The 710688-nt window shown below is 68.7% G+C and carries 696 protein-coding genes, 8 tRNA genes, 1 other RNA gene, 2 pseudogenes and 4 riboswitches; of the genes and pseudogenes, 340 read left to right on the top strand and 367 right to left on the bottom strand.

Annotated elements, in window-relative coordinates; all coding sequences use genetic code 11:
• The first annotated feature begins 792 nt into the window (after positions 1-792).
• The 6 genes from lipB (at position 793) to AB0F43_RS17030 (ending at position 5106) form a co-directional block, all read left to right on the top strand.
• Complete coding sequence (gene lipB, locus AB0F43_RS17005) at positions 793-1422, top strand: lipoyl(octanoyl) transferase LipB (RefSeq protein WP_360478785.1); 630 nt, start codon at positions 793-795, stop codon at positions 1420-1422.
• Between the two features lie 18 nt (positions 1423-1440).
• The gene (locus tag AB0F43_RS17010) at positions 1441-1857 is read left to right on the top strand and encodes a hypothetical protein (RefSeq protein WP_360476825.1); all 417 of its coding nucleotides are present in this window, start codon (positions 1441-1443) and stop codon (positions 1855-1857) included.
• Complete coding sequence (locus AB0F43_RS17015; RefSeq protein WP_360476828.1) at positions 1850-2569, top strand: carbohydrate-binding family 9-like protein; 720 nt, start codon at positions 1850-1852, stop codon at positions 2567-2569. Before AB0F43_RS17010 ends, AB0F43_RS17015 begins: the two co-directional genes overlap by 8 nt.
• 44 nt (positions 2570-2613) lie before the next feature.
• The gene (locus tag AB0F43_RS17020; protein ID WP_360476831.1) at positions 2614-3552 is read left to right on the top strand and encodes a hypothetical protein; all 939 of its coding nucleotides are present in this window, start codon (positions 2614-2616) and stop codon (positions 3550-3552) included.
• Positions 3553-3686: 134 nt separating this feature from the next.
• A complete protein-coding gene (locus AB0F43_RS17025; protein WP_360476834.1) occupies positions 3687-4475 on the top strand; it encodes a CoA transferase subunit A in 789 nt (262 codons plus the stop codon).
• A gap of 1 nt (position 4476) precedes the next feature.
• Positions 4477-5106, top strand: coding sequence for a CoA transferase subunit B (locus AB0F43_RS17030; RefSeq protein ID WP_360476837.1), 630 nt, complete (start codon positions 4477-4479; stop codon positions 5104-5106).
• A 1-nt stretch (position 5107) separates the two neighbouring features.
• Here the strand turns inward: AB0F43_RS17030 and AB0F43_RS17035 are convergent, their stop codons facing one another.
• Positions 5108-6406, bottom strand: a complete 1299-nt coding sequence (locus AB0F43_RS17035) for a hypothetical protein (protein WP_360476840.1) — start codon at positions 6404-6406, stop codon at positions 5108-5110.
• Between the two features lie 176 nt (positions 6407-6582).
• Here AB0F43_RS17035 and AB0F43_RS17040 point away from each other — a divergent pair, with 176 nt between their 5' ends.
• Both AB0F43_RS17040 and AB0F43_RS17045 read left to right on the top strand, forming a co-directional pair.
• Positions 6583-8544 carry a CocE/NonD family hydrolase gene (locus AB0F43_RS17040; protein WP_360476843.1) on the top strand — a complete coding sequence of 654 codons (1962 nt, stop codon included), beginning with the start codon at positions 6583-6585 and terminating at the stop codon, positions 8542-8544.
• Positions 8545-8609: 65 nt separating this feature from the next.
• Positions 8610-9503 (top strand): carbohydrate kinase family protein, encoded by an 894-nt coding sequence (locus tag AB0F43_RS17045; protein WP_360476846.1) that lies wholly within the window; start codon positions 8610-8612, stop codon positions 9501-9503.
• Here the strand turns inward: AB0F43_RS17045 and AB0F43_RS17050 are convergent.
• Together AB0F43_RS17050 and AB0F43_RS17055 are read right to left on the bottom strand one after the other, a co-directional pair.
• A complete protein-coding gene (locus tag AB0F43_RS17050) occupies positions 9460-10140 on the bottom strand; it encodes an SDR family NAD(P)-dependent oxidoreductase (protein WP_360476849.1) in 681 nt (226 codons plus the stop codon). The genes AB0F43_RS17045 and AB0F43_RS17050 overlap by 44 nt on opposite strands.
• 33 nt (positions 10141-10173) lie before the next feature.
• Entirely contained in the window at positions 10174-10857 is a 684-nt protein-coding gene (locus tag AB0F43_RS17055; protein WP_360476852.1) for an NUDIX domain-containing protein, read from the bottom strand.
• Positions 10858-10935: 78 nt separating this feature from the next.
• On the opposite strand from AB0F43_RS17055, the gene AB0F43_RS17060 reads away from it, so the two are divergent.
• The 4 genes from AB0F43_RS17060 to AB0F43_RS17075 all read left to right on the top strand — a co-directional run bounded on the left by AB0F43_RS17060 (position 10936) and on the right by AB0F43_RS17075 (position 15050).
• Positions 10936-11934: an SPFH domain-containing protein gene (locus AB0F43_RS17060; protein ID WP_360476855.1), complete on the top strand. Its 999-nt coding sequence runs from the start codon at positions 10936-10938 to the stop codon at positions 11932-11934.
• A gap of 22 nt (positions 11935-11956) precedes the next feature.
• A complete protein-coding gene (locus AB0F43_RS17065) occupies positions 11957-12841 on the top strand; it encodes a hypothetical protein (RefSeq protein ID WP_360476857.1) in 885 nt (294 codons plus the stop codon).
• Positions 12842-12889: 48 nt separating this feature from the next.
• Complete coding sequence (locus AB0F43_RS17070) at positions 12890-14446, top strand: HD domain-containing phosphohydrolase (RefSeq protein WP_360476860.1); 1557 nt, start codon at positions 12890-12892, stop codon at positions 14444-14446.
• A 124-nt stretch (positions 14447-14570) separates the two neighbouring features.
• The gene (locus AB0F43_RS17075) at positions 14571-15050 is read left to right on the top strand and encodes a cupin domain-containing protein (protein ID WP_360476863.1); all 480 of its coding nucleotides are present in this window, start codon (positions 14571-14573) and stop codon (positions 15048-15050) included.
• A 105-nt stretch (positions 15051-15155) separates the two neighbouring features.
• Here AB0F43_RS17075 and AB0F43_RS17080 read toward each other — a convergent pair whose 3' ends face one another.
• A complete protein-coding gene (locus AB0F43_RS17080) occupies positions 15156-16082 on the bottom strand; it encodes a hypothetical protein (RefSeq protein ID WP_360476866.1) in 927 nt (308 codons plus the stop codon).
• Between the two features lie 153 nt (positions 16083-16235).
• Between AB0F43_RS17080 and AB0F43_RS17085 the strand changes: the two genes are divergently transcribed.
• Positions 16236-18176 (top strand): CocE/NonD family hydrolase, encoded by a 1941-nt coding sequence (locus tag AB0F43_RS17085; protein WP_360476869.1) that lies wholly within the window; start codon positions 16236-16238, stop codon positions 18174-18176.
• 59 nt (positions 18177-18235) lie between these two features.
• On the opposite strand, the gene AB0F43_RS17090 is transcribed toward AB0F43_RS17085, so the two are convergent.
• From AB0F43_RS17090 to AB0F43_RS17155, 14 genes are read right to left on the bottom strand one after another with little or no spacing between them, the layout of a single operon-like run.
• Positions 18236-19405: a glycosyltransferase gene (locus AB0F43_RS17090; protein WP_360476872.1), complete on the bottom strand. Its 1170-nt coding sequence runs from the start codon at positions 19403-19405 to the stop codon at positions 18236-18238.
• Position 19406: 1 nt separating this feature from the next.
• Complete coding sequence (locus AB0F43_RS17095) at positions 19407-22025, bottom strand: glycosyltransferase (RefSeq protein WP_360476875.1); 2619 nt, start codon at positions 22023-22025, stop codon at positions 19407-19409.
• On the bottom strand, positions 22022-23323 hold the full coding sequence (locus tag AB0F43_RS17100) for a nucleotide sugar dehydrogenase (RefSeq protein WP_360476878.1): 1302 nt from the start codon (positions 23321-23323) through the stop codon (positions 22022-22024). The genes AB0F43_RS17095 and AB0F43_RS17100 overlap by 4 nt, the downstream gene beginning before the upstream one ends.
• Before the next feature lie 25 nt (positions 23324-23348).
• Positions 23349-24578 (bottom strand): acyltransferase, encoded by a 1230-nt coding sequence (locus AB0F43_RS17105; protein ID WP_360476881.1) that lies wholly within the window; start codon positions 24576-24578, stop codon positions 23349-23351.
• 4 nt (positions 24579-24582) lie between these two features.
• Positions 24583-25641, bottom strand: coding sequence for a UDP-N-acetylglucosamine 2-epimerase (non-hydrolyzing) (gene wecB / locus AB0F43_RS17110; RefSeq protein ID WP_360476884.1), 1059 nt, complete (start codon positions 25639-25641; stop codon positions 24583-24585).
• A complete protein-coding gene (locus AB0F43_RS17115; RefSeq protein WP_360476887.1) occupies positions 25638-26645 on the bottom strand; it encodes a Gfo/Idh/MocA family oxidoreductase in 1008 nt (335 codons plus the stop codon). The genes wecB and AB0F43_RS17115 overlap by 4 nt, the downstream gene beginning before the upstream one ends.
• A 1-nt stretch (position 26646) precedes the next feature.
• The gene (locus AB0F43_RS17120) at positions 26647-27738 is read right to left on the bottom strand and encodes a DegT/DnrJ/EryC1/StrS family aminotransferase (protein ID WP_360478788.1); all 1092 of its coding nucleotides are present in this window, start codon (positions 27736-27738) and stop codon (positions 26647-26649) included.
• Positions 27735-28370: an acyltransferase gene (locus AB0F43_RS17125; RefSeq protein WP_360478791.1), complete on the bottom strand. Its 636-nt coding sequence runs from the start codon at positions 28368-28370 to the stop codon at positions 27735-27737. The genes AB0F43_RS17120 and AB0F43_RS17125 overlap by 4 nt, the downstream gene beginning before the upstream one ends.
• On the bottom strand, positions 28343-29530 hold the full coding sequence (locus AB0F43_RS17130; protein ID WP_360476889.1) for a hypothetical protein: 1188 nt from the start codon (positions 29528-29530) through the stop codon (positions 28343-28345). The genes AB0F43_RS17125 and AB0F43_RS17130 overlap by 28 nt, the downstream gene beginning before the upstream one ends.
• Before the next feature lie 4 nt (positions 29531-29534).
• On the bottom strand, positions 29535-30311 hold the full coding sequence (locus AB0F43_RS17135) for a hypothetical protein (RefSeq protein WP_360476892.1): 777 nt from the start codon (positions 30309-30311) through the stop codon (positions 29535-29537).
• Entirely contained in the window at positions 30308-31630 is a 1323-nt protein-coding gene (locus AB0F43_RS17140) for a glycosyltransferase (RefSeq protein WP_360476895.1), read from the bottom strand. Before AB0F43_RS17140 ends, AB0F43_RS17135 begins: the two co-directional genes overlap by 4 nt.
• Positions 31631-31650: 20 nt before the next feature.
• Entirely contained in the window at positions 31651-32763 is a 1113-nt protein-coding gene (locus tag AB0F43_RS17145) for a glycosyltransferase family 4 protein (RefSeq protein ID WP_360476898.1), read from the bottom strand.
• Between the two features lie 2 nt (positions 32764-32765).
• On the bottom strand, positions 32766-33584 hold the full coding sequence (locus AB0F43_RS17150) for an ABC transporter ATP-binding protein (RefSeq protein ID WP_360476901.1): 819 nt from the start codon (positions 33582-33584) through the stop codon (positions 32766-32768).
• On the bottom strand, positions 33571-34437 hold the full coding sequence (locus AB0F43_RS17155) for an ABC transporter permease (protein WP_360476904.1): 867 nt from the start codon (positions 34435-34437) through the stop codon (positions 33571-33573). The genes AB0F43_RS17150 and AB0F43_RS17155 overlap by 14 nt, the downstream gene beginning before the upstream one ends.
• A gap of 1148 nt (positions 34438-35585) precedes the next feature.
• Between AB0F43_RS17155 and AB0F43_RS17160 the strand changes: the two genes are divergently transcribed.
• A complete protein-coding gene (locus AB0F43_RS17160; protein WP_360476907.1) occupies positions 35586-36575 on the top strand; it encodes a helix-turn-helix domain-containing protein in 990 nt (329 codons plus the stop codon).
• Positions 36576-36640: 65 nt separating this feature from the next.
• Here AB0F43_RS17160 and AB0F43_RS17165 read toward each other — a convergent pair whose 3' ends face one another.
• Entirely contained in the window at positions 36641-37750 is a 1110-nt protein-coding gene (locus tag AB0F43_RS17165; protein ID WP_360476910.1) for an aspartate-semialdehyde dehydrogenase, read from the bottom strand.
• Complete coding sequence (locus AB0F43_RS17170) at positions 37747-39015, bottom strand: aspartate kinase (RefSeq protein ID WP_360476913.1); 1269 nt, start codon at positions 39013-39015, stop codon at positions 37747-37749. The genes AB0F43_RS17165 and AB0F43_RS17170 overlap by 4 nt, the downstream gene beginning before the upstream one ends.
• Before the next feature lie 241 nt (positions 39016-39256).
• On the opposite strand from AB0F43_RS17170, the gene AB0F43_RS17175 reads away from it, so the two are divergent.
• Together AB0F43_RS17175 and AB0F43_RS17180 are read left to right on the top strand one after the other, a co-directional pair.
• A complete protein-coding gene (locus AB0F43_RS17175) occupies positions 39257-39589 on the top strand; it encodes a metalloregulator ArsR/SmtB family transcription factor (RefSeq protein WP_360476916.1) in 333 nt (110 codons plus the stop codon).
• A 78-nt stretch (positions 39590-39667) separates the two neighbouring features.
• Positions 39668-40285 carry a dihydrofolate reductase family protein gene (locus tag AB0F43_RS17180; RefSeq protein WP_360476919.1) on the top strand — a complete coding sequence of 206 codons (618 nt, stop codon included), beginning with the start codon at positions 39668-39670 and terminating at the stop codon, positions 40283-40285.
• Here the strand turns inward: AB0F43_RS17180 and AB0F43_RS17185 are convergent.
• Positions 40171-41379, bottom strand: a complete 1209-nt coding sequence (locus AB0F43_RS17185) for an MFS transporter (protein WP_360476922.1) — start codon at positions 41377-41379, stop codon at positions 40171-40173. The two genes, AB0F43_RS17180 and AB0F43_RS17185, sit on opposite strands and share 115 nt — an antisense overlap.
• Before the next feature lie 80 nt (positions 41380-41459).
• Here AB0F43_RS17185 and dinB point away from each other — a divergent pair, with 80 nt between their 5' ends.
• Positions 41460-42659: a DNA polymerase IV gene (dinB, locus tag AB0F43_RS17190; RefSeq protein ID WP_360476925.1), complete on the top strand. Its 1200-nt coding sequence runs from the start codon at positions 41460-41462 to the stop codon at positions 42657-42659.
• A gap of 12 nt (positions 42660-42671) precedes the next feature.
• Here the strand turns inward: dinB and AB0F43_RS17195 are convergent, their stop codons facing one another.
• From AB0F43_RS17195 to AB0F43_RS17225, 7 genes are all read right to left on the bottom strand, one after another.
• Entirely contained in the window at positions 42672-43325 is a 654-nt protein-coding gene (locus AB0F43_RS17195; RefSeq protein ID WP_360476928.1) for a hypothetical protein, read from the bottom strand.
• A gap of 18 nt (positions 43326-43343) precedes the next feature.
• Positions 43344-43871, bottom strand: a complete 528-nt coding sequence (locus AB0F43_RS17200; RefSeq protein ID WP_360476931.1) for a hypothetical protein — start codon at positions 43869-43871, stop codon at positions 43344-43346.
• Positions 43872-43959: 88 nt separating this feature from the next.
• Positions 43960-44622, bottom strand: coding sequence for a DUF5063 domain-containing protein (locus AB0F43_RS17205; RefSeq protein ID WP_360476933.1), 663 nt, complete (start codon positions 44620-44622; stop codon positions 43960-43962).
• Positions 44615-45214 (bottom strand): recombination mediator RecR, encoded by a 600-nt coding sequence (gene recR, locus AB0F43_RS17210; protein ID WP_132327031.1) that lies wholly within the window; start codon positions 45212-45214, stop codon positions 44615-44617. Before recR ends, AB0F43_RS17205 begins: the two co-directional genes overlap by 8 nt.
• Before the next feature lies 1 nt (position 45215).
• Positions 45216-45827: a YbaB/EbfC family nucleoid-associated protein gene (locus tag AB0F43_RS17215; RefSeq protein WP_360476936.1), complete on the bottom strand. Its 612-nt coding sequence runs from the start codon at positions 45825-45827 to the stop codon at positions 45216-45218.
• Between the two features lie 222 nt (positions 45828-46049).
• On the bottom strand, positions 46050-46664 hold the full coding sequence (locus tag AB0F43_RS17220; RefSeq protein WP_360476939.1) for a DUF2461 family protein: 615 nt from the start codon (positions 46662-46664) through the stop codon (positions 46050-46052).
• Between the two features lie 479 nt (positions 46665-47143).
• Complete coding sequence (locus AB0F43_RS17225) at positions 47144-50464, bottom strand: DNA polymerase III subunit gamma and tau (RefSeq protein WP_360478794.1); 3321 nt, start codon at positions 50462-50464, stop codon at positions 47144-47146.
• A 276-nt stretch (positions 50465-50740) separates the two neighbouring features.
• Here AB0F43_RS17225 and AB0F43_RS17230 point away from each other — a divergent pair, with 276 nt between their 5' ends.
• From AB0F43_RS17230 to AB0F43_RS17240, 3 genes are read left to right on the top strand one after another with little or no spacing between them, the layout of a single operon-like run.
• Positions 50741-51559: a nucleotidyltransferase domain-containing protein gene (locus AB0F43_RS17230; protein ID WP_360476942.1), complete on the top strand. Its 819-nt coding sequence runs from the start codon at positions 50741-50743 to the stop codon at positions 51557-51559.
• Positions 51560-51598: 39 nt separating this feature from the next.
• A complete protein-coding gene (locus tag AB0F43_RS17235) occupies positions 51599-51982 on the top strand; it encodes a hypothetical protein (protein ID WP_360476945.1) in 384 nt (127 codons plus the stop codon).
• A 50-nt stretch (positions 51983-52032) separates the two neighbouring features.
• A complete protein-coding gene (locus tag AB0F43_RS17240; protein WP_360476947.1) occupies positions 52033-52440 on the top strand; it encodes a MarR family winged helix-turn-helix transcriptional regulator in 408 nt (135 codons plus the stop codon).
• Positions 52441-53085: 645 nt separating this feature from the next.
• Here the strand turns inward: AB0F43_RS17240 and AB0F43_RS17245 are convergent.
• Entirely contained in the window at positions 53086-54711 is a 1626-nt protein-coding gene (locus AB0F43_RS17245; RefSeq protein WP_360476950.1) for a long-chain fatty acid--CoA ligase, read from the bottom strand.
• A gap of 189 nt (positions 54712-54900) precedes the next feature.
• Between AB0F43_RS17245 and AB0F43_RS17250 the strand changes: the two genes are divergently transcribed.
• Together AB0F43_RS17250 and AB0F43_RS17255 are read left to right on the top strand one after the other, a co-directional pair.
• Positions 54901-55386: a MarR family transcriptional regulator gene (locus AB0F43_RS17250; protein ID WP_360476953.1), complete on the top strand. Its 486-nt coding sequence runs from the start codon at positions 54901-54903 to the stop codon at positions 55384-55386.
• A 2-nt stretch (positions 55387-55388) separates the two neighbouring features.
• A complete protein-coding gene (locus tag AB0F43_RS17255; RefSeq protein WP_360476955.1) occupies positions 55389-55787 on the top strand; it encodes an SRPBCC family protein in 399 nt (132 codons plus the stop codon).
• 62 nt (positions 55788-55849) lie between these two features.
• Here AB0F43_RS17255 and nadE read toward each other — a convergent pair whose 3' ends face one another.
• Together nadE and ffs are read right to left on the bottom strand one after the other, a co-directional pair.
• A complete protein-coding gene (gene nadE / locus AB0F43_RS17260) occupies positions 55850-56668 on the bottom strand; it encodes an ammonia-dependent NAD(+) synthetase (RefSeq protein ID WP_360476958.1) in 819 nt (272 codons plus the stop codon).
• A 53-nt stretch (positions 56669-56721) separates the two neighbouring features.
• Positions 56722-56818: signal recognition particle sRNA small type (gene ffs / locus AB0F43_RS17265), an RNA gene on the bottom strand.
• A 154-nt stretch (positions 56819-56972) separates the two neighbouring features.
• On the opposite strand from ffs, the gene AB0F43_RS17270 reads away from it, so the two are divergent.
• Complete coding sequence (locus AB0F43_RS17270) at positions 56973-57203, top strand: hypothetical protein (protein ID WP_360476961.1); 231 nt, start codon at positions 56973-56975, stop codon at positions 57201-57203.
• Positions 57204-57222: 19 nt separating this feature from the next.
• On the top strand, positions 57223-58041 hold the full coding sequence (locus tag AB0F43_RS17275; RefSeq protein ID WP_360476964.1) for a TIGR03620 family F420-dependent LLM class oxidoreductase: 819 nt from the start codon (positions 57223-57225) through the stop codon (positions 58039-58041).
• Between the two features lie 4 nt (positions 58042-58045).
• On the opposite strand, the gene AB0F43_RS17280 is transcribed toward AB0F43_RS17275, so the two are convergent.
• Together AB0F43_RS17280 and AB0F43_RS17285 are read right to left on the bottom strand one after the other, a co-directional pair.
• Complete coding sequence (locus tag AB0F43_RS17280; RefSeq protein WP_360476967.1) at positions 58046-58552, bottom strand: GNAT family N-acetyltransferase; 507 nt, start codon at positions 58550-58552, stop codon at positions 58046-58048.
• Positions 58549-59175 (bottom strand): CatB-related O-acetyltransferase, encoded by a 627-nt coding sequence (locus AB0F43_RS17285; RefSeq protein WP_360476970.1) that lies wholly within the window; start codon positions 59173-59175, stop codon positions 58549-58551. The genes AB0F43_RS17280 and AB0F43_RS17285 overlap by 4 nt, the downstream gene beginning before the upstream one ends.
• A gap of 195 nt (positions 59176-59370) precedes the next feature.
• On the opposite strand from AB0F43_RS17285, the gene AB0F43_RS17290 reads away from it, so the two are divergent.
• Positions 59371-59458: transfer RNA gene (locus AB0F43_RS17290), tRNA-Ser, on the top strand.
• A gap of 336 nt (positions 59459-59794) precedes the next feature.
• On the opposite strand, the gene AB0F43_RS17295 is transcribed toward AB0F43_RS17290, so the two are convergent.
• From AB0F43_RS17295 to AB0F43_RS17315, 5 genes are all read right to left on the bottom strand, one after another.
• Positions 59795-60244, bottom strand: a complete 450-nt coding sequence (locus AB0F43_RS17295; RefSeq protein WP_360476973.1) for a hypothetical protein — start codon at positions 60242-60244, stop codon at positions 59795-59797.
• A 427-nt stretch (positions 60245-60671) separates the two neighbouring features.
• On the bottom strand, positions 60672-61478 hold the full coding sequence (locus tag AB0F43_RS17300; RefSeq protein WP_360476975.1) for a hypothetical protein: 807 nt from the start codon (positions 61476-61478) through the stop codon (positions 60672-60674).
• 120 nt (positions 61479-61598) lie between these two features.
• The gene (locus tag AB0F43_RS17305) at positions 61599-62321 is read right to left on the bottom strand and encodes a class I SAM-dependent methyltransferase (protein WP_360476978.1); all 723 of its coding nucleotides are present in this window, start codon (positions 62319-62321) and stop codon (positions 61599-61601) included.
• Positions 62322-62527: 206 nt separating this feature from the next.
• On the bottom strand, positions 62528-63196 hold the full coding sequence (locus AB0F43_RS17310; RefSeq protein WP_360476981.1) for a response regulator transcription factor: 669 nt from the start codon (positions 63194-63196) through the stop codon (positions 62528-62530).
• Positions 63193-63981, bottom strand: a complete 789-nt coding sequence (locus AB0F43_RS17315) for a histidine kinase (RefSeq protein WP_360476984.1) — start codon at positions 63979-63981, stop codon at positions 63193-63195. The genes AB0F43_RS17310 and AB0F43_RS17315 overlap by 4 nt, the downstream gene beginning before the upstream one ends.
• A 137-nt stretch (positions 63982-64118) precedes the next feature.
• Between AB0F43_RS17315 and AB0F43_RS17320 the strand changes: the two genes are divergently transcribed.
• Genes AB0F43_RS17320 through AB0F43_RS17330 form a run of 3 tightly spaced genes read left to right on the top strand, consistent with a single transcriptional unit; the run spans position 64119 to position 67952 of the window.
• Complete coding sequence (locus tag AB0F43_RS17320) at positions 64119-64826, top strand: ABC transporter ATP-binding protein (RefSeq protein ID WP_360476987.1); 708 nt, start codon at positions 64119-64121, stop codon at positions 64824-64826.
• Positions 64823-67159 carry an FtsX-like permease family protein gene (locus tag AB0F43_RS17325; RefSeq protein WP_360476990.1) on the top strand — a complete coding sequence of 779 codons (2337 nt, stop codon included), beginning with the start codon at positions 64823-64825 and terminating at the stop codon, positions 67157-67159. The genes AB0F43_RS17320 and AB0F43_RS17325 overlap by 4 nt, the downstream gene beginning before the upstream one ends.
• 40 nt (positions 67160-67199) lie before the next feature.
• Entirely contained in the window at positions 67200-67952 is a 753-nt protein-coding gene (locus AB0F43_RS17330; protein WP_360476993.1) for a class I SAM-dependent methyltransferase, read from the top strand.
• Positions 67953-68076: 124 nt separating this feature from the next.
• Here AB0F43_RS17330 and AB0F43_RS17335 read toward each other — a convergent pair whose 3' ends face one another.
• Positions 68077-68949, bottom strand: a complete 873-nt coding sequence (locus AB0F43_RS17335) for a nitroreductase/quinone reductase family protein (protein ID WP_360476996.1) — start codon at positions 68947-68949, stop codon at positions 68077-68079.
• Positions 68950-69043: 94 nt separating this feature from the next.
• Complete coding sequence (locus tag AB0F43_RS17340; protein WP_360476999.1) at positions 69044-69709, bottom strand: lysophospholipid acyltransferase family protein; 666 nt, start codon at positions 69707-69709, stop codon at positions 69044-69046.
• 53 nt (positions 69710-69762) lie between these two features.
• On the opposite strand from AB0F43_RS17340, the gene AB0F43_RS17345 reads away from it, so the two are divergent.
• On the top strand, positions 69763-70320 hold the full coding sequence (locus AB0F43_RS17345) for a TetR/AcrR family transcriptional regulator (protein WP_360477002.1): 558 nt from the start codon (positions 69763-69765) through the stop codon (positions 70318-70320).
• A gap of 7 nt (positions 70321-70327) precedes the next feature.
• Here AB0F43_RS17345 and AB0F43_RS17350 read toward each other — a convergent pair whose 3' ends face one another.
• From AB0F43_RS17350 to AB0F43_RS17375, 6 genes are all read right to left on the bottom strand, one after another.
• Positions 70328-70501, bottom strand: coding sequence for a hypothetical protein (locus AB0F43_RS17350; protein ID WP_360477005.1), 174 nt, complete (start codon positions 70499-70501; stop codon positions 70328-70330).
• 20 nt (positions 70502-70521) lie between these two features.
• Positions 70522-71343, bottom strand: a complete 822-nt coding sequence (locus tag AB0F43_RS17355; RefSeq protein WP_360477007.1) for an endonuclease/exonuclease/phosphatase family protein — start codon at positions 71341-71343, stop codon at positions 70522-70524.
• 272 nt (positions 71344-71615) lie between these two features.
• Positions 71616-72521: a carbohydrate ABC transporter permease gene (locus tag AB0F43_RS17360; protein WP_360477010.1), complete on the bottom strand. Its 906-nt coding sequence runs from the start codon at positions 72519-72521 to the stop codon at positions 71616-71618.
• The gene (locus AB0F43_RS17365) at positions 72514-73452 is read right to left on the bottom strand and encodes a sugar ABC transporter permease (protein WP_360477013.1); all 939 of its coding nucleotides are present in this window, start codon (positions 73450-73452) and stop codon (positions 72514-72516) included. Before AB0F43_RS17365 ends, AB0F43_RS17360 begins: the two co-directional genes overlap by 8 nt.
• A complete protein-coding gene (locus tag AB0F43_RS17370; protein WP_360477016.1) occupies positions 73449-74723 on the bottom strand; it encodes an extracellular solute-binding protein in 1275 nt (424 codons plus the stop codon). Before AB0F43_RS17370 ends, AB0F43_RS17365 begins: the two co-directional genes overlap by 4 nt.
• Positions 74724-74860: 137 nt before the next feature.
• Entirely contained in the window at positions 74861-75940 is a 1080-nt protein-coding gene (locus AB0F43_RS17375) for a substrate-binding domain-containing protein (RefSeq protein WP_360477019.1), read from the bottom strand.
• Positions 75941-76017: 77 nt separating this feature from the next.
• Here AB0F43_RS17375 and AB0F43_RS17380 point away from each other — a divergent pair, with 77 nt between their 5' ends.
• A complete protein-coding gene (locus tag AB0F43_RS17380; RefSeq protein WP_360477022.1) occupies positions 76018-76632 on the top strand; it encodes a YesL family protein in 615 nt (204 codons plus the stop codon).
• Positions 76633-76690: 58 nt separating this feature from the next.
• Positions 76691-78178 carry a DHA2 family efflux MFS transporter permease subunit gene (locus AB0F43_RS17385; protein ID WP_360477025.1) on the top strand — a complete coding sequence of 496 codons (1488 nt, stop codon included), beginning with the start codon at positions 76691-76693 and terminating at the stop codon, positions 78176-78178.
• A 124-nt stretch (positions 78179-78302) separates the two neighbouring features.
• On the opposite strand, the gene AB0F43_RS17390 is transcribed toward AB0F43_RS17385, so the two are convergent.
• Complete coding sequence (locus AB0F43_RS17390; protein WP_360477028.1) at positions 78303-78818, bottom strand: hypothetical protein; 516 nt, start codon at positions 78816-78818, stop codon at positions 78303-78305.
• A gap of 301 nt (positions 78819-79119) precedes the next feature.
• On the opposite strand from AB0F43_RS17390, the gene AB0F43_RS17395 reads away from it, so the two are divergent.
• Positions 79120-81648, top strand: a complete 2529-nt coding sequence (locus AB0F43_RS17395) for a Tex family protein (RefSeq protein ID WP_360477031.1) — start codon at positions 79120-79122, stop codon at positions 81646-81648.
• A gap of 60 nt (positions 81649-81708) precedes the next feature.
• Entirely contained in the window at positions 81709-82254 is a 546-nt protein-coding gene (locus tag AB0F43_RS17400) for a dihydrofolate reductase family protein (RefSeq protein WP_360477034.1), read from the top strand.
• A gap of 29 nt (positions 82255-82283) precedes the next feature.
• On the opposite strand, the gene AB0F43_RS17405 is transcribed toward AB0F43_RS17400, so the two are convergent.
• Together AB0F43_RS17405 and AB0F43_RS17410 are read right to left on the bottom strand one after the other, a co-directional pair.
• On the bottom strand, positions 82284-82493 hold the full coding sequence (locus AB0F43_RS17405) for a heavy metal-associated domain-containing protein (protein WP_360477037.1): 210 nt from the start codon (positions 82491-82493) through the stop codon (positions 82284-82286).
• A gap of 31 nt (positions 82494-82524) precedes the next feature.
• Entirely contained in the window at positions 82525-82905 is a 381-nt protein-coding gene (locus tag AB0F43_RS17410) for a nuclear transport factor 2 family protein (RefSeq protein ID WP_360477040.1), read from the bottom strand.
• 37 nt (positions 82906-82942) lie between these two features.
• Here AB0F43_RS17410 and AB0F43_RS17415 point away from each other — a divergent pair, with 37 nt between their 5' ends.
• Positions 82943-83518 (top strand): TetR/AcrR family transcriptional regulator, encoded by a 576-nt coding sequence (locus tag AB0F43_RS17415; RefSeq protein ID WP_360477043.1) that lies wholly within the window; start codon positions 82943-82945, stop codon positions 83516-83518.
• Positions 83519-83572: 54 nt separating this feature from the next.
• Here AB0F43_RS17415 and AB0F43_RS17420 read toward each other — a convergent pair whose 3' ends face one another.
• Entirely contained in the window at positions 83573-84349 is a 777-nt protein-coding gene (locus tag AB0F43_RS17420; protein WP_360477046.1) for a GNAT family N-acetyltransferase, read from the bottom strand.
• Between the two features lie 39 nt (positions 84350-84388).
• The gene (locus AB0F43_RS17425) at positions 84389-84808 is read right to left on the bottom strand and encodes a helix-turn-helix transcriptional regulator (protein ID WP_360477049.1); all 420 of its coding nucleotides are present in this window, start codon (positions 84806-84808) and stop codon (positions 84389-84391) included.
• 66 nt (positions 84809-84874) lie between these two features.
• On the opposite strand from AB0F43_RS17425, the gene AB0F43_RS17430 reads away from it, so the two are divergent.
• Positions 84875-86080 carry an MFS transporter gene (locus AB0F43_RS17430; protein ID WP_360477052.1) on the top strand — a complete coding sequence of 402 codons (1206 nt, stop codon included), beginning with the start codon at positions 84875-84877 and terminating at the stop codon, positions 86078-86080.
• On the opposite strand, the gene AB0F43_RS17435 is transcribed toward AB0F43_RS17430, so the two are convergent.
• Positions 86049-86465: a helix-turn-helix domain-containing protein gene (locus AB0F43_RS17435; protein ID WP_360477054.1), complete on the bottom strand. Its 417-nt coding sequence runs from the start codon at positions 86463-86465 to the stop codon at positions 86049-86051. The two genes, AB0F43_RS17430 and AB0F43_RS17435, sit on opposite strands and share 32 nt — an antisense overlap.
• Before the next feature lie 66 nt (positions 86466-86531).
• Between AB0F43_RS17435 and AB0F43_RS17440 the strand changes: the two genes are divergently transcribed.
• The 3 genes from AB0F43_RS17440 (at position 86532) to AB0F43_RS17450 (ending at position 88707) form a co-directional block, all read left to right on the top strand.
• Complete coding sequence (locus AB0F43_RS17440) at positions 86532-87908, top strand: MFS transporter (RefSeq protein WP_360477057.1); 1377 nt, start codon at positions 86532-86534, stop codon at positions 87906-87908.
• A gap of 281 nt (positions 87909-88189) precedes the next feature.
• Positions 88190-88396: a hypothetical protein gene (locus AB0F43_RS17445; protein WP_360477060.1), complete on the top strand. Its 207-nt coding sequence runs from the start codon at positions 88190-88192 to the stop codon at positions 88394-88396.
• Positions 88393-88707, top strand: coding sequence for a hypothetical protein (locus tag AB0F43_RS17450; protein WP_360477063.1), 315 nt, complete (start codon positions 88393-88395; stop codon positions 88705-88707). The genes AB0F43_RS17445 and AB0F43_RS17450 overlap by 4 nt, the downstream gene beginning before the upstream one ends.
• Before the next feature lie 243 nt (positions 88708-88950).
• On the opposite strand, the gene AB0F43_RS17455 is transcribed toward AB0F43_RS17450, so the two are convergent.
• Together AB0F43_RS17455 and AB0F43_RS17460 are read right to left on the bottom strand one after the other, a co-directional pair.
• Entirely contained in the window at positions 88951-89703 is a 753-nt protein-coding gene (locus tag AB0F43_RS17455; RefSeq protein WP_360477066.1) for a hypothetical protein, read from the bottom strand.
• Positions 89696-89824, bottom strand: a complete 129-nt coding sequence (locus tag AB0F43_RS17460; RefSeq protein WP_360477069.1) for a hypothetical protein — start codon at positions 89822-89824, stop codon at positions 89696-89698. The genes AB0F43_RS17455 and AB0F43_RS17460 overlap by 8 nt, the downstream gene beginning before the upstream one ends.
• Before the next feature lie 369 nt (positions 89825-90193).
• Here AB0F43_RS17460 and AB0F43_RS17465 point away from each other — a divergent pair, with 369 nt between their 5' ends.
• Positions 90194-91042, top strand: a complete 849-nt coding sequence (locus AB0F43_RS17465) for an aminoglycoside phosphotransferase family protein (RefSeq protein ID WP_360477072.1) — start codon at positions 90194-90196, stop codon at positions 91040-91042.
• Positions 91043-91099: 57 nt separating this feature from the next.
• Here the strand turns inward: AB0F43_RS17465 and AB0F43_RS17470 are convergent, their stop codons facing one another.
• A complete protein-coding gene (locus AB0F43_RS17470; RefSeq protein ID WP_360477075.1) occupies positions 91100-91456 on the bottom strand; it encodes a nuclear transport factor 2 family protein in 357 nt (118 codons plus the stop codon).
• A gap of 115 nt (positions 91457-91571) precedes the next feature.
• Here AB0F43_RS17470 and AB0F43_RS17475 point away from each other — a divergent pair, with 115 nt between their 5' ends.
• Positions 91572-92366, top strand: a complete 795-nt coding sequence (locus tag AB0F43_RS17475) for a helix-turn-helix transcriptional regulator (RefSeq protein ID WP_360477078.1) — start codon at positions 91572-91574, stop codon at positions 92364-92366.
• On the top strand, positions 92363-92869 hold the full coding sequence (locus tag AB0F43_RS17480; RefSeq protein WP_360477081.1) for a DinB family protein: 507 nt from the start codon (positions 92363-92365) through the stop codon (positions 92867-92869). Before AB0F43_RS17475 ends, AB0F43_RS17480 begins: the two co-directional genes overlap by 4 nt.
• A 62-nt stretch (positions 92870-92931) precedes the next feature.
• Here AB0F43_RS17480 and AB0F43_RS17485 read toward each other — a convergent pair whose 3' ends face one another.
• Both AB0F43_RS17485 and AB0F43_RS17490 read right to left on the bottom strand, forming a co-directional pair.
• On the bottom strand, positions 92932-93957 hold the full coding sequence (locus AB0F43_RS17485) for a hypothetical protein (protein WP_360477084.1): 1026 nt from the start codon (positions 93955-93957) through the stop codon (positions 92932-92934).
• A complete protein-coding gene (locus AB0F43_RS17490; RefSeq protein ID WP_360477086.1) occupies positions 93957-94472 on the bottom strand; it encodes a SigE family RNA polymerase sigma factor in 516 nt (171 codons plus the stop codon). The genes AB0F43_RS17485 and AB0F43_RS17490 overlap by 1 nt, the downstream gene beginning before the upstream one ends.
• Before the next feature lie 175 nt (positions 94473-94647).
• Between AB0F43_RS17490 and AB0F43_RS17495 the strand changes: the two genes are divergently transcribed.
• Positions 94648-95847 carry a hypothetical protein gene (locus AB0F43_RS17495; RefSeq protein WP_360477089.1) on the top strand — a complete coding sequence of 400 codons (1200 nt, stop codon included), beginning with the start codon at positions 94648-94650 and terminating at the stop codon, positions 95845-95847.
• Here the strand turns inward: AB0F43_RS17495 and AB0F43_RS17500 are convergent.
• The 3 genes from AB0F43_RS17500 to AB0F43_RS17510 form a co-directional block, all read right to left on the bottom strand.
• Positions 95821-97182, bottom strand: coding sequence for a GGDEF domain-containing protein (locus AB0F43_RS17500; protein WP_360477091.1), 1362 nt, complete (start codon positions 97180-97182; stop codon positions 95821-95823). The two genes, AB0F43_RS17495 and AB0F43_RS17500, sit on opposite strands and share 27 nt — an antisense overlap.
• A gap of 155 nt (positions 97183-97337) precedes the next feature.
• The gene (locus AB0F43_RS17505; protein ID WP_360477094.1) at positions 97338-98873 is read right to left on the bottom strand and encodes a helicase HerA-like domain-containing protein; all 1536 of its coding nucleotides are present in this window, start codon (positions 98871-98873) and stop codon (positions 97338-97340) included.
• A gap of 111 nt (positions 98874-98984) precedes the next feature.
• Positions 98985-99689, bottom strand: a complete 705-nt coding sequence (locus AB0F43_RS17510) for a L,D-transpeptidase family protein (RefSeq protein WP_360477096.1) — start codon at positions 99687-99689, stop codon at positions 98985-98987.
• A 158-nt stretch (positions 99690-99847) separates the two neighbouring features.
• On the opposite strand from AB0F43_RS17510, the gene AB0F43_RS17515 reads away from it, so the two are divergent.
• Both AB0F43_RS17515 and AB0F43_RS17520 read left to right on the top strand, forming a co-directional pair.
• Entirely contained in the window at positions 99848-100141 is a 294-nt protein-coding gene (locus tag AB0F43_RS17515; RefSeq protein ID WP_360477099.1) for a type II toxin-antitoxin system VapB family antitoxin, read from the top strand.
• Positions 100142-100168: 27 nt separating this feature from the next.
• Positions 100169-100732, top strand: coding sequence for a LytR C-terminal domain-containing protein (locus AB0F43_RS17520; protein WP_360477102.1), 564 nt, complete (start codon positions 100169-100171; stop codon positions 100730-100732).
• 71 nt (positions 100733-100803) lie between these two features.
• Here the strand turns inward: AB0F43_RS17520 and AB0F43_RS17525 are convergent, their stop codons facing one another.
• From AB0F43_RS17525 to AB0F43_RS17545, 5 genes are all read right to left on the bottom strand, one after another.
• Positions 100804-102315 (bottom strand): potassium/proton antiporter, encoded by a 1512-nt coding sequence (locus AB0F43_RS17525; RefSeq protein WP_360477105.1) that lies wholly within the window; start codon positions 102313-102315, stop codon positions 100804-100806.
• 195 nt (positions 102316-102510) lie between these two features.
• Positions 102511-102601: transfer RNA gene (locus AB0F43_RS17530), tRNA-Ser, on the bottom strand.
• Positions 102602-102614: 13 nt separating this feature from the next.
• Positions 102615-103043 carry a nucleoside deaminase gene (locus AB0F43_RS17535; RefSeq protein ID WP_360477108.1) on the bottom strand — a complete coding sequence of 143 codons (429 nt, stop codon included), beginning with the start codon at positions 103041-103043 and terminating at the stop codon, positions 102615-102617.
• Positions 103044-103074: 31 nt separating this feature from the next.
• Entirely contained in the window at positions 103075-103572 is a 498-nt protein-coding gene (locus tag AB0F43_RS17540; protein WP_360477110.1) for a tRNA adenosine deaminase-associated protein, read from the bottom strand.
• A gap of 120 nt (positions 103573-103692) precedes the next feature.
• Positions 103693-103863 carry a hypothetical protein gene (locus AB0F43_RS17545; RefSeq protein WP_360477113.1) on the bottom strand — a complete coding sequence of 57 codons (171 nt, stop codon included), beginning with the start codon at positions 103861-103863 and terminating at the stop codon, positions 103693-103695.
• A gap of 106 nt (positions 103864-103969) precedes the next feature.
• On the opposite strand from AB0F43_RS17545, the gene upp reads away from it, so the two are divergent.
• The gene (gene upp / locus AB0F43_RS17550) at positions 103970-104611 is read left to right on the top strand and encodes a uracil phosphoribosyltransferase (RefSeq protein ID WP_360477116.1); all 642 of its coding nucleotides are present in this window, start codon (positions 103970-103972) and stop codon (positions 104609-104611) included.
• On the opposite strand, the gene AB0F43_RS17555 is transcribed toward upp, so the two are convergent.
• The 3 genes from AB0F43_RS17555 to AB0F43_RS17565 form a co-directional block, all read right to left on the bottom strand.
• On the bottom strand, positions 104534-105595 hold the full coding sequence (locus tag AB0F43_RS17555; protein ID WP_360477119.1) for a hypothetical protein: 1062 nt from the start codon (positions 105593-105595) through the stop codon (positions 104534-104536). The two genes, upp and AB0F43_RS17555, sit on opposite strands and share 78 nt — an antisense overlap.
• Before the next feature lie 79 nt (positions 105596-105674).
• Complete coding sequence (locus AB0F43_RS17560; protein ID WP_360477122.1) at positions 105675-106589, bottom strand: 1,4-dihydroxy-2-naphthoyl-CoA synthase; 915 nt, start codon at positions 106587-106589, stop codon at positions 105675-105677.
• Positions 106590-106634: 45 nt separating this feature from the next.
• On the bottom strand, positions 106635-107648 hold the full coding sequence (locus tag AB0F43_RS17565) for a LacI family DNA-binding transcriptional regulator (RefSeq protein WP_360477125.1): 1014 nt from the start codon (positions 107646-107648) through the stop codon (positions 106635-106637).
• A gap of 147 nt (positions 107649-107795) precedes the next feature.
• On the opposite strand from AB0F43_RS17565, the gene AB0F43_RS17570 reads away from it, so the two are divergent.
• Positions 107796-109739, top strand: a complete 1944-nt coding sequence (locus AB0F43_RS17570) for a Xaa-Pro dipeptidyl-peptidase (RefSeq protein ID WP_360477127.1) — start codon at positions 107796-107798, stop codon at positions 109737-109739.
• 78 nt (positions 109740-109817) lie between these two features.
• Here the strand turns inward: AB0F43_RS17570 and AB0F43_RS17575 are convergent, their stop codons facing one another.
• Positions 109818-110744, bottom strand: a complete 927-nt coding sequence (locus AB0F43_RS17575) for a helix-turn-helix domain-containing protein (protein ID WP_360477130.1) — start codon at positions 110742-110744, stop codon at positions 109818-109820.
• 189 nt (positions 110745-110933) lie between these two features.
• On the opposite strand from AB0F43_RS17575, the gene AB0F43_RS17580 reads away from it, so the two are divergent.
• Both AB0F43_RS17580 and AB0F43_RS17585 read left to right on the top strand, forming a co-directional pair.
• Positions 110934-111263 (top strand): PadR family transcriptional regulator, encoded by a 330-nt coding sequence (locus tag AB0F43_RS17580; RefSeq protein WP_360477133.1) that lies wholly within the window; start codon positions 110934-110936, stop codon positions 111261-111263.
• Complete coding sequence (locus tag AB0F43_RS17585; RefSeq protein ID WP_360477136.1) at positions 111260-112459, top strand: hypothetical protein; 1200 nt, start codon at positions 111260-111262, stop codon at positions 112457-112459. Before AB0F43_RS17580 ends, AB0F43_RS17585 begins: the two co-directional genes overlap by 4 nt.
• Before the next feature lie 84 nt (positions 112460-112543).
• On the opposite strand, the gene AB0F43_RS17590 is transcribed toward AB0F43_RS17585, so the two are convergent.
• The 7 genes from AB0F43_RS17590 to AB0F43_RS17620 all read right to left on the bottom strand — a co-directional run bounded on the left by AB0F43_RS17590 (position 112544) and on the right by AB0F43_RS17620 (position 120043).
• Entirely contained in the window at positions 112544-113260 is a 717-nt protein-coding gene (locus AB0F43_RS17590) for a GNAT family N-acetyltransferase (protein ID WP_360477138.1), read from the bottom strand.
• Positions 113261-113275: 15 nt separating this feature from the next.
• The gene (locus tag AB0F43_RS17595) at positions 113276-114256 is read right to left on the bottom strand and encodes an adenylate/guanylate cyclase domain-containing protein (protein ID WP_360477141.1); all 981 of its coding nucleotides are present in this window, start codon (positions 114254-114256) and stop codon (positions 113276-113278) included.
• The gene (locus AB0F43_RS17600; RefSeq protein ID WP_360477144.1) at positions 114246-114644 is read right to left on the bottom strand and encodes a cyclic nucleotide-binding domain-containing protein; all 399 of its coding nucleotides are present in this window, start codon (positions 114642-114644) and stop codon (positions 114246-114248) included. Before AB0F43_RS17600 ends, AB0F43_RS17595 begins: the two co-directional genes overlap by 11 nt.
• Positions 114645-114790: 146 nt before the next feature.
• The gene (locus AB0F43_RS17605; RefSeq protein WP_360477146.1) at positions 114791-115993 is read right to left on the bottom strand and encodes a 3,4-dihydroxy-2-butanone-4-phosphate synthase; all 1203 of its coding nucleotides are present in this window, start codon (positions 115991-115993) and stop codon (positions 114791-114793) included.
• 188 nt (positions 115994-116181) lie between these two features.
• Positions 116182-117531, bottom strand: a complete 1350-nt coding sequence (locus AB0F43_RS17610; protein ID WP_360477149.1) for a threonine/serine exporter family protein — start codon at positions 117529-117531, stop codon at positions 116182-116184.
• Positions 117531-118508: a sugar-binding transcriptional regulator gene (locus tag AB0F43_RS17615; RefSeq protein ID WP_360477152.1), complete on the bottom strand. Its 978-nt coding sequence runs from the start codon at positions 118506-118508 to the stop codon at positions 117531-117533. The genes AB0F43_RS17610 and AB0F43_RS17615 overlap by 1 nt, the downstream gene beginning before the upstream one ends.
• A gap of 35 nt (positions 118509-118543) precedes the next feature.
• A complete protein-coding gene (locus AB0F43_RS17620) occupies positions 118544-120043 on the bottom strand; it encodes a DUF4038 domain-containing protein (protein WP_360477155.1) in 1500 nt (499 codons plus the stop codon).
• Between the two features lie 52 nt (positions 120044-120095).
• Positions 120096-120229, top strand: a riboswitch (FMN riboswitch).
• Positions 120230-120320: 91 nt separating this feature from the next.
• Here AB0F43_RS17620 and ribB point away from each other — a divergent pair.
• A complete protein-coding gene (gene ribB, locus AB0F43_RS17625; RefSeq protein ID WP_360477158.1) occupies positions 120321-120941 on the top strand; it encodes a 3,4-dihydroxy-2-butanone-4-phosphate synthase in 621 nt (206 codons plus the stop codon).
• On the opposite strand, the gene AB0F43_RS17630 is transcribed toward ribB, so the two are convergent.
• The 7 genes from AB0F43_RS17630 to AB0F43_RS17660 form a co-directional block, all read right to left on the bottom strand.
• Complete coding sequence (locus AB0F43_RS17630; RefSeq protein ID WP_360477161.1) at positions 120925-121890, bottom strand: transketolase family protein; 966 nt, start codon at positions 121888-121890, stop codon at positions 120925-120927. The two genes, ribB and AB0F43_RS17630, sit on opposite strands and share 17 nt — an antisense overlap.
• Positions 121891-122008: 118 nt before the next feature.
• The gene (locus AB0F43_RS17635) at positions 122009-122923 is read right to left on the bottom strand and encodes a transketolase (protein ID WP_360477164.1); all 915 of its coding nucleotides are present in this window, start codon (positions 122921-122923) and stop codon (positions 122009-122011) included.
• The gene (locus AB0F43_RS17640; RefSeq protein ID WP_360477167.1) at positions 122920-123915 is read right to left on the bottom strand and encodes a sugar phosphate isomerase/epimerase family protein; all 996 of its coding nucleotides are present in this window, start codon (positions 123913-123915) and stop codon (positions 122920-122922) included. Before AB0F43_RS17640 ends, AB0F43_RS17635 begins: the two co-directional genes overlap by 4 nt.
• 37 nt (positions 123916-123952) lie before the next feature.
• Entirely contained in the window at positions 123953-124849 is an 897-nt protein-coding gene (locus tag AB0F43_RS17645) for a carbohydrate ABC transporter permease (protein ID WP_360477170.1), read from the bottom strand.
• Between the two features lie 118 nt (positions 124850-124967).
• A complete protein-coding gene (locus AB0F43_RS17650; RefSeq protein ID WP_360477173.1) occupies positions 124968-125888 on the bottom strand; it encodes a sugar ABC transporter permease in 921 nt (306 codons plus the stop codon).
• 131 nt (positions 125889-126019) lie between these two features.
• Positions 126020-127357 (bottom strand): extracellular solute-binding protein, encoded by a 1338-nt coding sequence (locus AB0F43_RS17655; protein ID WP_360477176.1) that lies wholly within the window; start codon positions 127355-127357, stop codon positions 126020-126022.
• Positions 127354-128253, bottom strand: coding sequence for a nucleoside hydrolase (locus AB0F43_RS17660; protein ID WP_360477179.1), 900 nt, complete (start codon positions 128251-128253; stop codon positions 127354-127356). The genes AB0F43_RS17655 and AB0F43_RS17660 overlap by 4 nt, the downstream gene beginning before the upstream one ends.
• A gap of 121 nt (positions 128254-128374) precedes the next feature.
• On the opposite strand from AB0F43_RS17660, the gene AB0F43_RS17665 reads away from it, so the two are divergent.
• Entirely contained in the window at positions 128375-129784 is a 1410-nt protein-coding gene (locus AB0F43_RS17665) for an FGGY family carbohydrate kinase (RefSeq protein WP_360477182.1), read from the top strand.
• 7 nt (positions 129785-129791) lie between these two features.
• On the opposite strand, the gene AB0F43_RS17670 is transcribed toward AB0F43_RS17665, so the two are convergent.
• Positions 129792-130625, bottom strand: coding sequence for an alpha/beta hydrolase (locus AB0F43_RS17670; RefSeq protein ID WP_360477185.1), 834 nt, complete (start codon positions 130623-130625; stop codon positions 129792-129794).
• Between the two features lie 166 nt (positions 130626-130791).
• Between AB0F43_RS17670 and AB0F43_RS17675 the strand changes: the two genes are divergently transcribed.
• From AB0F43_RS17675 to AB0F43_RS17705, 7 genes are all read left to right on the top strand, one after another.
• A complete protein-coding gene (locus tag AB0F43_RS17675) occupies positions 130792-132432 on the top strand; it encodes a response regulator transcription factor (protein ID WP_360477188.1) in 1641 nt (546 codons plus the stop codon).
• A gap of 258 nt (positions 132433-132690) precedes the next feature.
• Positions 132691-133425, top strand: coding sequence for a cupin domain-containing protein (locus AB0F43_RS17680; protein ID WP_360477191.1), 735 nt, complete (start codon positions 132691-132693; stop codon positions 133423-133425).
• Positions 133426-133436: 11 nt separating this feature from the next.
• Positions 133437-134600, top strand: coding sequence for a Gfo/Idh/MocA family oxidoreductase (locus AB0F43_RS17685; RefSeq protein WP_360477194.1), 1164 nt, complete (start codon positions 133437-133439; stop codon positions 134598-134600).
• On the top strand, positions 134597-135751 hold the full coding sequence (locus tag AB0F43_RS17690) for a dihydrodipicolinate synthase family protein (protein WP_360477198.1): 1155 nt from the start codon (positions 134597-134599) through the stop codon (positions 135749-135751). The genes AB0F43_RS17685 and AB0F43_RS17690 overlap by 4 nt, the downstream gene beginning before the upstream one ends.
• Positions 135748-136575, top strand: a complete 828-nt coding sequence (locus AB0F43_RS17695; RefSeq protein ID WP_360477201.1) for a sugar phosphate isomerase/epimerase — start codon at positions 135748-135750, stop codon at positions 136573-136575. The genes AB0F43_RS17690 and AB0F43_RS17695 overlap by 4 nt, the downstream gene beginning before the upstream one ends.
• Before the next feature lie 19 nt (positions 136576-136594).
• Positions 136595-137341, top strand: coding sequence for a sugar phosphate isomerase/epimerase (locus tag AB0F43_RS17700; protein WP_360477204.1), 747 nt, complete (start codon positions 136595-136597; stop codon positions 137339-137341).
• Between the two features lie 69 nt (positions 137342-137410).
• On the top strand, positions 137411-138844 hold the full coding sequence (locus tag AB0F43_RS17705; protein ID WP_360477207.1) for a diguanylate cyclase: 1434 nt from the start codon (positions 137411-137413) through the stop codon (positions 138842-138844).
• 99 nt (positions 138845-138943) lie between these two features.
• Here the strand turns inward: AB0F43_RS17705 and AB0F43_RS17710 are convergent, their stop codons facing one another.
• Positions 138944-139426 carry a GNAT family N-acetyltransferase gene (locus tag AB0F43_RS17710; protein WP_360477210.1) on the bottom strand — a complete coding sequence of 161 codons (483 nt, stop codon included), beginning with the start codon at positions 139424-139426 and terminating at the stop codon, positions 138944-138946.
• 147 nt (positions 139427-139573) lie between these two features.
• On the opposite strand from AB0F43_RS17710, the gene AB0F43_RS17715 reads away from it, so the two are divergent.
• Positions 139574-141154 carry an alkaline phosphatase D family protein gene (locus AB0F43_RS17715; protein ID WP_360477213.1) on the top strand — a complete coding sequence of 527 codons (1581 nt, stop codon included), beginning with the start codon at positions 139574-139576 and terminating at the stop codon, positions 141152-141154.
• 60 nt (positions 141155-141214) lie between these two features.
• On the opposite strand, the gene AB0F43_RS17720 is transcribed toward AB0F43_RS17715, so the two are convergent.
• On the bottom strand, positions 141215-142036 hold the full coding sequence (locus AB0F43_RS17720) for a polysaccharide lyase family protein (RefSeq protein ID WP_360477216.1): 822 nt from the start codon (positions 142034-142036) through the stop codon (positions 141215-141217).
• Positions 142036-143571: an alkaline phosphatase D family protein gene (locus AB0F43_RS17725; RefSeq protein ID WP_360477219.1), complete on the bottom strand. Its 1536-nt coding sequence runs from the start codon at positions 143569-143571 to the stop codon at positions 142036-142038. The genes AB0F43_RS17720 and AB0F43_RS17725 overlap by 1 nt, the downstream gene beginning before the upstream one ends.
• A 194-nt stretch (positions 143572-143765) precedes the next feature.
• Between AB0F43_RS17725 and AB0F43_RS17730 the strand changes: the two genes are divergently transcribed.
• From AB0F43_RS17730 to AB0F43_RS17745, 4 genes are all read left to right on the top strand, one after another.
• Positions 143766-144641 (top strand): aldo/keto reductase, encoded by an 876-nt coding sequence (locus AB0F43_RS17730; protein WP_360477222.1) that lies wholly within the window; start codon positions 143766-143768, stop codon positions 144639-144641.
• Positions 144642-144727: 86 nt separating this feature from the next.
• The gene (locus AB0F43_RS17735) at positions 144728-145072 is read left to right on the top strand and encodes a tetratricopeptide repeat protein (RefSeq protein WP_360477225.1); all 345 of its coding nucleotides are present in this window, start codon (positions 144728-144730) and stop codon (positions 145070-145072) included.
• Positions 145073-145180: 108 nt separating this feature from the next.
• Entirely contained in the window at positions 145181-146293 is a 1113-nt protein-coding gene (locus tag AB0F43_RS17740) for an LLM class flavin-dependent oxidoreductase (RefSeq protein ID WP_360477228.1), read from the top strand.
• Positions 146290-146892, top strand: coding sequence for an FMN reductase (locus tag AB0F43_RS17745; protein ID WP_360477231.1), 603 nt, complete (start codon positions 146290-146292; stop codon positions 146890-146892). Before AB0F43_RS17740 ends, AB0F43_RS17745 begins: the two co-directional genes overlap by 4 nt.
• Here the strand turns inward: AB0F43_RS17745 and AB0F43_RS17750 are convergent.
• Entirely contained in the window at positions 146882-147649 is a 768-nt protein-coding gene (locus AB0F43_RS17750; protein ID WP_360477234.1) for a TetR/AcrR family transcriptional regulator C-terminal domain-containing protein, read from the bottom strand. The two genes, AB0F43_RS17745 and AB0F43_RS17750, sit on opposite strands and share 11 nt — an antisense overlap.
• 94 nt (positions 147650-147743) lie before the next feature.
• Here AB0F43_RS17750 and AB0F43_RS17755 point away from each other — a divergent pair, with 94 nt between their 5' ends.
• The 3 genes from AB0F43_RS17755 to AB0F43_RS17765 all read left to right on the top strand — a co-directional run bounded on the left by AB0F43_RS17755 (position 147744) and on the right by AB0F43_RS17765 (position 150506).
• Positions 147744-148697 (top strand): ATP-binding cassette domain-containing protein, encoded by a 954-nt coding sequence (locus AB0F43_RS17755; protein WP_360477237.1) that lies wholly within the window; start codon positions 147744-147746, stop codon positions 148695-148697.
• 76 nt (positions 148698-148773) lie between these two features.
• A complete protein-coding gene (locus AB0F43_RS17760; protein ID WP_360477239.1) occupies positions 148774-149568 on the top strand; it encodes an ABC transporter permease in 795 nt (264 codons plus the stop codon).
• A gap of 29 nt (positions 149569-149597) precedes the next feature.
• Positions 149598-150506: an FkbM family methyltransferase gene (locus tag AB0F43_RS17765; protein ID WP_360477242.1), complete on the top strand. Its 909-nt coding sequence runs from the start codon at positions 149598-149600 to the stop codon at positions 150504-150506.
• Here AB0F43_RS17765 and AB0F43_RS17770 read toward each other — a convergent pair.
• Positions 150481-151248 carry a glucose 1-dehydrogenase gene (locus tag AB0F43_RS17770; RefSeq protein WP_360477245.1) on the bottom strand — a complete coding sequence of 256 codons (768 nt, stop codon included), beginning with the start codon at positions 151246-151248 and terminating at the stop codon, positions 150481-150483. The two genes, AB0F43_RS17765 and AB0F43_RS17770, sit on opposite strands and share 26 nt — an antisense overlap.
• A 98-nt stretch (positions 151249-151346) precedes the next feature.
• Here AB0F43_RS17770 and AB0F43_RS17775 point away from each other — a divergent pair, with 98 nt between their 5' ends.
• On the top strand, positions 151347-151886 hold the full coding sequence (locus tag AB0F43_RS17775) for a GNAT family N-acetyltransferase (RefSeq protein ID WP_360477248.1): 540 nt from the start codon (positions 151347-151349) through the stop codon (positions 151884-151886).
• Between the two features lie 41 nt (positions 151887-151927).
• Here the strand turns inward: AB0F43_RS17775 and AB0F43_RS17780 are convergent, their stop codons facing one another.
• The 6 genes from AB0F43_RS17780 to AB0F43_RS17805 form a co-directional block, all read right to left on the bottom strand.
• Positions 151928-152752 carry a bifunctional allantoicase/(S)-ureidoglycine aminohydrolase gene (locus tag AB0F43_RS17780; RefSeq protein ID WP_360477251.1) on the bottom strand — a complete coding sequence of 275 codons (825 nt, stop codon included), beginning with the start codon at positions 152750-152752 and terminating at the stop codon, positions 151928-151930.
• Between the two features lie 115 nt (positions 152753-152867).
• Positions 152868-154196, bottom strand: a complete 1329-nt coding sequence (gene allB, locus AB0F43_RS17785; RefSeq protein WP_360477254.1) for an allantoinase AllB — start codon at positions 154194-154196, stop codon at positions 152868-152870.
• A 76-nt stretch (positions 154197-154272) separates the two neighbouring features.
• On the bottom strand, positions 154273-155430 hold the full coding sequence (locus AB0F43_RS17790; RefSeq protein WP_360477257.1) for a glycerate kinase: 1158 nt from the start codon (positions 155428-155430) through the stop codon (positions 154273-154275).
• On the bottom strand, positions 155427-157205 hold the full coding sequence (gcl, locus tag AB0F43_RS17795; protein ID WP_360477260.1) for a glyoxylate carboligase: 1779 nt from the start codon (positions 157203-157205) through the stop codon (positions 155427-155429). Before gcl ends, AB0F43_RS17790 begins: the two co-directional genes overlap by 4 nt.
• A complete protein-coding gene (locus AB0F43_RS17800) occupies positions 157205-158089 on the bottom strand; it encodes a 2-hydroxy-3-oxopropionate reductase (RefSeq protein WP_360477263.1) in 885 nt (294 codons plus the stop codon). Before AB0F43_RS17800 ends, gcl begins: the two co-directional genes overlap by 1 nt.
• Before the next feature lie 22 nt (positions 158090-158111).
• Complete coding sequence (locus tag AB0F43_RS17805) at positions 158112-158924, bottom strand: TIM barrel protein (RefSeq protein WP_360477266.1); 813 nt, start codon at positions 158922-158924, stop codon at positions 158112-158114.
• A gap of 165 nt (positions 158925-159089) precedes the next feature.
• Here AB0F43_RS17805 and AB0F43_RS17810 point away from each other — a divergent pair, with 165 nt between their 5' ends.
• From AB0F43_RS17810 to guaD, 6 genes are all read left to right on the top strand, one after another.
• Entirely contained in the window at positions 159090-160622 is a 1533-nt protein-coding gene (locus AB0F43_RS17810; RefSeq protein ID WP_360477269.1) for a helix-turn-helix domain-containing protein, read from the top strand.
• A 152-nt stretch (positions 160623-160774) separates the two neighbouring features.
• Positions 160775-162700, top strand: a complete 1926-nt coding sequence (gene uraD, locus AB0F43_RS17815) for a 2-oxo-4-hydroxy-4-carboxy-5-ureidoimidazoline decarboxylase (RefSeq protein ID WP_360477272.1) — start codon at positions 160775-160777, stop codon at positions 162698-162700.
• A complete protein-coding gene (locus AB0F43_RS17820) occupies positions 162697-164139 on the top strand; it encodes an FAD binding domain-containing protein (RefSeq protein WP_360477275.1) in 1443 nt (480 codons plus the stop codon). Before uraD (AB0F43_RS17815) ends, AB0F43_RS17820 begins: the two co-directional genes overlap by 4 nt.
• A 76-nt stretch (positions 164140-164215) precedes the next feature.
• The gene (gene xdhB, locus AB0F43_RS17825) at positions 164216-166573 is read left to right on the top strand and encodes a xanthine dehydrogenase molybdopterin binding subunit (protein WP_360477278.1); all 2358 of its coding nucleotides are present in this window, start codon (positions 164216-164218) and stop codon (positions 166571-166573) included.
• Entirely contained in the window at positions 166570-167412 is an 843-nt protein-coding gene (gene xdhC / locus AB0F43_RS17830) for a xanthine dehydrogenase accessory protein XdhC (protein ID WP_360477281.1), read from the top strand. The genes xdhB and xdhC overlap by 4 nt, the downstream gene beginning before the upstream one ends.
• Positions 167409-168689 (top strand): guanine deaminase, encoded by a 1281-nt coding sequence (gene guaD / locus AB0F43_RS17835; RefSeq protein ID WP_360477284.1) that lies wholly within the window; start codon positions 167409-167411, stop codon positions 168687-168689. Before xdhC ends, guaD begins: the two co-directional genes overlap by 4 nt.
• A gap of 89 nt (positions 168690-168778) precedes the next feature.
• Here the strand turns inward: guaD and AB0F43_RS17840 are convergent, their stop codons facing one another.
• The 9 genes from AB0F43_RS17840 to AB0F43_RS17880 all read right to left on the bottom strand — a co-directional run bounded on the left by AB0F43_RS17840 (position 168779) and on the right by AB0F43_RS17880 (position 176160).
• Positions 168779-169162, bottom strand: a complete 384-nt coding sequence (locus AB0F43_RS17840; protein ID WP_360477287.1) for a VOC family protein — start codon at positions 169160-169162, stop codon at positions 168779-168781.
• Positions 169163-169308: 146 nt separating this feature from the next.
• Complete coding sequence (locus tag AB0F43_RS17845; protein ID WP_360477290.1) at positions 169309-170085, bottom strand: methyltransferase domain-containing protein; 777 nt, start codon at positions 170083-170085, stop codon at positions 169309-169311.
• A gap of 54 nt (positions 170086-170139) precedes the next feature.
• The gene (locus tag AB0F43_RS17850; protein ID WP_360477293.1) at positions 170140-170961 is read right to left on the bottom strand and encodes an alpha/beta hydrolase; all 822 of its coding nucleotides are present in this window, start codon (positions 170959-170961) and stop codon (positions 170140-170142) included.
• A 197-nt stretch (positions 170962-171158) separates the two neighbouring features.
• Positions 171159-172517 carry an 8-oxoguanine deaminase gene (locus AB0F43_RS17855; protein ID WP_360477296.1) on the bottom strand — a complete coding sequence of 453 codons (1359 nt, stop codon included), beginning with the start codon at positions 172515-172517 and terminating at the stop codon, positions 171159-171161.
• Between the two features lie 87 nt (positions 172518-172604).
• Positions 172605-173510, bottom strand: a complete 906-nt coding sequence (gene pucL / locus AB0F43_RS17860; RefSeq protein ID WP_360477298.1) for a factor-independent urate hydroxylase — start codon at positions 173508-173510, stop codon at positions 172605-172607.
• Between the two features lie 3 nt (positions 173511-173513).
• On the bottom strand, positions 173514-173843 hold the full coding sequence (gene uraH, locus AB0F43_RS17865) for a hydroxyisourate hydrolase (protein ID WP_360477301.1): 330 nt from the start codon (positions 173841-173843) through the stop codon (positions 173514-173516).
• Positions 173840-174331: a 2-oxo-4-hydroxy-4-carboxy-5-ureidoimidazoline decarboxylase gene (gene uraD / locus AB0F43_RS17870; RefSeq protein ID WP_360477304.1), complete on the bottom strand. Its 492-nt coding sequence runs from the start codon at positions 174329-174331 to the stop codon at positions 173840-173842. Before uraD (AB0F43_RS17870) ends, uraH begins: the two co-directional genes overlap by 4 nt.
• Before the next feature lie 90 nt (positions 174332-174421).
• A complete protein-coding gene (locus AB0F43_RS17875) occupies positions 174422-174889 on the bottom strand; it encodes a helix-turn-helix domain-containing protein (protein ID WP_360477307.1) in 468 nt (155 codons plus the stop codon).
• Positions 174890-174912: 23 nt separating this feature from the next.
• On the bottom strand, positions 174913-176160 hold the full coding sequence (locus AB0F43_RS17880) for an aldolase (RefSeq protein ID WP_360477310.1): 1248 nt from the start codon (positions 176158-176160) through the stop codon (positions 174913-174915).
• Positions 176161-176285: 125 nt separating this feature from the next.
• Between AB0F43_RS17880 and AB0F43_RS17885 the strand changes: the two genes are divergently transcribed.
• A complete protein-coding gene (locus tag AB0F43_RS17885) occupies positions 176286-177050 on the top strand; it encodes an IclR family transcriptional regulator (RefSeq protein WP_360477313.1) in 765 nt (254 codons plus the stop codon).
• Here AB0F43_RS17885 and fgd read toward each other — a convergent pair.
• On the bottom strand, positions 177047-178054 hold the full coding sequence (fgd, locus tag AB0F43_RS17890) for a glucose-6-phosphate dehydrogenase (coenzyme-F420) (RefSeq protein WP_360477316.1): 1008 nt from the start codon (positions 178052-178054) through the stop codon (positions 177047-177049). The two genes, AB0F43_RS17885 and fgd, sit on opposite strands and share 4 nt — an antisense overlap.
• 90 nt (positions 178055-178144) lie before the next feature.
• Between fgd and AB0F43_RS17895 the strand changes: the two genes are divergently transcribed.
• Together AB0F43_RS17895 and AB0F43_RS17900 are read left to right on the top strand one after the other, a co-directional pair.
• Positions 178145-178462, top strand: a complete 318-nt coding sequence (locus tag AB0F43_RS17895) for a hypothetical protein (RefSeq protein ID WP_360477319.1) — start codon at positions 178145-178147, stop codon at positions 178460-178462.
• Positions 178463-178765: 303 nt separating this feature from the next.
• Positions 178766-179719, top strand: coding sequence for a carbon-nitrogen hydrolase family protein (locus tag AB0F43_RS17900; protein ID WP_360477322.1), 954 nt, complete (start codon positions 178766-178768; stop codon positions 179717-179719).
• Positions 179720-179858: 139 nt separating this feature from the next.
• Here AB0F43_RS17900 and AB0F43_RS17905 read toward each other — a convergent pair whose 3' ends face one another.
• Positions 179859-180698: a DUF72 domain-containing protein gene (locus tag AB0F43_RS17905; RefSeq protein ID WP_360477325.1), complete on the bottom strand. Its 840-nt coding sequence runs from the start codon at positions 180696-180698 to the stop codon at positions 179859-179861.
• Positions 180699-180808: 110 nt separating this feature from the next.
• Here AB0F43_RS17905 and AB0F43_RS17910 point away from each other — a divergent pair, with 110 nt between their 5' ends.
• The 5 genes from AB0F43_RS17910 to AB0F43_RS17930 all read left to right on the top strand — a co-directional run bounded on the left by AB0F43_RS17910 (position 180809) and on the right by AB0F43_RS17930 (position 184295).
• On the top strand, positions 180809-181204 hold the full coding sequence (locus AB0F43_RS17910; RefSeq protein ID WP_360477328.1) for a DUF1232 domain-containing protein: 396 nt from the start codon (positions 180809-180811) through the stop codon (positions 181202-181204).
• Between the two features lie 80 nt (positions 181205-181284).
• Positions 181285-181893 carry a TetR/AcrR family transcriptional regulator gene (locus AB0F43_RS17915; RefSeq protein WP_360477331.1) on the top strand — a complete coding sequence of 203 codons (609 nt, stop codon included), beginning with the start codon at positions 181285-181287 and terminating at the stop codon, positions 181891-181893.
• A 24-nt stretch (positions 181894-181917) separates the two neighbouring features.
• A complete protein-coding gene (locus tag AB0F43_RS17920; RefSeq protein ID WP_360477334.1) occupies positions 181918-183270 on the top strand; it encodes a glutamine synthetase family protein in 1353 nt (450 codons plus the stop codon).
• A 48-nt stretch (positions 183271-183318) separates the two neighbouring features.
• A complete protein-coding gene (locus AB0F43_RS17925; protein ID WP_360477337.1) occupies positions 183319-183693 on the top strand; it encodes a hypothetical protein in 375 nt (124 codons plus the stop codon).
• Positions 183694-183731: 38 nt separating this feature from the next.
• A complete protein-coding gene (locus AB0F43_RS17930; protein WP_360477340.1) occupies positions 183732-184295 on the top strand; it encodes a dihydrofolate reductase family protein in 564 nt (187 codons plus the stop codon).
• Positions 184296-184398: 103 nt separating this feature from the next.
• Here AB0F43_RS17930 and AB0F43_RS17935 read toward each other — a convergent pair whose 3' ends face one another.
• The 5 genes from AB0F43_RS17935 to AB0F43_RS17955 all read right to left on the bottom strand — a co-directional run bounded on the left by AB0F43_RS17935 (position 184399) and on the right by AB0F43_RS17955 (position 189050).
• Positions 184399-184923, bottom strand: a complete 525-nt coding sequence (locus tag AB0F43_RS17935; RefSeq protein WP_360477343.1) for a YciI family protein — start codon at positions 184921-184923, stop codon at positions 184399-184401.
• Positions 184924-184952: 29 nt separating this feature from the next.
• A complete protein-coding gene (locus tag AB0F43_RS17940) occupies positions 184953-185912 on the bottom strand; it encodes an alpha/beta fold hydrolase (protein WP_360477346.1) in 960 nt (319 codons plus the stop codon).
• 24 nt (positions 185913-185936) lie between these two features.
• Entirely contained in the window at positions 185937-186395 is a 459-nt protein-coding gene (locus AB0F43_RS17945; protein ID WP_360477349.1) for a hypothetical protein, read from the bottom strand.
• Positions 186396-186415: 20 nt separating this feature from the next.
• Positions 186416-187276 (bottom strand): hypothetical protein, encoded by an 861-nt coding sequence (locus AB0F43_RS17950; protein ID WP_360477351.1) that lies wholly within the window; start codon positions 187274-187276, stop codon positions 186416-186418.
• 190 nt (positions 187277-187466) lie between these two features.
• Entirely contained in the window at positions 187467-189050 is a 1584-nt protein-coding gene (locus AB0F43_RS17955) for an LCP family protein (protein ID WP_360477354.1), read from the bottom strand.
• Between the two features lie 260 nt (positions 189051-189310).
• On the opposite strand from AB0F43_RS17955, the gene AB0F43_RS17960 reads away from it, so the two are divergent.
• Both AB0F43_RS17960 and AB0F43_RS17965 read left to right on the top strand, forming a co-directional pair.
• Positions 189311-189400, top strand: a tRNA-Ser gene (locus AB0F43_RS17960).
• Between the two features lie 254 nt (positions 189401-189654).
• Positions 189655-189918 carry a hypothetical protein gene (locus AB0F43_RS17965; RefSeq protein WP_360477357.1) on the top strand — a complete coding sequence of 88 codons (264 nt, stop codon included), beginning with the start codon at positions 189655-189657 and terminating at the stop codon, positions 189916-189918.
• On the opposite strand, the gene AB0F43_RS17970 is transcribed toward AB0F43_RS17965, so the two are convergent.
• Positions 189890-190306 (bottom strand): PPOX class F420-dependent oxidoreductase, encoded by a 417-nt coding sequence (locus AB0F43_RS17970; RefSeq protein WP_360477360.1) that lies wholly within the window; start codon positions 190304-190306, stop codon positions 189890-189892. The genes AB0F43_RS17965 and AB0F43_RS17970 overlap by 29 nt on opposite strands.
• 37 nt (positions 190307-190343) lie before the next feature.
• Here AB0F43_RS17970 and AB0F43_RS17975 point away from each other — a divergent pair, with 37 nt between their 5' ends.
• Positions 190344-190979 (top strand): phosphoribosyltransferase family protein, encoded by a 636-nt coding sequence (locus tag AB0F43_RS17975; protein WP_360477363.1) that lies wholly within the window; start codon positions 190344-190346, stop codon positions 190977-190979.
• Between the two features lie 142 nt (positions 190980-191121).
• Here the strand turns inward: AB0F43_RS17975 and AB0F43_RS17980 are convergent, their stop codons facing one another.
• From AB0F43_RS17980 to AB0F43_RS17990, 3 genes are all read right to left on the bottom strand, one after another.
• The gene (locus AB0F43_RS17980) at positions 191122-193005 is read right to left on the bottom strand and encodes a phosphoenolpyruvate carboxykinase (GTP) (protein ID WP_360477366.1); all 1884 of its coding nucleotides are present in this window, start codon (positions 193003-193005) and stop codon (positions 191122-191124) included.
• Positions 193006-193330: 325 nt separating this feature from the next.
• Positions 193331-194686: a hypothetical protein gene (locus AB0F43_RS17985; protein WP_360477369.1), complete on the bottom strand. Its 1356-nt coding sequence runs from the start codon at positions 194684-194686 to the stop codon at positions 193331-193333.
• Entirely contained in the window at positions 194683-195273 is a 591-nt protein-coding gene (locus AB0F43_RS17990; protein WP_360477372.1) for a hypothetical protein, read from the bottom strand. The genes AB0F43_RS17985 and AB0F43_RS17990 overlap by 4 nt, the downstream gene beginning before the upstream one ends.
• Before the next feature lie 479 nt (positions 195274-195752).
• Here AB0F43_RS17990 and AB0F43_RS17995 point away from each other — a divergent pair.
• Positions 195753-195825 (top strand) — tRNA-Arg (locus AB0F43_RS17995).
• An 85-nt stretch (positions 195826-195910) separates the two neighbouring features.
• Here the strand turns inward: AB0F43_RS17995 and AB0F43_RS18000 are convergent.
• The 3 genes from AB0F43_RS18000 to AB0F43_RS18010 form a co-directional block, all read right to left on the bottom strand.
• Complete coding sequence (locus tag AB0F43_RS18000; protein WP_360477375.1) at positions 195911-196126, bottom strand: hypothetical protein; 216 nt, start codon at positions 196124-196126, stop codon at positions 195911-195913.
• Positions 196127-196890: 764 nt separating this feature from the next.
• A complete protein-coding gene (locus AB0F43_RS18005; protein ID WP_360477378.1) occupies positions 196891-197520 on the bottom strand; it encodes a glyoxalase superfamily protein in 630 nt (209 codons plus the stop codon).
• A gap of 372 nt (positions 197521-197892) precedes the next feature.
• On the bottom strand, positions 197893-198450 hold the full coding sequence (locus AB0F43_RS18010; RefSeq protein ID WP_360477381.1) for a hypothetical protein: 558 nt from the start codon (positions 198448-198450) through the stop codon (positions 197893-197895).
• Here AB0F43_RS18010 and AB0F43_RS18015 point away from each other — a divergent pair.
• From AB0F43_RS18015 to AB0F43_RS18030, 4 genes are all read left to right on the top strand, one after another.
• On the top strand, positions 198449-198784 hold the full coding sequence (locus AB0F43_RS18015) for a hypothetical protein (protein WP_360477384.1): 336 nt from the start codon (positions 198449-198451) through the stop codon (positions 198782-198784). The two genes, AB0F43_RS18010 and AB0F43_RS18015, sit on opposite strands and share 2 nt — an antisense overlap.
• 73 nt (positions 198785-198857) lie before the next feature.
• The gene (locus tag AB0F43_RS18020) at positions 198858-198992 is read left to right on the top strand and encodes a hypothetical protein (RefSeq protein ID WP_360477387.1); all 135 of its coding nucleotides are present in this window, start codon (positions 198858-198860) and stop codon (positions 198990-198992) included.
• Between the two features lie 232 nt (positions 198993-199224).
• Entirely contained in the window at positions 199225-199560 is a 336-nt protein-coding gene (locus AB0F43_RS18025; protein WP_360477390.1) for a hypothetical protein, read from the top strand.
• A 577-nt stretch (positions 199561-200137) separates the two neighbouring features.
• Entirely contained in the window at positions 200138-200377 is a 240-nt protein-coding gene (locus AB0F43_RS18030; protein ID WP_360477393.1) for a hypothetical protein, read from the top strand.
• Positions 200378-200512: 135 nt separating this feature from the next.
• On the opposite strand, the gene AB0F43_RS18035 is transcribed toward AB0F43_RS18030, so the two are convergent.
• Complete coding sequence (locus AB0F43_RS18035) at positions 200513-200680, bottom strand: hypothetical protein (RefSeq protein WP_360477396.1); 168 nt, start codon at positions 200678-200680, stop codon at positions 200513-200515.
• 501 nt (positions 200681-201181) lie between these two features.
• Between AB0F43_RS18035 and AB0F43_RS18040 the strand changes: the two genes are divergently transcribed.
• Positions 201182-201658, top strand: coding sequence for an N-acetyltransferase (locus AB0F43_RS18040; protein WP_360477399.1), 477 nt, complete (start codon positions 201182-201184; stop codon positions 201656-201658).
• Between the two features lie 827 nt (positions 201659-202485).
• Positions 202486-203352, top strand: coding sequence for a GNAT family N-acetyltransferase (locus AB0F43_RS18045; protein ID WP_360477402.1), 867 nt, complete (start codon positions 202486-202488; stop codon positions 203350-203352).
• 147 nt (positions 203353-203499) lie between these two features.
• Here AB0F43_RS18045 and AB0F43_RS18050 read toward each other — a convergent pair whose 3' ends face one another.
• Both AB0F43_RS18050 and AB0F43_RS18055 read right to left on the bottom strand, forming a co-directional pair.
• Positions 203500-203676 (bottom strand): hypothetical protein, encoded by a 177-nt coding sequence (locus AB0F43_RS18050; RefSeq protein ID WP_360477405.1) that lies wholly within the window; start codon positions 203674-203676, stop codon positions 203500-203502.
• A gap of 811 nt (positions 203677-204487) precedes the next feature.
• Entirely contained in the window at positions 204488-204754 is a 267-nt protein-coding gene (locus AB0F43_RS18055) for a hypothetical protein (RefSeq protein WP_360477408.1), read from the bottom strand.
• 610 nt (positions 204755-205364) lie between these two features.
• Between AB0F43_RS18055 and AB0F43_RS18060 the strand changes: the two genes are divergently transcribed.
• The 7 genes from AB0F43_RS18060 (at position 205365) to AB0F43_RS18090 (ending at position 209743) form a co-directional block, all read left to right on the top strand.
• Complete coding sequence (locus AB0F43_RS18060; protein WP_360477410.1) at positions 205365-205664, top strand: hypothetical protein; 300 nt, start codon at positions 205365-205367, stop codon at positions 205662-205664.
• 182 nt (positions 205665-205846) lie between these two features.
• On the top strand, positions 205847-206278 hold the full coding sequence (locus tag AB0F43_RS18065) for a hypothetical protein (RefSeq protein WP_360477413.1): 432 nt from the start codon (positions 205847-205849) through the stop codon (positions 206276-206278).
• Positions 206279-206499: 221 nt separating this feature from the next.
• Positions 206500-207258: a DinB family protein gene (locus AB0F43_RS18070; protein WP_360477416.1), complete on the top strand. Its 759-nt coding sequence runs from the start codon at positions 206500-206502 to the stop codon at positions 207256-207258.
• 92 nt (positions 207259-207350) lie between these two features.
• Positions 207351-208049 carry a class I SAM-dependent methyltransferase gene (locus AB0F43_RS18075; protein WP_360477419.1) on the top strand — a complete coding sequence of 233 codons (699 nt, stop codon included), beginning with the start codon at positions 207351-207353 and terminating at the stop codon, positions 208047-208049.
• A gap of 23 nt (positions 208050-208072) precedes the next feature.
• On the top strand, positions 208073-208408 hold the full coding sequence (locus AB0F43_RS18080; protein ID WP_360477422.1) for a hypothetical protein: 336 nt from the start codon (positions 208073-208075) through the stop codon (positions 208406-208408).
• A gap of 112 nt (positions 208409-208520) precedes the next feature.
• A riboswitch (SAM riboswitch) is annotated at positions 208521-208636 on the top strand.
• A gap of 10 nt (positions 208637-208646) precedes the next feature.
• Positions 208647-209195 carry a GNAT family N-acetyltransferase gene (locus AB0F43_RS18085; protein WP_360477425.1) on the top strand — a complete coding sequence of 183 codons (549 nt, stop codon included), beginning with the start codon at positions 208647-208649 and terminating at the stop codon, positions 209193-209195.
• Positions 209196-209290: 95 nt separating this feature from the next.
• Positions 209291-209743: a GNAT family N-acetyltransferase gene (locus tag AB0F43_RS18090; protein ID WP_360477428.1), complete on the top strand. Its 453-nt coding sequence runs from the start codon at positions 209291-209293 to the stop codon at positions 209741-209743.
• 90 nt (positions 209744-209833) lie between these two features.
• Here the strand turns inward: AB0F43_RS18090 and AB0F43_RS18095 are convergent, their stop codons facing one another.
• Positions 209834-210361: a GNAT family N-acetyltransferase gene (locus tag AB0F43_RS18095; RefSeq protein ID WP_360477431.1), complete on the bottom strand. Its 528-nt coding sequence runs from the start codon at positions 210359-210361 to the stop codon at positions 209834-209836.
• Positions 210362-210556: 195 nt separating this feature from the next.
• Here AB0F43_RS18095 and AB0F43_RS18100 point away from each other — a divergent pair, with 195 nt between their 5' ends.
• Positions 210557-211537: a methyltransferase domain-containing protein gene (locus AB0F43_RS18100; RefSeq protein ID WP_360477433.1), complete on the top strand. Its 981-nt coding sequence runs from the start codon at positions 210557-210559 to the stop codon at positions 211535-211537.
• 60 nt (positions 211538-211597) lie between these two features.
• On the opposite strand, the gene AB0F43_RS18105 is transcribed toward AB0F43_RS18100, so the two are convergent.
• The gene (locus tag AB0F43_RS18105) at positions 211598-212464 is read right to left on the bottom strand and encodes an HIRAN domain-containing protein (RefSeq protein WP_360477436.1); all 867 of its coding nucleotides are present in this window, start codon (positions 212462-212464) and stop codon (positions 211598-211600) included.
• Positions 212465-212695: 231 nt separating this feature from the next.
• Here AB0F43_RS18105 and ilvA point away from each other — a divergent pair, with 231 nt between their 5' ends.
• Positions 212696-213988, top strand: coding sequence for a threonine ammonia-lyase IlvA (gene ilvA / locus AB0F43_RS18110; protein ID WP_360477439.1), 1293 nt, complete (start codon positions 212696-212698; stop codon positions 213986-213988).
• 105 nt (positions 213989-214093) lie between these two features.
• On the opposite strand, the gene AB0F43_RS18115 is transcribed toward ilvA, so the two are convergent.
• The 11 genes from AB0F43_RS18115 to AB0F43_RS18165 form a co-directional block, all read right to left on the bottom strand.
• Complete coding sequence (locus AB0F43_RS18115; RefSeq protein WP_360477442.1) at positions 214094-214714, bottom strand: hypothetical protein; 621 nt, start codon at positions 214712-214714, stop codon at positions 214094-214096.
• An 83-nt stretch (positions 214715-214797) separates the two neighbouring features.
• Complete coding sequence (locus tag AB0F43_RS18120) at positions 214798-215040, bottom strand: LuxR C-terminal-related transcriptional regulator (protein ID WP_360477445.1); 243 nt, start codon at positions 215038-215040, stop codon at positions 214798-214800.
• A 5-nt stretch (positions 215041-215045) separates the two neighbouring features.
• Complete coding sequence (locus AB0F43_RS18125) at positions 215046-216470, bottom strand: rhamnulokinase family protein (RefSeq protein ID WP_360477448.1); 1425 nt, start codon at positions 216468-216470, stop codon at positions 215046-215048.
• Positions 216467-217909 (bottom strand): L-fucose/L-arabinose isomerase family protein, encoded by a 1443-nt coding sequence (locus AB0F43_RS18130; RefSeq protein WP_360477451.1) that lies wholly within the window; start codon positions 217907-217909, stop codon positions 216467-216469. Before AB0F43_RS18130 ends, AB0F43_RS18125 begins: the two co-directional genes overlap by 4 nt.
• 10 nt (positions 217910-217919) lie before the next feature.
• Positions 217920-219953, bottom strand: coding sequence for a bifunctional aldolase/short-chain dehydrogenase (locus tag AB0F43_RS18135; protein ID WP_360477454.1), 2034 nt, complete (start codon positions 219951-219953; stop codon positions 217920-217922).
• A gap of 6 nt (positions 219954-219959) precedes the next feature.
• Positions 219960-221123: an L-rhamnose isomerase gene (gene rhaI / locus AB0F43_RS18140; protein ID WP_360477457.1), complete on the bottom strand. Its 1164-nt coding sequence runs from the start codon at positions 221121-221123 to the stop codon at positions 219960-219962.
• A gap of 15 nt (positions 221124-221138) precedes the next feature.
• Positions 221139-221471, bottom strand: coding sequence for an L-rhamnose mutarotase (locus AB0F43_RS18145; RefSeq protein WP_360477459.1), 333 nt, complete (start codon positions 221469-221471; stop codon positions 221139-221141).
• Between the two features lie 10 nt (positions 221472-221481).
• On the bottom strand, positions 221482-222555 hold the full coding sequence (gene rhaS, locus AB0F43_RS18150; RefSeq protein WP_360477461.1) for a rhamnose ABC transporter substrate-binding protein: 1074 nt from the start codon (positions 222553-222555) through the stop codon (positions 221482-221484).
• Between the two features lie 12 nt (positions 222556-222567).
• Positions 222568-223545: an ABC transporter permease gene (locus AB0F43_RS18155; RefSeq protein WP_360477464.1), complete on the bottom strand. Its 978-nt coding sequence runs from the start codon at positions 223543-223545 to the stop codon at positions 222568-222570.
• Positions 223535-224554 carry an ABC transporter permease gene (locus tag AB0F43_RS18160; RefSeq protein ID WP_360477467.1) on the bottom strand — a complete coding sequence of 340 codons (1020 nt, stop codon included), beginning with the start codon at positions 224552-224554 and terminating at the stop codon, positions 223535-223537. Before AB0F43_RS18160 ends, AB0F43_RS18155 begins: the two co-directional genes overlap by 11 nt.
• A 118-nt stretch (positions 224555-224672) precedes the next feature.
• Positions 224673-226178, bottom strand: coding sequence for a sugar ABC transporter ATP-binding protein (locus AB0F43_RS18165; protein ID WP_360477470.1), 1506 nt, complete (start codon positions 226176-226178; stop codon positions 224673-224675).
• A gap of 571 nt (positions 226179-226749) precedes the next feature.
• Here AB0F43_RS18165 and AB0F43_RS18170 point away from each other — a divergent pair.
• Positions 226750-227742 (top strand): LacI family DNA-binding transcriptional regulator, encoded by a 993-nt coding sequence (locus AB0F43_RS18170; RefSeq protein WP_360478797.1) that lies wholly within the window; start codon positions 226750-226752, stop codon positions 227740-227742.
• A gap of 4 nt (positions 227743-227746) precedes the next feature.
• Here the strand turns inward: AB0F43_RS18170 and AB0F43_RS18175 are convergent, their stop codons facing one another.
• The gene (locus tag AB0F43_RS18175; protein WP_360477473.1) at positions 227747-228463 is read right to left on the bottom strand and encodes a TetR/AcrR family transcriptional regulator; all 717 of its coding nucleotides are present in this window, start codon (positions 228461-228463) and stop codon (positions 227747-227749) included.
• A gap of 69 nt (positions 228464-228532) precedes the next feature.
• Between AB0F43_RS18175 and AB0F43_RS18180 the strand changes: the two genes are divergently transcribed.
• The 4 genes from AB0F43_RS18180 (at position 228533) to AB0F43_RS18195 (ending at position 231563) form a co-directional block, all read left to right on the top strand.
• Complete coding sequence (locus tag AB0F43_RS18180) at positions 228533-229336, top strand: alpha/beta hydrolase (RefSeq protein WP_360477475.1); 804 nt, start codon at positions 228533-228535, stop codon at positions 229334-229336.
• A gap of 11 nt (positions 229337-229347) precedes the next feature.
• Positions 229348-229911 carry a dihydrofolate reductase family protein gene (locus AB0F43_RS18185; RefSeq protein WP_360477478.1) on the top strand — a complete coding sequence of 188 codons (564 nt, stop codon included), beginning with the start codon at positions 229348-229350 and terminating at the stop codon, positions 229909-229911.
• A 118-nt stretch (positions 229912-230029) separates the two neighbouring features.
• Positions 230030-230974 (top strand): aldo/keto reductase, encoded by a 945-nt coding sequence (locus AB0F43_RS18190; protein ID WP_360477481.1) that lies wholly within the window; start codon positions 230030-230032, stop codon positions 230972-230974.
• A 37-nt stretch (positions 230975-231011) separates the two neighbouring features.
• The gene (locus tag AB0F43_RS18195) at positions 231012-231563 is read left to right on the top strand and encodes a DUF4240 domain-containing protein (protein WP_360477484.1); all 552 of its coding nucleotides are present in this window, start codon (positions 231012-231014) and stop codon (positions 231561-231563) included.
• A gap of 54 nt (positions 231564-231617) precedes the next feature.
• Here AB0F43_RS18195 and AB0F43_RS18200 read toward each other — a convergent pair whose 3' ends face one another.
• From AB0F43_RS18200 to AB0F43_RS18210, 3 genes are read right to left on the bottom strand one after another with little or no spacing between them, the layout of a single operon-like run.
• Positions 231618-232283 carry a hypothetical protein gene (locus tag AB0F43_RS18200; RefSeq protein WP_360477487.1) on the bottom strand — a complete coding sequence of 222 codons (666 nt, stop codon included), beginning with the start codon at positions 232281-232283 and terminating at the stop codon, positions 231618-231620.
• A 36-nt stretch (positions 232284-232319) separates the two neighbouring features.
• Positions 232320-233579, bottom strand: a complete 1260-nt coding sequence (locus tag AB0F43_RS18205) for a DUF6596 domain-containing protein (protein ID WP_360477490.1) — start codon at positions 233577-233579, stop codon at positions 232320-232322.
• Positions 233576-233938, bottom strand: a complete 363-nt coding sequence (locus AB0F43_RS18210) for a YciI family protein (RefSeq protein ID WP_360477493.1) — start codon at positions 233936-233938, stop codon at positions 233576-233578. The genes AB0F43_RS18205 and AB0F43_RS18210 overlap by 4 nt, the downstream gene beginning before the upstream one ends.
• 165 nt (positions 233939-234103) lie before the next feature.
• Between AB0F43_RS18210 and AB0F43_RS18215 the strand changes: the two genes are divergently transcribed.
• The 6 genes from AB0F43_RS18215 to AB0F43_RS18240 all read left to right on the top strand — a co-directional run bounded on the left by AB0F43_RS18215 (position 234104) and on the right by AB0F43_RS18240 (position 237555).
• Positions 234104-234271 carry a hypothetical protein gene (locus tag AB0F43_RS18215; RefSeq protein ID WP_360477496.1) on the top strand — a complete coding sequence of 56 codons (168 nt, stop codon included), beginning with the start codon at positions 234104-234106 and terminating at the stop codon, positions 234269-234271.
• Positions 234250-235509, top strand: a complete 1260-nt coding sequence (locus AB0F43_RS18220) for an MFS transporter (protein WP_360477499.1) — start codon at positions 234250-234252, stop codon at positions 235507-235509. Before AB0F43_RS18215 ends, AB0F43_RS18220 begins: the two co-directional genes overlap by 22 nt.
• A gap of 99 nt (positions 235510-235608) precedes the next feature.
• Positions 235609-235764 (top strand): DUF6131 family protein, encoded by a 156-nt coding sequence (locus tag AB0F43_RS18225; protein WP_360477502.1) that lies wholly within the window; start codon positions 235609-235611, stop codon positions 235762-235764.
• A 76-nt stretch (positions 235765-235840) separates the two neighbouring features.
• Positions 235841-236146 (top strand): hypothetical protein, encoded by a 306-nt coding sequence (locus AB0F43_RS18230; RefSeq protein WP_360477505.1) that lies wholly within the window; start codon positions 235841-235843, stop codon positions 236144-236146.
• 101 nt (positions 236147-236247) lie between these two features.
• On the top strand, positions 236248-236400 hold the full coding sequence (locus tag AB0F43_RS18235) for a hypothetical protein (protein ID WP_360477507.1): 153 nt from the start codon (positions 236248-236250) through the stop codon (positions 236398-236400).
• A gap of 267 nt (positions 236401-236667) precedes the next feature.
• Positions 236668-237555: an SH3 domain-containing protein gene (locus tag AB0F43_RS18240; RefSeq protein ID WP_360477509.1), complete on the top strand. Its 888-nt coding sequence runs from the start codon at positions 236668-236670 to the stop codon at positions 237553-237555.
• 69 nt (positions 237556-237624) lie between these two features.
• Here the strand turns inward: AB0F43_RS18240 and AB0F43_RS18245 are convergent, their stop codons facing one another.
• Positions 237625-238884: an FAD-binding protein gene (locus AB0F43_RS18245; RefSeq protein WP_360477512.1), complete on the bottom strand. Its 1260-nt coding sequence runs from the start codon at positions 238882-238884 to the stop codon at positions 237625-237627.
• A gap of 83 nt (positions 238885-238967) precedes the next feature.
• On the opposite strand from AB0F43_RS18245, the gene AB0F43_RS18250 reads away from it, so the two are divergent.
• Positions 238968-239753, top strand: coding sequence for an aminoglycoside phosphotransferase family protein (locus AB0F43_RS18250; protein WP_360477515.1), 786 nt, complete (start codon positions 238968-238970; stop codon positions 239751-239753).
• Here the strand turns inward: AB0F43_RS18250 and AB0F43_RS18255 are convergent.
• The gene (locus AB0F43_RS18255) at positions 239701-240579 is read right to left on the bottom strand and encodes a sigma-70 family RNA polymerase sigma factor (protein ID WP_360477518.1); all 879 of its coding nucleotides are present in this window, start codon (positions 240577-240579) and stop codon (positions 239701-239703) included. The two genes, AB0F43_RS18250 and AB0F43_RS18255, sit on opposite strands and share 53 nt — an antisense overlap.
• A 91-nt stretch (positions 240580-240670) precedes the next feature.
• On the opposite strand from AB0F43_RS18255, the gene AB0F43_RS18260 reads away from it, so the two are divergent.
• The 4 genes from AB0F43_RS18260 to AB0F43_RS18275 all read left to right on the top strand — a co-directional run bounded on the left by AB0F43_RS18260 (position 240671) and on the right by AB0F43_RS18275 (position 244134).
• Entirely contained in the window at positions 240671-241465 is a 795-nt protein-coding gene (locus AB0F43_RS18260; protein WP_360477521.1) for a glycoside hydrolase family 16 protein, read from the top strand.
• Between the two features lie 149 nt (positions 241466-241614).
• Positions 241615-242661, top strand: a complete 1047-nt coding sequence (gene trpD, locus AB0F43_RS18265; protein WP_360477523.1) for an anthranilate phosphoribosyltransferase — start codon at positions 241615-241617, stop codon at positions 242659-242661.
• Positions 242661-243614 carry a sigma-70 family RNA polymerase sigma factor gene (locus tag AB0F43_RS18270; RefSeq protein ID WP_360477526.1) on the top strand — a complete coding sequence of 318 codons (954 nt, stop codon included), beginning with the start codon at positions 242661-242663 and terminating at the stop codon, positions 243612-243614. The genes trpD and AB0F43_RS18270 overlap by 1 nt, the downstream gene beginning before the upstream one ends.
• An 82-nt stretch (positions 243615-243696) precedes the next feature.
• Positions 243697-244134, top strand: coding sequence for a nuclear transport factor 2 family protein (locus AB0F43_RS18275; RefSeq protein ID WP_360477529.1), 438 nt, complete (start codon positions 243697-243699; stop codon positions 244132-244134).
• A 35-nt stretch (positions 244135-244169) separates the two neighbouring features.
• On the opposite strand, the gene AB0F43_RS18280 is transcribed toward AB0F43_RS18275, so the two are convergent.
• Positions 244170-244931 carry an alpha/beta hydrolase gene (locus tag AB0F43_RS18280; protein ID WP_360477532.1) on the bottom strand — a complete coding sequence of 254 codons (762 nt, stop codon included), beginning with the start codon at positions 244929-244931 and terminating at the stop codon, positions 244170-244172.
• 220 nt (positions 244932-245151) lie between these two features.
• On the opposite strand from AB0F43_RS18280, the gene AB0F43_RS18285 reads away from it, so the two are divergent.
• Entirely contained in the window at positions 245152-245712 is a 561-nt protein-coding gene (locus tag AB0F43_RS18285; RefSeq protein ID WP_360477535.1) for a hypothetical protein, read from the top strand.
• A gap of 3 nt (positions 245713-245715) precedes the next feature.
• Complete coding sequence (locus AB0F43_RS18290; RefSeq protein ID WP_360477538.1) at positions 245716-246741, top strand: hypothetical protein; 1026 nt, start codon at positions 245716-245718, stop codon at positions 246739-246741.
• Between the two features lie 183 nt (positions 246742-246924).
• Here AB0F43_RS18290 and AB0F43_RS18295 read toward each other — a convergent pair whose 3' ends face one another.
• The 4 genes from AB0F43_RS18295 to AB0F43_RS18310 all read right to left on the bottom strand — a co-directional run bounded on the left by AB0F43_RS18295 (position 246925) and on the right by AB0F43_RS18310 (position 249117).
• Positions 246925-247488: a hypothetical protein gene (locus tag AB0F43_RS18295; RefSeq protein ID WP_360477541.1), complete on the bottom strand. Its 564-nt coding sequence runs from the start codon at positions 247486-247488 to the stop codon at positions 246925-246927.
• Positions 247485-247838, bottom strand: coding sequence for a PadR family transcriptional regulator (locus AB0F43_RS18300; RefSeq protein ID WP_360477544.1), 354 nt, complete (start codon positions 247836-247838; stop codon positions 247485-247487). Before AB0F43_RS18300 ends, AB0F43_RS18295 begins: the two co-directional genes overlap by 4 nt.
• A 288-nt stretch (positions 247839-248126) precedes the next feature.
• On the bottom strand, positions 248127-248690 hold the full coding sequence (locus AB0F43_RS18305; protein WP_360477547.1) for a dihydrofolate reductase family protein: 564 nt from the start codon (positions 248688-248690) through the stop codon (positions 248127-248129).
• Between the two features lie 338 nt (positions 248691-249028).
• A tRNA-Ser gene (locus tag AB0F43_RS18310) sits at positions 249029-249117 on the bottom strand.
• 284 nt (positions 249118-249401) lie between these two features.
• Between AB0F43_RS18310 and AB0F43_RS18315 the strand changes: the two genes are divergently transcribed.
• The 3 genes from AB0F43_RS18315 to AB0F43_RS18325 all read left to right on the top strand — a co-directional run bounded on the left by AB0F43_RS18315 (position 249402) and on the right by AB0F43_RS18325 (position 252901).
• Positions 249402-250640, top strand: a complete 1239-nt coding sequence (locus AB0F43_RS18315) for an MFS transporter (protein WP_360477550.1) — start codon at positions 249402-249404, stop codon at positions 250638-250640.
• A gap of 141 nt (positions 250641-250781) precedes the next feature.
• The gene (locus AB0F43_RS18320) at positions 250782-251999 is read left to right on the top strand and encodes an MFS transporter (RefSeq protein ID WP_360477553.1); all 1218 of its coding nucleotides are present in this window, start codon (positions 250782-250784) and stop codon (positions 251997-251999) included.
• A gap of 287 nt (positions 252000-252286) precedes the next feature.
• Positions 252287-252901, top strand: a complete 615-nt coding sequence (locus tag AB0F43_RS18325; protein WP_360477556.1) for a gamma carbonic anhydrase family protein — start codon at positions 252287-252289, stop codon at positions 252899-252901.
• A 52-nt stretch (positions 252902-252953) separates the two neighbouring features.
• On the opposite strand, the gene AB0F43_RS18330 is transcribed toward AB0F43_RS18325, so the two are convergent.
• The 5 genes from AB0F43_RS18330 to AB0F43_RS18350 all read right to left on the bottom strand — a co-directional run bounded on the left by AB0F43_RS18330 (position 252954) and on the right by AB0F43_RS18350 (position 257760).
• Positions 252954-254021 (bottom strand): sucrase ferredoxin, encoded by a 1068-nt coding sequence (locus tag AB0F43_RS18330; protein WP_360477559.1) that lies wholly within the window; start codon positions 254019-254021, stop codon positions 252954-252956.
• Positions 253907-255154, bottom strand: coding sequence for a cupin domain-containing protein (locus tag AB0F43_RS18335; protein WP_360477562.1), 1248 nt, complete (start codon positions 255152-255154; stop codon positions 253907-253909). Before AB0F43_RS18335 ends, AB0F43_RS18330 begins: the two co-directional genes overlap by 115 nt.
• Complete coding sequence (locus AB0F43_RS18340; RefSeq protein ID WP_360477565.1) at positions 255151-255714, bottom strand: BatC protein; 564 nt, start codon at positions 255712-255714, stop codon at positions 255151-255153. The genes AB0F43_RS18335 and AB0F43_RS18340 overlap by 4 nt, the downstream gene beginning before the upstream one ends.
• Before the next feature lie 121 nt (positions 255715-255835).
• The gene (cobC, locus tag AB0F43_RS18345) at positions 255836-256870 is read right to left on the bottom strand and encodes an Rv2231c family pyridoxal phosphate-dependent protein CobC (protein ID WP_360477568.1); all 1035 of its coding nucleotides are present in this window, start codon (positions 256868-256870) and stop codon (positions 255836-255838) included.
• 50 nt (positions 256871-256920) lie between these two features.
• Positions 256921-257760, bottom strand: a complete 840-nt coding sequence (locus AB0F43_RS18350; protein WP_360477571.1) for a carbon-nitrogen hydrolase family protein — start codon at positions 257758-257760, stop codon at positions 256921-256923.
• 14 nt (positions 257761-257774) lie between these two features.
• Between AB0F43_RS18350 and AB0F43_RS18355 the strand changes: the two genes are divergently transcribed.
• The 3 genes from AB0F43_RS18355 to AB0F43_RS18365 are packed head-to-tail and all read left to right on the top strand — an operon-like array spanning position 257775 to position 260162.
• Positions 257775-258314, top strand: coding sequence for a molybdenum cofactor guanylyltransferase (locus tag AB0F43_RS18355; RefSeq protein WP_360477574.1), 540 nt, complete (start codon positions 257775-257777; stop codon positions 258312-258314).
• Positions 258307-259167, top strand: coding sequence for an aminoglycoside phosphotransferase family protein (locus AB0F43_RS18360; protein WP_360477577.1), 861 nt, complete (start codon positions 258307-258309; stop codon positions 259165-259167). The genes AB0F43_RS18355 and AB0F43_RS18360 overlap by 8 nt, the downstream gene beginning before the upstream one ends.
• Before the next feature lie 17 nt (positions 259168-259184).
• On the top strand, positions 259185-260162 hold the full coding sequence (locus AB0F43_RS18365) for an NAD(P)H-quinone oxidoreductase (protein WP_360477579.1): 978 nt from the start codon (positions 259185-259187) through the stop codon (positions 260160-260162).
• Here AB0F43_RS18365 and AB0F43_RS18370 read toward each other — a convergent pair.
• A complete protein-coding gene (locus tag AB0F43_RS18370; RefSeq protein WP_360477582.1) occupies positions 260151-260573 on the bottom strand; it encodes a VOC family protein in 423 nt (140 codons plus the stop codon). The two genes, AB0F43_RS18365 and AB0F43_RS18370, sit on opposite strands and share 12 nt — an antisense overlap.
• A 73-nt stretch (positions 260574-260646) precedes the next feature.
• Between AB0F43_RS18370 and AB0F43_RS18375 the strand changes: the two genes are divergently transcribed.
• The 6 genes from AB0F43_RS18375 (at position 260647) to AB0F43_RS18400 (ending at position 266637) form a co-directional block, all read left to right on the top strand.
• Positions 260647-261216, top strand: coding sequence for a TetR/AcrR family transcriptional regulator (locus AB0F43_RS18375; RefSeq protein WP_360477585.1), 570 nt, complete (start codon positions 260647-260649; stop codon positions 261214-261216).
• 107 nt (positions 261217-261323) lie between these two features.
• Positions 261324-261911, top strand: coding sequence for a PadR family transcriptional regulator (locus tag AB0F43_RS18380; protein WP_360477588.1), 588 nt, complete (start codon positions 261324-261326; stop codon positions 261909-261911).
• Entirely contained in the window at positions 261908-262624 is a 717-nt protein-coding gene (locus AB0F43_RS18385) for an ABC transporter ATP-binding protein (RefSeq protein WP_360477591.1), read from the top strand. The genes AB0F43_RS18380 and AB0F43_RS18385 overlap by 4 nt, the downstream gene beginning before the upstream one ends.
• Positions 262624-265260: an FtsX-like permease family protein gene (locus AB0F43_RS18390; protein ID WP_360477594.1), complete on the top strand. Its 2637-nt coding sequence runs from the start codon at positions 262624-262626 to the stop codon at positions 265258-265260. Before AB0F43_RS18385 ends, AB0F43_RS18390 begins: the two co-directional genes overlap by 1 nt.
• Positions 265261-265442: 182 nt before the next feature.
• Positions 265443-265973: a CGNR zinc finger domain-containing protein gene (locus AB0F43_RS18395; protein WP_360477596.1), complete on the top strand. Its 531-nt coding sequence runs from the start codon at positions 265443-265445 to the stop codon at positions 265971-265973.
• A gap of 52 nt (positions 265974-266025) precedes the next feature.
• Complete coding sequence (locus AB0F43_RS18400; RefSeq protein ID WP_360477599.1) at positions 266026-266637, top strand: bacterial proteasome activator family protein; 612 nt, start codon at positions 266026-266028, stop codon at positions 266635-266637.
• 13 nt (positions 266638-266650) lie between these two features.
• On the opposite strand, the gene AB0F43_RS18405 is transcribed toward AB0F43_RS18400, so the two are convergent.
• Positions 266651-267469: an HAD hydrolase family protein gene (locus AB0F43_RS18405; RefSeq protein ID WP_360477602.1), complete on the bottom strand. Its 819-nt coding sequence runs from the start codon at positions 267467-267469 to the stop codon at positions 266651-266653.
• Positions 267470-268042: 573 nt separating this feature from the next.
• On the opposite strand from AB0F43_RS18405, the gene AB0F43_RS18410 reads away from it, so the two are divergent.
• On the top strand, positions 268043-268588 hold the full coding sequence (locus AB0F43_RS18410; RefSeq protein ID WP_360477604.1) for a WhiB family transcriptional regulator: 546 nt from the start codon (positions 268043-268045) through the stop codon (positions 268586-268588).
• A gap of 200 nt (positions 268589-268788) precedes the next feature.
• On the opposite strand, the gene AB0F43_RS18415 is transcribed toward AB0F43_RS18410, so the two are convergent.
• Positions 268789-269583, bottom strand: coding sequence for an HAD family hydrolase (locus AB0F43_RS18415; protein WP_360477607.1), 795 nt, complete (start codon positions 269581-269583; stop codon positions 268789-268791).
• The gene (serS, locus tag AB0F43_RS18420; RefSeq protein WP_360477610.1) at positions 269580-270854 is read right to left on the bottom strand and encodes a serine--tRNA ligase; all 1275 of its coding nucleotides are present in this window, start codon (positions 270852-270854) and stop codon (positions 269580-269582) included. The genes AB0F43_RS18415 and serS overlap by 4 nt, the downstream gene beginning before the upstream one ends.
• Before the next feature lie 257 nt (positions 270855-271111).
• Here serS and AB0F43_RS18425 point away from each other — a divergent pair, with 257 nt between their 5' ends.
• The gene (locus tag AB0F43_RS18425) at positions 271112-272704 is read left to right on the top strand and encodes a diacylglycerol kinase family protein (protein ID WP_360477613.1); all 1593 of its coding nucleotides are present in this window, start codon (positions 271112-271114) and stop codon (positions 272702-272704) included.
• Here AB0F43_RS18425 and AB0F43_RS18430 read toward each other — a convergent pair.
• Positions 272701-273198: a DUF4446 family protein gene (locus tag AB0F43_RS18430; protein WP_360477616.1), complete on the bottom strand. Its 498-nt coding sequence runs from the start codon at positions 273196-273198 to the stop codon at positions 272701-272703. The genes AB0F43_RS18425 and AB0F43_RS18430 overlap by 4 nt on opposite strands.
• A gap of 124 nt (positions 273199-273322) precedes the next feature.
• Between AB0F43_RS18430 and larB the strand changes: the two genes are divergently transcribed.
• A complete protein-coding gene (gene larB / locus AB0F43_RS18435; protein WP_360477618.1) occupies positions 273323-274042 on the top strand; it encodes a nickel pincer cofactor biosynthesis protein LarB in 720 nt (239 codons plus the stop codon).
• On the top strand, positions 274039-275364 hold the full coding sequence (gene larC / locus AB0F43_RS18440; RefSeq protein WP_360477621.1) for a nickel pincer cofactor biosynthesis protein LarC: 1326 nt from the start codon (positions 274039-274041) through the stop codon (positions 275362-275364). Before larB ends, larC begins: the two co-directional genes overlap by 4 nt.
• Before the next feature lie 202 nt (positions 275365-275566).
• Here the strand turns inward: larC and AB0F43_RS18445 are convergent, their stop codons facing one another.
• From AB0F43_RS18445 to AB0F43_RS18455, 3 genes are all read right to left on the bottom strand, one after another.
• A complete protein-coding gene (locus AB0F43_RS18445) occupies positions 275567-276823 on the bottom strand; it encodes a serine hydrolase domain-containing protein (protein WP_360477624.1) in 1257 nt (418 codons plus the stop codon).
• Between the two features lie 140 nt (positions 276824-276963).
• The gene (locus tag AB0F43_RS18450) at positions 276964-278541 is read right to left on the bottom strand and encodes a DUF2029 domain-containing protein (RefSeq protein WP_360477627.1); all 1578 of its coding nucleotides are present in this window, start codon (positions 278539-278541) and stop codon (positions 276964-276966) included.
• Positions 278538-279326 (bottom strand): glycosyltransferase, encoded by a 789-nt coding sequence (locus tag AB0F43_RS18455; RefSeq protein WP_360477630.1) that lies wholly within the window; start codon positions 279324-279326, stop codon positions 278538-278540. The genes AB0F43_RS18450 and AB0F43_RS18455 overlap by 4 nt, the downstream gene beginning before the upstream one ends.
• Positions 279327-279593: 267 nt before the next feature.
• Between AB0F43_RS18455 and AB0F43_RS18460 the strand changes: the two genes are divergently transcribed.
• Positions 279594-280811 carry an arginine deiminase gene (locus AB0F43_RS18460; RefSeq protein ID WP_360477633.1) on the top strand — a complete coding sequence of 406 codons (1218 nt, stop codon included), beginning with the start codon at positions 279594-279596 and terminating at the stop codon, positions 280809-280811.
• Positions 280812-281115: 304 nt separating this feature from the next.
• On the opposite strand, the gene AB0F43_RS18465 is transcribed toward AB0F43_RS18460, so the two are convergent.
• The 3 genes from AB0F43_RS18465 to AB0F43_RS18475 form a co-directional block, all read right to left on the bottom strand.
• On the bottom strand, positions 281116-282084 hold the full coding sequence (locus AB0F43_RS18465) for a DUF5926 family protein (RefSeq protein WP_360477635.1): 969 nt from the start codon (positions 282082-282084) through the stop codon (positions 281116-281118).
• A 59-nt stretch (positions 282085-282143) separates the two neighbouring features.
• Positions 282144-282533, bottom strand: a complete 390-nt coding sequence (locus AB0F43_RS18470) for an ATP-binding protein (protein ID WP_360477638.1) — start codon at positions 282531-282533, stop codon at positions 282144-282146.
• Between the two features lie 332 nt (positions 282534-282865).
• Entirely contained in the window at positions 282866-283735 is an 870-nt protein-coding gene (locus tag AB0F43_RS18475) for a glycerophosphodiester phosphodiesterase family protein (protein WP_360477640.1), read from the bottom strand.
• A 128-nt stretch (positions 283736-283863) separates the two neighbouring features.
• Between AB0F43_RS18475 and AB0F43_RS18480 the strand changes: the two genes are divergently transcribed.
• Positions 283864-284862: a zinc-binding dehydrogenase gene (locus AB0F43_RS18480; RefSeq protein WP_360477643.1), complete on the top strand. Its 999-nt coding sequence runs from the start codon at positions 283864-283866 to the stop codon at positions 284860-284862.
• 19 nt (positions 284863-284881) lie between these two features.
• Here AB0F43_RS18480 and AB0F43_RS18485 read toward each other — a convergent pair whose 3' ends face one another.
• The 5 genes from AB0F43_RS18485 to AB0F43_RS18505 all read right to left on the bottom strand — a co-directional run bounded on the left by AB0F43_RS18485 (position 284882) and on the right by AB0F43_RS18505 (position 289463).
• The gene (locus AB0F43_RS18485) at positions 284882-286225 is read right to left on the bottom strand and encodes an LLM class flavin-dependent oxidoreductase (protein WP_360477645.1); all 1344 of its coding nucleotides are present in this window, start codon (positions 286223-286225) and stop codon (positions 284882-284884) included.
• Positions 286222-286911: an ABC transporter ATP-binding protein gene (locus tag AB0F43_RS18490; RefSeq protein WP_360477647.1), complete on the bottom strand. Its 690-nt coding sequence runs from the start codon at positions 286909-286911 to the stop codon at positions 286222-286224. The genes AB0F43_RS18485 and AB0F43_RS18490 overlap by 4 nt, the downstream gene beginning before the upstream one ends.
• A gap of 116 nt (positions 286912-287027) precedes the next feature.
• Positions 287028-287867, bottom strand: coding sequence for an ABC transporter permease (locus AB0F43_RS18495; protein ID WP_360477650.1), 840 nt, complete (start codon positions 287865-287867; stop codon positions 287028-287030).
• Entirely contained in the window at positions 287864-288925 is a 1062-nt protein-coding gene (locus tag AB0F43_RS18500) for an ABC transporter substrate-binding protein (protein ID WP_360477653.1), read from the bottom strand. Before AB0F43_RS18500 ends, AB0F43_RS18495 begins: the two co-directional genes overlap by 4 nt.
• A complete protein-coding gene (locus AB0F43_RS18505; protein ID WP_360477657.1) occupies positions 288918-289463 on the bottom strand; it encodes a flavin reductase family protein in 546 nt (181 codons plus the stop codon). The genes AB0F43_RS18500 and AB0F43_RS18505 overlap by 8 nt, the downstream gene beginning before the upstream one ends.
• A 305-nt stretch (positions 289464-289768) precedes the next feature.
• Between AB0F43_RS18505 and AB0F43_RS18510 the strand changes: the two genes are divergently transcribed.
• Together AB0F43_RS18510 and AB0F43_RS18515 are read left to right on the top strand one after the other, a co-directional pair.
• On the top strand, positions 289769-290266 hold the full coding sequence (locus AB0F43_RS18510; protein WP_360477660.1) for a sigma-70 family RNA polymerase sigma factor: 498 nt from the start codon (positions 289769-289771) through the stop codon (positions 290264-290266).
• Complete coding sequence (locus AB0F43_RS18515; RefSeq protein WP_360477663.1) at positions 290259-290825, top strand: methylated-DNA--[protein]-cysteine S-methyltransferase; 567 nt, start codon at positions 290259-290261, stop codon at positions 290823-290825. The genes AB0F43_RS18510 and AB0F43_RS18515 overlap by 8 nt, the downstream gene beginning before the upstream one ends.
• Before the next feature lie 156 nt (positions 290826-290981).
• Here AB0F43_RS18515 and AB0F43_RS18520 read toward each other — a convergent pair whose 3' ends face one another.
• The 5 genes from AB0F43_RS18520 to AB0F43_RS18540 form a co-directional block, all read right to left on the bottom strand.
• Complete coding sequence (locus AB0F43_RS18520) at positions 290982-291662, bottom strand: methyltransferase domain-containing protein (protein ID WP_360477666.1); 681 nt, start codon at positions 291660-291662, stop codon at positions 290982-290984.
• A gap of 26 nt (positions 291663-291688) precedes the next feature.
• Positions 291689-293017: a cytosine permease gene (locus tag AB0F43_RS18525; protein ID WP_360477669.1), complete on the bottom strand. Its 1329-nt coding sequence runs from the start codon at positions 293015-293017 to the stop codon at positions 291689-291691.
• Positions 293011-293123: riboswitch (TPP riboswitch) on the bottom strand. It overlaps the preceding gene by 7 nt.
• Positions 293124-293143: 20 nt before the next feature.
• Complete coding sequence (locus AB0F43_RS18530; RefSeq protein ID WP_360477672.1) at positions 293144-293806, bottom strand: alpha/beta hydrolase; 663 nt, start codon at positions 293804-293806, stop codon at positions 293144-293146.
• A complete protein-coding gene (locus AB0F43_RS18535; RefSeq protein ID WP_360477675.1) occupies positions 293803-294636 on the bottom strand; it encodes a hypothetical protein in 834 nt (277 codons plus the stop codon). The genes AB0F43_RS18530 and AB0F43_RS18535 overlap by 4 nt, the downstream gene beginning before the upstream one ends.
• 64 nt (positions 294637-294700) lie before the next feature.
• Positions 294701-295558 (bottom strand): DUF3152 domain-containing protein, encoded by an 858-nt coding sequence (locus AB0F43_RS18540; protein ID WP_360477678.1) that lies wholly within the window; start codon positions 295556-295558, stop codon positions 294701-294703.
• A 275-nt stretch (positions 295559-295833) separates the two neighbouring features.
• Between AB0F43_RS18540 and AB0F43_RS18545 the strand changes: the two genes are divergently transcribed.
• Positions 295834-296853, top strand: coding sequence for a hypothetical protein (locus tag AB0F43_RS18545; RefSeq protein WP_360477681.1), 1020 nt, complete (start codon positions 295834-295836; stop codon positions 296851-296853).
• An 18-nt stretch (positions 296854-296871) separates the two neighbouring features.
• Here AB0F43_RS18545 and AB0F43_RS18550 read toward each other — a convergent pair whose 3' ends face one another.
• Both AB0F43_RS18550 and AB0F43_RS18555 read right to left on the bottom strand, forming a co-directional pair.
• On the bottom strand, positions 296872-298065 hold the full coding sequence (locus tag AB0F43_RS18550) for an ATP-binding protein (protein WP_360477684.1): 1194 nt from the start codon (positions 298063-298065) through the stop codon (positions 296872-296874).
• A 103-nt stretch (positions 298066-298168) separates the two neighbouring features.
• Positions 298169-301039 carry a S8 family serine peptidase gene (locus tag AB0F43_RS18555; RefSeq protein WP_360477687.1) on the bottom strand — a complete coding sequence of 957 codons (2871 nt, stop codon included), beginning with the start codon at positions 301037-301039 and terminating at the stop codon, positions 298169-298171.
• Between the two features lie 161 nt (positions 301040-301200).
• Here AB0F43_RS18555 and AB0F43_RS18560 point away from each other — a divergent pair, with 161 nt between their 5' ends.
• Positions 301201-302217: a (p)ppGpp synthetase gene (locus AB0F43_RS18560; protein WP_360477690.1), complete on the top strand. Its 1017-nt coding sequence runs from the start codon at positions 301201-301203 to the stop codon at positions 302215-302217.
• Here AB0F43_RS18560 and AB0F43_RS18565 read toward each other — a convergent pair.
• Positions 302204-303625 carry an MFS transporter gene (locus AB0F43_RS18565; RefSeq protein WP_360477693.1) on the bottom strand — a complete coding sequence of 474 codons (1422 nt, stop codon included), beginning with the start codon at positions 303623-303625 and terminating at the stop codon, positions 302204-302206. The two genes, AB0F43_RS18560 and AB0F43_RS18565, sit on opposite strands and share 14 nt — an antisense overlap.
• A gap of 141 nt (positions 303626-303766) precedes the next feature.
• Between AB0F43_RS18565 and AB0F43_RS18570 the strand changes: the two genes are divergently transcribed.
• The 3 genes from AB0F43_RS18570 to AB0F43_RS18580 are packed head-to-tail and all read left to right on the top strand — an operon-like array spanning position 303767 to position 309151.
• On the top strand, positions 303767-305530 hold the full coding sequence (locus tag AB0F43_RS18570; protein ID WP_360477696.1) for an ABC transporter ATP-binding protein: 1764 nt from the start codon (positions 303767-303769) through the stop codon (positions 305528-305530).
• Positions 305527-307305, top strand: coding sequence for an ABC transporter ATP-binding protein (locus tag AB0F43_RS18575; protein WP_360477699.1), 1779 nt, complete (start codon positions 305527-305529; stop codon positions 307303-307305). Before AB0F43_RS18570 ends, AB0F43_RS18575 begins: the two co-directional genes overlap by 4 nt.
• A 43-nt stretch (positions 307306-307348) precedes the next feature.
• The gene (locus tag AB0F43_RS18580; RefSeq protein ID WP_360477702.1) at positions 307349-309151 is read left to right on the top strand and encodes a S9 family peptidase; all 1803 of its coding nucleotides are present in this window, start codon (positions 307349-307351) and stop codon (positions 309149-309151) included.
• On the opposite strand, the gene AB0F43_RS18585 is transcribed toward AB0F43_RS18580, so the two are convergent.
• The 5 genes from AB0F43_RS18585 to AB0F43_RS18605 form a co-directional block, all read right to left on the bottom strand.
• Positions 309144-310052 carry an LD-carboxypeptidase gene (locus AB0F43_RS18585; RefSeq protein ID WP_360477704.1) on the bottom strand — a complete coding sequence of 303 codons (909 nt, stop codon included), beginning with the start codon at positions 310050-310052 and terminating at the stop codon, positions 309144-309146. The two genes, AB0F43_RS18580 and AB0F43_RS18585, sit on opposite strands and share 8 nt — an antisense overlap.
• Before the next feature lie 10 nt (positions 310053-310062).
• On the bottom strand, positions 310063-313440 hold the full coding sequence (locus AB0F43_RS18590) for a phosphodiester glycosidase family protein (protein WP_360477707.1): 3378 nt from the start codon (positions 313438-313440) through the stop codon (positions 310063-310065).
• Positions 313441-313576: 136 nt separating this feature from the next.
• On the bottom strand, positions 313577-313900 hold the full coding sequence (locus AB0F43_RS18595; RefSeq protein ID WP_360477710.1) for a rhodanese-like domain-containing protein: 324 nt from the start codon (positions 313898-313900) through the stop codon (positions 313577-313579).
• A 19-nt stretch (positions 313901-313919) separates the two neighbouring features.
• Positions 313920-314795 carry an SDR family oxidoreductase gene (locus tag AB0F43_RS18600; RefSeq protein ID WP_360477713.1) on the bottom strand — a complete coding sequence of 292 codons (876 nt, stop codon included), beginning with the start codon at positions 314793-314795 and terminating at the stop codon, positions 313920-313922.
• A 24-nt stretch (positions 314796-314819) separates the two neighbouring features.
• Entirely contained in the window at positions 314820-315677 is an 858-nt protein-coding gene (locus AB0F43_RS18605) for a DNA-formamidopyrimidine glycosylase family protein (protein ID WP_360477716.1), read from the bottom strand.
• 133 nt (positions 315678-315810) lie between these two features.
• Here AB0F43_RS18605 and AB0F43_RS18610 point away from each other — a divergent pair, with 133 nt between their 5' ends.
• A complete protein-coding gene (locus AB0F43_RS18610) occupies positions 315811-315957 on the top strand; it encodes a hypothetical protein (RefSeq protein ID WP_337010944.1) in 147 nt (48 codons plus the stop codon).
• Positions 315958-316010: 53 nt separating this feature from the next.
• On the opposite strand, the gene AB0F43_RS18615 is transcribed toward AB0F43_RS18610, so the two are convergent.
• Positions 316011-316832: a class I SAM-dependent methyltransferase gene (locus tag AB0F43_RS18615; RefSeq protein ID WP_360477719.1), complete on the bottom strand. Its 822-nt coding sequence runs from the start codon at positions 316830-316832 to the stop codon at positions 316011-316013.
• A 158-nt stretch (positions 316833-316990) separates the two neighbouring features.
• Between AB0F43_RS18615 and AB0F43_RS18620 the strand changes: the two genes are divergently transcribed.
• The 3 genes from AB0F43_RS18620 to AB0F43_RS18630 all read left to right on the top strand — a co-directional run bounded on the left by AB0F43_RS18620 (position 316991) and on the right by AB0F43_RS18630 (position 320861).
• Positions 316991-318157, top strand: coding sequence for a DUF418 domain-containing protein (locus AB0F43_RS18620; RefSeq protein WP_360477722.1), 1167 nt, complete (start codon positions 316991-316993; stop codon positions 318155-318157).
• Between the two features lie 235 nt (positions 318158-318392).
• Positions 318393-319298 (top strand): peptidoglycan-binding domain-containing protein, encoded by a 906-nt coding sequence (locus AB0F43_RS18625; RefSeq protein WP_360477725.1) that lies wholly within the window; start codon positions 318393-318395, stop codon positions 319296-319298.
• 30 nt (positions 319299-319328) lie between these two features.
• Complete coding sequence (locus tag AB0F43_RS18630) at positions 319329-320861, top strand: hypothetical protein (protein ID WP_360477728.1); 1533 nt, start codon at positions 319329-319331, stop codon at positions 320859-320861.
• A 405-nt stretch (positions 320862-321266) separates the two neighbouring features.
• On the opposite strand, the gene AB0F43_RS18635 is transcribed toward AB0F43_RS18630, so the two are convergent.
• Positions 321267-321536 carry a hypothetical protein gene (locus tag AB0F43_RS18635; RefSeq protein WP_360477731.1) on the bottom strand — a complete coding sequence of 90 codons (270 nt, stop codon included), beginning with the start codon at positions 321534-321536 and terminating at the stop codon, positions 321267-321269.
• A gap of 82 nt (positions 321537-321618) precedes the next feature.
• On the opposite strand from AB0F43_RS18635, the gene AB0F43_RS18640 reads away from it, so the two are divergent.
• The 5 genes from AB0F43_RS18640 (at position 321619) to AB0F43_RS18660 (ending at position 325718) form a co-directional block, all read left to right on the top strand.
• Positions 321619-322572 carry a helix-turn-helix domain-containing protein gene (locus AB0F43_RS18640; protein ID WP_360477734.1) on the top strand — a complete coding sequence of 318 codons (954 nt, stop codon included), beginning with the start codon at positions 321619-321621 and terminating at the stop codon, positions 322570-322572.
• Positions 322572-323006 (top strand): GNAT family N-acetyltransferase, encoded by a 435-nt coding sequence (locus tag AB0F43_RS18645; RefSeq protein WP_360477737.1) that lies wholly within the window; start codon positions 322572-322574, stop codon positions 323004-323006. Before AB0F43_RS18640 ends, AB0F43_RS18645 begins: the two co-directional genes overlap by 1 nt.
• Positions 323007-323064: 58 nt before the next feature.
• The gene (locus tag AB0F43_RS18650) at positions 323065-323760 is read left to right on the top strand and encodes a PadR family transcriptional regulator (RefSeq protein ID WP_360477740.1); all 696 of its coding nucleotides are present in this window, start codon (positions 323065-323067) and stop codon (positions 323758-323760) included.
• Positions 323761-323910: 150 nt separating this feature from the next.
• A complete protein-coding gene (locus AB0F43_RS18655; protein ID WP_360477743.1) occupies positions 323911-324906 on the top strand; it encodes an ATP-binding cassette domain-containing protein in 996 nt (331 codons plus the stop codon).
• A complete protein-coding gene (locus tag AB0F43_RS18660; RefSeq protein ID WP_360478800.1) occupies positions 324906-325718 on the top strand; it encodes an ABC transporter permease in 813 nt (270 codons plus the stop codon). The genes AB0F43_RS18655 and AB0F43_RS18660 overlap by 1 nt, the downstream gene beginning before the upstream one ends.
• A gap of 43 nt (positions 325719-325761) precedes the next feature.
• Here the strand turns inward: AB0F43_RS18660 and AB0F43_RS18665 are convergent, their stop codons facing one another.
• Entirely contained in the window at positions 325762-326835 is a 1074-nt protein-coding gene (locus AB0F43_RS18665; RefSeq protein WP_360477746.1) for an adenosine deaminase, read from the bottom strand.
• Positions 326836-326937: 102 nt separating this feature from the next.
• Between AB0F43_RS18665 and AB0F43_RS18670 the strand changes: the two genes are divergently transcribed.
• Entirely contained in the window at positions 326938-328008 is a 1071-nt protein-coding gene (locus tag AB0F43_RS18670; protein WP_360477749.1) for a PDDEXK nuclease domain-containing protein, read from the top strand.
• 744 nt (positions 328009-328752) lie between these two features.
• Here AB0F43_RS18670 and AB0F43_RS18675 read toward each other — a convergent pair.
• Positions 328753-329226, bottom strand: coding sequence for a nitroreductase family deazaflavin-dependent oxidoreductase (locus AB0F43_RS18675; RefSeq protein WP_360477752.1), 474 nt, complete (start codon positions 329224-329226; stop codon positions 328753-328755).
• A gap of 123 nt (positions 329227-329349) precedes the next feature.
• Here AB0F43_RS18675 and AB0F43_RS18680 point away from each other — a divergent pair, with 123 nt between their 5' ends.
• Complete coding sequence (locus AB0F43_RS18680; RefSeq protein ID WP_360477755.1) at positions 329350-330042, top strand: TetR/AcrR family transcriptional regulator; 693 nt, start codon at positions 329350-329352, stop codon at positions 330040-330042.
• Positions 330043-330069: 27 nt separating this feature from the next.
• Here AB0F43_RS18680 and aat read toward each other — a convergent pair whose 3' ends face one another.
• Entirely contained in the window at positions 330070-330735 is a 666-nt protein-coding gene (aat, locus tag AB0F43_RS18685) for a leucyl/phenylalanyl-tRNA--protein transferase (RefSeq protein ID WP_360477758.1), read from the bottom strand.
• A gap of 631 nt (positions 330736-331366) precedes the next feature.
• On the opposite strand from aat, the gene AB0F43_RS18690 reads away from it, so the two are divergent.
• The 3 genes from AB0F43_RS18690 to AB0F43_RS18700 all read left to right on the top strand — a co-directional run bounded on the left by AB0F43_RS18690 (position 331367) and on the right by AB0F43_RS18700 (position 333383).
• Entirely contained in the window at positions 331367-332062 is a 696-nt protein-coding gene (locus AB0F43_RS18690; RefSeq protein WP_360477761.1) for an EcsC family protein, read from the top strand.
• A gap of 64 nt (positions 332063-332126) precedes the next feature.
• On the top strand, positions 332127-332513 hold the full coding sequence (locus tag AB0F43_RS18695) for a VOC family protein (RefSeq protein ID WP_360477764.1): 387 nt from the start codon (positions 332127-332129) through the stop codon (positions 332511-332513).
• Between the two features lie 30 nt (positions 332514-332543).
• Positions 332544-333383, top strand: coding sequence for a helix-turn-helix transcriptional regulator (locus AB0F43_RS18700; protein WP_360477767.1), 840 nt, complete (start codon positions 332544-332546; stop codon positions 333381-333383).
• A 79-nt stretch (positions 333384-333462) separates the two neighbouring features.
• On the opposite strand, the gene AB0F43_RS18705 is transcribed toward AB0F43_RS18700, so the two are convergent.
• The 3 genes from AB0F43_RS18705 to AB0F43_RS18715 all read right to left on the bottom strand — a co-directional run bounded on the left by AB0F43_RS18705 (position 333463) and on the right by AB0F43_RS18715 (position 336224).
• Positions 333463-333972, bottom strand: coding sequence for a DUF1269 domain-containing protein (locus tag AB0F43_RS18705; RefSeq protein WP_360477770.1), 510 nt, complete (start codon positions 333970-333972; stop codon positions 333463-333465).
• Positions 333969-335048 (bottom strand): hypothetical protein, encoded by a 1080-nt coding sequence (locus AB0F43_RS18710; RefSeq protein ID WP_360477773.1) that lies wholly within the window; start codon positions 335046-335048, stop codon positions 333969-333971. The genes AB0F43_RS18705 and AB0F43_RS18710 overlap by 4 nt, the downstream gene beginning before the upstream one ends.
• A 225-nt stretch (positions 335049-335273) precedes the next feature.
• Positions 335274-336224 carry a hydroxymethylglutaryl-CoA lyase gene (locus tag AB0F43_RS18715; protein WP_360477776.1) on the bottom strand — a complete coding sequence of 317 codons (951 nt, stop codon included), beginning with the start codon at positions 336222-336224 and terminating at the stop codon, positions 335274-335276.
• Between the two features lie 49 nt (positions 336225-336273).
• Between AB0F43_RS18715 and AB0F43_RS18720 the strand changes: the two genes are divergently transcribed.
• Both AB0F43_RS18720 and AB0F43_RS18725 read left to right on the top strand, forming a co-directional pair.
• On the top strand, positions 336274-336918 hold the full coding sequence (locus AB0F43_RS18720) for a GNAT family N-acetyltransferase (RefSeq protein ID WP_360477779.1): 645 nt from the start codon (positions 336274-336276) through the stop codon (positions 336916-336918).
• A 2-nt stretch (positions 336919-336920) separates the two neighbouring features.
• Positions 336921-337145, top strand: a complete 225-nt coding sequence (locus tag AB0F43_RS18725; RefSeq protein WP_360477782.1) for a VOC family protein — start codon at positions 336921-336923, stop codon at positions 337143-337145.
• A gap of 145 nt (positions 337146-337290) precedes the next feature.
• Here AB0F43_RS18725 and AB0F43_RS18730 read toward each other — a convergent pair whose 3' ends face one another.
• From AB0F43_RS18730 to AB0F43_RS18740, 3 genes are all read right to left on the bottom strand, one after another.
• Positions 337291-338088, bottom strand: coding sequence for a metallophosphoesterase family protein (locus AB0F43_RS18730; protein WP_360477785.1), 798 nt, complete (start codon positions 338086-338088; stop codon positions 337291-337293).
• Between the two features lie 63 nt (positions 338089-338151).
• Positions 338152-339471 (bottom strand): hypothetical protein, encoded by a 1320-nt coding sequence (locus tag AB0F43_RS18735; protein WP_360477788.1) that lies wholly within the window; start codon positions 339469-339471, stop codon positions 338152-338154.
• Positions 339471-340301, bottom strand: a complete 831-nt coding sequence (locus tag AB0F43_RS18740) for a hypothetical protein (RefSeq protein WP_360477791.1) — start codon at positions 340299-340301, stop codon at positions 339471-339473. Before AB0F43_RS18740 ends, AB0F43_RS18735 begins: the two co-directional genes overlap by 1 nt.
• 206 nt (positions 340302-340507) lie before the next feature.
• On the opposite strand from AB0F43_RS18740, the gene AB0F43_RS18745 reads away from it, so the two are divergent.
• Positions 340508-341059: a MarR family transcriptional regulator gene (locus AB0F43_RS18745; RefSeq protein WP_360477794.1), complete on the top strand. Its 552-nt coding sequence runs from the start codon at positions 340508-340510 to the stop codon at positions 341057-341059.
• A gap of 268 nt (positions 341060-341327) precedes the next feature.
• Positions 341328-342782, top strand: coding sequence for a molybdopterin-dependent oxidoreductase (locus tag AB0F43_RS18750; protein ID WP_360477797.1), 1455 nt, complete (start codon positions 341328-341330; stop codon positions 342780-342782).
• Here the strand turns inward: AB0F43_RS18750 and AB0F43_RS18755 are convergent.
• Complete coding sequence (locus tag AB0F43_RS18755; RefSeq protein ID WP_360477800.1) at positions 342779-343381, bottom strand: TetR/AcrR family transcriptional regulator; 603 nt, start codon at positions 343379-343381, stop codon at positions 342779-342781. The two genes, AB0F43_RS18750 and AB0F43_RS18755, sit on opposite strands and share 4 nt — an antisense overlap.
• A 55-nt stretch (positions 343382-343436) precedes the next feature.
• Here AB0F43_RS18755 and AB0F43_RS18760 point away from each other — a divergent pair, with 55 nt between their 5' ends.
• Both AB0F43_RS18760 and AB0F43_RS18765 read left to right on the top strand, forming a co-directional pair.
• A complete protein-coding gene (locus AB0F43_RS18760; protein WP_360477803.1) occupies positions 343437-344135 on the top strand; it encodes a hypothetical protein in 699 nt (232 codons plus the stop codon).
• Positions 344132-346195 carry a YhgE/Pip domain-containing protein gene (locus AB0F43_RS18765; protein WP_360477806.1) on the top strand — a complete coding sequence of 688 codons (2064 nt, stop codon included), beginning with the start codon at positions 344132-344134 and terminating at the stop codon, positions 346193-346195. Before AB0F43_RS18760 ends, AB0F43_RS18765 begins: the two co-directional genes overlap by 4 nt.
• A 162-nt stretch (positions 346196-346357) precedes the next feature.
• Here the strand turns inward: AB0F43_RS18765 and AB0F43_RS18770 are convergent, their stop codons facing one another.
• From AB0F43_RS18770 to AB0F43_RS18795, 6 genes are all read right to left on the bottom strand, one after another.
• On the bottom strand, positions 346358-347602 hold the full coding sequence (locus AB0F43_RS18770; RefSeq protein ID WP_360477809.1) for a hypothetical protein: 1245 nt from the start codon (positions 347600-347602) through the stop codon (positions 346358-346360).
• 103 nt (positions 347603-347705) lie between these two features.
• A complete protein-coding gene (locus tag AB0F43_RS18775) occupies positions 347706-348395 on the bottom strand; it encodes an N-acetylmannosamine-6-phosphate 2-epimerase (protein WP_360477811.1) in 690 nt (229 codons plus the stop codon).
• Positions 348392-349279 (bottom strand): BadF/BadG/BcrA/BcrD ATPase family protein, encoded by an 888-nt coding sequence (locus AB0F43_RS18780; RefSeq protein WP_360477814.1) that lies wholly within the window; start codon positions 349277-349279, stop codon positions 348392-348394. Before AB0F43_RS18780 ends, AB0F43_RS18775 begins: the two co-directional genes overlap by 4 nt.
• Positions 349280-349368: 89 nt before the next feature.
• Positions 349369-350022 (bottom strand): hypothetical protein, encoded by a 654-nt coding sequence (locus AB0F43_RS18785; protein WP_360477817.1) that lies wholly within the window; start codon positions 350020-350022, stop codon positions 349369-349371.
• Between the two features lie 129 nt (positions 350023-350151).
• Positions 350152-350826 (bottom strand): class I SAM-dependent methyltransferase, encoded by a 675-nt coding sequence (locus tag AB0F43_RS18790; RefSeq protein WP_360477820.1) that lies wholly within the window; start codon positions 350824-350826, stop codon positions 350152-350154.
• A gap of 44 nt (positions 350827-350870) precedes the next feature.
• Positions 350871-351599, bottom strand: coding sequence for a GntR family transcriptional regulator (locus AB0F43_RS18795; RefSeq protein WP_360477823.1), 729 nt, complete (start codon positions 351597-351599; stop codon positions 350871-350873).
• A 189-nt stretch (positions 351600-351788) separates the two neighbouring features.
• On the opposite strand from AB0F43_RS18795, the gene AB0F43_RS18800 reads away from it, so the two are divergent.
• The 8 genes from AB0F43_RS18800 to AB0F43_RS18835 all read left to right on the top strand — a co-directional run bounded on the left by AB0F43_RS18800 (position 351789) and on the right by AB0F43_RS18835 (position 362455).
• Positions 351789-352577, top strand: a complete 789-nt coding sequence (locus tag AB0F43_RS18800) for a TIGR03084 family metal-binding protein (protein WP_360477826.1) — start codon at positions 351789-351791, stop codon at positions 352575-352577.
• Complete coding sequence (locus tag AB0F43_RS18805) at positions 352574-354286, top strand: acyclic terpene utilization AtuA family protein (RefSeq protein WP_360477829.1); 1713 nt, start codon at positions 352574-352576, stop codon at positions 354284-354286. The genes AB0F43_RS18800 and AB0F43_RS18805 overlap by 4 nt, the downstream gene beginning before the upstream one ends.
• Positions 354283-355404, top strand: coding sequence for an acyl-CoA dehydrogenase family protein (locus AB0F43_RS18810; RefSeq protein ID WP_360477832.1), 1122 nt, complete (start codon positions 354283-354285; stop codon positions 355402-355404). Before AB0F43_RS18805 ends, AB0F43_RS18810 begins: the two co-directional genes overlap by 4 nt.
• Before the next feature lie 71 nt (positions 355405-355475).
• On the top strand, positions 355476-357011 hold the full coding sequence (locus tag AB0F43_RS18815) for a carboxyl transferase domain-containing protein (protein ID WP_360478803.1): 1536 nt from the start codon (positions 355476-355478) through the stop codon (positions 357009-357011).
• 7 nt (positions 357012-357018) lie between these two features.
• Positions 357019-358989 carry a biotin carboxylase N-terminal domain-containing protein gene (locus tag AB0F43_RS18820; RefSeq protein ID WP_360477835.1) on the top strand — a complete coding sequence of 657 codons (1971 nt, stop codon included), beginning with the start codon at positions 357019-357021 and terminating at the stop codon, positions 358987-358989.
• 76 nt (positions 358990-359065) lie between these two features.
• The gene (locus tag AB0F43_RS18825; protein ID WP_360477838.1) at positions 359066-360223 is read left to right on the top strand and encodes an acyl-CoA dehydrogenase family protein; all 1158 of its coding nucleotides are present in this window, start codon (positions 359066-359068) and stop codon (positions 360221-360223) included.
• Positions 360224-360291: 68 nt separating this feature from the next.
• Positions 360292-361848: an AMP-binding protein gene (locus AB0F43_RS18830; RefSeq protein WP_360477841.1), complete on the top strand. Its 1557-nt coding sequence runs from the start codon at positions 360292-360294 to the stop codon at positions 361846-361848.
• Positions 361841-362455, top strand: a complete 615-nt coding sequence (locus tag AB0F43_RS18835; RefSeq protein ID WP_360477844.1) for a TetR/AcrR family transcriptional regulator — start codon at positions 361841-361843, stop codon at positions 362453-362455. Before AB0F43_RS18830 ends, AB0F43_RS18835 begins: the two co-directional genes overlap by 8 nt.
• Here the strand turns inward: AB0F43_RS18835 and AB0F43_RS18840 are convergent.
• The gene (locus tag AB0F43_RS18840) at positions 362441-363172 is read right to left on the bottom strand and encodes a helix-turn-helix transcriptional regulator (RefSeq protein WP_360477847.1); all 732 of its coding nucleotides are present in this window, start codon (positions 363170-363172) and stop codon (positions 362441-362443) included. The two genes, AB0F43_RS18835 and AB0F43_RS18840, sit on opposite strands and share 15 nt — an antisense overlap.
• Positions 363173-363227: 55 nt before the next feature.
• Between AB0F43_RS18840 and AB0F43_RS18845 the strand changes: the two genes are divergently transcribed.
• Positions 363228-364358: an MFS transporter gene (locus tag AB0F43_RS18845; protein ID WP_360477850.1), complete on the top strand. Its 1131-nt coding sequence runs from the start codon at positions 363228-363230 to the stop codon at positions 364356-364358.
• A 25-nt stretch (positions 364359-364383) separates the two neighbouring features.
• Here the strand turns inward: AB0F43_RS18845 and AB0F43_RS18850 are convergent, their stop codons facing one another.
• Positions 364384-366633: an NACHT domain-containing protein gene (locus AB0F43_RS18850; protein WP_360477853.1), complete on the bottom strand. Its 2250-nt coding sequence runs from the start codon at positions 366631-366633 to the stop codon at positions 364384-364386.
• 129 nt (positions 366634-366762) lie between these two features.
• On the opposite strand from AB0F43_RS18850, the gene AB0F43_RS18855 reads away from it, so the two are divergent.
• A complete protein-coding gene (locus AB0F43_RS18855) occupies positions 366763-368214 on the top strand; it encodes an MDR family MFS transporter (protein ID WP_360477856.1) in 1452 nt (483 codons plus the stop codon).
• Here the strand turns inward: AB0F43_RS18855 and AB0F43_RS18860 are convergent.
• Complete coding sequence (locus AB0F43_RS18860; protein WP_360477859.1) at positions 368211-369080, bottom strand: proline dehydrogenase family protein; 870 nt, start codon at positions 369078-369080, stop codon at positions 368211-368213. The genes AB0F43_RS18855 and AB0F43_RS18860 overlap by 4 nt on opposite strands.
• 59 nt (positions 369081-369139) lie before the next feature.
• Here AB0F43_RS18860 and AB0F43_RS18865 point away from each other — a divergent pair, with 59 nt between their 5' ends.
• Complete coding sequence (locus AB0F43_RS18865) at positions 369140-370159, top strand: GNAT family N-acetyltransferase (RefSeq protein WP_360477862.1); 1020 nt, start codon at positions 369140-369142, stop codon at positions 370157-370159.
• Here the strand turns inward: AB0F43_RS18865 and AB0F43_RS18870 are convergent.
• On the bottom strand, positions 370156-370587 hold the full coding sequence (locus AB0F43_RS18870) for a MarR family winged helix-turn-helix transcriptional regulator (RefSeq protein WP_360477865.1): 432 nt from the start codon (positions 370585-370587) through the stop codon (positions 370156-370158). The genes AB0F43_RS18865 and AB0F43_RS18870 overlap by 4 nt on opposite strands.
• Positions 370588-370667: 80 nt before the next feature.
• Here AB0F43_RS18870 and AB0F43_RS18875 point away from each other — a divergent pair, with 80 nt between their 5' ends.
• Positions 370668-371072, top strand: coding sequence for a MarR family transcriptional regulator (locus AB0F43_RS18875; RefSeq protein WP_360477868.1), 405 nt, complete (start codon positions 370668-370670; stop codon positions 371070-371072).
• Between the two features lie 352 nt (positions 371073-371424).
• Here AB0F43_RS18875 and AB0F43_RS18880 read toward each other — a convergent pair whose 3' ends face one another.
• The gene (locus tag AB0F43_RS18880; RefSeq protein ID WP_360477871.1) at positions 371425-371598 is read right to left on the bottom strand and encodes a hypothetical protein; all 174 of its coding nucleotides are present in this window, start codon (positions 371596-371598) and stop codon (positions 371425-371427) included.
• 229 nt (positions 371599-371827) lie between these two features.
• On the opposite strand from AB0F43_RS18880, the gene AB0F43_RS18885 reads away from it, so the two are divergent.
• The 4 genes from AB0F43_RS18885 to AB0F43_RS18900 all read left to right on the top strand — a co-directional run bounded on the left by AB0F43_RS18885 (position 371828) and on the right by AB0F43_RS18900 (position 375868).
• The gene (locus AB0F43_RS18885; protein ID WP_360477874.1) at positions 371828-373123 is read left to right on the top strand and encodes an XRE family transcriptional regulator; all 1296 of its coding nucleotides are present in this window, start codon (positions 371828-371830) and stop codon (positions 373121-373123) included.
• Between the two features lie 10 nt (positions 373124-373133).
• Entirely contained in the window at positions 373134-373691 is a 558-nt protein-coding gene (locus tag AB0F43_RS18890) for a GNAT family protein (protein WP_360477877.1), read from the top strand.
• Between the two features lie 80 nt (positions 373692-373771).
• Positions 373772-374656 (top strand): oxygenase MpaB family protein, encoded by an 885-nt coding sequence (locus AB0F43_RS18895; RefSeq protein ID WP_360477880.1) that lies wholly within the window; start codon positions 373772-373774, stop codon positions 374654-374656.
• Between the two features lie 27 nt (positions 374657-374683).
• Positions 374684-375868: an ROK family transcriptional regulator gene (locus AB0F43_RS18900; RefSeq protein ID WP_360477883.1), complete on the top strand. Its 1185-nt coding sequence runs from the start codon at positions 374684-374686 to the stop codon at positions 375866-375868.
• 50 nt (positions 375869-375918) lie between these two features.
• Here AB0F43_RS18900 and AB0F43_RS18905 read toward each other — a convergent pair whose 3' ends face one another.
• Complete coding sequence (locus AB0F43_RS18905; protein ID WP_360477886.1) at positions 375919-376515, bottom strand: ParA family protein; 597 nt, start codon at positions 376513-376515, stop codon at positions 375919-375921.
• A gap of 104 nt (positions 376516-376619) precedes the next feature.
• On the bottom strand, positions 376620-377504 hold the full coding sequence (locus AB0F43_RS18910; protein WP_360477889.1) for an NAD(P)-binding domain-containing protein: 885 nt from the start codon (positions 377502-377504) through the stop codon (positions 376620-376622).
• A gap of 41 nt (positions 377505-377545) precedes the next feature.
• On the opposite strand from AB0F43_RS18910, the gene AB0F43_RS18915 reads away from it, so the two are divergent.
• From AB0F43_RS18915 to AB0F43_RS18925, 3 genes are all read left to right on the top strand, one after another.
• Positions 377546-380392 carry a BTAD domain-containing putative transcriptional regulator gene (locus AB0F43_RS18915; RefSeq protein WP_360477892.1) on the top strand — a complete coding sequence of 949 codons (2847 nt, stop codon included), beginning with the start codon at positions 377546-377548 and terminating at the stop codon, positions 380390-380392.
• A 159-nt stretch (positions 380393-380551) separates the two neighbouring features.
• Positions 380552-381100, top strand: coding sequence for an RNA polymerase sigma factor (locus AB0F43_RS18920; RefSeq protein WP_360477895.1), 549 nt, complete (start codon positions 380552-380554; stop codon positions 381098-381100).
• Positions 381093-381347: a hypothetical protein gene (locus tag AB0F43_RS18925; RefSeq protein ID WP_360477898.1), complete on the top strand. Its 255-nt coding sequence runs from the start codon at positions 381093-381095 to the stop codon at positions 381345-381347. Before AB0F43_RS18920 ends, AB0F43_RS18925 begins: the two co-directional genes overlap by 8 nt.
• On the opposite strand, the gene AB0F43_RS18930 is transcribed toward AB0F43_RS18925, so the two are convergent.
• The 5 genes from AB0F43_RS18930 to AB0F43_RS18950 all read right to left on the bottom strand — a co-directional run bounded on the left by AB0F43_RS18930 (position 381348) and on the right by AB0F43_RS18950 (position 387017).
• Entirely contained in the window at positions 381348-382304 is a 957-nt protein-coding gene (locus AB0F43_RS18930; protein WP_360477901.1) for an ABC transporter substrate-binding protein, read from the bottom strand.
• A complete protein-coding gene (locus AB0F43_RS18935) occupies positions 382301-384271 on the bottom strand; it encodes an ABC transporter permease subunit (RefSeq protein WP_360477904.1) in 1971 nt (656 codons plus the stop codon). The genes AB0F43_RS18930 and AB0F43_RS18935 overlap by 4 nt, the downstream gene beginning before the upstream one ends.
• On the bottom strand, positions 384271-385326 hold the full coding sequence (locus AB0F43_RS18940) for a glycine betaine/L-proline ABC transporter ATP-binding protein (protein WP_360477907.1): 1056 nt from the start codon (positions 385324-385326) through the stop codon (positions 384271-384273). Before AB0F43_RS18940 ends, AB0F43_RS18935 begins: the two co-directional genes overlap by 1 nt.
• A 329-nt stretch (positions 385327-385655) precedes the next feature.
• Positions 385656-386114: a group II truncated hemoglobin gene (locus tag AB0F43_RS18945; RefSeq protein ID WP_360477910.1), complete on the bottom strand. Its 459-nt coding sequence runs from the start codon at positions 386112-386114 to the stop codon at positions 385656-385658.
• A 12-nt stretch (positions 386115-386126) separates the two neighbouring features.
• Positions 386127-387017, bottom strand: coding sequence for an aminoglycoside phosphotransferase family protein (locus AB0F43_RS18950; protein ID WP_360477913.1), 891 nt, complete (start codon positions 387015-387017; stop codon positions 386127-386129).
• A 47-nt stretch (positions 387018-387064) separates the two neighbouring features.
• On the opposite strand from AB0F43_RS18950, the gene AB0F43_RS18955 reads away from it, so the two are divergent.
• Positions 387065-387796 carry a hypothetical protein gene (locus AB0F43_RS18955; protein WP_360477916.1) on the top strand — a complete coding sequence of 244 codons (732 nt, stop codon included), beginning with the start codon at positions 387065-387067 and terminating at the stop codon, positions 387794-387796.
• On the opposite strand, the gene AB0F43_RS18960 is transcribed toward AB0F43_RS18955, so the two are convergent.
• Positions 387771-388439, bottom strand: coding sequence for a class I SAM-dependent methyltransferase (locus AB0F43_RS18960; protein WP_360477919.1), 669 nt, complete (start codon positions 388437-388439; stop codon positions 387771-387773). The genes AB0F43_RS18955 and AB0F43_RS18960 overlap by 26 nt on opposite strands.
• A gap of 121 nt (positions 388440-388560) precedes the next feature.
• Between AB0F43_RS18960 and AB0F43_RS18965 the strand changes: the two genes are divergently transcribed.
• The gene (locus tag AB0F43_RS18965) at positions 388561-389592 is read left to right on the top strand and encodes a hypothetical protein (protein WP_360477922.1); all 1032 of its coding nucleotides are present in this window, start codon (positions 388561-388563) and stop codon (positions 389590-389592) included.
• Between the two features lie 61 nt (positions 389593-389653).
• Here the strand turns inward: AB0F43_RS18965 and AB0F43_RS18970 are convergent, their stop codons facing one another.
• Together AB0F43_RS18970 and AB0F43_RS18975 are read right to left on the bottom strand one after the other, a co-directional pair.
• Positions 389654-390481: a siderophore-interacting protein gene (locus AB0F43_RS18970; protein WP_360477924.1), complete on the bottom strand. Its 828-nt coding sequence runs from the start codon at positions 390479-390481 to the stop codon at positions 389654-389656.
• 106 nt (positions 390482-390587) lie between these two features.
• Positions 390588-391634, bottom strand: a complete 1047-nt coding sequence (locus AB0F43_RS18975; protein ID WP_360477927.1) for a hypothetical protein — start codon at positions 391632-391634, stop codon at positions 390588-390590.
• Between the two features lie 228 nt (positions 391635-391862).
• Here AB0F43_RS18975 and AB0F43_RS18980 point away from each other — a divergent pair, with 228 nt between their 5' ends.
• Positions 391863-393191, top strand: coding sequence for an AAA family ATPase (locus AB0F43_RS18980; protein WP_360477930.1), 1329 nt, complete (start codon positions 391863-391865; stop codon positions 393189-393191).
• A gap of 3 nt (positions 393192-393194) precedes the next feature.
• Here the strand turns inward: AB0F43_RS18980 and AB0F43_RS18985 are convergent, their stop codons facing one another.
• The 5 genes from AB0F43_RS18985 to AB0F43_RS19005 form a co-directional block, all read right to left on the bottom strand.
• The gene (locus AB0F43_RS18985) at positions 393195-394289 is read right to left on the bottom strand and encodes an endonuclease (RefSeq protein ID WP_360477933.1); all 1095 of its coding nucleotides are present in this window, start codon (positions 394287-394289) and stop codon (positions 393195-393197) included.
• A 433-nt stretch (positions 394290-394722) separates the two neighbouring features.
• Positions 394723-395658: a hypothetical protein gene (locus AB0F43_RS18990; protein WP_360477936.1), complete on the bottom strand. Its 936-nt coding sequence runs from the start codon at positions 395656-395658 to the stop codon at positions 394723-394725.
• Positions 395655-396785, bottom strand: coding sequence for a pyridoxal phosphate-dependent aminotransferase (locus AB0F43_RS18995; RefSeq protein ID WP_360477939.1), 1131 nt, complete (start codon positions 396783-396785; stop codon positions 395655-395657). The genes AB0F43_RS18990 and AB0F43_RS18995 overlap by 4 nt, the downstream gene beginning before the upstream one ends.
• A complete protein-coding gene (locus tag AB0F43_RS19000) occupies positions 396769-397392 on the bottom strand; it encodes a PAS domain-containing protein (protein WP_360477942.1) in 624 nt (207 codons plus the stop codon). The genes AB0F43_RS18995 and AB0F43_RS19000 overlap by 17 nt, the downstream gene beginning before the upstream one ends.
• A gap of 33 nt (positions 397393-397425) precedes the next feature.
• Complete coding sequence (locus AB0F43_RS19005) at positions 397426-398211, bottom strand: PrsW family intramembrane metalloprotease (RefSeq protein WP_360477945.1); 786 nt, start codon at positions 398209-398211, stop codon at positions 397426-397428.
• Positions 398212-398345: 134 nt separating this feature from the next.
• Here AB0F43_RS19005 and AB0F43_RS19010 point away from each other — a divergent pair, with 134 nt between their 5' ends.
• The gene (locus AB0F43_RS19010) at positions 398346-402002 is read left to right on the top strand and encodes a S8 family serine peptidase (RefSeq protein ID WP_360477948.1); all 3657 of its coding nucleotides are present in this window, start codon (positions 398346-398348) and stop codon (positions 402000-402002) included.
• A gap of 44 nt (positions 402003-402046) precedes the next feature.
• Here the strand turns inward: AB0F43_RS19010 and AB0F43_RS19015 are convergent, their stop codons facing one another.
• The 4 genes from AB0F43_RS19015 to AB0F43_RS19030 all read right to left on the bottom strand — a co-directional run bounded on the left by AB0F43_RS19015 (position 402047) and on the right by AB0F43_RS19030 (position 407264).
• Positions 402047-403024: a helix-turn-helix domain-containing protein gene (locus AB0F43_RS19015; protein WP_360477951.1), complete on the bottom strand. Its 978-nt coding sequence runs from the start codon at positions 403022-403024 to the stop codon at positions 402047-402049.
• A 231-nt stretch (positions 403025-403255) separates the two neighbouring features.
• Positions 403256-406039 carry a heparinase II/III family protein gene (locus AB0F43_RS19020; RefSeq protein ID WP_360477953.1) on the bottom strand — a complete coding sequence of 928 codons (2784 nt, stop codon included), beginning with the start codon at positions 406037-406039 and terminating at the stop codon, positions 403256-403258.
• Between the two features lie 105 nt (positions 406040-406144).
• Positions 406145-406975 (bottom strand): carbon-nitrogen hydrolase family protein, encoded by an 831-nt coding sequence (locus AB0F43_RS19025; RefSeq protein WP_360477956.1) that lies wholly within the window; start codon positions 406973-406975, stop codon positions 406145-406147.
• Positions 406976-407180: 205 nt separating this feature from the next.
• Positions 407181-407264 (bottom strand) — tRNA-Leu (locus tag AB0F43_RS19030).
• Between the two features lie 229 nt (positions 407265-407493).
• Here AB0F43_RS19030 and AB0F43_RS19035 point away from each other — a divergent pair.
• From AB0F43_RS19035 to pknB, 6 genes are all read left to right on the top strand, one after another.
• Positions 407494-408315 carry a DUF3662 and FHA domain-containing protein gene (locus AB0F43_RS19035; RefSeq protein ID WP_360477959.1) on the top strand — a complete coding sequence of 274 codons (822 nt, stop codon included), beginning with the start codon at positions 407494-407496 and terminating at the stop codon, positions 408313-408315.
• 10 nt (positions 408316-408325) lie between these two features.
• Entirely contained in the window at positions 408326-408808 is a 483-nt protein-coding gene (locus AB0F43_RS19040; protein ID WP_360477962.1) for an FHA domain-containing protein, read from the top strand.
• Positions 408809-408818: 10 nt separating this feature from the next.
• On the top strand, positions 408819-410189 hold the full coding sequence (locus tag AB0F43_RS19045) for a protein phosphatase 2C domain-containing protein (protein ID WP_360477965.1): 1371 nt from the start codon (positions 408819-408821) through the stop codon (positions 410187-410189).
• Between the two features lie 76 nt (positions 410190-410265).
• Positions 410266-411666 carry an FtsW/RodA/SpoVE family cell cycle protein gene (locus AB0F43_RS19050; RefSeq protein WP_360477968.1) on the top strand — a complete coding sequence of 467 codons (1401 nt, stop codon included), beginning with the start codon at positions 410266-410268 and terminating at the stop codon, positions 411664-411666.
• Positions 411663-413114, top strand: coding sequence for a penicillin-binding transpeptidase domain-containing protein (locus tag AB0F43_RS19055; RefSeq protein ID WP_360477971.1), 1452 nt, complete (start codon positions 411663-411665; stop codon positions 413112-413114). The genes AB0F43_RS19050 and AB0F43_RS19055 overlap by 4 nt, the downstream gene beginning before the upstream one ends.
• 113 nt (positions 413115-413227) lie before the next feature.
• The gene (gene pknB / locus AB0F43_RS19060; protein WP_360477974.1) at positions 413228-415060 is read left to right on the top strand and encodes a Stk1 family PASTA domain-containing Ser/Thr kinase; all 1833 of its coding nucleotides are present in this window, start codon (positions 413228-413230) and stop codon (positions 415058-415060) included.
• 51 nt (positions 415061-415111) lie between these two features.
• Here the strand turns inward: pknB and AB0F43_RS19065 are convergent, their stop codons facing one another.
• Positions 415112-415729, bottom strand: coding sequence for an aminodeoxychorismate/anthranilate synthase component II (locus tag AB0F43_RS19065; protein ID WP_360477977.1), 618 nt, complete (start codon positions 415727-415729; stop codon positions 415112-415114).
• Positions 415730-415746: 17 nt separating this feature from the next.
• Positions 415747-416517 carry a DUF881 domain-containing protein gene (locus tag AB0F43_RS19070; RefSeq protein WP_360477980.1) on the bottom strand — a complete coding sequence of 257 codons (771 nt, stop codon included), beginning with the start codon at positions 416515-416517 and terminating at the stop codon, positions 415747-415749.
• Positions 416518-416629: 112 nt separating this feature from the next.
• Here AB0F43_RS19070 and AB0F43_RS19075 point away from each other — a divergent pair, with 112 nt between their 5' ends.
• From AB0F43_RS19075 to AB0F43_RS19095, 5 genes are all read left to right on the top strand, one after another.
• Positions 416630-416890, top strand: a complete 261-nt coding sequence (locus tag AB0F43_RS19075; RefSeq protein WP_360477982.1) for a cell division protein CrgA — start codon at positions 416630-416632, stop codon at positions 416888-416890.
• 342 nt (positions 416891-417232) lie between these two features.
• A complete protein-coding gene (locus tag AB0F43_RS19080) occupies positions 417233-417841 on the top strand; it encodes a hypothetical protein (RefSeq protein WP_360477985.1) in 609 nt (202 codons plus the stop codon).
• Between the two features lie 71 nt (positions 417842-417912).
• Entirely contained in the window at positions 417913-418437 is a 525-nt protein-coding gene (locus tag AB0F43_RS19085; protein WP_360477988.1) for an EXLDI protein, read from the top strand.
• A 137-nt stretch (positions 418438-418574) separates the two neighbouring features.
• Positions 418575-419528: an ATP-binding cassette domain-containing protein gene (locus AB0F43_RS19090; protein ID WP_360477991.1), complete on the top strand. Its 954-nt coding sequence runs from the start codon at positions 418575-418577 to the stop codon at positions 419526-419528.
• Positions 419525-420316: an ABC transporter permease gene (locus AB0F43_RS19095; protein WP_360477994.1), complete on the top strand. Its 792-nt coding sequence runs from the start codon at positions 419525-419527 to the stop codon at positions 420314-420316. The genes AB0F43_RS19090 and AB0F43_RS19095 overlap by 4 nt, the downstream gene beginning before the upstream one ends.
• On the opposite strand, the gene AB0F43_RS19100 is transcribed toward AB0F43_RS19095, so the two are convergent.
• Positions 420313-421002 (bottom strand): pyridoxamine 5'-phosphate oxidase family protein, encoded by a 690-nt coding sequence (locus AB0F43_RS19100; RefSeq protein ID WP_360477997.1) that lies wholly within the window; start codon positions 421000-421002, stop codon positions 420313-420315. The genes AB0F43_RS19095 and AB0F43_RS19100 overlap by 4 nt on opposite strands.
• Positions 421003-421189: 187 nt before the next feature.
• On the opposite strand from AB0F43_RS19100, the gene AB0F43_RS19105 reads away from it, so the two are divergent.
• Complete coding sequence (locus tag AB0F43_RS19105) at positions 421190-422557, top strand: PLP-dependent aminotransferase family protein (protein WP_360478000.1); 1368 nt, start codon at positions 421190-421192, stop codon at positions 422555-422557.
• Between the two features lie 33 nt (positions 422558-422590).
• Here AB0F43_RS19105 and AB0F43_RS19110 read toward each other — a convergent pair whose 3' ends face one another.
• From AB0F43_RS19110 to AB0F43_RS19135, 6 genes are all read right to left on the bottom strand, one after another.
• Positions 422591-423493 carry a glycoside hydrolase family 43 protein gene (locus AB0F43_RS19110; RefSeq protein ID WP_360478003.1) on the bottom strand — a complete coding sequence of 301 codons (903 nt, stop codon included), beginning with the start codon at positions 423491-423493 and terminating at the stop codon, positions 422591-422593.
• 89 nt (positions 423494-423582) lie between these two features.
• Complete coding sequence (locus AB0F43_RS19115) at positions 423583-425805, bottom strand: family 43 glycosylhydrolase (RefSeq protein WP_360478006.1); 2223 nt, start codon at positions 425803-425805, stop codon at positions 423583-423585.
• A 25-nt stretch (positions 425806-425830) separates the two neighbouring features.
• Positions 425831-426658, bottom strand: a complete 828-nt coding sequence (locus AB0F43_RS19120; RefSeq protein ID WP_360478009.1) for a carbohydrate ABC transporter permease — start codon at positions 426656-426658, stop codon at positions 425831-425833.
• Positions 426655-427596, bottom strand: coding sequence for a sugar ABC transporter permease (locus tag AB0F43_RS19125; protein ID WP_360478012.1), 942 nt, complete (start codon positions 427594-427596; stop codon positions 426655-426657). Before AB0F43_RS19125 ends, AB0F43_RS19120 begins: the two co-directional genes overlap by 4 nt.
• Positions 427597-427598: 2 nt before the next feature.
• On the bottom strand, positions 427599-428924 hold the full coding sequence (locus AB0F43_RS19130) for an ABC transporter substrate-binding protein (RefSeq protein WP_360478015.1): 1326 nt from the start codon (positions 428922-428924) through the stop codon (positions 427599-427601).
• On the bottom strand, positions 428921-430426 hold the full coding sequence (locus tag AB0F43_RS19135) for an alpha-N-arabinofuranosidase (protein ID WP_360478018.1): 1506 nt from the start codon (positions 430424-430426) through the stop codon (positions 428921-428923). The genes AB0F43_RS19130 and AB0F43_RS19135 overlap by 4 nt, the downstream gene beginning before the upstream one ends.
• 93 nt (positions 430427-430519) lie before the next feature.
• Between AB0F43_RS19135 and AB0F43_RS19140 the strand changes: the two genes are divergently transcribed.
• Both AB0F43_RS19140 and AB0F43_RS19145 read left to right on the top strand, forming a co-directional pair.
• Positions 430520-430894, top strand: coding sequence for a VOC family protein (locus AB0F43_RS19140; protein WP_360478021.1), 375 nt, complete (start codon positions 430520-430522; stop codon positions 430892-430894).
• Between the two features lie 13 nt (positions 430895-430907).
• Complete coding sequence (locus tag AB0F43_RS19145; RefSeq protein ID WP_360478024.1) at positions 430908-431909, top strand: LacI family DNA-binding transcriptional regulator; 1002 nt, start codon at positions 430908-430910, stop codon at positions 431907-431909.
• Between the two features lie 67 nt (positions 431910-431976).
• Here AB0F43_RS19145 and AB0F43_RS19150 read toward each other — a convergent pair whose 3' ends face one another.
• Positions 431977-433119 (bottom strand): NAD(P)/FAD-dependent oxidoreductase, encoded by a 1143-nt coding sequence (locus AB0F43_RS19150; protein WP_360478027.1) that lies wholly within the window; start codon positions 433117-433119, stop codon positions 431977-431979.
• A gap of 92 nt (positions 433120-433211) precedes the next feature.
• On the opposite strand from AB0F43_RS19150, the gene AB0F43_RS19155 reads away from it, so the two are divergent.
• Positions 433212-433772 carry a TetR family transcriptional regulator gene (locus AB0F43_RS19155; protein WP_360478030.1) on the top strand — a complete coding sequence of 187 codons (561 nt, stop codon included), beginning with the start codon at positions 433212-433214 and terminating at the stop codon, positions 433770-433772.
• Between the two features lie 57 nt (positions 433773-433829).
• On the opposite strand, the gene AB0F43_RS19160 is transcribed toward AB0F43_RS19155, so the two are convergent.
• The 3 genes from AB0F43_RS19160 to AB0F43_RS19170 all read right to left on the bottom strand — a co-directional run bounded on the left by AB0F43_RS19160 (position 433830) and on the right by AB0F43_RS19170 (position 437787).
• Positions 433830-434612, bottom strand: coding sequence for a sugar phosphate isomerase/epimerase (locus AB0F43_RS19160; RefSeq protein WP_360478033.1), 783 nt, complete (start codon positions 434610-434612; stop codon positions 433830-433832).
• A gap of 27 nt (positions 434613-434639) precedes the next feature.
• The gene (locus tag AB0F43_RS19165; protein ID WP_360478036.1) at positions 434640-436868 is read right to left on the bottom strand and encodes a DUF4328 domain-containing protein; all 2229 of its coding nucleotides are present in this window, start codon (positions 436866-436868) and stop codon (positions 434640-434642) included.
• Positions 436869-437070: 202 nt separating this feature from the next.
• On the bottom strand, positions 437071-437787 hold the full coding sequence (locus AB0F43_RS19170; RefSeq protein WP_360478039.1) for a DUF4328 domain-containing protein: 717 nt from the start codon (positions 437785-437787) through the stop codon (positions 437071-437073).
• A gap of 126 nt (positions 437788-437913) precedes the next feature.
• On the opposite strand from AB0F43_RS19170, the gene AB0F43_RS19175 reads away from it, so the two are divergent.
• Complete coding sequence (locus tag AB0F43_RS19175; RefSeq protein ID WP_360478042.1) at positions 437914-438387, top strand: methylated-DNA--[protein]-cysteine S-methyltransferase; 474 nt, start codon at positions 437914-437916, stop codon at positions 438385-438387.
• 183 nt (positions 438388-438570) lie between these two features.
• Complete coding sequence (locus AB0F43_RS19180; RefSeq protein ID WP_360478045.1) at positions 438571-438909, top strand: hypothetical protein; 339 nt, start codon at positions 438571-438573, stop codon at positions 438907-438909.
• A gap of 124 nt (positions 438910-439033) precedes the next feature.
• Here the strand turns inward: AB0F43_RS19180 and AB0F43_RS19185 are convergent, their stop codons facing one another.
• Entirely contained in the window at positions 439034-439819 is a 786-nt protein-coding gene (locus AB0F43_RS19185; protein ID WP_360478048.1) for a hypothetical protein, read from the bottom strand.
• 306 nt (positions 439820-440125) lie between these two features.
• Here AB0F43_RS19185 and AB0F43_RS19190 point away from each other — a divergent pair, with 306 nt between their 5' ends.
• Together AB0F43_RS19190 and AB0F43_RS19195 are read left to right on the top strand one after the other, a co-directional pair.
• Positions 440126-440656: a peptidylprolyl isomerase gene (locus tag AB0F43_RS19190; RefSeq protein ID WP_360478806.1), complete on the top strand. Its 531-nt coding sequence runs from the start codon at positions 440126-440128 to the stop codon at positions 440654-440656.
• A gap of 80 nt (positions 440657-440736) precedes the next feature.
• On the top strand, positions 440737-441480 hold the full coding sequence (locus AB0F43_RS19195; protein WP_360478051.1) for a rhomboid family intramembrane serine protease: 744 nt from the start codon (positions 440737-440739) through the stop codon (positions 441478-441480).
• A gap of 10 nt (positions 441481-441490) precedes the next feature.
• On the opposite strand, the gene AB0F43_RS19200 is transcribed toward AB0F43_RS19195, so the two are convergent.
• Entirely contained in the window at positions 441491-441898 is a 408-nt protein-coding gene (locus AB0F43_RS19200) for a PPOX class F420-dependent oxidoreductase (protein ID WP_360478054.1), read from the bottom strand.
• A 45-nt stretch (positions 441899-441943) separates the two neighbouring features.
• Here AB0F43_RS19200 and AB0F43_RS19205 point away from each other — a divergent pair, with 45 nt between their 5' ends.
• Together AB0F43_RS19205 and AB0F43_RS19210 are read left to right on the top strand one after the other, a co-directional pair.
• Positions 441944-442546, top strand: coding sequence for a TetR/AcrR family transcriptional regulator (locus tag AB0F43_RS19205; protein ID WP_360478057.1), 603 nt, complete (start codon positions 441944-441946; stop codon positions 442544-442546).
• Entirely contained in the window at positions 442546-443502 is a 957-nt protein-coding gene (locus AB0F43_RS19210) for an aldo/keto reductase (protein ID WP_360478060.1), read from the top strand. The genes AB0F43_RS19205 and AB0F43_RS19210 overlap by 1 nt, the downstream gene beginning before the upstream one ends.
• A 201-nt stretch (positions 443503-443703) precedes the next feature.
• Here the strand turns inward: AB0F43_RS19210 and AB0F43_RS19215 are convergent, their stop codons facing one another.
• The 3 genes from AB0F43_RS19215 to AB0F43_RS19225 are packed head-to-tail and all read right to left on the bottom strand — an operon-like array spanning position 443704 to position 447039.
• Complete coding sequence (locus tag AB0F43_RS19215; protein ID WP_360478063.1) at positions 443704-444735, bottom strand: S-adenosylmethionine:tRNA ribosyltransferase-isomerase; 1032 nt, start codon at positions 444733-444735, stop codon at positions 443704-443706.
• Positions 444732-445451 carry an SDR family oxidoreductase gene (locus tag AB0F43_RS19220; RefSeq protein WP_360478066.1) on the bottom strand — a complete coding sequence of 240 codons (720 nt, stop codon included), beginning with the start codon at positions 445449-445451 and terminating at the stop codon, positions 444732-444734. The genes AB0F43_RS19215 and AB0F43_RS19220 overlap by 4 nt, the downstream gene beginning before the upstream one ends.
• A 22-nt stretch (positions 445452-445473) precedes the next feature.
• Positions 445474-447039 (bottom strand): FAD-binding oxidoreductase, encoded by a 1566-nt coding sequence (locus tag AB0F43_RS19225; RefSeq protein ID WP_360478069.1) that lies wholly within the window; start codon positions 447037-447039, stop codon positions 445474-445476.
• 118 nt (positions 447040-447157) lie between these two features.
• Between AB0F43_RS19225 and AB0F43_RS19230 the strand changes: the two genes are divergently transcribed.
• From AB0F43_RS19230 to AB0F43_RS19240, 3 genes are all read left to right on the top strand, one after another.
• Positions 447158-447790, top strand: a complete 633-nt coding sequence (locus tag AB0F43_RS19230) for a TetR/AcrR family transcriptional regulator (protein WP_360478072.1) — start codon at positions 447158-447160, stop codon at positions 447788-447790.
• A 38-nt stretch (positions 447791-447828) separates the two neighbouring features.
• A complete protein-coding gene (locus AB0F43_RS19235; RefSeq protein WP_360478075.1) occupies positions 447829-449361 on the top strand; it encodes a glycerol-3-phosphate dehydrogenase/oxidase in 1533 nt (510 codons plus the stop codon).
• Between the two features lie 78 nt (positions 449362-449439).
• Positions 449440-450432, top strand: a complete 993-nt coding sequence (locus tag AB0F43_RS19240; protein WP_360478078.1) for a DUF4328 domain-containing protein — start codon at positions 449440-449442, stop codon at positions 450430-450432.
• Here the strand turns inward: AB0F43_RS19240 and AB0F43_RS19245 are convergent.
• Positions 450423-451181, bottom strand: a complete 759-nt coding sequence (locus AB0F43_RS19245) for a protein phosphatase 2C domain-containing protein (RefSeq protein ID WP_360478080.1) — start codon at positions 451179-451181, stop codon at positions 450423-450425. The two genes, AB0F43_RS19240 and AB0F43_RS19245, sit on opposite strands and share 10 nt — an antisense overlap.
• 64 nt (positions 451182-451245) lie before the next feature.
• Positions 451246-452136, bottom strand: a complete 891-nt coding sequence (locus AB0F43_RS19250) for an NAD(P)-dependent oxidoreductase (RefSeq protein WP_360478083.1) — start codon at positions 452134-452136, stop codon at positions 451246-451248.
• Positions 452137-452282: 146 nt separating this feature from the next.
• Between AB0F43_RS19250 and AB0F43_RS19255 the strand changes: the two genes are divergently transcribed.
• Entirely contained in the window at positions 452283-452888 is a 606-nt protein-coding gene (locus AB0F43_RS19255) for a pentapeptide repeat-containing protein (protein ID WP_360478086.1), read from the top strand.
• 192 nt (positions 452889-453080) lie between these two features.
• Here the strand turns inward: AB0F43_RS19255 and AB0F43_RS19260 are convergent, their stop codons facing one another.
• The 7 genes from AB0F43_RS19260 to AB0F43_RS19290 form a co-directional block, all read right to left on the bottom strand.
• Positions 453081-454727 carry a hypothetical protein gene (locus AB0F43_RS19260; protein ID WP_360478089.1) on the bottom strand — a complete coding sequence of 549 codons (1647 nt, stop codon included), beginning with the start codon at positions 454725-454727 and terminating at the stop codon, positions 453081-453083.
• Positions 454728-454847: 120 nt separating this feature from the next.
• Positions 454848-455459 (bottom strand): FMN-binding negative transcriptional regulator, encoded by a 612-nt coding sequence (locus AB0F43_RS19265; RefSeq protein ID WP_360478092.1) that lies wholly within the window; start codon positions 455457-455459, stop codon positions 454848-454850.
• Between the two features lie 82 nt (positions 455460-455541).
• Complete coding sequence (locus AB0F43_RS19270) at positions 455542-456186, bottom strand: SDR family NAD(P)-dependent oxidoreductase (RefSeq protein ID WP_360478095.1); 645 nt, start codon at positions 456184-456186, stop codon at positions 455542-455544.
• 43 nt (positions 456187-456229) lie between these two features.
• Positions 456230-457003, bottom strand: coding sequence for an LLM class flavin-dependent oxidoreductase (locus AB0F43_RS19275; protein WP_360478098.1), 774 nt, complete (start codon positions 457001-457003; stop codon positions 456230-456232).
• Between the two features lie 89 nt (positions 457004-457092).
• On the bottom strand, positions 457093-458037 hold the full coding sequence (locus tag AB0F43_RS19280; protein ID WP_360478101.1) for an AsnC family transcriptional regulator: 945 nt from the start codon (positions 458035-458037) through the stop codon (positions 457093-457095).
• 182 nt (positions 458038-458219) lie between these two features.
• Entirely contained in the window at positions 458220-458411 is a 192-nt protein-coding gene (locus tag AB0F43_RS19285; protein WP_360478104.1) for a hypothetical protein, read from the bottom strand.
• Between the two features lie 44 nt (positions 458412-458455).
• Positions 458456-459049, bottom strand: a complete 594-nt coding sequence (locus tag AB0F43_RS19290) for a class I SAM-dependent methyltransferase (RefSeq protein WP_360478107.1) — start codon at positions 459047-459049, stop codon at positions 458456-458458.
• 123 nt (positions 459050-459172) lie between these two features.
• Between AB0F43_RS19290 and AB0F43_RS19295 the strand changes: the two genes are divergently transcribed.
• The gene (locus tag AB0F43_RS19295) at positions 459173-460012 is read left to right on the top strand and encodes a DUF427 domain-containing protein (RefSeq protein WP_360478110.1); all 840 of its coding nucleotides are present in this window, start codon (positions 459173-459175) and stop codon (positions 460010-460012) included.
• Positions 460013-460204: 192 nt separating this feature from the next.
• On the opposite strand, the gene AB0F43_RS19300 is transcribed toward AB0F43_RS19295, so the two are convergent.
• From AB0F43_RS19300 to gyrB, 9 genes are all read right to left on the bottom strand, one after another.
• Positions 460205-460660 (bottom strand): DUF6069 family protein, encoded by a 456-nt coding sequence (locus tag AB0F43_RS19300; protein WP_360478113.1) that lies wholly within the window; start codon positions 460658-460660, stop codon positions 460205-460207.
• Complete coding sequence (locus AB0F43_RS19305) at positions 460657-460953, bottom strand: hypothetical protein (RefSeq protein ID WP_360478116.1); 297 nt, start codon at positions 460951-460953, stop codon at positions 460657-460659. Before AB0F43_RS19305 ends, AB0F43_RS19300 begins: the two co-directional genes overlap by 4 nt.
• Positions 460954-460958: 5 nt before the next feature.
• On the bottom strand, positions 460959-461957 hold the full coding sequence (locus AB0F43_RS19310) for an RNA polymerase subunit sigma-70 (protein WP_360478119.1): 999 nt from the start codon (positions 461955-461957) through the stop codon (positions 460959-460961).
• Between the two features lie 295 nt (positions 461958-462252).
• A tRNA-Ala gene (locus AB0F43_RS19315) sits at positions 462253-462328 on the bottom strand.
• Between the two features lie 12 nt (positions 462329-462340).
• Positions 462341-462469 (bottom strand): DLW-39 family protein, encoded by a 129-nt coding sequence (locus tag AB0F43_RS19320; RefSeq protein WP_325052860.1) that lies wholly within the window; start codon positions 462467-462469, stop codon positions 462341-462343.
• A 36-nt stretch (positions 462470-462505) separates the two neighbouring features.
• A tRNA-Ile gene (locus tag AB0F43_RS19325) sits at positions 462506-462582 on the bottom strand.
• Positions 462583-462687: 105 nt separating this feature from the next.
• A complete protein-coding gene (locus tag AB0F43_RS19330; protein WP_360478123.1) occupies positions 462688-463623 on the bottom strand; it encodes a DUF3566 domain-containing protein in 936 nt (311 codons plus the stop codon).
• Entirely contained in the window at positions 463623-466286 is a 2664-nt protein-coding gene (gene gyrA / locus AB0F43_RS19335) for a DNA gyrase subunit A (RefSeq protein WP_360478126.1), read from the bottom strand. Before gyrA ends, AB0F43_RS19330 begins: the two co-directional genes overlap by 1 nt.
• A gap of 102 nt (positions 466287-466388) precedes the next feature.
• Positions 466389-468425: a DNA topoisomerase (ATP-hydrolyzing) subunit B gene (gyrB, locus tag AB0F43_RS19340; protein ID WP_360478129.1), complete on the bottom strand. Its 2037-nt coding sequence runs from the start codon at positions 468423-468425 to the stop codon at positions 466389-466391.
• Positions 468426-468779: 354 nt separating this feature from the next.
• Between gyrB and AB0F43_RS19345 the strand changes: the two genes are divergently transcribed.
• The 3 genes from AB0F43_RS19345 to AB0F43_RS19355 are packed head-to-tail and all read left to right on the top strand — an operon-like array spanning position 468780 to position 470559.
• Positions 468780-469406 (top strand): hypothetical protein, encoded by a 627-nt coding sequence (locus AB0F43_RS19345; RefSeq protein ID WP_360478132.1) that lies wholly within the window; start codon positions 468780-468782, stop codon positions 469404-469406.
• A complete protein-coding gene (locus AB0F43_RS19350; RefSeq protein WP_360478135.1) occupies positions 469403-469996 on the top strand; it encodes a hypothetical protein in 594 nt (197 codons plus the stop codon). The genes AB0F43_RS19345 and AB0F43_RS19350 overlap by 4 nt, the downstream gene beginning before the upstream one ends.
• The gene (locus AB0F43_RS19355) at positions 469993-470559 is read left to right on the top strand and encodes a hypothetical protein (protein ID WP_360478138.1); all 567 of its coding nucleotides are present in this window, start codon (positions 469993-469995) and stop codon (positions 470557-470559) included. The genes AB0F43_RS19350 and AB0F43_RS19355 overlap by 4 nt, the downstream gene beginning before the upstream one ends.
• Before the next feature lie 114 nt (positions 470560-470673).
• Here AB0F43_RS19355 and AB0F43_RS19360 read toward each other — a convergent pair whose 3' ends face one another.
• The 6 genes from AB0F43_RS19360 to dnaA form a co-directional block, all read right to left on the bottom strand.
• Positions 470674-472014 (bottom strand): hypothetical protein, encoded by a 1341-nt coding sequence (locus AB0F43_RS19360; RefSeq protein WP_360478141.1) that lies wholly within the window; start codon positions 472012-472014, stop codon positions 470674-470676.
• Between the two features lie 56 nt (positions 472015-472070).
• Complete coding sequence (locus tag AB0F43_RS19365; RefSeq protein ID WP_360478144.1) at positions 472071-472640, bottom strand: DciA family protein; 570 nt, start codon at positions 472638-472640, stop codon at positions 472071-472073.
• Complete coding sequence (recF, locus tag AB0F43_RS19370) at positions 472633-473772, bottom strand: DNA replication/repair protein RecF (RefSeq protein WP_360478147.1); 1140 nt, start codon at positions 473770-473772, stop codon at positions 472633-472635. Before recF ends, AB0F43_RS19365 begins: the two co-directional genes overlap by 8 nt.
• Position 473773: 1 nt before the next feature.
• The gene (gene gnd / locus AB0F43_RS19375; RefSeq protein ID WP_360478149.1) at positions 473774-474691 is read right to left on the bottom strand and encodes a phosphogluconate dehydrogenase (NAD(+)-dependent, decarboxylating); all 918 of its coding nucleotides are present in this window, start codon (positions 474689-474691) and stop codon (positions 473774-473776) included.
• A 26-nt stretch (positions 474692-474717) separates the two neighbouring features.
• Positions 474718-475863, bottom strand: a complete 1146-nt coding sequence (dnaN, locus tag AB0F43_RS19380) for a DNA polymerase III subunit beta (RefSeq protein WP_360478152.1) — start codon at positions 475861-475863, stop codon at positions 474718-474720.
• Between the two features lie 517 nt (positions 475864-476380).
• A complete protein-coding gene (dnaA, locus tag AB0F43_RS19385; protein WP_360478809.1) occupies positions 476381-477973 on the bottom strand; it encodes a chromosomal replication initiator protein DnaA in 1593 nt (530 codons plus the stop codon).
• A gap of 1322 nt (positions 477974-479295) precedes the next feature.
• Between dnaA and rpmH the strand changes: the two genes are divergently transcribed.
• From rpmH to AB0F43_RS19425, 8 genes and pseudogenes are all read left to right on the top strand, one after another.
• Positions 479296-479433 (top strand): 50S ribosomal protein L34, encoded by a 138-nt coding sequence (rpmH, locus tag AB0F43_RS19390; protein WP_130386492.1) that lies wholly within the window; start codon positions 479296-479298, stop codon positions 479431-479433.
• A gap of 26 nt (positions 479434-479459) precedes the next feature.
• Positions 479460-479807 (top strand): ribonuclease P protein component, encoded by a 348-nt coding sequence (gene rnpA, locus AB0F43_RS19395; RefSeq protein WP_360478155.1) that lies wholly within the window; start codon positions 479460-479462, stop codon positions 479805-479807.
• Complete coding sequence (yidD, locus tag AB0F43_RS19400; RefSeq protein WP_360478158.1) at positions 479804-480115, top strand: membrane protein insertion efficiency factor YidD; 312 nt, start codon at positions 479804-479806, stop codon at positions 480113-480115. Before rnpA ends, yidD begins: the two co-directional genes overlap by 4 nt.
• Positions 480116-480124: 9 nt before the next feature.
• A pseudogene (gene yidC / locus AB0F43_RS19405) lies at positions 480125-481099 on the top strand (membrane protein insertase YidC); the annotation flags it as partial.
• A gap of 307 nt (positions 481100-481406) precedes the next feature.
• Positions 481407-481934, top strand: coding sequence for a R3H domain-containing nucleic acid-binding protein (locus tag AB0F43_RS19410; RefSeq protein WP_360478161.1), 528 nt, complete (start codon positions 481407-481409; stop codon positions 481932-481934).
• A gap of 91 nt (positions 481935-482025) precedes the next feature.
• Positions 482026-482661, top strand: coding sequence for a 16S rRNA (guanine(527)-N(7))-methyltransferase RsmG (rsmG, locus tag AB0F43_RS19415; RefSeq protein ID WP_360478164.1), 636 nt, complete (start codon positions 482026-482028; stop codon positions 482659-482661).
• 1199 nt (positions 482662-483860) lie between these two features.
• Positions 483861-484796 (top strand): AAA family ATPase, encoded by a 936-nt coding sequence (locus AB0F43_RS19420; protein WP_360478167.1) that lies wholly within the window; start codon positions 483861-483863, stop codon positions 484794-484796.
• 2111 nt (positions 484797-486907) lie between these two features.
• Positions 486908-487861, top strand: a complete 954-nt coding sequence (locus tag AB0F43_RS19425; RefSeq protein ID WP_360478170.1) for a ParB/RepB/Spo0J family partition protein — start codon at positions 486908-486910, stop codon at positions 487859-487861.
• Between the two features lie 1431 nt (positions 487862-489292).
• Here AB0F43_RS19425 and AB0F43_RS19430 read toward each other — a convergent pair.
• From AB0F43_RS19430 to AB0F43_RS19445, 4 genes are all read right to left on the bottom strand, one after another.
• Positions 489293-489646, bottom strand: a complete 354-nt coding sequence (locus AB0F43_RS19430) for a DUF3817 domain-containing protein (RefSeq protein WP_360478173.1) — start codon at positions 489644-489646, stop codon at positions 489293-489295.
• Positions 489643-490539 (bottom strand): SURF1 family protein, encoded by an 897-nt coding sequence (locus AB0F43_RS19435; protein ID WP_360478176.1) that lies wholly within the window; start codon positions 490537-490539, stop codon positions 489643-489645. The genes AB0F43_RS19430 and AB0F43_RS19435 overlap by 4 nt, the downstream gene beginning before the upstream one ends.
• A gap of 7 nt (positions 490540-490546) precedes the next feature.
• Positions 490547-491494, bottom strand: coding sequence for a D-alanine--D-alanine ligase (locus tag AB0F43_RS19440; protein ID WP_360478179.1), 948 nt, complete (start codon positions 491492-491494; stop codon positions 490547-490549).
• A gap of 132 nt (positions 491495-491626) precedes the next feature.
• The gene (locus tag AB0F43_RS19445) at positions 491627-492937 is read right to left on the bottom strand and encodes a PLP-dependent aminotransferase family protein (RefSeq protein WP_360478182.1); all 1311 of its coding nucleotides are present in this window, start codon (positions 492935-492937) and stop codon (positions 491627-491629) included.
• Positions 492938-493133: 196 nt separating this feature from the next.
• Here AB0F43_RS19445 and AB0F43_RS19450 point away from each other — a divergent pair, with 196 nt between their 5' ends.
• The 4 genes from AB0F43_RS19450 (at position 493134) to AB0F43_RS19465 (ending at position 495336) form a co-directional block, all read left to right on the top strand.
• Positions 493134-493328, top strand: a complete 195-nt coding sequence (locus AB0F43_RS19450) for a hypothetical protein (protein ID WP_360478185.1) — start codon at positions 493134-493136, stop codon at positions 493326-493328.
• 82 nt (positions 493329-493410) lie between these two features.
• Positions 493411-494232, top strand: coding sequence for a GNAT family N-acetyltransferase (locus AB0F43_RS19455; RefSeq protein WP_360478188.1), 822 nt, complete (start codon positions 493411-493413; stop codon positions 494230-494232).
• Positions 494233-494237: 5 nt separating this feature from the next.
• The gene (locus tag AB0F43_RS19460) at positions 494238-494645 is read left to right on the top strand and encodes a DUF2784 domain-containing protein (RefSeq protein WP_360478191.1); all 408 of its coding nucleotides are present in this window, start codon (positions 494238-494240) and stop codon (positions 494643-494645) included.
• 31 nt (positions 494646-494676) lie between these two features.
• Positions 494677-495336, top strand: a complete 660-nt coding sequence (locus AB0F43_RS19465) for a permease prefix domain 1-containing protein (protein WP_360478194.1) — start codon at positions 494677-494679, stop codon at positions 495334-495336.
• Here AB0F43_RS19465 and AB0F43_RS19470 read toward each other — a convergent pair.
• Positions 495316-495642: a helix-turn-helix transcriptional regulator gene (locus AB0F43_RS19470; protein ID WP_360478197.1), complete on the bottom strand. Its 327-nt coding sequence runs from the start codon at positions 495640-495642 to the stop codon at positions 495316-495318. The genes AB0F43_RS19465 and AB0F43_RS19470 overlap by 21 nt on opposite strands.
• A gap of 78 nt (positions 495643-495720) precedes the next feature.
• On the opposite strand from AB0F43_RS19470, the gene AB0F43_RS19475 reads away from it, so the two are divergent.
• Positions 495721-497871, top strand: coding sequence for an MMPL family transporter (locus AB0F43_RS19475; protein ID WP_360478200.1), 2151 nt, complete (start codon positions 495721-495723; stop codon positions 497869-497871).
• A 57-nt stretch (positions 497872-497928) separates the two neighbouring features.
• Here the strand turns inward: AB0F43_RS19475 and AB0F43_RS19480 are convergent, their stop codons facing one another.
• From AB0F43_RS19480 to AB0F43_RS19515, 8 genes are all read right to left on the bottom strand, one after another.
• Positions 497929-499068, bottom strand: coding sequence for an N-acetylmuramoyl-L-alanine amidase (locus AB0F43_RS19480; RefSeq protein WP_360478203.1), 1140 nt, complete (start codon positions 499066-499068; stop codon positions 497929-497931).
• 39 nt (positions 499069-499107) lie between these two features.
• A complete protein-coding gene (gene trxA, locus AB0F43_RS19485) occupies positions 499108-499425 on the bottom strand; it encodes a thioredoxin (protein ID WP_202865873.1) in 318 nt (105 codons plus the stop codon).
• Between the two features lie 41 nt (positions 499426-499466).
• Complete coding sequence (gene trxB / locus AB0F43_RS19490) at positions 499467-500453, bottom strand: thioredoxin-disulfide reductase (RefSeq protein WP_360478206.1); 987 nt, start codon at positions 500451-500453, stop codon at positions 499467-499469.
• A gap of 143 nt (positions 500454-500596) precedes the next feature.
• A complete protein-coding gene (locus tag AB0F43_RS19495; protein ID WP_360478209.1) occupies positions 500597-501361 on the bottom strand; it encodes a hypothetical protein in 765 nt (254 codons plus the stop codon).
• A gap of 135 nt (positions 501362-501496) precedes the next feature.
• Positions 501497-502228 (bottom strand): RNA polymerase sigma factor SigM, encoded by a 732-nt coding sequence (sigM, locus tag AB0F43_RS19500; protein ID WP_360478212.1) that lies wholly within the window; start codon positions 502226-502228, stop codon positions 501497-501499.
• Complete coding sequence (locus tag AB0F43_RS19505; protein WP_360478215.1) at positions 502225-503856, bottom strand: protein kinase family protein; 1632 nt, start codon at positions 503854-503856, stop codon at positions 502225-502227. Before AB0F43_RS19505 ends, sigM begins: the two co-directional genes overlap by 4 nt.
• A gap of 161 nt (positions 503857-504017) precedes the next feature.
• Positions 504018-505664, bottom strand: a complete 1647-nt coding sequence (gene murJ / locus AB0F43_RS19510; protein WP_360478218.1) for a murein biosynthesis integral membrane protein MurJ — start codon at positions 505662-505664, stop codon at positions 504018-504020.
• Entirely contained in the window at positions 505657-507984 is a 2328-nt protein-coding gene (locus AB0F43_RS19515) for a hypothetical protein (RefSeq protein WP_360478221.1), read from the bottom strand. Before AB0F43_RS19515 ends, murJ begins: the two co-directional genes overlap by 8 nt.
• A 63-nt stretch (positions 507985-508047) precedes the next feature.
• Here AB0F43_RS19515 and AB0F43_RS19520 point away from each other — a divergent pair, with 63 nt between their 5' ends.
• Both AB0F43_RS19520 and AB0F43_RS19525 read left to right on the top strand, forming a co-directional pair.
• Positions 508048-509469 carry a CCA tRNA nucleotidyltransferase gene (locus tag AB0F43_RS19520; protein ID WP_360478813.1) on the top strand — a complete coding sequence of 474 codons (1422 nt, stop codon included), beginning with the start codon at positions 508048-508050 and terminating at the stop codon, positions 509467-509469.
• Between the two features lie 102 nt (positions 509470-509571).
• The gene (locus AB0F43_RS19525; protein WP_360478224.1) at positions 509572-510192 is read left to right on the top strand and encodes a hypothetical protein; all 621 of its coding nucleotides are present in this window, start codon (positions 509572-509574) and stop codon (positions 510190-510192) included.
• Here the strand turns inward: AB0F43_RS19525 and AB0F43_RS19530 are convergent.
• Both AB0F43_RS19530 and AB0F43_RS19535 read right to left on the bottom strand, forming a co-directional pair.
• Complete coding sequence (locus AB0F43_RS19530; protein WP_360478227.1) at positions 510189-510647, bottom strand: GNAT family N-acetyltransferase; 459 nt, start codon at positions 510645-510647, stop codon at positions 510189-510191. The two genes, AB0F43_RS19525 and AB0F43_RS19530, sit on opposite strands and share 4 nt — an antisense overlap.
• Positions 510648-510875: 228 nt before the next feature.
• Positions 510876-511463 (bottom strand): TetR/AcrR family transcriptional regulator, encoded by a 588-nt coding sequence (locus tag AB0F43_RS19535; protein ID WP_360478230.1) that lies wholly within the window; start codon positions 511461-511463, stop codon positions 510876-510878.
• Positions 511464-511519: 56 nt separating this feature from the next.
• Here AB0F43_RS19535 and AB0F43_RS19540 point away from each other — a divergent pair, with 56 nt between their 5' ends.
• From AB0F43_RS19540 to AB0F43_RS19560, 5 genes are read left to right on the top strand one after another with little or no spacing between them, the layout of a single operon-like run.
• On the top strand, positions 511520-512761 hold the full coding sequence (locus AB0F43_RS19540) for an acyl-CoA dehydrogenase family protein (RefSeq protein WP_360478233.1): 1242 nt from the start codon (positions 511520-511522) through the stop codon (positions 512759-512761).
• On the top strand, positions 512758-513543 hold the full coding sequence (locus tag AB0F43_RS19545; RefSeq protein ID WP_360478236.1) for an SDR family NAD(P)-dependent oxidoreductase: 786 nt from the start codon (positions 512758-512760) through the stop codon (positions 513541-513543). The genes AB0F43_RS19540 and AB0F43_RS19545 overlap by 4 nt, the downstream gene beginning before the upstream one ends.
• Positions 513536-514582, top strand: coding sequence for a phosphotransferase family protein (locus tag AB0F43_RS19550; protein WP_360478240.1), 1047 nt, complete (start codon positions 513536-513538; stop codon positions 514580-514582). Before AB0F43_RS19545 ends, AB0F43_RS19550 begins: the two co-directional genes overlap by 8 nt.
• Positions 514583-515245, top strand: a complete 663-nt coding sequence (locus tag AB0F43_RS19555) for a histidine phosphatase family protein (RefSeq protein WP_360478243.1) — start codon at positions 514583-514585, stop codon at positions 515243-515245.
• A 52-nt stretch (positions 515246-515297) separates the two neighbouring features.
• A complete protein-coding gene (locus AB0F43_RS19560) occupies positions 515298-516254 on the top strand; it encodes an LLM class F420-dependent oxidoreductase (RefSeq protein WP_360478246.1) in 957 nt (318 codons plus the stop codon).
• Here the strand turns inward: AB0F43_RS19560 and AB0F43_RS19565 are convergent.
• From AB0F43_RS19565 to AB0F43_RS19580, 4 genes are read right to left on the bottom strand one after another with little or no spacing between them, the layout of a single operon-like run.
• Positions 516241-516858: a hypothetical protein gene (locus AB0F43_RS19565; protein WP_360478249.1), complete on the bottom strand. Its 618-nt coding sequence runs from the start codon at positions 516856-516858 to the stop codon at positions 516241-516243. The genes AB0F43_RS19560 and AB0F43_RS19565 overlap by 14 nt on opposite strands.
• 20 nt (positions 516859-516878) lie before the next feature.
• Positions 516879-517292, bottom strand: a complete 414-nt coding sequence (locus AB0F43_RS19570; protein ID WP_360478252.1) for an MmcQ/YjbR family DNA-binding protein — start codon at positions 517290-517292, stop codon at positions 516879-516881.
• Positions 517293-517301: 9 nt separating this feature from the next.
• Complete coding sequence (locus tag AB0F43_RS19575; protein WP_360478255.1) at positions 517302-519167, bottom strand: HAMP domain-containing sensor histidine kinase; 1866 nt, start codon at positions 519165-519167, stop codon at positions 517302-517304.
• Entirely contained in the window at positions 519157-519867 is a 711-nt protein-coding gene (locus AB0F43_RS19580; RefSeq protein ID WP_360478258.1) for a response regulator transcription factor, read from the bottom strand. Before AB0F43_RS19580 ends, AB0F43_RS19575 begins: the two co-directional genes overlap by 11 nt.
• A gap of 113 nt (positions 519868-519980) precedes the next feature.
• On the opposite strand from AB0F43_RS19580, the gene AB0F43_RS19585 reads away from it, so the two are divergent.
• The 4 genes from AB0F43_RS19585 to AB0F43_RS19600 all read left to right on the top strand — a co-directional run bounded on the left by AB0F43_RS19585 (position 519981) and on the right by AB0F43_RS19600 (position 524380).
• Positions 519981-521042 carry a hypothetical protein gene (locus AB0F43_RS19585; protein ID WP_360478261.1) on the top strand — a complete coding sequence of 354 codons (1062 nt, stop codon included), beginning with the start codon at positions 519981-519983 and terminating at the stop codon, positions 521040-521042.
• Positions 521039-522337: a peptidoglycan-binding protein gene (locus AB0F43_RS19590; RefSeq protein ID WP_360478263.1), complete on the top strand. Its 1299-nt coding sequence runs from the start codon at positions 521039-521041 to the stop codon at positions 522335-522337. The genes AB0F43_RS19585 and AB0F43_RS19590 overlap by 4 nt, the downstream gene beginning before the upstream one ends.
• Positions 522338-522413: 76 nt before the next feature.
• Positions 522414-523106, top strand: coding sequence for an ABC transporter ATP-binding protein (locus tag AB0F43_RS19595; protein WP_360478266.1), 693 nt, complete (start codon positions 522414-522416; stop codon positions 523104-523106).
• Between the two features lie 83 nt (positions 523107-523189).
• On the top strand, positions 523190-524380 hold the full coding sequence (locus AB0F43_RS19600) for an ABC transporter permease (RefSeq protein WP_360478269.1): 1191 nt from the start codon (positions 523190-523192) through the stop codon (positions 524378-524380).
• Here AB0F43_RS19600 and AB0F43_RS19605 read toward each other — a convergent pair.
• Positions 524282-525640 (bottom strand): MFS transporter, encoded by a 1359-nt coding sequence (locus AB0F43_RS19605; protein WP_360478272.1) that lies wholly within the window; start codon positions 525638-525640, stop codon positions 524282-524284. The genes AB0F43_RS19600 and AB0F43_RS19605 overlap by 99 nt on opposite strands.
• Positions 525641-525744: 104 nt before the next feature.
• Positions 525745-526677, bottom strand: coding sequence for an acyl-ACP desaturase (locus AB0F43_RS19610; protein WP_360478275.1), 933 nt, complete (start codon positions 526675-526677; stop codon positions 525745-525747).
• A 105-nt stretch (positions 526678-526782) separates the two neighbouring features.
• Here AB0F43_RS19610 and AB0F43_RS19615 point away from each other — a divergent pair, with 105 nt between their 5' ends.
• The 3 genes from AB0F43_RS19615 to AB0F43_RS19625 all read left to right on the top strand — a co-directional run bounded on the left by AB0F43_RS19615 (position 526783) and on the right by AB0F43_RS19625 (position 528790).
• A complete protein-coding gene (locus tag AB0F43_RS19615; protein WP_360478278.1) occupies positions 526783-527136 on the top strand; it encodes a VOC family protein in 354 nt (117 codons plus the stop codon).
• Between the two features lie 134 nt (positions 527137-527270).
• The gene (locus tag AB0F43_RS19620) at positions 527271-527687 is read left to right on the top strand and encodes a thioesterase family protein (RefSeq protein WP_360478281.1); all 417 of its coding nucleotides are present in this window, start codon (positions 527271-527273) and stop codon (positions 527685-527687) included.
• On the top strand, positions 527684-528790 hold the full coding sequence (locus AB0F43_RS19625) for a zinc-dependent alcohol dehydrogenase family protein (RefSeq protein ID WP_360478284.1): 1107 nt from the start codon (positions 527684-527686) through the stop codon (positions 528788-528790). The genes AB0F43_RS19620 and AB0F43_RS19625 overlap by 4 nt, the downstream gene beginning before the upstream one ends.
• On the opposite strand, the gene AB0F43_RS19630 is transcribed toward AB0F43_RS19625, so the two are convergent.
• Positions 528772-529215 (bottom strand): YciI family protein, encoded by a 444-nt coding sequence (locus AB0F43_RS19630; RefSeq protein ID WP_360478287.1) that lies wholly within the window; start codon positions 529213-529215, stop codon positions 528772-528774. The two genes, AB0F43_RS19625 and AB0F43_RS19630, sit on opposite strands and share 19 nt — an antisense overlap.
• A gap of 204 nt (positions 529216-529419) precedes the next feature.
• On the opposite strand from AB0F43_RS19630, the gene AB0F43_RS19635 reads away from it, so the two are divergent.
• Complete coding sequence (locus tag AB0F43_RS19635) at positions 529420-530865, top strand: zinc-dependent metalloprotease family protein (protein ID WP_360478289.1); 1446 nt, start codon at positions 529420-529422, stop codon at positions 530863-530865.
• A gap of 185 nt (positions 530866-531050) precedes the next feature.
• On the opposite strand, the gene AB0F43_RS19640 is transcribed toward AB0F43_RS19635, so the two are convergent.
• Positions 531051-532235, bottom strand: a complete 1185-nt coding sequence (locus AB0F43_RS19640) for a M20 family metallopeptidase (RefSeq protein ID WP_360478292.1) — start codon at positions 532233-532235, stop codon at positions 531051-531053.
• A 79-nt stretch (positions 532236-532314) separates the two neighbouring features.
• Here AB0F43_RS19640 and AB0F43_RS19645 point away from each other — a divergent pair, with 79 nt between their 5' ends.
• Both AB0F43_RS19645 and AB0F43_RS19650 read left to right on the top strand, forming a co-directional pair.
• A complete protein-coding gene (locus AB0F43_RS19645; protein WP_360478294.1) occupies positions 532315-533484 on the top strand; it encodes a M48 family metalloprotease in 1170 nt (389 codons plus the stop codon).
• Positions 533481-539078, top strand: a complete 5598-nt coding sequence (locus tag AB0F43_RS19650) for an AAA domain-containing protein (protein ID WP_360478297.1) — start codon at positions 533481-533483, stop codon at positions 539076-539078. Before AB0F43_RS19645 ends, AB0F43_RS19650 begins: the two co-directional genes overlap by 4 nt.
• Here the strand turns inward: AB0F43_RS19650 and AB0F43_RS19655 are convergent.
• The 5 genes from AB0F43_RS19655 to AB0F43_RS19675 all read right to left on the bottom strand — a co-directional run bounded on the left by AB0F43_RS19655 (position 538988) and on the right by AB0F43_RS19675 (position 543707).
• Positions 538988-540196 (bottom strand): hypothetical protein, encoded by a 1209-nt coding sequence (locus AB0F43_RS19655; protein WP_360478300.1) that lies wholly within the window; start codon positions 540194-540196, stop codon positions 538988-538990. The two genes, AB0F43_RS19650 and AB0F43_RS19655, sit on opposite strands and share 91 nt — an antisense overlap.
• On the bottom strand, positions 540193-540387 hold the full coding sequence (locus AB0F43_RS19660) for a hypothetical protein (protein ID WP_360478303.1): 195 nt from the start codon (positions 540385-540387) through the stop codon (positions 540193-540195). The genes AB0F43_RS19655 and AB0F43_RS19660 overlap by 4 nt, the downstream gene beginning before the upstream one ends.
• Before the next feature lie 759 nt (positions 540388-541146).
• The gene (locus tag AB0F43_RS19665) at positions 541147-541977 is read right to left on the bottom strand and encodes a DUF72 domain-containing protein (RefSeq protein WP_360478306.1); all 831 of its coding nucleotides are present in this window, start codon (positions 541975-541977) and stop codon (positions 541147-541149) included.
• 69 nt (positions 541978-542046) lie between these two features.
• Complete coding sequence (locus AB0F43_RS19670) at positions 542047-543126, bottom strand: inositol-3-phosphate synthase (RefSeq protein ID WP_360478309.1); 1080 nt, start codon at positions 543124-543126, stop codon at positions 542047-542049.
• The gene (locus AB0F43_RS19675) at positions 543123-543707 is read right to left on the bottom strand and encodes a PadR family transcriptional regulator (RefSeq protein WP_360478312.1); all 585 of its coding nucleotides are present in this window, start codon (positions 543705-543707) and stop codon (positions 543123-543125) included. Before AB0F43_RS19675 ends, AB0F43_RS19670 begins: the two co-directional genes overlap by 4 nt.
• Before the next feature lie 213 nt (positions 543708-543920).
• Here AB0F43_RS19675 and AB0F43_RS19680 point away from each other — a divergent pair, with 213 nt between their 5' ends.
• From AB0F43_RS19680 to AB0F43_RS19695, 4 genes are all read left to right on the top strand, one after another.
• Positions 543921-545405 carry a TIGR00366 family protein gene (locus AB0F43_RS19680; RefSeq protein WP_360478315.1) on the top strand — a complete coding sequence of 495 codons (1485 nt, stop codon included), beginning with the start codon at positions 543921-543923 and terminating at the stop codon, positions 545403-545405.
• Positions 545406-545566: 161 nt separating this feature from the next.
• The gene (locus AB0F43_RS19685) at positions 545567-547810 is read left to right on the top strand and encodes a transglycosylase domain-containing protein (RefSeq protein WP_360478318.1); all 2244 of its coding nucleotides are present in this window, start codon (positions 545567-545569) and stop codon (positions 547808-547810) included.
• A gap of 100 nt (positions 547811-547910) precedes the next feature.
• On the top strand, positions 547911-549110 hold the full coding sequence (locus AB0F43_RS19690; RefSeq protein ID WP_360478321.1) for a mannosyltransferase family protein: 1200 nt from the start codon (positions 547911-547913) through the stop codon (positions 549108-549110).
• Positions 549111-549158: 48 nt separating this feature from the next.
• Positions 549159-549452, top strand: coding sequence for a hypothetical protein (locus AB0F43_RS19695; protein ID WP_360478324.1), 294 nt, complete (start codon positions 549159-549161; stop codon positions 549450-549452).
• Positions 549453-549648: 196 nt separating this feature from the next.
• On the opposite strand, the gene AB0F43_RS19700 is transcribed toward AB0F43_RS19695, so the two are convergent.
• Entirely contained in the window at positions 549649-553581 is a 3933-nt protein-coding gene (locus tag AB0F43_RS19700) for a GH92 family glycosyl hydrolase (protein WP_360478327.1), read from the bottom strand.
• 292 nt (positions 553582-553873) lie between these two features.
• Between AB0F43_RS19700 and AB0F43_RS19705 the strand changes: the two genes are divergently transcribed.
• Together AB0F43_RS19705 and AB0F43_RS19710 are read left to right on the top strand one after the other, a co-directional pair.
• Complete coding sequence (locus AB0F43_RS19705) at positions 553874-554773, top strand: NAD-dependent epimerase/dehydratase family protein (protein WP_360478330.1); 900 nt, start codon at positions 553874-553876, stop codon at positions 554771-554773.
• On the top strand, positions 554770-556998 hold the full coding sequence (locus AB0F43_RS19710; protein ID WP_360478333.1) for a glycosyltransferase family 2 protein: 2229 nt from the start codon (positions 554770-554772) through the stop codon (positions 556996-556998). Before AB0F43_RS19705 ends, AB0F43_RS19710 begins: the two co-directional genes overlap by 4 nt.
• Here AB0F43_RS19710 and AB0F43_RS19715 read toward each other — a convergent pair.
• Complete coding sequence (locus AB0F43_RS19715) at positions 556889-557398, bottom strand: GtrA family protein (protein WP_360478336.1); 510 nt, start codon at positions 557396-557398, stop codon at positions 556889-556891. The two genes, AB0F43_RS19710 and AB0F43_RS19715, sit on opposite strands and share 110 nt — an antisense overlap.
• A gap of 158 nt (positions 557399-557556) precedes the next feature.
• Between AB0F43_RS19715 and AB0F43_RS19720 the strand changes: the two genes are divergently transcribed.
• Positions 557557-558717 (top strand): NAD-dependent epimerase/dehydratase family protein, encoded by a 1161-nt coding sequence (locus tag AB0F43_RS19720; RefSeq protein ID WP_360478339.1) that lies wholly within the window; start codon positions 557557-557559, stop codon positions 558715-558717.
• A 35-nt stretch (positions 558718-558752) separates the two neighbouring features.
• Here AB0F43_RS19720 and AB0F43_RS19725 read toward each other — a convergent pair whose 3' ends face one another.
• Positions 558753-559112: a VOC family protein gene (locus tag AB0F43_RS19725; RefSeq protein ID WP_360478342.1), complete on the bottom strand. Its 360-nt coding sequence runs from the start codon at positions 559110-559112 to the stop codon at positions 558753-558755.
• A gap of 10 nt (positions 559113-559122) precedes the next feature.
• A complete protein-coding gene (locus tag AB0F43_RS19730) occupies positions 559123-559845 on the bottom strand; it encodes a methyltransferase domain-containing protein (RefSeq protein WP_360478345.1) in 723 nt (240 codons plus the stop codon).
• Between the two features lie 118 nt (positions 559846-559963).
• On the opposite strand from AB0F43_RS19730, the gene AB0F43_RS19735 reads away from it, so the two are divergent.
• Positions 559964-560329, top strand: a complete 366-nt coding sequence (locus AB0F43_RS19735; RefSeq protein ID WP_360478348.1) for a VOC family protein — start codon at positions 559964-559966, stop codon at positions 560327-560329.
• An 18-nt stretch (positions 560330-560347) separates the two neighbouring features.
• Here the strand turns inward: AB0F43_RS19735 and AB0F43_RS19740 are convergent, their stop codons facing one another.
• From AB0F43_RS19740 to AB0F43_RS19750, 3 genes are all read right to left on the bottom strand, one after another.
• Entirely contained in the window at positions 560348-561349 is a 1002-nt protein-coding gene (locus tag AB0F43_RS19740) for an alanine racemase (RefSeq protein WP_360478351.1), read from the bottom strand.
• Positions 561350-561353: 4 nt separating this feature from the next.
• Positions 561354-562484 (bottom strand): peptidoglycan bridge formation glycyltransferase FemA/FemB family protein, encoded by a 1131-nt coding sequence (locus tag AB0F43_RS19745; protein WP_360478354.1) that lies wholly within the window; start codon positions 562482-562484, stop codon positions 561354-561356.
• A gap of 126 nt (positions 562485-562610) precedes the next feature.
• Positions 562611-563480, bottom strand: coding sequence for an SDR family NAD(P)-dependent oxidoreductase (locus AB0F43_RS19750; protein ID WP_360478357.1), 870 nt, complete (start codon positions 563478-563480; stop codon positions 562611-562613).
• Positions 563481-563650: 170 nt separating this feature from the next.
• Here AB0F43_RS19750 and AB0F43_RS19755 point away from each other — a divergent pair, with 170 nt between their 5' ends.
• The 3 genes from AB0F43_RS19755 to AB0F43_RS19765 are packed head-to-tail and all read left to right on the top strand — an operon-like array spanning position 563651 to position 566177.
• Entirely contained in the window at positions 563651-564217 is a 567-nt protein-coding gene (locus AB0F43_RS19755) for a TetR/AcrR family transcriptional regulator (RefSeq protein ID WP_360478360.1), read from the top strand.
• 21 nt (positions 564218-564238) lie between these two features.
• Entirely contained in the window at positions 564239-564937 is a 699-nt protein-coding gene (locus AB0F43_RS19760; protein WP_360478363.1) for an SDR family oxidoreductase, read from the top strand.
• A 31-nt stretch (positions 564938-564968) separates the two neighbouring features.
• Positions 564969-566177 (top strand): MFS transporter, encoded by a 1209-nt coding sequence (locus AB0F43_RS19765; protein ID WP_360478366.1) that lies wholly within the window; start codon positions 564969-564971, stop codon positions 566175-566177.
• Here AB0F43_RS19765 and AB0F43_RS19770 read toward each other — a convergent pair.
• Positions 566146-566682 carry an NUDIX domain-containing protein gene (locus tag AB0F43_RS19770; protein ID WP_360478369.1) on the bottom strand — a complete coding sequence of 179 codons (537 nt, stop codon included), beginning with the start codon at positions 566680-566682 and terminating at the stop codon, positions 566146-566148. The genes AB0F43_RS19765 and AB0F43_RS19770 overlap by 32 nt on opposite strands.
• 35 nt (positions 566683-566717) lie before the next feature.
• On the opposite strand from AB0F43_RS19770, the gene AB0F43_RS19775 reads away from it, so the two are divergent.
• On the top strand, positions 566718-567176 hold the full coding sequence (locus AB0F43_RS19775; protein WP_360478372.1) for a hypothetical protein: 459 nt from the start codon (positions 566718-566720) through the stop codon (positions 567174-567176).
• Here the strand turns inward: AB0F43_RS19775 and AB0F43_RS19780 are convergent.
• Both AB0F43_RS19780 and AB0F43_RS19785 read right to left on the bottom strand, forming a co-directional pair.
• A complete protein-coding gene (locus tag AB0F43_RS19780) occupies positions 567157-567960 on the bottom strand; it encodes a deoxyribonuclease IV (protein ID WP_360478375.1) in 804 nt (267 codons plus the stop codon). The two genes, AB0F43_RS19775 and AB0F43_RS19780, sit on opposite strands and share 20 nt — an antisense overlap.
• 50 nt (positions 567961-568010) lie before the next feature.
• Positions 568011-568511, bottom strand: coding sequence for an Lrp/AsnC family transcriptional regulator (locus AB0F43_RS19785; protein WP_360478378.1), 501 nt, complete (start codon positions 568509-568511; stop codon positions 568011-568013).
• A 94-nt stretch (positions 568512-568605) separates the two neighbouring features.
• Between AB0F43_RS19785 and AB0F43_RS19790 the strand changes: the two genes are divergently transcribed.
• The 6 genes from AB0F43_RS19790 (at position 568606) to rplI (ending at position 572691) form a co-directional block, all read left to right on the top strand.
• Positions 568606-569742: an MFS transporter gene (locus tag AB0F43_RS19790; RefSeq protein WP_360478381.1), complete on the top strand. Its 1137-nt coding sequence runs from the start codon at positions 568606-568608 to the stop codon at positions 569740-569742.
• Positions 569743-569886: 144 nt separating this feature from the next.
• Complete coding sequence (locus AB0F43_RS19795; RefSeq protein ID WP_360478383.1) at positions 569887-570690, top strand: SAM-dependent methyltransferase; 804 nt, start codon at positions 569887-569889, stop codon at positions 570688-570690.
• Between the two features lie 264 nt (positions 570691-570954).
• A complete protein-coding gene (gene rpsF, locus AB0F43_RS19800) occupies positions 570955-571245 on the top strand; it encodes a 30S ribosomal protein S6 (protein WP_132211461.1) in 291 nt (96 codons plus the stop codon).
• 92 nt (positions 571246-571337) lie between these two features.
• Entirely contained in the window at positions 571338-571916 is a 579-nt protein-coding gene (locus tag AB0F43_RS19805; protein ID WP_360478386.1) for a single-stranded DNA-binding protein, read from the top strand.
• A gap of 80 nt (positions 571917-571996) precedes the next feature.
• A complete protein-coding gene (rpsR, locus tag AB0F43_RS19810) occupies positions 571997-572230 on the top strand; it encodes a 30S ribosomal protein S18 (RefSeq protein ID WP_012924539.1) in 234 nt (77 codons plus the stop codon).
• 14 nt (positions 572231-572244) lie between these two features.
• The gene (gene rplI / locus AB0F43_RS19815; protein WP_360478389.1) at positions 572245-572691 is read left to right on the top strand and encodes a 50S ribosomal protein L9; all 447 of its coding nucleotides are present in this window, start codon (positions 572245-572247) and stop codon (positions 572689-572691) included.
• 117 nt (positions 572692-572808) lie between these two features.
• Here the strand turns inward: rplI and AB0F43_RS19820 are convergent, their stop codons facing one another.
• Positions 572809-573015: a hypothetical protein gene (locus tag AB0F43_RS19820; protein WP_360478392.1), complete on the bottom strand. Its 207-nt coding sequence runs from the start codon at positions 573013-573015 to the stop codon at positions 572809-572811.
• A gap of 68 nt (positions 573016-573083) precedes the next feature.
• The gene (locus AB0F43_RS19825; RefSeq protein ID WP_360478395.1) at positions 573084-574499 is read right to left on the bottom strand and encodes a hypothetical protein; all 1416 of its coding nucleotides are present in this window, start codon (positions 574497-574499) and stop codon (positions 573084-573086) included.
• Between the two features lie 306 nt (positions 574500-574805).
• On the opposite strand from AB0F43_RS19825, the gene AB0F43_RS19830 reads away from it, so the two are divergent.
• Genes AB0F43_RS19830 through AB0F43_RS19875 form a run of 10 tightly spaced genes read left to right on the top strand, consistent with a single transcriptional unit; the run spans position 574806 to position 584850 of the window.
• Positions 574806-575435, top strand: coding sequence for a DUF6668 family protein (locus tag AB0F43_RS19830; RefSeq protein WP_360478398.1), 630 nt, complete (start codon positions 574806-574808; stop codon positions 575433-575435).
• 15 nt (positions 575436-575450) lie between these two features.
• Positions 575451-575720, top strand: coding sequence for a conjugal transfer protein TrbC (locus AB0F43_RS19835; protein ID WP_360478400.1), 270 nt, complete (start codon positions 575451-575453; stop codon positions 575718-575720).
• Between the two features lie 32 nt (positions 575721-575752).
• Positions 575753-576607, top strand: a complete 855-nt coding sequence (locus tag AB0F43_RS19840) for a hypothetical protein (protein WP_360478403.1) — start codon at positions 575753-575755, stop codon at positions 576605-576607.
• Positions 576607-577509, top strand: a complete 903-nt coding sequence (locus AB0F43_RS19845) for a type IV secretion system protein (protein WP_360478816.1) — start codon at positions 576607-576609, stop codon at positions 577507-577509. Before AB0F43_RS19840 ends, AB0F43_RS19845 begins: the two co-directional genes overlap by 1 nt.
• 1 nt (position 577510) lies before the next feature.
• Positions 577511-579160 (top strand): type IV secretion system protein, encoded by a 1650-nt coding sequence (locus AB0F43_RS19850; RefSeq protein ID WP_360478406.1) that lies wholly within the window; start codon positions 577511-577513, stop codon positions 579158-579160.
• The gene (locus tag AB0F43_RS19855; protein WP_360478409.1) at positions 579147-580655 is read left to right on the top strand and encodes an SCO6880 family protein; all 1509 of its coding nucleotides are present in this window, start codon (positions 579147-579149) and stop codon (positions 580653-580655) included. Before AB0F43_RS19850 ends, AB0F43_RS19855 begins: the two co-directional genes overlap by 14 nt.
• A 16-nt stretch (positions 580656-580671) precedes the next feature.
• On the top strand, positions 580672-582285 hold the full coding sequence (locus AB0F43_RS19860) for an ATP/GTP-binding protein (protein WP_360478412.1): 1614 nt from the start codon (positions 580672-580674) through the stop codon (positions 582283-582285).
• The gene (locus AB0F43_RS19865; protein ID WP_360478415.1) at positions 582285-584132 is read left to right on the top strand and encodes a TraM recognition domain-containing protein; all 1848 of its coding nucleotides are present in this window, start codon (positions 582285-582287) and stop codon (positions 584130-584132) included. The genes AB0F43_RS19860 and AB0F43_RS19865 overlap by 1 nt, the downstream gene beginning before the upstream one ends.
• Complete coding sequence (locus AB0F43_RS19870) at positions 584122-584499, top strand: DUF4913 domain-containing protein (RefSeq protein WP_337000406.1); 378 nt, start codon at positions 584122-584124, stop codon at positions 584497-584499. The genes AB0F43_RS19865 and AB0F43_RS19870 overlap by 11 nt, the downstream gene beginning before the upstream one ends.
• Positions 584500-584850: a YrdB family protein gene (locus AB0F43_RS19875; protein ID WP_360478418.1), complete on the top strand. Its 351-nt coding sequence runs from the start codon at positions 584500-584502 to the stop codon at positions 584848-584850.
• Here the strand turns inward: AB0F43_RS19875 and AB0F43_RS19880 are convergent.
• A complete protein-coding gene (locus tag AB0F43_RS19880) occupies positions 584847-585560 on the bottom strand; it encodes a hypothetical protein (RefSeq protein WP_360478421.1) in 714 nt (237 codons plus the stop codon). The two genes, AB0F43_RS19875 and AB0F43_RS19880, sit on opposite strands and share 4 nt — an antisense overlap.
• 41 nt (positions 585561-585601) lie before the next feature.
• The gene (locus tag AB0F43_RS19885; protein WP_360478424.1) at positions 585602-586930 is read right to left on the bottom strand and encodes an MATE family efflux transporter; all 1329 of its coding nucleotides are present in this window, start codon (positions 586928-586930) and stop codon (positions 585602-585604) included.
• A gap of 541 nt (positions 586931-587471) precedes the next feature.
• Between AB0F43_RS19885 and dnaB the strand changes: the two genes are divergently transcribed.
• Positions 587472-589265, top strand: coding sequence for a replicative DNA helicase (gene dnaB, locus AB0F43_RS19890; RefSeq protein ID WP_360478819.1), 1794 nt, complete (start codon positions 587472-587474; stop codon positions 589263-589265).
• Between the two features lie 11 nt (positions 589266-589276).
• Here the strand turns inward: dnaB and AB0F43_RS19895 are convergent, their stop codons facing one another.
• Positions 589277-589855 (bottom strand): carboxymuconolactone decarboxylase family protein, encoded by a 579-nt coding sequence (locus AB0F43_RS19895; protein WP_360478427.1) that lies wholly within the window; start codon positions 589853-589855, stop codon positions 589277-589279.
• Positions 589856-589954: 99 nt separating this feature from the next.
• Positions 589955-590584, bottom strand: coding sequence for a MerR family transcriptional regulator (locus AB0F43_RS19900; RefSeq protein ID WP_360478430.1), 630 nt, complete (start codon positions 590582-590584; stop codon positions 589955-589957).
• A gap of 86 nt (positions 590585-590670) precedes the next feature.
• Here AB0F43_RS19900 and AB0F43_RS19905 point away from each other — a divergent pair, with 86 nt between their 5' ends.
• The gene (locus AB0F43_RS19905; protein WP_360478433.1) at positions 590671-591183 is read left to right on the top strand and encodes a hypothetical protein; all 513 of its coding nucleotides are present in this window, start codon (positions 590671-590673) and stop codon (positions 591181-591183) included.
• Positions 591180-591581 (top strand): hypothetical protein, encoded by a 402-nt coding sequence (locus tag AB0F43_RS19910; RefSeq protein ID WP_360478436.1) that lies wholly within the window; start codon positions 591180-591182, stop codon positions 591579-591581. Before AB0F43_RS19905 ends, AB0F43_RS19910 begins: the two co-directional genes overlap by 4 nt.
• Here the strand turns inward: AB0F43_RS19910 and AB0F43_RS19915 are convergent, their stop codons facing one another.
• Entirely contained in the window at positions 591582-592568 is a 987-nt protein-coding gene (locus AB0F43_RS19915) for a WYL domain-containing protein (RefSeq protein WP_360478439.1), read from the bottom strand.
• Between the two features lie 58 nt (positions 592569-592626).
• On the opposite strand from AB0F43_RS19915, the gene AB0F43_RS19920 reads away from it, so the two are divergent.
• Positions 592627-593910, top strand: coding sequence for an FAD-binding oxidoreductase (locus AB0F43_RS19920; protein WP_360478442.1), 1284 nt, complete (start codon positions 592627-592629; stop codon positions 593908-593910).
• On the opposite strand, the gene AB0F43_RS19925 is transcribed toward AB0F43_RS19920, so the two are convergent.
• Both AB0F43_RS19925 and ugpC read right to left on the bottom strand, forming a co-directional pair.
• The gene (locus AB0F43_RS19925; RefSeq protein ID WP_360478445.1) at positions 593849-594289 is read right to left on the bottom strand and encodes a RidA family protein; all 441 of its coding nucleotides are present in this window, start codon (positions 594287-594289) and stop codon (positions 593849-593851) included. The two genes, AB0F43_RS19920 and AB0F43_RS19925, sit on opposite strands and share 62 nt — an antisense overlap.
• 138 nt (positions 594290-594427) lie before the next feature.
• Positions 594428-595504 (bottom strand): sn-glycerol-3-phosphate ABC transporter ATP-binding protein UgpC, encoded by a 1077-nt coding sequence (gene ugpC / locus AB0F43_RS19930; protein ID WP_360478448.1) that lies wholly within the window; start codon positions 595502-595504, stop codon positions 594428-594430.
• A 231-nt stretch (positions 595505-595735) separates the two neighbouring features.
• Here ugpC and AB0F43_RS19935 point away from each other — a divergent pair, with 231 nt between their 5' ends.
• Together AB0F43_RS19935 and AB0F43_RS19940 are read left to right on the top strand one after the other, a co-directional pair.
• Positions 595736-596299, top strand: a complete 564-nt coding sequence (locus tag AB0F43_RS19935) for a helix-turn-helix domain-containing protein (protein WP_360478451.1) — start codon at positions 595736-595738, stop codon at positions 596297-596299.
• Positions 596292-597122: an SRPBCC family protein gene (locus tag AB0F43_RS19940; RefSeq protein WP_360478454.1), complete on the top strand. Its 831-nt coding sequence runs from the start codon at positions 596292-596294 to the stop codon at positions 597120-597122. Before AB0F43_RS19935 ends, AB0F43_RS19940 begins: the two co-directional genes overlap by 8 nt.
• On the opposite strand, the gene AB0F43_RS19945 is transcribed toward AB0F43_RS19940, so the two are convergent.
• Entirely contained in the window at positions 597119-598021 is a 903-nt protein-coding gene (locus AB0F43_RS19945; RefSeq protein ID WP_360478457.1) for a LysR family transcriptional regulator, read from the bottom strand. The two genes, AB0F43_RS19940 and AB0F43_RS19945, sit on opposite strands and share 4 nt — an antisense overlap.
• 81 nt (positions 598022-598102) lie before the next feature.
• Between AB0F43_RS19945 and AB0F43_RS19950 the strand changes: the two genes are divergently transcribed.
• Positions 598103-599332: an MFS transporter gene (locus tag AB0F43_RS19950; RefSeq protein ID WP_360478460.1), complete on the top strand. Its 1230-nt coding sequence runs from the start codon at positions 598103-598105 to the stop codon at positions 599330-599332.
• Positions 599333-599339: 7 nt separating this feature from the next.
• Here the strand turns inward: AB0F43_RS19950 and AB0F43_RS19955 are convergent, their stop codons facing one another.
• Positions 599340-599792: a hypothetical protein gene (locus AB0F43_RS19955; protein WP_360478463.1), complete on the bottom strand. Its 453-nt coding sequence runs from the start codon at positions 599790-599792 to the stop codon at positions 599340-599342.
• Positions 599793-600029: 237 nt separating this feature from the next.
• Between AB0F43_RS19955 and AB0F43_RS19960 the strand changes: the two genes are divergently transcribed.
• The 3 genes from AB0F43_RS19960 (at position 600030) to AB0F43_RS19970 (ending at position 602606) form a co-directional block, all read left to right on the top strand.
• Positions 600030-600725, top strand: a complete 696-nt coding sequence (locus AB0F43_RS19960; protein ID WP_360478466.1) for a dienelactone hydrolase family protein — start codon at positions 600030-600032, stop codon at positions 600723-600725.
• 73 nt (positions 600726-600798) lie between these two features.
• Complete coding sequence (locus AB0F43_RS19965; RefSeq protein ID WP_360478469.1) at positions 600799-601374, top strand: helix-turn-helix domain-containing protein; 576 nt, start codon at positions 600799-600801, stop codon at positions 601372-601374.
• A complete protein-coding gene (locus AB0F43_RS19970; protein ID WP_360478472.1) occupies positions 601371-602606 on the top strand; it encodes an MFS transporter in 1236 nt (411 codons plus the stop codon). Before AB0F43_RS19965 ends, AB0F43_RS19970 begins: the two co-directional genes overlap by 4 nt.
• Here the strand turns inward: AB0F43_RS19970 and AB0F43_RS19975 are convergent.
• On the bottom strand, positions 602603-603541 hold the full coding sequence (locus AB0F43_RS19975) for an AraC family transcriptional regulator (RefSeq protein WP_360478475.1): 939 nt from the start codon (positions 603539-603541) through the stop codon (positions 602603-602605). The two genes, AB0F43_RS19970 and AB0F43_RS19975, sit on opposite strands and share 4 nt — an antisense overlap.
• A gap of 91 nt (positions 603542-603632) precedes the next feature.
• On the opposite strand from AB0F43_RS19975, the gene AB0F43_RS19980 reads away from it, so the two are divergent.
• Together AB0F43_RS19980 and AB0F43_RS19985 are read left to right on the top strand one after the other, a co-directional pair.
• On the top strand, positions 603633-604475 hold the full coding sequence (locus AB0F43_RS19980; protein ID WP_360478478.1) for an NAD(P)H-binding protein: 843 nt from the start codon (positions 603633-603635) through the stop codon (positions 604473-604475).
• A gap of 87 nt (positions 604476-604562) precedes the next feature.
• Complete coding sequence (locus AB0F43_RS19985) at positions 604563-605894, top strand: erythromycin esterase family protein (protein WP_360478481.1); 1332 nt, start codon at positions 604563-604565, stop codon at positions 605892-605894.
• A gap of 54 nt (positions 605895-605948) precedes the next feature.
• Here the strand turns inward: AB0F43_RS19985 and AB0F43_RS19990 are convergent, their stop codons facing one another.
• The 3 genes from AB0F43_RS19990 to AB0F43_RS20000 form a co-directional block, all read right to left on the bottom strand.
• Positions 605949-607118: a zinc-dependent metalloprotease family protein gene (locus AB0F43_RS19990; RefSeq protein WP_360478484.1), complete on the bottom strand. Its 1170-nt coding sequence runs from the start codon at positions 607116-607118 to the stop codon at positions 605949-605951.
• A gap of 94 nt (positions 607119-607212) precedes the next feature.
• Positions 607213-608025 (bottom strand): ABC transporter permease, encoded by an 813-nt coding sequence (locus tag AB0F43_RS19995; RefSeq protein WP_360478487.1) that lies wholly within the window; start codon positions 608023-608025, stop codon positions 607213-607215.
• Position 608026: 1 nt separating this feature from the next.
• The gene (locus tag AB0F43_RS20000; RefSeq protein WP_360478490.1) at positions 608027-609004 is read right to left on the bottom strand and encodes an ATP-binding cassette domain-containing protein; all 978 of its coding nucleotides are present in this window, start codon (positions 609002-609004) and stop codon (positions 608027-608029) included.
• Positions 609005-609092: 88 nt separating this feature from the next.
• Between AB0F43_RS20000 and AB0F43_RS20005 the strand changes: the two genes are divergently transcribed.
• Together AB0F43_RS20005 and AB0F43_RS20010 are read left to right on the top strand one after the other, a co-directional pair.
• On the top strand, positions 609093-610061 hold the full coding sequence (locus AB0F43_RS20005) for a WYL domain-containing protein (protein ID WP_360478493.1): 969 nt from the start codon (positions 609093-609095) through the stop codon (positions 610059-610061).
• On the top strand, positions 610058-610642 hold the full coding sequence (locus tag AB0F43_RS20010; protein WP_360478496.1) for a YdeI/OmpD-associated family protein: 585 nt from the start codon (positions 610058-610060) through the stop codon (positions 610640-610642). Before AB0F43_RS20005 ends, AB0F43_RS20010 begins: the two co-directional genes overlap by 4 nt.
• Here the strand turns inward: AB0F43_RS20010 and AB0F43_RS20015 are convergent, their stop codons facing one another.
• The 5 genes from AB0F43_RS20015 to AB0F43_RS20035 form a co-directional block, all read right to left on the bottom strand.
• On the bottom strand, positions 610643-611452 hold the full coding sequence (locus AB0F43_RS20015; RefSeq protein ID WP_360478499.1) for a phytanoyl-CoA dioxygenase family protein: 810 nt from the start codon (positions 611450-611452) through the stop codon (positions 610643-610645).
• A 47-nt stretch (positions 611453-611499) separates the two neighbouring features.
• Positions 611500-612459 (bottom strand): prolyl aminopeptidase, encoded by a 960-nt coding sequence (pip, locus tag AB0F43_RS20020; protein ID WP_360478501.1) that lies wholly within the window; start codon positions 612457-612459, stop codon positions 611500-611502.
• Positions 612460-612493: 34 nt separating this feature from the next.
• Positions 612494-613417: a UbiA prenyltransferase family protein gene (locus tag AB0F43_RS20025; protein WP_360478504.1), complete on the bottom strand. Its 924-nt coding sequence runs from the start codon at positions 613415-613417 to the stop codon at positions 612494-612496.
• A gap of 63 nt (positions 613418-613480) precedes the next feature.
• Positions 613481-614317 (bottom strand): virginiamycin B lyase, encoded by an 837-nt coding sequence (locus tag AB0F43_RS20030; protein WP_360478507.1) that lies wholly within the window; start codon positions 614315-614317, stop codon positions 613481-613483.
• Complete coding sequence (locus AB0F43_RS20035; RefSeq protein ID WP_360478510.1) at positions 614304-615863, bottom strand: ABC-F family ATP-binding cassette domain-containing protein; 1560 nt, start codon at positions 615861-615863, stop codon at positions 614304-614306. The genes AB0F43_RS20030 and AB0F43_RS20035 overlap by 14 nt, the downstream gene beginning before the upstream one ends.
• Positions 615864-615967: 104 nt before the next feature.
• Here AB0F43_RS20035 and AB0F43_RS20040 point away from each other — a divergent pair, with 104 nt between their 5' ends.
• Entirely contained in the window at positions 615968-616573 is a 606-nt protein-coding gene (locus AB0F43_RS20040) for a TetR/AcrR family transcriptional regulator (protein WP_360478513.1), read from the top strand.
• Between the two features lie 10 nt (positions 616574-616583).
• Here the strand turns inward: AB0F43_RS20040 and araA are convergent, their stop codons facing one another.
• The 5 genes from araA to AB0F43_RS20065 all read right to left on the bottom strand — a co-directional run bounded on the left by araA (position 616584) and on the right by AB0F43_RS20065 (position 623111).
• Complete coding sequence (gene araA / locus AB0F43_RS20045; protein WP_360478516.1) at positions 616584-618086, bottom strand: L-arabinose isomerase; 1503 nt, start codon at positions 618084-618086, stop codon at positions 616584-616586.
• A gap of 11 nt (positions 618087-618097) precedes the next feature.
• Positions 618098-618745, bottom strand: a complete 648-nt coding sequence (locus AB0F43_RS20050; RefSeq protein WP_360478519.1) for an L-ribulose-5-phosphate 4-epimerase — start codon at positions 618743-618745, stop codon at positions 618098-618100.
• Positions 618742-620421, bottom strand: coding sequence for a ribulokinase (gene araB, locus AB0F43_RS20055; RefSeq protein WP_360478522.1), 1680 nt, complete (start codon positions 620419-620421; stop codon positions 618742-618744). The genes AB0F43_RS20050 and araB overlap by 4 nt, the downstream gene beginning before the upstream one ends.
• Positions 620422-620449: 28 nt before the next feature.
• A complete protein-coding gene (locus tag AB0F43_RS20060) occupies positions 620450-621484 on the bottom strand; it encodes a LacI family DNA-binding transcriptional regulator (protein ID WP_360478525.1) in 1035 nt (344 codons plus the stop codon).
• A 109-nt stretch (positions 621485-621593) separates the two neighbouring features.
• Positions 621594-623111 carry an LCP family protein gene (locus AB0F43_RS20065; protein WP_360478528.1) on the bottom strand — a complete coding sequence of 506 codons (1518 nt, stop codon included), beginning with the start codon at positions 623109-623111 and terminating at the stop codon, positions 621594-621596.
• A 123-nt stretch (positions 623112-623234) separates the two neighbouring features.
• Here AB0F43_RS20065 and AB0F43_RS20070 point away from each other — a divergent pair, with 123 nt between their 5' ends.
• Both AB0F43_RS20070 and AB0F43_RS20075 read left to right on the top strand, forming a co-directional pair.
• Positions 623235-623714 carry a GNAT family N-acetyltransferase gene (locus AB0F43_RS20070; protein WP_360478531.1) on the top strand — a complete coding sequence of 160 codons (480 nt, stop codon included), beginning with the start codon at positions 623235-623237 and terminating at the stop codon, positions 623712-623714.
• A 179-nt stretch (positions 623715-623893) separates the two neighbouring features.
• Positions 623894-624682 carry a DUF3152 domain-containing protein gene (locus tag AB0F43_RS20075; protein ID WP_360478534.1) on the top strand — a complete coding sequence of 263 codons (789 nt, stop codon included), beginning with the start codon at positions 623894-623896 and terminating at the stop codon, positions 624680-624682.
• Here the strand turns inward: AB0F43_RS20075 and AB0F43_RS20080 are convergent.
• Both AB0F43_RS20080 and AB0F43_RS20085 read right to left on the bottom strand, forming a co-directional pair.
• Entirely contained in the window at positions 624673-625041 is a 369-nt protein-coding gene (locus AB0F43_RS20080; RefSeq protein ID WP_360478537.1) for a VOC family protein, read from the bottom strand. The two genes, AB0F43_RS20075 and AB0F43_RS20080, sit on opposite strands and share 10 nt — an antisense overlap.
• A gap of 65 nt (positions 625042-625106) precedes the next feature.
• The gene (locus AB0F43_RS20085) at positions 625107-625700 is read right to left on the bottom strand and encodes a MarR family transcriptional regulator (protein WP_360478540.1); all 594 of its coding nucleotides are present in this window, start codon (positions 625698-625700) and stop codon (positions 625107-625109) included.
• 255 nt (positions 625701-625955) lie between these two features.
• Between AB0F43_RS20085 and AB0F43_RS20090 the strand changes: the two genes are divergently transcribed.
• Positions 625956-626186 carry a hypothetical protein gene (locus AB0F43_RS20090; protein WP_012924486.1) on the top strand — a complete coding sequence of 77 codons (231 nt, stop codon included), beginning with the start codon at positions 625956-625958 and terminating at the stop codon, positions 626184-626186.
• A gap of 230 nt (positions 626187-626416) precedes the next feature.
• Here the strand turns inward: AB0F43_RS20090 and AB0F43_RS20095 are convergent, their stop codons facing one another.
• Together AB0F43_RS20095 and AB0F43_RS20100 are read right to left on the bottom strand one after the other, a co-directional pair.
• Positions 626417-626758 carry a VOC family protein gene (locus AB0F43_RS20095; RefSeq protein ID WP_360478543.1) on the bottom strand — a complete coding sequence of 114 codons (342 nt, stop codon included), beginning with the start codon at positions 626756-626758 and terminating at the stop codon, positions 626417-626419.
• Positions 626759-626814: 56 nt separating this feature from the next.
• The gene (locus AB0F43_RS20100; RefSeq protein WP_360478545.1) at positions 626815-629487 is read right to left on the bottom strand and encodes an alpha/beta fold hydrolase; all 2673 of its coding nucleotides are present in this window, start codon (positions 629485-629487) and stop codon (positions 626815-626817) included.
• Positions 629488-629545: 58 nt separating this feature from the next.
• Between AB0F43_RS20100 and AB0F43_RS20105 the strand changes: the two genes are divergently transcribed.
• Genes AB0F43_RS20105 through AB0F43_RS20115 form a run of 3 tightly spaced genes read left to right on the top strand, consistent with a single transcriptional unit; the run spans position 629546 to position 630959 of the window.
• Positions 629546-630169 (top strand): DUF998 domain-containing protein, encoded by a 624-nt coding sequence (locus AB0F43_RS20105; protein ID WP_360478548.1) that lies wholly within the window; start codon positions 629546-629548, stop codon positions 630167-630169.
• Positions 630166-630615 (top strand): YdeI/OmpD-associated family protein, encoded by a 450-nt coding sequence (locus AB0F43_RS20110; RefSeq protein ID WP_360478550.1) that lies wholly within the window; start codon positions 630166-630168, stop codon positions 630613-630615. Before AB0F43_RS20105 ends, AB0F43_RS20110 begins: the two co-directional genes overlap by 4 nt.
• Positions 630615-630959: a hypothetical protein gene (locus AB0F43_RS20115; RefSeq protein WP_360478553.1), complete on the top strand. Its 345-nt coding sequence runs from the start codon at positions 630615-630617 to the stop codon at positions 630957-630959. The genes AB0F43_RS20110 and AB0F43_RS20115 overlap by 1 nt, the downstream gene beginning before the upstream one ends.
• 270 nt (positions 630960-631229) lie before the next feature.
• Here the strand turns inward: AB0F43_RS20115 and AB0F43_RS20120 are convergent, their stop codons facing one another.
• On the bottom strand, positions 631230-632078 hold the full coding sequence (locus AB0F43_RS20120) for a M23 family metallopeptidase (protein ID WP_360478556.1): 849 nt from the start codon (positions 632076-632078) through the stop codon (positions 631230-631232).
• Positions 631976-632647 carry an excalibur calcium-binding domain-containing protein gene (locus tag AB0F43_RS20125; protein WP_360478559.1) on the bottom strand — a complete coding sequence of 224 codons (672 nt, stop codon included), beginning with the start codon at positions 632645-632647 and terminating at the stop codon, positions 631976-631978. The genes AB0F43_RS20120 and AB0F43_RS20125 overlap by 103 nt, the downstream gene beginning before the upstream one ends.
• Positions 632648-632923: 276 nt before the next feature.
• Here AB0F43_RS20125 and AB0F43_RS20130 point away from each other — a divergent pair, with 276 nt between their 5' ends.
• Both AB0F43_RS20130 and AB0F43_RS20135 read left to right on the top strand, forming a co-directional pair.
• Positions 632924-634543: a histidinol-phosphatase gene (locus tag AB0F43_RS20130; RefSeq protein ID WP_360478562.1), complete on the top strand. Its 1620-nt coding sequence runs from the start codon at positions 632924-632926 to the stop codon at positions 634541-634543.
• Positions 634543-635115, top strand: a complete 573-nt coding sequence (locus AB0F43_RS20135) for a hypothetical protein (protein WP_360478564.1) — start codon at positions 634543-634545, stop codon at positions 635113-635115. The genes AB0F43_RS20130 and AB0F43_RS20135 overlap by 1 nt, the downstream gene beginning before the upstream one ends.
• Here AB0F43_RS20135 and AB0F43_RS20140 read toward each other — a convergent pair.
• On the bottom strand, positions 635112-637364 hold the full coding sequence (locus AB0F43_RS20140) for a helicase (protein WP_360478567.1): 2253 nt from the start codon (positions 637362-637364) through the stop codon (positions 635112-635114). The genes AB0F43_RS20135 and AB0F43_RS20140 overlap by 4 nt on opposite strands.
• A 163-nt stretch (positions 637365-637527) precedes the next feature.
• Between AB0F43_RS20140 and AB0F43_RS20145 the strand changes: the two genes are divergently transcribed.
• Together AB0F43_RS20145 and AB0F43_RS20150 are read left to right on the top strand one after the other, a co-directional pair.
• Entirely contained in the window at positions 637528-638055 is a 528-nt protein-coding gene (locus AB0F43_RS20145) for an NAD(P)H-dependent oxidoreductase (RefSeq protein WP_360478570.1), read from the top strand.
• A gap of 38 nt (positions 638056-638093) precedes the next feature.
• Complete coding sequence (locus AB0F43_RS20150; RefSeq protein WP_360478573.1) at positions 638094-639113, top strand: LLM class flavin-dependent oxidoreductase; 1020 nt, start codon at positions 638094-638096, stop codon at positions 639111-639113.
• A 140-nt stretch (positions 639114-639253) separates the two neighbouring features.
• Here the strand turns inward: AB0F43_RS20150 and AB0F43_RS20155 are convergent, their stop codons facing one another.
• The gene (locus tag AB0F43_RS20155) at positions 639254-639748 is read right to left on the bottom strand and encodes an Lrp/AsnC family transcriptional regulator (protein WP_360478576.1); all 495 of its coding nucleotides are present in this window, start codon (positions 639746-639748) and stop codon (positions 639254-639256) included.
• A gap of 144 nt (positions 639749-639892) precedes the next feature.
• Here AB0F43_RS20155 and AB0F43_RS20160 point away from each other — a divergent pair, with 144 nt between their 5' ends.
• Entirely contained in the window at positions 639893-641047 is a 1155-nt protein-coding gene (locus AB0F43_RS20160) for a PLP-dependent aspartate aminotransferase family protein (protein ID WP_360478578.1), read from the top strand.
• Between the two features lie 60 nt (positions 641048-641107).
• On the opposite strand, the gene AB0F43_RS20165 is transcribed toward AB0F43_RS20160, so the two are convergent.
• Positions 641108-641680 (bottom strand): ATP-dependent Clp protease proteolytic subunit, encoded by a 573-nt coding sequence (locus AB0F43_RS20165; protein ID WP_360478581.1) that lies wholly within the window; start codon positions 641678-641680, stop codon positions 641108-641110.
• A 203-nt stretch (positions 641681-641883) separates the two neighbouring features.
• On the opposite strand from AB0F43_RS20165, the gene AB0F43_RS20170 reads away from it, so the two are divergent.
• The 3 genes from AB0F43_RS20170 to AB0F43_RS20180 are packed head-to-tail and all read left to right on the top strand — an operon-like array spanning position 641884 to position 643690.
• Complete coding sequence (locus tag AB0F43_RS20170; RefSeq protein WP_360478584.1) at positions 641884-642240, top strand: helix-turn-helix transcriptional regulator; 357 nt, start codon at positions 641884-641886, stop codon at positions 642238-642240.
• A gap of 3 nt (positions 642241-642243) precedes the next feature.
• Complete coding sequence (locus AB0F43_RS20175) at positions 642244-643230, top strand: pyridoxal-phosphate dependent enzyme (RefSeq protein WP_360478587.1); 987 nt, start codon at positions 642244-642246, stop codon at positions 643228-643230.
• Between the two features lie 40 nt (positions 643231-643270).
• Positions 643271-643690 carry a GNAT family N-acetyltransferase gene (locus AB0F43_RS20180; protein WP_360478590.1) on the top strand — a complete coding sequence of 140 codons (420 nt, stop codon included), beginning with the start codon at positions 643271-643273 and terminating at the stop codon, positions 643688-643690.
• Here AB0F43_RS20180 and AB0F43_RS20185 read toward each other — a convergent pair.
• Positions 643677-644552, bottom strand: a complete 876-nt coding sequence (locus AB0F43_RS20185; RefSeq protein WP_360478593.1) for a hypothetical protein — start codon at positions 644550-644552, stop codon at positions 643677-643679. The genes AB0F43_RS20180 and AB0F43_RS20185 overlap by 14 nt on opposite strands.
• A gap of 100 nt (positions 644553-644652) precedes the next feature.
• On the opposite strand from AB0F43_RS20185, the gene AB0F43_RS20190 reads away from it, so the two are divergent.
• A complete protein-coding gene (locus AB0F43_RS20190; protein WP_360478821.1) occupies positions 644653-645222 on the top strand; it encodes a DUF4865 family protein in 570 nt (189 codons plus the stop codon).
• A gap of 135 nt (positions 645223-645357) precedes the next feature.
• Positions 645358-646542, top strand: a complete 1185-nt coding sequence (locus AB0F43_RS20195; protein WP_360478824.1) for an MFS transporter — start codon at positions 645358-645360, stop codon at positions 646540-646542.
• Here AB0F43_RS20195 and AB0F43_RS20200 read toward each other — a convergent pair.
• Entirely contained in the window at positions 646539-647228 is a 690-nt protein-coding gene (locus AB0F43_RS20200) for a TetR/AcrR family transcriptional regulator C-terminal domain-containing protein (RefSeq protein ID WP_360478595.1), read from the bottom strand. The two genes, AB0F43_RS20195 and AB0F43_RS20200, sit on opposite strands and share 4 nt — an antisense overlap.
• A gap of 55 nt (positions 647229-647283) precedes the next feature.
• Here AB0F43_RS20200 and AB0F43_RS20205 point away from each other — a divergent pair, with 55 nt between their 5' ends.
• Positions 647284-648195: an SDR family oxidoreductase gene (locus AB0F43_RS20205; RefSeq protein ID WP_360478598.1), complete on the top strand. Its 912-nt coding sequence runs from the start codon at positions 647284-647286 to the stop codon at positions 648193-648195.
• A gap of 17 nt (positions 648196-648212) precedes the next feature.
• Here AB0F43_RS20205 and AB0F43_RS20210 read toward each other — a convergent pair whose 3' ends face one another.
• Positions 648213-648809: a LysE/ArgO family amino acid transporter gene (locus AB0F43_RS20210; protein ID WP_360478601.1), complete on the bottom strand. Its 597-nt coding sequence runs from the start codon at positions 648807-648809 to the stop codon at positions 648213-648215.
• 73 nt (positions 648810-648882) lie between these two features.
• Here AB0F43_RS20210 and AB0F43_RS20215 point away from each other — a divergent pair, with 73 nt between their 5' ends.
• Entirely contained in the window at positions 648883-649764 is an 882-nt protein-coding gene (locus AB0F43_RS20215; protein WP_360478604.1) for a LysR family transcriptional regulator ArgP, read from the top strand.
• A 64-nt stretch (positions 649765-649828) separates the two neighbouring features.
• Here AB0F43_RS20215 and AB0F43_RS20220 read toward each other — a convergent pair whose 3' ends face one another.
• From AB0F43_RS20220 to AB0F43_RS20235, 4 genes are all read right to left on the bottom strand, one after another.
• Positions 649829-650326 (bottom strand): GNAT family N-acetyltransferase, encoded by a 498-nt coding sequence (locus AB0F43_RS20220; RefSeq protein WP_360478607.1) that lies wholly within the window; start codon positions 650324-650326, stop codon positions 649829-649831.
• Positions 650327-650416: 90 nt separating this feature from the next.
• Positions 650417-651859 (bottom strand): ankyrin repeat domain-containing protein, encoded by a 1443-nt coding sequence (locus tag AB0F43_RS20225; protein ID WP_360478610.1) that lies wholly within the window; start codon positions 651857-651859, stop codon positions 650417-650419.
• Between the two features lie 141 nt (positions 651860-652000).
• Positions 652001-652363 carry a nuclear transport factor 2 family protein gene (locus AB0F43_RS20230; RefSeq protein WP_360478613.1) on the bottom strand — a complete coding sequence of 121 codons (363 nt, stop codon included), beginning with the start codon at positions 652361-652363 and terminating at the stop codon, positions 652001-652003.
• Positions 652360-653394, bottom strand: a complete 1035-nt coding sequence (locus AB0F43_RS20235; RefSeq protein WP_360478616.1) for an amidohydrolase family protein — start codon at positions 653392-653394, stop codon at positions 652360-652362. The genes AB0F43_RS20230 and AB0F43_RS20235 overlap by 4 nt, the downstream gene beginning before the upstream one ends.
• Positions 653395-653522: 128 nt before the next feature.
• Between AB0F43_RS20235 and AB0F43_RS20240 the strand changes: the two genes are divergently transcribed.
• The 3 genes from AB0F43_RS20240 to AB0F43_RS20250 are packed head-to-tail and all read left to right on the top strand — an operon-like array spanning position 653523 to position 655010.
• Positions 653523-653954 carry a hypothetical protein gene (locus tag AB0F43_RS20240; RefSeq protein WP_360478827.1) on the top strand — a complete coding sequence of 144 codons (432 nt, stop codon included), beginning with the start codon at positions 653523-653525 and terminating at the stop codon, positions 653952-653954.
• Between the two features lie 2 nt (positions 653955-653956).
• Complete coding sequence (locus AB0F43_RS20245; protein WP_360478619.1) at positions 653957-654370, top strand: DCC1-like thiol-disulfide oxidoreductase family protein; 414 nt, start codon at positions 653957-653959, stop codon at positions 654368-654370.
• Entirely contained in the window at positions 654342-655010 is a 669-nt protein-coding gene (locus tag AB0F43_RS20250; RefSeq protein ID WP_360478622.1) for a TetR family transcriptional regulator, read from the top strand. The genes AB0F43_RS20245 and AB0F43_RS20250 overlap by 29 nt, the downstream gene beginning before the upstream one ends.
• A 166-nt stretch (positions 655011-655176) precedes the next feature.
• Here the strand turns inward: AB0F43_RS20250 and AB0F43_RS20255 are convergent, their stop codons facing one another.
• Positions 655177-655689 (bottom strand): DinB family protein, encoded by a 513-nt coding sequence (locus tag AB0F43_RS20255; RefSeq protein WP_360478625.1) that lies wholly within the window; start codon positions 655687-655689, stop codon positions 655177-655179.
• Between the two features lie 400 nt (positions 655690-656089).
• Between AB0F43_RS20255 and AB0F43_RS20260 the strand changes: the two genes are divergently transcribed.
• The gene (locus AB0F43_RS20260; protein ID WP_360478830.1) at positions 656090-657595 is read left to right on the top strand and encodes a DEAD/DEAH box helicase; all 1506 of its coding nucleotides are present in this window, start codon (positions 656090-656092) and stop codon (positions 657593-657595) included.
• Between the two features lie 60 nt (positions 657596-657655).
• On the opposite strand, the gene AB0F43_RS20265 is transcribed toward AB0F43_RS20260, so the two are convergent.
• The gene (locus AB0F43_RS20265; RefSeq protein WP_360478628.1) at positions 657656-658213 is read right to left on the bottom strand and encodes a CGNR zinc finger domain-containing protein; all 558 of its coding nucleotides are present in this window, start codon (positions 658211-658213) and stop codon (positions 657656-657658) included.
• A gap of 37 nt (positions 658214-658250) precedes the next feature.
• Here AB0F43_RS20265 and AB0F43_RS20270 point away from each other — a divergent pair, with 37 nt between their 5' ends.
• Genes AB0F43_RS20270 through AB0F43_RS20280 form a run of 3 tightly spaced genes read left to right on the top strand, consistent with a single transcriptional unit; the run spans position 658251 to position 660991 of the window.
• Positions 658251-659180 carry a hypothetical protein gene (locus tag AB0F43_RS20270; RefSeq protein WP_360478631.1) on the top strand — a complete coding sequence of 310 codons (930 nt, stop codon included), beginning with the start codon at positions 658251-658253 and terminating at the stop codon, positions 659178-659180.
• A gap of 15 nt (positions 659181-659195) precedes the next feature.
• The gene (locus tag AB0F43_RS20275; RefSeq protein WP_360478634.1) at positions 659196-659564 is read left to right on the top strand and encodes a DUF1304 domain-containing protein; all 369 of its coding nucleotides are present in this window, start codon (positions 659196-659198) and stop codon (positions 659562-659564) included.
• 38 nt (positions 659565-659602) lie between these two features.
• A complete protein-coding gene (locus tag AB0F43_RS20280) occupies positions 659603-660991 on the top strand; it encodes an MFS transporter (protein ID WP_360478637.1) in 1389 nt (462 codons plus the stop codon).
• On the opposite strand, the gene AB0F43_RS20285 is transcribed toward AB0F43_RS20280, so the two are convergent.
• Positions 660972-661613: a LysE family translocator gene (locus AB0F43_RS20285; protein ID WP_360478640.1), complete on the bottom strand. Its 642-nt coding sequence runs from the start codon at positions 661611-661613 to the stop codon at positions 660972-660974. The two genes, AB0F43_RS20280 and AB0F43_RS20285, sit on opposite strands and share 20 nt — an antisense overlap.
• A 136-nt stretch (positions 661614-661749) precedes the next feature.
• A riboswitch (cobalamin riboswitch) is annotated at positions 661750-661815 on the top strand.
• Positions 661816-661867: 52 nt separating this feature from the next.
• On the opposite strand from AB0F43_RS20285, the gene AB0F43_RS20290 reads away from it, so the two are divergent.
• From AB0F43_RS20290 to AB0F43_RS20315, 6 genes are all read left to right on the top strand, one after another.
• Entirely contained in the window at positions 661868-662065 is a 198-nt protein-coding gene (locus AB0F43_RS20290; protein WP_360478643.1) for a CbtB-domain containing protein, read from the top strand.
• A gap of 4 nt (positions 662066-662069) precedes the next feature.
• Complete coding sequence (locus tag AB0F43_RS20295) at positions 662070-662819, top strand: CbtA family protein (protein WP_360478646.1); 750 nt, start codon at positions 662070-662072, stop codon at positions 662817-662819.
• Between the two features lie 46 nt (positions 662820-662865).
• Positions 662866-663417: a histidine phosphatase family protein gene (locus AB0F43_RS20300; RefSeq protein WP_360478649.1), complete on the top strand. Its 552-nt coding sequence runs from the start codon at positions 662866-662868 to the stop codon at positions 663415-663417.
• Positions 663418-663481: 64 nt separating this feature from the next.
• Complete coding sequence (locus tag AB0F43_RS20305) at positions 663482-664750, top strand: alpha/beta hydrolase (protein WP_360478653.1); 1269 nt, start codon at positions 663482-663484, stop codon at positions 664748-664750.
• Positions 664747-665127: a hypothetical protein gene (locus tag AB0F43_RS20310; protein ID WP_360478656.1), complete on the top strand. Its 381-nt coding sequence runs from the start codon at positions 664747-664749 to the stop codon at positions 665125-665127. The genes AB0F43_RS20305 and AB0F43_RS20310 overlap by 4 nt, the downstream gene beginning before the upstream one ends.
• A gap of 93 nt (positions 665128-665220) precedes the next feature.
• On the top strand, positions 665221-665604 hold the full coding sequence (locus tag AB0F43_RS20315) for a hypothetical protein (RefSeq protein WP_360478659.1): 384 nt from the start codon (positions 665221-665223) through the stop codon (positions 665602-665604).
• Here AB0F43_RS20315 and AB0F43_RS20320 read toward each other — a convergent pair whose 3' ends face one another.
• The 4 genes from AB0F43_RS20320 to AB0F43_RS20335 are packed head-to-tail and all read right to left on the bottom strand — an operon-like array spanning position 665605 to position 668197.
• The gene (locus AB0F43_RS20320; RefSeq protein ID WP_360478662.1) at positions 665605-665982 is read right to left on the bottom strand and encodes a VOC family protein; all 378 of its coding nucleotides are present in this window, start codon (positions 665980-665982) and stop codon (positions 665605-665607) included.
• A gap of 9 nt (positions 665983-665991) precedes the next feature.
• Positions 665992-666588 (bottom strand): class I SAM-dependent methyltransferase, encoded by a 597-nt coding sequence (locus tag AB0F43_RS20325; RefSeq protein WP_360478665.1) that lies wholly within the window; start codon positions 666586-666588, stop codon positions 665992-665994.
• A 39-nt stretch (positions 666589-666627) separates the two neighbouring features.
• Positions 666628-667476, bottom strand: a complete 849-nt coding sequence (locus AB0F43_RS20330) for a fumarylacetoacetate hydrolase family protein (RefSeq protein WP_360478668.1) — start codon at positions 667474-667476, stop codon at positions 666628-666630.
• A 25-nt stretch (positions 667477-667501) separates the two neighbouring features.
• On the bottom strand, positions 667502-668197 hold the full coding sequence (locus tag AB0F43_RS20335; RefSeq protein ID WP_360478670.1) for a GntR family transcriptional regulator: 696 nt from the start codon (positions 668195-668197) through the stop codon (positions 667502-667504).
• Positions 668198-668410: 213 nt separating this feature from the next.
• On the opposite strand from AB0F43_RS20335, the gene AB0F43_RS20340 reads away from it, so the two are divergent.
• The 4 genes from AB0F43_RS20340 to AB0F43_RS20355 all read left to right on the top strand — a co-directional run bounded on the left by AB0F43_RS20340 (position 668411) and on the right by AB0F43_RS20355 (position 672206).
• On the top strand, positions 668411-669511 hold the full coding sequence (locus AB0F43_RS20340; RefSeq protein WP_360478673.1) for a mandelate racemase/muconate lactonizing enzyme family protein: 1101 nt from the start codon (positions 668411-668413) through the stop codon (positions 669509-669511).
• A 128-nt stretch (positions 669512-669639) separates the two neighbouring features.
• Positions 669640-670479, top strand: coding sequence for an amidohydrolase family protein (locus AB0F43_RS20345; RefSeq protein WP_360478676.1), 840 nt, complete (start codon positions 669640-669642; stop codon positions 670477-670479).
• A 234-nt stretch (positions 670480-670713) separates the two neighbouring features.
• Positions 670714-671493, top strand: coding sequence for a TetR family transcriptional regulator C-terminal domain-containing protein (locus AB0F43_RS20350; protein WP_360478679.1), 780 nt, complete (start codon positions 670714-670716; stop codon positions 671491-671493).
• Positions 671494-671561: 68 nt separating this feature from the next.
• The gene (locus tag AB0F43_RS20355) at positions 671562-672206 is read left to right on the top strand and encodes a GAP family protein (protein ID WP_360478682.1); all 645 of its coding nucleotides are present in this window, start codon (positions 671562-671564) and stop codon (positions 672204-672206) included.
• 15 nt (positions 672207-672221) lie between these two features.
• On the opposite strand, the pseudogene AB0F43_RS20360 reads toward AB0F43_RS20355, so the two are convergent.
• A pseudogene (locus AB0F43_RS20360) lies at positions 672222-673289 on the bottom strand (DNA polymerase IV); the annotation flags it as partial.
• 67 nt (positions 673290-673356) lie between these two features.
• Complete coding sequence (locus AB0F43_RS20365; protein ID WP_360478685.1) at positions 673357-673821, bottom strand: GNAT family N-acetyltransferase; 465 nt, start codon at positions 673819-673821, stop codon at positions 673357-673359.
• Between the two features lie 74 nt (positions 673822-673895).
• Here AB0F43_RS20365 and AB0F43_RS20370 point away from each other — a divergent pair, with 74 nt between their 5' ends.
• Positions 673896-674210: a WhiB family transcriptional regulator gene (locus AB0F43_RS20370; RefSeq protein WP_360478688.1), complete on the top strand. Its 315-nt coding sequence runs from the start codon at positions 673896-673898 to the stop codon at positions 674208-674210.
• Between the two features lie 45 nt (positions 674211-674255).
• Positions 674256-674669 (top strand): PaaI family thioesterase, encoded by a 414-nt coding sequence (locus AB0F43_RS20375; RefSeq protein WP_360478690.1) that lies wholly within the window; start codon positions 674256-674258, stop codon positions 674667-674669.
• A gap of 32 nt (positions 674670-674701) precedes the next feature.
• Here the strand turns inward: AB0F43_RS20375 and AB0F43_RS20380 are convergent, their stop codons facing one another.
• Positions 674702-675034, bottom strand: coding sequence for a zf-TFIIB domain-containing protein (locus AB0F43_RS20380; protein ID WP_360478693.1), 333 nt, complete (start codon positions 675032-675034; stop codon positions 674702-674704).
• A gap of 228 nt (positions 675035-675262) precedes the next feature.
• On the opposite strand from AB0F43_RS20380, the gene AB0F43_RS20385 reads away from it, so the two are divergent.
• Positions 675263-676603, top strand: a complete 1341-nt coding sequence (locus tag AB0F43_RS20385) for an FAD-binding oxidoreductase (protein WP_360478696.1) — start codon at positions 675263-675265, stop codon at positions 676601-676603.
• Between the two features lie 44 nt (positions 676604-676647).
• On the opposite strand, the gene AB0F43_RS20390 is transcribed toward AB0F43_RS20385, so the two are convergent.
• Together AB0F43_RS20390 and AB0F43_RS20395 are read right to left on the bottom strand one after the other, a co-directional pair.
• A complete protein-coding gene (locus tag AB0F43_RS20390) occupies positions 676648-678555 on the bottom strand; it encodes a penicillin-binding transpeptidase domain-containing protein (protein ID WP_360478699.1) in 1908 nt (635 codons plus the stop codon).
• Between the two features lie 217 nt (positions 678556-678772).
• On the bottom strand, positions 678773-679567 hold the full coding sequence (locus AB0F43_RS20395) for a VOC family protein (protein ID WP_360478702.1): 795 nt from the start codon (positions 679565-679567) through the stop codon (positions 678773-678775).
• A 139-nt stretch (positions 679568-679706) separates the two neighbouring features.
• Here AB0F43_RS20395 and AB0F43_RS20400 point away from each other — a divergent pair, with 139 nt between their 5' ends.
• Positions 679707-680036, top strand: coding sequence for an L-rhamnose mutarotase (locus AB0F43_RS20400; protein ID WP_360478705.1), 330 nt, complete (start codon positions 679707-679709; stop codon positions 680034-680036).
• Here AB0F43_RS20400 and AB0F43_RS20405 read toward each other — a convergent pair.
• The 6 genes from AB0F43_RS20405 to AB0F43_RS20430 form a co-directional block, all read right to left on the bottom strand.
• Complete coding sequence (locus AB0F43_RS20405; protein ID WP_360478708.1) at positions 680033-680740, bottom strand: pirin family protein; 708 nt, start codon at positions 680738-680740, stop codon at positions 680033-680035. The genes AB0F43_RS20400 and AB0F43_RS20405 overlap by 4 nt on opposite strands.
• Positions 680741-680745: 5 nt before the next feature.
• The gene (locus tag AB0F43_RS20410) at positions 680746-681261 is read right to left on the bottom strand and encodes a DinB family protein (protein ID WP_360478711.1); all 516 of its coding nucleotides are present in this window, start codon (positions 681259-681261) and stop codon (positions 680746-680748) included.
• A 118-nt stretch (positions 681262-681379) separates the two neighbouring features.
• Positions 681380-682780: a trypsin-like peptidase domain-containing protein gene (locus AB0F43_RS20415; RefSeq protein WP_360478713.1), complete on the bottom strand. Its 1401-nt coding sequence runs from the start codon at positions 682778-682780 to the stop codon at positions 681380-681382.
• Between the two features lie 155 nt (positions 682781-682935).
• The gene (locus tag AB0F43_RS20420) at positions 682936-684543 is read right to left on the bottom strand and encodes a HAMP domain-containing sensor histidine kinase (protein ID WP_360478716.1); all 1608 of its coding nucleotides are present in this window, start codon (positions 684541-684543) and stop codon (positions 682936-682938) included.
• On the bottom strand, positions 684540-685232 hold the full coding sequence (locus AB0F43_RS20425; RefSeq protein ID WP_360478719.1) for a response regulator transcription factor: 693 nt from the start codon (positions 685230-685232) through the stop codon (positions 684540-684542). Before AB0F43_RS20425 ends, AB0F43_RS20420 begins: the two co-directional genes overlap by 4 nt.
• Positions 685233-685382: 150 nt before the next feature.
• The gene (locus AB0F43_RS20430; RefSeq protein ID WP_360478721.1) at positions 685383-686279 is read right to left on the bottom strand and encodes a DMT family transporter; all 897 of its coding nucleotides are present in this window, start codon (positions 686277-686279) and stop codon (positions 685383-685385) included.
• Positions 686280-686342: 63 nt separating this feature from the next.
• Between AB0F43_RS20430 and AB0F43_RS20435 the strand changes: the two genes are divergently transcribed.
• Complete coding sequence (locus tag AB0F43_RS20435; protein ID WP_360478724.1) at positions 686343-686834, top strand: Lrp/AsnC family transcriptional regulator; 492 nt, start codon at positions 686343-686345, stop codon at positions 686832-686834.
• Between the two features lie 48 nt (positions 686835-686882).
• On the opposite strand, the gene AB0F43_RS20440 is transcribed toward AB0F43_RS20435, so the two are convergent.
• From AB0F43_RS20440 to AB0F43_RS20450, 3 genes are read right to left on the bottom strand one after another with little or no spacing between them, the layout of a single operon-like run.
• Positions 686883-689297, bottom strand: coding sequence for a diguanylate cyclase (locus AB0F43_RS20440; protein ID WP_360478726.1), 2415 nt, complete (start codon positions 689295-689297; stop codon positions 686883-686885).
• Positions 689294-689671, bottom strand: a complete 378-nt coding sequence (locus AB0F43_RS20445; RefSeq protein WP_360478729.1) for a response regulator — start codon at positions 689669-689671, stop codon at positions 689294-689296. Before AB0F43_RS20445 ends, AB0F43_RS20440 begins: the two co-directional genes overlap by 4 nt.
• A 10-nt stretch (positions 689672-689681) precedes the next feature.
• Positions 689682-692555, bottom strand: a complete 2874-nt coding sequence (locus AB0F43_RS20450; protein ID WP_360478732.1) for an ATP-binding protein — start codon at positions 692553-692555, stop codon at positions 689682-689684.
• A 195-nt stretch (positions 692556-692750) separates the two neighbouring features.
• On the opposite strand from AB0F43_RS20450, the gene AB0F43_RS20455 reads away from it, so the two are divergent.
• Entirely contained in the window at positions 692751-693962 is a 1212-nt protein-coding gene (locus AB0F43_RS20455; protein WP_360478735.1) for a pyrophosphate--fructose-6-phosphate 1-phosphotransferase, read from the top strand.
• Here the strand turns inward: AB0F43_RS20455 and AB0F43_RS20460 are convergent.
• Positions 693959-694390, bottom strand: coding sequence for a low molecular weight protein-tyrosine-phosphatase (locus AB0F43_RS20460; RefSeq protein WP_360478738.1), 432 nt, complete (start codon positions 694388-694390; stop codon positions 693959-693961). The two genes, AB0F43_RS20455 and AB0F43_RS20460, sit on opposite strands and share 4 nt — an antisense overlap.
• Positions 694391-694392: 2 nt before the next feature.
• Entirely contained in the window at positions 694393-694782 is a 390-nt protein-coding gene (locus tag AB0F43_RS20465; RefSeq protein ID WP_360478741.1) for a phage holin family protein, read from the bottom strand.
• A 220-nt stretch (positions 694783-695002) separates the two neighbouring features.
• Here AB0F43_RS20465 and AB0F43_RS20470 point away from each other — a divergent pair, with 220 nt between their 5' ends.
• From AB0F43_RS20470 to AB0F43_RS20505, 8 genes are all read left to right on the top strand, one after another.
• Positions 695003-696172 (top strand): DUF4185 domain-containing protein, encoded by a 1170-nt coding sequence (locus tag AB0F43_RS20470; protein WP_360478744.1) that lies wholly within the window; start codon positions 695003-695005, stop codon positions 696170-696172.
• Positions 696169-696876, top strand: a complete 708-nt coding sequence (locus AB0F43_RS20475; protein WP_360478747.1) for an FCD domain-containing protein — start codon at positions 696169-696171, stop codon at positions 696874-696876. The genes AB0F43_RS20470 and AB0F43_RS20475 overlap by 4 nt, the downstream gene beginning before the upstream one ends.
• Before the next feature lie 11 nt (positions 696877-696887).
• Positions 696888-698180, top strand: coding sequence for an extracellular solute-binding protein (locus AB0F43_RS20480; RefSeq protein ID WP_360478750.1), 1293 nt, complete (start codon positions 696888-696890; stop codon positions 698178-698180).
• Positions 698177-699106 (top strand): sugar ABC transporter permease, encoded by a 930-nt coding sequence (locus AB0F43_RS20485; protein ID WP_360478753.1) that lies wholly within the window; start codon positions 698177-698179, stop codon positions 699104-699106. Before AB0F43_RS20480 ends, AB0F43_RS20485 begins: the two co-directional genes overlap by 4 nt.
• On the top strand, positions 699103-699927 hold the full coding sequence (locus tag AB0F43_RS20490; protein ID WP_360478756.1) for a carbohydrate ABC transporter permease: 825 nt from the start codon (positions 699103-699105) through the stop codon (positions 699925-699927). The genes AB0F43_RS20485 and AB0F43_RS20490 overlap by 4 nt, the downstream gene beginning before the upstream one ends.
• Before the next feature lie 96 nt (positions 699928-700023).
• Positions 700024-700872, top strand: a complete 849-nt coding sequence (locus AB0F43_RS20495) for an SDR family oxidoreductase (protein ID WP_360478759.1) — start codon at positions 700024-700026, stop codon at positions 700870-700872.
• Positions 700869-702083 (top strand): enolase C-terminal domain-like protein, encoded by a 1215-nt coding sequence (locus AB0F43_RS20500; protein ID WP_360478762.1) that lies wholly within the window; start codon positions 700869-700871, stop codon positions 702081-702083. The genes AB0F43_RS20495 and AB0F43_RS20500 overlap by 4 nt, the downstream gene beginning before the upstream one ends.
• On the top strand, positions 702080-704119 hold the full coding sequence (locus AB0F43_RS20505) for a hypothetical protein (RefSeq protein WP_360478765.1): 2040 nt from the start codon (positions 702080-702082) through the stop codon (positions 704117-704119). The genes AB0F43_RS20500 and AB0F43_RS20505 overlap by 4 nt, the downstream gene beginning before the upstream one ends.
• A 78-nt stretch (positions 704120-704197) precedes the next feature.
• Here the strand turns inward: AB0F43_RS20505 and AB0F43_RS20510 are convergent, their stop codons facing one another.
• Positions 704198-704866 carry a GntR family transcriptional regulator gene (locus AB0F43_RS20510; RefSeq protein ID WP_360478768.1) on the bottom strand — a complete coding sequence of 223 codons (669 nt, stop codon included), beginning with the start codon at positions 704864-704866 and terminating at the stop codon, positions 704198-704200.
• A gap of 180 nt (positions 704867-705046) precedes the next feature.
• On the opposite strand from AB0F43_RS20510, the gene AB0F43_RS20515 reads away from it, so the two are divergent.
• Positions 705047-706609 (top strand): phage tail tip lysozyme, encoded by a 1563-nt coding sequence (locus tag AB0F43_RS20515; RefSeq protein ID WP_360478770.1) that lies wholly within the window; start codon positions 705047-705049, stop codon positions 706607-706609.
• Positions 706610-706624: 15 nt separating this feature from the next.
• Entirely contained in the window at positions 706625-707227 is a 603-nt protein-coding gene (locus AB0F43_RS20520; RefSeq protein ID WP_360478773.1) for a PEGA domain-containing protein, read from the top strand.
• 247 nt (positions 707228-707474) lie between these two features.
• On the opposite strand, the gene AB0F43_RS20525 is transcribed toward AB0F43_RS20520, so the two are convergent.
• A complete protein-coding gene (locus AB0F43_RS20525) occupies positions 707475-708515 on the bottom strand; it encodes an arginine deiminase-related protein (RefSeq protein ID WP_360478776.1) in 1041 nt (346 codons plus the stop codon).
• Positions 708516-708797: 282 nt separating this feature from the next.
• On the opposite strand from AB0F43_RS20525, the gene hisC reads away from it, so the two are divergent.
• Positions 708798-709877 (top strand): histidinol-phosphate transaminase, encoded by a 1080-nt coding sequence (gene hisC / locus AB0F43_RS20530; RefSeq protein ID WP_360478779.1) that lies wholly within the window; start codon positions 708798-708800, stop codon positions 709875-709877.
• Positions 709874-710590 carry an SDR family NAD(P)-dependent oxidoreductase gene (locus AB0F43_RS20535; protein ID WP_360478782.1) on the top strand — a complete coding sequence of 239 codons (717 nt, stop codon included), beginning with the start codon at positions 709874-709876 and terminating at the stop codon, positions 710588-710590. Before hisC ends, AB0F43_RS20535 begins: the two co-directional genes overlap by 4 nt.
• Positions 710591-710688 lie beyond the last annotated feature (98 nt).

The raw sequence follows: 710688 nt of genomic DNA on the forward strand, positions 1-710688 counted from the left end.
GTGGTGAAATGCGTTTGCTTGGCAGCTCGCACTTCACCCGGAGGTCTTCGCCTTGTCAGCCCGCCACGCCGTCACCAACCTCCGTGGTCAGTACACCAGTGGCCACGAAAGCGAGTGTCGGCAGACGGTCGTTGGCCGACATCCGGAGGGGCGCATGGATGATTCACGCACCGCGGCCGTCGTTACAGAGAATTACCTGACGGGTGGGCGGAGCTCCAGTACCACACGGCCGGGTCGGCTGCGGCGGGTTCAGCCTGGTCGGCATCCCCATCAGCAGTGGATGGCCAGTAGGCCGGGTCAGACGGCGCCTGTTCGCGCCGCAGTGAGCAACATGACGTAATGCATCGTGAAGCTGCCCCCAGTAATGCCGCTACCAGTTGATCTGCCCTGCACTGGACCCAGAGCTGTCGACCAAGGCGCGGGGCAAGATCGTGCGGGCGATCGCCGCCGGCACCCATGGCGGCTCGCCTGACCTGACCAGTTTCGACTACGGAACAGCGTTTGGCCATTAGCCCGCTGCCGGGACCACTTCATAGATTGCACCGGATGAGCGATGTCGGAGTCTCGTCGCCCGATCGGAATCGGGTGCCTGAGCACCCCCTGGCAGGATATTTACGGCTGCGATCGGCAGTACAGCAACCGCCACCACCACGAGCATCCAAAGTACCGAATACCGACCCGATCTAGGCATAAACAGTCGCCCACGTGTCTCGCGGTGACTCTTCGAGGGCGGTGACTCCGGTCACCGCCCTTCTGATTTCCCGGTCGACCTACGCTGGGCGGGTGAGCGTGATGCAGCGGGTGGATCTGGGTGAGGTGGAGTACAAGGTCGCGGCCAAGGAGATGCGCGACTGGGTGGAGGAGCGGATTGAGGGGACGGCCGAGGATCGGTTGTTCATGTTGAGTCATCCGCCGGTGATCACGTACGGGCCGCGGACGGTGGTGGAGGATCTGCCGGCTGAGGCGGCGAGCATTCCGGCCGTGGCGGTGGATCGGGGTGGGTTCGCGACGTACCACGGGCCGGGGCAGCTGGTCGGGTATCTCGTGATTGACCTGAAGCGGCGCGGCCCGGTGGACATCGTGCGCTGGATGGAGAACGGGCTGATCGAGGCGCTCGGGTCGCTCGGGTTCCCGCTGGTACGGCGGGACACGCCGAAGGGTGCGAGCAGCCTGGTCGGGGTGTGGACCGAGGACGGGCGCAAGCTGTGCTCGATCGGGATGCGGATCCGGCGGGGCGTGACCAGCCACGGGTTCTCGGTGAACGTCGACCCGGACATGAGCGTGTTTCACATGTTCACGAGTTGTGGGCTGCACGACGTCACGATGGTCTCGCTGGCCGAGCTCGCGACCGAGCGAGGGATCCCGGCTCCCACCGACGCGGCGGTGCGCGACGCGATCGCCCACTCCCTGGGCGCCGCCTGATCCCGGTAGCCTGCGGAAATGAGTCAGGAGGACGAGGACGGCCGGTACGACGCGCCGCCACTGCCACCGCTGCTGATCCTCGGAGTCGTCGGGCTGTTGTGCGGGTTCGCGACGATCGCGCTGGTGTGGCTGAGCGAGCGCGGCTGCGAGCGGTTCCGTGACACCGCGAACTGTGGCGTCCTGGGCCTCCCGCTGCTGGTGCTGATCGTGGTGGTCACTATCGTGCTGGGCGGGCTCGCGCTGAGCCGGCTGGCGATGCCGCACCCACGGCTGGTGGCGTTCCTCGGCGTTGCCTTCATGCTGATCCTCGTCCTCGCCTTCCTCACCGAGAACCTGTCGTCGCCGTGGACGCTGGCCGTCGTACCGGTGCTGACCGCGATCACCTTCCTCGTCGCCAACCTCGTCGCCGGACTGCTGGAGCGTGCCGATGCCTGACCTGCCCGTCTACGACTGCCCACGTACGCCGGTCGCACCCAACCTGGACGGGACCCTGACCGACCCGGCCTGGAACGTCGCGCCGTGGACGACTCCGTTCGTCGACATCACCGGCGACGGCCCGATCCCGCGCTTCCGGACCCGGGCGAAGCTGATGTACGACGACGAGTTCCTCTACGTCGGCGGGTTGCTCGAGGAACCGCACGTCTGGTCCACGATGCGGGAGAAGAACACCAAGCTGTTCGAGGAGAACAACTTCGAGCTGTTCCTCGACCCGGACGGCGACGGGCTGAACTACTACGAGTTCGAGATCAACCCGCTCGGCACCATTTGGGAGCTGACCCTGCCGAAGCCGTACGTCGACGGCGGCGTACCGGTGGACCCGACCAACCTGCCCGGCCTTCGGACCGCGGTCCACGTCGACGGCACGCTGAACGACCCGTCCGACACGGACACCGGCTGGTCGGTGGAAGTCGCCGTACCGTGGGCGGAGCTGGCGCGATACAACCAAGGCAGCGCAGCCGACGAGGGCCGGGCCACGCCGCCCCGCCCCGGTGACGAGTGGCGGATGAACCTGATGCGGTGCGAGTGGCCGCACGAGGTGGTCGACGGCGAGTACGTGAAGGGGACCGAGTTGAGCTTCTGGGTCTGGTCGCCGCAGTACGTCGCCGACATGCACCGCCCGGACCGGTGGGGCATCCTGCGGTTCTAGGGCCCGGTGACAGGCTGTGAACCCGCCGGGGTGAGAATGAGGCAGTGGACTTCGAGGGGTACGGCGATCTGGACGGCCTCGAGGGTGACCACATCGTCAGCGCGATCGAGCGCGCCTGTGAAAGCGACCTGAGGACCGCACTGCGGCTCGTGGCGGAGTACTCCGAACACTGGTGGTCGCACGGGCTGCAGGACGAGGCCGCGGCAGCTGCGGAACGAGTGCTCAGCATGCTGGGGAGGACCGTACCGGTCGGGCTGGACGAGGAGTATCTGCTGGCAGTGCTCCACGGAGCGGGGTCCGCTGAGCAGGAGCAGGTGGAGCTCGCTCAGCAGATCGTCCTCACCACGACAGGCCCGTTCCGGTACTCGGTGACCGTGCTGCTGTGGTCGCTGGTGTTCGGTCCGTTCGAGTCATCCTCGGTGGTGGAGGAGGTACTGGCGCGGAACGAGAATGGCGACGCCTGGACCAGGGCCGCGGTCGAGTTGTGCCGAGGCTACCCAGGCCTGACCTCCGCGACCCCGGGTGAGGCAGTGCAGGCACTCCGGACGGCGCTGGGACGCTTCCGGATGCTCGACGACCGCTGGGGGATGTTCCTGGCGCTGACAGCGCTCCGAGAGCTCGTCGACGAGCCCCTCGAGATCATCAGCCAGGCCTTGGAACTTGCGGAGAAGCTCCGGGCCGACGACGAGTCCGGTCTACTCCTGTGCCAGCGCGGCGAGCTCTACCGCCGCCAGGGCGACCTGGACGCGGCCGGCGAGGACTTCAGCTGGGCGCTGGCTCTCGCTGAGCACGCCGACCTGCCGGAAACCGCTGCCGCCGCCCACATCGGCCTGGCCCGGGTCGCCCGCTCCGGTGGCGACCTGCTGACCGCCAGGGAGCACCTGGCCATCGTGCTGTCCCGCGACTCCGAAGCTCTGGAGGACGCCCGGTACGAGGCCCTGCACGAGCTGAACCTGCTGATCAACTCCGAAGCCTCCGCATAGTGCCCCGGCACACCTCGGTGTAGGGCCACGAAACACCTGTGGCAGTGCCCACAGATGGCGGGTCTCGCCGGACTTGCGGATGGCTGGTTAGAGTCGAGGTCGAACCAGCCCCGACACTGCAACGGAGCAGCCGGATGGACAAGACGTACGACTCGCCGCGGGCCGCGGTCGACGACATCGGCGACGGCGCGAGCCTCGCGGTCGGCGGCTTCGGGCTGTGCGGTAACCCGATGGAGCTGATCAGAGCCCTGCACGACAAGGGGGTGACCGGGCTGAGCGTGGTGTCGAACAACTGCGGCGTCGACGACTGGGGCCTGGGCATCCTGCTCGCGGACAAGCGGATCGCCAAGATGACGTCGTCGTACGTCGGGGAGAACAAGGAGTTCGCCCGGCAGTTCCTGTCCGGTGAGCTCGAGGTCGAGCTGACCCCGCAGGGCACGCTGGCCGAGAAGCTGCGGGCCGGCGGTTGCGGGATCGCCGCCTTCTTCACCCTGGCCGGTGTCGGCACCCAGGTCGCCGAGGGCGGGCTGCCGCAGAAGTACCACACCGACGGCACCGTGGCCAAGGCGTCGCAGCCGAAGGAGACGCGGGAGATCAACGGCACCACGTACGTGCTGGAGGAGTCGATCACCACCGATTTCGGGCTGGTGCACGCGCTCAAGGGCGACACGCACGGCAACCTGGTGTTCGACCGGAGCGCGCGGAACTTCAACCCCCTGGCCGCGATGGCCGGCCGGATCACCGTCGCGCAGGTCGAGGAGCTGGTCCAGCCTGGTGAGCTGGACCCGGACGAGATCCACCTGCCCGGTGTCTACGTCCAGCGCGTTGTTGCTGTTGGCAAGGACATCGAGAAGCGGATCGAGAAGCGCACGGTCCAACCCCGCGAGGCCTACGAGGCCCAGCGCGAGAAGCTGGAGGCCTGAGATGCCACTCACCCGTGAGCAGATGGCCGCCCGGGCCGCCGCGGAGCTGGAGGACGGCTCGTACGTGAACCTCGGTATCGGCCTGCCGACGCTGGTGCCGAACTACATCCCGGACGGCGTCACCGTCGTCCTGCAGAGCGAGAACGGCATCCTCGGCGTCGGCCCGTACCCGGTCGAGGGCGAGGAGGACCCGGACCTGATCAACGCCGGCAAGGAGACGGTCACGACGATGCCGGGGGCATCGTTCTTCGACTCGGCGCTGTCGTTCGGGATGATCCGCGGCGGCGCGATCGACGCGGCCATCCTCGGCGCCATGCAGGTGTCGGCCAGGGGTGACCTGTCGAACTGGATGATCCCGGGCAAGATGGTCAAGGGCATGGGCGGCGCGATGGACCTGGTGCACGGCGCCAAGTTGGTGATCGTGCTGATGGAGCACGTGGCCAAGGACGGCTCGCACAAGATCCTCGAGGAGTGCGACCTGCCGTACACCGGCCGGGGCGTGGTCAACCGGATCATCACCGACCTGGCCGTCCTGGACGTCACCGAGGACGGCCTGGAACTGGTCGAGCTCGCCGACGGCGTCACCTTCGACGAGCTCCAGTCCAAGACGGGCGCCCCGATCAAGCAGTAGCTCAGGCAATGCGCCGTACGTCGGGATGCCGGGCCGAGTCGCCGTCGAACAGGCGGCTCGGCCGGTCACGCAGGTGCTGGTCGAAGAACGCGGGGATGTAGCTTCGCAGCGAGCGCAGGATCCGGTCGGCGTCGACCGTGCCGACCGTGTTCGCGACCAGCTCCGGCGGCACGGTGAAGAACCGCTGGAACCACGGGATCAGCGCCTGGTGGTCGATGAAGGTGTAGTGCCGCCCGTCCGGGACGTTCAGATCTCGCTTCCAGCCGGTCGAGTGGTCCCAGAACAGACCCCACGACGGTTCGGTCCGGTGCGTCTGGGGTGCGCCGTTCGGACCGGTGCCGCCGGCTCCCATCAGCAGGAACGGACGGTCGGTGCCGTGTGCCACAGTCGGGCACTGTCCCGGGTCGGGGTAGCCGTAGGCAAGGGTTCCGTCCATGTCGATCCCGGCCTTGACCCGGCGGTCGACGTCCATCACGTCGGCCGAGGTGATGCCACCGGCTGAGTGACCGAACGCGCCGATCCGGTGCAGGTCGAGAAGGTCGCCGACGTGGGATGGCAGGCGACGGCCTTCGGCGTCCGGGTTCTCACCGCGCGCGAGCCTGGTGAGTGCGTCGAGGACGAACCGGACATCCGTGACCCTGGTGCTCCTCGCCATCAAGGCGTACGAGCCCGACGCCAACGTCTGCGCCTCGAGCCGCCCGCCCGGGAACTCCACACCGGCCACCTCGAACGTGTGGTCCACCGTCACGACGACGTACCCACGGCTGGCCAGCTCGGCGACCATGATCGTCGCGAGCCCTCGTGGTACGCCGAAGCCGGGTGAGAACACCACGATCGGCCGGCGGCCCCAACTCCGGCTGACAGGCGCGAGAGTGGTGGCGTGAGCTCGGGCGCCAACCCAGTCGACCGCGTCCACCGGCTGCTGAAGTGCCGCGGCGGCTCCTTCGGCGTAGAGCCTGGCGGTCAGCGGCGGGAGGTACGGCGCGGGCGGGCCGGCTGCGTTCCGGGCCGGGTACCAGATGCTGATCATCAACTCCCGCGGCCGCCCCGGAACGTACGGGTCGTCCCGGCCGTGGTCGACGAGATGAAGCTCGGTGGTGCCGACGGGGAAAGGGCCGGTGGGCCGGGGGAAACGCAGCGGCACAGGTGTACGTCGCTTCGCAGCGCCGGCCGAGCTTGGCCGGGCAGCGCTGACCAAGGTGGGCTGGGCGGCGGGACCTGTGGCCAGGGCGGCGGGGCCGGTGAATGGGCCGAGCAGGGCGGCTCCGGTGGCGCCGATGAGCAGTCGTCGAGTGAGCATGCTCCAACCCTCGTCTGCCGGACCGTTGCCGCGCTTCTGCCGATCGACAGCGTCGGCTACTGACGATCGGCAGGTCGCCGAAACCCTGGCGCTGGTCGCCGACTCGGCTTAATGTTCGGGGCCACGCCCGCGCCGGACAGCGTCGGGTGTATCCGCCAAAGCTCAGGAGTCCGCCAATGCTGCTCAGCTTGTCCCGGCGACCACGCCGGACCACCACGGTCGCCACAGCGGCCGCAGTTCTCGCCACAATCGCCCTCAGCCCGCTCACCTCCACGGCGGCGCCGCCAACCCAGCCCCAGCCGACCGAGAACCGGCCGTTCGTCTCGGGTGCACAGACGACGGCCGTCTACGAGTACGACAACGCCATCCGCGAACGGGTCTCCGTCGAGGTGCCGGTCGACGCCGACGACAACGGCGTCCACGACCGGGTGATGGTCGACATCATCCGCCCGGGCGAGGCCGCGCAGGCCGGAGTCGACGTACCGGTCATCATCCAGGCGTCGCCGTACTACGCCTCGAACCCGGCGAGCTACTTCGACGCCAACGGCACCCGCAAGGTGTTCAACACCTGGCTGGACAACTACTTCGTGCCACGCGGCTACGCCGTGGCCTTCGTGGACCTGATCGGCACCTTCCGCTCCTCCGGCTGTGACGACGTCGGCGGCGACTACGAGGTGGCCGGCGGCAAGGCGGTCATCGACTGGCTGAACGGCCGGGCCAACGGCTTCACGCCCGCCGGGGCGCCGGTGACGGCGGACTGGTCCACCGGCAAGGCCGGCATGATCGGCGTCTCCTGGAACGGCACCATCGCCAACTCGGTCGCCAGCACGGGCGTGGAGGGCCTCGAGACCATCGTGCCGATCGCGGCCATCTCGAGCTGGTACGACTACACCCGCAGCTACGGCGTTCCGTTCTGGGGCAAGTACGTCGGCTTCCTGCACGACTACGTCAGCAACGACGTCAGCCCGCGATGCCCGGAACTGACCAGGGAACTGGAGAACGCGTCCGACTCGGCGACCGGCAGCTACAGCTCGTGGTGGGATCCGCGCAACTACCGCCTCGACGCCGCGAACGTGAAGTCCAGCGTGTACGTCGTCCACGGCCTGAACGACGAGAACGTCAAGACGCGGCACTTCGGCGAGTGGTGGGACGAGCTCGCGAAGAACGGCGTACCGCGCAAGATCTTCCTGCACCAGGACGTCCACATCGACTCTTTCAGCTACCGCGACACGTGGGTGCAGCGGTTGCACCCCTGGTTCGACCACTGGCTGCAGGGCCTCGACAACGGCGTGATGGACACCCCCATGGCGACGATCCAGCGGGAGAACGGCACCTTCACGACCGAGGCGACGTGGCCGGCCGCGGGCGCCCAGCAGACGAAGCTGTCGCTGGCCGCGCCGGCCGGGCGGACCGCCGGGACGCTGACCACGGACGCGGTGGCCAGCTCGGGCACCGTCAACTTCGCCGACCGGAAGGACTCCGACGACGACTACGTGCTCGACCCGACAACGCTGCGATCCGACCGGACCGTGTTCCTGACCAACGAGCTGACCAGCGCGGTGCGACTGTCCGGCACCGGCACGGTCAAGGTCCGTGTCCAGTCGTCCGCGCCGTCCGCGGCGATCAAGGCCCGTCTGGTCGACTACGGTCCGGCCACGCGCTACACGTCGTACGTCAACAAGCCGACGTCGACGTGCTGGGGTGACGGGAACGCGACCGACACCGGTTGCTACGCCGACACCGGGATCGCGACGGCAACGTCCGACCTCAACGTGGTGGCCCGCACGATGGCGAGCATCGGCCACTACCGTTCGCTGACCGAGCTGGAGCCGTTGCGGCGCGGTGTCTGGTACGACCTGACCTTCGAGCTCAACGCCGACGACGCGGTGTTTGCCGCCGGGCATCGGATCGGGCTCGTACTGACGGTCGAGCCAGGTAACCCGGACGACACCGTCGAACGTAGAGCACTGACGATCGACCCGGCCGGGTCGTCGCTCACCCTGCCGCTGACCGGTACGACGGCCTCGTTGCGCAGCCCCGGACCGGCCGAGACGGTGACCGCGCGGCAGAAGGCGCATCCTGAGCCGGAGAAGGACCCGGCCGAGCTGATCCGCCAGTTCGTCGAGACGTCGCGGTAGCAGCCCGACGGCCAGGCAGGCACCCGTCCTGCCTGGCCGTCGCCGATCTCGGCGAAGATGGTGGCATGGAACTGGACGTGTTCGTGATCGGCGGCGCGGGGATCGACACGATCGTGCGGGTGCCGGAGTTGCCGCTGCCCCCCGTGGAGACGATCTTGGTCGAGCCTGTCGAGTCGTACGTCGCTCACACGGGACACGGCGTCACGCTCGGGTGTCACCTGCTCGGGCTGCGGACCGGGCTGGCGGATGTGATCGGTGACGACGCCGAGGGTGACCGGATCCGCCGTCTGTACGACGAACTCCGCCTACCGCTACACGTCGCGATCCACCCGAACGGCACCCGACGGGCGGTCAACCTGGTCACCCCCGACGGGCGACGGCTTTCCTTGTTCGACGGACGCGACCACACCGGTCTGCAGGTCGACCCGGACCTCTGGCGAACGAACGTCGTACGGGCGCGGCATGTCCACGTGTCGATCGTGGACTTCGCACGGCACGCACTGCCCGAAGCGCTCGCCGCCGACTGCACGGTCTCCACGGACCTGCAGGACTGGGACGGCCGGAACGACCACCACAAGGATTTCGCGACTGCCGCCGACATCGTGTTCGTCTCCACCAGCGCGCTGCCGGACGACGCCGTCGACTGGATCTTCGCCAACGGCCGGGCCGAGGTCGTGGTCGCGATGGCCGGCGCCGACGGCAGCTACCTGCACCTCAGGAACCAACCCCCACAACACATTCCGGCCGTCAAGCTCCCCGACCGGCCAGTTGTCGACAGCAACGGCGCCGGCGATGCCTACGTCTCGGCCTTCCTGGCCCGGAGGCTGGACGGCGTCAGCTGGTACGACGCCGCCCGCGCCGGATCGATCGCGGGTGCCTGGGCCTGCGGCTCCCCCGGGACGCACACGGAGCTGATCACCGCCGAGGAGCTGGCTGTTCGAAGTAGAACGCTCGGATGAAACAGTCCCTCGGCTGATTGACGGCGAACATCACGCACTCGACCACGGAGTCGGCGGTCAGATCGGAGCCGGCGACACGCGGCCCGTCCTGGACGAAATCCGGCGGGAACAGCGAGATCACCCGGATCCCGTCCGGACGCAGCCGTTCCGACAGGATTTCGGCGTACCCGGCCTGCGCGTGCTTGGCCGCGTAGAACGCCGGATGCGCGTCCGACCGGTGGTGACCGACTTCCCCGGCGGCCGAGATCAGGTTCACGATGTCGGGTCGGTTGGATGCCCTGAGCAACGGTAAGAGACGTTCGGTCAGCAGTACCGTCCCGGTCACGCCGCCCGCGATCGTGTCCACGACATCGGCCGGCGACGGGGAACCGGCCAGGTACCGCGCGCCACTGTTCACGAGGACGTCGAGACGGTCGACAGCCAATCGCTCGATGGACCCAGGGTCCGCGAGGTCGAGTACGGCGGGTGTCGCGGTGCCGCCGGACGCCTCGATCTGCGCGACGGTCTCCTCGGCCGCAGCCTGGGTCCGGGCGGTGGCGAGCACGTGGGCGCCGCGAGCCGCGAAGGCGAACGCGAGTTTGCGGCCGGTGTCGCGGCCGGCTCCGGTGACGAGGACGTGTGCTCCGGTCAGGGTCATGGCCGGATGCAAGCACTTCAAGCCGAGTTGAAGTCAACCGCGGGCCATCGGGGGGTGGAGGGTGGTGGCGGGTCCGCGGCGAAAGAGCTGGGCGGGGCGGCCGCCGTCGCGGGTGGTGGTGGCGCCGACCGGCTCGACGAAGTCCGCGGTCTTGGTGACCTTGCGATGGAAGTTGCGCGGGTCGAGCGGCGTACCCCAGACCGCCTCGTACACACCGCGCAGCTCCGAGATGGTGAACTCGGGCGGGCAGAACGCGGCCGCGAGCGGTGAGTACTCGAGCTTGGCCCGCGCCCGCTCGACGCTGTCGGACAGGATCCGGTGGTGGTCGAAGGCCAGCCGGTCCGGGTCGCCGAGCACCTCACCGGCGTCGACCCAGCTGGCCGATGCCGCATCCGTCCCCGCGACCGGGGCGGGCAGATCCGGGACCAGCGCCAGGTAGGCCACGCTGACGACCCGGCCCCGCGGGTCGCGATCCGGAGCGCCGTACGTCGCGACCTGCTCGAGGTGGATCCGGTCCGCGGACAGGCCCGTCTCCTCGGCGAGCTCGCGACGGGCGGTCTGCTCGAGGTCCTCGTCCGGCCGGACGAATCCGCCCGGCAACGCCCAGCGGCCGCGGTACGGAGCGATCCCCCGGCGGATCAGCAGCACCTGCAGCGTGCCGTCGCGGACGGTCAGGATGATCAGGTCGGTAGCCAGGCCGAGCGGTACGAAGTCCATGCAGACCACTCTAATCGTCATCTTGACGAAAAGTCATCCAACCCTTATCGTCAAAGTGACGACAACGAGGAGAGTCCGATGGCAGACATCACCCGGTTCCGCTTCATCAGCCACCTGCGGGCCAACCCGACCACTCACGTGCGGCATCTGCGCAACGGCAAGCTCGTGCACGACGGCGCCGGCCAGGCGTTCTGGTTCCGCGCGCTGAACTCGTCGCTGAGCGAGATCCCGGTCGACGACCGCGAGCAGCCGCTGCTGTTCCACGGCCGGACGCAGGACTTCCAGGACGTGGCCGTGCAGGCGACCGTGACCTACCGGGTGACCGACCCGGGGCTGGCCGCGGCCCGGCTGGACTTCGGCATCGACCCCGACATCGGGCTGTGGCGGTCCACGCCGCTGGAGCAGCTCGGTGGACTGCTGACCGAGCTGGCACAGCAGACGGCGCTCGACCTGCTGGCCCGGATGAGCCTCACCGAGGCGCTGTCCGAAGGCATGACCGCGCTCCGCCAGGCGGTCGGCACCGGTCTGCGGGCGGATCAGCGGCTCACCGGACTCGGCATCGGCGTCGAGGACGTCCGCGTCGTCGCCGTACGGGCCGAGCGGGACGTGGAGAAGGCGCTGCAGACCCCCACCCGGGAGATGGTGCAGCAGGCCGCCGACAAGGCGACGTACGAGCGGCGCGCGATGGCGGTCGAGCGGGAGCGGTCGATCGCGGAGAACGAGCTGCAGAACCAGATCGAGCTGGCCCGGCGCGAGGAGCAGCTGGTCAACCAGCGCGGTCAGAACGAGCGGCGCCGGGCCACCGAGGCGGCCGCTGCCGGGCAGATCGAGACCCAGGCCGCCGCCGGTCGCAAGCGGGCGCTGAGCGAGGCCGAGGCGGATGCCAAGCGGGCGATCGGCGCGGCCGAGGCAGCCGTGGAGAAGGCGCTGCTGGACGCGTACGCCGAGCTGGACCAGGGGACGATCCTCGCGATGGCGATCAAGCAGGGCGCACTGCCGGAGATCGGGACGCTGAACCTGACGCCGGACCTGCTCACCCCGCTGCTGACGAAGCTGACCTCCGGGCAGCAGGCCTGAGTACGGCGGCCGGTGACTTCACATGAGCCTTCCACCCAGGGCGGTGATCGTGCACCGGGCGACCGAGCTCACCGAGCTGGTCGCCCGGCACGGCACCCGTCAGCAGGCCGGCTTCTTCCTCTCGGCGCGCGGCCGCGACTTGGCCGAGCTGGACGCTCGGCACCGGGCCCAGCAGGAGGCGCTGGCCGCGGTGTCCGCCGCGATCCCGCTGGACTGGCGGCGTGCGGTTGCCGAGCGCAACGACCTGGACCGGTTCGGGTTCGGCCCGGAGGACGTGGTGATCGCGGTCGGCCAGGACGGACTGGTCGCGAACGTGGCCAAGTACCTGGACGGGCAGCCGGTGATCGGAGTCGACCCGGAGCCCGGCCGCAATCCCGGCGTACTGGTAGCACACGAGCCCGCAGCGGTGGCCGGCCTGCTGCGATCCGAGCTGACTGCGGCTGCCGAACTGCGCACGATGGTGGCCGCGAGCACCGATGACGGCCAGCGTCTGCTCGCGCTCAACGAGGTGTACGTCGGCCATCGGACGCATCAGTCGGCGCGCTATCGACTGAGCACGCCCGATGCGCAGGAAGAACGCCAGTCGTCGTCGGGTCTGCTGGTAGGCACGGGAACCGGTTCGACCGGCTGGTGTCGCTCCGCCTGGCAGGAGCGGCACAGTCCGCTCACGTTGCCGACAGCAACCGAGTCGACACTCAGCTGGTTCGTCCGCGAGGCGTGGCCTTCGCCGACGACCGGCACGACCTGTACCGAAGGCATGCTGAAGGCGGACCAGCAGCTCACCGTCACCGCTGAATCCGACCTGGTGGTCTTCGGCGACGGCATCGAGTCCGACACGCTCGCCCTGAGCTGGGGTCAGCGCCTCGACGTCACCGTCGCCGAGACCCGCCTCCACCTGGTCAGGTGACCGCCCCAAGCTCTTATGGGCACCGGCGACGCGGGTCACAATCGAATGGTGGGCACCAATCTGCGTCTCGCCGACTTGCTCGCGGGTCTGTCCCTCGTGGCTGACCTGGGCTATGGACTGACCCCGGGCCACGCGATGCGCTCGTGCCGTGTCGGAGTGGCCCTCGCACGAGAGACCGGCCTGTCTGAGCATGAGGCCGCCGAAACCTTCTACACATCGCTGTTGTCCCACGTTGGATGTGCGGCGTTCTCCCATGAGATGTCCGCTGCGTTCGGCGATGAACTGAGAGCGAACCGGGCAGGCGCGAGAACGAACTTCGCGGATCCGAAGGACATCATCTTGTCGCTGATTCCGGAGTCCACACGCGGGATGCCGCTCCTGGAGCGGGGAAGAACCACAGCCTTCATCCTGGCCCGAGGCCGTGCGCTGGGACGGCGCTACGACTCGACGGTGTGTGAGATCGCCCGGGAAACCGCACGCCGGATCGATCTGACCGACGGGGTGCAGAGTGCCCTGTTCCAGGTGAAGGAGGCCTGGAACGGGCGCGGGTACCCACAGCGGCTCGAAGGGGACGAGATTCTCGCACCGGCCCGCGTTGCGCGGGTGGCGTCCGAAGCGACCCTCTTCTACGACATCGGGGGTGTCGAGCTCGCCGTACACGCGGTGTCGCGGCGCAGTGGTTCGCTTCTCGATCCCGCGATCGTCGCGGACTTCGTTTCGAACGCGGATGCGCTGCTGAGGGACGCCGACGCCGGGGATCCGCGGGCAGGGGTACTGGCGATGGAACCGGACCCTGTGGTGGAGAAGCCGGCAGGTGATATGCCGCTGGTAGCCGCCGCCTTCGGCGATCTGGTGGATCTGAAGACGCCGTTCACGCATGGCCACTCGAAAGAAGTCGCCAGACTGGCCAAGGCCGCGGCAGAGCGCCTTGGGTTCGATGCCGAAGCGACCCAGCGTCTGCATGTCGCCGCCTTGCTGCATGACGTCGGCAAGGTCGGGATCTCCGACCTGCTCTGGGAGCGACCTGGGCCGCTCACCGGTCCGGAGTGGGAGCAGATCCGCCTGCACGCCTACCACACCGAGCGGATCCTTGCGACGTCGCGAACTCTCGAGCCACTGGCTCGCATCGCCGGGATGCATCACGAGCGCCTCGACGGTTCCGGCTACCACCGTGGGTGCCGGACTCCTGAGATCGCGATCTCCGCACGCGTGCTGGCGGCCGCCGATGAGTACCAGGCGATGACTCAGCGGCGTCCTCATCGTGATGCCCTGGATCCGGAACATGCCGCCCAGGAGCTCCGGACTGCCGCCGACAGGGGCCGACTGGATCACGAGGCTGTCGCGGCGGTTCTCGAGGCTGCCGGACATCGAGTCCAGCGTCGGTGGGCAGCCCGACCGGCCGGACTCACCGACCGGGAGGTCGAGGTCCTTCGGCTGGTCGCGAGGGTGTGCTCGAACCGGGAGATCGCCGAGCAGTTGCACATCTCACCCCGAACGGCCGAGCACCACGTGCAGAACACCTACGCCAAGATCGGCGTGACCAGCCGCTCGGCCGCAGCGCTCTTCGCCTTGGAGCACGACCTGCTGCCCGCCAAGGAGTCTTGACCACTCTGCGGATCCGCCATCGGCCCGAGAATGGGTAGATCCTACCGATGCCGCGCGTACACCGGTCGCCAACCATGGATATGTGAGCGGGGTCCATGACTACTGACAGACCGGAGGCTTTGTCATGAGCAACAACAACGTGCATATCAGCATCAGCGAGCGCCAGACGTCTACCTTCCTCGGCATGGACAACCACATCCTGCTGCGGAAGGAACACACCGACGGTGTCGTCGGGGTCCTCGAAGTCTCCGTCCGGCCTGGCGCCGGCGCTCCACGGCATACCAACACCCGTGAGGCGTTGCTGTGGTACGGGATCGAAGGCGCGATCGTCCTGGAGACCGAAGACGGCCGCTCGACGCTGGGTCCGGGAGAAGCGATGTTCCTGCCCAAGGGACGCACGCATGCGTTCACCAACCTGTCGGATCGGCCCGCGCGCGCTCTGCTGGTCTGTTTCCCCGGCGGATTGGAGGAGTTCTTCCTCGAGCTCTCCGGCAGGCTGGCGACCGACGTCCCCGCCGGGCCTCCTGCCCCCGAGGAGGCCACAACTCTCGTCACCACGGCGGCGCGGTACGGCGTGATCGTTCAGTCGCCCGCCGCGGTGTAGGCGCGGTACGGCGGTTCCGCCCCCCGGAGGCGCGGCCAACCCGAGCCCAGCCGCACCTGAAAACTAGACCTCCCCTGTCGTGTCCCTGGAATCCCCCAGCGAGTATCAGGCGCCGTTGAGGGGGTCGTAGGCGGGGGCGAAGCGGAAGTAGTCCCAGTCGGTGAAGGTTCCGGGGACCTTGCCGAGGTTCTTGATCACCGTCTGGGTGCCGTTCGCGTGGCCGACGGCGTACAGGTAACCGGTGTCGGTGTCCTTGTCGATGCCGAGCACGATCGAGCCGGTCTTGCCACACGGGGCCGCGATGAGCTGCTCGAAGCCCTGCCAGCTCGAGGTGCGCACCGGCGTCACGATCGGCTTGAGCGGGCTCGTGGTGGGGATCTTGACCGTGTAGAGACCGCCGCCCCGGTTGTTGGCCAGGAAGGTGTCGTACGTCGGGGTCGCCGCGATCAGCGCGAACGACTTCATCGTGCTGAGGCCGGTGACGTACCCGGTGTTGCGGAGTCCCGTGCCGAGATCGGTCCAGCGCCCGAAGCGCCCGTACTGATCCTGCTGGTACAGCATCGTCCGGGTCGGCTTGCTGGTCGCCGACGCCTTGTACTGCGACTGGTGCAGGAACCGGCCGCCCCAGCCGTTGCCGATCCGGCGCATCACCGACGGGCCGACGAGCTTGCCGTCCGCGCCGATCGTGTACCGGTTCTCGTACAGGTAGCCGGCGCCGTACACGACCTTGCCGATCCGGGTCGTCCTGCCCGCGCCCGCGGGAACCGCGGTGAACGTGGTGGGCTGACCGACGTTGTACGGCGGTGTGTAGACGTTCGGCGTGGAGATCACCGGGCTGACGGTCGGTGGCGCGGTCGCGGTGATGACTCGGCTGTTGTGGCCCCAGTCCTGCGTGAACGAGCCGAGCCCGAGCGCGCATGCCGCACTCACGGCCGTCGGAGCTGTCGTGGCGGCTTGGGCGGGCTGCAGAGCCGGTCCGAGCGTCAGCACCAACGCCGCCGCGCCGACCGTGCCGATGGTCTTGCGAATCATCCAGTGTCCTTTCGTCTCGCATCACTCGATGCACGGGGAGCCGGAGAAGTTGCCGCGCGAAGTCTTTCCCTTGCTGTGCACAGGAAGTGACCGCTCGGATGAGATCTGTGCACAGAATGGGTCTTCACCTACCGCCCACAGGGGGAGACACGCATGCGCAGAACTCGGTTCCGGACCGGGATCACTCTTCTGGTCGCCGCGGCGATGGCACCACTGGCCGCACTGACCGCGACCGCCGGGCCCACCGCCGTACCGGCCAAGCCTTTCGTCCAGGGCACCGCCACCGTGCCGGCGTACGACTACGACAACGCCATCCACGAGCGGATCCAGGTCGACGTACCCAAGCTGGACGGAGACGCCAACGGGGTCACCGACCGGATCACGGTCGACGTGATCCGGCCGGGCGAGGCGGCTCAGGCCGGTATCGACGTCCCGGTGATCGTGCAGGCGTCGCCGTACTACGCGAGAGACAACAAGTCGTACTTCGATGCCAACGGCGTCCGGCAGGTGTTCGGCAGCTGGCTGGACAACTACTTCGTGCCGCGCGGGTACGCCGTCGCGTTCGTGGACATGCCCGGAACGTTCCGGTCGACCGGCTGCAGTGACGTCGGCGCGGACCTGGAGGTGCTCGGCACCAAGGCCGTGATCGACTGGCTGAACAACCGGGTGCCCGGCTACAACGCCGACGGCAGCCGGGCCCGGGCCGACTGGTCCACCGGTAAAGCCGGCATGATCGGCGTCTCCTGGAACGGCACCATCGCCAACTCGGTCGCGAGCACCGGCGTCCGCGGTCTGGAGACCATCGTCCCGATCGCCGCGATCTCCAGCTGGTACGACTACACCCGGAGCTTCGGCGTGCCCTTTTACGACGAGTACATGGGCTTCCTGCACGACTACGTCAGCAACGACGCGTCACCGCGCTGTGTGGAGCTGACGAACGAGATCGAGCAGGACTCCGACACCCGCACCGGCAGCTACAGCAGTTGGTGGGACCCGCGGAACTACAACCTGGACGCGCGCAACGTCCACAGCAGTGTGTACGTCGTCCACGGCCTCGGCGACGAGAACGTGAAGACGCGGCACTTCGGTGAGTGGTGGGACCAGCTGTCCCGCTACAACGTGCCGCGGAAGATCTTCCTGCACCAGGGCGTGCACCTGGACGGCTTCAGTTTCCGCGACGAGTGGGTGAACAAGCTGCACCCGTGGTTCGACTACTGGCTGCAGGGGCTGAAGAACGGCGTGATGCAGACCCCGCAGGCGACCATCCAGCGCGAGGACGGCACGTTCTTCGACGAGCCGCGCTGGCCGGCCGTCGGTGCCCGGCAGACGACATTGAAGCTGAGCAAGGCGGCCGGCGCCAAGACCGGAGGGCTGTCGATCGCGGCCGCGTCGAGTGCCCCGGTCAGTTTCACCGGTACGTCGGATCCGTCCGAGGACACCGTCGTACTCGACCCGACCACGGCGCGGCCGGATCGGGCGGTGTTCCTGAGCGACGAACTGGAGAGGGCGGTCCGGGTCACCGGCACCGGGAAGGTGTCGGTCCGGGTCAAGGTCGACAAGGTTGCCGCAGGCATCAAAGCCCGCTTGGTCGACTACGGTACGGCGAAGCGGTACGCCAACGTCACGAACGTCCCGGACACCAGGGTGTGCTGGGGTGACGGGAACGCGCTCGACACCGGGTGCTATGCCGAGACGCAGATCAACACGGCGGTGTCGGACACGTCAGTCGTGGTCCGGACGCTCGCCGACGTCGGCCACTACAAGTCCTTGTACGCCAAGGAATCCTTGCGGTCCGGCACGTGGTACGACCTGACCTTCGAACTGAACGCCGACGACGTGGTCTTCCCACCCGGCCACCGCCTCGGCCTGGTCCTCACCGTCGAACCAGACAACCCATCGATCCCGTTCACCGGTGCCACCATCACCCTGGACCCGTCCCGCTCCTCCCTCACCCTCCCCCTCACGGGCTACACCGCGGCGCTACAAACCGCCGAGGTCCCGCAGTCTCGCCTCGCCTCCACCCAGCTGGCCCAGCCCGAGCCGGAGAAGGACCCGGCCGAACTCATGCGCCAAATGGTGGAAGCCTCCCGCTGACGTGACCTTACGTCCGAAGAAGTGGCGAGACCTCGCCGCCACTTCTTCGGACGTTGGGGTCAGAGGTCGGCGTAGGCGGCTAGCAGCGTCGCCGAGTCCTTTTCCCAGTTGAGGTCTGTGGCGGCGGTGCGGACTCCGTCGGCGTAGGTGGTGTAGTTCTCGATCAGCTCGCGGACGGCGGCGGTGAGGGAGGCGGGATCGCCTGGTTTGTAGAGGGTTCCGAGCTTGTACTGCGTGACCACCGAACGCATCTCGGGGAGATCGGCGGCTACGACGGGCACCCCGGCACGGACGGCGTGGAAGAGTTTGTTGGGGAGCGCCAAGCGGTGGTTCTCGCAGGTGTCGGTCAACGTGACCAGCGAGATGCCGTAGGAGCGCAGGGTGTCGTCGACCTCGTCGATGGAGCGCTCGGCGACGGTTTCGACCGGACCGAGGTCCAGCCGGTAGTTCGGGTCCACCGAGCCCATCAAGACAGTCCGGAAGGGCGCGAGCTGACGCGCGGCGGCGACCACCGTCGGCAGATCCCGACCGGCTCCGACGCGACCGGCGTACAGCAGACCCTCCGGCCGGTCCAGCGGTGCCGGTACGTCGTCAACCTTCGGGAACGTGTTCCGTACGACGCGAACGTCAGCCAACCCACGTTCGCGCAACCGCCGCGCGATCCCGTCCGAGACCGTGATCACGACGCGCGCCTGAGCAGCAAGCGAAACCTCGAACCGCCGCCCACGCGCCCGCCACAACGGCGTCGGCCGGCCCGGCAGCGCGCGGTCGAACCACAACTCGTGGGTGTCGTAGACAAGCGCCGCCGACCACTCCGAGGCGTAGGTAGCAGCCAGCTCGAGCGTGTTGAAGTCATGCGCGTGGACCACGTCGAACGGCCCCGCGGCGGCGACGCGCGGAGCCGCCGCGGTCCGCCACTGCTTCTCGGTCCGGTTCCGGTGCTCCGGCAGCAACAGCCACCGGCCGAACCGCTGAACCATCACCTTCGGCCCGTTCCGGCCGTGACCGACCGCGGGACCACCGTTGCTGCCCCGCAGTCCGGCCGAGCGGGAGACGGACTCGACCGTGACGCCCGGACCGACCTCGCTTCGTTGATTTTCCAGCCAGGCTTCCGGTACGTCGCGGCCGATCACGTGAACCACATGACCGGCCGCGACCAGAGCTGTCGCCTCCCGCAGGATGCGCGAGTCCCCCGCGATCGGGGACTGCGCGATCATCAGAACCCGCACGTCACCTTCCGTCCAGGCTCTGCTCATCGGAGAGGAAGGGCAGCAGGACCTCGACGGACCTGCGCCCGTCGTGCAGCTCGCGGACGTACTCCGGACCCGCGTCGGCGATCTTGCGGGCCGAGTCGCGCTCGGCGACCAGCCGCTCGATCACCTCGGTCAGGTCGTCCGGGGTCGCCTCCGCGATCGGCAGGTCGGTCGGCAGCAGGTCGCGGACCGGGTCCGCGATGTGCCCGACGGTGACCCGGCCGGCCGCCATCGCCTCACAGGCGAAGACGCCGTACGAGCCGAGCAGCAGCTGGTCGACCACGATGTCGGCGGTGCGGACCATCTCGGCGAGCTCGGAGTGCGGGACGCCCTGGACCCGCTGGTACTTGATCAGGCCCCGCGCATCCAGGTCCGTGAGCACCGGGTCGACGTACACCGACCCCTTCAACGCACTGGCCGACGGCGCGTGCAGCACCACCGGCACCTCCCGCTCCAGCACCGGCGCGGACGAGGCGAACGCGTCCAGGTCGACCGTCAGCGGCAGCCAGATCCCGTCGTCGACGAACTCGAGCAGGTCCGGCGTGGTGACGAACACCGGTCCCTCGTAGCCCTCCAGGTGCCGCCGCATCAGGTCGTTGGCTGCCTGCAGGCGGACGGTCAGCTCGTCGTCGGCGTTCCGGAACGGCGACCACTGGTACTGCGCACGGTGCTGTGCCGGATCCCGGATCTCCGAGCCGTGGAAGACCAGGCCGTGCTTGATCCCCGCCTGGTCCAGCATCGGTACGTCGTGCGTCCACATCTGCCCGCGCTGCTGCCCGAACATCGGCCGGCCGGCCTCGAACAGCACGTGGGTGACCTCGCGCAACGCGTACGCCGTCAGCTCCAGCTGCCAGCGCAGGTCGGACCGGTACTGGCGATAGGTGCCCGTGCGGTGCACCCGGAAGTCGAACGCGCCGCTGCCCGTGGTCAGCGATTCCGCCTTGAGATCCGGGACCTCACGCTCGAGCGCGGTCGCCCACAGCCAGGCCTGTCCGGCGCTGTTGACCGGACCGAGCAGCAACCGGCGCTGCTTCTTGATCGCCCGGCCACCAGGCTGCACGACTCCCAGCTGGCGGCCGACGAGCTCGCCGTACAGAGCCCGCAGCTTGTCCGCCTGCCCGGTCCAGGAGACCTCCTGCTGGTAGCCGGGGTCGGCCACCCGCTCGCGGTAGGCGTCCAGGTCACCGAGGACCGTGCGCACCTTCGAGGCCAGGTCGTGCGCGTCGGCCGCGACGAACACCTCACCGATCCGGGTCCGGTCGACGAACTCCTTCATGCTCGGCATGTTGCTGACCACCACCGGCAGGCCGGCGAACGCGTACTCGAACAGCTTGTTCGGCAGCGCCATCTCGTGGCTCGGGTAGGGCAGGATCGGGATCAGCCCGACATCCGCCGTCCGCAGGAACGCGACCACCTCGTCCGGCTTCACCGGGTCCAGGCAGTGCAACCGGTCCTGCACCTCGAGCGTCGCGGCCTGCGCCTGCAGCTCGCGTACGGCGTCCGTCGCGACACCGGGGACACAGACTACGGCCAGGTGCGCGTCCGGCAGATCCACCAGCGCCTGCACCGCGGTGTGGATGCCGCGGGCCCGGGTGACGCCACCGCTGTAGACCAGCAGCGGCACCTCGGCGCTCAGACCGATCCGGCTGCGGATGTCGGACACCTCGACCGACACGTCCACCGGGTTCGGCGTGTTCATGATCACGGTCGGCTCGTGGTCGAGCCTGTGGTCCTTGCGCAGCGTCCGGGCGATCGCCGGGCTGACCGTGATCACCTTGTCCGCGTCGCCGATGTACTCGCGCTCGTGGTTGGCCCAGGCGGCGATCGAGCGGCGGGTGCGAGCGCCGTACCGGGACAGGCCGGCGACGTACTCGTGCGCGTCGTAGACGACCTTCAGGTTCCGGCCGCGCAGCTTGGCCCGGCCGGCCGCGCGGGTGGCGACGCCGATCACGTGCATGTCGTGCGCGTGCACCACGTCCGGCTCGAGTCGATCGATCAAGTCACCGAAGGCGATCTCCAGGTCCAGCGCCTCGGGGTGCAGCTTGCGCCACGGCGCCGGCCAGGGCAGCCGGTGGATCACCCCGTCGTACGCACGCCAGCCGAACTTGAACGGCGCGTCGGCCTTGTTGCCGACCCCCTTGCGCACCCAGGTCGCCTTCTGCGCGGCCTGCCACCGGGACTTGCGCAGCAATCGCGTGGCCACGCCGGCCTTGAACTTGAGTGGATTGCTCTTGCCCGCCTTCGCCCGTGCGATCGCGTGACCGGTGTCGGACTTCAGCTCCTTCAGCTCGGCCTGGATCCGCTGGCTGCGTGCGACGTACGTCGACCGGTACCTGTACCCCACCAAGGGCGGCCGCCAGTCCCGGCGGGCCTTGCGGCTCCGCTTCCGCTCCTCCCGCAGGCTGAACGGAACGGCCACCCGGACGATCAGCGCGCCGTCGAGCATCTCCCTCGACGGCAGACCGCTGGCCGAGACCCCGAGCACAGTCACCTCTGCTCCGGTCTCGGCCAGTGCTGCGGCCTCCTTGCGGACCCGACTGTCGTTCGTGACGTCGTTTGCGACCATCATCACGACCCGCAGGTCGGCAGTTGTCACTGTCGAACCGACCTTCCGATCACAATCCGGCGCACGCCGGCCCAACGAGCCGCGTCGGTGCGGTCACGGCCGTCCACGAGCACCTTCACGCCCGGCAGCTCGGCCGGGGTCAGCTGCGCGTACTCCGGGTGGTCCGCCTGCAGCACAGCCGCGTCCACCGGGGCACCCAGGGCGTACGGCGTGAAGCCGAGCTGCTGGAGCTCCTCGTCGGTGTACAGCGGGTCGTGCACGGACACCTCCGCACCACGGGCCTTCAGCGCCTCCACGGCCGGGAAGACCCCGGAGAACGCGGTCTCCTTGACACCACCACGGTACGCCGCGCCGAGCACGACCACCTTGGCTCCGGCCAGGTCGCCGTACGCGCCCTCGAGCAGGCCGACGGTGTAGTCGGGCATGCCGAGGTTCGCCTCGCGGGCGGCGCGGACAACGGTTGCCTCGGGGTCGGTCCACAGGTACAGCCGCGGGTAGACCGGGATGCAGTGGCCGCCGACCGCGATGCCGGGCCGGTGGATGTGGCTGTAGGGCTGCGAGTTCGACGCCTCGATCACCTGGTGCACGTCGATGCCGTGCTCGCCGGCGAACCGGGCGAACTGGTTGGCCAGGCCGATGTTGACGTCGCGGTAGGTGGTCTCGGCCAGCTTCGCCAGCTCGGCCGCCTCGGCCGTACCCAGGTCCCAGACGCCGTTGCCGCGCTCCAGGTCCGGGCGGTCGTCGAAGTCCAGCACGGCCTCGTAGAACGCGATGGCGCGCTTGGCGCCCTCCTCGGACAGGCCGCCGACCAGCTTCGGGTACTTGCGCAGGTCCGCGAAGACGCGGCCGGTGAGCACCCGTTCCGGCGAGAAGACCAGGTGGAAGTCCTCGCCCTCCTTCAGGCCGGAGACCTCCTCCAGCAACGGCTTCCACCGGTTCCGGGTGGTGCCGACCGGCAGGGTGGTCTCGTAGCTGACCAGGGTGCCCGGGCTCAGGTGCTCGGCCAGCGACCGGGTGGCGTTCTCCATCCAGCCGAACTCCGGCTCGCCGGTCTTCTCGTCGACGAACAACGGCACGACCAGGACGACCGCGTCGCTGCCGGGGATGGCGTCCGCGTAGTCGGTGGTCGCCCGCAGGCGGCCGTCGGCCACGGTCTCGGCGAGCAGCTCGGCCAGGTGCGCCTCACCCGGGAACGGCTCCTGCCCGGCGTTCACCTGCTCGACCGTCTTCGGGTTGATGTCGACGCCGACGACCTGATGGCCCTTGGCCGCGAACTGGACCGCCAACGGCAGCCCGATCTTGCCTAAGGCAACAACACTGACACGCACAGGAACTCCACTAGGTAGTGATTCTTCATCGGGGTCCTCGCAGCTTCCGTTCGAGTGGGTGCTCGACGAACTTGTACAACAGCCACGAGACGAGGATCGAGATGGCGCCGACACCGGCGTACCAGGTCAGGTTGGACCAGCCGATCGGCCCGGCCACACCGTGGTACTCCTTGATCGCGTACAGGATGGTGGCGTGCACCAGGTAGAAGGCGTACGACCACTGGCCAAGTGCGACCAGCGGCTTGCTGCGCAGCCAGGACCGGCCGCCCCGGATGTCGCGGGACGCGACGGCGAAGATCAGGAAGCCGTACAGCAGCGTGAGGACTTCCTTCTGGCACAGGCCCATGGTGATCGCGAACGGCACCTTGGCCGGGTGCTCACCGGAGTAGTACAGGGTGAACAGCCCGCCGGCGGTGACCAGGAACGCGAACCAGACCGGGATCCGCGGCTTCCAGCCGGACCGTAGCGCGATCGCCAGGCCGATCCCGAACAGGAACGCGACCGAGTGCAGGACCGGCTGCGGCAGCACCGGTACGACGTCGCGGTAGTGGAACAGCGCCAGTCGATAGGCCCCGCCGAGCACGATCACGGCGACACACAGGATCAGGCCGCCGGTCACCTTGAGCTTCTGCGTGAGCCGCCAGACGAACGGGAAGTACGCGTAGAAGAACGCCTCGACCGACAACGTCCATCCCGCCGGGTTGCCGCCGTACAGAATGGTCGGGTTGTTCGACCAGCCCTGCACCAGGAACGCCGACAGCACCAGGACGGTGACCGAGACCGGTTTGATCCACGACATCCCGGCCGGCGGCTCGAACCGGTAGAACACGAAGATCGCCGCGACCAGGGTGAGGATGTACAGCGGGACGATCCGGGCGAACCGGCGCCGGTAGAAGGTGCGGATCTTCGTCCCCGGCTGGGCCGACCAGGTCAGCACGAAACCGGACAGCACGAAGAAGAACGTCACCCCGGACGTGCCGTACTTCAGGAACTTGAAGACCGGCAGCGGCGCCAGGTTGGTCATGTGATGGGCGAAAACGAAGAACGCCGCCCACCAGCGCAGACCGGTGAGCGACTCCACCCGGGGCAGCCGCTTGCGCGGCTCGGCCGGCGGCGGCCCGGACTCGCCCGGGAACGCGCTGACCGGAGCACCCGGCGGGGGCGTGGCCGCGTCGGTGGCCGTAACGGCCGAAGCCGCCGGCCCCGGAGAGCCCGGGGAGGGCGGCTGGCTCTGTTCTTCGGCGGCTTTGGTCACGTAGTTACTCCGCTAGAGCGGAGACGACACGCCCGGCGGCGTGGCCATCTCCGTAGGGCATCGGGCGGTCGGCTGCCGGTACCGGCCGGGCGGCCAGCTCGGGCAGCTTGCTCACGTCGGACGTGAGGACGTTCCAGCCGTCCTCCAGAGTCTCGACCCACTCGGTCTCGGTGCGCAGCGTGGTGCACACCCGGCCGAGCAGGAAGGCCTCCTTCTGCAGACCACCGGAGTCGGTGACCACACCGGCCGACCCGAGCACGGCCGCGACCATCTCCGGGTAGGCCAGCGGCTCCCGGACGTGCAGCGAACCGTCCGGCCGCTCCAGCTTGATGCCGTGCTCCGCGCACTTGGCGACCAGCCGCGGGTGCGCCAACAGCAGCACCGGGTGGCCGGCCTCGGCCAGGCCGTCGACGATCGCGGCCAGCCGGGCCGGGTCGTCGGTGTTCTCGGCCCGGTGGATGGTCGACACGACGTACTCGCCGCGCTTCAGGCCCTCGGGCAGGTCGAACGAGTCATCCGTCACCGCGTCGCGGACCCGGAAGCACACATCGGTCATCACGTCGCCGACCAGCCGCGCCCGGTCCGTCAGGCCCTCGTTGGCCAGGTGGTCCATCGCCACCTGGGTCGGGGCCAGCAGGATGTCGGCCGCATGGTCGGTCAGGACCCGGTTGTGCTCCTCCGGCATCCGCCGGTTGAACGACCGCAGCCCGGCCTCCAGGTGCGCCACCGGCAGGTGCATCTTCACCGCCGACAGCGTCCCGGCCAGCGTCGAGTTGGTGTCGCCGTACACAAGCACCCAGTCCGGCCGGTGCTCGTCCAGTACGGCGTCCATCGCGGACAGCATCGCGCCGGTCTGGACCCCATGGCTGCCGGACCCGACGCCCAGGTGGACGTCCGGGGCCGGGATCCGCAGGTCGGCGAAGAACACGTCGGACATGTTCTTGTCGTAGTGCTGGCCGGTGTGCACGATCACGTGCTGGTGGTCGGTGGCGGCGAACGCCTCCGCCACCGGCGCCAGCTTGACGAACTGCGGTCGTGCCCCGACGACGCTCAGGACCTTCATGACTCGGCGGACTCCCCGGCGACCTTGATGGTGCGGTCTTCGGCAGCGGACTGGATGACGGCCTCGGCCACCGCGACGGTGGCCAGACCCTGCTGCAGCGTGACGATGTCGGCTTCCTTGCCCAGGACGGCGTCCCGGAACGCCTCGTGCTCGGTGCGCAGCGGCTCCGGCTTGTTGATCGCGTAGCGGATCATGTCGCCCTCGCTGACACCGCGGAAGTGCGCGACGTCGTCCCAGGCGGTGGCCACGGTGCCGTTGGCGTGGAAGGACAGGTCGGCCAGCAGCGTGTCGGCGATGAAGGCGCCCTTCTCACCGGTGACGACGGTGAGCCGCTCCTTCATCGGGGACAGCCAGTTGACCAGGTGGCTGGTCACGGTGCCGTCGGCCAGCCGGCCGGTCACCGCGATCAGGTCCTCGAACTGCCGGCCGCTCTTGTGCGCGCTCTGCGCGGCCACCGTGACGAACGGCGACTGGGTCACCCAGGCGGTCAGGTCGATGTCGTGGGTGGCCAGGTCCAGCACCACGCCGACGTCGGCGATCCGGGACGGGAACGGGCCCTGGCGGCGGGTGGTGATCTGGTAGATGTCGCCCAGCTCACCGGCCTCCAGCCGCACCCGGAGCGCCTGCAGCGCCGGGTTGTACCGCTCGATGTGACCGACCGCGCCGACCAGGCCGGCCGCCTCGAACGCCTTGGCGATCTCGGTCGCCTCGGCCGAGGACCCGGCCAGCGGCTTCTCGATCATCGCGTGGACGCCGGCCTCGGCCAGCGCCTTCGCGATCTCGGCGTGGTACTGGGTCGGCACCGCGACCATGCAGTAGTCGATGCCCTCGGCAATCAACTGCTCGATGGTCTCGTGCACCGGGCGACCGCCGGCCACGCCGAACTTGTCACCACCCGGGTCGGCGACGGCGACCAGGTCGACGCCGTCGAGGGAGGCGAGCACGCGGGCGTGGTGACGCCCCATCATGCCCAGGCCGATCAGTCCGGCTCTCAGGTTCGCCATCTCACGCACCAGCCTTCGCCACGGTGTTCACTGCGGACACGATCCGGTTCAGGTCTTCCTCGGACAGCGAGGGGTGGACCGGCAGCGAGAGCACCTCGGCCGCGGCCTTCTCGGTCTCCGCCAGGTCCAGCTCGCGCTTGAACGAGGGCAGCCGGTGGTTCGGGATCGGGTAGTACACGCCGCAGCCGACGCCGTACTCGTTGCGCAGCGCGTCGGCGAAACCGTCGCGGTCCTCGGTCACCCGGATCGTGTACTGGTGGTACACGTGGGTCGCCTCGGCGGCCACCGCGGGGACGGCGACACCCTGCAGGTTCGCGTCCAGGAAGGCCGCGTTCTCCTGCCGCTGCTTGGTCCAGCCGGCCAGCTTGGTCAGCTGCACCCGGCCGATCGCGGCGTGCAGGTCGGTCATCCGGTTGTTCAGGCCGACCAGCTCGTTCTCGTACTGCTTGAGCATGCCCTGGTTGCGCAGCAAGCGCATCCGACGCTCGATGTCGGCGTTGGCGACCGAGTTCATACCGCCCTCACCCGAGGTCATGTTCTTCGTCGGGTAGAGGCTGAACATGGCGAACTCGCCGAAGGTGCCGACCGGCGCGCCGTTCCAGGTCGCGCCGTGCGCCTGCGCGGCGTCCTCGTAGATCTGGATGCCGTGCTTGTCGGCGATCGCCTGCAGCGCGGTCATGTTCGCCGGGTGACCGAACAGGTGCACCGGCATGACGGCCTTGGTCTTCTCGGTGATCGCGGCCTCGACCGCGGCCGGGTCCAGGCAGAAGTACGTCGACTCGATGTCGGCGAACACCGGGGTGGCGCCGGTCAGCGCGACGCTGTTCGCGGTCGCGGCGAAGGTGAAGGACGGGACGATGACCTCGTCACCCGGTCCGACGCCCGCGGCCAGCAGGCCGAGGTGGAGACCCGACGTGCCCGAGTTCGTCGCGACGCACGCACGGCCGGAGACCAGCGCTGCGCCGAACTCCTGCTCGAACGCCGCCACCTCGGGGCCCTGGGCCAGCATCCCGGACTGCATGACCCGGTCGACGGCCTCGCGCTCCTCCTTCCCGATGATCGGCTTCGCGGCCGGAATCGGCTGCACCATCAGTTCTCCTCCATGTCTTCACCGGCCGGCCGCAGCCGCCCGTCGGTTTCGATGTACATCTCACCCGTGTTCGGGCACTTCCACTCGCCGCCGCCGGTGTCGAGCAGCGGAACGCCGGCCTTGCCGACCCACTTGAGCCGACGGGCCGGTACGCCGGCGACCAGCGCGAAGTCTGGCACGTCCTTGGTCACCACCGCACCCGCGGCGACGGTGGCCCAGCGGCCGATGGTGACCGGCGCCACGCAGACGCTGCGCGCACCGAGCGAGCAGCCCTCCTTCAGGGTCACCCCGACCGGCTCCCAGTCGTGGCCGCTCTTCGGCGTACCGTCCGGGTTGACCGCCCGCGGGAAGTAGTCGTTGGTGAGCACCACGGCCGGGCCGATGAACACGCCGTCCTCGAGCGACGCGGGCTCGTAGACGAGGGCGTAGTTCTGGATCTTGCAGTTGTTGCCCATCCGGACCCCGGTCCCGACATAGGCACCGCGACCGACGATGCAGTTCTCCCCCAGGACCGCGTTCTCGCGGATCTGGGCCAGGTGCCAGACCGACGAACCGTCGCCGATCTGGGCGCTGTCGTCGACGTCGGCGGATGGCGCGATGCGGGACGTCACAGGATCTCCTTCGAAGTGAGCCAGCTGGTGAGTGCTTCGGCCGAGCGGCGTCCGTCGTGCAGCTCCGCCACGAAGCCGGGGCCGGCGGCCGCCCGCTCGGCGGCGGCGTCACGATCGGCGAGCAATGCGGCGATCACCTCACCCAGAGTGTCGGGGTCAGCCTCCATGATCGGCACCTCTCGCCCAGTCAGGGTACGCACCCGGTGGCGCACACCGTCACCGACGTATGACACGACGATCCGCCCAGCGGCGAGGGCTTCGGCCGCCGCCACGCCGTACAGGCCGATTCTGAGCTGGTCTACAACGATGTCAGCGTCGCCGATCACGCTCGGCATCCGGTTGTGCGGTACGCCGGTGATTCGCCGATACTCCAGTACCCCGGCGTCATGTAGCTCGGTCAGCACGGCGTCGATCCGGTCGGTGCCCTTGAGCTGCGCGTTCGACGGAACGTGTACGACCACCGGACGCTCACCGGTGAACAACGGACGGGCTGCCTGCTGCCACGGCGCCGGGTCGATCGCGACCGGCAACCACTGTGCGTCAGGTACGTCGTCCAGCAGATCGACCGTGGAGACGAAGACCGGCAGGCCGAGGCCCTCGACCAGTTCGGCGTGCCGGCGGGCCTGCTTCTCCAGGCGCTCGGTCAGGTCGTCACCCGGGGTGAACGGCGACCAGCGCTCGCGCTTCGCGTGCCGGCTGGGCAGGCGGATGTCCGAGCCGTGGAACAGCAGACCGACGTTGACACCGGCCGCCCGCAGCGCGGCGATGTCGGCCGACGCGTCCGGGAAGCCGCGCGCACCGAAGATCGGGCGCAGCGACTCCACCAGGACGTGGGTGTAGGAACCGGCGATGTACTGCTCCTGCGCGCGCTGCCAGCGGGGCTGGCCGAACCACGCGAGCGGGACGCCGTAGTCGGTGGTGAACTGGAACTGCCCCTTGCGGTGCAGGGCGAACGAGACGGCGCTGACCCCTGGGACCTGCTGGGCGGCCTGCGCCCACGCGTAGCCCTGACCGGCCGAGTTGGTCGGCCCGACCAGCATCCGCACCGGGGTCGTCGCCACCGGCGGGAACGCCGGCAGTTGCGCGTACGAGTACCGCAAGCCGCGCAGACGCCGCCGAACCGCTCCCGCGGTCCGGGCGAGTGGCGCCGGCAGGTGCTCGCGGATCGAACGCGACACCGTCATCGAATCACCCATTACCTGCCGGTGCCTTCAGCATGTCCAGCTCACGACGGGCGGCCGGGATACCGAGCACCACCGGGGTGCTCGCCTTCCGCTGACCAAGATTCCAGCCGGCCCAGATCGCACCGGCATCCAGCGCGACAACCACATCCGCCTTCCCGATCGTGGTCATCACGTCGCGACGGGTCAGGATCCGGCCCCAGTAGGTCTTGCCGAGATCCTTGCTGGCCCGGTTCCCGCGCAGGAACTTCACCGGCGCGGACGTCTTGATTGCCTTCGGCAACATCCGCCCGGCGATCTTCTTCCCCTTCCGCGCCCGCCACTGCACAGCCTTGACGACCCGCTTGGCACCAGTGGGCCGCGGCTTCGCCGCAGCAGCAGGCGGGGTGGTGGAAGTGGCTTGCGCCTGAGCGCCCTCCCCGGCGGGAGCGGCGGAGGTGGCAGCTGCCTCTCCCGCCGCATCGGCAGGGACCTCAGCCGCAGCGGGCGGTACTTCGGTCTCAGCGACGACCGCCTCCGGCTCCGCGACGGCCTCCGGTGCGATGACCGCGTCGGGAGCTTCTTCCGTGGGGTCGGCCGCGGCCGGCTCCGGCGGTGGGGCGACGGGCATGCGGCCGGGGCCGATCAACGTGAAGCTGTTGACCTTGTCCGCGACGGGGCCGGCCGGGGCGACCCAGCCGACGACGTCGAGAGTCACGTCGGGGTCACCCAGGTCCTCGCGGACGGTGTCGAAGTACGCCGGGGGCAGCCGGCGCGTGCTCAGCAGTACGACGTTCTTGCTCACGCCCGAACTCCCTTCACCGAGGCGGCCAGCGACTCGATCCGCGGATCCAGCTGCAGATCCCGCCGGTACGACGCACCGAACTCCCGCGCCTTGGCCCGGATCCCCTCGTCGGCCGTCCGGGCCGCGTGCGCCGCCTCGGTCAGCGCGGCCGCGATCGCCTCCGGCGTCACCTCCGCGACCGGGAACCACAACGGATGCCCACGCAGTACGTCGGACGCCGCGTTCTCCGGGTCGTGCACCGACACGATCGGCAACCCGGTCGCGAGGTACTCGAACACCTTGCCGCTGGTCACGTACCGTCCCTTGCCGAGCATCAGCAGCTGGACGTCGAACTCGTCGTACGCCTTGGCGATCTCGGCCTTGCCGACCGGGCCCTCGTAGCTGACCCCGTCGTCCTTGGCGTTGTTGATCGTGGCCAGCATGTCGGCCCGCGGCTGGGCGTAGTACCCGAGGTAGCCGTGGATCTTGGCCTTGGCGCCGGCCAGCTCCTCCGACGACGAGCGGGCGATCTGCCAGCCCTCGACGAACTCGGCGAGCGGCACCTTCGGCGACACGGTGCCGACGTACCCGAACACCAGCGGGCGGTCGGTCACCGGACCGCGGTCGTGGGTGTCCGGCACCAGGTCCGGGTCGAAACCGTTGGCGACGGTGTGCATCTTGGCGGCGTGGGCCGGGTAGAGCTTCTCGTGCCAGTCCTTGATCGGGTCGTTCACGAACCAGACCTCGCGCGCGGACTCGACCAGCTTCTTCTCCCACTTGGCCGCGCGGCTGTTCGGCTCGTGCAGCCGGTCACCGGTGAAGACGTCCAGCAGCCACGCGTCGCGGTAGTCCATCACGTACGGCACGCTGTGCTTCTTGTGCAGGTGGTACGCCGCGGTGAACGCGACGTGCGGGTTCGCGGTGGCGACGGTCAGGTCGACCTTGTTCGCCTGGTGGATCCGCTCGGCGGCCTTCTCGATGACCGAGCGCCACGGGCCGTACCCGGTCTCCGGGAACGGGATCTGGTCCTGCTTGGTCCGCCACTTGCTCCACAGCTTCGGGTTCGCGGCGCGGCGCTTGGACCACTTGCGCAGGTCCGCCTCCAGGATCGGCCACTCGAACGGCACCCGGACGACCTCGACCGACGGGTCGATCCGCTCCTCCAGGGTCAGGTCGGCACCGGTGAACCGGTGGAAGGTCTCACGTTCGGCCGTCAGCACGGTCACCTTCCAGCCGAGCGCGGCGAACCGGTTGGCCGTGGCCAGGGCCCGGTAGACACCGCCGCCCCGGCAGGGCGGGAAGCCCCAGGCGACGTACAGCAGATGTGGGCGGTCGGTCATGCCCTTCCTCTCAGGCAAGTTCAGCCTCTTAGCAAGTCGAGAATCGCGTCGGCCAGTTCGTCGTACGGCGTGGTCGTGGGCAGGTGGCCGGCCGCCCACTGAAGCGCGTGGTCGCGCAGTTTCTCCAGCTCGCCGGGATCCGCGGACCAGCGCCGCAGCGTCTCGGCCGCCTCCGTCACCGAGTCCACCAGGACTCCGCCACCGGACTCCTCGATCACCCTGGTCTGCCGGGGCAGCCGGGTGGACAGAACGGGAAGACCGCTGGCGAGGTACTCGTAGATCTTGGACGGCATCGCTTCCACGAAGGCCGGAGTCGGCTGCAGCATGGCCAGGCTGGCCCAGGCGCCCTGGGTGAGCCGCCACGCGTCAGCCGGTGGCTGGCGGCCGTGGAGGCGGACCCGCCCGGCCAGGTCGGGCTGCCCGATCCGGGCTTCGAGCTGGTCCCGGTCCGACGGTGCGACCGGGCCGATCAGGTCGAGGGACCAGTCCGTCGCGGCGGCGACGGTCTCGACCATGTCGAACAGGCCGCGACTGGCCCGCAGGTCCCCGACGTACACGGCCCGCGGCGGACCCGACGGCGGCGCCGGGGCCAGGAACGGCTGGTAGGGGAAGTTCTGGACGACCAGCCGCCGCTTCGCTTCCTGCGGGGCGAGGTGCGAGTCCGCGACCACGGTCAGGTCGGCGCCGGCGGCCAGCTTGGAGCTGGCCCGGACGATCAAGCGGGCCGGCAGACCGGCCGGCCCCTTCGCCCAGGCCCGGTCGGCGAGCAGCCGGCCGTAGTCCTCGTGGACGTCGGCGACCATCTTGCGGCGGCGCAGGGTGGTGACGAGGCGGGTGACCGGGATCATGTCCGGGTCGACCGTCATCACCACCTTCGCGTTGGTCCGCCACGGCAGCACCGCGGTCCGGGCCAGCCGCTGGACCAGGTTGCCCCGCGGACCGGCGTGGACGGCCGCGCCGGCCGGGCCACCCTCGGCCTCACCCAGGCCCCAGAGCTCGACGCTCAGGTTTCGGTGCTGCAGGGCCGCGGTGATCTTGTGCAGGCGCGCGTCGGCCACGTCGTGACCGGTCGTGATGATCCCCACGTCCGGTGCCGTACTGCGTGACCCGGCATTGGACCCTGCATCGGACATGGTCAGAGGTCCTCGAGGGAGACGGATTCCTTTTCACCGACCTGGAGGAACTTGGTGTACGCCGCGATCACCTCGTCGGGCTCGCCGCGCATCATCACCTTGCCCTTGTGCAACCAGATGCAGTCGTTGCACATCTCCCGGACGCTGCTCATCGCATGGCTGACCAGGAACATGGTCCGGCTGTTGGTGACCAGGTCCTTCATCTTGGCCGCGGCCTTGGTCTTGAACGACGCGTCACCGGCGGACAGCGCCTCGTCGATCAGCAGGATGTCCGGGTCCATGTGGACGGCGACCGAGAACGCCAGCCGGCTGAACATGCCGGACGAGTACGTCCGCATCGGCATCTCCATGAAGTCACCGAGCTCGGCGAACTCGGCGATCTCCTCGTACCGGGCCTGGATCTCCTTGCGGCTCAGCCCAGCGGCCAGGCCACCCAGTACGACGTTCTCCCGGCCGGACAGCGCCGCGTTGAAACCGACACCGAGGGACAGCAGGGTGGAGACCCGGCCGTGCACCTCGATCCGGCCCGACGTCGGCGGCAGGATGCCGGCGATCGCGCGCATCAGCGTCGACTTGCCGGCGCCGTTGGCGCCGATGATGCCGATGGTGGTGCCGTGATCGACGTCGAAGGACACGTTCTGGACGGCCTTGACCTCGCGGACCGCCCGCTCGCCACGGCCGAAGCGGACCAGCGCGCTCTTGAAGGTCGGCACCCGCTCGAACGTGGTCCGGTAGGTGATGGACACGTCCTGCACCTTGACGGCCGGCATACCCGACGTGCTCTTCTGCATGGCCTTCTTCTCTGCCTCAGAGACGGACAACGAACTCACGCTCCCTCGACATGAAGAACAACGACCCCACCACGAAGGCGAGCAGCGCCCAGAACCCCGCGCCGAGCCACATCATGTGGTTCGGCATGTCGCCGCGGACCAGCAGGTCGGTCCACCCGCCGATGAGCGAGTAGAGCGGGTTGTACTGGATGAAGCCCTTGAACTTGGCCGGGGCCTGCTCGGCGAACCAGAGCACCGGGGACAGGTAGAGCCAGATCCGGACGAAGTACGGCAGGAAGCTGGTGGTGTCGCGGAAGTACACCTGCAGGGCGGCGAAGATCATGCCCATGCCGGCAGCGAAGACCGTCAGCATGATCAGGAACGCCGGCGCCAGCAGCATCTTCCAACTCAGCGGCTGACGCATCAGCAGGTGAATGGCGAGGTACACGACCAGGGTCGGCAGGAAGCGGAAGAACGCCGTCCGCACCGCCGACAGCGGCAGCAGCATCCGCGGGAACGACTGGTTCATCAGCAGCTTGCCGCCGCCGACCACACTGGCCGCGCCCGCGGTCATCGCGCCGGAAAAGTAGTAGAAGGCGAACAGGCCGCCACACATGTGGGCGAACCGCTCCGCGGCGTCGACCTTCGTGCTACCGCCGGCGATGATGTCGACCAGCAGGTAGTAGACCGCCGCCAGCAGCAGCGGATTCAGGACCAGCCACACCTGACCGAAGAAGGTGTTGGTGTTTGCCGCCCGGATGTTCGTCCGGGACATCTCGGCCGCGAACTCCCGGCGCTGCCACAGCGCCTTGAAGTAGGGACGCAGCGCCGGCAGGCCGACCTTGTGTGGTTCGTACACATGCACCGACGGGTTGAACTCCTCGTCGACGCTAGTCGCGTTCATTCAGGCGACGCCTCTCTTTGCCCGGTATCCGACTGGGGCTCGGCGGCTGCCGCCCGGTACGACGGCGGGCCACGCAGACCGGGAAGCAGAGTAGCGGATCGGCGTCAATGCCGACGACACAGTGGTCCTCCATAGTGAGCAACGACGTACACACGGCTACCAAACGTCGCGCCCTGCCCCGAAGGGCCGACTTCCGGCTCCGCCGTGGGTCGTCCTTCGCCGATCGTTATCTGGAATATACATTTGACAGCTCTCCACGGCCAAAACGCCTGCCAGAGCACGAAACTCCGCTGGTTTCAGCGCTGGCGGGAGCGCCGTTCGAACAACAGCGATCAAGGTGAAATCGCGGTCAATTCAGTGGTACGACGCCCAGCGCGAGGCGGAAGTTGGCGCCCAGGGGGTGACATGTCCCACCGGCACTGTGAAGCCGGGGGGCTCTGATCACTGCTGTGACCGGTGGGGCCCCAGGGGGTGCTTCCTGGCCGGGGCGAGCCGGGCCGGGGACACCAGGTCCCCGCACCCCATGGACAGCCTCACCATCCACGGAGCTCCGCTCAGCACCTCCCGGGGCCCGGGCCGCGTCCGCGAGGACACGGCCCTCACCGATGATCCGGGGGCCTGTCCGCCATGGGCGGAAGCGGACCGGGCACGCGCCGGATCGGCCGGCACGATGACCAGGGCGGCGGTCATCGCACTGGGGACGGCAGCGCCGAAGCGAGCGGCGGTGTGCGGCGGAACCGGTCGCATCGGGCTCTCCTCCTCATCGGCCTCACGATGGAGATGCACACTTTGTATACCCTCCGGCACAGCCGGTGATGGCACGGAAGTGCGAGGGCACCGATGCGCCGGGATCGAGACCCAACCGCAACGGCCTCCGCTGACGCGACAGCGAACTCAGGCCAGAATTGGAACAGCAGCCCGGCGGCGCTCAGGTGGTCCGTCGCCGGGCTGCTGGACCTCAATTCTCGCTCACGACTGCGCGGAAATGGTGGCCAGATGGTGACACGGCACAAGAATGCTGACAGGACAACAAATATCGCTGGATGCATACACCTCGACACGGACAGTGCAGACTGCACTGGACTTACCGCCCTACCCTGGAGGGGCGGTAGCGGACAGTGACCGCACTCGGAGGGGAGGGGAGGGTTGTGAGCACAACCGATACGGAGCGTGCCGATCACCTGCGCGTGCTCGGGCTCAACGACGACGAGATTAAGGTCTACCAGCACCTGCTGCGGACCGGCCCGGCGTCGATCACCGAACTGGACGAGGCGGTCCCCGACCGGGACGCCAGTATCGACACGACCCTCGGCGGACTGGTGCAGGCCGGCCTGGCCCGCCGCTCCGGCTCGGACCACTCCCGTTTCCTGCCAGTGCCACCGGACGCCGGTCTCGAGGCGATGACACTGCGCCGCGAGTCCGAGCTGAAACAGGCCCGGATCGAGGTCCTGAACGCGTACGACGAGTTCCGCCGGACCGTGCACAACGAGTCCACCACGCACCTGATCGAGGTCGTCACCGGGACCGCGATCGTCGAGCGCATCCGCCAGATCAAGGGCGGTGCGCAGCGCGAGATCCTCGCCATCGACTCCCCGCCGTACTACATCGGCGGCCCGAACCAGGAGGAGATCGAGCACCTCAAGCGCGGCGTCTCCTACCGGGTGGTGTACTCACCGGAGTCGGTCGAGGTGCCGGGTTACCTGACCGAGAACATCCTGCCCTGTGTGGAGGCCGGTGAGCAGGCCCGGGTGCTGCCCGACGTACCGGCGAAGCTGACCATCATCGACGGCTCGATCGCGTTCGTGTCGATGTCGGTGCGCGACACCGATGTGAACCGGTCGCTGCTGATCATCCGGCCGAGCAGCCTGCTGACCGCGTTGATCGGCATGTTCGAGCTGTGCTGGCGCAACGCGCTGCCGCTGCACGCCTCGGTCGGCACCGAGGACGACCGGCTGGAGCCGATCGAGCGCCGGCTGCTCGCACTGCTCGCGACCGGCGCCGCGGACGACACCATCGCTCGCACGCTGGGGATCAGCCGCCGTACCTTCTTCCGCTACCTCGAACGCCTGATGAACCGCACCGGCGCCAGCACCCGCTTCCAGCTGGCCCTGCACGCGGCCCGGGAGAACTGGCTGTAGTCAGCAGTTGCCTGAGACAACAAAGGGCTCCTGGCAGGTGCCAGAAGCCCTTTGTTTCAACACTTTCAGGAAGCCGTCGCGGCGGCGAACTCCTTGGCCACGACCTCGGCGATCTGGGCCGTGTTCAGGGCAGCGCCCTTGCGCAGGTTGTCGCCGCAGACGAACAGCTCGAGCGCGTTCGGGTCGTCCAGCGACTTGCGGATCCGGCCGACCCAGGTCGGGTCGGTGCCGACCACGTCGGCCGGTGTCGGGAACTCGCCCTCGGCCGGGTTGTCGAACAGCAGCACACCGGGCGCGTCCCGCAGTACCTCCCGCGCCTCGTCGGCGTCCACCTCATGGGCGAACCGGGCGTGCACCGACAGCGAGTGGGTGGTGATCACCGGCACCCGGACACAGGTCGCGGACACCTTCAGGTCGGGCAGGCCGAGGATCTTGCGCGACTCGTTGCGGACCTTCAGCTCCTCCGACGACCAGCCCTCGTCCTTCAGCGAGCCGGCCCACGGTACGACGTTCAGCGCCAGCGGAGCCGGGAACGGGCCGAGCGCGTTGCCGATCACCCGCCGTACGTCGCCCGGCGTCGTGCCGAGATCCCGGTTGCCGGCCACCTTCATCAGCTGGTCGTACAGCGCGTCGATCCCGTCCTGACCGGCCCCGGAGGCGGCCTGGTACGACGCGACCACCAGCTGCTCGAGCTCGTAGCGGTGGTGCAGCGCACCCATTGCCACGATCATCGACAGCGTCGTGCAGTTGGGGTTGGAGATGATGCCCTTCGGCCGGTTCCGGGCCGCCTCGGCGTTCACCTCGGGCACCACCAGCGGAACGTCCGGGTCCATCCGGAAGGCGCCGGAGTTGTCCACCACGACGGCGCCCCGGGCGGCCGCGATCGGCGCCCAGTGCGCGGACACCTCGTCCGGTACGTCGAACATCGCCACGTCGATCCCGTCGAAGGCCGCCTCGCTGATCGCGACGACCTCGACCTCCTCGCCGCGGACCTTGAGCCTCTTGCCCGCGGAGCGCTCGGACGCGATCAGCCGGATCTCTCCCCAGACGTTCTCCCGGGTGGAGAGCAGGGCCAGCATCACCGTCCCGACGGCGCCGGTCGCCCCGACCACCGCCAGCGAGGGCAGGCCCGCCCGATCCTCGGTCTCGTTGTCCAAAGCGCTCACAGGGGTCACCGTCCAGTTCCTCCGTACACGACAGCCTGGGTCTGCTCGTCGTCCAGGTCGAATGCGGTGTGCGCCGCGGTCACGGCGGCGTCCACCAGGTTCTCGTCCACGACCACCGAGATCCGGATCTCCGAGGTGGAGATCATCTCGATGTTCACGCCGGCGTCGGCGAGCGCGGAGAAGAATTTCGCGGACACGCCCGGGTGCGAGCGCATTCCGACACCGACCACCGAGACCTTGCCGATCTGGTCGTCGTACAGCAACTGCTCGTAGCCGACCTCGTCCTTCGTCCGGGCCAGCGCGGACATCGCCCGGGCGCCGTCGGCGCGGGGCAGCGTGAAGGAGATGTCGGTGCGGTTGGTGGCGACCGCCGACACGTTCTGCACGATCATGTCGATATTGGTCTCGGCGCCGGCGACCGTCTCGAAGATCCGGGCCGCCTCACCGGGCTTGTCCGGTACGCCGACGACGGTGATCTTGGCCTCGTTGCGGTCCTGGACCACGCCGGAGATGATCGCCTGTTCCATCTGATTCAGTTCCTTCGCATCGACGACCCAGGTGCCTTCCTTCTGCGAGAAGGAGGAGCGCACATGGACGGGGACGTTGTAACGCCGCGCGTACTCGACGCAGCGCAGGTGCAGCACCTTGGCGCCGCAGGCGGCCATCTCGAGCATCTCCTCGTAGGAGATCATCGGGATGTGCTTCGCGGCCGGCACGATCCGCGGGTCCGCGGTGAAGATGCCGTCCACGTCGGTGTAGATCTCGCAGTAGTCCGCCTCCAGCGCGGCGGCCAGCGCGACCGCGGTGGTGTCGGAGGCGCCGCGGCCCATCGTGGTGATGTCCTTCGTGTCCTGGGCGACGCCCTGGAACCCGGCCACGATCGCGATGTGACCCTCGCCCAGCGCCTCCTCGATCCGGCCCGGCGTGATGTCGATGATGCGCGCGTTGCCGTGCGCGGAGGTGGTGATGACACCGGCCTGCGAGCCGGTGAACGAGCGGGCCTCGTACCCCAGGTTCGCGATCGCCATCGCCAGCAGGGCGGCCGAGATCCGCTCACCCGAGGTGAGCAGCATGTCCAGCTCGCGCGGCGGCGGCAAGGGGGAGACCTGCTGGGCCAGGTCCATCAGTTCGTCGGTGGTGTCGCCCATGGCGGAAATGACCACCACGACGTCGTTCCCGGCCTTCTTCGTCGCGACGATCCGTTGGGCCACGCGCTTGATGCAATCGGCGTCAGCGACCGAAGAACCGCCGTACTTGTGCACGACGCGTCCCACAGCTGTGTCTCCTCAAACCACTGGTTGCGGTACGCCGTGCGGCGTTGCACCAGGCGTAGTCTCGGGCCTCATTCTAGCCGTGACTCGTTCGTTGCCTACCCGCTGACCAGCAGCCGGGCCGCCCGTCCGGCTGAATCCGGCGGCGCCGGAAGGTTCCACGGCGACACCGCGGACCGGCCGGAAGCCGTCCGGCCGCCACCACCCCTTGTTCATATAAGTCATCACTGAAATACTTCCGTCCGTGCACGCGTTCGACGTCCTCGGCGATCCGGTCCGGCGCCGGATCCTCGAGTTGCTGGCCGACGGCGAGTTGCCGGCCGGCAGTATCGCCACGGCGATCGGCGACGAGTTCGGCATCAGCCAGCCGGCCGTCTCCCAGCACCTCAAGGTGCTGCGCGAGAACGGCTTCGCCACCGTCACCGTGGCGGGCACCCGGCGGCTGTACGCCGTCGCCCCCGGACCGCTGCGTGAGATCGACAGCTGGCTGGACCGCTACCGCAAGTTCTGGATCAACCGCCTCGACGCCCTGGAGACCGAGCTCCACCGCGACCGCCGGAAGATTTCCGCCGACTGAGCTTCGCCGACTTCTGGCCTGAAACATTCGTGCCGCGGACTGCATCTGGGTTGGTAAGGAGACCCAGAGGAGCAGTGCATGCGCAACATCGTCGCCAGGCTGCGGATGTCTGAGGACGGCATCGTGGACCGGCCCGAGTACTGGCTGCCCGAGTACGCCGGGGCGCTCGACCGGTTGATGACCGGCGCGGAGACGGTGCTCCTCGGACGGACCACGTTCGAGCAGTACGCCGCCTCGGTCGCGAGGTACCACGATGCCGTCGTACCGCTCGATCGGGTTCGCAAGCTGGTGATCGCGTCCCGGCCGGTGATCGCGCGCCCGCACACCGAAGTCTTGCAAGGTGACCCGCACCGGGTGCTGCGAGCGTTGAAGCACGTGCCGGGTGCTGACCTCCACGTCGTCGGCAGCGTCACGCTGGTCCGGTCGCTGCTGCGGTGGCGGCTGATCGACGAGGTGTCGCTGCTGATCCATCCGGTCCAGGCCGGCTTCGGTACTCCACTGTTCGAGGACCGGCGCTCGCTGCGGCTGATCTCGATGTGCGCGGGCGGTTCCGGCGTACTGGAGGCCAGCTACCGGGTGGACTACGCCGCGGCCGCGACTTCCTCCAGGTCGGCGTCGGCCGGTCGGTGGGGCGGGACGTGGAGCACCGACAGCGTCGCCACCAGCGCGAGTACGGCCATCAGGACCCACGCGTAGCGGACGCCGAGGCTCTCGACCACCGTGCCGGCGACCGCGGACCCGACGGCGGAGCCGATCATGCCGCCGCTGAGCATCCAGCCGAAGATCTCGGTCCGCGCCGAGGCCGGCGTCATCACGCCCAGCCGTTCGTAGATCGCGCCGACCGTCGGCGCGATCAGGCAGCCGGCCGCGAACAGCATCACGGCGAGCGCGACCACGGATGAGGTGGCGAAGACGCAGCCGGTGACGAGCACCGTCATCGCCAGCATCCGGCGCCAGACGTACGAGTCGCGCCGGCCGGGCAGCGCACCGCCGACGAGACCGCCGATCAGGCTGCCGAGCGCGGCGACCATCTCCAGTACGCCGGCGATCAGCCGGTTGCCGTGCTCGTCGGCGAACGCGACGATGCCGAGCGACATCGACGCGAAACCCGTGACCATACAAGCGAAAGCGATGAGCAGCCCGAGCCGGTGGCGGTGGAACACCAACTGCCGGGCGGTCGGCCGGGGCTCGTCGGTCTTCTCGTGGAGGGTGGCCGGCCGCTGCTTGAGACCGAACCACCAGATGGCCGCGGCGGCTGTCACAGCGCACGCCAGCAGACCCGCTCGCGGACTCGCGAAGCTGACCACTATCGCCCCGAGCATCGGGCCGACGACGAACAGCAACTCCTGCGCGGTCGCATCCAGCGCATAGATCGCCCGCAGTCGCGCACCCTGGACCAGCCGCGGCCAGCTCGCTCTGAGCGCCGATGTGACCGGCGCGACGAACACACCGGCCAGGGCAGCCGCAACCGGCAGCACCCGGAACCAGCTGTAGGGCAGCAGCGCGACGACCGCCATCAGGACACCCCACGCCATCCCGGTGCCGATCACGACCCAGCGGGCGCCTCTCCGGTCCGCCAGGCGCGACCACACCACACTGGCGATCGCCATGCCGACGGAGTAGGCGCCGGCCACCACACCCGCCCAGCCGAAGTTGCCGGCGGCATCCTTGGCCAGGAACGACAGCGGGACCATCGTCGCCATCACCGGCAGCCGCGCGATCAGGGCCGACGCCAGCAGGGCCATCACACCGTGGGTCTTCCAGAGATCGCGGTACGCCGTCAGGTCCATGGACCGCATTCTGTCCTGACAAACCGGTTCGCCGCCTCAGGATTTCTCCCTATCCCGACCGTCCGCGAGTATGCGAACATATGTTCGTGTCGAACGGTACGGCGAGCATCCTGCATGCCGACCTGGACGCGTTCTACGCGTCGGTCGAGCAGCGGGACGACCCGCGCCTGCGCGGCCGGCCGGTGATCGTCGGCGGCGGCGTGGTCCTCGCCTGCAGCTACGAGGCCAAGGCGTACGGCGTCCGCACCGCGATGAACGGCGCACAGGCGCTGCGCCGCTGTCCCGGCGCGATCGTGGTCGAGCCCCGGATGTCGGCGTACTCCGAAGCCAGCAAAGCGGTGTTTCGCGTCTTCGAGAACACCACCCCGATGGTGGAAGGGCTGTCGATCGACGAGGCGTTCCTCGACGTCGGCGGCCTGCGGAAGATCTCCGGGAGGCCGCTGGAGATCGCTCGCCGGTTGCGGGCCGACGTGCTGTCGCAGGTGGGGCTGCCGATCACGGTCGGGGTGGCGCGGACGAAGTTCCTGGCGAAGGTGGCCAGCGGCGTGGCGAAGCCGAACGGCCTGCTGGAGGTGCAGCCGGAGCGCGAGCTGGAGTTCTTGCATCCGCTGGACGTCGAGCGGCTCTGGGGTGTGGGTGAGGTGACCGCGGAGAAGCTGCGCAGCCGCGGGCTCACCAAGGTCGGCGATGTCGCGATGCTGCCCGAGGCCGCGCTGGTGTCGATGCTCGGAAGGGCGTCCGGACGGCATCTGCACGCGCTGGCGCACAACCGCGATCCACGACCGATAGAGGTGGGCCGGCGACGCCGTTCGATCGGATCACAACGGGCGCTGGGCCGCTCACCCAAGTCGCCGGCGACGCTGGACGCCGTGCTCGCCGGGCTGGTCGACCGGGTGACGCGACGGATGCGGACCGCGGGACGGGCCGGGCGGACGGTCACCCTACGACTGCGATTCGACGACTTCAGCCGCGCGACCCGGTCGCACACGTTGCCCCAGGCAACGGATCAGACGCGGGCGATCCTGCTCACCGCACGGGCGCTGCTGTCCTCGGCCCGGCCACTGATCGCGACCCAGGGCATCACCATGATCGGCATCTCGGTCGGCAACCTGGAGAACGAAGCCGCCCTCCAACTGGCCCTCCCCTTCGACAAGGCAGCGAACGACGAACTCGACTCAGCCCTCGACCAGGTCAAGGACAAGTTCGGCACCAACGCCATCACCCGAGGCATCCTCCTCGGCCGCGACCAGGGCCTGACGGTGCCGATGCTGCCGGACTAGCGGTTGCAGGTTTCAGGAGCGCGGGTAACCGATCTCGGCGATGCCTTCGGAGAGATCAGACAGGCGGCGTTGCCGGTTGAGCGACGTCACGACGTACTCGGTCAGCGGCATCAGCGCGTAGACGTGCCGGATCGGCTCGAGGTCGAGCGCCAGTTCGTAGTAGTCCTCGGCGAACGTCAGGTACGCCTCCGGCCGTCCGTCCGCGAGCACCTCGAAGAGTTGGTCGGCGCCGTCCTTCTCGGCACCCTCGACCGGTCCACACCGCCATTGCGTGTCGGCCGTCGTACGCCAGAAGGCGACCGTCGCGCGTGGCGCACCCAGCGGATCCCAGAACGCCCTGTCGTCCCGGGCGTGGTGGAACACCTCCGGCACATCGTCGATCAGCTCCGGCCAGGGCCGCATGTCGTTCGCGTACGGCGACAGCGGCGACTCGTGGTCGAAGCCGTACCCGAAGGCACCGTCGGCCGAGAACACGATCGAGTACTCGTTCCCCGACCCGTCTCGCATCAACGCGGTCTCTTCCGTCTCCGACCACCGCGCGTCGAACGAGAAGTAGTTGGTGTTCTCGTCGTCGTTCAGCACCAGATCGAGCACGGCCAACGCCCGGCTGACCCGCTTGGTGGTCTGCAGATCGGGCAACCGCTGAATCACGTCGAAGACAGACATCGCCCCATTCAAGCGGGACTAGGAGGTCTCGTCGAGATAGCGGCGGCCGTACCCCATGACCGCCGCGCGGAGCTCGCGGAGCTTTGCCTCGCGCTTCTTCGCCGACAGGCCATGCCCGACCGGAAACAATTTGTAGGCCCCGTCACGGCCGCGCGACGCGGGCACCTGCTCCGGGCTCAAAGTGGGATCCAGGTAGGCCACCATCCAGGGCCACCGAAAGTCCCCGCCGACGCGGATGTGACCGACCGCGGCCCACGGAACGGTAAGTTCGCGTCCGCCGCGCTTGACGGTCAGATCGGTCGCCGTCAACCGCAACTCGACCGGTCGCCGGATGACCAGGAACCAACTGCGAACGGCCAGGAGGAGGCACAGCACACACAGGACGTTCAGGAGCAGGATGGTGGGTAGGCGGTCCAGGTCGAGCTCCGCGAAATCATGCGGACGCGGCGACAGGCCGAAGGAGAGCAGGGTCATGAGCACCGCTACGACTGCCGGGCGAGCCCGCTTCGTGGTGAACGTCGTCCCCACGTCCATGTGCTGGTGCATTCAGGCCTCCTGACCGTGATCGGGTCCCTCACCGTAGTGGCTGAGGGACCCGTCGGGTGGCGGTCAGGAGTCCGCCTGTGGATAACTCTCAGCGGCGCTGGACGACTTCTTCGGCGACCTCGACCAGTTCGCGGTCGGTGGCCTCGGTCTCCGGGTCGTGCGCCGGCTCCAGCCGGTCGTGCGCGATCAGCGACTGAATGGCCCGCAGTACGGCGCTCGCCGCGGCACCCCACGTGGACACGTAGGAGAACTGCCACCACCACAGCGCCTCGATGACCCGCCCTTCCTCGTAGTGCGCCAGGCCGTGCACGAGGTCGTTGGCGATCGCGGTGAGGTCGTCGGACAGCCGGTTCACGGTGATCTCAGGGGGAGCGGCGTACGGGTCGAAGACCTCGGCGTACTCGTCCAGGCCCTCGAACAGCACGGCCAGCCGGTCCCGCATCGCGTCCAGATCCGGGTCGGGCCCGGCGTCGCTCTCGAACCGCTCCTCGGGCACGAAGTCCTCGAACGCGCCCAGCCGGCCGCCGGCGAGCAGCAGCTGGCTCACCTCGAGCAGCAGGTACGGCAGCGAGGCGAGACCCTCGTCGACACCGTCCTCGTCCGGCTGCGCCGCGATGTCGCGCACCGAGATCAGGAAGCTTCGCACCTGGTCGGCGATCTGCTCGGCGAACTCGGTCAGGTCCTCGGAGTCCGTGCCCAATGCCCTCTCCGCAATGTCAGCAGGGCCCGCAATATCCGCTGGTTCAGTCATCGATAGATCGTCGCCCTTCAAACGCCCGTCCGAGTGTGACCTCGTCGGCGTACTCGAGATCACCGCCTACTGGAAGTCCACTAGCCAAACGGGTGACGCGCAACCCCATGGGCCGGAGCAACCGGCTCAGGTAGGTGGCGGTCGCCTCACCCTCCAGGTTCGGATCGGTGGCCAAGATGATCTCGGTCACCTCGCCACCGGCCAGCCGCTGGAGGAGCTCCTTGATCCGCAGTTCGTCCGGCCCGATGCCCTCGATCGGCGAGATCGCCCCGCCGAGCACGTGATACCGGCCGCGGAACTCCCGGGTCCGCTCGATCGCGACCACGTCCTTGGCCTCCTCGACCACGCAGATCAGGCTCAGGTCGCGACGCGGGTCCCGGCAGATCCGGCACTGCGTCTCCTCCGCGACATTGCCGCAGATCTCGCAGAACTTGACCTTCTCCTTCACCTGCACGAGCACGTGCGCAAGCCGCCGTACGTCGGTCTCGTCGGCCGCGAGCAGATGGAACGCGATCCGTTGCGCGGACTTCGGACCGACACCGGGCAACCGGCCGAGCTCGTCGATGAGGTCCTGAACGGCCCCCTCGTACACGTCAGCCCGAGTTCCGACCGGATACCCCGGCCCCGCCACCCGGGTTGATGAACCCGACCCCACCACCGGACCCGCCGGCGCTCGGACCTGGGCCGGTGCTGCCCGCGCTCGGACCACTCCTGCCTGGGCCGGTGCTTCCGCTCTCGTCGGTATCACCAGCGCCCGAGCCGGGACCGCTCTCGTCGGTCTTGTCTCCGCCAGTGATCCCCGGGGCGGCCGAGGCGCCCGGCAGGCTGAACCCGGCCGGCGCCGACGAGCCACCACCGAGGCCGGACTGGCCTTCGGATCCGAAGCCCGGGATCCCGCCTGCCAGCGGGCCCATTGCGGCGGCCGCGGCCTGCTTGGCGTTCTCCGAGGCGTCCCGGACGGCGGCAACGACCAGGTCGGCCAGCGTCTCGGTGTCGTCCGGATCGACGGCCTCCGGCTTGATGTCAAGGCTCAGCAGCTCACCGGTCCCGGACACCAGCGCGGTCACCAGCCCACCACCGGCCGAGCCCTCGATCTCCTGGCTCTCCAGGTTGGCCTGGGCTTCCATCAACTGGTTCTGCATCGCCTGCGCCTGCGCGAGCAGGTCGGACATGTCGAAGCCGCCAGCACCGCCACCGTCGAACACCGCGATCTCCTCGTCGAGCCGCTACTTGTCACCGAGCCTCAACCCTATCCGGTCCCCCGGACAACCCCACCACCCACCAGAAACCGACCTGTCTCCCCAACCTATCCACAACCCTGTGGATAGAGGTGTCCACAGGGTTGTGGATCTTGTGGATACCCGTCACCCCGAGTCTGGGCACGACCCACACCCCCCGCGCGACCCTGTGCACGGGACCCTGCCGAGCTACGGCTTCTCCCAGCCGGCCGGAGCGACGTAATCGGTGTACCAGGTGGTGAGCTCGACGAGAGGCCGCAGCGCCTCGGTGATCAGCCCGATGTCGTCGGTGTCGATCGGCTTCTCCGCGTAGACAGACCGCAGCCGGAGGAGGCCGGCCCGAGGATGGTCCGCCGAGTACTGACCCGGCATACGAAGCCTGCTCGACCCGGCGAGTTCGAAACCGTTGGACCGCAGCCGCTGGACGATCCCGGCAAGCTCCCCGCCACTGGCCTCGGCGTCGACCATCGCCCGAAACAGCTCCACCTGATCACCAGCCGGACTCGCCGACCCACCACCAAGCGTGAGCCGGTCAAGGTCAAACGTGAACGTGATCCGAATCCGGCGCGCAATCCACGACGTCGCACGCTGACGCTGCCAAGCGCCCGGCCGATCGGACAGCCCACCCAACCAGAACTTCCCGAACTCCCCCATCGCCTCAAGCTCATCGCAAAGCTCCTGCAAGGGCCCCCGAACGTACCGCTCCAAGTCATCGCGGTGCGTCTCCAACTGACCCGGGCTCGGATCCCCCTCGAGATCAGCCAGTACGTCAAACGCCGCGTCGGCCCACCCCTGAAAACCCATACCCCGCAATCTGCCACCCCCCACCGACAACCCACCGTCCCACTTCGACGACCCCACCGGCCACGTTGGCGACCTCACCGGCTGATCTCCCCGACCCCATCGGCGCACGTCGGCGACCTGCCGACCTATCTCGATGACCCCACCGACCCACTTCGGTTACCTCACCCGCGTACCTCCGCGAACCCACCAGCCACTTCGGCAACTCACAGGCGCACGTCGGCGTCGATCTCACCGGCGCAACCTCGGCCAACTCATCGGCCCACGTCGGCGACCTATCTCGGCTTCCACCGGCCACCTCGACGACCCCACCGCCAGACCTCGCCGACCCCACCGGCGTACGTCGGCACCCCGCCGGCGCCTCGGCGAGCCCGCCGGCCCACGGGTGTAAGTCGACACCTCGGGAGCGCGTTTGAGGTTTGGGTGATGATCTGGGCGCCGAGGTGATCCTCGGCGGGGGCCCAGGGCCGGGCATCAGTTGGTCAGTTGGGTTCTTCGGTGATGATCTGGGCGCCGAGGGTCTCGCGGAGGAGGTCGGTGTGGGAGCGCGAGTCCTCTTCCAGCACGATGTCGTCCTCGCCGATCGCGTCCGCTTCTTCCTCCGGCGTCAGCGGTACCGCCGGCGCCGCGGGAGCCGCGGCAGCCCGACGAGCCTGTTCTGCCGCCACAGCCGCTTCCGCAGCCCGCCGCTTGCTGGCCGCCTGCTCACGCCGATCCACCGGCGCCGCCCGCCGCGCTCCTGATGCCGCCCCGGCTGACCGCCCTGTGCCCGCCCCCGGTCGCGGGGTAGGCCCGTCATCCCAAGGATCCGGCTCCGGCGGCACGTCGTACTCCGAGTCCGGCGGCTCCTGGACGGCGACCGCCGCCCCAGGCTCATCGGTCCACTGACCGGTACGCCCCGAGCTGCCCGGCCCACCCACATCGCCCGACCCAGCGCCGGCCTGACCGCCACTCTCCAACGAGCCGTTGCCAGCTACTCCACCGGCAGGCCCTCGCACCCCAGCCTGGTCACCCGACTGCGACGACCCCTGCGTCCCGCCCGTCTCCGACCAGCCAGCACCTGCCCCACCAGCTCCAGCGCCCCCAGCCTCACCAGAGCCCGCTCCTGCACCGCCGGAGGCCGTCCTTGGACCGGCCGAGCCTGCTACAGCCGCACCAGAGCTAGCTTCACTGGCACGCGCCGCAGCGTCGCCGAATCCACTCGCTCCTCCGGACCCGCCCCCGCTCGCACCGGCACCCGCAGCAACACCGCCTGCACCTGGCCCACCAGCACCTGGCCCACCAGCATCTGTCCCGCCAGCCCCAGGACCGCCGACCCCAGGACCACCCGCACCAGCACCGCCAGCCCCAGGCCCGCTCACGCCCGCACCGGCACCCGCGGCCCTGCCCGCACCGGCACCGCCGACTCCGGCTCCACCCGCGCCGCCAGCGCCCGCACCACCGGCTGCAGCTCCAGCCGCACCTGCGCCACCAGCTCCAGCAGTGCCCGCGTGGCCGCCTGATGCGCCACCCGACCCTCCGCCGTGCGGTCCACCGCCGCCCGAGCCAGCAGGACCGCCGCTAGATCCACCGGGCGCACCGCCGCTCGATCCACCCGGGGCACCCTGCGGTCCGCCGGAGCGCGGGCCGCCGGTGTGGTGACCACCGCCCGCCCCGGGATCGGTGGACGGGTCGACAACTGCCTCGACACGGCGGTTCAGACCGATCGTGTCGATCATCGCCTGCCGCAGAATCTCGTCGCTCCCTGAACGGGCGAAGCTCTCCCGCGCACCTGCATTCACCAAACCGAGCGTCAGAGTCTGGTCGTCGATCGCGATGACCTGCGCGTTCTGGCTCAGCATGATCCAGGCGAACCGCCGCTTCGCCTTCACCGCCTCGAGCACCTCAGGCCACAACCGCCGGATATCCGCCAACCCAACGGCTCCCGCTGACGGAGCAGCCGCCGCTCCCGCCCCACCCGCTGCAGGCGCAGCGCCGCCCGATTGCGGCGAAGTAACCGATCCTGGTGCGGACGCCGACGCAGACGTTGGATGCGCAGAGGTTATTGAGCCGGCCGACTCATCCGCCCAGGCTCCAGACCGCGCCGCCGCACTGGCGGGTGGGCCGTCGACAGCACGAGCGGCTGACTGCGCGTCGCCTGAACCAGTCCCATCCCGGGCGGCCTGCCCCGAGCCAGCATCAGCCGCTACCCCCAGCGCGACACCACCGGCCGAACCGCTGGCATCCGCACCGCCGCCAGCCCCGCCACCACCTGACGCACCAGCGCCTGTCTCACCGCGCACCGGCGCACCACCAGCCGCGCCACCGGCCGCACCAGCAGTTGCCGCTCCATCACCTGACGCACCGGCTGGCGTACCTCCACCTGCTGCACCGGCTGGCGTCGTACCGGGGCCAGCTGCGCCGGCAGTCGCCGTACTGGCGCCGACTGCACCGGCTGCCGCCGTACCAGCTCCTGCGTTGCCAGTAGTCGGCGTGCCCCCGGCTCCCGCGGCGGCGCGGGCTGCGGCGCGGCTGGTGGCTGCGTCGGGGCCCGGAGCGCTCGCGTACTCGGCCGGCTGACCTGCGTCCGCCGTACCGGGGACTCCGATGGCGAGGCGGCGTTCCATCCGGTCGAGGCGGGCTTGGATGCCGTTGGTGGAGTCGTCGGCGCCGGGCAGCAGGACCTTCGCGCAGATGAGCTCCAGCTGCAGTCGCGGTGCCGTGGCCCCGCGCATCTCCAGCAGACCGGCCGCGACGATGTCCGCCGCCCGGGTCAGCTCCGCGGCGCCGATCCCGGCGGCCTGGGTCTGCAGCCGCTCGCCCTGGTCCTCGGCGCCCTCGATCAGGCCGGAGACGATCGCGTTCGGTACGGCGGACAGCACGACCAGATCGCGCAACCGCCGGAGCAGATCCTCGGCGAAGCGCTTCGGGTCCTGGCCGGTCTCGATCACCTTCTCGATCGTCTCGAACACGGCCTTGCTGTCATGCGCGGCGAACCCGTCCACACACGCATCGAGCAATGAGTCCGGCGTGAAGCCGAGCAGCGCGACGGCCAGCTCGTACGTGACGCCGCCCGGCCCCGCACCACCGATCAACTGATCCAGCACGCTCAGCGAGTCACGGACCGAACCGGCACCGGCCCGCACCACCAGCGGCAGGGCGGCCGGCTCGATCGCGACGCCCTCGGACTGGCAGAGCGAGGCCATGTAGTCGCCGAGAACCTTCGGCGGGACCAGACGGAACGGGTAGTGATGGGTCCGGGACCGGATCGTCCCGATCACCTTGTCCGGCTCGGTGGTGGCGAAGATGAACTTCAGGTGCGGCGGCGGCTCCTCGACCAGCTTCAGCAGGGCGTTGAAGCCCTGCGTGGTGACCATGTGCGCCTCGTCGATGATGTAGATCTTGTAGCGGCTCTCCACCGGCGCGAAGAACGCCCGCTCGCGCAGGTCACGCGCGTCGTCGACACCACCGTGCGAGGCGGCATCGATCTCGATCACGTCGATGCTGCCGGGGCCGCCACGGGCCAGGTCGGTGCAGGACTTGCACACCCCGCACGGCTCGGCGATCGGGCCCTTCTCGCAGTTGATCGCGCGGGCCAGGATCCGGGCGCTGGTGGTCTTACCGCACCCGCGCGGGCCGGAGAACAGGTAGGCGTGGTTGACCCGGTTGTTGCTCAACGCGTTCCGCAGCGGCGCCGTGACATGGTCCTGCCCGATCACCTCGGCGAACGTCTCCGGGCGATACCGGCGGTACAACGCAAGGGGTGCTTCCACGCCCGCCACCCTAGCGCCGCCCGCCGACAAATCCTCCCCACGCCCTACCAACCCCAACTCCACCCCCGACACCAGGCTCCGGCAACCGGAGGATGCGCCGCCGAGCGACCGCCGTACGGCGAGTAGGCCGGGGCCATGGCGGGTTTCGTCTCCACTGGCGGGTTGCAGCACGCCAGCGGTGACATAACCCGCCAGTCGGTGATACCCCGGATGGGCCGGCGAGCGGCCGCCGTACGGCGAACACGTGGGAGCACGCTGGTGCGGGAGACGACCGGGGATGCCGACTAGCGGCCGCCGGGGCGCGTGGGCGGAAGTACGCTGGCGCGGGTGACGAGCGGAGACCACAGGCAGCAGCAGGTTATTGAGCGCGCTCGCGCCGTACTCCCAGAGGACGAACGCATTCTCGCCGTCTATCTGATCGGCAGCTACGGCACCGGGGAGGCGGACAGGTTCAGCGATGTCGATGTGCACTGTGTCGTGACCGACGACGCTATTGACTGGTTCGTGGAGAACTGGGCGGACGTGCTGCGGAGGATCACCGGACCGACCGTGCTCGCCGATCGGATCCCCGGGATCGTGTGCGGCGGTCTCGGTATCACGCCCGACTGGGTTCACGTCGACCTCATCATCCATCCACTCGGCTCCTTCGACCGCTTCCAGTACGACGGGGTCCGCGTGCTGTTCGACCGTGACGGGACGCTGTTTCCGGACGGCGACCAGCCTTCGCAAGGCGGTCGCGTGGGTACGCCGTACTGGCCGGAGCAGACGGTGAACCTCTTCTTCTACTTCCTGGGGAACTTGGTCACCGTGCTCGGCCGGGACGAACGCATCGTCGCCAACCAGGGCGTTGGCGTGCTCCGCGACCAGCTCATCGCCCTGATGCTCGCCGAACGCGGAGTGCGCCGTACCAGCGGAGCCAAACGCCTCAACGCCTTACTGTCCGACGAGCAACGAGCCGTTCTCGAAGCGATCCCGCCTACCGGCACCGACCCGGCCGACATCCTGGCCGCCAATCAGTACATCGTCCGCGAGTTCATCCGCCGCGGCACCACTCTGGCGAACCAGACCGGCGGGCCGTGGCCGGCAGAGTTCGTCGACGCAACGCTCGCTCACCTCCATGACCACTTTGACGTCACCTTCGTCTGAGCCCTCCGCGATCTATGCGAATCGCATACAATTACGGCCATGGGAGCTGATGAGCTGGAGAAGGCCGTCAATCGCTGGCATCTGACGGTCAACGGCGGTGATCTGGACGGAGCCGCTGGTGCGGTCACCGATCCGGTCGTCGTACTGGGACCGAAGGGCGCCGGGCCGATCACGCCGAGCGGGTTTGCGGACTGGGTGCAGCGGTCGGGGATCAGGCTGGTCCCGAAGTCGTGGCATCCGATCAGCGAGCGCCTCATGGTCGTCGAACAGGACGCCACATGGCCCGGCAGCACCTCCCCGACCCGAGTGGCCACGCTGTTCAGGGTCACCGGCGAGAAGGTCTCGGCGGCACTGCGACTGCCGGACCTCAGGTCGGCGCTCGAACTGGCCTACATCTACCGCGAACTGGCCGCCACCCAGTGAGCACGCCAACTGCACGGCCTGCAGGTCACGACCGCGGACCTGGGCAGGTCTTGTTCGAGTTCGTCCGGCACTGGTCGCGGCGCTCGTACGACGATCCTCGGATCGCCGAACAGGGACGTCTCGTCCTCGTCACCGAGGCCGTCAACTCGGTCGCCCAGCGCCAGGCGGCGACCATCAACGCGATCGCCCATGAAATCGGCATCGACCAAAGCGGGGCTTCTCGACTGGTGAAGGAAGCAGTTGCCGCCGGCTACCTCCAGACCCAACCCGCCGAAACCGACACTCGCCGGCGCGACGTGACCGTCACCAAGTCGGGCCTCGCCATGCTCAACCACGCCCACCAGTGGCAGGAAGAGATCTTCGCCCAACTAACCACCACCTGGACCTCTCGACAACGCGCCACCTTCCACCAAGCAATGCAAAACCTCCTCGAGACGTCCCACGCCCTCAACCCGTAAACGCACCCCCGGTCACCCGTTCCCTTGTCCACGTCCGACGAGGCGGGCCCCGACACCATGAGATCTGAGGTCGGCGATGGGGCTGGCCTACGCCGGCCCCCACCCGTGGGGGCTGGCCCGAATCTCACACCGCGCAGAGCCGGGCCCCATCCCGTGCGGGACAACCCGCGCTATCGGGAGCGCGGGGCACCGGACTGCGAGCCCGAGGAGGCGGTCCGACGCCCCGCTCCTGTGAGGTGGACGCAAGCGTCGGCCATGGAGGCCCGGGCTGGCACCGCACACCCGCGCGGACGCTTGCACCGAGCCCCACACCCGGCGGACAACCCGCGCTAGCGGCAGACGCACCGAGCACCGGGGCTGGAGCGGGGTGCGAGGCGCGGGCAGTCGGACTGCCGGGGTGCGGACTGCCGGGTGCGGGCTCCCGGGCGCGCGGTCCGGGGGGCTGCTGGGTGCGGACTGCCGGGATGCGCGGTCCGGGGCGCGGACTGCCGGGTGCGGGCTCCGGGGCGCGCGGTCCAGGGGGCTGCTGGGTGCGGACTGCCGGGATGCGCGGTCCGGGGTGCGGGGTGCCAGGTGCGGGCTGCCGGGGTGCCAGGTGCGGGGTGCCGGAGTCCGGGGTGCGGGGTGTGCCCGCATCGTCCGCAGTTAGTCGAGGGGGTAGTTGGCGAAGCGGGAGCGGAGGTCCTTCTTGGAGAATTTGCCTACTGAGGTTTTGGGGACTTCGTCGATGAATTCGACGGCGTCGGGGAGCCACCACTTGGCTACCTGAGGTCTGAGGTAGTCGAGGATTTCGTCGGCGGTGGAGGTGGCGCCTTCCTGGAGGACGATGCAGGCGAGGGGGCGTTCGTCCCACTTGGGGTGGGGTACCCCGATGACGGCGGCCTCCTTGACCGCGGGGTGGGCCATCAGGAGGTTCTCCAGCTCGACTGAGCTGATCCATTCGCCGCCGGACTTCACCAGGTCCTTGGTGCGGTCGACCAGGCGCACCGAGCCGAACTGGTCGATCGCCGCGACGTCGCCGGTCTTCATCCACCCGTCTTCCGTGCTCAGCCGGACACCGTCGTCGGGACGGTAGTACTCGGCGGCGATCCACGGCCCGCGCACCTGGAGCTCGCCCGTCGCCTCGTCGTCCCAGGGCAACGGCTTGATCGACCCGGGCTCGACGATGCGCACCTCGACACCTGGCAGCGGCTGTCCCTGTCGGGCACGCAGCCGGGCCTTCTTGTCCTCGGGCAAGTCCTCGTACCGAGCCGGCACGTGCGCGGCGGTCGCCACCGGGCTGGTCTCCGTCATACCCCACGCCTGCAGGATCGGCCGGCCGAGCTTCTCTCGGAACGCCTCCGACAACGCCATCGGTACGGCGGACCCGCCACACGGGACCCGTCGCAGCTTCGGCAACTCAACCCCCTCCAGCAAGGGCAACAGGCCTTGCCAGATTGTCGGCACGCCCGCAGCGAGCGTGACCTCCTGCTCCTGGAGCAGCTTGAGGATCCCCTGCGGGCTCATGTCCGGCCCCGGGAACACCAGACTGGCCCCCGCCATCGGAGCCGCATGCGCGAGACCCCACGCGTTGGCGTGGAACATCGGCACGACAGGCATCACCGTGTCCGTCTCGGCCAACCCGATTCCTGCGTTGGTCAGTACGCCGATGGAGTGCAGCCAGGTGGATCGGTGCGAATACACCACACCCTTCGGATTGCCCGTCGTACCGCTCGTGTAGCACATCGCGGCCGCTTGGTTCTCGTCCGAGACGTGGAACTCGACCGGCTCCGCCGCGGCCAGTAGCTCCTCGTAGTCGTGGAATCGTGGATCGTCCGGCACCTCAGGCCCGGGTGCGCCAGCCGGCAGATCGTCCATCACGACGACATGCCTGACCAACGGCAACCGGTCGAGCAGTGGCAGGAAGAGACCGAGCAACGACTTGTCGACGAAGACGACCTCGTCCTCGGCATGGTTCGCGATGTAGACGACTTGATCGGGGAAGAGCCTGATGTTGAGGGTGTGCAGCACCCGGCCGGTGCAGGGCGCGGCGAAGTACAGCTCGAGGTGACGCCCCGAGTTCCACGCGAACGTCGCCACCCGGCCGTCCGCGCTGATCCCGAGTGTGTCCAGTACGCCGCCTAGTCGTCTGGTCCGCGCGGCCCACTCGGCGTACGTCAGTCTCGTCGGCGCCGGACCGCCGGTGTAGACGGTCTTGTCCGGGTAGAACTGCTCAGCCCGGAGGAAGATCGTGTCCAGGGACAGCTGGTAGTTCTGCATCAGACCCTTCATGCAGACACTCTGCCAGCCGCGATGTCCCCTTGACCATGACCTCAACCGGACTTTCTCACGCACTCTTCGTGCACTCCGAACCGCACTCCGACCGCACTCCGACCGCACCCCGGACCGCCCGAAAGCGCAACGCACCATCAGCGTGGCAGTTAGATGACATGACATACATGTCGTGTAATATTTCAGACCATGAAGGTGGTCGAGGAGCTGCGTTATCTCGTGCTGGCGATCCAGCGCGAGGGCAACCGGCTGCTCGCCGCCGAGCTGCGCCCGCTCGGAATCACGCCCTCACAGGCCGAAGTGCTGCGCGTACTCCGTGATCACGGGCCGCTGACTCTCAACGCCCTCGGCGGTCTCCTGGTCTGCGAGACCGGCAACAGCCCGAGCCGTCTCGTCGACCGCCTGGTCGCGCAGGGACTGGTCAAACGTGGCATCGACAAGGTCGACCGGCGTTACCTCGCGTTAAGCCTGACCGCGCAGGGCCGTGCCCTGCACCGGCGCATCGTCACCGCGGAGAACCGCCTGCACCGGACCATGAACAACCTCGTCGCCGGCCAGCCCCTCGACGAGACCATCACGACACTGCGGGCCATCGCCGACGCCTTTCCCGCCGGAGCCGCTCTGGCCCGCCGGCGCGACCCCGAGTACGACCACACCCTCGCTCAGGAGAGATAGTCATGGAACAAGCGACCGACACCATCCCCGCCAGCCAGGCGGCGATCCGTCACGTCCTCCTGGACGCGCTCGCGCTGCCGGAGTGGAACGAGGCCTTCCTGAGCATCGACGGTCCGGCCGACGCTCAGGCAAACACCCGCTATGACCTCCGGGTGCGGCCGGGTCTCACCGGCGAACTGCAGTACACGGTGATCGAGCCGGACCGCATCGAGATCACCTGGCAGGTCCCCGGCTTCCGCGAGGTCGGCACCTGGACCATCGCCGCCGACGGCCAGGTCACCCACGCCTTCGAGCAGACCGGCCCACTGGCCACGGTCCTCCGCCCGGCGTACCGCAACATCGCCACCATCCGTCTGGCCCGCCTCGCCAACCGCATCCGGCAGTTCGCCCACACCTCCTGACCCGGAGCCCATAGCTCCCGACCAGAAGCCCAGCACCCTCGTTTCAGCTGCCAGCAACAGGCTCAGACTGCCAGCGGCACAGCGCGTTTGTGGGCCGTACGCCGGTGCGCGGCGATGATCGTGGCCGCCGCCTGCTCACTCACGTCACGGCCCTCGAGGAAGTCGTCGATCTCGTCGTACGTCACCCCGAGCGCGACCTCGTCCGGCAGACCCGGGTTGTTCGTCTCCAGGTCGGCCGTCGGCACCTTGCCCGTGAGTACGTCGGACGCACCGAGCCGCGCCCCGATCGCCCGGACCCGGCGCTTCGTCAGCCCGGACAACGGCGTCAGGTCACACGCGCCGTCGCCGTACTTGGTGTAGAACCCCATCACGGCCTCGGCCGCGTGGTCCGTGCCGACGACCAGCCCGCCGCGCGCGCCGGCGACGACGTACTGCGCGATCATCCGCTGCCGCGCCTTGATGTTGCCGACGTGGTAGTCCGCCCGGTCGTCGCCGAGGCCCGCGTGCCGGACTGACTCGACCATCGCGTCGGTGGCCGGCTTCACGTCGACCACGAGCGTCTCGTCCGGCCGGATGAACTCCAGCGATCGCTGCGCGTCCTCCTCGTCCACCTGGACGCCGTACGGCAGCCGCATCGCGATGAAGGTCGCCTGACCGCCCTCGGCCCGGACCCGCTCGACCGCGAGCTGGCACAGGCGGCCCGCCGTACCGGAGTCGACCCCGCCGCTGATGCCGAGCACGTACGACGACGCGCCGGTACGCCGGAGTTGGTCGGCCAGGAACTCGATCCGCCGCTCGATCTCCACGTCCACGTCGAACGACGCGGGTACGCCGAGCTCGGCGATGATCAGTTCCTGCAGGTAGCGGCGTTCCTCGCTCATCGGGCTCCCTCGCTGTCTCGGTTCGGCTGGACCAGCCTAGACAAGGGCCCGGACATGAGGATTCCCCGCGCACCCGGAAGAGCTCACTTACCCTTGCTGCCTTCCGGCCCTGGGGGAGTTGGGCGAGATACCGCCACGCGGGGAACCAGCCAGAAGTGTACGTGATGGCGACCCCACGACCGAAATCGAGACCCCGGGGCCATGCCCCCACCGCCGCTCAAACTTTTCCTCAAGCGAACACAACAGATCCGCCCGGTGGCGCGTTTTACCTCCAGCCGGTGCCGAGCCGGCGGATGGAGAGCCGATGACCTTCGAGCAGTGGGCCCGCACCCACCTGGTGGTCGACGGACGGCCGGCCCGGCTCGAGGGGCCCGCCTACCTCCGGGTCTGGTACGCCGGTTTCAACCTGCAGATGAGTGCCGAAGACGCCGGACTGGCCGATCCCCGGAGGGAACTGTTCGAGATCGTCGACGGGATGACGCTGGCGAACCCCCAGAACCCGGCCAGCTGGCTACCCGTCCGCGTTGGCCTGTGAGGCGAACTACGCTGGTTGGGTGACGAGTCATCAATTTGGTCCGTTCGGGATCACCACGGGTCTTGACAGCAGCCCTGAGTCCTTGGCCGCGGCCCTCGCGGCCGAGGAGCTCGGGTACCCCGCGATCTGGTTGTCCGGCGGCCGGCTGCCCGGTCTCCAGACCATCGTCGACCTGGTCGGTGCAACCACATCGATCAACTTCGTCAGCGGCATCCTCTCGGTCGACCAATACCGTGCCGAGGACGTGAGTACGACGTACGCCTCGGTGGAAGCGTCCGCGCCGGGCCGGTTCACCGTCGGTCTCGGTGGTGCGCACGGCCCTAGGCCGTTGGCCACGCTCAACACCTTCCTCGACGCGCTGGACGGCGTACCGCAAGAGCGTCGCCTGCTCGCCGCGCTCGGCCCACGGATGCTCGAACTGGCCCGGGACCGGTCGGCCGGTGCGTACCCGTTCCTGATCACGCCGTCGTACTCCGCACAGGCGCGGACGGTGCTCGGCCCGGACAAGCTGCTCGCGGTCAGCCATCTGGTCGTGGTCGAGACCGACGCGGAGCGGGCGCGGGCGATCGCGCGGAACACGATCGGCTTCTTCCCTCGGCTTCCCGGGTACGCCGCCTCGCTCAAGCGGCAAGGGTTCACCGATGCGGAGCTCGAGCAGCTGCCGGACCACCTGATCGACGCATTGGCAGCGTGGGGTACGCCGGCCGACGTCAAGGCGAAGCTGAGCGAGCACCTCGACGCCGGCGCCGACCACGTCGCGATCAACGTGATCACCGGGGTCACAGGTCCGCAGCCGATCGAGCAGTGGCGAGCGTTGGCGGGCACGCTGCTCGAGTGACGCGCTAGGTCAGCTGCTTCTCGTACAGGCGCGCGGTCGACTCCAGCTTGTCGTACCGGTACGGCCGCTCCTCACCGGTCGGCTCGAACCCTTGCCGCAGCCAGAACCCCGTGGCCACGTGCGCGTTCGTGTCCACGACTGCCAGTCGCAGTGTCCGCACCTCGGGCCACGTCGTCTCGACGTACCGCTGGATGAGTTCGTACGTCGCCTTGCCGAGCCCGAGACCCTGGTGGTTCCAATGGACCTCGAGTAAGCCGATGAAGGCGGTGTGGTCGTTCGGATAGCCCCGGAGGAGGTCGGCCACGGCGACCAGGCGGTCGTCCTGGAACGCGCCCAGCACGACCTTCGCTTCCTCGGGCAAGTGCTCCGGACGCATCATCAGCAGGCTCTGCGCGTCCGACGATCCGGGCGGGTAACCGGTGATCCGCTCGGTGTAACCGGAATCGGATTCGATCAGCTCCTGCAGCGCGTCCACGTCGCCGGGTTCGATCGGCCGCAGTACCAACGTCACGACTCGAGCTCCTCGATGCTGCCGGCCATGATCGCGCGGACGTTCGCCGTCACCCGCTCGACCGGCCAGTCCCACCAGGCGATCTCTTGAAGCCTGGCGACGTCCGCTGCCGGGAACCTGGTGCGGATCAGCTTCGCCGGGTTCCCGCCGACGATCCCGTACGGCGGTACGTCGTCCACCACGACCGCACCGGACGCGATGATCGCGCCGTCCCCGATCGTCACCCCGGGCATCACCAGGCTGCGGTACCCGAACCACACGTCGTTCCCGACCACGGTGTCCCCGCGGCCCGGCAGCCCGGTGATCAGGTCGAAATGCTCCGCCCAGGCCCCGCCCATGATCGGGAAGGGGAACGTCGACGGGCCGTCCATCCGGTGGTTGGCGCCGTTCATGATGAACGTGGTGCCCTCGCCGAGAGCGCAGTACCTGCCGATGCGAAGCCGCTCGGGACCGTAGTGATACAGCACGTTGCTGGTCTCGAACGCGCCCGGGTCATTCGGATCGTCGTAGTACGTATAGTCCCCTACCTCGATCAACGGCGACTTCACCACAGCCTTGAGCAGGACCACTCGCTCGACGTCAGGCATCGGGTGAACCACATCCGGATCCGGAGCTCCGTCCATGCCGCCGACCCTAAATGAGCACGCCCACCACCAGCAGCAGGATTAGGCCCGCCCGCGATGGCCCTGCGCGGCCCGGCGGAGCATGCGCCACCACTGCCACCCACTCCCGCTCACGCTCACCCCTACCAGCACAGTCCTCCAGGTTCACAGCCCCGATTTCAGGTTCCCGAGCCGTCTCGCGTATCCTCTCCGCTTGGAGGATTCGCCTAGAGGCCTAGGGCGCACGCTTGGAAAGCGTGTTGGGGGCAACCCCTCACGAGTTCGAATCTCGTATCCTCCGCCACTCCCCGGAGTCAAGAAACCGCAGGTCAGAGCCAGGTTTCACGCTTCCGGAGGACGAACAAGAGCCGGGGCGGCTCCCTAGTCAGGGAGCCGCCCCGGAGTCGTTCCGTCTCAGTTTCCGTCTCAGTTGTCCTACGCCGGGACCGGAACGGATCCGGCAGCGTCCTCGGGGCCGTTCTCCCCGGAGTCCTGGTCGTCGTCGTTGGTGCGGCCCAGAGCAGCCTCCGAGTCGCTTGGCGATGTCCCGCCGGATCGGGTCCGTCAGGTGCTGGTACGGAGCAGCCATCGACGTTCCCCGCCCTTTCCACACCCTGACAAGAGCGCGACGATTAGCCCTTCAGCTCGGGCTCGGCAGCCATGGTGGGGTGGGTGGGCGTGGTGACCGCTCCCTCGTCCACGGCGCGCAACCGAAGCTCTCGAATACGTCATCGGTGGGCCGGATAGTCACGACCTCATGCGCGCCGAAACGACTCGCGACGACCTTGCCGGAATCGAACCGGGCCCAGAAGCAGCCGAGCGTGGTGCTGCTGTACGTGCCGGGCAGGATGTTGATACCGAGCTCGAACCTGCCGTCCGTGTTGATGGTCGGCCAGCCGGGCGTTGCCGTTGCCGTCGTGGTGACTGTCGGCCCCGGGACAGAGCCGTCCGCTGTCGAAGTTGTGGAGCCTTCTCCGGCGCCTCCAAGCACGAACCCGAACACAAACGTGAGCACGCTGACACCGATCGACGTCGGCCATCCCCATCGGACGAATGGCTGCAGTTCTTGCGTTTCCTCGGGCTCGGACATGGAAATCTCTCACTGACTTCAGGTCAACGCCTGTAGATCGTCACGTCGGCTTCTCCGCCATTCATGGCGCAGGTTCAAGTGACGCTTTGCTTGGCGTTGAAGTCGTGTCCAGCGCCGTCGCCCACCGCCGTGGGTTGTGCACTCTCTTGTGCGTGTCGCGGTCAGACACTACGTACAGGGTGCCTTGGGGCGGAGATTCGCAACATCGGGTGATCGGATGACACGCAGGACGACAGATGTCATCCAATCACCCGACACACGGCGCCGTGAACGAAGTCCGGCTGCCTCCGTTCGGCGCTCGGTTGTTGTCTTGAGGTCCTGCTCCGCATTTTGTGTATCGGCATCCCAGCCTGTCCTCTTGAGTGGGCAGATGGTGAGGCTGCGCTGTGCCCGATCGGACGACTCCAGCGTTCACGGGCGTTCGATGTCAGTGGAGGGTTCGGTAGATGGTGCGGCCGTGGATGAGGAGGAGGCGGCCGTCGTTGCGGAGTTGGAGGACTGTGCCGGGGCGGCGGGAGTCGATGAAGTAGGTTTCCTCGCCGTTCTGGTTGTAGGTGGAGAACCTGCCACGGACGCCGATCGAGGCCGACGAGTTCGGACAGCCGGTGACGTTGGTGCTCCACAGGACGGTCTTGCCGTACTGGAGCAGGACCAGGTTGCCGTCGGTGCGCATCTGGACTGTGTAGACCCGGTTCGTCGAGTACATCGTCACGTCGCGCCCGTACGCGTCCAGGCCCCGGAGCTCACTGCCCGGCATCAAGGTCCCAAGCACCATGTGGCGGTTCCAGACGGCCTTGCCGCGGGTGTTGTACGTCGCCAGGTTGCCGGTGTCCGGAAGCACCAACTTGGCGCCGGGGCTGTATGCCCCGATGGACCAGATCCTCGTCCGGCCCCAGATGATCTGCAGCGTGCCGTCCTTCGCCATCACCAGTACGGCGTTGTACCGGTAAGTGCCCGAGGACCACAGCACCACCGATGAGCCCCTCTGCCTCAACGTCACGTTGCCGTGCGACTGCATCTGCAGCGTGTAGACGCCGTTCGCCGAGCGGATGTACTGACCGGCCTTCAGCGACTGCCCCGGCAGCAACGTGCTCGCCACAGTCGCCGCCTGCGCGGTCGAAGGGGAGATGGTCGTCGCGTTGGCCGGCGCGGTCGCCAGCACAGCGGTCCCGATGGCAGCCGCGATGCACACGGCAAGCGCGGCACGCAGGCGGGACAGTCTGTTCTTGATCATGCGGTGATTCCCCCTTGTCCATCCCCGAGAAGCCTTGAGGGTACGACGCCGACGGTGCAGTCACGGTTCGAGAACTCAGCGGGTGAGGTCCTCCATGATCACGAAGGCCCGCTGACGAGGTCAGAGGGTGGCGATGACCCGCATGGAGCCGCTGGTTACCCGGATTCTCCGGGTGCGTATGAAAGGAAGGCGTTCGACGGGTGGGATCAGCCGGGAGACGGGGTGCAGGAGTTCTCGCAGGCGGCTGGCGACGAAGGGCACGGCGTAGTACTGATAGGCGGGGTCAATCGCCCGGACGGTGAAGCCGGTACGGCGTAGCAACTGAGTGATCGTGCCCGGGTCGTAGTAGCTGACGTGTTCCGGGATCTTGAACGAGACCCAGCGGGAGCCGGACACGCGGGCCAGCAGGCTCTTGATGTTGGGAGTGACGAGGACGATCAACCCGCCGGGACGCAACAGTCGACTCGCGTTCTCCAGGAACGCGCCCGGATTGGTGAGGTGTTCGATCACGTGTGAGCCGAAGATGACGTCGTACTGCTGCTCCTGGATCTCCGGCACCTCTTCGAGAGGTCCACGGAACACGCGGCCGGGATGATGTTCGGCGGCCCATTTGACGGCGTCAGGTGACAGGTCGATGCCGTAGGCATCGTACCCAGCGTCCAACGCACATTGCAGGAAGTAGCCATAAGCACAGCCGACCTCGAGCACCCGTCCCGAGGGCACGAACTCGGCGATCCGGCGTACGTCCTCGCGGAAGGTCGCCAGGTACTCGAGCTCCTGATGCTCGTACTGCGAATACCCCGAGCCGCCGTCGCCGTCGAAGTACGAATCGCTTTCATACAAAGCGTGCAGGGTCTCGGCGGTGGGTGTGGGCAAGAGTTGCACGAGTCCGCATGCCGGGCATTCTTCGATGCCGTAGCCGTCCTTCACCGCACGCGGGCGGAACGGTCCGATCCGTGCGCACAGAATGCACGACCCGTTACTCGTGGAGACACATCCCCTTTGCTGACGTGGGGACTGTAGTTCGTACCGTTGTCAACGGCAATGGTTCAGGACCCGCCCGGCGAGACCAGCCCGGTTTCATAGGCGAGTACGACGGCCTGGGCCCGATCGCGGAGCGACAGCTTCGCGAAGATCCGGGCGACGTGCGTCTTCACCGTCGCCTCACTGAGCGTCAGCTTTGCGGCGAGCTCCGCATTGGACAACCCGTGGCCCATCAGCGTGAGCACCTCGAGCTCTCGCGGCGTCAGTACGGCGAGATCGCGATGGACGGCGGGCTGGGTAGGACCGTGTTCCCCGACCGCGAACCGTTCGACCAGCCGTCGAGTGATCGACGGCGCGAGCAGAGCATCGCCTGTGGTGACGAGGCGAACCGCTGCCGCCAGGTGCTCGGGCGTGACGTCCTTCAGCAGGAACCCACTCGCTCCCGCGGCCAAAGCGGCGTACACGTAGCGATCCAGGTCGAACGTCGTCAGCATCAGCACGCGACAGTCCGGTGTCTGCGCCAGGATCCGGCGGGTGGCTTCCAGGCCGTCCATCGTCGGCATCCGGATGTCCATGAGTACGACGTCCGGCCGCAGCCGCCGGACGGCGTCGACCGCCTCGCCACCGTCGCCGGCCTCACCGACGACCTCGATGCCGCGGGCGGTAAGGATCATCCGGAAGCCGATCCGCACCAATGCCTGGTCGTCGGCGATCACCACTCGCGGTTCTCTCATGGGCGTTCCAGCGGGATCTTGGCCCGGACGCGGAACCCGCCGCCGAGTCTGCGCCGAGCATCGAGGTCACCGCCGTACACGGCGACCCGCTGACGCAACCCGAGCAGACCCCGGCCTTCTCCCTCCGGGCCAGGCGAACGCCCACCGGACAGCACGCTCGGCCCAGTGTTCAGCACCTCGACGCGCAGCGCGTGGTCGGCGTACCGCACCGTCACCTCCGCCTTGACCCCGTTGCCGTGCTTGAGCGCGTTGGTCAGCGCCTCCTGGATGATCCGGTACGCCGTGACGTCGACGCCGGCGGGCAACGGCCGGGGATCTCCCGAGATGCGCACCTCCACCGGCAGGCCCGCGAACGCGATCCGGTCGATCAGCGGGCTCAACCGGCTCAGGCTCGGTTGCGGCGAGAGCTCTTCGGCCGAGCCGTCCGACGACGGCGCGAGCAGGCCGAGCAGGTGCCGGAGCTCGGTCATCGTGTCGCGACCGGCCGCTTCGACCGCGAGCAAGGCCGCCTCTGCCTCGGTCGGTTCGGTCGCGAGCACGTGCCTGGCGGCTCCGGCCTGGATCAACATGACGCTCACGTTGTGACTGACGATGTCGTGCAGGTCGTGGGCGATTCTGGCCCGCTCTGCGTCAACCGCGTGCTGTGCCGCGCTCTCCCGTTCACGCTCCAGCAACCAGCCGCGTTCCTGGAGCGCCCGGGCGTGAGCACGCCGGGCCCGGACGAGGGCGGCCGCCAGCGTCAAGGCCACCAGGCAGGCGATGACGAGCAGCCAGATCGTGATCACAAGGACCACTGTCCCAAGGCCGTGGTGATTCCGCATCATCCGCAGGTGGCACGCCGTACATCCCCAGGATGACGGGCCGCGAACGTTACGTCGCCAGACTGACGCCGACCGAGCACCACCGGCTCTAGCGTGAACGCATGACGGATGCAGAAGGCAACGAACAGGCGGTCGTGCGGCTCAGCGGAGTTCGCAAGGAGTACGGCGAATCCATCGCGCTGGACGGGGTGTCGCTGGAGATCCATGCCGGCGAGGCGGTCGCGGTGATGGGACCGTCCGGCAGCGGCAAGTCGACGCTGCTCAGCATGGTGGCGGGCCTGGACCGGCCGACCTCTGGGTCCGTCGTGGTCCACGGCGAGGATCTGGGCGCGCTCGACGAGAAGGGCCTGGCGCTGTACCGGCGCCGGCGGATCGGCATGATCTTCCAGTTCTTCAACCTGCTCGACGATCTGTCCGCGCTCGACAACGTCGCACTGGCCGCGCAGCTGACCGGGACCTCCGCGTCGAACGCCCGGCAGCGCGCGCTGGAACTCTTCGAGGAGCTCGGCATCGCCGGACGACGCAACACGTACCCGGCCCAGCTCAGCGGTGGCGAGCGGCAACGGGTCGCCGTCGCGAGGGCGCTGATGAACCGCCCGGCCGTACTGCTGGCCGACGAGCCGACCGGCGCTCTGGACACCCGCGCCGGCGAACAGGTGATGGACCTCCTGCTTGACCTCAACCAGATCGGCCAAACCCTGCTTCTCGTCACGCACGACCAGCAACTCGCCACCCGCTGCGCCAGCCGGCTGATCGAGGTCGTCGACGGGCAGGTCGCCCGCGAGCGCACTCTGGAGCGTACGCCGTGAGCGCCGTCTGGCCGGTCTCCCGAGCAGCGGTACGACGGCGCAAGCTCCAGACGATCGTGATCGGTGTCGTCGTCGCGCTGTCCACCACGATGATCGTGGTCGCACTAGGACTCCTGGCAGCCTCAACCGGACCCTTCGATCAAGCGTACGCGCGGCAGAGCGGTGCGCATCTCGTGGCGACGTACGACCGGAGCAAGGTCTCGAACGGTCAGCTCACCGACGCCGCCAAGCAGTCTGAGGTCGAGGCAGTGGCGGGACCGTTCGGTCTGACCACTCTGGATCTGGACAAGGATGGACGTCCGCTGGTCGTGGTGGGCCGGGCGGACGCTGGTGGACCTGTCGACCGCCTCAACGTCTGGGAGGGCCGCTGGCCCGACAAGCCCGGTGAAATCGTGCTCAACCGGAACCCGATCACCTCCGGCAACCAACGCGGCGCCGCGACGCTGGGGACGCAGCTCACGGCCGGCGGGACCACGCTGACCGTTGTCGGGTTCGCCTACAGCGTGAGCGAGTCGGCCGACGCGTGGGTCACGCCTGAGCAGATGACGGCGTTGAAGCCGACTGCCAGTCAGATGCTCTACCGCTTTACTCACGCCACGACCAACACTGAGGTCTCGGCGGGGCAGTCCGCGGTGATGACCGGTCTGCCGACGGGTGCGCTGCTCGGCACGCAGTCGTACCTCGCGCTGCGCGCTACTGCCACCGGCGAACCGAACACGTTCGTTCCGTTCCTGATGGTGTTCGGCTGGCTCGGTCTGGCGGTTGCGGTGCTGATCGTCGCGAACGTGGTCAGTGGTGCGGTGGTGGCCGGCTTCCGGCATATCGGCGTACTGAAGGCGCTCGGGTTCACGCCCACCCAGGTGATGGCTGTCTATCTCGCGATGATCTCCATTCCGGCTGTCGTCGGTTGCGCGCTGGGCACGGTCGTCGGGAATGTGCTGGCAACTTCCTTGCTGGCAAGGGCTTTCGAGAACTACGGCGCCGACGGGGTGAGCGTGCCGATCTGGGTGGACGTGGCGGCGCTGCTCGGCGTACCACTGCTGGTCGCGCTGTCTGCGCTGGTGCCGTCGCTGCGAGCTCGTGGCTTGTCGGCGGCCCAGGCGATCAGTGCGGGAAGCGCGCCGCGGGCCGGACGAGGGCTGCGGGCTCAGCGCTGGCTGAGCGGTACCCGGCCGCCGCGGTCGGTCAGCCTTGGGCTCGGGCTGCCGTTCGCCCGTCCTGCCCGTACGGCGCTGACGCTGGCAGCCGTCGTACTCGGTGTCACGAGCGTGACGTTGGCTGTCGGCCTCGGGAAGTCGTTGACGAGCTACCAGACCGCGGCGAGCCGGACGGGCGCGGTCGACGTGACGATGTCCGCCGGTACGGCGGAGAGCGGTCCGCAGCCCGATCCGCCGGGGGCAGTACCGGCGCCGGAGCGGCAGGTTGCCAAGCTGAGCGACCCAGCCGACGAGGCGTTGCTGCGATCGTCGGGAGCGCAGTACGTGACCGCGAGCCGGAACCTGCCGATGCGGCTGGCCGGGACGAAGCAGGATCTCCGGGTCAGCTTCTACCGGGGCGATTCGGAGCAGATCGGCTACCGGGTGCTGGAGGGGCATTGGTTCGACGGACCGGGTCAGGTGGCCGTGTCCGAACGGTTCCTGCGGCAGCACGGTCTCTCGGTCGGCGACACGATCACGCTGGAGTCGAAGGGCAAGAGCACCCAGGTGAAGATTGTTGCCAAGGCGCTCTACAACTCGGGCGAGGAAGTGCTCTCCAACTGGGAGACGCTGGCACTGACAGCACCGGACCTGCGGGCGACCATGTACGAGATCCAGCTCAAGCCGGGGACCGACATCGATGCGTATGTCAAAGCCGTGCAGGCCGGCGACCCCGGACTGCAGGAGGTCCCAGGTCAGGATCCGGGCAAGTTCGTCGCGATCGTACTGGCGACCGTCGTACTGCTCACCCTGATGCTCGGGACCGTGGCTGCGCTGGGTGTGTTCAACACCGTCGTACTGAACACCCGGGAACGACGGCGCGACCTCGGCATGCTCAAGTCGATCGGCATGACGCCCGGCCAGGTTACTGTGATGGTGGTGACCTCCATGGCCGCCCTCGGCGCCATCGGCGGTCTGCTCGGCATCCCCCTCGGCATCATCGCCCACCGCCTCGTAGTCCCCGCCATGGCCAACGGCGCCCAGGTAGCCCTCCCCTCCTTCATGCTCGACGTCTACCCCGTCCCGCTCCTGGTCCTGTTCCTCCTGGCCGGCATCGCCATCGCCGCCCTGGGCGCCTACCTCCCAGCCCGAACGGCCGCCCACACCACCATCGCCAAAGTCCTCCACAACGAATAGCCGGCCGACGGGTGTTACGTCGTACGGGAGACTGTGGCGCATGGATGAGGTCGTGCGGAGCAATCGGGAGGCTTGGGAGAAGGCTTCGACCAAGCACGTGCTGGAGTACGACGACCTGCTGGAGGAGGCGCGGAGTGATGCGCGGCTGTTCGAGCGGGAAGCGGAACTCCTCCGGCCGTTGCTCGACAGTCGGCCGACGGTTGTGCATTTCCAGAGTGGTCACGGGCTGGACGACGTCGCGCTGGTGAAGGCGGGGGCCCATCAGGTAGTTGGCGTGGACTACAGCTCGGTGGCCGCCGGGGCAGCTCAGCGTCGGGCGGTCGAGCTCGGCCTGAGCTGCCGGTACGTCGTCGCCGAGGTGCCCGGCGTACCCGTGAAGGACGGGTGTGCGGATCTCGTCTACACCGGCAAAGGTGCGCTGATCTGGATGCGCGACATCGCCGCCTGGGCACGCGATGCCGCCCGGGTACTGCGACCAGGAGGTCACCTCTTCGTGTACGAGGCGCACCCCGCCGTGCCGTTGTGGACGTGGGACGAGGACGAGCCGCGGATCCGCCCGGACCGCAGCTACTTCGCCCCGTCGCACATCAACGACACGTTCCCGGCCAACGGCGCGCAGGAGTGGCAGTGGAACCTCGGCCAGATCGTCACTGCCGTCGTCGCCGCCGGGCTGGAGATCAAAACCCTCGAGGAATACGCCGAGCCGTTCTGGCGCCCCGCCGACGGTCACAACGCCGCCGCCTGGTCCGGCCGGCTGCCCAACTCCTACGCCCTGTTGGCCCGCCGGCCCTGAATCACCAGATCGCAGCCGGGCGGCCGGCCAGGCGCCCCGCGACAGGGCAACCCGGCCGGCCTCGACAGCCTCGTCGTACACAGGCCAACGCTGATCCTCGTCGGCCGCCGAACGCAAGAGCTGGCTACAGGTACGGCAGGAGTTCGGCCTCCTCGTAGTCCAGGTGGGCGGTGAGAGAACCGATCAGCCGGTCCACCTGAGGGAGCAGATCGGGGGACGGATCGGAGAGGTGTTTCTCCAGCTCTTCCAGGAGTACGGCGATCTGGTCGTGTTCGGACTGGAGTACGGCGATCACGTCGGCCAACTCGGGGTGCTGAGCTGCGAGCGCCGGGAAGAGGCCGGCGGATTCACCGGTGTGGTGGTAGTGCAGGCCTTGGCAGAGCGTCAGGCAGTTGATGCGGAGCTGAGCGCCCAGACCTGCTGTGCCGGAGGTGGCGACTTCCTTGCGGATCAGGGCCAGTTCGCGCCGGAAGGTGGTGTGGATGAGCTTCAGGGTCTCGCCGAACGAGCCGCCTCCCTTCGGTGGGCCGGGATGCGGAACCAACGCCACGACCGGGATCGTGCGGCTGGTTCGCGCTTGGTACTCACCCCATCCCGGGTCCGCCTCGACCAGCCGGGGGAAGACCTCGTCGCGTTCGGCAGCGGGCAGGACGACGGCCGTGGCCGGGTAGGTGAACAAGCCGGTCTCGACGGTGACCTCGGGATGGGCGACCAGGTTGTGGTACCAGTCCGGGTGCTTGGGACTGCCGCCGGCCGAGCCGACGACGAGGACGCGATCGCCATCCGGGTAGTAGCCGAGGATCGCGGTGTGCGGCTTGCCCGAGCGAGCACCGGTGGTGGTCAACAGCAAGTATCTGCCGTCGTCGACCTGGCCGGCGTTCGCCCGGAAGTTCTCGATGATCTGGTTCAGGATTCGCTTCTCTCTCGTGGATTTCAGGCATGCGGAAATGACCTTGTCTACAAAGAGAAACGAGAGGCGGGCCGCGAGCGGCCGCACCGGCGCTCAGAACGCGGCCGGGACCCCAACTCGTGAATGGCCAAAGGCCGACCCGGCAGTCACGTGGTGAAGCTTAGCCGGGGAAGGGTCCGAATCACGAGGCCCGGCGGGCGTAGGTGTCGACGTACTCCTGCTGCGAATGGGACTGCAGCACGCGCATCAGGTGGTCGGTCGCCTGGCGGACCACCGGCTGGCTGAGCGGACGGCCGGCGTACGGCGACAGATCGAGCGGCGGGCAGATCTTCAGGTGCACGTGGCCGAAGTGCCAGCGGCGGGAGTCCGGCGGGTTCACCTGATCGGTGCCGGTGACAACGACCGGTACGACGGGCGCACCTGTGGCCAGGGCGACGCGCATGACGCCGGTCTTGCCGCGGTACAGGCGGCCGTCACGTGAGCGGGAGCCCTCGGGGTAGATGCCCCAGATCCCGCCGGCTTCGAGGATCGCGGTCGCGGCGGCGAGCGCGTTCTGTGCGGCGCGACCGCCGGAGCGGTCGATCGGCACCTGGCCGGCGGCGGTGAAGAACCAGCGGATCAGCCGGCCCTTGAGGCCGGCCCCGGCGAAGTACTCCTGCTTCGCGACGAACGTGATCCGGCGCCGGACCAGCAGGCACAGATACAGCGAGTCCGCCAGCGCGAGGTGGTTGCCCGCCACGATCACCGGCCCGGACCGCGGGATGTGCTCCAGCCCTTCGACCGTCGGACGGCCGACGAACCGCAGCAACGGGCCGGCGAAGACGTACTTGAACAGCCAGTACCACACGGGTCCTCCTGGAATGGCACGGGTAGACACTGTCTACGCGACCATAGTAGACAATGTCTACTGTGACCAGCAGCCCGTTGCGCGACCGACTCGTCCAGGCCGGCGTCGAACTCCTCGAGGAAGAGGGCCTCGGCAACCTGACGCTGCGCGCCATCACCCGCCGTACCGGCGTCTCTCACGGCGCACCGCGCCGCTACTTCCCTACTCACAACGCCTTGCTCGCGGCGATCGCCGCGACCGGCCTGGAAGATCTCTCGGCCCGCCTCCAGGCGGCGGAAGGCATTCCGGAAGAAGGACTGATCGACGCGGCTCTGCGCTACCTCGGGTTCGCCGCCGAACGTCCCGGCATGTTCGAACTCCTCTTCAGGCACGACCTTCTGGAAGGCGCCGGCGGCAACCTCAGGTCGCGCTCACTCCCCCTCTTCCAGCATTTCGCCGACCTCGTCGCCCAGGCCCGCCCCAGCACCCCCGACCCCCGCGACCGGGCAATCGCCCTCTGGACCAACATCCACGGCCTCGCCACCCTCCGCGCCACCCGTGCCCTGGACCTCCTGGGCACCACCAACCTCACCCCCCTCGTACAGCAGATAGTCCGCAGCCACCTGCGGTAGCCGACCCTCAGCCGACGCGCAGGGACAGGCTGAGCTCGTCGAGGTGGATGAACCGGTTGTACGCCGTCTCGTTGCCGTCGTCCTCACGCCGGATGACAGCCAACTGCCAGATCTGCCGGCCGCCGGGCAGCCAAGGCTCACGCACACTCGTGGTTTCCAGGTCGACGAAGAGAATCGGCATGCCGCCGAGTATTCCGGCGATCAGAGGACCGAGTACTCCAGATCGGCGAGTACGCCGAAGTGGTCGCTGAGCCAGACGCCGTCGACCGGTCCGTCTCCGATCAGCTCGGCCCGCAGCACCCGGGCCCGGGCCTCCGGATGGGAGTGCGCGGAGCCGACGAAGATGTAGTCGATCCGGCGCCGGTGCCGCGGCTGGCCGACCAGCCGCTCGATCTCGTCCGCCGCGAGCGGATTGGCCACGGTCCAGGTGAAGCCGGTGCCATTGCCGCCCACCACCCACGCATCGTGGTACTGCGTACTGCGCCCACCGAGCGCCTGCAGCCCGGTCAGGAACCGGATCCCGGCCGATTTCGGCGTCGCGTTCAGATCACCGGCGATGATCGACGGCAACCGGAAGCGATGGCGTTCATCCAGTTCGACCGCCGCCAGCAACTGCTGCTCGCGAGCCGCAGCGTGATCGAGTCGCCACGGCGTCGCGGGGTGCACGAACAGCAACTCACCCAGCGCCGGTACGTCGACCGCCGCGGCCAAGGTCCACCAATGCACCTGCGAGTCCGCCGAAGCGCGATGCTCCTGTACGTCGACCACTCGATGCGGCCACCGGGTCGCGAGCGCCGTACCGTCGTTCCAATCGGTGTCGAGCACCCCGGCCTGGTGTGTGGTGTGGGCCAGCCCGGTGCCTTCAACCAGTTGGGCGAGCTGATCGCTGCGGCTCGGGTAGCAGACCTCCTGGAACGCGACCAGGTCCGGCGACAACCGCCGGAGCTCGGCGTTGATCAGCTCGGTACGACGGGGGTCGCCGGCGTCGTGCTGGACGTTCAGGGTGAGCACGCGGATCCGCATGTCACCTCTGGTTCCCCGACGGCGACGGTCTACTCACGGTCGCCTCGCGGATGCGAAACGTAACTCCGCAGGGCTCCGGGAGAAATCATCCGGAAAGTCGGGCAGAAATCCGGAGGAATGATGTAACGGCGGCCACACTGTGACGATAAAAGGGTGAGCGACCCGGCGGGGGGACCGAGCGGGAAGCTCCGGTGCTTCTTCGGGACCACCGCATGTTGTGGGGGGCCTCGCAGGTGCTCACCCGGGGCGGGGTGAGCACCTGTTCGAGGGTTTCAGCCCTTGATGCCGACGTTCGCCATTCCTTCGATGAAGCGCTTCTGGGCGAACACGAACAACACGATCATCGGCAGCGCGGCCAGCGCCGTACCCGCCATCAGGTAAGGCCACTGGATGTCGTCCTGGTTCTGCGCGAAGATCGCCAGCCCGAGCTGCAGCGGCCGCATCGCGTCCGAGGTGGTGATCATCAGCGGCCAGAGGAAGCCGTTCCAGGCCGCCTCGATCTGGAACACGCAGATGGTGATGAGGGCCGGCTTGATCAGCGGCGTCATGATCCGCCAGAAGATGCCGAACTCGCCGAGCCCGTCGACCCGGGCCGCCTGGGCCAGCTCGTCCGGCAGCGAGACGTAGAACTGCCGGGCCAGGAAGGTGAACAGCGGCGCCGCGCCGAGCGGGATGATCAGGCCCCACCAGGAGTTCAGCCAGCCGATCCCGCCCTGGCCGAGGATGTTGTTGCCGCCGAACAGCGGGATCGACTTCACGATCAGGAACAGCGGTACCAGGATGATCTGGAACGGCACGAGCAGCAGCACGATGAAGTAGTTCAGCAACGCCTTCGAGCCACGCAGCGGCAGTTTCGCCAGCGCGTAACCGGCCGTCGTACAGACCGCCAGGGTGAACGCCGTCTCGCCGACCGCGATGAGCAGGCTGTTGCGGAAATAGCGCAGGAACGGCGCGGTCTGCATCGCCTCGGTGAAGTTGCGCCAGCGCAGCTCACCCGGCAGCCAGGAGAACTGCATGATCTCCTGGTTGCTCTTGAAAGCGGTCAGCAGCATCCAGGCGAACGGCGTGATCATCAGGATCGAGCCGACGGTCAGGACGGCGTACAACAGGATCCGGCCGATCCGGATCGACGACGGCTTCGGCGCCGCCGCCGGGCCGGCCACAGTCACGCTAGTCATTGGCATCCGCCTTCTGGAGCAGGCGTCCGAGGCCGATGAAGATCGCGATCACGACCATCATGATCACGGTCTCGGCGGACGCGTAGCCGAGTTTCAGGTCCGTGAACGCGTTCTGGTAGATGTCCAGCACCAGCACGCGGGTCTCGGTGCCGGGCCCGCCCTGGGTCATCACGTAGACCAGGTCGAACACCTGGAAGGTGCCGACGATCGAGGTGATCAGGACGAAGAACTGCACCGGGCCGAGCGCCGGCCAGGTCACGTTGGCGAACTTCTGCCAGCGGTTCGCGCCGTCCAGGTCGGCCGACTCCAGCAGGTCGCGGGAGACGCCCTGCAACGCGGCCAGGTAGATGATGATCTTGGTCCCCAGGCCCTGCCAGACACCGATCACCATCAGCGACGGCAGCGCGGTGGCCGGGTCGGACAGCCACTGGGTGGGCGCGAAACCGAACAGGCTGAGGAATCCGTTCGCCAGGCCGGAACCCGGGTTGTAGATCCACAGCCAGATGGTGGCGATCGCGACCGTCGCCGTCACCGTCGGGATGTAGAACGCGGTCCGGAAGAAGCCGAGCGCCCTGATCTTCTGGTTCAGCCCGACCGCGACCGCCAGCGCGACCGCCATCGACACCGGGATGACCACGATCGCGTACAGCACCGTGTTGAACAGCGAGGCCTGGAAGTCGACGTCGCGGAAGAGGTCGGTGTAATTGGTGAACCCGACCCAGGCCCACGAGTCGCCGAAGCTGTAGTCGGTCAGGCTCAGCACGAGGACGGCGACCACCGGAATGACGATGAAGACGGCGGAGTGCAGCAGGGCCGGCGACAACAGGATCCAGCCGGCCCGGGCCTGACCGCGGATCAGCGTCCGGCGGTCCCTGGCCGGCGCGACCTTGCGCGAAGTGTCAAGTGCGGGACGTTCGAGGGTTGTACTCATCGTGACTGCCCTGCCAGGTTGTTCAGCACCTTGGCGGGATCCTTCTGGCCGAGGACCGCCTGGGTGAGCTGGATGTCGAAATTGCCGCGCATCTCGAGCCAGTTGGACGGCACCTCGTTCTCGTTGACCGCGTAGACCAACCCGTCGGCGACGAACTGGCTCAACGGGTTCGACTTCGCCTGCGGTGAGTTGCTCGCGTCCTTGTAGGCCGGGATCTTCTTGTTCAGCTTGGCGACCGCGTCCAGCGTGGTCGGCTTGGTCAGCGACTGGATGAAGGCCCAGGCGGCGTCCTTGTGCCGGCTGCGCGACCCGATCGAGGCCAGGTCGCCACCGACGTACTCGATCTGCTTGCCGCTGTCGAACCGGAAGAACTTCAGGTCGTCACAGGTCTTCTGCCCGACGCCCTTCTCCGAGCAGTCGACCGCGCCGGCGACGATGCCCATCGCGGCCTCACCGGTGTAGACGAGAGGTTGCTGGGACGCGTTCCGCTGGCCGTACGGCTGGACGTTGTTGATCATCGACTTGATCCACAACAGCGTGTCCAGGCCTTCCTTGTTGTTGAAGTTCGGCTCGCCGCCGACGTAGAGCGGCGTACCGGTGGAGGCCAGGAAGGTGGTGAACGACTGGCGGAAACCGGTCGGCGAGGCGAGGTCGAAACCGCTGCGGGTGATCGTCCCGTTGGCGTCCCGCTTGGTCAGCTTCTCGGCCGCCACCTTGATCTCGGCCAGTGAGGTCGGCGGTTTGTCCGGATCGAGACCGGCCTCGCGGAACGCGCTCGTGCGCAATGCGACCGCGCGGGCGTCGGCGAGCAGCGGGTAGGCGTACAGCTTGTCGTCGTACGTCGCCGCCGGGATCAGCGCGGCGATGCTCTTCTCCTTGATCACGTCGGGCGTGACGCCGTACTGGGCCAGGTCGAGGAAGATCCGCTTCGACGCGAACGGCTGGACCCAGCCGACACCGGTGACCATCACGTCGTACGGGATACCGGCCGCGATCGAGGTGGACAGCTTCTCGTTCAGATTGGTGTACGTCGCGAAGTCCGGCTCGACCTTCATCTTCGGATAGGTCTTGTGGAAGTCGTCGACGACCTTCTGGAACTCCGCCCGGCCCTGGGTACTGGGCGGGAAGGACGGGATCAGCACCCGCAACGTCCCGGTGGCCTCGGCCGGCGGGACGCCGTCCGTGCTCTTGTCGATCACCCCGCTGCCACAACTGCTGACGACGACCGCGAGCGCGGCGGTCAGCATGGTCAGTCCCACACCACGTCTCACAGGGGAGCTCCTTCGCTGCCTGTTCCGGCCAGGGTGCGGTGATCAGACCGTCACCCCAAGTGCAGCGAAAGTATGGGAAAGGGCTTTCCTCGTCAATAGCTCGGCGCTCGAATGATCACTTTCGATCAGTTCCGGAACTAGACCGATCGAAGTTCCAGGCTTGGCCGGGCGGCGGCGCCGCAGGAGGTGCGGATGTTGAGGTCGGGCAGCAGGCTGAGGTGCTGCACCGGGCCCGGCCCGGACTGGAGCTTGCGCAGGAGCAGCTCACAGGCGGCCTCACCGAGGGCGAACTTCGGCGGGCAGACGGCAGTCAGCGGTACGACGGCCAGCGCGGCGGTCACGTCGTTGTACGCGATGACGGCGAGATCCTCGGGCACCCGGAGTCCACGCTCCATCGCCCGCTCCACCAGCCGGGCGCCGTGCTCGTCGGAGTGCACCAGCACCGCCCGGCTGCCGAACGACTCGCACTCGGCCAGGAACGCGTCGAGCTGCGCCACCGCGGCCGGATCCTCGCCATGCGCCGGCAGATCCACCGGGGACAAGAACAGCTCGACGTCCAGCGTGGACGCGGCCGCCTCGATCCCGCGTCGCAGCCAGTACGCCGTCACCGTCGCCTGCAGGTTGATCGCGATCCGCCGATGACCGAGCGAGACGAAATGCCGCAGCGCCAGCATCGCGCCGTACGCGTGGTCGGTGCGGACGTGGTCGTACTCGCGCGCCACCTGCGGGAACCCGAACGCCCGCTCCATCAGCACCACGGGTACGTCGATCGCGTCCAGGCGGGAGCCGAGTTGGTCCGCGTCGCCGTCGCCGAGCGCGGTGCTGATCATCAGCCCGGCCACGCCGATGCCGAGCACCCGCTCGATCCGCTCCTCCTCCTTCACCGCGTCGTACCCGGACACGCCGAGCACGAGGCGGGCGCCGTACCGCTCGGCCATCGCCTCGGCGCCGCGGATCACGTCGGAGTAGTACGTCGCCGCACTCGGTACGACGATGCCGATCGTCAACTGGCTGCCGGACGCGGTCCGGCCCTCCGGGCTGGTGCCGATCGCGCCGCCGTGCACCCGGCGGAGCAGGCCGGCCGAGTCCAGCTCGGCGAGGTCCCGGCGTACTGTGATCGCGGAGACGCCGAGCTCGGCGACCAGCTCGGCCACCCGGAGCCGGCCGTGCCGCCGTAGGCTCCGCAGGATCAGCTCGTGGCGCTCCGGTGCAAGCATGTAGTCCCCTGGTGTCTCACGTGATTGAACGTGATCATACGATCAACATCGGTCCACGCGGAACGAGGAGGCAATCGGTGGAAGGTGCCGGCCGGACCAACACCGTCCTGGCGAAGCTGTCCATGATCGGCGACCTGCTGATGCTGCAGCTGGTGTTCCTGGTCCTCAGTATCGGCATCGTCACCCTGTTCCCGGCCGCGTTCGCGATGCAGCGGGTACTGCCGGACGCCATCAGCCAGGACCGGCCTGCGTTGCTGCGGCGGTTCTTCCAGCAGTTCCGGTGGGCCTTCCGGCGGTTCTGGCTGATCGGGCTCGGCCTGTACTTCGGCGGGATCGCGCTCGCCTTCGGCCTGGCCTTCTGGGCGTACAGCGACGGCGTGGTGCGGATCTTGGCGCTGGCGGTGCTGATCCCACTGACCGGGATGATCGTGGGCCTCTACCTGAGTGCGCTCGCCGTACTGCCGGAGGTGGGTGAAGAGACCACCACGAAGAGCCTGTTCCGGTCCGCGAACATCTTCCTGCTCCGCCGCTCGCTGCCGGTCGCCGGCGGGGTGGTCGCCCTGTTCACCTGGTTCGCGCTGGTGTCGCAGGTGGTGACGCTGTTCGTGATCGGATCCGGCCTCGTCCCGGCGCTGATCGCGCACTGGATGGCGAGGCCGGCCAGAAAAACTTCCGGCGACGTGTCAATCTGACCGGTTCTGGTTCGACGTATGGGTGTAAGGCCCCTACGGACCAAGGAGAGAACCGGAAATGGACGCGACGACCGAGACCCTGGCGACGACGCCGGCCGCGCAGGGCGGCCGCTCGCGCTGGCTGGCCCTCTACACGCTGTGCGCGGGCATGTTGATGATCGTGCTCGACGTCACCGTGGTGAACGTGGCCCTGCCGGCCATCCAGGACGATCTGGGCTTCACCAGCTCCTCGCTGGCCTGGGTGGTGAACGGCTACCTGATCGCCTTCGGCGGCCTGCTCCTGCTGGCCGGCCGGCTCGGCGACCTGCTCGGCCGGCGGAACGTCTTCGTCGGCGGCCTGACCGTCTTCACCATCGCCTCGGTGCTGTGCGGGCTCTCGCAGTCGCAGGAGGTGCTGGTCATCGCCCGGTTCGTCCAGGGTGTCGGCGGCGCGCTGACCTCCGCGGTGATCCTGGGCATGATCGTGACGCTGTTCCCCGAACCGCGCGAGCAGGCCAAGGCCATCGGCGTCTACGCCTTCGTGGCATCGGCCGGCGGCTCGATCGGGCTGCTCGCGGGCGGCGTGCTGACCCAGGCGATCAACTGGCACTGGATCTTCTTCGTCAACCTGCCGATCGGCGCGCTGACCGCCGTACTGGCGATCCGGCTGATCGAGAAGGACAAGGGTCTCGGGATGGGCCGCGGCACCGATGTGCCGGGAGCCGTGCTGATCACCGCGGCGTTGATGGTCGGCGTGTTCACCATCGTCAAGCCCGCCGCCGAGCTCGGTTGGACCGCACCCCGCACGCTCGTCCTGGGCCTGGTGACGGTCGTCCTGCTGGCCGGCTTCATCGTTCGTGAGGCGACCGCGGCCAACCCGCTGGTGCCGCTGCGGATCTTCCGCTCCCGCAAACTGACCGGCGCCAACCTGATCCAGGCGCTGGCCGCCTCGGGGATGTTCGGCATCTTCTTCCTCGGCTCGCTCTACCTGCAGCGCGTCCTCGGGTACGACGCTCTCGAGATCGGGCTGGCGTTCCTGCCGACCACCGTGGTGATGGGCCTGCTGTCGGTGAGGTACTCCGACAAGCTGGTCATGCGGTTCGGTCCGCGCCGCCCGCTGATCGCCGGACTGGTGCTGATCGTGGTCGGTCTGGCCCTGTTCACCCAGGCGCCGGTCGGTGGCAACTACATCGTCCACGTGCTGCCCGTGCTGGTTCTGCTGGGCCTGGGCGCCGGCATCTGCTTCCCGGCCCTGATGGGTCTGTCGATGGCGGACGTGAAGCCCGAGGACGCGGGCCTGGCCTCCGGCCTGATCGGCACCACCGCCCAGGTCGGCGCCGCCCTGGGCCTGGCTGTCCTGGCCACCCTGGCGGCCACCCGCACCGCCGGACTGGACGCGGCCGGCAAGGCTCCCCTGCAAGCCCTCACCTCCGGCTACCACCTGTCCTTCGCGATCGCCGCCGCCATCGTCACCGCCGCAGTAGTCATCGCCTGCACCCTGATGCGCCCGGCCAAGCAGCCGATCGAGACAACCACCGAAGAAGACCTCGCCCTCGAAGCAGCCTGACTCCGGTACGACGAACTCCCCGCAACCACGCCGGCTGCGGGGAGTTTCGTCGTACCCGGCTCAACTGGAGCTCAGCCACCGCAAGCGTGATCAGGGCGCCAGTCCCGGTCGACCCGGTGGTTGGTTACCTGCGGTGGCGGGCGGGGGTTTCGGTGTACCACTGCCACCAGGACAGGCCGCGGCGGCGGGCGCTGATGGTCAGGAGCAACATCGCCAGGAAGAGGAGCGCCACGCCTGCGCCGAGAAGGCCTTGACCGAGGCGGGGAGCGTCCTTGTCCGCGACCCACTGACGGGCGTCCTCCATGGCCAGCACGGTCGTGGGATCGGACTGGCGGTAGACGAGGCGCAGAGGCATCGCGTACCGAGTGCCGGGATCGGGCGCCTGAACACCTTCCGGCATCCCTTGGCGGTCGTCGTTGATGTGGTCCAGGGAGGTCCGGATCCGGTCCACCCCGCTGGCCGTGAAGTCGACCCGCACCTCGGCGATGGACGGACGGCCTGCCCCACCGGTGACCTCGACCTGGACCGAGTCGGCCACCGTCTCGATCCCGTCGTCGAGCAGCTCACGGCTCAGCCGCTGGCGGGAGGTGGCATCGGCCAGCACCAGTACGCCGAGCAGCGCCAAGACCAAGGCTGCCACGCCGATCCACGTCGGCCCGCGCCCCGGGGACTCGGCGCTCCGGCTCATCGACTCGCCGCCACGACCGTATTCAGCCGCGTGAGGATGCGCGGCACGACGCGCGGTGGCTCCAGCGTCCGCACCACGAACCTGCCGAACTGCCCCATGCGTCGTTCCTCCCAGGTCGTGGCGTGATCATCGCACGGAAGTTGTCCACAGGGTGAGGGATCGGGTTTCGGTGTGGGGGGTGGGATGGGGAAGGATATGGCCCACGCGGGTGCGGGTCGCCCGGGGCAAGTTGTCGGTAGAGGGGAATCGGACAGTGGTGGTGCAGTCGGTCGAGCAGCGGATCGCCAGTGAGCTGGAGGTCGGCGAGAACCAGGTGCGGGCAGCGGTGGCGCTGCTCGACGAGGGGTCGACGGTTCCGTTCATCGCGCGGTACCGCAAAGAGGTCACCGGGATGCTCGACGACGCGCAGCTGCGCACGATCGAGGAGCGCCTGCGGTACCTTCGCGAGCTGGATGAGCGCCGCCAGACGGTGCTCGAGTCGATCGCGAGCCAGGGCAAGCTGGACGACGCGCTGAAGGAGCAGATCCTTGCCGCCGACACCAAGTCGCGGCTCGAGGACATCTACCTCCCGTTCAAGCCCAAACGGCGTACCAAGGCGATGATCGCCCGGGAGGCCGGGCTGGAGCCGCTCGCCGACGGGCTGCTGGCCGACCCCGACGTGGAGCCGTTCGCGGCGGCCGCGGTGTTCGTGAACCCCGAGGCCGGGGTGGCCGATGCGCAGGCGGCGCTGGACGGCGCGCGGGCGATCCTGGTCGAGCGGTTCGCCGAGGACGCCGACCTGATCGGCGAGCTGCGCGAGCGGCTCTGGACGCAGGGCCGGCTCGCCTCGGCCGTCCGGGAGGGCAAGGAGACCGAGGGCGCGAAGTTCTCCGACTACTTCGACTTCGACGAGCCGTTCACCAAGATGCCGTCGCACCGGATCCTGGCCATGTTCCGCGGCGAGAAGGAGGACGTGCTCACCCTGACGGTCGAGCCGCTCCCGGCCGGCGTCGAGCCCGAGGGCCCGACCGAGTACGAGACCACCATCGCCCGCAAGAACGGGATCGAGAACCAGGGCCGCCCGGCCGACAAGTGGCTGGTCGAGACGGTCCGCTGGGCCTGGCGGACGAAGATCCTGGTCCACCTCGGTATCGACCTGCGGATGCGGCTGCGGCAGATCGCCGAGGACGAGGCGATCCGGGTGTTCGCGGCCAACCTGCGCGACCTGCTGCTCGCCGCCCCGGCCGGCACCCGCGCGACCATGGGCCTCGACCCGGGCTTCCGGACCGGCGTCAAGGTCGCCGTGGTGGACGCGACCGGCAAGGTGGTCAACACCGGCGTCATCTACCCGCACGTCCCGCAGAACCAGTGGGACAAGTCGATCGCCACGCTGGCCGCGCTGGCCGCCGCGCACAACGTCGAGCTGATTGCCATCGGCAACGGTACGGCGTCGCGCGAGACGGACAAGCTGGCCGCCGAGCTGATCGCCAAGCACCCGGAGCTCAAGCTGACCAAGGCGGTCGTCTCCGAGGCCGGCGCGTCGGTCTACTCGGCCTCCGCGTTCGCCTCGCAGGAGCTGCCCGGGATGGACGTGTCGCTGCGTGGCGCGGTCTCGATCGCCCGCCGGCTGCAGGACCCGCTGGCCGAGCTGGTGAAGATCGACCCGAAGTCGATCGGCGTCGGGCAGTACCAGCACGACCTGCCGGAGAACTCGCTGTCCCGCTCCCTCGACGCGGTCGTCGAGGACTGTGTGAACGCGGTCGGCGTCGACCTGAACACGGCCTCCGCACCGCTGCTCACCCGGGTCTCGGGTATCACGCCCGGCCTGGCCGACAACATCGTGCTGCACCGCGACCAGAACGGTCCGTTCAAGTCCCGTACGGCGTTGAAGGAGGTGGCGCGGCTCGGCCCGAAGGCGTTCGAGCAGGCGGCCGGGTTCCTCCGGATCCCCGACGGCGACGACCCGCTGGACGCGTCCAGCGTGCACCCGGAGGCGTATCCCGTCGTCCGCCGGATCCTCGACGCGACCGGTCAGGACGTGAAGTCGCTGATCGGGTCGGCGGCGCTGAAGAAGCTGAACGCGGCGGACTTCGTCGACGACATGTTCGGCCTGCCGACGGTAACCGACATCCTGGCCGAGCTGGAGAAGCCGGGGCGGGACCCGCGGCCGGCGTTCAAGACCGCGGTGTTCGCCGAAGGAGTGGACAAGATCGCCGACCTGAAGCCGGGGATGCGGCTGGAGGGTCAGGTCACCAACGTGGCCGCGTTCGGGGCGTTCATCGACATCGGCGTCCACCAGGACGGGCTGGCGCACGTGTCGGCGCTGTCGAAGAACTTCGTCAAGGACCCGCGCGAGGTGGTCAAGCCCGGCGACATCGTCAAGGTGAAGGTGCTCGAGGTCGACATCCCGCGCAACCGCATCTCCCTTACCCTCCGCCTCGACGACGAGCCCGGCAGCGGCCCCGGCGGTCGCCCGGGTGACCGCGGTGCACGCGCGGGCGGTCAAGGTGGCCAAGGTGGTCAGGGCGGCCGTGGTCAGGGCGGCCGTGGTCCGGGCGGTCAGGGCCGCGGGCCTGCCGGCGGCCCGGGTGGTCAGGGTGGCCAGGGTGGTCGTGGGCCCGGCGGTGGTCAGGGCGGTCGTGGGCCGGGTGGCGGTCAAGGCGGACGTGGTGGACGCGGGCCGGGTGGCCAAGGTGGGCGTGGCGATGGACGCGGCGGCCGCGGCGGTTCGCAGAGCGAGACGCCGATGGACGAGACCTCGCTCGCGGACGCCTTCCGCAAGGCGGGTTTCACGGTCCGCTGATGTCGAGGGGCGGCGATCGAGTCCGACGTACCGGCTGAACCTATCGCTGGAGGAGAGCTGATGCGGGACCTGATCGTCACCCAGAACATCACCGTGGACGGCGTCGTCGAGGCGGGCCACTGGTTCGACGCGGGCGGCGGTGGATCGGACCTGCTGGATGTGCTGAACGAGCAGGCGTCGCGGGCGGACGCGTTCCTGACCGGGCGGCTGACGTTCGAGGCGATGCGGGGATTCTGGCCGCAGCAGACGGACGACACGACCGGTGTCACGGCGTATCTCAACCAGGTGCACAAGTACGTCGTTTCCACCACGCTGCAGGAGCCCGGGTGGGAGCCGACCACGATCCTGCGCGAGCTGGACGACGTACGCCGGCTCAAGACCACCACCGGCCGGGACATCGTCTGCACCGGCAGCATCAGCCTGGCGCACGCAGTGATCGCGGCGGGTCTCGTCGACGAGTACCGCCTGTTCGTCTACCCGACCGTGGTCACCACCGGTCGCCGGCTCTTCCCTGACGGCATCCCGCAATCGCTGCGGCTGACGGAGGTCAAGTCCTTCGAGTCCGGCATCGTGTTACTGACCTACCGGCCTTTGCCGGAGGGCTGAATGGTCGGTGCTCAGGGCAACTTGTACGTCTACGGCTGATCAAGCTGGTAGCCGGCCGCCTCGACCGCTGCTCGGACGGCGGCCGGATCGAGCGCGCGTTCGCTCACCACCGTGACCAGTTCGGCCGGCAGATCGATCGCGACCGACTCGACCCCCGGTAGGGTCTCGAGCTCCTCGGTCACGAACCGCACGCAGTGCCCACAACTCATCCCCAGCACGCGGAACTCCTGCGAACTCATCGCGTACCCGCCTCCCGGGTCGCCTGCGTACTCATCGCGCACTCACCTCGCGCGTCGCCTGCGTCGTTCGGCGAATGCGCCCATCCGGGGCCAGTTCGCCGAACAGGTACACCTCGGTCGAGATCGTCCGCCCCCGCCGCATCTCCGCGTGCACTGTGAACCGCGCCGCCAGCCGGTCCCCCGATCGCATCGCCTCATGAACGTCGTACTTCCACGCCACCAGGTTCTTCCGCACCGGGCGCAGGTGGTCGATCAACCGCTGCCGGTCCAGCGTCACGCCGTCGGCGATCTGCTCGACATCAGGCGTGTAGTACCGATCCACGATCGCCCCCGCGTCCCCACCCGCGACGACCTCCCGGGTGAACGAGTCGAAGAAGTCCGCGACGAACTCCCGCACACTTAAATCTGACATGCTGTCAAAGCTAGCTCGGTCGGCTAACCTTGACAAGGTGTCAAAGGATGAGCCGGTACGGCGGAGGCGACGCCGAGCGGACGCGGATCGGAGCCGGACGGCGATCCTGACCGCCGCGATCACGCTGCTGGACGAACGGATCGACGCGAGCATGGAGAGCGTTGCCGAGGCCGCGAGTGTCACCCGGCAGACCGTGTACGCCCACTTCCCGTCGCGCGACGTACTGCTGAACGCGGTCGTCGACGAGCTCACCCGCGAGACGATGCAGGCGATCGACGCCGTCGATGTCGATGACGGGCCGGCGGTGGACACGATCCTGACGTTGATCGACCTCGCCTGGCGCGGTTTCGAGCAGCACCCGTTACTGCTACACCTACCGATGTCGGTGCAGCGGGACGACCGCCACGGACCCGTGGTCGAGCGGTTTGAGCGACTCATCCGCCGCGGTCAACGCGCGGGCGAAATCCCCCGCGATTTGCCTGTCGCCTGGTTGGTTTCAGCCCTGATCGCGCTCGGTCACGCGGCCGGCGAGGCCGTGGCCGCCAACCGCCTGCCGGCGAAAAAGGCGTCCACCTCGCTTCACACCAGCGTCATCCGACTGCTGACACCGTAATCAGGCCAGAGGTTGGCCGCCGGCGAAGACGATCTCCGCGCGCAGGTTCATGACTCAGCGCAGGTCGGCGAGGTGACCGCCGGGGTCGCCCAGGTGCACGGCGGTTGCCTTGGGGGCGCAGCCGAGCCGACGGTAGATGCGGTCGGCGCCGTCGTCGCCCGGGGTGAGCCAGGCGAGTGTCGCGCCGGCGCGGTCGAAGGCCTGCTGGGTCGCGTACGCCGTCGCGATCGCTCCGAGCCCACGACGGCGATGACTGTGGATGGTGCCGACACCGGCCACCTCGGTGACAGCGTCCGCCACCGCGGTCCAGGAAGCGCTGGCAGCGGCGACACCATCGACACGAACGAGGACGCAGCCGCCGTCGACAGGATCGGCATGCCGGGTGAAACCCGCGCCGTCCATCTCGTAGGCGTCGGCGGACACCGAGTTCGCCTCAGCCTGCTCCTCGTCGGTGGTGACCAGCTCGACGGTGACGCCGTCCGGAAGTTCCGGGAGGGTGAGGCCGTCCGGCTCGACCGCGAGCAGCGGCGGGCGGGAGACGATCGTCATGCCATTGGCCTCGAGCGCTTCGGCCAGCCCGGGATTGGCTTCGTCGACGAGCTCGGCGCTCAACCAGCGGCCTTCGGTGGCGAACGCCTGGCGGATGATGGCGAGGGCCCACGGGACCTCGGCCGGCTCGAACGGCTTGCCGGGCTCGGCCGCGAGCATGCCGGACAGGTACCAGACATCGTCCTCGTGCAACAACCCGACCAGCGGCCCGGCGACCACCTGCCGCTTCGATCTCGTCGCTCCGGCCAGCTGAGCCGCGGCAATCCGCGCACCGATCTCCATGCTCGGACCCTACGGGGACGGACGGCGCCACTCGACTGGTTATCCCCGGTCGGCGAGCAGGAGCAGGTCCAGAAGACGGTCGAGGTCGGCTGTCGCAGGCGGGCGACCGAGGACGGCGGCCAGGGAGTCGAGGGTTTCGGTCAGGTGGGCGCGGATCGTAGCGCGAGGGCGGGACTGGGCGGCGGCGAGCTTGGCCACCACCTGGGCGGCTCGTGGGTAGGCGGTCAGGAGATCCGCGCCGACCGACGGCAGAGCAGGCGGCGGCTCATCGGAAATGCTCACCTCGAGCTGGGCGCCGAGAGCGGTGGCGAGGCGGTCGAGGGCGGAGACGGTCGGGTTGCCGCGACCGTTCTCCAGGTTTGCGATGTAGGGGACGGACAGGCCGGCGTCGACCGCGACCGACGCGATCGTGCGACCGGCGGCCTTGCGGCGCTCGCGGAGTACTTCGCCCAGTTCCACGACGTCAGCCTATTCTCACAGAACACTGTTGCCAACATCTATCTCGACAAGATACGTTGCCGAGCCGTGAGCGCCCTTCGGAATCGCGACTTCCGCCGCCTGTGGATCAGCGGCGGGATCTCCGGGATCGGCTCGTGGCTGCTGGTCGTCGCGATCCCCTTCCACGTGTTCGACCTGACCGGATCCACCATGGCGACCGGGCTCGCCCTCGCTCTCGAGGCACTTCCGGCGCTGCTCGTCGGGCCGTGGGCCGGGGTCCTGCTCGACCGCTGCGACCTGACCCGGGCGATGTGGATCGCCGACCTCGTCAGCGCGGCCGCGGTCGCGCTGATCCTGTTCGCCGACGCGGACCGGATCTGGCCGATCTACCTGGCCATCCTGGTCGAGAGCACCGCCACCACGGTCTTCCGGCCGGCAGCCCGCGCCCTCCTGCCCGCAGTCGTCGGCACCGGCGACGAACTTGCCGCGGGCAACGCTCTGAACGCCTTCACCGGCAGTGCGATCCGGCTGGCCGCACCACCGCTCGGTGCGTTGCTGCTGGCTGGGCCCGGGATCGAGTTCGTTCTCGCTGTCGACATCGTCAGCTACTTGTTGTCAGCGGCAATCATCACCACAGTTCACACCCGTCGGCACGCGACCACCGAGCGATTCGACAACCCACTGGCCGGCTTCCGGTACGTCGCCGGTCATCGAGCGCTGCGTGGACTCCTGCTCGGCCAAACGGTCTTCCTCACCGCGAACGCGGGCCTGACCGCTCTGCCCGTCCCCTTCACCGTCGACCGCCTGCACGCACCCGGCTACGTCCTCGGCTACCTGATCTCCGGGCTCGGCGCCGGCTACCTGCTCGGTGCCGCCCTGAGCACGAAAGCCCTGACCTGGTTGGGGATCCGCGACCTTCTCGTCGTCACTCAGCTTGCCAGCGCCGCTGCCTACTTCGCCCTCGTCAATGCTCCCGGCGTCCCCTGGGCGATCGCCGCCGCTGCCCTCATCGGCCTCCCCGGCAGCATCCTGCTGATCACCGCCGGGACTGCCATCCAGCGCACCGCCCCGCCGGGCCTGCTCGGCCGCATCGGCGCCCTCTTCTTCGCCGCCGACTCCCTCGCCCTACTCGTCGGCTCTCTTGCGGCCCCCGCGTTGACGCTGCTCCTCGCCCTACCTCTGACTCTCAACGTTCTCGCGGCGTTCGCCGTCCTCGCGGCTCCGCTCACGCTGGTCGCCGTACCGGGTCATCCGGCGCACTTCACGAGGACAGCACTTCAGCGTCGTACCTAGCGCGGGCGGAGGCGATCTCGGACTGGTGCGACTCGGTCCAGGTGACGAGCGACTGGATCGTGGCGTGCAAGGTGACGCCGAGCGGGGTGAGCTCGTAGTCGACCCGCGGCGGTACGACGGGATGCACCGTGCGGCTGACCAAACCGTCACGCTCGAGCTGGCGCAGCGTCACCGTGAGCATCCGCTGGCTGATCCCGTCGATCGTCTTCTTCACCTCGGTGAACCGCATCGACCGGTTGTCCAGCAGCGCGATCACCAGCAGGGACCACTTGTCGCCGATCCGGTCCAGGATCTGCCGGACGTCACAGTCCTCCCGGGTGTCCCACTGGAACGCGTCCTCGGTGCAGCAGGAGTGACTCGGTTCCTTTGAAGTGCCTTCTTCCACAACTCCCGATGGTTCCTGATGATGGGGTCAGTTACAAGAGGTAACCATGAATCAAGGGAGTCTTTCGTGTCATCTACCGTCACCCAGGACCGGCTGACCGGCCGGTCCTGGGCCGTTGTGTTCGTGCTCTGCGGCGCGATCTTCCTGGAAGGCATCGACGTCTCGATGATGGGCGTTGCGCTGCCGTCCATCCGGGCCGAGCTCGGCCTGGCCACCGGCGAACTGCAGTGGATCGTCAGCGCCTACGCGCTCAGCTACGGCGGCTTCGTGCTGCTCGGCGGCCGGGCCGCGGACCTGCTCGGCCGGCGCCGGATGTTCGTCGGCTGGCTGGTGGTGTTCCTGCTGTTCAGCGGCCTCGGCGGGTTCGCCACCGAGGGCTGGGTGCTGATCCTGGCCCGCTTCGTCACCGGCGTCGCCGCCGCGTTCATGACCCCGGCCGGCCTGTCCATCATCACCACGACCTACCCGGACGGGCCGCAGCGCACCAAGGCCCTGCTCGTGTACGCCGGTACGGCCGCCGGCGGCTTCTCGTTGGGTATGGTCACCGGCGGACTGCTCACCGCGATCGACTGGCGATGGGTCTTCTTCGCGCCGGTGATCGTCTCGGCGGCGATCCTGGCCGGGGCGATCACGTTGATCCCACGGGACGTGCCGAACGCCCAGCCCCGGCAGGGATTCGACGTCACCGGGGCACTCACTCTGACCGGTGCCATGTTGCTGCTGGTGGCAACCGTCGTCCGAGCGCCGGACGTGTCATCGGGGCAGACGCTGGCGACCTGTATCGGCGGACTGGTCCTGCTGACTGCCTTCGTGATGATCGAGAAGCGGGTGTCCGCGCCGTTGGTCCGGCTGGGACTGTTGCGGAACACGGCCCTGATCCGGGCCAACGTCGGCGCGATCCTGCTGGTCGGGTCGTTCGTCGGGTTCCAGTTCGTCGCGGTGCTGTACCTGCAGGAACTGCGGCACTGGTCCGAGTTGGAGACCGGGCTGGCGTTGATGGTGATCGGCATCGACTCGGTGCTGGCACCGACCCTGACGCCGTGGCTGGTGAATCGCTTCGGCAACGGGCGAGTCGTCTTCGGCGGGTTCGTCCTCGCCGCTCTCGCCTATGCCGCCTTCCTGCCGCTGGGGTCGAGCTTCGCGGCGATGCTGCCCGCCTTCCTCCTGCTCGGGCTCGCGTTCGCACTCGCCTACGGGCCATTGACGATCGCGGCGACCGAGCGGGTCGCGGAGAACGAGCAGGGACTGGCGAGCGGCGTACTGACGACGTCGTTCCAGTTCGGGTCGGCGCTCGGCTTGGCCGTTGTGGCCGCGGTGCTGACCGCCGCGGACGACCTCACTGTCGATGGCTTCCGCAACGGACTGGTGGTGCCACTGGCGGCCGCGGTGCTGGGAGTACTGGTGGCTCTACCGGGGAGTAAGCGAGTGGCTGCAAACGGTTAGCAGGACGTCATATATTTCGGTCTCGGTCGAAAAAGCGGGGGGCTGCCGAATCGTTATTGGCAAATTCCTGCAAACATTCTTGACAGGACATTTCCACCGGTCCAGACCGGTCCGGCGCGACGGCCCTGACCAGCGGGTTCGTAGGGTTTCCCTACTCTGCGTTAGGTGTCTGTAAAGGTCCCTTCGGAACTGTTCCGGAGGGACCTGCGGGTGCTGTGTTCTTTTCTCAGCACCGGACAAAGCCGTCCGGGAGCCGACCGAGACTGCCGAAAGGTTCGCTGATGACCGAGACGCTCGAAACCCCCACCTCGCACCGCCGGGTGCGAGTCTGGTTCGGCGCTCACCCGATCGCGGACCACATCGCCACAGCGGACCAGGCAGCGCAGTACGAGGAAGCCATGCGGCGGCGGTTCGCCTCCCTCCGGGTGACGAGCGAGCCGGTGCTGGTGGACAGCCTGGGGGACAGCATGGCGGGGCCGGGACGATGACCACCCGGCCGACCGTGCTCGGGTACGTCCGGGCCGACGCGCTGAGCTGCGCGGAGGAGCTGGCCGCGGCGACGGATTCCCTCGCCGCCTTCGCCAGCGCCGAGGGATTCACCCTCGGCACCGTGTACACCGAGCGCGACGCGGCCGAGTCCGCGGCCTTCCACGCGCTGCTCGAGGAGGTGAAGCGGACCGAGGTCCGCGCCGTCGTCGTCCCGACGATGAACCACCTCGGCTCGGTCGGCACCCCGGCGGCGTTGCGGCAGCACCTCGAGTTCCACCAGGCGAACGTCTGGGCGGTCGACACGAGATAACTCCACACAGGCAAGCGGAGCTGACGTCTTGACCCCTGCATCGGCGTCGGTTCCGCTCTCCACCTCCACAGCTGCACCGGGAATGCCCGGGCGGTAGTGGACTACCAAGGCCCCACCGGCTGCTACCGGTGGGGCCTTGTCGTTGTCGACGCGGAGCCCCAGGCCATCACAATCGGCACAAGGCGCCGCCCGGCACGCTCACGCGCCGACGCGGGCCGCGATTGTGATGGCCTGGCGGTTCGCTCAGGCGACGATCTTGTAGCCGTAGCGCTTCATCACCGCGGCGACGGCGGCGTTGAAGACGCCGGTGACCTCGAGCTTGAAGTGCAGCTGCACCTTGCGGATCACCCGCTGGAAGTGCAGGTGCCACGGCACACCTTTCGGCGGCACCGTCTCCGCCTTCGTGATCGCGCCGACCTTCGGGTGCGCCGCCCAGGCGATCAGCCGGGCCCGGTCCGCACCCCACGCCCCGGTCATCACGTCGTGGGTCCGCGCGTGCTCCATCGCGCCGAGCGAGATGGTCGAGTCCGGCACCGGCTGCGCCGGCGGGTGCGCCTTGAGGTACAGCTCCCACGTCATCCCGTAGTAGCCGGGCGGGCCGTCGTCCTTGCCCCGGTTGGCCAGCCCGTTGCGTTTGCGGCGGTACTCGGCCACCTGGTGCGCCGCGCCCCGGGACAGATCCTTGTCCCCGATCGCGATCGCGTGCACGTGGTACGGCCAGTCGCCCTGGGCCGGCGTACGCAACCAGGCCGCGAACCCGACCTGCCGCATCGCCTTCACCACCGCCCGGCGCTGCGCCGGGCTCTTCGAGGCGACATCGATGTCAACCGCGCCGCCGCCGTCATGGGTGCCGGCCGATGCGGCGACTCCGCCGGCGTTGTACGACCCCTGCAGGATCGCGAACTTCGACCTGTAGAGCTTCTCCGCGGCCTCGATCATCGCCACGGTCCGCTTGTTCAGCTTCGTGCCCCGCCAGACGATCCTTGCCTCAGGCATCTGATTCACCCGCGGCCAGCAGCGCTGCCGTGACGATCAGCTCCGCGTCCTCCGCGGCGCCGAGCGCCTCCAGCTCATCCAGGTCGTCGTCGGTCAACTCGTCGTCGAACAGTTCCGACATGCCCAGTCCTTCCCCCGGTCCCGTTCCGCGGCCTCCCCCGGCGCGCGGAATCGCCGTACAGCGTAAGCGGGTCCTGGGGTCGCGAGCCGGGCGGCGAAGGTTTGAGGAACGTCAAGATCGCGCGGGAATCCGCGTGGCAGTAGGTGTGATCCCCGGTGAGTGGGGTACCAGTAGGGAGTCCCGCGGTTCGGTCAGTGCCATTCGGGCATGGGTGGTGTTCACCGAGCCGCGAGTTCTCCCACTGAGGGGCGGGAGAACGACCGGCCCCGGCGGGCGTATCCCAGGGTGCGCCCGCCGAGCTCGGACCTCTCCCGGCACACAGCTCAAATGAAGGAGCGTCGCCGACCTCCCCCCGGCTAGTTTTGCCGGGTGATCGAGCTTCCTGAGGGATTCCGGGCTATGCCGCGGTGGTGGCGCGCAGGTGCCGAGTGGCTGGATGCGTTGCCGGCGGCGGTGGAGCGGCAGTGTGCAGCGTGGGGACTCTCAGTGACCGGGGACGTCGCTTACGGGTCGAACGCGATCGTCGTGCCCGTGGGGACGGATCGTGTCCTGCGGATGACGCCGCCGGGGCCCGAGGTCGCCGAGCAGGTGCGGGCGCTGCGGTGGTGGGACGGGCGAGGCATGGTGTTGTTGTACGACGCCGACCTCGACGCCGGCGCGATGTTGCTGGAGCGGTTGTCGACGCCGTTGACGACCAGGCCGGTCGCCGAGGCGGTCGCCGTACTGGGCCAACTGATGCGGCGACTCGCGGTGCCGCCGCCGGAGGATGCACGGTCCACCGCAGCGATCGTGGCGGAGCGGTCGGCAGAGTTGGAGCGTCAGTGGGAGCGGCTCCGACGGCCGTTTGACGTCGGCATCCTGCGGGAGGCACTCGCGGTCGCACCCAAGCTCGCGCACACCACCTCGAACCTTGCGGTCAACGGCGACCTGCACTCCGACCAGGTCCTCGCGGGACGGCGCGAGGAGTGGCTGACCGTCGATCCGGTGCTGCTGCGCGGCGACATCGCGTACGACTTGGGCCGGGTGCTGTGGACTCGCCTCGACGAGATGACCGACATCGTCCCGCACTTCGACCTCGCCGTACGCGAAGCCGGTCTGGACCGGGACCGCGCCCGTGACTGGGTCCTGTTCCGCACCGTCGACTACTGGCTCTGGGGCCTTTCCGTCGGCCTCACCGAGGATCCCGTCCGCTGTGCCCGCCTCGTGTCAGCAGTGTGACTGCGGGCACCCCGCGTCCGCCGTCAGGCGATCCTTCGCTCATTCCCAGGTACTACGTCAGTGGGCGGGGGCGAAGTCGTGGAAGCCGATGACCTGCTGAATCCGGCCGTCGGGGGTGAGCAGGACGATGTCGGTCCCGCCGGCCACCGGTTCCTGGCCTTCGGCCTTCAGGTGCCAGGTCCAGCGGACGTAGCTGTGGTGCTCGTCGATGTCGCCGATGCGGACGAAGGCGAGGCCCGGGAACATCTGCTGGGCGGCGCCGACGAGCTTGTTCAGGTCGTCGTGCCCGGTGACCTCGAAGCTCGGGTCGACGAAGGTCGCGTCCTCGGCCCAGCTGCCCTCGATGAGCACGGCCCGGCGGTCGGCGTCGGCTTCGTTCCACATCGCGAAGTACTGGTCTGCCAGAGCGGTCATGGTGTCCTCCTGAGCCGGTTCGTTCTGCTGACCAGAACCCTGCCGCCACCTGCCGGGTCCGGTCGATGACGTCGGAGGTAATGGCGGCGACCACCCGAACGGTTACGGTCGGGCCATGGCAGCGACGATCGAGGAGACGTTCCAGCGCCCGGTGGGTGAACTTCTGCGCGGCTGGCGGGAGCGCCGCCGGCTGAGTCAGCTCGAGCTGGCGAACCGGGTCGAGGTGTCCACCCGGCACGTGAGTTTCGTCGAGACCGGGCGGTCGAAGCCGAGCCGCGAGATGGTCCTCCGGCTGGCCGAGCATCTCGACGTACCGCTGCGGGATCGCAACCAGCTGCTGCTGGCCGGCGGCTACGCGCCGATCTACAGCGAGGCGTCGCTGCACTCGCCGTCGATGCTCGCGATCCGGACGACGCTCCGCCGGTTGCTGACGGCTCATGAGCCGTACCCGGCGCTGGTGGTCGACCGCTGGTGGAACATCGTCGAGTCCAACGCCGGCATCCAGATCTTCACCGCGGACGTGGACGAAAAGTTGCTCAAGGCACCGGTCAACGCGCTCCGGCTCACCTTGCACCCGGACGGCCTGGCCCGGCGGCTCGGCAACCTGGCCGAGGTCCGCGCCGCCGCGCTGGCCAGTCTGCACCGCCAGGTCGCCGGCACGGCCGATCCCGAGCTGCAGGACCTGTACGACGAACTCCGCGAGTACGCCGCCGGCGACAAGACGGTCCACCCCGGCCCGACGGAAGTCGTCGTACCGATGAATCTTCGCTATCAGGGACACGAGCTGTCGCTGCTGACCACGATCGCGACCTTCGGCACGCCCCTGGACGTGACCGTGTCGGAGCTGATGATCGAATCGTTCTATCCGGCCGACGAGACGACCGCCGAATTCCTGCGAGGACTCCGATGACGCAGCCGCCCCCGAAGACCGAGGCCGACACGATCGAACTGCATCTCGGCTTCCTGGACTTCTACCGAGGCGTGATCGAGACCAAGCTGACCGGGCTGACCGAGGCCGAGCTGACCTCGAGCCGGTTGCCGTCAGGCTGGTCGCCGCTGGAGCTGCTGAAGCACCTGGTGTTCATGGAGCGGCGGTGGTTGCGCTGGGGGTTCGCCGCCGAGCAGGTGGACGAGCCGTGGGGCGACTCCGGTGGCGATCCGGGCGGGCGCTGGTCGGTCGGGCCCGACGAGACCTTGGCCGGCCTGATCGCGCGGTTGCGCGAGGGTGGCGAGATCACCCGGCGTCTGGTGACCGGAGTGGATCCCGCCACCCGTGCCGCGACCGGCGGCCGGTTCGGCGAGGAACCGCCGACGGTGAACTGGATTCTGTTTCACGTGTTGCAGGAGTACGCGCGTCACGCCGGCCATCTGGACGTGGTCCGCGAACTCGCGGATGGGGTCACCGGCGAGTAGGGACTCGCATTCGCCTACTCGCCGGTGACCAGGTCGTTTCGCCAGAAGCGACCTCGGATGCCCTACCGGTTTGAGGAGGGGTGACCGGTGGGGAAGGTGGTCGGGAAGCTCGGCGTCTCCGTGGGGAAGGTCGGCTTCGTGGTGGGGATCGACGGCTTCGTGGTCGGGAAGCTCGGCTGCTTGCCCGGGTCGACGGTGACCTCGGCACTACCGGAGACCGTCACCGTCGGAACGGCCGGCTGCGGCGCGGACGGCTTGGTCGTCGGCAGCGACGGCTTACCCGGCAGCGTCGGCTTCGGCGCCGGCGCGGACGGCTTCTCCGTCGGTACGCCGTGCACGCAGTCGGGCAGCGTCGGCGTCGGGACCGGCTTGCCCGGGAGCGTGGGCTTGGCCGTCGGGAGCGACGGCTTCTCACTCGGGACCGGCACCGACGGCAGGGTCGGCTTGGCGGTCGGCAGTGATGGCGCGGCCGGCAGCGTGGGCTTGGTCGTCGGCAGCGTGGGCTTGGTCGTCGGCAGCGTCGGCTTGTCCGTCGGGAAGCTCGGCGTGGCCGTCGGGATCGTCGGCTTGCCGGTCGGGAAGGTCGGCTTCGGCGGCAGAGACGGCGTACCGGTCGGGAACGACGGCTTGCCGGTCGGCGTCGGCAGGGTCGGCATGGTCGTCGGCACCGTCGGCACCGACGGCTTCGACGGCAGCGAAGGCTTGCCGCTCGGCACCGTCGGCTTGGCCGGCAGGGTCGGCTGCTGGTTCGGGTCGATCGTCTTGTGCACCGACACCGTGACCGTCGGCAGCGTCGGCTTGGCCGGCAGGCAGGTCGGGTCGACGGCCGGCGTCGGGGTGTCCGACGGAATCTCCACCGGCACCGGCGGCTTGCCGTCACCGGCCAGCAGGTTCTTCGCGGCGGACGGTCCGCCGACCGCGGCGGACACCGTCGCAACGGTTCCCGCCAAGGCGGTCACGCCCGCCGCGGCCAGTCCTCGGCGGAGCCAGCTCAGCCGCTTGCCGCGGCGCATCAGGTCGGCCGCGTTCGGCTGCCAGGGCTCCAGGTCGTACTCGAGTGCGCTGCGTACCCGCTGCTCGTCACTCATCAGTGTCCTCCAACTCCTGTGTCGATCAGGTCGGGTGCCAGACGCAGCTTGGCCAGCGCGCGGGAGGCCGTGCTCTTCACGGTCCCGGCCGCCATGCCCAGCAGCTCGGCAGTCTCGGCCTCGGAGAGATCCTGCGAGTAGCGCAGCGCGACCACGGCTCTCTCCCGCACGGTCAGACCGGCGAGGGCCGAGAGCACGGCCTCCCTGGTCTGGACCTCGCCGGCGAAGTCCGCCACCGCTCGCTGGTCCCAGTCGTTGCTCACCGGGTCGCTGGGAACCTCGTTGTTCCAGCGTCGCCGGCTCTGGGAGAGGAACCGGTTGACCAGGACCCGGCGTACGTAGCGCATCGGGTCGCCGTCCAGCCGGTGCCATTTCGGATAGGACCGCATCAACGCCTGCTGCACCAGATCCTCGGCGGTGTGCCGATCGCCGCACAACATCTCCGCGAAGCGGAGCAAGGGGGTCGACTGCGCCAACACGAAGCGCTCGAAATCGGCGTCCGCGGTCCGAGTCATCGATTCTCCTCTGCCTCTGTCACACCGGTCCAAACCCGCTGGGTGATCGATCAGGTTCTGTCCGTACACCAACTCCTTCGAAGGAATTTATTGCCGGGCTATACAGAAGGCCGGTTGATTTGTCACATTGGGTGAACCACGCAGCACACCTTCACCGCCCCGGAGGTAACCGCCCATGCGTATCACCCGAAGTGTCGGGCGCGCCGCCTGTCTGGCCGCGACGCTCGCGATCTTCACCGCCACCTTGCAAAGCAACGCCGTACCGACCGATCCGGTCTCCGTCACCGCCCAGCCCGTCGCGGGATCCAGCAACGTGAAGGTCGAGGGCAGCCGGATCATTCTCGGCAACGCTCCGGCCGCGGTCGGCTCGAGCGAGGTCGAGCAGCGCTCCGGCCTGGCCGAGCTCACCCCGGTCCGGTTCGGCGCCGCCACCTCGGCCGTCATCGCCGGCTACACGGTCGGTACGCCGGACGGGTCGTCGGCGGAGGTCGACGTACGGGCCTGGGTGAAGGACAAGTGGACCGAGTGGACTCCGGCAAAGTCCGGTACGCCGACCGCGTTACCCGGTGCCAGCGACCAGGTGCAGTTGCGGATCATCGTCAGCGCCCCTCCGACCGGCGGCAGCCCGTGGGTCGGCGACGTGACGGTCCAGCCGACCGACAAGGTCGACCCGAGCCGGATGAGTCTTCAGGCCGCGCCGCTGAAATCCCGCGTCTTCGCCACCCGCGAAGGCCTGGTCGGAGGTACGACGGCCAACGGCCACGTCATCGTGAATCGCGACCACTTCGTCGCGCTGCCGTCCCGCCGGGGACTGTCCGGCAACGGCTCCGGCACCTACTCGGTCAAGGTGTGCACCGCCTCGCGCTGCGCCTTCGAGCCGGTGTGGGACGTCGGCCCGTGGAACACCAAGGACGACTACTGGAATCCGAGCGCGACCCGGGAGATGTGGAAGGACCTGCCGCGAGGCAAGCCCGAGGCCCAGGCGGCGTACCAGGACGGCTACAACGGCGGTAAGGACCAGTTCGGCCGGACCGTCGCCAACCCGGCCGGGATCGACCTCGCGGACGGGACGTTCTGGGACGGCCTCGCCCTCACGAACAACGCGTGGGTCGACGTCACCTACCTGTGGACCGGCGACGGCGGTCGCGGCACGGTGTCGATCTCGTCCGGTTACCTCAACGTGCGGAACGCGGCCAGTTCCTCCGGCGCGATCGTCGGCATGGCGGGCAAGTCCGCGCAGGTGACCGTCGAGTGCCAGACGACGGGTCAGAGCGTGACCGGGTCGCAGGGCACCAGCAACATCTGGCTCCGCGTGCACCCCGGCATGTACGTCGCCAAGGCGTGGATCTCAGCCGGGACGTTCGCCGCCTGCTGACACCCGGGCCTCATCAGCTTGGGTGTCCGGGAGGCTGACCTGCACGATCGGCTGCGGAAGGAGGCGCGGCACGGGTACGACGTCCGCGGCCAGCCGCACGCGATTGCGGCCGGCGGCCTTGGCGGCGTACATGGCCCGATCGGCCCGCAGCAGGAGGTCGTCGACGGTGATGCCGTCGGACGGGTAGACCGCGACACCGATGGAGACGGTGAGGTGGAAGGTGTCCGGATCGAGGTCCGGGTCGTCCAGGACGCCCGCGCACATCGCCGCGAGCGGGCTGGCGGCGACCGCGTTGCGGAGCCGGTCCGCGGTCACGGTCGCGTCGTCGAGCCCGGTGTCCGGCAGGGCGATGACGAACTCCTCGCCGCCGAACCGCCCGATCACGTCCTTCGCCCGGATCGCGCTGCGCAGGATGGTCGCGACCGCACGCAGCGCCTCGTCGCCGACAAGGTGCCCGTGCCGGTCGTTGACCTGCTTGAAGTGGTCGATGTCGATCAGCAGGACCGCCATCGGCTCGCTCTGGTTCCGCGCGGCTCGCAGCATCTCCTCGGTCCGGCGGCGCCACCAGTCGACCCGGGTCAGGCTCGTCTTCGGGTCGGTCTGCACCTCGGACTCCAACTGCGTCAGCAGCAACGCCCGCTGCGCGGTCAGCGTGATCGGGATCGCCACCAACGCGAACCACGGGCTCACCAGACAGGACGCCGCCAGCAGGCAGCCGAGGGTCGCGGCCGTCGCGTCGGTGCACAGGTCGTCCAGCCCGCCGAAGGCCTCACGCCAGCTGCTGCCGGGGAGGATCAATGAGATCGCCAGCCCGCACAGCACCGTGTCCGTCGCGACGTACGCCATCGCCGCCGCGACCATCGACACCACGAGCCCGAGCCCGTCGACCCCGGTCAGCCCGCTGACCGCGACGAAGGCCGCGTGTGCGGCGCCGACCGCGAGGACGTGCACCGCGGTCGAGAACGCCCAGCGATACGGGATGCACCTGCCGGCCCGGATCCGCCACCAGATCCGCAGCAGTACGGCGACCAGGATCGCCAGCGCGGGGTGCAGGACGACGGCGGCCGCGATCATCCAGGTCGGCGCGAGGTCCTTGTGCAACGCGCCGCCGCGGCGGCGCCGGTTCTCGACCCGGCGGGCGCCTTCGACCGAGATCAGCGCGGAGATCGTCAGTGCGAAGACCACGTCCAGACCACGCCAGCTCGGCACGTCGACGAAGGCCTGGACGCCGTACCCGATCGCGGCCAGGTCGACGAGCACGACAACAGCGAACGCCGGGACCGTCAAGGTCCACAGCGCCCAATGCCGTACCGCTCGCCTACTCTGCGCAACCATCACGTAACACCGTACGACGAGTGAGCGTCTCGTCCCAATCCGCGACGGCGTGCTGTCGATGACGATGTGGAAACGATGGTCACTGGTTGAGAATTCAGTCGTTTGATCAAGAATCAAACGCTGGATTCCCTTGCCGGACAGGTAAACGCGAACGATCAGCGGCGGCGGCGGGCGGCGCCGAAGAGGCCGCGGACGATCTCGCGGCCGGCCGAGCGGGCGAACTGCTTGAAGGCCGACGAGCCGATGACCTGCTCGACCATCGACTTGTCCTGCTTCCGCGGCCGCGGCTTCGGCTCCGGTGCCTGCCTGGCTTGCTCCTCGGCCTCGGCCGCCTCGGCACCCGCCTGCACCTTGGCGGCAAGCTTCTCGTACGCCGACTCGCGGTCGATCACCTCGGTGTACTTCGCGTTGTTCGGCGACGCCTGCACCGACGCGGTCAGCTGCTCGGCGGTGGCCGGCGCCATCAGCGACTGCGGTGCCCGCAGCCGCGTCCAGGCGACCGGAGTCGGCGCACCCTTCTCGTTCATCACCGTGACGATCGCCTCGCCGATACCGAGCTGGGTCAGCACCTCCTCCAGGTCGTACGACGAGCTCGGGAACGTCGAGACCGTCGCCCGCAGCGCCTTCGCGTCGTTCGGCGTGTGCGCCCGCAGCTGGTGCTGCACCCGCGAACCGAGCTGCGCGAGCACCTCGTCCGGCACGTCCTTCGGGGTCTGGGTGACGAAGAAGACGCCGACACCCTTCGACCGGATCAGCCGGACGGTCTGCGCGATCGAGTCCCGGAACGCCTTCGACGCGTCGTCGAACAGCAGGTGCGCCTCGTCGAAGAAGAACACCAGCTTCGGCTTGTCCACATCGCCGACCTCGGGCAGGTCGTGGAACAGGTCGGCCAGCAGCCACATCAGGAAGGTGGAGAACAGCGCGGGCCGGTCCTGCAGGTTCGGCAGCTCGAGCAGCGAGATGACGCCCTTGCCGTCGCGCTGCTGCATCAGGTCCGCGGTGTCGAACTCGGGCTCGCCGAAGAACGCGTCGGCGCCCTGGTCGGCGAACCCGATCAGCGAGCGCAGGATCACCCCGGCGGTCGCCGCGGACAGCCCGCCGAGCTCCTTCAGGTCCGCCTTGCCCTCGTCGCTGGTCAGGTGCGTGATGACCGCGCGCAGGTCCTTCAGGTCGAGCAGTGTCAGACCCTGCTTGTCGGCGTAGTGGAAGATCAGGCCGAGCGAGGACTCCTGTACGTCGTTGAGCCCGAGCACCTTGGACAGCAGCACCGGGCCGAACGACGTGATCGTGGCGCGGACGGGGATGCCGGTGCCCTGGCCGCCGAGCGCGTAGAACTCGGTCGGAAAGCCGGTCGCGGTCCACTCCTGGCCGATCGTCTTGGTCCGGGCCAGCAGCTTCTCGCTCTCCTGTCCCGGCTGGGAGATCCCAGACAGATCGCCCTTGATGTCCGCGGCGAACACCGAGACACCGGCGGCGGACAGCTGCTCGGCCATCAGCTGCAGCGTCTTCGTCTTACCGGTGCCGGTCGCCCCGGCGACCAGGCCGTGCCGGTTCACCATCGACAGCGGGATCCGGACCGGCGCCTCCGGTTTCGGCTCGTCGCCGGCCAGCAGCGCGCCGAGCTCGATCGCCGCCCCCTCGAACGCGTACCCCTGCTTGACGGTCTCCACAACGTCGGCTGTCTCGGCCATCTCAGCGCGCCTTCCCAGTTGACGGGCGGCGCCCCTGCGCCCCCGCTGGGCATGCTAGTGCCCCGGGGTGGGGAAGCGAGAGTCATCCACACCCCGGGGCAGGAAGCAGGCTCAGCGCATCACGACGACGCGGACCGAACTGGCCGCGAACGACCAGATGCTCGCCGACATCGACGCCGACACCCGGATGCAGCCGTGCGAGGCGCGGTAGTTCGTCCCCAGCAGCCAGTCGGCGTGGATCTGCCGGCCGTTCGACTTGTACGTCGGGATCTGGTGGAAGCCGATCCCACACGGGGCGAACCGGACGAAGTTGTTCAGGTACAGCGACCCGCCGTCGGTGTTCCGCCGGATCCGCGCCGAGCGGCCGCACTTCGCGCCCGTGGTGTAGGTCCCGGCCCGCAGGTAGCGCGGATTGTCGATGATCCCGCCCTGGCGGACGATCTTGCCGCGGGCATCGATCAGCCAGACCCAGTTCTGCGACTGGCTGATCACGATCCTCCGGCCGCTCCCGGACCGGGCCGGCACCGGCCGGATGTCACACCGTTTCGCCGTACTCGCCATCAGCCGGGAATACGTCGTACCGCTCAGCGAACCGTTCTGCGTGAGCCGGTTGGCCGACTGGAAGCGGACCGTCGCGGCCTGGGTCATCGAGCCGATCCTGCCGTCCACCGGGCCGGCGGCGCAGCCGAGCCTGTTCAGCCGGGTCTGGGCGGCCTTCGCCTGGGTCACGGTCAGCGCGTCGGCCGGCAGCGCCGTACCAGCGGCGACGAGCGTGATCGTGGCGGCCGCGAGGCCGAGTTTGGAAAGAATTCGCATCCGGTTTTACCCCCTCAGTCGTGAGAGCGCCGAGGCCCCCACCGCTCTCTGTCCCGTGTGACGCTGATCGTCCCCAAAAGGTTGAGGCCCCTCTCCGGACTATTCCGGTGACATTCGCGACCTCTCACTAGACCTTTGACCCCGCTAGACTTTGCGGCGTGATCTTCAAGCGCGTCGGGGAGGAACGGCCGTACCCGGACCACGGGCTCAAGCCGAAGGACTGGTCGGCGCTGCCGCCACGGCAGGTGCGGCTGGACGAGCTCGTCACGACCAAGGGCACCCTCGACCTGAACGCGCTGCTCGACGAGGACTCCACCTTCTACGGCGACCTGTTCGCGCACGTGGTCGAGTGGAAGGGCGAACTGTTCCTCGAGGACGGCCTGCACCGCGCCCTCCGGGCCGCGCTGCAGCAGCGTTCCGTTCTGCACGCCAGGGTTCTGGTCGTGGACTGACCATGTCCGCTCCCGGGGGTTGAGCTGATGACCGCGATCCATCCGCAGCCGAGGCCGCACTCGCGGATCCACTGGCGTACGCCGATCACGATGGTGGTACTGCTGGGGATCCTGGTCGGCGGCGCGTGGTGGGGCTGGAACTCACTGATCGACAGCAGCGCCGAGCCGACCTGCGTCGAGCAGAAGCTGCCGAACAACCGCCTGGTGCCCAAGCAGGTGGTGGTGAACGTCTACAACGGCGGCGCCAAGGCGGGGACGGCGGCCGCTGTCGCCGAGGTGCTGACCAAGCGCGGCTTCCACGTCGCGAAGATCGCGAACGAGCCGAAGGGCGACAAGATCGACGTCGTCTCGGTCCGCGGCGCGGCTGAGAACTCGCCCGAGCTGCTCCTGGTCGCCGGCCAGCTCCGGCAGAAGGCACTGATCGAGGGCGACGGCCGGACCGACCACACCGTCGACCTGGTCGTCGGCCGTGGCTACACCGCCCTCAAGCCCAAGGGCCTGGCCTCGGTCACCGTCCCGCCGGACTCCACCGTCTGCCTCCCGGTCATCCACACCCCGCAGCCGATCCCGTCCGGCCAGAACCCGAACTGAGCGTCAGCGGCCGCGTTCTGAGGTCCACGGGCGGCTCGATTCCGCGGTCTGGTGCGGCTCGGTGCTGAGGTTCAGTGCGGCTCGCGGCCGCGTTCGCCGAACCAGCCGGCCAGGCGGCCGGCCCGGGAGACGGCACGCAGGCGGCGGACGGTCTGATCGCGGACCGGGCTGGGCGCGACCACCAGTAGCGAGTCTCCGGCGCGCAGGACCGTGCGCAGATCGGGGACGAAGGCGCGGTCGCCGCGAATGACCAAGGAGACCGAGACACCGGCCGGGAGGCGGAGTTCGCCGATCTCGACACCGGCCAGGCGGGACTCGCTGGGCACGTGCACCTGCAGCATGTCGGCCCCGAGCGACTCCAGCGGCGCCACATCGATGTCCACCTCGTACGCCGCGTTCTCGTCCAGCACGTTCAGCCGCCGGGCCAGCCACGGCAGCGAAGGCCCCTGAAGCAGGGTGAACAGCAGAACCAGGACGAACACCACGTCGAAAACCCGGTCGGCATGCGGGACGCCCGCGGCCAGTGGAATGGTCGCCAGCACGATCGGGACGGCACCGCGCAGCCCGGCCCAGGAGATGAACGCCTGCTCGTTCCACGGTAGTCGGAACGGCGCCGCCGATATCGCGACCGCCGCGAACCTGCCGACCACGGTCACCGCGATCCCGATCACCAGGGCGACCGCGACGTCGTTCCACCCGATCCGGCCGGGTGACGCGAGCAGCCCGAGCATCACGAACAGCCCGATCTGGGCCAGCCAGGCCATCCCGTCCACGAACGACCGGGTCGCCAACCGGTGCGGCAACTCCGCTCGCCCGAGGACCAGCGACGTCACGTACACCGCCGCGAACCCCGACACGTGCAGCAGCACCGCGCCACCGGCGTACGAGATGATCGCCAGCGACAGGATCGCCAGCGGGTACAGGCCGGCCGAGCCGAGGGCGACCCGGCGGATCAGGCGGACGCTGACCCAGCCGATGAGGAACCCGAACAGGGCGCCGACGACCAGCTCGTAGACCACCAGCGCGCTGAAGTACAGAATGCCCTTCTCGCCCACCTCGCCGGTGCTGACCAGGGTGACCAGCAAGACCGTCGGCGCGTCGTTCAGACCGGACTCGGCCTCCAGGGCACCCCGCAACCGCGGCCGGATCGGGACCCGGCGCAGTACGGAGAAGACCGCCGCCGCGTCCGTCGGCGACGTGACGGCCCCGATCAGTACGGCGGTCTGCCAGTCCAGCCCGAGGACGAAGTGCGCCACGCTGGCGACGACGCCGATGCTCACCGCGACGCCGAGAGTCGACAGTACGACGCCCAGCGGCATCACGGGGCGTACTTCGTTCCACCGGGTGGTCAGACCGCCCTCGGTCAGGATCACCACCAACGCCGCGAACCCGAGCGCATGGGCGAGCTGGGCGTCCTCGAAGTGGATCCCGCCCGGTCCCGACTCGCCGAGCAGCAACCCCATCAACAGGTAGATGAGCAGCGACGGAAGCCCGAGCCGCCCGGTCAGCCGGATCGCGATGATCGCGACCAGCAGCACCGCCGCCCCGGCCAGCAGAATCCGGTCCAGCTCCGCAACATCCACGTGGGGCCCTCTCCCGCATCAGGTCCCGAGAGACGAAAACCCTGACGCATCACACAGCATCAGGGTCTCCGGTCTTGCTCCGTCCCGGGGGACGGTTGGCGGTGGCGGAGGGAACCGTCGCCAGCTCCTCCCAAATCCCACAGCACTTGATATGCGTCGGATGGTCCCACACTTCGTGCGGAACCCTCCAACGCATGGCGGTGGCGGAGGGATTTGAACCCTCGGACGGGGGTTGCCCGTCACGCGCTTTCGAGGCGCGCTCCTTCGGCCGCTCGGACACGCCACCGCCGGTGACCTTATCAAGGTCTGTGCCCGATGAAGAAATCGCGCAGCCGCGCGCCGGCCTCGTCGGCCATCACCCCGCCGACCACCTCGGGCCGATGGTTCAGCCGGCGGTCCCGGACCACGTCCCAGAGCGACCCGACCGCCCCCGCCTTCTCGTCGTACGCCGCGAAGATCAGCCGGTCCAGCCGGGACAGCACGATCGCGCCCGCGCACATCGTGCAGGGCTCCAGCGTGACGACCAGCGTGCAGCCGGTCAGCCGCCACTCGCCGAGGTGCCGCGCCGCCTCCCGGATCGCCACCAACTCGGCGTGCGCGGTCGGGTCACCGGTCGTCTCGCGCTCGTTGTGACCGCGCCCGATCACTCCGCCGTCGGCGTCCACCACGATCGCCCCGATCGGTACGTCGGGCAGCGCCTTCTCGCCTTCCGCCAGCGCGAGCGCCATCAGCCGTGCCCACTCCCGCTGGACCGCCGGGCTAACCAAGAGCTTCGATCGCCTCGTGGAACTGGTTGCCGAATCCAAGCGTCTCGGCGATCTCCTCGAGCATCTCCTCCGGGTACAGGTCGACGTCGTCGCACAGCGCGCCCAGATCCATCGCGCTCATGCCCAGGTCGGCGATGATGCCGAGGTCGCCGGCCGGGACCTGCTCGTCGTCGTCATCGGCCAGCGGGATGTCGAGCTCGTCGACGACCTGCCGGGCCAGCGGCCACTCGGTCGCCGCGGTGACGTCGGAGATCAGCAACCGGGCCCGCCCGCCGACCATCCGGACCAGGATGAAGAAGTCCTCGTCGACCGAGATCATCCCCAGTACGCCGGCCTCACCCGGGTAGCGCCGCAGCGCGGACACGAGAGTGGACAGGTCGGGCTCACCACGCAACACCAGCGGTGTGACGGTCCAGACCCCGTCCTCGGTGTAAGCGGCGACCGCGAAGTCGAGATCAGTGGTCATCGGCCCAGCCGTGGCATCAGACACGGCCTCATCGTCGCAGACTCCAGGCGACCACGGGAGGTATTCGCGATCTCGACGCGGTATCAGATGCCTTGCCCACCCCACTCGCCCCCGGTCATGAGTAGTTGTCACGTCCGTAAACGCTCAGTGATGATACGTCGCTCGGCGCATCGCTTCCCGGAGCTGTCGGACCCGGGCGCGCCGCGGTGCGATCCGGTCGCGGAGGGCACGAGCCTCCTCCAGTTCGCGCAGGAACGCAGCGCGGCGGCGGAGGCGATCGCGCTGTTCGGGCGACTTGCCGGCGCTCTCGGTCATCGGCGTACTCCCTGTGGGGGCGAGCAGGGCAACATCCGGTGCACTTTCCAGTCTGACAGCGAGCTCGCTTCCCCGCCGCGAATCGCCGACGGTACCGTTCCGGCTTATGCAGATCCTCGTCGTGGACCACCCGCTCGTCGCCCACAAGCTCACCGCGCTGCGGGACGAGCGCACGGACTCGCCCACCTTCCGGCGGCTGACCGAGGAGCTCGTCACGCTGCTCGCCTACGAGGCGACCCGCGACGTCCGGACCGGGCCGGTCACCGTGCAGACCCCGGTCGCCGAGGCCGAGGGCGTGAAGCTGACCGCACCGAAGCCGCTCGTGGTGCCGATCCTGCGCGCGGGTCTCGGCATGCTCGAGGGGATGAGCCGGCTGCTGCCGACGGCCGAGGTCGGGTTCCTCGGCATGATCCGCAACGAGGAGACGCTGACCGCGTCGACGTACGCCGAACGGCTGCCGGAGGATCTGTCCGGGCGCCAGTGCTACGTGCTCGACCCGATGCTGGCGACCGGTGGCACGCTGGCCGCGGCGATCCAGTTCCTGGTCGACCGCGGCGCCGACCACATCACCGCGATCTGCCTGCTCGCCGCCCCCGAAGGCGTCGAGCGGATCGAGCGCGAACTGGCCGAGCTCGCCGTACCCTGCATCCTCGTCATCGCCGGCATGGACTCACACCTGAACGACAAGGGCTACATCGTCCCCGGCCTGGGCGACGCCGGCGACCGCTTGTACGGCGTCGCGCAATAGGGACGGGGGTTGGACGAGTTCGTCGCGGTAGAAGAAGCTGGCGCGGCGGTCTCCGGTGCCGCCTGACGCGAAGCCGAAGTACAGCCGCGCGGTCGCGTCGGTGGAGCCGTAGACGGCCATGCCCTCGGCCTCACGGTAGGTCAGGCTCCACCCCGCCAGCGTGCGGAACGAGTCGACGAGCCGGCCGGCGTTGATGTCGTAGCACCACAGCTTCGACGTCGCGTCGTCCTGATTCGGGCTGCCCGGATAGGGGTTGCCTTCCCAGAAGTAGACGTACGAGCCGTACAGCGCCCACCCCTGGAAGGCGACACCAGACGTCAACGCGGGCTGCTTGAACGACGCGAGCACAGTCGAGAAGTCTCCGGCCCGCGCCGCGGCGAGCGAATACACATTGATGTGCATCCCGTCCGACAACGCGTACCGCACCCCGAGCCGGCCGTACCGCTGGTCGACCGCGGGCGTGAACACACTGCCATTCGCAACCGGCTTCCACTTGGTCACCGAAGACGACGTCAGCGTCGCATCGGGCTGCCACGGGAACCGGGCGATCTGCCGCCCGCGCCCGTTGGCCGTGTCCACATCGGTCTCAGTCCAGAGGTACGTCGTACTGCCGACAGCTTCGGCGCCGATCGACACGGCGTGACCGAAGCCGTTCAGGTACATGTGGCCGAGTCGGGCACCGTCGTCGATGCGCAGTTGGGTCAGGGTGAGGTCGCCGTTGTTGCCGGGCCGACCCGCTCGCAACTGGCCGGCGAAGAGCCGGTTGTTCGGAGTGTCGAACGCAAACGACTGCATGACGGTCACGTCCTGCAGCGGCTTGCTGCGGAAGATCTCACCACCGGCTCCGCCCATGACGAAGCGCTTGGTGGCGGGGAGGCTGAGAGTACGGACAGGGCGGGCGGCGGCGGTGGACGTACCCACGGCTCCGGCGGCGAGCAGAGCGCCGGCTCCGGTGAGCAACCCACGGCGGGAAAAGTTGTCCATACCGTTCGACGGTAAGCGCCTTACCGCGAACTGTCAGTAGTTCGCACAAAACTTTCTGCGAACTACTCAGCGATCAGTGTTAGAACGCGTACGGGTACGGCGACCAGTCGGCCGGGCGCTTCTCGAGGAAGGAGTCGCGGCCCTCGGCGGCCTCGTCGGTGCCGTACGCCAGGCGGGTGGCCTCGCCGGCGAAGAGTTGCTGGCCGACCAGGCCGTCGTCGATCAGGTTGAAGGCGTACTTGAGCATCCGCTGCGCCGTCGGCGACTTGGCGCAGATCTTCTTGCCCCACTCCAGCGCCACCTGCTCGAGCTCGGCGTGCGGGACGACCTTGTTCACCATGCCCATCCGGTAGGCGTCCTCGGCGCTGTACTCGTCGCCGAGGAAGAAGATCTCCCGGGCGAACTTCTGCCCGACCTGCCGGGCCAGGTATGCCGATCCGAACCCGCCGTCGAACGACGCCACATCCGCGTCGGTCTGCTTGAACCGCGCGTGCTCCGCCGACGCCAGCGTCAGGTCCGCAACCACGTGCAGGCTGTGCCCACCACCGGCGGCCCAGCCCGGTACGACGCAGATGACCACCTTCGACATGAAGCGGATCAGCCGCTGCACCTCGAGGATGTGCAGCCGGCCCGCCTTCGCCGGGTCGATGGTCTCGGCCGTGGTCCCCTCGGCGTACTTGTAACCGTCCTTGCCCCGGATCCGCTGGTCACCGCCCGAGCAGAACGCCCAGCCGCCGTCCCGTGGCGACGGCCCGTTGCCGGTGAGCAGGACACAGCCGACATCGGTCGACATCCGCGCGTGGTCGAGCACCCGGTACAACTCGTCCACGGTGTGCGGCCGGAACGCGTTCCGCACCTCGGGCCGGTTGAACGCGATCCGCACCACCCCGGCGTCGACCGCCCGGTGGTAGGTGATGTCGGTCAGGTCGAAGCCGTCCACCTGCTTCCAGGCCGACGCGTCGAAGATCTCGGAGACGTGCGCGGTATCGGTCACGCCGCCGAGCATATTTCAGCGGCGCGCGGTGCTTTCCCGCAGGACTTACCGGCGTGCGGTACTTTCCCGCAGCACGACCTCGGCCTTGAACGTCTCGGTGGTCGTCTCGCCACCTTCGATCGCGAGCTCGAGCGCGCGCCGGCCCATCTGCTCCAGCGGCAGCCGGACCGTGGTCAGCCCCGGCCACACGTCCCGCAGTGTCGCGATGTCGTCGAACCCGGCCACTCCCAGCTGGCCCGGTACGTCGACCCCGCGGGCCCGCAGCGCGGACATCGCCCCGACCGCCATCACGTCGTTCACCGCGAACACACAGTCCAGGTCGGTCCTGCGGTCCAGCAGCACTTCGGCCGCGGCGTACCCACCGTCACGGGTGAACTCGCCGGCCTCGACCGCGACCGGCTGCAGCCCGGCCTCCGCCAGCCCGGCGATGAATCCGTCCCGCCGGTCTCGCGCCGTCGCCAGCGCGTCCGGTCCACCCAGTACGGCGAACTTCCGCCAGCCGAGGCCGGCCAGCGACCGGGCCAGCTCGGCCGCACCGGAACGGTTGTCCGGCTCGATGGTGTGCGCCGGCATCCCGGACTGACTGACCAGCGCCAGACCCGCGCCGGAGTTGAGGAACGTCTCGATCTCGGTCGCCGTCCGGGCCAGGCTCTCCGCGTCGGTCCGCCGGCTGCCGATCATCACCGCGGCCCGGGCCCGCTGGGCGCGCAGCGAGGAAAGATAGGCGATCTCACGCTCCGCGTCACGGAAGGTGCTCGCCATCATCACCAGCAGCCCACGCTCGTCGGCGGCCCGCATCACACCGTTCGCGATCGCGGCGAAGTACGGGTCCTCGATGTCGTGCACCAGGATGCCGACCACGTTGGTCGACGACTTGGCCAGCGCCTGCGCCTGCGCGTTCGGCGTGTACCCGAGCTCGTCCGCGGCGGCTTTGACCCGTTCCTGCAGCTCAGGACGGGGCACCCGGTCCCCGCCGTTGAGCACGCGGGACGCGGTCGCGACCGACACACCCGCGCGCTGTGCCACGTCCAGCAATGTCACCGGTGCTCGCAGATTCACTGGCCTACCCTTTCGTACTTTCCCCCCCGGGGTGGTTGCCGTCACCTTATAGGAACTAGTCCACCATTACGCTGTGTGGCGGGGAAGTAGCTGCCAATCTTGGCTGAACCTGGCTTTAGGCCTCCTGAGTGACTAGCCTTCCCAGCCATGACGACCGTCCGCGCCAGGGTGACGATCCTGGTCTCGTCCACCGTGCTCAGCCTGGGGACCGTCACCGGTACCGCTGCGGCTGCCCGGATGCCGGACGACCCCGTCGCACGGGGGGCTTCCGCACCGGTCGCGAGCCCCTCAGTCCCACCGTACGTCGACCCGGCCACCCGCAGGACCCGGCCGATCTACGACTACGCCGACGCGCTCCGCGAGTCCGTGTACGTCGACACCACGATGGACACCGACTCCGACGGCGAGAACGACGTCGTCGCGGTCGACATCGTCCGGCCCCGCGAGACCGACCTGACCGGCCTGCGCATCCCGGTGATCATGGACGCGTCGCCGTACTACTCCTGCTGTGGTCGCGGCAACGAGAGCGAGAAGAAGACCTACGACGAGAACGGCGTCATCCAGAAGATGCCGTTGTACTACGACAACTACTTCGTCCCGCGCGGGTACGCCGTCGTCGGCGTCGACATCGTCGGGACCGGCCGGTCGACCGGCTGTGGTGACGTCGGCGGCAAGGACGAGATCGACTCCGTCGTCGCCGTGATCGACTGGCTTAACGGCCGCAACACCGCGCACACCGCGGACGGCGAGGACGTCGAGGCGACCTGGTCCAGCGGCGCGGTCGGGATGATCGGCAAGTCGTACGACGGGACCCTCGCGAACGGTGTCGCCGCGACCGGCGTCAAGGGACTGAAGACGATCGTGCCGATCTCCGCGATCTCGTCCTGGTACGACTACACCCGCTCCGGCGGCGTGCCCTACTCCGACGACTACCTGCCCTGGCTCGGCGGGTACGTCGGCCACGACTCGGCCGCGTGCGACGCCGTACGGGCTGACCTCGGTGACAACGACGACGACGAGACCGGTGACTACACCGACTTCTGGGCCGAGCGGGACTACCTGAAGAACGCGTCGAACGTGAAGGCGTCCGTCTTCATGACGCACGGGCTGAGCGATTACAACGTCCAGACGAACCACTTCTCGCAGTGGTGGACGGCTCTGGCGAAGAACAACGTTCCGCGCCGGCTGTGGCTGGGGCTCGAGGACCACGTGGATCCGTTCGAGTTCCGCCGGGACAAGTGGGTGGACGAGCTGCACGAGTGGTTCGACTACTGGCTGCAGGGTCTGCAGAACGGCGTCATGAACGAGCCGATGGCGTCGGTCGAGACCGCTCCCGACGTGTGGCGCGACTACAAGACCTGGCCGGCGGTGAACCGCACCGTCCCGGTCCCGCTCGCAGCCGGCAAACTAGGTGCCTCGGGCAAGGGTTCTGTCACGATCACCGATGATCCCGACCTGACCGAGGACGACATCGTCGCCGACCCGTCCGAGGTGATCGCCGGCCGGCAGATGTTCCTGTCCGCGCCACTGCCGGCCCCGATCCGGATCAGCGGTACGCCGTCCGTCACGCTGAAGATCAAGGCCGACTCGGTCACCACGCCGGTCAGCGCACGCCTGATCGAGTACGGCGACGCCCAGAGGTTCTCCGGCATCCGCCGTACCGACGAAGCCACCTGCGAGGGCGAGAGCACCGACTTCGACGACGCCTGCTACTACACGGTCGACAAGCTCACCAGCAGCAGCGATCACGGCATCGTCAGCCGCGGCTGGATCGACGCCGCCCACAGCAAGTCTTCGAGCAAGCCGACCCCGCTCACCCCCGGCAAGTGGTCCACCGTCACCGTCCCTCTCCGCGCCCAGGACCAAGTCATCCCCAAGGGCCGCATCCTCGGTCTCGCCGTCACCTTGAGCGACACCGAATGGACCACCCCCAACGACACCGGCGCCACCATCGACATCGACCTGGCCGGCAGCAAACTCAACCTCCCCGTCACGTCCGGCACCGTCCCCGCCCCGACCAAGATCCAAGCCATCGACGTAGACATCACCACCCCCACCCAACGCCCCGACCTGCACGACCCGAAGAACTGACCGAGCGGAGCCGGTGACGAGGCTGGCGACTCAGGTGAGCCACCAGGCCAGCACCAGGCCGTTGCGACGGATACCGCCCTACCTGCCGTCGGCCACGTAGTGCATGGGGTCCCCGAAGCCGAGGTCGGTGATGCCGGCGGTGTGGAAGGCACCGATCAGCAGCGACCTTCGGTGGGCGGCGAAGGTGAGGACGTGGGCGACCATGCCGCCGTACGTGAAGACGCGGGGTGGTTCGCAGGTCGTGTCGACGAACGACTCGTCGAAGCGCCCCTCGTCGTTCAACTGATTGACCAAGGCAACGAACCGGGAGCCCGCGACCGCATGCCGGTCGCGGAGTTCCGGGATCGGGGTGACCACCTCGCGACCGCACTCCGGCACCTGGAACGGGCGGTCCTCGACCGAGGCCAGCCACATCTCCTCCTGCCAGACCAGGCGATCCAGCAGGTAGCGGATCGAGATGTCGTCGTCGATCCCCTCCACCGACAGTTCGATCGGCCGGTCCAGTGCCGCAGCGTCCAGGCGGGCGCCGCGTTCGATCAGCTCGCCGGTCAACCAGACGTGATGTTCGACCATTCTGACCAGGACATCCATGCCTCGCACCTCTTTCCTGGCCGGCAGGCGCAGGCCCGCCGGCGGCTGAAAATGAACCCCGCTCGGAGCCGACAGGAAGAACACCCGCGACGACTCCCGCCGCCATTCCCGCGGCGACATCCCATACGCCCGTACGAACGCCCGCGTGAACGCCTCGTGCGACCCGTACCCCGCCTCCACCGCAACGTCGAGCACCGCCGAGTCCTCAGCCAGCAGCCGGTACGCCGCCCGCTCCAGCAGCACCCGCCGCCGGAACGCGTACGGCGACTCGCCCGCCACCGCACCGATCACCCGGTCAAAATGAAACCGCGACAGATGCACCCGCCCAGCCAGCGCCGCCCCGGCCACCAGCTCGCCCGGCCCCGCCAGCCCTTCGGCCACCACCGCCACGAACTCCTCGAACAGATCCGCCATGCCCCCTACTGTGCCCGTCCCGGCGACCGCCGGACTTGATCGAAATTGCTGACCTCCGCCGGACGAGCTCGCGTGAGGACGTGAGGCGCTGTGTTGCGTAGTACTCCGCAGTGTGTAGTAGTGTGGTCGGTAGAGCACCGGGAGGGTGGTCTGAGGGGTCCAGCCTCCCGGTGCACCGAGGGAGGTCTGATGGACACCAGCCAGTTGCTCAAGGGTGTGCTGGATCTGGCGGTGCTCGCCGTGCTGCGGGACGCCGACGGGTACGGGTACGACGTACTGCGGCGGCTGCGGGCGGCCGGGCTGGAGGACGTCGCGGACGCGTCGGTGTACGGGACGTTGCGGCGGTTGTTCGCGGCCGGCGCGCTGACGTCGTACGTGCAACCGAGTGAGGAAGGCCCGCACCGCAAGTACTACGGGCTGAACAAGACCGGCCGGGACATGCTGGCTCAGTCGACCAAGACCTGGAACCACTTCGCCGACACGATGTCGGTGCTGCTGCTGGAGAAGGAGGCCGCGTGAACAGCACCCTGACCGGAGCGGTCGCGATCTACCTGGCCCAGGTGCGGGCCGAGCTGAGCGACCTGCCGCCGGGTGAGCTGGAGGACGTGCTGGAGGAGGTCAGCGGTCACCTCACCGAGGTGGCCGCCGAGTTCGAGCAGGAACCCACCACCGCAGCCTTGCAGGAGCGCCTCGGCACGCCGCGGGAGTACGCCGCCGAGCTGCGGACCGCGGCCGGATACCCACCGCGGACCCAGCCGGTCGCGGATCGGGACGCGGGCCGCAAGGCGCTGCGCTGGGGCCTGATCGCGGCCACCGTCGGGCCGTTCTTCGTTGCCATCGGCATCTTCGCCTGGTCGTACGAGGAGACCGTGTTCTTCGGCGTTCTCGGTCTCGCCGTGCTGTTCGGTGCGGCGTATCTCGGGGTCCGCGCACTGCGCGGCAACGATCCGCGGATCGTGCTCGACACCCCGCGCGGTGAGCGCGGCGCGGAAGCGGTCCGCGGCCTGATCGACCAGATCCCGCCGAACGTCCGCCGCGAACTGGTCACCATCGGCCAGCCGGTCTGGTGGGTCGCCCGCGGCGCCATCGGTGGTGGCGGTTTCTTCGCGCTGTTCGGCGCCGGCGCGGTCGCGGTGGTCGGCGCGCTCGCCGGTGCCGCGGTCTCGATCTGGATCGGCCGCCGGACTCAGCAGGACCCACGCTGGCTGTGGTACGTCGTACCACTCAACGTCGTCGCCGCGATCACCGTGCCGGCGTTCCTCGCGGCCGCATACCTGGGCGCGTCGTTCGGGTTCCTGAACAACTACAACGACTACAGCAGCAACCCGGCGGCGTACACCCCGGACGGCCTCGCCCTCAACGGTATGGCGGTGTCGAACATCTACCCGTTCGATGCGCAGGGCAAGCAAGTCAGCGTGCGGCTGTACGACCAGGAGGGCAACCCGATCGCCCTGCCGCGCCAGGACTGCGACACGCACAACGGCCGGGTCGACCCCAACACCACCAGCAACGTCTTCCCGCACAAGATCGTGACACCGGACGAGTACGGCAACGTCGACGGCGAGAACTGCAAGGACTCCGACAAGGCCCCCTTCATCCCGCCACCGGCCCCAGCCACCCAAACCACCCCACCCACCAGCACACCGACGACCACGCCCACCGCCTCGGCAACTACCCGGCCAAGCGTCACCCTGACCGTCCAGCCGACCCGCTAGGTGAACCACCAGCCTGTCGCGCGCTGCCGTACAGGACTTCAGCGTGCCCGCCGAGCATGACCCGGCCCACCACGTAGGTACGTACTAGAGGTGTGCCGCCGCGACGTGGCGGTACGTGTAGCCCAGTCGCCGGTAGACCGCGATGGCGGCGGCGTTGGCGTGGTCGACCATCAGGGCGGCGCGGCCGTGCTGTTTCACCAGTTCGGCGGTGACGAAACCGCAGACCTGGCGGGACAGACCTTTGCCTCGGGCAACAGGTAGAGTCGCGACGCCCGCAAGGAAGCCGACTCCCGGAGCGCTCCACGCGTCCGCGGCGATGCTCAGCAGTTCCCCCTCGTCCCCGGTGGCCGCAGCCCAGCGTCGTACGCCGGGACGCCCGGGCCAGGCGTACGACGACGGCGCGGCCTCGGCGAGTAGTGCCTCGACTCCGGTGTCGCCATCGAGCCAGGCGGCCGTTGTCGGCAGCGTGGGAAGCACGGTCGTGTCCATCCAGCCGAAGGCGGCCGAGAACGACAGGCCGGGCACGCGGTCGGCGAGATCACGGATCAACTGCTCGTCGCCGAACGGGCGGAATTCGCTGCCCACCTCGGCGAAGGCCTGAGCCGCAAGGCGTGCGACCGAATCCACCGGCCCGGCGACCGCGAGCCGATCGCGCTTGGACAGTTCCGGTGCGGCGACGGCCACCGCGGCCCCGTCGTACCAGGCCCGGACACCCGGACGGAACCCCTGCCCGGCCCAGACGATCATCGGATCGCCGGCACTGGCGTCGATCAACTCGGCCGTCGTCAGAACCTCGCGCACACGGGCAATTCTGACTCACTCCGCCCGCTGGACGGCGTACGGGACCAGGTGGTGGTAGCCGCGGACGGAGACTCGGCGGAGGCGTCGCAGCCGGTAGTCGGGATGGCCGTCCAGCGCCGCGGCGAGCTCACGGTCGGCCAGGACGCGGCCGGGTTTGCACTCGGAGGTGAGCCGCGCGGCGAGGTTGACCACCTCGCCGTACACGTCGCCGAGCCGGATCAGGATGGTGCCGTAGGCAAGGCCGATGCGCAGTTCGGGCAGGTCGCCGTCCGCGGCGACGGCGTCCTGCAGCGCGAGGGCGACCGCCGCACCCTCGGCGGCGGTGTCGGTGACGAACAGGACCTCGTCGCCGATCGACTTGATCACCCGGCCGCCGTTCAGCGCGACGACGTCCGCGGCCGTCCCCTCGAACCGTTCGATCAGCTGGCCGAGCTCGACCTCGGTCAGGCGACGGGCCATCCGGGTGTAGCTGACGATGTCGGCGAACCCGACCGCGCGGACGCCGCGGGCGAGCTCGCCGGACCCGGCCACCGCCCGGCCCGCGGCGGCGGCCAGGTGCCGGCGCCAGACGTACGTCTGCAGTCGCTCCATCGCCGGCAGCAGCAGGCCGGCGGTCTCGATCGCCTCGTCTGCGGACAGCTTCGTGTTGCCGAGGAACTCCAGGAACATCGCGGACTGCCAGGACGCCAGCCGGGACTGGGTCTGGCCGAGCTTTCGAGCCAGTGACGACTCGAGCTCGGGGTCGATGAACCCGTCGTCCTCCAGCGCCGCGACCAGGCGCAACGCCTCGACGTCGCCGTCGGTGAACGCGATCTCGTCGTCCGGCACGGTCGCGAAGCCGAGCGCGTGCCACATCCGCTCGGCCCGTGCGATCGAGATCCCGGCCCGCTCCGACACCTGGATCCGGGTGAACTTCCGCTCCCCGCCGAGCAGCGCCTGCTCGAAATCCCGCTGTACGGCGGCCGGGTCGGCCGGCGCCGTGGGGTCAGGAACCACCGCGGCGCTCGGCGATGGTGGCGTCGATGGCGTCCCGGAACGCGGGCAGCCGGCGGGTCAGGTCGTCGAACTTCTCCCGGGTGAAGTGCAGCAGCTGCAGCCGCGACTTCGCCGTCACCGTTGCCGTCCGCAACGTGTTCTTCCGGACCGCCACCTCGCCGGCGATGTCACCCGGGCCGAGCTCGGCGATCTCCTCGCCTTTCACCCGGACCGCCGCCGTACCGCTCAGGATCAGGTACGCCGCGTCCGGCGGGGTCTGCTCGAGGATCAGGGACCAGCCGGCCGGCACGGAGACCTCCTCGCCGGCCCGGAAGATGTCCCTGATGTCCCGTCCGGACAGATCCGCGAACAACGGCAGGTCCCGCGGGGATGTCCTACCCAAAGCCACGTCGATCCTCCGAGCCCGCCGGGCCACCCCGGCGATCAGCCGATGTTTCCAGTCAGTAACTCTAACGGACTCGCCTGATCAGCAGTAACGGCGGGCGACGACGATGGACAGCGAGCCGCGGCTGCCGCTCGACAGCTCGGCGCCCTTCACAGCCAGCGGACCAGGTCGTGGATGTCGATCATCGGCAGCTCCCAGCGCAGCGCGAACTGCTCCAGGTCGGCGGGCCCGGCCATCACGCCGTCCGGCCGCATCACCTCGCAGCACACCCCGACCGGCGCCAGCCCGGCCGCGCGACACAACGCGACTGTCGCCTCGGTGTGGCCGAGCCGCTCGGCCAACAGTCCTGGTCGCGCGGCAAGGGGGAACACGTGACCCGGCCGGAGGAAGTCGGTCGGTACGGCGTCCGGCGACGCCAGCCGGCGAATCGTCGCCGCCCGCTCGGCCGCCGCCACGCCGGTCCCGGTCGCGGAGGCGAGATCGATCGACACATGCATCGCCGTACCCTGCCGGTCGCCCTCGCCCGGCATCGGTGGAATCTCCAGCCGCTCCAGTACGTCGGCCGCAGACGGAATCGTCGTGTGTCCACAGGCGTTCGTGAGCAGGAAGGTCATCGCTTCGGGCCGGAACCGCTCGCCGGCGAAGACGACATCGCCTTCGCTCTCCGCGGTCGGATCCCAGACCACGACACCACCGCCGGCGGCGATTTGCGCGACGACCTTCTGGACGCCGATCTCGCCGCTGAGCTGACCAGCCCACGGCAACCGGCTGACCGCCCTCAGCAGTTCGGGCCCCTGACGGTCACGGGCCATCCGGACGAGCAGGTCGCTCTCCAGGTTGACCCGATCTCCCTCGGCCAGCGTGCCGAGCTTGGTCTTCTCCAGCGTGTTCGGCACCAGGACCACCGAGAACCGGTCCTTCAGTACCTCCGCCACGGTGATGCTGACGCCGTCGATCGCGACCGAGGCCTTGGCCACCAGCTTCGCCAGCAGGCGATCCGGTGGCTTGATCCAGACGCGGCGGCCGGCTGGTTCGGCGGTGACGCGAAGAACCTTGCCGACGCCTTCCACATGGCCCTGGACCAGGTGACCGTCGATCCGGTCGCCGGCGGCGATCGGTAGCTCGACGTTCATCGTCATACCGGCCGCGACGCGGTCCAGCGTCGTACGCCGCCTGGTCTCCTCCGTCACGACCACCCGTACCTCGCCGGCGTCGGCAGGCTCGGCGGTGAACCTGATCCCGTCGAGGCAGACCGCGCCACCCGGCGTGACGGCGATCTCGGACTTGACCCGCAGTACGTCGCCGATGACCTCGGCGACCGTGGCCGTGTGCTCGATTCGTCCTGTGAACATGCTTCGCTCTCCGGCTGTGAGTTCCGGCCAGGGACCTGGTGGTCCGAGCTGAAGCGGGGTATCACCGCATGGCCCCGGTCAGCGCCGGGTCACTCCGCCAACCGGCGGAGCCGACGGGCCCGGGAAGATCCCGACCGTCACACCTTGGAGTCGCACCAGCCGGAAGTAAACCACACCAAGGAGATCAGCTAAGGCAAGGCCGTGCGGCGGCGGCTGCGGCGGGATCCGGTACGCCGTCGTACCGGACGGCGCGGTCCGACCAGGCGGGGCCCGGCGAGGCGATCCTCGAGTCGCCGGGCCTCGCGCCGGATCGGCTGGGCGACGTACTCGCCGAGGATCACCCCCGAGGCGAGGGCGACACCGATGGCGACCGCGGTGGCCAGGCTGACGATGCCGATCAGGTTGCCGAGGCCCATCAGCTCGTAGAGACCCTTGTAGATGGTCAATCCGGGCAGCAGCGGAATGGTGCCGGAGACAACGACCACCAGCGGCGGTACGCCGGTACGACGGCCGAGCGAATAGCCGCCCAGACCGACCACGAAGGCTGCCGCAGCCGTCGACCAGGCCGGCCCGAAGGACGCCCGGGTCATCAGGGTGAACACCAGCGAGCCGAGCGCACCGATCGCCGCGATCGGCAGCAACGCCCGCAGCGGCGCGTACGACGCGTAGGCGAACGCAACCGCCATCAGCGCACCTGAGCCGACCATGATCGGCAGGTTCGCCAGCTGGATCGTCTGCGCCTCGATACCGACGTTCAGACCGAGCTTGATTCCCAGCGTGAGGCCGAGGCTGACACCGGCGATGATCCCGCCGGTCAGCAGCATCGCCTCGAGACTTCGGGCCGCGGCGGTCACGTAGTACCCGGTGATCGCGTCCTGGACGGCACCGGTGAGCGCGATCCCGGCCAGCAGCATGATGATGCCTGCGGCAACGACCAGGGACGGTTTGACCGGCGCGTGCACGGCGTACAGGATCAGCGCGACCGCGGTGGCGACGAAGGCGCCCGCCACCTGCTGGTAGAACGCGGGCAGCCGCTGCCGGTTGAACCACCGGTTGTTCAGGTCGATCACGATCGCGGTGACGACCGCGACCAGCGTGATCAGCCAGCCACCGCCGAGCAGCAGCGTCGCACCACCCGCCATCACCCCCCAGGCCAGTACGGCGCTCCAGCGCGGGTACGGCGGTCCCGCGGAGGTCAATCGAGCCAGCTCGCGACTCGCTTCGTCGCGGGTCACGTCGCCCCGGGCGAGCCGCCGTACCAGCCGATCGACGTCGGTGAGCCGGGAGAAGTCCTGCGAGCGGTAGCGGACCAGGCGGATGTGGGTCTCCGGCGCGACGTCCGGCGCTGCCTGGTACGAGATCGCCATCGACGTGAACGTGATGTCGACCTCGCACCCGCGCAGCCCCCCGGCCGCGGTCACACCGAGGATGGTCGCGGTGGCGTCCGCCGTACCGGCGCCGCTGGACAACAGCACCTCACCGACCCGCAGGGCCAGGTCGAGAGTCCGGTAGACGTCGCGCTGTTCGTCGCGATCCATCAGGCCGTGTCGTCGAGCAGGCGGTTGGCCATTGCCAGGTCGGTGATCAGGATGTTGACCCAGCCACCCAGCAGCGCCGCCCGGATCGCGGAGAACTTCCGTTCACCGCCGGCCACACCGATCCGGCGCGGCACCGCCAGCAGTTCCTTGGCGGTCACCCCGATGACTCGCTGGTCGAACGTGGAGCGCACGTGCTTTCCCTCTTCGTCGAAGAACCGGAAACAGACGTCGCCCACCGCGCCGAGCCGGCGCAGCTCGTCCTGGTCCGCCTCGGCGACCGCGTTCCCACTGCGCTGCAGCAGCGGCGACGGCTCGAGACTGCCGATCCCGACCAGGGCGTCGGTGAGCTGTCCCCAGGTGCCCAGAACGTCCCGCACGGACACGTCGTTCATCATCGCGCGCCGGACCGCGGGCGTCCCGACCAATCCCGGCGCCGGCAGGTAGACCGGCATCCCGCCGGTCAGCTCGGCGAACCGCGCGGTCAGCCGGGTCGCCTGCATCTGCACCGCCGCGTCGCCCAGCCCGCCGACGATCTGCACGACCTTGTCCACCACCGGCACGCTCTTGCGCGGCATCCGGTCGACCGCGCTGATCAGCGTCTCGCTCCAGGACGAGATCCCGATCACGTGCCCGCCGGTGAGCGTCATGTCGATGTACGCCGCCGCACCCGACCCGAGCGCCGGGAGTACGTCGTCCGCCACCCCGAGCGTGTCGACGACCACCGCGTCGCGCAGGCCGTAGCGCCCTTGCAGCTCGTCCTCGAGGTCGCTGTGCACCCCGCTCGGCATGGTCACCACGGTGTGCACGATGCCGACCTCGACGGCCTGCTTGAGCATCCGCGACACGCGCGCCTGGGACAGGTTGAGCTCGGCGGCGATCTTCGGCTGCCGGATGCCCTTCTCGTGGTACATCCGGGCCACCTTCGCCAGCAGCCGCAACTCGTCCAGCCCCGGTTGCCGCACCGCGCGGTTGTTCACCTCGAGACCCCCTGACAGACGATCAGCATGGGACTCTATAGGTCGGCCGCACAGATGTAGACCCGCGGTGCGCCGCCCGGATCGGGGATGAGATCGCGCGGCGAGTCGCGCTTGCCCGTGGCGACCACCGAGCCGTCACGCGGATCGACGATCCGGTAACCGAGCGGAATCGCGTCGTCGAAGACCATGATCGGCCCGCCGTTGTCGCGGTAGGCCACGAACAACCTGCCCGGCACGTTCAGCGCCCGGCCGGTGATCGCCCCGGTCCAGTCCGGTTCCATGTCGGTCGTCGGCAGACCGGCCAGGATCCTCGGCACCAGCCCGACGTACGACGACCCCTCGAACCCGACCGCCTCGCGCCAGCCGGCTCCCGGCGCGGCGAAGTACTCCGACTGACCGGGCTCGTCCGGACGCAGCATCCACTGCCACAGACTGCCCGCGCCGTAGACGACGCCCATCGTCCCGCCCGCGCACAGGTTGCTCCACGCCTCGTGCCCCTGCCACCAGCCGGCCGCCCGGCCCGTCTCCCGGGTGTTCTCGTACGTCGGCTCGCCGTTCGCGACCGCCTTGACCGGCTGATTCCGCCACATGTCCGCGACCCGCTCGGGCACGTGCTCGCCCTGGTGACCGGTCTGGCACCACTGGAAGTCGAGCCAGTCGGCGTCCTGGTGCGCCCGGGCCCGGCTGTGCGGACGGTAGTGGATCCCGGTCGGCTGGTCGTAGCAGTCCGCTGCCTGCACAGCGATCCCGCCCGCCGCGACCTGCGGCTCCTCACCGGACCCATCCCCGCCAACCAGGTAGATCGCCGGCTGGGCGCCGTACCGGGCGACGAGGTAGCGGCAGTACCGCGCGTACTCCTCCGGCGGTACGACGGTGCCGGCGACGTCGAGGCCCTTCCAGCCGAAGCCCTGGAAGACCGGCTGGAGGACCGGGACGATGCCGTGCTCGACCAGGATCCGGAGCAGGTGGTCGAGGTACTGGAAGTACTCGACGTTCAGCTGGTTCAGGTGTCCCTCGGGGAGGTCCTCGAAGCCGACACCGAAGCCCTCGTCCTGGGTGCGGTCACGTGGGCCGACGGCTCGCATGTCGGGCTGCACACTCATCAGCAGGACGGCGTTGAAGCCCTTCGCCTGCCGGTCGGCGGCGTACTCGCGAACCTGGTCGGGCGTCGCCCGCCATGGCAGTGCCCAGGCGGTGTCGGCGGCCATGATCGCCGGCGTACCGTCCGCGTGGACCAGGCTGCGACCACCGGGCGACATCCGCCAGAAGCCGTGGGCGTAGAACGGGTTGGGCTCGTCAGGAGCGGCCGGTCGTACGTCGAGCACACCATGGTCCGATCCGCTGGTCCACTGCCAGCGACCCGGATCCGGCGCGGCGAAGCGCACTCGCCAGGTGTCCCCGCCGTCCCAGAACGCGGGCCGGCGCAACCGGAGACCGCTCTCGTGCTCGAACTCGGCCCACTCCTCGGCGGCGTACGGCTCCTGGTGGCTCCGGGTCAGCTCGAGCTCGTGCTCACGCCAGACTGAGATGGACATGACACTCCAAGGATCGTCGGGACGGATAAACTGATCGGTGAACAGCAAGACCACACGTGCTCTGGGGTCGGTGAAATTCCGAGCCGGCGGTGACAGTCCGCGACCCGTACGTCCGCGAGGACGTCCGGTTGACCCGGTGGAACTCCGGGACCGACGGTGAAAGTCCGGATGGGAAGACGCACGTGGCAGTCTTCGCGGTGCGCTGCCGGCTCGTGAGCCGGACGTGCCCGCGGAGCTTGTCGTTGCCCCGGAGTGCCACGCCGAGAGGACAGCGACCGTGAGCTCCGCAACCACCACCCGCCTGGACACGATCCGGCGCGCCGTCGACGAGATCGCCCTGGGACGGCCGGTCGTGGTCGTCGACGACGAGGACCGGGAGAACGAAGGCGACCTGACCTTCGCCGCGAGCCTGGCCACCCCCGAACTGATGGCCCTGCTGGTTCGGTACACCAGCGGCTACGTCTGCGCGCCGGCCGCGCCGGAGATCCTGGACCGGCTCGAGCTGCCGCTGATGGTGCCGGACAACCAGGACAGCCTGCGGACGGCGTACACGATCTCCGTGGACGCGAGCGCCGGTATCGGGACCGGGATCTCGGCCGCCGACCGGGCCCGGACCGTCCGCGTGCTGGCCGACCCGGCGGCACAGCCCGCGGACCTGATCCGGCCCGGTCACATCCTCCCGCTGCGCGCGGTGGACGGCGGCGTCCGGCAGCGGCCCGGTCACACCGAGGCCACCGTTGAACTCGTCCGGCTGGCCGGACTGCCGCCGGTCGGCGTGATCGGCGAACTGATGAACGACGACGGCACCCTGATGACAGGCCCGGACCTGCGCACCTTCGCCGACACCCACGCCTTCGCGATGGTCTCGATCGCCGACCTGGTCACCTACCTGTCGTGAGCAGCTGCCGGGCGGAGCTCGCGATCCCGTCCGGCGACAGGCCGTAGTGGTCCAGCAGGTAGCCGGCCGACCCCGTGGGCGCGAACTCGGGAATCCCGAGGATCGACACCCGCGCCGGATGGTGCTGGACGACGGTCTCCGCGACCGCGCCGCCGAGGCCGCCGCCGGTCACCGCCTCCTCGGCGGTGACGATGCCGGCCGTCTCCCGCGCGGCTGCGACCACCGCGTCGACGTCCAGCGGTTTCACTGTCGGCATCGACAGCACCCGGGCCGAGATCCCTTCGGTGGCGAGCTGTTCGGCCGCCGCCAGCGCCCGCCACAGCACGGTCCCGTTGCTGATCAGCGTCACGTCGTCCCCGGCCCGGACGGTGATCGCCTTGCCCAGCTGGAACTCGTAGTCGTCGGCGTACACCTTCGGCACGCTCATCCGGCTGACCCGGATGAACACCGGCCCGTCCGACGCGGCCGCCCAGCGGAGCGCGGCCGCGGTCTCGATCGGGTCGGCCGGCACGATCACGGTCATATTGGCGATCGCCCGCAGCCAGGCGATGTCCTCGATCGAGTGGTGGGTCGGGCCGAGTTCGCCGTACGCGACGCCGGGGCTCATCCCGCACAACTTCACGTTGGCGTTCGAGTAGGCGACGTCCGCCTTGATCTGCTCCAGCGCGCGGGCGGTGAGAAAGCAGGACGCGGCCGAGACGAACGGGATCCGGCCGCCGTTGGCCAGCCCGGACGCCACGCCGACCATGTCCTGCTCGGCGATCCCGACGTTGATCAACCGGTCCGGGAACGCCTTGCGGAAGCTGTTCAGCTTGCTCGAACCGACCGAGTCGTTCACCACCCCGACGATGCGGTGGTCCGCGTGCGCGAGCTCGGCCAGCGTCTCGACGTACGCGTCCCGGCAGTCGTACCGCGGCTGGTCCGCAATCGACGTGTGCACGATGGTCATGGGGCCTCCCGGCCTGGACTGAGGAGCGGAGGGAGCGAAGCGACTGGAGCGACGAGGAAAGGCCGGGAGGCAAAGCCCCATGACCCCGCCGGCGCCGAAGGCCCGGCCAAAAGCACAGTCATGCCGGCTCCCTGTCGAATCTGGGTCTGCCCGCGGCCTCCAGCTCGGTGAGCGCCTGCTGGAACTCGGCGGCGTCCGGCACCCGGTGGTGCCAGGCGACGTTGTTGCTCATGAACGAGATCGGGTGGCCCTTGTGGGTGTGGGCGATCACGAAGGTCGGCTTCCCGGGCCGGAACGGTACGGCGGACAGCACGTCGAGCAGCTCGCCATGGTCGTGCCCGTTCACCTCCACCACCGCGAACCCGAACGCCATCGCCTTCTCCGGCAGCGGATCCAGGTCGTTGGTCTCCTTCGTGGTGGCGCCCTGCTGCAGCCGGTTCCGGTCGACGATCACGGTCAGCCGGTCCAGCTGGTACTGCGATGCCGCCATCATCGCCTCCCAGTTGCTGCCCTCCTGCAGCTCACCGTCACCGACCAGCACATAGGTACGGCGCAGCGACACGTCGAGCTTGGCCGACAACGCATGACCGACCGCGACCGGCAGGCCGTGGCCGAGCGGACCGGTGTTGGCCTCGACTCCGGCGACCTTGCGCCGGTTCGGGTGCCCGTTCAGCGCGGACAGGGGTTTGAGGAAGGTCGCGAGCTCCTCGACCGGCAGGAACCCGAAGGCCGCCAGCGTGGTGTAGAGCGCGCCGGCGACATGCCCCTTGCTCAGGATGAAGCGGTCCCGCTCCGGATCGGTCACCGTCTCCGGCGTGATCTCGAGCACCGCGCCGTACAGGGTGGCCAGGATGTCGATCGCGGAGAAGTCACCACCGATGTGGCCGGCGCCGGCGTGGTGGACCAGCTTGAGGTCCTGGATCCGGATCTGCTTGGCCGCCTCGGCGATGTGCGCCACCTGCTCGGCGCGGCTGCTGTGGATCGGCAGCCTCCCCAGCACCGGCATCGTCGTGTGCTCGACCGTCAGACTCATGCGATCTCCGCCATCGAGGTCAGCAGGACCTTCTGGACCAGCTTCTGCGCGGCCAGCGCGTCGTGCGACGCCTGCGCCGCGGCAAGGGCCTCCTCGTCCAGTACGTCGAGGGCGTGGTGGACGGCCTTCAGGAACCGGATCGCCTGCTTGGCGGCCTCGACACTGTCCTCGCGGAACGGGAACTGGTCGAGCTGCCAGACGCCCTCCCAGTTGTTCCTGCGCAGCGTGTGGAAGAACTCGAACGTCTCGACCAAGTGCACCGAGCCGACCACCATGTCGTCGTCCCACCCGCGCAGGTTGTCGTTCACGTCGATCGCGAACAACCGGCCGTAGTCGATCGCCAGCTGGGCGGCGTCGGCCGGGGTCTCCTGCCCGTACAGCGAGTGGCCGAAGTCGAGCAGGATGCCGAGGTTGGGCAGGCCGATCTTCTCGATCCCGAGCAGCGTCCGGGCGACGTTCGGGAAGATGATCTTCACCCGCGGCTCGCGCGGCTTGTACTCGATCACGAAGTTGATGTCCGGGTGCGCGGAGACGAGCTCCTTCAGCCCGTCCAGCGCCAGGTTCCAGATGTCGTGGTAGTTCACCTGGAACGGGTAGTCCCAGCCGTCCTGGCCGGGCCACAGCTTCACGTAGGAACAGCCCAGGTCCTTGGCCAGTTCAGTTGCCTGATGCAACAGCTCCATCGCCTGCTTGCGCACACCCGGGTCCGGGTTGGTGAAGGAGCCCTTGACGAAGTCACGGGTGTAGATCTCCGGAGTGATCGCGATCGCCTTCAGGTTGTTCCGCTCCAGCGCCGCCTTCACCTCGTCGAGTGTTCCGTCGTACCCGGTGAACGGCCAGTTCAGGTCGACCACGGACAGGTCGCCGACGGCGCCGGCCCGGTCGATCTGCTCGAGCAGTCCGACCGGGTCGCCGTACCCGTCGGTGGCGTAACGGTCCTTGTAGGTGGCGAAGTGCCAGATACCGGCACCGAAGGTCGGTAGTTCAGTCATGTCGTCATCTCTTCTGTCGGGGCGGTTCTCTCTACGGTCAGCCCTTGGTCGCGCCGGCCGTGAGGCCGCCGACGATCCAGCGCTGCAGGAGGGTGTAGGCGATCAGGATCGGTACCACGGCGATCAGGATGCCCGCCGCGAGACCGGTGTTGTTGTTGGCGAACTGGCCCTGGAAGTTGAGCAGCCCGACCGGGATCGTCTTGTTGGCGTCGGAGTTCAGCAGGATCAGCGCGAACAGGAACTCGTTCCAGGTCGCCACCGCGTCCAGGATCGCCACCGTGACCAGGGCCGGCGTGGACAGCGGAAGGATGATGGTGAAGAAGACCCGCCAGTCGCCGGCGCCGTCGACCGTGGCCGCCTCGATGATCTCGTCCGGGATCTGCCGGAAGAACGACTGCAGCACCAGCACCTCGAACGGGATACCGAAGGCCAGGTACGGCCCGATCAGCCCGAAGATGCTGTCGGTCGCACCGGCCGAGCGCATCATGATGAAGACCGGGACGATGGTGATGTAGATCGGGATGGTCAGCCCGAGGAACACCGTGAACATCACCGTCCGGCGGAACTTCATCCGCAGCTTGGCCAGCGCGAACCCGAGCATCGCCGAGATCAGCACGCCGAGCGGCACCTTGAGCAACGCCAGCAGTGCGCTGTTGCGATAGGTGGTGGCGAAGTTGCCGATCCCCCACGCGTCCTTGAAGTTCGTCCAGGTGAACTGGTCCGGCCAGGACAGCGGCCCGTTCCCGACGAAGTCCGCCAGCGGCCGGACCGCGGTGATCACCAGCAACGCCAGCGGCGAGATCCAGAACAGCGCGACCACCGTGAGCACCAGCGTGATCACGAGCCCCTTGCGGCCCTTCGACGGCTGACTCACCGGCTCCGTCTCGTTCGGTACGACGGGCGCGTCGACGCGAACGGGTGCGATCGAGGTCATGGGGCCTCCCGGCCTGGACTGAGGAGCGCAGGGAGCGCAGCGACCGGAGCGACGAGGGAAGGCCGGGAGCCAAGGCCCCATGACCACGCCGGCGCCGGAGGCCCGGCCAAAAGCACAGTCACGACGCCTCCTTCGTTTGCGAGCGGACGTACGGGATGCCGACGGCGATCGCGACCAGAGTGATCACCACGGCGATCGCGGTGCCGTAGCCGGCCTGGTAGTACTGGAAGACGTTGGCGTACATCCACGTGCCCATCACCTGCGTCGCCGTACCGGGGCCGCCGTACGTCATCGCGTAGATCATGTCGAAGACCTTGAACGAGTCGATCAGCGACAGCGCCAGCACGATGTAGTGCGCCGGCCGCAGACTCGGCATCGTCACGTGCCAGAACTGTTGCCAGCGGGTCGCACCGTCAACGGTCGCGGCCTCGTAGAGCTCGTTCGGGATCCCCTGCAGCGCGGCCAGATAGAGCAGCATCGGGAAGCCCGTACGCAACCAGATGGCCGGCACCATCACCGCCCACAACGCGGTCGAGTCCTGCCCGAGCCACGGCTGAGCCAGCCCGTCCGGGCCGATCAGCCGCAGGAACGAGTTGATCGCGCCGGCGTCCGGGTTGTAGAGCCAGCCCCAGATCGACGCGATCGAGACCAAGGGGAGCACAGCCGGTGTGTAGAAGATCAGCCGGAGGATCGGCTTGCCGTGCACCCTGCCGTTCAGCGCGATCGCCAACCCGAGCCCGATGATCGTCGGGAACGCGATCGTCACGACGGTCCAGATCAGGTTGTTCCGGACCGCGGTGACGACCACCGGATCGCTCGGCATCTTGGCGTAGTTCTCCAGCCCGACGAAGTTGTACGTCGCGCTGAGCCCGTCCCAGTCGGTCAGGCTGAACCACAGCGAGGACACCGAGGGATACACCAGGAACGCGACGTACACCGCCAGCGCGGGCAGCGCGAACAACCAAGGCGACCACTTGCCACCTCCCTTGACCTTTCCGGCCTTCGTGGATCGGCGCTGTGACAGTGCGACCGAGGTCATGGGGCCTCCCGGCCTGGACTGAGGAGCGCAGGGAGCGCAGCGACTGGAGCGACGAGGGAAGGCCGGGAGCCAAGGCCCCATGACCACGCCGGTGCCGGAGGCCCGGCCAATAGCAGAGCCATGGCTGCGGGTCAGCCCTTCGCCCAGGCGGAGACGACTTGCTGCATCTTCTTCGCCGCCGCCTCCGGCGTCATCGAGCCCTGCAGCAGGTCGCTCTGCACGCTGAAGTACTGGTCGGCCTCCTTCTTCGGGAACGCCTGGTCCTGGATCGTGTAGAACGGGTTCGAGCCGTACTTCTTCGACCACTCGGCCGACAGCGGAAGCGCCTTCGGGTCCGGCTCCGCGCCCTTGACGGTCGACGCCGTCACCTGCAGCACCTTCTGCGTCTCCGGCTTGGCGAGGAAGTCCAGCAGTTCGGCGGCCTTGTCCGCGTTACCCGACTTGGCGTTGACCATGTAGCCCTCGACGAATCCGGAGTGCCGGGCCGGCTGCTGGTCGGTGGGCAGTTCGAAGTTGCCGAAGCCGGCCGGGCTCTTCTTCGCCGACAGGATCGCGACCGATTCCGTCCACGGGCCGATGATCGTGTAGCCGTACTTGCCCTGCACGTAGCCGGGCTCGACGTCGGCCGGATCCATGCCGAGGGCACCGTTCGGGATCCACTTCTTGTCCTGCCACTTCTTGAACAGGGTGAACGCCTCGACCACCTCGGGCCGGTCCCAGCTCTCGTCGCCGACCAGCAGCTTGTCGTGCAACTCCGGGCCGGCGGTGTGCTCGAGCAGGTACTCGAACAGGCGCATGATGTTCCAGCCGTACTTGCCGGCCAGGCCGCAGGGGGTGATCCCGATGGCCAGCAGCTTGTCGTTCGCCTGCTCCAGTTCGGCGTACGTCGTCGGCGTCCGGGCGATCCCGGCCTTGGCGAACAGCGACTTGTTGTACCAGGCGCCGAGCCCGAGCGACATCATCGGCACCCCGGCCTTCATGCCCTCGAACGTCATGCCCTCGATCGCGTTCTGGTCGATCCGGTCGGCCCAGCCGTACTTGTCGTAGTACGGCGACAGGTCGAGCGCCTGCTTGGCCTTCGCGAACGGGCTGCCGATCTGGCCGCCCCAGATCCGCCAGATGTCCGGCCCTTTGCCACCGAGCAGCTGGGTGCGCAACTTGTCCGGGTAGACCGCCGCACCGGATCCGGGCAGGCTCTCGACGGTGGTCGTCGTACCGGCCTGTGCGTCGAACTTCTTCAGCTGCGCCTTGAACAGGCCGATGGTCTCGTCACCCTCGTAGGTGAAGACCCGCAGGTTGTTCGAGGCCGCGGCCGTGGCCCCGCCGCTACCGGAGGTCGACGTACCACCGCCGGTGCAGGCGGACAGACCGACGCCGACCGCGGCGGCGGACGTGAGACCGAGGAACCCCCGGCGGGTGAACCGGCTGCCTGTCATCGACCGGGGCGGTGGGGTGGGGAAGGTATTCACGGAGTGCTCCTTTGGCGGGCAAAACGGCGGATCTTGGCGAACATGTCCTCCAGCAGGAACCGGACGTCCATGTGCTCGCACACGCTGATCGGGTTGTTGGTGCCGGGCAGGTACCAGCCGTCGGTGCCGAATCGTGGCGCCGGCCGGACCCGCATGGCGCCGCTGGTCGGGTAGAGCATCAGGGCGATGGCCGGTGAGTCGCCGAGCGAACGGGACTCGATCGGCTCGGGGTGGTAGGTGGCGTTCCACTCGTGCAGCTGCTCGATCAGGTACTTGCCGAGAGGTCCCGCGTCGCCGATCTTCTCGTCCAGCTCGGCGTAGCTCACCGACACCTTGCTGTAGACGTCGCTCGGCACCTGCCAGACGGTGATGCCGGAGCCGAACACCACGTTGGCGGCGTGGATGTCGTTGGACAGGTTGAACTCGATCCCGGACCAGCCCGGCGCCAGGCCGTCGTACCCCCGCCCGCCGATCCAGATCACGATCACCTCGCGGTGCACGATCTCCGGGTCGAGCAGGATGGCCGAGGCCATGTCGGTCAGCGGGCCGAGGAAGGACACGAACAGCGGGTCACCCTCCGAGGCCAGCTTCGACTCCTCGATGATGAGCCGCGCACCGGGCGAGTCCAGCGGGGTCTGCTCGTCCGGGATCCCGGTCGGCGCGCCGTTCGCGACCGGCACCTGACCGGTCAGGTCGAGCAGATCGAGCAGCAGGTCGATCTCCTCGCGCGACTCCTCCATGCTCCGGTTCGACCGCCGGGTGCCGAAGTGCGCGGGAATCAGCCCCCGAATGTCGAGCGTGGGCGACAACAGCCCGTGCACGATCGCGAACTGGTCGTCGGCCTCGTTCTTTGCGTCCGTGTTGATGATCACCCGGCGTCTACTCGGCTTCGTCACCCTGCGGTCCTCGTTCTCGAATAGATATTCACTAGTGCATAACCTGTCGACTCGAGTTTCACCACGACGCTAGAGTCGCGTCAAGACCTCAGTTGAAACTTGTCTCAGAAGGGTGTGGGCGATGACCGAGCGTGCGGCCGTGCTGGCGATCGACCAGGGCACGACCAACTCGAAGGCCGTCCTGGTGCGTGCGGACGGCGCCGTCCTGGGGACCGGATCCGCGCCGGTCGGGCTGTCCACACCACAGCCCGGGTGGGCCGAGCAGGATGCGGACGACATCTGGGCGAGCGTCCTTCAGGCCGTCACGCACTGCCTTGCCGTTGCTGGGCCGGTCGAGATCGCGGGGATCGCCTTGTCGACACAGCGTGAGTCGGTCGTCGGCTGGAACCGGGCGGGTCAGCCGGTGGGACCGGTCATCGGTTGGCAGGATGTCCGCACGACCGACTGGTGTTCGACGCTGCCGGCTTCGCTCGACGTCCTGGTCCGCGAGCGCACGGGATTGCGCGTGGACGCGATGTTCTCCGCGCCCAAGCTGCACTGGCTGCTCGAGCACGCGAACCCCGATCACGTCGGCACCGTCGACTCCTGGCTGATCCACCGGCTGACTGGTTGCCAGGAGCATCTAACGGAGGCCGGCAACGCGTCGCGCACCTTGCTGTACGACGTTCTCGACCTCGACTGGTCCACGTCACTGCTCGAGGCCTTCGGCGTACCGCGGTCGGTGCTGCCGGAGGTCCGTGCCTCGAACGATGGTTTCGGTACGACGTACGGCGTGCCGGGACTGAGCGACGGCATCCCGATCGTCGCCGTGCTGGCCGATTCACATGCGGCGATGTACGGGCAGGGGTGTACGCGGACCGGGATGATCAAGGCGACGTACGGGACCGGATCGTCGGTGATGACCCCGGTCGAGTCCTTCGTCGCGGACGGTTGCACGCTGGCCTGGCTCACGGATCGGCCGCTCTACGCGCTCGAGGGCAACATCGTGTCGTCCGGTGCGGCGCTCGCGTGGACGGCCGCGATGCTCGGCCTGCCCGACGTGCGCGCGTTGACGGAGCTGGCCGCGAGCGTTCCCGATGCCGGCGGGGTCACGCTGGTGCCCGCCTTCGCCGGCCTGGGCGCGCCACACTGGGACCGGAACGCCCGGGCCGCGCTGACCGGGATGGGCAGCTCGACCACGCGCGCGCACATCGCCCGCGCCTGCGTCGACGCCGTCGCTCACCAGATCTGCGACATCGTCGACACCATCCCCGGCACACCCGGGCAACTCCGCGCCGACGGCGGCGCCACCGTGTCCGACCTGCTCATGCAGACCCAGGCCGATCTCCTCGGCCGCCCGGTGGAGGCCTCGAACGTCGCCGAGGTCTCCGCGCTCGGAGCCGCCGAACTCGCCTGGGCCACGCTCGGCGAGACCACCGCCTGGGCCGACAAACGCACCGCCCGCACCTTCGAGCCCGCCATCGACGCCGGCTCCCGGGCAACCCGTCGTACCGACTGGTCCAAAGCCATCGCTTCAGTCCGCACCACCTGAACCTGGCTCACGTGAGCGCGGCGGCCGCGCTGTGCCGCGAGACGAATTCGGCGATCGGCTCGGCTACGGCCGCTGGGTCCGTAGCCACCGAGAAGTGGTCTCCACCGTCGAGGATGATTTCCTCGCGCTGCGGGAACAACTCGTAGAGGAAGGCGCGCGATGCGGGGTTGATCGGGTTCTCCGAAGTGGTACTCCACGACAGCACTGGGCTGTCGATCGTTGCCGCCTGCTCGGCCCCGTAGTTCCACTCGACCAATGCGGAGGCTTCGCCATCGATGAACGTTGCCGCGTCCTGGAAGCCCTGTTCGACGACGCCGGGTCCCGCGGCTTCCGCCGCCGCGCGCCAATCCAGGCCGGTTGGCTCGAAGAGCGACTCGTAAGCGCCTGCGATGTCACCCGCCCGGTAACGACCCGCCATCGCCTCGAACGCCGGACCCAGAATTCCCAGCACGTCCGCGAAATCGCCCGCGGCCAGCCAACTGCTCGGGGGCAGCGGCTCGAGCAGGGCCAGGGACCGCACCCGATCGGGGTAGGCGGCTGCGAGTACGAGAGCGATCATCGCACCCTCGGAGTGGCCGACAAGGTGTGCCCGGTCCACCTCGAGGTGGTCCAACAGGGCAACGATGTCGGCCGCCTGCTGGTCGAAGCCATCGGCCGGTCCGCCGCTCTCGCCGTACCCGCGCCGGTGGTAGCGGATCCTCTGGAACCCGCTGAACGCCGGCTGTTCGGCCAACGGCCGAAGGAAGTCGGCCCAGATGGCGCCGTGGATGAACAGCACCGGTTCCCCCTCACCCTGGACGTCGTAGGCCAACTCGATGCCGTTCACGTTCGCTGTCTTCATCGGAACCCCCTGGTCGTAGGTCTCGTTGCTGTGGCGCCCGCCGTGCGAGCTTCTGATTCGAGACTTGCCGACCGAGCAGCCGGCCGGATCGGCATTGGCTGCCAACCTGAGTCCGATGGCGTGGGTACAACTACCCATCTCCGATCCGGCGGGCCATGCTGGGGGCATGGAAGCCGTTGCCACGGCACACCTGGCCCGCGCGCGGGAGCTTCACCGTGCCTCCCGGTGGCAGGAGGCGTGTGCGGAGTACGCCGCGGCGGACGCCGAAGAGCCGCTCGGCGTCGAGGATCTGGACGCGTTCGCCGAGGCGGCTCAGGTCTCTGCCAGGGGTGACGAGGCGGTTGCCCTGCTTCACCGTGTCTTCGACCTCCGGGTCAGTGCCGGCGAACTCGATGACGCCGCACAGGTCGCGTTCTGGCTGTGGTGGGCCCTGTTGAACAGCAACGAGGTCGTCCAAGCCAGCGGATGGCTCAAGCAGGCGAGCCGCGCGCTGGGCCCCGCGATGGCCACCAGCCTGTGGCTCAGGATTCCGGAGGCGATGTTCCACGGAACGACGGGCAATCGCTCTCGCGCCGGCGAGCTGCTCAGGGCGATCGTCGACGAAGGTCAGGGCGAGGTGGTCCCCTGGGCGTTGAGCATGTGGGGGCAGACCCTGATCGACGAAGGGCGGCTCCAGGACGGGCTCGATCACCTGGAGGAGGCGATGGCCCGTCTCCTCAACCATGGCTTGTCGCCACGCGTCACCCCATGGATCTACTGCGCCGCCGTCCGCGGGTGCTGTCTGGCACGCGACTTCGCTCGGGCCCAGGCCTGGAACCGATCGATGGCCAGGTGGCTCGATTCGCTGAGCAGTCTGGGCGGCGCGTACCTCGGGAACTGCCGCATCTACCGCTCACGGTTGATGTTCCTGAACGGTGCCTGGCCGGACGCTGTCGACGAGATCGCCGCGGTCTGTGCCGACCTCGACGGCTACGCCGGGTGGGTCTGCGGCCATGCGTACTACCAGCTCGGTGAGGTCCGGCGGCTACGTGGCGAGTGGGATGCCGCGGAAGACGCCTACCGCCGCGCGGCGGAGAATGGCTGCCCGACACAGCCGGGACTCGCCCTCCTCAGACTCGCCGAAGGTGACGTCGACGCCGCGGCGGCCGGCGTCCGTCGGGCGCTGACCGAGGTGACCGCGAAGCCCGACCGCCTGGACCTGTTGAAGGCCGCGGTCACCATCTACCTCGAGGAGGGGAAGATCGCGGCGGCCCGGGATGCCGTGACCGAGTTCGAGGAGATCGCTGGGGACGTGACGACGCCTGTCATCGAGGCCGAGACGTCCGCCGTCAGAGGCGCGCTGGCGCTCTCCGAGGGGGATCCCGGAAGGGCGTTGCCACTCCTGCGGCGGGCCGTCGGCACCTGGCAGGAACAGGATGCCCCGCACGAAGTGGCCAAACTGAACGTCCTGATCGGGCAGGCCTGTAGCGCGCTCGCTGACCATGATGGTGCGCAGCTCGAATTCTCAGCGGCCCGGGAGACATTCGAACGGCTCGGCGCGCGTCCGGATCTGGCTCAGCTGGACCGGATCGCCGCGGCCACGGAGGCTCAATCCGAGACACACGGGCTCACCCCCCGCGAGATCGAGGTTCTCCGCCTCATTGCCCGAGGCAAGCCGAACCGTGCGATCGCCCACGAGCTGCAGCTCAGCGAGCGCACGGTCCATCGCCACGTGTCCAACATCTTCACCAAGCTCGACGTCGACTCGCGAACCGCCGCGGTGGCGTACGGAATCAAGCACCGCATCGTCGAGACGGGCAGTCTCTGATCGCACCGCCGTCCGCACCCTACCGCCGCCTCATTTCGCTGGCTGACCCACGAGGTTGCGGGTTCTGCACCCGGGTTACCGGTAGAGAACCCACCACCTGGTGGGCCCACCAGCCAAATGGGAGCGCTGCGGGGTTGACCGGATGCGGTCGGAGATCGCTTTCCGTCACAGGTTGACTCGTCGTGACTGCCCACCTAAGGTTGCGGTCACAGGCCTCGGAAAGCCCTTTCCAAGGCGTCCGAGCGAGGGAGGCCCAGCATGTGCGACATCGAGCCGGGTACGGCCGTGGCGCTTCCCGGCGGGATCGGCATCTCGAAGCTGTCGGTGTACGACATCGAGGCCCCGGACGGACTGGTCGGCGGTACGCCGCATGTCCACCTGGCCTGCTCCGAGGGGTACTACGTGATCGCCGGCTCCGGCGCGGTCCAGACGCTCAACCCGAAGGGCTTCACCGAGACCCCGCTGCAGGCCGGCACGGTGGTCTGGTTCGACCCCGGAACGATCCACCGGCTCGTCAACGGCGGTGGGCTCCAGATCCTCACCCTGATGTCGAACTCCGGTCTCCCTGAGGCCGGCGATGCCGTACTGACTCTCCCGCCGGAGCACCTGACCGATCGTGAGACGTATCTGAAGGCGACCACCCTCACCGGCGAGGGTGAGGCCCGGACCCCGTCCGCGATGGCTCGTCGCGACCTCGCGCTCGAAGGTTTCGCCGTACTGCGGGAGGCCTACGAGACTCAGGGTCCGTTGGCCCTCGACGACTTCTACGCGGCCGCGATCCGCATCGTCCAGCCGCAGCTGGCGGACTGGCGACGTCGCTGGGAGCAGGGCGCCCGCCGCCTGGCCGACGAGACCGGCGCCGCGCTGGACGCGCTGGAGGCCGGTACCGCGCCGCATCTGCAGACCGCTGAACTCCACCGACTACCCGCCCCCACCGAGTTCGGCCGGCACGGTATGTGCGGTCGCCTCGACACCTACGAGATCCCTTCGTGAGAGGTACGACTGTGAACGAGCGACGCATCGGCATCGTGATGAACGGTGTCACCGGCCGGATGGGCCTGCGCCAGCACCTCGAGCGCTCCATCGTGGCGATCCGCGAGCAGGGCGGCATCCCCGCCGCCGACGGAACCATGATCATCCCCGAACCGATCCTGGTCGGACGGAACGAGCTCAAACTACGCCGGATCGCGGAGAAGTACGGGCTGACCCGGTGGACCACGGACCTGTCCGAGGCACTCGCCGAGCAGGACGTCGAGATCTACTTCGACTCCCAGCTGACCCAGCTGCGGGAGAAGGGCGTCCGCGCGGCCGTCGAGGCCGGTAAGGCGATCTACTGCGAGAAGCCGATCGCCGAGGGCCTGGACGCGGCCGTCGATCTGGCCCGGCTGGTCCGCGACTCCGGACTGAAGAACGGCGTGGTCCAGGACAAGCTGTCGCTGCCCGGCCTGCGGAAGCTCAAGCGGCTGGTGGACGGCGGGTTCTTCGGCCAGATCCTCTCGGTTCGCGGGGAGTTCGGCTACTGGGTCTTCGAGGGCGACTGGCAGGAAGCCCAGCGGCCGTCCTGGAACTACAAGCAGGAAGAGGGCGGCGGCATCATCGTCGACATGTTCTGCCACTGGCGGTACGTGCTCGACCAGATCTTCGGCCCGGTCACGTCGGTCTACTGCCAGGGCGCGACCCACATCCCGACCCGGTACGACGAGCAGGGCCAGGAGTACACCGCCACCGCGGACGACGCGGCGTACGGCGTCTTCGAGCTGGAGGGCGGGATCATCGCCCAGCTGAACTCGTCCTGGACCACCCGGGTCTTCCGCGACGAGCTGGTCGAGTTCCAGGTGGACGGGACCGAGGGCAGCGCGGTCGCCGGCCTGCGGAACTGCCGGGCACAGCACCGGTCGGCGACGCCGAAGCCGGTCTGGAACCCGGACCTCCCGGCCACCGAGAACTTCCGCGACCAGTGGGCCGAGGTGCCGGACAACGAGGTCTTCGACAACGGCTTCAAGGTGCAGTGGGAGATGTTCCTGCGGCACGTGGTCGACGACGCGCCGTTCACCTGGGACTTCGTCGAGGGCGCCAAGGGCGTGCAGCTCGCCGAGCTCGGCCTGAGGTCGTGGCGTGAGGGCCGCAAGCTCGAGGTGCCGCCGCTCGACATCGAGGCCCAGCCGTGACGCTCTCGCTCAAGCTCCCGCTCGACGGCGGACTGTCGGAGTACCGCCTCATCGGCCAGCCAGTTGCCCAGGGCACCTACGAGCCGGCGGCCAGCCGCCTGGCCTTCGCAGCGGCACATGTGGTGGCGGACCCCCTGGGCGACAACGCGCCGGGGCAGCCCGCAGTGGTCGACTGGGAGCACACGCTGGAGTTCCGGCGACACCTCTGGTCGCTCGGGCTGTCCGTGGCCGAGGCGATGGACACCGCACAGCGTGGGATGGGCCTCGACTGGGTGGCGACGCAGGAGTTGATCCGGCGGTCCGCCGCAGAGGCACCGGACGGACGGATCGCGGTCGGTGTCGGCACCGATCAGCTTGCTGCGGGCGACCACTCGCTGGAGACGGTGATCGGCGCCTACGAGGAGCAGCTCGCGGTCGCCGAGGAGGTCGGCGCACAGCCGATCTTGATGGCCAGCCGGGGTCTGTGCGCGGCGGCGAGCTCGCCGGACGACTACCGGAAGGTGTACGACCGGCTCCTGAGCCAGTCGACGCGACCGGTGATCCTGCACTGGCTGGGCGCGATGTTCGACCCGGCGCTGGACGGCTACTGGGGCAGCGACTCGCTCGACACCGCGGCCGACGTGGTGGTCGAGCTGATCGGCGACCACACGGCGAAGGTCGACGGCATCAAGGTCTCGCTGCTGGAAGCCTCCCGCGAAGTTGCCCTGCGCAACCGACTGCCCGAGGGTGTTCGTCTGTACACGGGTGACGACTTCAACTACCCGGAGTTGATCAAAGGCGACGAGGATCGTTACAGCGACGCGCTGCTGGGAATCTTCGCCGCGATCGCCCCGGCGGCCGCGGCCGCCCTGAAGGCGCTGGACGACGGAGACCTGCAGCGGTACGACGAGGTGTTCGCACCGACCGTGCCCCTGTCACGGCAGATCTTCTCGGCGCCGACGTACTACTACAAGACCGGAATCGCCTTCCTGGCATGGCTGAACGGGCACCAGCCCGGGTTCACGATGGTCGGCGGTCTGCAGACCGGGCGGTCGTTGCCGCACCTGGCCGATACCTTCCGGCTTGCCGATCAGGCCGGCGTACTGACGAATCCTGAGCTTGCCGTGTCGCGGTTCGGTCAACTGCTGCGCGTGGGTGGAGTGGACGCGTGAACCGTTCCTTGGATCGCTACAGCCTGAACCAGGCGACGACGAAGTACTGGCCGCTCGAGGATGTCGTCGCGGCCAGCGCCCGGGCCGGACTGTCCTGGATCGGCTTGTGGCGTGAGCCGATCCAGGAGTACGGCGTCGACAAGGCGGCCAAGCTGGTCGCGGAGGCCGGCCTGAAAGTGTCCTCGCTGTGCCGGAGCGGGTTCTTCACCTCGACCGATCCGGCCGAGCGGAAGGCGAAGATCGAGGAGAACCGCCGCGCGATCGACGAGGCCGCGACGATCGGGACGTCGGTGCTCATCCTGGTCAGCGGCGGGCTGCCGCCGGGGTCGCGCGACCTCGACGGTGCCCGGTCGATGGTCCGCGACGGGCTGGCCGAGCTCGCGCCGTACGCCGCCGAACGGGGCGTGAAGCTGGCGGTCGAGCCGTTGCACCCGATGTTCTGCTCGGACCGATGTGTGGTGTCGTCGCTGTCGGGGGCGCTCGATCTGGCCGAGCAGTTCCCCGCGGCTCAGGTGGGCGTGATCGTGGACGCCTATCACCTGTGGTGGGACGCGGAGGTGTACCGGCAGATCGAGCGGGCCGGGGAGCGGATCCTGTCCTACCAGGTGAGCGACTGGGTCGTTCCGCTGCCGGCCGACACGCTGCTCGGCCGCGGCATGATGGGCGACGGGGCGATCGAGCTGCGCCGCCTGCGCGAGGCGTGTGACGCGGCCGGGTACGACGGGCCGATCGAGGTCGAGATCTTCAACCAGAAGCTGTGGGACGCGCCGGGACAAGAGGTCTTCGACCTGGCGCTGGAGCGGTATCAGGAGCACGTGATCTAGCCACCGAGGAGCTGCCTGTATGACTATTCCCACCGACGGCATCGGGATGCACCTTTACACGATGCGGGACGTGCTGGCCGAGGACTATCCAGGAACGCTGAAGCGACTGGCCGAGATCGGGTATCGCACGGTGGGAGTGAGTGGGCGGTTCGGTCACTCGGCGGACAAGATCCGGACCTTCGCCGACGAGGCGGGGCTGTCGATCGTGCTGGAGCATGTGAAGTACGACCGGATGGCCGACGACTGGGCCGGCGCGCTGGCCGACGCGCAGACGCTCGGCGCCCAGTGGGTCGTCGTACCGTCGATCCCGTCCGAGTTGCACTCGGTCGAGGGGTTCCGGACCGCGGCGGCGGCGTTCACCGCGGCCGGCAAGGCGGCCCGCGACGCCGGGCTGAAGCTGCTCTTCCACAACCACGGCCGCGACTTCGACGAGGTCGACGGGCAGGTGTTGTTCGACATCCTGCTGGACGTGGACGCCGACCTGCTCGGCTTCGAGCTCGATCTCTACTGGGTGGTGAACGGCGGTAAGGACCCGGTGCACTACTTCCGGAACCACCCCGGGCGGTACCCGGCCCTGCACGTGAAGGACATGGCCGCGGACGGGTCCTGGGAGGACGTCGGCGCCGGCACGCTCGACTTCGCCGGGATGTTCGCGTACGCCGCCGACGGCGGGGTCGAGCAATGGCTGGTCGAGCACGACAAGCCGGCCGACGCCTGGCGGTCCGCCGAACGGAGTTACCGCGGACTGTCCGATCTTCGGTTCTGACGAGACGCTTAACCGGATCAGCTTGGTTACAGCTGCTCACGTCGGGTGAGATCGGCCTAAGCTCGACGCGTGCAGAACGAACCCACTGTTCGGTTGACTGCCGTACGCCGCCTGTACGAGGTGAGCGCCCGGATGGGTGCGGGACGGAGTCTGGCTGAAACCCTGCAGGCGGTCGTCGACGGTGTCGTGGACGGGCTAGGGTTCGGGATCGCCGTACTGAACCTGCGCCAGCCGGACGGGAAGTTCGAGGTGATCGCGGTCGCCGGGTCGCCGGAGGCGCGGGAGGCGCTGCTCGGGACGGTCAGCTCGGCGGACATCTTCGACGCCGAGTTCGCGATCGCCGACAAGTGGGGCCGGCTGCGCTTCGTTCCGCACGAGCGGTTGCCGGAGGGCGAGGTGATCGGCTGGGTGCCCGACGTGCCGGTGTCCGACGACCCGGCCGCGTGGCATCCGCTCGACGCGCTGTTCGCGCCGCTGTACTCGCCGGACGGTGAGCTGGTCGGGATGCTGTCGGTCGACCTGCCGGAGGACCAGCGCCGGCCGGGGCCGATCCACCGGGAACTGCTGGAGATCTTCGCGACGCAGGCCGGGCTGGCGATCGACAAGGCGCGGCTGACCGATCAGCTGCGGGCCGAGAAGGCCCGGCTGGAGTCGAGTGAGACCACGTTCCGGATGGTGTTCGAGGGCGCCGGGAACGGGATGGCGACGATCGCCTTCGACGGGCCCGAGGCCGGCCGGATCCTGCGGGTGAACGAGGCCTTCTGCCGGATCACCGGGTACGCCGCCGAGCAGCTGATCGGCGCCCCGATGCTGGACTTCCTGCGCGACGAGGACCCGTCCCGCTCCCGGCAGGAGCTGGAGAAAGTGGCTGCGAGCAGCGGCACGTACCAGTTCGAGCGGGTCTTCTCCCAGCCCACCGGCAACGAGATCTGGCTCGGCGGTACGGCGGCCATCGTCGGCGCGGGCCAACCGCGGATCCTGCTGATCCAGATCGATGACGTGACCGCCCGCAAGGCCGCCGAACGCGAGCTGCGCCACCACGCGGCGCACGACCCGCTGACCGGCCTGCCGAACCGTCGGCTGCTGCAGCACCGCTTCGCCGCCGCGCTCGAGCGGACCCGCGCGACCGGCCGCCGGGGCGCCTTGCTGTTCTGCGACCTGAACCATTTCAAGCTGGTCAACGACGGCTATGGTCACGAGGCCGGCGACCGCGCCCTCAGCGAGATCGCCGGGCGGCTGGCGAGCGAAGTACGCCACGGCGACACCGTCGCCCGCCTCGGCGGTGACGAGTTCGCCATCGTCGCCGAGGACATCGCCGACGACGCCCTGGCCGCCCTGATCGCCCGCCTCGAAGCCGCCGTCAGCCGCCCGCTCCCCCACATCACCGTCCAGGTCACCACCAGCATCGGCACCGCCGCCATCACCCCCGAAACCACCGACCTGGACACCCTCCTCCACACCGCCGACCAAGCCATGTACCAAGCCAAACAACGCCGCTCCTGACGTTTGCGCCAAGCTGCGATCCAGGAGGCGTGAGCAACTGGTCTGGCTGATGCGAGGTTCGGTCGGTGACGAAGACGTTGATGACAGTCCTTCCCGAGCTCAGGAAGCCAGGTCGGTGAGGGCGTCGTCGGTGAGGCGGTAGGTGGTCCATTCGTTTTGGGGATGGGCGCCCAGGGACTTGTAGAAGTCGATGGCGGGGGCGTTCCAGTCGAGGACGGACCATTCGAGGCGTTCGTAGTTGTTCCGGACGCATTCCTGGGCCAGGGCGACCAGGAGGGCCTTGCCGAGGCCGGTGCCGCGGGTTTCGGGGCGGACGAAGAGGTCTTCGAGGTAGATGCCGTGGACACCGCGCCAGGTGGAGAAGTTGAGGAACCAGATGGCGCAGCCGGCCACCACGCCCTCGTGCTCGGCGACATGGCAGAAAACCTTCGGGGAGTCGCCGAACAGCGCGGTCCGCAACTGCTCGGCGGTCAGCTTGCACTCGTCGGGCGCTCGCTCGTACTCGGCCAGGCCGTAGACCAGTTCCACGATCGCCGGTACGTCGTCCGGCCGCGCCCGCCGTACTCGCTCATCAATCACCATGCGCCAATCTTGCCGCACCAGACCTGGTCAACATATCGGCACTTCCTGTTAACTTATCGAGGAACCGAGTTAACCACCGCGACACCCGGCAACTGAAGACTGGCACGCGCTTCCCACCTGACCCCGCCCGTCACAGGAGGAATACCCATGTCCGTTTCGCGCCGTCGCTTCCTCGGCCTGAGTGGTGCGGGCTCTGCCGCCGTACTGCTCGGCACCGGGGCCTGGGACGCCTCGACCACCTACGCCGCGCCCGCCGGCAGCGGCAACCCTTTCACCCTCGGCGTCGCCTCCGGTGATCCGCAGTACGACGGTGTCGTGCTCTGGACCCGGTTGGCCATCGACCCGTACGCCGTCGACGGCAAAGGCGGCATGCCCGCCAAGCCGATCCGGGTCGACTACGAGATCGCCCGGGACGAGAATTTCCGGCACGTCGTCCGGCGTTCCAGCGTCGTCGCGACGCCCGAGCTCGGCCACTCGGTCCACCCCGAGGTCCGCGGCCTGCAGCCGGATCACGTGTACTACTACCGCTTCCGCACCGGCCACGAGGTCTCGCCGACCGGCCGGACCCGGACCACGCCGCACCCGTTCGCCTCGCCGCGTGAGCTGCGGTTCGCCTTCGCGTCCTGCAACGCCTGGCAGGACGGGTTCTTCACGGCGTACGACCACCTGGCCGCCGAGGACCTCGACCTGGTCGTCCACCTCGGCGACTACCTCTACGAGTACGGCGTCAAGTCCAACAGGCGTGGTGTCGTGACCGACCCACGGTTCGACGGGGAGACGTTCGACCTCGCGCGATACCGGCTGCAGTACTCGCTCTACAAGACCGAGGCGCCGCTGCAGGCCGCGCACGCGCGGTTCCCGTGGATCCACACCATCGACGACCACGAGGTGGAGAACAACTGGGCCGGAGACCTCTCCCAGAAGGACACCGAGCCGGACCAGGATCCGGTGGTGTTCCGGGCCCGCCGGGCGGCCGCGTTCCAGGCGATGTACGAGAACATGCCGCTGCGGCACGACCAGATGCCGTCCGGTCCGGCCGTACGGCTGCACCGGCGGCTCCCGTACGGGCGGCTGGCCGACATCACCATGCTGGACACGCGGCAGTACCGCTCCGACCAGCCGTGCGGTGACGGCGACTCGTCGACCTGCACCGACCGGTTCAACCCGGACAACACGATGCTCGGCGGCAAGCAGCGCGCCTGGCTGCTGGACGGCTTCAAGCGGTCGAACGCACGCTGGCAGATCCTCGGCAACCAGGCGCCGATGGGTCAGACCGACTGGACCCCGGGCCCGGAGACGCGGGTCTGGCTGGACCCGTGGGACGGATATGTTGCCGAGCGCAACCAGGTGCTCGGTGCCGCGCAGGACAGCGGGGTCCGCAACCTCGTCGTCATCACCGGCGACCGGCACCAGAACTACGCGCTCGAGCTCAAGCGCGACTACGTCGACCCGGACTCGTCCACGGTCGGCACCGAGTTCGTCGGTACGTCGGTCACCAGCGGCGGCGACGGTGCCGACATGACCGACCAGGGCCTGCAGTTCCTGGCGGCCAACCCGCACCTGAAGTTCTTCAACTCCCAGCGCGGCTACGTCCGTGTCACCGTCGACCAGAAGCAGTGGCGCTCCGACTACCGCGTCCTCCCCTACGTCACCCAGCCCGGCGCTCCGATCAGCACGCGGGCGTCGTACGTCGTCGAGGACCGCGACCCTCACGTCCACGCGTCCTGACCCGCGCTAACGTCCGGAGAACTGGCGACACGTCTCGCCAGTTCTTCGGACGCAGCGCATTCAGCGGCGGGCGTAGATGCCGAACGCGTCGTACGCGATCCAGGAACCGTTGTCCTTGAACAGCTCGATCACGTTCTGCCCGGTCCTGAAGAGGGCCCGAGGCAACGGCCTCTCGAGGTACGACGGCTTCAGCGGCGAACCGGGGTAGGTGCTGTCGGCAATCGTCGACCCCTTGGTCGCGCCGTTGGCGAAGGTCAACCGCTCGACCTGAGTCCCGTTGACGGTGAGTACGGCGGACCCGGCCAGGCTGGCGTGGCTGTCGATCAGCCACAACGCCAGGTCGAGATCCTGCTCCGGTACGGCGGCCAGGTCGAAACGGAACGTTGCCCGGTGGTTCTTCGAGCCGGCCCATTTGTCGGCCGGTCCCGGCAGCAGGTACGACCAGTCGGAGGACGGCGTCGACGTACCGAACGTGTAGTCGACATCCGACGGGAATCTGGTCGGGTAGCTCGCGTAACCAGCCGGAGACAGCGCGAGCTCGGAGCCCTTGCCGTCGAACTCACCGACCCGGGCCACGGAGATCCCCGACACGATGACCGACGTCAGGTTGGTCGCGTCAACTGCTGCCGACGGCGTCGACCTGTTGCCTGCGGCATCTACTGTCACGACCCGGTACGACCGGGTGACACCGGTGAAGCCCAGGCCGCGATGCACGAAGTGTGGATAGACGGTCTTGCCCAGTAGTTTCCAGGAGCCGGACGTCAGGACGTAGACGGCGTAGTGGTCGACGACCGTTGCCCATGACACTGGCTTCCAGTCGAGGGTTACGGTGCCGATCTGACCGCTGCCGGTCAGGTGGGTGATGACAGGAGGACGATTCATCACAGGGCCTCCAGACGGGGCGAGCCGGCCGGGGACCGGAAGGAAGCGATCGCCCGTGGCTCGGCGTTCGCATCCGCCTCGATGTACGGGAAGTTGACGAACTCCGCGGTCAGCTCGGACCGGGTCAGGGTCGTGTGCACGTAGCCGCGGCGGGCGTTGTAGAACTTCACGTACGGATGCCGGAGCCAGTCCTTCGCGTAGTTGTCGGTGTCGGCGCCGTCCCCGTCGGATCCGATCGACGAGCAGACCAGCTCCACGCCGATCGTCGGTGCCGCCGGGTCCGCGAAGTCCGCCTTCAGCTCGGACGCCACGTGCCGGTGGATGTCGCCGGTCAGCATGACCGCGTTGCCCGCCTGCTGCAGCTCGGCCAGCAGCCTGCGGCGGTTCGCCGGGTAGCCGTCCCACTGATCGGTGCGGTCGTTGCTGATCGCCGTGAGTACGACGCCACCCGCAAGCAGGTTCCAGGTTGCGGGGGATCGGCGCAGTCCGTCGTACAGCCACTTCTCTTGCTTGGCGCCCATGATGGTGCGCGCCTCGGACTGCCGGTCCGCCTCGCTGGTCGGTGCCGGGTCGCGGTACTGCCGGGTGTCGAGCAGGTTGAGCCGGGCTAGCGACCCGACGTCGTACCTCCGGTAGGCCTGGCTGTCCGGTCCCGTCGGCAGGCTGCTCAGCGCGAGCGGCAGGTTCTCGTAGAAGGCGCGGTAGGCGACGGCCCGGCGATGCACGAACAGCTCGGGCGGTATCCCGTACGGCGAGATGGCCGCGCCGTAGTTGTTCTGCACCTCGTGGTCGTCCCAGACGAACAGCCAGGGCGCGGTCGCGTGGGCGGACTGCAGCTCCGGGTCGGTCTTGAACAGGCTGTACCGCAACCGGTACTGCTCCAGCGTCTCGATCTCGACCCCGTGCTCCGGCCCGACCGCCACGCCCTGACGCCAGAGGTTGCCGCCAGGGACGATGCCGTACTCGTAGATGTAGTCGCCGAGGAAGAACACCGCGTCCGGCGACCGCCGGGCGATGTCGCGGTACGCCGGGAAGTAGCCGTGGTACCAGGCCTGGCACGACGCGGTCGCGAAGCTGAACCGCGATCCGTGCACCGGCAGCGTCTTCGTCCGGCCGACCGGGCTGACCTCGGTGCCGACGCGGAAGCGGTAGAAGTACTCGCGCTCAGGCCGCAGCCCACGCACCTCGGGGTGCACAGCGTGCGCCAACTCGGCCGTGGCGATCGCGAGGCCTCGTCGTACGACGTGCTTGAACTGGCTGTCCTCGGCCACCTCGTACTGGACCGGCACGTGGTCGGCACGCATCCCGCCGTGCCCGTCGGCGGCCAGCGGGGTCGGCGCCAGCCGGGTCCACAGAACGAAACCGTCCGGGCGTGGATCACCCGAGGCGACTCCGAGCGCGAACGCACCGGACGGGATCGGGCGCCCGGGCGTGGCGTCCGCACTCGCCGGCGCGGAGACGCCCAGCGCAACGCTCGCGGCACTGAGACCGGTGAGTTGGAGGAAGGTACGACGTGATGGGGGTGGTGGAGGCACGGGCGGGGCTCCAATCGAAAGCTGACTACCCCTCGCTCCGCGCGGGGCTGGGAATTGCGTCACATTCTTACGTATATCTCGTCCGCCATGTCAGTGGTTGACGGGAAGTCGCCAAAGATTCAGCAGCTGGAGTGCTGGATGTTTGCGAAGATTCCTGTTGGAAGTCTGAGTCGCGGCGCGTCAGGCTTGAACCCATGGCAGCTCAGACGAAGAAGACACGTCGCATCGGCGACATCGAGGTCAGCGGAATCGGGCTCGGCGCGATGCCGATGTCGATCGAGGGACGCCCCGACGAGGCGCGGTCGATCGCGACCATCCACGCCGCGCTCGACGCCGGGATCACCCTGATCGACACGGCCGACGCGTACCACCTGGACGCGACCGACGTCGGTCACAACGAGACCCTGATCGCCAAAGCCCTGGCGTCGTACGGCGGTGACACCGCCGGCGTCCTGGTCGCCACGAAGGGCGGGCACCTGCGGCCGGGTGACGGCCGGTGGACGCTGGACGGGTCGCCGGAGCACCTGAAGAAGGCGGCCGACGCCTCGCTGAAGCGGCTCGGCGTCGACGCGATCGGGCTGTACCAGTTCCACCGGCCGGACCCGCAGACGCCGTACGAGGAGTCGATCGGCGCGATCCGCGACCTGCTCGACGCGGGCAAGATCCGGATGGCCGGGATCTCGAACGCGAACCCGGCGCAGATCCAGCAGGCGAACGACATCCTCGGCGGCCGGCTCGTCTCGGTGCAGAACCAGTTCTCACCCGCGTTCCGGTCGAGCGAGCCCGAGCTCGAGTTGTGCGACCAGCTCGGCATCGCGTTCCTGCCCTGGTCTCCGCTCGGCGGCATCTCGAACGCCGGTGACCTCGGCGCCAAGCACCCCGCCTTCCACCAGTTGGCGACCGAGCTCGGCGTCAGTCCTCAGCGCGTCACTCTCGCGTGGATGCTGGCCAAGTCGCCGTACGTCATCCCGATCCCGGGCTCCAGCCGCCCGGAAACCATCCTCGACTCGTACGCCGCCCTCGACCTCGAACTCACCCCGGAGCAGGTAGCCACCCTCGACGCCTCCTGACCCGCGACCGGCGCCCCGGCCCACGGAATAGCTCCGTGGGCCCGGGGCGTTCTTGTGCTGTCCCCACCTGACAGGAGGTTCTCGCGATGGAAGACCTGCGTGCGTTGAGCTACGGGCTCGGCCAGCAATACTTCGACGAGCGGGATTACCGTGGCGCCATCCGCGCCCTGCGGCCGGTGGTGGAAGAGACGCCGGACGACGTCGGAACGCGGCTGCTGCTGGCTCGCGCCTACTACCACGCGGCCCTGCTGAAGCCGGCCGAGGAGCACCTGCTGGAGGTCATCGCGCGGGAGCCGACCGAGTACTACGCGCACCTGATGCTGGCCCGCACGCTCGAGCGGCAGTCCCGGCCCGAGGAGGCTGGCAAGCACCGCCGGATCGCGGCCGCACTCACCGGAGACGACGAGCTACTCAAGCCCCACCGCGTCTGAGGCGGCACGGCCCGCACCTGACAAGAGTGGGGAATGGCCCGAGCATGGATTGGCGTTATGTGGAGCAGAGTAGTTTAATAGTGAACTACTTAGCTTGAGGAGGACAGGATGCAGTTCGGTGTGTTCAGCGTCGGCGACGTGACCGAGGACCCGACCACCGGCCGGACCGTGAGCGAGGCCGAGCGGATCAAGGCGATGGTGACGATCGCGCTGAAGGCCGAGGAGGTCGGCCTGGACGTGTTCGCCCAGGGCGAGCACCACAACCCGCCGTTCGTCCCGTCCTCCCCGACCACCCAGCTCGGGTTCATCGCGGCGAAGACGTCGAAGCTGATCCTGTCCACCGCGACCACGCTGATCACGACCAACGACCCGGTGAAGATCGCCGAGGACTACGCGATGCTGCAGCACCTGGCCGACGGCCGGGTCGACCTGATGATGGGTCGCGGCAACACCGGCCCGGTCTACCCGTGGTTCGGCCAGGACATCCGCAACGGCATCGCCCTGGCGGTGGAGAACTACGCCCTGCTGCGCCGGCTGTGGCGCGAGGACGTGGTCGACTGGGAAGGCAAGTTCCGGACGCCGTTGCAGGGCTTCACCGCGACCCCGCGGCCGCTGGACGGCGTACCGCCGTTCGTCTGGCACGGGTCGATCCGGTCGCCCGAGATCGCCGAGCAGGCGGCGTACTACGGTGACGGGTTCTTCCACAACAACATCTTCTGGCCGGTCACGCACACCAAGCGGATGATCGAGCTCTACCGGAGCCGGTTCGAGCACTACGGGCACGGCGCCGCGGACCAGGCGATCGTCGGGCTCGGCGGTCAGGTCTTCATGCGGAAGAACTCGCAGGACGCGGTGCGGGAGTTCCGGCCGTACTTCGACAACGCGCCGGTGTACGGGCACGGCCCGTCACTGGAGGAGTTCAGCCGGGAGACGCCGCTGACGGTCGGCAGCCCGCAGCAGGTGATCGAGCGGACACTGACGTTCCGGGAGCACTTCGGCGACTACCAGCGGCAGTTGTTCCTGGTCGACCACGCCGGGTTGCCGTTGAAGACCGTGCTGGAGCAGCTGGACATCCTCGGGTCCGAGGTCGTTCCGGTACTGCGCAAGGAGTTCGCCGCGAAGAAGCCGGCGCACGTGCCGGACGCGCCGACACACGCTTCGCTGAAGGCCGCGGCCGAGCGGGCCCGCGACCTGGAGACGATCGAGGAGCCGACCATATGACCGAGCGTCTCATCGCCGTGGTGACGGCCGGGCTGACGACCCCTTCGTCGTCCCGGCTGCTCGCCGACCAGCTATCGGCCGCCGTACGGGACGAGTTGTCCGGCCGCGGGATCGCGTCGCGGGTCGAGATCATCGAGGTGCGCGACCACGCGCACGACCTGACCAACAACCTGCTCACCGGGTTCCCGTCGGCCGAGCTGAGGACTGTGCTCGACACGGTCACCGAGGCGGATGCGGTGATCGCGGTGACGCCGACGTTCAGTGCGTCGTACAGCGGGCTGTTCAAGATGTTCTTCGACGTTCTCGACGACAAGGCACTGGCCGGCAAGCCGGTCCTGCTCGCCGCGACCGGCGGCACCGAGCGCCACTCGCTGGTGCTCGACTTCGCCCTTCGCCCGCTCTTCGCCTACCTGAAGGCGCTGCCCGTGCCTACCGGCGTGTACGCCGCCTCCACCGACTGGGGCACCGGCGCCACCAAACTCCGCACCCGCATCACCCAGGCCGCCAGCGAGCTCGTCGCCGCCCTCCACCACGAAACCCCAACCCAGACCGACCCCTACGCCAACCCCACCCCCTTCGAGGACCTGCTCAACGGCTAGCGATCAGCAGGGCGATGCCGTCCAGGATTCGGGTTAGGCCGAAGGTCAGGGCGTGGGCGGGGTCGATGGCGGATTGGAAGTGTTCGCCGACTGCGGCGCCGACGCGGCCGGCGACGGGGAAGTGGTGGTTGGTGCCGGTCATGACGTGGGTCAGGGTGGGCGAGATCTGACGCCACCACTCCTCGTCGGTGAGGCCGGACTCGCGTTGGGTGCGCAACTGCTCGGCGCCGGCGCGGGCGGTGCCCTGGACGTGGGTGAGGACCAGATTCAGCGCGGAGTCCATCTCCACATCGGTCAGGCCGAGGCCGTCGAGCGGGCGTAACTCGGCTTCGTACTTCAAGGTGATGTTCGGGCCGAGCGCCGTACGCATCGTCGGCACCTCGTGGATCCACGGGTGCTTGGTGAGCACCTCCCAGTTGCGCGCGGCGATGAACTCCAGCGCGCCGCGCCAGCCGCCCGGTTGCCGGGCCGGCTCGTCGACGTCGGCGTACAGGTCGACGTACACGCTGTCGAACATCAGGTCGGTCAGCTCACCCCTGCCCGGCACGTGCGTGTAGAGCGACATCGTGCCGACCTTCAGCTGCTCGGCCACCGTCCGCATCGAGACCGCGTCGAGGCCGCTCGCGTCGGCCAGCTCGATCGCGGCGCCGACGATCGAGCGCACGGTCAGGCCGGACCGGCCCGGTTTCGTGTGGCTGCCCCAGAGCAGCGCCAGACTGCGCGCCGGATCGGCCGCGGCCGTCTTCTTCGGACTCAAGGGAACAAACTCCAACCGGTTGTCGTTGACCCGATCGTACCCGAGTCGTACGGTGTACGGTACACCCTACGATTTACTCGGCGAGAGGTGGGAAGTGACTACGGAACGTGTGATCGAGGCCGTCGGCGTACGGAAGAACTACAAAGGCGGCACCGAGGGGGCCGGGCTGAACGGGTTCGACCTGGAGGTCACGGCCGGCACCGTGACGGGCCTGCTCGGCCCCAACGGCGCCGGCAAGACGACAGCGGTGCGGATCCTGTCCACACTGCTCGAGCTGGATTCCGGTACGGCGAGGATCGCCGGGTACGACGTACGCCGCCAGGGCGCGGAGGTCCGTCGCCGGATCGGGCTGGTCGGTCAGTACGCGGCGGTCGACGAAGTACTGACCGGCCGGCAGAACCTGGTGATGTTCGGCCGGCTGAACCACCTGGGCCACGCCGCCGCGGTACGGCGGGCGGACGAACTGCTCGAGCGGTTCAGCCTGACCGAGGCGGCCGGCCAGGCGGTGACGAAGTACTCCGGTGGGATGCGGCGGCGGCTCGACCTGGCCGCCAGCCTGATCGTGGCGCCGGCGGTGCTGTTCGTGGACGAGCCGACCACCGGGCTGGACCCGGCCGGCCGGATCGAGGTGTGGTCCGCCGTACGGCAACTGGTCGACGGTGGGACGACGGTGCTGCTGACCACGCAATACCTGGAGGAGGCGGATCAGCTGGCGAACCGGATCTCGATGCTCAAGGCCGGGAAGGTCGTTGCCGAGGGCACCCCGGACCAGCTGAAGACCCAGCTCGGGTCCGACTGGCTGGACCTGGTGCTGGCGGATCCGGCCGAGGTCTCCCGGGTGGTCGAGTTGGCCCAACCCCTTGCGGACGGGGACATCCGGGTGACCGACCTACGGATCAGCGTGCCGGTGAAGGACCGCACCCGGGCGCTGGTGACGATCGCCAATTCGTTGCATGAGGCACAAATCGAACCGGAGGACATCACATTACGCAGACCGACGTTGGACGAGGTCTTCCTGCAGCTGACGGGACCGGAGGTGGCGGCATGAACGAGCGGAGCGAGTTCATCATCAAGCACACCGCGGCTCGTGTCTCATCCGCGCCCGGAGCGAAGCGAGGACGTGGATGAGCACATTCGGTTGGGCATTGGCCGACAGTTGGACGATCGCGCGGCGGACGCTGACGCACTGGCGGAACCAGCCGGGGATCGTGCTGTTCAACTGGTTCTTCCCGGTGCTGATGCTGCTGATGTTCGGCGCACTGCTCGGCGGGGCGATGGACTTTCCTGAGGGCGAGTCGTACTACGAGTTGCTCGTGCCGGGCATCTTCGCGCTGGCGATGCTGTTCGGACTCGAAGGCACCATGACGGCCGTGACCACGGACAAGGACAAAGGCGTGACGGACCGGTTCCGGTCGCTGCCGATGAGCTCGACGGCCGTCGTGATGGGCCGGTGCATCGCGGACATGCTCGACTCGGTGGTGACGCTGATCGTGCTGGCCGCGGCCGGGCTCGCGCTCGGATGGCGGTGGCACGAAGGGGTGCCCGCGGCGGTGGCGGCGTTCGGGTTGCTGCTGTTGCTGCGGTTCGCGTTGCTCTGGGTGGGGATCTTCATCGGGCTGACGGTGAAGAACGCGCAGAGCGTCACGATGGTTCAGGTGCTGGTCTGGCCGATCGGCTTCCTCTCCAGCGCCTTCGTCGCCACCTCGACGATGCCCGACTGGCTCGGGACCATCGCCCAGTGGAACCCGCTGTCCGCGACGGCAACCGCCTCCCGCGCGTTGTTCGGCAACGCTGATCCATCCGCCACGGCCACCTGGATCGGCACCCATGCGGAGATCGCGGCAATCGTCGCTCCCCTCCTCCTGATCGCCGTCTTCCTACCCCTGTCGGCCCACCGCTTCCGCACTCTGTCGCGATAGTTCTGCTCGCATCCGGGTATCGGGTGCGGGTGAAACTGCAACTGCTGTGGCGCTCAGCGCACGTCCTCGGGCGTGCGCTGAGCCCGCAGGCCGCCCGCCGTACTGCTCGGATCGCCGGAGCTGTCGAGGGCCTGACCGACGCCGGGGTTCACCGCGTCGCGCTGCGGATCTCGCCTCGACTGGCGCGGGAGAACCCCGAACTGGTGAAGGTCGCCCCCGAGTGGGGGACGCCGAGCGTCCTCGTACGGCGGCAGGGCTTACGGCTCGAGCTGGACCTGCGGGACAACCTGCAGGCGGTGCTGTACTACGCCGGGCGCTATGAGCCGGCCGTACGGCGGTTCCTGCTGAGCGAGTTGCGGCAGGGTGACGTCGTACTCGATGTGGGCGCGAACATCGGGCTGCACGCACTCACGGCAGCCAAGCGGCTGCGGGAGCTCGGTGGCGGCCGGGTGATCGCGTTCGAGCCTGCATCTGACTGCCTGACCAAGCTCCAGGCTGCTGCCGAGCGCAACAACCTGCACGTAGAGGTGGTGCCGACCGCACTCGGTGAACGGAGGTACGACGCGGCACTACGAGCGGACAGCCGGTACGACGAGGCTGACGCCGGAGTGCGCTCCCTTTACGGCGACGGAGCGGTCGTGCAGAAGGTGCCTGTGATCCGGCTGGACGACTGGGTCAGTGAGCACGCGCTCCCCCGACTGGACGTGGTCAAGGTCGACATCGAGGGCGGTGAGGTCCCGGCACTCTCCGGGGCGGCCCGCACGCTGAAACGGTTGCGGCCGCGCGCTCTCCTCGTGGAGGACAAGCGAATCGAGTCGAGTGCGCGGCTGCACGCCGTACTGGATGAGCTGGGGTACCAGGCGACCGGTGAGGTCTTGGACCACAACGCGCTCTTCCGGCCGGAACCGTTGCTTACGGCATCAGTTGGCCGCCGTTGACCTCGATGATCTGGCCGGTGACGTAGGAGCTCATCGACTCCGAGGCCAGGAACAGGATGGTGCCGACGCACTCGTGCGGCGTACCGGTGCGGCCCATCGGGATGGTCGCGATCATCCCGTTCAGCTGCTCTTCGCCGGTGTGCCGGTCGTGGAACGGCGTCTTGATCACGCCCGGCGAGATGGCGTTGACCCGGATACCGTCGGGGGCGAGCTCCTTGGCCAGGCCGCGGGTGAACGTACTGACCGCGCCCTTGCTGGTCGCGTACACGACCGACCCGCCACCGCCGCCGTGCCGGCCGGCGATCGAGGTGACGTTGACGATGCTGCCGCCGCCCTGCGTCCGGAACACCGGCACGATCCGGCGGGAGAGCGCGAACACCGAGGTCAGGTTGACGTCCAGGATCCGCCGGAACTGCTCGTCCGGTACGTCGGTGACCGGCGAGCGGTTGACCAGGTCACCGGCGTTGTTCACCAGGACGTCGATCCGCCCGTGCTTGGCCAGCACGTCGTCGATCAACGTGCCCGCCGATGCCGGGTCGGCCAGGTCCGCCTGGTGCACGGACGCCGTACCGCCCGCTGTCTGGACCGCTCCGAGCGTGTGCTTGGCCCCCTCCTCGTTCCGGTGGTAGTGCAACGCCACCGTCGCTCCCGTCTCCGCGAACCCCACCGCGGCCGCGGCCCCGATCCCGCTGCTGGCCCCGGTCACCACAACGACCTGATCCCTGAAATCCAGATATGCCATGCGCCCTATCCTGCCCCGGCCGCGACCGGCGCGCTTGTCCGCGGGTGTACGCGCCGGGGAAGGGTTTGCGCGCGGTGCGGCGGCGGTAGATTCGGTGAATGGGATATGCGCTGGGGCAACTGGATCTTCGGCGGTGGCGGACGGCTGACGCGCTGCGGCTGGAGGCGGCGCATCAGGATCCCGAGATGGCGAACCAGGGTGGGATCGTGGACAAGGCGTCAGCGGTCGACTGGATCGGCCGGGTCGCCGACCTGGACAACGGGCATGTGTACGCCGTGGTGGATGCGGAGGACCATCCGATCGGGTGTGTCGCGGTGACGAACATCGACAGGCACCAGGTCGGCTGGACCTGGTACTGGACCCTCGCCGAGGTCCGCGGCCAGGGCATCGCGCGCGACGCCCTCCGCGCCCTGGCCCACTGGGCCCACCGGGACGCCGGGCTCTACCGCCTCGAGCTCGGCCACCGCACCAACAACCCAGCCTCCTGCGGCGTGGCCGCCAGCGCCGGCTTCCTCTACGAGGGCCTCGAACGCCAGCGCCTCGCGTACGACGGCACCCGCTTCGACGTTGAACGCCACGCCCGCCTGGCCACCGACCCCCTGATCCCACCCCAGCGCCCGGTGACGATCAGCCTCTAGAAGCGTAAGACCGCCAGCGCTCGGTGACGGTGTAGCCGAGCTCAGATGGTCAGCTTTGGGTGGCGGTTGACGTCCTTGTAGAGCAGGTAGCGGAACCGGCCGGGTCCGCCGGCGTAGCAGGCCTGTGGGCAGAACGCCCGCAGCCACATGAAGTCGCCCTCCTGGACCTCGACCCAGTCCTTGTTCAGCAGGTAGACGGCCTTGCCTTCGAGGACGTACAGGCCGTGCTCCATCACATGCGTCTCGGGAAACGGGATCACCCCGCCCGGCTCGAAGGTGACGATGTTGACGTGCATGTCGTGGCGTATGTCGTCCGGGTCGACGAACCGCTGGGTCTTCCACCGGCCCTCCGTGTCCGGCATCTCCACACCCTCGACCTCGACCTCGTTGGTGACGAACGGCTCGGGTACGTCGATCCCCTCGACCCGCTCGTACGCCTTCCGGACCAGGTGGAACCGGGCGAGTTGCTCGCTGGTGTTGTGCAGCGTCCAGTCGGCCGACGGCGGCAGGAACGCGTACCCGCCCGGCCCGAGCTCGTGCTTCTCACCGGCGACCGTGATCGTCACGTTGCCTTCGACAACGAACACGACCGCCTCGGCGCCGGGATCCGTCTCGGGCTTGTCGCTGCCGCCGCCCGGTGCGACCTCGACGATGTACTGCGAGAAAGTCTCGGCGAACCCCGACAGCGGCCGGGCGATCACCCACAGCCGGGTGTCGTCCCAGAACGGCAGCCGGCTGGTGACGATGTCGCGCATCGTTCCGCGCGGCAGGACGGCGTACGCCTCGGTGAAGACCGCGCGGTCGGTGGTCAGGTCCGTCTGCGCGGGGAGCCCACCGCTCGGGGAGTAGTACCGCGGACCGGTCATGGGGCCTCCCGGCCTGGACTGAGGAGCGGAGGGAGCGAAGCGACTGGAGCGACGAGGGAAGGCCGGGAGCAACAGCCCCATGACCCTCGCGCCGGAGGCGCGGCATTCAACACTGTCATCGTTGTTCTCCTCGGGTCAGCAGCCGTCCTGTCGGCGCGGCCTCGATGTCGACGGGTTCGCCACGCAGCCAGGTGCCGCGTACGACGCCGTCGAGCGGCCGGCCGTCGTACGGGGTGATGGCGTTCTTGTGGTGCAGGGTGTTGGCGTCCACCACGAACGTCTCGTCCGGTGCGAAGACGCAGAAGTCCGCGTCGTACCCGACCTCGATCCGGCCTTTGTGCGGGACAGCCGGCGCCTGACACATCCAGCGCGCGATGTCGGACAAGGTGAAACCGCGGCGGCGGGCCTCGGTCCAGACCGCGGGCAGGCCGAGCTGGAGTGAGGCGATACCTCCCCAGGCCGCACCGAAGTCGCCGGTGTCGAGGCGTTTGAGGTCGACGGTCGAGGGCGAGTGGTCGGAGACGACCAGGTCGATCACGCCGTCGCGCAGACCGTCCCAGAGCAGCTCGCGGTTCACGGCCTCCCGGATCGGCGGGCAGCACTTGTACTGCGTCGCGCCGTCGGGGATCTCCTCCGCGCTGAACGTCAGGTAGTGCGGGCAGGTCTCCGCGGTGATGCGGATCCCGTCGCGGCGGGCCTTCGCGAGGAGCGGCAGTACGTCGGAACTCGACACGTGCAGGATGTGGACGCGGCAGTTGGTCTGCCGGGCGAGCTCGATGACGTCGGCAACGGCTGCGTTCTCCGCCTCACGCGGGCGGGAGCGGAGGAAGTCGAGGTAGCTGGCGCCGTTCGGCGGCGGCGCGTTGTCGATCCCGTGGGCGTCCTCGGCGTGCACGATCAACAGACCGTCGAAGGACGCGATCTCCCGCATGACCGGCTCGAGCTCGGCCTGCGTCAGCGGCGGGAACTCGTCGACACCGCTGTGCAGGAGGAAGCACTTGAACCCGAACACGCCGGCCTCGTGCAGCGGGCGCAGCTGAGCGAGGTTGCCCGGGATCGCGCCGCCCCAGAAGCCGACGTCGACGTACACCTGGCTCGCGGCGGTCTTCCGCTTCAGCTCCAACGCCGGTACGTCGCAGGTCGGCGGGATGCTGTTGAGCGGCATGTCGATGATCGTGGTGACACCACCGGCCGCGGCCGCTCGGGTCGCGGTGGTGAAGCCCTCCCACTCTGTCCGCCCCGGATCGTTCACGTGCACGTGCGAGTCGACCACGCCGGGCATCAGCACCTCGTTGTCGTCCAGGACCAGCAGGTCGCCTTCGAGCTGAGCGTCGTACGGCGCGACGGCGACGATCCGGCCGTCTCGCACGCCGACAGCGCGGGCCACCTCACCCGCGGTGCTGACCACCCGGCGGGCCCTGATGACTAGATCCAACCAGCTCATCCACGTCCTCGCTTCGCTCCGGGCGCGGATGAGACACGAGCCGGGCTGTGTTTGATGATGAACTCGCTCCGCTCGTTCATGCACTGCCCCTCTCGGTTGCTGTCATCGTAGATCTCGCCAGGTGGTCGGCGGCGATCCTCTGGCCGAGTTCCCGCAGCAAGGGGATGGGCTCGGCGATGCAGCGCCGTACGTCGGGCTCCAGGTCCGTCAAGGCGTACACGGCTGTGATTCCGGCTTGACGCAGCCGCGCTGGGTCCAGCCGGATGGTGCCGCACACGGCGACCACCGGGACCGCTCCGGCTGCCGCGGCCACACCGGCGACCGCCTTCCCGTGCAACGTCTGCTCGTCCAGCGCGCCTTCTCCGGTGATCACGAGGTCGGCGCCCACCAGTTTCTGGTGAAAACCGACCAGGTCGAGGATCAACTCGATCCCCGGGCGCAGCCCAGCGCCGAGTAATGCCAGCGCCGCGAAGCCGACTCCACCCGCGGCTCCGGCGCCTGGCGCGTCGCGAAGATCGCGCCCGGTCTCACGAGCCACGAGATCGGCCCAGTGGGCCAAAGCACCATCCAGTTGTTCGACCTGCGTGGGGTCGGCGCCCTTCTGAGGCCCGTAGACCGCCGCCGCACCGATCGGGCCTGTCAACGGATTGTCGACATCGCAGGCGACCACGACCTCGACTCCCGCCAACCGCTCGCGAAGCGCGGTCAGGTCAAGGGCCGCCGCGGCGGTCAAGGCGGCGCCGCCCTCGGCCACCATGGCGCCGGTGGCGTCGAGCAGCCTGGCACCTAGGGCGCGGGCGAGACCGGCTCCGCCGTCGGTCGACGCACCGCCGCCGATGCCGAGGATGACTCGGGTGCAGCCGTTGGCCACCGCGGCGGCTATCAGCTCGCCGGTGCCACGTGACGTTGCGGTCATTGGGGCCGGTACGCCGTTTGGCAGCCGAACCAGCCCGGATGCGTCCGCGAGCTCGACCACGGCAGTCTCACCGCGTCGGGCGTACCCGCTGCGGACCGGTTCACCGGTGGGACCGGTCACCGTGACCGGGGTCAGGTTGAAGCCGGCCGCGACGGCGGCGGCTAGCGTGCCGTCGCCGCCGTCGGCCACTGGTATTGCGTCCACGGTCACGTCCGGGCGAGTACGCCGTACACCTTCACCTACCGCGGTGGCGACCTGGTTGCTGGTGAGAGAGCCCTTGAACTTGTCAGAGGCAACAACCACCCGGAGCCCGGTCATGTGCTGTGCAAGGCGATCGCGGTCGGGGCGTCCTCGGGATGTTCGGCCAGATCCTCGAACTCGGCCACGCTGTCGATCTCCAGGCCCATGGAGACGTTGGTGACGCGTTCCAGGATGACCTCGACGACGATCGGAACCTGGTACTCGACCATCAGCTTCTTGGCTTGTTCGAGTGCCGGGAGGATCTCGGCCGGCTCGGTGACGCGGATCGCCTTGCAGCCCAGGCCTTCGGCGACCTTGACGTGGTCGACGCCGTAGCCGTTCAGCTCGGGGCTGTTGATGTTCTCGAACGACAGTTGCACGCAGAAGTCCATGTCGAATCCGCGCTGGGCCTGGCGGATCAGGCCCAGGTAGGAGTTGTTCACGACGACATGGATGTACGGGATGTTGAACTGCGCGCCCACCGCCAGTTCCTCGATCAGGAACTGGAAGTCGTAGTCACCCGACAGCGCGACGACGGTGCTTTCCGGGTCCGCCACCGCGACCCCCAGTGCGGCGGGCACGGTCCACCCGAGTGGACCTGCCTGGCCGGCGTTGATCCAGTGCCGCGGCCGGTAGACGTGCAGCAGCTGGGCGGCCTGGATCTGCGACAGTCCGATGGTCGACACGTAGCGGGTGTCGGGCCCGAACGCGCGGTTCATCTCCTCGTACACACGCTGCGGCTTGATCGGCACCGTGTCGAAGTGCGTCTTGCGCTGCAGCGTCGTACGACGTTGCCGGCACTCCTCGACCCACGCGGAACGGTCGGCCAGCCTGCCCTCGGCGGACCACTCGCGGGCGACGTCGACGAACGCCTCGAGGGCCAGTCGAGCGTCCGAGACGATGCCGTAGTCCGGTGCGAACACCCGGCCGATCTGGGTCGGCTCGATGTCGACGTGGATGAACTTCCGGCCGCTTCGATAGACATCGAGGCCCCCGGTGTGCCGGTTGGCCCAGCGGTTGCCGATGCCGAACACGAGGTCCGAGGCCAGCAACGTGGCGTTCCCGTAGCGATGCGAGGTCTGCAGACCCACCATCCCGGCGGTCAACGGGTGGTCGTCCGGGATGGCACCCCAACCCATCAACGTCGGTACGACGGGCACGCCGACAAGCTCGGCGAACTCGACCAGCAGGTCGGCCGCGTCGGCGTTGACGACGCCCCCACCGGCCACGATCAGCGGCCGCTCGGCGGCGTTCAGCAGCGCGAGCGCCTTCTCCGCCTGGGCCCGGGTCGCGGCCGGCTTGGCCACCGGCAGCGGTTCGTAGGTGTCGATGTCGATGTCGATCTCGGTCAGCTGGACGTCCAGCGGCAGGTCGACGAGCACCGGACCCGGACGCCCCTCACGCATCAGCTGGAAGGCCTTCTGGAACGTGCCGGGCACCTGGGCCGGTTCCATCACCGTGACCGCCCACTTGGCGACCGGCTTGGCGATCGAGGCGATGTCGACGGCCTGGAAGTCCTCCTTGTGCAGCTTGGCGACCGGCGCCTGGCCGGTGATGCACAGGATCGGGATCGAGTCGGCCGACGCCGAGTACAGGCCGGTGATCATGTCGGTCCCGGCTGGTCCCGACGTACCGATGCAGACACCGATGTTGCCGGCCTTGGCGCGGGTGTAGCCCTCGGCCATGTGCGAGGCGCCCTCGACGTGGCGGGCCAGCACGTGCTTGATCCCGCCGTGCTTCTTCATCGCGCTGTAGAAGGGGTTGATCGCGGCACCGGGCAGACCGAAGGTCTGGGTCGCGCCCTCCTTCTCCAGGATCAGGACCGCGGCGTCGACCGCGCGCATGCGTGCCATCAGCCCGACGCCTTTCCGGACAGTCGCTCCACGCCGCGCAGCAGGGCGGAGTGGTCGAGGCCGCCGTCACCGTTCGCCCGGGCCGAGGCCACGAACTGGGCGACCAGCGAGCCCAGCGGTACGGCGACACCCGCCTCGCGAGCGGCCGCGGTGACGATGCCCATGTCCTTGTGGTGCAGGTCGATCCGGAATCCCGGCTCGAAGGAGCGCGAGAGCATGTTCTCCTTCTTCTGATTCAGCACCGTCGAGCCGGCCAGGCCGCCGCCGAGGACCTCCAGGGCCGCCTTGGTGTCGACGCCGTACGCCTCCAGGAAGATGACTGCCTCGGACAGCGCCTGGATGTTGGCGGCGACGATCAGCTGGTTGGCCGCTTTGACGGTCTGGCCCGAACCGCTCGGTCCGACGTGGACGACGGTCTTGCCGACGACGTCGAACAGCGGCTTGGCGGCGTCGAAGTCGTCGCCCTCGCCGCCGACCATGATCGACAGCGCGGCGTTCTTCGCGCCGGCCTCGCCGCCGGAGACGGGAGCGTCCAGGATCCGGAAGCCCAGCGCCCGCGCCCGCTCGGCCAGCTGCTGGGTGACGTCCGGCCGGATGCTGGAGAAGTCGATGATCAGCGATCCGGTCTCGGCGTGCTGGAAGACGCCGTCCTCACCGGCGAGCACCTCCTCGACGTCGGGCGAGTCCGGCACCATCACGCAGATCACGTTGGCGCCCTTGACCGCGTCGGCGACCGAGCTCGCGTAGCGCCCGCCGGCTTCGCCCAGCGGCGCGCCACGCTCGGCGCTGCGGTCGAGCCCGGCGACGGTGTGACCGGCTCCGGCCAGGTGGACGGCCATCGGGCTGCCCATGATGCCGAGACCGATGAAGGCGATGTTCGTCATGTCCGAATCTCCAAAGGATGTGTCAGCGGCCGACGGCGCGCTGCGCGCGGGGCAGCCAGCCGAAGCTGTCGACGGTGGTGGTGGACGGCTTGTACTCCAGGCCGATCCAGCCCGAGTAGCCGTTGGCGGCGAGGTCGTTGAGCTGCCGGTCAAGCGGGAGCGTGCCGGTGCCGGGTTCGTTGCGGCCGGGCGCGTCGGCGATCTGCACGTGCGCGATCCGGTCGGTGTGCTCCGCGATCACCCGGTCGACGTCGTCGCCGTTGACCGCGAGGTGGTAGAGGTCGGCCAGCAGTCCGACGTTCGGCGCCTGCACCCGGTCGATGACGGTCAGCGCATCGGCGGCGGTCAGCAGCGGATAGCGGTCCGCGCCGCTGACCGGCTCAACCAGCACGGTGCCGTCGATCCGGGCGGCGGCCTGCGCGGCCAGCCGGAGGTTCTCGACCCCGAGATCGTCCTGCTCGCTCGCGGAGTGGCCGTCGTCCCGGTTGCCGTAGAGGGCGTTGAAGGCCCGGCAGCCGAGCCGCTCGCCGATGCCGACGGTGACGTCGATGTTGTCCCGGAACTCGCCGGACCGCTTCGGCCAGGAGACCAGTCCACGGTCGCCGCCGGGCATGTCGCCGGCGAAGAAGTTCAGGCCGGTCAGCTGGACGCCTGCGTCCTCGATCGCGGTCGCGAACGCATCGACGTGCCGGTCCGGCGGCACCGCCTCGACGAACGGCCACCAGAACTCGACGGCACCGAAGCCGGCCCGCCGGGCGGCCGCCGGGCGCTCCAGTAGCGGCAGCTCGGTGAACAGCAGCGAGCAGTTCACCGTGTAGCGCAGCGGGTGGGTCATGGCATTCTCGACTTTCCGTATTGCGGAAGTTAGTTTCTGTTCTGCGAAAGACCATAGGTGCCGCTCGACGTTGGCGTCAAGGGTGGGTCGTGGTTCCAGGGACGCGGCCGGGCGTTGTACGTTCCTCTGAGGACCGGTCACCACACCGGCCGGAGGAGGTGCGCCGTGCTGCTGTCCGAGCTGCTCGACGCGCCCGAGCTGGGGCTTCGCCTGCTGCATCTGGCCGAGGACGCGCTCGATCGTCCGATCGGGCGGCTGGTCACCACCGACCTGCTCGAACCCGGCCGCTACCTGAGCGGCGGCGAGCTGGTGCTCACCGGTCTGGTCTGGCGCCGCAGCGAAGCGGACAGCGAGACCTTCGTCGCCTCGATGGCGGGCCGGGGAGCCACCACGATCCTGGCCGGGAAGGCTCTGCTCGGGACCGTTCCCGCCGACCTGCTCGAGGCCTGCCGCCGGCATCAGGTCACCCTCGTCGAGGTGCCCACCGAGGTCGCGTTCGCCGATGTCACCGAGTACGTCGCCGCCGCGGGCTCGGTCGACACCGGGGCCCGGCTGTCGGCCAGCCTGGTGCGCCAGCGCCAGCTGCTGTCCTCGATCGCCGCCGGCCGAAGCCTCGACGAGCTCGCGGACCGCATCTCCGCCGAGATCGGGTGCGACTGCCGGGTGATCACCCCGATCGGGCGCCACGTCGTACCAGGGCCTGGTGAGTTGGACGAAGAGATCCTGGACGTGATCTCACGGCGGTTCCTTACTGCGGATCGCACTCCTGCGGTCGCGGATGCCGGTGGTACGCCGTACAGCCTGTTCCCGATCGGGTCGGGTCTCGGCAACAGGCTGACGGCGTGGGTGCTGGTCATCGAGGGTGACCACACGGAGTGGTCCCGCGACTATGTCGAGGCGGTGCAGGAGCTGTGTGCGATCGCTGCGCTGGACCGGGCCCGACGCGACGAAGGACGGTTGGCCCTGCGGCCCTTGGTGGCTGACGCGCTGGCGTTGATCGAGTCCGGCGCACCACATGCCGAGGTCGCCACGCGGCTCCGGCAGGCCGGTGCGCACTCCGATCTGCCGATGGTGGTCGCCGTGGCCGATCTCCGGGACGACGGCCCGAGCGAGGTAGCGATCACGCTGCTCGAGGATGTCGCGCTCACGGTCGGGCCCGCGGTCGTGGCACCTGGGCGTGACGGCGTACTTGTCGCCTTGCTGCCCTTCCTACCGGGGTTACCTGACCAGCTGCGCAGGGCGTTCGGCCGGCTCTCGCCGGGGCTCGTGCGCGCCCGACTCGCGGTCGGCGTCAGTGGCGAGACCGCGGTCGAAGCGTTGGCGGGCGCGCTCGAAGAGGCACGGTTCGCCCATCGAGTGGCTCGGTCAGGCAGTACGCCGGTCTCGGTGGTCACGTCGGACGAGGTCGCCTCGCACGTGCTGCTGCTCGCCACGGTGCCTGACGACGTACGACGTACCTACACGCATCGGGTGCTCGGGTCCGTGCTGGAGCATGACCGCCGTACCCACGCGGACCTGCTCACCACGCTGCAGGAGTTCCTCGCCTGCGACGGCTCGTGGTCGCGCGCGGCGGAGTCGTTGCACCTGCATGTCAACACGGTTCGCTACCGGATCGAACGCGTAGAGCAACTGACCGGGCGCGATCTGTCCCGGCTCGAGGACCGGGTCGACGTGTTCCTGGCGCTCAAGTCGCTCTGAACCGCTTGGTTTAGGTGATCGCACAAAACCAGGGTTGCCGGAGCGGGTGATCTTCAGAGGTTCACCGGGTGCCAACGCGGTCGGCGCGCGCCGATGCTGTCGTGCAGATCACTAATGCCGCGCCCCCGAGCCCCAGCCAAGGAAGGTGCCCGATGAAGGCAATCCTGCGACCCGGCCGCCGCGCCAGCCGTCATCCCGTCGACGAGGTCCTGCCTCCGGGCAAGCTCGCCGTGTACGGCTTCCAGCATGTCCTGGCGTTCTACGCCGGCGCCGTGATCGTACCGATCCTGCTGGCGAACTCGATCGGGCTCAGCACGCAGCAGCTCGTCCATCTGATCAACGCCGACCTGTTCACCTGCGGTATCGCCTCGATCATCCAGTCCGTCGGGTTCTGGAAGGTCGGCGTCCGGCTGCCGCTGCTCCAAGGCGTGACGTTCACCGCGGTGTCACCGATGATCGCGATCGGCCTCGCCGCGGGCGGCGGGACCGATGGCCTGCTGGTGATCTACGGCGCGGTGATCGTGGCCGGCCTGGCCACCTTCTTCCTGGCACCGTTCTTCAGCCAGCTGATCCGGTTCTTCCCGCCGGTCGTGACCGGCTCGGTGATCACGATCATCGGCCTGGCGCTGCTGCCGGTGGCGGCCGCGGACGCGACCGGTGGCGCCGGCCCGACGTCGGACCCGACCAGCGGCAAGAACCTGGCCTACGCGCTGGGCACGCTCGCGCTGATCGTGCTGATCCAGCGGGTCTTCAAGGGATTCATGGCCACCATCGCGGTGCTGGTCGGCCTGGTCGCCGGCACCCTGGTCGCGTGGGCCTTCGGGGACGCCCACTTCGACGCCGTCGGCGGCTCCGACTGGGTCGGCGTGACCACGCCGTTCCACTTCGGCTGGCCGCAGTTCTCGATCGCGGCGATCATCTCGATGATCGTGGTCATGCTGATCACCGCGGTGGAGACGACGGGTGACGTCTTCGCCACCGGCGAGATCGTCGAGAAGCGGATCAACCGCGAGGACGTCGCCCGCGCCCTGCGCGCCGACGGCCTGGCCACCACGATCGGCGGTACCTTCAACTCCTTCCCCTACACGTGTTTCGCCGAGAACGTCGGCCTGGTCCGGCTGACCCGGGTGAAGAGCCGGTGGGTGGTCGCGGCGGCCGGCGTGATCATGATCCTGCTCGGCCTGATCCCCAAGGCCGGCGCCATCGTGGCCGGGATCCCGCACCCGGTGCTGGGCGGTGCCGCCCTGGCGATGTTCGCCACCGTGGCCGTGGTCGGTTTCCAGACCCTGGCCAAGGTCGACTTCCACGACCACCGCAACGTGGTCATCGTGGCCACCAGCGTCGGCCTGGCCATGTACGTCACCGCGCAGCCACAGGTCGCCCAGGCGGTCCCGGGCTGGGCCGAGATCATCTTCGGCAGCGGTATCACGCTGGGCAGCCTGACCGCGATCCTGCTGAACATCGTCTTCCACCACGTGGGCAAGGACTTCGGCCCGGCGGTGGCCGGCCAGCCCGGCGACTCGATCCGGCTGGACCAGGTGAACACGATGAGCCGCGACGAGTTCGTCGAGACCTTCGCCGGACTGTTCCAGGGTCCGCGCTGGATGGTCGAGCGGGCCTGGGAGATGCGGCCGTTCACCGACACCCATGCCCTGCGCCGCTCGTTCCAGGAGGCGCTGTTCTCCGGGTCGCGCGAGGAGCAGCGGCAGCTGATCGAGTCCTACCCGCAGCTTGGCTCGCAGTTCGTCGCGGACGGCCTCAGCGGCGAGGCGTCACTGCGTGACCAGTCCGCCCGCGGGCTGACCTTCCTGGCGGAGCCGGAGCGGGACGAGCTGACCGCGATCACCGAGGCCTACCGCGAGCGGTTCGGCTTCCCGCTGGTGATCTCGGTCCGGGACGCGGAGTCGTTCGACCGGATCCTCGAGCAGGGCCGGGACCGGCTGGGCAACTGCGAGAACCAGGAGCACGCGGCCGCCCTGCTGGAGATCGCGAAGATCGCCGGGTACCGGTTCGACGACTTCCTCTCGGACGCCAACCCGATCCATAGTGCAAGAACACGCTGGAGCAGCAGCCGATGAGTACGACGACCACGCAAGCACCCTCGATCACGGTCAATGGCGAGCAGACCGCCATCGGCGACGTGGCTGTGCACACGTCGGCGCTGGACTGGCTCCGCGACCGCGGCCTGACCGGAGCCAAGGAGGGGTGCGCCGAGGGTGAGTGCGGCGCGTGTTCCGTACTCGTCGCCCGGCCCGGGACGGACGCCCCGACCGAGTGGACCGCGGTGAACGCTTGCCTGGTGCCGATCGCAGCTCTCGACGGTCAGGAGATCATCACGTCCGAGGGCCTGGGTTCCCCGACCGACCTGCATCCGGTCCAGCGCGAGCTCGCCGTACGCGGTGGATCGCAGTGTGGCTACTGCACTCCGGGCTTCGTGTGCAGCATGGCCGCCGAGTTCTATCGCTCGACGCGTACGACGTCCAACGGGCACTGCGACCACGAGCACGGCCCGAACGGGTTCGACCTGCACGCACTGAGCGGAAACCTGTGCCGGTGCACGGGGTACCGCCCGATCAAGGACGCTGCGTACGCACTCGGCGAACCGGAGCTGGACGACGCGCTGGCCGCCCGGAGGTCAGCGCCGCCACCACCGCCCGCGGCCACGGCGATGGCGGTCGACGGAGCGGAGTTCCTGCGGCCGGCCAGTCTCGAGGAGGTCCTCGAACTGCTGGCTCAGAGCCCCGAGGCCCAGATCGTGGCCGGGTCGACCGATGTCGGCGTGGAGGTGAACCTCCGCGGTGTCCGGAAGCCGCTGATCGTTGCCATCGACCGGCTGGCCGAGCTGCGGGAGTTCGCGTTCGGCCCGGACGAGGTTCGGATCGGCGCAGCGCTGACCTTGAGTGAGATCGAGCGGCTACTCGCCGGTCGGGTGCCGCTGCTGGCGCAGATGTTCCCGCAGTTCGCCTCCCGGCTGATCCGCAACGGCGCCACGATCGGCGGGAACCTCGGTACTGCCTCGCCGATCGGTGACACCCCGCCCGCTCTGCTGGCCCTGGACGCCTCGCTCGTACTGGCTTCCCGGCGTGGCGAGCGGATCGTCCCTCTGGCGGACTACTTCACCGGCTACCGGCAGACCCTGAAGGCTCCCGACGAGCTGATCCGGACCGTGGTGATACCGCTCCCGCTCGAGCCCTTGACCGCTTTCCACAAGATCGCCAAGCGGCGGTTCGACGACATCTCGAGCGTTGCCGTCGGGTACGCCGTCCACGTCGAGGACGGCGTCGTACGCCGGGCCCGGATCGGGCTCGGCGGGGTCGCGGCCACCCCGCTGCGCGCGCTGACTACCGAGCAGGCGCTGATCGGCAAGCCGTGGACCGAGCGGACCGTCCGGGAGGCGGCTGCGGTGATGGCGGCCGAGGGTACGCCGATGGACGACCACCGGGCGAGTTCGTCGTACCGCTCGGCGATGCTCGGCCAGTCGCTGCTCCGCTTCTACGCAGAAGGGACAAGCGCATGAACGAGCGAAGCGAGTTCACCAGAAAACACAGCGCGTGTCGTGCCTCAGCCGCGCCCGGAGCGAAGCGAGGACGCGGATGAGTCTTTTGTCCGAACGTCCGCAGCAGGCCGTTGTCGGTCTGCCCTTGCCGCACGAGAGCGCCGCGCTGCACGTCACCGGGCAGGCTCTCTACACCGACGACCTCGTGCAGCGGACCCGTGACGTCCTGCACGCCTGGCCGGTCCAGTCGCCGCACGCTCACGCCCGGATCACGGACCTCCGGGTGAAGCCGGCGTACGACGTACCGGGTGTGGTCCGGGTTCTCACCGGCGATGACGTACCTGGGGTGAACGACGCCGGCGTGAAGCATGACGAGCCGCTGTTCCCGACCGAGGTGATGTTCCACGGGCACGCGATCTGCTGGGTTCTCGCGGAGACGCTGGAGGCCGCGCGCCTCGGCGCGGCCGCGGTCGAGGTCGACTACGAGCCGCTCGAATCGCTGGTGACGGTTCGGGAGGCCATCGCCGCGGGCAGCTTCCAGGGGACCGGGCGGCATCTCACACGTGGTGATGTCGAGAGCGCGCTTGCGCAGGCGGAGCACGTGTTCCACGGCGAGTTCGAGTTCGCCGGGCAGGAGCACTTCTATCTGGAGACCCATTCCGCGCTGGCCCTGGTCGACGAAGGCGAGCAGATCTTCGTCCAGAGCAGCACGCAGCACCCGTCCGAGACGCAGGAGATCGTCGCCCACGTTCTCGGCGTACCGAGCCATCGGGTGACCGTGCAGTGTCTCCGGATGGGAGGGGGTTTCGGGGGTAAGGAGATGCAGCCGCACGGGTTCGCCGCCATCGCCGCGCTCGGGGCGACGCTGACCGGCCGGCCCGTGCGGCTGCGGCTCAACCGCACGCAGGACATCACGATGTCCGGCAAACGCCACGGCTTCCACAGCGAGTGGCGGGCAGGGTTCGACGGCGACGGCCATCTGGTCGCACTCGACGCCACCCTCACCTCGGACGGCGGCTGGAGCCTCGACCTCTCCGAGCCGGTGCTCGCCCGCGCGATGTGCCACATCGACAACGCCTACTGGATCCCCAACGTCCGCGTGGACGGCCGGATCGCCAAGACGAACAAAACCTCGCAGACCGCCTTCCGCGGCTTCGGCGGTCCGCAGGGCATGCTCGTCGTCGAGGACATCCTCGGTCGCTGCGCGCCGTTGCTCGGGTACGACGGGACCGAACTGCGCCGGCGCAATCTGTACCGGCCGAACGACACCACGCCGTACGGGCAACCGGTCCGGCACGCAGACCGGCTGGAGTCGTGCTGGAGCCAGGTGTCCGCGTACGGCGACGTCGTACGCCGGCAAGCCGAGATCTCGCGGTTCAACGCCGAGCACCCGCACCGGAAGCGGGCGCTGGCGATGACGCCGGTGAAGTTCGGCATCTCGTTCAACCTCACCGCGTTCAACCAGGCCGGCGCGCTCGTCCACGTCTACAAGGACGGCTCCGTGCTGATCAACCACGGCGGCACCGAGATGGGACAGGGACTGCACACGAAGATGCTGCAGGTCGCCGCGACCACGCTCGGCGTCCCGCTGGCGCGCGTCCGGCTGGCCCCGACCCGCACCGACAAGGTGCCGAACACCTCGGCCACCGCGGCGAGCTCCGGCGCGGACCTGAACGGCGCGGCGATCAAGAACGCGTGCGAGCAGATCCGCGAGCGCCTGGCGCAGGTCGCCGGTGGCAAGCTCGGTATCAGTCCGCACGACGTACGGTTCACCGACGGCCTGGTCCGCGGGCTGTCCGGCGACAGTGTGCGGTGGGAGGAGATCGTCCAGAGCGCCTACTACCAGCGCGTCCAGCTCTGGGCGGCCGGCTTCTACCGCACCGAGGGCCTGCACTGGGACCCCAACGCGATGCACGGCGAGCCGTTCAAGTACTTCGCGTACGGCGTTGCCGCCGCCGAGGTCGAGGTGGACGGGTTCAGCGGCGCCTACACGTTGCGCCGGGTCGACATCGTCCACGACGTCGGTGACAGTCTCAGCCCGTTGATCGACATCGGCCAGATCGAGGGCGGCTTCGTCCAGGGCACCGGCTGGCTGACGCTCGAAGACCTTCGCTGGGACGAGAGCGACGGACCACACCGCGGCCGGCTCGCGACACAGGCGGCGAGCACCTACAAGCTGCCGAGCTTCTCGGAGATGCCGGTGGAGTTCAACGTTCGGCTGCTCGAGAAGGCCCATGAGGAAGGTGCCGTCTACGGCTCGAAGGCGGTCGGCGAACCGCCGCTGATGCTGGCCTTCTCGGTGCGCGAGGCATTGCGGCAGGCCGCGGCGGCGTTCGGACCGGCGGGCACCAGCGTGGAGCTGCCCTCGCCGGCTACGCCTGAGGCCGTCTACTGGGCGCTGGACCGGGCCCGGTCGTCGGTGGGCGTCGAGCGGCTCGCGGCGAGTGGGGTGTGACGACCGAGATGGAATGGCTGAAGGCGGTCGAGCGACTCCGGGAGCAGCGGCTGCCCGGCGTACTGGTGACAGTGACGGCTGTGCGCGGGCATGCGCCGCGGGAGGCCGGGGCCAAGATGGTCGTCGCGGCCTCACGAACCTGGGCGACCGTGGGCGGCGGCAATCTGGAGGCGCTTGCGATCGAGCGGTCCCGCGCGATGATCGCGGCAGGTGCGGGTGAGCCTGAGGTCGTCGAGGTCGCGTTGTCGGACAAAGCGCCGTACCAGCATGGAGTGCAGTGTTGCGGCGGTGAGGTGACGTTGCTGCTCGAACCGCTGCCGGTGGTCCCGTCCGTGGCGATCTTCGGGATCGGGCATGTCGGCCTCGAGCTCGCCCGGATCCTGGCCCGGCACGACATCGAGCTGCACCTGATCGACTCGCGGCCCGACCAGCTGGTGCCCGAGCGGCTGAGCGTGCTCGACGACGCGGTGGCCAACCTCCACGTGCACCACGTCCCCGTGCTGCCGGAGCTGGTCGTCGGCGAACTGCCGGCCGGCACCCATGCCCTGGTGATGACCCACGACCACGCGGAGGACGCCGCGCTGTGCGACGCCGCCATCCGCCGGGACGACCTGGCCACGATCGGGCTGATCGGGTCCCGGGCCAAGTGGGCGCGGTTCCGCCGCAAGCTCGCCGAGGACGGCAACTCCGCCGAGGCGATCGCGCGGATCACCACTCCCATCGGACTCCCCGGACTGACCGGCAAGGAACCGGCCACGATCGCGGTCAGCGTGGCGGCCTGGCTGCTCCCCCTGTTCGTTGCCGAGCGCAACCCTGCACATCGTGAGGCGAAAGCATGACCATCTACCGAGGCACGTTCCTCGACACCCCGGACAATCCGTTCACCGGCGGCGGCCTGCGGGTCGACGCCGACGCCGCACTGCTGGTCCGGGACGGCGTCATCGTTGCCCGCGGCACCTTCGGCGACGTACGGCGGGCACACCCGGCCGAGGACATCGTCGACCTGAGCGGCGGCCTGGTGCTGCCCGGGTTCGTCGACACGCACGTGCACTTCCCGCAGATCCGGGCGGTCGGCGGTCTCGGCCTGCCGCTGCTGGAGTGGCTCGACCGCTACGCGCTGCCCGAGGAGGCGAAGATGGCCGACGTCGGCTACGCGGCGGGGGTCGCAGCCGAGTTCGTTCGCGGTCTTGCGGCGGCAGGCACCACGAGTGCACTTGTTTTCGGGGCCCACTATGCCGACGCGGTCGACGTACTGTTCTCCGCCGCCTCACGGGTCGGTCTGCGGATCACCAGCGGCCTCGTCGTCAGCGACCGGTTGCTCCGTGAGGACCTGCTGACGACGCCGGAGCGGGCCTACACCGAGTCGCTTGCTCTGGCCGAGCGCTGGCACGGCGTCGGACGGAATCGGTACGCCGTCACACCGCGCTTCTCGCTGTCGTGCACCGACGACCTGCTCGCGGCCTGTCGCACGATGCTCGACGAAGTCCCCGGCTCGCTGTTCACCTCACACGTCAACGAGAACGAGGCTGAGATCGCTACGGTGTCCGAGCTGTTCGGCGGCTGCGACTACGTGAGCACGTACGACAAGCACGGCCTGGTCGACCGCCGCAGCGTGCTCGCCCACAACGTCCACCCCACCGACGTCGAGTTGAAGATGCTCGCCGAGGGCGGCGCAGCCGTCGCCCACTGCCCCACAAGCAACGCAGCCCTGGGCAGCGGGTTGTTCCCACTTGCACGTCATCTCCACTACGGCGTACGCGTGGCCCTCGGCTCAGACGTCGGAGCGGGCACAGGCTTCTCACTGCTGAAGGAGGGCCTACAGGCCTACTTCGCCCAACGCCTACTCGGCGACCAGGGTTGCACGCTCAGCGCCGCGCACCTGCTGTACCTGGCGACGTCGGCTGGTGCTGAGGCGCTCGGATTGGACGAGGTCGGCGACCTGAGCGTTGGTAAGCGGTTCGACGCCCAGTTGCTGCGCCCGACTGACGGTTCACCGCTGGCCGTCGGGGTCGAGCACGCCGACGACGCCGAGGAAGCCCTCGCCCGGATCTTCACCCTCGGCACCCCGGCCGACGTCCACGCAGTCTGGATCGACGGCGAACTCCTGCACCGCTGACCACACAGAGGAAGCCGGCTGACCGACCCGCGGTCAGCCGGCTTTCCGTACGCGCCCCAGCTCGGATGAGGCAGTCGGCGGCTAGGAGATCAGCCGCCGCTGCCGTACGGACGGGTGATGATCTCCAGCCAGTGCCCGTCGGGGCCCTCCCAGTACAGGCCGCGGCCACCGTCCCCGTGGTTGATCTCTTGCGGTTGGCGCTTGAAGGGATCGGCCCACCACTTGCGGCCGTCGTCCCGCAAGCGACCGAGGATGAGGTCGAACTCCTCCTCGCTCACAAGGAAGGCGTAATGCTGGCCGTGGATCTCGCCCTCGGTGTCCATGAAGTCCAGGCTGGCCGCGTTGTCCAACTTCAGCTCGGCGAACGGGCCGTACGCTCTCGCCTCCGGCAGACCGAGTACCTCGCCGACATCGCGAGCCGCAGCCCATCGGTCCTTCACGTGCACGATTGTGTGGTTCAGCTCGATACTCATCGGGCTCTCCTGACGTGTGCCGGCCCTCAGCTGGCGCGTTCTCACCACTCTGCACCCCGAAACCCGTCCCCGTGAAGACCTCCACGTCGTTCCACGCCTCAGCACGAGCGGTTCCCCTGCCGCGTCGACGGGTCAGTGTGCCGGACTCACGCTTCCCTGTTTGGTCGGGCGATCCTGGCGAGGTGAAGAGTCAGGTCGGCCACGAGCGTCACCCGCTCTGGGAGCACTGCGCGGATCCGGCCAAGCACTTCCTCGCGAGCTGAGGCGGGCAGTTCGAGATAAGCCGAGATCGTCGACAGGTGGCCGACGTAGTCGAGCGCCGACATCGTCGTCCGGCGTTCGATGGTGGACTGACGTACGTCGATGAAGAGGTCCGAGCGAAGCAGTTCGGTACCGGGCCACTGCATCGGGCTGTCCGCCGGCGTCCCGTCAGGCGATGGCACACCGTCGTCTGCCAGGAACTGCGATCTGGCGGCACGGACAGCCCCCTCGACGGCCTCGTCGGCCAGAGACATCGGTCCACCGAAGGAAGCGAAGATCCCATCGGGGTTGAGCAGCGAGGCCACCCGCGACCACCGATCGGCCGGGTCGGTCCAATGAAGGGAAGCCGCCGCGAAGACCAGGTCGTACGTCGAGGTGAGCGAGAGATCCTCGAATGCGCCCTGAACTGTGGCCACTGTTGCTGGGACGTGCTTGCGTAGTTCCGCAAGCATTGCTGCGTCCGGTTCCGTGGCGGTGACAGCGATTCCGCGCCCAGCGAACGCGCGTGTGGCTTTGCCTGTGCCCGCGCCGATCTCCAGAGCGGTGCGGACCGGCCGACCTGCATAGCTCAGTACCTCGTCAACGAGCTCGTCAGGATAACCAAGCCGGAACTGCTCGTAGGCCGATGCTGCAGACCCGAAACTCAGCGCGCGTACGACCACGCACCGATTCTGTCATCGCATCCACGCCCAGCGCATCCGAGTTCCCGGTGCTGACTAGCGGGTGAGGAAGTCTCGGACATACTGGGCCCAGAGGTCAGGCTTCTCGTAATGGCACATGTGGGCGGAGTCCGCGACCACCGCCAACGTACTTCGGGGGACGGCTCGATGGAGTCGCTGCGCGAGCTGAACAGGGAATCCCATGTCCTTCTCGCCATGGAGAATCAGGATCGGCTTGCCGCAGTCACGAAGGATCTGTTCGGCGTTGCCGACGACCCAAGGGTGCATGCGGCCATCAAGGTACCGCTCGTAACTCCAGTCGCCTTGATCCAGGCCTTCGAGCAACCTGAGATAGCCGGGGGCCAGGTCGACGTCCCATACGAAGATCGTGGAGTTCCGCAGCGCCCCGCCGGCGGCGCGCTCGATCTCTTGCCGCCGGTGGTACTCAGCCCAGTCTCTGAGGTAGGGCTCACTTTCTGCGCTGTCGTAGGCGGAGGTCGAGGCGAGCACGAGCCGACGAATATCGTCAGGGTTTTCCTGGACGTACCTGGTTGCTGCCCGACCTCCAGTGGAGAACCCGAGCAGATCCACCGGTCCGAGGTCCAGCCTGCGGATCAGCCGGCGTGTGTCTTCGACGACGTACTCGGGCTGGAGTGCCTCCGGCGACAGGTCACGGCTGCTCCGGCCGCATCCTCTGTAGTCGAACATCACCACGTGATGGTCGACAGCGAGCGGTCGCACGCCGGGAAGCAGGTAACTATGACCCACATCAGGCCCGCCGTGAAGGACGACGAGGGACGGCCGTTCCGGGTCCCGCCGGCCAAGTTGCCGCACAAACAAAGTCACGTCGCCGACGTCAACCAGAGACGTCTCTTCCACGCGATCATCCCTCCGGCGCGGTGCGCGTCTGTGCTGCGACCAGGCGCTCTACAACCAACGCGGCAGAAGGCCGGCGCAGAGATGATCCTCGCATAGCCAGAGACTACGGAACCAAAGCTCCCCTCTCACTGTCTCCAGTCGCCACTCACGCTCTCGGGTTCCCACTTGCTGGCGCGCGTAGCCGGCTGCGAGGGCTCTCAGCCGGCTTTGGTTAGTAGGTGGTTCTGGACTTGTGCAACCTGCGCTGCCAGGGCGGACTCGTCGATGGTGACGACTCTGTCGTGCTCGACTACTGGTTGGCCGTTGACCAGGAGGAGTTCGAGTGGGGGTGGGGTGCTGAGGACCAGGGCGGCTACGGGGTCGGGGATGCCGGCGTGGGCTAGGGTGTCGAGGCGCCAGAGCGCCAGGTCGGCCAGCTTGCCGACCTCCAGGGAGCCGATGTCGGATTCGCGGCCGAGGATGCGGGCGCCGTCCAGGGTGGCCATCTCCAGAGCGGTGCGTACACCGAGCGCGTCCGGGCCGCCGCGGGCGCGGGCGAAGAGCAGGGCGTGACGTACTTCTTCGATCAGGCTGCCGGCTTCGTTGCTTGCGGCACCGTCCACGCCGAGCCCGACCGGGCTGCCGGCCGCTCGCAGGTCCGCGACGCGGGCGATGCCGGCGCCGAGGCGAGCGTTCGAGCTCGGGCAGTGGGCGACACCGGTGCCTGATGCGCCCAGCCGCGCGATCTCCGCGTCGTTGAAATGGATGCCGTGGGCGAACCACACGTCGGATCCGGTCCAGCCGAGTTGGGCGGCGTACTCCAACGGAGTGCAGCCGAAGTGATCGCGGCAATAGTCGGTCTCGTCGGTGGTCTCGGCCAGGTGGGTGTGCATCCGGACGCCCGTGCGGCGGGCGAGTTCCGCGGCGTCGCGCATGAGCTCGCCGGTGACGCTGAAGGGCGAGCAGGGTGCGACCACGAGCTGCAGCATCGAGTCGGGGCTCGGATCGTGCCAGCGGTTGATCGCGGCCTCGGTCGCGGCCAGGATCTCGTCGCGGTCCTCGACCACCGAGTCCGGCGGCAGCCCACCGTCCTTCTGGCCGAGGTCCATCGATCCCCGCGCCGGGTGGAACCGCAGCCCGACCTGCGAGGCGGCGCGGATCTCCGCCTCCAGCAGGTCCTTGCCGCCCCGGGGGAAGACGTAGTGGTGATCGGCCACGGTGGTGCAGCCGGTTCGCGCGAGCCGGGCCAACGCGGCCTGGGCCGCCACGTGGACCGATTCGCCGTCGATGCCGGCCCACACCGGGTAGAGCGTGGTCAGCCACTCGAACAGAGCCGCGTCGGCGGCCAGGCCGCGGGTCACCCATTGGTAGAGATGCTCATGGGTGTTGACGAACCCGGGCGTCAGCAGGCACCCGCGTCCGTCGATCACCCGCGCACCGTCGTACGCCGGTGCCGGCCCGGCATCGACGGCGACAATACGGTTGCCCTCAGCAACGACATGACCGGTGAACTCACGACGGGTACGGTCGAGGGTGACCACGGTCGCTCCGTCGATGACGATCGGCATTGGGTTCATGGGCACAGTCAACTCACCCGGCTGCTGAGCCGTCACCGGCAGGAAGTACGAACTCCACCCCTGGCGGCAACGCGCGGTTGGAGGTTCCTACACGAAGCCTGGTACGGCGTGCCACGCGCTGCCGGCGTCGGAGGCGTCGTCGCGGACGACGGTCGCCTCGATCAGGCCGTACGGACGGTCCGCGGCGACGAACACCTCGTTCGGGTTCTCCAGGCCGAACGGGCTCAGGTCGACCACGAAGTGGTGCTTGTTCGGCGCCGAGAACTTGATCTCCGCAACCTCGGGGTGCCGCTCGAGCACCGCCTCACCCATCCCGTACAGCGTCTGCTGCAGGGCCAGGCTGTGGATCCTGGCGAACTGCTCCAGCAGCAGCGCCTTGATCTCCTCGTACGACTTGTCCCAGTCGACGTCGGTGTGGTCGTAGCGCCACCGGGCGACCAGTGACGTCGCGAGGATGCGGTCGTTCGTCTCCTGCAGCGTCGTGTACTTGTCCTTCAGGAACCCGTGGAACTCCGACCCGGTGGACTTGAGCACGACCAGGTCCTTGATCCCGGAGACGACGTACGCCTTCCGCTCGTCACCCCGGCCCTCGACGTTGACGACCGTCGTCCGTACGCCGCTGCCGCCCCGGACGAACGAGTGGGCGTGCCCCTCGCCGTCGACCGGGATCCGCTCCCAGGCGTACTCCTCGACCTCGATCCGGGCGCCCTCGGCGGCCGGGGCGGAGTCGATGAAGTGGCTGCCGAGCGTCAGCGCGTACTCCTCGATCGCGCCGACACCCTTCTCCTTGGCGAAGGCGAAGGCGGTGTTCTTCTGGGTGTCGGTGGGCAGTACGTCGCCCTGGTCGCCGGTGGTGTGCGCGTCCTCGAAGTTGCCGCGCAGGGCGGACGAGACGTTCAGGTCGCGGATCTGGTGGCGCGGCGAGTCACGGTAGATGCGGACGACCCGGCTCTCGGCCTTGCCGTACTGGTTGGCGCCCAGGTGGATGGCCATGGGTCAGCTCCCTCGATAGGTGGAATAGGCGAACGGGCTGAGCAGCAGCGGGACGTGGTGGTGCCGCTCGTCGGTGATCGTGAAGGTCACGCTGACCTCGGGAAAGAACATGCTCTGGCCGGACGCCTCCGCGTAGGCGGCGACGTCGAACCACAGCTGGTACGTACCGGGCTCGAGTCCCGGCTGGAAGTCGGTGATCCGGCCGTCGGCGTCCGTCGTACCTTCTCCGAGTACGGCGATCTCGCCGGCAGCGATCCGGGACAGCCGGACCGGCACACCCTCCGCGGGCCGTCCGAGTCCCGTGTCCAGAACGTGCGTACTCACAGAGCTCATGCCACGACCTTTGCCAGTCGGAGGAGTGCGATCTTCCGGAGTTCTTCCTGTACGACGGCCGCTTCGGTGGTCTCGTCGTTCGTCAGCCGGTGCTGGAGGCTGGCCAGCATCTCCTGGGCCGACAGGCCGGTCGCGCAGATCAGGAAGACGCGGCCGAACCGGTCCTCGTACTCCCGATTGCCCGCCGCGAGCGCCGCGCGGACCTCAGGGTCGTCACCGACGCCGGACTGCTCGTTGCGCGACCAGGAAGCCTCAGTGCCGGCGCCCTCCGCCCGGGCCCCGATGCGCGGGTGAGCAGCCAGCGCCCGGTCGACCTCAGTGGCCTCCAGGTCCCGCAGCGCCTTGTCCGCCGTCTGCGTCAGCTCGGCGGCGTCGCCGTACGGGCGGCCGGCGAGCACCGCGTCGACCCAGCGGCGTACGTCGCAGCAGGCCGCCAGAAGTGGTCGCAGCCGGTCGCCCGGAGCGGCGTTGAACTCCTGCAGATCCACGGATCACACCTTCTCGAATCACGAAATCGAATTTCCGTATGACGAGAGTGGCACGCACCCAACCGCTACGTCAACAGTTTGTTGAATTTCTCAGTCGCGGGCCCTGTTCAGGTAGTTGTAGACGGTGAAGCGAGTGACGCCGAGGGCCTCGGCGACGATCTCCGCCGACTTGCGGTACTCGAACGCTCCCTTGGCTTCGAGCAGCAGTACCGCCCGCTGCTTGTCACCCCGGGACAACCCACTCAACGGCCCACCGAGCTCCGCGGCAACCTCGGCCAGCAACCCGTTCAGCCCACTGCCTTCGCGCGGCGTCCTGACGACACCATCGCGCCGTACCTGCAGCGTGACCTGACTGGCCCCGTTCGCGAAGGCAGCCTCGAGTACGCCGGTCAGCGCCGGCAGCAACACCTCTTGCTCACCGCGGACCGACGTACCCAGAGGCCCGAAGTCGGACTCCAGACCGGCCTGCTGAGCGGCCTCGAACGCCTCGGTGGCGTGGGCGGGCGGTTGCCCCTCGACATCGAAGGGCTCGGTGGTGAACTCCGCTACCAGTCGCATGTCGCGAGGCTAGCCCGGTGTGGTCACGACCGCACTGGTCTCCGGGCCAACTTCGCCAGTCCCGCGGTGTCCACACCAATCAACTGGTCGACCTCCGCCGGATCCACGGCACCGCACTCCAGGCCGCGCAGCACGTACCCGGCCAGGGCGGCGGCGGTCGCGGGCTCGTCGAGATAGCCCGAGTTCCCGCCACTGACGTACGCGCGCAGCCGAGCACCGGCCGTGTCGAGACCCTCGCGGTAGAAGAGGTACGTCGCGGCGTACCGGGTCGGCAGCTGAGCGGGATGCATGTCCCAGCCCTGATAGATGCCGCGGGCAAGCGATCGCCGCACCAGGCTGAAGTGCAGTCGCCAGGCGGCATGCACGGCCTCGCGCTCGCCAATCGGAAGAACGTTGGTGGATCCGTCGGAGACGAACACGCCGGTGCCCGCCGCGGCCAACTGCATCACGTCCTTGGCGTGATCGGCGACCGGGTGATCCATGCTCTGGTACGCCGCTGCCACGCCGAGCGACGCCGAGTAGTCGTAGGTGCCGTAGTGCAGACCGGTGACCCGGTCGCCACCGGCACGGATCATCCGCGCGATCAGCGCACTGCCGTCGGGGCCGAGGATCGCCTGCGGAGTTTCGACCTGGATCTCGAACCTCAGCGACCCGGCAGGCAGGTCGTGTGCCTGCTCGATCGTCGTCAGCACGAGCAGCATCGCCTCGACCTGCTCGACCGAGGTGACCTTGGGGAGCGTGATCACGAAGCTGTCGGTCAACGCGCCGGCAGGGGTCAGCTCGCGGACGAAGAGGTCGAGGGTGCGCAGGCCGCGCCGGCGACTCGGCGCCTCGAGCGACTTGATCCGCAGGCCGTGGTACGGCGTCGCCGTGCCATCGCTGACGGTTTTCGCCAGAGCGCGGGCCGCGTCGATCGCGGCGGCATCCTCGTGCTCGTCCGGCCGGATGCCATAGCCGTCCTCGAAGTCGATGCGCAGATCCTCGATCGGCTCCCGGTCGAGCTTGGCGCGGACTCGTCGGTGCAGCTCGGCACCCAGGTCTGTCGGCAGATCGAGCGCTTCGCTCAAATCCTTCGGCGTCTCGCCGAGTGCGGTCTTCGCCTGCTCGGCCCACTCGCGCACGGTGCCGGCATCGAACCGGTCCGCCGGGACGTAGACGGTGTGAACGGGTTGCCGGACGCCACGATCACCCGGGTACAGCGCGGCCAGCTCCGCGTCGGCCGCGGCAAGCAGCCGATCCAGCTCGCCGGCGAGATCGTCCACGTGAGTCATGACAGCACACCTCGTTCACCTTGACGGCCGTTTCCGTATCGCGGATACTAATATCTACTTTGCGGAAGCCGCAATGTCCGGTATCTGTCGCTAGAATTCCGGGATTCGGAAAGGCGGGTACTCAGGTGGCGGAGACCAGTGCGGGCAAGGGCCGCTCCGGCAGTGTTCAGTCGATCGAGCGCGCGTTCGGGCTGCTCGAGACGATGGCCGACGCGGGCGGGATGATGGGCCTGTCCCAGCTGGCCACCGCATCCGGCCTGCCGCTGCCCACGATCCATCGGCTGGTCCGCACGCTGGTCGACCTGGGCTACCTGCGCCAGGAGCCGTCCCGGCAGTACGTTCTCGGCCCCCGGCTGATCCGGCTCGGCGAGAGCTCCTCGCACATGCTCAGCGTCTGGGCCCGTCCGCACCTGACCAGGCTGGTCGACGAGCTCGGCGAGTCGGCCAACATGGCGATGCTCGACGGCGACCAGATCGTCTACCTCGCGCAGGTCCCGTCCCGGCACTCGATGCGGATGTTCACCGAGGTCGGCCGCCGGGTGCTGCCGCACTGCACCGCCGTCGGCAAGGCGATTCTCGCCCAACTTCCGGAGGTCGAGGTGCGGGAGCTACTGCAGCGCACCGGTATGCCGAAGCACACCGAGAACACCATCACCGATCCGGATGCGTTCACGGCTCAGCTGCGCAACGCCGAGGAGCACGGCTACGCCACCGACGAAGGCGAGCAGGAGCTCGGCGTGCGCTGTGTCGCGGTCGCCGTACCCGATGCGCCGTCGCGGCTGGCGATCTCGATCTCCGGGCCCGCCGGCCGGATGTCAGAGGAGCTCGTCGAGCGTGCCGTCCCTCTGCTCACCCAGGCCGGCAAGGCCTTCTCGGAAGATCTGCGTTAGGCCTCGAGCTTCCGCAGCAGCGGGAGGACATCCTCGGTGAACTGAGTCAGGAAGCGCTCCTGGTCATTGCCGGGGCCGTGCACGACGAAGTGGTTGAAGCCGGCGTCCAGGTACGGCTGGAACTGCTTGACGACCTCTTCGGGGTCGGACGCGACGATCCAGCGCTGCGCGACCTGCTCGATCGGCAGCTCGTCGGCCAGTCGTTCCATCTCGGTCGCACTCGTCACGCTGTGCTTCTGCTCCGGGGTCAGCGACAGCGGCGCCCAGAACCGGGTGTTCTCCAGCGCTTGCTCGTGGTCCCGGTCGTAGGAGACCTTGACCTCGAGCATCCGGTCCAGGTCCTCGAACTTCTTGCCGGCCTTCTCCGCGCCCTCCTTCACGGCGGGGATCAGCTTCTCGGTGTAGAGATCCATCCCCTTGCCGGACGTCGCGATGAACCCGTCGCCCGCGCGACCGGCGTACTTCGCGACCAGCGGTCCGCCGGCGGCGACGTACACCTTGAGCGGGGTCTCCGGGCGGTCGTAGATGAACGCGTCGACGGTCGGGTAGTACGGGCCCTCGGAGCTCACGCCCTCCTTTGTCCACAGGTCGCGGATCAGCTGCACGGACTCGCGCAGCCGGGCGAATCGCTCCTTGAACTCGGGCCACTCGCGCCCGGACACGGCGATCTCGTTCAGCGCCTCACCGGTGCCGACACCGAGCATCACCCGGTCCGGGTACAGCACGCCCAGGGTGGCGAACGCCTGGGCGATCACCGCCGGGTTGTACCGGAAGGTCGGCGTGAGCACCGACGTCCCCAGCAGCACCCGGTTGGTCCGCTCACCGACCGCCGCCAGCCAGGCGAGCGCGAACGGCGCGTGGCCGCCCTCGTGCCGCCACGGCAGGAAGTGGTCCGACACGGTCACACTGTCGAGCCCGAGCTCCTCGGCCCGGACGGAGTACTCCACCAGCTCCCGCGGCCCGAACTGCTCCGCGGAGGCCTTGTACCCAACTCGAATGCTCACCCTCAACTCCCAACGTCGTCTACGCCTGCCTTGAAGACAACCGCACTGATGCCGACTCTATGCCGCCCGCGGTGAGTACCATCCAGGACTGTGTATGCCGACGAAGCACAAGTCCTGGGTGAGATCGGTACAGCGTTCCGGGCAGCCGAGCTCCCGGCGATCCGGGTCGTGGTTCCACGCCCGCTGGCCGAGCGGGCCGTCGCCGCCTGGCGCCGCGACGACGAGGGCGCCGTACCGCAGCCCGAAGATCCCACCGACCGGCGGCTCCGGAACCGGGCCGGAACGCTCGCGCTGATCGGGCTCGCCATCACCGAGCGCGGGCAGGTGGACGCCGACGGGAACATGGTCGTGGACCTGAGTCCGGAGCTGGTCGGGGTCGCGATGGACGCCGCCGACGACATCGCCTGAGGTCGATCGTCTGCGCCCGGAGGCCGGGCGGCGACTCGTCCGGAGGTCAGGCGGCGACTCGCCCGGAGGCCAGGCGGCGACTCGCCCGGAGGCCGGGCGGCGACTCGTCCGGAGGTGTTTGACGACCGGCGCCGGGGTCGGGAAAGATGTGGTCCGGCGCGGCCCGCGCCTCACCTTCGTTGATCGGCCCCAGCCCGGTCTCACCGAGAAGGCAAAGGGACTTCCTGTCTCGGGCCGCTCGTCCTGGTCAGCCGCCTCGGACGGGATCGCTGGGGGATCGCGTGCGAGTGCGTGGAAGGCCAGATGACAGCGCACAGGAACTTCAAGCGCCGGGTTCGAGCCCGCGCCGCCAAGACGGGCGAGTCCTACACGGCTGCCCTCCGGCACTTCCGTCCGACTCCACCAGGAGAAGAAGACATGCCGGAGAACACCCTGCGACTCGCCGTCGCCCAGTCGACGGTCCACGAGGACCCGACGAACGCCGTCCTGCTCCGCGAGAGTGGCGCGGAGGTCCGCGGACTGATGAAGCAGGCCGCCGAGGCGGGTGCCCGCCTGGTGCACTTCACCGAGGGCGCGCTCTGCTTCCCCAGCAAGCAGGTGATGTCCGAGCTCGGTCCGGACGAGGTCGGCCCGTCCGACTGGAGCAAGGCCGAGTGGGCCGTGCTGCAGGACGAGCTGGACCGGATCGCCGCACTGTCGGGCGAGCTCGGGATCTGGACGGTGATCCCGTCGGTGCACCAACTGCCTGCTCCCACCCGTCCGTACAACAGCATGTACGTCGTGTCCGACCAGGGAAAGGTGGTCGGGCGGTACGACGAGCGCATGCTGTCGACCACGAAGATCACCTGGATGTACTCCCCCGGCACGAAGCCGCTGACCTTCGAGGTCGACGGGTACCGGTTCGGGCTCGCGCTCGGGCTGGACGTGCTGTTCCCGGAGCTGTTCACGGAGTACGACGCGCTCGACGTCGACGGCGTACTGACGTCGTACTCGACCAGTGGCTCGGCGGGGAACGAGGTGGTGCCGACCCACGCCCGCGGGTACGCGGCGATGAACACCTACTGGATCAGCCTGGCGGTGCCGGCCAACCCGGCCGCCGGGGTGGTCTCACACGTGATCGACCCTCGCGGCGAGTTGGTGGCCGAGGGCCCGGCGGACAGTACGCCGGGCATCGCGGTGACTGACCTGACCCGCGTGGACGTGACCACGATCGGCCGGTCGTTCCGGCGCCGTACCCGGGAGCGCGTCGGCTCCTGACGCCTCACCGGTCCGGGTGCTGACGCGTTCGATCAGTATGAACAGGCACGCGATCGTCAGCACCCGGATCGGGAACCTCACCCTGGTCGCCTCCGACGACGCCCTGGAGCAGCCGGCTGGTGCCCGGCCGTTCCAAGGGCTAGGCCGAAGTGATTTTCAGGCGGCGGGCGAGGGCTTCGGCGTCGAAGGGGGCGCGGACTTTCACATCGTTGTCGAAGTAGATGTAGACCGGCTTGCCGCCTCGGTGCCAGGCTCGGATCTTCCGGGCCCAGTGGTCGAGCGCGTCGTCGTCGTACCCGCTGACGTAGAGCTCCTCGGCGCCGTGCAGCCGGACGTAGGCGAAGTCGGAGGTGACGTCACCGAACATCGGCCACTTGCCCGCGGTGTCCGCGCAGACCAGCGCGATGTCGTACTCACGGCACAGCGCGATGAACTCCTTGCTCTCGTAGCTGGAGTGGCGTACTTCGATCGCGTGCCGAAGCGGGATGTCGACCAGGCACTCCAGCAATGCCCGGCCCTCCATCCGCTCGTCGTGGCCTTTGGCAACCTCCGCGGCCTCGGCGGTGGTTCGCGGCAACGACGCGAAGAAGGCCGCGCACCGGTCGGCGTTGTACCCGAGATTCGGTGGTAGTTGCCACAGCACCGGACCGAATTTGTTGCCGAGCGCAAGCACTCCGGAGGCGAAGAAGTTCGCCATCGGCGCGGCCACGTCGACCAGCTTCTTCATGTGCGTGACGAACCGCGGACCCTTGACCGAGAACACGAAGCCGTCCGGCGTCTGGTCGTACCAGCGCTGGTACGACGACGGGCGCTGCAGCGAGTAGAACGAGCCGTTCAGCTCGATCGAGTTCAGCCGACGGGAGGCATACTCCAACTCGGCCCGCTGCGGCAGGCCCTCGGGGTAGTACACCTTCCGCCAGGGCGCATACCGCCACCCCGAGATCCCCACCCGGTACGAACTCTCCGGCCAACGCTCCACGGTCTACCCGGTGCCCCACGTCATGCTTGCCGTGCCACCCGCCTGCTGAGGCCGGCGTACACCACCATCGCGGCCAGGCCGCCACTCACGCGATTATCTAGGGTTGAGCTGTGACCGAAGCGTTGGTGGTGGCGGGCATCCTGCTGGCGTTGTGGGCGATCAGCTGCTTGCTGATGATGCTGTTCGCGCATCGGCTCCCGGACGGGTTGCTGAAGCAGGTGGCCGAGTTCCTGCCGTCGTGTGTGACCGCGGCGCGGGCGTTGCGGAAGCATCCCGACGTACCTCGGCGGGCCAAGGTCGCGCTGCTGATCGCCGTGCTGTGGGTGCTGTCACCGATCGACTTGCTGCCCGAGTTCCTCCCGGTGATCGGGCCGCTCGACGACGTGGTGGCCGTCGTACTGCTGCTGCGGTACGCCGCTCGGTCGGTTCCTCGTGACACTCTGCTGGGCGCTTGGCCGACGGACCCGCGGTTGCTGGAACGCCTGCTGGGGCGACCGCCTGGCTGACCAGGAGCTTGGCGGTTTGCTCCGGTTGATCTTCGGTGACAGGAGTTCTTGTAATGACTGCAAGACCGTAGCATGGGCCTGTGGATCCCCGGAAGCGACGCACGATGGACGCGCTGGTCCGGGCCGGCCAGGAGATCTTCAGCGAGCGATCCGTCGAGGACGTGACGGTCGAGGAGATCGCCGAGCGGGCCGGTGTGGCGGTGGGGTCGATCTACAACCACTTCGGCTCGAAGGCGGGACTGCAGGCGGCTGTGGTCGAGCATGCTCTCGAGGCCGACCGGCACTACATGGACCGGGCATACACCGCGGACCGGTCCCCAGTGGAGCAGCTCTACGCGGCGGCGGAGCAGTACCTCGACTTCTACCTCGACCACCCGGACTACTTCCGGATGCTCGCCTTCCCCGGCCAGCCCGGCCAGTACCAGGCGGGTCAGGAGCTCTCCGAACGACTGGTCCGCGCGGTCGACGACCAGAACCGCCGCCTGGTCGAGGCCTTGCGGCAGGGCATCGCGTCCGGCGACCTCCGCGCGGTCGATCCCGAGGAGGTCGCGACGATCCTGTGGGCCGCGTGGAACGGCGTGATCAGCCTCGGCTGGCGACCGGACAGCCTCCGCCGCGACGCGTCCGAGCTCCGCGCCCTGCTCGCGACCGCCACCGAAATCGTCGCCAACGGTCTGCTGGTCCGCTAGCGCGCCTGTGGTACGAAGGTCAGCGTGGCCATCACCGACAGTTTGCCGCCGGCGGACCGCGTCAACGCGTTGCTCGATGACGGCCTGCGGATGCTCATCACCTCCATCGTCGACAACGCAGGCATCACCCGGGCCAAGTCGGTCCCGGCCCATCGGTTGCGTACGGCGGTGCGTGACGGCATCGGCCTGTCGCCGGTGTTCGCGGTGATGTGCACCGACGACGGGATCACCTCGTCGCCGATGGTGAACGGGCCGGTCGGCGACAACCGGCTGATGCCCGACCTGACCGCGGCCGCGCCGCTCGGGCCGGACCACACGGTGTACTGGGCGCCGGCCGATCAGCTGTCGCAGGATCACCAGCCGGTGGACATCTGCCAGCGAGCCGCCTTGCGGCGACAGGAGGAACGGGCGATCGCGGCCGGGCTCGACGTTAAGCTCGGGTTCGAGCTCGAATTCACCGTGTTCACCGGCGATCCCGGCGATCCCAAGGTAGCCACGCTCGGTCCGGCGTACGGCGTACTTCCGACGCTGAAGCTGGAGGATTTCGCGGTCGACCTGCTGGAGGCACTCGAAGCGGCCGGGGTGCCGGCGGAGCAGTTGCATCCTGAATACGCCCAGGGTCAGGTCGAGGTGTCTCTGCCACCGGCGTCACCGGTGACCGCCGCCGACCAGTCGCAGCTCGCGCGTCTCGTCGTACACCGGGTCGCGCGCCAGCATGACCTGCTCGCGTCGTTCGCGCCGATCACGGTGGCCGGGTTCGTCGGCAACGGGGCGCACATCCACTTCTCCGCGACGTTGAACGGCGTACCGTTCGGAGACGACGGCGGTCCGTCGGAGCATGCGCGCCACCTGATCGCCGGTGTGCTGGAGGAGTTGGACGGTCTGACCGGCGTACTCGCGCCGAGTGTGGTCAGCGCCGATCGACGGGTGCCGGGCAACTGGGCGGGTGCGTTCGCGTGCTGGGGTCCGGAGAACCGCGAGGCCGCGCTGCGCTATGTGCCGGGCAGCATCACCAGCCGGCCCGACTCGGCCAACTGCGAGATCAAGATCGGCGACCCGTCCGGGAACGCGTATGTGTCGGCCGCGGCCGTGCTCGCGAGCGCGTTGACCGGGCTCGAGCGGAAGGCTGTTCTGCCGGCCGGACTGAATCACGACCCGGCGTCGTACGCGCCGGCTGAGCTGGAGCGGATGGGTGTTCGCCGGCTGCCACTCACGCTGGACGACGCGCTCGCCGCGCTCGAGCGGTCCACGGTGATCCGGAGTGCTCTTGGTGAGGCGATCGTCGATCCGTTCCTCGCCGTACGACGGCATGACGCCGAGTCGATCGGGTCGCTGCCGCTCGAGGACCGGGTCCGCGCTTTGCGGTGGCGCTACTGAGCGCCGTTCGAGCTGAACTGGACACCCGCATCACTTACGGTGATCCTCATGGCGTTTGCTGCGAAGGGGAGCCGGGGCGAGTCGTTCCTCACCATCGTCGTCGGGGGTGGGGCGGCCTTCGGGTTGATCGTGATCACGTCGCGGTCGTGGAAGGCGTGTCAGGTCGACGTCGCCGGCAGCGTACCCAACGGCCTCACCCTGCTCTTTCTCGGCCTGCCTCTCGCGCTGATCGTCAACCTCGTCCTGTTCAACCTGGTCTTCCGCTACGCCGGCAAGACCTTCCTCTTCTCCCTGATCGCCGCCGCCATCGCGATCACCATCGCCGACCTGGCCCTCTACTCCTGGCAAGGCACTCCCGCCGCCTCCCCCGGCATCTGCCCCGGCAACGTCCCCTCGTGGTGGCCCACCTGGATCCCGACGTGACAGCGCTCTGGAAAGCCGATTGCGATTGGATGGAGACCATGAGCGGACCCACCCGGCTGTACATGTCGATGTCCCTGGACGGCTTCATCGCCGGCCCTGACGACGAGCCCGGGCAGGAGCTCGGCCGCAACGGCGGCCGCCTGTTCAACTGGCTCGACGACCGGATGAAACCGGGCGTGAACGGGCAGATCTACGGTGAGGCGATGGAGACCGGCGCCGTCATCGCGGGCCGCCGTACGTTCGAGCTCGCCGGCCGCTGGAACGGCGACCACCACGACGGCGTACCGATCCACATCCTCACCCACCACGTCGACGAGAACGACGTCCCGCCCGGCACCGCGAGGTTCTACACCGACGTCGACACCTGCGTCGCCGACGCCCGGGCAGCCGCGGGTGAGCGCGCGATCCTCGTCCACGGCGCCGGCGCTGCCCAAGCACTACTTGCCGCGGGGCACCTCGACGAACTGGAGATCCACCTCGTCCCAGTCCTCCTCGGCGCCGGCCGCCGCCTCTTCGGCGACAACCACGACGAGTTGCAACTCATCCGCTGCTTGGAAGGCCGCGACGCCACCCACCTCCGCTACCGCGTCGTAAGCCCCTGACTCGGCCCTGTCTGACTGATCGGCTTTTACCTGAACCGGGGAGGGTTTCTGGCCGATTCGGGCTAGAAACACTCCCCGGTCCCCGATGAGGGACAGCACGCGGTCAGCGGCGGCCGCCGAAGGTCCAGGGGTGGGCCTGTGGAGTGCCCGGGAGGAGGGTTGTGGCGGCTTGTTGGGTTGGGGCTTCCAGGAGGGCTGCCTGGCCGACGGGTGTCCGGCCGTCGAGGGTGAGGAGGTCGCCGTACACGATGAAGTGCGCTGACGGTGTGGTGGCGGAGGTGTCGGTGGTGATCACCAGGTAGCGGTGGTAGTCGGGGACCGCGTTGGTGAAGTCCCACATGGTGCGGGCTGAGTGGTTGTGGAAGCGGTACAGGTCGACGGCTTCGAAGGCTCCGGCCCGGTAGTACGGCTCGTCGAAGGCGAACGCGCGTACGGCGTCCTCGTCGGGAAGATCCACGATGTGCAGGCTGCCGGTGGTCTCGGCATCGTCGTCGTGGCCGGTCAGCGTCGGCCCGCGAGCGATCAACTGCTCGCCGTACCCATCCATGAACGACCAGTGCTCTTCGGTCAGGCCCAGCTTGATCTCGTACCCGCCAGGCCGATCGTGCCCCCAGACAAAAAACTCCATGACCGCACCCTAGAAGGTGAAGGGGGCGGTCAGAGATTCGCGCCGATCAGTTGGTAGATGTCGTCGTGCGCACCCGGCAGGTCGTCGTGGCCGAAGTCGGGGTACAACCGCAAGGACTTCGCAGACGTGAGCTTGTTGTAGGCGGCGTACTGCGTCGACGGCGGGCAGATCTGGTCCTCGAGGCCGACGAACAGCGTCACCTCGGCCCGGATCCGCGCTGCCAGGTGCTGCACGTCGATGTAGCCGAGGGTGGTGAAGACCTCGTCCTGCCGCAGGTGCCGCGGGTCCCGCTTCTTGAACCAGGTCACGATCTCGTCGTACGGCGCCTTCTCCAGGTTGAGCTCCCACGCGCGCTGATAGTCGGTCAGGAACGGGTACACACTCGCCGTGTACTTGATCGACGGCGTCAGGGCCGCGGCCACCAGCGAGAGCCCGCCGCCCTGACTCCAGCCGGTCGTCGCGATCCGCGTCTCGTCCACCTCGGGCAACCCACCGATGATCAGAGCAAGCCGCCGGGTGTCCAGGAACACGTGCCGGTACAGCAGCCCGTCCGGCCCGTCGTCCAGACCGTGCACGAGGTGGTTGTGCAGGGAGAAGCTGTTCGGCGCCTGTGACTCGGTCCGGAAGCCGACCTGCTCACGCACGTCCAGCGCGGCCACGGTGAATCCGCGGGCGGCGTACGGCAGCAACTCGACCCACTTCGGTTGCTCACCGCCGTACCCGTGGAAGAGCAGCACGGCCGGACCGGTCGGCTCGGCCGGACGGACCACCTTCGCATGGACGCGGTAGCCGCCGGTGCCGTTGAAGTACAGGTGTTGCGCGGTCGCCGTGGTCAGCGGGAAGTCCGTCGCGTCGGCGAACTCGGTCTCGGGATCGACCGCGTCCAGCTCGAGCAGCGCCTTGTCCCAGTACTGGTCGAAGTCGTCCGGACGGGGGTTGGTGCCCTGGTAGACGGCCAGTTCCTCGGGCGACAGCTCGAATGAAAGCACAGGGACTCCAAAGACTCGGGTGACTTATTCTGCGCGATCCTCATCCTCTGGGGCGGTGCCGTCCCAGATCGTGTAACCGTGGGCCGCGTTCAGCCGGTCCCGCAGCGCGGTCTCCAGCGACTCGACCTGTCCCGGCACCAGCCAGGCGATCGGCACCAGGACGGAGTGCTCCTTCTGCTTGGTCCGCAGCACGATCGCCTCCCCGTGCGTCGACTCCGCGCGTCCGACCGCGGTGACGTCGGTCCATGGCGTCCGTACGCCGCGCACGTCGAGCTCGCTGTCGCGCAGCTTCAGTACGACGGGAGGCCGGGCGAGGATGTAGACCCCGCCGAGCACCACCAGCCCGCCCAGCACCACGAACACGGCGATCACCGTCGTCGGCAGCCCGAACGCCCACAGGATCGCGGCCACGCCGAGGAGGATCAGCCCGGCGGCCGGGATCCCGAGAAATCGGCCCGCCCGCATCCGGTACGTCGTACGCATCGGGCAAGTTTCTCATCACCTCAGAAGGCGTCGGTCTCCGAGGTGGAGGCGTTGCCGAGTGGGGTCCGGGCCAGGCTGATGGTCCAGTCGAACGATCCGTCGAAGCGGTCGTCGTACCGCTCGTAGGAACAGTTCTCGGTGAACCGCCGGTTCGCCGCGTCCCAGCTCGTGCCCGACTTGAAGTAGACGTAATAGCTGCCGCGGATCCCGTTCAGCGTCGTCTTGCCGCTGGCTCGCACGTAGATCGACGCCTGCGGCTTGCGCGGGTTGCTGTTCGTCACCACGATGACGACATCAGATGCGCTGCCGTTGGTGATCTCCAACCGCCCCGGCCCACGCGCCCCGGACCGCTGGATGACCTGGCCGTTCGTACCCCGGCCGTTCACCGACGGCGGCGCCTTCGGAGCCGGCGGTACGACGAGCGCACCGAACCGGAGCCCCTTGCCGACCGACGCCGACACGGACTGGGTCAGCTCCGCGACCGTACTGCGGACCCCTTTCTTGGCCTCGTACAGCCGAACCGCCGGCGCCTTCGGCAACCCGCAACTGGTCTTGGTCGCCCCGGCATCGCTGAGGTTGTCGGCCAGGTTCTCCGGGTACTCGTCGAACGCCTCGAGCACACTGCTGTGCGCTTGGCTGAGAGCCTTCGGCGGGGTCACCCCTTCGAGCGCCTTCCGCTGGAGTACGACGGCCGCCGCGAGCTGACCCCGGGCCGCGTCGAACGACGCCACGGTCTTGGCGTTCATCACCCTGACGACGTACGTCCGGAGGACCTTCTCGACGTTGGTCAGCGCCCGTTGGTACATCGGGACGGACAACCGCACTGGAGCGGGCGGCGTCGCCGTGGGGGTCTGTGTCGGTGTCGGGGCGGGCTTGCTCACCGTGGTCGTCGTACTACCCGCCGACAGAGACCCGGCCTCCGGCTCACTGCTGCAGCCCGCCGCCAAGAGAAGCGTGGTTCCGATCGCCGCCGCCGTCCAACGCCGCACAGTCACCCCCAGTGACTCGTTTGCCAGTGCGGTCAATACTTCCTGGCCGACGGCTCAACCAGACCTGTTTGGCCGGTTGTTGTCAGTTGTCGCCGGATTCGTTCGGGTTGTAGGCGCACGCGTCGTCCAGGCTCTCGGTCGCGCCCGGGGTCACGGTCGGCTTCGGCGAGGTCGGCTTCCTGGTCGTCGTACCGCTGGACGGCTTCTTCGTCGCGGTGGTCGACGGGGTGGAGGCGACCGGCTTGCTCTTCGGGTTGATCGCCTTCTGCACGATCTGCTGCATCGCCTCGTAGTCCGGGTTCTTGCCGGTGGGGAAGTTCTTGGACTTGTCCAGGTCGACGTTGGTGACGTTCGCGTTCTTCACCTTGAGGCCGAGCTCGATGAACGCCGGCAGGATCTCCTGCGGGATGTCGGTGCGGAGCAGCTCCTTCCCGGCCGAGGCGATCTGCTGGTACTTCGTCACCAGGGTGGCCGGGTTCACCGTGTTCACCAGCGCGTGGATGGTGCAGCGCTGCCGCTCCTGCCGGGACGGGTCGCTCAGGCCGTAGCGGCCGCGGGCGAACCAGAGCGCGTGGTAGCCGTCGAGCTTCTGGTTCGGGCCCGGCTCGATGTAGCCGGACGGCTTCTTCTCGCTGTTCGAGCCCGGGCCGGCGCCGTAGTCGCCGCCGATCGGCACCCGGTAGTTGACGTTGACGGTGATCCCGCCGAGCGCGTCGATGATCTGCCGGAAGCCGGCCAGGTTGACCTGCATGTAGTAGTCGATGTCCAGCCCGAGCGCGGCACCGGCGGCCAGCTTCACCGCGTCGGCGCCCTCGTTGTCGGTCTGCCCGAGGATCCCCGGATGCGCCTTCGGGACGTTCTCGTACATCGCGTCGAGGTAGTACTCCGGCTGCTCGACGTTGCCGAGCTTCGGATCCCAGTAGCCGTCCGGGTACACCTTGTGCAGGGGCGAGTCGGCCGGGAACGGCATCCGCATCCAGTTCCGGCTGAGCGAGATCAGCGAGGTATCGCCGGTCTTGGTGTCGATACTGGCCACGATCACCGTGTCGGTCCGGGTGCCTTCCCGGCCGGCCCCGTCGTCGGCGCCGAGCAGCAGCAGGTTCAGCCGCGGGGTGTTCGCCCACGGGTCCTCCTTGTCCACCTTCGGCCGGGTCGCGCTCTTCGAGTCACCCTCGGACTGAAACACGCTGCCGACCAGGTCGCGCTGCGCCATCACCGTCTGCGCGGCCACGGTCGTCGGTACGGCGATGCCGAAGCAGAGCAACCCGACGAACAACGATCCCGCCAGCCGGCCTGTGTACGTCATGGTCACCGGACGCAGCAGCTTGTGCGAGGCCACCACGACCCAGATCCAGCAGATGCCGAGACCCACCACGGCCGCGGTCGCGATCAGCAGCTGGCGCGGCGACACCGCGAACGCGAGGATCGAGTCACGCTTGGTCAGGCCGTAGTACGCACCGATCAGGAGCAGGCCGATGCTGATGGTGAGCACAAAGGCGCCGAGCTTCTTCCGGCCGCCCATCATCAGGCCGGAGCCGGGGACCAGCGCGCTGAGGAGGGTGAGGCCGATCGCTTTCGACGCCGTGCGGGCCCGGTGTGTGCGGTGCCGGGACCGGTTGGCTCGAGGCGCGGACCTCCGTCCGGCAGCGCGAGTACTCCGCGACATGGCTCCGTTCCCTGATCGACGACGTGGCAGCCCTCCGTCGGCCGCATGCAGCGGCCCACGGTACTTCAGACGCCCACGGCACCCACTCGGTTGACGTGATGCTGGCGACCCCCGTCGATGCGAGCCAGGTTACAGGGGCACAGGGCTAGTCTCCCACCGTGCCACCTCCGCCACGCAGGGTGGTCGCGGGCCCGCTTTGCTGCGGAGCGGGTCCAGCGGATAGTCTTGGCCGTCGTCGTGTCCCCTGTGGGACCGTCGGAGGAGGCGTCGCCTAGTCCGGTCGATGGCGCCCGCCTGCTAAGCGGGTTGAGGGTAACCCCCTCTCGCGGGTTCAAATCCCGCCGCCTCCGCAGTACTCAGAGAGGGCCGCCAGGTGGCGGCCCTCTTCTCAGTTGCTCATCAATTGCCTGGCTTCGGGCAGGCAATTGACCGGCGAGGCGTATCTCTCAACCTACCCGCCGGTTCGCCGCGCGCGTTGATCAAACAGGTTCAGTGCTGTGACGTCGCGGAGGCGCGTTCGAGACATTCGCGGGGTACTCAGGAATCCCGGAGTGCGAGGTCACGGTGAGGCCCGGGTTGATCCGGATCTCGAGAGGTGATGACGATGACGGCTCCCGCACTGCCGATGACTGTGGATCGCCGACTGGAGGCACCGGGGTTCGATCCACGAGCCATCCTCGGCCTCGGCCTGCCCGCACACGTTCTGGCCTACCTCGGCGACCACTGGTCGCCGGCCTGGCTCATCGGACGGCTGCACTGCGCGGACGGATGGGTCGCACTTGTTCAGTACGTCGATGCCTCTGGTCGCGAACAGACTTTGCGCCTGCCCGCCGACCGGGTCAGCCCGCCCACGGGCCGACACCGCTGATGCGGTCGACGGTGATGTGGGTGATGTACCCGGCCGGCAGGTCGGCGCCGGGCAGGAAGTCCGCGTCCGGACCGATATAGGTCTTGGCCAGCTTCCGCAGTACGGCGACCGCCCCGCCCTCGGTGATCCGCGCGGTGCCCCTGATCACCAGGTACTCGACCAGGCCCATCTCGTTCATCCGGCCGGTCTCGAGCGAGAGGGCGACCCGATTGTCCCGGCGGATGTTCTTCAGCTTGCGCTGGTCGGGGACATGCGCGGTGATGATCTCGTCACCGTCCAGCCCGACCCAGACCACGGACACCTGCGGACTCCCGTCCGGATTGATCGTGACCAGATGCCCGAGGGCATCCGACTCGAGCACGGCTCGCGCGCTGTCAGGGATTCGCATGCGGACAACGTAGGCACATCGGGTGGATCATGGCGATATGAGGCCGTACGCGGATCGGGCGGCTGCGGGGCGCGCTCTGGCAGACGAGCTCGGCGAGGTCGCCGGACCAGTCCTGGTTCTGGGGCTGGCACGCGGTGGTGTCCCGGTGGCGGCGCCGGTCGCGGACGCTCTCGGGGCGAAGCTGGACGTGCTGATCGTCCGCAAGCTCGGCCTGCCTCAGCAACCCGAGCTCGCGATGGGCGCGATCGCGGGCGTCGGCGGCGAGACCCACACGGTCCGCAACGAGCCAGTTCTCGCCGAAGCCAGTGAGCATGCGCTGGCCGACGTACTCGAGGAAGAGACGCGGGAGCTGAAGCGGCGCGAGCAGGCGTACCGCGGCGACCGCCCGGCGATCGACGTACGCGGGCGGGTGGTGATCCTGGTCGACGACGGCCTGGCGACCGGCTCGACGATGCGAGCTGCGGTGGCAGCGGTACGGCGGCAGGACCCGGCGCGGGTGATCGTCGCCGTACCGGTCGGTGGCGCGGACGGGTGCCGGCGGCTGGCGCACGTCGCCGACGAGGTCGTGTGCGTGTGGAAGCCGGCGTACTACACCGCGGTCGGCCAGGCCTACCGCGACTTCTCGCCGGTGGAGGACGACGAGGTACGGCGCATCCTCGCCGAGCGACCCTGACGGTCCGGGTGCGGCGCGGCTGGGGGTCCAGACACAGCGCTCCTGGAGGCCGGGCGCAGCGCGGCGCCCCGGCTGGTGGCCGGGGGCGCCGCGCTTTCCGTCCGACCTGCCGGCTTCCGACTCGGCAGCTCGGAGTCTGGTGTCAGCCGAGCCGTGCGCGCAGGTTGTCGAGCTCGACCTTCAGCGTGGCCGGGACCTTGTCGCCGAGCTTGGTGAACCACTCCTCGATCAGCGGGATCTCGGACTTCCACTCCTCGGCGTCGACCTTGAGCGCGATCGCGAGCTCCTCCTCGGTCAGATCCAGGCCGGAGACGTCGAGCGCGTCAGCCGTCGGCACCCGGCCGACCGGGGTCTCGACCGCGTCGGCCTGGCCCTCGATCCGCTCGATCACCCACTTCAGTACCCGGCTGTTCTCGCTGAATCCCGGCCAGACGAACTTGCCGGCCTCGTCCTTGCGGAACCAGTTCACGTAGAAGATCCGCGGCAGCTTCGACGCGTCGTGCTCCTTGCCGACGGTCAGCCAGTGGTCGAAGTAGTCACCCGCGTTGTACCCGAGGAACGGCAGCATCGCCATCGGGTCACGCCGTACGACGCCGACCTCACCGACCGCGGCCGCCGTGGTCTCCGACGACAGCGTCGCGCCCATGAACACACCGTGGGCCCAGTCCCGCGACTCGGTCACCAGCGGCACCGTGGTGGCGCGCCGGCCGCCGAAGATGATCGCCGAGATCGGTACGCCGTTCGGGTCCTCGTACTCGTCGGCGATGATCGGGCACTGCTTGATCGGCGTGCAGAACCGGCTGTTCGGGTGGCTGGACAGCTCGCCGGAGTCCGGCGTCCAGTCCCGGCCCTTCCAGTCGGTCAGGTGGTCCGGCGGGACCGGCGAGTAGCCCTCCCACCAGACGTCACCGTCGTCGGTGAGCGCGACGTTGGTGAACACCGAGTTGCCCTTCTCGATCGTGCGCATCGCGTTCGGGTTCGTCTTCCAGCCGGTCCCCGGGGCCACACCGAACAGGCCGAACTCCGGGTTCACGGCGTACAGGCGCCCGTCCGGACCGAACCGCATCCAGGCGATGTCGTCGCCGAGGGTCTCGACCTCCCAGCCCTCCAGCGTCGGGTCGAGCATCGCCAGGTTGGTCTTGCCGCACGCGCTCGGGAACGCCGCCGCGATGTAGTGGACCTTCTTCTCCGGCGAGATCAACTTGAGGATCAGCATGTGCTCTGCGAGCCAGCCCTCGTCCCGAGCCATCGCCGACGCGATCCGCAGCGAGTAGCACTTCTTGCCGAGCAGCGAGTTGCCGCCGTACCCGGAGCCGTACGACCAGATCGCCCGCTCCTCGGGGAACTGGACGATGTACTTCTCGTCGTTGCACGGCCACGGCACGTCCTGCTGCCCCGGCTCCAGCGGTGCGCCGACCGAGTGCAGACAGGGGACGTACGGCGCGTCGGTACCCATCCTGGCGAGCACGTCGGCGCCGGTCCGGGCCATGATCCGCATCGACGCGACCACGTACGCCGAGTCGGTGATCTCGACCCCGAACATCGGCTTCTCCGCGGTCAGCGGGCCCATGCAGAACGGGACGACGTACATCGTCCGGCCGCGCATCGAGCCGCGGTACAGCTCGGTCATCAAGGCCTTCATCTCGGCCGGGTCCATCCAGTTGTTGGTCGGACCGGCGTCGGCCTCGTCGACCGAGCAGATGAACGTGCGCTGCTCGACCCTGGCGACATCCGAGGGGTCGGTGCGGACCCAGAACGAGTTCGGCTTCTTCTCCTCGTTCAGCCGGACCATGGTGCCGGCAGAGATCAGCTCCTCGGTGAGCTTCGCGTACTCCTCGTCCGAGCCGTCCATCCAGTGGATCCGGTCGGGCTGGGTCAGTGCGGCCACCTCGGCGACCCAGGCCAGCAGGCCGGCGTGCTCGGTCGGGGCGTCACTCAGGTCGTAGCTGGGTGCCTCGGCTTTGAGGGGCTCCGTGTCGGCGGGGGCGTCGGCGTCGGTATGGGTCGGGCTGGCGGTGGTCGTCATCGGCGGCTCATTCCCTCTCGGCTGTCGGGCCCGGCGGCGTTCCGGCCCCTCGACGCTGAGGGGAGGTACGACGTCGGCCGCCGGGGTCTCCGGCGGTTCGATCCAGCTGGCTGGCGGTGTGATCTGTCGCATACCAGTGCGTCCAGTGGACGTATACCAGTGTGCAAGTGGTACTAACGGTACGCGACTCGAACGCGTGGTGAGAACCACCCGCACGTGAGCCCGCTCACAAAGTTTCGGCGACAATCGCTTTCCGGCGAACCTTGTGAAAATGAGAACGGCCCGCGCTCGATGCGCGGGCCGTTGGTGAAAGATTTTCGGTGGATCAGCCGGTTTGGAACCAGATGTCGTTGACGATGCACTGGACGTCCGCCTCCTCGCCGGCGGCGCCGGTGACCACGACACCGACCAGCCACCACCGGCCGCCGCTGATGAACGCGTGCGACATCGTCAGGACGTACGACCGCGTCTTCGACCCGTTCCTCTGCTCGGCGAACCAGGTTCGCGAGTCCTTCGCGGTGGCGGGCGCGGGCGCGGTGAAGGCCGCCGTCCACTCCTTGTCGAACGCGCTCCGGTCGGCGAGGCAGCCGGCCAGGTCCCGGCAGGGGTGAAGAGCGACGCGCCCGTCCAGCGTGCCCTTTGGCCGGTCCCTCATCGTGGCCGTCTGCACCCGGCGGTAGATCGCCGAGCTCGACTCACCGAGCGAACTGACCTCGGGCGGCCGCGGCCAGCCGAACGGAAACGGGAGCCCGGCGGTGAGAATCGGCTGAACGTCCGCACCGACCGCGTAGGTCGCACCGATCACTCCAGGAGCCCCGGTCGGTTGCTTGTAGGTCGCGGTGGTGACCCGCGGGACGCCGGGCAGCAGGACCGGCGACGGGAATGGGCTCGGGCTGACCGCGGCGGGAACCGCCTCAACCGGCTCATCCTTGATGGAGCTGCCGATCGCGGCGCCGATGGAATAGGTGATCGAAAAAACCACCAGCACACCGAGGACGACGGCCACGTAGATCCAGCTGCCGATCCTGTGCCGGTACTGCCGGACGACCTCGATCTTGGACGGGGGTCTCGCGGCATCCAGACTCGCTTGCAACGCCGTCTGCAACGTCGGCTGCGCTTGTTGGGCTGGGTGCGGTTGCTGGGCTGATTGCGCTTGTTGGGCTGATTGCGCTTGCTGTGGTGATTGCGCTTGCTGTGGTGATTGCGCTTGCTGTGGTGATTGCGTTTGCCGGGGTGCGGTCGGTTGGTTTTGCGGTTGGTCGAGATACGAGGGGAACGCGGTGGTGTCCACGGCCGGTGGCGGCATGGCGCCGTACTGGCTGAGCTGGGCTCGGACCGCCTGCAGGGACTGCTCGTCGTTGCCGAGAATGCCGTCGAGCGGGTCGATCAGCCGCTCGGCGCCCGACTGACCGGGGACCAGCTGGGTGATCGCGTACGGGCGATCGGAGCTGAAGTTCGCCGCCCACAGCGGAGCCTCCTGCTGCCCCGGCTGGAGTGCGGCGCCCCGACCGACCTGGGCGAGGCGGTCACGCACCACCGCATCGCGCGCACCGGTGACACTGAGCACCAGCGCGACGACCTCCATCCCGGTGAAGCTGCGCCCACGCCACAGCTCGGCGAGCGGATGTGTCAGCAACCGCTGGTCGAACTGGTAGCCGGGGATCTGTGGCGTGCCGTTCACTTCGTCTCCCAGATCGCGCGGTCCGCCAGTGCCAGCGCCGCCTGCTCAGCGGCCTTCTGCTCGGCCGGGTTCGCCAGGTAGAGCACGTGGACGATGACGTCTCCGCGCTGCACGAGCGCGTTGATCGTCCACGACTGACCGGCGATACCCCGAGCGCTCGACCCGAGCTTGGACGGGTACGGACGATCGGGAACGCTCTCCAGCGGGCTCCGGTCCCACGTCCGCTTCGCGTTCTGGGCCGGGTTCAGCGGCTGTTGCCCCGCGCCCATGTCTCGCCCGCCGTACGGTGTGATCGTCAGCTTCACGTACGCGCTGGAGAAGGTGGAGCGCTTACTGGCGTCGGACGCGGTGCAGGTCACCCTCGAATTGCCGATCTGGGTCAGGGTGACCGGGGTCGTCACCTTGGATGCCTGGGGCAACAGACTGGACACATCGCCGAGCCGGACGCACAGGCCCGCCGAGAACGACCGGGCCGGCAAAATATCCTCGGGCTGCACCGGGTCGCCGAGCGCGAACCCGATCCCGGCCCCCGCGACCGCGGCCACGCCGCACGCGATCGCCGTACCCCGCACCAGTCGACTCGCCATGCCCGCGACATTAGCCACGCGGAGGTCCTCCCTTACCGGTCAACGACGCGCCCTTAGACGTCCACCCCCTGCAACCGGTTCCGCTGGGAATCGATGGCTGGCGATGCTCCCTCCCGCGGCGGTCCACCGGGCGCAGGAGGCCGGCCAGCTCCTGCAGCTTCTCCTTCGCCGCGCCCATCGTGTTCACACCCCCGGCCAGCGCCTTCCGCGCCCCACCCTCACCCTCGTCCCCGACCAGCGCCCCAGCCGCCCTCGCGGCCTGCTCCCCCGCCTCAGCCAGCCCCGCCCCGACCGGCCCAACAACTCCGGCAGCTTCCCGATGAACCACACCGCATCGTCCGGCACCCGCACCAGCTTGAGCACCTTCTCGAAGTCATCCGAGTTCCCGACAGTCGCCCCCACCCCTCCACCACACCGCCCCCCGGAGCCCGATTGGCATCCACCCACCTCCCCCATGTATCGTTACTCGACGTTGTCCAGCGCTCGTAGCTCAACGGATAGAGCATCTGACTACGGATCAGAAGGTTGGGGGTTCGAATCCCTCCGAGCGCGCAGACAAAACCCCAGGTCACCGCACAGGCGACCTGGGGTTTCGCTTGTCCGGGGTCTGACCTGACCCCCACGGCTGACCCCAACGTCACTCGTCGTCCTGCTCAAACAGGAACCCGAGCTTGTCCACCGCGCCGTGCTGAAGATCCTCCGCCACGTCGACGTAGATCGTCTTCGTCGTACGGGGGTCCTCGTTCTTGGATCTGCTCCAGGGGCACGCCCTGGCTCCAGAGCAGCGACGCGCAGGAGCACCCAGACACACGCGATCTGCGACGACCGCGAGGCTCAGGTAGGCCAGCACCACCGAGCCGCCATGGACGCCCTACGATCCGGCTCCCCCGAACACGTCGACGCGCACCGGGTCTACGTCGAGACACTCCGGAGCTACCGCAACCAGCCGGTGGCTTCTGGGTCGCCAGCTCCGATCCAGACGCGGCCCCCGAGGCGATCGTCGGCAAGGAGCCGCTAGACACCCTGACGGCCGCCATACTCCTCTCAGACGGCGCAAGCCGACTCGTCGACCGGTTCGAGCTGGCCACATGGTCTGAGGTCTCCAGCTCGCCCGGCAGTCCGGACCATCGGCGATCATCGACCAGGTCCGTGACGCCGAACGTAGCGACCCGGACGGCCTGCGTTGGCCCCGGGGCAAGTCCCACGACGATGCAACCGCCGCGTACGCCGTACCTCTGCCGATATGAGCTCTTATGGATCAAGGGCGCGCCTCCGGCGCGCCAGGCCGGGCACGCTCTCCGGCCCAGCCTGAAGACCGGAGAACCCCAGACATGAGGAAGCGGCCAGACCCGTTCTAGGCGTCTGACCGCCGGCTAGCCCCGTCCCCCTGGCCGCTCGATTGTCCGGCCACCACGACACGCATCAAGAGCGCTGCGCGTCCCTACGGGATCGGCAAGCCGACTCTTGACCCGCGCCGCGCTGACCTTGGTTGGCAGCTATCAGGGGGACAGGGCAACTATGGAGGTCGAACCGTCAGGCGTGTCGTTAGTTCCTGAACGGTTGGGTTCTTGAGGTCATGGTTGACCGCAACCGGTCATGCCTCCGCCGCGTCGGGCCTCAGCCGACGAACGCGATCGCGTTGCCGTCCGGGTCGCGCACGATGAAGTCGGTGCCGCCCCACGCTTGCTTGGTCAGCTTCTGCACGATCTCGGCGTCAGCGGCCCGATATTCCGCGTAAAGTTCGCGTACGTTCGGCGTATCGATGAACGCCATGATGAGCCCTTCTCGTTCCGCGGCACCGGCCGCGAACACCGGCTCGTCTACGAGCTTCAGGTGCAAGCTCGCGCCGTCGCGCGACACCGATCCGTAGAATGGCGGGTTGCCGTGCAAGAAGTCGATCCGGAAGCCGAGCTGGTCCCGATAGAACGTGGCCGAGGCATCGACGTCTGCGACGTACAGCACCGGTTTGGCGCTCGCGACTGCCGTGTCCTGAGCCTCCGGCTGCTCGGTGGTGGGCGGAGCCGCTTCCGTGCTCGCCTTGAGTTCGGCCCAGCTGGCGCAGCCCGCTTCGAGAGCGATGATCTCTTGGGCTTCGGTGAGGGGAAACTTCAGCGCGAGTGCTTCGCGGTCGGACAACGTGCGATAACGCGCGAGCTGTCGGATGCGACCGCCAATCGAGAAGTTCCCTTCGCGGTGCCAGCGAACGAGCAGTTTCGCCTGCTTCTTGTAGGTTTCGAGCTTGGGCATGGCGCTCCCTCTTCGGTCGTGAAGTAGGTGGGCCTTGCCCTTTCGGCTTGTTGCCGCTGCGCCCTACGACCGGGTGTGAACCCGCGCCTGCAACGTTGAGATTAGCACGCGAATTGGCCCCCAGGCCGCGTGAGCGCCGCCCATTCTCCGTTTCCGCGCGGCTGCCGAGTTGACCTCTTAAGAATCAAGGCGCGCGGCGAGGGCCGGGCTTACGACCTACGGCCAACGCCCTCACCCCCGCCGACTGGCCAAACGGCGTACCGGATTCCAAGGTCTTCCACGGCCACTGGTCCGGTTCGTCACTCGGCGCCTGGTCGAGGGCCGGCGGTCGGCCTCGTCCCCCTGGTCGCTCGATTGTCCGGTCAGACGCACTCAGGCAGGTGGGCGCCGGGCCGTGAAATACCGGTTGGACCGCCTCAGGAAGACCAGCGGGATGAATGCGGCCATCGCGAGCAGATTTAGGGCGCTTCGCGCGTAGTCCAGTACGAGGTACGAGCTCGGGAACTCGAAGAATGGGGGTATGTCCGCGGTCGTGAAGCCCTGGGTGTCGCCCCGGATCAGCGCGACGAGGCTGGACAGAGCCCACAGGGAGGCGAACACGGTCAGCGTGATCCGCGCCCAGTGTCGGCCGCTGCGCATCTTGAGGCCGAGCAGGATCCAGAGGCCGCTCAGGAGCAGGTCTCGGACCGTGAAGAAGATGAACAAGCCGAGCAGGGGCCCGTTCACCTTGTCACGGAGTTCGACCATCGACGCCTGAGCGTCCCCGCCCGTCGTGCCGAACACGTCGTCCACAGCCCTCTTCACGACCACGAAGGCGGCCACGTTGAGCACGGTCGCCAGCGGCGGCACCACGACCGCGATCCAGAACGCGATCTCGACTGCGGCCGGTCGCCTGCCGGTGAAACCGTACGAGCGCGGCGGCGAAGTCATGCGAGAGAACTATAGGCGTCCGCCTCCGCTCGCCGGCACGACCGCCGTACGAAAATCGTTAAGAGACGGCCTTGATCAGTGGAGCGGGCGACGGGAATCGAACCCGCATGGCCAGCTTGGAAGACACGCCAAACACACCCTCGGCCTGCTGCTCACCGTCACCGTGTGCGCCGCCAGCGTCCAAGACCGCGACGGCGCCAAGACCGCCCTGCTCGGCGCGTACCTGACCGCACCCGCCTGCCGATTCGTCAACACCGACGCCACCTCGAATACACCTGACAAGACCACTCACAAACACGCACTAAAAGTCTGTATCTCTGCCGCCGTTGGATGATGCCGCCGCGGTCGCAGCGGGGACGGCCGTAGCGATGTCGGAAGTTGCACGCACTGGTTGCACCGCGGCCATCATGACCGAGATCCGCGCCATCGACGACCAATTCACCGCCGGCGAAATGACCAAACCGGCAACCTTCGTGCACGAGGTAGCGGGCACGTATCTCCTCAGCGCGCGTGAGACTTCGTCTGTGGCGTGCAGTACGTGACTGCGCCGTCGGCAAACCTGATGTTCTCGTCGGCGTCCTTGGCGAGATCGGCCTGTGAGCTGGCGAACAGGACATGGTGGGTGGCCGACCCGGGACTCACGTACGAGCAGCGCATCGCCCGGGCGGTAGGCGTTCTAGAGAACACGGTTGACGAGGAAGCAGCTCTGTTCGAGGGCGACAGCCTCACTGGGCTGCAAGGCATGAAACTCAGCTTGAGGAGTGGCGAGAGGCAGTGGGCCTGGTGGACAAGGCAGCCCTTCCGCGACCAACCAAGCTGTTCAAGCTCATCAAACCAACCAGCGGCGCCGAGGACTACAAGCGGCTCTGTAACGTCACACACGGCAGCCTCCTGACAATTCTGGAGGGCAACCAAGCCGCGCTGAACGGTTCCGACCATGGCCCGATCAGCGCATGGTGGAGAGTGCTCACTGCTTCCACCTATGGACTTGAGGCAGCTCATCGCCTGGCCGAACTGCGCGGCACGAGCGGCCTCGAGAGTCTGCAGCGCGCGAGCATGATCGTGCAGCACTACGTCGACCTGTACGACCGATGGATCGACAGCCAGTAGCAATTGTGTTCAGTACCCCAGTCGTACCCCAACGGCAGCTGCCGACGGGCGTCTGTGAGCACCTAGGACCCACTCGCTACCGGTGGCGGCAGGTTGGCTCCGAGGGTTTGCAGGCTCCTACGGATCAGAAGGTTGGGGATTCGAATCCCTCCGAGCGCGCAGACGAAACCCCAGGTCATGCGGTATATGGCCTGGGGTTTCTTCTTGTCGAGGCTGTTCTTGCTAACACTTCTGCTAACACGGCATCACCGCTGACTATCCGTCCGGGGCTCTGTTCCAGCGGAAGGCGACCGATAGGCATCAGCCTCAGCCCGACGCGGCGATCACGGAGCTGGCGCACGACCTGCCGACCCAAAGCCAGCCGGAGACCTCAGCTCGCCGGGCGCGGATCACTCTCATTCCGTCTATCGCCTGACGCCGTCCCACTGGCTGGGCATCAACGGCAGCATGGAATGCTGGAGGGATCTTCGGCTCTTGAAGGGTGTCCATGTCCAACGTGCCGGTTGCTCGCCCGAAGATCGTTTGTCTGTGCGGTTCCCTGCGCTTCAGCAGGGAGTTTGCGACCGAGCGCACGCGCTTGACGCTCGATCTGGCGATCGTCCTGGCTCCGGAGGCCACCGAGGCGCCCGTGTTGGACCCTTTGCTCGTCCGGGCCTTGGGCGAGCTGCACCTCCGCAGGATCGACCTCGCAGATGAGGTACGAATCGTGAACCCCGGTGGCTACATCGGGGAGGCCACCCGCCGCGAGATCGCGTACGCCAACGCATTGGGCAAGCCCGTCACGTACTTCCACGAACTGGCGATGGGGGACAGCTAGTCGGTTTCTCTGACCCGACCGGCAGTACATCACCTAGTGACGCGGATCTCTTGGCGGATCACACCCTCCCGCCGATCCTGTCGTGTCTCAGGTGATCTTTGACGAATCTGTCTCGGCTGATGGTTGACACCTTGCCTAGGAAACTGTGGTGGCCGTCCGTGGCGACCTGGACTTGATCGTAGTGACGGACTTGGCGTTGGTGCGGCGGACGACGCGGACGTCGCCGTCGTCGAGCTCGATGGCCAGGGTGGTCTCGGAGACCGCGATGGTCAGGGTTGCCTGTTGCCTTACGCCAGCTCGCATCGTCGAATTGCCCCGACCGCTCGCGCCTACACGGGACATCGTGACCTGCAACCGAATCTGGACGCGTGAGCTGGCTCAAGTCCGTCGCGGCCGACACTGTCGTCGTACATACGCGGGACGGGCGGTCGATCCGAGGCGTCCTCGTGGGGTGCGTACCGCACCGAGGTCGTGCTTGCGCACGCGTCGCTTCTGCACGCCGGTGTCGCACATCACCTGGCGCGCGGGTGTCGCGCATCACCCGAGACAGGACACCCTCCCGCCGATCCCACTTGCCGAATTTGGCTCTTGTGGATCAAGGCGCGCCTCCGGCGGGGGCCTCACGACTCCGGGATGATGGGCCGGAATTGGCCGGCAATCTGGTGGCGGTCAGGGTGGTTCTTCCCGTCGGAACGCGAGGCACCGTTCGGATGCTGGCCCGGATGAGCAACCGCGCGGTCTCTGGGCCTGTCCCGGCTCCAAAACCGTGTGCCAGCCGCCCGGACGGGTCTTTATCCTCCGGTCATGGATCTTCGCGAAGAACTTGCGAGCGACAGACAGGCCGTGCGGGATGTTCACCTTCGGGCGTTCGGTGACCATGGCCTCGTCGTGGCCGACCTTGTCGATACCTTGCGGGAGATCATCACGCCAGAGAACGGCCTCTCGCTGGTCGCCGAGCGCGACAGACAGATCGTTGGGCATGTCATGTTCACCCGTAGTCTGCTCGATGCCCCTCGGCGGCAGGTTGACGTGCAAGTCCTGAGTCCGTTGGCCGTGATGCCCGAGTTCCACAAGCGCGGTATCGGCTCGGCTCTGGTCCGGCACGGACTGGGACCCTCGCCGAGCGGGCTGTTCCCCTCGTCTTCTTGGAGGGCGATCCGGGCTACTACTCACGTTTCGGCTTCGCGCCCGGTGGCGATCTGGGCTTCCGAAAGCCGTCCCTGCGAATCCCGGACGGTGCCTTCCAGGCCATCAGGCTCCCGGAGTATGAGCCATGGATGACAGGGACGCTGGTCTACGCAGAGCCGTTCTGGCGGCATGACGCAGTCGGCCTCCGTGCTCCCGACGCATAGCTCGGGGCTGGGCCGTCGGGTGGTTGGGGCCTCAAGGCAACGGACTCGTATGAGCAGCTCGTCCACGCCTTGCTAACGGGCTTGCTAACAGCGGCCACGGATCGGACCGGACAGCTCTGGACGTTCCGTCAGATCGAGACACGCTGTCAGGCGTGCTGTGGCCAAGGATGGACGCCTTGAACTCGACTACGGATCAGAAGGTTGGGGGTTCGAATCCCTCCGAGCGCGCAAATCCCGAAGCCCAGGCAGACGCCATCTGACCTGGGCTTTTGTGTTCTCCGGGACATGCCAGAAGGGCGGCCCGACTGCTCGGCCCGCGACGGAGGCCGAGCGACAGCGCCACGGCGTACAAGGCATAGAGCCGGTCCTCGCGGATGGCCTTCAGGAAGTTGGTCACCGAGCACCCTGGATCGCCTTCGGGTTCTTCCGGGGTGGCTCGGCCGCCGCCCGATCTTCCCGAGCCTTGTCCTTGCCCTGGGCACAGCACTGGCTGACCTGCTGGAGCTGGAACTGGCCGCGCCGTACGTCGTTCGGCCGAAGCGTGGTGAGCTTCTTTCTTGCCGAACAGCGGGATGAGGTACTTCGTGACGAGCCAGTTATAGCTAGCAAACGTCGTGTCGCGCACCCGGTGCCGCGCGTGCTCGTCAGGAGGACGGGGCAGGTGCGGGCTCCTCATCTGGACGTCTCCACCAGCGGCTCGGAGCAGAGACGTTAATCGGTTGCACGCCTCCGAGCCGGGGGTGTCAGATCCCGGCTATGACGATTTTGCTGAGCACGCCGACGGCCGACGGCGTGCGCGAGGCTATTGCGGCGCTGCGGGAGTGGCAGCACGACGAAGCGCCGATGCAACTGCATCCCGGGGACATCGGCTGGAACTACCGGTTCGGAACGGCCGAGACGGCCGCGGCGGTCCGGATCTGGAGCCGGGACGGACGGATCCTCGCCGTCGGGATGCTGGATTCGCCGACGCTGGTGCGGATGACAGTCGCTCCCGACGCTTTCCAGGACGAGGACTTGGCGCGGCGGCTCGTCGAGGACTTCTCGCTGCCTGAGCGCGGCGTGCTGCCGGAAGGAGCGGTGTCCATCGAGGCGCCGCAGGGCCTGCTGCTCCACGACCTGTTGACCAAGGAGGGCTGGGGTGTCGACGAGCCGTGGACGCCGCTCTTCCGCGACCTCGCCGAAGCGGTGGAGGACCCCGGCGTGTGGATCAAGACGATCGGCCTGGAGCAGGCACAGGACTTCGCCGACGTCCTGCGGTCCGCGTTCAACACCACGAGGCCCACGCGCGAGTACTGGCACGAGATGTCCGCGGGACCGTTCTACGCCGACGCCCGATGCCTGGGTGCTTACGACGACCAGGGCAACCCCGCGGGGGTGGTGACGGTCTGGTCGGCCGGCCCGGGGAAGCCGGGACTGGTCGAGCCGATGGGCGTCCATGCGGACCACCGCGGCCGCGGCTATGGCCGGGCGATCACCGTCGCCGGGGCGGCCGCATTACGGGAGATGGGCTCGTCGAGCGTGCGGGTGTGCACGCCGAGCTCTAACGTCGGCGGCGTCGCGACGTATAAGGCGGCCGGTTTCGCGGCGAGGCCGGAGATCGCCGACCGGATCCGGAAGGTCTGACGTCGAGGTCTCCGGACCACATCCGGGAGGCCTAAGCGAGGTAGTCCAGGCGGTGTTCGAACTCCTCGGTCAGGCTGCAGCGGCGCGTTAGCGAAACGTACGAACGTGACCTCGGGGACCCCGCCGTGGGCGGGTGGACAGCTGGGCCTAGTCAGGGGTCTGCGTGGACTCGCGCCTGGTCTCCTCGGGGTGTTCTGTGCGTTCGTCCGAGTCTTCGAGGATCACCCGAGCCTGCTCCTCGGGGTCATCGCTGCCGGCAGAGCGTTCCTCCGGTAGCAGCTCCGCGCGCCGTGCGATTCGGCGCTCATCGGCTGATTCAGTCATAGTTCGAACATACAGGCGTCACCGGCCGCGAGACCGGTTGCCAGCCTCGACGTCGAACGTTGAACGTCCGCGCACGCCGGATTCGCGTGTCCAGCTGCCGCGGCTCAGTTGGCGAACGGTTCTCGCACACCAGTCGACGTAGGACAGGTCGTTTGATCCATCGCCTCCCGAATCAATCTCTTACAGATCAAGGGCGCGCCTTCGGCGCGCTGCCCCGGACTGCGGGCGGCGCCGGGGCGCGTCCCCGCCGGGGCCAAGCAGCGGGACGCTTCCCCTCCACGCGATCCCAACTGCCAATGACCGACGTGCCTGGCGTCTGACCGCCGGGTTGCCCCGTCCCCCTGGCCGCTCGATCGTACGGCCACCACGACCCACATCAAGAGCGCCAGAGCGTCCCTTCGGGATCGGCAAGCCGACTCTTGACATGCGCCGCGCTGACCTGGGTTTGGCAGCTATCAGGGGGACGGGGCAGGTGTGGACGAAGGGCCACATCACCGTCGTTCCGAGTCGATGAGAGGCTCGATCCACGGATGCCCGCTGCCCTTCGTCTCACCTCCGAGCGCGCCACCCAAAGCCCAGGCAGGTCCAGTCTGACCTGCCTGGGCGTTTCGGCGTACGTCGACCCTCGCAGCCAGCCACGCCCACTCCTACGTCGCGAGCTCGCCCGGCAGCCCCACCCACCCTTCCGCGCGACTACCCAACCAACGTGCTATCCCCGCCTCGACCACCCCGTGGCGTCGCCTTCTCTTGGTCAGTTGAGCGCAATGAGCCGAGGGCCGCGACGCCCCGACGCCGACGCCGTGACCCTCCGCTAGCCCCGCCAGGCCAACTCGAAGGCATCGCGAGGTATCTCGTGGGGCGCGAACTCGTCAAGCGGCAACGGAGCCTCGCTAAGTCCGCCGAACTCGTCGGCAACATGGGCGCGGTCGTACCGAAGAGTCGGGCCACTGTCATAGACCTCGATCTGACGGCTTACCCAGCCGTCGTCGTCTACCTCAAAGCACCACTCCGACGTACCCCAGTCGTCATGATCATCGCCACGTGTCTCGTTCCAGCGCCGACGGAAGTAGCGTGTCATGCGACGATTGTGCCGGAACTCTGTCCGTGCCGTTATCGCCGTTTCCAGCCTCAGTTGCTCACAGGCTTGCTTGTTAACACCGGCCCTGGATCCCATCGGACGCAGGTCGACGAGTTGGCCGGAGCGCCCCATCCATGAAGCAGACGTCGATGGACGCTCAGGATGGACCGTCGACCGGGGGTCGGACCGTGCTTCCCAAGCTGGCTATGCGGCGTCGCGTGTTTCAACGTCAGGCGGTTGTCGAGCTTGGTCCCGGCAGTAGATCTCGATCGCTTGATCGCCGAGGCTTGAGCCGAACCGACCAGCATCGGCGTCTTTGTTGATAGCTCCGCATTCGCATTGGCCATACTCGGTTGGGTCAAGCGACACAAAACTGCCGCAGCGAACGCATCTGGCGAAAAGGTCTGATCGCATAGCCCAGCCCACACCGCCGCCAGTGGCCTCGGGGCCGTTGCCAAGGTAGGTGTATCCACTGACGACTCACCGAGTCTGGACAGAGCTTGCGTCGTACGAGCGTCAGACGAGCTCAAGCAGGTGTCCACGCCGGAGCTTGCCCAACGGCCGGCGTGGGATGTGGCGGCATGATGGGGGTGTGGTCACAGTCCGTTGCTTGGCTGTCCTTGTCGTCGCCTCGGTGATCAGCGCTCAAGTGCTGATGCTGATGGAGCGCGGACGGTCGATGCGCAAGCGGCTGCGTGATTTGAGCTGGGGCGGGGATGCCTCCTCGATCCTTCTGGTCGCTGCCCTCATGACCGGTTCTGTGGGCGCGGTGGTGGGCAGCCTTCGCAACGGTGCAATGGTCGGCGGTGGCGCGGGGATGATCATCGCCCTGCTGGGCTGGGCCGCCGCTGTCGCGTGGGCACATCAACAGCCGCAGTCACCACCACGCCATCGTGCGCCAGAGCAATAGGCACCGAACCCCCTTCGAACTCGACCGTGACGTAGACGAGCTTCGACGTACTGCGGTCAGCGTGACTGAGGATGTCCTGAATCTGCTCAAGTGGCACGCCTTGGCTCCACAGCAGCGACGACAGGAGTGCCGCAGGTCATGGAACCGAAGTCGGCCGGCGCCAGCGCGCCTATCCTGGGGTTGTGGCCGCGCAATGGATGTTGTCGGACGCTTGGGTCTTCTCTTCTGTCGAGGGGACCGGTCCTGATGACGGCTCCACACTCGTCCGGGTCATCGCGAACGCGGATCTCATCAACCATGCCGTCCTCACCGAGGCCGAGTTCCTTCAAGCCGTGGCCCGCCTGGTCGCGGCAGGCCTCATCGGGGCTGAGGCCGAGGCCGACCGGTACTGGTGCACTGACGCCGGACGGGCGCTGTACCAACAGGGGATGAAGCGACGTGGCCTCTTCGGCTGGATCGATGCGATACCGCCAGCGCTGAACCGACTCGGCGAGCCTCAGGACAAGGCATGGTCACTGCCGCTTGGCGCCTTCGATCGCGCAATCGAGGAGTACTCCCGCGAGGCGCATGCCCTGGCAGATCCGCACCACAGGCAACGCCGCAAGGAAAGCTGACCCCAAGGGTGCGCAGGACGCACCGCGGCTGTACAAGCGGAGTACGGCTGCGTAAGTAGCGCAGTGGAGACTTGCCCGGCTTATCGCCGCTGAACGACGTACTATCGCCCGCTCGTCGATCATCGCGTGGCGGCGCGCAGCTCGTGCTTGGGGAGTTCTTGGGACGTCTGAGCGTCATACTGGCTGGCGGGCGGTGACAGGGCGGTCGACGAGGAGATGCCATGGCAAGCTTCAACCGGTCCGACGAGCTGCGAGGGGCGGAGTTCGTTGATGCGGATTTGCGTGGGGCCCGGTTTGTTGGGGCTGATTTGTCTGGTGTGGTGATGCGCGGCGTCGAGGTGCGGGGGTTGGAGATCGACGCACCGTGGCTGTCCGAGGGCGGGAGCTTCCTGCGGGTCAACGGCGTTGACGTGACGCCGCTCGTCGAGGCTGAACTCGACCGGCGCTTTCCCGGCCGGGCCGACCGGCGGGCCGGAGATCCGGATGGTTTGCGTGCGGCCTGGGCTGTCCTCGAGCGCACTTGGGCGGCCACGCTCGAGCGCGTCGCGGCGATGCCGGCCGGAACGGTCGACGTGTCGGTGAGTGGCGAGTGGTCGTTCGTGCAAACGCTGCGGCACCTGATCCTTGCCACGGACTTGTGGTTTCGCCAGGCGGTCCTGGGGATCGAACAGCCGTTCCACCCCATCGGTCTAGCGGGCGCCGGCGCCGAGGACGACGGCTTGGACATGTCGGTCTTCACGACGGTCACACCGTCGTACGCCGAAGTGCTGGAGGTCCGGGCGGGTCGCCTCGCGATGGTGCGCGACTTCCTCGCCACCGTCACAGCGGACGACCTGGCCGTAGCGCGCAAGAACCCGTGGGCCCCCGAACGCGAGGAGACCACTCTCTCCTGCCTGCACGTGATTCTCGAGGAGGAGTGGGAGCATCACCGGTACGCCGTACGCGACCTCGACGCAATCGGCACGACGTACGACGCATAAACCGGATCACGACGCGGCGTGCACGTTGGCCCTAGATCTGGCAGGAACGAAACATGCTCGTCGTACGTGGCGAGTGATGCCAGGATGACCGGATGAGTGCTGAGGGCGCGTATCACGGGGAGAAGGGCGCGTATTTTGCTGAGCGCGCTACTGATGGGGTCTACAACGCGTACACCGATCGGCCGGCCATGCTGGAGCTGGCGGGGGACGTGTCGGGGTTGCGGGTGGTGGACCTCGGGTGCGGGGCAGGGCATTACGCGGCGGAGCTTTTGGAGCGTGGAGCGACTGGGGTTGTGGGAGTTGAGGGCAGCGAGGCGCTGCTGAGTGCCGCGCGGGAAAGGCTTGGAGACAGCGTTGAGCTGCATCAGCATGATCTGGAGCAGCCGCTGTCGTTCCTCCCAGACGGGTCGTTCGACCTTGCCGTGATGGCTCTCGTGTACCACCTCATCCACGGGCGGGAGCAACTGCTCGCCGAGGTTCGGCGGGTATTGCGGCCAGGCGGAATACTCCTCGTTTCGACGACGCACCCCGCGGCTGACTGGAGTTGGTTCGGCGGCTCGTACTTCGATGAGGAGCGGGTTGAGGCTCAATGGCAGGGCAGCCGGTTCACCCATACCTACTGGCGGATGACGTTGGAGACGTTCCTGGGAGAACTTCTCGGCGCGGGGTTCACGCTGGAGCGCCTGGTCGAGCCGCGTGCCACCGAGGATGCTCGGCAGATCGATCCACGGCGATTCGACAAGACGCAGACCACCCCTTTCTTCCTGGCGGTTCGCCTGCGTCGTCCGTAACGACCAGAACGGTTGACCGCGTAATGCAGAGATTCGAGCAGGCGATGCGGCTCATGCGTAGTCGCGATCCGCAGACCCGGGAGGACGGGTTCCAGCTGCTGTTTCCTCATGCGGCCGAGCATGTCGACGAACTGCTGGCCGCGTTCGCCGGGGAGCGCAAGGACCACGGGCTCGGGTGCTGGTTGCTGGAGCTCATCGGCGAGGCTCGGTCGCCGGCTGCGCTGCCGGTGCTGACCGAGCAGGTCTACAGCGCCGACGAGTCGCTGCGGGACTGGGCGGTGCGAGGACTGGAGCTGCTCGACACCAAGCCTGCGCGCGAGGAGCTGTGGAGGGCACGGTCCAACGGACTGATCCGCTGATTCATCGACTGCCCAAGGTCCTTGGGCAGTGTGCGGGGCACGGCGTTGGACGATGACCGCTTGCTGGAATTTCTTCGTGGCGTGATCGGGTGACTGCTACGGTTTCGGTGAAGGTCATGAGTGCCAGCGGATAGCCCCGGCTTGCTGGCCGGCAACCCTCCTACGTGGGTGGGGTGCCCCGGGTGAGGACCAGGCTCGGCACAAAGGGTGCCGGGCAAGCCGCGAGATGGAGGTTCCCATGCCATTACGGTTCCGTTCGGCTGGCGCAGGTGACGCTGAGCAGGTCGCGCTGCTGCACGCCGACAGTTGGCGTCGGCACTACCGGGGCGCGTACGCGGACTCGTTCCTCGATGGTGACATCGACACCGATCGTCGCGAGGTCTGGTCGGCACGGCTTGCCGCACCGACCGGCACTGCGACCATCCTCGCCGAGTACGACGACCAACTGGTGGGCTTCGTCCACGTCAGGTTCGACAACGACCCGAGGTGGGGGAGCCTTGTCGACAATCTGCATGTCTACAGCAGCCAACGCCGTACCGGCATCGGCACACAACTCCTCGCCCGCGCCGCACAAGCTGTCATCGACCAGGCGACCGGCGACGCGATGTACCTGTGGGTGCTGGAGCAGAACACCAATGCGCAGCACTTCTACCGCGCCCGCGGAGCCACCTGCGTGGAGACGGCAACCGTCCCACCACCCGGCGGCGACCCGACCCGCCTGAACGGCTCCCCGAAGTGCCTCCGCATGACCTGGCCGGACGCCTCGACGCTGGCGCACCACCCGTGAGAGGCGTTTGAATCGGCGCGGTCGTCGCATCCCGTCTGAAAGCTGACTAGAGAAATCCCGCGCGTCGTGACGGGGCCCTGTGCCACGATTCCTGCATGGAGTCGGACAGCGCGCTGACGGTACGCCGCGCGGAGAGGTCGGACTGGTCATCGCTGGCCGAGATCGACGAGGTCGCGGCGATGGGAGATCAAGCACGAACCGACGACATCCGACGGTGGTGCGAACAGGGCCTGGTCCTCATGGCGGAGAACAGCTCGAAACCGCAGGGGTACCTCACGCTCGAGTACACGTTCTTCGAGCAGGGCTTCGTCACATTGCTCATGGTCGCGTCCAACGCCCGGCGGCGCGGCGTCGGCGTACGCCTTCTGAATGCTGCCGAGGCCGCGTGCACCGCGCCGAAGCTGTTCACGTCCACCAACGTCTCGAACCACCCGATGCAGCAACTACTCCAGCGCGCCGGCTGGTCGGCAGTCGGGTTGCTGCACGGTCTCGACGAAGGTGACCCCGAACTCTTCTACCTCTGCCCACCCCACCGCGGCAATGCCTGAACCGTACGACGTCAGGGCTCGTCGGCGGTGTTGTGAACTTGTGGACGGCTCGTTCGAGGAGCGGGAGGTCGGGTACGGCGATCTGCAGTGTCATCGCGTGATTCGGTAAAGGACGTTGGGGCGGAGTGGGCCGTCGGGGACGGAGGGGTCGTCGAAGTTGTCGGCGGGGTTGTGGGTCATGCCCAGCCGGCGCATGACGGCTTGGGAGCGGTGGTTGGTGGCAGTGGTGATCGCGAGGATCTCCGCGAGGCCGAGGGTGTCGAAGCCGTAGGTCAGGACGGCGCGAGCGGACTCGGTGGCGTAGCCGTGGCCCCATGCCGAGCGGGCGAGCCGCCAGCCGATCTCGACGCCGGTGAACGGCAGGCCCGGGTCGACGTCGTCCAGGCCCGCGAAGCCGATGAACTCGCCGGTCGCCTGCACCTCGACCGCCCACCAGCCGTAGCCGCGCTGGTCGAACTCGGCCCGGAAGGTCGCGACCGAGGCGTCAGTCTGCTCACGCGTCATCACCTCACCCAGATGCTGACGGACTTCCGGATCGGCGTTCATCGCGGCCCACGGGGCGAGGTCGGATTCGCGCCAACGGCGGAGCAGCAGGCGCTCGGTGCGTAGTTCAGCCATGCCGCAACCCAACGCCAAGGACATCCGCCCCGCAAATCCATTTCGCCCGACGTCCACAGCAGCCTAGAGTTGCGCGGCAGTGACTGGTTTCTGAGAGACGCATCGATCACCGTGGCGGCCCGGCCGACCGCGGTGGTGGGGTGCGTCGCGCATCGATTCGACCACTGATCGACGCGACCTCTCAGGAGCACCGCTGTGCCCACACCTGTCAAGGATCACCTGATCCTGCGTACTGTCGACGGCGCCGCCGACCTGCTGGCCGGCGAACTCGGACGACTGCCCCAAGTCACGATCCTCAGCACCCGGACCGCATCCGTGACCTGCCGGATCGACGGCGAACTGCAGGACCTCTACGACTGCCCGCTGTACTCCACAGCCGCGATCCCACTCCCCGGAAGTCCGCACGACGATGGCTTTCTCGACCCGTTGCATGCGTCAACCGAAACCGGCGTTCTCGCCAACCTGCCGCGGACCTTCAGAGTTCACGGGGACAGCGAGCTCGCCGTCGCAGTCAGCCGCGAGCTCGGCTGGACGAACGATCCGCGCAACTGGAGCGTCAACCTCACCAACGCCGGCACCGGATGGATCGCCGAGATCGGGCCGCTCTACTGGACCCGGCGGTTCGGCTCGCTCGAACGGTTGCCGTGGTCAACCAACCCGGTCGTCGCCGAGGTCGTCGTACGCCTGGCGAAGATCCGGCCCGGCCACCGCGTCCTGGACCCGTTCTGCGGCACCGGCACCTTGCTCCTGGCTGCCCACCGCCAGGCCCAGTCCACCGAGCTGATCGGATCCGACAAGCGATCGATCCGGCTCGCGCGACGGAACCTCGCCGCGCGAGCCCTGTCAGCCAGCCTCACGACCGCCGAGGCCGAAGCAATCCAGCAACCCGACCGAAGCATCGATCGGGTGATCGCCAACCTGCCCTTCGGCAAACGTGTCGGCTCACATCGCGACAACCTGCGCCTCTATCCCGCTGCCATCGCCGAGATCGCGCGCGTACTCACCGACGACGGACGCGCGGTGCTGCTGACCGAGGACAAGCGTCTGTTGAAGGACGCCGTCGCCCGGACCCACGGCCTGAAGATCGTCCGGGAGCGCGTCCTCCGCTTCAACGGCGCCACGCCGACCGCCTTCGTCGTGACCAGAACAGTCGGCCGGCAGTCCAGACGGCGGTGAGTTGAGTTCAAGTAGCTCCGCAGTACCCGCCAAAAGATCTGGTGAGTACTGCGCAGCCGCCTAGTTGGCCTCTTTCGTAGCCCAGTAGTGCCACTGTGGGGACGCGACTGGGGACCGGGTCAGGCCGTCCGGCCAGGTCGCCGGCAGGTCGTGACTCCGAGCCGCGTAGAGGATCACCTCCGATGCGGTGCGGTCGCCGCGGACGGCGACACGGGCGGCGGTCTCCGCACGCATGTCGGACAGGTAGTGGATGGCCGGCAGGAACTCGGCGCTCAGCCGCGGACTCAGCCGCCCGACCGGCTCGTCGTCGATTCTGACCTCGACCACCATCCGGTGCCGGTCCTGGATCCCGTCCTCCTCCTCGATCGCGTGCATGGTCGCGTACGCCCAGCACTCGCCCTCCGCCCGGAAGAACGGCGCCAGTACGTCGGGACGCACCTCACTGCCCGGTACGACGATGCCGCTGCCGGGCGGCAACAGGTGATAGCTGCCTGGCGGGGGCAGGTTCACCGGGACCAGCATGTGCGGCTGCCCGAGGGCCACCGCGACACTTGCGTGGAACGCCGTCCCCTGGCCGCTCTTGCCATCCCAGTCGGCCGGCTCCCATTCACTCACCCACAGGTGGCACGGCACCTGCGGTTGCAGGCCTTGTGCCACCAGTTCTGACAGCACCGGGTGGTACCGGTGCGCATCGTCCCTCGGCAGGTAGCCGACAACCTTCCCCTGCACCCGTACGGCGATCGAGCGGGGATCGAAGCGGTTGTGCGGTTCCGGGACCAGGTCCGCGACGGTGTCCAAGTCTGCGCCACGCGCTGGGATGGGGTCTGGGAACAGGCTACGGATCGCCTGCTCGTGCGGGGCCTCCCGCACGACCTCCTGACCACACCACAAAGCGTCTCCCCACAGACTGAACGGAATCAGTTCCATTCGTGCCCTCCAGTCCACTGTGACCGGCTTTACTCGGCTCATCCCGTCCAGGACCCTGGCCGTTACACCGAGTGAGCGTATGAAAACTAGACTGCCCAGTGAAGGGCCGTTTCACGCCTGAAACAAGGGTCTGTTGCGTAAAGGTGGCCACCCGTCCGTACTGTGGACGCGGATTGTCTTGTGCAGCGAGCGAATCGGCGAAGATCGTGCAAATGCACGGGAAGGAAGCTCATGCAGAGCAGTAGTTCAGTCGCTCGTTCGACGACCGGCGCAGACCAGAAGGCCGTTGACGCGGCAGCCGTCGAGGACGCGGTCAAGCGACTCGACGGGGTCGCTGTGCGTACACCGCTGAAACGCAACCTCCGGCTGTCCGAACGCACTGGGGCCCAGATCTGGCTGAAGCGGGAAGACCTGCAGATCGGCCGTTCCTACAAGCTCCGCGGCGCCTACAACCTGATCGCCCAGCTCGACGACGAGCAGAAGGCGGCCGGCGTGGTCTGTGCCAGTGCCGGCAACCACGGCCAGGGGCTCGCCTACTCGTGCCACATCCTCGGCGTGCACGGCAAGGTCTACGTCCCGCGGACGACGCCCCGCCAGAAGCGCGACCGGATCGCGGCCCTCGGCGGCAAGCAGATCCAGGTCATCGTCACCGGTGACACGTACGACGACGCGGCGGCGGCGGCCATCGCGGAGGTCGAGGCCACCGGTGCGACGATGGTGCCCGCGTTCGACGACCCGAGAACCGTTGCGGGACAAGGGACTGTCGCGGTCGAGCTCGTCGACCAGCTCGGCCACCCGCCCGACGTACTGGTCGTGCCGGTTGGTGGCGGCGGGCTGATCGCCGGTGTCGTGAGCTGGCTGGCCGAGCGGCATCCCGGCGTACGGATCGTCGGGGTGGAGCCGGCCGGCGCGGCGAGTATGGCGGCGGCGCTGGAGGCCGGGGAGCCGGTCACGCTGCCGCATCTGGACAGCTTCGTGGACGGCGCCGCGGTACGACGAGTGGGCGACGTGACGTTGCCGCTGGTCGCGAACGCGGGCGTCGAGATGCTGGCGGTGCCGGAAGGCCTGGTGTGCAGCGAGATGCTGGAGCTGTACCAGATCGACGGCCTGATCGCCGAGCCCGCGGGCGCCTTGTCGACAGGTGCCTTAGGCAACGGTCTCGATGTACGCCCCGGGGAGACCGTTGTCTGTCTGCTGTCCGGCGGGAACAACGATGTCAGCCGGTATAGCGAGATCCTCGAACGCTCGCTGGTGCACGAAGGGCTGAAGCACTACTTCCTGGTGACGTTCCCGCAGGAGCCTGGCGCACTGCGGACGTTCCTGGACGAGGCGCTCGGGCCGGACGACGACATCACGCTGTTCGAGTACGTGAAGCGGAACAACCGCGAGACCGGTGTGGCGTTGGTCGGTATCGAGATCAGCCGGCCCGGCGATCTGGAGGGACTGTTGTCCCGGATGGACGCGGCGCCGCTCGACATCGAGCGCATCCACCCGAACTCACCGGAGTTCCGCTACCTGATCTGAGTCCGGACGCACTGATCCCGCCGGGGGAGCCTGGCCACCTGCTTCCGGTCAGGTGCCGTCAACAGCCCCGTTGCGCTCCCGGCGGGATCAGTGCGTCTGGGTGGGTCAGTGCTTCGAGTGTTTCGGGTGGTCGCCTCGCTGGTCGGGCTTGGCCGGGTCCGGCCACGGCTGGCGGCGCGGGTCATCCGGGTGCTGCCCATCGGCCCAGTGCTCACCAGTAGCTTGCTCGTCGGTCGCCCCCACCATCGGCTGCCCATCCCGGCTCGTCGGCCGGTCCTCGCTGCCCAGGTCTGTCCTGTCGCGATCCCGGGTCGACGCGTCCTGGTCGGTTGACTGCTCGTTGCCCCAGGTGGCCGCGTGGGGTGTCGCCTGGTCCGGGTGCAACTCCTGGGCCCGGGTGCGGTGCTCCTCGGACTCGGTCCGGGCCTGCTCGGCGGCCTCGCGCCGTTCGGTGGCTCCGGCCGCGAGCCGACGCGCCTCGGCCGCCTTCTCGTCGGCGATGGCCTGCGCCTTGCGGGCCCGTGCCTCGACCTCATCGGCCGCGGCTTCCTGCTTCTCCGCACGGACCGCCGACGTCCGGGCCTGCTGCTCCTGCTCGTACGCCTGTTCCCGGTCCCGTTCGGCCCGTCGCTTGGACGACTTACGGGTGGCCCCGGCGATCAACGCCACCAGGATCACCAAGGCCGCCAGTGCGACGACGATCCACAGGATCGTCATTCCGTCCATCGCTCCTCCTCGGCTCGACGTTCGGACCCCCAGTACCCGGAGGTCCCGACGGCTAACGTCGAGCCGAGGAGGAGCCGGACCGGCTACACCAGGCCGCGCCGGGCGGCCCAGACGATGGCTTCGATGGCGGTGCCGAAACCGAGGCGGTCGCAGATCATCCGGGTACGGCGACGGACGGTCCGCTCGGACAGGTCGAGCCGGCGGGCCACGGAGTCCACCGGCAGACCGGTGGCGAGGAGCCGGAGTAGTTGCAGGTCGTCGTGGCTGATCTCACGCGGCGGCACCCGGCGCGCGAGCGGGCGGAGTTCCTGAGGGAGGACGGTCATGCGGATCACCTTGTTCCGAACACCCGGGACTCGGCGGCGTCCCAGTCGGCCGGTTTTCCCTGCGGCTCGTAGCGCCGCAGTCGATGGGTGGCACGGACCAGCGCGCGCATCGCGCCCAGGTCCGGCAGTGGTTCGCCCAGCGCACGCGCCTGGACGAGGATGTTGCCCAGCGCGGACGCCTCGACCGGCCCCGCCAGCACGGGCAGTCCACAGGCGTCGGCGGTCAACTGGCAGAGCAGTTCGTTCTGCGACCCGCCACCGATGACGTGCAGGACGTCGACCGGCCGGTCCGCGATCGTCTGCGCCGACCGCAACGTCCGGCGGTAAGCCAGCGCGAGACTCTCCAGCACACAGCGAACCGCGGCCGCCCGCGACTGCGGCGGCTCCTGCCCGCTCGCCCGGCAGTGCTCCCCGATCCTCTGCGGCATGTTGCCTGGGGCAAGGAACTCGGGCGCGTCCGGATCGATCAGTACGGCGAACGGCGGCGCGCCGGCCGCCTCACGCAGGAGGGCGGGCAGATCGTCGGCACCCCAGACCCGCTGGCACTCCTGCAGGATCCACAGCCCCATCACGTTCTTGAGGAACCGGATCCGCCCGTCGACGCCGCCTTCGTTGGTGAAGTTCGCCTCGCGGGCCTCGGCCGTCAGCACCGGCGAATCCAGCTCGAGCCCGACCAGCGACCAGGTCCCGGACGAGATGTACGCGAACCGCTCATCAGCAGCCGGTACGGCGACCACCGAAGAAGCGGTGTCATGCGATCCGACCGCGATCACCGGCGTACCAGCGGCCAGCCCCGTCGCGTCGGGCAGCACGGTCCCGAGCACCGTGCCCGGATCCCGCAACTCCGGCAGCAGCTTCATCGATACACCGACGCGCTCCGCCAACTCCGAACTCCAGGCCTGTGCGCGAACGTCGTACAACTGCGTGGTGGAAGCATTCGTCCGCTCGGCCCCGACCTCGCCCGTCAACCAGTAACCAAGCAGATCCGGGATCATCAACAGCGTTTCGGCCTGCCCGAGCAGTCCTTCGGCGGCGAGTTGGTAGATGGTGTTGAACGGGAGCTGCTGGAGGCCGGTGATCTCGTACAGCTCGGCGGCCGACACCCGCTCCAGCACCTTCTCCATGACGCCGTCGGTGCGGGAGTCGCGGTAGTGGATGGGATTGCCGAGGAGGCGGCCGGAGGTGTCCAGGAGGCCGTAGTCGACGGCCCAGGAGTCGATGCCGATGGAGTCGATCGGGCCTGCCTGGGCGAGGCCGGAGAGCATCGAGTGGTAGAGGTGGAGGACGTCCCAGTGGAGGGTGTCGCAGAGGCGGACCGGGCCGTTCCAGAAGCGGTGGATCTCGGACAGCTCCAGCGTGCCGTCACCGACGGAACCGAGCATGACGCGCCCACTGGACGCGCCCAGATCCACCGCCGCGACGCGCCTCATGGCGAGACGACGGTGAGATCGAGGTGGAGGAGGTCCGCGACCGCCGCGAGGTCCTTGGCGCGGTGACCGGTCCCGAGCGCCCAGTGGTGTGCCACGCCCGAACCCGACCACGCGTCGGTCCACTCGCCCGGGTCGCAACCGAAGTCGACCCGCGACGTGGTGTTCCCGATCTGCAGCAGCGGTCCGGGTACGACGGTGCCCTCGGACGCGATCAGGTTGAACGAGCCGTCCCGGCGCTGACCGAGCCCGCATGCGGTCACCGGGCCGTGCTTCACGTCGAACTCGACCGAGACACCCCAGCCACGCTTGCCGTGGTACACCCCGAGCCCGCGCAGCAGCGGCTTGTCCGAGCTGATCGCGAGGTGCGCCGGTCCGTCGTGGCCCATCTCGACCACGTTGTCGTGGAAGTTCAGCGCCTGCAGCTCGGTGAACGACCCACCCGCGCCGAGCCGGTCCATCACCAGCATCGCCAGCGAGGTGCGCAGCTCGTACTCACCGGCCGCCGGAATACCTCTTGCCGTCAGCAACGAAGCGCCGAGGATCATGCCCGCCGCGACCCGCTCGTGCATCTCCCCGTCGAGGCCGCGGTGGTAGTACGCCAAGGAATCGAGCGAGAAGTCCTCGACCAGCCGGTCGAGCGCGACCGACACCGTCGCACCCCAGCGGAAGTCCTCCTCGACGACGGAATCGTCGAGCGTGAAGATCTCCCGGGCCAGGTCCATCCGGGCCGCGGTCTCCGCCTCGGTGACCTTCTCCACCCGCACCCGAAGGTCATCGATCTCCAGGATCTCCACGTGCCCACCGAGCTGCGACGACACCAGCGTCGGGTCGGTGATCACGTCCATCATCCCGGGGTAGAGATGCCCGAGCAGACCGTGCCGTCCGTGCCGGAACGCCGCCCGTACGCCGGCCGCGCGGATCCACCGGTCGATCCGGGCCCAGGCCCGCTCGTCCTCGAGGTAGCCCGAGACCGACCGGAAGTCGATCCCGCAGCGCTCGAAGGCGTTCGCCATCTCCGGGAGCGGGCAGGCGCCGCAGTACGCGAGCCAGGCGCCGGTGTCGAAGGTGGCGTGGTTCATCGACTCGGTCGGCTGCAGGTTGAGCAGCAGCACCGGTGCGCCGCTGCGCTGCGCGACCGGCACCAGCATCGACGCGGTCATGTAGGTGGTGAGGAAGCCGACGATGAGGTCGCAGTCGGCCAGCCGCAGCTTCTCGGCCGCCGCGGCACCCTCCTGCGCGTCGGAGATGAACCCGACGTCGACGACCTCACAGTCCAGCTGGGAGAACCGCTCGGACACGCGCCGGGCGGACGCCTGCAACTGCGGCAGCAGGTCAGGGAACTGCGGCCAGTAGGCACCCAGACCGCCGGCGACCAGGCCGATCCTGGTCTTGCGTGTCGTGATCCGCTCCAGCCCCGGGCGAACGTCCAGCTCGGTCATCCCAATCCTCCTAACGCAGGAACGCGGCGGCTACGCCGGCATCGACGGGAACATGCAGACCGGTCGTGTGGGTCAACTCCCCACCGGTCAGCGCGAAGACAGCCGCCGCCACGTGCTCCGGCAGCACCTCCCGCTTCAGCAGCGTGCGCTGGGCGTAGTACGCACCCAGCTCCGACTCCGGTACGCCGTACACCGCGGCGCGCTGCGCACCCCAGCCCTTGGCGAAGATCCCGGAGCCGCGGACGACGCCGTCCGGGTTCACACCGTTGACGCGGATACCGTGCTCGCCGAGCTCGGCGGCGAGCAGCCGGACCTGGTGCGCCTGGTCGGCCTTGGCCGCGCCGTACGCGACGTTGTTCGGGCCGGCGAAGACGGAGTTCTTGCTGGAGATGTAGATGATGTCGCCGCCGATGGCCTGGTCGATCAGCACCTTCGCGGCCGCCCTGGAGACCAGGAACGAGCCCTTCGCCATCACGTTGTGCTGCAGGTCCCAGTCCCTATCCGTTGTCTCCAGCAACGACTTGGAGATGGACAGTCCGGCGTTGTTGACGATCAGATCGACACCACCGAAGGCCAGCACCGCCTGCCGCAACGCCTCCTCGACCGCTTCCGCCGAGGACACGTCGGCGCCCACGGCAACGGCCACGTCCGTGGTGCCGATCTCCTTGGCCACCGCCTCGGCCGCGGCCAGATCCAGGTCGGCCACGACCACACACGCGCCTTCGGCGGCCAGCCGCTGCGCGATCGCCTTACCGATCCCCGAGCCGCCACCGGTGACAAAGGCAACCCGGGTCGCGAGCGGCTTCGGCTTGGGCATCCGCTGCAGCTTGGCCTCTTCCAGCGCCCAGTACTCGATCCGGAACTTCTCACTCTCGTCGATCGGCGCGTACGTCGAGACAGCCTCGGCGCCCCGCATCACGTTGATCGCGTTCACGTAGAACTCGCCGGCCACTCGCGCGGTCTGCTTGTCCTTGCCGAAGCTGAACATGCCGACACCCGGAACGAGCACGATCGCCGGGTCCGCACCACGCATCGGCGGGCTGTCCGGCTGCGCGTGCCGGTCGTAGTACGCCGCGTAGTCCTCGCGGTACTGCAGATGCAGCTCCCGCAGCCGCGTCACCGCCTCCTCGAGGGGCGCGGTCGCGGGCAGGTCCAGCACCAATGGCCGCACCTTGGTCCGCAGGAAGTGGTCGGGGCACGAGGTACCCAGCGCGGCCAACTCGGCCAGCTTCTCCCGCGACGTGAACTCCAGTACGACGTCCGAGTCGTTGAAGTGACCCACCTGCGGCTTGTCCGTCGACGCGAGTCCACGAATGACGGGGGCCAGGGCGGCCGCCCGCTCGCGGCGCTCGCGAGAAGACAGTGCCTCGAAGCCGGGCACGACCGCACCGAAGGGCTCGGGCTTCCCACGCTCGGCCAGGAAGCGTTCCGCCGTCCGGATGATGTCGAGGGAGTTGGCCTCGCACTCCTCGGAGGTGTCGCCCCACGCCGTGATGCCGTGACCGCCGAGGATGCAGCCGATCGCCTGCGGGTTCTCCCGCTTGACGGCCGCGATGTCGAGACCGAGCTGGAACCCGGGCCGCCGCCACGGCACCCAGACCACCCGGTCGCCGAAGCACTCGGCGGTGAGCTTCTCGCCGTCAGCCGCGGTCGCCAGCGCGATTCCGGAGTCCGGGTGCAGGTGGTCGACGTGAGGTGCGTCGACGAGACCGTGCATGGCGGTGTCGATCGACGGCGCCGCGCCGCCCTTGCCGTGCAGGCAGTAGTCGAACGCGGCGACCATCTCGTCCTCACGGTCCACGCCTGGGTACACGTCGACCAGCGAGTTCAGCCGGTCCAGCCGCAGTACGGCGAGACCTGCGGACGTCAGCGTGCCGAGGTCGCCGCCGGACCCCTTCACCCAGACCAGGTCGACGGGCTGCTGGGTGACCGGGTCGGTCGCCGTCCCCTTCGCCGACGTGTTTCCGCCGGCGTAGTTGGTGTTCCGCGGATCGGCACCCAGTCTGTTGCTGCGTGCAACGAGTTCGGCTGCAGTGTCGGTCATGACGATTCAGGCTCCCCATCCGGCCTGCTGGCCGTCGGCTCGGTCCTTGACGATCTGCTCGTAGTACCCGCTGCGCTGGTACGCGGCGACCGGGTCCGGGTCCAGGCCCTGCGACTCGCGCAGCTCGGCGAGCAGCGGACGGACATCGGTGTTGTAGGCATCCATCAGCGCGGCGTTGGCGGCCAGGACGTCGCCCTCCTGCTGGGCCTTCCGCAGCGCGTCCCGGTCGACCAGCAGGGCCTTCGCGGTCGCTTCCTGGACGTTCATCACCGAGCGGATGATGGCCGGGATCTTCACCTCGATGTTGTGGCACTGGTCGAGCATGAAGGCGATCCCGCGGTCCGGGTCGAGCGCGTCGCCGCGGACGATCTCGTTCATGATCCGGAACAGCTGGAACGGGTCCGCCGAGCCGACCATCAGGTCGTCGTCGGCGTAGAACCGGCTGTTGAAGTCGAACGCGCCCAGCTTCTTGGCCCGGAGCAGGAAGGCGACGATGAACTCGATGTTGGTGCCGGGCGCGTGGTGCCCGGTGTCGATGCAGACCGTTGCCTTCGGCCCCAGTTCCAGGCAGTGCGCGTACGACGTACCCCAGTCGGGCACGTCCATGGTATAGAAGGCCGGCTCGAACAGCTTGTACTCCAGCAGCATCCGCTGGTCGTCGCCGAGCCGGTCGTACACCTCCTTGAGCGCGGTCGCCAGCCGATCCTGCCGCTCCTGGATGTCGTCCTGGCCCGGGTAGTTGGTGCCGTCGGAGAACCACAGCTTCAGGTCGCGGGACCCGGTCGCGTCCATGATGTCGACGCACTCGAGCAGGTGGTCGGTCGCCTTCCGCCGGACCCGCGGGTCGGGGTTGGTGACACTGCCGAGCTTGTAGTCGTCGTCCTGGAAGACGTTGCTGTTGATCGCGCCGAGCCGGACGCCATGTTCCTTCGCGTACGCCGCCAGCGCCGCATAGTCGTCCACCTTGTCCCAGGGGATGTGCAACGCGACGCTCGGGGCGGCGCCGGTGTACTTGTGCACCACGGCGGCGTCGGCGATCTTCTCCTCCGGGGAGCGCGGCACACCGGGCTGGCTGAACACCTTGAACCGGGTGCCCGAGTTCCCGAACGCCCACGAGGGCAGCTCGATCTCCTGACGGCTCAGGGCGGCCTTCACAGCATCGGTCGTCATGGTTCTCAGTCCCCTTCAGGAATCTAATGCAGTCAGGTGGAAGATCTCGGGCAGCAGCAGGAACGACTCGTCCGGCGGCCGCCCATCGATCCCCGTGAAGAACTCGGTCATCTCGGCCTGCCAGCGGGCGTTCACCTCGGTCGCCGCCATCGCCTTCTGCGCCGCCTCCAGGTCCTCGGCCTCGACGTACCCGATCAGCAGGCCGTCGTCGCGGAGGAAGAGCGAGTAGTTGTGCCACCCGGTGTCGCGCAACGCGGCCTGCATCTCCGGCCAGACGTTGCGGTGGCGTTCGACGTACTCCTCCAGGCGGTCGGGTTTGACCTGGAGACAGAAGCAGTAGCGATTCACAGGACGGCCCTCAGAAGTTGAACTGGTCGATGTTGGCCGCGGTGAACTCGGTCGGCGGGCCGAGCACGATCTCGCCGTCGGCGCCGACGGTGTACTCACCGAGCTTCCCGGCCTTGAACTTCTCCCCCTCCGCGCCGGTGATCTGGCCCGAGCTCAGCGCGGCACCGGCGTACGCGGCCAGGTAGCCGATGTCGGCCGGGTTCCACAGCGCGAACTTCTTGACCGTGCCGTCCTTGACGTACTGACGCATCTGGTTCGGCAGGCCGAGGCCGGTGATCGCGACCTTGCCCTTGTAGCTGGACGCGCTCACGTAGCGGGAGGCGGCCGCGATGCCGACCGTGGTCGGGGAGACGATCACCTTGAGGTTCGGGTACGACTGCAGCAGGCCCTGCGCCTCGGTGAACGACTTCTGGTCGTCGTCGTTGCCGTAGGCGATCTTGACCAGCTTCAGCTTCGCGTTCTCCGGCTTGGCCAGCTCGGTCTGCATGACCTTGATCCAGGAGTTCTGGTTGGTCGCGTTCGGGGTCGCGGACAGGATCGCGATCTCACCGGCGCCGCCGGCCAGCTCGCTGGCCATCTTCACCAGGCTCTCGCCGATGCCCTGGGTGGTGGCCTGGTTGATGAACGCGTCCCGGCAGGCCTTCGACGCGTCGGAGTCGAAGGTGACCACCTTGATCCCGGCCTTGCGGGCCTGGTTCAGCGACGGACAGACCGCGTTCGGGTCGTTCGCCGCGACCACGATCACGTCCTGCTGCTGCTGGATCAGCGTGTTGATGTAGCTGACCTGCGAGGACGCGCTGGCGTCGTTCGGGCCGACCAGCTTGTACTCACCCTTGATCTCGCCGACCGCGACCTTGCCGCCGCCGACCTCCACGTCGGTGTACGGGTTGTTCAGCTGCTTCGGCAGGTAGGCGATCTTCAGGCCCTCCTTGAGCGGGGCGTTCGGATCGGCCTTGGCCGCCGTAGTGGCCGGGGCGGCGGTGTTCCCGGCCGCCGTGTCGGACTTCGTCGTACCGCCGCCGCAGGCCGTCAGGGCCAGAGCTCCGACGGCCAGCACCGCCAGCAGGGATTTGCGTTGAGACATGGGTGTGTCCTTTCAGGTGCGGCGCCGTTGCAGCACGGTGCTGGCGAGGTTCGGAGCGAGGACGGAGACGATGAGGAGTACGCCGGTGACGACGTTGAGCGCCTCGTTGGACACGTCGGACAGGCGGAGCGCGTTCTGCAGCGCGCCGAGCAGCACGACACCGGCGATGACACCGGGCAGTGCGCCCTTGCCGCCGAAGATGGAGACGCCGCCGAGCAGGACCGCGGCGACCACGGCCAACTCGAGTCCGGCGCCGTTGTCGGCTCGGGCGCTGGAGTAGCGCAGCGTCCAGAGCACGCCGGCGAGCCCCGCGACGAGACCGCTGGCGACGTACAGCCAGAACTTCAGCCGGCCCGGCCGGATACCGGCGAACCGCGCGGCCTGCTCACTCGCGCCGACCGCGAACACGGCCCGGCCGATCGGCGTCGCATGCAGGATCACGCCGAACACGACCGCCAGGACCACGATGACGATCAGCACGTTCGGAATCGGCGTACCACCGATGGTGCCGGTGACCCAGTCGGTGTAGAAGGCGGGGAAGTCGGCGACCGCGCTGTCACCGAGGACGACGAACGCCAGGCCGCGGTAGAGCGCCAGGGTGCCGATGGTGACAGCCAGGGACGGCAGCCCGAGGACGGTGACGAAGAAGCCGTTGACCGCGCCGAGCACGGCGCCGAGCAGCAGGCAGAGCGGGATGATCGTCTCGATCGGCTGGTTCGCGTTCCACAGGTAGCCCATCACCGCGCTGGACAGACCGAGCGTGCTCGCCACCGACAGGTCGATCTCGCCGGTCACGATCACCAGGGTCATCGGCAGGGCGACGAGTGCGATCGGGAGCAGGTCGAGGACGAGGAAGCCGAAGTTCCTCGACGTACCGAAGCTGTCGACGGTCGCGGCGGCCACGATCAGGACGAGCACGGTGATGGCGATGATCGCCACGTTCCAGTTGGCCAGCCGGGCTCCCCGGGTGACGGTCAGCTCAGCTGACATGGGAGCCTCGCTTCTTCAGGCCGGCCGCGACCCGGGCCGCGACCAGGCGATCCGCGCCGATCGCGAGCAGGATCAGTCCGCCGACGATCGCCTGCTGCCAGAACTGATTGATCTCCAGTACGGCGAGCGCGCTGCCGATCGTTGTCAGCAGCAACGCACCGAGCGCGGCACCCCAGACCGTCCCGCTACCGCCGAAGACCGCGACCCCGCCGACGACGACGGCCGCGACCACGTTGAGCTCGTAGCCGGTACCCGCCGCCGCGTCGATGGTGCCGAACCGTGCCGCGAACAACACGCCCGCGAGCCCGGCCAGCCCACCGCTGACGACGAACGCGCCGACGGTACGACGGCCGACCGTGATACCGGCCAAGCGCGCCGCCTGGGGACTCGATCCCATCGCGTACAACTCACGTCCGACCCGGTAGTTCCGCAGTACGACGCCGGTGATCACCAGGACCAGCAGTGCGATCAGGACGAGGTACGGGACGCCGATCAGGGTGGCGTTGCCGAAGTCGAGGAAGCCGGCCGGGAGTTCGTCGGCGTTGATCTGCTGGCCGCCGGCCCAGAAGTAGGTGACACCGCGGTAGACGTACAGCGTGCCGAGCGTGACCACGAGCGCGGGGACGTTGCCGTAGCGGACGAGGACGCCGTTGAGTCCGCCGCAGACCGCTCCGACCGCGGCACCTGTCACCAGCGCCACGACGACCGGGACGCCTGGGTTGTTCTGCAGCAGGGTGCCGACCGTGAACGCGCTGAGGCCCAGCACCGAACCGACCGAGAGGTCGATGTTGCGGGTGATCACCACCACGGCCTGGCCGACCGCCAGAACGGCCAGGATCGCGGTGTTCAGCAGAATGTCGCGGATGCTCTGACCGGACAGGAACCGCGGATTCGAGATCGCGGTGACGGCGACCAGCAGGGCCAGCGCGAGCACGATGCCGAGCTCTCTGGCCCTCAGTACGACGTCCAGCGACGACCGGCGCGGCGCAGGCAGGTCGACGGCGGTCATGGGGCCTCCCGTCCTGGACTGAGGAGAGCAGGGAGCGAAGCGACTGGAGCGACGAGGGAAGGACGGGAGGCAAGGCCCCATGACCACGCCGGCGCCGAAGGTCCGGCCAAAAGCACCGTCACAGTACGGCCTCCTGACCGGTCGCGGCGAACATCACCGACTCCTCGGTGGCCTCGCTGCGATCGAGCTCGGCCACCAGCCGGCCCTCACGCATCACCAGCACGCGATCCGCCATCCCAAGCACCTCCGGGAGCTCCGACGAGACCATCAGTACGGCGACGCCCTCGGCGGCCAGGCTGGACATCAGCCGGTGTACCTCGGCCTTGGTACCGACGTCGATCCCGCGGGTCGGCTCGTCGACGATCAGCACGGTCGGCTTGGTGGCCAGCCATTTGGCCAGCACGACCTTCTGCTGGTTGCCCCCGGACAGCGTGCCGACCTCGTCGGAGAGCCTTCCGTACTTGGTCTTCAGCCGCTCGGTCCATTCCTGCGCCGAGCGGCGTTCGCGGCTGCCGGTGAGGAAGCCGAGCTGGGACAGCGACCGCGACCTGGGCAGGGTCACGTTGCGCTCGATCGACAGCTCCATCACCAGTCCCTGCTGGCGACGGTCCTCCGGAACCAGCGCCACACCGGCGGCCATGGCCTGCTTCGGCGAGCCCGGCCTGAGGGTCCTCCCGGCCACCTCGACCGTGCCGGAGTCGCGCGGATCGACCCCGAAGATCGACTGCACGACCTCGGACCGCCCCGACCCGACCAGACCGGCCAGCGCGACGATCTCCCCGGCGCGTACATCGAACGTGACGTCTTTGTACACGGGGTCACGGGAGAGGTCGCGGACCTGGAGGGCTACCGCGCCGGGGGTGACGTCCTGTTTGGGGAACAACGCGCCGAGGTCGCGGCCGACCATCTTGCGGACCATCTCGTCGACGGTGATGTCGGCGATCAGATCGGTGGAGACGTGCCGGCCGTCGCGCATGATCGTGACCCGCTCGCACAGCGCGGTGATCTCCTCGAACCGGTGCGAGATGAACATCAGCGCGGCGCCGTCGTCACGCAGTGACCGGGCGACCGCAAACAGTCGCTCGACCTCGACCCCGGTGAGCGCGGCGGTCGGCTCGTCCATCACCACCACCCGGGCGTCCGCGGACAGGGCCTTGGCAATCTCGACCAGTTGCTGGTCGGCGATCGACAGGCCGCGGGCCGGCCGGTTCGGGTCGATCGACACGCCGAGCCGAGTGAACAGCTGCGCCGCCTGCCGGACCATCGCGGCCCGGTCGATGGTGTTGAAACGACCCAGAGGCTGGCGGCCCATCGCGATGTTCTCCGCCACGGTCAGGTCCGGGAACAGCGTCGGCTCCTGGTAGATGACCGCGATCCCGGCCGCCTTCGCGTCCGCCGGGGTGTGCAGCTCCGCCGGTACGCCGTTCAGCTCGATCGTGCCGGAGTCCGGGCGGTGCACACCGGCCAGCATCTTCACGATGGTGGACTTCCCGGCGCCGTTCTCGCCGACCAGGGCGTGCGCCTCACCGCCGTACAGGTCGAAGGAGACCTCCCGGACGGCGGCAACCGCGCCGAACGATTTCGACACCGCGCGGACGCGCAGCACCGGCGTGCCGTCGGACATGGTCACCTCCAACTCGGGGCGGCTGAGTTGCTGAAAGGTTTCAAGAAGATTGCACGAACGTAAGGGCGGGCTGGTGGGGGCGTCAAGAGGTGGTTCGCGTTTGGAGGCCGATCTCGGACGGATACTGCTGGAAACCGATGGAAAACAGGTACGCTCTGGCCGCTAAGACGTTTCAAACGCCGGCCCACCCCAGGGCCTTGACGCCGGGAGGCCGCGCATGCCAGCAGACAGCGCGCCGGACCCCGCCTCCACCACGCCGGGACCGGCCCCCACCGCCGCAAAATCGTCCCGCTCAGGCCGCACCACGCCCCCCTCCACCGCCACTCCCTCCCGCTCGACCACATCTCGCTCGGGCTCGGCCGGCGCGGCCGCCGCAGGCTCCTCCCGCTCAGCCTCGGCTCGCTCGGGCGCATCCGGCACAGCAGGCTCCCGGTCGTCCGGCTCGGCGTCGTCCACCTCCACGGGCTCGTCTTCCGGCACCTCGGCCGACGGTCGCGGCGGCCGGAAGGCCGCTCGGGAGCCCGGCACCAGGCGCCGCAAAGCTCGGCGGCATGCCGCCGGGGTGAAAGCGGTGGCGGCCGCGGCCGGGGTGTCTTTGGGGACTGTGTCGAATGTGCTGAACCGGCCCGAGGTGGTCAGTCCGGTGACGCGGGCGAAGGTGGAGGCGGCGATGGCGTCGCTCGGCTTCGTCCGGAACGAGTCAGCCCGCCAGCTCCGGGCCGGGAGCAGCCGCATCCTCGCGTACCTGATGCTCGACGCCGGCAACCCGTTCTTCACCGACGTCGCGAAGGGTGTCGAGGACGCGGCCCGCGCGGCCGGCCTGTCGGTGTTCCTGTGCAACAGCAACGAGGACGCCGACCGCGAGGCCGACTACCTCGACCTGCTCGAACAGCAACGGGTGCAAGGCGTGCTGATCACCCCGATCGACCAGAACTCGTCCCGCCTGCGCAAACTCCCCGCCCGCGGTACGCCGGTCGTCGTGGTGGACCGAGCCATCGACGACGGCGAGCACTGCTCGGTCGCGGTCAACGACATCCTCGGCGGCGAACTCGCCATCGCCCACCTGCTCGAGCTCGGCCACGACCGGATCGCGTACGTCGGCGGGCCGAACACGATCGGCCAGGTCATCGACCGCCGCGACGGCGCCCGCCGGGCACTGCGGAAGGCCGGCAAACCCGCGGAAAACCTGATCGAGCTCACCACCGGCGCCCTCACCGTCGCCGAAGGTAGGGGCGCAGGGCAACGACTTGCTGGACTCCCGGCGACCCGCCGCCCGACCGCCGCCTTCTGCGCCAACGACCTGCTGGCCCTGGGCCTGCTGCAACAGTGCGTCAGCCTCGGCCTCCGCGTCCCGGAGGACCTGGCCATCGTCGGCTACGACGACATCGAGTTCGCCGCCGCGGCCGCCGTACCCCTGACTTCTGTCCGCCAGCCCCGCCAACTCCTCGGCCGCACCGCCGCCGAGCTCCTCCTGGACGAGTCCTCCAACCCGGACCACGAACACCAACGCGTCACCTTCACCCCCGAGCTGGTCGTCCGCACCTCAACCCGCGGCACCCTCTAGGCCGTCAGGCACGGTCTCGGCCATAGGCGGCGAGGAAGACCTCGGTCGCTTGGGTGGCCAGTTGGTCGAACTCGTCGACGGGTGGGCGGGCCTCGGTGCCGGCGAACATGGCTCGGTTCATGGGTTTGTACATGACCAGGCCGGCGAATTGGTACGCCGCGAGAGTCGGGTCCGGGAGCTCGCGGAGCAGGCCGCGGTCGGTCAGTGTGGTCAGCGCTTGACCGAGCGCCTCCAGTGATCGCTCGAAGCCGCTGTTGAACCAGGCCCCGCAGACCTCAGGGAAGCGATCGGCCTCGGCGATGACGAGCCGGCGGAGCTGCAGCACGCTGCTGTTGGTGAGGCTGTCGAGGAAGTAGCGCGCCAGGTTCCCCAGGGCTTCTCGTGCGTCGGTGGCTCCGTCGAGGGTCTCGGCGTACGCCTTGGTCAATCCTTCGAGCAGCTGGTCGCTGGTGCCGAGGACGATCTCGGTGAACAGGCGCTCCTTGTTCTCGAACTGCTTGTAGACGGTCTGTTTGGACACCCCTGCCCTGGCGGCGACCTCGTCCATGCTCGCGCCCAGGTACCCGTGCTGCAGGAACACCTCGGTCGCCGCGGCCAGGATCGCCCGGCGCTTGCGAGGCGTCCGGCCCTCGCCCTCGATGGTGACGGCCTGCTCCGGCTGCCAGCCGGCGGCCCGTCGGCGTTGGTCCACGAAGTCCTCCTCTGCGAATTCCAGAATCATACTAGACAGTCCAGTTCTGACCTGAGTACTGTACGGTCTAGTTCCGAGGGACACCTAGGGAGGGCTCCGATGAGCACTGTGAAATCCGCCGACGGTACGACGATCGCCTTCGAAGCCATCGGGGAGGGCCGGCCGCTGATCATGATCGACGGCGCCACCGGGCACCGGGCCGTGAACCCGTCGAACGCCGAGGTCGCGAAGCTGCTGAGCGACGAGTTCCGGGTCTACGCCTACGACCGGCGCGGCCGGGGCGAGAGCACCGACACCAAGCCGTACGCGATCCAGCGCGAGATCGAGGACCTCGCCGCGCTGATCGAGGACGCCGGTCAGCCGGCCATCGTGTTCGGCTGGTCGTCCGGCGGCCTGCTGGCTCTGGACGCGGCGGCCGCCGGGCTGCCGATCACCGCGCTGGCGCTGTTCGAGCCGCCGGTCGTGGTCGACGACGGACGTCCGCCGCTGCCGGCCGACTACGTCGAGCGGCTCGAGGCGAGTGTCGAGGCCGGACGGCCCGGCGACGCGGTCGAGCTGTTCATGACCGCGGGGGCCAACATGCCGGCCGAGTTCGTCGACGCGGTCCGGGGGACGCCGATCTGGTCCGCGGTCGAGGAGATCGCCGGGACCATCGCGTACGACGGCCGGATCATGGGCACGACCATGTCGGGCAACCCGCTGCCCGCCGAGCGCTGGGCCGCGGTCGACGTACCGGTCCTGGTGATGCACGGTGACAACACCCCGCCGTACCTGAAGACCGGACCCGCGGCGGTCGCCGAGCTGCTGGCGACGGCGCGGCTGCTGCCGGTGCCCGGCGAGAACCACAACGTCGAGCCGCCCGTCCTCGCTCCCGTCCTGCGCCAGTTCGCGCACGAGCTCTGAGGAGATCCGCCATGGGAAAGATCGTGGTGACCACGTTCAGCTCGCTGGACGGCGTCGTACAGGCGCCTGGCGGGGAGGACTTCAAGTACCAGAACTGGAGCTTCGAGTTCGACCGCGGTGCGGACGGCGAGAAGTACAAGGAGGACGAGGCCTTCCGCGCCGAGGCGTTGCTGATCGGGCGCAAGACCTACGAGGGTTTCGCGTCCGCCTGGCCGAACTACGAGGGTGAGCTGGCCGACAAGTACAACGGCATGCCGAAGTACGTCGTCTCCAGCACGCTGAAAGACCCTTCGTGGAACAACACGCGGGTGCTGGCCGGCGACGTACGCGAAGAGGTGGCGAGGCTGAAGAAGGAGGTGGCCGGTGAGATCCAGGTGCCGGGCAGCATCCAGCTCGCCCAGGAGTTGATCGCCGCGGACCTGGTCGACGAGATCCACCTGATGATCTTCCCGGTCATCCTCGGCACCGGCCGGAAGCTGTTCGGCGAGACCCCCGACAAGACGACCTGGCGGCTGACCCAGTCGCTGACGGTCGGCGAAGGAGTCCTGATCACCGACTTCCAGCGCAACCGCTAGTTGGGAAGCGCATCGGCGAGCTCCGTCAGGCGAGCGGATCGCAGTTCGATCAGCTCCACCCGTCCGATGCTAACCGCGCCTTGACCTAGAGGGTGCTCTAGCAGGTTGGATTGCCGGCATGCTGAACATCGCGCTGGGCGCCATGGAGTACGGGACTCGGATCGGCGAGAAGGAGTCGTTCGCGTTGCTGGACGCGTACGTCGATGCCGGTGGGGAGTGGATCGACACGGCGAACTGCTACGCGTTCTGGCAGCACCCGAGCGGGCACGGCGGACAGAGTGAGGAGTTGCTCGGCCGGTGGTTGGCGCGCCGGCCGGGCGTGCGGGACCGGGTGAAGCTGGCGACCAAGGTCGGCTGTGAACCGCTCTGGCCCGGAAGCTACCCGGAGCACTCGGAAGGGCTCAGCGCCACTGCTATCGATACCGCGCTGGAGACGTCGCTGCGGCGGCTCGGTGTCGACCACATCGACCTCTACTGGGCCCACCGCGACGATCGCTCGACACCACTGGAAGAGACCGTGGCCGCGTTCGGCAAGCACGCGGCGGCCGGCACCATTGGCCGGATCGGTCTCTCGAACTACGCACTCTGGCGTGCCGAACGGATGCACAACCTGGCGATCGCGCAGGGCGTGATGGGACCGACCGCCCTGCAACTGCGCTACTCCTACCTGCAACCACGCCCGTTCGTCCGCGACCACGCCCACGACCACCGCTTCGGCTGGATCACCGACGAGGTCCTCGACTACGCCACGAACAATCCGGCCCAGCAACTCTTCGCCTACAGCCCCCTCATGTCCGGCGCGTACGAGTCCCGCCCCGACCGCCCCATCCCCCAAGCCTTCGACCACCCCGGCACCACCCGCCGCCTCGAAGCCCTCACCGATATCGCCACCACCCTGAACGTCACCCGCTCCGAAGTAGTCATCGCCTGGCTGGCCCAAGGCACCCCCGCCATCACTCCCATCATCGGCATCAGCAACCCCACCTACCTCACCACCGCCCTCAACGGCGCCCACCTCGAACTGACCCCCAACCAGCGCACCCAACTAGACGAGGTCTGGTGACTCGACAGGTCCGGCCACAGCGGGGGACGCTGTACGGGTGGATAGGGATGGGTTCTGGGGATTGGTCGAGGATGCGCGCGGTGGGGTGGATGACACCGTGGCGGATCCGGACGGGGTTGCGGACGCGCTGACCAAGCTGCTGGGTGGGCTGAGGGCCGAGGAGATCGCGGGGTTCGGGGTCGAATTCGCGCGGTTGCAGGTCGAGTCGTACCGGTGGGACCTGTGGGCGGCGGCGTACCTGATCAACTCGGGGGCTTCGGAGGATGGGTTCGACTCGTTCCGGGGCTGGTTGATCGCGCAGGGTCGAGAGGTCTGGGAGGCGGCGCTGGCCGACCCGGACTCACTGGCCGACGTGGTCGACGAGGACCGGCCGGAAGGCTTCGAGGGGTTCGACGGTGAGGGGCTGCTGCACGTGGGCAGTCACGCGTACAAGAACGTGACCGGCGACGAGGTTGCGTACTGGAAGGCAGTGGAGGCCGAGGCGCCGGACACGCCGGATCTGCCGACCGGAGAGGAGATCGACTTCGACGACGAAGACGACCTGCAGGCACACCTGCCGCGGCTGGCCGCGCTGTACCTGGACAGCTAGGTCGGATCGCCTGGACAGCTGGGCCGGTACGGCGGTCAGACCCGGCGTGACTGGTTAGGCCGGTTCGCCGCCGAGGCGTTCGATGGCGGCGCGGAGGCGGCGGCGCCAGGTGGGCTCCCCCGCGTCCTCGTCGGCCGCGGCCAGGCTGACCAGGTGCTGGGCCATCTCGAAGCCCTCGGTGGTGCGCGGCTCCACGTCGGTCGCGGCGGCCTGCGGTTCGTCGTACTCGAGCTCGATCCGCCGGCTGGTCCAGCCGAACCCGTCCGGCACCAGCAGCTCCGGCACCAGCGACTCGTGGCTGAGGGACGCCAGCTCCTGGTCGCCGTTGCCGATGCTGAAGATCGTCGTACCCCGCCGCCGTACGTCGTCGATGCGCTCCAGCAGCGTGTCCGCCGGGTCCTCCTCGGCCACCACCAGCAATGACTCGCCGCGCCCCGCGTCACGCAGCCGGTCCAACCCGATCGAGAGGTGTGGCGGTGCATCCGGTGGCGGCGACCAGCGGACCAGTGACGGCCGGATGTTCTCGATCCCGGCCCGGTGGAGCTCGTCGTCCAGGTGTGCGGTCAGGTGCCACGGCTCGTCGTCGGCCGGGCCGAACAGCAGCAGGCCGCCGGTCCGGGTGGTGAACCTGCGCAGCGAGTGCGCGAACTCCGTCGTCCGGCTGCCGAGCTCAGTACCGGTCAGCATCTCCCGGAGGAGTGAGGCCCTGGTGAGATCCACACGTCCAACTTGACACAACCCGGGGTGCACCGCGAGTCAGTCCAGCCGGTCCGCCTTCGACTGAAGGTAGTTGCGTTCAGGCACACTCGTCGTACGGCGAGCCGCCAGCAGGTAGCTCTCCCGCGCACCAGCGACGTCACCCGACATCTCCAGCAGGTGGGCCCGCACGGCCTCCAGGCGGTGGTGACCGGCCAGGCGGTCGTCGGACTCGAGTGGCTCGAGTACGGCGAGTCCCTCCTTCGGACCGGCCGCCATAGCCACCGCGACGGCGTGGTTGAGCTTCACCATCGGGTTGTCGACCATGTGCTCGAGCACGTCGTACAGCGCGACGATCTGCCGCCAGTCGGTGTCCTCAGCACGCTCAGCGGTGTCATGTACCGCAGCGATCGCGGCTTGGACCTGGTAGGGCCCGAGCTGCGTGCGCGACAGCGCATCTGTCACCAGTGCTTCGCCCTCGACGATGGCTTCCTTATTCCATTGCGACCGGTCCTGCTCCGCCAGCGGGACCAGTGCGCCGTCGGGCGCGGTACGAGCTGGCCGCCGCGCATCCGTCAGCAGCATCAGCGCCAGCAGCCCGGCCACCTCACCATCGTCGGGTAGAAGCCGGCGCACGGCACGCACCAGCCGGATCGCCTCGGTGGTGAGCTCCGCGCTGTGCAACGACGTACCGGACGAGGCGGTGTAGCCCTCGTTGAAGATCAGGTAGAGGACATGCAGTACGGCGCCCATCCGCTCGTCACGCTCGGCCTCGGGCGGCAGCTCGAACGTGCTGCCCGCCTGCTTGATACTGCGTTTCGCCCGGCTGATGCGCTGCGCCATCGTTGCCTCCGGCACCAGGAAGGCGGCCGCGATCTGCGCGGTGGTGAGACCGCCGACCGCCCGCAGGGTCAGCGCGATCTGCGAGGCCGGGGACAACGCCGGGTGGCAGCACAGGAACAGCAAGGTCAGCGTGTCGTCGCGCCCGCCCGGGTCATCGATATCGGGGCCTGCGGCAACGAACTCCTCGGGGGCGGCAAGGTGGGCGGCGTTCTCCTCGCGCCGGCGCCGGGCCGACTCGCTGCGGAGCAGATCGGTCAGCCGGCGCGACCCGACCCGGATCAGCCAGCCGCGCGGGTTGTCCGGCACCCCTTCCTCGGGCCACTGCTGGGCGGCCGCGAGCAGCGCCTCCTGGACCGCTTCCTCGGCCAGGTCGAAGTGCCCGTAGTGCCGGACCAGCGCACTGAGCACCTGCGGCGCCTGCTCGCGCAGCAGCAGTTCGAACTCGGCAGGCTCAGCCCGGCCGGCTGTGTGGCTCACATCTCCAGCCCGGACGTGTCCATCACCGGCCGTACCTCCACGGCGACGTACTTCGCGTCCGGCATCCGGGCCGCGTAGCCGATCGCCTGGTCGATGTCATCGCACTCGACCAGGTAGAACCCGGCCAGGTGCTCCTTGGCCTCAGCGTACGGTCCGTCGGTGGTCGTGGTGGTGTCGTCGCGCACCGAGACGGTCCGGCTGGTGATGGGGTCGGCCAGACCGGCGGCGCTGACCAGGAGGCCCTGCTCGCTCAGTTCACGAGTCAGGTCCTCGTGGGCCCGGGACAGGCCATCGCGTTGCTCGGCGGACAGGCTCGCCCAGCTCTCCGGGTTGCTGTAGATCAGCAGCACGTACTTCACAGGCACCATCCTGTCGCTCAGGGAGGCCGCTGTGACCCCCTCTCACCCGGTACGTCGTACTCAACGGGCGACTTTCGACAGAAATGTCGAGGTGGTCCGGACCGCGCCGACGTCTCCGCCGAGTGGATGCCCAGTCGGGGTGTCCCGTCGTACTGGAGATGTCACATGGTGACGGAGACCAAGCGCTGGTGGGCACTGGCGTTGCTGTGCCTGTCCGGGTTCATGATCATTCTGGACGCGTCGATCGTGCTGGTCGCGGTCCCGTCGATCGAACGTGAGCTGACCTCTTCTCGACCGGTGGTGTGCAGTGGGTGCCCAGCGGGTACGCGCTGATGTTCGGCGGATTGCTCCTGCTGGGTGGGCGTATCTCGGACCTGCTCGGCAGGCGGCGGGTCTTCATCACCGGTCTGCTGCTGTTCGCCGCGTCCTCACTCCTGTGCGGGCTCGCTTGGAGTGGCGACGCACTGGTGCTCGCCCGTGGCCTGCAGGGCGCGTCTGCCGCAGTACTGCTGCCCAGTGCGTTGTCGATCGTGATGACGACGTTCCCGGACGGCGCTGACCGCAACAAGGCGTTGGGCATCTGGGGAGCCACCAGTGGGGTCGGCGGTACGGCGGGATCGCTGATCGGAGGGCCTGTGACCGACGGACTGGGCTGGCAGTGGATCTTCTTCATCAACGTGCCGGTGTGCGTGCTGGTCGCCGTACTGGCACCCGTGATGCTGCTGGACAGCCGTGAGTCCGGTCGGCGCGGGTTCGACGTCGCCGGGGCGGTCACGGTGACCGCTGCGCTCATTGTGCTCGTGTACGCCGTCGTCGAGGCGCCGGAGTCGTCTGCGGCGCGGACGATCGCCCTGTTGCTGTTGTCGGGCCTGCTGTTCGGGCTGTTCGTGCTGGTGGAGCAGAGGTCGGCTGCACCGCTCGTACCGCTGCGGATCTTCCGTTCGCGGGCTCTGGTCGGTGGCAACCTCATCACGATCGGCTGGGGACTTGCGGTGTTCGGGCTGAACTACGTGTACACGCAGTACGCCCAACTGGCGCTTGGCGTGTCCGCGGTCCGCTACGGCCTCATGTCCGCCGTACTCGCGGCAGCGGCGGTCGTCGCGTCGATCATCGGCCAGCACCTCGTCACCCGGGTCGGACCCCGCCGGGTCGCCTTCGCCTCGCTGCTGGTGGCCGGCGTCGGCGCGACCCTGATGACCCAGTTGACTGTGCACTCCGGGTACTTCGAGTTCGCCTTCTGGGGTCTGGCGATCTTCGGCGCCGGACTGGGCGCCGGAACCGTGGCAGGGTCGATCGCCTCGCTCAGTGACGTAGCCGGTGAGGACTCCGGTGTCGCGTCCGGCCTGCAGAACGCCAGCTTCCAGATCGGTGGCGCAGTAGGCATCGCAGCACTCTCCGCTGTCGCGGCGTCCAGTACGTCGGGCTCCACGCCGACCGCGCTGACTCACGGCTACCGGATCGCGTTTTGGGCTGTGTGGGCGTGCATCGCCGTCGGTATCGCGGGCTGCGGTCTCCTCCTCAGCCGCAAGCACTCGGTAGAACGGCGGTTGCAAGCAGTCACCGCTCCGTAGGTCAAACGGTTGTTGGAGGTTTGCGTTCGGTGCCGGGGTGGGCACCGGTTTCGGTGTTGGCCGCCACTCCGCCCGGCGGTTTCTTGAGAAGGAGGCTTCATGCTCATCCTCGGACTGATCCTGTTGGTCCTGGGCCTCGTGCTGGACATTGGGATCCTGTGGACGATCGGCGTCATCTTGCTGGTCGTCGGGGCCGTGCTGTTCCTGCTCGGGTCCACCGGCCGCGCCGTCGGCGGACGACGGCACTGGTACTGATTCGCCGGAACGTCAGAACCCTGTGGGTGCCCCGCACCCACAGGGTTCTGTCCGTGCCCGGCGTTACGGTGAGCCCATGAAGTACGTCGTGATGATCTACGGCGCGGATGCCGCCCGCCGGATACCCGAGGTCAAGGCCGAGCTGGCCGGCGAGATCGTCAGCGCCGAAGAGCTCCAGGTCCCCAGCCAGGGCCGGATCGTGCGGATCCGCGACGACGCACAGACGGTCACCGCGGGTCCGTTCGTCCCGACTGATCACCAGGTCTCCGGCCTCGTCCTGATCGACGTGGCCGACGATGCCCGCGCCGAGGTCGTCGCGGCGCGGATCGCCGCCGTCGTCGGCGACCGGGTGGAGCTCCGCGGCACGCTCATCAGCGCCTGACCTTGTGCACCGCCCGAGCACCGTACGGCGTCCGACGTACTCGAACCGCGCACAGAGTCACGCGGCACGCTTGATGCGGGACTTGGCTCGACAGCGGCCAGTTGCGCGACGGCCTCACGCTCGACGAGGTCGCTGACGTCCTGTGGACCTACATCGCGGTCGAGCTGTATGAGCTGCTCGTCCTGCGCCGCGGCTGGCCGGTCGACCGGTACGCGGACTGGATCGGGCGGGCGATCATCAACGCTCTGTGCTGAAACGACCGCATGAATGTCGCCCAAGCGTTTGATCTCGGGCCGATAACTTCCGGATAGCGGGCGGATTACGTCCGGTACCCACTTGGCATGTTCGTAATGCGTTAAAACTGCGGGTCGATTGCGAACTCTGCCGGGTTGTGTGTTTGACTCCTCCGGTCGATAACGGTTTGGTCTCGACAGATTGGGTGAGTAGTGGCTGCAGGACGGCATAGACAGGCGCGGCACCGTCAGCCGCGCCCGAAGGTGATCCAGCCCAGTATTGCGAAGGTGGCGATTCCCGGCGCGGCGGTGGCCTTGGTGGCCACCGGCTCGGCAGCCGCACTTCCCGACCAAGAGCTCAAACTCAGCACTCCGATCTCCAGCTCGTCCCTGCAGCTGGAGCGGGAGTCGACCATCAGCCGCGACGCTTTCCGTCCGCCGCTGAACGTCAGCACGCCGAAGCCCAAGGCGGCGGCCCCGACGGCGAAGCACCTGAAGAAGCAGGCGCCCATCCCGAAGCCGACCGCGACGAAGACGCGGGCCGCCGCGAAGGCCCCGACACCGCCGAAGGTGATGGGCTCGAAGTACACCACCACCGACCTGAACGTCTGGTCCATGCCGGTCGTAGGCACCCTGCTGGACGTCATCCCGAAGGGCACCAAGGTCTCGGTCACCGGCAAGGTCGACGGCATCTGGGCCGAGATCGTCCGGGACAACAAGTCCCGCTGGGTCAAGGCGCAGTACCTGTCCGCCACCAAGCCGGTCGCGAGCACCGCGAGCACCGCGGGCACCATCTCGCAGGCCGCCTGCAAGTCCGGCTCGGCGGTCGAGGACGGCCTGACCCAGGACGCGATCCGGGTCCACCGGGCCGTCTGCGCCAAGTTCCCGAACATCACGTCGTACGGCGGACTCCGCGCGGGCGACAGCGGTTCGGAGCACTCCACCGGTCGTGCCCTCGACATCATGGTCAGCGGCTCGGAAGGCGACGAGGTCGCCGCCTGGCTGAAGGCGAACTACAAGAAGCTCGGCATCAGCGAGCTGATCTGGTCGCAGCGCATCTGGACGGTTCAGCGCAGCAGCGAAGGCTGGCGTGCGATGGAAGACCGCGGCGGTGTGACCGCGAACCACTACGACCACGTGCACGTTTCCGTCTACGGCAACTCCGGCACGGTCTGATCGTCGGCTTTCCGCTGACGCCCCGAGCGACCCCGGCCCTCTGGAACCTGAGGGCCGGGGTCGCTTCTTTCACGGCCTGATGTTCGCGTTCAGGTGGAAGAAGTTCGTGGGGTCGTAGGCCCGCTTGACCTCGCGCAGCCGCCGCAGGTCGTCGGGGGCGTACGCCGTGTCCGCGCGGTTCGGGTCACCCAGGAAGTTCACGAACGTGCGACCCGAGCTCGGCAGGGTCGGCATCTCGCGGTCGATGATCAGCGAGAACGACGCGCTGCGGTGACCGACCGGACCGGCGCCGGGGCCCGGGTGAGCCATCGCGCCACCCCAGTGGCGGATCTCGACCATGGCGTCCGTCGTGGTCAGCGTTTCGATCAGGTCGTCCGTGAGTACGTCGAGGAAGTCCAGGTGCCGGGCCGGTGTCCCGCCCATCGCGGCGTCGCCGTACTCGATCGACCGAAGCTCGCCGGCCAGTCGCGGTCCGGCGACCTCGAACAAGGGCTTCAGCAGGTGCTCGGCCACGTCGGCTTCACCGGCGTACATGACCTTGATCGCGACCGCCCGACGGCCGTCCAGTTGGGTCAGTACGACGGCCGTGCTCAGCTCGTTGGGGATCGTGGTGGTCCACTCGCGGTAGCGGCGCAGGATGTCGGCCGCGTGGTCGATGCCGTAGTACACGATGCCGGCGTGGACCTGCCGGACCGGGTACAGCCGGAACTCCAGCGACGTGACGATGCCGAAGTTGCCCGTGCCGCCACGGATCGCCCAGAACAGGTCCGGGTGGTGTTCGGCGCTCGCGGTGACGAGCCGGCCGTCGGCGGTGACGACCTCGGCCCGAATCACGCTGTCGGCCGCGAACCCGTACTTCCGCGCCAGCCACCCGACCCCGCCGCCGAGGGTGTACCCGGTGACCCCGACATCACGGTGCGATCCCGACAACGGCGCCAGCCCGAACTGCCCAGCGGCATCAATCACAGCGCCCCAGCGTGCACCCGGTCCCACCTTCGCGATGCGGCGCTCCGGGTCGACGAGGACGCTGGTCATCGGGGAAGTCTTCAGCAAGATCCCGCCATCAGCCGGCACCCGAGTCCCATGCCCGGTCGCCTGCACCGCAATCGGCACCCCATACTCCCGAGCCGCCCGCACCGCCGCCTGCACATCCGTCCTGCTGTACGCCTCAGCCACAACCAGCGGCCGCGAGTCCACCGTCGGAATCACAGACTTCCGCTGTACGTCGTACTCCGCATCCCCCGGCAACCAAGCCGCCCCGTTGAACCCGGCCCCCAACAACCCCGCCACCACATCGCTGGCAACCGTCCCCACAGCCTGCGTCGACATTCCCACCACTCCTTCGAGATCCGCTCCTACCCAGACGTCGAAGGACCCCAGCCGAAATTGACACGTCGGCCAAACTTTTCTGGATGGCTCCTACGCACGCGGTCGAGATCGTCGGCTCGGTCCTGACGAAGCGGTACGTCTCGTGGCCCCGCGACGAGCCCGGCCGCGAGTGGGCCGCCCTGGAGTTGATCTCCCGACACACTTCTGACCTCGCCCCCAAACCCCTCCACCGCGTGACCTTCCCTCCATCCATCGCGATGACGGTCGTCCCCGGTATCCCGCTCAGCGGTTCCCTGGATGGTCGCCGGCTCGATGCGCTCGGCGACGCTCTGCGGGAGCTCTGGTCGATACCTCCGGAGGGCCTGCCGGCGATCGACATGCCGGCCCTCGTCGCCGGAGTCCGGGGCGGACTCGCTGTACTGCGAGACGTGCCAGGCGTGATCGGCTCGGCAGCCCGGGCCTCGCTGGACACGGCGTACGAGCTGATCGACGTAAGGGAGCCGGTCGTCGCGCACGGTGATCCGAACCTGGAGAACTACCTCTGGGACGGCACACGGATCCGGATCGTCGACTTCGAGGACGCCGGTCGCGGCGACCTGGCGATCGAGCTGGCGAACATGGTCGAGCACCTGTCCGGGCGCGGCACCGACTGGACGGGGCTCGCCGACCGGATCGCCGTCGACCCGGATCGGTTCCACGCAGCGCGGTGCCTCTGGGCCGCGTTCTGGCTGACGCTGGTCGGGCCGGGTGGGCCGAGTGCCGCACGGAACCCTCCCGGTACGGCGGAGGCGCAAGCCGGGAGGGTGTTGGCGCTGGTCAGGCGGAGATGGGGAGGGTGGCTAGGCGGTCGAGGTCGGCGAGGATGTTGATTTCGGTGATCTTGTTGTTGACGATCTTGAGGTCCATCACGCCCATGAGGCGGCCGTTGACGACTGTCATCGTGCCGGGCAGGCCGTTGATCAGCGCGACCTCGTTGTACGGAGCCATGCGGCTGAACAGGAGGGCCTGCTCGACGACCGCCCGGGCACCGCGGACGAGCTTGGACACCGCTGGGCCTGCGTACTCGGCGGACTCGGCGCCGGCGTCGGCGCGCAGTACGACGTCCGGGTCGAGCAGCGCGAGCAGGGCTTCGAAGTCGCCACCACGTGAGGCGGCCAGGAAGGCGTTGACGATCTCGCGCTGACGTCCCGGGTCCCCGTCACCCGCCGGCTTGCCCTGCACCCGCCGCCGCGCCCGACTCGCCAGCTGCCGGGTCGCCGCGGGTGACTTGTCGACAATCGACGCGATCTCGTCGAAGCTCACCCCGAACATGTCGTGCAGCACGAACGCCAGCCGCTCCGCGGGCGCCAGCGTCTCGAGTACGACGAGCAGCGCGAGACCGATCGCGTCCGTCTGGACCGCGTGCTCCTCCGGACCCGGCCCGGTGTCCTCCCGGGTGATGATCGGGTCCGGCACGAAGTCCTCACGACGCGACTTGCGACTGCGCAGCGTGTCCAGGCACACCCGAGACACCACAGTGGTCAGCCAGCCGCCCAGATTGCCGACGTCACTCACGTCCGACCGGCTCAGCCGCAGCCACGCCTCCTGCACCGCGTCCTCGGCCTCTGCCAGCGAACCGAGCATCCGGTACGCCACCGCACGCAGGTGTCCCCGGTGCTGCTCGAACTGCCGCGCAAGCTGGTCGTGGTCGTCCACTGGTCACAGTCTCCCGTCGTACGCCGTCATCTCCCTGACGGATCGCGCCACCATGATGTGACAGCGCTGGCCCAAGGCCCATGATGGGGGCATGCCTGAGACCCGTGGCGATCTGGTGTTCGAAGACCACTTCGGCGGCTCCGCGCTGGACCTGTCCGTCTGGTCGCCGTACTACTTGCCGCAGTGGAGCTCGCGTACGGCGTCAGCCGCGACGTACACGGTGGACAACTCGTGCCTCACGCTCAGCATCCCGTCGACGCAGGGGCTGTGGTGCGCTGGTGACCACAAGCCGGATCTGCGCGTCTCGGGTATCCAGTCGGGCAACTACTCGGGGCCGGTCGGCAGCACCGTTGGGCAGCAGCCGTACCGCGACGGGCTGGTTGTCCGCGAGGAGCAGGAGCCGTTCTGGGGCTGGACGCCGTACGGCGGATACATCGAGCTGCACGCCCGTGCCGAGATCAGTCCGCGCTCCATGGTGTCGCTGTGGATGGTCGGGCTCGAGGACCAGCCGCAGCGGTGCGGGGAGATCTGCGTGATGGAGGTCTTCGGCGACGCGGTCGTCCCCGGCGAATCCACGGCGGTCGGCATGGGTCTGAAGACCATTCGCGACCCGGCCGTGCCGCAGGACTTCGAGGCGGTTCCGCTCCCGATCGACCTGGCCGACTTCCACACGTACGCCGTCCAGTGGACCGGCAGTGAGGTGTCGTTCTTCGTCGACGGCGTCCCGATCCGCAGTTGCCAGGGCGCGCCGTCGTACCCGGTGCAGCTCATGCTCGCCGTCTTCGACTTCCCCGACCGCAGCGTCGGCGACGACGACGAGCTCGTCCCGACCTTCATCATCGACCACATCCGCGGGTGGAACGTTGCGGAGGAACTGGTTGCCTGACTAAGGTCATCGCCATGTTCCTGTGCGCGGGCATCTGGTGGGCCGTCGACTAGACGGTCTGCTTCCGCGCGTATCCCACCCGGCCGTCTCCTCCGAGGCGGCCGTTGTGATGTCTCCTCGTGGGCGGCCCAGCACCCTGAGGATTGCCAATGGCAACAACACTCCGGACCTGGTCCGGGCTCATCTCCGCGCTTCTGGCCGGCTCTGACCTGACGGCCGCGGACACCGCCTGGGCGATGGACCAGCTGGTGCTGGGCGACGCGTCACCGGCGCAGATCTCCGGCTTCCTGATCGCCTTGCGCGCCAAGGGCGAGACGGCCGACGAGGTCACCGGCCTTGCTTCGGTACTGCGCGCGCACGCGACGCCGGTCAGAATCCGCGGGTCGTTCGTGGACATCGTCGGGACGGGCGGCGACCGGACCGGCGCGGTGAACATCTCCACGATGGCCGCCGTGGTCGCTGCGTCCACCGGCGTGACAGTGGTCAAGCACGGTGGACGCGCCGCATCCTCTTCCGCCGGTGGTTCTGCGGACCTGGTCGAGCACCTGGGCGTGCCACTCGACCTGTCCGCTGACGAAGCCGTGCAGGTCGCTGCCGACGTCGGACTCACCTATCTGTTCGCTCCGCGCTTCAACCCGGCGCTGCGCCACGTGGCCGTCGTACGACGTGAGTTGGCGGTGCCAACCGCGTTCAACGTGCTCGGACCTTTGCTGAACCCGGCAGACCCCCAGCACCAACTGGTCGGCGTCGCCAACCCACGGATGCTGTCTGTGATCGCCGGAGCGCTCGCTGCGCAGGGCCGGTCCGCTCTGGTGGCTCGCGGCGACGACGGGCTCGACAAGCTGACCACTACCGGGCTGTCACGCCTGTGGGTTGTGTACGGCGGCATTGCCTCAGAAGTGGTGTTCGACCCGCGGTCGCTCGGGTTGCCGCCGGTGTCGTTGGCTGAGCTGCGTGGTGGTGACGCCGCGTACAACGCTCGGGTCCTGCGCGGTCTGGTCGACGGGGAGCCCGGGCCGGTGCGGGACGTCGTACTGCTGAATGCTGCGGCCGCATTGGTGACGCTGGAGCTTGGGGATGGGCTGCTGCTCGAGCAGTTCGCGGACTGTCTGGAGCGGTGCCGGCAGGCTGTGGACAACGGAAAGGCAGCCGCAACGCTGGAACGCTGGACCAGTCAGTCGCTAACGTGCAGTTGATGCGTGACCTGCTCGACGCCGCACGAGACGGTGATCAGAACGCCTTCGGCCAACTGGTAGGGCCGTGGCGTGGAGAGCTGCATGCGCACTGTTACCGGATGCTCGGGTCCGACGCCGAGGCGGACGACGCCGTACAGGAGACGCTGATGCGGGCCTGGAGCGGTCTGCATCGGTACGAGGACCGCGGTTCGCTCCGGGCGTGGCTCTACAAGATCGCTACGAACCGGTGCCTCACGCTGATCGAGAAGCGCAGCAAGCGCGAGTTGCCGACCGACCTGGATGCGTCCTTCGAGGCTGAGTGGCTTGAGCCGTATCCGCCGAGCAGGCTGGAGTGGACCGCGCGTCTGAGCCCAGAGGGACGAGTGGTAGCGCTGGAGACGGTGGAGCTGGCGTTCGTCGCGTCACTGCAGCACCTGTCAGCGCTACAGCGTGCAGTCTTGCTGTTGCGCGACGTACTGGCGTTTGCTGCTCGGGAGGTGGCTGAGCTGCTGGGGACGTCGGTTGCAGCGGTGAACAGTGCACTGCACCGAGCCCGTGCCGTGCTGAGCTCGGTGCAGCCCAGTCAGCAGGAGACACTGCGGAAGTTGGGCAAGTCCGCCGAGCGAGACCTGGTACGGCGGTACGTGGCCGCGTGGGAGGCCGGTGACGTCGACGCGATCGTGGCGATGCTGGCGGACGACGCGAAGTACTCGATGCCGCCGCTGCTGCAGTGGTTCTCCGGCCGGGAGCGGATCCGGCGGTTCCTGCTGGACGGACCGCTGCGAGAGAAGTGGCGGTTCCTCCCGGTCCGAGCGAACGGGCAGCTGGCGTTCGGGACGTACCTGTGGGATCACGACCGCTACGTGCCGGGTGGGCTCGACGTGATCGTCGTCCGCGGGTCGGAGATCGTGGAGGTCGTCTCGTTCCTGGAGGCGGACTTCGCCTCGTTCGGACTGCCCGAGGAAATCTCCTGACCCGTTCTTTCTGGTCAGCGCGATGAGTTTCCGCGCGGAGCCGGGGTTCCAGTGGTGACGGTTCCCTGGAAAGGACGGAAACATGACGAACGAGCAGGAAGTCCGCACGCTGATCGAGAACTGGGTCACCGCGGTCCACACCGGCGAGCTGGACGAGGTCCTGGCCGACCACGCCTCAGACATCGTGATGTTCGACGTACCCCCGCCGTACGACGGGGTGCGCGGGCTGGACGCTTATCGCGACACCTGGCCCGGCTTCTTCGAATGGCAGCGCTCGGGCGCGTCTTTCGAGCTGGAATCACTGGAGGTCACGGCCGGCGAAGACGTTGCCTTCGCCCACGGCCTCCTGCGCTGCGGCACCCCCGACGAACTGGAGGAGAACCCAGCACTGCGCCTCCGCCTGACCATCGGCCTCCGCCGGGAAAACGACCGCTGGATCGTCACGCACGAACATCACTCATTCCCGCACGAACTACCCGCAGTCGCCTCGGCCGATATCCAGGCTTCAAGTCCGGCCTAGACGCCACCACCGTCCACCAACACTTGTCCTATCCCTCAAAGGGATAGGCGCAGGATGGTTTCGGCTACCTGGTCCGGGCACCGCAGGCTGGGGAGGTGGTCGGCGCCAGGTAGCCAGCTGAACTCGCAGCCCGGGATGCGGGCGGCGGTGGCGCCGGCGACGGCGGCGAGGATCGGGCGGTCCTTGTCGCCGACCATGACCACGGACGGGGCCTGGATCTCGTGGAGGCGGTCGTAGACCGGCGGGTCCGCGCGCAGGTAGTCGGCTTGGTCGAACCACGCGGGTACGGCGGCCTCCAGCTGGGCGACCGCTGCCTCGTCGGCTCCGGCGCCGGCCCACAAGCGAAGACCGAGCTGCACGAGCCCGGCGACGTCCCGTGCCTCGGCGAGAGCCTCGAACCGCGCATCGAGCTCGGGCTCGTCTGGCATCGGGAATCCGCTCACGCCCGGGCAGAGGAGTACGAGCGCCCGCACCCGGCCCGGATCGTTCAGCGCCAGGTTGAGCGCGGTGTCGCAGCCCATGCTGCAGCCGACCAGCACAACCTGGTCGAGCCCCAACTGGTCCAGCACACTGACCAGATCACCGACCAACGAGAACTCACTCGTCGGCGGAGCGGACCGGCCGTACCCGCGAACGTCGTACCGAACCACCCGATGCCGCTCCACCAGCCGAGGCATCACCGGATCCCACACCCGCGAGTCCCCCACCCCCGGATGCAACAACACCACCGGCACCCCCGGCCCAGCCACATGCTCAGCCCAAACCTCGCCCCCGTCCACCGCAATCCGCAGCTCCATCTCCCTACCTTGGCAGGCCGACGGTGCAGGTCGTCAGTCGTCGACGGAGGCCGAGTCTCCGCCGACCGATCGATACAATCCGTAATTGCTGTGTTACAGTGCGAGAGCACCGCAGTATCTCTCGGAGGAGACGCCTGGTTCGGGCTGGGACCGGCAACCGGTCCTCCCCGTCGACAAGGCTCGACGCTTCCTCTCTCTATCCAAGATAAGAGGAACCGTCATGACTCCACCCCGAAACCTGACCCCGGCACGAACCGCCCGCCTTCTCGCCGGCGCTGCCGGTGGCGCGCTCCTGTTGAGCGTGACTCTGCCCGCCGCGGCCGAGACGGCCGCTGACAGCCCGGCGACGCTGACGGTAACCGGTGGAGTCCTCGCGCTCACCGCGCCGACGGCCAGCGCCAATCTGGGCAGCCGCGCCAACACCGTGGGAGGTGGAACGATCTCCGGCCCCCTGGGCACGGTGCAGGTCAGCGACGCGCGCAGTGCAGCCGCAGGAACCGGCTGGGTGGCGTCCGTCATCTCGACCGCGTTCACCCCCACGACTGGACCGGCCATTCCCGCCACGGGAATCGGGTACACGGTCGGGGCGATCACCAAGGTGGGCACCGCGACCTACACGGCTAACGATCCGGGCGTCATCGTCGCGTCCTCCAGTGTGGTGACGGCTACCGCCATCACCGGTGACAACTCCGCCACCTGGAACCCGACGATCAACGTCACCGTCCCCGGTGGCATGGCTCCCGCCGTCTACTCGGGCACGATCACGCACTCGGTCCTCTGAGTCATGGGGGCGCGGCGGCGCGGTCTGCTGGCGGTGCTCGCCCTCACCGTCGTGGTGGCCGCGCCCGCGGGCGCAGCCCCTACGACACCCGGGTCGCAGCTGACCGCTGGCCAGGGCGCCATCGGCGTCCGACTGCTCGACGCGCCGGTCTCGGCCGGCAAGGATCCGCGAGCCCGGTTGTACATTGTGGATCACCTGGCACCTGGAACGGTGATCCACCGCCGCATCGAGGTCAGCAGCACCGTGACCGGCAGAACCCAGGGGCTTCTGTACCCCGCTGCCGCCGTCATCACGAGCGGCTCCTTCCAAGGTGCTGACGGGCACACGCCGAACGAGCTGTCCAGCTGGACCTCGGTAGCCCCGGGCAGGTTCGACCTCGCGGCCGGCGGCCGGATGGCGACCACCGTGACGGTGGCGATTCCGCGCGATGCCTCCCCTGGGGAGCGGTACGCCGTCGTCTGGGCCGAGACACGATCGCCAACCGCGAAGGGCGGCGGCGTGGTCGCAGTCAGCCGTGTCGGCATCCGCCTCTACTTGTCCGTCGGGCCAGGCGGAGCACCGGCTGCGGACTTCAAGATCGAGTCGCTGGCCGCTCAGCGCTCGACCACCGGCTTCCCGGTGGTCGTCGCGCGGGTCCGCAACACGGGAGGTCGGGCGCTCGACCTGGGCGGGACCATGAGCCTGAAGGACGGACCGGGTGGGCTCCGCGCCGGTCCGTTCAACGCCCGTCTCGGCACCACGCTGGCCATCGGTGCGTCGGACGCGGTCACGATCGCCCTCGACGAGCGGCTGCCAGCCGGGCCGTGGGATGCCCGGCTCACCCTGCGCAGTGGGCTGGTGACGCACACAGCCGCAGCGACGATCACCTTCCCCGCCAAAGGCGCGGCGGCCCCGGTGGGCACTGGTTTCCCTTGGCGGACCTGGCTGTACGCCGCCGTCGGCCTCCTCGTCCTGCTCCTGAGCCTGGTGGTTCTGCGCGCCGCGCGCGGGCGACGCCGCCGAGTCGGTGCCGCGCGCTCGCCGGCGTAGATCCGCTTCGGGGCGGCTCCAGCGGGCCTCCGTCGAGACCAGCAGGTTGAGCATCCCGTAGGTGTCTGCGACGATCTGGCCTGGAGCTGGCTCGCCCGCCTCCGTCGGTTCACCCCATGCGGTGGCCGGACGAAGCGCTGAGGTGTACGGCGTCGTCGCCCGGCCGAGCTCTTGGCTGTTGCCTTAGGCAACAGGCGTGGCGCTGGCCGGAACACTGCGGGAAGCGCCGGACCGTCCCGGGCGGGCCTTCTTGGCCAGGACGACGAGGATCGCGATATCGAGCAGGTTGCCGACCAGGAGGGACACCCACACCGGGGACTGGAAGACCCAGTCGCTGACCAGGGCGGCCGCGTAGGCGACCGGCCAAGCCAGCGTGCCGAGCAATTTCTCGACTCGGTTCCAGCGGTCGGAGCTCCACAGCAGCCAGACACCGGCCAGCCAGCCGATCACCACGACGAACGGTCCAAAGAACAGCAGCACGAGTGCGGCGAAATCCCGGAGCCGCAACCGCGGCGGCTGCTCGACCAGGACCAGGCCGTCGGTAGCCGCGGCGACGATGTCCCCGGGATCACCCAACCGCTGCAGAACCTCTCGCACGTCGCTCTCCGAAGTGGCGCCGGCCGCGCGCGCCTCGGCGATGTGCGAGGTCACCTCGGCAACGAGGTCGTCCCGCCGTTGCGCCGGCAGCGACTCCGCCGCCTCGGCCAGGTGCTTCAGATACGCCTCGACCAACCGGTCAGCGCTCATGGTTTGTCTCCATCTTTCTGTCCGTGACGCAGGATCGTGTCGACCGAGGTCCGGAACGTGTTCCAATCGGCGATGAATGCCGCGAGCGCCTGACGGCCCGCGGGGGTGGACTTGTAATAACGCCGTGGCGGCCCGGCGTCCGACTCGCGCCAACTGGTCTCCACCCGGCCCTCCCGCCGCAACCGTGCCAGCAGCGGGTAGATCGTGCCCTCGGTCGTCACCATCCCGTCGACTTCCCCGAGCGCCTTGACCAGGTCGAATCCGTAGCGTTCTTCCCCCTGCAACAGAGCGAGCACGCAGTACTCCAGCGTTCCGCGCCGGAGCTGCGTGAAGACCTTCTCCGCTACCATGCGACACACAGTACCTGTTCACGCCAGCTAAAACACAACGGCCGGCCCTCAGCCGAATCTCGATTGGATGTCGCTCCGACAACCCACCGGCACCGAGCCGTCAGCGGCTGTCTTCGTCGCCGATCAACACCTGGGCGAGCTCGACCCACGAGTCTGCGGGCGTTCCGCAGGCTCAGGAACCGCTTTCGCAGTCACTCGGCGGAGGGTGTGGGATACCGTCGGCGTCCAGGGGCGGCAAGCTCCGGGGCATGCCGCCACTCCCTCAGACAAGCAGCAAAGGAATCGCGCTCAACGCCTCGTCTCGTACCTGGTCAGGACCACGCCGCCGGGAAACGTCCGCGTCTCAACCAGGTTCAGGTTCACCCAGCTGTCCAGCGCGGTGAAGAACGGTCTGCCGCCGCCCACCAGCACCGGATGGGTGACGATCTCGTACTCGTCGACCAGCCCGGCCCGCATGGCCGCCCCAGCGAGCGTGGCGCCACCGACCCTCATCGGCTCGCCGTCGTCGGCCTTGAGTCGGGTGATCTCCGCTACAGCGTCGCCGGTGACCAGGCGGGTGTTCCAGTCGACCTTGTCGATCGTCGAGGAGAACACCACCTTCGGCGTGTCCCGCCAGTTCCGCGCGAACTCGATCTGCGCCGGGGTCGCGTCGGGCTGCTGGTCGCCGGTCGGCCAGTGGGAACTCATCGTCTCCCACAGCTTGCGCCCGTACATCAACAGCCCGATCGCCAACTCCTGGTCGAGCCACCACTGAAACAGCTCGTCGCTCGGCCTGCCCCAGCCGATGTCGTCGCCGGGCGCGGCGATGTAGCCGTCCAGGGTCAGGTTCATGCCGTAGATCAGTTTCCGCATGGCGCCATGCCTTTCTTTCTGTCAGTCCGGCGGCCTTTCTCCGGCTGCCCGTCACCCCTACTACGAACGCCTCACTCCGGATCCGACAGGTCATCGGCAGAAATTCTCACGAGGCTTCTCCGTCGGCGCCTATACGGCCGTGGCACTTGCTGGGGCCCGCGCCGATGAGCTCCTTGGACTCCGGGTATGGAACATAGGGGGCGGGCCATTGCATGGATTCTGCACGGCCAACCGAAACCAGCCGATCGCAATCGGACAAAGCCAGACTCAGTCGGACACCCGGACGCACTACAGCAGTGTGTTTCCGCAGGGCAGGGCCACTCTCGGGGAGAGATGAGCGGAGGGTGTGGGATTCGAACCCACGAGGACGGTCACCCGCCCTACCGGTTTTCAAGACCAGCGCACTCGGCCACTATGCGAACCCTCCAGGCGACGTGGTCGCCGATCGTCGAGGATAGCGCGGCGGTCTGCTGGGGGCGAACGGGAGTGCGGGGACGGGCGGTGGACTGTATGGTCTGCGGAAAGGCGGACGGGCCGCCTGAGTGTGCGGACGGAGGTGAGCGCAATGTCTCGGTCGTTCGAGGACATGGCACGCACCGTCCGGTCGCTGCTCTGATCAGCACAGCCTGATCAGCAGCCGACCGGATCACCCGCCGGTGCCGGAGCGGCGCCGGTTGTCAGGTTGTCCCGTCATGCCCTCTGGAGATTCGGATGCGATCCCTCCGTACGTTTCTGCTGCCCACCGAGCTCGGCTCCGACTTCGGCAAGATCTGGCCGGCGTCGATCATCTCGAACCTCGGCGACGGCGCCATGCTCGCCGCCGGCCCGTTGCTGGTTGCCTCGATCACCCGTGAACCGGTCGCCGTCGGCGCGGCCGCGTTCGTCCAGCAGCTGCCCTGGTTGCTGTTCGCCTTGTTCAGCGGGGCTCTCGTCGACCGGCTCGACCGCCGCTTGATGATCGTTGCCGCCGACATCTTTCGTTCGATCGTCCTCGGCGCGCTCGGCATCGCCGTACTGCTGGACACTTCGCCACTGTGGGCCGTCTACGCCGCGCTCTTCCTGCTCGGTACGGCGGAAACCCTCGCCGACAACGCCTCCGGTGCGTTGCTGGTGAGCGCCGTACCGAGAGCTCAGCTGGGGAAGGCGAATGCGCGGTTGTTCGCCACCGGCACGCTGCTGCAGCAGCTCGGCGGGCCTCCGCTTGGTGCGCTGCTGTTCGCCGTCGGCGCCGGCGTACCGCTGGTGTTCGACGCCGTCACCTTCGCCGCCGCGGCCGCTCTGATCGCGCGGGTCGCCGTACGTCCGCCGGCTCCGGACGCGTCGGGACGTACGGCGCTCTGGACCGAAGTACGCGAGGGGGTGCGCTGGTTGTGGGCGCACGCGGGTGTGCGGACGCTGGCGTGCTCGATCCTCGTCATGAACATCACCTTCTGTGCGGCCTTCGCTACCTGGGTGCTGTTCGCGCGGGAGCGGCTCGGACTGAGTGATACGCAGTTCGGGCTGCTGGTGTCGGTCGGTGCGATCGGCGGGCTGCTCGGCATGCCGGTGTACCACGTGCTGGAACCACGTGTCGGTTCGCTGACTCTCCTGCGGGCTGGACTGGTGATCGAGACCACGGTGCACCTGATCCTCGCGCTGACGCGGAGTCCGTGGGTCGCCGGCGCGACCATGGCCGTCTTCGGCGTCCACGCGGTGGTGTGGGGCATCGTGTCGACGACAGCCAGGCAGCTCGCCACACCGGAGCCACTGATGGGGCGGGTGAACAGCGTGTACCTGCTGGCCTCGGTGGGCGGAGCGGCGATCGGCTCAGGTCTGGGCGGCCTACTCGCGCAGAACTTCGGACTGGCCGCGCCGTTCGCGAGTGCGTTCGTCGCGATGGTGCTGATGACCGCAGTGGCTTGGCAGCCGCTCCGGCATGTGTCGGTACGGCGAGTGCCCGCAGCGGACTGAAAAGGGCTGGAGGCTCTCGGCCGGGCCTTGCTACTGTTTTCGGCCGAGAGCCCCAACTGTAGCCAGGGGAAGACCCCTGGTGGAGTGGTCTCGTAGCCGTGCTGCGAGTGGGCCGAGTCGATGCGATCGGAGCACTCTGTCATGCCCACAGCCACCTCCCTCGGCCTCCCGAACGTCCGCGGCCGCTTGCCGCTCCTCATCGGTCTGGCGATCGACTCATTCGGTGGCGGCTGCGCGGGACCGCTGCTGCTGCTCTACTTCGTCCGGGTCGCAGAGGTCCCCCTCGGTACGGCGGGCATGCTGCTGACTCTGGCGACCTTGTTCTCCATCGCCGCACCGGCTGGCGTGGGCGTGGTGATCGACCGGCTCGGGCCGCGCAACCTGGTTGTCGGGTCGCAATTCGCGCAGGGCCTGGCGTTCGCGGGGTTCTTCTTCGGCAGGTCGCTGTGGCTGCTGTTCCTGTGTGCGCTGGTGACGACATTCGGTCAGCGGGTCTTCTGGTCGTCGATCTTCAGCCTGTTGTCGGACGTGGCCGACGAGGGTGATCGCGACAGGTGGTTCGGCCTCGGCGGCATGATGCAGGCCGGCGGCTTCGGCCTGGGTGCACTGGCGGCTGGTGCGTTGCTGGCCGCGGGCGGGGACACTCCGTTCCTCATCGCCATGGCGCTGAACGCGGTGACGTTCTTCCTGGCCGGTCTGCTCCTGCTGCGGTTGCACCCCTCGCACCACAAGCGTGAGGCGCAGGACACCGGTCCGGCGCCCCTGCTACGCAAGGACAAGCCGTTCCTGGTCCTGATCGGCGCCAACACCGTACTGGCGCTCTGCACGATGCTGTTCGGCGTCGGACTCCCTGTGTACGTCGCTGAAGCGCTCCCCGCACCGAAGTGGTTGGTCGGTGTCTTGCTGGCGGCGGTGTCCGTCGTACTGGCGACCGGGCAGACCCTGGTAGTGCGGCACACCGAGAAGCGGCGTCGTACCAACGTGCTGATTGTCGCCGGTGTGACCTGGGCCGTGTGGGGAGTGCTGATGTCATCACTGCTCCACATCCCCACCGCACTCGTCGTACCCGGTCTGATCCTGGCTACGGCAGTCTTCGCGTTTGCCGACGTACTGCACGCGGCGACGTCCAACGCGCTTGCTGCGGCGGTCGCGCCGGTGATCGGGCATGGGAAGTACCTGTCGTACTGGCAGTACTCCTTCACCTTCGCGAGCGTGCTGGCGCCTGGGTTCTTCGCGCAACTCTTCGAGGTCCGGCACGAGTTCCCCTGGATCGCGCTGTCCGCGCTGGCCCTCCTGGCCGCAGCCACCATCCTCATCCTCGACCGCACCCTCCCCCACTCCACCACCCAACGCCGCTGAACCCCCAAGGTCTGGTGCTGGGCGCAGCCCTGACGTCGTAGGCCCTCCCGAGTCGAGCGGTTGACGGGTCAGGATTCGTTGCGATGGATCGAACATCTGTTCTAATGTTTTCCTCGTTCGCGGTTCTCCAACCCGGATTGTCCGGGCGACCGAGCCTCCCACCTCCGATGTGGACGGTCGCCGGGCACCGCCGCCCGGGTGGTGAGGGCCCGGGCAGTGGAGATCCGCACGCCGAACGGGTACAGCTGACGAGGACGAGGTGATGCTCAACGAAGGGACAACGCTGAATGCTGCTCGAACACCGCGGCCGACGACCGGTCGTGCCCGAATCCGCGTATGTCGCACCATCGGCAGTCCTCTGTGGCGCCGTCGTCCTGGCTGAAGGCAGCCGGGTCCTGCACGGTGCCGTGCTGACCGCGGAGAACGGTGAGGTCCGTCTCGGTGCGAACAGTGTGGTGATGGAGAACGCCCTAGTGCGCGGCCGGGCCGATCATCCCGCCCTGCTCGGCGACGCGGTCCTGGTAGGTCCCCATGCACACGTGAACGGCGCCACGGTCGAGGACGAGGTCTTCATCGCCACGGGCGCCGCGTTGTTCCCCGGTTCGGTCGCCGGCGCGGGCGCGGAACTCCGGATCAACAGCGTGCTGCACGTGAACTCGCGCCTGGAACCCGGCGCGGTCCTCCCGATCGGGTGGATCGCGGTCGGCGACCCGGCCCGGCTCTTCTCGCCCGACCGGCACGAGGAGCTCTGGCAACTCCAGCGCGACCTGGACTTCCCCGGCACCGTGTACGGCGTTCCACGCGGCACCCCCATGCGCGACATCATGGCCCGCCAATCCACTTTCTACGGCGCCCACCTGGACGACCGCCAACTACCCGACCCGAGTAGCAGTCTCAGCTGACGTCAACCTGCGCGACCCCGCGTCAGCTGTCAGTCGGGCTGCGCCTCGCGCGTCAATGGGTCGTCAGGTTGCGGAGTTGGAAGCGGCGGACCTGGGCCGGCGGAGTGGACGCGCAGGTCAAGCGCACGTCCATGCTGTCGAGGTGCACCGACAGCTCAACAGTCACGCGGGCGGTCTCCGTGGCGAGCTCGATGTGCCAGTGCTTGTTGGGGAGTTGACGAGTGGCGGTGGGGAGGAGGGTGTCGAGAGCGAGGGAATGACCGGCGGCGCGGGCATAGTGCTGGGCTGCTTGGACCGGAGGAGTGAACGCGCCTGATCCGCGGAGGAGGTCAGGCACGACAAGTCCTTCGTCGTAGTGCTTGGCGAGCTCGACGGCGCGGGGTGCTGTGACATGCCCGTAGAACAGGCTGTGCGGCAGGACGACGACATTCGCGGCGAACCGGTCTCCGCCGATGTGACTGCACTCCCACGTCCGCTCGGGGTAGGCAGCTGCCAACGCGGCCGCCACCGGTCGCCCCCGCACGGCGCAACACGCGTCGTGCCGTCCGTGCGTGCACACCAAATAGATCGGCTCATGACTGGTCGCACCCGGATCCGCCTCGCCGAGCACCTCCAGCAGATGCTCGTCCGACGGCAACTCACCCCACCGCACCGACTCCCGCCCCGGCCGGCTGTCCACCAGAGCCCACCGCCGCGGCACCGCCCGATCGATCCGCCCGAATCGCCGGATCAACACCGGCCGATACCCAAGCTGCATGCACCTCCGCGCCACGTCTGGGCCAAGTTCGTCAGCCGAACCCCCAGCCGTACGGCGAAGGCTGCTCAGGGCATTGCGAGGCCAAGGGGTGCGGGATTCGATCAGGAGCCAGCGTTCGGCGGGTGGCGCGGTTGCGACCAAGGAGTCGCCGCGGCGGTCGGCCGAGGCCGCACAACCCGTCTCCGCTCGGTACCTCTCAACTAGCACGCCCGCCCACCTACCGTTGCCCGCCGCAACCAATCTGCGGCCTACGAATTCGTCGTGACGAGGACTGCCTCGGTGAGCAGACGACGTACCAGGACCAGTTGGTCCTGGTCGTCGAGCCCGGGAAGGTCGCCGACCTTGTGATCCGCACCGGAGCACACTGCCTGGACAGCCTCGCCCGTGACCGCGGGCAGCGTGATCGTCCGATCGGGAAGCTGAAGGACCACAGGATCCCCCGGTACGACGCGACACCGAAGACCGGCCCGGAGGCGAACCGTCATACCAACGGCCAAGGATGCGATCGAGGCGGCGTGAGCCAACGGCCCCAACGGCGCGGGACGGTTGCTGGACCACGTACGACGACGCAGCCGGGCAGCCAACTCGTCGGGCGTCGCGGACTGGATCTCCTTGACCAAGAGGTCCACCACCTCCGGCAGCACCTCACCGACCTGCGCTGGGTCACCGACATCGAAACCAAGCGGCAGTGCGGCACGCAACGCGGCCTGATCCGCCGCAAGCGCGGCAAGCTCCTGCACGAGCAGATAGCGCGTCATGGTGTGCAGTCCGACAGTCAGATGCGCACTGACCCCACCCAGCGCCTTCGCCGAGTGCAGGAAGCCCCGCGGCACATAGAGCGCGTCACCCGGCCGCAGCACCTCGTCGATCACCGGAGTCTTGTCACGCGCAGCAGCCGCCACCGCCTGCGAGTGGTCCGTCCACGGCTGGTTGCGCAGCGGATCCACGTGCACAGGCTCGTGTACGGTCCAGTGCTTCTCGCCGGCTACCTGCAGTACAAAGACGTCGTGTACGTCGTAATGCGCCGAGAACCCCTGTGACTCGGCCGGAGTGATGTACGCGTTGATCTGCACCGGGTGTCCCGCGTCCACCGACAACTGCGTCGCAAAATCGACCAGCGCCGGCCAGGTCCGATGCAGGGCCTGCAGTACGACGGTGTGGCCGCTGGCGAACAGCGCTGCCACCTTGTCGTCGCGCACCTGGTCGGCGATCTCCGCACCGACCCCACCTGACCCGGTGAACTGCCCGTCGCCGACGACCGTTCCGTTCTTCGCGATACGCAAGAACGGCGTACGGAGGCCGCGGCGGGACAGCAACTCGTCCGCGGCCTTCAAGCTGAACAGGTCGTCGTACGGCGCGGGTAGGTCCGGGCCGTGTGACAACACAGCGCGTGCACCCCAGTAGGAGCGCGCGAACTCGTCGAGATCACCCGCTACACAGCGCCGGAGAGCCGGGCGCTCGTCCGGCAGCTGCCCGGCTCCCGGCACCGTCCTCACCAACTTCCGGAGCTCCCGCTGGCCCCACCGTCGGCGCCACCATCCGCACCGCCGTCGGTCGCGTTCGGGTCGGCCCCGCCATCGGCAGGTCCCTCGCCGGCACCGCCATCGGCGCCACCATCGCTCACACCAGGCGAAGCGCCACCATCCGCGGTACCTTCACCGCCACCGCCCGCACCACCATCAGCACCACCGTCCGTGCCACCCGGCGTCGCACCACCGTCCGCAGGTCCCTCACCGGTGCCGTAGTCACCCTCCGCGCCGCCCGAGCTGTATCCACCGGCCCCGCCGTCCGCGCCACCATCGGTCGCACCCTGGCTGGCACCGCCGTCCGCGGGTCCTTCAGTGTCCGTGCCGTACCCACCGGCCGTCGTTTCGGCCTCGCCGTACCCACCGGCCGTCGTGTCATTGCCCTCGGTCGACCCGCCGCCAGCTGAGCCTGCGTACTCGCCGGCGCCGCCGTCGGCTCCACCATCGGTCGCACCCGCGGTCGCGCCACCGTCCGCAAGACCCTCTTCACCTTCGGGTGAGGTGCTCATGTCGTCGTTGTTCAGACTCATGCTGCTGCTCCCTTCGCAATGGAGGCGAGAGTGCCGGAACGTGGAGCAGGCACTCTGCGATCACCCTGTGCGCAAATGGAAGACGGACTAAACACCGTCCGAGTCACAGCGACGACTCGGTTCAACCGCGAAGGTCGTGCCAGACCTTCGCGAAGGCGTCGGTCACGTCTTCCGGCCGGACGGCGATCCGCAACCAGTCCGGGCCGAGACCTGGGAACGTGTCGCCGCGACGCACCGCGTATCCCCGGTCCCGCAAGGCATTCCGCAGTACGGCGGCGCCCTCGACGTGCACCAGAACGAACGGTCCCCGCGGCACGCCGTACGTCGTGACCGCAGCGTCGCCAGGCCCGAGCAGAGCGTCAAGCAGATAGGCACGTTGACGGTCGAGGGTGAGCGCGGCCTGGGCGGCCTCGGCGACGGCGTGCCCGTTGCTGCAGGCAATTGCCGCCGCCAGCGCAGGAGTGGACACCGGCCAGTGCGGCTGGACTGCCGCGAGTTGCTCGATGAGGCCCGGCGCGGCGAGGACATAGCCGACCCGCAGCCCGGCCAGCCCCCAGGTCTTGGTCAGGCTGCGGATCACGATCAGCCCCGGAATCGAGGCGCCGGCGAGAGACTCCGGTTCGCCCGGTACGGCGTCCATGAACGCCTCGTCGACGACAAGGACCCGGTCGGGACGAGCGAGTTCACGCAGGTCGTCGGCACTGTGAAGCACGGAGGTCGGGTTGGTCGGGTTCCCGATCACCACCAGGTCCGCGTCGGCAGGTACAGCGCGTGGGTCGAGGACGAAGCCGTCCTCCGGCCGAAGGATCACCCGGTCAACCACGTGCCCGGCCGACCGGAGGGCCGCCTCGGGCTCAGTGAACTGCGGATGCACCACGACCGCATGCCGCGGCCTGAACGCACGCGCGATCAGCACGAACGCCTCCGCCGCCCCACCCGTCAAAAGCACGCGGTCCGGCGTCACCCGATGCCGCGCGGCGACCGCCGCCAAAGCAAGATCCTGCCGGGGGTACGCCGCCAGGTCGCTCAGACTGCCGGTGATCGCCTCGACCAACCACCCCGGCGGAGTCCCGACCCGAACGTTGACCGCCAGGTCAACCAGTCCACCGCCGACCTCGAGATCGCCGTGATGCTCCAGATCAAACCCATCGGCCACCCCAGGAGGCTAACCGCTTCCGGCCCGCGAACGCGCTGTGAGTCCGCGCACTAAGAGCGAGGGGACACGGTGTAGCGGCGGTTCTTCAGCGAGGGGTTCGTCTGGCGTACGTCGGCCAGGCGGTCCGCGGACAACTCAGCGAAGGCGGGACCATCTGCTTCGCCGGCCGAGGCGACGGTGACGCCTTGGGGGTCGATGACCTGGCTGAGGCCGCAGTACTTCTTGCCGTTCTGGGCCGCGGCTGCGACGTAGCAGGTGTTCTCCACGGCCCGCGCGGTCAGCAGCGTCGTCCAGTGGTGCTCTTTGAGCGGGCCCCGGACCCACGCGGCCGGTACGACGAGGACGTCGGCGCCGGCGTCCACCAGCGCCCGGGACAGCTCGGGGAAGCGCAGGTCGTAGCAGGTCATCAAGCCGAACTTCAGCCCACCGACGGGTACCACGACCGGGGCGACGTCACCCGACATCAGCTGATCGGACTCCTTGTAGCCGAAGGCGTCGTACAGATGGATCTTCCGGTACGCACCCAGCAGCGAGCCGTCCGCGCCGACGGCCAGCAACGTGTTGTACGGCCGGTGCTGGTCGGGGCTGCGCTCGAACATGCCCGCCACGATCGCCACCCCGTGCTCCACCGCGCTCTTGCGCAGCGTGGCCACGAACTCCCCGTCCAGCGCCTCAGCGGCCTCAGCCACCAACCCGGCCTCGGTCGAGAAGTCGAACATGATCGCTTCCGGCAGTACGACGAGGTCCGGCCGCTGCCGCGCCGCGTCGGCGACGAGCTTCGCGACGAGTTCCCGGTTGGCGGGCTTGTCGTAGCTGCTGGCGGCCTGCACCACGGCGATCTTCATCACTCCATGGTGCCCGAAGGAGTTGATGCCGGAGGACTCAGCCATGGAGACTGCCTGTCGTGGAGTACGACGCGCTGGTACTGGCCGGGGGTGGTTCGACCCGGTTCGGCGGGGTGGACAAGGCGATGCTCGTGCTCGACGGCATCACGTTCCTCGACCGAGTGCTGACCGCAACGGAAGACGCGACGTCGACAGTGGTCGTCGGCCCGGTCCGCAGCACCGGCCGCCCCGTCGAGTGGACCGTGGAAGATCCACCGTCCGGAGGCCCGGTAGCAGGTATCGCAGCCGGCCTGGCCCACGGCACCGCACCCGTGGTCGTGGTGCTCAGCTGCGACCTCCCCTGGCTGACCAAGGACGACATCACGAACCTGGTCACCGGCCTCGGCGACCACGACGGCCACGGCCTGCGCGACACCGACGGCCGCGAACAACACCTCGCCACGGCCTACCGCCGTACGGCGCTCGCCGAAGCGATCACGCGAGTCGGCGACCCAAGGGACAAGTCGGTACGACGTACGCTCGCCGCCCTCGACTTCACCTGGTCCGCACCGACCCGGTCCGGCCGTGACGTGGACACCTGGTCGGACCTCGATGACTGATGCCATCAGGCGAGCGTTTCCGGACAGCGAGATCGTCCCGCGCAGCGGCGGCCAGCTGAACGCTGTCTTCGAGGTACGCCGACCCGCCGCCGCCCCCGTGATCGTCAAGGTCTACACACCCGAGGCAGCCTGGAAACAGGCCAAGGAAGTCCACGTCTACAACCTCCTCAGCGCCCAACTGGCCGATGCGGTCCCGCAGGTCGTCGAGGTCGGCGACACCTTCACCGTGCTGACGAAGCTCGACGGCGTACCACTGTCCGAGACCGATCCGCCCGACTGGCGAGCGACGTACGAGCAACTCGGACGACTCCTCGCCGCGATCCACCGCATCGAGCAACCGGCGTACGGCTATCTCACCGACCAGATCCTCGACCCGCTGCCGGACAACACGCAGTACATGCGTCGCCAGTTCGCAAGCAAACTCAGCGAATTCGCCGACCTGGACGGCGACCCGGCGCTGCACGACCAGATGGAGCAGTACGTCGAGGCCAACGCCGCGCTGCTGATGTCGAGCACGACACCCACCCTGTGTCACAACGACTTCCACGAGGGCAACGTGCTGGTCGATCCGGCGACCTGGCGGGTCACCGGGCTCATCGATGTCGAGAACGCGATCGCCGCCGACCCGTTGATGGACCTCGCCAAGACCGAGTCCTACTCCATCCGCGGGAACGCCGAAAAGCTCGCCGGACTGCACGACGGGTACGGCGAGTTGCCGCCGGACTGGCGGGAACGGACCACGCTCTACCGGCTCTACCACGCGCTCGAACTCTGGGACTGGTTCGCTTCGATAGGCACCACCGTTCACCTGGGCAGCCTCGCCCGGGACATGGCCGGGATCGTCAACAGCTAGCCGGTACCGTGTGCAGCATGCGTGCTGTCGTGTGTGAGGGTGCCGGTGGTATCGAGGTCCTGACGATCGGCGAGATCGAGGATCCGAAGCCGGCCGTCGACGAGGTCGTCATCGACGTGGTCGCCGCGGGGGTGAACCGCGCCGACCTGCTGCAACGGCAGGGCCACTACCCACCGCCACCCGGTGCGCCCGGGACCATCGGCCTCGAGGTGTCCGGCACCATCTCCGCGGTCGGCGAGGGCGTCGAGGGCTGGTCCGTCGGCGACGAGTGCTGCGCCCTGCTCGCGGGTGGCGGGTACGCCGAGAAGGTCGTCGTACCCGCGCCGCAGGTGATGCCGGTGCCGGATGGGCTCGACCTGGTCAGCGCGGCCGCGCTGCCCGAGGTGGTCGCGACGGTGTGGTCGAACGTGTTCATGACCGCGCACCTCAAGGAAGGCGAGACGCTGCTCGTCCACGGCGGCGCGTCGGGGATCGGGACGATGGCGATCCAGCTCGGCGTCGCGCACGGCGCGCGGGTGCTGTGCACGGTCGGCAACACCGACAAGATGGAGTTCTGCACCCGGCTCGGCGCGGATGTGGCGATCAACTACAAGGAAGCAGAGTGGGCCTCGGTGGTGAAGGAGGCCACCGGCCAGGCGGGTGCGGACGTCGTCCTCGACATCATCGGCGCGAAGTACCTGGCCGACAACGTGAAGTCGCTCGCGTACGACGGCCGCCTCGTGGTCATCGGGCTGCAGGGCGGGACCAAGGGGGAGCTGGACCTCGGCCGGCTGATGAGCCGGCGCGGCTCGATCACCGGCACCGGCCTGCGTTACCGCTCGGTCCAGGACAAGGGCCGCATCCTGACCGAGGTCGTCGGCCATGTCTGGCCGCTGGTCGCGGAGAAGAAGGTGCGCCCGATCGTGCACACCACCTTCCCCCTCGACCAGGTCGCCCGCGCCCACGAGACTCTCGAGCAGTCCGCCCAGATCGGCAAGGTCCTGCTAACTGTCTGACGCCGGCATGTTGGCTGCCAGCCACTCCGGGTCAGGCGCCACCAGCTGAATGACATCCAGCCAGGTGCCCTCGGGGTCGCGGACGAAGAAGTGCCGCTGGCCGAAGACCTCGGTCACCACCTCGGTTTCGAGCTTCACACCCGCGTCGGTCAGGGACCGCGCGACCTTGTCCGCGTCCTCGACGATGAAGCCGAACAAGTTCGTGCTCTCGGTCAGCTGATTCACCGCGGCCGGGACCGTCTCGTGCCCGCGCTGACAGATCGCGATCTCCCAGTCCGCCTCGCCGCGACGCAACGTCATGAACCAGCCGAGGTCGAGCGTGAGCTGCAGATCGAGGTGTTGTTGATAAAAGGCGGCGACCTCCGCCGGGCGGTCGGTGACCACGGTGGCGCCGAAGGCTGCGGGTTGCATACATGCTCCTGACTACTACATCTGTTGTTGTTGACAACGACAGTTGTAGTGGATGCCTGCTAGCATTGTCAACATGCCGAGGAACCCAGAACGCCGTACCCAACTCGCCGACGCCGGTCTCACCGTCCTCGCGGAGGCCGGCGCCCGCGGCCTGACCCACCGAGCCGTCGACGCCGCTGCGGGACTCCCGGCCGGTACGGCGTCCAACTACTTCCGCACCCGCGACGCCCTGCTGGGCGCGCTCGGCGAGCGGATCTTCGAGCGGCTCGCCCCTGATGAAGCGGTCCTCGAACCGCTGTCCAAGCGCGAGCCGGGGATCGACCTGATGGTCGACTACGTCCGCTACATCGTCGAGCGCCTCCTCGGCCGCCCCGAGCTCTCCCTCGCCCTGCTGGAGCTCCGCCTGGAAGCCGCCCGTCGACCCGGCCTGCACGAGATCCTGTCCCGCACCCTCAGGCAGGGCTTCGACGCGGACGTCGCCTTCAACTCCAACGCCGGCCTGCCTGGCGGGGCCGAGGAGATCCGCCTTCTCCACTTCGCCATCGACGGCCTCGTCCTCGACCAGCTCACCCCCGGCACCGGCCGCCCGTACGACGTCGACGACGCCACCACTCGCCTGGTCCGCCGCCTCGTCCGCGACTAGCTTGCCAACTCAACTCGGGGGTTGCCCATTGAGAATCCGAGGGGGCAACCTCCCAGCTCAGGGGTCAACGTTGACCGGGACATACTCGGTATGCATACTCAGTATCCATGTCGATCAAGCACGGATTGCTGGCGCTGCTCCGCGAGGACCCGAAGTACGGCTACCAGTTGCGGGGTGAGTTCGAAGCGGCGACCGGTGCGACCTGGCCGCTGAACATCGGGCAGGTCTACACGACGCTCACCCGGCTCGAGCGGGACGGGCTCGTCCGGGCCGCGTCCGGGGAGGGCGACGGCCGGTCGATGTACGAGATCACCGACGGCGGGCGGGCCGAGCTGGCCAACTGGTTCGACACCCCGGTCACCCGTGAGTCCCGGCCACGCGACGAGCTGGCGATCAAGCTCGCGCTGGCCCTCGCCGTACCGGGGGTGGACGTGCGGGCGGTCGTCCAGCGGCAGCGGATGTCGACCATGCGGTCCCTGCAGGAGCTGACCAGACTCAAGCGCGGCAGCCGGGACGGGGACATCTCCTGGCAGCTCGTCCTCGAGTCGATGATCTTCGCCGCCGAGGCGGAGATCCGCTGGCTCGACCACTGCGAAGCCATGCTGGTGCGGCACCGCGGCAAGGCAGCTCCGGCCACCGACCGCACGACCGACGTGCCCGAGGAGCACGACGATCGCCAGGGGGTCCAGCGATGATTCTCGACATCCGCAACCTGACCAGGACCCACGGACACGGCGAGCAGGCGGTTCACGCCCTCCGCGGCGTCGATCTGTCCGTCGAAGCGGGCGAGCTCGTCGCCGTGATGGGCCCGTCCGGCTCCGGCAAGTCCACCTTGCTCACCTGCGCCGGCGGTCTCGACCAGCCGACCGCCGGCGAAGTATTTGTCGACGGCAACGACCTCACCACGCTGAGCCGCTCCGCGGTCGCCGCGCTGCGCCGGCGCCGGATCGGCTACGTCTTCCAGGACTTCAACCTGATTCCGGCCCTGACCGCGGCCGAGAACGTCGCGCTGCCGCTCGAACTCGACGGCACCCGGACTCGCATCGCCCGTAAGTACGCCGAAGCAGCTCTGACGGAGGTGGCCATCGATGACCTCGCCGACCGATTCCCCGAGGACATGTCTGGTGGCCAGCGGCAACGAGTTGCGATCGCCCGCGCCATCGTCGGCGAGCGCCGTCTGCTCCTCGCCGACGAGCCCACCGGTGCCCTCGACTCCGATACCGGCGAAGCGGTCCTCCAACTTCTCCGCGACCGGTGCGACCAGCACGGCATCGCCGGAGTCCTCGTCACCCACGACGCGCGGCACGCCGCCTGGGCCGATCGGGTCGTCTACCTGCGCGATGGGGTGCTGGTAGGCCAGTCCGGCCCACTCCCCGAGGCCGACGCGCTCCTGCAGGAGAGCCACTGATGGGCGGCTGGGGGCCACCACTGCGGATCGCCCGCCGTACCACGAGGAAGTCACTCGGCCGGACGTTCCTGGTCGCCGCTCTGATCGGTCTTCCGGTCCTCGCGGCGACGTGGATGGGTGTGGTGCTCAAGACGAGCGATCCGACCGGCGAGACTTTGGCCAGGTTGCATATCGGCCAGGCAGACGCGCGGATAGACGTCTCCCCGTACGGCAGGTTCGCACCGATGGACATGCCGCACGTGCTGGGATCGGCCGTGCCGGCGCCCGCGCAGGGTGCCGAGAAGCCGGTCCGCGTCCCGGCGACGTTCGACCCGCGGCCGCTGCTGCCGGTCGGCAGCGTGCTGGCGAGGACGGTCGTCGAGGTCGGCACCGCGGACATTCAGGGGCCGTCGACCACCAGCACCGTCAACGTGCTGACGGGTGATGCGGACAGCCCGCTCGCCAAGGACACGATCCGGCTCGACGAGGGGCGCTTCCCGACGTCTCCGTCGGAGGTGGCGATCTCGCCGTCGCTGGCGAACTACCTCGGCATCCGTGACCTTGCCGGCGCGACAGTGCGTAGTGCGGACGGAACGTCGTACCCGGTCGTCGGTCTCGTCCGTGCGGCGAACCAGCCGCAGGCGCGAACCGTCCTCGCGAAGCCCGGTACGGCGCTGGTCACCGCCGACCCGACCGCATCGGTCCAGTACCTGGTCGACCTGCCCGACTCGGTGGACGCGACCAGCCTGGCCGCGCCGCTGCGCAACCACGGCCTGTTCTTATTGCCGCGGGCAAACATCGTCAATCCGCCGCCGGAGATGTACGGGATGGGTTCGGGCGACATCGGCCCGTACGCCGCGATGGCCCTGGCGATCGGCTTCGGCGTGCTGGAGATCGTGCTGCTCGCCGGTACGGCGTTCGCCGTCGGCGCGCGGCGGCAGACGCGTGAGCTCGGACTGGTGATGGCGACCGGCGGTACGGCGCGCGACGTACGTCGGATCGTCCTGCTGCAAGGGCTGTTTGCGGGTGCCGTCGGGGTGACCGCGGGCCTGCTGCTGGCGGCCGTCGTACTGATCGGCGGAAAGCCCTGGTGGGAGCGGATGAATTCGATGTTGTTCCTGTCCTGGCAGATCCCCTGGGTCAGCGTCGTTGTCATCGCGCTGCTCGGTGTGCTCGCCGGCCTGGCGGCAGCGGTCGTTCCCGCCGTGAGCGCCAGCCGGCAAGCTCCGCTGGCCGCCTTGGCCGGACGCTTCGCGGCGACCACCGGCAAGGCGAAGGTGCGGAAACCCGCTGTCGTGCTCGTGATCGCTGGCGTCGCCCTGGTGCTGGCCGGCAGCACGATGCTTGCGTCCGCCCTCGCCGAAGCCAAGCGGACAGTGCCGGAGGACGTCGGCTATCAGGCGACGGTGACACCGACCGGTCCGATTGCCCTTGTTTTGCTGGGCATTACGGCGGTGATCGCCGGGCTCGTCTGGTTGCTGCCGAGCCTGGTCGGCAAGCTCTCCGGCCTTGCCGGGCGTCTGCCGCTGAGCGGCCGGCTGGCGTTGCGCGACGCTGCTCGGCACCGGCACCGCACTGGTCCGGCCGCGGCGGCGATCATGATGGCCGTCGCCAGTACGGCCGCTGTCGCCTTCGCCGCGTCGAACGCGATCGCCGCGGACGCGAAGGAGTACGTCCCGGTCGGACGGTCGGGGAATGCGACCGTCCAGTTCGACACCGGCGGATCCGGCTCGGTGCCGTACTCGGCCGCCACCGAGCAGCGGGTCGCGTCCCAGCTGCCGGCCCGGGACACCTTCCGCTTCGGCACCGTCACGGCGCCGGGAGTCAAGCCGATCGGCGACTACCTGCCGACGATCTTCGCTCGCGCACCCGAAACGACCATCGGCGAAAGCGGATTCAGCCTGATCGTGGTCGATCCGGCGTACGTCGGGAAGTTCGCCGGCCTCGAGCGCGCGGCCGCGGAGCTCCGGGCCGGCCGGATCCTGCTGCCCAAGGCGGACCTGACCACCAAGGACACCGTCGAGCTGATCAGTGAAACCCCGACCAGCAGCAGGCGGATTGACCGGCACCCGGCGGTCTACGCGGGCGGCGTACCCGCGATCCGGATGCTGGGCGACAACGCACTCATCAGTCCGGCAGCTGCGGCCAAGCTCGGCACCGTGAACACCATTCAGGTCGAGTACGAGTTGAGCGGTACGCCGACCAAGGACGCGCTGGCCGCCGCACATCGGCTGCTCGGACGCGATGACCTGCTGACCATCGAGCAGGGGTACCGGAGTCCGGCCCGCCTTTTCCTGATCGGGATCCTCACAGCAGCGACCGTGGTCACGCTCCTGGGCGTGGCGATCTCGGTGTCGTTGTCCGCGGCGGAAGGCCGCGCCGACTTGGCGACGCTCGCGGCGATCGGTGCGCAACCACGTCGGAGGCGGAGCTTGGCGGCGGCGCAGGCGTGGGTGCTGGGACAACTCGGCTGTGTGCTGGGCGTGGGTGTCGGTGCGCTCTACGGCTATACCGCGCACGCGGCGTTCGGATCACCGCATTTCGTCGTGCCGTGGGCGGAGATCGGCGGCATCGTGATCGTCGTACCGCTCTTCGCCGGGCTGCTTGCCTGGCTGATGACGCGGTCGCGGCTGCCGATGGTCAGTCGCATCGACTAGCGCGGGCGACCTCGGGATAGGCGACCGGGTACGGCGGTGTGCTTGTGACTCTCCATTGGCCGCAGGCACACCGCTGGTAGACGACCAGGCCTTCGCTGACCTGATGGGAGGACGCCACGCTCCAACGGTGGCGATGGGCTTCGACTCTGGCTGTCATGGGTCCATCGTGATGTAATGCCATTATGCATCTCAACCCTTACGGCGCCGATGCGGTCCTGCTGGCCGTCAACCTGGTCACGCGGCCTGCCAACACCCCGGAGGAGCTGGCCGTGCGGTGTGAGGAGAGCGGTGTCGAAAGCCGGTTGGTGCGCGAGCGGCGGGTCACCGCCGCGGATCTGGCCGCCGTCCGGGTCGCGCTGGACGAGTGGCTCGAAGTGGTCGACGCGAAGGACGAGCAGACCCGCGTCGACCTGATCAACGCGATGCTGGCCAAGTACACCGAGCATCCCCGGCTGACGAACCACGCAGGCGACGGCTGGCACGTGCACTACCGGCCGGACAAGGTCCCGGTCGGACGACTCGTCGCGACCCTGATCAGCACGGGTACGGCGCTGCACCTGGCGGGCCGTGGTATCACCCGGCTCGGCCGCTGCGCGGCGGACGGCTGCGACAACGTGTACGCCGACCTGTCCCGGACCGGCCGGCAGCGCTACTGCAGTCCCGCCTGCGCCAACCGGGACGCCGTACGGCGTCATCGTGCTCGCTCCTCGTAGTCGTCCACAGCCCGCGAGCCGTCGGACCTTGAACGCCGCCTAGGATGGGCAGATGACCGAGAGCAGCAGCGAGGGCCAGGAAGTTCCGATGGCCGGGGCGCGGACCGAGGACGGCAAAGTGCTGATCGTCGGGCCGGACGGCATGGCCGTCGAGGGGCCGCCGCGCTCCGACAGCGACGACGACGGGCAGGACGAGCCGCGGTCGGTGACCGAGCTCGTCGAGCAGCCGGCCAAGGTGATGCGGGTCGCGAACATGATCCGGCAGCTCCTCGAGGAGGTGAAGTCGGCACCGCTCGACGAAGCCTCCCGGCAGCGACTGAAGTCGATCCACGAGGTCTCCATCAAGGAGCTCGAGAGCGGCCTCGCGCCGGAGCTCGTCGAGGAGCTGGAGCGGCTCAGCCTCGACTTCACCGACGACAGTTTGCCGACCGAGGCCGAGCTGCGGATCGCGCAGGCGCAGCTGGTGGGCTGGCTGGAAGGCTTGTTCCATGGCATCCAGACGGCGTTGTTCGCCCAGCAGATGGCGGCTCGCCAGCAGCTGGAGCAGATGCGCCGCGCGCTGCCCGGCGGCCAGCAGCTCCATGGCGAGGACGGCGCCGCCTTCCCGGGCGGGCCGCAGGCGCGCAACACCGACGGGCCCGGCAGCGGCGGGATGTACCTGTAGTTCGCGTCACCCCTTAATTCAAAGGCTGAAACAACTCTTCGAGGACGGCGGCGACGCCGTCCTCGTCGTTTGACGCGCACACCTCGTCGACGATGGCCAGGACCTCGGCATGCGCGTTCGCGACGCCGTACGACGTACCGGCCCAGGCGAGCATCGGCAGATCGTTGATCGAGTCACCGAAGGCGATCGACTCCGCGGCCGAAATCCCTTGGGTAGCAGCGAAATCGGCCAGCATCGCGGCCTTCGACACACCGCTCGCGGAGATCTCCACCAGGCTGTGACCGCCACTGTGGCTCGCGGTCACCCGCTCGCCGACGACGGGCGCGATCCGGGCCAGCAGGTCGTCGGGATGCCAGCTCGGATGCCGGACCAGCAGCTTCGCGGCGGGCTCGGACAGCAGCTCCTCGACCGCCGCGACCAGGGTGTTCTCCGGTGTCGGCCAGTAGTTGCGGTAGGTCGGTTCCTGCCCGTAGCGATCGGATCGCTCGATCGCGAACTCCACTTCGGGAATCTCGGCCCGGATCGCCTGCGCCACCTCCAGCGCGACCGCCGGGTCGATCATCCGGGTCCGGATCGGGCGGCGCCGTACGACGTCGTACAGAATGGCGCCGTTGGCAACAATCGCGACACCGTGCTCGCCGACCAGGTCGGCCAGGTCGTGCAGCCAGCGAGGTGGCCGGGCGGTGACCATCACGAAAACACTTCCGGCCTGCTGCGCCGCGAGCACCGCGGATCGGGTGCGGTCCGAAATGGTTCCGTCGCCGCGCACTAAGGTTCCGTCAAGATCGGTGGCGATCAGACGGGGTGGGCGGGGTTCGTCAGAGGCCGTCACCCGACCACCGTATCCGGCCTGCTGAGGATTGTTCATTACCCTTCTCACCACGTCCGGCGCAAGCGATCGGACACCGGTTTCAGACGATTCTGACCTATCTGGTTGAGTCTGCAACAACGTCACCAGACCGTTACGGCAGGATGCTGCAAAGGCAACAAGTTCCCCTGCGCAGCAGGGTTTACGCATGATTTCATGCGGTGGTCTGGCGGGGAACCGGGGGCGATTCGGCCGCGTCGTAAGCCTGTTCTGGATCAGCGCGACTGATGCAGCCCCACCCTGGAAGCACATACAAAACGTCGAAGAACTGTTGTGGAGCTGGCTGCAACCAAAACCACAGCAACGGCGTCAACAGTTATGGATCGGTGTGTCCCGTGCGGGACGACACGGTGGGTCGGCAACAGTTCGTCGGTCCATCAGCTAGTGGATCCGTGTGGTCGAACGTCGTTCACCGTTCGTTCACTCGGGTCCTATTACTTGGGGAGCCACATGACCGTCAACAGCGCCAATCTAGCGGGATCAGGGGGCAGCAGTTCCCGAGCCGCTGTCGACACATCTTCCATCACGGAGGGGGCAATGACCGGCTGCATCGCCCGGTCGGACATTTTCCAGCACCGCCTGATGGAGGAACCGCCGCCCGCGTCCGCCACCCGGCGGACCCGTGAGCGGTACGAACAGCTCGTGCGGGAGGCGAAGGCCTTGTGTGCTTCGTGTCCGCTGTTCACCGACTGCCTCTACAGCGCGGTCGCCGAGCACGACGTCAGCGGTTTCGTCGCCGGGACCACTGCGGCACAACGGCGTTCGATGCGTAACCTGCTCGACGTCGAGGTGCAGGCCGACGACTTCGACCAGCTCGCCGGAGCCCGGGGGACCCGCCGGCCGGTCAGCCACGAAGAGGTGCTGCGGCTGCGGACGCAGTACCCCAACGACAGCCTGGAGTCGCTGGCCATGCGGCTCGGCTGCTCGCTGTCGACGGTGAAGCGCCACCTGCGCCGTGCACGCCGCGGTCAGAGCCCAGCGGCCAAGACCCCGCGGCCGCGGCCCGAGGTCAGCGCCGTCCTGGACGCCTTCGACACGGTCGTCGAGCAGCAGCGCCGGACCGGCAGCAGCCGGGTCGCCTGATTCCATACTCGGCCCGCCAGCGGACTACGTCACCGAAGCCCGGAAACCCTGGAAAGACAGGGTTTCCGGGCTTCCGCTTGCCTGCAGCAACCTCGGCGAGATCTGCCTGGTTGACCCACCAGCTTGTGGGTTCTGCACTCGGAACACGGGTGGCGAACCCACACATTGGTGGGTCCACCAGCGAAATGGGGCGGGATGGATCAGAACCAGCGGTTGAGGACGGCGGCGACACCGTCGTCCTGGACCGACTTGGTCACCTCGTCGGCGGCCACCTTCACCTCGTCCGGCGCGGACTCCATCGCGATCCCGAGACCGGCGTACGTCAGCATCTCGATGTCGTTGCGTCCGTCACCGATCGCGAGCAGGCCGGACGGGTCCAGCCCGTACTGCGCGAGCGCGACCTTCAGCCCGGTCGACTTGTCCACACCCTCCGGCGCGATGTCGAGCCAGGCGGTCCAGCCGACGAAGTAGCTGACCCCGTGCAGGCCAAGGCGTTCCGCCAGCTGGACGAAGTCCGCCTCCGACTGCTCCGGGTCCCGGATGATCAACCGGGTCACGGGTTCCGGCGCCAGTTCCTCGGCACTGACCACCCTGATCCGTGCGTCGTACCCGAGGTCGCCGTCCGGGAACGGCGCGGTGACCAGGTAGCTGCCGTCGTACTCCTCGACCGCCATCCGGGCGTTCGGCGCGTGCTCGCGCACCGAGGCGATCACCGTCGTCGGGTCGAAGGTCCGCTCGTCGACCACGTCACCGGACGGGAACCGCATCGTCCGCGCACCGTTGCTACAGACAACCAAGGCGCCGGCGGGCAATCCGAGCAGCTCCACCACCGGTCGCGTGGTCTGCCAGCCCCGGCCGGTGGCCAGAATCACCGGTACCTCGGTCGCGGCACGGCGTACCGCGTCGACCACCGCAGGCGACAGCTGCTCGTCATGGTCGAGCAGCGTGCCATCGATGTCCAGGGCAACGGCCGTCGGCCGCGCGGCGTCCGTCATTTGCCAACCGGTTCGAGGACCTCACGACCGCCGACGTACGGGCGGAGCGCGGTCGGGACCCGGACCGAACCGTCGGCCAGCTGGTGCGTCTCCAGGATGGCGACGATCCAGCGGGTGGTGGCCAGCGTCCCGTTCAGCGTCGCGACCGGCTGCGTCTTGCCGTCGGCGTCGCGGTACCGGATGTTCAGCCGGCGGGCCTGGAAGTCGGTGCAGTTCGACGTCGAGGTCAGCTCGCGGTACCGGCCCTGCGTCGGCACCCACGCCTCACAGTCGAACTTCCGGTACGCCGAGATGCCGAGGTCACCGGTCGCGGTGTCGATCACCCGGTAGCTCAACTCCATCTTGTCGAGCATCTCCTTCTCCCAGTTGAGCAGCCGCAGATGCTCCGCGGCCGCGTCCTCGAGGGTGCAGTAGGAGAACATCTCGACCTTGTCGAACTGGTGGACGCGGATGATCCCGCGGGTGTCCTTCCCGTGTGAGCCGGCTTCCTTGCGGTAGCACGACGACCAGCCGGCGTAGCGGATCGGGCCGCCGGACAGGTCGAGGATCTCGTCCATGTGGTAGCCGGCCAGCGACACCTCCGACGTACCGACCAGGTAGAGGTCCGGGTCGGCCAGCCGGTAGACGTCGTCGTGCGCGGACAGGTATCCGGTGCCGCCCATCACCTCGGGCTTGACCAGCGTCGGCGTGATCATCGGGGTGAAACCGGCCTCGACCGCCTGCTGGACGGCCAGCTGGAGCATGCCGAGCTGCAGCAGCATGCCGACGCCCTTGAGGAAGTAGAACCGGGAGCCGGAGATCTTCGCGCCGCGTTCCATGTCGATCGCGCCGAGCAACTCGCCCAGCTCGAGGTGGTCGCGCGGCTCGAAGCCCTCGGCGGCGAAGTCGCGGGGCTTGCCGACCTCCTCGATCACGACGAAGTCGTCCTCGCCGCCGACCGGGGCCTCGTCGGACACCAGGTTCGGCAGCGCGCGGGCCAGCTCGTCGAAGCGGCGCTCGGCCTCGTTCGCGGCGGCCTCGTTGGCCTTCACCTCGGCGGCGAGCGCCTTGGTCCGCTCCAGCAGCGCGGCCCGCTCGTCACCCTTGGCCTGGGCCACCTGCTTGCCGAGACCCTTCTGCTCGGCCCGCAGCGCCTCGAAGGCGGAGATGGACGATCGACGCTCACTGTCGGCCACCAGGATCTGGTCGACCAGGTCCGTACTCTCGCCGCGCTTGGTCAGGGCCGCACGCACGACATCGGGGTTCTCACGGAGCAGTTTCGCGTCGATCACACGATGAGGGTAATGCCCCTCGTCGAATCGTGGGTGCCCAGCTCCGGTGTCCAGGTAGGTGCATCGCAAGGCGGAGGAGGGGAGCGGTGCGGAGCACCGTGACCCGACGACAACGCAGCGAGGTGCCTGGCTGGGCGCCGGAGATGGGTGCCCAAGGTTCGTCGAGGGGCATTAAACGGGGCGTGTCAGGAGGGGCGAAGTGTATTCGGGATGATGTGGTTGACGCACTGGTCACTCGAGGGGGCACCGAGCGGGACATGAACCACCATCCACCCAGTCATTTCGGCCGTGGGCTCACGGTCGTGCTGGGTGCGCTGCCGTTCACCGTGATCACCCTGCTCGTCGCCACCGGCTGGGCGCCGCTGGAGCGCTGGGACCAGTCCGTCGCCGCCCGGGCCGCGTCGTACGGCGCCACCCGCCCGAACGCGGTGGACTTCTGGCACGTGATCGGCGACGTGTTCCTGCCCTGGGCCATGCGTGGGGTCATCGTGGTCGTCGCCGTCTACCTCTGGCACCGGCGCGCCCGGCTGCTGACGGTCTGGCTGGTGGTCTCGGCCGGGGCGGAGCTCGGTCTCGTCCACGCGGTCAAGCACATCTTCGACCGGCCCCGGCCGGCCGAGATGCTGGTGGAGAACGACGGCTGGTCCTACGTCTCCGGCCACGCGACCGCCGCGTTCGTGATGGCCGGCGCGCTGGGCGTCGTGCTGCCGTCGGTGCGCGGGTGGCGGCGCCGGTTTCGCCTGCTGGTGATGCTGCCGACGATCGCGGTGGTGTGGATCGCGTCGGCCGACCGGGTCGCGTTGAACGTGCACTACGTCTCCGACGTACTGGGCGGCTGGGCGCTCGGCCTGTGCATCCTCACCGCCACCTCGATCGGGTTCGGCCTACGACCCGGGCTGCGTCGGCGGCGTCGCCGTACCCCATCGGATGACGACGGTACGACGATCCCGCCCAAGGCCGCCGTGATCGTGAACCCGATCAAGGTCGGCGACGGGGTGGCGTTCCGGCGGAAGGTGACCCGGGCGCTGGCGGTTCGTGGGTTCGACGAACCGCTGTGGCTGGAGACGCGCGAGGACGACGCCGGGAACGCGATGGCCAAGCGGGCGATCGAGAACGAGTCGGACCTGGTACTGGTGGCGGGCGGCGACGGTACCGTCCGGGTGGTCTGCGCCGCGCTGGCGTACACCGGCATCCCGGTCGGGGTCATCCCGGCCGGCACCGGCAACCTGCTGGCCCGGAATCTGCACATCCCGCTCGACCTGGACGACGCGCTGGAGCGGGTGCTGGAGGGCCGGGACCGGCGGATCGACCTGGTCAAGGTGCACGGTGACGAGCTGGACACCGACCGGTTCGCGGTGATGGCCGGGCTCGGGCTGGACGCGGCGATCATCTCGGACGCGCCGCCGCACCTGAAGCGGCAGATCGGCTGGACGGCGTACCTGGTGTCGGCGGCGAAGAACATCAACCACCCGTCGGTGCGGGTCCGGATCACGCTCGACCAGGACCTGGTGATGGAACGCCGGGTGCGGACCGTCGTGGTCGGCAACGTGGGCATGCTGCAGGCGAACATCCCGCTGCTCCCGAACGCCCGGCCGGACGACGGCCTGCTCGACGTGGTCGTGATCGCGCCGCGGCGGGTGACCCAGTGGCCGATCGTCGTCTGGCGGCTGCTCACCCGGACGAACCGCACGGACATGTACCTCGAGCGGTTCACCGGGCGGAAGGTGGAGATCACCGCGGCAGTCGACGTACAGCGGCAACTCGACGGGGACCCGATCGGGCCGGGGCGCTCGCTGACCGCCGAGATCGAGGCCGGAGCGCTGGTGGCGCGGGTGCCGAAGCGCCGTTAGCTCTCGACGATCGGGCCGGCCTCTTTGCGGAGGGTCTCGATCGCCTCGTCCTCTTCCGGTGACAGCTTCGCCTCGCTCGCGAACGCCCGGATCTCCTTGGCGTACGTACGGGCGTCCGTCCGGCTGTTGATCGACGTCAGCACGACCCCGTCGCCGTTGTCGTCCAGCAGGGCCATCGACCAGGACAGCTTCCCGCCGGTGTCGCCGAAGGCGTCGTACCGGACCACCGCCAGGTGCTGCAGCGTCTCGCGCAGCTCCCCGCGGGTCACCTCGATCTCCTTGCCGAGCTTCCGCAGTTCGGACCGGACCGTGCCCGGCTTGGCCTCTGGTTGCTGCTGCTGCTGCGGCTCGGGTTCGGGTGACCGCGTCGCGGACAGCTTGGCCGTCTTGGCGGCGGCGGCCTGGCCGCGCAGCGCCTGGATGGCGAACACCAGGGCGAGAACCGCCACGAACAGAGCGGCGATTCCGAAAGCACCGGCTAATGTCGAAGACACGCACGGAAGCCTAAAGCATCTCTCGGCATACTTGAGTATTCAGATGATTGCAGAGAGTATTCGCATCGTGCGTTTGGGTGGCCCAGCAGCACGGGTGGTGGCCGGCGCCACGTAGATTCACGACGTGACACATTTGCCTGACCCAGGTCCCCAGCCGGGCGTACACAACCTCGGATACGCCCGGCTCGACACCGACCGGCTGGAGCGTACCGGCGATGCCGAGGTGGTCTACGGCGCCGGCAAGACACCCGCCCAGGTGGTCGAGCTGCTGCGCACTCTGCACGCCACCCACCCGTCCCACGCCGTCCTGGCCACGCGCCTGTCGGTGGAGGCGCAGGAGGCCGTTGCCGCCGCTCTGCCGACCGCAGTGGTCGATCCAGTCGGGCGTACGGCGGTCCTCGGTGAGCCGCCCGTACTGCGTGGCACTGTCGGCGTCGTGGCCGCCGGTACGTCGGACGCCCCGGTCGCGGCCGAGGCGGCGACCACCGCCCGCGTCTTCGGCGCCGAGGTGGATGTGATCAACGACGTGGGTGTCGCGGGGCTGCACCGGGTGATGGGTGTCCGCGAGCGCCTGGATGCCGCGGACTGCCTGATCGTCGTCGCGGGAATGGAGGGCGCACTCCCGAGTGTCATCGGCGGACTGGTCGGCGTACCGCTGGTCGCCGTACCGACGTCTGTCGGGTACGGCGCTTCGTTCGGTGGTGTCGCGGCATTGCTCGGGATGCTCAACTCGTGCGCGCCCGGTGTGACCGTGGTGAACATCGACAACGGATTCGGGGCCGGGGTGTTCGCGGCCCGGGTGGCGCGGCGCTCGGCGCCCCGCGTAACCAAGGAGAACCCGTGAGGATCGCCTGGATCGACTGCTCCGCTGGCGCCTCCGGCGACATGCTCCTAGGCGCCTTCCTGGACGCCGGCGCCGACCTGACCTCGGTGAACACCGCAGTAGCCGCCGTAGACCCCTCGCTGTCGGTCACCGTCGACCGCACCCACCGCCACCAAATAGCCGCCACCAAAGCCACCGTCCGGGTCGAAGGCACACCCCACCCGGAAAACACTCCGGACGGCGACGACGGCTCCGCGCCCTCCGACGTCCCGGGCACAAGCCCGGCCGACTCCGGCCACGGACATGGGAACGGGCACGGGCACGGACATGGGCACGGGCATGGGCACGGTGAGCAGGCTGCTGGGCACGGGCCTACCCGTGCCTGGGCTGATGTGCGGGAGCTTCTCGAGGGGGCCGAGCTACCGGAGGCAGTGCGGAGCCGGGCTCTGGACACCTTCGCGCGGCTGGCTCGGGCGGAGGCTTCGGCGCATGGGGTCGAGCCGGATGCGGTGCACTTTCACGAGGTCGGGGCGCTGGATGCGATCGCGGACATCGTCGGCGTCGCGGCGGCGTCGGTGTCGCTCGGCCTGGACCGGATCGTGGTGTCGACGATCGCGCTCGGCGGCGGTCGGCAGGTCCGCGGACAGCACGGCGGCATCCCCGTGCCCGGTCCCGCCGTACTCCATCTGCTCGCCGAGGCCGGCGCACCGGTCGTCGGCGGCACCGCGCCGTACGAGATGACCACGCCGACCGGCGCTGCCTTGCTCGCCACGCTGGCCGACGAGTTCGGCATGATCCCGCCGATGCGGATCACCCGGACCGGCGTCGGCGCCGGCGGCCGCGATCCGATCGAGGTGCCGAACGTCGTCCGCGTGGTCGTCGGCGAGACCACCGACCGGCCGACAACCGAGCTCGTCTACGAGACCAACGTCGACGACCTCGATCCGCGCCTGTGGCCGCAGATCCTCGCCCGCCTGCTCGAAGCCGGCGCGGCCGACGCCTGGCTGACCCCGATCCTGATGAAGAAGGGCCGTCCCGCCCACACCCTGTCGGTCCTGGTCAGCAGCACGAACGCCGACGCCGTCCGTCGCGTCATCCTCACCGAGTCCACCGCGATCGGCCTGCGCGAGTTCCCGATCAGCAAGCACGCCGCCGACCGCGAGTTCACCACCGTCGAGGTCGACGGCCAGCCCATCAGCATCAAGATCGCCCGCTACGACGGACAGGTCGTCAACGTCCAACCCGAGTACGACGACGTCGCCGCGGCCGCGGCCGAACTCAAACAACCCATCAAGACCGTCCTCGCCCGAGCGGTAGCCGCCGCCGAACCCCTCTGGCACTGACCGTCGGCGCTTCCGCGCCGCCGGTTCGGGGAGGGTTTCAGCCCGAATCGGGAGCAAACCCTCCCCAAACCTGGGGAAAGCCGGCGGCGCGGCCAGTCGTACGGCCACCACTGAGCATCACTCACCCCACCCCATGAGCAACCGCCCGGCCACGCCCGGTGGGTCGGCGTGGCCGGGTTCGCCCGGTGCGGTTCGGACCTGTCTACTGCGCGGGCTTGGCCTGGTTGGGCTGCTTGTTGCAGAACACCTGCTTGACGAGCTTGTCGACCGCCGTCGGGAAGGCGTTCGCCGGATCAATCGGCGCGTCGCCGGTGGTCACCCCGGCGGTCAAGGTCCTGCTGCCGTCGGCCGAGCTGTACATCAGCGACCCGTAGCCCCCGGGCGCACCACCGTTGTGCTGGTAGACGATGCCGCCGCAGTCCGGTCCCAGGTCCTGCACCCACAGTCCGAGGCCGAGGTTGTACGGCCCGGCCGGCTTCCGCATCTCGGCCAGCAGCGAGGCCGGCAGGAGCTTCCCGCCCATCAGCGCGGAGACAAACGTCTGGAGATCCTTGGTGGTCGAGATCATGTCACCGGCGCCGGCCAGAAGAGACAGGTTCTGGCGGCTGACATCGGCCACCTTCCACTCGTCCGCGTCCTGGTACCGGTAATAGCCGTGGGCGTACGGCCCCGGAAGCTGCGACCGGTTTCCCGGCACCGAAGTGCCCCGCAGCCCGAGCGGCCGCAGGATCCGCCGCTGCATCTCGTCGGCGTACGAATGCCCGGTGACTTTCCCGATCAGCAGCAACGCCAGCGTGTAGTTGGTGTTGGCGTACCGCTGGCTCGTCCCCGGCTCGAACCGCGGCGCCCTCGACAACGCCAGCCGGACCAGTTCCTCCGGCTGGTAGGAGCGGAACCGGTTGCCCACCCACTCCTTGCCCCCAGCGTCGATCCCCGACTCCCACTTCCCATCGGCGTCGACGTCGCCGGTGTAGTTGAACAACCCGCTGGTGTGCTGCAGCAGCATCCGCACGGTGATCCGCTTGTCCAGCCCGAGGTCGGGCAGGTAGCCGGCTACGGGGGCGTCCAGCCCGATCTTTCCCTCGGCGACGAGCTGCAGCACCAGAGTCGCGGTGAAGGTCTTCGTGGTGCTCGCGATCCAGAACCGCCCGTTCGTCGGAGGCTTCGCGCTCTGCCCCAGCTTCCGCACCCCCGCGCTGCCAACCCACTCACCTCTCTCATCACGCACCCGCAGTTGCAGACCGGCGAAACCAGCATCGACAAACTCCTGCGCGGCCTGCCCCAACTCCGGCCGATCCTGCCCAGCAACAACCGTCGCCCCGCCCACTGGGGCGTCCGCGGCGGCGATCCCTGGTGTCGCGGCACCGGCCACCAGCGTGGCCGCGAGCGCCGTGAGCCCCACTCGCCGGATGACCCGCCGGTGGGTGCGGCTGATGCCCTTGAACTTGTCATATGCCATTCGCGGCTCTGAGGCCGCAGTGTGTGATCCGTTCATGAGCCAAACGATCGCGGCCCGGCCTGACATCGAACCGCCAGCGCCCTGACACGGCCACTGACAGCATGACGCCCCGCCCCCACCAGTTTCTTTACCCGGCGAGACTAATGTGCTTGGGCTTCTTCCGGCATGGTTTTCTGCCGACGGCGCGGCCAGTCGTACGGCCACCACTGAGCACCACCGCGGCGCGCCCAGACGATCAGGCCGATCAGGACCGCCAGCTCGATGGCCGGGCAGATCGTGTCGCGCAAGCGGGCACTGAACCACTCCAGCGAGTCGGACAGGCTCGCGGCAACCTGGCGTGCGTTCGGATCTCGCCCGGGGACGTACGCGATCGCGAGCATCGTCGTACGGACCACCATGAGCCCGTCCACCTTCGACGCCGCGACCGCCGCCAGCGCGACCCAGGCGATCAGGTCGTACCAGGGCAGCGAGTACATGGCGGTCAAGATCCAGGCGATCGCATAGATCGCGGTGTACCGGATGGCGGCCGGCGTCGGGTCGTCCGGGTGCGTCTGCGGCACCAGTGACTTCGGGAACACCTGGGAGAGCAGGATCGCGACGACCACAAGCCCGAGCCACGCGATGATCGCCAGGAACGTCCGGACCAGCGCGCCCGGCAGGAACAGGTCGAAGAAGCTCAGCAGCACCTTGTGCGGCGTACCGGTGGAGATGAACGACGTCTGCGAGCGCGCCTGCTGGAACGCCTGCAGGCCGACGAACGCGTACAGACCACCCATCGCCAGCGCGCCACCACCGCAGAAGATCGCAGCCTTCCGCCGGTCCGTGTGCAGCGCCCACAACATCGCGACGCCGACCAGGCCGATCGACAGCTTGGTGCAGCCCGCGACGCCGATCAGGATGCCCGCCCAGAACACGTGCCTGCGGAACAGCACCAGCGCCATCACCGCGAACATCACCGCGATCGCGTCGTTGTGCGCGCCGGCCAGGACCGTCCACAGGATCAACGGGTTCGCCAGGCCGAGCATGACCACGCGCCGGCGGTTCGGCAGGTTGGGCCCGACCAGCTTGAGCAGCAGCAACCCGGTGACGACCAGGCTGATCGCGACCGACAGCTGCAGCATCCAGACCGTCAGCTGCATCGAGTCGCCGCCGACCAGCGACGAGATCCACTGGATCCAGGTCGCGATCGGCCCGTAGACGCTGCGCGCGCCCTGCCACGGCCGCTCGGTCGCCGCGATCACCGGGTCGTACCCGAGCCGGATCGTGTCCGCCGGCGCGGTCGTGTACGGGTCGCCGCCGAGCGACATGATCCGGCCGTACGCCGCGTAGATCAGGACGTCACCGGATGCCATCGGCGGGACCAGCGTGATGGCCGCCGTCGTACCTATGCCCAGGGCAATCAAACGGTCGATCCGCGGCGCCCAGCCGTGTTTCAGTGCCCTGGTCGCCAGGAAGACGCCGTACCCACCGAGCAGGATGGCGACGTAGATCATCGTCGTCACGAGCCAGTCGTTCGGCTTCGTGTCGAACCAGTACGACGGAAGCCAGGCGTGCCGGTTCGTCAATGTCAGCACGACCACGGACGGGCCGAGCAGGCCGGCCGCGACGATGAGCGTCGTACAGGCTAGATACAGCGCGACCGCACGGCGGCCGTAACGCTGCGCCAGCCGCTGGTCGGTCGTCTCGATGCTGGTGTCGCCGGAATCGCTGGCACTCATTGGGACGACTTCCGCGGGAACAGACTGCGCAGCGACAGACCGCCCGTCGCGGGCAGGGCGCTGCGCGCGGCGAGGGCGCGGCGTACGTGCAGGTACTGACGGCCGCGGTGCAGTTGACCGCGCAGATCCGTGCCGGTGGCCCGGTGCTTGACGTCGATCGGCACCTCGAGGATGCGGAAGCCCTTCCGGCCGAGGTCGATGCTCAGCGCGGTCTCGACGCCGAAGCCGGCCGCGAGCGGCACCGCGGCGTCGAACGCGACCCGGCTCAGGCAGCGCTGACCGGACAGCGGTTGCTCCGGCGCCCAGCCGGTCGCCTCCTCGATCCCCGCCCGCGCCAGCCGGACGACGAACCCGTGCCCGCCGGCCTTGGCGCCGTCCGCGCGCACCTGGACCGGCAGCGTCCCGATGGTCATGTCCGCCCTGCCGGTCTGCACCGGCTCGATCAGCGGCGCCGCCGCGGTCGCGGAGTCGGTCAGGTCGGCGTCGAGGAAGAGCAGGTGCCGCGCTCGCGCACCGTCCCGCTCCGCGACCGCCGCCGCTCCGGTCTCCATCGCCGCCGCCTTCCCCCGGTTCCGCTCGTGCCGGACGACGACCGCCCCGGCGCGCTCGGCGGCCTCCGCCGTACCGTCCGCCGAGCCGTCGTCCACGACCACGACCAGGTCCACCCCGATGATCTTGTGCACCGCGTCCACCGTGGCCGCGATCCGGTCCGCTTCGTCCTTCGCCGGGATCACACAGGCGACGGCTCGCTCGAACGGCTCGGAAGGCAGGTCATGACCGGACACAGCACCGCAGCCTAGTTCCTTCGCAGCCGATCGACCTCGTCAGTTCCGGCGGCTGTGGATATCTCGTCCTTTCGAACGACCTGTGGAAAACCTCGGAGCCCGGGACGCCGATCACGGCATCTTCTCTGCCGAGAGCCGGCCGCTGTCCGGCCCCGAGTTTGGAGGTTGAGGGATATTGTCGGACAATCAGACACATTGGAGCGGCACTCCGCGCGTAGGACGCGGCTGCCGTAGCGTGGTTGGGACGACCGGAGAAGGGACAGGCGGATGACCGAGGCTCAGGGAGTCGACCAGGCGTACGGCGTCGACAGCGAGGTCGGGCCGCTGCGGACCGTGATGCTGCACCGGCCGGGCAACGAGCTCCGCCGGCTGACTCCGCGGAACAACGACAAACTGCTGTTCGACGGCATCCCGTGGGTCGGCCGGGCGCAGGACGAGCACGACGCGTTCGCGCAGGTGCTGCGCGACCGCGATGTCGAGGTGCTGTACCTCGGCGAGCTGCTGGCGGAGGCGCTGAGCGACCCCGAGGCTCGGTCGCTCGCGGTCACCGGGGCCACCGCGGATCTCCGGCTCGGCGACACGCTGCGCGACTACCTCCACCTGGCACTGAGCGACCTCGATCCGGCGGGACTGGCCGAAGCGCTGATGGCCGGCGTCCGGAACGACGAGGTCCGGGCCGGCGGTCTGGTCACGTCACTGCTGGCCCATGAGGACTTCCTGATCGACCCGTTGCCGAACCTGCTGTTCACCCGCGACTCGAGTGTGTGGATCCGGGACTCGGTCGCGGTCACCTCGCTCGCGATGCCGGCCCGGGTGCGCGAGACGCAGCTGACCGAGCTGATCTACACCTTCCATCCGCGGTTCGCCGGGGCGGACACGGTGTACGGCCACCAGCTCGAACACGTCGAAGGCGGTGACGTCCTCGCGCTCGGTCCCGGCGTACTCGCTGTCGGTGTCGGTGAGCGAACGACACCGGCGGGGGTCGAGCGGCTGGCGCGGCGCGTGTTCGCGAAGGATCTGGCGCACACCGTGCTCGCGGTGCCGATCGCCCAGCAGCGCGCGACGATGCACCTCGACACCGTCTGCACGATGGTCGACGTCGACGCCGTGCTGATGTATCCGAACATGGCCGAGGAGATGCGCGCGCACGCGGTCACCACCGACGGCGAGAAGTTGTACGTTGCCGAGCCCGAGCCCTTCCTGGTAGCGGCGGCGAAGGCCCTCGGCATCGACACACTCCGGCGCATCGACACCGGTCTGGACCCAGTCACCGCCGAGCGCGAGCAGTGGGACGACGGGAACAACACGCTCGCGGTCGCGCCGCGGGTGTGCATCGCCTACGAGCGCACAGTGGAGACGAACGCGCGCCTGGAGGAGTCCGGGATCGAGGTCATCCGCATCTCCGGTTCCGAGCTCGGCTCCGGTCGGGGTGGTCCTCGCTGCATGTCCTGTCCGGTCCTCCGCGCCCCGCTGGCCGGGGTCTGAGAGCGCCAATTGGTCTACTCCGCCGGCCACGTGAGCCCAACGACACGCGGAGTGAAATCGGGGCTTGTGGCGGAAGACCAACCTGAGTACTCTTCATGCCTAGGCCCAGGCCCTGTTGCTCCCCCGTCAGCAGGACTTGGGCCGTCCACTTTCTCCCCGGTAGCAGGCATTTCCAGCCTCCCGAACCCATCCCTTGCCCAAGGCCCCGATCGGCCTAGACCACATCGGTTGCCCATCGCATCTAATCGGGCACACGAAACACCCGGCCGTGCTGCCGCACGACCGGGTGCCGGGTGGAGCTGGGTCAGCGGATGGTGAGCTGGCGGCTGGCCAGACCCGCCCGGGCGGCGCGTTCTTGGGTGCTGAGTGGCGCTCCGGTGGCAAGCGCCTTCTCGAGGGCCACGGCGAAGTCGGCGGCCGGCTTTTCCACGTCGGCGGCTTCGGCGTCGGCAGGGAGCTCCCAGACCGGCGCGAGTACGCCGAGGGCACGGAAGGAACCGATCAGCCGGCTGCCTTCGGTCAGAGCGGACGAGCCGGCCGCATGCAGACGGGCCAGCGCATCCAGCAGCGTGTCCTCACTGTGCGGCATCACCCAGCGCAGATACCGCCGGTCGCCGATCTGCGTCCAGTAGGCCGCCTCCACCGACTCGAGACGCACGGTCGGGGCGGCTGCCGCGTTCGCCCGCTCCAGGCCGGCGGCGACCTCGCCCGTCGGGTCATCGACGTTCTCGCCGACCCAGAAGTCGAACCCCTCGTGCACCTTGACCTCGATCGGCTTCGAGGTGTCGATCAGGTCCTGCAGCCGCGGACCGTCCTTCAGCAGGTCGCCCAGCTGGATCGGGTTGCCCGGCTCGGTCGTCAGCGCCGCGGTGATCGCGTGCCCGAGGTCGCGGCTCGGGTCACCGGACGACGCGTGCGTCTGCAGGCCGATCCAGATCGACTCGTCGTCGCGTACCAGTCCCGGCATCGCCATCGGCAGCAGGGTGACGAGGTTGACCACCTTGCCCGCGTTCTCGCCGGCCAGCTCGACCTGCGCCGTACCCGCCGGGACGATCTCACGGAACGCGATCAGGTCACACTCGGCCGGCAGACCCTCGAACGGCCGCACCACGAACGAGTCCGCCGTCTGCGCCCGCTCCCGCCCGTGGCACTGCTTGAAGCGCTTCCCCGACCCGCACGGGCACGGCTCGCGCGGCCCGACATCCACCAGGTCGGCCGGGTCCAGCGTGACGGTCGTCGTGTTCTTCGCGCGCTGCCGCGACTTCTTTCCCATACCCCGCAGTCTTGCAGCCCTCCACCCCGAACATCCAACCGGAAACCGGGCGGGTGGGGTCAGCTCGGGATGATCGCGTGGACAGTGCGGTGGTTGGAGGCGGTGCGGACGCCCCAGGCAGAGGTGAGGACGTCGACGATGGCCAGGCCGCGACCACCGATGGACTCGGGGTGGGCGTCGCTGATGCGCTGCGGTTCGGTGTCGCCGCAGCCGTCGGTCACCTCGACGTGGATACCGGCCTTGTCGATCCACCAGGCGGCGCGGACCTCGCCGGCGGGCAGCGGCGGCGCGTACCGGATCGCGTTCGAGAGCAGTTCGGACAGGACGAGCTGGGCGTCGTCACGGGCGGTTTGGGCGACCCGGAAGCGCTTGAGGTAGGCGGCCAGACGGCGACGGGCATCCGCTACCGCAGACACTTCGTGCGGCAGTACGACGTCCACAACGCTCACGTCAGCAGGCAGGGTCGCGGAGGACAAGCAAGGTCTCCTCATCATCGGAACAGCCATAACCACTTCTGCCCACTTCCAGCCCGGGAAAACACCCGCGCGTATTCCGTTACATACTGCCGCCGAAGTTCACACGTTTAGCCAAGAAACCGAGACGAAATCGACGGAATTGAACGTTGCAATAACCGCACGCATTCGCACCACTACGCATCCGCACCATGCCCTCACTCACCCCCGGTGACCCGTCGCACACGCCTCCAAACTCATGACACCTGAACGCCAGAGCGCAGCGAAGATGTCACAGAGCGAGTTCGGTTCAGCGAACGACGCAGCGTTCAGGAGGCGGGGCGGCGTTTTGGCGGGAAAGTGAAGGAGGGGAGGGGTGGAGCCGGGGGTTCGGCGAGGACTTTCAGGGCGGCTTCGGGGCGGTCGGTGATGATGGCGTCGACGCCGAGGTCGCGGCAGTGGCGGATGTCGGCGTCGGCGTTGGCGGTCCAGACGTGGACCTGGTGGCCGTGCTTGTGCGCGCGGTCGACGTACTCCGGGTGGGCGGTGACGATCTCCAGGCTCGGGCCGGTGTACGAGACCCCGGTGGGCAGGGAGCCGTCGCGGAACCGGAGCGGGACGCGGTCCATCAGCAGAACGGTCCGTAGGCCGGGCGCCATCGTCCGCATCCGGCGCAGGGACAGCCAGGAGAAGCTCATCACCCGGGCAGGGGACTCGGTGCCGACCTTGGGATGCGCCCACCCGTAGCGGTCGAGGGCTTCGATCAGGCGGCGCTCGACCAGGCCGGCGTACCGGGTGGGGTGCTTGGTCTCGATCGCCAGCTCGAGCGGGCGGCCGGCGTCGCGGACTGTGGACAGCAACTCCTCCAGCGTCAGCACCTTGCGTACGTCGGGACTCGGCAGCTCGGCGTCCTCGTCGAGATCGGCCCACGGGTTCTTCCAGGACCCCCAGTCGAAGGCCTCGAGCTCCTCCAGACTCATCGTGGACAGCACGCCACGGCCGTTGGAGGTGCGCTCGATCCGCCGGTCGTGCACGCAGACCAGGTGTCCGTCGGCGGTGAGCCGGACATCGCATTCGAGGCCGTCCGCCCCCGCGTCGACTGCTTGACGGTACGCCGCCAGCGTGTGCTCGGGACTGATGTCGCTAGAGCCGCGATGGGCCACCACGCGTGGGCCCTTTCCGGACAAGGTCTGCCCCATGAGGACAACTCTGTCACGGGCCCAAGTGAGCGCGTCACGCGGCCACGCCAGGCGTGGAAAACGATTGCTGACACCTGCGCTCCGGACCAGCCCGGCAGACCGTCGGACCAGGACGCGAGGATGGGCGCATGGAGATGCGGGCGGTGGTGCTGGACGGGCCGGGCGAGCCGGAGGACCTGCGGGTACGACGGGTGCCGGTGCCGGTGCCGGATCCTGGACCCGGCTGGGTGCGGATCAAGGTGGAGGCGTTCGGGTTGAACCGTTCGGAGTACCACCTCCGCGCCGGCCTGGCGACCAACGCGCGCTTCCCGGTCATCCCCGGGATCGAGGCGGCCGGCACGATCGACCTCGCACCTGGTGGCGAGTTCGAACCCGGACAGCAGGTGGTCGCGATGATGGGCGGGATGGGCCGGGAGTACGACGGCGGGTACGCCGAGTACACCGTCGTACCCGTGTCGTCGGTGATCCCGGTCGAGACCGACCTGGACTGGGCCACGCTCGGCGCGCTGCCGGAGATGCTGCAGACCGCGCACGGGTCGCTGCACACCGGCCTGGCGATCGAACCCGGGCAGACGCTGCTCATCCGCGGCGGTACGTCGTCCGTCGGAGTGGCCGCTGCGGCGATCGCGAAAGAACACGGCCTGACCGTGTTCTCGACGACCCGGAATCCTCAGCGGACAAAGGTTCTCAGCGACCTCGGCGTCGACTACCCGATCGTTGACGATGGCAACATCGCCGCCAGGGTCCGGGAGATCGTCCCAGCCGGCGTGAACGCGGCCCTCGAGCTGATCGGGACGAATGTCCTGCCGGACACGCTTCAGGCGACCGCGATCCACGGCACCGTGTGCTTCACCGGCATGCTCAGCGACAACTGGACGATCCCGGACTTCTACCCGATCGGCTACTTGCCCAACGGTGTCCGCCTGACGGCGTACGGCGGGGAGAGCACCGACCTGCCCGCGGCAGCGTTCCAGCGGTACGTCGACTTGGTGGCCGACGGCAAGCTTCCGATCCGGATCGATCGCGTGTTCACGATGGAGCAGATCGGCGAGGCGCACCGCATCATGCAGGACGGTGCCGCGGTCGGGAAGCTGGTGGTCAGAACTGGCGTCGGCCCCACCACCTGACGGGGCCGACGCCAGTGCCTCAGGCCGTGGCCGCCTCCGACGAGGTGGACGTACGGCGCCCGGCCGGGCGAGCCAGACCGTAGTGGTCCCGCAGGGTTGTCCCGGCGTACTCGGTCCGGAACATTCCACGCTGCTGCAGGATCGGCACCACCTGGTCCACGAACGCGGTCAGCCCGGAAGGCAGCACGGCGGGCATGATGTTGAACCCGTCGGCCGCGCCGGTCTCGAACCAGTCCTGGATCGCGTCCGCCACCTGTTCCGGCGTACCGCTGAAGGTTCGGTGCCCACGGCCACCACCCAGCCGGCCGATCAGCTCGCGGACGGTCAGCTTCTCCCGCCGCGCCAGCGTGACGATCAGGGTGTAGCGGCTCTTCGCACCTTCGATCTCGTCCTCGTCCGGCAGGCCGGCCGGCAACTGCTGGTCGAACGGCAGATCCTCCGGCTTCACCCGCAACGTGCGCGCCAGCTGCAGCCGCGCGTACTCGGGCCGGATCAACGAGTCCAGCTCCTGCTCCAACGCCCGCGCCTCCTCGACCGTCCCGCCGATCACCGGCACGATCCCCGGCAGGATCAGCAGAGTCGACGGATCGCGACCGAGAGCCGCGGTCCGCGCTTTCAGGTCGCGATAGAACGCTTGCGCGTCCTCCAGTGTCTGCTGCGCGGTGAACACAGCCTCGGCGTACCGGGCGGCAAGGCCCTTGCCGTCCTCCGACGAGCCGGCCTGCACGATCAGCGGATGCCCCTGCGGCGACCGCGGCAGGTTGAGCGGCCCGCGGACCTGGAAATGCCGGCCGACGTGGTCGATCGGCACCACCCGGTCGTTCAAGGCCCAGACGCCGGACGACTTGTCGGCGATCGGAGCGTCGTCCTGCCACGAGTCCCACAACTTGTACGCGACCTCGAGGAACTCCGCGGCCCGCTCGTACCGCTCGGCGTGGGCCGGCTGGTCGGCCAGGTTGAAGTTCCTCGCCGCCTCCGGGCCGGCCGTGGTCACCACGTTCCAGCCCGCGCGCCCGCCACTGACATGATCGACGCTGGCGAACCGCCTGGCCAGGTTGAACGGCTCGTTGTACGTCGTCGACGCGGTCGCGATCAGCCCGATCCGCGAGGTGACCGCGGCGATCGCGGTGAGCAGCACCGTCGGTTCCAGCGAGCCGGCCGGCCGACGGCCGACGTCTCCGAACAGCACCGGTGAGTCCGCGAAGAAGACCGAGTCGAGCTTCCCGCGCTCGGCGATCCGCGCGAGCTCCCGGTAGTGCTCGACGTCAACGTTGGCGAACGGATTGCTCTCCGGCAGTCGCCACGATGCCTCGTGGTGCCCGGTGCTCATCAGAAATGCGTTCAGGTGCAATTGCCTGCTCACAATGAAACCCCCAATGCATCGAGAAGCCGCTCGCGTACGGCGGCAAAACCTGGATCGGCCGGACTGCGCGGTGTGCTCAACGAGATCGACTCGGAAGCGACGATCTTCCCTTCGTCGAGCACTATCACCCGGTCGGCCAGGACGATCGCTTCGTCCACGTCATGGGTCACCAGCAGTACGGCGGGCTGATGTGCCGCGCAGAGTTTTCGCAGCAATACATGCATCTTCAGCCGGGTGAGCGCGTCGAGCGCCCCGAACGGCTCGTCCGCGAGCAGCAACTCCGGCTCTCGCACCAGCGACCGCGCCAACGCGACCCGCTGCTGCTCGCCACCCGACAACTCGTTCGGCCACGCGTTCTCCCGACCCGCCAGACCGACCTCGGCCAAGCTGGTCCGCCCGCGCTCCGAAGCACCGGCCAACCCAAGGAGGACGTTGTCCAACACCCTTGCCCACGGCAACAACCGTGAATCCTGGAAGACAACGGACACGTTGCCCGGCACAACCAGTTCGCCGGATCCGTCGACACCGGAGTCGAGCCCGGCCAGCGCCCGCAGCAAGGTGCTCTTGCCCGACCCGCTCTTCCCGAGCAACGCCACGAACTCCCCCGGCGCGATGTCCAGGTCGACACCATCCAGGACAGCTCGCTCGTCGTACCGCCGCACCAACTCACGCACCTGGACGGTCATGGGGCCTCCCGGCCTGGACTGAGGAGTGGAGGGAGCGAAGCGACTGGAACGACGAGGGAAGGCCGGGAGCCAAGGCCCCATGACCCGCCGTGCCGAAGGCGCGGCCATGTGCACCGTCAGGAGTCCAGTGTGCGGCGCCATGACAGGGCCTTCCTTTGAATCAGGCGGACGGCGCCGTCGGACAGCAGGCCTAGTACGCCGTACAGGACGAGGCCGACGATGATGATGTCGGTCTGTCCGTAGGTCCGGGCCAGCTCCATCATGTAGCCGATACCACTGGTGGAGTTGATCTGCTCGACGACGACCAGCGACAACCAGGCGCCGGTGACGGCGAACCGCAGGCCGAGCAGGAATCCGGGCAGCGCACCCGGCAGGACCACCCGGCGGATGAAGTCCCAGTGCGACAACCCGACGGTCTGGGCGAGCTCGACGTACCGGGCGTCGATGGTGCGCAGCCCGTTGTGGGTGTGGATGTAGATCGGCACGAACACGCCGAGCAGGATGGTGACGATCTTCATCGACTCGCCGATGCCGAGCCACAGGATCAGCAGCGGCAGCAGCGCCAGCGACGGGATCGCCCGCTTGATCTGGATCGGCCCGTCCAGGATCGCCTCACCGAGCCGGGACAGACCGGAGATCAGCGCGAGTACGACGCCCAGCACGATGCCCAAACCGAGTCCGATGAAGGCCCGCTGGGTGGAGGTCCACAGGTTCGACTGCAACCGGCCGTCGGCGATCAGGTCGCCGGCCGTGGTGACGACCGTCCACGGAGCCGACAGGACCCGCTCGTCGAGCCAGCCGGTGGCGGATCCGATGCTCCAGATCACCAGCAGCAGAACCGGTCCCAGGACGGCGCCGAACTTGATCGGCTGGCCTGGCCCGAGCCTTCGACGTCGTACGACGGGCGTCCCGGCCACCTGCTGGGTGCGCAGGCCGGGCAGAGTGGTGGCGCTCATTTCACGGCTCCCTTGATCGCGTCGGCGGCGACGGTCTGGAACCGCAGGTCGTAGAGATCCTTGGCCTGGATCACCGGGTTGCCGGTCTCCTTGGCGAGTAGCTCGATCGTCTCCTGCTGACGCTGGATCGCGTCGCTCCAGTCGGCGCTGATGTCCGGATGACCGGCGTTCTCGACCAGCCATTGCCCGTCGGCTTCGGTCAGCCCTTGGTCCTTCACGTAGTACCCCTCGATCCACTCGCGAGGGTGCTTGTCGATCCACTCCTGGGCGACGCCCCAGGCGGCGACGTACGCGCGGATCGCGGCGGCCTTGCCGGAGTCCTCGAGTGACTCGGTGGCTACGTAGAGGTGGCCGGCGTCGTCGCGCAGCCCGTGGTCGATCGTGGTGGCGCCGTCCTTGCCGTACTTGCCCAGGTACCGCTTGATCTGTACGCCGCCGATCGGAGCGACCTCGACCTGCTTGCCGGCCAGCGCCTGCGAGTACACGTCGCCGGTGCTGGGCAGCTCGACCAGCTGCACGTCCTCCTTGGTCAGCCCGGCCTTCTTCAGCACCTTGAGGATGAGCGCGCCCTGCGCCTGGCCCGGGCTGTAGGCGATCTTCTTGCCGCGCAGGTCCGCCAGCGTCTTGACCGTCGTACCCGGAGCGATGCCGAGCTCGTAGATCGGGTGGTTCAGCGGGTCCTGGCGGAACTTGGAGGCGACGATCCTGACGTGCAGACCGGTCCAGGTCGCGTGGATCGGCGGGATCTCCGCGACCGAACCGACGTCGAGAGCCTTCGCCCGGAACGCCTCGGTGGTCTGCGGACCGCCGCTGAGGTTGGCGAACTGGACGAACTTCGACACCTTGTCGAGCTGGCCGGACAGCTCCAGCGCCTTCTGGGTGGTGGGATCGCCGACGACGATCTTCACGCCGTCCGGGACGGTGGTGGGCAGTGGAGCGTCGAGTGCGAGCTTGGCGGCGGCGCTGCCTCCGGCCTGGGCGTCACCGCCGCAGCCGGTCACCAGGGCAACGATGGCGAGTGCTGCGGTCAGTACGGCGTACGTGCGGGTCCTAGACATGATGGGCCTTCGGGTGCGGAGTGGCGGTGGCGTAGCGGCCGTCGTGGTACAGCAACGGCTCGTGCTCACGTCGTTCGGAATGGGTGGTGAGGCGGGCGACGACCAGGTAGTGGTCGCCGACGGCGAAGCGGTGCTCGACCTGGGCGCGCAGGAAGCTCGGCGCGTCGTCGAGGACCGGCTCACCGGTGCGGAGCCTGGACCAGCGGGTCGGCTCGGCGAACCGGTCGATGCCACTGGTGGCGAACCGGCCGGCGATGGCCTGCTGGTCGGCCGACAGGAAGTTGATCACCACGCTGCCGGTCTTGCTGACGGTGGGCCAACTGGACGCACTGGTGGCGATCGCGAACGAGACCAGTGGCGGCAGCAGGCTGACCGAGACCAGTGAGGTGGCGGTGAACCCGGCCGGACCGTGGCCGGCCTCCGCGGTGATCACCACGACACCGGCGGCGTGGCGACGGAAGACGGACCGGTAGACGTCGGCGTCGACGGTCCGCTCCTCCAGACGGTCGGGTACGACGGACAATGCGGGAACAGACATGTCTCTCCCTCGGAATCGGGGCAGGGACGACCGGCGGTGGGCAGCAGGAAGCACCACGACCGGGCGAGGAGTGGGAGGCGGTTCAGAGGCCTCGTACGGCGGGACTTCCGCCGGGACAACGGGTCAAGAGGTCACCGACAGGTGGCGCTCGCCGTCCGCAGGAGATCGATGACGCGACGGCGGGTGAGCAGGGTCGTCGTCATGTCAGCAATCTTCGCATCAAAGTCTACTGAGTAACTGCACAATCTCGGGATCCGGACCAGGCACCCTCACATCCGTTGGCCGGCATGCGTTCTACTGACGTGATGGCTACGGAGAAGAAGGTTGCGCTGCCACCCTTCCAGGCGCTGGTCGACGCGCACTGGCGGGACGTGGCGCGGCTGGCGCGGGCGCTCGCCGGGCCGGTGGACGGTGACGACGTGGCCCAGCGGGCCTGGGAGAAAGCCTTCGCCGCCTACCCCGAGCTCACCTCGGCGAAGAACCTCCGCAGCTGGCTCCTGACCATCACGGCCCGCTGCGCCACCGACCTGCACCGGGCGCGCAGACCACAAAGCCCGCTCGACGAAGCTCCGCCGGTGGCCGTCGACGGCCCGGACGCCGCGGACTGGCCGGATCCCGACCTCTGGCAGGCCGTGAACAACCTGCCCGAACGCCAACGCTTCGCCGTCACGCTCAAGTACGTCGGCGACCTGGACCACCACGGCGTGGCCGCCGCCCTGGACACCACGCCTGCCGCGTCGCGACGGCTCGTCAGCGACGCGCTCGCGACCTTGCGCACCAAACTCGGAGTGAACGATGACTGACCTCGAGAGCCGGCTGGGCCGGCTCACCGCACCCGACCTCAGACCACCGGTCTTCCCTACCGCCGACGTCGCCTACACCCTGCACGACACCCCGATCGGCACCCTGCTGCTCGCGACCGCGAACGGCCGGGTCGTGGCCAGCTCCTTCGGTGACGAGGAGACCATGACCAACCGCCTCGCCAAGGCCGTGTCCCCGCGCGTACTCCGGCAGCCCCGGGCGCTGGACGACGTACGGCGGCAACTCGACGAGTACCTGGCCGGCCGCCGGCACGAGTTCGAGCTGGAGGTGGATCTCGCGCTCGCGACGCCGTTCCAGCGACTCGTGCTGACCGACCTGCCGGCACACACCAGCTACGGACGTACGACGACGTACGGGCAGCTGGCCGGGGAGATCCACAAGCCCAAGGCGGCCCGGGCAGTCGGTACGGCGCTGGGCGCGAACCCGGTGTGCGTCGTGCTGCCCTGCCACCGGGTGATCGGCTCGAGCGGAGCACTCACCGGGTACGCCGGCGGGCTGGAAGCGAAGCGATTCCTGCTGAATCTGGAATCGAAAAGCTGAGTTTCCCGCCGACTCGAGAAGGGATTTAGACTGAAGGAACAAGGAGCAGATCCCCAGTGTGGAGTGGGGATCTGCTTCTTGTTTTCCCTTGCCTGCAAGGAGATCCGGGGCCGGTGAAAGGTTCCGGAAATGCGGTCAGCTCAAGAATCTGACGCGTCAGTCAGCTCCGGGGTGCCTGATCTCCAGGATGAGCCGGCGGCGGCCGCCCCAGTCCCGTTTGTAGACCTTGTAGTCCTCGATTCCGGCGGCCGCGCAGAGCCGGCCGTAGCTGATCTCGTCGTGGATGAAGTGCACGCTGCTGGTGCCGAAGTGCTCGGTGGTGACGATCCGGTGCTCCGGCCCCTGGCGCATCCCGTTGGCGATCTCGGCCGCCGTCGCCGGACCCCAGACCGGGCCCTCGATGATCGCCAGCCCGCCAGGCTTGAGGACCCGGGAGATCTCGCAGATCGTGGAGATCTGCTCGTCCTCGGCGAACAGTTCGTGGAACGCCGTCCACAGGCAGATCACCGCGTCGAACGAGTCCCACTTGTAGGGCAGGTCGGTCATCGAGCCAATCGCCCAGTCGATCGACAACTCCTCCTCGTCCGCCTTCGCCTTGCCGGCCTCGATCAGGTTCGGCGAGATGTCGAGAGCACGCACGACCTTGCCGGCCCGGCGGAGCGGCAGCGCGATCCGGCCGTACCCGCAACACAGGTCGAGCACCGACTCGCGGCCGTCCAGCAGCTCCTCGACAGCCTTCACGGTCGCCGCGTCCCGCTCGGGCGTGGTGCGCGCGGCCAGCCCGTCGGCCCCCAGTTCCGCGTACTCGGCCCGGCTGCGCAGTGCGGAGTTCAGCATTGCGCAAGTATCCCGGTTACTCCGGGTCAGTTGTCCAGCGGTCGGCGCCCGATCCGGCCGAGCCCGATCGCGGCCAGCATCGAGATCACGATCGACGTGTACGTCGCGCCGAGCCAGCCGGGCACGGGCTGGCCGGCGAAGAGGCGCTGCTGAAGATCGAGCCAGAACGGCGACCAGCCGGACACCGTGCCGGGGTTGACCAACTGGTACGCGATGAAGCCGATCAGCCAGGCGACGGCCGGCTGCCAGCGGAAGCGCGCCGTACCGGAGACGTCCCAGTTCATCTTGCTGACCACGAAGAAGTCGGCGATCGCGACCGCGAACAGCGGGATGAAGACCGAGCCGATCAGATAGAGGAACTGCGTGTAGTTGCCCAGGTCAACCAACAGGGCGAGACCGGTGGCGAGTACGCCGATGGCGATCGAGATCCACCGCCGGTCGATGTGACCGACCAGGTTGTGCGCGGCCATCGTGGTGGAGTAGACGTTCGCGTAGGCCTCGTCGACCTCGTCCACCAGCAGCACGAACAGCGCGATCGCACCGGCCGGCAGCGTGACGAGTGCGGTGATCACGTCCGCGCTGTTGGTACCCAACGTCGCCACCGCGAACACGCCGAGCGCGTAGTAGACGATCGCCGCGATCCCGTAGCCGAGCGACGATCCGGCGAAGGCAGCCTTGTTCGTGCGCGAGTGGCGGGTGTAGTCGGCGGCGAGCGGTGCGAACGACACCACACCGGCGGCAGCGAGGTCGACGGCCGGCCAGAAGCCGAAGACACCGTCCTGCGGCAAATCCTGCACCGGCTTGCTGAGCACCTGCACGAACAAGTAGACCGACGCGATCAGCACCAGCCAGACCATGAACTTGCGCAGCAACCTCACGCTGCCCAGTGGCCGGACCGCCATCGCCGTGGCGATCACGCCGGCCAGTACGACGAACAGCCAGCGCCAGCGCTCACTCGTCACCGCCACCGCGGCCTGGGAGATGACGATGATCTCCATCGTCGCCCAGCCGACGTTCTGCGCGATGTTCAGCACCGTCGGCGCCATCGAACCGCGTCGGCCGAACAGGCCGCGCAGACTCGCCATCGCCGGCGCTCCGGTGTGCGAACCGAACACGGCCGCACCGCCGAGCACCAGCGCTCCGATCCCGCAACCAACCACGACCGCGAGCAGCCCCTGGGCCAGCGAGCCTGTGTACGCCGCGACGAGCGCACCGGTCACCGGGCCGAACAGCGAGATGCCGAGGTTCCCCCAGAGGGTGAACTGGTCGAGAAAGCCGAGAGTGCGCGGTGTGTCCGTGGTGAGGACGAGCGGCGCCTCGGTCTGGTTGACAGGACGAACAGCAGTACTGGTCATGGTGACCTGCTCCCTACGCCGGCATTACCCGGTCAGGTTCAGGCGGTCGGCGACCCAGCGTCGCCCTCTCAGCCCGCGCATGGTGCGAGCTCCCGCAGAGGTTGTTACCGCGTCAACGATAGCGCTTCAGGTTCGGCCCGGTGCAGCGGCTGCCCGCTGGATGAGAGCGGCCAGCTCGGGACCGTTGGTCAGCACCGGCATGTGCGAGCCGGTGGCCAGGGTCCGGGCCTCAGCGTGGGTGAGCTCGGCCAGCCGGTCCGTCCACTCGGCCGGCGACAGGTGGTCATGGCGGCAGCGCACGATCAGGATCGGCGCCTTCACCCGGGTGATCACCCCAGCCAGATCGTGGTGCCGGGCTGCTTCCACTGCCCGGGCGATGGTGGAGAGCGTCGTACGGGCGTATTGCGGGGCGAGCGCCGGGATCAGCCGAGGCGACTCCGGGGCGGCCGAGCCCAGCCAGCGGGCCACCAGGTCGCGCCAGCTCGCCGCACGGACGTCTCCGGTCGGAGCGACCAGGACCAGCGCATGGACCAGCTCGGGGTAGGCGACCGCGGTCTCGACGACGATCTGGCAGCCGGCCGAGTGCCCGACCAGGACCGACCGCTCCCGCATCTTTTCGGCGACCGCCGTACCAAGAGCTTGTGGTCGCAGGTCGTCACCTGGCCCGGCGGGTTCGCCGTACCCGGGCAGGGTGACGATCTGGTACGGCGTGATGAGGTGCTCGACCGTGGGTGCGTACGACTTGGGCCCGAGGCCGAGGCCCGGGACCAGGACGATCGGGATGCTCACTCCCAGGGCGGGCGGGCCGGCGGCGCCTGGACGACCGGGTTGGCGACCGGCGGCTTCAGCTCCCGGTAGCCGAGCAGGAAGCCCGCGGCGAGGATCAGCAGGCCGATACCACCCCAGCCGTACGCCGTCGGCAGCCGATCGAGCGTGTCGTCGATGGCACCCATACCGGTGGACAGGACCATCACCAGCCAGATCAGGATCGGTACCACTGACACCCCGACCAGCAGCAGGCCGCCGAGCTCGATCGGGTCGATCTCGCGTCCGACCCGGCGGCGGGCCAGTACGTCGCGCGCCCACATCGCGATCGCGGCCACACCGACCAGGAGCATCAGCAACTGGCCGATCGTGTCGATGACGTCCGTACGGAGCGGGTGGTTGAGTGCGGAACCCGGGGCCTGGGAGATCTCGCGCAGGGCCACCCGCTGAACCGAGAGCACCAGCAGGCCGTAGACGCCGGCGAGGATCGCGGCAAGCAGCACGACGCGGGCCGCGCGGGGATCGCGAGGTGCGACGGGCAACTCCCGCCCGTACTGAGGGAGCTCGTGCTGCTGTGGGTGCGCGGGCGGGCCATACGGGGAGCCTGGCCGGTAGTTGGGTGGCTGGGTGTAGGCCGGTCCGCCGGGTGGTGGTGGTTGCGGCGGTACGCCGTACTGGCCGGGTGGGGAGCCGTACGACTGTGGTTGGGCGTAGGCGCCAGGCTGGGGTTGCCCGGAGGGCGGGGAGCCGTAGGTGCTGCCGCCGTACGGCGTGGGCGGGGCGTAGTGGTGCTCCTCGGGCGGCTGCTCCGGCTGCTCACCGCGGCCGTACGTCGGGAAATCCTGTGACGACATCGCTGCTTCCTCCCCTCGGACTCAGCTTCTCACGAACGAGGCCTTCGCTCAGGTCGCCTAACGCTCAGGTCGCCTTGATCGTCGGCCAGGCGTTCGGCAGACAGCCGGCCAGGCCCTTGGTCTGCTGCATCATCACCGGCGCGGGAGTCTTCGCCTTGGTGCAGGTGGAGTGGCCGTGGCCGAGCGCGTGCCCGACCTCGTGGTTGACCAGGTAGTTGCGGTAGAGCGCGACGTTCCCCGCGTACGCCGGGATCGCGTACATCCAGCGTTTCGCGTTCAGCACGACCCGGTCCTCGACCCGGCAGGAGACTTCACCGCCGGTGTCGAGCGGCAGGCACAGCTTGTCGGTCAGGGTCGGCGTGGCCAGGATGATGCGCAGATCGGCGTCGACCTTGTCGGTCCGCTCGAAGTTGACCGGGTGGATGGCCTGCCAGCCGCGCGGGTCGGTCAGCGTCTGGTGGATGACCGCCGCGACCGCGGCCCCGTTGACCGACAGACCCTGCTCGATCTCGACCCGGTAGGTCAGCTTGTCCCGGACGCCGGTCGCCTTGTCCGACCCCGGTACGACGGCGAGCTTGCCGCTGGACACCGAGTAGTTCGGCTTCGAGCCCTTCGGCGGCCGGGTCAGTGTCGGCGCCGGACGCTGCGGCGTGGTGAACTTCTGCGTCGGCGTGGCCACCGGCGTCGGCGTCGGCGTACTGACCGGCACCTCGACCGCCGACGCGGCAACCCCGGCCGCCACCTCAGCCGCCAGACTCCGCCGGTTCGTCGCGTCCGGATGCGCCACCACCACAGTCCCCAGCACCGCCAGCGCGGTCACCGACAACCACTGCGCCCGGTACGACGTCTTCCGGCTGTGCCGCCCACCCTTCCTTTTCCGGGCAGGCGCATCCGCGCGCTGGCCAGTCCGCCGGGTGGTCATGACGATTCACCCTACCGACCCACTCATGCCTCCCGAAAGGGGAGTGTCACGCGTCCCTCACTAACGAACCCGAGGCAACCAGTCATTGCGGTCAGCAGGAGCTCGCCCGGTGCCCGCCGACAACTCGCCCGGTGCGCCGACGCTCAGCGGTACCGGTCGAGGAACGTGGTGAGTTCCGCGACGTATTGCAGGCCCCTGACGTGTGGTGGCCGGTGAACCACATCTGGATGCTCGCTGGACCGGTTCTGGACTTGGCCGGTCTAGTTTCTCGGGACATGAACGGACGACGTCTGCTCGGCACACTGGTTGCTCTTGCTGCGCTTTCCGCCTGCTCGGACGGAGCCGAGGGCGGGGCCCAGCCGTCTTCGCCGGCCGCCAGCCCGACAACGACCACGCCGACGCCGAGCCCGATGCCGGCGATCTCCGCGGTGGAGGTGCAGAAGGCCGTGAGCGGGTTCCTGGCGGTTCGGAACCGTGCCTCGGCCCGGTACGACGACGCCCTGATCCGGACCGTCGCCAGTGGCCCGTTGCTGGAGCGAGAACTCGCCGACCACAAGATCAACCGCATCCTGAAACGGAAAATCCCGCCGCTCGCCGTCGTGAACCCGGTAGGTTCGGTCACGCCACCGGGGACGTGGCCGCAGCGGCTGGTCGTGGCGGCCGAGGTGAAAGGCAAAGCCGACGAGCGGATCGCGGGCCTCGCACAGCGCAGCGCTCCCGACGCACCCTGGGCCTGGACCCATCTGGTGAATCTCGGCTCGGAAACGCTCGCTCAGTACGTGACGTCTCCACCCCTGCCGGGTGGCGGGAGCGTACGAACGCCGACCAGAGCCGAGCTCGGCAGACTGTCGATGACGCCGGCCGCGGCCGTGCAACGACTGGCGCAGGACATGAGCACCAGGACGCAAAGTCTGTTGTTCGACGGATTCGCGCTGACCGGGAGCGCCGACGAGTACCGAGGCGACCTGATCCTGCAGGCGTCGATGACAACGCCGGACGAGCGACCTGCCACCCTCGCGGTCGAGTACGGTCCGGCGGTGGCGCTGCAGTCGTTCGGCAAGGTGCTGGTATTCGCGACAATCTCGATGAGCTGGATCCACCCGGTCGAGCCTGGGACCCAGGCGAAGTGGCCGCCCGGGCCGCAGCAGGCGCTCGCCGTCAAGGGTCGTTGGTACACCAAGTCCTTGATGGACTTCGAGCAACTGCAGGTGGTCCTCGCCATGCCCCCCAAGGGCTCGGGGGACATCCAGGTGCTCGGCATCTCTCGTCAGCGCACCGGGGTCGGCGGCGTCTGAGCGGGCGGTCTGCGTGGATCAGGCTGTGCGGGTGCGGAGGAACTTGCCGAAGTGGGGGACGGTGAAGGCTACGGTGCCGCGTTCGGCGGAAAAGACCAGGCCCTTCTTGATCAGGCCGTCGCGGGCGGGGGAGAGTGACTGGGGTTTGCGGTTGAGGGTGCTGGCGACCTCGGCGGTGGGGACCGAACCGTCGTCGACGCCGATGCCGAGCTCGGCCATGGCGCGCATGTATTCGCGTTCGGCCGGGGTGGCGCGCTCGTACCGGGATCCGAAGAAGCCGACGGTGAGTTCGGCGGAGGCTTCCGGGGCGGCGACGGCGACGTCCTTGACGGTGATCGGCGAGGTCGGGGCGTGGTCCCAGGTGGCGTGGGCGAAGGCTTGGACGAAGTACGGGTAGCCGTCGGTCTGGGCGTACAGCTCGTCCAGCGCCTCGTCGTCGTACCGGACGCCCTCGCTCTCGGCCGGGATCATCAGCGCGCGGTCACAGGCGTCGCGGGCCAGGCGGTCGACGCGGATGTAGCGGAAGAGTCGCTCGGAGTACGACTTGCTGGCCGACAGTACGGCGGGCAGATGCGGCAGGCCGGCGCCGACGACGACCAGCGGTGCGCTCTGCTGGGAGATCTCGTGGCACGCCGCACACAGAGCGGACAGGTCGTCCGCGCTGATGTCCTGCATCTCGTCGATGAACAACCCGACCCCGACGGACAGGTCGCCGGCCAGATCGGCCGCGTCGGTGAACAGCTCGATCAGGTCCATCTCCAGGTCACCGGAGTCGGCCCGGCCCTTCGCCGCCGCCACGTCGACCGGCGGGTGCCAGCGGATCCCCTTGCGGTCGTTCGCCGCGGTCCGCAGCGCGAATGCCTTCAGTACGGCGCTGAACTGGTCGACCCGATCGTCGTCGCGGTGCCGGTGCCCGAGCTCGCGCATCGCGGTGTGCATCGCCTGCGCGATCGGGAGCCGGATGCTCTGGTCCGGCCGGGCCTCGATCTTCCCGGTGCCCCAGGCCCGCTTGATCGCCTGGCTCCGCAGGGTGTTCAGCAACACCGTCTTACCCACGCCCCGGAGCCCGCTGAGCACCAGGCTCCGCTCCGGCCTGCCTGCCGCGACCCGCTCGAGCACCACCTCGAACTGCCGCACCTCGGTGTCGCGTCCGGCCAGCTCAGGCGGCCGCTGACCGGCGCCGGGCGCATAGGGATTCCGGATCGGATCCATGCATTTCACTGTATGGCCGCATCTAGCGTTTTCCTTAGATTTCGCTAGCGAGCCCCAGAACGTGTCGCGCCCCGGTCGAGGCGCGACACGTTCTCAGCGGGGATCAGCTGACCGTCACGATGCGGTACGGCGAGACCGCCTGCGCGTGGTCCGCGTCCGCGGTGAACAGCACCCGGTAGGCGAAGCTGCCCCGCGTCGCCGGCTTGATGCCGAAGGCGTACGCGCCCGAGGCACTCAGCTTGACCGAGGCGATCGACGTCCACGTCTTGTTCGCGTACAGCTGCAGGTAGACCGGCTTGCCGTAGTGCGCCGGCGCGACGTATCCGGACAGCTTCGTGATGCCACCCAGCCGGATCGCGGTGGGCGACAACACCGACGAGATCGTCGGCGCGACCTGCACGGTGATGTCCGCGGTCCGGGTCCCCATCAGGTCGGCGTTGCCGGGGAAGGTCAGCATGTAGACCGAGGACACGGCCGGCTTGTGGGCGATCGAGACCGTCCCCGTCGACGACGTCTTCAACGCGGCGAGCAGGGTGAACGTGGAGACGTTCTTCGACCGCACGTACACGTTGACCGGCAGGCCCGCGTAGGCCACGTTGTCGATCCGCAGCGTGCTGCCCTTGATCGTGATCGAGCCGCCGTAGTTGATCAGCGTCGCCGTGGTGCTGATTCCCGACTTCATCCCGAGCAGCCGCGTCACCGCGACCGGGCTGACCTTGCCTCCGCGGTCGACAACCCAGGCGGCGAACGTGTACGTCGTTCCCTGCGCCAGCCCGGTCGCCTTGACGGCGGACGCCGTACCGGCGTGAACCAGGGCGCCGGTGGTGAAGGTCGGCGCCGTGCTGCCGGCATTGCGGCGGACGACGACGTAGTCCAGGTCCGTCGTGGCGGGAATCTTCCAGGACAGGTTCGCGGCCAGGTAGGCACCGCTCGCGTCGAACGAGGTCACCGCCTGCGGTGCCAGATCGGCGGTCTGGAACGTCGACGTGTAGCCGCCGAGGCTCGCCGGGCCGGTGTCCTGCACGGCGCCGATCACGATCCGGTACGGCGTGTTGTCGAGCAGTGAGCTGGACGGCGTGATGACGATCTTCCGCGCCGCGGCGTCGTACCCCGGCGCGATGGAAACCTGTGCGCCGGTCTTCCCGTTCAGCAGCCGGACCGTGTTGGTGTTGATGCTGGCCGGCGCCGCGTCGCGGCTGAGGGTGACCGTGGGCTGAACGCTCACCGGGACGTGCGCGGTGAAGTCGGGCACCGAAGCGTCCTGGACGATGAAGGACGGGTCAGTGGGCCCGGGGCCTCCGGTGTCCGAGTCGGTGACCGTCACCGTGTACGGACGGCTGTCACGCGAGCCGTTGGAGTTCCGGACCTGGATGTAGGTGACGCCGGCACTGAGGCTCGCGTTTGTCCCGGCGGTCAGGGCGGCGGGGATCTCGAACCCGTCCTCGTCCTCGTCCGGGCGCGGGGTCTGGGCGTGGCCGAGCAGCCGGAAGTCCTGGTCGTAGACGAACACGACCGGGCCGAAGTTCTGCGCGAACTCGGCGGAGTCGAACACCGGACCGGTGACCTTGATCGTGACGTTGCGCGCGGCGGCGGAGCTGATCTTGAACCAGTCGGTGTCGCCCTCGGCACCGATCGTGGCTGAGGCCGAACTGCCCAGGGCCTGAGCCCGGGCCGGGAAGTCGTTGCCGTCCGGCGTCGCGGGAGTGAAGTCGGCCGCCCACTTGCCGCCCAGCGCGGCGTAGGCGTCCACGATGCCGGCGCCGTAGTACGGGTCGGCGCCGCGCGGACCCGCATCCCGGGCGGTCGCCTTGAGCCGGGCGACGACCTGGTCCGGAGTGAACGCCGGGTACCTGTTGCGCACCAAGGCGGCCACACCGGCGACGATCGGGGCCGAGAACGAGGTCCCGCTGGCGATCCCGTACGGGAATTCTGGATCGAAATCGCTCGGCACCGTGCTGGCGATGTCGTAGCCGGGCGCTGCGAGGTCGAGCCAGTCGCCGCGCGAGCTGAAGCCGGTGACCACGGCGTTGTCATTGGTCGCGCCGACGGACAGCACGTCCGGGTACGCGGCCGGGTACTGCGGCGCGTCGTCCCCGGTGTTGCCGGCGGCGGCCACCACCACGACGCCCTTGGCCACGGCATTCGCCACCGCGTCCCGCAGTACCAGGCTCTCCATCGTCCCGCCGAACGACATGTTGACGACCCGGGCACCGTGCGAGACCGCCCAGTTGAGGCCCTCGATGATGTCCTCGTCGGTCCCGCCGCCGAACTCGTCGAGAACCTTGACCGGCATGATCTTCGCGCTCCAGGCGACCCCGGCGATGCCTTCGGTGTTGTTCGTGTTGGCCGCGATGATGCCGGACACGAAAGTGCCGTGGAAGTTGTCGTCGACGGGTGGCGTCGCCGGGTTGACGGCGTTGTAGCCGGCCACGGTCCGGCCGGCCAGATCCGGGTGACCGGCATCGATGCCGGTGTCGAGTACGGCGACCGTCTGGGCGCCGGCGCTCTTGCTGAGATCCCACGCCTGCGGCATCCGGACGGTCGGCAGGTAGCCCTGGAAGCCGGCCGCGTAGGCCTCGTCGTTCGGCGTCGCGGTGGCCTTGCGGATGTAGTTCAGCGACGCGAGCTCGACGCTGGGGTCCGCCTTGAGCTTCTTCAGCAGCTCGGACGCGGGCACCGTTGCGGTGACCGCGACGACGTCCGCCCCGACGGACGTCCTGGCCTTGGCCGCGGTCTTGCTGAGGGCCTGTTTCCGGGCCGACGCACTCGCGTTCGGCCGGAACTTCACCAGGACGGAGTGCGGGTCATAGGCGGTGGTCTGCCCGGTGGAGAACGGAAGTTGCTTCGGCTTCGGCTTCGGCGCGGCCGCCTGGCCGGCCGAGCCGGTGACCGCGACCAGCGTCGCGGCGATCAAGGCAGCAGGTACGCCGAGGCGCACGAATGAGGCAGGACGGAACGACACAGATCCCCCCACGGATCTCAGAGTGGCAGTCGAGGGAGTATGACACGGCACTCCGGAAAGGTCGCTGCCGATTCAACTACAACCACGGCGCGAGCACTCTCTACAGCTTTCTAGTGTCAGACCTAGATTTCGATAGACGCGCTTAGCACCGCCAAGAGCACTATCGTGCGGCCATGGTCGGGGAGTGGGCTCAGCAGGCGGGGAGCCTGTACGAGCGGGTGCATCAGCAGTACGTCGGCGGTGCCCGCAAGCTGGAGGCGCTGATCAACGAGCTGATCGGCGAGGAAGAGGGCATCAACTACCTGAGCGCGACGGCCCGGGCGAAGGATCCGGAGTCGTTCCTGGCCAAGGCGGCGAAACCGCATCCGGACGACCCCGGCCGGCCGAAGTACGACGATCCGCTGAACCAGATCACCGACCTGGTCGCGGCCCGGGTGATCACCTTCCTGGTCGAGGCGGTGGACCGGGTGTGCGAGGTGATCGAGGCCGAGTTCGACATCGTCGAGCACACCGACATGGGCGCGCACACCCGGGCGCGGGGTGTGTTCGGGTACGCGAGCAAGCACTACCTGGTCCGGCTGAACGCACATCGCCGCGAGCTGCCCGAGTACGCCGTACTGAAGAACCTGACGATGGAGATCCAGGTCCGGACCGCGGTCCAGCACGCGTGGGCCGAGTTCGAGCACGACATCCGGTACAAGCTGGACATCCCGCCGGACCGCAAAGCCGAGTTCGACCGGCGGTTCCTGCTCGCGGCGGCGTTGATGGAGCTGGCGGACAACGAGTTCACCGAGATCGACCGGCTGTACCGCGAGCTCGCGGCGGCCGAGCCGGACAAGACCCCGCGTGACCTGACCACCGCGACGCTCACGTCGTACCTGACCCGGCGCTACCCGGACGCCCCGCACGCGAAGACGAACCACTACGCCTGGATCCTCAGCGTTCTGGCGCGGCTCGGCGTGACCACCGAGGAGCAACTCACCGACCTGCTCGCCGGGATCGACAGCTCCGCCGTCCAGGCCGCGATGACCCACCGCTTCCCGGCCGGCACCGTGCGACGCCTCGACGACGACCTCCTCGCCGCGAAAGGTACGGCGTACGTCGACCTGTTCCCCGACGAGGAGCGCCGCCAGAAGATCCTCCGCGGCCGCCTCAAAGCCCTCACGCGGGCCGGGATCATCGAGCCCTGACGAGGTCCTCGGCGACGGTGGCGGCGGTACGGCGTGCCCATGAGCCGGTCGTGATCAGGCCGAGGATCAGCACAAGCAATCCGCAGCCGGCGATGATGTACCAGCACAGTCGCGCCGCATCGACGAACCCGCTCTCCAGCGGACCGACCAGGCGCGCGGTCAGCACGGTCCCGGCGATCGCGACACCGAGCGAGGCGCCGACCTGACGGCTGGTCGACGCGATTGCGGCCGCGACGCCGGCCTGGGACCGCGGCATCCCGGACACCGCCGCGTTGGTGATCGGTGCATTCAGCATGCCGAACCCAAGCCCGAAGATCAGGTAGCCGACGAGCAGCGCCAGCGTCTTCGTATCCAGCGAGAGCTGCGACAGCACCAGCCCGGACGCGGTGAGCATGCTCCCGGCAACCACCAGCGGCAACCGCGGACCGCGATGCCCGACGAGCCACCCGGACAGCGGCGCGAACACCACAGTCATCGCTGCCATCGGCAACGTCAGCAGCCCGGCATGCAACGCCGAGAACCCGCGCACCGACTGCAGGTACAACGAGTTGAGGAACAGGAATCCGGACAGTGCTGCGAACCCCGCCACCGCGATCAACGTCGCACCCGAGAACGGCGCGCTCCGGAAGAAGCGCGGCTCCAGCAACGGCTCCTCCCGCCGCCGCTCGTAAGTCACCAAGCTGATCAGGGACACGACAGCCAGCATGAAGCACCCGATGATCAGCGGCGACGTCCACCCGGCCCGCTGACCTTCGATGATCCCGTACGTCACCCCGCCGAGCAGCAGCACGACCAGCACCTGCCCGACCGGGTCGATCCGCCGCGGCACCGCGGCCCGCGACTCGGGCACGAACAGGGCCGTCAGCAGTACGGCGGCCAGCGCGACCGGCACGTTGATCCAGAAGATGAACGGCCAGCCCGCCGCGTCGACCAGGGCCCCACCGACCACCGGGCCGACAGCCATGCTGAGCCCGACCACACCACCCCAGACACCGATCGCCTGCGCGCGTTCGCGCGGATCGGTGAAGGTATTGGTGATGATCGACATCGCGACCGGGTTGAGCATCGACCCGCCGACGGCCTGCAGCATCCGGAACGGGATCAGCAACTCGATGGTCGGTGCGAACCCGCACAGCAGCGAGCCGATTCCGAACAGCACCAGCCCGGCCTGGAAGGTCCGCCGCCGCCCGACCCGGTCCGCGGTCGAGCCGGACACCATCAGCAGACTCGCCAGCACGAGGGTGTACGCGTCGATGGTCCACTGCAGCTTGGAGACGTCCGCGTCGAGCTCGGCCCGGATGGCCGGCAGCGCGAGGTTCACGATGGTGGAGTCGAGCCCGACGATGAACAGGCTGAAGCAGCAGATGCCGAGGATCAGCAACCGTCGCCTGCGCGTCAGCTCCTCCACCCGGCTCCCCTCGTCGTACTTGAAGACTTTACTACCAGCCTGAAAACCCTTCGCGAACTGTCGGCGACCCCGCCTAGGCTGGATCTATTCGCCTGGTCAGGTGCCTTCTTCACTCCCTCCTATGCCCTTTTGTGAGACGTCATGTCGCTGCGCCTCATTCCGTTTGCCGACCCGGGTGTGCCGGATACCCGGTCCGGTCTCCGACTCATCATCTGGCTGGAGCATCAACAGTTGCGCGGTCAAGCGATCGCGCTCTTCTGGGGTCTGCTCTACTTCGGCGGTATCGCCGCCGCTCCGGTCGCCGTCGGTCTGGCCGTGCAGGCCGTGATCGATCTGTCCTGGCCCAAGCTCTTCCTGGCCGGCGGCCTGCTGCTCGCCTTCGGCGCCACCAAGGCCGGCGCCGACTCGTACTTCCACCGCGCCGTGGTGACCAACTGGATCTGTACGACGTCGCGCCTGCAGCAACTGCTGTTCCGCAAGGCCGCGGAGCTGGGTTCGCTGCTGACCCGCCGGATCGCCGCCGGTGAGGTGGTCGCCGTGAGCAGCGGCGACGTGGAGAAGATCGGCTGGTTCGTCGAGGTGCTCGGCAGGTTCGCGGCCGCCCTGCTGACCTGCTTCGCCGTGGTGATCGGGCTGCTCCTCTACGAGCCGCAACTCGGTCTGGTGGTGGCCGTCGCCGTACCGGTGCTGGCCTTCTCGATCGTCCCGTTGATGGGTCCCGCGGAGCGTCGTGCGGACGTGCAGCGGGCCAAGGGCGGCCGGGCCACCGAGCTGGCCGCCGACACCGTCGCCGGTCTGCGGGTGCTGCGGGGTATCGGCGGTGAGCAGCTGTTCCTGGACCGCTACCGCTCGGCCTCGCAGGAGTATCGCGCCAGTGCGGTCCGCAGTGCCCGGATGTGGTCGCTGATCGCGGCTCTCCAGGTGCTGATGTTCGGGTTGTTCCTGGTGATCGTCGTCTGGCTGGGTGTCCGGCTGGTGATGTCGAACCGGATCACGGTCGGCGAGCTGGTCACGACGTATGGGTTCATCACCTTCATGCTGGTGCCGCTGCACACGTTCGAGGAGACGGCGAGCGCGTTCATCTTCTCCAAGGTGTCGGCGCGCCGGGCCGCCCGGGTGTTGTCACTCAAGCGGACCGACGCGACCAAGGGCACCGCCGAGGCCCAACTGCCGGACGGTGACCTGCTCGACCCGGTGTCCGGGCTGCATGTGCCGGCCGGAACCTTCACAGCGGTCGTCTGCGGTGACCCGGACGCAGCTGGCCGGCTCGCCGACCGTCTGGGCGGTCATAGTCCGGCCGCCGAGGAGGACGTGGCGTCTGTGCTTCTCGACGGTGTCCCACTGGACGACATCCCCTTGGAGTCCGCGCGGACCGTCGTACTGGTGCAGGACAAGGACCCGGTGCTGCTGTCCGGGACCGTGCGGGAATTGTTCGACGTACCGGCGACGGGTGCGATCTCCCCGGAGACAGCACTTGAGGCGGCGCAGTGTGCGGACATTCTCGACGTACTGCGCCAGTCGCTGCCGGCCGATGAGACGGACGCTACGCAGGCGGTGCTGACCGAGCGCGGACGGTCGCTGTCCGGTGGGCAGCGGCAGCGGGTGGCACTGGCCCGTTCGCTGTACGTCGATCCGCCGGTGCTGGTGCTGGACGAGCCCACCAGTGCGGTCGACGCGCACACCGAAGCGCGGATCGCGGACGGCCTGCGGCTGCTGCGGTCCGGGCGGACCACTGTGGTGTTCACTTCCAGCCCGCTGATGCTGGACCGCGCGGAGCGGGTGGTGTTCGTGCCGGACGGCAGGGTCGATGCCGTCGGCACCCACCACGAGTTGGTGCACACCAACCCGCGCTACCGGGCGGTCGTCACCCGTGAAGACGAGCCAACCTTCGAGGAGTCGGCGTGAGGCGCCCTCAGTACGACCCAGCAGCCCCGCAGGAAGCGGCCCGGCTGCCGGTAGCAGGTAGCGCGACCGTGCGTGCCTACCTGAAGACATTGTTCCGACGGCACCGCCGCGCGTTCGCCTGGCTGACTCTGGTGAACGCGGTGGCGGCGCTGAGCGGCATGGTCGGGCCCTGGCTGCTCGGCAACGTCGTGCAGAAGCTCTCGCAGGGAGAGCGCGACGTCGACCTGCCGTACGTCGTGCTCGGGTTCGTCTGCGCACTGCTCGTCCAGACCGTGTTCGTGCGGCTCACTCGCCTGCGTGGCGCCGTGCTGGGCGAGGAGATGCTGGCCGACCTGCGGGAGGACTTCCTGGTCCGCGCGGTCGGGCTGCCGCCAGGTGTGCTGGAGCGGGCCGGCACCGGTGACCTGTTGTCCCGGATCACCACCGACGTCGACCGCCTCTCGCACGCGATGCGGGACGCCGTACCGCAGCTGACCATCGCGATCATCTGGGCGTCGCTGCTGATCGGCGCGTTGATCGTCACCGCGCCGGAGCTGGCGGTGGCGGTGGTGATCGCGGCACCGATCCTGATCATCGGCGGCCGCTGGTACTTCCGCCGCGCGCCTTCGGCGTACCGGTCGGAAGCGGCCGGGTACGCCGCGGTGGCCTCGGCGCTGGCCGAGACCGTCGACGCCGGCCGGACGGTGGAGTCGCACCGGCTCGGCGGTCGCCGGATCAAGCTGGGTGACACCCGGATCGGCCAGTGGGTCGCATGGGAGCGGTACACGCTCTACCTGCGGATGGTGCTGTTCCCGGTGATCAACATGACCCACACGGTCGCGCTGGCCGCGGTGCTGGTGATCGGTGGCGGCTTCGCCATCCAGGGCTGGCTCACCGTCGGCGCACTGACCACGGGTGCGCTCTACATCCAGATGCTGGTCGAGCCGGTGAACATGATGATCCGCTGGTACGACGAGCTCCAGGTGGCGCAGGTGTCACTCGCACGGCTGGTCGGGGTCCGTGAGGTAGAAGCGGCCGCGACCGATGAGCAGGCCGAGCCGGAGGGCCGGACTGTGCTGGCCGACGACGTCCGGTTCGGTTATCTGGAAGGCCGGGACGTGCTGCACGGTGTCACGTTGACTGTGCAGCCGGGGGCGCGGGTCGCGCTCGTAGGCCCTTCTGGAGCAGGGAAATCGACGCTGGGCCGGTTGCTGGCCGGCATCTACTCGCCGCGGGTCGGTGACATCACCTTGGGTGGCGCCGCGCTCGACAAGATGTCGGCCGAGCAGGTCCGGAGCCATGTTGCCCTGGTCAACCAGGAGCACCACGTGTTCGTGGGCAGCGTGCGGGACAACCTGCGCCTGGCCAGGCCGGACGCGTCCGACGCCGACCTGTGGGCAGCCTTGCGCTCGGTCGACGCCGACGGTTGGGTCGCCGGGTTCGACAACGGTCTGGACACCGAGGTGGGCTCAGGTGGGACCTCGCTGACGCCCGCACAGGCTCAGCAGGTCGCACTGGCCCGGCTGGTGCTGGCGGATCCGCACACGCTGGTCCTGGACGAGGCGACCTCGCTGATGGACCCGCGCGCCGCCCGGCACCTGGAGAGGTCGCTGGCCGGCGTACTGGAAGGCCGGACCGTGGTGGCGATCGCCCACCGCCTGCACACCGCGCACGACGCGGACGTGATCGCGGTGGTCGAGGACGGCAAGATCGTCGAGCTGGGTGCCCACGACGAGTTGGTCGATGCCCAGGGCGCCTACGCGGCCCTCTGGCGCTCCTGGCACGGCGACCGCTGACCGGTGGGGCAGCCCATTGCTGTTGGGCTGCCCCACTCTGCGGATGCGTGTGAGGATGGAAGGCGTGCTGCTGACGACGTTGCTCTCGCTGCCCACCACCCTGGCCCTCGACGTGAACGACGAGGGCCGCCTGCTCGTCCTGTACGACGGGACCGGAACCCGGCAGGTCAACGAGGTGGCACCCGACGGCACCTGGCGAGCACTCACCGATCTGGACGAGACGTGCCGCAACGCACGCTTCGTTCCCGGCAGCAACCGAGTGGTCGTCGAACACGACAGCGGCGGCGACGAACGCGGCCAGCTGTCCATCCTGGACCTGGATGACGGGAAGCTCATACCACTCGTCCACGACCCGCTGTTCAAGCACAACCTGGTCGAGGCGAACGCCGACCGCGTGCTGTTCACCACCAACCGCCGCAACGGCGTCGACTTCGACCTGGTGAGCCATGACCTCTCCACCGGCACGGAGTCCGTCCTGTACGACGGCGGCGGCTGGGCCATGGCGGTCGCCCCGTCCCCGGACGGCAAGTGGGTCGTCCTGTCCCTGGCCAGCGCACCGGCCAACTCGGTGCAGCTCGTCCTCGTCGACACGACGACCCGGTCCGTCACCGAGCTCACGCCGTACGACGCTCACAACGACCAGAAGGTGGTGTCGTGGCTCCCGGGCTCGTCCGGGTTCATCGTGGCGAGCAACGTGGGTCGGGACTGGATGGCGCTGCGGCGGTACGACGTGGCCGAGGGGACCTGGACGGACCTGCTGGTCGACGATGAGCACGACCTGGCCGGCTGGGTCTGCCCTGATGGGGAGCACCTGCTCGTCGCGGTGATCGATGACGGGCTGGTGCCACTGGCCTTGCACACACTGGAGGACGGCTCCTTCGTCGCACCACTCGACCTGCCGCCGCTCGGCTGTGCCGCACGGTCCGTGTTGATGCCGGACCCGATCTGGTCACCCGACGGCGCGTTCGCACTGCTTACGTACCAGTCGCCGGTCGAGCCTCCCACCGTTTACCGCTACACGCTGGCGACCGGTGAGATCGTCGCGATGCGCCCGCCGGGGATGCCCGACGTACCTGCCGAGCTGACACACCCTGAGAGTCACCGCGTGCCGTCGTTCGACGGTGAGCAGGTGCCCGTCTTCGTGTACCGGCCGACCGGGCCTGACCGCGGGTCCACTGTTGTCCACGTCCACGGCGGTCCTGAAGGTGCGGCCATGCGCAGCTGGTACCCAGTGGTCTCCGCGCTCGCCGCTGACGGCCACACGGTCGTCGTACCGAATGTCCGGGGATCAGCGGCGTACGGGAAGCGCTGGTACTCGCTCGACGACCGCGAGCTGCGGCTGGACTCGGTGAAGGACCTGGCCGCGATCCACGCGTGGCTGCCGTCGATCGGGTGCGATCCCGCGCGGGCGGCGCTGTGGGGTGGCTCGTACGGCGGCTACATGGTGCTGGCCGGATTGGCGTTCCAGCCGTCGTTGTGGGCGGCCGGTGTGGACATCGTGGGGATCGCGTCGCTGGTCACCTTCCTGGAGAACACCTCGGAGTACCGGCGGGCCACGCGGGAGCGGGAGTACGGCTACCTCGCGACCGACCGGGAGTTCCTGGAGTCGGCGAGCCCGCTGAGCCGCGTCGACGACATCCGAGCACCACTGCTGGTCATCCACGGCGCCAACGACCCAAGGGTGCCGCTGTCAGAGGCCGAGCAGATCACGGACGCGCTTACCGCGCGCGGCGTACCGTGCCAGCTCCTGGTCTACCCCGACGAGGGTCACGGCCTGGCCAAGCTGCCGAACAAGCTCGACGGCTATGCGCAGGCGCTGACGTTCCTCCGCGAGCACCTCAGCTGAAGAGCGGCGTGAGCGTTCCTTCGGTCGCATCCAGCCGCACTGGCAGTCCCAGCGGTACGGCGAGGTTCAGGTCCTCATGCCCGATCGCAGAACCCTCCACCATCGGCAGACCGAGCGGTTCCAACCGATCGCGCACCACCGCGCTCACCAGTCCGGAGTCGTCGGCTTCGCTGAAGTCGCCGATCACCAGACCGGTGACTCCGGCGAACCAGCCGGACCTGAGCAACTGGGTCAGCAGCCGGTCCACTCGGTACGCGTCCTCGCTCACGTCCTCGACCACCACGATCCCGGTCGGCGGTGCGTAGGTCGGCGTACCGACGCTTGCCGCGAGCAACGCCAGGTTGCCGCCACGCAGCGGACCTTCCGCGACTCCGCCGACCAACCTCCGAGCACCAGAGGGTGCGAGCAGGTCCGTGACACGTTCCGGTTCGAACAGCAGGTCATGGAGGCGCTGCCGGCCTGTCTCGTCACCTAACTGCTCGACCGCGGCCGCCATCGGGCCGTGAATGGTGACCAGCCCGCGTGCGTTCAGTGGCTCGTGCAGAGCGGTGATGTCGCTGAACCCGACGAACCACTTCGGCACCGCGACCAGCTCGTCGAAGTCGACGTACTCGAGCATCCGCTGTACGCCGTACCCACCCCGTGCGCAGAAGACTGCTGCGAAGCTCGGGTCCAGCCAAGCGTTCCGCAGGTCCACAGCCCGGGCCTTGTCGGCCGCGGCCAGGTAGTTCAACCGCTCGTGCCCCACGAGCACCGACGGCATCACCTCGACCTCGAGCCCCCACTGCTCCAGGTACGCCGTCCCCACCTCGAGCCGCTCGGCCCGCACCGGCCCCGAGGGCGCGACCACAGCCACCCGATCTCCGGCCGACAACCGCTTCGGCACCGTCACATCAGTCACGCTCCAGACGCTACCAACCGACGGTGATCGTCGCGCTCTTCGAGCTGCCGTTGACCGTGACGCCCAGCTGAGCCGTACCAGGTCGCAGCCCGGTCACCTGGCCGGTCGACGGATCGTACGACGCGACCGCCCAGAACGGCGCGGTCCGGGCCCGGCCGATGTGCAACTGGCGCGAGCCCCACCAGTCGGCCGAGACCGGGAACGTCACCGGCACCCGCCGGCTCTCCTGTACGACGGTCGCACCCGCCGTACCCGTCTCACCCCGACGCAGCGACGCCGGAGCGGTGAGCTCCAGCGAGTCCACGTGCGGCCGGAACTCCACCTTGAGCCACGACCGCTCGGGCGCCGACCGGTTCCGCTCGGCGGCGGCCGCCGTACGCGCATCGGGGTCGACGCCGACCAGGGCCCAGCCGGTGAACCCACCGTCGTCCGGCGCGGAGGAGGGACCCTTGCCGGAATTGCCGGTCAGCGGCAGCAGTACGCCGTCCGTCCGGGAGGCGGCGAACGTCCCGGCGTGGGCGGCCATGTACGCGGCACCCTTACCGGTCGAGGCCCGGAAGCCGGCCAGCCAGTCGACGATCATGCGGGCCTCCTTGCGGTCACCCAGCTGCGAGTTCGCGGTCGGCGAGGGGTCGTCGATCGGGTGGTGGGCCATCACCACGACGTTGCGGATCGACGTGTCCGCGGCGGCGTCGTCGAGCTGCGCGCGGAGGTCGAGGATCTGTGCGAACCCGCCGGCCCGCAACGACCCGAGTGACGAGTCGCGCAGGATGAACCGCGTCCCCTTGTGGTCGAACGTGCTGGTCGGCGGCCCGAACACCTTGCTCCACTCGGACAGGTCACCCGGTCCGTAGCTCTCGTGGTTGCCCGGCACGTAGTGCACCGGGACCTCGCCCGCGACCTCGTCGTCGATGATCTGCTTGGCCAGCGCGATGTCCCTGGCGAAACCACGGTCGACGAAGTCGCCGTTGATCACCAGGAAGTCCGGATGCTGCGCAAGTGCCTCCTGAATCGTCCGCCGGGCCTGCTTGACGAAATCGGAGTTCGGGTCGTCCGCGGTGAACTGGGCGTCGGACATCACCGCGAACCGCCACCGGCCGTCGGTCGCCACGGTCCCGTCGGTGACCACCAGCGGATCGACCACCTTGGCCGGCGGCGCCATGTCGACCGGCGGAGCACCGCGCAGGGTCAGGTCGTCGACGATGATGCGGCCCGAGTACTGCCGGGTCGGCACGGTCTCGACGACGTAGATCCGCCAGAACCGCAGCGGCATCGCCAGCCCCGGCGGGATGTTCGCCTCGACGTACTTCCACCCGACCCAGTCCACCGACGCCGCGATGTTCAGCGTCTGCGGGGATCCACCGGCCGCGGTGTAGGCGTTCGCCCGCAACCACGCGCCCTTGCCGTCGCCGTAGACCCACGCTCCGAGCTTCTGCGGCTGGCCGGGCAGTTGCAGCTGCGGCGTCACCGAGAGGTACGCCGCCCGCGTCGCCGTGGTGCCGGTGAGGGAGTAGTCGAGCGCGATCGCCTGCCCGCCGTCGTGCCCTTCGGCGGCGGATCGCGACGCCCTCGCCGCTCCGGCCGGTACGGCGTTCGCCGCCCAGCGGCTGAGGTCGTCGACCTCGTCGATCACCGTGCTGCTCAGGCCGGAGGTGACACTCAGCTGCGTGGTCAGCTTGCCCACTGTCGCGGTGATCACCGTCGACACCGCATCGTTGCTGAGGGCATTCACTTCAAAACCATTGCCCCGAGCAACCACGTGCACGAGCTCGGCGTCGTACGCGAGGGTGATGTCGCGCGGCTCGATCCAGGTCGAGAAGCCGTCGGCGTCGTACCCGTTGATCTCGAAGAAGCCCTTGGACGTGGAGTCGGACAACGAGACCTGGCGCGTCGACGGCGCCAGCCGGGCCGGCGTACCGAGAACGGTCAGCGGGAACCTGCCGTGCGCCTTGCCGCGGGCCGCGGTGACGATCGCGTCGCCGGCCTTCCGCCCGGTCACCACGCCCTCCTGGTCGACGCGGGCGTTGGCCCCGGCGAACCAGTACGGCGTACCCGCTGCCGAAGCGTAGGTCTCGTCGTGACCCGTGGCTTTGAGGACGCGAGTGAGACCTGTGAGGACGCGGGAGCTGCGGGAGACATCCGTGTCCGGGTCCTCGGCCGCGGTGCCCGAAGCTCCGACCTGGAAGCCGGTGAGCTTGCCGGAGCCCTTGACCGGCAGCAGGCCGAGGCCGTTCGGGATCACCCGCTCGCCGCCGTCGGACGGATCGTTCACCACCTGCGGCGCCGCCTCGCCGGGCGAGCGGGCCAGCATCGTGGACGAGCCGCCGCCGTCGAGGTTGAGCGCGTCGTCGGCGCCGAGGCCGATCATCAGCTGGCCCAGCTCCTTCAGCGACATACCGCGGGAACCGGTCGCGCGGCCGTCGACGGTGAGCAGCAGCATCCGGCTGCCGTCGGCGTCGAAGCCGATGGCCGTCCGGGGGGCCAGGTCGGCGTCCGGGACGTTGTCCGGGACCTTGCCGTCCTTGGCGAGCTGGTAGTTGCCGCTGATACCGACGGCGACGTCGGCCGCGTCGGGGCGCAGGCCGTACTGCACGTCGACCTTGTCGCCGACTTCGAAGGCGCCGAGCGCGGCCGCACCGGACTCGCGCCCGATCAGCGCCTGCTCGTTCGCGGCGAGCGGAGTGGTGCCCGGAGTGGCAGCCGAGGAGACGACCACGCCGTCGCGAAGGATCACCTCGCGAACGGTCGGCAGGCCGTCGACGGTCCTGGTGCGGGCCGCGTCGCCCCACTCCGGCGTGTAGAGGCCGATACCGGCGGAGTTCACGGTCGGCGAGTTGAGGTTGGTCAGCTCGAGCTTCGTCGCGTCGTCATCGGTCGCACTGCCCTGGAGGAAGAGCTGAGCGATGCGGCCGAGGCCGTCCTTGCCGATCACCGCGGTGTCGTTGTGCCCGGCCGCCGGCGCGTTGATCAGGCGGCCACTGCTCTCGACCCCGACCCCCAGCGGCGCGGTGGTGTCGTTGATGTCGAAGAAGTCGCCGTTGACCCCGGCGATCGCGCCCTTCCGGGCGAGCTGCTGGCTGAGCGGCGTACCGCCGGAGACCTTGCCGGTGTTGACGTAGTCGACTGTGACGCCGTGCTTGTCCAGGTCGGCCGCGAGGATGTCGCCGCGCAGCCAGCCCTTCGGATCGAGGCGCTCGAACGAGGTGTAGTTCACGCCCGGCGCTACCGGGCTGTCATCGCGGGTCGTCAGCACACCGTCGCCGGCGATCGCGGCGTCGGGAATGGCCTCGGCTTCGGCCGCGGACTGCGCAACGGCCGGGCTGACGACGGCGCCGGCGAGCAGGCCGCCCACGCCGATCACTGTGGTCAAAGGACGGAAGAGCGACACAGGAGCCTCCCCAACGTGGACGGACGCGGCCATCCGACGCCGTGCGCTCTACCGTCACCTGAGGCACAGATGTACGCCGGTCAACCAACCGGTGACAAAGTAACGTCTCCGGAGGCTGACCGGAAGGTTTTCTCCTCTAGTTCGTGCTGACCGGACGGCCCGAGATCTGCCACGCGTGCATGCCACCGTCGAGGTTGATCGCCTCGCGGCCCAGCTGGTTCAGGAACTGGGTCGCCATCCCGGAGCGGCCGCCGACCGCGCACACGCACAGCACCTTCTGGTCCATCGGTACTTCGCCGACCCGCTCCTGCAACTCACCGAGCGGGATGTGCTTCGCCCCCTCGATGTGCCCGCGGTCCCACTCGTCCGGCTCCCGCACATCCAACACGAACGCCTCGGCGAGCAAGGTGTCGTCCAACTCGGCCACCACGACCGAGGGAATCTCCTGGTTCTGGAACATGCCCTCGATCATCTCAGGCTCAGGGCAGCGGCCGGCCCCCGGTGGCGCCGATCCGTTCGCCGGTGATGTACGTCGAGTCGTCCGAGGCGAGGAAGACGTACGCGGGGGCCAGCTCGGCAGGTTGTCCCGGCCGGCCGAGCGGGGTGTCCGCGCCGAACTGGTCCACCTTCTCCGGCGGCAGCGTCGCCGGGATCAGCGGCGTCCACACCGGCCCGGGCGCGACCGCGTTGACCCGGATGCCCTTCGGCGCCAGTTCCTGCGCGAGCCCCTTGGTGAAGTTGAGGATCGCGGCCTTGCTGGTCGCGTAGTCGAGCAACTGCGGCGACGGCTGGTACGCCTGGATCGAGGTCGAGTTGATGATCGTCGACCCCGGCTTCATCACCGGTACGGCGGCCTTGCACAGCCAGAACATCGCGTACACGTTGGTCTTCATCACCTGGTCGAACTGCTCGGTGCTGATCGAGGCGATGCCCTCCTGCGACATCTGGTACGCCGCGTTGTTCACCAGGATGTCCAGGCCGCCGAGGTCGGAGACACACTGGCTGACCAGCTTGCGGCAGTGGTTCTCCTCCTGGATGTCACCCGCGACCGCGACGGCTTTGCAGCCCGCTTCCTCGACCAGGCGGCAGGTCTCCTGGGCGTCCTTCTCCTCGCTCTCGAGATAGGACACCAGTACGTCGGCTCCCTCGCGGGCGAACGCCAATGCGACGGCCCGCCCGATCCCGGAGTCGCCGCCGGTGATCAGCGCCCGCTTGCCGTTGAGCTTCCCGCTGCCCTTGTACGTCTTCTCGCCGTAGTCGGGCGTGCGCTCCATGTCCGCGCTGCGGCCAGGATGCTCCAGCTGCTCGGGACCTTGCGCCTCCGCGCCCGCGTACCGTTCGGTGGGATCTGCCATGGTCCCGCAGTACCCACGGGGAAACTACTTCAGCAGCTTCGAGAGCCGCCGGTCGGCGAGTGGTTTGCCGCCGGTTTGGCAGGTGGCGCAGTACTGCAGGGACGAGTCGTGGAAGCTGACCTCGCGGACGACGTCACCGCACACCGGGCACTTCTGACCCTTGCGGCCGTGCACCCGCAGGCCGGACTTCTTCTCCGACTTCAGGTCCTGTACGGCGAGGCCGGCGGATCGGTCGACCGCGTCCTGGAGAGTTTCGCGCATCGCGTCGTACAGCAGCGTCAGCTCGTCGTCGGTCAGATTCGAGGCGGGCTTGAACGGGCTCATCTTCGCCACGTGCAGGATCTCGTCGGAGTACGCGTTGCCGATGCCGGCGATGACCGACTGGTTTCGCAGCACGCCCTTGAGCTGGACCCGGCCTTCGCTCTTCAGGATGTCGGTGAACTGCTCCAGCGACAGCGTGAATGGATCCGGCCCGAGCCGCGCGATCCCGGGCACCTCGGCCGGGTCGCGAACGACGTACACGGCGAGCTTCTTCTGCGTGCCGGCCTCGGTCAGGTCGAACCCGGAGCCGTCGTCCAGCACCGTGCGCACCGCGATCGGGCCCTTGCCCGGCCGCACCAGCGCGGTCGACTGCTCCTCTCGCCACCGCAGCCAGCCCGCCCGCGCCAGGTGGATCACCAGGTGCACGCCCTGCGCCTCGATGTCCAGGAACTTCCCGTGCCGCCGCACATCGTCGATCAGCAGGCCGACCAGACTCGAGATCGGCGGATCGTAGGTCTTCAACGCACTGATCGCCGTGACGTCCGCGCGCACGAATGCCCGCCCGACGGCACGCTCCCGCAAGAACCCCGCCAGCGACTCGACCTCCGGCAACTCAGGCACCGTCCCAGTGTGCCCTACACCACCGACACTTTCCCGGAGTAAGGGTGGGAACAGGGGATTGGCGGGGAGAACCCGCAGGTGTTCGGTTGGCTGGGGACGGTAGCGTCTAGGGCAAGAGAGTAGGGAGGCCCTGATGGGGTTTGTGAAGACGTTGGTCAAGGGTGCGGTCGTCGCCAAGCTGGCGCAGGTCGCGCAGCGTGAGCTCAGCAAGCCTGAGAACCAGCGCAAGCTCAAGGAAGCGTTCCAGAAGGTGCAACAGCGCCGCGGCGGCGCGCACTAGGCACCATCCTGGACTTCGGCCCGGCTGGTGACAGCCGGGCGTGAAGTATGCGCTCAGGCGGGCCTGTGCGCCTGCAGGGTGTACGTCGCGGCCAGGCGCTTCGGGTTGTGAGTCAGCCGCCACTCGCCGGTCTCGTCCGCGGTCATCAACCCGGGCAGTGCGTCCCAGGGCGCGCTGTCGTGCTCGGCCAGTGAGTCGAAGACCAGCCCGGCTCGTTGAACTGCGGTGATGATCTCGGCCAGGCCGTGGTTCCACTCGTGCGTGACGGTGGTGGTGAACTCCACGTCGGTCTCGACGTACGTGCCACCCTCTTCCCAGATGATCGGCTCGGGCGTCTCGAAGTACGGGTGCTTCAGCACCGGCTCCTCCGGGCCGCCGGCCAGCGCCCACAGCATCGGGTGGCCTTCGCGGACGAAGAGCCGTCCGCCGGGCTTGAGCAACCCCGCGACGGTCTGCGCCCAGCGCTCGATGTCCGGCAGCCAGCAGAGCGCGCCGATGCCGGTGTAGACCAGGTCGTACGACGCCGCTCCCAGTACGTCGACCGCGTCGTACGCGTCGGCCACATGGAAGTCGACCGACAACCCGAGCCGGTCCGCCAGCGCCTGCGCCTGCTCGATAGCCGGCGCGGAGAAGTCGAGACCGCTCATGTTGGCGCCGAGCCGCGCGAGGGAGACCGTGTCGGTGCCGATGTGGCACTGCAGGTGCAGACCGCGCAGCCCGGAGACATCGCCCAGGCGCGGCCGGTCGAATCGGACCACCTCACTCAGGTACTGCGGATCCGCCTCGAACTGCGCCACGTGGTAGCTCGGTGACGCCACATGCGCCGGCACCCGCTCGTCCCAGTTGGCCCGATTCACTTCCCGGTAGTTGCTCACGGCCCGACCATGTCACACCGCTCACGCCTGCGCCGCAGGAATTACTCGAAGGCCGGCGATTCGGTGCCTCCGAGTCCGGCCATGGTGGGCAAAAGTCCACCTGGGCGGGAGGGTCAGGCCGACTGTGCACCGTCCAGCCCGCTGGTGTGCTGGACGTCATGAGCCAGATATTGAGCCGGACTCGCATCCAGGACATCGATGCGTTGCGTGGATTCGCCCTGCTGGGCATCTTGGTCGTGAACATCACCTTCGCCGCCTCGGGGTTCCCGATCCACGTGGCGGACGATCCGGCGTACCAGTCGTCACTCGACCAGGCGGTGCACTGGGTCTCGGCGACGTTCGTCGACATGAAGTTCTATCTGCTGTTCTCGTTCCTGTTCGGCTACAGCTTCCAGTTGCAACTGGAGGCGGCGCAGCGAGCGGGCGCGGGGTTCAAGCCGCGGATGTTGCGACGGCTCGGCGGTCTCTTCGTGATCGGCGTACTGCACGCGATTTTCCTGATCACCGGCGACATCCTCAGCGTCTACGCGTTGATCGGCCTGATCCTGCTGGCGATGCGGCGGGTGAAGGACCGGACGGCACTGATCGTGGCCGGCGCGATCTACGCCTACCTGTTCGTCTCGTTGGGAGCGACCGCGCTCTTCCTGGACACCTCGGCGTTCCTCGACCCGGCCGGCGCCGTCGCCGCGGCCCAGGAGACCAGCGCGAACCTTGGCGGCTCGTTCGGCGACATCATCGGCGAGCACGTCAAGGCTCTGCCGGTCTACGGACTGTCCCTGCTCACCGTGCAGGGCCCGACCACGCTCGCCGCCTTCCTGCTCGGCCTGGTGGCCGGCCGGCGACGGCTGCTCGCGAACGTGACCGGCAAGGAAGCTGTCCTTCGACGGATCCAGCTGGTCGGGTTCGTCGTCGGCATCACGGGCGGGATGATCTACGCGTCGGGCGGCAACGGCGACACCGGCGCCGTACTGGCGAGCGTGCTGACCGCGCCGTTCCTGACCGCGGCGTACGTCGCGACGCTGCTGCGAATGATGCACTCGGACAGGGGGCAGGACCTGCGCCGGGTGCTCGCGCCGGCCGGGCAGATGGCGCTGTCCAACTATCTCGGGCAGTCGGTGGCGACGATGCTGGTCTTCACCGGGATCGGGTTCGGTCTGGTCGGTCAGGTGTCGCCGCTGGAGACGATGGGGATCGCTGTCGCGATCTTCGCCGTACAGGTCGTGCTCAGTCATCTCTGGATGAGCCGGTACGGCTACGGACCGGCGGAAGGCGTACTGCGAGCCATCACCAATGCGACCGCTCCTACTTGGCAACGCAAAGTCTGAGGGGAGGCACTTGATGTGCTCGCCGGCCCGCGCAGAGCATCGACGCCGAGGAGATCACCGGCTGAGCGGCGTGCCGATCTCCACCTTATGTCAGCCTCAACATCGCTCTTTGTACCTTACTGCATGACTGTCGCTCCCTGTTGCCACAGGGTCGCGGTGCGTTCTTAAGACTGGCTGAAGGTCTGCTCCGAAGGTGGGTCGGGACTGTTCCACGACTTATTCGGAGGGGATCGGCATGCACGAGATCGTGCGAGAGCAGTTCGCCGCGTTCAGTCTGCCGATGGAAGGCAGTGTCGCCTGGATGTACCAGGACTCGCTGGGGCTGGTGACCGTCGGATTGGGGAATCTCATTGACTCACCGGCAGCCGCTTGGGAAACCCGGAGCTACGGCGCGCCGTTTGTCCACAAGACCGACATGGTGACCGAGGCGAGCGAGGCCGAGGTCACCGACGACTGGACCGCGGTCAAGAACGATTCGGCCTTGAAAGGGGACTGGCAGGCGGCTGGGCCGCTTACCAAGCTTCGCCTGACAGACAGCGGTATCGCTAACCTGGCAGCCGGAAAGCTGGCCGCGATGGAGCAGGTCCTGCGACGGACCACGGAGTTCGAGGACTTCGACACGTGGCCGGCTGACGCTCAGCTCGCCTTGTTCAGCATGGCCTGGGCACAGGGCGCGGACTTCGGTGGCTGGCCTCGGTTCCGGGCCGCGTGTGCTGCGCGGGACTGGTCGGCGGCGGTCCAGGACTGCAATCTGTCCAACCACTGGCTAGGTAAGCGAAACGCCGTCAACCGTGGTCTTTTCCGCAATGCGCAGTGGGCGAAGGATCATCGGGCCGACATCACCGAACTCCAACTGGCGATCCCCGGGAACCGGCCCACTCTGTCCCTTGGGGCCACCGACGCGGATCACGCCGGCGCGGGTTACGACACGGACGACTCGGTCAGCGCGGTGCAGCGGTTCCTGACCTACCTGGGATATCCGTGCAGCGAGACCGGCACGTTCGACGACGAGACGGACGCCGCCGTCCGCGATTTCCAGAGCAATGAGAACCAGCTTGCCGCGGCGCAGGGCGGGTTCAGCGCCGACGGCGTTGTCGGCCGGATGACCTGGGCCGCTCTCGGCTATGTGGTTCCGGCCTGACGACCGGAAAGTCAACGAAGGGGGAAGATCATGGCAAACAAACTCACCCTGCGCGGGTACGACGTCAATCTCGGCCGGCAGATCACCGGCACCGCCTGGGACGATGTCATCGGCGAAGCCGTCTTCGTCGTGCCCGAGGTCGCCTGGCAAGGGCTGAACGAATTGCACCGGCGGGGACTCGGGGAAGGCGGCGACTACCGGCTTCCCGATGTGGCGGACATGGTTCCGCTGGACGCCGTCGATGCCTATGAGCGGGCTTTCGGCACGATCCTGGCTCAGCTGTGGGTCGACGGCCCGGAGCGGGGTCACCAGATCGTCAACTCGATCGACGAGTTCCTGAAGTCCGGCGGTGACCTGGCTGGCCTCGAAGGAGTACTGGTGTCGGCCGGCCTGAGCGCTGACCGGGACGGTGCTGGAGCTGACGCGCTGCAACTCGCCGGCCAGATCCTGAAGGAGTTCGGCGTGAGCGAACATCTGGGCGGCGGCCGGGATGTGACCGCGGTCCTCGACGCGGCGGGCGAGCGCGTCGCCGGCCTCGGCAAGCAGGCACTGGAGAAGGCGGCTGAGTCGGCCGTCGGCGATCTGGGCACCTTGCTGCGGGGTGAGATCGACAGTGTGCTCGCCGGGGAGGCCAGCGGCGGCAGCACGGCCGGCCACGGGGACGGCGGCAGCTCGGGCGGCGGCCCCAATATCGGCAAGGTCATTCTCGGCGCTCTCGAGGCGGGGATCGGGGCACTTGTCGCCGCCGAACTCCCTGTCGTGGGCGGAGCACTGGTCGCCGACGGGGCCAGGCGGGCCGTGGACGGCCTGAGCCAAGGCCGACCTGGATCGGACATCCCCGCTGGAACCGAGCATTCCCCGGGCGTTCGAGCGGTCGAAACCCACTACGAGCGGACCACGGTCACCAAGACGCTCCCGGACGGCACCACCGAGACGGTGACCCGGGAGAGCTACCACACGAAATCCATCATGACGGAGGCACGTCCTAAGGGTGGCGGTGAGAACAAGTGCTGGGACGACGCCGGCGGTGGCTTCGACCCCATGACGGGCGAACCGCTTCCCGTCAATCCGCTCACCGTGGTCATGTGCCAGCCCGACGAAGGCTATTTCGACCCGACGGAGATCCACGGTCCGCGCCGCCGGAACGATGGCAGCCTCGGTGATTTCGGGCCATATGCGGCCCTGCAGGAGATCGTGACCGCGCAACCCGGACCAGACGGCACCGTCGACGCGGACGCACTCTTCGCGGACTGGACGCTGACCAACACCGGAGCGTTCGAGCCGCCTTGGGAGGTAACGACAGAACCCTTCCACCCGGAAGAGCTGAACTCGGACGACCTGATCATCGTGACCGGCCGGACACTGACCGAACAGACTGAGTCCGCCGGCCTCGAAACAATCGTGCTCGAACGAGCAAACAGCACCCGCGCCGTGGCCATCGTCACCCGAGCCGACTCCGTCGACGCCGGCACCACGATCCGCAATGCGGCGGCCATCGGCCCAGAGGCACCGACTATCCAGATCTGGGTCAACGGCAAGGGCTACGTCACCTTGCCACTCTAGAGACTGCGCGGAGCGAAGGACCCGGCCGTGGGTGGGGCGGCCGGGCCCTTCGGCTTCCCCAGTGGTCCCGGCTGATTGCCATCGATTGTCGTAGATCCGCCCAACTGGGTCGGTCGCGGTCGCGGTGATGATCGAGTACCTCGACACGAGGCGATCGGGGTCGCCCTCCGGTTTCGACTTGTCCGTCCACACCTCGTACAGCCCAGGCCAGGCGAGGGATGTGTGTCCGTCGGCCGACCGCGTTCTCTTCACCAGTCAAGTCGGTGCGACTGGGATGTTCACGTCCTCGAGGTTGAGGTGGCCCAGGAGCTGCGCGAGACAGCAGAAGACCGCCGGAGGCCGGCGGTCTTCTGTATTTCGGTCGTCCCCGGGCGCCGTGTCCCGGTGGCGCCGGAGACAACCTGCTCAGGCCGCGTGCCGGCCGTGGTGGGTCAGGATGCGGGCCCGGCGGATGGAGTGCACGGTGCCGGTGGTCGCCGCGGGCTTGTGGTTGAGGGGCTCGGCCGCGCCGCCGAGGGCGAGCAGGTCGAGCTTGGTCCGGGCCAGGTCACGGTTGTCGGTCGTCCAGGCGCCGTTCGGACCGGTGCTGAGACCGGTCGAGTGACGCCTGTTGCTGATCTCCAGAGCCGCGATCACGGCCAGCGCGAGTACTGCGAGTAGAATAAGTCCGGTCATGGCATTAATTGTGCTACCAGCTAGATCCCGCCACCATTGGCACTATTGACATACTTCCACAAATTCCTGCCATACTGGCCGCATGCTCCAAAAGATCGCTGTCGTCCTGATGGAGGACGTCGCCCTGTTCGAGTTCGGGGTGCTGGCCGAGGTGTTCGGCATCGACCGGACCGACGACGGTGTGCCCGCCTTCGACTTCAAGGTGTGCTCGACCCGGCCGGGCGAGGCGCTGCAGACCACCAGTCACTCCCAGGTGGTCGCGCCGTACGGACTGGAAGAGCTCGAGGACGCCGACCTGATCGGCGTCCCGGCGACCACCTGGCGGGATGCGTACGACGAGCGCGTCCTCGACGCACTGCGCCGGGCCGAGGCGCGCGGGGCGATCCTGCTGACGGTCTGCTCGGGTGCGTTCGTGCTCGGCGCCGCCGGACTGCTCGACGGCCGGTCGTGCACCACCCACTGGCGCTACGTGAAGCTGTTCAACGAGCAGTTCCCGACCGCGAAGCTGGATGCCGACGTCCTGTTCGTCGACGACGGCAACATCATCACCAGCGCCGGCACCGCGGCCGGCATCGACGCCTGCCTGCATCTGGTCCGGCGTGAGCTGGGCAGCGCGGTCGCCACCCGGATCGCGCGCCGGATGGTCGTCCCACCCCAGCGCGACGGCGGCCAGCGGCAGTACGTCGAGGTTCCGGTGCCGGAGTCGTCGGGCGAGAGCCTGCAACCGGTGCTCGACTGGATGGTCGACAATCTGACCATCGAACACACCGTGCCGGCACTGGCCCGGCGGGCGCAGATGTCGGAGCGGACGTTCGCGCGGCGGTTCGTCGCGGAGACCGGGACGACACCGCTGAAGTGGGTCACCACCCAACGTGTACTGCGGGCGCGCACCCTGCTCGAGCAGACCCGGATGGGCATCGAGCAGATCGCCGCCGAGGCAGGATTCGGGACGGCGGCGTTGCTGCGGCACCACTTCCGTAGGGTGGTGGGCGTGCCGCCACAGGACTACCGCCGTACCTTCCAGACGGCCAGCTGATGGTCAGTTACCGCAACGCCGTCGCGGCCGATGCCGACGACGTGATGAAGTTCTGGGCTGTCGCCGCTGAGGATTCCCATCGCCCGCCGGACTCGGCGGACGCCGTACTGCGCTTGATCGAGCGCGACCCGTCCGCGCTGATCCTTGCCGTCGACAACGATGTGGTCGTCGGCTCGATCATTGCCGGCTGGGACGGCTGGCGCTGCCACCTCTATCGTCTGGCCGTCGCCCCCACGCACCGCCGCCAAGGTATCGCCCGCCAGCTGGTCGCCCTGGCCGAGGAACGCTTCATCTCGTACGGCGGCACCCGTGCCGACGCCATGGTGCTCGACGACAATGAGCAGGCCCACCGCATCTGGACCACCTCCGGCTACGCACGCCAACCGGAATGGTCCCGCTGGGTCAAGCCGCTGTGGCCGATCTCAAATAGTTGACATCGGATACTCACACCCTAATACTCGATTTCGAGTACTTGAGATCGAGGAGGGTGTCATGGCACGACGGAAGGTCGGCAACCCACTCGCTTTCGCCATCCTGGGCAGCCTGGGCGAGCGACCCATGCACCCGTACGAGATCTCGACCATGCTCAGAGCCCGCGGCAAGGACCAGAGCATCAAGCTCAACTACGGCTCGCTCTACTCCGTCGTCGCGGCCCTGGAGAAGAACGGCTTCATCGAGGCCCGCGAGACCATCCGCGACGGCAACCGGCCGGAGCGCACGGTCTACCAGATCACCGAGGCCGGCCGGCAGGAGTTCGGTGACTGGCTGTCCGAGCTGATCGGCACGCCGACCCGCGAGTTCCATCCGCTCGAGGCCGGCCTCGCCTACCTCCCCGGCCTCCCGCCCGACCGGGTGGTCGAGCTGCTGGAGCAGCGGCTCAAGGCGATCGACGCGGAGATCGAGCAGCTCACCGCCACGCACGAGCACATGGCGTCGACGGAGTTGCCGCGCATCTTCTGGGTCGAGTCGGAGTTCCGGCTGGCCCTGCTCGAGGCCGAGTCGGCGTACATCCACCAGCTCGCCGAGCAGATCCGGACCGACACGCTCGACGGCTCCGCGTTCTGGCGCAAAGCCTGGAAGCTCTACGAAGAGGAGGGCATCGCGCCGGCCGACCAGCTGAAGGACCCGGTCAAGTACTTCGGGACGGACTTCGCCTGGATGCGGGCGATCCCCCCGGAGGCGACCTAGTAAGAGACGGCCCCCGACCGAGGTGCGGCAACACCAGAGGTCGAGGGCCGCAGTTCCTCGAGTCGGTCCGAAGACCTGGCACCCAAGGCGCAACCATCAGGATAGCCAGCGGCGGACCGGCTCCCGTCACCACAAGGGAGTCACCACCTCATGGCTACGCATGCCCTCGAAGCGCTCGACCTGGTCAAGACGTACCCGGCCGGCCGCAAGAAACCACCGCTGCGCGCACTCGACGGTCTCACCTTCAGCGTCGCGGAGGGCGTCGTACTGGGCCTGCTCGGCCCGAACGGCGCCGGCAAGTCGACCACCGTCAAGATCCTCACCACCCTCTCCCGCGCCGACTCCGGCACGGCACGGGTCGCCGGGTACGACGTGAACCATGCACAGGATCAGGTCCGCCGATCCATCGGTTACGTACCGCAGAAGTCCAGCTCCGACCCGCAGGCCACCGGAGTCGAGAACCTCGTCCTGAGCGGCCGCATCTACGGTCTTACCCGGCAAGACGCAGTACGGCGTGCTGCCGAACTGCTCGAGCGGTTCGGCCTGACCGACGCCGGTGGTCGCCAGGTCAAGACGTATTCCGGCGGCATGCAGCGCAAGCTCGACGTCGCACTCGGCCTGGTCCACCGACCGCAGGTCCTGTTCCTTGACGAGCCCACCACAGGTCTGGATCCGGAGGCCCGTGCCGATCTGTGGACCGAGGTCGGCCGGCTGGCGGGCCAGGAAGGTATGACCGTGCTGCTCACCACCCACTACCTCGAAGAGGCGGACCGGCTGGCCGATCAGCTGGCCATCGTCGACCACGGCAAGATCGTTGCCGAGGGCACCCCGGAAGCACTGAAGGCCGAACTGCGTGGCGACTCGGTCCACGTCGAACTGGTCGCCCCGGACAACGACCGGAGCGTGTCCACGCTGCTGGGGGGACTGGCCGGGGTCGGCGAGATCATTGTCGAGGGCAACACGTTGCGAGCGCGCGTTGATCACGGTGCGACCGCGGTACCCGCCGTACTGGGGATCCTTGAGGACAAGGCGATTCCGGTCACCGCGGTGACGGTGTCGCGGCCGTCGCTGGATGACGTGTATCTGCGCTACACGGGCCGCTCGTTCCGCGAGGCGTCGGCCTCGGTCGAAGGGGAGGCGGCGTGATGGCGACCATGGCCGCGAGCCCACGGACCGCGTCCCGGACCGGGTTTCTTGGGCACACGCTGTTCATCACGGGTCGGTGGCTGCGCGCGCAGTACCGACAACCGGCGCTGATCGCGTTCACGTTGATCCAGCCGGCGATCTGGCTGCTGCTGTTCGGCCAGTTGTTCAAGGGCGTGGTGAACATCCCGGGCTTCGGCGACTCGTCGTACATCGCCTTCCTGACGCCGGGCATCGTGATGATGACCGCCTTGATGAACAGCGGCTGGAGCGGTACGACGTTCATCGCGGACATGGAACGCGGGGTGATGGACCGGCTGCTCGCGTCACCGGTCAGCCGCGGCGGACTGATGGCCGGACAACTCGTCAGCAACGCGACCACCACGCTGATCCAGACCGTCCTGGTGTTCGCGATCGGCATGGCCGCGGGCGCCCGGTACGACGGCGGCGTCGCGGGCTACGCGATCACGGTCGCCGCGTCGATGCTCGTCGGCACCGCATTCGGCTCGCTGTCCAACGCGGTCGCCTTGCTGACCCGCCAGGACGAGGCGCTGATCGGCATCTTCCAGTTCGTCTCCCTGCCGCTGACCTTCATGTCCTCGATCATGATCGACCCCAAGGTGGCTCCGCACTGGGTCAACGTCGCGGCCCGCTTCAACCCCGTCGACTGGGCCGCCGTCGCCGCCCGCCAAGCCCTGTCAGCCGATCCGGACTGGTCCTCGGTCGGCCGCCACCTCGCTTACCTGGTGGCCTTCACCCTGGCAGTCGCCTGGCTCTCCACCCGAGCCTTCCGCACGTATCAACGCTCGGTCTGACGTCGTGGGCCTGCCTCCCGAACGGTGAGGCAGGTCCAGTCGGTCAGTTGGACAGGGCTGCCGCGTACCAGGGCTTGATGGTGTTGTCGATGATCGCGAGCCGCTCGTCGAACGGCAGGAACGCGGACTTCATCGCGTTGATCGCGAACCAGCGGAAGTCGGCCAGGGTGTAGTCGAAGGCCTCGGCGAGGAGGGTGAGCTCGCGGCTCATCGACGTACCGCTCATCAGGCGGTTGTCGGTGTTCACCGTGACCCGGAAGCGCAGCTTGGCGAGCAACCCGATCGGGTGCTCGGCGATCGACGTGGCCGCACCGGTCTGCAGGTTGGAGCTCGGGCACATCTCCAGCGGAATGCGCCGATCCCGCACGTACGCCGCCAGCCGACCGAGCTCGACCCGGTCGCCGGCTTCGTCGTACGTGATGTCGTCGATGATCCGGACACCGTGCCCGAGCCGATCCGCACCGCACCACTGGAGCGCCTGCCAGATCGACGGCAGCCCGAACGCCTCGCCGGCGTGGATGGTGAAGTGCGCGTTCTCCCGCTGCAGGTACTCGAACGCGTCCAGGTGCCGGGTGGGCGGATACCCCGCCTCCGCACCGGCGATGTCGAACCCGACCACCCCAGCATCGCGGTAAGCCACCGCGAGCTCCGCGATCTCCATCGACCGCGCCTTGTGCCGCATCGCGGTCAGCAACTGCCGGGCGACGATCGGCCGCTCGGCGGTCGCCATCCCGTGCTCGAACCCTTCCCCGACGGCGTCCACCACCTGCTCCAACGTCAACCCAGCGGTCAGGTGCTGCTCGGGCGCGTACCGCACCTCGGCGTACACAACTCCGTCCGCGGCCAGATCCTGCACACACTCACTGGCCACCCGCTTGATCGCCTCAGCGTTCTGCATCACCGCGACCGTGTGGTCGAACGTCTCCAGATACCGCTCGAGCGACCCGGAATCAGCCGACTCCACGAACCACGCGCCCAACTCGCCGGCATCGGTCCGCGGCAACCGATGCCCGATCTCCCGGGCCAACTCCACCACCGTCCCCGGCCGCAGACCCCCGTCCAGGTGGTCATGCAACAAAACCTTCGGCGCCGCCTGAAGCTGTTCCGGACTGATCATCCCGCCATCTTGTCAGCCACTCCGACAATCTGCCCCGAACTGCCCCGCGATGCCCCGCGAAGGCCTTCGTTGGTCGGGGTGTCGCCACGAAAACCTGACGGCATGAACGACAAGACGCCGCGCTTCGAGAGCGCACCCGCCCGATCATCCCTGCCCGCCTGGTACCCGAAGTTCCTGGACACCGTCTCCGCACACATCACCTCCGGCCACCGCCGCGCCGTCACTGCGGCAAACCAGGAGATGCTGATGAGCTACTGGTCGATCGGCCAGGAGATTCTCAGCCGGCAGCACGATGACGGCTGGGGGAGCAAGGTCATCGACCGGCTCTCCACCGACCTCAAATCCCGCTTCCCCGGGGCGACCGGCTACTCCCCGCGCAACCTCAAGTACATGCGCGCCTTCGCGGCCGCCTGGGCCATCGAGGCAATTGTGCAAGCGCCGCTTGCACAATTGCCGTGGTACCACCATCTTGCGTTGCTGGCGAAGCTCGACGACGCCGAGTTGCGGCTCTGGTACGCCGCCGCCGCGGTCGACCGTGGATGGAGCCGGGACGTCCTCGCGCTCCACATCGAGAGCCGGTTCCACGAACGCTCCGGCAAGGCGGTGACCAACTTCGCCACGGCGCTACCGGCGGAAGAGTCCGACCTGGCCCAGCAGGCGACCCGCGACCCCTACCTCTTCGACTTCATCGGTACGACGGACGGCTGGCGGGAGCGGGAGGTCGAGGAGAAGCTGGTCGACCACGTCGGGAAGTTCCTGCTCGAACTCGGTCAAGGGTTCGCGTTCATCGGGCGGCAGGTCCGCCTCGAGTTGGACGGCGACGAGTTCTTCTGCGACCTACTCTTCTACCACCTGGAGCTGCGGTGCTACGTCGTCATCGAACTGAAGGCGGTGAAGTTCGACGCCTCGTTCCTGGGGCAACTCGGTCTCTACATGGCGGTGGTCGACGACGTACTCGCCAAGGACGGCGACAAACCCACCATCGGCCTACTCCTCTGCCGGAACAAGAAGGAGGTCGTCGCGGAGTACGCCCTGCGCGGCTTCAAAGCACCGATCGGCGTGGCCGAGTGGACCACAGCAATCAACAACTCACTCCCCGAGGAGTTCCAGTCCGCCCTCCCGAGCGTCGCCGAACTGGAGGCCGAACTGTCCTCCGCAACAGCCGACGACTAACCGACGCCACCGTCGGGCTCAGCCCGCCAACTGACGTCGCGCGGCTGACGCCCTGAGACGATCCGGCCGAGGTCTCGCGGCCGAGCTTCTCCCGCCGACGCGATCGGCCGGGTTGGGGCGGCTGAGGCACTGAGACGACCCGGCCTAGGCGATCCGGCGCGTCAGGCGCCTTAGGCGCTGAGGGCGCTGGGCGCTGAGCCGGCACAGCCGACGTGCGCGGCCGACGTGGCCCGGCGGAGATGGTCCGGTCGAGGCGGTCCAGCCGAGCGGCCCGGCCGACGCGATCCGGTGGGTCCGGTGGCTGGGGCGCTGAGACGCTCGGGCCGACGTGGCCGGCCCGACGCAATCCGGCCGGGCAAGGCGGATGAGACGCCGAGCCGTCCGGCTGAGGCGATCCGGCCCGCCTACTCCGGGCCGACGTGGCCTTGCAGAGACGGTCCGCTGGGTCCGGTCGGTCAGGCGGCTGACGCGCCGAGGCAGTCGAGCCAACGTGGTCGAGCCGACCTGGTGCGGCCGACTTGACCTGGTCGAGGTGGTCCGGTGGGTTCGGTCGATCAGGCGGCTGGGCGTTGAGGCGGTTCCGTCCATCCGGGAGCGGTCGGACACCTTGGCTGGGTACGGCGCCGAGCGCGACCAGGTGGACGTGGATCTCGCGCCCCAGTCGAGGTGGGGAAGATGACCGTCAGTCAGGGTCGTGGTGACCGGAGGATCGACCGGCATCGGGCGAGGGGGGTCGAGCGTGGGTCAGGCGGTGTGGATCTTGAAGACGGGGACGCCGGGGGCGATGTGGTGGAGGGTCTCGTCGGGGGAGTTCTTGGTGACGTCGCCGCTGAAGAAGGCGCCTACCTCCCAGGACCACTTCTTCAGGTAGAGGCGGAGGATGGCGGCCTTGTCGGAGTCGGCGAGCTCTTCGGCGCGGAAGGTTTCGATCGAGCGGCCGAGCTGGAGGCGGCCCTCGGGGTTCGCCCGCAGGTTGCGGACCCACTGGGTGTGGCCGCGCGGGGCGACCAGGTAGCGCTGGCCGTCGAGGACGAGGAGGTTTACCGGCGTGCTCCGCCAGTCGCCGGTTTTGCGGCCGCGGACCGAGAGGACTCGGCTGCCCATCAGGCTGATGCCGAGCTTGGTCAGGCGGGCGACGATCCGGTTGAAGACCCGCATACTGCCCTCGCCGGCGGTGATTACGCGCTTGCTGTCGTAGGTCTGGTTGTACTCCGGCATCGTCGTACCCCTCCTGTTTGCGAGAGCGGTGCTCTCTGTTGTGATCAGTGAACACGAAAGCATTGCTCACTGTCAAGAGCAGTGCTCTCGATTTAGTTCGGTGCTCATGGCAGACTGACCCGCATGAACGCCGGACGCACCGCACGTCAGAGAGCCCGGGCCGAGCTGACCGACGAGATCAAGGCGACGGCCCGGCGGCAGCTCGCCACCGAGGGAGCCGCAGGGTTGTCGCTGCGCGCTGTCTCGCGCGAGCTCGGCATGGTGTCATCGGCCCTCTACCGGTACTTCCCGAGCCGCGACGACCTGCTGACCGCATTGATCATCGACGCGTACGACGCTCTCGGCGCGGCGGCCGAGGCAGCGGCGGCGAAGGACTTCGAACACCCGTCCCAGGCCTGGCTCGCCGTGTGCTCCGCCGTACGTGACTGGGCCCGAGCGCATCCGCACGAGTACGCGCTGATCTACGGTTCGCCGATCGTCGGCTACCAAGCACCGCAGACGACGGTCCAACCGGCGAGCCGGGTGCCAATTCTCATGCTGGGGATCGTCAGCCGGGCCTGGACGGAGGGCTGGCTCACGCCGCCGTCCGATGCCCCCGAGCCGAGCGGCCAGCTCGCCGAGCAGGTGGACGTCCTGGCCGAACTGGCGCCGGGCGTACCGCGGAAGGTGCTTCTGCGGGTCGCGATCGTCTGGACGCAGCTGTTCGGGATGATCAGCTTCGAGCTGTTCGGTCAACTGGTCGGCACGATGGACCCGGCGGACGAGTTCTTCGCGTCGACCACCCGGCAGATGGCCGCCTTCGTCGGGATCAAGTGAACCGGAGGCGGCCGAGCCGGAAGCCCATCAACTGAAGGCTTTCGGCAGCGGGAGGGTGACGGCGTGCTGGACCCGGCGGACGTAGGTCTCGCGGGGGATGGAGATCGCGCCGAGGGTCGCGAGGTGGTCGGTGACCCACTGGATGTCGAAGACACGCTCGGCTGCGTACTCGTCGTCGAGCAGCTCGATCAGGCCGGCAACAGCCGCCTTCGAGCCGTCCGTCTTGTGGTGGAACATCGACTCCCCGGCGAACAGTCCACCGATCGCGACGCCGTACAGGCCGCCGGCGAGCTCGTCGCCGTCCCACGCCTCGACCGAGTGCACCCAGCCGAGGCGGTGCAGCTCGGTGTACGACGCGATGATGTCCCGGTCGATCCACGAGCCCGGGCGACGCGGGTCGGCGCAGGCGCGGATGACCTGGTCGAAGGCGGTGTTCACGCGGATCTCGAACTTGTTCCGCGCCCGCCGCACCGACCGCGACGGACGGTACCCGGCGACCTCGATCACGCCGCGGTCCACCGGCGACCACCAGAGCAGCGAACCGCGGTGGTCCGGCATCGGGAAGAGCCCGCGCCGGTACGCCGCCAGCACGGTCCCCGGCTGCAGATCCGCGCCACCCGCGACGATGTCACTCGCCCCGGCAACCGCCACCGGCGGAAAGTCCCACACAGAAGCAGCTGGCTCAACAGGCACCCTCCCATCCTGGACCACGCCCACCCAACCCCTCCGCCACCCCTACCCCCCTCGCCGTTCCACCACCTCCCGCCCCTCCCGATCGCAGACCCCCCTCGCCGTTCCACCACCCCCGCTCCTCCCGATCGCAGCGCCCCACCCGCCTCGCCGTTCCACCACCCCCCGTTGCCGCATCCTCATCGCGGGCACCCTTCGCCCTCTCGCCGCCAACCCCTCGCCCGTCCTCATCGCTGTGGCTCCCACCTCCGCCACTCCATCACCACCAATTGCCCCTCCCGATCGCAGAGCACCCCTTCGCCGATGCACCGCCACCGAGGGCGCGGGACGTAGGCGCAAGGTGCGCGGCTTGGCGTGGGAGGTCTGAGGGCGCCGCTTCGGCCGCAAAACCCGGAGTACCTCGCCGATCTGCCAGGAGCCGGACGCCGGGAGGTGTGCGAACCCGCGGGATGCTGGGGTAGCGCTGACCTGGTCGCGAGCTTGATCGTCTAGCGCGAGTGGTTGGTCGAGGGCAAGGGCGTGGGGCGTTTTCCGGGGGACGGCAGGGGTTTGTCCCGAGTGCCGGGTTAGCCGAGGGCACGTAGAGTTGAAGTACGCCCAGCACTCCGACGCGGGGAGGGCGGGAAGGAGCACCGTGGCCGGAGTAGTCAGGTTCGTCGCCAGCAGTCTTGCGCCCGCCGCGCAGCGGTTCGCCCCGCAGGCCGCGGCGGGTCTGCTGCGTCAGGTTCTCGAGATCGCGATCGACGGGTACCAGCGGTTCCCCAGCGCCGAGCAGATCGCCGACGCGAAGCTGGCGAGCTCGGCCGGCGACGCGCAGCTGGCGATCGACGCGGTCATCGACCAGCACATCCGGCTGGCCGGCGTTCAGGGCTTCGTCACCAGCATCGGCGGTCTCATCACGCTCCCGGTCGCCATGCCCGCGAACCTGACCGGCATCGCGATCGTTCAGGCCCGGATGGTCGCCGCGATCGCGCACCTGCGGGGGTACGACCTGGACGATCCGCGGGTCCGTACCGCGGTGATCACCTGCCTGCTCGGCGAGGACGGCGTCACCGACCGGCTGAAGAAGTTGAGCCTGCCGACGTCACCACTGGCGATCGCGACCGCGCCGGTGTTCGACCCGGAGCTGGACCGCCAGGTCGCCGGCGAAGTGATCGCCGAACTGATCGCCCGGATCAGCGGCAAGCGGATGGCCCTCACCGTCACCCGCCGCGTTCCGCTGCTCGGCGGTGCGGTCGGCGCCGGTGTCGACGGCTGGTCGACGTACCGGATCGGTCAGTACGCCGACGAGAGTCTGGTCCGCCGCATCCGCCGCCCCATCGAGCCGTGACCGCGGTACGACGCGCGCCGTCCGGAGCCGACGTACGAGCGTCCCGCACAGCAAGGGTGTTGAGGTGGTAGCGGCGTTCTGGGGGCCGACTTTGGACTGTCCCGATCCGCTGGGGTTGGCCGAGTTCTACCAACGTGTCGCGGGCGGGGAGCTGGCCGTCGTACACGACAACTTCGTGGAGCTGCGGTTCGACAGCTTCAGCCTCGGTTTCCAGCGCGACCTCAACTACCGGGCGCCGACCTGGCCGGATCCGCGTGTCCCCCAGCAGTGCCACCTCGACTTCAGCGCCGCCGATCTCGAGGCGGAGCAGGCTCGCGTCATCGCAGCAGGCGCCACGCCCACCGCCGTGCAGCCAGAGCCCTCCGTGTTCCGCGTCTTCCTCGACCCGGCCGGCCACCCCTTCTGCCTCACCACCTGGCGTACCCCGTCCGGCCCACCTGATCGCGCTTGAACTGTCGGCGGACCCTGTCAGGATGGGGCGGTGAGTGATCGCCGGGCTGAGCTCGGGGAGTTCCTGAAGGCGCGTCGCGCCCGGGTGGCCCCCGAGGACGTCGGCCTGCCCGCTGGTGGACGACGCCGTACGCCGGGGCTGCGCCGCGAGGAGCTCGCCCAACTCGCCGGCGTCGGCGTCACCTGGTACACCTGGCTCGAGCAGGGCCGGCCGATCAACGTGAGCGGCCAGGTGCTCGACGCCGTCGCGACCACTCTGCGCCTCAGCTCGATCGAGCGCGAACATCTGTACCGGCTGGCCGAGGCGACACCGGCGCGACCGCCCCGCGCGAGCGTCTGCGCGAACGAGGCTGTCTTCAGCGAGATCCTCACTGCGCTCGACCCGCTGCCGGCGGTGATCACGAACACCAGGTTCGACATCATTCAGCCGAACGATGCTTTCCGGGACCTGTTCCACGACTGGCACACGCTGCCCTGCATCCACAAGAACCTGCTCTGGTGCTTGATCACCGAGCCGCGCGCCCGGCAGCAGCTACTCAACTATGACGACGAGGTGCCGTATCTGGTCGCCAGGCTGCGATCGGCGTACGGCGAACACGTCGGCGACCCCGACTGGGAAACCGACCTCGAACGCCTGCGCAAGCTGAGCCCCGAGTTCACCCGGCTCTGGTCCCGCCACGAAGTCGCCGCCTGCACCCCACGTCCGCGCCACATCCGCCACCCAGCCGCCGGCGACCTCCACTTCACCGTCACCGAACTGGCCGTCCCCGCCCACCCCGACCTCCGCCTCTTCATAGAAACCCCAGCCGACCAGCAGACCCGCGAGCGCCTCCCCCTCACCCGCCGCACCCTCAACCCAGCCAGAGCCTGACCCGCAGACCAACCACACCCGAGCCGGGCCCATCCGGACTGGACGCGGGTGAGACGGGCGCGCGACCCGCGGGGTCAGGTCAGGGGATTGGCCGGTTGTCGGGGCGTTCGGCGAGGGCGGCTATCAGGCGGCGTTCGTCTTCGTCCGTCCAGCTGGTGCGGAGGATCTCTGGAGTCAAGGACCTGAGTTCTTCGATGGCTTTGTCGCCGTCGATGACGGTTCTGATGACCAGCAGGAGTGCCGCGTGGCCGGGGGTCAGGGTTTGTCTGAGGTCGCGGACGAACTTGGCGTTGAGGATGCCGGCCGAGATCGTTCCGCCGACGGCGCCCGCAGCGGCGCCGACCGCCGCGGAGAGCAGCGGGACGAGAAGCATCAGGCCGATCAGGCCGCCGCTGGCCGCACCCGCGACGGCTCCGGCGGCCGTCAGTCGGAGGGGCTGGATCAGCTCGATCTCGCCGTCGTCCCGCCGGACGGCGACCGCGGCGCCGCTGAGTTCGAGAGCGCCCTGGGCTTCCAGTTCGGTGATACGGCGGCGGGCCTCTTCGGCCCGGTCGCGGTTCGGGAATCCGAGGGCGATCAGGTCGGTCACGATTCGACTCCCTTCGGCGAACGAGTGACGCGGTAGTCGTTGATGGGGCGGTAGCGGTCGTAGAGCGTCGTCAGGATGCTGAACAGGAAGATGAAGAACAGCGTGTCGACCAGCGACAGGTCGCCGCGCCGCAGGAGCAGGTCGGCGATGGTGACGAGCACGACATTGGTCGCGAAGACGACGGCGAACGACACGGCCGCCGACTCCCACGACTGTCCGCGCCTCGCCGACCAGAGACCGATCGCGGAGTTGATCACCGCGTAGATGGCGATGCTGACGAAGATCTGCAGACTGCTCGCCCGGACTCCCGGCAGCACGTTGCCGAAGATCACGCTGATCAGCCCGATCAGGAAGATCTTCTCGACTGCGGCGGAGTCGAAGACCTTCCGGTGCGCGGCCTGGAACGCGATGCGCTCATGCGCTTCGTCCATCGCGGCCGGCAGCGGGTCGGCCGCCATCTTCCAGGCCCAGTCCTGCCGCGGCAGCCGCGGGCGTACGACGAACAGCAGCACCGCCAGCAGGCCGAGTACGACGACCACGAGCAACGGGCCGAACCAGGTCGTGTCCGCGATCAGGTCGGTGACGTCCAGTTGGGCGATGTGGATCCAGTACTCCTGCGGCAGCTTGATGACGACCCAGATGCCGGCCGCGACGACCGCCCAGAACTTGAATCCGAACCGCGCCGGGTTCCACCGGGAGCGGATCGCCTCGTAGGCGATGAAGAAGTACTCGAACGTGTTGGGGAACAGCAGCAGCAGGAACCGCAGCCCGGTCAGCTCGAACGCCACCGCGCCGACCTGCCGGAAGAAGAACAGGAACCGGCTGATACCGACCGCCGCCTGGCTGGTCCAGTTGCGCAGGCTCGCCAGGTAGGCCACGGCCAGGTAGAACACGTCCATCGCCTTGTCGTAGCTCTGGTAGAACGGCGGATCGAAGCCGAACGACTGGAAGATCGTCTGGTCGACACCGTCGAGCACCAGGCACCCGATGATCGCGGGCAGCGGGTACCGCGGGATGAGCAGGGGCAGGGCGAATCGCGCCAGGACCACGCCCCAAAACACCACTTCAACGCTCATGCCACCCCCGGCCAGTCCTCCGACGGTAGCCCAGACAGCCGCGGCTGCCGACAGTTCGACCCAGGTACGACAGTCAGTCGAGCCGGCAACGCGGTACGGCCGGCCCACCGAGGCGCCGGCGACGTGGCCCAGCCGAACGGTGTCAGCCGAATCGACGACGCGGCCCGGCAGTCCGGCGTCCGCGGGCCTCCTGTCGGTCGCCTCGACGCAGCGGTCCGAGATGGGTCAGCCGGCCAGGGCTTGGACCACCCGGCTCGGAGACGGTTTGCCGAGTTGCTGCGCCATCCAGACGCTGGCGGCGACCAGCTTCTCCAGGTCCACGCCGGTCTCGATGCCCAGGCCACCCAGCTGCCAGAGGAGGTCCTCGGTGGCGAGGTTGCCGGTGGCGCTTTCGGCGTACGGGCAGCCGCCCAGGCCGCCGGCCGAGCTGTCGACGGTGGTGACGCCCTCGCGGAGGGCGGTGAGGGTGTTGGCGAGCGCCTGACCGTAGGTGTCGTGGAAGTGGACGGCCAGCTTGTCCACGCCGACGCCGGCCGCGGCGAAGGCGGCGATGAGCGCGGTCACCTGGCCCGGGGTGGCGACGCCGATTGTGTCGCCGAGGGAGAGCTCGTGGCAGCCGAGGTCGATCAGGCGGGCGCCGACCTTGACCACCTGGTCGATCGGTACGTCGCCCTCCCACGGGTCGCCGTAACACATCGAGACGTACCCACGCACCGCGAGCCCTTCGGCGAGCGCACGCTGGATCGTCGGGGTGAACATGGTGAACTGTTCGTCCAGCGTGGAGTTCAGATTCTTCGTGGCGAACGTCTCGGTCGCGCTGGCGAAGATCGCGATCTCCCGGACGTTCGCGGCCAGAGCGCGGTCCAGACCGCGTTCGTTCGGCACCAGGACCGGCGCCCGGACGGCGTCCGGAAGGTCCAGCGCGGTGAGCAGTTCAGCCGCGTCGGCGAGCTGCGGCACCCACTTCGGGTGGACGAAACTCGTCGTCTCGATCGTCGTCAACCCGGCGTCGGCCAGCCTGTGGATGAACTCGGCCTTGACCGCGACGTCGACGATCGCCGACTCGTTCTGCAGCCCGTCCCGCGGGCCGACCTCGTAGATCGTGACCCGGTCGGGCAGCCCGTCGGTTCTCACCAGTTGCGGCTTCCGCATGTGTGTCGCCTCCGTCGCGTCCATGGTTTCGTCATCGCGGGCGTGGTCGGGGTCTCCTCCACAATGGCTCGTGATGACAACTCTGGCTGACATTCTGCGCGGCATCGAGCGCGGCGTCTTCCCCACCCCGGACCTCGGCATCACCGTCGTACCGGCACCCTCCCCGCGCGAGGCCTGCGTGGTCGCCGTCACCGGGCACGTCGTGGTCGCCGCGGACGTCGACCCGGCCTGGGTCGCCGAGCGGGTCCCGCCAGGTGACCTCTCGGCCCCGACGAATCCGCCGTTCCTCTCTGCTCTCGAGGAAGCAACGGGCCGCCGGGTCAACGGGATCGACGCGATGTTGCAGGCACCGGCCCTGACCGACGCCGCTGACCGCGACGCGGCGACCGCCGGACTGACCGAGGTCACCGACCACGCCCACCCGCGGGTCGAGCGTGCGTGGCGGTATCGCGATGACGTTCGCGTGTACATCGATGAGTACGGCGGCCTGGTGCTCACGGGCCGGGGTTTGGCGGATCGGGTCGAGTGCGCGATCGAAGTACCCGAAGACTCCCGAGGCAATGGCCACGGCCGCCGCCTCGCCCGCGCGGCCCGTGCGCTGATCCCGCCAAATACACACATCTGGGCCCAGGTCACCCCCGGCAACGCAGCATCCTTCCGCACCTTCCTCGCCGCCAGCTACACCATCGTCGGCTCCGAGGCCCTCCTCGTGGACTAGGTGTGTCTCAACGTCAGCTGCTCTACTGCATGGCCGACGGCCTTGCCCGGCTGCACATCGACGTCAACGCCACCGACCGCGATCAGGACGCCGAGCTCGAACGCCTTCTGCAGCTTGGTGCGCGCCCGGCCGACATCGGCCAGACGGGGGAGGAGCAGTGGCATGTCCTGGCCGACCCCGAAGGCAATGAGTTCTGCCTGCTCAAGGCCCGCCTCAACCCACTCTGATGCTCATCAATCACGCCTCGGCACCACGTACCTAGGGTCTGTCTCGATGTCCGGTGTGACGGGCGTAGCCCGAACTCCACAGGTGTGGATAACTTGGGGATAGTTGCCTGTGGCCCCGAAGCTGCGGGGTGGGCTCGACGGTGGTTCAGGTCGGGCGGGGGCGGCGGTGGTAGGTGTGGGGCTCGTTCGCGTAGTGGTTGCCTCGGTAGAGGCCGTGGATGATTTCGGCTTCGTAGCCGTCGAGTTCGGGCATGCCGAGTTCGCGGGCGATGTCGAGCTCGGCGTGGGCGTCGTACGGGACGCGGACGAACTGGATCGAGAACGGCGCCGGGTCGGGTGAGTCCGGGACGCCTTCGAGGATCACGTAGACCGGGGTCGGATCGTCCAGGCTGTTGCCGACCGAGCCGATGTTGAACAGAGTGCGGCCGAGGTCGGCCTCGTAGAACGGGTCGTGGGTGTCGGCGTACCCGACGACGGTCGGAATCGGGCCGTCGCCGGTGGCTTCGGTGTTCTCGAACATCTGGAGGTACTCCGCCTCGTCGTGGTCGAACCGGACGCGGCGGTGCACGCTCGTCGACGACGCGTGGAACAACCGGATCTGACGCCCGCTGAACAGGAAGTCGTGGCAGAACGGCAGCTCGCGGAGCCAGGTCCACTGGTCCTCGCGCAGTTCCTTCTTACACCAGCGCAGGGCCTCGCTGTCGTACTCGCGGTCCGGATTCGGCAGAAAGTCGTCCCAGTTGCCGAGGATGTTCACCTCACACAACTCCCGGCACCGATCGACGACCTCCTGACCGCGCGGCCCTTTCCCGACGTAGTCACCCAGGTTGAAGATTCGCTCGATCCCCCGCCCTTCGATATCCGCCAGCACCGCCTCCAGTGCGGTCAGATTCCCGTGCACATCCGAAATCAACGCGATCCGCTCCAACCCCATGCCCGTCATGCTGTCATCCTGTCCCACCCCGCCGACAACAGAGACCCGCACAGCCCGCGTTCACTCGGCGGCCTACCAGTTGCCACTTGGGCCGGCTGGTTCTGGGAGGCGTTCCTGGCCGGCGGAGGTAGTGGTCGACGGGGGGCTTGGTCGGGGTGGATGGGTGCGCGAGGCACCGCGGGACATTGGGCCGAAGGACGACGTTGGGGTGATGGAGCCGCCGGCTGATTCGCCGGCCGAGTGGGCGGCGGCGCCGGCCAGGCCACCTGCCGCCTTGCGGGCTCCGTTGACAGCTAGGCCGGCGGCGCCCAGGCCCACGCTGGCCGCGGCGCCGACTGCCCGGGCTCCGGTCGCTCCCGCACCGCCGGACGATCCACCGCCGCCGGACGATCCGCCGCCCGACGATCCACCGCCGGCTGACGAGCGGCCGCCGAACGTTGAGCGGCCGACGTTGATGGCGCCCGTCGCGAGGCCGCCGGGGTCGGCGACCGAGCTTCCCATTCCGGCGCTTCCACCGGCGACGGCCGCGGTCACCGGTACGGCGAGGCGCAGCAAGGCCGGCAGCGCGAAGATGGCGAGCATCAGCATCATGATCCCCGTCATGGCCTGGACGAGGTTGTTGTCGGACCCGAGCATGCTCTCGCGGTTCATCGTGATCGCCGCCGCGTAGACGAGCGCCGCGGCAGGCTTGTAGGCGATGAATGCGAGCGTCCAGGCGCAGTACTTCTTGAACCAGGCTCTGCCGGCCTCGGTGTTGGTGGCCGCGGCGGCGAGCGGGAACGTACCGGCGAGCAGGACCAGCATCGCCGAGCGGATGAGCATCAGGACGACCTGGATGAGCGACGCGCAGACCACCGTCAGGCTGATGCTGAGGGCGAGGAGGATCGGCACGTCCCGAGCGAGTGAATCACCGATCCCGCCGCCCTGTTGCACCAGCTCGGTGAGCGCCGTCTGGACCGATCCGCCGGACGCCTTGGTCACCACGTCGACGGCGAACATGTCCGACCAGGAGGTCAGCACCTGCAGCACCGCCGTACCCGCGCCGCAGACCACGACGAACAGTATGGTTGCCTTGAGCAACTCCTGGAGCGGCTTGGCGCGCTGCTCCCAGGCCATCCGGATCGCGGCGATCAGGATGGCGACAGTGAAGATCGCGGCGGAGACCGCGAGCACCTTGTCCTGCATGAATCCGACCGGCGCGGTGTTCGTCCAGTCCTCACCGTTCTCGGTGGCGATGGTCGGACTGTCGACCTTGAGCCAGAACGTCGCCAGCGAGTGCAGGCTGTCCAGGGCCGCAGCGTTCGCGTCCGTGCGCACCTGGTCGAGACCGGAGGACGCGAGCGACAGGAAGCTCTCCCTGACGTGGCATTTGATGTCCACCTTGTTGCACATCAGACACCGCTCCAGGTCACGAAGTCGGTCAGGTCACGGTGCTGGGCGAACGGGCTGCCGACCGGTTCACCGGGTGGAGGTGGTTGGAGGCGCCAGTCGTTGTCGTGCCAGACGAGGGTGAGAGTGATGCTCATGTACGCCGACTCGACGGGGAGCGCGAGCATGATCGTGGCGCGGTCCTGGTTGGCGTCGAGAACTCGGTAGCCGGCCAACTGCGTGGCGTCCGAGTCGGTGGACGGCTCTTCCGCGCGCAGTTCGCGGATCAGCGCCTGGGTGTCGGGGCCCGGGAGCATGAGCTTCTGGACGGTGGGGATGGCCTGGCGCTGGTCGGCCAGGGCGGCGACGACGTTGTAGGCGGCGAAGACGGCACCGGTGGGGGACTGTGCGAAGCACCGCCGGAAGCCGTCGGGGTCGGTCTTCGCCGGGCCGATCGAAGCCGAGCGCGGTACGACGACTCTGCGGCTGACATCCCAGCCGTCGACGGACGGCGGCTTGATGGGGATGGTCTGGTCGCCGGCGGGGAGGGAGCAACTGGCACTGTTGCTACGGGCCGAGCCGGAACCGGCGCCCGGGTCGCCGGTCGAGCCAGGACGGGCCTCGCCGGCCGGCGTCGCAGGCTGGCCGGTCGAGCCGTCCGCTGACTGGACCGCTGGGGAGTTGCCGACACCATCACCAGAGGTGGACTGGACCGGTTCGCCGGCGGCTTGCGGCGTACCGGAGGTCAGGCCGGCGATCAGGAGGACGGCGCCGCACAGGAGGACCGCGGCGATGATGATGGACGCGGCGATGAAACCGCGGCCGTAGGGTGACTGGTCGTCGTTCTCATTCATCGCGCTCCCCGATTCGCCGGCTGAAAACCTCACGGAACAAGGCTGGCAAAGATCGCCCGGCGGCCGCGGAAGTTATCCACAGGCCCCACCCGGGCCGCCTCAGGAAGGTCCGGTTACGCTCGGGGTGTTTGCGATTGCGGATCGATCTGTAGCCGAAAGGTCACCCCGTGTAGCGAAGTGACCTAGTCAGCTAATAGAGTCCCCGCATGACCATCGCGCCATCGCTTTGCTCGCCCCTAGCGCTCGCCGATGCAGAACCCACTCGTGCCGCCGAACCCTGGGAAAGCGACGTGATCACCGCGTACGGCCTGCTGCGCGAAGCAGCAGCCGAGCTCGATCACCTGATGCGCCATTCCCTCAAGCGCAGTGGTCTGCAAATGGCAATGTTCGAACTGCTGCTGCGGCTGGCCCGTAGCCACGGTGAGAAACAGCGTCTTACGTCCCTCGCCCGGGAGTTGACCGTCACCACCGGCGGCATCACCCGACTGGTCGACCGCGCCGAGAACCTCGGTCTGGTACGCCGGGAGCCCTGTCCCGACGATGCCCGCGGTTCGTTCGCGGTACTCACCGAGGAGGGGAAGCGGCGGCTGCGTGAAGCACTGCCGGACCACCTCCTGGAGATCGACAGCCTGTGGATGTCGCAACTGGCCGACGAGCGGGACGTCGTGCTCGGCAAGCTTCGCCGGGTCCGCGACAACGCCCGCCGGTGGCCGAACGGCCGGCCGAACCTGGGCCCGATCACACCCGAACGGATCTGAAACCTTCCCGAGAACTGAACACACCGCATTACCCGCGACTAACGGATGGGGCGCCCGGCTGGTGTCGAGCGCCCCGCCGCGTAATCGTTGAGACGTGAACCAACCCGATCAGGCGCCACCAGCCGCGCGCGGCCGAGAAGACGACGAAGCCGGCCGCGCTCGGTCTGACGCAGGCCGAGGCGGGGGTGGCACGGGCGCAAGTGGGGGTGACCGCGGGCGGCGGGACGCGACGTTGTGGCGCGGGGCCGTGGGTGGGGTGCTGTCCGCCGTGGCCGGGTTGGCGGTCGGGGGTGTGGCCGCGGGATTGCTGGGGACTCGGCAGACGCCGGTGGTGGCGATCGGGTCGGCGTTCATCGATCGGGTGCCGCCGTGGCTGAAGGATCTGGCGATCGCCTGGTTCGGGACGAATGACAAGACCGCGCTCCGGGTCGGGATCCTGGTCGTCCTGCTGGTCCTCGCCGCGTTCGGTGGCGTTCTCGCCGTACGGCGCTACCGGGCCGGAGCACTCGTCACCGTCGTACTGGCCGGGCTGGCAGTCGTCGCCGCCGCGACCAGACCGGACAGCGGGCAGACCGGTTTCGTACCGTCGGCCGTCGCCGGGATCACAGCGTTGTTCATCCTCCGGCTGTTCTCCCGCCGACTGGAGCCGCTCCTCGACTCCCCCGACGACGGTGTCAGCCGCCGAGGCTTCCTCCAGTTGTCGGCCGGAGTCGCGATCGGCTCCGCCGCGATCGGCGCACTCGGACGAGTCGTCGGCGGCAACCGCGCCGCCGTCGCCGAAGCCCGGGAGGCCATCAGCCTGCCGAAACCGCCGACGCTCGATCCACCGGCTGGGGTGCAGGCCGACGGCGCGACGTCCTGGGTGACGTCGAACGCGGACTTCTACCGCATCGACACCGCTCTCTCGGTGCCGCAGATCCTGCCGTCGGACTGGAAGCTGCGCGTCCACGGCATGGTCGACCGCGAGCTCGAACTGACCTTCGACGATCTCCTCAAGCGCCAAGTCCTGCACAAGTGGGTCACGCTCACCTGCGTCAGCAACGAGGTCGGCGGCGACCTGATCGGCAACGCGTTGTGGTCCGGCGTACTGCTCAAGGACCTGCTCCAGGAGGCCGGGCCGGCCAAGGACGCCGACGCGATCAAGTCGACGTCGCAGGACGGTTTCACCGCCGGTACGCCGCTCAGCACGCTGCTCGACGACCGTCAGGCGTTGCTCGCGTTCGCGATGAACGGCCAGCCGTTGCCGGTCGAGCACGGCTTCCCGGTGCGGATCGTCGTACCCGGGCTGTACGGGTATGTGTCGGCGACCAAGTGGCTGACGGAGATCGAGGTGACCCGGTTCGACCAGTTCGAGGCGTACTGGACGCCGCGCGGGTGGTCGGAGCGGGGGCCGATCAAGTTGTCGTCGCGGATCGACGTACCGCGGTCGAAGGCGGCACCGGGTCAGGTGACCGTGGCCGGGGTCGCGTGGGACCAGCATGTCGGGGTCTCGAAGGTCGAGGTGCGTGTCGATGGTGGCCCTTGGCAACAGGCCACGCTGGCGGCGGACGCGTCGATCGACACCTGGCGGCAGTGGCACTGGACCTGGGACGCGCCGCAGGGCAACCACGTCTTGCAGGTACGGGCGTTCGACGCAAAGGGCAACCCGCAGATCGAAGCGTCCGCACCGCCGGCCCCGAACGGCTCGACCGGACTGCACACGGTGGACGTGAAGGTCGGCTAACGGGTCACGGCCTGGAGGACCATCGGCAGGAAGGTGTGCTCGAGCGAGCCGGCCGGGACCTTTCGGGGCTCCAGCAGACTCTGTGAGCGGGCGCCTTCGTGCAGGGCGATCACCAACCGGACGAACTGCTCGGGCGGCACGCTGAACTCCAGCCCGCTGGTCCGGGAGATCTCCTCGACCAACTGCGTCAGCCGGGACCGGAACATCTCCCGTTGCTTGTTCAGCGCCCGCGCGGCCTCCGGATTGCGGAGCGCGTGCAGGGTGAACTCGGTGGAGATCAGATGCCACCGCCGCTGGTCCGGCGCGGCCTCGTCGAGCAACCCGAGTACGGCGTCGAGCAGCGTGACCGGCTGGTCCGCCAACTCGGGCAGGAGCGCGCTGATCTGCTCGATCAGGCGATCGGTGGTCGCCTGGAACAGCGCGATCACCAACTCGTCCTTGGAGGCGAAGTTGGAGTAGAACGCGCCGCGGGTGAACCCGGCGCGGTCGCAGATGTCCTCCACCGAGGCCCCGTGGAAACCTCGCTCGGCGAAGACCTCGAGGGCGCCGTCGAGCAGTCGGGCCCGGGTGTTGGTGCGGCGGCGTTTGGGTGGTTCCATGGCAGTAGGATACAGTTCCGTATTGAATACACAACCGTATCGAACGGGGATTGGGATGGAGCTCGAGGCCACCGGGATCAGCGTGCGCGGACCACACGCGCAGATGCTGGACACCACGTCGGTGAAGGTCGCTGATCACCAACTGGTGCTGCTGGCGGGCTATCCAGGGCCGGGCCACGTAGCGGCTTCGCTCGGTCTGTCCGGTCGTCTCCGCCCCGACACAGGTCAGGTGCGGCTGGACGGGAAGGCGGATGCCGCTCTGCTCCGCCGACAGGTCGCCGTGGTCGACACACCCGGCATCACCGAGCCGGAAGATGCACTGCTGGTTCAGACGGTCGTCGGCGAGGAGTTGGCCATTGCCGGGCGTAAGGCTGGTCGCAAGGCGGTGCTGGAGTGGCTGGACGAGCATGAGGCCGCTGAGCATGCCGACAAGCGGTTCGAGCACCTGCCGGTCGCAGCACGGACCAGACTGCTCGCTGAGCTTACGGTGGCGAGGCCTGACGTCAAGGTGGTCATCCTGACGATGCCGGATCGGCACGGCGGCGATCCACACGAGTGGTACGCCGTCGGCCGCGACCTGGCGTCCCGTGGGTACGGCGCGATCATCACCTGCGCGGACGCGTCGGCAAGGCTGCTCGGCGTGCCGGCGGCCCACCTGGGCTCAAGTGACCAGCCGAACCCGGTGCAGGTCGCACCAGTCGAGCCAATCACCCCGATCGAGACACTTGACCTTGTAAAGGAGACCCAGGCGTGACCGCGGTACGGATGGCGTTGAGTGAGCTGCGACGGTTGACCGCTGGGCGGTTGCCGAAGCTCGCGGTGATCGCCTTGCTGCTGGTGCCGTTGCTGTACGGCGGTCTGTACCTCTACGCGAACCACGACCCCTACGACCGCCTCGACAAGGTGCCCACCGCGGTCGTGGTGGAAGACGAGGGTACGACGCTCTCCACCGGCGAGAAGCTGGACGTCGGGCCGCAGGTGGCCGACGAACTGGTGAAGTCGAAGAGCTTCGACTGGCATCAGGTCGACCGGGCGGCCGCGACCGCTGGAGTGTCGGACGGCAAGTACGAGTTCGCCCTCGTGCTGCCGAAGTCGTTCTCCGCTGACCTCGCGTCGAGCGCCGAGTTCACGCCGAGGCAGGCGAATCTCGAACTGCTCACCAACGACGCCAACAACTACATCGCGCACACCATCGCCAACCAGGCCGTTGCCCAGGTGACCAAGACTGTCGCGTCGCAGGTGAGTGAGACCGCGGCGAGCAAACTACTGGCCGGCTACAGCACGATCCACACACAGGTCAGCCAGGCGGCGACCGGTGCGGCGCAGTTGCAGACCGGACTCACCAGCGCGGCTACGGGCGCCGCCAAGCTCCAGACCGGCGCGACTCAGCTCAACACCGCCCAGAAGCAGCTTTCCGCCGGTGCGACCAAACTGGCGACCGGTGCGACTGAGGCCTCCCAAGGCGCGACGGAACTCGCGGACGGCGCCAACAAGCTCGACAACGGCCTGAGCACCCTCCAGCGGAAGACAGCAACGCTTCCCAAGCAGACCAAGTCCCTGGCCACCGGTGCCGATCAAGTGGCTGACGGCAACGAGAAGGTCGCCGCCGCCGGTCGGCAGGTCGCGACCGCGTCCAGCACGCTGGTCAAGGACCTGAGCACGCTCGATGCCGGTCTGGCCGCGCGACTCAAGGCACGGGGGTTCACCCAGTCGCAGATCAACCAGGTGCTCACCGAGACGGCCGAGCTGCGGGCGCCCGTCGTACGCGCGAACACGAAGGTTCAGTCGACGTCCAAGCAGCTCAACCAGCTCGCCACCGGTGCCCGCAAGGTCTCCAACGGCGCGGCCGCACTGGCCAAGGCGACCCCTGCGCTGACGAGTGGCATCAGTACGGCGGCCAGCGGCGCGCACCAGCTGGACACTGGTGCCGCGCAACTCGAGACCGGTCTCACCAGCCTGCAGACCGGCGCTCAGCAACTCGCGGCTGGTGAGAAGCAGGCAGTCGCGGGGCAGGGACAGCTGCTCACCGGTGTGAACAGCCTGTTCACCGGAGTCACCCAGCTGAAGACCGGTGCGACCCAGTTGAACACCGGACTGGCCAAGGGCGTCAAGCAGATCCCCAATCCGTCCGCCGAGCAGCGCAAGGCGGTCGCCGAGACCCTTGGCGCACCTGTCACCCTGCAGAACGTCTCGCAGGCCACGGCCGACAGCTATGGTGCCGGTCTGGCGCCGTTCTTCCTCTGCCTGGCCTGCTGGATCGGGGCGTACGTCCTGTTCCTGCTGGTCCGTCCGCTGTCACCACGCGCGCTGGCCGCGTTGCAGTCCCCGTTCCGGGTCGCGCTCGGCGGTTGGTTGCCACCGGCCCTCTTCGGTGCGATCCAGGCGACGCTGGTGTTCACCGCGGTGACGCTCGGGCTCGGCATCGACACCGCGCACCCGTGGCTGACCGTCGGCTTCCTGATCCTGACGTCGTTCACGTTCGTCGCGATCCTGCACGCGCTGTCCGCGTGGCTCGGTGCCGTCGGCAAGTTCCTCGGACTGGTGCTGATGGTGATCCAGCTGGTCAGCGCGGGCGGCACCTTCCCGTGGCAGACGATCCCCGAGCCGCTGTACATCTTCCACCACGCACTCCCGATGAGCTACGCGATCGACGGCGTGCGCCACCTCATGTACGGCGGACCGGGCGCATCACTTGGCCGCGACCTCCTGGTCCTCGCCATCTGGTTCCTCGCCGCCCTGGCTGCCTCCACCCTGGCCGCCCGCAGCCAGCGGGTCTGGCCGGCCAAGAAGCTCCAGCCGGAATTGGCGCTCTAGGCGGTGTCTGACGGTTCAGCGCCGTAGCGAGCAGGTGCTCGGCGCGGTAGCTCGGCGTGCTGGAGCGAAGGTCTCGATGTGGTTCCATCGTGACCTTTGCTCCAGTGCGGCGAGATGCCGTGCCGAGTGCCGCGCAGTAGGCGGGGAACCGTCAGACACCGCCTAGGCGTTCATGAAGGCCGCGGTCTCCGTGAGGAGGTGGTTGGTCGTGGGTTGGTCGAAATAGGTGATGAGGGCTTCGTAGGCGCCGGACTCGGCGGCGGAGGGGTCGACGATGTAGCCGTAGTACCCGTCCGTGTAGCCGATCACCCGGGTGATCGGGTGGGTGCTGTCCGCTTGCAGGCAGGAGCCGTGCAGGGCGAACAGCTCGACCGGCAGGTTGACCCAGCACACGTCGCCCAGGGTCACCACACTGATCGGCAGCTCCAGCGTCTCAGGCAACGAGGCCGCCGCCATCAGCATTTGACCCCGTGCCCCGTCCAGCCGGGTCTGCGCGATCCGCATCGCCGGATGGTCGGCGCCGCTGTGGACCGCGCTCTCCGCGGCCGCGACGGTGACCGCCGCCTCCTCGGCCGCTGGCAGGTGCCGGACCGGGAGGTTGATCGTCGTACGGCGGATGGCCGGTGCTGACTGCGGTAGCTCCAGTCCAGGACCGGCCAGCGCCTCACGGACTCGACCGGCGAACAGACCGCCCAACCGGGCGACCTCCGCGGCACCGCGACCCTGGCGGGTGAACCGGGGGCTGACATCACCAGCCGCGCCCTGGAGGTAACCCACCACTGCGGGCGCCAATGCGGCCCGGGCGGCTCCCGGCCAGTCGGCGGACCACTGCAGGTTCTCTGGGCCGTACGTCGTCGGGTGGCAGGCGAAGTCGAGCAACAGCGCCTCCAGCGATCCATCCAGTGAGTGCAGCGCGAGGATCCCGGCCGTGTTGTCGTGCGGCCCGTTCTTGCGGTGCCGGTTGGCACCGACGCCGATCACCTCGATCGAACGCCACGACGCCGTCACCGGCCGGCGCGGCAGCGAGGCGTTGGCGACCGTGGCGATCAATGGCTCGTACAGAGCAGGTTCGCGCTCGGCTGGGATCACCGGGTGGATCTCACCGGTCCACCCCGCCGGCCCGGAGTGGGTGTGCGATGCCGACACCACCACCCGCGAGGGCTCGATGCCGGCCGCGGACCCGGCCGCCGAGGCCAGTCCGGCGACGAGGTCCTTGCCGACGGCAATCGCGTCGAGGGTCAGCCAGAGCACGCCGGGGTCGTCCGCGGTACTGAGCCAGATCAGGGTGGCGCGGAGTGGGTCGGCGGTTCCGGTCGCGGGGGCGGTTCGGGCGGCGTAGCCGTCCAGCCGGTGGCCGGGTGGTGGCGTCACGTCGAGCGAGGTCGCGGCCAGGAGGAGTCTGCTCACTTACTTACACGCTCCAACGGTCGTGCCGGTGAAAACTTTCCGGTCCAGTCAAGATATCCCGCCGGCGCCGGCGGAATCGAGGGACGTCTCCAGGGTCGAGCGGTCACGGGCGAGATCGAGTAGACCACTTCGGTGGCAGCGCGCTCGCCAGGTGGGTGGTGATGTCCGTCGGGTTGGTGATTGCGGAGCCGACGACGACGGCGTAGGCACCGGCGTCGCAGACCGCGCGAACGTCGTGGGGTGTCCTGATCCTGCCCTCGGCGACAACCGGGCAATCCACCGCGGTGGCGAGTCGGCGAACCAGGTCCACATCGGGTCCCGTCGGAGTACTGCCGTCGGTGTAGCCGGACAGTGTGGTCGCGACGAAGTCGGCACCGGCCTCGCGGGCGGCGACGCCCGCCGCCAAGGTGTCCACGTCGGCCACGACGGGTACACCGAGCTCCGCGTGGATCCGGTCTATCTGGTACCGAAGTGGCCGACCATCAGGGCGTGGCCGGAGCGTGCCGTCCAGCGCGATCAGGTCGGCGCCGGCCGCGGCGACGGCGGCCGCGGACTCGAAGGTCGGGGTGATGAACACCCCCGACGGATCGCCGACCTTGTGGATGCCGATGATCGGCAGTGCCGTCACTGCCCGGATGGCGGTGAGGTGCTCGGGTCCGTTGGCGCGGATCCCCCCCGCTCCACCCAACTCGGCGGCTCGCGCCATCAAGGCCATCAGCTCAGCGGAGTCGAACGGGTCACCCGGTATCGACTGGCACGAGACCACCAAGCTGTCCGGCGACAGTGACGTCACGGGCGGTGGGTGACGATCAGGTCGGCGTAGGGACCAAGTGGACTGGTTGCCAAGCGCTCGGCACCGTCGAGCGAGGTCCCGGCGGGCGGGACGAGCTCCGCTCTGGGTGGGAGGGCTGCGCGGACCGGACCGAGTAGCTGCTCGCCCGCACCGGCGAACAGGCCACCTACACAGGCCACTGGGACGGCACTCTGACCGGCAAGCGTTGCGACCGCCGCACCGATCGTCTCAGCAATGTCCTGTCCGGCCTGTACGACGAGGCTCGCCGCGACCGGGTCCCCTTCGGCGGCACAGCGCAGTACCTCGGGAGCGAATCGGGCGACGTCGTCCACCAGCGTGGCCGACCTGTAGAGCGTGACTGGCTCCAATGTGGTTTCCGCGAGCTTGGTCGCCGGCCCACGACCGTCCCGAGCCCGCTGTACGGCGACCAGCCCGGCGCGACCGATCGCGAACGCGCTACCGGCGTCCCCGAACAGGTACCCGTGCCCGTCGACCTTGTGCCAGGAGCCGTCGCGGTCCACGGCGAGACAGACCAGTCCGGTGCCAGCCGCCACCACTACGCCGTACCCGTCGGCCAGAGCGCCGGCGTGCGCAGTCACCACGTCCTGCGTCAGCCGGACCTCGTCGGCGTCGAGCAGCTCGGCGACCTGCGCGGCAAGCCGCTGGGCGACCTCACGCATGGGCGGGAACCCGGTCAGACCGAGCGCGGCCACGTCCACCGGCCCAGCCACCTCAGCCGCCGCGGCGGCCGCCCTGACAGCCGCGAGTAGGTACTTCAGGCTGTCAGGCCCGTGAACGTATCCAGGCCCCTGTCCGACCCGACCACTCGGGACCACTCGGAGTCTGAGGGCGGACTGGCCGCCATCGATGGCAATGCTCGTCATGCAGCGCATCCCGTGTGAGTCGACTACCCGGCGCCGCCAAGTCTGGTCGTCCCGGCCCCCTGGGTAAAGGACCGAGTAGACCAATGTGCTCAGCGCACGGCGAGGCGGGAGCGGTGCGCGGCAGGTGTCCGGTCCAGGAGAGCCGGGATCGGGACGCCGTACAGCGGGATGGTCGGCTGGAGCCAGTCGTTGAGGATCGGGTCCTCGTTCGTGAGGTGGTCGGTGAGCTCGGTGCGGCTGAGCTCGAAGACGTGCGCCGGGTTGCCGGTCAGGTCGACGACGGACTGCATCAGGCAGCCGGCCTGGTCCTCCCAGCGGACGTCGCCGGGGTCGACCTGGTCCGGGCGGATGAGTAGTACGTCGACGTCGCTCTCGAGGTCACCGTCACCGCGGGCGATCGCGCCGTACAGGCTGGCGTGCACCGGCGGGATCCGCCAGCCGCTGATCTCGTCGGCGAGGCTGCTGGTCAAGGTCCCGCGGAGGTCGGCGAGGAACTCGACGGCCGGGGCGACGAGGTGTTTGCGGTTGAGGCGATAGAGCAACGAGTTGCCGACGTCGTCGACGTGGACGAGGCCGGTGGTCGCGAGCCGCTGCAGAACCAGGCGTACGCCGGCCACGCTGCCGGTGCCGGCCAGTTTGTGGATCTGCCGGCCGGACAGGCCGCGTTCACTGCGCGCGAGCACCTGCAACACAGGACCGTCCAGGGACGGGATGACGGTGCTGATCGGGCTCCTGAGATCCATGGCGGTCCACGATAGTTACCTGTGGTCCACCGAGAGTAATCATTGTGACGAAACAACAACTCCTTGCCTTCGGCAAGGAGTTGGAGGAGGCTGCGTCGAAGGTCTCGGAGAGTTCGATGCGCTCGAGGGTCAGGCTGGCGCCTGTTCCGTGGTCGGGCGCTGTGCGACGAGCACCAAGGAGGGGACCCCGGCCACACTCTCGGGAAGCCGCAGTTCAGCCACCGGATGGAGGCCCGCCGCAGCCAGCAGGGCCCAGAGCTGGTCGGGCTGCCACAGATGAGTGGTCCACCTGACCGGCACCCCGCCATACGCCTCGGTACGTTCGATCTCGCCGTCGCCTCGGTGGGTCCCGATGATGAGATGCCCGCCTGGAACCAACGCTCGGGCGAAGGACTTCAGGACCAGGGGAAGGATGTGCCGGGGCAGGTTGAACAGTGACCACCAGCCGAGAATCCCTCCCAGCGACGAGTCCGCCAGATCCAGCTCGGTTGCCGAGGCAACGGCAAACCGCTGGTTGGGGTGCAGCCGCCGGGCGTGGTCGATCATCCGGGCCGACAGATCAACCCCGGAGACATCGAGGCCGCGCTCAGCCAAGTAGGCGGTCACGGCTCCAGGCCCGCAGCCGACGTCGAGAACCGGGCCAAGACCGTGCACGGCGGCTGCGAAGCCGTCGATCGCCGTCCGCAACCAGGGATACGTCGTGATGTCGCCGAGGTTCATCTCGACGTACTTGTCTGCGACGCGGTCGTAGGAGGTCCGAACCACGTCAAGATCGGCCGGTTGCTCGATCCGGGAAGCGTTCATGGTGCCGGATGTTAGCTATTCCCTAGCCAAGCGGAGGCAGGGGTTCACAAGCCGGGGCGGCGGGGCAGGGTGCGGAGGTCGGTGGTGAACGCGTAGCGGTCGCCTCGGTAGAGGGCTGAGGTGTATTCGAAGACACGGTCGCGGCGGTCGAGGCTGATGCCGTGGACGGCCAGGCAGGGCTGGGTGGTGGGGATGTCGAGCCAGCCGGCCGTCTTGGCGTCGGGCAGCACGGGCTCGATCCGGGAGGTGCCGCTGACGTGGTCGATGCCGTACCTCGAGTCGAGCAACTCGTAAAGCGAACCGCCCAGGTCATCGGCCTGCAGACCGGGCACGTACCCCGCCGGCAGCGTGGTGCGTTCGACCACCATCGGTACGTCGTCGGCGAGGCGGAGCCGGGTGAACGTGATGATCGGGTCGCCGACCGGGATCCGGAGCCGCCGGGCCGCGGACCGCTCGGACTTGTGCCGGCGGAACTCGATCATCGTGCTGCCCGGCCGCATCCCGCGCCGCCGGACGTCCTCGGAGAACCCGATCATTCCGAGCCACTTCGCCACCTTCGGACGAGTCGTGTACGTACCGCTGCCGTGCCGGCGGACCAGCAGCTCCTCGATCACCAGCTCGTCGACGGCTCGGCGCAGCGTCATCCGGGCGACGTTCCAGCGAACGGCCAGCTCCCGCTCCGGCGGCAGCGCCGCACCCTCGGGCAGGGTGTCGATCAAGCTGAGCAGCAACGCCCGGATCTCGGCGGCCTTTCCGGGCAGCGAACCATGCATTGGTCTTGGTTAGCACCCCGGCCGGGCCGTCTGAAAGCTCTTCCATTCCGATCGAAACCCTTGAACCCGGCACCGAACCTGGTAGACCACTTCCGCTCCCCACCCTGACGGCGAAAAACAAGCACGCTTGATTCTTTTTGCTGCCCGTGCGACGCTCGGCTGCACGATCCCTATCGCGGGGAGTGCAGCGTGCAACTGGACGAAGTGCTGGCCGACCTGTGGGCCGAGAGCGCGGAGCTGGACCGGCTGGTCGGCGGACTGCCGGCCGAGGACTGGGCCACGCCGACACCGGCCGAGGGCTGGACGATCGCGCACCAGATCGCCCACCTGGCCTGGACCGACGAGGCCGCGCACCTGGCCGTCACCGATCCCGACGCCTTCAAGGCCTCGCTGGAGAAGGCCGCCGAGAGTCCGGCGACGTACGTCGACGACGCCGCCAACGAGACGGCAGCACTCCCGCCGGACCAACTGCTGACGTACTGGCGCGAGACCCGGGCCGAGCTTGCCGAGGCACTCAAGCAAGTCCCGCCGGGCGAGAAGCTGCTCTGGTACGGCCCACCGATGAGTCCGACCTCGATGGCGACCGCCCGGTTGATGGAGACGTGGGCGCACGGCCAGGACGTGGCCGACGCGCTGCAGGTCACACGACCGCCGTCGAACCGGCTGCGTCACGTCGCGCACCTGGCGATCCGCGCCCGGGACTTCGCCTACCTCCTGAACAACCGCACCCCGCCGGCCGAGCCGTTCCACGTGGAACTCACCGGTCCGGACGGTCAGACCTGGACTTGGGGTCCTGACGACGCCGCGCAGCGCGTGACCGGCCCTGCGCTCGACTTCTGTCTGCTGGCGACCCAACGCCGGCATCGCGACGACCTCGCCGTACGAGCCGTCGGGGCGGACGCGGAGGAGTGGCTCGGCATCATCCAGGCGTTCGCGGGTCTGCCGGGCAAGGGACGCGAGGCAGGGCAGTTCGGATGAGCCCGCCGATCAGGATCGGCAACGCGTCCGGGTTCTACGGCGACCGGTTCAGCGCGGTCGAGGAGATGCTCACCGGCGGTCCGCTCGACGTACTGACCGGCGACTACCTGGCCGAGCTGACCATGCTGATCCTCGGCCGGGACCGGCTGAAGGATCCGTCCCTGGGGTACGCACGGACGTTCCTCAAGCAGCTCGAGACCGGTCTCGGCGAAGCGCTCGACCGCGGCGTCAAGATCGTCAGCAACGCCGGCGGTCTCAACCCGGCCGGACTCGCCGCCGCCATTCAGGCCCTGGCCGACAAGCTCGGACTCCAGCCCGAGATCGCGTACGTCGAAGGCGACGACCTCCTCGCACGGGCCGAAGAGCTCGACCTCGGCACACCCCTGACCGCCAACGCCTACCTCGGCGCGTGGGGTATCGCCGAGGCGCTGCAGGCCGGCGCGGACGTCGTCGTCACCGGCCGGGTCACCGACGCGTCGGTCATCGTCGGGCCCGCCGCCGCCCATCACGGCTGGAAGCGGACCCAGTACGACGAGCTGGCCGGCGCGGTCGTGGCCGGGCACGTGATCGAGTGCGGTTGTCAGGCGACCGGTGGGAACTACGCGTTCTTCGGCGAGATTCGCGACTTCGGCAAACCCGGCTTTCCGATCGCCGAGATCCACGCCGACGGCAGCAGCGTCATCACCAAGCACGACACCACCGGCGGCGTGGTCACGGTCGACACGGTCAAGGCCCAACTGCTGTACGAGATCACCGGCGCCCGGTACGCCGGCCCGGACGTCACCACCCGCCTCGACACGATCGAGCTCAGCGTCGACGGACCGGATCGGGTCCGGATCAGCGGCGTCCGCGGTGAGCCGCCGCCCCCGACGTACAAGGTCTCGCTGAACAGCGTCGGCGGGTTCCGCAACGAGGTGATCTTCGTCCTGACCGGGCTCGAGCTGGAGGCGAAGGCGGAGCTCGTTCAGCGGCAGCTCGAGCAGGCGCTGCCGTCGCGACCCGCCGAGCTGCGGTGGTCGCTCGCCTGGACCGAGAAGCCGAACGCGGACTCCGAGGAAGAGGCCAGCGTCTTTCTCCGCTGCGCCGTGAAGGACCCGGATCCGAAGGTGGTCGGTCGCGCGTTCTCCAGCGCCGCGGTCGAGCTGGCGTTGTCGAGCTACCCCGGATTCCACGTCACCGCACCGCCCGGCGACGGTTCGCCGTACGGGATCTTCCAGGCCGGGTACGTCGACATCCGCGAGGTCGAGCATGTCGTCGTACTGCCGGACGGGACCCGCCAGGTCGTCGAGCCCGCGGCGGAGACGCAGCCGTTGACGGAGGTCGAGGACATCGGCCTGCCGATGCCGTTGCCGCAGCTCGCGAGCAGCGGGCGGCCGCGGACGCGCGAGGTCCCGCTCGGCCGGATCGCCGGTGCGCGGTCCGGCGACAAGGGCGGCGATGTGAACGTCGGCGTGTGGGTGCGGCAGGAGAAGGCTTGGCGGTGGCTCGCGCACACCTTGACGGTCGAGCTGTTCCAGGAGTTGCTGCCGGAGACTCAACCGCTGACCGTGAGGCGGTACCTCCTCCCCAACCTGTGGGCTCTGAACTTCGTCGTCGAGGGCCTGCTGGGCGAGGGCGTCGCCGCGCAGGCGCGGTTCGATCCGCAGGCGAAGGCTGTCGGTGAGTGGCTGCGGTCCCGGTACGTCGACGTACCGGAGGTCCTGCTGTGAACGACTTCAGGCAGTCAGTCCGGCGGTTCATGGCGGTTGAGGTGCTGCCGCACCTGGACCAGTGGGAGCGCGACGGCGAGCTTCCGCGCGAGCTGCACAAGAAGGCGGCCCAGATCGGGCTGCTCGGAGTCGGCTTCCCGGAGGCGGTCGGCGGTGGCGGTGGGTCACTGCTCGACGCGATAGCGGTGGTCGAGGAGATGCACTACGCGGGAGGTTCCGGCGGTCTGGTCGCCTCGCTGCTGACCTGCGGGATCGCCCTTCCCCATATTGTTGCTGCGGGCAACCAAGAGCAGATCGACCGGTGGGTCCGGCCGACCCTCGACGGCGAGCTGATCGGTGCGCTGGCGATCACCGAACCCGATGGTGGGTCGGACGTCGCCGCACTGCGTACGACGGCCCGACGCGACGGTGACTGGTTTGTCGTCAACGGCGCGAAGACCTACATCACCTCGGGATGCCGGGCGGACTTCGTCACCACCGCGGTCCGGACCGGCGGGCCGGGTGCGCACGGGATCAGCCTGCTGGTGATCGAGCGGGACACGCCTGGGTTCGTGGTGTCGCGGAAGCTGGAGAAGATGGGCTGGCTGTGTTCGGACACGGCCGAGCTGTCGTTCACCGACGTACGCGTGCCTGCTGCCAACCTGGTCGGGGCGGCTGGTTCCGGGTTCATCCAGCTGGCGGTGAACTTCGTCGCCGAGCGGTTGACGCTGGCGGCGCAGGCGTACGCCGGGGCACAGCGAGCACTCGACCTGACGGTGGAGTGGTGCCGGGCACGGGAGACGTTCGGCCGGCCGTTGATCTCGCGGCAGACCGTGCAGCACACGCTCACCGAGATGGCCCGGCGGATCGACGTCGCCCGCGTCTACGTGCGTGAGGTAGCGCGACGAGCTGAGGCAGGCGAGGACGTGATCGCTGAGGTGTGTTTCGCGAAGAACACAGCCGTCGAGGCCGGGCAGTGGGCGTGCGACCAGGCGCTCCAGTTGCACGGCGGTCTCGGCTACCTGCGTGAGGCCGAGGTCGAACGCCAGTACCGCGACCAGAAGATCCTCGCCATCGGCGGCGGCACCACCGAGATCCTCACCACCCTAGCCTCCAAGCAACTGGGATTCAGCCCATGAACGACACCGTTACGTCCGAAGAACTGGCGGGACGTCCCTCCACTTCCTCGGACGCAAGCAATCGGGACGCGATGCTGGAGAAGGTCGCGGCGTTGGAGGCGGAGCATGCCAAGGCGCTGGCGGGGGGTGGGGCGAAGTACGTCGAGCGGCACCACCGGCGGGGCAAGTTGCTCGCGCGGGAGCGGATCGAGTTGCTGCTTGATCCGGACTCGCCGTTCCTCGAGCTGTCGCCGCTGGCCGGGTGGGGCTCCGACTTCACCGTGGGCGCCAGCCTGGTGACCGGGATCGGCGTGGTCGAGGGTGTCGAGTGCCTGATCACCGCGAACGACCCGACCGTCAAGGGTGGCGCGAGCAACCCGTGGACGCTGCGCAAGGCGTTACGTGCCGACGAGATCGCCCGGGCCAACCGGCTGCCGGTGATCAGCCTGGTCGAGTCCGGCGGCGCGGACCTGCCGACGCAGAAGGAGATCTTCATCCCCGGCGGCGCGATGTTCCGCGACCTGACCCGGTTGTCGGCCGAGGGGATCCCGACGATCGCGCTGGTGTTCGGCAACTCGACCGCGGGTGGCGCGTACATCCCCGGGATGAGCGACTACGTCGTGATGGTCGACGGCGGTGCGAAGGTGTTCCTGGCCGGGCCGCCGCTGGTGAAGATGGCGACCGGTGAGGACGCCGACGACGAGTCACTCGGCGGCGCGTCGATGCACGCCCGGGTCTCCGGACTGGCCGACTACTTCGCCGTCGACGAGCCGGACGCGATCCGGCTCGGCCGGCAGATCGTGTCCCGGCTCAACTGGCGCAAACTCGGTCCGCCGCCGGCGCCGTCGTACGACGAACCTCTCTTCGACGCGGACGAGTTGCTCGGGATCGTGCCGGGTGACCTGAAGATCCCGTTCGATCCGCGGGACGTGATCGCCCGGGTGGTGGACGGGTCGGTCTTCGACGAGTTCAAGCCGCTGTACGGGTCCTCGCTGGTCACCGGATGGGCGTCGCTGCACGGGCATCCGGTCGGCATCCTGGCGAACGCGCGCGGGGTGCTGTTCAGCGAGGAGTCGCAGAAGGCGGCCCAGTTCATCCAGCTCGCGAACCGGGCGAACACTCCGCTGATCTTCCTACACAACACCACCGGCTACATGGTCGGGCAGGAGTACGAGCAGGGCGGGATCATCAAGCACGGCGCCCAGATGATCAACGCGGTCGCCAACTCGAAGGTGCCGCACATCTCGATCCTGATGGGAGCGTCGTACGGCGCCGGGCACTACGGGATGTGTGGTCGCGCCTTCGACCCGCGATTCCTGTTCGCCTGGCCGTCGGCGAAGTCGGCGGTGATGGGTCCGCAGCAGCTCGCCGGGGTGCTGTCGATCGTCGCGCGCGCCGCCGCGGACGCGAAGGGGCAGCCGTACGACGAGGCCGGCGACGCCGCGATGCGCGCGTACGTCGAGGGCCAGATCGAAGCGGAGTCACTGCCGATGTTCCTGTCCGGCCGCCTCTACGACGACGGCGTCATCGACCCCCGCGACACCCGCACCGTCCTCGGCATCTGCCTGTCCGCCATCCACTCCGCCCCGGTCGAAGGTACGTCGTCCTTCGGCGTCTTCAGGATGTGAGGCACGGATGATCACGTCAGTGCTGGTGGCCAACCGGGGCGAGATCGCCCGGCGCATCTTCCGCACCGCCCGCTCACTCGGCCTGTCGACCGTCGCCGTGCACTCGACCGCTGACGCCCCAATGCCGTACGTCGAGGAGGCCGACGCGGCGGTGCACCTGCCGGGAAACACACCCGGCGACACCTATCTGCGCGGCGAGCTGGTGATCGAGGCCGCGCTGCGAGCCGGCGCCGACGCGATCCACCCGGGCTACGGGTTCCTGTCGGAGAACGCCGCCTTCGCGCAGGCGGTGATCGACGCCGGGCTGACCTGGATCGGGCCGCCGGTGGACGCGATCTCGTCGATGGGTTCGAAGATCGAGGCCAAGAAGCTGATGGCGGCCGCCGGGGTGCCGGTGCTGGCCGAACTCACACCGGCTGAGGTTTCCTCGGCTGACCTGCCCGTGCTCGTCAAGGCGTCGGCCGGCGGCGGTGGGCGCGGGATGCGGGTGGTCTCGCGGTTGGCGGAGCTGCCGGGTGAGATCGAGGCCGCGTCGGCGGAGGCCTTGTCGGCGTTCGGGGACGGGACGGTGTTCTGCGAGCGGTATCTCGCCTCCGGCCGGCACGTCGAGGTGCAGATCATCGCTGACCAGCACGGCACGATCTGGGCCGTCGGCGAACGTGAGTGCTCGATCCAGCGCCGCCACCAGAAAGTCGTCGAGGAAGCTCCATCACCCCTCGTCGACCGCATCCCGTCGATGCGCGCCGAGCTCTTCGACGCGGCACGGAAGGCGGCCGCCGCGATCAACTACGTCGGCGCCGGCACGGTCGAGTTCCTGGCCGACGAGCAGGGCAACTTTTACTTCCTCGAGATGAACACCCGCCTCCAGGTGGAACACCCGGTCACCGAGGAGACCACGGGGCTGGACTTGGTGGAGCTGCAGTTCGCAGTCGCGGCTGGAGACCGGCTTCCGGCTGAACCCCCGCCCACGGTGGGCCACGCGATCGAGGTCCGGTTGTACGCCGAGGACCCCGCCCGCGACTGGCAACCCCAAACCGGCCGCCTCCACCGCTTCGGAGTCGGCGCGGAGCGGGTTTCCGGAAGAAAACTTGCACCCAGCGACCAAAATGTTCCGGAAAGCGGCCGGGCCGCGCCTCGGCTGCGGGTCGATTCCGGGGTGGTGGACGGGTCCGACGTGTCGCCGTACTACGACGCGATGCTCGCCAAGGTGATCGTGTGGGCGCCTGACCGGACAGCGGCCGCGAGGCGGCTGGCCGCCGAGTTGGACCGCGCCGCGATCCACGGTGTCGGAACCAACCGCGCATTGCTGGTGTGGATCCTGCGCCATCCGGCGTTTCTGGCCGGGGACACCGACACCGGCTTCTTCGAGCGGCACGGGCTGTCGCCGGCAGTCGACGGCGAGGTTGTCAGGGTTTCGGCCTTGGCGGCCGCACTGGCGGACGCGGCCGGGCGAGTGCCGCCGGTCCGGGTGCCCAGTGGGTGGCGGAACTTGCCGTCGCAGCCACAGCGGAAGGCCTATCGGGTTGGGGACGACACCCACGAGGCCGTCTATCGGCTGACCCGGGACGGGCTTGTTGTCGAGGGCAACATTCAGCTGGTCTCGCACACCCCGAAACACGTGGTGCTCGAGGTTGACGGCGTACGGCGGTCGTTCGAGGTGGCGGCGTACGGCGGGTTGGTGTGTGTGGACTCGTCGCTCGGGTCGGTGGCGTTGACGCCGGTGGAGCGGTTCACGGACCCGTCGCAGCAGGTGTCGGCCGGGTCTTTGCTGGCGCCGATGCCTGGCGTGGTGACCCGGGTCGGCGTACAGGTAGGTGCGGAGGTCAAGCAGGGACAGCCGCTGCTGTGGCTGGAGGCGATGAAGATGGAGCACACCATCTCCGCCCCGGGCGACGGCGTGGTCAGCGAATTGAGGGTCGAGGCAGGTCAACAGGTCGACGTCGGCGCCGTACTGGCGGTCGTGGGGGAGGACGCATGAACGAGCGGAGCGAGTTCATCAGAAAACACAGCGCGTCTTGTGCCTCATCGGCGCCCGGAGCGAAGCGAGGACGTCGATGAGCTTCATCGAGTCCGAGGAGCGGCAGGCGCTGAGGAAGGCTGTGGGTGAGCTGGGGAAGAAGTATGGCTACACCTGGTTCAACCACCAGGCGAGGACCGGCGGGCACACCACTGAGCTGTGGCTGGAGGCGGGCAAACTCGGGTACCTCGGCGTCAACCTGCCGGAGGAGTACGGCGGAGGCGGCGGTGGCATGGCCGACCTGTCGATCGTGCTCGAGGAGCTCGGCGCCGCGGGATGCCCGCTGCTGATGCTGGTCGTCTCGCCGTCGATCTGCGGCGCGGTGATCGCCCGGTTCGGCACCGACGAGCAGAAACAGCACTGGCTGCCCGGGCTGGCCGACGGTACGACGATCATGGCGTTCGCGATCACCGAGCCGGACGCCGGTTCGAACTCCCACGAGATCACCACGACCGCACGCCGTACCGAGGACGGCTGGTCGCTGACCGGGCGCAAGGTGTTCATCTCCGGCCTCGACGTCGCGAAGGCGGTGCTGGTCGTCGGCCGGACCGAGGACGCCCGGACCGGGAGGCTCAAGCCGGCCCTGTTCATCGTGCCGGTGGACGCGCCCGGGGTGGAGTTCCACCAGATCGAGATGGACCTGATCAGCCCGGACAAGCAGTTCGCGCTGTTCCTGGACGACGTACGGCTGCCGCGGGAGGCGCTGGTCGGGTCCGAGGACGCGGCACTGCTGCAACTGTTCGCCGGGCTCAACCCGGAGCGGATCATGGCGTCCGCGTTCGCGGTCGGGATCGCGCGGCACGCGCTCGGCAAGGCGACGGCGTACGTCAAGGACCGGCAGGTGTGGAAGACCCCGATCGGTGCGCACCAGGGTCTCGCGCACCCGCTCGCCCAGGTCAAGATCGAGCTCGAACTGGCCCGGCTGATGATGCAGAAGGCGGCCGCCCTGTACGACGCCGGCGACGACCTGGCCGCGGGCGAGGCGGCGAACATGGCGAAGTACGCGGCCGGCGAGGTCGCGGTCCGGGCCACCGACCAGGCGGTCCAGTCGCTCGGCGGCAACGGTATGACCACGGAGTACGGCGTCGCCTCGCTGGTCGCGGCGGCGCGGGCCACCCGGATCGCGCCGGTGAGCCGGGAGATGATCCTGAACTTCGTCGCCCAGCACAGCCTCGGCCTGCCGAAGTCCTACTGAGGTCTTCCGCAATGAGTTCGTGCACCACAGCGATCGCAGCGAGACAGTGCCGAAAGGATTGGCGTCAGATGATCATCACCAGCGAGTTCCCGCCCGTCGAGGTCCTCGACGTCCCGATCCACGACGCCGTCCTCGGCAGAGCCCCGGAGTACGGCGACCGGGTCGCTCTGGTGGACGGAGTGAGCGGCCGGGAAATCACCTACGCCCAGCTGGACGGGATGAGCCGGCGGGTCGCGGCCGGGTTCGCCGAGCTCGGGATCAGGCATGGGGACACGATCGCGCTCTACAGCCCGAACACGATCCTCTACCCGGTCGTCTTCTACGGCGCCACCCGCGCCGGAGCGACCGTGACGACGGTCAACGCGCTCTACACCGCCGACGAACTGCACAAGCAACTGGTCGACTCCAAGGCGAAGCTGCTGGTGACGATCTCGCTGTTCCTCCCGGTGGCGACCGCGGCGATCGAAGACACCGACGTCACCGAGATCCTCGTCTGCGACAGCGCCGAGGGGTATCGCTCCGTGATGGAGCTGGTCGCCTCGACCGGACCGGAGCCGGAGGTGACCATCGATCCGGCCGAGGACGTCGCCGTACTCCCGTACTCGAGTGGTACGACGGGCGCCGCCAAGGGTGTGATGCTGACCCACCGGAACATCGCGACGAACATCGCGCAGGCCGAGGTGATGATCAACCTCGATGCCGACGAGCGGATCATCGCCATCCTGCCGTTCTTCCACATCTACGGGCTGACCGTGCTGATGAATCTGCCGCTGCGGCGCGGGCTGACCGTCGTCGTACTGCCGAAGTTCGACCTCGAGCAGTTCCTGACCACGCTCGACCAGCAGCGGATCACCCGGGCGTTCGTCGCGCCGCCGGTGGTGCTGGCGCTGGCGAAGCACCCGGCCGTGGCCGGGGTCGACCTGTCCGCGCTGAAGTATGTGATGTCCGCCGCGGCACCGCTGGACGGTGAGCTGGCGGAGGCCTGTGCGAAGCGGCTCGGGTTGCACGCCGTACTGCAGGCCTACGGGATGACCGAGTTGTCGCCGGGCACGCACTCGGTGCCGCAGGACGACCCGGAGCCGCCGCCTGGTGCCGTCGGCAAGCTCTTCCCGTCCACCGAGATGCGGTTGGTCGGTGCCGATGGCAACGATGCGGACGAGGGCGAGATCTGGATCCGCGGACCGCAGGTGATGAAGGGGTACCTGGGCCGTCCGGCGGAGACCGAGGCGACCATCGACCCGGACGGCTGGTTGCACACCGGCGACATCGGGCGGTTGGACGAGCGTGGATACCTGTACGTCATCGACCGGGTGAAGGAACTGATCAAGTACCACGGCTACCAGGTGCCGCCGGCCGAGTTGGAGGCCGTGTTGCTGACCGACGAGCGGATCGCGGACGCGGCGGTGATCGGGGTCCAGGCCGACGGCAACGAGGTGCCGAAGGCGTTCGTGGTGCCGATGCCCGGGGTGGAGCTGACCGAGGACGACGTGATCGACTACGTGTCCGCGCGGGTGGCGCCGTACAAGAAGATCCGGCAGGTGGAGTTCATCGAGGCGGTGCCGAAGGCGGCCTCGGGCAAGATCCTGCGCCGTGAGCTTCGAGCCCGCGAGGCCGCCCGTGAGTGAGGCGCTCAAGGAACCCCGGCAGGACCGTAGCCGGGTCACCCGGCAGCGGCTGCTCGAGGCGGCCGTGGAGTCGCTGGCCGAGGTCGGATACGCCGCGACGACGGTAGCTGTCGTCGCGGCGCGGGCTGGGGTGTCGCGGGGTGCTGCGCAGCACCACTTCCCGACGCGGGCGGACCTGTTCGCGGCGGCGGTCGAGTACATGACCGAGGTGCGGCTGGCGGAGATCAGGGCGCAGGCCGCCGCCCTGCCCAGTGGGCCGGGGCGAACCGAGGCGATCGTGGGGATGCTCGCGGATGTCTACACCGGACCGCTCTTCCGGGCGGCACTGCATCTTTGGGTGGCAGCGTCGACAGAGGAGGCACTGCGGAAGCAGATCGTCGGCCTGGAGGCGCATGTCGGTCGCCAGGCGCACAGGGCGCTGCTGGAAGTGCTCGACGTGAGTGAACGGACTCCGGGGGTGCGCGAGACCGTGCAGGGCGTACTGGACATGGCACGTGGGCTGGGCCTGGCTGACCTGTTGACGGATGACAGTGCTCGTCGACGCGGCATCGTGCGGCAGTGGAGCCACGTTCTCGATCAAGTGCTGACTCGATCAGGCGCTGCGTGATCCAGGAGTGTGGCCGAAGGCGCGGCGGAAGGTGTCGATGAACGCGCTGGTCGAGCCCCAGCCGCACTGATGGGCAACCCGCGTCACCGAGTCGCCGCCGGCCAGCAACCGCAGCGCTTGGTGTAGCCGCAACTGCGTGCGCCATTGGGGAAACGTCATACCCAGGTCTGTCTTGCACAGTCGGCTCAGCGTGCGCTCACTCGCACCGATCTCCCGGCCAAGCTCGGCGAGTGTCCTGTTGTCAGCCGGATCCTCCTGCAACAGCCTGCAGACCGCGGTCAGCCGTGAGTCGCGGGGAGTTGGTAGATACGTTGGCCGCTGCGGGGACCGCCGGAGCTGATCCAGCAGTACGGCGCGCATCCGGTCGCGCTCGTCGGCGTCGCCCGCAAGCGTCGTGTAGGCGAGGATCAGTTCTCTGAGCAGTGGACTGACCACCAGGGCTGATGGTGCGTGCAGGTTCAGTGGGTTGTCGTGGAGTCCGACGGTGTGGAGCGCGGTTTCGCCGTACGCGCGGTGTTCGTGGAGGGTGCCGGCCGGGACCCAGATCGCTCTGTTCGCCGGGGCGATCCAGCTGCCGGCGTCGGTCGTCACCGAGAGGACGCCGCGGCCGGCGTACACGATCTGGTGCTCCTCGTGCCAGTGCGGGTCGATGCCGCCGCCCGCCGGGAGCTGGTGTGATCCGGTGTTGGCCGGACGACGTTGGCTGGTTTCCGGCATAGGTTGGCATTTTATCGGAAGCCGGACACGCGGCCGGGCGGCGAGGATCGGTCGCGTGCTGAGACTTCGACCGATTGGGCTGATGGCGATCGGGCACGCCTGCGTGGACGTGTACCAGGGCGCAGTACCCGCGCTGGTTCCTTTCCTCGTCACCGAGCGCGGCCTCGGGTACGTGGCGGTGTCCGGGATCACGTTGGCCGCGACCCTGCTGTCGTCGGTGGTGCAGCCGGTGTTCGGCGTACTGACCGATCGGCGGCCGCTGGCCTGGCTGATTCCGATCAGCATGACGACCGCAGGTCTCGGGATCGCGCTGGTCGGTGTGGGCGACGCGTATCTGCTCAGCTGGTTGGCGGCAGCGCTGTCCGGGCTCGGGGTCGCGGCGTACCACCCGGAGGCGGCGCGGATGGCACGGGCGGTGAGTGGCGGCAGTCATGTCGGGATGAGCTGGTTCTCCGTCGGCGGGAACGTCGGTTTCGCGCTCGCGCCGGTCCTGGTCACGCCGATCATCGCAGCCGGCGGGCTTGGGCTGACGCCGGTGCTCGTCGTACCGGCACTGGTCGGTGCTCTGGTCACCTCGCTGGCGGTGCGGACTCGTCCGACGAGCGCTGTGCTTGAGCGCGAGCGGGTCGGCCGGGACGACTGGCCGTCGTTCCTGCGGTTGTCGGCGATCATGGTCTGCCGGTCGATCGTCTTCGTCGGGCTCGGTACCTTCATCGCCCTGTACGCCGGTGAGCGGGTCGGCGGTGGGACCACGACCGGTGGGGCCGCGCTGTTCGTGCTTTTCGCGGCTGGTGCTTTCGGCACGTTGCTCGGTGGGCGGTTCGCCACCCGGTACGGGCGGGTTCGGACGATGCGGACGTCGTACGCGGTCGCGGTCCCGGCGATCGCAGGCCTGGTGTTCGTCCCCGGGCCGGCGTTCTTCGCTTTCCTGACTGTCACCGCGATCGCGATGTCGATCCCGTTCTCGCTGCACGTCACCCTCGGGCAAGACTTCCTGCCCGGCCGGGTCGGCACCGCGGGCGGGATGACTCTCGGTCTGGCGGTGAGCATCGGCGGTGTCGCCACCCCGATCCTCGCCACGATCGCGGAGCACTCCTCGCTCCGCCTCGCCCTCTCCACGCTCATCGCACTGGCCCTGGCCGGCTCCCTGATCGGCTACGCCCTCGACGAACCCGCTGCGGAGTGATCCCCATGCAAGAACTGCTCGGGGTCTAGTGGCGGGCGGCGCGTTCGGTGATGCGTTGGTCGACTCTGGTCGCCAGGTCGTTGGGGGAGCACTCGGCCAGGTGGTCGCGGACCAGGAGGTGGATGAAGGAGTACTCGCCTCGGCCGGTGCGGGCCAGGACGTAGCGGTCCGCGGCGTAGCGAAGGAAGGCGCGGCGGCGCCAGGGGAGGTAGCCGGTCCAGCGGAGGAGGAAGTCGTGCAGCAGTCGCGACAGCGGACCGGCGAAGACCGGTGGGCGGCGGCGCCAGGCCTTGGCCGCGACCACGCCGGTCAGTACACCGGCGACTGCTTCCAACTCGGGAGACGCCAGGTCGGCGCCGAGTGCGGCCGCCAGGAGGATGCCGGCCAGTCCACCGGCGATGACCCAGGGATCCATCCGCCAGGCATGCCCGATGCCGGGGTGGACCAGATGGTCGGTCGGCAGCGACTTCACCATTCTGATGCCCTGGGCAACTATTAGGCCGACGGCGAGACCGGTCGCGAAGCTGCCGTCGTCGTTGCCGAGACTGAGCGCGAGCCAGCCACCCACCGCGACCACGGCCAGCCGGATCGCGAGCAGCATCCGGCGCCGGTTGTCGTGGAACACGATCAACTCGACCGTGTACGACGCTCCGATCGCCAACGCCTCGATGGTCAACGCCAGCCACACCGGCAGGAGCTCTACCAGGCCCATCCCGGCCACGACCAGGATGACGGTGGTCGCCGTGCCTATGACGAAGGTGAGAGCCAGCAACGGTGCCCACTGCGGCTTGGGACCATCTGCGGTGAGCGCCTGCCACGGGTGCGGACGCAGGTGCACCAGCAGCAGTGCGGCCCCGGCCACGGCCAGCCCGGCCAGTACGCCGTACTGCGCGACCGTAGCGAGTGTCGCGCCGGCAGCGAGCCCGGCGAACAGTGCAGGCAGGCAGACCGCGAGCGCGAGGTAGTCCACCTCGTGCAGCGAGAGGCCGTACCAGCCGTTGGGTGTGAGCCACCTGGGAACGGCGGTCCGGTCGCCGGCACGCTTGCGGGTCCACCAGGCCAGACACCACAGGGACCGAACGGCAGTGCGGGAGTCGTACTGGCGACTGGACGAGCGGTCGCGGGCGAGCACCTCGGCGATGTAGGTGTCGAACACTTCGCGGCGCAGGTCGGCGACACCGCCGGCGACGACCTCCTGCGGAGCACGGCCCTGGTAGGCGAGGATCATCACGTTCAGCATCAGGGGCGAGTTGACCAGGTCCCAGAGCTCGTCGTCCTGCTCGATGGCGGCACGGGCGCCGTCCAGCTCTGGACCTACGTCGGCGAAGTAGTCCAGGACCTGTTGCCTGGTGAGTGGCCTGATGTGCACAGCGCCGTACAGGCTGAGCTGGTTGGGCAGCAGCTCGTAGTCCTGCGTCCGGCAGGTCACTGCGAGCTTGCCGACCAGATAGCGGCGGCGGAGCTCTTCCAGCACGGGCGCGAGCTTGTCGCGGTGTGGCTTGGCGATCTCGTCCAGGCCGTCGAGAAGGAGAGCCAGGCGACCACGGCGCAACCAGGTCCGGCCGACCGCGGGCGGAATGCCGTACCGGGCGTTGAGCTCGGACAGCAGCCAGCGGACGAAGCCGGCCAGGTACGGGCTGTCGAGCGGGTCGTCGTTGTTGCCGCGGGACTGGTGGGCCGGCCAACCGGCCAGGTCGATCAGGACCGGGATCGGCTTGTTCTCGTCCGCGTGAGCCTGCTCGGCGAGCGTACGGGCCAGCTCCAGGAGCAGGGTCGTCTTGCCGGCGCCCGGTGCACCCAGGATGAGCATGGAGTCCTGGAGTTGGTCGAAGACCGTCGCGATGTCCTGGTCGTCGGGGACCTGCTGCGGTGTGCTGTCGAGAGGCTGGACCAGCAGGTCGTACGGGCGGACCACGGCCTCGGGGCGTTCGTCGACGGCGAGCGCGATGCGGGTGCGGGAGGCGAGTGAGCCGGCCACTCGCTGGGACAGGTAGCGGTCGACGCGGGCCAGCGCGTTCGGGCGGTTGCGGGGCTGGTCGGCGGAGCGGCCGGAGACGGTGGGCAGGCGGCGACTGCGGAACTCGAAGAGCGCAGTGAGGATCGCGATCAGCCAGAGCACGCCGATGAGCGGCCAGGTCCAGTCGGCGTACGGGGCCAGGAAGCCGGGGGCCGTCCCGCCGGTGCCGACGTTGATCGCGATCGGCAGCAGGACCAGCGTCAGCGACACGGTCACCACGAGCACGACAGCCCGCACCACACCGTCCCGGATCCTCACTCCCCGGAGCGTAGCGGTGCGCTAGCCCACCGTGCCCATCCCCGCGCGCCGCCGCCGGCATCCGGGGCCGTCCGGGTCGTGGTCAGGGGCTCGGGAAACTTTTGCTCATGACGTAAGTTGGCGATTGTCATGACTTCTGAGGGGATCGACCGGGCGGCGGGAGTGGGTCTCCGGTCGGAACGCGGGCCGATCCTGCTCGCGGTGATGCTGAGCATCGGCCTGGTGGCGATCGACGCGACGATCCTGGCCACCGCCGTACCTTCGGTGGTCGACGACCTCGGCGGCTTCACCCAGTTCCCGTGGCTGTTCTCGATCTACCTGCTGGCCCAGGCCGTCTCGGTACCGATCTACGGCAAGCTCGCCGACCTGCGGGGTCGCAAGCCGATCATGCTGCTCGGCGTCGGCCTGTTCGTGCTCGGTTCGGTGCTGTGCGGGTTCGCCTGGAGCATGCCCGTGCTGATCGCGTTCCGGCTGATCCAGGGCCTCGGCGCGGGGGCGATCCAGCCGATCGGCATGACGATCGTCGGCGACATCTACACGGTGGCCGAGCGGGCCAAGGTGCAGGGCTACATCGCCAGCGTGTGGGGGATCGCGTCGTTCGTCGGCCCGACGCTGGGCGGGGTGTTCTCCGACTACATCTCCTGGCGCTGGATCTTCTTCGTGAACATCCCGCTCGGGCTCGCGGCCGCCTGGGTGCTGACCCGCCGCTTCCAGGAGCGGGTCGCCCAGCAGACCAGTCATCAGATCGACTACGCCGGCGCGATCCTGCTCGCGGTCGGCGGTTCGCTGCTGCTGCTCGGTCTGCTCGAGGGTGGCGTGGTCTGGGACTGGGACTCGCCGGCCAGCATCACGATCCTGGCCGCGGCCGTCGTACTGCTGGCCGCGTTCGTGCTGGTCGAGCGCCGCGCCGCGGAGCCGATCCTGCCGCTGTGGGTTCTCGGCCAGCGCGTACTGAACTCCGCGAACTCGGCCGCACTGCTGATCGGCGTACTGATGATCGGCCTGTCGACGTACGTGCCGCTGTTCGCCCAGGGAGTCCTGGGTACGTCGGCTCTCGTCGCCGGCTTCGCGTTGGCGGCGATGACCCTGGGCTGGCCGATCGCGGCCTCGCTGGCCGGCCGGATCTACCTGCGCGTGGGCTTCCGTACGACGATGCTGTTCGGCTCGGTGATCGTGCTCCTCGGCGCGGCCTTGCTGCTCACGGTTGATTCCGGCAGCGCCGTACTGCACCTGGCCGCAGCCTGCTTCGTGATCGGGCTCGGACTCGGCTTCTCCGCGTCACCTTCAGTGGTCGCCGCACAGTCGTCGGTCGCCTGGCAGACCCGCGGTGTGGTCACCGGCGCCAACATGTTCGCCCGCTCCGTCGGCAGCGCGGTAGGCGTCGCCGTCTTCGGTGCTGTAGCCAACGGTGTGGTCGCTTCCCGGCTCGGGGACTCTCACGCCGACCTGGAGCATCTCCCAGGCGACGTACTCGCACCGGCGATCCACGACGTCTACTACGGCGCCGCCGCAGCGGCCGTCCTCCTCGTGGCCGCCGTACTGTTCATGCCCAGCCGCATTGAGGAGCAACCGCTGCGCTAAGCACCACGCGATTCAGCGACGCGGCGAAGCCAGTAGCGGAACCAGTCCGGGCCGTACGGGATGTAGACGCGAGTGGGGATGTCGCGGGACTTCAGCTCGGACAGTACGTCGGGGCGGACGCCTAGGAGCTGTTCGACGGGGACAGGCCCGGCCGCGAGCTGGACCGCCTCGCGGAGGCGGCCGTCGTGGGTGGCCAGCGACCACCTGGCGCCGGTGGCGGCCAGCTGGTGGGCCAGGCGGAGGTACGCGATGTCGGTCGGTTCGCCGTACGCGTGCACGCCGTTCGACTCGACGTACGCGCCCTTGACCAGTCTGACGTGTACGCCGGCCTCTGTGAGGGCGTTCAAGTCGTCGGGCGACCGCTTGAGGTTGGCCTGCACGGTAGCGCCGAGGCGATCGGCCAGACCGCGACCGGCGACCTCCAAAACGCACTGCAGCACTCTGTCGGTGCGCGCGGCGTCCTCGGCGCCGACCTGGATCACGCGACCAGGCGGCAACGCGGTGGCGATCTCCGCGAGCAGGTCGGCGGCACCGGCCGCGTCGACGTCCAGTGCGAGGTGGGACAGGTCAACCGCGAGCCAAGCCCGCTCGTCGGGCAACAGGTCGATCAGCGCCAGATACTCGTTCGCGACGCGTCGCGCGTCGGCCGGATCTGCGGACAGCTCTCCGAACAGGTCCACGCTGATCGCGTGCCCCTGACCGAGCACCTCGCGCGCCTTGACCAGTGCCTCGTCGCGGGTCCGGCCGGCGACGTACCGCGAGGCAGCCCGCCAGGCGCCGGCCTCACCACTGGGCAGGCCTTTCACCAGTTGCTCGAATCGCTCGTTCGTCGCCAGCTTGAACAGCACTGCCCGGTCCACACCCATGCGCTGAGTCTGCCAGGCGCCGTACCCACCAGACATCGGAGCCGGTCTAGGTTGGGAGCATGCGTCCGGTCGACTGTGTGGCTGCTCTGATCCGGGACGAGCGGCATCGGGTGTATGTGCAGCGCCGTACGGCGGGGCGGCGGTTGTTGCCGGGGATCTGGGATGTCGTGGGCGGGCATCTGGAGCCGGGCGAGACGCCGGAGCAGGCCCTGGTGCGTGAAGTCGAGGAGGAGACCGGTTGGAAGGTCCGGGACCTCGTCTGGGCCGTCGCCGACTGGGAGTGGGAGTGGGAAGGCCGGGTACGGCGTGAGCTCGACTACCTCATCACTGTCGACGGAGACCTCACCCGGCCGCGGCTCGAAGAGGGCAAGCATGACGCGGGCGCCTGGGTCGGACCGGACGACCTCGAACTGCTGATGGTGAACCGGACCGACGGCGACCGGCGGCTGCGCGACATCGTGGCGTACGTCGTCCGTACCCGCTTCACCGAGCGCCTCCGCCTCGAACCGCTGACAGGCCCAAGCGAGGTCCTGTCCGGACATGCGGCGGACCTGGTGAAGCTGTACGCCGACCCGTGGGTCGCCCACTGGTACGCCGAAACCCTGTCCGAGCAGGATGCCGTACGCCGGGCGACCGAAGCGCAGGCCAGTTGGGAAGCCGAAGGCGTCCACAAGTGGATGGCGTACGAGCGCGACAGCGGAGCACTGGCCGGACGGGGTGGCCTGTCCCGGATGCCGGCGGACAGCCCGGTGGCAGCGGCCATCACCGAGCTGGTCGGACCGGATTGGACAGTCGACCGGCTGGAGCTCGGGTGGGCGCTTGCCGCGTCGGCGCGTGGACGCGGGTTGGCGACCGAGATCGGGCGCGCCGGGCTGGAGTTCGCCTTCGGCACGCTGGCGGCCCAGGCGGTGATCGCGTTCACCGAGCGGCACAACGCGGCGTCCCGCGCGGTGATGGAGCGCCTCGGTATGACCTACGCGGGTGAGATCACCGCGGACGGCCTGGTCGAAGGCTCCACAGCGGTCCAGCCGGACGCACCCTTCGCCGTCTACGTCACCGGACCTGAAGCGGACATCTAGCGGTCCAGGGCGGTCACGAAGCGGCTCAGGAGGTCGGCGAAGGTCTGGCGTTCGGCGGCCGTCCAGCCCTCCATCGCGGCGGCGAAGCGCTCCCGGCGGTAGTCATGAACCCAGTCGAGCTGCCGTCGGCCGTCCGCGGTGAGCACGAGGTTCGTACGACGCCCGTCCGCCTGGTCGGCCTCACGTCGTACCAGGCCTGCCGAGACCGCCGCCGCGACCAGCTTGCTGGCCCGCGGCTGGTCGACGCCGAGCGCGGCCGCGACCCCGTTGACGCCGATCGGGTCCGGTCCGGCCGCCTCGAGCGCGTCGAGGACCTCCTGGACCGGATCCGGTCCACCTGCTTCCACGGCGAAGGTACGACGGGTCTGTCGCCGGCGGACCGCGATCATCGCTGACTCCACCACGGCCACCGGATCAGACGTGTCCACAAGCCCTCCCTTGTCCACAACCCGGCCTTGCCCACAACCCGCTCTTGTCCACAACCCGGCCGAGATATATGTTCATTGACATGTATATGTCGGATGACAACAAGCCTATCGGGTGGTGGCTGAAGGAGCTGGACCGGCTGCTGGAGGCGTCGTTCGAGCGCCTGCTCGCCGCGGAGGGGCTGACCCGCCGACAGTGGCAGGCATTGAACGCGGCCGCCGGACCGGAGCCGATCGCGGTGGCGCTGGCGCCGTTCCTCAGCGGGGACCCGGCCGAACTGGCCGCGGTCACGGACCCGCTGGCCGAGCACGGCTGGTTGAGCGGCGATGAGCTCACACAGGCCGGTCAGGTCGCGCTGCGGACGCTGATGACGAAGGTCCAGGCCCAGCGCGAGCAGATGATGACTGGGGTCACTGATGACGAGTACGTCGCGACGATCGCCGTACTGAGGAAGATGGCCGGCAACCTAAGAGACTCCGCTGTGTGACCGCCCAGGCGCGGCGGTCACACAGCGGAGCCGGCCACCTCGGGGAGGTGGCTCATGGTGAGGTGTCACGAGCCACGCGGTGTCCTACCGCCCAGGACACTCCCCGCCTGGCCCGAGGTGTCGGCCAGGAGGTGGTTGGAACGGCTGGGCGGCGGTGATGCAGGGACTCAACCGCCAGGCCCAGCCGGGTCGGTGGGCGGTGCGGTCCGGAGTTGAGGAGGACTCCGGACCGCACCTGGGGTTTGTCCGGGACTGAGGAGTGCCCCGGACCTTCTCAGGTGCTGCTCCTGGACGTGAGGAGACTCCAGGCGCAGCGGACCGGGTCTGAGGAGGACCCGGAAGATCAGGTGTTTCAGTCGGTGGTGTCGAGCGGACCGAGTACGTCGTTGGTGACCCGGAGGCCGGCGAAACGCCTCCGCATCGCCTGCTCGTAGCGGGCCGCCAGCGGCGCCTCCGCGACGTACTGCGCGATCACATGCTCGCCGAACCAGACCCGCACCCTGCGGCGGTGCTGCCTCGACGTCATTTCCGCGATGGTCACTGCCTCTCACCCCGTAACTCTCGGGCCTTGCAACCAGTTGGACTTACTGGTTGTCATGGCAGTAATGGTGCACTAGCCCAACGTGACCGCTCTAGGACCTGGACCGGACCTTTGCCGGACCTCTTCCGGTCCTCTCGCGGACATCTGGGGGACCGCACCTTGTCGTGGCGCATCAGTCGAGACAACGTCTGATCTGACGTGAACGGGAGGAACGATGGCGGGTAGGTACACGCCAAAGACGGTCCTGGCGCACCTGATCCAGCGCCGGAACCAGACCTACTCCGAGATCGTCGCCGAGTTCGTCGAGCTGGGTGGAACCATCACCGAGCGGCACCTGCGGCGCCTCGCATCAGGCGAGCGCGCAGGCACCACTCCTCAGACCCGGCGCACCCTGCAGCGCATGTTCGGCAAGCCGGTCGAGGAGCTCCTCGCCCCGTACGTCCCCGAGCAGGCAGCCCAGGTGGTGCCGGCACCTGCCGCGAGTGGACGGATCACGACAGGTAATGAGATGGAGGTTCTCGACATGGCTGCCAGCCGAGCGAGGGCGTTTGCCCTCGCGGCCCAGTCCGGTCTCGGAAGTGAGGCCATGGAACAGGTGTACGACGACGTCCGCCACGTCGCGAAGGCCTACCCGCAGCGCCCGCTGCCGGAGATCCTCGGTCAGCTGGTCGAGACCCAGGACCTGATCTTCGCCCTGCTGGAGAGCCGGCAACGTCCGGAGCACCTGCGGCAGCTGTACTTCCTCGGCGGTGTGACCGGCGGTCTGCTGGCCAAGGCCTCCCACGACCTCGGCAACCCGCACGCCGCCCTGACCCAGGCGCGGACCGCGTTCCTCTGCGCCGACAACGCCGACCACCACGGCCTGCGCGCCTGGGTGCGCGGCCTGCAGTCGCTGGTCTCCTACTGGGCCGGCAACCCGCACGACTCGGTCCGGTACGCGCAGCTCGGCGCCGGGTACGCCGAGCAGGCGAGCAGCACCACCAACGTCTGGCTCCCGGTGAGTGAGGCCCGCGCCTGGGCGGCGCTGGGCAACCCGGAGGCCACCCGCGCCGCTCTCGAGCGAGCCGAGAACGCCTGGAACTCGGTGCGCAACGACGACCTCGACGAGATGGGCGGCCTGTGCACCTTCGGCCGCAACCGTCAGCTGTACTACGCCGCCGACGCGCTCGCGTGGCTGCCCGGCGAGGTCGAGCAGGCCGAGCGGTACTCCCGCCAGGCCGTCGACGCCTACACCGACCAGAACCACCCGGAGTGGGCCTTCGGCGACGCCGCCGGCAGCCAGGCCGCGATGGCCATCACCCGGATCGCGAGCGGTGAGCTGGACGGCGCCGCGGACGCGATCGCGCCGGTGCTGGGCCTGCCGGCCGAGCGCCGCATCAACGGCGTGGTGCACTCGGCCCGCCGGGTCCACCAGGCGCTGCGGCAGTCCGGGCGTGCGGACGACGCCCGGGAGTTGCAGGAAGAAATCGAGATGTTCACCCGCACCCCGATGCAGGCGTTCCCCCGGTAGTTTCGTCCAGATGGACCCTCTGACCGGCGAGTTGACCGTCCTGCGCGAGTTCCGGACATCCGACCTCGAGGACTATCTGGCCATCGTCGGCGACGACCGGGTGACATCGTGGCTGTCATTCGACAGCCGGGACCGGGCCGAGGCCGAGAAGACGCTGACCGCGATCATCGAGCGGGCGGCGCAGGAGGACCGGCCGGACTACCTGCTCGCCGTCACCCGCCGCGACGACGACAAGGTGGTCGGCTTCGCCCGGCTCGGGCCGACCGGAGTCAGGGCCGCTCACCTCGGCTACGCGATCCACGCGGACCACTGGGGTCGCGGCTATGCCACCGACGCGTCCCGCGTGCTGCTCCGGTTCGCCTTCGGTCCGCTCGGCAAGCACCGGGTGAGTGCGGCGATCGGCCCCGACAACGAGGCCTCGATCGCGGTGGTCAAGCGGCTCGGGTTCAGCTACGAGGGCCGCATCCGGCACCACGTCTTCACCAACGGCGACTGGCGCGACTCGCTGCTCTACTCCCTGCTGGAGCACGAGTACTCCGACCGTTCACCCGGCGGCCTGAAGCCTTGATTTCAACGCCGGGGGCACACTGGGGATATGGCTGTGTTGATGCCAGGCCTCCGGCGCGGCGGGTCATGGGGCCTTGGCTCATGACCGGCACCATCGCTGGACCGCTCGACCCGTTGAGGGACGGGCTGGCGCGGATGATCATGACCAAGGTGGCTGGACCGAACCCGGCCGCTGAACGCAACCGGGTGCACAACACCCCCGGGCCGCGGTGGTTCGAACCGGACCGCCCGATTCGTCGGGTGCACGGTGACGCCGCGATGTTCGCGGGCGGGCTCCGGGCGCTGCTGCTGCAGTCACTGCACCCACTTGCGATGGCGGCGGTGTCGGCCCACTCCGGTTACCAGGGCGACCCGTGGGGCCGACTGCGCCGTACGAGCTACTTCCTGGCCATCACGACGTACGGCGCGATCCCCGACGCCGAGGAGGCGATCGCACGCGTCAAGGCCGTCCACGAGCGCGTGCGCGGGACCAGTCCGGACGGTGTGAAGTACCGGGCCTCCGACCCACACCTGCTCAAGTGGGTCCACGTTGCCGAGGTGGACAGCTTCCTCGCCGCACACCAGCGGTACGGCGTGCAGCCGCTCAACGACGAGGAGCAGGACCTGTACGTCGAGGACGCGGCTCTGGTGGCCCGCAAGCTCGGTGTGATCGACCCGCCGACCAGCGTGGCGGAGTTGCGTGCCGCGCTGGACGAGTACCGGCCGGAGCTGCGCGGGATCACGGAGGCACGTCAGGCCGCCCGCTTCATGCTCGTGCACCCGCCTGTCCCGTGGGCCGCTCGACCGGCGTACGCCGTACTCACGGCTGCTGCGGTCGGCCTGCTGCCCTGGTGGACCCGGTGGCCGCTGCGGCTGCCGTACCTCCCGCTGGCCGAGGCGACCGTCGTCCGGGCCGCCGGTGAAGGCCTGACCTGGACGATTCGCTGGGCACTGACGTCGCCGATCCTGGGAGATAGCGAGGCTTGACGGCGGACTCGCCGCTAAGTTGTTCTCGTGCCGCTGCGTCCGCATCGATCACTCCCACTGGCCACGCCGGCGGGAGTCGAGGTGCTGACCAGGATTCTCACCCAGGGACCGATCCCGCGGGTCGAGATCGCGCGCCGGACCGGGCTGTCCCAGGCAGCGGTCACGAAGGCGGTCGCGCCGCTGATCGAGGCCGGCTTCGTCACCGACCAGCCGGCCACACCGGCCGAGGCGGACAACCAGCTCGGCATCGGCCGGCCGGTCAGCCCGCTGACCGTGGTCCGGAACAGCGTCTCGGTGATCGGGCTCAAGGTCACGCCGACTGCTCTGATCGGTGTGATCACGGATTTCACCGCGGGCATCCTGTCCGTGAAGCATCAGCAGCTCGACGACACCGCGCCGGAAAGCGTGGTCGAGCGGCTCGCGGAGCTGGCCAAGGAGCTGAGGTCAGGCCCGGCCGGCCCGCCGATCGGGATCGGTGTGGCGGTGTCGGGTGACGTCGACGCGCGGCACGGCGTGGTCCGGCACTCGCCGTTGATGGGCTGGCGGGACATCGCGGTAGCCGACCTGATGGCCAAGCGGGTCAAGGTGCCGGTCGTGGTGACGAACGACGTCCGCGCGCTGACCGTCGCCGAGCACTGGTTCGGGGTCGGCGTGGATTCTGACTCGTTCGCGGTCGTCACGATCGGGTCCGGGATCGGGTGCGGGCTCTACATCAACGGCGAGGTCGTGTCCGGGGCGTACGGCGTCTCCGGCGAGCTGGGCCATCTGCCGCTGGCGCCCGGGAAGCTGATCTGCACCTGCGGGCGGCGGGGTTGCGTCGAGACGGTCGCCTCGTCGGACGCGATCCTGACCCGGACCCGGGAGACCACCGGGCGGCGGGACCTCGACCTGGCCGGCGCGGTCAAGCTGGCACATGAGGGCGACCGGCACGCCCGCGAGGCGTTCGACCGGGCCGGTGAGGTGATCGGATCGGCGCTGGCCGCGATGGTCAACCTGGTCGGCCCGGAGCTGGTGGTGATCGCGGGCGAGGGCGTGGCGGAGTACGACCTGTACGAGGAGCGGATGCGGCAGGCCTTCGCGGACCACGCGTTCGGCGCCGCCGGGGACTGCCGGCTGATGCTGCGCTCGCACACCTTCGACGACTGGGCCCGCGGCGCCGCCGCCACCGTCATCCGCTCCTACGTCCGCGGCGAACCGCCTTTGCAGCGCTGAGGGGATTGGGTCTGCGAGGAGTGCGCGGACCCAACCTCCGGCGCGGTCGGTCAGGTGCGGGCGGCGGCCAGGATCTTGCGCCAGACCTTCTTGTACGACTCCAGGCCGTCGGCCGCGAGTGGGCCGGTCGGACCCGCGGTGATGGACACGCGCTCCGGGATCGTGCCCCAGACCGGGATGCCTTCCTCGGCGTACTGCTGCATCGCGTCCTGGTAGCTGCGGGTGTACGTCCGGGCCGAGCAGATCACCAGGCCGACCGGGATGTGGTCGGGCACCAGGTCGAGCACCGCCTTGACCCGGGGTGTCTCGACGCCGCCGACGCGGGTCGGCAGTACGACGATCCGGGCCCGCTCGAGCGCCTTGTTCAGCAGTCGCTCGTGCGACGGCGGCATGTCCACGATGCCGATGCCCTCCGGCGGCACCTTGTCCAGCGCCTTGTTCAGCAGGCGCTCGGTCGGCGCCTCCGTGACCTCGACCCGAGCCAGGTGGCCGTCCTCGGAATCCGCGACCCAGTCAGCAGCGCTGCCCTGCGGATCCGCGTCGACCAGAGTGGATGTGCGACGGTTGGAAGATGCCAGCGCGGCCAAGTACACCGACGTGGTTGTCTTACCGACCCCGCCCTTCAGTGCAGCTGTCACGATGATCATGGGACCGACGCTACCTGGTTTCGTCCGGAATCCGGCGTGTCGTCGGCGTTGCTCCGCCGATCCCGTGATAGTTGCCCTCGGCGTCGACCAAGTTCAAGCCCGCTTCAGAGCGCTGGTTTGCGGATCACCTCGATCAGGGCGCCGAGGCCGTCCAGGCCATGGCCGGCGGCGTCGGCGCGGGCGAAGAGCGTGGCCAGTGCGCGCGGCATCCCGGTGTCCAGGCCGACCTGTTCGAAGGCATCGACCACGTGTTCGCTGCCGACCGCCTGCATGTGCAGGTTGTTCTCGTCGCCGGGGTACTCACCCTTCTCGATCTCCGCGGCCAGGATCTTGAGGAAGCCCATCGGCCCCTCGTCGGTCATGTCGGAGAGCAGGGCCGCGGCGTACGGGCGGAGCTGCTCGGGGCCGACGCCGGCGGTGCCGATCAGGGCGGCCGAGTACATGTAGCTGGCCAGTGTGGTCCAGAACATGTTCAGCATGGCCTGGTAGTAGAGCATCGCCAGGCCGGGGTCGGCGCCCATGTAGTCGGCGCGGCCGAGCACCTCCAGCGTCTCGCGGTGAGCCTCGACGGCGTCGGCTGGACCGCTGTAGAAGACGTAGGCGCCCGGTTGGCCGATGCCCGGCGGCGGGACCATGATGCCGCCGGTGACAAGCGTGCCGCCGCGGTCGTCGACCGACTTGCTCGCGCCGCGGAGGCGGTCCGGGCTGTCCGAGCTGAGGTTGACCAGCACCCGCCCGCTGAGATCCACACCGGCCAGGGAGTCGTCCATGGCGGCGTAGTCGACCTGGCTGATCACCACCAGGTTGCTCGCGGCCACCGCGTCCGCGGCGGTCGCCGCCTCGACCGCGCCGGCGGCAACGAGCTTGGAAGCCTTGCCAGGGGTCCGGTTCCAGACGGTGGTCGGGTGGCCGGCGGCAAGGAAGACCTCGGCCATGGTGGATCCCATCGCGCCGAGGCCGATCACTGTGACTGCTTCTCGAGAACTCATGCGCCGATCGTGCGAAACCCCGCTACGGGTTTACTACGGCTATGTACTTCGGGGTGCTGGGTCCGCTGGTGGTCCGGACGGACGCCGGCATGCCGGTCGCCGTACCGGACACCAAGGTCCGCACGCTGCTGCTCGATCTGCTGGTGCACCGCGGCCGTCCGGTCAGCGCGGATCGGCTGATCGAGGACCTCTGGGGTGACCGCCCGCCGCGGAACGCCACCGGGACGCTGCAGGCCCGGATCTCCCAGCTCCGTACGGCGCTCGACCGGGCCGAACCGGGCAGTCGCGCCCTCGTCACCCACGGTCCGGCCGGCTACACGCTGACCGCGGAAGTTGTCGACAGCAACATCTTCGAGCAGCTCGTCGGCGCCGGCCGGCTGCGGGAGGCGCTCGACCTGTGGCGCGGCCCGGCGTACGCCGACGTACCCGACCACGAGTTCGCCCGCGCCGCCCGCGACCGCTTGGAGGAAGCCCGGCTCACGGCTCTCGAGGACTTGCTGGAGCAGACCGACGACGCGCTGCCGCAACTGACCGAGCTGGTTCGGCAGCACCCGTTGCGCGAACGACTGCGGGCGCTCCACCTGCGCGCTCTCTACCGATCAGGCCGCCAGGACGAAGCCTTGCGCTCGTACGACGAGCTGCGCGAACGGCTGGCCGAGGAGCTCGGGGCCGATCCCGGACCGGAGCTCACTGAACTCCACCAGGCCATCCTGCGGCACGACCGGTCGCTGCAGCCGTCCAGACTTCCCGCTCCGCTCAACGATCTGATCGGCCGCACCGAGACACTGGCCGAAGCGCAGCGACTGCTGACTGACAACCGCCTGGTCACCCTCGTCGGTCCAGGTGGCGTCGGCAAGACCCGTCTGGCCCTGGAACTCGGTCGTCACCACGCCGGCGACGTACGTCTGGTCGAGCTGGCTCCGCTGCGGCAGGACGACGTACTGGAAGCTCTGGCCGCCGCAGTGGATCTCCGGGACGAGTCGGCCAACCTCCTCCCGCGACTGGTCGAGTCACTGAGCACCAGGCAACTCCTGCTCCTCCTCGACAACTGCGAACACCTCGACGTCGCAGACCTGGTACGGCGCTTGCTCGGCGCAGCACCCGGGCTGCGAGTACTGGCGACCAGCCGGGAGCCGTTGGGACTACCTGGTGAGCGGGTGCTCGACATACAACCGCTCGAGCTGGAGGCGGCGGCCGACCTCTTCACTGCGCGGGCCGGTGTCCCCGAGTCCGAGGCGGTCACGGCCATCTGTCGGCGGCTGGACGGCATACCCCTCGCTCTGGAGCTCGCGGCCACCCGAGTGCGGGCGCTTGGCGTGCAGGGGTTGGCGGAGCGGCTGGACGACCGGTTCCGGCTGCTGTCCGGCGGTCGCGGCGTACCGGAGCGGCAGCGGACGCTTCGAGCGACCATCGACTGGAGCTGGGACCTGCTGGACGCGCAGGAGCGGGCGATGCTGCGCAGGCTGGCTGTGCACGCGGGCACCTTCTCACTGGAGGCCGCCACCGCGGTCGGTCAACTGCCGGACGCCGTACTCCTGGCACTTGTCGACAAATCGCTAGTCGTCGCCAGTGCAGGTCGCTACCGCCTGCTGGAGTCAGTGGCGGCGTACAGCCAGCAGCGGCTTGCTGAAGCCGGCGAGGAGGTGGCAACCCGGCAGCGCCATGCGGAGTACTACCTGTCGCTTGCGCAGCAAGCCGAGTTGCGCGGGCCGGAGCAGCGCACCTGGCTGCATCGCCTCGATCTGGAGGCGGCCAACTTCCGCGCGGCCCTCGACGCCGCTCCACAGCTCTCACTGAAGCTGGTCAACGCACTGGCTTGGTACTGGTACCTCCGAGGCCGCCTGGGTGAGGCACGACGGTCGATTGCGGCGGCACTCGCCGTACCGGGTCAGGACCCGGCGGACCGCGCGGCCGCGACCGTTTGGCAGGTCGGGATGACCGCGACCGATGCCAAGGGCTCCAACCTCTCGGCAGCGACCGACGAGGCGTTGGCGCTTGCCGGCGACGACGCACGGGCGCTCTGGTTCCTGACCACCACTCAGTGGGCGTACGGCGACCCCGCCGTACTGATGCAGCGCGTCGACCGGGCGATCGAGGCCTTCACCGAGCAGGGCGACCGCTGGGGGCTGGCGGCGGCGCTCAGCACCCGGGCACAGCTCAACATCGTGCATGCGGATCTCGATGCGATGCGGCGGGACGGTCAGCGGAGCTTGGCGCTCTTCGACGAGATCGGCGACGACTGGGGCCGGCTGCAGGCGACGTACTCGCTCATCGTCGTCGCCGAGGTCAGCGGGGAGTACCGGACGGCCGCCCGCCACCTCGAGGACTCACTGCGGCTGGCGGAAGAGCTCGGGCTGTGGACCGAGGTGTCGTTCCGTACCTCCGGACTCGGCCGGATCGCCTACCTCACCGGCGACTACGACCGCGCCGACGCGTTGCACGAGCGGGCGCGGCGGCTGGCCGTCGAGCAGTCCAACAAGTCGGCCGAGGAGTACGCCGAAGTCGGCCTCGGTCTGTCCGCCCGCCGCCAGGGCCGCCTCGACGACGCCGAGGCGCACTTCACCAAGTGGCTCGGCTGGCTCACCCAGGTCGGCGGCACCCCGGGCATCGCGTTCATCCTCACCCAACTCGGCTACATCGCCGAACAACGCGGCGACCTCGCCGAAGCACGATCCCTCCACCGGCAGGGCTACGAGACAGCGCTGCGAGTCGGCGACGAACGCTCCATCGCCCTCGCCCTGGAAGGACTGGCCGGCGCGGCTGAGGATCCCGACCGTGCCCTCGCGCTACTCGCCGAGGCCGAAGCCCTCCGCGCGAAGGTAGGCGCTCCACTCCCACCCGCCGAACGCTTCGACGTCGACCGCATCCGCGCCCGGCTCCAGGTCTGAATCCTTTGCTGGATACCAGCCTCTTATACCCGTCCCCGCGAACGCCGGGGCAGGAACTGGAGGATGTCATGACCGTTGGTGTCGCCATCGCCGCCGCCGTCGGAGTGGTGCTGGTCTGTACGTGCAGCTTCGTCGTGCTGCGCCGGAGAGGCCGTGGGCATGGCTGACTCGGCCTGGCCCGGTGAACAGCTGATCGCCGCCGCGCAGCGCGGTGACGTCGACTCGCTCGCCGCGTTGGTGTCGGGCTCACACCCGAACGTGCAGCGGTTCGCCCGGTTCCTCTGCGCGACCCCCGAGGACGCCGAGGACGCCGCACAGGAGGCGTTGATCGTCCTGTACCGCAAGATCGGGATGCTGCGGGCCTCCGGCGCCTTGGCGTCCTGGATGTTCCGCATCGTCCGCAACGAGTGCCTACGGCGTGCGCGGACGATGATGCGGTCCGGTGCCCCGGTGCCGGACGTCGCGGTGCCCTCGGCCGAGGACGAGGTGCTACGACGCCTGGAGGCGGGCAGGGTGGCGGCGGCGATCGCCACCCTGCCCGCCGACCAGCGCAGCGTGCTGATCATGCGGGACATCCAGGGCTACAGCGGGCGGATGGTTGCCGACGCGCTCGGCCTCAGTACGGCCGCGATGAAATCCCGGCTGCACCGCGCCCGCTCCGCGGTCCGAAACACGCTTCATGAATCCCAGGGAGGACACGATGACTGAAAGCCCCAGCTTCGCGAGCGCGTCGCTGCCCCGTCATCTGCTCCGCGGCGCGGTCGGATTCGGCGGGCTGGCCGGATCCTTCGCACTGCTTCCGGTGTTCGGACCGGTCAGCCTCCTGCTCCTGCCGGTCGGCGTACTCGCTCTGCGCGGCTGTCCGATGTGCTGGACGATCGGACTGATTCAGACCATCTCGAGAGGCCGGCTGCGGCGGTCGTGCGAGGACGGCCAGTGCAGGCTGGCCAGATAGTCACTTCCCGAGCCAGGCGTCCACCTTCGACTGGTTCTCCTTGACCCACTTCTCGGCGGCCGCGTCCGGGGTCAGCTTGTCGACCGCGATCATCCGCGCGACCGCGTTCTGGTCCTCGTTGGTCCACTGGAACTTCTTGACCAGGTCGTACGCCGGGCTGCCCGAGTCGGCGAACTTCTTCGAGACGATCTTGTCCAGTTCGTACGGCGGGTAGTCGCAGGCGATCTTGGCCGGGACCGCGTCGCAGCCGTCCTTGTACGCCGGCAGGTTGATCTTGACCAGCTTCATCTCGTTGAAGAACCATTGCGGCTCGTAGAAGTAGGCGAGCAGCGGCTTCTTGTTCTTCTCCGCGTCCCGGAACGCCTGGATCAGGGCGGTCTCGCTGCCGCTCTGCACCACCTTGTAGTTCAGGTTCAGGTTCTTCACCAGCGCCTCGTCGTTCGTCACGTACGACGGGTCGCCGTCGAGCAGCTGGCCCTTGCCGCCGGACTCCGACGTCTTGAACAGGGCGGCGTACTTGTTCAGGTTCTTCCAGTCGGTGATGTCCGGGTACTGCTGCGCCATCCACGGCGGGACGTACCAGCCGATCACGCCTTTCACCCCGGTGGAGCCGGCCTCGACCGCGACCTTCTGGTCGGTGATGTACGTCTTCTTCAGGTCCGCGTGGCCCCAGTTCTCCAGGTTCACGTCGACCTCACCGGTCTTGAAGCCCTGCCAGGCGATCTCCTCCTTGAGGTTCTTCTTCACCACCTTGCAGCCGAGGTCCTTGGTCGCCACATATGCGACCACGGCCGCGTTCGCCTCGTACCCGACCCACGGGCTGACGGTCAGGTTGAACGTGCCGCACTCCTTCCCGCCGGTAGCGGCCGGCTGCTCTGCGCCGACCTTCTCGCCACCGCACCCGGCCAGCGCGAGCGCCACCGCTGTCAGCACACCGGCGTACCGGAGCTTCTTCACCGCTTGTCTCCCCTGCTCTTAAATGTGGTACTGCCTTGGAAATTCTGGGTACGCCGGGCCGCCGCCTGCGTCACGCGGTCCAGCAGGACGCCCAGCAGGACGATAGCCAGTCCAGCGGCCAATCCCTTGCCGTACAGCTCGCTCTGCGCGAAGCCCGCGGCCACGTCGTACCCGAGTGCGCCCGCGCCGACCAGGCCGCCGACGACGACCATCGAGAGCACATAGATCAGGCCCTGGTTCACCGCCAGTGTGATGGCTCGCCGGGCCACCGGCAGCTGAACCTTGCTGATCACCTGCCAGCTGCTCGAGCCGACCGAGTTCGCCGCCTCCACCGTCGCCAGCGGGACCGCCTTGATGCCATCGGCAACGATCTTGGTGGTCACCGGTACGGCGAACACGACCGCGGCCGCGATCGCGGTGAACCGGCTGGTCCCGAACAACGCCAGGAACGGCACCAGGTACACGAACGGTGGCATCGTCTGCCCCGCGTCCAGTACCGGCCGGATCCAGGTGTCGACCCGACGGTTGCGTCCGGCCCACACCCCGAGCGCGAGACCGACCGCGACCACCACGACCGTCGCCAGCAGCGTCGACGCCAGCGTGACCATGCTGTCGTGCCAGAGCCCGGTCGCGACCAGCAGCAGCAAGCACACCGCCGCCGGAAGGGCTCCACGCCAGCCCCCGAGTACGGCGGCCAGCGCGACGACGACCGCGGTGACGAGCCACCACGGTGACCCGGTCAGCAGCGCTTCGAGCGGGTTCAGCAAGCCGTTGGTCACCGCGTCCCGGACGCCATACGTGAAACCACCGAAGGTGTCCTGCACCCAGGCGGTCGCGTCCGACGAGATCACCGCGATCCGGGAGCCGATACTGAACGACGTGGGGAACTCGGCCGCCCACACATAGGTCCGGGAGAACCAGACCGCGATCAGGACGCCGACCGCACCCGCGCCGAGCAGGACCTTCCGGCGGACGCTCGCCGTACGCCAGGGGCGGTCGCCGGCCGCGGTGGTGACGCGGTCGAGCACGATCGCGATCACCACGATCGCCAGGCCGGCGTTGAACGCGACCCCGACGTCCAGCGTCTGCAGCGCCTTCAGCACCGTCTGGCCGAGACCGGGCGCGTCGATCAGCGCGGCCACCGTCACCATCGACAACGCCGCCATGATGGTCTGGTTGATGCCGACGACGACCGTACTGCGAGACATCGGCAGCAGCACCTTCGTCAGCGTCTGGCCCCGGGTGGACCCGAGCGACCGGGCCGCCTCGACACTCTCGGCCGGGACCGAACGGATCGCGTGGGCGGTGAGCCGTACCGCCGGCGGCGCCGCGTAGATCAGGGTCGCGATCGTGGCCGCGGCCGGACCGATCGCGAAGAACAGTGTCAGCGGCGCGAGATACACGAACGTCGGCAAGGTCTGCATCAGGTCGAGGACCAGCGTCGCGACTTTGTAGGCGCGATTCGACAGTCCGGCCCAGATGCCCAACGGGATCGCGACCAGCAATGACAGCAGCACGGCCGCGATCGTCAGCGCGAGCGTGTCCATGCTCTCCTGCCACAACCCCTGCAGCCCGACGAACCCGAGCCCGCCGGCGGTCAGCAGTGCGACCTTCCAGTTCCCGAACGCCCACGCCAGGTACGCCGACACCGCGACCACGCCGAGCCAGCCGATCACCGGCACGGGCCGGCCGTACGACGGCTGCGACAAGACGTTCTGGAGCAGTACGACGATCTGGTCGACGGCCACCCGGATCGCATCGAAGACGACGCTGCCCTGGCCGACGTCGTCGCGGTGATCGGTCAGCCACCGGTGGAACCCGGTCGTCTCCTGACCGCCGAGCGCGAGGGTGTCGATGCCGCGGAGCAGGAAGTACGCCGCCACCCAGACGACGAGCAGTACGCCGACGACGACGCTGCGCCGAGGTCGCCGTACCTCGACCTCCACGTCGCTGGTGATGGCAGCCATCAGGTGTCCGCGACGACGGCGAGGATCTCCTCGTCGCCGATCACGCCGAGCAGCGTGCCGTTCGACACGACCTTGACCGGCCGGTCCGCCTCCAGCACCAGCCGGGTCGCCTCCCGGACCAGCACGTCCGGGCCGAGCTCGGGCCCGTCGAGCGGTTCGTCCGGCCGCGGCGCCCGGACGATCCAGCGCAGGGTCAGCACGTCAGCCCGCGGTACGTCGCGAACGAAGTCGCGGACGTAGTCGTCGGCCGGTGCGCCGACGAGCTCGTCGCCGGTGCCGAGCTGGACCGCGGCGCCGTCGCGCATCAGCAGGATCCGGTCGCCCAGCTTGAGCGCCTCGGACAGGTCGTGGGTGATGAAGACCATCGTCTTGCCGACCTCGCGGTGCAGCCGGACGACCTCGGTCTGCATCTCGCGCCGGATCAGCGGGTCGAGCGCGGAGAACGGTTCGTCGAAGAGCAGCACGTCCGGGTCGTTGGCGAGCGCACGCGCCAGCCCGACCCGCTGCTGCATGCCGCCGGACAGTTGCTCCGGGTAGAGGTGCTCGTTACCGGCCAGGCCGACCAGGTCGATCACCTCTTGGGCGCGACGCCGGCGATCGGGCTTGCTCTCGCCGCGGATCTCCAGGCCGTACGAGACGTTGTCGACCACCTTGCGGTGCGGCAGCAGGCCGAAGTGCTGGAACACCATCGAGAACTTGCTCCGGCGCAGCGCCCGCAGCCGCTTCTCGTCGGCGGCCCGCAGGTCCTCGCCCTCGAAGATCAAACTGCCGGCGGTCGGTTCGATCAAACGCGTGAGGCAGCGGACCAGTGTGGACTTGCCGGAGCCGGACAAACCCATCACGACGAAGACCTCGCCAGGTGCGACGTCGAAGCTGAGGTCGCGGACGGCCGCCGTACAACCGGTCCGGGCGTAGAGGGCGGCGCGGTCGAGCGCGGCGAGGTCGGGGCGGCGGGGCACTCGCTGGGCCTTCGGGCCGAACACCTTCCACAGGCCCTGGATCGACAACAGCGCGTCGCTGTCCTGTACCTCGGGATACTCGAGCTGAGCGGTCACAGGTTCACCCTCGCATCCCAGCGGCATCATCGTGAACCGCGACTGTATCCAACCCACAGTCCCCCGGCGCCCTCGCGGGTGTCTGTCCGGTCAACAACCACCTACCTCTTCGGCGCGCTGACAGGTTGTGAAGCGGCGTCGTCGGTCGCAAACGGACCGACACGGTGGCTTCACTGGAGGGTGCTCCGTCGGCGTGTGCCATCGAGTGTGAGGACCTTGTCGCCGGCAAGCGCTCGCCGATAGCACAACGCCTCCACTCGACACGGTGGCTTCACTCGCCGCTTGCGCGATGGCTTCACTCGCCGCGTGCGCGGGGGAGGGCTTACGGGTCAGGGCTGGTACGGCGGTGCCTCGCCCCAGCCCCAGTGGGGGACGGGCGCCTGCGGCGGGGGTGTGGCGCCCGGCTGCGAGTTGGCGAGGGCGATCCGGGTGCCCCACTCGACGTACGCGACGAAGGCCGAGCGGAACTCCGGGTCGTCCGGCAGCCCGGCCGGGTCCGCACTGGCCGCGATCAGCGCGGCCCAGCGGGATCGTTGCTCCTCGGTCAGCCCGAGGTTCAAGTGGTGCTTCAGCATCGCGGGGTAGCCGCCGAGCTCGTCGGTGTACCGGCTGTGGCCGCGGAAGACCTCGCCGAGCCAGATCGCGACGTGCTCCCGATGCTTGTCACTCATGTGCGCGAACACCGACGCGAGCAGCGGGTCAGCCAGCACCTTGTCGTAGAACACCTCGGTCAGGCGCAGCAGCGCCTCATGCCCACCGGCCCACTCGTACAGCGTCGGAGTCGTCATGTAATGATGTAATCACAGCTGCAGGGCATCGGCGACTGCTGCCAGTTCCAGCTCGAGCCGGGTCGCACCATCCTCGGTGAACCAGAGCACGTTCTGCAGGATGCGGCCGGCCGTCCACCCGAGCGCCCGGCCCCGATCGATGCCGGTCACGTCGAGCATCAGGTCGAACCGGTCCCGGATCGCACGCCGCAGATCGCCGGTGGCGACCAGGTCGTCCCACCGGTTCCACAGACCCGGCGCGACCTCGAACCCAGGGTCTCCGGCCAGCGGCTTCGGGTCGATGACCAGCCACGGCTGCCGTTGCCCCGCCATCACGTTGTAGTAGTGCAGGTCCCAGTGCAGCAACCGGTCACCGGACTCCGGCAGCAACTCCTCGACCTGCGCGACGAATCGTCGTACCAACTGCCGCTCGGCCGGATCGCTCAGCCGCGGGATCAGGCCGGGAGCGTCGTCGACCATCGCGCCGGCGACGTCCGCGAGCCGGCGGATCCCGGGCGGCGCGGGTACGGCGCACAGCCGGGTCAGCAGCTCGGCCAGGATCCGGGTCGCCTCGACGTGGTCGGGCAGGTCGTCGAGGGTCCGAGGCTCGAGCCGCTCCAGCAGGAGGGTCGACGTCGCCGGGTCGTCCTCGAGCACCTCGACGACGTCGTCATGGTTCCAGGTCCGCAGAGCGAGCGCCTCGCCCTCGCTCTCGTCGTTGACCGGCTGGAGCTTGAGCATGGCTTCGGTGCCGTCCCGCCGTACGACGGGCAGGATCAGGGAGGCCTCGCCGTTCAAGGGCTGCCCGGTGACCGTCAGCTCCCACCGATCGACGTACTCCGCCGCGGCTCCCGGCAACCCGGCCAGCCACTCGGCCGAGGTCTCGCCGTGGTTCTGCAGCAGCTTCGCGGGAATCTCAATCACCTTCGGCAGAGTAGGTGGTTGCCGCGCGATGTGCTTGGGTTTTCCCCGTGGGCGAGATGGAGAGCAGGCATCGGCGGGTGCAGCGGGTTGTCGCGGGCATCTACCTGGGGATTCCGGTGGTGCTGCTGGTGATCGTCGCGTTGATCAGCACGGCCGGGTCGCCGGTGGTCTGGGTGGGCTGCCTGGTGCCGGCCGGGATGCTTGTTCTCGGGTGGGTGCTGCGGCGCCGCCACCGGTATCAGCCGCGGTGGTGGGCGGGCATTGGTGCGTTGTTCGGCGGGCTCAGCGGTCTGATGGTGACGCTCTTTCCGCTGGCGGTGGGCGTTTGGTGGCCCGTGTTCCTGGTGCTGCCCGCGTTGCTGGTCGGGGCCGTCGTCGGTGCTTTGCCGGCCCGGTACGCCGATCGCGCCTTGCTGGTGCCCGTCGTACCAGAGCTGGCGGACACGCCGTACGAGCTGATCTTCCGGCTGCGCGGACTGCAACTGACCGCGGTCCTGCTGGGCGCGGACAGCGTCACGATCCAAAGCCGGCCGGTGCTGCGCTCACAAAGCACGGACAACCTGGGCAAGACCTATCCGCTCAGCAGCATCACCGGCGTGTTCGAGGTCGCGTTGAGTGGCGTCGAGCGGCTCAAGTTCCCGATCCCGTTGCCGCACCCGCCGGTGGTGACCGCCGGCCCGGCCGTGATCCTGCAGGCCTCAGGCGACGACTGGGTTCTCCCGACCAACCAGGCCTCCACCCTGATTGACCTACTCAACCGTCGCAGGTCCACCGCATAGCCAACGCAAACCCGAGATCGGTGTACTGCGCGCCGGGGAACACCTCGTCGTACAACGCACGAAACTGCGTGCGCGACAGATACCGATCACTCGCCAGATGGTCGAGCCACGGCCTGCTGTGCCAGAACCGGAACTCGAACCACGCATCCCGCAACCCGAGCCGCGAGATCTGCCGCGGAAACCCGAGCCACGCCCCGAGAAGATAGAGCGACCGTGGCGGAGTCGGATAGCGATCACACACGTTGTCCACCACCGCCACCGTCCCACCCACCCGCACCAACGACTTCAGATGCTCGAGCCCAGCCCGGTAGTCCGGCAGGTGATGCATCATCGTGTGGCTGTACACGAGATCGAACTCCCGATCGTCCACCGCGAAGACATCCGCCACCCGGTACTCGATGTTCGGTCGCGATCGCTTCCGCCGGGCCAGCGAGATCATCGGCTCACTCAGATCCACGCCGACCACCTGCTCGAACTGCCCGGCCAACCGCTCGGCCGCATGCCCCGACCCACACCCCACATCGAGCGCCCGCTGCCCCCGCAATCCGAGCCCCAGCACCCACTCCGTGTGCTGCCCGGGTTGCAGACTCACGAACCTGTCATAGTCCGCGGCGAATCGATCGAATGATGCAGGGTCGGCCATGCTGCGTACGACGCCCGTCGACCTCTGCGGGTTGGAAACCGGCTGACTGCGAGGCCTATCCAGCACGTAATCGGCGTGTCACGCTGCGCAGATGTGGACTAGACGGGTTTTGGTGGCGCTGATGGCAGCGTCTGTGATGGGGGTCCAACTCGTCAGCGCACCAGCGGCGCAGGCAGCTCCGGATCCCAAACTCCAAGTCACGGACATAACGGTGGGCCGTACCTCGGTCGCCGTGTCCGGTCTCAATCTGGTGGCCGTGCCGGTCCGGGTGACGGGCGGCTACGCCTCGACCGCCCCGGGGGACGTCAACATTCCGCTGGTGGTTCACCTGCAGCGGACGGCCGGAACCGGAAGCCTCGCGTACTTCGTCTCGGCCGATCTGCCGCGGGTGTCGGGTACCACGCAGAACGGCGAGTGGGCCGGAGTGGTGAATGTTCCCTCGACCGCCAACGGCACCTTCAAGATCTTCGGGGTGACGGCCGGACCGTTCTCCGATCGCCCGCATCAGCCGATGCCGGCCGACCCGACGCCGTTCGACGGACCGGCACTGTCGGTGGCCGGCTATCACCTGCCGAAGATCACCGCTTCGGTGACTCCGCGGATCGTGCCGTTCGGATCCGGTTTCTCGGTCACCTGGGCGGTGACCGATTCGGCGACCGGACAGCCGTACGCGACCCGGTTCCGGGTGATGCTCGGTATCGACAACCAGTGCGCCGAGGACCTCAGCGGAGACTTCCCGCTCACCAGTGCGAGCGGAACCGTCACCAAGGTGTATCCGGCGTCGGCCGCGGACGCCCTCATCTGCCTGGGGATTCCCGGCCGCCCGTGGGACATCGCCGGTCTGGGGTTCGTCGTCGCCCGGCCGGGCATCGTCTCGGCCGTGCCGTTGGCGACCAGCGCGAAGGTCGGGACGATCGTGCCGGTCAACGGCAACGTGCTCGGCCCACCGTCGGGCTGCAAGGTGTTGCTGCAGCGCCTGTACGGCGCGTCCCAGTGGCGTGGTGTCAACGTCGGCGTGGTCCGGCAGAGTGGGCGGTTCACCGTGTCCGCGCAGCCCGCGTACCAGGGCCTGATCCCGTACCGGGTCTACTTCCCGGCCTGCGGCCGCTACCAGTTGGGTATCAGCAAGGTCTTCTACATCCGCGGTCTCTGACCATCACACCAGCCGCCATCGACGCCACCCGGCGTCGATGGCCGCGTTACGTCGTACCGGCTCAGGAAGCTGCGCGTTCCTTGGCGGCGGTTTCGGCCTTTTCGGCCTGCCAGCCGTCTTCGTTCTTGCCGAGGCGCCAGTAGCCGGACAGGGAGACGCGGTCGCGGGGGAGGCCGCGATCGGTGAACAGGTTCTTGCGGATGCGGAAGACGAAGCCGGCCTCGCCGTGGACGAAGACCTGAGGGTCGCCCGCCGGGAAGTCGACGGCCTCGACAGCGGCGACCAGGCCGTCACCGCGGCCTGAGCCGCTCGTCGCGCGGTGGAACCAGGTCACGTCCAGCTCGCCCGAGCCGCCGAACTTCTGCTCCTCGGACTCGTCCTCCACCTCGACCAGTACGGTCGCCCGCGCGCCCGGCGGCAATTGCTCGACCGCGGCACCGATCGCCGGCAGCGCGCTCTCGTCGCCGACCAGCAGATGCCAGTCGGCCGCCTTGTCCGGCGCGTACGCACCACCCGGGCCGTTGAACCACAGCACGTCACCCGGCTGCGCCGCCGCGGCCCACGGCCCGGCCACGCCCTCGTCGCCGTGGTAGACGAAGTCGATGGTCAGCTCGCGGCTGTCGTGGTCCCAGTTCCGCACTGTGTACGTCCGCATCGTCGGCCACTGCTCCGACGGGTACGTCTCCCGGACCACGCCCATGTCCAGCGGTTCCGGGTACGCGACACCGGGCTTGCCGAACAGCAGCTTCACGTAGTGGTCGGTGGTGCCGTTGTCGACGAAGTCGTCGGAGGTGAACACGACCCGGATCATGTGCGGGGTGATCCGCTCGGTACGGCGGACGACCGCGCGCTTGCAGACACGGTTGCGGCGGGGTGCGGGGCTGGTCACGGGACCACGGTCCTCTCGGGTACGTCGGGCGGCCCGGTCAGGCCAGCAAGTTAGGACTACCTAACTCAGGCTAGCTCACCCGTTCCAGGCCGCCGCAACGTTCGTCTCAGAGCCCGCGGATGTAGAACACCTTGCTCGCCACCGCCTGCATGTTCCGGCAGGCCGGGAAGTACACCCGGTAGGGGATCAGACCTCGGTACGCCGGCTGTGCGTTGACGGTGAACCGGCCGCTCAGCCGGACGGCGTTCGAACTCACCGAACGCCACTGCGTCGCACCGTAGAGCCGCTGCAACCAGACCTTGCAGTTGGACGGCGCTCCGCCGACCGCACCGTTGACCGGTACGACGGTCCCGACCGGGGCGCTGGCCTTCGACGGCGCCGCGGTCACGTAGGTCGATCGGGCCACGCCGAATCCCATCCCGGTGATGTCGATCGGCTTGCCTGTGATCCGCAGGCAGTTGACCCAGTCGGCATCCGCGGCCGTGTACGACTTGGTCACGACCCCGTTCGTGTCGGTCCGGACCACATCCCCGCCGGCGTCCTCCGCGCACCCGTTGTCGACGGCGAGGAGAACGGTGATCCGGCTCCCGTACGGCCTACCCGTCGCGGCGTCCGTGACCGCCCAGCGGATCGAGTACGGCGAGCCGACCGGCACCACCCGCGGCGACACCGAGGCAGTGATCTTCGGCAGGTGGTACCCGCTCACCGCCAGGGTCGGCCCGGCGTACGGCGTCGGTTCGGAGAAGTCACCCGGGAACGGGTACTGACCGAACTGCACCCCGGTGACCTTGAACGTGCCGTTCGCGGTCGACGGCACGTACACCGGACCCTCCCACACACCGTCCTGCACTGTGCCGGACTTGAGCGGGAGAAGACTCGAGAGCAGGGTCGACGGCCACCCGGAGCCGGTCTGGCGCTCGAGGACCACGAAAAGCGTGCTCCCACTCGATTCTCCGGTGTACTTCGCCTTGACCGTCAGCGTGACCGGCGCGAGATTGAGCCCGGACACCGCGACCGTCGTACGGCCCAGGTCGACATCCGTGACCGTCAGCGCCGGATCCGGTGCCGCCTGCGCGGCCGGCATCGCGGTCAGCAACAGCCCCACCACCACAGGCGCTGTGAGGAGCGCCGCCATCACTCGTCTTGTCCACATGCTTGGCAGCGTGACAGTGGCCTGGCGCGCTGCCAAGGACTCCCGGTGATCAGTGCGCGATCGGGCGGATCGGGTAGACCGGTTAGGTCCCGCGGATGGTGAAGGCTTTGCTGACGCCGGCGCGATCGGGTGGCGTGGAAGACCGGTTCAACCCGCGGCATGGCAGTGTTCACCGGCCGGACATACACAGCCCGCGTCGCGGACCGTTACGGTCCCCACGCTGGTGGAATGAGCCAGGTCTTCGGTACGCCGCGGAACCCGGCTCACACCGTTGTCCGCAAAGACCGCTACGGCCGGCCGATCTCGGTCGACCTGCGAACGGCGGAAGCCCACACGGTCCTGTTCACCGGGCCGCCCGGGCTGGGCAAGAGCGTGGAACTGGACCGCGCCGAGGCGCTGACCAAGCGGCAGGGCTGGATCGGGATCCGGGTGGACGCCTCGCCGACCGAGCCGCTGGAGAACCGGATCGCCCGCAGTATCACCGACAACTTCCGCACGTACCGCAGGCACTTCGGCGTCCTGGCCGCGTGGCGGCTGAAGAAGACGGCGCGGGACCTCGGCCAGCGACCTCGCAGCCGGCAGAACGGCGCGGAGATCAGGGTCATGCCGGTCCCGTTCGTGCAGGGCGTGGGAAAGACCCAGTGGGAGGCGGGCGGGGACAACGCAGGCAAGACGCTGAACGACCTGGCCACCCAGCTCTCCGAGCTCGCGGCGAAGCGCAAGCCGCCTGAGCCCGTGATGCTGATCGTCGACAACATCGACGTCGCGTCGGAGGCTGACCTGGCGACCCTGACCCAGCTGTCCGTGCACCTGGAACAGCTGCGACAACCGGTGTTCCTGATCACCGCCGGCGGCGAGCTGGCGGCAAGCCGGTTGATGGCGGCCTCCGGCGGAGTCGGCCGGATCGCGACCGGTGTGACCAGCCGGATGGACATTCGCGAGGTCGGCCCGCTGACCGACAGCGAGCTCCGGCCGGCGCTCACCCAGCCGCTGGAGACCGCGAAGATCGCGTACCAGCCCGAGGCGATCGACCAGCTGGTGAGAGCTGCCAATGGTGATCCGACCCGGCTGCGCCGGTTGGCCGAGACCGCGCTTCCCCTGGCTGTGCAGGCCGGCGGGGTGTCCGTCGACGTGGCGAAGGCTGCGACGGCGCAGGTGAACGACCAGTCGAGGGTTTTGTACGAGGCAGCCTGGGACAACTGCTCCAAGACCGAGCAGGAACTGCTCGCGAAGGTCGCCGCTCACGGCGCGCACGGACTGGCCCTGCCGGACGGCGCCGGGCTGGCTTCTCTCGGCCGCTGGCAGGAGCTGGACGCGGACCGCCGGAAACTAGTTGCCGCGGGCATGCTTCGCGAGAGTGGCGGCCGGCTCGCGATCGGTGATCCGGGACTGCAGGCCTGGGTCGGCACCCGCGTCGGTCACTCCGCCGCCCACCTCGGCATCGCACCACTCACCGCTCCGGCTCCGGCGGTCACCGTCGAGTCCGCCCGGCCCACGACCGGCCACCAAGCCACGAACCGCGACGTCAGGAAGGTGACGTTCCACCTCAAGAATTGACTGTCACGGCCAGATCGAGCTGATCCACTCGGGGTGGTCGATGAACGGGTTGCGGTTGTGCTGGTAGGAGGTGTAGATGACCTCGTTGCGGCGCTTCTCGAAGGCGTCGGGCGGGTCGGCGGCTGCCCAGGCCTTGAGGACGGAGAGTTTGCCCATGTAGGGGGCAGTGCCGTTGCCGACCGAGTTGTTCAGCTCGAGGTTGGCGAAGCCGTCGCCGCCTTCGTAGCGGACCGCCATGTAGAAGATCATCCGGGCGACGTCACCGCGGACCGCGGCGCGCGGGGAGAACGAGTCGGAGTCCGCCGCGCAGCCTGAGCACTCGGCCACCGCGGAGCCGCCGTTGTCGAAGTCGAGGTTGCCGCGGGCCGCGTTCACCGACACGTCCTCGGGGCGGAGGTGGTGGATGTCGGTGCCCGGGCCGGTCGCCGTACCGAAGTCGCCGTGGGACTTGGCCCAGACGTGCTCGCGGTTCCAGTCGTTCGGGTCGCCGCCGTTGGTGGTCTTGCTCTGGGACCGGCCGGAGTACAGCAGGATCACGTTGTTCGTGTTCGCCGGATCCTGGTCGGTGTCCTTGAGTGCATTCCACACCTGGTCGTAGCTGAGCTTGGTCTGGTTCGCGATGATCGTGTGCAGTGCGGCCTTGAGCGCCGCCCCGGTCTTCCCCTCAGCCCCGGCGTAGTAGCCACCCGGATCCGGCCCCGGGTCCGTCGAACCGCTGCTGAACGCCGTCGTGGCCGTCAGCCCGGCGTGGGAGAAGTACGCGCTCAGCGTGCCGGTCACGGTGATCTTCTGCCCGAGCAGCCCCGGATTGCTCCGCAGCCCGTACGACGACCTGAACGCCGACGTGATCTGGACGTACAGCATCGCCGACGTGCTGGTCTGCGACGCCGAGTCGGCCAGCGCCAGCGCGTAATCGCTCGGGAAGTTGCTCCGGACAACGGTGTTGGTCGCGGTCGGCTGACCGACGACGAAACCGGAGACGGTCGCGGTCGACCCGTCCTGGCGGCCCATCGCCGTACTCACACTGATCGGGGTGGCGGCCGATGACGGTGTCACACCGAAACCGAGCAGCGCGAGTACGACGCTGACGATCAGCACGGGCCGAGAAGCGCAGGAACGAAGCACGGCATCTCCCAGGGGCGGGTGGGGACCACTGTGTCGCCAAGCAGTCTGCCCGTCCCGGCCCGGATTCGAACGTCACCTCGACCAAAGAGTTGGCGAACCCCCGGTGAAGTGTCGCCAACGACGGCGGCATCGGGTTGGGCAGAATTGAGTCGGTGGAGCGGGGAGCGTGTGAGTGACGCTCCCCGCCCCACCTAGGTGTATGGGCCCCCATCAGGCCGCGACAAGCTGCCGCGGGCTGCTCTGCCCATCCACCAGTGAGGCGCTACTGGCGGGCAGCACCTCACCGACAAAGGGGAGGGTCATCCCCTCCGAGGGGGTGGCGTGGTGCGGACGCTGTTTACGGACCGTACTCAGTCCGGCACGCCTTGTCCACAGGTCCGAGCAGCTGTCTCACTCTACTGACAGGTCACTGATCAGGCAGCGGTCCCCACTTGACAACCCCGGACGCGACGCCACGGGCAACGACTGCCGCCGCCACGGCAGCGTCGACAGCCCCGATCCCGGTCAGGTCGGCGACCGATCGATGCGCCCGCTCCACTCCGTCTCGCAGTACGGCGCCAACCGCCAGATCCGCGTCATCGGCCACCACCCCCGCCCGTACGGCGTTGCCGAAGTCCCCGTGATCGAGGCACTGCTCGTGGTCGTCAGTGGCGATCACCGCCCCGGCGAACACCTCGACCGGCAACTCGCCCTTCCCCGGCATGTCGGTCCCGATCCCGGTGATCTGGATCGCGGACCGGAAGGCCTCGCCCGGCAAGGGTTCGCGAGCAGCCGTCGTCGCGATCACACAGACGGCGCCGTCGAGACCGTCGGGCCGGGCATCCAGGCCGTCCTTGGCAAACGCGGCACAAAGCCGGGACACGGCTTCCGGTCGCCGGCCCCACACCTTCACCCGCCGCAGCGGTCGCAGCTTCCGCAGCCACCGCACCTGCAGCAGCGCCTGCTCACCAGTCCCGAGTACGGCTACCTCGTCCACGCCGACCGGGGTCATGGCGTCGGTGATCAGCGCACCGGCGGCCGCCGTACGCCATGCCGTGAGCTTGCCTTCGTCAGCGAGTACGGCGGCGGGCGTGCCGCTGGTCGCGTCCACGACGAGCATCAGCCCGTTGTTGACCGACCCGAACGTGCTCGCGATCTTCACCACGAAGTACGGCGATCCCTCGACGTACCCGGCCTTCACGTGGCAGTCACCGGCATGGGCCGGGAAGTCGAGCACCATCGGCGGTGGGACCGACGTACGGCCCTCGGCGTGAGCGATCAGAGCATCGCGGACCGCGGTGAACACGAGCTCTGGTGTGGCGATCCGGCTGATCTCCGGCAGGCCAAGGACAGGCAGCGTCATCGGCGCTTCTGCAGCCAGTTGGACCAGGCGGCGAGGGCTTCCGTGGAGTTGTGGCGGCCGAGGCCGATGCGGAAGCGGTCGGTGGGAGTCTCGGTCAGGGCGGAGGCGTAGATACTTGACGGCAGCAGGAGTACGCCGGCCTGTTCGACGAGGTCGGCGCACATGCGCTCGACGCCGTCGGGACCGAGGTAGCGGGGAAAGCAGACGCAGCCGCCGTCGGGTGGGGTGAACTCGAACAGATCCGGATAGCGCGCGAAGAAGTCGGTGAAGACCGGCAGGTTGTCGGCGACGATCCGGCGGTTGCGGGTCAGGAGGTGATCGCGGGCGCGCAGGGCGATCAGTGCGAGCACCTCGCTCGGTGCGGAGTTGCAGATCGTGGTGTAGTGCTTGGCGCGTTCCAGCTTGTCCAGGACCACGCGATCCCGGCAGGCGATCCAGCCGATCCGCAGGCCGGGCAGGCCGTACGCCTTCGACATCACGTTGAGCGAGAGCGCCGTACCCGACAGATCTGTTGCTTGGGGCAACGGCTCTCGGTTGAGTTCGAGGCCGCGGTACACCTCGTCGCTGAACAGCGTGATCCCGCGCTCGTCACACAGCCGGACCAGGTCCAGCCAGGATTCGAGCGAAGGCACCGCGCCGGTCGGGTTGTTCGGGAAGTTGACCGACACCATCCGGGTGTTCGGCCGGAGCGCGCGTTCCACCGCGTCCACGTCGAGGGCCCAGTTGTCCTCGGCCCGCAGCGCGACCCCGGTCACCTCGCACACGGCCAGCGGGACCGTCTCGGCCGCCTGGTAGTTCGGGGTCAGTACGACGAGGTGGTCGGTGGACTCGAGGAGGCTCCGCATGGCCAGGTAGATCGCCTCTTCGGCGCCGGCGAAGCACAGCACGTCGTCAGCAGAGGCACTCGTGTACGTCGCCGCGATCTCCTCCCGCAGCGCCGGCAGACCACGGGTCTCGGTGTAGCCGAGTGCCAGCGACTCCCACCGGGCACGCCCGTCGTCGTCCGCCAGGGCCAGCAGGTCGGACACCGTGTGAGTCTGCGCATCCGACGCGGTCAGGTGGTAGCGGGCGTTGAACTCCCACTTCGCGAAGTACGTTTCCAGCCGGAAGTCAGGCAGGGTCGGCATGCGGTTCCTTTCGCGCTTGGCCGAGATGCTGATAGAGCGCCGACCGGGACATCCGCAGCGCCCGCGCGACCGCCGGCACCGACCGCCGCTGGCTCAGTACGCCCGCCGCGTCGAGCTTGCCGAGCAGGTCCACCCGGTCCTCCCGGCTCAGCCGCTCGACCGGCACGCCGCGCTCGCGGACGTACCCGGCGACGATCTCGTTGAGCGTCTCGGACCAGTCGTGCTCGAACAGCACCCGCGGCTGCCCGGCCGTCGGCGCGGCGAAGGCAGCCAGCAGCCGGCTCGCGCCCTCGAAGGCAGTCCGGTCCACGTTCACGCAGAACACGTACGCGGCCTTGCCGTCCTTGTCCCGCATCACGGCGCTGACACTGGACAGCCGGCGACCGTCCGGTAGCACCTTCGGATAGGGCCCGTACACGTCGGGATCGGTCGTGGAGAGTTCGTCCAGCTCGCCGAGCAGCGAGGGATCGCCCGGTTCGCGGCCGGACAGCGGGTTCCAGATCGCGACGATCTCGTCGGTCGCCGGATCGTGCAACACCACTTCCGCGTGCGGCGACAACAAGCGGGCCAGCGCGGCACCGATCGGTGCCAGCTGCTCAGGAGTCATGCTTGGACAGTAAGTCCACAATGGACTACTTGTCTACACGGCGGCTGAGGTGTCCGCCCGCTGCGCGCGCTTGAGGCCGTACAGCAGCAGGCCGATCGAGATCACGCCGACGACGGCGTACGTGACTCGGCCACCGATGCCGTCCCAGGTCGTGTGCAGCGCGACGGATAGCGCGTACATGCCGATGAAGCCGGCGAAATGCTTGCCGGTCGGCGCGGTCACGAACCGCCAGAGACCCCAGCAGGTCAGCCCGGTCCAGGCGGCGTGACCGGCCGGCGACAGCAGACCGCGGATGAACAGTGTCTCCTCGGCGGCCCCGACGTTCCCGTTCGACTGCAGCAGCGCCACGAACGCGTAGCCCATCGTCTCCAGCACGGCGAAGCCGGTGCCGACCGCGACCCCGATGACGATCCCGCTGCCGATCGACGTCCGGTACCGGTGCCCGAAGAAGATCGCCAGGACGGCCGGTACGACCAGTTTGGCCGCCTCCTCGATCAGCCCGACCCCGACCATCGGCAGCGTGCCGAGCCGGCGCATCGCGTCGTACTCGAGCAGGCCCGCGACCACCACGCCGACGACCCCGCCGAACAGCAGGCAGCCGCCGAGCGTCGGCCCGTCGATCAGCCACCGCCCGGACCGGCCGGCCGCGAACGTCACGAACGTCAGCGGTACGACGAGCGCCCCGAGCAGGATCATGGTCGGGAAGAGGTTCGGATTCCTGGTGTCGGTGAGGACCCCCAGGACCAAGAGGTAGAGCGCCGCCCCGACCAGAAACGTCCCGACCCACGCCCACCTACGTACCACCTGCTGTGCGGTCATGGGGCGATGGTGCCCGGTCTGGCGTTCTTGTGCCATGTCGCAGGAACGGCAGTGATGGACAGGGGAGATCGCTGTGACCGGATTGCAAACTCTCCGGAAAGAGGTGCGCCTGCCCCCAGCCTCTAAGGAGAACAATGTCCCCCCACCGGATCACCGCCGCCACCCTCGCGGCGATGCTGACCCTCGGCGCGGTCACGGCGACCCCGGCCGCCGCCGGTCCGCCACCGACACCGGCCGGGAACGCCGGCGCCACCGGCATCACGGTCACCCTGATCACCGGCGACGTCGTCACGGTGACCGACGCGGGCGCCGGGAAGAAGGCGGCCACCGTCCACCCGGCCGCCGGACGCGAGCGCGTCACCTTCCACACCATCGAGGCCGACGGCGGACTCCGGGTCCTGCCGAGTGACGCCGTACCGTACCTGTCCACCGGCGTCCTCGACGCCGACCTGTTCGACGTCGAGGAGCTCATCGCCGACGGGTACGGCGACGCCGCCGCCAAGCAGCTCCCGCTGATCGTCAAGTACAACCAGGGTCTGCGGACCTCGCAGGAACTGGCCGGTACGACGACCAAGCGGCAGCTGAGCTCGATCGGCGGCGAGGCCGTGGACGCGGCCAAGGACCAGTTGCCGCAGCTGTGGAAGTCGATGACGGCCACCCGGGCCCTGAGCGGTGGGATCAGCAAAGTCTGGCTCGACGGCAAGGTACGCGCGGTGCTGGACAAAAGCGTCCCGCAGATCGGTGCGCCCGCCGCGTGGCAGGCCGGCTACGAGGGCTCCGGCGTCGAGGTCGCCGTACTGGACACCGGTGTGGACGCGGAGCACCCGGACCTGGTGGGCAAGGTGAAGGAGGCCAGGGACTTCTCCGCGAGCGCGACCGGGCCGGAGGACCACTTCGGTCACGGTACGCACGTCGCCGCCACCATCGCCGGCACCGGAGCGGGCGCGGGCGGCACCCGGAAAGGCGTCGCCCCGAAGGCGGACCTGCTCGTCGGCAAGGTGCTCGCGGACGACGGATGGGGCTACGACTCCTGGATCATCGCCGGGATGGAGTGGGCCGCCGCCGAGGGCGCCAAGGTGGTCAACATGAGCCTCGGCGGTGAGGCGACCGACGGTACCGACCCGCTCAGCCAGGCCGTCAACGACATCACCGCCCGGACCGGCACGCTGTTCGTCGTCTCGGCCGGCAACGAGGGCCGGGACGAGTCCGTCGGTACGCCGGGCGCCGCGGCGTCCGCGCTGACCGTGGCAGCCGTGGACCGGACCGACGCGCTGGCGGACTTCTCCAGCCGTGGACCGCGCCTCGGCGACGCCGGCCTCAAGCCGGAGATCTCCGCGCCCGGCGTGGACATCGTCGCCGCCCGGGCGGCCGGCACCGTCATGGGCGCGCCTGTGGACCACCTCTACACGGCAGCCTCGGGTACGTCGATGGCCGCGCCACACGTGGCCGGAGCGGCGGCTCTGCTCGCGCAGCAGCACCCGGACTGGACGGCCGACCAGCTGAAGAACGCGCTGGTCAGCACCGCGAAGGCACCGCCGAACCAGTCCGTCTACGCGCACGGAGCCGGCCGGGTCGACCTGGCCCGGGCGACCTCGCAGCAGGTCTTCGCCACCGCCGTCGCGGACTTCGGCCTGCAGACGTCGACGGAAGCAAGCAACCGGACCATCAGCTACCGCAACATCGGCGCCACCCCGGTCACGCTCAGCCTGTCTGTTGCCGTGAACAACCTTGACGCCGGGAAGCCGGAGACCGACGCGTTCGGGGTCCCGGCCAGTGTCACGGTCCCGGCCAACGGCAGCGTCGACGTACCGGTGAACCTGGATGCGGCCAAGCTGGACCGCGGCCTGCACAGCGGCCGGATCGTTGCCACTGGCACCAATGGTGTCGTCACCCAGACCGCGGTCGGTGCGCTCCGGCAAGGTCAGAAGCACACGATCACCCTGCGTGGCGTCGGCCTGGACGGCCAGCCCACGGGCGTGCCGGTCGTCTCGCTGTTCGGTGACAACTCGCGCTCGGACGTGCTCGCCTGGATCCCGGACGGCGACAGCTTCACGGCCGAGGTCGAGGAGGGCACCTACCTGCTGCACGGGCTGGTCGAGAACAGCAACCCGCAGGACGAGCAGGTCAGCCTGTTCACCGACCCGAACATCGTCGTCAGCAAGGACATCGAGGTCGTCATCGACGCCCGTCAGGCGGTTCCGATCACGATCGAGACGCCGAAGCCGTCGGAGCAGCAGGCGATCCTGAGCTACTACGTGCACCGGGGGTACGGCAACGGCCGGTCCATCAGCCACGGGGTGATGCACTTCAGCACGGTCAAGCAGGTCAACGTGACGCCGACCAAGCCGGTCCGGGACGGCACCTTCGAGTTCTCGTCCCGCTGGCAACTGGTCGCGCCGATGGTCCAGGCCACGGTCCAAGGTGTCACCGGGCCGCTGGACATCAACCTGCTCCACCAGTCGCCGTCGTACGAAGGCAAGAAGCGGTTCCCACTCGTGTACGCCGACTCCTCGCTGCAGGGCGTGTCGGGCGCGCTGGCCGTGCTCGACTCGAGTGAGGACGGCTGGGGGAACGGCAGTGAGCAGGACCAGATCGCCGCGGCCGCTCAGGCGGGCGCCGCAGCCGTCATCCTGGTCCGGCCGGCGGACTGGTCGGCGTGGACGGTCTGGCGGCCGACCGGTGACCGGGAGCCGATCCCGGCGATGGTCACCACGGCAGCGGACGGTCAGAAGCTGATCGACCGGGCTCGTCGGGGCCGCGCCACGATCGACCTGACGCTGACCACCTCGAGCCCGTACCTGTACGACGTACAGCAGGTCTCGACCGGGTACATCCCGGCGAAGATCCACTACAAGGTGACCCCGGCGAACAGCGCGCGGATCACCACCAAGTACGCCGACAACGGTGGCTTCAACTGGGCCAAGGAGCAGCGGTTCGGGTGGCGGCCGTGGCAGGAGTACTCCTGGAACGACACCCAGCGGTTCGTCGAGACGCCGAAGGTGCGCGAGGAGTGGGTGACCTCGGGTGACTCACTCTGGCAGCACCGGGTGCACCACCTCTACACCTGGGACACCATGGGTGCGCTCCGTGGCGGGATGACCTCGGTGCCGCGGAGCTACACCATCGGTCCGTCGAACGAGACCTGGTTCGGTCCGGTGGTCCGCCCGGCCGCCGCACCCGGGGTGCTGTCGACCCGCACGGGTGACCGGTTGTCGCTGCGGATCCCGTCGTTCGTGGACGCTGCCGGCCACTACACGGTCGGCGAGACGACGTCGTCCTCGGCGGTGCTGTCGCGCAACGGTGAGGTTGTCGCCGAGCTGCCGGACGCGTGGGAGGACGTGATCACGTCCAGCGGCGACGCGTCGTACAAGCTGGATCTCTCGACTGAGCGGATCGACTCCCAAGGCGAGTGGAACTGGGGTACGCGGACGCAGACCTCGTGGGAGTTCCGGTCGAAGCAGGCACCGACCGACAAGGCGACTCCGCTGTCACTGCTGCAGGTGGGCTACACGGTGCCGACGGACCTGACTGGCCGTGTCGGCGCTCGTACCCACGTGGTCGGCTTCAACGTCCAGCAGCAGGTCGGTGCAGCGCGGTCGACCACGCTGCAGGCCTGGGCGTCGTACGACGAGGGCAAGAGCTGGAAGAAGCTCGCCGTCGTCGGTGCCCTCGGCCGCTACCTGGCCGTGGTCCCGACCGCGCACGACACCGTCTCGCTGAAGGTCCGCGCCACCGACAACACCGGCGCCGCGGTCACGCAGACCGTGATTCGCGCGTACGGCGTGAAGTAGTGGGCCCTGAGCTGGGGCGGCCGGTGTGCATAGGCCGCCTCAGCTCAGATCCAGCCGCGTTTGGCCGCTTGGAAGGCCAGACCGGTCCGGGTGTCGACACCGGCCAGGGTCATCATCCGGTCCAGCCGGCGCTGGACGGTACGGCGGCTGATACCGAGCTGGGACGCGATCGACTTGTCGGGTACGCCGGCCACCAGCAAGGACAAGAGGAAGCGTTCGGAGTCGTCCAGACCCTCCGCGTGGTCGCTGCCATTGGACTGGAGCTTCACCGGGGTCGCCTGCTCCCAGTGGCTCTCGAAGAGGGCCAGCAGCGCGTCCAGCAACTGACCACGGCCGATCACCGCGGCCGTCGGCTCTCCGATGCCCAACTCGTCGTCGCGGACGAGTGGGCAGACAGCGGTCGCTCTGTCCACGATCGCCAACCGGACCGGGAGTGTCGGGAGCGTGCGAGCCTCCTCGCCCCAGCTGATGCCTTCCGCGATCGTGTCGAGCTCGCCGGGCGTCTCCAGCAGGGCGCGCTCGTAGATCGCGCGATACCGGACGCCGCGGCTGAGAGCGCCGTACTCCTCGGTGTTCTCCGCGCCCGGCATGGCCAACGGGTTGGCGCGGCAGAACCACAGGATCTCCTCGCGGGCCGACTCCTGCAGGTCGCGGAGGCGCTCGCGGAGCGCGTTGGCCCCGACGATCACCTCGACCAGGTGATGTGCGTCCCGGCGGCTCGCACTGGCGCGGAACTCCTCGCTCAACGCCGCCACGGTCTTGCGGGCCGCCTCCAACGACTCCTGCCGGCGCAGAAGCGTCGTACCGAGTGCCACGTCCGGTGGCAGCGCACGGAACACCTGACCGTCGGCCTGGTGCACCGCGACGAGTCCCTTCGCCTGCAGCCGCTGCAGCACCTCGTCCGCCTCGTGCTGCGTCAACTCGGCGACCTCGGCAAGCTCCGAAGACCGCGCCGCCGACAGCCCGACCAGCAACCGATACGCCTGCTCCTCGCGCCCATCCAGCAACGAGCCCTCGTCCATCCGCCTCCCCCTCCCAACCTCGGAACCTCAACCTAACCAAGCATTCCAACGCTGTAGCGGGCGGGTTCGCGAATATCAGCTCACCCGGGCCCTCTTCTTGGCGTTGAGGTAGGTGAGGCCGCCGTAGGTGTACATGGATAGGCCTAGGGCTGCCATGGCGGTGATGACTGGCCAGTGCCAGGGGGAGTCCAGGACCGATCCGCCGGATCATCCGAGCGTTGGAGAACGGCTTCAGCTCGCCGTCGCGGCGTAGACGAGATCGCCGTCACGAGAGAAGTCGACGCGGACGCCGTTGAGGAACACCTCGGTCGCGTTCGCTGCGGCGATGCCGATCGCCTTCGTCGGATCGGTCGAGGCGGTCAGGGCACGCCCGTCGATCCGCACCGTCGAACCGGCATAGGTGACCGCGACGTCGTTCACCGCGACCGGCGAGGTGAGCAGAACCTTGCCGCCCCGCCGGACCGTCGAGCCGTCGTACATGACGAACGACTGGACGGCTCCGCTCGGGGCATCCTGGACGTACAGGATCTTCCCGTTGAAGCTGTACGACCCGAACGAGCGGGTGGCCTTCGATGCCCACGACTTGTAATAGGTGCCACGGCCGCCGTCGCCGAACCGGATGTCCAGTGCCGTCGCCAGATCCGGGGTCAGGGTCCCCACCGGCAACCGGTTGATCCGAACGGCGCTGTCGGCGGCCGCAGGCGACGGCAACAGCAGCGTGTCGAACGTGGTCTTTCCCGCGGCCTGCTTGACGTACGAGGCGTACTTCGCGTCACTGACGTGATAGAACGCCGGCGAGTAGTACCCCTTCGGGACCGAGGCGGTGAGCTTCTCCGGGTCCGCCGGGACGACCGTCAGGTTCGCGCCGGAGGCGAACTTGGTGACTGTCGCCTTGGACGTGGCGGTCTGCGCGGGATTCGCGTCCGGCAGGAAATGCCAGTTCTGCTCGTAGCGGTGCGAAGCGGTGTCGCGCGGCCTGAGCTGATCGGACACCAGCGACACACCCGAGCGCAGCGTGAGCACAGACCTCGCGTGCCAGGCCCTGGCAGACGCGTCGGTGTTTCCGCTGATCAGATCGAACGCCGGGTTGCTGACGAAATGGGTGATCTCCCCGGTGGCCTTGGAGTTCTGCGGCAGGTTGTCGACCTCAACGGTGTTGTGGGCCTCCGTGCTCTTCCGCAACCAGTCCGATCGTGGGTCCGAGCTGTAGGAATACGTGCCCGGGTCGACCAGCAACTCGCGGCCGTGCTTGTAGGTGACGAGTGACAGCTCGTCGGGATGACTGTGGGGACCGCGATCGATGTTGTACCGCAGATAGGAGTCGGCCGCCGACCAGCCGGACCGGGAGACCGCCACCCGGGTGTCCGGATACCGCGCCGCGAGGTGCGCTGGCTGCGTTCCGGCCTTCCCCGACGTACCGACGTAGATCAACTCCTGGTCGCCGAGCAACTCGCCGAGACGGCGCAGGACCGAGCGCTGGTCATCGCTGCCACTGTCCCCGTAGTTCGCGGTGTAGCCGTTCGGGAGGGTCTGGTCCATCAGGAAGTGGCCGAGCTTGCGGAGCTTCTCGGTCGCGGTGAAGGGGATCCCGTGCTTCTTCATGAACGCGACGATGTCGACGTACTGCGAGACGTACCCTCGGGCGTAGCCGCTGGTCGCCTCCCGGTACCCGCCGTCGGCGTAGGTCGAGTCGTTCAGCTGACTCGCCAGGAAGTCGGCCGCGTTGCCCCGCCAGCCCGCGGCCGCGGTGAACTCCGGCAGGTAGACCGAGGCGCGGAGCAGTGCGAGCTTCTGGGTCTGCATCCAGTTCGGGCTGTCGTGGACGTTGCCCTGCAGGTGGAGGCCCGATCGGTACATCGTCTTCAGGATCTGGACGTTCTCCTCCGCGTCCAGCGAGGGACTCGTGCGCAGGATCTCGTACGCCGCCGTCCAGTTCTCCAGCCGCCGCGCGGTGTCCAGGCTGCGTGGATACGAGCCCGCGCCGTACTCGGTGCCGTACCCGTCGGCATCGGCGATGAAATCGGTCAGCGTGCCGATCAAAGCGTCGGCGTACTTGTCGTCGCCGGTCTTCTGGTACGCCCTGGCCAGCGGGCCGGCGAAGTAGAAGCGCGCCAACTGGTAGCGGTACTCCTTGTCTGCGCCGGCCGGGAGCAGCCAGTCGAAGCCGCCGGGGTCGCCCTGCCACGAGTACGTGTTCTGCACGGTGTTGTTCCAGGTACGGGTGCTCTCCACGAAGGCCTCGGAATTGCTGAACACCATGACGTCCTTGGCCGCGCCCGCACGCCCGGTCAGCGAGAGTGCCGCGCTGCGCACACCGGCAACACCGGACAGGTTGAACTGCAGGTAGGCCTTCCGGGTCTCAGCCGTGAACGGACCGGCGCCTTGGTCTCGTACCTGCAGGCTGTCCTTCCCGCCGTACGCCGTACCCGCGTCGGCACCGGCCTTGATGTACGTGTCGGCCGTGGGGTTGAGCGTCCGCACCGACCCGTCATCGAGCGTCAGTCGCAACGTCGGCTTGCCTGACGCCTTCTCGCGGCTGTTGATGGAGACCGTGACCGGCTCCTTGATCCGGGCCATCAGCAGGAAACCTGCGGTTCCGCCCGCGGCGGCGGTCGCGGCAGCAGTGACATCGGCGCTGACCGCCGACTCCTGTGCGCCGAAGCGCACCGTGGTCCGGTAGACCTCGCCGGAGCCCAACGTCCAGATGTGGTCGGGCGTCAACTCGAGGACGCCGGGCCAGTCATTGTGCGTGAACTTGCCGGCGTCATTGGCCGGACGGGCGCGGTAGTAGGCGAGGAGCTCGCGCTTGGCCGCGGCATAGTCCCCGGCACGTACGGCGGCCTCGACGCCGTTCAGGCCGGCGACACCGTCGTAGTCCAGGAGCCCGAAGAACTCCGCGTCGGACAGGTTCCCGGCGGTCGATGTGGTGGATCCATCTCGGGCACCCAGCGTCCCGGCGAGCACCATCAAAGCGGTCGCGGCAGCGACAACAGTCGCCCGCAAGCTGGTACGCACAGAACGATCTCCCCAGGCCGTCTCCATCAACGACCCTGAGCGTAGGTGTTCGGCCGACGCCGACGGACGGACCGGAAAGCGCCCAGAAATCGAACGGAAAGCAGCTCAGCGGGCGGTCCGGTCGCGGGAGCGGGGGTCGGTGACGGCTCGGGTGCGGTAGATGTCGCCCTTGAGGGCGGTGGCGCGCCAGGGGCGGGCGTGGGTGAGCGGGACCTTCAGGGCCGGGTCCTCGCGGTCGATGGTGGTGATGGCGAGCTCGGACTGGCCGGCGAGCTGGGACGCGTACGTGCCGTCGGGCGCGATCAGGCCGGACGGCATCAGGTCCACGGTCTGCGCGGGCAGTGACATCGCGACCCAGTAGCAGTTGATCGCGGCGTACGCGCGGGCCTTCACCTCGAAGATCTCGTCCACCGGGTACGCCGACAGCAGCAGGCACTCGACGCCGAGCCGCTCGTACTGGCTGAACAGGTGCGGGAAGTTGACCTCGACACAGATCGCACAGCCGAACCGGTAGCCGTCGATGTCGAACACCACCGGGTCGAAACCGGGCGAGTAGAAGTGGTTGATCTCGGTGTTCGACAAGAACCGCTTGTCGTACCGGTCGACGAGCTCGCCGGCGTCGGAGATCACGTACAGGCTGTTGTGCGGCCGGTGCGGCGGTGTCAGCGGATGCGCCGAACCGAGCACGACCCACAGCTTCAGCTCCGCGGCCAGCGCCATGATCCGCTCGAGCTCGTCCCGGACGACGTCCCAGTCGACCTGCGACCAGTCCGCGAGCTGCTCCTTGGCGTACCCGCTCAGCATTCCCTCGGGAAACTGCACCAGCCGAGCCCGGCCGGCAGCCGCCTTCCGCATCAACGACCGAACCGTTTTCCCGTTCTTCCGCGCGTCCGCACTGATCCCCGGCTGGGCAATGGCAATCCGAATCCCCGTCATCGCCCTACCGTCTCAGCCCGGACCGACATATCCCCCCAACGCCACGACCTCACCCCGCCCCACCCCTTGGCTCGCGGAGGGTTTCTGTGCCGGATTGGGTAAGTGGCCCCCGGATCACGCCGAAACCCGCCACGGTCGCGGCGCCTGGGTGATGCCGCACACATCCGGAAAGCAAAAAGTCCCGGTCACTGACCGGGACTTGCTGTGCGCGAGGGGGGAGTTGAACCCCCACGCCCTTTCGGGCACACGGACCTGAACCGTGCGCGTCTGCCTATTCCGCCACCCGCGCGCTTGGTTGAGTCTGACAGTGTCATTCTGCAACCGAGAAGGAACAGTAGCACGGGTCATGGCGAAGGTTCACATTGCGGGTTGGGTCGAACCTCCCGATACGATCGATCGTCGTACCCGGTGTGTCCACCACGACCGGTGGACCAGGCGTACGGCGTGCCTGCTGAGGGCGCCGGACGGCAAGCACGATCGTTGGCTACAACCGGCGACCGAACCGTGGAGGAGGAGGCGTGCGACCGCTGCAGCGCTTCGAGCGACGTCTGGAGGGCATTGTGAGCGGTGTCTTCGCGCGCGCGTTCAAGGGCGACGTCGAGCCGATCGAGCTGGCGGCGGCGCTCAAGCGTGAGATCGACAACACCGCGCGGATCCTGTCCCGGGACCGCCGGCTGGTGCCGAACCACTTCACCATCGAGCTCGGCCCCGGCGACTTCGAGCGACTGAACGCCTACGGCCAGACCCTGAACCACGAGCTGGCGAACGAGCTGCGCGACCACGCCGACATCCAGCGGTACACGTTCTCCGGCCCGATCGAGATCGTGCTGACTCAGCAGGACGACCTGCCGACGGGTAAGTTCCGTGTGGTCAGTGCCACGGTCGGGACCCCGCAACGGTCCCGTCCGCAGCCCCAGCCCTACCAGCAGGAGCCCTACGTGCCGCCGAACGACGGCCAGACGGTGATGCAGAGCGCCCCACCGCCCCAGCAACAGCCCCCGCGCCGCGGCCACCCGCAGGTGATGCTCGAGGTGAACGGCCGCCGCCGGCCGGTCAACCCGCCAGGTGTGGTGCTCGGCCGCGGTACCGACGCGGACATCCAGATCAACGACCCGGGCGTGTCCCGGCGGCACGCGGAGATCCGGCTGATGCCGGAGGGCCCGGGCGGTATTCGGGTGGTCCTGGTCGACCTGGGCTCCACGAATGGGACGCTGGTCAACGGCCGGCGGACCACCGAGGCCGAGCTGGTCGACGGCTCGACCGTACGAATCGGGAACACGACGATGACGCTGCGTCTGGCGGACGAGCCGATCGCCCAGCCGCCGAGCAGCGGGTGGTGACTGACCTTCCATGTCGGAACTGACCCTGACCCTGATCAAACTGGGGTTCCTGGCCCTGTTGTGGATGTTCGTCCTCGCGGTGCTGTCCGTGATCAGGTCCGACCTGTTCGGTGCGAAGGTGGACAGCCGGGCGGCGAGCGCCGTCGTACCGCAGAACACCCGGACACCGCGACCCGCCAAGCCGGTGAAGAAGCGCAAGGGCCTGCCCGGGTCGGTGACGATCGCGGACGGGCCGCAGGCCGGGGTCGGTGCGACCCTGGTGGAGGAGCCGGTGATCATCGGCCGCGGCGGGGACTGCCAGATCCGGCTGGACGACGACTACTCTTCCACCCGGCACGCCCGGCTGTTCCTGTCCGACGGCCAGTGGTGGGTCGAGGATCTTGGCTCCACCAACGGGACGTACCTGGACGGCCAGCGGGTGACCCGCCCGGTGCCGGCCGAGATCGGCGGCTCGATCCGGATCGGCCGGACGACGCTGAACATCGCGAAGTAGGCCTGCCTCGATGACCCTCTCGCTCGACTACGCCGCACTGTCCGACGTTGGACGGGTGCGCCGCAACAACGAGGACTCGGCGTACGCCGGTCCGCACCTGCTGCTGCTCGCGGACGGGATGGGCGGCGCCGCGGCCGGTGAGGTGGCCAGCGCGGCGGCGGTCCAGGTGATCCGGAAGCTGGACAAGCCGGGGATCAGCGGCGAGGACATGATCGAGGCGCTGGCCGGTGCGGTGCACCGGGCGAACGAGCGGCTGTCCGAGCTGGTCGAGGAGGACCCGGAGCGCGAGGGGATGGGCTCGACCGTCACCGCGCTGATGTTCGACGGCCAGCAGCTCGGGCTGGCCCACCTGGGCGACTCCCGCGCGTACCGGATGCGGGACGGGCTGCTCTACCAGCTGAGCCACGATCACACTTTTGTGCAGTCGCTGGTGGACGAGGGCCGGATCTCCCGGGAGGAAGCCTTCACCCACCCGCACCGCAACCTGATTCTGCGGGTGCTCGACGGCCGGCCGGACTCGGATCCGGACCTGGAGATCCTCGACGTCCGCGCCGGTGACCGGCTGCTGCTCTGCAGTGACGGCCTGCCCGACTACGTGAGCGACGAGGTGATCGCGGCCTCGATGGCCGACGGTACGCCGGACTCCGTGGTGGTGGAGCTGATCACGCACGCCCTGGAGGCCGGATCCAACGACAACGTGACATGTGTCGTCGCCGACGTCGTCGAGACCCAGCCGTCGAGCGGCACCACGCCCCAGCTCGTCGGCGCGGCCGCGGAGCTGGCTCAGGGTGGCACAGGTCGTGGCGAGCCGACGATCGCCGTACCCGGCGGTGGTAACGGCCATGGTGGCGGCGGTGCAGTCCTCGATCCGGAGGAGCTGCGCTACGCGCCGCGGCCGCCGAAGCGCTTTCCGTGGTTGCGGCGGATCGCTGTACTGGTCGTGATCCTCGGCCTGATCGGTGGCGGCGGCTGGCTCGGGTACACCTGGACGCAGAACCAGTACTACGTCGGCACCGACGGTGACTACGTGGCGATCTTCAAGGGTGTGGACGAGGACATCCCCGGCCTGACGCTGTCGAAGGTGTACGAGAAGCAGACCCTGCAGGTGGACAAGCTGCCGACGTACAGCCGCGAGCAGGTGGAGAGCAACATCCAGGCCGACGACCTGCCCGGGGCCCGGACGATCGTCAGCGAGCTGCAGCGAACCGCCGACGAGTGCGCCAAGGCACAGCCGACCCCGAGTCCCAAGCCGAGTACGCCGCCCGCGTCCAAGCCACCGGTGACCACGCCGCCGGCCACGACCAAGCCGCCGACGGTCACCCCGACGACAACCCCGACCACCGGGCCGGTCAACCCCGACGACTGTGACGGCGTCAGATGAGCGAACGTAGTGAGCTCATGATCGAGCACGGCGTATCTTGTGCCTCATCGGCGCCCGGAGCGCAGCGAGGACGCCGATGAGTATCGCGTCGACGTCCGTCATCCAGATCATCCCGCGCAGCCGGCGTGGGGTGGAGTTGCTGCTGCTCATCATCGCGGTCATCGTCTCGGTCGGCGCGTACGTGAACATCGGCCTCACCGTGCAGGACGAGATCCCGGCCAGCACCGGCTACTACGCCGCCGGTATCGGCCTGCTCGCCCTGATCGCGCACCTCGCGCTGCGCTACCGGGCGCCGTACGCCGACCCCGTGCTGCTGCCGTGCGCCGTCGTACTGAACGGGCTCGGCGTCGCGATGATCCACCGGGTCGACCTGGGCCTGACCGCGGCCGCGGAGGCGGCCGGACGGGAGCCGCGGGCGGCGGCCGCACCGCAGCAGATCACCTGGACCGCGGTCGGCATCGTCTTGTTCCTGGCCGTCATTCTGGTGGTCCGCGACCACCGCCGGCTGCAGGCGCTCACCTACACCGCCGGCCTGACCGGTCTGGTGCTGCTGATCCTGCCGCTGATCCCCGGTCTCGGCGTCGACATCAACGGCGCGCAGATCTGGATCCGGTTCTTCGGGATGTCGTTCCAGCCCGGTGAGTTCGCGAAGCTCTGCCTGGTGATCTTCTTCGCCGGCTACCTGGTGGTCAAACGCGACGTGCTGACGCTGGCCGGGCACCGCTTCCTCGGCCTCGACCTGCCCCGGGCCCGCGACCTCGGCCCGATCCTGATCGCCTGGGCGGTCAGCCTGGGCGTGCTGGTCTTCGAGAAGGACCTCGGCTCGTCGCTGTTGTTCTTCGGCCTGTTCCTGATCCTGCTGTACGTCTCCACCGAGCGGGCCGGCTGGCTGATCATCGGTGGCCTGCTGTTCGCCGGCGGCGCGTTCTTCGCGTCTCAGACCTTCGGCCACGTACAGAAGCGCGTCGACGACTGGCTGCATCCGTTCAACGAGGTCGGCGGCCAGGTCGCCACCGCACTGATGGGCCAGGCCTGGGGCGGGGTGCTCGGCCGCGGCTTGGGCCAGGGCCGCCCGGAGCTGCTCGGCTTCTACGGCCAGAGCGACTTCATCATCTCCTCGTTCGGCGAGGAGCTCGGTCTGACCGGGCTGATGGCGATCATCCTGATCTACACGCTCATCATCGAGCGCGGCCTGCGCACCGCGCTCGGCTGCCGGGACATCTTCGGCAAGCTGGTCGCGACCGGTCTGGCGATGTCGTTCGCGCTGCAGGTGTTCGTCATCGTCGGCGGTGTCACCGGCCTGATCCCGCTGACCGGTCTGGCCACCCCGTTCATGGCGCTGGGCGGTACGTCGCTGGTCGCGAACTGGGCGATCATCGCGCTGCTGCTGCGGATCAGCGACCAGGCCCGCCGGCCGCAGACGCCGGCCGCTCCAGTGTCCGACGAGACGATCGCGATGGCGGTGCAGAAGCAGTGAACTCAGCGATCCGGCGACTGGCTCTGGCGGCGATCATCCTGATGCTCGCGCTGATGGCGAACTCGACGTACCTGCAGGCCTTCCGGGCCGGCGAACTGAACGCGCGCAACGACAACCGCCGGGTGCGCGACTCGCAGTTCTCGGTCGACCGCGGCCCGATCCTGATCGGCAGTACGCCGATCGCGCAGAGCAAGCCGTCGAACGACCGGTTCCAGTTCCAGCGCACGTACGCCTCCGGACCGGTCTACGCACCGGTGACCGGCTACTACTCCTATCTGTACGGCCGGGCCGGGATCGAGCTGACGCAGAACTCCGAGCTGAACGGCAGCGACCCGTCGATGGCGTTCCGCCGGGTGATCGACGTGATCACCAACCGCCGCCAGCAGGGCGCCAGCGTGACGTTGACGCTGAACGCCGCGGCGCAGCAGGCGGCGTACGCCGGACTGGCCGGCAAGACCGGCGCGGTGGTGGCGCTCGAGCCCAAGACCGGCCGGGTGCTCGCTTTGGTGTCCCGGCCGTCGTACGACCCGAACAAGCTCGCCTCGCACGACCTGGACGACGTCGGCGCGGCGTGGAAGCAGCTGAACGAGGCATCCAGCAAGCCGATGTCGAACCGGGCGATCAAGGAGCTCTACCCGCCCGGCTCGACGTTCAAGCTGGTCACCGCCGCCGCGGCGCTGTCGAGTGGCAAGTACACGCCGGAGACCAAGGTGCACTCGCCGGCTGAGCTGCCGCTGCCCCAGACCACGGTCCCGCTGGTGAACGAGAACGGCCAGAACTGCGGCGGCAGCAACGACGCGACGCTGACGATCGCGCTGCGCTACTCCTGCAACACCGCGTTCGGCAGCATCGGCCTGGCGCTGAAGGCGGACGCGCTGGCCGAGCAGGCGGCCAAGTTCGGCTTCGGCGAGCGGCAGCTGCCCGAGCTCGGCGCGGTCGCCAGCCAGTTCCCGGGCGACCCGAACGAGCCGCAGACCGCGCAGTCCGCGATCGGCCAGTTCGACGTCCGGGCCACCCCGCTGCAGATGGCGATGGTGGCGGCCGGGATCGCGAACAAGGGCTCGGTGATGAAGCCGTACCTGGTGCAGAACGTGAAGACCGCGGACCTCAAGACCGTCTCCGAGACCAAGCCGGAGGAGCTGCACCAGGCGGTCACCCCGGAGGTCGCGGCACAGCTGACCCAGATGATGGTCGACGTGGTCGCGAACGGCACCGGCAGGCCGGGCCGGATCGACGGGGTCCAGGTGGCCGGCAAGACCGGTACGGCGCAGACGTCGCCGGACCGGCCGCCGTTCGCCTGGTTCACCGCGTTCGCGCCCGCCAACGACCCGAAGATCGCGGTGGCGGTGATGATCGAGGACGCGAACATCCCACGCAACGACATCGCCGGTGGCACCCTGGCGGCACCGATCGCCAAACGGGTGATGGAGGCGGTGCTGGGCCAATGAGCGCGATACGGAATGATGCTGTGACAGTGCGTCTTTCCAACGGGGATCCACGTGTGGCGGCCGCTACCGTGGGCAAGTTGAGTGTGTTTCCGGACAGGTTGGAAGGCTGAGTCATGACATCGCAGGCACGTCTCGTCGGCGGCCGATACGAAGAAGGCGAACCGCTCGGCCGCGGCGGCATGGCCGATGTCCGCAGGGGCGTCGACAACCGGCTCGGCCGGGCCGTCGCGATCAAGCGGCTGCGGGTCGACCTGGCCAGTGACGCCACCTTCCAGGCCCGATTCCGCCGGGAGGCCCAGTCGGCCGCCTCGCTGAACCACCCGACCATCGTGTCGGTCTACGACACCGGCGAGGAGCCGGACCCGAACGGATCCGGCGTCACCATTCCGTACATCGTGATGGAGTTGGTGACCGGCAAGACGCTGCGGGACCTGATCCGTGAGGGCCGCAAGATCATGCCCGAGCGGGCACTGGAGATCACCTCCGGCGTGCTCGAGGCGCTCGACTACAGCCACCGGGCCGGCATCGTCCACCGCGACATCAAGCCCGGGAACGTGATGCTGACCCCGCAGGGCCAGGTCAAGGTGATGGACTTCGGCATCGCCCGGGCGGTCGCCGACACCTCGTCGACGATGACCCAGACGGCGGCCGTCATCGGTACGGCGCAGTACCTGTCTCCCGAGCAGGCCCGCGGTGAGACCGTCGACGCCCGCTCCGACCTGTACTCGACCGGCTGCCTGCTGTACGAGCTGCTCACCGGGCGGCCGCCGTTCGTCGGTGAGTCGCCGGTGTCGGTGGCCTACCAGCACGTCCGGGAGCAGGCGCTGCCGCCGTCGTCGTTCGACCCCGACATCCCGCCGGAGGTCGACGCGGTCGTCCTCAAGGCGCTGGCCAAGAGCCGCGAGGAGCGGTACCAGAGCGCCGCCGAGATGCGGCAGGACATCCACCGGGTGCTGGCCGGTCAGCAGGTGACCGCGCCGATGGCCGCGGTCGCCGAGACCCGCGCGATTCCGGCGGCCTATGCCCCGACCGCGGCGACTCAGGCGTACGAGCAGCCGGCGGGTGACGACCTGCTGCCGCCGGACGATGGCATCGACGAGGCCCAGGCGGCTCGCGCCCGGCGCAACCGTGGCCTCGCCTACTTCCTGCTCGGCCTGGCCATCGTCGCGATCGCGGTCGGCGCCTACGCCCTGTTCACGAACATGAACAAGGACAACCCCGGCGGCGGTACGGCGAATCCGCCGACCAAGGTCCAGGTGCCGGACGTGAGCGGAAAGTCGGCGGCCGAGGCGACCGCCTTGCTGACCGAGCAGGGCCTGAAGTTCGCCCAGGGCCCGTCCCAGCCGAGTGACACGGTCGGCAAGGGACTGGCGATCTCGCAGACCCCGCAGCCGGGCACCGAGGCCGAGAAGGACTCAACCGTCACCGTGGTGTTCTCGGCCGGCCGCAGCGCATTCCCGGTGCCGGATGTGATCGGCAAGTCCGAGTCCTCGGCCCGGAAGGCTCTCGAGGGCACCGCGGCGAACTTCAAAGTCAAGGAACAGACGGAGAAGAAGGACAGCGGCGAGAAGGAGGGCACGGTGCTGGGGGTCAGCCCGGACCCGAGCGGTCAGTACCCGGCCGGCACCGAGTTCACCCTGACCGTGTCCACCGGCAAGGAGATGGTCGAGGTTCCGAACGTCGTCACGATGCCGTTCGACGAGGCGACCAAGGCGCTGAAGGAGCTCGGCTTCAAGGTCGGTTACGCGCAGGGGGAGGACCCGAACGCGGTCGACCAGACCGTGCTGCAGCAGAGCGCGAAGGCGGGCACGAAGGCCGCAAAGGGCAGCCTGATCACGCTCACGATCAACAACCTGCCTGAGGAGCCGTCCACCACTCCCTCGCAGACTCCGTCGGAGACCCCGTCGGAGACCCCGGGAACGCCAGGGATCACCATCGGCGGCTGACCCTGAAGAAACCCCCTCGCGGATCAATCGGCGAGGGGGTTTCTTGTTGTCTCAGCTGACGAGGGGAGCCATGCCCGCCGAGCGGGCGACCGCGTCCGGGTCGCCGCACATCGCCAGCCAGTTGGCGAGCATCCGATGGCCGCCCTCGGTGAGCACGGACTCCGGGTGGAACTGAACGCCCTCGACCGGCAGGTCGCGGTGCCGGGCCGCCATGATCACGCCGGCCTCGGTCCGGGCCGTCACCTGCAGCTCGGCGGGCACGGTGTCCTGGGCGATCGCGAGCGAGTGGTACCGCGTCGCGGTGAACGGTGACGGCAGCCCGGCGAGCACACCGGAGCCCTCGTGGAACACCTGGCTCGTCTTGCCGTGCAGCAGCTCGTCGGCCCGGCCGACCACCCCGCCGTACGCGACCCCGATGGCTTGCAGGCCCAGGCAGACGCCGAAGATCGGGACCTGTCCGCCCTTCTCCTTGACGATGTCCACGCACGCCCCCGCCTCTTCCGGCGTACCGGGGCCGGGCGAGAGCAGGACACCGTCGTACGACGTGACGTCGTCAGGGGTGACCTCGTCGTTGCGGAGCACGGTGGTCTCGGCCTGCAGTTGCTGCAGGTACTGCACCAGGTTGTAGACGAAGGAGTCGTAGTTGTCGACGACGAGGATCCGCGGCATGCGATCCATTGTGACAGCTAGCGACCGCTGGCGGTGGGGCTGGCCGAAGGGGTGCGCTCGAAGCCGGGGACGGTGGCGCTCTGCAGGTCGAGGGTGCCCTCGTACGCCGGCATCGCGATCGACGACTCGTTCTTCACCTCGTAGCCGAGCTGGAACTTCACCACGTAGTCCTGCAGGTTGTCGATGTACTGCGAGTCGTCCAGAGCCTTCTGCAGCTTCCGCCGGTCCCCGATCGCGGTGATCTTGTACGGCGGCAGGTACGGCACACCGTGCAGGACGACAGAGTTGCCGACGCACTTGATGCCGGTGGTCGAGATGACCCGGTGGTTCTGGATCGAGATCGCGTCCGCGCCGCCGGCCCAGAGCGCGTTCACCACGGCCTGGATGTCCTGCTGGTGGATCACCAGCCAGTCGGCGTCGACGTCCGGGTTCTCCTTGACCACCTCGGACGGCGCGTCCTTCAGCGTGACGGTCAGTCCGGGACCGGTGACAGGCGTCGTACCGACCTGGTTGGAGAGCTCCTTGAGTTGGTCGGCCAGCTTCGGATCGATCGAACCCTGCTGCGCCTGCAGCTTCTCGATGTCCTGCGTCAGCGCCGCGTGCTGGCGCACCAGGCTTGCGCTGCGGCGGCTCTGTTCCTCCACCAGCCCGGCGAGCGTAGTGTTGCGACTAGGGCGCAGGTCGGTGCCCCTGGCGTTGGTGGCGCTGGTCGCGAACAGCAGGCCGGCGCACAGCAGCGCCAGCGGCGCGGCCGCGCGCCACAGCGAAATTCGCCTCAACCTACGCACCCGTGATCTCCATGTTGCTCTCTGCACTACGCTAACCCGCACCGGACCCGACGAAGGTCCGGGTCTGAGACCTTCAGCGCTCAGCTTATGCGTCCTTACAAGGAGTTCAGTCGTGCCCGAGTCGAGCAGTCGCAACAAGAAGAAGACCGACAAGGTCAAGGTGGAGAAGACGCCGAAGAAGCCGCGCACCACCAGTCGCGTCTGGGTTGCTCCGCTGATGCTGGCCTGCTGGCTGCTCGGACTCGCCTGGCTGGTCGTCTTCTACGTGGCCGGCCAGGACATCCCGGTGATGAGCGACCTCGGCAACTGGAACCTGCTGATCGGTATGGGCCTGATCGCCGTCGGCTTCGTCGTCTCCACCCAGTGGATCTGAGCTGCCGCGGGGAATCACAGGGGTGAAGTTATCCACACCCGTATCCCCAGCTGTGCACAGCTTTTCGGCGTCTTGTCCCCAGGTTCTCCCCGACTTCTCCACGAATCCCGGCGCGAACTCCGCAAATTCTGTGGATAACCCAGGTTTGCGGGCCTCGGTTTCCACACCGTTCACGTAGCCACAGCCAGCCGTCCACCACCCCGCATTCTCACGCCGGCCGCGGCCGCCCGCTCTCCACAGATCACCCCGGACCGCTGAGCGTCGGAGCCGTCGACGGGGCCGGGCGACGGGCGTAACGTCGAACTGCCGACCAGCGGCCTGGAGAGACGGGGAGGTCTCACGATGTTCGTTCAGGTCATTCAGGGACAGGTGACAGACGCCGAGCAGGCGCACGCGGCGCTCGACCGGTGGATGGAGGAACTGGCGCCCGACGCGACCGGCTGGCTGGGGACCACGGCGGGCGTCACCGAGGACGGACGATTCGTCGCGCTGGCCCGGTTCGAGTCCGCCGACGCGGCCCGCCGGAACAGCGAGTCACCGGCGCAGGACAAATGGTGGCACGAGTTCACGTCGGTGCTGACCGGCGACGCCACCTTCCACGACAGCGAGGACGTCGTCCTCGACGTCCAGGGTGAGCCCGACTCGGCCGGCTTCGTCCAGGTCATGCAGGGGCAGGGCAGCAACCCGGAGCGGGCCCGCGAGCTGATGCAGCGGGACTCCGACAAGTGGGCCGAGTTCCGGCCCGACGTCATCGGAAGCGTCACCGCCCTGCACGACGACGGCGACTACACGATGGCGATCTACTTCACCAGCGAGGCCCAAGCCCGCGAGGGGGAGAAGAAGGAGCCACCGCCGGAGTTGCAGGCGCAGATGGAGGAGCTGAACTCGCTGGCCAGCGGCGAGCCGACGTACTTCGACCTCAAGCAACCTTGGCTGTACTCGCCCCGCTGAGATCTACGTAGAGATATATGTAGACATCTACGTACCTCCTACGTATAGTTCTACGTAGGAGGAGAGAACACATGCCCAACAAGACAATCTACGTGTCGGACGACGACCTGCCGCTCTACAAGCGGGCGCAGGAACTCGCCGGAAATCTGTCCTCGGCGATCTCTCTCGCGCTGCGCAAGTACGTCGAGCTGGAGGAAGGCCGACTCGAGGGGTACGACGAGATCACCGTGCGGGTGGGCCGCGGGGCGGGCCGCAAGCAGCGGTTCTCCGGCGTCCTGCTCGCCGAAGGCGGCCGGTCCAGCAAGTCGGGGTATGAGGCCTTCAAGGTCTACCGCAGCCGGACCGGCAAGTTCGTCCTGCACGCCGACCGCCGCCACCAGTTCACCCAGGGCGCCGACGACGAGCAGTACCTGTCGGGCTGGCGGTCCTGGATCGGCAACTGGAGCACCGACCAGTCCTGGAGCATGGCGCAGGGCGAGGCCACGCTGCACGTGGTCGACACGGTCCAGGAGCTTCGTGAACTGATCCCCGCGGACCTCTACGAACTGGTCGAGGAAGCCGCCAACCAGCCCGCGGTGGAGGACCTCGACATCTGATCCTCTGACCGAACAGCTCTGATCCACCGACCGCGCCTGGCGGCTCGGCTGGATCAGTGCGCCCAAAATCTCTCCTCCGCACACCTTTAGGCCACCTGGGCGGGTTCACCCTGCCCAAAATCACCCAAGGAACTCTCATGTCATCAGCAATCGACGTGCGCGGTCTGCACAAGTCGTACGGCGACAAACGCGTGCTCGACGGCATCGACCTGAACGTTGCCGAAGGCACCATCTTCTCCCTGCTCGGCCCGAACGGCGCCGGCAAGACCACCGCGGTGCAGATCCTGTCCACCCTGGTCACCGCCGACGCCGGCGAGATCCGGGTGGCCGGAAACGACCTGCACCAGGACCCGGAGGCGGTCCGCGCCTCGATCGGCGTCACCGGCCAGTTCTCCGCGGTCGACGGCCTTCTCACCGGCCGGGAGAACCTGATCATGATGGCCGACCTGTACCACCTCGGCCGCCAGGAGGGCCGGCGCCGGGCGGACGAGCTGCTCGAGCAGTTCGACCTGGTCGAGGCAGGCCAGAAGCTGGCGATGACGTATTCGGGCGGGATGAAGCGCCGGCTCGACCTCGCCATGACGCTGGTCGGCAGCCCGCGGATCATCTTCCTGGACGAGCCCACCACCGGCCTCGACCCGCGCAGCCGGCACAGCATGTGGCAGCTGATCCGGGAACTGGTCGCCACCGGCGTCACCGTCTTCCTCACCACGCAGTACCTGGAGGAGGCCGATCAGCTCGCCGATCGGATCGCCGTACTGGACCATGGCCGGCTGGTTGCCCAGGGCGCCCCGGACGAACTGAAGCGGCTCGTTCCCGGCGGGCACATCCGGCTGCGGTTCACGTCGCCGGAGGAGTTCGCGCTGGCCGGCCAGGTGCTGCCCACCGCGGTGCCGAACCAGGATGCGCTGGTCCTGCAGGTGCCGAACGACGGCAGCGTGCACTCGCTGCGCGCCCTGCTGGCCCGGATCGACGACGCCTCACTCGACGTGGACGAGCTGACCGTCCACACCCCCGACCTGGACGACGTGTTCTTCGCCGTCACCGGTCAGCCCACCACCAGCGACGACGAGAAAGTGACGAGCCGATGAGCACCGTTTCCTACCCGATGGCCGACACCGCCACGATGCTGCGCCGCAACCTGCGGCACGCCCTGCGCTACCCCGGCCTGTCGCTCGGTGCCCTCGGGATGCCCGTCGTGATGATGCTGCTGTTCGGCCTCGTCTTCGGCGACACCTTCTCGGCCGGTCTCGGCGCGGGGAGGGGCTTTGACTACATCGACTTCCTCACCCCGGGCATCCTGCTGATGTCGATCGCGTCCGGGACGATGTCCCCCGCGGTCGCCGCCTGCACCGACCTGACCGAGGGCATCGTGGCCAGGTTCCGGACAATGGCGATCTTCCGGCCGGCCGTGCTGACCGGGCACGTGCTGGGCAACGTGATCCTGACGATCGTCAGCCTGGCCCTGGTGGTCGGCTTCGCCGTCCTGATCGGGTTCCGCCCGAACGCGTCCCTGGTGGACTGGCTGCTGGCGAGCGGGTTGATGGTCGCGTTGACCGTCGCCCTGACCTGGTTCGCGATCGCCCTGGGGCTGACCAGCAAGACCCCGGAGGGCGCCAGCAACGTCGTCCTGCCGATCAGCTTGCTGCTGCCCTTCCTGAGCAACACCTTCATCCCGCTGGAGTCGATGCCGAGCGGCATCCGCTTGTTCGCCGAGTACCAGCCGTTCACCCCGATCATCGACACCCTGCGGCATCTGCTGCTCGGAACGCCGATGGACAGCGGCACCGGCTGGATCGCCCTCGCCTGGTGCGCGGCCATCGCGCTGGTCGGCTACTTCTGGGCCCAGAAGAGCTACAACAAGGGCACGGTGGCCTAGGACGACGAACCGAGCAGCTTCGCCCGCGTGCGGACGTGCTCAGGAACACGCAAGTCGCAGTCAGGGTTGGTGACAGGTTCGCCGGCCACGACCTGGAGCGGGATCACGCCAGTCCAGTAGGGCAGGTCGAGATCCTGCTCCTCGTCGTTGGCCGCCCCGGAACGCGTCTTGACCGAGGCTTCGCTCAGAGACAGGGCCAGGACCGACGTCTTCGCGAGTTCCTTGCGGTTGGGTGGCCGGACGGCGCTCGATCGGCCGGGGACCAGGTGGTCGACGATCCGGTTGAGCCCGTGCAGCTTCTCGTCCGGATCGGTCACCAGCCGCGGTACGCCGAAGACGACCGCCGACCGGTAGTTGACCGAGTGGTGGAAGGCCGACCGGGCCAGGACCAGGCCATCGGCGTGAGTGACGGTGACGCAGATGGTCTGCTGCGGTGCCGCGACCACACTGCGCGAGGCGACCGAGCCATGAAGGTACAGCGTGCCGTCGGGCCCTCGGTCGAAGTCCACGCCGTACGCCGTCGGCAGCACGAGCGGATCTCCGTTCACCACGACACCCAGGTGGCAGAACATTCCGTCGAGCAGTACGTCGTACAGGGCCTCGCGGTCGGTCGCGGCACGCTCCTTCGAGCGCCGCAGGGAGGTCCGGTCGGTCGGCTGCAGCGGCGTGGTGGTCAGCACGGTCATGGGGCCTCCCGGCCTGGACTGAGGAGCGGAGGGAGCGAAGCGACCGAAGCGACGAGGGAAGGGCGGGAGTCAAAGCCCCATGACCCGCCGCGCGGCAGCGCGGCATTCAACACTGTCATGTCACCAGATTCGGGGATCAGTGGCATGCTGGCACGGTCCATTCCCGACCGAATCAGGTAGTCCATTCGTGCAGAGCTCGCTGCCGCTGATCCTCGATCGCGCCGACCAGCTGCCGCTGCACCTGCAGCTGGCCGAGCAGTTCCGCGCCGCGATCCGGGACGGCCGGCTCCAGGCGGGCCACCGGCTGCCGTCCACCCGGGACCTGGCCAAGGATCTGTCCGTCTCGCGGTCGGTGGCGCAGGCGGCGTACGACCAACTCCATGCCGAGGGCTGGATCGAGGGCCGCACCGGTGCCGGGACCTACGTCACGGACGTCGCGCCGCTGCAGCCCGCCGTACGGCGACGTGCCGCGGCCCTGCCCGCGGCAGAGCCGGAGCTGCTCACGCTGCGACCCGGCATCCCGTACATCGGGCCGACGCCGGATCCCGGCTGGCGTCGCGCCTGGCGCGAGGTGTCGACACAGTCCCCGCCACCCGGGTACGACGAAGCGGCGGGACTGCCCGCACTCCGGGAGGCATTGGCCGAGCACGTCCGCCGGGTCCGCGGGATCGCGTGCGGACCGGAGAACCTGCTGATCACCAACGGCACCGTCCACGGGCTCCGGCTGCTGCTCGCGGTCACCCGCCGGCCCGGCGACCGGATCGCGATCGAGGACCCCGGCTACCTCAACGCGGTCGTCGCCGCCCGGGACCACCGGCTCGAGATCGTCGACGTACCGGTGGACTCCGACGGCCTGCGGGTGTCCGCGCTGACCGACGACGTCCCGGCGGCGTACGTCACGCCGTCGCACCAGTACCCGCTCGGCGGCCGGCTACCCGTTGCCCGGCGCAACGAACTGATCCGGTGGGCGCGCCGGACCGGGGCGATGCTGATCGAGGATGACTACGACAGCGAGTTCCGGTACGACGTCGCCCCGTTGCCCGCCCTCGCCCAACTCGACCTGGATCGCGTCGTCCACCTGGGCACCCTGTCGAAGACGCTCAGCCCCGCACTCCGCCTCGGCTGGCTGGTCGCCTCCGACACGATGGTCGACCGTCTCGCCGACTTCCGCGCCGAGGCAGGCGACTGGGCCGGGTGGCCGATGCAGGCCGCCCTCCTCGCCATGCTGCGCGACGGCTACCTGGACCAGGCCGTCCGCCGAGCCCGCCGCCTCTACGCCGACCGCCGCACTCACACCTGCACAGTGCTTTCCCCCTACGGCCAGATCGTCGGCCAGGACGCCGGCCTCCACATCACCTTGCTGCTCCCGGACCACGTCGACGACCGGCAACTCGTCGCCGAAGCACGCACGGCCGGAGTGGTCATCGCACCGCTGTCCGAGTACCGCCGCTCAACTCCCGGTCCACCCGGCCTGGTCATCGGCTACGCAACCCCGTCGACCGAGAACCTGCACAAAGCCCTGGCAATCCTGACCGAGGTGCTCAGCCGCCGTTGAGCGGATCCAGCACCTCGCCTGCGGTTCTGGAGGTTATGGGCGGTTCGGGTTGTTGCGCATCGGTGGTTGGACGACCGGGGTGTCGGCTGTCCAGGTCAGCTCGGAGAGCCACATGGTGCGGCCGGGTGGATCGAGGCCGACGGCGGCCGGGTCCCAGGCGTGGTAGATGAACCAGTAACGGTTGTCCTTCAGCAGGACCATGTTGTGGCCGGGGCCGGCCGCGTCGTCCGAGCTGGTCAGGATGGGGTCGCCGGACTTCGTGCACGGGCCGGTCGGAGATTCACACAGCGCGTGGCCGACGGCGTACGACGCCTTGTCGTAGGCGTTGGCGGAGTAGAAGAGGTGGAACTTGCCGGACCGTTCGACCATGTACGGCGCCTCCACCAACTGGCCCTCCCACGGCAGATCCTGCTTGATCAGGCGGTGGACGGGACCAGTCAGCTCGAGACCGTCGGGTGACAGCTCGGAGACGTAGATCCAGGTGTCGACGCCGATCGCGTTGCCGTCGTTCTTCCAGTACAGCCAGCGCTTCCCGGACGAGTCCTGGAACGGCGAGGCGTCGATCGAACCGCCCTCGGCCTCCTGACAGATCAGAGGTTTAGACGATTTGTCGACATATGGCCCCGCCGGCCTCGCTGCGACCGCGACCCCGATGCACTGACGGTGGGACGCGTCGTCGGACGTCGTGTAGTACATGACGTACCGATCAGGCGCATGGACGGCGACCTCCGGAGCCCACACCTTTCCCGGAGTTGTCCACGGAGGCACCGACGGCAGCGCGTCGCCGACCTGTTCCCACGACACCAGGTCGGCCGACTTCAGCGTCTGCACGTTGCCAAGCGGTCCGTTCGTCGCGAACGCGAAATAGCCGTTGTCAGCGGCAATCACCTGCGGATCGGGAAAGTTCGTGTCGTAGACCGGATTGGTGAAGCCCACCGAGGTCTCTCCTTCCGATGGGGCACCGCCGGGACCGCCGCCGCAGCCACTCAACACGACCAGCAGCAGCGACCCCAGACGGTGTCTCATTACTTGCTCTCGTAGAACCGCAGGTACTCGAACGTCGCCACCGGTGGGACCGCGGCGCCGGTGAACTCACCGTGCGCATACAACCCGAGCCGGGCCTCAGCGGGCAGCACCCACGACGCGCCCCACGTCCACTTCTTCCCGTCCACCGACGTACCCGCGCGATACACATGCTCACCCGCGGCGTTCTGGTGGTACGCGAGCCGCATCCACAGGGTCGGCGCCGACCGCCCGATCGCGGCGCCGCCGTACGACGTCGCCCCGTCCGACGGGCGCGCCACCAACTCACGTCCGTACTCGGTCTGCCGGGTCCGCCAGATCGCGACGTTCCCGAGCCGGGCGAAGTCGCTGTCGTTCAGGTACGCGATCATCCCGGCCTGCTGGTAGTTGCGGATGTCGCCCTCACCGAGGTCGAGGTGCACCTTGGTCTCCGCGATCCACCTGTCGGTCGACGGCGTGGTGTGGAACAGCAGGCCGGCGTTGTTCCCGCCGCCGACCAGGTCCGCGTTCTGCAACGGCCACGAGAGCTTGCCATCAGCAACAACCGCCTTGGCGTCCGGCCGCACCCACGACCACGCCGAACCCAAGTCGCCGTCGAAGTCGTCACCAGCCAGCAACTTCCCCGGCTGCGGTACGTCGGCCAGTCGTCGTACCGGAGGTGCCACCGGCCGCACGGTCAGGTTGTCCACCTCGGCCGACCCGAGCCACCGCACCGGCGCCGACTTCACCGACAGACCGGGTACGACGAGCCGCGCCTCGGCGTACACGTCACCCAGGCCGGCGTCGTTGATCCGGGCGGTGACCGTGGATCCGGCCACCTGCACGATCAGCTTGTTCCAGTCGGACCGGTCGAAGCCGGCCGGCAGGACAGCGGATGCGGTACGTCGACCGGCCACGATGGTGATCTTGTCGCCTGACACCGACGCGACGACCGCGCCATCGCCGAGCACCGTGGTGAAGTGCTTCCCCAGCCGCACATCGGCCTCGACGCGCGGCGACCCCGCCGGAGCCGCCTGCCGCGTCCACGCCGCACCGGAGATCGAGGCGGTCGGACCACCAAGTGCGTCACCGGGCCGCCTCGCCGCACCGACGAGTCCGCCCGCCGGGTCGGCTGCGTCGATACCAAGGCCTGACCCAGTCGTCGGCGCGGGCACCGGTCCCTCGGACGGTCCAAGACCGGCCCGCGTCCGCGGCCAGCCGTCGATCCAGTCGATCCGGTCGATCAGCATCGGCCGCCGGTTGATCCCGAACGGGTCGGTCAGCCACGGCGTACCGCGGTCGATCGCGTGGTAGACGATGTGGTCCTGCCCGGCCGCGTCCGTCATGAACGCATGGTGGCCGGGTCCGATCCACTTGTTGCCGTTCTGCGTGATGACCGTCGTACCGCCGACCCGCGAGTCCGTCAGCGTGGCGCCGTCGGCGTCCACGAACGGTCCACGCGGAGAGCGGGACCGGCCGGCGAACACCGAGTAGCCGGTCGTCGGGCCGGCGCAGCAGTTCATCGACGAGCCCATCAGGTAGTACCAGCCGTCGCGGTAGACGGCGTACGCGCCCTCGTAGCGGTCGCCGATCGTCACCTGCGTCGGTGAACCCACCGCGTGCAGGCCGTCCGCCGAGACCTCGGTGACGGAGATGCCGCCGTAGAAACCGCCGTAGTACAGGTACCGCTTGCCGTCGGCGGCGGTGAGCAGCGCCGGGTCGATGGTGCCGAAGTAGCCGCCGTTGCCGTCCGGCTTGGGGGTGACGACCGGGCCGTCCGTCGCGGTCCACGGTCCCGCCGGGGTCGGCGCGGTGGCCACGCCGATCGCGGGATCGCCACCAGGGTTGGCCGCGGTGTCGGTGACGGTGAAGTACATGACGTACCGGCCGTCGAAGTACCGGATGTCAGGCGCCCAGAAGAACGAGCCGGGCGCCGCCCAGGCAGGCTTGGTCTGGTCGTTGAAGACGGTGCCGAGGTATTCCCAGGAGCTGAAGTCCTTGGTCCGGGCCATGTGCATCAGGCCGAACGGGCCGTTGGCCACCAACGGGTCGGAGGTGGCGTAGGCGTACCAGTAGCCGTCGCGGCCTTGGATGATGGACGGATCGGCGAACGTGTCGGCAAAGCTCGACGAGATGGCGTTGGTCGTGGTGACCGGCGGCGGTGCCGCGGTGGCGGCCGGATAACCAACTGCGGTACCGGCTGCCACCGCGGCCACAGCACACACTGCGGCAAGGAGTTTGGGCACGGGCGGGTCCCCTCTCGGACTGATGTCAACCTTTGATGCCGCTGCGCGCGACACCCTCGATCACGTACCTCTGGACGAACACATAGAGGATCAGCACCGGTACGGCGGCCACGGTCGCGCCGGCCATGATCACCGGGTAGTCGGTCGTGTAGGCCCCCTGCAGCAAGGACAAACCGGCCGGCAGGGTGAGCCGCTCGGGGCTGAACAGCACGAACAGCGGCCAGATGAAGTCGTTCCAGTTCGTCAGGAACGACAGCACGGTCAACGTCGCCAGGGCCGGTTTGGCGTTGGGCAGGATGATCCGGGTGAAGACGGTCCAGGCGCCCGCGCCGTCGATCATCGCGACCTCCTCGAGCTCCTTCGGGATGGCGAGGAAGAACTGCCGCATGAAGAAGACCCCGAACGCCCCGGCGGCACCGGGTACGACGAGCGCCCACAACGTGTCCAGCCAGCGCAACTGATCCATCAGCAGGTAGTTGGGCATCAGGAACACGAAACTCGGCACGAACAGAGTCAGCAGGATGACCGCGAACATCGGCCGCTTGAAGCGGAAGTCCATCCGAGCCAGGGCATAGCCGGCCATCGACGCCACCACCACCACGAGCAGCGCGTGCAGGGTGGCCGCGGCGAAGCTGTTCAGCGCCCACCTCAGGACCGGGTTCTGCCCGCCGGTGGTGAGTACTTCCCCGTACGCGCGGCCGGTCGGGTCCTCCGGGACCAGGGTCGGCGGAGTCGACTGTGACTCCCCGATCGACTTGAACGAGGTGATCACCATCCACAGCAGCGGCAGCACGACCAGCAGCATCAGCAGGACCACCAGGATCCAGAACGCGACAGACGGCCGGCGCCTCATGACTTCCGCTCCCTCATCAAGGCGAAGACGATCAGTGAGGCGATCGTCAGGGCGAGCGTCAGCAGGTAGCTCATCGCCGTCGCCTGTCCCATCCGGAACTGGCCGAACCCGGTGTCGGTGATCACCATCAACGCCGTCCTGGTCGAGTCACCCGGTCCGCCCTGCGTGATCAGCAGCGACTGACCGAACATGTTCGCGCTGGCCAGCAGCGTGATCGTGATGATGAACACGGTCACCGGCCGGAGCCCGGGCAGCGTGACGTTGCGGAACTGCTGCCAGGTGTTCGCCCCGTCCAGCTCGGCCGCCTCGTACTGCTCGGCCGGGATGTCCTGGAGTCCGGCCAGGTAGATGATCGAGTTGAACCCCGCCGTCCACCACACCGTCACCCCGACCAGGGCGATCCAGGCCCATGGCTGATCGGTCGTCCAGCCAATCTCCGGGATGCCGAACAGGCCGAGGAAGGCGTTCAGGATGCCGAAGCTGGTGTCCAGGATGTAGCGGAACATCAGGCCGATGACCGCTACACCAAGGACGAACGGCGCGAAGTACACGGCCCGGAAGAACGTCCGGCCCGGGAACTTCCGGTTGAGCAGCACGGCCAGCGCGAGGGGCAGCGCCACCAGGAACGGCACCGACGCGACCGTGAAGATCCCGGTCGCCCGCATGCCGTGCCAGAACGGCTCGGCCGTCGCGGACAGCGGGTCGAACAGGTCCTTGTAGTTCTGCAGCCCGACGAACGGTTTGCGCGGCAGCTGGAAGTCCCAGTCGTGCAGACTCATCCAGATGCCGAACAGGGCCGGACCGATCACGAAGACCAGAAACAGCAGCAGGTAGGGAGCGAGGAACAGGTACGGCGTCGCGCGGCCGTACCCGCGGACCGCGGTCGACCCGCGGGTGCGACGCCTGCGGATCGCACCCGCCTCTGCCTGAACCGCCATGGCTACGCGCCGTACTTCTTGCGGTTCGCCTCCAGGATCTTGTCCGCCCGGCCGGCCGCGTCACTCAGCGCCTTGGCCGGCTCGGCCTTCAGCAGCACCGCCTCGTTGACCGCCTTGTTCATCTCGTTCAGCGCGTCACCGATACCCGGCACCGCCGGCGGGAAGTGGAGGTCGTCGATCTGGGTGGCGAGGGTCGCCTGCTCCGGCAGCGCCTTGAACTCCGCCGACTCGCGCACCTGCTTGCGGGCCGGCACCTGTCCGCCCTTGGCCCACTCCAGCGACTTCTGGCTGATGTAGTTGACGAACACCCGCGCCGCGGTGGACTTGTTCTGGTCCGGCGTCTTCAGCTTGGGCAGCACGAACTGGTGCGATCCGGCCCAGGCCGCCTTCTCGTCACCGATGGTGGGCAGCGGCGCCACACCCCACTCCAGGCCCTTCTTCTCCTTGAACGTGTTGATGTTCCAGATGCCGTTCCAGACAAAGGCGTTCTTGCCGTTCATCACCGCGATGTTGTCGGCGTCCTGCGCGACGTTCTTCGGGCTGTGCCCGTTCTTCACCAGGTCGACGAACCAGCTCAGCCCCTTGACGCCCGGCTCCTCGTGCCAGGTCGCCTTCGACGCGTCGTCGTTGAACAGGTCGCCGCCGAACTGCCAGAGCAGCGCCTGCACGGTCAGTACGCCGGTGAACGGGAACGGGGTGGCCCAGTGACCCTGGATCCCCTTGCCCTTGAGCGCATCCAGGGCCGCGGCGTACTCGTCCGCGTTCGTCGGCGGCTTCGCCGGGTCGAGTCCCGCCTGGGTCATCACCGTCTTGTTGTAGAAGAAGCCCAGCGGGTGCACGTCCAGCGGGATGCCGTACCGCTTGCCGTTGAACTCGCCGGCCTTCCAGACGACCTCGGAGAAGTCTTCCTGCTTGAGTTCGAGCGCCTTCGCGACGTCGTCCAGCGGCTCGATCACGTTGCGGGCCGCGTTGGTGGCCAGCGAGTCCACGTGCATGATCGCGACGGCGGGGCCCCGGCCGCTGCCGACCGCGGTGGGCAGCTTCGTGTAGTAGTCGGCCCACTGCATCACGGTCATCTTGACCTTGATGTTGCCGTGCTCGCTGTTGAACTGGTCGACCAGCTTGCGCATGAACGGGCCGTCACCGCCGGTGAAGCCGTTCCAGAAGTCGAGCTCGACATTAGGGCCTTCGTAGCCCTTCGCACCGCCGTCTCCGGCGGCCGGGCCTGCCCCCGGCCCGGACGAGCCTTCGCCGCAGCCGGCCAGGACGCCGACCGCACCGGCCGCACCGATACCACCCAGGACTAGTCGCCGGCTGATGGTGTTCATGCTGTTCCTCCAGTGGAGATCCTGATCAGGTGCCACGAGGCAGGGGGCAACGTGGCGGTGCAGTTGCCGTCGACGACTTCCGTATCGTTGACGGCCCGGGGCACCACCCGGTCCGGGTCGTCCGCGGTGTTCACCGCGGCCCGATCGTGGTCATGGAGAGCGAGGTGCTCGATCACCCGGTACCCAGGCGCCAACGGGATCTCCAGGTCGACCTTGTCGGTCTCACTCCGGTTCACCACGAACACCGCCAGCTCCCGGGTGTTCTCGTCGTACGTCGCCGTGCTCCACAGGGCCGGGACGCGGCCGAACGCGGCGGTGTCCAGATCGGGACCGCCAGCGACCGCGGTCCGCAGGATGGTCGGTCCGGCGTACTTCGCGGTCAGTGCGAACGGGTGGAAGATGGTCTGCCGCCAGGCGCGGCCGCCCTGTTCGGTGCGGATCGGGCCGATCACGTTGACCAGTTGCGCGAGGCAAGCGATCTTCACCCGGTCGGCGTGCCGGAGCAGGGTGATCAGCAGACTGCCGACCACGACCGCGTCGTCGACGGTGTAGGTGTCCTCGATCAGCGGGCCCACCTCGCGGATGCCGAGACCGAGCTCGCCCGGGAAGTCCTGCTGGTACCAGACGTTCCACTCGTCGAACGACAAGGTGAGCTCCTTGTCGCTGCGCTTGAGCGCCTTGACGTGGTCCGCGGTCGCAACCACCGCGGTGATCATCCGGTCCATCTCCTCGGCCGCGGCCAGGAAGCTCGCCTGGTCGCCGTTCTTCGGCTCGTAGTACGCGTGCAGGCTGATGTGGTCGACCAGGTCGTAGGTGCGCTCCAGCACGACGCGCTCCCACTCGCCGAAGGTCGGCATCCCGGCGTTGCTCGAACCGCAGGCGACCAGCTCGAGGCCGGGGTCGACCCGGCGCATCGCGTTCGCGGTCTCCTCGGCCAGCCGGGCGTACTCCTCGGCGGTCTTGTGACCGATCTGCCAGGGGCCGTCCATCTCGTTGCCGAGGCACCACACTCTGATGTCGTGCGGATCCGGGTTGCCGTTGGCCACCCGGCGGTCGGGCAGCTCGGTGCCGGCCGGGAGGTTGCAGTACTCCAGCAGCTCGACCGCTGCCTTGATCCCGCGGGTGCCGAGGTTCACCGCCCAGATCGGCTCGACGTCCGCCTTGCGGGACCAGGCGACGAACTCGTCGGTGCCGAACTGGTTCGGCTCGATCGCCCGCCAGGCCAGGTCCAGCCGGCGCGGCCGCCGCTCCTTCGGCCCGACGCCGTCCTCCCAGTCGTAGTTCGAGACGAAGTTGCCGCCGGGGTAGCGGATCGCGGTCACTCCCAGCTCGCGGACCAGCTCCAGGACGTCCTGCCGGAAGCCGTCTGCGTCCGCGGCCGGATGCCCGGGCTCGTAGATCCCCGTGTAGACGCAGCGGCCCATGTGCTCGATGAACGAGCCGAACAGGCGCCGGTCAAGCGTCCCGACGACGAACGCGGGATCCACCACAAGCCGTGCCACAAAGCCTCCTGGCAGTCTTTACAACGTTTAACCTCGAGTTTTACAACGATTGACATGGCCTGTAAAGGGTTCGTCGCACGCACACTGGAGGACATGCCGAGAATCCAGTCCGTGGTCATCCACTGCCACGACCCCTACCTGCTCGCGCCGTTCTGGAGCCTGGCCACCGGCCTTCCCGTGCACCCGGACGACGTCAAGGCGCTGGCCTCGCGCTCCCTGGGCCAGGACGAGTCCGTCCTACTCGGGACACGCGACGGGTTCCACGTCTGGGTCACGCCGGCTGACGACCTCAAGCCGGTGGGCCGGATTCACCTCGACGTCACCGGCGAGGACGAGGACCTGCGGTCGCTGCTCAACGCCGGCGCTTCCGTCGTCCGGAAGCTGCCGCACTGGACCGTGCTGTCCGATCCCGAAGGCAACGAGTTCTGTTTCGTCCCGGCCGTGGCACACTCAGGAAGCGTCGGCTGAGACGGAGGTACGGATGGCGACCAGGCTGAGTGATGTCGCGGCGCGGGCCGGCGTGTCGGTGAAGACGGTGTCGAACGTCATCAACGACTATCCGCACATCACCTCGCAGACCCGGGCGAAGGTCGAGGCCGCGATCGCGGCGCTGGACTACAAGCCGAACGTGAGCGCCCGTTCGCTGCGCAAGGGCCGGTCGGACTTCATCGCACTGGCCATTCCGGAGATGGCCTCGCCGTACTTCGCCGAGCTCGGCGCGGCGATCAGCCGGGCGGCGAAGAAGCGCGGGATCACCGTGCTGATCGACCAGACCGAGGGTGAGGCCGCGGCCGAGAAGCTGGTCCTGGACGGTATGCGCGGGCAGCTGATCGACGGCATCATCTTCTCCCCGATCACCACCGCACCAGCCAAGATCGACACCGCCGGCACCGCGAAACCCCTTGTTCTGCTGGGCGAACGGCCCACCGGCGGCACCTTCGACCACGTCGCGGTCGACTCGGTGCAGGCGTCCTTCGACGCGACCACCCACCTGGTCTCCATCGGCCGGCGCCGGATCGCCGCCATCGGTGTCGGCGGTGGCGCGGGCACCGGCGCCGTACGCCGCAAGGGCTATCGCAAGGCTCTGAAAGCGGCCGGTCTCCCACACGATCCGGCGCTGGAGCTGGCCGGGACCGGGTACCACCGGCCGGACGGCGCCGCGTCGATGCGGGAGTTGCTGGCGTTGCCGGAGCCGCCGGATGCCGTGTTCTGCTTCAACGATCTGCTCGCCCTGGGGGCGTTGCGGACCCTGGCCGACGCCGGGTTGTCGGTGCCGGACGACGTCGCGGTGGTGGGGTTCGACGACATCGAGGACGGCCGGTACCACACGCCGTCGCTGACCACGATCTCACCGGACAAGGAATGGCTGGCCGAGAACGCCGTCGGCCTGCTGCTCGAGCGCATCTCCGGCAACGCTGAGGCCGCTCGGCGCGACCTCAGCGTCCCGTACACGTTGGAGATCCGGGAGTCGACCGCCGGCTAGGAGCCTGCCGGGCAGCCGACCAGATTCGCGGTCACACTTGCACCAGGGGCGACGGCGATCGCCCGGCTCAGCGATTCGGGAGACCTGCCAACTGCTTGGCCAGCCCGGTCTGCGTCGTCCGCAGCCTGGCCGCGAGCCCGAGTACGGCGTTGCGCAGCGGGCGGACCAGTCGCGGCAGATTCGCCAGCCGAGTCAGCCGGTGAGCGAGTGCGACGACCCGAAGGGCTTCGGCGCGGCTGTTCGTCGCGTAGGCGTCGAGCACGGCTTCCTCGCCCTGAGTCAGCGCGGTGGACAGCGCGTCGGCCAAGGTGATCGCGTCACGCAGACCGAGGTTCATGCCCTGGCCGCCGGCCGGGCTGTGGGTGTGCGCGGCGTCGCCGGCCAACAGCACTCGTCCGGCCCGGTAGTTGTCCGCGACCCGCTCGTGGATCCGGAACCGCGAACCCCAGATCACTTCCGTCACCCTCGGCGAGTTCTTCTTCGGTCCACGCGTCGCGAGCAGCCGCTGCGCGTACGCCGCATCCGGATGCTCGGGAGCTTCGTCGACCGACGCGACCAGCCGGAACGATCCGTCCGGCAAGGGCGCGATCACGAGCAGCCCGGCGGTCGCGAAGGACAGCGAGACCTCCTCGGCCGGCAAGCCGTCGGCCCGGACATCCACCAGGCTGAAGTTCAGCTGCAGTGTGTTGCCCGGCATCTTCAGCCCGGCGCACTCCCGGATCGTGCTGTGCATGCCGTCAGCGGCGACGACGTACTGCGCCTTGATCACGTCACCGTTGTCCAGCGTCACCTCGACGCTGTCAGCGGACTGCGTGAGGTCGGTGGCGGCGTACGGACGGAGGACCGTTCCGCCGAGCTCCTCGAGCCGCTCGAGCAGGACCTGCTCGGTCTGCCACTGCGGGATCATCAACGTGAACGGGTACGCCGTGGGCAGGTCGCGGAAGCTGACCGGGACGAGCCGGCGGTCACCGTCGCGGATCGCGAAGTCCTGCAGCTCCAGACCGAGCTCGACCAGGCGCTTGGTGACGCCGATCTGTTCGAGCATCTCCAGGGTCCGGGCATGGATCACGGACGCGCGCGAGGTGTTCGAGCCCTCAGCTTGCTTGTCCACCACCACCACGGAATGGCCGTGCAACCTCAGCCCAGCCGCGACCGCCAACCCGACCGGGCCCGCACCCACCACCACGACCTCTGCACTCTTCGGAGTCATCGTCGCTCCCTTCGCATTTATCAACGCTTGTTGACTTTCACTGTAGGAACACCGGAGAGAAAAGTCAACAAGTGTTGGCATATGCTCAGGGCATGGCGGAACGAAAGTCAGACCGGACCCGGGCGGCGATCCTCGCGGCGGCGCGGGAACGATTCGGCGCGGACGGGTACGAGCGCGCCACGATCCGGGCGATCGCGGCGGACGCGGCGATCGACCCGGCGATGGTGATGCGGTACTACGGCAGCAAGGAGAAGCTGTTCGCCGCGGCAGCCGAGTTCGATCTGCAGTTGCCGGACTTCAGCGGCGTACCCCGGGACCAGCTGGGCGAGGCGGTGATCCGCCACTTCTTGACCCGGTGGGAGGGGGACGACACGCTGCGCGCACTGCTGCGGGCAGCGGTCACCAACGAGTCCGCGGCCGAGCGGATGCGACAGCTCTTCGCCCAGCAGCTCGCACCGACCCTGCGCGAGCTCGCGGTCGACGAACCGGCCGTCCGGGCCGGCCTGGTGGCCAGCCAGACACTCGGACTCGCGCTCTGCCGCTACATCCTCGACGTCGAACCGATCGCCCGGCTCTCACCCGACGACGTCGTTGCCTGGCTCGGCCCGACCCTGACCAGGTACCTCATCGCGCCCCTCCCCGATCGACCTTGAGAAGCCACCGACCATTCTCAGGCCCTTGGAATGGTCGGTGGGTTCTCAAGGTGGTGGCTAGCGACTGGTGGCCCAGGCCTGGGCGGCGGGGAGGGTCTCCTCGAGGGGCGGCAGGTGGGGGTGCCACTTGAGCTCCCACTCCAGGGAGAGTGGGTAGTCGGTGCCTCGCAGCGTCGCGAGCAGGTCCTGGATCGGGAAGTCGCCGGTGCCGATGGCGACCGGGCGGTAGTTCTGCCGCGAGTCCGACTCCTTGATCTGGACGAACTCGAGCCACGGCTTCAGCAGCTCGAAGGACTCCGCCGGGGTTTCGCCGTGGCTCCAGGTGTGTGCGCTGTCCCAGATCACCTTGGCGCTGTGGCCCGGGACGTCGTTGTCGAGCAGCGTGAGGAAGCCGGCCATCTTCCGGCCGGCCGAATGCGAGTCGTGGGTCTCCAGCAGGATGTGGACATCCCTGGGTGCGGACGTGACCCGGTCGAGGGCGCGGATCTCGCCGGCGCTGGGTGCGTCCGCCGTACCCTCGACCGTGCTTGTGTCATCGTCGCCGGGGAAGACGCGGACACCGCGTGCACCGAGGTCGGCGGCCAGCTCGAGGTGGGCCTCGAGCGGCTGCTCCTCGACCGCGCACAGCTTGACGTAGCTGCTGATCGCGAGGATCTCCAGGCCGGCGTCCTCGATCCGGGTCCGCAACTCGCGCCGCTGCGCCGCGGTCAGGCCGGTGTGGGTGAACTCGTCGTCCGCGGCCCGCAGCTCCAGGCCGGAGATGTCGTTGCCTTTGGCAAGTTCGAGGACATGGTCGAGAGACGCTCCGTGGCAGCCGAGCGTGGAGAACGCGAGGGTCATATCCCCTATTCGATCAGACGCGGCCGATCAGACCCAGCGCCGGCGCGGGTGGGTGCGCGGGGTGGTGCTGGTCTGCTCCTCATGCTCCGGTGCCTGCTGCTCGTACGAGTACGGCGACTGCTGCTCCGGCTGCTGCTGCTCCGAGTAGTAGTTGCCGCTGTAGTCGGAGGAGTAGGACTCGGACGAGTAGTTCGGGCTGTAGCTCTCGTACGACGGCTCGACACCGCTGTACTCCGACCCGCTGTAGGAGGTCGGGCTGTAGGAGTCGTACGACGTCGACTCATAGCTGTTGGTCGAGTAGTCCGCCTTCGACGAGTAGCCGTCATCGGTCGGCTGCTCGTAGCTGTTGCTGGAGTAGTCCGACTGTCCGTACGACGTGTAGTCCGGGCCGGACTCGTACGTCGACCGGTAGCTCGCGGACTGGTCGTCGTACGAGCTGTACTCGGGTGACGAGTAGCTGGTGTCTGAGGAGTACGACGGCTCCGGACCGTACGACGGGACCGTCGGGAGCGGCTTCGACGGGGTCAGGAAGTCGTCCTGCGGCGAGACGACCGGAGCCGGCTCGTAGTAGCCGGAGGACGCCGACACCGGCGGCGACGGCATGGTGTGCGACTGCGGCCCGTACACCTCGTGCGACGACGCCACGTCGTGGGAGGAGCTCACCTCGTGGGAGGACGCGGCGGGCTGGATCGCCGACGGGCTGTCCACCGCGACCCGAGCGGCCCGGCGGCCGGCGCGCGCAACGGGCGCGGGCTCAGGCTCGGGTGCGGGTGCGGTCTCGACCTCCGCCGGGGCGGATGTCGAGGTGAGGTAGTCGGAGGTGGCGTCGTACGAGTAGGGCTCGGAGTAGCTGCTCGCCCAGGACGGCACCTCGGCCGGCTCGGCCGGCTGGGTCGGCTGGGTCGGCTGGTAGGAGTACGGCTCTGGCTCGACCACGGTCAGCGGCGGCGTCTCGTCCAGCCAGCTGCTGCTCGACGGCGACGGGGCCTGGGGCGACAGCAGGTCGTCGTTCCGGGAGTTGAGGTAGTCGTTCCAGCTGGTCTTCGGGTAGCTGGTCTCCTCGCCCGACTGCTGCTCGTCCTGCCACGTGCCGACCGCGTCGAACTGCTCGGTCGCGGGTCCGGCGTCGTCCTTGCCGTCCTGCCAGCTCTGCACCACCGGCGCGAACGGGCTCCACTTCGGCGGCTCCTCGATCGGGTTGTCACCACCGAAGGCGGGGGGCACGGCGCCGGCGCCGAACGGGCTGCCGCCACCGGGGAACCCGCCGGCCGCCGCGCCGTCACCGGGGAAACCGGCCGCCGGGGGCGGGACGGGAGCGGGAGCGAACGGGCTGGGAGCCGGGCCACCGCCGGCCATCTGCAGCTGCGGCTGCCGCTCGAGCCGCAGCGCGGGCGCAGCGGCCAGGGCCGGGCCGGCGATCGGCTCGTTGATGGCCGGCTGCTCGTCGGTGTCGTCGTTCGCGTACGACGGAACCTGGGTGACCTCGTAGCTCGGGACCGCGGTCAGCTTCGGGCCCTGGTCCCACCACGGGATCCACGCGCGGCCGGTCTGCATCGCGTTGATCTTGCGGATCACCAGCGTCGCGGCGACCGCCGACACCGCGGTCAGCAGCAGTGACGCAGTACCGGCCAGGGCGATACCGCGCAGCGACCCGACGGTCGCCTCCATCCACATCAGGAAGCGGCGGATCACCACGTCGAACGCGAGAGCGCCGATCCAGGTCACCCACCACACGGCCGTGAGGGCGGGCGTCCTGAATCGGCGCAGGTCATCGGCGTACACCGGGGTTTTCGGATCACTGGCCAGCCAGACGTCGTCGACGATCTGCTTGGGGTACCAGAGATTGGGTCCGGGGCAGAACCAGCTGGCCAGCACCCAGCCATGGCTGCGGCGATGGTCGGCCTGGCAGAACACCTCGGAGTTGACCCGGGCCCGCCAGAGCCAGATGACGAAGACGACGGCGGCGGCGACCGAGATGACGACGTTGGGAACCGCGGTGACCTTGGCGATGGCGTCGGCGCGGTTCAGGTCCGCGTCGTCGACGTTCGGCATCCCGCCGAGGTAGCGGTTGACGACGGAATACGTGTTCCAGTCGGACCAGGTGGAGAGCAGATGGGTGAGTGTCGACGCTCCGAGCAGTCCGATGGCGATCTTTCCGACCGTCCCGACCTGCTGAAACTCCTCAGCTGCGTGCGGCTGCCACTCTTCTTCTTGGTCTTGAACAGCAGACAGGACTGCTGGCTGCGGGTGGCTCACGTTCGTCCCTCGCGTTGCTGGAACTCCGTCTGTTCGGCGTTTCGGCCAAATCCTGCCCCCGCATGACCGAGCCACATTGATACCACGAAGTAGGTACCCGTGTGGAGCCGGGTCCAGCACGGAGGGTGTCGACTTAACGTGTTCTTTTCGTGCGCCCATCACCTCTTGTAACGACGAACTGGACGGTCCGTGACGGTTTGGTTTACCGCGCAGGAGGCTGGAATCCGGGCTCCGCCTGCCCGATCGCCCACCACGGCACCCAGGCCCGCTTCGTCTGCAGCTCGTCGATCCGCTCGATCAGGATCACCGCCAGCACCGCGGCCGCGGAGGTGAACAGCGCCGAGATCGTGGACAGTACGACGTTCGTCCGCAGGTCGGCCAGCTCGGTCGCACCCCCGATGACACCGCGTTGGACGATGTTGCCGCTGACCAGGCCGGCCACCCAGGTGAGCCACCAGGCCCAGACCAGCCGGGTGCCCGGGATACCCCGCAGCGTCGCGATGTGCGGCGGCGTCCGCGGATCGCTGGCGGCGACGATGTCGTCGACGACCTGCTTGGGGTACCACAGGTTCACCACCGGGCAGATCCAGCTGCCGAGCACCCAGCCGCGGGTGAACCGGTGCTCGCCGCGGCAGAACATCTCCGCATTCCACCGGACCCGCCACAGCCAGACGATGAACACCACCGCGGCGGCGAGCAGGGCCAGCGCGGCGACGATGCCGAGCGACCCGGAGATCAGGTCGGCCTCGGCCAGCTGATCCGGATCGTCGCCGTACTGCTTCACCGTCTGGTAGGAGTACCAGTCGGACCAAGCGGTCGCCCAGGTGGTCACGGTGACGACCCCGATCAGGATCGACGCGGCCAGACCCATCGCCCGCTCTGAGCTGAACCAGCGGTCCAGCGGCAGCTGGGTCGACATGTGTCACAAATAGCACAACCACGCGTGACCAGGCGAGAACAACAGGTGGTCGGAGCGTGGGTGTCGGAGCTGGTCGGTGTCGCGAAATCGCCAGAAAATGTCCGTGCCGGGCGGGAGGATGAGGGCATGCGCTGGTCCGTGATCGACTCTCCCATCGGCGACCTGTCCTTGGCGGTCGACGATGTCGGCCTGTGCCGGCTGAACTTCGGCCGGGTGGACAAGCACCTCGAGGCGGACCCGCTGCTGACCAAGACCCAGGAGCAGCTCAAGGCGTACTTCGCCGGTGAGCTGACGGAGTTCACCGTGCCGCTGTCGGTCCGCGGCGGCTCCGAGTTCGAGCGGGCCGTCTGGGCTCAGCTGAGCCGGATCCCGTACGGCGAGATGCAGACGTACGGCGAGGTCGCCAAGATCGTCGGCGACGCGGGCGCGGCCCGGGCCGTCGGTGTCGCCTGCAACCGGAACCCGATCGCCGTCGTCGTGCCCTGTCACCGGGTCGTCGGCGCCGGCGGCAAGATGGTCGGCTTCGGCGGCGGCATCCCGCTCAAACGCCACCTGCTCGAGCTCGAGGCCCGGATCACTCTCGAGACGCTCTGGACCTGAAGCGAAAAGGTGTCTGCCTCACCACGCAGTGAAACCTGACGAAGATCTGACACCAGGTGACGCGTGCGAAGGCACCGCCTGGGCTACTGGGGGAATACAGTCGCTAACAGCGACTGTTTCGTTACGTTTGAAGCGCATGATTCACGCCACACCCCCACCCTGCCCCCGGAAGACACCGCATAGATGACCAAAGCCCGCTCGACCGCACACCTCCACCCCGACCTGAGCGCCCTGATGGACAAGAGCGCCGAGGACTGGTCCGCACCTGAGATCCAGAGTGCCGCCCGCTCGGCGCTGAAACTGCACGCCCCGGACCGCGAGCCGCTGACCTGGATCAAGCGGTTCGGCATCCTGCCCTGGCTGCACCGCAACGACGCCGTCTGCCAGCACTGCGGCGGCACCTACCCGTGCATCACGCACCGGTACGCCACCCAGCTGCTGTCAGCCGGCCGTTACACCATCGCCAAGCCACACCCCGACGGCGACGACCAGGACCCCGACCACGATCCGAGAGACAACTGAATCGATACGGCCCCACCCCGCCGCCCCGGTCAGGCGTCGTACGCGCAAGGCGACGTCGAGGCAAACGAAGGCCGCGAACCCCAGCCGGGGATCGCGGCCTTCGCCGTTGCGGTAGCCGGTCAGGTCAGGAGTCGGACGGCTTCGGGTTGCTCGACTTCCGGGCGGTCGTGCTCTTCTTCGCGGCGCCGTTGGCCGTCGCGTTCACCTCGGTGTCGTCATCCTTGGCGCTGTCGGTGGTCGCCGACTCCGCCTTCGGAGCGTCGGTCTGGCCGTTCGACGAGGCCGGCTCCTCCTTGGTCTCCGATGTGGACTCGGTCTTCGACTCGGACTCGGTCGTGGACTCGGTGGCGGGGCGGGACGTCGTACCGGCCGGGGCGGAGCTGTAGTCGCGGCCGCTGGTCGGGGTCGACTGCCAGGCCGGCTCCGGCGGGGTCAACAGCTTCTTCACGGCTGCCGCGGCCAGGGCGCCGAAGCCCAGGAACAGGACGACCTTGCGGAGCGTGTGGCTCTTCTTCTTGGGCACGTCGATCTCACCCTTGAGCGCGGCCTTGGTGGCCTTGCCCCGGCGCGAGGTCTCCTCGACGACCGGCTCGGCGGCGGCCGCCAGCGACGCCAGCGCGGCGGTCACCTTCGGCAGCACGTCGTCGTTGAACCGCTCGCGCGCCTTCTCGGCCGCGTGCTCGGTGGCCGGGCCGACCTTGGCCAGCGCGTCGTCGATCACTGGGCCGGCCTTCTCGACGGCTTGGTGGGCGAGGTGGGCGCCGCGCTCGCGCGCCTTCTCGGCGTACGGCGACACCTTCTCCCGTGCGGTGCCCACAGCCGGTGCGATCTTCTCTGACGCAGATTCGGCCAGTGGCCGGACCCGGTCCTTCGCGGTCTCGACCCGGCCCTTGGACTTCAACAAACCCACGGTTCCCTCCTCGGTGCCGCCCGCTCGATGGGCGGCCATCTGGCCCATCGGCGGTATGGACGCAACTGATACGACTCTGGACAAATGCGGCTTCGTCTGCATCGTACGACGTACCCAGCCGACAAACCCGCTCCCCGGACCGTGCCAGGGAGCCTTGTATCGATCCATCGTCCTCACCGCCCCGGTGCCCAGCCGCGCGCGGCACAACCGTCCCCCGGCCAGTCGGTGCCGACCCGGTTGGCGGCACATGACAGGATCGAACACGTACGCCGTAACTGATGAGGAGTGACTCCCGTGGCCGAAGAGCTGTACGCGACCCTGCAGACGACGAAGGGCGATGTCGTCATCAGGCTGTTCCCCGATCACGCGCCGAAGACGGTGAGCAACTTCGTCGGCCTGGCCGAGGGCACCAAGGAGTGGACCGACCCGCAGACCGGTCAGCCGAGCAACGCCAGGTTCTACGACGGCCTGACCTTCCACCGGGTGATCGACGGCTTCATGATCCAGGGCGGCTGCCCGCTCGGCACCGGCACCGGCACGCCGGGCTACGCCTTCGACGACGAGATTCACCCCGAGCTGCAGTTCGACCGCCCGTACCTGCTGGCGATGGCGAACGCCGGCATCCAGTTCGGCAAGGGCACGAACGGCTCGCAGTTCTTCGTCACCGTCGTACCGACGCCGCACCTGAACCGCAAGCACACGATCTTCGGCGAGGTCGCCGACGACGAGTCGAAGAAGGTCGTCGACGCGATCGCGACCGCGAAGACCGCTCCCGGCGACCGGCCGATCGAGCCGATCGTGATCAACAACGTCGTGATCGAGCGCAAGAACGCCTGAAACTTCGTGCGGGCCGGGCGCTGCAGCACGGGCGCCCGGCCCGCGCTCCGTCGATCTCCTGTGGGAAGGACCCGCCCGCCGTGACCGAGACCGTCTGCTACCGGCACCCGGATCGGCCCGCCGGGGTTCGCTGCCAGCGCTGCGACCGGCCGATCTGCCCCTCCTGCATGAACAGCGCCGCGGTCGGCTTCCAGTGCCCGACCTGCTTCAACGAGGGCGTGAAGTCGGTCCCGCGGACCCGTACGTCGCTCGGCGGCATCCAGCGCGGTAACGCCCAGGTCGTCACGATCGGCCTGCTGGTGCTCAACGTGCTGGTGTTCATCGCGGTGCGCACCGGCAGCAGCCGGGTCGCGAACGACCTGGTGCTGGTCCCGGTGCTGGTGGACTCGGAGCCGTGGCGGCTGCTCACGTCGGCCTTCACCCATGTGCAGATCTTCCACATCTTCGCGAACCTGTTCATGCTCTACCAGGTCGGTCCGCCACTGGAGCAGATGCTCGGCCGGCTCCGGTTCGTCATCCTGTACCTGGTGTCCGCGCTCGGCGGCAGCGTCGCGGTCTGGTTCCTCGCCGCTCCGGTGTCGGCGACCCTCGGCGCGTCCGGCGCCGTCCTCGGCCTGGTCGGCGCGCTGCTGGTGATCAGCCGCGCCCGGGGCATGGACGTCACCTGGATCCTCGGCTACGTAGCCGTCACCGCGGTCATCTCGGTTCTCCTCCCGAACATTTCCTGGCAGGGCCACCTCGGCGGTTTCCTCGCCGGCGCGGCCGTGGCCTGGCTCTTCCTCCAGGACACCAAGCGCCGCCGCAACAACCGGGCCCGGATCTAGGGGTACTGGGTCAGCCGGAGTGCACGGTCCGGTTCGGGCTGAACTCCTCGTCCAGGGCCGACCGGCCGTCCAGGTGCCAACTCCAGCTGACCGTCGGCTTGATCCGCAGGTACACGCTTGGGCCGAACTGGCCTTCGCGGTCGACGACGTCGGCGGTGCCGTAGACGCGCAGTAAGCGCGGCGACCAGGGCTCGGTGGTGAGGAGGTCGTCGATGACCAGAGCGACCTGCTCGTGGCCGGCGCGGACGTTCCGGACCTTGCGGGTGTTCGCGGGGTCGATCCCGCCGACGTAGAAGTAGGTCCCGTCGTACTCGAAGCCGACGGGGACGACGTCCGGTTGCCCGTCCGGGCCGACCGTCGCCAGCCGGGCCAGCGGCTGTGACTTCAGATAGCTGAGTTCTTCGTCGGTGAATGTCATGTACGCTAAGGTACAACGATCGTTGTAGATTCACCAGGAGGTGCGGTGCCCCGGGCAGGGAAGCGGCAGGACGTGCTGGCCGGAGCGTTGACCGTGTTCGCGCGGGACGGTTACGCGCGGGCGAGTATCGACGTGATCGCCGCGGCGGCCGGTGTCTCGACCCGGACGCTCTACAACCACTTCGGCGACAAGGCCTGCCTGTTCCGCGCGGTGATCCAGGAGAGCGCGACGAAGGTCGCGGCCGCCCAACTCGCGATCATCGCGGCGCACCTGACCGAGATCACCGACCTCGAGGCCGACCTGGTCGAGTTCGGTATCGCCTGGCGTACGCCGATGCCGGACTACGCCGAGCACTCCGCGCTGGTGCGCCAGGTGAACGCCGAGGCGGGCCACATCCCGCAAGAGGCGATCGACGCGTGGCAGGAGGCTGGGCCGATCGCCGTACGACGCGCCCTCGCCGACCGGCTGGCCGCGTTCGCCGCCGACGGACTGCTGCGGATCGACGACCCGATGCGCGCCGCCCTGCACTTCTCGCTCCTCATCTCCGGAGCCAACCCGTCCTACCGAGGAGGATCCATGACCCCCGCCGAGATCACCGACGCCGTCACCACCGGCGTCCACGCCTTCCTGCACGGATACGCCAACTGATGCGCTACCGACTGTTCGGCCCCACCGGCCTGCGCGTCTCCGAGCTCTTCCTCGGCGCGATGCGCTTCCAGTCCGTCGCGCAGGCGCGTCCGATCGTCGACCGGTACGCCGACGCCGGCGGCAACATGATCGACACGGCCGACGCGTACGGCGCGAGCGAGGACATCGTCGGCGAGGTGCTGGCCGGCCGGCGGGACCGGTTCGTGCTCGCGTCGAAGTACACGCTGTCCCGGGACAGCACCGACATCAATGCCACCGGCAACCATCGGAAGAACCTCCGGCTCGCGCTCGAGTCCAGCCTGCGCCGGCTGCGGACCGACTACCTCGACGTCTACTGGGTGCACTACTGGGAGCGGCACACCCCGATCGAGGAGACGTTGCGGGCCCTGGACGACGCGGTCCGGGCCGGTCAGATCCTGTACGCCGGGATCTCCGACGCGCCGGCCTGGCTCGTTGCGCGGGGCAACACGTTGGCCGAGTGGCGGGACTGGTCCGGGTTCGCCGGTCTGCAGGTTCCCTACAGCCTGCTGCAGCGCGATATCGAGCGTGAGCTGCTGCCGATGGCTGAGGCGTTCGGCATGACCGTGGCCGCCTGGGCTCCCCTTGCCCACGGCAAGCTCAGCAAGCCGGCGGGTCCCGAGGCCGACGACCACGAGCGCGCCGTGCTGGACGCCGTACAGCAGGTCGCGAAGGAACTGGACGTCACGCCGTCCCAGGTGGCGCTGGCGTGGACCCGGGTCCATTCGCGCGCGGTGCATCCGCTGGTGGGCGCGAACTCGCCGGAGCAACTGGCGGACAACCTGGCCGCGATCGACCTCGACCTGCCGCCGGACGCCGTCCGACGCCTGGAGTCGGCGACCGCGTTCGAGCTCGGCTTCCCGCACAGTTTCATCACCCCGGACCTGCTCGACCCCGACCGCATCGAAGGCCGTTCAATCTGGAACCAAACGGCCTAGGCCACAATTTGTGATCAGTTGAGTGACCACCCATGACCACCGGCCCGGACGCTCGTCGTACCCCATGACGTCCCGATGGGGGACCTGAGCGGTGAGGACATCCAGAATGAACTTCTGCATGCCTGAACGGTGCCGGTGGTTCCGATGAGCCCACGTGCAGTCGACAAACGAGCCCGCCCCGGCAACGAACGTCACTACACGTCAGCGCAGCATGAGGGAGCTGTCGCCGAACTCGTGCCAGAGGTAGGCGTGGTCCAGGGCGGCCTTGTACGCGCGTTGGACGGTGTCGGCGCCCACTACGGACTCGAGCATGAGGAGGTGGGAGGCCTCGGGGGCGTGCAGGCCGGTGATGAGGCCGTCGACGACGCGAGCCGGGTGGTCCGGGCCGAGGACAAGATCGGTCCAGCCGTGGGAGGCGGTGACCGAGCCGTCGGGCGCGACAGCTGACTCGACTGCTCGCACAGCGGTCGTTCCCACTGCGATCACCCGGCCGCCGTCGGCCTTCACCCAGTTCACCAGCCGAGCCGTGTGCGCCGGTACGTCGTACCGCTCGGGCAACGGCGGTTCGTGGCTCTCCGGCGAGGACACACCGCAGTGCAACAGGATCGGCGCGATCAGGACGCCCTGCGACGCGAGGTGACTGACCAGCTCGAAGCTGAACGGCCGCGCGGCACTGGGCATCTCCGCGCTCCCCGGCTCGCGTGCGAAGACGGTCTGGTACGACGCGAGCGGCCAGCGCTTGGCGACGTACTTGTAGCTGATGGGCCGGCCGTGACGCTGCAGATAGCTGAGCACCTCCGGCACCGGCGGCTTGGCGCGCCACAGTCGATGGGAGCCCGGCTGGTACGGCGCTAGCAGTGTCAGCACGCCCTCCGGCAGCTCCACCTGGTCGCCCGACGTACCGCCGAACATCGGTGCGCCGCCGTTGCGTAGTTCGACGACCCAGGTGCCGTCGTCGAGTGCGGTGGAGAAGTGCACCACGACAGGCGCCACACCTGAGCCGGTAATCCACGAGCCGTCGACTGCAGCGGGCAATGTGCCCGAGGTGTTCACCAGCAGAAGGTCGCCGGGTCGCAGGTGCTCCCTGATCCGGTTGAACCGGGTGTGCGTGACGGTCGACCCCTGCGCGACCAGCAGCTTCACCTGATCCCGCGACAGACCTCTCGCCTCAGGTGGCTCGGTGGCGTTCAGCGATTCGGGCAGAACGAATCTCGTGTTGGGGTGCACCCTCACGACGTCACCGCCGGCGCGAACTCAGCCGCCCGGTAGCGACCGCTCTTGGGACGGCTGTCCAGCAGTTGCAGGAACGCCGGTACGACGGTGGCCGGCTCAGGCCGGTCCGAGATGTCCTCACCGGGAAACGCCGCCTGGTGCATCGCAGTACGGAGATCACCCGGGTCGACGGCGTAGACGGCCAGCGAAGGATTCTCGGCGGCCAGCACCGCACTGGCGTGGTCGAGTGCGGCCTTGGCCGAGCCATAGCCGCCCCAGCCTTCGTACGGCTCGACTGCCGCGTCGGAGCTGATGTTGAGGAGCACACCGGATGCTGCGGTGAGTTCGGGCAACAGTGCCTGAGTGAGAGCGATCGGTGCGATCACGTCGACCTCGTAGACGCGCCGCAACTCGTTCAGGTCGGCAGCACCGAGCGGCTGCAGGGGACTCGGGCCCAGGTAGCTCGCGTTGTTCACCAGCAGGTCGAGCCGGCCGAGCTCGATCACGGCGTCGACAAGATCGGCGCGGTGCTCGGCGTCGGTGACGTCGCCGGCCAGCGGTACGACGTCCGTGCGGCCGGCGAGCGCGTCGGCCGCGTCCTTGAGCGCGTCCGCCCCACGGGCATCGATCACCAGCGCCCAGCCGCGATCGGCCAGCCCGTGCGCGAGCGCCAGTCCGAGCCCGGCGGACGCACCGGTGATGAGAGCGACAGGACGGTTGGATGCTTCAGGAGTCATGCCGTCACTCTCATACTTCAAGTTAACTTGAGGTCAAGAGAATCCCTGGATTCATCACGCCGTCAGGGTCGAGCACCTTCTTCACCGCTTGCAACGCCTCGACGGCCAGCGGGCCGATCTCTTCCGCGTAGGCGGCTCGGTGGTCGGTGCCGATGCCGTGGTGATGGCTGATCGTTCCGCCGGCTGTCGCGATGGCCTGGTTCGCCGCGACCTTCGCCGTACGCCATTGAGCGACCGGGTTGTCGGTCTGCGCGCAGATGACCGTGAAGTAGAGCGATGCGCCGGTCTCGTACACGTGCGACACATGGCAGAGCACGAGCGGCGGCGTGCCCAGCCCGGTGAGCTCCTTCACCAACGCTTCAGTCACGGCAGCCTTCAGCGCAGGGAGGCGGGACCAGAACGCCGCCGTCTCGAGCGTCTCCACCAACGCGCCCTCGTCCAGCAACGGATCCCGCAGGTACGGCGCCCGATACCGCCCGACCCGCCACATCTCACCCGGACCTTCGCCCAGGTTCTGCCCACCGGCCGCGGTCAGCACCTCAGCGGTCTTCGGGTTGTACGGCCCGTCGAAACCGACGATCGCCAGTACGCCGCCAAACCCGCCGCCGAGCACATCCGGGTCGGCCAGGTTCACCGCCGTCTCGGCCTCGTCGGACAACCGCAGCACGGTCGGCAGCGGCCCGTCCTGCGCCAACCGGCGGATCGCGGCCACGCCTGCCGCGAAGTCCGGGAACCGCCAGCCCTCGAAGTGCCGCTCGGCCGGACGCGGCCGGATCCGTACGACGACTGACGTGATGATCCCGAACGCACCCTCCGACCCGAGCACCAACTGCCGCAGGTCCGGCCCGGCCGCGGACATCGGCGCCCGCCCGAGCTCGATCGTCCCGCGAGGTGTCGCCAGCGTCAGCCCGACGACCATCTGGTCGAACCGGCCGTACCCCGCCGACGACTGCCCGCTGGACCGCGCGGCCGCGTATCCGCCGATCGAGGCACCCTCGTACGACTGGGGGAAATGCCCGAGCGTGTACCCGCGCTCGGCCAGCAACGCCTCGGCCGCCGGCCCGCGCACCCCGGCCTGCAGTGTCGCCGTCCGCGAGATCTCGTCGATCGCCACCAACTGGTCGAGCCGCCGCAGGTCGACGGTGATGAAGCGCCGATCCGCGGCGAGGCCGCCGACGACCGACGTACCGCCCGAGTACGGCACCACCGCGAGCTGATGCGACGAGCAGGCGGCCAGCAACGCCGCGACCTCGTCGTGGGATCCCGGATAGACCACGGCGTCGGGCATGTCGCTCGTGTCGCCCGCGCGATGCCTGAGCAGGTCCGGAGTGGAGTAGCCGCGGGTATGACCCCAGCGCGTCTCGAGGTCGGTCCTCACGTGCTCGGCACCGATCACCTCGGTCAGGAAGCCGAGCTGCTCTGCGGTCAGCCCAGGCCGGTCGACCGGATCCGCCGGCGCTGCGGCAGGACGTCGTACGCCGAGATGCTTGAGCGCGTCGAGCGCCGCGCCGGGAAGTTCGACCGGGTGGGCGGGGTCACCCCAGCGGCCCGGCGTGAGATGCACCACCGGCAGGTCCGACTCGGTCATTCTGGGCTCCCGATCGCTGGTCTGGAGAGGTAGCGTCCGTGGGAGGTGAAACCCCCTGGCTCCCACCTCCCACGGACAGTTCCCGGACGTCAGAGTCGCTGATACACTCTGACGTGTGATGTCTCAGCGTAGCAGCGAGTCCGCGCAAGAAACAGGGTCCGAGACCAGCACGCGCCCGGCACCCGCGAACGCGATCGGCGAGGAGCGGATCCTGGACGCGTCCTACGAGCTCTTGCTCGCCATAGGGATGCGCCGGATGACCATGGCCGACATCGCCCGGCACGCGGAGGTGTCCCGCGCGACCCTGTACCGGCGCTGGCCGAACGTGCAGGCCGTGGTCGCCGCGCTGATGACCCGGGAGTGGACCACCGCGCTGGTGTCGGCGTTCCAGCCGGACGCGGCCGACGGCCGGTCCCGGCTGGTCGAGGGTGTGGTCGAGGTGGTCGCGCGGACCCGGGTGCACCCGCTGATGCGCAAGATCATCGAGCTCGATCCGGAGTTCCTCACGCCGTACCTGCTCGAGCGCCGCGGCAGCAGCACGGTCGCGCACCTCGCGCTCGTCGAGGAGGGCATCAAGGCCGGTCAGGCCGACGGCTCGATCCGGGACGGCGACCCGGTCTGGCTGGCTCGCCAGATCATCCTCGTCTCACTGGCCTCGGCGGTGTCCGGGCCGGTGATGGCCTCGTCCGACGAGTATCCGAAGCTCGACGAGGAGCTGCGGGTCATGCTCACCAGGTACCTGACGCCATGATCGACCGGGGCGGTGGGGCGGGGAAGGAATTGAGGACGGTGGGCAACGCCAGCCTCAACGCGGCTCGCCGGACGCGCGAGCTCGACTGGCTGGACACGGCCGGCAAAGTCGACGTCCTGGTCATCGGCGGCGGGGTCACCGGCGCCGGCGTCGCCCTGGACGCGGCTGCCCGCGGCCTGACCGTTGCCCTGGTGGAGAAGCACGACCTCGCCTTCGGCACCAGCCGGTGGAGCTCGAAGCTGGTGCACGGCGGGCTGCGCTACCTCATCTCCGGTCACGTCGGCATCGCGTACGAGAGCGCGGTCGAGCGTGGCATCCTGATGAAGACGACCGCCCCGCACCTGGTCCACCCGGTGCCGCAGATCGCGCCGTGGTTGCCGCAGGCAACGTTCGCGCAGGCCGCGATGCTGCGCGGTGCGTTCCTCGGCGGCGACGTCCTGCGCACGTTCGCGCGGACCAGCGACGACTACCTACCGCACTCCCGCCGGGTCAGCTCGGCCGAGCTCCTCCGCTACGCGCCGACGCTGCGCCCCGAGGGGATGCGCGGCGGCTTCCTGACCTGGGACGGGCAACTGTACGACGACGCGCGGCTGGTGGTCGCGATCGCGCGGACCGCGGCACTGTACGGCGCCCGCGTGCTGACCCGGGTGGCCGCCACCGAGGTCACCGGACGAGGCGCCGTACTGGTCGATCAGCTGACCAGGCATCGGCTGCAGGTGGATGCCTCTGTGGTCATCAACGCGGCCGGGATCTGGGCCGATCAGGTTGCCTCGGGCATCAAGCTCCGGCCCAGCCGGGGAACGCATCTGGTGTTGCCGCAGTCGGCGTTCGGTGGGCTGTCCGCCATCCTGACGATCCCTGTCCCAGGCGAGCTGCGGCGCGTGGTGATGGCGATCCCCGCTCCGGACGACCGGGTGTACGTCGGGGTGACCGACGAGGAGGCGCCCGGCCCGGTGAGCGACGTACCGCAGGCGACCGATACCGAGATCGACTTCCTGCTCTCCACCATCAACACGGCCCTGCAGACGCCGTTGACCCGGTCCGACCTGCTCGGGACGTACGCCGGTCTGCGGCCGCTGCTCGACACCGGGCACCACAAGGGTGAGGACAAGACGGCCGACATCTCCCGGCGGCATGCGGTGATCACCAGCGCGGACGGTCTGGTGACGATCGTGGGCGGCAAGCTCACGACGTACCGGCGGATGGCGCAGGACGCGCTCGACAAGGCGCTGTCCGAGTCCGCCTTGGCGGCACGACGACCGTGCCTGACCCACCGGATCCCGCTGGTCGGAGCGGCCGACCGGATCCAGTTGGCGGCCGTGCGGGCGCCGTCGCGGTTCGTCCAGCGGTACGGCGTGGAGGCGCCGCAGGTGATCGCCGGGCCGCCGTCGTTGCTGGAGCCGATCGCCCCGGGGTTGCGGACGACACACGCGGAGCTGCGGTTCGCCGTCCGGCACGAGGGTGCGTTGACGGAGGACGACGTACTCGATCGGCGGACGCGCATCGGGTTGTCCGTGGCGGACCGGGAGTTGGCCCGGCCGGCGGTCCGCGAGGCCTTCGCAGCCGTCTGAGGTGGCAGCTTTCACCTGTGGATAACGGGTTGAACGCTCCCTGGGCTGGGTTACCTTGGCTGCCAGGGGGTGACACAGGTGACGCAGCCGTATCCAGGGCCGGGCGGACCGCAGCCGTATCCACGGCCCGGCGGACCGCAGCCGTATCCGATGCCGTATCGGCCGGTGCCGTATCAACCGGTGCTGCCGCGCTACAAGCCGTTGCGGAAGATCGCGATCGTCAGCATCGTGCTGATGGGGCTGACCGCGCTCAGCGCGGTGATCCAGACGGCGTTGATGTGGAACTCCTACGACGAGGTCAAGCGGTTCGTGTACGGGCTCCTCTCCGAGGAGGAGTTCGACCGCGCCGTCGGCACGGTCGCGGGCACGGGTCCGCTGCTCAACCTGGTCAGCTATCTGCTGATGGGGACGGCGATCGCGTTCCTGATCTGGCTGTGGCAGGCGCGGGAGAACACGGAGTTCCTCAAGTCAACGCTGGCCCCGCGGCCGGTCGTCGCGCAGCCGTTCGGCCAGCAGCCGGGGATGCATCGCCACGCGAGCGGCTGGGTTGTCGGTGCGTGGTTCTGCCCGATCGTGCAGTTCTGGTATCCGCTGCAGATCGTCCAGGACGTCGCCACCGCGAGCGAGCCCCCGGAGCAGCCGGGCGCGTCCAGACGCGGCCAACTCCGGACACTGCTGTACGGCTGGTGGGCCACGTGGACCGGCTTCTGGGTGATCCTGGTCGGCGGTGGCGGCCTGGCGGTCATCGCCTTCTTCGTCTGGATCGTCCGGCTGGTCGACGCGGCCGACACCGCGGACGCGACCGGCGACTACGTCGACATCTACGACCTGCAGGACTTCATGGTCCGGGTCGCGCTGGCCGTCAACATCGGCTTCACCGTGGCGACCCTGCTCCTGATCGCGTCAGCCGTCGCCGCCTCGCTGTTGCTGCTTCGCATCACGCGGTGGCAACACGACCACGCGACGAGGCCGCCGGCTGTCGAGGCGCCACCACCCGGACCGCCGCAGTACGCGCCTCGGTACAACCAGCCCGGCCCGACGTTCCCGTCGTACGGTCCGTATCAGAGATAGGCGAGTACGGCGGTCGCGTCGTCGTACCGCTTCCCCCGGAAGCTGTCCGGGGATGCGTCCGCGTCGTGCGTCCAGACCCGCTCGACCAACGTGCGCGGGCCGCTGCTGGTGAGCACATCGACCAGGTCGTCCCAGGTGTGGCCGTAGCGTTCGGCGTACCTTGCTGCTCCATCGGTCAGTACGGCGACCACCTCGGCGTCGGCGCGGTCCGTCGTACCGGTGACGGCTTCGTACGCGGCCCCGGGCTCGGTACTCGCCACCCAGAAGCCGCCGGGCTGGTTGCGGAGTCGGCTGATGGCCTCGACGGAGTACTCGGGGAGAAGGTCGATGCGATCGTCACTGTGCACCGACACCTTGCCTGTCGGTGAGCGCATCACGACGGGCGAATCGGCCAGGACGAGATGCTCGACGGTGTTCGGCCCCACCCGGATCATCGCGACGGTGGACGACGGGCTGTCCGGGTTGGCGAGGTCGCAGGTGCCGGCGTGGCCGACGCCGACGGTGGCGATCGCGTCGGCGAGCAGTTCGGGGAGCGGAGCCGTCGAGCGGGCGAGGAGCGGCACCGTGAGCTGAGCACCGAGCTGCGCGACCAGCCAAGCCACCGTGTGCCGGCAGCCGGAGTCGACGCCTTTCGGTGCGGTGGCTCCGTCGAGCACGACCACGAAGTCGGGTCCGCTGAGGACGAGATCCTCGTTCACCGCGGGCGGTCGCCGGTCGGGCGCGGGCAGGCTGATCGAGCGGATCTCCACCCGCCCAGTCTGCTATGCCGTGTCTGCTGCTCCAGCGCAGTAGGCGGGGGACCATCAGGCAGGCCTAGCCGCGGGCGGACCAGCTGTCGGCGAGGGACTGTTCGAGGGAGATCTTGGGAGACCAGCCGAGGCGTTTGCCGATCAGCGCGGTGTCGGCCTGCTGCCAGGTCGCACCACGCACGGTGCCCGGCCGGGCCTCCTCGACGATCCTGGCCGGTTGCCCGCTCAGCTCGAACAGCTGCCCGGCGACCTCCCGGGCCAGATTCGCGCGCCCGGTCCCGACGTTCAGCACCGGCGGCAGCTTGGCGTCCGCGAGCGCCACCGCGACCACCGCCTCGGCGACATCGCGCACGTCGACGAAGTCACGCCAGACGTCCAGCGACCCGGCCTCGATCGTGTGCCTGGACCGGAGGTCCCGGATGACCCGGCCGGTGAGCGTACTCTCCGGCGCGTCCGGGCCGATCACGTCGAAGACCCGGAGGACGACCGCGTCGGCGCCGTTCCGCTGGGCGCGCAGGACGAGCTCGGAGCCGGCCAGCTTGGTGATTCCGTACGGTCCGGCCGGGCGGGGCTCGGTCTGTTCGTCCTGGCTGGTTCCTTGCGGCGCACCGCCGTACTCGGCCGCCGAGCCGAGTTGGACGAAGCGCGCGTTGCTGGCGTGATCCCGGGCCGAGGCGAGCAGGGCCTCGACGGCGATCACGTTGGCTCGGACCAGCGTGCCGGCGTCACCCAGCGTGGCACCGGCCGCGTTGATGACGACGGTCGGTTTGTACATGCCGATCTGGGCGTCCAGCGCGTACGGGTGCATCGAGGCCAGGTCGCACAGCCGGTGCGGCTCACCCCGGCTCCGGCTCAGGCCGCGGTGCTCGACCCCCCGGTCGGCGAGCAGTGCGCAGATCCTGACGCCGAGGAATCCTCCGGCGCCGAACACCATCACCCGCTCAGTTCCGGTCACTCCTCCATCGTGCGACTCATATTTGTCGGTCCGCTGAACGTTGTCCGTCGTCACGATCACAAATTCACCAGCTTCCGACTTGCGGCATCGTGTCGGTACGGCGTGACAGGGTGGTCAGCCAGGACACCGATCGGCAGGGGAGACCAATGGCTGCACACGGACGACCGGCGGCGCCGACCGAGTCGACGATCCGGGACTGGGACGACGCGGACCCCTCGGGTGAGACCTACCGCAAGGTGCTGTTCATCGACTCCGACCTGACCGAGGTGGACAACCGCGGCGGCGTGTTCGAGGAGTGCACGTTCCGCGGGGTCCGGTTCAACGCGTCGACGCACACCGACGCGGCGTTCGTGAACTGCACCTTCGTCCGGTGCTCGCTCTTCGACACCACCTTCACCCGGTGCAAGCTGGTCGGCAGCGTCTTCGACGACTGCACCTACAACCTGATGAAGGTGTCCGGTGGCGACTGGTCGTTCGCCGGTCTGGCCGGCGCGGACCTGCGCGGCACCGAGTTCACCGGCGTGAAGTTCCGCGAGGCCGACCTCACCGGAGTCCGGGCGGCCAAGGCGGTGCTGCGCGATCTCGAGCTGTCCGGGGCGTCCCTCCAACGCGCCGACTTCACCGCTGCCGACCTCCGCGGCTCCGACCTCTCCACCCTCGACCCACTCACGGTCGAGCTGAAGGACGCCCGCGTCGATGTCACCCAGGCGATGGTCATCGCCGCGTCACTCGGCCTCGACGTCAGACCCTGACCTGTGGATATCTCCGTGCGAGCGTGGCGCCATCCCCCGCTTCATCCACAACCTGTGGATAACTATCCGGATAATGTCGTACCCGCTCCGTGAAAAGCTCACCGTGCCCGGGCAATCTGACGGAGACCGTTCGCCGATTGCGTGACCCGGACCGGCACTGTCGCCGCCAGTCGGCGGCGGAGACCCCCGCGGTCAGGTGCCGAGTTGATTGCCGGACTGGCGTTGCTGTCCCGTCCGGTTGGCGTCATGGAAGTTCCGGGCGCCATCGGAACCACGGCGAGGCGCGGCTCCCATTGCGGGTTGCGGGGTGCTGATCCGGCCCGAGGTGGTAGACGTGTGCACAGTGAGTCGCTGTGCCACAGCATCGTTGCTGGCCGTGACCGAGATATTGCCGGCCACCGTCCCGGCGGTCACTCGGCCACCTTCGGTGGCGTGCACAGTGATGTCCCCGGAAATCGTGTCCGCACGAGCAGAGCCGCCGAAGTCGTCGATCGTGATGTGGCCGGCGATCGAGTGTGCGACCACCTGGTCGGTGTACCCCATGCTGATGTGGCCATCGACGGTCCTCGCGTTGATGTCGTCGGCGCGGTCGATCCTGACGCCGCCGCTGCTGGTCCTGGCGTTGGCCACGTTCAGCCGGCCGTGGGTCTCGATGTTCGCGCTGTCGGTCTGGCCGACGAGCGAACTTCCCTCCGGCACGACGGCGGTGATCTCGATCGGCGAGGAGCCTCCCGAGATCGTGAAGTTGCTGTTGTGCACACCGCCCCGAATCTGGACCGACGCTCCGGAGATGTTGATGCTGCTGATGTCGCCGGCGCTGATGTGAATGGCCGAAGAGCTCGAACCGGTTCCGCGGACCGAAGCCTGCATTCGGCCGTCGGCGCTTGCGCTCAGGTTGGCGTTGCGGACGGCATCCGCCGCCGGGCCGGACTGGTCGGCGGTCTGGATCGTCAGCGTGGCCTGGGTGCATGACGGGTCGGCGCGCACGACCACCTTGCCGGCGCTGGCCAGCAGCGCCGCGTTGATCGTCACGGGACCCTCCGCCGCGGCGGAGATGCTGCGAGTCGTGCCCGGAGCTTGCGCTCCACCGGCTGGCCCCTGGCCCACCGATGGAGCCGGCTGCGCCTGGTTTGGCTGATGGGCTTGCTGACCCGGCTGCGGCGAGCTCGGCTGCTGGGCTTGCTGCGTGGGTGGCGCCTGCGGAATGGGGGGCGCCTGCGGGGTGGGTTGCGGTTGAGGCTGCGCGGGTTGACCGGGCGGGTTGTTGCCGGTGGCTGGGGCAGCCGGCGGGGTGAAGGTGACCCTCGGGGCCTGCCGGGGTTGTGCCGGTGGCGCGGCCGGCGTTGCCGACCAGGATCGGGCGTCAGGTCTGGCGGCCGCCTGCTGGATGCGCTGGTAGGTACTGGCGGCCTGCCGTGCCTCCTGTGCGGTGGCGCCGGCGATTCCCGCAGCATCTCGCTGGATCGTGCGCAGGCTGGCTTGGAGCTGTGTCTGATAACCGGCGTACGCGAGGCCGGCTTGGCGCACTGCCGGATCCGCGTAGACCGGATGGTTGCGATTGATCCGGTTGAAGAACTGCGGGGTCCGTGCCTCCCAGCTCCGGCCCTGCCGGTCAGGCGGCACGGTGGCCTGAATCCGTTCGGTGACCTCAGCGTCCGAGAGCCCGAGACGGGCACCTTCGGCGAGTTGGTCTCGTACCCCCGGCAGGTCCGCGTCCAGGAGGCCGCGAAAATAGTCGCGCTCGAGGTCGCTTCGACCCTCCATGAAACGGTGCATCTCCCGGAGCACCCGCACCAGAGCCTGCCGCGCCTCGGCGATGACCTGCCGCTCGTCCGCCATCAGGAAGCCCCATTCGTCTATCGGGAGTCACTCAGCGTACAAGCCCGGAGGGCGATACGTGGCAAGCTTTCAACAGCCACTTGCCGCACCCTGATGAACCCCCTGCGCACGCCGCCCGCGCTAGCGCCGGTGCCGGGCGACCGCGTCGGCGCTGGCCTGGTCGCCGGACGAACGGAGACCGTCGATCACCCCGTCGATATCCGCGTCCGGCCGGTTCTGGCTGAGCTTGAACTTCGCCTCGACCCGGCTGATCGCGATCTCCACCCCGACGATCGCGCGCAACTGCCCGGCCACGAACTTCCCCGGTGCGTCGTCCACCGACCACGGCTCGGCCCGGCCCGCCTCGTGGTGGTCCGACAGGCGCCGTACGACGTCCGACACCCAGGCCGGGTCGTCGTACACGGTCATCGTCCCGTAGACGTGCGCGGTCAGGTAGTTCCACGTCGGGACGACCCGGCCGTGCTCGCGCTTGGAGGCGTACCAGGTCGGCGAGATGTAGGAGTCCGGCCCGCGCATGATCACCAGAGCTTCACCGATCACGGGCTGGCGCCACTGGTCGTTGTTGCGGGCCAGGTGCCCGAGCAACACGTTCCGGGGCCGGTCGTAGACGAATGGCAGCATGGTCGCCACCAGACCGTCCGGAGTCATCGTCACCAGGTCAGCGGCGCCGTGATGGGTCAGCAGGTCGTGCACCGCTTCGTCGTCGGCGGTGAAGTGCGCGGGAACATACATCGGCGATCCTCGTCAGTTGCGAACAGCAACAAGTCTCACCAAGAGTCCCGGCGCTTGAAAGGTCCAATCCACGAAGCCTTCATCAGTCCACTCGGTGGCTGATCTCGTGCTCCCACTGGTCGCGGGATTGGGTGTGGAGCCGCCAGTAGTGCTCGGCGATGTCGTCGGGGTCGTACGCCGTACCTGGAGCGACCGCACCGCCGACGGTGACGCTGGCCGCGTGGACCCCGGCCGCGCCGTACTGCTGGTCGAGCAGCGTCACCAGCGTCCGTACGCCGGCCTTGCCCAGCGACAAGCTGGCATACGCGGCCTTCGGTTCGGGCATCCCGCCGGTGATGATGAACGACCCACTGCCACGCTCAGCCATCGCCGGTACGACGTGCGCCGCGGTGGTGATCGCGCCGACGACGTTGACCGCCCACGCGTCCAGATGCTGCCGAGCGGTCAAGTCTCCGACGGCATCCGGCTGGATGATCGCCGCGTTGTAGACGACCACATCTGGTACGCCGTACTCCTCGACCACTCGGTCGAGCGCGGCCCGCAGCCCCACCTCGTCCGTACTGTCCGCCGCCAGCGCGAGCACATCACCGGTGATCCCGTCCGCGACGGCCTTCACCGTCGTCTCCGACCGCGCGATCAGCCCGACGCTCAGTCCCGCCCGAGCAAACCTTCTGGCCACGGCCGCCCCGATGCCCGGCCCGGCCCCTACCACCACAGCTCCTGCCATGCCGAGACCGTAAAGCCTCACATCGGTGTCAGAGTCAAGTCGTCTAGCGCTTGAGCTTGGCGGCGTACTCGTAGTCGCGGTGCCAGTCGCCGGTGGGTGCGAGGATCACTCGCTCGGTGCCCGCTTCCTCATACGCCTCGAGTTGCTCGGGGCCGTCGAGCTGGGGCGCGACGACGGTTGCCTTGAGCGGCGGCCGCTCGTGCAACTGGTTGATCTGGTCGAGGGCGGCCTTGACCTCGCTGGGTGACATCGCGATCGTTGCCCAGCCGTCGCCGTACTTCGCCGCTCGCCGGAAGGCCGGCTTACCGTTGCCTGCGACAACGATCGGGGGAACGGTCGAACCGGGTGCGAGAGTGGCCTCCAGTCCGTCGGCGAGGGTCGCCGGCTTCCCGGCGATGAGATCGGGCAGGACGGCGAGCGCCTCGTCGGTCAGCCGGCCGCGGTCCGCGAAGGACACACCGGCGGCGCGCCAGCCGACGTCACCGTGCGCCGGGTTGCCGGTGCCGACTCCGAGGACGAGCCGGTTGCCGGACACGAGTTGCAGGGTGTTCACCTGCTTCGCCGCCCACGCGACCGGCCGCAACGCCAGCAGCATCACGTTGAACCCCACCGTGATCCGCTCCGTCACCGCCGCCGCCGTCGCCAGCACCACCGAGCTGTCCAGCATCGGCCCACTCGCGATCAAATGGTCCGTAGACCACACCGAATCCAGGCCGAGCTCCTCGGCGAACCGCGCACTCTCGCGCACATCACCCAGAATCGGCTGCGCCGGATCCGGCGTCGACGTCGGCAGAATCACTCCGATCTCAATGCTCATACCCACCCACAACTCACCTACCGGAAGTGTTGTTCCGCGCTCGAGGCTGTTCCGGCGCTGGTCGAGCGGATCGAGGCACGACATCCGGATCAGGGTTGCGGAGTGTGGAAGGCCTTGACGGTGCGGAGGACGGGGGCGGTCTCGAGAGTGTGCAGACCGGGCAAGGTGGCGACTCGTTCGGTGAGGTAGCGGTAGAGATCGCCGGAGTCGCGGCAGGTCGCGTGAGCCACGAGATTGGTCGGGCCGGTGGTGACCGCGACGAACGAGATCTCGGCATGCCCGGCGAGCGCCTCCGCCGTGGCCACGAGTGCGGCCGGCTGCGCCGTTATCCACAGCCGCGCCTCGGCCTCGTACCCGAGCGCCAACGGCGGCACTTCGACGTCGAAGACCAGCACGCCGGTACGACGGAGGTGGTCGAGCCGGCGGGCGACGGTCGACTGCGACCAGCCGGTCGTGCGCCCGAGGTCGGCGTACGTCGCGCGCCCGTCGACGCCGAGGCGCGCCAGCATCCGGTGATCCGGCGGATCGAGCGTGACCTTCTCAGCTAGCAGATCCGGATCCGGTCGGCGCAGCCGTGCGCGCTGGGCGTCGTCCAGGTAGTCCCACTGTCGCGGGTGGAACGGGCCTGGCAGCAGTTCGTGGGCCGTGACGCCGAATACGCCGCGCGGGAGCTTGTTGATGAGCTGTTCCCCGCGCGAATGCGGTTGTGAGTTGCAACTGATCTCGGTACCGCCGGACAGGACGTGCACCCAGCAGGTGTCGGTACGCCGGGCGAGCGCAGCCGCGATCGGGGTCGCGGCATCCGGCGTACACCGAATGCGGATGATCCACGACGTACGGCCGAGCCGCAGCCCGTCGGCGACCCCGACCACGCGGAGCACCCCGTGCGTACGCAACCGGCGATAGCGGCGGGCAACCGTGTGCTCCGAAACCCCCAAAACCTCGGCCACCGTGCTGAACGCGACTCGGCCATCGACCTTCAGCGCATGCACGAGTCCGCGATCGACCGCGTCGAGTGTGACGGATTTAGCCACAGATCGATGGTACGCGCTAGATATCCCCAGGTCTGTCCACATCTGTGCACAACTACTTCGAGCCGGGGCCGACGGATGAGCCCTGGTGACGGGTGCGACCGGAGGACGGTCGGCCCGGCACGTGGCGACGGATTGCACGCGGTCGGCGTCCAGCCGATGGGTCACCGAACCGCACCTCGGTCCTATGACCGGACGCAGATCTCGTCCAAGTCATCCCAGGCGAGGACGCGCACGCGGACCACCCCGAGCCCGCACAAGTGCGCGCGAAGCAGCCGGTGCACACCGTCCAGGATCGTGATGCGGCCGTCCGGCCGCCGTACGGCATCCAGCGGGTAGCGCAGGTCCGCGGCCGCACAGCTCAGGCGGCCGCTCACCCAGCAGCGGAAACGGTCGGCGCCTCATTCGTTCTTCGCTGCGGTCAGGACCACTTGACGCGGGCCGCGACGAAGCTGGGGGTCTCGAGGAGGACTTCGCCGGCTAGTTCTTCGGCGAGTTGGGTGCTGGTCAGGTAGCGCTTGTAGATGCGATGCCGGGAGCCGTCGTTGAGGGTCCGATCGACCCACTGGGCGGGCTCGACGCCGGGGCGCATCGCGGTGTCGATCACGACCAGTTCCGCGGCCACCCGACGTACCTCTGCAAGGAACGCCGCGCGCTCATCGGGTGGCAAATGCCCGTAGAAGTGCCCGGTCAGCACGCGATCGAACGCTTTGTCGCCGACCGGCAGCCGTAAGGCGTCACCGACAAGGACCATCGGCACTCGCGATCGGGCCACCGCAGCCATCGCCGGGCTCTGGTCCAGCCCGACGGTGGTCCCGCGCAGGTGCCGCGTCAGAAATCCCGTCCCACAGGCAACATCCAGAGTCCGCGCCGCCGGCAACTCACTCACCAGCTCGATCACGCGCGCAACCTCGCGTTCCCATCCAGGTGGGTTGCGCGACGCGAACAATCCCAGCCCCAGGTACCACTCGTCGTACTCGCGAGCCCGCTGCTCGTAATACACAGCCGTCCCCACATCCCGAGCAAACGCAGCCATAGTCCAGTGTCACCCGGTCGGATGGAGTTGGCCTTGGGCGCCGCTACCTGCGGCATCCGATCAGCTCTACCTACCAGCCGTAGTCGTTCCTACGCTGAGTAGATGAGTACCAAGATGCAGGACCAGATGTTCGGCATGCTTCCCATGCTGCGGCACGAGCCGACCGAGATGCGGATCCGGGTCGGCGCCGGCGAGCTCGAGATCGCGGACACGACTCGGGCGATACTCGTCTGGGAGCCGCGTCGGATCGTGCCGTCGTACGCCGTACCGGTCGCTGATCTGCACGGGGAGCTGGCGGCATCGACGCTTCCGCCGGAGACTGCGCCGGACCGGATCCTCGACCCAGGGGTTCCATTCGTCGCGCACACCAGCCCGGGGGAGGCGGTCGACGTACTGGTCGGCGATACCCGGTTCGCCGGGGCGGGGTTCCGGCCGGAGGACCCGGAGCTGGAGGAGTACGTCGTACTGGACTTCTGGGCGTTCGACCGGTGGCTCGGTGAGGACGAGCGATTGCTGGCGCACGCGCGCGACCCGTATCACCGGGTCGACGTTCGGCAGAGCTCACGGACGGTCCGCCTCGAGCTGGACGGCGTCGTGGTGGCGGAGAGCAGCCGGCCGGTGCTCGTGTTCGAGACCAGTTTGCCGACGCGGTACTACCTGCCTCGGGACGACGTCCTTGTCGAGCTGACACCGACCGACCGACGTACCGCCTGCGCTTACAAGGGTCAGGCGTCGTACTTCTCGGTGGCGGGTTACACCGACCTGGCCTGGACGTACGCCGAACCACTCGACGGAGCCACGCCGCTGGCCGGCCTGATCGCCTTCCTCGACGACAAGCTGGAGGTCTTCATCGACGGCCGCCGACGCGAACGCCCCCACTCACCGGCCGCCGAGCTGTTCCGCGAAAGATTCGGCACGAAGCAGTCCGACGCACCGAACTAGCTGGGTAGAACCGAAGGCAAGGAGAGTGCTTCTCCTTGCCCCCGCAAGGTGCCCTGCGCTTCTTCGCACACGGGACTCAGCTTTCGAATTGACCAAGAAGAAGACCTGGAATGGAGCGTGGCAGCACCGGGGGGCCACGGTTAGTGCGCTCGCGCACGCCCACGCGCCGCGCGTTGTCCGGTTGCGGGATCGTCAATCGGTCCGGGTGCGGAGGCTCCGCGCCAGGGTGGGGATCATCACCGTCGCAGAGACGAGATGTAGCCCGAGGAGGGCGGTGGTGGTGGCGGTGTTTGCCCCGGAGAGGAGGGGCGGGACCAACGAGATCGCGGTCAGCGACACCGCCGTCCACACGAATCGCTTGGCGGGGCGAGCGCTCCAACGAAGGAGAGCGACGGCAATGACGAGGCCCACGACCGAGAAGAAGCCGGTCACCACGGCGAACCCGGACAACGGGATCGTCTCGCCACCGTCGGGGACCTCGAAGTCGACGCCAACGGCCCGGGCAAGCGCAGCGGCGAGGGTGGTGGCCACCATCGCTGCGAGCGTGCCAAGGAGGCCGGTGCCGGCGAGCCCGCGGAGTCGGTGGGTGTGGCTGGTGTGGCCCGACGCCGGGCCTGCGACGACCCCGGTCTCATTCATGCTGTTCATGCCGTTCCTCCATCGTTCGGTGACTGGCGTACGGGGTGGGTTGACTGGCATGTGACGGCCCTGGCTCTGGGGGTGACGATGCGCACCCTCGCCGTGCGACGGCCGGGGTTCCGCAGGGCGCGGACGCCGGTGCCGCGGAGCCAGAACCCGGCGTTGCGTCCGAGGACCGGCCCGGGCTCGCCGTCGCGCAGTTCCAGCTGCACCCGCCCACGGGTGACGACGCCGAACGCGTCACACCACTCCACCGCGACCACCGCGACACGCGCGCCACCACGCAGCGCGAGCGTCCACACCGGGACTACTCCGTGCCGTCCGCCGGCAGGCGCTCCGGCAGCCCGAGTCGCGGGAACTGGTCGTCGTGGAACGTGACGATCTCGGTGATCGCGCCGCCGGTGATGCGCAGGACGTCGATCGTCAGCGGCAGGTACGCGCCCTCCCGCTCCCGCCAGTGGTAGAAGGCGACGGCGGGCTGCAGGTTCACGGAGGTGGGGACGGCGCGCAGGTGCTTCATGCCCACGAAGCCGCTCTCGACCCAGTCGTTCACCACCGCGTCGCGGCCGACGTACAGGCCTGGCGTGGGCGGCATCGAGCAGCGGACGTCGTCACGCAGCAGTGCGGCGAGCCTGTCGACGTCCGTGGCCACGCTGGCGTCGGTATAGCGGCGCACCAGCTCGCGCGTCCCGGCGTCCTCCTCGCCGCCCGTCCAGTCCTGCCGCTCGGCGGGCAGGTGCTCCCGCATGCCGGCGCGGGCCCGCTGCAGCGCGCTGTTCACGGAGTTGACGGAGTCCCCGAGGAGCTCCGCGACGTCCTTCGCCGGCCAGCCGAGGACGTCCCGCAGGATCAGCACGGCCCGCGGGCGCGGCGCGAGGTGCTGGACCGCGACCAGGTAGGCCAGCTCGATCGTCTCCCGCGCGACGGCGACGGTCTCCGGCTCGTCCGCGTCGACCGCGGGCAGCTCGTCGAGCAGCCGGTCCGGGTAGGGCTGCAGCCACAGCACCTCGCCGCCGGTCGCGGGCTCGGGGCGGCACTTGGCGAGCAGATCCAGGCAGGCGTTGGTGGCGATCCGGTACAGCCAGGCCCGGAACGTCGACCGCCCCTCAAAGGTCTCCCGCCGCCGCCAGGCACGGAGGAACGTCTCCTGCACGGTGTCCTCGGCGTCCTCGAACGACCCGAGCATCCGGTAGCAGTGCACGTGCAGCTCCCGCCGGTGCCGCTCCGCCAGCCCCGAGAACGCCGGCTCGTCGACCTCGCCCAGACCGCTCACGCCCAACTCCTCCAGCCACGTGTCCGCACTCATCACGTCATCCTTCCCTCTCGTCGTGTCCCGTCGTAGATATGACGGGTGCGGACGCGACAACTCATCACTAGGGTCGGTCGGCATGCATGGCTGAGCGTCTTTTGGTCGGGTTTCGACGGGGTGGAGAACGAGGATGGCCTGCACCATTGCGGTCGTCCGATGCCAGCCTGCGGCAGGCTCGACCCAAGAGCCGGGACAGCACGTTGGGGCACATCGAGGGTACGCAGCCTCTAACCGAGGCCAACGGCGATGGTGTTGCGGGCCGTGAATCGCGTTCTGATCTGCGTGAACGCGGTGGTGGAGACGAGGGGACTTGAACCCCTAACCCCTGCCTTGCAAAGGCAGTGCTCTGCCAGTTGAGCTACGCCCCCGTGGGGGTTTGGTCAGCGGCCCGGGGTGACCGGGTCGACGGCCTCGGCCCAGAGGTCCTTCTCGGCGCGGGACTGCTGGGTCTTCTTGTACGCGAAGTATCCACCGATGCTGGCCACCAGCACCAGCAGGATCTTCTTCAGCACCGGGACTCCTCGGATCGGGGTTCACGATCGTGGTGGTGGGCCTAACTGGACTTGAACCAGTGACCTCTGCCTTATCAGGGCAGCGCTCTAACCGTCTGAGCTATAGGCCCGCGTTGCGGGGTCGAACCCGGGAGAGATTACCGCACCAAGTGCCCTACTCCCAAACCGGTTCCGGCCAGGCCCTCACCAGGCCCGGCCGGAGACCATCATGGCTGTCAGTCCTCCGAGGCCAGGGTGACTTCGAGGCCGCCCAGCAGGGTGGCGGCGATGTTGTAGAGGAAGGATCCGAGCGTCGCGAGCGCGGTGATGATGAGCACGTCCGCGCAGGCGAGCAGGGTCGTGAAACCCATCACCTTGCCGGTGTTGATGTAGTTCTCGATCCGGAACGGCTCGGCCGCCGGCGTACCCAGGACCTCGGTAACGGTGTTGTTGATGTTGTCGAAAACGCCCGCCGCGCCGATCGCGGACCAGACGATGAAGACCGCGACCCAGGTGACGATGCCGAAGGCGATCGCCAGCAGGAACGACGTCTTCATCACCGACCACGGGTCGATCCGCGACATCCGCAGCCGCGCCTTGCGGGTCTGCGGCCGGGTGGACGTCTTCGGCGCCTTCGCTGCCTTGGTGGCGGCCTTGTTCTCCGCCTTGGCAGCCGTGTCCGGCTTCGACTCCTTGACCGCGGCGGCCTTGTCCCGCACCGCCTGCCGCGCCGCGCTGACCCGGTCGCCCATGCTGGCCGGCTTCGCCTCGTCCTTCCCGGTCACCCCGTACGACGACGCAGCACCAGCACCAGCGGACCACGGCTCCGGGCGCCCCGGCGTACTCGGACTCGGCGTGACCTGCCCGGGACTGACCGGACTGGCCGGCTGGGACACCGGCCGGACCGGCGGCTGCTGTGGCGGCCGCACCGGCGCGGGCTGCGGCGTACCGGACTGACCAGGCCGCGGCTGACCGCCGCCCGAGGCGTTGCCCGGGGGCCGGTAGTCGCCTGATCTCTGCTGGCCGTTGCCGCTCGGGGCGGCGGTGGAACGACCGTTGGAGGCCGAGTTGGCCGGTGGGGTGGACTGCTTCTTCCCGCCCTGCGATGGCCGCTGGGTTTTGGAGCTGTCCGCCGCACCATCGGGCCATGTCGGCCTCGCGCGGTTGGTCATCAGTTGCCCTCCTGGCCGGCTTCGTCCTCTTCGACGGTAGCCGCGCCGTCGACGTCCGTCGAACGCTGGTCATCACTCTGGACGCTCTCAGGGGTGGATTCGGTTGTCGATCCGTCCACATCCTGGGCACCTTCTGATGAAGTACCCGCTTCGGCCGCCTCGGATTCGTCGCCGTTGCCGTTCAGGCTCAGATCCGTGTTCCGGGCGATCGCGACCACCGCGTCGGACTCGCCGACCCCGGCGAACCGGACACCCATCGTGTCGCGGCCCTTGACCGGCACGCTGTCCACCCGGCTGCGGACCACCTGGCCGCTGGCCTTGATCGCCAGCACCTGGTCCTCGGCGACCACGATGATCGCGCCGACCAGTGAACCGCGTTCGTCGTTCAGCTTGACCGCCTTGATGCCGAGACCACCGCGGCCCTGCTGCCGGTACTCTGACACCTTGCTGCGCTTGGCGTATCCGGCGTCGGTCACGGTGAACACGTACTGCGTGTCCTCGTCGGCGCCGGCCCGGATCACCGACATCGACAGCAGCTCGTCGCCGTCGCGGAACTTCATCCCGGTCACACCGGAGGTGGCCCGGCCCATCGGGCGGAGCTGCTCGTCGTTCGCGGTGAAGCGGATCGACTGGCCCTTCCGGGACACCAGCAGCAGGTCGTCCTCGGCGGTGGCCAGGTCGGCGCCGATCAGCTCGTCGTCCGCCTCGCGGAAGTTCACCGCGATGATGCCGCTCTGGCGGGACGAGTCGTAGTCGGTCAGCGCGGTCTTCTTCACCAGGCCGCGCTTGGTCGCGAGCACCAGGTAGTCGGCCTGCTCGTAGTCACGCAAGGTGAGCACCTGGGCGATCTCCTCGTCCGGCTGGAACGAGAGCAGGCCGGCCACGTGCGAGCCCTTCGCGTCCCGGGCGGACTCGGGCAGCTGCCAGACCTTGGCCCGGTAGACCCGGCCCTTGGTGGTGAAGAACAGCATCCAGTGGTGGTTCGTGGTGGCGAAGAAGTGGCTGATCTCGTCCTCGGCCCGCAGCTGGGCGCCGCGGACGCCCTTGCCGCCGCGGTGCTGGGTCCGGTACTGGTCGGTCTTCGTCCGCTTCGCGTAGCCGCCGCGGGTGATGGTGACGACGACGTCCTCGTCCGGTACCAGATCCTGCACGGACAGGTCGCCGTCGGCCGCGATGATCGTCGTACGGCGGTCGTCGCCGAACTTCTCCACGATCTCGGCGAGCTCGTCCTTGACGATGGTGCGCTGCCGCTCCGGGCTGGCCAGGATGTCCTCGAGGTCGGCGATGACGGCCTCGAGCTCGTTCAGCCGGTCGACGATCTTCTGCCGCTCCAGAGCCGCCAGCCGGCGAAGCTGCATGTCGAGGATCGCCTGCGCCTGGATCTCGTCGATGTCCAGCAGGCTGATCAGGCCCTGCCGCGCCTCCTCCACGTCCGGGCTGCGCCGGATCAGCGCGATCACCTCGTCGAGGGCGTCCAGCGCCTTTACGTAGCCGCGGAAGATGTGGGCGTTCTTCTCGGCCTCGCGCAGGCGATACCGGGTGCGCCGCTGGATGACCTCGATCTGGTGGTCGATCCAGTGCGTGATGAACAGGTCCAGGCTCAGCGTGCGCGGTACGCCGTCGACCAGCGCGAGCATGTTGCAGCCGAAGGTGTCCTGCAACTGCGTGTGCTTGTACAGGTTGTTCAGTACGACGCGCGGCTGGGCATCCCGCTTCAGCACGATGACCAGGCGCTGGCCGGTCCGCGAGGAGGTGTCGTCGCGGATGTCGGCGATGCCGTTGATCTTGCCGGTGTTCACCAGCTCGGCGATCTTCTGCGCCAGGTTGTCCGGGTTGACCATGTACGGCAGCTCGGTGATGACCAGGCTGGTCCGGCCCTTCGCGTCCTCCTCGATGTCGACCACCGCGCGCATGGTGACGGAGCCGCGGCCGGTGCGGTACGCGTCGTCGATGCCCTTGTAACCGACGACCAGCGCACCGTTCGGGAAGTCCGGTCCCTTGATGTGCTCCATGCACGCCGCCAGGACCTCCTCCTGGGTGGCGTCCGGGTGCTCCAGGCACCAGTTCGCCGCCGCGGCGACCTCGCGCAGGTTGTGCGGCGGGATCTGGGTCGCCATCCCGACCGCGATCCCGGCCGAGCCGTTCACCAGCAGGTTCGGGAACCGGCTGGGCAGGATCACCGGCTCCTGGGAGCGGCCGTCGTAGTTGGGGCGGAAGTCGACCGTCTCCTGGTCGATGTCGCGCACCATCTCCATCGCCAGCGGGGCGAGCCGGCACTCCGTGTACCGCATCGCGGCCGCCGGGTCGTTACCCGGCGAGCCGAAGTTGCCCTGGCCCTGGATCATCGGCGCCCGCATCACCCACGGCTGCGCCAGGCGGACCAGGGTGTCGTAGATCGCCGAGTCGCCGTGCGGGTGGTACTGACCCATCACGTCACCGACGATGCGGGAACACTTGGAGAAACCACGGTCCGGCCGGTAGCCGCCGTCGTACATCGCGTAGAGGATGCGGCGGTGCACCGGCTTCAGGCCGTCGCGGACCTCGGGCAGCGCGCGGCCGACGATGACGGCCATCGCGTAGTCGAGGTACGACTGCTGCATCTCCGTCTGCAGATCGAGGGGCTCGATCCGGTCGTGGCCCGGCGAGGTGGGGGTCTCGGTCATGTAAAGCTCGTCCCGTTCAGATCAGTCGTACGTCGAGATGGTCACGCGGGCGGAGTCCCGGCCGGGAGCGGCCGGGGTGGTCCGTCAAAGGTCGAGGCGGCGCTAGATGTCAAGGAAACGGACATCCTTGGCGTTGCGCTGGATGAAGTTGCGACGGGCCTCGATGTCGTCGCCCATCAGGGTCTGGAACGTCTCGTCGGCGCGGACCGCGTCGTCCAGGGTGATCTGCAGCAGCACCCGGTTGGCCGGGTCCATCGTGGTCTCCCACAGCTCCTGGGCGTTCATCTCACCCAGACCCTTGTACCGCTGGGTGGCGTTCTCCTTCGGAAGCTTCTTGCCCGCCTCGAAGCCGGCCTCCAGCAGGCCGTCCTTCTCCCGCTCGGTGTAGGCGAGCTCGTGCGTCGCATTGCTCCAGCGGATCTTGTACAGCGGCGGCTGTGCGGCGTACACGTGACCGCGCTCGATCAACGGCCGCATGAACCGGAACAGCAGCGTCAGCAGCAAGGTCCGGATGTGCTGACCGTCGACGTCGGCGTCGGCCATCAGCACGATCTTGTGGTACCGGAGCTTCTCCTCGTCGAAGTCCTCGTGGATACCGGTGCCCAGCGCCGAGATGATCGCCTGGACCTCGTTGTTCTGCAGCACCTTGTCGATCCGGGCCTTCTCGACGTTCAGGATCTTGCCCCGGATCGGCAGGATGGCCTGGAACTTCGGGTCCCGGCCGCCCTTCGCGGAGCCGCCGGCCGAGTCACCCTCGACGATGTAGACCTCGCACTCCTCCGGGTTGGTCGACTGGCAGTCGGCCAGCTTGCCCGGCAGGCCGCCGCCGCCCAGCAGGCCCTTGCGGTTGCGGGCCAGGTCGCGCGCCTTGCGGGCCGCGATCCGGGCGCTGGCCGCCGCGGTCGCCTTGCGGATGATCTCGCGGCCCTCGGCCGGGTTCTGCTCGAACCAGGCGCCGAGCTTGTCGTTCACCACCCGCTGGACGAAGCCTTTGACCTCGGTGTTGCCGAGCTTGGTCTTGGTCTGGCCCTCGAACTGCGGCTCGGCCAGCTTGACCGAGATGATCGCGGTCAGGCCCTCCCGGATGTCGTCACCGGTGAGCCTGTCCTCCTTCTTCTTGATCATGCCCTGGTCCTCGCCGAAGCTGTTGACCAGCGAGGTGAGCGCGGCCCGGAAGCCTTCCTCGTGGGTGCCGCCCTCGTGGGTGTTGATCGCGTTCGCGAACGTGTGCACCGACTCCTGGAACGAACCGCTCCACTGCAGCGCGACCTCGAGGCTCATGTTGTTCCCGTCGTGCGACGCCTCGAACGAGATGACGTCGCGGTGCACGGTCTCGCGGATACCGGTCAGGTACCGCACGTAGTCGACCAGGCCGTCGTCGTACTTGAACGACTGCTCGACCGGGTTGCCGTCCTCGGTGTGGTCCGGCCGCTCGTCCCGGATGACGATCTCGAGGCCCTTGTTCAGAAAGGCCATCTCGCGGAACCGGGTGGACAGCGTCTCGTAGGAGTACGTCGTGGTCTCGAAGATGTCCGGGTTCGCCCAGAACGTGATCGTCGTACCGTGCTCGTCGGACGGGCCGACCTCGGCCAGCTCCTCGTCCGGCACCCCCATGGTGAAGGACTGGGTGTACTCCTTGCCGTTCTGCTTGACGTCGACGCGGAGCCGGGTGGACAGCGCGTTCACCACGGACACACCGACGCCGTGCAGACCGCCGGACACCTTGTACCCGCCGCCGCCGAACTTGCCGCCGGCGTGCAGCACGGTCAGTACGACGGTGACGGCCGGCTTGCCCTCGGACTCGACGATGCCGACCGGGATGCCGCGGCCGTTGTCCTCGACCCGGATGCCGCCGTCCTGCAGCAGGGTGATGACGATCCGGTCGCAGACGCCGGCCATTGCCTCGTCCACCGCGTTGTCGACCACCTCGGTGACGAGGTGGTGCAGACCGCGCTCACCGGTCGACCCGATGTACATACCCGGTCGCTTGCGGACCGCGTCCAGGCCCTCGAGGACCTGGATCGCACTCGCGTCGTACTCCCGATCCACGAGGCCGGAGAGGCTCACACTTTCGGGTAGGACGGTGCCGATGGGGTCGGCGGACTGGTTGGCGTCGATCTCGGTCGGCTCGTCGGTCACCGGGTGTTGTCCTCCTCGGACCCCGCGTTCGCGAGGCATCGCGGCACAGTGGGAAGCCGCCCCCTACAGTGCTACTAGAGGTGCGGCTCGCTCTACACGACTTATTCTACCTGTCGAGCGAAGTAGAACCTGCCACCAGCCGCCCGAAACTGTGGACAGGGCGTCTTTTCTCCCTCCTGGCCATGTCCCCTCTCGCGGGTAGGGGGCTCAAAAGCGCTCACGGGCGCTCAGCGGCCTCCGGACGGTTCGGGTAAGCCGGCCTGGGCCGCGAGACGAGTCAGACCGGTCCAGACCGCTCACAGTGCGGGCCGACAGGTGGCTGTCGCGCACCCACGGCCCTCTAGGATCGCTGCCGTGGAAAGTCTCGACGACGTCATCGACGCCATGATCGCCGACCGGGTGATTCACCGGCACCGGCGCAAATGGCTGATCGCGATCGCCCTCGTCGTCGGCCTCGCCCTGGTGCTGCTGGCCACCGGTGGCTGGAAGGAGAAGAAGGGCCGTAGCGTCCCCACTCTGACCGCGCCGGCCACCGTGACCGCGGGCAAGTGGGAGTACAACTTCACCAAGGCGGAGATCGTCGTCACCCCGAAGTCGGAGTACCGCGAGGCCGAGGCGGTGCTGCAGGTTCACTTCGAGCTGAAGAACATCGACGAGGAAGAGCAGAAGAGCGATTCAGTGAGCGGCGACCTGCTCCGCCTGGTGCCCGGCGACGGCTCGGAGCCGGTCAAGTCGAACGGCAACAGCTGCCGGGACACGCTGCACTGGAGGGTGGTCTACGGGCTTCCGCCGGAAAGCTGCTTCACCGAATTCAAGGTCCCGGCGGATTTCAAGGCCACCGAGGTCGAGGTCGGCGTACTCGGCGAGAAGTACGAGTCCGACAACGGTCTGCTCGGAGTCAGTGAGGATCCGTACTGGCACAACGAGGAAGCGGTGGCGGTCGTCCGGCTCCCGGCGATGATCAGGACGGAGACCAAGTGAAGCTCTATCGGCCGGCCACCGTGCTCGTCGGTGTGCTCTTCGTCCTGCTCGGTGGGGTGACCCGCCTGCTCGCCCCGGACCAGGTGTACGACAAGCAGGAGCTGCAGGTGGTGTCGGGCACGATCGGGGAGACGATAAAGGTCCACGACTCGACGTTCACCGTGACCCGCATGAAGTTCGCCAAGACCTATCTCCCCGACGATTCGGGCGGTGACGACAAGCCGATCGATACCAACGGTGTGTACGTCGCGGTCGAATGGGAGGCCGCGCGCGGGGTCAAGGATCCGGGCAGCTTCGACGAGATCCTGGTCGCGGACGGCGGCACGATCTACGAACCGGTCGCCCAAGCCGACGACATCAGATTCCCCGAGCCCGGCTTCGCCAAGTCCGGAGCGACGGTCTTCGAGGTCAACCCCACCGACGTGAAAGGCCTGACCCTGCAGCTCGATCCGGTCCAGTTCTACAACGTGCTCAACTACCGCGTCGAGGTGGACCTCGGCATCCCGAGCGAAGACGTGGCCCAGCAACTCCTCGACGGCGCCGCCGAGCAGTACGTCGTGCAGGATTCGGTGGAACGGGTGGCGTCATGAGGATCGCGGACCGGGCGGCCCGGCTGGCCGCACAGATCTCGTTGCTGCTCGCCTTGGCGTCCACGAGCGCGTTCCTGGTGGCACGCGGCTATGTCGACAACGACGAGCAGCTGTACAACAACGGCAGGATCACCGAAGTGGTCCCCCAGGGCACGTCGGTGACCGTCGGCGACGTCGAGTGGAAACTCGACTCGCTGGAGGCGTACACCAGGCTCGTCGGCACCGAAGGCAAGGAGATCACCTCGCTGACCAAGCCGGCCGGCTCGATGATCGTCATGGCCAAGGTGACGGTGACGCCACGTGACGGTGTGCGGATGGAGGAGAACGGCTTCACCTGCGACGCCAAGCTGCACGACGACCGGGGCAACGTCTGGGAGAACCAGCAGGTCTACACCGACTTCCCGCTGCCGACGTACTGCACCGACGACGAGTTCCCCTTCACCCGGAACAAGTCGCGCCAGGTCGCCCAGCTCTTCGTCGTACCGGCCTCCGCCGTACCGCACCTCAACGGGATCATGGTGGGGGACCTCAGCGAACGCCGGATCGCTCTCCTCACCCCCTGATCCCTCGGGCCCGCCCACCGCGCTGACACCATGGCCGCGAGCTGCTCCGGTCGTGCGTTGAGCTGTTGCCGGGCCCCGGCGTACGCCGGGACCGGGGGCTGGCCGCGACGCGCCTCAGGCGGGAACGGGTCCGGGGGTGGGCTTCGCGGCTTCGGCGGCTTCGGCAGCCTGGTCGGCCTCGGCGCGGCGTTCGCTGCCGACCGAGATGCAGAGGTCGAACGCGGCCGCCAGCAGCGCGATCCGCAGCGGCTCGAAGATCAGGCTCCGGATCAGATCGGCGATCTCGTGGTTCATCAGGCCCCAGTCGCCGCCGTGCACACCGAGCAACCGCTGGACCACGACGAACGCCCAGTCCTCACCGAGCAGCCAGAAGGTGTAAACCATGCAGACCACGCCGAGGAAGACGGGCCCGACCCGGACCAGCAGCCGGAACGCGTTCAAGGTCGGGTAGAACTTCTCCCGGAGTCCACCGAGCACCAGGTTCGGCGCCTTGTTGGTGAGCGCGACCACCCGGCTCTGCTTCGGCGCCTCCTGCTCGAGCTGACCGCCGAGGCGCCGCTCCACGCGGGTGCCACGAAACACCCCACTACTGGCCAGCACCCGGTGGCCGAACACCACGGTGGTGATCGCCAGCCAGGTCAGCGGCTCGGCGACCCCGAGCTTGAACAGCGGCCAGAGCGACTCCCAGAAGAAGCCCCAGAGGAACTCGATACCAGCCGGGACCGGGATGTTGATGTTCTCGAAGAAGTCCTTGAACCCGCCCCACCAATCGAGCGACCAGTACCAGAAGTTCCGGTCCTTGAACCAGTCCTTCGCGTCGTCGACGGCGAACGGCGTGACGACGACGGTGAGGAGCAGGAAGAACGCCTCGACCCAGACCTGGACGAACTTCGCCGGCCGGCTCGGCCAGCGGTCGTCGACCGCCTCGATCACCCGGCGCAGCACCAGGAGAATGACGATGGCGGGCAGATAGTTGTGCCACCGGCCGTCGCCCAGTTCGAAGAACGACGACCCCGCCTGGGTCCCGCGCTCGACCAGGTTGGTGGCGCTGAGCTGGGAGACCTGCTCCTCCAGGAAGCCCCAGGCCGACCACACCGCGACCAGCGGAAGCAGCGTGACGGCCATCAGTTCCATCAGGCTCTGCTGGGTCGGGTCGGAGGTCTCCTCGGCCTCGCTCCGCGCCGCGTCCCGCCAGCGGTAGAGCGAGGTCGCACAGGTCCGGATCATGCCGACGGAGGCGGCGATCTGAAGCAGCACACCGACCGAGAAGACGCCGGTGCCGATGCTCGAGTGGGAATGCTCGGACAGCCAGATCGCGGCGTTCATACAGGCGTGGAACCCGATGAACCCGGCCAGCCACCAGGTCATCATGGGCAGCAGGTTCCGCCACCACAGTCGGAAGGTGTCTCCGATCAGGTGGACCATCTCGCTGAAGCCCTCGGCGATCGTGCGCATCGCGCCGATCCTAGGGGAGCGCCGGGTCGCTCTCGCAATCCGCTCCCACGGTCCGGTCAGCCGTAGGTGTCGCGGGGTCCGCGGCCGCCTCGGATGGTGCGCGGGCCCTTGCGCCACGACGGGGCGTGGGGGCCCTGAACGTTGACGCGGGTGACGGTGCCTTCGCCGAGTTCGGCGTTGAGGCGACGGACGAGGTCGGGGGCAAGCATCTTGAGCTGGGTGGCCCAGGCGGTGGAGTCGGTGCGGACGGTGAGCTCGGTGTCCTGGTAGCTCTCCGGCTTGCAGTGCTCGGCCATCTCCGGGCCGACGATCGACGGCCAGCGCGCCATCACGCTGTGGACGGCGACGTCGACCTCCCAGCCCTGGTCGCGCATGAGCCGGCCGAGCGTGTTGGTCAACTTCTGCGGATCCCGATCGTCCGGCCGGGCGCTGCTGATCTGCGCACCGTCGATCCGCGGCCGCCGGCGGGTCCGCTTGACCGGTTTGACCGGGCTCATCCCCTTGAGCCGGCCGGCCAGGGATTTCGCCAGGTCCAATCCCTGCTTGTCGTGCTCAGGTTCGCCCGGCCGGTCCGGAGCCGCTTCGCTCTCGAAGCCGCTCTCAGAGGAATTCCGGGGTTCAGGCACGGCTGACGACCCCGTCGCCGACGTCGAAGCGGGCTCCGCTGAGTTCTGCAGGCACGTCAGCGCCTACCGCCGCGGTGACCAGCACCTGCTCGGCCGGCGCGACCAGCTCGGCCAGCCGGTCCCGGCGCTGCGAGTCCAGCTCCGCGAACACGTCGTCCAGGATCAGCACCGGCTCACCCCCGTCCGCTCTGAGCAGTTCGTACGACGCCAGTCGCAGCGCGAGCGCGAACGACCAGGACTCACCGTGACTCGCATACCCCTTCGCAGGCAAGTCCCCGAGCCCGAGTACGACATCGTCGCGGTGCGGGCCGACCAGCGACACGCCGCGCTCGAGCTCGTCCTGCCGCTTCTCCTGTACCGCGTTCAGCAGCACCTCGGCCAGCTGCTCCCGCGAAACCACGCCGGGCTCGAGGTGGACCGAGGACTTGTACTCCAGCCGCGCATCATGCTTGCCCCGGGCAACAGCGTCGTACGAGCTGGAGACCAGTGGACGAAGCGATTCCAGCAGTTCGAGCCTGGTCGCGAGGAGCTCGGACCCGGCCCGGGCGAGGTGCGAGTTCCACACCTCGAGCGTGCGCAACTGTCCCTCGGCGGCGCTCGAGCGGTTCTGCCGGCGGGCCATCGACGCGCTGCGGAGCAACGAGTTCCGCTGCTTGAGCACCCGGTCGTAGTCCTGCCGTACGCCGGCCATCCGCGGCGACCGCAGCGTCAGCAACTCGTCCAGGAACCTGCGGCGCTCGGACGGATCACCCTTCACCAGCGCCAGATCCTCGGGTGCGAACAGCACCGTCCGGAGCAGTCCGAGCACTTCCCGCGGTCGTGGCACCGGCGAGCGGTTCACCCGGGCCCGATTTGCCTTCCCAGGATTGATTTCCAGCTCGACGACCACGTCCCGGTCGTACTGGCTGCGGATCTCGGTGCGCACGATCGCCCGGGTGGCGCCGGCGCGCACCAGCGGTGCGTCACTCGCCACCCGGTGCGAGCCGAGGGTCGCGGTGTAGTGGATCGCCTCGACCAGGTTGGTCTTGCCGTGGCCGTTCGGTCCGACGAAGGCCGTCACGCCCGGGGTGAGCTGGACCTCCGCCTGTGGGTAGGACCGGAAGTCGACCAGACCCAGGGCGGTGACATACACCTCAGTGCTTGATCGGTGGCGTCGCGTACGACGGGTCCTCGGCACCCTTCACCGCGTGACCGCCGAACTGGTTGCGCATCGCGGCGATCGCCTTCATCGCCGGCGAGTCCTCCTGCCGGGAGGCGAACCGGGCGAACAGCGACGCGGCGATGGCCGGCACCGGCACGGCGTTGTCGATGGCGGCCTCGACCGTCCACCGGCCCTCGCCGGAGTCCTCGGCGTACCCGCGGATCTTGTCGAGGTGGGTGTCTTCCTTCAGCGCGTTCACCATCAGGTCGAGCAGCCAGGACCGGATCACGGTGCCCTCACGCCACGACTCGAACGTCTCCGGCACGCTGTCCACGATGTCCGCGGCCTCGAGCAGCTCGAAACCCTCGGCGTACGCCTGCATGATCGCGTACTCGATGCCGTTGTGGACCATCTTGCTGAAGTGACCGGCGCCGACCTTGCCGGCGTGCACGAACCCGAAGTCGCCCTCCGGCTTGAGCGCGGTGAAGATCGGCATCAGCGTCGCGATCGTGTCGTTGTCGCCGCCGCACATCAGCGCGTAGCCGTTCTCCAGGCCCCAGACGCCACCGGAGACACCGCAGTCGACGAACCTGATGTCCTTCTCGGCCAGCTGTGCGGCGCGACGGGTGTCATCGGTCCAGCGGCTGTTGCCGCCGTCGATCACGATGTCGCCGGGGGAGAGCAGGTCGGCCAGCTCGGTGATGACGGGATCGATGGCCTGCACCGGAACCATCACCCAGACGACCTTCGGCTGATCGGTGGCGGTGAGCTTGCCCACCATGTCGGCGAGGTCCTTGGCGTCGGAGATGTCCTGGTTGTGGTCGAACCCGACCACGGTGTGGCCTGCGTTGCGGATCCGCTGGCGCATGTTGCCGCCCATCTTGCCGAGACCGACAAGGCCGAGCTCCATCGTGAATCCCCTTGTTCTGTTGGCTTTCAGCTGTTCAGGCGGACCGGCATCAGCACGTACCGGAACTCGCTGATCGGGTCGCCGTCGAAGTCCCTCACACCGGTCAGTTCGGCCGGCTTCGTCGCCTGCGTGAAGGCCAGGTGGGCGACCGGCGTGCCGATCGCGTTCAGGCCGTCGAGCAGGTACGTCGGGTTGAAGCCGACGGTCACCGGATCACCGGAGATCCGGGCCTCGATCGACTCGGACGCTTGGGCCTCGTCACCGCTGCCGGCGTCGAGCGTCACGCTGTCATCGCCGAAGGTCAGCCGCACCGGCGCGTTCCGCTCCGCGACCAGGGCGACCCGCTTGACCGCCTCGACCAGGGTCGCGGTGTCGATCCGGACCCGGGTCGCGATCGCCGCGTCGGTCGGGATGATGCCGCGCACCTTCGGGAACTCTCCGTCCAGCAGCCGGGTGGTGGCGCGCCGGTTGCCGCCGGACACCTGGCCCTCGAAGCCGACGATGCCGTCACCGGTGCCGGGCGCGGCCAGCGAGACGATCACGTCCGATCCGGTCATCGCCTTCGCGGTCTCGGACAGCACCCGGGCCGGCACCAGCGCGGCCGCGGACGCGTCGGGGGACTGCGGGTTCCACTCGAGCTCACGGATGGCCAGCCGGTAGCGGTCAGTGGCCAGCAGCGAGATCGTGGATCCCTCGATCTCGACCCGGACGCCGGTCAGCACCGGCAGCGTGTCCTCGCGGCCGGCCGCGGTCACCACCTGGGCGACGGCGTGGGCGAAAACGTCGCTTTTCACGGTCCCGCTCGCGGCCGGAAGCTCCGGCAGAGCCGGATATTCCTCCGTGGGAAGCGTCTGGAGCGTGAACCGCGAACTGCCGCAGGTCACTTGTGCCTTGGCGCCGTCGACAGCGATGTCCACCGGCTGGTTCGGAAGACTCTTCGAGATGTCGGCCATCAGGCGGCCGGAGATCAGGCACTTGCCGGCATCGGCCACCTGCGCGGGCACGGTGACGCGGACCGAGGTCTCGTAGTCGAAGCCGGACAGGGTGATCTGCCCGTCCTCGGCCTCGACCAGAAGGCCGGCAAGGATCGGGACGCTGGGACGACTGGGCAAGCTGCGCGCGGCCCAGGCCACCGACTCGGCCAGTACGTCGCGCTCGACGCGAAACTTCACCGCTGGGTGCCTCCTGATTCGGCTGTGTGCCAGGCAGATCCTGCCACGGACGAGTGTGCTGTGCGCCAACCGGGCGTGACGTGGCGCTTCGGGCGGGTCGCGTCGCCGTCGTTCTCTTCGCTTCTCAAGACAGTGTTCCGGTGCTTCTGAAGACAGCCTGACAGGTACGTCAAACCGGCGCGAGACCGGGGTTTTCCCCAGGAAGGGCCGCTCGATCGTTTTGTGGACTGGGAACTCTCTACAGATTCCATAGGGTTCTTAGCACCGGTGGATACTGTGGAAAAGCGACGAGTTCGCAGGTCAGACGGCATTTTGCCCTGGGGACGGCGTGTGGACGAATCTCGGTCTGCCTTGGGACGCCTGGTGATGACGGATTCTGTCCCCACAGCCAATCCACAACACACACCGATGTGTCCACCGCGATACCCACAGTTATCCACAGGAGTATCCCCAGCCTGTGTGGTTGCGGTGACCGCGTCGTAGCACCCGGCGTACAGGCTTCTCGACGCGGCCGCGGTCATTGCTGCTTGGCCTGGTGCTTGATCCGGTTGGTCAGCTCGGTCACCTGGTTGAAGACGCTGCGCCGCTCCGACATGAGCTGCCGGATCTTGCGCTCGGCATGCATCACGGTGGTGTGGTCGCGGCCGCCGAACTGCTGCCCGATCTTCGGCAGCGACAGGTCGGTCAGCTCTCGGCACAGGTACATGGCGATCTGCCGTGCGGTCACCAGCACGCGGCTCCGGCTGGATCCACACAGGTCGTCGATCGACAGACCGAAGTACGAGGCGGTCTGGCCCATGATCATGCTGGCCGTGACCTCCGGCTTGCTGCCTTCGGGGATCAGGTCCTTGAGCACGATCTCGGCCAGGCTCAGGTCGACCGGCTGCCGGTTCAGGCTGGCGAACGCGGTGACCCGGATCAGCGCGCCCTCGAGCTCACGGATGTTCGTCTGCACCTTGCTGGCGATGAACTCCAGCACCTCCGGCGGCGCGGTCAGCCGCTCGGTGGCCGCCTTCTTCCGCAGGATCGCGATCCGGGTCTCCAGGTCCGGCGGCTGGATATCGGTGATCAGACCCCACTCGAACCGGTTCCGCAGCCGGTCCTCCAGCGCCTCGAGGCGTTTCGGCGCCCGGTCGGAGCTGATCACGATCTGCTTGTTCGCGTTGTGCAGCGTGTTGAAGGTGTGGAAGAACTCTTCCTGGGTCTGGATCTTGCCCTCGAGGAACTGGATGTCGTCGATCAGCAGTACGTCGACATCGCGGTACCGGCGCTGGAACTGGGACGCCTTGTCGTCGCGGATCGCGTTGATGAAGTCGTTGGTGAACTCTTCGCTGGAGACGTACCGAACCCGGGCGCCGGTGTAGAGACTGCGGACGTAGTGACCGATCGCGTGCAGCAGATGGGTCTTGCCCAGACCGGAGTCGCCGTAGATCAGCTGCGGGTTGTACGCCTTGCCCGGCGCCTCGGCCACCGCGACCGCGGCGGCGTGGGCGAACCGGTTCGAGCTGCCGATGACGAAGGTCTCGAAGGTGTACTTCGGATTCAGCCGGGCCTCGCCCTGCCCTTCGGTGGCCGGCTGCGTCGGGGCCGACCCGTTCGGCAGCGGCGCGACCGAGCCGAGCGGCTGGCCGTACGACTGCTGGGGTGCGCCGAGCTGGGGAGCCGGACCGGTGGGCTGGTCGTAGTGCTGGCTCGGCTCTTGGCGCTGCGGTGCGGGCTGGCCGTACTGCTGACCAGTGGTGTCAGGATCGGTCAGCGCGGACTGGATCGTCGGCTGGAAGGCTCCGTCGGTGCGCAGCGGCTCACGGACGGCCGGCTGCTGCTGCTTGGCCTGCTGCTCGCGCAATGCCTGCTGTTCGCGTAGCTCGGGGTCGAGGGACGGGTCGACCGTCACGGCGATCCGGATGTCGCGGCCGAAGCTCTCGGTCAGTATGCGTTCGAGGTCCGGGCGGAGCCGGGTCTCGAGCTGGCCGCGGGTGAAGTCGTCGGGCACCGCGACGATGGCGGTGCTCTCATGCAGCGTGACCGGCCGCGAGTTCGTCAGCCAGGCGCGCTGGTTCGGCGGGAGGCCCGCGAGCACGCGGGTCCAGGCATCGCCCAGGTCCGTCACCGGGCCGGCCGTTTCCGTCCGGGACTCCGTACCGCCGCTACCGTCCGCACGCCCATCACCCTCGCTCCGCGCCGCCTGGGTCTGGTCCCCACCCCGGTTCCCACTCGCGAACCCCTGCGCGTGGCGCTCACCGCCGTACTGCTGGTCGCTGGTGTAGCGAGGTTGGGGGGCCTGCTGCTCACTGCTGTAGTGACGGGGCTGTTGCGGGTCACCGCCGTACCGCGGTGGCTGGGGCTCCCTGTGACCGAAGGCGGCCGACTGCCGGTGGGGGCCTTCTGCCTCGAACGCCACGCTCTGACCGAAGCGCTCGGCCCGGGGGAGGTCGACCGAGTATTTGTCGTTCTGTACGTCGGCGTACCGCAGGTTGTCCGCGACGGCGGGTGCGGCACCGAAGTACGGCGTACCGGCAGAGAGCTCGGGGGGCGCGGACGGGCGGGCTGTCGCGGCAGCCGGGTGATCCGTTGGCGCAGTTGGGTGATCTGTCGCGGCGCCCGGGAGATCTGTGGCGGCGCGCTCGAGGTCGGAGCGGTAGCCGTCGGGAGCCGGCCGGTAGCCGAGCTCTTCCTGGGCGGGGAAGTTCGGAAGGCTTGGGGTGAGGCCCTCGGCGGGGTCCTCCCGTTGCACTGGATCCGGCTCGGGGGTGATGCCCGGCCTGACGTCCGCTCCGGCGTCCCCTGTGAATTCCGCATTAGCGGAATGGTCCTCGACCACGCGTTGCTCCCCGAATCCATCGCTGCGGTGGCCGGCGCTTTCCAGTGACCCGGGTGGCGCGACCTTAGACCCGACACCATGCGGCCAGTACTCGCCGGACCCTGCCCGGCTCGGTGCGACCACGGTTGTCCGCAGGCGGCCGCCGTACTGTCCACACGGTTGTCCACAGTTGTGAACGACGGGTGGAGCAGCTTGGGTACCGATTGCAGGATGCGGGACCTCTGGTGTGAGGGGGCTGACGCTAACAAGTCCGCCCATGCTGCTTCAAGCTGTCATCCACAGGCTATGGATCAAAATTGGGGGCAACCTGCGGCGTGTCGGGTAGACGTCGGAGCGTAGTCGTGGTGTGTCAGCGGTCGGTGATGAGCACCTGACCGACCATGTGCGGACTATTCTGTCCACAAGCCTGTGGAAAACCCTGGGGACGGCTGGTTTGACCTGTCCACAGGCCGCCACGTACCGTGGATCGGTCGGTGTTGAGCCGGCCGTTTCGTGCTGCGCTCCCTGCGGGACCACAACCGGTTCTTGAGTGGTGTGCAGGACTACACCAGCGGCAGATCTATCAGTGGATTTGTCGACAATTGTGATCTCGAGTAACCGGAGTCATTCCAGTGAGCAAGCGGACGTTCCAGCCGAACAACCGTCGCCGGCACAAGAAGCACGGCTTCCGTCTTCGGATGCGCACCCGTGCGGGTCGCGCGATCATCGCCGCCCGCCGTGGCAAGGGTCGCCAGCGCCTCGCGGCCTGAGCGACCTCCTCGACGGTGACCACCCCGTGTTGCCCGCGTCGAACCGGTTACGCCGGTCCGACGACTTCCGTCGCGCCGTCCGGTCTGGACGGCGGGCCGGGCGGCTCGCGGTGGTGGTCCATCTGTTCCGGCGGGACGAGGCCATGGCCGAGCCCGCTCGTGTCGGATTCGTGGTGAACAAGGCGGTGGGCAACGCGGTTCTGCGGAACCGGGTCCACCGCCGTCTGCGTGCCGTGATGGCCACGCGGCTCCCTGATCTGCCGGCCGGCAGCCTGACCGTCGTCCGTGCCCTGCCGTCGTCCGCCTCGGCGTCGTACGACGAACTGGTCGCGGACGTGGACGGCGCGCTGTCCCGGTTGCTGGGTCCACGATGAGGATCAATCCCGTGAAGAGCGGGATCATCGGTTTTCTGAAGCTCTACCGGACCTTCGTCAGCCCGATGTACGGGCAGGTGTGCAGGTTCTACCCGAGTTGTTCGGCGTACGCCCTGGAAGCGGTCGAGCGCCACGGTGCGGTGCGCGGTAGCTGGCTGGCGGCGAGGAGACTCGTTCGCTGCCACCCGTGGAACCCCGGCGGCTACGACCCCGTTCCACCCAAAGATGTCGACCAGCGCGGAGAGTCAGTCTCCGCCAACCAGCCCGGATCGTCCGCCGACGCCGGGCCTGTGCAGCGAGGTGCTTGAGTGACTCTTCTGGCCATCCCCGGACTCGCGTTGTGGGACGGGATCGTAGACGTATTCAACGCGATCATGACGCCGCTGTACCACGCGGTCGCGGCGCTGCTGGTGGGGTGGCACTGGCTCCTGTCGCAGGTGCTGGACCCGGACGGTGGCTGGGCCTGGGCGTTGTCCATCGCCGGCCTGACGATCGTCATCCGGACCCTGCTGATCCCGCTGTTCGTCCGGCAGATCCGCTCCAGCCGGAACATGCAGCTGCTGCAGCCGAAGATGAAGGAGCTGCAGAAGAAGTACGGCCATGACCGGGAGAAGCTCGGTCAGGAAATGATGAAGCTCTACAAGGAGACGGGCACCAACCCGTTCTCCTCGTGTCTTCCGCTGCTGCTGCAGTCGCCGGTCTTCCTCGCCCTGTTCCGCGTGCTCGACGGCGCCTCGAAGGGCGAGAGCCACAGCAGCATCATCACGCCGCACGTCGAGTCGCTGCGGCACGCCAAGATCTTCGGCGCCGAGATCTCGCAGACGTTCCTGCGGGCCAACGGTGACGGCTCGACGAACGTCAAGATCGTCGCGATCGTGCTCATCATCCTGATGACCGCGACGATGTTCACCACGCAGCTTCAGCTGATGCGCAAGAACATGCCGAAGGAGGCCCTCGAGGGCCAGGCCGCGCAGATGCAGAAGATCATGCTGTACGTCTTCCCGATCTTCTTCCTGATCGGTGGCTTCAACTTCCCGATCGGTGTGCTCATCTACTGGTTCGTCTCGAACGTGTGGACGATGGGCCAGCAGTTCTACGTGATCCGGCGCAACCCGGCCCCCGGCACCCCGGCGTACGACGCGATGGAGGCTCGCAAGCGCGAGCACAACCTGCGCGCGGGCCGGCCGGCCGACGAGGGCCTGGCGGGCGCCGACGGTACGACGGAGACGACGACGGACCGTCGTCCGGCGCAGCGGCAGCAGCCGAAGCGGCAGTCCCGCAGCAACCGCAAGGGCGGCGGTACTGGTCCTCAGCCCGCAGCCGGCGCTGATGGGGCCACCGCCGCCAGCAACGGGCAGGCGTCCGCGGACGCGAAGCCGGAGCCGGCCAAAAAGACTCAGGCCGGTGCTGCCAAGAAGCAGCCGGCCGGCAAGAAGGGTTCGACGGCGAAGCGCCAGCCCGCGGCCAAGTCGGCCGCGCAGAAGAAGGCGGCGCAGAAGAAGTCCGGCGGTTCCCGCTGACCGCGCGCCGGTAACCCTGCCTGCTTGTGTAGACCTGGGTCCCCGTGAGGCGGATCTCGAGATTGTGAAGGAGTTGGCCGTGACCGACGGCATGCAGAACACCGAGGCGCCGGAGCAGTCCGATGCCAAGCCGAGCACCGCGGACGAGCGGCTGAAGGCCCTCGAGGCGGAGAGCGACATCGCTGCCGACTACCTCGAGGAGCTGCTGGACATCGCCGATCTCGACGGCGACATCGACATGGACGTCGACGGCGACCGGGCCGCGGTGTCGATCGTCGGCGCGGAGCTGAACAACCTGGTCGGTGAGAACGGCAAGGTGCTGGAGGCGCTGCAGGAGCTGACCCGACTGGCGGTCTACCGGGAGACCGGCGAGCGGTCCCGGCTGATGCTGGATGTGTCGAACTACCGCGCCAACCGCAAGGCGGAGCTCGAGGAGGTCGGACGTACGGCGGTCGAGGAGGCGAAGGCCACCGGTAGTCCGGTTCGGCTCGACCCGATGACGCCGTTCGAGCGCAAGGTCGTCCACGACGTCGTCGCGGCTGCTGGCCTGAGCAGCGAATCCGAGGGCGAGGAGCCCCGCCGCCGCGTCGTGGTTCAGCCGGCCTGAGTCCGATGATGGCCCTTCCATTTCGTGGTCCGCGACACCGTGCCGGATACGACTGGTGACCGAACCCGTTTCACGTGAAACGCCGCCGCTCGTGGAGAAGTTGTATCCACGGGCGGCGGTGCCGCTTGCGGCGTACGCCGAACTGCTGGCGACCCAGGGAACGTTGCGCGGCCTGATCGGCCCGCGCGAGGTGCCGAAGCTGTGGGACCGGCATCTGCTGAACTGCGCCGTCCTCGAGCGGTTGATCCCTGCGGAGTCGACGGTCGCGGACATCGGTACGGGCGCCGGACTGCCGGGGATCGTGCTCGCCCTGGTACGTCCTGACCTTCAGGTGTCGCTCGTCGAGCCGTTGCTCCGGCGCACCACCTTCCTCGACGAGGCGGTGGAGGAACTCGGACTCGGCAACGCCACGGTCGTTCGTGCCCGGGCCGAGGATCTCCCGCGGGCGTCGTACGACGTGGTGACTTCTCGCGCGGTTGCTCCCTTGGGCAAACTGGCCCGGTGGTGTCTGCCACTGTGTGCCGAAGGGGGACTGATGCTGGCGATGAAGGGGTCGTCGGCCGAGGAGGAACTGGCCGCGTCCGAACACGAACTCGAGTCCCTCGGGGCCGAGGTGTGGCACATTCATCAACTCGGTGTGGATGAACTGGCCCAGCCGACGACTGTCGTGAGTATTGTGGCCGGACGTGCTGCAGGGGGATCCCGGCACGGAAGACGCGGGAGGTGAGCGGGTTGGTGAGTCGTGCCCTCGGATGGCCAGAGAAGAGCACCGGTGAGCCGAAGTCAGCACAAGGCATCGGCTGGCCCACAGACCCACCAACCGCCATCCACAAGATCACCCCCAACCCGTCAACAGACCCGGCGCCCCCAGCCACTTCCCCAACCGCAGCCGCCGCCCCGGCCGCTTCCCCCTCCTCCGCGCCTCCGGCGTCCGCCCCGGCCGATCCGGCCGCCTCGCCGAACGCCGCGCCTGTGGTCTCTGGCCCAGCTTCACCGGACGCCGCACCTGCGGCTCCTGTCTTGCCGGCGTCTCCAGCCACAGCGCCTGCAGCTTCTGCCCCGGCCGTCTCCTCGGCCGCGGCGGCTGCGGGCTCTGCGCTGTCCGGCTCACCGTCGACGGCCTCTGCGGCCTCCGCCCCGGAGGCCTCCCCAGCCACGGCACGTGCAGCATCCGCCCCGGCCGCTTCCCCAGACGCTGCGTCCGGGGCTTCCGCCGCTTCCCCAGACGCTGCGTCCGCGGCTTCCGCCGCCGCGTCCCCGGCCGCTTCCCCAGACGCTGCGCCTGCGGCTTCCCCAGACCTCGCGCCTGCTGCCTCCGCCCCAGACAGCGCACCCGCCGCATCAGCCACGGACGCGTTCCCGGCAACGCCAGCTGTGGCCGCTTCGCGGGACGTTGTGCCGGACGCGGCGCCTGCGGCCTCCGCCCAGGCTGCAACGCCGGCCACAGCACCGGCTGTTTCCGCCCCGGACCCCACCACCTCCGCGCCGAGCACACCCCCACACCGGGCCGACTCCTTCGAGCGGACGGGGTCCTCTGAGCAGGCCGGTTCTGAGCAGACCCCCGCGTCGACGCCTGTGTCGGGCCTGGGCTCGTCCTCAACTGTCACGCGGCCCGTGGATGGCGGCGCGCTGCGGGCTGCCGCGGCGAGTGGTTTGGACCTCACTCCGCCAGCCGACTCGGCGCCCGTTTCACGTGAAACGGAGCAGTCGCGAGATGATGGTGCCCAGGGCGAAACGGCGTCGCTGGTGGACGCCGAGAACGACTTCGACGAGTCCCCACGACCTGTGGATGACGACCCCCTGAAACTGCCCCCGCACACGGGAATTCGTCCACAGAGGCCTGTGGACGAAGCTGGGGGCAGACCCGCCCCGACCCCCACTGACATCCTCTTCGGGCCAAGTCCCGCACCTATTGGAATGGGCGCTATGACTGCCGCACAGATCGCCGCGCGGGCCACGTCGGACGAGCTTCAGCGACGACTTCTCGAGACTCCGATCGCCGCCGCCACCGAACGGACCCTGCTGGTGAATGAAGGACGCACTATGGGCCGGGAGTTCCCGCTGCCCGCCGAGACCCGGGTCTTCGTGGTCGCCAACCAGAAGGGTGGCGTCGGCAAGACCACGACGACTGTGAACGTCGCCGCCGGCCTCGCGCTGTACGGCGCACGGATCTTGGTGATCGACCTGGACCCGCAGGGCAACGCGTCGACCGCGCTGGGGATCGATCACTCGGAAGGCACCCCGGGCGTCTACGAGGCGATCATCGAGGGCGAGTCGCTGAGCAAGCTGCTCCAGCCGTGCGCAGAGCACCCCGGCATCCAGGTCGTCCCGGCGACGATCGATCTGGCCGGTGCCGAGATCGAGCTGGTGAGCATCGTGGCCCGGGAGAGCCGCCTGAAGCGGGCCCTCGACGCCCACCTGGCCGAGACCGAGGCCGCCGGCGAGAAGTACGACTACGTCTTCATCGACTGCCCGCCGTCGCTCGGTCTCCTCACCGTGAACGCGCTGACCGCCGCCCGCGAGGTCCTGGTCCCGATCCAGAGCGAGTACTACGCCCTCGAGGGTCTGTCCCAGCTGCTCCGGCACATCGACATGGTGAAGTCGCACCTGAACCCCGCGCTCGACGTCTCCACGATCCTCCTGACGATGTACGACGCCCGCACCAAGCTCGCCGGTGAGGTCGCAGCCGAGGTCCGCGGCCACTTCCGCGACGCCGTACTACGTACCGCCGTACCGCGCTCGGTCCGGATCTCGGAGGCTCCGAGCCACGGACAGACCGTTCTCGCGTACGACCCAGCATCCGCCGGAGCCCTCTCCTACCTAGAGGCCTCCCGCGAGATCGCCATGCGCAACAACTCCTGATCCAACCGACAAGCCACCGCCTGAAGCTGCTCGGCGCCAAGACACCAAGCCCGCCCCAAGACCAGGCACCGGCCATCACGCCAGCAGAGACCCGTCGGCCGATGAACCGTCGCGGACTTCCGCGCAGCACATCGGATGAAGAGTCCTATGCGAGCACCCCCGCACGAAGCGCTTAGGCCGGGTACGCCGCACGAAGCGCTCAGGCCGGGCAACCCCGGAAGAGGAGCCCTGAGGACGCGTCGGACAGGGTCGTCTGGACGGGCGCATCGGGACGCGGTGTCCGAGCGGTCGCCCGGCAGGGCGCTCCTGGATGCGCGACCGCACCCTGCGATCCGCGGCGGTGATGGCAGGAACTCCGGGCCGGCATACCGGACGTGGAATCTGAGAGGTCGCCCCGCTCGGGCGCTCGTGGACGAGGACTCCGGGCGGGCGCGGGCGAAGTGCTCTTGGTAGGCGCTTGGCTCCGCGTGGGCGCGGCGACCAAGCAATTGTCTGGGCAGGGGCGTGCCGGACGAGGAGCTCTGGCCGGGCGCTCCAGACGAGGAACCCCGAGCCCGCGTCGGATGAGCAACCCTGCGCAGGCGCTCGGACGAAGATCTCTTGCTAGCGCGCGGACGGAGAGTTCCCTCGGGCGCGGCAGCGAAGGTCGTCCGGGCGGGCATACCGGACGAGGACCCTGAGCGGACGCGCCAGGCCGGGTGCTCCGGTAGGCGCGCGGACGAGAAGCTCCGGGCGGGGTGCGTCGACGAGAACACTGAGGGGTTGGAGCATCCACCCAGGCGAAGAACTCCGGGTAGGCGCGCGGACGGGGAGCCCTGGCTGGGCGCCCCGGACGAGGAGTCTGAGCGCACGCCCCGGTCGGGCGCTCGTGGACGAGGAGTTCCGGGCGAGCGTGGGCGAAGCCCCCTTGGTAGGCGCGTGGGCGAAGAGCTCCGGGCGAGCGTGGGCGAAGAGCTCCGGGCGAGCGTGGGCGAAGCCCCCATGGTAGGCGCGTGGGCGAAGAGTTCCGCGGGCGCGCAACGACCGAGCAGTTGTCTGGGCGGGGGGTGCCGGACGAGGAGCTCCCGGGCGGGCGCGGTGACCAAGAGCGTGTCAGCTGTGCGGAGTACAACGGCGCGACGTCGAGGCGGGCGCGCGGACGGGGGGACTCTGGCCGGGCGCTCCGGACGAGGAACCCTGAGCGGGCGTCGGATGAGGAACTCTGGGCAGGCGCTCGGACGGAGATCTCTTGCTAGCGCGCGGGGCGAGAGTTGCGGCAGCCAAGGGGAGGTCGTCTGGGCGGGCATACCGGACCAGGGTCCGAGCGGACGCGCCTGGCCGGATGCTCCGGATATGCGCGCGGACGAGAAGCTCCGGGCGGGGCGTGTCGACGAGAACACTGGGGGCTGGTCATCCGCGCGGACGAAGAGCTCCGGGTAGGCGAGCGGACGAGGAGACCCGGTTGGGCACCTCCGACGCGGAGATCCGGTCGGGCACTTCCGACGTGGAGCCTGAGCGGACGCCCCCGTGGGGCGCTCGTGGACGAGGAACTCTGGTCAGGCGCTTCGGAGAGGAGTCTGATCGGACAAGCAGGCCGGGAGCTCGTGGTGGAGCGGATGAGGAGCTTCGGGCGGCGCGCGGACGAAGGGCACCTGGCCGATGTGGGGAGTGGGAGCTGTCGGCGGGCGCGGCGACCAAGGAGGTCGTCTGAGCGGGCGTGCCGGGCGAGGAGGTTCGGGGTGGGGCGTGCCGGGCGAAGAGTTCGGGTGATGGGCGCGGAGACGGAGCCACGGATGGGCCGGCCGAGGAGGGGCGTGTGGGCGGGCAGGTCGGGCGAGGGGACTCTGGTTCGGCAGGTGCCTGAGGGGTTCGGTGGATGGAGCTTTCGGTCGTTTCACGTGGAACATTCGCGGGATGTGCTCGGCTCGTCGTTCCACGTGGAACGGAGCGGCGGGTGATGGTTGGGGTAGGTGTCGTCGAAGCGCTGGGGCGGACCAGTTACGGTTGCTCCGGCAGGTAGTGCTTCCGAAGGCGGCGGGCGTCGTTTCACGTGAAACGAGCGCCCGTCGACGTGGGTGGCACGAGAAGTACGTGGAAGAACATCAGCACGTTGTCGAACTCTAGGGAGCGCGATGAACACCCGACTCGGACGCGGACTTGGTGCGCTGATTCCCAGCACGCCTGCTCCCGGTAGCAGCACCACGCTCGGCAGCAAGTCCAGTTCGATTCCCGGTGCACCGCCGGTCGCAAAGGTCGAGCCGGAGCTGGCGGCCGTACCGGGGGCGTCGTTCGCGGAGATCGAGGTCGACAAGATCACCCCGAACCCGAAGCAACCCCGCACCGTCTTCGACGAGGAGGCGATGGAGGAGCTGGTGCACTCGGTGAAGGAGATCGGCCTGCTGCAGCCGATCGTCGTTCGCCGACTGGAGCAGGACAAGTACGAGCTCGTGATGGGCGAGCGCCGTTGGCGTGCGACCCAGCAGGCTGGGTTGACCACGATCCCGGCCATCGTGCGCGACACCTCGGATGACGTGATGCTCCGGGACGCCCTGCTGGAGAACCTGCACCGGAGTCAGCTCAACCCGCTCGAAGAAGCGGCCGCCTATCAGCAGATGCTCGACGACTTCGGCTGTACGCAGGAAGTCCTCGCCACGCGCATCGGCCGTTCGCGGCCGCAGATCTCCAACACGCTCCGGCTGCTGAAGTTGCCGGCCTCGGTCCAGCGCCGAGTGGCCGCCGGCGTCCTGTCCGCGGGCCACGCCCGCGCCCTTCTCGGCCTGCCCAGCGGCGACGCGATCGAGCGCCTCGCCCAGCGCATCGTCGCCGAGGGTCTCTCGGTCCGTACTGTCGAAGAGATCGTCTCCCTGGGCGACATGAACTCCGACGAGGCTCCCACCCAGCGCCGTCGCGCCAAGCCGGTCGCGCCGCGCCTGGTCGACCTCGCCGACCGCCTCTCCGATCGCTTCGAAACCCGTGTCAAGGTCGACCTCGGGAAGACCAAAGGCAAGATCACTGTCGAGTTCGCGTCCCTCGACGACCTGGAGCGGATCGTCACCCTGATGGACCCCAACAAGCCCTCCACCTGACGCCTGCTCTCTACACACGACGGCCCCGACCCACGCGGTTCGGGGCCGTCGTCGTTTTAGCCGCGCGACGCGAACACTCCGGGGTCAGCTCGGCTCGGTGCGAATTCCACCAACTGCTGCTGCAGTCAGGAGACAGGCACGACCAGGAGACCGCGCTCGCCGGCTCAGGTGGCGGTGTATTCCGCGGGAGCGCCCACAGCAGAAGATCCGCATTGGCGCAGATGTGCTCGGCCCGCACTGTGTCGCGGACGCGATGCGGGCGGGGGTGAGTTGGCCGGGGTGGGGGCGACGCGGGGTGGGGTGGCCGAGCGTGTGGGCGGCCGAGCGTGGGATTGGCCGAGCGTGGGATGGCCGAGCGTGGGATGGCCGAGCGAGATGGCCAAGAGTTGGGGTGGCCGGGGTGAGGTGGCCGAGAGTGGGGCCGGGGTGAGGAGGGTGACCCGGGGTGAGGAGGCCGGGTGAGGATGTGACCCGAGGTGGGGAGGTGGCCTGCCGCGAGGTAGCCCGAGGTGGGGAGGCCGGGGGTGAGGTGGCCGCGCGTGAGGTGGCCGCGCGTGGGAAGGCCGCGCGTGGGAAGGCCCGGGGCGAGGTGGCCGGGGTGAGGCGGTGGCCGAGAGCGGGGTGGCCGAGAGCGGGGAGCGCCGAGAGCGGGGTGGCCGAGAGCGGGGAGCGCCGAGAGCGGGGTGGCCGGGGTGAGGATGATCCGAGGTGAGAGGCCCGGGTGCGGAGGTGGCCCGGGGTGCGGAGGTGGCCCGGGGTGCGGAGGTGGCCCGGGGGCGAGGTAGCCCGAGGTGGGGGCTATGGCGGGATGGCTGAAGTGGGATGGCCGGTGATGTGGCCGTGCGTGGAACGGCCGGGGGAGAGCTCCGGGTGCTGGGGGTTCGTTGTTGGGGACGCAGTCGGCTCCGATGACGAGGATTGGTGGACGCCGGATCAGGTGGGGGCCGAGAGGCTGTGGCCGCGGATGACGTTCGGAGTGACCGCTTCGTGGCGGAGAGAGTTGCGGCGTCGACGGCGGGGAGACCGCATCGCGGGGTCGCCGGGGTGAGCCTGGCCAGGCCTCGGTTGAACAGAGGTCGCGGTTTGGGGTGTGCAGAGTTGGCTTGGCGTTGCCAGGTTCGCGGGTGGTGCGGTCCTGCGTTCTGATCGGGCGGCTGTAGACCTTGTGGATCTCCGTCTGGCGGTGCGGCGTCGTTGGACGAGAAGCCCGTCACAGGACGGCTCTCCTCGCGCAGGTCCGCAGGAGCCGGGTAAGCGACGGGGATCCAGTTCGCTCAGGATCGCGCTGACAGAGGAATTCTGGGGTTCGCCGACCCTTCCGGCTTCACCACGTCAGCCCGGGGGCGCCTCATCGTCGACTCTGAAATTTGTCGACAAAGAGACTTAGAGATTTGCGGTGGATGTTTCATGTGAAACATCCGGGTCGGGCGGTCAGTGTGGGGTGAGCTCGTGGGTCGTTTTGCGCTCGGCGTAGAAGGAGAGAAAGGGGATGGTGCCAGCCAGGGCGATCAGGACGAGGCGGGTGAAGGTCCAGCGGACCCGGCGGAACAGGTCGAAGGTGGCTAGCAGGTACACCACGTAGAGGAAGCCGTGCATCGGGCCGACGATGTCCATCGCGCTGGGGTCGTCGGCCAGGTACTTGAGGGGCATCGCCACGAAGAGCAGGAGCAGGAGCATCACGCCGACGATGTAGGCGATCACGCGGTAGCGGGTGAGGGCACCGCGGACGGCGGGAGTGAGCGGCGGCTGCGTGGCGGAGGTGGCGGGGTCGGCTGGTGAGGTCACGCTGAAACGGTACCGCTTGACTCCGCAGGCTCCTCAGCCTGGTCAGCGGCTCCACCACCGGCACCGGCACCCTGATCGGTGGCCGGATCATCGCCGTCGCCATCTTCTCCACCGGTGGACTCGGGCTCGGGGTTGCGGGCGTCTTGGACCATGCGGGTCCACATCCACAGGGTGAAGGCGGCGAAGATCCACCACTGGAAGGCGTAGGCGACGTTGCGGAGGCCGGCGTGGTCGGTCGGGGGAGCGGGCGCTGGTACGACGGCCGGCGCGGGCTGGGGCGTCGTACCGGAGTCGATGGAGGACTGTACGACGAAAGCGTCGTAGATGCGGTAGTCGACCAGGTGGACGATGGTCGGGATCCGCAGGGATGACAGGACTCGGCCGTTCGCGGCGTCGCCGGAGGCGTCTTGTGCCTCAGAGGCTGCAACGGCACCGGTCAGCTGGACCGGGCCGGCGGGTGCGCGAGCAGCTGGGTCCGACACCGACGAGACCCAGCCGCGAACCACCATCACCGCACCGGCGCCCGACGTACTGGAGCCGGGGGAGTTGGGGTCAGTCAGCATGAGTGGGGTCACCACCCACAGGCCGTCAGTGTTTCCGTGGCGGCGGTCGGTGATGAAGAGTTGGTCGGACGCCGGACCCCAGGTGCCGCTCACCGTCACCCGCCGACCGACGGCGGACGACGGCAGCCCCTCGTCGATGGAGAACAACGACTGCAAGGCCACCGGCGCAGCCTCTGCCCGCTTGGCCGTCGCCGCCGCGGTCTTCGACTGGTAGACCTGCAGTTGCCAGACGCCCATCACGGACATCACCGTGGCGATCGCCAGGGCCAGCAAGAGCAGCCCGAACCACCGCGGCGTCAGCGCCGTCCGCCAAAAGGACCGCTCCGGCATCAGAACCTCAACGAGCCGCGGCGGCAGCCAGCAGGTCGCGGCACAGCACGCCCAGCTCGATCCCAGCGGCCTCCGCGGCGAGCGGGACCAGTGAGGTCTCCGTCATCCCCGGCGCCACGTTCACCTCCAGGAACCACGGCACACCGGACGAGTCGACGACCAGGTCCGACCGCGAGAGGTCGCGCAGGCCCAACGCCAGATGCGCCGTCACGGCCGCCTCCGCGCACGCCGAAGCCACGCTCGCGTCAAGCCGCGCAGGTACGACGAACTGCGTCGCGCCGGCCGTGTACCGCGCCTCGTAGTCGTAGAACCCGGAGTCCGGCCGGATCTCCACCGCCGGCAACGCCCGCGGCCCGTCGCCGGTGTCGACCACGGTCACCGCGACCTCGGTCCCGTCGATGTACTGCTCGATCAACGCGACCGGCCCGTAGGCGTAGCAGTTCACCATCGCCGATGGCAGTTCGTCGGCCGACCGTACGATCGAAGCACCCAGCGCCGACCCACCGCGAGCCGGCTTCACCACCAGCGGCAGCCCGATCTGGTCGATCACCGCCTCCATCAACGCGCCGGCGCCGAGCTCGCGGAAGGTGTCGTGCCCGAGGACAACCGACGCGGGTGTGTGCAGTCCGGCGGCGGAGACCATCGTCGCCGCGACCGGCTTGTCGAAGGCCGTCCGGCACGCTGCCGCGGCGGCGCCGACGTACGGTACGCCGTACAAGTCGAGGACCTGGCGGAGCGCGCCGTCCTCGCCGGTGACGCCGTGCAGGACGGGGAAGACCGCGTTCGGCGGATCGTCGCGGAGCCGTTCGACCAGGTTGGCGTCGACGTCGCGCTGCTCGGCCTCCACGCCGACGCTGCGCAGGGCGTCGGCGACCCGCCGGCCGGACCGGAGCGAGACGTCCCGCTCGTGTGACAGTCCGCCGGCCAGTACCAGCACTCGACCCAGATCACTCATCACAAATATCCCGATCACTCGTGGGCGACTCCGGCACGGTCGCCGGTCCCGAGGCCCATTGGAACGGTACCGCTACCGCCTCAGGGACCCCTGTCCACCCGTGGATCCATTGCGCAACCTTTGCGCAACGCCCTAGCTCAGCTCCGGCCCAGGAGCGTCGTAGTTGCGTCCCGGACCCGGGATCAGCGGCCCGAACGTCTGCCGCAGCTCGAGCTCCTCGTTGATCACGGCGGCCAGCCGGCCGACCCCCTCGACGATCCGCGCAGGCGTCGGATGACAGTACGACAGCCGCATGCACTGCGAGCCGAAACCGTCCGCGAAGAAGGCGGTTCCGGGGACGTAGGCCACCCGGGCGGTGACCGCTCGCGGCAGCATCGCCTTCGCGTCCAGCCCGTCCGGCAAGGTCAGCCAGACATAGAACCCGCCGCCCGGCCTGGTCCAGGTCGTTGCCGCAGGCATCTTCTCGGTCAGCGCGCCCAGCATCGCGTCGCGGCGCTCCCGGTACATCTCCCGGAACTGCTTCACCTGTCCGAGCCAGTCGTGCCGGCTCAGGTACGACGAGATCGCCAGCTGGCTGAACACCGGGGGACACAGGGTGGCCGATTCCTGTGCCAGCACAAGCTTTTCGCGTACGGCGTGCGGCGCGACCGCCCAGCCGACCCGGAACCCCGGGGCGAACGTCTTCGAGAACGAGCCGAGGTAGATCACGCCCTCGCGGTCGTCGGCCCGCAGCGCGCGGTACGGATCACCGTCGAACCCGAGCAGCCCGTACGGATTGTCCTCCAGCACCAGCAGGTCGGCCCGCTGACAGATCTCCAGCACCCGCCGGCGCCGCTCCGCCGACAGCGAGACACCGGCCGGGTTGTGGAAGTTCGGGATCGTGTAGAAGAACTTGATCCGCTTGCCAGCCGCCCGGACCGACGCGATCGCCTGCTCCAGCGCCTCCGGTACGACGCCGTTGTCGTCCATCGCGACATGGACGACCTCGCACTGGTACGCGCGGAACACGCCGAGCGCACCGACGTACGACGGGGCCTCGCAGATCACCACGTCGCCCGGGTCGCAGAACACCCGGGTGACCAGGTCGACCGCCTGCTGGCTGCCGACCGTGACGACCACGTCGTCCGGGTGCGCGTCGATACCCTCCAAGCGCATCACATCGCAGATCTGGTCCCGCAGCACCGGGTCGCCCTGGCCGGAGCCGTACTGCATCGCGGTCGCCCCGCTGTCGATCACCAGGTCGCGGACCGCGCTGCCGACCACGTCGAGCGGCAGGCCGCCGATGTTCGGCATCCCGCCGGCGAGGGAGACCACCTCGGGCCGGCTGGCGACCGCGAACAGAGCGCGGATCTCGGACGCCGTCATGCCCTTGGTCCGTGCCGCGTACCGGTCGACGTAGTTGTCGAGACGGGTCTGCCGGACATCGGGCAGGTCAGCACTCACGGAGCCACTCCAACAGGTGATCGAGGGGGAAGTCACCAGGTTACGACGTACAACCCACATATGGATGGGCTGTGGATCGGCGCCACCTCTCACTACCATGCCTTATAGGGGCAGGTTCGACCATGCCGTGATCTGGCTGCTGAGACAGCCGGCGGCAGGGTACGGGCCTGAGAGGTGGATGCGGAAGGCGGATCGGATGAGCGTGGGCAAGGTAGCCGGCTGGACGCTCGGCGGACTGTTGCTGGGTGTGCTGGCCGGGTTCGCAGGCGAGCTGTTCCGGCGGCAACCCGCCGCGAAGGTGCAGCAGCGGTACGTCGCTCCGGAGGCGGCCGAGACCCCGGACGCGCGGAAGCCGGCACCGGCGGCGGAGCCCGCCCCGGCGGCACGATGAGCAACCCGACGACACGCAGGGTGACACTCACCGTGACGAAGCTGACAATCCGTACCCGCCGGGTCCGAGACACAGCACGCTGATGACCCGACGGCTCGAACCGCTCACGCTCGCCAACCTCGACGAGCTCCCGGTGCCGTGCCGAAACTGCGTGTTCTGGGAGCTGGACCCGGTCGCGGCCAAGCAGGCCGCCCGCACCGGCGACACCGGCCTGGAGAAGGAGGCCTGGCTGTCCCAGGTGCTGCTGGACTGGGGCAGTGCGGGCGTCGTTCTGTACGTCGACGACGAGCCGGCCGGGTTCGCGGTGTACGCACCTGCGGCGTACCTGCCCCGGATCCAGGCGTTCCCGACCGCGCCGGTCAGCCCGGATGCCGTCGTACTGGCGACCGGGCGGATCCTGCCGCGGTACCTGGGGCTCGGGCTGGGGAAGATCCTCGTCCAGGCGGTCGCCAAGGACGTGCTGAAGCGGGGGTTCCGGGCGGTCGAGGCGTTCGGCGACTCGCGCTGGGACGGGCCGGGGTGTGTCTGGCCGACCGAGTTCCTGCGGGCCGTCGGCTTCGGCGTCGTCCGCGACCACCCGCGCAACCCGCGCCTGCGGCTGGATCTGCGGTCCGCGGTCACCTGGCGCAGTGAGATGGAGGCGGCGGTCGAGCGCCTGATGGGCGCGATCCGCCCCGAGCACGCCCCACCCGCGCCCGTCACGGTCCGGGACGCACTTAGGTCGTATCTGGCGACCCCACGCCTACTGCGCGGTACTCGGCACGGCACCTCGCCGCACTGGAGCAAAGGCCACGATGCTCCGCATCGAGACCTTCGCTCCAGCACGCCGATGCACCGCACCGAGTACCTGCTCGCGACGGCGCGGGATCACCAGACACGACCTACCCGCACACCGACAGGCTGACCACCGTGATCTGGCGCTTCCTCGGCGACGTGATGATGATCCTGCACGCCGCCTTCCTGCTGTTCTTCGTGATCGGCGGCTTCCTGGCCTGGAAGTGGCGCAAGCTGATCTGGGTGCATCTCGGCATCGTGGTCTGGAGCCTGGCCATCGTGATCATCGACTACGACTGCCCGTTCACCGGCATCGAGAAGTACTTCCGCCGCAAGGGTGGCGAGAGCGTCTACGAGGCCGGCTACATCAACCATTACCTGGACGGCCGGATCTGGCCGGAGGGCGCCACCCCGACCGCCGAGAAGATCGGCTTCGTCCTGGTGGTGATCGGGTACGTCGGCTTCTTCGTTGTGCGTCACCGTCGCCGCAAAGCGGCCGGGGAAGGCAAGGTCAGGGGAGATTCAGTGGGACCCCGGACGTGATCCGCGTGGTCCACTCCCCATACTGGTAGCCGTGTCCAGCCGTGGAAGCACCCTCACGCCGGTCGACGCGTACCTGACCGGCCTGAGTCGCGAACTGCCCGGCCCGCGCCGGCGTAAGGCCGACCTGCTGGCCGAGGCGCGCGACCACCTGGTCGACGCCACCGAAGCGTTCGAGGCCGACGGTCTCGACCGGGACAGCGCCGAGCGTGAGGCGGTCGCCGACTTCGGCGAACTCGACGAGGTCGTGCCCGGCTACCGCGCCGAGCTGGCGGTCAGCCAGAGCCGGCGGACCGCGATGCTGCTGTTCCTGGTGCTGATCCTGCAGCCGATCGTCTGGCAGGAAGGCGTCTGGAGCTGGAACCAGGACCCGGTCCAGGAGAGCGCGCTGAACGACATCCTGCAGACCGTTGTCCGCGGCATCGGCACGGTGACGATCGCCGGTGCGGTCCTGGCGGTCATCGCCGCCGGTATCGGCATGCGGTACCCGATCGTCCGGGAGCACGTGAGCCGCGCAACCTCGCTCTTCGCGATGACGACCTCGGTGGTCATCAGCGCGATCGGCATCGGGATGGCGGCGAGCAGCGCCCAGGTCACACTCCTCGACTACGCGGTCGTCTCCGGTTTCGTCGTACTGCCGCTCGTCGTCGTCGGCCTGCAGGCCGGCCGGGCCTTACGCCTGGCCCGGGCGTAGAACTCCTTCCACCACGGCGCGGAAGGTCAGCCACTCCTGCTTGCCTGAGGCAAGCATCTTCTGCCCGGCGCTGGTGAGCTGATAGGTACGGCGTTTCCGCCCGCCCACCGTGCTCCACTCGCTGGCCAGGTAGCCGGCCCGTTCGAGTCGCCGTAGCGCCGGGTAGAGCGTCCCGGTCGGCAGATCGAGCTCGCCGCCGCTGCGCTCCAGCAGCGCCTCCATGATCGCGTAGCCGTGCAGCGGCTCGTGCTCGACCACGGCCAGGATCATCGGGTCGAGGTGCCCACGTAGTGCGTCCGCCTTCATGTAGTCAGTCTACTCATATGTCTGTTACTGTCGAGAGGCAACATGTAGCGAATCTACTTATCAAGGGAGGCGCAAGCCATGACCGTGGACACTCCAGTACGACGACCGCCCGCGAAGGAGGGGCTGCTGCACCGGGTGTCCGGCTGGTCGATGCGGCACGCCGGTCTCGCCGTACTGCTCTGGGTGGCCGCCCTGGTCGCCGTCACCGCCGCCTCGAGCCTGATCGGTGACAACTACCGCAACGACAACTCGCTCCCCGGGACCGACTCCCAGCGCGTGACCGACATCTTCCGCGAGCACCAGCCGCAGGGTGACACCGCCTCGGTCCAGATCGTCGTCCACGCCGACGGCGGTCTGCCGGCGCAGAAGCAGCGGATCGCCTCGATGCTGGCCGCGGTCGGCGAGCTCCCGCACGTGGCCTCCGTGGCCGACCCGTTCACCGCCCCGGGATCACTCGCGCAGGACGGCCGTACGGCGTACTCCACGGTCGGACTGGATGCCGCCACCGAGGACATGGAGGTCGAGGACGTCCGCGCGATCATCCACAAGGCGCAGGAGTTCGCCCAGCCCGGGCTGCAGGTCGAGGTCGGGGGCGACCTGGCCCGCTCGGCGGCCGAGAGCGAGGGCGGTGCGGCCGAGGGGGCCGGCATCCTGGCCGCGCTGGTGATCCTGGTGTTCCTGTTCGGATCGTTGCTCGCGGCAACACTCCCACTGCTGACCGCGGTGTTCGCCGTCGGCGGCACCCTCGGCCTGCTGGTCCTGGCGTCGCATCTGTTCACCGTGCCCGACTACACCGCGCCGGTGATGATGCTGGTCGGTCTTGGTGTCGGCATCGACTATGCGTTGCTGATCTTCTCGCGGTACCGCCACGAGTTGCTGAAGGACGGTGCCGACCGTGCGACCGCCTCGATGGTTGCCCTCGACACCGCCGGACGCTCGGTTATGTTCGCCGGTTGCACTGTGGTGATCGCGCTGCTCGGTCTGCTCGCCCTCGGACTCGGCGCACTGCAAGGTGTCGCGCTCGGTGTCACCCTGACCGTGCTGATGACGATGCTGGCCGCGGTGAGCCTGCTGCCCGCTCTGCTCACGCTGTTCGGCAAGCGCATCGAGAAGAGTGTCCGCAAGCACGCCGCGAAGACGCGTCGTACGCCGGGCGACGGCTGGCGCAGGCTCACCGCAGTCGTGCAGCGTGGGCCCTGGGTGCCGCTGGTGCTCGGGACGGTCGCGCTGATCGCGCTGTCGTTGCCGGCGTTGGACATGCGGCTCGGGTTCGCGGACGCGGGCACGGACGACCCGGCCAAGACCAGCCGGAAGGCGTACGACCTGCTGGCGCAGGGGTTCGGCCCTGGCTTCAACGGCCCGCTGGTGGTCGTGTCCGAAGGCGACCAGGCCGCGGCGCGGGCGCTCGGACAGACCTTGCAGCAGGATCCGAACATCGCGGCCGTGACTCCGCCGCAACTGACGCCCGACGGGAAGATCGCGACCGTGCTGGCGTTCCCGAAGTCGGCACCTCAGGACGCGGCGACCAGCGAGCTGGTGGAGCGGCTGCGGGACGACACGCTTCCGGCTCTCGAGGCGCAGACCAGAGCGAACTATCTGGTCGGCGGTGCGACGGCGGCGGCCGACGACTTCGCCTCCGCGGTCAGCAAGCGACTGCCGATCTTCGTGCTGGTTGTGGTCGGGTTGTCGGCCCTGCTGCTGATGGCGGTGTTCCGGTCGATCCTGATCCCGCTCAAGGCGGCGGTGCTCAACCTGCTCAGCATCGGCGCATCGCTCGGGGTCATCACGCTGGTGTTCCAGCAGGGCTGGCTCGGTGCGCAACCCGGTCCGATCGAGGCATTCGTGCCGGTGATGATCTTCGCGATCGTCTTCGGGTTGTCGATGGACTACGAGGTCTTCCTGGTCTCCCGGATCCACGAGGAATGGCGCCGTACCAAGGACGCCGGCGAAGCCGTCCGGGAAGGGCTGGCCAACACCGGCAGCGTGATCACCGCGGCGGCCGCGATCATGATCGTGGTGTTCGGCGCCTTCCTGCTCAGCCCGGACCGGATGCTGAAGCAGTTCGGCCTCGGCCTGGCCACCGCCGTACTGCTCGACGCCGTGCTGATCCGCTGCGTCATCGTGCCCGCGATCATGCGTCTGTTCGGCAACCGCGCCTGGTGGCTTCCGCGCGGCCTCGACCGGGCGCTCCCGAAGATCGCCCTGGAGAAGGAGTACGCGGCGAAGTAGCCCCGACAGACGTGTGCCCTGGCAAGGCTGGACACCTGCCAGGGCACACCTCTTTGTTCAGACGGTCAACTGGCCGAAGCGCAGCATGCCGGTCGCGGCGTCCTGCTCCGGCGGGAGGTAGACGCGCTGGATCGCGACCACGATCGCCTCGGCGACAACGTCGCGGAAGGCTGGGTCGGCCAGGCGTGCCGAGTCGTGCGGGTTGGTGACGTACCCGATCTCCAGCCGCACCGCGGGCATCTTGGTCCGGCGCAGCAGGTCCCACGTCTTGGCGTGCGTGCGGCAGTTCAGCAGGTCGGTCCGGGCCACGATCTCGCGCTGCACCAGCCCGGCGAACTGCTCACCGACGCTGGACGAGGCACCGTGCAGGTCGTTGCCGTAGTAGTACGTCGCGACACCCTGCGCCTCGGGGTTCATCGACCCGTCGGTGTGCAGCGACACACACAGGTTGGCGTCCGTCTCGTTCGCGAACGCGGCCCGGGCCAGCTCATCCGGCCCCTGGTCACGCCCACGTGACAGATACGCCCGTACGCCGGTCGCACCCAGCCGGCCCTCGATCCGGGAGGCCAGGTCGTACGCGATGTCGGACTCGCGCAGGCCGAAGCCCTCCCAGCCGTAGTCGAAACCGCCATGGCCCGGGTCGATCACCACGGTTTTGCCGGACAGCCGGGGGCCCGCGGCCCGGACCGCCTCGGAGGCGCGCAGGGCGTCCGGCCGGCCGCCGGTCGCCATCGGCTTGATCCGCTGCAGCGCCTTGAAGGTGGACGGGCCACACGTCCCGTCGGCCGGCAGGCCCATGTTGCGCTGGAACTCGGTGACCGCGCGCTGGGTGTCCGGACCGAAGATGCCGTCGATCCGGGCCACCGCGAAGCCGAGCTCCTGCAGCTTCGCCTGCAGCGCCAGCACGTCGTCACCGGTCAGCGGGTGCGAGACGACGTACGTCAGCAGCCGGTCGCCCAGCCGCCAGCGTGCGTCGTCGATCGCCCGGTACGTCTGCGGGCCGACGATTCCGTCGATCATCAGCCCGCGTTGCTGCTGGAACCCCCGGACGGCGTGCGCGGTCGCTTCGTCGTAGACGTCGTGACCACCTTCCAGCAGGCCGAGCCGCTGGAGTTTGCCGATGATCTCCGCGACCGCCTCGCCGCTGTCGCCGATCCGGTACACGCCGTGCGGCCCGCTCAACGGGGTCCCAGCCATCAGAAATACTCCTTGCCGTGGCGGACGGGGGTCCTACCTTCAGGAAGTGAAGTCGGCCAGTTCCTTCAGCAGCGCCGCCTTCGGCTTGGCGCCGACGATGGACTTGGCCAGCTCACCGTTCACGTAGACGTTGATGGTAGGGATACCGGTGACGCGGTAGTTGCTCGGGGTGACCGGGTTCTCGTCCACGTTCATCTTCAGGAACGTGATCTTGTCCCCGTGGTCCTGGTTCAGCTCCTCCAGGATCGGGGAGACCTGGCGGCACGGTCCGCACCACTCGGCCCAGAAGTCCACCAGCACCGGCTTGTCGCTCTTCAGCACGGTCTGCTCGAACTCGGCGTCGGTGACCGCGTTCATCTTCTCGCCCACGGGCGCATCTCCTTCAGTGGTTGTCAGGTTCAGACGGTGACAGGCTCGGTGGCCGCCGCGGCGGCCGCGGTGGCTTCGTGCTCGAGGGTGGCCAGGAAGCGCTCGGCGTCCAGGGCGGCCGCACAGCCGGTGCCGGCGGCGGTGATCGCCTGCCGGTAGGTGTGGTCCACCAGGTCGCCGGCGGCGAAGACGCCGGGCAGGTTGGTCTCGGTGCCGCCTTCGCGGACCAGCACGTAACCCTCCTCGTCCAGGCGCACCTGGCCCTTCACCAGCTCCGACCGCGGGTCGTGCCCGATCGCGATGAACAGGCCGGTCACCGGCAGCTCCCGGGTCTCACCGGTCACGGTGTCCCGCAGGGTGATGCCGGTCAGCTTGTCCTCGCCGTGGATCTCGGCGACCTCGGAGTTCCAGGCGAACTCGATCTTGTCGTTCGCGAACGCCCGGTCGGCCATGATCTTGGACGCGCGCAGCTCGTCGCGGCGGTGCACCAGGGTGACCTTCTTCGCGAACCGGGTCAGGAAGGTGGCCTCCTCGACGGCCGAGTCACCGCCGCCGATCACCGCGATCTCCTGGTCGCGGAAGAAGAAGCCGTCACAGGTCGCACACCAGGACACGCCGTGGCCGGACATCCGGTCCTCGTCCGGCAGACCGAGTTTGCGGTAGCCGGAGCCCATCGCCAGGATCACGGCCTTGGCCCGGTGCTGGGTGCCGGCCGAGTCGGTGACCGACTTGATCTCGCCGGTCAGGTCCATCGCGACGATGTCGTCCGGCACCAGTTCGGCGCCGAAGCGCTCGGCCTGGGTGCGCATCTCGTCCATCAGCGCCGGGCCCATGATGCCCTGGGCGAAACCTGGGAAGTTCTCCACCTCGGTGGTGGTCATCAGCGCACCACCGGCCGTGACGGAGCCCTCGAACACCAGCGGCTCGAGCCGGGCGCGCGCGGCGTACACGGCGGCGGTGTAACCGGCCGGACCGGAGCCGACGATGATGACGTTGCGGACTGCGGGGTCGCTCATGCAGGCGTTCCTCGTGTCGTCGAGACTTGGTGACGTCGTACTCAACGGATCCTAGAGGCCGACCATTCCCCCTGACCGGGGCGGTGGGGTGGGAATGTATCAACACCGTACCCATCGCCGGGCCGCAGCACGCCGGCGGCGTCTCAGCGATTGCGCAGTGTCACCGTCGTGTCGTAGAACGGGCTAGCGACACCACCCGGTTCGCTACATCCGGTGACCGCGAAGATCTGAATGTCCCGCGGTGAGCCGCCCTGCAGACCGATCAGGATCGCCCGCTTGCCGTCGACCTTCGCCGGCTGGACCAGCTGGACGTTCGGGTTCGGCCGGCCGGACGCGAAGGTGCGGGCGCAGGCGTTCTCCTCCGCCGTGCCGTTCAGCAACGGCCCATTGGACTTCTCCAGCCACTGCTGCGCCTCCGGGCCGACATCCCTGGTGGTCATCACCGGTACGCCGGTCGGCAGCACGGTGGTCGGGTTCGCATTGGCGGTGGCGTCGCCGCCCTGGTCCTTCGTGGCGAGCACCACACCGACTCCGATCGCCCCGACGACCACGACCGCGGCGGCCGCGGTCAGCAGCTTCGGAATGTGCCGGTGCGGCTCCTCGCGGAGCTGGACCAGCGAGTGCACGCCCACGGTGGACGCCCGCAGGACGGACTCCGACACGATCACCTGGTCCAGGTGCTCGGCGATGTCGGCCGGCATCGGAATGTCCTTCCGGCCCTCCTCGGCGAGGTCCTCGGACAGCTGGGTCAGCGCGTCGAACGTCTGCTGACACTCCGGGCAGGCCTTCACGTGTTCACGAGCTCGGTGCGCCTCGGGGGCGGGCAGCAGGTTCTCGATCAGGTCGGCGATCGTGTCCGTGTCCAGGTGCTCGAGGTGCTCACTGGTCGGCAGACCGGAATCGGTCATCGGAAACTCGCCCCCTCGCGGGAGATGCCCAGAATCGTGCACAGAATCGGGCGCAGAGTGATCATCGGAGTACTCCGGGTCGAGGCATGAAGGTCAGGTCGCAGTTCAGCGACTCCGCTTCGACGGAGTACCCAGTCATTCGGTTCCCACCGTTTCCGCGGCGGTTTTCTCCGGTACGTCGGACCGCCCGGCGCCGGCGCGGGTCGTCTGCCAGTGCCGGAGCAGTGGCAGCAGCCGGGCCCGGCCGCGGGCGCAGCGGGACTTCACCGTACCCGGTGCGCAGCCCAGGATGGCCGCTGCTTCCTCGATCGAGTAGCCCTCCATGTCGACCAGGACGAGGGCGCTGCGCTGGTCCTCGTTGATCTGCTTGAGCGCGTTCAGCACGTCCAGCCGGCGCTCGCGGATCTCGGCCGGGTCGTCCTCGGCCGGTCCGGCCAGCTCGGCGGCGCGGTCCTCGTCCTCAGGCAGCGGGTCGGCGGCCCGGACCTGGCGGCGACGGATCCGGTCCAGGCAGGCGTTCACCACGATCCGGTGCAGCCAGGTGGTCACCTTGGCGTCACCGCGGAACGAGTCGGCCCGGCGGAACGCCGAGATGAACGCCTCCTGCAGCGCGTCGGCGGCCTCCTCCGGCTCGCCCAGGGTCCGGATCGCGACCGCCCACATCCGGTCCCGGTGCCGCCGGACCAGGTACCCGAACGTGTCCGGGTTGCCGGCCACGTGCAGCCGGAGCAGCTCGTGGTCGTCCATCTGGTCGTAGCTCACCGGCCCAGCATGCCCTTCCTGCTGGGCGACAGGCTCCGCCGCGCCGATCCGGGTGACACCCGACCGGGGCGGTGGAGTGGGCCCGGACTCCAGATCAGAGGTCATTTCTGGATTGTGACCTCCGAGATCTCGCCCCGGTACCCACTGCCTTCCTTAGGAAGCTTGGTCAGCCAGACCAGGACGTACTGCGTCTGGGTCGGCTTCGACGGCGTCAACACCGTCGTACCCTCGGGCTGGTCCTCCTGCGTCGCGACAGCGACCCAGCCGCTCGCGGTCGACGGCGACTTGGTCGTGTCACCCTTCGGCACCATCAACTGCAGGTCGGTGCCGTCACCCCTGAGCGCGACCGACACCTTGGACACGTTCGTCGGCGCGCCCAGGTTGTAGATGATGCCGACACCTTCCTTGAGGCCGCCGAGGTTGGGCTTGTTCCGGTACGTCATGGTGGTCCAGGTCGTGCTGGCCTTGTCGTCGTACGTGTTACCAACCTTGTCCGGGCGCTCCTTGCCGTCGCCATCCGGGTCGAAGTCCTGGGCGCTGACGATCTTGGCCGGTCCGCCGGTGGCCGACGGCGTCGTACTGGTCTGTGGTGCGGTCTTGTCGCCGCTGCCGGCGTCGTCGGTGCCCGAGTCGCTGTTCAAGCCGCCCTTGAGCAGGAACTGGGCCATCGCGATCACCGACAGCAGGGCCAGGACGGCGAGCAGGATCAGGATCCGGCCGCCCCACGAGCCCTTCGGCTTCGGCTCGTCGACTCGCCGGCGGCCGTTGCCGTTCGACGGTGGCGGCGGCTGCCGACGGATCGGGCGGGTCTCGGCCGGGGTCGAGTACGCCGACTGCTGCTGCCCGTTGGACTGGTACGGAGGGGTCGGGTCCAGCGCGGGAGGCGTCGGCGGGACGACCTGGGTGGCGTCGTCGATGCTGCCGTGGGCGATCGCGACGGTCTCGTCCATCTGGCTCGGCGGCTCGTGGGAGCTGCCGACGACGCCGGACAGAGCGGCGGACAGCCCGGCCGCGCTCGTGATCGGCGGCGCGTGGTGCCGGGGCGGGTCACTGAGCAGCCGGTCGCTGATGTCGTCGAGTGAGCGCGGCACGCCGGCACGCACCTGACGCGGGCTCAGGAGCCGGCCGTGCTCCACCGGAGCGGGCTGCAGGCCCCAGGCGGGGGCAGGGCCGGGCCAGCGCCCGGTCAGCGAGGCATAGAGCAGCTCACCGAGCGCGCGGACGTCCTGCTCGGGCGAACCCGGTCCGGTGGAGCGCAGCGCCGCCTCGGTGGCGAGACCAACGACCTTGATCGCGCCCGCGTCCGTGACCACGACGGTGGCCGGGCTGATGGAGCCGTGGGCGTGACCTGTGCGGTGCAGGTGCTCCAGCGCTTCGGACACCTCGCGGGCCAGCCAGCCGGCCTGCTGCCCGGTGAGCGGCCCGCTGCTGAGCATCCGCTCGAGCGGGCGGCCGCCGGCCCACTCGCGCACGCAGTAGGTGACACCGTCGTGCATGTCGCAGTCGAGCACCCGCAGGAAGCGGGGGTCGGCCGCCGCCGCGGCGCGCCGGGCGGCGTCGAAGAGCAGGTTGGTTCGTGGGTCGCCGACCGGCAGGACATCCACGACGACGGCCCGGCTGAGCACCTCGTCCACTGCTCGCCACACCCGCGCACCGTCGATCTCCGCGAGTAGCTCGGCGATCCGGTAGCGGCCGGCAAGCAGGGCACCAGGACTGACAGTCTGGTTCGACACGGTGTCTCTTGCCCTCCTCGATGCACTGGTCGGCCTGCGTCTGGCGCCCCGGACCCGGTCGGCGGGGATCCGGTCGCGATCAGCTGGCGGCCCGATCGCAGCCCCCATGCTAGTGCCCCCGTCAGCTACTGAGGCGCGCACGAGTGCACAAGCCGAACGAATCAGCGGCGGCCGGGGAGTTTGGATGTGACCATCGACACCACGTCATTCACTTCGTGGATCCGCAGGACCCGCGCGATTCCGGCGTACACCGGCAGCATCACGACGGCGGCGACCGCGAGCTGGAGGACTGCGCCGAGCGGTCCGGACCAGTCGACGGCGGCGGTCAGTAGCCAGAGCGCAGCGCGACCAACACCGACGGCGATCACCGCGGCGATCACCATCGCCAGCAGCGGCAGTCCGATTCCGGCACCGTGCACCCGCGGGACCTTGCGCCGCAGCACCGGACGGGACAGCAGTACGGCGACCACGTAAGCCAGCGAGTACGCCGCTCCCAGCACGACACCGCTGAACCGGAGGTGCTCCTCGTCCAGCAGGACCCGGACCCCCACCACGGCCGCGGCGATGTTCGTCGCCGCGATCACGCACTGCAGGAAGAACGGCGTACGCGTGTCCTCGAACGCGTAGAACGTGCGCAGCTGGAAGTACTGCACGGTGAACGGCACGATGCCCAGCGCCAGCGTCATCAGCGTGTACGACATCAGTGTCAGGTTGTTCTTACCGGAGCCGTAGCCGGCGATCACCGTGACGATCGGATAAGCGAACGCGATCATCGCGGCCGCCGCCGGTACGACGATCGCCAGCGTCTGCCGGATCGACCGGGCCGAGAGCCGGGCCACCTCGGTCACGTCACCGTCGGCCGCGAGCGCCGACATCTGCGGCAGCGCGGCCGTGGCCAGTGACACGGTGACGATGCCGTGCGGCACCAGGATGATCAGCATCGCCGTGCTGTACGCGAACAGACCGGCCTTCGCGCCCGGGTCGTCCGAGGCGCTACCGGCGATGGCGAGCTGCGTGACGACCACCAGGGTCACCTGGTTGACCGCGACGAACAGCACGGTCCAGATGCCCAGCCTCGCGGTGTGACCGAGCCCGGTGCCACGCAGCCCGAACTTGGGCCGGTAGGTGTGACCGCTCGCCTTCAGGTAGGGCAGCAGCACCAGCAGTTGTACGGCGATGCCGACCGTGTGCCCGAGGCCGAGCAGCAACTCCTCGCCGTGGCTGTAGGTGGACGGGGTGTCGCCGGTGCGGTAGATCAGCAGGAACACCACGATCGACGCGCAGGCGACGATGTTGTTCGCGATCGGCGCCCACATCATCGGACCGAACCGGCGCCGCGCGTTCAGCACCTGTCCGACCAGCACGAACGCGCCGTAGAAGAAGATCTGCGGCAGGCAGAGCCGGACGAACATCACCATCGACTCCCGCTCGGCCGCCCGCGACGGCTCGTGCAGCTCCGCCGGCAGGTAGAGCTCGGCGATGAACGGTGCGAGCAGGACGCAGGCGACCGTGACCACGGCGAGCACGATGAAGCCGAAGGTGAGCACCCGGTTGGTGAAGTCCTGGCCGCCGTCGTCGTGGTTCTTGATGGCCCGGACCAGCTGTGGCACCAGCACGGTGTTGAACACACCGCCGGCCAGCAGGATGTAGAGGCTGTTCGGGATGGTGTTCGCGGCGGTGAAGATGTCGTTGCGGAGCGCGGAGCCGATGGCGGCCGCGAGCAGGGCGATCCGGACGAATCCGAGCAGGCGGGACAGCACCGTTCCGGCTGCCATCACCGCCGCGGATCGCAGGGTGCGGTCAGCCATCCTTCGAACCGACTCCTTCTTTCAGGGTCTCCGGGGCACCGGACGGGGCTTCCGGTACGTCGTTCGCCCGCGGCTCGGGCAGGTCGCCGGGCTCGTCCGCGCCGGCGGCCAGCGGCGCCGGGTGCAGCGGATCGTTGGTGGGACCGGCCGGGGCCGGGTTGCGCCGCTCGGTCCGGATCCGCCGGTAGATGCGGACGAACGACGTACCGAACAGCAGCGCGATGGCGGCGCCGACCAGGATCCAGCCGACACTGCCGTACTGCGCGGCCTCGATCAGCAGCTCCTGGGAGTTGGCGACCGGACGCTGGGAGGCGGTGATCACCTGGGCGTTGGCCTTGATCAGGCCGTTCTGCTCCGCACTCGCCTGGATCCGGAACGTCGCCTTCTGCTTCGGTGGCAGGATCAGCGTCTGCAGCGGCGCGATCCGCAGGTCGGTCCGGTTCGCCGGGGTGACCACGAGGCCGACGCGGACCGACTGGTTCAGCTCGTTCGTGACCGTCAGCGGGAAGGTGCCCTGGCTGCCGGCCAGGTTGACCTTGATCTCGCGACGCAGGCCCTGGTCGACGCTCGAGTTGACCAGGTGCACCTTCTGCAGCTGCTGGTTCACCGAGCCGGTCTCGATCGCGGCGAAGCTCTTCGCCTCGTCGGGGAAGCCGCGCCAGCCGTTGGAGGTCGACCGCAGCAGCGCACGCTTGATGTTCTCGTCCAGGTTCTCCTTCACGGTCAGCAGGTCGCGGAACGTCACGGTGGCGTCGTGGAGCTGCTTGACGGCGTCGACCTGGCTGCTGCTGAGCGCCGGGTTCGACCGGGGTGCGTTCGGCGCCTTGGTGGTCGGCGGCTTCGGGGTCGCGGCGACGATCTGGCTGACATCCGTCGGTGCGATCCACGGCAGCGCCAGATCAGCGGCGAGCGCGGAGGTGGCCAGGCCGTCGGCGTCCCAGGTGCGCGGCGGCAGCGCCACGACGGACACCGGAGTGGTGCCGCCGGTGGCCATCAACGCGGTCTCGGCCGCGAACCGCTGCCGGACCTGGAGCGGGCTCGCGGCGGTGTCCGGATCCGGGCCGCCGGCGGTCAGGGCCGAGTTCGCGATGACGGTGCGAACCTCTTTCTTCGGGCCCTCGGGCGTGCGCACCATGTAGACCGGCGACGGATTCAGGCTCGGCCGTTCGGCCGAAACCCACGCAGCGCTGTTGACCAGGTTCAGGTCGGTCGCCCGCGAACCACGGAAACCGGTCGAGGCCGCGGCGAGGTAGCGGCCGCGAGCCGAACCGTTCTCCAGCCACAACCCGTTGGTGAAGGCGGGGGGCACGGTGGATCCAGGCGCCAGGTTGTACTCCTCGCTGGCGGCCCGGGCGTCGCCGACGAGGAGACTCAGCGGGTCCTTGGCCCCCGGGTCACTGGCGTCGATCAGGCTTGCCACGTCCGGGTCGCCGTACGGGAGCAGGACGACCTGGTTGCCGCGGGCGCGGCTGGCCTCGAACTCCTTCAGCCAGGCGGCAACCACCTGCTGGCCGGTGCCCGGCGTGGTCTGGTTGTTGCTGCCGGCGACGACGTACGGGTCCTCGATCCGGCGGGCCTCGTCGAGCATCGCGGGGTCGACCAGCCAGGTGACCTTGCGGTTCTTCCCGGCCGCGAGCAGCCGGCCGAGCTGTCCGTTCGGCGCCATCGACTGCGCCAGCGAGTCGTTCGCGAACTTCCCTCCACCCAGTTGGGTCGGCCGGTGACGCAACGGGATCACCAGGGCGGTGTTGACCCTGCGAGTCAGCGGCTGGTCACCGACCACCGGCATCAGCGTCCGCGCCCGGCCGGCGGTGATCCTGGGCTTGTCTTCGGGCTGCCCGCGGAACACCACACCGACGACGTACACACCGGTCTGCCGGCTGATCTGCCACTCGTTCCACGGCACGGTGAGGCTGAACTGGACGGACTGCTTGGGTGCCAGCGGTTCCTGGAACTGCTGGAACACGCCCGACTCGGCCGTGGTCAGGCGCTCGCAGCTGTTCCGGTCGTTCATCGCCAGGTCCTGCTCGGTGGAGATCGCGGCGATGCCGGCGTTGGTGGCCAGGCGTTCGCGGTCGATACACGCGAGCGCCTGAGGCGCCTGGAACGTCTCCGAGCTGGCGTTGGTGATCCGGCCGGTGATCCGCACCTGCTGACCCGGCGCTGGGGCGACCGGGGCGAACGAGTCGATCGTGACGTCGACGACGGGATCCTCCACCGGCGCCGCGGACGTCGGCGGTACACCGAGAACCGCTGCCGACGCAGCGATCAGCAGGCCCGCAACCGCCGCAGCGGAGAGCCTCAGTCGCCGTCTCAACACGCCGTCACCGTAACCTAGTTTCCCGTGTCACCTTTCGCCGACCAGTCAGCCTCCGCCGGATCGTTGTCCGCCGTCCAGCAGCGGGCGGTCCAGTCGCTGCTGCTGATCGCGCCAGTGGTCGACGAGCTCGGGGCCCGCTTCGCCAAGGCCGGGCACGAGATCGCCCTGGTGGGCGGTCCCGTCCGGGACATTCTCCTCGGCCGGGGGAGCAAGGACCTGGACTTCGCCACCTCCGCACACCCCGAGGTGATCGAGCGGTTGTTGTCCGGCTGGGCGGACCACATCTGGGACATCGGCAAGGCCTTCGGCACGATCGGTTGTCGCAAGGGTGAGTGGGTGCTGGAGATCACGACGTACAGGTCGGAGTCCTACGATCCCACCTCGCGCAAGCCGGAGGTGGCGTACGGCGACAGTCTCGAGGGCGACCTGGCCCGGCGCGACTTCGCCATGAACGCGATGGCGGTGCGGCTGCCGGGGCACACGTTCGTCGACCCGTACGGCGGGCTCGAGGACGTGGCCCGCCAGACGATCCGTACCCCGGGCACCCCGGAGGACTCGTTCTCCGACGACCCGCTGCGGATGATGCGGGCGGCCCGGTTCGCCGCGCAGCTCGGGTTCACCCCGGATCCGGCGGTGGTCGCCGCGATGACCGCGATGGCCGAGCGGATCACGATCGTGTCGGCCGAGCGGGTCCGCGACGAACTGGTCAAGCTGGTCTGCTCCGACCACCCGCGGATCGGGCTCGACCTGCTGGTATCCACCGGGCTGGCCAAGCACGTGCTGCCGGAGCTGCCGGCGCTGCAGCTCGCGGAGGACGAGCACCACCGGCACAAGGATGTGTACCAGCACTCGCTCACCGTCCTCGACCAGGCCATCGAACTCGAATCCCGCCTGTCAGTTCCGACGCCGGATTTCGTCGTTCGGTTCGCCGCGTTGATCCACGACATCGGGAAACCGAAGACACGCCGCTTCGAGGGCGCCCGGAAGGTGACGTTCCACCACCACGACGTGGTCGGGGCCAAGCTGGCCCGGAAGCGGATGAAGGCACTCCGGTTCAGCAACGAGCAGATCGACCAGGTCGGCAAGCTGGTCGAGCTCCACCTGCGCTTCCACGGCTACGGCACCGGCGAGTGGACCGATTCCGCCGTCCGACGTTATGTCCGCGACGCCGGCGACGAGCTCGAGCGGCTGCATGTCCTCACCCGGGCTGATTGCACCACGCGCAACAAGCGCAAGGCCGACGCGCTCCGGGCGGCGTACGACGACCTCGAAGCCCGGATCGAGCGGTTGAAGGAGCAGGAGGAACTCGACGCCCTCCGCCCCGACCTCGACGGCAATCAGATCATGGAGATCCTCGGCATCCCGCCGGGCCGCGAGGTCGGGCAGGCGTACAAGTTCCTGATGGAGCTCCGGCTGGACCAGGGCCCGCTCGGCGAGGAGGCCGCTCGGGAGGAACTCCTCCGCTGGTGGTCCGAGCGGACCTAGATCGGTTGAGGCGGAATCGACCTGTGCGCCTTGGCGATCACTTCGGCTGAAGCTGCGGGGCGGATGCCACGGTCCCGGTCTGGCCTGCTCTACTCTCGCGCTGTGGACGTCTTGAGCATCATCGGGTGGGGCGGTTCCGCACTGGTCGTGCTGTCACTCCTGCAGACCCGCATCCTGCGCCTGCGCTTGCTGAACCTGGTCGGTTGCGTGATCCTGATCGGCTTCAACGCCGCGATCGCGGTCTGGCCGATGGTGGGGATGAACGCCGTACTGGCTGTCATCAACGTGGTTCACCTCTGGCGGCTGCTCCGGCACCGGCACGACCAGGCGGAGTACGAGGTCCTCGAGGTCAACGGCGACGACGCGTACCTCGGCCACGTGCTCGCGCAGCACCGGAAGGACATCAGCCGCTTCAACCCCGGCTTCACCGCGAACGACAGTCCGTACGCCTTCCTGGTCCAGCACGGCGACCGCACCGTCGGCGTCGTCCTGGCCCACGACGCCGGCGACGGCCGCGCCCAGATCGACCTCGACTACGTCGTCCCGAAGTACCGCGACTTCACCCCCGGCGAGTTCGTCTACCGCCGCAGCGACGTCTTCACCGGCCACGGCTTCCGCCAGGTCCTCGCCCCACCCCGCATGCGCGACTCCAACCCCTACCTCACCAAACTCGGCTTCCACCCCGACGGCCCCCACCTGGTCCTGGACCTCGCGAACGCCTAGAGGTTCTTCGCGTAGCAGAGGGAGGCGGTCTCGTTTTCGAAGGGTGGGTACGGCGGGATCGGGGTGTATCCGTGATTGGTGTAGAGGGCTATGGCGGCTTGTTGGTGGGTGCCGGTTTCCAGGCGGAGGCGGATGAGGCCGGTGGCTCGGGCCTGGGACTCGACTGCGTTGAGGAGGACGCGGGACAGACCCCAGCCGCGGGCGGACGGGTCGACGTACATGCGCTTGATCTCGCCGACCCCGGGGGCGACGGGTTGCAGGCCGACGCAGCCGACCGGGACGCCGTCGAGCAGGAGCAGCGTGAAGGAGATGTCCGGGTGCAACGCGACCAGCGGCTGGTCCTCGCCGTACATCGCGGCCAGCTCGGCCTGCTGGGCAGTCGTCAACGCCACCAGGGCGGGGTCGGTACCGGGAACCGGGCGCAGTTCCATTCCTTCGATCAGCTCCACCGTCATGCGGCCCGACGGTAGCAATCAGCCATGACGCTCCTGTTTCGTCTTTCTCTCCGGTCCACCGGACAGCCGTGAGGCGACCGGGGAGAGTTTTGCGCCCGATCCGGGGCAAAACCCTCCCCGATCCACCACCGGACCATTACCCCAACGCATCCGACAGACGGATTAGGGGTTGCCCGTTCAGAGGCTTAGTGGGCAACCCCCAACGTCAGGGGGCAACACCCAAACTGGTCAGAGCTTGCGGAGGGTTTCCAGGGCGGCGATGGCGTGGTCGACGAGTTCCTCGTCGGTGGTCGGGCGGTCCTCGGTGGGGAGGCCGGACCACTCGATGGCCAGGTCTTCCAGGTAGGCGAGCCAGGCGTGGACGACCATGCGCTCAGGCGAGGCCGGCTGGGTGGGGGCGTCGGCGGAGTCGATCAGGTTGAGGACTCGGGTGGTGAGGCCGGCGCGGGTTTCGGCGTACACCTTGACCACGAAATCGTCGCCGCCCGCGGCGCCGCGGACGAAGGAGATGTACGCGTCGCGCCGCCGGGTGATGAACGCGACGAACGCCAGCAGCATCTGACGTAGCTGCTCCGGTGGCGGCAGGGACGCGTCCGGCTTGGTGACCCGCAACAGCCGGCGACCGGCGGCCGAGATGACCGCGATGTAGTAGTCCCGTTTGCTCGGGAAGTAATGGAACAGCAGGCCGCGGGAGATCCCCGCCTGACCTGCGACCGCGTCGATCGACAGCTCGTGGATCGGCTGCGTGCGCAGCATCATCAGGCCGATCCGGACCAGTTGCTTACGGCGGTCTTCCGCAGTCCAGCGCTGACTCACGCTATTGAGCATTGCTTAGACGCTGCGCTACGGTCAAGGCAACCGAGGGGAGTCTGATGGAGTTCGAACATTCCATCCGAGCGAGCGAGCTGATCGCCCGGGTCGACGAGTTCATCAGGACGGAGATCGAGCCGGTCGAAGCGGGGCTGCACGCCGCTACCCGGACCGCTGCGGACCCGTGGCAGCCGCAGCCGGCGCTCAAGGACCTGCAGGCGAAAGCCCGCGAACAAGGACTCTGGAATCTTTTCCTCCCACTGGCCGAACCAGGTAACGAACAATACGGCCAAGGCCTCTCGAATGTGGACTACGCGCCGATCGCCGAACTCACCGGCCGTTCCTTCCTGGCGCCGTACGTCTTCAACTGCAACGCGCCCGACACCGGCAACATGGAGGTCCTGCTTCGCTACGGCACTCCCGAGCAGAAGAAGCAGTGGCTGGAACCGCTGCTCGACGGCGCGATCCGGTCCGCGTTCTGCATGACCGAGCCGGACGTCGCCTCCTCCGACGCGACCAACATGGCCGCGACCGCGCTCCTCGACGGTGACGAGGTCGTGATCAACGGCCGCAAGTGGTGGAGCACCGGGGTGGGTCACCCGGACTGCGAGCTACTCATCTTCATGGGCCGTACCGATCCCGACGCGGATCGGTACGAGCGCCACACGATGGTGCTCGTCCCCCGGGACACCCCTGGCGTAAAGGTCGAGCGCCTGCTCCCCGCCATGCATCAGTACGACGAGCCACACGGCCACGGCGAGGTGTCGTTCACCGACGTCCGGGTGCCGGCGAGCAACATCCTGGTCGGACTCGGTCGCGCCTTCGAGATCGCCCAGGGCCGGCTGGGTCCGGGACGGGTGCATCACTGCATGCGGCTGATCGGGCTGGCCGAGAAGGCGCTCGAGCTCGCCCTCCAGCGCGGCACCAGCCGGACCGCGTTCGGCAAGCCGCTGGTGAACCTCGGCGGCAACCGCGAGCGGATCGCGGACGCCCGGATCGCGATCAACCAGGCCCGGTTGCTGGTGCTGCAGACGGCGTACCTGCTCGATACGAAGGGGCTGGCCGGCGCGTTGAGCGAGGTGAGCCAGATCAAGGTCGCCGTACCGCGGATGGCGCAGGATGTGATCGACATGGCGATCCAGTTGCACGGCGGCGGTGGACTGTCCGACGACTTCCCGCTCGCGGCCGCGTGGACGAGTGCGCGGGCACTGCGGCTGGCCGACGGGCCCGACGAGGTGCACCGCAACGTCGTCGCCAAGCTCGAGCTGGCCCCGTACCTGGCCCAACATCAGGAGGCGCGGTGAGCCGTGTCCTCGTCACCGGCGGCGCCAGCGGTCTCGGTGCCGCGCTGGTCGCACAGTTCGTTGCTGAAGGCCACCAAGTACTCAGCACCGATGTGTACGACGACGGCCCGGACGACGGCGCGTCGTACCTGAGACTCGATGTGCGCAGCCCGGAGGACTGGGCGACCGCGGTCGAGTGGTGTGAGCAGAACTGGGGCGGTCTCGACCTCCTCGTGAACAACGCCGGCATCGCGACCGGCGGCCGGATCGATGTCGAGTCGCTGGACGAGTGGGACCGGGTCGTCGACATCAACCTGATGGGCGTGGTCCGCGGCTGCCGTGCGTTCACGCCGGTGTTCAAGCGGCAGCGATCCGGTCACATCGTCAACACCGCCTCCGCGGCCGGGCTGGTGCATCCGCCGATGATGAGCTCGTACAACACGGTCAAGGCCGGTGTCGTCGCCCTCTCGGAGACACTGTCGCACGAACTGCACCCGTACGACGTGACCGTCTCGGTGGCCTGCCCGTCGTTCTTCCGGACCAATCTGGCCGACTCGATCCAGGGCGCGGACACCGCGATGGGCGCGACCGCGCGGCAACTGATCGAGAAGTCGCCGCGCTCGGCCGAGGACGTCGCGGCCGGGGTGATCGCGGGGATCAGGAAGAAGCAGTTCCTGATCATCCCGGACCGGCCGGCCCTGATGGCCTGGCGGACCAAGCGGTTCGCCCGTCCGCTGTACGACCGCCAGATGCGCAAGATCGCCGCCCGGGCCCGTGACCGTGCCGAGTCCGGTAATGGGTGATGGCGCGCGACCGGTCCGCGACGAGGACGCCTTCGACGTGCCGGTGGTGGACAGTTGGCTGCGACAACGAACCGAGCTGCCGCCCGGGCTGCCGGAGGTCAAGCAGTTCTCCGGTGGCGCGTCCAACCTGACCTATCTGCTCCGGTACGACGGCAGGGAGCTGATCCTGCGCCGTCCGCCGGCCGGAACGAAGGCGAAGGGCGCCCACGACATGGGCCGCGAGTACCGGATCCAGGCGAGCCTGAGACCGGTGTTCCCGTACGTGCCGGAGATGGTTGCCCACTGCAATGACACCTCGGTCATCGGCTCCGAGTTCTACGTGATGGAGCGGATCGTGGGAACCATTCCCCGCCGGCAGGAACTCGGCGTGGACCTCACCCCGGAACAGACGCGGCAGCTGTGCTTCACCATGATCGACACCCTCGTCGACTTGCACCAGGTGGATTCCTCGAAGGCCGGACTCGACGACCTCGGTCGCGGCGCGGGCTACGTCGAGCGCCAGGTCAGCGGGTGGTCCGGACGCTACCGCAAGGCGAAGACCTGGAACGTCCCGAGCTACGAACACGTGATGGCCTGGCTCGCGGCCAACCAGCCCCAGGACGTCGGGACCTGCGTCATCCACAACGACTTCCGGCTCGACAACGTCGTCCTCGCGCCGGACGATCCGTTGACGGTGGTCGGCGTACTGGACTGGGAGCTGGCGACGATCGGTGATCCGTTGATGGATCTCGGCAGCGCGCTCGCGTACTGGGTCCAGGCCGACGACGACTGGGCGTTCCGCCGGTTCCGCCTGCAGCCGTCCGACGCACCCGGCATGCTGTCGCGGGACGAGATCGTCCAGTACTACGCCGAGCGGTCCGGACTCAAACCGGAGAACTGGGCGTTCTACGAGGTGTTCGGCCTGTTCCGGCTGGCCGTGATCGCGCAGCAGATCTACTACCGCTACCACCACAAACAGACCCGGAACCCGCGGTTCAAGAACCTCTGGCTGCCGGTCAACCTGCTCGAGCGGCGGTGCCGCCGGATCATGAGGGGCTGAATGCCGACCATCTACCTGATCCGGCACGCGCAGGCGTCGTTCGGCAAGAGTGACTACGACCGGCTGTCCCCGCAGGGTGAGCAGCAGGCGACGCTGCTGGGGAAGGCGCTGGTCGCGCGTGGGGTGTCACCGGATCTCGTCGTCTCTGGTTCGATGCGCAGACATGCGCAGACGGCGGCGCTGGCCGGATTCACTTCGGAGGTCGACAAGGGGTTCGACGAGTTCGACCACGACCAGGTGATCATCGCGCACAAACCGGCGTACCGGGTCCGCGCTGTGCTGCTCGCGGAGCTGGCCCGGACCGGGCATCCGCAGCGGGCGTTCCAGGAGATGTTCGCCGCGGCGACGGAGCGGTGGGTCCGGGGTGGGGACGGCTACTCCGAATCCTTCCAAGCGTTCTGCGACCGCTCAAACGACGCCGTACGCCGGGTTGCGGAACGGCTCGGCAAAGGCGAGACGGCGGTCGTGTTCACGTCGGGTGGTCCGATCGCGGCGGTGGTGAGCCGGCTGCTGTCCGGTGGCGACGGCCTGTGGTCTCGGCTGAATCCGGTCACCATCAACACCGCGATCACCAAGGTCGTGTCCGGCCGGAGCGGGTTGACCGTGGTCAGCTACAACGAGCATGGACACGTGGACGGCAGCGAATTGCTTTCCTACAGATAGGGACAGTGATGCGACGCAACATCCTGATCACCGGCGCGAAGAGGATGATCTGATGCGCTGGGGCCTGACCGTTCCACTGACCGGGGTACCGCTGCGGGACCACCGGCAGCTGATCGCCGAGCTGTCCGCACTCGGCTACACGGATCTGTGGTCGGCCGAGGTGGCCGGCGCGGATGCTTTTACTCCGTTGGTACTCGCGTCCGAGTGGGATGACCGGTTGAGGCTGGGGACGGCCGTCGTACCGGTGCACACGCGGGGCCCGGCCGCGCTGGCGATGAGTGCGGCGGCGCTGGCGGACCTCGCGCCGGGGCGGTTCGTGCTCGGGATCGGGGCGTCGTCGGAGACGATCGTGACCGGGTGGAACGGGATCGCGTACGATCCGCCGCTGGCCCGGACGCGCGACGTACTGCGGTTCCTGCGGCAGGCGTTCGCCGGGGAGAAGGTGGACGGGGTGTTCGACAGCTTCACGATCAGCCGGTTCCGGCTGGAGAAGGCGCCGGACGTACCGCCCTCGATCATGCTGGCCGCGTTGCGCCCGCAGATGCTGCGGCTGGCGGCCCGGGAAGCCGATGGCGCGATCACGAACTGGTTGTCGGCGGACGACGTACGACAGGTGCGCGGCGAGCTCGGGCCCGACAAGGAGCTGGCCGCCCGCATCTTCGTCTGTGTCACCGAGGACGCCGAGATGGCCCGCAACATCGGCCGCTTCCTGATCGCGACCTACCTCACCGTCCCCGGGTACGCCGCCTTCCACGACTGGCTAGGTCGCGGCGCCGCGATGAAGGAGATGCGCGAGGCCTGGGCCGCGGGCGACCGGAACGCCGCGATGGCCGCCGTGCCTGTCGAGGTCCTCGACGACCTCATCGTCCACGGCACCCCGTCGCAGTGCCGAGCCCACATCAACCGCTACGTCGCCAACGGCCTGGACACCCCGATCATCGCCACCCTCCCCACCGGCACCGACCTGCTGGAGACCGCTCGGTCGCTGGCGCCGCTCAGCGCGGGCTGACCTGGAAGACCCGGACGCAGAGGGGTTCGTCGCCGAGCTGGTGAATGACGAGGACACCTGAGACGGACGAGCCCTTGGTGGTGCCGGACAGCGGGACCACGAAAGTGAACTGCTGTCCGATAGGGGTGCCGGTGGTGAGTTTGGTGGGTGGCTCGAGGTAGGTCTGCATGAGCCTGGGGATCAGTTGCTTCGAGCTCTCGCAGGCCAGGGCGGCCGCGGCGGTGGGGTTGTTCGCGTTGAGCTGGACGACGAAGCGCCGGCCGAGGTCTGCCACGGTCACCGCTGGTTTCGCCGGCTTGGTGGTGGGTGGCTTGGTCGGCGTTGGCCGGATCTTGGTGGGTTGCGGTGCGGGCAGCGTCCGCGTCGGGGAACTCGCCGGTGGCGCGGCCGAGCTGACCGGGTCGGGAGATGAAGAGGTCTGCCGGTCGGAGACCAGGCGGTAGGCGACGACACCGCCGACGCCCAGCACCCCGATCAGGAGCACGAGCATCAGCACGATGATCAGCCCGGCCCGGTTCTTCCGCGGCGGCTGGCCGTAAGGAGGCGCGGCCGGACCGCCGGGGCTGTAGTTGCCAGGTTGATACCCCGGCGGCTGGTAGCTCACAGCGCCAGTGTGGGGCTTGATCAGCTCAGCCGGTGCTCTTCGAGCCAGGTCGTGGCGCGGCGTTTGGAGGCGCGGGAGAGCCAGGCGTCCTGGATGACCTCGGTCAGCTCCTGCTTGGTCAGGCCGCCGATCTCGCTGCCGCGGACCAGGACCGAAGGGTGGCCGTTGAAATGTGGGGTGGTGAAGAAGGGGTTCGACTCGTCCGAGACCAGGGCGAGCTTCTCCTCCTCGGACTCGACCCAGATGACGATCACGTCGTCGTACCGCTCACCGGTGACGGGGTCGAACGCGTCCGGCCGCGGGTTCCGGAAGAACACGAAGGATTTCCCGCCGACTTGGTACACCGGCCGCTTGCTGCCCTCTTTCTGCCAGACGGTGACGTGCGGCATCCCCAACGCCACCTCGTGCACGTCCGCGACCCGAGCCTTCGCCACGGTCCTGAGTTAACCAGCCGGGATCCATATCGTGAAGGTAGAGCCGGAGCCGAGGCGGCTGGTCACCGTGATCCGGCCGCCGTGGGCCTCGGCCAGATGCTTGGTGATCGCCAGGCCCAGTCCGCTGCCGCCCGTCGTACGACTGCGGGACTGTTCGGCGCGGTAGAAGCGGTCGAAGAGGTGCGGTAGGTGCTTGTCGGCGATCCCGCTGCCGTTGTCGGTGACCGTCAAGTTGTAGCCGTCGGCAACACGTCGTACGCCGACCACGACGGTCCCACCAGATGGAGTGAAGCGGATTGCGTTCGAGACCAGGTTGCCGAGAGCCTGACGGATCCGTGCGCTGTCGACGGAGGCGTGAGCCGTCCCTTGCACATCGGCCGTCAGCGACACCCCAGCTGTCTCGGCCGCGGGCCGATGCGCGGACACCACCTGCTGCACCAGCTCGGACAGATCCCGCGGAGCCTTGTGCAGCCGGAGCATGCCGGCATCCGCGAGCGCCAGGTCCTGCAGGTCGGCCACCAGGTGCTCGAGCAACCCGGTCTCCTCAAGCAGCGACGTGACCAGCTCCCGATCCAGCGGTACGACGCCGTCCTCCGACGCGACCAGATAGCCCTTGATGTTGGCCAGCGGAGTCCGCAGCTCATGCGCGACGTCACTCACCATCGCCTTCCGCTGGTGATCGTGCCGCTGGATCGACTCGGCCATCGCGTTGAACGCGTGCCCGAGCCGGGCCACCTCGTCCTTCCCGGACACCGGTACGCGGGCCGCGTGGTCGCCGTTCCGCATCCGCTGCGCCGCGCCGGTCAGCGCCACGATGGGCCGGACCAGCCGCCGGCCCGCGAACAGCATCACCAGCGCCGCGATCAGCAGCACCCCGAGCGCGGTGGCCGCGGTCCGCAGCATGCCCTCGCCCGAGAACACGTTGAACGTGCTCTTCGCCCCCAGGTAGAGCTTGGCCGACGGAGCGACGTACGGCGCCAGAGCCTGGGACCGGGCCTCCGACGTGCAGGTGAGGAACTGCCCGGTGAGTTCGGCCTTGTTCTTGGGTTCGACCGCCCGCAGCCCGTCGAACTCGGTGATCGTGTAGTCCTGTCCGGAGGCGGCGAGACAGTCGGTCGCGCGGCGGATCTCGTCATCGTTCACCAGTCTGGCCTTCGCGCTCGGAGCGTTGAGACCCGGTGGCATGCATGCGTCGTCGGTCGCTCCGGGCTTGGAGACCTGCATCAGGCTCGTGCCGTCCGCCGCCTGGCCGCTCTCCACCATCACCACCGGCAGGTCCCCGCCGCCCGCGCTGGACACGGTGGCCGCCTTCCCCTGCGCGCGATAGCACTCCGCAGCCTGCTCGGCGAGCCGATCGCGCTCGTGCTTCTCCTTGTCGGTGAGTCCCCAGCCGGGGTAGGCCGGATAGAGCCCGGGCATGGCCGCGGCGCTGACCACCTCGTTCGCCCTGCCCGCCAGGGCGGTCTTGCGGCCGGCCCACACACTCACCGCTCCGGAGAACTTTGCGATGCCCTGGGTGCGGGCGTCGACTGTTGCCGCCGGCACCGAAGGGAGCTCCGGACCGGCGCCGAGCATCCGGGCCGAGTCCGCGATCACGGTGCCGTCGGGATCGGTCAGGGCGATCCGCCGGCCGAGCTCGTCGGACAGGTCGTGGACGAGTTTGCCGACACCCGACCAGGTCGAGTGGTCGGCGGCGTACCGGGACAACTCCGCATAGATCCGGCCGTCCACCTGCAGCTGGCTGGTGTTCGCGTCGATCTCGCCCTGCAGTTGCTCCGACGTGCTGTACGTCGCGATCACCGCGGTCGCGATCACGGCACCGAGCGCCACCGCGAGGGACAACCCGAGGAACCTGACCAGCACGCTACGACGCATTGGATCCCACCTTGTCGGCCAGCTTGTAGCCCACGCCGTACACGGTCCTCAGGTACGCCGGGGTGCCCGGGGACGGCTCGATCTTCTTCCGGAGGTTCATCACGTGGACGTCGATGGTCCGGTCGAACACGTAGTGGTCGAAGCCGAACGCGTGCTCCAGCAGTTGCTGCCGGGAGAAGGCCCGCCCGGGTGAGGCCGCCAGGCAGGCGAGGATCTTGAACTCGGCCGGTGTCACCTCGACCAGGTGGCCGGCCAGCCGCACCTCGTGCCGGATCGGGTCGATCTCCAGCTCGCCGACCCGGTACACCTCGCCCTCGGACCGGCTGCGGGTACGCCGCAGCACGGTCCGGACCCGGGCGACCAGTTCGCGCGGGTTGTACGGCTTGGTCAGGTAGTCATCCGCGCCCAGGTCGAGGCCGAGCAGCAGGTCGTCCTCGGTGGAGCGGGCGGTCAGCATGATGATCGGCACCCCAGAGTTGTCCGAGCCGTCGGCCCGCAGGACGCGGCAGACGTCGAGTCCGTCGACCTTCGGCATCATCACGTCGAGCACCAGCAGGTCGGGGCTGCGCCGGCGGGCCTCGTCGATCGCGGCCCGGCCGTCGTGCACGACGACGGTCAGATGCCCCTCCCGCTCGAGATACCGCCGGATCAGCTCTGCCTGCTTCAAGTCGTCTTCCGCGACGAGAATCCGGGCTGGCATGTTCCTCAATGTGACCGACGTTGATGAGAATCCGATGAAGATCGGCTGAGAGCATCGGGTGCAAATGGCTCCTTCACAGGTTCTTCACGGCTGCGCAGGCACGCTCCACAGTCATGAGAACCTCACGAAAAGCACTCGCCTTGGTGGCGGTCATGGTGCTGGCCGGCTGTGGAAACTCCAATGACCCCGGTACGGCGACCGGTGATCAGGAAAGTGACAAGAGCCCGCTCGCGGAGTACATGGGTGAGGGTTTCGTCAGCTCGGCCGGTGGCGGGATGCGGATGGCGATCCGGGCCGGCCGCGGTGGCGAGGCGCCGTCCGAGGAGGAGCTGGCCAAGCAGCGCAAGGTCGAGGACGCCACCGCCGCGTGTATGAAGGCGGCAGGGTTCGAGTACGTGCCGGTCCCGCCGGAGTCTCAGCCGAGGAGCAAGTTCAACGATGCGTTCAACCTGCCGCCGGACAAGTTCGCCGAACAGTACGGCTACGGCATCAGCACCATCGACTGGTCCAAGGCCGGCGCCGACGACAGCAACCCGAACACCAAGATCCGCAACGCCCTGTCGCCGAACGCGCAGAAGGCGTACGACAAGGCCCTGAACGGGCCGAACGCGAACGGCCCCGGTGCGATCGCCATCGCTCCGAAGGAAGGCGAAGGTCCGAAGAACAGCGGCACGATGGACCTCGGCTGCCGGGGCAAGGCCGTCAAGGAGGTGTACGGCAAGGGCCAGGACCGCGAGGCCGAGTTCAAGAAGTACGACAGCCTGTTCAAGGACATCCAGGCCCTGGCGAAGCGGATCGAGGACGACCAGCGGGTGGTCGACGCGACCACCGCGTGGGCCGACTGCCTCGCCGAAGCCGGTCAGGCCGGCTACAAGAAGATCGACGAGCCGCGGACGAAGGTCAGCCAGAAGCTCGCCGAGCTGTCCGGCAACCAGCAGGGCGGCGCCAACCCGGGCAAGCCCGTCATCGGCGCGCCGTCCCTGGACAAGGTGGACGCGGCCAAGCTGGCTGAGCTGCGCAAGTTCGAGATCGACCTCGCGGTGGCCGACCAGAAGTGCCGGGCCAAGGTGTACGACGAGCCGTACAAGACCGTGCAGTACGAGCTGGAGTTGGAGTTCGTCGAGCAGCACAAGGCCGAGCTCGAGGCGTACCGCGACGGAATGGCGAACCGGTGACCGCTTCGCCCAAGTCCCGCCGCCGGGTGCTGGTGGGGGTGTCCGCGGTGGCGACGCTCTCGCTCGGGGTGGGCGTGGCCGCCGGCAGCCGGATCACCTCGCCCGAGGACGCGGCCGCCAAGACCGCCGCGCCGAAGGCGTCCCAGATCACCGTGCCGGTGGAGAAGAAGGCACTGTCCAGCAAGGTCGTCGGCCGGGGTGACGCGTCGTTCGACGGCGCGGTGAACATCCGGGTCGAGACCAGCGGACTGAACACACCGCCGATCGTGACCGGGAAGGTGCCCGCGGTCGGGTCGACCATCACCGAGGGCAAGGCGCTGCTGGAGATCACCGGGCGTCCGGTGATCGGGCTGGCCGGCGTACTCCCGATGTACCGGACGCTGTCGCCGGGCAGCAAAGGACCGGATGTCCTGCAGCTCGAGCAGACGCTGGACCGGCTCGGGCTCGACCCGGGCGACGTCGACGAAGAGTACGACACCAACACCTCGGAAGCGGTCGAGCGGCTCTACGAGAAGGCCGGGTACGACGCTCCGGAGCCGCAGGAGCAGCTGAGTCAGGCCGTCGACGCGGCGGAGAAGAACGTCGACGCGATGAAGAACGCGCTCCGCCAGGCGAAGGCTGCGTTGAAGCAGGCGAAGGATGCCAAAGCGCCCGACACCTCCGTCCAGCAGGGCGGCGTCGATGACGCCGAGGAGAACCTGGCCGACGCGCAGGAGGCCCTGAACGAGGCCGAGTTCAAGGCCGGCACACCGCTGCCGGTGTCGGAGGTCGTCTACGTGAAGACGCTGCCGCGCCGGGTCGACGACGTGAAGGTCGAGCGCGGAGGCACCGTGAACGGCGTGGTCATGTCGGCCAGTGGCGCCTCCCTCGTCGTCACGGTGAAGGTCGACGCGCAGACCGCTGAACGTCTCAAGGCCGGGATGGCCGCGACGCTCGACCTCGGCGAAGGTACGGCGGTCGCCGGGAAGGTCCGCCGGGTCACCAAGAACGGTGACCAGTACGACGTCGTGGTCGCACCGAACACGCTGACGGCGAAGCAACTCGCGCTTTTCCGCGATGCGAACGTCCGGGTCACGATCCCGGTGAAGAGCACCGCCGGGAAGGTCCTCGCCGTACCGGTGGCCGCGCTGTCTTCCGGGCCGGATGGCGGATCGCGGATCGAGGTACTGCGCGATGGCAAGGTCGAGCTCATCCAGGTCACGGTCGGGCTGTCGGCCGACGGCTATGCCCAGGTCACACCCAGCGGCGGCGACGCCACGCTGACCGAGGGCGACCAGGTGGTGGTCGGACGGTGAAGGAGCGAAGCGAGTTCACAATCAAGCACAGCGCGCATCGTGCCTCGTCCGCGCCCGGAGCGAAGCGAGGACGCGGATGAGTCAGACTGCAGTGGCGCTGCCGGCGCCGGTGGTGGAGATGATCGGCGTACGGCGGTTCTTTCCAGGGCCGCCCGAGGTGCGGGCGATCCGGGAGGTCGACCTGACCATCGGGCAGGGGGAGTACCTCTCGATCGTCGGGCCGTCCGGATCGGGGAAGTCGACATTGCTGCATCTGCTCGGGCTGCTCGACAACCCGACCGGCGGTGTCTACCGGCTGGACGGTGTGGACACGATGAGCCTGCGCGAGCGGCGTCGGGCCGTACTGCGGGGTGAGCGGATCGGGTTCGTGTTCCAGTCGTTCCACCTGCTCGACCACCGGACCGTGCTGGAGAACGTCGCGCTGTCGATGGTGTACGTCGGGGTGCCCCGGCGGGAGCGGTTGGCCCGGGCGCGGGTGGCGCTGCAGCGGGTCGGGCTCGCGCACCGGATGGACTTCGCGCCGACCACGCTCTCCGGCGGTGAGCGGCAGCGGGTCGCGATCGCGCGGGCCCTGGTCGCGGAGCCGAGCCTGCTGCTCGCGGACGAACCGACGGGCAACCTGGACAGCGCCAACGCGGAGGCGATCCTCGAAGTGTTCGACGAGTTGCACCACGAGGGAATGACGCTGGCCGTCATCACCCACGACGACCACGTCAGCAGCCGGGCCCAACGCCAGGTCCGCATCGTCGACGGAACCCTCCAGTGGTAACCCCCAATGCAGGCCCCCCGGATCCCGCCGGCGGGCCGTCCACCTCGCGGCGCACCCGTCGGCGACTCAGATCCAGACCTGCAGTGCGGGACCTCCTGGACGAGGCGCTGGCGGGTGTAGCCGCCCGACCGACCCGGCTGATCCTGACGACCCTGGGGACAGTCCTGGGGATTGCGGCCCTCGTCGGAACAGTCGGGCTTGGGCAGACGGCGTCGGGCCAGATCACGCAGCGGTTCGATCTGGCGGCGGCGACGCGGGTTGTCGTGCAGCCTGAGGAGAAGGGTGGTCAGGAAGGCGAGGCGGCGACGCAGTTGCCGTGGGATGCGCCGGAGCGGATTGAGCGGCTCAACGGGGTCGAGGCCGCCGGGACGGTGAGCACGCTTGATGTCGGTGACGACCTGGTGCGGAGTGTGGCCGGGCTGGACGGGCAGAAGAACGGTCATGCTCTGCAGGTGATGGCCGGGTCGGCCGGGTTGTGGGAGGCCGTCCGGGCGGTGCTGTCGACCGGCCGGTTCTTCGACGCCGGGCACGACCAGCGCGGTGACAAGGTGGTGGTCCTCGGCAAGCATGCGGCCGAGCGGCTCGGCATCAACCGGGTCGACTCGCAACCCGCGGTGTTCATCGGCGACGAGCCGTACACGGTGATCGGCATCCTCGACTCCGTCAGCGGCCGGGCCGAGCTGAACGACGCCGTGATCATGCCGAACGGCGCGGCCAAGACGGCGTACGACCTGGAATCGCCGGACGCGGTCGAGATCCGGACCCAGGTCGGCGCGGCCCAGCTGATCGCCGGTCAGGCGCCGGTCGCGATTCAGCCGAACGACCCGAGCACGCTCAACGTCGACGCTCCGCCGAAGCAGGGCGCCGTACGCAAGGGTGTCGAGTCCGACCTGAACGCGTTGTTCCTGCTGCTCGGTGCGGTCGCACTCCTGGTCGGCGGCCTCGGCATCGCGAACGTCACGCTGCTGTCAGTCCTCGAACGCATCTCCGAGATCGGCCTGCGGCGAGCGTTGGGCGCGGCCAGACGCCATGTGGCCGTGCAGTTCCTGGTGGAGAGCGTGATCGTCGGCTTCCTCGGTGGATTACTCGGTACGGCGGTCGGCGTACTGCTCACCGTGGGAGTGTCGTGGGTCCGGGACTGGACCCCGATCCTGGACAACCGGCTCGCGTTCGGGTCACCCCTGCTGGGTGCGTTCATCGGCCTGGTCGCCGGTACGTACCCCGCGTGGAAGGCCTCCGCCATCCAGCCCATCACCGCGCTCCGCGGCACCTGACTCGTCCTTGCTCAGCCGTGCGTACACCACCGCGGTGGCGACGAAGCCGAGCACGATGAAGGCGAGCACCGGGTACGACTTCCCGTCGTCGGGCAGGATCGCCGCGCCGAGTGCGGCCGCGGAGACCTGCCCGACGTTGAAGATCATGTCGTAGAGCGAGAACACCCGGCCGCGGTAGACGTCGTCGACACCCGTCTGGACGAGGGTGTCGACGCTGATCTTCACACCCTGCGCGCAGAAACCGGTGAGGAAGCCGGCGGCGATCATCGCGGGCTGGGTGTAGAGACCGCCGGGCATCGCGGTCACCACCGCGGCGGCGAGGAACAGCAGGGTGATCCACTGCCGCAGCGTCATCACCCGAGTCGCCCACGGGCTGATCAGCGCGGCGAGGAACAGCCCGGCTCCGACCGCGCCGGTCGCGACGGCGAGTGCGCCGAACGCGTCGTCGAGCCGGTCGGGGCCGTAGAAGTGGTTGCGGTACAGCAGGATCATCGCGACCGTGAGGAGGCCGAAGAAGAACCGCAGCGAGCCGATCGCGGCGAGCCCGAGCGCGGGCTGCTTGCGCTGCCGCAGGTGCCGGCCACCGTCGACCAGGCCGGTCGCGATGCTCCGGAGCGCCTCGAGCACACCGGGCTCGTCACCGTTCAGATCCGGGCCGAGCTGGTTGCGCTCCAGTCTCAAGGCGAGAAGGGCGGCCGCTGTATAGACAAGAACAGTCAGCCCGAGTACGGCGAGGTCGGAGTCGACGACCAGCTTCACTCCGGCCCCGACACCGCCGCCGACGAGGAAGGACGCCGTCCCCGAGGTCGGGGTGACCGCGTTCGCCATCACCAGTTCGTCCCGCTCGACCACGTGCGGCAGGCCGGCCGACAGCCCGGACAGCAGGAACCGGTTGACCCCGAGTGTCAGCAGTACGGCGAGATAGAACGGAACCCCCGCGTTGCCGATCGCAACGATCGCGCCGACCCCGATGACGAGCCCGGCCCGGGTGAGGTTGGCCCCGAACAGGATCTGCCGCCGCGACCAGCGGTCCAGCAGTACGCCGGTGAACGGCCCGAGGATCGAGTACGGCAGCAACGCCACCGCGAACAGCCCGGCGATCGCGGCCGCGTCCGGCGCCCGCTCCGGCGAGAACAGCACGTACGACGCCAGCGCGACCTGGAACACCCCGTCGCCGAACTGCGACGTCAACCGCACCGCGAACAACCGCCGGAAATCGCCCCGCTTCAGCAGCGTCGCCAGATCCCGGATGAACCGCACGCTGGCAGCCTAACCGCCCACCCACGTGCCGCCCTCGATCGAGTGCGGGACCGGAAAGCTCCTGTGGTGCCGAAGTGGGACCGGAAGTCAGCCGGTGACGGGCGTCAGGCCGAGGCTCGGGCCGCCTGGCGGGCCCGGAGGCGGTCGCGTTGCTCGACGAAGCGGGTGGCCTGGGCGTCGAGGCCCGTCATGAACTCGGCGAGTTCGTCGCGGGCCCGGGCGCCGTCGCCGCTGAGGTCCTCGCGGTCGAAGACCCGCCACTTCCGCAGGATCGGCGCGACCACCTCGTCGTGGTGCAGGCGCAGGTCGTAGATCCCGGCCTTGGCGATCGTCACCGAGTTGCGGGCGAACCCCTCCATCGTGGCGCCGGGCATCGAGAAGCCCTTCACCTCGTTGGCGACCGCGCGCATGGTCTCGTTCGGCGCCGTCTCGAAGGCCGCGGCGACCAGGTTCCGGTAGAAGATCATGTGCAGGTTCTCGTCGGTGGCGATCCGGGCCAGCAACTGGTCCGCGATCGGGCAGCCGGTGGCCTTGCCGGTGTTGCGATGTGAGACCCGGGTGGCCAGTTCCTGGAAACTGACGTAGGCGATCGCTTCCAGCATGTTCTTGTCGACCTCATGGCCGGCCGTCATGTGGGCCATCCTGGCGGTCTCCAGCTCGACCGGGTCGACACCGCGGGTGACCACCAGATAGTCGCGCAGCGCGATCCCGTGCCGGCCCTCCTCGGCGGTCCAACGGCCGACCCAGGTACCCCACGCGCCGCCGAGTCCGAACTGGGTCGCGATCTCCCGGTGATACGAGGGCAGATTGTCCTCGGTCAGCAGGTTGGTGATCATCGCCACCTTGGCCACCGGGTCCAGCCGGGACTGCTCCGGGGACCAGTCCTCACCGCCGAGGAAGGCGAAGTCACGGCCCTCGCTCCATGGCACGTAGTCGTGCGGATTCCAGTCCTTGGTGATGGCGAGGTGGCGCTCGAGATTCTGCTCGACCACCGGTTCCAGTTCGTGCAGCAGATTCGTCACCAGCTTGTCGGTCACCGGAATCTCCTTCCTCGGGATTCCCACCTACCCTACGGCACCGTAAGTTACGGCACCGTAGGTTGGGGCCGGTCGAGAACGGAAGTTCCGCTCCGACGTATCGGCATGGATAGCAACAAGCAGCCGGCCTGGGTCGACATCACCGCGACCGATGCCGCCGCGTCACGCACGTTCTACGCACAGTTGTTCGGCTGGCGCCTCAAGCTGGTGGAGGCCCTCGACTACGCGTTGATCGAGCCTGGCCAGGACACCTTGCCGGGTGGGATCGGGCAGGCCGACGAGACCCGTCCGGCTGGCATCACCACGTACTTCTCCGTCGAGGACGTCGACGCGACCCTCGCCCGCGCCGAGCAGCTGGGCGCGAAGATCGCCGTACCACCGTGGACTGTGCTGGGCCTCGGCACAATGGCGATCCTGCTGGACCCCGACGGCAACCGAGTCGGCCTCTGGGCGGACTGACGTCAGTCCGGCAGCGCAGTCGGTCTGCGGCGGTGTCGCCGCGTTGGTTGAGCACACCCAGCCGCCCCACCCCCTCAGCTCGTCACACCCCGCAGCAGGGATCAGAACAAACCTCATGCCTCTATGGTGGGCCGATGGACAGGAGTTCTTTTCCGCATTTCCTGGGGATCACGTTGCGGTGGAAGGACAACGACGTCTACGGGCACGTGAACAACGTCGAGTACTACAGCTTCTTCGACACCGTGATCAACGACTTCCTGATCCGGGTGGGCGGGCTCGACATCCACCGCGGCGAGGTGATCGGGTTGTGCGTGGAATCCCAGTGCACGTTCAAGGAGTCGCTGGAGTTCCCCGGTACGGTCGACGCCGGACTGCGGGCCGGGAAGCTGGGGAACTCGAGCGTCCGGTACGAGATCGGCCTGTTCCGCGAGGGCTCGGACCAGCCCGCCGCGACCGGCCGGTTCGTGCACGTGTTCGTCGGCCGGGACGACCGCCGCCCGGTCCCTGTCCCCGACCGCATCCGCGAGGCACTCGAAGGGATCACCGGATGATCGTGCGCGGCGCCGTACTGCGGGAGATGGGCCTGCCCAGCCCGTACGCCGAGTCACGCCCGCTGCGGATCGAGGAAGTCGAGCTGGCCCCGCCCGGCCCCGGTGAGCTGCTGGTCCGGATCCGCGCGGCCGGTCTGTGTCATTCGGACCTGTCGGTGATCGACGGCTCGCGGCCCCGAGTGATGCCGATGCTGCTCGGACACGAAGCCACCGGCGAGGTCGTCCGGTCGGAGGCGCCTGGATTCGCCGCGGGTGACACAGTGGCGTTCGCCTTCGTTCCCGCGTGCGGCGAGTGTGGGCCGTGCGCCGAAGGCCGGGCCGCGTTGTGCGAGCCGGGCGCCGCCGCCAACACCGCCGGCACCCTGCTGAACGGCGTACGACGGCTTGACGGGGTGCACCACCATCTCGGGGTGTCCGGGTTCGCCGATCATGCGGTGGTGTCGGCACGGTCGGCGGTCAAGATCGACCCCTCGCTGCCACCGGAGATCGCGGCACTGTTCGGCTGCGCGGTGATGACCGGCGTCGGCGCGGTGGTGAACACCGCCCACGTCCGGGCCGGCCGGAGCGCAGCAGTCTTCGGGCTCGGTGGTGTCGGCTTGTCGGCGCTGCTCGGTGCTGTCCTGGTCGGTGCGCATCCGCTTGTCGCGGTCGACGTCGTACCGGAAAAGCTGGCGCTGGCCCGGTCGCTCGGTGCCACCCACACGGTCGATGCCCGCGACAACGACGCCGTGGATCAGGTGCGGGAGGCAACGGCCGGGGGAGCCGACTACGCCTTCGAGACAGTCGGGAGTGCGAAGGTGCTCGAGCAGGCGTACGCCGCCACCCGCCGCGGCGGCAGCACCGTGACGGTCGGGCTTCCGCATCCGTCGCAGTCGTTCAGCATCCCGGCAGTCAGCCTGGTCACCGAGGAGCGGACGGTGAAGGGCTCCTACCTCGGCTCGTCGATCCCCAGCCGCGACGTCCCGCGCTACATCGCCCTTTACCTGGCCGGCCGGCTGCCGGTCGACCGGTTGCTCACCGCAACAGTCGGGCTCGATGACCTCAACGCGGCGTTCGACCGGCTGGCCGCCGGTACGTCGATCCGTCAGGTATTGCTGCTCTGATAGTTCTCGGCCACCTTGACCGCGGTGTCCGCCTCGCGGGTGCGCGCCTCCGGCGTGAACTCGGCGCCGAAGTCGTCCGCGGTCGCGACCTGCCGGATCTCCAGCCCGCCGGAGTTGCCGTCGTCGGCGGCCAGGCAGCGCCAGCCCCACTCGACCGCCTCCTCGCGGGAGGCGACCTCGATCAGGCAGAACCCGGCGATCAGCTCCTTGGTCTCGGCGAACGGCCCGTCCACGACGCGCTGTTTGCCGTTGCTGAGCTGCATCCGGAAGCCCTTCGAGCTCGGCAGCAGCCCCTCGCCGGCGAGCAAGACGCCCTTCTCGGCCATCTCCGCCATCACCAGACCCATCTCGGTCAGGCTCTGCTCGCTCGGATTCTCCCAGGCCTCGGACTTCTCGCTGGCCCGGAACATCATCATGAACCGCATTGGATCTCCCCTCGTCCCGTCCGGCCCATCATGGCCTAGCGGTGGGCCAGCGGTCTGCACGGCAGACGAAGGTTAATTCGGCGGAAAAATATAGCCACTTGGGTAACGCTTCAGGCAGGCTACCCACCGTGCGGGGCCGCATACCGCACGTGAGGCATGTCACACAAGTGAGGCACCCGGAGTCCCTGAGGAGGACCCCCTTTTATGCATAACCGTTTCCGCCGAACCGGTGCGCTCGTCGGCGCCGGTGCTGTCGTCTTCGGTGCGCTGGCCGTGGTGGCCGGCAACCAGGCCGACGCCCAGCAGTCCGCCCCGATCCCGACCCCGATCGACCAGCTGCTCGGTCAGGAGCTCCAGGGCAAGGCCGCGCTGGGCAAGGTCCAGTCGCGACTCGCCGAGCTCTCCGAGCGCAACGGGATCCCGACGGCGCAGCTGCAGAAGATCCTGGCGACCGATCAGACCAGCTGGCTGGACAAGGACGGCCAGCTCTTCTACCGCGAGCCGGTCACCGGGACGCAGCAGGCGGCGGCCGCGTCCCCGCGATGGGCCACCGAGGCGGTGGCCGGCGCTACCGGCCCGGCGTTCGAGCTGCACAGCAAGCCGGGCTCGAACCGGGTCATCTACCTGGACTTCGACGGCCACACCATCACCGGGACCGGCTGGAACACCGGCGGCAAGCCCGCCACCGTGAAGGTCGCGCCGTACGACACCAACGGCAACACCAGCACGTGGAGCACGGCCGAGCAGGACGTCGTCCGCGACGTCTGGGCCCGGGTGGCTGAGGACTACGCGCCGTTCGACGTGGACGTCACCACCCAGGCGCCGGCTGAGTCGGCGATCACCCGCTCCGGGGCGACCGACGAGCAGTACGGCACCCGGGTGCTGATCGACCCGGGCACCTGGTACCAGTCCGGCTGCGGTTGCGGCGGTATCGCCTACGTCGGTACGTACGACCACACCAGCAACCACTCGTACTACCAGCCGGCCCTCGTCTTCACCAAGGGTGTCGGCACCGGCGCGAAGAACCTCGCCGAGGCCGCGTCGCACGAGGCAGGGCACAACATCGGCCTCAGCCACGACGGCACCTCGACCGTCGGCTACTACAAGGGCCACGGTGCCTGGGCCCCGATCATGGGCGTGGGTTACAACAAGGCGATCAGCCAGTGGAGCAAGGGCGAGTACGCCGACGCCAACAACAAGCAGGACGACTTCGCCGTCGCGGCACAGAACGGCCTGGCGCTGCGGGCCGACGACCACGGCAACACCACCGCCACGGCGACCGCGCTCACCCTCGGCAGCTGGAAGAAGGGTGTCTACGCCAGCGACGCGGACAAAGACGTCTTCCGGATCGACCTGGCGGCCGGCAAGTTCACCTTCCTGGCGATGCCGGCGGCCAGCGGAGCCAACCTGGACATCCGGCTGCAGTTGCTGAACTCCGCCGGCACCGTCCTCGCCACCGCCAACCCGGCTTCGGGTCAGTCGAACGCCAGCACCCCGACCGGGGTGTCCGCGCGGATCGACCGCACGGTGACGAAGGGCCGCTACTACCTGCGCATCGAGAACACCGGCTACGGCGACCCGCTGGACACCGGCTACTCCACCTACGGCAGCCGCGGCGCCTACACGGTCCGCGTCAGCAACGCCGGATGAGCACCTGAACTACCCGGGGCCGTCGTTCCCACCGAGATCGACGGCCCCGGGTCTTTGGGGGAACCGCCCCCACGCTGAACACCGGCTACTCCACCTACGGCAGTCGTGGGCGTACAGCCTCACCGTCGCGCCGTCCTGATCCCTGCGGCTGGCCGGCCTCTGGCGGGCTGGCCAGCCGCAGGCTTTCACACAGGGATCAGCTGTGCTGCGGCGAGTTCCGCGAGCGCCGCGGCCTGATCACCCAGTACGGCGTCATCGAAGCGCACCACGCTCGAGTGGTTGGACGGTCCGTCCTCGCCGACGTCGTCCGGACGCGCACCCAGCATCACGAACGTCCCGGGCACCTCGTCGAGCACCATCGAGAAGTCCTCCGACCCCATCAGCGGGTTCTCGAACGGGGGCACTCGGTCCGCGCCGAACACCGCGCCCAGGAGCGCCGACGTCTCCGCCGTGCGCGCCGCATCGTTGATCGTCACCGGGTACTGCTTGGTGAAGTCCGCTTCGACCGTGCAGCCGTGCGCCGCGGCGATGCCTTGAGCCAAGGCCGGCAGGTCTCGTGACAACTGGTGGAAGGTCTCGTTCGACAGCGTACGCACGGTCGCGCCGAGGCGGGCGGTGTTCGGGATGACGTTGACCGCGACCCCGGCCGCGAGCTGGGTCACCGTGATCACCACCGGGTCGAACACGTTCACCTTGCGGGTCGCGTACGTCTGCAACGCCAGCACCAACTCGGCCACCACCGGCACCGGGTCCATCGTCGTGTGCGGCGACGAGCCATGGCCACCCTTGCCGTGCACGGTGATGTGCAATTGGTTCGAGCCGGCCATCATCGTGCCGGGCCGGGTCTGGAACAGTCCCTTGGCGGCCTGCGACCAGACATGGATCGCGTACGCGGCGATCGGCTTGTCCCCGGTCGCCTGCAACAGCCCCTCCCGGAGCATGTAGCCCGCGCCGCCCAGCCCTTCCTCGCCCGGCTGGAACATGAAGAGCACGTTGCCCTGCAGCTCCTCGCGATGTGCGCTGAGCAGTCGCGCCGCACCGACGAGGCCGGCCGTGTGCAGGTCGTGGCCGCAGGCATGCATGTTCCCGTTGGTGGACGCGTACTCGAGGTCGGTCTCCTCGACCACCGGCAGCGCGTCCATGTCACCGCGCAGCAACACCGTCGGCCCCGGCTGTCCACCGCGCAACACGCCGACCACCGAAGTCAGCTCCTCGCCCGTACTGAGCTCCAGCGGCAACCCGGCCAGGGCGTCGAGCACCATCGCCTGAGTCTTCGGCAGCTCGAGCCCCACCTCCGGGATCCGATGCAACTCCCGCCGCAAGTCGACCAGCCCCGGCGCGATGGCGGCGGCTTCCTCGACCAGGTTCATCAACCAGCTCCTTCGACTCTGCACGTTTCGCCACCGTACCCGGCCTGCTTTCGTCGGTGGGCGTGGTTACTGTGGCGGGATGCTGTCCCCATTGGGCTATCACCGGGCCGTGCTGGCGTACGTACGCCGCGTGGACGAGCGTGCCTGGACAGCTCTGCGGGGTGGACCGGCGGGACGGCTGGACGACGTACTGCTGCGGAACGCGTACCGGCTGGAGGAGGCGGTACATCCCGAGGTGCATCAGGCGGGCCGTAGGGCGGCGGAAGCCTTGGGCGTGGACACGGAGCTCGAGTTCTACCAGGTGAACGGGCAGCCCAACGCCCACTACGTCCACCAAGCGGGTACGGCGGTTGTCGTCTTCGAGGGGTCGTTGCTGGAGTCGCTGGACCAAGACGACCTCACTGCTGTAGTCGGCCATGAGCTGGCGCACCGAGTGCTGTGGAACGCCGACGACGGCGCATATCTCGCGGTGGACCGCTTGCTGGACGCGGCAGCCGGTGACGCGCGCACACCACCGCAGTACCTCGAGACCCATCGGCGGTGGAGTCTGGCGACGGAGCTGTTCGCCGACCGCGGTGCGCTCACGGCCTGCGGCGACCTCAGCGTGACGATCCGCGCGCTCCTCAAGCTCCAGACCGGTCTGAGCACAGCCGACCCGGAGGCCTATTTGCGACAGGCGGACGAGCTCGACCTCAGCACCGGCAGCCGTGGAACCTCTCATCCCGAGGGCGTTGCCCGGGCGTGGGCGTTGAAGAACTGGCTTTCCGGCGAAGACATGGAGTCGCTGATCACAGGTCCGCTCGACATCGACGCGCCGGATCTCCTCGATGCGGTCCTGCTGCGCGACCTGAGCAGGGAGTTCGCCGCGTCGATCGCACACGCCGAGGGCCTGCGCACGGACGCGGTTGCGACCTTCGCCGCTGGGTTCTCGGATCCACCCGGGCCTCTCGGCGTACCCGCGTCTGCCGGGCTTCGATTCGACGAGCCGGTGGCGGTGCGGCCGATCGACGGTGCACCCCCGCCGCGACCAAGACCGCTGGTCGATGCCACCAAGCGGTACCTCTGCTACCTGCTGCTGGACCTGGCCACCGCTGACCCGGACACCGGTGACGCCGGGTTGATCGCCTCCATGGTGATCGCCCGGCGCACGGGACTGACGGCGTACGACGACCTGGCCGACGACGAGCTCGGCTGGAGCGACAAGCGCCGGGCGAAGCTGGCCAAGGCCGCGGACGAGGCGATCGCATGAGCGCCGAAGATCTGATCGCCCTGGCGGTCTCGCAGGGCGGGCTCGGCAATGACGCTCTGCTGGCCGCGGTGCTGCCGCTCTTCCATGCGACAGCGGCGGTGCACGAGCGCGGGTTGATCGCGCCGTTGCGCGGACTCGACCGGATCACGGTCGACGAACAGGCCCGGCTCGGCTTCGACTCGTCGCAGGCCGGCCGGCCGGTGCTCAACGAGCCGGCCCTGCTCTCCCGGGAAGGTCCCCGGGCGACCGCGGTCGAGGTGGTTGCGCACCGGCAGTCCGACGTCGACCTCGGTGAGAGCGGTGGCCGGCCGCGGACCACGGTGGTCGAGCCGATCCCGGCGGCCATCACCGCGCCGGTGCACGTCGCCGGTTGGCAGAGCTGGGAGCACGTGGTCGGCCACCACGACCAACTCACCGACATCTTCAGCCTCGGCCAGCTGCTGATCGGGCTCGGCTGCGGTCTGGACCTGTCCCGCACCGCGGACGTCGCGCGGCTGGTCGATGCCAAAGGCAACCTCTATGCCCTCGATCCGGGCCTGCACCCGGTGATCGTCTCGGTCGCCGCCCGGATGACCGAGCCGGACCGCCACCGCCGCGCGCAGGATCTCCGCTCCCTGATCGAGCAGCTGGAGAACTACCGGGACCAGCCGCTCGACTTCGACGTGGCAGCGATCACCCGCAGCGCGGCAGACCGTCGTACCGCCGTGCTCCGGGCCCTGCGTGACCGGCTGTTCGACCTGTCCCGCCGCAACCGGCTGATCAACTTCCGCCCCACCGCGCAGACGCTGAACCTCACCGAGGTGTCCGTCCCGCTGATGCTCGACGTCCGCACGATCCGGCCCGACCAGTTGTTCACCTGGCGCGACGACCTCGGTGCGTCCCTGCTCGGCAAACCCCAGCCGCTCGGCCGATGGATCCGGTACGACGACGCGCCGTACGCCGCGAACTCGCTCGACAAACTGATCGCGACAGCCCGGCGGGATCGCGCCGAGTACGGACAGGACCAGCTGCGGCTGGTGCCGGCGTTCCTGCGCTGGCACGACCTGAAGAACGACCCCGACACCAGACTTGCCTCACCGCTGGTGCTGGCGAAGGTCGAGCTGGTGCGCAAGCGCGGCGTCCGGGACTCGTACACGCTGCGCCTGACGGATCCGGTCGCCGAGGTCAACCCGACCCTGCGGCACCACCTGCACCAGCTGTACGGGATCAACCTCCCGGAGTACGTCGATCTCGCCGAGCCGGGCTCGATCGCGACACTGCACGCACATCTCGCGCGGGAGATCCGGTCGACCGAGCCGGGCCTGCAGCTGCACCTGCGGGAGAAGCCACGGATCGATCTGGTCAGACAACGTGCGATGCTGAAGCTCCGGAACTACCGCCGCCGGCAACACGGCAACGCCGCGCACGAGTTCGGCGGCCGGCAGTACGCCTACTCGTACCGGCGGACCGACTATCAACCGCTCGGTGCGCAGATCTTCCGTACCCAGCTGGCCGTCCCGGAGCTGCCGCTCGGCATCGCACTCGGCGGCGAGCCGCGGCGACCGGCCGTGATCGAGACCGACACCTACACACTGGACACAGAGGGCGGTCCATACTCCTGGGACGTTGACCTGTGCGCAGTGTCGCTGGCGAACTTCAGCTACCGGACACTCGGGCTCGTCCGCGACTACGACGAGTTGCTCGCCACCGGGAAGTCGTGCCCTTCGTTCGACCAGCTGTTCGCCGACCGGCCACGCCCGATCAGCACCCCGCCCCCGGAGCTGCCGGTCGCCGAGCGGCAGCTGGTCGTCCCTGCCGACGGGTCTCAGGTCGCTGCGATCGCGCGGGCCCAGCGAGGCGAGAGTTTTGTGATCCAGGGCCCGCCGGGGACCGGCAAGTCGCAGACGATCACCAACATGATCGCGGACTTCGTCGCCCGCGGTCAGCGGGTGCTGTTCGTCTGCCAGAAACGAGCAGCCCTCGATGTCGTCCACGCCCGCCTCGCGAGCCGTCGCCTGGACGGTCTCTGCACCCTCATCCACGACTCCCAGGCCGACAAGAAAGCATTCGTCCACGGCCTCCGCGACACCTACGAGTCCTGGCTGACCGCCACCGACGACCTCGACACCCTCACCGCTCGCCGCGACGACCTGGTCTCCCGCATCAACCAGCTCCTCACCACCGTCGCCGGCTACGAACAAACCCTCGCCAGCGGCAACCCGCCACTCCGCGCCCTACTCAACCGCCTGATCACCCTCCGCCCCCGCCCTTGGTCCGCCGAATCAATTCAGCCGGGCGACCCGGTCTCATCACCACCACCTGGCCCCGCCTCCCGGCCCGGTTCGGACTCCACAGACCTCGAGTTCGAAGGCGAACGGCGGCTGATTCCGTCGCCGGCTGATTGGTGGGCGGCGCGGGGAGTTGTCCACAAGGTCGCCCAGGAGCTGGCGGCCGCCGATCCCGCCTCGGGTGGAGTACTCGCGCGCAGCCCGCTCGCCTTCCTCGCCCCCTCGCGTTGGGGTGACCCCGCCGTCCCGGAGCAGGCCCGCGAACTGCAGACCGCCTGGACGGCCGTCGCCACCTCACTAGCGTCATCCAGCGTCCCCGAGCCTGCGCCGGCAGAGTCCGGCACCACTGAGCAGCAAGGCGGCTGGACGGTCAAGCAGGCCAGGGCGCTCGGCGAGCTGGGGCGGGTGACCATCGCCCTCGCCGACCGCGACCTCATCGACGCCATCGACCCTCGCTCGGATGCCGCGCAGCGCCTGAGCGCGACGGCCGCCGAACGAGAACGACTCGTCGCCGCGGAACGTGCGGACTGGGATGCGGCGTCCGGCTGGAGCGAACCGCTGACACCTGCCGATGCCCGCTCGGCCCTCAAGGTTGCCCAAAGCAAAGAAGGCAGCCTCTTCTCGTTCCTCAGCGGTGACTGGCGTCGAGTGAAGTCGCTGGTCAACAGCCGCTACGACATGACGACCCGAGCAGTGCGCCCATCGGTCGTCGAACTGCTCACCAGCCTGATCGCCGCACACGACGCGACCGCCGCCGTGCGGCAGCACACCGAGCAGACGCTTCGCGACTGGGGCACCGATGATCCGGGCCAACTGACCACCCGGCTCACCACGATGCGCAACGACCCGCACCTCGCCGACTGGCGGATCGTGTTGCAGGACGGTGTTCCCTCCGCCCTCACCCGGATCGCGGACACCCTGGAACAAGCCGAGGCATCCACCTGCGGACTGCTGGCGACGCAGTACGAGGACCTGGTCGTGTCCGCCGTACTCGAACTGATCGGCAAGCTGACCTCCGCCGAGCCAGTCCTGCGCGCCGTCGGGCCGGCGTTGCAGGAGCTGGCGACGACGCCGGCGTCCGTGCAAACCGCGCTGCGACAGCTGACGGTGACCCCGGACCAGCTCGAGTACGCCGTCTGCGTGGCCGAGTGGGAGCGCGCCCGAGCCGCTGCCCCGCTGCAACTCTCCTCGCCACGATTCGACTCGATCGTGGGCGAACTGAGCCTGGTGTACGACGAGCTCACCACCCTCAACGCCGACATCGTCGTCGCCGGCGTACGGCGGCGCTACCTCACCGAACTGGCTCACTCCGAACTGAGCGCCAGCGGCATGTCGCCCGAGGACCGCGACCGCAAGAAGACCTTCGCAACCGGTCGCCGCGAGCTGGAACACGAGTTCGGCAAGGTCATGCGCTACCGCTCCATTCGCGACCTGGCCTCCGGCGCCACCGGCACGGTCGTCTCACTCCTTCGCCCCGTCTGGTTGATGAGCCCGTCGTCAGTCTCGGACACCTTGCCCCTGACAACGTCCTTCGACGTCGTCATCTACGACGAAGCCAGCCAGATCCCGGTCGAAGAAGCGATCCCCGCCCTCCACCGAGCCCCCCAGTTGATCGTCGTCGGCGACCAGATGCAGCTTCCCCCAACCACGTACTTCCAAGTCCGCACCGACCCGCAGACCCTCCCCGCCCCGGGTCCCGCCCGGAACACACCGTCCACGCCCAACGTGCCCGCCTCAAACGCCGGGCCCGCCTCGACCGCCGGGCTCAGCTCGGACGCCGGGCCCGGCTCGACCGCTGGGTCCGCCCTGAACGCTGGGTCCGGCCCGGATGCCGGGTCCGCCTGGACGGCGGCGGACGACGCGATTGGGGCGGACGCGTTCGATGATGGGATTGCCGAGCAGGTCGGGATCGCGCTGACCGAGGACAGCTTCTTGTCGATCAGTGCGTTGCGGCTGGCGTCGACGATGCTGACCTGGCACTACCGGAGTCGCTCGGAGGCGCTGATCTCGTTCAGCAACTCGGCCTTCTACCAGGGTCGCCTGGCGACCGTGCCGGATCGGCTTCCTGCGCACGCCGCGGCACCGTGGACGCTTCGGTCGGACACACCCGCGGTGGCCGAGGTGTGTGACAGTTTGCTGGCCGGCAGCATCACCGCTGTCCGGCTCGTCGACGGTGTCTACGTGCGCCGTACCAACCCTGCCGAGGCGCGATGGATCGCCGCTCTGGTGCGCGAGTTGCTCGGCCGCCAGACCCGGAAGAGCATCGGCATCGTCGCGTTCTCCGAGGCCCAGCAGGGTGAGATCGAACGAGCACTGGACGAACTGGCCGAGGCCGATCCGGTGTTCGCCGCGCTGTACGAGGCCGAGCAGGTCCGCACGCACGGCGAGCAGGACATCGGCCTGTTCGTGAAGAACCTGGAGAACGTGCAGGGGGACGAACGCGACATCGTGCTGATGAGCGTCTGTTACGCCGCCGGCCCGGACGGCCGGATGCTGATGAACTTCGGCCCGATCAACGCCGCCGGCGGCGAGAAGCGCCTGAACGTCATCTTCAGCCGGGCTCGCCAGCACATGGTCGTCGTCAGCAGCATCGAGCCCCACGCCATCACCAACACCTACAACGACGGTGCCAACACCCTTCGCCGGTTCCTCACCTACGCCACCGCCATCTCCCAAGGCGACCTGCTCGCCGCCAAAGCCACCCTGGCTACATACACCCGCGGCCGCCCCCAACTCTCCGCCGCTGCCCTCCAGCACCAGGCGGGTGCTGGTGCGTTCGGTGCGGAAGCCCCCGCTGGTGGGCGTGCTGTGTCGGACGCGGACGAGCATCGTCCAGGCACCGGCCTTCGCGGTGATGGTGGGGAGAGTCGAGCTGACGAGCGTGGTGCGGGCACCGGCCTTGACGGCAGTGGTGTGGCGAGTAGAGCTGGGGAGGCTGGTGCAGGCGGCCTTGGCGGTGGTGGTCTGGCGAGTAGAGGTGCGGAGGCTGGTGCAGATGCCGGCCCACGTGCTGCTGTGGTTGAGCAGTTGCGGCGGGCGTTGGAGGGGCGTGGGGTTGAGGCGGAGACGGGTGTCGGGGAGTCGGTGTTTCGTTGTGACCTGGCGCTGAAGTTGCCGGGGGACGTCGGGCATCGGGTGGCGGTCTTGGTCGACACTCCCGAACGGATCGAGGCCGACTCCTTGCTCGAGCGGCTGACCACGCACCCGAGAGCTCTGACCGCGACCGGTTGGCGGGTTCACCACGTACTCACCACCGACTGGACCCGCTCACCCGGCACCGTCGTAGACCAACTCCTGGAGACCCTGCATCGTCCAGTCGACGACTGACCCCATCGCGGGGGTTCTGCCTGTGACGGTCGACGGACCAGGAGCTGGGAGGTTGCCGCTGTGCGGTGCGGTCGTGCGGGTGACGCCACGGTGGTGGTTGGAATCAGCGTTGGAGGAGTTACACCAGAGAAAGCGGTATGGAGGGCCTTCGGTGCGGCACGGGCGATCGTCACCGCTGAGGTCACGTGCGCATGCGCCGGAGTCAGGCGGGTCTGGTTGGTAGGGGGTGCGGGGGCGGGAAGCGTGCAGGCGGGAGCATCGGGGAAGTGGTTCGCTTCGGCGGCGGTGAGTTCGGCGTAGAGGCGGTCGAGAAGGGCGCCGGTGGTGGAGCGGGAACGGGCGGCGGCGAAGCCGGGCGGGAGGAGTTCGTAGGTGTCAAGCATGCAGAGACCCTCGCGGAGAAGGGATTCGAGCTGTTGGCGGTGCGCGGGTGACTGGTCGGGCGAGTCGAGCTCGGGAAGCCGGGTGGAGTTGTAGAGAAGGCTCAGAACCATGGGCAACTGCCCCTCGGCGGTTTCGCGGTTGAGGGCGTTCAGGACCTCGCCCCGCTGCAGGCCGGCACGGTTCTCGAGGTCGGCGGTGAGGATGCGGACGGCGGGGACGAAGGCGGCGTAGTAGCCGCCGCCGCGGACGTCTTTGATGCCGGGGGCAACTTTGTCGACACCGAGCCGGGTGAGGAAGTCGTTCAGATTGTCCTGGGCCCAGGCTTCGGCGACACCTTCCTCGAGCTGGCGGCTGCCAGGCTGGATGAAGGCGCCCCGAGCCGCCTCCTGCGTCGCGTCCGCCGGACCGAGGAAGTGGGCGTGCTCGTGCAGGATCGTTGCGAGGGATTCGCGATAGCGCACCAGCGTCGGGATCGGCTGTTCCTCGCCGGCCAGTTCGTACATCCGGCGCAGTGGATCGAGGATGCAGTCGCCGTCGAGGTACAGCGTGCCGTCCCAGTGGGCGAGGCCGAGAACGTCGCCGGAGGTCTCGACGACCTGACCGTTCCAGGCGGACTGGGCCGCGCCGGAGAGCGCAACCGCCTCCGGAGCGCAGTGGGCCAGCAACTCTTCCAGTGAGGTCGGTGTGTGCGACACCTGTGCGGCCGCACGCACGTCGACCAGTGCGGCGGTCACGGCTGGTACGCCGTCGCCAGGCGGACAAGCGAGTCCGCGGAGCGGTGCAGGTTGGCCTGTTCGCGTGGATCGTCGCAGGCCTCAGCCCGGCGGCGTAGCTCGGTGACAAGCCATTCCGCGCGTGCCTGCCGCTCCGCAGCGGTCGCCCGGACGTCCGGAGATGCCTGGTTTGCAAGGGTTTCGTGCTCCATGTTCTGTCCTCCCGAGGTGTGATCTCGGCGGAGAACATACGGAGATTGGTCCTCATCCCAGCCACGAATCCGGCAGCTGTGGATAACCGGTTGATCTGCTTGATGTGTGGTCGGTGTTCCGTTCGACGTGGCTGCGGGTGCGCCGGCATGTGTCCGGAATAGTTGTGCGCCGCCCCAGGCCCTGCCCACCGCGGGCCCCGCGCCGTTCCCGGGGTCGATACCTGGCCGTCGAGAGGGTTGGGAGCGCTACCCACCTGAATCGGCCCGGCAGGCCGGACTCCCCAGTCGAGCCCGGGTCCCGGTGGGGTCGCGTGCGGGCGCAGCGATGGCGCGGGTGGCCGAGGGTGCTGGGTCTGTGGGTCCGCGAGGTTGGGGACCGTGTCTGTCGGATGCGTTCGCTGGGGGTGGTGGTCCGATGGTGGACTGGGGAGGGTTTTGCCCCGGATCGGGCGCAAAACCCTCCCCGGTCGGCAGGACCGGACCCGCTGGTCTGGTGATTCGTCACGAGTACACGCCGCCGACGACAGGCAACCGGCTCAGATCCGGTGAACAATCACCCACACATCTGGCATGAGAGCCGGATAACCCCGCAGACAGTTGCTGCCAGGTCGGGTTGTCACTGTCCCCGGTTGCCACCCGTGGACCGGGGAGGATTGCCCTCCCGAATCGACCAGAAATCCTCCCCAAGACGGTCACCGGCCGCCAGTGCGGCGTTTCTGTCACGCCCCCGCGCCGGCCAACTGGGTGCGGCAGTCAGCGCTAGAAGAGCGTGGGAGGATCGGTCTCGATGGGCTCGGGCAGCGGGTCGAGCCCGGGCATGCGCGAGCGGACGTCGGAGTGGAACCGGCGGGCCAGCTTGAGCGCCTCCACGTTGTCCGGGGTGTGCAGGAAAACGGTCGGCGAGCGGCCCTCACCGAGCCAACGAACGACCAAGTCGACGAGGTAACTCCACCCCTCCACGGTCTGCCGTACGTCGTCCCGGCCGATGTAGCGCACGATCGGATGAGCGGTCAGCGCGCGAGTACGGCGTACCACTCGAGGCTTCTTCATCCACGCATCGCGTTCGGCGAAGCTGGTCGGGCGGTGCTGGAAGAGCGTGACGGTGTCGAAGGGGATCCATTCCGCATCGACCCGCGCCAGGACCTGTTCGAGGTTGGCCGCAACGCGGGGATCGTCGAAGAAGGCGCGGTGCCGGACTTCGACGGCGTACCGATACCCCTCGGGCGCCTTGTGCAGGAAGGCGGCGAGTGCGCCCAGGTCAGTGGGGGAGAAGGCCGCCGGCAGCTGGATCCACAGGGCGTGGTTGCGAGAGAACAGCGGCTCGATCGCGGTGAGGAAGGCCCGGAGTTCAGGCTCGACGTTGGTCAGCCGTCGCTCGTGCGTGATCAGTTGGGGCAGTTTGACCACGAAGCGGAAGTCGGGCGGGGTCTGAGCGGCCCAGTTCGCGACGGTCGCGGGAGACGGGGTCGCGTAGAAGGTGGTGTTGCTCTCGACGGCGTTGCACCACGAGGCGTACCAGCGCAGCTTCTCCCGCGACGGTTGCGGCCAGCCAGGGTGAGTCCACTGCGCACACCCCACATGCAGCCGCATGACGACCAAACCTACAAAACAGTCCCGCAGCCGGCCGAAGCCTACTGCGGGACCGTCAGGACGACGAGGTCAGCGCTCGACCTCGCCGCGGATGAACTTCTCCACCAGGTCGCGGCAGACGTCGTCGGCGTACTGCTCCGGCGGGGACTTCATGAAGTACGACGACGCGGACAGGATCGGGCCGCCGATGCCACGGTCCTTGGCGATCTTCGCGGCGCGGATCGCGTCGATGATGATGCCGGCCGAGTTCGGCGAGTCCCAGACCTCGAGCTTGTACTCCAGCGACAGCGGGACGTCGCCGAAGTTGCGGCCCTCGAGCCGGATGAACGCCCACTTGCGGTCGTCCAGCCAGGCCACGTAGTCGGACGGGCCGATGTGCACGTTGCGCTCGTCGATCTCGTCCCGCAGCTGCGAGGTGACGGACTGGGTCTTGCTGATCTTCTTGGACTCCAGCCGCTCCCGCTCGAGCATGTTCTTGAAGTCCATGTTGCCGCCGACGTTCAGCTGGTAGGTCCGGTCGACGGTGACGCCGCGGTCCTCGAACAGCTTGGTCAGCACCCGGTGCGTGATGGTCGCGCCGATCTGCGACTTGATGTCGTCGCCGACGATCGGGACGCCGGCCGCGGTGAACTTGTCGGCCCACTCCTTGGTGCCCGCGATGAACACCGGCAGCGCGTTCACGAACGCGACACCAGCGTCGATCGCGCACTGGGCGTAGAACTTCGCCGCCTGCTCCGAACCCACCGGCAGGTAGCAGACCAGCACGTCGACCGCAGCCTCGCGCAGCGTGGCGACCACGTCGACCGGCTCGGCGTCGGACTCGGTGATGGTCTCGCGGTAGTACTTGCCGAGGCCGTCGAGGGTGTGACCGCGCTGGACGGTGACACCGGTCGGCGGCACGTCGCAGATCTTGATCGTGTTGTTCTCGCTGGCGCCGATCGCGTCGGCGAGATCCAGGCCGACCTTCTTGCCGTCGACGTCGAAGGCGGCGACGAACTCCACATCGCGGACGTGATAGTCGCCGAACACGACGTGCATCAGACCGGGGACGCGCTCGGTGGGCTTGGCGTCCCGGTAGTAGTGCACGCCCTGGACGAGCGAGCTGGCGCAGTTGCCGACGCCGACGATCGCTACGCGGATCGAGGTCATCTGGGGTCTCCTTGGGTAGGCGGGTGGTGCTGGTCAGGGGGCCGCTGTTGCCGCCGCTCGCCGTCGATCAGTTCGTTCAGCCAGCGGACCTCGCGCTCGGCCGACTCCAGGCCGTGCCGTTGCAGCTCGAGGGTGTAGGCGTCCATCCGCTCGGCGGTCCGGCTCATCGCTGCCCGGAAGTTGGCCAGCCGCTCCTCCATCCGGGCCCGGCGGCCCTCGAGGATGCGCAACCGGGTGGCCGGATCGGTCCGGCCGAAGAACGAGAACCGGACGCCGAACGTGTCGTCCTCCCACGCCGACGGGCCGGCATCGTGCATCGCGTGCGCGAAGTGGTCCTTGCCGTCGGCGGTGATCGTGTAGACGATCTTGGGCCTGCGACCGGACTCCGGCGTACCGGGGTCGGCCGTGATCAGGCCGTTGCGGAGCATGGCCTTCAGGCACGGGTAGAGCGAACCGAACGACAGCACGCGTCCCCAGCCGAACTGGGCGTTGACGCGCTTGCGGAGCTCGTAACCGTGCATCGGCGCTTCATGCAGCAGACCGAGTACGGCGAGCTCCAGGACCCCACTGCGGTTTCCCATGACCCACCTCCCTCGGTCTAGTTTGTCATGACCTGATGTATCGACTCGATACATCGCGCTGCCACTGTAAGCAGATTGGAGACCTGTGGACAAGACCTAACAAAGTGGCCATTTGTCACCTTGCTTCCCGTACACGCCGGGAAACCTGTCACGTCAGCCGTCGATCTGCGTTAAATCAGCTGACACAGAGCCGTGGTCCAGGAGCGGAGGGTGATGGCCGACAACCATGGGAAGCATGTGAAGCAGGAGCTCGAGCGGGAGGGCCCGCTGGCCCGGACCGCGCTGCGGTTCACCGCCTTCACCGAGAAGTGGCTGCCCGACGCGTTCGGGTTCGTCCTGGTCGGCACTTTCGTGGTGCTGCTCTTCGGACTGGTCACCGGCGAACCGCTGATGGCCCGCCCCGACGATCCGGCCGCGACCAAGGGCTTCGGCCTGGTCGATGCCTGGGGAATCGGATTCTGGTCGCTGATCACCTTCACCCTGCAGATGGCGATGATCATCATCGGCGGGTACGCCGTCGCGACCAGCGGACCGGTCGCCCGGTTGATCACCCGGCTGGCGCGGATCCCCAAGAGCCCGCGGGGCGCGGTCGCGTTCGTCGCCGCGGTCGCGATGCTGGCGTCGTACCTGAACTGGGCCTTCAGCCTGATCTTCGCCGCGATCCTGGCCCGCGAGGTCGCCCGCAACGTACCGAAGGCCGACTACCGCGCGCTGGGTGCCATGGCGTTCCTGGGCCTGGGCACCGTGTGGGCGCAGGGACTGTCCGGCTCCGCCGCGTTGCAGGTCGCCAGTGCGAGCAGCAGTCCGGCGCCGGTGCAGGAGGTCATCCGGGCCGGCGGACGGGCCAGTGGGCTGATCCCACTCAGCGACACCATCTTCACCTGGCAGGCACTCGTCGCGACCTTCTTCGTGTACGTGGTTGGCGTCGCGATGGCGTGGTTCATCGCGCCGGGCGAGGACAACTCGCGGACGGCGGAACACCTGGGTATCGAGTTGAGGCCGCTCATCGGCCGGGGCTCGGCGTACAACGGCGGGCGGGACGGTGAGAAGCGCAGGCCGGGGGACTGGCTCGAGCACTCGCCTCTGTTCAGCCTGCTGATCGTGCTGCTCGGTGTGGTGTACCTCGTCCGCTACTTCGACGGGAAGAGCTTCTTCAGCGCGCTCGACCTGAACACGGTCAACCTGATCCTGTTCCTGCTCGCGCTGCTGCTGCACTGGCGGCCATGGCGGATGGCCCGGGCTGTCCGTGACGGCGCTCCGGCGGCGGCCGCCGTACTGCTGCAGTTCCCGCTGTACGGCGGCATCTTCGGGATGATCGCGTATACCGGTATCTCCGCGCGGCTGGCCGGTTGGTTGGTGCAGGCAAGCAACCAGTTCCTGTTCCCACCGCTGGTGGCGATCTACTCCTGCATCCTCGGCATCTTCGTGCCCAGTGGTGGCAGCAAGTGGGTGATCGAGGCGCCGTACGTACTGCAGGCCGCGAACGAGCTCCAGGTGGACGCGGGCTGGATGGTGGTCGTCTACGACCTGGGCGAGGCCAGCGCGAACCTGCTGCAGCCGTTCTGGATGCTTCCGACGCTCGCCATCCTCGGGCTCAAGGCCCGCGACATCATGGGTTACACGTTCACCATGTTCCTGGCCTGCTTCCCCGCCGCCCTGATCGCCGTGACTTTGCTCGCACCCCATGTCACCGGGTAATCGCTTGCCGCGAGGCGGGAAAGATCTCGGTAAGGCTCGTTCCCGGTGCATCGCGACGTGACCGGCGGGCTTGTTACCATCCGGAGCGGATTCGGGGCCGTTACCACACCCACCGTAGTCTGTGGGGCAATGACTTCCGCGAGATCGTCGAGGATTGCACTGTGAGTGAAGCTCGTAGAAAGGCCGTACCCGTCCGGCGCAAGAGACACTGGGCGCTCCGGGTCCTCGGCTGGCTCCTCGCTCTGTTCTGCCTGGGCATCATCTGTAGCGTCGCCGCATTCTTCATCGTCTACCAGACGACGAAGATCCCGGACACGAACAAGGAGTTCGCGACCAACACCACCACGGTGTACTTCTCGGACCGCTCGCACGAGATCGGCCAGTTCTACGAACAGAACCGCCGGTCGGTGCCACTGGCGCAGATCCCGAAGCACGTCCAAGACTCGGTCATCGCGGCCGAGGACCGGACGTTCTGGACCAACCCGGGAATCTCCCCGTCCGGTATGGCCCGGGCAGCCTTCAACATCGCCAGGGGCGAGCAGCTCCAGAGTGGTTCAACGCTGACCCAGCAGTACGTGAAGATCATGTACCTGACTCAGGAGCGGACGGCGTCGCGGAAGTTCAAGGAACTGTTTATCGCCACCAAGCTGAGCCGCTCCGAGGACAAGAAGAAGATCCTCGAGGGCTACCTCAACACCATCTACTTCGGTGAGGGTGCGTACGGCGTCGCTGCCGCCGGCCAGGCGTACTTCAACGTGCGTGACCCCAAGGACCTGAAGATCGACCAGGCCGCGCTGCTCGCCACGGTGCTGAACAATCCGACCGTCTTCGACCCGGACGACAAGTCCGCCGCGACCCAGAAGCGGATCCTCGGGCGGTACCGGTACGTCCTGGACGGGATGCGTCAGATGGGCACGATCACCGACGCCCAGTACGCCGCCTACAGCAAGCAGCTCCCGAAGCTCAACAAGCCGCAGAAGAGCAGCCGGTACAAGGGTTCGAAGGGCTTCCTGCTGGACATGGTCCGCAAGGAACTGGTCAAGAGTGGATTCACCGACGACGAGATCGTCGGTGGCGGCCTGAAGGTCTACACGACGATCGACCTGAAGGCGCAGGTCGCGGCCAACGACGCGGTCTTCAGCAAGAAGCAGCCAGGCAACGCGAGCGAGCTGCACATCGGTCTGGCGTCGGTTCGGCCTCAGACCGGTGAGCTGGTGGCGGTGATCGGTGGTCCGGACTACCTGAAGAGCCAGATCAACTGGGCGACGGCCAAGGCCAGACCCGGTTCGTCGTTCAAGCCGTTCGCGGTGGCGGCGGCGCTCAAGGACGGGAAGACCCTCGAGGACACCTTCGAGGGTGACGGGCCGATCGAGATCCGCGGCGGCAAGTACGACAACGAGTTCGGTGAGGACTACGGCCGGGTGAGCCTGCTGTCCGCGACCGAGCAGTCGATCAACACCGCGTTCTACGACCTGGTCGACCGGCAGATGGAGAACGGCCCGGAGAAGGTCAGCGACGTCGCCGAGGCGGCGGGCATCCCAAAGATCCCTGCGGCTGACCGGGACGCCCCCGCTCTGGTACTCGGTCCGAACGCCTACGCGTCGCCGGTCGACATGGCGGGCGCCTACTCCGTCTTCGCGAACCAAGGCCAGCGGACGCCGGTGCACATGATCGCTGAGGTGCGTGACTCGAAGAACGTGGTCAAATTCTCGGCCAAGTCGAAGTACAAGCCCGTCCAGGCCCTCACCCCGGAGATCGCGAACACGACGAGCTACGCGCTGCAGCAGGTCGTGGAGGACCGGAAGGGCACCGGCCGGAAGGCGCAGGAGATCGACCGCCCGGCCGCCGGCAAGACAGGTACCGCCGGTGGTATGTCCATCGACCACCGCCGGGCGAACGCGAAGTGCAAGTGCGAGAAGTACAAGGAAGGTGACGACACCCTCACCTCGTGGTGGGTCGGCTACACACCCCAGCTGTCCACAGCCGTGCTCTACCGAGCCGGCAAGGAGGGCGAGTCCGACCTCGACGCGTACACCGACGAGAACGCGTTCTTCGGTGGTGACTACCCGGCGCAGACCTGGGTCGACTACATGTCCGAGGCGATGAAGGGTCAGCCGGTCGAGGAGTTCCCAGAGCCGTCCGACGACAACATGGGAACGCCGACGCCGACGTACACGCCTCCGCCTTCGTCGAACACGCCCCCGCCGTCGTCGAACACGCCTCCGCCGTCGTCGAACACGCCGCCGCCGTCCACGAAGACACCACCGCCGTCGAACAAGCCCAGTAACACGCCGACGAAGACCAAGCCGACCAAGTCGAACACGCCTGTCTGGCCGCCCATACCCACCGGCGGCCCCTCGACTGAACCGACCGATACGCCACAGACACCTGGCGAAGGGCAATAGCTCTGACCGGCGGCACCCACCCGGGTGCCGCCGGTTGCTTTTGGGATGGGGCACCATGGGGGCGTGAGTCGGGCTCGGGTGGGTTTCGTGGGGTGCGTCTGTGTTTGAGCGGGCGGCCGGAGAGCAGCGACCCGAGAAACCCGGCAAGGCGCGGCGGGCCCGGGTCGACGAGGTGCGTTGGCAGCGGTGGATGCCGGCTGCGATGACCCGGGAGGTGCTCGGGTGGTGGCTGGTCACGCGGGCGGCGCTGATCCTGCTGTCGATCTCGGCGCCGTTGCTGTTCAACCGGGGTAACGAGTACCCGAACGTCTGGCGCGCGTGGCTGCAGTGGGATGTCTGGCACCTGAAGGCGGTCGCCGAGTTCGGGTACGACAACGGCGAGCCGTCCGGGGCGCCGCTGGCGGCGTTCTTCCCCGGTTTCCCCGCGCTGGTGCGTCTGGTGAGCTACACCGGGATCGGTTATGTTGCCGCAGGCATCGTGGTGTCGGCGGTCGCCAGTGCGATCGCCGGGGTGTACCTCGCGCGGCTGGCTCAGTACGAGTTTCCGGAACTGCGGAACCTCGGCCCGAACGCCGCACTGGTCTGGTTCTCCGCGCCGGTCGGCGTCTTCCTGGCCGCCGGTTACACCGAGGCGTTGTTCTGCGCCTTCGCGTTCCCGGCCTGGCTGGCGGCGCGGCAAGGTCGTTGGGCCCGGGCCGCGATCCTGGTCGCGCTGGCGTCGACCGTGCGGGTGTCCGGGATCTTCCTCGCGTTCGCATTGGTCGTGGAGTTCGTCACCTCGAAGAAGCGGGACTGGCTGTCGCTGCCGTGGCTGGCATTGCCGGCCGTCCCGGTGCTCGGCTTCATGGCGTACCTGAAGCAGATCCACGGCTCCTGGTTCGCCTGGCAGGAGGCGCAGGAGAAGGGCTGGGCGCGCGAGTTCACCTGGCCGTGGACCTCGATCATGCACACCGTCGAGGCCGCGACGAGGGGCCACTTCGCCGGCGAACGCAGCGACTGGACCTGGATGTTCCGGGCTGAACTGGTCACGCTGGGCGTCGGTCTGCTGCTGCTCGCCTGGTTGTTCTGGCGCCGATCCTGGGGTGAGGCGGCCTGGGTGGCCGCCACCGTCGGCGCGTTCTGTACGTCCTTCTGGATCTACTCGCTGACCCGCGCGACGCTGCTGTGGTGGCCGCTCTGGATCGGCCTGGCGGTCCTCGTCCAGCGAAAACCGTGGCTCGGCCGCGTCTATCTCGGCCTGGCCATACCCTTGGCCGCGATCTGGGCGGCGGCATTCTTCACCGGCCGCTGGTCAGGCTGAGTAGTTCTGCTCAGGTACGGCGACCGCCCGCACGCATAGCGTGATCGTATGGACACCCAGTTGCTCGGCAAGAGTCTGCTGCAGGCGGTGCTGACCGGCCTGGTGGCGGCGTTCGCGTTCGAGGTGATGGTGCGGACCGGTGCACCGCTGTGCGCGCCCTCCGCGGATCACTGCGTGGTCGACCTGCTGGGCGAGTTGTTCACCGTGCAGATCGGCGGTCTGGCGATGGCGCTCGCGCTGCCCGTGTTCGCCCGGCGGGCCGGTCTCGGCTGGACCGCCACCGTGGCGGCCGGCGCGGCAGTGGTGGCCCTCAATCTGGTCTGGTTCGCGGGCGTCACCTGATCGGTGTCCGGCATGTGGACACTTTGCGCCAGAGGCAACCCTGCGGACGGCTCGTACGTCGTTAGGGATGAAGGGGTGGCAGTCCGGGCGGGGACCGCCACCCCTCCTCAATTGCCCGGCGGAACCTCTCAGGGGCAGGCTCCGCAGGAGAACGTCCAGCAGGGGCGGCGGCGCCAAGCCGCCGCCCCGCTGATTTTTACCCGTAGTTCCGGTCGATCGACTGCGACGGCGTCGGGCTGGGCTTGGTCTCGGCCACCCGCTTCTCACTCGGGTGCGTCCCGGGCTCGACCCCCTTCAGCGTCCCGAGCAGCTCGATCTCGGCCAGGGTGACGCCCTCGGTCCCGGCCGGCGTCAGCACCAGCCGGTACTGGGTGTAGGCCTTCGGCGAGGCGATGCTGAACGATCGGGTGTACGACGCCCAGGCCCATTCCTCGCCGGTCCGACGATCCACCGGCGACCACGTCGTCCCGTCGTTCGAGCCCTCCAGGACCCAACCGGACGGTGCCGTGCCGGTGGCGCCGCTGGTGAGCGTGTACATCCCGACCGGACGGCCCTGCGGTAGCGCGACCGTGATCGTCGGCTTCGCCCCGGTCAGCGTGACCTGGGTCTTCGCGTTGTCGTCGGTCAGCGCGGTCACGTCCTGACCACCGGCTCCGATCACCGCACCCTCGTCCGAGGTCGAGTCCTGCCAGGTCCTCGGGTCCTCGCCCGGGGTGGTGATCGACGGCGGCGCGTCGTTGCGCCCGCTGCCCCACTTCGACGGCTTGTCGGTCAGCTCGAACTCGATCTTGCCGCCGTTCGCGATCAGGTCGTGCGGGAGTGCGGTGGAGGTCCACTTCTTCCCGTTCACCCGGACGCCCTTGACGTAGACGTTGCGCGCATTGTTGCCCGGTGCACTGATCACCAGCTTCTTGCCGCCGGCCAGCCGTACCGTCGCCTTGGTGAACAGCGGCGACCCGATCGCGTACGTCGGAGCACCCACCTGCAGCGGGTAGAACCCGAGCATGCTGAACAGGTACCACGCGGACATCTCGCCGTTGTCCTCGTCACCCGGGTAGCCCTGCCCGATCTCGGATCCCAGGTACAACCGGGACAGCACCTCGCGCACCTTCTCCTGCGTCTTCCACGGCTGACCCGCGAAGTCGTACATGTACGCGATGTGGTGCGACGGCTGGTTGCTGTGCCCGTACTGACCCATCCGTACGTCGCGCGCCTCGAGCATCTCGTGGATCGTGCCGCCGTACCCGCCGGTGTGCAGGGCATCCTCCGGCGTACTGAAGAACTCGTCGAGCTTCTTGGCCAGGCCGTCGCGGCCGCCGTAGATGGCGGCCAGGCCGGCGCCGTCCTGCGGGGTCGAGAACGCCATGTTCCACGCGTTGGTCTCGGTGTAGTCGTGACCCCAGTCGCGCGGGTCGAAGGTGCTGGACGAGTGGCCCCAGACACCGTCCGGTCCCTTGCCCTGGAAGAAGCCGATCGCCGGGTCGAACAGGGTCACGTAGTTGCGGGCCCGGTTCAGGTAGTACTTGTAGTTGTCCAGGTACTCCTGCCGGCGCGGGTCGTTCTTCTTCGCGGTGTCGTACAGCCGCTTCGACATGTTCGCAATGCCGAAGTCGTTGATGTAGCCGTCCATGGACCAGCTGAAGCCCTCACCGGTGGTGTTGGCCGTGTAGCCGTTGAACGTGGACAGGTCGAGACCCTTGCGGCCGACGTTCTGCGACGGCGGTACGACGGCCGCGTTCTTGAGCGCCGCGTCGTACGTCGCCTGGACGTCGATCCCCTTGATGCCCTTCAGATAGGCGTCGGCGAACGCGACGTCGGAGCTGGTGCCGACCATCAGGTTCGCGTAGCCGGGGGACGACCAGCGGGAGATCCAGCCACCGTCCTTGTACTGCTGGACGAACCCGTTGACCAGATCGGCGGCGGAATCCTGGGCGAACAGCGAGTACGCCGGCCACACGGTCCGGTAGGTGTCCCAGAAACCGTTGTTCACGTACGTCTGGCCGGCCACGATCTTCGAACCGGTCGTGGTCGGGGTGTCCGCGCCGACCTTCGGCGACGTCGGAGAGGCGTACCTGATGACCGGCTTGGAAGCCGTCCCGGTGTTCTCCGAGCCGTTGTTCGGGTAGAGGAACAAGCGGTAGAGGTTCGAGTAGAGCGTGGTCAGCTGGTCGGCCGTCGCACCCTCGACCTCGATGGTGCGCAGCTTCGCGTCCCACAGCCGCTGGGCCTCGTCCTTGACCCTGCCGAACTTCGATTCGGCCGGCAGTTCGAGCTCGAGGTTCCTACGAGCCTGTTCGGTGCCGATCAGCGAGGTCGCGATCCGCAGCTGGACCTGGGTGACTTCCGGGTCGAAGGAGAAGTAGCCGCCGACATTGGCGCCGCCGCCGTTCGACAGCTTGCCAGAGGCAACCACCTTCTGGTCCACCACGCCGTACACGAAGAGTCTTCCGGCGCCGGTGGACAGGCCGCTCTTGACGTCGCTGAAGCCGGTGACGACGCCGGTGTCCGGGTCGAGCGTCAGGCCGCCGTTGTTGTTGACGTTGTCGAACACCAGCGACGCCTTGCCGGCCGGGAACGAGAACCGCAGCAGCGCGGCATGGTCGGTCGGTGCGATCTCGGCCGCGTTGCCGTTGTCGAACGTGACGCCGTAGTAGTACGGCCGGGCGATCTCGTTGTCGTGGCTGAACGACCAGGCCCGCGCCTTGCGGTCGGCCGTCGGCGTTGTCGCGATCGAGGGCATTACCTGGAACGTCTGCCGGTCACCCATCCACGGGCTGGGCTCGTGGCTGATCGACAACGCCTGGATGGTCGGCTTGTTGGCCTCGTTGTTGCCCTTGGCGTAGTCGTACAGCCAGGACGTCGAGCCCGCGTTGGTGACCGGCGTCCAGAAGTTGAAACCATGCGGTACGGCGGTCGCCGGGAAGTTGTTGCCGCGCGAGAAGCCACCCGTCGAGTTCGTCCCGCGGGTCGTGATCGCCAGGTCCGACGGGTGCTTGGCCGCGGTCTTCTGGGCGGCCCGGTCGGGGTTGATCGCGGCGGCGATCCGGATGTCGTCGATCCAGCCGCGGAAGTCGGCCGGGCCGGACGGCTTGTCGTAGCCGACCAGGATGCGAGTCACCGTCTTACCCGCCGCGACCTTGCCGAGGTCGGCGTCGATGTTGTTCCACTGGTTGGTGGACAGGCCCTTGGCGTCACCCTGGCCGCGCGGGCTGAGCTCGAAACCATGGTGATCGCGAGCCTTCAGGTCGCTGAGGTACGTCCCGTCCGAGAACGCGAGGTCGAGTGCCGCGAACGTACTCGGGTAGCTGAGGTCGCCCTCGGTGTGCTCTGGGAAGATCTTGTACGACAGCCGGGTGTCCCTGCCGATCTTCAGGTCGACGTCGGCAATCTTGTTCCAGGTGTAGCCACGGCCCTCGGCGGTCTGGTGGCCGGCGTACCGGAACGACTTGACGCCGGTGAAGCCGACCCGGGCCCGGGCGTTGTAGGCGCTGCTCGGGCCGGAGTCCAGCCGCGACTCCGCGGTCGGGCCGGGTGGCGGCAGCGGGGCGCCGTTCGACAGGTACCAGTCGGCGAGCTGGACGATGTTCTCACCGTGGTTCAGCGTGATGTCCAGCTTGAAGAACTTGTACGGCGTCTCGTTCGAGAAGCTGTACTCCTTGGTCTGGAAGCGGTTCTCGAAGCCCTCGCCGGTGCGGGTGTCCAGCGTGGTCCAGGTGGTCCCGTCGTTCGAGCCCTGCACCGTCCAGTTCCGCGGGTCGCGGCCGTCGGCGTCGTTGGCCGAGGTCAGCGCGTACTTGCGGATCACCACCGGGGCCGAGGTCTCGTAGACCAGCCAGCCGGTCGGCTCGAACACCAGCCACTTGGTGAACTTGTCCCCGTCGGCCGCGTTGGTGGCGATCTCACCGCTGCCGGTGGTCACCTTGGTGACCTTGTCCATCTCGCTGCCGCCGATACCGGTCGGCGTAGGGCCGCGGACGCCGTCGGCGCGCGGTTTCCCGTCCGGGCCGGTCTCGACGGTGTCGGTGTAACCGGGTTGCGGCTGACCCGGCTCGAACGAGGTGAAGAACGACGAACCGGTCACCACCGGCTGCTCCTCTGTAGTGGGTGGGACGGCCTGCGCTGACGTCATGGCAGACGACATTGTCACAAGCCCGAGCGACGCGACGAGCCCCAGTGGGCGGCGGAGATTCATCCACGCTCCTTCCACGGCTGAGACCGGCGCGCGGCCGCCGCCACCGGGAACCACACAGCCTCCCCGCGACACCAGCCGCCCGCCAGTGGGTTCTACGCGGCCCCGATGACAAGGTTGTCAGCCCGCGTTCGGGGCGATCCTGCCCATCATGGTCACCCCGGGTCAAGGGTTCGTCGCACACCGTTCGCCCGTGTCCCGCGATTGGTCGCCCGGCGGTAGGTTGAACGACATGGACGAACGAGTGCTGGTGACCGGAGCCTCCGGGTTCATCGGGCGGGCCGTGGTGGCCGCCCTGCGGCAGCGGGGTGTCCTGGTGACCGCCGTGGACCGTGAGCCGCCGGACCCGTCGTGGGACGACGGCGTCCACGTGGTCACCGGTGAGCTGTCGGACCAGGAGACCTGCGTCTCCGCCTTCGAGACCCGGCCGGCCGCCGTGGTCCACCTGGCCGCGCTGACCTCTGTGCTGAAGTCCGTCGACGCTCCGATGCAGACCTTCGCCCAGAACGTGACGATCACCCAGGTCCTGATGGAGCTGTCCCGCGGCAGTGGTGTGGACCGCTTCATCCTCGCCTCGACCAACGCCGTCGTCGGCAACGTCGGTACGTCGACCATCACCGCGGACCTTCCGCTCCGGCCACTCACGCCGTACGGCGCGACCAAGGCAGCGTGCGAGATGCTGCTGTCGGCGTACTCGGGCAGCTACGGTCTCGCGACCGCCGCGCTGCGGTTCACCAACGTCTACGGCCCAGGCATGTCACACAAGGACAGCTTCGTACCGCGGATGATGCGGGCGGCGCTGAAGGACGAGGGTGTCCGGATCTACGGCGACGGCAAGCAGCGACGCGACCTCGTCTACATCGACGACGTCGTCGCGGGCGTCCTGCTCGCGCTCGACAAGGCGTACGACGGCCGGGCGATCATCGGATCCGGCCGGTCCGTGTCCGTGCTGGAGATGGTCGAGGCGGTACGCCGGGTGACCGGGCGTCCGGTCCCGGCCGAGCACATCGAGGCGCCGGCCGGGGAGATGCCCGCGGTCGTCGTCGACATCACCAACGACCTCGGCTACGCGCCGACGGTGTCGCTGGACGACGGGCTCGCGCGCACGTGGCAGTACCTCAAAGCTCCGTGAGGCGCGTCCTCCGTACGCACTGGCTGCTCGCCGTCTTCCTGGTCGCGGGCACGGTGCTGCGTGTGCTCGCGACCATTGCCTACCGGCCGGCGATCATCTACACGGACTCGGTGCAGTACCTCAACAACATGGAGGCGCTGAGCCCCAACCAGCTCAATCCCATCGGCTACGACTTCGTCCTGCGGCCGATGGTCGACCTCGGCGGCCTCACCCTCGTCGTGATCGTCCAGCACCTGGTCGGGCTCCTGCTGGGTATCGCCATCTACGGACTGGCCCGCCGGCTCAACGTCTACCGCTGGCTGGCCGCGCTAGCGGCCGCACCGCTCCTGCTCGACGCCTACCAGGTGCAGATCGAGCAGAACATCATGGCCGAGACCACTTTCGACGTACTGCTCGTCGGCATCCTCTGGCTGCTGCTCGGCTGGGGCGTACCCGGTTGGAAGCGTGCACTCGCGGTCGGCCTGATCTTGGGTGCCGCGTTCGCCGTCCGCACCATCGGCCTGACTCTGCTCATCGCAGTCGTGCTCTACCTGGTCGTCGTCGGTGACGCCTGGCGCCGCCGACGTCTCGAGTTGGTACGACGTACAGCCGCAGCCATAGCCGGATTCGCGGTGGTGTTCGGTGCCTACGCGACGTACTTCCACTCGGAGACCGGCCGGTGGGGATTCACCGGTGCCGAGAACCAGGTGCTCTACGGCCGGACCGCTGTGGTCGCCGACTGCGCCAAGCTACCGCTCAACGAAGGCACCAGACTGTTCTGCCCGAAGGAGCCGCTCGGGGAACGGCTCGGCGTCGACAAGTACGCGCACAACCACTATGGCGACCCCAACTGGCCTGGACCGCTGCCGCCCGGCACCACGAAGCAGGAGTTGGCCACGGAGTTCGCCCGCTTGGTCATCCGGCACCAGCCGTTGGATGTCACGTGGGCTGCGCTGAAGGACTTCTTCAAGGGCTTCGCGCCGACGCGGACCACGTCGCCGGACGACGTACCGCTGGAGCGCTGGCAGTTCCAGACCACCTACCCGAACCTCGAGGATCCCAACACCGCCGAGGCCGCGGTGAAGTGGGGCGGGTCGGAGCCGCACGTCTCGCACGCGCCGGCCGTCATTCTGCGCGCTTACCAGTTGAACGGTGGCTATACGTCTGGAACGGTGCTGGGCATCTGCGTTCTGATCGCCTTGGCCGCTGCGGCCGGGCTCGGTCGCGCCAAGACGTCCCGGCTCAGGTCTGCCGCACTGCTGCCTGCGGCCATGGGCGTGATCCTGCTGCTGGGGTCCGCCGCCTTCGAGTTCTCCTGGCGCTATCAGCTACCCGGCCTGGTGTTCTTCCCGCTTGCCGGGGCGATCGGGTTGCGTGCGTTGCTCGGCAAGGATCAGGCCCGGCCCGCGATGGCCGACTACCCGGACGAGGTGGACTCGCTGGCGGTGAAGGACTTCGGCCAGCCGTCGTTCGCACCGATCGTCGTGGTGATCGCCGCCTACAACGAAGCCGGCGGGATCGGCCCGGTGCTGACGAACATGCCCCGCACCTGCGCGGGACTCCCGGTCGACGTCCTGGTCGTCGTCGACGGCGCGACCGACGACACCGCCGACGTCGCCCGCCGGCACGGTGCTTTCGTGTGTGTTGCCCCAAGCAACCGTGGTCAGGGCGCCGCGCTCCGGCTGGGCTACCACCTCGCCGCCGAGGGCGGCGCGCAGTACGTCGTGACAACCGATGCCGACGGGCAGTACGACAACGACGAGCTCGACGTACTGCTGCAGCCGATCCTGGACGACCGGGCCGACTTCGTCACCGGGTCGCGCCGGCTCGGTGCCGAGGACGCGGACAGCCGGCTGCGCTGGGTAGGAGTGCGGGTTTTCGCCGTCCTGGCGTCGATTCTGACCCGGCGGAGGCTGACCGACACGTCGTTCGGCTTCCGCGCGGTGCGGGCCGAGCTGGCGACCGCGGTGACGTTGCGCGAGCCGCAGTACCAGTCGTCGGAATTGTTGCTCGGGGCAATCGCCCTCGGCGCGCGGGTGGTGGAGTTGCCGATGACGATGCGGCGCCGCGGCGACGGGAGCAGCAAGAAGGGGCCCGGCCTGGTGTACGGCGCGAACTACGCGCGAGTGATGACGACTACCTGGCTGCGGGAGTACGTGCTGCGGTCGGCTCGGCTTCGTCCTCGGGCAAAGACCCGGCCCGATTGGCGAACACATACCGATCGAACAGCACGAACTTCAGGATGAACAGCACGCCGTACGTGCCGAGGTAGGAGCCGCTGACCAGGACCGTCTGCCAGACGTGCGAGTCGACCCGGTCCTGGACCAGCCGGTCGGTCACCGTGGTGACGATCGCCGCCAGCACCGCGGACGTCACCACGATGATTGCGTACGGCAACAGATCGCGGCCGGCCGGGCCGCGGTGACCCCAGGTCCAGCGGCGGTTGATCAGGTAGCTCGGCACGGTGCCGGTCACCCACGCGACCAGCGATGCGACCAGGGCCGTCGTACCGAACCAGTAACACAGCGCGAAGGCGCCCTGGCTGAGCACGGTGGCGACCACCGAAGCCGTCGAGTACTTCGCCCACAGCAACAAACGGGTCCGGCGCCGGCCGAAACCGCTGATCACCTTGGTCAGAGTCCCCATTGGGCCTATTGTGCACCTCCACGCCCAACGGTGCCTCGGAAGCGCGAATTCATAGCCAATTGCCAGCTTCTGAGTGGGGCTGGTCACGTTAGGGGAGCGGGTACTCGGGATAGGAAGGACTGTGAAAGCCAACATCCCCAAAGGAAGGCGGCCGAGCCGTGCGCGTACTCGTCCTGGGCGGTGACGGTTACCTAGGGTGGCCGACAGCGCTGCATCTGTCAGACAGCGGCCACGACACGGCCGTCCTCGACAACTTCGCCCGGCGGGGCTACGACCGGGAGTTGGGGGTGCAGAGCCTGGTCCCGATCGAGGATCTCGACACCCGGGTCGCGGCCTGGGAGGAGGTCTCCGGCCGGCGGATCGCGGCGTACGTCGGTGACCTGCTCGACGCCGACTTCGTCTACCGGGTGCTGCGCGAGTTCGAGCCGGACGCGATCGTGCACTTCGCCGAGCAGCGGGCGGCGCCGTACTCGATGATCGACCGTGAGCACGCCGTCTACACCCAGCACAACAACGTGGTCGGCACGCTGAACCTGATGTACGCCGTGGCCGAGACCAACCCGGACATCCACCTGGTCAAGCTCGGCACGATGGGCGAGTACGGGACGCCGAACATCGACATCGAGGAAGGCTGGCTGGAGGTCGAGCACAACGGGCGCAAGGACCGGATGCTCTACCCGAAGAAGCCGGGCTCGTTCTACCACCTGAGCAAGGTGCACGACTCGCACAACCTCGAGTTCGGCTGCCGGGTCTGGGGACTACGGGTGACGGACCTCAACCAGGGTGTCGTCTACGGCCAGCAGACCCCGCAGACCGTGCAGGACCCGCGGCTGGCGACCCGGTTCGACTACGACGCGGTCTTCGGCACCGTGCTCAACCGGTTCGTCATCCAGGCCGTGCTCGGTGAGCCGCTCACCGTCTACGGCACCGGCGGCCAGACCCGTGGACTGCTGGACATCCGCGACACCGTCGAATGCATCCGCCTCGCGGTGGAGAACCCGGCCGACGCCGGTGAGTTCCGGGTCTTCAACCAGATGACGGAGAGCTACTCGGTCAGCCAGATCGCGGAGATGGTCGCGGAATGCTTCCCCGGCCCCGTCCAGGTCGAGCATCTGGAGAACCCGCGGGTGGAGCAGGCCGAGCACTACTACAACGTGAAGCACACCGGCCTGGTCGGCCTCGGCCTGCAGCCGCACCTGCTGTCGGACACGTTGATCGACTCGATGTTCGACATCGTCGCCGCCAACAAGGACCGCGTCGACCAGGCCGCCCTGCTACCCACGGTCCACTGGAAGGGCCACCTCAGAGAGCGCGCTTAGGCCGTGTCTGACGGCGCTGGACCATCAGACACGGCCTAGACGAAGAAGCAGAAGATGTGGCCGACCGGGTCGGCGTACACGCGGACGTCCGACTGGGGCTGGAAGTCCTGCAACCGGGCGCCCAAGGAGGTCGCGTGCTGGTGCGCGGCCTCCAGGTCGTCCACCCTCAAGTCGAGGTGCAGCTGCATCTGCTGCCTGTCGCTCTCACTCGGCCAGGTCGGCGGCTGGTAGTTCCGCTCCAGCTGGAACGACAGCTTGGTGCCGCCGTCCGGGCTGACCGCCGTCGCCCAGGTCTCCTCATCGTCACCGAGCTCCCAGCCGAGCAGCTCGCAGTAGAACCGCGCGAGCTTCCGCGGGTCGGGAGCGTCCAGTACAACTCCTACCAGTGGAATCATTCTTCAGACGCTAACGACGGGCACCGACAAGAAGTGTCGGGAGTACGGCGAGAAACCGGTCCTGCCGGCCACGATCGGCCTGCTCGGCCAGCCAGCCGTCCGCGTCGTCCTGGGTGATCAACGCCTTCTCGACCGCGGCGGCGGCCGCTGCCGCGAGTTGACGCGCCATCACCTCGTGGTCGGTCACCACTTCGCTGTGTACGACGACCTCGACGTCATGGAACCCGGCATCCAGAAGCAGATCCCGCAGACTGCGGGCGGCGCGCGGGGAGACCGACCGGGACTCCAGCCCGAGCAGCACGACATCTGTCAGATCCTGGTCCGAGCTGTCGATCAGCAGGAACCCGTAGTCCTGCCCGCCCAGCACGATGCTTCCGCCCGGCCGGATCACCCGGCGAGCCTCGGTCACGGTCGGGACCGGGTCCTCGAGCAGGTGGAAGAGCCGGACGGCCCGGTAGCCGTCCACCGACGCGTCCTCCAGCGGGAGGGCGTCGGAGTGTGCCAGGTGAAACATCGCCTCGGGCGCCCGCGAGCGGGCCGCCGCGATCGCCTCCGGGTCCGCGTCCACTCCGGTCACCTTCAGGCCGGCCGCTGTCAGCTCGGCGACCGCATGCCCGGCGCCGCAGCCGACGTCGACGCAGGTGGCGCCGCTCGCCAGGTCCAGCAGCCGGTACGACTCCGCCCGGAGCTCCGCCGCTCCGGGCCGTTCCTCGATCCGTTCCAGAAAGCTCATGGTCCCAGGCTGAAACTTCAGGTCCACCTGAAGTCAACCTGTCACATCTCCGCACCTGGATACGTCAGGCTGGGTGGCGGGACGGTCCTGCCGGTGAGTCGACCGAGGAGACCTGGAGATGAAGTTCGCGAAGGCCATCGTCTACGTCGAGGACGCCAAGGCGTCGATCGAGTTCTTCGAGCGCGCGTTCGGGTGGAAGGGGACGTACTGGGACCAGGGAGCCGGCGAGGTGGACACCGGGGACACCAAGATCGTCTTCGCGACCTATGCGGTCGGCCAGAGCCACCTGGCCGAGGTCGGTGCTCCCGGCGCGGTCGGCTTCGAGCTCGGGCTCACCAGCGAAGACGTCGAGGGTGACTTCCAGCGGGCCGTCGACGCGGGCGCCGAGCCGCTGAAGCAGCCGGAGAAGTCGCCGTGGGGACAGGTCACCTCCTACCTACGCTGCCCCGACGGCACCGTCGTCGACCTCGCCTCGCCGGCCTGAGCCGGGCCGAGGCCGTGTCTAATCCATCGACACCTTGTCGAACGCCGTGGTGGTGTAGCGGACGTCGACGCTGACCTCGTCGCCGACCGCGGGGGGCGCCACCGACGACGGCAGGAACAGCATGCTGGCCTGCATGTGCGGCGGCTCGGCGAACCAGCGCTGCTTGCCCTCGATGCTGAACGGCGACAGCGCCATCCCGGCCGCGTCCAGGCTGCCCTTGGCCATCGCGATCGCGCGCTGGCGCACGGTCGCCGCCGCGGTCGGCGCCTCCAGGCCGACGCCGTGCGCCGTTCCACCCGACACCACCAGGATGTGGCCGTCACCGCTGACCCGGCGCTGCCGGTAGCCGACCCGCTCACCGCGGCGGACCGAGTGCACGTCGAGCACGGTGGCCCGCACGGACAGCGCGCCGCGGTCGCCGAGCCAGAGCCCGGTGCCCATCCGCAGCCGTACGTTCTCGCCGATGTCGGCCAGCTTCTGCGCCGGTACGTGCGACACCCAGAGCGGTCCACGCCGCACCGCCTGGGCCGCCTTCCCCAACTCCGCGGCTTCCCGGAGGTTGGCCGACGTACCGCCGGCTCCCATCGGGAAATGCAGTGACCAGCCCTCGAACCGGATCCGGTCGAGTGCGTTCAGCAGCATCGTGTGCCGCAGCTCGCGGGCACCGATACCGTGCCGCCGCATCGAGGTCTGCACCTCGATCAGCACCCGGCTGCCGGCCGGGATCGACACCAGGTCAGCCAGCCGGCTGACCGTGTGGATCACGTTCTTGCTCTGCGGCACGTCGAGGAACGGCCGCCACGGCGTCAGTACGACGATGTCCTCACGAGGATCCGGTGGCACCTCGAAGTACGTGCCGACCGCGACGGTGCGAGCGCCGAGGGCGCGCGCCTCGGCCAGCAGCCGCTGGTTGCCGAAGCCGTATCCGTTGCCTTTCGCGACCGGGATGATGTCGGGGTTCCACGTGGAACGCAGATGTTCGCGCCATCGATCGGAATCGACGTGCAGGACTAGGGGCATGGTGTCAACGCCGTCTCATGTAGAGGTCGAATGCGGTGTAGAGCGCCTTGTTCAACGGCAGATCCCACTCACCGACGTACTCGACGGCCTCGCCGCCGGTGCCGACCTTGAACTGGATCAACCCGACGTGCGGGTCGTTCGGGTCCAAGGTGTCGGTGATGCCCCGTAGGTCGTACACGGACGCACCCGCCGCGAGCGCGTCCGACATCATGCGCCACTGGATCGCGTTCGATCCGCGCACGTCCCGCTTGGCGGTCGAGCTGGCTCCGTAGGAGTACCAGGAATGACCGCCCACCCGGACCCAGATGGTCGAAGCGACCAGATCGCCTTCGTGGTAGGCGTTGTAGATCCGGAAGTCACAGCAATCGGCCGGCTGGTTGGCCATCGCCGCCTGCATCTTCACGAAGTACGGCAGCGGCCGCGGGGTGAAGTGGTCCCGCTCGGCCGTCTCGACGTACAGGGCGTGGAAGGCCTTCAGGTCCTCGGCTCCGCCCTGCGTCACCTCGACGCCGGCCTTCTCCGCCTTCTTGATGTTGCGCCGCCAGAGCTGGTTCATGCCCTTGAGCAGGTCGTCCTGACCGCGGCCGGCCAGCGGCACCTGGAAGACGTACTGGGGCTGTCCGGCGGCGAAGCCCTCACCCGTGCGCGGCGCCTTCCAGCCCAGCGCTCGCAGTTGCGTGGCGACGGTTGCGCCGGACGGCTCGATCACATCGGCCCGGACATCGCCGAGCTTGGGCTGCTGCCCGCCCGCGATCGCGTCCTTGATCGTCTTCGCACCCCACCGCCGGGTCGCCACCGGCGGGCCCATCCGGACGCCGAACGCCCCGCGCTCCTGCAGATGCGACGCGAGCGGGCGCAGGTACCGGCCGAGGTCGATGGCGTCCCAGTCGATCACCGGACCCTCGGGCAGATAGGCCAGGTATCGCTTGACCTTCGGCATCTGCCGGTAGAGCACCAGGCCGGCGCCGACGAGCCGGCCAGGGTCCGCCGGGTCGAACCAGCCGAGTGACTCCGCCTTCCACTCGCTCTTCACCGCCGCCCACCCCGGGGTCTGCAGGAAGCTCGCCGACGGTTGCGCCGCGATGTAGGCACCGTGCTCGTCGGCCGAGATGGTCCGGATGCTCAAGTCACTCACGGTCGGTCAGGTTACCGGCCCGGAGCTTTGAACCGTAGCCGAGCCGGTGAGGCATACCTCCACCTTGAGAAGCCACCGACCATAAATCGCGGCGAAATTTGGTCGGTGGATTCTCAAGGTCGCAGTTCAGCGGGCCAGGAGGTCGAGGGAGAGGTCCCACAAGCGAGTGGCCGACTCCGGATCCAGCGCGTACGCCGAGACACCGCTGTACTCGCTGTCACCGCGGGGCAGGGCCTCGTTGTTGTCCTCGAAGTACCGCCCGGTCACGCCGTCGACGAGCGGCGACGCGGCCAGCAGGACCGAGGTCGACGCGCCTTGCTCGGTGGTCTTCCACGGGAAGTCTTCCCAGACCTTCAGTTGGTCCGCCGACATGTGCCGCTGCAAGGGCGTCCGGATTCCGCCGGGCATCAGCGCGTTGGCGACGATCCCGTCGCTCGCCCAGCGCTTGGCCGCCTCGACGGCGAACAGCACGTTGGCCGTCTTGGACTGCCCGTACGCCGACCATTCGTCGTACGGCCGGCGCTCGAAGTGGATGTCGTCGAACACGACGTCCGAGCGGTTGTGCGCGGTGGAGCTGACCGACACGACCCGGGCGTTGCCGGCCTGTGCGAGTGCTGCGTGCAGGCCGGTCGTGAGGCCGAAGTGGCCGAGGTGGTTGGTGGCGAACTGGTGCTCCCAGCCCTCCGGCGTGCGGGTGAGCGGCTCGGCCATCACGCCCGCGTTGTTCACCAGGATGTGGAGTGGTCCGTCCCAGCTCGCCGCGAACGCCCGGACCGACTCACGGTCGGCCAGCTCGATCGGTGCGACGTACACGTGGTTGTTGCCGGTCGTCTCGATGATGTCGGCCGCGACGCGCTCGCCGGCGGCGGTGTTGCGGACGGCGAGAGTGACCTCGGCACCGGCCGACGCGAGGGCGCGAGCTGTCTCGACGCCGATCCCGGACGCGCCGCCGGTGACGATCGCCCGGCGGCCGGACAGGTCGACGCCGGCAATCACTTCGGCGGCGGTGGAGTCATGGGTGAAGGGGGGTGGTGATTCTGCTCATCAGGTTCGGTCCCGTTCTGCGAGCTAGGCTTTAATCGGAGGATCCTCCGCTAATCTCAGTTAACTGGAGGGACCTCCGGTTATCAAGTCCGATAGGTTCTGGGGTCAAGGAGGGAGGGGAGATGGGCACTGGTGAGCGCCCCCTGCGGGCGGATGCGCAGCGGAACCGGGACCAGATTCTCGCCGCCGCGGCGCGCGCGTTCTCGACCTGCGGGCTCGAGGCGACGCTGGAAGGGATCGCAAAGGACGCCGGCGTCGGAATCGGTACCCTCTACCGGCACTTCCCGACCCGCGAGCTGCTGATCGAGGCGGCGTACCGGAACGAGCTGGCGGCCATCTGCGACGCGGCGCCCGAGCTGCTCGAGACGATGCCGCCCGCCGACGCGCTGCGCGCCTGGATGGACCGCTACATGGACTACATGACGCGCAAGCTCGGGATGGCCGACGCCCTCCGTGCGGTCATCGCTTCCGGCGCGAATCCGTACGCCCAGAGCTTCGAGCTCCTGGTCGGTGCGATCAAGCCGATGCTGGACGCCGGCGCCGCGGCCGGGGACCTGCGATCCGACGTCTCGGCCGACGACGTCCTCATCAGCATCAGCGGGGTCGCGCTGGCCACCGGGAAGAACCGCGACCAAGCCGACCGGGCCCTCAACCTCCTGATGGACGGCCTCCGTTACCGGGGTTCATAGACAGTGATGAAGGTTGCGTTGGTGACGGGGTCAGCCTCGGGGATCGGAGCGGCGACGGCTCGGCGGCTGGCCGCGGACGGGATGACCGTTGCGGTGCATTCGCGGTCCAGTCGTGAAGCTGGGGTGGAGCTGGCGGGGGAGCTTGGTGGGTCGTACCACCAGGCTGATCTTGCGGATGACTCTGCCGCGCGTGAGCTCGTCCCGAGTGTGCTGGCTGAGCATGGGCGGCTCGACGTACTGGTGAACAACGCGGGGATCAGCTGGCCGGTGCCGCACGCGGACCTCGATGCGCTGACGGCGGACGACTGGCGGCGGCTGCTCGACGTCAATCTGATCGCGCCGTGGCTGTTGTGTACGGCGGCCGTGCCCGCGCTCCGGGAGTCGGGTGGCTGCATCGTCAACGTGACCAGCCATGCCGGCGTCCGTCCGAAGGGAAGCTCGATCGGGTACGCCGCCTCGAAGGCCGCGCTCAACCATGTGACCAAGCTCCTCGCCGCGGCCCTGGGACCCGATGTGCGCGTGAACGCGGTCGCGCCCGGTCTGGTGGACACACCGCTCACAGCCTCCTGGACCGACGCCCAAGACCTGTGGAGAACCGCGAGCCCGATGCGCCGTGCGGCTCAACCGTCGGACGTCGCGGATCTGATCTCCGCGGTTGTCCACAACTCCTACCTCACCGGCGAGGTGATCCTGCTGGACGGCGGTCTGAACCTGCGCTGATTGTGTCGGTGCCGGCTCCTACGATCGCGGGATGTCTTTGGGTCGAGACTTCCGGCGGCTGTGGGTCGCGTTCACCGTCAGCGCCGTCGGATCGGCCGTCGGCCTCGGGGCGCTGCCGCTGATCGCCGTACTCGTGCTGGATGTCAGCACCTTCCAGGTGTCCATGCTCGCGGCGCTGTCCGCGATCGCCGGCGCCGCGCTCGCGCTGCCGATGGGTGACTTCATCGAGCAGCGGCGGAAGCGGCCGGTGATGATCACCGCCGACCTGGTCCGCTTCGCCGTACTGGTCTCGGTCCCGGTCGCGGCGACGTTCGGCGTACTGACCTATCTCCAGCTGTGTGTGGTCGGCGTTGTCCAGGCGGCGGCGTTGATCGCGTTCCAGGCCGCGAGTGGTGCGCACCTCAAGGCGCTGGTCCCGGCCGAGGGGCGGGCCGAGGCGAACAGCCGGTTCGAGCAGACCAACTGGATCTCGCTGAGTGTCGGGCCGGCGATCGGCGGTGCGCTGGTCAGCCTGGTCGGCGCGACCCTCACGGTGGCAGTCGACGCGGTGTCGTTCCTCGCGTCGGCCCTCGGCATCCGCCGAATCCAGCAGCCCGAGCCCGAGCCGGTACGACGTGAGGGCAAGGCGGACATCACCGCCGGGTGGCGGTACATCCTTCGTCATCGCGGGCTGCGCGCGTTGTTCTGGAACTCGCAGCTGTTCGGCGGGCCGGTGATGATGACCTCCCCGCTGCTGACGGTGTTCATGCTGCGTGATCTCGGACTGCCGGCGTGGAACTACGGGGTCTCTCTCGGCTTGTCCTGTCTGGGTGGCGTTCTGGGCGCCCGGTTGGCGCCACGGCTCACCCGCTCGTACGGGCTGCACTGGATGCTGCTCGTGTTCGGCGTACTGCGGGCTCCTTGGCTGTTGCTGATGCCGCTGGCGCCGCACGGGTGGGGCGGCTTCGTACTCATCACCGCGGCCGAGATGGGGTTGCTGGTGGCCGCTGGTGCGTTCAACCCGTCGTTCGCGACGTACCGGATGGACGTGACCGAGGACGGATACATGGCCCGCGTGGTGGGTGCGTGGTCGATCAGCTCGCGGTGTGTGCAGCCTGCCTTCATGGCCCTCGGTGGCGTGCTCGCGGCGCTGATCGGGCTCCGCGGTGCACTGTGGATCGCGGGTGCGTGCTGTCTGCTCAGTGCGTTCGTGCTGCCGTGGCGGTCGGCTAAACCAGCTCCATTGCCTGAGCCAGTCTGACCTGGCTGCCCATCATCCCGCCGTCCGCTCGGGCGTCCAGGTAGGCGATCGCCTTGTCCGGCGGCAGGACCAGCACCTCGACGACCTGTTCGCCGTCGTCCGGGTTGGTCGGCTCCTGGTCGACCACGACGTCCGCGACAACGATGGCCCAGTACGAGATCGGGTGTGGGAGGTGCGGACGGTACGGCTGAGGGCGGCGGTGCTCGCCCCGGTGCGCCCCCAGCCAGGTCAGCGGGCCGGTCAGTCGGGCGCCGGCCTCCTCGAGCAGCTCGCGGTGAACGAGCTGCTCGATCGTCTCGCCGGGCTCACGGGTCCCGCCGGGCAGGAACCGCCAGCCGAGGTCGTTGCCGCAGACAACGATTCCGCCGTCGGTCCGGCCGATCACGTGCACGTTGCTGATCAACTCGTCCGGCGGCCGCTCGGTCGAGAACCGGACGTCGAGCTCGCCCCAGGCCCAGTAGTCCGCCGCGAACAGGTCAGGAAACCGCTCAGCCCAGGTCTGCATGCGTGCCATTCTCGCCGCTGCGCTACCGTCCCCCCATGGCGGCCCAACCCCCGGACCCATCGCCCGACTCTGAACCCGACCCGTTGCCGGGCGAGTCGGTCGATGCCGAACGGTCTCGTCGTACTGCTGCCGGCCTGCTCGGGACCTGTGCCACCCTGACCGCGCTCGTCGGCGTCTTCCAGCTCGCCGGCATCCTCCGCGACCTCGATCAGTACGGCGCCGCCGCCTGGGCCGGTGTGGTCGTCGCCCTGGTCGCCGTACTCGGCCTGATCGCCGGCTACGGCGCGTGCGCACTGAACCGCGCGACCCTGCGCTCCCGCGTGATCGGCCGATTCGACCTCTTCCAGGTGCTGACCGTGCTGCTGATCGTCGCCATCACGGCCGGAATCCTCATCCCCACCCGCAACACGACCGCTCTCGCGCTGCTCCTGCCGTGGGGCGTCAGCTACTGGGTGCACGGCCTGGGCGCGGCGGCTACTTCAACTGAGACCTGAGGTAGTCGATGTCCGCCTTCTGACCGTGGTTCGCGTTCGGCGTCTCGACGACCACCGGGGCGCCGGCGGCCTGCACCACGGCGACGATGTCGGCCGGGTCGATGTGGCCCTCTTCGAAGTTGCTGTGCCGGTCGGCGCCGGAGCCGAACTCGTCGCGTGAGCCGTTGGCGTGCACCAGATCGATCCGCCCGGTGATCGCCAGCACCTTCTCCACGATCGTCGGCAGCTCCTCGCCGGCCGCGTGGAAGTGGCAGGTGTCGAGGCAGAAGCCGACGTTCTCCAGCCGGTCGTTGCCCGACGACTGCACCGCATCCCACAGCCGGGCGATCCGGTCCAGCTGGCGGGCCATCGCGTTCTCACCGCCGGCGGTGTTCTCGATCAGCAGCGGCACCGGCAGCTCGGCGCGCTCGATGCACTTGCGCCAGTTGTCGAACCCGGCCTCCGGGTCGTCGTCTTCACCCACGTGCCCGCCGTGCACGATGACGCCCTTGACCGCGATCTCGGCCGCCTTGTCGAGAGTCTGCTGGAGCAGCTTGCGGCTAGGGATCCGGATCCGGTTGTTCGTGTTCGCCACGTTCAGCCGGTACGGCGCGTGCACGTACAGATCGACGCCCGCCGCGGCGGCTCGTTCGCGCAGTGCTTCTTCTCCGTCGGCGTACGCGAGCTTCGGCGCCTTGTAGTCCTGTGGGTTGCCCAGGAAGAACTGCACCAAGTCGGCTCCCCGATCGGCCGCCTCGGCCAACGGGTCTTCCTGGTCCACATGCGCACCCAGCTTCAAACTCATGGGCCCCACCCTAAGACCGCCCACCGACAGTACTGATTCCGTCCCCGATGTCAGGAGCCCCATCCTGCCGACCGGGTGACCGGGCGGGAGTCGTGAGTGGGTGGCTGGACCGGGCGGCCCTCGAACTCGGTGGAGAGAACCACGTGGGTGTTCATCTCGCCGTGTTCGCCGAGGCGTTCGAAGAGTCCTTCCAGGTGGCGCATCGAGGTGACGCGGACGCGGAGCATCGAGCAGGAGTTTCCGCTGAGCTTGTGGATCTCCAGCACCTCGGGGAAGTCCTCGGCGCGCGTCGTCTTCAGCAGGCACCGCCCGGTCGTACAGCGCATCTGGACGAAAGCGGACAGCGGCTGGCCGGCCCGGGCCGGGTCGACCTGGGCCCGGTACCCGACGATCACGCCGGACTCCTCCAGCCGCCGTACCCGATCCGCCACGGCAGGTGGCGACAGGTTGACCCGCTTGCCCAGTTGGTTGAACGACAGCCGCCCGTCAGCCTGCAATTCGGCGAGGATCTGCCAGTCGGTCGCGTCCAGGTCGCGCTCCTGAAAGGTCATCTCCCCAGAACACCTTCGACATCGCCGCTGCACAAGGCCGGACGCCTTATTTCATGCATTCAATGCCGACGGCAGCCTTTCTAGCGTTGCAGGCATGTTGATCCCCGTCGTTCTGGCCGCCGCCCTGATGAACGCCGCCATGGTCGCAGCGAGTGCGGTGAGCACCATCCTGATCTCCGACAAACTGAGCCCTGGCCTGGCCGGTCTGCCCAACACCGCAGGCGTACTCGGCACCGCAGCCGGCGCACTGGCCGTCGGCAGGTGGACTGCCCGCCTCGGACGCGCTCAGGCCCTCCGCACCGGGTACGGCGTTGGTGTCGTCGGCGGAGCGTTGACAGTGCTGACCGCAGTGGGTGCCCACGTGTCCCTGCTCTTCGTTGGCATGTTCCTACTCGGTGCCGGTAACGCAGCGAGTCTCCTGTCGCGCTACGCCGCTGCTGACGCCGTACCTCCCGCTCGGCGGGCGTCCGCGATGAGCACTGTCGTCTGGGCCAGTACCGCGGGCGCCGCTGGCGGGCCGTTCCTCATGGCTCCGTCACAGTCATTCGCCACGTCTCTCGGCCTACCAGCACTGGCCGGACCGTTCCTGCTCGCCCTGGCAGCAGTCTTCGCGGCTTTGCTCGCGTCCAGCTACGTGCGGGTCGCCCCTGTGGTCGACCAGTCAGCACCTGACCGCCGCGATTCCTCCCCGACGTCGCGTCGGCCGGTCCTCCTGGCCGCGGGAGTGATGGTCGTCGGGCACTTGGTGATGGTCGCGCTGATGACCGCAGTACCGGTACACGCTCACCACCACGGTGACGGCCTCGGGCTGCTCGGAGTGATGCTGTCCGCGCACACGCTCGGCATGTTCGCGCTGTCGCCACTGACCGGCTGGTGGATCGACCACTCCGGCCCACGACCGGTGATGCTCACAGGCCTCGTCCTGTTGCTCTCGTCCGCAGTCCTGATCACTCAGGCTGGCTGGACCTTCACACCGGCGCTCTTCCTGCTCGGCTATGCCTGGAACCTTTGCTACCTCGGCGGCAGCGCACAACTTGCCACGGCGGCTCTCGAGAGCAAGGTCGAGTCCTCCATCTGGACCATCTCCGCCCTCGCCACCGCCACGTCACCCTGGCTCTTCAGCATCGGCGGATTCCCGCTCCTCGCCGGGCTGGCCTCGCTACTGGCGCTCCCGTTGCTGCTCCTGGCTCTGCGGTATGTGGCATCGGTCAACCCGCGAGTGCGGCTCTAGCCCTGGCCGGCGCTCAGGTGCCAGTCGATCGGTAGCCAAGTATCTTTACTGTCACACTCTGCCGACGCGGCAGCCACTCAGTGCGATGCCTCCCGCGCCCCGTCGCATGGCGTCGTACCTCTTACGACCGAGGAGTTCGTGCCTATGCCCGACGACTTCAGCCCAGTGATCCGAACGGACATTCCGCACTCGGCACGGATCTGGAACTACTGGATGGGCGGGAAGGATCACTTTGATGTCGACCGCATCGCGGGAGACGCCGGCGCGGAGGTCGATCCGGACATCGTGACGATGGCTGTGCAGTCTCGGCAGTTCCTGGTTCGCGCTGTGCGCTACCTCGCCGCCGAGGCTGGTATTCGCCAGTTCCTCGACATCGGAACGGGCCTGCCAACGATGCAGAACACCCATGAGGTCGCCCAGAGCGTGGCACAGGACTCGAAGATCGTCTACGTCGACAATGACCCGATGGTTCTTGCGCACGCCCGCGCATTGCTGATCAACACCACGCCCGAGGGCGTGACCACCTACGTCGACTGTGACTACCACCAGCCTGAGCAGATCCTCGCCGATGCCCGCAACGTGCTGAACTTCAATCAGCCGATCGGCGTCATGTTCATGGGTGTGCTCGGCCACGCTCGCACCTACGATGACATGCGCCGAATCGTCTCCACGGTCATGGACGCCGTTCCTTCGGGGAGCTACCTGACGTTGTGGGATGGGACGATCGACAGCGAGGCGTACGTAGCGCTCTGCGAGAACTACGCCAAGACCGGTGGTGTTCCCTACATTCCCCGGCCGCGGGAGGAGATCCGCGCGGTGTTCGAGGGCCTGGAGCTGGTGTCACCTGGCTTTGTGTCGATCACTCAGTGGTGGGCTGACGAAGACGACGCCGAACTGAGTGAAGCCCGACCTATCTCCGCCTACGGCGCCGTCGCCCGGAAGCCATAGTCCAGGCCGCGGAGGGCGAGAAGCTGGTGGTCGGCCCAGAGAGTGACGACTGATCGGCGCTCGGTGACGCCCGGTCCGGGAACTGCCCTGTGGATATGGTCAAGGGGGCGTCCGGACGCTGGTATTCTTCTGGGTGTGGCCCGGTCCATCGACCGGGCTCATTGCTTGGCGTCGGCGGCAAGTGCCGGCGCGGAGCACCATCGCATCGCCCTCCTGCCACGGAGAGACCGTGGCCGCCAAGTCCGAAGGAGGTGGAGTTCGCGCATGCGTCGTTACGAAGTCATGGTGATCCTCGACCCTGAGCTCGATGAGCGCACCGTTGAGCCGTCCATCGACCAGTACCTGAACATCGTCCGCAAGGAAGGTGGCACGGTCGAGAAGCTCGACATCTGGGGCCGCCGCAAGCTTGCCTATGACGTGAAGAAGAAGGCCGAAGGCATCTATGCCGTCATCGACCTGACCGCCGAGCCGGCGGTGGTGAAGGAGCTCGACCGTCAGCTCACGCTGAACGAGTCGATCCTCCGGACCAAGGTCATCCGGCCGGACCAGCACTGAACCTGGGGTCGTCAGCAACCATCGGTACTGTCGGCGCCAGCCGCTATTGATAGTTGTTGACAAAGCCACACCCGAAAGCAGGAGGAACGGCAATGGCAGGCGAAACCGTCGTCACACTGGTCGGCAACCTCGTCGACGATCCTGAGCTCCGGTTCACGCCCTCCGGTGCGGCCGTCGCGAATTTCCGGATCGCGTCGACACCGCGGACGTACGACCGGCAGACAGGTGAATGGAAGGACGGCGAGTCGCTGTTCCTGAGTTGTTCCGTCTGGCGCCAGGCCGCGGAGAACGTGGCCGAGTCGCTGCAGCGTGGGATGCGCGTGATCGTGCAGGGCAGGCTCAAGTCCCGCTCGTACGACGACCGTGAGGGCAACAAGCGCACGGTCTTCGAGATCGACGTGGACGAGGTCGGGCCCAGCCTGCGCAGCGCCACCGCCAAGGTGACCCGGGCGATGCGCTCCGGTCCCGGCGGCGAAGGTGGCGGCGGCTTCGGTGGTGGCGGTGGCAACCAGGGTGGCGGCTACGGCGGCGGCCAGGGTGGCGCCCCGCAGAACGACCCTTGGGCGACCCCGCAAGGCGGAGGTGCACAAGGTGGCGGCGGCCAGTCCGCCCCGCAGAACGACCCCTGGGCCAACCAGGGCGGCGGCTCGATGGAGGAGCCTCCGTTCTGATCCGGTCCGGGTCGTGACCATCAGACAAGAGTGACCATTCCGGCACGTGTGCCGGGCTCTGGAAGGAAGAGAGCACCACAATGGCCAAGATCATTCGGAAGCCGAAGAAGAAGGTCTGCGGCTTCTGCAAGGACAAGGCGACGTACGTCGATTACAAGGACACCGCGCTGCTGCGCAAGTTCATCTCGGACCGCGGCAAGATCCGCGCCCGCCGGGTGACCGGGAACTGCGTGCAGCACCAGCGTGACGTGGCCACCGCTATCAAGAACGCTCGTGAGGTGGCGCTGCTGCCGTACACGAGCACGGCTCGCTGAGGGAGGTCCGGCACATGAAGCTCATCCTGGCGCAGGAGGTCGAGGGCCTCGGAGCCCCCGGCGACATCGTCGAGGTGAAGGACGGCTACGGCCGCAACTACCTGGTCCCGCGCGGCCTGGCCATCGGCTGGACCCGCGGCGCCCAGAAGCAGATCCAGTCGATCAAGCGGGCGCGTGACGCCCGGGCGATCCAGGGCAAGGAGCACGCGAGCGAGGTCAAGAACCAGCTCGAGCAGCTCACCGTCAAGCTGGACGTCAAGGCGGGTGACACCGGCCGGCTGTTCGGCTCGGTCACCCCGGCTGACATCGCCGGTGCGATCAAGTCCGCCGGCGGCCCGCTGGTCGAGAAGCGGTCGATCGCCATCGCCGCGCCGATCAAGACCACCGGCAAGCACCAGGTCTCGGTCCAGCTGCACCCGGAGGTGGCCGCCACGGTCCGCCTCGAGGTCGCGGCCGGCTGACCTGAGAGCCCTCGAGGCCCGCACTCCACCCGGAGTGCGGGCCTCGCTCATATCTCCAGCCTGACGGGCAAGCGGGAGTCGCCGGCGAAGTGTGCGGTCGGGGAAGTGGTGTCGCGGTCAGTTCTGTTGTGGGCCCGGCCAGTCGACGGGTCCGGGATCGGTCCCGCTGGCGGTGTCGTCCCGTGTGACGCCAGGCCACTCGATCGGCGCCGGGTCCACATTGCTGCCGGTCTCCGCTTTGCTCACCTCGGGCCACGGGACCGGAGCCGGATCATCCGCCGCCACCGCCTGTCCTGACGGCACCAGCAGCACCAGCGCCGCCATCACACTCCCTACCAGCCGCACCGACCGCGCGCGCCGTCGCACCCCTGAACCGGACCGTCGGATGGCGGTCATTTCTTCTTGTCCAGGGCGTAGACGACGGAGTTCTGGACAACGATGGCGTGGGCGCCGGCGATCCCCCACGGGCGAGCGGTGCCCTCGGCGAGGGGGTACGACGGACGACCCGGAGCGGTGGCGACCAGGTTGCCGCTCACGGTGCCGTAGATGGTGCTGCCGGTGATCGACTGCGGCTGGAAACCCTTGAAGGGGAACGTCTTCCCCCGGGTGAAGTCGATCAGGCACTCGCCCCAGGCGGCGACCTTCTTGGCGGTGTCCGGAACCCAGTCCCAGGTCTCCAGGTCGCTGCCGGAAGTGTCCGCGCAGCGGGCGACGAGCGCGCCGTTGGCGCTCGAATGTACGGCGGGGATCAGCGTCCCGGAGTTCGCGCTCTTCCACAGCACCAGTACGCGGCCCGGGCTGGCGGCCACCACATGGTCGAAGCCTTTGGCCTTGGCCGGCGGCTTGAGCTGCACTTCCTCCAGTTCCTTGTCCGGCTGGCTCCAGTACAGCGGGCCGGCGTACCGGGCCATCAGCGTGCGATCGCCCTCGGCGAGAAGGATGGTGGACGACCGCGGTTGGTTCGGCACTGTCTTGAGCTCGCCGCCGGAGATGACGCTGGCTCCGGCACTGCCCATCAGCACCAGGGGCGACGTACCGAAGAACTGCACCTTGGCCGAGTCGGGCAGCTCGATCTCGGTGGCTTCGGCGCCGTCACCCGCCCAGTAGTACAAGGTGTCCGACGAGGCCACGGCGACCACGGGCTTGGAGTCGACGAAGGTGTAGACCGGGCTCTCGGCGTCGTTCGGCACCTTGTCCTGCCAGAGCACCTTGCCGTTGCTGTCGAACACCGCGATCTTGTCGTCCGGCGTCAGTACGGCGACCTCCGTGCCGTCCGGTTTCACCGCGGGGACCGTGCCTTCGGCGATGTCGACCGTCCAGCTGGCGTTGACCGTCCAGCCCAGCGGCGCCGGCCGGTCGGGGAGCTGGTCCGGCCTGACGCTCGGCTCGGGCAGCGCCTGCAGCTTCGGCGACGCGGTCGGCTTGGGCACCCCGTCGCCCTTGCTGAACACGGTCAGGTAGAGCGTCGTACCGGCGACCAGGGCGCAGGCCACCACGGCCGCGACCACGATCGGCCAGATCGGCTTGTCGGCGCTGCCCTTGCCTTTGCCGCGACTCTCCGCGTCGACCGCCTCGACCCGGCCGTCCGGGTGGATGACCAGCGGCCAGGAGGCGCCGTCGGACTCCACCGCGGTCGCCTTCACCGGCCGGCCGAGCTGGCCGGCCCGCTCGCTCACGATCGCGATCGCGGCCTGGCGCGGGTCGTGGTGGTTGACCGGGTGGCTCCGGCCGGCGATCTTCACCTCGGCGTTGTGGTCGTCGTACAGCCGGATCGTCACCTTGGGCCAGGACGGGACCTTCTCAGCCACGACGACCTCCCATTCCCGACACCAGACTCCTCACTCGTCCGTCTCCGCCGACACCGTCCCAGTGGTCCAGACCGCTGTGTCAGCGAGCCACCGCCCGAGCCACCGGCAAAGTAGACCATTAGCATGTCCACCGCACCAACGGCGTGCCGGGGAGCCCGGGCCCGCCGCCGACGCGAGATCTCGGCTCGACTGACCCCGACAAGGGGGTAGAAACATCCTCGCCTGTGGATGGGTCACGAAAGTACATCCGGAAAGCGAGAGAATACTGTGGGCGACAGCCTGTGACGCACCGCGAGAGGAGGGGGCATGACGCAGAACCCGTGGACCCGGCAGCAATCGCCGACCCAGGGTCCGGAACAGTCGGCTCCAGGCCCCTCGCCGCAACCCGCGGATCTCTCTCGCCGCGGGCCGTCCGCCCCTCAGCACGGCGTCCCGGCGCCGGCCGAGGACCAGCGGCTGCCGAAGTTCGCCATCCCGGCCGCGGACACGCTCTGGTGGGTCGGTGCGCACGGCGGTGCCGGCGAGACGACGATGTCGCTGTTGTTGCCCGGGACGCGGGCGGCCAACCATCGCTGGCCGATCCCGCCGCCACCGGTGCCGACACCGGTGATCCTGGTTGCCCGGACCAACGGTTCGGGTCTGCGGGCCGCTCAGCGGGCCGCGATCGAGTGGGCCTCGGGAGTGGTCCAGGGAGTCGCCGTCCTCGGCCTCGTGCTGATCGCGGACGCTCCGGGCCGGCTGCCCCGCGTCCTCGACGACTTCGCCGACATCGTCGGCGGTGGCGTGCCGAGGGTCTGGGACATCCCGTGGATCGAGGAGTGGCGCCGGGGGGAGGCACCCACCCCTGACAACACCCCGGACGAGGTTTTCGAAGTCCTTGAATCCATCTACGCTCTTCGCGCGTCAAACCCTGCGGACTATCCCGCCCCGTACTGAAAGGCATTTACCCCGATGATGTTGGTACATCTGGTCTCCGAGGTCGCGAACCTCCCGCTGATCAGCGACAACCCTCCCGGCTGGGAGAAGCTCAAGGGTGTCATCAACTGGGTGAAGGTGATCGCCTACCTGATCTGCGGTCTGGGCATCATCATCGCCGGCGCGATGATGGCCATCGGCCAACGGCGTGGTGAAGGTGGCGAGCACGCGGCCCGGCTCGGCTGGGTGCTGGCGGCCTGCATCGTCATCGGCTCGGCGACGGCCATCGTCGACCAGCTGAAGTGATCACCCCCGCCGTCGCCGGAGCCTGACCGGCTGTGGGACTGTTCAGCAGGGACTCAGGCTCCGGTTCCGCAGGAGACGACGCCGATGGCGATGCCGCCGGCGTCTTCTGGCAGGAGCGCGGTTTCATCGCCTCGGCGATCGTGGTCGGAGCCGTGGTCGTCTGCCTGCTGGTCTGGCTCTTCGCTCGTGACACGGGTACGCCGACCACGCAGCCGACGACCTCGCCGAGCACCGTCGTACCGACCGAACAGCCCACCGAGGAACCGCCCGTGCCGCCCGCCACGCCCACGGAACAGCCCACCTCCACCGCGACACCGTCCGGGCCGCCCACTCCCGGCGCCGGTGGCTGCAAGCTCAAGAACCCCGACCAGAGGATCCCGCGGGTGGCACCGCCGGCGGTCACCTGGCAGTTCGAGGCCGACATGCTGATTCCGCTCCAGCAAGAGGGAGGTCCGTCCGTCACGGACCGGACCGGGGTGCGCTCCTGTTTCGCCCATTCCCCGACCGGCGCCGTGCTCGCGGCGATGAACGTGCTGGGTCAGATCCGCAACCCGGACCTGACCGACGACGTGCTGGCCACCCGGGTGATGCCCGGCCCAGGCCGGGATCGGGCGATCCGCGAGGCACGGGTGAGTACGACGCCGCGCAACGAGGGCAAGGTCGCGCAGTTCACCGGTTTCAAGGTGTTCGACTACCAGCCCAACCGGGTGGTGCTCCAGATCGCGGTCCAGATCGACGAGGCGAAGGTCGCCTCACTGCCGGTGACGATGGTCTGGTACCGCGGTGACTGGCGGGCGGCGCTGCAGGACGACGGCAGCTTCAACGGCGAGGTCGCGCCCGACGTGCTGCAGTCCCTGGACGGCTACGTCCGGTTCCGGGGGGCGTGATGATCGTCCTTGGCTGTTCCTGGGCCCCCTGGGACTGGGACGACTGCGTCGAGGAGAAGCTCGGCGACGTCATGGAAGCGGTCATGGGCCCGTTCTTCCACATCATCCTCGAGGTCATCAAGGACGTCGTGGTGGCGGCCGTCGAGGTGGTGCTGCAAGCGGTCGGCTTCCTCTGGGTCTGGATCGACACCCCGGACGTCTCCAACAACGGGGCGGCCGGATTCATCCAGGTCCACACCAACTACATCCTGGCCTTCGCGGCGACCATCGCGGTGATCGTCGCCGCGATCCAGATGGCGGTGTCGCACCGCGGTGAGCCGTTGCGCGACATCCTGCGGTCGTTGATGACGATGGTGGTCGTCTCCGCCGCCGGCGCGACCTTCGCGGCGACGCTGATCCAGGCGTCGGACGAGTTCTCGCAGTGGATCATCATCCAGGCCACCGAGGCGGACGAGCACGGCTTCGCCAACAAGCTGGCCTCGCTGATGATGGATCCGATCAAGGATCCCGGCGAGGCGCTCGGGATGGCGCTGGTGATCTTCGTCGGCATCCTGATGGTGATCACCGCGATCATCCAGTTGGCGTTGATGGTCGTGCGGTACGGGATGCTCGTCCTGCTGGTCGGCGTACTCCCGTTGACCGCCGCGGCCACGAACACCGAGATGGGCATGATGTGGTTCAAGCGGGCACTGGCCTGGCTGGCGGGATTCATCATCTACAAACCGGTGGCGGCGCTGATCTACGCCACCGCGATCAAGCTGATGGGGAGTCCGGAGGCGGAGGCCGGCGCACCCGACGGTACGTCGCAGACGCTCAAGCTCATCATGGGCGTGACCATGATGATCATCGCCGTCGTCGCGCTCCCCGCCATTCTGCGGTTCGTCTCACCGAGGACGTCCTGACATGATCCCGCTCGGGTGTGGTGACGGCTGGTACGAGTGCCTGAAGGCGGCCGTCGAGGTTGTGCTCAAACCAGTAGCGGAAGCGGTGATCAACTTCGTGTTCCAGCCGATCCTTGACATAATCTCCGCCGGAGTCACGGTCCTGATGGGCACCATCGGCACCTTCTGGGTGTACGTCGACACCCCGGCCGTCGGCGACGCGGATGGTGTGCCGGCCAATGACACGGTCGGCTGGATCTGGGGCCACACCCAGTACATCGCGGTCTTCGTCGCCGTGATCGGCCTGCTGGTGGGCGCCATCCAGATGGCCTGGAGTCACCGTGGTGAGCCGGCCCGGGAGATCCTTCGCTCGCTGATCACGCTGGCCATCGCATCCGCGCTGACGATCGGGGTGGCGCAGGCGCTGATCGAGTTCGTCGACAAGTTCGCCGACTGCCTCGTCACCACGTCGCTGAGCGACTCCGGCGAAGGCTGGCGCTGCGGCATGGGCAACACCGGTGGCGGCAAGGCCTTCGGCGAGGTGATGGCGACCATGGTCGGCCTGTCCGCGACGGCCGGGCCGATCGGTATCGGGCTGGCGATCACCATCGGCATCCTGACGATCATCGCCGGGGTGATCCAGATCGTGCTGATGATCGTGCGCAGCGCGATGCTGATCCTGCTGCTCGGCGTCCTGCCGATCGCGGCCGCGGCGACCAACACCGAGATGGGCCGGACCTGGTTCAAGCGGATCCTGGGGTGGATCTTCGCCTTCATCCTCTACAAACTCGTTGCCGCGATCATCTATGCGACCGCGATCAGACTCACCTCGAACAACGGTAAGGGCCTGAACTTCGAGGGCTCCGGCGAGCCGGGGGGCACCCAGGTGATGAACATGGTCACCGGCCTCACCCTGCTGATCCTGGCCCTGTTCGCCCTGCCGGCCCTGATGCGCTTCCTGGTGCCGATGGTCGCCGCGACCGCTGGCTCGGCCGGGGCCGGCATGATCGGCGCCAAGCTGCTCGGCATGGACAAGCTCGCCGACAAGATGCAGCAGGGCGCCGACCAGGGTGGCGCTGATGGCAGTGGTAGCGGCGGCCAAGGTCCGACGGGCGCCCGCAACGTCGGCCGGCCGAGCCAGTCCCAGAGCCCGAGCGGTGCCAGCGGCGGCCAAAGCGTTTCCGCAGGCGGCGGCCAAAGCGTTTCTGCAGGCGGCGGCCAAAGCGTCGCTGCCGGCGGTGGCCAAGCCGCTGCCACTGGTGGCGCGACCGGTGGAGGCGCTGTGGCTGCCGGTGGCGGTAGCGGTGCGGCTGCCGGTGGCGCCGCGGCTGCCGGTGGTGGCGCTGCAGCTGCCGGTGGCGCCGCTGCGCTCGGTCCCGCCGCTGCGGCGGCCGCTCCGATCGCCGTGATCGCCGCCGGGACCGCGGCCACCAAGCAATTCGGCCAGACGGCGGCGGCCGAAAGCTTCGACAACGACGCCATGGACGCGGGCTCCGGCGGTGGCGGCGGTGGTGGTGGCGGCGGTGGCGGCGGCCCGTCCGGCAGCGGCGGCCCGGCCCGCGACATGAGCCGCGACCGAGCACGAGCACAACAGCAGGACACCCGTTGGCAGGACGACCAGTCCCGCCGCGACGCACAACAAAACTCGGACGGACCACGTGGCAGCGGCTGACAACGTACGAAGCGCCCCGCGCACCTACGGCAACTGGCGGCAACCCGCGTCGGCGGGTATCGCGGGCCTGGGCACACTCGGCACCGCGATCATGATGGGCGGCCTGCTGATGACCGTCATCGCCATGATGGCGGGCGGCATCATGTCCGCGATCGTCGTGATGATCATCGTCGGCATCGGCCTGCTGATGCTGATGACCAAGGACAAGCACGGGCACTCCGCACTGCAACGGCTCTCGACCCGCATTGGATGGCAACGAGCAAAGATGGCGAAGCACAACATCTACCGTTCCGGTCCGCTCGGCCGCACCGCATGGGGCAAGTTCCAGCTCCCCGGCCTCGCCGCCGCGTCCCAGCTGAGCGAGTTCCAGGACTCGTACGGCCGGCCCTTCGCCCTGCTGTACTACCCGAGCACCCGGCACTTCACCGTGGTCATCAACGCCGAGCCCGACGGCGCCTCGCTGGTGGACGAGGAGCAGGTGGACGTGTGGGTCGCGCACTGGGGTCAGTGGCTCGCGTCGCTCGGCCACGAGCCGGGGATCGTCGCCGCCTCGGTGACGGTCGAGAGTGCACCCGACACCGGTATCCGGCTGCGCCGTGAGGTCAGCAACAACATGCTGGAGGGTACGCCGGCCATTTCCCGGGCGATGCTGACCGAGGTCGTGCAGACCTACCCGGAAGGCTCCGCGCTCATCTCCGCCCGGGTCGCGCTCACCTTCAAGGGCACCGACCGCAGCGGCAAGCGCCGGAAGGAAGAGGACATGGGCCGCGAGCTCGCGTCCCGGCTGCCCGCGCTCACCCAGAGCCTGAACGCCACCGGTGCGGGTGCGGCCCGTCCGGTCACCGCGCAGGAGCTCTGCGAGACCGTCCGCATCGCCTACGACCCGGCCGCCGCCGTACTGATCGACGAGGCCCGCGGGCAGGGCATGCCGCCAGAGCTGCAGTGGACCGACGTCGGTCCGGCCGGTGCGCAGGCGTTCTGGGACAAGTACCGGCACGACTCCGCGTGGTCGGTGACGTGGCAGATGACCCAGGCGCCGCGTGGTGAGGTGTTCTCCTCGGTGCTGTCCCAGCTGGTCGGGCCGCACGCCGACATCGACCGCAAGCGGGTGACGCTGCTGTACCGCCCGCTGGACGCGGCCACCTCCGCCCGGATGGTGGAGGCCGACAAGCGCAACGCGTCCTTCCGCGCGACCACGTCGAGCCGTCCCTCGGCCCGGACGATGGCCGAGGCCCGGGCCGCTGACCGGACCGCGCAGGAGGAGGCCCGGGGCGCGGGCCTGGTCAACTTCGGCATGGTCGTCACCGGCACGGTCATGTCGGCCGAGCAGATCCCGGACATGATCGCCGCGATCGACAACCTGGGCGCGACCGCGCGCATCCTGCTCCGGCCGGCGTACGGCTCACAGGACTCGGCGTTCGTGGCCGCGCTGCCGCTCGGCGTCGTACTGCACAGCCACCTGTCGATCCCGGCCGGCATCCGGGAATCGCTCTGACCGCTGGGGAGTCGCAATGAGCAAGAAGACGAAGAAGCCGGTGGATCCCTCCCGCGGTGGCAAGCGGCCGATGCCGCGTGGCTGGCCCGGTATGGGCGGCGGCTACTCGACCTACATCCAGGCTCCGGCGGAGTGGCGGGGTACGACGGTCCAGGTCTGCGGGCTGTGGCCGTTCGCCGCCGGGACCGGCAGCCCGATGGTCGGCGTACCGATCGGCCGCAACATCCTGTCCGGCGCGACCATGTGCTGTGACCCGATCAGCTGGTTCATGCGGGCGAAGCTGATCTCCAACCCGTCGATGTTCGTCCTCGGCAAGCCTGGCCTGGGCAAGTCGACGATCACCCGGCGGATGGCCCTCGGCCTGGCCGGGTACGGCGTCCAGCCGCTGGTGCTCGGTGACCTCAAGCCGGACTACAAGGACCTGATCGAGGCCCTCGGCGGCCAGGTGATCCAGCTCGGCCGCGGCCGTGGGCACCTGAACGTGCTCGACCCGGGCGAGTCCCGGCACGCCGCTCTCCGGCTCACTGGCAAGGCCCGGGAGGCGATCCAGGCGGACGCGCACGGCCGCCGCCAGACGATGGTGTCGGCGCTGATCTCGATCATGCGCTCGGCCCCGCCGACGGACCGCGAGGAGACCATCATCGACGAGGCCCTCAAGGTCCTCGACGAGCGACATCAGCGTACGCCAGTGCTACGCGACCTGCTCCAGGTCATCCAGGAGGCGCCGGACCGGGTCCGCAACGTGGCCCTGGACCGCGGCAGCCTGGAGCGGTACCGGCAGATCACCGAAGGACTCGAGGCCTCGCTGATCGGTCTGGTCGGTGGCGGCCGGCTGGGTGAGATCTTCTCCGAGCAGACCGACAACCCGATGCAGATGGACCGGCCGGTCGTGTTCGACGTGTCCAACATCGACGACTCCGAGACCAGCCTGCAGGCCGCCGTACTGCTGGCCTGCTGGTCCTACGGGTTCGGTGCGGTCGCGGTGTCCCAGGCGCTCGCGGACGCCGGGCTGGAGCCGCGGCGGCACTACTTCGTCATCCTCGACGAGCTGTGGCGCGTGCTGCGCGCCGGGCGTGGCCTGGTCGACCGCGTCGACGCGCTGACCCGGCTGAACCGCCAGCGCGGTGTCGGGATGGCGATGATCTCGCACACCATGTCCGACCTGCTCGCGCTCGAGCACCCCGAGGACCGGATGAAGGCCAAGGGTTTCGTCGAGCGGTCCGGCATGGTCATCTGCGGCGGCCTGCCACGGGCCGAGATGGAGAACCTGACCGAGGTCGTGCCGATGTCCGAGGAGGAGCAGAACATGCTCATCGGCTGGCAGGACCCGCCCGCGTGGGACCCGGCCACCGGGGAGGAGGCCGCGCCACCCGGACGCGGCAACTTCCTGGTCAAGGTCGGTGGCCGGCCAGGGATCCCCGTGCACGTTGGGCTCACCTCGGTCGAGCGCGAGATCAACGACACGAACAAGTTGTGGAAGACCGGTGCCGACGGCACGCCGCAGAAGGTCGAGGTGGCCGCCGACGGATCGGAGGCGGTGGTCGAGGAGTACAGCCTCGACGACCCGACCATGTTGCCGCCACCCGACCCGACCACCCGCGTGGTCGCCCGAACGGGAGTTGACGAGTAATGGCCCAGGGCAAGAAGAGCACCGGTCCGGGCGGCCTGTCCGTCGAGTCGGTCCTGGTCTTCATCGGTATCGGACTGTTCGTCCTCATCGTCGGCGGCGTCTGGAGTGCGCTCAAGGTCGCCGCCGCGATCAACGACACCCGCGCGGTGCCGGGCCCGATCGCCGCGCTGGCCGACCTGATCAACGGCCGGATCCGCTGGTCCGGCGCGGCCACTGGCGTGCTGATCCTCGAGATCGTCGTACTGGCGCTGATCGCGACCGGGGTCTGGTTCCTGCTCCGGAAACGGCAGAGCAGCGTCGGCCGGGTCGACAAGCAGGCGTTCCTGATGTCGAAGCGGTCGGAGATCTTCAAGATCACCCGCGAGGGCGCGCAGGGGATCGCGAACCGGCTCGGCGCCGGGCACGCGGGCCCGGGCATCATGATCGGCAAGACCGTCCGGGACAACCTCGAGGTGTTCGGGTCCTGGGAGGACATGCACGTCGACATCTGGGGTCCGCGAACCGGTAAGACGACGTCCCGCGCCGTACCGGCGATCCTGGACGCACCCGGCGCCGTGATCGCCACCTCGAACAAGCGCGACATCGTCGACGCCACCCGCGGGCCGCGGTCGGAGCGTGGCCCGGTCTGGGTGTTCGACCCGCAGGAGGTCTGCGAGGAGCCGCCGAACTGGTGGTGGAACCCGCTCACCTACATCACCGACGAGACCAAGGCGCGCGAGCTGGCCGAGCACTTCGTCGCCTCGCAGCGCAAGCTGAACGCCCAGACCGACGCGTTCTTCGACGCCGCCGGTACCGATCTGCTGGCCGGCCTGCTGCTCGCGGCCGCGGTCGCCAAGCGCCCGATCACGCAGGTCTACAGCTGGCTCGCGGACCAGCGCAACGACGAGCCCGAGCGGATCCTGCGCAACACCCCGGGCCTGCACCTGTCCGCCGACGCCCTGGCTGGTGTCATCAACGCGCCGGACAAGCAGCGCGCCGGTGTCTACGGCACGGCGCAGCAGAGCGCGCAGTTCCTGGTCAACCGCAAGGTCACCCGCTGGGTCGTCCCGCAGGGCCAGAACGACACCCGCCCGCAGTTCAACCCGCACGAGTTCGTCCGCCAGGGCGGCACGCTCTACAGCCTGTCCAAGGAAGGCGCCGGTACGGCGGGACCGCTCGTCACCGCGTTGACGGTGGCCGTGGTGGAGGCGGCCGAGGAGTACGCGAAGGGCTGCCCGATGGGCCGGATGCCGAACCCGTTGGTCGGCGTCCTGGACGAGGCGGCGAACGTGTGCCGCTGGAAGAACCTGCCCGACCTCTACAGCCACTTCGGCTCCCGCGGCATCGTGCTGATGACGATCCTGCAGTCCTGGCCGCAGGGCGTGGAGTGCTGGGGCGCGGAGGGAATGGAGAAGCTCTGGTCCGCGGCGAACGTCCGGGTGTACGGCGGTGGTGCGTCGGACGCGAACTTCCTGGAGAAGCTGAGCAAGCTGATCGGTGACTACGACATCGTGTCCAACTCGGTGTCGTACAACAAGGGCGAGCGCGGCACCAGCCGGCAGACCCAGCGGCACAACATCCTCGAGGTGTCCGACCTGGCCTCGATGCCACCCGGCCGGGCCATCGTGTTCCCTTCTGGCATCCCGGCGACAATGGTGAAGACAGTGCCGTGGTTCACCCGGCCGGACGCCGGCGCGGTGAAGGCGTCGCTGGCGAAGTACGACCCGGGCAACTCCGCCCCGAGCACGCCGGGTGGAGCAGCGAACCCGTGGGTCACGGCCGGCACGCAGCAGCCGTCCGGGCCGCCGAAGATGCCGACAGGCGTCCCGGTCTGGGAGCAGAATGAGGAGCAGCGCCGTGGATGGTGAACAACAGGAACTCTTCTATCCGCACGTGGCGGCGTTCGTCGAGGACCGGCTGATCTACCTCTACACGCGGCGGATCGGGCAGCAGTTCATCTGGTGTCCGGAGTGGTACCGCCACGCCGAGGCACTGAGCCGGCTGGACTCGATCTGGCGCGCCTGGGAGCACCTCCGGCTCGACCCGGCGACGGGGATGTCGGTCTGGTGGCGCGACCACGCGGACCCGCACATGATGGCGCTGCTCGATCCGGACGGGCCGTTCGCCGCCTGCCGCGGCGCCCACACCGACTACCCGATCCCGCCGCTGCCGGTGGAGGAGCCGCCGGCCGGCCTGTTCTTCGACCAGCGCCAACCGAACCTGCGCGGCATCTAGATGTGGCGATGGGGCAACCTTCTCGGCGCCTTCCTCGCCGAGTTGATTGCTCTGGGCATCTTCGCCTCGTGGGGCTGGGCGGTTGACGGTACGACGCTCGTCCGGTTGCTGCTCGCGATCGGTCTGCCCGCGGTGACCGCGGTGGTGTGGGGACTCTTCGCCGCACCCACGGCCACTCGCGGCACGCCCGTCGTACGTACTGTCGTGAAGGTCCTCGTCTTCGGGCTGGCCGGTGCTGCGCTCTGGAGCCTCGGCCATCCGGTGTGGGCGGTCGTCTTCGTCCTGGTGATCGCGGTGAACCTGCTGATCATCCGCGTCCAGAAGCTCAGCCCTGACGGCAACGCCGCCTAGCGGTCTCCGAGGCCGAGGTCGGGTTCGGCGGAGGTGTCGCGTCGCAGCTTCTTGCGCTTGACAGGCCGGCGGTTCGTCCGGGCGACGGGCGGCTTCGGCGGCGGGTTCTGAACCGCCCCGACCGCGGGTGCCTCGGGCGACTGGGACTGGGCCGCGTCGCTGCGCGCGCGGCGGGCCACCGCGTCGTAGCTGTCGGCGTCGCGATCGTCGTTCGCGGCTCGTCTGTCCGCGTCGTTCCCGCGCCGGTGATGCGCGCGGCCCGCGGCCGCTGTCGCGTCCGCGCCGGGCTCGTCCCTTCGGGTGGCTGCGTCGTCGAGCAGATGGTCGCCGCGGGACCGCTCCCGGCGACCCTCCAGCCGCCCCGCGCCGGCGTCGGCACGGCGGTCGGCCATGTCTTCGGCGGCGTACGCAACCCGGAGCGCCTCGGTGGTCTCCGACTTCGCGGCATCGAGGAGCTCGCCGCGCCGGCGGATCAGCTGCAGCTCGTGCTCGTCCTGTCTGGCGAGCTCGACCCGGTCGTTGTAGAGCTCGCGTTCCTCCTCCTCGCGGAGCTCCGCCAGTTCCTGCTCGCGGCGGGCCTTTTCCGGCGACTCGGCGTCTCTGACCCACGCGTCGGCGCGGCGCTCGTTCAGCGCCTCAGGGCTGTCGTCGTCAGCATGCTCGCGCTGATCGGGCTCGAGCGCGACGTCCTGATCGTCGGTGTCAGCCATGCTGCTCCTTCCGTCCTGCCAAACGATGCCGCACCAGCGGGTCAGCGGATAGCGCCTGTCACCAGCCAGGCGTCGCGGCGCTCGCGGGTGACCAGAGTGAGCAACCGCAACAGCATGAACCCGCCGAACGCCCACCACAAGGCGACGATCCCACCGTCCAACCACAACACGCTCAAGGCCAGTGGAACGTACAGCACGAGCGCGATGACTCCAGCCACCGCCAGGTACGGTCCGTCACCCGCTCCGATCAGTACGCCGTCCAACACGAACACAACGCCGTTCACCGGCTGCCAGAGTGCGGCGACGATCAGTACGGCGGCCAACGTACGCCGTACCTCCGGATCCGCGGTGAACCACGGCACGTAGACATCCCGCAGGCCCCACAGAGCCAGCCCGCCGAGCATCCCGGAGAACAGTCCCCACCACATCATCCGGCGGGTGATGGCGCGCGTCCCGGCGACATCACCGGCGCCCAAGGACCGGCCGGTCAGCGCCTGCGCGGCGATCGCGATCGCGTCGAGCGCGAGGGCCAGGAACGACCACAGCGTGAACGCGACCTGGTGCGCCGCGACGGACGTCGTACCGAGCGCGGTGGCGACGAAGGTGAGCAGGATGATCGCCACCCGCAACGTCAGGGTGCGGACGATCAGCGGCACCCCCATCTGGGCCGACGCGATGATGCCGGGGCGGTCCGGCCGCAGCTTGGCCCCGTCGCGCCTGGCGCCTCGGACGACCACCACGACCAGAGCGACACCGGCGGCCGTCTGGGCGAGCGCCGTACCGAGCGCGGAGCCGGCGATGTCCAGGTCGAGGCCGTAGACGAGCAGGAAGTTCAGGCCGATGTTGAGCAGGTTGGCGCTGATCGCGACGACCATCGGGGTCTTGGTGTCCTGCAGGCCGCGCAGTACGCCGGTCGCCGCCAGCAGCAGGAGCATCGAGGGGATGCCGAAGCAGGAGATGCGTAGATAGGTGGTCGCGTGGTCGGCGACGTCCGGCGAAGGGTCGAACGCCCCGATCGCGGCCGGGGCGAGGACGAGCCCGGCCACGGCCAGTACGACGCCCAGCAGCAAGGCCAGCCACAGTCCGTCGATGCCCTGCGCGAGTGCGCCGCGGTGGTCACCGGCACCGATCCGCCGGGCAACGGCCGAGGTGGTGCCATAGGCAAGGAAGACACAGACCCCGACCAGCGTCTGCAGGATCGTCCCGGCGATACCGAGCGCTGCGAGTTGCGGCGTACCGAGATGCCCGACGATCGCCGAGTCCGCCAGCAGCATGAGCGGCTCCGACACCAGCGCGAAGAACGCCGGGACGGCAAGTCGCAGGATCTCCCGGTCCTGCTCCCCGAACAGTCGTCGCAGCCCCGCCCTCACCGTGCCGGCTGGCCTGTCATGAGCATGAGGCTCATTGTGCCTGACCCAGGCTGTGCACAGCCCACCGGACCAGGTAGTCCGGAAGAAGGTGTGAAAGTTTTTCTTCTCCACAGTTGTGCACTGGTGAATCCGCAGGTCAGCGGCCTGTTGTGGAGCGGTGTCCCCAGATATCCACAGGAATATGCCCAACCTGTGCACACCTGCTCACGGGGTTTCCCACAGCTCGTCCACAGGGGGTGTGGACGACGAACTACCACCCTGTGACCCGACGGGCGTACGGTCGCGTGACTGACGCCGTCCGCCCGCAGTCTCGGGGGCGAGTCCGCCTGCGGATGGCGTCGGCGGGAAACCTTGTCCGGCTGGCCGGATGGGGGAGGAAAGTGTCGGCCGGTTCGGTTACTGTTCGATCAGGTGTTCGATTGCCGGGTGGAGTCTTTCAGTCCGGTGTGGGTTCGGTGGGCGGACGAGGAGGTCGGACGAAGTGAGCGTGGCGGAGTTCCGCGGGGGCCAGGGCGGCGGCCAGGAAGAGCGCAACCCGGAGATGGGCTTCGACCGCACCCCGCCACAGGATCTGGCCGCCGAGCAGTGCGTGCTCGGCGCGATGATGCTGAGCAAGGACGCGATCGCCGACGTGATCGAGACCCTGCGCGGCACCGACTTCTACCGGCCGGCGCACGAGATCGTCTTCGACGCGATCACCGACCTGTACGCGCGGGGCGAGCCGGCCGACGCGATCACGGTCGCGGCCGAGCTGAACCGCCGGGGCGAGATGGCCCGGATCGGCGGCGCGCCGTACGTGCACACCCTGGTCGCCTCCGTCCCGCTCGCCGCGAACGCCGGCTACTACGCGCACATCGTCCGGGAGAAGGCGATCCTGCGCCGGCTGGTCGAGGCCGGCACGAAGATCGTCCAACTGGGGTACGCCGGTGAGGGCGAGGTCGACGATGTCGTCGACGAGGCGCAGGCCGAGATCTACTCGGTCACCGAGAAGCGGACCACCGAGGACTACGCGCCGCTGAAGGACATCATGGAGGGCGCCCTCGACGAGATCGAGGCGATCGACTCCCGCGGTGACGCGATGGTCGGCGTACCGACCGGGTTCACCGACCTGGACGAGCTGACCAACGGCCTGCACCCCGGCCAGATGATCATCGTCGCCGCGCGACCCGCGATGGGGAAGGCGCTCGCTCTCGACACCCCGCTGCCGACCCCGACCGGCTGGACCACGATGGGCGAGGTCGCGGTCGGCGACCAGTTGCTCGACGCCGACGGCCTGCCGACGACGGTGGTCGCGGCGACCGAGGTGATGGTGGACCGGCCGTGTTTCCGGCTGTTCTTCTCCGACGGCAGCACGATCGTCGCCGACGCCGAGCACCAGTGGCGGGTCGAGGACGGCGGCCGCCCGGTGGTCTGCACGACCGCCGACCTGCACACGGCGATGTCCGCGAGTCCCGGGCTGACACCGCCGATCCCCGGGTCGGCGCCGCGTCAGATCACCGGGCACGGTTTCCCGGCCGCGCTGGCCGGCGAAGGTGACCGCCGGCTGGAGTGGCTCGACCCGGTCGAGAGCGTCCCGGTCCGCTGCGTCGAGGTGGACAACCCCGACCACCTGTACCTGGCCGGCAAGACGATGATCCCGACCCACAACTCCACCCTCGGTCTGGACTTCGCCCGGTCGGCGTCGATCAAGCACGGCCTGACCTCGTGCATCTTCTCGCTCGAGATGAGCCGCAACGAGATCACCATGCGCCTCCTCTCGGCCGAGGCGAAGGTGCCGCTGCACCACATGCGCAACGGCAAGATGACCGACGAGGACTGGGCCCGGCTGGCCCGCAAGATGGGCGAGGTCTCCGAGGCCCCGCTCTTCATCGACGACTCGCCGAACCTCACCATGATGGAGATCCGCGCCAAGGCCCGCCGGCTCAAACAGCGCCACGACCTCCGCCTGATCGTGATCGACTACCTCCAGCTGATGACGTCGGGCAAGAAGGTCGAGTCCCGCCAGCTGGAAGTCTCCGAGTTCTCCCGCTCCATCAAACTCCTCGCCAAAGAGCTCGAGCTCCCCGTCGTCGCCATCTGCCAGCTCAACCGAGGCTCCGAACAACGCTCCGACAAACGCCCCATGGCCTCCGACCTCCGCGAATCGGGATCTTTGGAGCAAGATGCCGACGTTGTCATCCTTCTGCACCGAGAGGATGCGTACGAGCGGGAGTCGACGCGGCCGGGTGAGGCTGACTTCATCGTTGCCAAGCACCGGAACGGCCCTACTGCCGACGTGGTCGTGGCCTTCCAGGGTCACTACTCCCGCTTCGTGGATATGGCGCACGACGGCTGACGGGTCGGGGCCTAGTTGCGTTGAGGGGTGGCTAGCGGCTGTAGGCCGCAGGCGGTTGAGAACTCCTGCGAGGTGATGCCGAGCGCGACGTTGGTGCGGCTCGCCAGGTTCGCTGCGGCGATGAACGCCGTGAGCTCCACCAGCCCATCCGGGCCGAGCTGCTCCAGCAGTCGCGCCGACAGCTCGTCGGTCACGGTCGGGGGCGTGTGGGTCATCGCCCCGGCGTACTCCATGACGTCCCGCTCCAGCGGAGTGAACACGTCGGACTCCCGCCACCGCGGTACTTCGCGGGCCTTGGCCAGGTCGAGGTTCTCGTTGTTGGCCTCGAAGTAGCCCAGGTCCAAACAGAAGCTGCAGCCCACCATGGACGCCGCGGCCATGTGCGCGAACGACTTCAGCTGGGGGTCGCAGGTGTGCCACTTCTGGGCCTTACCGCTGAAGCTGAAGAACGCCTTGAGTACGGGCTGGTTGTGCCACATCACCCCGAGCGGTTCGGGTACCTCACCGAGCATCTTCTTGCTCATCCGCTTCGCGAGCATGCCGAACAGGCCGGTGATCTCGGCCGGAGGAATCCTCATGGTGCTGGTCATTGTCGTCTCCTCGCCGTCGGTGCTTCGACACGTCGGCATGAGACGCCGGGCGGCCGAGTTCTGTGACAACTGGGGATCGTCAACTCCACAGGAGCGGGGTTACGTCCTCCAGCGCTGGGCTGAGATGGATTCTTGGGCTAGGAGGCGGAGGGAGGAGATGAGGGTTTCGCCGAGGATGGTGCCGATGACTACGGATTCGGCGAGTTGGTCGCGGGTGGGGTGGGTGGAGACGGCGTCGATTTCCAGTTCGGTGAAGCGTTCTACGGCCTCCGCGTAGGCGTCGAGGAAGCTGACGAGGTTGTCCTGGCCGAGGGTGCGGAGGGCGGCGACGGTTTCGATGAGCGTGGCCAGGGCGGGGGCGGTGGGTTCGACGGCCCAGCCGCGCCGGGTGAGCAGGTCGGTCACCTGAGCGGTCGCGGCGGCGCGGGCCTCGTCCGAGGCGGCCTGTTTGCGGGTCGGGGTGAGTGCGCGGTGCGCCCGGCCGATCTGTTCGTGCAGGGGTACGGCGTCGGAGTCGAGCGCCTCGAGGATCTCCTTCACCTGCGCCACCGGGACTTGGGCCAGTTCGACCAGTGCGCGGATCAACCGCAGCCGGCGGAGATGTGCTTCGCAGTACGACGCCTGGTTCGGGCTGCTCAGCTCACCCTGCGGCAGCAAGCCCTCACGCAAGTAGTACTTGATCGTCGGCACCGGCACGCCGACGGCCCGGCTCAGTTCCCCGATTCGCATCTTGCTTGCCTTCCTCGCGGTTGTGATGGATAGTAGCAGTATCCATAAGCGGATAGTGCAACTATCCATAGTCAGGAGGTGACAGGATGATCCCCCTCGTCCTGGTAGTCGCGACGCTGGTGTTCCGGGCGCTGGGTGCGCTCGGGGTCCGGCGGTTCGCGAGTTGGCCGGTCAGTGCGGCGCACGGGATGGCGGTGATGCTGTTGTTCACCGCGAGCGCGCACTTCGTACCGGCAAGTGTGACGGCGATGCCGAACCACGCCGACCTGGTCCGGATGGTGCCGCCGTTCCTCCCGTTCGCCGACGCGTTGGTCTATGTGACCGGTGTACTGGAGTTCCTCGCCGCGGCTGGGCTCGTCCTCGCGGCGACTCGCCGGTGGGCGGCGCTCGGGCTGGCGGCACTGTTCGTGACGTTGCTCCCGGCAAACATCTACGCGGCGACCGCGGACGTCGCGTTCGCCAACGGGGACCCCGCGACGCCGCTGTGGCAGCGCATCCCCGAGCAGGTCCTGTACATCGCAGTGGTGCTCTGGGTCGCTCGGGCCAGTACGCCGACCCGGCAACTCAGCCCGATCAGCAAGGAGAAAGTGCACTCATGACCGAGGCTTCGCGCATCATCGCCGGAGCGATCCTGCTCACCATCGTGACGATCCAGTTCGGTGGCTACTTCATGACCAGGATCGTCCGCGGCCAGGTGCCGATGACGGACTTCCAGAAGTCGTTCGCGCGCGCCGGTCACGCCCACGCCGGCGTGCTCGTGATCCTCAGCCTGGTCGGGCTGCTGTACGTCGACCAGACCGGGCTGACCGGCGGCATGCTCTGGGTCGCGCGGCTGGCGATCCCGGTCGCGGCGATCCTGATGTCCGGCGGCTTCTTCGCCTCGTCCGCCGGCAAGGGCCGCACGCAACCGAACCAGTTCCTCTGGATCCTCTGGCTCGGCGCGGCCTCCTTGGCCCTCGGCGTCCTGACCCTGGGCGTCGGCCTCATCAGTGCCTGATCAGACCGCCTCGGACACGGACCGCTTGAGTCGATCGCCCACCTCGGCGATCAAGGCGGCCGTCTCCGGCGTGGCCTCGTCCACGGTGAAGTCGGCGCCTAGGGCAACGACTCCGGCGATGTACTGCAGCAACAACGACGCGGTCTCCGCGGTGAAGTGCGCAACGCACGCGCCTGTCCCGGCCGGCTCGATGCTCCCCGGGACGAACCCGTGGAAGTTGCTCGCGACAACATCCGCCGGCACCTGGATCGTCAGCCGGACGGAATGCCGGTACGGCGCACTCGCGAACGAGTCGATCAGGTACGACGCCGCGTCCGCCGCCGGCAATTCACGCGGAGTGAACCGGTGCAGTACGGCGCTCACGTCGTCGATCCGGTCCACCCGGAAGATCCGCCAGTCGTCGCGGGACGGATCGAAAGCCAGCAGGTACCAGTGCCACGCGACCGTCAGCAGTTGGTACGGCTCGACCCGACGACGGCTGTGCGCGCCGTGCCGAGTCTGGTAGTCGAAGGCAACGATCTCGCGGTTCCGGCAGCAGCGAGCCAGTACGGCGAGAACGCTGGGATCCACCTGTGGAACACCACGTCGAGGAATCGCCTCAGCCGACGAAACCGCTGCCAGCTGCGGCCGCAGTCGCGCCGGGAGCACCTGCTCCAACTTCGCGAGCGCACTCGTCGAGCTCGCCGCGATCCCGGTCACGCCACCGCCGGCGGCGCCGACCAGACCGAGTGCGACCGCGATCGCCTCGTAGTCATCGAGCAGCAGCGGCGGCAGACTCGTCCCGGACCCGAGCCGATAGCCGCCGGCCGTTCCGGTCCTCCCGGTCACCGGGTAGTCGAGGGCGCGCAGCCGGTCGACGTCCCGGCGTACCGTCCGCTCGGTGACGCCGAGGCGCTCGGCAAGGTCACGGCCGGACCACTCGCTGCGGCTCTGCAGCAACGACAGCAACCGCAGCAGCCGTCCGGGCAGCTCTTTCCGGGAACTCATCCCACCAGCATGCCCTTGCGGACAAGATGTGTCCGCAAGGGTGCCTAGCGTGGGCCGCATGATGCTGACGAAGGAATCGAACGGATACGACGAGGCGCGGCTCGGCTTCCAGCGACTCGACCCGCACCGGCCGGACCTGATCTTCGCGGTCACCAGCGCCCCCGAGGTCGAGGAAGCCGTCAAGTACGCCGCTGACCACGGCAAGCGCGTCGCGGTCCAAGCCTCCGGACACGGACTTACTCGCGGTAACAACGGCGGCGTGCTGATCGCGACAGGCGACTTCAACGGCGTACGAGTCGACGTCGAACAGAAGACGGCCTGGATCGAGGCCGGTGCGACCTGGCGCCAGGTGATCGACGCCACTGCGCCCTACGGGCTCGCGCCGCTGTCCGGCAGCTTCCCCGGTGTCGGCGCGATCTCGTACACGCTCGGCGGGGGGACTGGTCTGATGGCACGGCGCTACGGCTTCGCGGCGGATCACGTCCGCCGAATCGAGGTCGTCACCGCGGACGGCGTACGACGGAACGCCGGGGACGACCCGGAGCTGTTCTGGGCGCTACGCGGTGGAGGCGGCAACTTCGGCGTGGTCACCGGCATCGAGATCGAGCTGTTCGAGGTGCCGACCTTGTACGGTGGCAGCCTGTACTTCGATCTCGCGGAGAACCCAGCGGTGTTGGAGATCTGGCGTGAGTGGACCCGGACAGTGCCCGATGAGGTGACGTCGGCGATTGCGCTCATCCCGTTCCCGGACATCCCGCCGGTGCCGGCCCCGCTGCGCGGTAAGCACATCGCGCAGATCCAGCTCGCGATCCTCGGCGACAACGGCCCGGACTTGATCAAACCCCTGAAAGGCGCGCCTGTGCTCGACACCGTGGGCGTGCTGCCCTACGCGGAGTCGGCCAGGATCTTCGCCGAACCCGAACACCCGGGCAGCTACCGCTCGCGCAACGTCCTGCTGAGCGACCTCGACCCCGACCCCCTCGCGACCCTGCCCAAGCACGCTTCAGGGCCGACGAGGTGCGTGATCGGCATCCGCCACCTCGGCGGCGCACTCAGCCGTCCACCATCAATTCCGAATGCGATCGGCCACCGCGACGCGACGTACTCCCTGACCGTCCTCTCACCCGGGGAAGCCGACGTCAGCGACCTCCACCGCACCATCCTCGAGCCGTGGGCCTCCACAACGATCGGCCGGTCCCTCAACTTCAGCTTCGGCCCCCTGACCACCGACGAGGTTCGTGCGGCTTTCGATCCCGGGGACTACGACCGGCTCATCAAGCTCAAGAACCGCTACGACCCCGCCCGGCTCCTGGCCCCGAACCATCCGCTAGAGCAGCCGTGACGTCGATCTCGACGAGTTGGCCGGGGAAACCCAGCTGGGCCACCCCGAGGAGAGTGCTGGCTGACGTGAAGGCGGCGGCCAGTGGTGAGGCATTGAGTTGGGTCCACACCGCGGCCAGCTCCTCCCGGTCCGGGCTGGCGACATAGATCACCGTGCGTACGACGTCTTCCGGCTTCGCGCCTGCCGCGTCGAGTGCGACCAGGATGTTCTGGATGACCTGCTCGGTCTGGGCCTCGAGTCCGCCCTCGGCCAGGTCACCGGACGGCTGGAGTGGGCACTGTCCGGCGAGGTAGATCAGGGTGTCTGCTCGAACGCGGGTCACGTGGTGGTAGCCGGGTGTCGGATGCAGGCCGTCGGGGTTCGTGCGCTCGATCGTCACGCAGCCGAGCAAACGCCACCGCGTGGTCCACGGTCAACGGGATTTAAGCGGCGCCGTACGACGAGTGCCGTCAGGCCGGTGCGCAGATACGCGTCCGCGCACCGTCAGGCCTGACGGCGCAGGACCATCACCCGATAGTCAGGCGGTCAGACGCTCCTCGGTCGAGGTGGAGAAGAGGTGCAGCTTGTCCGGGTCCGGGGCCAGGTGGACGATCGTGCCCTTGTCGTTGTGCAGCCGGGTGCCGATGCGGGCGATGATCTGCTGGTTCGTGGTGTGCTCGGCGGTGCCGTAGAGGAACGCGTCCGAGCCGAGCTCCTCGATCACCGCGACCTTCACCGGCAGGCCCTGGTCGGCGAGCCGGAACGCCTCCGGCCGGATGCCCAGCGTCAGCGTCTTCTCATTGCCGGCCTTGGCCAGCAGCCTGCGGTCGATCGGGACCACGAAGTCACCGATCTTCGCGCCGCCGTCGGTGATCTCTGCCTCGATCAGGTTCATCGCCGGTGAACCGATGAAACCGGCCACGAACTTGTTCTTGGGCCGGTCGTACAGGTTCAGCGGGGTGTCGACCTGCTGCAGCAGGCCGTCCTTCAGTACGGCGACCCGGTCGCCCATCGTCATCGCCTCGACCTGGTCGTGGGTGACGTACACCGTGGTCACGCCCAGCCGGTGCTGCAGCTCGGCGATCTGCGTGCGGGTCTGGACGCGGAGCTTGGCGTCGAGGTTCGACAGCGGCTCGTCCATCAGGAAGACCTGCGGGTTACGCACGATCGCGCGACCCATCGCAACGCGCTGACGCTGACCACCGGACAGGGCCTTCGGCTTGCGGTCGAGGTACTCCTCCAGGCCGAGCAGCTTGGCCGCGTCGGCGACGCGCTTGGCCCGCTCGTCCTTGTGAATGCCCTGCATCTTGAGGGCGAAGCCCATGTTGTCGGCGACCGTCATGTGCGGGTAGAGCGCGTAGTTCTGGAACACCATCGCGATGTCGCGCTCCTTCGGCGGACGGTCGGTCACGTCCCGGTCGCCGATGTAGATGGAACCGTCGTTGACCTCTTCCAGGCCGGCCAGCATCCGCAGCGCGGTCGACTTGCCGGATCCCGACGGTCCGACCAGCACCATGAACTCGCCGTCCTGGATGTCCAGGTCGAGCTTGTCCACGGCGGGGGTGTCGGTGCCCGGGTAGATCCGGCTGGCTCCCTTGAACGAAACAGTTGCCATGTCGCGCTTCCTTCCTTCGCCGGCAGGAACGTGCCGGACGATCCGTCGCAAAGGCGCCCAGGGATGTGGGTGTCTTGCTTTGGTGATGCATCACCAAAGCAACTGGTTCAACGATGGGCGAGCAATTTCCATTCCCGACCAATGGATCCGGCCGACGGTGCGCCAGTTGGTCGCCGAGCGCCGCACGATCCATTGACAAAGAAGATTTTTATGTACAAACTTCCTTTTGTGATGAGAGACGTGATGCACCTGGAGCAGCTCGAGCAGGCCGAGGCGCTGTTCAAGCCGCAGCGCATCGAGGTGCTGCGACGGCTGGCCGAGCCGCACACCTGCGGCGAGGTGGCGGAGCAGCTCGGGCAGACTCCGCAGCGCGTCTACTACCACGTCAAACGCCTCGTCGAGGCCGGTCTGGTGACCCTGGTGGAGGAGCGCAAGGTGCGTGGCGTCCACGAGGGCGTCTACCAGGCGACCGCCCGTTCGTACTGGCTGTCGCCGCGGCTCGTCGGCCGGATCGGCGGCCTGCGCCGCGCCCGCGACGAGCTGAGCCTCGGCTACTTGCTGGATCTGATGGAAGAGGTCCAGACAGACATCGCCGCGCTGGACCGGGCAGCTCCGGAGCTGCCGTCCATCGGGGTGTCCGGTGAGATCCGGGTCCCACCGGACCGTCGGCGGGAGTTCTTCGCGGACCTGCAGAGCACCCTGCAGGACCTGTTCGAGCGCTACGGCGGCTCCGAGGGCGACGCCTTCAAGCTGGCCGTGGCCTGCTACCCCAAGGGAGACCAAGACCATGACTGAACCGCTGATCCTCCAGGCCCGCGCCAAGGCCGGCGTCGACGACGTACGCCAGGCGCTGACCGACCCCAAGATCCTCAACCTCTGGCTGGGCGAGCACTCGAACGTCGACCTGCCGGGGACCTTCGAGTTCTGGGGACGCTTCATCCCCGAGGGCGACGCGCCGCACCAGAGAGTCCTCCAGTACGACGGCCAGACGCTGAAGCTGGCGTGGTTGCTCGGCGGCGAGGAGACCACCACCGAGATCACGCTGATCGAGGAGAGCGACGACTCCACGGTCATCAAGCTGTCGCAGAGCCACTTCAAGTGGGCGGAGGCGGTCACTGGCTCGAACATCCGCGGCGTGCTCCAGACGTTCTGGTCGCTCGCGCTCGCCAACCTGGTCGATCACCTGGAGGGTCGTGAGCTCACCCCCAGGGCGGACTTCACCTCGTCGGAGTTGACCGGCGAGACACTGATCGACGCACCGGCGGCTCAGGTCTACGCGTCGCTCACCGAGTCCGCGAAGGCGACCGCGTGGTTCGGGTACCCGGTGGACATCGACGCGCGGGTCGGCGGCCGGTTCGCGATGGGTGGGTTCGAGGCCGGGCCCGGGATGGAGATCATCGATCTGGTCGAGGGACAGAAGATGTCCATCGACTGGGGTCTGGCCGGGATCAGCACCTGGGAGTTGGCCGAGTCCGGCGGGAAGACCCGGCTCACGTTCGTGATGAGTGGTTTCGAGGGCACCCCTCCGTACGGGGCGTGGCTCGGCTGGCTCAGTGGGGTCGCCGCGCTCCGCCGCTACAACGAGCAGCAGAACTGGCAGCCCATCTGGGTCGCTTAGAAGTACAGTCCGTCCGGCCGGATCGAGTCGGCCATCAGGTCGAGCAGGGCGGTCACCGCTCTGCTCGGTCGCCTGCCGCTCACCGTGACGACCGACAGGGTCCAGCTCAGGTCGGTCTCCGCGATGGGGAGCTGGGCCACTCCGGGCGCCGCGTCCGGCTCCAGCTGTGGTACGACGGCGACGCCGAGGCCGACCCGGACGTACTCGGGGATCGTGGTCAGCTCCGGCACCTCGACCTGGATCCGCCGCGGGATCCCCGCGTTGTCGAAGGCCCGATCGACCATGCTGCGATTCCCGAACCCGCGCGGCATGTCGACGAACCGTTCACCTGCAAGCGCTTCCAGCCCGACCGAGGGCTGGTCGGCGAGCGGATGCGACGACGGGAGCAGGACCACGAACGGCACCGTCGCCAGGTCACGAATCTCCAGCCCGTGCAGCTCCGCCCGCGACAATCCGACCAGCGCCACGTCCAGCCGGCCGTGGCGTACGTCGTCCGCCAGTCCACTCGAACCGGTCGGCGACGTCGCCACCTGTACGTCGACCAACGGGTACTTCCGGTGGAACGCGCCGAGCAGTTCGGCCAGGTTGACCAGGCCGAGCCGGGCCAGCGTCCCGATCCGGATGTTGCCGCGCAATCCGGTCGACGCCTCCTCGACCGCGGCCCGGGCGCGGTCCAGCGCCTCCAGGGCAGCCTTTGCCTCAGGCAACAAAGCCTGACCGGCCGCGGACAGCGTCACCCGCCGGGTCGAGCGATCGAACAGCGTCGTTCTCAGGTCCGTCTCCAGGGCGCGGACGGCGGCCGACACGCTGGACTGGACCGTGAACAGCCGCTGCGCCGCGCGGGTGAAACTCAGCTCCTCAGCGACGGCGACGAAGTACTCCAGCTGGCGACTGTCCACCGAAGAATTATCGGATCTCTCGATAAGAGCGTGCAAGAACTTTCGTTGGACTCGATAGATCGAGCGCGCGAACCTGGAGACATGTCCACTCTGACCAGTTCGCACGCGCTCGGCTCGAAGCGGGTGCGGTTCGCCCACGGTCCGGGGTTCTGGGTGATCGCCGCCGCCTTCCTGACCACGATGGCGTTCTCCACCGTCCCGACGCCGCTTTATGCCATCTACCAGCAGCGTGACGGCTTCCCGACGTACGTCATCACCGTCATCTTCGCCAGCTACGCGGTCGGCGTGATGGCTGCGCTGTACCTTGCCGGTCACGTCAGCGATTGGCTCGGTCGGCGCCGGATCGCGCTGCTCGCCGTACTCGCGGAGGCTCTGTCTGCGCTGGTGTTTCTGCTCTGGCAGGAGGTGCCGGGGCTGCTCGTCGCGCGCTTCATCTGCGGGGTCGGCGTTGGCGTGCTGACAGCGACCGCGACCGCGCACTTGTCCGAACTGCGCCAGGTCGCCCGTCCAGACGAGGACCCGAGCCGGTCGGCGTTGATCTCCAGCATGGTGAACCTCGGCGGACTCGCGTTCGGTCCGCTCGTGGGTGGACTGCTCGCGGAGTACGTCGCCTCGCCGCTCGAGCGCCCGTACCAGATCTTCCTCGCGTTGTTGCTGCTGAGTGCGTTGGGGATCGCGTTGGTGCCGGAGACGGTGGAGCGGCTCGAGGAGCGTCCGGCGTACCGGCCGCAGCGGGTCGCGGTCCCGTCGTCCGCGAAGTCGCTGTTCTTCGCCTCGGCCCTGGGTGCTTTCGCGGCGTTCGCGATCCTCGGGCTGTTCACTTCGCTGGCGCCGACGTTCCTGGCCGGGACCTTGCACCACACGTCGCGACTGCTGGCCGGCGTGGTCACGTTCGCCGTCTTCATCGCCGGCGCCGGGAGCCAGGTCCTCTTCGTCCGACTGCCCCGCCGGCACCAACTCCGCCTCGGCCTCGTCCTGATGTCCGCAGGCCTTGTCGGTGTGGCCGTCGGCGGCCTGCTCCCCAGCCTCGCGCTCTTCGTCCTCGGGGGAGTCGTCGCCGGCGCCGGCGTAGGCCTCGTCTTCCGCGGCGCGGTGGCCACCGCCGCCTCCCTCGCCGACCCCACCTCCCGCGGCGAGGTCCTCGCCGCCCTCTTCCTCATCGCCTACACCGGCCTGACCCTCCCAGTCCTGGCCATCGGCCTGGGCATAGCCCTCATCCCCGCCGACCTGGCCCTCCTCATCTTCTCCGCAATCATCCTGATCGTCGTCAACACCGCAGTACTCCGCATGCTCGCCGCGCACCGCAGCTAGACACGACCTAGAAGAGCAGCACCAGGAACTGTCGTACGAGGAGGTAGGAGACGAGTCCCAGCATGAGGACCATCCGGACGGCGTAGGACGGGTGTTCGGTCCACATCTGCCGGAGGGTGCTGAAGACGACCCGAAGGTTGTGGGGCAGGCACGCGAGCAGGCCCACGATCCCACCGACCGTCGCCGCGTCGCTGAGGACGCTGGTGACTTTGACACCCGCAGGTGTTCCGTCGAACTTCAGGAAGACCAAGGTCGTGCCCAGCAGAACGCCGATCCCGGTGTAGCCGAGCGCCTTCTCGTACGTGTTCCTGGCTGTTTGGGCGAAGCTGCTCCCGGTACGCAACGCCACGCCCTGCAGGGCCGCGAGTGCCAGCAGAAAGGCCGTGGTCGCGACCAGACCCCCGAGCAGGACCGCTGTCTGTGCGGCGGGTGGGCCGTCGTCTCTGGACCACAATGTCATCCAGTCCGACGGCACGATGAAGATCGCGCAGACGGACCAGGTGATCCACAGCGCCGGAGCGTTCGTACGGCGTACCGGTGATGCGCGCGCGTCGTCAGCACGAGTCGACGGACGCTGCGCCGGTGAGTGAACTGGTTTCGCGCCAGGGTTGGATCTCCGCTGACGCTTTCGTCGTCTTCCCACTTCCACATTCTCCAAGCGAACAGGTTCGACAAGGCAGCTGACTAGGATCTGCTCATGGGTGTGACTGTGAGGATTGGGCAGCAGGACGCTTATCTGGCTCGGGTCGGGCGGGCTGGGATGTTGTTGCTGCCGATGATCACCGGGATCGGGGAACAGGTCCGGGAGTGGGCGGACGAGTTGGCCGGCGAGGGGATCACGGCGCTGGTGTGGGATCCGTTCAAGGGGCGGAGTAGCGACAACTCGACGCGGGAAGAGTTGAGTGCGTTGCTGCGGGAGCTGGACGACGACGCCGCGCTGGCTGAACAGGCCGAGTTGCTGGACTACCTGACCGAAGAGCTCGGGTGTACCAAGGTCGGCGTGATGGGCTGGTGTCTCGGTGGGCGGTTCGCGTTGTTGCTCGGGGCAAGGGATCGGCGCGCGGTCAACGTGATCGCGTTCCATCCGACGGTGCCGTCGGAGCTCGCACCGCAGCACACGTACGACGCCATCGGGGAAGCCGGCGCGATCACGGCGCCGGTGCTGGTGAGCTACCCCAGCGCGGACACGCTCGTGCCGAACACCGACTTCGAAGCCCTGGAAGCATCACTCCAGGCAAGGACGAGTGGCGCGACCTTCACGCAGTACTTCCCGGGTGCCGAGCACGGCTTCACCGATCGCAGCCGACAGGAGAAGCAGGTCAACGCCGACGCCTACCGGCTCGCCTGGCCGCAAGCCCTCGCCTTCATCCGAGCAACCACCGCCGGCCACTGAGCCGGCCCCAACTGTCGTAGGAGAGATCCCTCAGACTATTGAGAAGAAATCTTTGCATTGATACCTTCTCATCATGACCGAGCTATCACCGCGCCTGCTGTCGGACATCGATGCGCTGAAAGCCCTCGCCCACCCACTCCGCCAGCAGTTGATGACCCGGCTGCAGCGCCACGGCTCGGCGACGTCGGCCGACCTGGCCGTCGAATTCGACGAGGATCGCGGCGCGACCAGTTACCACCTGCGGCAACTGGCCCGCTTCGGGTTCATCGAAGAGGACACCGAACGCTCGGCCGGGCGGCGCAAGTACTGGCGAGCCATCCCGCAGGACGTGCGACTGCCGCGCCGCTCCACAGATCCCGAGGTGGCGGTCGCCGCCGAGGAGATCGGCCGCCAATGGATGGAGCGCGCCGATCGCGACCTGTCCGCCTACCTGTCCGACAGACCGGCGTACGGCGACTTCGCTGCCGCCGCCATGCACTCTTTCGGCAGCACCGTCCTCACCGCCGAGGAACTCGCGCAGTTCGGCGAGGAGTACGTCGCCTTCCTCAAGCGCTGGAACCGAGACCCCCGTCAGGCAGCCCCCGGCAGCCGGCACATCTCGGTGGTGTTCCACGCTTTCCCCACCCCGGACGGCAGGGATGCCGAGTGACCGCCCCAGCCACCGCGGTACGGCCGTCACTGTGGCGTAATCGTGAGTTCGTCGCGTTGTGGAGCGGTCAGGTCGTCTCGACCTTGGGTGCATCGATCAGCGGTACGGCGATGCCGCTGCTGGTGCTCGCGATCACGGGATCGCCCGCTGACGCCGGCATCGTCGGAGCCGCCGGCACGCTTCCCTTCCTCATCGCCCACCTGCCCGCCGGAACGCTGGTCGACCGATGGGACCGCCGGAAGATCCTGCTGGTCAGCGAAATCGTCGCCGGACTCGCCCTGTCCATCATCCCGATCATGATGTGGTTGGACGCGCTCACGATCACGCACCTGGCGGTGGTTGCCTTCGTCCAGGGGCTCTGCTTCGTCTTCTTTGGCCTGGCCGAGCGCGCCGCGCTCCCGAAGATCGTTCCGGTCGCGCTCTTGTCCACCGCCGTGGCGCACAACGAGGCGAGGAGCCGCGGTGCTGCGCTGGCCGGACCTCCTCTGGGCGGACTGCTCTTCGGGATCGACCGCGCCGTACCGTTCGTGGCCGACGCGTTCTCCTACCTCGCCGCCGCCATCGGCCTGCTGTTCATCCGCAAGGACCTGCAGAACAAGTTGGAGGCGCCGGCGGAACCGCTGTGGCAGGCGACCACCGCCGGTCTGCGCTGGGTCTGGCGTCATCCCCTCGTCCGCGCCGCGATCGTGTTGATTGCCATCAGCAACATGGTGTTCCAGGCGCTGATGTTGATCCTCGTCGTCCTCGCGCAGCAACACGGTGCCACGTCGACCACGATCGGCGTGATGCTGGGCATCTACAGCGGCGGCGGCCTGATCGGTGCCCTCGTGGCGAGCAAGCTCCATCGGCATTTTCGACCCAAGACCGTCATCATCGGGGTCAACTGGATCTGGGCCGCACTGCTGCCGCTGTTCGCTCTCGCCGAGAACACTCTGCTGATGGGGGCCATCGGCGCTGCCAGTGCGTTCATCGGTCCGTTGTGGAACGTCGTGATCATCACCTACGTAACGGTCCTGGTGCCCAACGAACTGCTGGGCCGCGTCACCAGCGCGGCCATGACCCTGTCCTGGGGAGTGATGCCGCTGGCCTCCCTCGGCGCCGGCTTCCTCCTCACCGCGATCGGCCCAGTCAGCTCTGTCCTGGTCCTGGCCGCGGTCATGCTCATGACCGCAGTAGTCGCCACCGCCAGCCCAGCGGTGCGTAACGCTCCACCCCTCGAAGGGACCGATTAGGCCGTGGTGGCGCGGCGGTGGGCGGTAGGCGTGGTGCCGCGGACTCGTTTGAAGGCGACGCTCAGGGCGAAGGCGTTTGCGTAGCCGACCTGCCGGGCGATGGACTCGACGGTGTCGCGGGTGGAGCGGAGGAGGTCGGCAGCCAGCGTGATGCGCCAACCCGTCAAGTACGTCATCGGGGCTTCGCCAACGACCGCGGTGAAGCGGCGGGCCAGGCTGGCTCGGGAGACACCGACGCGCGACGCGAGTTCGGGCACGCTCCACGGGTGGGCGGGGTTCTCGTGGATCAGCCGCAAGGCCAGGCCGGCAACGGGATCGCTCTGCGCCTGGTACCACCCTGGCGCGTGTGACTCCGGCTTCGCGAACCACGCCCGCAGCGTGGTGATCAGCGCGAGGTCGAGCCACCGGTCCAGCACACTCTGCTGGCCGGGTTCGTCGCGCTGGATCTCCCCGAGCACCGTGTCCATCACCGAACCGGCGACATCGGCCGCCGGTACGACGAGCACCGAAGGCAGCGCCGCGAGCAGCCGCTGACTGACATCGCCGGCCAGTTGATAGGAGCCGCTGACAACCATCGCCTCGCCTTCGACGCGGCCGCCGTACGTCCGGACGCCGAGCCGGGCACTGTAGTCGACAGGTGCCCCGGGCAACGGTTCGCACAGGCCACCCGGATGGATCCGCAGCTGCGGCGCGGTCTCCAATGCGTCACCCACGATGTACGGCGACGTGCCGGTGAACACCGCGACGTCGCCCTGCTCCATCCGCACCGGCTCGACCCCGTCGCGGCGTACCCAGGCCGAACCGCGGACCAGTGTGGCGAGGGACAGCGCGGCCTCGTCGCGGATGTCGAGCGCCCAGGGCGGATCCAGGATCGTCAGGTTGAACACCCCGCCGCGGGCACGGGTCCCGGCCAGCAGATCGTCGAGCACATCCATACCGACACAGTACGACGCATTGAGCGTATCGAACATCGAATTGCGTCAAATAACCATGGTTTGTCTCACCCAGTCGCGATGGACTGGAGCCATGACAACGACACCGATTCTGATCCTGAGTGGTAAAGGCAAGACCGGCCGCCGCGTCGTCGAGCAGCTCGAGGCCCGGGGAGTCCCGTACCGGCTGGCCTCGCGGTCGAGTGCGCAGCGCTTCGACTGGTACGACGACAGCACCTGGTCCGCAACGATCGCCGGCGCCGAGACGGCGTACCTGGCACCGCCGGTCGGCCCGACCGGGCTCGCCCAGGCAGGCCGGTTCATCAAGCAGGCAGCGACCGAGGGTCTTCGCCGGGTCGTGCTGCTGTCCGGCCGCGGCGTCGGCAGCCCTGGTCGCGACTTCGCCGTGTACGACGGCTCGCTCGCGCTCGAGCACGCGGTCAAGGACAGTGGCGCCGACTGGACGATCATCCAGCCCGCGTGGTTCGCGCAGGGGTTCAGCGAGGACTTCCTCCGCTACCACGTGCTGGCCGGCGAGATCCGTGTGTCGGCCGGCGACGGCGGTGAGGCGTGGATCGACACCAAAGACGTCGGCGACGTGATGACCGCCGTACTGCTCGACGACGCCTACAACGGCGCGACCATCGCCATCTCCGGACCGCGACACCTGAACCTGACCGAGGTCGCCGCCGACCTGTCCGCCGCGACCGGCCGTCCGATCAACTATGTCGACCTCCAGCCGCAGGAGCACGTCACCGAGCTGGTCGAGCAGGGCCTCGACCCCGAGGACGCGGAGGCCGTCCGCGACCTGTTCGCGGTCATCCGCAACCACCGTTCCGAGTACGTCTCCGACGGCGTCCAGCAGGTCCTCGGCCGCGCACCTCGCGACTTCACCGACTGGGCCCGCGAAACCGCCAAGACCGGGATCTGGACGTAGAGCAGGCTCCACCCCCAGTGGGGTGTCTGCAGGATGGGAAGCGGCAGCCGGCCGGGACAGGGTTGAGGCAACCACAAGGAGGCTTCGATGAAGAGAGTTCCGGCCGCTGTCGCTCTGCTCGCGGCAATCGCGCTGCCCGCATCCATCGCGACCGCGGCGCCGCCCACCAACAAGCAAACGACCACCCAGCAGGCGACCACCCCGCAAACGACAAGCCCGATCCCCGCACTGACTCGCGCCGCCCACCCACTCGTGAGCACCGAACCGTCGGACAACGCCTGGGACCTGCGTCCGCTGATGCAGATGGTCGGTACGGCGAAGGTCGTCGGCGTCGGGGAGGCGACGCACAACTCGCACGAGTTCTTCACGCTCAAGCACCGCATCTTCCAGACGCTGGTCGAGCGGAAGGGCTTCACTGCCTTCGTTCTCGAGGCGAGCTGGAGCACCGGGCTCGAGCTCGACCGGTACGTCGTCAGCGGTGTCGGCGACCCACGCGAGATCATGCGCCGCGAGTTCCAGGACGCGTACAAGTTCTGGAACGCGCAGGAGTACCTCGACCTGATCGAGTGGATGCGCGACTACAACCGCACCCACACCCGCAAACTCCGCTTCGTCGGCGACGACGTCGGCTACGCGAGCCCAGCCCTGATCGAACGAGTCGTCAACGCCGATCCCACGCTGGCGCCGCAGCTCACCCGCCTGTACGCCGGCATCCGTTCCGACTCGGAGTACAAGGACTGGAGTACGGCGTACTTCGCAAAGCCACTGAGCGAACGCCAAGCCATCGAGGCGTCGGCCCGCGAGGCGCTCGCACTCGTGCAGCGGACCAACGATCGCTGGGCCGTGCAGCACGCTCGCGCGATCTGGCAGACCGCCAAGCTGTACTCCTTCGACGTCGAGAACCCCAACGAGTTGCCCAAGGCAATGGTGTTCCGGGACCAGGCGATGGCCGACAACACGGCGTGGTGGACCCGGGCCACCGGTGACAAGGCGGTGCTGTCCGCGCACAACGGGCACATCGGCTACGACTCGTCGATGCCTTCGCACTACCCGAAGATCCAGGGCGCGTTCCTCCGCGACCAACTCGGCAAGGACTACGTGAACGTCGGCTTCACCTTCGACAGCGGCTCGTTCAACGCCAACGACACCGAGGACCCGCAGGGCCGGCTGCGCACCTTCACCATCCCGTCCGCGCCGTCCGGCAACAACGAGTACACCCTCGACCGGGTCCCGTACCGCGACTACCTGGTCGACCTCCGCACGCTGCCGAAGGCCACGAAGGACTGGCTGAACGTCGCCCGTCCGACCCGCGACATCGGCACCGCCTACCCGTGGCCCGACCTGCCGGTGAACCTCGGCAAGTCGTACGACGTCCTGATCCACCTCAACCGGGTCACCGCGGCCCACCTCCTGCTCTGACAACCCGAAAGCCCCGCATCCACCTGAGGATGCGGGGCCTTCGGGCCATGGAGATCAGCGGTGGCTGTGCTGCAACCTGACGTACTCGGAGTGCGTCATCTCCTGCAGTTCGGACGCCGCGGTCTTGGCCTGGATGTTCGCGCCCTGGCCGACGGCGCCGCCGCCGAAGACGATGTTCGCCCAGTTGTTCTGGGCGGTCAGCGTCGTGTTGGTGTTGTCGTCGTTGATGTCCGCCGCGGTGGTGTCGGTGGCGTCACCGTCGCAGTTCCAGTCGATCGGCAGGCTGGCCGCGCCGGCCGTTGTCCGGGTGGTGCCGTTCGGGCACTTCCACTTGGTCTTGAACGCCGAGGCCGAGCTGCCGAGACCGACCGATTCCCTCAGGCTCGCCTCGTTCAGGGCCGCCGGCGCGACGTTCGAGTAGCCCCAGTACGTCGTACCGTTCGACTTCAGCACCCCACCGAGCTGGAAGAAGTAGTTCATCACGCTCAGGTAGTTGGGCTTGTAGTTCCCGTGGTCGGTGCCGCCGTGCCGCAGGCCCAGGTTGTGCCCGAGCTCGTGGATGAACGTGCCGACTTCCTGGTCGTCGGTGCCGGCCCAGTTGCACTTGGGTCCGACGGTGACGATGAACGTGTCGTTCGGGATCGCGAACGCCTGGCCGCTGCTGCAGCCGCCGTCGTAACTGTCGGCCCAGAGCATGTAGTGGAAGACGGCCTTCCGGGCGCTGGCGAAGTTCGCGTTCTTGATCGCCGTGGTCTGCGTGCCGGACGGCTGCAGGTTGTTGTCGTACGGGACCTGGTTGCCGCCGCCGAGGTTGTACTTCGTCCCCCCGGCCGAGCCGGCGTCGAGATGGATCCGGATCCCGGTGGTACCGTCCGGGTTGCTGACCGGCGCGGTGGCGAACACCTGCACGATCCGGTCCAGCGCGGCGATGCTGGTGAGCCGGCCGGACATGTAGTCCATCTCGACGAACAGGTCCTTCTTGTTCGGCGTCGCCCCCATCGCGGGCAGGTTGACGTCGATGGTGCCGTCACCGTTGGCGTCGTAGCCGTTCGTCTCCCAGGTGTCGGGGAGCGAGTCGCCGTCGGTGTCGGTCGCGAGGGGTGCGGCCACGGTTCGCGGTGCGTCGTCGAAGGACGGGGGTACGGCGGCCACCGCGCTCGTGGCGGCGAGCGCGGCGACGGCCAGTGAACCGATCGTGGTCAGAAGGGCAGGGCGGAGCCTCATCAGATCTCCTCTGTGGGCGGTGGGTGATCTGCCCGCCACCGTAGGTGATCTGACTCACTTTGCGCGGCTCAGGAGAGCCAGTGGCCCAATTGGGTCAGTTGGCTGAGCGCAGCATGGCCCGGATGCCGACGGTCAGGCCCGCGACCGCGGTCACGATGGCCGCGACCCAGCCCCACAGTGCCGCGCTGGAGAACACGTCCCCGGAGAACAGCGTCCGCTCGGCGTCGACGACGTACGACAGCGGGTTGAACTTCGCCGCCACCTTCATCCAGCCCGGGCCGGTCTCCAACGGGAGCAGCATCCCGGACAGGATCATCAGCGGGAACAGGAAGGTCTGCTGCACCATCCAGAACATCCAGTCCTGCTTGCGGACCGCGATCGCCAGTGCGTAGCTGAACGCGCCGAGCCCGATCCCGAACACCGCGAGCAGCGCCAGCCCGACGAGCGCGCCGCCGAGGTGCAGGTCGAACGCGAACGGTGTCATCACCGCGATCACGACGATCGCCTGCCCGAACAGCGGCACCATCTCCTTCAGCGCCCGGCCGACCAGCAGCGACGACCGCGACAGCGGCGTCACCAGCATCCGCTCGTGCGCACCGGTCTGGAACTCGAACAGCAGGTTGGCGCCGGTCGTCGAGGTGCCGAACAACGTGGTCATCACCAGGATCGACGGGACGAACCACTGCCAGACGCTGTCGCCGAACGTGCCGCCCATCGACCCGGCCAGCAACGGCCCGAACAGGCCGAGGAACACCAGCGGCTGGATCATCCCGAACAGCAGCGAGAACGGATCCCGCAGCACCGGCTTCAACTCTCGCGCCATCACGATCCGGATATCGCGCAACAGGTTGCGCTGTGGCTCGTCGGCGGCCTGGATCGCGGCAGTGGGAACGGTGAGGGTGGTCATGTCAGGCTGCCTTTCCGTTGGCCGGGGCAGCCGATTCGCGGAGGCTGCGGCCGGTGAGGTTGAGGAACACGTCGTCGAGGGTCGGGCGATGCACCTGCGCCGCCGCGACCGGTACGCCGTACTGCTGGGCGGCCGTGATCAGCTCCGGCAACGCGGCCGGGCCGTCCGCGACCCGGACGCTGAGCTCGTCGCCGACGGCAACCACTTCGCGGGCGCCCGGCAACTTCTCGGCCAGCTCGGCGATCGTCGACAGGTTGCCTGGAGCAACCGTGACGGCCAGCCGATCACCGGCCAGCTTGGTCTTCAGCGCGTCGGCGGTGTCGTCCGCGATCACCTGGCCGTGGTCCACCACGACCACTCGCTCGGCCATCGAGTCGGCCTCGTCCAGGTAGTGCGTGGTGAGCACGATCGTCATCGCGTACTCCGCCCGCATCCGCAGGATGTGGTCCCACAGGTTCGCCCGGTTCTGCGGGTCGAGCCCGGTCGACGGCTCGTCCAGGAACAGCAGCTTCGGCGCGTGCACGAGCCCCATCGCGACATCCAGCCGGCGGCGCTGGCCACCGGACAGCTCGGACACCTTGCGGCGGGCCAGCTCGGTCAGCTCGAGGGCTTCCAGCAGCTCGCCGGTACGGTGCTTGGCCGCGCGCCGGTCGAGTCCGTAGATGACGCCCTGACCGATGAGTTCGTCACCGGCCCGCTGGTTGTGGCCCGCGCCGTTGCCCTGGCCGACGTACCCGATCCGCCGGCGTACCTGGCTCGGTTGCGCGGTCACGTCGTACCCGGCGACCGTCGCGGTCCCCGACGTGGGGGCGATCAGGGTGGTGAGCATCCGCAGAGTGGTGGTCTTGCCGGCCCCGTTCGGGCCGAGGACGGCGACCAGCTCGCCGGGTTCGACGTCGAGGCTGATGCCGCGGACGGCGTGCACGGTCTCGGTGCGGCTCACCACGAAGTCCCTGGTGAGCTCTCGGGTGCTGATCACGGATGTCTCCTTCGCTGAGGTTTGGTAAGGACGACATTTCCAGCAGTAGCGGCCAGGTTCTGGCCTGTACTCATGGCAATCTGAAGTCATGTCCGAAACCTCGGCTCGACTCCTCTCGCTGCTGTCCCTGCTGCAGGCCCGCCGCGACTGGCCGGGCGCACTGCTGGCCGAACGCCTCGAGGTCAGCCCGCGCACCGTCCGCCGCGACGTCGACCGGCTGCGCGATCTCGGCTATCCCGTGCGCGCGACCAAGGGACCGGACGGCGGCTACCGCCTGGACGCGGGCGCGGACCTGCCCCCGCTGCTGTTCGACGACGACCAGGCGATCGCGGTCGCGGTCGCCCTGCAGACCGCGACCACTACGGTCACCGGCATCGAGGAGGGTGCGCTGCGCGCGCTCGCCACGGTCCGCCAGGTCATGCCCGCCCGGTTACGGCAACGGGTCGACGCCCTCCAGGTCACCACGGTCGACCGGTACGCCGGCTCGCGCCGTACGAAGGTGGATTCGGAGCAGCTGATCGCGATCGGGATGGCGGTCCGGGCGCGCGAGGTGCTGCGATTCGACTACGCGTCTCCGAGAGCGTCGGAGCAGGAGTGGCTGCCGCCGCGGAAGGTCGAGCCGCATCACCTGGTCACGTGGGGCGGGCGGTGGTACCTGGTCGGCTGGGATCTCGACCGGAAGGACTGGCGGACGTTCCGGGTGGACCGGATGACGCCCAAGACGCCGACCGGTCCCCGGTTCACGCCGCGTGAACTGCCCGCTCCGGACGTGGCGTCGTACATCTCCAGCCAGTTCACGACCCGGGATCAGTGGCCGTGCCGCGGTGAGGCGATTCTGCAGGCGAAGGCGTCGGACATCGCGCAATGGGCCGGCCGCGACGCCGTCGTCGAGGAGATCACGCCGACCAGTTGCCGTCTTATCCTGAGTGGCTGGTCCTGGACCGGCCTGGCCGCGACCTTCGGCATGTTCGAGTGCGATCTCGAGTTCGTCGGTCCACAGGAGTTGAAGGACGCGGCCACCCACCTGGCCGCCCGCTACCACGTGGCCGCGTCATGAGCAGTGAACTCGTCGTGGCCGACGCGAGCGCCTGGCACACGTGGCTCGCCGAGCATCACCGGGACAGCGACGGTGTCTGGCTGGTCCTCGCCAAGAAGGACGTGACCACGCCGACGAGCCTCACCTACGACCAGGCACTCGAGGAGGCGCTGTGCCACGGATGGATCGACGGTCAGCGCAACGGCCGCGACAAGCACACGTTCCAGCAGCGCTTCACCCCACGGCGCGCCCGCAGTCTGTGGTCGAAGCGGAACGTCGGGATCATCGCCCGGATGGAACAGGAGGGCCGGATGGTCCCCGCCGGCCGCGAGCAAGTCGAGCGGGCCAAGGCCGATGGACGGTGGGACCAGGCCTACGGCGGCTCCAGTGAGCTCGAGGTGCCGGCGGACCTGGCCGACGCGCTCGCCGCCGTACCGCGGGCGCAGGCGATGTTCGACATCCTGACCAGCTCCAACCGGTTCGCGGTTGTGTTCCGGGTGACCTCGCCGAAGCGAGCCGAGACCAGGGCACGGCGGATCGCGCAGATCGTCGACCAGCTCGCTCGCGGCGAGACGATCTACCCGCAGAAGCGGACGCTGTGATCAGTACAGGACCGGGTTCAGCGGGGAGGAGATCTGTTCGCCGGGCTGGTTGCCGGGCATCCAGCTGGCGAGGTCGTTCTCCTGGTAGCGGTTGACCGGTGCGGCGATCTCCATCGCGGCGTCGACGTAGATGATCGTCATCACCCGGCGCGGTACGTCGCTCCGGTTCGGCGGCGCGTGATGGAACGTCCAGCCGAGGTGGTAGCTGACCTCGCCCAGCTCGTACGGCTCGCAGACCTCGGGGAAGTCCTGCTTGGCCAGCGCCTGCTGCAGCACGCGCTCGGATTCATCGCTGATCGGCAGGTCCCGGCCATGCTCGAAGGTGTGGCTGCCAGCGGCGAACGAGAGCGGACCCATCTCCATCGGCGTCTCCTGCAAGGGAATCCACGCCGTCACGCACCGATCCGTCGCGAACGGCCAGTAGTACTGGTCCGCGTGCCACGGTGTCATGCCGCCGCCGGACTCCTTGTAGAGCGCCTGGTCGTGGTACAGCCGGACCGACTGCACGCCCAGCAACTGCGCCGCGATCCGGGCCAGCCGCGGTGACGAGACGAACTCGAGCACCTGCTCGCTGTCCTGCCACAAGTTCGTCACCTGCAGGAACGCCTTCCCGTAGGTGTCACGCTCCTCCAGCGGCACGTGCTGGGTGTTCAGCTCGATCACCTTGCCGGTGATCTCCGGCTCGTACGCCGCGATGGTCTCGGCGCTCAGCACGTTCTTGAGCTTCACGAAGCCTTGCTCGGCGAACTGTGCGATGGCGGACCGGCCGAGGGTGTAGTCGGTCTCCAGCTCTGGGCGGGTCAGAGTCATGGGACCTTAGGGTTCCTGGTGCGCTTTATCGATGTAAAGATCAGTGATCAAATCTTTGCTGTTTGTGTGAACCGGTCCAGCGCGGCCAGGATCAGCTCGTTCGTGCCGCGTCCACCGGCGCCGTGCCCTTCCTGTTCGACCAGGTGGAGCTCGGCATCCGGCCAGGCCTGGGCCATCCGCCAGGCGATGTCCGCCGGACTGCTGATGTCGAGCCGGCCGTGAATCAACACCCCGGGAATCCCGGCCAGCCTCCCGGCCTCGCGGACCAGGACGCCCTCGTCCAGCCAGGCCGCGTGCCCCCAGTAGTGCGTGACGAGCCGGGCGAACCTGAGGCGGAAGACCGGGTCGTCGTACCGCGGATCCGGCTTCCAGCCCGGGTGGGTCCGCACATGGGTGTCCTCCCAGTCGCACCAGTCCCGCGCCGCCTTGTCCCGGACGGCCGGATCCGGGTCGTGCAACAACCGGCTGTAGGCCAGGGCCAGGTTCCCGTCCCGCTGATCGGCCGGTACGCCGTCGCGGAAGCGCGCCCACTCCTCAGGGAAGATGCGGCCCATGTCGCGCGTGACCCACTCGACCTCACGCCGGGTCGTGTTGGTGACGCTGAACAGGACGAGCTCCGACACCGACTCCGGGTGCTGCTCGGCGTACGCGAATCCGAGGGTCGCGCCCCAGGATGCGCCGAGCACCAGCCACTTCTCGATGCCCATCAGCTCGCGCAGTCGCTCGATGTCCGCGATCAGGTGTGCGGTGGTGTTCGTGCTGAGGTCCACCTCCGGCTCGGCGGCGTCCGGCGTACTGCGCCCGCAGTTCCGCTGGTCGAACAGCACCACCTTGTACGCCGAGGGATCGAAGTACCGGCGCCACGACGGGCCGGCGCCGGATCCCGGGCCGCCGTGCAGCACCACGGCCGGCTTGCCGTCCGGGTTGCCGCCGACCTCCCAGTACACGCGGTGGCCGTCGCCGACGTCGAGCAGGCCATGGTCGTACGGCTCGGTCTCGGGGTACATGGACGACTCCTCTGATCTAACAGTGCTGTTATATCTAATGTAACAGCACTGTTAGATCTAGAGCATCCCGGTATAGGTCAGCGCGAAGGTGCCGCACGGAAAGAGGAACAGCGAGGCCAGCACGATCACGCCCCTGAACGTCTGCTCCGGCCCGATCAGCTTCCGGTACGCCGCGATCAGCACCGGCACCATCACCACCTCGAGCACGAGCATGCTGCGCGGGATGATCGTGCCGGTCGCGGCCAGCAGCACCGACAGCGCCGCCGCCGCGATCCAGGCGCCGAACCCGATCCGGTACGTCGTCCGCGCACCGAACCGGACCGCGATCGTGTGGTACCCGGTCGGCCCCCAGATCGGCGAGGGTGGTCGGCAGGTACAGACCGACCGCGGCCAGCGTGCCCTGGAGTCCCATCAGCCACGGGAAGTCACTGAGGTCGGGATTGACGGCCGCCCACCCGGCCAGCGGTCCGAAGGCGCCGAGCGCCAGCGCGTTGACCGCGACGTCGAAGCCGGCCCGCGTCTTCAACCGCACCGGCGGCACGCTGTAGGCGTAACCGAGGAGGACCGCGAGCAGCACCCCGAGGGCGAACACGATCCCGACGTGCAGACTGATCCCGACCGCGGCGACCGCTGCCGCGAAGGCGATCCGTTTGACCGCTCGCAAGGTGATCCGGCCGTCGAGCAGCGGGGACTTCGACTTGCGCGGGTTCAGCCGGTCACTCGGCAGGTCGTACGCGTCGTTGATCGCCAGCACCGCGAGCCAGACCAGCGGGCCCATCACGACGGCGCCGACGATGAGCCGCGGCCAGTCCTCGAGCGGCGGAACGAGCCGCCGCGTCGCCAGCAGGATGCCGACGTAGTACGGCACGATCGACACGACCCAGAAGGCGGGCCGTCCGACCGCGAGCACATCCCGGACGCGCGGTGCCGCAGTCCGAACCCCCACCGTCGTAGTCACGCCACCACTCTGCTCCCGGCGGCCGGGACCGGTCCTCCTTCCGGAGAGTGAACCCCCTCACTCTCACGGTTGAATGTGAGCAACGGAACCCTTCTCGAGCGCGACCCAGACCGATCCGTCCGCGTCCAGAGTGAGGCCGTGCGGCTCGGAACCCGCGCCGAGATCGATCTGCTCGATCAGGTTGCCCGCGGCATCCAACCGGGCGACCGCGGCCGCTCCCCACAACGTGATCCAGCACCCGCCGTCATCCGTCGCGACCACCGCGTGCGGCTTCGACCCGGCCGGCAGCGGGAACTCCTCGATCATGCCGCCGGGGGAGATCCGGCCAACCTGGTCGGCGAGGATCTCCACGAACCACACCGCGTCCGCGCCGGCGCTGATCCCGACCGGCCCGGCTGCCTCGGTCGGCAACGGGTACGTCGCGACGCTGCCGGTCGTGGTCATCCGCCCGATCGCGTTGCCCTGGTTGAGCGTGAACCACAGGTCGTCAGCCGCCGCGATCATCGCCGGGAACGCCCCGGTCGTCCCGATCGGGTATGTCGACACAGTGCCGTCGATCGTCACGCGCCCGACCTGATCCGTGGTCATCAGCGTGAACCACAGCGCGTCGTCCGGCCCGGCGCACAGTCCGTACGGCGATCCCGGCACCTCGATGGAGGTCGGGTCCGGTCCGATCCGGCCGATCCGGTTGTCACCACTGCGGGTGAACCACACCGCGTCGTCCGGCCCGGGCACGATCACGCTCGGCCGACAATCCGCCGCGTCCAGCTCGAAGCGCTCACCGGACAGTTGAGCGACCACACCGGCGTGGACCAGCGTCGTCCACACCTCGCCCTTGACGACGGCAACGCCGTACGGACCTTCGCCCGGTCCGGCGACAGTGAACTCAGTGACAGACAAGACCGGCCTCCTTCAGGTCGAGCACCTCGCCGCGCCAGCGGGAGTTGAACCGGCGGTCGTGGCTGACCACGACGAGTACACCGGCGTACCGATCCAGTGCTGCTTCCAGCTCCTCGACCAGGGCGAGCGACAGGTGGTTCGTGGGTTCGTCGAGCAGCAGTACGTCGTACGGCGTGGTCAGCAGGCGGGCCAAGGCGAGTCGGCGACGCTGACCGGTGGACAGTGCGCCGACGCGCGTCTGCAGTTGGTCCGCCCGGAACAGTCCGAGACCGTTGGCACCCTTGAGCGCGTCACGCAGGGTGTCGCCGGGCCGCGACTCGGTGGTCTCCTGCGGGAGATAGCCGAGTCGGCCGCGGCGTTCGATGTACCCGGAATCCGGCGGGATCTCTCCGGCGAGTACGTCGAGCAGCGTGGACTTGCCGATGCCGTTCGGGCCGGTGATCAGCAGTCGGCCTTTGACCTCGATGGAGAGCGGCTGGAGCCGGTCGGTGACCGAGATCCCGACCGCGTCCAGGCCGGCGGGCGATCCCGTCGTACGCAGCGAGGCCGTGAACCGCAGCGGCTTCGCCGGCACCGGGGGCGGGTCCTCCTCCAGGCGGCGGAGGCGTTCCTTCGCGTTGCGGATCTTGCTGCGCTCGGCCTCGTTGACGCGGCCGGTCGCCCGGTCGTACGCGACCTTGTTGTTGTCCTTCATCGCGCCGCGGTGCGAGACCCGGTCGGCCGTGGTCCGGACGGTGACGCGCATCGTGGCGACCTCGTCCTCCCAGAGCCGGCGCGCCTGTTCGAGCCGGGCCCGCTCGGCGGCCTTCTCGGTCAGGTAGCCCTCGTACCCGTTGCCGTATCTGGTCACCCGATGCGTGTCGCCGTCGACCTCGAACAGTGTCGACGCCACCCGCTCCAGGAACGCCCGGTCGTGCGAGACCACGACGGTCGTGCCACGCCGGGAGCGGAGGTGATCCTCGAGCCAGGTGGCGGCCGAGATGTCCAGATGGTTCGTCGGCTCGTCGAGCAGCAGGATCTCCGGCGACGACGCGAGTACGGCGGCCAGATGCAGGCGGGCGAGCTCGCCGCCGGAGAGGGTGGACAGCACGCGGTGGCCGGGGAGGTCGCTCAAGCCGAGGCCGTGGGTGGCTCGGGCGAACCGGGCATCCGCGTCGTAACCCTCGCGGACCTCGAACGCGGTCTGGAGCTCGCCGTACTCGTCGAGGACGTCGTGACCGGCGGCGAGAAGGTGCTCGAGCTCGCGGAGCCGGGACTCGATCCGGCGGAGGTCCGCCAAGGCGTGGTCGGCGAGGGCGGCCACGTCCTGGTCGAGGGGCAACGGGTTGTCCTGGGCAAGGAAGCCGATGCTCCCGGCCGCGACGACCGAGCCGTCGGCCGGCGGCTCGAGACCGGCCGCGATCCGCAGCAGGGTCGACTTGCCGGAGCCGTTCTCGCCGATCAGGCCGCTGACCTGTCCCGGTGGGAAGGCGCAGGTGACCTGGTCGAGCACCAGGCGGTGGTCGTAGGACTTGGTGATGTCGTGCAGGGACAGCTGGGCAGGCATGCGGATCCTCTCTGACGCGCGCGGGGTTCTGGTCGGAACGGCCGGGGTCAGAAGATCACTGGCTGCCTCCACTAATGCGACGGATGTTGCATTAAGATGATGCCATGACGACAGGCGAGCGCGCAAGCAGGCCGGGTGGACGGACCGCTCGGGTGCGGGCCGAGGTGCTGGCGGCGGTCGAGGCCGAGCTGGCCGAGCACGGGTACGACGGATTGACGATCGACGCGGTCGCGGCGCGGTCCGGGGTCCATCGGACGACGGTGTACCGGCGGTGGAAGACCGTGGCCGGGCTGCTCGTCGACCTGTTGCAGGCCGGGCTCGACGATTCGTGGGACCCGGCCGACACCGGGTCGCTCGAGGGGGATCTGGTCAAGCTCAACCGCGAGGTGCACGCGGCGCTGACCGCCCGCCCGTCGGTGACCCAGGCGGTGATCGCGGCGTCCTTCCGTACGCCGGAGGCGGCCGAGGCGCTGACCGCGTTCTGGGCCGACCGGTATCGGCGTTCCGCGGTCGTCGTACGGCGTGCCGCCGTCCGCGGGGAAGTGCCTGCGGCGACCGATCCGCAGCAGGTGCTGATGACCGCGACCGCGCCGCTCTACCACCAACTCGTCCTGCTCCGGCAGCCGCTGTCGAGGGCGTCCGCTGACCGCTACGCGAGAGCCGCCGCAGCGGCGGCTCTCGCGGGCCTAGGTACCAGTCACGCTGGTTGAGGAAACAGCTTCAGAGTCCCAGCGCGAGTCGATGGTAGGCCGCGTTCCAGCGGATCTCCTTGCGGAACTGCCTGGTCGTCGTGTCCGCGTCGATGATCAGCAACTCCGTCCGGAGCATCTCGGCCAGGTCCTCGAGCTCTTCAGCGCCGATGGCCGACGACAGGACGGTGTGGTGCGGACCGCCGGCTGTCAGCCAGCACTCGGCCGACGTCCGCAGGTCCGGCCGCGGTGTCCAGACGGCTCGGGCGACCGGCAACTTCGGCAGCGGCTGGTCCGGCGCGACCACGTCGATCTCGTTCGCGACGAGCCGGAATCGATCACCCATGTCGGCCAGTCCCACCACGACGGCCGGGCCGGGCGTGGCATCGAAGACCAGCCGGACCGGATCCTCGCGGCCACCGATCCCGAGCGGGTGGATCTCGCAGCTCGGCGTCCCGACCGCGATCGACGGACAGACCTCGAGCATGTGGGCGCCGAGAATCCGCTCCTGACCTGGAGTCAGGTCGTAGGTGTAGTCCTCCATGAACGAGGTCCCGCCCGGGCTGTTGCCAGCAGCAACCTTCAGCCCGCGGAGCAGCAGCGAGGTCTTCCAGTCGCCCTCGCCGCCGAAGCCGTAGCCGTCGGCCATCAGCCGCTGGACCGCGAGGCCGGGCAGCTGCCGCAGCCCGCCGAGGTCCTCGAAGTTCGTGGTGAACGCGGTGAACCCACCGTCCTCCAGGAACGCCCGCATGCCGAGCTCGATCCGGGCCGCGTAGCGCAGCGAGTCGTGCCGGTCGCCGCCGGCGGCCAGCTCGGGCGCCAGCCGGTAGGCGTCGGCGTACTCCTTCACCAGGCCGTCGATGCTCGTGTCCTCGATCGCGTCGACGACCGCGACCAGGTCGTTCACGCCGTACGTGTTCACCGAGACGCCGAACCGGAGCTGGGCCTCGACCTTGTCTCCTTCGGTGACAGCGACATCGCGCATGTTGTCGCCGAACCGTGCCAGCTTGGTCGTCCGCAGCGCGTTGAAGCCCGCGGCCGCCCGTGCCCAGACACCGATCCGCTGCCGTACGGCGGGATCGGACGCGTGCCCCGCGACGGTCGTGCGCGCGACACCAAGCCGCGACTGCACGTAGCCGAACTCGCGGTCGCCGTGCGCGGCCTGGTTGAGGTTCATGAAGTCCATGTCGATGTCCGCCCAGGGCAGCTCGACGTTCGCCTGGGTGTGCAGGTGCAGCAGCGGGGTGCGCAGCGCGTCCAGGCCGGCGATCCACATCTTCGCGGGGGAGAAGGTGTGCATCCAGGCGATCACGCCCACGCACTCGTCGGACGCGTTCGCCTCCAGGCAGATCCGGCGAATCGCCTCGGCATCCTTCAGCACGGGCTTCCAGACCACCCGGGCACCGATCTCGTCGGCGGCGTCCAGTGCGTCGGCGACCTGCCGGGACTGGTCCGCGACCTGCTGCAGCGTCTCCTCGCCGTACAGGCCCTGGCTCCCGGTCAGGAACCAGATCTCGGTCGTTGCGGAACTCATTCTCGACTCCTTCAGCGTTGGCCGTAGACGTTCTGGTAACGGTCGTACAGGGCATCGATGTCGCCGGGCGCGATGGGCACCAGCGGTCCACCGGCCCGGGCCACGTGCACGGTCCGGGCGACGTCCTCGCACATGACGGCGGCCTTGACCGCGGCGCGGGCGTCCTTGCCGATGGTGAACACGCCGTGGTTGCGCATCAGCACGGCGGGCGAGCGGTGGCCGCTCAGCGTGGCCACGATGCCTTTGCCGATGTCGTCGTTGCCGATCAGCGCGAACGGCCCGACCGGGATCTCGCCGCCGAACTCGTCGGCCATCGCGGTCAGCACGCACGGAATCGGCTCGGCCCTGGCCGCCCAGGCCGTCGCGTACGTCGAGTGGGTGTGCACGACTCCACCGACCTCGGGCATCGCCCGGTACACGTAGGCGTGCGCCGCGGTGTCACTCGACGGCGCGAGGTCACCTTCGACCAGGTTTCCGTCCAGGTCGCACACCACCATCGACTCGGCCGTCAGGTCGTCGTACGAGACACCGCTCGGCTTGATCGCGAACAGGTCCTCGCCGGGAACCCGGGCAGAGACGTTGCCCGCTGTCCAGGCGACCAGGTTGTAGCGGACCAGCTCCGCGTGCAGAGCCACCAGTTCTTGCCTGAGCTCGATCATCGGACCGCCTCGTTTCGGATCGTCCGCAGTCGGTGGAGTACGCCGGTCCCGCCATGCGCTTCGCCGGCGAAATGGTCGTGCAACTCGCGGTACTCGGCGTACAGCCGGTCATACGCGTCAGCGCGGGCGTCGTCGGGAACGTAGACGGCCTCGGTACGCCGACCCATGACTGCCGCGGCCGCCGGGACATCGGCGTACGCGCCGGCTGCCACCGCGGCATGGATGGCTGAGCCGAGAGCCGGTCCCTGGTCCGAGCCGATCACCGACAGCGGCCGGCGCAGCACATCGGCGTACACCTGCATCAGGAAGCGGTTCTTCAGCAGGCCACCAGCGGCGATGAACTCCTCTACGGCGACCCCGGACGTCTCGAAGGCCTCGACGATCCTGCGGGTGCCGAAGGCGGTCGCCTCGATGAGGGCGCGGTAGGTGTCCTCGGGACGAGTCGCCAGGGTCTGACCGACGACCACGGCGGACAGGTCGTGATCGACCAGCACCGAACGGTTGCCGTTGTGCCAGTCCAGCGCGACCAGGCCGTGCTGCCCGACCTGCTGCTTCTCCGCGAGCTCCACCAGGTAGTCGTGGACGCTGATGCCTCGGCGCTCGGCTTCGGCCTGGTACTGCGCCGGCACCGAGGTGTCGACGAACCACCCGAAGATGTCGCCGACGCCGGACTGACCGGCTTCATAACCCCACAGGCCGTTGACGATGCCGTCCCGCACCACACCGCACATGCCCGGCACCTCGGCGAGCTGGTCCGACGGCATGATGTGACAGGTCGACGTACCCATGATCGCCACCATCTGGCCCTTGTGTACGGCGTTCGCCGCCGCTGCCGTGACATGCGCGTCAACGTTGCCTACGGCAACTGCGATGCCTTCCGGCAGTCCGGTCCAGGCAGCGGCCTCGGCGGACAACCTTCCGGCCAGACCACCGAGCGGCGAGAGCGGATGGTCGAGCTTGGTGAGGAAGTCCGCGAACCCCGGATCCAGCGCGGTCAAGTACTCGCGGGACGGGTAGCCGGCCTCGGTGTGGATCCCCTTGTAGCCCGCCGTGCAGAGGTTGCGGGACTCGGCGCCGGTCAGCTGCCAGATGATCCAGTCGGCGGCCTCGATCCAGCGATCCGCGCGGGCGTAGATGTCCGGGTCCTCCTGCAACACCTGCAGTGCCTTGGCGAACTCCCACTCCGACGAGATCTTCCCGCCGTACAGGCCGAGCCAGGGCTCGCCGAGCTCCTCCGCCACCGCGTTGACGCGGTCGGCCTGCGGTTGGGCGGCGTGGTGCTTCCACAGCTTCGGCCACGCGTGCGGCCGGTCGGCGAGTCCGTCGACCTCGCACAGCGGCGTACCGTCGGCCAGCGCCGGGAGCACGGTGCACGCGGTGAAGTCGGTGCCGATGCCGATCACCTCCGCCGCCGGGACGCCGGCCGCGGCAACAGCCTTCGGTACGGCGTTGCGCAGTACGGCACGCCAGTCCTCGGGCGACTGCAGGGCCCAACTGGGCCCCAGCTTGACACCGGAACCAGGCAGGCGGTCCTCGATCACGCCGTGCTCGTACTGGTGGACGGCAGTGCCCAACTCAGCGCCGTCGGCGACCCTGACCACAACGGCCCGACCGGACAGGGTGCCGAAGTCAACCCCGATGACATAGCCGCTGTGAGCGTTCACATCGTCGCTCATCTTCTAGCCTCTCCTTGGTTGCGGTTGATCAGTTCTGCTTCGCCCGCGCCGCGCGGCCCGAACTGTCCCGGATCACCAGCCTGGCCGGGACCACCGACTGTTCGTAGCCTGGGTCCTCGCCGGACTCGACCCGGCGGAGCAGAATCTCGATGGACCGCCGGCCGACTTCGCCGAAGTCCTGCTGGACGGTGGTCAGGGGCGGATTGAAGAACTCCGCCTCGGGGATGTCGTCGAAACCGGCCACGCTGACTTGGCCGGGCACCTGGATCCGGAGCTCGGTGAAGGCGCGGAGCAGGCCGAGTGCCATCTGATCGTTCGCGACGAAGACCGCGGTGAGCCCGGGCACCTCGGCCAGTCGGCGGCCGGCGTCGTACCCGGAACGGGGACTCCAGTCACCGACGAGCGGATCGGGGACCGGCCGGCCCGCCGCGGTCAGCGCCTTGCGCCAGCCATCGAGGCGGCCCTCGGCCTCGAGCCAATCGGTCGGACCGGCGACGTGCCAGACGGTCTCGTGCCCGAGGCCGAGGAGATGCTCGACCAGCTGGCGGGCGCCGTCGGCCTGGTCCACGCTGACCGCGGGCGTGTCGCCCCCCTGGCCGCCTTCGACCGCGACCACCGGCACGTGGGTGCTGAGCCCCGCCAGGGCACGCGCGGCGCTGCGCTGCGGTGCGACCACGACGATCCCATCGACGCCCTGGTCGGACAGGAACTCGACGGCTTCGACAACGCGTTCCGCGGTCAGCGTCTTCAGGCTGACGATGCTGATGAAGTATCCGGCCGCCCGGGCAGCCTGTTCGATGCCGTAGACCGTGCTGGCCGGACCGTAGAGCGTGGTGTCGAAACTGACCACGCCCAGGGTGCGGCTGTGCCGGGTGACGAGTGCCCGGGCGGCGAGGTTGCGCCGGTAGCCGAGGTCGTCGATCGCCGCGAGCACCCGGTCGCGGGTCTCGCCGCGCACGTTCGGGTGATCGTTGAGGACCCGGGAGACCGTCTGATGCGAGACGCCGGCCAGTTGCGCGACGTCGGCCATCACCGGCGGCCGCCGGACCTCGTTCGATGACATCGCAACACTCCGCTGGATCCTGCTCCGCATGCCGTCGTTCGGCCGGTGACTACGCAATTGTTAGCGCTAACAGTGCCTGCGGTCAAGACCGCCGGGGTGTCCTCGGGGCTCAGCCTGGTGGGCCGGGGTTGTAGGCGCAGGCCTCGGTGAGGTTGGCCGGCGGGGTTGGCTTCGTGGTCGGTTTGGTGGTCGGGTTGGTGGTGGGGCGGCGGGTTGTGGTGGGTCGGGGTTTGGGCTGGGGGTTGAGGGCGTTGGCGATCAGGGTGCGCATGGCGGGGTAATTGGGGTTGCGGCCGTTGGGGTAGTTGCGTTTCTTGTCGAGGTCGATGTTGGTGATCTTTGCGGACTTGACCTTCTGGCCGAGGGTGATGAAGTGGGCGAGGAGTTTCTCCGGGACGTCGGTGCGGATGAGTTGCTCGCCGGCTGCGGCGATGGACTGGTAGTTGGCGAGGACGTTCCGCGGGGTGGCACGTTCGACGATCGCCTTGATCGTGCAGCGCTGGCGTGCCTGCCGGGGCACGTCCCCACCCGGCACCCGGTAGCGGCCGCGGGCGAACCACAACGCGTCGGTGCCGTTCAGCTTCCGGTTCGGGCCCGGCTCGAGGTAGCGGCTCGGCGGGATCTTCTTGTCGTCGTTCCCGCCGACCGGGACCGGGTAGTTGATGTTGACCGTGATCCCGCCGAGCGCCTGCACCAACTGCTCGAAGCCGGCCAGGTTCACCTGCACGTAGTAGTGCAGTTTCAGCCCGAGCGCCTCCCCGACCGACAGCTTCAGCACGTCGGCGCCCTCGTTGTCCGACGGTCCCAGGATGCCGCGATGCAGCTCCGGCACCATCCGGTACATCGCGTCGAGGTAGTAGTTCGGTTGCTCCTTGGGGCCGTTCGGATCCCAGAAACCGGTCGGGTAGAGCTTGTGCAGCGGCGAGTCGGCCGGGAACGGCATCCGCATCCAGTTCCGCGGCAGCGAGATCAGCGCGGTGTCCCCGGTCTTGGTGTCGATACTCGCGACCATCACGGTGTCGGTCCGCGTCCCGTCCCGGCCCTCACCGTCGTCCGCGCCGAGCAGCAGCAGGTTCAGCCGGGGGAACTGCGCCCACACGTCCTTGGTGTTGGTGATCGTCGGCCGTGTCTGGCTCTTCGAGTTCCCGCCCGAGAACACCTTCTGCACCAGACTGCGCTGCGCCATCAGCGTCTGCGCGCCAAGCGCCGTACTCGATGCCATTCCGAAGCAGACCAGCCCGATCACCAGCGAACCGAGCAGCCGTGACCCCGGCCGCACCTCCAGCGGCCGCAGCATCTTGTACGACGTGACGAGTACGACGACCCAGCACAGCGCGACCGCACCCAGCCCGCCGACTATCCAGAGCAGCAACTCCGGATCCAGCGCCCACCCGATCACGTCGTCCCGGCGCTTCAGACCGGCGTACGCGGCCGCGCCGTACAGCGCGAGGCTGATCGTCGTCACCACGCCGCCGAGCCGGAACCGCCGCCCGGCCAGGTACGCCGTACCGGGAAGAACCGCGCCGAGGACAGCGAGCGCGAGCGCGCGAAGGGCGGATCGTTGCCGAGGTTTCGACCGCCGGGCTCGAGCGGGATGAGCGCGACGAGCTCTACTACTTGGGGACATGGTCTCCACTCGGCGGTCGGCGGCACGGGCGGGTGGACGCGTCGCCGGTTCGCGTCCACTCCGTTCGATTCACTGACCGGACGAAAAGTTCGGTAGCGATTTCCGCGCTGGCAAGATGTGGTGGTGATTGACTGTCAGGTACGGCGGGCGAAACCGGACGACGCGGACGCGCTGGTCCGGCTGCGGGGTCTGATGCTCGCGGCGATGGGCAACGACGTCGGCGGCCCGGACGCGCCCTGGCGTGCGGTCGCTCGGCAGTGGTTCGCCGAGCAGCTCGCAGCGCCGGAGACGTTCGCGGCGTACGTCGTCGACGACCCGGCCGTCGGCGTGATCGCGGGCGCCGCGGGCAACGTGTACGTCCACCCGCCGGGCCCGAAGGATCTCAGCGCCCTGCGCGGTCACCTCTACAACGTCAGCACCGAGCCGGATTTCCGCCGGCGCGGTCTGGCCCGGGCCTGTGTGGTCGCGCTGCTGGACTGGTTCCGCGACGAGACCGCCGTCGGACAGGTCGAGCTGCACGCGAGCGACGACGGTATCGACCTCTACCGGGCGCTGGGATTCATCGAGGCGAACTACCCGACGATGCGCTTCCGCTTGAGCTGACCCCATCAGCCACGAGGCGTCGATCACCCTCGAGCTAGCACGTCTGTGTCGAAACAGGCGGTGGAAATCTGTGGGCTGAGAAGGCTTTGTGGGCACTCGGGCAAGAACGGAGTGAGAATGCGCTCATCAGGGGCGCTGTGGGAGGAGCCGCCAGGATGCGCCGTTGGAGTGTTGTCAGGATGACCGGGTTGGCGGTCGCCGTCGTGGTCGCGATCGGCGCGCTGTACCAACTGCCGGCCACCCCGGGCCGCACGGCCACTTCGACCGAGGCCGCCGCACAGGCTCGCACCGGGGCCCAGGCCGTCCAGCAGCAGCCCGCCAAGCCCGTCGATCCGGACCGTACCTCGTCGATCCCCGTCCGGCCGCGACCGCAGGTCACCTACCCCGCCCGCGGCACCGTCTCGTACGCCGTCCTGCCCGGGAACCCCGCGGTGATCGGCCGGGCCGGACGGCTGCTCACGTTCCAGATCGCGATCGAGGGTGGCATCAACGGCGTCGACCGGGCCGCGCTGGCGCAGTTCGTCCGGGCGACGTACGGCGCACCGCAGGGCTGGGCCGCCGGCGGGCAGTGGCGGTTCCGGCAGGTCGGTCCGGGGCAGCACGCCGACTTCACGCTGATGCTGGTGACGCCGGTGACGCGCGACATCATCTGCGGCGGCGGGTACGACCGCTACACGAGTTGCCGGATCGGCGATCGCGTCGTGCTCAACATCGCACGCTGGGTGCACGGCGTGCCGAACTACGGTGCACCGCTGGCGGCGTACCGGCAGTACATGATCAATCACGAGACCGGTCACCGGCTCGGCCGCGGCCATGAGCTGTGCCCGGGACCCGGCCAACCGGCGCCGGTCATGCAGCAACAGACGCTGGGTCTGCACGGCTGTACGCCGTACTCCTGGCCGTACGTCAACGGCGTCCGCTACAAGGGCCGCCTAGGTCAGTACGACGACCCGATCCCTCACTCCTGAAGGATCGACAGCACGTTCCCGGCCGGGTCCTTGAACCAGGCGATCGCCGGGCCGCGCTCGCCCCGGCGGATGCCGAGCTCGTCGTGCTGGTCGTCGTACCGCTCGAAGGTGACGCCCCGGCCGGCCAGCTCGCGGGCCGCCGCGTCGATGTCGTCGACCGGGAAGTTCAGGATGGTGAACTCGGCCGGGACGTGGTTGTCCTTCGGGTAGACGAGGATGGGGATGCCGCCGGCGATCTTCAGTTGCAGCATCCCGTGCTCCTCGCCCACCTCCAGCCCGAGCGTGCCGCCGTAGAACTCCTTCGCCGCGCCGATGTCGTCGACCGAGAACCCACTGAACGCCTTTGTGTCCTTGAACATGAGGACCTCCCTGAATCAGGTTTACGTCAGTTACGTCGTCGCGGCTACGACGAATTCGACATCGATCAGTTGTTCAGGGCGGCCTGCGGGAAGGACTGGGTGGCGGTGCCGGCGGCGGACTCGAGGCCGTCGGCGACGGTGTGCAGCAGGCGGACCAGGTGGGCGGCGTCGGTCGGGCCGAGGATGCCGGTGACGACGTCGAGGACGCGGACGGTGAGACCGTCCAGCTGGGAGAGCCGGGCCTGACCCAGTGAGGTGACGACCAGGCGCGGGCTGGTCCGGACCATGCCGAGCGCCTCGAGCTCGGCGATCGCGAGCTCGGCCTCGCCGGTCGTCGTACCGACCTGCTCGGCGACCTCGTCGGCGGTCTTCCGGCCGTTCGCGATCGCGCTCAGCATCAGCGCCGCCGGCATCTTGATGCCGACCGCGTCCTGCAGGCCGAGGATGAGCGGGTGGGCGTGGCCGCGGACGCGCTCGACCGCGTCGAGCAGGCGGAGCGCGTCGCCGACGTCGCCGATCAGATGCTCGGTCTGGACGGCGGCGAGGCCGGCGGGTTCGACCCGATCAGGTGCGTGCACGACCCCGTCGGCCACCCGCTGAGGGACCGCCAGGGACATCGCCTCGATCCGTGGCTTAGTTCCAGCGTCTTCGATGGTCACGGAATCCAGCGTACGGAGTCCCACTGACAGCCCGGCGTGTCGTTCCTGAGGAAACGCTGTGAATCCGTATCCGAACACAGGGTCGAAAATGCGATCCCGGCCGGTCTCGAAAAAGTATCCCGAATCGCGATCAAGGCGTGACTTACAGTCCGCGTCCTCCGTTGGATCTGACGTGACGGTGAACACGGCGCACCGGCACCGCGCTCGCTCCGCGTTCCCAGGCCGACCACCTTCGAGTAACAGCCAGGAGGACCAGTGACAACCGCCACCGCCACCCAGACGTCTGAGCGCCGACGCGTCCGAGTCTGGTTCGGTGAGCACGTGATCGCCGACTACAACGCCGAGCCGGCGTTGGCCGAGCGGTACGCACACGCCATGAGCCGCCGGTTCGCCGGTCTTCGGGTCACCAACGACCCGATGCCGGCCGTGGACCGGCTCCCCGACCCCCTGCCCGGCGAGCGCATGTGGGACGTAGCACCCCGCTGAGAAGCACTCGGCACCTTTGCGCGTTCCGTTTCTCACCAGACAACCCACCCGGAAACGCGGCCGGTCGAGCGCCTCACCTCGATCACCAAGGTGCCGTTGGCGGCAAGCGGGCGTTGGCGCTCTGCCCCCCGCTTGCCGCCCTGTTCTCCCCTGAATGCGCCTGACAGCAAGACCCCGAGAGAAGACCCCGTCCGCACCGGCCCCCAAGTCCGGTGCGGACGTTTTCTTGTTCAGAGCCCCGTGTAGTACTCCGGCTTCATCTGGATCAACTGGACGTAGTTGCCGTCCGGATCGATCAGCGTGGCGAACCAGCCGACGCCACGATCCTCCGGGTGCACCAGCCACTCGACCTCGAGGCCGCGGAGGTGGGCGGCCGCCGCCTCGATGTCGTCGACGGCGAAGTTCACGATGCACCGGCCGGGTTCGGCCGTCTTCGCGGCGACGTCGTCGCGGTGCTCGATCACCAGGCCGAAGCCGCCCAGGTTCAGGTTGCCGTAGCCGTCCACCTCGGCCTGGAAGCCGTCGCGGTACCACGCCTTCAACGGCTCCGGGTCGGCGCTGCCGAGCAACATACTGTTCAGAACGGGCTGCATAACTGTGCCTATCTGCAAGAGAGCTGCCGGTCAGCTCATCCACGGGGTACGTCGGAACGACCCGAGCGGTCTCGACACGAGGCGACGAAGCTCTCCACGATCGGCCCGAGGACGTCGGGCTCGACGTCGTGCGGGTGACCGTCCATGGTCAGCCGCCGGCCGTCCGGGAGCAGATCGGCCACGAACTGCGCGGTGTTGCGCCGCCAGTCCCGGCTCTCGCCGCCGTCGATCACCAAGGTGGGCACCCGGATCGCGGTCGCCCAATGGTCCGGAATGGTGAAGTCGCCCATCACCAGTACGTCGTACGCCAACGTCGGCGCCAGCGCCTCCAGGTCCTTCCACAGCGGGGCGGACCGCATCGGCGCGAGAACCTCGGCCGGCATCTCGACGGCGTGGACCAGGAACAGCTCGGTGGCGTCGCCGTACCGGTCCTGCTTGACCAGCTCCTGGAGCCGGGCCGGGAAGTCGCCCGCGAGCCGGGGCCGGGTGTCGTCGATGATGAACGGCGGCTCGATCAGCAGCAGCCCGAGGATCGGTACGCCGTGCGCCGCTGCCTCGGCCGCCAACACGGCACCGGACGAAACCCCCAGCGCGTACGCCGAACCACCGGTCGCGTCGACGACCGCGGCCAGATCCTCGAGCTCCCGCTCGACCGCCCACGGCAGCACCTCGCCGCTGTCGCCGCGACCACGCCGGTCGTAGGTCACCACGGTGAACTGCCCGGCCAGTCGCTTGGCCAGCGGGATGAACGTTCGCCGGTCGTTCAGCGCGCCGCCGACGAGCACGATCGCCGGACCGCTCACGCCGTACACCTCGAGCGCGATCGGCGTTCCGTCCGCCGAGGTCACAGTCGTTGTCCGTGGCAACATCGCGGCGTGGGTCGAGGAACGCTGTGGCGGGTCGCCGTACAAACCGCCGAGGTACGCGAACAGTTCGCTGTGCCCGTACAGCCGTGGCTCAGTGTGCCGCGCGAGCCCTTCGAAGTACCGTTCGTACCGTCGCCGCGTCGTTTCGAGCTCGCCGGCTTCCTCCAGTCGCTGCAGGCAGAACGCGCGGACCGTCTCCAGCAAGCGATAACGCGACCCCGACGTCCCATCGACGCGTACGACGAGCGAGCGGTCGACCAGCCGGGTCAGCAGCTCGGCGACATCAGCCACCGGTACGCCGTCGCCCGCACAGACCGCCTCGGCCGCGGCCAGCGTGCACCCGCCGGGATGAGGTGCGAGGCGGCGCAGGACCGCGCGCTCTCGTTCGTCGAGCAGATCCCAACTCCACTCGACCATCGCGGACAGCGTCTGCTGCCGATCGGGCAGACCGCGCCCGCGATGGCGATCGTCGAACCGATCGACCAGGTCCCGCACATCCATCGCCGCCACCCGGCTCGCGGCCAGCTCCAGCGCGAGCGGAAGCCCGTCGAGCCGGCGGCACAACGCGACCACGGCCGCGGTGTTGTCGTTGGTCAAGCGGAAGCGCGGATCCGCTGCCGAAGCCCGGGCGACAAAAAGCTGAACGGCCGGGCTCGCGGCGGCGTCCGCATCGCCCGAGGGGAGGCCCAGCGGCGGCACCGGCCAACGCTGCTCGCCGGCGACCGCCAGCGGCTCCCTGCTGGTGGCAAGGATCCGCAACCCCGGCGACTCGCGCAGCAGCCGGGCAGCCACCTTGGCCGCGGCTTCGATCACGTGCTCGCAGTTGTCCAGGATGAGCAGCCCGGTCGTTGCCTCGATCATCGCCGACACCTCGTCAGCACTCGCCCCGGCGTCGAGCGTCGCCAGCTCGACCAGCCAGGCCGCGTCACCAGTACGCCGAGCGGCCGCAAGCGCCAGGCTCGTCTTACCAACCCCACCCGCGCCGGTCAGCGTCACCAGCCGGGCCGACGCCAGCCGCTCGCCCACCTCGTCCACCGCCGCATCTCGGCCGATCAACTCCACCTCGGCCGGCAGATTCGTCCGCAGCGGCTCACGCAGCGCCGGTGTCTTCGTGAGGATCTCCTGATGCAGCGCGACCAACTCCGGACCCGGATCGAGCCCGAGCTCGTCCGCCAGTCGGTGCCTCAGGTCGGCGTAGCTCTCCAGCGCCTCGGCCTGCCGGCCGGTCTGATGAAGCGCCTTCATCTGTACGGCGCGCAGCCGCTGACGCAACGGGTTCCGGGCCACGAGTTCGGCCAGTTCGGCGACGAGTTCGTCGTACTCACCGAGCACCAACCGCGCCTCGGCGTACGCCTCCTGCACGGCCAGCCGCTCCTCGTCGAGGCGGTCGATCGTCGCCCGGGCGAACGCCTCCTGCGCGACATCCGCGTACGCCGGACCGCGCCAAAGCGTCAGCGCGTCGGCCAGGGTGGCGGCGCGCATCCGGGCGTTGCCGGTCTGCCGGGCGCGGGCGGCGAGGGCACGGAAGCGGCCGGAGTCGACAGCCTCCGCGGCGACAGCGATGAGGTACCCGGCGGGCGTCGTCCGCACCAGTTCGCGTCCGCCCGGCTCGGCCTCGTCGAGTGCCTTGCGCAGCTGGGAGACCCTGGTCTGCAGCGTCGCGGTCGGGTTGACCGGCAGCTCGTCGCCCCACAGATCGTCGATGATCGCGGCCGCGGCGACCGGCCGGCCCGCGTGCAGCAGCAGGTCCGCGAGCAACGCCCGTACCTTGCGATCGGGGAGCCGGACAGCCTGCCCGTCATCGGTCCAGGCGGTGACCGGCCCCAGCACCCCAAATCGCATACGCCTCAGCCTAGAACTCCGAAAGGATTTCCAAAGGGCTTCGACCGAGGCTGAAGCCATGACACGACCTCTCCTGCTGGCCGGGGCACTCGCCGGCCCTCTGTACGTCGGGATCGGCACCGTCGAGGCGATCGTCCGCGACGGGTTCGACATCCGCAAGCACTCACTCAGCCTGCTGGCCAACGGGACCGGCGGCTGGGTTCACTCGGTCATGATGGTCGGCACCGGCCTGCTCACAGTGATCGGCGCGATCGCCCTGCGCCGCGCCGGACTCCAATCCCGCTGGGGCATCGGCGGTCTCATCGCGTACGGCGCCGGCGTCGCCGCGGCCGGGTTCATGCGGGCCGATCCGGCGCTCGGCTTCCCGCCCGGCACATCAGATGCCCTGCCGGAGACGGTGAGCTGGCACGGGTTCGGGCACGTCATCGCCGGGATGATCGGGTTCATCGGGCTGATCGTTGCGTGCTTCGTGCTCAGCCGGTGGTTCGGGCGACGGCGCTCGGCCGGCTGGTCGCGGTTCTCGCTGGTCACCGGTGTCGTGTACTTCCTCGGCCTCGCCGGGCTCGCCGCCGGCGCCGGCAGCGCGGTCGTCAACCTCGGCTTCACCGTCGCTGTCATTCTGGGCTGGACCTGGATCACCATGCTGATGCTGCGCGCTCGCGCGGAGGGGAGTCTGCGATGAAGTTCACGGCCGAGCTCGAGTCCACCGGGAAGACGACCGCCGGATTCGAGGTGTCCGCCGAGATCGTCGAGGCGCTCGGGGGCGGTGCGCACCCGAAGGTCAGCGTGACCGTCAACGGGCTCACCTTCCGCACCTCGATCGCCCGGATGGGCGGGCGGTATCTGCTCGGCGTCAGCGCGGACCGTCGTACTGCTGCCGGGGTGTCCGCCGGGGACGTGCTGGAGGTCGATGTCGAACTCGACACGGCTCCGCGCGAGGTCGACGTACCGGAGGAGTTCGCGGCAGCGCTCGCCGCCGACGCCAAGGCACAGGAGTTCTGGCAGACGCTGAGCTACAGCAAGCAGCAGTGGCACGTCCTGCAGGTGACCGGGGCCAAGACCGAAGAGACCAAGGCGCGGCGGATCGAGAAGTCGATCGGGATGCTGCGCGAGGGCCGGGCCCGGTAATGCGATTCATCGCGTTGCTGCGCACGTCCGAGTCCCACGGCTTCCCGCCGCCCGCCTTGCACGAAGGCATCGCGGCCCTCAGCGCCGAGGCTGCGCGCAGTGGGGTCCTCGTCGACACGGCCGGCCTGCTCCCGGTCGCGACCGCCACCCGGGTGGCCGTCTCCGCCGGCCGGCTCACCGTCACCGACGGCCCGTTCGAGGACCCGACCCCGCTCGGCGCCTACGCCCTGTACGACGTTCCCACGCGGGCCGACGCGATCCGCTGGACCGAGCGCTTCATGGACCTCCACCGCCGTACCTGGCCCGGCTGGGAAGGCGAGTCCGAGATCCGCCGGATCATCTGAACCCCTTCCGGTGCGGCTCGCGGCCCTTGACACCGGCATCCGGCGGAGATCCTGGTCGACTAATGCGGCTAAGTGCACTGGTCCGACCAGCGACCGGGTCGCCGACCGAGCGGGAGGCGCCGACCACTCATCGCACTCAGTACTTCGAGATGTTCGGTCACCGGGCCATCTGGCACGAAGGATGGAAGGCGGTCGCCACCGGGTTCTCCTTGTTCGTGAAGGACGGGCATTGGTGTTCGACCACAACTCGAGCACGATCTTCTGTCGGCGTCAGCAGTAGGAGCGGCAGCCGCGGTCGGTGCCGTAGGCGCGGTGGGCTTTGGCGACTGCGGTGACGGGTGAGAGTTGGCGGCGCTCGCGCCAGGCGTCCAAGAAGGGTTGCGGCGAGACGGACCCGCGGCGGATCCACCATCGTTCAGGCGGGGTCGGCCAGCTGATGCCGAAGTGCAGGTGCGGCGGGGTGACGCGGGCGCTGCCGGTGTTCCCGATCGACCCGAGCACCTGCCCGGCGCGGACGCTCAGACCAGGCTCGATCCCGCTCGCGATCGCCGACAGGTGCGACCCGTAGTACCGCACCCCGTCAATCCCCACCACCGACACCGACAACCCACCCCGGTCCCGCCCCACATTGCTCCGCGGATCCCACCGATCGACCCGCGTCACCTCGTCAACCCGCCCATCCACCGGCGACACAAACCTGCAGCCCTTCTCCGCAAAGATGTCCGCAGCCGGATAGTCATGATGACTCCGCGACGCGGAAGCCTGACAACCAGCCACCGGGAAGACGTACCCGATCCTTGCCGTAGGCAAGGATGAAGCCGGCGGTGACACAGTCGGTGGGCTTGAACCTCGGGTGGGTTCGGTCGGGACGGGATCAGTCCCGGTGGTTGTCGGCGTAGGCACGGTCGGCGCGTCCGATTCGGTCTCGTCGAACGCCCCCGTCGACGACAGTGCGATCAGACCACCGGCTGTGACCAGGGTGGCCGCTGCCAGGAACACCGCCCAGACCGACCGCCTCACGAGAACCAGAAGGCGTTCACGACCGCGGTCGGGTACACCGTCTCGCAGGGAATGCCGTTGTTGTCGGCATCCATTCGCGCGGGCCGGTCGTAGTACCACCAGTAGGCGACCGCTTCTCCGTACGTCGCTCCGCGAGCAGCGAGATCGCGACAGAACAGACCTGCCGTCAGCGGTGCGATGCCAGAGATCTCACGCCCGTGCCAGTAGAGCGCGACATCACCGCGCGGATAGACGGTCTCGCACGGGATTCCGTTGCGGTCGGCATCCATCTTGTTCGGTTGGCCGTGCAGTCGCCAGTAGTCGATCGCCGCCACGTAGCTGTAGCCCTTGGCCTTCAGATCCCGGCAGAACAGTCCGGCCGGCAACGCCCGGACATCTCCGGCACCCTTCGGCACCGTAGCGGTGCCCTTCACCGATGGCGCGACCGTCACCGTCTTCACCGAAGCCGGCGCCGACGTCGGCGCCGAAGCCGTGGCCGGCGCTGTGGCCGTCGGTGTGTTGGCCGACTGGTCGGCCGGATCAGTGCGGTTGAGCAGGATGACCAGCCAGGTGAGCAGGACGAGGATGACTCCGATCGCGACTCCGGCCAGCGCCGCCAGCGTCGCGTTACCGCGATCCGGCCCGGTGACCTTGCGATGGTTTGTGACAGAACGCAGTTCTCCATACATGATTCCCCCGCGCTCATTCAAACGTCGTGGCTGTGCGTTGTCCATGGTTGGTGTTCACCAGGACGACAGGTGGTGGTCATGGGAAAGGGTGATGATCGCGGCGGATTCCGCCATCCGAGAGGACACACGATGGGCCGCTCTCACGACCACCCGCACACGCACGACCACAGCCACGGACATGGGCACGGGCATGACCACGGGGACGGGCATCACCATCACCATCACCATCCGAACACGGAGTTGGATGCGGCGACGTTGGCTGCGTTGGATGAGTCGGTGCCGGACAGTGAGCTGGCGCCGAGTGAGGTGTCGCGGCGGGCGTTGCTGCGGTCGGCCGGGATTCTCGGAGGCACGGCGGCCCTGGCCGTCACCGGAGCTGGGCTCGCCGCGACCCCGGCCGCGGCCACCGGCGATGGCTGGATCTTCCGGCCGGGGAGCCGCCCGAAGGTCTGGCTGGCCGGCGATCACCACATTCACACGCAGCTGAGCTCCGATGGCATGTACCGGGTGATCGACCAGGCGCGGCATGCGACGGCGTACGGGCTGGACTGGCTCGTCATCACCGACCACGGCGGCGCGACACACGCCCGGATCGGGGTTGACCTGGTCAACCCGCAGATCAAGGCGGCCCGCACGGAGCTGCGTAACACGCTGATCTTCCAGGGCCTGGAGTGGAACATCCCCGCGGCCGAGCACGGCACCGTCTTCGTCGCGCCGGGCAGCCGCGAGGTCGACGTACTGAAGCAGTTCGAGAACACGTACGACGGCAGCGTGAAAGGCGCGGGCGCGAACACGCCAGCCAACGAGGCGCTCGCGGTGTCCGGCATCCAGTGGCTCGGTCAGCAGGTGGACCAGCGTCGGGTCGCGGATGCGTTGTTCCTGGCCAACCACCCGGCCCGCAACGGCATCGACAGCCCGCACGAGATCCGCAACTGGCGTGACGCCGACCCGCGGATCGCGGTCGGGTTCGAGGGCGCGCCGGGTCATCAGGCGGCCGGTCTGCCAAAGGGCGCTGCCAGCGCCCGTGGCTTCTACGGCAACTCGCCGAACGCGAACTCGTTCCCCGGCTACCCGGCCGAGAGCTACCGCACCTGGGGCGGATTCGACTGGATGACGTCAACCGTCGGCGGGCTCTGGGACAGCCTGCTCGCCGAGGGCAAGCCGTGGTGGATCAGCGCCAACTCCGACTCGCACGTGAACTGGAACGAGACCGCACGCCGTCCGGACGGTTCGAGCCAGGCACAGTTCGATCGCGACGGCCGCTACATGGACCCGGTCTACGGCAACACGGTCAACTCCAGCGCGGGCGACTTCTGGCCCGGCTTCTACAGCCGTACCCACGTCGGCGCGGACCGGCGCGACTACCTCGCGGTGATGGAGGGCCTGCGCAACGGCCGCGTCTGGGTCGACCACGGCGCACTCGTGAAGGGTGTCGAGGTTGAGGTCCGCGAGGTCGGCAAACGGTACGGCGAACCACTCGGCGGAGCGTTGATCACGCGCAAGGGCCGTGCTCTCGAGCTCGTCGTACGGATCACCGCACAGACCATGCCGAACTGGGCGAACTTCGTACCGACCCTCAACCGCGTCGACGTCATCCAGGGCGCGGTGACCGGACCGGTCGCCGATCGCGACACCTTCACGACCCCGAACACCAAGGTCGTCCGGCAGTGGGACACCTCGGGCCGCCGCGGCACGTTCGAGCTGGTGTACCCGCTGGGCAAGGCGGAGGCGCCGTTCTACGTCCGCGTCCGCGGCACCGACGGGAACCGCAGCCAGCCCGGGTACCTCGGTGCGGTGGTCGACCCGGCCGGTCCGCAGCTCGACGTGGTCGGCGACGCGGACCCGTGGATCGACCTGTGGTTCTACACGAACCCGATCTGGGTGCTGCCGAAGTAATGATCATCGCGATCGACGCGGACAGCCGGGACACGGCCGAGGCCGACCACCTGCTCTACTCCCTGCTCGACGCCGTGCGTCAGCCGGTCGTCGCCTGCACCCACATGGTGTCAGGCGGCGACCGCCCGCACGTCGCGGTATCCGTCATGAGTGCGGCCGACCTGGCCGACGAAGTCCGCGAGCACTTCGCCGATCGCCACGTCGGCCTCGCGATCACCCGGCCCGGCGCGTCCGGTCCGGAGCTCGCCGGCCCGAGTCAGCTCGTCCGTGGTGCGTACGTCGCCGCCGTCGAAGCGGCCCTCGGTACGGCGGGACGCGCGGTCCGCTGGCCCGGACACGAACAGGCCCACGGCATCCTGCCCGCCGCGGAACTCCGCACCCGCTGCGGCATCGACCACCTCGAAGTCGTCGGCGGTCTCCCGATCACCGACGACTCCCTGATCGACACCCGCGACTTCCTCCGCCCCCTGCGCCGCGACGGCCGGCTGATCCTCCAACTCCAGCCAGCCGCCGACAACCTCCTGATCCCCTTCGAACTCCAACACCAGCAAAAGTGCTGCGCCGATCACTAACGCCTGTCGTCCCAGGCAGTAGAAGAGCGCAGTACTTCGGGGAGGGGCCCGACGACTCCGAGGCGTTGGGTGCAACGGGTCAGCGCGACGTACAGGTCCCGCAAGCCACGGGGTGACTCGACCAGGATGCCGTCGGGGTCGACGACGAGGACCGAGTCGAACTCCAGGCCCTTGGCGCCTGCCGCACTCAGCACCGTCACGTCACCCACCTGAGCGACGGCCTCCTGCACCAGCTCGAGGCGACTGCGCGAGGTGATCACACCGACCTTCCCGTGCTGCGTCTCCTCCGCCGCGACCTTGTGGACGTACGCCGCCTGGTCCGCCGGCGCGATGTCCGCGTGCCAGGGCCGTACGCCGGTCGACCGGACCGAACGCGGCGCCTTCGCCCGCGGATCCACCTCGCGGAGAACGGCGCCGGCGAGCTCCATCACCTCGGCCGGCGTGCGGTAGTTGAGCGTCAGCTCGGCCAGCCGCCACCGCTTCCCGAAGGTCGCGCCGAGCGCGCCTTCCCAGCTCGTCCCGCCGCCGACCGCACCGGTCTGCGCGACGTCGCCGACGACCGTCATCGAGCGAAGCGGACACCGCCGCGCGATCGCCCGCCACGCCATCGGGGTCAGCTCCTGCGCCTCGTCCACGATCACGTGCCCGTACGTCCACCGCCGGTCGGCGCCGGCCCGGTCGGCCAGTGTCCGGTCGTCGTCGGCCTCGTACCGCTCCGCCAGCGCCTCGGCGTCGAGGATGTCCTTCGCGGTCAGCACCTCCGCGTCGTCGTCCTCGTCGAAGTCCGTCGACGCCGAACCGGTCAGCACGTCCAATGACCCTTGTGCGTAAGCGATCGCCCGCGCCCGCGCCGCCTTCTCCTTCGCGGCCTCACGTCCGTCGTCACCGAGCAGTTCGGCCGCTTCGTCGAGCAGTGGTACGTCGGACGGGCTCCAGTCATCGCCGTACCGCAGCAGGTGTTCGCGATCGAGCACACTCAGCTGTGGCGCGGCCAGGGCCAGCCGATCCTCGTCGCCGTACAGGTCCTCGAGGAGTCTCTGCGGACTGAGCGTCGGCCAGAGCTGGTCGAGCACAGCCTGGACGGCCGGCTCGGCGAGCACCTCCTTGCGCAGTTCCGCACGGTCGTAGTCGTCGAGCAGGTTCTCGCCGCCGAGGGGGTCGGCGCCGATGATGTCGGCGTACTGGTCGGTGAGAAAGTCGACGATCTCGGTGAGGAAGTACGGCCGGGCCTGGTTGTGGGTGAGGTTCCGGCCCCGCGCCCGCGCGCGTGCGTCGGCGCAGACCTCGGGGTCGAGCCGGAGCACGGTCTGCTCGACGGTCACGTGGATCGGCCGGTCGGGGACCCACTGCCGGTCGTCGACCGCTTTGGCGATCACCTCGGCCATCACCGCACGGCCCTTCACCTCGGCGCTCTCCGCGTCCTCCGGCCGGGTCGCGGTCAGGTCCGGGTACAGCTCGGCGACGGTGACGAGCCGGACGCCGTCCTCACCGAGTGACGGGAGCACCTCGCCGATGAACCGCAGGAACGCCGGATTCGGCCCGACCACCAGAATTCCACGCTTTTCCAGTTGCTTTCGGTGGGTGTAAAGCAAATAGGCCGCCCGGTGCAGCGCGATGGCCGTCTTGCCGGTGCCCGGACCGCCCTGGACGACCAGGATTCCGGGCAGTTCGGAGCGGATGATCCGGTCCTGGTCGGCCTGGATCGTCTGCACGATCGACTCCATCCGGCCGGTCCGGCGGGCTTCCAGTGCGGCGAGCAGCACGGCCTCACCCATCACCCCGGTACCGGGTTTGGACGCGTCGGGCGCGTGCCGGTCCAGGTCGAGCTGCTCGTCCTGGACGTCGGTCACCGTGCGCAGCCGGGTCTGGATGTGCCGGCGCCGGACCACGCCCTCGTTCGCGACCGCGGTGGCGATGTAGAACGGGCGGGCCGCGGGCGCGCGCCAGTCGACCAGTAACGGTTCGTAGTCGTCGTCGTGCAACCCGAGCCGGCCGATGTGCAGGGTCTCGCCGGCCGCGTCGTCCAGGCGGCCGAAGTACAGGCCTTCCTCGGCCGAGTTGAGCCGGGCCAGCCGGGAGTTCAGCTCGCGGATCCGGCCGTCGCGCTGGTGCAGGGCCTGCGCGTTGCGGGTCTGGACGAGCTGCTCGTCCTGCTTGCGGGCCTCCGCCCGCTCACGCTCGGCGTCGAGCGCTGCGTAGAAAGTCGTCAGGTGAACCTGCTCGACCTGCACCGGATTCGGCAATTCCAACCCCTTGTGATAAACTACGATCCGTTGGTTCCCAGAGACCAATTCATGGAATTCTCTGGTGGTAGCCACAAATCCCTGATTTTATCCTCTTCCGCGTATTTTCTGTACTGCGCCCGGTCTCCGGCTTGACCTCAAGTCTTGTTGAGGTACTAGCGTCCCGGGCGTGACCGTTCACCCGCTGCGGCTGGCCCTGCTCACCCGCAATGTCGACGCCGGTCGCTTCGGCACTCTGGTCACCCGCTGGTTCGCCCGTCAGGTCGAGCGATCCGACGACTTCAAGCTCGACGTGATCGACCTGAGCGCCGTACCACTCGCTGAGCTGCCGGCCCGGATCGCCGAGGCCGACGCCGTGGTGATCGTCACCGCCGAGTACAACCACGCGTACCCGGGCGACCTCAAGACCGCGATCGACGCGGTACGCCGGCCTTGGTACGGCAAGCCGATCGCCTTCGTCGTGTACGGCGGCCGATCCGGCGGACTGCGCGCCGCCGAGCAGCTCCGGCTGGTCTTCGGCGAGCTTCACGCGGTCACGATTCGCGACACCCTCGGCTTCCACGAGACGGACTTCACCGCCGACGGCGAGCCGACCGACCCGACCACCCCGGCCGCCGCCTCGGCCCTGCTCACCCAGCTCGCCTGGTGGGCCCGGGCGCTCCGGGACGCCCGCGCCCAAACCCGCTACCCGGCCTAGCGGAATAGGTATCCCGCGGTCGCGGTTGCTGGTTGAACGTGAGTGCCGAACCGATGCCCCTGTCCGTACTCGACCTCTCGCCGGTGCCGACGGGATCCCGGCCGTCCCAGGCGCTGCACGAGACGCTCGAACTGGCCCGGACCGCCGAGGCCGCCGGGTACCACCGCTACTGGCTGGCGGAGCATCACAACATCTCAAGCGTGGTCAGCTCGAGTCCCGAGGTGATGATCGCGGCCGTCGCCGCGGCCACCTCGCGCATCCGGGTCGGCTCCGGCGGCATCATGTTGCCGAACCACTCACCGCTGAAGGTCGCCGAGACGTTCCGCGTGCTGGCCGGGCTGCATCCCGAACGCATCGACCTCGGCATCGGCCGCGCACCCGGCACCGACCAGCGGACCGCGCTCGCCCTGCGCCGCAGCCGCGAAGCGCTCGGCGCGGACGACTTCCCCGAGCAGTACGCCGAGCTCCGCGCGTACGCCGAGGGCTTCCCGGCCGGCCACCCGTTCGCGCCGATCTCCGCGCAACCGGACGACGTACCACTGCCGCCGGTGTGGATCCTCGGCTCCAGCACGTACGGCGGCCAGGCCGCGGCCGCCCTGGGGACGGGCTTCGCGTACGCCGGTCACTTCGGCACGCTGGACCCGGCCGGCGTGATCGCGTCGTACCGCGAGGACTTCCAGCCCTCGGACCACCAGTCGGAGCCCCACGTCATCCTCGCCCTGGCCGCGATCGTGGCCGACACCGAGGAACGCGCTCAGCAGTTGGCCCAAGCCAACGCCCTCTCCATGCTCCGCCTCCGCTCCGGCCGTCCCGGCCCCCTCCCGTCCCCCGAGGAAGCGGCCGCCTACCCCTGGTCGGACGCCGAACGCGCCGCCGTCGAAGAATGGTCCGGCCTGGTCTCCGTCGGCACCCCCGACCAGGTAGCCGCCGATCTCTCCCGCCGAGCCAAAGCCGCCGACGCCGACGAACTCATCATCACCACCAACATCCACAACCCCACCGAACGCCGCCACTCCTACACCCAACTAGCCAAAACCTGGGGCCTCACCCCGCGCTGACCACCCCCCGCCCGCCTGCCCTGACCCCAGCCGCTCACAGGCGGTGCTTTGGCTAGGCACCGAGCGGTCAGCCGAGAGACAACCTGCAAAGCACCGACTGGGAGCTACCCGCACCACCCAGCGGCGGCTGCGGCAGCCTCCTACGCCCCACCCCGAACGTGCTCGAAGATCAAGCTCGTCTCGGCATGCACCACCGCCGGATCCGCGGTCAGGTGATCCAGCACGAATTCCCGCAGTGCATCAGGCGACGCCGCTGACACATGCAGCAGGTAGTCATTCGCTCCGCTGACATGGAACAGCGACAGCACCCCCGGCAACTCCGGGGCCTTCGTCCGGAAGCGGTTGATCTCATCCCGTGAGTGCGCCCCGATGCGCACCGCGACCAGCGCCTGCAGCGGCTGCCCCAGCGCAGCCAGATCCACATCGGCGTGGAACCCCCGGATCACCCCACGTTCCCGCAGGGACCGCACCCGCATCAGGCAGGTCGACGGCGCGATACCGGTCGCCTCCGCGAGCGCGTTGTTCGGCATCCGGCCGTCGGCCGTCAGCAGCCGAACCAGCTCCCGATCCACCTCGTCGAGCCCGCCAGCGGCCGGCCGCGGGGCCGGTCCGGGGGTCCGACGATCCTTCGGCATGACACCACTGTAGGACTCCTTCACAGAATCCACAGCGTGTGGATAGGCCTGTGGATGAATTTTCTTCGGAACTCTTGCGGTAGATCTGCAGAAGATTCCATCCTCGTCGCCGAGCATCCCAGTGCAGCCGAAGGGGAGGCAGGTATGACCCAGCTCGACACCCGGTCGGTCCACGCCGGCCGCGACGACCTGACCGCGCTCGGCGTCCACGTCCCGCCGATCGACCTGTCCACGACGTACCCGCTCCCCGGAGTGACTGCCGGCGGGACGTCGTACGACGAACTCACCCAGGGCAACGGTCCGGATAGCGGCAGCCTCGTCTACCAGCGGCTGTGGAACCCGACCGTCGCCCGGTTCGAGGACGCGCTCGCTGAGCTCGAGCACACCGAGGGCGCGGCCGCCTTCGGTTCCGGCATGGCCGCGCTGACCGCCTGCTTACTCGCCACCGTCGCCGCCGGCCGACCGCACGTGGTCGCCGTACGGCCCCTGTACGGCGGCTCCGACCACCTGTTATCCACAGGCCTCCTGGGTACGACGGTCAGCTGGGCCTCCGTCACCTCGATCGCGGAGGTGATCCGGCCGGAGACCGGTTTGGTGATCGTCGAGACGCCGGCCAACCCGACCGTGGAGCTGGTGGACATCGCGGCGGTAGTGCGACAGGCCGGCGACGTACCGGTGCTTGTGGACAACACGTTCGCGACGCCGGTCCTGCAACAGCCGGCTCGGCACGGGGCGAGCCTGGTGTTGCACTCGGCAACCAAGTACCTCGGCGGCCACGGCGACGTCATGGGCGGCGTCGTCGCGGCCGGCGCGGAATGGATCGCCCGGCTCCGCCAGATCCGGGCTGTGACCGGTGGCCTGCTGCACCCGCTGGCGGCGTACGAACTGCACCGGGGACTGCAGACGCTGCCAGTGCGAGTACGGGCGCAGCAGGCGACCGCCATGAAAGTCGCCGACTGGCTCTCAGCCCAGCCGTCTGTGGACAAGGTCTACTATCCCGGCCTGACTGATCCACAGAGCCTGATCGGCCGCCAGCAATCCGGCCCGGGCGCCGTCCTGGCCTTCACCGTGGCAGGCGGCTACGACGTGGCAGCCCGAGTGGCCGCCAACCTCCGCCTGATCACCCACGCGGTCTCCCTCGGCGGCGTCGACACCCTCATCCAGCACCCCGCCGCCCTCACCCACCGCCTGGTAACCCCCGAAGCCAAACCCCCCACCAACCTCCTCCGCCTGAGCCTCGGCCTGGAAGACGCCCAAGACTTGAGCACTGACCTGGCCCAGGCCCTCACCCAGCCCTGACCGGTCACGTCCTCCCGCCCCGCCGCCGCCCCCAACTCCCGCCGGGGCCAGTGCCGCCCGTCAGGCCGGCACAGGCGTTGGACGGGTGAGGACTCGGTCGATGATGCCGTAGTCGCGGGCTGCCTCTGGGGTGAACCAGCGGTCGCGGTCGAAGTCGGTGGTGATCCGGTCGACCGGCTGGCCGGTGCGGTCGCTGATCAGCCTGGCCAGGTCCTCACGCGCCTTGATCGCCTGTTCCGCCTGGGTCTTGATGTCGGACGCCGTACCACCGATGCCGCCGGTCGGCTGGTGCATCATGATCCGCGCGTGCGGCAGCGCGTACCGCTTCCCGGGCGCGCCACAGGTCAGCAGCACCTGCCCCATCGACGCGACCATCCCCAGCGCGTACGTCGCCACGTCGTTGGAGATGAAGTTCATCGTGTCGTAGATCGCCAGCCCGGCCGACACCGAGCCGCCGGGGGAGTTGATGTAGAGCGAGATGTCCGCCTTCGGGTCCTCGGCGTTCAGCAGGATCAGCTGGGCGCACAAAGCGTTGGCGTTCTCGTCCTTGATCTCGCCGCGGAGTACGAGGATGCGCTGCCACAGCAGTCGCTGGTAGATGTGATGGTCGAGGGTGTTCGGTAGCTCCGTCATCCGCGTCCTCGCTTCGCTGCGGGCGCGGATGACCGAAGGTCGCTGTGCTTGATGGTGAACTCACGTTGTTCGTTCATGGGCCCAGCCTGCGCGCGCACCACCTGGGAGCGCCCGGGAATCTGCCCGTGGCAGATCTGCCCACCGCAGACCTGGCCGGGATGGCACACTCGGTACAGGACATCCGGAGGCGAGGAGGGCCAGACGTGTTGCTACGCCAGGTGATCGGGAACGTCTTCCGCCGGCTGCGGCGCGAGCGGGGGATCACCCTGCGCGAGCTCGCCGAGCTGGCTCAGGTGTCGGTGCCCTACCTGTCCGAGATCGAGCGCGGCCGCAAGGAGCCGTCGTCCGAGATCCTCGCCGCGATCTGCCGCGCGCTCGACCTCGAGCTGACCGACCTGCTGGCCGAGGTGCAGTTCGACCTGGCCACCGCGGTCCGGTCCACGCTGCCGATCCGCCTGCAGACCGCCGCGATCCGCGTCGAGCAGTCGGCCCCGCCGCGGATCACCTCGACCCCACGTGCCTACTCCGGCTCGGCCGAGGCGTTCTGCCTGGTCGCGTAGGTCGTGCGGTGGTATGACAACCCGGCCGCACGGGCCTGGCGTACGACGCCCGCGCCGGCCGAGGTACTCGCGTTCCACCAAAGCCTGCCCGGCTACCGCCCGACACCACTGACACCTGTCCCGTCGCTGGCGGCGGAGTTGGGTGTCGGACGGGTCCTGGTGAAGGACGAGTCGCACCGGCTCGGCCTGCCCGCTTTCAAGGCGCTCGGCGCGTGGTGGGCGATCCACCGCACTCTGCAGGACCATCCAGAGGCGGTCGAGCTCGTCACCGCGACCGATGGCAACCACGGCCGGGCGGTCGCACGTCGAGCCGCCATGCTCGGTCTGCCGTCCCACGTGTTCGTCCCGGATGCCGTGAGCGACGCCGCGATCGACGCCATCCGCTCCGAGGGCGCGACGGTGACCGTCGTACCTGACTCGTACGACGCCGCAGTCGCCGAGGCAGCGTCGTACGCGGTGGACAACCGGCTGCTGATCCAGGACTCGGCGTGGCCCGGGTACGAGGTGGTCCCGCAGCACATCGTGGACGGCTACTCGACTCTGTTCCGGGAGATCGACGTACAGCCCGACCTGGTGGTCGTACCGATGGGTGTGGGATCGATCGCCCAGGCCGCGGTCACTCACTACCGGAGTGGTCCCTCTGCACCGGCCGTGCTCGGTGTTGAGCCCGCCAGCGCGTCCTGCGTCACCACGAGCCTGCTGGCCGGTGAGCTCGTCACTGTGCCCACTGGCAAGACCGTGATGGCCGGCCTGAACTGCGGTACGCCGTCCAGCCTCGCCTGGCCCGTACTACGCGCAGGCCTCGACTACGCGGTGACAGTCGAAGACGACGAGGCCCTGCAGGCGGCAGACGACCTGAAGACCGCCGGAATCTCGTCAGGCCCCAGCGGCGCAGCCACCCTGGCCGCCCTCCGCACAGCCCACCACCGCCTGAACCTCACCCCCAGCAGCACAGTAATCCTCCTCAACACCGAAGCCGCCCACCCCTAAAGCAGACGACCGAACCGCCCCCACGTCCTAGCCTGACCAGATGCAGCCTCACGTGGGCAGTCCCGTCGAGTTGGTCGTGCGGTTTGCGGTTGACGATCGCGAGTTGTCGAGGTTGCATGCGTTGGCCTTTGGGGGTGAGGGGGCGGAGGTGGTGGCGTGGGCAGAGCGGTTGGAGCGGTGGGCGCTCAGCTGGGTAGGTGCTTTTAGCCACGACCAGTTGGTGGGATTCGTGCAGGTGTGTTGGGACGGCGGTTCGCACGCGTTCGTGCTGGACACCGCCGTACATCCGGAGCACGGGCGGCAAGGGATCGGCAAGCGGCTCGTGCTGGCCGCGGCGGAGGAGGCGAAGGCGGCCGGGTGCGAGTGGCTGCATGTGGACTATGAGCCGCACCTGACCGCCTTCTACGTCGACGCCTGCGGTTTCACGCCGACCGACGCGGCGCTTCTCAGGCTGAGATAGCGGTCAACCGCTCGGTCGAGACGCACGAGATCAGGCAGCGTTCCTTCGCGTCCCCGAGCAGGTCGGCGGTCCAGCGGGTGAAGCCGCCGTCGCCCAGTTCCGACCCGTCGCAGCCGATGCCGATCGCCGTACCGGAGTAGTAGTTCGCGCCCCTCGTCCGAGCGGTGTCCTCGGTGAAGTCGGTCTTCAGGGCAGGGCGAACCGTGTCGTCGATCCGCTCGCGCACAGTCGACGGCGTGAACGTGGTGAAGGTGAACTCGGCCGCGTCACCCAGTACGTCGTACCAGTAGCGCAGGTGATCGATCAGCAGCTCGGCCTCGGTCCGGCCCGAGCCGGTGTCCCGCGCGCTCGACACCAGCGCGAAGAGCTGGAAGTGCGCGAACATCCCAGGACCCTCGACGGCCTGGGCCCGGACGACCCGTTGGCACGCGGCCAGGTCCACTCTCGGTTGGCCGGCACGACGTCGTACGGCGGCCTCGATCGCGAGCTCGTTCGTGGGGTCGCTGGCGACTTCGGTCGAGCGCATCGTGCTCAGCACCTGGTGCTGGTTGATGGTGGCGATCGCCGAGCAGGTGCCGAGCGGTGTCACCGGCGACAACTCGACACCGGCGAACTGCGCCGGCAGCAGCTCCCACAGCCGCTGCTGGGTCTTCACGAGCTGTCGCGGGTCGGAGGTCGACGGCCGGACGAACCGGTCCTGCTGCCATCGCTGGAGCAGCCGCGCCGGTGTCACCTTCGCGGCCCGTTCCCGACTCACGTCCAGCAGCACCGACTGCAGATCGGACGGACTCAGCCCGTCGCTCAGCGCCTCCTGGCTGCCCTCCGGCAGCTTGGCCCAGATTCGCTCGCTCACATCACCCATCGCCCTACTCTGACCGACGCACGGACGATGACGCTCCTGATTTCTTCTGTACCTACTAGTATGTCGGTGGCCGATCAAGAGGATGTGGATTGTGTACGCGATGCAGTACGAGATCACGTTGCCGACCGACTACGACATGGGGACCATCCGGCGCCGGGTGGAGACCACCGGGCACCGCCTGGACGACTTCGACGGGCTCGGCGTCAAGGCGTACCTGATCCAGGACCGGGCGAACGGCGCGATGATCAACCAGTACGCGCCGTTCTACCTGTGGAACGACTCGGCCGGGATGGGCCGCTTCCTCTGGGGTGGCGGCTTCTTCACCGCCATCTGTGCGTCGTTCGGCCGCCCGCCGGTGCGTCACTGGACGGGCGTGGAGGCGCTGGCCGGTCCGGACGTCGATCAGCCGGCGTTGAGCGCGACCAGGCAGACACAGACGCTGCCGAGCGATGTGGATCCGGCGGACCCGGTCGGCGAGGCCCTCGAGACGCTGCGCGTCAATGCGGCTCGGGCCGGCGTTCACTCGGCCGCGTTGGCGGTCGACCCGACGCGGTGGGAGTTGGTGCAGTTCACGTTGTGGAGTTCGCCGGAGCCGGGTTCGGTGCCCGGCACGCGGTATCAGGTCCTGCACTTATCCACACCTGGCAGAAAAGACCTGCTTGGGCGCTGATTTCGCCGTATCTTTCAAGACATGAAGTACACGAGCCCGCACCTTTGACGCCCTGACCGCCCCGACCCTGGCCGCCTGCCGAGGAGTCTGTCCAGCCGCATCGTCGCGTACGAGGCGCTGCAGGACTTCATCCCGCTGTATCCGCTGTACCAGTTGCTGTTCGCCGACCACGGGTTGTCGGCCGCCCAGATCTCGATCCTGTTCGTCATCTGGTCGACGACCGCGTTCGTCCTCGAGGTGCCGTCAGGCGCCTGGGCGGACACGTACTCGCGGCGCAAGCTGCTGGTCCTCGGCGCACTGATCAGCGGGCTCGGGTACGCGGCCTGGATCACCGTGCCGTCGTTCGCCGGCTTCGCACTCGGCTTCGTCCTCTGGGGTACGGCGTCCGCGCTGATCTCCGGCACGTTCGAAGCGTTCGTGTACGACGAGTTGGCCGCGCGCGACTGCACCGACAAGTACGCCGGACTGCTCGGTCGAGCGAGATCCGCCGCCCTGATCGCGAACCTGGCCGCGACCGCCTTGGCCGCGCCTTTGTTCGACCTCGGTGGCTACGTCCTCGCGGGCGTGGTCAGCGTCCTCAGCTGCTTGATTCAAGCCGCTGTCGCGTTGACGCTCCCTGAAGCTCCGCCGGTCGAGCCTGCACAACCAGAGGAGGATGAGCCCCAACCGACAACAACGAGAGCGGCGTTGGCCGAGTACTGGTCGATGCTGCGAGCCGGTGTGACCGAAGCGCTGACCAGTCGCGCTGTCCGGAGAGCGGTGGCGCTGGTTGCCCTGCTCGGAGGCTTCCTGGCGTTCGACGAGTACTTCCCGCTGCTCGCGCGGGATGCCGGCGCGACGACGACCTTGGTGCCGTTGCTGATCGCGGTGACCGTGGCCGCGCAGGCGATCGGTGGTGCCCTGGCGGGACCGGCGTACAAGTTGCCAGCGGCGACGTTCGCGGTCGGTCTTGGTGCGACCGCGGCGCTGATCGCCTGGGGTGCGCTGAGTGGGACGACGTGGGGCTTCGGCCCGATCGCGATCGGGTACGGCGTCATGCAACTCGTCATCGTGGTCGCGGAGGCGCGGTTGCAGGACTCGATCACCGGTCCGGCCCGGGCGACCGTGACGTCGGTATCCGGCTTCTTCGCCGAGGTGTTCGCCGTCGCGGTCTACGCGGGGTTCGCGCTCGGGTCGCTGTGGTTCAGCATGTCCGTCCTGGTCGCCGCCCTGACGATCCCGGTCCTGCTGACGGCCCTCGTCGTACCTGTCGCACTCCCAGCCGCCAAGGCGGGAAAGCCGGCCGATGCTGGGGAGGGGGCGGAGGTGGCTGACGGCTAGGTTGCGGTCGAGGCGGCGATGCCGGCGGTGAGTATGGCCAGGCCGGACTCGAAGCCGGTGTCGAAGTCATAGGCGAGTCCCTCGGGGCCGAGCTCACCGACCACGCGGGCGAGGGTCGGCGCCCTGCCTGCGGGGAGCGCCTCGACGCGCGCGAGCAGGTCCGGAGCCAGGTCGAACGTGTCGGAGCGGACCGAGGCCTCGCCGAGAGCGAAGCCGTGGATGAAGTCGACGATCGTGTTCACCGACTCGAAGATCTGCCGCGGCGGCAACCCGGCCCGGTCCAGCGCGCGGTAGAACGGCTCCATCGTCACGACCACGACCTCCGACACCACGGACGTGTCGGCCAGCACCTGCAGTGCGAGGTTCGGATGCGCCTTGAGCGCGTTGCGGTACGCCCGCGCCGCGTCCATCAACTGCTCCTGCCACGGCACCGCGTCACCCGGATCGGATTGCTCCACGCCGGCGAACACCAGCTCCGCGAGCCCACCCAGTACGGCGGCCTTGTTCGGCAGGTGGTGGTAGAGCGACATCGGGTTGACCTCGAGCGTGGAGGCGAGCCGTCGCATGGTCAGCGCGTCGATGCCCTCGTCATCGACGATCCGCAGCGCCGTCGTCAGGATCGCTTCCCGGCTCAGCCGCTCCTCACCGGCGCGGGGCCGGCCAGACCGCTTGCCAGCATTAATCATACGCCGTATGGTACATAACCATACAATGTATGGATAGAACGAGGGAGCACTCAACATGAAGGCGTTGGCGGGGAAGGTTGCGTTGGTGACGGGTGCGACCCGGGCGGCCGGGCGGGGGATCGCGGTCGAACTCGGTGCCGCCGGTGCGACCGTGTACGTGACCGGGCGCAGCACGCGGGGACGGCGGTCGGAGATGAACCGGCCGGAGACGATCGAGGAGACCGCTGAGCTGGTCGACCGCGCCGGCGGCCACGGCATCGCCGTACCGGTGGACCATCTGGACCCCGAGCAGGTCCGCGCACTGGTCGAGCGGATCGAGCGTGAGCAGGGTGCGCTGCACGTCCTGGTGAACGACATCTGGGGTCAGTTCACCGAGCCCGAGTGGGACAAGACTGTCTGGGAGAGTGACCTCGACAACGGCCTGCGGCTGCTCCGGCTCGGTGTCGACACCCATGTGATCACCAGCCATTTCGCGCTGCCGTTGCTGATCAGGTCACCCGGCGGCCTGGTCATCGAGATGACCGACGGCACGAACGAGTACAACGCCGAGAACTACCGCGTCTCGTTCTTCTACGACCTCGCCAAGGGCGCCGTCAGCCGGATCGCGTTCGCGCTCGCTCACGAGCTCGACAAGTACGACGCGACCGCCGTACTGCTCACGCCCGGCTGGCTCCGGTCCGAGTCGATGCTCGAAGGGTTCGGCGTGACCGAGGCGAACTGGCAGGACGCGACCGAGCGGATCCCGCACTTCGCGATCTCCGAAAGTCCGTCGTACGTCGGTCGCGCGGTGGCCGCCCTGGCCGCCGATCCCGACGTACGACGCTGGAACGGCAAGTCCACGTCGAGTGGCGAGCTCGCACAGATCTACGGTTTCACCGACCTCGACGGGAGCCGGCCGGACGCGTGGCGCTACATCGTCGAGGTGCAGGACCCGGGCAAGCCGGCCGACACCACCGGCTACCGCTAAAGCTGGTATGGACAAGTTCAGTCGAGGAGCATCCACGTGGCTAGGGCTGTCATCAGGGTGGCGATGGTGGTGTCGAGGATTTGCCAGGCGCGGGGGCGGGCGAAGAGGGGGGTGAGTTTGCGGGCGAAGAAGCCGAGGGAGAAGAACCAGGTGAACGAGGCGGTGACGGCGCCGAGGCCGTAGATCCAGCGGCCGTCGGCGCCGCGTTGGTTGGCCAGGGAGCCGAGGAGTACGACGGTGTCGAGGTAGACGTGCGGGTTGAGGTACGTGAAGCCGAGGCACGTCAGCAGCACGCTGCGGAGGGCGGCGGGGGCGTGGTCGGCCGGGCTGATGGCGCCGGGGCGGAGAGCGCGCCGGAGAGCGACGGCGGCGTACGCGTAGAGGAAGGCGGCGCCGCCGTACTTCGCGATGTCGAGGGCGAGCTCGCTGCGGGTGAGGAGGGCGCCGAGGCCGGCGATACCGCTGGAGATGAGGAGTGCGTCGGACAGTGCGCAGACCAGCACCACCGGCAGGACGTGCTCGCGGCGCAGGCCCTGGCGCAGCACGAAGGCGTTCTGCGCTCCGATCGCGACGATCAGGGACAGCGTCGTGGCAAAGCCGGCGAGGAGGGGCATGCCTTCGACGGTAGGTGGGCTGCAGGGGTCAGACCAGCTAAAGATTCTGAAGCAGCATTAGCATGGCTTCATCATGCAAATCGACTCCGCACAGCTCGACACCTTCGCGGCCGTGGTCGACGAAGGCAGCTTCGACGCGGCGGCGAGACGGCTGAACATCACGCCGTCCGCGGTGAGCCAGCGCATCAAAGCCCTGGAGAGCCGGCTCGGCCAGGTGGTCGTGATGCGCGGCAAGCCCGCGCGGCCGACGGAGGCGGGCGAGGCGCTCCGAAGGCTGGCGCGGCAGGTCTCGCTGCTGGAGCTGGAGGCGATCGCCGAGGTCCGCGGCCGAATGGACACCCTGCGGCTGCCGATCGCGGTGAACGCGGACTCGCTCAACAACTGGTTCCTGCCGGCGATGCTCGACCTGTCCGAGCAGCACGCGGCGCGGTTCGTCGTCCATCAGGAGGACGAGGAGCACTCGGCCGAGTTCCTCCGCAACGGCACCGTGCTGGCGGCGGTGACGGCGGATCCACGGCCGGTCCAGGGGTGTCGCGTCGTGCCGCTGGGCAAGATGCGGTACCTGCCGGTCGCGACACCTGAGTACGCCGAGCGCTGGCTGACGGGGAAACCATTGCCGGAGGCCCTCGCCGAAGCGCCGATGATGGTGTTCAACAGCAAGGATCTGCTGCAGCACCGGCTGCTCCGCAAGGTCACTCGGCGCAAGCTCGACCCGCCGACGCATGCGGTCCCGGCGCCGGGCGCGTTTCATCAAGCGGTCCGGATCGGGCTCGGCTGGGGCATGATCGAGGACGAGGTCGCTCAGGCCGAGCTGGCCGCCGGCCGTCTGGTGGAGGTTGCCCCCGGCAAGTACATCGACGTACCGCTCTACTGGCAACACTGGAAACTCCAGTCCACCGTCCTCGACGCACTCACCACGGCAGTACTGCGAGCAGCGTCGAAGGGCCTCCGATAACGTCAGCCCCAGCGCATGCCATCGGATTGTCAGGCGGAATCAGTCCCGACGATTCGGTCGGCCATCAGAGCGGCCGATGCATCACGTGGAGGCCGACGTACCCGTGCTTCGGGTGGTTGAAGGCTTCGGGGACCGTGCCGATGATGGTGAAGCCCAGCTCCTGCCAGAGGCGCACCGCGGCCTCGTTGGTCTCCACGACGGCGTTGAACTGGATCGCGCGGAAGCCCGAACGCCTGGCCCAGTCGATCATGTCCTCGCAGAGCAGCCGCCCGACGCCCTTCCCGCGGGCCGCCGAGTCGACCATGAAGCTGGCGCTGGCGACATGCGCGCCGGGACCCGGCCGGTTCGGGTACATGTTCGCGCTGCCCAGAACGGTGCCATCGGCATCGACCGCGACCGTCGTCCGGCTGAGCGGATCGGCCGACGGTGACATCCAGAGCGCACGGCCCTGCTCCTCGGTGAGTTCCGGGTCGTAGGCGTACGTCTCGCGCGCCGTGACGATGTCGTGGAAGAACGGCCAGATGGCCGGCCAGTCGCTCGCGGTCGCGTTCCTGATCTGCATGCGAGAAGCATCACGCGTGCGGCGGAAGATGCCAACCGCGGCTGGCCGGCCGGGCCACGCTGCTGCAGGGCGCCGTGTACCTGATGGTGTTCAGCGCGTTCCTGTTCCTCGCGGTAAGCCCTTGAGATAGGCGACCACCGCCACCTGATGATTGTGCTCGGCCCAGCTCAGCGCAGTCCCGCCGTACGACGGATCACGCAGTTCGGGGTCGGCGCCGAGCTCGATGAGCTTCTTCACGGTGTCGAGGTGGCCGTTGTACGCGGCCAGATGAATCGGCGCGCACCGTCCCATGACGTTGAGGTCGAAGCCGAGATTTCGCAACGGCTCCAGGGCTTCGGTGCGCCCGATCTCGCCGGCCCGCATCGGCAGGTAGGGGTTGCGCGCGACGGCCCGCGCGGCGAGGTCGGGGCTCGCTGCAGGCGTCTCACCCCGCATGATCGCGGCGAACACCTCATGAACGTCGTCCAGCGGCGCCGCACCGTGAGCGCGGAGCAGCTCCGCGATCTCGGTGTGTCCTTGGACGGCAGCCAGCTCGTACGCGCGATGCCCACAGAAGACCGGGTGCTCGGTCCCGCGGCCCTCCGGATCAGTGCCTTGGGCAAGCACCAGCTCGACCCGATGGAGCAGGCCCTCCGATGACGCGAAGACCAGTTCGTCCTCCAGCAGTTGTCGCGGCGTCGGGTGGGCGGTGGTCAGCCGCGCGTGCCACGGGCCGCCGTCGCCCCGGCCGAGTCCGTACTCGAGCAGCAGCTCCAGGTGCACGTCGTCGTTCGGCGGGGGAGCACCAGGGCCGCAGTTGTACATGGTCTGGCTGTCGTTCGGGTCGGCGCCGGCGTCGAGCAGCAGGCGGGCAAGCTCGGCCCGATCGCGATGCGGCGGCTGATCACCTTCGCCGCGGCCGAAGACCCCGGTCAACGCGGTGAACGGCGACGCCAGGCCCTGCCAGAGATAACCCGCATTCGGATCCGCGCCGTTGTCGAGCAGCAACCGGGCGATCTCGACCTGATGCGGTGCGTCGAGGCGGCTGTAGGTGAGGTACAGCAACGGCTCCCAGCGGTACGGCCCACCCTGCTCGTTCGCCTGCTCAGGAAGATGTTCGCGTACGGCGTCCAGCTCGCCTGCGACCACCTTCGTATAAATGTTGCTGAAGGCAACCTCAGGGAAGCGGTCGAGCAGCTCCCGCGCCGAGCGTTGCCGAGCGGGATCGTCCTGGCCGTAGTGCAGCGTCGCCAGCCGGAGGAACTCGTCGGCACGCTGCTCGGGGGTGTCCAGCGGGCCGCCGATCGGCTGCCGGTGTGGTGACCGGCTGTACCGGTCGACCAGCTCGAGATGCCGTACGATCCGCGGCCAGCTGGGGAATCCGTAACTGCGGGCGATCACCAGCTGCGCGTCGGCCAGTGTCCGCACCGGGTGGAACTCGGCGGCGAGGGCCACCGCCTCCGGCTCCTCGGCGCGGACCTGCTTGAGCAGCGTCTTGGCCTGCTTACGCAGGTGGTCCAGGTGCGGGTCGTCCGGGAGATTTCGGGTCGGCATCGCGACCTCCTCTCTACGAGCCTGCTGTCCGCGTCGTCAGGCCAGAAAGGAGGTGAACAACCAACCAGCGCTCCGTGATCAGGTGGGCTGAGCCCTTCCCGCGGACCGGAGGCATCCTGGATGCCTACCGGAAAGGCTAACTCACAGAGGCTTTTCCATCCACCACTCGATGAACTCATGGGCCCGGCCGTCCCGGTCCAGCCGGATCACCCACAGGTTGGTGAACTCGGCCGGCGGTTCGGTCAGATACTTCGTCCAGCCGCGGACGAATCCGACGCCGTCGCCGAATCCGAGCACCTGGTACTCGAACGTGGTCTCACCCGGCGCGTCCGCGAACTCCAGCCACGCGGTCACGATCGCGTCCCGGCCGAAAATCGGATCCTCGTCCGGCCGCCGGTAGTACGCCGCGTCCTCGGTGAAGAGGACGGCGATATCGGCCGGATCGTTCGACTCCCATGCCTTCCGGTACTTCTGCACCCACCGGTCCAGATCCTTCTCCTTCATGAGATCCGCCGGTGGTTGAGAACGACGGCCGCTGGACGAGCGAGTACGGCGGGGTGCTCGCGCGGATCGGCGTCGTACGTGACGAGGTTCCCGTCCCCGGTGAGACCGAGGTACTCCTGCGCACTGGTCGACGCGGCGGCCAGTGCCTGGTCGACCGTGAGGCCGTGCCTCACGAGCAGGGCCACCTCGCCCGCGACGGAGCCTACGACATCCGACCCCGTCAAGAGGCGTACGCCGTAGCGAACGGCCAGTGAGAGCATCGACGCGAGGTACTCCGAGCGGGCCCGCCGCCGCTGCTCCTGCTCGGGGGTGTCCGACTTGTGGCTGCCGACCGAAGCGCAGAGCGTCGGCGTCCAGGCCCCGCCGCGGGCGCCCAGCGCCTCCAGGTCCTGCTCGGTGATCGACGTCCCGTGCTCGATCGAGTCGACGCCGACCCGGATCAGCTCGCTGACGATCGGTGTGTTCACATGCGCCGCGACCCGCGCACCGCGCGTGTGCGCGAGCTCGACGACCGCCTGAATCAGGTCGGTCTCGTACGTCTGTGCCATCGCGCTGCCGCGGATCGGGCCGTCCGGACCGACCTCCGGGAAGTCGCCGACGAGCTTGAGCCAGGTCGCGCCGTCCGCGATCTCGGTCTCGACCGCGGCCAGCAGCTCCTCCGGGGCGACCGGTTCGTACATCCCGGGGAAGTAGCGGCCGGCGGGGGCGAGAAACCGGCCGGCCGCGAGGACGAGGGGCCGGCCGTCGTCCTCGGTGGTCGCCAGCTTGAGGGTGACCGCGCGGTTGCCGCCGACGTCCCGGACCGCGCTCACTCCGGCCGCGGCCAGCTCGCCGAGCCGTTCGTTCGCGTAGTCCGCACCGAACATCCGCGGCCCGTTCTCACCCGGGCCCATGGTCAGGTGGCAGTGCGAGTCCACCAGCCCCGGTACGCCGAACCGCCCCGGCAGGACGTCGGCCTCACCGGCGCCGAACTCGAGCCGGGCGATGTCACCGGCCGGCACCACGGTTCCCTCGAAGACCCAGGTCGTCATGCCCGCCATCCTGCCCCAGCACGAGACCCAGCTCACGTCTCCGACGACTTGAACATGTTCAAAAACCAGTCGTACGCTCAGGCCGTGACGAATTTTGAACGTGTTCAAACAATGAGGACGTGGTGAGCATGACGGTGACGACGTACCTGATCTACCTGCTGATCGCGGTGCCGCTGACCATCTGGGTGGCCCGCACGCTGAGCCGGAACGGCCGGATCTTCCTGGTCGATGTGTTCCATGGCAACGAGGACTTCGCCGACGCGGTGAACCGGTTGCTCGTGGTCGGGTTCTACCTGGTCAACCTCGGGTTCGTGACGCTGTTCCTGCGGACCGACAGTGCGGTGGTGGACGCGCGCGGAGTGTTCGAGGAGCTGAGTGTGAAGCTCGGCATCGTGATGCTGGTGCTCGGCGGGCTGCACCTGGTGAACGTCTGGATCTTCAACGCCATCCGCCGGCGCAGCCGGATCGAGGAGATGACCAACCCGCCGGTCCCGCCGAACAACGTCCTGCCTGCCGGCGCGCTGACGGGCACCGAGCCGCCCGCTCGGTTCGGCTACTGATCATGCAGGAGTTGACCGTCCTGTACGACGCGGAGTGCGGCCTGTGCCGCCGGTTCAGGAACTGGCTGGCGGCACAGCGCCCGGCGCCGAACGGGCAGGGAGGGGTGGTGCGCCTGAGGTTCGTCGCGGCGGGGTCGGCGGACGCGCGGGCGCTCTACCCCGAGCTGGACCACGCGGCCACACTGCGCGAGGTGACGGTGGTCGCCGACGACGGGTCCGTGTACGTCGGCGACCGAGCGTGGATCGTGTGCCTGTGGACAACATGGGAGCACCGGAGCACCGCCGTACGCCTGGCGAGTCCGGCGATGCGACCGGTGGCGCGCGCGATGGTGCAGGCGGCCGCTGGTCTCCGGAGCCGGACGGCTGGGGGTGACTACGCTGACGGATGTGACGGAAAGTGCGACGTCCAAGGGTGAGCAGACCCGGGAGCTGATCCTGTCCACCGCGCTGCGGCTGTTCCGCGAGCAGGGGTACGGCAAGACCACGATGCGCGCGATCGCGACCGAGGCGGGTGTCTCGGTGGGGAACGCGTACTACTACTACAGCTCCAAAGACCACCTGATGCAGGCGTACTACGACCACCTGCAGGACCAGCACCGGGATGCCGTCGAGTCGATTCTGGCCGCGGAGACGTCGTTCGTCCCGCGGTTGACCGGCGTACTGCGGACGTGGCTCGAGGTGGCGGCGCCGTACCACGAGTTCGCCGGGACGTTCTTCAAGACCGCGGCGGATCCGAAGAGCCCGCTGTCGCCGTTCAGCGATCAGTCGCGGCCGGCCCGGGAGGCCAGCGTCGAAATCTTCCGCCGGGTGGTCGACGGCTCGGACCTCAAGCTGCCGGCCGAGTTGAAGGCGGAGCTGCCCGAGTTGCTGTGGCTGATGCAGATGGGCATCGTGCTGTTCTGGGTGCACGACGACACCGAGGATCTGCACCGGACGAAGGCCCTGATCGACCGCTCGGTGCCGCTGGTCGACCGCCTGCTGCGGCTGACCCGCATTCCGGGCGTGCGTGGTGTGGTGAACGACCTCGTTGGCTTGATCCGCTCGATCAAGCCCTAAGGCCGTGTCTGGCAATTCCCTGCCTACTGCGCGGCACTCGGCACGGCACCTCGCCGCACTGGCGCGAAGGCCACGATGCTCCGCATCGCAACCTCCGCTCCAGCACGCCGATGCACCGCACCGAGCACCTGCTCGCTACGGCACGGAATTACCAGACACGACCTAGCTACTCGCCGGTGAGTCCGTCGATCCGTTCGCGGAGGAAGTCGGCGTGGCCGTTGTGGCGGGCGTACTCCTCGATCATGTGGATGAGGAGATACCGGACCGAGTAGTCGCCTTCGCGCCGGGGCCGTTTGAAGGTGTGGTCGAGGTCGTAGTTCGCGATCAGCTCGTCGGAGGTCTTGACGATCGCCCGATAGTCCCTCACGTCCTGCTCGGCCTGGGCGGCGTCGACGAGGTCGAAGTCGCCGTCCGGGTGCTCGTTGCTCCAGAACTTCGGCGTGACCTGGAGCTGCGCGAGGCAGGTCTGGTACCAGTACCGCTCGACCTCGGTGAGGTGGCGGACCAGCCCGAGCAGGGAGATGCTGGACGGCTCGACGCTGCGCTCAACCAGCTGCTCGCCGGTCAGGCCGGAGATCTTCCACAGCAGTGTCCCGCGGTGGAAGTCCAGGAAGCCCTGGAGGAGTTCGCGTTCGCTGGCGGCTGTGGGTGGTTCCACCCGGGATTCCGTCGTAGTCACAGGGTGAACTTAGCCGGTGTGACGTGTCTCCTGTGAACAATTGACAAGGGTTTGGTCCCCGGTGACGTAGACTGCCTGTGACGGCCCGCTCAGTTCTGCCTCGGGCCGGTGAGCGCAAACACACTGCGCCAGCAGTCGACTACCACGCGCCGCGGCCGACGACGGCCGCGCCGGGCAGGACGACCACCCGACTTTTTTGGAGTACCACATGGCGGTCCGCCGCCCCACGTCCACATCCCCCCAGACTCAATCCACCTCCCAACCGAACGGTTCCGCCGGCGGACCGCGCCGCCGGCGCCGGTCCGGCGCCGCGCGCACCAACGGTGTCGCCTCGGGCCAGCGGAAGGTTGCTGAGAGCAATAACTCCGTGACCGCCGGCACGTACGAGAACGTCGCCGAGATGGTTGTCCCGGACAACCTCACGTTCGCGGATCTCGGCGTACCGGCGCTTCTGGTGTCGGCACTGTCCGCGACCGGTGTGTCCAAGCCGTTCCCGATCCAGGCGGCGACGCTGCCGGACTCGCTGGCCGGCAAGGACGTCCTCGGTCGCGGCCGGACCGGTTCCGGCAAGACGTACGCGTTCGTGCTGCCGGTGCTCGCTCGCCTCGCCGCGAGTGGTGCGACGCGCCGGCCCAAGCACCCGCGGGCGCTGATCCTCGCACCGACCCGCGAGCTGGCGACTCAGATCCAGGCGTCGATCACGCCGCTCGCCGACGCGCTCGGCCTGCGCACGATGACGATCTTCGGCGGTGTCGGCCACGGCCCGCAGATCACCGGTCTGCGCAAGGGCGCCGACATCGTGGTCGCCTGCCCGGGCCGGCTCGAGGACCATCTGCAGGCCGGTCAGGTGAAGCTCGACGCGATCGAGATCACCGTGCTGGACGAGGCCGACCACATGGCCGATCTCGGCTTCCTGCCCGCGGTCCGGCGGATCCTCGAGGCGACCCCGTCCGATGCGCAGCGGCTGCTGTTCTCGGCCACGCTGGACGCCGGCGTCGACGTACTCGTGCGGCGGTTCATGACCGATCCGGTCACGCACAGCGTGGACTCGGCCCAGTCGCCGGTCGCGAAGATGACCCACCACGTGCTGCACGTCCAGGCCGACGCCCGGCTGCCGGTGCTGGTCGACCTGACCGCGGCGCCGGGCCGGTCGCTCGTCTTCACCCGGACGAAGTACGGCGCCAAGTCGCTCACGAAGAAGCTGATCGCCCAGGGCGTCCCGGCCGTCGAGCTGCACGGCAACCTGTCCCAGGGCGCCCGGACCCGGAACCTCGAGGCCTTCGGCAACGGTACGGCGAAAACGCTGGTGGCCACCGACATCGCGGCGCGAGGCATCCATGTCGACGACGTCGCGCTGGTGATCCACGCGGACCCGCCGATCGAGCACAAGGCGTACCTGCACCGCTCCGGCCGGACCGCTCGCGCGGGCGCCGAGGGCACCGTCGTCACCCTGATGACCGACGACCAGGTCCGCGATGTCCGCGACCTCACCCGCAAGGCCGGAATCGCCGCGACAGTCACCAAGCTCACCAGCGGCGACCCACTCCTCGCCGAGTTGGCCCCGGGCGAACGCAGCTTTGTCGAGCCACCGGTCGCGACACCGGACCGCGCCGCGTCCACCGGTGGCGGATCAGGTCGAGGCGGCAGTCGTCGGCGCGGCTCACAGTCGGCGACCGGCCAGCGGCCCGGCGGTCAGCGTTCGGGCGGTCAGCGTTCTGGCAGTCAGCGGTCTGGCGACGCGGGTGGCGCGAAGTCGAGCGGGCCGGCGCGTGGTCGCGGTCGCTCGAAGTCAGCGAGCACGCCGAAGACCTACAGCACCAGCACGCCAGGCTCCAGCACTCGGCCCGCCGGAGCCGCCGCGTTCTCCGCCGGCAGTCGTGCCGGCGCCACCCGTCGCGGTCGCTGAACTCTCCGACAGCGACCGTCTCGTGCGGGCGGTCGAGGTCGCGGTTTGTGAAAGGCCTGGTCAGGCGCTGTCTGACCGGGCCTTTCGCGCTCGGTGGGCCCGGACCCGTCCGCGACTGGCGCAGGCCGGGTTAGGACACCAGCGCCGACGCCCGGAGGGGTCGCTGAAGACGCCTCGACAGTCGTGCTCCGGGCACGCCGAGAGGAACTCCCGCTCCGGGCCGGTCAACTGATCGACGGCCTGCCGCGCGATCCGCCCGAGCGCCTCGGCCGCGGTCGCCGGACGGCTCCGCACCAGCCGATCCGTCACCTTCACGCTCACTGGCTCGTCGGCGAGAAACCGCCCGAGCGCCTTCACTTGCGCGGGATCCGGCCGTACGCCGTCCACGGTCGCGAGTGCGAGGGGGCGCAGGATCTCGCGGAGCTCCCAGGCCAGCTCGAGATCCGTCTCGTTCGGTCTGCGGGCCGGCCGCAGCTCCACCCGGTCGAGCCACTCCACGAACCGCTCGACCGTCGGCATCCGCTCCACCGGGCTCTCCCCGAAGTGCGTCCCGCGCGTCGCCAGCAGGTTCAGCCACGTCGCGCCCAGGTCGAACCGAAACTCCATCCGATCACCCACCTGGACATCGTAACGCCCCGCCCGTTACGTTGGTAACGTGTCAACCGTTACAAGGCCAACTGTCAGGACCGTCCTGGGTGACCTCGCACCCGAGCAACTCGGGGTCTGTGACGCTCACGACCACCTGTTCTTCCGCTCGGCGATGTTGCCCGGGCAGGAGCTGGACGACGAAGACGCCGCGCTGACAGAGGTCCGGGACTTCGCCGCCGCGGGTGGGCAGGCGATCGTGCAGTGGACGCCCCATGGCCTGGGGCGGCGGGCTGAGCTGTTGCCCGGGATCTCAACCAGTACAGGCGTTTCGATCGTCGCGGCGACCGGGATGCATCGAGCCGAGCACTATCCGGAGGGCTTTGTCGACGGCGTGGGATCCCGGCTGGCGGAGATCTTCGTCGCGGAGCTGACCGTTGGCATCGGCAACAGTTCGGTCCGGGCGGGTGCGATCAAGGTGGCCGGTGGGTTTCACGTGCTGGATGCGCATGCTCGGTTCGTGATGCACGCTGCGGCCGAGGCGCATCACACCACCGGCGCGCCGATCGCGGTGCATCACGAACACGGCTCCGCGGCGGACGCCGTACTCGATCTGCTCGTCGGCGAACTCGCCGTACCGCCGTCGAGTGTCATCCTCGGGCACTTGAACAGATCGCCCGATCATCGGGCCCACCTGGACCTGGCTGAGCGGGGAGCGTGGCTGGCGTTCGACGGGCCGTCGCGGGCGAACCACACGACCGATCCGTGGCTGCTGGACTGCCTGGCCGCACTCGTCGACAAGGGGTACGGCGACCGCCTGCTGGTCGGCGGTGACACCACCACCGCGCGGGCCCGGGCCGCGACCGGCGAGGGTCCCGGCATCCCGTACCTGCTCACTCACCTTCGGCCGCGGATCAGGCGTCACCTGGGTGCCGAGGTGGCGGCCGCGATCTTCGAGGCGAACCCAGCGCGCGCCTTCGCGACGGAGTGGCAGGGCTGACGCTAACTTTCGATCGTGAGTGTCCTTGCGCAGGTGTTCGTCGTACTGGCCGGGGTGTTCCATCTCGCGGTGTTCGCGATGGAGAGCCTGTTGTTCCGGAGGCCGAGCACGTACCGGCGGTTCCGGGTCAAGGATGACGCCCAGGCCACGGTCGTGCGGCCGTGGGCGTTCAACCAGGGGTTCTACAACCTGTTCCTGGCTCTCGGCGCGCTCGGCGGGCTGATCGCCGGCGGTGACGAGGGGCACGCGATCGCGCTGTTCAGCTGCGGGTGCATGGCCGCCGCCGGGATCGTGCTGATCGCCTCCGACCGCCGGATGGCCCAGGCGGCCGCGTCCCAGGCCGTCCCACCGATCCTGGCTCTGATGCTCGCCGCGGTTCTCTAGTTGACTTAAAGTCCACTTGATGTCCGAGGGTACTCGGCATGACCTCGACAGCCGCCGACCCGACCATCACTGACGCTGAACCCACGCCCGGTGGTGTTCTCTCGCCGCAGTACCGGGCGCTGACGATCGGGATGGTCGCGCTGATCACCCTGGTCGCGTTCGAGTCCCTGGCCGTCACCACCGCGATGCCGACCGTGGCCCAGGCGCTCGACGGCCTGTACCTGTACGCCCTCGCGTTCGGCGGACCGCTCGCCTCCGCTGTGGTAGCGATGGTCGTCTCCGGCACCTGGAGCGACCTCAAAGGCCCGACCCGCCCACTCTGGCACGGGACCGCGTGGTTCCTGGGCGGCCTGATCATCGCCGGTCTGGCGCCGACGATGGAGGTTCTAGTCGTTGGCCGCATCATCCAGGGATTCGGCTCCGGTCTGCTCACCGTTGCCCTGTACGTCGTGGTCGGTCAGCTGTACCCGGCCAGGCTCCGGCCACGCATCTTCGCCGCGTTCGCCACCGGCTGGGTCGTCCCCTCACTGGTCGGGCCCGCGATCGCCGGTCTGATCGTCGAGCACACCACTTGGCGGATCGTGTTCCTCGCGGTACCGGCCATCGCGATCCCGGCGGCCCTCGTGATGCGGCCAGGTCTGGCCCGCGGCAACGCCCATGAAGCGCGGCCCGGCCGACTCTGGGACAAGCGCGCTCTGTGGGCGGTCGCGGCCGCGGTCGGTGTCGGCTTGCTCCACTACGGCGGCCAGCAGGACGGCGTACTCCAGTTGGTCCTGCTCGGCATCGGTCTGGCCGGTGTCGTCGCGTTCGCCCCGAAGCTCCTGCCCAGCGGCACCTTCGCCTTCGCGTCCGGCCTGCCGTCGGTCGTCGCACTCCGGGGCCTGGTCGCCGCGGCCGGATTCGGTGCCGAGGTGTTCCTGCCGCTGATGCTCACCCGGGAACGTGGCCTGTCCCCGGCGCTCGCCGGCCTGGTTCTGACCGTCAGCGCGTTGAGCTGGACCGCAGCCTCCTGGTACCGCGGCCGACCGAGCCAGCCGTTCTCCCACGCGGTCTTCCTGCAGGCGGGCATGGTCGCGATCCTGCTCGGTATCGTGACCGCCGCACTGACCCTGAACGACGACGTCCCGGTCGTCGTCGGCATCCTCGGCTGGAGTCTCACCGGCCTCGGCATGGGCACCGTGTTCCCGACCCTGTCCGTGCTGGTGCTCGAGTACTCCGAGCGCGACGAGCAGGGCGCGAACAGCTCGGCCCTGCAACTCAGTGACTCGTTGTCCACAGCAACGGTCCTGGCCGTCGGCGGTTCGCTCTTCGCCGCGCTGGAGCCGCACTCCGCGACGACGGCCTACCTGGTCGCCTTCGGTCTCCCGGCTCTGCTCGCGCTGCTCGGCGTACAGGCCGGCCGGCGGACTACTCCTTCGAGCCGCTGACCGCGATGCTGGCGCCGAGGCCGATGATCATCAGGCCGCCGGTGCCGCCGACCAGCTCGAGGCGGCGCGGCGAGCGGGCGAACCACTCGCGGGCGGTGCCCGCGACGAGCGCCCAGACGCTGTCCGAGACGAGTGCGATCAGGATGAAGATCAGGCCGAGCAGCAGGATCTGGAGCCACGCCGGGCTGCTCGCGCCCTGGTCGACGAACTGCGGCAGCGCGGCGGCGAAGAAGACCGCGGTCTTGGCGTTGGTGACCCCGACCAGGAAGCCCTGACGCATCGTCCGGCGGCTGTTGCCCGGCTTCACCGCACTGGTCATCGCCGTGACGAGTGACTTGCGGGTGCGGAACGCGTGCACGCCCAGATAGATCAGGTACGCGGCCCCCGCGAGCTTCACCACGGTCAGAGCGACCGCGCTGGCGGCGATCAGGGTGCCGAGGCCGAGGGCGACCGCTATCAGCATGACCGCGGCGCCGATGGTGTTGCCGACCATCGTCAGCACCGCCTCGCGCCGCCCGACGGCCAGGGCCCGGCCGACGATGAACAGCACACTCGGCCCGGGGACGACGATGATGATGAACGCGGTGATCGCGAAGGCGAGGAGGTGCTGAGCGGACGGCATCTCCTCAGAGTAAGTGCGCCGAGCCGACCGTGCAGCGAGTATTTCCTGGTGGGATAGATCACCGGCGCGCCGTGGTCCGTTGACCCTGCCGGAACGCGGCCGCTACGGTTCGGGGGACAAACTGCGGTGCCAGGAGGGAAGCCGGTGAGAGTCCGGCACGGCCGCGCCACTGTGAGCGAGCTCTGCTCGTGAGTCAGGACGCTCGGGCACCAGCAGCCTTTCGAAGGGGACGCGCACTTCCCCAGGAGGTTCTGATGGCAGCTCCTGCCCGCACAGTCGCCGTACCGGCCATTTCTCCCCGTCTGCTCGCCGTGGCGCTGCTCAGCGTCGGCCTGCTGCTCCTGCTCGGTTATCTGGTCGCCTTCGACCAGGGGGCGGTGTCGCAGTCGGGTATGTACCTGCACGAGCTGATGCACGACGGCCGGCACCTGCTCGGCGTGCCCTGCCACTAGCCAGATGCGCACCTTCGGATCGCTCCTGGTGCGCGGACTGATCGTCGGACTCTTCGCCGGCCTGCTGGCCGGAGCTTTCGCGTACACGATGGGCGAGCCGCACATCGATGCCGCGATCGCGATCGAGGAAGCCGGCGCCGCGCACACCCACGACCACGGTGACGGCGCCACTCAGGAAGCTGAGGAGGCGCCACTCGTCTCCCGGGACGGCCAGCGCGCCGGCCTGTTCCTCGCCACCACTCTGTACGGCGTCGCCCTCGGTGGCATCTTCGCCGTCGCCTTCACCCTGCTCCGGCGCAAGCTCCGGACCGGCAACGACTCGTACGCCGCTCTGGGCCTGGCCGCGGCCGGGTTCGTCGGCATCGTGCTGGTGCCGTTCCTGAAGTACCCACCGAACCCGCCGGCCGTCGGCGACCCGGAAACGATCACTCGGCGTACGGTCACCTACCTCTTGACCCTGGTGATCGGCCTGCTCGCCGTGTGGGCCGGTGTCGCCGCCTCCCGCTGGGCGGACCGGTTCGGCGAGGTCGCGCGACTCGCTGGCGGCGTCGCCGCGTTCCTCGCGACGATCGTGGCGGCGTACCTGATTCTGCCCGCGATCAACGAGGTTCCGGGGTCGTTCCCCGCTACGCTGCTGTGGCAGTTCCGGTTCGCCTCACTCGGTACGCAGGCGACGCTGTGGCTCCTACTCGGTTTCGGGTACGCCGCCGCGGTGGACCGCCGGCCGTCCCGACAGAAGGTGGTAGCCGCTTGACTGTGTTGAATGCCGCCACGCTCCTCAGTCCAGGGCGGGAGGCCCCATGACCGGGTTGACGCTGGTCGCCCATGCCCTGACCCCCGCGTTGCGCGGCCTCGTCCTCGGTGGTGACGCCGAGCCGGACCAGGCGAGCCTGTCGGCCGCCCGTGAGCTCAAGCTCGAGGCCGATGCGGTGTACGCCGGCCCGGAGCAGGCCGCCGTACAGACTGCTGAGGCACTGGGCCTGACCGCGGTGGTCGAGCCTGCGCTGCGCGACCGGGAGTACGGCGACTGGAGCGGCCGCGAGCTCGAGGAGCTGCTGGCCGCTGAGCCGGAGCGGGTGGCCGCCTGGCTCGAGCGGCCGCACACCGCCACACCCGGCGGCGAGACCGAGAACGACGTACTCACCCGGGTCGCGGACTGGCTCAGCGACCTCGCTCAGCCGGACGGCGAGCGCCGTACGGTCGTCGCCGTGGTCCACCCGGCGGTGGTCCGGGCGATCGTGCTGTACGTCCTCGACGCCCCCGCGGAGTCCCTCCGCCACGTGCACGTCCGGCCGCTCGCCACTGTCACGCTTTCCCTGCACGACGGCTTCTGGTCACTCGCCTTCCACTGACCCACTCCCTGGGGTTAACTGGCAACCGCTTGTCTGGACGACCCCCTGGGGATGGAGGAGGGTCATGACTGAGGCCGACCAGCTGGACCAGCTGATCCTCCGCACCCGGAACCTGCCGCACGAGGTGGCCGTCCGGGAGGTGAGCGACTACTTCCGTTCGCTGCCGAAGGCAACCGCTCGTGCGCTGGCCGAGAACCGGCCTGAGCAGGTCGGTCCGCTGGAGGGGGCGCCGCCGCAACTGCGGTACCGCGCCAACCACCTGATTCTGGTCGCCGCACAGCAACGGTTGCATGCGCTGGTCGAGAGCCGTCAGGCGAACTTTGCGCAGCGCAGCCGGCTCGCGACCCTCAACGAGATGCTGCAGCCGGTCTCGAAGCGTCTGGACGCCGACGCTGACGGGAACCGTGTCGAGGTGGTCGTGCCTCGCCAGTTCCTGCTCGTCGACCCGGAAGGCCAGGGCCGGATGATCGAAGTGCAGGGCGATCTGGAGAGGGCTCGCAACGTCGCCGTGCTGGTCCCGGGGATGAACAACGACCTGGAGCACGTTCGCTCCCAATCCGTCCGGGCCAAGGAGCTTGGGGAGGAAGCGGGCCCGGATACGGCGACGGTGGTGTGGCTCGGGTACCACGCACCGATCGGTCTGACGGCAGGCCGGTCGACCGAGAGTTCCCGGGCGGCCGCGCCCCTGCTGTGCCGATTCCAGGCGGGTCTGGACCTGGTGAAGGCGCCCGGTGCCAAGACCACGCTGATCGGCAACAGCTACGGAGCCCAGGTGGTCGGCCGGGCGATGCTCGAAGGCGCCCGGGCGGATCGGTACTTCTTGACCGGAAGCCCCGGTGTCGACCCTGCCATCCACTCCGCGGCCCAGATGACGCCGCCCGGCACGGAGTTCTTCGGCGTCGCGCGCGCCCGGGGCGACTACGTCTCCTACGCAGAGCAGCACGGCCCGGATCCGGCCGGCTTCCCGGATGTCTTCCGGGTCGAGACCGACAACGACAAGGTCCCGATCGCCGGGCACGTGAGCTACTTCGAGAAGAACAGCGAGTCGATGATCAACGCGGGCCGCATCATCCGGGGCGACCTGGCCGCGGTGACCCGGGCCGCGAACACCACACCAGAGCAGGAGAGCCGGGTGCTAGGGGTCTCCTGGGCGGGACCGCTGCGCGCGGTGGCGCACTCCGAGGCGGCGGCGACGATCTCGACCGTGTTCGATGGTCTCGCGACGTTGCGAACGGTCAGCTCGACCCCGTCGAGGAAAAAGGCCCTCGACGGAGCCAGGACCCGCCGTGACGGCGGCACCACCCCACGCCAGCCGGAAGGACCCGCACGATGACGTTGACAGAGGCTCGCGACTTTCTCCGCGCCGAATTGCTCGCGGTGGCGGCGGCCGCCGTACCCGGCTATCAGGGTGTGGTCACCCACGACGTCGGCCCGGTGAACCCGGATGTTCTGTCCGACGGCAGCGGTCCGGACACCGTCTGTTCCGTTACGGTCGAGAATGGCGACCCGGCCGTGGTGGACCCGCCCGGACAGGTGGCCGCCGCTGCCGCCGCACTGACCGCCCGCGGCTGGGAGGCCGAGGTCGCGCCGGTCGAGAGCGGTCATCACCGCGTCGCCGCGCGGCGGGACGGCTTCCAGATCACCGTGCACGGGTGGGACGGCGACTGGCGGCTGACCCTTTCCGGTCAGACCCCCCGGATCAGCGGTTAGGAGGGCCCAACCGGCAGGCGAATCGCGGCATGGCGTCGCGGGAGTTGCGGGCAAGGTGTATGACGGGTGGTGTCAAGGAAAGGACCCACGCGTATGACGCTCACGCAGGCCCGCAACTTCCTCCGCTCGGAACTGCTCGCGGTCGCGGCGATCGTCGTACCGGACCAGGCACCCGCGGTGACCCAGGATGTCGGTCCGGTGAGCCAGGGCGCCCTGTCCGACGACCGCGGCCCGGAGTCGGTGTGCACGATCACGGTCGAGACCGGTGATCCCACCTCGCCTGATCCGGAGGCGCTGATCAGCTTCGCCGCCGAGACCCTGGAGGCCCGCGGCTGGAAGGTCGAGGCCGAGCCGGCCGAGGACGGCGAGTACCGCGTGATCGCCCGCCGCGACGGCTACGACCTCACCGTCGCCGCCCGCAGCACCGACTGGCGCATCACCTTCACCGGCCAGACCCCGTACGTCGACGACCTCTGATCAGCCGGTCACGGCCCGTTCGGCGGCACTGCGCAGGACGCAGAACTCGTTGCCTTCGGGGTCGAGCATGACGACCCAGCCGGTGCCGTCGGGTTCGCGGCGGTCGTGGGCGATGGTCGCGCCGAGGCTGAGCAGCCACTCGACCTCCTCGTCCCGGGGCCTGTCCGGCTCCAGGTCCAGGTGGACGCGGTTCTTGACCGCCTTCTCGTCGTTGTTCTGCTCGAACAACAAGGTCATGGAATCCGTCACGACGGCGGCGTAGGGATCGCCCGGCTCGTCGTCGTCCGGCCGCGGGGCCTTCAGCACCTGCAGCCAGAAGCCGGCCAGCTCATACGGGTTGTGGGCATCGAAGGTCACCGTCCGCACGCGAGATGTCATGCGCGGAGACTACTTCCGAAAGAGCAGGCAGTCCTGCGGAATCATCGGGTCCGGGTACGGCGTGAAACCGGCGGCGACGGCGATCTCGGTCAGGCCCTCGGGCTGCCAGCGATGGACGTGGACGTTCATCGGATGGCCGCCGTACCCAGTGGTCTTGTGGGTGGACTCGTCGCCGAGGTGAAACCCGAGCAGGAGGATCCCACCTGACGCCAGGACGCGGTGGAATTCGGCGAACGCCTGCGGGACCACCCCCCGGGGCAGGTGGATGATGGACCACCACGAGACCACGCCGCCGAGCTCGCCGTCCGGCAGGTCCAGCGCCGTCATCGAGCCGACCCGGAAGTCCAGGTCCGGATGGTCTCGCCGGGCCACCTCGATCATGCCGGGGGACAGGTCGATGCCGATCACCGGCAGACCGCGCTCGGCCAGCAAGCCGACGACCCGGCCGGGTCCGCACCCGACGTCCAGCAGCGGCCCTGCACCGGCGAGCTTCGCGAACAGGTCCAGTGCGTCGGCCTCGAACGGCGGCCCGTCCTGCACGAGCTCGGCGTACGAGGGTGCGACGGTGTCGTACGAGGTCCGGATGTCGTCGAGGAAGTCTGTCACCCGGCTGACCCTAGGACCGGCCGGGGACAGTTTTCGTTTTCAGGCCTTGCCGAGGGTTTGCTTCTGCTTGCCGAGACCCTCGATCTCCAGCTCCATCGTGTCGCCGGGCGCCAGGTACGGGAAGCGGCCGGACAGCGCGACGCCTTCCGGGGTGCCGGTGTTCACGATGTCGCCCGGGCTGAGCACCATGTACTGCGACAGGTCGCGGATCAGCGCGGCCACCGGGAAGATCATGTCCTGGGTGTTCGATTCCTGCCGCGGTTCGCCGTTGACCCACGACTTCAGGCTCAGGTTGGTGGGGTCGACCTCGTCCGCCGGGACCAGCGCCGGGCCGAGCGGGTTGAAGGTCTCACAGCACTTGCCCTTCGACCACTGCCCGCCGGACTGCTCGATCTGGAAGGCCCGCTCGGACACGTCGTTCGAGACGGCGTACCCGGCGATGCAGGCCAGAGCGTCCTCGTCGGTCTCGACGTACCGGGCCTCCTTGCCGATGACGACGGCGAGCTCGACCTCCCAGTCGGTCCTGGTCGCTCCGCGTGGCACGAGCACCTCGTCGTACGGCCCGACGACGGTGTTCGGGTGCTTGAAGAAGACGATCGGCTGCTTCGGCGGCTCGGCGCCGGACTCGGCCGCGTGGGCGGCGTAGTTCTGGCCGATGCAGACCACCGCGGCCGGGCGCGCGATCGGGGCACCGACCCGCAGGCCCTCCACGTCGGCCGCCGGGAGCTCACCGGCCTCGAGCGCGGCCCGGGCACGGGCGATGCCGTCGGAGGCGAGGAAGGCGCCGTCGATGTCGGCGGTGATCGGGCTCAGGTCGTGAACGGTGCCGTCGGTGGCGCGCACGTACGGACGCTCCGCACCGACCGCGCCGAGGCGCAGCAGTTCCACAGCTATCTCCCTGGATGAGGACGGATCACTCTTTGTCGAACATCGGCCGCAACCGGGCCCGGGAGGCCTCGATATGCGTCCGCATCGCGTCGGCCGCTTCCCCCGCGTCGCCCTTGCGGACCGCGGTCACGACCGCCTTGTGCTCACGCAACGCCTTCGTCGCGATGCCGCCACCGTAGTACAGCCGGAACAGGTGCAGGTGGCAGTGTGTCCGGGCAAAGGACTGCCGGGCGGTCTCGTTGCCGGACAGCTCCAGCACGAGGTCATGGAACCGCTGGTCGTGCGCCGCCATCGCCCGGTAGCTCTCGTACGCCGGCCGGTCCGGCACGTCGGTGTAGCTCAGCATCTCGGACTTGAGCCGGGCCAAGTCCTCGGCGCCGGCCCGCTCGGCGGCGCGTCCGGCCGCCCACGGCTCGATCTGCAGCCGGTACTCGAACAGGTCCTCGAACTCGGCCAGGGTCAGCCGGGACGACACCCGGTAGCCGCGCAACGGTTCCTTGATCACCAGGCCGTCGGACTCCAGCCGGGCCAGCGACTCCCGGATCGGGGTCTGCGAGATGCCGAGCTCACGGGTCAGGGCGTCGATGTTCAGCCGGGTGCCCGGCTCGACCACGCTGTCCATGATCAGGCCCTTGACCGTCTCGTAGACGTCGTCGCTCAGTACCTGTCGCTGGGGCAGGCGCGTGAGCTGCCCCGCCAGACCCACATGCGCATCCGTCACGTCGCTCCTCCCAGAGAGGCTCTCATTCTGCCCCACACTTGACGGCTCCAGTGTGAAGCGGCAGCATCAGGTTCGCAATATCCTATAGGATCTGAACTGTGCTTTTGGCTGGACTTCGGCACAGGCGGGTCATGGGTCCTTGGCTCCCGGCCTTTCCTCGTCGCTTCGGTCGTTTCGCTCGTTACGCTCCTCAGTCCAGGCCGGGAGGGCCCCATGACCGTGCTACCCCCGAAGATCACCCGGGCCGAGGCCTGGCTCGTCGATCTCGAGGTCGAGACGGTCCGGACGGACGCGGTGCAGGCGTTCCTCAAACAGGAGACCATCTTCGTCTCGCTGGAGACAGTGGACGGGCTCACCGGGCTCGGCTACTCGTACACGATCGGCACGGGCGGCACCGCCGTACTGGCGCTGTTGCGGGATCACCTGCTGCCGCGGCTGGTGGGCGCGGATGCGCGCAACGTCGAGGCGGTGTGGTCGGATCTGTTCTGGTCGACGCATGCGACCACGGTCGGAGCGATCACGTCGCTGGCCTTGGCGGCAGTGGACACGGCATTGTGGGACCTGCGATGTCTGCGGGCCGATGAGCCGTTGTGGCGGTTGGCGGGTGGGTATCGGCAGCGCGTGCCGCTGTACGACACCGAAGGCGGTTGGTTGCATCTGACAACGGATCAGCTGGTCGAGGGCGCACAGGCGTCGCAGCGGGCCGGCTGGCCGGGCGTCAAGCTGAAGGTCGGGAAACCCCGCGTGCACGAGGATCTCGAACGGCTTCAGGCGGTCCGGGACGCGGTCGGTCCCGAGTTGGACATCATGGTCGACGCCAACCAGTCGATGACGTACCCCGAGGCTCGCCGGCGGGCCGCGGCGTTCGAGGCGGTGGATCTGTCCTGGTTCGAGGAGCCGCTGCCGGCCGACGACGTGACCGGGCACGTCCGGCTGTCCTCGTCCACCTCGATCCCGATCGCGGTCGGTGAGTCGCTGTACTCGGTCTCGCAGTTCCGGGAGTACGTCGCCGCCGGGGGAGCCGGGATCGTCCAGGTCGACGTGGCCCGGGTCGGTGGGATCACGCCGTGGCTGAAGGTGGCGCATCTGGCCGAGACGTTCAACCTCGAGGTCTGTCCACATTTCCTGATGGAACTCCATGTCAGCCTGACGGCCGCCGTACCGAACGGCCGGTATGTCGAGCACATCCCGCAATTGCGGGCGATCACGCGGTCCGAGATGTCTGTGGTCGACGGACACGCGGTGGCTCCGGACGCGCCCGGCCTGGGGATCGAGTGGGATCGCGATGCGATCGACGATCGGCGGGTCGCATGAACGAGCGCAGCGGGTTCATCAGGCCGATGAGCCCAGCTGGTCATCCGCCTGGTCCACGTCGGAAGGGACGACAGCGGCATGAGTAGGTTGGCGGGTGGCGGACGCGCCACGGAAGGGAGCACAGTGGCATGAGCAGAGTCGACGCCCACCACCACATCTGGGACCTGACCGTCCGCGAGCAGAGCTGGATGGTCGGTCCGGAGCTGGACCCGATCCGGCGGAACTTCTCCATCGACGACCTGGCTCCACAGGCCGCGGCCGCCGGTATCACCGCCACCGTCCTGGTCCAGACGGTTGGCCAGGTCGACGAGACCGTAGAGTTCCTGCAGGTTGCCGCTAGCAACGACCTGGTGGCCGGCGTGGTCGGCTGGGTCGACCTGACCGCTCCCGATGTGGCCGAACAACTGACGGGCCTGCTGGCGCGGCCGGATGGCTCGTATCTGAAGGGAATCCGCCACCAGGTCCACGACGAGCCGGACGTGAACTGGCTCCTCCGCCCGGACGTCCAACGCGGCCTGTCCGCCGTCGCCGACGCCGGCCTCGTCTACGACCTCCTCACCAAACCCCCGCACCTCCCCGCCGCGATCGAAACCGCCCGCGCCTTACCCCACCTGACCTTCGTCGTCGACCACATCTCCAAGCCAGTCATCGGCGACCCGCTGGACCCCTGGGCCACCGACTTCCGCCGGCTCGCCGCCCTCCCGAACGTCACCTGCAAACTCTCCGGCATGGTCACCGAAGCCCCCTGGTCGACCTGGAACCCCACCGACCTCCAGCCGTACGCCGACACAGTCCTCGAAGCCTTCGGCCCCAACCGCATCATGTTCGGCTCCGACTGGCCCGTCTGCCTCCTGGCCGCCACGTACGCCGAAGTAGTCCAGACGGCCGAAACCCTCACCGCCGCCCTGACCCCCACCGAACGCGAATCAGTCTTCACAACCACCGCCACCCACACCTACAACCTCTAACCCAACCCACCCCTGCCAATCCACTCCACCAACCCTCCCGCAAGCCCTCAGCTCCTGTCGCGGACCGCCCCGGGGGCCATCGGGCGGTCTAGTACTGCAAGCAGGCACGCGTGTAGCCGGCGTCTTGAACAGCATCCGGTCGCCGCGAACAGGAAATAACCTGTCCACCGCCCCCACCAGGTGTCCGAACCGGCGTGAGTGGCGCGGGGGTTTGAGTATGGTTATATTTTTATTGTGCCTCGGACTGCGGATCATGGTGCTCGGCGGCGGGAGGTCGCGGGGGCGTTGATGCGGGTGGTGGCGCGGCAGGGGCTTGCCGACGCGAGTCTTGCGGCGGTGGCGGCGGAGGCTGGGGTGTCGGTGGGGCTGATCCAGCGGTACTTCAGTACCAAGCGGGACTTGCTCCGCTTCGCCTTCGAGTACGTCGAGGCACGCGCTGTGGAACGGTTGGATCGGGTGCCGTCCGACGGGCCGGTTCGTGACGTGGTGTACGCGAAGCTGGAGACGCTGCTTCCACTCGACGAGGAGCGGCGGGCGGAATCCTCGGTGTGGGTCGGGTTCCTCGCGGCCGGCCTGGCTGATCGCGAACTACTGGCTCCGCACCAGATCGCGATGCGCTCCATGCACGAAGCGATCGCGGTCGCGATCCATGCCTCTGGCGCTGAAGACACCAGCCCGGATCAGCGCGCTTCCGCGGGCGAAGGTGGTGCGCGGGGTGGCCTCGGGGCGGTGGGTGAGGCCAGGTTGCTGACTTCCGTGGTTGATGGGCTGGTGCTGGACATGGTGACCAGTCCTGAGGACGTGCCACCGAGTGCCGGGAAGGAGTTGCTGAGGATCGCTGTGGATCGTGCGTTCGGGCTGGTCGGGGCGGCTGACTCCGGGGAGCCGGCCGCAGACCCGGCAAACGGTTCCGGCAGGAATCAGGCTGGCCCGGGTGGTGGGTCCGGGGAGTTGGGTTCGGGCGGTGGGGGTGTTGCTGGGGCGGGGTGTGTGGATGGGGGTGGGGCGGCGTGAGTGTGGAGTTGGTTGGGTCGCTTGTCGTGCTTGCGTTGTTGGACAGTACGAGCGTTGGGACGTTCTTCGTGCCGATTGGGCTGTTGCTGGCGCCTGGGCGGATCCGCGTTCTCGGCGTTGTGCTCTACCTGCTGACGATCTCGGTGTTCTACCTCGCGGCAGGGCTCGCGATCGCCGCTGGGCTGGGGGCGGTGGTGACTGGGCTGGGACCGCTGCTGGAGTCGAGGCCGTTCTACTGGGGCGAGGTGGTGCTGGGCGTCGGCCTGTTCCTGCTCAGCTTCCGTTTCGATCCCAAGAGGCGTGCGGCCAAGGGGAAGTCGCCCACCGGCGACTGGTCGCTGCGGATCACCAAGGCGACCGGCTCACCACGCACCCTCGTCACCCTGGCCCTGACCGCCGGCGTGATCGAGCTCGCCACGATGTTCCCGTTCCTGGGCGCCGTCACCCTGATCGGTAGTTCCGGGACTTCTTGGCCGATCACGGTGCTGGCTCTCGCCGGGTACTGCGTGGTGATGATCCTGCCCGCCCTGGGTCTGCTCGGCCTCCGGCTGGCCATCTCCGACCGGATCACCCCGGTCCTCGAGCGCGCTGGTGCTTGGTTCGAGAAGCACGCTGTCGGTGCCACCGGATGGATCCTCGCGATCGTCGGCTTCCTCGTCGCCAGGGACGGTTTCGCCAATCTCGCCCTGATCGAGGGCTGGTTCGGGATGTGACGTCTGCTGGGGTGGCGCGAACTCCACGCGGACGCCGAGCAGCCGGACGGGCCGGTTCAGGTCGAACTTCTCCAGGACTTCCAGCGCGGCGGCCGCGATCACCTCGGGGTCCTGGGTGATCTCCGGCAGCTTCCGGCTCTTGATCGGGGTGTAGAAGTTTCGGAACCGGACCTTCACCGAGACGCGCTGGATGCTGCGGCCCTCGGCGACGACGTCACGGGTGACCTCGACGGCGATGCGGCGTACCTGGTCCACGATCTCGTCGGGTTCCGCCAGGTCGTGGGGGAAGGTCTCCTCGCGGCTGCGGGATACCGGTTCGCGGGGGACGTCGGTGACTTCGGTGTCGCCGAGGCCGCGGCCCAGGGCGGCGTACCAGGCGCCCATTCTGGGGCCGAAGCGCTGGCGGAGGACGTCGAGGTCGGCGGCGGCGAGGTCGGCGACGGTGACGATGCCGAGCTCGTTGAGGTTGCGTTCCATCCGGCTGCCGATACCCCAGAGCTCGCGGACGTTGCGGTGGTTCATCACCTCGCGCCAGTTCGCGGCGGTCAGGCGATACACGCCGTCCAGATCACGCTGACCGGCCTGTTCGAAGGGGGCGGCGTGGGACCGTGGCTGTTTCGCGAACGTGGTCGCCAGCTTGGCGCGGACCTTGTTGTCGCCGATGCCGATCGAGCAGGTGAGCGTCGTACGCTCGACCACAGCCGCGCGCAGGTCGGCCGCGAGCTGCTCGGGATCGCCGGTCTCCGCGCCGACGAAGCACTCGTCCCACCCCCACACCTCGACGACCACGGGGAACGCGCGCAGCGTGTCCATCACTTCGGTAGATGCCGCCTCGTAGGCGGCTGGATCCGAGGGCAGGAAGATCGCCTGCGGACACTTCTTGTACGCCGCCCGCACCGGCATCCCGGAGTGCACCCCGAACTCGCGGGCCTCGTACGACGCGGTGGCGACGACCTGTCGTGGTTGCGTCGGATCACCGGACCCACCGACCACCACCGGCAGGCCCTTCAGCTCCGGCCGGCGCCGGATCTCCACAGCCGCGATGAACTGATCCATGTCCAGATGCAGGACCCACCAGCTCATCGTCACCCTCCGACGTCGTACCCCAGAGGTACCACAGCCCTCCGACAACCCCAGGTCGCCGCGGGGGTCAGAGTTCCTTGCGCATCTGTTGGGAGGTAACGGTGTAGCCGAGGGAGGTGTAGAGGTTGATCGCGGTGGTGTTGTTGCCGAAGACGTTGAGGTCGAGGTGGCGGTAGCCGCGACGACGGCACTCCTCCTCACCGGCGAGCATGATCGAGCGGCCGTACCCCTTACCGCGATGCTTCTCGTCCACCTCGAGCCCGTAGACGAACGGGATCCGCGGCTTGGTGGCGATCCACAGGCTGCCGACCGGCTCGTCGTCGTCGCAGGCCATCCAGATCACGTGGTTCTCGGTCTTCCGGCCGTCGGGCAGCAGCTTCTCGACCTCACGGTGGGCGACCTCGATCGCCTCTTCGGGGCTCAGCCCGCGGGCCGGTCCCATCTCGGCGGCGAACGACTCGGCGTTCTGGTGTTTCCAGACCTCGAACTCGGTCTCGGTCATCGGGCGGAGCGTCACGGGCGGCGTGGTCATCTGCCGACCATAGCCCCGGCGTTTGCGTGGCGGGTACCTGAACACGTGACGAGGTCGCACGTGAGGAGACCGTGATGAGACGGCGCAAACCGCCCGCCGGGGCGGTCGCGAAGGCGCCGGTCGGTCTGCCGTATCCGCTGATGGAGAACTGGGCATGGCAGGACCGGGCCGCCTGTCGCGATGTGGACCCGGACCTGTTCTTCGCCGCGGAGTCCGAGCGAGGCCTGCGAAAACACGCCCGCGAGGTGCTCGCCAAGTCACTGTGCGGTACCTGTCCGGTACGACGCGAGTGCCGCGAACACGCCCTGGTCGTCGGTGAGGCGTACGGCGTCTGGGGCGGCACCACCGAGGAAGAGCGCGACCCCGCCCTGCACGCGCGTCAGCGCTGAACCGACGCTGAGCCGACGCGGTTACCGTCCGGTTAGCCTGGCGGCATGGAGCTGACTTTCGAACTGGCCGAGAAATTCCTGGCAGCACAGCCGTTCAGTGTGCTCCTGGGTGCCCGGCTGACGGCCTTCGGTGCCGGGGGAGCGACGCTGGAGCTCGACATCCGCGACGACCTCAAACAGCAGAACGGCTACCTGCACGGCGGCGTCCTCGGCTACGCCGCCGACAACGCGATCACCTTCGCGGCCGGTACGGCGCTCGGACCCGAGGTACTGACCGGCGGCTTCACGATCGATTACCTCCGCCCGGGCGAGGGCGCCGCACTGCGGGCCGAGGCGAAGGTGGTGCACGCGGGCAGCCGGCGGGCGACGTGCACCTGCGAGTTGTCGGCGGTCGACTCCGACGGCAACGCCACGCTGTGCGCGGTCGCGCAGGGCACTGTGATCGCGCTGCGTCGGTGACAGGCGATCACAGCACCGCTGCGGGCTGACGGTCAGTCGAAGAGGTCCTCCAGGAAGGACTTCTTCTTCTTGCGCGGGTACTGCTGGTTGCCGTACCGCGGGTCGTAGCGACGATCGTCATCGTCGTCGCGACGTCGCTCGTCGTACCGGCGATCGTTGTCGTAGCGCCGGTCGTTGTCGTACCGCTTCTCCTCGTGGCGCGGCTGTGCGGGCGCGTTGTACTTCAGCTCGGCGTCGACGAGCCGCTCCAGCTCACCGCGGTCGAGGAAGATCCCGCGGCACTCGGTGCACTGGTCGACGGTGATGCCGCTGCGTTCGTAGGTGCGCATCGCGCCACGGCACTTGGGACAGGTCAGGCTCTCCATCCAGACACCCTAAGTGACGATTTCCCCGAAATGACGGGACTTCAGGGAACTCTCAGGTTCGTTCCCGGCGGAAATCTCAGGGCCCCGGGACGCCAGCCCGACCAGCTCCTGAACCAGTCCGTCCCGCCGACAGTGAGACGCAGGTCACACTCGGGTGCGATCACATCTGGGTCGGGCGTCTCGTCAGTGCTGTGTACGCATCCGGAATGCCCTGTGTGGAAGGACGCCATGAGTTCAGCGCTTGAAACTCTCCGCCGTGACTTCGGCGGCGACATCATCGAACCCGGCGGAGCGGAGTACGAATCGGCCGCTCGCTCGGTCTTGGCCTCGGGGAGTCCGGCCTGTGTCCTGCGGCCGGACAGCGTCGAGGACGTGCAAGCAGCAGTCAGATTCGCGGCCAGCGCGGGGCTTGTGCTGTCCGTGCGAGGCGGTGGCCATGGCTTCCCCGGCTTCGGTACCAACGACGGCGGTGTGGTGATCGACCTCGGCAAGCTCGCGAACGTGGAGCTCGTCGACGACGAGCGTCACCTCGTCCGGATCGGCGGCGGTGCCACCTGGGGTGCGGTCGCGGCCGCACTGGCCCCGCGCGGTCTGGCGATCTCCTCGGGCGACACCAAGAGCGTCGGTGTCGGCGGCCTGACGTTGGGCGGTGGCATCGGCTGGAAGGTCAGGAAGTACGGTCTGGCCCTGGACAACCTCGTCGGCGCCGAAGTGGTCACCGCTGACGGTGCGGTCGTGCGGGCGAGCGCGGCGGAGAACCCGGAGCTGTTCTGGGCGCTTCGCGGTGGCGGCGGCAACTTCGGGATCGTCACCGCGTTCGAGTTCACGGCCCACCGGACGACCGACGTCTTCCGCGGCACGATCACCTTCCCGGCAGCGGAGGCGGCCACGGTGCTCCAGGGCTGGGCGGAGTACCTTCGCACCGCTCCCGAGGAGCTCACCTCGATCGCGAACTGTGCCAACCCCTTCGCCGGTGGACCCGAGGCGCCGGTCGAGATCCACGTCGTCTTCGACGGCGACGACCCGGAGCTCGCCGCGGCGGCCATCGACCCGATCCGCCGACTCGGCACGGTGATCGACGACGCCGTCGCGCTGACACCTGCCGTGGACCTGCTCGAGGAGGGCATGACCCCGCCACCGGGCATCAAGGTCGTCACCCGAAATGCGTTCGTCGACAAGGAATCGGTGTCCGAAGTCCTCCGGATCCTGGCTGAGGTGGGAACGTCGGAGCGGTCGCCGTTCATCGCCGTACGCAGCGTCGGCGGCGCGGTGGCCCGGGTCCCCGCAGACGCGACCGCCTACGCGCATCGTCAAGCGGAGTTGATGATCGTGACCACCACCGTCGGCCCCGCGCCGGTGGTCGAGGCCGCCCAGCCGGGTCTGGACGCGATCTGGACGAGACTCGCACCGCACGTCAACGGCGCCTACGCGAATTTCCTCGCCGCCGCCACCGAGGACGACGTCGCCGCGGTCTACCCGGCCGCGACATATCAGCGGCTGGCCGCGGTCAAGCGTCAGTACGACCCCGGCAACCTGTTCGCCCGCAACCACAACGTCCGGCCGCAGTAGAACGGCGGCCCCACAGTTGCTGTGGGGCCGCCGTTTTTCGGTCCCTACTTGAAGCGGCTGAGGAAGTTCTTCAGGATCGGGCCGGCCGCCTTGGAGCCGGACTCGCCACCCTCGACGATGACCGCGAAGGCCACGTCACCGCGGTAGCCGACCATCCAGCCGTTGGTGACGACCTTGCCGTTCTGGACGACCTCGGCGGTTCCGGTCTTCGCGGCGACCGCGCCGTTGCCGGCCAGGACCTTGGCGGTGCCACCGGTCACGGTGGTGCGCATGAAGGTGCGCAGCGCCGCGACGGTTGCCGGAGGCAACGGGGCGGCGGCGGGCCCGGCGGCGTCCTTGCCCGGTACCAGCACCGGCTTCATCGCGGTGCCGTGGTCGACCGCCGCACCGATCATCGCGACCCCCAGCGGGCTCGCGGTCACGGTGCCCTGGCCGATCATCGACGCGGCCTCGGCGACGTCGTCCTTCGGCGCCGGCACCGAACCGCCGTACGCCGGGATCGACAGGTTCAGGTCCGGACCGAGGCCGAACATCGCCGCCGCCTTCGTCATCCCGTCCTTCGGCAGCCGGCCGTGCTGCGAGATGAACGCGGTGTTGCAGGACTCGTTGAACGCCTTCTGCATCGTGCCCGCGCCGTACGCCGCCAGCCCGTCGTAGTTCTTGAACGTCTTGCCGAAGACGGTGATCGTGTTCGTGCACGGCAGCGAGGTCGCCGCGGTCTCACCACTGCCGAGCAGCGCCGCCGACGTGACGATCTTGAACGTCGATCCCGGTGCGTAGCGGCCCTGGAAGGCGCGGTTGTAGTTCGTCGGCTGCGGTCCGTTCGCCGCCGCCAGGATCTGACCGGTCGAGGCCTGTACGGCGACCAGCGAGGCCGGCAGCTTGCTCGTCGCCAGCGCGGCCTCGGCGGCGTTCTGCAGGTTCAGGTCCAGGGTGGTCTTCACCGGCTTCCCGACGGTGCCCTTCTGGTTGTGGACCACCTTGATCGTCATCTTGGTCTTGCCGTCCCGCAGCGTGACCGTGCCGCCCGGGGTACCGGCGAGCTGCTGCTGGAAGGCGTACTGCAGACCCGTCGTCCCGACCTGGTCCTGCGTGGACGCGGTCGGACCGGCGTTCTTCAAGGTCTCCTCGGTCGCGGTCTTCATCGTGCCGATCACCGACCGCGCGAACGTCGAGGTCGGCGGCAGCGACTGCGTGCCGCCCATCGTCAGCAGCCCGGGCAGCTTGCCCATCACCGGCCGCAGCTTCTCCCACTCCTCGGCGCGGATGGTGATGGCGTCGACGAACTGACCGGCCGGCGCCGCCTTCGCGCGGGCGGCGAGTTTCGCGCCGTCCACGTCGAGATACCTCGTGAAGGCGGCGTACGTCGCTGCCGTCGCCTTGGTGCCCGAGGCGACACCGACGATCACGATCGGGCGGTTCGCGGTCAGCGCGACGCCGTTGCGGTCCAGGATCGAGGCGCGCGCGGGCAGGGCGCGGACCCGCTTCAGGTAGTTCGCGTCACCGAGCCCGGGATAGATCGTGTCGCCGGAGGCCTTGATCTTCCAGGTCTCGCCGACCTTGGTCGCGGTCGCCGTACTGGTCCACTTCATCGTGCCGATACCACGCAGCTCGGCCTCGACCGCGAGATCCTGCGTGCAGGTGTTGCCGTCGGAGCACTTCGGCTCCTCCTGCGGCGTCACCTTCACGGTGCTCGCGACCAAGGCGGAGTCGACCTCGTCCAGCCGCTTGGCGAACACTGTCGGGTTGTCGGTGAGCGCCCCGGCCGCGTCCGGCTTCCCGTCGGGGGCCCACGCGGCGACCCAGGCGGCGGCGAACTGCTTCACCACCTCGGCGGACGCCTGCTTCTCGTCGTTCGGATCCGGTTTGCCGTCGCTGCCGGTCTTGCTGTCGGAACAACCGGCGGTGATCAGCAGACTACTCAGACAGACGATCGCAGTGGTTCGCTTCACGTTCCCAACTCTCGCACGATGACGGATGGAGACCTGGCACAGTCTTCGGCGTGTGGCCTCGAGCTCACGAGGGCGAAACTACTCAAGTCACTCAAGTACGACGCGTGCGAAGCCGCCGGAGTTGGCACTCATTCGCGAAACCACCTGATCAGGAAGGTTGTGATCGTCCGGACGAATCGGTGCGAGTGCCGCCGAGAATCGTCCGGGACGACGACAGTCAGGTCGACGGGGTGAGCGGTGGGACCGGATCGGCGAGTTGGATGACGGCGAAGGGCGCGGCCTGGGGATCAGTGAGGACGGCGACGCGGCCGAAGTCGGTGTCGAACGGGCTGCAGACCAACCCGCCGGCGTTCGCAAGGACCTGGGCGACGGCGGTGTCGATCCCGGCGGTCGTGAAGTACGGCAGCCACTGCGGCGACAGCCCGCCGGCCGGTAGATCCGGGTGCAGCTCGGCGATGCCGGCGACCGGTCGGCCGCCAGCGAAGAGAGCGGCGTAGCGGGGCCCGTCGCCGCTGATCTCCTCCGCCTCGTAGCCGAACACCGCGCGGTAGAACGTCTTCGCCGCGTCGAAGTCGCGGCTCAGCGCCTCACTCCAGACCAGCGAGCCGGGGGCGGTGCGACACTCGGTCCCGATGTGCTCGGCCGCCTGCCACAGGCCGAAGCTCGCGCCGCCCGGATCGGCCGCGATCGCCATCCGGCCGTGGTGCTCGATATCGCTCGGTCCCGTGACGACGCGGCCGCCGTTCTCCACCACCAGAGCGAGCGTCCGCTCCAGCTGCTCGGTGGCCAGGTACGTCGTCCACCTGTTCGACTCGTTCCCGGCCCGTTTCGCGCCGATCCCGCCGACGTCCTCGCCGTCCAGCGAGCACACCCAGTACTCCCGGGCACCTTGCCGAACGCATTTCCAGCCGAAAAGGTCCGCGTACGACGTGGTCGCCGCGTCCGGGTCGTCGGAGGCCAGGTCCACCCAGGTCGGCGTACCAGTCGGCCACGGTCGGGTTCGCTCGCCCATCAGCCCTCCGGGAATCCGTTATCCAGGTCAGCACCCAAACCTGCCAGTCGGTCACGCTCCGCGTCGAGACAATCCGGGTAACGGACTGCGTAACGGTTCGGTCACCCCGCGGTCGTCACCGGGCGTATTCTGCTCCGTTGTGACCCGCCTAGCTCTGCACAGCCGGCTGATCCCCGGTACCGAAGAGGCCTACGAGATCGAGCACGCCCGCGTGTGGCCTGAACTGATCACCGTGATGCGCGCCGCCGGCATCAACGACTGGTCGATCTGGCGCAGTGGCCGCGACCTCTTCCACCTGGTCGAGTGCGACGACTTCGAGGCCGCGGTCGCGCAGTTGAAGGACGACCCGGTCGACCAACGCTGGCAGCAGCACATGAGCCAGTTCGTCGAGGGCTTCGCGAAGAACCCGGACGGCCTGGCCGGCCGGTCGCTGCGCCACGTCTGGACGATGAGCGAGCAGCAGGACTAGTCGTACATCTCCCACACCAGCAGTTCCGCGCCGTCCGGGCCCGCGGTGACGCGTGGTCCGTCGACACCGGTCAGTCGTACGGCGTCCGCCGTACCCAGGTCGCCCGCGGCCTCGATGCTCACGGTGCCTTGGGCAACGAAGAGGTGGACGTACGGCGCTGACGGCAGCTCGACCACGTGTCCGGGAGCCAGCCGGGCGATCGACATACCCGCGGACCGCTGGTTGATGTGGATCGCGGTGCTGCTCGCGTGCTTCGGCAGACCGGACGCGATCGGGATCAGCTCCCCGGACGAGAGATCCACCGAGGCCTGCTGGTACGACGGCGTGAGGTCGAACTGCTCCGGGCGTACCCACATCTGCACGTAGTGCGCGGGCTCACCGCCGTCGTTCCACTCGGAGTGCTGGATGCCCGAGCCGGCGCTCATCCGCTGCGCCAGACCCGGGTAAACGACACCGCTGTGGCCTTCGGAATCACGATGCGCGAGGGCACCGCGCAGTACCCAGGTGACGATCTCCAGATCCTGGTGCGGGTGAGTGTCGAATCCGGTGCCGGGGGCAACGGTCTCGTCGTTGTGCGCGACCAGGAAGCCGAACCCGACGTTCGCCGGGTCGTAGTGCGGCCCGAACGAGAACGAGTGCCGCGAGTCCAGCCATTCACTCGAGGTCTGGAAGCGATCGCCGGCCCGCCGGATCTCCACACTCATAACACCTAGTAGTACCCCTTCTGGCTGTCCAGCAGCTCGCGCATGGTGTCGAGGTGCCCGACGTGGCGGGCGGTCTCCTCGACCATGTGGAGCAGCATCCAGCGCAGCGTCGCCTGCGCCGAGCCGAACTCGGGGTGCTTGCCGACGTCGTCCAGCGAGTGCGCCGCGACGATCTCGTTCGACTCCGTGCACTGGGCCTCGAACTCGTCCAGCAGCTGCGCCAGCGGTACGCCGTCGGCCATCATGTCGGCGTCCTCGGGCTCCTCCTGGAACTGCGGATTGCCCTCGTACGACTCACCCAGGAACAACACGTTGAACCAGCAGTGCTCGGTCCACCGCATGTGCGAGACCAGCCCGGCCGGCGTCATCAACGGCGACGTCGGCAGCACCGCCCGATGCTCGTCGGCCTCGGCCAGCCCCTCCAGCTTCCACCGCACCAACGCCCGCTGAAGATCCAGCCACCCCACCAACTGCGTCCGCTCATCCGCCACGAACGGCGGCCGTTCCCGAGAAAAACCCATGGCGGGGACGGTAGCCTGCCAAAGCCTTCTCCGCACCGGAATAAGCAAACGGACTGCGGCCGCTCGGTGGGCGGCCGCAGTCCTGCCAGGGAGGGATGACTGGGTCAACCAGTGGGGGTCAGCCGGTGGGGTTGCCGTTGTCGGAGCCGAGGGTGGCGGTCACCGTCTGGGACTTCCCGTTGCGGGTCAGGGTGATCTTCACCTCGTCGCCCGGGCGGTGCGAACGGACTGCGGCGACCAGCGCGTCCCCTGACGCGATCGCCTTGCCGTCTACAGCGGTCACCACATCACCCGCTTGCAGACCGGCCTTGTCCGCCGCACCGCCAGGCGTCACCTCGCCGAGGCGTGCTCCGTTCGTGAGCCCGTCGGAAGACTGCGCGTCGCCGACCTGGACGCCGAGCCGCGCATGCGTGGCCTTGCCCTTGGCCACCAGCTCGTCGATGATCGGCTTGGCCTGGTCGATCGGGATTGCGAAGCCCAGGCCGATGTTGCCGCCTTCGGATTGTCCCGATCCTCCGGCGGTCTTGATCGCGCTGTTGATTCCGACCACCTGGCCGGCGAGGTCGATCAGGGCGCCGCCCGAGTTACCGGGGTTGATCGCGGCGTCCGTCTGAATTGCTGGGAAGACCGTCGTACTGTCCTGCTGGTCGTCGCCCGAGGTGACCGGGCGGTTCAGCGCCGAGACGATGCCGCTGGTCACGGTCGCCTCCAGGCCGAACGGCGAGCCGATCGCGACCACACCCTGCCCGACGGCGAGGTTGCCGCTGCTGCCGAGGGTGGCCGGGGTCAGGTCGGTCGCGTCCGCCTTGATCACCGCGAGGTCGGTGAGCGGGTCGGTGCCCTTGATGGTGGCCGAAACCGTCCGGCCGTCGTTCAGGATCACCGAGATCTTGCCGCCGCTGCCGGCGCCCGCCACCACGTGGTTGTTGGTGACGATCAGGCCGTCCTTGCTGATCACGATGCCCGACCCGGTCCCGGCGCCCTGCGATGTCGCGACCGCGATCTTCACCGTGCTCGGCAGCACCTTCGCGGCGGCGGCCTGCACCGAGCCGTCCGGCGCGGCGGCGGGCGCGGCCTGGTTGCCGTTCAGCGGCGCCGTCACCGACGGGCTGTTGCTGCTGGAGTCGTTCGTCGCGGAGTAGACGGCCGCACCGCCCACACCACCGGCGGTGCCGACCAGCAGGGCCGTGGCGGCCACCAGAGCCAGCCCTAGCCGCTTGGGCTTGTTGGGCGGGGCTGCCGTGGTCTGCGCGGGCTGCGGACCGAAAGGCCAGTTCGGGCCCGGAGACGTCCCCTGATGCGTCCCCGGCGCCCCGAACTGTGGGTAAGCACTCCCGCCCGACGGGTGCTGACCCGGCCGCTGCTGCCCACCCTGGGGCGCGAACTGCTGCTGCTGATGCTGGCCGTAGCCACCCATCGGGAGCTGCTGCGTGCGCTCAGGCAACTGCTGCGTCCGCTCCGGCTGCTGCGGGTTCTGGCCCCGCTGGTTCTGCGGCTGCTGCGGCTGGTTCTCGGTCATGGCCAGTACTTTGCTGGCTGGACCTGAGAAGCCCCTGAAGATCCCGTCAGAGCTACCGAAGAACTCCATGAAGATCCTCTGAAGGATCAGTCAGCCGGTCTTCAGACCACTTGAGTACGCCGCCGGACGCAGTACGACGGACCAGGGGCCTGACGTCAGCGGGTCTGAGTGGCGGCGTGCGGCAGCCACAGCGTGAACTGGGCTCCGGCGCCGGGGGCGTTGCGGGCGTAGATCATCCCGCCGTGCTGCTCGGCCGCGTGCTTCACGATCGCGAGCCCCAAACCGGAACCAGGCCGGCTGCGCGCCTCGCTCGACCGGTAGAACCGCTCGAACACGTGCGGCAGATCCGCCTCCGCGATCCCCGGCCCGGAGTCCGTCACCGTCAGTACGCCGTCCAGCAGTCGCACCGTGACGCGGCCGACCGGCTGGCCGTCGGGGCGAGCGGTGGCGTCCTCCGGGACGCTGTACTTCGCCGCGTTGTCGAGCAGGTTCGTCACCGCCCGGCCGAGCAGCCGCTCGTCACCCCACACCGGGAACGGAGCGAGCTGGACGTCCCACTCCAGCCCCGGCGCGCGGCGTCGTACCTTGATCACCGCGTCCTCGACCACGTTCGCCAGCTCGATCAGCTCTGCGTTGCGTACCTGCGGGGTGTCGCGGGCGAGCTCGGTCAGGTCGCCGATCAGCGTGGTCAGCTCGTCCATCTGCGCGCGTACGTCGTCCAGCAACTGCTGCCGGTCCTCCGGCCGGAGGCCACCGCGTTTGTCCGCCTGGGCGAGCAGGTCGAGGTTGGTGCGGATGCTGGTGAGCGGCGTACGCAACTCGTGCCCGGCGTCGCCGACCAGCCGCCGCTGCCGGTCCTGCGAGCGCGCCAACGCCGCCAGCATCGCGTTGAACGCCTGCGCCAGCCTGGAGATCTCGTCCGACCCCGTCACCGGAATCGGCTGTAGTTCCTCCGTCCGAGCGATATGTTCGGCTGCCCCGGTCAATCGGGCCAGCGGTCTGAGCCCGGAGGCTGCCACCGCGTTGCCGGCCAGCGCCGCACCGATCACACCAAGTAGACCGACGGCCCACAGCACGATGCCGAGGTTGTGCAGGGTGTGGTCGATCGGGTCGAGCGACTGGGCCACCACCAGTGCGGTGTCGTCGCCCAGTGGGATCGCGATCACGCGGTAGTGCTGATTGTTGGGCGATCCCGCGGTGCGGATACTGGCGTCGCTGTTCTCAGGCGAACTGGCGACGGTCAGCTCGGCGGGGCCGATCGGTGGCGTGTACGACCGCGGGCCGACCAGCGTGCTGCCGTCAGCTGCCAGCAGTCCCATCCGGATGTCGGTCAGGCCGAGCCATTCCGGGCGGACCGACTGCATCAGGTCAGGATTGGTGATGACACCACTCTTGGCCGCAGCCGAAGAGCGCTGGATCAGGCTGTCGTCGAGGTTGCGGTACATCTGCTGCCGGACGGTCAGGTACGCCGCGAGGCTGACGAACGCGACCGCCAGACCGACCGCGACCGCCGCCAGCAGCGTGACCCGGGCGTGCAGGCTCAGCTGGTGCAGCTTCTGCTGCGCCCAGCTCTGGGTCCGGGCCGCCGTCGCGGCCATCCGGTTTCCGTTGCCGTTGGCAAGAGGTTGGCCAGCGGCCGGAGCGGGGCGCCCGGGGGTACCGGATTGCTGCGGCCGGGGCTGCTGCGGGACGGGTTGCTGCGGACCGGGCCGCTGGTTCGGGCGGTCGGCGTACGACGGGAAGTCGGGGTCTTGCGAACTCACGGTGGGGTGTCTCTCAGGACGTAGCCGATGCCGCGGACGGTGTGGATCAGCCGCGGCAGGTTGTTCACCTCGGTCTTGCGGCGCAGGTAGCCGATGTAGACCTCGAGGGAGTTGGCGGTGGTCGGGAAGTCGTAACCCCAGACGGCGTCCAGGATCACCGCACGCTCGAGCACCCGGCGCGGGTTGCGGATCAGCAGCTCGAGCAGGGAGAACTCGGTCCGGGTGAGCGGGATCGGGACCTCACCGCGGTGCACCTCGTGGGCGTCCACGTCCACCACGAGGTCGGAGTACTGCAGCACTTCGCCGCGCTGGCCGCCCTCGCCGGGGGTGGTGCTGCGGCGGAGCAGGGCACGCAGCCGGGCGAGCAGCTCCTCCAGCGCGAACGGCTTGGTCAGGTAGTCGTCGCCGCCGGCGTCCAGGCCGTCCACCCGGTCGGCCACCGCGTCCCGCGCGGTGAGCACCAGAATCGGCACGTTGTTGCCCGCGGCCCGCAGGGCCTTGGTGGTCTCCAGGCCGTCCAGCCGCGGCATCATCACGTCCATCACCACGACGTCCGGCTCGACGTTGCCGATCACGGCGAGCGCCTCGGCGCCGTCGGACGCGGTCACCACCTCGAAGTCGTTGAACTCCAGCGAACGGCGCAGCGAGTCCCGGACCGCCCGGTCGTCGTCCACCACCAGTACGCGCATTCTCGTTCCCCGCTCCGCTCGAAGTTCCGTCACCGCTCAAGGTTCCGTCACCGCGAGATTAGGCCGTCTGCTTGAGAATCGGCTGAGAACCCCCTGATCGCTCGCCCAACACAGCCCATTCGCCGGTCCTGGGGACGAGGACACCGAACGTCATCGACTTCTCCTGGAGACAGCCACGCCGCTGAGGCAGACAGCGCCACCCGCGAGGGCGAGCACGGCCGGTGTCTCACCGAGGAAGAGCCAGCCGAGGACGATCGCGACAATCGGGACCAGGTACGTCGTGGCGCCCATCCGGCCGGCACTGGTACGGCGCAACGCGAAGGCCCAGGTGGTGAAGCCGAGGGCGGTCGGGAACGCGCCGAGGTAGATCACCCACCAGATCGTCGCGCCGCCGGCCGACCGCAGCTCGTCGACCAGGGCCGGTGCGAACGGAAGGCAGACAACCGCACCGATCGTGCAGGCGAGCCAGGTCACTTCCGCCGCGGGGAGGCGGCTCAGGAGCGGCTTCTGGGTGACCACGCCGATGGCGTACGAGACGGCCGCGGTGACGCAGAGGACGACTCCCCAGGTCTCCGCGCGGCCGGTGGAGGTCGCCGCACCGATCAGGACGACGCCGCCGAACGCGACCAGGCTGCCGATCACGAGCATGCGGGGGAAGCCTTCACCGAGGGTGAGGCCGGCCAGCAGAGCGACCAGCAGGGGCGCGATGTGGACGAGCATGGCCGCGGTGCCGGCGTCGAGACGTCGTTCGGCGGCGTTGAGCGCGAGGTTGTAGACGCCGAACCAGAGCAGGCCGCAGGCCAGCAGTTGTGGCCAGTCGCGCTTGGCCGGCCACCGGCGTCCGACCTCTTGACGCGGGTGGAGAAGCAGGACGACGCCGAGGATCGCGCTGGCGATGAGGAGGCGGGCCAGCGACAGCGCGCCGGGCGAGAACTCGGTGCCGGTGTGCCGGATGGCGACGAACGCGGAGGCCCAAAGCACCACGGTCACAGCGGCCGCGCCGCTCGCGGTCAGGTTCTGCCGACGCGCTTCCACGATGGTTGTCACGCTGACTACCCTAGGAATGGAATCTGCGGATTCCCATGGCGGAACGAGTCGAAGAGGACACTCATGGTTGCCGGAACGAATGCAGAAGGCCTCTCAGATCTTCAAACCGAGAAAACGCCGCTTGACCCGCTGAATGTCCGTCTGCTCACCGAGCTGATGGCGGATCCCCGGCTGCGCACCACCGAGCTGGCGCGACGGCTGGGGGTCTCGGCACCGACCGTGCGCGAGCGGACGGCCCGGCTGGAGGAGTCCGGCGTGATCCGCGGGTACCGGCTCGAGGTCGATCCGGCCGCACTCGGGCTGCCGGTCGCCGCCTGGATCCGGCTTCGGCCCGGCCCTGGGCAGATCCCGAAGATCGTCGAGCTGGCCGCCCGGACGCCCGAGGTGGTCGAGTGCCACCGGATCTCCGGCGAGGACTGCTTCCTGATGCGCGTCCAGGTCGCCGCGATCTCCGGCCTGGGGCACGTCCTCGACAAGTTCCTCGTCCACGGCCAGACGACCAGCTCCTTCATTGTCTCCACCCCGGTGCCGCCGCGTTCGGTGCCGCTCGGCTGAGCAGGGTCGGTGCGCACCGACCCCGGTTACGCCCGCGGTGGCGGCAGATCAGGTGTGGCCGACGATGAGGAGGTGGGCGCTTGCGGCGAGCAGTGCGTCATCCTGCTCGATCGCTCGGGCGCAGACGAGGGCACTCTCGAGCAGGTCGTTGGTGGTCGACGGGTTGGTGCTGGTCTTGAGTGCTGCCCACATCGGCCCTTCGATGGCGTGGATAGTCACGTCGTGGAAGCCGGCGTCCTGGCCTTCGGCGACAGCCTCGTCGGGGGTGTGGAAGTAGGCGGCGGTGAAGCCGAGCCGCGTATCGTGCCGCCCGTTGGCCAGGGTGGCCATGGCGAGGTCGCGCTGCCAGGAGTCGAGGGTTCCCCGGCTTGCGGCCGCGAGCAGTGCGGCGTGTCGGCTGATGACGGCGGCCGCGACTATGCCGCCGGGCCGCAGTACACGGCGCGCCTCCCGAAGGGCTGTGACGCGGTCGTAGTGCTGGAGCAGATGGTAGAGGGGGCCGAGAAGCAGTACCGCGTCGGCGCTGCTGTCCGGCTCATCGAGGTGCCGGGCGTCGCCGACTGCGGCTGTGAGCTCGGGAGACTTCGACAGAGCCGCGGTGACGTGCTCGGGGACGATGTCAACGAGGTGGACCTGGTAGCCGAGTCCGGCCAGCCAGCGGGCGTAGATGCCGGTGGCGCCACCGATGTCGAGCACCCTGGCCGGCGGCGGAGGAAGGTGAGCGGTCAGTAGTTCGGTGGTGCGCACATACTCGAGGCGGCCGTGCCCGGTGGCGATCAGACGGTCGGTTTCGGTCATCGTGCTGTAGTACGACCGGATGTCGGCGTGGTCGAGACGGTCCGGGGCGTCAGCCGGCGTGCCTGCGGGGGTGGACTCCGCCCCGGCCGCGGCCGCCACCCGCGCTCTTCCAGCCCGCTTCGCGCCATAGAGCGCGGCGTCGGCGGAGCGCACCAGCCCGCCGAGATCGCTCCCGTCCGTGGCAAGCTCGGCGACACCGGCGCTGAAGGTCACGTGCAAGGGGCCGTCGTCGGGGATGTCGATGGGAGTGGACCCGAACGTTTCGAGGATCTGCCGCATGCGGCGCACGCATTCGGCACGGGACATGCCGAAGGCCAGTACGGCGATCTCCTCTCCGCCCCAGCGGGCAACGATGTCCTCGCCGCGGAACTCGCCGGTGAGCTGACGGGCGAGCCGCCGAAGGACGATGTCGCCCGCACTGTGGCCGTGTTCGTCGTTGACGCGTTTGAAGTGGTCGAGGTCGAGGAGCGCCAGCGAGAGGGGCTGCCGGTGCTGGTAGGCCAACTGGCGCAGGCCTTCGAATGCTTCCTCCATCCGGCGCCGGTTCGCGAGTCCGGTCAGTGGGTCGGTGTCGGCGAGCTCGCGGAAGAGCCGAACGCGCTCGAGGCGGTTGCGGATGCGGGCCCGGAGCTCCGACGGACCGAAGGGCTTGGCCAGGTAGTCGTCGGCGCCGGCCGCGAACACGCCCTCGACAGCCGGCGGATCGGTGTGGGCAGTGAGGAAGAGCACAGGCAGCCCGGACCAGCGTGGGTCGGCACGCACCACCCGGCACAGCTCGGCCCCGTTCACGTGGGGCATGTCCAGATCGAGGACGAGGAGATCGGGCCTGGTCTGCTCCAGCGCCTCCCAGAAGCCGCGTGCGTCGCCGAGCGTCGAGACCTCGTAGCCGTCGCCGGCCAGCACTTCCGAAACCGCGATCAGGATCGCGTCGTCGTCGTCGACGGCGAGAACACGGAACTTGTCGCGCCGGCGACGCTCGGCCAGGGATTCGGCCGTGTCGATCAGCGCAGGTCCGGACTGCTCGCGTCGTACGACGACGGAGGCGCCGGCGCCGGTTCCGAGCAGCCGGTCGGACAGCGACGTCGCGTCGCCGAGTGCGACCACCGGCACCGGCGGTAGCCGCTCCGCGTAGTCGCGTACGATGCTCGCCGCCTCTCTGCGTCCGAGGTCGACGATGGCCGCATCGGCGCCGCCGTCCAACACGTCGTTCGTGACCTCGACGCCGCGAGCCTGGGCGGCGTCACGAATCGTCGATTCCGTCTGCGGATCGACGTGCACGGCGATGATCGGTTTGCGCTGCTGCGTCTGTGTGCGCGCGTCCGCTGCCGTCTCGTCGAGGAGACTTCGGCGCAGCGCTTCCACCCGGACGGCGAGGACGCGCGCGGCCGCGGGGCCCGGATCTGTGGCGAACGATTCCTCGAGCTCGCGGGCCAGCACGGTGGCATCGGGGAACCCGAACGTCCCGGCGGAGCCGGCCAGGCGATGCGCGGCGTGTTCGGCATCGCGGCGCTGGGTCTCGGGAAGTGTGCCGTCGGCAAGGGCCCCGACAGCGCCTTCCAGCGTCGCCACATTGTTGGCGAACGCGTTGCGCGCCCGCTCGTGGATGACGGCGAGCCGTTGGCGAACGTCGGTTGCGTCGTCGCTCCCCGTCGGTGGCCGGCTCATCGGTCCCATCCGAGCAGCTTGGCCACCGCTTCGGGCAGCGTCATCGGGTCGAACGGTTTGGCGAGGACGCCCGCGACGCCGAGACTGTCCCATTGCCGTCGTTCCGGCCCCTGGACCTTGGCGGTCAGCAACACGACGGGTATCGACCGGGTCCGCGGATCGGCCTGCAGGTGGCCGAAAGTGGTGGGACCGTCCATCGTCGGCATCATCACGTCCAGCAGGATCGCGTCCGGCGGGTTCTGCGTCGCGATGGTGAGCGCCTCGGCACCGCTGGACGCACAGTCCACCTGCCAGCCGCCGATCAGCTCCAGGGTGGTCTGCGCGACCTCACGGATCGCTTCGTCGTCATCGACGATGAGGATTCGGGCCGTCATCGTTTTCCCTTCATCGAGCAGCGCCGGTGATCAGGTGGTCGAGCAGGTCGAGCACGCGGCGTTCGACCTCTTCCGGTCGCGTGCTCGCCTTGGTGAAGCACTGGTCGGGATCCACCCCGAGCCTGGCGCGGTCGTCGTCGTCGAGCTCGAGAGCGCTGTAGACGACGAGAGGTATGTGCTTGAGGTCCGGGCCGGCGTTCAGCTCCTTCGCCAGTGCGAACCCGTCGACATCCGGTAGCAGCAGGTCGAGCAGGATCAGATCCGGCGGGACGTCGCGGCACATCTCCAGCGCCTCGCGGCCGTTCAGGGCCTGGCGAGCTTGGACCCCGTGCCGGCCGAACAGGGCGCGCATGATCGCCCCGAGGCTCGGGTCGTCCTCCACGAGCAGGATGCGGGGACGGTCGCCGAGGCCGTGCACGGCGCGATCGAGCGCCGCCAGCAGCTCGCCGACGTCGAGTGGTCCTGTGAGCCATGCGCTCACGTCGACCGGTGGAGCATCCTTGTCGCTGCCGCCGAGAGCCACGATGGGCACATCGCGGGTCCGCTCATCGGCTCGCAGGGCGCCGAACGCATCCCAGGCTCCGGCTCCCGGCCGGGCGAGGTCCATGGCGATGGCCGCGGGCGCGTGGGCCGCGGCCTCTGACACGGCCTGTTCGGCGGAGTCGGCGACGATCACCCGGTACCCCTGGTTGGTCAGCACCCGGCAGATCACGCTGCGGGCCCGGGGGTCGGTTTCGTAGACGAGCACGGTCGCCTCCGGCGTACGCTCAGGTCCTACCTCCGAGTCCACGCCATCTGGTGCGGCGGGAAGCATGACCTTGAAGGTGGCGCCCCGGCCGGGCGTGCTCTCGGCCCAGATCCGGCCGCCGTGCAGCTCGACGATGCCGCGGCAGATCGCCAGCCCCAGCCCCGTGCCACCCTGGTCCCGGGTGTCGGCCGAGTCGATCTGGACGAACCTGCCGAAGACCGCCTCGAGCTGATCGGCCGGGATGCCACGACCTTCGTCGCTCACCGTGAACAGCACCGAGCCGGCCTGCTTCACCGCGGAGATCCGGACCGTGCCACCAGGGGGCGAGAACTTGATCGCATTACCGATCAGATTCGTCAACATCTGCACGATCCGGTCAGGATCGGCGTGGAACCGACCGCTCGAGGTGGACTTGTCCAGCGTCACGTCGGACTGGAGCGCCAACCCGCGCATCTCCCCGACGGCGCGCTCGACCAGCTCATCGGCCGAGCACTCCCGCCTGTTCGCTGCAAGGCTGCCGGCCGCGATACGTTCGACGTCGAGGATGTCGTTGATCAGCCGGATCAGCCGGTCAGTCGACTCCACGGCGATGGTGATCATCCGTTGCGCCTTCGGCGGTGCGTCAGCCAGCAGACCGCCCTGCAGCAGCCCGAGGGCACCGCGCACCGAGGTGAGCGGCGTCCTCAGCTCGTGACTGACCACCGAGACGAACTCGTCCTTCATTTTGTCCAGCGCCCGCTGCTCGGTCACGTCGCGGAACAGCACCACCGCTCCCGTGACCTCGCCCGCGTCCCGTCTGGGTGTCACTGTGAGCTCGATCGGGACCTCGGCACCGTCGAGTCGCCGGTGGACCGCATCGGTCAGCGTCTGGACCCGGCCCTCGGCCATCGCGGCTGTCACCGGGTGGTCGGCCTCCGGGACCTCGGCACCCGCGCCGTCGTACAGGCGCAACACCTGCTGCAGCACCGACCCCACGAGCTCCTCGGCCGGACGGCCGACGATCTCCCCGGCGGCCGGGTTCGCGAACGTGACACTGCTGGTCCGGTCAAGGCCGATGATGCCCTCACCGGCGCTGTCCAGAATCGACTGGTGCTGGCCGGTCAGCCGTTCCAGCTCGCGCGTCCGCTGCTGTACCCGGTTCTCCAGATCACGGGTGAGCCCGACGTTGTCGGCCAACGTCAGCAGGTGACGCACCACCAGTAGCATCGTGAGGCTGACCAGGATGATGACCAACCGGCCATCAGTCAGCCGGTCCGGCGACGCGGCGATGATGACCAGAACGACGGTCACGGGCACGTAGGGAAGCAATTCGCGGCTCAGCGCCCGCGGATCGGCGGCGGCGCGGTGTCTGCGCGCTGGTTGTGCGACCGGAACCAGGGCCGCCAGCGCGAGCAGCATGTACCCGACGGTCCATCCCACGTCGAACCCGCTGCCTGCAGCATCCTCGCCCTGCAGCGCCAAATACCCGATGCCGGTGTCGGCGGAGCCGATCGCGATGAACCCCACAGCCACGAGCAGCAGCGGCAACCGTTCCGCGCCCGTGGCGCGCAGTGCCATGACACCCGCGATGGAGATGACCACGATGTCGCTGAGCGGGTAGTACAGGTAGACGAGCAGGTAGAGCGGGCTCGCCGTGCCGAGCTGGTCGAACAGCGGCCCTACCACGAGGATCCAGCTGACGAACAGCAACGCCGCCGCCATGATCAGTCCATCCGCCACCGCACGAGCACGGCCCGCTGCCGACAGGCTTTGGCGCGGCAGCGCGAGCATCCCCGCCACGACGAACGGCACCAGCGCGACGTAGAAGATGTCGGCCGGGCCCGGAAAGGTCTGCGTCTCGGGCGAGAGGACCTGGTAGTAGAACCAGATCGTGTTGCCGACCGTGTAGGAGCTCGCCGCGACGGCCAGCAGCAGCCAGGGCAACCGCTGGCGAGTCCTCGCCCTGGCAGCACGGAAGCACGTCACCGCTGCCAGCCCGGAGAAGACGACCAGACCGCTGTCGCTCACGGCGCGGGTACCGCGAGCGCCGACCACGTCGCCTACGACGCTCACCAGGATCAGTGCCATCGCGACCACGGCGCAGCCGACGGCGGTGAAACGGAAGATCTTCCATTCAGAGAATCCCTGTACGACCATCTCCGCCCCCGTGCGGACGTGTCGCGCGAATGATGCTATTCGTGGCTATCTTGACACGCTCCGTGCCCGAACCGTAGTGGTCGAAGGCGAGTTCTGCTGCGCGCTGTCCGCAGGATGAACCCCAACCAGTCCTGAGAGTGGTCTGCATCACTAGTCTGAGGGCGACTTCAGCGACGTTCGGAAGGACCCTGACCCATGGCTGCCGACAAGTCTGTCCGCAGAGTTGCCCTGCTCACCGCCGGCGGGCTCGCGCCCTGCCTGTCGTCCGCCGTCGGCGGGCTGATCGAGCGCTACACCGAGGTGGCGCCCGACGTGGAGATCATCGCCTACCTGAACGGCTACCACGGCCTGCTCAGCGGCCGCCATCTCGAGGTCACTCCCGAGGTGCGGGAGAAGGCCGCGCTGCTGCACAGGTTCGGCGGCAGCCCGATCGGAAACAGCCGGGTCAAGTTGACCAACACCGCGGACCTCGTGAAGCGCGGCCTGATCGCCGACGGCCAGAACGCGCTCCAGGTCGCGGCCGAGCGGCTGGTCGCGGACGGTGTCGACGTACTGCACACCATCGGCGGTGACGACACCAACACCACCGCCGCGGACCTGGCGGCGTACCTGCACGAGCACGACTACGACCTGACCGTGGTCGGCCTGCCGAAGACGATCGACAACGACGTGATCCCGATCCGGCAGAGCCTGGGTGCCTGGACGGCGGCCGAGCAGGGCGCGCTGTACGCCCGCAACATCATCGCCGAGCACTCCTCGAACCCGCGGATGCTGATCGTCCACGAAGTGATGGGGCGCAACTGCGGATGGTTGACCGCGGCAACGGCTCAGGCGTACCGCGACTGGTGGAAGCAGCAGGAGTGGAACCCGGGCATCGGCCTGGACGCGGCCGGCTGGGACGTGCACGCGGTCTACGTGCCGGAGGCAACGATCGACCTGGACGCCGAGGCGGACCGGCTGCGCAAGGTGATGGACGAGACCGACTGCGTGAACATCTTCCTGTCCGAGGGGGCCGGGGTCGAGTCGATCGTCGCCGAGCTGGAGGCCCGCGGCGAGGAGGTCGGCCGGGACCCGTTCGGGCACGTGAAGCTGGACACCATCAACCCGGGTGCGTGGTTCGCCAAGCAGTTTGCCGAGCGGATCGGCGCGGACAAGACGATGGTGCAGAAGAGCGGGTACTTCAGCCGCTCGGCCGCGGCCAACGACCGCGATCTCGCGCTGATCAAGGAGTGCACCGACTACGCGGTCGACGCCGCACTGCGTGGTGAGAGCGGTGTGGTCGGCCACGACGAGGAGCGCGGCGACGAGCTGCGCGCGATCGAGTTCCCGCGGATCGCCGGCGGCAAGGAGTTCGACCCGGGCGTCGACTGGTTCGTCGCGCTGAAGGCCGAGCTCGGCCAGGACTAACTCAACGTGCGGAGGCGGCCGACCCACACGTCGGCCGCCTTCTCGATCTGGTCGAGGACCTCGTCGAACCCGTCGTCCTCGCCGTAGTACGGATCCGGTACGTCGACATCGGCGAACAACTGGACCGTACCGCCGCGCCCGGTCAGGTCGGACAGGTGGCCGGAGTCCATCGCGAGGACGAGCTCCCGCTCGGCGAACCAGGCGGCGCGGAACTGCTGCGCCCGGTGCGCGCTGCCGTCGTACCCCCGCCTGCGTAACGCCGCCGCGGCCCGCGGATCCATCGGGTCGCCGACATGCCACCCGCCGGTCCCTGAGCTGGTGACGACCACGTCGTCGATCCCGGCTTCGGCCAGCTTCGCGCGCAGCACCACCTCGCCGATCGGCGACCGGCAGATGTTCCCGCTGCAGACGATCTCCACTCTCCGCATGGTCAGCGGATCTCCGCCTCGTCCGGGAGTACGGCGTTCAGCACCATGCCGACGACTGTGATCACCAGTGACCCGAGCAGCGCGGCCGGCCAGAAGCCGTCCACGTGGAACTGGACGTCCAGCTTCCCGGTGATCCACGAGGTGAGCAGCAGCATCACCGCGTTGATGACGAAGATCAGCAACCCGAGCGTCAGGATGATGAACGGCAGCGACAGCAGCTTGACGATCGGCTTCACCACCGCGTTCACCAGCCCGAAGATCGCGGCCACGATCAGCAGGGTGAGGATCCGCCGGCCGGTGGTCGCGCCCTGGAGGGTGATCCCGCTGATGAGCCAGGCCGCGATCGCCAGCGCGACCGCGTTGGCGAGCAGCTTGATGATCAAGTTCTTCATGCCGTCGATCCTCCCATCCGACCGGTAGCGCCAAGCCGCTCCGCCACCCCGGCCGCGCCTGATCCGACCTTGACACCGGCCGACCTTGAGGCCCCACCGACCATTTCGCGGCGCCGAAAGTGGGTGGTGGGTTCTCAAGGTGCTCACTCTTGACACGGTAATGACCAAGTGATCTGATCATTTTCACTCGTGAGGTGAATGATTGCCGGAGGGGACCAGCGTGGGAGCCAACAAGTCACAGCCAGTCACACGACGACTCGGCGTCGTTGCCGCCGCACTCGCACTGGTCGCCGCCGGCGTGCCGGCCGCCCAAGCGGCCGAGCCCGACGCGGCCGGCGTAGCCGAGTGCGACGCCGTACGGACCAATTGGACGGCTCAGGCGAAGCCGCACGCCGATCCGGAGGGCTTGCTCAATGCCTACAGCGACACCGGCAAGGGCTGGACCGGTGGCGACACCACCAACTCGGTCAAGCTCTCCGGCGGCCGCACGGTGTGGATCTTCTCCGACACGTTCCTCGGCCCGGTGAACCCCGACGGCAGCCGTCCGACCACCACACCGTTCATCAACAACTCCTTCGTCGTCCAGCGCGGCAGCTCGGTGAAGACCGTCACCGGAGGTACGCCGGCCAACCCGACGGCACTCGTGACGCCGCCCGCCAACGGCTGGTACTGGTTCGGTGCGGCGCAGACCAGCAATGCGGGTCGCAATCTCGATGTCGTCGCTTTGCGGTTCGAGAAGACCGGTCCGGGGCAGTGGGACTGGCGCTGGCACAGCAACCACCTCGCCCGCTTCGACAGCACGACTCTGAAGCTCCGCAAGCTCATCCCGATGCCGTCGGCCGCCAACGTGCAGTGGTCGGCGTGGCTGCAGCGGGACGGCGACTACACCTACATCTACGGCGTCGAGGATCTCGGTGCATCGAAGTACCAGCACGTGGCCCGGGTCCGCGGGGACGACCTGACCGCGAATCCATGGGAGTACTGGACCGGCAGCGGCTGGTCAGCGGACGAGACCGACTCGGCACGCGTGCTGGAGGGTGTCGCCAACGAGCACAGCGTGACGCGGTGGCGTGACGGCTATGTGCTGGTCACGCACGACACCACCGAGCTGTTCAGCAAGCGCGTCCTCGGATACTTCTCCTGCTCGCCGACCGGCCCGTTCGTCAAGCCGGTCGAGCTTTACCAGACGCCGGAGACTGGTGCGGACGGCAGCTACGAGAACGCCAACATCATCACGTACAACTCCCACGACCACCCGGACCGCCGTGTCGGCAACACACTTCTGGTCAGCTACAACGTCAACAGCCTCGACGCCAACAACGACCTGTACGCCGACGTGAGCATCTACCGCCCCCGCTTCGTCGCCGTCACCCTGGCGGCAGCGCGATGAGTACGTCGGGTGGCGTCGTACGGCGGAGCCTGCTCGACGACCTCGCCTCGTCGATGCTGGCGTTGATCGCCGACCGGAAGTTGTCCGCCGGTGATCAGTTCGAGTCGGTCCGGTCCTTGGCCGACCGGTTCAAGGTCGCCGTACCGACGGTCCGGGAAGCGCTCCGGCGGTTGGAGGCCACCGGGGCCGTCGAGTTGCGGCACGGGTCCGGTGTGTACGTCGGCCCGCACATCGGCCGGCTGGTTCTGGCCAACCCGCTCGCGCCCACGCCGTCATCCGACCGGCTGATCGAGCTGCTGCAAGCCCGCGCCCTGATCGAACCGCCGGTCGCCGCCCTGGCCGCGCGCGTTCGGTCCGAGGCGGCGCTGGAACGGATGGACAAGGACCTGACCGCAGCGGCCGAGCTGATCGCGGCCGGCGACCACGCCCAGCTGGCCGAGATCAACATGGACTTCCACCGCTCCCTCGCGCAGGCGTCGGGGAACGCGACGCTGGCCGAGGTGGTCGAGTCCGTCACCGTCGTCAACGTCCGCGAGCAGCTGGAGATCCTGCACATCCACGGCGACCGGCAAACCGACCTGGACGAGCACCGGGCCATCCACGCCGCCGTACTGGCCGGCGACGCGGAACTGGCCGAGCGCCTCACCCGCGAACATCTGGACGGAGTCCTTGCCGTCATCAACAACCGACTTCAGCAAAGCTGAGAGGACGCACCATGCAACGCATCACCAACCGGAAGGCATTGACCGCTCTGGCGGTGGCCGGCGCGCTCGTGCTGTCCGCCTGCGGGGGCGGTGGCGGCACGGAAGCCGCCAAGAGTGAGGACAAACCGGTCGACTCGCTGAAGTTCTACAACGACAAGGGCGGCTGGAAGGATGCCTTCGCCCAGGTCGGCGCGGCCAGCAAGAAGGACATCGGCGTCGGGATGGAGCCGGTCGGGTACTCCGACTCCAACACCTACACCGCGTTCATCCGGTCGTCGTTCCGGACCAAGGAGAAGGCGGACCTGTTCACCTGGCACACCGGCAAGGAGCTGGAGGACCTGGTCGACCAGAAGCTGGTCGCCGAGACCACCGATCAGTGGACCAAAGCGGTTGCTGATGGCAACATACCGGAGCAGTTGAAGCAGTATTTCACCTACGACGACAAGCAGTACTGCCTCCCGCTGCTCGCGGGCTACTGGGTGATGTACTACAACAAGGCCGTCTTCAAGAAGGCCGGGATCACCCAGACCCCGAAGACCTGGCCGGAGCTGCTCGCGGTCGCCGACAAGGTCAAGGCGGCCGGGGTGAAGCCGTTCTACCAGACCAACATCCTGTTCAGCTTCGTCTGGTTCGAGACCCTGTTGGCCGGCAAGGACCCGGACCTGTACGACGCGCTCGCGGCGGGCAAGGCGAAGTACACCGACCCGGGTGTGGTCGAGGTGATGAACGACTGGAAGAAGATGATCGACGCCGGCTACTTCAGCGACCCGGGCGCGAAGACCGAGCCGCAGGCGCAGCTGAAGAACGGCGACGTCGCGATGATCAACTTCGGCACCTGGTTCAGCGGCAACCTGAACACGCTGAAGATGAAGGCCGGCACCGACTACGACTTCTTCGTCATCCCGAACGTGAACGCGTCCCTGCCGAAGACCTCGATGATCTTCGAGACCGGCCCGGTGTGCTCGGCGGCTCAGAGCGAGCACTCCTCCACGGTCAAGAAGTGGACCGAGTGGTGGGTCACCCCGCAGGCGCAGACCGCCTGGGCGAACTCCCGCGGCGACCTGTCCTTCAACCCGAAGGCCGAGGTCAAGGACCCGAGCCTGGCCGCATTGAACAAGGATGTCGGCGGCGATGGCAGTGCCAATTACCGGCTGATCAATCGCTGGTTCGAGGCGACGCCGGTCCCGGTCGCGAACAAGGCGCTCGAGGTGTTCGGCGCGTTCGTCACCAAGCCGGGCGATCCGATGCCGGGCCTGCAGAAGATCCAGGCCGAGGCGGACGCGTACTGGGCCAAGCAGAAGTGACCTCCACCATCCAGCAGCCGGCCCCTGTCAAGCAGCGGGCCGGCTCGGTGCGGGCCAAGGCGTCCGCGCGGACCGGTGCTCGCGTCGCGTCGCTGTTCGGGCTGCCCGCCGCGGCTGTGGTCGCTCTGCTGCTCTACCTGCCCTTCCTGTGGACGACGTACGTCAGCTTCACCGACTACGACGGCTTGGCCTCACCGGAGTGGTCCGGGCTGGCCAACTACAAGGCGATGTTCAGCGACCCAGACCTGGTGGGTGCGCTGGTCAACACGCTGCTGTGGGTCGTCGGCATGGTCACGCTCCCGGTTGTGCTCGGGCTGCTGGTCGCCGTACTGACGTACGGGCACCAGTGGGGGACATGGTTGCGGCTTCCGTTCCTCCTGCCGTACGCGATCTCCGGTGTGGCCGTCGGTGTCATCTGGGGGTTCGTGCTGCAGCCGGACGGTGCGCTCGGCCAGGCACTTGGCTTCTTCGGGCTGCCTGGTGAGCACACCGGCTGGCTGCAGGCCGGGCCGGGCAACACGCTGATGATGATCGTGGCCGTGACCTGGCAGGCGGCCGGTGTGAACGCCCTGCTGTTCGTGGTCGGGCTGCAGTCCATCCCGGCCGAGCCGCTGGAGGCGGCCCGGCTGGACGGCGCTGAGGGCTTCCGACTCTTCCTGCACCAGCTGTGGCCACAGCTTCGACCCATCACTACCGTCGTCATCGGGCTGTCCATCGTCGGAAGCCTGAAGACCTTCGACGTCGTCTGGGTGATGACGCAGGGAGGTCCGGGTACGTCGTCGGAGACTCTGGCGCTCTCGATGTACAAGGAGACGTTCGTGCTGAACGACTACGGTCAAGGCTCGGCGATCGCGTTGTTCCTGAGCCTGGTCACGTTTGCCGCCTCGATCCTCTACCTGCGGTATCAGCTGGGGGAATCGCGATGAACAAGACGTCTTCCGGTCCGATCCGTACGGCGGTGCTCGTCGTCCTGGGACTGATCTGGCTGGCGCCCGTCTACCTGCTGATCGTGAACGCGTCCAAGCCCGTCGACGGGTACGACGCGGCGACGGTGTGGAAACCGGCCGGCTTCTCGCTGCTCGGCAACTTCGCCGAGGCCTGGGAGAAGGCCGCGCTGGGTGACACCCTGGTGGCGACGACGCTCTACAGCGTCGTGTCGCCGGTGATCGCGGTGCTGATCGGTGCGGCCGCCGGGTACGCGATCGTCGTACTGCGGCTGCGGTACGGGTTCCTGTGGTTCATCTTCATCTTCGGCGGCACGATCTTCCCGCTGCAGATGGTGCTGATGCCGCTGTTCTCCGGGTATGCCGACTCCGGCCTCTACGACACCCGCACCGGGATGATCATCGTCTACACCGCGATCAGCGTGCCGTTCTCGGCGTTCGTGATGCGCAACTTCTTCACCGGGATCGCGCGCAGCGTGTTCGAGGCCGCGGTGGTCGACGGCGGCGGGCTGTTCCGGATCTTCCGCAGCATCTACCTGCCGATGGCCGGGGCCGCGCTGGCGGCGATCTTCATCCTGCAGGCCACCTTCGTCTGGAACGACCTGCTGCTCGGCCTGACGCTGAGCCAGTCCGAGTCGGTCCGCCCGATCATGCCGGCCCTGACCGGCCTGCAGAGCACGTACGGCGGCGCCGCGCTGCCGACCGTACTCGCCGGCGGCCTGCTGGTCTCGCTGCCCACCGTCGTGCTCTTCCTCGCCGCCCAACGCTTCTTCTCCCGGGGCCTGGCCCTGGGGCAGTTCTGAAAGGACGCAGATGTCGGAAGAACGGATCGCCAGACCATCACAATTGGCTCCCGCCCGGAACCGCCGTCGGGGGACCTCCAGGAACGGGCAATTGTGATGGCCTGGGCGTCCGGCACCCACACGGTGGTTGTCACCGGCGGCGCCGCCGGCATCGGCCGAGGTGCCGTCGAGCGCTTCGTCCAGGCGGGCGACCGGGTCTTCGTCCTCGACCGGGACGCCGAGGCCCTCGGCGCTCTGGAGGCCGAGCTGGGCAGTCAGGTGACCGGCCTTCCCGTCGACGTCGCCGACCGCGCTGCACTCGCTGCGGCGGCCGCGCAGGTGCGGGAGGTGCTTATGCATGAGCGCCCGGTGGGCGACAGCGCGGAAGAGGGCGCCGCCGGCGACGAGCCGCGTGGCGTCGACGCATTGGTCTGTGCTGCCGGCATTCAGCGCTACGGCACTGTGGTCGACACACCTGCCTCGGTGTACGACGAGGTGATGGCGGTCAACGTCGGTGGTGTCTTCTTTGCCTGCCAGGCGTTCGTGCCACTCATCCCGCGGGGTGGCAGCGTGGTGGTCGTCGCGTCGGTGCAGGCGTATGCGGCTCAGAAGAGTGTGGCGGCGTACGCGATGGGGAAGGGTGCGCTGCTGTCGCTCGTCCGGGCGATGGCGGTGGACCACGCTCCCGATGGGATTCGGGTGAACGCGGTCTGCCCGGGGTCCGTCGACACTCCGATGCTGCGGACGTCGGCCGCCCAGTTCGGTGCTGGCCGGCCGACGGACGAGGTGGTCGCGGAGTGGGGACGGTCGCACCCGCTCGGCCGGGTGGCGACACCGGGAGAAGTTGCCGAGGTCATCCACTTTCTCGCGTCACCGGCGGCGGCGTTTGTCACCGGGGCCGATGTGAAGGTCGACGGTGGGCTGACCGCCGGGCTGGCCGTCGTACTGCCGGAGGATCAGAAGTGAAAATCGTCGATGTCCGCGCTACCACCGTGACGGTGCCGCTGGAGGCGCCGCTGCGGCACAGCAACGGCGCGCACTGGGGCCGCTTCGTGCGGACGGTGATCGAGGTCGAGGCGGACAACGGGCTGATCGGCCTGGGTGAGATGGGCGGCGGCGGGCAGAGCGCCGAGGCCGCGGTGACCGGGCTGAAGCCCTATCTGGTCGGCCACGATCCGGCCCGGACCGAGGCGCTGCGCTGGATGCTCGCCAACCCAACCGCCAGTCTCTACAACAACCGGACCCAGTTGCTCGCCGCGGTCGAGTTCGCCTGTCTCGACCTGCATGGCAGGAATCTCGGCGTACCGGTGCACGAGCTGCTCGGTGGCAAGGTCCGCTCCCGGGTGCCATTCGCGAGCTACTTGTTCTTCCGCCATCCGGCTGAGGATGGGACCGGTGAGATCAGGACTGCCGAGCAGTTGGTCAAGCACGCGCGTGCGCTCGTCGACGAGCACGGGTTCAGCGTGCACAAGCTGAAGGGCGGCGTGTTCCCACCGGACTACGAGCGTGAGTGTTTCCGGGCGCTGGCCGAGGCGTTCCCCGGGCATCGGGTGCGGTTCGACCCGAACGGCGCCTTCGGTGTCGAGGAGGCGATCCGGTTCGCCCGGGGGATCGAGGATCTCGACAACGACTACCTCGAGGACCCGACCTGGGGCCTGAACGGGATGCGCCGGGTCCGCGAGAAGACCTCGATCCCACTCGCCACCAACACCGTGGTGGTGAACTTCGAGCAACTCGCCGCCAACGTCCGCGACCCCGCCGTCGACGTGATCCTGCTCGACACCACCTTCTGGGGTGGTATCCGCCCGTGTATCAAGGCGGCCGGCGTCTGCGAGACGTTCCAGCTCGGTGTTGCCGTGCACTCCTCGGGTGAGCTCGGCATCCAGCTGGCCACGATGCTGCACCTGGGCGCCGTCGTACCGAACCTGTCCTTCGCCGCCGATGCGCACTACCACCACCTGCGCGACGACATCATTGCCGGCGGCAAGATTCCGTACGACGGCGGTGCGATCGCCGTACCGGACGGACCCGGGCTCGGCGTCGAGCTGGACCGCGACAAACTCGCCGAGTACGCCGAACTGTTCCGCGAGCTCGGCCCCTATCCCTATGACCGGGACCCGTCCAGACCGGACTGGTATCCGCTGCTGCCGAACACCGATTGGGCCAACCCTGTATGACGATCCCGTCCAGCGCTGACCTCGCCAGCGATGTCCTGAGCCACACGTACGACGACATGTTCAACCCGCCCGGGCTGACCAACTTCCTCGGCACCGCACAGGTTGACCTGGACGTGTTCGCGATCCGCAGCGTGAACTTCCCGCCGTACTCGCACGGCGACTGCATCACCGGCCAGCTGTACGTCGACGGCCGGCTGGCCCGCTCGTACGGCGGTGTCGTCGACGTGGTGTGGCGGCCGGACTGTGTGGTGCGGTCGACGGTGGTGGACGGTCTGACGTTGCGCACGACCACCGCGTGCGCGCCGGGTCGCCCGGCGGTCGTCGTACAGCTGGAGGTCACCGGTACGCCGGGGCGCTCGGTGCGGCTGGGGTTCGCACTGGCCAGTACGGCGACTCGCTCGGCGAGCGGGTGGTTGAAGCCGGAGCCGCCGTCGGAGCCGAATGAGCTGACGATTGTCGACAATCGGGTTGTCGGCACGGGTGAGTCCGGATCCGCGGTCAGCTTGCAGGGTCTCGACGTACCGTCGACTGTTGACCGGTCGATGCTTGAGGCAACTGTTGTGCTGGATGGCTCGGGGCGTGCGCGGGTTGGGTATGTGCACGTGCTGACTGGGGGCCTGGCCGACGCGACGAACCACTTCGACGCGTGTGTGGCCGACGTACCGGGTGTGTTCGTCGCGGCCGAGCAGGCCTGGGACAAGGCGCTGGCGGACGCGTTCGATCCGGCGGGTGACGGCTTCAGCGGGTCGTTGCCGATCCTGGAGACGTCGAACGAGGCGCTGCGGAAGCTGTACTGGTGGGGCGTGCTCGGGGTGATCTGGTTCCGGCGGGACAACCCGGCCAGTGTGCTCGGCCGGACGTACGACACGTTGATGCCGCGGTACTGGCAGACCACGACGTTCATCTGGGACTACAGTCTCTCGTCGCTGACCCACGCGCTGCTCGACCCGGAACCGATGCGCAAGCACATCGAGCACTGGATCGACCTCGACATCCACAAGCACTTCGGGACCGAGTGGCTGACGGGTGGACCGGTCGGCTACTGGTACTCGGTCAATGACTTCGCCATGACGAGGCTCGTGCGCGACTACGTTCGCTTCACCGGGGACTCCGGTTTCTTGGCTGCATCAGTCGGGCCCAAGCCGGTGTCCGAGCACCTGCACGACTGGGCCACAGCCTGGCGTGGGCTGCGTGGTGACCACGCGCTCGCGGACTACGGCGGTATCGACAACCTGCTGGAATGCGTCAGCAGCTACGTGCACGAGGTGGCCAGCTTCAACGCCGCCAACGTGTGGTGCCTCCGGGTCGCAGCCGAGCTCGCTGCCCGCTCGGGAGACGACGATCGTGCGGAGTTGCTGCGCAAGGAGGCTGACGAGCAGGCCGGTCACGTCAACGAGCTCTACATCGAGGGCGCCGGCTTCTGGCACGCCCGGCAGCCGGACGGCTCACTTGTCCCGGTGCGGCACTGCTACGACTTCAACATCGTGGGTACGACGATGGCGTCGGACCTGTCGCCGGAGCAGCGGGCCGAGATGGTCGACTTCTTCCAGCGGGAGCTCCAGACGCCCACGTGGATGCGCGCGCTCTCGCCGTACGACGCCGACGCTGCCTTCAGCGTGCGGCCGGATCACCAGTGGAACGGTGCCTACCCGGCTTGGCCGGCCGACGCCGGCCGGGCGTTGTTCGCACTCGGGCGTGGCGATGTCGTACTGGACTGGCTGCCTGGCCTGGCGCGCTCGGCGAACCAAGGGCCGTGTGGACAGGCGCACTTCGTCGAGGAGGCGGCGCCGTTGATGGCCGGTGGTGCACGGAAGTCGCCGCCGCAGTTCCCGTACCTGATCGACTGGTCCTGCTCGTCGTCCGGCTCCTGGGTCAGCCTCATCCTGGAAGGCGTCTTCGGGGTGGAGGTCGCTCTGGACGGCACAGTCACCGCGAACCCGCAGGTCAGCGCACTGGACCCCGATGCCCGCCTCACCGGTCTCCGCGTCGGCTCCCGCAGTTACGACATCACCGCCGATGGGGTAGCCGAAGCGTAGCGGCGGTTGCCCTCGAGATCGGGGGTTGCCCCCTCAGAATCTCGAGGGGCAACCCCCGATCCCAGTGGGCAACCCCACTCAGCCGTGGGGCATGGAGATGGCTTCGAGGAGCGACTCCTGCGCGCCGGCCAGGTGGTGGCGGAGCTCTTCGACGCACTGGTCGAGCTCGCCGCGCTCCAGCAGGCGGACGAGCTTGCGGTGCGAGGCGACCTGCTGGCGGGCGTCCTGGCGGAGGGCGTCCACCCGGGCCAGTGCCAGTCTCGCCTCGCCGGTGATCGAGTCCGCGGTGGCGATCAGCCGCTCGCTGCCGGTCAGCGCGACCAGGCTCCGGTGGATGGCGAGGTGCGTCTCGGTCATCGCCTCCGGATCGGCGCCGTCCTTGGCGGTCGCGGCGAACGTTCGCATCGCCTCCCGGACCCGCTCCCGGGCGGCCTCGTCGGCGTCGAACCAGGCCCGGATGCCGGCCGACTCCAGCACGAACCGGGCCCGGCAGATGTCCGCCACCGCCTCCGGGCGCAGGATCGCGACACTGACGCCCTTGTTCGGCTCCCGGATCGCGAGCCCTTCGGTGACCAGCATGGTCATCGCCTCGCGAACGGTGCTCCGGGCAACACCCAGCGCCTCGGCCAGCGGCTGCTCGCGTAACGGCGTACCTGGTTCGAGGTCGCCGGCGAAGAGGGCGGCACGCAGCGCGTCGACCACCCGGTCCACCGTGGTCGAGCGGTCCACCCGCAGCCGTTCGTACATGGTGAGATTCTCGTCCAGTCAAGGTCCGTTGTCGCGTGCGACCCGGTGTTGACACCCACCGGACGCCCGGCCTGTGGATAACTCCCGACATAATGACCTGGTTTTCGGGCAGCATTTTCCCAGTGGCCGCCCCTCTCCACGATCCGGCGTGGAGGGCCACGGAGCCAGCGAGGAGCCGACGTGGGTGACAGCAAAGCACTGCCGATCGTCGGCGGCGTCATGCTGGTGCTGGTCCTGCCCCTGATCGTCGTGGTCGCCCTGATCGTCGGCGGCCTGGCCGGCTTGTCCTCGGCGGCCGAGTGCGTGCCTAGCCAGAGCGAGGGCAAGGCATTCGCCTGGCCCACCGACCGGCACGAGATCGACCAGGACTGGTCGGAGACCGTTGGCCGAGGCCGGAGCCCGCACCGCGGCATCGACTTCGACGTCGACGAGGGCAGCAAGGTCTACGCGGCCGAGGACGGCAAGGTCGTCTCCACCTCGGACAACCAGATCAGGATCCGGCACGCCGACGGTGTGGAGACCCGCTACAAGTTCTTCAAGGACATCACCGTCCGGGTCGACCAGGACGTCAAGCGCGGTGAGCAGATCGGCACCTCTGGCTCCGGCAGCGAGGCCAGCCCGGGGCTGAGCGGCGATCACCTGCACTTCGAGCTGTGGGTCAAGAAGGACGGCGGAGACCTCGAGGCGGTCGACCCCGATCCCGAGGACAACACCTTCGGTGACGATGCCGAGGAGACCGACGGCGGCTGCGGCTGCAATGACCTGGTCGGGTCGAACAACCAGCAGAAGGCGTTCAACTACTTCGCCTCGAACGGATACTCCGAGGAGCAGGCGGCCGGAATCGTCGGCAACATGATCCACGAGTCCGGCGTCGAGCCCGGCCGGAAGGAGGGCACCCCGCCCGGCCTGGTCACCAACCCCTCCGACGTGATCGAGTTCTCGGGCGGCTGGGGCATCGTCCAGTGGACCCCGGCCGGCAAGATGATCACGCCGTCCCGTGCGGCCGGTGTCGACGACGCCGTCATCGGGTCGCTCGAGTACCAGCTGGAGTTCCTGAAGAAACAACTCGACGGCAAGGGTCCGATCCCGGAGAAGCATGCCGGCGACATGCTGAAACGGACGAAGACCGTCGAGGCCGCCGCGGTCGCCTTCGGCCAGTACTACGAGCGCTTCCTCGGCTCCGACAACCCCAACCACGAGCGCTACGCCCAGCGCAAGACCGCGGCGCGGGAGGTGCTGGACACCTTCGGCGGCTCTGCGTCGTCCGGCGGCTGTGGCGCCGGCAACGGCGACATCGTCAAGACCGCGCTCCAGTTGGCCTGGGACACCCCCGGTCACGGCTTCGACCCGAAGCCCGGGTACGCCGACGCGCAGAAGAAGTACAACGGGTCGACCGGTGAAAACCCGCTGACCGACTGCGGTGTGTTCGTGGCGACGGTGATGGTGATGAGCGGTGTCGACAAGGACTACGCCCGGCGCGGGACGACCGCCCAGATGGACTACCTGCGCAGTTCGGGGAAGTACGAGATCTATGACAATCTCGACCACGAGGGCCAGCTTCGGCGCGGCGACATCTTCATCATCGACGGTCACACGTACCTCTACACGGGCAACTACGAGGGTGGCGACGGGAAGACGTACAACGCGGCGTCGGCATCTTTGGGCGGTCATGTGCCGGAAGCGTCACACGTGTACTTCAGCGACGACCGCGGGCACTACACGGTGGCCCGGATCAAGAAGTAAAGGAGTTCAGGACCGATGGACGACAACAGGCGGCTGTTCGTGCTCAGTGGCACGGTCGTCGTGGTCGCGCTGATCCTGCTCGGCGGATATCTGGCGTTCCGCGGCAACCCGGAGCACACGCTGACCGTGAAGTCGATCCCCAATGACCTCACCCTCACCCTGGACGGCAAGCAGATCCCGGCCAACGGCGAGGTCAAGGTGCAGGAAGGCAAGCACACCCTCACCGGCGAGCGGCGTGGGTTCGAGACCTACACCCAGACGGTCGAGGTCAGGGAGGACTCCAGCTACAAGATGTTCCTGTTCTCGAACAGCGCCGAGGGCCGGACCTGGGAGAAGGAGCACCCGAACGAGCAGCTCGAGGCCGAGGCCGAGGCCGGCCGGCGTTTCGACGAGCGCAACCGCCGGCTGCAGGCGAAGTACCCGATCCTCCAGGAACTGCCGTACATCGGCCCCGGCTTCACCGTGAACCAAGGTGTCTCCCAGGCCCACCGCGGCGACCCCGAGGTCCTCGCCTTCTACATCAAGATCACCGACTCCGAAGGGAAGAAGAAAGCCCTCGAATGGCTCACCGGCCACGGCTACAAACCCGAAACCCTGGAACTCATCTACACCAAGTAGCCCAGCCGCCGGGGTTGTCGCCGGCGGTGGCTGGCCGGCTGCTTCGGCGCAGACGCCGCAGCGCGCAAGCACTGTGAAGCCGGCCTGGTGACCCACCGGCTTCGGCCTGCGCGCGCCGACTCCGGCGTGGCGGTCAGCGGCTTCGGCCGGAGGGCATCGGCTTCAGCCAGGGGCATCGGCGTCGGCCGATCCGCTGGTTTCCGGAACATAGTTTGCGCTGGCTGGCAGTGATCTTCCGGAAAGCAGCTCAGCTGATCGCCCGGCCCAGGGACCTGTGGATAACCCACCGGCCCATCGTCCTGAAACGAGTAAACTCGAAGAGGAAGGACAGGGGGCGAGACAAGGCACCGCCCGCCCCGCCTGACAAACGCCGTCCGGATCCGGATGCGCGACGACTTGGACGACCTCCGGCTGTACAGGCGGGGAGGATGAGTTCGCCGCCGGGAGTCGTGGTCGGGGTGAGGTTGAAGTCCAAGGGGTTGGTGAGGCAGCGGGCGGAGCCGCCGGCTTTGTGGAATTCGGTGAGGTCGAGGACGACGACTCGCAGGCCGAGGCCGGTGAGGATGTCGTGCAGGCGGGGGGAGCACGCCGGCATGATGATCGTCTCGTTCACCACGATCGAGTTGCCGCTGAACGCGAACGCCTCCTCGTCGGTGAGCACGATCGGGTCCGGCACGATGCCGAACAGTTCCCCCTGGCTCGCCGCGTCGAACGCCAGCGGGTAGATCATCGCGTGGGTGCTGTCCACCGGGCAGAACGGCAGGTCGAGGTGGTACATCCCCTCGTGCGTGATCCGCAGCCCGCGGACCCGGACGCCCCACTCGGTCGCCAGGTGCTTGAGGGCCTCCGCGTCGGTGCGCGGCCCGTAGCCGACGACCAGGCTGTCGCCGAAAACGAACGCGTCCCCCGACTCGAAATGCGGCCCGACGCCGTCCGACCCGGGTCGCGCGAGGGTGAATCCGTGCCCGGTGAACCAGTCGGCCGCGGTCGGCGATTCCTTCCGCCGCGGCTCGAACCGCATGTGCGAGAGCATTGCCCGGCCGTCCGCGGTGGCCAGGCCGAGGTTCATCGCGTACACCATGTCCGGCGAGTCCGGCCGCTGTGCGAGCACCTCGACCTCACCGCCGGCGTCGACGATCGCCTGCCGCAGCGAGTCCCACTGCTTCAGCGTGAGCTCGGGGTCGGGCTGGTCCTGGGTCGACATGTACGGGTTGATCACGTAGTCGATCCGGAAGTGGTCCGGGCGGACCATCAGATACCGGCGACCCCACTCCAGCGGCTGACCCATGAACCCTTGGCTCCTCTTCCCGACCCGCGCCCGAGCGAAGCGAGGGGCGCGGTGCTTTGAGATCCATTGACGGATCCCCTGATTGTCCGACAATCAGTCAGTTTGCAGGCCGGATTGCCGCGAGTCAAACGTCGCGTCGGGGGTGGGGCAGGCCACGTCCGGGAGGGTGGTTCGGGCGTGGGGTTGGAGCTAGCCTGCGGACATGAGCGAGCGAAGCGAGCGAACAAGAGACACTGCCGCCATCGCGCTCATGCCGGAACCGAGCGCGAGCGAGGTGCAGGCATGAGCGCAGAGGATGTGGTTCGGTTCCGCGCGTGCCTGGACGATGTGGCGGCCTACAAGCCCGGTCGTCCGCCCGCCCGGACCGACGGCCGGCCGACGTACAAGTTGTCCAGCAACGAGAACCCGTACCCGCCGCTGCCGAACGTGCTCGCCGCCGCGACCGAGGCCGCGGCGCAGATGAACCGCTACCCGGACATGGGTGCGGTCGACCTGCTCGAGGCGCTGTCGGCGCGGTTCGGGGTGCCGACGAGTGACCTCGCCGTCGCGACCGGGTCCGTCGCGCTGCTGTACCACCTGCTGCAGGCCTCCTGCGCCGAGGGTGACGAGGTCGTCTATGCGTGGCGCTCGTTCGAGGCATACCCGATCGCCGTCCAGCTGACCGGGGCGACATCGGTCCAGGTGCCGCTGACCGACGACGCGCGGCACGACTTCAAGGCGATGGAGGCCGCGCTCACCGAGCGGACCAAGGTCGTGCTCGTGTGTACGCCGAACAACCCGACCGGACCGGTGGTACGACGGGAGGAGCTGCTCGCGTTCCTGGACGCCGTACCGTCGAACGTGCTCGTCGTGATCGACGAGGCCTACCGCGAGTTCGTCCGTGAGCCCGAGGTCATCGACGGGATCGACGTGTACCGGGACCGGCCGAACGTCGTCGTACTGCGGACCTTCTCCAAGGCGTACGGGCTGGCCGGCTTCCGGGTCGGGTACGCCGTCGCGCACCCGCCGGTGGCGGCGGCGATCCGCAAGTGTGCGTTGCCGTTCGGTGTCAGCCACATCGCGCAGGCGGCCGCGATCGCGTCGCTGGCCGCGGAGGAGGAGCTGCTCGAGCGGGTCGAAGCGCTGGTGACCGAGCGGACCCGAGTGGTCGATGAACTGCATGCGGCCGGCTGGGACGTGCCGGAGACGCACGCGAACTTCGTCTGGATGCCGCTCGGCGACGACACCGTTGCGTTCTCCGAGGCGGTTCAGGCCGAGGGGGTGTCGGTTCGCCCATTCCCGGGTGATGGGGCCCGGGTCACCATCGGTGAACGCGAGGCGAACGACCTGTTCCTGTCGGTCGCGCGCGCCTGGCGCAAGTGAGCTCGCTGGTCTGGATCTCGGGAGCGTCGGCCGGGATCGGGGCGGCGCTGGTCGCGGCGGTGCCGTACGCCGACGCACGCGTCATCGACGTGTCACGGCGCGGCGGTGGACCCGCGGAACACCTCAAGGCCGACCTCTCGGACCCGGCTGACTGGGCGCGGGTTGAGCGGCACTTTCAGGAAGAGCTGGCCGGGTACGACGGTGATCGGGTGGTGTTCATCCACAACGCCGGGACGATCACACCGATCGGTCCGGCGGCCGGGGTCGACGGGGCCGAGTACACCCGCGCGGTCCTGCTGAACTCCGCGGCACCACAGGTCCTCGGGCGAGCCTTCCTCCAGGCGACAGCCGGCCTGACGTGTGAGCGCCACTTGGTGATGCTGTCGTCCGGTGCCGCCAGGACGGCGTACGCCGGATGGTCGTCGTACAACGCGGGAAAGGCGGCCGTCGAGCACTGGGTCCGCACAGTCGGCGCCGAGCAGGAGACGCGTGACGGCTGCCGGGTGATCGCGGTGGCACCGGGGGTCGTCGACACCGCGATGCAGACCGAGATCCGCGCTACGAGTGAGCAGGATTTCCCAACGGTCGGACGCTTTCATCAGCTCAAGGAGACCGGCGCGCTCAGCACCCCGGCCGAGGCTGCCGCCGGCATCTGGTCGCTGCTGGAGCGAGAGCTCCCGAACGGCGCCTGCATCGACCTGAGAAACCTCTAGGCCCTAGGCCGTGTCTGACGGTCCCTCGCCTACTGCGCGGCACTCGGCACGGCACCTCGCCGCACTGGAGCAAAGGCCACGATGGAACCACATCGAGA

The sequence above is a fragment of the Kribbella sp. NPDC023972 genome (assembly GCF_040639075.1).
In the GTDB taxonomy this organism is placed as follows: domain Bacteria; phylum Actinomycetota; class Actinomycetes; order Propionibacteriales; family Kribbellaceae; genus Kribbella.

What these genes read in the sequence shown, in the direction of transcription:
- lipB (WP_360478785.1), top strand. Translation starts at nt 793, where the DNA reads ATGCAGCGGGTGGATCTGGGTGAGGTGGAGTACAAGGTCGCGGCCAAG.
- AB0F43_RS17010 (WP_360476825.1), top strand. Translation starts at nt 1,441, where the DNA reads ATGAGTCAGGAGGACGAGGACGGCCGGTACGACGCGCCGCCACTGCCA.
- AB0F43_RS17015 (WP_360476828.1), top strand. Translation starts at nt 1,850, where the DNA reads ATGCCTGACCTGCCCGTCTACGACTGCCCACGTACGCCGGTCGCACCC.
- AB0F43_RS17025 (WP_360476834.1), top strand. Translation starts at nt 3,687, where the DNA reads ATGGACAAGACGTACGACTCGCCGCGGGCCGCGGTCGACGACATCGGC.
- AB0F43_RS17030 (WP_360476837.1), top strand. Translation starts at nt 4,477, where the DNA reads ATGCCACTCACCCGTGAGCAGATGGCCGCCCGGGCCGCCGCGGAGCTG.
- AB0F43_RS17035 (WP_360476840.1), bottom strand. Translation starts at nt 6,406, where the DNA reads ATGCTCACTCGACGACTGCTCATCGGCGCCACCGGAGCCGCCCTGCTC.
- AB0F43_RS17040 (WP_360476843.1), top strand. Translation starts at nt 6,583, where the DNA reads ATGCTGCTCAGCTTGTCCCGGCGACCACGCCGGACCACCACGGTCGCC.
- AB0F43_RS17045 (WP_360476846.1), top strand. Translation starts at nt 8,610, where the DNA reads ATGGAACTGGACGTGTTCGTGATCGGCGGCGCGGGGATCGACACGATC.
- AB0F43_RS17050 (WP_360476849.1), bottom strand. Translation starts at nt 10,140, where the DNA reads ATGACCCTGACCGGAGCACACGTCCTCGTCACCGGAGCCGGCCGCGAC.
- AB0F43_RS17055 (WP_360476852.1), bottom strand. Translation starts at nt 10,857, where the DNA reads ATGGACTTCGTACCGCTCGGCCTGGCTACCGACCTGATCATCCTGACC.
- AB0F43_RS17060 (WP_360476855.1), top strand. Translation starts at nt 10,936, where the DNA reads ATGGCAGACATCACCCGGTTCCGCTTCATCAGCCACCTGCGGGCCAAC.
- AB0F43_RS17065 (WP_360476857.1), top strand. Translation starts at nt 11,957, where the DNA reads ATGAGCCTTCCACCCAGGGCGGTGATCGTGCACCGGGCGACCGAGCTC.
- AB0F43_RS17075 (WP_360476863.1), top strand. Translation starts at nt 14,571, where the DNA reads ATGAGCAACAACAACGTGCATATCAGCATCAGCGAGCGCCAGACGTCT.
- AB0F43_RS17080 (WP_360476866.1), bottom strand. Translation starts at nt 16,082, where the DNA reads ATGATTCGCAAGACCATCGGCACGGTCGGCGCGGCGGCGTTGGTGCTG.
- AB0F43_RS17085 (WP_360476869.1), top strand. Translation starts at nt 16,236, where the DNA reads ATGCGCAGAACTCGGTTCCGGACCGGGATCACTCTTCTGGTCGCCGCG.
- wecB (WP_360476884.1), bottom strand. Translation starts at nt 25,641, where the DNA reads ATGAAGGTCCTGAGCGTCGTCGGGGCACGACCGCAGTTCGTCAAGCTG.
- AB0F43_RS17115 (WP_360476887.1), bottom strand. Translation starts at nt 26,645, where the DNA reads ATGGCGAACCTGAGAGCCGGACTGATCGGCCTGGGCATGATGGGGCGT.
- AB0F43_RS17130 (WP_360476889.1), bottom strand. Translation starts at nt 29,530, where the DNA reads ATGACGGTGTCGCGTTCGATCCGCGAGCACCTGCCGGCGCCACTCGCC.
- AB0F43_RS17140 (WP_360476895.1), bottom strand. Translation starts at nt 31,630, where the DNA reads ATGACCGACCGCCCACATCTGCTGTACGTCGCCTGGGGCTTCCCGCCC.
- AB0F43_RS17145 (WP_360476898.1), bottom strand. Translation starts at nt 32,763, where the DNA reads ATGTCCGATGCAGGGTCCAATGCCGGGTCACGCAGTACGGCACCGGAC.
- AB0F43_RS17155 (WP_360476904.1), bottom strand. Translation starts at nt 34,437, where the DNA reads ATGAACGCGACTAGCGTCGACGAGGAGTTCAACCCGTCGGTGCATGTG.
- AB0F43_RS17180 (WP_360476919.1), top strand. Translation starts at nt 39,668, where the DNA reads ATGCGCAACATCGTCGCCAGGCTGCGGATGTCTGAGGACGGCATCGTG.
- AB0F43_RS17185 (WP_360476922.1), bottom strand. Translation starts at nt 41,379, where the DNA reads ATGGACCTGACGGCGTACCGCGATCTCTGGAAGACCCACGGTGTGATG.
- dinB (WP_360476925.1), top strand. Translation starts at nt 41,460, where the DNA reads ATGTTCGTGTCGAACGGTACGGCGAGCATCCTGCATGCCGACCTGGAC.
- AB0F43_RS17195 (WP_360476928.1), bottom strand. Translation starts at nt 43,325, where the DNA reads ATGTCTGTCTTCGACGTGATTCAGCGGTTGCCCGATCTGCAGACCACC.
- AB0F43_RS17200 (WP_360476931.1), bottom strand. Translation starts at nt 43,871, where the DNA reads ATGCACCAGCACATGGACGTGGGGACGACGTTCACCACGAAGCGGGCT.
- AB0F43_RS17205 (WP_360476933.1), bottom strand. Translation starts at nt 44,622, where the DNA reads ATGACTGAACCAGCGGATATTGCGGGCCCTGCTGACATTGCGGAGAGG.
- AB0F43_RS17220 (WP_360476939.1), bottom strand. Translation starts at nt 46,664, where the DNA reads ATGGGTTTTCAGGGGTGGGCCGACGCGGCGTTTGACGTACTGGCTGAT.
- AB0F43_RS17235 (WP_360476945.1), top strand. Translation starts at nt 51,599, where the DNA reads ATGGGAGCTGATGAGCTGGAGAAGGCCGTCAATCGCTGGCATCTGACG.
- AB0F43_RS17245 (WP_360476950.1), bottom strand. Translation starts at nt 54,711, where the DNA reads ATGAAGGGTCTGATGCAGAACTACCAGCTGTCCCTGGACACGATCTTC.
- AB0F43_RS17250 (WP_360476953.1), top strand. Translation starts at nt 54,901, where the DNA reads ATGAAGGTGGTCGAGGAGCTGCGTTATCTCGTGCTGGCGATCCAGCGC.
- AB0F43_RS17255 (WP_360476955.1), top strand. Translation starts at nt 55,389, where the DNA reads ATGGAACAAGCGACCGACACCATCCCCGCCAGCCAGGCGGCGATCCGT.
- nadE (WP_360476958.1), bottom strand. Translation starts at nt 56,668, where the DNA reads ATGAGCGAGGAACGCCGCTACCTGCAGGAACTGATCATCGCCGAGCTC.
- AB0F43_RS17270 (WP_360476961.1), top strand. Translation starts at nt 56,973, where the DNA reads ATGACCTTCGAGCAGTGGGCCCGCACCCACCTGGTGGTCGACGGACGG.
- AB0F43_RS17285 (WP_360476970.1), bottom strand. Translation starts at nt 59,175, where the DNA reads ATGGACGGAGCTCCGGATCCGGATGTGGTTCACCCGATGCCTGACGTC.
- AB0F43_RS17295 (WP_360476973.1), bottom strand. Translation starts at nt 60,244, where the DNA reads ATGTCCGAGCCCGAGGAAACGCAAGAACTGCAGCCATTCGTCCGATGG.
- AB0F43_RS17300 (WP_360476975.1), bottom strand. Translation starts at nt 61,478, where the DNA reads ATGATCAAGAACAGACTGTCCCGCCTGCGTGCCGCGCTTGCCGTGTGC.
- AB0F43_RS17310 (WP_360476981.1), bottom strand. Translation starts at nt 63,196, where the DNA reads ATGAGAGAACCGCGAGTGGTGATCGCCGACGACCAGGCATTGGTGCGG.
- AB0F43_RS17320 (WP_360476987.1), top strand. Translation starts at nt 64,119, where the DNA reads ATGACGGATGCAGAAGGCAACGAACAGGCGGTCGTGCGGCTCAGCGGA.
- AB0F43_RS17330 (WP_360476993.1), top strand. Translation starts at nt 67,200, where the DNA reads ATGGATGAGGTCGTGCGGAGCAATCGGGAGGCTTGGGAGAAGGCTTCG.
- AB0F43_RS17345 (WP_360477002.1), top strand. Translation starts at nt 69,763, where the DNA reads ATGTCTACTGTGACCAGCAGCCCGTTGCGCGACCGACTCGTCCAGGCC.
- AB0F43_RS17350 (WP_360477005.1), bottom strand. Translation starts at nt 70,501, where the DNA reads ATGCCGATTCTCTTCGTCGACCTGGAAACCACGAGTGTGCGTGAGCCT.
- AB0F43_RS17355 (WP_360477007.1), bottom strand. Translation starts at nt 71,343, where the DNA reads ATGCGGATCCGCGTGCTCACCCTGAACGTCCAGCACGACGCCGGCGAC.
- AB0F43_RS17360 (WP_360477010.1), bottom strand. Translation starts at nt 72,521, where the DNA reads ATGACTAGCGTGACTGTGGCCGGCCCGGCGGCGGCGCCGAAGCCGTCG.
- AB0F43_RS17365 (WP_360477013.1), bottom strand. Translation starts at nt 73,452, where the DNA reads ATGAGTACAACCCTCGAACGTCCCGCACTTGACACTTCGCGCAAGGTC.
- AB0F43_RS17375 (WP_360477019.1), bottom strand. Translation starts at nt 75,940, where the DNA reads ATGCTTGCACCGGAGCGCCACGAGCTGATCCTGCGGAGCCTACGGCGG.
- AB0F43_RS17385 (WP_360477025.1), top strand. Translation starts at nt 76,691, where the DNA reads ATGGACGCGACGACCGAGACCCTGGCGACGACGCCGGCCGCGCAGGGC.
- AB0F43_RS17400 (WP_360477034.1), top strand. Translation starts at nt 81,709, where the DNA reads ATGCGGGACCTGATCGTCACCCAGAACATCACCGTGGACGGCGTCGTC.
- AB0F43_RS17405 (WP_360477037.1), bottom strand. Translation starts at nt 82,493, where the DNA reads ATGAGTTCGCAGGAGTTCCGCGTGCTGGGGATGAGTTGTGGGCACTGC.
- AB0F43_RS17410 (WP_360477040.1), bottom strand. Translation starts at nt 82,905, where the DNA reads ATGTCAGATTTAAGTGTGCGGGAGTTCGTCGCGGACTTCTTCGACTCG.
- AB0F43_RS17420 (WP_360477046.1), bottom strand. Translation starts at nt 84,349, where the DNA reads ATGGAGATCGGTGCGCGGATTGCCGCGGCTCAGCTGGCCGGAGCGACG.
- AB0F43_RS17445 (WP_360477060.1), top strand. Translation starts at nt 88,190, where the DNA reads ATGACCGAGACGCTCGAAACCCCCACCTCGCACCGCCGGGTGCGAGTC.
- AB0F43_RS17450 (WP_360477063.1), top strand. Translation starts at nt 88,393, where the DNA reads ATGACCACCCGGCCGACCGTGCTCGGGTACGTCCGGGCCGACGCGCTG.
- AB0F43_RS17455 (WP_360477066.1), bottom strand. Translation starts at nt 89,703, where the DNA reads ATGCCTGAGGCAAGGATCGTCTGGCGGGGCACGAAGCTGAACAAGCGG.
- AB0F43_RS17460 (WP_360477069.1), bottom strand. Translation starts at nt 89,824, where the DNA reads ATGTCGGAACTGTTCGACGACGAGTTGACCGACGACGACCTGGATGAG.
- AB0F43_RS17470 (WP_360477075.1), bottom strand. Translation starts at nt 91,456, where the DNA reads ATGACCGCTCTGGCAGACCAGTACTTCGCGATGTGGAACGAAGCCGAC.
- AB0F43_RS17475 (WP_360477078.1), top strand. Translation starts at nt 91,572, where the DNA reads ATGGCAGCGACGATCGAGGAGACGTTCCAGCGCCCGGTGGGTGAACTT.
- AB0F43_RS17480 (WP_360477081.1), top strand. Translation starts at nt 92,363, where the DNA reads ATGACGCAGCCGCCCCCGAAGACCGAGGCCGACACGATCGAACTGCAT.
- AB0F43_RS17485 (WP_360477084.1), bottom strand. Translation starts at nt 93,957, where the DNA reads ATGAGTGACGAGCAGCGGGTACGCAGCGCACTCGAGTACGACCTGGAG.
- AB0F43_RS17490 (WP_360477086.1), bottom strand. Translation starts at nt 94,472, where the DNA reads ATGACTCGGACCGCGGACGCCGATTTCGAGCGCTTCGTGTTGGCGCAG.
- AB0F43_RS17495 (WP_360477089.1), top strand. Translation starts at nt 94,648, where the DNA reads ATGCGTATCACCCGAAGTGTCGGGCGCGCCGCCTGTCTGGCCGCGACG.
- AB0F43_RS17500 (WP_360477091.1), bottom strand. Translation starts at nt 97,182, where the DNA reads ATGGTTGCGCAGAGTAGGCGAGCGGTACGGCATTGGGCGCTGTGGACC.
- AB0F43_RS17505 (WP_360477094.1), bottom strand. Translation starts at nt 98,873, where the DNA reads ATGGCCGAGACAGCCGACGTTGTGGAGACCGTCAAGCAGGGGTACGCG.
- AB0F43_RS17510 (WP_360477096.1), bottom strand. Translation starts at nt 99,689, where the DNA reads ATGCGAATTCTTTCCAAACTCGGCCTCGCGGCCGCCACGATCACGCTC.
- AB0F43_RS17520 (WP_360477102.1), top strand. Translation starts at nt 100,169, where the DNA reads ATGACCGCGATCCATCCGCAGCCGAGGCCGCACTCGCGGATCCACTGG.
- AB0F43_RS17535 (WP_360477108.1), bottom strand. Translation starts at nt 103,043, where the DNA reads ATGGCGCTCGCGCTGGCGGAAGGCGAGAAGGCGCTGCCCGACGTACCG.
- AB0F43_RS17545 (WP_360477113.1), bottom strand. Translation starts at nt 103,863, where the DNA reads ATGACCGAGAGCGCCGGCAAGTCGCCCGAACAGCGCGATCGCCTCCGC.
- upp (WP_360477116.1), top strand. Translation starts at nt 103,970, where the DNA reads ATGCAGATCCTCGTCGTGGACCACCCGCTCGTCGCCCACAAGCTCACC.
- AB0F43_RS17555 (WP_360477119.1), bottom strand. Translation starts at nt 105,595, where the DNA reads ATGGACAACTTTTCCCGCCGTGGGTTGCTCACCGGAGCCGGCGCTCTG.
- AB0F43_RS17570 (WP_360477127.1), top strand. Translation starts at nt 107,796, where the DNA reads ATGACGACCGTCCGCGCCAGGGTGACGATCCTGGTCTCGTCCACCGTG.
- AB0F43_RS17575 (WP_360477130.1), bottom strand. Translation starts at nt 110,744, where the DNA reads ATGGCGGATCTGTTCGAGGAGTTCGTGGCGGTGGTGGCCGAAGGGCTG.
- AB0F43_RS17580 (WP_360477133.1), top strand. Translation starts at nt 110,934, where the DNA reads ATGGACACCAGCCAGTTGCTCAAGGGTGTGCTGGATCTGGCGGTGCTC.
- AB0F43_RS17605 (WP_360477146.1), bottom strand. Translation starts at nt 115,993, where the DNA reads ATGTTCACAGGACGAATCGAGCACACGGCCACGGTCGCCGAGGTCATC.
- AB0F43_RS17610 (WP_360477149.1), bottom strand. Translation starts at nt 117,531, where the DNA reads ATGGATCGCGACGAACAGCGCGACGTCTACCGGACTCTCGACCTGGCC.
- AB0F43_RS17620 (WP_360477155.1), bottom strand. Translation starts at nt 120,043, where the DNA reads ATGTCCATCTCAGTCTGGCGTGAGCACGAGCTCGAGCTGACCCGGAGC.
- AB0F43_RS17630 (WP_360477161.1), bottom strand. Translation starts at nt 121,890, where the DNA reads ATGACCATCGTGCACACGTCGATTGCGGACCAGCCGCGGTACGACTGC.
- AB0F43_RS17635 (WP_360477164.1), bottom strand. Translation starts at nt 122,923, where the DNA reads ATGAGTCTGACGGTCGAGCACACGACGATGCCGGTGCTGGGGAGGCTG.
- AB0F43_RS17640 (WP_360477167.1), bottom strand. Translation starts at nt 123,915, where the DNA reads ATGACTGAACTACCGACCTTCGGTGCCGGTATCTGGCACTTCGCCACC.
- AB0F43_RS17645 (WP_360477170.1), bottom strand. Translation starts at nt 124,849, where the DNA reads ATGACCTCGATCGCACCCGTTCGCGTCGACGCGCCCGTCGTACCGAAC.
- AB0F43_RS17650 (WP_360477173.1), bottom strand. Translation starts at nt 125,888, where the DNA reads ATGACCTCGGTCGCACTGTCACAGCGCCGATCCACGAAGGCCGGAAAG.
- AB0F43_RS17665 (WP_360477182.1), top strand. Translation starts at nt 128,375, where the DNA reads ATGACCGAGCGTGCGGCCGTGCTGGCGATCGACCAGGGCACGACCAAC.
- AB0F43_RS17670 (WP_360477185.1), bottom strand. Translation starts at nt 130,625, where the DNA reads ATGAAGACAGCGAACGTGAACGGCATCGAGTTGGCCTACGACGTCCAG.
- AB0F43_RS17675 (WP_360477188.1), top strand. Translation starts at nt 130,792, where the DNA reads ATGGAAGCCGTTGCCACGGCACACCTGGCCCGCGCGCGGGAGCTTCAC.
- AB0F43_RS17680 (WP_360477191.1), top strand. Translation starts at nt 132,691, where the DNA reads ATGTGCGACATCGAGCCGGGTACGGCCGTGGCGCTTCCCGGCGGGATC.
- AB0F43_RS17700 (WP_360477204.1), top strand. Translation starts at nt 136,595, where the DNA reads ATGACTATTCCCACCGACGGCATCGGGATGCACCTTTACACGATGCGG.
- AB0F43_RS17710 (WP_360477210.1), bottom strand. Translation starts at nt 139,426, where the DNA reads ATGGTGATTGATGAGCGAGTACGGCGGGCGCGGCCGGACGACGTACCG.
- AB0F43_RS17715 (WP_360477213.1), top strand. Translation starts at nt 139,574, where the DNA reads ATGTCCGTTTCGCGCCGTCGCTTCCTCGGCCTGAGTGGTGCGGGCTCT.
- AB0F43_RS17720 (WP_360477216.1), bottom strand. Translation starts at nt 142,036, where the DNA reads ATGAATCGTCCTCCTGTCATCACCCACCTGACCGGCAGCGGTCAGATC.
- AB0F43_RS17730 (WP_360477222.1), top strand. Translation starts at nt 143,766, where the DNA reads ATGGCAGCTCAGACGAAGAAGACACGTCGCATCGGCGACATCGAGGTC.
- AB0F43_RS17735 (WP_360477225.1), top strand. Translation starts at nt 144,728, where the DNA reads ATGGAAGACCTGCGTGCGTTGAGCTACGGGCTCGGCCAGCAATACTTC.
- AB0F43_RS17740 (WP_360477228.1), top strand. Translation starts at nt 145,181, where the DNA reads ATGCAGTTCGGTGTGTTCAGCGTCGGCGACGTGACCGAGGACCCGACC.
- AB0F43_RS17745 (WP_360477231.1), top strand. Translation starts at nt 146,290, where the DNA reads ATGACCGAGCGTCTCATCGCCGTGGTGACGGCCGGGCTGACGACCCCT.
- AB0F43_RS17760 (WP_360477239.1), top strand. Translation starts at nt 148,774, where the DNA reads ATGAGCACATTCGGTTGGGCATTGGCCGACAGTTGGACGATCGCGCGG.
- AB0F43_RS17770 (WP_360477245.1), bottom strand. Translation starts at nt 151,248, where the DNA reads ATGGCATATCTGGATTTCAGGGATCAGGTCGTTGTGGTGACCGGGGCC.
- AB0F43_RS17775 (WP_360477248.1), top strand. Translation starts at nt 151,347, where the DNA reads ATGGGATATGCGCTGGGGCAACTGGATCTTCGGCGGTGGCGGACGGCT.
- AB0F43_RS17780 (WP_360477251.1), bottom strand. Translation starts at nt 152,752, where the DNA reads ATGACCGGTCCGCGGTACTACTCCCCGAGCGGTGGGCTCCCCGCGCAG.
- allB (WP_360477254.1), bottom strand. Translation starts at nt 154,196, where the DNA reads ATGAGCTGGTTGGATCTAGTCATCAGGGCCCGCCGGGTGGTCAGCACC.
- AB0F43_RS17790 (WP_360477257.1), bottom strand. Translation starts at nt 155,430, where the DNA reads ATGACCGGGCTCCGGGTGGTTGTTGCCTCTGACAAGTTCAAGGGCTCT.
- gcl (WP_360477260.1), bottom strand. Translation starts at nt 157,205, where the DNA reads ATGGCACGCATGCGCGCGGTCGACGCCGCGGTCCTGATCCTGGAGAAG.
- AB0F43_RS17800 (WP_360477263.1), bottom strand. Translation starts at nt 158,089, where the DNA reads ATGACGAACATCGCCTTCATCGGTCTCGGCATCATGGGCAGCCCGATG.
- AB0F43_RS17805 (WP_360477266.1), bottom strand. Translation starts at nt 158,924, where the DNA reads ATGACCCACCCGCTGCGCTACACGGTGAACTGCTCGCTGCTGTTCACC.
- uraD (WP_360477272.1), top strand. Translation starts at nt 160,775, where the DNA reads ATGAAGGCAATCCTGCGACCCGGCCGCCGCGCCAGCCGTCATCCCGTC.
- AB0F43_RS17820 (WP_360477275.1), top strand. Translation starts at nt 162,697, where the DNA reads ATGAGTACGACGACCACGCAAGCACCCTCGATCACGGTCAATGGCGAG.
- xdhB (WP_360477278.1), top strand. Translation starts at nt 164,216, where the DNA reads ATGAGTCTTTTGTCCGAACGTCCGCAGCAGGCCGTTGTCGGTCTGCCC.
- guaD (WP_360477284.1), top strand. Translation starts at nt 167,409, where the DNA reads ATGACCATCTACCGAGGCACGTTCCTCGACACCCCGGACAATCCGTTC.
- AB0F43_RS17840 (WP_360477287.1), bottom strand. Translation starts at nt 169,162, where the DNA reads ATGAGTATCGAGCTGAACCACACAATCGTGCACGTGAAGGACCGATGG.
- AB0F43_RS17855 (WP_360477296.1), bottom strand. Translation starts at nt 172,517, where the DNA reads ATGAACCCAATGCCGATCGTCATCGACGGAGCGACCGTGGTCACCCTC.
- pucL (WP_360477298.1), bottom strand. Translation starts at nt 173,510, where the DNA reads ATGGCCATCCACCTGGGCGCCAACCAGTACGGCAAGGCCGAGAGCCGG.
- uraH (WP_360477301.1), bottom strand. Translation starts at nt 173,843, where the DNA reads ATGAGCTCTGTGAGTACGCACGTTCTGGACACGGGACTCGGACGGCCC.
- AB0F43_RS17875 (WP_360477307.1), bottom strand. Translation starts at nt 174,889, where the DNA reads ATGCGACTGGTAGCGGAGTTCACCACCGAGCCCTTCGATGTCGAGGGG.
- AB0F43_RS17880 (WP_360477310.1), bottom strand. Translation starts at nt 176,160, where the DNA reads ATGACTCACGTGGACGATCTCGCCGGCGAGCTGGATCGGCTGCTTGCC.
- AB0F43_RS17900 (WP_360477322.1), top strand. Translation starts at nt 178,766, where the DNA reads ATGACAGCGCACAGGAACTTCAAGCGCCGGGTTCGAGCCCGCGCCGCC.
- AB0F43_RS17925 (WP_360477337.1), top strand. Translation starts at nt 183,319, where the DNA reads ATGGCGTTTGCTGCGAAGGGGAGCCGGGGCGAGTCGTTCCTCACCATC.
- AB0F43_RS17930 (WP_360477340.1), top strand. Translation starts at nt 183,732, where the DNA reads ATGAGCGGACCCACCCGGCTGTACATGTCGATGTCCCTGGACGGCTTC.
- AB0F43_RS17935 (WP_360477343.1), bottom strand. Translation starts at nt 184,923, where the DNA reads ATGGAGTTTTTTGTCTGGGGGCACGATCGGCCTGGCGGGTACGAGATC.
- AB0F43_RS17945 (WP_360477349.1), bottom strand. Translation starts at nt 186,395, where the DNA reads ATGCGTACGACGTACCGGATGCGGGCGGGCCGATTTCTCGGGATCCCG.
- AB0F43_RS17955 (WP_360477354.1), bottom strand. Translation starts at nt 189,050, where the DNA reads ATGTCGCGGAGTACTCGCGCTGCCGGACGGAGGTCCGCGCCTCGAGCC.
- AB0F43_RS17965 (WP_360477357.1), top strand. Translation starts at nt 189,655, where the DNA reads ATGACGGCTCCCGCACTGCCGATGACTGTGGATCGCCGACTGGAGGCA.
- AB0F43_RS17970 (WP_360477360.1), bottom strand. Translation starts at nt 190,306, where the DNA reads ATGCGAATCCCTGACAGCGCGCGAGCCGTGCTCGAGTCGGATGCCCTC.
- AB0F43_RS17975 (WP_360477363.1), top strand. Translation starts at nt 190,344, where the DNA reads ATGAGGCCGTACGCGGATCGGGCGGCTGCGGGGCGCGCTCTGGCAGAC.
- AB0F43_RS17980 (WP_360477366.1), bottom strand. Translation starts at nt 193,005, where the DNA reads ATGACGACCACCGCCAGCCCGACCCATACCGACGCCGACGCCCCCGCC.
- AB0F43_RS17990 (WP_360477372.1), bottom strand. Translation starts at nt 195,273, where the DNA reads ATGGCGAGTCGACTGGTGCGGGGTACGGCGATCGCGTGCGGCGTGGCC.
- AB0F43_RS18005 (WP_360477378.1), bottom strand. Translation starts at nt 197,520, where the DNA reads ATGCCCAAGCTCGAAACCTACAAGAAGCAGGCGAAACTGCTCGTTCGC.
- AB0F43_RS18015 (WP_360477384.1), top strand. Translation starts at nt 198,449, where the DNA reads ATGCGAGAGAACTATAGGCGTCCGCCTCCGCTCGCCGGCACGACCGCC.
- AB0F43_RS18010 (WP_360477381.1), bottom strand. Translation starts at nt 198,450, where the DNA reads ATGACTTCGCCGCCGCGCTCGTACGGTTTCACCGGCAGGCGACCGGCC.
- AB0F43_RS18020 (WP_360477387.1), top strand. Translation starts at nt 198,858, where the DNA reads ATGACCGAGATCCGCGCCATCGACGACCAATTCACCGCCGGCGAAATG.
- AB0F43_RS18035 (WP_360477396.1), bottom strand. Translation starts at nt 200,680, where the DNA reads ATGCGAGCTGGCGTAAGGCAACAGGCAACCCTGACCATCGCGGTCTCC.
- AB0F43_RS18040 (WP_360477399.1), top strand. Translation starts at nt 201,182, where the DNA reads ATGGATCTTCGCGAAGAACTTGCGAGCGACAGACAGGCCGTGCGGGAT.
- AB0F43_RS18045 (WP_360477402.1), top strand. Translation starts at nt 202,486, where the DNA reads ATGACGATTTTGCTGAGCACGCCGACGGCCGACGGCGTGCGCGAGGCT.
- AB0F43_RS18050 (WP_360477405.1), bottom strand. Translation starts at nt 203,676, where the DNA reads ATGACTGAATCAGCCGATGAGCGCCGAATCGCACGGCGCGCGGAGCTG.
- AB0F43_RS18055 (WP_360477408.1), bottom strand. Translation starts at nt 204,754, where the DNA reads ATGACACGCTACTTCCGTCGGCGCTGGAACGAGACACGTGGCGATGAT.
- AB0F43_RS18070 (WP_360477416.1), top strand. Translation starts at nt 206,500, where the DNA reads ATGGCAAGCTTCAACCGGTCCGACGAGCTGCGAGGGGCGGAGTTCGTT.
- AB0F43_RS18075 (WP_360477419.1), top strand. Translation starts at nt 207,351, where the DNA reads ATGAGTGCTGAGGGCGCGTATCACGGGGAGAAGGGCGCGTATTTTGCT.
- AB0F43_RS18080 (WP_360477422.1), top strand. Translation starts at nt 208,073, where the DNA reads ATGCAGAGATTCGAGCAGGCGATGCGGCTCATGCGTAGTCGCGATCCG.
- AB0F43_RS18085 (WP_360477425.1), top strand. Translation starts at nt 208,647, where the DNA reads ATGCCATTACGGTTCCGTTCGGCTGGCGCAGGTGACGCTGAGCAGGTC.
- AB0F43_RS18090 (WP_360477428.1), top strand. Translation starts at nt 209,291, where the DNA reads ATGGAGTCGGACAGCGCGCTGACGGTACGCCGCGCGGAGAGGTCGGAC.
- AB0F43_RS18095 (WP_360477431.1), bottom strand. Translation starts at nt 210,361, where the DNA reads ATGGCTGAACTACGCACCGAGCGCCTGCTGCTCCGCCGTTGGCGCGAA.
- AB0F43_RS18105 (WP_360477436.1), bottom strand. Translation starts at nt 212,464, where the DNA reads ATGGAACTGATTCCGTTCAGTCTGTGGGGAGACGCTTTGTGGTGTGGT.
- ilvA (WP_360477439.1), top strand. Translation starts at nt 212,696, where the DNA reads ATGCAGAGCAGTAGTTCAGTCGCTCGTTCGACGACCGGCGCAGACCAG.
- AB0F43_RS18115 (WP_360477442.1), bottom strand. Translation starts at nt 214,714, where the DNA reads ATGGACGGAATGACGATCCTGTGGATCGTCGTCGCACTGGCGGCCTTG.
- AB0F43_RS18120 (WP_360477445.1), bottom strand. Translation starts at nt 215,040, where the DNA reads ATGACCGTCCTCCCTCAGGAACTCCGCCCGCTCGCGCGCCGGGTGCCG.
- AB0F43_RS18125 (WP_360477448.1), bottom strand. Translation starts at nt 216,470, where the DNA reads ATGAGGCGCGTCGCGGCGGTGGATCTGGGCGCGTCCAGTGGGCGCGTC.
- AB0F43_RS18130 (WP_360477451.1), bottom strand. Translation starts at nt 217,909, where the DNA reads ATGACCGAGCTGGACGTTCGCCCGGGGCTGGAGCGGATCACGACACGC.
- AB0F43_RS18135 (WP_360477454.1), bottom strand. Translation starts at nt 219,953, where the DNA reads ATGACCGACACTGCAGCCGAACTCGTTGCACGCAGCAACAGACTGGGT.
- rhaI (WP_360477457.1), bottom strand. Translation starts at nt 221,123, where the DNA reads ATGACGACCGATGCTGTGAAGGCCGCCCTGAGCCGTCAGGAGATCGAG.
- rhaS (WP_360477461.1), bottom strand. Translation starts at nt 222,555, where the DNA reads ATGTCTCAACGCAAATCCCTGCTGGCGGTGCTGGCCGTCGGAGCTCTG.
- AB0F43_RS18155 (WP_360477464.1), bottom strand. Translation starts at nt 223,545, where the DNA reads ATGTCAGCTGAGCTGACCGTCACCCGGGGAGCCCGGCTGGCCAACTGG.
- AB0F43_RS18160 (WP_360477467.1), bottom strand. Translation starts at nt 224,554, where the DNA reads ATGACCGCCGTCGACCTGCCTGCGCCGCGCCGGTCGTCGCTGGACGTC.
- AB0F43_RS18165 (WP_360477470.1), bottom strand. Translation starts at nt 226,178, where the DNA reads ATGTCCGACGGCACGCCGGTGCTGCGCGTCCGCGCGGTGTCGAAATCG.
- AB0F43_RS18175 (WP_360477473.1), bottom strand. Translation starts at nt 228,463, where the DNA reads ATGATTCTGGAATTCGCAGAGGAGGACTTCGTGGACCAACGCCGACGG.
- AB0F43_RS18180 (WP_360477475.1), top strand. Translation starts at nt 228,533, where the DNA reads ATGAGCACTGTGAAATCCGCCGACGGTACGACGATCGCCTTCGAAGCC.
- AB0F43_RS18185 (WP_360477478.1), top strand. Translation starts at nt 229,348, where the DNA reads ATGGGAAAGATCGTGGTGACCACGTTCAGCTCGCTGGACGGCGTCGTA.
- AB0F43_RS18190 (WP_360477481.1), top strand. Translation starts at nt 230,030, where the DNA reads ATGCTGAACATCGCGCTGGGCGCCATGGAGTACGGGACTCGGATCGGC.
- AB0F43_RS18215 (WP_360477496.1), top strand. Translation starts at nt 234,104, where the DNA reads ATGGTGACGGAGACCAAGCGCTGGTGGGCACTGGCGTTGCTGTGCCTG.
- AB0F43_RS18225 (WP_360477502.1), top strand. Translation starts at nt 235,609, where the DNA reads ATGCTCATCCTCGGACTGATCCTGTTGGTCCTGGGCCTCGTGCTGGAC.
- AB0F43_RS18230 (WP_360477505.1), top strand. Translation starts at nt 235,841, where the DNA reads ATGAAGTACGTCGTGATGATCTACGGCGCGGATGCCGCCCGCCGGATA.
- AB0F43_RS18245 (WP_360477512.1), bottom strand. Translation starts at nt 238,884, where the DNA reads ATGTCGACGCAGGCTGTGGGGACGGTTGCCAGCGATGTGGTGGCGGGG.
- AB0F43_RS18250 (WP_360477515.1), top strand. Translation starts at nt 238,968, where the DNA reads ATGGCTCCTACGCACGCGGTCGAGATCGTCGGCTCGGTCCTGACGAAG.
- AB0F43_RS18260 (WP_360477521.1), top strand. Translation starts at nt 240,671, where the DNA reads ATGCCTGAGACCCGTGGCGATCTGGTGTTCGAAGACCACTTCGGCGGC.
- trpD (WP_360477523.1), top strand. Translation starts at nt 241,615, where the DNA reads ATGGCAACAACACTCCGGACCTGGTCCGGGCTCATCTCCGCGCTTCTG.
- AB0F43_RS18270 (WP_360477526.1), top strand. Translation starts at nt 242,661, where the DNA reads ATGCGTGACCTGCTCGACGCCGCACGAGACGGTGATCAGAACGCCTTC.
- AB0F43_RS18275 (WP_360477529.1), top strand. Translation starts at nt 243,697, where the DNA reads ATGACGAACGAGCAGGAAGTCCGCACGCTGATCGAGAACTGGGTCACC.
- AB0F43_RS18280 (WP_360477532.1), bottom strand. Translation starts at nt 244,931, where the DNA reads ATGGAGCTGCGGATTGCGGTGGACGGGGGCGAGGTTTGGGCTGAGCAT.
- AB0F43_RS18285 (WP_360477535.1), top strand. Translation starts at nt 245,152, where the DNA reads ATGACTCCACCCCGAAACCTGACCCCGGCACGAACCGCCCGCCTTCTC.
- AB0F43_RS18290 (WP_360477538.1), top strand. Translation starts at nt 245,716, where the DNA reads ATGGGGGCGCGGCGGCGCGGTCTGCTGGCGGTGCTCGCCCTCACCGTC.
- AB0F43_RS18295 (WP_360477541.1), bottom strand. Translation starts at nt 247,488, where the DNA reads ATGAGCGCTGACCGGTTGGTCGAGGCGTATCTGAAGCACCTGGCCGAG.
- AB0F43_RS18300 (WP_360477544.1), bottom strand. Translation starts at nt 247,838, where the DNA reads ATGGTAGCGGAGAAGGTCTTCACGCAGCTCCGGCGCGGAACGCTGGAG.
- AB0F43_RS18305 (WP_360477547.1), bottom strand. Translation starts at nt 248,690, where the DNA reads ATGCGGAAACTGATCTACGGCATGAACCTGACCCTGGACGGCTACATC.
- AB0F43_RS18315 (WP_360477550.1), top strand. Translation starts at nt 249,402, where the DNA reads ATGCGATCCCTCCGTACGTTTCTGCTGCCCACCGAGCTCGGCTCCGAC.
- AB0F43_RS18320 (WP_360477553.1), top strand. Translation starts at nt 250,782, where the DNA reads ATGCCCACAGCCACCTCCCTCGGCCTCCCGAACGTCCGCGGCCGCTTG.
- AB0F43_RS18325 (WP_360477556.1), top strand. Translation starts at nt 252,287, where the DNA reads ATGCTGCTCGAACACCGCGGCCGACGACCGGTCGTGCCCGAATCCGCG.
- AB0F43_RS18340 (WP_360477565.1), bottom strand. Translation starts at nt 255,714, where the DNA reads ATGAGTCTGAACAACGACGACATGAGCACCTCACCCGAAGGTGAAGAG.
- AB0F43_RS18350 (WP_360477571.1), bottom strand. Translation starts at nt 257,760, where the DNA reads ATGGCTGAGTCCTCCGGCATCAACTCCTTCGGGCACCATGGAGTGATG.
- AB0F43_RS18360 (WP_360477577.1), top strand. Translation starts at nt 258,307, where the DNA reads ATGACTGATGCCATCAGGCGAGCGTTTCCGGACAGCGAGATCGTCCCG.
- AB0F43_RS18365 (WP_360477579.1), top strand. Translation starts at nt 259,185, where the DNA reads ATGCGTGCTGTCGTGTGTGAGGGTGCCGGTGGTATCGAGGTCCTGACG.
- AB0F43_RS18370 (WP_360477582.1), bottom strand. Translation starts at nt 260,573, where the DNA reads ATGCAACCCGCAGCCTTCGGCGCCACCGTGGTCACCGACCGCCCGGCG.
- AB0F43_RS18375 (WP_360477585.1), top strand. Translation starts at nt 260,647, where the DNA reads ATGCCGAGGAACCCAGAACGCCGTACCCAACTCGCCGACGCCGGTCTC.
- AB0F43_RS18380 (WP_360477588.1), top strand. Translation starts at nt 261,324, where the DNA reads ATGTCGATCAAGCACGGATTGCTGGCGCTGCTCCGCGAGGACCCGAAG.
- AB0F43_RS18385 (WP_360477591.1), top strand. Translation starts at nt 261,908, where the DNA reads ATGATTCTCGACATCCGCAACCTGACCAGGACCCACGGACACGGCGAG.
- AB0F43_RS18390 (WP_360477594.1), top strand. Translation starts at nt 262,624, where the DNA reads ATGGGCGGCTGGGGGCCACCACTGCGGATCGCCCGCCGTACCACGAGG.
- AB0F43_RS18395 (WP_360477596.1), top strand. Translation starts at nt 265,443, where the DNA reads ATGCATCTCAACCCTTACGGCGCCGATGCGGTCCTGCTGGCCGTCAAC.
- AB0F43_RS18400 (WP_360477599.1), top strand. Translation starts at nt 266,026, where the DNA reads ATGACCGAGAGCAGCAGCGAGGGCCAGGAAGTTCCGATGGCCGGGGCG.
- AB0F43_RS18410 (WP_360477604.1), top strand. Translation starts at nt 268,043, where the DNA reads ATGACCGGCTGCATCGCCCGGTCGGACATTTTCCAGCACCGCCTGATG.
- AB0F43_RS18415 (WP_360477607.1), bottom strand. Translation starts at nt 269,583, where the DNA reads ATGACGGACGCCGCGCGGCCGACGGCCGTTGCCCTGGACATCGATGGC.
- AB0F43_RS18425 (WP_360477613.1), top strand. Translation starts at nt 271,112, where the DNA reads ATGAACCACCATCCACCCAGTCATTTCGGCCGTGGGCTCACGGTCGTG.
- AB0F43_RS18445 (WP_360477624.1), bottom strand. Translation starts at nt 276,823, where the DNA reads ATGGCATATGACAAGTTCAAGGGCATCAGCCGCACCCACCGGCGGGTC.
- AB0F43_RS18450 (WP_360477627.1), bottom strand. Translation starts at nt 278,541, where the DNA reads ATGAGTGCCAGCGATTCCGGCGACACCAGCATCGAGACGACCGACCAG.
- AB0F43_RS18460 (WP_360477633.1), top strand. Translation starts at nt 279,594, where the DNA reads ATGACCGAGGCTCAGGGAGTCGACCAGGCGTACGGCGTCGACAGCGAG.
- AB0F43_RS18465 (WP_360477635.1), bottom strand. Translation starts at nt 282,084, where the DNA reads ATGGGAAAGAAGTCGCGGCAGCGCGCGAAGAACACGACGACCGTCACG.
- AB0F43_RS18475 (WP_360477640.1), bottom strand. Translation starts at nt 283,735, where the DNA reads ATGGGGCAGACCTTGTCCGGAAAGGGCCCACGCGTGGTGGCCCATCGC.
- AB0F43_RS18480 (WP_360477643.1), top strand. Translation starts at nt 283,864, where the DNA reads ATGGAGATGCGGGCGGTGGTGCTGGACGGGCCGGGCGAGCCGGAGGAC.
- AB0F43_RS18490 (WP_360477647.1), bottom strand. Translation starts at nt 286,911, where the DNA reads ATGACCGTCCAGGTGCGTGAGTTGGTGCGGCGGTACGACGAGCGAGCT.
- AB0F43_RS18495 (WP_360477650.1), bottom strand. Translation starts at nt 287,867, where the DNA reads ATGAGCGCCACCACTCTGCCCGGCCTGCGCACCCAGCAGGTGGCCGGG.
- AB0F43_RS18500 (WP_360477653.1), bottom strand. Translation starts at nt 288,925, where the DNA reads ATGTCTAGGACCCGCACGTACGCCGTACTGACCGCAGCACTCGCCATC.
- AB0F43_RS18505 (WP_360477657.1), bottom strand. Translation starts at nt 289,463, where the DNA reads ATGTCTGTTCCCGCATTGTCCGTCGTACCCGACCGTCTGGAGGAGCGG.
- AB0F43_RS18510 (WP_360477660.1), top strand. Translation starts at nt 289,769, where the DNA reads ATGGCTACGGAGAAGAAGGTTGCGCTGCCACCCTTCCAGGCGCTGGTC.
- AB0F43_RS18515 (WP_360477663.1), top strand. Translation starts at nt 290,259, where the DNA reads ATGACTGACCTCGAGAGCCGGCTGGGCCGGCTCACCGCACCCGACCTC.
- AB0F43_RS18520 (WP_360477666.1), bottom strand. Translation starts at nt 291,662, where the DNA reads ATGCTGAACTCCGCACTGCGCAGCCGGGCCGAGTACGCGGAACTGGGG.
- AB0F43_RS18525 (WP_360477669.1), bottom strand. Translation starts at nt 293,017, where the DNA reads ATGACCAGTACTGCTGTTCGTCCTGTCAACCAGACCGAGGCGCCGCTC.
- AB0F43_RS18535 (WP_360477675.1), bottom strand. Translation starts at nt 294,636, where the DNA reads ATGTCGTCACAGGATTTCCCGACGTACGGCCGCGGTGAGCAGCCGGAG.
- AB0F43_RS18540 (WP_360477678.1), bottom strand. Translation starts at nt 295,558, where the DNA reads ATGACCACCCGGCGGACTGGCCAGCGCGCGGATGCGCCTGCCCGGAAA.
- AB0F43_RS18545 (WP_360477681.1), top strand. Translation starts at nt 295,834, where the DNA reads ATGAACGGACGACGTCTGCTCGGCACACTGGTTGCTCTTGCTGCGCTT.
- AB0F43_RS18550 (WP_360477684.1), bottom strand. Translation starts at nt 298,065, where the DNA reads ATGGATCCGATCCGGAATCCCTATGCGCCCGGCGCCGGTCAGCGGCCG.
- AB0F43_RS18560 (WP_360477690.1), top strand. Translation starts at nt 301,201, where the DNA reads ATGGTCGGGGAGTGGGCTCAGCAGGCGGGGAGCCTGTACGAGCGGGTG.
- AB0F43_RS18570 (WP_360477696.1), top strand. Translation starts at nt 303,767, where the DNA reads ATGTCGCTGCGCCTCATTCCGTTTGCCGACCCGGGTGTGCCGGATACC.
- AB0F43_RS18580 (WP_360477702.1), top strand. Translation starts at nt 307,349, where the DNA reads ATGCGTGTGAGGATGGAAGGCGTGCTGCTGACGACGTTGCTCTCGCTG.
- AB0F43_RS18595 (WP_360477710.1), bottom strand. Translation starts at nt 313,900, where the DNA reads ATGTTCCAGAACCAGGAGATTCCCTCGGTCGTGGTGGCCGAGTTGGAC.
- AB0F43_RS18600 (WP_360477713.1), bottom strand. Translation starts at nt 314,795, where the DNA reads ATGGCAGATCCCACCGAACGGTACGCGGGCGCGGAGGCGCAAGGTCCC.
- AB0F43_RS18610 (WP_337010944.1), top strand. Translation starts at nt 315,811, where the DNA reads ATGGGGTTTGTGAAGACGTTGGTCAAGGGTGCGGTCGTCGCCAAGCTG.
- AB0F43_RS18620 (WP_360477722.1), top strand. Translation starts at nt 316,991, where the DNA reads ATGAGCCAGATATTGAGCCGGACTCGCATCCAGGACATCGATGCGTTG.
- AB0F43_RS18625 (WP_360477725.1), top strand. Translation starts at nt 318,393, where the DNA reads ATGCACGAGATCGTGCGAGAGCAGTTCGCCGCGTTCAGTCTGCCGATG.
- AB0F43_RS18630 (WP_360477728.1), top strand. Translation starts at nt 319,329, where the DNA reads ATGGCAAACAAACTCACCCTGCGCGGGTACGACGTCAATCTCGGCCGG.
- AB0F43_RS18635 (WP_360477731.1), bottom strand. Translation starts at nt 321,536, where the DNA reads ATGACCGGACTTATTCTACTCGCAGTACTCGCGCTGGCCGTGATCGCG.
- AB0F43_RS18640 (WP_360477734.1), top strand. Translation starts at nt 321,619, where the DNA reads ATGCTCCAAAAGATCGCTGTCGTCCTGATGGAGGACGTCGCCCTGTTC.
- AB0F43_RS18645 (WP_360477737.1), top strand. Translation starts at nt 322,572, where the DNA reads ATGGTCAGTTACCGCAACGCCGTCGCGGCCGATGCCGACGACGTGATG.
- AB0F43_RS18650 (WP_360477740.1), top strand. Translation starts at nt 323,065, where the DNA reads ATGGCACGACGGAAGGTCGGCAACCCACTCGCTTTCGCCATCCTGGGC.
- AB0F43_RS18655 (WP_360477743.1), top strand. Translation starts at nt 323,911, where the DNA reads ATGGCTACGCATGCCCTCGAAGCGCTCGACCTGGTCAAGACGTACCCG.
- AB0F43_RS18660 (WP_360478800.1), top strand. Translation starts at nt 324,906, where the DNA reads ATGGCGACCATGGCCGCGAGCCCACGGACCGCGTCCCGGACCGGGTTT.
- AB0F43_RS18665 (WP_360477746.1), bottom strand. Translation starts at nt 326,835, where the DNA reads ATGATCAGTCCGGAACAGCTTCAGGCGGCGCCGAAGGTTTTGTTGCAT.
- AB0F43_RS18670 (WP_360477749.1), top strand. Translation starts at nt 326,938, where the DNA reads ATGAACGACAAGACGCCGCGCTTCGAGAGCGCACCCGCCCGATCATCC.
- AB0F43_RS18675 (WP_360477752.1), bottom strand. Translation starts at nt 329,226, where the DNA reads ATGCCGGAGTACAACCAGACCTACGACAGCAAGCGCGTAATCACCGCC.
- AB0F43_RS18680 (WP_360477755.1), top strand. Translation starts at nt 329,350, where the DNA reads ATGAACGCCGGACGCACCGCACGTCAGAGAGCCCGGGCCGAGCTGACC.
- AB0F43_RS18710 (WP_360477773.1), bottom strand. Translation starts at nt 335,048, where the DNA reads ATGAGCGTTGAAGTGGTGTTTTGGGGCGTGGTCCTGGCGCGATTCGCC.
- AB0F43_RS18715 (WP_360477776.1), bottom strand. Translation starts at nt 336,224, where the DNA reads ATGGACGCGACGGAGGCGACACACATGCGGAAGCCGCAACTGGTGAGA.
- AB0F43_RS18720 (WP_360477779.1), top strand. Translation starts at nt 336,274, where the DNA reads ATGACAACTCTGGCTGACATTCTGCGCGGCATCGAGCGCGGCGTCTTC.
- AB0F43_RS18730 (WP_360477785.1), bottom strand. Translation starts at nt 338,088, where the DNA reads ATGACGGGCATGGGGTTGGAGCGGATCGCGTTGATTTCGGATGTGCAC.
- AB0F43_RS18735 (WP_360477788.1), bottom strand. Translation starts at nt 339,471, where the DNA reads ATGTGCAACAAGGTGGACATCAAATGCCACGTCAGGGAGAGCTTCCTG.
- AB0F43_RS18740 (WP_360477791.1), bottom strand. Translation starts at nt 340,301, where the DNA reads ATGAATGAGAACGACGACCAGTCACCCTACGGCCGCGGTTTCATCGCC.
- AB0F43_RS18745 (WP_360477794.1), top strand. Translation starts at nt 340,508, where the DNA reads ATGACCATCGCGCCATCGCTTTGCTCGCCCCTAGCGCTCGCCGATGCA.
- AB0F43_RS18755 (WP_360477800.1), bottom strand. Translation starts at nt 343,381, where the DNA reads ATGGAACCACCCAAACGCCGCCGCACCAACACCCGGGCCCGACTGCTC.
- AB0F43_RS18760 (WP_360477803.1), top strand. Translation starts at nt 343,437, where the DNA reads ATGGAGCTCGAGGCCACCGGGATCAGCGTGCGCGGACCACACGCGCAG.
- AB0F43_RS18780 (WP_360477814.1), bottom strand. Translation starts at nt 349,279, where the DNA reads ATGACGAGCATTGCCATCGATGGCGGCCAGTCCGCCCTCAGACTCCGA.
- AB0F43_RS18785 (WP_360477817.1), bottom strand. Translation starts at nt 350,022, where the DNA reads ATGGATCTCAGGAGCCCGATCAGCACCGTCATCCCGTCCCTGGACGGT.
- AB0F43_RS18790 (WP_360477820.1), bottom strand. Translation starts at nt 350,826, where the DNA reads ATGAACGCTTCCCGGATCGAGCAACCGGCCGATCTTGACGTGGTTCGG.
- AB0F43_RS18795 (WP_360477823.1), bottom strand. Translation starts at nt 351,599, where the DNA reads ATGCATGGTTCGCTGCCCGGAAAGGCCGCCGAGATCCGGGCGTTGCTG.
- AB0F43_RS18805 (WP_360477829.1), top strand. Translation starts at nt 352,574, where the DNA reads ATGAGCCCGCCGATCAGGATCGGCAACGCGTCCGGGTTCTACGGCGAC.
- AB0F43_RS18815 (WP_360478803.1), top strand. Translation starts at nt 355,476, where the DNA reads ATGCTGGAGAAGGTCGCGGCGTTGGAGGCGGAGCATGCCAAGGCGCTG.
- AB0F43_RS18820 (WP_360477835.1), top strand. Translation starts at nt 357,019, where the DNA reads ATGATCACGTCAGTGCTGGTGGCCAACCGGGGCGAGATCGCCCGGCGC.
- AB0F43_RS18825 (WP_360477838.1), top strand. Translation starts at nt 359,066, where the DNA reads ATGAGCTTCATCGAGTCCGAGGAGCGGCAGGCGCTGAGGAAGGCTGTG.
- AB0F43_RS18830 (WP_360477841.1), top strand. Translation starts at nt 360,292, where the DNA reads ATGATCATCACCAGCGAGTTCCCGCCCGTCGAGGTCCTCGACGTCCCG.
- AB0F43_RS18840 (WP_360477847.1), bottom strand. Translation starts at nt 363,172, where the DNA reads ATGCCGGAAACCAGCCAACGTCGTCCGGCCAACACCGGATCACACCAG.
- AB0F43_RS18855 (WP_360477856.1), top strand. Translation starts at nt 366,763, where the DNA reads ATGACTTCTGAGGGGATCGACCGGGCGGCGGGAGTGGGTCTCCGGTCG.
- AB0F43_RS18860 (WP_360477859.1), bottom strand. Translation starts at nt 369,080, where the DNA reads ATGGGTGTGGACCGGGCAGTGCTGTTCAAGCTGGCGACGAACGAGCGA.
- AB0F43_RS18865 (WP_360477862.1), top strand. Translation starts at nt 369,140, where the DNA reads ATGCGTCCGGTCGACTGTGTGGCTGCTCTGATCCGGGACGAGCGGCAT.
- AB0F43_RS18875 (WP_360477868.1), top strand. Translation starts at nt 370,668, where the DNA reads ATGTATATGTCGGATGACAACAAGCCTATCGGGTGGTGGCTGAAGGAG.
- AB0F43_RS18880 (WP_360477871.1), bottom strand. Translation starts at nt 371,598, where the DNA reads ATGACGTCGAGGCAGCACCGCCGCAGGGTGCGGGTCTGGTTCGGCGAG.
- AB0F43_RS18885 (WP_360477874.1), top strand. Translation starts at nt 371,828, where the DNA reads ATGGCGGGTAGGTACACGCCAAAGACGGTCCTGGCGCACCTGATCCAG.
- AB0F43_RS18890 (WP_360477877.1), top strand. Translation starts at nt 373,134, where the DNA reads ATGGACCCTCTGACCGGCGAGTTGACCGTCCTGCGCGAGTTCCGGACA.
- AB0F43_RS18895 (WP_360477880.1), top strand. Translation starts at nt 373,772, where the DNA reads ATGACCGGCACCATCGCTGGACCGCTCGACCCGTTGAGGGACGGGCTG.
- AB0F43_RS18905 (WP_360477886.1), bottom strand. Translation starts at nt 376,515, where the DNA reads ATGATCATCGTGACAGCTGCACTGAAGGGCGGGGTCGGTAAGACAACC.
- AB0F43_RS18910 (WP_360477889.1), bottom strand. Translation starts at nt 377,504, where the DNA reads ATGAGTTCTCGAGAAGCAGTCACAGTGATCGGCCTCGGCGCGATGGGA.
- AB0F43_RS18915 (WP_360477892.1), top strand. Translation starts at nt 377,546, where the DNA reads ATGTACTTCGGGGTGCTGGGTCCGCTGGTGGTCCGGACGGACGCCGGC.
- AB0F43_RS18920 (WP_360477895.1), top strand. Translation starts at nt 380,552, where the DNA reads ATGGCTGACTCGGCCTGGCCCGGTGAACAGCTGATCGCCGCCGCGCAG.
- AB0F43_RS18925 (WP_360477898.1), top strand. Translation starts at nt 381,093, where the DNA reads ATGACTGAAAGCCCCAGCTTCGCGAGCGCGTCGCTGCCCCGTCATCTG.
- AB0F43_RS18935 (WP_360477904.1), bottom strand. Translation starts at nt 384,271, where the DNA reads ATGGCTGCCATCACCAGCGACGTGGAGGTCGAGGTACGGCGACCTCGG.
- AB0F43_RS18945 (WP_360477910.1), bottom strand. Translation starts at nt 386,114, where the DNA reads ATGACGACTCCGACGCTGTACGAGTGGGCCGGTGGGCATGAGGCGCTG.
- AB0F43_RS18960 (WP_360477919.1), bottom strand. Translation starts at nt 388,439, where the DNA reads ATGGCCGACCCTGCATCATTCGATCGATTCGCCGCGGACTATGACAGG.
- AB0F43_RS18965 (WP_360477922.1), top strand. Translation starts at nt 388,561, where the DNA reads ATGGCAGCGTCTGTGATGGGGGTCCAACTCGTCAGCGCACCAGCGGCG.
- AB0F43_RS18975 (WP_360477927.1), bottom strand. Translation starts at nt 391,634, where the DNA reads ATGTGGACAAGACGAGTGATGGCGGCGCTCCTCACAGCGCCTGTGGTG.
- AB0F43_RS18980 (WP_360477930.1), top strand. Translation starts at nt 391,863, where the DNA reads ATGAGCCAGGTCTTCGGTACGCCGCGGAACCCGGCTCACACCGTTGTC.
- AB0F43_RS18990 (WP_360477936.1), bottom strand. Translation starts at nt 395,658, where the DNA reads ATGACGCTGCCTGTCCTTGGCCTGCCGGAGATCAGCCGGATCGCCACA.
- AB0F43_RS18995 (WP_360477939.1), bottom strand. Translation starts at nt 396,785, where the DNA reads ATGCCGACCCTGCCTGACTTCCGGCTGGAAACGTACTTCGCGAAGTGG.
- AB0F43_RS19000 (WP_360477942.1), bottom strand. Translation starts at nt 397,392, where the DNA reads ATGACTCCTGAGCAGCTGGCACCGATCGGTGCCGCGCTGGCCCGCTTG.
- AB0F43_RS19005 (WP_360477945.1), bottom strand. Translation starts at nt 398,211, where the DNA reads ATGACCGCACAGCAGGTGGTACGTAGGTGGGCGTGGGTCGGGACGTTT.
- AB0F43_RS19010 (WP_360477948.1), top strand. Translation starts at nt 398,346, where the DNA reads ATGTCCCCCCACCGGATCACCGCCGCCACCCTCGCGGCGATGCTGACC.
- AB0F43_RS19015 (WP_360477951.1), bottom strand. Translation starts at nt 403,024, where the DNA reads ATGGACGAGGGCTCGTTGCTGGATGGGCGCGAGGAGCAGGCGTATCGG.
- AB0F43_RS19025 (WP_360477956.1), bottom strand. Translation starts at nt 406,975, where the DNA reads ATGACGGGGATTCGGATTGCCATTGCCCAGCCGGGGATCAGTGCGGAC.
- AB0F43_RS19040 (WP_360477962.1), top strand. Translation starts at nt 408,326, where the DNA reads ATGTCGGAACTGACCCTGACCCTGATCAAACTGGGGTTCCTGGCCCTG.
- AB0F43_RS19045 (WP_360477965.1), top strand. Translation starts at nt 408,819, where the DNA reads ATGACCCTCTCGCTCGACTACGCCGCACTGTCCGACGTTGGACGGGTG.
- AB0F43_RS19050 (WP_360477968.1), top strand. Translation starts at nt 410,266, where the DNA reads ATGAGTATCGCGTCGACGTCCGTCATCCAGATCATCCCGCGCAGCCGG.
- pknB (WP_360477974.1), top strand. Translation starts at nt 413,228, where the DNA reads ATGACATCGCAGGCACGTCTCGTCGGCGGCCGATACGAAGAAGGCGAA.
- AB0F43_RS19065 (WP_360477977.1), bottom strand. Translation starts at nt 415,729, where the DNA reads ATGCCGCGGATCCTCGTCGTCGACAACTACGACTCCTTCGTCTACAAC.
- AB0F43_RS19080 (WP_360477985.1), top strand. Translation starts at nt 417,233, where the DNA reads ATGTTCGTTCAGGTCATTCAGGGACAGGTGACAGACGCCGAGCAGGCG.
- AB0F43_RS19085 (WP_360477988.1), top strand. Translation starts at nt 417,913, where the DNA reads ATGCCCAACAAGACAATCTACGTGTCGGACGACGACCTGCCGCTCTAC.
- AB0F43_RS19090 (WP_360477991.1), top strand. Translation starts at nt 418,575, where the DNA reads ATGTCATCAGCAATCGACGTGCGCGGTCTGCACAAGTCGTACGGCGAC.
- AB0F43_RS19095 (WP_360477994.1), top strand. Translation starts at nt 419,525, where the DNA reads ATGAGCACCGTTTCCTACCCGATGGCCGACACCGCCACGATGCTGCGC.
- AB0F43_RS19100 (WP_360477997.1), bottom strand. Translation starts at nt 421,002, where the DNA reads ATGACCGTGCTGACCACCACGCCGCTGCAGCCGACCGACCGGACCTCC.
- AB0F43_RS19120 (WP_360478009.1), bottom strand. Translation starts at nt 426,658, where the DNA reads ATGAGGCGCCGGCCGTCTGTCGCGTTCTGGATCCTGGTGGTCCTGCTG.
- AB0F43_RS19125 (WP_360478012.1), bottom strand. Translation starts at nt 427,596, where the DNA reads ATGGCGGTTCAGGCAGAGGCGGGTGCGATCCGCAGGCGTCGCACCCGC.
- AB0F43_RS19130 (WP_360478015.1), bottom strand. Translation starts at nt 428,924, where the DNA reads ATGAACACCATCAGCCGGCGACTAGTCCTGGGTGGTATCGGTGCGGCC.
- AB0F43_RS19140 (WP_360478021.1), top strand. Translation starts at nt 430,520, where the DNA reads ATGCCGAGAATCCAGTCCGTGGTCATCCACTGCCACGACCCCTACCTG.
- AB0F43_RS19145 (WP_360478024.1), top strand. Translation starts at nt 430,908, where the DNA reads ATGGCGACCAGGCTGAGTGATGTCGCGGCGCGGGCCGGCGTGTCGGTG.
- AB0F43_RS19150 (WP_360478027.1), bottom strand. Translation starts at nt 433,119, where the DNA reads ATGACTCCGAAGAGTGCAGAGGTCGTGGTGGTGGGTGCGGGCCCGGTC.
- AB0F43_RS19155 (WP_360478030.1), top strand. Translation starts at nt 433,212, where the DNA reads ATGGCGGAACGAAAGTCAGACCGGACCCGGGCGGCGATCCTCGCGGCG.
- AB0F43_RS19160 (WP_360478033.1), bottom strand. Translation starts at nt 434,612, where the DNA reads ATGACCCTCGCGTTCTCCACGCTCGGCTGCCACGGAGCGTCTCTCGAC.
- AB0F43_RS19170 (WP_360478039.1), bottom strand. Translation starts at nt 437,787, where the DNA reads ATGTCGACCCAGCTGCCGCTGGACCGCTGGTTCAGCTCAGAGCGGGCG.
- AB0F43_RS19175 (WP_360478042.1), top strand. Translation starts at nt 437,914, where the DNA reads ATGCGCTGGTCCGTGATCGACTCTCCCATCGGCGACCTGTCCTTGGCG.
- AB0F43_RS19180 (WP_360478045.1), top strand. Translation starts at nt 438,571, where the DNA reads ATGACCAAAGCCCGCTCGACCGCACACCTCCACCCCGACCTGAGCGCC.
- AB0F43_RS19200 (WP_360478054.1), bottom strand. Translation starts at nt 441,898, where the DNA reads ATGACATTCACCGACGAAGAACTCAGCTATCTGAAGTCACAGCCGCTG.
- AB0F43_RS19210 (WP_360478060.1), top strand. Translation starts at nt 442,546, where the DNA reads ATGCGCTACCGACTGTTCGGCCCCACCGGCCTGCGCGTCTCCGAGCTC.
- AB0F43_RS19220 (WP_360478066.1), bottom strand. Translation starts at nt 445,451, where the DNA reads ATGACTCCTGAAGCATCCAACCGTCCTGTCGCTCTCATCACCGGTGCG.
- AB0F43_RS19225 (WP_360478069.1), bottom strand. Translation starts at nt 447,039, where the DNA reads ATGACCGAGTCGGACCTGCCGGTGGTGCATCTCACGCCGGGCCGCTGG.
- AB0F43_RS19230 (WP_360478072.1), top strand. Translation starts at nt 447,158, where the DNA reads ATGTCTCAGCGTAGCAGCGAGTCCGCGCAAGAAACAGGGTCCGAGACC.
- AB0F43_RS19255 (WP_360478086.1), top strand. Translation starts at nt 452,283, where the DNA reads ATGGCTGCACACGGACGACCGGCGGCGCCGACCGAGTCGACGATCCGG.
- AB0F43_RS19260 (WP_360478089.1), bottom strand. Translation starts at nt 454,727, where the DNA reads ATGGCGGACGAGCGGCAGGTCATCGCCGAGGCGCGGCAGGCTCTGGTG.
- AB0F43_RS19265 (WP_360478092.1), bottom strand. Translation starts at nt 455,459, where the DNA reads ATGTATGTTCCCGCGCACTTCACCGCCGACGACGAAGCGGTGCACGAC.
- AB0F43_RS19270 (WP_360478095.1), bottom strand. Translation starts at nt 456,186, where the DNA reads ATGGCAGGAGCTGTGGTGGTAGGGGCCGGGCCGGGCATCGGGGCGGCC.
- AB0F43_RS19275 (WP_360478098.1), bottom strand. Translation starts at nt 457,003, where the DNA reads ATGAGCATTGAGATCGGAGTGATTCTGCCGACGTCGACGCCGGATCCG.
- AB0F43_RS19295 (WP_360478110.1), top strand. Translation starts at nt 459,173, where the DNA reads ATGAGTACCAAGATGCAGGACCAGATGTTCGGCATGCTTCCCATGCTG.
- AB0F43_RS19300 (WP_360478113.1), bottom strand. Translation starts at nt 460,660, where the DNA reads ATGAACAGCATGAATGAGACCGGGGTCGTCGCAGGCCCGGCGTCGGGC.
- AB0F43_RS19310 (WP_360478119.1), bottom strand. Translation starts at nt 461,957, where the DNA reads ATGAGTGCGGACACGTGGCTGGAGGAGTTGGGCGTGAGCGGTCTGGGC.
- AB0F43_RS19330 (WP_360478123.1), bottom strand. Translation starts at nt 463,623, where the DNA reads ATGACCAACCGCGCGAGGCCGACATGGCCCGATGGTGCGGCGGACAGC.
- gyrA (WP_360478126.1), bottom strand. Translation starts at nt 466,286, where the DNA reads ATGACCGAGACCCCCACCTCGCCGGGCCACGACCGGATCGAGCCCCTC.
- AB0F43_RS19355 (WP_360478138.1), top strand. Translation starts at nt 469,993, where the DNA reads ATGAGGATCGCGGACCGGGCGGCCCGGCTGGCCGCACAGATCTCGTTG.
- AB0F43_RS19360 (WP_360478141.1), bottom strand. Translation starts at nt 472,014, where the DNA reads ATGCGCACGATCGCCGAGGGCTTCAGCGAGATGGTCCACCTGATCGGA.
- gnd (WP_360478149.1), bottom strand. Translation starts at nt 474,691, where the DNA reads ATGGAGCTCGGCCTTGTCGGTCTCGGCAAGATGGGCGGCAACATGCGC.
- yidD (WP_360478158.1), top strand. Translation starts at nt 479,804, where the DNA reads ATGAGGATCAATCCCGTGAAGAGCGGGATCATCGGTTTTCTGAAGCTC.
- AB0F43_RS19420 (WP_360478167.1), top strand. Translation starts at nt 483,861, where the DNA reads ATGACTGCCGCACAGATCGCCGCGCGGGCCACGTCGGACGAGCTTCAG.
- AB0F43_RS19425 (WP_360478170.1), top strand. Translation starts at nt 486,908, where the DNA reads ATGAACACCCGACTCGGACGCGGACTTGGTGCGCTGATTCCCAGCACG.
- AB0F43_RS19435 (WP_360478176.1), bottom strand. Translation starts at nt 490,539, where the DNA reads ATGCCGGAGCGGTCCTTTTGGCGGACGGCGCTGACGCCGCGGTGGTTC.
- AB0F43_RS19440 (WP_360478179.1), bottom strand. Translation starts at nt 491,494, where the DNA reads ATGAGTGATCTGGGTCGAGTGCTGGTACTGGCCGGCGGACTGTCACAC.
- AB0F43_RS19450 (WP_360478185.1), top strand. Translation starts at nt 493,134, where the DNA reads ATGAGCGTGGGCAAGGTAGCCGGCTGGACGCTCGGCGGACTGTTGCTG.
- AB0F43_RS19455 (WP_360478188.1), top strand. Translation starts at nt 493,411, where the DNA reads ATGACCCGACGGCTCGAACCGCTCACGCTCGCCAACCTCGACGAGCTC.
- AB0F43_RS19470 (WP_360478197.1), bottom strand. Translation starts at nt 495,642, where the DNA reads ATGAAGGCGGACGCACTACGTGGGCACCTCGACCCGATGATCCTGGCC.
- AB0F43_RS19475 (WP_360478200.1), top strand. Translation starts at nt 495,721, where the DNA reads ATGACCGTGGACACTCCAGTACGACGACCGCCCGCGAAGGAGGGGCTG.
- AB0F43_RS19480 (WP_360478203.1), bottom strand. Translation starts at nt 499,068, where the DNA reads ATGGCTGGGACCCCGTTGAGCGGGCCGCACGGCGTGTACCGGATCGGC.
- trxA (WP_202865873.1), bottom strand. Translation starts at nt 499,425, where the DNA reads ATGAACGCGGTCACCGACGCCGAGTTCGAGCAGACCGTGCTGAAGAGC.
- trxB (WP_360478206.1), bottom strand. Translation starts at nt 500,453, where the DNA reads ATGAGCGACCCCGCAGTCCGCAACGTCATCATCGTCGGCTCCGGTCCG.
- AB0F43_RS19495 (WP_360478209.1), bottom strand. Translation starts at nt 501,361, where the DNA reads ATGACCGATTCCGGTCTGCCGACCAGTGAGCACCTCGAGCACCTGGAC.
- sigM (WP_360478212.1), bottom strand. Translation starts at nt 502,228, where the DNA reads ATGACCTCTGATCTGGAGTCCGGGCCCACTCCACCGCCCCGGTCGGGT.
- murJ (WP_360478218.1), bottom strand. Translation starts at nt 505,664, where the DNA reads ATGGCTGACCGCACCCTGCGATCCGCGGCGGTGATGGCAGCCGGAACG.
- AB0F43_RS19530 (WP_360478227.1), bottom strand. Translation starts at nt 510,647, where the DNA reads ATGACGGTGGAGCTGATCGAAGGAATGGAACTGCGCCCGGTTCCCGGT.
- AB0F43_RS19540 (WP_360478233.1), top strand. Translation starts at nt 511,520, where the DNA reads ATGGAGTTCGAACATTCCATCCGAGCGAGCGAGCTGATCGCCCGGGTC.
- AB0F43_RS19550 (WP_360478240.1), top strand. Translation starts at nt 513,536, where the DNA reads ATGGGTGATGGCGCGCGACCGGTCCGCGACGAGGACGCCTTCGACGTG.
- AB0F43_RS19555 (WP_360478243.1), top strand. Translation starts at nt 514,583, where the DNA reads ATGCCGACCATCTACCTGATCCGGCACGCGCAGGCGTCGTTCGGCAAG.
- AB0F43_RS19560 (WP_360478246.1), top strand. Translation starts at nt 515,298, where the DNA reads ATGCGCTGGGGCCTGACCGTTCCACTGACCGGGGTACCGCTGCGGGAC.
- AB0F43_RS19575 (WP_360478255.1), bottom strand. Translation starts at nt 519,167, where the DNA reads ATGCGTCGTAGCGTGCTGGTCAGGTTCCTCGGGTTGTCCCTCGCGGTG.
- AB0F43_RS19580 (WP_360478258.1), bottom strand. Translation starts at nt 519,867, where the DNA reads ATGCCAGCCCGGATTCTCGTCGCGGAAGACGACTTGAAGCAGGCAGAG.
- AB0F43_RS19585 (WP_360478261.1), top strand. Translation starts at nt 519,981, where the DNA reads ATGAGAACCTCACGAAAAGCACTCGCCTTGGTGGCGGTCATGGTGCTG.
- AB0F43_RS19595 (WP_360478266.1), top strand. Translation starts at nt 522,414, where the DNA reads ATGAGTCAGACTGCAGTGGCGCTGCCGGCGCCGGTGGTGGAGATGATC.
- AB0F43_RS19615 (WP_360478278.1), top strand. Translation starts at nt 526,783, where the DNA reads ATGGATAGCAACAAGCAGCCGGCCTGGGTCGACATCACCGCGACCGAT.
- AB0F43_RS19620 (WP_360478281.1), top strand. Translation starts at nt 527,271, where the DNA reads ATGGACAGGAGTTCTTTTCCGCATTTCCTGGGGATCACGTTGCGGTGG.
- AB0F43_RS19625 (WP_360478284.1), top strand. Translation starts at nt 527,684, where the DNA reads ATGATCGTGCGCGGCGCCGTACTGCGGGAGATGGGCCTGCCCAGCCCG.
- AB0F43_RS19630 (WP_360478287.1), bottom strand. Translation starts at nt 529,215, where the DNA reads ATGCGGTTCATGATGATGTTCCGGGCCAGCGAGAAGTCCGAGGCCTGG.
- AB0F43_RS19635 (WP_360478289.1), top strand. Translation starts at nt 529,420, where the DNA reads ATGCATAACCGTTTCCGCCGAACCGGTGCGCTCGTCGGCGCCGGTGCT.
- AB0F43_RS19640 (WP_360478292.1), bottom strand. Translation starts at nt 532,235, where the DNA reads ATGAACCTGGTCGAGGAAGCCGCCGCCATCGCGCCGGGGCTGGTCGAC.
- AB0F43_RS19645 (WP_360478294.1), top strand. Translation starts at nt 532,315, where the DNA reads ATGCTGTCCCCATTGGGCTATCACCGGGCCGTGCTGGCGTACGTACGC.
- AB0F43_RS19650 (WP_360478297.1), top strand. Translation starts at nt 533,481, where the DNA reads ATGAGCGCCGAAGATCTGATCGCCCTGGCGGTCTCGCAGGGCGGGCTC.
- AB0F43_RS19660 (WP_360478303.1), bottom strand. Translation starts at nt 540,387, where the DNA reads ATGGAGCACGAAACCCTTGCAAACCAGGCATCTCCGGACGTCCGGGCG.
- AB0F43_RS19665 (WP_360478306.1), bottom strand. Translation starts at nt 541,977, where the DNA reads ATGCGGCTGCATGTGGGGTGTGCGCAGTGGACTCACCCTGGCTGGCCG.
- AB0F43_RS19670 (WP_360478309.1), bottom strand. Translation starts at nt 543,126, where the DNA reads ATGACCTCGATCCGCGTAGCGATCGTCGGCGTCGGCAACTGCGCCAGC.
- AB0F43_RS19675 (WP_360478312.1), bottom strand. Translation starts at nt 543,707, where the DNA reads ATGGGAAACCGCAGTGGGGTCCTGGAGCTCGCCGTACTCGGTCTGCTG.
- AB0F43_RS19680 (WP_360478315.1), top strand. Translation starts at nt 543,921, where the DNA reads ATGGCCGACAACCATGGGAAGCATGTGAAGCAGGAGCTCGAGCGGGAG.
- AB0F43_RS19695 (WP_360478324.1), top strand. Translation starts at nt 549,159, where the DNA reads ATGGACACCCAGTTGCTCGGCAAGAGTCTGCTGCAGGCGGTGCTGACC.
- AB0F43_RS19700 (WP_360478327.1), bottom strand. Translation starts at nt 553,581, where the DNA reads ATGACGTCAGCGCAGGCCGTCCCACCCACTACAGAGGAGCAGCCGGTG.
- AB0F43_RS19705 (WP_360478330.1), top strand. Translation starts at nt 553,874, where the DNA reads ATGGACGAACGAGTGCTGGTGACCGGAGCCTCCGGGTTCATCGGGCGG.
- AB0F43_RS19715 (WP_360478336.1), bottom strand. Translation starts at nt 557,398, where the DNA reads ATGGGGACTCTGACCAAGGTGATCAGCGGTTTCGGCCGGCGCCGGACC.
- AB0F43_RS19725 (WP_360478342.1), bottom strand. Translation starts at nt 559,112, where the DNA reads ATGATTCCACTGGTAGGAGTTGTACTGGACGCTCCCGACCCGCGGAAG.
- AB0F43_RS19730 (WP_360478345.1), bottom strand. Translation starts at nt 559,845, where the DNA reads ATGAGCTTTCTGGAACGGATCGAGGAACGGCCCGGAGCGGCGGAGCTC.
- AB0F43_RS19735 (WP_360478348.1), top strand. Translation starts at nt 559,964, where the DNA reads ATGAAGTTCGCGAAGGCCATCGTCTACGTCGAGGACGCCAAGGCGTCG.
- AB0F43_RS19740 (WP_360478351.1), bottom strand. Translation starts at nt 561,349, where the DNA reads ATGCCCCTAGTCCTGCACGTCGATTCCGATCGATGGCGCGAACATCTG.
- AB0F43_RS19755 (WP_360478360.1), top strand. Translation starts at nt 563,651, where the DNA reads ATGGGCACTGGTGAGCGCCCCCTGCGGGCGGATGCGCAGCGGAACCGG.
- AB0F43_RS19765 (WP_360478366.1), top strand. Translation starts at nt 564,969, where the DNA reads ATGTCTTTGGGTCGAGACTTCCGGCGGCTGTGGGTCGCGTTCACCGTC.
- AB0F43_RS19770 (WP_360478369.1), bottom strand. Translation starts at nt 566,682, where the DNA reads ATGCAGACCTGGGCTGAGCGGTTTCCTGACCTGTTCGCGGCGGACTAC.
- AB0F43_RS19775 (WP_360478372.1), top strand. Translation starts at nt 566,718, where the DNA reads ATGGCGGCCCAACCCCCGGACCCATCGCCCGACTCTGAACCCGACCCG.
- AB0F43_RS19780 (WP_360478375.1), bottom strand. Translation starts at nt 567,960, where the DNA reads ATGAGTTTGAAGCTGGGTGCGCATGTGGACCAGGAAGACCCGTTGGCC.
- AB0F43_RS19785 (WP_360478378.1), bottom strand. Translation starts at nt 568,511, where the DNA reads ATGACCTTTCAGGAGCGCGACCTGGACGCGACCGACTGGCAGATCCTC.
- AB0F43_RS19790 (WP_360478381.1), top strand. Translation starts at nt 568,606, where the DNA reads ATGTTGATCCCCGTCGTTCTGGCCGCCGCCCTGATGAACGCCGCCATG.
- AB0F43_RS19795 (WP_360478383.1), top strand. Translation starts at nt 569,887, where the DNA reads ATGCCCGACGACTTCAGCCCAGTGATCCGAACGGACATTCCGCACTCG.
- rpsF (WP_132211461.1), top strand. Translation starts at nt 570,955, where the DNA reads ATGCGTCGTTACGAAGTCATGGTGATCCTCGACCCTGAGCTCGATGAG.
- AB0F43_RS19805 (WP_360478386.1), top strand. Translation starts at nt 571,338, where the DNA reads ATGGCAGGCGAAACCGTCGTCACACTGGTCGGCAACCTCGTCGACGAT.
- rpsR (WP_012924539.1), top strand. Translation starts at nt 571,997, where the DNA reads ATGGCCAAGATCATTCGGAAGCCGAAGAAGAAGGTCTGCGGCTTCTGC.
- rplI (WP_360478389.1), top strand. Translation starts at nt 572,245, where the DNA reads ATGAAGCTCATCCTGGCGCAGGAGGTCGAGGGCCTCGGAGCCCCCGGC.
- AB0F43_RS19820 (WP_360478392.1), bottom strand. Translation starts at nt 573,015, where the DNA reads ATGGCGGCGCTGGTGCTGCTGGTGCCGTCAGGACAGGCGGTGGCGGCG.
- AB0F43_RS19830 (WP_360478398.1), top strand. Translation starts at nt 574,806, where the DNA reads ATGACGCAGAACCCGTGGACCCGGCAGCAATCGCCGACCCAGGGTCCG.
- AB0F43_RS19835 (WP_360478400.1), top strand. Translation starts at nt 575,451, where the DNA reads ATGATGTTGGTACATCTGGTCTCCGAGGTCGCGAACCTCCCGCTGATC.
- AB0F43_RS19845 (WP_360478816.1), top strand. Translation starts at nt 576,607, where the DNA reads ATGATCGTCCTTGGCTGTTCCTGGGCCCCCTGGGACTGGGACGACTGC.
- AB0F43_RS19850 (WP_360478406.1), top strand. Translation starts at nt 577,511, where the DNA reads ATGATCCCGCTCGGGTGTGGTGACGGCTGGTACGAGTGCCTGAAGGCG.
- AB0F43_RS19860 (WP_360478412.1), top strand. Translation starts at nt 580,672, where the DNA reads ATGAGCAAGAAGACGAAGAAGCCGGTGGATCCCTCCCGCGGTGGCAAG.
- AB0F43_RS19865 (WP_360478415.1), top strand. Translation starts at nt 582,285, where the DNA reads ATGGCCCAGGGCAAGAAGAGCACCGGTCCGGGCGGCCTGTCCGTCGAG.
- AB0F43_RS19875 (WP_360478418.1), top strand. Translation starts at nt 584,500, where the DNA reads ATGTGGCGATGGGGCAACCTTCTCGGCGCCTTCCTCGCCGAGTTGATT.
- AB0F43_RS19880 (WP_360478421.1), bottom strand. Translation starts at nt 585,560, where the DNA reads ATGGCTGACACCGACGATCAGGACGTCGCGCTCGAGCCCGATCAGCGC.
- dnaB (WP_360478819.1), top strand. Translation starts at nt 587,472, where the DNA reads ATGGGCTTCGACCGCACCCCGCCACAGGATCTGGCCGCCGAGCAGTGC.
- AB0F43_RS19895 (WP_360478427.1), bottom strand. Translation starts at nt 589,855, where the DNA reads ATGACCAGCACCATGAGGATTCCTCCGGCCGAGATCACCGGCCTGTTC.
- AB0F43_RS19900 (WP_360478430.1), bottom strand. Translation starts at nt 590,584, where the DNA reads ATGCGAATCGGGGAACTGAGCCGGGCCGTCGGCGTGCCGGTGCCGACG.
- AB0F43_RS19905 (WP_360478433.1), top strand. Translation starts at nt 590,671, where the DNA reads ATGATCCCCCTCGTCCTGGTAGTCGCGACGCTGGTGTTCCGGGCGCTG.
- AB0F43_RS19910 (WP_360478436.1), top strand. Translation starts at nt 591,180, where the DNA reads ATGACCGAGGCTTCGCGCATCATCGCCGGAGCGATCCTGCTCACCATC.
- AB0F43_RS19915 (WP_360478439.1), bottom strand. Translation starts at nt 592,568, where the DNA reads ATGAGTTCCCGGAAAGAGCTGCCCGGACGGCTGCTGCGGTTGCTGTCG.
- AB0F43_RS19920 (WP_360478442.1), top strand. Translation starts at nt 592,627, where the DNA reads ATGATGCTGACGAAGGAATCGAACGGATACGACGAGGCGCGGCTCGGC.
- ugpC (WP_360478448.1), bottom strand. Translation starts at nt 595,504, where the DNA reads ATGGCAACTGTTTCGTTCAAGGGAGCCAGCCGGATCTACCCGGGCACC.
- AB0F43_RS19935 (WP_360478451.1), top strand. Translation starts at nt 595,736, where the DNA reads ATGAGAGACGTGATGCACCTGGAGCAGCTCGAGCAGGCCGAGGCGCTG.
- AB0F43_RS19940 (WP_360478454.1), top strand. Translation starts at nt 596,292, where the DNA reads ATGACTGAACCGCTGATCCTCCAGGCCCGCGCCAAGGCCGGCGTCGAC.
- AB0F43_RS19950 (WP_360478460.1), top strand. Translation starts at nt 598,103, where the DNA reads ATGTCCACTCTGACCAGTTCGCACGCGCTCGGCTCGAAGCGGGTGCGG.
- AB0F43_RS19955 (WP_360478463.1), bottom strand. Translation starts at nt 599,792, where the DNA reads ATGACATTGTGGTCCAGAGACGACGGCCCACCCGCCGCACAGACAGCG.
- AB0F43_RS19960 (WP_360478466.1), top strand. Translation starts at nt 600,030, where the DNA reads ATGGGTGTGACTGTGAGGATTGGGCAGCAGGACGCTTATCTGGCTCGG.
- AB0F43_RS19965 (WP_360478469.1), top strand. Translation starts at nt 600,799, where the DNA reads ATGACCGAGCTATCACCGCGCCTGCTGTCGGACATCGATGCGCTGAAA.
- AB0F43_RS19975 (WP_360478475.1), bottom strand. Translation starts at nt 603,541, where the DNA reads ATGGATGTGCTCGACGATCTGCTGGCCGGGACCCGTGCCCGCGGCGGG.
- AB0F43_RS19980 (WP_360478478.1), top strand. Translation starts at nt 603,633, where the DNA reads ATGACAACGACACCGATTCTGATCCTGAGTGGTAAAGGCAAGACCGGC.
- AB0F43_RS19985 (WP_360478481.1), top strand. Translation starts at nt 604,563, where the DNA reads ATGAAGAGAGTTCCGGCCGCTGTCGCTCTGCTCGCGGCAATCGCGCTG.
- AB0F43_RS19990 (WP_360478484.1), bottom strand. Translation starts at nt 607,118, where the DNA reads ATGAGGCTCCGCCCTGCCCTTCTGACCACGATCGGTTCACTGGCCGTC.
- AB0F43_RS19995 (WP_360478487.1), bottom strand. Translation starts at nt 608,025, where the DNA reads ATGACCACCCTCACCGTTCCCACTGCCGCGATCCAGGCCGCCGACGAG.
- AB0F43_RS20005 (WP_360478493.1), top strand. Translation starts at nt 609,093, where the DNA reads ATGTCCGAAACCTCGGCTCGACTCCTCTCGCTGCTGTCCCTGCTGCAG.
- AB0F43_RS20010 (WP_360478496.1), top strand. Translation starts at nt 610,058, where the DNA reads ATGAGCAGTGAACTCGTCGTGGCCGACGCGAGCGCCTGGCACACGTGG.
- AB0F43_RS20015 (WP_360478499.1), bottom strand. Translation starts at nt 611,452, where the DNA reads ATGACTCTGACCCGCCCAGAGCTGGAGACCGACTACACCCTCGGCCGG.
- pip (WP_360478501.1), bottom strand. Translation starts at nt 612,459, where the DNA reads ATGTACCCCGAGACCGAGCCGTACGACCATGGCCTGCTCGACGTCGGC.
- AB0F43_RS20035 (WP_360478510.1), bottom strand. Translation starts at nt 615,863, where the DNA reads ATGCCTGCCCAGCTGTCCCTGCACGACATCACCAAGTCCTACGACCAC.
- AB0F43_RS20040 (WP_360478513.1), top strand. Translation starts at nt 615,968, where the DNA reads ATGACGACAGGCGAGCGCGCAAGCAGGCCGGGTGGACGGACCGCTCGG.
- araA (WP_360478516.1), bottom strand. Translation starts at nt 618,086, where the DNA reads ATGAGTTCCGCAACGACCGAGATCTGGTTCCTGACCGGGAGCCAGGGC.
- AB0F43_RS20050 (WP_360478519.1), bottom strand. Translation starts at nt 618,745, where the DNA reads ATGATCGAGCTCAGGCAAGAACTGGTGGCTCTGCACGCGGAGCTGGTC.
- araB (WP_360478522.1), bottom strand. Translation starts at nt 620,421, where the DNA reads ATGAGCGACGATGTGAACGCTCACAGCGGCTATGTCATCGGGGTTGAC.
- AB0F43_RS20060 (WP_360478525.1), bottom strand. Translation starts at nt 621,484, where the DNA reads ATGTCATCGAACGAGGTCCGGCGGCCGCCGGTGATGGCCGACGTCGCG.
- AB0F43_RS20065 (WP_360478528.1), bottom strand. Translation starts at nt 623,111, where the DNA reads ATGTCCCCAAGTAGTAGAGCTCGTCGCGCTCATCCCGCTCGAGCCCGG.
- AB0F43_RS20075 (WP_360478534.1), top strand. Translation starts at nt 623,894, where the DNA reads ATGACCGGGTTGGCGGTCGCCGTCGTGGTCGCGATCGGCGCGCTGTAC.
- AB0F43_RS20080 (WP_360478537.1), bottom strand. Translation starts at nt 625,041, where the DNA reads ATGTTCAAGGACACAAAGGCGTTCAGTGGGTTCTCGGTCGACGACATC.
- AB0F43_RS20095 (WP_360478543.1), bottom strand. Translation starts at nt 626,758, where the DNA reads ATGTTGCTCGGCAGCGCCGACCCGGAGCCGTTGAAGGCGTGGTACCGC.
- AB0F43_RS20100 (WP_360478545.1), bottom strand. Translation starts at nt 629,487, where the DNA reads ATGCGATTTGGGGTGCTGGGGCCGGTCACCGCCTGGACCGATGACGGG.
- AB0F43_RS20105 (WP_360478548.1), top strand. Translation starts at nt 629,546, where the DNA reads ATGACACGACCTCTCCTGCTGGCCGGGGCACTCGCCGGCCCTCTGTAC.
- AB0F43_RS20110 (WP_360478550.1), top strand. Translation starts at nt 630,166, where the DNA reads ATGAAGTTCACGGCCGAGCTCGAGTCCACCGGGAAGACGACCGCCGGA.
- AB0F43_RS20115 (WP_360478553.1), top strand. Translation starts at nt 630,615, where the DNA reads ATGCGATTCATCGCGTTGCTGCGCACGTCCGAGTCCCACGGCTTCCCG.
- AB0F43_RS20125 (WP_360478559.1), bottom strand. Translation starts at nt 632,647, where the DNA reads ATGTATGGAGAACTGCGTTCTGTCACAAACCATCGCAAGGTCACCGGG.
- AB0F43_RS20135 (WP_360478564.1), top strand. Translation starts at nt 634,543, where the DNA reads ATGATCATCGCGATCGACGCGGACAGCCGGGACACGGCCGAGGCCGAC.
- AB0F43_RS20155 (WP_360478576.1), bottom strand. Translation starts at nt 639,748, where the DNA reads ATGCCGAAGGATCGTCGGACCCCCGGACCGGCCCCGCGGCCGGCCGCT.
- AB0F43_RS20160 (WP_360478578.1), top strand. Translation starts at nt 639,893, where the DNA reads ATGACCCAGCTCGACACCCGGTCGGTCCACGCCGGCCGCGACGACCTG.
- AB0F43_RS20165 (WP_360478581.1), bottom strand. Translation starts at nt 641,680, where the DNA reads ATGACGGAGCTACCGAACACCCTCGACCATCACATCTACCAGCGACTG.
- AB0F43_RS20180 (WP_360478590.1), top strand. Translation starts at nt 643,271, where the DNA reads ATGCAGCCTCACGTGGGCAGTCCCGTCGAGTTGGTCGTGCGGTTTGCG.
- AB0F43_RS20185 (WP_360478593.1), bottom strand. Translation starts at nt 644,552, where the DNA reads ATGGGTGATGTGAGCGAGCGAATCTGGGCCAAGCTGCCGGAGGGCAGC.
- AB0F43_RS20190 (WP_360478821.1), top strand. Translation starts at nt 644,653, where the DNA reads ATGCAGTACGAGATCACGTTGCCGACCGACTACGACATGGGGACCATC.
- AB0F43_RS20200 (WP_360478595.1), bottom strand. Translation starts at nt 647,228, where the DNA reads ATGATTAATGCTGGCAAGCGGTCTGGCCGGCCCCGCGCCGGTGAGGAG.
- AB0F43_RS20205 (WP_360478598.1), top strand. Translation starts at nt 647,284, where the DNA reads ATGAAGGCGTTGGCGGGGAAGGTTGCGTTGGTGACGGGTGCGACCCGG.
- AB0F43_RS20210 (WP_360478601.1), bottom strand. Translation starts at nt 648,809, where the DNA reads ATGCCCCTCCTCGCCGGCTTTGCCACGACGCTGTCCCTGATCGTCGCG.
- AB0F43_RS20215 (WP_360478604.1), top strand. Translation starts at nt 648,883, where the DNA reads ATGCAAATCGACTCCGCACAGCTCGACACCTTCGCGGCCGTGGTCGAC.
- AB0F43_RS20220 (WP_360478607.1), bottom strand. Translation starts at nt 650,326, where the DNA reads ATGCAGATCAGGAACGCGACCGCGAGCGACTGGCCGGCCATCTGGCCG.
- AB0F43_RS20225 (WP_360478610.1), bottom strand. Translation starts at nt 651,859, where the DNA reads ATGCCGACCCGAAATCTCCCGGACGACCCGCACCTGGACCACCTGCGT.
- AB0F43_RS20230 (WP_360478613.1), bottom strand. Translation starts at nt 652,363, where the DNA reads ATGAAGGAGAAGGATCTGGACCGGTGGGTGCAGAAGTACCGGAAGGCA.
- AB0F43_RS20235 (WP_360478616.1), bottom strand. Translation starts at nt 653,394, where the DNA reads ATGACGACCTGGGTCTTCGAGGGAACCGTGGTGCCGGCCGGTGACATC.
- AB0F43_RS20240 (WP_360478827.1), top strand. Translation starts at nt 653,523, where the DNA reads ATGACGGTGACGACGTACCTGATCTACCTGCTGATCGCGGTGCCGCTG.
- AB0F43_RS20245 (WP_360478619.1), top strand. Translation starts at nt 653,957, where the DNA reads ATGCAGGAGTTGACCGTCCTGTACGACGCGGAGTGCGGCCTGTGCCGC.
- AB0F43_RS20260 (WP_360478830.1), top strand. Translation starts at nt 656,090, where the DNA reads ATGGTTGTCCCGGACAACCTCACGTTCGCGGATCTCGGCGTACCGGCG.
- AB0F43_RS20280 (WP_360478637.1), top strand. Translation starts at nt 659,603, where the DNA reads ATGACCTCGACAGCCGCCGACCCGACCATCACTGACGCTGAACCCACG.
- AB0F43_RS20285 (WP_360478640.1), bottom strand. Translation starts at nt 661,613, where the DNA reads ATGCCGTCCGCTCAGCACCTCCTCGCCTTCGCGATCACCGCGTTCATC.
- AB0F43_RS20290 (WP_360478643.1), top strand. Translation starts at nt 661,868, where the DNA reads ATGGCAGCTCCTGCCCGCACAGTCGCCGTACCGGCCATTTCTCCCCGT.
- AB0F43_RS20295 (WP_360478646.1), top strand. Translation starts at nt 662,070, where the DNA reads ATGCGCACCTTCGGATCGCTCCTGGTGCGCGGACTGATCGTCGGACTC.
- AB0F43_RS20300 (WP_360478649.1), top strand. Translation starts at nt 662,866, where the DNA reads ATGACCGGGTTGACGCTGGTCGCCCATGCCCTGACCCCCGCGTTGCGC.
- AB0F43_RS20305 (WP_360478653.1), top strand. Translation starts at nt 663,482, where the DNA reads ATGACTGAGGCCGACCAGCTGGACCAGCTGATCCTCCGCACCCGGAAC.
- AB0F43_RS20310 (WP_360478656.1), top strand. Translation starts at nt 664,747, where the DNA reads ATGACGTTGACAGAGGCTCGCGACTTTCTCCGCGCCGAATTGCTCGCG.
- AB0F43_RS20315 (WP_360478659.1), top strand. Translation starts at nt 665,221, where the DNA reads ATGACGCTCACGCAGGCCCGCAACTTCCTCCGCTCGGAACTGCTCGCG.
- AB0F43_RS20320 (WP_360478662.1), bottom strand. Translation starts at nt 665,982, where the DNA reads ATGACATCTCGCGTGCGGACGGTGACCTTCGATGCCCACAACCCGTAT.
- AB0F43_RS20340 (WP_360478673.1), top strand. Translation starts at nt 668,411, where the DNA reads ATGACCGTGCTACCCCCGAAGATCACCCGGGCCGAGGCCTGGCTCGTC.
- AB0F43_RS20345 (WP_360478676.1), top strand. Translation starts at nt 669,640, where the DNA reads ATGAGCAGAGTCGACGCCCACCACCACATCTGGGACCTGACCGTCCGC.
- AB0F43_RS20365 (WP_360478685.1), bottom strand. Translation starts at nt 673,821, where the DNA reads ATGACCACGCCGCCCGTGACGCTCCGCCCGATGACCGAGACCGAGTTC.
- AB0F43_RS20370 (WP_360478688.1), top strand. Translation starts at nt 673,896, where the DNA reads ATGAGACGGCGCAAACCGCCCGCCGGGGCGGTCGCGAAGGCGCCGGTC.
- AB0F43_RS20375 (WP_360478690.1), top strand. Translation starts at nt 674,256, where the DNA reads ATGGAGCTGACTTTCGAACTGGCCGAGAAATTCCTGGCAGCACAGCCG.
- AB0F43_RS20380 (WP_360478693.1), bottom strand. Translation starts at nt 675,034, where the DNA reads ATGGAGAGCCTGACCTGTCCCAAGTGCCGTGGCGCGATGCGCACCTAC.
- AB0F43_RS20385 (WP_360478696.1), top strand. Translation starts at nt 675,263, where the DNA reads ATGAGTTCAGCGCTTGAAACTCTCCGCCGTGACTTCGGCGGCGACATC.
- AB0F43_RS20395 (WP_360478702.1), bottom strand. Translation starts at nt 679,567, where the DNA reads ATGGGCGAGCGAACCCGACCGTGGCCGACTGGTACGCCGACCTGGGTG.
- AB0F43_RS20405 (WP_360478708.1), bottom strand. Translation starts at nt 680,740, where the DNA reads ATGAGTGTGGAGATCCGGCGGGCCGGCGATCGCTTCCAGACCTCGAGT.
- AB0F43_RS20410 (WP_360478711.1), bottom strand. Translation starts at nt 681,261, where the DNA reads ATGGGTTTTTCTCGGGAACGGCCGCCGTTCGTGGCGGATGAGCGGACG.
- AB0F43_RS20415 (WP_360478713.1), bottom strand. Translation starts at nt 682,780, where the DNA reads ATGACCGAGAACCAGCCGCAGCAGCCGCAGAACCAGCGGGGCCAGAAC.
- AB0F43_RS20425 (WP_360478719.1), bottom strand. Translation starts at nt 685,232, where the DNA reads ATGCGCGTACTGGTGGTGGACGACGACCGGGCGGTCCGGGACTCGCTG.
- AB0F43_RS20435 (WP_360478724.1), top strand. Translation starts at nt 686,343, where the DNA reads ATGGTTGCCGGAACGAATGCAGAAGGCCTCTCAGATCTTCAAACCGAG.
- AB0F43_RS20440 (WP_360478726.1), bottom strand. Translation starts at nt 689,297, where the DNA reads ATGAGCCGGCCACCGACGGGGAGCGACGACGCAACCGACGTTCGCCAA.
- AB0F43_RS20445 (WP_360478729.1), bottom strand. Translation starts at nt 689,671, where the DNA reads ATGACGGCCCGAATCCTCATCGTCGATGACGACGAAGCGATCCGTGAG.
- AB0F43_RS20450 (WP_360478732.1), bottom strand. Translation starts at nt 692,555, where the DNA reads ATGGTCGTACAGGGATTCTCTGAATGGAAGATCTTCCGTTTCACCGCC.
- AB0F43_RS20455 (WP_360478735.1), top strand. Translation starts at nt 692,751, where the DNA reads ATGGCTGCCGACAAGTCTGTCCGCAGAGTTGCCCTGCTCACCGCCGGC.
- AB0F43_RS20460 (WP_360478738.1), bottom strand. Translation starts at nt 694,390, where the DNA reads ATGCGGAGAGTGGAGATCGTCTGCAGCGGGAACATCTGCCGGTCGCCG.
- AB0F43_RS20465 (WP_360478741.1), bottom strand. Translation starts at nt 694,782, where the DNA reads ATGAAGAACTTGATCATCAAGCTGCTCGCCAACGCGGTCGCGCTGGCG.
- AB0F43_RS20475 (WP_360478747.1), top strand. Translation starts at nt 696,169, where the DNA reads ATGAGTACGTCGGGTGGCGTCGTACGGCGGAGCCTGCTCGACGACCTC.
- AB0F43_RS20480 (WP_360478750.1), top strand. Translation starts at nt 696,888, where the DNA reads ATGCAACGCATCACCAACCGGAAGGCATTGACCGCTCTGGCGGTGGCC.
- AB0F43_RS20490 (WP_360478756.1), top strand. Translation starts at nt 699,103, where the DNA reads ATGAACAAGACGTCTTCCGGTCCGATCCGTACGGCGGTGCTCGTCGTC.
- AB0F43_RS20495 (WP_360478759.1), top strand. Translation starts at nt 700,024, where the DNA reads ATGGCCTGGGCGTCCGGCACCCACACGGTGGTTGTCACCGGCGGCGCC.
- AB0F43_RS20505 (WP_360478765.1), top strand. Translation starts at nt 702,080, where the DNA reads ATGACGATCCCGTCCAGCGCTGACCTCGCCAGCGATGTCCTGAGCCAC.
- AB0F43_RS20510 (WP_360478768.1), bottom strand. Translation starts at nt 704,866, where the DNA reads ATGTACGAACGGCTGCGGGTGGACCGCTCGACCACGGTGGACCGGGTG.
- AB0F43_RS20520 (WP_360478773.1), top strand. Translation starts at nt 706,625, where the DNA reads ATGGACGACAACAGGCGGCTGTTCGTGCTCAGTGGCACGGTCGTCGTG.
- AB0F43_RS20525 (WP_360478776.1), bottom strand. Translation starts at nt 708,515, where the DNA reads ATGGGTCAGCCGCTGGAGTGGGGTCGCCGGTATCTGATGGTCCGCCCG.
- hisC (WP_360478779.1), top strand. Translation starts at nt 708,798, where the DNA reads ATGAGCGCAGAGGATGTGGTTCGGTTCCGCGCGTGCCTGGACGATGTG.